The organism is Rhodococcus oxybenzonivorans (assembly GCF_003130705.1).
Classification (GTDB): Bacteria; Actinomycetota; Actinomycetes; order Mycobacteriales; family Mycobacteriaceae; genus Rhodococcus_F; species Rhodococcus_F oxybenzonivorans.
The window spans coordinates 4,414,390-5,337,135 of record NZ_CP021354.1 but is presented as its reverse complement, the minus strand read 5'-3'; the positions used below and the strand labels follow the sequence as shown (position 1 = coordinate 5,337,135).

Genomic DNA, 922,746 nt, shown 5'->3' with positions numbered 1-922,746 from the left:
TTGCCGCCGCGGTCCACATCGTTGAACGCACCGAGCGCGGTGGTCTCGGTCAGGCCGTATCCCTCGAGGATGCTGCAATCGAAACGGGATTCGAAGACCCGGGCGATCTCGCCGGGCAGTGACGCGCCCCCGGACACCGCGACCCGCAGGTGTGAGAAGTCCGTCTCGGCGTCGCCGGCGACGTGCAACATCGCGTTCCACATCGTCGGCACCCCGACCAGGATGGTGAGGTTGTCACGCCGAAGCATGTCGAGCATGCCGTCCGGGGTGAACGGGCTGAGCAGGGACAGGGAGCCGCCGCCGGTGAAGCTGGCCATCATCACCGATGCCTGACCGAACACGTGGAACAGCGGCAGTCCGGTACCGGTGCGATCGGCCCTGGTGCTCCGGCAGATAGTGGCGGCGATTTCACCCGCGGACAATAGGTTCCCCACGGTGAGCTGGGCGCCCTTCGGCCTTCCGGTGGTGCCGGAGGTGTAGAGGATCGCGGCCGTGTCGTCGCTCGTGCGGGCGACGGCGCCATGGATGGGGGCGGCATCGGTGGGCGCACCCGATTCCAGATGCCAGACCGGAACTCCGACTTCAGCGGCGGCCTCGGCGACCGCCGGGCCGAGACCGTGCCAACCGATGGCCAGGCGCGCACCCGAATCCGTGAGGTAATACGCGATCTCCTCGGTAGTGCACATAGTGTTGACGGTGACCGCGACTGCGCCGAGCGCTTGGATCCCCATGTAGGCCACGACGAACTCGGGAACGGACGGCGCAGCGAGGAGGATCCGATCACCGGCACCGACACCGGCGTCGCGCAGGGCCCCCGCGTACCGCAGGCTGGCGTCGCGCAGGCCCGCATATGTCCAGGGTGCGGTCGCGGTGCGCAGTGCGATGCCGGTGGGTGATACGGCCGCGTGACGGGCAATGGGGTCGAGCAGGTTGGGCATCGAAGAGACCTTTCAGAGGAGTGCGCAGGACGTCTGGCACCGACACGAGGCGACGAGCAGCCCTTGTTTTCGTGTCGGCGACAGTGGCGAACCGCTCACCAGGCCCGACGCTCGGGGTCGCCGAGGTGATCGACGAGCAAGGGGGGCGCCGGTCCGTGGAGGCGGATACTTCAGGCGCGTACATGAGCGGGTCTGCCTTCCTGCGAGGGGCGGTTCAGAGGAGCTGACGGAAGATGGGGGAGCGAAAGGGCTCACCCTCGTTCAGCTTCGCCATCTCGTCGGCGAAGAGGACTCCGTTGCGGGCGTAGTTCGGGTTCGCGTCCGGAAGCGTGCGGAAGGTGGCGTCGTCGCCGAAGAAGCGCAGCACCAGTGTGTGGCGGTCCGGGGTGGCTGCGTCGACGGGGGCGCCGCCGTGGAGTGAGCGAGGATGTAGGACAAGGACATCGCCGGGGTCGATGGCCCAGGAGAGCACGTCGTAGGCGTCGGGGTCGACCGCGCGTTCGGCTTCGATGTCCGGCAGACGAGGGTAGGTGCCGTCGCCGTAGAGCGGTTCGGTGGGGTCGTCGGGGTTCAAGAAGCTGGCCCCGTCGTACTGGATACCGCGGTGGGAGCCGCGGACGATCTCGAGCGAATTCTGTTTGGGGAGAGACTGAAAGGAGATCCAGGCGTTGCCCCAGTGTCGGCCTTCCCACGGCAGGTTGGCGGTGTCCTGATGCCACGGTCCGCGGCCGCTCGTCCCACCCTGTTTGAGGAAGATCTCCTCGGCGAAGTACCAGACGTGTTCCGAGCCCCATAGGTCGGCGAACAGTTTCCCGAACGGTAGCGACGACACCAGCTCGTCCAGTCGATCCTTGGCGAGGGGGTTGGCATTGTCGATGTGGGTGCGCAGTTCGGTCCCGTCGAGGGGACGGAAGACGTGGGGGCCGGGATTGTCGACGGCCCACATGAACGCTTCATGGCACTGCGCCAACTGCGTTTCGTCGAGGCAGTCCTCGATGAGGACGGCTCCGTCGTTCCGAAATGCCTGGCGCACTGACTCATCCATCTGTGGTCCCTTTCTTCTTCGGGAGAGGTCGCTTCTGCCGGAGGTGGCACAGGTCACTGTAACGAGCAACGGTATTTTGCACAACGGTCGTTCTGTAAAATCTGTGACACAATCAGAGAGTGCTGAAGAAGCAGACCCGACAAGCAAGCGGCGGCGGTGCCGAGATGGCGGTGCGTCGGGGTCGCCCGCCGGGTGACCCCGAGGTGAAGCGTGTGGAGTTGTTGAAGGCGGCGACATCGACGATCGCGGAGGAGGGCTACGCCAACGCGTCGTTGCGCAAGGTGGCCCAAAGGGCGGGATACACCACCGGGGCAGTGACGTACTACTTCGCCAACAAGGAGGAACTGGTCCTCGCGTTGGTCGAGAGCCGGTTCGACCGCTACGACGCGATGCTCGAGGGCATTCAAGCGGAAACCGCTATCGAGGCGCTGTTCGAACGCTGGCTGCGGCTGACCACCAGCGACCCCGAGTTCTGGCCCGTGATGTCCGAACTACTCGCCCACGCGCGACACGACCCGGCTCTCGCCGCGGTCTATAAGCAGCGCTACGGGCGGTTCCGTGAGGTGTACACCTCGATCATCGCGGCCGGGCAGGTGAGGGGCACCGTTCGGGACGACATTTCCGCGGACCTGCTCGCCGATCAGCTGAGCGCCATGGCCGACGGCTGGGCGTTGCTGTTCCCCCTCGAACCGGAGAGGTTCACCCCGGGCCGGGTTCGGGAACTTGTCGATGCCGCCGTCGCCTTGATTGCCCCGGTCCCGGGCGCGCGGCGCTAGTCGGCTGGCAGGGCGACGGGTGGTCCACGCACGCGGGGCCGGTGTCAAGCGGGATCGGTTCTGGAGGAGAGGGCTCAGCCGCGACGGTCGGTGAGCCGGTCCGCTAGCCATGCCAGCTGGAGTGTCTGCGAATTGACGAGTCCGGGCGCGAACTTCGGTTTTGCCCGCCACACGGCCTTCAGGTGGTCGTGCATGCCTTTGCCGCAGATGTAATCGGCGACGAGACTTCCGAGATATGGTGCTTGAGCCAGACCGTGGCCGTTGCACGCGCTGTTGTAGATGACGCGAGGAGACGCATATCCGGCCACCGGCAAGACCGACGGAGTGATGCCGATCCATCCGGCCCACGCCTTCGCCGGTTGAACATCGTGCAATGTGGGAAAACGCGTACGAAATGCTCGTATCAGATCGGCGACGATCGCCTGCTCGGGCTGGCGATCGGTGATCTTTCCGCGCGACATCTTTAGTTTGCGGGTGGTGACGACAATCGTGCCGCGCGGTGTCGTTCGGTAGCTTTCCATCACCATGTGCCTGGTCACCATCGGGGTGCGGCTCGTCCAGCCGGCCGCATCGAGAAGGCTTGGTGCCACCTGCTCGGTCTCGATGGCGGTCACCTGCACGGGGGTGGAGAGCCATCGGGGTGTGATCGATAGTTCTTTCGCATGAGCGTTGTTCGTCAGCACCACCTGGTTGGCGTGGACGCGACCACTGGACGTATCGAGTGTGACCGAGTCACCCGTGTCTTTGACGTCGAGGACCCGACTCTGCTCGAATGTTGTGATAGCCGAGGCCAGGACGGCATCGCGCAGACCGAGAGCGAATTTGCCCGGATTCATGATCCCACCGATGCGTGCGTAGATGCCGCCCAGGAAGGCATCCGGAACGCCCATGTCACGACCGTCGACGATCTCCGAGTCTATGCCGGCGTCGATGAGTATCCGGGCGCCGGCTTTCACCGCCTCGAGCTGGGACGGTGTCACGGCAGAAGCGAGAATGCCGGTTTGCTCGTAGTCGCAGTCGATCGAATGGTGGTCCATCAGGTCTTCGGTGAAGTGAACCGCCGAGTCGGCGAAGCGCACCAGGCCATGGAAACGACCCGCGTAGTATTTCGCGAGGATGCGCGGGTCGCTTCCCACGGTGCTCGATAGGTAGCCCGCATTGCGTGCGCTCGCACCCCAACCGCAGAGGTCGGATTCGAGCAGGGTGACGTCGCGGCCGTGCTCGGCCAGGCGCAGCACCGTGAGCATGCCGCCCACGCCGCCGCCGACCACGGCGATGTCACAGTGGTGCTCGCCCTCAACGGGCGCCTCGAGATGAGTGGGACGGTCGACCCAGCCCGTGCTCGGGTAGTACTTCATCGGCGATGTGAGAGTCTTCATGGGTTCCTTGCGTTTCTGCTGATTCGTGCTGAGGCCTGGAGCGGCGACAGCACGAATAGCGATGACATAGTTGCGCTGGTCGAGTGGAATGGGGTCGGCGGTTCAGTCTCCCGCGAGTGCGACGACGCGAATCTCGACGACGAACTCCGGCCGCGCGAGCTGAGTGACGCCGACTCCGGTCCACGACGGGTACGGCTCGCCGATGTACTGATCTTTCACTGCGGCAAAACCCGGACCGTCACCTTGCAAATCGGTGTGAAACGTCGTCAACTCGACGACGTTCTCCAAAGACGAACCCGCTTCTTCAAGAACCTCTTTGACGCCTTCGAACGCCAGTCGCGCCTGAGCCTGCGGATCTTCGGGAATCTCTCCTGTGGCACGGTCGATGCCCACTTGCCCGGACACCCAGATGAGGTTCTCGGCCTGGGTCGCTTGTGAAAAATGCAGTCGCTCGTAGGTGGCCCGGGTGGTGTCGAGGTTGATGGTTTTGCGCTTCATGGCCTTCTCGTTGTCGTGTGTGCTCGTGGGTGGGTCATCGGAGCTGGCGGAAGATCGGCGAGCGGAACGGGTCACCGTCATTGAGCTTGGCCATCTCCTCCGTGAACAAGAACCCGTTGCGGGCGTAGCGCGGGTTCGATTCGGGCAGAACACGGAAAGTCGCGTCGTCACCGAAGAATCGGAGCACCAGGGTGTGTCGCGTCGGGGTCTCCTGATCTACCCCCGCACCACCGTGCAGCGACGAGGGGTGCAATGCGACGATGTCGCCGGGCTCGACCGCCCACGACATGACATCCCAAGAATTGGGATCCTGGGCGAGGTCGCGGTCGATGTGCGGCAGGCGGGGCAGCGTGCCGTCGCCGAAGGCCGGGTCGGTCGGGTCGTCGGCGTTCGAGAAGCTGGCGCCGTCGTACCTGACTCCGTGGTGGCTGGCGCGAATGATCTCCAGGGAGTTTTTCTTGGGAAGGCTTTGGAAGCTGATCCAGGCGTTGCCCCAATGTTCTCCGGCCAGCGGCATCACCGAGGTGTCCTGGTGCCATGGACCGCGGCCGCTGGCCCCGCCGTCCTTGACGAACACCTCTTCTGCGTAGTACCAAACGTGTTCCGAACCCCAGAGTTCGGCGTAAAGATCCGCGAAGGGCATCCGGGCGACGAGGTCGTCGAACTTGTCCTTGGCGCGCGGGTTCGCGTTGTCAATGTGCGTCTGCAGCTCGGTACCGTCAAGCCGGTTGAACACGTGCGGACCAGGGTTGGCGACGCTCCAGAGAAATGCCTCGTGGATCTCGTCCATCTGCTGCGGATTCAGCCAGTTCTTGATCAGCGCCGCCCCGTCTTCGCGGAACTGCTGTTTGGTTGCCTCGTCGATCATGATCTCTCCGATCCTTGATGGATGTGGTGACGAGGGTCACGGTAAGCGATCGATACGATATGCACAACACCTGTTATGCGAATTGCTTAAAATTTCATGACGACCGTTGTCTAAAAGTTCGGGGAGACGCGTTTGCCCTCGCGGAGTCGAGCCGCCACGGTCTACCCGGACCTGCGGATGCCGTTCCAGCTCGGACCCTGGGCTGGGAGGCGTCCAATAACCGCAGGGTTCGTGTCGAGAGTCTGTTCGCGGCACCCCCATCCGCCACGCGCCACGCAGCATCGTTGGCTGCCACGGGACCGGGCGGATGACTGCTCCGCCCCGCCCACAGCGTCGAACGTCGTGCAGACTGACCGAAGATCCGCTCGAAACGGGCGTCAAAACTATCGGTGATAGGCGCAGCCGAAAAGTGCTGGGCTACAGCTGGGGCTGCAGTGGCCGACTCGGCGACGGGGGGATTCTGCGTAAATACAGGTGAGAGGCTGTAAATCGTGGAGCCGATGACGGGAATCGAACCCGCGTATTCAGCTTGGGAAGTAGAACCGAGTGGCATTCAGTGGTGTCGGGCTGTATCTTAAAACCATCTTGACCAGCGAAATTGATCCGCTGTTGTCGTTCTCCGTCCACCGCTATTCTCGCCCTGTTGTGACATTCTCTGTGACATCTAGGGCTGGACCGTGGCGGAGTAACGAAACCTTCAACTACTCGATATGAACCACGGAGCCGAACCCAGCTCCCCGCACAGAACTGAGACCTACGTTGACCATCACCATCGCGCAGCACGCCGAATTCCTCACCAGAATGCACACCGCCATCGAGGAAGCCGGCTACACCATCCCGCAGGTTGCAGAACACCTCGGATACTCAGAGCACCAGCTACGCACCCCGGTCCTGTCAGACGAGAACCCCGACGGGCTAAGCGTTGATGACGTGTACCGGATCTCCCGGCTGGTCGACGGCGAAATGGTGGAGTGGTTCCGCGCCTTGTTCGACTGATCCTCAACGCAAAAAGACGGCCCCGGAATCCCGTTCAAGGGAACCGGGGCCGCTCTGTATGGTCGAACACGATATGGACCATGACTGGCGTGAAGATTGGATGCTGTGGACCCTCGAGTTGCTGCACCACCGGCGAGATTACGCAGAAGGCGAGTACTGGTGGTCGTCGGCTTCCCTCCGACAACCAACCAGTGACTCGCCACCGGAGCCTACGTCAGACGACTGAATCTGTCGAACAAACTTTCGAATCAGCGTAGGCTCATGTCGTGGCAGCCAAGGTTGAGCAAGCACCCGACAACTGCCCGAACGGTCACCCACTCGTCAGCGGCGGATGCTTGGTCGGCTGGGCCGTCTGCTCATGCGACACCGCGTCATACGGCGGCCGCAGGACGACCTACTGGTCGGATTCCGATCGAGCTCGCAGAATCCCCAAGGTCACCAATCGATACGGGAAGGATGTGTCAATCGACAACGCACGCCGGGCATCTTTCGATGGCAAGTATGCCTCTAGCGCTCTGGTCAGCGACTCCTCCGGATCGGGATACTGATCGAACTCTCGCCACAAGGTAAGAAGCACCCTGATTAACTCTGGGTTCTTACTTCCCGCTTCCCGTAGCTGCGCCGGCAGCGACAGTATCTTATCGATGTCCCCCGGATCAGTTACGACCTCCAGCAGAGACCACGGCAACTCTTTAGCCATCTCGCCCCGTCGCGCTGGCACCTTACCCTGAAACGCAGACCGGACCGCTGACGTCGACCCAATGGCCGTCACGGCCCTCCCAGAATCGTGAGCACCACCAGTCCCCAGCGTTTCCCGTCGCGAGCCCTCGCCACGTGTCGCGCTCACCGGGACCCCAAACGCGATTCATGCCGCTCCACTCAAACCCCTGCGGTCCAAAGAACTGAAAATGGCCTACCCGCTGAGCACCTCCGTCGAGCCAACCTTGCATAAGCTGAACATTATGTGAGAACGGACTAAACCCATCGAACTCAGTCAAGTTGCATACACGGACGCCGCCGTCACACTTCTGCTTGACATAGCCCTGAGTCTCAGGATCGCCGGGTGCAGACATTTCCGTCGTCGTTGTTTCCGTCATCGTGGCGGCCGAGCCCGGTACCAGACCTGGCTCGTGAGACTCCGCAGCGATCGCTGGCCCAGCAGCACCCGCCAACATCAGTAGCCCACCGAACAGCCCAGTCGCGACACTCCGAAAGCGCATCCAACTTCCTCTCTTGTCTGTCTAGAAATATCCGACCGACGAATTTGAGTCGAACGCGGAACGAAGGTGCGAGGGAATGGGAATCTTTGGTTCGATCGCAGGAGAAAGTTCGTCCGATTGGACGACATAGGTTCCTGAAATCGTTCATAAGCGGGAGTATGGGGGTATGAGCACCTCGGACAAGAACGAGCGGGACGCCCAACGGAATCGCGCCGGGATGGTTGGTTTCATGGCCGCCGCCCAATCAGAGGGCGCTTCTCCGATGGAGTCCATCGCGTCGGGGATGGCCGCGCGTAGCTACTCAGGAGCGATGGAGGCCGAGCGGATCGCGTCGAATGAACGACGCGCAAAGCTAGCAAATACAACTGGGTTCTGGCGACGACTTTGGGTGCGGTTAGTGGGATAGGTTGCGGCAGGGCTTCATGCGTCTCGCCCGATTCACGCCGTTGCACGTGTGCAGTCCGGCGGGCACGCAGGGGCTACGGGTGGACCCCTCAACACATTCCTACGATCACGCGGCGCGGGCCAACATGGTTGACCGATAGTGTCGCGTAGTCACCTAGACCGGACTTCCTATGGGAGGTTGTGGCCCAGATCCCCGCCGGCTCTTTCGGGTTGGACCGGCGGGGAAACGGGCGCACCCAAAGAGAGACGCGATGAGAACCACATACATCCCAGGTATGACCCGCCCAGGACCCATATCGCAGCGAGACGAGGTAATCGCCGCAGCACGACGACTAATCAAGCTACACGAGCGCCGCGGCCAAACAGTTCCGGACCCGATCCGAGAAGTCGCCGCCAAATCTTTGTCCGACGAGCGCGACGACTAGACCAGATCCCCTTCCCTCATTCACAGTGGGGAGAGAAGCTGCCACATTTCGCGTAGCTCGTGTCACGGGGTCCAACGTGGTCCCGTCCCACCCCACCAAAATTGCCGACCCCTAGCCGGTTTTGGCTGCTATTACCACTCCCGACTGGTGGGCGGCTTCGGGTTGTGCTTGCGGTTGCGGATGCCATCGCCTCTTGAGCTATTGCAGCCCCGGTGCGCCGGTCGGAGTGGCCCGTGTACATCCCCGCCAGCATTCAAAGGCACGGAATGATCTGCCGTCCAACTGTCCCTGTCGGTGTAGGGGAGGCTGATGTCTATGTCTTTGCCGCAGAGCCAACAAACTTGACTGGAGCGCCGTAGTCGCTTGGCTGCGTTGCGGTAGCGTCTGCTATCTCGGGGGTTGCCTGCCATGACAGCATCAGCCCTCTAGGTGCAGGCGGTTGCCGACGTCGAGTATCAGCACGTCGTGGGGTTGGCCGGCGCAGCGTTCGTGGTGGTCAGCGGGCAACTGGTACCGGCGTAGCTCAACCGGTTGACCCGAGGCGAGCATTCGCACTGGCTTCGACAACTCGTTGAACACCTGTGCGTCGATGTGTCCATAGCGGTCACGGAAGTCCTCCGCTTCACGCAACAAGTGCTCTCGCAAGCCGTTCGGCGTTGTCCCTCTGGGCATTCGTGCCATGTCAGTTCCTCCATCTGGTGTTCGCCGCCTGCTGGTGTCGCAGGCTCTTCTGCTCCGGCACCGTCGTGTCCGGGTTCAACGTTGCTGACCAGCGCAACACGTTCGCCTCACATTGGCGGATCTCCGCTGCCAGTTCCGTAATCCTGCGCGTTGAGACGGGTTCCTTCGCGCCTTCTATCGTGAGTAAATCGGCCAGTAGTGCACCCCTATCAGCCGCTTTACGGATCGAATCGAGCACCAATAGTTCCCTCTCGTCCCATTCGGCCGGCGCATCGAGAAGCTTGTTCAACTGTTCTACGACGCGCATGCCCTCCGATTTCTTGGGTCTGCCCATGTCTAGTTTCCTTACGTCGATTGGTTACGAATTGGTGCTTCTGACCTGCACCGATACTGCACACCGATTGGTTGAGCCCTGAGTTGCCCTGTGCCGGAATCACCCACCCCGGTACACCTGACGCGCGTTCTGCTGCTTCACAGGAGCACCCACAGATCAGTGCGCTACCCCCTGGGATCTCATGCGCTTATGCGGCGACTGGTCAGCGCTATGGGTACCGACAGAACTCGCGGAAGCGGTCGGGGTCACCCCGGTGGGGGTCAAATTGAAGGCCCCCTGACGTGTTGTGTGCCGGGTGTCAGCGGAGTCCGGGGTGCTTCTGGACTGGTAGCTTGAGCTTGGCTCTGCGTTTGGCTCTGGCTTGGACGCCTTCAAGTGCAGATTTGTTGGCGTGACAGGGGTTGCATACTGCGCGGCAGTTTTCATCGCTCTCGGCTAGTTCGGGTTGGTTCCCGAATGCTTTGACGTTGATGATGTGGTCGCATTCTGTTGCTGTGCCAATGCATTTGGGTCCGCGTATTTGGCATTGGTGGTTGTCTCGTTCGAGTACGCGTCTGCGGCGTTGTCTGTGTGCGGCGGTGCTGGTGCGGCCACCGTTGCCGGTCCATGTCATGTGTTGTCCTTCGGGTATGCGTGAGGGCGGCGCCAACTCACGTGGAGTCGATGCCGCCCTCGGGGTGTGGCGCAGCTCTGGCTATGCGGAAAGGTGCAATCGTGACCAGGCTTGGCTCTGCCCAGACCGTCTGGTGCAGTGACCTTGACGCCGTGTCAGGTGGTCAGGTGGGGTTAACTGGAGTGGCTGGCTGCAAGCTGTGCCGCCATGCTTGCGTCCGCGTCCTCGAGGTAAGCGTCGAGGACCGTCCGTGCCTCACTGGGGCTGTTCAGGTGCAGAGGTGTGAGACTCATCAGTCGCCCCCAATGCCCAACACGAAGCCGGTTGGTTGTCACCGGTTCGATAGCGTTGGTGAGGTCCGTGAGGCTGCCACGTGGGGCGGGCATCACCATTACCAGGCGCAAGGCATCGGCAACCCGGTCGATTCGTGGCTGTCCGAGTACCTGGGGGCCGTCACCGGTTGCGACGACAAGCCAGCCGATGATGTCGTGCCACATTCGGTCGAGTACCAGTCGGTGGTTCGGGATGGCGTTGTATGCGTCTACGGCATCGTGTCCGAGTTCAAGGATCTGATCCGGGGCTGCGTTGAGGCTGAACATTCCGGCGGCGGTGCGCAGTCCTTCGAGTGCGGCATCGAATGAGGGGCGCAGGGATTCGACCAGTTCGTCACCGGCTGCACCCTTGATCTCCTGCTCGTACTGCGTGCAGAGTGCAAGGGTCGCGGTGCCGCGTACCTTCGCCACATGGTTGGGATCATGAACTTCGGCGAGAGCCCCGTCGAGGTGCTGTGCTGCGGTCTTGGCGTTGAACTTCCCGTTGGAAAGTGCGGCGGTGAGCGCTGCCCCTGCGGGTGCGGGCTGCCAGGCGTTGATGGCTTCCAAGTTGTCGGTGATGCCCAGAAGGGTCTCGGGGATGGTGCCGCCGTTGGTGGTGACCGCGTTGTGGAATCGCTTGATGCTGGCTGCGGAGAGGGTCATTTGGAGTTCCTTAATCAGACTGCGAATGGGTGAGAGTTTGAGAGGGGGGATAGTTCGGGGGTGCCGTTGCGGCGGTGCAGGTAGTCGAGTTGCCGGTTCCCGCGTTCCTCGTCGTCCCCGTGTGCGTCGGGCGTCGCAGACGGTTTCTCAGCCTGTATTGCTGCTGGGCTCACCCGATCCTGTGGTCTCGTCCACGACGGCGGATACTGCGGTTCGGTCATGTTCGGTCCTTCTCAATCTCGTCCGCGAGATCGTGGATACGGTCACCCAGGGCGCGGGCTGCGGCGACGGTGAAAGTGATGCCGGCGACCGAGATTGCGTCCTGTGTCCTGGAAACCGGAATGTCAGTGCGGTGCTGGAAGCATCGACCGGATATCGCTTGGGTTACCTGGTCGCATCCCGCTACGGCGCATGGCTTGCGGTTGTCCGTCTGCGGGTAGTAGCGGGCCGCCCCGCCGTACCGTTGTGGCGCTGTCATGTTGTGCCTTTCAGTTCTCGGCGCACCCGGTAAACCAGATACGCGCTGCAGTTCAGTTGTTGTGCGATGTCGACGGGTTTCTGCCCTTCGGCCAACAACGTGCGGATTTGTGGTCTAGCCGGATGTGGTGGTCGTCCGGGTCCTGGTTTCCAGTTCCCGAACTCCCTACGGGCTCGCGCAGCATCACGGGCGTCGAGTAACTCGTTGAACTCGAATCGACGTCCGGAACCTGTGCGCCGTACCCGTATATGGCCGGCGGCAGCCCAACTGTTGATCGTGCGTGGTGTGCGGCCTACCAGTCGGGCGGCTTCGTCGAGCGTCAGCCACCGCTCGGGCAGGCTCAGCATCGGACGTCCATCAACACATCCATCAGACTCGGCCACTGCTCGATGTGGCGTACCCGGCAATCATTCAGCGCCTCATGCATACCTTCTGGCTCAACCCAATCAGGCTGTGACATGGCGTGTAGCAATCGGTCAGCGACTACTTGTACTGGCGTGACGTCGTCGGAGACTAAACCGGCGACACGTCCGCCGACGCGCCAGAATCGGCCGGCACCGCGGACTTCGACGCCCGCATATGACGCCCACTCGACGAGCATCCAGGTCTCCAAATCGGACGCATCAATTGCCGCGACATTGCAGGGCGGTTTCGACTTCGGCTTACCTCCCGTGTCCACCTTGTCGCCGATGCCGTGCCCCCGTGCACTGATGAAAGTCCGCAGTTCACGTACGGTCGCCGGCGCTGACGCGACAAGCCCGTGCAGAGAGATTGAACCCAAAGCGTCCACCTTCCTCCCGGTACAACAGCGGGCCCCGACCTCCTAAGAAGTCAGGGCCCGCTGGGAATATGATTATGAGATCTAAAAGTCCGGTTGATCTTCGTCGACCGGCTCAGCGCCTAGCATCGCGCGCAGATTTTTATGTGCGGCATCCTCGGCGTCCATATCCGCGATCACATCCCGGAGAAGTGCAACCGCTTGGGTGAGCCTGGGATCGACTCCACCAGTAGGTACCTCTTGCGCGTCGAGTCCGGTAACGGTGTGACCGTGAGCGGTGAGCGCATCCACCAACCCTTGCACCACCTCGGGGTGAACCATCCACTGTTTGCCGTCGGGGTTGTACTTCCGGCGGTTCGACGGCAGCGCCTTCACGATCCCCACCACGTCGGGGTCATAGGAGAATGTCAGTGCGTGCCCGCTGCCGGTGTCGGTGAACCTGATCGCGGTCATGCGTTCTCCTGACGTTCGGTCGGTACCGAGCTAATGCGGAAGTTGCGATAGCCGTCGAGGTCTTCAACGAGACCACCGCAGTCCGTGTTCAGTGGTACGACGGACCCGTCCGAGCGGAGCCCCCAAGCAACGAGCGGCTCGGTGAACTCGTCCTCGGTGCCGTGATTGTGGGTGACCTGCCAGCCCGTGGCGGGGATCATCTGCACCACACGGTTGTCGACTGCCAGCGGGCCGTACACAGGAACGAGACGCCCTACCTTCGCGTCCAGGACGAGCGCCTCACCGTCATCGCTCCATGCAACGACATCGCGGCCCGTGAGGACGTGGTGGCAGGGTTGGTCATTCGGAATCATTCGGAATCCTTCGGCGCTTGGGTGGACGGGTGGACAAATGTCCACCCATGCTTGCGGTAGACGGCGAATTCGTTAACAACGTCAACGGCTCTACCTGCGTGAATGCAATCTTGAACCTCGGTTGGGTGGACAGAATCGGCAAATTCTCCGGACCTCGGGTGGACAAATGTCCACCCGTCCACCCATGGATAGCTCACCGTGCCGCCGTCAGAAGTCGGTACTCAGTGGCCGCTTTGTTCCCCGAACCGACCTCCCGAGTCTCGATCTCGCCGCTCGACTCCATGCGGGCAAGGAGGATGTCGAACGCGTCCCTATCACGGCTCGCGAATACTGCACGCAACGGCTTCCGCTGATGCCAGTCACCATCCGACAGCATCCCGCGAACCTTCACCCCGACCCGCTGAACATTCTTCTTCTCCTTGTGATCTTCTGCATGAAGGTCCGCGTCAACCTTCGCCACAGCCCGCGCCTTCTCCGACTGTGCACGCGCACCCTTCAAGGCTTCCTGAATTCCGTCGCGAGTCCGATTCGATACGGACATAACTTCACCGGCCAGATCCCAGTACTCGTCCGTGATCGCCATATCCGACTCGCCGCACAACACCGCCAGCCCGAACGCCACCTTCTCCCGCAACAGCAGTGCGTGCCCATCGAGCGGGTCGCCGATACCCCTGTTCTGATCTCGACGGTGCTGCCGAATGAGATCCTCGGCCCTTTTGCAGACCGTCACAGCGTTGGTCGGCGCGAACGTTGGCGTCGAACCGTCTGCACGGTTCAGCGCGTCGAACGTCGACTCGATATCGGGCGGCACCGTCCACTCGTACGGGCCCGGATCGCTAGGGGTGATGTCCGGCATCGCCTCATCCGCGCCAGGCATGTACAGGAACCGCTGAGGTAGACCAGAACCCGCCTGATCGAACAGAGGACCGCACATAAGCTCCTGCGCACCAACGACAAGCGTTGCCCGATACGTATGAGGCTGCAACCACACCGACCGCGTCTCGTCAGAGTTCGAGAAGCCGGCGACCTCGCCCATCGCGGCCTGTAGCAGAATCCCGCCCAGCGTCGCATTCTGCCGCCCAGTGAGCGCAGTCAGGATCGAGATCTCCGAGCAGTCGAAACAAACCCGAGTGCGGGTGTGCTCGATGCGGCCCTCTTCCCCCTTCTCGCCTGATCGGTAACGGGCAAAGGACTTCACGAACCCTTCACCGGACCCGGGCGGGCGCTGGTCGAAAAGCTGCGCACCCTTCTCGTCGACGAACGGAAACGCTGCCTGTGACGCCTTCATGGCGGCACCCTTGCCGCCACCGGACCTACTGACCGTCGCCATGTAGAAGTTGAGCGGTGCCTCACCGCCGACGATTGGCGGCAACACGACGGACGGTTCGATTGTCGCGATTACACGGGCGAGTGTGACGCCCAATGTCGCCCACGGGCTTGCCATACGTGAACGGGCAAAATCCCGGACATGGGCCAATGCGGGCTTTGCGTCCCAGAACTCGCCGTCAGGTTCGGTGTCGGCGTGCCGAAACTCTCCGATGTCGAATACACCGGCTGTCATCAGGCACCACCTCGTGCAGAGCGGATCGTGGAATCAATCTCGCGGACATCGAGACCGATGCTCAGTCCTGCACCTACGAGATCCTGTTCGATGTCGTCGAGGATCCCGTTCTCGTGTGCACGGCATGCAGCCCAATGGAGGGCACTGTTACGCCCCCCTTCCTGCGCGCTGAGGACCGTGTTCACCAACCCCTCACCCGAACCACCGACCTGCTTACGTTCGGGCACAGGACGCGGCACATGGGGCTTCTTGACGATCAGGTCACGGAGCCACCGGGGGCAACGTGCTATCGGTGCAGTAGAAAGCCATTCGTACCGGCGTCCGCTCGCATGCAGGGACGGCGGCAACACCACATACCCTGTCGCGCCGACCTTGATGTCTATACCGGGGAACGGCTTGGCGACGAACGGTCCCTCGCAGCCGAACCAGATGTGCAGGCCGTTTCCGCCAGTCCTTGCGCACCGCGTTGCTGGGAGACGGCCGTACTGGTTCTGCAGGTTGACCATTCGAATCAGACCGGACCGGTCCTTCTTCATCTCATCAGTGAGAACTTCACCGGGCTTCGCGCGCGCACGGTCCAGGTCGACGAGCACGGTGCCGACGGGTGGGCAGCCGAGAACATTCGCGTCGGGGAACCGTCCCCAGTAGTCGCGAACCATGTCGGCGTCAGTGGTGGCGGCTTTGAAGCCATTTGGGGTGAGCGGGGTCTTATCCTCGCCGGGGAAGACCGGGATGCCCGACCGCGCGTACGAAAGCGCGTGGGCCACCATCGGTTCTGCTAGAGTGGTCATCGATTACTTCGGTTCCTTCCTGGGACCACGAACCCCCGACAGCTGCAACTGTTTGGGGGTTCATCTTTGTGAGGATCACGCAGCCTCATTGGCGGCGCGCACATCGTTGTGCCGGGCGAACTGGACAGCCGACAGAATCCGGTGCCCCAGGTCCTCGGCATCGTCAAGGCTCATACGTACATTCCACGACGTCGTGTCCGTCCACGACTTGATCGAGACAACGTCACAACCCAACGGGTGATCGAACAGGGCGCGTACCGCGAATGTTCCGTGCTTCATGCGGAACCACGGGCGGCATCAGCGATCTCGGATACGAGATCCTCTGGGAACGGAATGCAGGACGTCTTACGAATTAACGCGATCGCGCGCTGTGCATGCATCACCGCACGTAGACGGTTGATCGTCTCGTCGTCTGCCGCGTTCTTATACGCAACTCTCAGTTTGCCGGCGGCACTGAGCACTGCATCAGGCATGGCGCGCCCCTTTCATTGTTTGATGCTGAGGGATAGGAATATGGCTCTTGCGAACCAAGAGGAATGCGGGTACGATGCCCGACACTTCTAACTCTACCAAGCGGGCACGCTACACCAACTGACCTGCGGGTTTACGCTGGGATGCCTTCTGGCAGGCCAACTTCTGATCCCTGCAATGCAACACAGAATCACGGTCGTAGCGGCGTTCAGCACCCATGCGACCGTTGTCGACGACATCACCGGCCTGACGCCACTTCGTGATCTGCTCAACCGACCTGTCCACCAACCGCGACGCTTCCGCGGCCGTGATCCACCGCGCCGACAAACCCAGCACCTTCTCCGACAGATCACGCGCCATCCGCAGCTCGGCGCCGAACAGAACCGCCCGCGGGTGCACCTCAATCCATGCCCGGTTCTCGTTGAACCAGTCGACGACCTGTCCGAGCGCCGACATGCCATCCGTCCGCAAGCCGCACGGTTCGCCCGACTGCGAGTACCAGAACCCCACCGGCAGCAATGGTGCATCGTGCTGCATGGCACCGAAGTGCAGTGCCCACCTGGCAATGATCGCGGCTTCGGTGTCGGACTGGTGCAGAACGTCGATGTCGAGCGGCGGCGTGGACCTCGGGCCGCTTGTGGCGGGGAGTCCATCGGGGTCGTAGGCGCGCGCCTTCGGGGTGAGGGCCTTCTCCCGTAGCCACGTCACGGTGTCGAAGGTTTCGGCAATCAGGACGTCGAAGAGATCAGACATTGGGGGTTTCCTTCGTGGGGAGGTTCTCGGCTACGTGGATGGCGTGGAGCAGTTCGTCGGGGTGGTCGACTGCGAGGGCACCGAAGAGTCGGTGAACACGTCTCTGGTCGCCGCCCAGGTATTCGGTGAGGGCGTCAAGTACCGCAGACGTGGTCACGCTGCGTTACCGCTCTTGGCCTCAAGGCCAGCAATCCAGTCATTGATCGCGGCATCCGAGATCAGTCGCCGCTTCCCGACCTTGACCGACCGAATGTCGCCAGCATCCATCAGTTCGTACAGCTTCGAGCGGCTCACAGCCACACGATCGAGGGTTTCTGTGATGGTATTCAGCTTGTTCTGCATCTCGTATCCTCTGTCCGGTACAGCACTCGTATTGTCTGCTGCTATCCAGCACAGTACACCTAGTGGCCGACGGAAACACTTATCCCGAGATGTTGCGAGCAACTTTGATGAAAGCTCGCAGGTGAATCACAAACGGTCCTAGGCTCCGGACCGTCTCCGGCGTGTCGCACGTTCGACGCACTGCAGAACGCATTCACCTAGAATTGCTGCTATGCCGAACACTTCTGAGCCAGATACACGCGGTTCCGTCACAGCACGCGAGTGGGCTCAGCGGCGAGCCGAACGCATCGGGCAAGAGGTACAAGCACTGCGGAAGGCAAAAGGGTGGTCAGCGCTCCGCCTATCCGAAGAGACCGAGGACCTCGGCTACCCACTCACAAGGGCCGCCATCGCCAAACTCGAATCGGGGGGCAGGTCGGGGAAGATGGACGTTGCTGAACTCTCGGTCCTCGCGGCAGCTCTTGAGGTACCGCCCGTCCAGCTGATGTACCCAGACCTCGCTGATGGTCAAGTAGAGGTGCTACCTGCGCGTTATGTTCGGTCAGTCGAAGCCGCGCGGTGGTTCGCAGGCGAAGCCGGGCTGCCATTGCTAGACGATGAAGCCGACTACCAGTCGTGGCTCACTCAAGTAGAAGCGTGGAAGGCGAATGCACTCCCGCTGATCCAATCGAAGCGGTTGCAGTCCATCCGTGACGACACCGATGGTGCTGAGCGGCGCATCAAAGACACCAACAACCCGCGGCTCAAAGAGAACTGGGAGCGCGAGCTTACGCTGCGCCTTGAAAATCTGTATGAGCTGGTTCTGGACATGCGCGCGGGTGGGTTGAAGGTCGACGATGAGTAGACGGCTACCGCCAGGGGTTCGCAAAATCACCCTGCCCAGCGGTGCAACCCGGTACGAACTGATCGTGGACGCCGGACCGGACCCCGACACGGGTAAGCGCCGTCAAACCCGGAAGCGGTTCAGGACAGAGAAGGAAGTGCGCACCGCGTACAGCGAGATCACGTCAAAGGTCGGCAATGGTGAGTACACCACCCGCAACATTCACACCGTCGACAAAGTGTGCGCCGACTACCTCAACGGGCGGCACCGACTGCGCCCAACATCATTGAGCAAGCTCGAATACGATCTACAGCCGCTTCGCCAGCTGTTCGGCGACCTGAAAGTTCAGCAGATCAAGAAGAGTCACATCGACGAGATGATCCGCAGACTTCGCGACGGTGGCACCGTGACCGCCGCAGGCAGGGTTCGGAAGCCGTGGTCCGCACGGTCCGTCAACAAAACGATCCTTGCCGTGCATCAGGTGCTCGACGACGCACGCAAGCAAGGACTGGTGATGCGCAATGTCGCGGATGGTGTCGACGCACTCGAGGTCGACCACGTAGAGATGAAAACCTTCACGCCAGACGAGGTAGAGAAACTGCTCACCGCCGCGGATCGGGACCGCAATGGGCAAGCCTGGCACCTCGCCCTGTGCGGCTTACGGCGCGGTGAAATCTGCGGACTCCGCTGGGCGGACGTCGACCTGGACAAGAACCTGTTGGCGATCACGAACACCAGGACCTCGGCGGGCGGGCGAACGACTGAAGGTGCGCCGAAGTCCAAAGCGTCACGCCGGGTACTGCCCATTCCCACCCGATTGCGGCAAGTTCTCGTCGATGCACGGGAACGGCAGGTGGGGGAGAAGGCGAATCTCGGCGTCGACTATGTGGGCGACGGCAGCTATGTCGTCTCGAATGAGGTTGGGCAGCCATACTCGCCGGCGGTCCTCTCGAGGTACTGGCGCGACATCACCATCACGGCAGGGGTCAGGCCGATCAGGCTTCACGACGCACGGCACACGGCGGCGACCACGATGCACCTTCAGGGTGTCCCCGTGGCTGTGATCGCGCAGTGGATCGGGCACTCTAGCGCCGCGTTTACGATGCAGGTCTACGCGCATAGTCAGGACGAGGCCCTGTTGCAAGCGGCAAGCGTCTTCGGGGCTGCTGTGACACACCCTGTGACAGAAAAATCTTGAGTGGTTTCCGCTGAGTCAATTCACCGAAGTAATGCCTGGTCAACGATATTTTCTGGTGGAGCCGATGACGGGAATCGAACCCGCGTATTCAGCTTGGGAAGCTGATGTTCTGCCATTGAACTACATCGGCGCGCATGATATTGGGCGCCCGTAGGCAGGCCCAACACCCTGCGGGGCAAACATTAGCAGATGGTGACAGTCTTGCTGGAGGCGCACACGCCGATGCTCAGACGAGTGGCCGGCCGGACTTGATTCGCCACCGCAGGTCGCGCATGAGCAGGTTGTAGGGGAGTTCGCGCAGGGCGTTGGGCAGGCGACGGCTGACGGCGCCGATGGTCCGGAGGATGCGGTCGAATCGTCGCTGGTCCTTCTCGCTCCACGTCAGCTGCATTTCGTCGCGGAAGTGCTGGGGGAGGAAGCCTCTGGTGAAGAACAGGTTCATCGGGCCGAAGAGGCGCGAGATGATTGTGGGTAGAAATTCGAGCCGTGCGATGGAGAGGACGTGTTCGCGGATGGTGTCGTCGATCGACACGTTGGCCAGCGAACGGTTCCAGTACTCCTCGAAGGCGGCGCGGTCGGCCGGCCACATCTCCGGTGGGACTTGCAGGGTGGTGCCGAAAGTGGCGCCTTGCTTGTAGAAGAAAGCGGATGCCTCGGGGGAGAGGTCGCCGTGCAGGGCTCGGGTGACGTCCTCGAATCCGCGGTAGATGCAGGCGGCTACCCACAGCTGCAGTTCGGGATCGAAAGCGTTGTACTGGACCGGGCTGTCTGCGGTGGACCGCACTTTGGCGTGGGCACGGTCGACCCCTCGACGGAAGACGGCTTTCTCCTCGTCGGTGCCCTTTGCGGCGACCACGAGGTAGGTCAGCGTGGTGCGTGATCGTTTGAACGGATGCCGGAAGAGCTGCCCGCTCTCGACCCGACTCTCGTACACGCCGTACCCGACCCCGGGATGCGCCAACTGCATGATGATGTTGGCAGCGCCCGCCAGTAAGCCGGCACCGTCCATGACCTGGTCGAGACGGTCGGGTGCCTCGAGTGACGTCGACATAGTTGCTCCTGTTGTCCATCCACGGGAAGTGATCTGAATACGACCGTACTCACATATATGTTCGTCGTCCAGAGTTCGGTGGAAAGATAGTCGCCATGGTTACGGCACCGTCAGGTTCGACAGGTGGTCGCATGTATGGCGGTCAGGAGGGCGATGCGCGCCGCGCCGAGCGTCGCGCGCAGCTGATCGAGGCCGGACTCGACCTACTGGGCAGCGACGACGGCGACCACACGCTGTCGGTGCGCGGAGTCTGTAAGCGGGCCGGACTGGCCACTCGCTACTTCTACGAAAGCTTCACCGACCGGGACGCGCTGATCGTCGCCGTCTACGACCATGTCGTGCAACGCATCGCCACCAGCACGTTGGAAGCTGTGTCGACGGCGGGGCCGGGCGAACGCGAGATCGTCGAAGCAGGCGTAAGCAACATCGTCCGTGCGGTCGCCGAAGATCCCCGGCACGGCCGCCTCATGTTCTCCGTGGCGCAGTCGAGCGAGGTCCTGGCGCAGCGACGGCTCGACAGTTCACGACTGTTCGCCGGCCTCGTGACCAAGCAGACCGTCGGGTTCTACGAGGTGGCGGAGAGTCCCCGCCTCGACCTTGCCGCGCATTTCATGGTCGGCGGCCTGGCGCAGACGCTGACGGCCTGGTTGAACGGCACCGTGACACTGCCCGAGGAAGACCTCGTGAACACCTGCACCGATCTGCTGCTCTCGATGGCAATCCACACCCGCTGACCCGTTAACCTCTACCTGTGCTTCTCTCCGACCGCGATCTCCGTGCCGAAGTTTCCGCTGGACGTCTGGGCATCGACCCGTTCGATCCCTCCATGGTTCAGCCTTCGAGCGTGGATGTGCGCCTCGACAGCTTGTTCCGGGTGTTCAACAACACCCGCTACACCCATATCGACCCAGCTCAGCGCCAGGACGAGCTGACAACGCTTGTCGAACCGGCCGAGGGAGAGCCCTTCGTTCTGCATCCCGGCGAGTTCGTTCTCGGCTCCACGCTCGAGGTGTGTTCGCTGCCCGACGACCTTGCCGGGCGACTCGAGGGCAAGTCGTCGCTCGGTCGCCTGGGTCTGCTCACGCATTCGACCGCCGGGTTCATCGATCCCGGGTTCAACGGCCACATCACCTTGGAGCTGTCCAATGTGGCGAACCTGCCCATCACGCTCTGGCCGGGAATGAAGATCGGGCAGCTGTGCCTTCTGCGGTTGTCGAGCGCGGCGGAGCACCCGTACGGCAGCTCGGCCGCGGGCTCCAAGTATCAGGGGCAGCGGGGGCCGACCCCGTCCAAGGCGTACCTGAACTTCGCGCAGGACTGAGCGAGCGCGGCCCTCACGCCCGCGCGTTCCATTCGGCGATCACCGAGTGCACTCCGATCGAGTCGATCGTCGATCGGAGTGACCCCTCGACGGCCGTCCGGCATTCGAGATACCGACGGCCGATGTCGGAGGCGCTCGGTGACTCGGCAACGCCGATCAAAATTTCCGGAAACATGGTGCGGCTGCCCTCGATGAGTAGGGCCTCCTCGTCGACTGCTCGCACGGTGACGGGCGCACTACCGGTCACGTTGCCGACGAGCAGCGCGAGGTAACTCGTATCGGTGTACTCGTCCCGGACGACGATCAGTCGTGCGTCGTTGTCGCCCAGTCGTATCGACTGGTCGAGTATCCATGGAGCCGAGCAGGTTTCACGGTAAGCGGCGCGGCCGGCCGGCCGCTCCGTGTTACTGGAGATTCGCTCAGGCAGAGTGTTCATGACCATCTCCTGCACCTCAGAAGTCCCTCTGCGGGGTCCTGAGTCCAGTCTGCCGAATGTACCCACTCGGATCATGGGTAGTGGACTACCTGTTCTCTGTGTATAGGTGCCAGACGAGGTCGTAATGAGACCGTACATTCGTTATGAATTGCAGCGGAGGGGCTGAGAACGAGGGCGTCGACAAACTAGACTTCGAGAATGAGTCAGAGGTGGCCCCTGATTCGAAGACAAGCCGAGTTCGACGCCATCACCGCGTCGCTGAAGGCCCGGTCCGAGTGTTGCGGGGTGGTCCTTACCGGCGATCCCGGCGTGGGGAAAACCACCCTCGCCAGGTTCGCGACCGAATCACTGCCCGGCGAGGTGCGCTGGGTTGCCGGGACGGAATCAGCCCGAAGCATCCCGCTCGGCGTTTTTGCTCATCTGGTCGGCGCGTCGACCTCCCGGGATCCGGTCACGCTACTGTCCACGGCACGGCAGGCCCTCATTCACGACGGCGACACCCACCAGGACATGGTGATCGGTGTCGACGACGCCCACCTGCTCGATCAGCTCTCGGCGACATTCCTGCACCAACTGGCCCTCGATCGGGTGGTCAATATCGTCGCGACCGTCCGGAGCGGTGAGACCGTGCCCGACGCGATCACGTCCCTGTGGAAGGACGGGCACCTTCTTCGGCTGGAATTGATGCCGTTCACGCGGGAGCAGAGCATCGAACTGGTCGAGTCCGTGTTGGACGGCCCGCTCGAGGGGCTGAGTGCCGACATGATCTGGGAGGCGTCGGGGGGCAACGCCCTGTTTGTCCGGCATCTCGTCGAGGGCGCGCTGGAAGCGGGGACACTCCGCCGGTCCGGCGGTGTCTGGCAGCTGCGGGGTCGCGCCGCGATCACCTCCGAGCTCGCGTCGCTGCTGGAAACCAGGATCGAAAAGATCCCGTCCGACGTGCTGCACGCGCTTCAACTGCTGACCTTCTGCGAACCGCTCGATCTCGATGTTCTGTGTGCTCTCGCCGGTGAAAACGCAGTGGAAGAGGCGGAACGACGCGGCTTGGTCAGGATCGTCGAAGAACGACACCATCTCGATGTGCGCTACACCCATCCGCTCTTCGCCGAGGTGATTCGCCGACGGGTCGGTCGTGCGGCAGGACGCCGGTTACGCGGGAAGTTGGTGCAAGAGCTCAGTAATGGCGCAGTGACGGGTGCGGCGCATCGGATACGTCTCGCCGAGCTTGCACTCGACAGCGACCACTCCGTCGACCCGGCGCTGCTCGCGTCGGCGGCTGCGGATGCCATCGGACTGGCCAACGTCCCGCTCGGCGAACGACTGGCACGTGCAGCGTTCGAAGAAACCGGTGATTTCGGAGCGGCCGACCTCCTTGCCCGGGCATTGCTGTGGCAGGGGCACGCGGCCGAAGCCGAGGCACTGTTGCTCGCATTCTCCCCCGACTCGTTGACTCAGGCGCAGTTGGTGCGCTGGGGGACATCACGCATCGCGAACCTCTTCTGGGCACTCGGCGATTCGGAGAAGGCGGACGACGTCCTCGCAGTGCTACGCGAGCGTGTTACCAAACCGAGTCTCCTTCCGGTGGTCGAGGGCATCGGATCTGTGTGCGCGGTCTTCGAGAATCGACCGCAGGAGGCGGTGGACGCCGCGTGCGCTGTTCTCGCCTCGGAGCGGCCGTGGGCGGTCGAATGGGCGTTCTTCGGCGGGGGACTGGCGCTGGCGTTGATGGGACGCGGCGACGAGGTTCCCGCGTTGGCGGCGCGGAGCGCGGCCGTTGCCGAACAGATCGACGGATTGCTGCGCTTTCCCGCCGGGCACGGCGAGATTCTGGCCTTGACCATGACCGGGCACTTCGACCGGGCGCAGCGCCGAGCCGAACAGTATCTCGCCTTCGCGTCGAGTGGCCGCTACCTGGCGTGGGGACTGGCAAATATCCTGGTCGGGACGGTCGAACTCGTCCGCGGACGGTTCACCGCCGCGGCCCAGCGCCTCGAACAGGCGATCGCAGCACTCGACGTGGGCGACACCGCCGACGCAGTGTCCTGGAGCGTCCCTGCCTATATTGCCCTGGGGCAGACATACGCCGTGCTCGGCCGCATCCACGAGGGACAGCGCGTCGTCTCGGAGGCGCGAGCCCGCAGTGGCCGGCACGTGGCAGTGTTCGGGCCCCAACTCGAACTGTCTGCCGCGTGGCTCGCCGCGGCTCAGGGTGAGACTTCGCAGGCCATCGCGCTCGCACGGTCCGCCGCCGAATCAGCAGCAGCTGCGGGACAGTTCGGTGTCGAGGCGGCCGCACTGCACCTTGCCACTCGATTCGGTGACCATTCCACTGCTCCGCGACTGGCGGCCCTTGCCGAACAGTGCGACGGCGAACTCGTCCGAATCGCGGCCGCACAAGCATCCGCGTCAGCCTCCTCCGACGGACCCGGGTTGGCGGCGGCAGCGGACAGATTTCGAACGGTCGGTGCACTTCCCGATGCCGCCGATGCCTATGCGCAGGCCGCGATCGCCTTCCTCCGCGCGGACATCAAACGACTCTCGGTCGAGTGCGCCGCCACGGCGGCAGCACTGGCGGACGAATGCGACCGGATGTTGTCTCCTGCTCTCGTGGAGGCCGCACATCCACTGCCGCTCACGATTCGCGAACGTGAGATCGCATCAATGGTCGCGGCAGGATTGTCGAACCGGCACATCGCCGACCGTCTCTTCCTGTCGGTCCGAACCGTCGAGGGACACATTTACCGCGCGTGCATCAAGCTTGGGGTCGCGGACCGTAACGAGCTCGCCCAGTTGATGAACCTCACGACACGACCAACTAAAAACGAGTAGTCGGCTACTCGTGTGCTGCCTCGCAGACCTGAGAACACTGGGGTCGGAACAGACCGTTGCCGGTGTTCGGTGTGGAGGCCGCCATGAAAGACGTCGTTGTGTTGATACCAGGGATCACGGGATCAGTTCTGGCACGGGACGGCAAGGACGTGTGGGCGTCGACTCCAGGGGCTGCGCTGCGGGGAGTGCTCTCGCTCGGCAACAACATCAAGCGGTTGCAGCTCGACGGCGACGATCCAGAAGTCGACGATCTCGGCGACGGCGTGGTAGCCACCCGGGTGATGCCGGACTTCCATGTACTTCCGGGCTTGGATTGGAAAATCGACGGCTACACCAAGTTCCGCGTTGACCTGGTGCGCCGGTTCGGGGTGGTACCGGGCGAGAATTACTTCGAGCTTCCGTATGACTGGCGGCGTGACAATCGGGTGGCGGCCCGCAAGCTGGCGCGGCACGCTCACGGATGGTTGACGCGCTGGCGGGAGAAGTCGGGCAATTCCGATGCACAGTTGATCCTCGTGGGTCACTCCATGGGTGGCATCGTTGCCCGCCTCTACCTCGAATTGCTCGAGGGGTGGAAGGACACCCGGACACTCATCACGTTCGGCACGCCGTACTCCGGGTCGATCAACGCGCTCGAGTTCCTGGTCAACGGATTCCGCAAAGGATGGGGCCCGTTCACCGTCGATCTCGGCAACCTCATTGGTTCCTTCACCTCCGCCTATCAGCTGCTGCCGTCTTATCGGTGTCTCGAAAGTCCGAATGCGTCGTGGTCGAACCTGGACGACAAGATGGACGACTGGACGGGGACCGGGCTGGACGCCGCCCGCATGAAGGACGCGGTGACGCTGCACCGGCAGCTGCGCACACAGGTTCAGGAACGACTCGAAGCAGACAGGGACGAGGGCTACGACATCCGTCCCATCATCGGCGATTTCCAGCGCACGCACTGGGCTGCCCGGTTGGTAGACGGAAAGATCGTATCGCTGCCCGTGCGCGGACCGGGCGAAAGCGGCGGCGACGGCACAGTGCCGAAGTTGTCGGCGACCCCACCCGAACTCATGAAGGGGTGGAAGAACGCGGCCTTCTTCAGCCAGAAACATGCGTCGCTGCAGAACGACGACCCGGTGCTCGACCACGTCGGCGGGGTATTGAACATTGCGGTGATCACCCCGCCGAACGTATTTCCTGCGGTGAGCGAATCGGTGTCGCTCGAAGTCGACGACGTGACGACCGCCGAACCACTGGTGATCCGTGCGCGGACCGACGACCCTGGCGCCGAACTCGTCGCACATGTCGAGCCGGCCGTCGGCGGTCCGGTCCGGCAGCATCGGCTCTCGACTTCGGTCGACGGTTGGCAGCAGGCGACTGTCGAGGACCTCGCAGCTCAGGACTACCGCATCACGGTCGGTGCCCCGGGAGTGCACCCCGTCACGGACCTGGTGAGCGTCGTCGACTTGGACGAGGTAGCACGGACAGTGGATATGTAGGAGCTGGAAAGCATGATTCCGCCATCGAGGCGCAGTTTCGAAGAGCTGGAAATCAGTGTCCTCGAGGCCGGGGACTACATGTGGCTCTCGGCGAGATCCCCGCAGGGTTCGGTTTTCGCGGTGAAACGACCTCTGCCCGAGTGGAAGCTACCCCGCGAAGTCACCGGCAGGCCGGTCGACGAACCGGGTGAATGGCTCACCGATGCCGTCCGGCACGCTCGCCCGGACGCCGGACCCGAAGCACTCGAGGTGGGGAAGGTGCTGACAGACCTGGTGTTCGGTGTGCCGGAGATCGTCACGCTTCTGCAGCAGACACGTGGCACGGCAGGGACCGCGGGGAACCAGTTGCTCATTCGGATACTCGCGGCGCCGAACCGCATCGCCGCATGGCCGTGGGAGTTGTTACTGGATCCCCAGCGCCCGGACAGGTTCCTGTCCATGGCGCGGGACGTCCACGTGGTGCGGTCGGGACGAAGCCGCACCTACCCGATCCGGCAAGCGCCGATCGATCCACCACTCAATCTGTTGCTGGTCATGTCGAGTCCCCTTCGCTCGGGCCCGGACGAGTCCGAGGCACCGTTCGACCTCTATGCTGAAAAACGCAGTCTGCTGACGGAGTTGCAGCCGATGGTCGATCGAGGCCTGTTGCGTGTGGTGGTGGAGGATCGCCCCTCGGTCGAGCGTCTGCGGACTCGTATGGGGATGCAACGCCGCGGCTTTCATCTGTTCCACTACCTCGGGCATGCCAATCCCCACGGACTGAAGCTGGAACGCCGCAACGGTCGTGGGACACTTCTGCGGAGCCAAGAATTCGCTCTCTTGCTACAACAGCTTCCGGATCTTCGACTCGCTGTTTTCGCGGGATGTGAGACGGCGCGCGCGCCGGGTGTCTCGGCGGCGGACGAAACGTGGCCGGGCCAGCTGTCGTCGGCAGACTACTGCGTGCGGGATGCGTGTCCGATGGTAATCGGGATGCAAGCCGTGCTGCCCTTCGGGACGGAGCGACTGTTCACCCGCTTCTTCTACCAGGGACTCACCGCCGGGCAATCCGTCGCCGAGGCGCTGCGGTTGGCGCGTCTCGCGATCAACGGCGACGAGAACAGCGGTGATCCTCTGCTGAACTGGGCCGTGCCCTGTCTGTTCGTCGGCGGAAGCGATCCCGGTGCGGTCATCGACCCGGACGCGAAGGCGCGGCCGAGGCCTGCGCCGCGCAAGGTCAGTCGCCACCTGGGCGTACGTCAGGGTGAACTGCGCTTCATCTCCCGGCTCACCGAGTTGCGTGAGGCCGTGGACGTATTGTCCGGGAACACTTCGGCGCGGCTTCTCCAGGTGGTCGGCATGCCGGCCACCGGGAAGACCTCACTTCTCGACCGGGTGCTCGAGGAACTCGACCCGGACATCGCGCAACTTTTCATCAGCGCCAAACGTCTGCTCGCGGAACCCGAACCGGTCCGCGAACTGGCCTGCCTCGTCAAGGAACTTATCGACGGCAAGGGTCTTCGGGCGGTGCCGGCGGGTAGGTTCAGCGCCGACGACTGGTGGGAACGGTTGATCGGGGATCTCGGGGCCGTGCCCGCCGCGATTGTGATCGACGATGCGGACTTGCTCGCAGCTGATTCCGCCGGAGCATCTGACCTCGTGAACGCGCTTGTCACCCTCACCGGACGACGCGGCCGCGCACGGTTGGCGGTGGCCACCACGACCGATCTCGATCAACTGACGCAGTCGCTGCGACCGTCCGAAGTGCGCACGATCCGCCTCGAGGCACTCTCCTGGCCCGAGGTGTGGCAATGGATCCGCCGCAATCTGCCGACACTCACTCGCTTCTCCGAGACGGAACTGTCCAAACTGTACGGCGAACTGCGCCACCTCGAACTGTGGGAACAACTAGCCGATCTGGTTGGCCAGAGTAATTCCTTCGATTCGGACGATCTGCCCGCCCTGGTCAAGCAGGTCGCGGTTCCACCCGGAAAGGTTCCTGCGGCAGCGGCGATCGGCAGCGACTTCTTCGGGACGTCGGCCGAACTCGAATCCGACATGGAGCGACTGTGTCCCGCGACTCCGGTAAAACGCCCATTGCAGTTGGCGGTCGCCGGGCCGTTCACTGCCCGGCGCCGTCAGGAGGTCGCCGTCGCACTCACCCAGTGCGCCATCAACCATGGAGTACCAGGACGGGTCGTCGCCGGCGAAACAGGAGTCGATGAATCTGCTCTTGCCGAACTGCTGTCACACGAGTTGGCGTTTACCGACGGCGCGCCGTCGGAGCGCGAAGTCTGTCTGTGGTTGGAAGAAGCGGGGCGAGCGGGAGCCGACATCATCGTTCTCGACTACGGGAACGCGGAGCCGACCGACACCCAGAACACGATCATCGCCGATCTGGTCAGAGAGGGTCGACTGGTGATCGCGTCAGGTGATCACTCGGACGAACCCAGCTTCCCTGCGTGGAGCACCGACGCACTTGCGATCGGTGCGGTCGAGGACGACGGCTCCCTCACCCACGAGACGCCGTACTTCTCCCGAGAGGGCAAGCCGGACATCTACGCGCCGAGAACCATCTCCGGGACCACCTGCGAACAGATTGTCGAAGAACCGGAGATGGAGGGGACGACCTTCGCCGCGCTGTACGTGGCTGCCGCTGCGATGCTGGTGTGGGCCACCGACCGGAATCTGACGGCCTCCGAGGTCCGTGCACTGCTGCTGGACACGGCAGTCCCGATACCGGCGGGGCGTGGTGAGTCCGCGAAGCGGCTGGACATGGAAGCTGCACTGGATCGAGCCCGCCGCAGGCTCATCGTCGGCGCGCTCGGGTCGGAGGCGCTCGAACTCGGGCAACTACTCGCCGAAACACCGATCCGCCCAGAATTGGCGGTACCGATCCTCGACGCCCTCGTGGCCGAGGGCGGTGCCGTCCGCAAGGTGGTCCGCAACGGTGTCGAGCAGTTCGAGCGTAGCGATTCCGCGGTGACGCCGAAATACGAGTAGCGGACTACGCATGACTGCCGTGCCGGACGGGACAAGGCTGGTAGCAACCGGCCAGTACTACGCGAGGAAAAGTAATGACCACCGTCAACAGCATGGGACGCCGTAGAGTTCGACTCGATTCGCCCGCAATGACATTCGCGAGTGAGAAACAGCGGCAGGCCGAAGCGGCCGAGCGCCGCGCACGGGAGAGGGTCGCGCAGAGACGCGAGCATGTGGACGCGCTCGCCGGTCCCGGTGGAATCGCGGCCGTCGAGACTCCCGAACGAATCGCCAAACGCCTGGATCGGCTCACCCGCTATTACACAGGCGAGGACGTACCGCAGGCGACCCCCACCGCAGCGTCGGGTGTCCTCGTGGAGGAGGCGCTCGACCGGGTGAGTGAGTGGGTGGATAGTGACGCCTCGGCCGATCAGGTGCTGGAAAAAATCATCAACACCTCCGATTTCGTGGGAGTACGCTATCTCGATGCCGGGGTGGCGGCTGCACGGTCGATCGGAAGGGTGAACATCCGCGATTCCCGGGGAAACCTGCAGGGCTACGGCACAGGCTTTCTCGTTTCGCCGACCTTGCTTCTGACGAATCACCATGTGCTGCCGAGCCCCGAAACAGCACGCAGCAGCGTAATCGAGTTCGATTACCAGGACGGTATCGACGGCAACCCGCTTCCGGTGCAAGTCTTCCCGCTGGATCCGGGCCGGTTCTTCCTCGCCGATCGGGAGCGCGACTTCGCCTTGGTGGCGGTTCGGGCACCTGCGCCGGTTCTCGCCCAGTTCGGATTCAACCGGCTGTTCGCCGCGGAGGGCAAGGCCGTCATCGGAGAGTTCGTGACCATCGTGCAGCATCCGCGCGGAGACAAGAAGCAAATTGCCCTGCGGGAGAACCGCATCGTCGATATTCCCGAACGATTTCTGCACTATTCGGCGGACACCGAGCCAGGCTCCTCGGGCTCCCCGGTGTTCAACGACCAGTGGGAAGTGGTTGCACTCCACCACGCGAGCGTACGAGCACCGCAGCACACCGAGTTCGGTGGGATCCTCAACGAGGGGGTGCGGATCAGCCGCATCCTGAAGTTTGTCGCCGACCAGGACATGCCGCGGAAGTGGCGCGCTCTCGTCGACGAGATCGTCAGCGCGGAGCAGGAATTAGCGACACCCTCTTCATCGCTCCGGCAGGACGTGGTGCCCAGGGAGGAAATCACCGTGCGCGTTCCGTTGGAAATTACTGTCCGCCTCGGTTCCGCCGAACCTCGCAGGGCCGCCGGCGGTGAGCCTAGTGACTCCGAAGCAATTTCGATCGACCCCGACTACAGCAACCGCCGTGGTTACGACCCGGGCTTCCTGCGAGTTCATCTACCCTTGCCGGTGGCCGGCCCGCAGGTGGCTTCGGTTGCGTCCGAAGAGCTCCGCTATCACCACTTCAGCGTAGTCATGCACACCGAGCGGGCTCTTGCGCTGTTCACAGCTGTCAACATCGACGGCAAGCAGTCACAGAATCCGAAGCGGGACCGTGACCGCTGGATCCTCGACCCTCGACTCCCGGCACGCCAACAAACCGGCGAGCGTGTGTACGAGAACAACCCGCTCGACCGAGGGCACCTCGTGCGCCGACTGGACCCCGCCTGGGGGCCGAATGCGAAGGCGGCAAATGACGACACGTTCCACTTCACGAACTGCACTCCGCAGCACCACGACTTCAACGCGGGGAAGACGCTGTGGCTCGGACTCGAAGATTACGTGCTGAAGAACGCCGACAACGCCGATCTTGCCGTGAGTGTCCTGACGGGCCCGGTGCTCGCCGCCGACGATCCCCGCTACCGTGGTGTGGCGCTGCCGCGTCAGTTCTGGAAGACCGTGGCGATGGCCAAGCGAGACGGCGGCCTCTCGGTTACCGGCTACCTGCTCACGCAGGCGGCACTGCTCGACGAGTTCACGGAAGGGGAGGAGTCGTTCTCCTACGGCGCGTATCGCACGTTTCAGGTTCCGGTACGGAGGATCGCCCAGTTGACCGGGCTCGACCTGGACGCCTACGTCGCGGCTGATCCACTCGAACAGGTCGAGGGCACCACTCTGCCCCGTGAATTGATCCGCCCCCAGGACCTCATCCTCTGACGTCGACGACAACTGGCTCGAGAATCGAGTACCGGACTACTCACGACGAACCCACGCGGCAGGGGAGAGGATCGAACTATTCAGCGCAGTCGGGTGATTGGTCCGACATGGAGCACCCCGGCGTTGTCGCGGACCGCAGTTCCATCTCACCGGTGAGGAAATCATGAATCGCTATCATCCGTTGGCCCCCGGAACCTACACCGGCGTGAGCAGCGGCTACCGAACCCCGGACCGGCCGGATCATCGCGGCGTGGATATCGCCGCGAACAACGGCACGCCCATCTATGCACCGACAGACGGCACCATCGCCTATGTGGGAATCGACGACGACCCTCAGGGCTACGGCTCCTGGCTGGTGATCGACTCCCAGAATCAATGGGGTTTGGATTTCACGTTCGGCCACACGCCGCCATCGTCGTTCATCAACCCACACACTGGGGAACAGTGGAAGTTCGGCGATCCAGTGCACGCGGGTGAGCAGATAGCCGTGGTCGGCTCGGAGGGTGGTTCGAGCGGCCCTCATCTACATTTCGAGACATTCGGTGCGCCGGGCCGCTTCGGCGGACCCGATCTGGATCCCGACTCGACATGGCTGAAGGAAGCCAAAGATCCGCGTCAGGCGCCGAAGGACAACGGACACACCTCATTGGTGGGCAAGCTTCTGGTCGACTTCTCCGCTGGTGTTCCCACAGCTGCTCAGATCCAGTCGGGCGGATTCGCCGGTGCCATTCGTTACATCTCCGACCCGAGGGCGGGATGGATGCTCGGCAAACCGCTGCGGAGGGAGGAGGCCGACGCCCTGCGCGCAAGAGGTATGGTCGTCGTCTCCAACTTCCAATTCGGTAAGTCCGACTGGCTCGGTGGAGCGGAGCAGGGTCGACGGGATGCAGAGCGGGGAATACAGATTCACCGTGAGGCCGGTGGCCCCGAGACGGCGGCAATCTATGTGTCGGTGGACGCGTCGCCCAGCGAGGAACAGTGGAATACGCTGGTTCGCCCGTACCTGCTCGCGTGGCAGGAACGGCTCGGCAAGACGAGGATGGGTGTCTACTGCAACTATCCGACCATCGAGTGGGCGCTCCGCGACGGCATCGGCACCTATTTCTGGATGCACAATTGGGGCAGCAACGGCCGTGTACACCCCGCGGCGCACCTGCACCAATTCGAGATCGACAAGCAGAAGGTGGGAGGCGTCGGCATCGACCGGAACCGTATCCTCAAAGAGCAGTTCGGCCAGTGGGACGGTGTCGCCGCGGACGTTCCGACGCCGGTCGTCGAACCAGCGCAACCGCAGCCGGTGACGTCGCCCAGCGGATACCCGATCACGTGGTACGGAGGCCCGGGGTATGACACCGGTCACGGCGCATACTTGCGTATCTACCTGCACACCACCGAGAACCAGGACTGGGTGGCCCGCGCCGAGAATGTTGCCAATTATCAGGCCGGAGCGCAGAACGGCAGCTACCACTACCTGATCGACGACCACCACATCATCAACACCGTCAGCACCAAGAACACCGCGTGGGGCGTGCTCAGCGACAACCGCGTCAGCGTCCAGATCGCAATGGTGGGCACTTCGGGAAGCACTGAAACCTGGAGTGGCGCCAATCCGAACCGCGAGGAACGGCCGAAGTCGCGTGAGCAGTGGCTCGCTCACACGAAGATGCTCGACATGGTGGCATTCGTCATCGCCAAGGTCGCCACGGAGTACGACATTCCAATCGAGCGCGTCGACATCGGCGGGGTGGGCCACAACCGCAAGGGAGTGAGCAGCCACAACAACTACACCTACGGTTCGCGCGTTCTCAGAGGTTTCAAGGATGGGACGCACTGGGACGTCCCCGACACCTTTCCCTATGACGTCGTGCTGGCCGCGGCGAAGCGGTACGCGGGACTCCCCGAAGATCCCGATCGCTTTCCGCTACCTCCCGGTCACTACTGGGGGCCGCTGGACGGGCCCACCGAATCGTGGTCGAACACCTTCGGCAACGAACCGCAGTCCTCGAAAGACGGCCTGAAGCGCTGGCAGCAGACCATCGGTATGCCCGGGACGAGTATTTTCGACAAGGCCACCAAGGATGTAGCGACGCGAATGCAGCAGCTGTGGGGATGGCCGGTCACCGGAAACGTCTATGAGGGTGAATGGAACGAAGTCATCCATAACGGGTGGCGGCTGCCGGCGCCGGAGCCACCCCGGCCGGCGGTCCCGATCGAGGCCGGGCCCAAGGTGCACCACTCCAAGAAGATCAAAGAGGTGACGGGTCCCGGGCTGACCGACCGGTTCGGCATGGCCGCAACCGATCTCGGCGTGATGGCACGTACGCCGTCGGGACGAATACTGGCAATATTCGGCGACACTTTCCGTGGACCCCGAGTGGGAGACGGTGACTGGCGTTCGCCGGTAGCGCTGTTCTCCGACACCAAGAAGCTCGACGAGGGAATAGTGTGGAGTGAGGCCGCCGGCGGCGATCCCCGCTATGCGCGACAGCTCTGGGACTACCAACACGACAATCCGTTCTTCTCGACAGTTCTCCCGTCCGACGTCGTCACCATCGGCGACACGATGTACCTGCATGCCATGGTCAACAAGGGCCTCGGCAACGTCGTCTGGACCGAAATCTGGAAGTCGACCGACGACGGACAGACGTGGCAGCACACCGGGGCGAAATTCGATGCGGGGCTTCACCGTGGACTTGCCCAGCTCTGGACGTGGGATGCTCCCGGGGACGGATGGGTCTACGTATTCTCCACCGGCTTCCAGCGCGACAAACCCCTGATCCTCAGGCGTGTGCGCGAGGACAGGATCACCGACCGGAATGCGTACGAGGGGTGGGGTTGGAAGGACGGCGCTTGGCGCTGGGGCAACGAGCCGACCCCGGTGCTGGAAAGAGCGCACTCAGCCGCCAAGTTCGGTGAAATGTGTCTGCGGGCAATCCAGGGTAAGTGGGTACTGGTCACGTTCGACAGCTCCGACGTGGGCGGTTACGACATCGACGTGCGCGTGTTCTCCAAGATCACCGACAACCTTTACGAGGCACACAAGAGCACACCCTTGCGCGGGGTCGGCTGGGGACAGGAGGGAGACGACGCGGTGGCCCAACTCTACGGTCCGTCGATCGTCCCCGGATCGAAGTTGGACGGCGGGTTCCATATCTTCGTGAGTCAGTGGAAGACGGAGGGCCCCGACAAGGGATGGCCGTACAGGGTGCTGCAGTTCAAGATCCCCGTGTCGAGCCCCGGGTTCCGTGACGACGGGGGCGTCAACCCCCACGACGGCCGGTAGCGGGTCGCCTCCCGACCTGCGGATCGGGAGGCAACCCACCTCCTTCCCCCACGCTTCTGCCACACCTAGACTGGTTCCATGGTCCTGACGTGGCCATCCATCCCGCGGGGGCCCGAGATCAGCGCCCTCGCGCGGGATTCGACGCGTGTCATCGTCATCGTCGGCGCGGTTGGGGTGGGAAAGACCACCTTGGCACAGAAGATCGTGTGCGAACGTGACTGCGAGGCAGTCTGGGTCGTCGGGACGGACTCGTTGCGCGGCGTTCCGCTGGGTGCATTCGCTTCGGCCGTGAATATTGGTGCGGCAGCGGATCCCGACACCGCACTCACGAGCGCTGTGATCGCACTCCGGGAATGCACGACAACCCTTGTCGTCGACGATGCGGACCGGCTCGATCCGCTGTCCACCACTCTGCTCCGATGTCTGATCGACGATGGGAGTGTTCGACTCGTCGTGACGCTCGGCGGCCGCGGATCACGACCGAGTACCGCGATTCTCCCCGACGGCGTCCTGCATCGAGTCGAACTCGACGCGTTCACTCGTGACGAAGCGATGAGGGTGATCGAAACTGCTCTCCGCGGGCCGATGGACGACGTCGGCGCGCAATGGTTGTGGAATATGTCGGAGGGAAACCCGCTCTACCTCCGGCATCTCGTCGAAGGATCATGGAAGTCCGGCCTGTTCGAGCGGTCCGACGGCGTGTGGAGATTGCGATCGCGGCCCGTTGTCAGCACGGAGTTGGCATCGCTGCTCGGGTCGCGGTTGCGGAACGTGCCTCCCGACGTGCTCGACGCGCTCCGGCTGGTGGCTCTGGAAGAGGGCATCGACGTCGACGTCCTCCAGCGCGCCACGTCACCTGACGCCGTTGCTGCCGCACACTGCAACGGACTTCTGCGGTTTCGCTCCGAGGGCCTGGGCTGCGTCGCGACACTCAGCCATCCGATCCTGGGCGAGGTGCTACGTGAGCAGCTGGGCGCTCTGGCCGCCCGCGTACTGCGAGGACGGATTGTTCGCGCCCACCTTGCAGGTGATTCGCCGAGCGACACGTTGCGGCTGGCGACGCTCGCGCTTGACAGTGACGCCGAGATCGATGTCGCTCGAACGGTAGAGGCGGCGGAATCCGCGCTCGAACTGTGTGACTATGCGCTCGCCGAACGCCTCGCCCAGGCGGCCCTGTCCCGAGGAGGCGGAATCAGAGCGGCCATGGTCGCGGCACGGGCGATGACGTGGCAAGGACGGGTGAACGATGCCGACACGCTGCTCGCGGCCGTTGATCCTGCGGAGATGTCCGAAGCCGAATCACTCACGTGGGGGATGTGGCGTGCCACGGCCTTGTTTTTCGCCGACCGTGAGGCCGCCGCGCGGGAGAAGCTAGCCGACATGCGTGCTCGCGTGACGGGCCGCCACGGACGGGATGTTGTCACATCCGTGGAGTTGACCTTCGACTTCTTCGCCAATGACGTGCCGCGATCGCTCGAGTTGACTCGAGGCCTCTTCGGGCCTGGAGAAGGGACGCCGCCGGCTTTGGCGCTTGCAGCGTCCATCGGTGGCGCAGCGCTTGCGCGAGCGGGTCGCACAGATCAGGTCCGAGGTGTCACCACGCGTGGTGCGGAGGCGGCAAAGGAGGTGGGATTCATGCTCGGGCACATGCAGATCGGTGTTGCCGAGGTCTTCGCCGCCACCGTATCGGGACAGCTCGACAGCCTCGATTCGGTACTCGAACGCTACGTGCCCACCCACCGAGGCAGAGCAAACTGGGTGGTCGACATGTACATTCGCGGGCTTGCTCATCTCGCAGTGGGTCGTGCGGCCGACGCAGAGGATCAGTTCCGGCGCGGTCGGGCCGCGGCGATGGACGGGGACCCCCGATCTGGCTGACGTTGAGTGTAATCGGACTGTGTCAAGCTCTGGGCATGCAGGAGCGGACCGATGATGCCACCGAAGCACTTGCTGCTGCGGAGTCGTCGTTCGGTGCCCACATGGCGTCGTTCGAACCCGATCTGTTGCTCGCACGCGCCTGGATGCTGGCGGCGCGTGGCGAGCATCGTGAGGCAATCGCGGCCGCACGCAAGGCTGCGAGGCTGGCTCACGCCGGGTCGATGTTCGGTGTCGAGACGGTGGCGTTGCACACCTCGGTCCGATTTGGAGACCGATCCGCCACGGGCCGACTGCGGGCATTGACCCATTCGGTGGACGGTCCCTTGGTGTGTGTGGCTGCCGCTCAGTCGCACAGCTTCGGTGTGCGAGACGGTCACGGATTAGACCGTGTCGCAGCGGAATTGGAAAGGATGCACGCCTACCTACTCGCAGCTGATGCGGCCGCGCAGGCTGCAATCGTGCATCGGCGGCATGGTGACGATGCCAGTCGGCAGTTGTCGACGGCAGCAGCCCGTAGGCTCGCCGGCCTGTGCCCCGGTGCGAAGACACCCGCGATACGTGCTCTCGATAGTCCTTCGTGGCTGACACCTCGTGAAGTCGGCATCGCCTCGCTCGTCGTGATCGGTATGACCAACCGGGAGATCGCTCAACGATTGACGTTGTCGGTACGCACCGTCGAAGGTCACGTGTATCGGATGTCCACAAAACTCGGCGTCGACAATCGGAAATCGCTGGTGAGCAGACTCATGATCGGACCCGACGCCTAGCGGCAGGTCCCCATCGCGACAGTCTCGGCCATCTCTTCGCGATCGCGCACATCGAGTTTCATCAGGACGTGGTAGACGTGTCCTTCGACTGTGCGTGCCGATACACCCAGTCGTTGAGCGATTTCCTTGTTCGTGAGCTCGCCGGCTGCAAGTGCAGCGACGGCCCTTTCGCGGGGTGTCAGCGGTAGCGGGGCCGCCGATGCGAATATCGCGGGGGTCCAGGCGTCGTCACACTTCTGCGCCAGTGCGTACGCCCGCGTGGAGGAGCGGAGTTCCTCGCGGCGATTACCGGCATGACGGTATGCCCCCGCAGCGTGGGCGTACGTGTCCGCAGCCAGAAGAGAGGCACCCAGGAATTCGAATTTGTGGGCAGCAGCGACCAATCCATTACCGTCGGAGTCGGCGAGTGCGGACGCGTGGTCCACCATCGGGCCGATCAGCAGCCCGTCGACGGCAGTCGAGAGGGCGTGCAGCTGAACGGCCGAAGCGCTGTCTCCGAACCGGACGGCCGTATGCGCTGCCTCCGCGGCAACGGCTAGGAGACCCGCCTCCTCGGCGTCGGCGGCAGCGCGACGTGCCAACCCGATCGCGCGGCCGAGGTTACCGGAAGCGGCGGAGATCCAGGCGCGCGAAATCGCAACGTCAGATCGGTAGAGATGTCGGTGTTCGCCCAAGGATGCCTCTGCCTGCGCGAGCGCATTAACCGCCTCCTGGTTCTGTCCAGAGACAGTGAGGACCCTGGCCAGGAGAAGGTTGGCGACAACGCGCCGTTCGGGACTGGATGTGTCGAGGACCGCTGCGGCTTCCGTCAATCTCTTGTGTGCGTCACCGATTCGTCCCCTGGCCAAGTCGAGTTTCCCGACCAGCGAGCTGATGCCGAACCATGCGGCATCGTGGTGTCGCGCCAGCTCGAGGTAGCGGTCGGCAGCCAGTTCCGCCTCAGCGAATCGACCTGTGTAGATGAGCGCCGTGATATGACCGTGGCCGATGGAGAACCGCAGCACAGCTGTGTCGGGTTGAGTGAGGTGGAGCGATTCATCGGCCAGGAAGGCTGCCTCATCTCCGTGTCCCATCATCGCGAGACCCATGCAGCTCGCGCTCGCCGCCCACATTCTCGCGGCTGAGGGAGCGTTCGGCGAGTGGCGAACCTGAGCTGCGGCCTCCGTTGCTGCGACTACCCGTCCGGCCGAGACGTCGATGGCCGCGCGCGCCGCCTCCACACAGTGGCGTCCTGCTGGACTGGCGACCTGTGCGTAGGCAGTTTTCAGGATCCTGTATGCGCTGGGGAGCGCGTCGAGGTTCCAGAACAGGTTTCCCGCCCTCAGCACTGCCCACCGGGTGTAGTCGGATTCCGGCCTGTTCACCGGATCGAGTGAGGCCAGGACTCGTTCCGCCTCGCCACCTCGGTCCGTCCACGCCAGTGCGCCTGCGCGAAGGAGTTGAGCCCGGAACCCGGCGCCCTCGGCAGAGGCCGCACGCGCGAGTTCTTCAGCGTTGGCGAAGGAGCAGAGCGCAGTCGCATCCGCGGCAGCCGCGGTGAGCGACTGCGGACTTCGACGATGGTCGGTACCGATGGAGAGTGCAGCAGCCCGAATGCGTGCGAGCGGTTCCCTGGCGTCCGCGCCGAGTAGCGTCGCGAGGTCCCCACGAATGCGGCGTGCCTCCGCACCATCCACCTGCTGTCGCACAACCTCCCCGAGGAAGGGGTGAGCCAGCCGAGCCACAACAGTCCCGCCTTCTGCGCCGAAACGGACCAATCCGGTGCATTCGACCGCCAGCATCGACTCTGTGCTGGTCAGCGCCTCGAGAACTGCCACGTTGATAGGTTCGCCGAAGGCTACTACTTCGAGAGCCCGCTTGGCGGCCGCCGGTACTGCTGCACACCGGTGACGCAGCTGCAGTGCGCATTCCTCGGTGATGGTCGGCTCGCCGCGCAGCTGCCAGATGCCGTTGCAGCAGATCAGCCGGCCGTCGGCCAACGAACCCTCCACCAGGTGACGGAGAAAGCGGGGATTTCCCTGCGATGCCGCCGCGATCCGCGCCGAACTCTTGCTGTCCACCGGGCCCCCGAGTGCGGCGATCAGGACGGTATCGATTTCGTCACGGCCGAAGCAGCCGAGGGTGACTCGGGAGAATCCGCGGTCCTTCCAGAGTGCCGAAATTGCCTCGGGGACCGGCACTCCCGTCTGAAGCGCGACTACCAGTGAGAGGGTAGGAGTGGTGGCGATCTGGTTCAGAATGTCGGCCGAGAGCGGGTCGAGCAAGTGTGCATCATCCACCACGACGGTCCCGTCCCTATTTTCCTCTGTGACCGTCCGGCAAATCCTCGACAAGGTCACTGCCGCATTCCAGGGGTCCGGGCTGTCGATCACACGCGAGAAGGCCCCGAACGGAGTGCTACTCGTAGTCGCGTTGCCGGCCAGCCGGGTGGTCGGGCCATCACGAAACTTCAGGAATCCCGCCATCAGTGTCGTCTTTCCCGCGCCCGAGGCACCGTCGACGATCACTCCGCGGGGGCCGGTGGCGCAGCCTACGGCCTCGGCGATCGCTTGTGCCTCCGCGCGCCTCTCGATCACCGGCCAGGGCTGGTGCATACGAACGAGCCTAGTCGGTTTGTTTCCAGTCCGAAACCGTGCCGACCTCGGTGGACGCCAGATACGACGCAGCACACTCACGCGAACGTAGCGGCGAGAAATGCGGAGACGTAGGCAAGCCCGAAGAGGATCGGGATCCACTGCTCGATATGGGACAGGGGCCAGTACCGGGACCGGTCGTTCCCCTCACCCAAGGCCCACCATTCGGCACGCCAGAACGGCGAGGCCGGTAGGCGTTCCTCGAGGGCGCCGACGACCTGATATTTCGCGCTGTTCAGGAGGCGGTAACTTCGAACCAGATAGAACCAGGCGAAACACTGACCGAGCACCGCGATCAGCGGGATCACCAGCCACCACGTCCGGTCCGGAAGTGGGATCTTTCCGAAGGCAGCCACGAGGGCGAAGATGCCGGTGTTGAGGCTGAGGAAGAACGAGTTGGTCAAGCCTCGTCGGGCGCTGACCCGGTCGGCCATCTCTACGTAGATCCGGTATTGATCGAGCACCGCGCTCTCATAGGGGATGGCGCGGCCATGAGATCCCGGTTTGTCTTGCGGGTCGTTCCAGAGTCGGTGACACAGCTCGGATCGGCGATCGTCGGCCTGCATCGTCTACCTCCTACTGGCATCGGCCGGTTTTGTGCGCCTTCACTTCCCGGTGGGGGCGTCGTCGGTGGGAATCGGAAGCCCGGGGCAGACTTCGACATAGTCGATGTCGGGTGAAACCCATTCGCGCCACTGCCGGTGGCTCATATTCATGGTGAGCTTGCCGCATAAATTGGCTGCCCACGCTGCCGGTGTGATGGCCCATTGCCAGATCTGGCCGTCGAGACCGCCGGAGACGATCGACCCTCCGTTCGGGCTGAATGCCACACTGCGCACCATGTCCGCATGTCTGCTCATGGGCGGGCCGATCGGCATGCCGATGTCCGTATCCCACAGCCGTACCGAGCGGTCGTAGCCGGCGTAGGCGATGCGGCGGCTGTCCGGTGCGAATGCCACGCTCGCAAGCGGACCCGCCTGCCCGTTCAGAGGTTCGCCGGCCGGTTGACGGGTTTCGGGATCCCACAGTCGGATGGTGCCGTCGATACCGCTGGAGGCGATGCGCTGCCCGTCCGGGGCGAACGCCACGGTCGTGACCTCGCCCTGGTGTCCGGTCATCGGTTCGCCGATGGGTTGGCGGGTGTCGGCGTCCCACAGTCGGATGGTGCCGTCGCTGCCGCCGGAGGCGATTTGCCGACCGTCCGGGGCGAACGCCACGCTCACCACTGCATCCCGGTGTCCGGTCATCGGTTCGCCGATGGGTTGGCGGGTGTCGGTGTCCCACAGTCGGATGGTGCCGTCGCTACCGCCGGAGGCGATTTGCCGCCCGTCCGGGGCAAACACCACGCTGAATACATGATCCTGGTGCCCGGTCATCGGCTCGCCGATGGGCTGGTGAGTGTCCGCGTCCCACAGTTGCACGGTGCCCGACTGGAAAGTCGTGCTTTCGGACGCTGGGGCGAAAGTGCCAGAGACGATACGCCGTCCGTCCGGGGAAAACGCCACGCTCATCACCACGCCTTGTCCGGATATCAGTTCGCCGATCGGCGCACCGATATCCGGGTCCCACAACTGCAGGGTGCCGTCAGCACCGGCCGAGACGAAACGCCGCCCGTCCGGGGCGAACGCCACGCTCATCACACTGCCTTGGCCGGCTGAATAGATATCGACGTCCCACACCCGTACCGTGCCTTCGTCGCCGCCGCCAGAGACGACCCGTTGGCCGTCCGGGCTGAAGGTTGTAGAGACGACCCAACTTTCGTGTCCGATCATGGGTTCCCCGAGCAGTTCTCCGGTGTCGGCGTCCCACAGCCGTACGGTGCCGTCGGCGCCGCCGGAGACGATCCGTGTCCCGTCGGGGGCGAAGGCCACACTCGCTACTGCACCAGCGTGTCCGGTCATGGGCTCGCCTATGGGTGCTCCGGTGTCGGCGTCCCACAGCCGTACGGTGCCGTCACCGCCGCCGGAGGCGATGCGCTGACCGTCCGGGGCGAATGCCACGCTCACGACCATGCCGTCGTGCTCGGTCATGGGTGCGCCGGTGGGTACTCCGGTGTCTGCATCCCACACTCGTACGGCGCCATGGACGGGTCCGCCGGAACCGACAACGAGGCGGCGCCCGTCCGGGGCGAATGCCACGCTCAAAATCATGCCGTCATGCTCGGTCATCGGTGCTCCGAGCGGTGCTCCGGTGTCCGCGTTCCATACCTGAACTGCGCCGTGATTGACCAAGCCGCTTGCAGCTACCTCACTCGAACCAGTGACGATCCGCCTTCCGTCCGGACTGAACTCCACGCTCGACACTTCGCCGAGGGCCACGGTCATCGGTGTGCCGAGTGGTGCTCCGGTGTCCGCATCCCACACCCGCACCGTGGTGGCGCCGCCGGACGCAATGCGCCGCCCGTCCGGACTGAATCTCACAATGACCACCTCGCCCTGGTTTCCGGTCATGGGCGTGTCGATCGGCTTGCCGGTATCGGCGTCCCACAGCCGTACGGTGCCGTCGGCACCGCCGGTGACGATGCGCTGCTCGTCCGGCGAGAGCGCAATGTCCTTCACGTCCGTTGCTGTGGTCTCTGCGATGTCGAGCAGTTCCTTCCGTGCGAGCACCGCGTCGAGCAGGGCAGCCTGCTCTGGTTCGGAGCCGATCGACTGCGCGGCCAATATCTGTTTCAGCGCGCGTGCGTCACCGCCGGGTCGGGCGCCCGCGAGCATCGACTGGGCTTCCGATACCAGCCGCAGGGCAATCGCCTGGTTCCGCTGGCGTATCGACTCCTGCCGTTGCACGAATGCGAGCGTCGCCGCGGCGACCGCGAGGACAGTCAACAAAACCAGGCCGGTGATGGCGGCTCGCCGTAGGCGCCGGAAGCGTCGTTGTTCGCGCAAATCCTCACCGGCCAGGGCATATTTGGGCTTGCCGTGGATGGGAGCGGCAAGATCGGTAATCTTCTCCCGGAACATCGGTGACGCGGGATCCCACGGCGCGTCCTCGGTGACGTCGACATAGAAGGGCTCGGCGGCGAGAATCCCCGGCTGCGTCAGGACCGGCAGGGCCACATCGGACCGGTCCGGGTCGAACCGTCCAGACGCCTCGTCCCAGGTCAGATGACCGCCGGTAACGACGAACAACAGCCGGTCCGGTCCATGCCGTTCGAGCCAGTGGGTGACCTCCTTGTTCACCCAGCCCGACGCGACGGAATGAGGCGACAGCACCACGATCAGGTACCGGGCGCGGCCCATCGCCTCGGTCACCCTGCCCCACAGGTCGGGACTGGCGATCAAATCGGTGGCATCGCGGAATACCCGCAACGCTTGCAGCTGGCCCATTCGACGGCCGATGCGGTGCAGACCCTTCTGGATGCCGGCGGCGACCGGCCGATCATCGTGGGCGTAGGAGATGAAGGCGTCGTACTCGAACCGCTCTTCTTCTCCGCGAGTTTGCTGCTGCCGCGGAACCTGCGCAGCCTGAGCACACATCGGTGATTCCTCCGCTCTCGAGCCTGTGCCGAGTCACGTGGACGGGACTATTCGAGCCTGACGTAAACGAGCCCGGATATCGCGAGTAGTCGACTACTCGGCTTTTCGCGGCGAGCTTGTCGATGGTGAGTTTCGCCAGGTCGTGACCAGCGGGATCTGGATCGGCGCAGTTGCGGTGCCCTGAATCCACAGTGGTGAGTGAGAACCCACCCCATTCATCCTCGGCGGCGTTTGGCGCGGGCGGCGAATTCGTCGAGGACGCTGACGACGTCCTTGGCTTGCCAGATTCGGTTGCGTCGTCCGTCGGTGATTTGGGTGAGTATTCCGGCGTCGACCAGGCGGTCGATCGCGATTTGCGCGTTGGCGCCGGTGACCCCCAGCGTGGAAGTGACGAGCTTGCTGTGGACGACCGGTTGGCGAAGGAGGAGTTCGGCGAGGCGGTGTACCGCCGCGTCTCGTCGCGCCGTCACCCGGGTGCGCCAGTCGGCTCGAACCGTTTCCAGGTCCCGGACGAGGGTGCGGCCGTTGGCGACGGCGGCGAATGATGCCTCCGCGATCGACTGCACGATCAGCTCGAGGTTGCCCGAACGGTACTCGCCGAGGGCTTCGAAATAGGTGGCGGTGTCGTGCAGCAGGCCCGCGGACACCGGTACGGCGACGCTGCGGGTGAGCTGCCCGCCGCGCAGCAGCGCCTGGATCAGGGCGCGACCGACGCGCCCGTTGCCGTCAGGGAACGGGTGGATGGTTTCGAACTGTGCGTGTGCGACCGCTATTTGGGCGACCACGGCTACGTCAACCCGGTTGGCGAAGGCGACCAGGTCGTCGATCAGTTCGGGAACGCGGTCGTGATGTGGGGGGACGAATTGTGCGGTGTGTGATCCGAGGCTTCCGCCGCCGATCCAGACCTGCTGTTGCCGCCATCGGCCGCCGGTGTTCGAATCGCAGTGTTCGAGCAGTGCCCGGTGCATCTGCAGGATCGCGTCGGCGTCGATGCGGTCGGACAACTCCAATGCGGCCTGCATGGCCCGGACGTTTCCGACGATCAGGCGGGCGTTGCGGGAGGCGTGCTCGCCGAGTTCGGCCAGCGCGATCTGGCGTGCCCCGCTGGTGAGGTTCTCGATCTCCGAACTCGATGCACTCTCGGTGCGCAGCAGAATGGATGCGAACGGGGCGGTGATGTGGCCGACCTCGGCGTCGAAGCGGGTGAGTTCGGTCGCCGCTTCCTCCGTCAGCGCCTGCAGTTCTCCGTTCAGTGAGATGGTCCGGTTCGCGATGAATGGCGGTACCGCCGCGCGGTAGGGGCCGGCGGTGAGGCGACGTTCGCGTCGAGATCCGTAGTCGGTGGTGCTGACCCAGGGATGGTCCTCGTAGGCGACGGGCGGCCATCGCTGTCCATCGCCAACCGATGTCATACCCGGACCATACTATTGGTTAGTAATCTATCCAATGGTATGAGTGGTGTACTCGGTGAGAAACGGATCATGATGAACAGGCGTAAACCGCTGGGTGTTCGCAGGTTGTGACCCAGCGGGATCAGAGCCTCCTTGTTAGCGTGACAGCGTGAAAGCTCGTGAGGAATCCGCTGTGCCGCTCGAGCGGCACACGGCCGGCCTCACGCGGTACGACGAGTACGCGATAACGATTCCGGCATCCGGTGACCGCGCGCTCGTCCTGGTGCCGCAGGGAGTGGCACCAGCCGCAGCCGTCTACTACCTTCACGGACGCACGGCCGATGAAACGTCGATCGATGAACGGGCCGGCGTACGCGACGGTCTGCTCGACGCCGGGTTTGTCGTTGTCAGCCCGTACCTGCACGGCGATCTGTGGGGAAACCGAGATGCCCAGGACGCGTTGGGTGCCCTCCACGACTGGGTGTCGTGCCGGTGGCCGGTGTCGCGCCGGTTCCTGATCGGCGAGTCGATGGGTGCGACCACCGCCGCCAACGCGATCCGCCTGCGGGAAATGCAGTGGAAGGGAGCTGTATTGGTCGCTCCGTCATTGTCGATGCGAGCGGTCTGGGAGCGGGGAGAGCATGGCCGCGACACCCTCGCGGCGGCGTACGGGCTGTCGGCCGACGAGCACGACCTGGAGTCGAAGACTGAAGCATGGGATGCCGTTCGCCACGAGCCGGACGCCTATGCGGGCGTGCCGATCCGCGTGTACGCGTCGCCGGAGGATGCGGTGGCGAACATCGACGAAGTGACCGGGCCGTGGGTGCAACGGCTGCGCGCCGCGTCGATGACCGCAGAGTTGGTCGTCGTGAGCGGCGAACACGTGTCGTCCGACCACTTCCGCGTCGACGACATCGTGGCCTTCTTCACGAACCAGTCGTGAGCATGCGATAGCGCTATGACCGTTGGCCGGTCCCAGGCGGCTAGGTCGCCAGTCCGAACATCTCAGCTTCGACCAACGCGGTCAACGCCGCTTCGCCGACCGGCTCTGTGGGCTGCATCGGCACGACCGCGACCCGCGGGTGCGCGACGACATCGATTTCCGATTGCTCCGCCGCAGCCCGCCGCCGGAGCAGGTCGGACATCGGCTGTGCGGCGGCAAGCGAGTTGTTGATTATCCACGCCGACGGCGTGATTCCTGCGCGTTGCAGGTCGGCTTGTAAGCCTTCGGCCTCGAGCCGCGGAACGGTTTCGGCGAGGGTAACCAACAGGATCTTCGTCTCCTCCGGGTTCTGCAACCGCATCAAGGGAGTCGTGAAATTCGTGCTGTCACCCATCTGGCGGGCGATCTCCCGGTGGTATGACCCGGTGGCGTCGAGGAGTAGCAGGGTGTGTCCGGTGGGGGCGGTGTCGACGACGACGAACTTGCGCCGAGATTCGTGGATGACCCGCGAGAAGGCTTGGAAGACGGCGACTTCCTCGGTGCACGGGGAGGCTAGGTCCTCGGCGAGGGTGGCGCGGCCCTGTTCGTCGAGGGCGGCGCCTTTGGTGGCCAGCACTCGATCCCGATACTGCGCGGTGGCCTCGGCCGGATCGATCCGAGACACCTCGAGGCACGCGAGGTGTCCGTCGAGCGTGTCGGTCAGATGGGCAGCCGGATCGGTGGTGGTCAGGTGCACGTCATGTCCTCGCTGCGCCAGGGCGACAGCGATCGCGGCGGCGAGGGTGGTCTTGCCGACCCCGCCCTTGCCCATGCACATGATCAGCCCGTGATCGGCTTCGGCGAGTTCGTCGATGAGGGCGGACAGCGGCGCCTGCGGCACCGGTGTTGCTTCTGCTGCGATGGCCTGCGGCGTGGCGGCAGGATTCGCCGTGAACAGGCTCTCGAGTGCGCTGATGCCGACCATGTTGGTGGCCTTGAGCTCGACCCGGTCGGAGGGCAGAGCGCACAGCTCACGGGGAAGATCATCGAGGGCGGCCTGTTCGCGCCGGTAGATCGCGGCAGAGAGCTCGTCCCCGTCCTCGGGAGCGGGGAGGACACCGTTGATCACGACGTACTGGTGGATTAGCCCGATGTCGGCGAGTTCGATATGGGTGCGGGCGATTTCGGCGAGCGGGGATCGCTGCGCCCGGGCGACCAGAACCAGCCGGGTGCGCTGCGGGTCGGCGAGGGCGGCGACCGCGTCCGCGTAGATGCCGCGTTGCTTTTCGAGCCCGGACATCGGGCCCAGGCAGGAGGCATCGCCTTTTCCGTCGTTCAGGAAGTCGGTCCACGATCCGGGCAGTTGCAGCAGCCGGATGGTGTGCCCGGTGGGGGCAGTGTCGAAGAGCACGTGGTCGAAGTCGGCGACGGTGTCGTGGTCGGTGAGCAGGGCGGTGAACTCGTTGAACGAAGCGATCTCGGTGGTGCATGAACCCGACAGCTGCTCGGTGATCGACGCCAATTCCTTCTCCGGCAACAACCCCCGCACGGGTCCGATGATGCGTTCGCGGTAGGCGTCGGCGGCCTGCCCAGGGTCGATCTCGAGCGCCGACAATCCGGGCACGGCGAGAACGTCGGTAATGGTGTTGCCGATCGTCAGCCCGAACACTTGCCCGACATTCGACGCCGGGTCGGTACTGACCAGCAGGACCTTGCGGCCGGCGCGGGCGAGGTGAATAGCTGCGGCGCAAGCGATGGAAGTCTTCCCGACCCCGCCCTTACCGGTGAAGAACAGGAAGCGGGGCGGGGAGTCGAGAAACTTCATAACAGGCAGAGCCTTTCAGCAGCAGCTGGAACCGTTGTCGTCTGGGGCGCAGCAAGATCCGGCGTCGGTGAGCCCGAGCATGGCGACCCCGGCCGGAGCCGCGGACGGAGCCTCGGTAAGTCCGGCCCACTTGGCGAGCTGGGCGCGGTCGGGATAGCGGCCGGTCTGCGCGGTGACCCCGTCGACGAGCACCAGCGGTAGACCCTCGGATCCGGAAACCTGCAGGAACGCTTTGACCGGTTCCCGCTCGGCGAATGCGAGGGGTTCGCTGGCGAGGTTGAACCGGGCGATGTCTCCGCCCTGGGAGCGGACCCAGTCCATGTCGGCGGAGAAGGTGACCAACGCCTGGTCGACGTCGTCGCCGCAGACGCCGGTATTGCAGCACAGGGCGGGTTCGAATATTTCGATGGTGCTCACGAGCAGGTTCTCCTCGGATATCAGGGCTGGGTGGTGCGGAGTTGGGCGGCGAGCTGATCGACGCGGGCGGCGATGTCGTCGCGGACCAGGCGCATCCGCTCGATCCCGTCGATGCCGCGGTCGGACGGCTCATCGGTGTCCCAGTTCTCGAACCGGGTCCCGTCCACGGGGGCGACGTGGGCTTCGCGGCCGAGGGTGACCACCACGTCGACATCTCGAACCAGCTGCGGGTCAATGGGTGTCGGAGTTTCACCGGCGATGTCGACACCGACCTCGAGCAGGGACTGCGCTGACAGGGCGTTGACGGCGGTGCCGGGCTTGGTTCCGGCGGAGTACACGTCGACGTCGTTGCCGGCTGCTTTTCGCATCAGCCCGGCAGCCATCTGGGATTTGCCGCCGTTCTTCACGCACACGAACAACACGGACGGTTTCGTCATCGGTCGGTCTCCGTCTCAGGCGGTGGCGGGAACGAGTTCGGCGATCAGCGCCTCGACCCGGGAGCGAATGTCGTCGCGGATCGGACGGACCGCCTCGACGCCCTTACCGGCCGGGTCCTCGAGTGCCCAGTCGCGGTAGCTGACCCCAGGAAAGACGGGGCAGGCGTCGCCGCAACCCATGGTGATGACCACGTCGGAGGTGTGGACGGCGTCGGGGGTGAGGATCTTCGGCGACTGGCCGGAGATGTCGATGCCGATTTCGGCCATGGCCTCCACAGCGGCGGAGTTGATGGTCTCGGCCGGGGCGGATCCGGCGGAGCGGACCTCGATCTGATCACCCGCGAGGTGGGTGAGGAATCCGGCGGCCATCTGGGAGCGGCCGGCGTTGTGGATGCAGACGAACAGCACGCTGGGTCGGGAAGCCATGCGAAATGCCTTTCGGAGGTAGGTGTCGATCAGGAGTCGTGATTGTCGAGCGTCACGGCTGGCGTGGGCGTGCGCTGCTCGGCGAATCTCCTACGCAGAGCGAGCGAGACGTACACGAGTCCGACGAGGACGGGCACCTCGATCAGTGGGCCGACGACACCGGCGAGTGCTTGGCCGGAGGTGGCGCCGTAGGTGGCGATGGCGACGGCGATGGCGAGTTCGAAGTTGTTGCCCGCGGCGGTGAACGCCAGGGTGGTGGTGCGCTCGTACCCGAGACCCATTGCGGCGCCGAGGGCGTAGCCGCCACCCCACATGATGGCGAAGTAGGCGAGTAGCGGGATCGCGATGCGGACGACGTCGAGCGGCTGGGAGGTGATCTGCTCGCCCTGCAGGGCGAAGAGGATGACGATGGTGAACAGCAGCCCGTAGAGCGCCCACGGCCCGATGCGGGGGATGAACTTGCTCTCGTACCAGATACGGCCCTTTGCCTTTTCGCCGTAGCGGCGGGTGAGGTAGCCGGCGAGCAGCGGGATGCCGAGGAAGATGAGCACCGACTTCGCGATCTGCCACGGAGAGGTGTCGATGGTGGTTTGCTCGAGGCCGAGCCAACCAGGCAGGACCGAGAGGTAGAACCAGCCGAGGACGGCGAACATGATCACCTGGAACACCGAGTTGATCGCCACCAGCACGGCGGCGGCCTCGCGGTCACCGCAGGCGAGGTCGTTCCAGATGATCACCATGGCGATGCAGCGGGCCAGCCCGACGATGATCAAGCCGGTGCGGTACTCGGGCAGATCCGGCAGCAATAGCCAGGCCAGGGCGAACATCAGCGCCGGGCCGAGGACCCAGTTCAGCACGAGGGACCCGATGAGGAGTTTGCGGTCGCCGGTGACCGTGTCGAGACGGTCGTAGCGGACCTTCGCCAGCACCGGGTACATCATGATCAGCAGACCGAGGGCGATCGGCAGGGAAATTCCGTCGACCTCCACCGCGGACAGGGCATCACCCAGACCGGGGATCATCCTGCCCAGCAGCAGCCCGGCCACCATGGCGACGCCGATCCACACCGGCAGATATCGGTCGAGGGTAGACAGTTTGCCGACGACGGCCGGGTGGTGTTCGGTGGTGGTTGCCTCGCTCATGCCGGCACCTCCGCCGCGCATGTCTCGGACGGTACGACGGGTCCACCTTCGGTGAGTAGCACCGCGGACAGCTGCTGCAACGCGGAGGGGACCACCCAGTAGTAGACCCAGGTGCCGCGGCGTTCGCAGTCCAGCAGTCCCGCCGACCGGAGCACCTTCAGGTGATGGGAAATCGTCGGCTGGGACAGGTCGAACGTTTCGGAGATGTCGCACACGCACGCCTCCCCACCTGCGTGAGAGGCCACGAGGCTGAGCAGGCGCAGGCGGACCGGGTCACCGAGGGCCTTGAACATCCGGGCCAGATCGCCGGCCCAGTCCTCGGTCAACGGTTCGCGTACCAGCGGTGAGCAACACGCACCACTCTCCGACAGTTCCTGATTCGACATAAGTCGATATTGACAGACATCGAATCAGTGCACAAATGAACAGTCGATGAATGGGCTTGAGTACATGCTTTTCTGGATACAGAAGCAGATGTATCGTTTGGGTGTGGATACTCTCGTGCACGGTGATGCGCTTGCCCGTTTCGGGTATGCGCTCTCGGATTCGACGCGCACACAGATCCTGCTGCGTCTGCGGACAGCGCCGGGCTATCCGTCCGAGTTGGCCGAGCAGATCGGGGTGTCGCGGCAGATCCTGTCGAATCATTTGGCGTGCCTGCGGGGCTGTGGACTTGTGGTCGCCGTTCCCGAGGGGCGACGGGCTCGCTACGAACTGGCGGATCCTCGTATCGGGCGTGCGCTCGACGACTTGATCGGTCTGGTCCTGGCCGTCGATCCGTCCCATTGCCCGACGGCGGATTCCGACGGGTGCTGCTGATGGCGTCAGATCTCGGCACCCCGGGGATGCGGCCACCCGGTCTCTCGGCGGATCGTCGCCAGTTGCTCTCGCGCCGGATTCGGTGGTTGGTGGCCGCGACGATCAGTTACAACGTGCTCGAGGCGGTCATCGCGTTGACCGAGGGCGCTAGGGTGTCGTCTGCCGCGCTGATCGGATTCGGGCTGGACTCCGTGATCGAGGTGTCCTCGGCGTTCGCCGTGGCCTGGCAGTTCGCGGGCAAGGATCCCGAAGCGCGCGAGAAGATCGCGCTGCGGATCATCGCTTTCTCTTTCTTCGGACTCGCGCTGTATGTGAGCGTCGACGCTCTCCGGTCACTGGTGGGGTTGGACGAAGCGCAACATTCGAGTATCGGAATCGGTTTGGCTGCTGTGAGTTTGGCGGTCATGCCGGTGCTGTCCTGGGCGCAACGGCGAGCCGGGCGTGAACTCGGCTCCCTCTCGGCGGTCGCCGACTCCAAGCAAACCCTGCTGTGCACCTACCTGTCCGCCGTCCTCCTGGTCGGCCTGCTGGTCAACAGCCTGTTCGGCTGGTCCTGGGCGGATCCGATCGCCGCGCTGGTGATCGCGGTGATCGCCGTCAAGGAAGGGCTCAACGCCTGGAAGGGCGAGAGCTGCTGTGTCGCGCCGGTCAATCCCCGCCCCGATACTGCAGCGCATGGCTCCGAGTGTTGCGGCGACTGAAGTAAGGCGCTCGAAATCCGCCGCCGCGGATCCCGGCTCAGGCCGGTGCGGGTGAGGTATCGGTGGCCGCGGGCAGCAGACGCGGCACCAACCGGACGTAGATCACCATGCCGACGACCTCGACGAGGGTCTGGGTGACCACGACCACCGCGGCGACCGCGAGATGGTCGGGCAGGGCCAGCGCGAGGGGCAGCACGACCAGGGAGTTGCGGGTCGCTCCGCTGAACAGCACGGCCCGCCCGGACGGCGGGTCCAACCGACACAACCGGGCGACCAGCAGTCCCGCGAACGCCATTACCACCAGGAACGCCACGTAGAAGGGCACCACCGCGGCCACATCGGCAACCTGGCCCTCGAGCTTCGGCACCTGGGAGGCGACCACCACCAGCAGGGTGGCCGCCATCAGCGGCACCATCGTTGCGGTCGCCGCCGCCGATGCGCTCCGCCCCGATTCCGCACGCGCCGACCAGAACTGGGTGGCCCACGCCAACGCGAGGGGGATGACGATCAAGACGATGAACGCGGTGACGAACGGTCCGACGTCGACGATATCGGACAGATCCGAACCGAGAAACAGCACGAGAAACACCGGGAGCAGCAGCATCTGGGTGAGCAACAGCAACGGGGTCGCAGCGAGGAGACGGCTGCTGCTGCCGCCGGCTAGCCCGGAGAAGACGATCACATAGTCCACGCACGGGCACAGCAATACCAGCAGCAGACCGATCCGCACCGCCTGGTCGGCGGGCAGAAAGGTGAACATCGCGGCGACGACGAGCGGGGCGAGCAGGAAGTTGACCGCCAGGACGGCCGCCAGGAACCGGCCCTCACGCAGGGACCGCAGCAGTTCGGCGGCCGGCACCTGCAGGAACGTCACGAACAGCAGCGCGCCAAGGACCGGGTTGATCGCGTGCTCGAGGCCAGGGCCCGCTGCCGGTGCGGTCCAGCCGATTCCGGCGCCGGCGACCATCGCCGCGAGGTAGATCGCCACCTGGTGCTGTTCCATTCGCGCGACCACGCCCTGCGGCTGTGCAACTGCTCGTCTCCCTCGCGGTTCGTTTCTGCCTACTCCAAGGCGCGGTCATTGTCGCGCACGTGGGTCGGCGACCGGTCATCGTCGGCCGGTCGCCGTCATGCCCTCACTCCGAACAGCTCGGTCACCAGCGGTTCGGCCGCCTCGGGGGCGCACACACTCAACACCAGGGTGCCGGGGGTCAACAGCAGAGTCGTGGCCGGCACCGCGGCGAGCGCCGCGAGCTAAGAAATCCTGTACGTGCTCATGTCATCGACGGTAAACCTTCAACTCGACTCGAAGGTCAAGTCGAAGGTTGGGAACACCGTTCAGGTCGTCGCTGCGCTGCGGCGTTCGAGGAAGACGGTGTCGCGCCACACACCGTCGAGTTGGGCGATGCGTTCGCGGACGCCGACGGTGCGGAATCCGGCGGAGTGGTGCAGGGCGATGCTGGCCCTGTTTTCCGGGAAGATCGACGTCTGCAGCGTCCAGATACCCGCGTCGTCGGCGGCGATGACCTGGGTGCGCAGCAGGGTCTTGCCGACGCCGCGCCCGCGCATGCCGTCGGCGACGTAGATCGAGTTTTCGGCGACGCCTCGGTAGCAGTCCCGTCCGGACGTCGGGCTCAGCGTGGCCCAGCCGGCCACCGTACCGTCGATCTCGGCGACCCACCGATGATCGGGGAGCCACTGTGCGTCCAGGGATTTCCGGGTGGGCACTTCGGTGGTGAAGGTGGCGGTGCGGGTGGCGATGCCCTCGCCGTAGATCCGGCGCACGTCCTCCCAGTCCTCGTCTGTCATGGGACGGATGGTCACGTCGCCGGGTAGGTCGTCCGGGCAGCACGGGCGCGAGGTCAGCACACCCATGACCGCGTCCGCGGCGTGTGGCAGTCCGGTGCAGCAGGAGGGGTTGACCGTGACGACGGTGCTGGTGCGGCTTTTGTTCAGGGTGACGAAGCCGACGTCCGCGAGCTTGCGGACGTGATGCGAGACGGTGGGCTGTCCTATTTCGAGGGCGTCAGCGAGCTCACCGACCGTGATCCCGGCAGGCCGGGATGCGACCTGGTGCAGCAGCCGAACCCGGGTGGGGTCGGCCAGGCAGGCGAACCAACCGGCGTAGGTGACCGCATCTTCGGTGGCCAGCGCATCGTTCGGGCGGGTAGTCCGGACGGCCGACATCTCCACGGAGCTCATGACTTCACTATATCGATATACATCGATGGTTGCATTCATCGACGAGCATCGATACTCTCCGAAATCAGTAGATCGATGAACGTCGATGGAAGGATCTCGAGATGAGTGCTTTGCCTGTAGTCGTAGTGGGTGCAGGGCCGATCGGCCTCGCCGCCGCCGCCGAATTGCGTGAGCGCGGCCTGACTCCGCTCGTCTTCGAGCGCGGTCCGGTCGCCGGTGCTGCCGTCGCCGAGTGGAACCATGTGCGGTTGTTCTCTCGTTGGGAGGAGCTGATCGACCCCGCAGCTCGCCGCCTGCTCGAGGCGGCCGGCTGGGCAGCCCCCGACGATGACGCATATCCGACCGGCCAGGACTGGGCCGAGAACTATCTGCAGCCGTTGGCATCAGCGCTCGGCGACGTGGTGCAGCTGGGCACCGAGGTGATCGGGGTGGCCCGCCGCGGTCGGGACCGGGTGGTCGACGCCGGCCGCGACACCGAACCACTGTCGGTGCACCTGCGCCGCTCAGGCGGCACCGAGGACCGCATCATCGCTCAGGCGGTCATCGACGCCTCCGGCACCTGGGGCACGCCGAACCCGCTCGGCGGCGAAGGCCTGCCGGCACTCGGCGAGAAGGCTGCCGCGGACCGGATCGAGTACCGGGTCCCGAACCTCGCGGACGAGGACGCGTGGGCCCGTTACGGAGGAAAGCACACCGTCATCGCCGGCAGTGGCCACTCGGCGCTGACCGCGATCGTCGCGTTGGCCAATCTGGAGAAGCAGGCCCCGGGCACCCGCATCACGTGGGTGTTGCGCCGCGGTGACGTCGGCTCCACGTTCGGCGGCGGCGAGGACGACCAGCTACCTGCCCGCGGCGCCCTCGGCCTGCGCGCCAAGGCGGCCGTCGATGCCGGACTGTTGCAGGTGGTTCCCGGGTTCCGCACCGCGACAATCGAATCCGACGGTGGGCAGATGGCGTTGGTCTCCGACACCGGGGCCCGCATCGAGAACGTCGACCGGGTGGTGGTGCTCACCGGGTTCCGCCCAGACCTGTCCTGGCTGTCGGAGATCCGCCTCGGCCTCGACCCCGTGCTGCAGGCCCCGACCCAGTTGGCGCCGTTGATCGACCCGAACGTACACTCCTGCGGCACCGTCTACCCGCACGGGGTGGCCGAATTGTCGCATCCGGAGCCGAATGTGTTCCTGGCTGGAATGAAGAGCTATGGCCGCGCCCCGACCTTCCTGGCAATGACGGGGTACGAGCAGGTTCGCAGCATCGCCGCCGCCCTGAGCGGGGATCACGACGCCGCGGCCCGAGTCGAGCTGACCCTGCCCGAGACGGGGGTGTGCGGCGGCGCCGGGGTGTTCGACGAATCCGAATCCGCCACCGTGGGTGGCCGCGGCGCCGCACCGACTCCGCAGATGGTCACTCTGTCTGCCCGTCCGAACGGATAGCTCCTGACAGAGGTCGCGCTGCCGCCGACGGCCGCTCGGCGGCGGTTGCGTCCGAATCGCGGTCGCTTCGTCTGAGTAAGCGGACTTCCACCCACCACCGGGTGGGAGCGCATTCTCCGCGAGAGGAACCGTTCCGATGACCACCCACTTGTCCGCCCATCCCGACGCCGACCACGCCGGGGGTGTGCGATGACCGCCCCCGCCGTCCTCGTCGAGGACCTGCACGTCGCCTACGGCAAAACATGGGCCCTCGACGGAGTCGACGTCGCCGCCGCGGCCGGGTCCACCCTCGGGGTACTCGGCCACAACGGCGCCGGTAAGACCACCTTGATCCGTACCCTGACCACCCTGGTGCGCCCCACCATCGGCCGGGTGGAGGTCGAGGGTCTGGACGTGGTGGCCGACGCCACCGAGGTGCGCCGCCGGATCGGGGTGACCGGCCAATACGCCGGCCTCGACGAGTTTCTCACCGCCAGAGAGAATTTGGAGCTGATCGGCCGCCTGACCGGGTTGCGTCGCACCGCCGCCCGCGCACGGGCCGACGCGCTGATCGACCGACTCGGGTTGCACGAGTATGCGACCCGGCGGATCGGGGAACTTTCCGGTGGCTCCCGCCGCCGGGTCGATCTGGCCGCGAGCCTCGTCGGGTCCCCGTCGGTGCTGTTCCTCGACGAACCGACCACCGGTCTCGACCCGATTGCCCGCGCCGGCCTGTGGGACGTCGTCGACGAGCTGACCACCAGCGGCACCACCGTCGTGCTCACCACCCAGTATCTCGAGGAAGCCGACCGGCTCGCCGACCACATCGTGGTCCTGAGCCGGGGTCGCGTCGCCGCCTGCGGCACCCCGGCCGAGCTGAAACGGATCGTCGGCGGCAAGGTCCTGACCGCGACCGTCCCCGCCCACCAGCTCGGCGGCCTGCCGTTCATCCCGGACACCGATCACCATCTCGACGACGGCCGGGTTCGGGTGTCGGTCACCGTCGACGATGCGCCCGCCGCGACCGAACTGGTCGCACACCTGCACCGAGGCGGTATCGAGGTCACCGACCTGGACGTGACCTCACCGAGCCTCGACGACGTCTTCACCCACCTCGCCCACACTGGAGCCCACCGATGACCACCATTCGCACCACCACGACGGGGCGGTTCCCGATCGGGGACCAGCTCGCCGCACTCACCGTTCGCAACCTGCGCACCAGCGCCCGCGTTCCGCAGCTCCTGATGTTCTCGTTGACCATGCCGATGGCGATGCTCGTCCTGTTCAGCCAGGTCTTCCGCAGCGTCGCCGCCGGACCGGGCTTTCCGCCCGGGGTCAGTTACATCGTTTTCCTCACCCCGGCCATGCTCGCCGTGTCCACCGTCATGGCCGGCACGAATGCCGGAGTGTCTGCGGCGATCGATCACACAAACGGCCTGCACGATCGCTTCGCGGCCCTGCCGATGCGCGCGGCGTTGCCGGGGGTGGCCCGCACCATTAACGAGGCGGTCTTCACTCTCGCCCGGGCCGCGCTGCTCGGGATTGCCGCGGTCGCATTGGGTTTCGAGTTCTACGGCACCGCGCTCGATGCCGCCGCCGCGGTCGTCGTGCTGGTGGTGCTGGCCGGGGCGATGAGCGCCTTGTTCGGGCTCATCGGGGACCGGCTCCGCCGCCCGGATGTGGTGCAGTTCGCCGGAATGATGGTGATGATGCCGCTGATGTTCATCTCGAGTGCCTTCGCGCCGATCGAGACCATGCCCGGCTGGATGCAGGCCATGGCGACGGTCAATCCGGTCGCGCACGCCACCGACGCGCTGCGAGGGCACGTGCTCGGCACCGCGACCATCGGTGACACCGCCGCAGCCCTGGTCGCGGCGATCGGGTTGTGGGCGGTGGTGACGGCCGTCCCCATTCTCACCCGCCTGGTTCGGTCGGCGAACGCCCGCTGAACGAAGACTTACCCGCCCCGCCCTTTCCCTTCCGCAGGGAAAGGGCGGGGCGGGTTTTGTCGTGTGCACTGCTGATCCGGAGCCGGGCACTCTTCTGGCCCCCACCCTGCGAGAGGGTAGGGGCATGTTCGGGGGTGCTGGAATCAGTGGATACGCCGGAGCGGGGCGACGACAGCGCTCATGCGGCGGCACCGAGCAGATGCAGTTCCTCCGCCACGATCAGATCGACCTCTTCGCTGGTCAGACCCGAAAATAAATGTGTGGTCAGCATCGCTCTCACCTCCTCACAGGCTTCAACTGGTACGTCGAAGCGGAGAACCCGTCATCGACATCGACACCCATACAGACGAGGAACTTGGCTTTCGGACGCACGATGCGTCCGAAGGTGATGACCGTCGTCCGTACCTGAAAGATGACTCAGGGGGTCGTCACCGCGCCGTCAGGCGAGGATGCTGGAGACGGAGAGGAACCGGAACATCATGAGCGAGGACACTTCCACCACGACGACATCCCAGGCGCCGGCTGATCTGGACCAGCTCTGGCGCCGCTTCTCGAGCGACTTGCGGGCCTTCATCGCCCGCCGGGTCTCGCGTCCCGAGGACGCCGACGACATTCTGTCGATCGTGTTCCTGCGGATGGCCAAGAGTCTTGACAATCTACGCGAGCAGGACCGCCTCCTCGGATGGATGTATGCCATCACCCGTAACGCGATTACCGACTACTACCGGTCGGCGCCTCATCGGCGGGAACTCGCCGTCGACGCCGTCCCGGACAACCCACTCGGCGGCGAAGCCGATCCCGACGAGGCGGCGGCGAAAGAACTCGCGTCGTGCTTGGTGCCGATGCTGTCCGGGCTGCCCGCAGAGCAGGCCGCGGCGGTGAAGATGGTCGACCTCGACGCCCGAACCCACGCCGCCGCGGCCAGCGAGGCGGGAATTTCGGTGTCCGGGATGAAGTCCCGGGTGCAGCGCGGCCGTGCCACTCTTCAGGCTCGGCTGCACGCTTGCTGTCAGATCAGCCAGGATCGCACCGGTCACGTGCACGACTATCAGCCGCGCGGCGGCGGAGCTTGTGCCTGCGGAACCACGCCACCGGACGATCAGTAGGCCGGCAACCCAGTGGGGTGACGCCGGTCATCCGCGCATCACCACGCACAGACGGCGGTGCGGTGCGAGCCCACTTTCGCTCGCACCGCACCGCCGTGTGGACTGGTCGAGAGCTATTGGCAGCCGCATCCGCCGCCGGCCGTCGCCGCCGGACCACAGCACGTCGACTTCTCGCTCTGATCGCAGCAGGTGGTCTGCCGTTCGGTGCTGCAGCACGTCGGTGCGGCAGCCTGGGATGGTGCGTCCGTCCGATCCGTCGTCGGGGTCTCGAACTCGTTGGTGCCCGTCATGGTGACTCCTTGATCCGTAGGGATGGGTACCAGTTCAGACGGAGAAGGACGAGAAAGGACGCAACGCGGCCACGACGGTGGTGGCAGACGGGCGCGCTACTTCGCGGTGTCCAGGCGGAAGATGTGGGTGAAGAAATCCTTGATGGCCTGAATCTTCTCGTTGGTCAATTCGATGGCGTGGCGACGTGATTCTTCGAGTGCGGTAGACATGGGAACTTCCTTTCACAAGGCGGGCACGATCTGACGATCGACATTGTGCAGTTCGTCGGTGACATCGAGATGACGAGACGATGGCATCGGTGTAGATTCGTCGGCTCACCAATCGGCAAGCGTCCGAGTGAGTTCGGGGCGCCTGGTCGGCTACATTGTCTCGATGACGACGAGCAGCCCAGGTAGCCGGGTCGAGATCACTTACTGCACGCAGTGCCAGTGGTTGTTACGCGCAGCATGGATGGCGCAGGAACTTCTCGGCACCTTCGGGCAAGACCTCGGCGAAGTCGCGCTCGTACCAGGCACGGGCGGAATCTTCCGTATCACCGTCGACGGCGAACTCATCTGGGACCGCAAGGAGAAAAGTGGATTCCCCGAGATCACCGTCCTGAAGCAACTGGTCCGTGACCGGGTGGCTCCCGACCGCCACCTCGGGCACAGCGACCGCGCCGAAACCTGACCCGTCAGATCCCCAGCGACTCCTCGAGGTCGCGCAACTCGTGGCCGAGCCGGGCGATCGGACCGTCGGGTCTCTCGGAGTCATCTCCTGCCCGCCCACTTGGCGCGGGGATCGAATCCGGATGCTCGCTCGGCGTGCGCGTATGCCCGCAGAGCTTCGGCGGCGGTGGCGTCCAACTTCGGTGGCACCGTGACCTCGGTCCGGATCAACAGATCGCCCGCCGTGCCGTCACGTCTGGGCGCTCCGCGACCGCGAATCCGAAAGGTTCGTCCGGCTGCCGTGCCCGCCGGAATCTTCATTCCGACGGTTCCCTCGAGGGTGGGAACGGACATCGTTGCACCCAAGGCCAGCTCGCTGAAGGTGACCGGAATCGTGACGGTGAGATCATCGCCGTCGCGGCCGAACACCGGGTCCGCGGTGACGTGTACGCGAACGTACAGATCGCCCGAAGGGGCGCCCCGCAGGCCCGGTTCGCCTTGACCCGGGAGCCGGAGGCGTTGGCCATCACACACGCCGGCTGGCACCCGGACGTTGACGGTGCGGGTGCGATTCCCGCTGCCGGTGCCTTGACAATCTGGGCAGGGTGCGTCGATGACGAACCCGGTGCCGCGGCAGTCGTCGCAGGGTTCGCTGAACCCGAATGCTCCCAGATTGCGGGTGACCAATCCCATTCCATAACAGCGCGGGCAGGCTCTCGCGGTGGTTCCGGGAGTCGTGCCGCTGCCGTGACATGCGGTGCATGTGGAGACGCCGCTCACTTGTAGTGGCACCACGGTGCCGCGGATGGCCGCTCGGAACGTCAGCTGTGTGTCGGTCTCGACGTCACTGCCGCGCCGTGGGCGCGTGCCGGTGGTCCGATCGAACAGGTCCCCAGTGCTGGTGAAGGGTGAGCTCCGCCCGAACAGGTCGCCGATGCCGAAATCTCTGCCGCTGCCGCCGGCGCCCGACCTGGCGCCGGCGTGGAATCCGCTGCGACCGAAGGCTCCGGGGGTGAACAGCCTGCGTGTCTCGTCGTAGTCCTTGCGTTTGACCGGGTCCGAGAGCACGGCGTGCGCCTCGCTGACCGTTTTGAAGCGATCCTCGGCTCGGGAGTCGTGCGGGTTGGCGTCCGGGTGCAGCTCCCGGGCGAGCTTGCGGTAAGCCTTCTTGATGTGCTCGGTCGATGCGTCCGATGGCACGCCCAGGTCGGCATAGAAGTCGCGTTCCACCCACTCTCGCTGCGTCACTGGTTATCACCTTCTCCCGTTTGGGATCCTGGTCGATTCCCGGCGTGAGAAGCGCCAGGGAAGGCGGGGTGGCCTTCGTCGAGTGCGGTGCTCCGTTCAGGCCGCGGATTGGGCGAGCGCACGCTCGGGGCGCCGACGATCCGTGGTGACGACGTACCCGGCGGCGATCACGAGGGCGACGGGCCAATCGATGATCTGCAGTGCGACGAGAAGCGTCAGGGCGGCCAGATACGCGGTCTGTTCGGGGGTGGGGATTGGAAGCTGCCCACCGCGGGGCAGCGCGAGGGCGAAGCGCTCGGCTCGGTGGACCTGGTCGCGAAGTGTTCGGTGGGCGTCGTCCGGGTGCGGGCGGTTGCGGTCGTGTTCGGCCAGGGGGTCGTCGAGGGTCCGGCGTGCCAGGCGGTGACCGATCCACAGTCCGGCTGCGGCCCCGCCGGTCACGGGTTCGGTGCCCTGGAACGGAATGCTTGTCAACAGCAGCACTGCACCGAGTAGTGAACTGCCGGTGGCGAGTTCGACGCCCCGGCGGCTGGCGGCTCGCGCCGCCGGTACGGCGCACAGAATCCTCCAGGCGGTCGACGGGTCGTCGACCAACAGATCGGCATACCAGGGCGGTTCCTGGTCGTCGACCACGCCGATACCCACGTCCGCCGCTGCCAGGGCATGCGGGGCGTGCGCGGCGATCACCGCGACGATGGCACCTCGGCTCTGTAGCAGCTCGACCGCGTCGTGCAGGGCGGTGTCGGGGGCGTCGGCGGGCTCGTGGAGTTCGTCGACGTTGTTCTGTCCGTCGCCGAGGGCTGGGCTCCGGAGCGAGATCGTGCGGATGCCGGCGCGCCGGATGTAGTCCAGCACGTGTGCATCGGGTACGACCGGGGTGAGGACTTGCGGATCGATCACGACGGCGTCGACCCGATCGAGGCGGCGCAACGCCGGTGGCCGCAGCGGCAGCACGGCGTGTCGGTCGGCCAGTCCCCGGCCGAGGGTGGCGGCGAACGACTCGCGTGCGGTGCGGGCTGCGGCCGGGGCGGCGACGATCAACGCGGTACCGGCGAGGCCGGCCTCACCGGTGGCCGCCCCGGCGACCGCGGCGGCTGCCGGGGCAGCGAGCGCGGAACGGTCGGCGTGACGTTCGACCGGTCCGACCGGAAGCGAGCGCGGACGGTGGGGGTGCTCGGGTGGATGGTCGTCGCCGGCGTGCTGCGCCAGGGCGGGTTCGTGTCGATGCCAGGCCTGCCGGGCCGACCAGGTCTCGGCCGTCAGTGTGGCCCGGATCAGCACGCTCACTGCGAGTGAGACCGGGTTCTGGGTCAGTGTCAATATCGCCGCCCCAGCGGTCGCCAGCACCACATCGGTGGCCTCGGGCCCGAGCTGGCGCTCGACGAGACGCCGGATCCGGGGCTGGTAATCGGCGGAGATGACGGCCGCGGCCACCGCCGGTGGCAGTTGTGGCAACCGCAACGCCGCCGCGGCCAGCGACACACCGAAACCGACTCCGGTGGTTGCCAGTGCGGCTATCCGCCCGGCGAGGACGACGTCGTCGCCGGGTAGATCGAGCGGCCGTTCGTGTTCCGGTGCGCGAACCGAGTTTTCGGCGCTGCATACCGTGTCGCAGAGCTGTGTCAGAGACGGTGCCTCATCGTCGACGGCGACGACGATCCGGGAGAGTGCGTAGTTGAGGTCTGCCGCAGTCACGCCGGGCAGGGCACGCACGGCGGCGAGGACGGCGGTGCCGACCTGGGGCCCCTCGGGGGCGTCGAGCCCGCGGACCTCCATCCAGATTCGGTCGAATCCGCACCAGTATCGGCGGGACGGTGCGCCCCCGAGGAATTCCCGTGCCATATCCCGCGCCGACACCGCGCCTCCCCGCAGGGGGGCGGTGGCCAGGCTCATCCCGACGCCGGCCACCGCGGCGGCGCCGGTAACGGTGGTGTCGACGAGACTGATGCCGATCGAGGTGCCGGCCTGCAGGCCCCGCCGGGCTACTCGGACCGGCAGCAGAACCGATCCTGTGAGGTACGCGCTCAGGCTCATGTCGACGGAGGTCGAGGCGACGAAGGACTTACTGGGTGCGGGGCTTCGGCCCCGTCGCGGACTTCGACTTCGACTTCGGCTTGGCCTTTGACGTCGACGTGGAGGTGTCGCCTTCGGTGGACTTCGTGCGTGTGTGTGCGGGGCGTGTGTCGGAGTCTGGGGTGCGGCCGCGGATCTTGTCCACCGACCTGATCCCCAGGCCGGCTCCGCCGCGCAGCCCGGCTCCGGCGCCCTGAAACACGCCCTTGACGGCTCCCAGCGTTCCTCCGACCACGCTGCCGCCCACCGCTCCCGTCGCCGCAATCGCGATGTCCGCAGTTCGACCGACGGTACGGGCGGCGCGATCGACGATGTTCATGACAACCTCCCGACGGGGTTACGGGTGTCGGTCGCGCGGCGGCGACCGCCCTTCACGTTACGCGCCAAAGGAGAACGCGGAGTTCAATTATTCAGGCAGTCCGGCATTGTGTTGTTGCAGGGAGAAACCGACTCCGCGGATCGTCTGAACTGTGTGTTGGGCACCGATTGACGCCAACTTGCGCCGTAACGCGCAGATGTAGGTGTTGAGGACCTTCCTCGCCCTCGATTCACTCGCGGCTCCCCACACGATCAGGAGGAGGTGCCGGCGCAGAACAATCCGGCCGGCATTCATGGTCATCACCACCATGAGATTGAATTCGGTCTGGGTGAGGGCCCTACGCAAGCCGTTGCATTCGACAGTTCTGCACCCCCAATGCAAGGACAGACCCGGCACCATCGGTGTCATCGGCGGATGCTGCACGGATTTGGCACGGCGAAGTACCGCGCGAATCCGCGCAACAAATTCCTCCTCGCCCATCTGCACGTCCAGAACATCATCCGCGCCTGCCTCGAGAGCAGTGATTCGCTCGTGACTGGCATCACGCTGGCCGATCACGACGAGTGCCCCGTTGAATCGGGTTGCCCTCAGCGTCCGTACCGCGTCATGTGCGCGACGTCGTTCTGGCCGTAGGTCGAGGACCGCCAGGTCGGGCGCGTCGAGGTCGGCCAGTCGAATGCGGTCGATGACGGGTCGTGGGACACCGGCGTGGACGAGCACCACGCACGCAGGGATTGCGGTCGGGACGCTGAATGAGTTCACGCGCTTTCCTTGGATCGCTTCGAGGTCGCCTGCTTCGGCACACCATGTGCAGCAGTCGTCGCGGATGTGTCGGAGCAGGCCACTTCGCTTCGCCGATACGATTGCATGGATGCGGACTTTTCGCTCTCCGACCGGTGCCGGTGGTGTCGGGGTGAAGGTTGATGGCTGAGACCGACCCGGCCCGTTTCCTCGAGGAGATTCGCCTATTTCAGTGAAGTCGTCGCCCTGGGACGCTGCCGATCAGGCTTCGCGCGGCGAGGGTGAGTGTTCGAGAACTGCGTGTGTACGGATGTGGCTGCGTTGGTGGATATTTGGTTAACGGTGCAAGCGCTGACGCGGTTCGGCCGTTCCCACTCTCGTCCGTGTCTGGATACGCCCTGCTGCCTGCGAGCCCGCGGTCTCAGTGGGGCTCGATCGAGCATCGCACCCCACTATCGTTCTGTGTCGGCCCAATCCGCCCGGGAGTCATGATGTCCGCTTGAGGGCGTCACCGATCTCTTGCCCGGTGCGGTGATGTTCCTCGGCGGCCAGAACATGGCCTGCGGCGATGATCACGGCGACGGGCCATTCGATGATCTCGAGTGCCGCGAGGGTGCCGAGGGCGGCGTAGAAGGCGAGATGCTCGGGCGGCGGGATGCCCACCCGTCCGATGATCGGGAGGTTCACGGCGAAGCGCTCGGCGTGGCGGACGCGTTCGACGGTGTCCCGGTGGGACGGGCCGGTTTTTGGGGTGTCGGACATTGGTTGCCTCCGCACTGTGTGGCGTTTACCGGGAGTTGGTTTCGGGTCGGCATCGTGGCGGCGTGGCGAAAACAGGAATTGACGTCGGTGCGGATCCGATCGTGTCCGTGGTGGCGCAGGCGTTTACTCCGCCGTTGCGCGAGTTGTACGCGCTGCTGGTACGGGCGGGTGTGGTCGAGATCATCGACTGAACCTCAATCCTTCCGCCTGTCCACGAGATCGCCGGGAACCGTCGTGAAAGACAGGGTGCGGTCGGTGCGGAGTACTTTGCCGATCGTGCGGCTGATTCCGGGTGTGCGAGCGAGTAGGTCGGGGGCGATCGCGGCCGCGGCCGTTGCCGCTGCGGCCGAACCGAGACCCTGCGTCCACCCCAGCGGCCCGAGGGGCACGCAACCGAGGAATTGGCTCACTCCCGGGGTGCTGATCAACGCGGCCATGACGGCGAGTGACCCGACGGAGGTAGTCACGACGAGCGGGCTGCGGGAGTCGAGCAGAATCTGTCCGAGCTGGGTTCCGATCAGTGCGACCAGGGCGACGGTGGAGGCACGCTGCGGACCGCCGGTCAGGCTGGCCATGGCCCAGGCTGCTGTGGCTCCGGCGGCGGTGGTCGTGCCACGGAATGCGACGGTGCGCAGCAGCGCTGCCTCGTCCGGACCGTGGGCGATGCCGTTTCCATTGTGGTTGGTCGCGCTGACCGCCAGGGCCGCCGCGGGGAGCGCGTCGGTGAGCATGTTCACCAACAACAACTGGCGCGCGTTCAACGGGGAGCGGCCGGTGGCGATGCTGCCGATGAGGGCGAACGCCACTTCCCCGGCGTTGCCGCCCACCAACACCGCTACGGCGGCCTGCACCCGCCGCCACAACTGGCGGCCCTCGTCCAGTGCCTCCAGCAATGCCCCGACCTGGCCATCGAGGAGGACGACGTCGGCCGCGCCGCGGGCGGGAGCGCTGCCGTGTGACGCGACTCCGATACCGACACTGGCAGCCCGGATGGCGGCGGCGTCGTTGGCGCCGTCGCCGACCATGGCACACACTCGCCCGATCCGCTCGAGGGTCTGCACGATCTGCACCTTGTGTTCGGGGGACATCCGGGCGAAGACCAGGCAGCTCTCGACGGCGCGTTCCTGCTCGCGATGCGAGAGGTCGTCCCAGTCGATGCCGCTGATCACCTGGTCCGGAGTGACGGGCATGCCCAATTCGTCGGCGATGGCGATGGCGGTGACGGGGTGGTCTCCGGTGATCAGCCGGATGCCGACACCCTGGTCGCGTAGCGCGGGCAGCAGGCCGGCGGCATCGGCGCGGGGAGTGTCGGCAAGGCCGAGTAACCCGACGGGCACGAGATCGTGCTCGCATAGTCGTGCCAAGGCGTCGGGGTCCTCGGCAGCCGCCGCCGCTTCGGCCGCGGTGAGGTTGCGCTGCCCGACGGCGATAACCCGGAGACCGTCGGTGGCCATCGACTGCACCCGCTCCGCAAGCGGACCATCGGATGCGCCGAAGGACTCGAGCATCACCTCGGGTGCACCCTTGACCGCGAGATGGGTGCCGGACACCGCGGCGGCGTAGGAGCGGCCGGAATGGAACGGCAGGTAGGCCTGCCGGGTCCGGTCGCCGTCGGGCGCGGATTCGGTGTCGGCGGCATCCACGATGGCGACATCGGTGGCGTGATCCGGCGGTCCGCCGTTCGACGACCACCCGGTGCGGGCGGCGTAGGCCAGCACCTGTTTCCGCGAGCATCCGGGTACCGGTTCGACGGCGGTCACCCGTAGGCGGTTCTCGCTGAGGGTCCCGGTCTTGTCGAAACAGACCACGTCGACCCGACCCAGTGCTTCGACCGAGCGGGGTACGCGGACCAGCGCCGAGGACGTGGTGAGTCGACGGGCGGCGGACATCTGCGCGAGCGTGGCCACCAGCGGAAGCCCTTCGGGGATCGCCGCCACGATGACCGCGACTCCGCTGGTGACGGCGGATCGCACACCGGCGCCGCGGAGCAGACCGATTCCGGTGACGATGGCGCCACCGCCGAAACTGATCGGCATCGCTCGCCGGGTCAGCCGGCTCAGCTGGGCATTGAGGCCGACTTCCCGCACCTTCGCCGGTGCGAGGGCGGTGGCGCGTCGGGTTTCGGTGCCGCGGCCGGTCGCGGTCACCAGGGACACCGCGGTTCCGGTGAGCACCGTGGTGCCGGCGTAGAGCATGCAGGTGCGTTCGGCCAGCGGCGCACCCGGTGTGGGAAGTGTCTGCTTGACGACGGGAAGCGATTCCCCGGTCAGCGCCGACTCGTCGACCTCTACCCCCTCGGCGGCGAGTAGCCGCCCGTCCGCGGGAACCACCTCGCCGGGGCGGACCTCGATCACCTCGCCCGGCCGGAGCCGGTCCGTGGCGATGTCGACGTAGCGGCGGTCGGCCTCGACGTCGGCGACGTCCCCTGTGTCATAGGGTGTTCCGAGCTCGGTGAGCTTCCGTGCCGGCGCATCCTGGACAGCGAGAAGGCGATTCAAGACCTCTTCGGCGCGCAGTCGCTGGGTTGCCGAGATGCCGGCGTTGAGCACGAGTACGGACCCGACGAGTACCGCGTCGATGGGTGAGCCCAGGACCGCGCTCGCCGCGGAACACGTCGCGAGGATCGGTGTCAGCGGATCGTCCAATTCGTCACGTACGGCGCGGAGCAACCCCCAAGCGGACAGGACGGGCCGGACGCCGATGCGACCGAGTGCCCGTGCGGGTCCGGTGGCGAGCCCCGAGTATCGGCTTTTCGGAAGCTGGGCAGTGTGGTCGTCCCTACGCGGCGGGGGTAACAACTCGCGCACCTCGGCGGCGGGAATCGCATGCCATTCATGCGCCGGCCGGGGTGCGGGCAACGGCGCGGCGAGCACACTGCGCGCCTTCGATCGTCCCATCCATAGCCCCAGGGCCGCCCCGGCGGTGACCGACTCCGGTCCGCTGCCGGGCACACCGGGCAGCATCAGCAGGGTGCCGAGGGCGGACGCCTGCGCAGAGATTTCGATACCCCGACGGCTGGTCGTCCGCGCCGCCGGGATCGCGTGCAGGATGCGCCAGACCCCGGTCAGGTCGGCTGCCCACAGGTGTGCACCGCACGGCGGCGGAGCACCGTCGCGGGTGACACCTATTCCGACGTCCGCACGCCCGAGGGCCTGCGGCGCCTCCGCCGCGACGACCGCGACTGCTCGACCTTCTCGTTGGAGCTCAGTCACGGTGTGGCACAGGGTGTCATCGATCGATCCGACCAGCGGGACCAGCCGGTCGAAACCGTTACGCAGCGAACGAAGGGCGTCGTCGTCGACCGAGACGACCTCGACCTGCGCTCGCCGGGCCTCGGCGACGACCGCGGACGCGTACGGGTCGTGGACCGAGCTGACCAGCACCCGGGCATCGTCGTCGGGTTCGTTGACCGCGGCGCCGGGCACGGCGTTGACCGGATGCCAGCCGGGACCGATAACGCCGCGCTGGACCGCGGTCCGGGCCGATTCCCACGCCCGGGTCCGATCCCGGTCGCGAACCCCGAGAATACGGCTGACGGTCAGCGCCGGAGTGTAAAGGGCGCGGGGGTCGATCACCACCGCCTCGACCCGGTCGAGGCGGCGCAGAGCCTCGGGGTGGAGGGGCAGCACGTCGTGCCGGTCGGCCACTCCTCGGCCCAGGGTGCTGGCGAACAGCTCTCGCGCGGAGCGTGTCGCCTTGGGGGCGACCACCATCGTCGCCGTCCCTATGTTGACGGGGTTGCGGGTCAGGGCGCCGAGTGCCACGTCACCCGCCAGCCCCGCCACGCCGGCGCGTTCGGCGTACCGCTCGACCGGGCCGGTGGGACGGACCTGCCGGGGCAGGGGAGGGGGCGGACCGCCGACGGCGGCGGGAAGAGCCGGCTCCACCCGTTGCCACGCCCGCCGGCCGGACCAGGCCTCCGCGACGAGCGCGCCCCGCAGCGCGGCCTCGACGGCAAGTGAATCCGGCGACAGGGTCAGTGTGTATACGGTCGCGGTCGCGGTCGCGAACAGAAGATCGGTGGCGCCCGGGCCCACCGCCTTCTCCACCAATCCGCGCAGCCGCGGTTGGTAGTCGACGGAAATCACCCCCGAAGCCAGGACGGCAGGAAGCCGGGGCAACCGCAGTACTCGCCCGGCCAGCGCAACACCCAAGCCCACGGAGACAGCGGCGGCACCGATCGCCCGGGCGAGAAGCACCACGTCGTCGCCGGGCAGGTCGATCGGGCGCTGACCCGAAGCCTTTGTGATTGCTGCGGTTTCGGCCGCGGCGACAACTCGGCACAGCGCTTCCGGGCTCGGAGCAGCAGTGCCGGCAGTCACCACGATCCGCGACCACGGGCGATGCACTTGTGCATCCTCGACACCCGGCGCTGCCCGTACCGCGGACAGTGCCCGTTCGGCCAGCACAGATCCGTACGGACCGTCGAGACCGCGCACCTCGACCCAGATGCGCCCGGACCCCGAGCCGCACCGCCGCACCGGTGTGCCCCCGGCGGCCTCACGGGCCACGTCCATAACGGATCTGGCGACCGCACGGGGCGACGGCGACCCTGCCGACACCGCGGCCGGTCCTTTGAGCAACACCGATCCGACTCCGAGGGCGGTGGCGGTACCCACCAGGGTGGCGTCGAGGGCGGCCGCTGCGCCGAACGTGGCCGCCCGCGTCCCGGTATGCACACACCGACTGGGAAGGGACGCGAGTCCCTTCACCAGTGTTCCGGCACTCACGGCTCCGGCTGCGCCGAGACGGTTGACAGCGTTGATCCGGATGCCTTTCCGGATGTGGTCTGCTTGGCACGACTTCTCGTAGTGGGTACAGCGGTGGGCTTGGTCGGGGTCGACACGGCCGCCGGCGTGCCGGCATCCTTCGGCCGCGCGGGCGTGAGTTGACGCAGCACCAGCGCCGTGCCACCGGCCGCGAGGACGAGCGGCCACTCGACGAGGCCGACGGTGCCGACCGCGCCTAGGGTCAGCAGCGCCGCCGGCGTCGAATGGCTCCCGTAGCGTGCTCCGCCGATGGCACCTTCGGCCGTACCTCGAAGACTTCCGACGACGCTACCCACGGTGGCGCCACCCACCGCGCCAACCGTGGCGACCGCGGCCTCTCCGGCCCCGGTGACGACCCGTGCGGTTCCCGCGAGAATGTTCATCTGCACTCCACCCAATCCGCCTACGCACGCCCACCGCGAAAGTTCCGATGCGAAGTGGGCTCGAATTACCCCACCCGCAACCCTATTCTTCGGTGAACGGAAAATGAACAGATAAAGTCCAACAGATGTACGACCTTGTGCCGGCGTCGGTGTTTCTTTGCGAAAGTCGAGCCTTCCTTTTACGTTTCGTTGACCATTGACCACCGCGGGCCCGGCCGAGGACGATAGAGGAGTGATAAGCGCGGATGAGGAAGGTCAGCTCATCGAACAGGTCATCGAGAGACTGACCCGGCAATACCCGCACATTCCGCGCCGCGACGTGAGCGTCGTCGTGATGTCGGCGCACAACCACTTCCGCGGCCGCAAGATCCGCGACTTCGTGCCCCTGCTCGTCGAACGCTACGCCCACGAACAGCTCACCTCGATGACCGAACCTGCGTTCTGAGCAATCGACACATTCATGGTGCCCACTCCACCCGTACGCGCGAATGAGATTCGGCCACCAGCGATCCCCCTGTCTCACCGCCTGCTGGAGAGAATCATCCTTCACGAATTCGACACCGCTGTGCGTGCGCTCACTAGAGTGTCGCGAAGGTCAGCAATCGGCGGGTCGCGTCCTTGCTGCCCCTACGGGTTGTCGGTTCGTGTCCACCAATGGTTCCGCGGAGGGGCGATGTTCGTACTCGTACGCCACGCGCACGCGGGCAACAAGGCGCTGTGGCACGGCCCCGACGCCGACCGCCCGCTCAGCATCGTCGGACGCAGGCAGGCCGCGGCCCGGGGACTCACTGTCGAGGATCACTGCCTGCTCGCCCCAGGCGCCCCGGTCGATCGACTGTTCGCCGCGCTGTGCGCCCCGGACATCGATGGAACGCTGTGGTGCGCCCATGGTGAGGTTCTCGACGACCTTGCGGCGACCGCACCCACACACCGATCGGCCCGGGTGCCCCCGACCACGAAGACCGCCAAGGGCGGTGCGTGGATCATCGACCCCGCCGCACCCCCACCGTTCACCTTCCGCTACATCGCTCCCGACCCCACGTCCTGAGCTGGCGGGCCGGTCTGCAGACAACGCCGCTGCATACGCGATCGGTCAGGGGGCACCGCGGGCGGCGCGGTCGCCGCCGGAGGTGGGTACGTCGGGGACCGAATCCTCATTTGCAGTCAGCCGTGCTGCATGTTGGGTGCCTGACGTCGAGAGTGTCGGGCGCGGCTCGACGCATCGCTTCCGGCCGCCTGTGGCCATGGCAGCGTGCCGGACTGGGACTGGCAGGAGACAAAGGGCGCCGACCAGATGCCGATCAGCCCGGCGCAGCTATTCAGTTCCGGGAAGCGCTGCTCGCGAACGCCTTTCGTAGAACTTTCGGTTTCCGGACGCGCGACGGTTACCGCAGCGCAGGGCGGGGTAGTCAGGTGGCGGTGCATCCTGCGCCGACCGACACCGTCCACATCGAAGGGGCAATCACGTATGAGCACATCTGACACCGCCACGCTGCTGACGCAGCTGCGCACGATCCTGGACCTGACCAACACCGAAATCCAGATCGCCGAGACCCGAGTAGCCCAGGCCAGAACCGAAGCCGTACGCCGCGAACTCCTCGAGAACGCCGAGAACGCCCGCGGCCGGGCCGAGGCCATCGACGCCGCGATCCGCGACCTCGGCGGAATCCCCGAGCTGATCGGACCGTTCCTGGGACGTGCCGCCGCCGCGGTGAAAACGGTGGTCGAGCAGGCCCAACCGTTCGACGAAGCCCTACTCGGTGACCTCGCCCTCGAACACCAACTCCTCGACCGCGCCCGCTACATCAAAGCCCTCGCCACCACCGCGGGCCGCAAAGACATCGAGAATCTCGCGTTCCGGCTGATCACCGCCCACCAGGCCACGGTGGACTGGCTGACCACCGTCCTGGCCGAAGATGCCCTCGGTGGCCCGGCCGCGTTGCGCCGCACCCCGTTGCAGGCGGCCACCGGCACCGCGGTACGGCTGATCAACGTGCCGGTGTCCTGGTCCGCGCGCGGCCTGGACCGGGCCCTCGACACCGTCCGCACCACCCCACCCTCGTTGGAGGAGCTGTTGAGCCGGGGCGCGCACGCCGGGGACGTCGCGGTCAAAACACTGACCGCGAGCCGCGACGCGGCCCTCGAGACCGCCGAAAGGGTCAGTCGCCAGCAAGGTGCGGAAGGTGTCGCCGACGCTCTGCGTTCGGTTCGCACCGGCACCGGTACCGGCACCGCCACCGGTGTCCCGGAATCGGGCGAGTTGCCGATCGAGGACTTCGACGAGCTCAACGTCTCCCAAGCTGTGGCGGCGGTGAAGGAACTCACCGATCCCGCCGATGTGCGGGCGATCGTCGCCTACGAGGAAGCGAACAAGAACCGGCACGGGGTCGTCTCGGCCGCGCAGACCCGGCTGGCTGCGATCGCCAAGGAAGTCGCCGGGATCAGCTGACCCCGGACGCAACCGGGTTCCGGCCGCCAGGATGCGCGGACCGGGGACCGGTTTCACGGAAATACCCCCCGCAGCCTCGAGGGGTCTGCGGGGGTATTTCTCTGCAACTGGGGTCTGGGCCGTTGCCGGCCCGGGCGCGGGGTCTATTCGGCGAGTTTCGCGTCTGCCTGCGCCCAGAGGAAGAACTTGTTGGTGCCCAGGTCTGAGTGGTTTCGGACCTATTGTGCCCCCAACCATTTTCTAAAGATTCAGCGAACGTAGAATTCCGCGAAAAAACGGAGTCCGGCGAAGAAATCCGTTACCGTCTCCCGACCGCCACCTCGGGCACAGCGACGACGCCGAAACCTGAACCCGTCAGATCCCCAGCGACTCCTCGAGGACGCGCAGCTCGTGGCCGAGCCGGGCCGGGATCGACTTCAGGTCGGGTACCGCGCTGCGGCAACCGGTGACTCCGAAGGAGATGATGTCGTCGTTGCTCGTGCAGGTGATGTTCAGCGCCTGGCCATCCACCGGTATGGACAGCGGGTAAATGGCGTCGAGCCGTGCGCCGTTCCAGTACAGCGGGGAGCTGGGCCCGGGAACGTTCGAGATGATGAGGTTGAACGGCGGACGCAGCCGCGAGTTGTGCCCGAAGAGCATGCTCGCACCGACCGGCGCCGCACCGACAGCGCTCATCGCCAGGATCTGGGTGGCGCTCATCGACTCCAGCGCCTCTTTGCCTTCGCACATGCTGGTGCGAATCGTGTCCAACCGATCCGCGGCATCCGGCTGGTGCGTGCCGAGGTTGCACATGAGGACACCGATGTTGTTCCCCGTCGCCGCCTGGCGTTGGTTCTGCAGCGACACCGGCACCATCGCGACCAGGGGTTCCGCCGGGAGAGCGTCGTGATCCTCCAGGTAGCTGCGCAGCGCCCCCGATGACATCGCGAGGACGACGTCGTTGATGGTGGAGTCGGACAGTTTCGCCACCAGGCGCAGGCGTTCGAGCGGCCACGACTGGGCGGCGAACTGGCGTGCACCGGTGATCGGAACGTTGAAGGGAGTCTTCGGAGCGGACAGGGCGAGGGGACCGCCCTTGTCACGGAACGCCCGAGTGATCGTTCCGGCGAGCGCGGGAACGAGTCCGGCAACGTCTCCGGCGGTATCGCGCGCGGTGCGCAGCGTGGCGCCGGCAAGGTTGGAGAGGCTGAATCCGCCCGAAGACTGCGCGCGAGGCGGTCGTGCATGTGCCTGCTCCCACGGAGCGGGCATATCGCGCTCCTCGGAGTTTTCACTGAGCGCGTTGCGCAGCATCTTCATCGCGGTGACGCCGTCGGCAACTGCGTGATGGATCTTGGTGTAGACAGCGAAGCGTCCGTCGCTCAAGCCCTCGATGAGGTGCATCTCCCACAACGGCCGGCTCCGGTCGAGGAGCGATTCGTGCAACCGCGAGCACAGCGCCATCAACTCGGCCTCGGTGCCCGGAGCGGGCAGGGCGTCGTGGCGGATGTGGTGCTCGAGGTCGAGTTCGTCGACCGTCTCCCAGCTCCACTGACCGAACGAGGACAGGGACCGGCGGGCACGCTTGGCCAGTTTCGGGGCAATTGTCCCGGTGCTTTCGGCGAGCGCGCGGTCGAGCATGGCGCGGATGTCGTGCGTGTCGGCACCCTCCGGCGGCTGGAAGATTTCGACACCGCCGACATGCATCGGATGCTCGCGCGACTCGCCGAGGAGGAACATCGAGTCGAGAGGTGACATGGGGAGCGGCATCTATTGCCCTTTCCATCCCGGGGACGTTTCCCGGATCGCGGGAGGTTTCGTCTCTGGTTTGAGGTGACGGCGGGGGACGGTGGCCCCCTTGTCGGGCGCCACCACTAAATAACTAATCGGTATGGGACGGGTCACGAATCAGTGACGCTGGTATTTGTACCAGGTTTTCCGTGAGCCATGCCACTAGACAAGCGTCCAACTCCTGGTGGCAGCGCGGGGTATGTGACACACACGTGAACACGCGAAAATTGTGCACTCGGTGCGGAATTCGAGTGAGTGTGCCCTGGCTAGAGTCGAAAGTCCCATATCAGCGACAATCACGGCATGGACAAGCCGTGGGCGGTAGTGAAACACTTGTCGTTCGAGGGGCCGGGATTGGTTGGGGCCCTTTTGAAGAACCGCGGGATTTCTTTCGTCGAGTACCCGATGTATCACGCCTTCGAACTTCCCGCCGCCGCCGACATCGGCGGTCTCGTGGTGATGGGCGGTCCGATGGGTGCGTTGGACGATGTTACCCACCCGCAACTTCCGCGAGAGCGAAAATTCATCAGGGATTCAGTCGACGCCGGGCTGCCGGTTCTCGGAATTTGCCTCGGCGCTCAACTTCTCGCCGCTGCTTTCGGCGGTGATGTTCGGACCGGTCCGGTTCCGGAGCACGGTGCCGGACTGGTGACAGTGACCGACGAGGGCGCCCACGATCCCGTGTTCGGTTCGGCCGGAAGTCAGTTTGCCGTCGTTCACTGGCACAACGACACCTTCGATCTTCCGGAGGGGGCGACACGGCTCGCGAGTAGTGAGGCCTACGAGAACCAGGCCTTCAGGCTCGGTCGCCGCGCATACGGGTTGCAGTTCCATGTGGAGCTGACGCGCGAGCACCTGTCGGTGATGCAGAACCACATGCCCGCGGGCACGGCACCGTCCGGAGAGCAGATGGACGAGGTGGCTGCCGTCGGGCGAGTGGTGATCGGCGCGTTCCTCGACCTCGCCGAAAGCTAGAAGAAGAACTTTCCGGCGCACCGATGAGTTTCGAGGACGACGGCAGTCTGTATCGATGACCTTCCGCTGGGGAAGGACTTCGAGAAGGAGATTGCGATGTCCCGGATGCTCTTCGTCAACCTGCCGATCAAGAATCTCGACGCCACCAAGAAGTTCTTCGGTGATCTCGGGTTCGAGTTCAATGCCACTTTCAGCGACGATTCGTGCGCCGCGATGGTGATCAACGAATCCACGTCGGTGATGTTGCTCGTCGAGCCGAAGTTCCGGGACTTCATCGAGGTCGACATCTGCGACACCTCGAAGGCGGTCGAGGCCCTCTTGTGCATCTCGGCCGAAAGCCGCGAGGAGGTCGACGCCCTGGTGGACAAGGCCCTCGCCGCAGGCGGAAGTGCATGGGGCAAGTTGCAGGACGAGGGCTTCATGTACGGCCGGGCGTTCCGCGACCTCGACGGTCACGTCTGGGAGGTCATGTGGATGGATCCGACGGCCGTACCCGCGTAAGGATCAGGTCGGTGGAGTCTGCGGCAGCCCGAACTTCTCGAACAGGTCGAGATCGAAGAAGCAGACGACGTGCGCGACTCCACCGGCCGTGACGTCGAGGACGTGGAGCTGGAACGGCCGGTGCACGCCGTCCTCGCCTCGCATGTAGAGGCCGAAGGCGGGCTGGCCGTTCGCCCATGAGGGGAGCAGGCGCATGTCGCCGGCACGTTGTGCCGGACAGTTGTTGCTGATGAGCCGGCCGATGTTCTCACCACCGAGGTACCAGCCGTCGAAGGGCGGCATCTCCCACACGGCTTCCTTGGTGAAGGTCTCCACGATCGCCTCGACGTCGTAGTTCTCGAAGGCCGTGACGTACCGCTCGAGGAGGGCCCTTTCCTCTGGGGGATTCCGGTTCGACGAGGGTGTCGGTGGTGGGCATGGCCAGTTCGAGCTGCGCGCGGGCCCGCTGCAGCAGGCTGTTGACCGCGGGAGTCGTGCTGTCGAGAGCCGCGGCGACCTCGGACGCCTTCCACTGCAGCACGTCGCGCAGAACCAGGACGGCGCGCTGGCGGGGAGGCAGGTGCTGCAGGGCGGCGATGAACGCCAGCCGCACCGATTCGCGGGAGGTGACGATGTTCGCGGGGTCGCTGGCGTCGTCGTACACGCTGTCGGGAATCGGCTCGAGCCAGGGCACCTCGTGCCGTTGGACCAGCTCGGCGGTGGGATCCGAATCGGGCGCACCCAGCCCGCTGGGCAGGGGTCGCATGGACCGGCTCTGCAAGGCCGTCAAGCAGGTGTTGGTGGCGATCCGGTAGAGCCAGGTGCGCAGCGACGACTGCTGCTTGTAGCCCCCCGTACCCGCGCCACGCGCGGATGAACGTCTCCTGCATCTGGTCTTCGGCATCGTGGAGCGAACCCATCATGCGGTAGCAATGGGCCAGTAACTCACGTCGGTAAGGGTCGGCGAGGGCGAGGAAATCCTCGTCGAGCGACTGCGCGGCCGTCATAGTGGGCAGCTTACTGCTGCCCACCGACGAGTGTCGGCACTCGCGCGCACCGGCCCGAAGTTCAGCCCCAGTTCACCATCGGCTCTCCCGTCTCGAGGAGTGTCTTCAGTCCGCTCAGGACCTCGTTCCAGCCACCACCGGCGCCTTCCGCTTCGTGCTCGCCCGCGACCATCCGTGCCATCTGCGGGGCGTTGGTGAGGTCATGTGTCACAGTCAATTTCGTGACTCCGGGTCGACTCGACGGCGCAATGTCGTAGGTGAGCGTGGTGAATCCTTCGATGTTGTCGGGGTCCATCAGCATGCGCCACGTCTGGACGAGCTTCTTCGGCGGATCGCACTCGAGCACCTCGCCGTCGACGACGACGTCGGGCACCCCGGGGTGGGCCTTCATCTCATCGCTGGCGCGCGACTCGTACTTGCCTCCGGGTCGGAGGTCGTAATGCACGTGTCCGCCGTACCCGTACCTCTCCGACCACTCCGGCTTGGTGACGGCCTCCCAGATCGCCTCGGGCGTTGCCTTGATGTACACGGCATAAACCTGCACGATTTCAGTCATTTCTCTTCCTCCAGTTCGGCTTTCAGCTGAGCGAGCGCCGCGGCGTGACGCTCGGTGTACTTGTCGATCCACCTCTGGTGGATCAGCTGGATCGGCACGGGGTTGAGATAATGCAGCTTTTCCCGGCCGGCACGACGCGTGACCACCAGGCCCGCGTCTTCGAGTACGCGCAGATGCTTCATGACCCCGAATCGGGTCATCTCGACCTGCGACTCGAGTTCGGTCAGCGTCTGACCGTCATGGGCGAACAATCGATCGAGGATCAGGCGGCGCGTGGGGTCGGCCAGCGCCTTGAAGACGTGATCGTCGTCCATTACTCCACGATAGGTGACCATTTGGTCACATGTCAACGAATTCGCGTCCAGTTCACCTCGGTGACACGGTGCGACGCCGAAGTCGGACACGTTCGCTCCCTAGCGTCCGGATGTCCCGTTGGCATGCATGGAGGTAACAGACAGTGACCACAGCACCACTCAATCGCCGCGGCTTCCTCGGCAGGACCGCGCTGACCGGCTTGGGCGTGGCGCTCGCCGGTAGTGTCGAGGCCTTCGTCCGACCTGCTGTGGCGTCCGCGGTGCCCGGTCGGGCGATCGGCTACGGGCCGCTGATTCCCGACCCGAACAGAATTCTCGCGCTCCCGGCCGGATTCTCGTACACGGTGGTGTCCCGGTCCGGCGACACCAAGATGGACGGCGGTGAGTCCGTGCCCAGCGACTTCGACGCCAACGGCGTGTTCGCCCGGCAAGGTGGGGGATCCACTGTGGTCAGCAACCACGAGATCGGCAAGGACGAGCCGTTCGGTGTCCCCGCAGTCGAGGGGCTCACCTACGACACGGGTGCGCGCGGTGGCACCACCACCACAACGGTGGACGCGGAAGGGAAGTGGCTGGGCCAGTACGTGAGTGTGGCGGGGACGGTGAACAACTGCGCCGGCGGTATCACGCCGTGGGGAACGTGGCTGACCTGCGAGGAAACCGAGGCCCGCGCGGGAACGGGCGGATTTTTCCTCGACCACGGATACGTCTTCGAGGTCGATCCGGCCGGACAGGATGCCAACCGGGGCAAGAGCCCGGTGCCCTACAAATTCCTGGGCCGGTACGCACACGAGGCAGTCGCCGTCGATCCGGCGACCAATGCCATCTACCTGACGGAGGATGCGTCCGATCCGAACGGCCTGTACTACCGCTGGACGCCGCCGCAGGGTTTCCGCGGGGGACCCGGCGCGCTCCGCGGACTGGCGCAGTCGTCGGGCGGGGATACCGCAGGCGCCCTACAGGCCATGGCGTGCTTCCAGGACGGTGTCCACGTACGCGACCTGTCGCAGGCGACGGAACCCGGTGTCCGGTACACGGTGCAGTGGGTGGACGTGCCCGACCGCGACGCCAAGAGCACCCCGGTGCGCAAGCAGTTCACCGACGACCAGGTGACGCGCAGCCGAAAGTTGGAGGGGCAGTGGTGGGGTGACGGTGGCGCCTACTTCGTCGCCAGCTTCGCGCGTACCGGCGACGGCAGTGCCGCCGAGCACGACGGCCAGGTCTGGTTCTACGACCCGGCGACGGAGACCATCACGTTAAAGACGTTGTTCGGCGTCAACCCGGACCCGGCCGTGGACACCGGAAACTACGACGGCCCCGACAACATCACCGTGTCACCACACGGCGGTGTCATCCTCGCCGAGGACGGCGACGGCATCAGCCATCTGGTGGGGGTCACGGCGGAGGGAGAGCCGTTTGCGCTGGCCCGTAACGAGTTGAACGACAGCGAGTTCTGCGGTCCGGCGTTCAGCGCGGACGGGAAGACGCTGTTCGCGAGCATTCAGTCGCCCGGGTTGCTTCTGGCGATCCGTGGTCCGTGGCGTCGCCCCATGCTGTGAGTACTTGTTAACAGCGGGGTGTTAACAAGTACTCACAGGGGGTCATTCAGCGGAGGAGGACGCCGTTGCCGGTGTCCGTGACCGGGGTGCCTCCGAGCACGCCGGCCACCTGGTCTTCGCTCAGCCCGAGGTCGCGTAGGCGATCCCAGACCGCATCGAATTCGATGAGCTTGGCGTTGAGATCGTTTCGGAGGCGGTTCACCTCGTCACGAATCTTCTCGGCCTCGTCGATCGCTTCCAGGGTCTGCTCGGGCTGAGGCAGGAGCAGGGACAGGAGCCGGTCACGAGCGTCCGCGCTCAGGCCTGCGAACGGCTGCTGGTCGGCGGGCGCCTCGTGCCTGCCTCCGCGGGAATCGGCGGACGGGATCGGCGTGGTATCCGACTCCGATGCCCGTTCGGCCGCCATGGCGTAGTCCGGTTCCTGCACCGGATCCTGGTCGCTCGACAGGTCGATGGTGCGACGCAGCGGGCGGTTGGGCAGCAGGATGACGGCGAGCAGGGTGACTAGGGCGACGAGCGCGGCGATGAGGAAGATCCGGCCGGTCGCGTCTCCGTATGCGGCACGAATGACGCTCTGCACGGGTGCGGGCATGGACGTGAGGTCCAGGCTGCCGCCACCGCTGCTCGACCCTGCCGGGATGCCGAGCGTGGCGAATCCGTCGGCAGAGAGGTCGGAGACCCGTGTCGCCAGGACCGACCCGAGAACCGAGACGCCGATGGCACCACCGAAGGTTCGGAAGAAGGCGACCGAACTCGAGGCCGCACCGATGTTCTGGACGCTGACAGTGTTCTGCACGGCGAGCACCAGGTTCTGCATCAGCATGCCCATGCCCAGACCGATGATGGCAATGTAGAGGCTGACGAGGGTCAGGCTCGTCTCGTGATCGAGGGTGCTCAGCAGCCCGAAACCGATGATCATCAATACTGCGCCGCCGACAACGAACGACTTCCACTTGCCGAACCGGGTGATGAGCTGTCCCGAGCCGACCGTGCCGATGAGCATCCCGGCGACCATCGGAATGGTGAGGACGCCGGCCATCGTGGGGGTGTAGCCCCGCGAGGTCTGGAAGTACTGGCCGAGGAAGGTGGTGGAACCGAACATTCCGACACCGACGGCGACGGATGCGATGATCGCGAGGCCGGTGGTCCGCTCGGTGACGATCTTCAGCGGGATGATGGGAGCCTTCGCCTTGGCTTCGACCAGGACGGTTGCCACGAGGAGGAGCACGCCGGTGCCGACGTACAGCGCCGTCTCGCGGGAGAACCACTCGTAGTAGCCGGCCTTACCTGCGAACGACACCCAGATGAGCAGGATGGACACGCCCGCGGTGAGCAGCAGCGCTCCGAGCCAGTCGATGGAGACGTTGTCCTTCTTCTCGGTCGGGAGGTGCAATGTGCGCTGCAGCAGGAACAGCGCGACGACGGCGAGCGGGACGCAGACGAAGAACGTCCAGCGCCAGCCGAGGGGGCTGTCGACTATGACTCCGCCGAGGATCGGGCCGCCCGACATCGAGACCGCCATGACGGCGCCCATGTAGCCGGAGTACCGGCCACGCTCGCGGGGCGAGACGATGGTGCCGATGATGGCGACGACGAGCGCGGTCAGACCGCCCATGCCGACGCCTTGGATGACCCGCGCGGTCAGCAGAAGCGGCACGTTGTGTGCGAATCCGGCGATCACCGAACCGATGACGAAGATGACGATCGCGCTCTGGACCAGGACCTTCTTGTTGAACAGGTCGGAGAGCTTGCCCCAAATGGGCGTCGAGGCGGCGTTGGCCAGCAACGCGCTGGTGATGACCCAGGCGTACGCGGTCTGTGTCCCTTTGAGGTCGCCGATGATCGTCGGCAGGGCGGTGGAGACGATGGTGGTGCTCAGCAAGGCCGTGAAGAGGGCTGCGAGCAGGCCGGTGAGGGCTTCGAGAATCTGACGGTGACTCATGGCCTGCGGTTCGCCGACCGGCGTGCGGATATCTGTTTCGGTCATACGCTTTGTGTTCCAATCGGGTTCGAGCTCGATACGATCCGGTGCTCGGCATCGAAGAGTGTTTCCTTCAGATGCCGGATCGAGTCGAGGGCCGTGGCTGCCTCGGTTTCGTTCCATCCGGTCAGCATTTTTTGCATGCGTGCGGCACGTCGTGCCCGTACGTGTTTCACGTACGCCAAGCCGTCGTCCGACACGCGTATTCGGAATGCACGCCCGTCCGCAGGGTCCGGGTGCCGGGTGACGTACCCGGCGTCGACCAGATCGGTGATCTGGCGACTGAGGGAGGACTGACTGACGCACATTTCCGTGGCCAGTTCGTTCTGCCGGCATTCACCCCTCCCGGCCAGGACGAGGAGAACTCCTGTCAGGGCGCGGGGGAGGTGGTCGTCGGCTTCCGACGCCAGGGCATCGCGAAGCACCCGACCGAAGAGGAATACCTCGTCGATCAGAGCTTCGGTCGTGCCGAGCGAAACGGACGACACGGAAGACGCGGCTGGCGTGGACATGGCAACAACCCCTGAGGACGACTTACTTTCTGCATGCAACTATATACATCGTTACCCCAAGCAAGTAACTCTTTTGGCTGTCTTCCTCGTCACAGAGCGTTGGACGAGGTTGTGACCGCGTCGGCCCTAGGTGGGGGTGAGACGGTAGTGGAGGCGCTGCGGTTCGCCGCCGACGAGCTGGCGAGATGCTGCCTGCACGCCCTGACCGCCGCCACCGGCCTGTCGACCCGGGAAGCGGTCCAGCGGCTGGTGCAGGTCACCATGGATGGGTGGCGCCCGGCGCGCTGACCGAGCCCGACCCGCCGGGTGGCCTGGTCTGCAGGTGGCCGGAACGGGTTGTAAGCGACGGCCGCCCGCGCGGGCATCGGCGCCCTGCTTCTGCGGGTGAACACCGCAGCAGGGCGCTTCGGTCGGACGCTCAGCGCCATACGAGCCGGGCCGGGTCGAGGTCGAGTCGGCGCAGAAGTTGCACGTTGAGCGGTACGACGATGGTGGAGACCGACATCAACACCGCCGCGTGTCGCGCCTTAGAGGGTCGACAGGATCTGTTCCATGGTGGTGATTTCCTGCTGCTGGGTGGTGATGATGTTTTGCGCCATCGCTTTCGCCTGCGCGTTCTGGCCGTCCTCCACCTCGGTCTGGGCCAGGGTGATCGCACCCTTGTGGTGCTCGATCATCTGGGTGAGAAAGAGTTTGGCGGCATCGACGCCCTGGGCGTCGCGCAGGGCAGCCATGTCTTCGGCCGACATCATCCCCTCCATGTCCTCGCCGCCCTCCATGCCGGGCATGTCCATTTCACTGGTGCCCGCCGGTGGGATCACCACCGGTGCCTCGGGCATCTGCATCCCGGTGCCCATGGGCATGGACTCGGTCATGTTCATGCCGGTCGTGGTGGTCGCTGCGGCGCCTTGGCCCCACGCGGTCAGCCAGGCGTTGAGTTGCTCGATTTCCGGGCCCTGCGCGGCCTTGATCTGCTGCGCGAGGTCGACCACCCGGGGGTCGATCCCCTGTTTGGCGAGCAGCACGTCACTCATCTCGATCGCCTGGCTGTGGTGGGGAACCATCCCCTGCGCGAAGGCGATATCGGCGTCGTTGTGCTCGGCGGCACCGTTTTCGGCACTCACCGAGGTGGTGGCGGCCGAGTTGGTGGTCGCGGCGCTCTCCTCGGTGCCGGAGTCACCGCACGCTGTCAGGGCCAGCAGCAGCGCCGCCGATGCGGCGCCGAGGGCGAGGGACTTGTTCATCGACAACTACCTTCTCTCTTCGGCGGATGCGCTGACAAAGACGGGGGTCACGCATCCGCGCAGGCCGTGCATGTCTGCGCGCACTCGGCGCGCGCCCCGATGCAGGCCAGAAGTGTCGCCTGGTCGATGTGCCCGCAGATCCTTCGGATAGCTCTCGAGCATCTGCTCGGCTGTGCTCACGATGACTCCCTTTCCACAAGGGGCATTCGGCGGCGGACGCCGCTGAAACAACGTCGGCCCGTCACCCCTATACCCGTAAAGCCGTACGGGTAAACAGTCGGTCGGTCCGCGGGGCGGCGCATGCCCGTGAGCGGTTGCTCAGCCGCGACGACGCCGCCCGGTTGAGCAGCATCTCGAGCCTGCTCGCCGACCCCACCCGGGCCCGGGTGATCAACGCCCTCGACCTGGCCGAAGAACTGTGCATGGGCGATATCGCCCTGACCCTCGACCTCGGCGGACACGCCGTAGGGTACGCCCTGCGGATCCTGCGCACCGCCGGTATGGTCACCCGCCGCAAGGCGGGCCGCACCGTCTATTACCTTCTCGCGGAAGGGTTTCCGGAACCGTTGCGGATGCATTGCCTGCGCCGCCTCGTCGAGATTTCCGACGAGAACGCCGGGGTGGACGACGACTACTGATCCTCGAGCCGGGCTTGTGTACCGGGTTTTCAGGAGCGGACGAGCCGGGCGATCGCGTCGGTGGCCTCTTTGATCTTCGCGTCGGCTTCGGGACCGCCGGCAACGGCGGCGTCGACGACGCAATGACTGATGTGGTCTTCGAGCAGTCCCATGGCCACGGCCTGCAAGGCCTTGGTCATCGCGGAGACCTGAGTGAGGATGTCGATGCAGTACTTGTCTTCCTCGACCATCCGCTGCAGTCCGCGGGCCTGGCCTTCGATGCGCTTGAGGCGCTTGAGGTAGGCGTCTTTTTCGGTGATGTAGCCGTGCGCGGCATGGTCATGGCCGTCGGTCTCGGCAGGTGCCTGGGTGGCCGCGGGAGTGGTGGCCATGGTGTCCTCCTGGAATCCGAGTGTCATGCCGAGCACCCCCGATTATGCCCGCCCGGGGTATGCGGGGCGGGGTGTGGGCCCTCGACCCGGCGGCCGATCGCCGATGCGGCGCACATCACCGCGCACCGGGCCGCCGCCCGGGTCCCGGGATGCCGGGCTATGCGCACCAAGGTCGTTGTCACCGTTGCCATGATCTTCTCCTTTCGGGACCGGATTCGGGTTGACCGGCGCGAGGTGGGCTGCACGCCCCACCCCGCGCGTCCTGATGCGTTGCCTGCGGTTATCCGGTGAGGGACCGGAATCGGCGCAGCCGCAGGCTGTTGCTGACCACGAACACCGACGAGAACGCCATCGCCGCACCGGCGAGCATCGGGTTGAGTAGCCCGGCCGCGGCCAGGGGGAGGGCGGCGACGTTGTAGGCGAAGGCCCAGAACAGGTTGCCCTTGATGGTGCCTAACGTCTTGCGGGCCAACCGGATCGCGTCCGCGGCGGCGCGGAGGTCCCCGCGCACCAGCGTCAGGTCGCTGGCTTCGATCGCGACGTCGGTGCCGGTGCCCATCGCCAGACCGAGGTCGGCCTGCGCCAGGGCGGCTGCGTCGTTGACACCGTCGCCGACCATCGCGACGACCTTGCCCTGATCCTGCAGCCGTTTGACGACGTCCACCTTGTCGGCGGGCAGCACTTCGGCGATCACCTCGTCGATACCGACCTGGTCGGCGATCGCGCGGGCGGCGGCGGTGTTGTCGCCGGTGAGCATGATCGGCGTCAGGCCCAGCCTGCGCAGCTGTCCGATCGCCTCGGCAGAGGTGGCCTTGACGGCGTCGGCGACGACGAGCACGGCTCGGGCTTTACCGTCCCAGCCGACTGCGACGGCGGTCTTGCCCTCGGATTCGGCTGCGGTCATGGCCGCTTCGAGATCGGCGGGTAGGTGCTGTGCCCAGTCCGCGAGGAGCCGGGCCCGGCCGACGACCACCGCGTGCTCGTCGATCATGCCCTGCACTCCGAGGCCTTCGATGTTGATGAACTGCTCCACCTTCGGCAGGGCGCCGACCTTGTCGCGGGCGCCCTTGGCGATGGCCGCGGCGATGGGGTGCTCGGAGGAATCCTCGAGGGCACCGGCCAGGCGGAGCACCTGCATGGTGTCTTCGCCGTCGGCGGTGATCACATCGAGCAGGGTCATCTTGCCGGTGGTGACGGTGCCGGTCTTGTCGAGCACCACGGTGTCGACACGGCGGGTCGATTCGAGGACCTCGGGCCCCTTGATCAGGATGCCGAGCTGGGCGCCGCGGCCGGTGCCGACCATCAGTGCGGTCGGGGTGGCCAGGCCGAGGGCGCAGGGGCAGGCGATGATCAGCACGGCGACGGCGGCGGTGAACGCGGCCGCGAGGCCGCCGCCGGTGCCGATCCAGAAACCCAGCGTGGCGACGGACAGGGCGATGACGATCGGGACGAAGATCCCGGAGATCTTGTCGGCCAACCGTTGCGCCTGCGCCTTACCGGTCTGGGCGTCTTCGACGAGTTTCGCCATCTGCGCGAGCTGGGTGTCGGACCCGATGCGGGTGGCACGCACGGTGATCCGGCCGCCGACGTTGACGGTGGCGCCCACGACCTGGTCGTCGGGTCCGACCTCGACGGGCACGGATTCGCCGGTCAGCATCGACGCATCCACCGCGGAAGAGCCGTCGGTGACGACACCGTCAGTGGCGATCTTCTCCCCGGGGCGGGCGACGAACTCGTCACCGACGGCCAGTTGATCGACCGGGATGCGCTGCTCGACACCGCCGCGCAGCACCGAGACCTCTTTGGCGCCGAGTTCGAGCAGGGCCCCGCAGGGCGGCACCGGCGCGCCGCTTGGAGCGGGCCTCGAAGTAACGGCCGGCGAGGATGAATGTGGTGACCCCGGCGGCGGCCTCGAGGTAGATGTTGCCGGCCCCGTCGGAGCGGGAGATGGTCAGCTCGAACGGGTGGGTCATGCCCGGCATACCGGCGGTGCCCCAGAACAGCGCGTACAGCGACCAGCCCAGGGCGGCGAGGGTGCCCATCGAGATGAGGGTGTCCATTGTGGAGGTGCCGTGCCGCAGGTTGGTGAAGGCGGCCTTGTGGAACGGCCACGCCCCCCCACACCACCACCGGGGCGGCGAGGGTGAGTGAAAGCCACTGCCAGTGGGTGAACTGCAGCGCCGGAACCATGGCCATCGCGATCACCGGCACACTGAGCACCAAGGACACGAGCAGCCGTTGACGCAGTGCGGCCGTGGGGTCCGGCTCCGCGGCGGGGCCGGCCGCGGTATCGGCGGCGAGCGGCGCCGGGATCTTGGCGGTGTAGCCGGCCTGCTCGACGGTGGCCACGAGATCCTCGGTCGACACAGCACCGACGTAGTTGACGCGGGCCTTCTCGGTGGCGTAGTTCACCGTGGCGGTGACGCCGTCGAGTTTGTTGAGCTTCTTCTCGATCCGGTTCGCGCACGAGGCGCAGGTCATACCACCAATTTCGAGCTCGACCTGGCCGTCGGCGGTCGGGTGCTGCGTGACGGAATTCATCGTTCCTCCTTCCGGGTGTGGTGGTGTTCGTCAGTGTCCGTGTCCGGCGGGCATCGGTTCCGGGGCGGGGGGCGCCGCGGCGCCGGAACTCTGCCCGGCGGTCAGGGTGAATTCGGCGGTCCGCACCACTCCATCGTGCTGGAAGTCGAGGAACAGGCGGTAGTCGCCCGCGCTCGGGGTGGTGACATAGAAGTCGATGCCCGGACCGGGTGCGGTGACCCCGTCACCGGGATGGCCGTCCGGGTGCACGTGCAGGTAGCCGAGGTCGGCGGCCCGCAGGGCAACCAGGTGACCGTACGCGCCGAGGTAGGGCTGCAGATCCGTCACCGGCTGCCCGCCGCGGGCGACCGACAGGGTGACCTTCGAGGCCTGACCCGGGGTGAGGGTGCCGTCGAGGGTGACGGTGTACCCGTCGACCACGGTGGCTGCGGCCACCGGGGGCAGGGGCTGAGGATCGTAGGCACCGGCGACCTGCAGGTCGGCGCCCAGGGTCACGCCGTCACCGCCGTCGGGGGTGAAGTCGGCGAACACCCGGTACGCCCCGGCGCGAGTCAGATCGAGCGGAACGGACCACGTTCCGGCGGCGTCGAGCACCGGGTGCACGTGCTGGAACCCGGCCATGTCGCGGCGCACCGCGATCAGATGTAGTTGCTTGTCGTGGCTCTCCACGTAGCGGGTGACCGGCTGCCCGTCGGCGCCCAGGATGCGGAACCGTAGTGGCACGTTAGCGCCGGCGGGAACCTGCGCCGTGTCCAATGCCAGGGTGTATCCGCTGTCGGTGACCATCAGTCCTCCAGGTGACTGTTCGGCGACCGGTGCGCCCGTGATCGAACCGGGTCCGGCGTCGTGAGTTGAGGTGTCGTGGGTGTCGGCCGGTGCGGGCACCTCGGGGCCGAGGGCGGCCCCGGCCCCGAGGGCGAGTGCGAAGACCGCGGCCAGGCCGACGGTGAATCCGGCGAACTTCGACGATGCGTTCATCGTGGGAATCTCCTGTCCGGGTCTGGGCGTCGTCCGGTCAGCCGGCGAGCTGGTAGCCGGCCTCGTCGACTGCCCGGGCGAGCGATGCCTTCTCGATCGGGGAGTCGGAGTCGATAGCGACCCGGCCGCTGGCGAGGTCGACGTCTACGGCGGTCACGCCGGGGAGGTTGCCGATCTCTTCGCGGACCGAGGAGACGCAGTGCCCGCAGGTCATACCGGTGACGGTGACGGTGGTGGTGCTCATCGATGTCCTTCTTTCTTCGGTTCGTGCGGAGTCCGATCGAGGTCGTCGCGACCCATCTACAGATTTACTATACCCCCCTACCGTATGCAATGCCCGGGGTTGCCGTACCGCTCCCTTTGCTGCATACCCCCCGCTGGTGCGCCTTGGACCCCGAACGGCACGTCCACCGGGCGCCTTGTGCGGCGCGGCCGGGCTTGCGACCGAAACGGTTTCGGCGATATCGGGGCTACCTCTTGCGCCCTCTACGGTACCCCCCTATGGTATCGATATCCGCAGAGGGTTCGAACAGCATCTAGGAGGCCAGTGATGTGCACAGAGGGCGGGTTTCGACCCGAAAGATCCAGCGGCACCGTGATACCTACAGTGATCCAAGAGTTGGGGCCTCGATGTTGTGTGGTAGGCGCGCCGCTGCACTCCTCTTCGTTTACATCACGATAGATACCCCATACCCGTAAGGACGGATCGTCATGTCTACTCAGGCATCATCCACCCGCAAGTGGTGGGCGCTGGCGCTGATCGCCGCCGCCCAATTCATGGTCATCATGGACACCTCCATCATCGGCATCGCGCTACCGAAAATGCAGACCGACCTCGGCTTCTCCCAGGAAAACCTGACCTGGGTGTTCAACGCCTACGTCATCGCCCTCGGCGGACTACTCCTGCTCGGCGGACGCCTGTCCGACCTGTGGGGAGCCCGACGCATCTTCGCCACCGGCTGGCTGGTTCTGCTCGCCGGGTCGATCACCGCCGGCGCCGCCGGCAACGTCGGCACCGAACTGGCCGGACGCGCCGTTCAAGGCGCCGGCGCCGCACTGATCGCACCCTCCGCGCTGACTCTGCTGATGATGCTGTTCGGTTCCACCCAGCAGGAATTGACCAAAGCCCTCGCCGTCTACGGCGCCGCCGCGCCCGCCGGCGGCACCGCCGGAGTGTTCCTCGGTGGGGTGATCACCGAATACCTCAGCTGGCCGTGGGTGTTCTACATCAACATCCCCATCGCGGTCATCGCCCTCGCCGCGACACCGCTGCTGATGCCCAACGCCCCTGCCCGATCCGGTTCGATCGACATCCTCGGCGCCCTGACCGTCACCACCGGGCTGGCGCTTGCCGTCTACGCCATTGTCCGGGCCCCCGAGGTCGGCTGGGATGCGGGTCAAACCTGGGGGTACCTCGCCGTTTCGGCGGTGCTGCTGGGCGCGTTCGTGCTGATCCAGTCCCGGCGCCGCGAACCCCTGATGCGTGTGGGGATCTTCACCGCCCCCAACCTTGCCGCAGCGAACCTCGCCCAGTTGCTGCTCGGTGCGGCGTGGATCCCGATGTGGTTCTTCCTGAACCTGTACCTGCAGCAGGTCCTCGGCTACAGCGCATTCCCCGCCGGCGCAGCACTACTGCCGATGACCACATTGATCATGCTCGGCATGATCGTCATCGCGCCGCGGGCGATGCAGCGGTTCGGGGCGAAACCGATGATCGTGACCGGTCTGATCGTGCTCGCGGCAGGGCTCGGGTGGATGGCCCTGGTCCGGCCTACCGGCACTTTCTGGGTCGACGTGCTCCCCGCCTCCCTCGTGGCCGCGGCCGGCATGTCGCTCGCCTTCATTCCCTCCCTGGGCACGGCGATCTCCGCCGCCCGCCCGGAAGAGGGCGGGTTGGCGTCGGGCATCGTCAACGTCAGCTACCAGGTCGGCTCCGCGGTCGGTCTGGCGGCCATGACCGCCGTCGCCGCCTCGTTCGGGGCCAACCAGATCGGCGACCTCCCCGAGTTGACGAACGGATTCTCCGCCGCCTTCCTCGGCGCCGCCGTCATCGCCCTGGCCGGTGCGGGGGTCACCGCGGTGTCGATGCGCACCCCGACGACGCAACCGGACCTCACCCCGGAGGCGGCGCTGAACTAACCGCCGCAACCGCTCTGGTGGGATTCGGACACCGTCCGAATCCCACCAGCGACGCCTGTACACCCTTGGGTGATGACGTGCGCACGCTGCGTTCGCCACCGAGGACGCCGGCCCGGCGGATCGAGGATGATCCTCCCGCGATCCTGACGGCGGCACCCGCGGTCGTGGGTCGGTTTGCGGTCGATCCGCCGTAGTCATCCGGTGCACCGATCGCGCTGGTGTCGGTCCCTCGGTCACATGCCCGACATCGGCGAGGACATATCCGGCATGGGGGACAGCGACTGCAGCAGCGCCGGGTGGACGAGGACGGCGACCCCGAGCAGGACGACCGCGGTCCCGACCACCCGGGTGAGCGCGACCGAATGGCGGGAGTTCTTCTCGGCCAGGAAGATTACGGCGATCGCCGCCATCCAGGTCAGGTTCATCAACCCGACGACGAGCAGGACCGCCATCAACGCCCAGCAGCAGCCCAGGCAGTAGAGCCCGTGTGCGCCGCCGGCGCGGAAGGTGCCCCGCAGACCGGTTCCGAAGTCGTGGGTGGCGAGGAACGTCAAGGGGGTGCGGCAGGCCCGCAGGCACGCCTGCTTCCACCGGGTGAACTGGTATCCGCCGGCGATGACCAGCACACCACCGGCCGCGATCTCGACCCACGTCGATCCGTGCGAGATCCGGCGGAAGCCGAGCAGCACCGTCAGCGGAACGATCCCGACGGCCGACCACACCGCCAGGTAGCCCGCAGCAAAGGTGACCGTCGGGGCGAGTCCGCGGGCCTGCCGGCGCATGACCAGGCGGTGCAGCAAGACGATCGGGGCGATCGTCGGAAACATCATCGCCACCATCATCGTCGTCCACATGGCGAGAAAGACGGCGGCGCCCATGTCGAAGGGCATGGCCGTGCCGACCCATGCGAAACCCTGCACCATCGAGTTCATTCCGCCCGCAGTACCGATGGTGCGCCACCACGCCACCCCGGCCAGGGCGAGCAGAATCCCCACCGTGGCGAGCGTCGCCCGGCGTTCGAGGACGCTGTAGGCCATCCGGGGAGTGTCGATCCTCGGCGGCTGACTCATCGGCACTCCTCCGTCACACCCCACCGCCTCGCCACTGCCGAGCTGGGCCGCACCACCGCCGCGTTATCGCGGTGCACTGCTGCGAGTCAGAACTTGCCGGCCGCTCCGGCGGGCGCCATCCGGTTCTCACTGGACCACTCGACGCGCGAGTAGTACGCGTTGTTGCCCGGATGCTCGAATGTCACTCCGTCGGCGTCGAGCCGCAGCACCGAGGTAGTGCCGATCTGACCGTCCTGGAAGATGAACCCATCCTTGAGCACCATGTGCGGTTCGTGCTTCTCCCCGGTCACCGGGTTTGTGAAGCTCTGCATCTGAACGACCAATTTGTCGCCGACCTGGACTCGGGAATCGGTGTCCCGGTCGTCGATCTCGATCGTCTCGAAGAACGGACCATGAATCTCGCTGACGGTCGCGGCGAGGATCTCCCAGGGCAAACCGGGATCCTCGGCGGTGAGAATCGGCAGCAGGGCCTGTCGCTGCTCGGGGGTCGCGTCGATGAACAGGGCCATTGTTCCGTTGCCTTCGTGGATGGCGCCGGGCCATTTCACCGCGCTCGCGACCTTCGCCCCGGCCAGATCGACGCCGTCGCGTTCACCTCCGGTGACCTCGAATCCGACCACACCGTCACAGTTTCCGTGGGTGGGAAAGCCGCTCATGTTGCACGGGCACCCCAGGTCGCAGTTGCAGGCCTCGTAGTAGTTCGCCGAGATTCGCCAGGCCATGTCTCTCACTCCTCGTCGCTGAATCGTTTCGGTAGGTAATCATGCGCAGCCCCCGTGGGTGCAATTCATCCGTTCAGCGCACAGCCGACAGCGTCTACGTAACTCTCATACTATCTGCCACTGACGTGGCCGACGTGGGAGATATAAGTACGTCACGGCTACCCGTAACACCGTGCGATGTGACGGGTTTGACCGTGTCCCACACCGACGCTCGAGGTGCAGAAACAATTCTTATCTGTTTCACCCCCACCTGAGGTATCGCGGTGAGAACACTGCGGCGGACCCGGCGATGCCGTGGCCGGCTCGGGGTGGGACTGGTCTTGTCGCGGCACTGCCGGACCGGCGCATGCTCGATGTTCCGAATCTCCGGGTTCCGACCGCGCTTGCGAACAACTCTGCTGCGCCCCAGTAGTGCACGTTTGGCGAGGTTCACACCTGCCACGTGATCACGATTGCCGCCGACCTTGCACCGTGCGCACCACGCCCGGTGATAGCCGCCCGGCCGGGAGAGCGTGTCGTTACAACTTGGGCACAACGCCGACGTGCCGCGGGCCGGTACCGACACCACCGTCACACCGACCCCCGCGGCGGTGTGTGCGAGAGCGTCGACGGCTTTGCGGCGCGCGGACTGCGCGGCCCGATTGTTGTTCACCCGGCCGTGCCCCCGGGTTTCGAGGGTGCTGAGGTCTTCGACCCCGATCACGGCCGCCCCGGCCGCGGCGGCGTACTCGACGATGTGACGGGCGAAATGGAAGGCGAGTTCCCGGTTGATCTTGCCCCGTTTGACACCGACCGCGGTGCGGTGGGCGTCGAGGACCGCGATCTTCTCTTCCAGTTCGGCGCGCACCTCGGGTGGTGCGGTCGCAGCGAGCCGCGTCAAACGCGCAGCTTTGCGGTGCAGGTGTTGACCTTCCGCTTGCAGCCGGGCCAGCCTGATTCCCAGGCCCCGGTCGTCATAGGTGAAGCCCCGGTAGTCCGAGACCAACCCGGCTGGGCCTTCGGTGACGATCGCGGCCGCTCCGAGGGTGGCCGGTGACCAATCCACTCCCACCGCGGTTGCTCCTCCGCTCAGATCGGCAGTGGGTATCTGTTCGGTGGCCGCGCAGCGCAGCAGCAGCCCTCGGTGGTCGAGGACAAGGGTCGGCAGATGCCACTCCGTGATTGCCCTGGTCTGCAGGTGTGGTGGGATCGCCGCGGTCAACCGGACCCGCCGCCAGTGCGCCCGACCGGTCGGGGCCGCGGTGGTGGGCAGTTTCACCGTCAGCACCATGACACCGTCGGTGACGGTGATCTGCGAGAGTTGGTGATCGGCAGCGGAAAGCCTCGCCATCACCGACGTCTGCGGCGGTCTCTGTACGTCGGTGATCCGCAAGCAAGTGGTGGGATCACCCCCGCTTCCAGGGCCGCGCGAGCGCGCTGCGAGTTGTCGTACCACGCCGCGCGCGAAACCGGACGGCACATACTCGCCGGCCGTGGTGGGCGGCGTCAGTCGGCCGGTGACGGGGTCGAACCTGGCCGACAGCGACCCGATGGCGGTGTCCCGGTACGCCAAGGTCCGCAGCGTGCCGACCGCCTGGGAGGTGACCACCCGGGTCACCCGCGACGGCACGTACACACCGGTCGGGTAGGACGGGTTCCACCCCAGACGCGCCGCAGCGACATGCCCCTGCACCGGGAGCTTCCGGCCTTGGCTGTCACGGCCGGCGGTAAGGGCATCGAAGGTGGCTGGTTGCCACAGCCTCGTCACCAACTCCGATTGCGCGGCGCCGATCAGGTCGAGCATCCACCGCACACGAATATCGATCTCGTCGAGCCCGAGCGGGGCGTCGGTAGCGTCGTCGATCGCCGCGTGCGGGCGGGTGGTGTACGAGAACTGGCGCGGCACGGTACATCCGGCCTCGGCAACGGTCATGCCGCCTCGCCGAGTACCAGAGTCAGCGATGCGCGCGGGACGTCATTCCTCGGACAGCAGCAATCTTCTGTTCCGTCGCAAGGTCCAGCGTGCACCGACCGGTGGTCGTGGGGGTTCACTCCGACCACCCGCAGTGCCGACAGCTCCCCCGCACGCAGATCTTCCGCTGCAGCTCCCTTGACGAGGTCTTTCGACGCGCGGACCACGACGTCGTCGATGGTTAGCATCTCGTCGTCGGGCGACCGTAGCTTCCCGGCGTCGAGTAGCCGATACACCCGATCGGCGTGGACTAGTTCTTTTCGCTGCCGCTTCTGCGTGTCCACCGTCTTCATCGGATTACCCCCCCGCAAACCGTGCTGCCGCATCGGCCGAGGAGACGGCGTTGATTCAGCCTCGACCGCAACTGATAGAACCGGCCCGAAAACGACGCCAGCAACGCCATGAAGTCATCCATCAACTCTTCCCCCACCGATGTGTCGCCATGCTCCCGCAGGACCTCGACCGTAACCCCGACCACCGACATTTAGCCTCGGAGGGAGTCCGCAGGCGGGCCGAACGTCCGACCGGGACACCTGGTGATCCCTGGCTTTCTGAGTGGTCGTCTGCGGGCTCGGTGTCTGGTCGAGCGGTGTCCTTGTTCGGGAACTTGGAGCCAGCCCGGTAGGCGTGGACTCCTGCTTAGAGAATGTCTGGGCCGTGGCCGCGATGGTCAGTCACCTGGTGAACAGGGATGTGGACCGACAGGAGCAATGACGATGGCATTGACGTTGGGGATCGACGTGGCTGTCCGGGCGGAGCATCAGGCAACGCTCGCCCGTGATGGCGCCACGGTATGGCGTGGTCGGAAGTTCTGGACACGGCCGGCCGATCTGGAACGGTTGTGGGCGGACTTGGACCTGCCCGATCCGGCTGAGCTGACCGTGGTGGTCGAGCCGACCCGGAACGCGTGGATCGTGTTGGCGGAGTGGTTCCGTCGCCACGGTGCACGCGTGGTGATGGTCCCGACCACCCAGTCGGCCGACCTGCGTAAGTACTACTCCAAGCACACCAAGAACGACCGGATCGACTCCGAATTGCTCGCCCGGCTGCCCTTGCTGCACCCCGAAGGCCTGCGGGAGTACTCCGGGCAGGGGCCCGCCGACTCGCTGCGACGGCTGGTCAAGCAGCGCTCCACGATGGTCAAGCGCCGGGTCGCGGTCTTTGCCCGGCTCGATGCGTTGGTCGAGTTGCTCGGGCCGGCGTGGTACGCGGTACTCGGATCCAACTACGGCATCGCGGCGCTCGAGTTCCTGGCCCGCTATGCCGATCCGCATGCGGTGATCCGGTTGGGCCGAGCGCGGCTGACCAGGTTCCTGATCGCCCGGTCCCGCGGTGCGTGGCGCGACGATCACGCCGCCGGGCTCATCACCGCGGCCCGAGAGACCCTCGCCCTCTGGGGCACCGGCGACGGGTCTGACGGGATGGACTTCGCCGAGCTCGCCGAGGACATCGCCCACGAAGCCGAGCAGGCACTGTTCCTGACCCGTCAGATCAGGCAGATCGACGAGCGCGTCGCGAACCTCTACGCCGACGCCGACCCGGCCGGCATCGTTGCCTCCGCTCCCGGTGTGGGGGCGGTGATCAGCGCGGTTATCGCTGGACGGATCGGCGATCCGCACCGGTTCACGTCCCTGGCCGCGATCCGCGCGTACACCGGTCTGGTTCCCAAGGTCAACCAGTCCGGGGTGAGCAAGGTCGAGTCCTCGATCACCAAGGCCGGGGATCCGCTGTTGCGTGAGACGTTGTGCACCGCCGCCGACCAGGCCCGCAGGGTCGATCCCCAGTTCGCGGCGAAGTACCAGCGGTTGATGGTCGGCGACCGGCACCACGAGTCTGCGATCTGTCATCTGGCCACCCATCTGGTCACCCGGATCGCCGCCTGCATGCGTGCCGGCCAGCCGTACGCCTTGCGGGACGTCGACGGCACGCCGATCACCGAGGCCGAGGGCCGGGCGATCGTCAAGGCGCGCTACAAGATCGACCCGCGGCGGCGGGAAAACGTCCGATACCAGCGGATGCGTGAGCGCCGCAAGCAGGCGGCGGGCCAGGAGTCCCAGGAGTCGCGATGCGCTCCAACAGCCCAGCCCGCCAATACCAAGCCTACGAGCCGCCAGGTGGCTTGACCTCGGTTAGGAACTCAAGTAACGCTCGATCCACGCCACGCCACGCCACGCCACGCCACGCCACGCCACGCCACGCCACGCCGCTTCGATACGATCGGCAAAGCGGTCCATCAACCCAGTCTCGGCCAACTTGGCGTCGTCGTCCTCGATATCCTCGGCACTGATCACCACGACAGTTCGCACTCGTGCGGGGAAGGCCAGAGCGACGCGCAAGGCGATGGTGCCGCCCAGTCCGGTCCCGCCGACCACCGCCTCCGGTACGCCGAGATGGTCGAGTAGGGCGATCACGTCGGCGGTGTAGCGACTCCATGTGTGCAAAGCCGGATCCCGGCACACCGAGCGGCCGTACCCCCGCACATCCGGAACAACAGCGGTGAACCGGTCCGCGAGACGATTCGCCATCGGGAGCAAGCTGTGATGATCCGGACCGCCGCCGTGCAGCAGCACGCTTTCCCGGCGACCGCATCGAACGAAAACGGTTGTCCTGCAATTCCTATTGAGCGCAGCGTGGTAACGGCGCGGCGGCATCGTTGGGAACTGACTACCGCCGGGGCGGGTTCTAGTCGGTTCCCCAGGTCGCCGAGACGCCGCGGTCGCGCAGCCATTGGCTCGGGTTGAGCCGGTTGCCGCCTGCGTCCAACACCTCGAAGTGCAGGTGCGGACCGGTCGACTGACCACGGTTGCCGACGGTGGCGATCTGCTGACCCGCCGCGACCCGCTGGCCGACGTTGACGATGAACTCATTGATGTGGCCGTAGACGGTGACGGCGCCGTCGTCGTGGCGCACCCGCACCCACAACCCGAACCCGGAGGCCGGGCCCGCGGAGATGACCTCACCGTCGGCCGCGGACTGGATCGGGGTGCCGATCGGGGCCGCGATGTCGATGCCGCCGTGGTGCGCGCCCCAGCGGGGGCCGTAGCCGGAGGACAGCGTGCCGGATACCGGCTGCACGGTGCGGGCTTTGAGCGGAGCGGGGGTGCCCGGGTTGACCGGCCCGAGCACGCCGCGCGAGGGCGGGGCGGCCGGGATGTCGGGCAGCTCGATCGCGGGTAGGTGAACACCGGCGGGCAGCAGGCCCGGCGGGATCTCGAGCGGGCGGGCGGCCGCGGACGCGGCGCCGAACTGCGCTCCGCCGATCAGAATGGCGCCGGTCGCAGCGGCGACAGTCGCGATCTTCAGGCGGCCGGTGATGGAATGAGAACGATGTGCCGTCCTGCGGTGCTTCGCCACGGTGTCTTACCTCGTCTGTGTTGGCTAGGCGCGCGCTCCTGAGATTCGCGGCCTCGGACCCCCGTCGAGAAGGAAAGTAACAAAACGGTATCGACTGCGCCATCGTGACCCAATCGATACTCAAATATGATCTTGCTCGAATACGTCCACGTCAGCGGCCTGGAGTGACCAGCACCGCCAGATAACGACCCACGGGATTGCCGTCCCGCATGCCTCGTTGAGCAGTGCCGCGCAAGGCGAAGGAAACCAGTACTGACCTCGATATTTGCGAGTCGGCGAGAGGTGTGGGGGATCGGCGCGACGACATCCCGTGACGCGGTGCCTGGCCGCGTAATGGCTCAGCGCAAGCGGACACGCCGCCAGGACTCACAAATGTGACGAACACCATAGTAATGTTCGGTCGAAGGGTGGGGCGCGTAGATCAACTGTCGCGGTTTCGTGGTGTTCACCGAGGTGGCCCACCTGCGACGCAGCGATTCCAGGCGGGCTGTGACCTGTGTGGCGATCTTGGTGGTCGTGAGGTGGTGGTCGAGAGTGGCGTCGGCGACGATGGGGGTGGGCGACGTGCTACGAATTGCGCCGACGCGGGCCGAACCGGTGGGGGCGCCGCCGAGGTCCTTCTCCTGGGCGCCGAGCGTTCTGGGTGCATCAGCTGGCCTGCTCGTCTCCCGGAGAACAGCTGGCGGGAGTTGCGGTTGGTGGCGGTGTTACGGGCGCGTGAAACTGTCTGGGGGAGCGGTCCTTTCGCCCAGCGTCCCGGAGATTTGAGCGTGTGAGCTCGGCACTGCGCCACAAAAAGAACCGCGGATCGCCTGGGTTGAACAGGTGCGCGCGTGCGGTGATCGGGAGGCGGAGAGAAATACAAGTCCCAGGACCTGGCGGCCGTCACGTTCAGGCAGTTGCGGTCGTCTGACGCCGGGCGGCAGCATGAGCCGCTGCCGATACTCCGCCCGGCCAACCTTCCCCGCGAGGTCTGGGACCGACTACTGATCGAACACCACGCCGCGGTCGGGCAACCACACGAACCTGCCCAGCGACACTGAAAAACAGGTCGCCACACCCCAACCGATCTGAGGAGACTCCACAGATCAGGACCATGAACGATCCATGGTCTTTGTCAGTGTGCAGCGACCTGTTGCTCGTCGCGGAAGCCACCATAAACCGCCACACCGACAACACCGCGACGGCCACAGTCATCGCGACATGTGGGTCGCGGTGGCGGCCAGCCTCGAGATCTTGATGCGCTTCTACGGTCCGACGAAGGCCTTTATCGACAAGACGTGGCAACTACCGGACATCGAACTCACCGAGCAATGATCACCGAACGACTCAACTCGGAGCCGGGCACGTCGCCGGCGGCGCACGACGCGGAGTCGGTCGGCTAGCGGCCGGGCCCGGTGGCTGCGGGCCGGTCGGGGTCGTTCGACCACTGCGACCACGACCCCGGGTACAGCGCCGCATCTACACCGGCGAGGGCCAGCGCCGCGATCTGATGGGCGGCGTTCACCCCGGAACCGCAATACACGCCCACACGTGCGCCTTGTTCCGCTCCCACTGCGGCGAATCGATCTCGCAGCACGTCGACCGGTGCGAACCGGCCGTCGGCGGTCAGATTCTGGCTGGTGGGAGCGCTGATCGCGCCGGGGATATGACCGGCTCGCGGGTCGACGGGTTCGGTCTCGCCGGTGTAGCGTGCGGCGGCCCGGGCATCGAGGAGCACTCCGTCGTCGGCTAGTGCGGCGGCGTCGTCGGCGGTCAATGTCGGGAGATGTCCGGCCTCGAGCACCACATCACCGGGTGCGTCGGGATGTTCGTCGCCGGAGCGGGTGGGATTGCCGGACTCCGTCCATGCGCGGAGACCGCCGTCGAGTAACGCGACCTCGGTGAGACCGGCCCATCGAAGCAGCCACCACACGCGGGCGGCCGCGAGGTTGCCCGTGTCGTCGTACGCCACGACGGCACTCCCGGCGCAGACACCCCAACGGCGCGCCGCGTCCTGGAGCGCCCCGACCGAGGGGAGTGGGTGGCGACCGTCTGCCGGTGTCGCGGGGCCGGCGAGTTCACTGTCGAGGTCGACGAACACGGCACCGGGAACGTGCGCTTCGAGGTAGTGCCGACGGCCTTCGGTGTCACCGAGTGCCCATCGAACGTCGAGGAGCACGGGCGGCGCGTCACCGGTCAGCGCCTTCTTCAGTTCGTCCACGGTCACCACAGGTCGCATCACTTGTGCCCTTCCGGTCGGTCCACCGATGTCCGGACCACTGTGACACGTCACCGATCGGTGTACGAGAGCAGACGCGGCTGGCATCCTCAGACGAATGACGAGACGGCGGTGGGCGGCCCTCATCCTGGTCGTTCTCTTCGGGGTGGTCGCCTGCGACACGGGGACGTCCGAACGAACCGTCACGCCGACGGCCCGGGTGCAGGCCACGGCGGACGGGCTGACGCTCGACGGTTCCCCGTGGTGGCCGGCCGGCCTCAACGCGTATCAACTGGCTACAGATTGGTCGGTCAATCATGGGTGCGGCGCCGAGGTCGACCTCGACTCGTTCTTCGCGAGCTTGCCCGACGCCTCGCTCACCCGGTTCAACGCCTTCCACTGGCTCGCGATCGACAAGAAGACGGGGGCACTCGACTTCACCGGAATCGACGCCGTGTTCCGGGCCGCCGAGGCCCACCGACAAGTGCTGATTCCGGTCCTCGCCGCCCAGGACGGCGCATGCGGTGACGAAATTTTCAAGACCAGCAACTGGTATGCCGGCGACTGGAAGACCGTCGCGCCGGGCTCGGTGCTGAGCTACCAGGACTGGGTGACGACGGCTGTCCGCCGATGGCGGGATTCACCGTCGCTGGCGATGTGGGAACTGATCGGAGAGCCGGAACCACTACTGCCGGACCGCACGTGCACCCCGCAGGCGGCGAGCTTGTTGCGCGCGTTCGTCGACGAGGTCGGCGGCAGTGTCCGCGCGCTCGACGGCGAGCACCCGATCACCCTCGGGACGATCGGTGGTGGCCAATGTGGCACGGCTGGTGAAGATTACGCGTATGTCGGCGCCTCGCCTGCACTCGATGTCCTGCAGTACCACGACTACGGCGCCGACGGAGTGCCGCTGCCGGGTGACCGCTACAACGGCCTGGCGGTGCATCTTCAGCAGGCACGCGGTCTCGGTAAGCCACTTCTCGTTGCGGAGATCGGTCAGAGCGCGGGGGCCGGTTGCGGGTCCGTGGGGGATCGAGCGCGCGATGTCGCGAACAAGCTGGACGGGCAGCGCGAGGCCGGAACTGCCGGAGCGCTGTTGTGGGCGTTCGTCCCCGACCCCCGCCCCGCCGAATGCACCTACGACATCGGTCCCGACGACCCCCTCCGGCAGGTGCTCCGCGAGCGCAACGGCACCCGCTGACCGGACTACAGCACCCGGTACAGCCGCCACGTCGGCTGGTCTTGCCCGTCGTTGGGCACCTCGAGTTCGAGGGTTGCGATGTCTGCGCCGGTCTCGTACAGCGTCGGGTAGCGACGGTTGACCGCATCCGATTCGCCGCGACCACTGTTGGGTACCGCCAGGAGGAACTGCACACCATGCTCGGCGGGGCGGTTCAGCACCGAGGTGAAGTCCTGATCGGACGGGATCACGAAGGTGCGGGGACGTTCGGTGGCGGTGTACACCGCGAAGCCGTAGACCGTATCCATCAGGACCGAACCCTCGGGCAGCGCCAGAGCATCGAGGTACCGGGCCAGTTCACGCTCCGTGGTGAAGGAGGCCAGGATCCGCCGTTCCGTCGCCCGGTGGTCCGAGGTGTCGGTGCTCGACGGGAACACGACGGACCGCAGCGCGTATTGCTGACTCGACAGCGTGGGTGAGAGCATCGACGCCCCGGTGACTGCGGGTGTGAGGACGACGAGAGCTGCGGCGAGGGCGGCCGGAACGGTTGGGGCGCCGGCGAACCGGGCGCGGACGAAACCGGATGGGCCGCGGCGCCGTTCGACCAGCGGGTCCCCGGCAGGGACCAGCTGCAGCGCGAGCACGGCCATCAACGGCAACGCGCACAGGTAGAAGCGGAGAAAGGGGAAGGTCATACCGCGCGCGTAACTGTAGGTGGCGAAGCCGAGGACGGACGCCAGCACCACCACCGCCGCCAGCACTTCGAGATCACGACGACGCCACGCCAGGGCGGCCGCGATCGGGACAAGCAGGGGAAGGGCGGGCCCGAGTACGAGACTCTCGGCGGCCGAGAACAGCACCGCGTAGACGGTATCGGTCGAACCGCCGCCGCTCTGAGCAAGAATGCTCGCGTTGCCGTATGTGGACGAGAACTGTTGCAAAGCCTGGCCGGTGATCAACCAGCTGATGGTGGCCCAGACGAAGAAGGCCATGGCGGTGGGCAACCCGACGAGAACGGCGTCGAGAAGGGCGGGCCGCATCTGTGCAAAGCGGTTGCGCCACCCGCGGCGCAGCACTGTGACGGCGAAGACGAAGACGGTGACGGCCAGCCCGGCGGCCAAGGCGTCGTATCGTGCGAGGTAAGCGAGGCCCAGCGCAAATCCCGCGGCAAGAAGATCATGGATGTCGTCGGTGGTGCACCAGCGAATGAGCCGCCGGGTGGCCCAGCACATCATGGCCAGGAACGGTGCCTCGCTCATCCCGTTGCCGCCGTAGAAGATGATCATCGGGTTGAGCGCGAATACGGCGGTGACGGTCCAGATCAGCCAGACCGGGCAGCCGCGGTCCGCACCGATCTTGTAGATCTGCACCACCGCGCCGGACATGAACGGCGCCGACATCAGCACCCCCGTCACCGCCCACGAGGTGAGGTCCGGCCACCAGTGGCTCAGCAGGACGGTGGGTAACTGCACGAGTGCGGTGAGCGGAGTGAAGACGAACCCGATGGCCGCCAGATGCGGGTCGCGGCTGAACCACACACTGCGCGCGGCCGACACCCGGCTGAGAGCATCACCGAGTACGAAACCCTGCCCCACGGTGAGATACAGGCCGACACCGAGATAGAGAGCGGTACACCCCCAGAACAACCAGCGCGTCGGCCTCAAGAAGCGTCCCCCGCCCCGGAACTCGTCGAACCGGATGGGTTCGGCGCACTGAGACCGTGGAACGTCTTTTCCCAGTACGACGGGTTGCGCACCAACTGGTAGGTGCCCTTGAGGGCGGCGACGCTCATCATTACCCAGTACAGCGGTGTGGTGAGTGCGGCCACGAGTAACGCCGAGTTGTGCGTTTCTCGGCAGGCGATCAGATTCATGTACAGCACCGCCGCATTGCCGAAGACGAGCGAGATCAGTGCCGGAAAATACACGTAGGCGGGGAAGATCTGCTGAATCACGGACGGCTGCCCCAGGATCCACGCGAGGCTGGTCAACCAGAACACCATGTTGAGGCAGGCGATGAGCGGAGTGCCCGCCATCAGGGTGGTGAACCGGAAGAACCCGACCGGGCCGAGTCCGCGCCACAACCCGATCGGACGGCGCATGTGAACCAGCCAGGTCTGCAGATACCCCTTGTACCAGCGGGACCGCTGCCGCACCCAGTTGATGGCGTCGCTGTTGGCCTCTTCGAGAGTCGTGGAATCCAATACGGCGGTCCGATAGCCCGATTCGGCGATGCGCACACCGAGGTCGGCGTCCTCGGTGACGTTGAACGGGTCCCAGGAGCCGATCTCGTCGAGCACGCTGCGACGCAGATGATTCGACGTCCCCCCGAGCGGAATGGGTGCGTTGCTGCGCATCAGTCCGGGGAGGATGAACCCGAACCACAGGGCGTAGTCCGCGGTGAACCAGGCGGTGAGCAGGTTCTGCGTGCCGTTGTGGAACGCGAGTTTGGCCTGCACGCAGGCGGTGTCGTCGGGCAGTCGGTCGAAGGCGACGACCACTCGCCGCAGTTGCAGAGGATCGGGGTGGTCCTCGGCGTCGAAGATTGTGATGATCTCGCCGGTGGAGAAGTGCAGCCCGTAGTTGCACGCTTTCGGTTTGGTTCGCGGGTCGGCCGGCGGCACGAGGAGGATCGTGACCACATCACCGACGCCCGCTGCTCGGGCCGCTTCGATGGTGACGTCGTCGTCCTCTTCGAGCAGCAGCAGAACCTGGAGTTTGTCCGCGGGATACTTCAGCGCGGCCATCGCTCCGATGAGGTCGGCCACCACTTCCGGTTCGTCGTACGCCGGCACCAGAATTGTGTAGGGCGGCAGTTGCTCGTCCGGGACGGCGAGCGCTTCGTCGTCGCTGACGGTGACGATGGTGCTGCCGTCGAGCCCACGGCTGAACAGCAGCAGGCGATCGAGCATCGTCCCCACATAGCCGAGGGTGCACAGCAGGGTGAGAACGATCAGCGTGGGCGTCAGAAAGAACACGGCAGACAGGACCGTCAGGGCCGCAAGCGCCAGCAGCGTGTTGCGCTGCCACGGGTAGAACGCCACCGATGCCGAGGAGAGTGGATGCTTCTCCCGCAGCCCGTTCACGGCATCGTGCAAGGCCGCCGCCCGAAACTCGGCGTCGGAGTGAACGTCGTCGTCCAGGGCGTACGCATTTTCCCGGGTCACCATTGCTGCTCCTTCACGATTTCCCCCGCCAAGGTCACCAGCATGTCGCGGTCCTTGTATTCCGGCTCGGTGTCGGACACCGCGTTCTGTCCGCGGAGCAGCACGGCCAGCGTATTGGCGCCGTTGGTGGCCATGGACGGCGCCGGTTCGGGGAACTGGGCGTCGGGCTCGTGATTGTCGACGCTGACGAGCGTGATGCGCTGGGTCAGCTCCGGGCTCCGCACCCACACGAAATTGAGGTTGCTCCAGGTGAGCAGGAGATCGTCGTCGACGATGGTGTACATCTCCGCCACGACACCCCGCCCGATGTCGATCGCGACCTTGGGGCTGACCCGCGCGTTTTCGAGTTCGTACATGGTCTGGCTGGGATACACCTCCAGCGTGCTGGGCCTGCGGACCGAGAGCACGTCGACCTGAACGGTGCGGTTGCGGTTCTGGGTATCCCACGCGGGATTCGGCTCGGTCGTGCGGATGGTCTGGCGGGTGAGTTCCGAAGTGACACCGAAGTATCGACGCGGCCACGAATATTCGGTCACCGCATGTTGCTCCCATCCGCTGGGGACGAGAATTCCCGCGGCGGCGGACGGCGGTGGGCCGGGGGAGACTGGGGTGAGGTTCTGGTCCGGGAGCGGGGGGATGAACATCACGAGCGCCACCGCGAAGACGGCGACCGTCGTCAACCCGCTCGTCGGTGTCGTGGGACGCCGCACCGGCCGGTCCAGCGGTGTCATCGGGCCACCGCGCCGCGTGTACACATAGAACGCGATCCCGACGAGAATGGCGCTGCCCAAGGCCGGACCCAGTTGGACGACGAACAGCGGGGCGGTCGGGAAGTGCTGCACCGTGAAGTGCAGGGCGATCGTGCCGAGCAGGACGGAGGCGGCGAAGCCGGCGACCGCCCGCCGGTTGCTGCGGTTGACTGCGATGGCCGCGGCCCCGGACGCGAGAACCACCATGATGAGCCCGAACGCGAATCGGTTGCCGCCGAGCAGGACCCCGAGAGTGCGGTAGGGAAGGGGGAACAGCCCGATCCCGAGTAACCACACAGGCCAGAAGCGGCTGACCGACCGCAGTCCGAACACCAGGACCGCGGCGCTGAACAGGAACACCCATGCCGCGACCACGTCGAGATGCATCAATTGGTAGTTCTCCGCGTACCGGGGCATCAGCAGCATGCGAATGCCCAGCGACACGAGCAGACCGATGCCGCCCACGATCTTGTCGGTCTGACGGTCGTGGATCGGTAGCTCGTTGTTCCGTCGTAGCGAAATTCCGATGGCCGCGGTGATGCAGAGAAATGGCACGACGAAGACATAACCGATGGCCGTGCCCTCGACTGCGCTGAACCAGACGTCTTGCCAGGTCTTCCAGAAGCCGAAGACGGTGGCCGCCCCGATCAGGATCCAGCGGAGGCCCAGGCGCCAGGATGCGTCGAACGCGGGATGTCGAGTAACCATGGGGGAGTCGTCACCGCGGAGCCGTGCGCGAGCGACGTGACCGCAGGAGCACCACCACGGCCACCACGATGCCGGCCAGGAAGAGGGCCCCGCCTACCGCAAGTACCCACACCAGGGCCGCGGATATCCCCGAAGAGGTGGAACTGCTGCCGCTGTCCGGCACGGACAGTTCGACGGGGTCCCGGTCGGCGGTCGTGAACAGGACGTCGCCGTCGAGGCCCGCCCACCGGTCGGGCGAGCTATGCAGCCATTCGAGCGTGCGGTCGAGTTCCCCCGGCACACCCGTGGAGCCGGCGACCACCAGCTGCCGTTTTCCGTCGAACGTCGTTTGCAGCGACGCGAAGTCGATCGGTGCGCCCAAGGTGACCGCCGCCGATTCGTCGGTCGACGGGTCCGTGAGCTCGAGCGTGGTGTTCTCGGTGCGTTCGAGTGGCAGCGGCACACTGTCGGGCAGAGCGCCGTCGGCCGCGATGAGAATGGCGGGCTTCGCGGACTCGATCGCCTCGTCCAGGGACACCCAGCGGGGGTCGAGTGGGATGGTGGTCAACGACTGCAGTCCGGTGACGACGGCTACCGCCCGGGCTGTGTCGTCGAACCCACCGACCGTGCCTGCGACGTCGACCCCCGGCAGCATTGACTGCGGCAGAGCCTGGAAGCCCGTAGGGTTCGGCTCTTTCGACGGTTCGCTGGTGACCTCGCTGTCGGGGTCGATGGTGAGGGTGACGGGTTGCTCTGTGCCACAGTGGTTGGTGGCACCCGTGGTGTTCAGGGCGACGGTGAGGGTGGTGACCCGGCGCAGGGCGTCGTCGGGGACGTCGATCCAGCGATCGATGACTCCGCTGGGTTCGGCCGCCCAGCTGTCGAGTGTGTACTCGCCCGCGGTCACCGACAGGAGACCGCTTCGGTCATCGGGCAGCGGGGTGTACGAGCCCTGCAAGTTGACCCGCAACGACCCCGACGCCCGGCCGAGTCGGCTCTGATCCAAGCCCACGGCCACCTCGGCCCGCCCACTGGACGTGGCGACGAGATTCGTTTGGCCGAGATTCCGCAAGGTGGTGGAGGTGGGAGCAAGTATCGGCGGGCGATCCATCGACCCGGCGATGGCCCGGGCGTCGACGGCCACCGCAGCGACCTTGCTGGTGACCAGTCGAACCTGATCCTGCAGGGTGGCGTCGTCTCCGTTGAGGCGTAGGGCCGAACCTCCACCGGGCAGGGGAACTAGTTCTGTTGCGGGCTCGCCGCTCTCCCGGATGATCACCGACCGTTCGAACGGGCCGCCGGAGGGAGGCAGCAATGGCAGGCCCTCCGGTAGTTTTCGGACGTCGACGCGTACGGGCTGGGCGCCGTAGTACGCGACGACCGCCCCGGCGAGATCGAGGGCGGCGGCACTCTCGGTCTCGGTGGGGTCGCCGGGGATGTAGAGGACGAGCTGCTGCAGAACCGGCGGCAGGAAGTCGGCCACTACAGCCGGATCCGTGGGTGCGCCGCTGTAGCGGACCGTGACGTCCCGCAGGGTGAGGCCGCGGCTCGCCCACGCCTCGGGGCAGAAGTTGTCGATCGGGATGAGCGTGCTGCGCAGGGTGACTGCCACCGCCTGATCCGTGATCTCGGCGCCGGTGAGCGGAATCGATATCGGCGCATTGGCAGCGGGAGCACCGGGAAGATCCACTCGGGCCAGAGACCGGTCTGCCGATTCGACGTCGATCCAGGCACGTCCCACGTTGCCCGGAAGATCGGCCACCGCCTCGAGCGACGTGGGGGTGAGGCCCTGTGGGACGGGCACCGTGACGGTGACCTCGTCCTGATTTCCCTGGAACGGAACAGCGGCACCGAAACCGAGTGCGCGGGAACCGAGAGTGACCGACTCGGCGGGTGCGGGCTGGTCCACCGGGTCTTGCGCGTACGCAACCGGCATCGGCAGGAGGACGAGTCCGCACGCGGCCAGTACGGCAACGAGTCGGGCAACACGCGGTCGTGCGGGCACTGCGACGGGCATCGGCGACTCTTTCGGTGCAGGACTAATCAGTGGGTGGGGCATTCGGTACAAATGGGACGTCCGTCCAGGACGCTACCCTGTGACCTCGTACCCCGACCTACCGAACCTGAACCACCACCTCGCCGAACGTCGTTCCACCGGGGCGGAGTGCGAGCTTCCGATGAGCGTTACCCGCGACGAACGGGAGCACGACCGTACGGCTGCCGGACCGCTGGGCTGTCCGGTGCGGTGGGAATCGGTTTGGTGACCGGGGAGGCGTCCAACGTGAATGTGCTTCCGTGGTGCGCCAACTGGAGGGGCTCGCCGGAGATCAGCCGATACGTCGCCACCAGCGGACGGACATCGACGTGTATTGCGCTGCCGCGCACGGTCATGCGGAACGATAGTCGCGTCAACTGCGGCGGGATCCGGGGTGCGAACGTCACGTCACCGTCGTGGTCCCGCATGCCGCCGAATCCGGCGACGCAGGCCGTCCAGGTACCCGCCAGTGAGGCGATGTGAAGTCCGTTCTCCACGTTGGCGTGGAGGTCGTGGAGATCGGTGAGTGCGGCCTCGGCCAGGTAGTCGTAAGCGAGTTGCAGGTGCCCGACCTCCGCGGCCATGACCGCCTGGACGCACGCCGACAGGGACGAGTCGCGGACCGTGAGCGCCTCGTAGTAGGCGAAATTGGCGATCTTCTGCTCGGGGGTGAAGGCATCACCACGCAAATACATCGCCAGCACCAGGTCTGCCTGTTTGACCACCTGTTTGCGGTAGAGGTCGAAGTACGGGTAGTGCAGGAGCAGGGGGTAGTGCTCGGGCGGGGTGCCCTCGAAGTCCCATTCGTCGTGATGGGTGAAGCCTTCGGACTGCTGATGCACGCCCAGTGCGGCGTCGTACGGAATGCGCATGTGCTCGGCCGAGTCCCGCCACCGTGCCGCTTCCTCATCGTCGACGCCCAGCTCGCGCGCCTTTGCGGGTCGCCGCTCGCATGCGGTGGCCGCGTCGCGCAGATTCTTCTGCGCCATGAGGTTGGTGAACACGTTGTTGTCGGCGATGGCCGTGTATTCGTCGGGTCCTGTAACACCGTCGATGCGGAATTCGCCGCGTGAATTGTGGTGGCCCAGGGTGGCCCACAACCGTGCGGTCTCGACCAGCAGCTCGAGCCCGCATTCGTCCTCGAACTCGGCGTCGTGGGTGGCGGCCAGGTACCGCGACGTCGCCACCGCCACATCGGCACCCACATGGAACGCGGCGGTTCCGGCGGGCCAGTATCCGGAACACTCGTCACCGGTGATCGACCGCCACGGAAAGACGGCACCGCCCTGGCCGAGTTGCAGGGCCCGCCGCTTCGCCTTGTCCAGGGTGGAATGTCGCCAGCGCAGGGCGTCGCGGGCAGAGTCGGGCACGGTGTAGGTGAGCAGCGGCAGCACGAACGTCTCGGTGTCCCAGAAGGCGTGCCCGTCATAGCCGGGGCCGGTCAGGCCCTTCGCGGGAATAGCGCGCGACTCACCGCGCGCACCGGCCTGCAGCACGTGGAAGAGGGCGAAACGCACCGCCTGCTGGAGTTCCGCGTCACCGTCGATCTCCACGTCCGCGGTTTCCCAGAAGTCGTCGAGGTATTCGCGTTGGCGGCGCAGCAGCTCGTCCCAGCCGGTTTCGAGCGCTCCGGCCAAGGCGCCCTCGACCTGCCCGCGCAATGCTGGTGTGGACCGTCGGGCCGACCATCCGTAGGCCAGATACTTGGTGACCCGTAGTCGCTGTCCGCTCGGTACATCGGCGGCGACGGTGAGGCGGGCAAGGTCTTCTTCGGTCTCGATGCCGCAGCGGGCATTTGCCGGGAGGTCGATCTCGTGGTCCATGCCTGCGGCCATGCGCAGACCCGAGCTCCGCGTGTGGTGGGCGAGGACTGCTCGGAAGTCGTGGGCGGCGGCGAAATCGGAGACCAGCGGGTTGTCCAGGGCTGCCGCGACTCTCGGGTCGTCCGTCCGCGCCGGGATCGGCTCGTTCGCCAGGAGGTCCGATTGCAGGACGAGTTCGATGTCCCCGTCGAGTGGTTCCACCTCATAGTGGATGGCGGCGACCGCACGGGAGGTGAACGACACCAGCCGCTCCGAATGGATGCGCACCCGTCGGCCGGTCGGGGAGGTCCATTCGGTGGTGCGGCGCAGTGTGCCGGACCGGAAGTCGAGCACTCGCTCGTGGTGTGTGGCACTGCCGTACCGCATGTCCAGTGGCTCGTCCTGCACCAGCAACCGGATGATGCTGCCGTCGGTGACGTTGACTACCGTCTGGCCGTCCTCGGGATAGCCGTAACCGGCCTCGGCATAGGGCAGCGGGCGTTGCTCGTAGAAGCCGTTCAGGTAGGTGCCGGGCAGGCCCCGTGGTTCACCCTCCTCGAAGGTGCCCCGAATGCCGATGTGCCCGTTGGAGAGCGCGAAGGTCGACTCGGTGGCGTGGAGTGCCTGCAGGTCCAGTCCGCGCCAGCGCAGCTGCCACGGCGATATCTCGTAGCCCTTGTCGTCTGCCATGCTCACCTTTCCAGCAGTTCGGCCAGGTCGTTGACCACCACGTCGGCGCCGTGCGCGCGGAGGGCTTCGGCTTGATCGTTGCGGTTCACGCCGACAACGAATCCGAATTCACCGGCGCGTCCCGCTTCCACCCCGGACAGGGCGTCCTCGAACACGGCCGCCTGATCGGGATGCACGTTGAGTGCGCGCGCTGCGGCGAGGAAGGAATCCGGTGCAGGCTTGCCACGGAGTTCCTGATCGCGGATCACCACGCCGTCGATGCGCACGTGCACATATCGGCTGAGATCGGCGGCGTCGAGGACTTGCTTCCCGTTCGCCGACGACGTGACCACCGCGATCTTCAACCCGGCGTCGTACGCGGACTTGATGTATCGCACCGAACCGGGGTACGGGCTGACCCCCTCCTCGTCTATTACCCGCAGAAGGCGGACGTTCTTGGTGTTTCCGACACCATTCACCGTCTCGGCGCCCGGCGGATCGTCGGGGAGTCCCTCCGGCAACGTGATCGCGCGGGAGGTGAGGAAGGTGCGCACCCCGTCGGCGCGGGGCCGGCCGTCGACGTAGTCGTAGTAGTCCTGGTCGGTGAACGGCCGGAAATTCGGGCCCTCGCGATGCTTCAGAAACTCGTCGAACGTGCGTTTCCAGGCTTTGCGGTGCAGCACCGCCGTGCCGGTGAGCACACCGTCGAGATCGAACAAACAGGCCGAGATCGCATCAGGCAGTCCCATCACCTTCTCGACGGTACCGCCGTCGCCGGTGGTTTCGCCGAGGCGCGCGCGGGTGTCGGCAGATCGGAATCGGGTCGGTCTCGATTTCGGTCGAAACCGGACAAACCATACCGATCAGACTGTAGGTTCCGCCGTGACTGGTAAATAGATGTGCAAACGAAGGAGCTGTCTTTGAAACGCTTGGTGATAACCGCGGCAAGTTGCGCACTCCTCACCCTGTCGGCGTGCGGATCCGACACCGAACCGACACCGACCTCCGAAACCTCCAGCTCCACTACCAAGGCCACGAAGACCTCGGCCACCTCGACGACGAAGACCTCGGAGTCGGTACCGCCCGCCGTGCCGCCCGGGTCGAACGACGGTGGCGGCAGTGCGCCAGGCGCAGGGTCGGGAGGTGGTGGCGGCCAAGCCCCCGCCGCAGGTCAGCCGGCGCCCGTGAATCCACCACCCGCAGGCGTCGCGCCGCCGCCGGCGCCGGTGATCCCGCCACCGCCCGTCGTGCCACCGCCAGTGGTGCCGCCGCCCGCGGAAGGTGAGGATCCGCCTCCGGCCGAGGGTGAGGACCCGCCCGCGGAGGGCGAGGACCCGCCGGTCGAGGGTGAAGACCCGCCGGTGGAGGGCGAGGATCCGCCGGTCGAGGGTGAAGACCCGCCCGCCGAGGGCGGTAACTGAGGCGCCTCTTTACGACGCACCCCTCCCCGCGGATACGCATGAATCATGCCGTGTCCTGGGAAGGGTGCGTCAGAGTCGTCACAGATCGCCGACGCGATCGGCGAGTAGTTCGCAGTACGCGCGCGCAAGTCCCGGCGCGGTGCGCACCCCGTACCCGGTGTGATGAGAGATAGCCTGACGTCGTCTTCCGCACCAGTTTGCCTCCGGGTCTTTCCTCAGGCGGCACCGGCGGCTGCTGACCGAGGCGCAGCCTGAGTCGTGATCTTCTGGTTGACCAGCATGTTGAGCGAGACCCCCTGTTCCTCGGCTTCGATCGCCAGGGTCCGGTGCACCTGCGGGGACGTGCGGACCATGAACTTGCCGCTGTAGGGCCGATCCGCGATGGGGACTGGTGGTTGCTCACCGGTCAGCGCCATGTCCTCGAGCACTTCACGGACGAGGCCGATGACACCGTCGAGTGCTTCGGCCTGTGTTTCCGCCAGCCAGGACAACGACGGGAATTCGGCGACGGCCCCGACGAATTCGCCGTCGCCCTCCGACCAGGTCACCCGATAGGTGTAGTGCGATGCGTCAGCCATTGTTGTCAGCCTCCTTAGTGAGCTTGTCGTATGCGGTGACGATCTGGCCGACCTGATAAGCCGGTGTCGCAGCAGAAGTTAAACAGCTCGGTATACGTCACGCTCTGCGGACCTCATCCTCGCGATCAACTTCGCTTGTATCGACCCCAATAGTATCGCCAGCGATACCACTTAAGTAGGTGCGCGTACTGCTCATCGCTCATGGTGGAACCGTGATCATGCGACGTTTCCCGTGAGCGCCGATGTGCACTCGAGCGTACTTTCGCGCCCACCTCGGGTCGGCCGATCGGGGGACGACGAATTCAACCCGAATGGCGCCCGATCGGTCGACAGACGCCGGCCGGGAACGGCGGGAGAGTTGTGCCATGCGTTATCGCGCATCGGATCACTCATCCTCGTGGACAGGAGCACCCGTCATGTCACCCATTTCCGATATCCGGACGGCGCGGTGCCGTCGATCGCGGCGCGTGCTGTTCGTCGGTAATCCCACTCGACGTTCGGACGTGTCGCAGTGGGCGATGGTCCGGCAGTGGGTCGTTCTTCAGGGGCTCGAACCGATCCGGTCTTTCGGCGACGACGTGCTCTGCGTGATCGTGACCGAGGATGTGCTCGACGGCCGGTGCTCGTCGGCGGAGTCGCTCGTCGTGCGGCAGGCCCGGGACAACGCTGTGCCCTGCATCAGCGTCCACGACACCACCACGATCTGGCACACGACGGCCCGGGTGCGAGCCCGTATGTCGCTGTCGAATGGGACGCCGCGGGAAGGTGCGTGAAACCGGGTGTATTTCCTGTTCACAGCGGTTTTGGAAGGTTTCGGCGCGGGCACTCCCACGGTGGGGAACCGTTTCGTTCTTGGAGGTGAATGAGTCATGTCGACGACATCCGGAATGTCGATCGAAAGACACCCCGACATTGCTGCATTGCGCGATCGCTACGACAGAGTCGCGGAGAGGCCCGTCACGCAGGTGGCCGAGGGTCTGATGTTCATCGCGGCGCTGTATGTGGCGGCGTCGCCGTGGATCGTGGGCTTCGGCGATCAGATGGGGCTGGCGATGTGCAACCTGATCGCGGGCATCGCTGTTGCCCTGCTCGCGGTCGGATTCACATCGGCGTACGGCCGCACCCATGGGATGACCTTCGTCGCGCCGTTGCTGGGTCTGTGGATGATCGTCAGCCCGTGGCTGGTGGCCGACGTCAGCACAACCACAGGCATGATCTGGTCGAACGTGCTCGGCGGCGCCATCGTGTGCCTGCTCGGCCTCGGTGTCACAGCGATGGGGATGCGCGAAGACCGCGGAGACCGCATGAAGTAACTGGTCGACTACGTACGAAAGGAAATCCGGAGACAGCGCCCGCCCATCAACGGCGGGCGCTGCCGCATGTGGGCAGCATTTCTCAGAGCCGCCGACGGAGGATGTTTCGCGGCGGCAGGGGGGGTGATTCTCAGCGGTTGAGGAACGCGTCGTGGTCCGCGTGGGCGCGCTTGATCAGATCGAGTAGCGCGGTCTCCTCGCGCACCATCTTCTTGAACTTGGGGTCGAGGCTCTTGAGCTGCTGCTCCTCTTTGACCAGCTTGCTGTAGATCCGTTCGCGCTCGTCGGCATCTGCCGTGTAGTCGAGGTCAACGTAGTTCGCAGCATGGTGTCGGGCGCCGGCGATCGCCGCTTGGGCCCGGCCCTTCTGGCTTGTCAGGGAGGCGATGACGGTGACGATCAGAACTCCGATGATCACGCTGAGTGACAACGCGGTGCTCACTTCCACCACGTCGACGGGTTCGCCGTCGTTGACGAACGGCAGGTTGTTCTCGTGCAGCGCGTGCAGGATCAGCTTGACGCCGATGAAGCCGAGGATGGCAGCCAGGCCGAACGAGAGATAGATGAGGCGGTCCAGCAACCCGTCGAGGAGGAAGTACAGCTGCCGAAGTCCCATGAGGGAGAACACGGTGGCCGTGAAGACGATGAAGACATTTTGGGTGAGGCCGAAGATCGCCGGGATGGAGTCGAGGGCGAACAGGATGTCGGTGCCACCGATCGCGACCATCACCAGCAGCATCGGCGTCATGGCCCGCTTGCCGTTCTCGATGGTGAATAGCTTGTCGCCGTCGTAGTGCTCGGTGGTGTGCATGAACTTCTTCGCGATCCGGATGATGAAATTGTCGGCCGAGTGCGACTCCTCGGTCTCGGGGCGGAGCATGTTGCCGGCCGTGATGAGCAAGATGAGGCCGAAGATGTAGAACACCCACGCGAACGAGTTGATCAGCGCGGCGCCGAGGAAGATGAATGCGGTGCGGGCGAAGATCGAGAACACGATGCCGAACAGCAGAACCTTTTGCTGGTCTTCACGTGGCACCCGGAAGCTGGACATGATGATGAGGAAGACGAAGAGGTTGTCCACGGATAGGGCCTTCTCCGTCACGTAGCCGGCGAAGTACTCCGCCCCCATGGTGACGCCACCGCAGATCAGGACAACCACACCGAAAAGAAGCGCGAGGCCCACGTAGATCGACGACCAGATCGCTGCTTCCCGGAGGGTCGGTACGTGGGCATGGCGGACGTGGAAGAAGTAGTCGAACGCGAGCAGAGCGACGATCACGACGATCGTCAGGCCCCAGGCGAGCGGAGTTACATGCATCGTCTCTGCCTTCCAGCCGGGAACGCGGTTGCTGTCGTCAGCCTAACCGCGGACCACCCGGTCGGCAGGGGCGTTCGTCAGGCGACCTTGCCGTCGGGTGGTTCGGTCTCGCGGCCGTCACCGGACGCCGGCGCGGGGCGTTCGCGCACGTCCTTCTGCGCTGCCGCCTTGCCGATCAGTATCGCAATCGGAATCGACAAGACGATCCACGCCGCTACTGCGCCGATAATCCACCACACCGCTCAAGTATGCGACGCCTACCTTGGGGAAAGCTGAGAGCGCAGCGCCGCATTACCGCGCGTGCGAATCGCGTGGTTGAAGGGCGCGCTGGGCGGCGGGCCAGAACTCGAATCCGGCGGTCATCAGCCCACCGAGCCCGATCAGGGTCACCGCGGCGTCGACGCTCGTCCGCCCCTCCTTCGCCCAGTAGACGTCTTCCAGGTCGAGTAGGAGCGCCAGCTCGTCGACAATGAGCGCCACGGCCGCGCCGTACGAGAGCGCCACGGTGGGGTGGTGTCGCTGCTTGTCGGAACCCCGGACGGCAATCGCTCCGATCATCCCCAAGGTGCCGATGCCGATGTTGTAGTGATGGAAATGGTGCCCGCCGAGTTTCATGCCGCCGCTACTGGGGCCGTGGCCGTCTTTGATCCAGTGCGTCAGCGCCCGCACCGCGCAGAAGGTGGCGGTGAACGAACTCCATGCCCAGACGGCCGACCGTTCACCGGGGGCAAGTTTTCGTTTCCAGGCCGCCCGCAGGCGGTGCCATCGACTGCGAGGATGCGCGTACTGGAGTTCGGACATCACAACGGCAATGGTGCCACCCCAACAGTGGCGGTGGTCGGTCTTTCATGGCCGTCGGCTTTCGCGACAGCGCGAAGATCGTGTTTTGAACGCGCCCGCGGACTCTAAGGGAGGATTCCCGGCAGATTCCATCGCAGTCGATCGCTAATGCTGCTTTCCGAACGGCGTTAGGGACTAGGCCGCTGGTCGTGCCGTCTAGGCGTGGCTGCCGGATTACCGATTAAGTTCGACTCACACAGATGTCGTACCCCCACAAAATTGGGGATGTGAAGTTGCAGATCCCGCGGACAACACCAACAACCCTCTACGGTGGAGAGGTCTTCTACTTTATTCTTTTGCGATCGCCCTGTCGGAACCTGGGGCGGTTTGGGGGTTCCCGCCGTCTACCGGATGCAACCAACACCGCCGGGCTGTTACCTGGAATCGACTTCGCCAGGATTCCGCTGATCGAGACCACCGGCCGCCCTGCTCATCCGTAGGCTACGACCTCTCGCCCGCACCCTGCTGGCTGTTCGCCCCGCTCAGGGTCGGCACTATGTCGTACATCGCGTGACGGTATGCGCCAAAGTCCTAAGTCTCTGTCTCATTGTTGAAGGCGCTCGACGTTATGGCGCTCGACGCACGGCAACAGGCAGGCGACAGGGAGAAGCTGAGAGACTGAGATACTGAGATGCTGAGGAAGGCTGTCGGCTCATCAGCGTCCGTGGATCGTCGGACGCTCCGGCGTCTCCTGCCCGTCCCCATCCCATGCTTCCACGAGGGGTGGCAGTGCCGAAGCGCACAGCCACTCGCTACCGGGTCCGCGAAAACCCGCTGCATCGAGCACTTTCGACGGCTGCATCAATTCCGGTCTGCGCACTGCGAGCGGCGAATATTCCTGCAATTAGAGCGTTCGACCCAGGTGATGTTGCGTGACGAATGTGAACCCTGGACGATCCGAAGTGAAGCCGCGGACTAACAGATCCGGTATGGCTCCAGTCAGAGCCGTTGTCATCGATCCGTCAAGATCGTCGGCTGTTTCGATCGCCGACCACTTTCGCGCTGAACTAATCGCCACTGCGCTGGGCGACGTGGCCGCATCGACGCACATCGAACCGGAGGCGGTCTTTCGCGCCGACCGCTGCAGTCAGTACAACTTCGGGTCCGTTTCGGCGCCCTGTGGCGGAGTTTGGGGATGAGGTCCGTCCTTGTTGCCCGTACCGGAGTGTGTAGAACAGCGGTACTGCCGAGATTCCTTCGCGAATTTGAAGAACCAAGTGCATCTACCGCACGGTCTAATCGACGAAACATCAAACAGGCCAACATTTAGTCGGTACTAGCGAACGCTTCTACAACCCAAGGCGTCGGCATTCTGTGCTCGACGATACTTCCGAACGAGGTCCAGCGGGGTTGCTGGATTTCGTCATCTCGAGGGGTCCGAGATCATCGCGGTGGAACAGTCGCGTTCGCGAAGCGCTCCCTTGCTGACAGCGACAATGGGATCAGCCCGGCGGGCCCGCCGTCGGTCCGTCGGCTAACCTTCCGGTATGTGGATAGCGATCGCTGTGATAAGTGCCTTGGTTACAGTTGCCGCGGCGATGTTCTTCGCGACGTACACGGTGCTTTTTCTGATCGCTGTGTGCGGGATTCTTCTGCTCCGAAGGCGGTATGAGCTCCTAGTTCCACTAACGCTCTTCCTGGCGGCAACGACGTTGCCCAACGGAATACCCGCGGGATTCGCCGCAGGTGGGTACGCGTTCAAACTTTACGAACCGGTGCTCGTTGCCGCATTTATTTGGGCGGTCACCAGGCCCGTCGCGAAGCCCACCACGCGTGTGGTCGCCGCGCTCGTGGCCTGGCTGGGAGTTGGCCTGATCGGCGCATTACTAGTGTCCGCACAACTGGGCAAGGTCATTGCCGATATCCGATACCCGGTCGAGATGGTGATGGCCGTCGCCGTGGCGGCAGCAGCGGTCACAACCCCAGATCTCAGCCGCATGTGCGCCCGCACTATGAAGTGGTCACTTTGGATCTCAGCTGCTTTCATCATGCTCGCTTCTGCCGGAGTGCTCACGCTAGTCGGGCGTTCTGAGATTGCCACTCTGTTTGAGACAACTAGTGACGGCGGCGCGACAAGGTACCTCACGGCAGCGACGTTCTTTGCACTGACCACCCTGTGTGTCTGCCTCGCGCTCGCGGTGAGCGGAACTTTCTCGCTTGCGCAAACGTGGATGTGGACCGTCCCGGCACTCCTAATATTGTTCCTAGCGTTTTCGCGAAACCACATCCTTGGAATCGCTGTCACGCTATTACTGGCAATACTGGCCGCCCGATCCGCTGGCGCAGTCGGTCGTACAACGATCCGCGTTGCTGTCGGTGCTCTGGTGATCTTCGGCGTCCTTAATGTCAGCCCGATGCTTAGTGGCCTCCCTGGTGGAGAGTGGTTTGCAACGCAGATCGACGGGTATTCCTCACGGGTTGTCGATGGACTCAGGTCTGACGCGCTCGCTCGCGATGACTCCGCCCGATATAGGGAGCGCGAAATCGGCAATCTCGAGCGGGCGTTCTATGAGGATCCGGTCGTGGGCCACGGTTTCGGATTCGCGTATCAACGGCCGCAAGGCTCTCAAGGGACATTCTGGTACGACCGCGCACCTTATTACTCGCACAACTTCTACTGGTGGATGATGGTAAAGACAGGCGTGGTTGGCCTGCTCCTGTTCTTGCTTGCCACGTTGGTTCCGGTCGTGAAGGGAACCGTCTGGTCAAAGAATCCGGTTGCGGTGGCGCTCGCAGCGTCTCTAGGCGGACTACTGGCGATCTGTTGGGTGGCACCCTTGCCGTTGGACTCGCCGACATCGGCGCTCGTCGGGAGCGCGCTCGGGGCGCTTGTCGGACTACTCATCTCGCGGCAGCGGGATCGTGTGACCACCGTCGAATTCGTCGACCAGTACCAAGGCCACGTTACATCGGCAGGTCGAGAGCGTAGATGGAGTGACCGCAGGCACGTCTGCGATGAGGAACTGAAGCACGCATCCCTACATGGTAATGCGACTGGCGGCAAGTGAGCCCTGGGCGACTTCGTCTCCGTTTCCGCCGTAACCGAAGTTTGGTGTGCCGTTTTTGCCATCGACCTTTCTGTCATTCGCCGTCCATTTCCGCTGCTCGATGACTCAGTTCCTAGTCGGAGGAGACCCTTGATGCCATAAGCAGTTCTGCCCGGCCAATCCTGCGACCTCGCCTGTTGTCGATCGTGCCCAAGTCTGTTGTCAGCGAGACGGTCAAGATTCCCGCAGCGAAACGGCACCGACCACTAAGGTGTTTCTCCAATCCCCGCTGCTCCAATCAGGTGCGCTGAAGCTTGTCGACCGGTTCCGCTACTGCAAAATCGAGCGCGACGAGGCCCGCCCGCACAAGTGCCTTTGCCGTAGCGATCACGGGGAGTGCGCCTAGTGGTGCGGGGAAGGTCGACTCCGGGCCGATTGCGAAAGCCGAAATGACGATGCCCGCGAGTCCGCCGAAGCCAAGTGCTTGCCTGATGGCCAGCCGCATATGGGCGAGCCGTGTGGATAGGGCGGCTAGAATGGCGCCAACTCCGAGTTCCCATGCGCGGGTAAATGTTGAGAAGTAGGCGATGGTGGGGGCCGCCTGCGATTGATACATCGCAAACACAAACGTTCCCGCTGTGACAGCTACGGCGACGGACAACACGATCATCGGCAGCGAGAAGCTGACGCCCCACCTCTTGCGTGCCCAGATGATGCTAACGATTAGCACTGGCCACACGACATAGAACTGTTCTTCGACCGCTAAGGACCAGTAGTGCTGCAGCGGGGATGGTGGAAGCGCCGACTGGAAATAGTCGGTGCCCGCAGCAGCCAAATGTCAGTTCACCAAGAACACCAGCGACCACCATGCGTCAGATGCGACCGATTGGAATCGGCTTGTGAGCATAAGGAGGTACGAGGTAGTGACGACAACTCCGAGGACCAAGAACGCGACAGGGAAGATCCTGCGTATTCGGCGCCTGTAGAAGTTGCTGATTGACAATGACCCCGACTTTTCGCCTTCGCGTACCAGAATCCCAGTAATAAGGAAGCCGGAGATCACGAAGAATGCGTCGACTCCGATGAATCCTCCGCGCGGCCATCCGAAAAGGTGGTCCAAGACGACGAGGATTACTGCGACCGCGCGCAATCCTTGGATGTCGAGCCGCTTGTTGCCGGCAAGTCTCCTGACCCGCTTCTTGCGCGCCGAAGTGGAGCGGGTAATGGTTGCCACGGACTTCCCCTCGAAATCTCAGCCCCCGCAGGAAGAAGGGGATGGGTGCAATATCGACCGCCCGGTTACTACTCGCCGGTTGTGTCGGTCGACTGACTCGACCGCCCGCCATCAAGTTGTGTTGAGCCCCTACGACACGAGCAACCCGGTGGAGGTACGAGGCGGCGAGTGATGGAACCCGACTCACCTGCGAGAAATGTATCGTGCAGCGCAATAACATACCGAAAGATCGATTAAAGGCCCCAATTCCCGCCATCCCAACAGTCGTACGAGCAGCGTAAGCGGATGCAGTTCTCTTTTCGGGTAGGTTCTCCGCTCATCGACTCGTCAGTCAACCCGATTCTGGTGCGCGAGGGCTTCGATCTCTGAGTAGATTGTCACGTGTTCTACTGCGGCACTTGGCCGTTGCGGTTGCAAAGTCCGGCCGGTCGTGTAGAAAGAACGAGTGCCCGACAGGGTGCAGATCGAGAGTTCTCCCCCTAAACGCCTCGACAGGAGCAAACATGTCTTCAGCTTTCGGCAGCCTCACGGAACTGGTCACCTTCCTCGCGCAGTTCCTCACCTTCGGTTCAGAAGCTGGATCCAGCGGCGCATAAGTCCGCACCTTTCTGAACTGGGGCTCACGCGGTGTGGGCCCCAGTTCAGGTTTCGGGTGACACATGGATTACGGCGTTGTCATCGCGCGCTGGGCGGCGGGCCAGAACTCCAGTCCTGCCGTCATCAGTCCACCGAGCCCGATGATGATCACTGCCGCGTCGACACTGGTACGTCCCTCCTTGGCCCAGTACACGTCTTCCAGGTCGAGTAGCAACGCCAGCTCGTCGAACAGTGAACGCGAGTCCGGCGCCGTACGGCAGCGGGGCGGTCGGATACCGCCGCTGCTTCTCGGAGCCGCGTACCGCAACGGCCCCCACACCCGCCAGTGCGCAGATCCCGAGATTGTAATGGTGAAAATGGCGCCCACCGACTGCGATCCACCGCTGCTGGCCCATGCCCGTCCTTGATCCATGGGTCAACGCACGTACCTCACCGAAAGTCAGGGTTGACGCGGTCCACGCCACGACGGCGGGCTGCTCGCTGGAGTCGAGGTTCTTCCGCCAGGCGATCCGTACCCGCTGTAGTCGAGTCCGCTTCGGAGCAGTTCTGTCAGGACGATTTTCGGTCACGACATCGATCGTGCCACCGGCCCGCGGAGATCATCCTCTGTTCGGTTCCATCAATTCTTATGACGGCCACAATCCGCCGTTTGTAACAAAACGAGACCTAACTAGGTAGTAAGTCTCGTTTTGGCAAAAAAACAGACCGGACGTATGTTTATCGGCATACTGGACGGCATGTGGTGGGTCATAGGAATAGTCGTGATATGGGGACTCGGGGCGATACCGCTTGCCGTTCTGTTCGGTTCGGCGGCGCGGCTGAAGGATGAGCGTGAGCTACCCCAAGACGATCGAGTGGCCTGGTGGTCTTCGGTTGATTCGACGACAAGCCGAGCACTCCAGCATGGGGCTTGATTCCGGTTAACGCACGCCGTCAACGACGACGTATGTGTTGGCGGCATACCCATCCCTCTGCTGCGCCGTGGAGCTTGCTCGTCGAAAGGAACCTCACCATGACTACTGTTTCCCGGATAGAGGTGGCACGGGCCCGACGATCTCGATTGGTTCTGTTCGTCGGAAACCCGACGAGTTATCTCGAAGTTACCCAGTGGGCGAAGCTACGGCAGTGGGTTACGGCCAACGGTTTGAAACCGATACGGGAACTTAGGCGGGACGTCCTCTGTGTAATCGCGACGGTCGACGTCATGGATGGGGTCGGGTCTGCGAAGGATTCCGCGATGCTGCAACGTGCGCAGGAGGCCGGCGTTCCTTGTGTCGGCGTCCATGAGACCAGTCGCATCTGGAAGCTCACCGCTCGCGCGCGAGCGTTCAGCGACCAGGCCGTCGAGGGCCCGCTTGCCCGTACCCGTCACGAAGGGGCATAGGAGCCCAACGACGGGTTGTTTCCAGCTTGACTGGCCTGGCTCGTGAGAAGCAGGTGGTGTGTCATGCCACCGTCTGGTCTGGTGGATCGTGTCGGTGGTCATCGCTCAGCGGGGGCCGGTTGCTCCCGCACATCCTTCAGCCGGGCCGCTCGGCCGAGCATTATCGCGAGCGGTACCGACAAAACCACCCACAGCAGCACCGCAGCCCCTAGAATCCACCACCACACCCTTCGAGTATGCCCGCGGTTGGACGCTCGTTAAAGACCTCGCGCCTGTGCATATCCTGTGGAAACTCTGACTCGACGGACGGCGAAGCCGTCGGACGCCCGGCCCTCCGCCGTCGTCCTCACGACTCCACTGGCCCCAAGCGAAGCCGACCGTAGCCCACCCGCCAGTCCGCATGGTCCAGCGCGCCAATGCGCTCGGTCCAGTCTGCGGCTGCGGCTCCTCGTCGATCGCAAACAAAATAAGAACCTGTTCACGGTCGCAGAACGTGAAGGGGGATACGGTTTCGAACGTTTAACGCGGCGGTGAACTATCTGAGACGCGAAAACACAAACATTGACGCCGGATTGGCAGCGGCATCCCGTTCGTCGCCCGCAATCGCTGCTGCGTTCCATTGTCCGCGTGTACAAAGGAAGGGCGGACTAAGCTCAATCCCGGCTACATGTGCCGCGCTCCGTCGGCGGGTATCTCTTCCGCGTTCTTGGACGACGGTCCAGGAATCCCCCCAATATGTCTGGAGTCAAGGGCCTTTAGACCCTTACTCGCGAGTAGGCGGGACGTAGCGAGCGCGAAAGTTCCCTTGCCGCTTGTGATTCGCCTCACAATTCACAGCGATGCAGTGCGATTCTGGCGCGGCTCGCGATAACCGAATTGAGTTGACCAGCACTTTTCTGCAGGATTGCATTGCCGGGCCGATCTGGGCGCAGTCCGCGCTCGATAGGTAACGGACGGCCCATGGGTGCGATCATTTAGACGGCAGCAATCCGGGGGGACGGTTTCTCTTTTTCCGTCACACATCACAAGTCATACGGGCTGCCGACGCGCGTAACGGCTTCAGGTGGAAGGTGTGCGATGGTTACGGCATTCAATGTGCCCCTCAGCCCCGCAGTGGGTGTGGAGGGTTCGGCGACTGCGCCAGGGGCCGGAAGGGTCGGCAGTCGCAGGGACTGGCAGGCAGCCTACATTCGACGACTGAGGATTTCGGACACCCTGATCGTGATCGCGGCCGTTGCGCTCGCGCAGTGGGTTCGGTTCGGAGACCGTGAGGTTCTGGCGTCGTCGAGTTCGATCCCGGATCTCAGCTACTCGTTCATCTCCGCGGCACTGATCATGATGTGGCTCGCCACCTTGGTGATCTTTCGAACCCGCACAATACGTGTGATCGGGAGTGGCCCGGAGGAGTACCGACGAATTTTCTCCTCGACGATTCGTCTCTTCGGTTTGATCGCGATCGTATCTCTGCTGTTCAGAGTCGACTTGGCGCGTCTGTACCTCGGCATCGCCTTTCCAGTCGGATTGGCGGGCCTTGTCATCAGCCGGTGGTGCTGGCGTCGTGTAATCGCGCGCAAGCGTGCGCAGGGCGAGTTCCAAACCTCCGTGCTGGTGGTCGGCGGCGAGCGAGCGGTCCGAAGCCTCGCGGAGTCCTTTTCGCGTGGTACCGCCGATGGATACCGTGTTGTCGGGGTCTGCACACCCGGCCGGGGCGTCGAGTGTGGGCAGAGCATTGTGGTCGGTGGACGCGAAATCCCGGTGCTCGGGGACGAACGGCACGTGTTGAGCGCACTGAAGTTCTGCGGTGCCGACACCGTGGCAGTCACGGCCACCGAGCATCTTGGTCACGACGGGATGCGCGCGCTGGCCTGGGCGCTGGAGCCTCACCATGTCGATTTGGTGGTAGCCCCCGGGATGATGGATGTTGCCGGTCCGCGTCTGTCAATGCGGCCGGTGGCCGGCCTTCCCTTGATACATGTGGAGAAGCCTCAGTACCACGGGGCCCAGAAGTTCATGAAGACCGGATTCGACTTCGTCTTCGCGAGCTTGGCGCTGATCGCGATCAGCCCGCTGATGCTCGCCGTTGCGGTCGCGATCAAAGTGACGAGCAAGGGTCCCGTGTTCTACAAGTCTGAGCGAATGGGGTTGGACGGCAGACCGTTCCCGATGTTCAAGTTTCGAAGCATGGTGGTGGACGCCGACAAGCAGGTTGCTTCACTGATGAAGTCGAACGAGGGCGCCGGCGTTCTGTTCAAGATGCGCGAGGATCCGAGAGTCACTAAGGTCGGTCGGATCATGCGGAAGTTCAGCATTGATGAACTGCCGCAATTCATCAACGTTCTCCGCCGGGAGATGAGTGTGGTCGGCCCCCGTCCACCTCTCCGCCGGGAGGTGGAGGCATACGATGGAACTGTCCGGCGTCGGCTACTGGTCAAACCCGGCATCACAGGGCTGTGGCAGGTGAGTGGTCGGTCGGACCTGTCTTGGGAAGAGACCGTGAGACTGGACCTTTCGTATGTCGAGAACTGGTCGATGACCGGGGACGTGTTGATCATCGCGAAGACGCTGAAGGCGGTGGTGGCGGGTGATGGTGCCTACTGAAGGTGGTAGTCAGAGCACGGCTCGTCGCCATGCAGTTACAGAAGGCTCGGGCACAGGTTGGAGCGAATCGAATGTCTGATACTAGTGCGGAAGAAGTGCCGAGTCGTATTGCTGCCGAACGGGGTAGCGATTCCAGTCACAATTACTCAGCGGTTGTCCTGTACTACAAACTAGGTTCTTCGGTAGCCGACACAATCGATGCGCTAATGAATCAGACTCACCCTCCATCGAACGTCATTGTAGTTGACAATGCGTCCAAAGATGGTGTCCTTGCGACAGTCGCCTCAAGAAGGCGCGACTTAACGGTTCTAGAACTCGACGAAAATCGGGGTTACGCCGGGGGTATGAACGCCGGTGCTAAGGCAATCGGTGATTCAACGCCGTTAACGCTCTTTCTCACCCACGAGGTAGTCCTTGATCCCAATTGCCTGAGGAACCTTACCCGGGGGATGTCCGCCGGAAAACACTCGCTCGTCGGCCCCGTACTGAAGCGCGGGACGACCGGTAAGGTCTGGTCGAGGGGGGGCGTATTTACACGGTGGGGCGGCGTCAAACATATTCTAGACGATCGATCGCAACCGGAAGTGCAATGGATTGATGGCGCGTGCCTCCTGGTCGATACTGCGAAGTTCCGCGATATTCGCGGATTCGATGAGGACTATTTCCTCTATTGGGAGGACGTCGATGTGTCTGCTCGATTGCGGACTCAAGGAACGATTGGATGCGTAGATACAGCGCGCGCCTCGCAAGAGACCGCTACGACGCCGATATACTTTCAAATAAGGAATCAGATTTTGTTTTGGCGAAAGCGCGGCAAATGGGTTCCTGCATCTCTGGCAGCCGCCGCGGCACTAGCGAAAATCTTCATCCGGGATATCCCACATTGGAGAATCAAGGTTATCGAGGCGAGGGTGCGAGGGTTGATCGATGGCTTGACCGGAGAACTCAACTTGGATCTAGCCTCGCTAAGGGAGGTGTAGGCCAAGTGCGTGATGAGGCTCAAGCCATTGTTGTGGTCAACCCGCTTCCCTCAACACTCTCCCGATATCAGACTGAGCTCGTCGAAACAATCGGCAGAGCCCAAACGGAACGCCGGATTGAGCTTTATCTTGAGCCCGGTGACGGCAACCAAAGCGTGGCGCACAAAATTCTGTCGGCCATGCGCATCTTGGCTGGCCGCTCCGTCATGGGGCGGAGATACAGAGCGGCTACGATACTTGTAACCTGGCCACTCTTCGGCTACTTCGATGTTCTTTCATGGATTTTAGCAGCGCGACGTAACACAGTCATATGTCTCGTGCATGATCCACTTCCGCTGCGACGGCAGATCGGGCATTCATGGCTCGCAAAGAAACTGTTCCACAGTATTGTTGCTCGTTTCAATATCGTACCTGTCTGCCACACTGAGCTAGCGGGGCATGCGCTTCGAGAACAGACCGGGGTGGATAGTATTGTCGCAAGCCATCCAATTGCTAGCGCCAGATCGGTCACATCGAGTGCCAACCGATCGGAACTAGCCGCAATCCGTGTCATGGGGCAGTTTAAGGCCGCGCGCACTTTGAACCCCCTGAACCAGATAGCCGATTCATCTTCGATGCGACTATTCAAGCTGGAGATTCATGGGAGTAAGTGGCCAGCCGTGCCCGGTTGGGAAGTGTCTGGGGTATTCGTTTTGGAGGACGAATTCGATAGACTTGTACGTACAGCAAACTGCGTTGTCATTCCATATTCCCACTTCTTTCAGAGTGGGGTAGCCGTAAGGTGTTTAGAAGCTGGTGTACCGATTGTCGCTCCCCGCCACGAGCATATTGAAGGTTTATATGGAATTGATTGGCCAGGTATTGTAGACACCGAGGGAGATTGGCCCGCAGCTGTCCTACGAGTTCAGCACACTACTTCCGGCGAGCTTGAGCGCCTTGCGGAGAGAGCTCGGAACACTTCGGACGCCGGTTGGTCGAAATTAATGGATGTGGCCGTGGGTGGGGATAGAATTAGATGAGAATTTTACACGCAAAAGCCACCTTTATCCGTATAAGGCGCCGGCTTCGGGACCGAAAACACTCCATCGCACGTGACCACTACTTATCGCGACCCTACTTGCGTGGACCACGGTGGTTGCACTTTTCCGCCTCGCAAACTTCCTTCGATGCCGGGGGGGTAATGAAGACTTGAGTGGGAAAGAGAAGAACAGTTGGGTATGCCGCAGGCACTCTCCGGGCCCCGATTCGCATAGGCTCGTCTGATCAGATTTTATGCTTGATGGGAGGTGAGGAAAATGTCGAAAGATAGCGTGCAAAAAGTCTTGATTCTTTGGGCTGACCAATATAGCTCGAACTTAGGAGTCCAAGCACTCGCGGAGGGGACCCGCTGCCTAGCTAACGTAATTGCGCCCGGTGCTGAGATTGTGTTCCGGAGTTACGGACACGAGGAGGACCGTCGCCTCAGGCTGGGCGCGCGAACGATCGGATCGGCGCTCGTCGGCGCTAATCCCGAACTTCGCCGTTGGTTAGCACAGTTCGATTTGGTGATCGATACCGGAGCGGGCGATAGCTTCGCAGATCTTTACGGCATCCGGCGCTTGGCTGAGATGAGCGCGTTGCGCAAGCTGATTTCCAACGTAGGTGTCCCATTCATAATGGGACCGCAAACGGTAGGTCCATTTCAGCACTGGATTTCGCGCGTACTGGCGCGTGAATCCGTACGGGGCGCATCGGCGGTCATTGCGCGGGATTCGACTAGCGCAGAACGCGCATCGAGCATCTACGAAGGTAAGATTGCCCTAGGGTCTGATGTCGTATTTCTGCTTGACCAGCCCGAAATGGGACCGAGTCTCGATGTGGTGCTGAACGTGTCCGGCCTCCTTTGGAATAAGAATCCTCACGTGGATTGGAAGTTCTATAGGGAATCGACTTATCGCTTCGCGGATGCCGTGCAGTCGCAAGGCCGCGGTTTGGCGCTTCTTGCTCACGTCATTGATTCTCCATCTGCTGATAACGATCTTCACGCTGTCGAGGGCCTGCGGGGGGAGTTGAAGGGCGACGTCGAGGTAATTTGGCCCGACTGCCTCAATACTGCGAGAAGTGTCTTGGCTGGGGCGAAGGTTGTGGTTGCCTCTCGAATGCACGCGGCGTTGAACGCCCTGTCGACCGGCGTTCCAGCAGTTGCATGGGCATACTCAAGGAAGTTCGAACCACTGTTGAGCGATCTCGGTTGGCCACACCTCCACGATCTTCGGTCCCTTGACCCGACAATCGTAGACAACACGCTGGTAGTTCTCGACGAGCTCATTGCAGGAAGAAGCGAGGTCGATCTAATTAGGGAGAAAGCCCGCAATCGGTTCAATCGGATAGAGAGTCATCTGAGCGTTGAGGGTGTGAAATGACGATACTTAGGCGGATGGTCGATATTGTGAGGGGATTCCGCCTGTATGTCGCTTTCATCACCGGACGAATTCCAAATCATAGGTTTCGGCTCTTGATGTATCGCTATATATTTGGGGTGAAGATTGCCGAGGGCGCATCCGTACATTGGCGGACGGTGTTCTTTGCGCCTGAAGGAGTTGAAATTGGGTCGAATTCTATCGTAGGCAACGACTGTTTTCTAGACGGACGAAGAGGCATCAAAATCGGGTCGAACGTCAATATCGGTGGGCATGTGCAAATTTACACTCTCGAGCATGACCCGAATGCGCCTGATTTCGGGACGAAGGGCGGTGAGGTCGTCGTAGGCGATCGCGCATACATCGCAACGAGGTCGACAATCTTGCCTGGTGTTCGCGTCGGCGAAGGAGCAGTTGTTGCCGCAGGTGCGGTTGTAACGCGCGATGTGGAACCATTCGTGATGGTCGGTGGCGTTCCTGCCCGACCTATCGGCGGTCGGCAGAGCGATCTAGCGTACGAACTTGGTTATCATATGCCATTTCAGTAATATTCCGGCACGTGGCCCCGCTGTGGTGGCGTCGAATATGAGCATGATTGCAGTTCTTTCGAGCCCGCGGCCTCGATCGCTTCGGTACGCACACAAATCGCTGTATGGGAGGACTAACGTGCGGGATGGCTTGCAACGGTCGGTCGATCGCGTTGTGCGGAATGACAACTGTACGGGATGCGGTGGTTGCGCGCTTGTGTCAAGCCGTATCACGATGACGCTCGGCGATGACGGCTACCGAAGGCCCGTTGTGGCGAACGATGTGAAGGCCACCGTCCAATCGAGTCGCCGTGAGGCTGAGTTCTTCAAGGCTGTATGCCCGGGAGTTCGAATCGTTGCGCCGCGTCGGGATGGGCGTGAGTATCACCCAATTTTTGGAAGTTACGTCTCTGCTTGGCAGGGTTGGGCGTCTGACGAGGAAACTCGCTACTCGGGCAGCAGTGGTGGTGTGCTGACCGCCTTAAGCTCCTGGTTGGTTACAAGTGGACGGCGCGCGAGTGTGACTGCGAGTGCGGCAGATTCGAAAGATCCGAAGCTTACTCGCCCAGTTGTGCTAACTGCGAGCGATGACTTCACTATCGCCTCAGGTTCTCGCTACGCTCCAGTATCGAATATGGTGGCTTACGACCCGTATTCAGAGTCTTCCGTCCTAGTTGGAAAACCATGCGAGGTTTCCGCGGCCGCCCGTCTCAGCTCGGAGTTGGGTTTGGAGAGATCTGAATCCCCACTCTTGCTCTCATTTTTCTGTGCAGGAACTCCGAGTCAGAACGGTACGGAGAAGTTGGTGGCACTGATGGCGGAGGACCCGGAAGGTGTCAGTGACGTTAGGTATCGCGGGAACGGATGGCCGGGAGACTTCACGGTCACGACCGCATCGGGGGATGCCTTCAAAATGTCGTACGACGAATCCTGGGGCCATCACATTGGCAGGGATATTCAATGGAGGTGCAAGCTTTGCGTAGATGGAACTGGCGGCGACAGTGATATAGCAGTCGGTGACTATTGGTACGCGGATGCGAACGGGTACCCCAAGTTTGATAACGCGGACGGAAATTCCGTGATTCTCGCGCGAACATTACGAGGACACGAACTGCTAACAGCGGCGGCATCGCAGGGTGTGGTGGTAATTGCTGGAATAGATCTGGATTCGGTTGCTAAGATTCAACCTCTGCAGGTGGAACGAAAGGTAACCCTAGTGGGCCGTTTACTGGGGCGTTTGGTGAGCGGAAAACGGGTGCCGGTCTACCGGGGTTTCGGTCTGACTCGCCTTGCAATGGGGCGACCGCAGCAGAACCTGCGAGCAATGGCGGGTACTGCAAAAAGGTCGATTAGCCTCCGCCGTTGGAAGCGACGATCGTGAGTCCCGCTTCTGCCGGAGTTAATAAGCTTAGGACTATCTATGGTTCTAATTCAGTGTCACTCATAGCGATAAGTAGGGTTGGAGCCACTGTCCTGACCTTGCTGAGCGCTCCGATTATCGCACGCGCAATTGGGCCTGCGGGGCGGGGTGAAACAGCTACAGCTTTGGCGGCCTTCGCGCTAGTGCCTATCATTATTTCTCTCGGCGTACCGCTCGAAATAAGAAGGGCGTCGGTCAAGGGCAATGATGGTCCGATCATTCGTGCCGCTCGCGACATATGTTTAGTGCTTTTTATTCCGGCAGGTTTCATCTCGGCATTGCTATGCTACTTCATATTCGCTTCAATGCCTCAGTCTGTACTTCTTGTTGCTGCCGTAGGAGTGCTGGCGGCGCCGCTGACGGTGAGTTGGCTATGCGACCAAAGTGTGTTGATCGCGCGAGAAAGCTATCGTGGTGTGGCCGTAATGCAACTGTGTCAGCCTTTAGTGTATGTAATTCTCATATTCGCAGCCATGGTCGTGAATAGAATCTCAGTTGCTTTCGTGCTCTCTGCCAACCTTGCAGGAACGGTGGCCACGTTTTTTCTCGGTTTATGGCTTTGCCGGGCCTCATTACGAGGCAGCCGGCGGAATCGACGGTCGGTGCTGCGGGGTGGTGTGCGTTATTCGGGAAGTGCAATTGCTGAAGCCGCATCCAACCGATTTGACCAGCTCCTGATTCTTCCGCTGATCGGTGCATATGGTGCTGGTTTATACTCTGTCGCGGTGACGATCAGCGCTATCCCACTGAGCATTGGGCACGCTCTAGGGGCCCACTTCTTCAACACTACTGCGCGCGCGAGTAGCGATCTGTTGAACTCGGTATCCAGTTTCGCACTACGTGCTGGCTTCGTTGCATCCGCAGCATTCTCATTGGCCCTATGCGCCGTCGCACCATTTTTGGTTCCGCTTGTGTTCGGCCAGGACTTCAGTGCCTCTATTCCCGCCGTTTTGGTGAGTCAGTTTGGTTCCGTCGCGATGACAACTGCTTATGTGGGCTCCATGGTGCTAGCTGCTCAGGGAAAGGGGTCACTTATGACTGCTGCTCAGTTGATGTCACTCGTCACCGGGCTAATCGCGCTTTATGCGTTAGCCCCTCGTTTTGGTGCCGTCGGAGCATCTATGGCATCAGCTTTAGGCTACGTCGTGCTGCTGACTGTCGTTATATGTGCCCTAAGAGTGCGGTTAAGCGCGCTCATTCCTAAAGTCGGCGACGTTCGGAGCGTAATCTCCACTCTGCGTTAAGCGCTAGAAAAAAGTAACGTTGATTCGAATTCGCAAAAGACGATATTAAGCGCAGACTGAGTTGTTCCGCGGCAGGCGCTTGGTAGCTCGAAAACCTTCACTCATTTGGTGGTCTTTTGTGCGATCGATGGTGATTTTGTCCACCGGAGTTAGACTTCACGTGAAGAAAGCGAGGTTTACGCCGAATGGGATTGCAATTGCGTAAACGCATAATGTCGATTCTGAGGATTTTATGGCCAGGGCTCTGGCGGGATCTTGTTCTAAATTCTCTAGTCTCATCAAGTTTCTTCCCAAAGCCTCTTCGCCCGTACGTCATGCGTGCGTATGGCATGAACGTCGGGAGGTGTTCAATCTCGCCGAGTGTTTGGTTTGGGAGTGCTCGGATTTCAATTGGCGACGGTACCTTCGTGAACTATAATTGTATGTTTAATACCACTGCGAGGGTTGTGATTGGTTCGAACTGTGATATCGGTATGGGGGTCTTATTTGTGACGAGCAGTCATGAATTGAATGGGAGTCAGCGTCGGGCGGGGCAACCTTACGCGGAGGAGATAATTGTCGGTGATGGGGTTTGGATCGGAGCACGCGCCACCATCCTTCCTGGAGCGAGAATTGGAAACGGTGTAGTGATCGCTGCTGGTGCCGTCGTGCGTGGCAATATTGAGTCCGACGCGATTTACGCCGGCGTACCCGCTAGATTGATCAAAAAGTTGTCCGTTACTCGCGGCGGCGCGTAATCCGAGTTCGTGCGGGTTGTTATTCTAGTGACAGCATTGAGAGTCTCAAAATAACTTCGAACATGGCAAGCCGAGTACCGGATCGTTTGGGAAGTAGTCCTAGTGTCAGGAGCTACACGAGAAAAGCATCGGATGTTTTGTCGACTTGCGACCAACGTTTATTTTTAGGTCGGTAGTTGGCTACGTGTTTCGATGTTGTGCCCTCATTGTTGATTAGATGCTCCCAAGGCACGGCGTCTGCTCACATCACGCCGTCCGGCCACGCGGAAAGGCGGCGATGCACCGGGGCAGACCCCACGGAATTCTCTTCACTCGCGATTATTATTGCTGCGTGGCACCGAAGATTTGGTTCCGGTCACGTCGAGAAGCGTAGTTTCGTAAGTGCTGCAGACGTTACGCCATGAATAGTGAGTCTCACCGCGGTGCCTAGCGGCGGTACTTAGTTCCTGCTGTAGCGAGCGATTAGCCAGCAGCTGGTCGATCTTTTCGGCGATATCTGCTGAGTGCGGTTGTGCGAAAATCGCCGAGCCTGCAAGAACCTCGCGATTGAAGACAGTATCGCGTGCGACAATAGGCGCACCGCAGGCCATAGCTTGGACTAGTGCCGGATTCGTGCCACCAACACTATGTCCATGAAAGTATGCGCCTGAATGTTGCCAAAGCGAAAACAGACGCTGGTCATCGCTAACATGTCCGAACCAGTGGATCCGTTCATTCCTCGCGGCGAGATTGGCGACCCGATCGTCAAGGTCACCGCCGTATCCGGATGAGCCCACGATGGCTATGTCCCATCGCTCGCTGAGGTGTTCGGCGGCGTCGAAGAACTCGACAACCGTATTTTCAGGCACAAACCGTGCAACCATGAGCGCATATGGGCGCCCTGCTAACTCGGGGACAGGTTCAAGAGGACCCGGGTCGGTGCCGCCGTACGGGATGAATATGCCATCGCGCTTGAACCCTGCCGCCCATCTCCGAGCGATTTCTTGGGAGTCGTACACCAGATTGTCACCGAACTTGGCGGTCAGCCTCGCTCCGCCGCGAAACACCGCCTTCGCTTGCTTACCCCACTTAGCGCGTTCCCACTCGATCCCGTCTACGTTCACGACCGTGGGAATGCCTCTTGCCCTGAGGAGGGGAAGCCAGTACCCATTCGCAACATTCATGACCAGTGCCACGTCGGGGCGATGTCGAGCCGCATGCACTGATGACGTCAGACCATATGAAAGAGTGCTGAGCGATTTACTTTCCACGCCCCTGGTGACGATTGCGTGTACCCGGGGATCATGATCTGGCGTGTCTTTTTTCGTAGAACCATCTCGGCCGTAGACGGTCACGTCCCACCCCTGGTCTGCCAAATAGGGAGCCAGTTGTCGCACCAGCGTCTCAAATCCGCCATAAAAGCTGGGGTAGCCACGAGTTCCGATTATCGCAACTGATTTGCCCACGAAGGTTGTCCTTTGGTCGGTTCGTAATCCGTGCGCGGTCATCCGCGGACTTCCGGTGTCGCAAAGCGGTTGGCGGGACGCACAGCATCTTATTACGGCGATTCCACCTACGCCCGACTGAACCCACCCCGTGGGCGCGCGTCCATCAAGTTCATGGCGTAAACTCGCTTCCAGCCCGTGGATTCGTCTCGGCAGCATCGCAGCGCTGAGCTTAGCTGGCGTGTATCGCATTCGAACTTCGAGGGGACTCTATGCGGATTGTCGTCACCGGCGGCGCCGGCTTCATCGGATCGAATTTTGTTAACGCGACTGTGCGAGATCGCCCGGACGTCAAGGTCACCGTGCTGGATGCGCTCACATACGCAGGTTCTCTCTCGTCGCTGTCGGCGGTACGAGAATCGATCGACTTCGTCGAAGGCGATATCACCGATGTCGGCTTGGTCGACGCGCTGGTTACGGAGTCGGACGCAGTTGTCCACTTCGCGGCCGAGTCGCACAACGACAACTCGCTCGCGGATCCATGGCCATTCCTTCAGACGAACGTGAGCGGCACCTACTCCCTGCTTCAAGCGGTGCGGAAGCACGACGTTCGCTACCACCACATTTCGACAGACGAGGTGTACGGCGACCTCGCGTTGGACGATCCAGCCAAGTTCACGGAGCAGACCCCCTACAACCCATCCAGTCCCTATTCGTCCACAAAGGCCGCGTCGGACCTGCTCGTCCGGGCGTGGGTGCGATCTTTCGGTGTGCGGGCGACATTGTCGAACTGTTCGAACAACTACGGGCCGTACCAACACGTGGAGAAGTTCATTCCGCGGCAAATCACCAACATCCTGAACGGTGTGCGGCCCAAGCTCTACGGTGCCGGTAAGAACGTGCGCGACTGGATCCACGTTGACGACCACAATTCGGGAGTGTGGCGCATCCTCGAGGCAGGGGAGATCGGCCGCACCTACCTCATCGGTGCGGACGGCGAACTCGACAATCTGTCAGTTGTTCGGATGATTCTGGAGTTGATGGGCAAAGACCCCGATGACTTCGATCACGTCACCGACAGAGCCGGGCATGACCTGAGGTATGCCATCGACTCGTCCACGTTGCGCACCGAGTTGGGTTGGGAACCGCGGTACACCGATTTTCGGCAGGGCCTGCAGGCCACTATCGAGTGGTACCGAAACAACCCCACATGGTGGGAAACAGAGAAGCACGATGTCGAGGTTCGCTACGCGGCACAGGGGGCGTGAAGGTGAAGATACGACAGTTGCAGGTACCGGGCTCGTGGGAGATCACTCCGGAGCAGTTCGGGGACGCCAGAGGTGCTTTCCTCGAGTGGTTCAAAGGGTCGATTTTCGAGGATAGTGTCGGGCATTCCCTCAACCTGGCCCAGGCAAACTGTTCGGTGTCGGCCGCCGGGGTCCTGAGAGGAATTCACTTCGCGGATGTGCCGCCCGGACAGGCGAAGTACGTGACCTGTGTGCGAGGCGCCGTACTCGACGTCGTCGTCGACATACGAATCGGATCACCGACCTTCGGCACGTGGGACTCGGTGCTGCTCGATGATGTCGACCGGCGCGCGATCTACTTGTCCGAGGGACTAGGCCATGCATTTCTTTCGCTCGAGGACAACTCGACCGTGGTCTACCTGTGCTCCACGGGGTACACGCCGGGCGCAGAGCACGGTATCCACCCGCTGGATCCAGAGGTCGGGATCGAGTGGCCTATGAAGACACGGGCAGGTGAGCCAATGAAATTCACGCTATCAGACAAGGACGCTGCCGCCCCGTCGCTGCACGAGGCTGTACAAGCAGGCATGCTGCCCAGCTACGACGAGGTGAAGGAGTGGGTCGGTGGTCTCGCTTAACGAACTGGGCAACTCGGGAAGCGCCTCCGGTGCTCCAAATGAGTCCCGAATGAGAGGCATCATCCTTGCAGGCGGATCAGGTACTCGCCTTCACCCGATCACCATCGGCGTCAGCAAGCAATTGGTGCCCGTATACGACAAGCCGATGATCTACTACCCGCTCAGCACACTGATGCTGGCCGGCATCCGCGACATCCTCATCATCACCACCCCTCACGACGCAGAACAGTTCCAGCGGCTCTTGGGCGACGGCTCCCAGTTCGGTGTCAATCTCAGCTACACCATTCAGAAAGACCCCAACGGACTTGCGCAGGCCTTTGTGCTGGGTGAGCAGCATATCGGCCATGGTCCGGCGGCGCTGGTCCTCGGAGACAACATCTTCTATGGGTATGGGCTCGGACAACAGCTCGACCGGTTCGACCAGTTGGACGGTGGCTCGATCTTTGCCTACTGGGTGGCCGATCCCTCCGCGTATGGAGTGGTCCAGTTTGATGATCGTGGCTATGCGCTGTCGCTCGAAGAGAAGCCGGCAACACCCAAATCGAATTACGCGGTGCCGGGGCTCTACTTCTATGACAACGACGTTGTCGACATCGCGAAGAACCTTCGGCCGTCGGACCGAGGGGAGTACGAGATCACGGATGTGAACCGCGCCTACCTCGAGCAGGGGCGTCTCAACGTCGAAGTTCTCCCCCGTGGGACAGCCTGGTTGGACACCGGGACCTTCGACTCGCTGCTCGAGGCGTCGAACTACGTGCGCACCATAGAGCAACGGCAAGGACTGAAAATCGGCGTGCCCGAAGAAGTCGCGTGGCGGCAAGGGTTCATCTCCGATGACGAATTGGGTAAACGGGCAGAGGCGCTGCTCAAGTCCGGCTATGGTTCGTATCTTCTGCAGCTTTTGGACCGTGGACGCGCCACACCTTAAAGCGTCCGGGAGAAGCGACTCCCGTTGCATCCCGGCACTTTCTTCCACACGGCGAGCTGAAAGGTCAGGGCCTAGGCTGAAGCCGTGCGACGGTGGAGAGGGTTTGCGGTAAGCCTGGTGTGTGCCCTCGTCCTTGCGGTCGCGGGGGTCGGAGTAATCGGCTACTTCGTGTACACCGAAGCGCGCGTCGACGACGTCGAATCCGTTGACGCCATCGTCGTACTGGGCGGTGAGCACGACGGGCGTGAGCAGTACGCCATGAGTCTCGCTCGGCAAGGCGTATCCGAGAATGTCGTTCTGTCCAACGCTTACTGGACCGGCGATAAGCAAATGGCCGCCTTATGTGCTACCACGGATCCACAGTTCACCGTGATATGCCTGCCACCGGAGCCCAGTACTACCCGCGGCGAGGCGATTTTGACTCGCGACCTGGCGGTCCAGAATGGGTGGAGGAGCGTGCTGGTGATCAGCTGGCGCTACCACCTACCCCGGGCCCGCTATATCTTCTCCCAGTGCTTCGACGGGCGAATTCTGGTGCGGGACGTGCCGCGCCGGTACGACTTTAGCCTGGCCGAATGGGAATATACCTATCTCTACCAGACGGTGGGCTTTGCGAAGGCAGTTCTTCAGGGTGAATGCTGACCGAGTGGTTCTAGCGAAGGCGTCCTGGGACCTTCTCGAATGCAATGCTGCTGACGTCCGCCAAAATGTAACCCAGAATCGCCATCGATACACCCGCCAGAACTGTCCACGCCGCCAGTATCGCCTTGCGACGCCACGGCTGTTGCGGAGCCCGGTCCACCACTGACGCGACCACAGCGGTGAAGGGTACGACGGAACCAAGAAGACCAACGCCCACCAAGGCGTAACCGTCACCCTGACGCCCGGAAGCAACGACGATGCCCAAGACAGCGCAAACGGACATGGCGAGTGCCACGGTGAGACGACGTACTTCTACGGCCGGGCCGACCACGGTAATGGCGAGGTAATACAGCACCGCTCCCAAGGCACCACCCACGGCTACCCACCATCCGAAGTGAGCCGAAGTTGAAACGTTCACCGGGACAACCGCCCTACGCGCGCACCCGCCATTGCCGCAGCCAGCGCGGCCAAGGGCGTGACCAGGAGATACACCACGCCCACACGGGGAGACGTGAGCGTGACGCCTTGCACCGCGAAGAAGCTGAACGTGGTGAAGCCGCTCATGACACCGAAAAGCAGGAAGGGTCGAACCAACGCAATGGGGCCGTGCGCGCTGGCCGGAACGACACCGAACAACAGTCCGAAGGCGAAGCAACCCATCACGTTGATCGCGAAGGTGGTGAACGGAAACTCGTCGATATCATCAGGCCACCAGCGCCACACCTGATAACGCGTTGCGGCGCCCACCGCGCCACCCGCCATGACGGCGAGCAGCGTGGCGGGCCGCAGCTTCGTATCGATCGCTCAACCTCCGCAGACGGGAACGTTGACGGTCACCGGCGGATCATCCACCAACGGCTGGACAGGCACGCGAGCCTCACCGGGCACGGTCGGTTCCGTCAGCTCGTACTTCACCTCGGTCGTGGCGCCCAAACGGATCGGGACGAGCGTGTCGAACACCGGATGCCCCAACTCCTTACCGGTGAGGAACATCGTCGGCTTCCCGTCGATGGTCACATTCCGGAGCTGCGCGCCCTGGGTGGCGAGAAGCGACAACGCAGACACATTCGTGCCCTTAGGCACGTTGAGGGTGTTGATGAAGGTGCCCGCCACATAGTCGGGAAATTCCGCAGAGGGCACGGTGTTGGTCAATCGCACCGTCACCGTGGACCGTCGTGTATCACCCTCACAGCTCTCCGCCGTGTAGTCGATCTCGCGCGTCAGGTAGTAGTCGAGCTTGCCGCCCGCCTGGTTGTTGATCACCACGCCGGCGAAAGGGGCAGGGTCTTCGGGAACAGTGTGCCCGAGCGGGGTGCCGGCCAGTACAGCCTGCTCGTCCGCGTGCGCGCTCCACACTGCGATGCGTCGCTCACTCACAGCGCGGCCCAAAGCGTCGAGCAACTTCTGCGGTGATGTGATCTGGCCGGTCATCTTGTCGATTACACGCGCGGCGACGGTCTGCAGATACTGCTTACGCGCGTTGTTGTCGTTCGCGAAGCGGACATAGGAGGTGGATTCGGTGAGTTCGACGACGTTGTCGGCGTTGATCACCTCGCCGTCCGGCATGGTGACAGGTCCGATGGCGCCGAGAACATAGCTCAGGGCTACCGGGTCGGTGGCGATGGCACCATCTACCTGCTCACCCGAATCCTGCGCCCACAGCGATTTCCAGATCTGCGCGGCGTACGGGAAGTGCGAGCTGAGATTGCTGTTGCGCGAATCCGTGGTGGGGCGGCTACGTCCGTACTGGGCGGCGAACTCCGGACCTAGATCGAGCGGTTGACTATTCATCGGCAGGTCGGAGTTGCGGCCCAGGCTGTCTACCCGCGCCACCCCGTCGTTCGCGCGAACGACGCCGTATCCGCCCAGCAGGCCACCGGTACCGCGAGCCTCAGCGTTGGTCTGGAAAGCCATGAAATAGCTGCGGGGGCCGTCGGCACCGAGCATGCCCGGTGCGATTTCAGCGGCAATGGCGGTATTACCAAGAAGTTTCGCCAATTCTTCGGTTTGTACCTGAAGTTGGGTTCTGGCATCGATAACAGCGTCGAGGTACGCAGGCTCAGAGATATTCTGTGCCTCGATATCCAATTGCTCAGCGGCAGCAGCTGTCTCGCCGAGTACGGGGGCGGCATCCCGGAGCGGCTGCAGGTTTACCTTCCCGCCGGCGGCGATCAACTCATTAGGGGCCAAGGAGGTTCCTGCGGCTACCGCCGGTGTGAGCACCTCCGACGTGAGACCCCTTACGACGGCCGAGATTTGCTGCGACGTTTCGAACGGGCTTCCCAGCCACGGTACGGCCGCCGCGACGCTCCACGGGATCGAGTGGGTGTTGTCGAAGGCACGGGACGCGTACTTGTCCGCATCCGCCGACGAACGCTCCGCGTCAACTGGATTACCGTCCAGTAGGGCGTCTTTCGCGCGCTGCGCGTGCTGCCGAGCCTCGGTCAGATTTGCCTGTGCCTCGCGGGCGGTGTAGCCGAGCCAGGCCCCGAAAGCCACCACGACCAGGGCCGCAACTGAGCCGCCAGCGATAATTCGGCGCCGTCGTTTGTAGGCTTTGCTGCGCACCGTGGTGCGCTTACGTACACGCCTGGGGGCGTCTGCTGGGCGAGTCGCGTCCTGGGGGTCAGGAATCTCGTCTCCCGATGTGCCCGTGACGTTGTCATCCATGCAGATCGGCTCCTGTCTAGTCGGTGGGGTGAGCGTAGCGTGAAGTGCGATGCTCGTCCGACCTCAGGTAGAGGACAGCTCTTCGGCAAAGTATTGTGCCCCTAATAGAACCCGCACTTCTTCCGATAACGGGAAGGCGTGCCACGGGAGCCGGTGGCGAAAGAAATAGATGGGGTTCGGTGACGGGGTGACGGCTCGATGCGGTGCATCGCTGATAAGGGGGTGGCGCTTGTGAGTGCCTTCCCTCTTTCGCGTGCCCAGCAGGGGCTCTGGTTCGCCCAGCAACTCGATCCGGACGTCCCCTTGAACGTGGCGCTGTATGTCGAGGTCCGTGGGCCGGTGGACGTCGGTGCATTGACCGAGGCGACCACCCGTGCGGCGCGCGAACTGCAGTCTCCGTTCGTCCACGTCGTCGAGCGTGACGGTGTGCCCTCGCAATCGTTCGATCCATTCGACCCGAACGCCCTCAGCTACCTCGACCTGCGGGGATCCGCGGACCCCGAGGTCGAGGCCAGGCGGTGGATGACCGAGCGATACAGCCGCCGGCTCGACCCGACCGCCGATTTGATGATCGCGTCGACACTCCTGCACCTCGGTGAAAATCACTTTTACTGGAACACGTTCGCGCATCACCTGATCGTCGACGGCTACGGCGCGATGACTGTGGTCGAGCGCATTGCGGAGCTGTACACCCACGCAGTGCGAGGGACGGAACCACCGGAACCGCGGGCGCTGGGTGTGCGCGACATATTCGACGCCGAAATTGCGTACGAAGGTTCTAGTAGGGCGGCCGTCGACCGGGAACACTGGGCAAAGCGGCTGACCGAGCTGCCCGCGCCGTCGCGGCTGACTCGTCGTGAGGCTCCGCCCGCCGCCGTCTCCCGGATCGCCAGCCGTACTCTCACGCGCGAATCCACCGAACTGATGGACGAACTCGCGCGCCGATCCAACTCGTCCGAAGTGCCGATCGTGGTGGCCGCATTCGCGGCATTTCTGGCTCGGATGACCGGCAACACCGACATCGTGCTGAGCCTTCCGGTGTCCGGGCGCACCACCGCAGCAATGCGCCGATCGGCAGGCATGGTGTCGAACCTCGTCCCGGTTCGCGTGGCAATCGGCGCAGAAGATGACACCGAGAATGTAGTGCGCCGGGTGCAGCTCGAACTCACCGGAGCATTGCGTCACCAGCGGTATCGATACGAAGACATGCTGCGCGACCTGGGGCTCGAGTTCCAGTCGCGTGCTGCGTTCGGGCCGGTGGTCAACATCATGGCCTTCCTGCACGACGTCACCCTCGGTGACGAGGCAGGCGAAATGCACCTCCTTTCCGCTGGACCGGTCGACGATCTCGCCGTCGACATCTACCCCGGAGTCGGCGGCGGCCCGCCGCGCGTCTGCTTCGAGGCCAACCCCGCCCTGTACGAACAGGCCGAGGTAGAACGGCTTCTCGAGCGATTCGTGGCCTACCTCACCGACTTCGTCGGAGCCGGGGCCGATCGCCCAGTCACCGATCTCGAGGTTCTCGACGAAGCCGAGCGCGGAGTCCTCGTGCCGGCCTCGGGGCCCAGCGCCGCCGAACCGACGACCCTCGCCGCCCTGCTGACCGTGCCCGAGCACGCGACCCACTCCGCAATCCGCTGCGGGAAAACGGATGTGACATATCTCACACTGGATGAGCGGTCGAACCGACTGGGGCGCAGGCTGATCGAACGAGGAGTCGGGCCCGAAGATCGAGTCGCGGTGATCGCGTCCCGTTCCGTCGAATCGATCGTCGGGTTGTGGGCCGTCGCGAAAGCGGGTGCGGCTTTCGTCCCCATCGACCCCGGCTATCCGGCCGAGCGGGTCACGCACATGCTGGCCGACAGCGCGGTCACCCTCGCGCTCGCCGTAGATTCCGGCGTCGTACCGGACGGCGTCGAGTGGATGTCGCTGCTTGACGGTGACGGCTCCGCCGCGCCGATCACGGACACAGACCGCGTACGTCCGCTCCACGTCGATCACCCGGCGTACGTGATCTATACGTCCGGGTCGACCGGAACACCCAAGGGTGTGGTGGTCACTCATCGCGGACTGTCGAGCCATGCGGCCGCACTGCGCAGGCACTATCGGGTAACTCCGGAGTCGCGGGTACTCGCATTCGCGTCGCCGAGTTTCGACGCGTCCATTCACGAAATGCTGTCGGCCTTCACCGCCGGCGCCACCTTGGTGATCGCCCCGGCAGACGTGTACGGCGGCGACGAGCTGACCGCATTGCTGCGCCGGGAGCGAATCACGCACTGGACGGTGACCCCCGCCGTACCGGCCATGACAGACCCCGACGGGCTCGACGACTTACAGGTCGTAGCCGTGGCCGGCGATGTATGTCCGCCCGAAGTGCTCACGCGATGGGCGCCGGGCCGAACACTGCTCAATCTCTACGGGCCTACCGAGGCCACCGTATGGTCCACGTCGACGGCACCGCTCGCACCCACCGACGCCGTCACGATCGGCGCCCCCATCCACGGTGTTTCCGCGTTGGTGCTCGATACGCGGTTGCGGCCGTTACCGGTCGGCGCAGTAGGGGAGTTGTACCTGTCCGGGCCCGGGATCGCGCGCGGATACCTGGGACAACCGGGGCGCAGCGCCACCCGATTCGTCGCCAATCCCTACGGAGACGGGCGCCTGTATTGCACTGGCGACCTGGTGCGCTGGACTCCCGACCTGACGCTCGAGTTCATCGGTCGCGCCGACGACCAGGTGAAAATCCGAGGTCACCGAGTAGAGCCCGGCGAGATCGACGCCGTGCTGCGGACGTATCCCGGTGTGGACCTGTCTGTGACTGTTGCCGCCGTGGGTGTGAGCGGCCCGCAGTTGGCGACCTATGTGCACGGGCGGAACCTCGAGCCCGCGCGGATGCGCGACCATCTCGCGCAACGGTTGCCGGACCACCTCGTACCGTCGTCGATCACTGTGCTCGATTCGGTGCCTCTGACACCGGCAGGCAAGGTGGACAAGGCAGCACTGCCCACCCCGTCACCGCGCGGCACCGGTGATCGCGCACCGCGGTCACCGATCGAGGAACTTCTCGTCGGAGCATTCGCCTCGGAAACGGGACTGGCCACCGTCGGAATCGATGCCCATTTCTTCGCACTGGGTGGAAACTCGCTGGGCGCAGCACGTCTCGCTTCGCGGTCCAGCGCGGTGCTGGGCCGCCGCGTCACGGTGCGCGACATCTTCGACCACCCGACTGCAGAAGCCCTGGCCGCTCACCTCGGCGCGCCCGACACCGAGTCGCGACCACCGCTGGTGCCGCGGACCGTGGACACAGCGGCGCCGCTGTCCGCGGAACAGCGACGGCTGTGGCTGGTGAATCAGCGGAACCCCGAGCGCGACCCGTACGTGGTGACGTTCTCGGTCGACCTCTCCGGCGATCTGGATGTCGCTGCCTTTCGTACCGCGATCGACGATGTGGTGCAGCGGCATCCGGCGCTGCGAACCGTGTTTCCCGATGACGGAGCCGGTCCACGACAGGTGGTGCGCAGCAAGGACGTCGAGCTGGCGGATGCCGAAACCGCCGCCGTGTTCGACCTCACGCGCGAGATTCCGATCCGGATGCGGCTGCGCCGAGTAGCCCCCGGCCAGTACACGATGTCGGTAGTGGTGCACCACATCGCAATCGACGGTCTGTCCCTTCCCCTCTTCGTCCGGGATGTCTCGGCCGCGTACGCCGACCGTCGTCGAGGGCAAGCGCCGGTGTGGGAGCCGTTGCCGCTGCAGTACACCGACTACGCGTGGTGGCAGCAAGACATTCTCGGTGATCCGAACGACCCCGTCAGCCTCGTCCGCCGCCAACTCGACTACTGGGCAGACACTTTGCGTGGCTTGCCCGAGGTGCTTCCGCTTCCCCTGGATCGTCCCCGGCCACCGTCCGCACAAATTCTCACCGCCGGAAGCGCCGAGTTCCGGGTCGACCCCGAGCTGCACCGGCGCCTGCTCGCCCTCGCGCGCGAGCACGACGTCACGGCGTTCATGGTGCTGCACGCCGCGCTCGCCGTACTGCTGCGCGGACTGACCGGCACCGAGGACATCGCGGTCGGCACCGCCACCGGCGGACGCCCCGACCCCGCGCTGGACGGCATCGTCGGCATGTTCGTGGGCACGGTGGTACTGCGCACCCCGGTGGCGGCAGACGCGACTTTCACCGACCTGTTGCGCACCGTCCGCCGCGCCGACCTCGAAGCCTTCACCAACGCCGACGTGTCGTTCGACTCGGTGGTACAGGAGGTGCTCTCCACCCGGACCACAGACGCACACCCGCTGTTCCAGGTGATGCTGGCCTACCAGAATTCGATCGGCCCGGAGATCCAGCTCGACGGGGTCACGGCCCGTGTGCGGGAACAGGAACCGCACGTCCGCGCCTTCGATCTCGACATCACCGTGGACGAACTCCCGGCCGGCGACGGCGATCCGGGCGGTCTGCGCGGCGTCATCACGTACCCACGTGAACTGTTCGACGACGGGACCGTGAACCGGTGGGCGGGACAATTGGAGACGATCCTGGCCGCCGTCGCGAGTGACCCGACCCGTCCGGTCGGTGACATCGACCTCCTCGGTCCGGCCGACCGGGCGGCACTCGTGCCGGCGTCCGGCGGTGCCGCGGTTCCCGCGCGAACCTTGCCGCGACTCCTGCACGACGGGCTGAACCCCGACGGTGTCGCACTGCGGTTCGACGGCAACGACATGACCTACCCGGAACTCGACCAGCGTTCGAACCGATTGGCCCACAGGCTGATTGCGCGTGGCATCGGGCCTGAAGATCTGGTGGCGGTGATGGTGCCCCGGTCCGCGGAGTCCGTCGTGGCAATGTGGGCCGTCGCGAAATCCGGTGCCGCGTTCGTGCCGATAGACCCCGGCTACCCTGCCCCGCGCATCACGCACATGCTCCGCGACTCCGGAGTCGACGTGGTGCTCGCGCGGGATGCATCGGTGGTTCCGGACGGTATCGACTGGATCGGCACGGCAGATCTCACGGGCGAGAGCACCGCGATAGACGACCCGCACCGCACCCGCGTGTTGCACCTCGACCATCCCGCCTACGTCGTCTACACCTCCGGCTCCACCGGAATGCCGAAGGGCGTTACGGTAACCCACCGCGGACTCGCCGCCCTGGTGGCGGCAAACGCCGAGTACCGCAACCTCGGACGCGACTCCCGGGTGGCGCACGTCGCCTCCCCGTCTTTCGACGTCTCCGTCGGAGAACTACTCCTGGCCTTCACGGCCGGCGCCACCGTGGTGATCGCGCCTCCCGACACCTACGGTGACGACCTCACCGAACTGTTTCGCCGCGAGCGCGTCACCCACTTCCTCACCACCCCGACGGTGCCGCGCCTGATGAACCCGGAGAGCCTCGCCGACCTCCGCGTCCTCGAGGTCTGCGGCGAGCCGTGCCCACCCGAACTGGTGACCAGATGGGCACCGGACCGGGTACTCCTCAACAGCTACGGCCCCACCGAAACCACCGTCGTCTGCACCAGCGCAGAACCGCTCCACATCGGCGATCGCATCACCATCGGCACGCCCTACGCGGGAACCTCCGCCGTGGTGCTCGACGAGCGACTGAGGCCGGTACCCGTCGGCGCCGTCGGTGAGCTGTACCTCTCGGGTGACTGCCTCGCCCGCGGCTATCACCGCCAATACGCCTTGACCGCAAGCCGATTCGTCGCCAGCGCATACGGAAGTCCGGGTTCCCGGATGTACCGAACCGGTGACATGGTCCGGTGGACCAGCGACCATCGGCTCGAATTCGCGGGCCGAACCGACGACCAGGTGAAGATCCGCGGATTCCGGGTGGAACTCGGCGAAGTCGACGCCGCGCTGGCGTCCGCGCCCGGAGTCGACACCGCGGCAACGGTGGTGCGGACCTCGGCCGCGGGTGAACCGGTGCTCGCGTCCTACGTTCACGGCGCGGAACTCGATGCGCAGGCACTGGTGGAGTTTCTGCGCGAACGCTTGCCGGGCTACATGGTGCCCGCGTCGGTGACCGTGCTCGACGAGGTGCCACTGACCAGCAGCGGGAAGCTCGACCGGAAGGCCCTGCCCGCACCCACACCCGCGCCGGTTCCGGCCCGGGCACCGCGCGGGCAACTGGAAGAGCTCGTCGCCGGGGTGGTCGCCGACGTGCTGGGTCTGCCCTCGATCGATGCGGACGCCGACTTCTTCGCCCTCGGCGGAAGCTCGCTCACCGCAACCCGATTGGTGTCGCGACTGAGGGCGGCGTTGAACCGCCGGGTCAGCGTCCGCGATGTGTTCGACGCACCGACCGTCGCCCAACTTGCGGGCCGACTGGAGGACGCGCGCTCCGCCGCTGCTCTGCCGCCCCTCGTCGACGAACCTCCCACCGGAGACCGAGGTGCCTCACCCCTCGCACCCGCGCAGGAGAGGCTGTGGTTACACGAGCAGATGAACCCCGGCTCACCCGACTATGTGGTTCCCTTCGCGATCGACCTCGACGGACCGGTCGATGTGGGTGCTCTCGCCGCAGCCGTACGCGACGTGGTCGGGCGGCACGAGCCGCTGCATTCGGTGTTCGAGGACACCGCATCCGATGTGGTACAGGTGGCGCGGCCGGTCGATCTGGACCTGTCGCCGATCGTCGTCGCCTCCGGCACGCTCGACGACGCACTCGCGGCCCTGGGCAGCCGCGGATTCGACCTCACCCGCGAAGTGCCCGTACGGATTCGGATCTTCGAACGCGCACCGGAGTGCTACACCGTCGCCGTCGCGGCGCACCACATCGCGGTGGACGGACTGTCGTTCGGCCCGCTGACCCGCGACTTGATGACGGCGTATGCGGCGCGGCGTGCCGGACGCGAACCGGGGTGGCCTGAACTGCCGGTGGGCTACGGGCGGTTCGCACAGTGGCAGCGATCGGTGTCTGCCACCACGGCGCCGGCGGACGTCGCGTACTGGTCCGAGCGACTGCAGGGAACTCCCGAGCTGCTCGAGCTGCCGACCGACCGCCCACGGATGCCGGCGGCCACCCGGACTGCCGGACGGGTCGCGTTCACGGTGGACGCCGAATTGCACGGCGCCGTGGACGCCGTGGCCCGTAGCTGCGGGGTCACCCCCTTCATGGTGGTGCACAGCGCGTTGGCGCTAACCCTCGCCGTACTCAGCGGAAGCGAAGACATCGCCGTGGGCACCCCAACGTCCGGACGACCGGACCCGGCGCTCGACGACCTGGTGGGGATGTTCGCCGGAACGGTAGTGCTGCGCACACGCGTCGATCACCGACAGACGTTCACCGAGTTTTTGGCGGCCGTCCGGGACACCGACCTCGAGGCGTTCGCCCACGCCGACCTGCCGTTCGATCAGGTGGTGGACGCCGTCGCTCCCGTGCGGTCGGCAACCCATCACCCGCTGTTCCAGGTGATGCTCGCGTACCAGAACTTCGGCGAAACAGAGTTGCTGCTCGACGACGTCGCCGTCCGTCGCCGCAACATCGAGAGCGCCGTCAGCCGGTACGACCTCGAACTGTCCCTGCGCGAAATGCGGGCCGACGACGGGGCAGCTGCCGGACTCGACGGTGACCTCGTGTACCCGGCGGAACTGTTCGACTCGGCCACCATCGCCCGGTGGTCGGAGCTGCTGCACCACATTCTGTCCACGGTGGTGGCGGATCCTTCCCGGACACTGGGCGACCTCGAGTGGGTGACACCCGCCGAGGCGGCCGCCCTGGTTCCGTCCCGTGGCCCGAAAGCCCCGGCACCACAGACGCTTCCGGAGCTGTTGGCGGCTGACCGGACCGGGGTCGCTGCCCGGTGCGGAAGCGAAGAACTGACCTACCGCGAGCTGGATGCCCGGTCCAACGGGTGGGCCCGCCGCCTGATCGCCGCCGGTGTCGGGCCCGGTGACCGGGTCGCAATCATGATGCCGCGCTCGCTCGACTCGGTGATCGCGGTGTGGGCGATCGCGCGCAGCGGTGCCGCATTCGTGCCCCTCGACGTCGACCAGCCGGCCGAACGCACCGCACGGATTCTTGCCGACGCGGGCGTCACCACGGCGCTGACACTCGACGCCTCGCTGGTGCCCGGCGGTATCACTCCGCTGGTCCTGTCAGGCACCGGCGCGGATCCGATTCCGGTGTCCGACGACGAGCGGGTTCGGCCGCTGTCCGTGGATCATCCCGCCTACGTGATCTACACCTCCGGCTCGACCGGCACACCCAAGGGCGTCGTCGTCACCCACCGCGGCCTGTCCGGTCATGCCGCCGCCCTGCGCCGCTTCTACGGGGCCACCCCGCAGTCGCGGGTGCTGCACGCAGCGTCCCCGATGTTCGATGCGTCGATCCACGAGATGCTCCTGGCGTTCACCACCGGCGCCGTGCTCGTGATCGCTCCACCCGGCGTCTTCGGCGGAGACGAACTGCGCGAGCTTCTGCGGCGCGAGCGGATCAGTCACTGGACATCGACCCCGGCAGTGCCGGCGACGATCGACCCGAGCGGACTCGACGCCCTCGAGGTTCTCGCGGTGGCCGGGGACGTGTGCCCACCCGAACTGGTGTCGCGGTGGTCAACCGGACGCAGGGTGCTGAATCTCTACGGCCCCACGGAAACGACGATCTGGGCGACGGCGGCGGAACTGTCGGGCTCGCGCATCACGATCGGCGGCCCCGTCGACGGGATGTCGGCCGTGGTCTTGGATACGCGACTTCGGCCGGTTCCCGTCGGGGTAGTGGGGGAGCTGTACCTCTCGGGCCCCGGTCTGGCTCAAGGATATGTCGGCAGGCCGGGTACAACCGCGCGCACCTTCATGGCCGACCCGTACGGCGGCGGACGCATGTACCGGACCGGGGACCTGGTGCGGTGGAACCGATTCGGCGAGCTCGAGTTTGTCGGGCGCGCCGACAGTCAGGTGAAGATTCGTGGGTTCCGCGTAGAACCGGGTGAAGTTGATGCGGTGCTGGCTTCAGCGCCAGGAGTTCATTCGGCGGTGACGGTGACGGTGACGCGCCGCGGCGAACTGGCGTCGTACGTCAGCGGCGGCACCCTGGAGTCGGCGGCACTGCGCGCCTACGTCGCCGAGCGACTGCCGCGCTACCTCGTGCCCGCATCGGTCACCGTGCTCGACCGGTTGCCGTTGACGGTGAGCGGAAAGGTCGACCGGTCCGCGCTTCCCGACCCGGAACTGCCGACGTCGTCGACGCGTCCACCGCAGACCCCGCTCGAACAGGTGGTGGCCGATGCGGTCGCCGAGGTACTCGGTGTGCCCGAGGTGGGAGCCGACACCGACTTCTTCGCGCTGGGCGGCAACTCGTTGTCCGCTACCCGGGTGGTGTCGCGGCTGTCGTCGGTGACGGGAGTGCGCGTCGGGGTGCGTCACCTGTTCGACCAGCCGACCGTCGCCGGCCTCGCCGCGCTGATCGCCGAGGGCGGGGACGCGCGGCCGCCGCTCGTGGCCCGCGACACCGACGGTCCGGCGCCGGTGGCCTTCGCGCAACAACGGTTGTGGCTGCTGGGCCAGCTCGCACCGGGGTCTGCCGCGTACAACGTGCCATTCGCTGTCGACCTCGACGGTGCACTCGATGTCGAGGCATTGCGGTGGGCGCTCATCGATGTCGTCGAGCGGCACGCCACGCTGCGCACCGTGTTCACGGTCACCGACACCGGCGTCGTCCAGACGGTCGGCCCGCCCGGGGTGGAGCTGACACCGGTTCGCATCTCGGAAGAAGCCGTGGACGAGGCCATCGCCTCCCTCGCCGCCGAGGGCTTCGACCTCGCGGTCGAGCGGCCCGTGCACCTGGCCCTGTTCGAAAGGGCTCCGGAGCGCTACACCCTTGCCGTCGTGCTGCACCACGTAGCCGTCGACGGGTTGTCGTTCGGCCCACTGGTCCGGGACCTCACCACCGCGTACGAGGCCCGGCTCGTCCGGCAGGCGCCTTCGTGGCCGGCGTTGCCCGTGCAGTACACCGACTACGCGCGTTGGCAACGTGAGGTGCTCGGCGACCCCGCCGATCCCGACAGCCTCGCGCACCGCGAGCTCGAGTACTGGGCCGGGGCGTTGCAGGACATGCCCACACTTCTGCCGCTGCCCACCGACCGGACACGTCCCGGCACCCTGCAGGGGACCGCCGGGATCGCTCCGTTCGCGGTGCCTGCCGAACTACACCGCGCACTCGAAGAGCTGGCGCAGCAACAGAACTCCACCCTCTTCATGGTGATGCACGCGGCGCTGGCCGTGTTGCTGTCCAAGCTGACCGGGGCGGACGACTTCGCTGTGGGAACCCCCACGTCGGGTCGCACCGACCCCGCGCTGGACGACGTGGTCGGAATGTTCGTCGGCACCGTTGCCTTGCGCAGCCGGGTGGATGCGCGCTCGACGTTCGCGCAACTGCTGGCGTCCGTGCGGGAGACCGACATCGCGGCGTTCGCGCACTCCGAGGTGCCGTTCGACCTCGTGGTCGACGCGCTCGCCCCGGCCCGGTCAGCGGGTCACCATCCGTTGTTCCAGGTGATGCTGGCGTTCGAGAACTTCGGGGACGGCGGCGCAGACCGGCTGCCGGAACTGCCCGGTCTCGTCGTCCGGGGCCGCGAGGCAGGCACCGGGATCAGCCGCTTCGACCTCGAGGTGTCGTTGCGCGACCGGCGCACACCCGACGGAAGCCCCGCCGGTCTCGACGGCGTGTTCACCTTCCCCACCGAGCTGTTCGATCAGCACACCGTCGAGCAGTGGGTGCAGCGACTGCTGCGGATCCTGCGTGCGGTCACCGACCGACCCCATGCCGACGTCGGCGCCATCGACGTGCTGACCGCGGACGAGCAGAGGGCCCTCGTCGGAGGCGCCGAAGGCGTCGCACCGACGGTGGAGTCGCTGGCGGAACTCTTCGCGCAGCGCGTCGCCGAGAACCCGAACGCCGTCGCCGTTACCGACGGCGACACCACCCTGACCTACGGGGACCTGGACCGGCGGTCCGCCGAACTGGCCGCAGCGCTGTCGGAGGCCGGGGTGGGGCCCGAAGACGTCGTCGCCGTGGCGCTGTCGCGGTCGGTGGATCTCATCGCGGCGCTGCTCGCCGTTGTCCGTGCCGGCGGGGTGTACCTCCCCGTCGACGTCGACTACCCGGCCGAACGCGTGCGTTACCTCCTCTCGGACGCATCACCCACCGTGCTGCTGACCTCCGCCGCAGACGCCGCGAACCTGCCCGAGGTGTCCTGCCCGGTTGTCCTCCTCGAGGCTGCGCCTGTGAGTGGTTCACGAGTGCAGGGACTCCTTAACCACTCACAGGCGCAGGGCGCCTACCTGATCTACACCTCCGGCTCCACCGGAGAGCCCAAGGGTGTGCTGGTCTCGCATGCCAATGTGCTGTGGCTGCTGGCGAATACGTGCCGAGAATTCGACTTCGGCGCCGGCGACGTGTGGACCATGTTCCATTCCCACGCTTTCGACTTCTCGGTGTGGGAGATGTGGGGAGCGCTCACCACCGGTGGGCGGCTGGTGCTGGTGGATCACGACGTGGCCCGTTCGCCGCGCGACTTCGCGGAACTGCTGAGCCGCGAGGGGGTGACGGTGCTCAATCAGACGCCGTCCGCGTTCGGCCAGCTGGCCGACTACGACGTGACCGACACAGTGCGACTGCTGATCTTCGGTGGGGAGGCGCTCGACCTCGCGCTGGTGTCACCGTGGCTCGCGCGGCACCCGTCGGTTCGCGCTGTCAACATGTTCGGAATCACCGAAACCACTGTGCACGTCACCCACACCGATCTCGGTGTCGGCGACGGTAGGGCTTCGCTCGGCCGGGCCATCCCGGGAATGCGAACGTACGTATTGGACACCTCGTTGCGGCCCGTGCCACCGGGAACCGTCGGCGAACTGTACGTCGCGGGCCCGCAGGTGTCCCGCGGCTATTTCGGCCGGCCGGGCTTGACCGCCCAGCGGTTCGTGGCCGACCCCTTCACGCCCGGTGCCGGCATGTACCGCACGGGAGACCTCGCCCGCCGGCGTGCCGACGGAGAACTCGACTACCTCGGCCGGGCAGACTCGCAGGTTGAGTTCCACGGCTACCGCATCGAACCCGGCGAGATCGAGGCGGCGCTACTGCGTCACGACGACGTCGACGGTGCGGTAGTTGTGTTGCGCTCCAGGAGCATCGGCGAACAATTGGTGGCGTACGTGGTGGCCGCTGCGGAGCCGGCCGCACTCACGCGGCACCTACGCGCACTCCTGCCCGAGTACATGGTGCCCGGAGCGATCATTGCGGTGCCGTCGATCCCCCTGACGCACAACGGCAAAGTCGACCGGCGCGCACTGCCAGAACCGGACGTGACCGCCGACGAGTGGCAGGTGCCGCACGGCCCGATCGAGGAAGTGGTCGCCGGCATCTTCGCCGAACTGCTCGGCTCGCCCGAGGTCGACATCCGCCGAAGCCTGTTCGAACTGGGCGGCAATTCGCTGATCGCCACCCGGGTCGCGACTCGGGTGAGTGCCGTCTTCGACACGGACATCACGGTGCGCGACCTCTTCGAAGCACCCTCCGTGGCCGAGCTGGCAGCCCGCGTGGAGGACCGCGCGCACACCGGGCGTCGGCGACCCGCCCTGCTACCGGATCCGTTACACGGCCGGGTGCCGCTCTCGCCCGCACAGCAGCGGATGTGGGTGCTCAACCAATTCGACACCGGCGCAGCAGGATACAACATACCGATCCTCCTCCGCCTCGACGGCGAACTGGACACCACAGCCTTTGCGGCCGCGGCCCGGGACCTGCTCGAGCGGCACCGGACCCTGCGCACGGTGTACCCGTCCGACGCCGAGGGGGTGCATCAGGTGCTGCTCGCGGCCGACTCGGTACCCCTCGACCTGGCTCCGGTCGCCATTCCCGCCGACGCACTCGACGCCCACGTGCGGGCACTCGTCGACACCGGATTCGACGTCGCCGCCGCACCTCCCGTTCGGGGGCGTGTGTATCGCGTCGGTGCCGACGCACACGTGCTGGCGCTGGTTGTCCACCACATCGCCGCCGACGGTTGGTCGCTCGGCACCCTGATCCGCGACACCGCCGTCGCCTACCGTGCGCGGCTCGAGGGTCGCAGCCCCGAGTGGTCGCCCCTGCCGGTGCAGTACAGCGACTACAGCGTGTGGCAGCGCACCATGCTGAACGATCCCGGCCGGGAGTACTGGCTCGAGACGCTGGCCGATCTGCCGGAACAGGTGACGCTGCCCGTCGACCACCCGCGTCCCACGGCACCCTCCGGCCGCGGAGCCGTCCACTCCGTGGAGCTGGACGAGGCCTTGCACGACGGCATCGTCGCCCTGGCGCGTACCGGACGGGCCACCACGTTCATGGTGTTGCATGCCGCGCTGGCCGTGCTGCTCTCGAGGTACAGCGGCAGCCGGGACGTCCCGATCGGCACCGCCGTCGCAGGGCGCACCGACCCCCAACTCGACGACGTCGTCGGCATGTTCGCCGGAACGCTGGTGCTGCGCACGCAGATCGATCCCTCCGCCAGCTTCGCCGAGATCTTGGCCCACGTTCACACCCAGGACGTCGCCGCGTACACGCACGCCGACATGCCGTTCGAGACCCTGGTGGAACTGCTCAATCCCGCCCGCTCGACGTCGCATCATCCGCTGTTCCAAGTGGCGCTGTCGATGCAGCGGCATCGTCCGGGACACTTCACGTTGCCCGGCGTCGACGTCACACCGATGACGCCGACAGCGCATCCCGCGAACTTCGACCTCCAGCTCACCGCCACCGAGGCAGCGCCGGGTGCGCGCATGCACCTCGAATTCGGGTATGACGCAGCGCTGTTCGACCGCTCGACGATCCTCGGTTTCGCCGACCAACTCGTCCGACTACTCGGGTCGGTCACCGCAGACCCCGATCAGCGGGTCGGCGACGTGGACCTGTCCAGTCCCGCCGAACGCGCAGCCCTCGCCCCAGCCCGTGGCCCCGCCGCACCCGCACCCGTCCCGCTGCACCACATCCTCACCCGCGGGGCGGTGCTGGCTCCCGGCGCAGTCGCGGTGCAGGACGGCGAGAGGTCCGTCACCTACCGGCAGCTCGACCTGCAGTCGGAGGGGTTGGCGCGGGAGCTGCAGAAACTGGGCGCCCGTCCCGGCACGACGGTGGCATGGTCGGTACCGCGATCGACGGAGTCCGTGGTGGGGTTGTGGGCGATCGCGAAAACCGGTGCGGCACCCGTACTTGTCGATCCTGATCTGCCGAGCGCGCGAATACACGCAATGCTCGCCGCGGCGGGTACCACTCTCGGCGTGGGCTCGGCGACCCTCGGCGACGAGATCACCTGGGTGGAACCCCACACGCACGCGGACACGTCGGCGGGTGCGATGGTCCGACCCCGCGTCCACCCGGACCAGCCCGCCTACGTGGTGTTCACCTCCGGCACCACGGGCGCTCCCAAGGCAGTAGTGGTGACGCACGGCGGCCTTGCCGCACTCGACATGGACGTCGCCCAGCGCTATGCCGCCGGCCCTGGGTCCCGGATGCTGCACCGCGCGGCCGCCGGCTTCGACATGGCGTTGCTCGAGATCCTCGTCGCGGGTGCGTCGGCGGCCACCCTGGTCGTCGCCTCCGACGCGGAGTTCGCAGGCCCCGCACTGGGCGATCTGCTGGAACGGGAGCGAATCACACACGCCTGCATCACCCCGACGGCGCTGGCCACGATCGGTTCGCGCGAATTGCCGCACCTGCGGATGATCATGCTGGGCGGCGAACGTCTGGGTACCGCCCTGGTGGATCGGTGGGCGCCCGGCCGCCGAATGATCAACGGTTACGGACCGGCCGAGGCGACCATGTACGCGATCGCCACCGGCCCCCTCCGTCGGGGCGAGTCCGTGCCGATCGGTGAACCCGTGCCGGGCTTCGAGGTCGTCGTGCTCGACGAGCGGATGCGTCCGGTTCCGGTGGGGATGCCCGGCGAGCTCTACCTCGAGGGCCCGGGCCTCGCCCGTGGTTATGCCGGGCAACCGGGACTCACGGCCGAGAGGTTCGTGGCCTCCGCCGACGGCAGGCGCCGGTACCGCACCGGTGACCTCGTGCGGTGGAAGGCGGCCGGGGACCGTCATGTACTCGAATTCCTCGGCCGGAACGACGCTCAGGTCAAGGTGCGCGGCGTACGCATCGAGCCCGGCGAGATCGACACTGCCATCGCCGGGCTCGTCGACGTGGACTTCGCCGCCACCGTCGTGCGCACCACGCCCACCGGCCACGACGTGCTGACGTCGTACGTCCTGCCGCGCGCCGAGCTGGATACCGTGGTGCTGCGCCGCCGCCTCGCCGAAGTGTTGCCGTCGTATCTGGTTCCGGCCTCTGTCGTGGTGCTCGACTCGCCGCCTCCGCTGAGCAACGGGAAGCTGAACGTCCGTGCGCTCCCCGTCCCAGACCTCGGTACCGGTGAGCTCGAGCCGCCGAACACCGACACCGAGCGGACGGTCGCCGACGTGTTCGCGGACGTTCTCGGGATCGAGGAGGCGGGCAGGTCAACGCACTTCTTTGATACCGGCGGAAACTCCCTGCTTGCAACACAACTGACGGCGCGGCTCACCGACGCCGTCGGCGTCCCGGTTCCGCTGCGCACCCTCTTCGCCCATCCCACCGTCGCGGAGCTCGCCGGAGCCCTCGACACGGCGGTGCCCGCGCCGGGCCTGCGCCCCGCACTGGGAGCCCGGCCGCGACCGGACCGGATCCCGCTGTCCCGGAGCCAATACCGCATGTGGGGGTGGAATCGACGCAACCCGGAATCTGCCACCTACAACCTCCCTGCCACGGTGCGGCTCGCAGGTGACCTGCACGTGACGGCGTTGGCCACCGCACTCGGCGACGTGATTGCCCGCCATGAGGTGCTGCGTACCCGGTATCCGTCGGAGCCGGGGGAGTCGCCCTGGCAGGACATCACGCCTCGCGTCGCACTGGACCTCGCACCTCGCGACGTGGACGCCTCGGGTGTGGCCGCCGCGGTCACGCGACTCGCACGCGCACCATTCGACCTCACCGCCCAGCCACCACTGCGGGTGCAACTGCTGCGAGTAGCACCCGACGTCCACGTGCTGGTGATCGTCCTTCACCACATTGCCGCCGACGGCTGGTCCCTCGCTCCGCTGGTGGCCGACGTGCTCGCCGCCTATGCGGCTCGTCGCGCGGATACCGCTCCGGAGTGGGAGCCGGCAACCGTGCAGTACGCCGACTATGCGCTCTGGGAGGAAGAGCTGCTGAGCAGTGCGTATGGGGCCCGCGGCGTCGATCACTGGCGGGTCGCATTGGCGGGTGCGGAATCGGTCGCCCCGTTCCCGGTGGACCGGCCCCGCACGAGCGCGTCCACGGACACGGCCGGGATGGTGCGGTTCTCCGTCCCGGCTCCGGTGCAGCAGGCGGTCCACCGGCTGGCACACGAACACCGGGCCACTCCGTTCATGGTGCTGCACGCCGCGCTGGCCGTGCTGCTCGCGCGATTCGGCGACCAGCGTGACATCACCATCGCCACCGCCGTCGCCGGCCGCGGGGACCCGGCGCTGGATGCGGCGGTGGGGATGTTCGTGAATACCCTCGCCCTGCGCGCGCAGGTGGAGCCGGACATGCCGTTCACCGGTCTCCTGGCCCAGGTGCGGGACTTCGACGTAGAGGCCTTCGACACCGCCGAGGTCCCGTTCGAGGTGATCGCCGACCTTCTCGGTGGCCGTGTCCCGCAGGTCGCGCTGGCGCTGGAAAACCTGCGGCCCCCCACCGTGCGGATGTCCGGCCTCGACGTGCAAGCGGAGGAAGTCGACACCGGGACAGTCAAATTCGATCTCCACGTCACCCTCACCGAGCAGTGGGACGGCGCCGACCCCGCCGGTATGACGGGCGCCGTGGCGTACGCGCAGGATCTGTTCGACCACGCCACCGTTCAGTCGCTGGCCGAAGAACTCGTCCGGATGCTCGAAGCTGTCGCCGACGACCCCGAGGTGGCCACCGGCGACATCGCGCTCACCGGCGCGGAACGGCTCGGTGGTGGGCCCGCCGCGGAGGAACGCACGCTTTCCGAAATTTTGACCTCGACCGCTGCCGCGTACCCCGGCAGCCCCGCGGTCACCGACGGCACCCGGACGTTGACGTATCGCGAACTCGACCGGCAGTCGGACGCGCGCGCTCGCGAACTGGTTGCCGATGGCTTCGGTCCCGGGTGGATGCTGCCGATCGACCTGCCGCGATCCGTCGACTTCATCATCGAGTTATGGGCCGTCACCAAGACGGGCGCCGCCTACGTGCCCAGCCCGAACCGGGCAATCGCCGCCACCGCGACCTATCGGGACTCCGCACGGGGACTGGCGTACGTCATCTACACCTCCGGGTCCACGGGAGCCCCGAAAGGCGTGGCCGTCACTCACAGCGGGGTCGCATCACTGGCCGCCGAAGTCGTGCAGCGCTACCGGGTGACGCCCGACTCTCGCGTACTGCATGGATACAATCCCGCGTTCGATGCGGCGCTCCTCGAGATGCTGCTGGCGTTCGGGTCGGGCGCCTGCCTAGTGTGCGCCCCGCCCGACGTGTACGCGGGCCCCGAGTTGCAGCGCTTCCTGTCGGACCAGTACGTGACCCACTACCTCTCCACACCCGCAGTGCTCGCAACCCTCGATCCCGACGGGCTCGACTCGCTTCGCGTGGTAGCGGTGGGTGGTGAGGCGTTGCGCACCGAATCGGCCGAAATGTGGAGTGCCGGGCGACTGATGCTCAACGCCTACGGGCCGACCGAATCCACCGTGGTGGCCACGCTCGCCGAGGTGGACGGGAACGTGACGATCGGCGCACCCATTGCCGGCACCACGGCGACCGTGCTGGATTCCCGCCTGCAGCCGGTACCGGTGGGCGGCATCGGCGAGCTGTATCTGTCGGGTCCCGGTCTGGCCCGGGGATACCTGGACGAGCCCGGCCTCACCGCGGCGAGCTTCGTTGCTGCCGAGGGTGGCTCGCGCAGATACCGCACCGGCGACCTGGTGCATCGCCGCGCAGACAGCACGTTGTCGTTCGTCGGCCGCGTGGACCGGCAGGTGAAGGTGCGGGGCATGCGGATCGAACCCGCCGAGGTGGAGGCCGGGCTGCTCCGGCTCACCGGAGTCGAGCAGGCCGCGGTGCTTCTGCGTGACGGCGAACTGACCGCCTTCGTCACCGGCACCGACCTGAACCCGGCGTCGTTGACGGAGCGCCTGGCCGAACAACTGCCCGCGTACCTCGTGCCGCCGAGAATGGTGGTGCTCGAGTCCCTACCGCTGACCGCCAACGGCAAACTGGACGTGCGCGCGCTGCAGCTGCCTGCCACGCAGCCGGTGGATGTGCTGCCCCCGCGAACGATCACCGAAGAGTTGGTGGCAGGTGTCTTCGCCGATGTCCTCGGTGTCGACCTGCCCGGCGCGAACCACAGTTTCTTCGACCTCGGTGGTGATTCGCTCTCCGCCACCGCGGTGGCCGGCCGGCTCTCTGCGGCGTTCGGGGTGAGCGTGGCGTGGCGGGCGTTGTTCGAGAACCCGACCGCGGCCGGCCTCGCGCGCTGGCTGGACCACGCGCGATCGACCGGAGCGGCCCGGCGCCCGGCACTCGTGCGCCGGGACCCGAACGCCCGGGTTCCCCTCTCGCCGCAACAGCAACGCATGTGGCTCCTCAACAAGGTGGATCCCGACGCTTCCGTTCATCACATGGTGTTCGGTACACGCCTGGACGCCGGCGTGGACCCGGCCGCTCTCCGGGCGGCGATCGCCGATGTGGTGGAGCGGCATACGGTGCTGCGGACCGTCTTCCCGGCCGACGCGGACGGCCCGCACCAGGTGATCGTTCCCACCGCCCAGGTTCTCGACAGCCTGCTACAAGAGGGTGACGCAGACCTCCAGAACTTCGGCAGACAACGATTCGACCTCGAAACCGAACCACCCCTGCGCGTGCGGATGTGGGCCGAACCTGCCGGTGGCCACATCGTCGCCGCGACAGTGCACCACATCGCACTCGACGGCGGCTCGATGGACCCGTTGCTCGCCGACCTCGCGGAGGCTTACCGTGCGCGCATTAAAGGTTCAGCGCCGCAGTGGGAATCGCTTGCCGTCGACTACGGTGACTACACCCTGTGGCTGCGTGAGTTCCTCGGAAACGCCGCCGATCCCGGCAGTGTCGCGTACACCCAACTCGACTACTGGGGACGTGTTCTCGGCGGCGTCGACGCACCGCTGTCGCTGCCGACGGACCGTCCGCGGCCGAGCCACCCCAGCCGCAACGGTTCCCGCGTGGACTGGGTCGTCGACGAGGAACTCCGCGCTCGGCTGCATGCCCTGGCTCGTGTCCACGGCGTCACCGTCTTCATGGTGTTGCATGCCGCACTCGCCGTAGTGCTAGCACGGGAGAGCGGCAACTCCGATGTCGTGGTGGGCACCGCCGTCGGTGGTCGACCCGACCCCCTGCTGGACCGGCTGGTGGGCATGTTCGTCGGCACCGTCGCGCTGCGCACCGAGGTGCCGCCCGCCCTGTCGTTCGCGGAACTGCTCGACCGGGTACGCACGGTGGATCTGGGGGCCTTCGCGCACGCGGACGTCCCGTTCGACGACGTCGTCGCGCGGGTGGCGCCGCAGCGTTCACCTGCCCACAACCCGCTGTTCCAGGTGGTCCTCAATTATCGGCGGGTGCCGTCGCAGCCCGTAAGCCTGCCCGGCGCCGCACCGGTCGATGTCGACGAACCGCGAATCGAATTCGATCTCGTGTGGGACGTCGTCGACACCGAGGAGGCCCTCACCCTCCGTCTGGTGTACGCCACGGACCTGTTCGACGAGGTGAGCGCCCGCGGACTCGCCGGACGTTACAGCCGCCTCCTCGACGCCGTCGCCGACAACCCGTCGATTCCGGTCGGCGACCTCCCGGTCCTCACCGAACACGAGTACGACGAGCTCGTCCGTGGGCCATTGCGCACACCGTCGCCCCGCACGCTCGCCGACGTATTCGAGGCCCAGGTGCGGGCGACCCCGGACGCGGTCGCGGTGGTGGACGGCGACCTGCAGTGGACCTACGCGGAACTCGACGCGGCAGCAGAACGCTGGGCAGGACGACTGATCGATCGGGGCGTCGGACCCGAAGACGTCGTGGCGATCGCGACACCCCGCGGCCGGTACTGGGTGCTGGCCGTGTGGGCCGTGACGAAGTCCGGTGCGGCGTGGCTGTCGGTCGACCCGGCGCATCCCGAGGAGCGCGTCGCCTGGATGATCACCGATTCGGCCGCGGTGCTCGGGGTGACGGTCGGCGACCTCGCTTCTACGCTGACCGGCGCCGTGGACTGGCTCGACCTGTCCGATGCGCAGTGGAACGAGCAGACACCGGCCCGAGGGGATCGCAGGATCCGTCGACGCGGATACGCGCAGGTGACGGAACCCGATCACGCGGCCTACCTCATCTACACCTCCGGATCCACCGGACAACCGAAAGGTGTCGTGGTGCCGCATCGGGGTTTGGTGAACGTGGTGGCCGCACAGCCTCCGGTTCTCGGCACCGAATCGGACATCCGCGTGCTGCAACTCGCCTCACCCACTTTCGACGCCTCGCTGTTCGAGATGCTCTACGCACTGACCTCCGGCGGAACCCTGGTGATGTCCTCGGAATTCGGTTACGCCGGAGACGAACTGGCAAAGACGGTCGTCGACGCACAGATCACCCACCTCATTGCGACACCCAGTGTGCTGGCCACCCTCGATGCCGAGATGCTGTCGCCGCGTACCGTCGTGGCCGTCGGCGAAGCACTGCCCACCGAACTGGCTGCACGGTGGTCCCGTCGGCACCGACTGTTCAACGCCTACGGGCCCACCGAATTCACCATCCTCGGGTCGCTCGCCGGACCACTGGGCCCGGGCCGCGTGAACATCGGCACCGTGATCGACGGCGGTGCCGCCCTCGTGCTGGACGCGCGCCTGCATCCGGTCCCGAACGGTGTGGTGGGGGAGCTGTACCTGGCCGGCACCAGCGTTGCACGGGGTTACGTTGGCCGTACCGACCTCACCGCAACCCGATTCGTGGCCCATCCCTATGGCAAACCCGGCGAACGGATGTACCGCACCGGTGACCTGGTGCGGCGCACCGCAGACGGCGAACTCGAATACCTGGGCCGCGAAGACGCGCAGGTGCAGATCGCCGGGATCCGGGTGGAACCCGCCGAAGTGGATTCGGCGTTGCTCCGTCACCCCGATGTCCAGTCCGCCGTCACCGTGCCCCAAGCCACGGGTGACGGGGCCACGGTCCTGGTCTCCTACGTCAGCGGCGACTCCGACCTCACCTCGGCTGCGGTGCGCGCCCACGCGCGTCGCCTGCTGCCCCGGCACCTCGTCCCCTCCGCCGTCACCGTGCTGGACCGGTTGCCGGTGATGCCGTCGGGCAAGGTGGACCGGAACGGGCTCCCGACATCGGCATTCGACACCGAAGCGGCCGTCCTCCCGGCCGGACGAGTCGAGCAGGCTGTGGCCGACGCGATGGCCGCTGCGCTCGGCGTCGACACCGTACCCGCCGACGAGGACTTCTTCACCCTGGGCGGAACGTCGATGGGTGCGGCAACGGTGGCCGGCGAACTACGCCGCCGCCTCGGCCGGGAGGTGCCGATCCAGTGGGTCTTCACCGACCCCACCGTGCAGCAACTCGCAGCCCGGATCGAGGCCGGCCCCGAACTGTCCGAAAGTGTGCTCGACACCGTGGTGCGGCTGGGCGGAACGGGGGAGGGCCCACCCCTCTTCTGCGTCCATCCGGCGAGCGGAATGTCCTGGTGCTACGCGGGACTCACGGACTACCTCGGCGGCCGCCCCCTCTACGGTCTCCAGGCCACGGGGGCCGCCGCCGTCCCCGACAGCGTCGCGGAGCTTGCCGCCTCCTATGTCGAGGCAGTCCGGGCCGTGCAACCCCGCGGTCCCTACCACCTGCTGGGCTGGTCGCTGGGCGGCATCATCGCTCACGAGATGGCCGTCCAGTTCAGTGAAAACAATGAGAGTGTCGCGACACTCGCGATGCTCGACACCTTGCCGTCGGAATTCCACGAACGGCCCGACATCCGCGGCGAGCAGCCGTCGATCCGTGACGCGCTGGTCGAACTCGGTGTCCCGGCAGACCGGTTGCCGGACGGCGGGATCGACTACGAGGATGCGGCGCGAGTACTGGGCGACGAGCATCCGGGTCTGAGTTTCCTCACCGCCGACGCCCTCCGCCGACTCGGGAACGTGATCGACCGACTCGGCCTCCTCAATGCCCGGTATCAACCGCGCCGCTACGACGGAGAGATCCAGTTCTTCACCGCGGCAGCAGACCTCGAACTTCATGCGCGTCCCCCACAGATGTGGCGGGGCCGGCTCGGCGAGAACGTCATCGAGTTCGACGTCGACGCCACCCACGCCGCCCTGGCGGACAAGGAACCGCTCGCCGAGATCGGCCGAGTGTTACGGGATCGGGGGAACACAGTGGCCCCTGGAACCTGAGCAAGCCGAGGCCCGCATCCTTCGAGACGAGGAGGTCGATCGGGTCAGGACACACGAATGACAACGCGATCACGGCGCTCTGCGCGTGAACTCGATGGGAGACTCGAACATGGAAATCCAGGACTACCTGCGTATTTTGCAGGCACGATGGAAAATCATCGCCATCACCACGGTGGTGGCGATCCTCGGGGCGCTCGGTGCCTCACTGCTCACCACACCCCTGTATGAAGCCTCCACCCGGTTGTTCGTCTCCACCTCGGCGGGCTCGTCGGTCAATGAGCTCTACCAGGGAAACCTGTACTCGCAGCAACGCGTGGCGTCTTACACCAAATTGCTGACCGGTCAGACTCTCGCGCAGCGCACCATCGACAAGCTGGGCCTCACCGAGACACCGGCCGAGCTCGCCAATCAGGTCAAGGCCACCTCCGCGCCCGACACCGTCCTCGTCGACCTGAAGGTGCAGGACCCCTCACCCGAGCGTGCCCGCGACATCGCAAACGCGATGTCCGACGAATTCGTGGTCATGGTCCGTGAACTCGAAACACCCGAACGGGGCGGCGCACCGGCCGCACGCGTTGTGGTCGAACAGCAGGCGCAGACGCCGTCGACGCCCGTCTCCCCGAAGACGCTGCGCAATCTCGCGCTCGGTGCCGCAGTCGGCCTCCTGCTCGGCATCGCCCTTGCCGTACTGCGTGATCGCCTCGACAACACCGTGAAAGACCGTCGTACGGTGGAAGAGCTGGCCGGCTCCGCGATGATCGGCACCATCCCGTTCGACAAGGATCGGCAGACTCAGCAGGCGATCAATTTCGCGGAGGGCCACTCGTCGAGCGCGGAGGCATACCGAGAACTTCGTACCAACCTGCAGTTCCTCGAGGTCGACAACCCGCCTCGAGTCATCGTGGTCACCAGTTCGCTACCCACAGAGGGTAAGACGACCACAGCAATCAATATTGCCTTGGTCCTCGCCGAAGGCGGCAAGTCTGTATGCCTTGTCGAAGGCGATCTCCGGAAGCCCCGCGTGTCCAAGTACATGGGCGTTGTCGGATCGGTTGGTCTCAGTAGCGTGCTGGCGGGGCAGGCCACTCTGGACGGGGTGCTCCAGCCGACGTCGTACCAGGGATTGACCGTTCTCGCGTCCGGGCCGATCCCCCCGAACCCGAGCGAGTTGCTCGGAACGGCCACGGCGCGACAGGTTCTCGCCGACCTACGCGAACGTTTCGATTACGTCATCGTCGACGCGTCTCCGCTGCTCCCGGTGACCGACGCCACCGTTCTCACCGCCATGTCGGACGGTGCGCTCGTAATCGCCCGGCACGGCGAAACCAAGCGCGAGCAGTTGACCCGCGCCGTTGGAAACCTGCACAGCGTGGGCGCCACCATCCTCGGCACGATCATCACGATGACGCCGAGCCGGGGCAAGGGAGTCTACGAATACAAGTACTACTACGAGACGGACAAGTCGCTCCCGCAGATGCAGCGGGCCGAGGCCGCGGTGCAGACTCCATCGCAGCCGGTCCACGCCGCTCCGGCTCCGGCGGCGCCGCCTGCCCGCAACTCCACGCCGGCGGGGAACGGACACCACTCGGGCTCCGAGTATGTGGAAACGCAGGCCCACCAGGTGCTCGAACAAGAGCACGACACTGATTGGGTGGAGCGAGTGAATTCGCACGCCTACACCGCGCAGCCCCCCGCTCCGCGGCGCGCTCGGCGATACCGCGAAGACGGGGAGGATGCGTCCGGGCCGGACGCTCCGCGTCAATAGCCCCGAACGCTCTGCGTCAGTAGTTCCGGACGCTGCGCGTCAAGACACCGAGTAGGTCGGCTATCTCGGACCCGACGGCCAGGAATGTTTCCTCGTCCTGACCGATCGGGTCCGAGATGTCTTCAGGTCCGTCTGCGGATCTGTGCTTCGGCCGCGCTGCTGCCAGATCGGCAACGGTCTTTGCATCTGCGGCCACGGCGAGCCGTGCGGCCTCCCTCAACGTGAAGGTCTTCTTCAACTGCTCGGGAGCCATCGCCAGCACCTTCTCACGCTGACGCTCGGTCATGGTGAGTACCAGGTCGGCGTCGACCGCCAGATCCTCGGTGAGTCGCCGAGCCGTGAACCCGCTGGGGTCGCCTCCGAGGCCTTCGAGTACCTGGGCCGCGGTCGGCTCCATCGGATGACCCACCATGGCGCGGGTACCTGCACTTTCGGCAGTGAGATCGGTCAGTCCGAGCTCCTCGGCGAACGCCAGTGTGAGGCGCTCGGCCGTAGGAGAACGACAGACGTTTCCGGTGCAGACGAAGAGAACATGCATGGGCGAAGCATAGGGTCTCGGTCTGCACCGCGCGTACACGCACTGTTGGCTTGGAACATCAGTCGGGTAAATGCCCTGCTCACCCGCGCCGGATATCAACGGTGCATGCGCTGCACCGTCTTTGGAACCGGATACCTGGGAGCGACCCATGCCGCCTGCATGGCGGAACTGGGGCACGACGTGCTGGGAGTCGACATCGATCCCGGAAAAGTGGCGAAACTCTCCGCCGGTGAGGTGCCGTTCTACGAGCCGGGCCTGGCCGAGGTTCTCCGCCGCAACATCGAGGCGGGGCGACTGCAGTTCACCACCTCCTACACCGAGGCCGCCGCGTTCGCCGACCTCCACTTCCTGGGAGTCGGCACCCCGCAGAAGAAGGGGGAGTACGCCGCCGATCTGCGGCACGTGCACTCGGTGATCGACACCCTGGCGCCCCTCCTCGACCGGCCCGCGGTGATCGTCGGCAAGTCGACGGTGCCCGTCGGAACCGCGGCCGAACTGGGCGCGCGGGCGCGGGCGCTGGCGCCTGCAGGGGACACCGTCGAGGTGGCGTGGAACCCCGAGTTCCTGCGGGAAGGGTTCGCCGTCCAAGACACCCTGCATCCCGACCGAATGGTGCTGGGAGTCGACCGGGACCGACCTGGCAGTGTGGAGACGCAATTGCGTCAGCTGTACGCCCCACTGCTCGCCGAGGACATTCCCTTCTTGGTCACCGACCTGGCAACCGCCGAGCTGGTCAAGGTCTCGGCGAACGCGTTTCTCGCCACCAAGATCTCCTTCATCAACGCCATCTCCGAAGTGTGCGAGGCCACCGGCGCAGACGTCACCCAGCTCGCCGATGCGCTCGGCTACGACGCGCGCATCGGCCGGCGCTTCCTCAACGCCGGACTGGGATTCGGCGGCGGTTGCCTGCCGAAGGACATTCGCGCGTTCATGGCCAGGGCCGGTGAACTCGGCGCCAACCAGGCACTGCATTTTCTTCGCGAGGTCGACAGCATCAACATGCGCAGGCGTACGCGGATGGTGGAACTGGCAGCGCAGGTGTGCGGCGGCTCGTTGCTGGGCGCCAACGTCGCGGTGCTGGGCGCTGCGTTCAAGCCCGAGTCCGACGACGTCCGTGACTCTCCCGCCCTCAACGTCGCGGGGATGATGCAACTGCACGGCGCAGTCGTGAGCGTGTACGACCCCAAGGCACTCGACAACTCGAGGCGCCTCTTCCCGACTCTCAACTACGCCACCTCGGTGGCCGAAGCCTGTGAAAACGCCGATGCGGTACTGGTTCTCACGGAATGGGCCGAATTCGCGGCCCTGAAGCCGGACGATCTCGCCGGAGTGGTCCGAGCCCGCGTGATGGTCGACGGCCGCAACTGTCTCGACGCCCAGCAGTGGCGGAACGCGGGATGGGTGTACCGGGGGCTGGGGAGGGGATAACGTTGATCTTGCCGCTACGGAGGGCGAGGCGATGGCGAAGTTCCGGGTCGGATTCGCAACAGCACTGCTCGGTGCGCTCGTCTGCCTGCTCGGTGCGGTCCCCGTCCACGCGGCCGAAATCCCGACTCGGCCGGGTCCGGCACAGTCCGACGCCGGCGCGGCCATCCGGTACTCGAAAGATAACCCCGGTTCCGCACCCCCCGGCGTCAACGACTTCTCCTGCCGTCCCGGTCCCGAACATCCCGCCCCGGTGGTCCTCGTGCACGGGAGTGACGGCAGCGCATACTCCAACTGGGCGGGTCTGAGCCCGAAACTGAAGGCCGCCGGGTTCTGCCTCTTCGCGCTGAACTACGGCCGCAAGGCCGGAACCGACCACTTCGGGATGCAGCCCATGACGGTCGGGGCACACGAGCTCGCGGAGTTCGTCGACGACGTGCTGTCCACGACCGGCGCCGACGAGGTCGACATCGTCGGACACTCCCAGGGCGCGACCGTAGCGAGGTACTACATCAAAGAGCTCGGCGGCGCGGCCGAGGTGGATCGGTGGATCGGTCTGGCCTCGCCCTCCTACGGCGGAACCTTCTTCGGCATCGCAACCGCTGTGGTGTCACTGCCGGGCGGCACCCAATTGATCGAAGGGTTCGGCTCGGAAGCGCTGGCCGAACAGGTGGAGGGCTCCGAGTTCCTCACCCGGCTCAACAGCGGTGGTGACACCGTGCCCGGCGTCGAGTACACGACCATCGGGACGCGGTACGACGAGGTGATCCAGCCGTACACCAATGTGGAGTTACGCGACCCCGGCGCAACGAACATCATCGTCCAGGACTTGTGCCCGCTCGACCAGACCGGGCACTTCAACCTGCCGTACGACTCCTTCACCCAGCAGCTCGTACTCAACACCCTCGATCCGGCTCACGCGGCCGTGCCCCCGTGCACCGTTGTTCCCCTCGGCACGGGTATCGCCGGGGTGATCATCGCGAGCAACTCCTGAGCAGCCGGCTACCCGCCCCGCTCCAGCTGCTCGGTTGCCCCGCCGATGCCTTTCGCTAGACTGCGGGGCAATGGAGTGGGGGATTCCATCACACGGACCCGTGCACAGTCGAGTAAGGCGGCCCATGAGTTCGGTTCTCGGAGTTTCGGTTGGTGCAAGCGCTGTGCGGTTGGCACGACCCGACTCCGTGACCAGCGAGGACTCGGGACACCGCGTGTTGCCCGACTTCCGTGCCCAGGTGGTTGCCGCGGGGCGGGAACTGCCCGAGGACCTCGCCGCCGAATCGATCGGCGTCGTACTGGCCGGGGGATTCGATAACCGCGAGGTGCATGCCACCGGGGTCGCGTATCGCGACGAGGCGCAGGCAGGTGCCGTGCAGGCAGCGATGGCACGCCAACAGCTCGGGAACTACCAGCTCGTTCCCGAGGCTTCCGCGGCGTTGACAGTGCTCGACGCTGCGGGGGCGTTGGGTGACCACTCGACGCTGGTGTTCTACGACCTCGGCAGTTCCGGACTCACCGTCAGCGTCGTCGACCGCGAAACCGGCGCCGTGGTGGAAAGCACCCGCACCGACACTGTGAGCGGTGACCTCTTCGACCGGCTGATCCGCGACAACCAGTTGGTGAACAAACGCATCTCCACGCCGCACGACGCGGCCGCGAGTTCCGCCCTGGACCTCCGTTGCCGGGAGGCCAAGGAACGGCTGTCCGTCGGCGGCGCTGTCGCGGTGCCCGGGGACGGCGGCTTGCTGCTGCTGTCGCGCGATGTGTTCGACTCTCTCATCGGCGTCACCGTCGAGTCCTCCGCCCGCCTGGCTCGGGAGGTGATCGCCCGTTCGGGGCGGATCCCCGACGCCGTGGTTCTCACCGGTGGTGGGGCGCGTATCCCGCTGGTGCGGTCCGTCCTCGAATCCTGGCTGGCATTGCCCGTCATCGTGCCGGACCACCCCGAGCTCGTCGCAGCACAGGGTGCGGCGCTCCTCGCGCAACAAGGGCAGCGACAGCGGGCGCCCGGGGGCGTCACCGTTCTCCCGCCGCCGGCGGAGACGTTCGGTCCGTTCGTCGGTTCCACGGCAAGTCCCTATGCTGCTGTTCACGCCGGCCCTGCGGTGCCACCCTTCGAGCACGACGACGCGTCCTTCGCGCGCCAGGCCCCGAGTCCGTCGGGCGGGCGCAGCAGCGGGCTCTCCGGTACGCCGTCGTGGTTGAGTGCGGCGGCACCGCCACCGAGTCAGCGCGTAGCGAAGGTCCAGATCCGGGGCGCAGCACTGGCCGGTGGGGCATTGGCCGTCATCGCACTGATCGGCCTCGGACTCAATTACGGCAGCACCCTGCTCAACAGCACGGAGGGCACGTCCCAGCCCGTCACCACTCAGCCGAAAGCGCAGCCCCCCGCGGTGAGCGAGATGGCGACCCCGTCACCGACAGCGCCGCCGCCACCTCCGACCGAAGTCGTCGAGGAGCCCGCGGCAACCGCGTCCCGGATCCAGATCCCGGAGCCGGAGCCCGAACCCCCGCCGCCCCCGCCCGCACCGGTGTTCCCGGGGCTTCCGCAGTTCCAGTTGCCACCCCTGCAGCTGCCCCCGCTGCCGAGAATCCCTGGCACATAACCTCCGCACTCCGCGACTTTCCCCGTGGTGGCGAGGCGCTCTGCGCGCCTACCATGGGATGTGGTTCTCGCACTGTCCGAGTCCGGGCGGCGTCGAACCCAGGTCGCGCAGGAAGGAAGTGTGCAGTGACTGTCACCCCAGCGGGGTCGTACCACACCCCGAATACACGAAACTTCTCGTCCGGTAGCACGCGCAACGGCAGTCTTCCCGTCGCGTACTACAAGCCGATCCTCAGGATGTTTCCGCCCACCAGCGAGACGGTAGAGAAGGTGGCGATGCTCACCGTCTACGGGCTGATGGCCGCGGCCCTCCTGATCATCGCGCTGCAGGTGGCCGGCATCCTCAACTGAAGCCGGCCTCACTTCGAGTGGCGGCCGCCTCGCGAAGGTGCGGCGGTGCGAAACTGCGGGCTGCCCCTGCCGCTGTCACTGTTTCCGCCGCTCCGAGATCCGAGCGGGCGTGCCAGTACCACCGCGATGGCGGTCGTCAACGGCACGGACAGTGCGAGCGCGATACCGCCGACCGCCGAGCGCACGATCTCGATGGACACCGCGTCGCTGAGCAACACGTCCTGGATCGACCGCCCCGCGACACTGAACACCAGTAGAAGGGGAAGCGCACCACCGGCGTAGGCGAGTACCAGCGTGTACACCGTGCTGGCAATGTGGTCGCGGCCCACGCGCATCGCCGAACCGAAGATCTGGCGCCGTGACGCGCCGGGGTCGAGCGAGGCGAGTTCGAAGGCCGACGCGGCCTGGGTGATGGTGACGTCGTTGAGCACACCGAGCGAGCCGATGATGAAGCCCGCCAGGAGAAGACCCGTGATGCTGACGTGCTGGATATAGGCCTGGACGTTGGTGTTCTGCTCCTCGGAAAGTCCTGTCAGCTGGGTCATCACGATCGTGACGTAGGAGAGGATCGCCGCGAGGATCATCGACGCGAGTGTGCCCAGCAGCGCGGAGCTCGTCCGCAGCGATACGCCGTGCGCCAGATACAACACGGTATACAGGATGATCGCTCCGGACACGAGAGCCACCGGTATCGCCGGCTTGCCGTCCAGCAGGGCGGGAAGCATGAAGAGGACGAGCACCCCGAACGACACGACGATGCCGACCAGCGCCCGAAGTCCCCGCCAGCGAGCCACGACGATGACGACGACGGCGAAGGTCAGCGCGATGAGTGTGACGGGCCAGCCGCGGGCGTAATCCTCGAACGAATATTCTGTCGTCCCGTTCACATCGGTTTGCCGGGAGAGGCGAATACTCTCCCCGACCCTGAGGTCGGGTTGCCCGGGGCCGGGGATGATTTCGAGCAACGTCTGGGTGCCGGCGTTGGGACCGGACTCGATGTCGACGATGCTTCGCCGGCACTCGTACGCGTCCGTCGGAGGGGGCACGGGAGAACCGGTGAACGCGCGTCCCGCGGAGGAACTGCCGCAGGGGCCCATGTTCTGCATGGTCACCGTGCCTGCCTCGGTGACCGCGACGCCGCCCTGTGCGCTTTGGAAAGGCAGATCCACGGCGACGTCCTGCTTGCTCGGCCACAGCGCGATCGCACCGATCAGCACGGCGATGCCGATGACGACCAGGAGCCCGATCACCACCTTCGCGGCGACGGGCCCCACCGGCACCGGGCCGCCGCTGTGGCCGTGACCGTGGCCGTGAAAGTCGCTCATCGGCGGTACCGCGTCGGCTGCCGGCTGAATAGTCTCCGCACGCACACAGGGTAGCCGGAGATCATCGCTCTCTTTTGTGGCTGGAGTGACCAGAGATGCATGTGTTGCCGCAATATCTGGTTGGTATTGCTCCCGTGTCGCCTAGATGTCGCCAGTGTGGTTAGATATCGATGCGTGGCGCGCGGCAGTTATTACGCAGCGAACGCTGAGATCTGCGAAGGAAGGGTTGGAATCCCGAAACGAGGGGTGGGTTCCGGCTGGCCCTGACGAGAGCCTCGTGTCCTGCCGGGAGAAGTGCCGAGCTGGGTGGCGGGGTACAGGGGGGGTTGACCCCGCCACCGACCTGACGCCCACAGGGGGGAGGGGCGACAGGTGCTCGCGGCACTCGAGGTGCCGTCTGCCAATCTACCGACACGGTGGGGGTATTCGTCAACCGGGTACGTCAATTAGCGCACCGTGTCGTGATCTGCCGACCCGACGGCCTAGGATTACAGCCGTTCGGAGGTGTCCCCATGCGTCTTTCGCGGCTGCCGCGGTCCAGGAACCATCTTCGCCGGATCGTGGCGCAGATGGACCTTCCCGTGCCCTGGAGCAGGGACGAACTGGTGAACAGCGTCGCGCGGCGCCGCGGACGCCCCATCCTCGTCGTTCCGGTTGCGCACGCGCTCGTCCGCGGCGGTCATTTCGGCCTCTGGCTGGCACGGGCCACCGACGACGTCATCCTCTACGCTGCCGGGACGTCAGACATACACGCCACGCACATCATCTGCCACGAGCTGGCGCACATGGAACTCGGGCACGATCGCACTGCGATCGGTGATACCTCCGTCGACTCGAGAGTCCTCGCCGAGGCGGCGCCGTCCGTGGACACGACGGACGTGGTCAAGGTGTTCGGTCGCTCCAACTATTCGAACGACCAGGAGTACGACGCGGAGCTTCTCGCCACGCTCATCATGAGCGGACGGCGATCGACGATGTGCGACACCGGCGGTGACCCGCGGGCCTCGCGGATACTCGGAACGTTCTGACCTCGTGTACGTGCCTCCCGCCTACGTGACGTTGCCTCTGTTGTCGATTGCCTGGGCGACAACCCTTCTCCGGCTGCTCCTCGTCCGGTCGACGGTCGCCGAGCGCAGGTTGAATGCGGCGCTCGTCTTCGCGTCGCTGTCGCTCGTCCTCGGGCGTCCGGCGATCCGCGACCTCGTCGACGGCCATTTCGGTCACGGACTCACTCGAGTCCTCGGCAATGTCTGCATCATGCTGACCGCCGCATCGCTGATCAGCCTGTTCTCCGTGTGGGCACTGGGTTCCGAGAGACTTCCCCGAATTCATGTGTTCGCGTTGTCGGCGGCGCTCGTCGCGGGGGCCATCATGATCGTTCTGAGCGCGCCTGCGCGTTCGCGCGGAGTTTCTCTCGCGGACGAAGGCGGCTGGCGTTTCGCGGCATATTGCCTCACCTATGCGTCGCCGATCTTCGGGGCCGCAAGCCTCAATCTCTGGATCTCGCTGAAAGCGGTGCGCAGCGCGGTGGCCGGGCGCGAGCGCCGCATCTTCCTGGCTGTCATCGGATTGTCCCTGTTCGAGATGGCCGACATGGCAACCGTCATGGTGACGGGCATGAGCAAGGCTGTCAGCGACGGCACCACCTTCACCGAAACACACTACGACTCGGGAGCCTTCATCCGGCTGTTCGCAGTGTCGGCCGGAGCCCTGATCGCGTTGGGACCCGCGCTGCGGGCGGCCGGTCGCCGTTACCGTTCGTGGCGAGTGTCCAGGCGGCTACTGCCGATGTGGCGAACGTTGACGGAAGCCGTCCCGGAAGTGGTGCTCGAACTACGCCCCAAAGACCGCCGCACCTTGTCGGCCGACGATCGTCTGGACCGAATGGGCGTCGAGATCCGAGACGCAATCCTCATCCTGGACCGGCACGTGGTGTTCGAACTGGGCCACCAGGCGGGCAGTGCAGCGCCCGTGGTCGTGGCCACCCGATTACACCTGGCGTGCAGAGCCCGCATCGCCGGCCACTCGGCGCACGGCACCGGCGTGCTTGCACACTCGTGGTCATCCGACATCGGCGGCGAACCATGGGAGCTGGCGAAGCTGGCCGATCACTGGCACGACGCCGAACAGGTGGCCGCAACACTGTGGGAGCGGCGGCTACCGCAGTTCGGTGGGCGCAAGCAGCTACCGTCCCGGATGACCGTGTGACGACCGCCGGATAGGGCTACGCCGGGCGGCCGGGGGTTCGCCGCAAGTTCTCCAGAACCGGGATCAAGGATTCCATCTCGTCTGCAGTCGGGAGCGCGGCGGCATCGAGCGAGCGCATGGACAGATGCTGCACGCCGGCGTCCCGGACGGCGATCTTGAAGCGCACGAGGGTGTCGTAATCGCCGTACCCGTCGGCGGCAAGGTACTGCTCGGGTGCGGAGAAGTGCTGGGCGACCGCCCGGAGCACCTCGGCCTGGGCTGCGTGCTCCTCGCCGCGCCGCAACGAATCGATCACCGAGGGCTCCACGGTCCTCCCGAGTATGCGGGAGACGCTCGCGGCGACGACCTCTGTCCCGGGCTCCGGGTCGTCGAGTTCGTGGGCCAGCGCAAAGAGGCGGTTGACCCGCACCGACAGTGGCACGCCGTTCATGCTGTCACCTCCGTGTCGCCGCTACGTTCCGGGTGGTCGGTGTCTTTCAGTCTCACCGCGTCTTCCCATCGGCGCCAGAAGCGCTCGCGCGTGGCGGCATCCAGGCCCTCTTCCCGCCCGTAGAGGAAGCGGCGGTAGAGGGCTTCCTCCCGCTCGTGCGGGTCGTCCGCGGTGGAGGGTTCCTCGAGTAGATGGCCGAAGGCGAACTCGATCAGTGGCTGGCGGGGGCCGGCCGGACCTCCGTTGACCTCGAGCAAACGGGTGACGTAAGCGCCGGTGATCTTCGACACCACCCGGCTGAGGTCGGCAGCGGCGTCGGCCAATCCCGGCACCTCCGGATGAGCCGCACTCAGCGTGGTGATCCGGGTGTGTGGGCCGAGGATCTCGATGATCGTGTCCAGGCTCAGCGGAATTTCGGACGGCCCCAGCGTGAGCGGGCGAGACGGCGCCGACCGCTCATCCGCGTCCAGGGCCTCGAGGGGAGTGGGGCTGCCGCCCTCGAGCGTCCGGGCCGCGCTCCCGGGGGCCCAGCGCAGCGCGACGTCCAGTTTGCGGAGAGTCTCGATACTCGGGTCCGGCCCGGTCCCGTTCTCGGCGCGGGTCTGCGCCGCGTCGGACGGGCCACCGGCAGCCGTGACCTGGTCCTGCGTGAGGTTCAGCAAACGCCGTCGCTTGTAGACGAACTGTCCGAAACGCGCGCGGGTGCTGGTGACCATGTGTTCCCCCGGAAGACACGCAAGCGACGCGCGTGTCGCTTGCTGTGCCTCGATCCTACTGCTTGTAGCTCGTGAGGAAATTACCGAACCGCTCGATGGCCACAGCGAGATCGCGGGCCCACGGCAATGTCACGATCCGCAGATGGTCGTGGTCCGGCCAATTGAACCCCGTGCCCTGCACCATCAGGATCTTCTCCTGCAGCAAAAGGTCCTGGACCAGCTTCTCGTCGTCGTAAATCTCGTACACGTTGGGGTCCAGACGGGGGAACGCGTACAGCGCACCTCGAGGCTTGACGCAGGAGACCCCGGGGATCATGTTGAGCCGCTCCCACGCCACGTCCCGCTGCTCGAGCAGTCGCCCGCCGGGCAGGATCAGATCTTCGATGCTCTGGTGACCGCCGAGCGCCACCTGGATGGCGTGCTGACCCGGAACGTTGGGGCACAGCCGGGTCGATGCCAGCAGGTCCAGCCCCTCGAGGAAGCCCGCAGCATGCGCCTTGGGACCGGTGACGGCGACCCAACCGGAGCGGTAACCCGCCACCCGGTACGCCTTCGACAGGCCGTTGAACGTCAGGCACAGTAGGTCGGGCGCGAGCGTGGCCAGCGAAATGTGCTTGGCGTCGTCGTAGAGGATCTTGTCGTAGATCTCGTCCGCCAGCAGCAGCAGGTGATGCTTGCGCGCCAGGTCGACGAGTTGCTGCAGCACCTCCATCGAGTACACCGCACCCGTGGGATTGTTCGGGTTGATGACCAGCAGCGCTTTGGTCTTCTCGGTGATCTTCGACTCGATGTCCGCGATGTCGGGGTTCCAGTCGTTGCCCTCGTCGCAGAGGTAGTGGACGGGAGTGCCGCCGGCCAGGCTGGTCATGGCCGTCCACAGCGGGTAGTCCGGTGCGGGAATCAGCACCTCGTCACCGTTGTCGAGCAGGGCCTGCATCGTCATGGTGATGAGCTCGGAGACACCGTTACCCAGGTAGATGTCGTCGACATCGAGCTCGGGAAAGCCGGGCACCAGTTCGTAGCGGGTGACGATCGCCCGACGGGCCGACAGGATGCCCTTCGACTCGGAGTAACCCTGCGCATAGGGGAGCGCCGCGATCATGTCGCGCATGATCACGTCGGGCGCGTCGAAACCGAACGGCGCGGGGTTGCCGATGTTGAGCTTGAGGATCCGATGCCCCTCCGCCTCGAGCCGGGCGGCGTGGGCGTGTACCGGTCCACGAATCTCGTACAGCACGTTCTGGAGCTTGGTGGACTGCTCCAGTGTGCGTGGCGGTGTGCGGTGATGGCCGTGGTCTGGGTTGCTCACGACCGCCATTCTCCCACCCCCGGGCAACTCGATTTCTACTGGTCGGTACGAGCGCCCTGGTCGGAGGTGGTCGACCCGCGAAAAAGCAGGCACATGTGAGGAAGGTCACCGTACCCTCGACAAGAGGTCCGATTCGGCCGACGCCCACAGTCACCGGGAGGCACGAGAAAGATGTCCGCACCGGAATTCACCCGTCCCGCACCCGTCGACGTCGTGCATCACAGCCATCTCACGGGCGTATTCGAGCCCCAGCGCGAGGAGGTGGACGTGGGTGGCCTCGACGTGATCGGCGAACTGCCCGGCGATCTTCAGGGTGCCTACCTCCGCAACGGACCGAATCCGCGCTTCGATCCGATCGGCAGCTATATCTATCCCCTCGACGGCGACGGCATGGTGCACCGCGTCGAAGTGACCGGCGGCACTGCCCGATACACCAATCGATTCGTCCGCACGCCGATGGTGGAGGCGGAGGAGAAGGCGGGGCACGTCATCTGGCCGGGCGTCACCGACCTGTACACGCCCGGCGTGGAGGAGGTGGGGCCCGAACTCGCCGGCAGACCGCGCGAACTACCGGACATCAACGTGGTGCGGCACAGCGGGCGACTGCTGGCAATGGCCGAGACCAGTCTGCCGTACCGGTTGAATCCCGAGGACCTGAGCACGCTCGGACCGGACAACTGCGACGGCGCGATGTCCGTGGGGAGCACCGCCCACCCCAAGATCGACCCGGTGACCGGCGAGATGGTGCTGTTCAACTACATGCTCGAAGCCCCGTATCTCACCTGGTCGGTGGTGGCCGCTGACGGGTCGGCGGCCCGCCCGCCGACGGCGGTCGACGGCGTGGACACGCCGTTGATGATCCACGACATGGCCCTGACGCGTCGGTACATCGTGTTGATGCTGTGCCCGCTCGTCTTCGACATGGCCGCGGTTTTGACCGGTGGTTCGGTGCTCGACTGGCGGCCCGAGAAGGGAACACGTATCGCGCTGATACCACGCGATGGCGGCCGCGTGCGCTGGCTGACGTGTGATGCGTACTGGGTGTGGCACTTTGCCAATGCCTTCGATCTGCCCGACGGAAGGGTATCCGTCGACTATGTGGAGTGGACGTACCCCGGTGGGTTCGCCAAGGCGCCGGCGCCCTCCACCGGGTCACTGGTGCGCGTCGTCATCGACCCCGAGAGCGGACACCTGACGAAGGACGTCATGTCCGACCGCGACGTCGAGTTCCCCCGAGTCGACGACCGCGAACTCGCCGCACCGCATCGCGCGATCGCCACCGTCGGCAAGCTCGACGTCAGCCGGGGCAGGCAGGATTCGTTGTGGTTCTTCGACACCGTCCGCGGCACGCAGTGTCACTGGGACCCGGGCAGTGTGTCGGTGGGCGAACCGATCTTCATGCCGGGCGCCCAGCACGAATACTGGGGGATGATCGGCACCGACCGGAACGACATGTCGTCGTGGTTCTTCGTGCTTCCCGCCGAAGACCCCGGATCCGGGCCGATGGCCAAGGTGCGGTTGCCTATCCGAGTGCCTGCAGGACTTCACGGGGCGTGGCTGCCTGCGCAGTGAGGTGAGGCGGAATATCCTCGGCCAATGACTTCTGCGCCCTACGGCTCCTGGCCCTCTCCGATCGCGGCGGCGGACCTCGCGTCCAGCGGCCACCCCGTTGAGGGCGGCCGGTACGTCGGTGACGACGTGTGGTGGTCGGAGCTGCGCCCCAGCGAAGGTGGGCGTGTCGCCGTGCGCCGTCTCGGGCTGGACGACGAGCCGGAAGACGTGCTGCCTGCTCCGTGGAACGCGCGGACACGGGTACACGAATACGGCGGTGGCGCCTGGACGGTGACCGACTCCGGCCATCTCGTGTTCGCCGAGTTCGGTGATCAACGGCTCTACCTCCTCGAAGGTGCGACGCCCGTACCCCTGACCCCTGATCCGCCGCAGCCGTGCTCCTTGCGTTACGGCGACCTGTCGGTCGTCGACGGAGCGGTATGGGCGGTGCGGGAAATGCACGACACCGAGGGCGGCGTCACCCGCGACATCTGCGTGGTTCCTCTGGACGGGTCGGGCGCGGACGCCCCCGATCGTGTGCGGTCCGTCGTGGCCGGGTCCGACTTCCTCGCGTATCCGCGACTGTCTCCCGACCGACGTCACCTCGCGTGGATCGCGTGGAACCACCCTCAAATGCCCTGGGACGGTACTGAGCTCAGGGTTGTGGACCTTGCCGGTGGCCGCGCGGTCGGCGAGGTGAGGACACTTCTCGGTGGACCCGAGGAATCGGTGCTGCAGCCCGAATGGGTGGGAGTGGACGAGCTCCACGTCGTGAGCGACCGCAGTGGTTGGTGGAACATGTACCGCCTCGGCACCGACGGTGCGGACCCCGTGGCGCTGTGCCCTCTGGACGCAGATTTCGGTGGCCCGCTGTGGATGCTGGGCGCGCGCTGGCACACCCGACGTGAAGACGGCACCCTGCTCACCGTCCGTACCTTCGGGACCGACACCCTGGCGGTGCTCGATCCGGACACGGGCTCCCTGACGGACATCCCCCTAGAGGGCCTCACCACGGTCGGCTTGTCCGACCGCAAGGGGAATCGCCTATTGCTGCTCACCGGGGGCGCGAAAGCTCCGTCGGGCCTACGCGAGCTCGACCTCGACACCGGCGCACTCCGCACCGTCCGCCTGTCCGTCACCGAGCTCCCCGAGGCCGCGTACCTCCCCGAGGCGCAGCAGTTGACCTTCCAGGGTCCCGAGAGGGAGGTGCACGTGATCGCCTACCCGCCACGTCACCCGCTGTACAGCGGCATGGACGGCGAGCTGCCGCCGTACGTGGCGTTCGTTCACGGTGGGCCCACCTCCCGCGTGACACCGACCCTCAATCCGGTGTTCGCGTTCTTCACCAGTCGCGGAATCGGTGTCGTCGATGTGAACTACGGCGGGTCCACCGGATACGGGCGTGAGTACCGGAACCGGCTCCGAGGCCAGTGGGGTGTGGTCGACGTCGAAGACGTGGTCACGGCGGTGACCGGTCTGGCCGACGCCGGACTGGCGGATCCGCGCAGGCTCGCCATCGAGGGCGGTTCCGCCGGCGGCTGGACCGTGCTGGCGGCGCTGACCACCTCCGACGTGTTCGCCTGCGGGGCATCCTATTACGGTGTGGCCGAGCTGGACGGTTTCGTCAAGGAGACACACGACTTCGAGTCCCGGTATATCGACGGGTTGATCGGACCGCTCCCCGAATCGGCCGACCTCTACGCCGAGCGTGCGCCCTTGAACAACGTCGACGGACTGAACTGCCCGGTCCTGTTGCTCCAGGGACTCGACGACCCGATCGTCCCGCCGTCGCAGGCGGAGCGATTCCGGGATGCGCTCGTCGCCAAGGGCATACCCCACGCCTACCTCGCGTACGAGGGCGAGTCGCACGGGTTCCGCAGACTCGCCACGTTGATCAGTTCGCGCAACGCCGAGCTCTCGTTCTACGGTCAGGTGCTCGGATTCGAACCGCCCGACATTCCGCGGCTCGAACTCTGGCGTCCGGACGCGGAGCAGTAAGACTGCGGCCGGTCAGACGTCGAGCAGGGCGCGCGACGACGCGGCGGCATAGATCAGCATGAGCACGAACAACATCCAGCCGGCGCCCTGCCAGACGAACCATCTGCCCCCGGCACGCCACACCTGATATGTGCGGACGAAGGCCGTGACACCGCCGAGGAGTAGCACGAGAGGAGGGCCGAAGACGAGAAGGTACTTTTCGTCTCCGGCGCACTCCATCATCGAGTCCGTGCAGTCCCCGGATTGCGTCGACATCCACACGAGTGCCACCACCATTGTCAGCAGTGCGGCACCGAGTACCGACAACGTGAACGTGGCGGCACTTCGAAAGGTGCGATCGGTGTCGCGACTTTCGTCCGTCGTCATCGAGCGACCCGATCGACCGGCTCGCTGTGTCCTGCGGCGCCCGCGCAATGGGCGCAACAGAACATCACTTCCTCTACCTCGACGCCGTGACCGATGATCCGGCACCCGCAATGCGAGCATTCGGGTGCCATCGCCGAGATCGCGCACTCGAAGCTGTCGAAGGTGGCAGATCGATCACCCCGGGTCACCGTGAATGTTTTGTCATATTCGTTTCCGCAGGTCTCACACGTGGCCATGTCGACTCCTTCCTCGCGGACACGAGAGTCGGTTACCCCCGGTCGCTGACGCGAATCAGGCGGTCACACCGCGAAAACAGCGCCCCCACCGTGTCCGGTGGGGGCGCTGGTTGTCGTGCTGAGTGGAGCTAGCTCTTGCGACCCGGTGCCTTGGCTCCGGACTTGAAGCCGAGCCCACCCGGCTTCGCCTTCGGCGGCGCCGGCGTCTGGCCGTTCGATCCGTCACCGTTCGACGCCGAATCTTGGGCTGTGTCGACGGCGTCGACCTTCGTCGCTGCCGTCTTCACGGCTTCAGCCTCGGACGCTGCGGCGGTGTCCGTCTCGTCTGCCGGTGCCTGGGGAGCAGCGGCATCGGGAGCGGCGGCCTTGGGAGCGGCTGCGCGACGGGCGCCCGGGGCCTTGGCGCCGCCCTTGAAACCGAGCCCGCCGGCCTTCGGGGCCGGGGGAGCCTTCGGCGCCTCGCTGACAGGTGCCTCGGCGGTGGCAGGTGCTTCGGCGGTCGAAGGTGCCTCGGGTTCGGCAGCCGGTGCCGGTGCAGAATCGGCCGTCGGAGCGGCGTCGGCCTTGGCGCCAGGCGCCTTCGCCTTGCCCTTCATCTGCAGGCCCTTGCCGCCCGGTGCCTTGGCTCCGGAGGCGAGTCCGAGTCCCTTCGGCTTGGGTGCCGCGGAGGTCGGGGCTGCCTCGGCGGGAGCGTCGGACGGCGCCGAAGTGCCGGCAGCAGGAGCAGCGGCCTTGGCACCGGGCGCCTTTCCGGCCCCCTTCATCTGCAGACCCTTGCCACCGGGAGCCTTGGCCCCGCCGGCGAGTCCCAGGCCCTTGGGCTTGGGAGCCTCTGCGGCAGGTGCCTCGGCGCTCTCGGTCGCCGGCGCTGCGGTCTTCTTCGCGCCGGGCGCCTTGGCTCCGCCTGCCATGCCGAGCCCCTTGCCGGGAGCCTTCGCCCCAGGTGCTGTGGCGCCGGGCGCCTTGGCCAGGCCCTTCATTGCCAAGCCCTTACCGGCGGGAGCCTGCTTGGCGGCCGGAGAGTCGGCCGCCTCCTCGATCTCCCGGACCCGCTCCTTCTCGACGACCTCGGCCTTCGCCTCGTCTTTCACCGGCTCCACCGGCTTCTGCGGCTCGGCCGGCTTCTCACGAGGGATCACCTTGATGTTCTCGGCCAGCTTGTCCGCGTCGAGACGCGTGATGGACGACAACATCAGCTGGGCGACGTCCACGACCTCGACGCCTTCACCCTGACCGGACTCCTGGCGCGCGGTGACACCGTCGTTGAGCATGACCCGGCAGAACGGGCAACCGGTTGCGATCTTGGTGGTTGCGGTGCTCAGTGCCTCGTCCACCCGGTCGACGTTGATGCGCTTGCCGATGTTCTCTTCCATCCACATGCGGGCACCACCGGCACCACAGCACATCGAACGCTCGCCGTGCCGCGGCATCTCCTTGAGCTTCGCGCCGGACGCCTCCATGAGTTCACGTGGGGCGTCGTACACCTTGTTGTGACGGCCGAGGAAGCAGGGGTCGTGGTAGGTGACGTCCTCGCCGACCGAGGCGACGGGGATCAGCTTCTTCTGGCGGACCAGGCGGTTGAGCAGCTGAGTGTGGTGAACCACCTCGTACTGTCCACCGACCTGTGGGTACTCGTTGCCCAGGGCGTTGAAGCAGTGGGCGCAGGTGACGACGATCTTGCGCTTGTTCTGCTCGACGCCGTCGAACACCGAATTCAGCGTTTCGATGTTCTGCATGGCCAGCTGCTGGAACAGGAACTCGTTGCCGGCACGCCGAGCGGAGTCGCCGGTGCAGGTTTCCTCGGCGCCGAGAACCATGAACTTGACGCCCGCCGTGGCAAGCAATTCGGCAACGGCCTTCGTGGTCTTCTTCGCGCGGTCCTCGTAGGCGCCGGCGCAGCCGACCCAGAACAGGTACTCGTAGTCCTCGAAACTGTCCGCATCCTGGCCGTAGACCGGGATGTCGAAGTCCATCTCGCTGATCCAGTTGAGACGGTCCTTGGCGTTCTGACCCCAGGGATTGCCCTTGTTTTCGAGGTTCTTGAAGAGTCCGGCGAGCTCGGAGGGGAACTCCGACTCGATCAGCACCTGGTAACGGCGCATGTCGATGATGTGATCGACGTGCTCGATGTCCACCGGGCACTGCTCGACACACGCACCGCAGTTGGTGCACGACCACAAAACCTCGGAGTCGATGACCGGCGCCAACTCGCCCTCGACGGTTTCGCCGACAAGCTTGCGCTCCGCCTCACGGCGGGCACTCTCCGGGATGGCGGAGAGCTTCGCCTCGTCCACGCCGCCGTCGCCGTCGACCAGCCCGATCTCGTCGCCGCCCATGTCCTTGCGGCCACCGGCCAGCAGGTACGGGGCCTTCGCCGACCCGTGGTCGCGCAGCGACGTGATGAGGAGCTTCGGCGACAGCGGCTTGCCGGTGTTCCAGGCGGGGCACTGCGACTGGCAGCGGCCGCACTCGGTGCAGGTGCTGAAGTCGAGCCAGCCCTTCCACGAGAAGTCCTCGATGCTGCCGGCGCCGAACGTGTCGTTGTCGGGATCGGCATCCTCCATGTTGATCGGCTTGCCGCCGGACATCATGGGCTTGGCCGCACCGAGGGCGACGCCGCCTTCGTCCTCACGCTTGAAGTAAATGTTGAAGAAGGCCGCGAACCGGTGCCAGGCGACACCCCAGGTGATGTTGCGGCCGACGATGTACAGCCAGATCATGCCCGACATCAGCTTGACGAACGCGAAGACCGCCACCAGATTGGGGCTAGCGGGCAGCAGCTTTGCCAGGTTCATCGTGAAGAAGTCGGTCCACGCGTTGGCATGCCCGTAGGTGGCGATCTTTCCGGCCTTGACGAAGATCATGCCGAGACCCTCGATGAGGACGACCGCCTCGACGAAGTACGCCGCGCGGAAGTTCGAGCCCGCGAATCGGGACAGCCGCTCCGGCCTGCGCGGGTGGTTAAGCTGCCGGATCACGATCAGGGTGGTGATACCGATGACCGTGCCGAGGCCAAGGACCTCGTCGATGAAGTGGTAGACGGCGGTGTTACCGACGAGCGGCCAGTGGAAAGCCGGGTCGAAGGTCTGGCCGTAAGCCTCGAACCAGACGACCGCACCCAGCATGAAACCGACCATGACCAGCCAGTGGGCCCAGCCGACCGTGCGGAACTTGGCCATGCGGGTGTGGGCGATGAACTCGACGCACATCTGCTTGAAGCGGGGAAGGAAGGGTCGCCAGCGGTCGGGTGCCGGTTGGCCCAGGCGGACGATGCTCACCGTCTTCAGCACGCCACCGATGAAGGCGAACCAACACACGAGGCTCAACAGCACGCCGATGGTGCCCAACGTGATCGTCAGGGCATTCATGTCGCGGCCTTTCGTTTCAGGGCGGCGCGGGGGCCACCACGGGAATGCTCAAGATCGTAACCCGTCGTAAGTTACCCGTCAGTAACTCTAGCATCCTACTGACCGGTAACTAGTGTTTTTCGGCGGTTTACCAGCACCTTCGGGGTGTCCAATCGGTGTGAGAGGAAGCACCGACCGGACGTAACTGAAAGTCACGTTAGGTGGTCGAAAAGTGACCCCGCTCCCAAGGTCGTCCTAACTTCACTTTCAGGGTGTGCAGAAATGCGGACTCGGTGGCCCTTCTGCGGGGCCTCGCCGGCGGCCGCTGTCACGGAGGCGATGCGATGGCGTTGCAATCGAATAACAATCGCTGCAGTTTTGTTTGGTCTTTCGGGCGGAGTTTCAACGACTGGCGGCATTTGTCATTCGACTGAATTACGAAACACCGGTCATTACCCGTCGGTAATATGGGACCGGTAACGAGTTTCCTTTTTTGAACGTATCGGTCGTGACTGCGCTGTTACTCTGAGCGTGTTTTCCGGCTCTACCCCGGGTCGTGCGGGGAGGGCTCAGCGCGCAATCCGATCCAGAACACGGTTTTCCAGAACACGGGTTTCCAGTACTTCCGTCGGGACGTTCCTGAAAGAGGCATCCATGATCGTGAGAAAAGCTGCAGCCACAGCGGGAATGGCGGCACTGGCCATCGTCTCAGCTGCTGGAGTTTCCCAAGCGGAACCCGTTGCGGGGCCCGCTTCCGCGCCGGTGTCGAGCGCACCGGCAGTGTCGTCGCTACCGTTCCACGACGTCGCCTCCCGCGAGGAGAACGACCGGGCCTTCGCTCAGTTCGGTACACAGGTCGGTATCGCGGTCACCGTCGGGAGCTTGGTCGGAACCATGGCCGGCGCTGGAATCGGCTGTGTAGCAACGTTGCCCGCGTGCCTTCCTGGTCTAGTGACCGGTGCTGGGATTGGCGGGGTGGTCGGGACGATCGTCGCCGGCGGCCCCACGCTGGGCGTGAGTGCGTACCAACTGTGGGAGACGTATAACGCCGCTCCCGGCACCTCCATCTACGCGGACCGCGACAAGTAGTCCCGGTCTCCCTGCTTCAGCCCCGTCGTGGCTCGTCCACGGCGGGGCTGTTCGCTGCCCGGGCTCGGAGAGCTGCCCCACAACGAAACCGTCCCCTGGTCTGTTTGCTGGAGATTATCTGAATGCGTGCTCGGTAAAAGGCGACTGGCCGGGCTTCCATTCTTGTGAATGGTCGTCGATTCCTTACTCGGTATCGGCATTGCCGGATTGCACGATTTTATCGAACAGTGCCTGAATTGGGATCTGTCACAGGCGCACGTTACTGTCCTTTATGGATGGGGTTGAAACTCTAAGGGGATGGAATGAAGTTGCGTCGTTTCGTTACGACATCGGCTCTATTGGTTGGTGTCCTGGCGACGGGCTCAGGGGTAGCGGTCGCGGACCCGGCAGAATCTCGCGACGATATCGGGTACGAGGCGCACGTCGAGGACCGCGCCGTCGTGACCACACTCGATGCCGGCGTGTTCGAGCTCTCCTCGGACGGGAAGTCGGTGGCGATCAAGGATGCAGGCGGGGCAACCGTAGTGTCGCTTCCTCTTGCGTACCGCTTCGATGGGCTCGAGTTTCCGTTCGAGGAGGAGATTACCGAAGACGGTAAGACGCTCCGACTGACACCGAGCGTCGACAAGGCCGAAGCCACGCCCGTCGCTCCCGACGACCGGATCGAGGCTATCGCGCTGCACGACGTCGCTTCGATCGACGAGAACACCCGAGCTCAATCGGCCTTTCAGCAGCAATTGGGAATTGCCACCACGGTCGGGAGTCTCGGCGGCACGATCGTCGGCGGAATCCTCGGATTCGCCGTCGGATGCGCTATCGGCACTCCCGTCGCGGTGTTCGGATGCCTGCCGTTCGGTGTGACCGGAGCCGGAATCGGCGCCATTATCGGCACGATTGTCGTCGGTGGTCCCACGCTGGTAGTCGCGGGCATCGATCTGATCAACACGCTGAACGCGCCTCCCGGCACCACGAAGTGGGTGAAGTAGGAGGCGTCCGTCCCCTCTTCTCGCCGCCCGCCCTCTGTCACCTGGAGGGCGGGCGGTTCCCTTTCGTTGAGTGAACTCGATCACACCTACTGAGCCGACTAGGCGATCCGGGGAATGCTTAGGCTACCCTTCGTGCGTCCCATCGCTGCGCTCATTGAAACGGATCTCGATGATTCTTCGAAGGTTTACCGCCACTTCCATGCTCGTCGTCGCGGCGATGGCCCTGGCAGCTGCGCCGTCGGCCGCCGAGCCCGCGCCGGGACCGGCGCCGGCCGCGCAGCAGGGCGTCCCGAACATCAACTACCAGACCGCGCGTGACGGAGACGCGGCTGTGGCGACCGTCGACGCGGGATCCTTCTCGATCAACGCCGCGAATGACACGGTCGACGTGGTCGATGACGGGGGCGCCGTGGTGGCCTCCATTCCGACCTTCTTCCGGGTCGACGACCTGCAGCACCCGTTCGAGGTTGCCGTCGACCACTCCGCGAAGGTCCTTCGGCTGGTCCCCAACATGGATCCCGCGGCCGCGACCGCCGTTCCTGTCGCGGAACGACTGACTCTGAACGATGTCGCCGCGCCGCAGGACAAAGCTGAGCGCGACAAGCGGGCGCTCGACGACTTCCAGCAGCAATTGGGAATCACGACGGCCATCACGGCCATCGTCGCGGCGATCATCGGTGGTGGCATCGGCTGCGCGATCGGCGTCATCCCAGGCACAGCCGCCCTGGTGATTCCCTTCCTCGGACTGGCCGGCCCGGTTGCCGGATGCATCGGCGGTGCCCTGATCGTCGCGCCCGTGGTCGCACTCGCCGGCACCATCGTGGTGGGCGGCGGCGCCCTCGTCGTGCTCGGGATTCAGTACTTCAACACCATCAACAGCCCCTTCGTTCCCCCCGCCGCTCCGGCTCCGGCCGCATGAGCGGCCGTTTCGCCGGTTCTCTGCGCACCGTCACCAGCGGCGCGATCCTGGTCGTGGCAGCGCTCGCGATCTCGGCAGGGACCACACACGCGGCGCCGGTTCCGACCGTCGACTCACCGGACATCGGGTACGCGGCCCACGCCGAGGGCACATCCGTCGTCACCTCCATCGACGCGGGAACGTTCCGCATCACCGACTCCGAGGACGCGGTGGAGGTGGTGGACGAGGGTGGCACCGTCGTCGCCGCGCTTCCGCTCACCATTCGTGTGGGAGAGGCGGTCTATCCGATCGACGTCGACCTCGCGGAGCGGACCCTGCGTCTCACGCCCCGCGTGCCTGCCGATGTCGCGCAGTCGCTGAAGTCCGTGGCCGACGAGGGTTTCGACACGCAGGACGAACGCGATGACAAGGCACTGGCCGACTTCAACAGTTACCTCGGATACGCCACCCTGATCGGTGGCCTGATCTTCGGCGTCGTCTTCGGGGTCGTGGGTCTGGTCGTGGGGTGCGGGCTCTTCGCGGTGACACTCGTCGGCGCACCGGTCGGCTGCCTCGGCGGCTTGATGGCAGGTTTCGCCGCTGGGGGCCTCGTCGGAACCATCGTCGTCGGTGGTGCCGCTTTGGCGATCCTCGGCATCCAGTACCTCGTGACCGTCAATACGCCCTTCGTGCCGCCTGCGCCGACCGCCTGACTTACCACGACCGACATACGACTACGGCCCGTCTCCTCGAGGAGACGGGCCGTAGTCGTATGTCTTGTGCCGAGTGTTACGACGTGCGCACGCGCAGACCCGGGTTCTCCGCGAGAATCGCATTGATCGGGGTGGCGAACAACTCGGGACTTTCGCCAAGGACGAAGGTGACGACGTCCGCGACCTGGCACACGGGGTACTGGCCCACGTTAGACGCGCTGGAGATGCCCAGGGCCTGAGTGCCGGTGACGATGGTGCCACCGCTGTCGCCCTGCAACGCACACATGCTCGTCGAGAAGCTGTCTGCCAGGGTGCGTTCACCCACCGTGACGGTCTGGCCGACGGCCTTCACCACACCGCAGGTGTAGCCGGTGGTGAGACCGGACTTGCAGACGGGAGCACCGACGACGGGGTCAGCTGTTCCTGTGATCGCCAGAGGAGCGGCGCCGGGTACCCGGACACCGTTGTTCTCGAACCGGTGCGCAGCGCCCGCGTCGGCACGGATGATCGCGTAATCGTGGATGTCGAGACTCGTCTTGGCGAAGGTGCCCACGCGCGGACCCGTCCCGCCCGTGGCGAGCGCGAACGCCTCGGACGCGTCGGCGGTACCGGCGGCGGCGAGGTTGGGGTCGCAGTGTCCGGCTGTGATGTTCACCGGTCCACCCGAGTTGTCGGTGCCGTTGAAACCGAGCGAGCAGCGCAGACCGATGCCACCACCCAGCGACCCGTAGGCGTCGCCGCCCAGCAGGGCGTCGGCGGGCATGACCTCTGCGATCGGTGCGAGGTCGGTAGACGGCTGCGGGGCTGCGGTGGCCGGTGACTGCACCACCCGTGCCCCCTGCAGGAAGTCGGGAAGTTGCAAGCCACCTGCGTTGTCGGCGCGGAGAACCAAGCCGTTGTTGACAATGTCGATGGTGACACCGCGAACGAGGTCGGCGACCGCGGGCGGCTGCGTGTCGAGCCAGCCGTCGAGGGTCTTCAGCTGCGCCTGCAGGCTGCTCTCACTCTGGGCCACGTCCTTGACCTGGAAGCCTGCCCCTTGGGCGGCGGCCACCGCAGCATCCTCGTCGGCGCCGTCGGCCACACCGACGATGGCGTTGCCTGCGTCATCGAGCCAGGTACCGGCGAAGGCGTCCGGGAACTGGATGCGGGCGATCTTGGCGAACTCGGCGAGTTTCTGACCCAGCTCCGCATGCTCCAGGTACTGGTCCGGGCTCAACGCGAGGTCACGCTGGATCGCGTCGATCAGTTCGACCGGAAGCGCCGCAGCTTGATCGGAGACTTCGGGTTCGACCGGATCAGCCTGGGCGGAGGCGGTCACGGGACCGAGGAGCAGCAGCGCTGCCGAGCCGAACACGGCGGCACGACGTGCGATGGAGCTACGCATAGGGGCCTTTCTCAGTTCGTTTGTTCGCAGGCGCTCGCGGCGCATACGAATACGGCCCCCGCGGGTGGGGCCGTACACAGTCGGAGTCGACTATATGGGTTCCGGCCGTCTAATCCCACCTGTAACACTGTCGGCTGCGGCCGATCGGCCGACGGGCACACACACAATCCGACTCGAGCCCCGGACCGCGAAAACGACCTCGCCCGGCATCCGAGTGACGGATACCGGGCGAGGTGGAAGAACAGAGGAACTAGTCGGCGTTGGTGCGGACCTGCAGGCCGGAACCCGCTGCCGTGACGATGTCCGCCACCGGTATCCCGAGGTTGGCCGTGCCGCCCTCGGGGGCCAGGACCAGGTTGGCCTCGGTGCAGTTCGGCGCCCCACTGGCGTTGGATCCACTGGTGATTCCCAGCGCAAGCGTTCCGGTGACGATGGCGCCGCCGCTGTCGCCGGCGAGCGTGCAGGCGGTGCCGGCGAACCCGTTGATCACGCGATTGCTGCCATCGGCCATGAACAGCTGCGTCTCGACGTGGTCGGCGGCCACCACACCACACGTGAAGGACGAAGTCTGTCCCGACTTGCAGATCGGGGCACCCACGACGGGCCGGGCAGTGCCCGTGATCTGCAGTGCGGTGCCGTTCGCGCCGCGGATCGTGGGACGGTCGAGGCCGGCCTGAACGCCGGCGTCGTTGAGCTTGATGAGCGAGTAGTCCAGCTTGTCTGCGGGGTTACCCACAGAGGAGTGGGAGAACGCCCCGATTTGCTGGCTGTCGTCGACGTTCTGGTGATTCGGGAGGAATACGGGCGACGGCTGGCCTTCCGCAGGATTGCAGTGGCCTGCGCTGATGTTGTACGACTGACCGCTGTCGTCGACTCCGTTGAAACCGAGGGAGCAGACGGAAATCTCGCCGATCGGCGTCTTCGGAAGTTCACCCACCGTCGTTATGTAGGTGTCGCCGCCGAGGGGGCCCCTCTCGACCGGACCGCCACCGCCGGGGCTCAGCATGACCTTGACGTTGGCGAGCAGGGTCGGCAGGTTGAGCGCCTGACCGATGGGTGAATTGACGACGTCGATGACGACGCGGTTCTCGAGTACGTCGATCGACGCGGAGTTGATCTGCGAGGCGACATCCTTGGGGAGGCCCGCGATCCAGCCGTTCACGTCGGAAAGAGTCTTCTCGAGGCCGTTCGCGGAGACTGGCGCGATGCGCGTCGTATACCCGGCCTCAGCCGCCTTCGCGGCAGCCTCCGTGGTGGTGACCGCAACGACGGGCTGTCCGTCGAGACCGATCCAGGCACCGGCGAAACCGTCCGGGTGCTCGGCTCGGAAATCCTGGGCGTAGCTACCCAGCTCCTGAGCCTTCGCGGCGCGGTCGAGGTACTCCTGCGGGCTGATCTTCAGATCGCGGGTGATCGCTTCGACGAGTTCGGCGGGCAACGCGTCCGCACTCAGCTGAGTTGTGCTGTCGGGCTGCGTAACGGGGTCTGCCTGGGCGGCGGTCGAGAACGGAAAGAGGAGAAGCATCGCCGAGGCGCCTACTACAGCGGCGCGGTGCGCCAGCACGTTACGCATGAAATCCCTTCTGCACGGAACCCGATGTCGAGGGATTCCTTCTGGGTGGGTATCAGCGCCCCACCTTAGGCTACGAACGCATAAACATGTCGCTGAGGTGTGACCGAAGCCTCTACTCGGCCGCTCCCGCCACCGTCGTGGTCGTGGTCGTCGTCGTGACCGACTCCGTAGACGTCTCCGTCGTAGTCGGTGTGGTCGTAGTCGGCTCCGTGGTCACCGTCGTCGTCGGTGCCGTCGTCGTCACGATGGTGATGGGCGGAAGCGTGATGACCGGCGGCGGCGGGGGCGGTGGCACGAACTGTGACGTCGTCGCCACCGGTGTCGGCTCGACCGCCGTAAACGGGGGCGGGGCGACGTCGGTGGTCGCCGGCGCCTCCTCGGAAACGGCAGTGGGAAACATGACCGGCGCCTTCACAACCGTCGTTGTCGACGACGGCAGCAGCGACGCGGTCTGGGCGTCCTGGATGACGGGAACGGCCGTGCTGCCGGTGTCGGTGAGGGCGAAGGCCACCGCACCACCGATGGCGATCAGTGCGGCTGCGGCGGCGCCGGCGAAGATCAACGGTCTGCGGGTGGTGCGCTTCGCGGCGGGTACCGGCGGGGTGAAGCCGGTCGGCACAGCGGCCGGCCCGGTGGCGACCGACGGGTCCGCGGCCGAACCTGCGACGACCGGCGCTGCGACGACAGCGGGCACATCTGCGACGGCGGAGTACGCGGTGTGCACGGGAGGTGCGATCACCGGGATCGACTCGGTGTCGGCCTGGGTGTCGTCGGGAGTCAATGCCAAGCCGGCGGCAAGCAGGGCCGCGCCGTGGGCCGGGGACTCGTCCGAGGCGGCCAACGCCACCGACTCTGCGACGAGGGTCGCCTCCTGCAGCCCCATGTAGTCGAGAGATTCGCGGAGCTTCGTCACCGTGTCCGCAGCCCAGTCCGACGGGTGGGTGGCGGTCACCTTCACCGTCCCCGTCAGCCCCTCGGCGGCCTCGCGGAAGAGACAGAACATGGCGGTGGCGACGAGATCTTCCGCCCGGGTGAGCGTGCCCGCGTACTCGATCCCGGCAGGCTCGCCGACTCGGGCGAGGAAATCCTGCACCGACCCCGTCGACTCCGTACCGGGGTCACCGAGCTGCACCGTGCCGTCCGGAGCGGTGAACAGGACGGACGGATGCTCGATCGTTCTCACATCGGTGCCCGAGGCGGTCACCACCGCAGTGGAGACCGAATGGCCGACGGTGAGTCCGACTCCGGTGGTCATCGCAGATCCTTACTGGGCGCACGGACGTGGGTGCGTCACCGCACCATTACATGGGTGCGTCACCGCACTATTACATGAGGTGCGTCACCGCACCATTGCACAGTGTGTCGCCCGACGAGGTCGAATGGTTACACCGGTCCCGGCGTCAGGAGCGTGCGGTGTCCGACGTGGTCCCATGTCCCATGGCCCGCAGCATCGACAGCAGCTCCGACCGCGACTCGGCGCCGAGGCGCCGCCGAATCCGTGCCACGTGATGTTCGATCGTCTTGGCGGAGATGTACAACCGGCTTCCGATCTCCCTGTACGTCAATCCCTGGACGAGCAGCTCGGCCACCTCGGCTTCGCGGTCGGTGAGGGTGCCCGGCGCACTCGGACCGGCAACTGTCGCGGGCTCCGCACCTGTCGCTGTCGCTGCCGGCTGGCGGAGGGCCCGCGCCACCTGGAGCAACGCGGTGGCCACCCTGGTGTCGGAGGCGCGCAGCGCGGCCTCTCCGGCCAGGCGCGCACCATCCCAGGGAAGTCCGATCCGGTCGAGGGTCCGGGCAGCGTCCTCGACGGCTGCGACATCGATATCGCCCTGCAGCACCCGCAACCAGGCCCGCCCGGCACCGGCGAGGCCGGCGGCGTAGGCGCTGACCTTCGAAGCTTCACCGAGGGCCCGCGCGTGCGGGATGAGATCGGCGGGGCATTCGGCCAGGATCGAGGCCTGGACGCCGTACCAGTGCAGGGCCGACGCCCACATGGCGGGTTCGCCGAGAGTGCGTACCAGCGACTGCGCATCCTCGACCAGATGGGTGATGCGGGCCGCCTCGCCCACCCGGATCGACGTCAGCCACAGCTCACCGAGGGGTAGCAAGCTCAAAAGGTCCACCGAATACTCGGCGAGAACCCCCTGCGCTCCGGCCCACGCCTGCAACAGTGCGGCGTTGTCGCCGGTCCGCCGTGCCAAACCGACCCGCAAGCCGTGGACGAACAGAAGATCACGCTGGTGCATGGTGTCGACGTCGAGCGAATCGAGCCGGGCCTGCGCCGACGGGAGGTCACCGCGCACCATGGACGTCCACGCCGTCAGGAGGTGGTGTCGATTCGCGGTGACACTTCCGGGCCGGTCGCTCTCCCGGGCACGAGCGAGCACGGCTTCCGCGTGGGCGAGTTCACCGCAATGGAGGGCGGCCAGAGCCGTGATCGCGGCTGGGGAGTCGGGCAGCACGCGGGGCCGCGCGGCGCGGCCCGGCAACGACAGCGCTCGGGTGAGGGAGTTCAGTGCCGCATTCGCGGAACCGGTCACCGAGTGCACGAGCCCGGTTGCGACGAGGGCGGCACCGGCAGTAGTGGCGGTCGGTGGCGCACCGGCGCTCGCGGCGAGGACGGATTGCGCCTCGTCGAGCCGGCCGGCCACGACCAGAACGGAGGCGGCGACGGAGGCGTCCGAACCCACCCGGTTCGGGCCCAGCCAGGCGTACAACTCGGCACTGCGGTCGATCATCCCGCAGTAGGCGGCTCCGGCGGCCGACACGCGCACGGCAGCAGCCAGATCCGCATCACTGACGGAGGCCGACCGCTCGAGTACCGAATCGGCGAGACCCACGGCCGTGTCGAGGTCGCCACTGAGTGCACAGGCCTCCGCGTAACCGAGAACGGCGGCGTCGTCGAGCCGGCCGACGCGTTCGGCGTCGCCGTACAGCGACACCGCCTCGGACGGGTCGGCCAGTTGTGCTCGGCTGCAGAGGAATTCGGACAACTCGCTACTGCGGACACCCGTCTTGGCCACTGCCCGGGCGACGGGGAGGGTGAGCGTACCCGCGGCGACATGATGGGTGAGCAGGCGGCGAGCCAACGCGTGTACGCGCTTCTCGCCGAGGACACCAGCGAGGCGGCGGCGATGCGGCTCGACGAGGGTGTCACGTTCGTCGACGAAACCGTCCGCGCGCAACACCTCGATCGCACTGCGTGCGGAGTCGGGTTCGATGTCGAGGACGGCGGCGACCACGATCTCGTCGGGGTCGTTCCCGAGCAGCAGCAATCCGAGTACCGACAGCTGGGAAGCATCGAGCGACGCGAGGTCGCGGTGGGTGGCGGGTGCAGGCGACGGAGGCCGTGTGGACACCGGCGGTCCCTATCCGCCGTTGCCGGATGGAAAGTTGGGCACAGGTAATTGCTGAGGCGCCGTCGGTATGTACCCTCCGACGATCTGCGCTCCCTCTATGAAGGAATTCGCGATTTCGCCGCCGTCCGGCTGGACAGGGACAGGTGCCGGCGCGGGCGCCGGGGCGGGAGCCGGTGCTGGTGCTGGTGCCGGCGCGGGGGCAGGTGCGGGAGCCGGTGCCGGCGCGGCGGGTTGAGCGCCGGGGGCGGCCGGGACGGGGGCCGGTCCGACCGGTGCCGGCGGCGCAGCCGGGGCTCCGGGTGCTGCTACCGGAGTGGCGACACCAGCGGCGGTTCCGGGCACGCCCGTCGCCGCGACACCGGCTGCTGCACCGGGATCTGCCGCTGCCGACGTGCCGGGGGCGGCCGCCTCGGCGGGGGTGCCGGAGGTCGTCGCCGAGCCGCCCGAGGTGCTCGACAACTGGGAGGTGGCCGAGTCCGACTCGGCCGTCGGGGCGGTCAACGCGGTGCCGAGCGAGAGTCCGCCGGCGCCGAGTAGCACGATCGCCGCCGCGGACGCCGCGATGATGCCGGCCTTCTTCTTCCTGGACATTCCAGTGGGTGGGGGATCGGCGAGGACCGGTGCCGGTGTTCGTGTGAAGGCGACGGTCTCGGCGTCGGAGTCGACGTGAGCGACCGGAACGGCCGCAGCGGCGGGCGCGGCGACGGGCACGACTGCAGGCATCCGCGCGACGGTCGGGGCGGCGGCGCGTCCGGCATTGCGCTCGCCCGCGAGTAGGGCCGCACCGAGCGCGGCGGTGTGCGCCGGACGTTCCGCGGCGATCACCGGGACGCGCAGTTCCGCGGACAACAGCTCGGCGACCAGCGGAATGGCGGCACTTCCCCCGGTGAGTACCACCTGGGTGATGTCGCTGGACTCGAGGCCGGCAGCGTGGATGCTCTCGCGGACGAGCGTCACCGATTCCTGAAGGGGTTCGCGAATGAGGTCCTCGAGTTCGGAACGCACCAGCCGCACGTCCGTGGAGACTCCGGGAAGCTCGATACTGATAATGGCCTCCGTGTCGGAGGAAAGAGCCTCCTTCGCGGCGGTGCAGCGGGCGCGCAGCAGGGTCAGTGCGGCCACGGTGTCCGGAGCGAACGGATCGATGTCCCCGAACTGCTCGGCCACGTTACCCAGCACGTACTGCATGGTGGCGTGGTCGAAATGTGCGCCACCGAAGTCTTCGGAGCGGACCGGCTTACCGAGCACACCGGCACCCTCACCGTTCTCGGTGGAACGGAACAAGGTGATGTCGAGGGAGGTGCCACCGAGGTCGTAGATCACTGTCAACGCGTCGCGGAGCGCGCCACGGGTTCGCTCGAGCCACGCCGTCACGGCTTGCGCTTCGGATACCAGGGTGGCGTCCGCGACACCGGCTTGTTCCAGCGCCGACGCCAGCACACCGACCGTGTACGGCGACCAGGCAGTGGGGTGGGTGACCACCGTGGTCGGCATCCCGTGTCTGCCCGATGCGGCTTCGTGCACGATACAGCTGACCGCGGTAGCGACGAGGTCCTCGCCCGAGTAGGTCGAGCCGTCGTCGGCGAGTATCCCCACCGGATCCCCGACACGGTTCGCGAAATCGGAGACCGCGATGGCGCCCGGCTCCTCAGGGTCGGTGCCGAGGATCGGTGCCCGATCGGGGGAGAGGTGGAGAATGCTGGCCCGTGACAGGACGGTGAGGTCCGAGGCCTCCGCAACACCCGTCCCGTCCGCGTCGACTGCGGCCACCGTATTGACCGATCCGACACCGATGCCGAGCGCTGCAGCCATGTTCCACTCCTGTGGTCCGGGCGGGCGGGCGCCGCCGTGTCTCTTGGACGGCACCGCCGTCGTGTCTCTTAGACGGCACCGCCGTCGTGTTCTCAGACGGCACCGTCGTCGTGTCGTTACCCGGCTTGTCGCGTGCAATGGCTGTTTCGTTACGTCGACAGTGCAGGTTGCCGCACATGACGGGGACGATCCCCTAACGGCCCCCTACCCCCTAACGAGGTGCCGGTTCCCCCTGAGGGGGCATCCCCGATCGAGGGGTGCAGGAGTGGGGGGCCGCTCCCCGTTGGGAAGGGGGCCGCCGATCCATAGCGTGAGTTTCACTCGCCGTCACAGCTGTTGTGGTGGCCACCCGAACTCCCCGATCCTCGACCACAGGAGAGATTGCCATGGCTACCAACGCCGTCCTCGAGTTCATCCTCGGCCTTCTTCGCGACGAGCAGGCTGCTGCCGCTTACTGCGCCAACCCGACGGACGCACTGTGCGCCGCAGGCCTGGAGGGTGTGACCCACGCCGACATCGTGTCCGTCGCCCCGATGGTGGCCGAGTCCGGACTGTTCGCGGGCGGCGGAGCCGACCTGGCTGCCATCGTCAATGCCGGTACCGGCGTCGTCGGTGACGTCGCCGGTGGGATCGGTGCCGGAATCGGCGGTGGCCTGGGCGGTGGCCTCGGACTCGGTGGCGGCCTCGGCGGTGCAGTAGGCGTCGGAGCGGGTGCCGGCCTCGGCCTCGGCGCCGGTCTCGGCGGCGACTTCGACTTCGCGGCAGAACTGACCGCAGCCTTGAGTGCTGCACTCGGTGCGGCGCTCGAGATCGGCGGCGAGATCGGTGCGCAGCTCGGTGCAGCACTCGGTGCGGCGCTCGACGCTGCGCTGTCTCTCACCGGTGGCCTCGACCTCGATAGCGCCTTCGACATCGGCGGCGTCATCAGCGGTGCACTCGACGGCTTCCTCGGCCTCGGCGGCGAGATCACCGCCCAGCTGGCCGCTGCTCTGACAGCAGCTGTCTCCGCGGTCCCGGCGATCGATCTGACCGGTGGACTGACCGCGATCCTCGCTCCGGCGCTGGCCATCGGCGGCGACCTGGGTGCCGAGGTGGGTGCTGCCCTCGGCGCGGTCCTCGGTGTGGTCGGTGACGTGAGCGGCGACCTCGGCGGTGACATCCTGGCCGGCATCGGCGGCGGACTGGACATCGGTGGCGCACTCGGTTCGACGCTCGGTGGTGTGCTCGGAGTGGACGCCGGTCTCGGCGGCGCTCTCGGCGGTGCCCTCGATGCGGCGATCGGTGCGGGCGGTGGCCTCGGCGCGACGCTCGAGGGGCTGCTGGGTGGCGATCTGCTCGGTGATGTGGCGGGTTCGCTGGACGGTGTGCTCGGTGCGGATCTCGGTGGTGTGCTCAGCACCGCGCTGGGTGGGGTTCTCGGTGCCGGTGGTGTGCTCGGTGCGGATCTCGGTGGTGCGCTCGGTGCGACTCTCGGTTCGATCGCCGACCTCGGTGGTGGCCTGGACCTGGACGCGGTTCTGGGTGCGGAGGGTGGTCTCGGTGCCGTTCTCGGTGGTCTGCTGGGCGGCGAGCTCGGTGTCGGTGGCGATCTGACCGCTGGCCTGGGTACCGCCTTGGAGGCGGTTCTCGGTGCCGGTGGCGGGTTGGACCTCGGTGCGGTTCTCGGTGCGGATGGTGACCTCGGTGGTGCGTTGAGCGGTCTGCTCGGTGGTGTGCTGGGTGCCGGTGGCGACGTCAGTGCCGACCTCGGTGGTGCGCTGGGTGGTCTGCTCGGTGGCGCCTTGGATCTCGAGGGTGGTCTCGGTGGCGCCCTGTCGGCTGCGCTGGAGAGCGGTCTGGGACTCGATGCCGCGCTCGGCACGGTCCTCGGTGGTGCGCTCGGGCTCGACGGTGGCCTGGCCACCGAGTTGGGCAGCACCCTCGAAGCGGTACTCGGCGCCGGTGGTGTGACGGACATCGACCTCGAGGGACTGTTGGGTGGCGATCTGCTCGGTGATGTGGCGGGTTCGCTGGACGGTGTGCTCGGTGCGGATCTCGGTGGTGTGCTCAGCACCGCGCTGGGTGGGGTTCTCGGTGCCGGTGGTGACCTCGGTGCGGATCTCGGTGGTGCGCTCGGTGCGACTCTCGGTTCGATCGCCGACCTCGGTGGTGGCCTGGACCTGGACGCGGTTCTGGGTGCGGAGGGTGGTCTCGGTGCCGTTCTCGGTGGTCTGCTGGGCGGCGAGCTCGGTGTCGGTGGCGATCTGACCGCTGGCCTGGGTACCGCCTTGGAGGCGGTTCTCGGTGCCGGTGGCGGGTTGGACCTCGGTGCGGTTCTCGGTGCGGATGGTGACCTCGGTGGTGCGTTGAGCGGTCTGCTCGGTGGTGTGCTGGGTGCCGGTGGCGACGTCAGTGCCGACCTCGGTGGTGCGCTGGGTGGTCTGCTCGGTGGGGCCCTGGATCTCGAGGGTGGTCTCGGTGGCGCCCTGTCGGCTGCGCTGGAGAGCGGTCTGGGACTCGATGCCGCGCTCGGCACGGTCCTCGGTGGTGCGCTCGGGCTCGACGGTGGCCTGGCCACCGAGTTGGGCAGCACCCTCGAAGCGGTACTCGGCGCCGGTGGTGTGACGGACATCGACCTCGGCGGCCTGCTGGGTGGCGATCTGGGTCTCGGACTCGGTGGTGACCTCGGACTCGGTGGCGAACTGACTTCCGAGCTGACGACGGCGCTCAGCGGCGCCCTCGGATTGGGCGGCGAGGCCGGTGCGGATCTCGGAGCCGTTCTGGGCGGTGCCCTGGAGAGCGGTCTCGGACTCGGCGGCATCCTCGAAGGCGGTGCGGATCTCGGAACCACGATCAGCAGTGCACTCGGTGGGGCCCTCGGAGTCGACGGTGACGCCACCGCCGGCCTCGGCGCAGCACTCGATGCGGCGCTCGGAGCCGGTGGCGGGGTCGACCTCGATGCGGTGACCGATCTCGGTGGTCTGCTCGGCGGCGCCTTCGGTGTCGGTGGCGGCGCAGGAGCCGATCTGGGTGCAGCTCTCGGCGGCGTCCTCGGTGGCGCACTCGAAACCGGCGGCGCTCTGGACCTCGACACCGTCCTCGGTGGCGAGGGAAGCATCGGTAGCACTCTCGGTACCGCTCTCGGTGGTGTCCTCGGGGCCGACGGTGACCTCAGCGCCACGCTCGGCTCCGCATTGGAGACCGCACTCGAGGCCGGCGGTGGACTCGACCTCGACTCGGCGCTGGATGCCGACCTCGGACTCGGCGCTGCTGCCGGTGTGGGCGGGGCCCTGGACGGTGCCCTCGACGCGGGTACCGACCTCGCGGGCGGCCTGACCGGCGGCATCGACGGTGCCCTCGGTGGACTGGTCGACGCAGGTAGTGAGCTGACGGGCAACGTCGGTGGAGCTGTCGGCGGCGGTGTCGCCGGTGGCGCGGAGACCGCCGCGGGCATCGGTGCCGGAGTCGCGGCGGGTGTCGGTGCGGTCGCCGACGCGGGCGCCGACCTCGGCGGCAACCTCGGAACCAACCTGGTCGGCGGCCTGGAGACGGCCGGTGGCCTCGGCGCCGGTCTGACGAGCGGCCTCACCGGCGGTCTCGGCGGAATCTTCGATGCCGGCGCAGGCCTGGGCACCGCGGTGACCGGAAGTGTCGACGGTGCCGTCGACGCGGTCGGCGAAGCAGGAGCCACGGTCGGTGCCGTGGCCGACGCAGGCGCGAACGTCGACGCCAACCTCGGCGGTGCGCTCGACACCGCGGCGAACCTCGGCGGAACCGTCGAAGGCGCGCTGGACACGGCGGCGAACGTCGGTGGAAACCTCGGTGGCACGGTGGACGCCGCGACCGGTATCGGTGGCGACGTCGCCGGTGGAATCGAAGGCAGCGTGGACAGCGCGGTCGACGCCACCGCAGGTCTCACCGGTGGCCTCGACGCCACCACCGATGCGGTGACCGACCTCGGTGCCGGACTGTCGGGTGGCGTGGGTGGCCTCGGTTCGCTCGGCACCTCGGTCGGTGGAGCCCTCGACGGAGCTGTCGATGGTGCCGCCGGAGTGGGCGGTGCGATCGACGGTGGCGCTTCGGCCGGTGGATCGGCCGAAGCGGACGCGACCACGGGCGGTTCGGCTGACATCGGAGCGGTCGGCGGGGCTGTGGCCGACACCACCGGTGATATCGGCGGCGGCCTCGAGTCGACGCTGGGCGGCACTGTCGATGCGGGTTCCAATGCCTGGTCCTCGATCGACGCCCAGGACGCCTTCGGTGCGGAGTCGAGCCTGACCGGTGATTCGGAAGGCTCCCTGTTCGCCGACACCGATTCCTCGGTGGCACCCACGCAGCACGTCACGGACGTTGTCGATCACTTCGAACCGTGATGAGACGGCGGTTCCGGCATCCCCCAGACGGGGCGGCCGGAACCGCCGTACGATGTAACGAAATCAGCCCCGGACGCGCTATGCGGACGGGGCTGATTCCACAGTCGGGTGTGGGTGCATCGGAACGCGGTGTGCGCACGAGGTCGGAAGAATTGCGGGTCAACGGAACTCATGGACAGTGCAGCCGCTAGAAGCAGTGCCGCCAAGCACAGTGCCACCGGCAAGCACAGTGCCGTCGAACACAGTGCCACCGAGCACAGTGCAACCGCCGAGCACGGCGCCACCACTGCGCAATCCATGACCGCCCTGCTGGAGCAGACTCTGGATGTCGCGCGGCGGTTCGGACGCGGAGATCTGGCGCAGCGGCTGGACCAGGCCCGGACCCGCGTCCTCGATCCGCGGATGCGCATCGTGGTGGTCGGCCCGCTCAAGCAGGGCAAGAGCCAGTTCGTGAATTCACTGCTCAACCTGACCGTGTGCTCGGTCGGTGACGACGAGACCACCGCCATTCCCACCCTTGTACAGAATGCGGAGACTGCGTCGGCGGAACTCGTCCTCGCCGATCCCGGCGCAGATCCGATCCGGGTCCCGCTGCCTCTCGAGGAGCTGACCGGCATTACGCCCGCCTCGCCCCGGGCCGGGGGTCGGGAGGTACTGCGGGTCGAGGTCAACGTGCCGAGTCCACTGCTGGCGGACGGCTTGGTCCTGGTCGATACTCCCGGCGTGGGCGGCGCAGGCAATCCACACGCCGCGAGCACGCTCGGGCTGATTCCCGCCTCCGACGCCGTCTTCGTTCTCTCCGACGCGAGCCAGGAGTTCACCGAACCGGAGCTCGGGTTCATCAGGCAGGTCACGAGCCTGTGCCCGTCGGTGGCCTGCCTGATCAGCAAGACAGACCTGTATCCCCATTGGCGGGACATCGTCGAGGCCGATCGAGGGCACCTCGCGCGCGCCGGCCTCGACGTACCGCTGATTCCCATTTCCTCCCTCCTCCGTTCCCATGCACTGCGGCTGCAGGACGAGGAGCTCAACACCGAATCGGGCTTCGTCGAGCTCTACGCCTTCCTCCGCGATCGGGTGGTGGCCCGCGCGGAGTCGAACACGCGTCGCGCGGTGTCGCTCGACGTGTCCTCGGTGGCCGAGCATCTGACCCTGGGAATCGGTAGTGAGCTTGCTGCCCTTCGTGATCCGGCCAAGGGCGTCGCTGCGGTCGCCGAGCTGCAGAAGGCGAAGGCCGCGGCGGAAGATCTGCACAAGCGGACGTCGCTGTGGCAGCAGACCCTCGGAGACGGTATCGCCGACCTGGCCGCGGATATCGATCACGATCTCCGCGACCGGCTGCGCCGCGTGACGCGCGAAGCCGAAGAAACCGTCGACCAGGGCGACCCGGGCAAGGACTGGGACGCGTTGGGGCAGTGGCTCGAGCAGGAGTTCGCCACCGCTATCGGTGACAACTTCGTGTGGGCGCACGACCGCGCGCTGTGGCTCGCCGAGGTGGTGGCTCAACACTTCGCCGAAACCGGTGCCGTGGAGCTTCCGCACCTCGACATCGCGAACGTCGACGGGGTCCTCGAGCCCGTCGCTTCGCTCGCAGATCTCGAGTCGGGGCGGATCGGCATCACCCAGAAAGTGCTCGTCGGTATGCGCGGCTCGTACGGTGGTGTGCTGATGTTCGGGCTCATCACCACCATGATGGGCATGGCGCTGGTCAACCCCATCTCGATCGGGGCCGGTGTCCTTCTCGGTACCAAAGCGTATCGAGAGGACAAGGAGAGCCGGGTCCTCAAGCGGCGGGGCGAGGCGAAGGCGGCCATCCGCCGGTTCGCGGACGACGCCAGCTTCCAGGTGGGCAAGGAGTCGAAAGACCGGCTCCGCTCGATCCAGCGGTTGCTGCGCGATCACTTCACAGGCATCGCCGAGCAGGCATTGCGCTCGATCAACGATTCGCTGCGTGCCGCGCAGGAGGCGGCCAACCTCGAGTCCACCGAGCGCACGCGCCGGATCGCGCAACTCGAGAAGGATCTGCACATCGCCTCCGAACTGAAGGGGCGGGCAGCCCAGCTCGTCGCCGGCGACGCCGGAGCGATCACGGCATGACCGCAGCGCCACTTCCGGAGGCCCGCAGGCTGATCGCGGCGGCCAGGCAGCTCTACGCCGGCCGGCCCGAGATTCGCGATCAGCTCACCGAATGCGCTCGCCGCCTCGAACAACCACTGCGGGTAGCGCTGGCGGGTTCTCTGAAAGCCGGTAAGTCCACGTTGCTCAATTCGCTGGTGGGCCAAGACATCGCCCCGACGGATGCGACGGAGTGCACCCGTGTCGTCACGTGGTACCGCAGCGGGTCGACGCCCGCCGTCACCGCCTGGTACCAGGCGGACGGCCCCGACGGCGCGTTGGCCTCGGCGAACGTTCCGGTGTTGCGCCGGGACGGACATCTGACTTTCGACCTCGGGCACCTGACCGCCGCGCAGGTCGACCGGCTCGATGTGGAGTGGCCCTCGTCGGCGCTGGCCCACACCACCATCATCGACACCCCCGGCACCTCCTCGCTGTCGCGGGACGTGTCGGCGCGCACCCTCGAGATGCTCACCCCCGATAACGAGGCTTCCGGTGCCGACGCCGTCGTCTACCTTCTGCGCACCCTGAATGCGACGGATGTGCAGTTCCTCGGCCAGATCGGGGATCACGTGGGAGACGAGTCGGGTCCGCTCGGTGTGGTCGGTGTCGTGTCCCGGGCCGACGAGGTGGGGGCGGGACGCCTCGACGCCATGATGTCGGCGAAGGAAGTGGCGTCCCGGTTCGCGGGCGAGCTCGAACGCACCGGGCTGTGTCAGGCGGTGGTTCCCGTCGCGGGGTTGCTGGCCTTGGGTGCCCGTACGATGCGGCAGGCCGAGTTCGCCGCATTCCAGCACCTGGCCGAGGTGTCGGTGGACGACCTGAACATGGCCATGCTGTCGGCCGACCGTTTCGCGCGGGAAGACAGCCCGCTGCCCGTCGATGCTCGGATGCGGGCGCAGCTGGCCGACCGGTTCGGGCTGTTCGGCATTCGAATGGCCGTCACGTTGATTCGGCTGGGCACCAGGGACTCGCCGACGCTGGCCGCCGAACTGGTGGAGCGTAGTGGGCTCGACGAGCTGCGTCAGGTCATCGACATCCAGTTCGGGCAGCGTGCCGACCAGTTGAAGACACACTCCGCGCTGGTTGCGTTGAAGCGGGTGCTCACCGCCCATCCGGTGCAGGGCGCAGGCGGAATCCTGCTGGCTGCCGAGCGTCTGCTGTCCGATGTGCACGGTTTCCAGGAACTGCGGCTCCTCGGGCGGCTGCGGTCCACCGAGGTGGGGCTACCCCCCGACGACCTGGCCGAGCTGCAGCGACTGATCGGCGGATTCGGGATCTCGATCTCCGAGCGGCTCGGGACCGACAATGACGACGCGGTGGAATTGCAGCGGATGAGGGCACTCGCCGCCGTCCGGAAATGGCGGGAACGCGCGCGTCACCCGCTGCTGGACCAGTTCACCGCCCGGGCGTGCACCGTTGCCGCACGAAGCGCGGAAGGCGTCCTGGAAGAGCTGAACTCGGTACTCCTGTAGCGCGTCAGGTTGCCGAGACGCCCGCGATTTCGCCTTCCCGGAATGCCTCCACGAACAGCTGGTGATCCTTGCGGCTCACCTCCGCATACGCGAGCCCGAAGTCGATGATCTCCTCGACGAACTGGTCGAGCCGACCCTCGATCACACCGTGGATGGCGTCCTCGGTCTGGAATGTGACCAGGGTCTGATCACTGTCCTCGTCGGAGACGCAGTGAACCTTCGCGGTCGCCCGGCCGAGGTCTTCGAGCACGGGGGCGATCTCCTCCGGTTCGGTGAGGTCGGACCAGTCGAGGTCCAATTCATACGGTGACAGTTCGGCGACCACGAATCCGGTGTCCCCGACCTCGGTGTAGCCGAGCAGGGGATCGGTGTGGACCTGCAGGGCGCGCTGGCTCACCACGGTGCGGTGACCCTCGTGCTCGAAGTAATTGCGGACGGCCGGCTCGTCGACGATGCGGCTCGGGGCCGCGACATTGCCCTGCTTGATGGACAGGACGATGTCGTTCTCCAGTGCCTGGGTTGCGCCCTCGATGAGCACGTTGTACGCCGGCAGTCCGGCGCTGCCGATCCCGAAGCCCTTGCGCCCCACCACATCTTTGATGCGATAGAAAACCGGGCGCTCCGACCTCTTGTTGGGGGGCACTCGTTCGATGTAGGCGTCCAGCGACTCGCACACGGTGTCGCGTTCGTTCTCGTCCAGTTCCCGGACCCCGCGGCCGCGACGGAAGTGCCGGTCGTAATCGTCGAGCACCGTGACGGAGTCGAGGAGGCTGACACGGGTGGCGAGGCGGGCCTGCAGGAGAAGGTCGTGGATACTGCCGCGGGAGTTGTCCAGTCGCAGCGCGTACGCGTCGTCCGCCTCCTGCTGTACGTAGTGCATGACCTGTTCGACGTACGTACGCAGATAGGTCTCTGCCAGTGCCCGGACATCACTCTCGGGCAGAGCCTTCTGCCAGCCCATCAGCGCGAGGCTGGCCACGAAGCGCCGAAGGTCCCAGCTGAAGTGCCCGACGTAGGCCTCGTCGAAGTCGTTGACGTCGAAGACCAGGGTGCCCTCCGAGTTCATGTAGGTTCCGAAGTTCTCCAGGTGCAGGTCGCCGTGGATCCACACCCTGCTGGTGCGGTCATCTGCCCAGGGGTCGTCGAAGTCCCGGATGTCGTTGTAGAACAGGCAGGCACTGCCCCGGTAGAAGGCGAACGGGTTGGCCGCCATCTTCCGGAACTTGGTACGGAAAGCGCTCGGGTCTGCCTCCATGAGATCGGCAAACGCCTCGACGAGGGCGCCGACAATCTGCTTCTGCCTGGTCGAATCGGCATCGTTCACAATGCCCTCCTTGTCGCGAGTCCGATACCCGCACGTGGGCGTCACCGGACTACCCACGTTAGCGACACTGCTCGTACCACCGCTGGCGAAAGGACTCGCACGATCCCGTCTCAGAGTCGGCGCGCCGCGGACGACGGCGTGGCGGACAGGAACTGCGGGGTGGGCAACGAAGCGGATGCGGCCCTGTGGAGTACGTGTGCGACCACGTCTTCGACCCGGTCGACCGGAACGAGGGCGATGGCCGAGCCGCCGAAACCGCCCCCCGTCATTCGCGCTCCCCACGCTCCGGCGTCGAGGGCGGCCTCGACGGCGCAGTCCAGTTCGACGGAGCTGACCTCGTAGTCGTCCCGCAACGAGCGATGGGACCGGGTCAGGACGTCCCCGATGTCGGCGATGCGGTTCTGCGCCAGCAGCTCGGTCACCTCGACGACGCGCCGAATTTCGGCGAGAACGTGCCGCACCCGCGGCACCGACTGTGGCACCGTCAGCGCGGCGAGTGCGCCGTCCACGTCGCGAATGTCCCGCAGCGTGTCCACACCCAGGTTCGCGCATGCCCGCTCGATCGTCGCCCGCCGCGCGCCGTACTGCCCGTCGGCCAGTTTGTGCGGAGCGTTGGTATCCATCACCAGGAGTTGGGCGCCCGCCGACGCGAAGTCGAGGGGAACGAGGCGGCTGTCGCCGCTGCGGCAATCCAGCAGCAGGGCGTGCCCGGGCCGGGCGAGCATCGCGACCGACTGATCCATTCCCCCGGTCGCGGCCCCGACGATCTCGTTCTCCGCGCGGATACACGCGTCGATCAGCGTCCGGCGTCCGTCCGTGTTCGTGGGCAGCCCGAGTGAGTCGGCGACGGCGAGCGCGAACGCGCATTCCAGCGCCGCCGAACTCGACAGCCCCGAACCGACGGGAACCGTGGAGTGCACCGCGACGTCGAAGCCTGTTCCTGCCGGCGCGATGCCCGATTCGCGTAACGCCCACAGCACACCCGCCAGGTAGGCGGCCCACCCGGACGGACGTCCCGGCGCCACCTCGGACACTGCACCCTGCCACCTGTCGGTGGTGTGGGTGGAGACGCAGCGCATCAGGTCGTCGTTCCGGATGCGGGAGGCCACCACGGTGACGTAGGGGAGTGCGAACGGGAGAACGAGCCCGCCCGCATAATCGACGTGCTCGCCGATGAGGTTGACTCGCCCGGGTGCCGCCCACACGCAGTCAGCGGCTCCACCGAAGGTGCTGCGGAACAAGGCTTCCGCGCCCGCAGCGACGGTGAGGTCGTGGGCGGGTTCCACCCGAGATGGTGCCGTCACGGGGCCACCTCGCGCAGGCGGTCGGCGATGCGTTCCGGGGTGGTGTCATTGATCCAGGCGCCCATGCTCGACTCGGAACCCGCCAGGTACTTCATCCGGCCGGGCGACCGCATCATCGAGTACAGCTGGAGGTACAGGCGCCCGAAGGGGCGATCGTCGCCCACCGGCGCCTGATGCCATGCGGCGATGTAGGGGACGGCGTCGAGGCCGTCGAAGAAGCGGTCGACCCGCCGCAGCAGTTCGAGGTAGACGAGCGCGAGTTCGTCACGTTGGGCGTCGTCGAGTTCGGCGAGGTCTCGGACGTCGCGGTGCGGCGCGAGGTGCACTTCGAGCGGCCACCGGGAGGCGGCGGGCACATAGGCAGTCCAATGCTCGGCGGCAAGGACGATCCGCCGGCCCGCGCGTTTTTCCGCGTCGAGCACGTCCGACAGCAACAGCCTGCCCGTCCGCGCGACGTGTGCGCGCGACCGCTGGATCAGCGTGGCGGTGCGCGCCGGCAGGAACGGGTAGGCGTAGATCTGCCCATGAGGGTGGGTCAGCGTCACCCCGATCTCCCTACCGCGGTTCTCGAAGCAGAACACCTGGCGGATCCCGGTCAGCGCAGACAGTTCGGCGGTGCGGTCGGCCCAGACGTCGATCACGGTGCGGACCCGGCCGGGGTCCAAGGACGAGAACCGCGCGTCGGGGTCGCTGCTGAAGCAGACCACCTCGCATCGGCCCGACGCCGGGGCCAGCGGCCACAGTGGTTCGTCATCGACGCGCCCGGGAAGGTGCTGTTCCTCTGCAACGGTCGCCAACGCGGGAAAGCGGTTCTCGAAGACGACGACGTCGTAGTCGTCGGCGGGTATTTCGGTGGGCGGCTTACCGGGCCGGCTCGGGGCGAGTGGTGACGCGTCGGCAGGGGGGAGGAACGTGCGATCCATTCGCTGCGCCGCGATGACAACCCACTCACCCGTGAGGACGTCGAAACGCATCTGCGACTGCGAGACGGCGGGTGGCAGAGGCCTGGAATCGACCAGTTCACGGGTGGCCGCACCGGAGACGTACGGCTCCGAGTCGTCGAAGTAGATGAGCTCGCGCCCGTCTGCCAGCCTCGTCCGGGTTTTACGCACCCTGCTCCCGGCAGGCGCTCGCAGCGCGCTTTCCTCGTCACGCACCGCCATCGAGCAATCCTTCCCTCTTGCCGAACGACCGAGTGCCCCGAACGCGCTGCTTCGAGGGCATCTCCTCACGGTATCCCGGCGTCGAGGGACGATGGGTGATGCGTCGACCTCTCAGAACTCCATACCGGCGTCGGTGCCCATCGTCTTCGTCGTGTTGGCACCGTCGAGGGATTCGCGAATGATGTCGGCGTGACCGGAGTGGTGGCCGGTCTCCCGAATGATGTGGAGCAGGGTCCGGCGGATTGTCCACCACTGCCGCTCAGGTGCCCACGGCGCGGTGGGGAGCGGGATGAGTACGTCCAGGTCGCTCAGGCCCGCCAGCGCGCCCTCCGTCGCGCGGGCCACCTCGGCATAATCGGCCAGAAGCCCCTCGAGGGTTTCGTCCTCTCGCATGTAGTACTGCTCCATCGCCGATTCCATGTCGAACTCCGCGTTCTCGTCCGGTTCGAGAATGGTTTCGACCCAGTGCTTTTCGGTGTGGGACACGTGCTTAATCAGGCCGCCGAGTGTCAGGTCGCTGACGGTGGAGCGCTGACGTGCCTGCGCGTCGTCGATGCCGCGGACGGTGATGAGCAAGGTGGCTCGCTGCTCCTGCAGGATCTGCAGAATGTCCGCGCATTCGCCGGTGATCGAGGGCTTCTCAGAAGTGGTCATGAACAGAACCATAGGCGGTATTGCGGTCAGAAACGGTCCTTGTTAGGCAGGGCAGTCTCGGGGTGTTTCTCGGGGTCGAAGTTGGGTGCATTCCTGGATGTGCCGACACCGGCTGCAGCGCAGGATTTCAACCATGAAACTTCTGCCGACATCGGAGCCGCGGCCACTGTGTAGTCGTGGGGCCGGTGCGTTGGGGGTGAGGCGATCGACCGTGTCGCGGCAACACCTCGGTACCGACGACATCTGCTGGGGGACAGGATCTCCGGTGATATTCGCCCCACGGAAGGCGGCCGATTCCTCGGTGAGTTCGACCCGATCGGCAGTGAGGCGAAGCCTTGCGTCGAGGTCCACGGCGGCGCATAGTGCCCGTCGCGGAAAAGAAGTTCGCCGACAACTGTTTTTCCGTCCGAAATTGGGTATCCCCTCGGTGACGCGCCACTTCGACATCACCAACTCGAGTCGGGCCAACGAACGGTCGATGGACTTGGGACGAGTCGACAAAGTTGTGGAGCCGGTCTCCACCGAGGTGTGGGAAGTGCGCCATATGAACGGTCACGTACACGGCTTTCACGCTTCCGGTGTGCAGTATCCGGGGTGGGGCACCGAGGAGCCCGCGCACAGGCCGCCCCCACAGATCCGGTGTACGTCGCCCCCTGCCTGTCTCGTCCTGCTGTGATGCCGCGTCTTCTTCGATCTGCCCGCGCTGCCCGGTTCACCCCGCTCGGTTACCTCACTCGGTCATCTCTGAAAGGTCCCAATCATGTTCCGTACCACGCTTACTGCCCTGGCGGCCGCGGCACTCTTCTTCGGCGCCGCATCGGTCACACAGGTGGCGGCAGCCACTCCGGCGTGCAATTCTTCCTATGAGGGAACGAGCAACGACGAGTACGACCCGGATCCGGACTTCACCGGGACGACCAACGACGAGTACGACCCCGATCCCGAGTACTCCGGCACGTCGAACAAGGAATACGACCCCGATCCCGAGTTCGCGGGCAGCACGGATTCGTGCCAGGCCTGAGCCGGATCAGCGGCGTCGGTGCAACCAGGCGGACACTCCGGGCGCGAACAGGGCGAGGACGCCGACGGCGACCAGTGCGCTGTAGGCCAGCGGCGCCCACTGCAACACCCCTGCCGTGGCGTCGCCGGCGTCCGACAGAAGGGTCCAGAATCCGACGCCACCGGCCGCGCTGAGGAGGCCGATCACCACCAGCGTGACAAGGCCCGCCATTTTTCTGGCCCGGAAGAGCTGTATGCCGAGGAGTGCCAGGAGAATAAGCACGACCGCGATGGCGCCGCTGGCAATCAGCGTGAAGTTCACCGTGTCGGTGATGTCCTGGGCGGAGTCAGCGGGATTCTCCGCGGCCACCGAGGCCTCGAGTGCATCACGCACGGCGCGAAGGTCCAGAGCCACGGCGCCCGCAATGCCGGCGAGAACGACGAACGAACCTATCCACGCGGTCAGTGAGACCGTCACTGCCTTCGGGGTGGAGTCGGTCGGCGCGGTGCGCAGGGGCGTAACCGCGAACTCCGGACGGGGCGGGACGGGCCGCGGCGGGGCCGGGCGCCGTGGCGGCTGTTCGGGTGTCGTCACGGTGGGAATCCTATCGAGATGTCGCGAGCGACCGTGCCGACTCGCTCAGTGGTGCGCTGCGACCGATTCCCGGAGAGCTGCGTTCCGCAGCGCAGTCACAGGGTGATCTCCTCCACTTGGCTGCCATCGGTTCAGCCGGACACACCCTCCACCGGGTGAATGTACCTTTCGACGCCTCAGATGCGCCGAAAGGTACATTCACCGTCTCGACGACCTGGCCGCGGGGTGGGACAGGGTGCTGTCGACGGCCGGGAAGATGTCCGCAGCGACTGGGAACAAATCCGGAGTACGGCCCGTTGAGCCTTCTGACAATCTTGAGTGCCCCAGGCTCAAGTTCGAATTGACTCCCGACGCGGTTCGGGTGCAAACTTGAGCCGAGGGCGCTCACCAAGCGCCAACATCGCAGTTCGGTACGAAAAAACTCTGCCTCCGGAACTGCAAAACGAAAGTGAGGAACACTATGGCTCGTGCGGTCGGTATCGACCTCGGTACAACGAACTCGGTCGTGTCTGTGCTGGAAGGCGGCGAGCCCGTAGTGGTCGCCAACGCCGAAGGCTCTCGCACCACCCCGTCGATCGTCGCCTTCGCCAAGAACGGCGAGGTGCTGGTCGGCCAGCCCGCCAAGAACCAGGCGGTCACCAACGTCGACCGCACCATCCGCTCCGTCAAGCGCCACATCGGCACCGACTGGAACGTGGAAATCGACGGCAAGAAGTACACCCCTCAGGAAATCAGCGCGCGCACGCTCATGAAGCTCAAGCGTGACGCCGAGGCATACCTGGGTGAAGACATCACGGACGCCGTGATCACCGTCCCCGCCTACTTCGAGGACGCCCAGCGTCAGGCGACGAAGGAAGCCGGCCAGATCGCCGGCCTGAATGTGCTGCGCATCGTCAACGAGCCCACCGCCGCGGCACTCGCCTACGGCCTGGACAAGGGCGACAAGGAACAGACCATCCTGGTGTTCGACCTCGGTGGCGGCACCTTCGACGTCTCACTGCTCGAGATCGGTGACGGCGTCGTCGAGGTCCGCGCCACCTCCGGTGACAACCACCTCGGTGGTGACGACTGGGACCAGCGCATCGTCGACTGGCTCGTGGAGAAGTTCAAGAGTCAGAACGGCATCGACCTGACCAAGGACAAGATGGCGCTGCAGCGCCTGCGTGAGGCGGCGGAGAAGGCGAAGATCGAGCTGAGCTCCTCGCAGAGCACCTCGATCAACCTGCCCTACATCACCGTCGACGCGGACAAGAACCCGCTGTTCCTCGACGAGCAGCTCTCGCGCAGCGAATTCCAGAAGATCACCTCCGATCTGCTCGACCGCACCCGTGCCCCGTTCCAGGCAGTCATCAAGGACAGCGGTATCGCGGTCAAGGACATCGACCACGTCGTGCTCGTCGGTGGTTCCACCCGCATGCCCGCCGTCTCCGACCTGGTCCGTGAGCTCACCGGCGGCCGTGAGCCCAACAAGGGCGTGAACCCGGACGAGGTCGTCGCCGTGGGCGCTGCCCTGCAGGCCGGTGTCCTCAAGGGCGAGGTCAAGGACGTGCTGCTCCTCGACGTCACGCCGCTCTCGCTCGGTATCGAGACCAAGGGTGGGGTGATGACCAAGCTCATCGAGCGCAACACCACCATCCCGACCAAGCGGTCCGAGACCTTCACCACGGCCGACGACAACCAGCCGTCGGTGCAGATCCAGGTGTTCCAGGGTGAGCGCGAGATCGCCTCGCACAACAAGCTCCTCGGTTCCTTCGAGCTCACCGAACTGCCGCCCGCTCCGCGGGGCGTGCCGCAGATCGAGGTCACCTTCGACATCGATGCCAACGGCATCGTGCACGTGACCGCGAAGGACAAGGGCACCGGCAAGGAAAACACGATCAAGATCCAGGACGGCTCCGGTCTGTCCAAGGAAGAGATCGACCGCATGATCAAGGACGCGGAAGCGCACGCCGAGGAGGACAAGGCGCGTCGCGAGGAGGCCGAGGTTCGCAACCAAGCCGAGTCGCTGGTGCACCAGACCGAGAAGTTCATCAAGGACAACGAGGACAAGGTGTCCGGAGACGTCAAGGAGAAGGTCGAGGCTGCCATCAAGGAAGCCAACGACGCCCTGGCCGGCACGGACATCGCAGCGGTCAAGTCCGCGGTGGAGAAGCTGGCCACGGAGTCGCAGGCCCTGGGCCAGGCGATCTACGAGGCGAGCGCTGCTGAAGAGGCGGCGAACACCGACGGCGCCGGCAGCAACGGCTCCGATGACGTGGTCGACGCCGAGGTCGTGGACGAGCCTTCCGACGCGGAGAAGAAGTGACGTCCGACAACACCGAGCAGGAACCGGTCACTTTCGTGGACAAGCGGAAGATCGACCCCGAGACCGGTCAGGTGCGGGAAGCGGAACCGGTGACGGAGTCCCTCGCGGGCGCCGCCGCCGCTCCGCAGCCCGGCTCGGTGGACGAAGGGGAAGTGCAGGAGCAGGCTGCTGCGCCCGAGAGGGACGAGCTGGCCGAGCGCACCGCCGACCTGCAGCGACTGCAGGCCGAGTACGCGAACTACCGTCGCCGCGTCCAGCGTGACAAGCAGGTCGACATCGAGTCGGCCAAGGCGTCGGTGGTCGGTGAACTCATCGGTGTGCTCGACGATCTCGATCGGGCACGCAGCCACGGCGACCTCGACTCGGGGCCGCTCAAGGCTGTGGCAGACAAGCTCACCGGCGCGCTCACCTCTCTGGGTCTGAGCGAGTTCGGCGCGGAGGGCGATCCGTTCGACCCGTCGCTGCACGAGGCAGTGCAGCACGAGGGAGACGGTCACGATCCCGTGCTGGGCACCGTGATGCGAAAGGGCTACAAATTCGGTGACCGCGTCCTGCGGCATGCGATGGTAGCTGTGATCGATCGCGTCGAAGGCGGAGAGAATACCTCCGACGAGGCTGCACAGCCCGCCGAGTCGGAACAAGAATAAGAGCGAGAGGAGGAGACGCCCAGTGAGCCAACGGGAGTGGATCGAGAAGGACTTCTACAAGGAGCTGGGCGTCTCGTCCGACGCGTCCGCGGACGAGATCAAGAAGGCGTATCGCAAGCTCGCCCGCGACCTCCACCCGGATGCGAACCCCGGCGACACCAAGGCGGAGGAGCGGTTCAAGTCCGTCAGTGAGGCGCACGCCGTGCTGTCGGATCCCGCAAAACGCAAGGAGTACGACGAAGCCCGGCGCCTGTTCGCCAGCGGCGGTTTCGGCCGGGGTGGATTCAGCCCCGGAGCCGGTGGTGGCTTCAGCCAGGGCGGTTTCGACATCAACGACCTGTTCGGCGGTGGCGGCGCCGCGGCCGACGGACTCGGTGACCTCTTCGGAGGACTGTTCAACCGCGGTGCCGGCGGCGGCGCCACCCGCACGTCCAGTCGTCCGCGTCGTGGAAGCGACGTGGAGACCGAGACGACGCTCGAATTCCGTGAGGCCACTCTCGGTGTCACGGTTCCGCTGCGCCTCACCAGCCCATCGCCGTGCACCACGTGCCACGGCAGCGGAGCCAAGCCGGGAACCAGCCCGCGGGTATGCCCCCGCTGCAACGGAACCGGGATCGTCAGCCGCAACCAGGGCGCCTTCGGTTTCAGCGAACCGTGTGACGACTGCCGCGGTACCGGCTCCATCATCGATTCTCCGTGCGAGGTGTGCCACGGCAACGGGGTGACCAACCGCACCCGCACCATCACGGTCCGCGTTCCGGCCGGTGTCAGTGACGGCCAGAAGATCCGGCTGGCCGGGCAAGGGGAGGCGGGCCTGCGCGGTGCGCCGTCGGGTGATCTGTTCGTCACCGTGCGGGTGCGACCCGACAAGGTGTTCGGCCGCAACGGCGACGACCTCACCGTCGTGGTGCCGGTCAGCTACGGTGAACTCGTGCTCGGTACGACCGTCTCCGTCCCCACCTTGGAGGGGCGTGTCGGCGTGAAGATTCCGGCGGGAACAGCGGACGGACGCATCCTCCGCGTCCGCGGCAGAGGCGTTCCCAAGCGTGGCGGCGGGGCAGGTGACTTGCTGGTCACCGTCAAGATTGCGGTACCGCAGAAACTGGACGACCCCGCAGTCGACGCATTGAAAACCTATCTGGAAGCCGAAAAGGCCAGTGGGTTCGACCCCAGGGCCGGGTGGGCAGGTGCGTGATGACCGATACAACTCAGGAACCACACGACGCGTCCGTTGACCCCGATGCCCAGATCTTCGTGATCTCTGTGGCGGCGGAGCTTGCGGGGATGCACGCCCAGACGTTGCGTAACTACGACCGTCTGGGCCTCGTCACCCCGCACCGCACCCAGGGTGGCGGCCGACGCTACTCCCCGCGCGACGTCGCACTGCTCCGCGAGGTCCAGCGCCTCTCCCAGGACGAGGGTGTCAACCTCGCCGGTATCAAGCGCATCATCGAACTCACCAATCAGGTGGAAGCGCTACAACACCGGGTGCGGGAGCTGGCCGAGGAACTCGCTCAGGTACACGCCGGCTACCGGCGTGACCTCGTTCCCATCCCCCGCAGCAACGCACTCGTCGTCTGGAAGCCCAGACACAAACGCTGATCGAGTAACACAAGCGCTGGCTTAGCGGTGACACAAACGCTGACCCAGCGGTGGTTATCGGTCGCGGTTGCCCCAGCGGGACCCGCGGCGAGTGCGTGTGCGCGGAATGTCCATCTCCTCGAGACGTGCCTTGATCTCCTCGGTGGTCCACATCGTTCGGGAGACTGTCGGGGTGGGGGTGTCCTTGACGTGCATGATCATGGTCTCTGGCTTTCGTCGAAAGTTCGGTGGTCGATAAGGATCGGTAGTCGGTCGGGTCGTCAGGGATGTCCGTACAGGTGGTAGCCGACGTTCATGTTCGGGTAGCCGGAGTCGATCCAGCTGCTGATGCCGTAGGTGTGGCCGAAGTCGGCGTCCACGCGAGTGCCGTCCACGTCGGTGGTGTTGCTGTAGTTGTCGGCGCGGAACACGGCCTGAGCACCACCGGGTAGCGAGTAGGTGGCGTCCACCTCGACGCCGTTCGGGTCGTTGGAGAATGCCTTCACGATCTGGCTGCTGTGCGGGGCGAGGTAGTCCGACGGCGCTTGAATCCACTGCCCGTAGGGGTTCGACGAACCCGCGAGGACCATCGGCAGGTCGGTGTCGTTGCTGATCGTCATCGCGATCGTGGGGCCCGACGTCGGCATCGTTCCTGCGGTGGCGACACCGCTTGCGGCCACCGCGAGACCGGCGACGGTCAGAACCGTGGCGGGCAGGGCGAAAAACAGGGCTACGCGGCGGCGGGTGGGGGTACGCATGGTGGATTCTCCTGTGCTCGGTAGGAAAGAGTCTGTGGGGGAGTGGAACTCAGTGTCCGTGTCCCGTTTCCGGTGTGCATCAACTATGTCGCGGATCAGGGCCGACGTCTGTCCACCGACAGGACGGAGAGCGGGATGAACTCGAGGTCCACCGATCGGGGGACACCTTCGCCGCGAAGTGCTCCGCGCGGGCCTCGTCTCGTGAGAAAGTGAGCAATGGGCTTCGCTGGAGTCACATCGCATCGAGCCGCGCCGTGAGCATCGTGCGTGTCGTGGTGGGCGACGACCATCCGATCTTCCGGGACGGAGTGGTCCGGGCGCTCGTCGCCAGCGAGGACATCGAGGTGGTCGGGGAGGCCGACGACGGTGCCGCGGCCCTCGCACTCATCCGTTCCCTGGTGCCGGATGTCGCGCTGCTCGATTACCGCATGCCCGAACTCGACGGTGCGCAGGTGGCGGCGGCGGTGCGCAATGCCGAACTGACCACGCGAGTGCTTCTGCTGTCGGCCCATGACGAGTCGGCGATCGTGTATCACGCGCTGCAGGAGGGGGCCGCGGGATTCCTGCCCAAGGAGTCGACCCGCGCCGAGATCGTCCTGGCCGTCCGCGAGTGCGCGCAGGGCCGCGACGTGCTGCCGGCGTCCCTGGCCGTGGGACTGGCAGGCGAAGTTCGTCGCCGCAGTGAACCGGCCGGGCCCACACTCAGTGGCCGCGAGCGGGAGGTGCTGGTGTTGATCGCCCGGGGGCAGAGCATCCCCACGATCGCCCGCGAGCTGTATCTCGCTCCGTCGACGGTGAAGACGCACGTGCAACGCCTGTACGACAAGCTGGGTGTGAGCGATCGGGCCGCCGCCGTCGCCGAGGCGATGCGACGCGGGCTGCTGGAGTGACGTGCCGGCTCCCTTCCAGCGGCGCGTAGTCCGGCGCTACACCACCGAAGCGGTTCGGGTCACGGCCGTGCTCCGGTTGCCGCTCATCGGGCTCATGGCATTACTGGGCCCGGTGATCCACGTATCGCATTGGCAGCCGGACGTTTTCACCGGTCTGCTCATCGTCTACGCACTCGTCGCCGTGATCTGGCTCGCCGTCGTGCTCATGCGGGAGGTGGGCCCGTGGGCGGGGTGGGCGTCCACCGCCGTCGACGTCACCGCAGTGCTGGCCTTGTGTATCGCCTCGGGTGGTGCGACGTCGGTGTTGCTGCCGGTGTTCTTCCTGCTGCCGATCTCGGTGGCCTTCCAGTACCGGCCCCGTCTGACGGCGATAGTCGGACTCTGTACGGCCGTGGGATATCAGGCCGTCTGGATCGTGTACTCCAAGCGCGACGATGCCGTCGGCTTCCCGGACGAGGTGTACCTGTATGTCGGCTTCCTGTTGTGGCTCGCGGCCGCGACCACTGCGCTGTCCTATGTCCTCGTCCGGCGATCGGCCACAGTCATCTCACTGCTCGACGTCCGTAAACAGTTGGTCGCCGAATCGATGGATGCCGAACAACGTGAACGCAGGCAGCTGGCCGAGAATGTGCACGACGGCCCGTTGCAGAACGTTCTCGCCGCCCGCCTCGACGTCGAGGAGGCCCTGGAGAGGCATCCGGACGACAGGCTCACCGCTGCCGAGTCCGCATTACGAGAGGCCGCAGGCCAACTGCGCTCCACGGTGACGACGCTGCATCCCCAGGTGCTCGCCCAGCTCGGACTCACCGCGGCGTTGCGCGAACTGGCCGACACACATGCACACCGCGGTGGCCTCGAGGTGCGGACGGCCCTCGACGAGGTAGGGCATCCGGCCGCGAAGGAACTGCTCTACCGGGTGGCCAGTGAACTCCTGGCGAACGTGGGCAGGCATGCTCAGGCCACGACCGTCGAGTTGCGGCTCACCCGCGAGCGCGGGCGGTTGGTCATGACTGTCGAGGACGACGGGGCCGGATTCGACCCCGCCGTCGTTCCGAAGCGGGTGGCGCAGGGCCACATCGGGCTGGCGTCACACATCGTCCGGGTAGAAAGTTTCGGCGGCTCGTTCGATCTGACCTCGGCGCCCGGGAGGGGAACGCGGGTGGTGGTCACCGTGCCCGACGCAGACTGAACGCCCAATCGGTTGATGGCATTCCACGCTGGGTAAACGGTGAGCATCCGATGTCGCCTCAAAGATGTCGCCTAGAAAAGGAGTGCTATGAGTACACGTGATGCGTCTGTCACCCGTTCGCCCGTGCAGATCGCTGCCCTCGCCGTGGGTGCGGTGTTCTTGCTCGTCGGGATACTCGGGTTCATTCCGGGAATCACCACCGACTACGACGCCCTCAGCGGTGCGGGCCACCACTCGGAAGCGAAGCTGCTGGGGATCTTCCAGGTGTCGATCCTGCACAACGTCGTGCACCTGCTGTTCGGTGTGGCCGGCATCGTCCTGGCCCGGGCGGCACACACCGCACGCCTGTTCCTCATCGGCGGTGGCGTGATCTATCTCGTGCTGTGGATCTACGGGCTCCTCATCGATCAGGAAAGTTCCGCCAACTTTGTGCCGGTCAACACGGCCGACAACTGGCTGCACTTCGTGCTCGGTGTCGGGATGATCGGACTGGGTGTGCTGACGGCACGGATGGGGGCCACGCCGGCAACCGACGCGACCCGTCCGCACTCGCCCATGGACTGATCACCGGTCGTGGCGACCCTCGGCGAACTCCTCGACGATCTTCGAACAGAAGGCGGGGAGGTCGTCGGGGTTGCGGCTCGACACCAATCCGTTGTCGACCACGACCTCTTCGTCGACGACGTTGCCGCCCGCATTGCGAATATCCGTGCGCACGCTCGGATAGGACGTGAGTGTGCGGCCGCGGACCACGTCGGCTTCGACCAGGGTCCAGGGTCCGTGGCAGATGACGCCGACAGGTCTGCCGGAGTTCACGAAGTCGCGGACGAAGCCGACTGCCGACTCGTCCTGGCGCAGGTGGTCGGGGTTGGTGGTGCCGCCGGGAAGGATCAACGCGTCGAAGTCTTCCACCGACACATCACCGACAACGGCGTCGACCTCATAGGTTCCGGCCTCGTTGACGTCCGACTTCATGGCCTGAATACGGCCGGGGGACAACGAAATCAGACGCACCTCCGCGCCGGCGTCCTCGACTGCCCTGCGTGGTTCGACGAGCTCTACTTCTTCGACGCCGTCGGTGGCGAGGATGGCAACTTTCCGGCCGCGCAGTGTTTCAGCCGATGTCATGGCTACTCCCTTCGTTCGATTTTCAGGTAACGCGACGTAGGTCGTGGGTCGACGGCCCCTCCAGAACCTTGCCGTCGGAGGCGAACCGGGAACCGTGGAGGGGGCAGTCCCAGGTTTCTTCGGCGTCGTTCCACTTCAGCACCCCGCCCAGGTGGGGGCACACCACGCAGACGCGCTCGGTGTGGCCGTCCTTCGTGTGCTCACCTACGGGGACCAGTCCTTCCCGGATTACGCGGGCGGACGGTGCGGGGTCGTCTGCAGTGCGGCGACCGAGGAGCGCACCGCCCCACCCCGAGGCGAGGTGGACGGCGACGGAGCCGTTCAGTTTGGCGGCGGCCGTCACGTCGAACACCTGGTGGGGCGACCAACTGTGGAACGCGTCGGCCCAGCGGATGTGCCCGCCGAGGATGCGTGCGGACAGTACGAGAGCGGCGGAGACGGCGTTGGTCATGCCCCACTTGGCGAATCCGGTCGCGACGAGAATGCCCTCCTGTCCTGGTACGAGCGGCCCGACATAGGGCAGCTTGTCGAGTGACGAGTAGTCCTGGGCCGACCAGCGGTGGGTGAGGGTGGTGCCGGGGAAGTACTGGGTCGTCCAACTGATCAGATCGTCGACGGCACCCTGAGCCGAGTCGGTGCGCCCGACTTCGTGACCGTTACCGCCGACGAGCAGCTTCGTTCCGTCCGCAGCAGGGCGCAGCGAGCGGGTGGGCTGATCGGCGCTCAGATACATGGCGTCGGGTGCACCGCCGGGGATGTCGAATGCCGCGGCATACGACCGCTCCGGCGACAGCCGTGCGAAGAACCCGCCACGGTCGAGTATCGGTATACCCGTTGCCAGAACCACCCGGTCGGCTCGAATATCGCCGTGGTCGGTGGTGAGAACCTGCGACTTCGGTACCGAGCGTGCGCCGGTCACCCGCCGACGTTCGAAGACGGTCCCGCCGTGCGAGAGGATGTCTCGCGCGAGTGCCTGCAACACGGGCATCGGATCGATGTACGCCTGATCGTCCAGAGTGACCGCCCCGGCATTCGGCACCGGGATGTCGAGGTCGCTGACGAGTCGCGCGGACAGTCCGGCGGCGCGGCACGCGGCGTACTGTGCCTGAACGGATTCGGCGCCCGAGGACGTCTGCGCGTAGGTGAAATCCGGTGCGATGCCGACCGGGATGTCGCGTTCGTGGCAGTACCGGATCAACCACTGCTGGCCCTCGAGATTGCCTTCGACGTACGAGCGGAGTGTGTGCGTGGCATGCCGGCGCGCGATCTCGGCAAGCCGTGTGCCTTGCAGGATACTGACCTTGCCCGTGGTGTTTCCGGTGGTGACAGCCCCGAGAGTCCGGGCTTCCACGACGGCCACCCGCTGGCCGGAACGCGCGAGCAGCAACCCTGTGACGAGGCCGGTCAGGCCGCCGCCCACCACCACTGTGTCGTATCTTCCGCGCTCGTTCCAGGACTGCTCGGCGTCGACGGGAAGGCTGAACGGTTCGGTTCGGTCGAGCCACAGAGAGGTCATGGTGTGCGCTTTCCCTTCTGATCTGTCGTTGAAACGACGCGCCTTCGGGTGCCGGGCGGCACAGCGCCCGAAGGGTTTTCGTTAAGAAAGCGTGGACGACTACGGCCGCAGCAGGATCTTCACTGCGCCGTCCTGCTTCTTCTGGAAGATGTCGTAGGCGTGCGGCGCCTGATCCAGCGGAAGCTCGTGAGTGGCGAAGGTGTCGACGCCCAGCGGGTCGTCGTCGGTGAGCAACGGAAGGATGTCCGGGACCCACCGCAGGACGTTCGCCTGCCCCATGCGGAGCTGAATCTGCTTGTCGAACAAGCGGAGCATCGGCATGGGGTCCGCCATCCCGCCGTACACACCGCTCAGGGAGATCGTGCCACCCCGGCGGACGATGTCGATGGCCGAATACAGCGCATGCAACCGGTCCACTCCGGCCGTCGTCATCAGAGGTCCCGCGATGGCGTCCGGCAAGAAGGAGGTCATCTGATGGAGGAGTTTCGCACCCGGCGACCCGTGTGCTTCCATGCCCACCGCGTCGATGACGGAGTCGGGGCCACGCCCATCGGTCATCTCGCGGATCACGTCACCCAGATCGTCCTTGGCGTCGTTCAGGTCCACTGTCTCGATCTGCCGTGCCTGCGCACGGGCGAGGCGCTCGGGGACGAGATCGACCCCGATGACCCGAAAACCCTTGTGCGCGGCGATGCGTGCCGCCATGTCCCCGATCGGGCCGAGCCCCAGAACGACGACGGAACCGCCGTCGGGTACGGCAGCGTATTCCACCGCCTGCCAGGCGGTCGGCAACACGTCGGACAGGTAGACGAACCGCGAATCCGGAGGTCCTTCGGGCACGGTGATGTGCGTGTTCGCCACGTGCGGGACCCGAAGATACTGCGCCTGGCCGCCGGGCACGCTGCCGTACAGCTTCGAATACCCGAACAGGGCCGCACCGGACCCGTGCTCACGAATCTGTGTGACCTCGCACTGGGTGTACAACTTCTGATTGCACATGTAACAAGCGCCGCAAGAAATTTGGAACGGGATGACGACGCGGTCCCCGACCCGAACATCGGTGACTGCAGACCCCACCTCGCGGACGATGCCCATGGGCTCGTGACCGAGGATGTCACCCTGCTTCATGAAGGCGCCCAGCACCTCGTAGAGATGGAGGTCGGACCCGCAGATGTTCGTGGTCGTGACTTCGATGATGGCGTCGGTGGGCTGTTCGATCACCGGATCAGGGACGGTGTCCACGCTGACCTTCCGCTTACCCTGCCAGGTCACCGCCTTCATCGCGCTCTCCGATTCGCCTTCTTGATGGCCTCCACCAGTTCGTCCTTCTTCATCGTCGATCGACCGGAAACATCGAGCCTGCGGGCAATGTCCATGAGGTGGTCCTTGCTGGCGTCGGCGTCGACTCCCTCGGCGGTCTCTCCCGACGCGTTCGGGCCGCCGCTCTCGGCCCGCTTGTCCGAGGGGCCTTTCTCGTCCTTCGCTTCCCAGTGGTCTCCCACCTTCTCGAAGCCGTGCTCGAGTGCCGCGTAGGCGACGCGGTGGGCGCGCTCTTCGTCGTGGTACTCGTCCATCGCCGAGTCGTAGGCCTTCGTGAACGTGCGCTGGGCCTTGTCCGGTGACTTCTGCAGCGTCGAGGGAAGTTCGCTCTTCTTCGGCTTTCCACTCTGGGTGGTCTTCGGCACGGGATCCTCCTCACGTGGGTGGTGGCCTTTCGAGCACGGGTACCCGGGGAGGACGGGCTCAATCGGGGCGTGCGCCCGCGGGCATCAGTCGGACAGACCGTCGAGGGTCTTCGCGAGGAGCGAGAGCGCATGCTCGGTGGTGGCGTCGACCACGTCCTTCGGGTCGCCGTCGAAGTGCTGCAACTCGGCGCTGACCTCGCCGCCTGCGATGACGCCGAACCACACGGTGCCGGGCGGCTGACCGTCCTGCGGGTCCGGTCCACCGGCACCCGTCACCGCAACAGCGACGTCGGCGTCGAGTATCTCCGCGACCGCTGCCACCATGGCGCGGGCACTGGCCTCGCTCACGACGGGGCCATCCGGCACCTTCAGTACCCGATGCTTCACTTCGCTGGAGTAGGCGACGATGCTCCCCCGATACCAATCCGACGACGACGGCGCGGCTCCGAGGACGCAGGAAATCTGGCCGCCGGTCAGTGATTCGGCAGTCGCGACGGACACCTGTGCGCGCCCGGCCGCGTCGGCGATACGTTCGGCGGTCGTCTCGTTCGAACCCATGTCTTCACGTTAACGGAACCGCGCCCCAGGCTCTCGGGTAAAGAGGAAGCGCTGGCTGACGACGACCTCATCGCATTAGTGGAACAGGTTCCAGTTTTGTCGAAATCCGGTTATGGTGTCGGGGACCGGAGGACAACGGACACCAGGTCGCCGGACCAAGCGCCTCGGCGTCGCGGGAACGAAAAGGACGACTGATGACCGACGAGCTCGCACAACTGCATCGCCCCGCCTTCGCGGCCGATCTCCTCATCACCGCGCTGGAACGCAACACCGACAAGCCGGCCCTGTACCTCGGCGATGTCGTGCTCACCGGCGGTGAGATGCGCGATCAGATCAGCTGCTTCGCGCAGGCACTGGCCTCGCTCGGAATCGGCAAGGGCACCAGCACGGCGATGCTGTCCAAGAACCGGCCCGAGGTTCTCATCAGCATGGGCGCCACCATGATCTCCGGTTGCCGCGCGAGTGCCCTCAACCCGATGGGTTCGCTCGACGACCATCTCTACATCGTCGGCGACGCCGAGATCGAAACTCTGATCTTCGACCCGAACGCTTTCGAGGACCGTGCGGCACAGCTGAAGGAGCAGTGTTCCTCCATCGAGAACGTGTTGTCGCTGGGGCCGTCCGAGGTCGGTATCGACATCCTCGCGCTCGCCGCCACTTTTACTCCGCAACGCCTGCGCGCGGCAGAGGTGGACGCCGACGACAACAGCAGCATGGTCTACACCGGCGGCACGACGGGCAAGCCCAAGGGCGTCGTCGGGTCCTACCAGTCCGGCGCCACACTCAATCAGATCCAGATGGCGGAGTGGCAGTGGCCGGAAGAGCCGCGCTTCCTCATCTGCACGCCGCTGTCGCATGCCGGCGCCGCGTTCTTCATTCCCACCCTGCTGCGCGGTGGCGCGCTGATCGTGCTGCCCGCGTTCGAGCCCGGTGCCGTGCTGGAGGCAATCGAGAAACACAAGATCTCGGCCACCATGCTCGTGCCCACGATGATCTACCTCCTGATGGATCATCCCGACCTCGCCCGGCGCGATGTGTCGAGCCTGGAGACACTGTTCTACGGCGCCTCGGCGATGTCGCCGGCGAGGCTGAAGGAAGGCATCGAGAAGTTCGGGCCGATCTTCTTTCAGTTCTACGGCCAGACCGAATGCGGGATGACCATTGCGGTTCTGCGTAAAGAGGAGCATCTGCCCAACGACCCCAGCAGGCTCGCCACCTGTGGCCGGCCGGTGCCGTGGCTGAAGGTGGCGCTGCTCGACGACGACCTCAACGAAGTTCCGCAAGGCGAACTCGGGGAGATCTGTGTCCGCGGTCCACTCGTCATGAAGGGGTACTGGAAGAAGCCCGACGAGACTGCCGAAGCGTTCCGCGGTGGATGGCTGCACACGGGCGACATCGCGCGCAAGGACAAAGACGGTTTCATGACCATCGTCGACCGCAAGAAGGACATGATCGTCACCGGCGGCTTCAACGTGTTTCCCCGGGAGGTCGAAGACGTGATCTCGGCACATCCCGCCGTCGGCTCGGTCGCCGTCGTGGGCGTTCCGGACGAGAAGTGGGGCGAAGCAGTCAAGGCCTGTGTCGTGCTGCGCGCAGGACAGAGTGTCGAGGCGGCGGAACTCGTCGAAAGGGTGCGGGCGGCGAAGGGGTCGGTTCATGCGCCCAAGTCGGTCGATTTCGTCGAGACGCTTCCGGTGACGGCTCTGGGCAAACTGGACAAGAAGGCGCTGCGGGCGCGCTACTGGGAGACGTCGGACCGGTCGGTCGGTTAGCGGGACCTGGGCATCTATCGAGGGACCTGGTCGGCGGCACAGCCGTCGCACCTATAGTCTGCCCAAGTACTTCGCGGCGTGGCCGCGTTCAGTCGGTGACGAGGATGCGCGGTGGATTCACAGGCAATATCCCTGGTCCGGTCGAGTTTCAAGGCAATTGCAGCAGTACCGGACGGGCCGCAGACGCTGTCGGGGTCGTTCTATGCCCTGTTGTTCGCACGGTATCCGGAAACACGTGACTTCTTCCCTGCGGCGATGGATGTGCAGCGCGACCGATTGATCTCCGCTGTCCAGTACGTCATCGACCGCCTCGAGCAGTCCGGGCAGATCCTCACCTACCTGGCGCAGCTCGGCCGCGACCACCGCAAGTACGGCGTGCAGGACGCGCACTACGTCGCGGTGGGCAATTCCCTGATCGCCGCGGTGGAACAATTTCCGTCCACCGAGCCGTGGACCGACGAACTCGAGCAGGCGTGGCGTGACGTGCTCTCCGTCATCGCCGCCACCATGATGGACGCCGCGAACGCCGAGTCGGGGCCACCGGCGTGGGGTGCCACCGTCATCGAGCATCTACCGGTTCGCAAGGACATCTCGGTGGTCCGGCTCCGACTCGACGAGCCGATGAGCTACAACCCCGGCCAGTACGTGAGCGTGCAGGTGCCCTCACGGCCCAGGATGTGGCGCTATCTCTCGCCGGCGAACCCGCCCAACGACGAGGGCATCATCGAGTTCCACATACGCCGGGTGTCCGGCGGCTGGGTCAGTCCGGCCATCGTCACCCAGACACAGGTGGGTGAGCGGTGGGTGGTCGGATCACCGCTCGGCGACCTCGGGGTCCGGTTCGAGAACGGCCGCGACGCCCTGATGATCGGTTCGGGTACCGGCATCGCCCCGCTGCGCGCCCAGATACTCGACATGGCCCGGCGCCCGCAGAATCTTCGGGTACATCTGTTCTTCGCAGGCCGCTATCCCTGCGACCTGTACGACCTGGGCACGCTGTGGGCTCTCGCCGAACAGAATCCGTGGCTCACCGTCGTGCCCGTCACCGAAGAAGACGAGGACCCCTGGTGGTACACCGGCCCCAGCAGCGCGGCGCTGCCCGGCATGCACCGCAGGCTCACCGGCAAGGTCGGCCAGGTCGTCGCCGACTTCGGGACGTGGTCCGAGCGCGACATCCAGCTGGTCGGATCCGAGGCGATGATCAATACCACCAAGTTCCGGCTGCAGGCGGCGGGAACTCCGCCGGAGAACATCCGGCACGATCCGTCGTACTGATCCCGCCCGGTCAGTACGGGTCGTACTGGATGTTCTCGGCCGGTGTTCCGGTATCTCGCAGGCGGTCCAGGGTGGCGCGCACCATGGCTGCCGACCCGCACACCAGTACTTGGTGGTCGGTGAAGGCCCCGTAGGACGTCACGACGTCGGGCAGGGTGCCCTCGATGAGGTCGTCGTCGGAGAACCCGACGTCCACCCTGGTCCGCTCGTGCCATTCGTCGGCCCAGTCGGGATTCGTGATGCTCTCCACCACCGGGACCACGGTGAGCCAGGGCAGATTCTGCAACAGCAGGTAGAGCATGTCGGACGCGTAGAGGTCCCGTGGCGTCCGGTCGCCGACGAACAGGAAGACCCGCGGCGGATTCGGCTTCCGCGCGAGGTCCAGCAAGATGGATCGGAACGGGGCCAACCCCGTGCCTCCGGCGATCATGATCACGTCCGGCCCGTCCTCGTCGACCGACATCGTTCCGCGAGGTTCGAGGATCTGCCACTGGTCACCGGGTTCGGTATCCGACACGATGTCGCCGCTCACCCAGCCGCCGGGCACGGTCCGCACATGGAACTCCAGCTTGCCGTCCAGTGACGGGGGCAGCGCTGGCGACAGCCTGCGCAGCAACCGCGGGTTCTGGGGCACGCTGACGTCGACGTACTGACCCGGCCGGAACGGGACGTACTCGCCGACGAGGCGGATCACCGCAAGATCTTGTCGCAGGCGGTGATGTTCGACGACGGTGCTGATCCAGGTGGTCTGCGTGGCGTGCATGTGTGTGCTGTTCTCCCGACGTGGAACCGGACTTCGGATGGCTGGCGAATCGGCGGGCCGACGACGCTAGACGAGGGGATCGTGCCGGATCAGTTCCGGTGGTGTACCGCCGCTCTGCAACGCATACACGGTGGTCTTGATCATTGCGGGCGAACCGGAGATCTGGATCTGCCGGTCGGCCCACGACCCGAACCGGGCGACCACCTGACCGAGCCGCCCCTGAAGTCGTCGATGCAGGCCCGGTGGCTCGTCTGGGACGGGTACGGCATGCCACCACGGGTTCTCGTTTTCCTCGGAGACGGGCACCACGGTGAGCCACGGGTTGCTGAGCGACAGCTGCCAGAGCGTCTCGATGTCGTAGAGGTCGCAGGGGTACTTGCCGCCGACGAACAGGTGCACGCGCGGATTCTCGGCCTTCATGGCCATGTCCATCACCTGCGCGCGCAGGGGAGCGATACCGGTTCCCGAACCGATCATGAGTACGTCGCGGCCGCCGGCGCGATCGACCTCGAGCCCGCCGAGCGGCGAGCTCAGCAGCCAACGGTCACCCACCTGCGTCTCGTTCACGATGGCCGGGCTGACCCAGCCGCCCGACACCCGCCGCACATGGAACTCGATCTGCCCGTACGGGTTGGTGGGAATGGCCGCGGACAGGTACCGCCACAGGCGAGGGCGTTGCGGGATCTGGACACTGAGGTACTGACCGGCCGCGTAGGGGATCGGGGAGTCGGCCTCGAGCCGGACCACCGCAAGGTCGTCGAGGAGGCGTTGGTGGCCGACGACGGTGGCTCCCCACGCTGCGGGGAGGTCGTCGTTGTCGGCGGCGTCGGCCATCGTGTGGAGCAGTAACTCGATCAGTTCCGACCAGGCGGTAGTGAGCGACGGGGTCCAGATCGCCCGGATGAACGAATCCTGGACAGCGACGAGTAAGGCTCTCGCCGACGCCGAGTAGTGCCGGCCTTCGACGCCGTACTTGCGGTGATCGCGGCCCAGCTGGGCGAGGAATCCGAGGACGCGGTCCTGGTCCTCGAGATTGTCGATGACGAATTCGAGCGCCTGGAACAGTCGGTGCTTCTGCTGATCGAGCGCGGCCGGGAAGAGTGACCGGAACTCGGGATGCTCGGCGAAGAGCGTGGAGTAGAAGGTGGTGGCGAGGCGAGTGCGCCCCTGCTCGGTGGAGAGGATCGACGAAAAGCTTGCGCGCAGACGCGAAATCACGAGCGGATCGAGGCAATCTCGTGTCAAGCCGTCCCCTGTGTCGTGCGTGTCGATACGAACTCCTGCATTCTAGCCGTCGGTCGCCGGGACTCCGGGTTACGGCAAACGTCACTTCCGGCGAATCGCAGGCCGATTCGGCGGGTCGCGCGTCGGCGTTCGTGACGGACAAGGCACGATATGCATCCGGTACCGGTCGGGGAGGAAATCAGGGGGGGCCATGCGGGCTGACGGTGCAAGACTGGGCGGTCCACGGCGGCGCGGCGGTGGCGCCAGGCGGCTGTCGACGGTGGCCGCGGGAGTGCTGGCCGTGGTGCTCGCGGCCCTGATGGGACTGCCGACAGCAGCGGCGGAGCCTCGCGGAGCTACCGAGACGATTACGGCCGAGCAGGCCGCGGACGGATCGCGGCTGGTCGAGGTCAGGTCGGTGGGGGATGCACAGGCCGACTTCATCGTCCACTCGGCCGCGATGGACAAGAACATCACCGTTCGCGTGTTTCCGGCCGCGTCGGCGCGGCGTCCCACCGTCTACCTGCTCGGGGGCGTGGAGGGCAACTCTGAGAAGAACGGGTGGGAACCCAGGGCGGATGTCGGACGGTTCTTCGCTGACGAGGATGTCAATGTGGTCATTCCGTTCGGCGGCGAGTCCAGTTACTACGCCGACTGGAAGCGGGACGACCCGAAGCTGGGCAGGAACAAGTGGCAGACCTTCCTCACCGAGGAACTGCCGCCCATCGTCGATTCCGCCCTCGATGCCAGCGGAAGCAATGCGATCGCGGGGCTGTCGATGTCTGCCACCAGCGTGCTCAATCTCGCGATTGCGCGGCCGGGACTGTATCGAAGCGTCGGCGCCTACAGCGGCTGCGCGATGACCAGCAATCCCGTGGCCCGCCGATACGTCGAGATCACTGTCGCGGATTTCGGCGGCAACCCCGAGAACATGTGGGGCGCGGCCGACGACCCGCTGTGGATCGCCAATGATCCCTTCGTCAACGCAGAACGACTCCGGGGCACCACCCTCTATCTCTCCAACGGGACCGGATTCCCCGGAAAACACGACACGTTGGAGTCCCGCACGGTCGGCGGCGACCGCGGCACCCTCGCCACCCAGGTGGTGGTCGGGGGAGTGATCGAAGCCGTCACGAACGACTGCACTGTTCGGCTGGCCGAGAAGCTGAACACGCTCGGCATACCCGTCACGGTCGACCTCCGGCCGGCCGGCACGCATTCCTGGGAGTATTGGAAAGAGGACCTCTACACCTCGTGGCCGATGATGGCAGCTGCGATCGGCGCCTGAAAGTGGGCACGATGGTGGAGGAACTCCAAAAAATCCAAAGTTGAGCGGAACAGACTCAACCTTTCGTGCGTTAAGAAGAGTGACAGCGTCGCCAGGTCCCTCCCGGCTCCGGCGACGGACCGCTCTACTTCGCCAGAAGAGGTGACCAGTGGACTCGTTCAATCCGACCACCAAGACCCAGGCCGCGATGACCGCTGCGCTCCAGTCGGCGTCGTCGGCCGGTAACCCCCGATATCAGGCCCGCGCATCTACTCGTGGCCCTGCTCGATCAGACCGACGGCATCGCCGCACCGCTGCTCAAAGCGGTCGGGGTCGATCCCACTGCGGTCCATCGCGAATCGCAGACCTTGGTCGACCGGCTGCCCAAGACATCCGGGGCCACCACCACACCGCAGTTGGGGCGCGAAGCCCTCGGCGCCATCACCGCTGCGCAGCATCTCGCCACCGAACTCGACGACGAGTACGTGTCCACGGAACACCTCATGGTGGGGCTCGCATCCGGCGACTCGGACGTGTCGCACCTCCTCGGACGGCACGGTGCTACCCCGGAAGCCCTGCGCGACGCGTTCACCACCGTCCGTGGCAGTGCTCGCGTCACCAGCCCCGACCCCGAGGGGACCTACCAGGCGCTCGAGAAGTACTCGACCGACCTCACCGCCGCGGCACGGGCAGGCAAGCTCGACCCCGTGATCGGGCGCGACAATGAAATCCGCCGAGTCGTCCAGGTATTGAGCCGCCGAACCAAGAACAACCCGGTGCTGATCGGCGAGCCGGGTGTCGGTAAGACCGCCATCGTCGAAGGGCTCGCTCAGCGCATCGTCGCGGGCGACGTTCCCGAATCGCTGCGCGGCAAGTCCGTCATCTCCCTCGACCTCGGTTCGATGGTGGCGGGTGCCAAGTACCGCGGCGAGTTCGAAGAACGGCTCAAGGCGGTTCTCGACGACATCAAGAACTCGGCCGGCCAGGTCATCACGTTCATCGACGAGTTGCACACCATCGTCGGCGCCGGTGCCACCGGTGAATCGGCGATGGACGCCGGAAACATGATCAAGCCGATGCTGGCCCGCGGTGAACTTCGGCTCGTCGGCGCTACCACGCTCGACGAGTACCGCAAGCACATCGAGAAGGACGCGGCGCTCGAACGGCGTTTCCAGCAGGTCCTCGTCGGCGAACCCTCCGTCGAGGACACCGTCGGCATCCTGCGCGGACTCAAGGAGCGGTACGAAGTGCACCACGGTGTGCGCATCACCGACTCCGCGCTGGTCGCCGCCGCCGCCCTCAGCGACCGCTACATCACCTCCCGGTTCCTCCCCGACAAGGCCATCGACCTCGTCGACGAGGCGGCTTCGCGGCTGCGGATGGAAATCGACTCCCGTCCCGAGGAGATCGACACCGTCGAACGGATCGTCCGCCGCCTCGAGATCGAAGAGATGGCGCTGCAGAAGGAGTCCGACGAGGCGTCGAAGGAACGGCTCGACAAGCTGCGCCAGGAACTTGCGGACGAGCAGGAGAAGCTCAACCAGCTCACCACCCGGTGGCAGAACGAGAAGCAGGCCATCGACTCCGTCCGCGAGGTCAAGGAGCAGCTCGAGAACCTGCGCGGCGAAGAAGAGCGCGCCGAACGCGACGGCGACCTGGGCCGCGCAGCCGAACTGCGGTACGGCAAGATTCCGCAGCTCGAGAAGGAACTCGAGCAGGCGTCCCGTGAGTCCGGCGCCGCCGGCGACGGCGACGTCATGCTCAAGGAAGAGGTGGGTCCCGACGACGTGGCCGACGTGGTGGCAGCGTGGACCGGCATTCCCGCCGGCCGCATGATGGAAGGCGAAACCGCCAAGCTGCTGCGCATGGAGACCGAACTGGGCAAGCGTGTGGTCGGGCAGACGGAGGCTGTGCAAGCGGTGTCCGACGCCGTCCGGCGGGCCCGCGCCGGGGTGGCCGACCCCAACCGGCCCACCGGTTCGTTCCTGTTCCTCGGCCCCACCGGTGTCGGTAAGACCGAGCTCGCGAAGTCGCTTGCCGACTTCCTGTTCGACGACGAGCGCGCCATGGTGCGCATCGACATGTCGGAGTACAGCGAGAAGCACTCGGTGGCCCGCCTCGTCGGTGCCCCGCCCGGATATGTGGGGTACGAGTCGGGCGGCCAGCTCACCGAGGCCGTGCGCCGACGCCCGTACACGGTCGTGCTGTTCGACGAGGTGGAGAAGGCCCATCCCGACGTCTTCGACATCCTGCTTCAGGTCCTCGACGACGGCCGGCTCACCGATGGGCAGGGGCGCACCGTCGACTTCCGCAACACCATCCTGATCCTCACCTCCAACCTGGGGTCGGGCGGAACCAAGGAACAGGTGATGGATGCGGTGCGGCACGCGTTCAAGCCGGAGTTCATCAACCGTCTCGACGACGTCGTGATCTTCGAGGCCCTGTCGGAGGAACAGCTCGAAGCGATCGTCGACATCCAGCTCGACCAGCTGTCCCACCGCCTCGAGGCGCGGCGGCTGTCTCTGGACGTCTCCGACTCCGCGAGGTTCTGGTTGGCGGTGCGCGGGTACGACCCCATGTACGGGGCCCGGCCGCTGCGGCGCCTCATCCAGCAGGCCATCGGCGACCAGTTGGCGAAGAAGCTCCTCGCCGGTGAGGTCAAAGACGGCGACACCGTGCCGGTGAAAGTGTCCGAGAACGGTGATTCGCTGGTCCTCGGCTGACCCGCCCGTGAGTGGCAAGGTGCGTCCGGAGTGCCTTGCCACTCACGCCTGTTTTCACAGGGCCGTCTTAAGTTGCGCTACTACCCTGAACCCCCGAACGCGCCGCGCTGCGCGCGAAGGCCGCACGAGCATGTTCGACCGGCAACCACACCCCGAGGGAGGGGCCCCGACCATGACGAACCCCGACGATCCGCGTACTCCTCAGGAACGCGCATACGACGACTCGGCGACATCGGGACCCGACGGCACGGAGTCGTGGTCGCGAGACGAGCAGCGGACGGAGTACCTGGGCAGCACCCCCGAACAGCCCACGCAACAGTTCTACACGTCCGACCCCACCGCGGCGTACGGGCAGAACCAGCCGAACCCCACGCAGGCGCTCCCGCCGTACGACCCCAGATTCGACTCGGGGGCGCCGCCTCCCAACGCCACGCAGGCCTATCCGCCGTACGACGCGCAGCAGTACTACGGCGGGTATCCCACCGGGCAATATCCCCAAGCCCAGTACTCGAACCCCCAGTACCCGCCTCAGCCGCCGGGCGAGGAACCTGACGGCAAGAAGCCGCGCCGTGTCGCCACGTGGATTGCCGGCGCTGCAGCCGCCTTGCTGCTGATCGCCGTCATCGGTTTCGGCATCGCGCTCTTCACGTCGGCGCCGAACAACTCCTCGTCGTCGACGGTGGCGGCGCCGACCACGTCACGCCCGCCCGCCACCACCGCACCGCCGAGGACCAGCGCGCCCCCGTCCACGACATCCGAGTCGCCGCTCGACCAACTCCCCGGCGGAATCGGCGAGGCCATCGGCGAGGCGGGTGCTGCGTTCGGAACGATCAGCGCCAACGACGGTACGACGCTGACCCTCGACGCCATCGGCGGATCACAGGTGACGGTGCGGACCAACCCCCAGACCAACGTGATCGCCCTGGACGGGGCCACCGTCGCCGATCTGAAGCCCGGATTCACCGTCATGGTTCAGGGCACCAAGATCGAGAACGGGTCGATGATGGCGGAGACGATCATCAGCACGGAGCTGCCCCGGCTCGGCGGCAACTGACCATCGTGTCCTCGGCGCCGTCCGACACGGGGTGTCCCGGTACCGCATGGTCCGATTGCGCCGTCGACTCGCTAGGCTGATCACCGATGACGGGAATGTGGTTCGTACTGGCGTTGATCGCACTCGCAGGCGCGTGTGCGTTGCTTTATTTCGATCGCTCGCGGCGCGATCAGACCGGCCGTGTGCGGCAAATCTGGGCGAAGGCTCAGGGCTACACCTACGAGAGCGTCGAAGAACGGTTGCCGGCCCAATTCCACCGCGCCGCTATGGCCAAGCAGGAATACCTCAGCGCCCTCGATGTCGTGCGGGGCGAACGTCGGGGTGAGTCGTTCATCCTGTTCGACTTGGAGGAAACCGCGACCATCGTCGCGGTGCACCGCAAAGTGGGCTCCGATGTCGACATCGACCTCCGGCTCAAGTCGACGCCGCCGCCCAAGGATGCGGACCTCGAGTTGCTGGGGGCCATCGGGCCGCGAGTGGTTTTCGCCACCGACCTCGAGATCGCGCGCCGCGTCTGCGATCAGCGGATGGTCGCCTTCACCGAGTCGGTTCCTCCGCACGTGAACATGCTGTGGAGCGAGGGGGAGTGGACCCTTGGTTCGCTGCCCATCAACAGCACCGGGCGCGAATGGGATTCGGCGATCGAGGCGGTGGCCCGGCTGTCCGGTCTGCTGCACGTCCTCCCGCCGGTCATCGAGCCACGCGAACTCGACCGTCAACCTCACGACCCGAGCCGGCCACGACTGCGCGAAGGGCGCCCAGCCGAGGGTCGCCCAGCCGAGGGGCGCCCAACCGAGGGGCGCCCAGCCGAGGGGCGCCCAGCCGAGGGGCGTGCCGCGGCGCCGCACCCGCCGGCCGGTGGTCGTCCTCCCCAGGGGCGCCCCCGCTCGTGAGTGGTTGACGAGTCCAGGGACTCGTTAACCGCGCACAGGCGTGCCGCGCCTTGCTACCGTCACCGGTATGTCGACGCCTTCGAGCTCCGCCGACCTCCCGTCCGCTTCCGACGAAGCCCCTACGCGACCGGTCGCCCTCGTCACCGGCCCCACCTCCGGGCTGGGCGCGGGGTTCGCTCGCAAGTTCGCCTCGCTGGGTTACGACCTGGTGCTCGTCGCCCGTGACGAAGGGCGGATGCGCGAGCTCGCCGCCGAGACCAAGGCGAGGTTCGACACGGAGTGCGAGCTCCTCCCCGCCGATCTGGCGACGACCGCGGGTCGATTGGAAGTGGCCGGTCGTCTGAACCAGGGCGTCGATGTACTGGTCAACAACGCGGGCTTCGGCACCTCCGGTGAGTTCTGGACCGCAGACCCCGGGCTGCTGCAGGCTCAGCTCGACGTCAATGTCACTGCCGTCATGCAGCTCACCCGGGCGGCGCTGCCGGCGATGATCGCGTCGGCCAACGGCACGGTCATCAACGTGGCCAGTGTGGCCGGGCTTCTCTCCGGCCGCGGCTCCACCTACTCGGCAAGCAAGGCGTATGTCATCTCGTTCTCCGAGGGGTTGTCGGGAGGTCTGGCGGGGACAGGTGTTCGCGTGCAGGCGTTGTGCCCGGGCTTCATTCGCACCGAGTTCCACGAACGCGCCGGAATCGAAATGACTTCCATCCCGAAGGTCATGTGGCTCAGCGTCGAGCAAGTGGTGGCGGCCTCCCTGGCGGATCTCGAGAAGGGAAAGGTCGTCAGCGTCCCGGGCGCCCAGTACAAGGTGCTTACTTCGGTCGGACGGCTGGTCCCGAAGAGCGTTGTGCGTCGCCTCACCAACGTGGTCGGCCGGGGTCGTGGCCGCACGTAGCGGTGGGTAGGGTTTCTGTCATGAGTGATCGCGAGGATTTGGCCGCGCTGGTGCGGAAGCTGGCTGTAGTGCACGGCAAGGTGACGTTGTCCTCGGGCAAGGAAGCCGACTACTACGTGGACCTGCGCCGCGCGACGCTGCATCACGAGGCCGGCCCGCTGATCGGGAAATTGCTTCGTGAGCTGGTGTCGGATTGGGACTTCGACGCGGTGGGTGGACTCACGATGGGAGCCGACCCGGTGGCGATGGCCGTCATGCACGCGGCGGGCAGGCCGATCGACGCGTTCGTCGTCCGTAAGGCAGCCAAGGCGCACGGGATGCAGCGCCAGATCGAGGGACCGGACGTGGTCGGCAAGCGGGTTCTCGTTGTCGAGGACACGACCACCACCGGCAATTCCCCCCTGACCGCGGTGAAGGCGCTCCGTGACGTGGGCGCCACCGTGGTCGGTGTTGCCACCGTCGTCGACCGTGCCACCGGAGCCGACGACGTGATCGCGGCCGAGGGGCTGGAGTACCGGTCGCTGCTCGGCCTCGCAGATCTCGGACTGAACTGACTCAGGGCAGCGACGGGAAGATGGGTGATCACCCCGTCGCTGCCACTTCGGGGAGCGGGTCGGTGCGTATTACGAATACGCGGGGACCGGTGTCGTGATGTCGTTGCGGACGACCTCGGTGAACACCGATTCCAGTTGATCGAGGAACCGGGAGATCGTGGAATGCGCCGTCGCCGTATCGGGATATCGCGAACGTAGCGACAGCCCCTCTCCGGTACGCGACACCCAGAATTGGGCGTCATCGCACACCGTCACATTGCTGATGTGGTGTGCGTTCATCGCCCGAAGCTGTTCGGGGCAGGCGACTTTGCGGTAGTCGATGTACGAGACCATGAACAGGTCGGTTCGGGTTCGCCGGTATCCGTCACCCACTCCACGACGCACCTGTTCCATGGACAGCCCCTTCAGCGAGAGTGCGGTGCGGAACGACGCGTGAGTGCCGGTCAGCGTCGACTCGAACGACCCGTACGCTGACACCGGAACCACGATGGGGGCAGTGGCAGTGAGCCACCCGATGGAGTCCTTCCACCGGTGATTGTGGCGGGTGTGGAGGGGAAACTGCAGTGGCAGGTGGAGCGGGCCGCCTTCCCGCTGCAACGCGGTACCGATTGCGCTCAGCACACCAGTGAACATGCTGCCTCCTGCTCGTAGGCAGTTCTCTTCCAACCGTGCGGTGTCGGGACCGTCGAGGAGCAACCGGACATCGGACGCCTGCCGCGCCGGTCTTCCCTCCTCGACGCCGAGGTCCAGGGGGAATGTGGGAGCTGTCCCACCGCAGCGCTCGTAGAACCGCGACCACACCCGGATTCTCGGATCGCTGTCGTCGACGGCCGTATCCACGGCTTCCGTTTCGCAGTACGAAATGAAACTTCCCGGGTCGCTGAGCACCCTTCCGATCTGCGTGTCGTCCATCACCGGTGCCGACGTGATCAGGTCGTAGATCTGCCGTAGTTCGCGCAACGCGATCACGAGGGACAGCCCGTCCACGATGGTGTGGTCGAACGCCGCGATGACGGTGCTCGATGTGGGCCTTTGCACGATGGCGAAAAGATAGGCGGGAAACGTCAGGGGGTCGCACTCCGCGGTGAAGCGGGTGCGCAGGTGTGCGCGGAGCGACACGGGGTCGTCGAACCGGACGGGATCCGATTCTTTCAGCGCAACGGCATCCGGTGGCACCATGAGGCGCTCGATGCGTGTGGGATGGACGTCGAAGCCCGTCCACAGGGCGTCGTGCCTACGGATGAATATCTCGAATGTGCGCCGTACAGCGCTGCGGTCGAGTGTGCCCGGCAGATCCAGGCTGCCTGCCATCCACACGCTGCGACCGAATCCGTGTGCCCGGGCGGTGTCGAGGTGGAAACGCTGGTTGTAGCTGGGCGGAATATCCGACTTCAGTGAAGCCGCAGTCGGTCGCAGGGTCCATTCTGTGAGCGTGCCGGGTTCGATGTCGTAGCGATCGATCGAGGTCACGTGCATCAGCGTTCTCCGCTGTCCGGGCGCAGGCTCGTGAGGGCGCGGTCGATGCATCCGTAGGCGGCGACGGTGATGATGGCCAGCGGGCCCGCGGCGACCGCGGCCAGCCTCTGCCCGACGGCGTTGACGAACACGACGACGTTCTGCAACGTCAGTTCGTCGGTGGTCTTGCCCACCAGCGCTCCGATGCCGCATTCGCGGATCGTTCTCACGATGATCGACCCGGCCGCCGACGGTGCGGCCGTTGCGGCGTCGGCAGCACTCGCGGGTCCGATCAGGCCGGCAGAATCGGCGGTATCCGGTGTGACGGTCGCGGTGGTCGAGGACGTCGCGGGAGCCGCGGGAGCCGCACCGGCCGAGCCAATACTTGCGGCCATTGCGATCAGTGCGGCGGCGAGGATGACGAAGAATTGCCTCATATCTGGATATGCCCTTTCGTGCGGAGAATGGAGTTTTGGGCATTATTCGGAGAATGCCGAGTGTGGATCGAGGAGTCCGATGCGGCCATTGATTGCGGGCCATTGATCGGTGGACGGGACAAGCATTGTCCGAAAAGCCCGTCTTGGCTCACCCGAAACGGACACCGATGTCATCGGTCCTGGTAGCGGGGCATAAAATTCCATCCGGACCGGATCCGGCCCGGTGAAGCGGACATTCGTGGCGGAGCGGTAGTTCTATGATCTCGGTCTCAAACACTTGGATCGCCGGTCCCGAATCTGCGATAACAACTGCGCACCCTTGTGTCCACGGGTGTGCGGGAATTCGAACTCGGAGTGCTGATGGAATATCCCGGTGACCACGATCACCCCCGAGTATATTTCGCTGAACGATTTGCGCTGCTCTACGAATTGGCCGGTCGCCCCGTTCTGAAACGGCTCGCCGATCGCGCGAACTCCACGATTCCCGTCACCGAGTCGAGACGGGCCGTGTTCGTGTCCGCGCAACGCCTCTCCGACTGGCGCACCGGTCGCACTGTGCCGGCCCGGTTCGATGGCCTGGTCCCGACCCTGCGGGTCTTGATCGGTGCGGCCCGGACCCGACATCCCGGCCCGCGTGCGGACGGGCTCTACTCGATCCGGCAGTGGCAGGTGCTCTGGGAACGGGCGCAGCGCAGCGAACCGGCGCGCGGTGACGCGGCTCGCGGCTGCGCCGCGGGGGCCACCGACGAGGGGCCCGAAACCGCCGAATGCCCGTACCGCGGGCTGGCAGCCTTCGGTGTCGAGGACAGCCGATACTTCTTCGGAAGGCAACGGGCGACCTTGGCTCTCCTCACCGCGGTGCTCGACGACGATGTCGACGTCGCGCTGACAGTTCTGGTGGGGGCGTCCGGTTCGGGGAAGACGTCGTTGCTCCACGCCGGGCTCGTCCCGGCGCTGGATCGGGGCCGTTCCGTCGTGACCCTCACTCCGGGCCGCGACCCCGTCGGCACACTCGAGCGCTCCTTCGGCGAGGAGCGGGAGACGCCGTGCGTTCTGATCGTCGACCAGTTCGAGGAACTCTTCACACAGTGCCGGGACGAGGATGTTCGGCGACGCTTCGTCGGTGTGCTCGTGCAGACCGCGCGAAGCCGCGCGTATTCCGAAACGCCGGTCGACGCGGTGGTGGTGGCCGTGCGCGCCGATTTCTACGAGCGGTGTGTGGACTACCCCGATCTGGCGGCCCGTCTCCAAGAGGGCCAGATGGTTCTCGGACCCATGACGCGTGACGAGGTTCGGACGGCCGTCAGCGGTCCTGCCGCCCTGGTGGGTGTTCCGCTCGAGCCCGGCCTCGTCGACATCATCGTGCGCGACCTCGGCGACGGAAACGGCGCGGTATACAGCTCGGGTGCGCTGCCGCTGCTGGGGCACGCCCTCTTGGCAACGTGGGAGGCACGGGCGGGTGATTCCCTCACCGTGAGGGCCTACGAGTCCGTGGGCGGGGTACGCGGTGCTGTCGCGCGTACCGCCGAGGCGGTCTGGGAAGCGCTGACCCCGGCGGAACAGGTGGCGGCGAGGCAGATACTGATGCGGCTCGTCGCTGTCGGCGATGACGGTCCGGATACTCGGCGCACCCTGAGCCCCCCGCAGGTCCTCGAGGGATGTTCGAATACCAGTGCCGGAACCAGCGCGATGAATGCCTTGACCGCTGCGCGGCTGGTGACCCGTGACGCGTCGGGGGTCGAACTCGCGCACGACGCGGTGTTCGAGGCGTGGCCACGGCTTGCCATGTGGCTGAGCGAGGATCGGGCGGTCGCCGTCCTGCATCAGCGAATCGACAAGGACGCCCTGGAGTGGGAGAGGCATGACCGTGACGGTTCGCTGCTCTACCGGGGCGTGCGGTTGGATGCGGCGCTGCGGTGGGAAGCGGACAGTCGCGCAGGCCGTATAGGTGCGTCGACGCGTTCTTTCCTGGCGGCGGGAAGGCGACACGACCGTCTCGCCCGGCTACGACGCAGAGGAGCTGTCACCGCGCTGGCGCTGCTGACCGTCCTCACCACGATCGCGGCACTTACGGCGCACGCGCAGCGGGTGGCTGCCGACGAGGAGCGCACGACGGCACAGTTCGCGGAAATTCTCGCGCAGGCCGCGCGCACGCAGAACCCCGATCCGTCCATGTCGGCCCGGCTTTCGTTGCTCGCGACCCAGCTGCGGCCTCAGGACGAGACCGCAAGGTCGATGCTGCTCGCGTCACAGAATGCCCCGCTCGCCGACCGGCTCGGAAGCCACGACGGTGCAGTCTATTCCGTGGCTGTCGGGCCCGGCGGAGTAGTCGCGTCCGCCAGTTACGACCGAACGATCCGATTGTGGAACCCGGCGGCCACCGGGACCCGCGGCTCGTTCGCGGCATCCCTCACCGGACACACGAGCTGGGTCACCAGCGTGGCCTTCAGTCCCGACGGGCGAATGCTCGCCAGCGGCAGTGGTGACAGCACAGTCCGGCTGTGGGACATCCGCGATCCTGCCCGTCCCACCGAACTGGGGCCGCCGCTCGTCGGGCACTCCGGAGCCGTGTACATGGTGGCGTTCAGCCCCGACGGGCGCACCCTTGCCAGCGCCGGTGACGATGGAACGACCCGGCTGTGGAACATCGAAAATCCGAGGGCAGTAGGGGATCGTGCAGCACCGCTCAGCGGTCACACGGCCGCTGTCCGCACAGTGGCTTTCAGCGCCGACGGGCGAACGCTCGCCACGGGAAGCGACGATCACACGGCGATGCTCTGGGATCTGAGCGATCCGGCGCACCCCGTGGCGTCCGGCCGGGTGGTCGGGCATGCCGACACAGTGCATTCGGTCGCTTTCAGCCCGGACGGGCGACTTCTCGTGACGGGCAGCGACGATCACAGCGTTCGGCTGTGGCGCCTCGACCGTCCGGGTTCACCGGTCGCCACCCGAGAACCCCTGATCGGGCACAACGCCGCAGTCTGGTCGGTGTCCTTCGGTCCCGACGGTTCGTCGCTTGTCTCCGCGAGCTGGGACGGAACCGCCCGGGTTTGGTCGCTGATCGACCCGGACCGGCCGACGTTGCTCGGAAAACCCCTTGCTGGAAGCAGCGGCGGACTCACGACTGCGGTGTTCACCCGAGACGGCAAGGCGGTCGTTACCGGAGGTCAGGACGGGACTGTGCGAAAGTGGGCGCTACCGACCGCAGTCGTCGCCGGACACACCTTGCGGGTCACGACACCCGTGTTCGACGAGTCCGGAACCGTCGCCGTCACGGCGTCCCGGGACGGGACTATTGCCTTGTGGCGGATGGGAAACGGTCATCCGCCTGTGCTCACTGCACGGTTTCTGTCGGGGGGCGGTGTGGGAGTCGAGAACGTCGCTTTGTCGGCGGATGGTTCGGTGCTCGCGACCGCGGGCGTGGGCACCGGGGAGGTGCAGTTGTGGAACGTCGCCGGCGGCATGGCCGTTCCGGCCGGGCCACCCCTCGAGATCGCCGCGCGCTACACCCACGAGTTGGCTTTCAGTCCGGACGGGGCGTTGCTTGCCACCGCTGCCGACGACCAGTCACTCACCCTCTGGAGCCTCGCGGACAGGGCGCGTCCCGTCCAGGTGGGAAGTGCGCTTTCCGGCGCCGCCGGATGGATCAACGCCGTTGCCTTCAGCCCCGACGGACGTGTCCTCGCGGCGGGCAGTAGTGACAAGACGGTGCGATTGTGGGACGTGTCCCGCCCCGAACGGCCCGGTGCTGTCCGAACTTTGAGCGGTCACCACGGTGCGGTCAACGCCATCGCCTTCAGTCCTGACGGGCGCACCCTGGCCAGCGGGAGCGACGATCAGACGATTCGTGTGTGGCCCCTCACCGCGGAGACCGGCGACAAACCAGGCGAAGCCGCGGTGCTGTCCGGTCACACGAGCACCGTCCGCTCGGTCGCGTTCAGTCCCGACGGCCGGATCCTGGCCTCGGGGAGCGACGACCAGTCCGTGCGCATCTGGGACGTGTTACACCTGCGCGCGCTGGGCGGTTCACTGGTACCGGATGGAACGGTCCGGTGGCGAGTTGCGTTCGGTGCCCGGTCTGACGTGCTGATGGCGACGGGGGAAGCCGGAGCCGTTCGAGTACTCGACCTCGACCCGCACACTGCCGAGGCCAGGGTGTGCGCGAACACGCCCGATCCCTCGACAGTCGAATCGTGGCAGCAGCTTGCTCACGGGCCAGTGGCAGCACCCTGTGGCTGACACCAGGGCACAGATCAGTCGGCGTCCGCGGCCGGACGGCCTTCGTTCTCGGGTCAGGATGCCCGCCACCCGGGTCAGGACGAGCGCTGCGCCGCCTGTTCCACCTGACGCCGCAGGGTGGCGTCGGTGTGACGAATTGCCTGCGCCACAAACGGTTCGACGATTCGCGCCAGCGCCTTCCCGGCAAGTCCGCCGGGAAGCTCGTAGTGGAAGTCGACGGTCAGTCGGGTCGCTTCTTTGCTGACGGCCTCGAATCGCCACTGCGAGTGGGTGGTGAGGCCGTCGATCGAATCGAGCTGGATCAGTGCGTTCTCTTCCCACGCCGTGATCTCGACGACCGAGCCCAGCGTCTTGGGGCCGACCCGCATCGCCGCGTTGTAGACGGCACCGAGTCCGCGGACGGGTTCGCCGACCGGATCGAATTGGGTGATCCCGAAAAGCCAGGACGGCACGTGCGTGTAGTCGTCGAGATACGCGAAACAGGCGGCGAGCGGCGCTTGGGCTACGGCGGTGTGATGAATTTCGATCATGAGGACTTTCCTGTGGAATGGGCGGACGACGAGTGCCGGTAAGGCCGGACGGCGTAGTTCTCGAGGTCGAATCGGGCGAGGCGGCGTCGCAGTGATCCGGTGGACCACGGCCAGGCCGCGAAGTTCTTGCCGTCGGCGTCGAGGTAGTAGCTACTGCATCCGCCGTTGTTGAAGACCGTGGGGGCCAGGCCCTTCTGGACGGCGTCGTTGAAAGCGCGGAACGGCTCCTCGCGGACCTCGAGTACTTCGATGCCCTGCTGTTCGGCCTTGGTCAAGCCGTCGATGACATAGTCGAGCTGGGTCTCGGCCAGTCCGAGAAACGAGTTGTACACCAGGATGTTCGGGCCGAGCATGATGTAGGCGTTCGGCGCACCCGGAGTGGTGGTGGCCAGATAGGCCTCGGGACTCTTCGCCCACTTCTCCGACAGAAGGCGCCCGTCGCGTCCGCGAATGCGGCTCGCGATGGGTGGGTGGCTCACATCGAATCCGGTACCGAAGATGATGACGTCCACCTCGCGTCGGGTGCCGTCGGCGGCCACCACCGACTGCCCGTCGACCGCGACGAGCGCGTGGGGAATCAGCTCGACGCCCGGCTTCGTCAGTGCAGGCAGATAGGTGTTGGACAGCAGGAGTCGCTTGCAGCCCAAGGTGAAGTCCGGGGTGAGCGACGCTCGGAGCTCGGGGTCGGGCACCTGGGTCGCGAGCCAGCGGGTGCCGATGGGGTTGAGTAGGCGTGCGGTCCGTTCGCGCCGCATCGCCAGGGTGAGCGTCCGCAGCACAATGTCCAGAACGTGCCGAAATGCGTTCTGAACGGCGGGAACTCGACCGAACACCCATTGCGCCATGCGCGGGAACGGAAAGTCGAGACGTGGGACGACCCACGCGGGAGTGCGCTGGAAGACGTACAGCTGCGCCACGTCCGGTTGGATCTCCGGAATGAACTGCACGGCGGACGCGCCCGTGCCGACCACTGCCACCCTCTTGCCGGTGAGATCGACACTGTGATTCCAGCGCGCCGAGTGAAAGATCTCGCCGGCGAAGCCGTCGATCCCGGGGAGCTCGGGTGTCTTCGGTTCGGTGATCGGTCCTGCCGCGAAAATGACGTGCTGGGCGACCATCGTGCCCTGGGTGGTGTCGAGGACCCAGCGTCGGCGGTCTTCGGACCACGTTGCCTCGATCAGCTCGGTGTGCATCGCGATCTTGGATCGGACGCCGAATTTGTCGACCGTTTCCTCGATATACGACAGCAGTTCAGGCTGTAGTGCAAAGTTGCTCCGCCATTGCGGGTTGGGATTGAAGGAGAACGAGTACACCGGTGCGGGGATGTCGACACCGCAACCGGGGTAGGTGTTCTCCCGCCACACACCGCCGACGCGTGCTGACTTTTCGAGCACGAGGTAGTCCGTGATTCCGGCCTTTTCCAGCTTGACCGCTGCGGCGACGCCGGACAGCCCGGCGCCGACTACGACAACCGACAGCTGCCGTTCGTCCTCGGGGACTTGGGAGGCGATGTCGGCCTGCTGCGGGGCACTCACTGTCATGTCTTCTTCCTGGGGCGGAGGTGAGGCGGTCACCGGTAATTAACTGAGACGCGATGTCACAGTAAAAGGAAGAAGGCGCAATGGCAAGTGGCGCTCCGCGCCCGTGCGCCTTTCTGGTAGCGGTGGCAACCAGAAAGGCGCACGGAGCGGCTGGAAAGCTCGAGAGGTGACCCGGAGAGTTACGGCTGGGGGACCTCGACGCTATCGGGCAACTGGTCCCGCATCTTGTCGAGTTCCTGCTCGATTCGTTCGACGGCACTGTCGTTGTTGAGCACAGTGACCATTCCGGCCGCGAAAGCTATCGAGATAACGATTGTCAGTGCGCTCAGTACAGTGCCGGCAATCGCCACGCCTTTACCGGTGATACCCACCTTGCGGGACGCCCTCAGTCCGAGGATGCCGAGAATCAGCCCGATGATGCCCAGCACCAGTCCGACCGGAGACAGGATCACGATCAACACGCAAACGAAAGCGGCAACGCCGAAAGCGAGGGCGAATGCGGCAGCAGTGCTGGTACGTGCGGGTTTGGTGACTACTCGTTGCTCGACATCGACGGAACGACCGTCGACGGAACGACCGTCGATATCGGTCATTCGATGCGGGTCGTTTTCGTCGCCGCGGCCTGTCAGTGGTCTGCTCATCATTACCTCCGGGCGTAGTCGATCTGGGGTGTACAACGCATGCCCGGTTCGGTGGCCTTCAAACCGTATCGGTGAGGGGCCGAGTGCCTACTCGGTCGCGGCGTGGTCGGCGAGCAGGGCGACGCCGGATTCGCGAATACGGGACGGTAGCGCCGCGTATCCGCAAACCCTTTGGCCGGATGCTGAGGGATTGGCCGGCGAGTCCCGCGAATCGGTGCGCGGATGCAGAGCGTCCGCCGCGGGTCGGTGACGTGGTCCGCGCCGAGTTCGGGGAGATCCCGCACCACACGACTTGCTGCCGCAGTGCCGCACATCCTGGGAGAATCGGTGTATGACCGAGCGCAAACCTCCCGAGGTGAGCTTCGAGAGCTGGATCGACAAGCAGATCCGGCTGGCGCAGGAGCGCGGCGACTTCGACAACCTTCCCGGAGCAGGTAAACCGATACCACTGTCCGGCGACGTCGATGACGAGTTGTGGTGGGTCAAAGGCTATCTGCGGCGCGAGAACTTGCCCTTCGACGCATTGCTGCCCACGCCACTGCAGCTGCGCAAGCAGATAGAGCGGCTCCCCGAGACGGTCCGCGGAATACCGTCGGAGGACGCGGTGCGCGAGATCGTGCATCAGCTCAACCTCGAGATCGTGGCCTGGTTGCGCGCGCCGTCCGGGCCGCGAGTGCCGGTCAGCCCCGTCGACGCGGACGAGGTGGTGTCGCAGTGGCGAATGGACCGCCGAGTGGTGCCCACGCCCCCGCCATCGCTTCTGCCGTCCGCAGAGGACCAGCCGTCCGCAGAGAACCAGCCGCCGACGCCGCGACCGCGGCGGTGGTGGCGTCGGGGATGGTGACCGGTCAGGCCCCGTGCGGCGACGGTTGCGCGGGTGCGACCCTGGCGGCCGGAGCAGCACGCGACGGACCAGGCTAGGGGTGGGTGGTGCGATGAAATCGCTTCTCCGAAAAGTTGACGTGCCCAGTGCTGTTGGTGCAGCCGGTGTGGTGATCACGGCGCTGTACGCATACTGGGCAACCGGACTGGAGCCGTTCACGGGCCTTGCCTACATCGCAGTCGGAGTACCCGTTGTTCTCCTGGCGGGTGTGGCCGTCATCGGCGGCGCCCCCGATTCTCGGGAGAACGGCACGCCACGGGCAGGGGAGATCACGCTACGCTCGGTGCTGCCGTGGCTGGTGTTGCTCTTTGTTGCCGCCGGCCTCGAAGGACTCGGTCTCGCCCTGGGTGGCCGGTCCACCACCGTTCCGACACTCAGCACGGTGATCGATCATGCGCTGGCGTGGCATCCGGTTCGATTCGTCCTGTTCTGCGGATGGCTTGCCGTCGGCGCGGGCCCAGTCGTCCGGATGTACCACAGGTGCGTGCGACCCCGTTCTCCCGCGGGAGGGTGAGATGACAGTCACGATCATCTGGCTGATGTTGATCGGCACCGGCATCGGCATCGAGTTGTACAGCCGCCGGACCGGCGGACGGTGGTCGAGCCTTGCGGGCGTCGTCTCCGCGCTGTGGACCCGGCTGCCCGGGCGACTACTTCTCGTCGGCCTCTGGGCCTTCGCTGGGTGGCACGTGTTCGCCCGGTACACCCTGCCCTGATCGCCCGGTCAACCGCCGTCCGTTCCGCCCGTAGTGCCGGAAGTGCTGGTGGGCCGGGTCCTCAATGCTCGCCGCCCTCGACCCCCGTGGTGCAGCCCGCGCTCGCCGGTCTCGAGGTAGAGGGGGGGTCTCGTCCGTGCCTCGCTCGCAGCACCTTGCCCTTGCCGACCACACTTTGAAAGTACATCGAAAGCATGTCTCTGAGTGAGGTGCCGTTCTCGGATATCCAGAACAAGGGGAAGGCGACACTGTCGGAGTGGCAGCGATCGGGGGCGCGGCCGCTGCGAGTGACTCGGCGAGACGACGAGGATCTGGTCCTGATGACGGCGGTACGGGCGGAGCAGGAGCGGGAGGTCCTCGCGGCGGCGACGGCGATGGTCGACGCCCTACTGGACTCGGATGACGGTGTTCTGGTCCGCAAGGTCGTCGCGGCGGCGTTTCCGTGGGTGAGCTACTTGTCGGGGGAGGAGGTCGCCGACTGCGTCGACGAGCTGATTGCGTCGCTGCGGGTGGGCTCGTCGCTGGATAATCCGGCTCCGCCGGCCCGCACGATCGAGACGTGGCGCCATACGGCGGAGGTGCATGCCGATCCGGAGCTGGCCCGGATTCTGTCGACGCCGTCCAAGGGCGATTTCGGGGCCGTGCCGGTGCCGGAGCTGTGAGCCCGAAGCGGGGTGAGCGGGTCGCGCGATGGGACAGTCGCGGTACGAGGGCATCCCAAGCAGACCGAATGATGTTGCCTAAGAACTGAATGGGCCGAATCGACGTCATCGGAATTCGGGGTGGCGAGCCGTCGTGCGCTCGCTTTGTGCCTCGGCAATCAGGAGGCGAGGTCGTCACGTGCGGCGGCAAGCTCGAGTAAGCGGGGCAACATGTCGGGGGCGGCGATCGAGGGGAGCAGCAGCGCCCACATGTCGGCGAGGCGTTCGTACAGGTCGGCTCGACCACTCAGCGCCTCGGACACGAGTTGCATCCCGGTGAAGGAACTCACCAGGAAGCGGGCAAGAGCCGCGGAATCGACGGTCGCCCGAAGTTCACCTGCTGCCGTCGCCTTGGCGGCCAGTGCCACGAGCGTGTCGGTCCAGTCGATGTAGGGATCGGTGGCCGGTCCGCGAGAATTGCCGAGCTCGAGGGTGAGACGGACCCCCGCCCGGACGATCGGTTCGGTCAGTAGCTGCCGCGCCATTTCCTTGGCGCACAGGACGATAGCCTCCATCGGGGACTGTGCCGTGGCGAGCACTCGCTGCGCCGCCAGCATCGACATGGCGTGCTGCTCCTTGATCACCGCCCAGGCGAGGGCTTCCTTGGACTCGAAATGGAAGTACAAGGCACCCTTCGTGACATTGGAGTACGCAAGTATCCGGCTCAGGCTGGCGCCGCCGTAGCCGAGCTTTTCGAAGCTGAGCGCGGCGCCTTCCAGGACCTGATGGCGGGTGGCTGCCGCGCGTGCTTGTACTGCCATCACCTGTGCCTCACGATCGCCCTCGTCGCCGTCGCATTCCAACCTCCAGTCAACCACTCGAGCGCGCGGTACCCTCGGCGCGACCGCAAGTGTGGGAGGAAGATGTGACGTCGAAGGATGACTGGGGTCTGGAGCACATCGTGTTCGCGGGGGCGACTGTGGCCACCGTGGTCGGCGCCGTGACCGGACGCGAGCGACTGCAGAAGATCGCGAAGCCTCTGATCGCTCCGGCACTGGCGGCCCGGGTCGTACGCCGGCGAGGCGCGACCGACTCCGTGGACGCGGGACTATTGCTGGCCGGGCTCACGGGCGCGACGGTCGGTGACGTCTTCATGATCGACCCGGATGACGATGCCCGCCTGGTGCGAGGTGCCTCGGCCTTCGCGGTCATGCAGGCGTGCTACTCGGCTTTGTTGCTGCGCAACGGTGCGCGTCCCACTCCGGCGGCGTGGGGTCCGCGACTGGCCGGCTGGCTCGGGGCGGCCCTGTTGCTGCGGGCTCGATCCGCCGGTGTCGCTGCGCCCCTCACTGCTTATGGATCAGCCTTGGCTACGACGTCCACACTCGCTGCCGATCCGTCCCTCGCCCCCGGCGCAGGCGTCGTTGCGAGCGTGGCGGTACCGAGCGGCGACCGGCGAAGCTGGCTCGGTCTGGGCGGAGTGCTGTTCACGGCGTCGGACGGGCTGATCGTGGTGCGGAGATTGTTCGTGCGAAGTGAGCGTGGCAGGGCTGTGACCGAAGGACTGATCCTCGCCAGTTACGCCGCCGCGCAACTGGGGCTGGTCGAGGGGATGCTCGCGCTGCGCCGTCGGAACACAGGTCGCCGGGTCACGGACACAGCATGATGCGGTCCCGATTGTTCGGGTCCACCAGGATGGTGATGGTTTCGCCGGGCACGAAGCGGGTGGCCTCCTCGCGCCGCACCTCGTACACGACGCGTCCGGAGTAGCTCTCGGACCCCGGCACGGTCAACCGCAGATCCAGTTCGGTCAATTCACCGTTGTCGGGGGTGCGACGAAGTGGTGTCACGCGCTCGATGCTGGCCCATCCTTCGAGCCCGCGCCGCGCGAGTTGGCGGTCTGCCCGGCAGGGTCGTTCGGCAGCCATCATGCCGAACCCCAGGGCTGAGCCGAAGGCGGCGACCAGTCCCATGATCTGGTACGGAATCGTGGCCTCGGGAGTGTGCTCGATCAACCATCCCAGCCAGACTGCGAGGACGATGACGTAACCGGCTGTGATGAAGCAGACCGTCCGCACGATTCGCTGATGATTCATCGTTGTGCCTCCGTGTCCAGGGTAGACCGCCGCGGGGACGCCGGGCAGTGGTGCCGTTAGAGTGCAGTGTCGGCAGCAGGCAAGTATGTGGAGGTGGCCGTATGGCGTGGCGTCGGGTGTCGTTGGTAGGTTTGAGCATTGGTGCTGCTCTGACGCTCGCAGCATGTGGGGGTTCGTCCGAGGCGGTGGCTCCGCCGACGACCACCACCACCACCGCAGCGCCTGTGACTACTACCACCACCACGGTTCCGCCTGTCACGACCACCACGACCACGATCGCGCCGACCACGACGACGGAAGCTCCGACCACCACCCTCGTCGACGTTCCGTACGAGCACAACGAGTCGTACTTCTTCACCTCCCCGGACGGCGCATTCCAGTGCGGCATCATCAAGCTGCCGAGTCGCACGGAGGCGGGATGCCAGGGATCGACCAGTCCGGTCCCGCCGCGGCCGGCAGACTGCATGGTCGACTGGGGCCACGGCATTCGCGTCGAGAACGAGGGTGAGGGAGCGTTCATGTGTGCCGGCGGCCTCGTGTACACCTCGGGCGATGCCGAACCTGACCCGGTGTTGCCTGCCGGATCCAAGCTCACCGAACTCGGTTACTCCTGCAACACCACAGCGACCGCTGTCACGTGTGTCAACGACGAGACGTCCCACGGATTCACGGTCTCACCCGACTCCAACGAGACGTTCTGATTTCATGATTGGCGCAGAGGTGGGTTCACTTCCGGTCCTGGCCGAGTCGGGCGAGCCGGGCCCTACCGAGTGGGGCGAGAATACTCACGGTGTCGGTCCGTGGACGGAAGAACACGACGTACCGGTCCCGACGGATCCCCGCTACGATCCCGAACTGCTGGCCGGCGGTGACCGACGGAACGTGGTCGACGCCTACCGCTATTGGACACGTGAAGCCATCGTCGCCGACATCGACAGCCGGCGCCACCCGCTGCATGTGGCGATCGAGAACTTCGGGCACGACGCCAACATCGGCACCGTGGTGCGGACGGCCAACGCCTTCGCCGCCTCGGAGGTTCATATCGTGGGACGGCGGCGCTGGAACCGGCGCGGGGCGATGGTCACCGATCGGTACCAGCACGTCAGACATCACTCGAGCATCGACGAATTGGTCGAGTTCGCGCGTGAGGAGGGTCTCACGATCGTGGCCGTGGACAACACGCCGGGCTCCGTTCCGCTCGAAACCGCGAGCCTGCCGCGGGACTGCATGCTGCTGTTCGGTCAGGAGGGTCCCGGAGTCACCGACGAGGCGAAAGAGGTTGCAGCCATGACCGTATCGATTGCGCAGTTCGGTTCCACGAGGAGCATCAATGCGGGTGTCGCGGCAGGCATTGCCATGCATGCGTGGGTGCGCGAGCACGCCGACCTCGGTCGGGCGTGGTAGCGGATCGCCCGGAGACTAGGCAAGATCAACCCTCATGCAGGACGAGTGGTCGGCACGCGCCGACGCCGCTGAAGAAGCGGTGGCGAGCAGGCATCTTCGCCGGCTGTGGGGCCTTCCGGGCACCACGCTGGGCGTGGTGGCCTGGCCGGCGGTCAAACGTGAACGGTTGTTCGTCAGTTGGCATTACTGGTGGCAGGCGCACCTCATCGACTGCGCCGTCGACGCACTCGAACGCGACCCCACTCCGCGTCGCCGCCGTCGGATCGTGAAACTCGCTCGCAGTCACCGCCTTCGGAACATTACGGGCTGGACCAACGATTATTACGACGACATGGCGTGGCTGGGCATCGCGCTCGAACGCGCGCAGCGCACGCACTTGATCGACAACCGGAATGCGGTGCAGACACTCGAATCCCAGCTGTTCGATGCCTGGGATCCCGACGGTGGCGGGCTGCCCTGGCGCAAGGGCTCGGATTTCTACAACGCTCCGGCCAACGGCCCGGCCGGAATCATACTGGCCCGCACAGGCAAACTGTGGCGGGCGCAGGCCACCGCGGATTGGATCGACGACACGCTGCTGGACGAGAACACCGGCCTCGTCATCGATGGGATCCATCGCGGCGGTGAGGCCGAAAGGGTCATCTATTCGTACTGCCAGGGGGTCGTCCTCGGGCTCGAAACCGAGCTGGCGGTGCGTCTCGGTGCGCCGCGGCACCGAGGCCGCATTCACCGGCTGATCGACGCCGTCGACGAGCACCTGGCTCCAGGTGGGGTCATTCGCGGCGGTGGCGGGGGAGACGGGGGTCTGTTCAACGGTATCCTCGCCCGCTATCTCGCGCTGACTGCGGTGATGTTGCCCTGGGAGGACCATGACGACATCCGCGCGCGGGAGATCGCAGCGCAGATCGTGCTCACCTCTGCAGAAGCTGCGTGGGAGAACCGCTTGCAGATCGAGGGTCAGCCCTTGTTCGGCGCCGACTGGGGCAAGCAGGCCCGGCTTCCCGGTCTCGGCAGGAATATCGCGGCGTTCACCGGGGGGACGGTGCGTTCGTCCGACATCCCCGAGCGCGACCTCTCCGTCCAGTTGGGTGGCTGGATGCTGATGGAGGCGGCGCACGCGGTGTCGGCCGCCGGGTATCCCCGGCGGTAGTGCGTTTCGATCACACGAAACTTAACCGTGGGCAGGCGGTTTCCGCGCTGCTAGACATCTCGGTATGTCAGATCAACAGCGGCAGCTGAGTCTCAATGCGTTCATCTATCCGGCCGGGCACCACGAATCGGCCTGGCGTCACCCGCTGACGTCACCGGAGCGGTTGTTCGACGTCGACTACTTCCAGGAGATCGCCCGCACCGCGGAGGCGGCGAAACTGGATGCACTCTTCTTCGCGGACGGTCCCGCGCTGCGTAGCGATGCCGGGCACGGCGCGGCCGGAGCGCTGGAGCCGATCACCTTGCTGACGGCGATCGCCGCAGTCACGGAGCGGATCGGGCTGATCGCCACCGCGTCCACGACGTACTTCGAGCCCTACAACCTCGCGCGTCTGTTCGCCTCCTTGGACCACATCTCGAAGGGCCGGGCCGGCTGGAACATCGTCACCACCGGAACGGATCTGGCGGCGGCGAACTTCGGCCTTTCCAGTCATCCCGACCACGCCGATAGATACGCGCGGGCACGCGAGTTCGTCGATGCGACGGTCAAGCTGTGGGACAGCTGGGAAGACGACGCCATCGTTCTCGACACGGACAGGGGCGTCTACGCCGACACGTCGAAAATTCATGAGATCAACTACGTCGGACGCCATCTGCGGGTCCGCGGACCGTTCAACGCGCCGCGCTCGCCGCAGGGTTACCCCGTGCTGGTACAGGCGGGTGCGTCGAACGAGGGCCGCAGCTTCGCAGGGCAGTACGCCGAGGCCATCTTCACTGCGCATCAGCGACTGTCGGACGGGCAGGCGTTCTACGCAGACATCAAGCGACGTGCGTCGCAGTTCGGGCGCAACCCCGACCACGTGAAGATCCTTCCCGGAATCAGCCCGTTCATCGGCGACACCGAGGCGCAGGCAAGGGATCTCGAACGCGAATTCAACGAGCTGACCTCCCCTGAGTACGGCCTCGCCCAGCTCGAGAGCATCACCGGAACTCAGGTGCGCCACCTCGACCTCGATGCCCCCGTGCCCGCCGAGTTGTTCGGCGACGCCGGCGACGTGACGGACAACCAGCAGAGCCGGTTGCAGGTGGTCGCAGGCATCGTGCAGCGGGAGCGTCCGACGCTGCGAGGACTGCTGCATCGCCTCGCGGGCGCGCGAGGACACCGAGTGTTCGTGGGGACGCCGGTGCAGGTGGCCGACACCATCGAAGAATGGTTCACCCAGGGCGCAGCCGACGGCTTCAACGTAATGCCCCCGTACTACCCGGGAGGTCTCGATGTGTTCGCCGAGAAGGTGGTGCCGATCCTGCAGGAGCGGGGTCTGTTCCGCACCGAATACTCGGGTACGACGCTGCGGGACCACTTCGGGCTGGAACGTCCGGCCAGCCAGTACGCGCAGACGTCGGGGCAGGGTGGCCCTCTAGTCCCGTCCTTCGTCCGATGCCACCGCGTTCTGTCCTGTAGACGACAGTGGCATCGGGTGGAGTGGCTGCCCGAATCGCTCGTTGATGAAAACAGTTATCATTTCCGAATGACTCGTCCACTTCCTGTCACCGTCCTGTCCGGCTTCCTCGGCGCGGGCAAGACCACCCTTCTCAACCACATCCTCGCCAACAGGGACGGCCGGCGTGTCGCCGTGATCGTCAACGACATGAGCGAGGTCAACATCGACGCCGCCCTCGTCGCAGGGCAGGGACATCTCGATCGGACGCAGGAGAAGCTGGTCGAGCTCACCAACGGCTGCATCTGCTGCACGCTCCGCGAGGACCTGATCGAGGCGGTCGCCCGCCTGGCCGAGGAGGGACGGTTCGACTACCTCGTCATCGAGTCGACGGGCATTTCGGAACCCATGCCCGTCGCCGCCACGTTCGACTGGGAATTCGAGGACGGCTTCAGCCTCGGCACGGTCGCGGCGCTCGACACCATGGTGACAGTGGTGGACGCGTCGACGTTCGTCGGTGAGCTCGCGAGGGGGTGAGCGCCTCGACGAGCGGGCCCTCGAGGCGGGAGAGGGCGACGAGCGCAGCATCTCCGACCTACTCGTCGACCAGGTCGAGTTCGCCGACGTGATTCTGCTGAACAAGACCGATCTGGTCAGCGAGCGCACAACCGGCACGGTCGAGGCCCTCCTGCGCAGACTCAATCCGACGGCGAGACTCCAGCGCACCACGCGTGGTGTGGTCGACCTGGCCGACGTTCTCGACACCGGTTTGTACGACCCGGAGTCGGCTGCCCTGGCGCCTGGGTGGGCGGAGGAGCTTGCGGGCGGCCACACACCCGAAACGGAGGAGTACGGGATCCGAAGTGTCACCTACCGGGCGACGCGGCCGTTCCATCCCGCACGGCTCGAACAGGCGCTGGGCCAGTTCACCGGACTGCTACGAAGCAAGGGGTTCTGCTGGATAGCGAGCCGCCCGGACCTTGCGGCGATCTGGTCGCAGGCGGGACCCAATCTGGTGATCGAACCGGCGCAGTTGTGGTCGGCCGCAGACGAGACGCCCGGTCAGGAGATCGTCTTCATCGGTGTCCGGCTCGACCCGGAGGCGCCTGCCCGCATCCTCGATCCGGCACTCCTCACCGACGACGAATGGGCGTCCGGTCCGGCCGAGTGGGTGCATTTCGACGACCCGCTGCCCGAGTGGGAAGCGGTGCATCAGCACTAGTCGAGAACTTCCTCGACTTCCACCTCTTCGGGTGGACGGGCCATCTCCTGGCGGTAGTGCCAGATGCCGACCGCAGTTCCGATCACCAGCAGCGCGACCATGCCGCCCAACACCACCGGCATCAGCCACGACACCCGGTCGAGGAAGGAACCGCAGTAGAACCCGATGAGCAGCAGCACCGGCGCCCAGAACACAGCGCCGATGCTGCTGGCGACGGTGTACTTGGTGTGGTTCATCTTCGCTGCCCCCGCAACGAGTGGGCAGAGGGTACGCACCCACGGGATCCACCGGGCGATGAGCACAGCCCAGAACCCGTGCCGTTCCAACAGGATGTTCACTCGGTGGAGGTTGGCGTAGTTGAGGTACTTGCCGCCCTTGCGCGCCAAGATGCGGTTGCCGGTGCGGTGCCCGATGACGTACCCCACCTGATTTCCGCAGATCGCGGCGACCATCGCGCCGACCGACAGGGCCCACACGTGACCGGCCCCCGACTCGTGGCCGGCGAGCACGATGCCCGCGGTGATCAGCATCGAGTCACCCGGCAGGAAGAGCCCGAGGATGACGGCACATTCGATGAAGACGAACGCCAGCACGATGACCCACACCAGCGCGGGGCCGGCGGAGACGAGGGGCCCGAAGGTGCCAGATGCCGATACGACCATGGTCAGCGCATTGCCTCGATCTCGATCAGGAGGGATCGGTGGGGGTGGAGACGGGCCGCGCGGCCTCGGGAGCAGGCGTCTCTCCCCGGCGGGCCTTGAGAACACGCTTGCCGACCTCGATGATGATCGGGAGCACCGACACGAACACGATCAACAAGAAGATGATGTCGACGTTGTCACGGATGAACTCGATCTGACCGAGCAGGTATCCGAGCAGCGTGACGCCGGCGCCCCAGAGGATGCCGCCCACCACGTTGTACGTCAGGAACAGCGAATACTTCATGCGCGATGCGCCCGCGACCACCGGTGCGAACGTGCGGACGATCGGCACGAAGCGGGCCAGGATGATTGTGATCGGGCCGTGCTTCTCGAAGAACGCGTGCGACTCGTCGATGTACTTCTTCTTGAAGAACCGGGCGTCGTTGCTCTTGAAGAGCGCCGTTCCGCCCTTGCTACCGATGAAGAAGCCCACCTGGTCGCCGAGAATCGCGGCAATCGGGATCAGGATCAGCAGGACGCCGATGGGAGCGAACGGCTCGATCTCGGCCGACTTCGACGCCGCGATGAGGCCCGCGGTGAAGAGGAGGGAGTCGCCGGGAAGGAGCGGGAACAGCAATCCCGACTCGATGAAGACGACCAGGAGAAGTCCGACGAGCACCCAGGTGCCGAAGGAGTTGAGGAGGTTCACCGGGTCGAGGAACCCCGGCATCAACGCGAGGTTGGTCACGGAATCCGATGCTGCCTGCACAATCACGGCCCTCAGCGTACCGGCGTATGCGCGGAGTATCGGAATACTGCAGGTCAACGATTCCTGACCGGGTCTCGGACAGCCCGGAATCGAGGTGCCACGACAGCCACCGGGCGACGTAGGCTACCGGTATTGCCATACTGCTAGGACCACATCGCGCGCTGCGCTGATTGCGTGCGCCGAAATCGACACGTTTATGGAGGACTGCCGCCGTGCCAATCGCGACTCCCGAGGTCTACGCCGAGATGCTTGGTCGAGCCAAGGAGCACTCCTTTGCCTTCCCAGCCATCAACTGCACTTCGTCCGAAACCATCAACGCCGCAATCAAGGGATTCGCGGATGCGGGCAGTGACGGCATCATCCAGTTCTCGACCGGTGGCGCGGAGTTCGGTTCAGGTCTGGGCGTCAAGGACATGGTGACCGGTGCTGTCGCGCTCGCCGAGTTCGCACACGTGATCGCCGCGAAGTACGACGTCACGATCGCCCTCCACACGGACCACTGCCCCAAGGACAAGCTGGACGGTTTCGTCCGGCCGCTGCTCGAAATCTCTCAGCAGCGCGTCAGCGCCGGCCGCAACCCGCTCTTCCAGTCCCACATGTGGGACGGCTCGGCCGTTCCGATCGACGAGAACCTCGAGATCGCCAAGGAACTCCTCGCTATCTCCAAGGCCGCGAATATCATCCTCGAGGTCGAAATCGGCGTCGTCGGTGGTGAAGAGGACGGTGTGGAAGCCGAGATCAACGACAAGCTGTACACCAGCCCCGAGGACTTCGAGAAGACCATCGACGCTCTGGGCACCGGCGAGAACGGCAAGTACCTGCTGGCAGCGACCTTCGGCAACGTGCACGGCGTCTACAAGCCGGGCAACGTGAAGCTGCGTCCCGAGGTGCTCGAGACCGGCCAGAAGGTCGCCGTCGCGAAGCTCGGCCTGCGGGACGGCGCCAAGCCGTTCGACTTCGTCTTCCACGGCGGGTCGGGTTCCCTGAAGTCGGAAATCGAGGAGGCGCTGAGCTACGGCGTCGTCAAGATGAATGTCGACACCGACACCCAGTACGCCTTCACCCGTCCGATCGTCGGCCACATGTTCAGCAACTACGACGGTGTGCTGAAGGTCGACGGCGAGGTGGGCAACAAGAAGGTCTACGACCCGCGCAGCTACCTGAAGAAGGCCGAGGCCGGGATGACCGCCCGTGTCATCGAGGCCTGCAACGACCTCAAGTCCGCGGGACGCTCGGTCTCGGGATAGGCCCTTCGGGCTCGTGCGCCTTTCTGGTAGTTACCACTACCAGAAAGGCGCACAGTCGTTATCGGGGGTCGCAGACCTTCCAGGTGCCGTCGACCTTTTCCAGGTCGAACGTGCGCCACGACTGCTCGTTCGGGTTGGCGGCGGTATGCGCCTTCACCTGGGCGATGGCGGTGTCGCCGGTGATCTGGACGGCGTCGACCTCGCCGACCACCGGAATGTTCTGTTGAGTGATCGCGACCTGATGGACCTCGGCGAAGTCCTGATCCGAGATGCCCTGGTAGTACTCGGCGAGACCGCCACAGGTGCTGGTGCGCAGGGTCGCGAGATCGCCCTGGGTGAGCGCCGCCACGAATGTATCGATGGTGCCCTGTACCTGCGCCTCGGGTGAGTTCTCGGCCCGATTGTTGTTGTAGACCACCACACCGGCAACGGCAATGGCGGCGATCACGAGGACGCCTGCGGCGATCGCCGCCATGAGCCAGGCCTTGCCATGCTTCCTGGCCGCGGGCGCTGCGGGCCGGACCCGCTGCGGGGCGCTCGGCTGGGTCGGGAGCACTCGCTGGGGCGCCGCTTTGGGCGTGGGTGGCGGAGAAGCGGGCGGCGGAGTCGGACGCGTCGCCGGTGGCTGCTGGGCGGATGCCGCTGGTCGGGGCGGGGCCGCCGGCTGGGGACGACCGGGCTGCTGGGCCTGTGCGGGGCGGGGCGGCGGCGGCGTCTGCGGTACGGGGGACTTCGTGACCGGGATGGCGACGGTCTCGGTGTCGGCGGGATCCGCCTTGCCGGGTTCCTTCTTCCCCTGCCCGTTCGCACCCTTCACAGCCTGCGGCGGGGATTTCGGGTGCATCTTCACCGTGGCCGCATCAGGTTTTTCCGGCGGACGCTGCTCCTGTGGACGCTTCTGCGTCGGGATCGCCTTCGTCACCGCCTCGGACGCGGCGCTGTCGGGGGAGGACTGTGCCGACTCGGGAGTCTTCGCAGAGGGTGTGGCGGACGGCGTGTTGTCGGCCGGCTTCTTCGCGTCGGGTGCCGGGGTCCCGGCGGCGGCCTTGTCGGTACCGGCGGTGACCGGCCGTGCCTTGTCGGTGTCGGCGGTGACCGGCCGGGCGGTCTCGGTCGCCGGTGTATCCGTAGTCGGCTTCTCGGTCGGTTCGTCTTTCTTCGGGTCCTGCACGCGTTGCCCCTCGGTCTGCAGAGAAATGAACGTTGGACCGAAGCCTAACGACAACGTGCGGCAATGCAGACCACCACAGGGCGCTTCGCCTACGGGGCGGGGCAGAGGAGCAGTCCCGCCGGGGGCACAATAGGCGCATGACCTCTTTCGGTGACCTTCTCGGACCCCAGCCCACGCTGCTTCCCGGTGACGACGAGGCCGAGTCGGCCCTGTTGAACCACGAGGAACCGGCTTCCGTGGCGGCCGCACACCCCACCGCCTCCATCGCGTGGGCGTATCTCGCCGAGGCAGCTCTCGACGCCGGCGAGACGATCGCTGCGTACGCCTACGCACGCACCGGATACCACCGTGGCCTCGACCAGCTGCGCCGCAACGGCTGGAAGGGTTTCGGCCCCGTTCCCTACAGCCACGAACCGAATCGTGGTTTCCTGCGCTGCGTCGCCGTCCTCGCGAAGGCCGCGAAGACGATCGGCGAAACCGACGAATACGCCCGTTGCCTCGACTTGCTCGAGGACAGCGACCCCCGAGCCGCCGAAGCGCTTGGCCTCGGGTAGCGCGGTCACCGCAGCGCCGGTCCGAGTTCGGAACGGACTGAAGACTTCGGCTCAGCGGCTGCGAGTGTCGGCGCTGCCGATCCTGCAGTGCGCCGTCGCGGCGGGTGCCTCGTGGTGGGTTGCCACGGTGGTGATAGGTCACACGTCCCCGTTCTTCGCGCCGATCGCCGCGGTGGTGTCGCTGGGACTGTCGCTCGGCGCGCGGCTGCGTCGATCGGTCGAGCTCGTGGCCGGTGTGACCATCGGGATCGGGGTCGGAGACCTCCTGATCGCGTTCATCGGCAGCGGTACCTGGCAGATCGCCCTCGTGGTGGCCTTGGCCATGACCGCGGCGGTGCTCCTGAACAGCGGCCCGGTCCTGTCGATGCAGGCGGGTAGTTCCGCTGTTCTCGTCGCAACTCTGCTACCACCCGGTGGCAATGCGGGTGTCAATCGCATGGTGGACGCACTGACCGGTGGCCTGGTGGGCATCGCGGTGGTGGCGTTGATTCCCACGCATCCCGTGGGCCGGGCGCGGCGCCACGCCGCGGGGGTCCTCGGAACGGCCGCCGAAGTGATGCAATTGGTGGCGGACGGCTTGGTCGCCAACGACGACAAGCCCATCGAGGAGGCACTGCGGAAGGCGCGAGCCACCCAGTCGTCCATCGACAACCTGCGCACGCACCTCGCGGGCGGCCGGGAGGTCAGCCGTATCTCGCCGCTGTACTGGAACACCCGCGGCAGACTCGAACGCTTGAGCGCCGTTGCCGACCCGCTCGACAACGCTCTGCGCAATATTCGTGTCCTGGCCCGGCGTTCGCTCACTTTGGTACGTGACGACGAGATCCTCAACCCGCGACTGGTCGACCAGGTCGAGAAATTGGCCCAGGCCATCGAAACGCTGCGCCTGATGGTGCTCGCAGACCCCGGTCAGCAACCCGACCAAGCCGAGGCTGCTCGCGTGCTCCGGTCGGTGGCGTCCGGACTCAAACCGGAACTGGTGGAGAATGCAGGTCTGTCGGCCACCGTTGTCTTCGCCCAGATCCGTTCGCTCACCGTCGATCTGATGCAGGTGGCAGGGCTGAAACGTATCTCTGCCATCGCGCATCTGCCCCCGACAGTGCAGAAGCCGGCGTACCGTCCGGAACTCTGAGATCTCAGCGGTCACGGATGAGAGCGTGGAAGCCAGCGAATACGACGTACGCCGCTGGCCGCGACCGGAACTGTGCCGGGATGGCCGGAAGAGCGGTCGATCAGGCCTGGTGGGAGACCTATCGGAGCTGGCTCGATCGCGCCGCCCGGGACGCAGGCAACGGCTGAGTCGACGTGGTCGCCGACATGACGCTGTTGATACACATGCACAAGTACGCATATGATCGGCAGAACTTCGGGAGGAGCTCTACACATGGGAGTCGGCCACGGTCATTCGCACGGCCACACGCAAGGCGGGGGTGAGGTAGGGCCATCCAAGGGGCGGGTCCGTCGTATGGCGATAGCGCTCGTCATCCTCCTCGCGTTCCTCGTCCTCGAGGCGGGAGTCGGCCTTACGGTCAATTCGCTGTCGCTGCTTGCCGACGCCGGGCACATGCTCACCGACGTCGTCGGCATGGCAATGGGTCTCGTCGCGCTCGTGCTCGCGCGCAAGGGCAGCGCCGCCGCCGCACGCACCTTCGGCTGGCACCGCGCCGAGGTGCTGACCGCAATGGCCAACGCCGCAATGCTTCTCGCCGTCGCGGTATGGGTGTTCTACGAGGCGATCTCCCGCATCGGCGACGCACCCGACCTCCCCGGTCTCGCACTCGTCCTCACGGCTACCGCCGGTCTGGCCGCGAACCTCGTCGTCATGCTCATGCTGCGGGCCGATTCCAAGGACAGCCTGGCCGTGCGCGGGGCGTACCTCGAAGTTCTCGCGGATGCGGTCGGCAGTGTGGGTGTCCTCATTGCCGGTGCCGTCGTGATCGCGTTCAACTGGACGTACGCCGACATCGTCGTCGGTGTCCTCATCTCCCTGTGGGTGGTGCCCCGCGCACTGAAACTCGCCGCCGCATCGCTGCGGATCCTCACCCAGGCGAGCCCCGCGGACGTCGACGTCGAAGCAGTGGAAGCCGACCTGGCGGCAGTCCCCGGCGTCATCGGCGTGCACGACCTCCACGTGTGGACTCTCACCACCGGCATGGATGTGGCGACGGTGCACCTCACCACGGAATCCGACTCGGCTCTCGTCCTGGAATCGGCCCGCACGGTCCTCGAAACGCACCAGCTCTCACACGCCACAGTGCAGGTGGAATCCACGGCGAACGGACGCCACTGTGAAAAGAACGTGACCTGGTAAGCGAGAGGATGGTTGGTTTCTTTCCGCTAACAATCGTGGCGTCCGCGCAGTCGGCGGGTCAGACTTACCGGAACAGGTGCCGCCTCACAAGGGAGCCAGATTCATGTCCACTCTCGGAGCGCTCACGAAATCCGCAGCAGCCGTAGCCATCGGTGCGGTCGCCCTCCTCGCCGCGCCCGCCGTGGCGTCGGCCGCGCCGTTCATGCCCGATCCGTTGGCGAATTGCAACGCCGAAGCATCATTCGATGTGGAGCGAGACACCGATACACAGAAGATCGAGTGGGAATTCGAAGGGCCAGAGAATGCCACCACCGACGCTCAGGTGACTTACCTGAATATCGGTCAGGCCGGCCCCACCATCGGATCGTCGGGCCCGCTGGTGAATGACAAGGACGTGGAGCGGGATCTGCCGGGCTTTACCGCACACCTGATTCCCGGCGGAACCTATGACCCGGACGGCACCAAGGGGCAGGCCGCAACCTGCGCCCTCGGTTTCGGTTTCGCCGTCACGCAGTGAACCGCTATTTGGTGAAGCGGGTGACGCCCCGACCCGGCTTCCACAGGTCGACGTAGAGGTGTTCGCCGTCGACGGTGGTGAGTACCACCTCGTCGACGGCGAGTTCGAAGACGTCTGCCTCGCCGATCTCGTCGGGATAGTGGTCGACAATCTGCTGTTTCCGCTCGCCGACTATCTCCTCGGCGCGGCCGCTGATCTTCGCGTCGCCGCCCTCCATGGTGTGGTGCCCGGGGTTGCTGTGGAGGGCGAATCGCGGGTCGCGCCGCAGGTCGAGCACCTTTCGTGCTCCCACCATCGAACCGAGCAGCAGCGTGCCCTCGTAGAACTCGACTTCGGTGCCGCTGACTCTGGGTGAGCCGTCTTTGCGGACGGTCGCGAGAACGTGGTGTTTGTGTGCCTCGAAGCGGGCGATCACGGCTTTGGCGAGGTCGGGCGCTTCGGTCTCGAACTGTGTCCAGTGCGTCATGTACGTCAGTGTGCGCGCCTATCCCTGACACCTTCTGTCAGTCATTTTCTCTAGACTCGGGCGATGCGTTCGAGTCGGCTCGTCGAACTGATGCTGCGGCTGGAGGGCAGCCGCGGTGTCACGGCTGGGCAGCTGGCCGAGGAGCTGGGTGTCTCGGTGCGCACGGTGTACCGGGATGTCACGGCGCTGTCGGCGGCGGGCGTGCCGCTCTGGACCGAAAGTGGTCCCGGTGGCGGTATTCGGTTGCTCGACGGATGGCAGTCGAAACTCGGTGGGATGACGGGGGCGGAGACGTCGGCGTTGATGCTGCTGGGTGTGCCTTCGCTCGCCGACGACCTCGGTCTGCGTGAGGTGACCGCGGCGGCGCAGTCGAAGTTGCTGCACGCGTTGCCTGTTCCGCTGCGGGCAGGTGCACAGTTGTGGCGTGATCGTCTGTACGTCGACGTGCCGGGATGGTTCACGCCACCGCGCGACAACGAGCATCTGCCCGACGTCGCCACCGCGGTGCTCGAGGGACGGCGCCTGCGTATCGACTACAGAAAAGGTGCCGACGTGGTGACGCGGACGCTCGATCCACTCGGTCTGGTGGCCAAGGCGGGTGTCTGGTACCTGGTTGCGCAGCATCGCAGCAGAATTCTGTCGTACCGGGTGTCCCGGATCAGTGACGCCACGGTCCTCACGGAACAGGCACTGCGGCCGGAACAGTTCGATCTCGGTGCGTGGTGGTCGGCCTCCGTCGCGGAATTCGATCGCTCGATGCTCCGGTTCCGGTGCCGGGTGCGCCTGTCACCGCGGTCGTGGCGTCAGTTGCCCCGGATCGTGGGTGTGGAGGCTGCGCGCGTCGAGGCGGGACCTCCCGACGAGGACGGTTGGGTGGCCATCGACCTGGTGCTCGAGGCCGAGGACGTGGCTCTCGAACAGTTGACTGCGCTGGGGGCAGGGGTCGAGGTACTCGAACCTGCGTCGCTGCGGGCGGCGTTGCGCTACACCGGTGAGGCGATGATGAACCGCCACCGGTGACGCGCAGCCACACCTCTACCCGAGGCGCTCGATCAGCGTCGCGTTGGCGAGACCGCCGGCCTCGCACATGGTCTGCAGACCGTATCGCGCGCCGCGCTGCTCCATGGCGTTCACCAGCGTGGTCATGATGCGCGCCCCGCTGGCACCGAGCGGATGACCGAGCGCGATCGCGCCGCCGTGAACGTTCACTCGCTCGAGGTCGGCGCCGGTCTCGGCCGCCCATGCGAGGACCACCGATGAGAACGCCTCGTTGACCTCGAACAGGTCGACGTCGGCGATGTCGAGCCCGCTGCGCGCCAGCACCTTACGGGTGGCCGGGATGACCGCGGTGAGCATCATCAGCGGATCGTCACCGGCGACGGCGAAACTGTGCAGTCGAGCCAGGGGTGTCAATCCGAGCCGGCCCGCGATCTCCGACGTCGTGATCATCAGGGCGGCGCTCCCGTCCGAAAGGGGACTGCTGTTGCCCGCGGTGATCGACCAGTCGATGTCGGGAAACCGATTCGCATAGTGCTCGCTGTGGAAGGCGGGACGCAGACCGGCCAGGACATCGAGTGTCGTATCCGGACGGATCCCTTCGTCGACACCGAGTTCCGGCAGGACGACGAGTTCCTTCGCGAAGTTCCCCGCGCTCGCTGCCGTCGCGGCCTTCTGATGACTGCGTAACGCGAACTCGTCCAATTGCTGTCGGGACAGTTCCCAACGGGCGGCGATGAGTTCGGCGCTGATGCCCTGGGGAACGAGGCCGTCGGGGTAGCGGCGCTCGAATCCCACGCCCAGCGACTCCCGGCCGACCACGTTCGAGCCCATCGGGACCCGGCCCATCGACTCGACACCGGCCGCGACCACGATGTCGTAGGCCCCGGACAGCACACCCTGCGCGGCGAAGTGAACTGCCTGCTGACTACTGCCACACTGCCGGTCGACCGTGGTGCCCGGCACGGACTCGGGATAACCGGCGGCGAGAAGTGCGGTGCGGGTAAGGTTCTGGCCCTGATCGCCCACTTGCGTCACGGTGCCGCCGATGACGTCGTCGATGAGTGCGGGATCGATACCCGTGCGCTCGACGAGGGTCGACAGACTGTGTGCGAGGAGATCGACGGGGTGCACATTGTGGAGGGCCCCTGAGGGTTTGCCCTTGCCGATCGGTGTGCGGACGGCCTCGACGATGACGGCGTCTCTCATGGGAGTTCCCTTTCTCTGTGCTGCTGAGCCGTGGGTGGCGATCAGGGGGTGAGGATTCTGCGGAGCTGACGCGCCTGACCTGCGAGGTGTCCTGTGGCGGTGCGCAGTTCGGTCTCGTCGACGCACGAGTCTTCGGTGGCCCAGACCGTGCGGTGGCGCAGGTGGTACCACCCCTCCCGTGAGTACTTGTTAACAGTGGGCTGTTGATAAGTACTCACGGGGAAGTGGGCACTGAACTCGACGGTGGGGATGGCTACCGGCGCGTCGAGTACGGCGAACAACCCCGGCGGTAACGCGTCGAGTAGTACCGCCGCGCGTTCGGAAGGGCTGAAATCGATCGATGAGAGCAGACGAATCCACACCTCGAACTCAGGGTCGGCGCCGCCGGCGAAGGGACGTGCCGAGTTGATCGGGCGGATGTCGAGGTACTGGGCGAAGGGCATGTAGTCGGCCGGAATCGCCAGGGGTGTGAGGACTTCCGGATCTTCGTCGCCGAGGTCGGGCGCATCGTGAGGCCACGTGATGGCGCTGGGCGTTCGGGTGAGGCGGATCAGGGCACCTGCGGAACCGGGCATCGATACGCGGACACTCGGTGTCCGCCCGCCGTGCACGACCTCGACCTGATGGTCCACCGGGCCCGGTACCACGGGCCGGGTGAAGTGGGCCGAGACGGTAACCGGTGTCGCGGCCGTCTCGGCCTCGGCCGCGTGCAGCATCGATGCGACGACGAGCCCGCCGTGCATACCGCCGAAACCACGCCAGGTGGAGTCGAATTCGGTGGGGAAAGCAAGTGCGGTCAACGGGGTCATGCCGGTACCTTTACGGTGAGTGGGTTCTGGGAATTCATGCCGATGGATGTGGCCGCCGCACCGACGCCGACTGCGGCGATCACCCACCAGGCGACGATGAAGGCAGAGTGGGTGTCGTCGTAGCCCACGGTGGTGCCGAGGACCGCCACGAGCACGCTGACCCCGATCACGGTGCCGATTTGCCGATTCATGTTGACGATCGCACTGCCGGTCGCCGACCGGGACTGCGGAAGCCCGGCAGTGGCGGACGAGAGAATGGTGGGGAGTGCGAGGCCGACGCCTACTCCGCCGACCAGCAATCCCGGAAGGAATTCGGTGACGTAGTGGGGCTCCGCCCCTACCGACGCCAGGATCAGTAGCGTGCCCGCCGCCCACACCAGACTTCCCGCAGCGGCAATGGTGCCGGGGGAGAACCGGCGGGCGAGGAGCTGACCGGCGATCGCAAAGACCGGCACGAGGATCGGTCCGGGAGCGATGGCGAGTCCCGTCCTGATCGCCGAGTATTCCCACACGTTCTGCAGCCAAAGGATGTTCGACAGCAGTCCCGCCGCGAACGCTGCGCTGAACACCAGGGCGGTCGCGTTGGACCACGCGAACGTGCGCACCTTCAGCAGGGCCGGTTCGATGAGGGGTGCCCGGTGACGGCTGTTGCTCCACCAGAACAGGGCAAGGCAGGCGGCGGCGAGGGTGAAAGCGAGCGTGATCCGGGGGTCCCCCCATCCCCATTCCGGCCCCTGGACCATCCCGAGCGACAGTGCGCCGATCCCGAGAATCAGCAGGGCCGCCCCCATCAAGTCGAGTTCGGTGTCGGTGGCGGTGGGGCGGACGTCGGGCACGACACGGGTCGCGGCGATCAGGAGTGCGATTCCGATCGGAATGTTGATGAGGAACGCCCAGCGCCAGGAGGCCTCGACGAGGATTCCGCCGACGACGGGGCCGAATGCGGCGGCTGCCGCACCAGAGGCCGCCCACATGCGGACTGCGCCGGCGCGTCGTTCCGCGGGGACGGTTCCGACCAGCAATCCGAGGCTTGCGGGGGTCAGGGCCGCGGCGCCGACAGCCTGCAGCAGGCGGAAGAGGACGAGAAACCACAGGGAGGGGCTGAGCGCGCAGGCGGCGCTCGCAGCCGTGAACAGCGCCAGTCCCAGCATGAATCCGCGCCGGTGACCGATGCGATCCGCCCACCGGCCGAGTGGAACCAGTAGTGCCGCATAGACGATCGCATAGCCGTTGAGTACCCAGCTCAGGTCGCCGAGGGAGTAACCGGGGTAGCTGGCGGCGATGTCGCCGAGGGCGATGTTCACGACGAAGAGATCGAGGCTCGCGACGAACGGGGCGCCACACAGGACGAGAAGGAGAGGACGCAGACGGATATCCCCGTGCACCTGACTGCTGAATACCATAGCCAGCAATGTACACCTGGCTTTGCTTTTTGCAAGTCAGCTATCATGGTGGCATGAATGCGGCACGACTGGACGGCTTCCTCGGCGATCGCGACACCTGGCGGGCCACGCACTGCTCGATCGGAAAGGCGATGGATGTAGTGGGCACGCGTTCGGCCATTCTCATCCTCCGCGAGGCCTATTACGGGACCACGCGGTTCGACGACTTCGTCCAGCGTGTGGGGGTCACCGAGGCGGTGGCGGCGGCGCGCCTGCGGGAACTCACCGCGGAAGGTTTGTTCGAGCGGCGGCCCTACAAGGAACCCGGACAACGAACCCGCTTCGAATACGTGCTGACCGAGAAGGGTCGCGACCTCCTGCCCGCCGTGCTGGCACTCATGCAGTGGGGTGACAAGTACCTGCAGGGATCACGCGGCGCGCCGATCGGACTGCGGGACGACGCGACGGGTCAACCCGTCCGCGTGGAGGTGCGCAGTCCCGACCGCGAGGTGCCGTTGACCGAATTGCGGTTGACGCCCAACTTCACCGAGGAGCAGGCTCGCCGCTCCCTGCCGTGAGTGCTTGTTAACAGCCCACTGTTAAGAAGTACTCACGGGGGGTACTCACGAAAGCCAGAAACGCATCAGGTAGTTGCCGTACTGCGCGTAGATCGCCGGCACACCGGACAGCTCGAACAGCCAGTAGATTCCGTCGAAGAACACGGTATTGATCGAAGGCACGAAGAGCAGGGCCACGAGGACGAGCAGTCCGTAGGGCTTGTACTGATCGACGGACCGGCGGGTCCGCGGCGGAAGGGAGGGCTCGAGTGCGCCGTAGCCGTCGAGGCCCGGAACGGGGAGCAGGTTGAGTACCGTCGCCATCACCTGCAGGAAAGCCAGGAAGCTCAGGCCCGTCCAGAACACCCGATGATCGCCGTCCAGGCCCCACCCGCGAATCACGGTCAGCAGGACCACTGCCGACACGAGGTTCACGGCCGGCCCCGCGAGCGACACCTTCGCCTGGACCTTCGGCGGGAACAACCCCGTCCGCAGGTAGACGGCACCGCCCGGTAGCCCGATTCCGCCGAGGGCGATGAACAGCACGGGAAGGCCTATCGACAGCAAGGGGTGGCTGTACTTCAGCGGGTTCAGGGTGAGGTATCCGCGCACCGCCACATCGGTGTCGCCGTTCCGCCACGCCGTGTACGCGTGCGCGAACTCGTGGAGGCACAGCGTCACCACCCAGCCGGCCACCACGAGGAGGAAGACCCCGACGTGGCCGACGACGGACTCGGCCCGGGCGCCCCACGCGAGTACTCCACCGGCGACGGCGGTGGCGACGACGACGAGGAAGACCGGGCTCGGCCGGACGGCGGTGGACCGCGTTCTGGGCAGGTTCATCGAACGAGCAACCACTCGCGGTCGTGACGGTAGAACGTCGACCGTTTCACCGCGCGCGGATTGGGCACGTCGTCACGGGTCAGCGCGGCGGCCGGCGACCCGAGTTGGACCGCGCGCCCCTCGATCCATCGACGCGGCAACCAGCGCCGCCGGGGTTCGATCGAGGCCCGCAGCCCGGGCATCCGTGGAGTGGGGGTGACGTGCATGTTGGTGGCGGTACCGGAGAACAGGCGGGTGTCGTCGACGTACGCCTCGCCGACCAACGGTTCACCGCCGGGCGCCGTCACGGTGGCGAGCCCGACCAGCGCGATGCCCGCGTCGTCGCGGATGAGAGGTACCGGCTTGGCCGTTCCTTTCAGTGCCGTGCGGGCGGCCCGTGCGCCCGCGGACAGGTGGTAGGCGTCGGTTGCCGGTGAGCTGTGTTCGGCGACGTAGGCGAGCTCGATATGCAACCGGTCGGTCCGCATCAGCCGGGTCAGGGTCGCGGCCAGTGCGGCATCGCTACCGACCACGATGAGCCGCGGATGCGTGACGACCTGGAGTTTGGAGAAGACCTCGTCGAAGTCGTCCTTGTCCGGCACGGTGGGGGCGCTCGACGCCGAGATCGACCCCAAGGGCAGGGGGAGCGGCACGTCACCGCATATGAGCACAACGGGGGTCAACGCCACTCCTCGCCCGGATATGTCCCGCTACGGCTGCCGCAGCTTTCCATCCGGCCATCCTAGTTGTATGCCCGCCACCGGCCCCGAAGCCACTCCGGTCGTACTGTGGGGTCTGTTCTCTGTGCGCTCGGCTAGACTGTTCCCCCGGCCACTGCCTACGAACGGCAGAACCACGCAGTCGGATACGACTGTACGTCGACCGTAGGAGACAACGTCATGCCGGCAATCGTCCTGATCGGCGCCCAGTGGGGCGATGAGGGCAAGGGCAAAGCGACCGATCTATTGGGCGGACGCCTGCAGTGGGTGGTGCGCTACCAGGGCGGAAACAACGCCGGACACACTGTCGTTCTTCCGAACGGCGACAAGTTCGCGCTGCATCTGATCCCGTCGGGCATCCTCACGCCGGGCGTCACCAACGTCATCGGCAACGGTGTGGTGGTGGATCCGGGAGTGCTGCTCACCGAACTCGCCGGACTCGACGAGCGGGGCGTCGACACCAGCAAATTGCTGCTCTCGGCTGACGCGCACCTGATCATGCCGTACCACGTGGCCATCGACAAGGTCACCGAACGCTTCCTGGGCGCCAAGAAGATCGGCACCACGGGCCGCGGCATCGGGCCCTGCTACCAGGACAAGATCGCCCGTGTCGGCGTCCGGGTGCAAGACGTGCTCGACGAGAAGATCCTCACCCAGAAGGTGGAGGCGGCACTGGAATTCAAGAACCAGGTGCTCGCCAAGATCTACAACCGCAAGGCGCTCGACCCGCAGCAGGTGGTCGACGAGGTGCTCGAACAGGCCAACGGATTCAAGCACCGCATCGCCGACACCCGGTTGCAGCTCAACGAGGCCCTCGAGCGTGGCGAAACGGTTCTGCTGGAGGGGTCGCAGGGAACTCTCCTCGACGTGGACCACGGGACGTACCCGTACGTGACTTCGTCCAACCCGACATCCGGTGGCGCGGCGGTCGGTTCGGGCATCGGACCCACCAAGATCACGACGGTGCTGGGCATCCTCAAGGCGTACACCACGCGAGTCGGCTCCGGTCCGTTCCCGACGGAGCTGTTCGACGAGCACGGTGAATACCTGGCCAAGACGGGTGGCGAGGTGGGTGTCACCACCGGTCGCGCCCGCCGCACCGGCTGGTTCGACGCCGTGATCGCCCGCTACGCAACTCGCGTCAACGGCATCACCGACTACTTCCTCACCAAGCTCGACGTGCTCAGCAGCCTCGACACCATCCCCATCTGCGTCGCCTACGACATCGACGGTGTACGGCACGAGGAAATGCCGATGTCGCAGACCGATGTTCACCACGCCACCCCCATCTACGAAGAGATGCCCGGATGGTGGGAAGACATCTCGCACGCACGCACCTTCGAGGAACTGCCGAAGAATGCGCAGAACTATGTGCTGCGCCTCGAAGAGCTGTCCGGCGCCTACATTTCGTGCATCGGTGTCGGCCCCGGCCGTGACGAGACCATCGTGCGCCGCGACGTGGTGCGCTGACCAGTCGGACTGAACGGTGACGCTGAACGGCTGTGACGTCGAACGGCTGTGACGTCGGTCCGGCCCGTGCGGTTGCTTCAGAACAGTACGGGGTCGTCGAATCCGGGTGCGTGTTCGAGGGCGAGTAGTTCGCGTTTGGTGAGGGTGCCGCTGCCCGCGGAGAATCCGCCGACCTTGTTTCCGGCGGCGAGGACGCGGTGGCAGGGGACGACGATCGGCAAGGGGTTGCGTCCGAGTGCCTGGCCGACGGCCTGCGCGGCGCCGGGTTTGCCGAGTGCTGCAGCCACCTCTCCGTAGGTGAGGGTGTCGCCCGGGTCGATGGCCCGGGCGATCTCGTATACGTTGCAATCGAACTCGGGGACTCCCTCGAAGTCGAGGTCGATCCAGCGCAGGTCGTCGAGTGCGCCGCCGAGGTGTTCCCGAATGGCGTCCAACGCCTGCTGGACCGGTGTGGGCGGTGAGTGCTCCACCGCACCCGGGAAGCAGCGTTCGACGCGGGCACGTGTCGCCTCGGGTGAACCCTCCGACAGTTGCACACCGACGATCCCGGCGGCCCTCCAGGCAATGGCGCACGTGCCGAGTGCTGTGTCGAACAGGCAGAATCCTGTGGTCACCAACCCAGTATGCGCCCCACATCCGACGTTTACCGTCTGTTGGCCACGGTTGGACATCCTCGAGGATCCACCACCGAGGAGATGTCCCGTGCACCTGTCGCGCCGTACCCTGCTCCGCGCCACCGCTCTCGGCGTACTCGCTGTTCCCGCCGCCGCGTGTTCCGGCTCGGCCGGTTCGAGTCCCACCCTCCTACGCCCCCGGCCCGCGCTGACCCATGGAGTTGCCGCCGGCGATGTGCGTGCCGACGGCGCAGTGATCTGGGCGAGGTCCGACCGGCCGGCGACGATGATCGTCGAGACGGCGGCCACCGAGTCCTTCAACGACCCGGTGCGATTCGAGGGTGGACTGCTCACCCCGGACACGGACGGCACCGGACGGTTGCGGGTGACCGGACTACCCGCCGGGCAGCAGGTGCACTACCGGGTGACCCTCGAAGGTGACGACGGCGCCACCTCGGAGGCGGTGACGGGTGTCTTCCGCACCGCACCGAGCGCCGCGGGCGACATCCGGCTGCAGTGGTCCGGAGACACGGTGGGTCAGGGTTACGGAATCAACCCCGACCTCGGCGGTATGCGGATATTCGAAACGATGGCCGCACGCGACCCGCATCTGTTCCTCCACTCCGGTGACGTCGTCTACGCCGACGGACCCCTGAAGGAGTCGGTTGCGCTGCCGGACGGCCGAATCTGGCGGAACACGGTGAGCGAGGCCAAGAGTGCGCTTGCGCAGACATTGGACCAGTACCGCGGTCAGTACGCCTACAACCTCAGCGACCAGCACTACAGAACCTTCAATTCCTCTGTTGCGCAGATCGTTCAGTGGGACGACCACGAAACGGTCAACAATTGGTATCCCGGCGAACTCCTCAGCGCCGAGGCCTACTCGGAGAAGAGCGTCGACGTTCTGGCGCAGCGAGCTTTCCAGGCGTTCCACGAGTGGCTTCCGATCGAGCCCACCGAGGCGGTGGACGGGCGTGTGTACCGCAAGATCGGCTACGGACCTCTTCTCGACGTCTTCGTGCTCGACATGCGCACCTACAAGGGTGCGAACGGTGTCAATACCGGCCCGGCCGGACAGATCCTCGGCGCAGCACAGAAGGACTGGCTCATTCGCGAACTCGGTGCGTCGACGGCGACCTGGAAGATCATCGCCAACGACCTTCCCCTCGGGGTGGTGGTGCCGGACGGCGACACCGCGTTCGAGGGCATCGCCAACCGGGATCCGGGACCACCGTCGGGCCGTGAATCCGAGATCGCGCAGGTACTGTCCGCGATCAAGGCGGGCGGCGTCACGGGAACGGTCTGGCTCACCGCGGACGTGCACTACACCGCCGCGCACCGGTACTCGCCGGACCGTGCCGCATACAAGGACTTCGACGAGTTCTGGGAGTTCGTGTCGGGCCCGCTCAACGCCGGTGGTTTCGGCCCCAACGACCTCGATCCGACGTTCGGTCCCGAGGCCGTGTTCGTCCACGCACCGCCTGCCCCGAATTCCTCACCCCTCGACGGATACCAGCATTTCGGGGAGGTCTTCATCGACGGGGAGACGTCCGAGTTGCGAGTCGACCTGCTCGACGCGGCCGGGACGGTGCTGTTCAGTCAGTCGCTGGCGCCTCCTGCCCGGTGACATCGGGAGAATCCGCAAGGCGCCCTGAACTACCTTCGGCGCTCATCGGGCGAGCAGTCCAGTCGGCAGATTCTGGACTGCTCGGTGGATCGGCGAAAATGCCACCGAGAGGTGCGCCCAGGCGAAACTGCTCCACGCGAAACAGGCCTTCACCTACTTCTTTGGGGCCGTATCGGGCGACGGCCGCGGCCAGGATGATGATGCAGGCGAGGGTGAGGAGTGTCGTCATGGAGTCAACTCTGCGCCCGACTGGCTTGGGATCGAATAGCCACAAGGCCGATACTGGACTGCATGATGACCCGTGTACTCGGTGCGCGTTCGCTGGCGAGGGACCTCGGCAACTGGCAGGACGACAGCACCCGTCGTTCGGCGGTCCGGCCCGCATACCGGGCGCTCGCCGACAGCATCCGGCTGCTCGTGCACGACGGCCGCGTCCCGTTGGGTGTGGCACTTCCCAGCGAACGCGAACTGGCGTCGGTGCTGGAACTGAGCCGCACGACGATCACGTCGTCGTATTCGGTGCTGCGCGACGAGGGGTACCTGATCAGCCGACAGGGATCGCGGAGCACGGTGGCGTTGCCGCCCGGATCGCGCCAGAACGGCCTCATGTTCCGCGCGCATCAGCCGGGGCCGGAGGGTGCGATGATCGATCTCAGTTATGCGGCGATGGCAGCGCCGGGAGAGGCGGTCGAGAATGCGTACTCGTCTGCCTTGCAGTCTCTTCCACAGTTCCTTCCGACGCACGGCATGGAACCGGTGGGCATCGGCGCCTTGCGCGACGTGATCGCCGCCCGCTATCGGGCCCGCGGACTGGACACGACACCCGAACAGATCATGGTCACCTCGGGCGCGCAGCACGCCCTGCGACTGCTGCTGAACGTGCTGACCGCGCCGGGGGAGCGGGTGCTGGTGGACCATCCCACCTATCCCAATGCGCTGGAGGCGATCCGGAGAGTGGGGGCGCGGCCGGTGCCCGTTCCCGTCCGTCCCGAGGGAGGCGGTTCCGCGGCCTGGGACCTCGACGGAATCCGGAGCGCCGCACGGCAGACCGCGGCGCGAATGGCGTATCTGATTCCCGACTTCCACAACCCCACCGGTCTGTGCCTCGACGCACCCGGTAGAGCGGAACTTGCGAAGATCGCCCGTGAGACCCGGATGACGCTGATCGTCGACGAGACAATGGTCGACCTGTGGCTCGACGAGCCGTCGCCGGGGCCGGTCGCCGCGTACGGCCGGGGAACGGCGAAAACGGAAGTGGTGACCATCGGGTCGACGGCCAAGTCGTTCTGGGGCGGGCTGCGGGTCGGGTGGATACGCGCCGATCCGTCGTTGATCTCACGGCTCGTCGGCGCCCGTGCGGCGGTCGATCTCGGCACACCGGTGATGGACCAGCTCGCGGCCGCACACCTGCTCACCGACGACGACGCGGTGCTCACCCGCAGGCGTACCGAGCTGCGCGAGCAGCGCAGTGCCATGCTCGACGCCCTGGCCGATCGCCTTCCCGACTGGGTCCCGACCATAGGCTCCGGCGGCATGTCGCTGTGGCTGCGGCTTCCGGCTCCGGTGTCGACCGCGCTGGCCGCGACGGCACCCCACTTCGGCGTGCTGCTCGCTGCTGGACCACGGTTCGGCGTCGAGGGCGCCTTCGAGCGATTCATCCGATTGCCGTACGCCCGGACACCCGATCAATTGCGACGCGGTGTCGACGGCATCGCCGCCGCGTACGCCACCCTGGCCGTGGGACCGGAGCTGGCCGAACCGTCCCTGGTCGTCTGAGAGGGAGTGGCAGAGGACGTGGAAACGTACTCTGCCACTGCGCTCAGGTCCAGACGGTGTCGATGTCGACGCCTTCGCGTGCCGGCGGGGTGGGTGCGCCGGCGGGGGTGCGGGAGAAGCGGGGGGCCGGGGCGTGCTGGGTGACGCCGTCGAGTTCGATCAGTGAGCCGCGGGCGGCGATGTGTTCATTGGACGGCGCCTCCGAGAAGGTGAGGACCGGGGACACGCACGCGTCGGTGCCGAGGAAGATCGAGGCCCACTCGTCGCGGGTCTTCGACAGGAACTTCTCGGCGAAGACCTTCTTCATCTGCGGCCACGCGGACACGTCCATCTGGTGCGGCAGGTCGGCGGCGTCGAGTTCGAGTCCCTGCAGCAACAGGGCGTAGAACTGCGGCTCGATCGATCCCACGGCCATGTACTTGCCGTCGGCCGTCTCGTAGGTGTCGTAGAACGGCGCGCCGGTGTCGAGGAGGTTGACGCCCCGCTCGTCCGACCAGACACCGCGGCCACGGAAAGCCCACATCATGTGCGACAGCGCCAGGGCGCCGTCCACCATCGCGGTATCGACCACCTGACCCTTGCCGGAGGTCTGGCGTTCCACCAGCGCGGACAGGATGCCGAAGATGAGGAACATGGAACCGCCGCCGAAGTCGCCGACCATGTTCAGCGGGGGAACCGGGCGCTCACCCTTACGCCCGATGGCGTGCAGCACACCCGTGAGGGAAATGTAGTTGATGTCGTGGCCGGCGGCATTGGCCAGCGGGCCTTCCTGTCCCCAGCCGGTCATCCGGCCGTAGACCAACCGCGGGTTGCGCTCGAGGCAGACGTCCGGGCCCAGGCCCATGCGTTCGGTGACGCCGGGGCGGAAGCCCTCGATGACGACGTCGGCGCGCTCGATCAGCTCCAGCACCTTCTCGACCTGCGCGGGATCTTTGAGGTTGGCTTCGACGACGCGACGTCCGCGCTGAATCTGGTCGTAGGGTCCGTCCTGCGGGATCACGCCGGGGCGCTGCACGCAGACGACGTCCGCACCGAGATCGGCGAGCAGGGTGGCCGCGTGGGGGCCGGGTCCCAGACCTGCGAATTCGACGATGCGAATGCCCGCGAGCGGGCCCTTCTTCTCTGTAACGGGAGCAGACACTCGAGTTCCTCATTCCGATGCGGGACAACCTGTCGAATCGACGTTAACTTGTCGGGTGAGGGAGCTGTGCCGCGGGTCACGACACAGCCGTCGTGTCACGCCGCTCCCTTGCCCCGCGGTGGGTGGCTGGCGCAAAGTTGATGCATGAGTTTTCCGGGTGAGCTCGTCAGTTTCGTTCCCAGCACCGACCTCGACGTCTCCCAGATGTTCTACGTGGACACCCTCGGGCTCGAGCTCGACTCCCGCGACGAATTCGCGCTCGCCCTGAACTGCAACGGATCACTGCTGCGGGTCACGCTGGTCCAGTCGCGTGCCGACACCGGATACACGGTGCTGGGATGGAAGGTCCCCGATCTCGACGGTGTGGTCGACTCACTCCGGACCAAAGGAATCTCGTTCACCGAGTATCCCGGCATGGACCAGGACGAGCACGCCGCCTGGACCGCGCCGGACGGCATCCGCGTGGCATGGTTCCGGGACCCGCATGGGAACGTGCTGTCGTTGTTCGAGTACCCGAACCGATAGGTGCCCGGACCTCAGGCGTCGAGGTCGGCGCCGCCACGTCTGGCCACCAGCGCCTCGGTGGCATCCCACAACCTGGCCGCGAGTTCGGGGTTCCGTGCATCCTTGCTCGGCTGAACCACCTTGCAGGCCTTGACGTATGCGCCTGTGAACTTGCCCGGCTCGGCAGCCGTGGCGGTCCACACGATCGTCTTCGCGCCCTTCTCGACATCGGCCATGAACGGAGTGAGCAGGGTTCCGATCACCTGGTAGCCGAACGGAAGGTCGCGGCCGAGGCTGGTGCCCTTGACGAAGCCTGGATCCGCGCAGTTCACCACCAGCCGTGCCGGGTCGAAGCGCCGCGCCAATTCCCTACTGAACAGGGTGAGTGCGAGCTTGGAATTGTTATATACGCGTTGGCCGCGGAACTTGTCGTTCGAGGCCTGCAGGTCGTCGAAGTCGAGGTGCCCACCGCGATGCCCCGACGAGCTGACGTTGACGATGCGCGCGGGGTGGCGGAAGCCGGCGGCATCCGTGGTGGCGGCCCGCGCCATGGCGTCGGCCAGGGCGGTGCCGAGTACGAACGGTGCGAGGTAGTTCACCGCGAAGGTCGACTCGATGCCGTCCGAGGTGAGGCGACGCTCTCCCACGTCGATCCCCGCATTGTTGATCAACACGTCGATGCGGAGGAATCGATGCCGGAGTTCCTCGGCCAGATTCCGCACCTGTACCAGGGAGGACAGGTCGGCCGTTGCCGAACTCAACCGGCCAGGGTCGTATGCCGACGACAACTCGGCGATCGTCTCGTCGACCTTCGCCCGGTCGCGGCCGACCAGCACGACCGTCGCACCGCGGGCCGCCAACTGACGGCACGTCTCCGCGCCCAGTCCGGACGTGGCGCCGGTGACCACCGTGGTGAGTCCTGCGAGATCGTCGTGTTCGATCATGTTCACCTCCGGTACCGCGGAGAACAGGCGTTGCGAATGTGCGGGTGTCTCAGAGTAGGACACACCGCAGGGCCTGCGCGGGTGAAACCGCAGGCCCTGCGCGACTCGCGACAACCTTCCGGAAGTGGACTAGCGCCGGTGTTCGTAGCCGAGCCAGGCGCGACGACGCTCGCCGAGCGGATCGTTCTCGACCCGACTGCTCTCGTCGATGATGAGGGTTTCCCTGTTCTCCCGCGAGTAGGTGGGCCAGCCGGGCGCCGGCGTGCCGTGCCGTGCGAAATGCAGCCAGTGCGACTGCACCGTGTCGGTGACGGTGCGCAGCGCTTTCCACCCACCGAGTGCGGTGAGCGCCCGCGCCCAGGGCCCGGTCAGCCCGAACACCGCGTACATCTCCGTGGCGTGGGTGGCACCGAGTCCGGCGAGGCGGAGGAGGCGGGGAGCGAAGTCGTATCGGTAACTGTAGGTGGGGGCTACGGCGGCATGACCCTCGGCGCAGAGTAGGGATGGTTCCCAGAACGTGACGTCACCGCCGAGGTCCGCGGCAGCACGCCGACCGGGATAGCCGGGGTACGCGGAGATCGCCCGCTTCTTCACGGACTCGTCCACATGCGAGAACATTTTCTCGATGCGGGTGGCGTCGGTGGGCAGGATATCGAGGAACCGCGGGAACACCCTGCCCTCGTACTGGTTGGTGCCGATGATCAAGGGAACCGGGTGACCGGAACCGGAGGCGAAGGTATCGAGCGGGTGAGCGGGAAGCAGGAAGCCGTCTACTACCGGCGCGAACACTCGTGTTCCGGGCTCCTCGTCGGCGCCCCGATCCGCCAAAGTGGTTCCCACCTCGACGAAGTCGGAGGCCTTCGCGGCCTGCAGCCAGGTCGCGGCCTCGGAAAGGGGCACTCCCGCGATCTCGACGAATTCGCGTGCCCACCGTGCCGCCCGCTCTGGATGGTATGCCGACGCCGCCGGCGGACTCTGTGCGATGGCCTTGCTGAACAGTCCTTTCGCGGCGGGTGTGCCCATCAGGGTGGTGACGGCGTTGGCGCCGGCCGACTCACCGAAGATCGTGACATTGTCGGGGTCGCCGCCGAACTCGGCGATGTTGCGTTGCACCCACTCGAGCGCCGCCATTTGATCGCGCAGGCCGAGATTCGAGTCGAAAGGCCGCTCCCGCGTGGAGAATTGGCTGAAATCGACGTATCCCAGGGCGCCGAGCCGGTAGTTGATGGACACATAGACGATGTCGCCGCGCCGTACCAGCGAGTGGCCACCGTACAGCGAGGACGAAGAGCTTCCCCCCGAGTACGCGCCTCCGTGGATGAACACCATCACCGGGCGCGGCGTCGCGGACGGCTCCGCGGGAGCCACCACGTTGAGAGTCAGGCAGTCTTCGTCGCACGGCCCGCTACCTTGGGGCGCGCTTGCCCCATAGTGGAAGGCTCGCCGGACATCCGACCACGGCTCGGCCGGTTGCGGGGCACGTAACCGTAACGGGCCCACCGGGGGAGCCGCATACGGGATTCCGCGCCAGGTGATCAGGTCGTCGAGTCGACGCCCTCCGACGGCGCCGCTCTCGGTGTGGACTTCGAGTGGACTCACAGGCCCTGCCCGTAGTAGCCCTCGTACCCTTCCCACGCCAGTCGACGTTCCCTGCGCGGATCGTCCTGGACTGTGGTGACGGTGTCGAACACGAGCGTTGCTCTCCGATCGGTGTCGTATCTCGGCCACGCAGCCGAAGGTGTTCCGTGCGTGGCGAACTGCAACCAGTTCCTCTGCACCGTATCGGTCACGTCTTTCAGGCCGCGTCGGCCCCCCGCCAACGTGAGCGCGCGACCGAAACGAGTGTCGGCGACACCGAAGACGGCGAGTAATTCGAATCCGTGGGTGGCGTCGAGTCCGAGCCATGTCATGATCCGCGGAGCGAAGTCGAACCGATAACTGTACGTCGGTGCGTAGGCGCAATGCGCCTGGGCCAGTTCCACCGACGGTTTCCAGAACGTCAGGTCACCACCGAGGTCCACCGCGGCGTCGGGGGCTGGATAGCCCGGATAGGCTGCGGTGACGCGGGCTTGTGCCGCTGGGTCGGTGAGCTCGAACATCCGGCCGATCCGCGCAGGATCGGTGGGCAGGGCGTCCAAGACCTTCGGGAACAGTGTGCCCTCACGGCTGTTGGTGCCGATGATCAGCGGGACACGGTGCGCGGAGCCGTCGGAGAACGCGTCGAGCGGTGGCTTCGGAAGAAAGTCCCCGTCGATCACGGGACCGAACGGGTGAAGCCCGGGAGTTTCCACCAGAACCTTGGCACCCAGCCGGTTTCCCGCTCGACCGAGCGCTCCGACGGGTGAGGTACTCAAGGCCTCGGCCGCGTTCTCCGGTTCGGCGCCCAGGAGTTTCACGTAGTCGGCGGCCCACCCGGCGGCCCGCTCGGCCGTCGTGACGAGACCGGGCGCCGAGCTCTCGGCGATCGCACGAGCGAACAGGCCGCGAGCGGAAGGTGTGGTCATCAAGGTGGTGACCGCGTTTCCGCCCGCGGACTCACCGAACAGGGTGACATTGTCGGGGTCGCCGCCGAATCCGGCGATGTTGCGTTGCACCCACTCGAGTGCCGCCACCTGGTCGCGCAGCCCGAGGTTGGAATCGAATGGCCGCTCGGGGGTGGAGAACTGGGTGAAATCGAGGTAGCCGAGCGAACCGAGCCGGTAGTTGATCGACACGTAGACGATATCGCCCCGGCGTACCAGTGACTGACCGCCGTACAGTGCGGTCGCAGACATGCCCAGTGTGTATGCGCCGCCGTGGACGAACACCATCACCGGGCGGGGCTTACCGGAGGTGCCGGGCCTGGCCAGAACGTTGAGGGTCAGACAGTTCTCACTGCTCGGCTGGTACTTGCCCGGCCGCAGCACCGTGAACTTCTTGTGCTGCACGGCCGCGTCCCCGAATTCGGTGGCATCGAGTTCCCCGCTCCACGGGGTGACCGGCTGGGGCGCCCGCAGTCGCAGCGGACCTACCGGCGGGGCAGCATAGGGAATCCCGCGCCAGGCCACGAGGTCGTCGAGCCGTCGGCCGCGCACCATCCCGTCGGTGGTCTTCACCACTGTGTCGGTCGCTGCTCTGTCGGTCGCGACTGTGCCTGTCGTGCGAATGTCGGACGCCATGTCGGCGACTATACGTAGACCTCCTGAGAAACCGATTTGAACGGCGTTCTCGCGCCGGGACCGCTCATCGCCGTGCCTCGAGCAACCGCAGCCACACCTCGCTCACCGTCGGGTAGGACGGCACTGCATGCCACAGGGCGTCCAGCGGCACCCTTCCCACGACGGCGACCGTCGCGGCATGCACCAGTTCGGCGACGTCCGTGCCGGCGAAAGTCGCACCTAGCAGGGTGTCGGAACCTCGATCGACGACAAGTTTCGCGTGGCCGCCGAAATCGTCGCGAGAGAGGGACGAGCCCGCGACGGCGATGTCGACTTCGACCGTCTCGACGTCCACGCCTGAGTCGCGGGCCTCCTTCTCGGTGATTCCCACAGCAGCGACCTCGGGGTCCGAGAACACCACCTGGGGAACCTGCCCGTGATCGGCGGACGCACTGTAGCGGGAACCGTCGAGCGGTCTTCCCTCCGCCCGCGCCGCGATCACGTCACCACAGACCCGCGCCTGATATTTGCCCATGTGAGTGAGCAATGCCCGCCCGTTGACGTCGCCGACGGCGTACAACCATCCGTCCGGTGTGGTCATGTGGTCGTCGGTGGGAAGATAGCCGCGCGCGTCGAGCAGTCGCGGGTCGACTCCCAGCCCCGAAGTCGCAGGGGTGCGGCCGGTCGCGACCACGATCTCGTCGACCTCGAACGGGTCCTGCCCGGCCACGTCGAGCGTGGCGGGGCCGCCGTGGATCCGGCCGACACCGGTGTCCTGCGGATCGGGACGCTCCACACCGCGGAGGTCGGCGCCGAAGAGGAGTCGGGCGCCCTTCTTTTCGAGTCCCTCGGCCACCAGCTTCCCGGCGAACGGCTCGTTCTTTGCGAGTAGCCCTCGGCCTCGCACCACCATGGTGAGTTCCTCGACACCGAGGTCGAGCAGCCACGACGCGCTCTCGCAGGCTACGACGCCGCCGCCGATCACTGCGACCCGGCGCGGGACCTCCCGCAGATTGGTGGCATCCCGCGAGGCCCACGGCAAGGCTGCGCGGAGCCCGGGTGTGTCCGGAATCGCTGCCGTGGTTCCCGTCGCCACGACGACGGCTTGCCGGGCGCGGATACGGCGGGAGCCGCCCACCGTCACCGTCCGCTCGCCGGTCAGGCACGCCGCGCCGCGGATCACCTCGATTCCCTGCGCATCGGCCCACATCACCTGCGACGAGTCGTCGTGGTTGTTGGTGAACGAGTCCCGCCGGGCGAGTACGGCCTGCGGATCGAGGGCTCCGGCGGATACACCGGCCATGTTGCGTGCGGCACCCAGGACCTCCCCGGGACGCAGCAACGCCTTGCTGGGCATACAGGCCCAATACGAACACTCGCCGCCGACGAGCTCGTGCTCGATCAGTGCGGCGGTGCGCTCGCTGCCCGCGATGGCATAGCTCGCCGCGTTCTCACCCGCGGGGCCGCCTCCGATCACGATGACGTCGTACTCTTCCGCGTCGTCCACCGAGTCAGTCATGCCTGTCACGGTAGGCCGGTCGAGGGTCGGCTGTCAGAACTTCGAGCACGCCTGCGGTGTGTGTGGCCGCAAGTATCGTGACCGGATGATGCGCAACAAGATCTTGATCACCGGAGCCAGCTCGGGCCTGGGCGAGGAAATGGCCCGCCGATTCGCCGCCCAAGGGCGAGACCTCGCGCTCTGCGCGCGGCGCGGTGCCCGCCTCGAAGCCCTACGCGACGAACTGAGGTCCGCCCATCCCGGAGTGACCGTTGCGATCCGCGAACTCGACGTCACCGATCACGAAGCGGTGGTACGCGTCTTCGGGGAGTTACGTGACGAGCTGGGTGGTCTCGACCGGGTGATCGTCAACGCCGGACTCGGCAAGGGGGCCAGGATCGGGACGGGCCGTGCCGACGCCAATCTCGCCACCGCCCGCACCAACTTCGTCGGCGCGCTGTCGCAGTGCGAGGCCGCCCTCCAGATATTTCGGGAACAGAATTTCGGTCATCTCGTGCTCGTGTCGTCGATCAGTGCCGATCGCGGTCTGCCCGGTCCGAAGGCGGCCTATTCGGCCAGCAAGGCCGGCGTCTCCGCACTCGGGGAGGCGTTGACGGCAGAACTGGTGAAGAGTCCCATCGCGGTGACCACACTGTTGCCCGGATACATCGCTACCGAGATGTCGGGCAAGGCCGGTGACAGCGACTCGATGACCGCAAGTCTGGACGAGGGCGTCACCGCGATGGTCGACGCGATCGACAAGGAATCCCGCCGGGTGGCGTTGCCCGGCACCAAGTGGAAAGCAATCGACTTGGCGCTGAGGTTCCTTCCGCATGCATGGACATCACGGTTCGTGTAGGACTGAGCTGTGCCGGCCAGTGACGACGAGCGTGAGGTGTCCACAGTGACGACAACCCAGGAATCTTCGTCTCTCGGCTTGCAGCGCTCGCGGCCGCGCGTGGTGATTGTGGGCGGCGGATTCGGTGGCGTGTACGCCGCCAAGCGGTTCCGGGGTGTGGACGTCGACGTCACGCTGCTCGATCGGGGAACCAGCCACGTCTTCCAGCCGCTGCTGTATCAGTGCGCCACGGGACTCCTGTCCGAAGGGGAGATCACCACACCGTTGCGGCACCTGCTCCGTGGCTACAGCAACATTCACGTCGCCCTCGGGGAAGCGCAGTCGATCGACGCCGACCAAAAGGTCTTGACCGCAAGCCGATTCGACGGCTCCACCTTCGACGTTCCCTACGACTACTTGATCGTTGCTGCCGGGATGCGTCAGGCGTATCACGGTCACGACGAGTACATCCAGTGGGCGCCCGGTATGAAAACTCTCGACGACGCCCTCGCGATTCGGCGAAAGCTCATCTCGGCCTTCGAAATGGCCGAGTCGCTTCCCACCCCCGAAGAGCGGAAGCCGTGGCTGACCTTCGCCGTCGCCGGCGGTGGGCCCACCGGGGTCGAACTGGCCGGGCAGATCAGGGAACTCGCACTGCGGGCCCTCGCTCACGAATTCCAGTCCATCGATCCCGGTGAGGCGCGGGTACTGCTGCTGCACGGCGGTGACCGGGTGTTGCCGTCGTTCAACCGCAAGCTGTCGGCGGCGGCGCAGGCCACACTCGACAAGATCGGTGTCGAAACACATCTGGGCGTGCATGTCACGGATGTGTCGGAGACGAGCGTCGAGACGACGTCCAAGGACGGGGCGAAGGCCAAGAACCGGTTCGACGCGCGGACCATCCTGTGGACCGCCGGCGTCGAGGCGGTCCCGTTCGCCTCCGTACTCGCACAGGCGCTCGGCGTGAAGCAGGCCGCGGGTGGTCGCATCGAGGTGAATCCCGACCTCAGCGTGCCGGGTCATCCCAACGTCTGGGTCGTGGGCGACATGATGGCGCTGAAAGATCTTCCCGGTGTGGCCGAGGTGGCGATGCAGGGTGGCAGGCACGCCGCGGGGTGCATTGCCCGCACCGTCGAGCGGGGCGCACCCGACCGGAAACCGTTCAAGTACCGCGATCTCGGCAGCGCGGCGTACATTGCCCGCAGGCACGCGCTCGTTCAGGCGGGGCCTATCCAGATGTCCGGTGCCGTCGGGTGGGTGTCGTGGGGCGTCATCCACATCGCCTTCCTCGCGGGCTACCGCAACAGGTTCGGCACGTTGCTGAACTGGGCGGTCACGCTCGCGTCGGGAGCGCGGCGGGAGCGGGCCATCACCTACGGCGATCCGCAGTCGGCGCGTCAGCCCTACGACGCCTGACGTCGACTTTCCGGGACGTCACCAGCCGTGGGCCCGGAGTTCGTGCCGGCTCAGCACGTCCTCGGCACGTTCACGGAGAGCGGTGTGGCTCGGGACATCGAGTGATTCCAGGGCCAGGGTGTAGCGCCCGTCGAACCTGCTCAGGTAGGCCGACATCCTCGTGCGGCTGGAGACGATGCCGGGGTGCACGGCCCGCGTGGCGATGCCCGTTGTGTGATGTCCACCCAGGACACCGAGTGCGTCGGGAAGCGGCCCGATGTTCGAGCACAGAACGTCCCGCTCACCGGGGTTGCCTGTCAGCGCGTGAGCCAGCCGGTCGGGGATCAGTTGCAGCATTTCTTCAGGGAATCCCGCCGGGCTCGTCATCGGTGTCGAGGTGAACGCCGCACGACTCGACGCACGGACGTCGGCGACGGTGTCGCCCGGTGCCACCGCGACCTCGACCATTGCGACCGAGTTCGCGGCCTCGGAGGAGTCGCCGCGGCCGCGCACATCCATCGGCACGCTGATCGTCAGAGACGCCGACTCGTCGTCGCGGCGGGCGATCTCGGCGACCACCGACAGGAACAGGCTGTTCGGCGTCCCGCCGGACTCCTCGGCGGCGACATCCCAGGCGCCCGCGTCCACGTCTACCACCGCTGAAGCGGCCCTACTGTGGAACACCTCGGGGGGCGCCGTGCCGTCGGCGCGTACGAAGTCGCGCAGCTCGCTGCGGCGGTCGGAATCGATCAGCAGGCCGGCAACCGCGCGCACGGTTCCTTCGGTGACCCGTCGGGTCAGAAGGGCGGCGTCCCAGACGTCATCGATCGGTCCACGGTGACGCGGCGCAGCGGAGGGCGGCGTGCCCTGCAACGCGTCCGCGATGGCGGCGGTCAGGCCCCTCGCATCCGCGAGCACGTGTGAACACACCAGCGACAGCACTGTGCCGCCGCCGTCGAGACGCCCGCAGGCCAGCCGCCACCCGGGGCCCCGTTCGGGGTCGACAGGCAAGGCGGCCTGCTCGTCGGCCCATTCGAGCAACGCCGCGGCAGGGACGGTGGCGTACTCGACGTGGAATGCTTCCGAGCTGGGCGCGAACCGTGGCCGGGCACCAGGGACCCGCGAGCGGATTACCCGCCTGCCCAGCGGACCGCGTGACAGCAGGACGCGGAGAGACTCCAGGATTTGTTCGTCGATCCGGCCGTCGGTGCGCCACAGACCCTGCATCACGATCGGCGTTCCCCACCCCCGATGGGTGCGGAGAAACATCTCGTCGACAACGCTCAATCGGGCGCTCACCTGCCGGAGTCTACGACCGGTGGCAACACAGGCGCACGACCTCCTGGACAACCGGCGCATACTGGATTTGCAGCACAGTGAAGGAACTGCACACGGAGCACGCCATGGTGAGTGTCGAGAAGTGGAAGGTCTGGGGTTCCGTCGTGGAAGTCGACGTCACCGAGGGTGCTGCACTGCCCCAGGCGACCGCGCTGATCGCAGGTGTCATCGAGGAAACCGAGGCGGTGTGCGACCTTCAGCGCGGGGATGCCGAGATTCACGCCGTGAACCTGTCGCAAGGCGCACCGGTGAAGGTGAGCCGGCGAATGTCGGCGCTGCTTCGTTCCGCGTTGTGGGCGGCGCGGATGACCGACGGTGTGGTCGACCCGCTCGCCTCCGAGATGGCGGACGACACCCTCATTCCCACCGTGCATCCGGCACCGAGTTTCCGTGATATCCAGATCGACGACGACGTGGTGTTCGCGCCGTGGGGCGCATCCTTGGACATCACCGACACCGCGAAGGCCGATACGGTCGATCGTGCGGCGGCACTCGTCGCGCGCGAACTCGAGTGCGGCGCAGCGGTGCGGATCGGCGACGTGATCGCCACGGCGGGTCACTGCCCGGCCGGCGGCTGGCAGATTTCGGTCCCCGGAAACGGAGACATCGAACTGGTGAACGGAACGGCGATGGCGACAGCATTCGCGCCGCCCGTCAGCGAACCGCCGTCGAAAACCGAATGGGAATCGGTGACGGTGATCGCCGACGACGCGCTGTGGGCCTACGCCGCCAGTGTCGCCGCTCTCGCACGGGGCATCGGCGCCATCCGCTGGATCGAACAGCAGGAACTACGCGCCCGGCTGGCGGATCGCTCGGGCCGCGTATACACCACCGAGAACTGGTAAGTCAGGCGAGAACTGGTCAGTCAGGCCCGGCCGCGCTGACGGCGGTACCAGCGCACCAGGCTGTCCGTCGACGTATCACTCTGCGCGGCAGGTGACTCCGCGGCGGTGAGCACCGGCTGCAATTCGACGGCCTGCGTCTTCCCGAGTTCGACGCCCCACTGATCGAACGAGTCGATGCCCCAGATGACGCCCTCGACGAACACCTGGTGCTCGTACAGTGCGATGAGCTGCCCGATGACGGACGGGGTGAGCTTGGGCGCGAGGATGGTGGTGGACGGCCGGTTTCCGGGCATCACCTTGTGCGGCACCAGGTGCTCCGGGGTCCCCTCCGCCGCGATCTCCTCCGCGGTCTTGCCGAACGCCAGGACCTTGGTCTGGGCGAAGAAGTTGCTCATCAGCAGGTCGTGCATGCTGCCCGTGCCGTCCGCGGTGGGCAGATCATCGGTGGGCTCCCCGAAGCCGATGAAGTCGGCGGGAACGAGCCGCGTCCCCTGGTGCAGAAGCTGGTAAAAGGCGTGCTGGCCGTTGGTGCCCGGCTCGCCCCAGAAGATCTCCCCGGTGGAGGCGGGAACGGGGGACCCGTCCGCCCGCACCGACTTGCCGTTCGATTCCATCGTCAGCTGCTGCAGGTAAGCCGCAAAGCGCACGAGATCGTTGGAATACGGCAGCACCGCACGCGACTCGGCGCCGAAGAAGTTGGAGTACCAGAGCCCGAGGAGCCCCAGGAGAACCGGCGCGTTCTCCTCCAACGGAGCCGTCCGGAAATGCTCGTCCACCGCGTGGAACCCGGCGAGGAACTCCGCGAAACGCTCCTTGCCGACCGCGGCCATCACCGACAGTCCGATCGCCGAATCGACCGAGTACCGTCCCCCGACCCAGTCCCAGAATCCGAACATGTTGGCAGTGTCGATACCGAAGTCGGCCACGCGGTCGGCATTGGTCGAGACCGCAACGAAATGCTTTGCCACAGCATCGGTCCCGAGACCCAGACCGTCGAGAAGCCACCGCTTGGCGGCAGTGGCATTGGTGAGGGTTTCGAGTGTGGAGAATGTCTTGGACGCCACGATGAAGAGCGTCGTGGCCGGATCGAGACCGTGCAACGTGCGCACCAGATCCGACGGGTCGATGTTGGAGATGAACCGCACGCTGATCCCGGCGTCGACATAGTGCCGCAGAGCCCGGTACACCATCACCGGCCCGAGATCGGACCCGCCGATGCCGATGTTGACGACGGTCGTAATACGCTCGCCCGTGGCGCCTCGCCATTCACCGGACCGCAACCGATCGGTGAAGTCGCCCATGCGATCGAGAACCTCGTGCACGTCCGCCACTACGTCCTGGCCGTCCACGGTGAGCGACGCGTCGGCAGGCAACCTGAGAGCGGTGTGGAGGACGGCGCGATCCTCCGACGTGTTGATGTGCTCGCCCGCGAACATCGCGTCCCGGCGCGCTTCCAGGTCTGCGATGCGCGCCAGATCGACCAGCGACTCGAGGGTCGCGCGATCGACGCGGTGCTTGCTGTAATCGATGAACAAATCGCCCGCAGACACGGTGAGTTCGTGGCCCCGAGCCGGATCCTGGTCGAAGAGCTCCCGCAGATGAACGGACTGGATTCGGGCGTGATGATCGCGCAATTTCTGCCAGGCAGCGGTTCCGGTGATGTCTGAGCTCACGAGGTTCGAGCTTAGTGCCCGCGCGTCGAAACTTCCGTGTGAAGTCTGGTGCGGCGCATGATGGACCCCATGGATTCCCGCGAACTCATTCGACAAGTTCCGACGACCCTCTTCCTCGGTGGTGAGCAGCGCGACGCCGAAAACGGTGCCACCTTCACCGTCTTCGACCCGTCCACCGGTGAGGCCCTCACCGAGGTGGCGGACGCCAGTCCCGCCGACGCGATGAAAGCTCTGGACGCCGCAGTGGCGGTTCAGAGCGAGTGGGCGGCCACGCCGGCCCGCGCCCGCGGTGAACTGCTGCGAGCCGTGTTCGACAGGATCATCGAGCGTGCCGACGACTTCGCCCTGTTGATGACCCTGGAAATGGGCAAGGCCCTACCGGAGAGCAAGGCGGAGGTGAAGTACGGCGCCGAGTTCTTTCGCTGGTTCAGTGAAGAGGCGGTGCGGATCTCCGGCCGCTACACACCCGCGCCCGCCGGCAACGGACGGGTGCTCGTGACCAAACAGCCGGTCGGTCCGTGTCTTGCGATCACCCCGTGGAACTTCCCTCTCGCGATGGGCACTCGAAAGATCGGTCCGGCGCTGGCCGCGGGCTGCACCATGATCGTCAAGCCTGCCTCCGAGACGCCGCTGACCATGCTGTTGCTGGCCGAGGTCATGGCTGACGCGGGACTGCCGAAGGGTGTCCTGTCCGTACTGCCGACGTCGAAGTCCGGGGAAGTGACCGGTCCGTTGCTGGACGATCGGCGCCTGCGCAAGCTCACGTTCACCGGTTCCACCGGGGTCGGGCGCATGCTGATCGAGAAGTCGGCCAGGGGTCTGCTGCGCACGTCGATGGAACTGGGTGGCAACGCGCCCTTCGTGGTCTTCGACGACGCCGACGTCGACGCAGCGGTGGAGGGCGCCGTTCTCGCGAAGATGCGCAACGGGGGCGAAGCGTGCACGGCCGCCAACCGTTTCCACGTCGCGAACAGTGTCCGCGAGGAATTCACCGCCAAGCTCGTCGACAAGATGTCATCGTACACACTCGGACCGGGGCAGGACCCCGACACCACACTCGGCCCGCTGATCAACGCGGATCAGCTCGAGACCGTCAGTGAACTCGTGCAGGACGCCGTCGGTGCGGGGGCCCGCGTCCGGCTGGGCGGTGCGGCGCCGGAAGGGGCGGGCTACTTCTATCCGGCCACCGTCCTCGACGACGTCCCACCACAGGCCCGAATCCTGAAAGAGGAAGTGTTCGGCCCGGTTGCCGCGATCAGCGGATTCGACACCGAAGACGAGGGCATCGCCGCGGCGAACGATACTGAATACGGTCTCGCTGCCTACATCTTCACCCGGGACCTCGACCGTGCGCTTCGCGTCGCCGATCTCCTCGAAACGGGCATGGTGGGCGTCAACCGGGGCGTCATCTCAGACACTGCTGCCCCCTTCGGCGGCGTCAAAGCATCAGGCTTCGGGCGCGAAGGGGGCAGGGAAGGTATCGAGGAGTACCTGGAGACCAAGTACGTGGCACTCGAGTCGTAGAGACCGAGGGGCACCGGGTGAGGCGGCCGCTGTCGTGAACCGACGGCGGCCGCGCCTAGCGACTCGGTCGGGGTGACTCGGTGACCGAAGAGGCTCGGTGAGCGAGTCGGGCTCAGAGACCGAAAGGGCTCAGTGACCGAGGCGGCCGCGCCCGAGGCGCAGCAGGAGCATCGCGAGAGTGTGGCCTTCCTGGCCGAGTTCGTTGAACCGCTCGAGCACCTTCATCTCGCGGCTGTGGACCAGGCGCGGGCCGCCGGATGCCATGCGGGTGGCTCCGATGATCTGCGAGACCTCGGACCTGCGCTTGATCGCGGCGAGAATCTCGGCGTCGAGCTTGTCGATCTCCTGACGGAGAACCTCGATCTCGGCCTCGCTGGTGGGAACAGCGGTGTCCTTGGCGGCTGATGCGACGGTCTGAGTGCTCATTGGTTCGTCTCCCTCTTGTCAGAACGTGGATCGTTGTTTCGGCTCGAGTCGTTACCGATCCAGGCTCGTTTGACGAAAAAAGCCCCGGATCCGGTGCGGACCTCGGGGCTCGTGAGCTGTTCAGTTCACGGGCACCGGAGGCCGGTACCCATAAAAAAATCGCCACAGGGGGCGCGATGGCTGACTGAACACGTGTACCAGTTTGCCACGGGGGTACCACGCAGGCCAAGCGGCTGTGACGCTGTCGGTAGACGCCGGTAGGTTTAGTGGACGATGAACACTATTTCGCGTACTGCTTCGCACACCGGTGCCGTGGCCACGCCGCGCGCATCCACGCCCGCACGCGCCGGCTCGGACACCCTTCTCGAGGGCCTCAATCCGCAGCAACGCGAGGCTGTCGTGCACGCCGGTTCTCCGCTTCTCATCGTCGCAGGGGCCGGGTCGGGGAAGACGGCAGTGCTCACCCGCCGCATCGCGTACCTGCTCGCGGAACGTGGTGTGATGCCGGGCCAGGTTCTGGCCATCACCTTCACCAACAAGGCAGCGGCGGAGATGCGCGAGCGGGTCGCGCACCTGGTCGGTCCGCGTGCCAACAACATGTGGGTGTCCACGTTCCACTCGAGTTGCGTTCGTATCCTGCGCGCCCAGGCCGCGCTGCTTCCGGGACTCAACTCCAACTTCTCCATCTACGACGCGGACGACTCGCGGCGCCTGTTGACGATGATCTCCAAAGATCTGAACCTCGACACCAAGCGATACACCGCGCGGCTTCTCGCCACTCACATCTCGAATCTGAAGAACGAGCTGGTCGACCCGGAGCAGGCCGCTGCCGATGCCGACAAGGATCCGGCGGAGCTGCCGCGTCTCGTCGCGAAGGTGTACGGCCATTACCAGCAGCGGTTGCGCTCGGCCAACGCCCTCGACTTCGACGACCTGATCGGTGAGACCGTCGCGATGCTCCAGGCGTTCCCGCAGGTCGCTGAGTACTATCGGCGCCGGTTCCGGCATGTGCTGGTCGACGAGTACCAGGACACCAACCACGCGCAGTACATGCTGGTCCGCGAACTGGTGGGCAGCACAACGGCGGACCCGAATGCCGAGCACAGCATCGCTCCTGCCGAACTATGTGTGGTGGGCGATGCGGATCAGTCGATCTACGCGTTCCGTGGTGCCACCATCCGCAATATCGAAGAGTTCGAGCGCGACTATCCCGATGCCCGCACCATCCTGCTCGAGCAGAACTACCGGTCCACGCAGAACATTCTCTCCGCGGCGAACTCCGTGATCTCCAAGAACACGGGCCGTCGTGAGAAGAGGCTGTGGACCGACTCGGGCGAGGGCGAGCTCATCACCGGTTATGTCGCCGACAACGAGCACGACGAGGCGTCCTTCGTCGCGTCGGAGATCGACAAGCTGGTTGATTCCGGAGAAGCGAAGTTCGCTGATGTCGCGGTGTTCTACCGCACCAACAACTCCTCGCGTGCGCTCGAGGAGATCTTCATCCGCCTCGGTGTTCCGTACAAGGTGGTCGGCGGCGTGCGGTTCTACGAGCGCAAGGAGGTTCGCGACATCGTCGCGTATCTGCGGGTGCTCGCCAACGAGGACGACACTGTCAGTCTGCGTCGCATCCTCAATACCCCGCGCCGTGGCATCGGGGACCGGGCCGAGGCGTGCGTGGCGGTGCATTCCGAGCAACGGGGAATCAGTTTCGCGGAGGCGCTGCGCGATGGCGGCGAGGGCCGGGTGCCGTTGCTGAACACCCGCTCACAGAAGGCCATCGCGTCCTTCCTCGAGTTGATGGACGGGTTGCGGATGATGCTGCCGCCCGAGTTCAGTTCGGACGAAGTGGTCCCCGATCAGCTGGGCGACATCGGCGACGTCGTCGAGGCGGTGCTCGAGCGGACGGGGTATCGCGCCGAGCTTGCCGCCAGCAGCGACCCACAGGACGGTGCCCGGCTCGACAACCTCAACGAATTGGTGAGTGTTGCACGGGAGTTCAGCTCCGACGCCCGCAATGCTGCCGGGCTGATCGACAGCCCCGAGGACGGTGACGTCGACGCGCGCGACGGTGAACCCGACCCCGGCTCCTTGGCCGCCTTCCTCGAGCGAGTGTCGCTGGTGGCCGATTCGGACCAGCTGCCCGACTCCGACGAGGGCGTCGTCACCATGATGACTCTGCACACGGCGAAGGGGCTCGAATTCCCCATCGTGTTCGTCACCGGATGGGAAGACGGCCAGTTCCCGCACATGCGGGCGCTCGGCGACCCCACTGAACTGTCGGAGGAACGCAGGCTGGCCTACGTCGGCATCACCCGTGCCCGGAAGCGGCTGTATCTCACCCGCGCAGTCATCCGGTCGGCGTGGGGGCAACCCATCCAGAACCCGGAGTCACGGTTCCTACAGGAGATTCCGACCGATCTGGTGCATTGGCGTCGTGAGGACCCGGGAACCGGCATCGGTTCCGGCGGCGCGATCGGTGGCGGCCGCGCCCGAAGTTCCGGCTATGGCGGCCAGGGTTACGGTGGCCACAGTTACGGCGGCAGTTCATCCGGGACGCCGAGTTTCGGTGCGGCCCGCTCGCGCAACAACAACCTGGTCCTCGCCGTCGGCGACCGTGTCACCCACGACAAGTACGGTCTCGGCACGGTGCTGGAGACCAAGGGTGCCGGACCGACTGCCACCGTCACGATCGACTTCGGAAGCGCCGGCAAGGTCCGGCTCATGCTGATCGGTGGAGTCCCCATGACCAAGCTGTAGGGCTGCACACAGACGACTGCGGCGCATGCACAGTGCATGCGCCGCAGTCGTCTGTGGTTACGTTCCGGAGTGTTTTCCGCTCAGTCCATCTCGGGGCCGAGGCTGATGCCGCGCGAGGCCAGCCACGGCAGGGGATCGACCTTGTTCTCGCCGCCGAGGTGAACCTCGAAGTGCAGGTGCGGGCCGGTGGAGAATCCGCGGTTGCCGACGGTGGCGATCTGGTCACCCGCCATAACCTTCTGACCCACGGTGACGTTCGAGGTGTTGATGTGCCCGTAGACGGTGACGGTGCCATCGGCGTGCTTGAGGCGGACCCACATGCCGAACCCGGAAGCCGGCCCGGAGTCGATGACCTCACCGTCGGCCACGGCCACGATGGGGGTGCCGATGGGGGCCGCGATGTCGACGCCCGCGTGGAGCGTGCCCCAGCGCGATCCGAAGTTCGAGGTGAAGGTGCCGATCGTGGGGAGAACGAACAACGGCCGACGGGCCGCAGCCTCGCGGGCGGCGCGCTCTTCGCTGAAGCGCTGTCCCTTGGCGAGGAGGTTGCTGAACTGGGACAGGTCGGTGGGATTCGCGACGTTCAGGACCTGGGGGGCGTTCGACTCGGATGCGACGGTGTCCGCGACGGTGGAGAACTGGGCCGCCTGCGGCTCGGCGGTGGTGCCGATGACGCTCGACTCGTCACTGGCGAGGGCGACCTCGGAGTGATCGGTGGAGTTGGACGAAGAGCCGCTGACTCCGGCCTGACCCGCTGCTACGACGGCGCCCGCTGCGACTGCGAGAACGGCTGCGCGGCCCTTGAGGGCTGAGGGGGGAGTGGGAAGTCGGTGCGCTCCGCGGCGGGAGTGGGAGGGCGTGTCCTCGGGGGACTCGATACCGCTGCGGGGAATGAAGCCGGGGATGTCGAACTCGGAGTCGTAACTGCTCACAGCGTCTACGCGGTGATGGCCGGAACGCGAAGCGTTGTGCCTGCTGGAGCGGGGAGTATGCGAATCACGGGAGAACATTGTGGAAATCTCAGAACTATCGGTCTCGGTGTAACGCTCGACCGATCGTGGGGGATACGTGGGCGTGACCTCGTCGTTGTGACCAACCGAGAACGAAGGCTCACGTTCCTCGTCAGCGTGGTGATTCACAAAACGGCTGGCCGTGAACTGGCTGCGGTGGTGCATACGCCCGTCCAACCTCCTGCTCGTGACCTGCCTGTGACTTAGACCTTGGCGACGGTAACGAAACGGTTGCGATGAGCGCAACCTGTAACGCGAATGAACAGCTACTTGTGACGGGCATCACAACGTGAGCTGGGGGAATGTGGGCGCGGGTAATCGGTCTCGATTCGATCTCCAGCGGAGAAGCGCGTGTCACACCGGCCGCGGGCCGGGTGCGAGGCGTTAGCGTCGGTCCGTGGCGTCATCAACTCGTTCCGGAGAAGGCCCCCGGGCGCAGCCCGAACGTATTCCCAGAGCCGAGCCCGAACGTATTCCTTCCCCAGGAGGCGGCGCTCGATCCGCCGCGGTCGAGGAGCCGGATCCCGACAAGGCGCGTCGAGGGTGCACGACCGCTGCCATCCTGGCTTTCGTCGGAGGACTGGGTGTCGCTGCCGCACCCGTCCTACAAGCGGCACGGCAGGCGGCAGGCGCCACGGTGTTGCCGGGCGTCGGCGCCGCGGCCGTGTGCGCGGCAGTATTTGCCCTCGCAGCGCCGATCGTGGCGATCGCCGCCCTCGCCGCGCGCAGGACGGCATTCGCCGGCGGCCTCCTCGCGGGCGCGGGTGCGGTCTCGATCGGCGCTGCCATCCTGGACGTTCAGCTGTGGACGGACGCAATCGATGCCAACCGACTGGAGCTGTTCCGTCCGCAGACGGCAGCGGAACTCACCGCGGGCACCGGCGCCTACACCCTCGTGGCCGGTCACATCCTGATCGTGCTCGCCGGCCTTCTCGGGATGGTGGCGGTCCACCGCTGCTCCCTCCTCGACGGCTACGGCGATGCACGCAGTTCCGAACAGGTGGGACGCTCGACCGGAGCGCGAGTCGGTTTCCTCTTGTCCGCGGTGACGGTGGCAGCGGCCGTGGTGCTGGTCGGAGCACTGTTCGCGCCCGCCCTCGTGTCCTCGGATCCCGTCATTTTGGTGCCGGCCGTGGTCGAATCCGATCTCGCGACCTCGATCGGGGCCGCGGCGATGGCCGTCGCCGTCCTGATCGCCGTCGCCTCCGCGTTGGCGTCGATCTCCCCGCCCGTGTCGGCGGGAGTCCTGATCGGGTTCGGGCTCGCTGCTCTGGGTGTAGTCGGGACGCGCCTCGTGGCAGGACTGGCCGCAGGCGAACGCATCGGGGTCGGGCCGGGCTCGGTGTGGGGAACCTTCGGGGCCGGCGCGTTGGTACTCGCGGGGCTGTGTGTCCCCGCGATCGACCGCGCCCGCGACGGTCGCATCCTGCAGGCGCTGGCCGGCGCCGCGACAGATCGGACGGTGACACCAGCCACGGGGAAGGCGGGGGCCGTCACGCCGTCCGGGAAAGGCGTTGCCAAGGCCGCCGCCCGAGCGGAAGCCGAGGCAGCTCGCGCACGGCTCGCCCGATGGCACCTCACCGCCGGAACCGCCGGAGCCCTCACCACCGTCCTCGCCGCCACCGGGGCATTGCTTCCGGTACTGGACACGCCCGCCTCGTTGGTGCGTCCCGACGTTCTCGCCACCCGGGTCGTCCTCGTCGCCGCCATCGTTCTCGCCGTCGGAACGATCTGGTTGTTCTTCTCCGAGTTCGCTTCGGCGGTGCGACCCGCGGTCGGAATTCTGTGGGTGACGATTCCCTTCTCCGTCGCGGCGGTGACCCAATCCGTGGTGCTCGCCACCGATGTGCCGGGTATCAGCGCCGGCGCCGGCTCGGTTCTGCTGTGGTGCGCCGCGGTCGCCGCCGCCGTGACCGGGGTGCTCACCTGGTTCGCCGGTTCCGCGGAACGGGAGGAGATCGATACCTCCGAGGAGCGCTCGACCGATCTCGCGGTCCTCGTCGTCGGGGGGCTCGGCGCCCTGTTCGCGTTCGTCGGCCTGGCACTTCCGCTCTTCTCCGGCATCGATGCTGTGGGCGACCACTCCGCTGCCGCCACCTTCGGGGAACTTCCCTGGGGACTCGACGTGTGGGGACGGGCGTTGCTGGGTGCGTCGGTCGTCCTCGCGGTAATCGTGGCCGCGCGTGCGAGGCCTGCCCGGGCATGCGCACTCCTCCTGGGAGCAGGCGTCGCCCTGGGGGTGTATTTGCTGTCCTGGCCACTCACCCGAGCGCGGCTGGAGGCCCCGGAAATGGGGGCCGGTGTCATCCCGTCCGCGGTGGGCATAGTGTTGGTTGCGGCTGCCGCGGCCCTCACAGCACGCACCGGAAAACGGTGAGCACCCCGCCGGAAAATCGGTGAGGCGCACCTCAGGGGGGCGTATCGCGTGATGTGGACCACATACCATGCACGCGGGCGCAGACCTGGCCCGGCAACTGGTTAAAGTCCAAAACAGACCCGCTCCTACCCCTCGAGCGGGTGTCAACGCAGACGAGACGGTGAGCAGATGGATCTCTTCGAATACCAGGCGAAGGAACTCTTCGCCAAGCACGAGGTGCCGACTTCGGCTGGGCGTGTTACCGACACGGTCGCCGGCGCGCGCGAGATTGCCGAAGAAATCGGCAAGCCCGTGATGATCAAGGCACAGGTCAAGGTCGGCGGCCGCGGCAAGGCGGGTGGCGTCAAGTACTCCGCAGACGTCGACGCCGCCCAGGCGAACGCCGAGGCGATTCTCGGCCTCGACATCAAGGGCCATGTCGTCAAGAAGCTCCTGGTCGCAGAGGCGAGTGACATCGCCGAGGAGTACTACATCTCATTCCTGCTCGACCGCACCAACCGCACCTACCTGGCCATGTGTTCGGTGGAAGGTGGAGTCGAGATCGAGGTCACCGCCGAGGAGAACCCCGACGCCCTCGCCAAGATCCCCGTCGACGCCGTGAAGGGTGTCGACCTCGCGTTCGCGCGCAGCATCGCCGAGGCAGGAAAGCTGCCCGCGGAGGTGCTCGACGCAGCGGCCGTCACAATCCAGAAGCTGTGGGACGTCTTCATCAAGGAAGACGCTCTCCTCGTCGAGGTCAACCCGCTCGTCCGTACCCCGGACGACCAGATCCTCGCGCTCGACGGCAAGGTCACGCTGGACGAGAACGCTGCCTTCCGTCAGCCCGGCCACGAGGCGTTCGAGGACAAGGACGCCACCGACCCGCTCGAGCTCAAGGCCAAGGAAAACGACCTCAACTACGTCAAGCTCGACGGACAGGTCGGCATCATCGGCAACGGCGCCGGCCTGGTCATGTCGACCCTGGACGTCGTCGCCTACGCCGGTGAGAAGCACGGCGGCGTGAAGCCCGCCAACTTCCTCGACATCGGCGGCGGTGCGTCCGCCGAGGTCATGGCCAACGGGCTCGACGTCATCCTGAACGACGAGCAGGTCAAGAGTGTGTTCGTGAACGTGTTCGGTGGCATCACCGCGTGTGACGCCGTCGCCAACGGCATCGTCGGCGCCCTGAAGACGCTCGGTGACGAGGCCAACAAGCCTCTGGTCGTCCGCTTGGACGGCAACAATGTCGAAGAGGGTCGCCGTATCCTCGCCGAGGCCGCTCACCCGCTGGTCACGGTCGTCGGAACCATGGACGAGGCCGCCGACAAGGCTGCCGAGCTGGCCTTCGCCGCAAAGTAAAGGGACTTAAAACAACATGGCTATCTTCCTGACCAAGGACTCCAAGGTCATCGTCCAGGGCATCACCGGCGGCGAGGGCACCAAGCACACCGCGCTGATGCTCAAGGCCGGTACTCAGGTCGTCGGCGGCGTCAACGCCCGCAAGGCCGGCACCACCGTCACCCATGACGGCGGCGTCGAGCTCCCCGTCTTCGGCACCGTCGCCGAGGCCATCGAGAAGACCGGTGCGGACGTCTCGATCGCGTTCGTTCCGCCGGCCTTCGCCAAGGACGCCATCGTCGAGGCCATCGACGCGGAGATCCCGCTGCTCGTGGTCATCACCGAGGGCATCCCCGTGCAGGATTCGGCGTACGCCTGGGCGTACAACGTCTCCAAGGGCAACAAGACCCGCATCATCGGCCCGAACTGCCCCGGCATCATCACCCCGGGCGAGTCGCTGGTCGGCATCACCCCCGCCAACATCGCGGGCAGCGGTCCCATCGGTCTCGTTTCAAAGTCGGGCACGCTGACCTACCAGATGATGTTCGAGCTGCGTGACTTCGGTTTCTCCACCGCCATCGGCATCGGCGGCGACCCGGTCATCGGAACCACCCACATCGACGCCATCGAGGCGTTCGAGAAGGACCCCGAGACCAAGGTCATCGTCATGATCGGTGAGATCGGTGGCGACGCCGAAGAGCGTGCCGCCGACTACATCAAGGCGAACGTGACCAAGCCGGTCGTCGGCTACGTCGCCGGCTTCACCGCTCCCGAGGGCAAGACCATGGGCCACGCCGGCGCCATCGTCTCCGGCTCCTCGGGAACCGCGCAGGCCAAGAAGGACGCCCTCGAGGCGGCCGGCGTCAAGGTCGGCAAGACGCCGTCCGAGACCGCTGCGCTCGCTCGCGAGATCCTGCAGAGCCTGACCGTCCAGGCCTAGGCGCTCCGCGCCCGTGCGCCTTTTGGGTAGCTCCAACTACCAAAAAGGCGCACGGGCGGCTTTAGGCGTCTATCCAGATCTCCCCGGCCGGATGAAGTGTTCCCGCGCCTGCCGTGACTTCCGCGACCAGATTCGCCAAGTCCTCCGAATCGCGGGCCGCGAGCGTGAGTACCGCCTCTTCGCCGTACGTCGTCTCCACGACCACCACTCCGCGCATCCGCAGTTCCGACTCCACCCGACCCGCATCGGCGTGACGAGTTGCCAGCGTGTGAAGTTGTCGACGCTCCCGTGCCACGAGGCGTGAGGCGTCGATCGCCGCGGCCACCGCGCCCGAATACGCGCGGACCAGTCCGCCCGCCCCCAGTTTGATTCCGCCGAAATATCGTGTGACCACCACTGCGACGTCGACGAGGTCCCGTGTCCGCAGGACCTGCAGCATGGGTATCCCCGCCGTTCCGCCGGGCTCTCCGTCGTCACTCGAACGCTCGAGCCGTTCACTGGGTCCGTTCCCGACAATGTAGGCGGAACAATGATGCCGCGCATCGGGATACGCGCGGCGCTGCGACTGCACGAAATCCTGTGCCGATTCTGCATCCTCCACTCGCCGCAGGGCCGCGATGAAGCGCGAATGCTTGATCTCCGTTTCGACGGTGAGATCGGTAGCGCGGGGAGCGAGCGTGTACGGCATCGACCCATTGTCTCCCGCGCCGTTCCCGGCGGTGTGGGCCGCTACCGAGGGCAGTGACCGACGGGTATACGTAGGCTAGCGTCGGAAGAGCGCACGCAGACGACCACTTGTCGACGAGGAGAAGTCATGACGTTCCCGCCCGGCGGACCGAGCTACGGTCCGCCCGCGCAACAGAATGCAGCGCAGGAGAATGCAGGGGGAGATTCCAAAGGCCTGGGCTTCTTCCTCCTGATCGGTGTCGCGGTTCTCGGGTTGCTGAACCTGCTGTTCGGGTTCGCCCCGTACGTCACCGTCGTCAGTGAACCGCTCAATTCCTTCGAGGCGGGGTCGCACGGCCTCGGGCTGCTGTTCCTCGGCGGTCTGCTGGCTGCGGTATCTCTTCTCCCCAAACAGAACTATGCGGGTGCCGCGGCGGCGGCGTCCATCTCCGGCTGGGTTCTCGCCCTGCTCATCTTCCTCAACTTCGACGCCGATTCGGGTTGGGGCGCCATCTTGATCCTCGTGCTGGGATTCATCCAGTCGGCAGTGGCGGTCGCTGCGCTGCTGTTCGACATCGGCATCGTGAAGCAGCCGGTCCGCAGTCCTTCGGCCGCTGGTGCTTTCGGCCAGTCCGGGCAGGGCGGCTACGGCCAGAGCGGGCAACAGTCCTACGGGCAGCCGTCGCAGGGCTACGGTCAGCAGCCTTCACAGGGGTACAGCGGTCCGCAGGGCTTCGGTCCGCAGGGCGGTCAGCCGCAGCCGGGATACGGGCAGTCGGGTCAGTCTCCGTACGGCCAGCAGGGCTTCGGCCACCAGGGCCAGCCCGGTCAGCAGCAGCCCGGCCAGACGCAGTCTTCGCCAGGTCAGTCCGGTTACGGTCAGGGCTACGGGCAGCAGCAGGGCTATGGGGCAGGGTCGGCGCCGTACGACGCTCCGACGACCGCATATCAGCAGCCGCAGTACCAGGGGTATTCGCAGCCGGGCGCAACCCCCTCCTCGCAGTACCCGACGGGACCGGCGGGCACCAGTTACGGTTCGGCCCAGCACGCCGCTCCTGCCTACGGCGCGCAGTCCGGATCGTCGCCGGTGGAGCGCACCCTGGAGTACGGCGAGCAGTCGCGTTCCGAGTCGCAGCATGCCGACACAGGCGAGTCGTCCGAGTCCGAGGGTCACGGTGCACCGACCCAGGCCTTCGACACCCGTTCCGACCGGGACGACAAGTAACGGGACAGAACCAAGCAGATGGCCTTCGACCGCCCATGGTCGGAGGCCACTTCTGTGCGGCGCGCCTGACCGCGGTCGCGGCGCCGAGGTGCCACTCTCGAGGGGATGAGTTCTTTGGTTGATCGTGTTCAGCGCAGGGCTGCACGAGGTGATGAGCGGCGATCCGCTGAAACTGGGCGGGGTCCGCAGGCCCGGGTGCCGGACCCCGACGAGGCGTGGGCGTTGCTGGCGGTGGCGTTCCGGCCGGCCGCGGTGACGATCGTTCTGCTGTCGGCGTTGATCGTGGTTACGCTGGTCGCCGCGAACAGCGACCTGACCGGGACGTTCGGCGCGATCGCTGCGTCGTGGCTGGCGATTCACCAGGTTCCGGTCACCGTCGACGGCACCGTGCTCGGTGTCCTTCCGTTGATCCCGACCGCGGGCATGGTGTGGGCTGTCGCCCGCGGGTGCGCCGGGGCCGTCGACGTGGCGTCGTCGCGCCGCCGGGTTCTCCGAGTCGTGGGAGCCGCGGTGGGCGGCCCCTTGGTCATCACCGCGATCAGCCTGGCGGTGATCGCGGACGCATCGGCGGTCATCGCCTTGTGGCCACCGAATACTCTCGCCGCGTTCGGCTGGGTGTTATTCGTGCACCTGCTGGCCGCCGGGCTCGGGGTTGTGGTCACGATGTGGCCGACGTGGTCTGCGGATCTTCCGGCATGGGGGCGGAACGCGGTGCGGCCGGGACTGCGCGCGCTCACGGCGATTATCGGTGCAGGTGCCGCTCTGGTCACCGTGTCGTTGCTGGTGGAGTGGTCGACGGTCGGTGGGCTGCTCGAGCGGGGCGACGGTGTGGTGGGCCTCCTCGGGCTGACCGTGCTCTCGGTGCTGTACCTGCCCAACGTCGTGATCGGTGCGGCCGCCGCCGCGATGGGCGGCACGGCGGACATCGGGAACGTGTCGGTGAGTGTGTTCGGGAATGTGGGCGGCTCGCTGCCTCCGTTGCCGGTACTCGGCGCCGTTCCGGACGGCGCCGCGGGCGGTGCCTGGCCCGCTCTGCTGACAATTCCCCTGCTGATCGGTGTCATGCTCGGCCGCGACTCCGGGCGGCGCGTGGCCGGACAGGAAGCCCTGTTCACGGTGTTGGCCGCGGCCGCGGGCGTGGGTGTGGTGGCCGCGATTCTCGGTCTGGTCGCCGGCGGTGAGCTGGGTGCCTTCGGCACTGTCCGGATCACGTGGTGGGTGTTCGGCGGACTGACATTCGCCTGGCTGGGATTCGTCGGAGTGATCACCGCGGTCGTCATCGCGTGGTTCCGCGGGCGGGGCGCTGACGACGACGCGGACGAGGCCTCGACCGACGAGGAGGAACCCCATCTCCCGGGCGAGGAAGAGGTGCCCGCCATCGCCGCTCCCGTTCCCGATGCATCTCCCATTCCGGCGGGTAAAGCTCCGGGCAGGGTCATCGACGCGGAGCTCGTCGAGGACCCGGAGACACCGGCAGGCGCCGCGGCACCCGAGGACGACGAGGCCCAGGCTGAGGTCGTGGTGGACGCCGAGGTGGAGGAAGACCCGGCGACTGCGGGATCGGATGCGTCCGGCGAAGCGGATCACGGAGCTGAAGGCGACCTGCCCCGAGGGTCCGCAACCCCCAGCGACTAGGCTCTTGGTCGGTCGACGATGTGACCGCCCGTTCGATTTCACCAGCCTTTCGATTGTTCAGGAGTAGAGCGCTGACTTCCTCGCGTGACCACCTGAGGCCGACGGCGGCGACCGGGACGTCATCGACGGCACCGGCGCGGGTCGTCGTACTCGCATCCGGTGCCGGCACCCTGCTGAGGTCGCTGATCGACTCCTCCCGGACCGGCGGATATCCCGCCGACGTCGTGGCGGTCGGTGTCGACCGGAACTGTGACGCGATCCGCCACGCGGAGGCTGCCGGAATTCCCCACTTCCGCGTGAGCCTGCGCGACCACCCGGACCGTGCGTCGTGGGACAAGGCGCTCACTGAGGCTGTCGCGGCACACGAGCCGTCGCTGGTGGTGTCGGCGGGCTTCATGAAGATTCTCGGCCCGGCGTTCCTCGACCGGTTCGGTGGCCGCATCATCAATACCCACCCCGCGCTGCTGCCCGCCTTCCCCGGTGCGCACGCCGTGCCCGATGCGCTGGCGTACGGCGTCAAGGTGTCGGGGTCGACGGTGCACCTCGTGGACGCCGGTGTCGACACCGGCCCGATTCTCGCGCAGGAACCCGTGCCCGTGCTCGACGGCGACGACGAGTCGACCCTGCACGAGCGAATCAAGACTGTGGAGCGACGGTTGTTGGCGGATGTCATCGCCGCTGTCGCCACCCGTGGAGTTGTATCCGATGGACGAAAGGCCGTGATCCCCAGTGAGTGAACGCAAGGCTGTGCGCCGAGCGCTCGTCAGCGTCTACGACAAGACCGGTCTGGTCGAGCTGGCTACCGGCCTGCACAAGGCGGGTGTCGAATTGGTGTCGACCGGGTCGACGGCCGCGAAGATTGCCGACGCCGGTATTCCGGTGACGCCGGTCGAGGCGCTCACGGGGTTCCCCGAGTGCCTCGAAGGACGGGTCAAGACCCTGCACCCGCGGGTGCACGCCGGTGTACTCGCCGACACCCGCAAGCCGGAGCATCTCGCCCAGCTCGACGAACTCGGCATCGAGGCGTTCCAGTTGGTGGTGGTGAACCTCTACCCCTTCACCCAGACAGTCGCCTCGGGTGCAACTCCTGACGAGTGCGTCGAGCAAATCGACATCGGCGGTCCGTCGATGGTCCGCGCTGCCGCGAAGAACCACCCGTCGGTTGCGGTCGTCGTCGATCCCGCCCGTTACGAGGACGTGCTCGCGGCGGTTGACGGCGGCGGTTTCACGCTCGGTGAGCGGACCGCTCTCGCCGCTCAGGCATTCCAGCACACCGCGTCGTACGACGTCGCAGTGGCGAGCTGGATGACGTCCACGCTGGTCGAGAGTGGTGACTCGCAGTTCCCCGAGTGGGCCGGTGCCACGTGGGACCGCTCGGCGGTGCTCCGTTACGGCGAGAACCCGCACCAGGCCGCCGCGCTGTACGTGAACCCCGCCGCTTCCGCAGGCCTCGCTCAGGCGGAGCAACTGCACGGCAAGGAAATGTCGTACAACAACTACACCGACGGAGACGCCGCCTGGCGTGCCGCCTACGACTTCAGTGATCCCGCGGTCGCGATCATCAAGCACGCGAATCCGTGCGGCATCGCGGTCGGCAGCGACATCGCCGAGGCGCACCGCAAGGCGCACGCGTGTGATCCGGTGAGCGCATACGGCGGCGTGATTGCTGCCAACCGTGAGGTCACCGTCGAGATGGCGGAGCAGGTTGCCGAAATCTTCACCGAGGTGATCATCGCGCCGTCGTACGCAGACGGCGCACTCGGTGTGCTGCAGCGGAAGAAGAACGTTCGCGTGCTTCTTGCGAAGGCGCCGAATCCCACCGGGATCGAGCTGCGTCCGGTGTCCGGGGGAGCGCTGCTCCAGGAACGGGACGTTCTTGACGCCGAAGGTGACAACCCCGCCAACTGGACTCTCGCGGTCGGGGACGCTGCCGACGAGCAGACCTTGAAAGATCTCGAGTTCGCTTGGCGGGCTTGCCGTTCCGTGAAGTCCAATGCCATTCTGCTGGCCAGCGACGGTGCGTCGGTCGGCGTCGGAATGGGTCAGGTCAACCGTGTCGACTCCGCGCATCTGGCCGTGCAGCGTGCGGGCGACCGGGTCGTCGGGTCGGTGGGTGCGTCCGACGCGTTCTTCCCGTTCCCGGACGGCTTGCAGGTTCTCGCCAACGCGGGCGTCAAGGCTGTGGTGCAGCCGGGCGGTTCGGTCCGCGACAACGAGGTGATCGACGCCGCCAAGGAAGCCGGTATCACCATGTATCTCACGGGCGCGCGGCACTTCGCGCACTAGGGTTCGGCAACTTCGCGAACGGGCCTCGGCTTCCTGCCGTGGCCCGTTCGTGGTTGTCAGGCCGCTGCGGCTGCGTGTCCCCGGCCGGTGCCTTCGAGTGTGCGCGGCGAACCGGTGATGACCACGCGTGCGGCGCCTCGGCTGCGGACCTCGCTGATCAGCTCGCCGAGGGTCGCTTCGTGTGCGGCGTCGCAGTGCGACAGGTCGAGCGTGACCGCGTATCCGGTGAGGTCGTCGGGCAGGCCTGGATACGGGGGCTCGGTGGACAGTTGGTTGATCCGAAGTTTCATGGAGTGCTCCTGCAGGTGAAGGGTAAAAGAAAAGGCACCCGAGGGGTTTGCCCTGGGTGCCCGAGAAGAACTGGATGGATTCTCGTCATTCTCGGGGTGCGCCGTACTTGGAGATGTGCTTGTCGGCGGTGCAGTGACGCCATGCGGGTACGGATGCGAAGAGCGCGTGAAGCTGCATCATGTCCGTACCTTTCTGCGTGACGTTGCTGGTTGGTAGATGACCGTACAGCACCGATCGAGGGTTGTGCACTTCCATTATCGGGTCCGCCGCGCACTCGACCGAGCTGAGCAGCGATCTTTCGTGCAGAGTTGCCGTGCTGTTCACCTTCGCGCGATTCGCCGCTTCGGTCACAGGTTGCTCTCGATTCGGTTTCGAGCGTCACATTCGTTCGTTGCAGCTGCTTCACTCGGGGCTGATGTGACTCGTGTGGCACCTGTGGAAGGAGAGTGGCGCCCGCACTGCGACGTGCGCCCATCCCCGGTATGAACAGAACTGCGATCAAGGCCGGCCTCGGTGCCTGCGTCCTCGGCGCCTCCGTACTCATTCCCGCCCATGTCTCGGCGCAGCCGGATCCGGCGCCGACAGCGACCGGCACCGAGCTCGCCGACCTCACGGTTTTCCTCGACCCCGGTCATCAGGGTTCGGCCGAGGGGAACGACCTCACTCGGCAGGTCGACGACGGCCGAGGTGGGACCAAGGATTGCCAGACGAGTGGGATGACTTCACTGGGCGGGGTACCGGAGCACACGATCAACTGGAATGTGGCACAGCTGGTGAAGAGCAGTCTCGAAACCTTGGGCGCCTCGGTGGTGCAGAGCAGGCAGAACGACACCGGCTGGGGCGGATGCGTCGACGAACGAGCGCGCGCGGCGAGCGAGTCGAACGCCGACGTGGCCGTGAGTATTCATGCCGACTCGACGGCGTCGGGTGAGGACGCCGGGAAACACGGCTTCCACATGATCGTCCCTACCCTGCCGATACCGGACGAGGCGGCGAATGCGGCCCAATCCGGGGGCGGCCTCGAAGCGTCGAAATTGATGCGCGACGCCTATGTTGCCGACGGGTTCGTCCCTGCCAATTACGCGGGGGTGGTCGATGGCATCCAGACCCGCGCCGACGTGGCGGGACCGGCGCTCACGAAGGTTCCACTGGTGTTCGTCGAGATGGGTAACGGTTCCCATCCCGAGGACGCAGCTCAACTCGAAAGTGCCGACGGTCAGCTGAAGCACGCGATCGCCATCACCACGGGCATCGTCACCTATCTGCTCACCGGATCGTCCGTAGGATCCGAACTCGACGCCGTACAGTCGGCCGCCGCGACCACCGAAGCGGACGCGACCACCACCACTGCGCCCTCGTCGTCAGGGTCGCCGACCACCACCACGACACCGAAGGCGCCGTCGGCCGCGGCAGCGCAAGACACGACCACGACGGCCGTCACAACCTCGGCATCTGCCACGACCACGACCACGACGACGGCACCGACCACGACCACCCGCGCACTCGAGGCTGCGACACCGACGACCACGACGCCGTCCGCACCGGCGCCGGCCGGGGAATCGACGGAACTGTCGCGGCTCCTCGAGACGCTGCGACCGCTTCTCGAGGTCGACGGAGTGGACGGTCTCGAGGATCTGGTGAACAACGAGAACCTGGGGCTCGTCTCCGACTTGGCCCGGACACTGATGGCGATGCTGAACGACGCCCGGCCGAACTGACTACAGGGTGGCCACCCAGGCGCTGAACGGCTCGGCGAACTCCGACGAATAGGGGAGGGGCTCGACGTAATCGGGGCCTGTGGACGGGCGGTTCCCGACGTCCTTGAGGACATGGCTGGCGTTCACCATGCGCACCGACGTGAGAGCAGTGTGCGCCAGTGCGGCATCGAGTCCATCGACATCGGCCACCCGCACCTGGATGTCCTTCGCCGAGCAGCTCGTCAGAACAGGGAAGCCGGCAGGGAGGCGGCCGGCGAGCGTGCGAGGGTCGAGCGCATCCTCCTCGGCGAGGGCTTTCGCGTTGGCGTGGACCAGACCCGCGTTCTGCAGTGGCTCGGGCAGGTTGTCGGGGATCGTTCCGTCGGTGCGGAGCGACTCGACGGTGTCGGCCAGAGCAAGCCGGAGTTCGTCCGCCAGTTCCACCGGCAACTGCCCGGCGCCCACAACGGTGTCCAATTGGGCGGAAATCTGGGTCGTCAGCAGGTCGAGGAGGCGGACACTGAGCGGTTCCAGAAGTCCCACGGCACGGACCCGGTTCTCGCCGACTGCGGTGGCGAGCGCCAAGGCGACGAGTCCGCCGTCGCTGTGACCGATAACGATGAGCCTCGACGGGTCCACACCGGGTTGCGCCGCGAGGAAGTCCAGCCCCGCCGATGCGGCGTCGACGAACGTGGTGAATCCGAGGTCGCCGATCTCGTCCACCTCATAGGGGCCGAGAGCGGTTCTCCCGCTGCCGATCTTGTCGTAGCGCAGGCTCACGATGCCGTGCTGCTCGAGTAGATCGGCGAGAAATCGGAGGGTTCCGATGTCGCCGGGGAGGAGGCCGCTGTCACCGTTTCGATCGGTGGGTCCGCTACCGGCGAGCAGGAGCGCCCCGGGTGCGGCCGCCCCGGTCGTGTGCTCGGGGGTGCGCAGGCTGCCGTAGTAGGTGACGGCACCGCTCTCGAAGGTGATCTCGGCGTCAGGCATGGGGACTGTCTACCAGTTCCGGACGAACGGTCGCGAGGCGGAAGCGCACCGAGTTCCGTGAGGCGGAGCCGACCCCAGTTCCGTGAGGCGGAGCTGATCCTAGTTCCGTGAGGCGGAGCCGATCCTAGTTCTCAGAGAAGCAACACAGTCCTCACAAGAACGGCGAATAGCGTTCAGGTCAGCACATCCCCGCCGGCGCTGCGCCGGACCGAGATCCGACTCCAGGAAGGTGCCACGCCATGAACGTCGTACAGCTGAACACGGGTGGGTACGTCGCCGCCCTGTTGTCGCTCGATTTCGTCGATGGTGCCTTCCGCGGCGATGCCGTCGAGTGCATTCATCGCGGGGAGGTCGACGAATGGGCCTTCGCCCTGGCCCGTACCGGGTTGTTCGGGAACCGTGCCGTGGCCGAAGCGGTCCAGTCGTGGCGAGACGATCCGCGATCGCTGCTCGATGCCCTTCTCACCGACGCGGACGAGGTGCTACGCAAGCGTTACGACGTCGCCTGGCAGGCGCTGGACAGGGTGGCGACGGTCGGTTCGGCCGCGTACGCGTGACGCGGGGTGTGACGGAATCTCGCTGCTTCTCCACGTCAAGGCGTGCCGATTGTCTCGAACACTCGTAGCTTGGAGTGGTGACGTCATCGCAACAGAGACCTTCCACACTCGGCGAGCTCCGCGAGTCGGGCCATGTTCAACGCACCGTCAAGGAAGAAATTCGCGAGAATCTGCTCGCAGCCCTGCGTGACGGACGTGATCCGTGGCCCGGCATCGTCGGGTTCGAGGAGACGGTGTCACCGCAACTCGAGCGTGCCCTGATCGCCGGGCACGACGTGGTGCTCCTCGGCGAACGTGGACAGGGCAAGACACGACTGCTCCGCACACTCAACCTGCTCCTCGACGAATGGACTCCGGTTATTGCCGGTTCCGAACTCGGGGAGCATCCCTATGAGCCCATCACGCCGGCCTCTATCCGTCGGGCACGCGAACTGGGTGATGCCCTGCCCGTTCTGTGGCGGCACCGCAGCGAACGGTATTCGGAGAAACTCGCCACGCCCGACACCTCGGTGGCGGACCTCGTCGGTGACGTCGACCCCGTCAAGGTGGCGGAAGGCCGCAGCCTCGGCGACCCCGAGACCATTCATTTCGGATTGGTGCCCCGTGCTCACCGCGGCATCGTCGCCATCAACGAACTCCCCGACCTCGCCGAGCGCATCCAGGTGTCGCTGCTCAACGTGATGGAGGAGCGCGACATCCAGGTTCGCGGGTACACCCTGCGGCTTCCCTTGGATGTTCTGTTGGTGGCGAGTGCGAACCCGGAGGACTACACCAACCGTGGTCGCATCATCACTCCGCTCAAGGACCGGTTCGGCGCCGAAATCCGCACCCACTATCCGAACCATCTCGACGACGAGGTCGAGGTGATCCTTCAGGAAGCGCATCTCCTCGCCGAGGTGCCCGAGTATCTGCTCGAAATTCTGGCGCGCTTCACCCGCCTGCTGCGTGAGTCGACGTCGGTCGACCAGCGATCGGGTGTGTCCGCGCGATTCGCGGTGGCCGGGGCGGAGACGGTGAGTGCCGCGGCGGTCCATCGGGGAGCTGTTCTCGGCGAGGCGGACCCGGTTGCGCGGCCGGTGGACCTCGAGACCGTCGTCGACGTGCTCAGGGGCAAGGTCGAATTCGAGTCCGGTGAGGAAGGGCGGGAGATCGAGGTTCTCGAACACCTGTTGCGCCGGGCAACGGCCGACACCGTGCGGGCGAGGCTCGGCGGCATCGATCTGGCTCCGTTGGTTGCCGCCGTCGAACAGGGTGAGCCCGTCGTTACCGGTGAGCGAATTACCGCCAAGGTGCTTCTGAACGAGCTGCCTGAACTCGACGTCCTGGATGAATTGGCCGAGCGGCTGGGCGCCGAATCGGATGGGGAACGCGCCGCGGCGGCGGAGTTCGCGCTCGAGGGGCTGTACCTGGCGCGCCGGATCTCCAAGAACCCCGACATCAACGGCCAGACGGTGTATTCGTAATGACCCGCAAGGCGGAGCGCGGGTCGCACAATGCGCGGTACGGGCCGTACGAAGGCGGTGATCCGCTTGCGCCGCCCATCGACCTGAGGGAAGCCCTGGCCGCGATCGGTGACGACGTGCTGTCGGGCAGTTCGCCGCGTCAGGCCTTGCGGGAAATGCTCCGGCGTGGCAATCGCGATATGCGGGGACTCGACGACCTTGCAGCCGAGGCCAATCGGCGCAGACGGGAACTGCTGAAACGAAACAATCTGAGCGGCACCCTCGAAGAAGTGCGGGAGCTCCTCGACCACGCCGTTCTCGAGGAACGCAAGGCGCTGGCCCGCGCACTCGACGACGACGCTCGTTTCGCGGAAATGCGGTTGGCGGAACTACCGCCGTCGACGGCGCAGGCCGTGCAGGAGTTGGCCGACTACGACTGGCGTAGCTCCGAGGCGCGCGCAGACTACGAGAAGATCCGGGATCTCCTCGGTCGGGAGGTGCTCGATCAGCGATTTGCGGGCATGAAGCAGGCCCTCGAAGGGGCGACGGAGGAAGACCGCGAACGCATTCGCGACATGCTCACCGATCTCAACGACCTACTCGACAAGCATGCCCGCGGTGAGGACACGCAGGAACAGTTCGACGACTTCATGAACAAGCACGGCGAGTACTTCCCCGAGAACCCGCGCAACGTAGAGGAGTTGCTCGATTCGCTGGCACAGCGCGCAGCGGCCGCGCAGCGTCTCCGGAACTCGCTGTCGCAGGAACAACGCGACGAACTGGACGCGCTGGCCCAGCAGGCATTCGGCGACCCGTCCCTGATCGGACAATTGGATCGGCTCGATCAGCACTTGCAGGCCGCCCGGCCGGGTGAGGACTGGCAGGGCTCGCAACGGTTCCGCGGCGACCAGGGCATGGGACTGGGTGAGGGGACCGGTGCCCTGCAGGACATCGCGGAACTCGAATCGCTCGCCGAACAGCTGTCGCAGCAGTACGCCGGAGCGGCACTGGACGACATCGATGCGGAGGCACTGGCCCGGCAACTCGGTGACGAGGCGGCCGCGGACGCGCGGACCCTGGCAGATCTCGAGAAGGCGTTGCGTGATCAGGGTTTCTTCGACCGCGGTGCCGATGGTCAATGGAGGCTGTCCCCGAAGGCGATGAGGCAACTCGGGCAGACGGCGCTACGGGATGTGGCACAGCAGCTGTCCTCACGTGGGGGACAGCGGGAAACCCGGCGGGCGGGCGCGATGGGTGAGCCGACGGGAGCGTCCCGGGAATGGGCGTTCGGGGACACCGAGCCGTGGAACGTGACCCGCACGATGACCAATGCCGTGCTGAGGGCGGCGGCCGAGGTGTCGGACCGCCCCCGTGTCCCGGTCCGGTTGTCCGTCTCCGACGTGGAGGTGATGGAAACCGAGCAGCGGTCGCAGGCGGCGGTCGCGCTGCTCGTGGACACCTCTTTCTCGATGGTGATGGAAGGCCGCTGGGTGCCCATGAAGCGCACCGCGCTGGCACTGAACCATCTGATCAGCACGCGTTTCCGCAGCGACGAGCTGCAGCTGATCTCGTTCGGCCGTCATGCGCAGGTGCTGACGCCGTCGGAACTGGCGGGCTTGGACGGCGCCTGGGATCAGGGCACGAACCTGCACCATGCGCTGTTGCTCGCGGCGCGGCATCTGCGTCGGCACCCGAATGCGCAGCCGGTTGTCCTGATCGTCACCGACGGCGAGCCGACGGCGCACCTCGAGCCGGACGGGTTCGCGTACTTCGACTACCCGCCGAGCGCGCGCACGCTGGGCCTCACGGTGCGCGAACTCGACACCCTCGCTCGGCTCGGCGCCCGTGTGACGTTCTTCCGGCTCGGCGACGACCCCGGCCTGGCGCGAGTGGTGGATCGGATGGCCGAACGCGTCGGGGGACGGGTGGTCGCACCCGGCTTGGACGGTCTCGGCGCGGCGGTCGTGAGCGACTTCATGCGGCGCAGGCGCTGAGTGCGGCTCCGCCGCCCGTGAGTACTTGTTAACCGCGGGCGGTTAACAAGTACTCACGGGCGCGTTAGCGCACTGTGGAGCACGGTGTCTATGAAGGGCAGCACCACGTCCGGATGCATGGCAGCCCCGCCCTCGTTCAACTGCTCACGCAATTCTCTGAGAACCGAAACGACATGGGGTCCGCTGTCGAGGAGGAAGCGTATCAACCCGTGCCGCTCACATTGGGCCACAACAGGAATCAGCGTCTGCTTGGCCTCCTCCTTCCGGCCGGCTGCCCAGAAGCAGGCTGCCAGCAGTCGAGTGGCTCCGAGTCGCGCAAGCTCACGTCCGGTTCCGGCGAGTGCATGTACCCAATTCTCAGCCAAGTCGCATGCGAAGCTGAGCTGCTCAGGATCACCGCTGCGAAGCAACAGCAAGATAGTGGCCTCGTTCTCCATCTCGGCGGTGACCCGTTCGATTCCGTCTGCAGGCTCCTGACGCGATCGGCGGGTGAGGGGCACGACACCGGAGCGAGGCGGATACCCCAGTCGGGCACGTTCACAATCCACCGCAGCCCGCAGCCGGGGGAGTGAGTATTTGTTGGCGGTCCGGATGCCTTGATCGAGCTGGGCGGCCGCGCCGTCATGGTCGCCGCGTATGGACCTGATTCGGGCACTCGAGCAGTAGTGCCGGATCATGAAGTCCGATGCGCCACCCAGTGCCGCTGCGTCGCTGGTTTCGTCCAATAGTTCTGCAGCCTCGTCGATTCGGTCTTGCTGGTAGAGATCCTCGGCGAGCAGCACCCGGGTGAGTCGCGCGTGCTGGGATTGGGTGTTGCCGGCGTCCCGTACGAGATTGAATGCTCGGTGATACAACTCGCTCGCCCCGGCGATGTCGAGTTGTTCGGCCCGGGCCATACCGGCGAAACAGTATCCGTAGGCAACGGCGTAGGGTCCGGTGGCCTTCTGGTGGTATGGAGTCGCCCACACTTGCCTGTCGTAGGCATCACTGAATCGAAACTCGTAGGTATCGACGATGGTGTCGATGAGTGCCGCCATCGACACGACGAAGGGGTGGTGCTCGTGGGCATGGGCCAGGCAGTGAGCGACGAGATCTTTGACACCGGCTGCGCGGTCAGCGGTGATGGTGGTATCAGCCTGCAGCACATCGGCTTCCACCTTCAGCCGGGCGCGTTGGTCGTCGGGGAGGTCGAGTGTGTTCAGGAGCTCGAGCGTCCGGTGTCGGGCCTTCGTTGCAACGTCGAGTTGCTGTAGTTCAGTGTTCGCCCAGCCGATCGTCAGCTGCAGGCGCGGACTGGACAACACCAGATCGGGCGGCAGCTTGGCAATCAGGCCGAGGAGCGTGGACATCTGGGACCGATCGAGTAGGTACAAGCTGTCGTTCTCGAGCAGTCGGACTGCTGCAGTTCGGTCACCGGCAGAAAGGGTGTGATCGAGCGCCTCGCCGAGTAGGTGCCGCTCACGGAACCACGCGGCCGCCCTGCGATGCAGTGCCGCGATCCGATCTGGATGGTCACGCTCGAGGCGCTGTCGCAGAATCTGCGCAAACAGGTGGTGGTAGCGGTACCATCTGCGGTCCTCCACTGTTCGGGTGAGAAAGAGGTCACGAGCGACGACCTGATCGAGCTTCGCCGTCCCATCGGGGACGCCTGTGAGAGCTGAAGCGAGTTCTCCGCAGACCCGGTCCGGTACTGCGGTCGCGAGGACGAAGTCGAGGAAGTCGGGTTCGAGGGCGTCGAGTACGTTCTCGGCGAGATACTCGCCGAGTGCGTCGGTCCCGGCGCGCAACTGGCCCAACAAGGTCTCCGGGCCCTCGGATTCCCGCAGCGACAGCGATGCCAGCTGTAGCGCCGCGATCCATCCATCCGTCGTGGCTCGCAACTCCTCGACTTCGGAATCGGTCGGAGGTATCTGCATTCGGTCGGTGAAAAACTGCCTTGACTCGGAAGAATCGAAACCCAGTGCTGCGGAGTCGATTTCCAGTAGTTCGTCGCGAACCCGCATTCGGCTGAGCGGTAACCCCGACCGGGTACGGCTGGCCACGATGATCTGAAGGTGGTGGCAGGCGTTGTCGAGAAGAAACTCCATCACCGCGATAGATTCGGGCGCGGAGACCCGATGCCAGTCGTCGATCACGGCGACGAGCGGTTCCCCGCTCTCGTGTAGTCGGTTGATCAGGGAAGTGAGCACGAAACGTTCAGTTGCTTGCCCCTGTTCTTCGAGTGATTGACCGAGATCGCCGACCAACTCGGCGCGAACCCTCTGGATCGCTTCGACTAGATGCGACAGAAACCAGACCACATTGTCATCGTCACGGTCGACGGTCAGCCATGCCACTGACACTCCCTGGGAAACGAGTTCCTCCCGCCACTGTGCAACCAGGCTGCTCTTGCCGAATCCTGCCGGTCCGTGGACGAGGGTGAGTCTGCGGCCCTGGCCGGCGCGCAGTGTGTCGAGCAAGCGGTGGCGCCACACCAGTTTTCGGGACGTCGTGGGTGGACGAAACTTGGTCAGCGGGGAAGGGGGCGTTCGTGGCGCTTGCACCCTGTAGGGGCGCGGACGAGACCGTGGTGCGGCTTCTGGAGGTCGCCATTGTGCCGTTCCGGTGGACTCCGCGCCTCTGTCCGGGAGAGGGGAACGTTTCGGTGGTACCTGCATTCGATCGACAGCCATGTCATGCCTGCGCTCCACGGCGCGAAGTTCGTTGCCGAAAGCGGCGGCGCTGTCGAACCGATTCTCCACGGCGCGGGCCATCGCCCGTTCCAACGTCGCGCACACGTCCTCTGGTATTCCGGACTCTCGCAGATCCGGGATCGGCTGCGAGGAGATACGGAGAAATTGTGCAACGACTTGTTCACCACTGAGTCGCTCGAACGCGGCGTGCCCGGTGAGCGCGCAAAACAGAGTCGATCCGAGACTGTATACGTCTGACGCGGCGGTCGGCGGTCGGCCTTCGAGGACCTCGGGCGCGGTGAAGGCGGGGGAACCGGTGATCGACCCAGAGGCGGTTTCGAAGCCTCCGGAAACTCGTGCGATACCGAAGTCTGTAAGCTGCGGCTCGTCGTACTCGGTCAGCAGGATATTCGCTGGTTTGACATCCCGGTGCAAGGTACCGGCGCGGTGGGCGGTCTCGAGAGCGCCGGCGATCTTTATCCCGAGCCGAACGGTCGGTTCCCATCCGATAGGGCCGGTACTGCGGATCTGCGCGTCCAAGGAGCCGTGCTCATGGTAGGGCATGACCAGAAAGGGACGGTTGCTCCGTGTAACCCCTACCTGATACAGGTCGACGATGTTGGGATGTCCGGACATCCGACCCATTGCTCGTTGTTCGCGCACGAAGCGGGCGAGGTTCTCGTGGTCGAGGTCTGTTGTCAGAACTTTGACGGCGACCGTGCGGTCTACCGCGTCGTGTAGGCAGCGGTAAACGACCCCGAACCCACCCCGTCCGATCTCCACAGCGTCGTCGAAACCAGCGGCAGACAGTTCGGCCGCGATATCCGGCTCGCGCTGAGTGGCCCACCGGTCGTCCGCCATTGGCATACACCACCTCTACGCTGTCCCCAGAATAGTCCGCGCATCTTCACCGCGACCCGAAGTTGTGGGAAGGAGCGGATGGAAAATGAACGCTGCGGGGCGTGCGCACCGTGGTCGGTGACCAACGAATTCAGAGGATGGTCGGCGCGGCGACACCGGCGGTGATGGCGCAGAGGCGATCGGGGTGGCTCGTCGCTGTTGTTTTCGTAGTCGCACGCTCCGAGAGGTCTACCGGGGTGGTTTCCATGTCATTACGGGCCCGACACCAGGGGGCGATAAGAGTCTCGTAATGGACCGCAGTGAAGTCGGCCGTGCCGACCAGGTCGGCCAGTGCGACTGCCGCTGCCGCGTCGCGCACCGCGGCAGCGGCATCAGCGCAGAGGCGGTCATCGAGACGGACGGTGGCGTCGTCCATGTACTCGCGTTCCCATGCCGCATCCTGTGCGCGGTACCAACTCTTGATTCGTCCGGCTTCCCAGGCCACATCACGGGCAGCGATCCATGCACTGAGTCGCCGGTGACTGCCGACCAGACTCTCGGTGCGGGTCAGTGAGTGAAAGTCGCTGTGCAAAATTTCGGCGACGTCAATGGCGTGCCGGATGACCTGTCGCCAGTTCGGTCCGAACGCGTGGTTGCACGCATCTTCGGTGACCTCGAACTGATCGAGAATCATCAGCGCCTCGTCGACAACGTCGACATGCAGGTAGTGATCACCGGGCAGCCCGCACCGGCGCAGCAGCTGGAACGCGACGAATGCTTCGCCACGAACGGCGGCGCAATGGATGAAGACATCGAGGATCGAGATTCGCAGCTCGGGTGCGCAAGTTCCCCGAGGGGGGACCGGATACCGGCGGATGAACTGCGCGGCTCGCGCTGGGAGGAGCCGGAGCTCGTCGGTGACCACATTCTCCCGCATAACAAGCATCCTTCTTTCCAGGGAAGTCGAGCCGCGGGGACACATTCGGCTCCCAGTGGTGGACTAGTGCGGCACCGTGCAGCGTCGAAATCGGTGTCAGCACTCGACGTAGTTGACTGGAACGTTGACCGCGAGCCCACCGGTAGAGGTTTCTTTGTACTTCGAGAGCATGTCAGCGCCGGTCGAGCGCATCGTCTCGATCACCTGGTCGAGGCTGACTCGGTGAGTACCGTCGCCGCGCAGCGCCATCCGCGCAGCGTTGATGGCCTTACCCGCAGAAATGGCGTTACGTTCAATGCACGGGATCTGGACCAAGCCCTCGATGGGATCACAGGTCAACCCAAGGCTATGTTCCATTGCGATCTCGGCCGCATTCTCGACTTGCTCCGGGGTGCCGCCGAGGATTTCGGCCAGACCGGCCGCCGCCATGGATGCGGCGGAGCCCACCTCTCCCTGACAACCGACCTCGGCGCCGGAAATAGAGGCCCGTTCCTTGTACAGGGAGCCGATGGCCCCGGCAGTGAGCAGGAATTGAATCGCGGTCTTGTCGGGGTCGGCCCTGCCGGCTGGGGTGTAGTGCACGGCGTAGTGCAATACAGCGGGGATGATTCCGGCCGCCCCATTCGTGGGAGCTGTGACGATGCGGCCACCGGAGGCGTTCTCCTCGTTGATCGCAAGGGCGACAAGGTTGACCCAGTCTTCGGCGAATTCTGGTGCCCGATATGGATCCTCCCGGTCCAGTCGCAGAAACCAGTCGCGGGCGCGCCGGCGAACCCTCAGTGCACCCGGCAAATACCCGTCGCGCGAGATACCACGCTGCTCGCACTCGACCATCACATCTCGGATGTGTAGCAACTGTTCGTGTATTTCGAGGGTGGACCGTGATTCGTGCTCGATCGAGAGCATGAGGTCGCTGATGCTGCACTCGTAGCGGTCGCAGAGTTCGAGAAGTTCTTTCGCAGATCCGTAATTCAAGCCGCCAGCCGACGCGGGGGTGGTTTCGATGCTTTCGGCCTCGGTGACGACGAAGCCACCGCCCACCGAGAAGTAGGTCTCCTTGTGTAGTTCGACGTTCTCGTCGGCGTAGGCGGTGAGGGTCATTCCGTTGGGGTGGAAGGGCAGGACGGTCAATGGACGCAGGATGATCTCATCCTCGGCGAGCGCGATGTCACGGGATCCGCCGAGTGAAATGTGGCGGGTGCTGCGCATGATCTCGAGCCGGCGTTCCATCTCGTCGGTCTCGATATCTTCGGGACGGTATCCCTCGAGTCCGAGTAGGACCGCGGACATCGTGCCGTGTCCGGCACCGGTTGCCGCGAGTGAACCGTACAGGTCTACCTTCACGTCGACGACGTCCTCGAATGCTCCGAGGGTGTGCAGGTCGGAGATGAATCGTGCGGCGGCTCGCATGGGACCGACGGTGTGCGAACTCGACGGACCGACACCGACGGAGAACAGGTCGAACACGCTAATGGTCATGGAATCACAATCCTGTGTCTGTGCACTTCGAGGGCACGCGGTGGAGGCAGGGACGGCAGCAGGAATGCGCGCTCATATCGCTTCGCTGAGCTCATCGGTGTATTGAGCGGGAGCGAGCAAGTCCTTCGTGGACGATGTGTGGAAGGGCAGGATGGCGAACAACCATCCCGAGTAGTGGGGGTCGCGAGCTACGAGTTGAGGATCGTCGATCGCAGCGATATTGGTCAGCGTGACCAGGCCACTGAGGGGAGCGTACATCGTGACCACCGTCCGCGAGGACGACCAGATCAGTGCACACGGAGCGCCGGCGTTCACTGTGCTCCGCACTGCGGGAAGGTCGAGTCCCACGATGTCGAGACCATCGAGAGCGGTTGCAGTGATGCCCGCTCTCAATGGGTAGTCCGACAAGGCTTCTCCCGGTGTGAGCGCCAACCAGCTGTGCGATGAGGTGTACATCCGACCTGTGGGCAACTGCATATCTCCCATGGCTTTTCCTTCGCATGTCGGCGTGGAGGGCGATGCTTGGCCGGCGCAATTCGCCGCAGGTGGAAGCTTTGCCGGTGGGGCCATCGAGATCGACGTGCCGACGCGCTGGCTTCCCCAGTTCGTACAATCTGCAGCGTTGACCCGAACGTGGACGTCGCTCACCGCACCTCCCGTAGGTACCTGTTGATCACGCTGACCGGACAAAAACAGACGATTGATATATCAGTGATGGTCATTACGGTAGATCAGAACTCGGTGGTGGTCAAGTATCGTCTGACGACTTCCCTGGGCGGCTGGAAGTCGGATGTCTGGGCTGACTTCGGCGATCCGGGCGACTAGCTCAAAGAGGTAATCGGTTGCTGCGGTAAGGGATGACGCGGTCCGGTAAAGGGGGGCCGGGCCGATCTTATGCAAGTCGTAATTGATATATCAGTCGCAGGCGCAATAGTATACTAGGCATTATGGCCGGGTAGCTGAGACAGCAGGCGCACCGAGGAGATCTGTAGATGGTCAGAACCCTGTTGATAGATAACCACGATTCGTTCACCTACAACCTCTTCGAATTGCTCACCGCGGTCAACGGTATGTGTCCGACGGTAGTGACGAATGATGCAACGTGGGAGTCGATCGATTTCACGGCCTTCGACAACGCGGTGATCTCTCCCGGTCCGGGCACGCCGACCAGCATTGCCGACTTCGGTATCAGTGCTCGTGTCATCGCTGAATCAGGACTACCGGTGCTCGGGGTTTGCCTGGGGCATCAAGGATTGTGCGCGTTGTTCGAGGCTCGCATTACTCGGGCGCCCGAGCCCATGCACGGCAGGCTCTCCTCCATCGTGCATACCGGCGAAGACCTTTTCCGCGGGCTTCCTTCGCCGATGAATGTGGTTCGCTATCACTCGCTCGTCGCAGTGGAACTGTCGGAAGAGCTCGAGGTGCTGGCAACGACTTCTGACGGACTGGTCATGGCCGTGCGGCACCGAAGCAGGCCACTATGGGGTGTCCAATTCCATCCGGAATCGATCTCGAGTGAATACGGACGGGAGCTATTGGCCAACTTCCGGGACCTCACTGTCCCTGCCGCGGTGCACGTTCTAAGGCCCGGCCCAGCTCTCGACGACGGCCATCGCCTGGTAGTCGGCATCCTTGCCTCGTCGTCGACCATCGTCGGTTGGACCGATATCCGGACGCTGCGCAGCTTTTCGACAGTCTCTTCGGCGGTCGATCGGGCACCTTCTGGCTCGATGGCAGTGTCAAATCGGATCTCGCTTCCCGATTTACCATCATGGGCGACTGCTCAGGACCGTACGGCGAGTACATCACCTACGACCTGAACACATCGACTGTCAACGTCAGCCGCAGTAATCTTCGCGACGAGCAGATTTCCGCATCCATCTTCGACTACCTCGAAGCGCAGCTTCGCCTTCGGGCCGTGGAACCGGACCCCGCGCTTCCCTTCGATTTCCATCTTGGCTATGTCGGCTACCTCGGGTACGAGCTGAAAGGAGAAACGGGCGGCGTGCGGGCCCATACCTCTCCGCACCCCGATGCGGCGTTGGTCTTTGCCGACCGAGCTGTGGTGATCGATCACGAACAACGATGTGCCTACGCGCTCGCATTGAGCCCGACACCGAATGATCGGCGCAGCGAAGCTTGGTTCGCCACGGTCGGTGACGCACTGGAGGATCAGGAGGAGGTCGACGACCGGGATGACCCGCCGATTGTCTTCGCACGTCCGACGGGCGCGGAATTCGAACTACGTCACGGCGAGAGGGCATACCGTGCTCTGATCGACGAGTGCCTTGAACTGATCCGGGCCGGTGAGACGTACGAAGTGTGCCTGACCAACACGGCAACCGTCGATGCTGACGTCGGGCCGCGCCGAATCTTCTCTAACATCCTGCGCTTCAATCCGGTGCCGCACGCCGCGCTTCTCTGTTTGCGCGATCTCTCGGTCGTCAGTGCATCCCCGGAGCGGTTCCTGCGCGTCAGGGCAGACCGGTCGGCGGAGTCGAATCCGATCAAGGGAACCCGTCCGCGCGGTGCCACCGTCGACGAGGACACGGCCCTGATGCATTCCCTCGCCCTGAGCGAGAAAGACCAGGCTGAGAACCTGATGATCGTCGACTTGGTACGGAACGATCTGTCGAGGGTGTGTGCGCCGGGAACAGTGCACGTACCAATCCTGTTCGGAATCGAGACCTATGCGTCGGTTCATCAGATGGTTTCCACCGTTCGGGGTGTGCTTCGCACTGATGTCCATGTCATCGACGCGATACGTGCCTTGTTTCCTGCCGGATCGATGACCGGAGCTCCCAAGATAAGGACGATGGGGATCATCGACGAACTCGAAGGCGGTGCGCGCGGGGTGTACTCCGGTGCAATCGGCTACATATCGTTGTCAGGAACCACAGATCTGTCGGTAGCGATCCGAACGATGGTGGTTACCGATGCGCACGTTCGATTCGGCGTCGGCGGCGCAATTACCGCACTGTCCGATCAGATGGAGGAGTACGAGGAGACCCTGGTCAAGGCGGCCTCATCGTGCAAAGTACTCGAAGTCGACGATCGTACGACTATCAGCACGGGAAGGTGATCTGTGTGGCCATGGCCGCGGCTTGCGGACCAGGCCAGAGAAGCCTCGGATCAACCCACTTCTCCCGCGAACTCGGGCGGGGCCCAGTTGAATGTCAACGTCGCACCATGGCGCCGCGCACACAGGTGAGTACAGCAACGGCATCGACGGTCGCTGCGACGTCGTGGACACGCAGGACGGCGGCTCCGTTCTGCGCGGCAATCATGGCTGCGGCAACCGAGGCGGCCTGACGGTCGTCGACGCCGCGGCCGGTGATGGTGCCCAGCATGCCTTTGCGAGACAGTCCGGCCATCACGGGAACACCGAGATCGGTGATCTGTCGGAGCTCGGACAATAGTGCGAGATTGTGGGTGAGGGTTTTGCCGAATCCGAAGCCCGGGTCGACCATGATGTGCTCGAGGGGAATTCCCGCGTCGAGGCAGGCGGCGACACGGTCGAGGAGGAACCCGCGCACCTCGGTCACGACTTCGCCGTACTCCGGCGAATTCTGCATCGTGTCGGGATCGCCGCGCATGTGCATCAGGCACACGGGCACGTCCAGCTCGGCGGCGGCGCGCAGGGCGCCCGGAAGTCGCAGGGCGCGAACATCGTTGATCATCGACGCGCCCGCCGTGACTGCCTCGCGCATCACGTCGGGTCTCGACGTGTCGACGGAGATCGGAACCGTTGTGCGTCTGGCGAGTTCCGCGACGACGGGGATGACGCGCGTGATCTCGTCGGCAACGGACGGCGGGCGGGATCCGGGGCGTGTCGATTCGCCCCCGACGTCGAGGAGTTCGGCGCCTTCGGCGACCAGAGTCAAGGCGTGTTCGACCGCGGCAGCGGTGTCGAGGTACAGGCCGCCGTCGGAGAACGAATCCGGGGTCACGTTGACGATGCCGCAGACCAGAGGAACATCGCGTGCGAGAGCATCGAGCAGTCGGTCGGTGCGGGTGGCGGTGAGCGTCGGGGACGTAGCCATCCGGGCACTCCTTCACGAAGGGAACACCGGTCCGGTGGACGGGGTCATGCGTCCACCGGACCGATGCTGTCAGTTACACGGGAACGATGCCAAATTCTTCGGCGGCGTCGATCAGCCATTCCGCGAGGTATCGGGCGAACGACGACCGCACGAGGATCCGGTAGTCGGTGCCGGTGCTGTCGAGCGGGATGAGGACGACGCCGGCAAGAGCGAGCATCGTCTGGACCGCGGCGCCAGGCCCGAGGACCTTGGGGTGCAGGTCGATCGAGCATCCTTTCGCGAGGACATCTCGGGCGTGGGTTCCGCGTAGGCGCAGGGTGGTGCGCTGTGCGGAGACGTCGATCGCGGCGCCACCGTGTGGGGTCACCGCGCTGCGGAGTTGAACCTCGACCTCTTCGGGTGCCTGGGATCGGGTGGTGATCAGGAACTCGTCGGGGCCGAGCCAGATCGCGGTCGCTGCATCGCCCTCGATGCAGGTGGAGGGCGCGGTGGGCAGGTCCACGCCCAGTATGTTCGATGCCGCAGAGCCGCCCGGCCCGGCCAGGTCCACCCACAGGTCGACCATTGTGACGAACGGTTCCTCGGTGAGGCTCACCGATTCGGGGAGCTCGGAGAATTTCTGGTCCCAGCCGTGCAGGGGGCTGAGGGGGACGAGGGTGTCAGCCATCGCGACGTGCTCCTTCTGGATCAACGAGGACGGAGCTGGTGACCTCGACGGCGACCAGGTTTCCGTTCACCGGGACGTGCAGGGTGTCGCCGAGCCGGGCCCGCCCACCCTTGACGAGGGCGAGTCCGAACGGGCGGCCGAGTTCGGCGCTGAGGTAGCTCGACGTGACGTGGCCGAGCATCGGCACCGGTGGAGGCGGCAGGACGCCGTCGGGGATCTCTTCGATGATCTGCGCGCCCTCGGGCAGCACGGTCTGCTTGTCGAGGGGTAGCAGCCCGACGAACTGCTTGCGCAGCGGGTTCTGGTTCTCCTCACGGGAGAAGGAGCGCTTCCCGATGAAGTCGCGCTTCTTCTTCGACACGGCCCAGCTCATCCCGAGGTCCTGCGGAGTGACCGTGCCGTCGGTGTCCTGACCGATGATCGGGTACCCCTTCTCGGCGCGCAGCACGTGCATGGTTTCGGTGCCGTACGGGGTGATGTCGAATTTTTCGCCCGCGGCGATCAGCCGTGCCCAGACGGCGGGTGCGTGCCAGCCGTTGACGTTGACTTCGAAGGCGAGTTCGCCGGAGAAGCTGATCCGCGCGACCCGCACGTGGACGTCGCCGAGGGAGGTGTCGCGCCACGCCATGAACGGGAACGCGTCGTTGGTGACGTCGAGGTCGGGAAAGACCTCACCGATCACGTCGCGGGAGCGCGGTCCGACGACGGGGAACGTGGCCCACTGTTCGGTGACCGAGGTGAGCCGCACCTTCAGGTGGGGCCATTCCGTCTGCAGCCATTCCTCCATCCAGTCGAGGATCTTCGCGGCGCCGCCGGTGGTGGTGAAGACCTGGAACCGGTCGTCGTCCAGGCGCATCACGGTGCCGTCGTCGATGACCATGCCGTCGACGCCGCACATGACGCCGTAACGGACCATGCCGACCTTCAGTGTGCTCATCATGTTCGTGTAGACCATGTCGAGCAGCACCCCGGCGTCGGGACCCTGAACGTCGATCTTACCGAGGGTCGAGCCGTCGAGGATGCCGATGCTGCGGCGCACGGCGGCGCATTCGCGCAGCACGGCGGCATCCATGTCCTCCCCGGGCAGCGGATAGTAGCGGGGACGCTTCCACTGGCCGACGTCCTCGAACACCGCGCCCCGTCCGACGTGCCAATCGTGCAGTGCCGTCACCCGTTCGGGGTCGAAGAGGGCGCCGCGGCTGCGGCCGGCGAGGGCGGCGAACGCGACCGGGGTGTACGGCGGTCGGAATGTGGTGGTGCCCAATGTCTCGATCGGCCTGCCGAGCAGTTCGGCCGTGATGCCGGAGGAGATCACCCCGGAGGTCTTGCCCTGATCGTGTGCGGTGCCGATGGTCGTGTAGCGCTTGATGTGCTCCATCGACGTCATCCCGGCACCGACCGCGCGGGCGAGGTCGGCAACCGTCGCGTCACGCTGCACGTCGACGAACTGGGTGTCCTCGCCGGCGGTGTCGGGCACCCGCCACAACACCAGCGGCGCCAAGCCACTGTCGTTCGCCGCATGACGGTCGACAGTATCGACATCGGTGACGGAGGCCGTGAACCCGAGATTGCGCACGGCAGCGGCGCCCACGTGCTGGCCGTCGCGCAGGCACCCCTCCAGATCGAACACACCGTTCGCGGATCCGGTGACGGAGACTCCGTCAAGGGTCTCGCCGGGGACGAAGGCGCCCAGGTTGTCGTCGTAGCGGAGTTTGCCGCGGGCCTGGGAGAACAGGTGCACGGCCGGGTTCCAACCGCCGCTGACGAGTAGGACGTCGCAGGCGAGGGGAACTGGGGTGCCGTTGTCCGCGCGTTGTGACACGACGGCGTGACTGATCCGGCCGTTGCCGCGGGTGCCGGACACCACCGACGCAGTGCGAATGGTGATGCCCCGCTTGTCGCATTCGGCCTGCCAGCGGGCGGGTGCGTGTTCGCGGGCCTCGACGATCGCGTTGATGCGAACACCGGCGTCGTGCAGGTCGATCGCCGCTTCGTAGGCGCTGTCGTTGGTGGTGAACACAACGGCCTGCTCGCCGACCTTGACGCCGTAGCGGTGCAGGAAGGTGCGGGCACCGTGCGCGAGCATGATGCCGGGGCGATCGTTGTCGGTGAAGACGACGGGACGCTCGTGGGCGCCGGCCGCGACGACGATGTGCCGGGCCCGGATCCGCCACACGCGTTGCCGGCTCAGCGCGGTGGGGGCTTCGGCACCGAGATGGTCGGTGCGACGCTCGAGCGCGAGGACGAAACCGTCGTCGTAGTTGCCGAATGCGGTGGTGCGCTGCAGGTGCAGCACATCCGGGAAGGTGGCGAGCTCGGCGACCGCGGCGGCCACCCAGTCGAGGGCGGGAGCGCCGTCGATGAGGTCGGTGGACCCGAGCAGGTCTCCGCCGGCTTCGTTCTGCTCGTCGACGAGCACCACCCGCGCGCCCGCCCGGGCGGCGGTGAGCGCCGCGGCGAGACCCGCCGGGCCGGCGCCGGCGACCAGGAGGTCGGTGTGGACGTGCGTGGCGTCGTATTTCGCCGAATCGGCGATCGTGGCAAGACGTCCCTGACCGGGGATGCCGCGGGCGACGAGGCCGTCGAACAACTCGATGGTGGTCGCGAGCAGCATCGGCTCGGGGAACGGCTCCTCGATCTGCACGAGGCCGCCGGTGTCCTCCGCCCACGCCGCGGTGATGCCGCGGGGCCGGCCGAGTTTGATGCTCGTGGTGATCTGGTGGACGCCGTTCGCGAGCAGGGCCGAACCGAGCGTGTCACCGGGGTGACCGGTCAGTTCCCGGCCGTCGAACGTGAAGGTGTAGGAGGTGTCGCGGTCGAGGCGACCGCCCTGGCGGGTGCGGAAGGGTGCGTTCACGATATCGTCGGCTTCTGCTCGTCCAAGCGGTAGACGCTGTGGAATCGGTAGGTGGCGGTGTCACGTACGGCGTTGAACCAGCGCCGGCAGCCAGCGCTGTGGTTCCACCGTTCCGCGAAAAGACCTTTCGGGTTCGCACGGAAGAACACGAAGTGTGCCCATTGTTCGTCGGTCAACGATTCGGGGTCTTCCGGGTACACGACGTGGGCTTCGCCGCCGTAGTGGAACTCGGTTTCCTCACGGGGTCCGCACCACGGGCATTCGATGAGTTGCATGGTGACTCCTGATTTCAGTGCGCGACGGGGGATCAGTGCGCGACGGCCGCAGCGCCGTGCTCGTCGACGAGGGCACCGGTGACGAACCGGTCGAGGCTGAACGGCGCGATGAACTCGTGCGGTTCGTCGTTGGCGATCGTGTCCGCCAGGCACCAGCCCAATCCCGGGGTGGCCTTGAATCCACCAGTGCCCCAACCACAGTTGAGGTATACGTTGTCGTACGGGGTGCGTCCGACAATCGGGGAGGCGTCGGGGCACACGTCGACGATGCCGCCCCAGGTGCGCAGCAGGTGCGCGCGGGCGAAGACGGGGAACAACTCGACCGCGGCCGCCATCTGCCGTTCGATGATGTGGAACGCGCCGCGCTGGCCGTAGCCGTTGTAGGAGTCGACACCGGCGCCCATCACCAATTCACCCTTGTGCGCCTGCGAGACGTAGACGTGGATCGCGTTGGACATCACGATGGTCGGGTGTACGGGCTCGAGCAGTTCGGAAACCAGTGCCTGCAACGGGTGACTCTGCACCGGGGTGCGGATGCCGAGCATGTCGGTGAGCGTCGAGGTGTGCCCGGCAGCGCACAGCGCTACCTGCCCGGCCACGATGTCGCCGCGGGTGGTGCGCACCCCGGTCACCTTGTTGCCGTCCGTGACGAATCCGGTGACCTCACAGTTTTGGATGATGTCGATGCCCGCCTCGTCGGCGCGGCGCGCGAATCCCCAGGCCACGTAGTCATGTTTGGCGATGCCGGCCCGCGGCTGATACGTCGCGCCGAGGACGGGGTAGCGGATGTCGCTCGAGATGTTCACCAGCGGGCACAGCTTCTTGACCTCGTCGGGTCCGACCCACTCGGCGTCGATGCCGTTGAGCTTGTTCGCCTCCACCCGGCGGACGCTGTCGCGGACGTCCTGCAGGCTGTGCGCGAGATTGAGGACGCCGCGCTGGCTGAACAGGATCGGGTAGTCGAGGTCGTCCTCGAGGCCCTCCCACAGCTTGAGCGCGTGCTCGTAAATCTTCGCACTCTCGTCCCACAGATAGTTCGAGCGGATCAGCGTGGTGTTGCGGGCCATGTTTCCGCCCGCGAGCCAGCCCTTCTCCAGGACCGCGACGTTGGTGATGCCGTGATTCTTGGCGAGGTAGTGGGCGGTGGCCAGGCCGTGTCCGCCGCCGCCGACGATCACGACATCGTACGACTTCTTCGGTTCCGGGTTACGCCACAGGAAGTCGGGGTGATCGGGCAGGTGGGCGCCGGGCGGCTGGGTGGCACTCATCAGTTCGCCTCCGTCAGGTCGGGGTAGAGCGGGAAACGCAGGGCGAGGGCGTCGACGCGGCCGCGGAGTTCGTCGAGATCGTCCTCGTCGGTGGCCGGCCGCAGTGCATAGCTGATGATGTCGGCAACCTCGGTGAACGCGTCCAGGTCGAAACCGCGGGTCGCGAGGGCGGGGGTCCCGATGCGCACACCGGAGCTGACCATCGGCGGCCGCGGGTCGAACGGAACGGCGTTGCGGTTCACCGTGATTCCGACGCGGTGAAGCCGGTCCTCGGCCTGCTTTCCGTCAAGCTCGGACTCGCGCAGATCCACCAGCACCAGGTGCACGTCGGTGCCGCCGGAGACGACGTTGATACCGGCCTCGCGGGAGTCGGGCTGCAGCAATCGGTCGGCAAGGATCTTCGCCCCGGCGAGGGTGCGTTCCTGGCGCTCGTGGAACTCCGGCTCGGCGGCGAGCTTGAACGAGACGGCCTTGCCGGCGATCACGTGTTCGAGCGGGCCACCCTGCTGTCCCGGGAACACCGAGGAGTTGAACTTCTTCGCCAGGGCCTCGTCGTTGGTGAGGATGACGCCGCCGCGGGGACCGCCGAGGGTCTTGTGCGTCGTCGACGTGACCACGTGGGCGTGCGGGACGGGAGAAGGGTGCAGCCCGGCGGCGACGAGTCCGGCGAAGTGGGCCATGTCGACCATGAGGTACGCGCCGACCTCGTCGGCGATGCGCCGGAATGCGGCGAAGTCGAGCTGGCGTGTGTAGGCGGACCAGCCGGCCAGGATCAGCTTCGGGCGGTGCTCACGGGCCAGACGCTCCACCTCGTCCATATCGACCAGGTGATCGTCCTCGCGGACGTGGTAGGCGGCGACGTCGTAGAGCTTGCCGGAGAAGTTCAGCCTCATCCCGTGTGTGAGGTGACCACCGTGCGCGAGGTCCAGTCCGAGGATTCCGTCACCGGGCTTCAGCAGTGCCGCCATCGCGGCGGCGTTTGCCTGCGCCCCCGAATGCGGCTGCACGTTGGCGTATTTCGCGCCGAAAAGGTCGGTGAGGCGGTCGATGGCGAGCTGCTCGATGACGTCGACGTGCTCGCAACCGCCGTAGTAGCGGCGTCCGGGGTATCCCTCGGCGTACTTGTTGGTGAGCACCGAGCCCTGCGCCTGCATCACTGCGAGCGGGGCGAAGTTCTCACTGGCGATCATCTCCAGGGTGCCCTGCTGGCGCTCGAGTTCGGCTGCGATCGCCTGGTGGACGGCGGGGTCGAGGTCGGCGAGCTGATCGGTCAGCGTCGGATTGCCTGCCGGTGCGGCTGTCGTGCGGCCGTCGATGTCGAGAGTCAAGAGTTCGCCCTTCTGAGAGATCAGTGACTTGTAGACTGATATATCAACTTGAAGGTAGAGTAGGGTCAGCGATGGATCGCAGTCAAGGCTCTACCGGAATTGTTTGGGAGATGAACATGAGCGTGGCGCAGCCGCCGGTTATGGAAGTTCAATCCGTAAGCGGCACCAATGCCGACCGTGCGTACGAGATCGTGCGGGAACGCCTGGTCATGCTGGACATCCGCCCTGGCGAGCCGATCAATGACGACCGGCTCGCCGAGGAACTCGGATTCGGACGAACACCGGTGCGGGAAGCGCTCAAGCGGCTCGAGCGGGAGCGTCTCGTCGTCGCGTACCCGCGTCGCGGCACGTTCGCCACCGCCGTCGACATGACCGACCTCGCCGACATTTCCGAAATCCGTAAGCAACTCGAACCCACCGCGGCCGCCCGCGCGGCACGGAGCGCGTCCCAGGATGCGCGGGCGCGGCTGTCCGTGCTCGCCGACGAGATCGCCGAGATCGATGACAGTGAGGACCCACGCGAAGTCCTGCGCAAGGACGTGCGCGTCCATCGCGAGATCTATCGAGCGTCCAACAACCCCCACCTCGAGGACATCCTCGTCAGCCTCGACGCACACGCCACCCGCATCTGGTGCCTCTTCCTCGACCGGTTGCCGGACGTCGCCGGCCACGTGCGCGAGCACGTAGCGCTGCTCCACGCCATCGTCGACGGGGACGAGGACACCGCCTCGTCCCTCACCCGCGCCCACGTCACCGGCTTCGAGAAAGCCATCCGCGACCTGCTGTAGCGCCATCTCAGGGCGCGCATGAAGCGACGGAACTAGCATCTTTTTCGATGAATTCGTGGACAGCGACCCGGGTTCGATGTTGAATCGGCTGAACAATCGGGACTTAGGTGCTGCCTCGATTTACCGCTGCGGACAGACCACTGTCGTGGGTGATTCGCAACGATGAGCTGATGGTCCAAGCCTGGACGCTCTCACTCCTCGTGCGGTTGGGTGGCGAGGATGGTCCAGCTGGCGGCTGGATAGGACGCGGCGATCTGCTTGTCGGGAGCGAGGATGCGAAGCGTCCCACCATCGAGCACATGACCGGTGAAACCCGCTGAGTATTCGTCAGTTCTCGTGCCACACTGCACGGACAGTCGTCTCATCGCAGCACCTTTCAGCTCGACGCTTCGCCCAGGCGATCGGACTCGGAAATGTGCTGCCGCAGAGAACGTCATGGCTGAGGGACTCTGCGGCAGCCGAAGGCCGTCAGCTGAAAATGACGGTCCTGTGCCCGTGCAGAAGAATGCGATTCTCGCAGTGCCAACGAACAGCCCGAGACAATGCCAGCGCTTCTGCGTCCTGGCCGACGGTGGCGAGTCGGGCAGGATCGTAGCTGTGATCGATGCGGATCACTTGCTGCTCGATGATGGGCCCCTCGTCCAGATCCGGTGTGACGTAGTGGGCGGTAGCCCCGACCTGCTTGACGCCGCGATCGAATGCCTGGTGGTAGGGCTTGGCGCCCTTGAATCCGGGCAGGAACGAGTGGTGGATGTTGATCGCACGGCCGTGTAACTTCCGGCATGCGTCATCGGACAGCACCTGCATGTACCGCGCGAGCACGACCAGGTCGGCGTTGTACTGATCCACGAGTTCGAGGAGCTGTGCCTCGGCTTGCGGTTTGGTCGCCGCCGTCACGGGGATGTGGATGAAGGGCAGACCGGCGGCTTCGGCCATTGGGCGAAGGGTTTCGTGGTTGGAAACCACGGCGACGAGCTCTCCACCGAGATTGCCGGCACGCCAACGAAAAATGAGGTCGTTGAGGCAGTGACCCATCTTCGAGACCATCACGACGACGCGCGGCTCGCTGCACCCGTTGAAGTTGAATGACATACCGAATTTGTCAGCGACACTGCGAAACTCGGCGGTGAGCCTTTCCACGTCGAGGGCGCCCGCCGCGACAAACGATGTGCGAAGAAAGAATGCACCGTTTTGTGTGTCATCGAACTGCTGGTGTTCGGCGATGTCGCAGTTCTGTTCGAACAAGAAAGAACTGACTGCGTGGACGATTCCGGGCCGCTGAGCGCAGCTGAGCGTCAAGGTGAAGGTTTCGGTCATGTGCGTCTCCTCGGTGCTGGACGCTCTCCCTGGCAACGGCGGCGTCTCGAGTGGATATCGGGCTTGTTGTGGCGGCGAACGAGACCATCCGTGTCTCGATGGCTTCGAGGGCTAGAGTGTCAGTAGTAGAGAAGTGATATATCAGATGAGTATTAGTATTTCAGGCTGCGGCGAAAGGGTCAAGAGGCGGAGTGGAACGCTAAGATGACGCCCATGGGGCTGCAGGCGATAGAGGTCGATGCCGGCGTGATCTCTCGCGCTGATCGTGTCTATTGCGCGATTCAAGACAAGTTGATCATGCTCGATATCCGCCCCAACGAGGCAATTGTCGAGAGTGCTCTCGCCGAGGAGCTCGGTGTGGGGCGAACACCGGTCCGAGAAGCGCTCAAGAGGCTCGAGGGGGAGCGTCTGGTCATTTCGTTCCCTAGGCAGGGAACGTTCGCCACAGGTGTCGACGTCTCCGACCTCGGTCATATCTCCGAGATCCGGGCTCATCTCGAGCCCGTAGCCGCGCGACGAGCGGCGGAGGCGGCTTCCCCTACTCTCCGCCAGCTGCTTCTCGACATGGCGGACAAGACAGATGGACTCGATGTTTCCGGTATGGAACGGCACGAATTGATGCGATGGGACCTTACGGTGCATCGGACGATCTATCGGGTCGCGCGCAATCCGCATCTCGAGGACGTCCTCGTCCGATACGACAATCTCGCGACCCGAATCTTCTGTCTCTACCTCGAGCGGCTACCGTCGGTGCCCCAGCACGTCGGTGAACACGGGGAGCTATTGCGGGCTATTGCCAACGGTGACGGTGACCTCGCCGGAGAAATCGCGCGTCAACATGTCACGGGGTTCGAAAAAGCCGTCCGGGCAGTCGTTTAGCGTTCGGAGGACGGGCGATCGGCTTCACCCTCGGGAGACAGCAGTTCACCCACGAAGACCTCACTCGCTGCTGGGCGTTCCGACGAGGTTCAATTGCTTTCTCACTCGGGCGGTGACGGCGTCGGCGCGGTCGGTGAGGGCATCGACAGTGGCGGCAGTGTCGACGAGGGACTGTCGGATGTTCGCATCGGTGATGCCGGGCAGATTGATCTCGACATTGACCCGAGCTGTTGTGGCTGCCGCTCGGGCCGCCTCTGCGGCAGCCGCGACGTCACTGGCGACATTGCGGTTCGCGACCGATACGAGCTCCTCGGCAAGCGCGACCACCACCCATGCTGCATTGATGACCTCGGCCGGAACTCGCGCCGCGCTCACGAGAGCGTTCTCGATCGCTGCCGATCGTGCGGCGATCTCCGCATCAGTGCTCTTGGGAAGCGTGTAGGTGTCGATTACGGAACCGAATGCCGCCATATCGTCCTCGGCAAGCTCCAGTGCCCGCTCGCGGACCGTATCCGCTCCGGTGCACACACGCTCGATCAGAGCGCTGTGTTCGGCGTACCGGTCACCGGTCGTGTATCGAGCCACCATCGCTACGAGCGCAGCGGATTGACCGAGGTGTAGCGCAGCGGTGGCACCGCCGCCGGGTGCGGGTACGCGGTCGGCGAGCGACGCGAGAAATGCGCTGATCGTGTCATGTCGCATGAGTGGGGTCGTCCTGTCGGTGGGGAAGGGCTCAGATGAAGCAAAGGGCCATCACGTGACCGAGCGAGGGTGCCGGCCCCTGAGCAGCGAGCCGGCACCCCGACAGAGAACTACGACCGGATCTTCTTCATCTCGGGGTCGACGAGTGGTTCGGCCACGACGGTGGCGGGGATACGTCGACCGAAGTACTCGATCTCGACCGCGGTGTCGACCGTCGCGCCGGCGGGCAGCCACGCGTAGGCGATCGGCGCCCCGACGGTGTGGGCGAACGAAGCGCTGGTGACATAGCCTGCTGGCTTGCCGTCGACGAAAACGGGTTCGTGGCCCAGCACGACCGACGTGCGGTCATCGATCATCAAGCACGCCAGCCGCCGGGTCACGGTGTCATCGGAGACACCCTCGAGTGCGTCGCGGCCCACGAAGTCACCCTTCTGCGGGCGGACCGCGAAACCGAGACCGGCCTCATAGGGATTGTGCTCGGTGGTCATGTCGGAGCCCCACGAGCGGTAACCCTTCTCCATCCGCAGACTGTTGAACGCTGCACGGCCGGCGGCGATGACCTCGTACTTCTGCCCCTCCGCCCAGAGCACGTCCCACAAGCGTTGCCCGTAGTCGGCGGAGGTGTACAGCTCCCAGCCGAGTTCGCCGACATAGGACAGCCGCATCGCGGTGACCGGGATTCCGCCGATCCGGACCTGCTTGGAACGAAAGTATTTGAAGTTCTCGTTCGCGAAGTCGTCCCGGCTGATCGCCTGCACCAGATCCCGGGCACGAGGTCCCCACAGGCCGATGCAGCAGGTGCCGCCGGTGATGTCGCGGACCTGGACGGTACCGTCGTCGGGTGCCTGGCGGCGGAAGTAGTCGAGGTCGAGGTTGCCGTTTGCGCCGACTTGAAAAATGTTGTCGGACAACCGTGCAACGGTGAGATCGCTGCGCACCCCACCAACGGCGTCGAGGGCGAGGGTGTAGGTGACGGACCCGATCGACTTGTCCATCTTGCCTGTGGTCAGGCGTTCGAGCAGGGCAAGGGCGCCGGGGCCGGAAATCTCGAGACGCTTGAGCGGTGTCATGTCGTACATCGCCACCGAGGTGCGGGTCTTCCACGCCTCAGCCGCGGCGATGGGGGAGTGGAACTTCGCTGCCCAGGGCTCGCGGGCCGGCGGCTGCCACTCGGTGGGAAGCTGCTGGACCAGGTGGGCGTTTGCTTCGTACCAGTGCGGGCGCTCCCAGCCGGCGCCCTCCAGAAAGACTGCGCCGAGCTCCTTCTGCCGAGCGTGGAACGGGCTGACCCGTACGTCACGGGGTGAAATTTTGGGCTGCAGGGGATGCAGGACATCGTAGATTTCGACAAAGTTCTGCTGGGACGTCTCGCTGACGTAGTCGGGGTCGAGCTGAAACTCCTCGAAGCGGTGCACGTCGCAGCCGTGCAGCTCGACCTCGGAGCGGCCGTCGACGAGCAGCTGCGCGACGGCTCGGCCGACACCGGCGGAATGCGTCACCCAGACTGCTTCGGCGATCCAGAATCCGGCGATGTCGGGGGACTCGCCGATGAGCGGTCCGCCGTCAGGGGTAAAGGAGAAGACCCCGTTGAATCCGTGCTCGATCTTCGCGGTCTCGAGGCAGGGAAGCAGCAGTTTGGACTGCTCCCACGACGGTGCGAAGTCCTCTTCCGTGAACGCCAGCATCGACGGCATGTCGGAGTCGGAAATCTCGTCGCTATCGGTCAGCCCGCGGGTGTCTACCGGCATCGGACGGTGCGCGTAGGTGCCGATGCCGAGGCGGTCGACGTGCTCGCGAAAGTAGAGGTCCTGATCCTGGTGCCGCAGGATCGGGAAGCCCGCCTCGGCGAGTTCGGTGTTGCGACCGACCAATTCGGGAATCTGACCGGTTTTCGCGTACTGGTGCGCCAGGGGGAGCAATGGCACGTCCATGCCGATCAGCTCACCGACGTCAGGGCCCCAGAAGCCGGCGCAGGACACGACGATGTCGGCCGGTACTACGCCGTGATCGGTGGTGACTCCGGTGACCTTGCCGCCGGAGTGCTCGATACCGATTACTTTTGTCGACCCCTGGAACACCGCGCCGCGGGCTCCTGCCCGCCGGGCGAGCGCAACGACGACCCGGGAGGCCTTGGCGAGTCCGTCGGTCTCGACGTACAAGCCGCCGAGGACCCGCTTCTCGTCGAGAAGCGGGTGGAGCTTCGCACACTCGGCAGGGTCGAGGATGCTGCCGTCGATACCCCAGGAGGTGGCCCAGCCCTGTTTACGGTGCAGGTCCGCGAGTCGCTCTTCGGTGGTGGCGACCTCGAGTCCACCGAGCTGGCTGAAGCACCATTCGCCGTCGACGTCCAGGCTCATGAACTTCTCGACGGTGTATCGAGCCAATTCAGTCATCGTCTTGGACGCGTTGGTCTGGAACACGAGGCCCGGTGCGTGCGACGTCGAGCCGCCGGTCAGTGGCAGCGGCCCCTGGTCGAGGACGGTGATCTTGTCCCAGCCCCGAGCTGTGAGCTCGTCGGCCAGGTTCGTGCCGACGATGCCGGCTCCGATGATCACTACGCGCGGTGAACCCATGATGGTCCTTCCTGGAGTGGTTGTGCGATCGCCTGCTCCCCGCGGATCGCCTCGGCATGCGCTGTCGCTGTGGGCCGACAGTCGACGTGCTCAGTGAGAACGGATGACCAGCAGCCGCGGGGCAAGTCGACAACTGATATATCAATCACAGTAGTGTGTGTCACAGGGGCGGTCAACCCCTGCCTTTGGGTGGTATCACCCGACTCGAAGCTTGCGCGCATGAACCGCGGCCGGCGCGGAGGCACGCCGGGGTTCATGCGCGTTCCGCGGTCGGGGAGGCTGCGCTACCGACCGATGCACCGGTAGAAGTGGAGCTCATCATGGAAGTCGAGTGAAGCGATCGAATGAGCGGAGCTGTTGATTTCGTCGGTTGCTCCTGCCGATCGCATTGCAGAAAATGCAGGCTTCGAACCCTCAGTTCCGTACCGATCTCGGCGCTCTTACGGCGATCGGATTCCGACATCCCACCCCACACCCCATACGGTTCCCTCGTGGTGAGTGCATAATCGCGACACCGATCAATGACCGGGCATGCGGCGCAGATTGCCTTTGCCGCTCGTTCTCGTTCGGCGCGCCGGGGCTTACTTTCCCCGCAGGGCGAGAAGAACACCTCCATGCCTTCGGACCGGCACCGTGCCTGTAGGTGCCAATCCGTTTCTTGCGGGGGTGCGGCGACTGTGGTGACGTTGTGCAAGGACATTCGGCTCCGTTGTAGTGCGCGGCAGAAGCGCGGGTAAGCATCCCTTCGACGTCGACGTCGACGTCGATGTCGTGGCGCTCAGGCGGCCTGGATGCGAGGTATGAAACTGAGCGCCGAGCCAATCATCAAGGCCCGGCCTTTATCCGGTGGATTCAGGGCGGGCCTTGACGTTGTGCTGGTCTACCTGTGCGGGGTGCTCACCCGCCGCGGCTTCCGAAGGTCTGTGATCAGTGGATCTCGGGTGATGTCGCGATACAGCGACACACACATGCCGATCATCACAACGGCGAACGGAGCGGCGACGATGATCGTCATCGTCTGCAGGCCGTTCAGTGCGTCCGTTCCGCCGGTCCACAACATCAGCATGGCAACGCCTCCAGTGGCGACACCCCAGAACGCTACGGTGGAGCGGGTCGGTTCCAGCGTTCCACGTTGGGACAGTGTTCCCATGACTACCGAAGCAGCGTCCGCGCCCGAGACGAAGAAGATTGCGACCAGCGCCATCACGAGAAGTGACGATGCGCCTGCAAGTGGCAGGTTATCCAGCATGCCGAACAGCTGCGATTCCGGAGTGCCGCGAGAGAACAGGTCGGTTCCGTCACGCTGTTCGCCGATTGCAGCCCCACCGAACACTGCGAACCATACAAGGCTCACGGAACTCGGGATCAGGATTACTCCGACTACGAACTGGCGAATGGTCCGGCCTCGGCTTATGCGAGCCAGGAACATACCGACGAAGGGGGTCCACGAGATCCACCATGCCCAGTAGAAGATGGTCCAGGAGGAGAGCCACGTTTCGGTCGCCGCATCGCCGGATGCAGCCGAGCGCGCCGACATGCTGGCAATTTGGGAGGCGTAGTCACCCAACGTGGTGGGCAACAAATTCAAGATGAACACGGTGGGGCCGGCGACGAATACGAAGACGGCCAGAAGAAGTGCAAGCACCATGTTGATGTTCGAAAGCCACTGAATACCGCGAGAAATTCCGGAAACGGCCGAGGCCACGAAGGCAAGGGTGAGTATAGCCACGATCGCGATGACCAGGAGAGTCCCGGCCTCGCCAATCCACCCGAGAACCTTTACGCCAGAGCCGATTTGGAGTGCTCCGAGGCCAAGTGAAGCGGCAGTGCCGAACATTGTGGCGAAGATAGCCAAGATGTCGATGACCTTGCCGATCGGCCCCTCGGCGCGGCGGCCGATCAGCGGAATGAAGGACGAGCTGATGAGCTGTTTGCGCCCCATCCGGTAGGTGCCGTAGGCGATCGACAGACCAACCACCGCATACATCGACCACGGGTGTAGTCCCCAATGGAAAAGCGCGGTCGCCATCGCGGTTCCCACCGTGGAATCGGTGATTCCAGGTGGCGGCTGGACGAAATGAGTCAGCGGTTCTGTCACGCCCCAGAAGATCAGACCGATCCCCATGCCGGCGCTGAACATCATCGCAATCCAGCTGACGGTCCTGAACTCTGGCTTCTCCCCATCCTTGCCGAGGGTGATTCGCCCGTACCGGCTCAGCGCCAGCCACAGCGCGAACAAGACGAACCCTGTGGCGGAGACGACGAATAGCCAGCCCAGGTTGGTCACCACCCAGTCCAGAATCGACGACATCGTGTTCGTCAAGGTGGCCGGCCATAGCAGTCCCCACCCCAGGATCGCCACCACGATGGCGGTTGTAATCCCGAACACCACGCGATCGGTCTTCTTCTCGGGTGCGACGCCTTCCGCCTCGTCGACGGCGCGAGGATCGGTGGCCCCGTCGACGGCGCGAGGATCGGTGGCCCCGTCGACGGCGCGAGGATCGGTGGCCAAGTCGTCCGCGCGGGGGGTGGTGGCCCCGTCGACGAGGCGGGGGTCGACTACCTCGCAGCGGCGTGATTGGTGGGGGGTCGCTTCCGTATCCGCCTCGAGTGAGTTGCCATTTGTTGTCACATCGGTCTCCCTGCAGCACATCGCTGAGTAGGTTTGTGAACGGAGTCCGGACTGCCCGGTGCGAGGCGTCCCGGTCCCGAATTGTGTTGCTTATGGCGCAACGACGTTTTCTATGGGGAACAACACTGCGGCCAACTGTGATCTATGTCAAGTCCTACGGTCAAAATGACACAGATCACTAAATTGCGAATTTACGCTCCCCGCGTGGAATCGACACCAGCTGGCCAGAGCGTGGACGAGGCCGGTTCCTCACACGCTGCGCTCTCTGAAGGACGTTTGCGCGGCCTCGTTCGCTGGTTCGTAGGACCGCGAACGAGCCCATGGGTAAGCCATGTGCATGCCGAGCCTCGCATGTATCGACGACGATTAATATATTAGTGTTTGTCAGGTTGGTACGACAGGTGTCCGGGTCGGCCAGGAGGCGGCGGGCATCCGTCGGAAGCGTCGACTTGGGCGACACGCTGATCGGGTGGGTCACCGTGCTGATTGGTGAACCTATGCGTGGGGTCTATGCCCGGCACCAGGGCGCCCGTCAGCACCAAGAGAACTTTCGTATAGTTGCTCCATGACCAACAGCAACGGAGCGCGGGCTACTGACGGCGGTGTCCAGTCGGTAGACCGGGCATTTCAAGTGCTGGAGGTTCTCGCCCGCAATGGTGAGGTCGGGGTCAGTGCGATTGCCGCGGAAATCGGGGTGCACAAGTCCACGGTGTCCCGTCTGCTGGCTTCGCTGGAAGAGCACGAGATGGTTGTGCAAACCTACGACCGGGGAAAATACCGCCTGAGCTTAGGCATCCTGCGCCTCGCCGCGTCTGTTCCCGAACGGCTCGAGATAACGGAGCAGGGTCACGCCGTATGCGAGCGACTGGCCGCGAAACTAGGCGAAACCGTGAACGTCGCCGTTCTGCGCTCCCGATATGCCATCCACCTCGACCAGGTACGAGGGCCCGCCTCCGTGGGCACACAGAATTGGATCGGCGAGCCGACACCGGTGCACGCGACGGCAAGCGGAAAAATACTCCTTGCCCACTTGGACGTGCACCAACGGCATGAAGTCCTAGGCGCAACGGTGCTCGAGAGGTTTACCGAGGACACCATCACGTCGGTCGAGGCGCTCGACGAGGAACTGGACGCGGCCAGGAGCCTCGGCTACGCCGTAGTCGTCGAAGAGTACGAGAAAGGGCTGAATGCCATCGCGGCGCCGGTCCGGGACTACGACGGCAGAATCGCGGCCGCGCTGAGCGTCTCCGGGCCTGTGTACCGCTTCACCGAGGCCCGGATGCGCCTCGTGGGGCCCGATGTCATCGCGGCGGCCGCCGAGATCAGCGAACGGATGGGCTTCCGGCAATCCGTCACGCCCAGCGCCTGAGCTCACTCGATCTGACACTGCCTCGGAGCGGAGAGCCACCACACGTCAGCCCGGTCCGATGCCTTCTGCCATCTCGACGACGTTCGTGAGCAGCATCGCCCGCGTCATCGGACCGACACCGCCTGTAGCCCCGCTGAGCTTTCCTGCGACGCGGTCGACCGAGGGATGCACATCGCCCAGAATTCCCTCCACCGTGCGGGTGATACCCACCGACAACACAGTGGCACCTGCGCGGATCCAGTCCGGTTGCACCAGGTTGGCAACTCCCGCCGCAGCAATCACGACGTCGGCATCGCGCGTGTGAGTAGCCGTGTCGACCGTCGCTTCATGGCACAGGGTCACCGTGGCATGTTCGCTGCGGCGGGTCAGCATCAGCCCGAGTGGCCTACCAACGGTTACACCACACCCAATGACGCAAAACCGAGCGCCGGTGATCGGGACATCGTGATGACGAAGTAATTCGATGATGCCGCGGGGGGTGCACGGCAACGGTCCCGGCATCCCGAGCACCAGACGCCCGAGATTCGTCGGGTGCAACCCGTCCGCATCCTTCGCGGGATCGATCAACGCAAGGATCCGGTGGGTGTCGATGTGCTTCGGCAACGGCAGTTGAACGATGAAGCCGGTGCACGAATTGTCCGCGTTCAGCCGCAGGACGGCCGCCTCGATATCTTCCTGTGCAGCGGTCGCCGGCAGGCGGACCTCGAGGGAATTCAATCCGATGCTTCGGCAGTCGCGGTGCTTCGCGGCGACGTAGGCATGGCTGCCGGGGTCGTCGCCGACGAGGATAGTTCCCAAGCCAGGCCGGATTCCCTGCAATTGCAGCACTGCGATCCGGTCGGCCAGGTTGTCCTTGATCTGCGCGCTGACGGCCTTGCCGTCGAGCAGTGTCGCAGTTGCCACGGAATATGCCTTTCTGGGTGACGAATAGGTGAAATGGACCAGTGCGGCGAGTTGTCGGTCGTGCACGAAACGCCTGACCCGATTGGCGACTGAAGTCGCGTGGGGTGCGGTGAGTCGGTCTCGAGGGGCGCGAAGACCAAGAGATACGTCGTCGGACCGGGAGGGGTCGTCGCCATAACGGATGGATTACCGTGACGACAATTGATATATCAGACGCAGAATAGCTTAGACCGGCTGAACCGGCGGGTCAACGCCCCTGTGGGGGTGTTCGTGGGGCTCATGAGTCGCTCAGCTTGTATCGGTCGCAGATCGCCTCCCCGCGGACCCGAAGGCGTGCCGATGTTGCGGGCTGCTGACAACGTGGGGCCTCCGCTATTTATGGTGTGACTAGGAGTTTCAGTGAAAATTCCCGTGTCCGTGTCCCCTTGCGGTTGCTGAGGAGTTGCGAGCGTCCATTGGTTCGGCGGGGCGCGCAGCTCCTCTTGACACTGCGCTATGACCATTGTCACACTGTTGCGTAACGCAGGACTTGTTTCGCATCGCGCTACAGAGAGGCATCTTATGCTCGAGGTCTGTCCGCTAGCCTCCTTACCTCGCGGTGACGCACGCCGCGTCGACACCTCCCCGCCGATCGCCGTGTTTCACACCGACGACGGCGAGGTGTTCGCAATAGACGACACTTGCTCGCACCAGGACGCCTCGTTGGCAGACGGCTGGCTCGAGGGATGTGAGGTCGAGTGCCCACTGCATGCGTCGAAGTTCAACCTTCGAAGCGGGGCGGTCGATGCGCCACCCGCGAAGCTGCCCGTGCGAACTCATGAGGTCCTGATCAAGGACGAGGTGATCTACGTGGAGGTCAGCACCGAAGCGCCGAACCTGCCGCCCGATATTCGTAGCCGCCTCAACGCGGAGGGGAACGCATGAAAAGTATCGCCGTCATCGGGGCATCCCTCTCCGGTCTCAGTGCCGCGCGTGCCCTGCGCGCACAGGGATTCGAAGGTGAGCTGAACATTGTCGGAGCGGAGCGCAACCGGCCTTACGACCGGCCGCCGCTGTCGAAGGAGTATCTGGCCGGAGACGTCGACGAAACCTCCCTCACCTTGGAGCCGGAAGGGGAAGACCTCCAGGCGAATTGGATGCTCGGACTATCTGCAACAAACCTCGATGCCGGCACCCGCAGCGTCACGCTCAGTGACGGTTCGCAGCTGACCGCCGACGGCTTCGTCCTCGCGACCGGTTCACGTGCGAGGGCGTGGCCGGACACCGAGCATCTAGCCGGCGTCCATGTCCTACGCACGATCGACGACGCAGACCGGCTGCGCGCGGACCTCAAACCCGGCGCCCGACTGGTAGTCATCGGTGCCGGTTTCATCGGCGCCGAGGTTGCGTCCACAGCGCGCAAGCTGGGCCTGGACGTCACGGTGGTCGAGGCAGCACCGTCGCCGCTGATCGGCCCGCTCGGCCCGCAACTGGGAACCGCGGTCGCCAGACTCCACGGGGGCAACGGCACCACTCTGCACTGTGGTGTGGGTGTCGCCGGGTTGACCGGGGGCGACCGTGTGACCGGCGTTGACCTCGCTGACGGGCGCCACCTGCCCGCTGACGTCGTCGTCGTGGGCATCGGCGGCATCCCGAACACCGAATGGCTCGCAGGGAGCGGTATCGAACTCGGCAACGGTGTGCTGTGCGACCGCGGCGGCACCACCTCGATCCCAGGCGTTGTTGCAGTCGGCGACTGTGCGGCCTGGATGGACACCGCGGGCGTCCACCGCCGCGTCGAGCACTGGACCGGCGCCTCGGAACGCCCGGCGATCGCAGTGTCGTCCCTGCTCTCGGGTGAGTATCAGGGTCAGCAGGTCAAGCCACCGTACTTCTGGTCCGATCAGTACGGTTCGCGTATCCAATTCGCTGGAATCGCCGGGCCCGATACCGAATTCACCATCGAAGAGGGAAGTCTGGAAGCGGGAAGCTTCCTCGCCGTCTACCGCCGAGACGGGCAACCCGTTGCAGTCCTCGGCGTCGACCAGGTCCGCCTGTTCACCCGCTGGCGCCGCCAACTCTGCGCGCTGCCGGCACCGCTCTGATCCTTTGTAGACCTTCTTCCAGCCCGCAGATCCACGAGATCAACCACTAAGGGAGACCCCACAGTGACAACCACGCACCTGCCCGAGAGTCTCATCTCCACGCTCCCGGGCGCCTATTACACCGACAGCGACATCTTCACGCTCGAACAAGAGAAGGTCTTCGAGCAGATGTGGTTCTGCGCTGTACGGTCGGGTGATCTCGACAAGCCTGGGGCTTTCAAGACCGTTCAGGTCGGTCGGGAAAGCGTCATCGTGACACGATCCAGGACCGGCGAGATCCGTGCCTTCCTCAACATCTGCGCCCACCGCGGCGCCCGGCTGTGCATGGAAGAGAGCGGAGAGGTCAAGAGGTCTTTCCAGTGCCCGTACCACGCATGGACGTACGACCTCGAAGGCAAGCTTGTCGCGGCGCCCAACCTGACCAAGATGCCCGACATCGACCGTGTCGAATACGGACTGAAGAAGGTGGCAGTGCAGGAATGGCTCGGCTACGTCTGGCTCAATCTCGCCGACGAGCCCGAGTCCTTCGACGAGACAGTCATTCAGGACATTCGCGACCGACTTGGCGACGTGGAATCGATCGATCGATACAACATCGCTGACTTGGATCTCGGCCGTCGCATCGTTTACGACGTGAAGGCCAATTGGAAGCTCATCATCGAGAACTTCATGGAGTGCTACCACTGCGCGACGATCCACCCGGAATTGACCGAGGTTCTGCCGGAATTTGCCGACGGCTATGCGGCGCAGTACTACGTCGGGCACGGTGCCGAGTTCGGTGAGGATGTCGAAGGGTTCACCGTCGACGGCTCGGCCGGTCACGACGTCATCCCCGGTATCGCCCCGGAGCAGGACCGGCGCTACTACGCGATCACCGTGCGACCGACGGTGTTCGTCAATCTCGTCCCCGATCACGTCATCGTCCACCGGATGTTCCCACTGGCGGCCGACCACACCATCGTCGAATGCGACTGGCTGTACCTGCCCGACGTGATCGCGAGCGGAAAGGATCTCGACCGCTCCGTCGAACTGTTCCATCGGGTCAATCAGCAGGACTTCGACGCGTGCGAGCGGTGCCAGCCCGCGATGGCCTCGCGCCGCTACCGCGACGGTGGCGTGCTCGTGCCCAGCGAGCACCACATCGGCGAGTTCCATGACTGGCTGAAGGAAAAGATCGCTCGCTGATTGCGCCGCAACGCTGACCGCTCCACGGATCGAGAGATCCGTGGAGCGGGCACGCGGCTGCGATACTGCACCTTCGGGTACCGCAGCCCGCCGTTGCTCATCCGCGACACGGCACTATGCCATTCGATGCAGCTGAACGTTCTTCGTGATTCGAACGGATGCGGCACCACGTCGTTGTCCTGCCTGGCATCCGAGTTGCATGAATTGCCAGATATTTTCGCAAAGTCTTGACTCGTTCCAGATTGGTAGGTCATAGTGTACGCAGAGCAATTGCGTGCGGCCGAGCTGCGTGTGACGCGTCCTCGAGTGGCAGTGCTGGAGGCAGTGCAAAAGAATCCGCACGCCGACACGGAGACGATCCTCGGAGAAGTGCGTGCAGTGCTTCCCGGTGTGTCTCAGCAGGCGGTGTACGGCATTTTGCGCACGGCGACTGCTGCCGGTTTGGTGCGCAAGATCCAGCCGGCGGGTTTGGTGGCTCGCTACGAGACGCGGGTCGGTGACAACCATCATCACGTGGTCTGCCGGTCCTGCGCAGCCATCGCGGACGTCGATTGCGCTGTCGGTGAGTCGCCGTGCCTACCCGCTGTCCACGACAACGGATTCCGTGTCGACGAGGCGGAGCTCATCTTCTGGGGCCTGTGCGCCAACTGCTCGACATCGCTCACCTCGTAGCGCTCATCCATCAACAGCCCGAATTATCCCCTTTTGGAAGGAATGTCGTGTCTGACACCACCCGGACTCTCGCAGAAGAGCACCCGCCCATCGCCGAGGCCCAAACGGAACCTGCGGAGAGCGGCGGCTGCCCCGTCGCGCACGGTCGGCTCGAGCATCCGACTCGGGGCGGCGGTAACCGTGACTGGTGGCCGAACCAGCTCAACCTGAAGATCCTGCAGAAGAACCCCGCCGTGCGTAACCCCATGGACGAGGACTTCGACTACACCCGGGAACTCGCGAACCTGGACTTCGAGGCTCTGAAGCGTGACATCGAGGAGGTCATGACCACCTCGCAGGACTGGTGGCCCGCCGACTACGGCCACTACGGCCCCCTCTTCGTCCGCATGGCGTGGCACGCCGCGGGCACCTACCGCGTGACCGACGGTCGCGGCGGCGCCGGCGCCGGGATGCAGCGCTTCGCGCCGTTGAACAGCTGGCCCGACAACGCGAACCTCGACAAGGCACGGCACCTGCTGTGGCCGGTGAAGAAGAAGTACGGCAAGACCATCTCGTGGGCCGACTTGATCGTCTTCGCCGGCAACTGCGCCCTCGAGTCGATGGGCTTCGAGACTTTCGGATTCGGCGCGGGCCGGGTGGATCAGTGGGAGCCCGAGGAAGACGTCTACTGGGGCCCGGAACTCACCTGGCTCGGCGACGAGCGTTATACCGGTGAGCGAGACCTCGAGAAGCCGCTCGGTGCGGTGCAGATGGGTCTGATTTACGTCAATCCCGAAGGCCCGAACGGCAACCCGGACCCGCTCGCCGCCGCCACGGACATCCGTGAGACGTTCGCCAGGATGGCGATGAACGATGTCGAAACGGCCGCACTGATCGTCGGTGGCCACACCTTCGGCAAGACCCACGGCGCCGGCCCCGCCGACCACGTCGGCCCGGAGCCCGAGGCTGCACCGCTCGAGGAGCAGGGTCTGGGCTGGAAGAGCTCCTTCGGCACAGGTAAGGGCAAGGACGCCATCACCAGTGGCCTCGAGGTGACGTGGACACCTACCCCGACCACGTGGGACAACAGCTTCCTGGAAACCCTGTACGGCTACGAATGGGAGCTGAGTAAGAGCCCCGCCGGCGCCAACCAGTGGATCGCGAAGGGCGGCGCTGGTACCGGCACCGTTCCCGACGCCTTCGACCCCTCGGTGCGGCACGCCCCCACCATGCTGACCACCGACCTCTCCCTGCGGATCGACCCTGCCTACGAGAAGATCACCCGTCGCTGGCTCGACCACCCCGAGGAGCTCGCGGACGAATTCGCCAAGGCCTGGTACAAGCTGACCCACCGCGACATGGGCCCGGTCGCCCGTTACCTCGGACCGCTGGTCCCGGACGAGACCCTGCTGTGGCAGGACCCCATCCCCGTGGTCACTCACGAGCTCATCGATGCCGACGACATCGCGTCGCTGAAGAGTCAGATCCTCGGGTCCGGACTGACTGTTGCCGAGCTGGTCTCGACCGCGTGGGCGTCGGCCTCCTCGTTCCGGGGCAGCGACAAGCGGGGCGGCGCCAACGGCGGTCGTATCCGTCTCGAGCCGCAGGCGAGCTGGGAGGTCAACAACCCGGCCGAGCTCGCCCAGGTGGTGAAGACCCTCGAGGGAATTCAGGAGTCCTTCAATACCGCCCAGACCGGAAACAAGCGGGTCTCGTTTGCCGACCTCGTCGTGCTCGGTGGCGTTGCTGCCGTCGAGCGGGCCGCGAAGGATGCCGGACACGATGTCGAGGTGCCATTCACTCCCGGTCGCACCGATGCCACACAGGAACAGACCGATGTGGAGTCTTTCGCTGCGCTCGAGCCGACTGCGGATGGTTTCCGCAACTACCTCGGCGAGGGCAACCGTCTACCGGCGGAATTCCTGTTGGTCGACAAGGCGAACTTGCTGACGTTGACCGCTCCCGAGATGACCGTTCTCGTCGGGGGCCTGCGCGTGCTCGGCGCGAACTACAACACCAGGTCGGAAGCGGGCGTCTTCACGTCGAAGCCGGGGACGCTGACCAACGATTTCTTCGCGAACCTGATCGACCTCGGCACGACATGGGCGCCGAGGTCCACGGACTCGGAGATCTACGAGGGCCGCGACCGCGTCACCGGGGAGGTGAAGTGGACCGGAACCCGCGTCGACCTCGTGTTCGGGTCGAACTCCGAACTGCGTGCTCTCGCGGAGGTGTACGCCTCCGATGACGCAAAGCAGAAGTTCGTGCGGGACTTCGTGTCCGCGTGGGACAAGGTGATGAACCTCGACCGGTTCGACCTCGCCTAACCCGGCGGCTCCGCCACCCGTGAGTACTTGTTAACCGCCCGCGGTTAACAAGTACTCACGGGCGCGTCAGCGCACGACGGGCTGGTGCTGCGTGATGCAGTGGATTCCGCCGCCGCGGGCGAAGAGGGGTCGTGCATCGACGGTTACCACGTCACGTCCGGGGTAGGCGGCCGACAGGAGCGCGACGGCCTCCTCGTCGGCGGGATCGTCGAAACTGCAGGCGATCACTCCGCCGTTGACGACGAGATGGTTGATGTAGCTGTAGTCGACGAATCCCTCGTCGTCGCGGAGCACCGTCGGCGCCGGCACCGGAATGATCTGCCAGGATTGGCCGCGGGCGTCCGTGGTCTGCTTCAGCAGGTCGATGACGGTCCTGCTGACCTCGAAGTCGGGGTGTTCCGGGTCGCGCTGCTCGTGCACCAGGATGACGCCCGGAGACGGGATGGCGGCGACGATGTCGACGTGTCCGCGCGTGCCGAACGTGTCGGAGTCGCGGGTGAGTCCGCGGGGCAACCAGATGACGTTCGTGGCGCCGAGAGTGCGCGCGAGTTCGGCCTCGACATCAGCCTTGGACAGTCCCGGGTTGCGGCCGGGGTCGAGTTGCACGGTCTCGGTGACCAACACGGTGCCGAGGCCGTCCACTTGTATTCCGCCGCCCTCGTTGACGAGCGTCGACTCGACGAGTTCGGCGCCGGACCGCTCGACCACCATCCTGCCGATCTTGGAATCGCGGTCCCACCGCGCCCAGTCCTGGCCGCCCCACCCGTTGAACACCCAGTCGACGCCCCCGAGCCTGCCGTCCTCGGACACCACGAAGGTGGGACCGATGTCGCGCATCCAGGCGTCGTTCAGCGGGGCCTCGACGACGTCGATGTGAGGGGAGAGGTATTCCCTCGCGACGGCCATCTCGTCCGGGTCGACCACGACGGTGACGGGTTCGAACCGGGCGATCGCGTGTGCCACCGCGGCCCAGGTGCTGCGGGCCTCGTGGTGGGCTGCGGGAGTGTCCCCGAGCGAGTATCCCTCGCTGGGAAAGGCCATCCAAGTCCGCTCGTGAGGTTCGCCCTCCGCGGGCATGCGCCAGCTCATCAGGCTTTCCCGAAGGGGGAGGCGTGATCGACTGGCTCGGTGAGGGCGCCGTAGGTGTCGGGTCGCCTCGTCGTGAGAAACGGGAACAGTGCAAGCCAGTCTTCTCGCTGCTGAAGGTCGAGATCGGCGACCAGGACGGCTGATTCGTCACGCGGTGCCTGAACGAGAATGCGGCCGTAGGGATCGGAGATGAACGACGACCCGTAGAAGGTGATGAGGCCTTCGTTGCCGTGGCGGTTGGGCACCACCATGAACGTGCCGTTCGCGATCCCGTTCCCGACGATCACCTGTTGCCACAGCGGCTGGGTGTCGAACTGGGGGAAGTCGGGTTCGGAGCCGATGGCGGTGGGGTACACCAGGACTTCGGCGCCACCGAGCGAATACGCGCGAGCAACCTCGGGGAACCACTCGTCCCAGCAGGTCGGCATGCCGAGTTTCACGCCGTCGAGGGCAGTGTGCACCGGGTATGGATCGGTGGCCGGTCCGCCGCGGAAGTAGGTGTCCTCGTAGTAGCCGGCGGTCACCGGAATGTGCAGTTTGCGGGTGCGTGCCAGCAGTCGGCCGGACGGGGACGCGAGGATGGCCGTGTTGAACCCGAGGCCGTCGTCGTACTGGTCGCCGCTCTCGCGGTCGTCGCGCTCGTAGAGCGAGGCGTGGACGGGGATACCGTGTTCGGCCGCCGCCTTGGCCGCGAAGGTGAATGTGGGGCCGGTCAGGAGGTCTTCCGCCTGGCGGCCGGGGTTGTCACCGCCTTCCACGAATGCGGGATAGCGGCTCAGCGTCAGCTCGGGCAGGAAGACGACCTGAGCTCCGAGTCGAGCCGCCGCGGCGATTCCTTCGTCGAGTTCGGCGCGGAGGTCCTGCTCGTCCTCGTGCCACCGGTGCTGCACCAGCCCGACGCGGAGTAGGGGGCGTTCGGTCGTCCGCGCCCCCGTGTTCGGCGTCCTCGTGAGGGGCGCGGGAGTGGTCGGTGCGGTGATCGTCAACATTGTGGTCCTCGGATGTCCGGTTCGGCGACTGCCTAAAACGAATTGGATTCGTTAAGTATGGTGGGTGAGTGCTCGACGATCAAGGGGTGGAACGTGTCGAATTCGACTTTTTCTCGCTCGACCCCGCCATCGGCAGCGAAACATCGACCAGAGGGGGCGCACTCATGCCACGGCCATCACAGCGGCTGCTGTCACCGGAGATCATCACGGAAGCGGCCATTCGCCTGGTGGACCTCACCGGTGACTTCACGATGCCGGGTCTCGCCGAGCGGCTGAAGGTGCGGCCCTCCTCGCTGTACAACCACGTGTCGGGGCGGGCGGAGATCATCGAATTGATGCGCGCCCGCGTGATGGCGGGCATCGTGGTGGCGGACCCCGACGGCAAGTGGAGCGAGACGGTGGCTTCCCTGGCGCGCGAGTATCGGCGCAACTACGCCGAGCATCCTCGGCTGATTCCACTGTTCACCGCGCACACGGTGCAATCCGGTGTGGCGTTCGGAATGTACAACGCGCTGGCGCAAGCCTTTTCGGACGGCGGATTCTCACCGGCGGAGGTTCTCCACGCCATCACGACGGTCGACAGCTTCGTTCTGGGCTCCGCGCTCGACCTCGCTGCCCCCGAGGTGGTCTGGGCGACCGCCCCGGAGGCGAACGAGCCGATGCGGGCAGCGTTGGCAACGTCCGGACCGAACCCCGGACGGGCCGACGCAGCATTCGAGTTCGGACTGCGCACCCTTATCGCAGGCTTGGTGGCGCAGGCTCCGAGGCAAGATCGCTCTCGTCCCGCAGCGCCGATGTCTCGCGGGTGAGGGTTCGGCCCTGGAAGAACGCAGGGTTGCGGAAACGCATGATCACCATCAGGACGGCACCGAGAAGAAGAATGCCGAACCCGAGGTAGAAGACGAGTCCGATACCGCCTATCTGTGCGCCACTCCCGTTCTCGGGGTTCATGCTCTCGTCGACCGAGATGACGAAGACCGCGAGCAGCATGAGTCCGCCGAGCAGCGGGAACACGAAGCGGAAGACAGCGTTGCGGACGCTGGTGAACAGCCGTCCCCGGAAGTACCACACGCAGGCGAACGCGGTGATGCCGTAGTACCAGCAGATCATGATTCCCAGCGCGGCAATGGTGTCGAGCAGGGCGCTCTCGGACAGGAAGGTGACCACTGTGTAGAACACGGCCGTCACCACACCGGCGACGACGGTGGCGTAGGACGGCACGAGGAACCGGGGAGACACCTCGGCAAGCTTCTTCGGAAACGCACCGTACGCGCCCATGGCGAGCATCGTGCGCGCTGCCGGGAGGAAGGTGGTCTGCAGGCTCGCGATCGAGGAGACGAACACGGCGAGGAACAGCAGCATGCCACCCCAGTTGCCGAGTACGGGATCTGCGAGAGCGCCGAACACGTTCTCCGAGTTGTCCGGGTTACCGAGGCCGAGGCCCTCTTCGCCGACTCCCGCATACATCATCGCCGCGACCGACACCAGCAGGTACGTCAGCAGGATCGTCGCGACGCACAGCAGTCCCGCGCGACCGGGAGTCTTCTTGGGGTTCTTCGATTCCTCGCCGAGGGTCAAACAGGTGTCCCATCCCCAGAAGGCGAAGATCGAGCCGGTGACACCGATGACGAAGGCGCCGATGGCAAGTCCGGAGAATGGATCGAACCAGCTGAGATCGAACGACAGGTTCGCGGGCGAGTCGCCTGCCCCGACGTGGACGAGGGCGACCACGGCGAAGGCGATGAGGAGCACCATCTGGAAGCCGACGAGTGCGACCTGCAGGCGCTCACTGGTGGTGATACCGCGACTCGCGATCCACGTTGCGATGCCGATGAAGACGAGTGTGGTGCCGACGTTGACCACTTTGTTGCCGGCTAGATCGGCGATGCCCGGACTGTCGAACAGTCGGGCGATGAAAAGGTAGAAGAACTGGACGGCGATCGCCGCCAGATTCGACAGCACGATGATGGTGGCAATTACCATTCCCCAGCCGCACATCCATCCGACGTACGGACCGAACGCCTTGGTCGACCAGGTGAAAGACGCACCGCAGTCCGGTGATTCGGAGTTCAGCTCACGGTACGCGTAGGCGGTGAGGAACATGGGAATGAATCCGGCGATGAAGATGGCGGGCATCTTCAGTCCGACCGCGGCGACGATCAGTCCGATGCTGGCCGTGAGGGTGTAACCAGGTGCGACGGAGGAAATTCCGAGAATCGCGCCGGACAATGTCCCGACCGTGCCGGTGGCCAGGCCCTTGGCGCTCACCCCGCCTGCGGTGGGCCCCTGTGCGACTTCGTCGTTCGTCATGGTCGAACCTCCGGTGGGGAACAAGCGTGGATCCGGGGCGGGTGTGGTGGAAGGTCTACTCACTGTGCGGGAACTCCTGCTTCGGTACGACGACCATGGGTACCGGCAGGACACGGAGCATCTTGGCGGCGGTGGACCCCAGGAACAGTCGATGAGGTTGGGCGAGGCGGCTGGAGCCGACCATGACGAGGTCGCCGTCCTGCCAGTCGAGTGTGCGAACCGCCGATTCCACGGTGGAGCCGTCGGCTATCAGCACGGAGATCGGAAACTCTTCGGGCAGAGCGGAACGTGCCGTGTCGAGAGTGCTCTGTGCGTGGGCGACGGCGCGTTCGCGGATGTCCTCGGGTGTGTCGCGGTGGTCGCGGAGGTCGTTCCGCGGGTCCAGCGCCACCAGCGACACCAGGCGTAGGGGTGCCTGCATGAGTTCACTGGTTCTCACCGCGGTTCGCAGCAGCACGTCGGCGCCGGCGCGGGTACCGAGTGCGCAGGTGATCTCCCGGATCTGCTTGGCCGTGGAATGCCGGGCGCCGCGCGGAGCCAGGGCCAGCGGAACGTGTGCCGAGTGCAGCAGCTCCGTCGACACCGAACCGATTGAGTGCCGCCCCAGGAGTCCGTCGCCGGCGGCACCGACGACAATGGCCTGTGCGCCGAGCCGGGTCACCTCGTCGAGGAGACCCTGCGCGAATGACTCGTGGAAGCTGAGGTGGACGTCCACGTCGATGTCGCTCGGCACCGACGACTTCGCCTCCTCCAGCCAGCGCTGGGCACGTGAGGCGAGGATGTCGTCGTAGCCGGTCTCGGCCGGGACTCGCGCCGGGACCGTCCGGTCCGGCGGGAGCACCATGCAGATGTCGAGCTGGGCACCGAGACTGCGGGCGAGCTGCGCCCCGAGGGCCAGACCGTCCTCCCCGCTGGGGGTGGCGAGATATCCAACGACCAATCGCATCATTGACGGTTCCGATCTGGCTCGGGGCGGGGAGTTTACGCGAAGCCGATGTATTTGGTCTCGAGGTATTCCTCGATGCCCTCGGTGCCGCCTTCGCTGCCGAGCCCGGATTGTTTGACGCCGCCGAAGGGTGCTGCGACGTCGGAGATCACCCCGCGGTTGACGCCGACCATGCCGCTCTCGAGCTTGTCGGCGACGCGGAACGCGCGATCGACGTCCTGCGTGTAGATGTACGCGGCGAGTCCGTATTCGGTGTCGTTCGCGGCGGCGACAGCTTCGGCCTCGGTGTCGAAACCGGTGATGGCGGCGACGGGTCCGAAGATTTCCTCCCGGATGATGCGGGCGCCGGCGGGTACCTCGTCGATGACGGTCGGCTCGAAGAAGTAGCCGGGCCCGTCGACGGACTTGCCGCCGGTGCGGACCCGGGCCCCCGCGGCGACGGCGTCGTCGACGAGGGACGCCACGTTGCGACGTTGCTTGTCGTTGACGAGGGGACCGACGTCGGTGCCGTCTTGGCTGCCCGGCCCGACGGTGAGTGCGGCGATCCGCTCGGTGAGCTTGGTGGTGAATTCCTCGCGCACCGAGTTGGCGACGATCAGGCGGTTCGCGGAGGTGCAGGCCTCGCCGCCGTTGCGCATCTTCGCGGCCATCGCACCGTCGACTGCGGCATCGATGTCGGCGTCGTCGAACACGACGAACGGGGCGTTGCCACCGAGCTCCATCGAGGTGCGCAGCACCTGCTGGGCGGACTGCTCGATGAGAATCTTGCCGACGCGGGTGGAGCCGGTGAACGTCACCTTCCGCAGTCGCGGGTCGGCGAGGAGAGGTGCGGTGACGGCGGCGGCGTCGAGGGTGGGGAGCACCGAGAGCACACCGGCGGGCAGGCCGGCGTCGGCGAAGATCTCGGCGAGCAGCAGCATGGTCAGCGGGGTGTCCTCGGCGGGTTTGACGATGATAGTGCAGCCGGCGGCGAGGGCGGGACCGATCTTGCGGGTGCCCATGGCGAGCGGGAAGTTCCAAGGGGTGACGGCCAGGGTGGGGCCGACGGGGACCTTGGTGACCATGATCCGTCCGTTGCCGGAGGGGGAGGTGGTGTAGCGGCCCTGGATACGGACGGCTTCCTCGCTGAACCAGCGCAGGAACTCGGCGCCGTAGTTCACCTCGCCGCGGCTCTCCGGCAGTGCCTTGCCCATTTCCATCGTCATCAGGAGGGCGAGGTCGTCGGTGCGTTCGATGACCTTCTCCCATGCCGAACGCAGGATGATCGACCGCTGCCGGGGTGCGGTGGCGGCCCACTCGTCCGCGGCGGCGGCGGCGGAGTCCAGGGCGCGGAGTGCGTCCTTGCCGCCCGCGTCGGCGACGTCTGCGAGGTGTTCGCCGGTGGCGGGGTCGTAAACCGGGAAGGTGCCGCCGTCGATCGGGTCGGTCTGGGCGCCGTCGATCCACAGGCCGGTGGGCAGGGTGGTGCGGAGCCGTTCGAAATCAGTCATGGGAGTCCTCTGGTCGGGGTGCGGGCGCTTCGCACCCGTGCGCCTTTCTGGTAGCGATGGCAACCAGAAAGGCGCACGGGTCAGACGAAGGAACGAACTATCTGCTCGATGACCGTCAACGCGTCCTCGAGCAGGTCGTCGCCGATCACCAACGGGGGAAGGAGGCGGATCACGTTGCCGTAGGTACCGCACGTCAGCAGGATGACGCCCTGCTCGAGAGCCTGGGCGGCGATGGCCTTGGTCAACTCCGCGTCCGGTTCGGTGGTTCCGGGCTTGACGAATTCCATCGCGAGCATGGCGCCGCGACCGCGCACGTCACCGATCACACCGACCTCGGCGGCGAGGGCGTGCAACCGCGGCAGGACGAGGTCGGCGATGTGCCGAGCCCGGCCCGGCAGGTCGAATGTCCGCATGGTGTCGAGGGCGGCGAGCGCGGCGGCACAGGCGACGGGATTGCCGCCGTAGGTGCCGCCGAGTCCGCCGGGGTGGACCTTGTCGAGAAGTTCGGCCCGTCCCGTGATCGCGGAGAGGGGCATACCGCCGGCCATGCCTTTGGCCATGGTGATGATGTCCGGGACCACGTCCTCGTGCTCGCACGCGAACCAGGCGCCGGTGCGGGAGAACCCCGTCTGCACCTCGTCGGCGATGAAGACGACGCCGTTGGCGCGCGCCCAGGCGACCAGAGTGGGGAGGAATCCCTCTGCCGGAACGATGAATCCGCCCTCGCCCTGGATCGGCTCGATGATGATCGCCGCGAGTGAATCGGCGCCGATCTGCTTCTCCATCTGGCTGATGGCCCGCTGGGCGGCCTGCTCGCCGGTCAACCCGTCCTGATCGCGGTACGGGTACGACATCGGGAGGCGGTAGACCTCGGGAGCAAAGGGACCGAAGTGGGCCTTGTAGGGCATCGACTTGGCGGTCAGGGCCATCGTCAGGTTGGTGCGGCCGTGGTAGGCGTGGTCGAATGCGACGACGGCGTCGCGTCCGGTGGCGAGGCGGGCGACCTTGATCGCGTTCTCCACCGCTTCGGCGCCCGAGTTGAACAGGACGGTCCGCTTCTCGTGATCGCCGGGGGTGAGGGCGGCGAGTTCCTCCGCGACCCGCACGTAACCCTCGTACGGGGTGACCATGAAGCAGGTGTGGGTGAAATGTCCGACCTGCTCCCGAACTGCCTCGGCCACAGCGGGATCCGAGGCTCCCACGCTGGTGACGGCGATGCCGGAGCCGAGGTCGATGAGCGAGTTGCCGTCGACGTCCACAATGACGCCACCGTCCGCGTCCGCGGCGTACACGGGCACGCTCGAGCCGACGCCCGCGGCCACGGTGGCGCGGCGGCGAGCGGTGAGGGCCGCCGACCTCGGGCCGGGAAGCTCGGTGACCAGTGCTCGCTTCTGCGGCAGCCGGTACTGGATGTCGTTCATCAGGGTGCAGTCCTCAGGGTCGTGACGGTAGATGGGAAAACGGGAGTCGAGGTCAGTCGTGTGAGCTCATGACGTGCTTGATGCGGGTGTAGTCCTCGACGCCGTAGCCGGAAAGGTCTTTGCCGTAGCCGGAGTACTTGAATCCGCCGTGCGGCATTTCGGCGACGAGCGGGATGTGGCAGTTGATCCACACGGCGCCGAAATCAAGTGCAGCGGAGAGCCGTTGCGTGACACCGTGATCCTGCGTCCACACGCTCGACGCCAGACCGTACCGGACGTCGTTGGCGAGGGTCACGGCCTCCTTCTCGTCCGAGAAGCTTTGCACGGTGAGGATGGGCCCGAACGTCTCTTCCTGCACGATGTCGTCGCGCTGGTCGACTCCGGTGATCACGGTGGGCTCGAAGAAGAAGCCCTGCTCGCCGGAACGTCTGCCGCCGGTGGCGATCTTGGCGGAGGCGGGCAGATCCGCAATCTTCGCGCTGACGGTGTTGAAGTGGTTGATGTTGTTGAGTGGACCGTAGAACGTGTCCGGGTCGTCCGGGAGTCCCGGCTTCAACGTCTCGGCCTTACGGACCAGTGCATCGACGAGCTGGTCGTGGATCGACTCGTGGACGAGGACGCGGGTGGCCGCGGTGCAGTCCTGGCCGGCGTTGAAGAACGCCGCTTCGGCGATTCCGTCGGCGGTCTTCTCGATGTCGACGTCACCGAACACGATGGCAGGCGCCTTGCCGCCCAATTCGAGGTGCGCGCGCTTGAGCTGCCGAGCGGCGGAAACGGCCACCGCGATGCCGGCGCGCACCGACCCGGTGATCGACACGAGCCCGAGCGCGGGGTGTTCCACTAGCGTCGCACCGGTCTCCCCGTTGCCCAGCACCACGTTGAACACGCCATCCGGCAGGATGCCCTTGGTCAACCGGGCGAGAACGAGGGTGCTGTTCGGGGTGGTGTCGCTGGGCTTGAGGACGATGGTGTTGCCGGCGGCCAGGGCGGGGCCGATTTTCCACAGCGCCATCATGAACGGGTAATTCCACGGGGTCACCTGTCCGACGACGCCGATCGGTTCGCGGCGCACATAAGACGTAAATCCCTCCATGTACTCCCCAGCGGCCTTGCCCTCGAGCATGCGGGCCGCCCCGGCGAAGAACCGGAGCTGATCTGCCCCGACCTTGATCTCCTCGTCGGCAATGACCTGTTTGGGCTGCCCTGTGTTGCGGCACTCCGCCTCGACGAGTTCGTCGCTGTGCGCCTCGATCGCGTCGGCCAGCTTCAGCAGTGCCGTCTGGCGCACGCTCGGCGTGGTCTTGCCCCAAGACATGAAGGCTCGCTCCGCCGCCTCGACGGCAGCGTCCACATCGGACTTGGTGGACACCGGCGCACGGCCGACGACACTCTCGTCCACCGGATTGATCAAGTCGAGGGTCTCCGTCGTCGACGAGGCGACGAACTCGCCATTGATGTAGTTCTGGAGTACGTCGATCGACATCCGTACCGTTCCTCTCGTGGGGGCGAACGGCCCGCCGACAAGCATTCGCCGGGGTCCGTAGTGCATCTGGTAGTCAGTGTGCGCTGCCTCACAAGGTGGTGGCAGCTGACGAAATGGTGAAAACAAGAGCGCTTGGCGCGCCGAGTTGTCCAGCCTTCAGCGCGGCCGGGGAGTGGTTCGATGGCAGATCCGGCCCGCCACGACGGTCAGCCCGACGCGGGAGGTGAGCAACGAGCCGGTGCCCTCGGTGAACGGGTTTCCGTCGAGGACGACGAAATCGGCCGCCTTGCCGGCGACGAGTTGCCCGGTGAGGTCGTCCCAGCAGCACGAGTAGGCAGCGTCACGGGTCGCGTGCGCCAGTGCGTCCGCCATCGGGAGCGCGTACTCGGGAAGGTTGGGTGGCAGAGTCGGATCGATCGCGGACTTGCGCGTCGTCGCGACGTACATGTTGGGCAGCGGAGGATGCGGTGCGGTGGGGGCGTCGGAACCCAGCGCCAGGACCGCGCCCGCCGAGGTCATCTCGGGCCAGGGGTACGCCCGCTCGACCCGGTGGTCACCCAGAACGGCGCGCCAGTTCTCCTGGATCGCCGGGTCGGCGTGCACCGGCTGCATCGAGGCGACGACACCGAGTTGTGCCAGACGCTGCACGTTGTCTTTCGTGATGGTCTCGAGGTGTTCCATGCGGTGTCGACGCGGCCGGATTCCGTTAACGGCGATTGCCTTTTCCAGCGCGGTGAGCCCGATCTCCGAGGCCTCGTCACCGATGGCGTGCATGGCCACCTGGAGTCCCGCGGCATCTGCCGCGGTGACCACGGGTGCCAGCGACTCGAGATCCCAGATCGGTTCGGCATTTGTGCCGTCGGAGTACGGTTCCTTCATGGTGGCGGTGCAGCTGTCGATGACACCGTCGATGATGATCTTGATCCCGGCCATTCGCAGCCACGGCCCCTGCAGACGCTGGGCGTACGTCGCGGCCTCGCGGACCTGACGGACGTTCTCCTCCGTTGAATCGGTTCGCGTGACGAGCCAGTGCCCGGCTACCCGAAGCGGCAACGTGCCGTCCCCGGCTGCCAGGGCTCGCTCGAGCGCCGCCACCTCCTCCGCACCGAGTGCCATGTCGACGGCTCCGGTGACGCCGTCGGCCAGGTACCGCTCGAACGCCGCCTCGATCGCGACGTCACGTTCGTGGTCGGTGACCACCTTCGCGAGGGCGGGCCACACGATCTGGGTCACCGCCGTTTCGTACAACATCCCGGTGGCGTGGCCCGTCGCGGGATCGCGTTCGATCCGGCCGCCGAGGGGGTCGGGGGTGTGGTCGTCGATCCCCAGTTCGCGGAGTGCTGCGGTGTTCACCCACACGGAATGGACGTCGTTGGAATCGAGGTACACGGGGCGGTCCGCTTCGACCGCGTCGATCATCCGCCGGGTGGGCGGACGGCCGCCGAGGGCCGGAAACAGCCAGCTGCGCCCCAGAATTCGGGGTGCCGCTGGATTGTCGGCGGCGAAACGCCCGATGCGATCCTGGATGTCGGCCAGATCGACGGCGCTCTGGAGATCCACCTTCTGCAGCGACTGCCCCATCATGAGCAGGTGGGTGTGAGCGTCGATGAACCCGGGCAGCACGAAAGCGCCGTCGAGTTCGACGATGTCGGCGTCGCGGGTCAGCGCGTCTGCGGTGACCGTATCCCCGACGTACGTCAGTTGGCCGTCCTCGACGATCATCGACTCCGCCCACGCGGGCTCGGCGGCGGTGAAGATTCGACCGCCTCGGTAGTGGGTGGCCTTCGCTGTCATGGTGTTCTTCCTGTCCATCGGATTCATCAGACGATCACCGACGTGGTGTAACGCACGGTGGGATCCTGGCCTACGGCGAGGGATGTGGCTTCGGTACGTGCAGAGAGAGACGCGATCGCCGTAATGGGCAGCAGCAGAACGAGACTGATCCCGGCCACGATGACACCGAACGACGGATAACCGACGGCCTCGGTGACGAGAGTGCCGAAGAGCGGGGCGAACGCGGAGCCGACCAGGTAGGTCCCGAGTAGTGGGGCGGACCAGCGGCCGGACGAATCCAGTGCGGCCGCGATGGCCACCACGTAGATGAAGGCCGCCGCGTAGACCGTGTTCCACGTAATGATGAGCACCAGGTAGGTGGTGGGCTCGGTGGTCAGGCACGCGCCCAGTTTGAGGGCGGCGCCTAGTGCCAGCAGAACGGCCACGGGAACCGTGCGCCCGAGACGGGAGCCCAGAGCGGTGAGGATCAGTGCGATACCGATACCACCTGCAGTCGATGCGGACAGGGCCAAGCCCATCTGCTGTTCGGTCAGCCCCGCGTGCTCGAATCCCATGATGCCGGACACCGCCCACAACGAGTCCTCACCGATCGCCCAGACGGCGAACAGCACGAGCAGCGACGCTCCGGCGACCGTGACGCGTCTCCGGGTGACCCCTTCGGGCAGTTCGGCGCGGGTTCTCGTCGTGTCTGCCCCGAGGTCGGGGGCCGTCGGCAACCAAGTCATGGTGAGTGCAGTGGCCAGTGCGAGTACGGCCACGATGCCGAAGGCGTTGGTCATCCGGGTGCCGAGAATCGGGATCAGCGCGAGGACACCGGTAACGGCGACGCGATTGACGAGACCGCTCAGCCCGGAGACACGGTTCGGGTTGGTGAACGCCGCCATCGCCGCGCCGCCGACAGCGACGGCACCGCCGGCCCCGAGGCCTCCGACGACGGTCGCGATGCAAGCGATCGGTGCGGACGGAACGACGGCTGCCGCCGCGAACCCGGCTGCCATGACGACGAGGCCAGCCCGGCCGAGCCGCCGCCGGAACTGTCCGGCCGCCCATCGGGTGGTGGCGAGGCATACCAGCGCACATGCCAGCAACGATCCCGTCAGAACGGCACCGGCGACCGTCTGGGAGACGCCGAGATCGTCGACCATCGCGATGATCATGAGCGGGACAAGGTTGGCGGTCATGTATCCGACCACGAAGACACTGAACGTGGCGATCCCGCTCCTGGCAGTCAGGGGGACGCGGAGGGCGCGAATTTTTGGGGTTTCCGGTGGTTGCACGAGGAGAACTCCGTGTCTCGAGTAGTGTGCCGGACCGCTCGCGGGACGTTCTCCCGGTGAGATGCGGATCACTTAGCGAATCGTATTCGTTAAGTATGCGGAGCCTCGGGTCCAGGCGCAAGACCTCAAACGAACGAAATTCGTTAATATGGTATTTCGGTGTCCGTAGAGGTCACCGGTACCGAATCCTCTGACAGAATGGAGTCGATGCTCGGGTTCCGATGGCCTATCTGTCCAGCCATGTTCCCGGGATGACGGGTCAAGGTGGCACACACCAGACCGCAACGCGCAGGAGCCCGACATGACCGTTCCCGTCCGCTGGATGTTGTCCCAGCCGGATCTGGCTCTCGAACTCCGGGGCGGAGCCGCAGGCCTCGGTAACGAAATCACCTTCGCCATCACCACCGAATTGTCCGATCCGTTCCGGTGGCTCTCCGGTGGGGAACTGCTGCTCACCACCGGGCTGCGACTGCCCCTGACAGCGGCCGACCGGGCCCGGTATCTACGCGGACTCGACGGCGTGGGAGTGGCCGCCGTCGGATTCGGCACGGGGCTGTCGCACCCGGAAGTGCCGGAGGACCTCGTCGCCGTGGCCGACGACCTCGGTCTTCCGCTGCTGGAAGTGCCGTTGCCGACCCCGTTCGCCGCCGTCGTCAAACGCGTGATGAACCGTCTGGCCGAACAAGAATACGAGTCGGTCCTGCGGGCGTCCCGGGCACAGCCACGAATGACGCGGGCCGTCATATCGGGCGGAACCGGCTCCACCGTCCGTGAACTCGCGATGGCCACCTCGGCCACGGTGCTACTTCTCGATCTGTCCGGCAGGGTACTCGAACACCATCCCGCGCGACCGGACGACGAGGTCCTCGACGAAGTGCGCGATGTGCTGGCGGCAGGAACGGGTGGAGCGTCGAGCAGCGTGTCGCTGGCGCGGTCGGGGGCCTCCATCACCGTCCAGCAGATCAGTGTCGGAAGCACCCCGCACGGGCATTTGGCGGTGATCAGTCCGACGGCGCTCAGCCACGTCGATCAGATTCTGCTGGGTCACGCCAATTCGCTGCTGGCGCTGGACTTCGAGAAGCCCGCTCGCTTGCGCGTCGCGCAGAATCAGCTCAATTCGCACGCGCTCGGTCTGCTGCTCACCGACGATCGCGACCTGGCGCCTGCGTGGGAGCAGATTCGGGGCGCGGCAGATGCCGACGGGATGGTACGAGGTCTGACGGTGGTCGCCGAGACTCTGGAACTCGCGCAGCGGGTGGAGTCGGCGGTCGCCGCGGCGATGGACGCGGTTGGGCGCCAGCTCTTCTCGCGTCGCCACGACACCCGGATCACGGTTCTTCTCCGTGGAACCGACGACGTGGACTTCGCACGGTCGATGCTGAGCGCGCTGCCCCCGGGCACGCGAAAGGCGGTCCGAGCCGGGTTGAGCGGGCGACGGGAGCTGTCGGGTGTCGTGGCGGCGATCGAGCAGTCGCAACTCGCGGCGTCGGCGGCCGAAGCCGGGGCCGAACCACTGGAATTCGCGGCGCTCACCGGCAGTGCCCTACTCGCGTTCAGCGCGACCCGTGAAGTACTCAATTCGCTGGCGGACATAATGATTGCGCCCATCGACGACTACGACCGCGTCAACGGCACAGAGCTTCTGGGGTCGTTACGGGCGTTTCTCGAGGCGAACGGGCATTGGGAGTCGGCGGCCGCCGCGATGGGCGTGCACCGGCACACACTGCGCAGCCGGATGGCGCGGATCGAAGCCCTGATCGACTGCAGGCTGGACGTGGCGCGGGTGCGCGCCGAACTACTGCTCGCGATCATCGCCCGGCAGTCGTGATTGCCGGGCGATGATCGCCGGGGCCTACTGTCCGAGGCGCGCGATGATATCCGCGGCGGTGCGCTGACCCATCCGGACGGCGCCGTCCACGTGCTGGTAGCCCTCGGCGGCGATGTCCGAGCAGGAGAAATGGAACGGCCCGACCGGGGTTCGTGTGTCCTTTCCGTACCGGTGCAGGCCACCGAGGTCGAAGCTGGCGGCGTACGCGCCCCGCGTCCATTCCTCGGAGCCCCAGTCGGACTCGTAGTACACCACCGGCTCGGCCGCCTTCGGTCCGAGGTAGCGGGCGAGCGAGCCGAGAATGGTGGCGCGACGCTCCTCTTCGCTCAATTCGAACATCGCGTCGGCTTTCTCGTCCGACACGAACGCGACGAGGGTGCCCCGGGTGTCCTCGTAATTGGTGTTGTCGTACACCTCCTGCACGATCTCCGAGGCCCCGAAGCCGGTGCCGGACAGACCGTCTTCGCGCCAGAACGGCGTCTCGTACACGGCGTGCACCTTGATGACGAGTCCGAGTGACTGATGCTGATGCATCTGGTGCTGGCGGCGCGGCAGCGGCGGATCGTAGGAGATCCGGGAGTACAGGTTGGGCGGCACCGCGAGCACGACCCGCGACGCCTCTACACGGACGTCGCCGTCGGCCGAAACGACGGCACCCTGCTCGCTCCACTGCACGGTGCGCACGGGTGCGTTCAGGAACACGTCGTCCCCGAGCGCGGCGGCCAGCCGGATCGACACCTGCTGCATGCCGCCGATGACGCGCTTGTCGAGGATGAAGTCCTCGTCCACGAGGTGCGAGAACGATCCGGCGGACGCGGCCATCAGGACGGCTTGCAGCGCGGAGAATGCGTGCGCGGGCTTGGTGAGCATGCCGCCGGCGATGAACAGGCCGATGTTGTCGCGGGCCTCGGCGTCGTCGGACTGCTCGATCAACCAGTGCTTGAACGAGATGGTGTCGAGCTCGCGGGCACGGGGATGCGCCCAGGGCTCCTCTGCGCCGACCTGCGCGGCGAGGTCGTCGAGAATGGAGATCAGGCGGTCCATCTCCTTCCGCGTCGTCTCGTCGACGGGAAACGATTCACCGGTGTAGCGGGTGCGCTTCCCGGCGGCCGAGATGTAGACGGATTCGCCCTCGCGGTAGCGGTCGAACGTCTCGAGGCCGAGTTCGTCCAGCAAGGAGATCAGCGCCGTCTGATCGGGTGAGACCCATTGGCCGCCGATTTCGAGTGTGGCCCCGCCGATCGTGTCGGTCCAGGTGCGTCCTCCGACGCGGTCGCGCGCCTCGAGGACTGCGACGGACAGGCCTGCCTTGCGCAGTGCGGTCGCGGCGGCCAGCCCGGACGGGCCGGCACCGACAATGGCGACATCTCGCTGGAGAGTGGGCACTTTCGAACTCCTTCGATCGGTGGTGAGGTATGGGGTTACGGCGATAGGGGTCATCGGCAGCGGGTCAGTGCGAGAGTGAGCTCGGCATCGATCACGCAGATATTCGAATTGTCCACCCGATCGCGACTGCGGAGCTCGCCGAGCATGTGTGACAGCCGTTCCGCGGCCGTCGGGTGCCGGTCGAGCCAGGCGGCGACGGCGACCGCCGCGGAGGTGTCGGGGGAGGCGTCCCGCAGAACCGAGCCGATCAGCGCGTGCCAGTGCTCCTGCAGGTTGTCGACGAGGACGGCCGCCGCCATCGTCTCCCAGTAGGCGGTCCCGGTCTCGCCGACGGAGAACCGTTCCGACAGCCAGTCGAGGCCGATGACCCTGCCGAATTCTCGATAGGTTTCCGCAACCTGGGTGATCGGCAAGCCGAGCGTGCGTGCGGTGTCCTCGAGTGCGAACGCCTGCGCGAGGATGCGCAGCGTGCTCAAGTCCTGCGCGAGTGAACCGGTCAGCCGGGGCAGGGCGGTAGCCAGTTCGCGGACGGGGTCGGTGAATCGCTCGATCGACGCGCGAGCGTCGGTGTCCGCGGTGCGGTGCCGCAGGAGCCACGACGTGGTGCGCTCGATCAGGTCCTGGATGCCGAAATGCAGATTCAACCTCGTGCGGTGGGAGGCACCCGGCAAGGCGAGTACCTGGTCCCACAGGCGATCGATGTCGAACACCTGCCGCACCACCGCGTAGGCGCTCGTGATGTCGGGGGTGCCGACACCGAGGCGCTCCTCCAGGCGATGGATCAGTCCGGGTCCCACCCGGTCGATCATGTCGCCTGCGACGAGCACGGCGACGATCTCGCGGGCCAGTCGGTGTCCGCTGATCTGCTGCGGTACCCGCTCCCGGATGGGTGCGGGAAAGTAGTCCGCCAGGACGCCGTCGAACACCGCGTCATCGAGGACCGGGGAGGCGAGTAGTTCCGTGACGACGAGATTCTTGGACTGTGCCAACAGGACGGCGATCTCGGGACGGACCAGTCCCTGCCCGGCGCGGTGTCGTGCAGTCAGTTCCGTTGCGGTCGGGAGGACCTCGGCGGATCGACTGAGTCCTGCGTCCCGTTCGAGGTTTTCGATCAGCCGTTCATGACGTCCGAGGAGGAAGGGGGCGTGCACCTCGGCGAGGCTGATCGCGAGGGTCTGGGCCGACGCGTCGGCCAGCACCGACTCGGCAATCTCGTCCTGGACGCGAGCGAGGAGTGAGTTCCGCTCCGCGGCAGGCAGTTCTCCGGCCGCTACCGCCGCGTCCACCGCGATCTTCAGGTTCACTTCGCGATCGGAGGTGGCGACACCGGTGGCGTTGTCGATGAAGTCCGCGTTGATCCGGCCGCCCCTCAGCGCATACTCGATGCGGGCCCGCTGGGTGAACCCGAGGTTCCCGCCCTCGCCGACCACTGCGGCGCGCAGCATGTCGGCGTCGACGCGGACGGAGTCGTTGGCCGGGTCGGCAGCATCGGCATGGCTTTCCGCGGACGCCTTGACGTAGGTTCCGATTCCGCCGTTCCACAACAGATCGACCTCGGCCGTGAGCAGGGCCTTCACCACCTCGTGCGGGGGCAGTTCGGCTTCCTCGACGCCGAGCCGTTCGCGCACCCGAGGAGACAGCGGAATCGTCTTGGTGGTCCGGGGCCACACCCCGCCACCGGCGGACACCACGTCGCGGTCGTAGTCGTCCCAGCTGCTTCCCGGCAGTGCGGCCAGTCGTTCGCGCTCGCGGTAGGACGCTTCGGAATCCGGGTCGGGGTCGAGGAAGATGTGCCGGTGGTCGAAGGCGCCGACGAGGCGGATCGCGCGACTGAGCAGCATGCCGTTGCCGAAGACGTCCCCGGACATGTCGCCGATTCCCACCACGGTGAACGCGTCGGTGTCGACGTTCTTGCCCATCTCGGCGAAATGTCTCCGTACCGAAACCCATCCACCGCGTGCGGTGATACCCATCGCCTTGTGGTCGTAACCCGCCGAACCTCCGGAGGCGAAGGCGTCGCCGAGCCAGAAACCGCGGCGCACCGCAATACTGTTGGCGAGGTCGGAGAACCGCGCCGTGCCCTTGTCGGCGGCCACCACCAGATACGGATCGTCGCCGTCGTAGATCACGGTGTCGCGGGGGTGCACCACCTCGCCGTCGACGATGTTGTCGGTGACGTCGAGCAGTCCCTCGATGAAGGTCGTGTACGCCTGCCGCACAGCATCGGGAGCCGGATCGGTGCGCACGACGAACGCGCCCTTCGCACCCATCGGAACGATCGGCGAGTTCTTCACGTGCTGCGTCTTCATCAGTCCCAGTACCTCGGTGCGGAAGTCGTCCTTGCGGTCCGACCAGCGCAGACCGCCGCGGGACACCGTGCCGCTGCGCACGTGACTGCCCTCCACTATCCGAGAGTGCACGAAGATCTCCCGGTACGGGGTGACGGGAGCGGACAGCGACAGCAGCGCAGGATCGATCTTGAACGCCGCCGCGGTGCCGGCTCCCGCCGTGCGGTCGTGCTGAAACCAGTTGGTGCGCAGTACGGCCGAGATGAACGACAACATGCCGCGCAGCAAGCGGTCCTCGTCCAACGTCGTTGTCTTCTCGATGGCGGTGAGGAGGATCTTCTCCGCATCCGCGACGGCCGTGCCCCGATCGGTCCGCGCAGGATCGAAGCGAGCCGCGAACAGTGCGCCGAACCCGCGCACAAAACTACTGTTGTGCAACAGGATTGCCACGATGTTCGGCTCCGACAGTCCGAGTCCCACCTGGCGGAGATAACGGCAGGCCGCACGAATCAGGACGGCGTCGGACCACGACACGTTGGCGGCCGGAATGAGACGGGTAAATCCGTCCACCTCCAAATGTCCCGCGGCCGCGGCCCCGAACGCGGCGGAGACGAGGCCGGGAGTCGTGCTGTCCCAGGTGGAGCCGTCGGTGCTGAAATCGAAGCGGTGCACTACCGTCTCGCTGGATTCGGCGGCGGGAAGCTGCTCATGGGAGGCAACCCGCAAACCGAGGTCGGCGAAGAGCGCGACGAGTTCCGCGAGCAGGGGAGCCTGCGGCCAGACCATCACGGCCGCCCGCCCGGACCCGGTGTCGGCGGGGTCGAGGAAACGTAGCTGCGGAGTGATGTCGCCCGATGCCTGTACCGCGCTCGATTCGGCGCGCTCGTCCTGATGTGGACGAGGAGTGTCGGTCGTGCTCGGAATGACACCGGTAAAGCTCATCGTGTGGCTCCTGACCCCTGATCTGGCAAACGCGTGACTGGGGACAAGTCTGCCGAGGAGAGACGCACGCCACAGCCGACGAAGTGGAGCGTCGAACACCGGCCGGTGCGACATTTAGGCACCCGTGAGTACTTGTTAACCGCGGGTGGTTATGAAGTACGCACGGCTCGCCAGGTGGACACCGCCGCCGTGCCCAGAAGACCTCCGGTGATCACGAAGATCGACGCCGTGCCCGCGACACCGGCCATAGCGCCTGCGGCCAAGGGGATCAGCACCTGGCCCAGGCGGTTACCGGTCAGGCGCAGAGACAACGCGGCCGCCCGGTTGGGGCCGGTGACGAGGCCGGTCACCCAGGTCATCGTCAGCGGTTGCCCGATGCCCCAGAAGAAGCCGGCCACCACCAGGAGCAAGGCCATCCACCACGGATCGCGGACGAACGGCAGGAGCGCGGTGGGCAGCGCCGAACACAATGTCGCGGAGACGAGCAGTCGCTGTCGCGGTGCCCGGGTGAGCAGCCACGGCAGAAACGCCCGGGACACGATCGATGCCGCGGTGCGCGCGGTGAGCAGCAACGACACCAGGAGAACGCTGAAACCGAATTCGTGGCCCAGCACGGGCAGATAGGCCACGACGACGTCGACGGAGGCGAGGACGATGAGGCTGCTGAACACCGCGGGTCGCATACCGGACGTCGAGATCATGCTCGCGACGGATTGCTGCTGGTCTTTCGCGGCCGGCTTCCTGGACTGCGGACGCTCGCGGATCGGCCACGCGAACGGAATCGACGCCAGCGACACCGCGGCCATGACCGCCAGCGCGAGAGTGGTCTGCACCGGACCGCCGTCCGAGCTGCGGGCCGCGATCAGCCCCACGACCGGCACGCCGACGGCCTGACCGACCGACACGCCGAGGGTCAGGCCCGCGAACCCCTTGTCCAGCTCGCCCGGTTTCGACAGCAAGGTGATGAATCCCTGCCCGGCCACGGTGACGAGGATCTGGCCGAACCCGAGGACCACGTTGCCCACGCCGAGCACGATCAGGTCGTTGCTGAGCGCGATCACCACGACACCGAGTGTCGTGAGCGCCACGCCGGTACGCAGGACTGCGGCCGCGTGCCGCTGGTCGACCGCCCGCCCGATGCGGACCGCGACGAGCAGGGGTGCCAGCGAGAACAGGGCCGTCACGATTCCGATAGTGACCGCGTCACCGCCGAGTGCGAGGACACGGTACGAGACGAGAACGCGGACGGCGTGATAGACGGCCTGGAGTAGTGCGGTGGCGATGCAGACGTTGAGGAACCAGTGCTTCAACGGCTCACCCGTTGATCACCCGACGATCGCCGAGCGGCGCCTGCAAAGGCACCTCGAGCGTGCCGAACACTGCGACCAGGATGCACATCTTGTCGGCCGACTCCGGCAGGCTTCCGGTGCGTAGGGAGATGGTGACGGTGGTGTCCGTCTCGGTGACGGTCGCATCGGCGCCGTAACACTCTGGCGTTCCGGTGACGAAATGGATCGCGACCTTGTTGCCGTCGGCGCGGGACCACGACTCGAACGGGGTCGGATGGGCGCGGACGATGTCGGGCCGGGCGGTGAACACCGTACCGAATTCCTCGCCGGGTACCTCGCTGGGCACGGGCATCCCGGACGACGGATGGGTCGGGCTCGGGTCGACGGCGGATGCGATCTCGGGGGGAATCGTCGGTTCGTCGGTGCTCGAGGTGGACCCGCATCCGGCGACGGCGAGGCAGGCCAGCACTGCGAGGGCGATTACGCGCATAAGCCACGGTAACCCCGTCACGCGAGCAGTCCCGAGACCAGCGCAATTGCCGGAATCGCCGCCAAAGTGGTGACGAAGGCCGTGTCGCGCGCCAGCACCGTTCCGCACCGGTACCGGCTGGCGTAGACGAAGACGTTCTGCGCCGTCGGCAGGGTCGACACAACCACGATCGCGAACAATTCGTGTCCCTCGAGGCCGAGTAGGTATCGCGCCATCAGGTACGCGAGGACGGGTTGCACGCCGATCTTGAGCACCGACGCCAGTGCGACGTCCCGGCGTGGACTCGTTCCCTTTTCGAGGACGCGCACCCCGTACAGCGAGATACCGAAGGCGAGCAGGGCACCCGGTACGGAGGCGCCGCCGATGAGCCGGAACGGTTGCATCACCGCTTCGGGCGGGGTCCAGTCGACGAGGGCGAGCACCAGTCCCGCGGCGCCGGCCACGACGATCGGATTCTTGAACGGTGCGGTTACGGTCTCGAGTCGCGATGCGCTCCTGCGCAACGTGGTGATGTCCAAGATGGTCAACGCGATCGGCGAGTACACGATTATCTGGAACAGGAGCAGTGGGGCCACGAACGACGCATCACCGAGCACGAACACCGCAATGGGAATGCCCAGGTTCGCGGAATTGACGTACGACGCCGACAACGCCCCGATCGTCAGCTCCGGTAGCGACCTGCGCAGCCATACCCGTGCCACCACCATGTACAGTGCGCCGACTGTCAAAGCGGTCGCAGCAGCGACGGCCAGCGTCGGCGAAAAGATCACGGAAAGGTCGGACGATGCAAGCGAATCGAACAGCAGCGCCGGTGTCGCGACGAAGAACACCAGCCTGCCCAGGACGGATTCGCCCTCCGCTCCGAGCGTTCCACGCCGGCCGAGAATGTAGCCGATCGCGATGATCACGAAGATGACGGTGAATCCCGCAACTATTCCCGACACGCTGCGGGGCACCTCCTCGACCGGTGAGCCTCTTGTCGGCAAACCGTCCGAAGTCTAGTGGGGGCCTTTCCGGTGGGTGACAATAGGCTCGAGCGGGAACCGGCAGAGGCACGTGCGTTCGGACGTGCGCGAGGAGTTGCGATGCTGCGTCGGACGACCATTTTGTGCGCGCTGTTCTGCGCCTGCGTTCTCACGGCGGTCACGGCTCCCGCTACGTCTGCGCTGGCGCCCCCGTCGAGCGGTGACCCGCAATTGGTGTCGCTCGCCGGACACGTTCTGAGCCGCACCTATCGCGAAAACGCCAGTGTCGCATACGTGGACGCGTCCGGAACCCGGTTCGCCCACTTCGGTGCGGCCGACGACACCGAGTACGAGATAGGTTCTCTCACCAAGACGTTCACCGCGCAGCTGTTCGTCGACGCGGTGGCGCGCGGTGAGGTGCGGGAGGACACCACCGTCGGAGAATTGCTGCCGCTGCGGGGTGCGCCGGTCGCCGACGTGACCCTGCTCGAATTGGCCACGCACACGTCGGGACTGGCACAGTTTCCGATGACCACCGATGCCGTTGTGGCGGTGGGCCACTGGGTGTCCGCGACCAATCCCTTCACATACGACCGGGAGGCGCTGCTGCAGCAGGTGCAGTCGGCGCAGCTCGGCAGTCGCGGAACCTACGCGTATTCGACGGTCGGTTTCGCGTTGCTCGGTCAGGCGTTGGCCGCGGCAGCCGGCACCGACTATCCGTCGCTCCTACGCGAACGGATGCTGGTACCGCTCGGGTTGTCGGATACCTGGTTACCGCTGACTGCGGCAGACCTGCCCGCCGACGCCACCCGCGGATTCGACGTACTGCATCGATCGCAGGAACCGTGGCCGCTCGACGCCTACGCTCCCGCCGGCGGGCTGCGGTCCACGGCGGCGGATATGGCGGGCTACGTACGGCAGCTTATCGACGGCACGGTGCCGGGCAGCGCCGCGATGGACCAGCGGTGGATCGGCAACACCTACCGGGCATTGACGTGGTCGGTGGTGCCGTTCGAGGGGCGCGAGTACACGCTCCACGGCGGGGCGACGGGCGGCTTCCAGTGCACCGTGGTTCTCGATCGGCGCGGCGAGCGCGGATTGGTCATCCTCACCAACACCATCGGTGGCCTCGAGCAGCAGGGGCTCGATATCCTGTCGTCGCTCTGAGCGCATGCGAGTGCGACCAAAGGCTCGGTGTCACCGTCATACCCCTGGCGGGTATGTGCCGCTACAGTGGAAGTCATGACCCCGGCGGCGAGACGAAGGCGTGCGCCCACCGCACGCATTGCGTTGCTGGTCACGGTGGCGGCTGCGGTCCTTGTGATGCACAGTTTCACCGCCGCTTCCGCTCCGGCTCATGACGGTTCGTTGCATGCCGTGGCCGCCTCGTACGACCCCGGCACGAACCATGGCCACGACTGCACGGGAAACGAGTGCGAACAGTCGCACCCCAACGGACACCACTGCGCCGGCGTGGTCGTCGTGGCACCGGCGCTCACGCGTGCGACGGTGCCCTGCGTGGCCGGTGCCGAGGCGCCGTCGCCGACGTCGCGGGTAAGCGTCGACCGAGTGCAGTCCGGACGTGGACCACCGGCGTGGACCGTGTTGTCATTGGCGCAGCTGTCGATACTGCGGGTGTGACGGGGAGTCCGGAGCTCAGGGCTCCGGCGGATCTTGCTGCCACTTTCCCGAAGCATGTCCATGAGGAGATTTTCCATGCGTACCACCCATGCAGCTTTCATTGCCGCGGCGGCCGGCGCCGCGCTCGTCCTCGCCGGCTGCGGCACCGACTCGTCCGACCCGAGCAGTTCGGGCGCCTCGTCGACGTCCCACTCCCTGTCGATCTCGGCCGAGGCCGGCAGCGGGGCCGAAGCACAGTTCAACGACGCCGACGTCACGTTCCTGCGCGGCATGTATCCGCATCATGCGCAGGCGGTGCAGATGGCCGAGATGGTCGACGACCGCACCGACAACGCCGAACTGCTGGCGCTCGCCCAGCGGATCGCGGCCGCTCAGGCACCGGAGATGGATCAGATCACCGGGTTGCTCGCTCAGTCGGGTAACCCCGCTCCGACGTCCACCGGTCACGAAGGGATGGACCACGGGTCGGGCGACGGAATGATGTCCGAAGACGACATGTCCACCTTGATGGGCATGTCGGGGCCCGAGTTCGACCGGATGTGGCTGACGATGATGATCGAGCACCATGAGGGCGCCGTCGAGATGGCCGACACCGAACTGGCGGAGGGCGAGAATCCCGATGCCAAGCAACTCGCCACCGGCATCGTGAGCGCTCAGCAGCGGGAGATTGCCGAGATGCAGGCGATGCTCGGCTAGCTCCGCTCGGAATACGCCGAAGGCCGCGTAGTCCGTGGACTACGCGGCCTTCGGTTGTCTGCGAAGAAGCTGCTACCGGCTGGTGAAAGGCAGCAGGGCCATCTCGCGAGCGTTCTTGACGGCGACGGCAACCTGGCGCTGCTGCTGCGGGGTCAGGCCCGTCACGCGGCGGCTACGGATCTTGCCGCGATCGGAGATGAACGTGCGGAGAAGGTTGATGTCCTTGTAATCGACGTACTCGATCTTCGCCGCGAACAACGGGTTCTTCTTCGGCTTGCGTCCCTCGACGGGACGCGGCTTCTTCGACGGTGCTCTCTTGACTGCCATCTTCTTCCTTTACCAGCTCGACTTGTGGACGCCTGGCAGCTCCCCGCGGTGTGCCATCTCGCGAACACGCACGCGAGAGAGCCCGAACTTCCTCAGGTGGCCGCGCGGACGTCCATCCGCAGCGTCTCGATTGCGCAATCGTACCGGACTCGAGTCCCGGGGTAGACGCTGCAGTGCCGTCTGCGCCTGCGCGCGCTCGTCATCGCTGCTCGACGGGCGGCGGATGACCTCTTTCAGTTCGGCCCGCCGCTCCGCGTAGCGCGCAACAATGATTTTGCGCTGTTCGTTCTTTGCGATCTTCGACTTCTTCGCCATCGGGGGTGTCTTCTACTTTTCTTCTCGGAAATCGACGTGGCGCCGGACGACGGGGTCATACTTCTTCATCACCAGTCGGTCGGGGTCGTTGCGGCGGTTCTTCCTGGTGACGTAGGTGTATCCCGTACCCGCCGTCGACTTCAGCTTCACGATCGGACGGATTTCGTTCCGGGCCATCAGACCTTCTCTCCGCGGGCCCGGATCTTGGCAACCACGGCCTCGATTCCGTCCCGGTCGATGGTTTTGATCCCCTTGGCGGAGACGGTGAGAGTGATCCGCCGCCCCTCGCTGGGCAGAAGATATGTCTTCTTCTGAATGTTCGGATCCCAGCGCCGATTGGTGCGCTTGTGGGAGTGCGATACGGATTTGCCGAATCCTGGCCGGCGTCCGGTCACTTGGCAATGTGCCGACATGGGCATTCCTTTCTGTCTCCTCCCGCATCCAGGCGACTACCGGTCAGCAAGGTGATGACAATCATTTTCGACAACGACGAAAATCCAATGTAGCGTTTCTCGGTAAGCAATGACAATCGTTATCGAAAGGGTGCTCGTGAGTGAGATTCACCGGACGCCGCTCGTCCTGGTATCCGGATGGAGCGGCCCCACCGACACCGTCGCGCGGTCGCTGCTCCGTGACGACACCGTGGTCGTGCATCACGACCTCGACCTCGTGCACGAAGGCGTCGTGCGGCGCACCGTCACCACGATGGAGTCGGGGCGAGAGCGCACCCGCGTCGGAATCCTCGAGCTCGCGCACGGCTGTATCTCCTGCACACTCCGGGAAGACCTGCTCCCGTTGCTCCGCCGCCTTCATGCGCGCAGCTCCGTGCAGCGCATCGTGTTGCACCTCGACCGCCGGCTCGAACCCGAGGCCGTGTGCTGGGCAATCGAGCACGTGGTGGTGTCCGGGGTGGTCGGCCAGCTTGACGGAACCGCCTCACGCGATGTCCGTGTCGAGGCCGTGATCACGTGCATCGACGCCCAGTCGTGGCTCGACGACGCGACCGGCGACGAGGCTCTTGACGACGACCGGACCGTCGCGCAGGTCGCCGTCGGTCAGGTCGACTTCGCCGACGCCCTGGTGGTGTCGGGCAGCGCCGGCGACGGGTGGCAGCAGGCCAGGCTCCACGCCGTCCTCGCGCGGCTCGCTCCCGGCGCACCGATCGCCTGGGACGTCGACGGACTCGACGTCGAGCGGTTGCTCATGGAAATCCCCTCGGGTGCCCGGCGCGGCGAGCTGACGAACGCCCACTCACCTCTGCTGCGGGGGCAGCCTCCGCTGTCGCACGACTGCGGGGTCATGATCGTCGAGTTCTCGGCGAACCGGCCCTTCCACCCCGAGCGACTGCACGAGGCCATCGACGTTCTTCTGGACGGTGTGGTCACGGCGCGCGGCCGGGTGTGGGTCGCCACGCAGCCCGATGAGGCGCTGTGGCTCGAATCCGCCGGTGGGGGACTGCGGGTGGCGAGTGCGGATCGATGGCTGGCCGCGATGACCCCGGCCGAACAGGACCAACTCCCCACGGCGCGGCGAGCGATGGCGGCCCTGTGCTGGGACGAACGGTTCGGCGACCGGCACAGCTCGATGGTGGTTCTGGTGCATGCTGCCGACCCCAGCGACATCGACCGGGCGCTCCAGTGGGCGCTGGTCACCGACGAAGAACTCGCCGACGAGGCCGCGTGGGAGTCGTGGCCCGACCCGTTCGGCCAGTTCCACGAAGACCCCTGCGACAGCAGCGAATCACCGTACGCAGAACCCGACAGCTCGAGAGAGGGACACGAATGAAACCGAACATCCACCCCGACTACCACCCCGTGGTCTTCCAGGACGCCAGCACCGGAACCACGTTCCTCACGCGGTCGACGGTGACCAGCGACCGCACCGTGGAGTGGGCGGACGGCAACACCTATCCGCTGGTGGTGGTGGACGTGACCAGTGAGTCGCACCCGTTCTGGACCGGCGCGCAACGCGTCATGGACACCGCGGGCCGCGTCGAGAAGTTCGAACGCCGGTATGGAGTGCGCAAGCGCCTGTGAGTACTTCTTAACACTCCGTGGTTAAGAAGTACTCACAGGCGACGAAGGAGGAGAAAGAAAGATGGCAGTACCCAAGCGCAAGATGTCGCGGTCCAACACGCGTAGTCGCAGGTCGCAGTGGAAGGCTCAGGTTCCCGAGCTGGTGGAGGTGACTGTCGGGGGAACCACCCACCGGGTACCCCGCCGGCTGGTGAAGGCCGTGAAGCTGGGCTTGCTGGACCCGGCTGACAGGTAGGCCCGGCCGGGACGAAACGACGGCAGGCTCGCGTGCGAACCTTGGCGGGTGCTGCTCTACATCCTCGAACTGGTGGGCATCGCGGCGTTTGCGGCGTCGGGTGCCCTGGTGGGCGTGACGAAGCGGCTCGACATCTTCGGGGTGTGCGTGGTCGGTGTCTTCACCGGTATCGGTGGCGGCATCGTCCGCGACCTCCTGCTGGACATCCATCCGCCCACGTCGCTGGGGAGCTGGCCCAACTTCGGCACTGCCCTCGGCACGTCGTTGCTGGTGTTCTTCCTGCACTCGGCGCTTAGCCGACTGCGCCGCGAGATTCTCGTGCTCGACGCGGTGGGTATGGGCTTGTTCGCGAGTACGGGTGCGGTGATTGCACTCGAGCACGGCGCGAGCCCGCTGGCCTCGTGCCTGATCGGGGGCACGGCGGCCATCGGTGGGGGAATATTGCGCGACGTGTTGGTGAACGAAGTTCCGCTGCTGCTCCACAGGGATCTCTACGCAATCCCCGCGCTCCTGGGGTCGGCGCTGGTGGTCGTGTCGAGTGAACTCGGGTCCGGTCCGAACGCCGCTCTGATCGCGGGCACGGCGCTGGCCTCGGTTCTCCGTCTGCTCGCGCTCTGGCGAAAGTGGAGCCTGCCGGGACCGCGCATCGTGGAGTGATCACATCCGGCTCCGTACCGACCCTTCTCAGCCATTACTCAGTCGGCCGGGTCAAACTGTCGGGTATGCGCATTCTGGTGGTCGACGACGATCGGGCCGTGAGGGAGTCCTTGCGGCGGTCCCTGAGCTTCAACGGGTACTCGGTGGAACTGGCCGTCGACGGTATCGATGCGCTCGAGAAGGTGGCGGCCGCACGACCCGACGCGCTGGTGCTCGACGTGATGATGCCGCGCCTGGACGGCCTCGAAGTGTGCCGGCGGCTGCGGAGCACCGGTGACGACCTGCCGATCCTGGTTCTCACCGCGCGCGACTCCGTGTCGGAGCGGGTTTCGGGACTCGATGCGGGAGCCGACGACTATCTTCCCAAACCGTTTGCTCTCGAGGAACTGCTCGCCCGGCTGCGCGCTCTGCTACGCCGGGCGGCGCCCGAACCGGGAATCGACTCGGAGAAGATGACCTTCGAGGACCTGACCCTCGACCCGGTCACCAGGGAGGTGACGCGCGGCGAACGGTCCATCAGCCTCACCCGTACCGAGTTCTCGCTGTTGGAAATGTTGATGGCCAACCCGCGCCGGGTGCTCACCCGTGGCCGCATCCTCGAAGAAGTGTGGGGTTACGACTTCCCGACGTCGGGCAACGCCCTCGAAGTCTATGTGGGGTATCTGCGTCGCAAGACGGAGGCTGATGGGGAGCCGCGCCTGCTGCATACCGTTCGGGGCGTCGGCTACGTGCTGCGGGAGACTCCGCCGTGATGGCTGTGCCGTTCCACCGAACCGCCGACAAGCCGGGGTTGCCGGGGCACGAACCGCATGCCACCGGCCGCTACCACACCGGACCGATTCAGCTGCCGCCGGAGATGCGTCCACCGATGCCGTTGACGCGGTCGGTGTCGCTGCGCTGGCGTGTCACGCTCCTCGCGGCGTCGGTAGTGGCAATAGCGGTGGCCGTGATGGCGATCGCCGCCTACGCGGTGGTGTCCCGGGCGCTCTACGCGGACGTCGACAACCAGCTGCGTACGCGCGCATCGGCGTTGATCGACAGCAATCTGGTGACGTTCGACCCGCGCTACATCGCGGGTGCGACGCTGTACACGACGGACATCAGTGTGGCGCTGATCTTCCCGGACCTCGACACGTACACGCCGCCCGGTTCGAGTGTTCCCATCGGCGAGCCCGAGTTGGCGGTCGCCCGTGGTGAGGAGGGCACGTCGCTGCGTACTGCCGAGAACCAGCGGGTGCTGGCCGAGCGCACCCAGGACGGCAGCACCCTGGTGATTGCCCAGCGCCTCGCACCGACCGGTGCGGTGCTGGACCGACTGGCGTGGGTGCTGTTCGTGGTCGGTGGGTGCGGTGTCGTTCTCGCGGCGGTCGCCGGAACGACGGTGGGACGCACCGGGCTCCGGCCGATCGCGCGGCTCACCGCGGCCACCGAGAGGGTGGCGCGCACCGATGACCTGACCCCCATGCCGGTGACGGGTAACGACGAACTCGCGCGGCTGACCGAGAGTTTCAACACGATGCTCCGGGCGCTGGCCGAATCACGTGAGCGCCAGAGCCGGTTGGTGGCGGACGCCGGTCACGAACTGCGGACACCGCTCACCTCGTTGCGGACCAACATGGAATTGCTGATCGCGTCGAGCCGCCCTGGCGCCCCGCACATTCCGGACGAGGACATGGCCGAACTGCGCACCGACGTGGTAGCGCAGATCGAGGAGCTGTCCACCCTGGTGGGCGATCTCGTCGATCTCGCCCGCGAGGATGCGCCCGAGACGGTGTTCGAGCGCGTCGACCTCAGTGAGGTGGTGGAACGCTGCCTCGAGCGGGCGCGCCGCCGCCGCAACGAAATCGACTTCACCGCCGTCACCGTTCCGTGGTTCGTCTACGGCGATCACGCCGGGTTGTCCCGGGCGGTATTGAACGTGCTCGACAACGCGGCCAAGTGGAGTCCCACCGGTGAGCAGGTGCGTGTGATGATGAAGCCTGCCGGCGAGGGACTGCTCGAGCTGACGGTGGACGACGCCGGCCCCGGCATCCCCGAGGAAGACCGCGAGCTGGTGTTCGACCGCTTCTACAGGTCCATGGCGTCGCGCTCGATGCCCGGCTCGGGATTAGGGCTCGCCATCGTGCGGCAGGTAGTCGTCAAGCACGGAGGCACCATTGCCGTGGACGTCTCCGAGCGGGGCGGTGCACTCATCCGCATCGTTCTTCCCGGGGAACCGGAGTCGGAATAACCTGGGGAAGGGTTGGGCAAACTCAAAGGCCGGTCTCAGGAGCTTCTCAGTCCCACCGGGCACTCTCGTACACAGAGACGGTGCGGCTGCCCCTGCGGGTGGCCGCGGGAGATGGAAGTGATGCGATGACCGAAGATCGAAACAGTTCCGACAGCAACAGTCGCGACACCGGTGACCAGGCTGCCCGGCCCATTCCGGGCTACCAGCCGACTGAGCAGTTCCCGACCACGCCGCACCGCCCTACCGGACCGGGCCCGCAGGCCTACGGATCGGCGGGCTACCAGCAGAGCGCCCCGTACGGCGTTCCACATCAGTCCACACATCAGTTCGGGCAGCCGCAGCACGGCTCGGGACCCCAGCAGGGAGCGCCCACGGGGTCGTTCCCCGGTCACTACGGGCCGGCGTCGGCAGCGACGGCCAAGCGTCCCGCGCGGACGGCCATCGTCGTCGGGGCTGTCGCACTGGCGTTGGTGAGCGGCGGCATCGGCGGTGCCGTCGGTTCACTCGCTACCCAACGGGACGGCAACGGCGCGGCGGTCACCAATTCACTCGACGCTCCGAAGAACAACACCGCAACTCCCGCGGCCAACGCCCCGGCGGGCTCCGTGCAGGCCGTCGCGAACAAGGTGGTCCCGAGTGTCGTCCAGATCGAGGTCGCAACCGCCGGCGGATCCGGTGGGGAAGGGTCGGGGGTCGTGTTGTCCTCCGACGGTCTCATCCTCACCAACAATCACGTCGCCGGCGCGGCGGCGAGAGGGGGCAAGCTGACGGTGGCCTTCTCGGACGGCAGTACCGCGGACGCAACCCTGGTCGGCGCCGACCCGGTCTCCGACCTGGCTGTCATCAAGGCGTCGGGCAAAACGGATCTGACACCCATCGAACTGGGAACGTCCGCCAACGTCCAGGTGGGCCAGCAGGTGGTGGCGATCGGTTCGCCGCTCGGGCTGGCAGGCACGGTCACCGAGGGAATCATCTCCGCCCTCAACCGTCCGGTGTCGACCTCCGGTGAGTCGGGCAACCAGAACACCGTGATCGATGCCCTGCAAACCGACGCGGCGATCAACCCGGGCAACTCGGGTGGCGCTCTCGTGAACATGGACGGGCAGTTGATCGGGATCAACACGGCGATCGCGAGTATCGGCGGAACCGGAGCGGGGGAGCAGGGCGGCTCCATCGGCCTCGGATTTGCGATCCCGGTCGATCAGGCCCGCCGCATCGCCGACGAGTTGGTCGACACCGGCAAGGCCACGCAGGCCATCATCGGCATCCAGGTTCCGTCGCAGGATGCCGCCAACGGTGCCACCGTCGTCGAGGTGACGCCGGGCGGCCCGGCCGAGAAGGCCGGAATTCCGAAGGGGTCGGTGATCACCAAGGTCGACGACCGTGTCATCACCAGCGGTGACGCCCTCATCGCTGCCATCCGTTCCCACGCACCAGGAGACACAGTGTCCATTACGTACTCGGACGGAAACGGGTCGAACACCAAGACCGTCGATGTCACGCTGGGAACCGCAGAACAGGGCGGCCGATGATGAACGCAGGGATCCTCGGGCAGGTCGAGTCCGTGTTGAACGGGGCCACTACGGTAGGGACCATGGATATCGAAGCCTCGCTGGCCGGCCGCGCGCTGGTAGTTATCGTCGACGACCGCACCGCCCACGGTGACGGCAAGGACTCCATCGGTCCGCTGGTCACTGAGTTGCTCAACGAGGCCGGGTTCATCGTCGACGCCATCGTCGCGGTGGCAGCCGACGAGGTCGAGATTCGCAACGCCCTCAACACCGCCGTCATCGGCGGGGTCGACCTCGTCGTCTCCGTCGGCGGTACGGGTGTCTCGCCACGTGACGTCACGCCCGACGTCACCGCGGAGGTACTCGACCGGGAGATTCCGGGAATCTCCGAAGCGCTGCGCACGTCCGGCCTCGCAGCAGGTTCCCTCGACGCCGGTTTGTCGCGCGGTCTCGCGGGTGTGTCGGGAAGCACGCTGGTGGTCAACCTGGCGTCTTCGCGCGCTGCCGTGCGAGACGGCATGGCGACGCTGACGCCTCTCGCGTCGCACGTCATCACCGAGCTGTCCGGTCTGGAAGGCTGAGCCATTTCCACCTCCCCTCCGTCGGACGGCGAGCCGACCGAGAACGCAGCACCGAGCCGGGCCCCGATCGACAGGGCCCGGCTCGCGCGCATCTTCGGGGACGTCTTCCCCGACACCACCGCCGACGAACGCGGGCCCGACGACACCTCGAGTCGGGATGAACGGGGCAGTGAATCCGACGAGTGGCTGCGCCGCCAGAAACCTCCCCATCACGGATAGTTATCGTCGGAAAGAACTACCGTAAGGCAATCGTGATCTGCGGTCTGCCTCTGGAATCAGCCGAAGTTTTTGTATCCGGCGGCGGACCGGGGCACTCGTGGCCCAGGCCACACTTTACTGCGACATCGACGGTTTTTTTCGCCCAGAACAGACATCGTTCCAGCTCGTGAACCAGGTGTTAACGTTACCGAACTTCACGTGAACGCCGCATGAATGTGCTGGTCAGCGAAGCGGCGCGAGGTCCGGATTCTTGCCGGAATCCCACACGGTGGACACGTTTTGCGGTGTGGCATACATCACGATTCCGTTTCCTCGGGAATTAATTGCTTAAGCAACCAACTCCCGGTTACTGTCCTCGGCGAGTCAGTACTGGAGATGGAGGGCAGGGTCGTGTGCCGTTGCCCAGTCGAAACTCTGATGCTTTGTCAGTGATTTCGACTTCAGTGCGGTAATCAGGTTGTGATAACCCGGAATTCACTCCGCGGTCATGACGGCCGTGAATGCTGCTCTGGGCCCGACATGGACCACTCCTCAGTCTCGAAGGTCGTGACTGGGAACCAGCAAGAATCCTGATGAGGGGAACGAATGAGCGAGAACCGAAAGACCGGTCTGCGCCGTGGAGTCCGCGTTGCCGGCCTGGGTGCCGCTGCGGCTGTTGTGCTCGGCCTGATGTCGACGGGTGCTGCGAATGCAGATACTTTTGTGCCGCTGCCGGGTGGTGAGAAGGTCGTGAACGCCGGTGGTGTGAGCGCGAAGATCGCCCGTAATGCTGAGAGTGCTCTGGTTTCTCCGTCGCTGGCCGCTAATGGTGCGGGCCGCACGGCGTGGGTGTCGGGCGATGTGTTCGCCGAGCTCGGTGGGGAGATCCCCGAGGAGGGTGCGACGCTGACCACCGGGTACATCGTGGGTTGCCAGGTCGACATCACCGGTCTGAAGGGCAAGCTCAGCGCGGATCTCGGTTTCGATGCGCTGGGTATGGGTGGCTCGTTGTCGGTGCCGATCGAGGCCGGCGAGGTCAAGTTCGCGAAGATCAAGTCGAAGACCGACCTGAAGCCGGGTGTGTCGGCGATTCAGTACCGCGATCAGCAGATCGAGGTGCAGGGTTGCGGTGGTTACGCGCAGGCTCGGGCGTACACGGTGGTGGAGGTTCCGGGTAACCACTACGTCAAGGCCACCCTCTACGGGCAGCCGTTCAGCATCGGCTGATTGCCGCTCCCAATCGATTCCATTCACGACTCTCGCGTAAGCGATCAGTAACCCTAGAGGGGAACCATGAACAGCAAGACCCTGCGCCACGGCGCCAAGGCTGCCGGCGTGGTCGCCGCGGCCACCGTCGCGATCGGCCTCCTTTCCACCGGTGCGGCCAATGCCGATACCTTCGTTCCGTTGCAGGACGGCGAGATCACGCAGACGCTGCTCGACGGCACCGTGGTGACCGTGCGTCAGACCGGTAACACGGCGAACATCAGCCCGTCGATGGGTTCGACTCCGTTGCACCGCAACGTGTGGACGTCGGGCACGATCGATGTGTCGATCAACGGTGGCACCGCCAAGGGCGGCAGCATCGATGCCGGTTACATCGTGGCGTGCCAGTTGAACTTCGGTGGCGAGGTCGGCGGTGAGGCCGGTGCGTCGCTCGTTCCGTCCGAGGTCGTCGGTGCGGCTGCCGGTGGCGATCCCGCCAGCATCCCGGTCGAGGGTGGTGCCGGTAGCGGCGTCTCGATCGGTCCCGGTAAGGCCACCAACGTGCCGATCCTCGACATCGAGTACACCGATGACTATGGCGCCGAGGCTCACAAGAGCAGCTTCAGCTTCAAGGGCAACAGCGGCGGCTTCTCCTACGCGGACGAGACGTTCGGTGTGTCCGGTTGCGCCGGTTACGCCCAGGCTCGTTCCTACGCCAAGGTCAGTGTCTCGACCGAGTCGGTCGACGGCACCGTCACCCTGTGGGGACAGCCCTTCAGCCTCGGCTGACGTGTGAAGTCCAAAAAATTTCACACGGTGTAGAACCTCGGAGTTGGGGGCGTGCGGTGACTTCCGCACGCCCCCAACCTCGCTCTATGCGCCCTGCTGCATGTCACAGTTCGGTCACGGCGGCCAGCGTGGACATGGAACAGGACACGTAGACATCACATTTTTATGTTGTTTCCGCTAACTTTATTCCGTCACGAGGTAATGACTGCCTAACCGAAAGCCGGTTGGGCGGTACCTGATGAGGGGAACGAATGAGCGAGAACCGAAAGACCGGTCTGCGCCGTGGAGTCCGCGTTGCCGGCCTGGGTGCCGCTGCGGCTGTTGTGCTCGGCCTGATGTCGACGGGTGCTGCGAATGCAGATACTTTTGTGCCGCTGCCGGGTGGTGAGAAGGTCGTGAACGCCGGTGGTGTGAGCGCGAAGATCGCCCGTAATGCTGAGAGTGCTCTGGTTTCTCCGTCGCTGGCCGCTAATGGTGCGGGCCGCACGGCGTGGGTGTCGGGCGATGTGTTCGCCGAGCTCGGTGGGGAGATCCCCGAGGAGGGTGCGACGCTGACCACCGGGTACATCGTGGGTTGCCAGGTCGACATCACCGGTCTGAAGGGCAAGCTCAGCGCGGATCTCGGTTTCGATGCGCTGGGTATGGGTGGCTCGTTGTCGGTGCCGATCGAGGCCGGCGAGGTCAAGTTCGCGAAGATCAAGTCGAAGACCGACCTGAAGCCGGGTGTGTCGGCGATTCAGTACCGCGATCAGCAGATCGAGGTGCAGGGTTGCGGTGGTTACGCGCAGGCTCGGCGTACACGGTGGTGGAGGTTCCGGGTAACCACTACGTCAAGGCCACCCTCTACGGGCAGCCGTTCAGCATCGGCTGATTGCCGCTCCCAATCGATTCCATTCACGACTCTCGCGTAAGCGATCAGTAACCCTAGAGGGGAACCATGAACAGCAAGACCCTGCGCCACGGCGCCAAGGCTGCCGGCGTGGTCGCCGCGGCCACCGTCGCGATCGGCCTCCTTTCCACCGGTGCGGCCAATGCCGATACCTTCGTTCCGTTGCAGGACGGCGAGATCACGCAGACGCTGCTCGACGGCACCGTGGTGACCGTGCGTCAGACCGGTAACACGGCGAACATCAGCCCGTCGATGGGTTCGACTCCGTTGCACCGCAACGTGTGGACGTCGGGCACGATCGATGTGTCGATCAACGGTGGCACCGCCAAGGGCGGCAGCATCGATGCCGGTTACATCGTGGCGTGCCAGTTGAACTTCGGTGGCGAGGTCGGCGGTGAGGCCGGTGCGTCGCTCGTTCCGTCCGAGGTCGTCGGTGCGGCTGCCGGTGGCGATCCCGCCAGCATCCCGGTCGAGGGTGGTGCCGGTAGCGGCGTCTCGATCGGTCCCGGTAAGGCCACCAACGTGCCGATCCTCGACATCGAGTACACCGATGAGTATGGCGCCGAGGCTCACAAGAGCAGCTTCAGCTTCAAGGGCAACAGCGGCGGCTTCTCCTACGCGGACGAGACGTTCGGTGTGTCCGGTTGCGCCGGTTACGCCCAGGCTCGTTCCTACGCCAAGGTGAGTGTCTCGACCGAGTCGGTCGACGGCACCGTCACCCTGTGGGGACAGCCCTTCAGCCTCGGCTGACTTCTTCTGTAGCGCTGAGACGTCGGGCCCGTGCACTGGACTGTGCACGGGCCCGAGTCCGTGTGAGGGCGGAGCTTATCGGCGTGTCTCCTCCAGGTTCGCCGCCTTGTCCGCGGGCATGGAATGCGCGCCGCCGGCAGTGGTTCCCGAGGAGTCGGTTTCGAGGCTCGCCTCGAGGATGTCGCGAATCTGAATCAACAGGTCGGCCTCGCTTGCCTTCTTGTCGGCGGGTTCGGTGATGAACCGTTTCTTCGCGGCGTTGGCAGGAACGATGAGGATGAAGTAGACCACCGCCGCGATGATCACGAAGTTGATGACGGCAGTGATCACGGCCCCGACATTGATGAAGGTTGCGGGGTTGTCCGAGAGGACCTGGTAGCCCCACCCGAGATCGTTGGCTCCACCCGCGACTGCGATGAGCGGGTTGATCACGTTGTTGGTGAACGAGGTCACGATGGCGGTGAACGCGGCCCCGACGACTACTGCGACGGCGAGGTCGAGGACGTTCCCCCGAAGCAGGAAGTCCTTGAATCCCTTGAGCATGTCGATGTCTCCTCCAGTGGGTGGCACGTCAGTCGGCACTCTTTCGGGCAAAGCCTAGATCAGAGGCGGCGCAGGTGGCGGATCACTGGAATGTCACGGTGATCGCATTGGTGAGCGATGCAGCGGCCACCGTGGTGGCTTCGGTTGCCGGCAGGGCCAGCATCACCACGCGATCACGCTGGTCACGGCCGTTCCCCGACGGAGTGACCAGTACGACGACGGCGTCGGAGGCCAACACGGTGGCATTCTGCGGCCGACCCGAGTGTGCTGGTGTGTCCGAGTCGACGGTCAGGACATCGACGCGATCACCTTCCCTGAGAAGTTCCGCCACCGCCGGATCAGCGAGGCGAACCGGGACTATGCGCGCATCCTCGATACCCGCGGCCGTCGCTGCCAGGCGTGGTCCCAGCACTCGCACGTCCGTGAGCGTTTCGCCTGCGCGAGCTGGGCTGGCGAGTGTGCGACCACTGACATCCGACAGCGCGGTGACGGCTCCGTCGGGAAGGCTCCGCACTTCGAGTTGCCGTACCTCGAGATCGGTGTCGACGAGGATTCGTCCCGGTTGAAGATCGCGCACAGCGACCACGACGGGAGAGTGAGCAGAGTCGGGGTCGCCGCGAAGTCCGAGCGCGACGGCGAGGCACGCCAGACCGGCTGCTGCTACGCGTCGTGCGACGAGGGTGCGTGCCCAGCTCGGGTGGGTGAGGTCGGACAGGCGATCGAACCAGGAAGGACCGAGGCTTCGGTGCGCCCGGGTGACCCGATTCCGGGCGGGGTTGCGTGACATGATTCGACGCTAGGACCCCACCCGGCCCTCGAGGTGCAGCGAACGGCCTGCCTGTGGATAGGCGAGAAGTTGTGGATAAAGAGGTTCCGCGAGTGAAGTTAGCTGGCTGCAGCCTTGGCCGGCGCAGCGGTCGCGGTGCTCGTCGAGCTAGAAGACGCCGTTGACGAACTTTCCGCCTTCGCGGCGGGCGCGGACTCGGTCTTGGCGGGCTCGCTGGCGGCTCCCGAGGATCCGCGGCTGTCGGTGCGGTAGAAACCGCTGCCCTTGAAGACGATTCCGACGGAGTTGAACAGCTTGCGAAGCTTGCCCGAGCATGCAGGGCAGACGGTCAGCGAATTGTCGCTGAACGACTGAACGATGTCGAAGCGGTTATCGCATTCCGTGCACGCGTATGAATAAGTGGGCACTGGGGCTCCTCCGCACTGTGTAGTCAAACCGCAGATGTTAGCACTCTACAGTCGACAGTGCCAACAACGCTAATCAGCACCTTATTCCGCGGCATTTCTTCCCGGGCCGGACTCGATGTCCTCGCCCAGGCGGACGAGTCCGGAACCCGGTGTCAGTGCCCAGCCCATCCGCACGTCATGAGGATCTTCAGGGAGTTCGGCCACCAGTTCTTCGTCGCGGACCACCGTGATCAGACGAGTCTGCGGTGTCGCGAGTCCGAGCGTGCGGTCGTAGAAGCCGGCTCCGCGCCCGAGGCGGACGCCGCGCCGATCGACTGCCAGAGCGGGCACGAACACGATCTCGGCCGTCCGGATTTCTTCGGGAGCGAGGACGGCTCCCGTCGGCTCGAGCAGGCCGTACGGTGCATCGACCAGCTGCCGGGCACCGGTGTATTCGGACCAGAACAGCGGCCCGGGACCGCGGGTGACAGGAACGAGGACGCGTCGAACGCTGCTGGCGAGGGCGTCGAGCAGATCCACCGACCCCGGCTCGAGTGCCGTGGGAACGTAAGCACAGACCACCGAATCGCCCGCGACACCGACTGTGACCAGTTCGGCGAGTGCCCGATCTTCGGCCGCTCGCACGCCCGAGTCCAGTGCACGTCGGCCGGAAAGTACCTGTTCCCGCCACTCGGTCTTGCTTCGCGCCTGCATGCGACCACTGTAGGAGTACCCGAGCAGGCATTCTCGGTGGGTTCTCCGTGGCCGTTCACGGCCGCTTGGTGACTGCTGAGTAGCTCTACACAGTTATGGTGTGGGGCATGACAGATGCCGTTCCGCACACCAACAGCGCCTTTCGCACGGCGGTCGTGCCCGCAGCAGGAATGGGTACCCGATTCCTGCCGGCGACCAAGACCGTGCCGAAAGAGCTGCTCCCGGTGGTCGATACCCCGGGTATCGAGCTCGTCGCCGGTGAAGCTGCTGATTCCGGGGCCGGACGCCTCGTGATCGTGACGTCGCCGGGCAAGGACGGTGTGGTTGCCCACTTCGTCGAGGATCTCGTCCTCGAGAGCAAGCTGAAGGAGAGCGGCAAGTATCACCTTCTCGAGAAGGTTCGGAAGGCTCCAGGCCTCCTCGAAGTCGAATCCGTCGTCCAGGATCAGCCTCTCGGGCTCGGTCACGCCGTCAGCTGCGCAGAATCGGTGCTCGACGACGACGAGGACGCCATCGCAGTACTCCTGCCCGACGACCTGGTGATGCCCCGGGGCGTACTGGAGACCATGGCCCGGGTGCGCCACAAACGCGGCGGCACCGTCCTGTGCGCGATCGATGTACCCAAGGATCAGGTCAGCTCCTACGGCGTCTTCGAGGTCGAAACGGTGCCTGATGCCGTCAACCCGGACGTCCTCAAGGTCACCGGAATGGTGGAGAAGCCTGCCATCGAGGACGCGCCCTCGACCTTCGCGGCAGCCGGCCGCTACATCCTCGACCGGGACATCTTCGACGCCTTGCGCCGTATCGAACCGGGAGCGGGTGGTGAACTGCAACTCACCGACGCCATCGCCCTCCTCATCAAGGACGGCCATCCCGTGCACGTGGTCGTGCACCGCGGAACGAGACACGACCTCGGAAATCCCGGCGGGTACATCCGCGCTGCTGTTGACTTTGCCTTGAACAGCGACGAGTACGGCCCGTCGCTGCGTGAATGGCTGACCGACCGATTGAAGCGGGCGGATTCCTAGAAGCTCGGGAGGCACGAACTACATGCGGTCGGTCGAGGAGCAACAGACCATTGTGACCGCGGCTGCGGTGGCGCCGCGGCCGGTCCGGGTCGCGATCTCCGAAGCGCAGGGACTGCTGTGTGCCGAGGAAGTGGTCACCGAGCGGCCGCTTCCCGGTTTCGACCAGGCAGCCATCGACGGGTACGCCGTTCGCAGTGTCGATGTCCAGGCCGCCGGGACCGACCTTCGTGACGACGACGGCGCTCCCGTCGAGCTGACTCTTCCCGTCGTGGGGGAAGTGTCGGCCGGCTCCCGGCAGCCCATCCGTCTCCAGCCGCGACAGGCGGTCAAGGTAGACACGGGGGCCCCGCTCCCGACGCTCGCCGACGCAGTGCTGCCGCTCGACCGCACCGACAGCGGCCGCGCACGCGTCAAGATCTACAAACCGGTCCGCTCCGGCGACTACGTGCGCCGTGCGGGCGACGACGTCCAGCCCGGAGATGTCGCCGTGCGGGCCGGCACGATCATCGGAGCGGCTCAGGTCGGACTGCTTGCGGCCGTGGGTCGCGACAAGGTCTTGGTGCACCCACGGCCGCGGTTGTCCGTCATTTCCGTGGGCGGCGAACTCGTCGACGTCGACCGGACCCCTGGGCCCGGTCAGGTATACGACGTCAACTCTTACGCGCTTGCCGCCGCCGCACGTGATGCGGGCGCCGACGTCAATCGCGTCGGCATCGCGAGCGCCGACGCGCGGCGCCTACGCGAGGTGGTCGAGGGGCAACTGATTCGCTCCGAGATCGTGGTGATCGCGGGTGCGGTCGGGGGTGGGGCCTCCGAGGATGTCCGCGACGCACTCGCCGACCTCGGCAATCTCGAGGTCGACCGGGTCGCGATGCATCCCGGGTCGGTGCAGGGATTCGGCCAGCTCGGCCGTGACGAGGTCCCGACCTTTCTTCTCCCGTCGAACCCGGTGAGTGCGCTGGTGGTCTTCGAGGTGATGGTCCGTCCCCTCATCCGGATCGCGCTGGGACGCCGGCAGCCGATGCGCCGCGTCGTCACCGCACGCACTGTCGCACCCATCACGTCGATCGAGGACCGCAAGGGATTCTTGCGGGGCCAGCTCATGCGCGACGAGGCCACCGGTGAGTACCTGGTTCAGGCGCTCGGCGGTGCGCCCGGAGCGTCCTCGCATCTTCTCGCCACGCTCGCCGAAGCCAACTGTCTCGTGCTGATCGACCCGGAAGTCACCGAGGTGCGTACCGGTGACCAGGTGGACGTGGCGTTCCTGGCGCAACGGGGATGACCCAGCATCCGGGCTGGCCGCCGCACCTCGGCCCACTCCGCGTCAACGGCGGGGTGGTAACCGTGCGTGCCATCAGACTGCGCGACGCCGCAGCGTGGAGTCGGCTGCGCATCCGTGACCGTGCCCATCTCGAGCCGTGGGAACCGACCGGCGAAGCGCCATGGGATGCGCGGCACCATATTTCGGGGTGGCCGGGACTGTGCAGCAGCCTGCGCTCCGAGGCGCGTAAGGGTCGCATGTTGCCGATGGCGATCGAGCTCGACGGAAACTTCTGCGGGCAGATCACGATCGGCAATGTGGTTCGCGGTGCGTTGCGCTCGGCGTGGATCGGGTACTGGGTGGCCAGCGACGTCAACGGACTCGGCGTGGCCACGGGAGCCCTCGCGCTGGGGCTGGATCACGCGTTCGGTCCGGTGGGACTGCATCGCATCGAGGCCACCGTGCGCCCGGAAAATCTGGCGAGTCAGGCGGTGCTCCGCAACGTCGGATTTCGTGAAGAGGGTCTCTTGAAGAGGTACCTCGACGTCGACGGCCAGTGGCGTGACCACATCCTGGTCGGCATGACGGTCGAGGACGTGATGGGAACTGTCGCCGATTCCCTCGTCCGCAGCGGCAAAGCGACATGGGCGTAACAGCCGCAAAAGCTTCTGGACAATCGTCCAGCTACACAGCAGTTATCTGACGGTATCAAACGTTGCCAGTCGAGGTCGCCGTTTCGGGCACTCCCGGCGGAAGAAGAATTCACGTCCTTTTCGAGCATGTCGAGCGCCACATTTTCGCGTTACGCATGTGACACCTGAGTATGGTGAGATCGGCGCGTCTGCGAAGATGTGCGTGTCCATGCGGTTAGCCTGGGAGTGTCAACAGCGGTATCCGTGCTGGTAGACGATTGGGAGGAGGCTGCCGTATGCCGAACTCGTTTCTCTGGATCGGGCTCGTCGTCGTGTGGCTCTTCGTCCTGGTCCCGATGCTGGTCAACAACCGCCCCCGGATCCGGCAAACCAGTGACGCTGCCCTCGCAACGCGCGTGCTGCACCGCGGTGACGAGCGCCCCGTGCAGCGCGGTCCCGCGGCAGGACACCGCAGCGACCCGTACTGGCAACCGGAACCGGACCACTACGGCTACGACGCGGAGGACCTTGTGGATACTCACGCAGACGAAGACGATCTCGACACCGGCCGGGCCCCGGTCGGTGACTACGTGCCGGTGCGACGTGGGCGTGGTGGCTTCGACCCGGAGGCCGATGCGATCGCGCGGGAGGCCCGATACGCCTTCCGTCAGCGCTCGGTGCTCGGCCTCGTGTTCGGCACGATTATGTCCGCGGCGCTCGCGCTGATCATTGCCCCGGTGATGTGGTGGATTTTCGTGGCCGGCGTCGTCGGCCTCGTCGGTTATCTCGCCTACCTCCGCCGTCAGGTCCAGATCGAGCAGGAGATCCGGAGGCGCAGAACCGCGCGGCTCAATCGCTCCCGGCTGGGGGTCGAGTCCCGTAGCGACGAGGAACTGCGTCTCATCCCCGCCCGGCTGCGGCGTCCGGGCGCCGTTGTGCTCGAAGTAGACGACGAGGACCCCGAGTTCGATCATCTCGAGCGCTTCGACGACGAGCGTATGCAGCACGCCACGATGCGTCGTGCCGCCGGTGAATAGTCCGTCGCCGGGAGCCGAAAGCCGCAATCGGATAGGCGATTCGCCCCCTGTGTGGGTGGCCTGCTAGAGTTTGCCGAGCAGATCGCAGGGTCCGCATCAGGGGCTGTGGCGCAGTTGGTAGCGCGCTTCGTTCGCATCGAAGAGGTCAGGGGTTCGATTCCCCTCAGCTCCACCATCACAAGAGCACTTCCTCCCTTCGGAGGAGGTGCTCTTCGTGTTTCAGTGCTCTTTTGTGTGTTCGCGCTCTTCCGTGTGTTCAGTGCTCTCTGTGTATCGCAGTGCTTCTTCGTGTCGCCGTGCTCTTCCGTTCGGGGGAGCCGGTGTGCGCCAGAGCGCCGTGTGGCAGTGTGCCGCGTCACGTTTGGGATGGAGAAGTTGCTAAACGGTAACTGGGCAAGGTCTACTGATCACAGGTCATCGAGGGGTCAATTGATCGGGGTCAAGAACATGCAGGCAAGGCAGAGAATCTCGGATGCGCTCGCGTCAGCGACCGTGTTGGCGACGATTGCTGCGACGATGTTGCTGGTGAACGTGCTGTGAACGAGAGGCGCTCATCCGGTGCCGCCCGCGCTGCGCTCACTGCAGCGGCGAAAGCCGTCGTAATAGGCACGGCGGCGGCGGCCGTCGCAATGGGTGTGGGGGCGGCGATGATGGGCCACGCCACTTCGTTCGCGACCGATGTCCAGCCGGCGCCGAACACTGCCGTGCAGCCGTCCGAGGTGACGGTCGCCGGGACGTTCTGATGTCGACGTTCCGGGGCGGCCGACCGACGCTGTCCCTGCGACGAACCATCCGACGCACGCATGCCTTCGGTGGTTCACCGACAAAGCCGCCCGAGTCCCACGTGGCTCGGGCATAGCTGGTGGTGCCGGCCCCCGACTCCGGCACCACCAGCACCTCCGAACCGTCCGCTCGTTACCATGGCAGCGTCGACGCCGCCTGAGGTGTTGGATCGATACCAGAGGGGGGTGCGCAGTGGCAGCACGTCGTGTGATCCGGAACCTGATCATGCTGGGGCTCGCGCTGGCCTTTCTCTCCGTTCTCGGATGGGGCACTTTCTCAGTGTTCCCGTCGACCGCATCTGCAGATCCCGACGTCGGCGGCGGCTCGACGCATCCAGGTGTGGGGTCACACCCGTGCGAGGGATATCACGACTGCGGCCATAACCCCCACACCACCGAGCCTTCCGAAACGTCCGAGCCATCCGAAACTACCGAGCCATCCGAAACCACCGATCCTCCGGAGACGACGGAGCCGTCCGAGACCAGCGAGCCGTCGACTCCTCCCGCTCCACAGGTGGTCGTTCCCCCGTACGGGCACCTGCCGTCGGACCCGGTACCGAACATCACCCGTCCCGACACGTCGAGCGATCCCGAATCCGGCGACGGAGGTGTGGCAGTAGGTGTACCCCCTGCGTCGGGAAGTGGACCGGAAGGTCCCGGGCCTGGCACCTCGCCGGGAGGTCCCCAGGGCCCGCCGGCGGCGGACGCGCCACCACACTCCAATGGAACGAGCCTTCCCGGCGATGCGGCCGAGGAGAACGCACCAGCGCAGGACCCAGTGCGGCCCGGCGTGCGACCGGCACCCGCCGCAGTTCCGGACTCCGCACCGCCGGCAGTCGCGCCGGTCGTTCATAGTGAGCCACTACCTGCGTTTGCAGTGCTCGGCGGTGTGGGACTTCTTCTCGGCTGCGCGGGTGGGGCCGGTGCGCTGACCTTCAAGGGTGCGCGCGCACAGCAGGCGCGCATCGCGGCCGCCCGGGCGGAGTTCTTCCCGCCGGCACCTACGGGAGGGATGTAGTCGTGGCAGGAAGCCGTTCTCATCGACGGGTGGCAGCAGCCGTGGATGCGGTCTGTGACGCTGCCGCCCGGGCAGAAGCGGTCTCACTCGGGGATGTCGTAGATGCAGTTGCCCGCGAACGGCAGCGTCCCATCGAACTCGACTTCACGACGCCGATGGCGCCGGGCGTCTGTGGTCAGCGACGTGCATACCCCGACAGGGACGTCATCGTGCTCGCCCCGGGACTTCCCGACGTCGACCGCACTCTTGCACATGAACTGGGGCACATCGTGTTTCGGCATGAGGGTGCCGAGATCGTCGCGGCAACGCTCGAGGCCGGCGACGACTTGATCGCGTACATGCTCAGTCAGCGCTCGCGAATGCGTGGCGGCGAGCAGACTTCCGGTGACGTGGCGGAGTGGGAGGCCGAGACGTTCGCATCGATGTTGCTCCTGCAGCTCAGGACGATGAAGGGCAGGGGAACGCCGGTGTCGGTGCTCCGCTACGACGAGGCGATCGGCTGATGGGCTGGATTGTCGCGCTCGTCGTCTGGATCGCAGCCGGCGCCCGCACAGGCAGGGTCGCGGCACGCCAGCCGACACCACTGCGGATCGCGATGGTGATCGCGGTGTCCAGCGCCGCGTGCGCGTCTACGTTGGCCGTCCCGGATGTCGCCTTGCGTCTCGACGCGCTGGCGCCGACGGCCGGGCTGTCGGAGATCCTCCTCGAGTTGGCGTGGACCCTCTTCGCTGCCGCGAGCGCCGTAGGTGCGGTGTCGGTCTGGCCGATTTTGCCGCGCCGCGCCCTACGCGCTGTCGCCACCGTGATCTATGCGGCCGCGGTCCTGGTCGGAACGGCGCTTGCCGGTGGTTACCCCGTCCCGGCCCTGGTGTTCATCGTGCTCGCGCTGGCATCGGTGGTGATCACCGGTATCTTGCACGTCGCATGGACCCCTCTCGGCCGCGGCATCGCCCTCGTCGTGGTGGGATCGGCGATGGTTCTCGTCGCCGCGGTCGTGGGACTCGTCCGGGAGGCGGCGGGGGAGACGTGGATCATCGGATCCTCCGGTGCGTACACGATCGCCGCTGTGGTGGTTTCGGCCGGCACAGTGTGGGTGCTGGTGGAGACCTGGCTGCGCGCACGCCGCGATCTTCGCCGGATGAGCGTGTTGCATTCTGTGCTCGTCTCCCGATTCCCCGAAGTCGTGGAGGGCGACGGCAAGGGCAGCACCACCGTTCTGCGGGCGTCTGATTCGATCGCTCACGTTATGGACGCGCTGTATCTGCAGGCCGGCGCGGGCATGTTCGAGACGCGGGCGCAGAATCTGCCCGAGTCGACCACCGAGCGCAGCAGGATTTTGGCCCGCTGGATCGACGACCCAGCCGGTTCCGAGGTGCTCGACACCGAGTGGATAGCTCCACCGCAGGGGATGTCACCGCGCCGATGGGTGCTGCAACTCGCGGAGGCGTACGCCGAAATCCGTCACTCGCCCGTGCCGGTCGCGGCTACGGAGCCGGCATCGGAAGAGTCGGTGCCCTGACCGCCTTCTACTGGAGGTAGTCCTCGACCTCCGACGCCGGACGGACCGAGGCCTCGTCCGGGTTCTGTCCTGCGTCGAGACGAGCCCGGCGTCGGCGCAGAAGATCCCAGCACTGATCGAGTGAGGTTTCCAACGCGGCCAGCTGTGCGCGTTCCTCCTCGGGGGCCAGCTCGCTGTCCTGCAACTGCGCCCGCAGTTCGTGCTCCTGCTCGACGAGAGCCTGAATACGCTTTTCGATCTCTTCGTTGTCCACGTCGTCTCCTCTTCGGTCCGAGTCCACTTGTCGCGGAGGGCGGCTCATCCGGTCGACTGCGTGACCAGCCATCCACACGGCGAGGCGAGCTTGTCGGCCTCCGGCGGTCCCATGGATCCCCCCGGATACAGCTTGACGGCGGGCGGCCTGTTCAGCAACGGGTCTGCGACGTCCCAGACGTGGGCAAGCCCGTCCGGACGGGTGAAGAGTGACCGGTCGCCGTGCAGTACGTCCAGGATCAGGCGCGAATACGGTGCGAGAGCATGGCCGAGTGGCATCGTGTCGAGAGGAAGACTCAGGTGGCCCACCGACAGTTCGTCGTCGGGACCGGGCTCCTTGACCACCATCGACATGTCGATCTCGCCGTCCCCGGACAGATCGAAGGTCAGCACGGCGCCGTCCGGTGGGATGTCGGAAAGAGGGCCTTCCGGGGTCCGGAACACCAGGCTCACGCGTTGCTTCGCGACGCCCAGCATCTTGCCCGTCCGAAGCAGGAACGGCACACCCCGCCAGCGGTCGGTGTCGACCCACAACCGTGCGGCGACGAAAGTTTCCGTCTCCGAATCGTCGGCGACACCGTCGACGTCTCGGTATCCCTCGTACTGGCCGAGGACCACTTCGGTGGGGTCGAGCGGGCGGAACGCTCCGATCACCGATTCGCGTGCAGACTGGAGGTCGTCGGCGCCCAGGCTCAGGGGCGGCTCCATCGCGATCTCCGCAGCGACCTGGAACAGGTGAGTCACGAGCATGTCGAGGACCGCACCGGTGGCGTCGTAGAAGCGGGCGCGGTCGTCGATGTCCAAGGTTTCGGGGATGTCGATCTGGACCTGTTCGACGTGTTCGCGGTTCCAGACTCCCTCGATCAACCCGTTGGCAAATCGCAGGATGTGCAGATTCTGGGTGCTTTCCTTGCCGAGGAAATGGTCGATGCGATAGATCTGCTTCTCGTCGAGAACCTCGTGTACTGCGGCGTCGAGTTCACGGAAAGCGGATTGTGAGGTACCGAACGGCTTTTCGTAGACGACCCGGGAACCGCGCGCCAGGTCGTGCGCGCCGAGAGCTCGTGTGGTGTCGGCGAAGGTGCTCGGGGGAAGTGCCAGATAGTGGACGAGTTGAGCGTCGGGAACGCCGAGCGAATCCCGCGCGTCCTGCACGGTGCTCGGTAGCGTCCCGGGGTCTTCGGGCGTGAAACCGCCACCGGCGAATCGCAGGCGCTGCGCGAAGTCGTCCCAGCCGTCGTCGGTGTGCCCGCCGCCGAACTGGGTGAGGGAGTCCCGCACGTGGGCCCGGAAGTGATCATCGGTGACCGTGCCCCGCCCGGTGCCGATCAACATCCATCGAGAACCGAGAAGACCTGATCGTGCGAGCTGGAAGAAGGCCGGGAGCACCATCCGTTTGGACAGGTCCCCGGTGGCGCCGAAGAGCACGAAAATCGTGGGACCGAGCTGCGGTCTGTCAGGCATTGCTCCATCATGCGCCAACGGGAGTCGCCGCGCGTGCGATTCCCGGGTGGGCTCAGCGCTCAGACAGGAAGGTCGGTACCCGGGCTCGGCTCGTCCGGTACGCTCGGCATACGAGCGGCGTGGTCATGTATAGCGCAGTGCCGGAAGAGGTTCCGTATCCGGCGCGAAAAATCGGTGCTACCGGGACGCGTCCGGCGGTACCTCGGGCAGACCCTCGCTGGCGCGAAGCTTCTCGGCCATCGTGGTAAGCAGATTCTGTGACTCCTCGGACAAGTCGAACGCGCGGCTCGACAGTTTGCGTAGTCCGTAGCCCTGGAGCTGCGACAAGAGTTCGAGGTCGTGGTCGATCTTGGCTGCGTAGATGTCGTTGAAGAAATATTCGGGCTTAACCTTGAAGAAGCGGGCGAATGCCGCGACGGTCTCGTCCGAAGGATTTGTGCGCTGCCCGGAGCGAAGCTGCGAAATGTAGGGCTTCGAGATTTGATGCCCGTCGGCAATGAGCGCCGAAGCCACCTCTGCGTTGGTGTGCGGTTTACGTCCCGGAGGGTGGACCGTGTCGAAGAGCTTGTTCAACCGCGCAGCAAAATCTGCCATTGTGAGCCGCCGGGTCCTCTCTCGTGCGCGCGTCAGTCGTGTGAACGACACAGTACCATGATGATAACCGATTGATAACTCACAGCCAGAGGTGCGAAACGGTGCGCTTTCGCTCGCTGACGGCGTCATGCATGTTTCGACGACGGTCGGCGCATCGCGCACCTCTCGCTGCTCAGCCGTTCGGACTCTATGCAAGTCATACCGGCGCGTCTCTTGACGGTTCAATGGCCGAGCGTCCAGTGGACGTTCCTGCAGATGTGGCGGATCGGCCGCCCGGCCGCAAATGCTGATTGCTCATTCAATCACTGGGAGTTTGCTGACGGCCTCGAGTTGCCGGCACGCGGCAGTGCGGGGGGCCTGTACTTGCAGTTCAGGGCCATTGTGTTGCGTTGTGCATTGCAACTACGGCAGGTCGCTCGGCCGCGACGGCGCCGTGAACACTACTGCGAACGGGGAGTATCTGCACCGCCCGACCGCCGCGCAGCCGCGCCAGAAGCCTTCCGGCGTGACCTCCGCAGGACGGCCGATCATGCGGTCTGACTGGTGCGCTCGTCGGCAACGGCTCTACCTCGGTGTCTTCGGTGACCGCCCGCGATGCCTGGCCAAACCGGGAGTCGTCGGGAATGATTGTGATATGGAACACAGAATGAGTGACGCCGAGCTTCGGAAGGCGATTCGAGTTCTGCGCGAGCGCGCCGACGATGCCCGGCACAGAGGACGGGAAGAAGACGCCAACGGAATCGAACGGACGATCCGGACATATCAGGAAGAAATGGCGCAGCGGTTGTGAAGTGGGCCGGCTCGGGGAGAGCCGGCTCAGCTCTGTCGCCACGCTGCCGAGGACCCGGGTGCTCCCGCCTCGGGGGCGTGCGCGCAAACGTTGTGCGTGCGTAGACTTCCAGCCGACACGGATCGGTGAGGACGGGGGCTCGCACGACAATGGCGATCACGACGCTGGACGGCAAGAAGTGCCTGATCACAGGTGCAGGTAGCGGGATCGGGCACGCTACGGCGTTGGCGGCCGCCGCGGAAGGCGCCGAACTCTTTCTCACCGACATCAATGAAGTCGGCTTGGCTCACACGGTGGAGCAGGTTGGCAATCAGGGCGGAACCGTGAGCTTCTCACGAGCGCTCGACGTGTCCGATTACGACGCGGTGACGGCGTTCGCAGCAGATATTCACGATCAATTCGGCAGCCTCGACGTCGTGATGAACGTCGCCGGTATCTCCGCGTGGGGCACGGTCGAAAACCTCGAGCACCGCCACTGGAAGTCGATGATCGACGTCAACCTGATGGGGCCGATCCACATCATCGAAAGCTTCGTCCCTCCGATGGTGCGGGCGGGGCGCGGTGGACACCTTGTCAACGTGTCGTCTGCTGCGGGACTGCTGGCGCTGCCCTGGCATGCCGCTTACAGCGCAAGCAAATTCGGGCTCCGCGGGGTGTCCGAGGTTCTGCGATTCGACCTGAAGCGGCACGGTATCGGCGTCAGTCTCGTGGTTCCGGGTGCCGTGAAGACTCCGCTGGTGGGCACTGTCGAGATCGCTGGAGTGGATCGGAACGACCCGCGGATCGAGAAGGCGATCCACCGATTCGAGAAGCGAGCGGTCAGCCCGGAGAAGGTAGCGTCCTGCATCCTCACAGGAATCAAGAAGAACCGCTATCTGGTGTACACCTCGCCCGACATCCGGTTCGGATACTGGTGGGCCCGTAAGTTCTCGCCGCCGTACGACTTCGTGATGCAGAAGGCCAACGACCAGTTCAGCAAGTTCCTGTAGCGACTAGTTCTCGCGACTGCGGCTCGGTGCCAGCACTGTGCCGTCCGTGAATCGAATGCCGTCGGTGCAGCGACACTCCACCTGGCCGCCGCCGAACTGTTCGGCATGCAGTCTCGCGTAGAGGCCTTGACGGGCAAGGAGTTCGGCGTGGGTGCCGCGTTCCACCAGGCGACCCTCGTCGATCACGAAAATGACGTCGGCATGCTGAATCGTGGAGAGCCGGTGCGCGATCGCCAGTGTGGTCCGCCCGCGCATCACCTCGGCGAGTGCTCGCTGGACGAGCCGCTCGGACACGGTGTCGAGTGCCGAGGTGGCTTCGTCGAGAATGAGAACGCGCGGGTTCTTCAGCAGCACTCGTGCGATGGCAAGACGCTGCTTCTCGCCGCCGGAGAGCCGGAAGCCACGTTCGCCGACGAGCGTGTCGTAACCGTTGTCGAAAGCGAGAATGCGGTGGTGGATGTTGGCGGCGGTGGCCGCATCGTGCAGTTCGGCGTCGGTGGCGTCGGGCTTGGCATATCGCAGGTTGTCTGCGATGGAGGCGTGGAACAGATACGGGTCCTGGGTGACCATCCCGACCGCGTCGGCAAGTGAACTCATGGTCAGGTCGCGTACGTCGTATCCGTCGACGAGGACGGCGCCGCGGTCCACTTCGTACAGCCGCGGTACCAGGTAGCAGAGGGTCGTTTTACCCGCGCCCGATGGTCCGACGAAGGCGGCGAGTTGACCCGGCTCGATCTCGAAAGAGGTGCCCGCCACCGCCCAGCGTCGAGGGCGGCGTGGCTCGATCACCTCCTCGTCGGCCACTACGGGGGTGCGGGTGGTCGGGGCCGAGAAGCCGCGCATCCCGCCGCCGACTCCGCCGCGTCCGAGGCTTCGCAGAGCCACGGGGTCCGGGTCGGCGGTGGCCAGGCGCACCGGAGTGGGGTAGGCGAAGGAGACGTCGTCGAGTTCCACCTTGCCCGGGGAGTCGGCGGGTAGCGCGACGGCGTCGGGACGATCGACGATCGCCGGCTGCAGATCGAGATACTCGAAGATGCGGCGGAACAACGCCATCGACGTCTGGACGTCGAGCGTGACCCGCATCAGTGACACAAGCGGCTGCAGCAGTCTGGCCTGCAGGGTCGAGAACGCGACGAGGGTCCCTGCCGAAATGGCCGGGCCGTACCCACCGCTGATCAGATAGCCGGCGAGCAGATACACGAGGGCCGGGGTGATGGCCATGAAGGCACCCACCACAGCGAAGAATCCCTGGCCTGCCATGGCCTGACGTACTTGGAGCTCGGTCTGCCGGGCGTTCTCCGCGCGGTAGCGCGCGAGTTCGGCCTGCGACTGGTTGAAGACCTTGGTCAGGAGAACACCGGAGACGCTCAGTGCTTCTTCGGTGATGGCGGTCATGTCCGACAGCGACTCCTGGGTTTTTCGGGCCAGCGCCCGCCGCCGGGCGCCGACGCGGCGCTGGAGGTAGACGAATCCGGGTAGCAGTGCCACGGCGAGAAGCGTCAACTGCCAGGACAACAACACCATCGCGATGAGGGACGCTGCGACGGTGACCGCGTTGGACAGGATGCTCGATGCCGTGGAGGTGAGCACGGAGCGGACCCCGCCGACGTCGTTGGCCAGTCGCGATTGGATCGACCCGGTCTTGGTGGAGGTGAAGAAGGCCAGTTCCATCTTTTCGAGGTGCGCGAAGAGCCGCTCGCGCAGATCGGCCATCGACAGGTTGCCGACCTTGGTGGTGAGGTAGCTCTGGCCGACGCTGATGAGCGAGCTCACCAATGTCACCCCGATCATCGCGAGAACAAGCCACATCAGCAGCGTGAGATGGACGCCGCTGCCGTCGGTGGGAAACAGTGCGCGGTCGAAGACTGCCCTGGTGAGGAACGGTGGAACGACGCCGAGGAGTGACGACACGACGATCGCCGCGCCGACCAGGACCAGCCAACCCCGATAGGGCCGCAGCAGCGCCCAGATCCGGGGCAGCAGCGAAGACTCGGAGTCGGAGATCTCAGGGGAGGACATCGGCGGGGCGGAGCGCATTCGTCCATCGTGCCCACCTGTCGCGATTCTGGCGAGGCGATTCGGGTGGGCTGTGCGCGAGGGCTGTATGCAGTGCTCTCTCAGCCCGATTCAGCGACACCGAGCCGGGCCACCTGCGCGGCAAGGTACTGGTGCTCGGGGACGTTGGTGGTGCGGCGCGCCGCCGCACGGTAGTGCGCCGCCGCCGATCGAGTGTCCCCGACCATGTCGAGGAGATGCGCGCCGACGGCATCGAGCCGGTAGTGCCCACGGAGTGGGCCGTCGAGCTCTTCGAGCATCGCCAGTTCCGGTGGCCGGACCGTGCACCATGGCCGCAGCGACGGCGCGGTTCAATCGCACGTACTGGCCCACCGCCCCTCCGGCCACGGCGTCCATCACCACCCGCTGGCCTTCGGCGATCAAGTCGCTGTTCCAGAGGGTGCGATCCTGTTCGGTGAGCGGGATCAGCTCACCCTCCGGACCGGTGCGTGCCGGGCGGCGGGCATCGGTGAGAAGCATCAGCGCCAGCAGACCACCCACCTCTCCGTCGTCGGGCAGTATCGCGTAAAGGCGCGGGTGAGCCGGATCGCCTAGAAGTCGGTGTCCGGCGCGCCCATCACCTGACGAACCTCGATCGGCTGCTGGATGGGGACACCGTTCGGTCCGGGTGAGGCCGAGGCCTTCGCGGCGATCTCGAGTGCGCGGGTTTCGGACTCCACATCGATCAAGCGATATCCCGCAAGCAGTTCCTTGGTTTCGGGGAACGGGCCGTCCGTCACCACAGGAACGCTTCTGCCGTCGAATGTGACACGCTTCGCGGCGTCGGGCCCGGCGAGGCCCTGCGCGTCGACCAATTCACCGTTGGCGGCGAGTTCGGCATTGAGGTCGTGCTGGAATTGGATATGGGCCTTGATGTCGGCCGGATCCCAATCACTCATCGGCACCGTGCACCCGGGCCCGCCCTCGTAGTTCTGCAGCAGCATGAACTTCGGCATTGTTTTCTCCTCATCTCGTGGCGCCCATTGTGACGCCTTTCGCGAAGAGGACGGAGCACATTCCGGTTTCTCTACATCCAGCCGAATATTTCTGAAAATCTTGTCAGCGGTGCCCGCCGTGCAGGCACTCGTCGAACAGGGAGCGGACTTCCTCGACGTGTTTGTCCAGGTCGGAGGTATCCCACCCGTCTGTGGGGACGGGTTCGAGCACATCGACGTAGACGGTTCCGGCGTGCGCGACCAGCGAGTTACGCCACATCAGCTCTCCGGCGTTGTGGATGACGATCGGCACGATCGGCACCCCAGCCGAGATCGCGAGATGGAACCCACCCTTCTTGAACTTGCCGAGACGAGGAGTGGGGGTGCGCGTGCCTTCGGGGGCGATGGCGATGGAGATGCCCGAGTGCAGCTTCTCCACCGCCGGTTGCAGCGCGGCCCTGGCCTTCGCGCTGTCCGACCGATCGATGTACGCGACGTCGAGCAGTGCACCGACGGGAAGGAAACGGGGGTCGCGTGCGGCTTCCTTCTTGGCGACACCGGTCACGTCGTGACGGATGACGCTGCCGACCACCAGCATGTCGAGTGAACTCTGGTGATTGAACATGAACACCGCCGGTCGTGCGGCTTCGGCGTTCTCCTTGCCACTCACCCGCAGCCCGATACCACAGATTGCCAGGGCGATATCGGGGCCGAAGCTACCGACCAGGTTGGCGGCGGTCTGGCGGTTCCTCGTTACCAGACCGGCCGAGACACCGAACGCGGCGGCGCCCATCAGCGCGCCGATTGCCGTGGTGGTGCGCGCAATCGACACCGGGTCGTTGCCGCTCTGCGGTGGCCGCAGATTCACCGAAGGCCACCCGTTCTGCCGGGCGGTGGCCGCCAGCTTCCGATCCGGATTCAGGGCCACCGGATGACCCACCGACGTCAGCATCGGAAGGTCCTCGGCACCGTTGGAATACGCGAAGCTGCTCTTCAGGTCTGCGCCGTGCTGTTCCGCGTACGTGCGCACGGCCTCAGCTTTCGCCGGACCCCACAGCGGAGGGGACGCCAGCTGACCGGTGAGCATGCCGTCGAGGACTTCGGGGCGAGTACACAGGACGTCCTCGATGGCGAGGTCCTCGGCCACCGACTGCGCCTGGTAGGGAGTAGCCGATGTGGCCATCACCACCTGGTGTCCCGCGTGCCGGTGCGCGGCGAGTAGCCCGCGGACCTCCGAGTAGATCATCCGGGCAATCTCCTGCCGGAAGAGGCGCTGCCCCCATTCCTGCATTTCGTCCTCCATGCGCCCGGCCAGACTCTGCACGCCGATACGCATCAGGCCGCTCACATCGGCGCCCCGAAATCGGGTCTCCATGGCGGCCCCGGTGGTGCGCAACAGTTCTGCGACACTGATGTCGAAGCGCCGCAGACGATCCCGGTAGACCACACTGGCCGAATACCCGCTGATGAGAGTCCCGTCCAGGTCGAAGGCGGCAAGCGTTCCGGGTCCTGGCGGGGCGGCGGCGATCGCATCGTGGAGGCTGCGCAGATCAGTCATCTACTCACCCACCACCTGGTCGAGGGTGTCGTGAGCAAGGGTCCGGATGCGCAGGACCCGGTCGACCTGGGTGCGGATCTCGGCGTCGAACTCGATTCGCCGAGCCTCGAGATTCTCCGCACCTGGTTCGACGAGGCCCCGGTTGCGCGCCAATTTCAGTGCAGTCGTGAAGAGTTCGGCAGAGATCGACTCCCGGCTTCCGATCTGCTGGCGTAACCGGCGCTGCTCGGCCAGCGAAAGGCACTCGGTGATGAATGCTTTCTCGTCGAACTTTTCGTCGGTAGGCGTGCGTAACAGCTGATCGGACACCACCGCGTAGGCCTCGAGGAAGGGTTGCAGGACGCGGTGGGCCAAGTGGATCTGCGCTGTCGACAGCAGCTTCTCGGCATGCGCGGGGTCACGCATGTTCTCCCGCCACAGGGGGTCGATGATCTCGAGTTCGGTCCGGAGTTGGTCGCGGAAGGCGTCCTTGTCGCTGAAGAAGAACTCGAACTTCAGCAGGTCACGGATGCGCAGCGCCTCCTCCCACCCGTCCTCGAGCGGGTTTCCGAACGGCTGGTCCGCCGCGGCGCGCAGAACCATTTCCGCGATGGCTCTCATCACCAGGAAGTGAATGGTGTTGTTGCGGTAGAACGCTGCGACGAGGTGCTGGTCCCGCCCGAGGTAGAACACACGCTCGCTGCCCCGGTCGAAACTGCGCAGCACACCGGAGTCGAGGTGGGTGCGCAGCGCCGTGCGAATGACCTCGGGGTTGGTGAGGTCGACATCGCCTGCCGTCGGTAGTCGCCGGACGGTGATGTAGTCGACGAGCGGTCCGAGGATGGCGCGTAGTTCAGGAACGGTGAGCGCACGGTCCTCGATACCCAGGAATGCGAGCATCACCAGCGACGTGGCCGTCACCGGTGTCACTTCGTTGATGCGGTGCGACACCTCGAACGCCGTCTTCTGCACGGCCAGGCGCAGGTCGTCCTCGTGGCCGAGATACTCCGCCAGCGACATCGGTCGGCCGAAATTGACATGGGCCACCCCGTGCCGCTGCCCCTGGGCGCGCACATATCCGACGAGCCAGCGGAGTCCTTCCTTCGTCTTGGCCTCACCGTGGGCCTCGGCCGCCATCGCACCGACCTCGTACAGCTGGTCATAGGTGAGGGAGACCGGAATGAGGTAGACATCGGACATCCCACTGGACTGGAATGCCTTCGCCAAGTAGGTGAGGAGCCCGAAGCGGGGCGGCCGCAACTTTCCGGTACGGCTGCGCCCGCCCTCGATGTACCACTCGAGGTTGAACCGCTTGGTGAGCAGGTAGCGCATGTATTCGCGCAGCGACCACTTGTAAATTTCGTCGTCGTCGAACTTGCGTCGAATGAAGACGGTGCCACTGCGCTTGCTGATCGGCCCGATCGGCCAGAAGCTGACGTTCAATCCCCCCATCACGTGATTGAGCGGGAGGTCGTTCGCGAGGAGAGCGGGACGCAGCACCAGAGGATCGAGATAGGAGCGATGGCTGGGCAGGAATACCAGAGAGTATTCCTTGTTCAGCTCGCGGAGTTCGTCGAGACGCGAGGTGTCGACGTCGAGGCGGTATGCACGCGAGAAGTAGCGGCCCAGTTGATCCCACAACGCGATCGCGCGTCGGCTCTGGGCGGCAACCATCTCGTCGAGGGCGCCCCGAGCGCGACGTTCGACTTCCGAGGCGGGGAGGTCCAGGCGCGCAGCCAGCTCGTGGATGACGGTGTGGAACCGGCTGGTGTCGGTCATCTCGTCGACCACGAACCGCGACACCTTGTATTGCGTTCCCAGCAAGGAGCGTTCGGCACGCTCGAGGGTCAGTGCGGCCTGGCGGCGTACGAAGTCGGGGAGCGATCCGCCACCCTTCTCGGCGAGCCGGCGGCGGAGATCGCTCAAGGGGGCCGGGGCGCCTTCGATCACCTCGCAGCGGCCGGGTTCCCGGCGCAGGATCTTGCGCTGCATGCTCGGGCCGGGATGAAGGGGATCACGCAGAAGCGACTCCCGCACCCGCTGCAGGCCCTCGGGCTGGTCGGTCCTGGGCCGCCACACCACCCGGAGCGGGACCAGAAGGGGATCGTCCTCGCGTCGGCACACGTCGGCGAGTTCGTCACCCGAGACGCGGACGGCCTGCGGCGGACGCCCGTCGCTTCCGTCCTGTCGGTCCAGCCACGCGCGCAGGGTCGTCTCCTCGATGTCGCTCATCGACTCGATGAGGTAGACGCGTGGCCGTGTCGTCTGCTCGTCCATTCGTGTGGTCCTTTCGTTCATCCACGGCCGAGTTCGACGATGTCGTCGAGGCTCTCCTGTAGGCACATCATGAAACGGGCCGGTTCGGTCACCGCGGCGGTGTCGAGATTGACGCCGATGCAGCACGTGCCGACGTGCGAGACCAGTGTGGCCATGACGGCACAACCCGGTGCGGGACCGAAGGGGAACATCCTCTCTATCCGGGCCCCTGCGAGGTAGACCGGCACCGGTACACCGGCGACGTTGCTGGCCTGCAGGTCGAGACCGCTCGACTGGGAGAGATACCAATTCGCGAGCACCACCGTCGGCATCCGAACCAGAATCGGCGCCGCAGAGTCGAGGAGGCCGAGCGCCGGCTCCTGCCGTAAACCGAGGACGATCGCGCGTACCTTCTTGATCCGCTCGATCGGGTCGACCTCACCGACGGGTCCCGCAAAGCGTGCTGCGGCGAATCGATTCCCTCCGGTCGGATCCGACGCCGCCCGCAGGCTGACCGGCATGCCGACCGGGATCGTGTCGATGTCGTGGCCGAAGGACTCGTGGTAGCGCCGGAATCCACCCAGCAGGGCAGCGATATAGGCGTCGTTGAGTGATCCTTCCGCTCGGTGCGCAGCCGACCTCAGCTCGTCGACGCCTACCTCGAGCACGCCGAACCAGCGGCCGAGGCCCCGGTCTCGCAACAACGGTGAGCCGGTGGCCGGGGGAGGAGTGACCACCCGGCGGATCGAATTGGCGTAACCGACGACGTCGGTGACCGCCCCGATCGGGTTCGTGACGGCGGTGATCGCCGTGCGAGTGGCGCCGCGTACCAGGCCACCGAGTCGACCCGGCGCCCGGCGAACGTTCCCGAGCGTCTGCTCGAAGAACGCACCGCCGCCCGACATCCGCTCCGGCAGAGGTGGCGGGCGGTCCGGCTTGTCCGGTGACGGCTCGGGACGTCTGCTGTGCAGCAGCGTCATCAACTGGATACCGCCGAGACCGTCCGTGATGCTGTGATGCGTCTTCACCACGTAGATGGCGCGACCGTCGTCGAGGCCCTCGATCAGCATGGCGCTCCACGGCGGCCGGGCTCGATCGAAGGGTTCGGTGGCCATCCGCCGGCAGATCCGCAGGGCGTGGTCGAACGTCGCGGGTTCGGGTAGTCGCACCCGGGTGAGGTGATAGTCGAGGTCGAATTCCGGGTCGACCGACCACATCGGGTTACCCAGCCGCAGCGTGGGCTCGACCACGCGCATCCGGATCCGGGGCACCATGTGTGAGGCCCACTCGTGCGCGCGCACCAACCGGTCCCAGTCCGGCGGTCCGTCGAGTACATCGACCGCGACGATCGGCGAACGCAGCTTCGGTTGTACCTCCTCCATCCGCCACATCCCGGTCTCGAAGTCGGACATTGTACGGTCCGCTCCCCAGGCGATGTCGGAGAAATCGACGTCGACGGCACTCGGTGGTATCAGCGGTTCGCCATCGGCCATGCCCACCCTCATTCGGTTGATCGAGTTGCCTCAACTGGTGCTTTTCCAGTGTGGACCCGACGCGTAGTTCACACCCCTGATTCGACGGATTGGCCCGGACTCGGCTCGGTGATGGGGCGCGGGCGACGCCTTCACACCCCTGCTCGACGAGTGCGCTTGTCGTAGGCTGCCGTCATGGCGAAACGCTTCGAATATTCGGAAGACATCGGGTACCCCGTGGACCGCGTCCACGCGACGCTGACCGACCCGGTGTTCTGGCGGCACCGGTTCGAAGAGGCACCAGAGAAGCTGACCCTGGACGAGAGCGGCGGGCCCGGAACCCTGACGGCGACGATGCGCGACAGCATCAGTGCCTCTTCGCTTCCCGGGCTGGTCCGCAAAGTGGTCTCGGGCGAGCTGAGGGTCGAACGCGCCGACGAATGGGGACCTCTCGACGGGAACCGGGCCGACGGACGGATTCGCGGCAGTTCCACCGGCATTCCGGTCCGCATCGAGTGTGCCTCGGTGCTCCGTGCGTCGGGAGAAGGCTCGGTGTTGGAGCTCATCGGGTCGGTCGAGGTGAAGATCCCCCTGGTCGGTGGTCAGATCGAATCACTCATCAAAAAGCTCGTCCGCGACATGGTGGGTCAAGACCGCGATGCCATCGAGAAGTGGCTCGGCGACAGCTGACCACGTCCCTAGGGGCAGGTGTTCAGCTCGACGTCGAGCGTCCGCGCCCCGGGCCCTGCAGTACCGAGTCGATCGTGACTGTTGACGATCGCGCAACTGCCCAGCGAGAGGCATCCGCACCCGATGCACCCCGTCAGGTTGTCGCGTAGGCGGACCAGTTGCTCGATTCGCTGATCCAGGTCCGCATGCCACCGCGTCGACAACCTCTCCCAATCCTTGCGGGTCGGCGTCCGGCCCTCCGGCAGAGTGGCAAGGGCGTCCCGGATCTCGGCGAGGGGTATTCCCACCCGCTGGGCGATGCGAATGAACGCGACCCGCCGGAGCGTGTCCCGACGGTACCGCCGCTGGTTGCCGCTGGTGCGGCGACTACTGATGAGGCCTTCACGCTCGTAGAAGTGCAGAGCGGACACCGCCACACCGCTGCGCTCCGACAGCTGGCCGGGTGTGAGCTCCTTGGCTTTCCATTCGGGCATCTCCACATCGGGCACCTTTCACCAGGAATACCCGAACAATACTCGAGGTCAGTCGAGGCGGAGGTGACCGTGCAGGTGGTGGGTGAGCGGAGTGGGACCGTGCGCCATCCACAGGTCGTACGTGAGGTCGCCACCGCGCACCGACAGTTTCCTCCGCACACTGTGCACCGGCTTCGCATCCGGAGAGGCGCACAGCGACAACATCGACAACTCGATGGTGCCCTCCCGAATCTGGCCCCGATGAATCTCGACGAAACCGGTGGGCTGGGCAAGGAGAAGTTCTGCCTCGTCCTCGGCGACGAGCCGCAGGAAACCGGACTCGGAGTGCAACGGACGCCCGTCGTCGGCTGCCCACGTCCGGGACCGATACGCGAGGAACGGCTTACCGCTCGCCGTGAACTCGATCTCCTCGGTGTAGCCGAAGTCGTCGATCGTGGGATAGGCACCTTCGCCGGCTCCCACCCACCGTCCCGCGAACGGGGCCAAGGCAGGTGGCACAGCCGGTCCGGCAGCGGTCGCCGAAACCGGTGGACCGGCCGTCGCAGTCGATCGCCTCGACTCTTCCTCCATGAGTTACCTCCGCCGTCTCACGCTACTCGCTCCGGCACGCTGTGACGTGTTCGGCGGCGGAGTGTTTGACGTGCCTACGGGGCCCTGCCGCATTACCGTCTAGGCATGAACGCGTCCGGTTCTGCGCCGTTGGGAGCCAACTCCGAAGTGGGGCAGCTTCGTGCCGTCCTTCTACACCGGCCCGGCGACGAACTGAAGCGGCTCACGCCCCGCAACAACGACCAACTGCTCTTCGACGGGCTGCCCTGGGTCGACCGCGCGCAGGAGGAACACGATGCGTTCGCCGACGTGCTGCGCAGCCGGGGTGTCGAGGTACTGCTGTTGTCCGCACTGCTCACGGAGACCCTCGCCGCCAGTGGTGCGGCGCGCATGCAAGGGATCGGTGCTGCGGTGGATCCCCGCAAACTCGGGCATACGCTCGCCCAGGAACTGGCCACCCACCTGCGCGGTGTGCCGGCCCAGGACCTGTCCACCATTCTCACCGCGGGCATGACCTTCGACGAACTACCGGTCGCGGCGAGCAGTGCGTCGCTGGTCCGGCGCATGCATCACGGCGGCGACTTCGTCATCGACCCGCTGCCCAATCTGCTGTTCACCCGGGATTCGTCGGTCTGGATCGGCCCGCGGGTGGCCATCACCTCGCTGGCCTTACCGGCGCGTGTGCGGGAAACGTCGCTCACCGACATCATCTACGCGCACCACCCGCGGTTCCGTGGCGCCCGGCGCGCCTACGAATCACACACCGCCCCCGTCGAAGGCGGCGACGTCCTGCTGCTCGCGCCCGGTGTCGTCGCCGTGGGGGTCGGGGAGCGCACCACCCCGGCCGGTGCGGAGGCACTGGCGCGCAGCGTATTCGAGGACGAGCTCGCCCATACGGTACTGGTGGTGCCGATTGCGCAGTCGAGGGCGTCGATGCATCTCGACACCGTCTGCACCATGGTGGACCACGACGCGGTCGTGATGTACCCCGTCATCCAGGACACGTTGTCGGCGTTCACCATTCACCGCGAGGACAAGGGTGTGTCCATCCGGGGGGCCGACCCCTTCCTGTTCGCTGCCGCCGACGCCATGGGCATCGGGAAGTTGCGGGTCATCGATACCGGACTCGACAACGTCACCGCAGAACGCGAACAGTGGGACGACGGAAACAACACCCTCGCGCTCGCCCCCGGCGTCGTCGTCGCCTACGAGCGCAACGCCGAGACCAACGCCCGCCTCGAAGCATCGGGCATCGAGGTGCTGCGGATCGCCGGCTCCGAACTGGGGTCGGGCCGCGGCGGGCCGCGCTGTATGTCCTGTCCCGTGTCCCGCGACCCGCTGTAGGCCCTCCGGGCCCGTGAGTGGTTAACGAGTCTCCGCACTCGCTAACCACTCACGGGCGCGCAGCGCCTACAGGATCTCGGTGACCTTCGTGGCCGGGCGAGCCAGGACAGTGCCCTTGTCCGTCACGACGATCGGACGCTCGATGAGGATGGGGTGCTCGATCATGGCATCGAGCAGTTCGTCCTCCGACGCCTGAGCCAGCGACAACTCCTTGTAGATCGCTTCCTTCTTCCGGATCGCCTCGCTCGGCTTCAGCCCGGCGTCGTCGAGCAGCTTGCGCAAACCGTCCCGTGTGGGCGGCGTCTCGAGGTACTTCACCACGGTGGGTTCGATGCCGGCGTCCCGGATCAGTCCCAGGACGGTGCGGGAGGTGTTGCAGCGTTGGTTGTGGTAGATCGTCGCGGTGTTCGCCATGCAGAACATTCTGCACCCGGGAACAAATGAGCCGGTACCGTGCGCTGCACTGTGCGTCAATAAACACTGTGCGTCAGTGGAACAGTCGCATACGTGGATCAGTCGACGACAGAGGGAGATCGACCATGGCCGAGCACTCGAACAGCACACCCCGCCGCATCGTCATCGCGGGTGGGCACGGGAAGATCGCCCGCCACCTGACCAAGCTGCTGACCGCGCGAGGAGACCGTGCGGTGGCCCTGATCCGCAATCCGGATCACGAACACGCCGTGGCAGCACTGGGCGCCGAGCCGGTGGTCATCGACCTCGAGAACTCGACCGTCGACGACGTCGCGAAGGTGCTGCTCGGCGCAGACGCCGCAGTGTTCGCGGCCGGCGCCGGCCCGGGCAGCGGAGCGGAACGCAAGGACACCGTCGACCGCGGCGCCGCGGTGCTGCTCGCCGAAGCCGCCGAGAAGGCCGGGGTGCGTCGGTTCGTTCAGGTCAGCTCGTTCGGTGCCGGTGAGCCGATTCCGGAGGGCACCGACGACGTGTTCGCCGCCTACCTCGCCGCCAAGACCTCGGCCGAAGAAGATCTACGGGCGCGCACCTACCTGGACTGGACGATTCTGCGGCCCGGTGGGTTGACCGACGACGAACCGACGGGGCACGTCACCCTCGCCGCCCCACCGCTCGAACGTGGCACCGTGCCGCGTGCCGATGTCGCGGCCGTGGTCGTGGCGCTTCTCGACGATCCGAGTACGGCGAGGAAGACCCTCATGCTGACGTCCGGGCCGACCCCGGTCGAGGACGCTGTCGCGGCGCTGTGACCGGTGGCGTTCGCCGCCAGCCATTGCGGCGCCGTGCCCTCCCCACTACGGTCTGATACAACGCCTGGAACAACGGAGGTGGCGGCGACCGTGCACATCGACATCGATCCGGATTCGTCGACCGCCCCGTTCGACCAGTTGCGGCTACAGATCATCGAGCAGGTGCGCACCGGTCGGCTGATCGCCGGCACGAAGATCCCGACGGTCCGCGCCCTGGCCGTCGAGGTAGGGCTGGCCCCCAATACCGTCGCGAAGGCGTACCGCGAACTCGGTGAGCAGGGTGTGATCGAAAGCCGGGGCAAGCAGGGCACCTTCATCGCAGGCGGTGGCGACCCCATCCGTGTCGGTGCCGAGAAGGCGGCCACCCGATATGTGCAGGAACTGCGCAAGCTGGGCGTCTCCGACGACGAAATCCTCGACTTCGTGCAGTCGGCCCTCCGCGGCGCCGGTTGAGCTGCGCTTCATCCAGAAGAAGCGATTCCAGAAAGGGGAACATTCGGTATGGCCTCCGCACTGTTCCGTGACCTCGCGATCCTGATCGCACGCATCGGTCTGGGCGTCGTTTTCGTCGCGCACGGCTGGCAGAAGTTCTTCGAATTCGGGGTGAACGCGACGCAGGAGTCGTTCGCCGACATGGGAGTACCACTTCCCGACATCTCGGCGATAGCGGCAGCGACGATCGAACTTGCGGGCGGATTCGCGCTCATCGTGGGATTGGCCACACCGGTGGCCGGATTTCTTCTGTTCCTCGACATGCTCGGTGCGCTGATCCTCGTGCACGCCGACAAGGGTGTCTTCGTTTCGGAGGGCGGTTACGAACTCGTGGTGGCATTAGGTGCGGGCTCGCTGCTTCTCGCCGTCATCGGCGCCGGGCGCCTCGGTATCGACGGCCTGATCGGACGGGGTTCGGGATGGGGCAAAGCCGCGGTGTGACTGCACGCGCACGCCGGCTCTCGTTCAGGGGTCGGCGCGCATCCCAGCTTGCATTTACTTCCGCCAGTGACCAACGTAGTTGTTCATGGCGATGAATACTGATCTGCCGGATCACCCATCCGAGTCTCCGAATGTGCTTGCGTCCGGTGGGCTGAAGCGGATCGGTGTTCGCACCGACTACGTCGTGTTTTCCGTCGCTGCCGCGGCGGTGGCGCTGATCGTCGTGTGGGGCCTCGCGGCCCCCGACAATCTCGATTCGAGCACCGGCAAGGCCCTTTCGTGGTTGGTCACCGATCTCGGATGGCTGTTCGTTCTGTCGGCGTCCGGCTTCGTGCTCTTCTCGTTATGGCTCGCATTCAGCCGGTTCGGCCACATTCCGCTCGGCAAGGACGGCGAGAAGTCGGAGTTTCGGACGGTCAGCTGGATCGCGATGATGTTCAGCGCGGGCATGGGTATCGGGCTGATGTTCTTCGGTGTCGCCGAGCCGCTCGCGCACTATGTCACGCCGCCCCCCGGCAGCGACGGTGGAATCGGAACCGCGATGGCTACCACCATGTTTCATTGGAGCCTGCACCCCTGGGCGATGTACGCCGTGGTCGGCCTGTCGATCGCGTACGGTTCGTACCGGAAGGGTCGCAAGCAGCTGTTCAGCTCGGCGTTCATACCTCTGCTCGGTCGGCGCGCGGAAGGTCCGATCGGCAAGTTCATCGATGTGCTCGCCATCTTCGCGACACTGTTCGGTACCGCTGCCTCGCTGGGTCTGGGGGCCCTCCAGATCGGCTCTGGTTTTCAGGTCGTCGGGTGGATGTCGGAGGTCAGCACCTTCCTGCTCGTCGCGATCGTCGCACTGCTGACATTGGCGTTCGTCGCCTCCGCGGTGTCGGGTGTCGCGAAGGGCATCCAGTGGCTGTCCAACACCAACATGGTGCTCGCCGTCGTGCTGGCGCTGTTCGTGTTCGTGGTGGGTCCGACGGTCCTGATCCTGAACCTGCTGCCGACGACGATCGGTGCCTACGCTGCCGAACTGGCGCAGATGTCGGCGCGAACCGGGGCGTCCTCCGATCCCGCGACCGGTGAGTGGTTGTCGTCGTGGACCATCTTCTACTGGGCGTGGTGGATTTCGTGGACCCCGTTCGTCGGGATGTTCCTGGCACGCATCAGCCGCGGCCGGACCATTCGCCAGTTCGTTTTCGGAGTCATTCTGGTTCCGAGTGCGGTCAGCCTCGTCTGGTTCGCCATCTTCGGCGGCGCGGGTATCGGTGAGCAGCGCGACGGTATCGACCTCGCCGGGCAGGACACCCAGGAAGGGCAGCTGTTCGGGTTGCTCGACCACCTGCCGCTCACCGGCATCACCACCGTTCTGGTGATGGTGCTCGTCGCCATCTTCTTCGTGTCCGGCGCGGATGCCGCATCGATGGTGATGGGTACCCTCTCGCAGCGCGGCTCGCTCGATCCGCAGCGCTGGGTGGTCGTTTTCTGGGGTTCGCTGACCGGTGGGGTGGCTGCCCTGATCCTGTGGACCGGTGGTGATACCGCCCTCGACGGACTGCAGACGATGACGATCATCGCGGCCGCACCGTTCGTGATCGTGATGATCGGTCTGTGCGTGTCGCTGTACAAGGATCTGTCGCGCGACCCGATCGTGGTCGACGCCAGGGAGATGCGGCGGGAACTCCGGAAAGCGGTGGCGAAGCGACGCCGCTCGCCCAGTTCCGTGAAGAACCGGCGCGGGGGTTCCGGTTCAGCGCCAGCTGGGTAGCCAGAGCTGGTTTTGCCACATCTCGGGTGTGATCGGCAAACCGGTGAGGATGGGCCACAGCCAGATGAAGTTGGCCACCACCAGTCCCACGTAGAGGCAGACGGCGAGCAGACCGGTGCCGCGACGTTCGTAGGACGACGTGGCCCTGCCGAGGATGTCGCCGAGGACGAGGGCGATACCCATCACCATGAACGGCGCAAGGGCGACTGCGTAGAAGTAGTACATCTGGCGGTCGAGGGTGGTGAGCCACGGGAGGAAGGCGGCGCCGTAGCCGGTGAGCACGGTGGCATATCGCCAGTCCTTGCGGACCACTGCTTGCCACATCGCCCAGGCGAGCATCGGCACCGCCAGCCACCACATCGCGGGCGTGCCGACGAGCATGACCGCCTTGATGCAACTGGACGCGCTGCATCCGGACACGTGGTCGCCCTCGGCGAAGTAGTAGAGCATCGGGCGAAGACCCATCGGCCACGTCCATGGTTTCGACTCCCACGGGTGATGGTTGCCCGCGGAGTTGGTGAGACCTTCGTGGAATTGGAGGACGTTGCCGCTGTAGTACCACAGCGACCGCAGCGCGGACGGGAGGAACGACCAGGTTCCACCGGTGCCGATCTCGTTGCCCACGGCGTGCCGATCGACCCCGGTCTCGCTCGCGAACCATGCCCAGTAGCTGCCGAGATAAACGAACAGCGGGACGACGACGAGCGCATACAGTGCGGGGCCGACGTCGCGGAGGGCGGCGCCGAACCATGGCCGCTGCACTCCGTAGGTCCGTCGGGCCGCCACATCGAACGACACGCTGAGCAACCCGAAGAAGACGATGAAGTAGATGCCCGACCACTTCGTTCCGCACGCCAGGCCCAACATGATTCCGGCACCGAAACGCCACCACCGGACACCCAGACGCGGCCCCCACTCGCTGTCGCCGATCCGCCCTTCGTCGTACACGCGGGCCATTCGCTCGCGAACCTGGTCGCGGTCCACGACCAGACAACCGAGGGCGGCGACGGCGAACAGGGCCAGGAAGATGTCGAGCATGCCGAGGCGAGAGGACACGAAGGTGACACCGTCCGCGACGAGCAGGATGCCCGCGAGACCGCCGAGGAGTGTGGACCGGCTCAACCGCCTGACGATGCGAATGACGAGCAGAACCAGGATCGTGCCCGCCACCGCCGACGCGAACCGCCACCCCCAGCCGTTGTAGCCGAAGATCGCCTCGCCCATCGCGATCAGTTGTTTCCCGATCGGGGGATGCACCACCAGGCCGTACCCGGGGTTGTCTTCTATCCAGCCGCCGGTGAGAACCTGCCAGCCCTGTGGCGCGTAATGCTTCTCGTCGAACACGGGTGTGCCCGCGTCCGTCGGGTATCCCAGCATGGTGAACCGGGTGATCGCCGCGATCGCTGTGACGAACAGGGTCACCACCCAGCCGCGGGCACGGTCCACGGGACCGAAGCTGGGGGAGGGGTGAGGGGTGCCGGGCTGACCACCGACGAGCGTCGTGCGGAGGGCGTCGGTCGCTCGTCCGTCAACATCGTCACGCGGCAATCGTAGGCTGTGGGTCATGACTGGTCGCCTCGTGCTCGCCGCAACGCCGATGGGGGACGTGGGTGACGCCTCGCCCCGGCTGCGTACGGCGCTGGAAACCGCCGACGTCGTCGCCGCCGAGGACACCCGTCGCACCAAGGCTCTGGCTTCGGCGCTCGACGTGACCATCACGGGAAAAGTGGTCAGTTTCTACGACCAGGTGGAGATGGCACGACTGCCTGCGCTCGTCGCCGATGTTGCAGAAGGTAAGACGGTGCTCCTCGTGACCGACGCGGGGATGCCCTCGGTGAGTGACCCCGGGTACCGGCTGGTGTCGGCGTGTGTCGCCGAGGACCTGGCCGTGACCTGCCTGCCGGGACCGTCGGCGGTGACGACGGCACTGGCCCTCTCCGGGCTCCCGGTCGAGCGCTTCTGTTTCGACGGCTTCCCGCCCCGCAAACAGGGCCAGCGCAAGACGTGGTTGCGGGAGTTGGTGAACGAGCCACGGGCGTGCGTGTTCTTCGAGGCACCCCACCGGCTTGCCGACTGTCTCGCCGATGCCGTCGAGGTTCTCGGCGGTACCCGGCGAGCTGCCGTCTGCCGCGAACTGACCAAGACTTACGAGGAGGTACGCCGCGGCACCCTCTCGGAACTCGCCGAATGGGCGGCCGAGGGGGTGCGCGGCGAGATCACGGTGGTGGTGGAAGGGGCCACCATCGTGGCCTCCGATCCCGCCGACCTCGTCGACGAGGTGGAACGACTGGTTGCCGACGGCACCCGACTGAAGGACGCCTGCGCGTTGGTTGCGACCCCGGGCGTGTCGAAACGCGAGTTGTACGAAACCGTCCTGGCTTCGCGTAAGGAGTAGGGCCACCGGCACGGTGGCACTACCGCCGAAGTGCCCGCTCGCCGGGTGCGAGGGTGGCATCGTCGGCGGCCGCCTGCCCGGCGTACCAACCGTGCGCGTCCACCGCCCTTCCGCGGGCTTTGCGAGTACGCGGAAACAGGCGGTCGAACTCCGCGTCGACAGCTTCGGATTTCGTGGCGAGAATCGGCAGGAGATCGTCGACCGGGATCGAGGCTTCGTCCGCGGCGTCGACTGTCGCTCTGCTGTCGGCGTCGCGTAACCGCTGACCGATCCGACTCGCGAACCCCGCGAGGAAACCTTTACGAAACGACGTGGTGCGGGACCCGCTTCGACTCTGCGCATCAGCGAATTGCATTGCCCGCGTAGCCTGCACCAGCAGGGAAGTGAAGAGCATGTCGACCTGCTGCAGGTCGAGTGGTGTTCCCACCACCGTGGCGATGGCCAGCGAACTGAACCACACCGTCCGCACCCGGTTGGAGTCACCGATCTCGGTGAGCAGGTGCACCTTCTCCTTGACGTACGGATTTTCGAGATGGATCCGGCGACTGTGGACAGCGGTGTTTCCCGAGCCGTTCTGGGTGTGGAGGAGGGCGGCATTGATGGCGTAGCGGGTCATCAACTCCTGGGCCTTCGCAGTGAAAATTTCGGCTTCCTCGGCGAAGTCGGTGGCCTCTGCCTTGGCGAGAAGTCCCCGAATCCTGTTGAGTACCTTGGCGTCGGCCTCGGTGTTCCCGCTCGCTACCGGCCTGGTGACCTCGACCCGGACGCGGGGCCAGGTGGACGGCGGGGGAGTGAGGACGGTCCACCCGGGCAGATCGGTCCAGGCCAAGGAGAGGTCGGTCAACTGGTAGACCGAGTGGTAAGGGTCCTCGAAGAGCAACCCCGCAGCCAGCGCGCGCACGCCCGCGTCGTCGGACATGTCGTCCATCGCATCACCGACTCGATCCGAAATGCGCTGCGCCAGATCCGAAGCCGCGGGGTACTGCTCGGCGATGGAACGGAGTTGGTCGAGCCAGTCGTGGGGCGCCCGATCGTGGGCGCGGGTCCGCTCCGCCTCGTGCAGGACGAGTGCTGCCGCGAGCGGCGCGTCGGCCGGCTCCTTCGATCTCCGCGCCAGATGGAGGACGTCGGCAGGTTGCCAGCCGCGCTCGTACGCGGCCGACAACTCTCCCAGAAGGGTGTGGACGGCGGCCGCCGCCGGCGGGCTCACTTCGTCGTCGAACACGCGCGCTCCCCTTCCGGATCCACTACTGCCGAATCCGCCGTGTAGAGATCGAATGTATGTTCTATTCGCCGTCATGGGGGAGAGTGTGCATGCAGGGTCCGACAACTCGGCCCTGCACGGCTCACTCGTCCACGTAACGAGGGAAAACGCCCGACGGTGCGGGCAGTGGCGTGCCCGCAACGATGCGGGTGGCGAGGTCGGTGAACTGGCGGGCCTCCGCTTTCTGGCCCAGGAGGTCCAAAATCTTCTCCGCCGCATTCGGCATCACCGGTTGCACCAGAATTCCGACGATGCGGACCACCTCGAGCGTCACGTACAGCACGGTGGCCATCCGCTCGGGGTCCGTCTTGCGCAGGACCCACGGTTCCTGCTTCGAGAAGTACCGGTTGGTCTCACCGAGAACCGACCAGATCGCCTCCAGCGCGAGATGCAACGCCTGGACGTCGAATTCGGCACGGCACTTGGCCAGCAGGGCGTCCGCCGAGGCGAGCATCGCGGAATCCTCGTCGGTCAGCTCACCCGGCACCGGAACCTGGGCGTCACAGTTCTTCGCCACCATCGACAGCGAGCGCTGCGCCAGGTTGCCCAGCTCGTTGGCCAGGTCGGCGTTGATGCGCGTGACGATGGCCTCGTGGCTGTAGCTGCCGTCCTGTCCGTACGAGATCTCCCGCAGCAGGAAGAAGCGGACGGCGTCGAGTCCGTACTGCTCGACCATGGCGACCGGGTCGACGACGTTGCCGACCGACTTCGACATCTTCTCGCCCTTGTTGTAGAGGAACCCGTGCACGAAGACCCGCTTCGGCAACTCGATTCCCGCCGACATGAGGAATGCCGGCCAGTACACGGTGTGGAACCGGGTGATGTCCTTGCCGATGATGTGGAGATTCGCGGGCCAGAACTTGCCGAACTGCTCCGACTCCGTGTCGGGATAGCCCGCACCGGTGAGGTAGTTGGTGAGGGCGTCCACCCACACGTACATGACGTGCTCGGGGTGGCCGGGAACCGGGACACCCCAGTCGAAGGTGGTGCGTGAGATCGACAGGTCCTTCAGGCCGCCCTTGACGAAGCTGACGATCTCGTTGCGACGTGTCGCCGGCGCGATGAAGTCCGGGTTCTCCTCGTACAACCGCAGCAGCTTGTCCTGGTACTCGGACAGCTTGAAGAAGTAGGTCGACTCCTCCGTCCATTCGACCGGCGTCCCGGTCTCGGTGGACAACCGCGAGCCGTCCTCCTGAAGTGTCGTCTCGGCCTCGGTGTAGAAGGCCTCGTCGCGCACCGAGTACCAGCCCGAGTAGGTGTCGAGGTAGATGTCACCTCGCTCGAGCATCTTCTGCCAGATCGCCTTGCTGGCTTCTTCGTGATCGGTGTCCGTGGTCCGGATGAACCGGTCGTACGAGATGTTCAAGGTCTTGTCGAGAGCCTCGAACACGTCGGAGTTCCTGGCGGCGAGCTCGCGGACGTCGATACCTTCTTTGATCGCCGTCTGCTGCATCTTCAGGCCGTGCTCGTCGGTTCCGGTCAGGAAGAAGACGTCGAACCCGTCGAGGCGCTTGAACCGTGCCAGCGCGTCCGAGGAGATGTACTCGTACGCGTGACCGATGTGCGGGACGCCGTTGGGGTACGCGATCGCCGTCGTCAGATAGAAAGGTGGCCGCGAAGCGGTGGAGTCAGCAGCATTCATGGTGCGACCACTCTATCTGCGCCCCGCGGTTCCGCGACGCGCAGATTGGTGTAAACGCCGCTTCGACCGGCCGCGAGACCGGGGTGTTGGCGTTCACGCGGTGTCGCCGTCGACAATGTGCGCATGAGCAAAGACCGTCCCGCACCCGAAGCGCCCCAGCCACTGTTTCCGCTCGTCGACGCTCACACTCATCTCGACGCGTGCGGAGCCTCGGACGCGGCGAGTGTCCGGAAGATCGTGGACCGGGCCGCCGCTGTCGGTGTGGAGCGAGTGGTCACCGTGGCCGACGACCTCGATGCCGCACGGTTCGCCGTCGATGCGGCCAACTGGGATGCGCGGGTGTATGCGGCCGTCGCCATTCATCCGACGAGGGCAAACGTCCTCGACGATGGCACGAAGGCCGAGATCGAGCGATTGGCCGGCGATCCGCGGGTGGTGGCGGTCGGGGAGACGGGCTTCGACTTCTACTGGCCCGGGAAGCTCGACGGCTGCGCCACCGTGCCGGAGCAGGAAGAAGGTTTCCGATGGCACATCGACCTGGCGAAACGGCTCGGAAAAACTCTGATGATCCACAACAGGGACGCAGATCAGGCGCTGCTGGACGTGCTGCGCGAGGAGGGGGCGCCCGACACTGTGGTCTTCCATTGCTTCTCGTCGGATGCGGCCATGGCGCGTAAGTGCATCGACGCGGGGTACGTACTCAGTTTCTCGGGCACCGTCAGCTTCAAGAACGCGAAGGCGTTGCGAGAGGCGGCTCCCCTCGTACCCGCCGACCAGCTCATCGTGGAGACGGACGCCCCGTTCCTCACACCGCACCCGTTCCGGGGCGCGCCCAACGAGCCGTATTGCCTGCCCTACACGGTGCGTGCTTTGGCAGAGGTTCGCGGTGAGGAGCCGGAAGCGCTGGCACGGGCGTCGACGGTCACCGCGGAGCGGGTCTACGGCCTCCGGCCCGTGAGTGGTTGACGAGTCTCTGGACTCGTTAACCACTCACAGGGCCGAAGGCCCTATGTTGAAGTTTCAACTAGGACATTCTAGGCTGATGGCCGTCACGTAACGGTCGTCCCGATCCGCGGGGACGCCTCGATGAAAGGCACGGTCATGAACAACCCCGCAGTTCGCAATCTCGGAATTCTCATCGCCCGGGTGGGCATCGGAATCATCTTCCTCGCTCATGGCTGGCAGAAGGCGTTCACCAACGGGCTGGACAAGCAGACGGCCGGATTCGAGAGCATGGGTGTCCCACTCCCCGGTATCTCGGCGTTCGTGGTCACCTGGCTCGAGATCATCGGCGGTCTCGCACTGATCGTCGGCGCGGCGGTGCCGATCTTCGGCATCCTGCTGTTCCTCGACATGGTGGGCGCGTTCTTCATCGCGCACATCGACAAGGGCATTTTCGCCAGTGAGGGCGGATACGAACTGGTCCTCGCCCTCGGCGTCAGCTCTCTGCTTCTTGCAGTAATCGGGTCCGGCGCGTACGGCGTCGACGGACTCCTCGGTGCCAAGCTGCCCTGGGCGGCGAAGGACACCGCGCGCGTCTGACCTCGCTGAAAGTGGCAGAGGACGCCTCGGGCGTCCTCTGCCACTTTCGTGTCAGAGGACCTTGTTCAAGAAGTCCTGGGTACGGGCCTCACGGGGACTCCCGAAGATCTGCTCGGGTGTGCCCTCCTCCACCACGTAACCGTCCGCCATGAAGATCACCCGATCCGCGACCTCCCGGGCGAAGCCCATCTCGTGTGTCACCACCACCATGGTCATGCCACCCTTCGCGAGGTCGCGCAGCACCTGCAGCACCTCCCCGACCATCTCCGGGTCGAGGGCGCTGGTGGCCTCGTCGAACAGCATGATGTCCGGGTTCATGGCGAGAGCGCGCGCAATCGCGACCCGCTGTTTCTGCCCGCCGGACAGGCTCGCGGGCTTGGCGTCCGCCTTCTCGGCGAGCCCCACCTGATCGAGCAGGCGGACCGCCGTTGCCCGTGCTTCCTCCTTGGTGGCCCGCTTTGTCTGGACGGGTCCCAGCATCACGTTCTCGATTGCCGTCATGTGCGGAAATAAATTGAAGTGCTGGAACACCATGCCGATGTGCTGACGCACCCGGTCGATGTCGATCTTCTTGTCGCTCACGTCGAAGTTGTCGACGACGACGCTGCCGCCGGTGATGTCCTCGAGCCGATTGAGGCAGCGCAGGAAGGTGCTCTTGCCGGAGCCGGACGGGCCGATCACGCAGACCACTTCGCCGCTCTGGATCTCGACGTCGATGCCTTTGAGTACCTCGTTGTCACCGAACGACTTCTTCAGACCGCGCACGCGAATCTTCGGCTCAGTGGTGGCCGTCGGGGTCGGGTTCGATTCGGTCATCGATTGATCCTCTTCTCGAGGCGGTTCGACAGCTTGGTCAACGCCATGATGATGATGAAGTACATGACGCCGATGATCAGCCACATGTTGAAGGACTGGTAGTTGCGGGCGATGATGATGCGCCCGGTCTGCGTGAGCTCGGCCAGCCCGATCACGGACAGGATCGACGTATCTTTCAGGGTGATCACGAACTGATTGATGTACGACGGGATCATGGTGCGCACGGCCTGCGGCATCACCACCTTCTGCATCGACTTCAGATAACTGATTCCGAGGCTTCGCGACGCTTCCATCTGGCCCTTGTCGACCGACAGGATGCCGCCGCGCACGATCTCCGCCATGTAGGCGCCCGCGTTGAGACTCAGGGTGATGATGCCGGCGGTGAACGCCGACATCTGGAAGTCGAGTGCGGCCGGAATGCCGAAGTAGATGAAGAAGGCCTGCACCAGCAACGGCGTTCCGCGGAAGACGTCGACGTAGGTGGTGCCGATTCCGCGCAGCACGATGTTGGTCGACACCCGGAACAGGCCGAAGATCGCGCCCAGCACGAGAGCGATCGCGATCGAGACCACGGTGAGGACGATCGTGAGCCACAGTCCCTCGAGCAACAGCGGGTAGGTGCTCTTGATCAATCCGAGAATGGAATTGTCGTCTGTGCTCGCATCGGTGTCGAGGTACCGGGCGAGGATCTCGTCGTACTGGCCGCTGGCCTTCAGGTTGGCGAGCCCGGCGTTGAACTGCTGCAGCAGCTGCGCGTTCTGGTCCTTGGCCACGGCGAAGCCGTAACTTGCGCCCGGAACCTTGTCGGTGACGGTCTTGAATCCATTGCCCTGCTTGATGCCGTAGGCCAGTACGGGGTAGTCCTCGAACACGGCGGCCGAGTTACCGGTGCGCACCTCGTCGAACATGCTCGACGAGTCGGCGAAGTACTTGGTGGTGAAGCCGTACTGATTCTTGATGGACTCCGCGTAGGTGGCACCCTCGGTGCCGTTCTTGACTGCGACCGACTTGCCGCGCAGATCCTCGTACGAGGCGATCGAGTCGTCGTCCTCGAGCACGCCCATCTGGACGCCCGACTCGAAGTACGGGTCGGAGAAGTCGAACGTGGCCTTGCGGGCGTCGGTGATCGACATCCCGGCGATCATTCCGTTGGCCTGCCCGCCCGTGACCGCCTGTAGTGCGGCGTCGAATCCGACCGCGTTGACGGTGTAGTCGAATCCCTGGTCTTCGGCGATGGCCGCGAGCAGATCCATGTCGATGCCGACGAGCTTGCCGGACTCGTCCTGGAACTCGAACGGCGCGAACGTGATATCGGTGGCGATGATGTAGTTGTTGCCCGGGGCGGGCTGTTGCGCGCCGTTCGGATCGGGCTGTTGCGCGCCCGCGAGGCCTGGCGCGACGAGTGTGACGAGCAGCGTCAGCGCGGCGATCACCGCGGGCACTCTCGGACGTCTGGCGTGTCTCAGAAGTCGATCGGATCTGCTGTGCACGGAACCCCAGCTTTCTATGACAGGTGCCCGGTCGCTTCCGGGCTCTTGGTGCAGACGCAAGATACTGCGTCACCGCGGGTGGCCCGAATTCGACGCGTTTTCGCGTCCCAGTCGAAAACCATGTCCGATCTCAATCTTTTTGTGATCTAGGTAGCAGGTGCTGGCTGCAAAGTTGCCATAGCAAAGCCGATTCGTTACCGTACCGTGATCAAACTTTCGCCAGCCTTTGGGACTTGATGTGTCAGTACTCGCCAGACTTAACAACGCCAAATCGCCCTTTCTCTACGTGGTGGTCGCCGCACTGCTTGCGACCCTCGTTGTCGGTGGCGCCCTGGCCGTAGCCCGGCACAAGACCGTCACGATCGACGTCGACGGCGAGAGCATGTCGCTCGGCACCATGGCTACCGATGTGAGCGGGGCCCTCGACGACGCCGGGTACACCCTCAACGAGCGTGACGCTGTCGCGCCTGCTGCCGGCGCCTCGATCTCCGAAGGTGACACCGTCGTGTTGCGGCGCGCCCGTGAGGTCACGCTCACCGTCGACGGAGAGCCGAAGAAGGTGTGGACCACGGCGCTCACCGTCGACGACGCTCTGAAGCAGTTCGAACTGGCCGACGACGTGCACGTCTCGGCGTCGCGTTCGCAGCGCCTTCCGCTCGAAGGTGCCGAGCTGGACGTCGTCGAGCCCAAGCTCGTCAAGGTTGCCGACGGCGGGGCGCCGATCGCCGAGGTCCGCCTCGCCGCCCCCACCGTGGGCGATTTGCTGGCGGCCAAGGGTGCCCCGCTCGAGCAGGCCGACACCGTCGTACCTCCCGCTGACAGCCCCGTCGTCGACGGCGCCGAGATCCGCGTCACCCGCGACCGCACCGAGACCCGCACCGAGACCCTGCCGATCGCGCCCCCCGAGAACCGCGTGGACGATCCCGCGCTCGACAAGGGCAAGACCGTCGTCGAGAACCCGGGCGTTCCCGGTGAGCGCACCGTGACGGCCGCAGTGAAGACCGTCAACGGGGTCGAGGCAGGCCGCCAGGAACTGAAGTCGGAGATCCTGCGCGAACCGGCGCCCGCCGTCGTCCGTGTCGGCGTGAAGGAGATCGCCATCTCCAACGCGTCGACCTGGGACTCCATTGCGCACTGCGAGGCCACCGGCAACTGGGCCATCAACACCGGGAACGGCTTCTACGGCGGACTCCAGTTCACGCAGAGCACCTGGGAAGCGTTCGGTGGCACCGCCTACGCCCCTCGCGCAGACCTCGCGTCGCGCGAGCAGCAGATCTCCGTCGCCGAGAAGGTTCAGGCGACGCAGGGCTGGGGTGCATGGCCCGCCTGCACCAGCAAGCTCGGACTCCGCTGACCCGCTCGGCTCGAGTAAAGGAACACGATGTCGCCCTTCGCCAAGATCAACTCGGCCCGCTCGCCGCTGCTGTACACCGTGGTCGCGCTGCTTCTCGCCACACTGATCGCGGGCGGAGTGATGGCCGTGGTCCGGCACAAGACCGTCACACTCGACGTGGACGGTGAGAAGGTCTCGCTGAGCACCATGAGTACCAGTGTCGACGCCGCGCTGTCCGACGCCGGGTACCCGCTCGACGAGCGCGACGTGGTGGCACCGGAACGGGACGCATCCCTGTCCGACGGTGACACGGTGGTTCTGCGCCGCGCACGCGAGGTGTCCCTGACCGTGGACGGTCAGCCCAAGACCGTGTGGACCACGGCGCTCACCGTCGAGGACGCGTTGAAGCAGTTGGAACTCGCCGAGGACGTGCACGTATCCGCGTCGCGTTCGCAGCGCCTGCCCCTCGACGGCGCCGCGCTGGAGGTGCTCAACCCGATGGTGGTCAGGCTGACCGACGGCGCTTCGCCGGTGACGGATGTGCGGTTGGCGGCACCGACGGTCGGGGACTTCCTCACCGCGCACGGTGCGCCTCTCGAACAGGCCGACACGGTCGTGCCCCCCGCGGACACGCCGCTGGCGGAGGGTATGGGCGTCACGGTCACCCGCGACCGAGTCGAGACGAAGGTCGAAACCTTGCCGTTGGCGCCGCCGGAGCAGCGGATCGAAGACCCCACGATGAACATGAGCCGCACCGTCGTGGAGAACCCTGGCATGCCGGGTGTGCAGGACGTCACCTTTGCGGTCAACACGGTCAACGGCAGGGAAGTGGGCCGCAACCAGGTGGCGGCCACGGTCACCACGCCCGCGCAGCCCAAGGTGATCAGAGTCGGCGCGAAACCGGGCACGGAGGTGCCTCCCGTCGAGAACGGCGCCGTCTGGGATGCGCTCGCACAGTGTGAAGCCACCGGGAACTGGGCCGTCAACACGGGCAACGGCTTTTTCGGCGGCGTTCAGTTCGATCAGAACACCTGGGAGCGTCAGGGCGGTCTCAGGTACGCACCGCGGGCCGATCTCGCCACCCGCGAGGAGCAGATCGCCATCGCGTCCCGAACGCAGCAGACCCAGGGCTGGGGAGCATGGCCGACGTGTTCGGGCAGGCTCGGAGTCCGTTAAAGTTCCCCTGGTGTCCGACGCCGAATCATCCCATGTCGAACGAGGCCAGCCTCCCCGAGGGCAGGCTGCTCTGCTCGGCCCTGCCGAAGTGCGTTCGCTAGCCGAGGAATTCGGTGTGCGCCCCACGAAGCAGCTGGGGCAGAACTTCGTTCACGACGCCAACACCGTTCGTCGTATCGTGGCCACCGCCGGCGTGGGGAGCAGCGACATCGTTCTCGAGGTCGGGCCCGGTCTAGGGTCGCTCACCCTGGCGCTACTCGACGTGGTGGACAAGGTGATTGCGGTCGAGATCGATCCCAACCTCGCCGCCCGGCTGCCGGTCACGGTCGCCGCCCGCGCTCCGGGGCTCGCGGACCGGTTGACCGTGGTCGGGGCCGATGCGATGCGCGTCCAGCCGTCCGAGATCCCCGGTGAACCCACCGCGCTCGTCGCCAACCTGCCGTACAACGTGGCCGTGCCGGTGCTGCTGCACCTGTTTGCGGAATTGCCCAGTCTGCGAACGGCTCTGGTGATGGTGCAGGCCGAGGTGGCGGACCGCCTGGCGGCACCGCCCGGCAGCAAGACCTACGGAGTGCCGAGCGTGAAGGCCAACTTCTTCGGTTCGGTCCGCCGTGCGGGGTCCGTGGGCAAAGCGGTCTTCTGGCCTGTTCCCAAGGTGGAGTCGGGATTGGTGCGGATCGATCGTTACGCAGAACCTCCGTGGCCGATCGACGACGAGCACCGGCGACGAGTGTTTGCCGTGATCGACGCGGCATTTGCGCAGCGCCGCAAGACTTTACGAGCGGCGCTCAGTGGCTGGGCCGGATCGCCGGCCGAAGCGGAGCGCAGGCTCGTCGAGGCAGGAATCGAGCCGTCCACGCGCGGGGAGAGGCTCGACGCTGCGGCATTCGTGCGTCTTGCTGCCACCCGTCCGTAGCCGCGGTTCCCCCATCCTGCGGAGGATGCCGGCAGCGAAGTGAGTGGTTCGGGCGGAGGCGAGCGCCGGTACGAGGTGCCGAATCCCATCAGGTGGGCGCCGATCGACGCAGATTCCGGGGTTGGGGGAGACAAGTGGGCGCGGATGTGGTTCACTATTGGAGGTCGTAAGTTTTGTGTTTGTGTTTCCCACGCTCGCAAATCGATGGTTGCGAGCGTTTGGACGTCCTCCACAGGAATTGTCATAAGCGGTCGTGTCAGATGACCCTGGTAACCGAGCCGGTTACCTGAAGAAGAAACTGTGTTAGAGGAGATTTACATGGCAGAGGGCATCGTGAAGTGGTTCAACTCCGAGAAGGGGTTCGGCTTCATCGCCCCCGAGGATGGCAGCGCTGACGTGTTCGTCCATTACTCGGAGATCCAGAGCGGCGGCTTCCGCACGCTCGAGGAGAACCAGCGTGTTTCGTTCGAGATCGGCCAGGGCAACAAGGGCCCGCAGGCCACCGGCGTCACCCTGGTCTGAGAACGGCTATGACTTCCCGGTTCGCCGGGACATGACGTTCGAGCAAGGCCCCACTCCGCAGGAGTGGGGCCTTGCCTCGTTTTCATCTCACACCGAACGTAGATGCGCAGCCTGATACGCGAGATTGATCGCGCACACCAGCCAGAGCTGAAGCGCAGAATTTGGGCCGAAGAGACCGACGACGGCGCAGATACCGAGGGTAACGGCGACGAGGAAGGTTGCGGTGCCCAGTCCGCGTCGGCGTGCCGGCCGGAAGATCAGCACGCCGGTGACGAGAAGTGCCCACACCGTCGAGGCGAGAATCGCCGCGCAGACATACCATGCCGACGAGTACCGTGCCGGCCAGGTCCACGGATCGTTTCCGTTGTCGAGTGTGCAGAGGAACGCCAGCGAGAACACCATGGTGACGACGGTTGCGGCGCCGAGCACCGCGTGGGCCCCCACAAGCACTTTCGCGCTGTTTTCGGGCCCTGACGGCGCGCGAGCACGCCCCTCCTCGACAATCGTGTGCTGCATCCCCGACAACCCCGACCTTTCGTCTCGTCGCTGCTCGGACGCCGAACAACGACCGTGTCGCTCCGTCGTTATCCCGGACACGGTGACCACCGCACGGCGTCTTGGTCAGGCGTTACCGTAGCGGTCGGCGAAGAGGCGATGGCGCTCGCCCACCCGTCGGCACTCTTCCCGCAGCTCAGGGGGATCGAGGACGGTGAAATCGGTACCGAAAGCACTGAGCCACTGAGCGATCGACGCCAGGGAGTCGCCGCCGAGCGCCACCGCGCAGCGGCCGTCCGGCAGTTCCTCGAGAGTGCCCCAGTCTTCGTGCACCATGGGTGCGATCTCACCGATCGGAGCGTGCAACAGCACTCGCGCGCGTACCCGGGTGACGGCGCGGGTGATTCCGCGGGCGACGAAATCGGCGGCGCCGCCCGGTGGGAGCTCACGCGGCGTGAAGCGGGGTCCTGTCGGAATCTTCGGCGTCATCCGATCCACCCGGAACGAACGCCAGTCGGCGCGCGTGAGATCCCATGCCACCAGATACCAGCGGACCCCGGACCGAACGAGTCGATAGGGCTCCACCTCGCGGCGACTCGCGGTGCCGTCGTGGGTGCTGTAGTCGAAGCGGAGCCGCTCGTGGTTGTGGCACACAGATGCGACGCTGGAAAGCACCTGGGCGTCGACGGCGCTCCGTGCGGGTTCTCGGTGCACCACGTCGACCTGCAACGTCTCGAGGCGGTGCCGAAGCCGCGACGGCATCACCTGCCGGAGCTTGGCGAGAGCGCGCATCGACGCCTCGCCGATGCCCACCACCGAACCGGTGGAGCCGGATTGGAGTCCCAGTGCCACCGCCAGAACCTCCTCGTCGTCGAGTAGCAGAGGCGGCATCTCGGCACCGGCACCGAGCTGATATCCGCCGCCGACGCCGACGGTCGCGTCGACCGGATAACCGAGATCGCGAAGCTTGTCGACGTCCCGGCGAACGGTGCGCGGTGTGATCCCGAGTCGATCGGCCAGTTCGGCTCCCGACCACTCCCTGCGGGTCTGCAGGAGTGAGAGCATCCGGAGGAGTCGCGCCGAAGTTTCTCGCATGACGACAAGAATGCCACCGATTGCGGACGGGTTCTGTCCTGATTGGGGAAGGAAACCGCCGGGTACGAAACCGCGCAGGGCGACCGGTCGGGCCACTACACTGGCCGCCGACGCTCCACGGACCATCGCACGAGTCTTGTAGTGAAAATCCGACGGAAAGGTCCTCGTTGAGAATGCACACGCGTGTCCGGCCGTATCCGGCCAGAGCGGTGTTGGCCGCTCTCCTGTCCACCCTCTTCACGTTCGTCCTCCTCGTCTCACCCACTGCGATTGCCTCGGCCTCGGCGGCGGATCTCTTCAACAGTGCCCAGGGAAAATTCGCTGACGGGGACGCCCGAGGTGCGCTCGCCGACATCGGCGGAGCCGTCGCCCAGGACCCGGGCGACCCGAATGCGGTGGCTTTGCAAGCGATCTATGCCGATGCCGCCTCCGACCTGATCACCCGCGAGGCCGCGCTCGCACGACTGGGGGCGATGGACGCAGGCATGCGGGCCGGCGTGCACGGCCTGCTCGACGCCATCAGGACTGCGTCGTTCACGCCACCGAACCCGCTTCCGGCAATCCAAGGCCCGTCCACCGCCATCATCGTTCTCGGTTACGGACTGCTGCCCGACGGCAGCATGCGCCCGGAGTTGATCAACCGGCTACAGGCCACAGTGATCCAGTCGTTCGTGTCGCCGTTCTCGCCCATCATCGTCACCGGCGGTAACCCACAGAACGGCATCACCGAGGCGGCCGCCATGCAGGGGTGGCTGCAAGCCAACGGTGTTGCACACCAGCGGATCCACGCCGAGCACCGTGCCGGATCAACGGTAGCCAACGCGCTGAACTCGGTTCCGCTGGCGCGCTCGCTCGGTGCGGGTGGCGCGATCATCGTGACGTCGGCCAACCACATCCGTAGGGCAACGGTCGATTTCAACGTTGCTGGGCTTCCGGTGGTCGGCGCGATGAGCGCCGTTACCAGTGCGGGACAGCTGATCGCCGAAGTCGCGCCCTTGACCAAGGACCAGCAACTCGGCATGTACCGAGATGCGATCCGGGTGTTCGGCATCCCCGCCGGTTACTAAACGGCGCCTCTCTGTGTCAAGACGAACCGGTGGCCCCGGTTGTAGGGTGGAATTTGGTGGGTCCGGGAAGTGACTGGTCCGAAGTGCCGTGTGCGGGGTGTCAGCCGGCCGCGCAGGACGATAGAGCCGCCCCCGAGTGTCCTCTCGGGCCTGCCGCCAGCTCTGTCCACCCTGCCGCGATCTTCGAGAGGCTTCCATTCCTCTGCGCTGCATGGTGGCATGGGCGGGCAGCCTCCTCCTACTTTCACGCTGGCAGGTTCACCACCCCCGCGTTGGCTCTCTCACGAGCAACTGTGAAGTTGGCGATCCAGAAAATCGAGCTGCTCCTGGCATGCCCGGAAGCACGGGGTGCATCGGCGCACGGTGCTGCTCCCCAGAGTAAAGGAGAACCGAACGGACGGAATGTGTCGGTCAATGTGCTTGGGAGCCGGTCAAGCCGGCACGGCAAGAATTGAGATACTCACGGAGGTTCCCACGCTGGCGGGGGGTGAGCTGACTGACCATCTGTTCCTCGAGTGCGGAGACTTACCGGCGATAGCAATCGAGTAGCTCCACTCCGGTCGCCGTGACTGTCGTCAGCATTTGCCGGCGGTTGCTGGGGTCGACCCGCCGACTGACCAGACCTCGACTCTCGAGCGCGATGATCATCTCGTCCATAGTTTGCACTGTGACGAAGGAATTGCGGGCCGGCTCGGCGGAAGAGAGTCCATCGCAGCGACGTAAGACCGCCAGGGCGGTGTGTTGGAGAGTCGTGATGCCGACCGGGCGCAGGATTGTGTCCATCCGTGACCGTATGGCCAGCTCCAACTGTTCGATCGCGTAAAGGAGACTCGGACCGAGGTCCTGTCCGTCACCGCTGCCGGATTTCCGAATCTGACTGGTGCTTCACCGGTGGTGTCTCTTCCGCGTTCGTGAACGCCTTTCGTGCGCGCCGCGTGCGAACCCGGGATTGTTGCGGCGGTCCAACCGCGACGGATGGTGACGTGTCTCCAATTCCCTACTCGTACACGGGGGCAGGTTGAATGGAGTAGCGTGCCGCGTTCTCCAGGATCAGATGGCGCTCGGCGAGTGGCCTGTTCCGTATCGCGATGGTGCGCAGGATTCGGGTTACTCTCGCATAGAACGTTGCTGGGCTCATGCCGAACTCGACGAGGATGTCACCGGGCCGCGCACCTCCGTAGGGTGCCCAGATTCGGGCCAGTTCGAGCATGGCTTGCTCTTCCGCATCATAACGTCTCCTGCTTGGGAGGTGGATGATGAGTGCGCCGCGATGCGGCGCACCATGTGGGAGCTCTGGCTTGCTTACTGCCCTTGCGCGATCCATTCGGAAAGATGGGGTGCCTCGGTGCCGATCGTGGTTTCTTCACCGTGTCCGGTGTGGACGAGCGTTTCTTCGGGAAGTGCGAACAGCCGGTCGCGGATCGACCCAATGATGGTCGGGAAGTCCGAGTAGGACCGGCCGGTGGCGCCGGGACCGCCCGACAACAGGGTGTCCCCGGAGAACAGTATCCCGGCCTCGCGCGGGTACAGGCACACCGATCCCGGCGAGTGACCGGGTGAGTGGATAACCTGGATCTCGGTGCCCGCGATGGCGATTCGCTGTTCGTCCTCGAGATGCCAGTACTTGGCGTCGGGGTGGCTCATCTTCCACAGCACGTCGTCGCGATCAGAATCGGAAGGCCAGCAGGTCAAAAGAACGATGTTCTCGGGGTGCAGCAGCACAGGGGCGTACAGACGCTCGGCGAGTTCGGGGGCGACGGTGACGTGGTCGTTGTGACCGTGCGTGCAGATCACGGCATTCACGTGCCGGCCTCCGACCTCGTCGATGATCGCCTGCGCGGTGTGAGCGGCGTCGACGATCACGACGTCGGTATCGTCACCGATCAGCCAGATGTTGTTGTCGACGTTCCACTCTCCGCCGTCGAGGGCAAATTTTCCCTCGGTAGCGACCCGCTCGATCCGGAACCTTCCGCTCATGACGCCACCACCTCACGCTCGCCGACTTCGGCTGAAGCAACCTCGGCCTTGTGCGTGTCCTTGTGCCGGGTGATCGCCAGTTTGAGATCGAAGTCCGTGTCCGCTGCCTGCTCCGGAGTAAGCGGCATACCGCAGGCAAGGATCTTTCGTGCCGCCATATGGTCGCGGGGCTTGTTGACCGACTCGACTCCCAGCAACCGGGTGCCGAGGAAGCAGAAGATGGAGAACGCCCCGCTGTCGACGGAACCGCGAACCACGTGGGTGTCCGCGCCCACGGTCAGCCCAGCCATCTGCAATTTCGATTCGTACTGCTCGGACCAGAACCACGGCACACTCAGGTAATTGGTGCTGGTGCCGGTGAGCTGAGCGGCGAGGCAGCGGGCCTGATCGACCGCATTCTGTACGGATTCGAGTCGCACCAAACTGGCTGTTCCCGGGATCGGGTAAGCGGCGCAGTCACCGATCGCCGAGATGTTCTCGTCGGGTGTGCGAAGGTACTCGTCGACGACGACGCCGTTGTCGACCGGCAGGCCCGCCAGGGCGGCGAGTTCGATGTTGGGTACGACACCGATACCCACGACGACGGCGTCGGCGCGTATGACGTCGCCGGACGCGGTGGTGACCCCCGCTGCTCGGCCGTCGACTGCGACGACCGTCTTCACGCCGGTCGACAGCCGCATGTGCACACCGTGTTCGGTGTGTGCGGTGGAGAAGTAGTCCGACATCACCGGCGACAGGGCGCGGGCCATCGGCCGATCCATCGCTTCGACGACGGTCACGTCGAGGCCCTTCTTGCGGGCCGCTGCGGCGACCTCGAGACCGATGAAGCCGGCCCCGATCACGACCAGGGACGAGCACGAGGCCATGCTCGAAGTGAGGGACTCTGCTTCACCGGCGGTTCGCAGGTAGTGCACACCGGGAAGGTCGGCGCCGGGGACGGGCAAGAGCCGGTTGCGGGCGCCGGTCGCCAGGATCAGGTGGTCGTACTCGATGACGGTGGCATCGATCAGCTCCACCAGTTGTGCATCGCGATCGATGCGGACGACGGGCTTGCCGCACGCGAGCGTGATCCGGTGGTCGTCGAAGTACTGGGCCGGACGCAGCGCAAGGGATTCCCGGTCCGGATCACAGTGCAGGTACGCCTTCGACAACGGTGGCCGCTGGTAGGGCACACCCGGCTCGTCACCGACCAGGGTGATCGATCCGGCAAATCCGTGACTGCGCAGACTGACGGCGGCCTCGAATCCGGCCTGTCCGGAACCGATGATGACGATGCGGTCGATACTCATACCTGCTCCTCCGGAAGCCGGACGATCAGACCGTCGACGTCGTCGCTGACCACGAGCTGGCAGGACAGGCGACTGGCTTCGGTGCGGGGGCTGACGGTGTCGTCGAGCATCTCGTCTTCTTCCTCGGAGATCGAGGGAAACTTGTCCGCCCAGGGGCTTTCTATGTAGACGTGACATGTCGCGCACATGGCCTGGCCACCGCATTCGGCGACGATGCCGTCGATTCCGGCGCCGATGGCGGCCTGCATGACCCTTTTGCCGGTAGGAACCTCGACCTCATGCTTGGTTCCATCGGGGTGAACGTAGGTGACGGTAGGCACGTCTATCTCTCTTTCACGGTAGTGCAGTAATGGCGAACTCAGGTGGGGTGCCGGCAGTCGAGCCGGCACCCCACCGCCGACTCACGGCAGAACGGTCTCTTCGTCGCTGAACAGCATCGTCACTCCGCCGGAGGCGAAGTTCGCGACGTCGGCGGCGGCGTTCCGACCCGCTGTGGAGGCGAATGCCTGCCCGGCTTCTTCCTTGCTCTCGAAGTACAGCTGCGCGAGCGCGTACGCCGAGGGGGGATTGCCGTCGAGAGATTCACACTTTCCTGCGGCGAACCGCTTGACGCTCGGGATCTGCTGCACCAGAGGCAAATGTTTGGAGCTGTAGTGCTCGTCGAAGGCGGCCGGGTCGGCGGGCTGGTTGTAGACGATGGTGACGCGGTACATGGTGTCCTCGTTTCGTTGGGTCGGTCAGGGTCGGTCAGGGTCGGTCGGCGGGCACAGGATTCTGCTGGGGATCCCACTCGACCAACACGTGCTCGGGTCCCCGGAACGAGGTGTTGGGAAGGTAGGAGAATTCCTGTCCAGCAACGAGTGACATGTGCGGCAGGCGCCGCGAGACCTCTTCGAGGAAGACCTTCATCTCCAACCGCGCCAGCGTCGCGCCCAGGCACGTGTGGCTGCCGATGCCGAATGTCAAGTGGCGTCGGGCGTTTCCTCGATGGATGTCGAAGTCGTCGGGCTCGGGGAACATCGAGTCGTCGCGGTTCGCCGACGCCATGACGATCAGCAGTCGACCGCCGGCCGGGATATCGACTCCGCCGACAGTGGTGTCAACCACGGCCTTGCGGCGCCAGGCGACGACGGATCCGCTGTAGCGGAGGCATTCTTCGATGGCCTTGGGGATCAGCGTGGGGTCGGCGCAGATCTCTTCCCAGGAGCTGCGGTTCTCGAGCAGGGTGCGGAACGCGTTACCGGTGGCGTTGGTGGTGGTTTCGTGCGCGGCCACCACACCACTCATCATGATGTTCTGCAGGTAGTTGTCGTCGAAGAGGTCGGGGTGCTGCCTTTGCATCTCGATTGCGTGGGGGATCCACCCCTTCGCGTTCGGGTCGGCCTCGAGTTTGTCGACCAGTCCGCCTGCGAATTCCCAGAACTTCCCCATCCCGGTTGCGACCCGGGTCTGTTCGTCTCCGGTGGGGTGTCCCCAGGTGAACAGGGTCTGCTGCATCCCGAAGTGGCGGCAGGTCTCGATGTCCTCGTCCGGCACGCCGAGGAAGATGAGCGCGACGATGCAGGGAACTTCGTAGAGGAGATCGCCGATCAGGTCGGCCCGGCCATCCTTGATGACCCGGTCCAGGTAGGTGTTGACGACCTCGCGGATCTTCGGTTCGAGGGTGGCGACGTTTTCGGCTTCGAACGGCTGCAGCAGCAGTCGGCGACGTTCGGTGTGGATCGGCTCGTCCTCGTTCACGATGGTCGGGCCGGGAGCGAACTGATAGCTGCCGAGGATCTGCAGCGCCTCGTCACTGATCGGGGTGATCTGGTCGAGAGTGATCGACGGGGAGAACACCGATGGTGTCTTGAAGATCTGCTTGATGTCCTCATAGCGCGTGACCACCCAGTAGTCGAGCAGTGGACTGTAGAACACCGGCTCTTCTTTGCGGGCTTCCCGCAGCGACGAGGATGGATCGACCTGGTAGGCGCCCTGGAACGGATCGAAGCCTGCCGCCATACCTGAAACGGGGCATCCGGTCGGGCTTTTCACGCCTTCCGGCGCGTGATCGACGGTCATTCGTCTCCTCCAAATTTGGATATAGGAGCTGTTGAGTGATTCCTGATGAGCGTATGATTCAGGTCACATGACGCGCTATCCTGTGAGCGCAGCAATATAGCCAATTGGCGCAATAACTGAATCGTTCTCGATTTAGTGGGACCAGAGAGACCGACAAAGTAGATGAGCGAAGACCCGGATCGCGGAAACGGCACAAAGACGTTTCTTTCCGACGATATCGACGAGGCGCGGGCCATCGGCAGCGATCTCTACTATCCCCATGAGGTTCGCGTCCTCGGGGACGAGCATATTTTTCAGATGCGAATGACTGCCGCCTCGTTCGGTCCCGTCACGCTCGGCCGGCTGGACTATTCGACCGAGGTGGAAATCTTCACGAACGAGTTGCGCGACTCCTATCAGGTGAACATCCCGATGCGGGGGGAGCTGGTCACCGGGTCGGGTCGCGCCCGGACCGTGGCGACCCCCCACTGCGCCGCGGTCTACCGGTGCGACCAGCGGACCCTGCTGCGTGGGTGGGCCTCGCCCTATCCGACCCCGGTGCTGGCCCTGAAGATCGATCGCCGGGCGCTCGAGGATCAACTCGCGGCACGGTTGGGAACCGAGATCGTCGACCCGATCGTCTTCGGCATGGACCTCGATCTGGACACCGTCGTCGGCCGTCAATGGCTCTCACTGGTCGAGGGTCTGTCTCATCAACTCGATAGTCCCGAGGCGTTGGCGCTGCATCCCATCGTCTCGACGCCGATGGCGGAGTGCTTGATGAGCGGGCTTCTCGTCGCGGCTGAGCACGACTACAGGGCAAGGTTGTATGAGCCCAAGCCCGCCCTGCCGGGAATTGTCCGGCTCGCCGTCGACTACCTCGAGGCGCACGCGCAGCAGCCCCTGACGGTGGCTCGGGTCGCCAAGAACGTCGGGGTGAGTGTGCGGTCCCTGCAGGTGGGGTTCCAGAATTCGTTGGGTACGACGCCGATGCGGCAGCTGAAGATCATCCGCCTGCAGAAGGCGCGCAAAGACCTGCTCGAGGCGGACCCGGCGAATGAAGGTGTCACCGAGATCGCACAGCGGTGGGGGTTCCTGCATGTCGGCCGGTTCGCCGGGGAGTACAAGGAGACCTTCGGAGTGAGTCCGTCGGAGGACCTGCGCACGGTGCCGTTCCGGTAGCAGATATGACGATCCCGCGGAAGTGATCGTGTCCATTCACTTCCGCGGGATCGGTGCCGTCCGGATCCGTCAGCGCCAACGTCTTGATCCGGAGGAAAGGGGGCGTCGTGGCTACTGCACCACGGCGGCCAGGTTCGGTGCGGCGATCGTGAACTCTTCACGGAAGATCAGTCGGGGCGCCATCCGACGTCGCTTGAGGGCCTTGACCGCCGCCTCGACCATTGCCGGCGGTCCGCACAGGTAGGCGCTCATGCCCTTGCACGACGAGAAGTCGTCGAGCACAACATCGGTCACCATCCCCATGGCCCCGTCCCACTGTTCCTCGCTCAGCGCGGGGCGGTAGTGAAAGTGCTCATGCTCCTGTGCGAGGTCGCGGAAGAAGTCGACGTCGTACAGATCCTCCTGGCGACGTCCACCGTGGTAGAGATACAACTCCGGAACCAGGCGCTCGGCCAACGCATGCTGGACGATCGACTTCAACGGCGCCAATCCGGTGCCACCGCCGATCAAGATCGCGGCCTCGTCCTGCTGCTTGACCAAGTTGAACTGGCCCAACGGCCCACGCAGAGAGATGCGGTCACCGACCTGCATCGGTCCGAAAATCCACCCGTCCGTGGCCAGACCCCCGGTCGTGAGTTTGACGTGGAATTCCAGGTTCCGCGTCTCCGTCGGCGGATTGGCCAGCGAGTACTGCCGGCCGACGTTGTGCCCGGGGACGATCAACTCGACGTACTGACCGGCATTGAACAGCATCGGCGTATCCACTTCGACCACGAGCCGACGGGTATTCGCAGCGATGTCCTCGAGTACCGTCACCGTGCCCTCGTAATCACGCAGTGGGAAGTGCGGAACTCCGTCGTCCCCGGCTCCGCCGATCGGTTCGACCGTCAGATCGGAGCAGGGGGTCGCCATACAGCCGAGAGCTAAACCTTCGGCGCGCTCGTCCGTGGTCAGGGTGTACTCGGGGGATTCGTTGTGGCGCACCTCCCCACACTGCACCTTGAGTTTGCAGGTGCCGCAGGTGCCCTGGGTGCACGAGTGCGGAAGCCATTCGTTCGCCCGCAGCGCCGCATCGAGGATGGATTGGTCTTCGGCAACGGTGATGTCCGAATTCTTACCCTGGATACGGACCGTGTATTTATTTGCCATTTCCGACAGTGCTCCAATCCAATAAAAATGCTCCCGAAGTGCCCGATCCATTAATCTCCGGACCGGACACTTCGGACCTCCAGAAATGTGATTCCGTTACACTTCCCATTTGACGAACAACTGCTTCGGGCCACGGAAACCCCAACCCCAGAAATCGACCTCGTGAGCCTCGTCGCGTTCCAGGTTCGGAATGGCCTCGAGCAGTTCCTCCAGGCCGATCCGGATAACCGAGTTAGCGAAATAGGTACCCGCGCAGGCGTGCTTTCCGCCACCGAATGTCATGTTCGGAAGCAGGGCCCGATCGATATCGAATTCAGTCGGGGCGTTATAAGCGTTCTCGTCCTGGTTGGCCGAGCCATAGGAGAGCATCACGATCGACCCCTCCGGCAGCGTCACGCCACCGACCTCGACCTCGTGCGCGGCACGCTTGACCACGGCAGACCAGATCGGCGCCACCCAGCGCATGCCCTCCGAGACCGCCCGGGGGATCAACGCCGGGTCGTCGACGACCCGTTCGAGCTGTTCGGGCTTGGTGAACAGTCCTGCCAGCGTGGTGGCCATCGCGTGCCCCGGCTCCTGCATCGCTCCGAGGAGGAAGACGTACAGGTTGGGGTAGATGACATCGCGGCTGCGGGTCTGCCCTTCGGGCATACCGTCGTGTAGCCAGTGGGAGATCGCGGTGTGATCGGGGTTCTTGATCCACTTGTCGATCTTGGGATCGACGTGGGCGATGATCTCGGCCTTGGCCTCGTCGCCGGGGATGAACCCGTCCGGGTTGGCGAATTCGCCGTTCTCGTCGACCGCGGCGTTGGTGAAGGACACGCTCAGCTTGTGGAACCATTCGCGAAGCTTGTCGGTGCTGACGTCATCGAGTCCGAGCAGATCGCCGAGAGCACGAACGCTGACCGGCTCACAGTACGCAGCCACGATGTCGGCGTTTCCATCGTTCTCGATCTCGGCGAGTCGCTGACGTGCGAAGGGGCGCACCAGATTGTCGATGTACTTGTCGACCGCTGAGGGCTGCAGGTGCGGTTCGACCATGTCCCGCAGCTTGCGGTGTTCGTCGCCGTTCGTGTTGAGCAGTGCGCCGGGCCCGAAGGTGCGGCCTCCGGCCGCAGAGATGACGGCCGGCCAGTTCTCGGCGTCCTTGGCGATGTCGGCGCACAGTTCCTTCGTCGACACGATGTACATGCCCAGCGCCGGGACGAAGGCTACTGGAGCCTCTTTCCTCAGACGCTCGTAGAACGGATAGGGGTCGGTCTCGAGCTCTTCGATCGTGATCTCGTCGATAAAACTCTGGGTGGAAGTCATGGTGCTCCTTCTGCTTCGGGCCCGCGTGCAGTGGGGACTCGCGCTGATTCACTCGTGTGAACCGACGACCGAGCGAAAGTGGATGGGTTCAGGTGTGAGGTGCGGTGGCGTCGATCGACGATCCCGACCTGCACAGCCCCGCCGAACAGTGTGTGATCCAGCCCTCGCGACTCCAAAGGAGTTGTGCCGCTTATCGGCACACCGAGGTGGATCACGTGGGTGTGACCCGAACTCCGGTCACACCCACGTGCGTATCAGGACGCCGGGGCGCCGGCGACGGCGCGGGACTGGTCGATCTCGTCCGGGACCGCCTGCTCAGCTGCCGCCGCATCGGGGTCGGGGTCGCCGGGACCGAAGTGCGCGTACTTCTCGATGTGCTGGTCGAGTGAGAGCGGGCTCGGAGTGCCGTAGGTGAAGTAGGTTTCCCACGGCAGCTTCGCCCCGCCGATCGCCAGGCCGGTGTCGATGTCCGACATCTGCCAAGTCTTGGTGTCACCATCGGGATCGAGGTGCAGATACCCGACCTCGCCGAAGAGCTCGATGCGGTTGCCCCCGGGTTCGAACACGTAGAGGAACTGGGCCTGGGTGATGCCGTGCTTGTCGGGGCCGGCTTCGATCCGAATGTCGTAGTCGCGGAACATTTCCACGGCATCGATGTTGTGCTGGCCGGTGCCGTAGTAGAACGCGAGGTGATGCATCTTGCCCCGCTCACCCTGCGCGTCGCGCAGGCACGCGACCTCGTGGCCGAGGATGTTGGAACTCATCCACGCACCGATCTCGGTATTGCCGTCGACGACGCGTTCGGTGGTGCGGAAACCGAGGTGCCGCTCGAACGAGTTCTTCACCGCGGTGACATCGCTGGCGAGCAGGTTCAGGTGATCGATGCGCTTGACCGGGATGCCCTGCAGTGGCTTCTTCGAGGGGCGGGTGAGGATCTTGGACTGCAACTCCGGCGGAGCCTGGTACTTCTCTACCTCCCACAGCAGTTCGAGGTTGTGCCCGTCCGGGGACTGGTAGGTAAAGGTTTTTCCGTATCCGAAGTCGCTCTCGCGCCATGCTCCGTCGACGTTGGCATCTTTGAGCGATGCCGCCCGGCGTTCGAGCGCCTCCGGGGAACTGGTGCGCATCGCCGCGTGGCCGAGTCCGGACTGGGTTGATTCGGTGACCTTTAGGCTCCACTGGTACGGGTCTTCATACCCGCGCAGGTAGACCGACTGCCCCTCGGTGTGGGTGATGTACATGCCGAGGAACTTGGTGAAGAAGTCCACCGTCTCCTGCGGCTTGGGGCTCAGCAGTTCGGCGCGGGCGAGATGGGAAATCTCGAACCGAGGGTCGCTCATAGGTCGTCTCCTTTGTTGCCTGCCTGAGATCGGCAGTGTCCGCTGTCCGATCGCGTCGTGAGGGTGTGTGCCCCCCGGCGACCGGGACCAGTGCGGAGTGGCGTTGTCTGGCGCTTCGGTCCTTGCCGACTGGGTATCAGCTCGTGTCCGATGTCACGATCTTGATCCGAATCACTTGCTCTCCGCTACACAATCCAGAATTGCCGAACAAGCGACGGAAATCACCCCGACATAGTTCGGAAACTGGGCAACTCTGCGCAACGCGGATCTCTTCGGCGCTAGATTGCGTTTTCCGGCCTGTCGGGACCGTTAGAACAGGTCTCCCCACTCGTCCCGTCTCCGACGCGGCCCCTCGCGCGGTCGGTTCGATCATGGGGGAGCGGCAGGGGCGGTGCGCCTTGATCGGCGACCCCGCCGCTACTGGTAGTGCCGGTTTGTCGACCAGCTGCAGCCAGAGCCTTCGTCTGTCTTCAACCGGCAACTGGGATGGATAGTCATCGAGGATTCGCGCGAGCTGCTGTTCGTACCTACTACTCGACATCGCGAACCGTGTGAGGAGCTTCTCGGGTGGCGGGGTGCCGTAGGGCAACCATTGGCACGCGAACTCGACGATCGCTGCATCGAATCTGTCTACGACACGGACTCCCTTCACTATCGCCGTTAGGCATTACGTCGGCTACCGGTCACCCAGTGTGCTTTGCGAACCGGGCCGGAAGGCGCCTGCGTCGGGACATCGGGACAAGGGGATCAGCAGGGTTCCCGGTTGTTCGCCCTGGCAGTGCGCATGTCCCTCATCTACCCAACGAGTACACGAAGGAACGATCGATGCTTGTCAGACGATCTTCGAAAATTCCTGTCGCACTGGGAGTAGCGTTCATTGCTTTCGCTGCCCTGCTACGGTTGGTGCTGGTGCCCTCACTGTCGAAACTGCCCGGTGACCTCGACGTCGATCCGGTGTAGGAGGGCACCGGAACATTGCTCAATGCTCAGGCTCTACAAGCCGGTGACATCCCCAACGTCATCGCCTCGGGGTTTTCCCGTGACCGTTAACCGTCACACCTACGTATCCAGCACCGACGGTGACACCGCAGTGGCCCACGATGACATCACCCTCGAGGCGGCCGGGCAAGCCCGGCGAAAGGGTGGTGCGCGCGCAGTCATCCATCCGTGCGCTGGTGGTCATGGTTCCACCGACGCTCATCTCCTAGTGTTCCAAGTCACAGGCGGTCGGTGGTTGTGCACCCGCGCAACCACGCCGATCCGTGGATGGAAGGACGGACACTTTGGCGGCACTGCAGACAGTCCAAAAGATCGGGCCGGTGTTGGATCTCTTCACCGCGGCGCAGCCGGAATGGGGAGTCTCCGAGGTCGCCGCTGCCATCGACGTCCCCCGATCGAGTGCGCACGCCTTGCTGTCGAGTCTGGTCGACACCGGACTGCTCCAGTGCCGCACCCGAGGTCGCTACCGGATCGGGTGGCGGGTGATCGAACTCGGCGAAACTCTGCGGGGCACTGTCGACGTGCGATCCTGCGCGTCGCCGGTCATCGAGGACCTCGTCGATCGGTACGGCGAAACCAGCCACCTCGCGGTGATGGAGCGGTGGCACGTGTTGTACGTCGACAAGGTGGTCGGTACGCACAACATCACCGTGCAGGGTGCACGGGTCGGTACCCGTCTCGAAGCACATTGCACAGCGGTGGGGAAGGTACTCCTGGCCAGTCTGGGGGAGAACGAACTGCGCCGTTACCTGGCCGGTCGCCAGTTGCGCAGGCACACGCCGTCGACGATCACCAATGCCAGGGCACTGCTCGACGCGTTGTCGGTGGCGCGGTCTGCCGGCCACGCCTACGACCTCGGTGAAGCCGTCTCGGAGGTTCACTGCGTGGCCGCGCCGGTGCGCGACGACATGGGTTCGGTGGTGGCCGCGGTGAGCATGAGCGTCCCGGTCAGCCGTTTCGTAACCCGTCGCGTCGAGTTCACCCGCGCTGTCATGGCAGCGGCTCGCGAGGTGTCCCACGCGGTCGGCAACACGACCCACGCCACACCCGCCACGACCAGGGAGGTTCCCGAACCGCACCGGCCGGCCCTGGCCTCCTGACCTCCCGTCATCCGAAGACCGAAACGACAGACACAGCGCAGAGGTGCCTTGGATACCGTCGCACGTAAGGCCGCCGACCGGTTGATGGAGGTGTCCGGACGGGCGAACCTATCGACCCGCTTACCCCGGAGCATCCCGACGCGTCGATCGAATTCGCCTACCGCATTCAGCAGTTGTAGGTCGAGGAGTGGGCGCTCGGCGGCGACCTCGTCAAGGGGCACAAGGTGGGTCGCGTGGGGTGAGTGCGGCAACGGCGCTGGCTGCCGTCGACCGTGTCGTGGGCGCGATCGAGAACACCGACAGCCGGTTCTCTGGCTAGATGTTTTCGATGATGGACGCCGCGGCCGACAACAATCCGTCCGGACGCTACGTCACCGGGCCGATCAGCCGGCGGCCGGAAGACCTCGACCTTGCGCTCGAGGCATGCCTGCTCGAGGTCGACAGGGAGATCGTCGATTCCGCGACCGGTGCTGCGGTGCACGGGCATCCGGCCGAAGCGTTGACGTTCGCGGCCAACACGCTCGCCGAACGGTGCGACGCCATCGAGGCCGGCTGGGAGGTGCTCACGGGCGGGATGACCTACGCGGTGCGGGTGAGTCGGGTGCGCGTTTTGCCGCGCACTTCACGAATCTGGGCGCCGACGAGTTGTATCACGACCTGTTGTCCCGAACGAGGTTCGCGGCCTTCGTGTGCGGGTGCGCGACTTCGCGACCAAGCGATTGAGCCCGTTGCGCATCACATCGCCGGCGGCGACGAGCGGCTCGACGGCTTCCCGCGTGATGCGTTCGTAGCCATGGCCGCGGAGGGACTGTTCCGGATCCCGTTCCCTCCGATGTCGGCGGCGCCGGCCTGACGCACCGCGCCACCGCGACCGCGGTCGCGGTGGAGAACTGGGTTATTACTCCAATAGCGTGCCGCCATCTTGGACGAGCACTGCATCCTCGCGGGTACCGTGCTCGACCAGGGCGCGGACGAGCAGCGACGCCGCTGGCTGCGGCCCCTCGTCGAGGGGAGATCGTGGGTGCCTTCGTGACCAGCGAACCGGCGTGTCCAGCGACTTGTCCCCCGACGCCGTGTCCACCGAAGCGGTCCCGGACGGTGACGGCTGGATTCTGCGCGGCCGGAAACGGTGGATCACCAACTCCGTCGTCGCCGGTGTGGTGGTGGTGCTCGCACGCACTGGGCTCGGCCTGACGACCTTCATCGTGCCACCAATGCACCGGGTGTCGCGATCGGATCCCCGACCGCAAGCTGGGGAATCGTGGGCAGATCACCGCCGATGTTCATCTCGACGACGTCCGCCGCGCCCGGATTCGGTGCTCGGACGGGTCGGGGTGGACTCCGAATCGCGTTGCAGATCCTGATTTACGGACGCATCGGGATCGGTGCTGCGCGCGTCGGCATGGCGCAGGCCGCATTCGATCGGACCGTCTACCATCTGAAGTCCCGGCACGCGTTCGGTGCGTCGCTGGCCTCGAAGCAGCACTGGCAGTTCGTGATGGCGGACTACGCTGCGGATTTGGAGTGCGCACCGTGTATCTCAAAGCGGCACTGCGGCTCGACGTCGGCGAGCGGTTCCCCGAACCCGAGGCGGCGATGGCGAAACTGCGGGGCACGGATCTGGCCGCGCGGATCGCCCGGGATGCCGTGCAGGCCTTCGGTGGACTCGGCTTTGTGCGGTCGCTCGGCGCCGACGGCACAGGGGGCCCGGTGGAGGCCATCCACCGTGACAGCAAGATCGGCGAGATTTAGGAAGGCGCCAACGAAATCCAGCGGTGGGTGTTGGCGCGTCAGATCTTCGGGCGCACACACCGGGTAGGGACGGAAGGCAACTTATGGTTCTACGTCAATCGGCGGCCGCGAGTCACGCTCCGGCCGCGCCGCCGTTCCTGCCGTGCTGCTCACGAAAATGCGCTGGGCTGGCGCCGAACCGCTTACGGAAAGCGCGGCTGAAGTGTGAGACGTCGCGGAAACCGACCCGGTCGCTGATCTCGGCGACCGTCGACTCGGTGCCGAGAAGCTGCCCCCGGGCGCGGTCCAGGCGCAACTGGTACAGCCACGTGCGCGGGGTGGTGCCTGCGATGCTGAACAGTTTGTGGATGTAACGCAACGACATTCCCAGTTCGGCACCGATCTCCGCCGTCGAATGGTCGGGGTCGTGCAGGTACCGCGCCATGGTCTGCTGCACCGTCCGGAGATCATCGTGGTGGACCCGCATCGTCGCGGTCAGCGGACGTGCCTGCTCGGTGAGGACGGATGAGAGCATCTCGACGGCGGACACGGCGACCGATGCTGACGACCCCACCGACAACCGGTCATCGGTGGTCGCGATGTCGACGAGAAAGCGCGAGACGAGACCGCTCAGCCCGTTCTGTCCGGACATCCCCAGGCCGGTGACCTGGTCCATGGCCTCCGCGGGCAGCCGGGAGATCAGAAGTTGGCGGGGCGCGCGCAGCACGACCTGCTTGAATTCGGTCTTCCCGTCCACGACGAACGGTGCCGCCGAGTCGAGGATGCCGAACGCCCCCTGCTCGAGAACCGCGGTCCGTGAGTGCTGCTGAAGAGTGGCCGTTCCCCGGGTGATCAGACATAAAAGATAGTCATCGTTGGGGTCGGACCGAATCATCTCCGGCGTGCGCACCACCGTGTGCGGATCGGCGTGCACCACACTCACGGTCAGGTCCCCGAACGGGCGCACCGACAGTTCTGCAGCAAACCGGGCGTGTTTGTCGGGCCAGTCGACGTCCATCTCGCAGTAGGTGGAGTCGAGGGTGTCCGCCCAGCGCATGCGTCCTTCGGTCGACTCCAGCTCGCGCGTACTCAGCACCATCTCGGCGTTGTTGTCGGTGCAGGCGGAGTCATCCTTCTGAGCACTGTCGGTCATGTTCGATCACACCTCCGCCTTCTAGTGTTCCAGATCACAGGGATTTCCCGCGCGTACGACCCCCGAAGAGTTCGGGCCGCGCCCACTTCGAATGTTGCGAACGACTTCAGAGGAGACAACGCGATGACCACCAACACCACGTGGATCGAATCGATCACCATGGAGGAACTCGATCGTGATCCGAATCCGATCTACGACCGGCTCCGGCGGGAGGCCCCCGTGGCGTTCGTTTCGGCGGTGGGAATGTATGTCGTGGCATCGCGCGACCTCTGCCTGCAGATCGCGCAGGATTCGGACACCTGGTCCACGGTGATCGCCCCGTCGGGAGGACGAACCTTCGGAGAGGGTACCGTACTCGCCTCCAATGGTGAGCAGCACAAGAAGCTTCGCGAATGGATCGATCCCCAACTACGGCCCAGCGCCGTGGACTCCTATGTCGAAGCGCTGGTCCGGCCGCAGGCGCGTAGCCTCCTCGAGGGTATCGAGGATCTGGGTGCCGCAGACATCCAGGAGGCCTACTTCGCGCCGATCAGTGTGCGTTCGGTCGGCGACCTGATGGGTCTCACCGAAATCCCTTCGGAGACCTTGGTGCACTGGTTCCAGACGCTGGCGCAGTCGTACGGGAACGCGGAAGTCGACGAGAACGGAGACTTCGCCAGCCCAGGGCCGTTCGAGGCCGGTGACCGGGTCAAGGCCGAGATCGTCGCCGCTGTCGACCCGATGCTCGATCACTGGACCGAACATCCCGACCACACCCTGATCTCGCACTGGCTGCACGACGGGATGCCCGACGGTCAGGTCCGCGACCGGTCCGAGATCTATCCGAACATCTACGTGTTCCTGCTCGGCGCCCTTCAGGAGCCCGGACACGTCATGACGACCACCCTCGCAGGGCTATTTCAGCATCCCGACCAGCTCGAACGCGTCGTCGACGACCCCACACTCATTCCGCGCGCCGTCAACGAGGGCGCACGCTGGGTGGCGCCGATCTGGAGTGCGGCGGTGAAGGTCGCGGGCCGCGATGTCACCGTCGGCGGCATCGACCTGCCGGCGGGAACACCGGTCATGCTGGCGTACGGTTCGGCCAATCGCGACGAGTCCGTCTGGGGAAACGCGGAGGCTTACGAGATCGACCGACCGATCATGCCGCATCTGGCGTTCGGTGCGGGAAATCATGCCTGCGCCGGAACGTATCTCGGTACCGCGATCGTGCGGATCGCACTCGAGGAACTGTTCGAGACGATCCCGAACATCGAGCCCGATCCCGACCGCTCCCCGCAGTTCTGGGGATGGACATTCCGCGGGCCGCAGGGCCTGCACGTCACCTGGGAGGTCTGACCGATGGACCGCATGGTGACGGTGTCGGGGCAGGACGGGGCGTTCCCGGTCGCACCCGGCACGTCGGTCCTGGAAGCCGCATTGCGGGCGAATCGCTGGCTTCCGCACGCCTGTTCACAGGGGACCTGTGGCACGTGCAAGATCCGGGTTCTCTGCGGGGAGGTCGACCACGGCGCCGCCGACGAGACCATCCTCTCCACCGACGAACGCTCGTCGGGACTCGCGCTGGCCTGCCAGTCGAAACCGCACGGAGACCTGACCGTCGCTCCCGTGAACGACGCCGACCCCGGCCGGCCGATGCACCCCCTCCGCGACTACACAGGCACGGTACGGGAACTGTCCGACATCGCTCGGCAGACCCGCAGGCTCGTCGTCGAACTCGACGAGCCGATGGAGTTCGACGCCGGTCAGTACGCCGAACTGATCGTGCCGGGCTCCGGTGTCGCGCGCCAGTATTCGATGGCGAACCCGCCGTCCGAGCAACGGCTGCTCGAATTCCACGTCCGGAATACGGCGGGCGGCCTCGCCACCGAGGGCTGGATCTTCGACTCACTCGCGGTGGGTGACCGCATCGATCTGCGTGGACCGCTCGGCCAGTTCGGTGTCGTCGGATCCCGGGAGGAGTCGGCCATCCTGATCGGCGGAGGCACCGGGCTCGCACCGCTCAAATCGATTGTTCGGCATGCACTGGACCACGATCTGCTACCGGCGATTCACCTCTACCACGGTGGTCGCCGGGAAGCCGACCTCTACGACGTCGAGTGCTTCCGCGCGATGGAGGCGACCGATTCCCGATTCCACTATCACCCGGTGCTCAGTGAGGAGAACTGGGACGGGGCAACGGGAATGGTTCACCGACGCCGTGCTGGGTGACTTCGCCAGTTGCCGTGGCCACAGCGCATACCTTTGCGGACCGCCCGCGATGGTCGTCGCCGCCGTCAAGGCCTTGAAACGCCGCCGCATGTCGCCGCGGTTGATCTTCAAGGAGGAGTTCACGGTGAACGCCCCGCGGCCGGCAGCCGAGGCCGTGTGATCCCGCAGTCCCCAATTCGACCTAGGACGCCGAGAACAAGAATTGTTCTACGCCGCAAAACACCTGCCGCTGGTCCGGCAGGTGCCCGGGGGTCGCCCGATTCGCCGCCGGGGATCTCAGGAACTTCGCCACCGGTGGTATCACGATGCTCTTCAGCAACGAGGACACCGTTCTTCCTTGAACATGCCTCCGGCACAGAACATCACGAGCCTCTGCGCGCGTGCTTTGTCCGGTACAGGCCCGGGCTCGGCCGAAGGTATTGCGGAACAACCGCCGAAATGGGACACGTTGCGGAAGCCGACGCGGTCGCTGATGTCCGCTACGTAAAGATCTCTGGTGAGCAGATACTTTCGTGCGCGCTCGAGGCGGGGTTGGTACAGCCATGCACGCGTCGCGGTGCCCGCCGCACTGAATAGCTTGTGTACCGTCCGCAGTGACATTCCGCACCCGTTGCGATGTCCGACAGCGTGATGTCGGCGTGGTGGAGATCTGTTCGATCACGCGCTGAACCCGCGCGAGACCTTCGGTGCGATGGAGTTGCGCGGGATTGGTCGCAAGCATCCCCTCGGTGGGGGCCGGGGCCAACATGTCGACGGTGGACGACGCGAACGAGACCGCGGCAACCCTCGACGCGACCGCGTAGACGCGAGATGAGTAGTTCCCGGGGGCGCGCGCACGACGACCTGCCGGAACCGGGCGGGGCGAACGATGGGCGGCCGCAACGAATGTCGTCGCCGCCCATACGCAAGTGGGGATCAGGGTAGCGACTGCGCCCGGTCGGCAATTTCATCGGCCCGGGTCGTGGCTGCCGCGGTCCCGGCAATCGTCCAGTTTTCCGGGGCGATTTCGACGATCTGTCCTCGGACGAGTGATCGCTGCGCACCGAGGACCTCGACGATTAGGTCGGTGAACCGCGCGGCAAGTTCCTGTCGCTGACGGGCGGGTCGGTCGGCGAGCACGATCGCCGTGAAGTACGGAGCTGCAGGAGCACCGTCTGTAACGGTGTTTGCTGCGACGGCGACATCGTCGGGATGATATCGGATGATGAAGACGCGGACCCGTTCGATCGGCGAGCCGAGGACCTCGGAGTAGCAGCGACTTGCCGCGGTGAGTAGCTCTCGGTGCTGCTCGGCGGTGTAGGCGCCGTCGACGAGGTGGAAGTGCGCGACAGGCATGGGTTGCGGGTCCTTTCGGTGGGTGGTGGTCAGGCGATTCCGTGGCGGGTTCCGGCGTCGACGTTGATCACCGAGCCGTGCAGGACCGCGGCCTCGGGAGCGAGCAGCGTTTCGACGACCCAGCCGATCTCGTCGAGTGTGGGCAACCGTCCGAGGGTGGTCTTGGCGTGGTAACGCTTCCAGATGTCCTCCGGATCCTGTCCGGTTTCGGCGGATTCGTTCTCGACGAAGGCGCGCAGCCTCGGAGTGTCCACCGGCCCGGGCGCGATCGTGTGGGTGGTGACACCCTTCGGACCGTACAGGGCACTGAGTTGGCGCATCAGGTTGAACACAGCCGCGTTCGCCGTGCCGGGCGCGGCATCGAGCGGACCGGGTTCGAGACCCAGGGAGCCGGCGATGGTGACGAAGCGGGAACCGCCCACGAGATGGCCGCGGACCGCGTGCAACAGACGAACGAGACCGCCCACCTTGATGTTCGTCGCCATGGCCAGGTCGCCGGGTGGGATGGTGTCGGCGGATCCTCGCACCGGCAGGCCGGCGGCGAACAGCGCCATGCGCACAGGCGAATCTACCAGCGCGGAGATCGATTCGATCGCGCTGTCGTCGGCGATGTCAGCAATGCAGGGGATGATGCGCTGGTCGGCTGCGGCAAGTTTCTCGAGGTCGTCGCCGCTGCGGGCGACCGCGAGGACGCGCAGCCCGCGGCGGGCCAGGCGCAGGGTGATTTCGGTGCCCATCGCACCAGTTGCACCGACGACGACGCAAAGGTCGGGTGTGGTCACGAGAGTGTTTTCCCCGGGTAGGACGTGCGGCGCCGGGGCGGTGGGATTCCGCTCCGGAGCCGCACGTGGTCGACAGGTGTTCAGCTTCGCAGGCGGATGGTGACGGCCCGTGGCTCGGTGAAGAATTCGCGGGAGTACTGGCCGCCCTCACGGCCGAGACCGCTGCTGCCTTCACCACCGAACGGCAAGCGAAGGTCACGTTCGAAGAACGTGTTGATCCACACCGTGCCGGCCTTCCACCGTGCCGCCATGCGGTGGGCACGGTTGAGGTTGTCGGTGAACAGAATTCCCGCCAGACCGTACGGCGAGTCGTTGGCGATGCGCAGTGCCTCGTCCTCGGTGTCGAAGCCGAGCACAGTCTCGACCGGACCGAAGATCTCCTCGCGCGCGGTGCGCGAGTCGTTGGTCAGGCCTGCGATCACCGTCGGGGGGTAGTAGAATCCCTTGGCGCGAGCGTCGTCGGTGAGACGCGAACCGCCGGTGAGGATCTTTCCGCCTTCGGACTCGGCCAGCTCGACGTAGCTGTGGACCTTTTCGAGGTGCTTCTGCTCGATGAGGGGGCCGACGAAGTTCGCCGGGTCCTTCGGGTCGCCCACGGTGAGTTTCTTCGCCTCGTCGGTGAACCGGTCGAGGAACTCGCCCATAATCGAATTCTGTACCAGCAGACGCGACCCGGACAGGCACACCTGCCCGTTTCCGCCGAAGATCGCCCGAATCGACATCGGCACAGCCACGTCGAGGTCGGCGTCCGCGAAGACGATGTTCGCGGACTTACCGCCCATTTCCGCGGACACGGGGGTGTGGTTGGGTGCGGCTGCCTGCAGAATCCTCACCCCGGTGGCGCTCGAACCGGTGAAGGTGATCCGATCGACCCGCGGATCCGAGGTGAGCGGGCCCGCGACGGCCTCGCCGCCGAAGCCGTGCACGACATTGAGCACGCCCTCGGGCAGACCGGCTTCGAGGGCGAGTTGCGCGAACCGGTTGGCGGTCAGCGGTGTCTGGGGTGCGGGTTTGAGGACCGTGGTGTTACCGAAGGCCAACGCGGGTGCGATCTTCCACGTCGCCAGCATCAACGGTGCATTCCAGGGGCTGATCGCGGAGACCACACCGGCCGGTGGATACAGGGTGTAGGACAGCAGGTCGCCGTCCGGGTACGCCTCGTTGGCTGCCATCGCCACGTAGTCTGCGAAGAACCGCAGATTGTGCGCGACCCGTGGGATCTCGGCGTGCTGTGCCTGGTTGATTCCCTTGCCGCCGTCCCGGGTTTCGAGCAGGGACAGTTCCTCACGATGTTCGTCGACCTTGTCGGCGACAGCGTGCAGGATCTTCGCTCTTTCTTTCGGCGACATCCGCGGCCAGGGGCCTTCGTCGAACGCCTCACGTGCCGCGGTGATGGCGTCAGCGCCATCGGCGGCGGTACCTCGGGCAACATTGCCCAGAAGCGAGTCGTCGTGCGGGTCGCGGGTCTCGAACGTCGCACCGTCCGACGCGGGACGCCAGTCACCACCGATGAGGTGCTTGACGTCGCTTGTTTCAGGTACTGCAGTCATGTCTTCTCCTGTGGGATCAGGTCGCGACGGCGTTGATGTCGCAACCTGCCGTGGGCGCAGCAATGCGCGGTGTCATATTCCGGCGTCCGTGACCTACGAGCCTACGATCCGTGGTTGCCATAGGCCATGTCACGAACCAGCCATTGCCGGTGTCTCGTAAGTGCGACCGGCGAGTTCGGAGGCGACATCGATGATCATGTCTTCCTGACCGCCGATGACCCCGCGGCGTCCGAGTTCCATCAGGATGTCGCGGGCGGGGACGCCGAACTTCTTGGCGGCCCGCTTGGTGGGGTGGAAAAACGTGGAGTACACACCGGCGTAGCCGAGGACCAGAGCGGTCTCGTCGACGATCTGCGGTTCTTTCATCAACGGTGCGACGACGTGCTCGGCGGTGTCGATCAGCGGGAACAGATCGACACCGGTGTCCCAGCCCGCCCGTTCGAAGGCGGCGGCGAGGACCTCGGTCTGCGCGTTGCCGGCACTCGCGCCGAGCCCGCGCAGGGACCCGTCGATGAAGGTGGCCCCGTTCTCCGCGGCGGTGAGAGCATTCGCGATGCCGACGCCGAGGTTGTTATGGGCGTGGAACCCAATGTCCGCGGTGATCGCCTGCCGCAGCGCCGCGACCCGGTCTCCGGCGTGCCGGGGCACCATAGCGCCGGCGGAGTCGACGACGTAGACGACGTCGGCGCCGTAGGAATCGAGTTTGGCAGCCTGCTCGGCCAGCGGCTCGGCTGCGAGTTTGTGGCTCATCATCAGGAACGTCATCACGTTCAGGCCCTGTTCCTTGGCCCACTCGACGGGTTGCTGCCCGCAGTCGGCCTCGGTGCAGTGCACCGCGATGCGGACGGTCTTGATGCCGGCGTCGATGGCCTTCTGCAGTTCGGCGAGGGTCGCGATGCCGGGCACGTACAGGGCCGCGATGTCGGCGTTCTCGACGGCGTCGACGGCGGCGCGCACGTAGTCGGGATCGGTGGCGGCGGCGAACCCGTACTGGATGGACGAGGCGCCGAGACCGATGCCGTGCGCGACCTCGATGGTCGGCACGCCGGCCTTGTCCAGGCCGCGGGCGATGTCGGCGACGTTCTGCGGGGTGAACTGGTGTGACACCGACGACATGCCGTCCCGCAGGGTGGTGTCGACGATCGTGATCTTCTTGTTCGCGGTATTCACTGGGCTGCTCCCTGGACGAGGTTCTGCTGGGCCATGACGTCGGCGACCTGGACGGCAGCGGCGGTGATGATGTCGAGGTTGCCCGCGTAGGTGGGCAGGAAATCACCCGCCCCGACGACCTCGAGCATGACGGTGACCAGGTCGCCGTCGACGTCGACCAGGCGTAGCGAGTAGCCGGGGACGTACTGCTGCACCTTTGCGACCATGTCGATCACAGCGCGTTCGATCGCGGCCGGGTCGGGGTTGCGGACTTTGGCGTAGACGGTGTCGCGCATGTTCATCGGCGGTTCGGCCGGGTTGATCACGGAGATCGCTTTGGCGCGGTCGGCGCCGGCCACCTGGGCCAGGGCCCTGCCGGTCTTCTCGCTGAACTCGCTGAGGTTCTGCCGGGTGCCCGGCCCGGCGCTGTGCGAGGCGATGGCAGCGACGATCTCACCGTAGGAGGCGTCGGCGACCTCGTTGATGGCGTAGAGGATCGGGATGGTGGCCTGGCCCGCGCAGCTGACCATGTTCACGTTCGGAGCGGTGAGGTGCTCTTGAAGATTCACCGCGGGAACGACATACGGTCCCACGGACGCCGGCGTCAGGTCGATCGCGGTGATGCCGGCCTCGGCGTAGCGGGGCGCGGCGGCCGTGTGGATCTTCGCGGATGTCGCCTCGAACACGATGTCGGGGAGTTCGGGCTGGGCGAGGAGCCAGTCGAGGCCGCCGGCGGAGGCCTCGAGCCCCTCCTGCCGGGCGCGGGCAAGGCCCTCGCTGTCGGGGTCGATACCCACCATGTACCGCGGTTCGATCATCTGTGACCGCAGCAGCTTGTACATCAAGTCTGTACCGATGTTGCCGGAGCCGATAATCGCGGCGCTCTTGCGACTCATTGTTTGCCTCTCGCTCATCTCTGCCTGTACGGACAGAACGTGGTGCACTGTCGATGCGGTGGCGTACTTGCTGCGTTCTTCGCGGGTACTCCACCGAAGTCCTCCTCGAGGAAACCACTGAAAACCCGGGGTGTGCGTGCATGATCGGGATAGCCGAACAGCACCCCTTCTCGGGCGTCGGTCGAATCGGCTAAACGAGAGCCCCGGCGAGAGCGACCGGCGTCGGGAGTGAAATGGACCCAGCATTGCAGACATCACCGAGTGTTCGATTCGCTCGCGGTGCGAGGGAGGGTTGCGATGCTCATGATTCACAAACCTGACCTGGGGAAGGCCGTTCTCGAACGACGTTCGAGTGCGATCCGGTTTGCACGTCGCCGAAGTGGACGGTTCCACGATCACCGTCGATGTGTACCGGCCCGATATCGGCGATCCGCCGGCGGTGATCTACCTGCACGGCGGAGGGTGGCAGGTCGGTGGCAAAAGGACGATGCCGACGAGCGATTGTCCCGGCTGGCTTCTCACGGTATCGCCGTCGTCTCCGCGAACTATCGGCTTGGGCCATGATGTGACTTCGGTTACGGCTCGGCCGGTGCCGACACGAGAGTCGGCACCGGCACCGCCGGTCGTCTTCAGCCGGTGATTTCGCGTCCGAAGATTTGCCGCGCGAGTACCCACTTCTGGACTTCGTTCGCGCCCTCGTAGATTTCGCCGATCTTGCTGTCACGGTAGAACGCCTCTACCGGTCCATCGGTGTCGTCGGCGCCGAGGGATTGGGTGAATCCGAGTCCACCGAAGGCCTGTACGGCATCGCGGGCCATGTCCACAGAGATTTCGGTGCCGCGCAATTTGGCCATCGCGGCCTCCGGCTCGGGGAAGGCGATCCCGGAGTCGAGCCGCAGCGCCGCCTTGAGGTACAAATCGCGAGCCGATTCGATCGTCGTTGCCCGGTCCGCCATCAGAAACTGCCAATGCTGCTTGCCGGCAAGCGGTCCGCCAAAGGCATGTCGTCGAGCAAGGTGAGCGGCGGTGTGGTCGAATGCCGCCTGGGCCATTCCGACCCCGGCCGCGGCGATACCGATTCGTCCGTAGGTCAGTGTCTGCAACGCGATTTTCAGGCCACCGCCCTCCTCGCCGAGCAGCGCGTCGGAGTCGAGGTGAACCTGCCGGAGGATGACATCGGCGGTGATCTGTCCCTTGTTGCCGAGCTTGCGATCCGGGGTGCCGATGGTGACGCCTGGGGTGCCGGTGGGCACGATGAAGGTGCTCAGCCGGTCGCCGGTGCGGGCGAGCACCACCACGAACGAGGCGACAGCGGAGTTGGTGATCCAGCGCTTGCGGCCGTTGAGCACCCACCCGGTGGGTGTCGGGGTGGCTTCGGTGGTGACGGCGGTCGGGGACAGGTCGCTCGACGCGCCGGGCTCGCTGGTGGCGAACGATCCGACGATCTCACCGGCCACCACGGGGGCGAGCCATCGTCGTCGCTGCGCGTCGGTGCCCTGATTGACGGCGTTGCCAGCGAGGATGCAGTGCACGTCGAAGATCGCGGCGACGCTGTTGGAGTAGTACGCGAGTTCCTCGACCGCGACGGCGGTCGCGGTCGCGCGATGGGTCAGGTCGTCACCGCCGACGTCCCCGGCGAACGGGATGCGGAACACTCCGGCCGAGGCGAGCGAGTCGAAGGCGTCGCGGGGGAAGCCGTCGATGCGTTCGTCGCTGCGAGCGATGCGGCTCGCTATCGGCGCGATGGTGTCCGCAGCGACCCGCCGTACCCGGCGGCGCACCTGCTGAATCTCGGGCGGGGAGAGCAGGTCGTGGTACAGCCGGTCGGCGATGCGCGGCGGATCGAAGATGTCGAGTTCGGTGTCGGCGTCGACAGCATGAATTGTGGTCACGGAGGCTCCCAGAAGAAAGACGATGGTGTCCTTAAGGTCTACGGGCCGCAGCAACCGGGGACAACGCAGAGTCGGCAATGCCGACCGGCACCCCACCAGCCGGTCAGCATCGTTCGGCCACGCCGATCAGCGTGCTGCGCGCCGTTCGGCGATGGTGACGTCGCCGGCGGCCCAATGCGTCTCCGGGACTTCGCGGATCACGACCCGGATGTTCTCCTTCGGAGCATCGATCGACCGGTGCGCGGCTTCGGTCAATTCGTGGATCAGTGATCGGATCTGCTCCGGGGAACGGCCCAGACCTATGGTCACGTCGATGAACGGCATGCGGTTATCCTCCCGAAATAGTGATGGAACCGAGCGAGGTGAAGTGGGCGGCGACTCGGGCGCCCGATTCGACCGCGACGGCGTCCGTCATCCCCCCGGTCAGTACCACCCATCCGGCTTCGATGGCGTGACCCCTCTCCGCCAGGGTGTTTGCGGCAAACGCGAGCGCTTCGGCCGGATGGCCCTGCACGGCGGCGCCGGTCGCGGTGTCGACGATCTGGCCGTCGATCTCGAGTAAGCACGCCTCGAGCGCGAGGTCGAGATCCTCGGGACGCCGCAGTACCGGACCGGTGACGTACACACCGGACGAATTATTATCTGCGACAGCATCTTCGAGGGTAAACTTGAATCCGGCGTAGCGACTGTCGATGATCTCGACGGCACCGAAAACATGGTCGACCGCCGCCAATGCCTGGGCCGCAGTGACTCCAGGGCCGGCCAACCGACGGCTCATCACGAACGCAATTTCCGGCTCTGCACGTGGGTGGATCAGCCGGTTCCGGGGGACCGGGTCACCGGCGGGCAACGCCATGACATCGGTCAGCCAGGCCACCGAGGGGGCGTCGACACCCATCTGCCGCTGCTTCGCCCGGGAGGTCAGTCCCAACTTGATGCCGGTGACGACCTCACCGCGGGCCTTGCGGGTGGCCAGGGCGATGTCCTGCGCCTCGTACGCGACGGGCAGGGTCAGTCCGGACCACTCCGCCGACAGGGAAGTACGTGAGGTGGTAGTGCCTTCGGCGTCGAGGAGGATGTCGGCGATGCGGCCGGCACTCCAGCGCTGCTCGCTCGTCTGCTGTTCGCGGTTCACTGTTCTGCTCGCTCTCCGAGGACGGCGGACACAGTGCCGAGTCCGCTCATGTTGGCCACGACGGAATCGCCCGGCGAGATGGGAAACGCCTTGGTCATCGACCCCGGCAGCACCACGTGGCCGGGCTCGAGGGTCACACCGAGCCGGCCGACCGTGTTGGCCAGCCACACCAACGAATTCAGCGGGGAGCCGAGCACGGCACCGCCGGCGCCGGTGGCCACCAGCTCACCGTTGATGTGCAGCGTGCAACCAGTCAGGCGCAGATCTACGTCCCGCAGCAGCACCGGACGGCTACCGAGGACGACACCCCCGGAGGAGGCGTTGTCAGCGATGGTGTCGAAGATGCCGATCTTCCAGTCCCGAATCCGCGAATCGACGATCTCGAGCGCCGGAAGCACGAACTCCACGGCACGGACGGCGTCGGCGATCGTGACCCCCGGCCCGGTGAGCGGGCGGCCCAGGACGAACGCGGTCTCCGGCTCGATCCGCGGCTGGATGTACGTCGCGGCCGGAATCGGCTGATGCTCGAGGTGGAACATGCTTGCCGTCAGGTGACCGAAGTCGGGCTGTTCCACCCCCATTTGACGTTGGATCGCAGCGGACGCGAGCCCGACCTTGTGCCCCTTGACGGTGTCACCGTCCTTTTCCCACTGCTCAACCTGAGCTTGGGCGATGCGGTAGGCAGTCGACAATTCGGCTTGCGTGAACTCGGGAGTCAACGGATCGATCGGCGTACCGGTCCGGTACGCCTCCAGCAGCCGCTGCGCGGCGCCTTGTACCTGGTCGGAAGACATGAAGACCTCGGGCTTTCCTCGGACGCCCCGCGTCGCTGTCGCAGCTCCGCCGGGGATGTGACGTGTTGCACTGAACTCCCACCATCGGGCACTATGGGCCGTTATGCAAGACGATTGTGCCGGTGATCGGCACAGCACCTCCGGGGCGACGGCCGCCGGCGACGCAGGCTCCATCGCCCGTGCGGTGGCCGTGCTCGATACTCTCGGCGCCGCCGATACCGCCCTCGGAGTCTCGGAGATCGCGCGCCGTTGCGGTCTACCCAAGTCCAGCGTGCAGCGCATGCTCAAGGCGCTGCTTTCGGCGAGACTGCTCGAGCGCGAGGGCACTGGCTACCGGCTCGGGCTCAAACTGTTCGAACTCGGTCAGCACGTGCCCCGCCAACGTGACCTGCGGGAGGCCGCACGCCCGTACATGGCTGACCTGCAGGAGGCGACGGGCCATTCGGCCCACTTCGCGGTCCTCGACGGTGACTGTGTGGTGTATCTGGAGGTGTTGCACAGCCCGAACTCCCCGCCGCTGCCGACTCGGATGGGCGGTCGTTGGCCCGCACACGGCACCGGCATCGGCAAGGCCATCCTCGCCTTCTCCGACCAGACCGTTGTCGAGCACATCCTCGCCACCGGCCTCCCACGCCTGAGCGAACGGACCATCGTGGAGCCGGGCCGGTTCACCGCCGAGCTGGCCCGGATCCGTGAGCGCGGCGTGGCCTACGACCTGGAGGAGTCGCGGGCCGGCGTCGCCTGTGTGGCGAGTCCCGTCTTCGGGCTCGGTGGTCAGGTTGTCGCCGGAATTTCGGTGTCCGGGTGGCACACTCGTATCAACCTCGACCATTCGGCGGCCGCCGTGCGGACCGCCGCGTTGAGTCTGTCGCGGTTCCTGTCGATGCGTTCGGGCTGAAGTAGGTCAGCTTGCGGCCGCGACCGTCGGATCGTCGCGTTCGGTCTGCACCACGGGGTCCGCGGAGTTCGCGATCGCCCGGGAGATCTCGGCGCCGGCCGCGATCACAGCACTTTTGAACTCGGCTTGGGCAGGCACGAACCGGCTGGCCGGCACACTCATGCTCACTGCCGCGACGACGACGCCCATCTCGTCCCGAATGGGTGCTGCGACACAGTGCACCTCCGGGACCGCCTCACCGGCGTCGAAGGCACACCCGGACCGCAGCACCGACCGCAGTTCCTGCGCCAGGGAGGCCGGGTTGATGATCGTCGACGGAGTCAGTCGCCGCAGCGGCTTGTCGGTGATGTTGCGTTCGATCTCGCCGGGGTCGCACTGAGCCAGAAGGACTTTGCCGACTGCGCTGCAATGCGGTTCTAGGTGGGCGCCGATCCGTGCTCCGGCGACGTTGATGATGTGGTTGCCGAGCACCTTGTCGACGTAGAGCACCCGATACCGCTCCATGACGGCCAGGTGGGTGGTCTCGCCGTACTTGTGCGCAAGGTCTTGAATTATCGGGGCGGCGCACGACCGGACGTCGACGGTGCCCTTGAGTGTCTGATTCAATTCCACCACCCGCCAGCCGATGCGGTAGCGGCCGCGGTTCCGGCACTGCAGCAATCCGGTCTCGACGAGCGAGGTGAGCAGGGCATAGGCACTCGAACGCGGTACGCCAATGGCAGCCGCGACTTCGGACGCACCCCATTCCGGACGGGGCACGGTGAACAGATCCAATACGGGACCGATCCTTTGAACCGTTTGAAGAGGCGCCACAACATTCCCTTTCACTCACGCGACGACCGTGCAGCCGCCTCCCGAGTGTGTGGGGTGGATCACACAGGGGTCCACCCCAGTGTGCCGGTGACCGGCACATCTCGTTGAATCTGCGCAAATTGGACTGTGGGCGCCGTAATGGGGCCCGCTTCAGCTCGCGAGTGCGGATTCTCGGACGGGTGCACTGAGCCCTCCGGCGCAGTGCCGGAACTCGAGCCACTGGACTGGGTCTACTGCGGACCAGGGGCTGCGGCAGTCGCCGAGTCGCTCGGCGACCCTACAAGCCAGCATCTCAGGTGACACCGCGTTCGGGCCGGCTGTCGCCCCCAGGTGCTGCAACGGGCCGAGAACGAACTCGTGCGACGTCGCCGACACACGCCCCCGTTCATTGGCGATGAGTCCGGACGAGTTCACGCGCAGCCCCGCCAGCACCGCTGGAAGCGCGCCGGTCGCGTTCACCACCAGTTGCGCCGACCGACGTCGAGTGGATCCGTCGAGTGCGCCGGCAACGACCGCCTCCACGCGGGAGCGTCCCCGGATTCCCACCAACTGGTCGTATCCACACACGGTGACGGAGACTCCATCGACACCGGTAGGCAGGTCGTGGACCAGGGTTTGCTGTTTACGCGGTGCGCCGCCCAGCACAAGAATCTCGCGGGTGCCGCCACGCTCCGCTCTCCGGCCGAGGTTTCGGACCGCGGCACACGCCCGCTCACCGGAGCCCACAACCACCGCCTGATTCCACACCCCCAGTGCAGTAGTCTCATCGGCGATATCGTCGGCCCACACGCTCCCGGGCAACTCGGCGCCGGACACCGGCAACACGCGCTCGCGGAACGACTCGAACGCATACACCACGGCGTCGTACCGGGCGATCAGGTCACCCCGGCTGATCGACCTCACATCCGGAACGACCAGGGTGCGAATATCCGCGCGGGGCACGGTGTGGCGTCGCAGGTCGGAATCGGTCGGATTCGAGACCAACACGTCCACGATCAACCCGCCCCCGCAACGATCGGCGAGGCTTTCGACGAAATTTCGGCCACCATGGCCACCGATCAGCGCCACGCGGCGGTACTCCGAGGGCGCCCGCCGCTGCGAACCGCTGCCGCTCATCAGAACTACCGAAGAGTGTTCCATGCCACACACCCTGCGCCCTCGCACCTCCATCCCGGGCACAGATTCGGCTATTCGAGACAACTGCGCCTAATTGCGCCGAAAGAGCCGGCAAAACCACACCGGCGTGCCGATCACCGGACCGCCTTCGTAGCATGACCAGACCTACGACCTACGCCGTTACCGCCGGCTGCGCCTGTGCCGGCAAGGATGATCCGGCGAACCAGCGCAGGCTGCTGATTCACGATCACCTGCGAGAGGAATCCCCGAGGGAGAATCCCATCAGGTCGGCTTGCTCGAGGCTGAGTGCTCGGATGATGGCGCGTCGTCAGCCATGGTCGCGACGGTGGTGGGCGTGTGACCTTCACATGCGCCGATACCGCGGTTGTCGAAGGTAATCACGCGACGTTCCGATGCGATTCCGTCGATGACACGCGGGTCCCAGTCGTCGAGGACCGCGTGAAGTGGTGCAGGAAGACAACGGGCACGCCGGTGCTCGGCCCGAACTCGCGATAGGCGAACCGCTTTCCGTCGACGTCGACGCTCAGGGTCGGAGACGTGTTGCAATTCTGGGCGGGGCTTGCTGGTTCATATTTTTCTGAACTAACGGCATGTTCTGCCGGGGTTGACCTGAGGGTTCTCGACCGACTCCTGCCCTGCTGCTGGGACCGCCGTGGGCACAGCGGTGGCCGCGTACCGGTGGCGTAGCCGCCAGGGTGAGCGGGGGAGGGGCAGTTGCCTTAGCCGTCGCGTTTGGGGCGCAGGGTTGTACGGCCGTTGCGGCGCAACAGCGCCACCGTCTGGACGGATGTCTCGCCCGGTGGCGGCGGACGATTCCCCCGCGATGTCCGAGAAACTTAGGAGGCGCGGGCCCGTTAACGAATACGCCTTGCGCTGGTGCCCGTCCGCGGTCAGGGCAGTCGCGGCGACCTCGGCTATGTCCTGCACGTCGACGCATTCACTCCCCGCACATCACTGCGTCGAGAAGAAAGTCTTCGCTGAAGTCCTCCTGTAGGTGGTTCTACCTGCCGATACCCGCGAAGAAACGACGGCTCCAGTGAATACCAAATCCGACGTTACATAAGCAAAGCCAATCTTCCAGGTCGGAAAGACTAGTTTTACATAAATTGTGTCGACTGACATATTCGTAGCTGTACATGACGCACAACACATAGGGGCGACCAGATGTCGGTATCTTACGCGGCAGAAGTCCAGGTAGCAGCCTTGGAAGCCGACCCGTACGGGGTGTATGCCCGCCTGCGAGCGGAGGATCCCGTGGCGTGGGTCCCGTCGGTCAATCGCTATTTTGTGACGCGGTTCGATGATGTGATGCAGGTCGAGCGCAACCCTGAGCTGTTCAGCTCCGTCGAGGAGCCTTCGCTGATGACTCGCGCCATCGGGGCCACCCTGTTACGCAAGGACGGCGATGATCACCGCCGGATCCGCAAGGCCGCCGAGGGACCGCTTCGGCCGAAAGTAATCAAGGAGCTTTGGGCACCAGCATTTCGGAACAATGCGGACGAGTTGATCGACGCATTCATCGAGCGTGGCGACGCCGACCTCGTAAGTGAGTTCGCTGCGCCGCTGGCAGCACGCAACCTGGGTACCATCCTCGGCCTACACAACGCCACTGCCGGCGACATCCAGCGGTGGTCGCAGGCTTTCATCGACGGTTGCGGCAATTACACCGACGATCCCGAGGTTTGGCGACGGTGCGCGACCGCCTGCGAGGAACTCGACGACGCCGTGACCGAAGTAATCCCGGCCGCCAAAAGCGACCACGCTCCCACGGTGATCTCGTCGATGGCCACTTCTGGTCTGTCCGACGACGAGATCCGGACCAACATCAAGATCTTCATCGGGGGTGGGGTGAACGAGCCCCGCGATGCGACGGCGGTGGCCATCTTCGGCCTACTGCGTCATCCTGCACAGCGAGATGCGGTGCTCGGCGGGGAGATCAGCTGGCGCAAGGTCTTCGACGAGGCAGTTCGATGGATCTCACCGATCGGTATGTACCCGCGCGAGGTGACCGGCACCGTCGAACTCGGTGGGAAGAAATTGCACCGTGGTGACAAGCTCGGTGTCATCATCGCCTCTGCCAATCGCGACGAGACCGTCTTCGCCAACCCAGACGCCTTCGATGTCCATCGAGACGTGGCCTCTCATGTGGCATTCGGTGGGGGTCCTCATTTCTGCCTCGGAACCTGGGTCGCGCGTATCTCGATCGCCGACATTGCATTGCCGACGATCTTCCGCCGGCTGCCGAACTTGGCACTGCCGCGGCCCGACGACGTGCAAATGGCGGGCTGGGTTTTCCGCGGACCCACTACGCTGCCTACAACTTGGGAGTGATGACAATGCCGACCATCCAATTCGTCCAGCACGACGGGCGCACCGACAATGTCGACGCATCCATCGGTGCGAGTCTGATGAAAGCTGCGGTCGCAGCCGGCGTACCCGGCATACTCGCCGAATGTGGCGGGCAAGCCATGTGCGCGACCTGCCACGTTCACGTGCGCTCGGATGCCGACGCTTTGCCACCGGTCACCGAGGACGAGGACGAAATGCTCGACTGCGCAACCTCACCCCGCGTTTCCAGCAGTCGGCTGAGCTGCCAACTACCGGTGACCGAGGAGTTCGACGGAATGATCGTTTACGTGCCGGAGGAGGAACTGTGAGTTCCGGTGTGGTGATCGTAGGGGCCGGCCAAGCAGGAATCACGGCCGCGTTCACGCTACGCGATCGTGGATACGGAGGGCTCATCACCGTCCTCGGCGCCGAAGACGAGCTCCCCTACGAACGCCCGCCGCTGTCGAAGAACTACCTGTATGCCGACCCCAGTGCCTCGCTCGACCTCGCCTTTCGGCCGGAGCAGTATTACATCGACCGGGGCATCACGTTGCGACTCGGCTGTACGGTCACCGCGATCGACCGGGCCGGTCGCCAGCTCTCGCTCGACGACGGGTCGGCAATGCCCTATACGGACTTGATCCTGGCCACCGGGACCAGCCCGATCGTGCCGCCCATTCCGGGGGCGGATCTCGGCGGTGTGCACGTGTTGCGTTCCCTCGCCGACGCGCGAGCCTTACGCCAGGAATTACGCGGCGCGCGGCATCTCACCAGCATCGGCGGCGGATTCATCGGCCTGGAATTAGCCTCGGCAGCGAGCAGGCTCGGACTCGAGTCATGTGTCCTCGACATCGCCGACCGGGTACTGCAACGTGCGGTGTCGACTACGACGAGCGACTACCTCACCGCCACGCACCGCCAGCGCGGGACCCGCGTGCAACTGAGCACCGGCCTCGCAGAAATGGTCGGTGATGACCGCGTCCGAGCGGTCGTCACTACCAACGGTGAAAGTATTCGTACCGACCTGGTGGTGATCGCCGTAGGTGTTCGACCGAATACCCGCCTCGCACAGGAAGCGGGACTCGAGGTCGCCAACGGCATCGTCGTCGACGAACACCTCCGCACCCCCGATCCCGCAATCTTCGCGATCGGCGACTGCGCCAACTTCCCCGACGGCTTCTCCGGCCTGCGAATCCGCCTGGAATCGGTGCAGGCCGCCACCGATCACGCCCGACTCGTCGCCGCACAGATCACCGGCGATGACCCCGGACGGTACCGCAGCGTGCCATGGTTCTGGAGCCACCAGTCCACCACCAAGTTACAAATCGCCGGGTACACCTCCTGCTCGGACAAAGACATCATCCGCGGTGATCTCGAATCGGGACGATTCTCCATCTTCCGGTATGACCAAGGTCAGCTTCGCGCTGTCGAATCGATCAACCGTCCCGCTGATCACGTCAATGCACGCCGCCTGCTGGCAGCAGAAGTGTCGCTCACACCCGACGACATCGCCAGCGCCGCCGATCTACGTTCGCTTCTTCCGGTCGCGACGAGGGTCTGAACTCGACGAGGAGTATCCCACCATGGAGATCAACTGCGTTTTCCCGCCGGCCATCAACACACCCGACCACATCGTGCTAGCCGAAGAACTCGGCTACGAACGCGCGTGGGTGTACGACGTTCCCGTGTCATACGCCGACACCGGGGCCACCCTGGCCTTCGCGGCCAAACGCACCTCGTCAATTCGCCTGGGCGTGTCCGTATTCACCCCCCACCTACGCCATCTCACCGCAAACGCTGCACTGATCGCCTATCTGGCAACACTCGCCCCCGGCCGCTTCGATGCCGGTATCGGCGCCGGATTCACCAGCTCAACGTATCTGGGCCGCAAACCGTCGAGATGGGCCTACATCGAGGAATACGTCCTGGCATTGAAGGAACTACTCGCCGGCCGTGACGTCGAATGGGAGGACACCACACTGAGCCTCATGCACAGCCCCGCATCAGGTATCAGCTATCCGGTCGACGTCACATACTGGATCGCCGCGCACGGACCGAAGGGCTTCGGCGTTGCGCAACGCCTCGGCGCGGGTGTGGTCACCAACCCCACCCACGGTGACAACCCAGTTCCGTACCAAGGTGCCTGCAACCTGACCTACTACGGCACCGTGCTCGACGACGACGAACCCATCGACTCACCCCGCGCCATCGACGCCGCAGGACCGGGTGCCTCACTCGCTCTTCACATGGGTGAACACGGTCCGCTGGCCGGAATGCCCGAGGCAGCCGGCTACGCGGCCGCCGTCGCCCGAGTACCCGAACACCGCCGGCACCTGGAGATCTACCGCGGTCACCTCATCGAGCCGAACGCCATCGACCGGCAGTACATCACCGCCGATGTGGTCCGCCGCGGAACCATGACCGGCACCCGCGCGGAAATCGCCGCCACGCTCCGCAAACTGGAGGACGCCGGCGCCAGTGCCGTGCTCTATCAACCAGCCGGCCACGATATTCCCCGCGAGTTGCGGGCCTTCCGCGAGGCCGCGGATCTTCGACACTCCCTCACCGCCGCCTCGACCAGCACCCACACCACGGAGACTCCACATGTGTAGAGTCGTCACCGGACACGACAGCCTCGTTAATTCCATTGCCGTATCCACCGGTTGAGCTGCACGCGCACAACACTTCTCGTCGCTCACCGGATTTTCCTCGACGGTGGCGTGGTCAACCCGACCCGACGGACACCTTGGATCTTCCACGCTGCCGGAGCAGTGATACTGTTCCCGCTGATCAACACCGGCAACCTTGCCTTGGCCGCCCTCGGAAGCATCTTCGGTGTCCTTCCGACCGCGCTCACCTACGCCGTCCTCCTGCCATACTCAGCGAGCAATTCCCGATCAAGATCCGGTACACCGGCATCTTCCTTGCTTGCCAGCTCGGCGACATCGCCGGCGGCGGAATAGCGCCGATCATCGCAACGGCACTTTTGGCAGCGACCGGCACCTCGACGGCGATTGGTCTCTATATGGTTGCAGCCAACGTACTCATACTCATCTGCGTGTTCGGGCTGCGCGATAGCCCCCGTACGTAGTTCGCATCGGTGTCCAGTACGCCGGACTGAAATTACGTGGCAGGCCGATTAATCGCAGGAGACTTCGAGGCGGGTACGACCATTAGAAGAGGTCCTTCGCCGCCTCGATCAGCGTTGCCGCGCGTCGCGTCAGTTTGACCGCTTCCGGCCAGGCGAGGACGACGCGACGCACATCGGTGGAATCGCGAATCGGCAGGGCGACGAGAGGTTTTCCTTCGTAACTCACATCGACCGGCCACTTCTGAACGAGGATGGAGTATCCCAGTCCCCGCGCGACCAGGCACCGCACCAATTCGATGTTGGGTGTTACGTGCCGAATGTTGGGACTCAGTCCCTCGCTGCGCAGCATCTGCGCAGCATTGCGGGCGCTCGGGGCATCGAACATGATCAACGGAAGATCCGCGACATCGGACAACGAAATCGCTTCCTGATGGGCGAGTGGATGTTCGGCCGACAGGATCACGTAGGGGGTTGTCGTTTTGACGGTGGTTGTGGTGAGCGGGGCATTGCTGTCGTCGGCGTAGAGGAACGCGACTTCACATCGCCCTTCGACGAGCGCATCTCGCATCTCCTCACCTGCACCCTCGATGACGGTGACGGTCAGGGATGGATGACGGGCGGCGAACTCGTCGAGGACGGGCGGAATGACGAACGGTGCCAGTGTCACGTAGCAACCGACGGTGAGCGTGCCGTGCAGCGTGCTGCTCAATGAGTGTGCGTCACGCCGCAACTCGCCTGCGGCTTCGAGTACCCGACGCGCATCAGACAGCACCCGTGCACCAGCGTCGGTCAGCACCACTCCTTTGGCCTTGCGCCGAACCAGGAGCTGCACGGCGAGGTTCTTCTCGAGATCCGCGACCGCCAGAGACACGGCCGCTTGCGACGCATGGCAGGCCTGAGCCGCGGCGGTGATCGATCCCAGACGCGCGGCCGCCTCGAAGTACTCGATCTGACGAAGCGTGAAATCAGACGACATAAGCAAAACCAATCTTTCAAGTCGGAAAGACTAGTTTTACACAGATTGTGTCCGCTGTCATATTAGTAGCAGTAAATGACGCACAACACGAAGGGCATCAGATGTCGGTATCTTTCGCGACAGAAGTCCAGGTCACAGCCTCGACTGGTGCAGATATAGTCCGCCGCGGAACCATGGCCGGCACCAACACCACGGAGACCCAAAATGCGTAGAGTCGTCACCGGACACGACAGCGCCGGCAATTCCATCATCGTATCCGACGGTCAACCTGCACGCGCACACCACTTTTCATCGTTTCCTGGATTCTCCTCGACGGTGGCGTGGTCAACCGACCCGGCGCAGCCGGTCAGTGTCACCGGCGACGATCCCGCACCCGGTGTGCCGTCCCTACTTCCTGCGGTCGGCGAAACCCGGCTGATCATCCTGACCCTGCCACCCGATTCCACTATGGCCGAGCCCACCTTCGACGGCCCCGGATACGTCGCCGAGCAGCTCGCGCATTCACCAGGGCTTGCCGAAACGTTCGAGCCCAATGGAATGCACCGCACTCCCACCATCGACTACACCCTCGTCCTCGACGGTGACGTCACCCTCGAACTAGACAACGAGGTCACCACCGACCTGCACCCCGGCGACCTCGTCGTGCAGAACGCCACCCGACACGCGTGGCGCAATCGCAGCGGCCGCACCGTGACACTGGCCGCGATCCTCATCGGCACCAAGCAGGAGAACTGAGACCATGCCTTACTTCACCCAAGTCGGTCACGTTCCGCGTAAGCGCCATGTCGCATTCCGCCAACCGGACGGCTCACTGTATTGGGAGGAGCTGATCGGGGAGGACGGCTTCGTCGGCGACACCTCGCTGCTCTACCACCGCAATCCGCCGAGTGCGCTGACGGCGATCGAGACCGTCGAAACCGCAGACGAGGGCCTGCACGCGAACCAGCCGCTCTCGCCGATCCACCTGACCCCGCACAGCCTGCCCATCAAGGGCGACGCGGTCTTGGACCGAGTGTTGTTGCTGTCCAACGACGATGTCCGCATCTCCTATGCCGTCGCCACCGAAGACAGCAGCCTGTACAAGAACAGCACCGGTGACGAACTTGCCTACGTCGAAAGCGGCAGCGGCGCCCTCGAGAGCACTTTCGGGCGGATCGACATCGTCGAAGGCGATTACGTCATCGTCCCGACCTCCACCATCCATCGGTGGACCGTCCGCGGCGACGAGGAACTTCGGCTGCTGTTCGTCGAAGCGCGCGGGCACATCGATCCGCCGAAGCGCTACCTGTCCGAGCGTGGGCAGTTCATCGAGGGCACCCCCTATTGCGAACTCGACATCCGTCGCCCCACCGAGCTGCTCGACGTGTCCGGCTCGGATGTGCCCGTCATCGTCCGGACCCGTACCGGGTTGACCCGCAACGTTCACAAGCACCATCCCTTCGACGTGGTCGGATGGCACGGCGGCATGTACCCGTGGAGCTTCAGCATCCACGACTTCGAGCCGATCACCGGCAGCCTGCACCAGCCGCCGCCGATGCATCAGATCCTCGAAGCCCCCGGGTTCGTCATGTGCAACTTCGTCCCGCGGTTGCTCGACTACAACCCGAACGCGGTACCGATCCCACCGTTCCACTCCAATGTCGACAGCGACGAGGTCCTCTTCTACGCGAAGGGACAGGCCAAGACCCGGCAGGGCACCGGCGTCGGGCTCGGATCGATCACGGTCCACCCGGCCGGGTTCATCCACGGCCCGCACCCGGGCAACGTCGAACGTGCGCTCGGCGCCGCCCGCGCCGACGAATACCAGGTGATGATCGACACCCACCGGCCCCTGCAGCTGTCCGCAGCTCTCAAGGACTGTGTCGATCCGGAATACCCGTTCACCTGGGCGAATCTGGAAGAAGGCGCACGGAAGGTGCCCAGTGATGCGTGAGTTGCTTCCCGTTCCGATGCAGGCCGCGATGGGCGGTGACGTCTACTCCGGCATCGCCCGCGCCTCCGGCACACTTTGGTGTGGCCGCGAACGCGCGAACGAGGGCCGGCGTTCGGACACCGTGCTGGTCTTCTGCCATCCGAGCTCCAACTTCGTCGGCCACTACGCCCTGACACCGTGTGCGGAGCTGGGGTTGGATGCGGTCGGGGTGGTCACCCGCTATGCCGGCAACGATACCCAGGTCATCCTCGAAAACTGTGTGGCCGATCTGGGTTCGATCATCAAGCACCTCCGCGAGGGGGAGGGGTACGAGCGCATCGTGCTCGTCGGTAACTCCGGTGGTGGCGGTTTGGCCGCCCTGTACCAGGCAGAAGCCGAGAACCCGAGCATCCGCGACGCTCCCGGTGGCGGAGGCACGGACCTCACCCGCGCCGAACTCCCGCCGGTCGATGCCCTGGTGATGCTCAATGCACACGCGGGCCGCGCCGACCTGATCCAGGGCTGGCTCGACCCGGCGATCATCAGCGAAGACGACCCCTTCCGGCGAGATCCCGAGCTGGATCTGTTCTCCGGTCGCCGTGTCCCCCTCGATCCGGAGTGGGTGGCCACCTACCGGGACGCCCAGGCCTGCCGGATGACCCGCATCACCGACTGGGTCAAAGCGCAACTGACCGAGCTGACCGAACGCTACGGCGCCGACGTGCCGGACCTGCCGTTCCGCGTTCACGGAACCTGCGCGGACCCACGATTCGTCGATGTCACCCTCGATGCCTCCGATCGTGAACCCGGGACGCTGTGGGGGGACCCGATGTCGGCGAATCTTCGACCGGTCACCCTGGGAAGTTTCAGCACCCTGCGATCCTGGCTGTCCCAATGGAGTGTCGCTGACACGAACGGATACGGCCCCACCTGCCTCGAGCGGGTGAGTGTGCCCGTTTTCGTCGCCTATGGAACCGCCGACCGCGGATGTTTCCCGTCTATGGCGTCCGCTCTCTATGAGGGTGCACCGCATCCCCGCAAGGAACTACTCGCTGTCACCGGGGCCGGACACTACTTCGACGGCCGACCCGACCTGGTATCCGACACGCTCACTTCGATCATCAAGTGGCTCGACTGATCTCGTCGAACGCCGGCCAGTACACAGGTATGACCTACCTACGCGTCCGACGCTCGGCGTGGTCGACAGACCGCGCCCAAGTATCGGATGCCAACCCGAACAGAAGAGGTCTTTTGTCATGGACAAGGTCGTCCGCACCGCACGGGAAGCGATCGAGGGAATCGCCAGTGGCGATTCTCTGTCGGTCGGAGGATTCGGCCTGTGCGGCATTCCCAGCGTCTTGATCGACGCGCTCCTGACGACGGGCGTCGACAACCTCGAAGTGGTCTCGAACAACTGCGGTGTCGACGACTGGGGATTGGGGCTACTGCTCAACGAAGGACGCATCCGGAAGATGGTGGCCTCCTACGTCGGCGAGAACAAGGAGTTCGAACGGCAATACTTGCAAGGCGAACTCGAAGTCGAACTTGTTCCCCAGGGCACCCTCGCCGAGAAACTCCGGGCCGGCGGATCCGGCATTCCCGCCTTCTTCACCGCAACCGGGGTCGGCAGCCAAGTCGCTGAAGGCGGGCTGCCCCGGCGGTTCAATGCACAGGGCCAAGTCGTGCAGAAGAGCCCGCCGAAAACGGTCCAGGAGATCACCTTCGCCGGCCGGACCCGCCCGTACGTACTCGAGGAAGCCATCACCTGCGACTTCGGGCTCGTACGAGCATGGAAGGGCGACCGGCACGGCAACCTCGTCTTCCGCAGGTCCGCCCGCAACTTCAACCCCCTCGCTGCGATGGCCGGACGGACCACCATCGCGGAGGTCGAGATCCTCGTCGACGCCGGAGAACTCGACCCCGACGAAATCCATCTCCCCGGCATCTACGTGCACCGAGTGCTGCCCCTCACTGCCGACCAAGCCGCCGACAAACGAATCGAGAAGCGCACCACGCTCCCCCGGCCGAAGTCGACACCCTTGACCACGGCAGGTGATACCACCGTGACCACGGACGTAGCGGCGGTGAGCGGCGCGACCCTGCGTGGTCTTTCACGGGAACAGATGGCCGCCCGTGCAGCCGCCGAGTTGTCGGACGGGGACTACGTCAATCTCGGTATCGGTCTGCCCACTCTGGTTCCGAACTACGTTCCCGACGATGTCGAGTTGGTGCTGCAATCGGAAAACGGTGTGCTGGGAACCGGGCAATACCCCTACGAGGGCGACGAGGATGCCGACCTGGTCAACGCCGGTAAGGCCACGGTCACCCTGCGCGAGGGGGCGTCGATCTTCGACTCCGCAACCAGCTTCGGAATGATCCGCGGCGGCAAGATCGACGTCGCGATCCTCGGCGCGATGCAGGTATCCGCGACCGGTGACATCGCCAACTGGATGATCCCCGGGAAGATGGTCAAGGGCATGGGCGGTGGCATGGACCTCGTCGGCGGCGCCAAGAAAGTCATCGTTCTCATGGAGCACGTGGCCAAGGACGCATCATTCAAAATCGTGCAATCGTGCACCCTGCCCATCACCGGGCTCGCGGTAGTCGAACGCATCATCACAAATCTGTGCGTCTTCGACATCACAGCCCACGGTCTCGTCTTGAGAGAGCTCGCGCCGGGAGTGACCGTAGAAGCCGTTCGGGCTGCCACCGAACCTGACTTCGTCGTCGAACTTTCCTCTTCCCCAGCCTGATACCAAACTCGATACCTGCCGGGGCCGCAGTAGCCTGCGTCATCGACGCGCACCAGCACACATCGCCGGGCTTCCGGGGGCGGTTCCGCTCACATCCGCCCCCACCAACCGCGGTCTGGCACCGACTTCAACCCCGGTACGTGCGCACCCACGCTGCTGCGGGCGCACCGCCCTACCTCGCACACATCCGGCCCACAATCAGCTACTCAGGAGATACACAATGAACTCGACCATGCGCGTCGCTCGCCTACACGCGATCAATCAGCCCATGAAAATCGAGGAACTCCCCGTTCCGGAACCGCGTCCGACCGACGTCCTCGTCGAGGTCAAGGCGTGCAACATCGTCCCGAACCTGCCAAATGTGCTCGCTTCTTACAGTGAGTGGTTCCCGCAACTTCCCCTCCCGAAGTTGCCCGCCACCTTCGGGCTCGACTCAACAGGGGTCGTTGCAGCGGTCGGCAGCCACGTAACGGACGTGGCAGTCGGAGATCGGGTATACGTCAATCCCGGTCTGTCCTGCGGGTCCTGCCGGGCATGTCGCCGCAACCAGGACCAGAACTGCGACTCCTACACGTTCATGGGCTACTTTTCGTTCGGCGTAAACGGACAGCGCCTTTATGACGCCTACCCATACGGCGGGCTCGGCGAGTATCTCACGGCGCCGCAGCGCAACCTGGTCAAGCTTCCTGACACGGTCAGTTTCGAAGGGGGTGCCCGGTTCGGGTATCTCGGAACCGGCTATTCGGCCCTGAGGCGAGCCGGGGTCGGACCGGGATCGACCGTCTTCATCAACGGAATCTCCGGAACCCTCGGTCTCGGTACATGTCTCAGCGCACTCGCGATGGGCGCGACCCGCGTGTTCGGCACCGGCCGCAACACAGAACTCCTTGGAGAGGTCAGGAGAATCGCCCCCAGCCGCATCCATGTCGTACCCGCTACATCAGCTGACCTTCGCGGCTGGACCCGCGAGCACAACAACGGAGAGGGCGTCGACGTCGTGATCGACGCCCTCGGCCCCGAGGCTCCGGCCGATGCGTACCTCAACGCCCTCGAGACCTTACGACGGGGCGGTATCGCGGTCAACATCGGCGGTATGATGGAACCCCTTCAGCTGGACATGATTTCGGTGATGACGAATCAGCTCACGATCCTCGGGAGTGCGTGGTTTTCCACCGCCGAAGCTCAAGACATGGCCGACCTCGTCGGCACCGGCCAACTCGACCTCTCCATCCTCGAGCATCACACATTCCCACTGGAAAAGATCAACGAAGCACTCAACGACCTGCCCGCCCGACATGGGGGTTTCACCAACTTCATTTGCGTTCCCTGACGATTAGGGCGTGTGGGATCAAGTCCGATCTGATCCAGATTATCGATGAGCGGAGCGTTGCAAGTCTCAACGTCAGTGGCGGAGCGTAACCTCGGTCCGGTGGCAGTGAACAAGACACGACGACCCCGGGTCGTGATGATGTGCGGGCCAGGTGGTGCCGGTAAGACCACCTACGCCAAGGGCCTGGAGCGCGAGGGTTGGACGCGTCTGTCGTTCGAGGTGGAGTTCTGGGATCGCGGAATCACGACGATGCCCTCCGCCGAAGTGGTCGCCGAGGTGGCAGCAGACCTGAAGGCGCGCTTGCTGCGCCATGTCGCGGCGGGGAACGATGTCGTGCTCGACTTCGGATTCTGGTTCCGGCGACAACGCGATGAGTTTCGCGCATTGCTCGCACCGCAGGGCATCCTGCCGGAGACTGTTTACATCGCGACGAGTCTCGAGACCATCCTAAGTCGGGTCGGTGACCGACACGGCAGGCGGGCGGACGATTGGCCGCTCACTGAGCAGACGGCGACGGAGTACTTCGAGCGGTTCGAGCCGCCGACGCCCGAGGAGGGGCCGCTCGAAGTGGTCCGCTGGGCCGCGTGAATCAAGTCGGTGTTGATCCATATCAGCGTGGCGGCGAGGGTGATCGCGGCACGCTAGGCGCGGGCGGTTTTGTCTGAGCGCATCGCAATGCCTCGCCATTGCTCGAGCTTGTTGAAGCACCGCTCGACGACGTTGCGGCCCCTGTAGCGCTCCTTCTGCTCGTCGCCGAACTCGATCGGTCTGCCCGGCTTCTTCCGGCGGTGCCCGATCTGGTCATCGCCTTCGGGGATCGTCGTGGCGACCATCATCGTCGTGTCGTTGATGTCCCGCCGGTGATCACCCAGCCCAACGGACGCCCGCGGCCGTCGCAGACGAGATGGACCTTGCTCGTCAACCCGCCCCGCGAGCGGCCGATCCCGTGATCAAGCGGCTCTTCTCGCAGATTCTTGTGATTCGACCGAGCCCCCTGTGTCGCGGCCGAGGGTCGCCCGTGCTGATGTACGCGAGCGACGCACCCGTGCGGTACTTCCAGGCCATGCCCTCGACCGCGAGACGATGATCCGTCCACGGTCGCGAACGCCCCGCCGGCACCGGCATCAACGGCACCAGAACAGCCCACACCTCATCTGAGATCTCCTGACGCGTCACGCCATTCTGGTGTGGCCACGCATACGATACCGGTGGCCGATTCCTCGTACTCGTAACCGACGCCCTCGATGGCGATCCGGGCGAAGTGAGTGCGCAACGGGCCAGCTAGGACGACGGTGCGAGGGGTGTGGCGGTGCAGTGCACCGGCTACACATTCCAGAAGGCAGCTGCACTGGCGGGGAAACCCCAGGATGTCGCGAACGCGACTTTTGAAACTGACATGCGGCGCGATAGGGCAGTGCTGTGACGATTTCGTGTCATCGGTGTTTCGGCCACGAGAACGATAGTCGGCGCAGGCGTGGGAGGTGCCACACTGCAGATCGTGGCAGTATTGCGACGCACCGACCGCAGGAGGACACATGCGCTTGTCGCCCCATGAGCAGGAGCGTCTGCTTCTGAGCTACGCCGCCGAACTCGCGCGCCGGCGGCAGCAGCGGGGCCTGACGCTCAATCATCCGGAGGCCGTCGCGATCATCACCGACCACATCCTCGAAGGGGCGCGGGACGGACGTTCGGTGGCAGAGCTGATGGTATCCGGGCGTGAAGTGCTCACCCGGTCGGACGTGATGGAAGGCGTCCCCGAGATGCTGCCCGACGTGCAGGTCGAGGCGACCTTTCCGGACGGCACCAAGCTCGTCACCGTCCACGATCCGATTGCATAGGAGACACCGTGATTCCAGGTGAGGTGTTCTGCGCCGACGGCGTGATAGCGCTCAACGAGGGCGCGCCCCGCACGCGGCTCGAGGTCGTGAACGCCGGCGACCGACCCGTACAGGTCGGGAGCCATGTCCATTTCCCGCAAGCAAACTCCGCTCTGCACTTCGACCGCGTGGCCGCGCACGGCTTGCGCCTCGACATCCCCGCAGGCACGGCAGTGCGGTTCGAACCGGGCATCGCGCAGACTGTTTCGTTGGTGCCCCTCGGTGGCAGGCGCGAAGTGCACGGGCTCAACCTGACGCCTCCCGGAAAGCTGGACCCGTCTTGACCGACCTCACCCGTGCGCGGTACGCCGAGCTGTTCGGCCCCACCACCGGCGATCGTATCCGGCTCGCCGATACCGACCTGCTGATCGAGATCACCGAGGACCGCAGCGGGGGACCAGGCCTCGCCGGTGAGGAAGCTGTGTTCGGTGGCGGAAAAGTGTTGCGGGAGTCGATGGGGCAGGGCCGTGCGACGCGGGCCGACGGCGCCCCCGACACCGTGATCACCGGAGTGGTGATCGTCGATCACTGGGGAATCATCAAAGCAGACATCGGTATTCGTGACGGCCGCATCGTGGCACTCGGGAAAGCCGGCAACCCCGACACGATGTCCGGGGTGCATCCCGACCTGGTGGTGGGTCCCTCCACGGAGATCATTGCCGGGAACGGCAAGATCCTCACTGCCGGCGGGATCGACTGCCACGTGCACTTCATCGCGCCGCAGATCCTGGAAGAGGCGCTCGGCGGCGGCATCACCACGCTCGTCGGCGGCGGCACCGGACCGGCTGAGGGCAGCAAGGCCACCACCGTGACACCGGGGTCGTGGCATACCGCACGGATGCTCGAGGCGCTCGACGGCTGGCCGATGAACATTGCCCTGCTGGGTAAGGGAAACACCGTCAGCTCCGAGTCGATTTGGGAACAGTTGCGCGGCGGAGTGTCCGGTTTCAAGCTGCACGAGGACTGGGGTTCGACCCCCGCCGCGATCGATGCGTGTCTCACGGTGGCCGACGCCGCCGGCGTGCAGGTGGCCCTTCATTCGGACACGCTCAACGAAGCGGGTTTCGTGGAGGACACCCTCGCCGCTATCGCGGGCCGAGCGATCCACGCCTATCACACCGAGGGTGCGGGTGGCGGGCACGCGCCGGACATCATCACGGTGGCCGCACACCCGAACGTCCTGCCGAGTTCCACCAATCCGACTCGGCCACATACCGTCAACACACTCGACGAGCACCTCGACATGCTGATGGTGTGCCACCACCTCAATCCCAAGATCCCCGAAGACCTGGCATTCGCGGAGAGCCGCATCCGGCCGTCGACCATTGCAGCGGAGGATCTGCTCCACGATCTGGGCGCGATCTCGATGATCGGCAGCGACTCGCAGGCGATGGGGCGCATCGGTGAGGTAGTGATGCGTACCTGGCAGACCGCCCACGTGATGAAACGGCGCCTGGGCTTTCTTCCCGGCGACAACGGGGCAGACAACCAGCGCGTCCAGCGTTACGTCGCGAAGTACACCATCTGTCCGGCGGTCGCGCACGGGCTGGAAGGGGAGATCGGCTCCGTCGAGGTGGGCAAACTGGCCGACCTGGTGCTGTGGGAGCCGGCGTTCTTCGGAGTGCGGCCGCATGCGGTGATCAAGGGCGGCATGATCGCGTGGGCGGCGATGGGTGATGCCAACGCCTCTATTCCGACGCCGCAACCGGTGCTGCCGAGGCCCATGTTCGGGGCGGCGCCCAGGGCCGCCGCGGCGACCTCGGTGCACTTCGTCGCCCCCCATGCACTCGAGGACGGTCTGGCCGATCGGCTCGCACTCGGCCGGCGGCTGGTTCCGGTCGCGAACGTGCGGTCCAGAGGTAAGGCCGACATGCCGCGTAACGACGCGCAACCCCGCATCGAGGTAGATCCGGATACGTTCACCGTCCGCATCGACGGTGAGGTGTGGGAGGAACAGCCGGCATCGGAATTGCCGATGGCACAACGTTATTTTCTGTTCTGATGCGCCTCGCTCATCTGTTCACACTTGCCGACTCCAGGTTGCCGACCGGCGGGCATGTGCACTCGGGCGGGATGGAAGAGGCCGTCACCAGTGGTCTGGTCCGCGACATCCCCACGATGGACGCGTTCCTCCGCAGGCGAATCCGGGCGTCCGGGCTGGTCGCCGGGTCGATCGCCGCGGCTGTGTGCGACGGCCGGCTCTCCACCGACCAGGGCGACCTCGAGATGGATGCACGCACCCCGTCGCCGGCGGCGCGTGCCTCGTCCCGCGCACAGGGAAGGGGCCTGCTGCGGTTGTCCCGCACCACCTGGCCCGAACAGAACTGGTCGCTGCTAAGACCGCGTCCGCACCTCCCGGTGGTGACCGGAGTGGTCGGGCGTCTCACCGGTGTCTCGGCCCGTGAGGCGGCGCTGGTCGTCGTCTACACCACCATGACCGGTTCCGCGATCGCCGCGCAACGGCTGCTCGCGCTCGATCCCGCGCAGGTCGCCGCCTGCACCTTCACCTTGGCGGATCTGTGCGATGACGTCGCCGATGACTGCGCGACCGGGCTCGCGAGCGTGTCCGATCCGCTTCTCGACGTCGTCGCCCAGCGCCACGTGGAACGAGACCGACCACTGTTCGTGTCCTGACGACTGAACCCTGACGAGTAAGACTGAATCAGCCCTGAGTAAGGAGAGTAACCATGCCACCGCATGTCATCGACGGTGAGCCGCACGATCATCTGCACGATCGGCCGAAGCGGACACGAGTAGCGGGTGAGCCGGTCCGGATCGGCATCGGCGGGCCGGTGGGGTCGGGCAAAACGGCTCTGGTGGCAGCACTGTGCAGGCAACTGCGCGACGAGCTGTCCCTCGCCGTTCTGACCAACGACATCTACACCACCGAGGACGCGGATTTCCTGCGTCGCCACGCCGTGCTTCCGGACGAGCGGATTGCCGCAGTGCAGACCGGTGGCTGCCCGCACACAGCCATCCGCGACGACATCACCGCCAATCTCGACGCCATCGACGACTTGATCGACACCAACCCACCGCTCGACTTGATTCTCGTCGAGTCGGGCGGCGACAACCTGACGGCCACGTTCTCGTCCGGCCTCATCGACGTGCAGATTTTCGTCGTCGATGTCGCCGGTGGCGACAAGGTTCCGCGCAAGGGCGGTCCCGGGGTGACGTTCTCGGACCTGCTGGTGATCAACAAGACCGATCTGGCGCCGATGGTCGGTGCCGATCTGTCGGTGATGCAGCGGGACGCCGAGCAGGTTCGTGAGGGCAGGCCCACCGTGCTGATCTCGCTGACCGAGGACCCGTCGTCCGGGCCGGCTCTGCGGTGGGTGCGCGAGCAGGTACGCACGCTCGCCGACGTGCACGGGTAGTGCGCACCGCGCTGACCATCGTGGCGACTCCCGGCCTGAGCCCCCGGATCTCCGCCGTCGGCGGGCTCGCCGCCCGGATCACCGGGCGCGACACGGTCCACGTGATCGGCACGGCCGCCACCCCGCTCGGCGGTGACCACTGGGACATCACCGTCCGGGTGCTGTCGGGGGCGCGGCTGTCGCTCCGCAGCGTCGCTGCGTCCCTGGCGCTGCCCGGCCGGGAATGCACGGTGTCGACGGCACACTGGTCGGTCGATGTGGAAGACGACGCCACCCTCGACTGCGCCCTGGAGCCGACCGTCGTGGCCGGCGCCGCCGAGCACCGGGTCGAATCGACGGTGCTCCTCGCACCGACGTCGACGCTGGTCTTGCGAGAGCGGGTACAGATCGGCCGCACCGGGGAACGCGCCGGAATCTGGATCGGGACGACCGACGCCGATCTGGGGAATGTTCCGCTGCTCCGGCACCGGCTGGAGTTGGGCGCCGGCACCGTCTCCCACGACCTTCTCGACGCGCCCGCCGCCCTCACCAGCGAGCTCCGCTATCCCGACGATCGTCCCGCGGAGGTGTCGGGCGACGCCCGCACAGCCCGAACACGTCTTCCGCTCGCACGAGGAGGCAGCCTCACGACGCAGCTCGGCCCACGACTGTGAGCTGAGGGCGGGGGGTGCCACGCATTTCCACCCCCGTACTGCGAGCGCCTAAGCTCTATCCTTGTGCTTTCCGTCGTTCCTCGCCCCGTCGTCGTCCGGGCCCCGTCCAAGGTCAATCTCCACCTGGCCGTCGGGGACCAACGTGCCGACGGCTACCACGAGCTGAACACGGTCTTCCAGGCGCTCTCGCTCGGCGACACCGTGTCGGTCGCGCCTGCGGATGCGCTGACCGTGAAGGTCCGCGGTGAGGATGCCCGCGTGGTTCCCACCGACAGCCGCAACCTCGTCTGGAAAGCCGCCGAGATGCTTGCGGTCGAGGCCGACCGGCGTCCCGACGTCGAGATCTCGATCGACAAGGGCATCCCGGTTGCCGGTGGCATGGCGGGCGGCAGCGCCGACGCCGCCGCGACGCTGGTAGCTCTGAACGCGCTGTGGCATCTCGACCTCTCTCGTGAGGACCTCCATTCTTTCGCAGCGAAACTGGGTAGTGACGTGCCGTTTGCGTTGCACGGTGGTACCGCCTTCGGAACCGGACGTGGCGAGAGACTCCTGCCGGTTCTCTCGCGCAGCACCTTCCATTGGGTACTCGCGCTCGCGAAAGGCGGGTTGAGCACCCCCACGGTGTTCCGGGAACTCGACCGCCTGCGTGCCGGCGGCACACCACCGAAGCTCGGCGGTGCGGACGACCTCATGCATGCGCTCACGACGGGCGACGCTGCAACGCTCGCGCCGCTGCTGGGCAACGATCTGCAGGCCGCTGCCCTGTCCCTCGAGCCACGACTGCGGCGGACGTTGCGCGCCGGAGTCGCCGCGGGCGCTCTCGCCGGCATCGTCTCCGGGTCGGGGCCGACCTGTGCCTTTCTGTGCGCTGACGCGGATGCCGCGGTCCGTGTCAGCGCAGAACTCGCAGGTGCGGGAGTGTGTCGCACCGTGCGGGTCGCGAGCGGACCGGTGCCGGGCGCCCGAATAATCAATGACGCGGCGGAGGGATCGCACTGATGGCGAATCTGATCAATCTCGAACAGGTATCGAAGTCGTTCGGCATCAAGCCGTTGCTCGATTCGGTGTCGCTCGGCGTACAGGAAGGCGAACGCATCGGCGTCGTCGGGCTCAACGGTGGCGGCAAGACCACGATGCTCGAGGTGCTCGCCGGTGTGGAAGCGCCCGACTCCGGACGCGTCAGCCGGGTCGGCGGCCTGCGGATGGCGGTGGTGACGCAACGCGGCGTCCTGCCGCCCGGCTCCAGTGTCGGCGACGTGGTTCTCGGACCGCTCGGCGTCGCCGCGCACGAATGGGCCGGTGACGCCCGCATCCGCTCCGTCCTCGCGGGCATCGGAATCGACAACCTCGGCTTGGAAGTCACCGTCGACGGACTGTCCGGTGGCGAGCGACGGCGTGTCGCGCTGGCGGCGGCGCTGGTGCAGGACCTCGACCTCCTGGTACTCGACGAACCCACCAACCACCTCGACGTCGAGGGGGTGCAGTGGCTGGCCGAGCACCTGGTGTCCCGCCGCAGCGCACTCGTTGTCGTCACCCACGACCGTTGGTTCCTCGACACCGTCGCCAACCGCACGTGGGAAGTGGTGGGCGGCAGGGTCGAAAGCTACGAGGGTGGTTACAACGACTGGGTTTTCGCACGGGCGGAGCGGTCCCGGCAGGCGGACGCGTCCGAGGAGCGCCGGCGTAACCTGGCTCGCAAGGAGTTGGCGTGGCTGCGGCGCGGTGCCCCGGCCCGCACGTCGAAGCCCAAGTACCGGATCGAGGCCGCGGAGGCGTTGATTGCCGACGTGCCGCCGCCCCGCGACAACGTGGCCTTGGCGTCGTTCGCACAGCGCCGGCTCGGCAAGGTGGTCATCGAACTCGAGGATGCCCGTCTCGAGACGCCCGACGGCCGGGTGCTCGTCGACGACCTCACGTGGCGGCTCGCGCCCGGTGAACGTGTCGGCCTGGTCGGGGTCAACGGTTCCGGCAAGACGACGTTGCTCCGCACGCTCGCCGGGGAAATCGAACCTGCGTCGGGCAAACGGATCCAGGGACAGACGGTCCACATCGGATGGTTGCGCCAGGAACTCGACGACCTCCCCATCGGCATGCGGGTCCTCGAGGCCGTCAAGGACGTCGCGGAGCGGATCACTTTGGGCGACAAGGAAGTCTCGGCCGGACAGCTGGCCGAGCGGCTGGGCTTCACGCCGGCTCGTCAGCGAACACCGGTCGGTGACCTGTCGGGCGGTGAGCGGCGCCGCCTCCAGCTCACGCGAGTGCTGATGGCCGAGCCCAACGTCCTTCTTCTCGACGAGCCGACCAACGACCTCGACATCGACACCCTGCAGCAGCTCGAGGACATCCTCGACGGCTGGGCGGGCACGATGGTCGTCATCAGCCACGACCGCTACCTGATCGAGCGCATCTGTGACACGACCTGGGCTCTGTTCGGTGACGGAAAGCTGACCAACCTCCCCGGCGGCATCGAGGACTACCTGCGCCGGCGTGCGGCGATGGGTGACGTCGGCGCACCGTCCGTCGCGTCGACCGCGACGGGTGCGTCGGCGCCCAAACAGGCGCGCGACGGGGCGGCGGAACGTGCTGCGCGGAAAGAACTTTCTCGCCTCGAGCGTGCGGTCGCCAAGCTGGACGAGCGTGAGCGGAAGCTGCACGAAAAGTTGGCCGAGGCAGCGACGGATCCAGACAAGCTGCAGAAGCTCGACGTCGAGCTCAAGCAAGTGGTGGCCGAGAAGGAAGCGGCTGAGGAGCAGTGGATGGAACTGGCCGCCGATCTGGACTAGCCGGTCGGAAACCGAACGGTCAGCACACCGTCCCGGTCGGTGACATGGACCGTCCGGCCGATCACCGACCGCGGGGGAGTGCGGGTATACGCCGACAGGGCGGCTGCGTCCTCGGGTCCGGTGCGTCCGGCGAGACGCCGTCCGTCGGACGTGTGTGCGACGACGAATCCGGTGGCGGGGACACCGTCGCGGCCGTACTCCACGGTGGTCGTGAGAATCTCGGCTTCTCCGTCGTATCCGGTGACGAGTTCGGCAGTGTCCGAACCGAGCTGTTCCGGCTCGGGGGTGCCGATGTAGCCGTTCCGGTGCGGCGTGCCCGAGAGCAGGACGACGTGCTGGTACGTCAGATATCCGCCGTTGCCGTGGACGAGGGCCGGGCCGGCGCCCTCACGAACGCGGCGGGTCACTTCGGCGATGGCGTGCAGGGTGTAGCTGTTGAGTGGGCCGCCGAAGAACGAGTGCCCACCGGTCACGCTGGGGACGGTGTCCTCGGGTAGGCCGAGTGCGCGAATCAACAACTTCGGGACCACCGGGAAGCAACTGTAGGCGTCGACGACGTCGAGGGCAGACGCCTCGAGGGAGGCCTGGGCCAGTGCCCGGCCGACGGCCCGGTTCATCGCCGCGGAGGCCCCGAAGCTGTTGCGGGCAAGCACATCCACCGGGTCGGTCGCTCCGGCGCCACCCCACAGATAGACCATTCGGTCGTCGGCGATGCCGTGTTCGCGGGCGAGCGCCAGGGAGCACACCACGACCGCGGCCGCCTGATCCACGAACGGCATGGCGTTGAGCGTCAAGGGATACGGTTCACAGACCATACGATTGCTCGGTCCGGCGGTCGCGATGTCTTCGGGGGAATACACCGTCGACGTCCACGACGCCGGATTCTTCGCCGCCAGCTCCGAGAAGGCCGAGTACATGCGGGCCGACCACGCCGAGGATTGCTCGGGTGTGCCGCCCGAGTCGTAGGTGAAGCGATTCTCGAACAAGGGATAGACGCGGGTCGGCACGATCAGCCCGGCCCGCTGCATGCCGGGGCTTCCGAGATCGGAGGCATCGAAGGCCGGTGGCCCACCCGGCGCCGTTGCCCAGCCGAGCGACACCGGATCGGTGCCCGACTTCTGCAGCGCCGTCATGGTCGCCTGCGCCTCACCGCCCACCAGCAGTGCCACCGACGATCGACCGCCGGCGATGTCGTCACCGATGCGGTCGAGAAGAGCAGCAGGCCAATGGCCGCCGATCGGCGAGGTGCTCGCGGTGATGGGCGCCTGCAGGTTCAGCCGGGCCGCGAGTAATCCCGGAAGATCGTCGTAGGACCAGCTGACGGTCTTGACCGCGTGTATCGCGTCGATCCGGGACCGCAGCGCTGCGACACCGCAGTCGGCGATCGCTGACTGCGCAGCCTCCGAGATGAGATCGAGTGGCTCCCGCGGGCCCGCCGGAACCCCACTTCGTCCGGACCGTACGTCGCCGACACCGACGATGACAGGTACGCGCGCTGGATCGAGCATGGAAACCCCTTCGGCGTCCGGACGGTCGAGAACCTCGTCAGCGACACCCTAGTGTGGAACGCGTTATATGTAGATGTCGGGTCACATTCACACTGGGCGGGATCGGAGAACGAGTGTGGCCGGGAGTTCGATCGGCGCTGTTTCGACGGGTGCGGGCGGGAAGTCGATTCGTGACCTTTTCGTGTCCCGAATCACGGCGTAAATATGCATGATCCGGGCAAAAGGGGGGAATCCAAGGCGAGCCCGCAGATGTTCGGACTAATCTGCAGTCCAGGGCATGCATGTCGCTGCACAGGAGGCGGGGGTCATGGATCTCGAAGCAATCAAACAGATCGAGCAGCTCAAGCACCGTTACTCTCGTGCACTCGATACCAAGTCGTGGGAAGAATTCGCCGACACCATGGTTCCCGAAGTCAAGGCCACGTACAGCGAATACCTGACGTTCGATTCCCGTGACTCCTTCGTGTCCTTTCTGGAGAACACGTTGGGCACTCATGTGATCACCGAGCACCAGTGCGGGCAGCCCGAGATCACCGTCACCGGTGACACGGCTGTCGGCGTGTGGTTTCTTGCAGACACCACGCTCATCCCGGAGGACGGCATGTTGCTGCGGGGGTCGGCCTACTATCACGACAGTTACATCCGGTGCCCGGACGGGGCGTGGCGGATCACGTCCACCGGCTACGAGCGCACGTGGGAATCGGTGGCTGCCCTGTCGGACTTCCCGAGTTTCCGGCTGACTTCCAACAAATGGGCGATGTTGCAACCCCCCGCCTCGGCCTGACCGAGCACCGGAGGTTGCCACGACGAGGCGGGAGGTGACGATGTCGTCTGCAGTGCCCGTTCCCGGTGCGGTGCCGTACCTCACGGTGAGAAGAGGCACCGAAGCTGTCGAATGGTATTCGGCGGTGTTCGGCGCGGAGGTAGTCGGGGAGCCGATCGTCTTGGACGACGGCAGGATCGGCCACGTGGAGTTACAGCTCCCCACCGGGATGATCTACCTCGCCGAGGAGTTCCCGGAAATGGGTTTGACTGCGCCGGAGGCAGGTTCGACATCGGTCAGCTTGATGCTCGCAGTCGACGATCCCGACGCCGTCCTGTTGAGTGCCCGCGATGCCGGGGGGACCGTGGAGCGGTGGATCTCCGAGGGGCATGGGCATCGCAACGCCACCCTCATCGATCCGTTCGGGCACCGCTGGATGCTTGTCGGGCCGTAGTCCACACCGGCCCGCTACTGTCGGCACATGCCGATCGCACCGGACCCTTCGTCGTTCCCGGACACCCGGGCCTGGATACGGGCTTTGCCCGCGCTCACCGTCGTCGACCCAGCGCTTCCCGAACCACCGCCCGTCGAATCGCTGCCGGACGCGCCGCACATCCTCTTTCTCGACTGGCTCGCCGAGGCGGCGGCGGCCGGAGTTCCAGAACCGCACGCCGCCGCGTTGTCGACGGTGGACCCGGGGGGTCGACCCGACGCTCGGTTCCTGCTACTCAAGGACGTCACGGAGCGAGGTTTCTGGTTTTCCGGCGACACGCGTTCGCCGAAGGGGCGTGATCTGACGTCGAACGCTGTTGCTGCGCTGACGTTCTACTGGCGGGAACGGGGGCGTCAGATCCGGGTGCGCGGAAGTGTAGTCGACGGCGGTCCGGACATGTCGGCCCGCGACTTCCGGGAGCGGTCGGTGACCGCCCGCGCCGTCGCGACTGCGAGTCGCCAGAGCGAGGTGCTCACCGATCCCGCGGAATACGAACGGGTGGTCACGGCGGCGGCCGCGAGCATCGAGGCCGACCCCGACTTCGTGTCGAGCACGTGGCGAGCCTGGTGCCTAGTGCCCGACAGCGTCGAATTCTGGCAGGCCGATCCCGGCCGCCGGCATCAGCGCTGGAACTACCGAAGAGAGCCCGCGGGCGAGGGGTGGACGCGCGCGATTCTGTGGCCGTAGGCGCCTGCCGGATGCGGGACGATCAGCGAAGGGTCGTGGAGGGGGAGCGCAGGTCCACGACGATCGACTGGCCGTTCAGCTGGGCGTGAATCTCCGGCCGTTCGAATCCGGCCGCCACGAGGTACTCACCGAGCAGCTCGAGCAGTTCGTCGGCGTCCACGGTGGGGTCGGCGGAGTGGCTGCTCGCGGACGCGAGGTGGTCCTCGAGGAGTTCGGTGTGTGCAAGACGGCCCGCGACCCGCACGGCTGCCACTCCCATCGCGTTGCGTCGCTTCACGGTCCGTCCATGGGACTCGAGGGACGAGGTGGTGTCAACCGGCTCGGCTGCCTCCTCGGTGCTGTGGGAGCCGGAGCTGCGCGTCGGCAGCGGGAAGGTGAACGTCTCGGCGGAGCTGGGCGTCGACGCGCCGTTGCCGGTCAATGTTCCGCTGCTCGGTTCCGCGAAGGGTGATTCGGCGGTCGAGCCGTTGCCCCTGGAGCCGTTGCTGCCCGATCCATTGCTAGAAATGCCGTTCTCCATCGTGTCGCTTCCTGCTCGTAGACAAACGGGTTCTCGCACCAGCCCGCCAGTTTGCTCGATACGAACGTGAAAGCTACCAGCACCCGAGGTTCCGCCGCGGATTCGGCGGGCGGCCGACTTCAGTCGGCGGCGGCCACCAGCGGCTCGAGCGTGAGGTCGGGCAACTCCTTCTGGATGTACTGCAGTCGCCACTTGTCACTCACGAGCGCCAGTAGAACGCCGTCGGATCGGGTGAACACCTCGACGCCGCGCTGACGGTTCAGCTCGTCGACGGACTGCGGATCGGTCCGTCGGGCCAACGCGTAGGCAAGCGGTTCCATCCGGGCCTCGACGTTGAACTCGGCCTTCATCCGGGCCGCAACCACCTCGAACTGCATGGGACCGACCGCCGCCATGACGGGTGACGCGTCGCCGCGAAGGTCGTTGCGCAGAATCTGCACGACACCTTCGGAGTCGAGCTGATCCACCGCGCGGCGGAACTGCTTGTACTTGCCGGCGCTCTCGGCCCGCAGGATGGAGAAGTGCTCGGGAGCGAACGACGGGATCGGCGGGAACTCCACCTTCTTCTCGAAATAGAGAGTGTGCCCGGGGGCGAGGGCCGTGGCGTTGACCAGTCCCACCACGTCACCCGGGTAGGCGGATTCGACGGTGGACCGTTCACGACCGAACACCGTCTGCGCGTACTTGGTGGTGAAGGGCTTACCCGTCTGGGCGTGGGTGACCACCATGCCGCGCTCGAAGACGCCGGAGACGATCCGCATGAACGCGAGGCGGTCGCGGTGGGCTGTATCCATCCCGGCCTGCACTTTGAACACGACGGCACTGAACGGGTCCGTGACCTCACGGGGAGTCCCGGTGACGTCCTCACGGGCGCGGGGCGGCGGCGCCAGCTCCACCAGAGTGTCGAGGATCTGCCGCACGCCGAAGTTGAGCATCGCCGACGCGAAGATCACCGGCGAGGTCTGACCGCCGAGGAACAATTCCTGATCGTGGTCCTGGCCGGTGGCCGAGAGCAGCTCGCTCTCCTCCGCGGCGGTGACCCACTCGCTGCCCTCCTTCGCGAGGGCGGCGTCCGCGTCCATCACCTCTTCCGGGGCGATCTTGGCGCCGCCCGCGGTGCGGGTGAACCGGATGTACTCGCGGGGGGCGCCGTCCTCGCCGCGGCGCAACAGTCCTCGGAAGTCACCCGCGATGCCCACGGGCCAGTACAGGGGAGTCGGGGTGAGGCCGATCCGCTCATGGATCTCGTCGAGCAGTTCCAGCGGCGTCTGACCCGGGCGGTCCCACTTGTTGATGACCGTGATCACGGGGATCCCACGGTGACGACATACCTGGAACAGCTTGAGCGTCTGCGGTTCGAGACCCTTCGCGGCGTCGATGAGCATGACGGCGGCGTCGACAGCGGTCAGGACTCGGTAAGTGTCCTCCGAGAAGTCCGAGTGACCGGGAGTGTCGACCAGGTTGATGACGTTGTCGGTGAGGTCGTCCGGCGACGCCTCGGTGGAACGGTAGTTGAACTGGAGGGCCGTGGAGCTGACCGAGATACCGCGGGCCTTCTCCATCTCCATCCAGTCGGACACCGTCGACTTGCGCCCCGCCTTCCCGTGCACGGCGCCCGCCTCGGAGATCACCTTCGCGTGCAAGGCGAGAGCTTCGGTCAACGTCGACTTACCGGCATCGGGGTGGGAGATCACAGCGAAGGTCCGGCGGCGCTGAGCCTCCGCGCGGACGCCCTTGTCGAGCTTGTCCTGCGACGAGGCAGTGGTGGCGACAGACTCCGCCTCGGCTGGGATGATGTCGGCCGAGTCGGACGGGGTAGTCAACGAAGAACCTCTCGGGGGACTGGATGCGGAAAGGCCAGGTGGCCGCATACCAGGTTACCCGGGGGCCGTGGAGGGATTTACAGCACATCCGGCGGGAGGTAACACTGACCTGACGTAACACTCAGCTCGGGTTCGGATATTTAATCAGCGTGAGCCGTCGGGGCGCTCCGGAGTTACGTCTACTGCGTTCGGACACCCGTATCTGCACGAGGAGAAATCTTGAGCAAGTTCACCGACGAGATGTATGCCACCGCTGTCACCAGCAACCGCGGGTTGGTCACCGGTGAGCCGGATGCGCCGTTGCGACAGCCATGGGGCGAAATTCATCGGGTAGCGCGGCGGATGGCGGGTGCGCTCGCGGCGGCGGGTATCGGCCACGGCGACGCCATCGGCATCCTGGCCGGTCAGCCCGTCGACATCGCGCCGTCCTGTCAGGGAATCTGGATGCGTGGTGCCTCCGTCACGATGCTGCATCAGCCCACCCCGCGGACCGATCTGGCGGTATGGGCCAAAGACACCGAAACCGTGATCAGGATGATCGATGCGAAGGCAGTGATCCTCGGTGCGCCATTCGACGCGGCCAAGCCGCTACTCGAGGAACGCGGCATCACAGTGGTGACGGTGGCCGAACTGAACGAAGGTCCGGAGGTCGAACCGGTCGAGACCTTCGAGGACGACATTGCATTGCAGCAGCTCACCTCCGGCTCCACCGGGTCGCCGAAAGCCGTGCAGATCACCCACGAGAACTTCTACACCAACGCCTACGCGATGATCGATCGCATCAAGTTCTCGCTCGACGACGACGTGATGGTCAGCTGGTTGCCGCTGTTCCACGACATGGGGATGGTGGGCTTCCTCAGTGTGCCCATGCAGGTCGGTGCCGAGGTCGTCAGCATTACCCCGATGGACTTCCTCCGCACCCCGCTGTTGTGGGCGCAGCTGATGGGCAAGTACAAGGGCACGGTCACGGCGGCGCCCAACTTCGCGTACTCGCTGCTGGCCCGTCGGCTGCGGCAAGCCGAGGACGGTGCGGTCGATCTGTCCAGTGTGCGGTACATGTGGAACGGGGCCGAACCGGTCGACCCCGACACCATGACGGCGCTCGCCGAGGCCGGCGCCCGGTTCGGACTGAATCCGTCCGCACTCGCCCCCGTCTACGGGATGGCGGAGACCACCCTCGCGGTGTCGATTCCCGACCCAGATCAAGGTCAAGTGCTCGACTTCGTCGACCCGGACATTCTCGAGGCGATGTCCCGGGCTGTCCCGTCGAGCAAGCCGAATGCGCGTCCCCTCGCCACCCTCGGGAAGATGGTTCCGAACCTCGAAGGCCGGGTCATCGACGGCGACGGGGAACTGCTCCCCACCCGTGGAGTCGGGATCATCGAGGTCCGCGGCAAGGCCGTGACCCCCGGATACGTCACTCTCGAGGGCCACAAGCCGGCTCAGGATCCGGACGGCTGGCTCAACACCGGTGACGTCGGCTACTTCACCGAGGACGGTCTCGTCGTGGTGTGCGGTCGCATCAAGGACGTGATCATCATGGGTGGCCGCAACATTTATCCCACCGACATCGAGCGGGCAGCCGGCACCGTGTCCGGGGTCCGCCCGGGCAACGCGGTCGCGGTGCGACTCGACGCCGGCCAGAAGCGGGAAAGCTTCGCGGTCGCGGTCGAAACCAACAACTATCAGGACCCGGACGAGGTCAAGCGGATCGAACACGAGGTCGTGCACGCGGTGGTCTCGGAGGTGGGAGTGCGTCCGCGTACCGTCGCGGTTCTCGGACCCGGCAGCATTCCCAAGACGTCGTCCGGCAAGTTGCGCCGGACCACCTCGGCGTCGCTGGTCCGCGACTGAGGCGCCTTCGGCGCACGTGCGCCTTTCTGGTAGCTGGAACAACCAGAAAGGCGCACGGGCGCGGAGCGCCTAGTGCAGGCGATTCTGCGCGGCCTCGAGGCCGACCTTCAGCAGGAGTTCGACGGCGTCCGCCGCTTCCTCGCAGAGAATGTCGAGTTCCTTGCGTTCCACCGAGGAGAAGGGCTTGAGCACATACGACGCGGGGTCCATCCGTCCGGGCGGTCGTCCGATCCCGATGCGGGTGCGGAGGTAATCCTTGGTGCCCAGTGAACTGGAGATGGACCGCAAACCGTTGTGACCGCCCTCGCCGCCGCCCTGCTTGAAACGGACGGTCCCGAAGTCGAGGTCGAGCTCGTCGTGGATCACCACGATGTTGTCGGGGTCGACGGAGAAGAATCGCGCCAACCCGGCTACGGCGCCTCCCGACAGGTTCATGTACGAGCGCGGTTTCGCCAGGATCGTCGGGCGCCCCTCGAGCCGCCCTTGAATGATGTCGGCGCCACTCTTCTTGTGTGCGCTGAACTTTGCTCCCATGCGACCGGCCAGCACACCGGCCACCATGAAGCCGATGTTGTGCCGGGTCTTCTCGTACTGCGGTCCCGGATTTCCCAGGCCGACCACCAGAGCGGTGTCTTCACTCACCGGCAGGTCCTTCCCTATGGCAGGTTCTCGTCACACGAGAGCGGCGCGTCACCCCGGAAGTGTCCGGGACGACGCGCCGCAAAGTTCAGTGCGGTTGCGAGAGGATCAGCTCTCGGCGCCCTCTTCGGCAGGGGTGCCGGCTGCTTCGCCGGTCTCTTCCTCGAGGTCGGCTGCGGTGGGGGCAGGCACGACGTTGACGATGAGCAGCTCGGGGTCGGCCTGCAAGGTCGAACCCTTGGGCAGCTCGAGCTGGTTGGCCAGGATCTGCGTGCCGGCCTCGAGGCCCTCGACCGAAACCTCGATCTGCTCGGGGATGTGCAGCGCGTCGGCCTCCAGAGCGATGGTGGCGGCGTCCTGGGCGACCAGGGTGCCGGACGCTGCCTCACCGGTGACGACGACGGGGACCTCGACCGTGACCTTCTCGCCCTTCTTGATGACGAGGAGGTCGGCGTGCTCGATGTAGTTGCGGATCGGGTGGATCACGACCGACTTGGTGAGGGCGACCTGGGGGGTGCCGTCGATGTCGAGGTTCAGGATGGCGTTGGTGCCGTGCGCACGCAGAATCGCGGCGAAGTCGCGCGACGGCAGGTTCAGGTGGCGGGGATCCTCACCGTGGCCGTACAGAACAGCGGGAACCTGACCATCGCGGCGGGCGCGGCGGGCGGCGCCCTTGCCGAACTCGGTGCGTACGGCAGCTACGAGGGTGTTTTCGTCAGACATGGTGAAACGGCTCCTACAACTCACGGTGGTTACTGGCTGGCGTCTTGTCGTCGGTGAGGGACGAACGGGCGCACGGGCCAGGAGCGAAACGCTCGAGCTGAGCCGTAGCCGCGTCGATCACGGTAATCCAGCGTATCGAACATGCCGGTTCACCCTCGCCGAGACAACTTACGGAACTCTACCGGATGGCTGCCGGGCCTGCTAATCGGGTCGTCGTTTCGATGACGCCCTCACGATGTCGGGCACAGTCCTGCCGCCGGCCCGATGATGGACTAGTGGTGTGGCTCACATGGCCGGGGGTAGCCTCGGCATTGTGAGCACAGAACCCCGGAGCGCCGACCGGTTGACCGCGGTGGCCAGCGGCGTGGATCTGTCACGGCATGCCCGATTGCTGAGCAGGGTGCACGACGCGGTGCTGTCCGGGCAACAGCCGCCGGTGATGCCGCGGGACGTGGTGGCACGTTCGTGGTCGCGACTGCAGGCAGGTGGGGTGACCCCCGATCATTGTGCCGACGTGGAACCGGCCGACTTCGCGGAGATCGAGGAGCGCCGGACGCGCACCGCGCTGAGGTCGGTTCTCCCCGAGCTGCGTAACACGCTGACGCAAGTGGCCGACGACGCCAACTTCATCGTGGTCATCGCCGATGCCGACGGCGTGCTGCTGTGGCGCGAGGGATCACGCGGAGTGCGCAAAGCCGCTGATGCGCTCGGGTTCACGGAGGGCGCGCGCTGGGCGGAGCAGGCGGTGGGCACCAACGCCATCGGTACGGCTCTCGTCGAAGATGCGGCGGTACAACTCTTTTCGGCGGAGCACTATGCGCCGTCGCATCACGGGTGGTCGTGCACCGGGTCGCCGGTCCACGATCCGCGCACGGGGGACATTCTCGGCGTGGTGGACATCAGCGGATCGGCGATGTCGGTTCATCCGACCACGGTCGCACTCGTGCGCACCGCGGTTCGCCTCGCCGAGGCTACCCTGTGGCGTGAGCACACCGCGCAACTCGAGAAGTTGCGCGGACGGGCTGCCCCGTTGCTGGCTTCGGCAGGTGGTCCGGCTCTGGTAGTCGATCAGCACGGCTGGGTGGCGGGCGCGACCGGGATCGCTGCACCCGAGCGGCTGGCTACGCCGAGTCAGGGCAAACCGCTCCTCGTCCCCGGGCTCGGGATCTGCGTGCCCGAACCGCTGGGCGACGGGTGGCTGGTGCGTCGCCGGGTCGACGGCGCGGGACTGCAGGTGGAACTCGACCTCGGCGCGTCACCGCGGGTGACGGTGTGCGGAGATGCGAACTGGACGCAAGCCCTCTCGCCGCGGCATGCGCAGATACTCCGGGTGTTGGCGGTGGCGGGAACGGGCGGTGTCGATGCTGCTTCCCTCAGCGAGGCGCTGTTCGGCGACCGAGAGCACGTGGTGGCCGTCCGCGCCGAGGTCTCGCGTCTGCGCAAGACTCTCGGCGCGGTGCTGAGCACGCAGCCCTACCGTTTCGCGGACGGCGTGAGCGTGCGGGTGCTCGACTAGCTCTGCTTCGCGGCGGCCACGCCCGCCCGGCGACCGTAGAAGCTGCCGTCGCCGAGCGAGGTCCCGCTGGCGTATCCGCCCGCGCACACACCCGACGTGCAGCGGCCCGCTGCGAAGAGTCCGGGAATAGGCTCCCCGGAGACGTGTAGTACCTCGGAGTCGAGGGTGGTCCGCAGCCCGCCCAGAGTGAAGCCCAGCGTAAACCCGCGCAGGTCGAGTGCGGCGACGGGGGAGCCGATCGGCTTCACCCACTCGGACTTCTTGTGCAGCAAGGGATCGACGCCGTCGGCGGCGTGCTTGTTGTAGACCTCGACGGTCGATCGGAGCGCACCCTCCGCCAGCCCCATGTCCGACTCGAGTTCCTCGACGGTCTCGGCGACCCACTTGGGTTGTACGCGCAGAAAGGGGGTGGCGGTGGTGGCGGCAACACCTTCGTCGTAGGCCGCTTCGTCGATGACGAGGAACGCCTGATTGTCCTGGTGGAACAACGTCATCTGACCGATGCGCCCCGAATAGGTGTCTTCCGGGACGTACCGCTGTCCGCGACCGTTCACCAGAATGCCTCGCACTATCAACTGGGGATCGCACACGAACGCCACTTCGGTGGCGTCCATGTGGGCCAGGTCGGCGCCGAGAGCCTGGGCCATCAGGATCGACCGGCCGTCGTGTTCCTCGATGGCGGCCCCGGGCCGGCCGATGAGGCGGGGAGCGTAGGCCTGAATCATCTTGTCGTTGTAGGCGAAGCTCCCGGTGGCGAGGACCACGCCGCGTCGGGCCCGGACGGCGACCTCTTTGCCGTACTGCTTGGCGATGATCCCGACGACCCGACCGGTGTCGTCCGTGATCAGAGTCTGCACGCGCATGTCATATTCGGCTCGCACACCCAGCTTTTCGGCGGCCTCCACGAGTGGCTTCATCAGCATGTAGCCACCACCCTTCTCGCCGGTGCGCTTGCCGTCCATCTGCGGAACGTGTCCGCGGGGTGCAGGTGTGGCGATTTCGTTGAACGGTGCCGCGTTCTCACCACCCGAGTACATGAGGCCGTCGTCGAACGGCGGTTCCCAGCCCGGCTCTCCCCAGAAGCTCGCCTTGAACGGCACGCCGCACTCGACGAGCCAGTTGTAGTGCTCGACGCTGCCGTCGCAGTAGTCGGCGATCTTCTCCTCGTCGGCGCCGGGGCCGAGGGCTGCCATCATGAATTTCTTCATGTTCTCGGGCGAGTCCTCGAAGCCACAGGCTTTCTGAAGGGGTGTACCGCCACCGAGGTAGATGAAGCCCCCCGCCAGTGAGGCTGCGCCACCCCAGCCGCTGGTGCGCTCGAGGACCAGTACCTCGGCGCCGGCCCGTGCCGCCTCGATCGACGCGGACACACCGGCGATCCCGTACCCCGCGACGACGACGTCGGCCTCGTAGTCCCACGCGGCGATCTCGGAAACGGGTCGCGGGCGGATCGGAGTCGGTTCGGCCATGGGTGGTCCTCTCGGGCGCTCGGATGTGACGATGCACGGCTATCCGAACTGTAACCTGTTATAGCCGGGAGTCGACCTGTCGTCTCGCTGAGTGGGAGGCGATTTTCACGCTGTGCCTATAACTCCAGATCACGCACATCGGTCAGCTCGTAATGAAGCGTCTCCGTCCGCATCAGCCGGTGGGCGAGGTGGACGAAAACTCGTTGCAGAACCGGGTACCGCTTGTCGATGAGCACGCCGGCGGCGCGGGACTCCTCGCCGCTGAGCAGACGAGCCGTTGCCCGGGCCGGTGGCCCGGTCGGTTTGCCTGCCCAGGTACAGGGGCGGATCCGGACTTCGGGGAAGTTGCGGAGCCGTTTGTTCTTCGACGCCTTGCCCGGAGTGCGGAAGACGGCACGTTCGCCGTCCACCACCAGATTGACCGGAGTGTCTACCCAGGTCCCATCCCGCTTGCGGGTCTGCAGCTGCACGACCTTCTCTGCGGCGAAGCGGGGCAACGCCGTCGATGCCGGATTCGTCATTTTTCTCGCGTCCTGGCTTGTCGGTGCTCCCAGATTACGTCGCAGCCCCAGCCGGAACCACTACTTCTACTTCGCCAGCGCTGCCACTTCCGCGAGTGTCCGATCGAGATCGTCCGGGGAACAGAAATAGTGTGGGGAGGCGCGCACGACGGCGTCCAGATCGCGAGCGCTCATGTCGAGCAAGGTCGATCCGCGCAGGCTGGCGGTGACGGTCACCCGGCGAGTCGCCAATTGCGCACGCACATCCCGCGGATCGAGACCGTCGACGGTGAACGACACGATTCCGCAGCGGCGGGTCCCGAGGTCGCGCACCGTGACGCCGTCGATGTCGGACAGCCCCGAACGCAGGTACTCGGCGCCGTCGACCACAGCCGCCTCGACCTGGTCGATACCGAGGTCGAGGAGATAGTCCACTGCCGCGCCCAGGCCCAGCCGGGCCGCGACGTCGCATTCCCAGAACTCGAACCGACTCGCGTCTGAGGCCATCCGGTAGTCCTCGGCCCCGGTCCATTCGGCACTGTGCAGGTCGAGTGCCGCCGGCTCGAGGGTCGTGGTCAGTTCATCGGCGATGTACAGGAACCCGGTGCCTCGAGGTCCGCGCAACCACTTGCGGCCGGTCGCGGACAACGCGTCGACGCCGAGCTCGGCCACGTCCAGTGCGATCTGTCCTACGGACTGGCACGCATCGAGAAGCACGAGAGCTCCCTGGGCGTGTGCCAGGTCGACCACCTCGCGGACCGGGTTGACCAACCCGCCGTTGGTGGGCACGTGCACCAAGGACACGAGACGGACCCGGTCGTCGAGAAGCTTTTCGAGGGCGACGAGGTCGATCTGACCGGACGGGTCACTCGGAATCACGTCGACGGTGGCGCCCGTGGACCGTGCCCGTTGGAGGACGGCGATCGCGTTGCTGGCGTACTCGACTTCGGAGAGAAGGACCCGGTCACCCGGCTTCAACGGGACGGCCTGGAAGAAGTCGTTCCATGCGGTGGTGGCGCTGTCGACGAGTGCGATGGTGTCGGCGCCCGCGCCGATCAACCGGCCGATGGAGGTCTTCACCGAGGCGAGGTCACCAGCGCGTTCCGCGGCCGCGACGTATCCGCCGACGTCGGCCTCGCGGCGCAGATGAGCAAAGACCGCGTCGAGTACCGGGGTGGGCGGAAGCGAAGACCCGGCGCTGTCCAGAAACACCTTGTCGAGGCAGCCGGGGGTGTCCCTTCGCGCGCGCTCGAGGTCGAGCATGTCGGATACCTCCTGTTCAATGCGAATGGTGTCGAACGTACCGCGGCGGACTGACGAAAAGTATTGCCGTTCGCACGTGCATAGGTGGGCCCGGCGCTCTATCGTCGATAACGACGTTCAGGCGGCGCCCGAAAGGGAGGGTGGAATGGGTACTGCGATCCAGTCCGTCGAGGGAGTCGGTGTCACGTCGCGACCTGCCGCGGAGGCCTACATAGGCGGCGTCTGCTTCAAATTGGGTCCCCCGCAGCTGATCGGCGCGGAGTTGGAGTGGCTCACCGCGCAGGTGCCCGAATTCGTGCGTCCCGATCTGGCAGCTCTTGCGGACGCCCTCGGGCCGCACACTCCACGAACCATCGACCCTTCGTCACCAGCCGAGCCCCTGCCCGGCGGCAGCGCCGTCACTGTCGAACCGGGCGGACAGATCGAACTGTCCAGCGCTCCCTGCCGCTCCGCTCGCGAACTGTGTGACTACCTCTCCGCGGACTACGCCGTTCTCGCCGATCTGCTCTCTACCCGGGCAATTTTCATGTCGTCCGAGGCGGCGGACACGCGCCGTCCTGCCCACCGGCTCCTTCAATCGCCGCGCTACTGCGCGATGGAGTCGCGCTTTCGGGAGATCGGCCCTTACGGGAAGCTCATGATGTGCAATACCGCTGCCACGCAGGTCAGCGTCGACGCAGGCGCGGACCCAGCGGCCGTGGAGCAGCGTTGGCGGCTGCTGCACGCAATCGGGCCTGCACTGATCGCGGCCTTCGCGTGCTCCCCTCGGTTGTACGGGGTGCCGGACGGGCAGTGGGCGTCGCAGCGGATGCGAACGTGGCTCGAACTCGATTCGCCTCGAACCGCCGGAACACGGAATAGCGGTGACTACGCCCGCTGGGTGCTGGATGTACCGCTGCTGTGTGTCCGGGGCGACGGCACCGACTGGACGGCGCCGCCGGAGGCGACATTCGGCGACTGGGTGGACGGGGCCCTGGACGACGTGATCGGACGCTCCCCGACTTCCGCGGATCTCGACTACCACCTCACCACCTTGTTCCCTCCTGTCCGGGCCGCCGGTTACCTCGAGGTGCGCTACCTCGACGCGCAGCCAGGAAATCTGTGGCGGGTGCCGGTGGCGGCAATCGACGCGTTGCTCTCGGGTCCGGGTGTCATGGCCGAGGCGCTTGCCGCCGCTCTTCCGACGTCGGAGCGCTGGCGTGATGCCGCCGAGTTCGGCTTGGCCGACCTCGAATTGCGCGCAGCGGCAACGGCTCTGTTGTCGCTGGCGGCGTCGTATTCGCCGGACCCGGAGTTCGTCCGACTTCTCGATGCCGCCGCCGAACGATGTTGCCGGGGCCACGCTCCGGGCGAGGAGAGCTGATGGGAACCCGCGAGAAGGTCGAGGCCGTGCTCACCCGTGCACGCCGGCGAACCGCCGGACTGACGGACTGCCTGGACGACTCCGACCTCGTCGCGCAGCATTCGCCGCTGATGAGCCCACTGGTCTGGGACCTCGCCCACATCGGTAATCAAGAGGAATTATGGCTCGTGCGCGATGTCGGAGGCCGTGAACCGGTCCGTAGTGACATCGACGAGTTGTACGACGCGTTCAAGCATTCTCGGCGTTCCCGTCCGTCGTTGCCACTGCTGAATCCGGCCGAAGCGCGGCACTACGTCCGTGCAGTCCGCGACAAGGCGTGGGACGTCCTCGACAGCAGCACCTTTCGCGGCAGGCCGCTCGAGGAACACGGATTCGCCTTCGGCATGATCGCCCAACACGAGCAGCAACACGCCGAGACGATGCTCGCCACCCATCAACTGCGTTCCGGAGCGCCGGTTCTCACTGCGGAGCCCGCGCCGCGTGTCGGGGTGCCGGTGACCGAGAAGGAAATCATCATCCCAGCTGGAACATTCACGATGGGCGCGTCGGACGACCCCTGGGCGTTGGACAACGAGCGCCCGGCACACTCGGTGTACGTGCCGTCCTTCGAAATCGACGCCGTTCCCGTCACCAACGGTCGTTACCTCGAGTTCATGGACGACGGCGGGTACTGTCGACCCGAACTATGGAGTGAGCGAGGGTGGGCGCACCGCTGTGAGGCGGCACTCGAAGCGCCGCAGTTCTGGGAGAGCGACGGCCGGGGCGCTTGGTGGCGCCGGGTGTTCGGGGTGCCCGAACCACTTCACCCGCAGGAACCGGTGGTGCACGTCTGCTTCTTCGAAGCCGAGGCATTCGCGCGGTGGGACGGCAAACGACTGCCCACCGAGGCCGAGTGGGAAAAAGCTGCTCGATGGGATCCCACCACAGGACGCTCCCGCCGGTTTCCGTGGGGTGACAGCGATCCGGACGACTCGTCGGCCAATCTCGGACAGCGATTCCTCGGACCGGCTGTGGTGGGAGCGTACCCGTCGGGGGCGTCGCCCCTCGGTGTCCACCAACTCGTCGGTGACGTCTGGGAATGGACGTCCTCACCCTTCGAGCCGTATCCCGGATTCACGGCGTTCCCGTACCGCGAATACTCGGAGGTGTTCTACGGCGGGGATTACCGGGTACTGCGAGGTGGATCGTTTGGTACCGATCCTGTGGCATGCCGCGGCACGTTCCGGAACTGGGACCACCCGATCCGACGGCAGATCTTCTCGGGTTTCCGGTGTGCACGCGACATTTCGGGAGACGAACGCTGATATGTGCCGCCACCTGGGATATCTGGGACCGGATGTATCCGTCGGCGAGCTGATCGGCTGGGGTGAGAACTCGCTGCTGCGCCAGTCATGGGCGCCGCGGGACATGCGCCACGGCGGAACGATCAACGCGGACGGATTCGGTGTCGGGTGGTGGGGACAGGACGCCTTCTCCCGCTACCGCAGCCAGCAGCCGCTGTGGTCCGATCCGGTACTGCGGGAGACGTTGCCCCAGATACGGTCCGGCGCAGTGGTGGCCGCGACCAGGTCGGCAACGGTGGGTATGCCCGTGCAGGCCACGGCCTGCGCGCCGTTCACCGATCGGACGTGGGCGTTCAGCCACAACGGTCTCGTGAAGGGGTGGCCCGAGACACTCGGACCGCTCGCCGAGCAGCTTCCGGTGACTGACCTTCTGCAACTCGAGGCGCCGACCGATTCGGCTGCGCTGTGGTTACTGCTGCAACGAGCGCTCGCGGAGCAGGGGCCGGAGAAGGCGCTCACCACGCTGGTTCGTGCCGTCGACGCGGCCGCACCGAAGTCGCGCCTGAATTTTCTGCTCGGTGACGGCCGCGAGCTGTGGGCCACCACCTGGGATCACTCACTGTCCGTGCTCGTCGACGACGACAGGGCAATCGTCATGTCCGAACCCTTCGACGACGATCCCGGGTGGCAGTCGGTACCGGACCGGCACATCGTGTACGCCCGCCCAGGACATCTGATAATCACGCCGCTCGAGATGGGAGCCTGATGACCACCGCACCGACCCTCGAGGTGTATCTGGAACCGGACCAGCTGAAGGACGCACTCCGCAAGGATGCGACCGTGGGGCTGACGTCGAATCCGAAGTGGCTGCCGCCCAAGTGGTTCTACGACGCGCGTGGGAGCGAGCTGTTCGAACAGATCACCGCGTTGCCGGAGTACTTCCCGACGCGCACCGAGCGAGAACTGCTCCGGCAACGGTCGGGGGAGATCGCCGAGGTGGCGGCACCGGAAATCCTGGTGGAGCTCGGTTCCGGCTCCTCCGAGAAGACGCGGTTGCTACTCGAAGCGGGAACCCGACACGGAACCCTCCATACGTATGTGCCGCAGGATGTCTCGGTGTCGGCGCTGCAGGGCGCCGCCGAGCAGATCGGGGCCGAGTTCCCCCGCCTTACCGTCCACGGCGTGGTCAGCGACTTCACCGAGTCGCTGCATCACCTTCCGCGGGGCGGTCGCCGCATGATCGCCTTTCTCGGGGGCACACTCGGCAACATGGTCCCGGGCGAGCGGGCCGAGTTTCTCGCCGGAATCGCCGACGTGCTCGAGCCAGGGGAACATCTGCTCCTCGGAGTCGGACTTGTCACCGACCCCGCCGTCCTGGTCCCGGCGTACGACGACGCCGCCGGTGTGACGGCGCAGTTCAACCTGAATGTGCTGCGGGTACTGAACGGTCAGCTCGACGCAGACTTCCCCTTGGACGCGTTTCGGCACATCGCGCTGTGGGACGCCGATAACGAGTGGATCGAGATGAGGCTCGAAGCTCAGCGCACCCTGTCCGTCCGGGTTGCGGCACTCGACCTGGACGTCGAGTTCGCTCGCGGCGAGCAGATGCGCACGGAGATTTCCGCGAAGTTCACGCTCCCCGGAATCGCGGGGGAGCTGGCCGCGGCCGGTTTCGAGGTCGAACGCACGTGGAGCGACCCGGACGACCGCTTCGCCCTTGTGTGCGCAACACGGTCCTGACCGACAAGATCACTTCGGGTCTCTGCCCGCCTATAGTGACCGGCATACCGCAGTCGACCCGAGGAGTATCCGTGCGTCAGTCCAAGCTCGCCGCCCTCGCTCTCGCTACCACAGCCGTTCTCGGTCTTCCGACAGCGCAGGCTACGGCGCAACCGTCGCCGTTCCCATTCGACACTGGCAGCCTCGGGTCCGGCAGCGGTGACCCTGAAATTCCGACGGAAGACACCCTCCCGGACCTGACCGTTACCCCGCTCCTCGAGGGACTCGATCATCCCTGGGATGCGGTGCAGGCCCCGGACGGTGCCGTGCTCACAGGCCAGCGGTCGGGTGGTTTCTTCGTCCGTCGCGCCGACGGATCGACCGGTCCGGTCGCCGCGGACCTCGCCGACCTGTACGTGCAGAGTGAAACGGGATTGATGGGGATCGCGCTGGCTGCGGATTTCGCGCAGTCCCGCAGGCTGTACACCTGCCAGGGATTCCAGGGTGGCGGCGTCACCGACATCCGGATCCAATCGTGGACCGTCGACTCGGCCTGGACGGAGTTGACCCGCGGCGCCGCGGTGCTCACCGGTATACCCGTCCAGGACGGGCGCCATGGGGGATGCCGAATTCTGACTGCCGCCGACGGCACCCTTTTCGTGGGCACGGGAGATACCGCAGCACCGGGCGTGCCTCAGGACCCGAACTCGTTAGGCGGTAAAACTCTTCACATCAACCCGGACGGGACACCGGCCGCGGGAAATCCGAATGCCGCCAGCCCCGTCTACACACTCGGTCATCGCAATGCCCAAGGTCTCGCGCAGCAACCCGGCACGGGCCGCGTCTACGCCGTCGACCAGGGCACCACTCGGGACGACGAGGTCAACTTGCTCGTCGCCGGTGGCAATTACGGATACAAGCCGGATCGTATCCCCGGCATCTACGACGAATCCGTACCGATGACCGACCCGGTCCGGGTACCGGGTGCGATTGCCGCGGTGTGGAGTTCGGGCAGCACGACGCTGGCTACGGGGAGTGGCGCATTCGTCTCCGGTTCGGGTTGGGGGCCGTGGAACGGCGCATTCGTCATGGGCGGGCTCAAGACGAAACAGCTGATTTTCCTTCGCCTGGCCGCCGACGGCCAGTCGGTGACGGCTCAGACGTTCGGACTGCAGGATCAGTACGGTCGGCTCCGCTCGGTCACCCCCACTCCCGACGGCTCGCTGCTCGTCACCACCGACAACGGTGACACCGACCAGGTACTCCGGGTGACACCGCAAGGGTGACGGCGGGGTTCAGACCCAGGCGAGGACTCGGCACGGTCCACCCGACCCACCGGCATGGGTAGGTGCGCCGACCATGACGGTGGCGCCCGCCGGCGGTATCTGTGACAGATTGGCGAGCACTTCCACCGCGTACTTGCCGGCGCCCAACGCGCCGAGGTGAGCGCCGAACGTGGTGCTGCGCCCGGCGTCGATGCTCAGGGTGTCGGAGCCGAGCCCGACGATGTCGCGTTCGCGGAGGAGGAAGTCGACGGCGTCCGGGTCGAATCCGGGTGTCCGCTGGACGCCTGCGGCGTCCACATTGACGAATGCTCCTGGTTGTCCCACGCGATCCGCCCACGCCGAGTGCATCGCCACGAGGCAGCGGTCGGGCAGCGTGCCGTGGTCGGACTCCCAGTCCACAATGTCCTGCCGGGTCAACAGGGCGTTGTTGTCCGTGTGCGCACGCACAGCGATGTCGATGACAGCGATCGGTGCCACCAGGTCGCGGGGCGAAATCTGTTCGACCGTGATGCCGCCCGCGCTCGCATGGGCCGGAGCGTCGATGTGGGTGCCGGTGTGCTCGTCGAGGCGTAATTCGTTCTTGTAGAACACACTTGCGGCGCCGGGGGCGAGCGACCCCAGTGATCCCGTGCCACCGCCGATCTGCGCCAGATTTCGCATCTCGAAGCCCTGCGCGCCAGGCCAGACCGGGAAGCCGGCCCGGAGTACGTGCGTGAGATCGACGATCGGCCCCGCAGGCGGCGCCACCTGCGGCACGGGCGCAGCGGACACCGAACCTGACGTGGACGCTGCGAGCGCCGCCGCACCCAACGCCCCGAACATGGCACGACGAGTCATCTGCGGGCCGCGGCCCTCGATCGCTCCGTACACGTGGTTCATGATCCGTGGCGAGCACATCACGACTCCTTCGGTGGGGGACGCGCTTCCGACGCATCATAAGCGTTGGTGCGCACATCCCCTCGGATTCCGTACCAGTCCACCCAAGGCCTGCCCTGCCCTGCCCCCATCCCGACCGCGCGAACGGGACGTTCGTTGCGTCAGATCGAACGAACGTCCCGTTCGCGCGGGCCGGTGATGACCGGCGCGACGAACTGCTCGATCATGGCGCGCTCATCGTCGTCGTCGACTCCGGGAACGGTGAGCAGCGAGACGATGGCGCGGACGAGCCATCGTGCCCGGCGTGACGTCTCCTCGCCACCGACTCCCGCTTGCCCGAGGAAGGCGGCGCCCAGCGACTCGATGACCTCCGACGAGTGCGCAATCTGTGCGGCAAGTCCCGAGTCGCCCAACTGGAACCAGGCGGCCAAGGTGGGGTCGCGGCGGACGAGCCGGATCGCCGTGAGCATCGCCTCGACAATCACGTTCTGCGGGTCGGCGGTTCCCGAGACGTCTTGTGCGATCAGCGCACCGATGCGGCGGGCCTCGCGATGGACGAAGGCGAGTTGCAAAGCCTGACGGCTGTCGAAATAACGGTAGAGGGTGGCGCGCGAACACCCTGCGGCCCGGGCAACCTCGGCCATCCCGACGGCGTTGATACCGTTCTCGACGTATAACTGGGCCGCAACATCGAGGATGCGTTCGGCGGCGACGCGGGGACGTTCGTCGCGCATCCAGTCCCCGGTCACGATCCGCGCACCGTGAACGGGATACCCGTCGGGCGGCGCACGTAGTTGCCTTCCGCGTAGACGACGGCATCGATGTCGACGGTGAAGTCGGGGCAGCGGGCGAGCAGCTCCTCCAGGGCGATGCGTGCCTGCATTCGGGCAGCGGCCGCCCCGAGGCAGTGGTGGGCCCCGTGACTGAACGTCAGAATCTGTTTCGGTCGTCGTTGCACGTCGACCTCTTCGGCGTCGGACCCGAACTGGCGCGGGTCGCGGTTCGCTGCACCGTACAGCAGCAACGTCTTTCGCCCCTCCGGGATAACGGTGCCCTCGATCTCGACGTCCCTCGTGGTGGTGCGGGCGAGGCCTTGCACCGGCGACGTCACACGCAGGAGTTCTTCGACGGCATCGCCGATGAGTTCGGGGCGGTCGATGAGGAGTTGCCGTTGGTCGCGGCGCTCCGTCAGCAATTGCACTGCCCCGCCGAGCATTCCGGTGGTGGTGTCGTTGCCGCCCGTCACCATCGTGAAGGCGAATCCGAGGATCGACAGCAAACCTTGCACGTCGCCGTCGGCGCCCATCCCGCCGGCGACGAGGTGGGAGATCGCATCGTCTACGGGTTCGGTGCGACGACCCTCGATCAGCGTGGAGAAGTACGTCATCAACTCGGTGATCGCCACGGTCGCGTTCAGGGTGTCGCCCTGGGCGTTGGCCGCCACGATCGCCTCGGTCCAGCCGTCGAACCGGTCCCGGTCTTCTTCGGGAACCCCGAGATAGTGGGCGACGACCATGCTGGGCAAGGGTTTGAACAGCTCCTTCACCACGTCGCCCTCGCCGATCTCGCGGAGCCGCTCGATCCGCTGCACCACGAATTCCCGGACGGCGGGCTCCACGGCGGTGACCTGGCGTGGTGTGAAACCTTTCGACACCAGCCGCCGGAACGCGGTGTGATCGGGCGGGTCGAGCATCACCAGGGGAGGGTTGTCCTGCAGCCCGATTTTCTCCAGCTCGCCGTAGGTGGTGGTGAGTCCGGAAGCGGAGGAGAACGTGCCCGCGTCCCTCGCGGCAGCGTAGACATCCGCGTACCGGGACAGCACCCAGTAGTCGTGCTCCGGGTGGTCCTCAGGAACGACGTGGTGCACAGGGTCGTGGTCGCGCAACTGCGCGTACATCTGCCACGGGTCGCGCCACGAGTCACCCGACCTCGGCACGAAGGACACGCTGCTCGACACATTCGCGGTCATGTATCGATAGTGAGACACATCCTACAATGTGTCAACCAGGCCCCTGGGATCAGAACTCCCGGTCCGCCACCGGTGGACGGTGAGCATCGGCCAGTAGGGCGCGGAGAGAATCGGCGGAGAGTGCAATGCCGGGGTCGGTCTGGAAGTTCTCTGCGAGCGATGCCGGGTCTGCTGCGTAGGCCGGGGTATAGGCAGGAGTCTCGGGCTCGAATCGCCAACCCTGCGCCAGCTTGCCGGCATCGACGGCGTCGAAGCCCAACCGGTCGATCAGGGACGCCGCAATCTCCTTGGCGCGAGCGTCGTCACCGGCAATCGGCAATGCGCTGCGGTCGTCGGCACCAGCCGGTCGGGCGAGAACGGGAATGTGGTGCGCCAGAATGTTATTGAAAGCTTTCACCACGTGGGCGTCGACGAGATGGGCTTGAACCAATTCGCTGGTCGTAGTCTGCTCAGAGTCCAGCTCGGCGATCCGGCCGTCGCGATACGGGTAGTAGTTGATCGTGTCCAGTACCACCTTCCCAGCCAGTGGCTCTGCGGGGAGCTGCAGGTAGTTCTGGAGGGGGATGGACACCACTACGTGATCGCTCAGGGCTGCTACTTCGCTTGCCGTGCCCGCCGTGGCCCGCGGCCCTAGTTCCGCAACCAAATCGGCGAGGGTTTCCGGCCCCCGTGAGTTCGCGATAGTCACATCGATGCCTGCGGCGACGGCAAGCCTCGCTATCGCAGACCCGATATTGCCACTGCCGATGATGCCTAGCGTTGACATACTGTCCTCTCATCAATCGGACCATCGGTCCGTTCAGTTCTTGCAGACCGCCTGGCGATCCTTGCGGCCGCTGATCCGTTGCTACGCCACAACGGTGGGGCGAGGGTCTCGATGGACGATGTGGCGCTCAGTGCCGGCGTGGGAAAGGGAACGATCTTCCGACGGTTCGGTAGTCGAGTGAACTTCCTGAGGCAGAGATCCTGGCCGGTGTCAGGCAGCTCGCAAGCTGCGTACTCACGGGAGCGATCCAGTGAACACCCTCGGCCGGAGGTGCCGTTCGGCGCCAAACTCGGATCAAAGGCTGGGGATCTTGAAGGGCGCCGTCCCTCCGGCGTCGATGACGTGTGTAGTTCCCGTGACGTAACGCGATTCGTCACAGGCGAAGTGGACCACAGCGTTGCTGACATCGATGGGCTCGAGCCACGGAATACGCAACGCTTGCATTGGAGTGAAACCTGCCTCCACCTCTGCCTGTGTCGGATTGTCGAGGTGTGGAAAGAAGAGCTCGAGGACGGACGAGTTGTTGATCATCGGTGTGTTGACATTCGTCGGATGTACGGAATTTACCCGAATGTTGTGGGGTGCGAGTTCGATCGCCAGTGCTCGCATGAGACCTGTGACGCCGTGCTTTGCCGCCGTGTAGTGCGAGAGGTTCGGAAAGGCGATCACTCCTGCGATCGAGCTGGTCAAGATGATGGACCCGCCCTTTCCTCGCTCGATCATCGATGGAATCGCAGCCTTCGTCGTCTTCCATGCGCCGGTGAGGTTGATGTCGACCATTTCCTGCCATTGCTCTTCGGACAATTCCCAGGATGGTGCGAAACTCGTTATTCCGGCGTTCGCCACGACGATGTCGATGCCACCTAGTTGTTCGACTGCGTCGGCGACCACTAGCTGGAGTCCCGCCAGATCTCGGATATCGCACTCGCGGTGAATGATGTGCCGCCCCGTCTCCTTCACCAATTCGACAGTGATCGCTAAATCGTCGGGCGTGGAAGAGTCGTACGGCACGGTTGCGACTGGCGCGCAGATGTCGATCGCCACGATATCCGCCCCCTCTTCGGCAAGTCGCACGGCGTGCGACCGGCCTTGTCCGCGAGCGGCACCCGTTACTAACGCGACCTTGTTCTCCAGTCGTCCCATGCAGCTGCTCCTCATTCGATCAACCGGTGCACACCGGTGATAGGGGTGTCGAGTGCGTGTCCAGAGTCACGGCTAAACACGTTGTGTGTGCACGATCATATGCAAAAGAATCGCCACGTGTCTAGGGTCGCATGGACATGGTGAGCTGAAGCGTCACTGGCTCGGCGCGTGAAGCGGTGCGGTTGAATCCGCCCATTTTCATTGACGGCGCAGGTGTTCAGAGGGGATCGCGTCATGGCTCCAACGCTCGGCTGTGCATGCAGCGGCATGCTGCCCGGGGCTGACCGCAGCTGTCGGTTGGAGAGGCGGTTTTACTCGCGGCGAGTGCGCTGATGTGTCCGCCATCCAGCCGCTGATTGTGCGGGTTCTTGCGGGTCCGCGACTGGGTCGGATGTCGGCGGCCGCGTCCACACGCCGATCGAGATGGCTTAGGTGAGGATGACCGGGATGGTCGCGCAGACGGACCGTAGTGATTCGGCATTGCGGGTCGACAGCGCCACCACGAATGCGCCCTGAATCAGGGCGAGGAGTGCGTCGGCCAGTTCCTGGGGACTCCGATCGGCCCGGACATCTCCGTCGGCTTGGCCTCGAGTGAGGATGTCGCAGAGGCTGGAGTGCCAGATTCGAAGGTCTTCGTCGAGGTGGTGCCGAAAGGACTCGGAAGTGGCGGCTACTTCGGTGGAGAATTTGCCGACCAAGCACGCCCGTTGAAACCCGGAGTCGATGAAACCGTCGGCCATTGCGTCGAAATAGCCGGTCAGTTTCTCCACCGTGCCGAGTCCGGGGCGAACTGCCCAGGAGGCGAGCAAGTCCATCTGGAAGGAACAATATCGCTCCAGTACAGCTCGGCCGAACGCCTCTTTGGACCCGAAGTGGTGGTAAAACGATCCCTTCGGAACGCCGGTCGAATGGAGTAGGGCATCGACGGTCGTGCCGCTGAAACCGTGGGCATAGAACTCGCTCATGCCCTGTCGGAGCAGTCGCTCCTTGTGTGGGAGGTTCCCGGAAGCCCGCGCGGTCGCAGTACCGGCCGTGGCGAAATCCATCGCCACCAACCTCGAGAGTGATCGCGCCTACGTCCGCGATTTCTTCGGCGGGCAGGCCCTCGACAACGCCGCGGTACCCGAACCGCTCGACAACTTGGTCCTCACCGTCGATGGCACGGAAATGCGGGCCATCGAGATCGAGCAAGCCGACACCTCGCCCACCGCGATCATCCATATCCCTACCCTGCAGACGGTGATCGCCGGAGACGTCGTCTACAACGGTGTCAATCCCATGCTGGCAATGACCAACCGGAACGACTGGCCCAACTGGATCGCCGGCGTCGATTACCTCGCCTCGCTGAACCCCACCACGGTGGTCGCCGGACACAAGCGCCCCGAACTCGATGACCCGGCCGCGTGCATCGACGAAACGCGTGAATACCTGCAGGAATTCGTGGCCAACGTCGATGGTCTGGAGAACGCACGCGAACTGGTCGCGCACATGCAGTCGCGCTTCCCGGACCATGCCAATCCCTCGACGCTGGTGGTGTCGGCGGTGACGGCATTCAAACAGAAGAAGAAAAACGCCTGACGCCGTCATCGCCGGCAGGTGGAAGACTGTACCGCGATGGCTGGGACCGACCGGGCCGCATAAGGTAATCCATGAGCGCGTCGAGTGACGGCGACCCTTAGACGATCAGGTTGAGTCCTCGTCTGTGGTGCACTCGTCGCTGTCGGCCGCTCGGGAGTGGATCGCATTCAGCTTCAGGTCTCGGGCGGCTGACTGGAGCAGCCGCTCAGCCGATGCGTCCCCTCCACGCGCGGTTCATTCGCGCGAGGTGCGGTCGAGAGCTTGCACACGACCCTGCGTTCTGGCCGGTCCGGCGGGGGGACACCGGTCCAGGTTCGTGGAGGGAGACATTACCGGTCTTTCTGATCGCCTCGCGCTGGTCATCGAGCGGGCGAGCTCGGTGCGGTTGCCCGCGTTGATATTAAGAGTCAAGGCACTGGGCATTCCCACACCGGCGTAAACCGGCGATCATCGCACAGCAATAACTAAAAGGTATCCCACATGACCGAAGATAGTCCCGCCCGCAACCCAGAACGACGCGTCATCGACGAGATCGACGCCCTCGTCGATTTGGCAGTTAGAGGAAGGGCGCAGGCGAGGCGACGGCCCACGGCCGAGCGAAACTGCGCCCACCAGTGACAACGTTGCCGAGACTGCTTTTGCGCTGCGCAACGCGATTTCCCGAGTCTGCACGGTGGTTAATGGTGTGCATAGATTGGCGCGGACGATTCCGCCGATTGCTCAGTCCGAAGCCGCGGTGGGAGCTCGAATTCGTGGTGCCGATCCGAACGCGCTGGCTTGGTGGACACGGAAATCTTGCCCAACGAATACCGGGTGGAGTCGCTGACCTTTGGTCGACTCCGAAATCGTCGCGGTGCTCGAGGCGGGTGCGCGGGGTGGAGACAGTCGCGAGCACCGCGGAGATGCGTCCGCGCTGCTTGGCCTTGTGAAGTAGGTGGATGGGCCGGGGCTGATGCTAAACCTTATCTGACACTCCAGGTGTGGTAGACGGTGTCTGGGATTGACCGACCCCTCCCATCAGATCGACTGCATACAGGCTTCGGACACTGTTACTCAGTGCATTCGGCGGACTGCCGACGCCATGACTGGGCAGTGCCCGGTCTCGGTCGGGATACAACCTGTCCCTCACCGCGGTTCGAGACGGGTACCGCCATGATTCCGATGAGGTCTGACGGTCGCCACAACCCCGCCCGGAACTCGTGTCTGTGACGATTGATCAGGTGGGGGAATCGACGATGCCCGCGGCGTCGAGCAGTGTGCCGGCGGTCTCGACAGCCAGGCAGTCGAGGCGCTCTGCCTGAACGACGGAGCGGGCGCTGGCTCCGTCCAATACGAGAGTGAGCTGTCGGGCCAGCCGGGCGGGGTCGTTCGCACCGCCGCGCTCGGCCTCCTGCTCGAAAAATGCGGTCAGCTTGTCCTTCTGCCGACGGGCGACCACACTCGCCGGATGCTCGGGCGCCTTGACTTGGACGGCCGCCGCAACGAACGGGCATCCACGAAACTCGTGTGTCCGTTCCAGGTCCTCGAATCGTTCGAAAACGTGCAGTATCCGTGCCCGCGGCGGACGGTCGTCGTCGGCCGGCAACAGTGAGCCCTGATAGTCCGGTGCCGTGCGCTCGAGCAGGCTGGCGGCGACCAGGTCATCTTTGCTGTCGAACAGCTGGTACATCGACCGCTTGGATACACCGGCCGCTCGGCACACAGCGTCGACGCCGATGTGGACGCCCTGCTCGTAGAACAGCTTCGCTGCGGCGTCGAGCAACCGGTCGCGCGAGGAGACGGCACCGGCACCCGCCGCAGACGAGGGCGTTGTTGCGTTGGTCATAGGCAACAGGCTACCCCTCGAGTTGCACTTTGAAAACCGATCTGTTTTCCTCGATGGAAACAGATCGGTTTCTCAAGTCGACCAGCAAAAAGGGGACACATGACTACCACGATTGGGGCACCTGCCTCAGACAAAGCAGGCCGTCGCGGCTCGCACGCCTTGCGCTGGTGGGTGCTTGTCGTGCTGGGTGTGGCTCAGCTCATGGTGACGCTCGACGCGACTGTCGTAAACATCGCGCTGCCCGCTGCCCAGCAGGACCTCGGTTTCAGCGACGGCGACCGGCAGTGGGTCATCACCGGTTACGCGCTGGCGTTCGGCAGCCTGCTGTTACTCGGGGGCCGACTGGGTGACCTGTTCGGCCGGCGTAATACCTTCGTAGTCGGTCTGATCGGATTTGCGGCCGCGTCTGTCGTGGGTGGCGCGGCCGGCAACTTCGAGATCCTCGTCGCGGCACGTGTCGGCCAGGGTGTCTTCGGTGCTCTGCTGGCCCCTGCCGCGCTCTCCCTGCTCACTGTGACTTTCACCGAAAAGTCCGAAAGAGCGAAAGCCTTCGGCATTTTCAGTGCGTTGTCCGGTGCAGGCGCCGCGATCGGTCTGCTGCTCGGTGGGATGCTGACCGAATGGGCGTCCTGGCGCTGGGTGATGTTCGTGAACGTCGGATTCGCCGCCGTCGCACTGGTCGGTGCGGTGCTGCTGCTGGCCAAGCATGTCACCACCGAGCGGCCCAAGCTCGACATTCCGGGCACCCTCGTGGTGAGCGCCGCATTGTTCGCCATCGTCTACGGATTCGCGCACGCCGAATCATCCGGCTGGACCGACCCGGTCACGCTCGGGTGCCTGATCGGCGGAGTCGTACTGCTCGCGGTGTTCGTCTGGCTGGAGGCGAGGGTCACACATCCGCTGCTGCCCCTGCGACTGGTGCTGGACCGCACGCGCGGTGGTTCGTTCTTGGCGGTGTTCGTCATGGGCATGGGAATGTTTTCGATTTTCCTGTTCCTGACCTTTTATCTGATTGTCAGCTTGGGCTACTCGCCGATCGAGGGAGGTCTGGCGTTCCTGCCGATGGTCGCGGGCATCGTTCTCTCGTCGACCACGGTGCCGTCGCTGCTGTTGCCCAGGGTCGGTCCGAAAATTGTCATCAGCAGTAGCTTCCTGGTTTCCGCAGTCGGCATGGTGTGGCTGACGCAGCTCGAATTGGGCAGCAGCTTCGTCACCGACGTCCTGCCTGGCCTCGTCTTGCTGGGTATCGGCCTCGGTGGTGCGATGACCACCGCGTTCCAGGGCGCGACCGCAGGTGTGCACCACGAGGATGCTGGTGTCGCCTCGGCGCTGATCAACACCAGCCAGCAGGTGGGTGGCTCGATCAGCACGGCGCTACTGACTACCGTCGCCGCATCGGCGATGACCGACTACCTGACCTCGCACCAGCCCGGCCCGCTGACCGTGGCGCAGGCCCACGTTGCCAGCTATACGGCCACGTTCACGTGGGGTGCCGGAATATTCGTGGCCGGTGCGGTGATCGCGGCGTTCCTGGTGCCGAATGCAGCTCTGGAACCTTCGGAGGGCGAATTGGTGATGGCGCACTGAGCTGTTCCGCTCGAACAGCACCACGTCCGCGTCGCGATGACGCGGGCGTGGTGTGCTGTTGTATGCGGGCTAGATCTCGTCAAAGCGGGTGGATGGGACTATGCATCTTGGCATGCAATATGGAATACTCTCCTGCGACTGTTAAGGAGATTGCACCGTGCCTCAACCCAGCGATGCTGTTCACTCACTTTCGACCGGCACCCTGCTCGACGGGATCCGTGTGGTCGAGGTTTCGTCCCGTGCGTCCGGCGCTTACGCGGGACGGCTCTTCTCCGTCCTCGGTGCCGCGGTTACCCGCTATGGACCCCGCCTCGACATTGCCGCTGTCGGCGAGACAGCGGACGTCACCGAGAGATGGTTCCACCAGGGCAAGCAGGTGCACGACACCGCCGGGCTGCCCGACCCTGCGCACGTCGTCGCCGCGGCGGACCTCCTCGTCGTGGAGACCGACTCGGCCGACTCGGCGTGGTGTGAGTGGGCGTCGGCATGTATTGCCGCGGCCGGTGACATGGCCTCGCCGCCCATCGTGGTCCGTGTCGATGGTGCGATCGTCGACGGGCATCCGATCCCGAGTGACAGTCTCACCACCGGCGCCTGGTCTGCGGTGAGCTGGTCGATCGGCGATGCCGACAAGCCGCCGCTGACACTGCCATTCGACCTTGCGGACTTCCAGGCCGCACTGTACGCAGCTGCTGCCGGGCTCGCGGCGCTCCTCGCCGATCCGGCCAATCGCGACCTGCGTAGCGTCGAGGTTGCCGGCCGTGACGTGCTTGCGTACTACGTCGGAATGATCACCGCGAATTTCCTGCCCTACGAGCGCCCCTGGACCCGCGACGGTGCACGGCCTCCCGGCTCGGCGGGGGTGTACCCGGCGAGCATCTTCCCATGCAAAGACGGTCATGTGGTGCTCATGTGCCGAAACCAGCGCGAGTGGGGTGCTCTGCTCGAGGCGATGGGGAGCCCCGCCTGGAGCCGCGACGAGAAGTTCACCGATCCGCGGGTGGTGGCCAGAGCGCATGCCGACGAGGCAGACTCGTACCTCGAGCCGTGGATCCGGGCACAGACGATCGACGAGTTGATGGTCATGGGCCGTGAGCGCGGCCTTGCCGTAGCACCGATTCGATCGATGCGCGAAGCCTTGGACGAGGAACAGTTCGCCTTCCGCGGTTTCCTCTCCGGTGACACCGCGAACAAGGATGTCCGCTCCGCCACAGTCCCGTGGCACCTCCACGAACTGTCGAGTGGAGCGACGGGGACGCGCGAGTGGAAGGTCACCGGCAGTGCGGAGGAACCCAGCCGCCTACTCCAGGGCCTGCGGGTGCTGGACCTGAGCTGGGTATGGTCCGGACCGCTGACCACCTCGGTGCTCGGCGACCTGGGTGCCGAGGTCATCAAGGTTGAGCACGGCGGCCACATGGATACCGGACGACTCCGCGGTAAGGCCCGTCGAGGTGGTGTCGAAGTAGAGGGACCCGAGCACGAGGCCACGCCCTACTTCAACCAGATGAACCACGGCAAGCGCAGCATCACCGTCGACATGAAGGACGAGCGGGGCAGAGTCGTATTGCTCGACCTGGTCGAGCAGTGCGACGTTGTCGTGGAGAACATGCGACCGGGAGCGCTGGCCCGCCTCGGCCTCTCCTACGAAGATTTCGCGGAGCGAAATCCCTCGGTGGTCATGCTGTCGATGTCGATGGCCGGGCAGGAAGGCCCGTTGCGGACCATGAAAGGTTACGCCGGGATCATGGCCGCGATGTCGGGCATGGAGTCGTTGATCGGCTACGACGAGCACAACATCGTCGGCAGCCTGTCACCGGCGTTGGGTGATCCGAATGCTGCCGGGCACGCTCTGACTGTTCTGCTGGCTGCGTTGGTTCGTCGTCGCAGGACCGGGCGTGGCGCCTGGATCGACCTGTCGCAGATCGAGGCACTGCTCTGTGTACTGCCTGCACCGATCATTCAGGCACAGCTCGAACCGCACATTGAAGTTCCGGCCAACACACATTCGCGTTTCGCCCCGCACGGGCACTTTCCTTGTAAGGGCGACGACCGTTGGGTTGCGTTGAGCGTGCGGAACGAGCATTGGTCTGCCTTTGTCGCTGTGGCGTCTGAGGCGCAGTTCGCGTCGAACCCGCGTTGGTCCGACGCTGCGGAACGAGTGCGTAGCCGAGCCGAACTCGAGGCGGCCATCGCCGAGTGGAGCGCAGAGCGTGACCGCGAGGACCTCGTCGAATCGCTTCTCGCAGAGGGTATTCCCGCCGCTCCCGTCGCGTCCTACGAGGATATGTCCAGCTCGTCGTGGGCGAAGGAACGCGAACTGACCGTCTCGGTGCCGCACCTCTACCTCGGCGATACCGACGTCTACGTCGTGCCGTGGAAGTTCGGCGGTCAGTCGGCAGGCAGGGCGCTGTCGGCGCCGTTACTCGGCGCCGACACCGACGATGTGCTGCACGATCTTCTCGCGTTCGATTCCGAGCGCATCGCCCAATTGCGCGCCGACGGCGTCCTGCGCTAAGAGGAGGAGTATCCCGATGAGTACGTCACCTCTGACCGTCACGGCCCACGACAATGGGCGAACGGACATCATGCTCGCCCGTCCAGACCTGCTCAACCGCGTCGACGACGAGCTTCGCGACGCTCTGATCGACGCCCTGCGATCCGTCGCGAATGACGGCTCGACGCGTTGTGTCGTCCTCGGCGCGGAAGGGAAAGTGTTCTCCGCCGGTGGTGACATGGCGATGATGAAGGCGAAACACGGTGACGTCGTCGCCATTCACCGCGGAACCGACGCCGGCCGCCGACTCATCGACACCCTCTTCGACACCCCGGTGCCGGTAGTGGCGGCCGTGCACGGTCACGCCATCGGTCTGGGCTCGACGCTCGTGCTGGCGTGTGACGCCGTCGTCGCCGCTCGGGGTGTCCGGATCGTCGACTCCCACGTCGCGATCGGCCTGGTGGCCGGTGATGGCGGCGTCGTCATGTGGCCGTCAGCGATGGGCATGGTGAAGGCGAAGCGACACTTATTGACTGGAGACCCGTTGCTGGCCGAAGATGCCGCGGCGCTCGGTGTGGTGTCGGATCTCGTCGAGACCGCAGACGAAGTGCTCCCCGCGGCCCGGGCACTTGCCGATCGAATCGCGGCCTTGCCGCCGTTGGCTGTGCAGGGGACAAAGCGGTCGCTCAACCATGTGATGCGGTTGCGCGCCCATGAGGTGCTGGAACTGTCCTTCGCCTACGAGGCAGAGACGATGAGTTCCCAGGACTTACTCGAGGGGATCGACGCCTTCATGGAAAAGCGCACACCGAAGTTCACGGGGCGCTGACCGATGCCGCTGAACCTCGACGCGATCGGCTTCCGGGCCGAACCCTTCACCGTCACGTGGACCGCTGAAGACGCCATCCTCTATGCGCTGGGAGTTGGCGCCGGACAGGCGGATCCGCTCGACGAGCTGGCACTGACCACCGAAAACACGACCGGAGTCGACCAGCAGGTGTTGCCGACGTTCGGTGTCGTACTCGCGCAGAGCGGGATTCTGCGGCGGATTCCGATCGGCGAGTTCGACCGGTCCAAGCTGCTCCACGCCGACCAGCAGATCGAGATGAACGGCACGATCCCAATCGAGGGAGCCGCCACGGTCGAGGCCCGACTGGACGGGATCCACGACAAACGCACGGGTGCGCTCGTCGTGATCTCGGCGCACGCATGCGACGCCGAAACCGGAAAGGCGCTGTGGACGAGTCGGCTGGGTTACTTCATTCGTGACGAAGTCGGCCTCGCAGGGGAGCCCGCTGCCGCGGACTGGAGAGATCCGGACCGCGAACCGGACCATCTCCTGGCCACGCCGACCAGGCCCGACCAGGCACTTCTGTACCGGCTCAGTGGTGATCGCAACCCGCTGCACTCCGATCCGACGTTCGCGGCCCGGGCAGGTTTCGACCGCCCGATCCTGCACGGATTGTGCACCTACGGTGTCGTCCACCGCGCCCTCCTCGGCACACTGTGCGACGGCGACACGTCCCGCATAGATGGCATGTACGCCCGCTTCAGCCGGCCCGTCTTGCCGGGCGAGAAACTTCGGACTGCCATCTGGCGCGATGACAACGGCGCCCGGTTCCGAACGATCGACGGTGCGGGGCGAACTGTCCTCGACCGTGGCCGTTTCGATTTTCGATGAGCACGAGCGATGCGGCTCGTGCTTTCCAGCACAAGAGGAGTAACTCATGGTGAACCTGAACGGTCGCGTTGCGATCATCACCGGCGCCGCACAGGGGATCGGCGCCGCCACCGCTCAGCGATTGTCTACAGCAGGTGCGTCGGTGGCCGTCGTCGACCTGGCCGAAGACAAAGCGAAATCGGTGGCTGCCGACATCGTCGCCGAAGGTGGCAAGGCGATCGCCATCGGCTGTGATGTCTCCGATCCCGGACAGGTGACCGCCGCAGTCGAGCGCACCCTCGGCGAACTCGGCCCCATCGGTGTTCTCGTCAACAACGCGGGGGTGCTGCGGGACAATCTGCTGTTCAAGATGAGTGACGACGACTGGACGACAGTCATCGATACCCATCTGAAGGGCACCTTTCTGTTCACCCGCGCGGCACAGGCCTCGATGGTGGAAAACCGGTGGGGCCGCATCGTCAATCTCTCGAGCGTCGCAGCACTCGGCCATCGCGGGCAGACGAATTACTCGGCGGCGAAGGCCGGACTGCAAGGAATGACCAAGACTCACGCCATCGAACTCGGTCAGTTCGGCATCACGGTCAACTCCGTTGCCCCCGGCTTCGTCGAAACGCCGATGATCCGTCAAACCGCCGAGCGGCAGGGGCGCGACTTCGAGACCTACAAAAAGACTGTGGCGGAAGCGAATCCGATGCGCAGGGTTGCTCAGCCGATCGATATTGCCAACGCGATCGCACTACTCGCGAGTGAGGACGCCGGGTACATCAACGGCCAGATCATCTACGTTGCCGGAGGGCCGCGAGCATGAGCGGCCACGAATCCGGGTATGCAGAGGCGGGACGGTGACCATCCGAGGCGCGGCGTTCATCGCCGGCGCCTACGAGCATCCCGGCCGTATCCTGCCGAATACTTCGACGGCGCAGATTCATGTCGAGGCCGCGATCGGCGCTCTGACCGACGCGGGGCTGCAACTCACCGACGTCGACGGCTACTTCTGCTCCGGTGACGCTCCCGGCGGACCGATCGCAATGGCCGATCACCTCGGACTCGCCGCCCGGCACATCGACTCGACCGACCTCGGCGGCTCCACATACGTCGCGGAGGTGAGCCATGCGGCGCAGGCGATCGCGGCAGGTAAATGCACGGTCGCGCTGATCACCATGGGCGGCCGCCCACGGTCGGCCGGGCGCAGGACACCCCCGTCAGCGGGGCCGGCGCACCCGTTCGAGGCACCGTACGGGCACAGCAATCCCTCGTCCTACGCGCTCGCCGCCCGCAGACACATGCACGAGTTCGGCACTACGGCAGCGCAGCTGGCCGAAGTCAAGGTGGCCGCCGCCTCGCACGCCCAACACAATCCGTCGGCTTTCCTGCAGAAGCCGGTCACCATCGAGGAGGTGCTCGGTTCCCCCCTCGTTGCGGATCCACTGCGCCGCATGGATTGCTGCGTCGTCACCGACGGAGGCGGCGCGCTGGTCGTGGTATCGCCAGAAGTCGCGGCCGGCCTGTCGCGCAGGACGGTCAAGGTGCTCGGCGCCGGTGAGGCCACGAAGCACACCGAACTCGGAGGCATCGATCTCACCCACACGGGCGCAGTGTGGTCCGGCCCACGCGCCTTTGCCGAGGCCGGCGTCTCACACGCCGACATCGACTACGTGTCGATCTACGACTCGTTCACCATCACCGTCATCATGACCCTCGAAGACCTCGGCTTCTGCGCAAAGGGCTACGGTGGGCGGTTCGTCACGGACGGGACACTCCGTTCGACCGGCGCGCTGCCGTTCAACACCGACGGCGGTTCACTCTGCAACAACCATCCCGCGAACCGCGGCGGAATGACGCGCACTATCGAGGCCGTCCGCCAGTTGCGTGGTGACGCGACCCCCGTAGTTCAGGTGCCGGACTGCGATATCGCGCTGGTCCACGGCACCGGCGGTTGGCTCGGTACCCGCATGGGTAGCGCGACCCTCATTCTCGGGCAGGAGGACTCGTGATCCATCCACGACCGCAGCCATTTCCTGAAGTAGCCTTCGCCGTCGAGCCTGGCATCGAACCGTATTGGGAGGGTGGTGCGGAAAATCGACTGATGCTCAGTAAATGCCCCGAGGACGGAGCGGTGATATGGCCGCCACGGCCGTTCTGCCCCCGTCACATGACCGGCGAGGTCCGCTGGCAAGAGGCCAGCGGCAGGGGTGTGGTGCACAGCTACACCACGGTTCACCGAGGTGAGGGTGCCTTTGCGAAGACCTCCCCGTACGTCCTCGCCTACGTGGAACTCGATGAGGGGCCGAGGGTCCTGACGAACCTGCTGAATGCCGACGGCGGCAGCGCCACCGACGTGGAGATCGGGCAAAGAGTGACGGCCGAGTTCGACACCGTCGGTGAGGGGGCACCGGTGCTGAGATTCAAGAGCGACCCGTGAACAAGCCTCGCTTCTGAATATCGGAAGGACACCTCGAATGAGACTCACGCCTCGTTCGAGGTGTCTTTTGCGCGGCAATGGCCAGGGCCAGGGTCACCGATCTGTGCGATCGGTGACCCTGGCCCTCAGTCTTGTTCCTCCGGTATCGAACGGGTGTCAGCGTGTCTCCGCCGGGGCGGGCGATACCTCTGACATGCTCCCCATGCCCGGACGTCTGGATGCCATGCCTAACGTGACAATGCACAGAGCCGCGACGAAGAGCGGGACCGAATACGCAACGAAGAGGCTTGCCGGTGTCCAATGCGCGGCGATCAAGTATCCGGTGACAACGGGCGCCGCGATGGACACCAATCGCCCGATACCGATCATCCATCCGTTTCCGGTGGCGCGCGCTCGGGGCGAATAGACAGCGTGGGGCTGGGTGTAGAAGCCGACAATGCCGCCCATGAGCAGAAGCCCGATGAGGGCAGCGACAACCATGGCGAGTCCCGTTTGCCCGAGGACCGCAGCGAACGCGAGGCAAGCCACTCCGCCTGCGGTCAGCATGGTGATCAATACCTTGCGAATCGCAAAGTAGGAAGTGAGGACGCCGAAGACGAGGCAACCCAGGATGCCGCCGAAGTTGGCGATGGTCCCCAAGGTGATGCCAATGGTCTTGTCCCCAGTGGTCGTCGCCATGATCTTGGGCAGCCAGGTGCTGAAGAAGTAGTATCCGGCGACGAGGCACCCATAGCCGATCCACAAGAGGATCGTGCGGATGATCATGGTCCTGGAGAGGACCTCCCGCACACTTCCTTCGATCGACTCGGTCTTGTCCGGAGCCGGCAGCTCGGACAACTGCGACATACCGATCTTGTCGAGGATGGAATTGGCGCGTTCAAGGGCGCTCGGCGGTTGTTTGGTCAACAGAAATTCCAGCGACTCGGGGAGAAGCCGGACGCAGACCAGCAGTAGCGCGATGGTGACGGCGGCTCCGACGAAGAACATCGATTGCCATCCGAAGGCCGGGATCATCCAGCGAGCGACAATTCCGCACACTGTTGCCCCGATCGAGAATCCCGCTGCGAAGACACCCATGGCCAAGCCACGTCGCCTATTCGAGCTCATCTCGGAAACAAGGACGTTGAGCGTGGCTGCCAAGCCGCCGATGCCCAGTCCTGTGACGACCCGGGACGCGAACATCAACTCGAAGTTCGTGCTGAAGCCAGATCCCACCAGTCCGGCAATGATGATCACGAGACACGCCAATGTCAGTGGCCGACGGCCGATCCGATCGGCGATGGGTGCAAGAACGATCGAGCCGACGGCTGTTCCGAACAAGCCGGCACTGATGAGGTATCCCAAGCTGTCTGCGGGGAGGGTCCACTGTTCGGAAAGGCTCGGTGCCACAAAGGCCATGACTGCGAGGTCGTAACCATCCATGAGTAGTAGCAGTAGTGCGACAGAGATGGCAACGACCTGGAAGCGGCTCATCGGCGCGCTATGCAAGTCTTCGATAATTTTCATGGCGATCCTGAAGTAGGGCCCGTACTGGTCGGGACGTTGTCATGTTGTTTCGGCCTGCGGTGGTGATCGATCGTGGAATGGGCTCAGAGGTCAGGCCTGCATCTGGACGGCGGCGCACCACGGCCCTCGGGTAGGTCCTTACAGCCGACTGCGGGACACAGACGCATATGCGGTGACGCATGCCATAGGTTATGCAAATTGAGTGGACGCGTCTATAGCATTCACAGTATTTTGCCGAGAGGTAGTGGCGGCTACGCATCACGACGCAGGATTACTGGGGCAAAGCGGTACGCGGAGCGGGTTCGCCCCGGCCAGCCCATTGAGTTTTGTCATGCAATATGGCATATTAATCGCAGGTTGGCCGTGCGCCCACCAGCCGCACCTGTCCGGGTGTGCTGGGCCATGTGCCGTACGGAATGCGCCGCCGGGGCCGAGTCTGAAAGGTGGACACAGTGGGTAATTACGAGGCGGTCTTCCGGTCGAGTGTGACGGACCGCGAGGGGTTTTGGTTGCGAGCCGCACAGGCACTGGATTGGCACAGCGCTCCGTCAGTCGCCCTCGACGACGAGAACCCGCCGTTCTACCGCTGGTTCCCCGACGGGGAGCTGAACGTGGCGTATAACGCACTGGACCGGCATGTCGACGCCGGGCACGGCGACCGCGCAGCGCTCATATACGACTCGCCTGTCACCGGAACGAAGCGGTCCTACAGCTACGCGCAGTTGCGCGACGAGGTTGCACTGTTCGCCGGGGTATTGCGCGGGGTCGGCGTGAGCCGAGGCGACCGGGTCGTCATCTACATGCCGATGGTTCCCGAGGCTGTGGTTGCAATGCTGGCGTGCGCCAGGCTGGGGGCGGTGCACTCGGTGGTCTTCGGCGGATTCGCCGCGAAGGAGCTCGCCGCACGCATCGACGATGCCGAGCCGGCCGCGATAGTGTCGGCTTCCTGCGGAATCGAGGGCAGTCGAGTTATCGAGTACAAGCCGTTGCTGGACAGAGCAATCGAGCTTGCTTCTTACAGTCCGGGCGCGCGCGTGATCTTGCAGCGCCCTCAGGCCGGGGCCGTGATGGGTTCTGGCGACGTGGACTGGGCCGAGGCCATGAAGTCGGCGATTCCGGCCGATCCTGTCCCGGTGAAGAGCACCGACCCGCTGTACGTGCTGTACACCTCCGGAACCACGGGAAAGCCCAAAGGGGTAGTACGCGACTGTGGTGGTTACGCCACGGCCCTGACGTGGTCGATGCCGAATGTGTACGATATTCGGCCGGGGCAAACGATTTTCACCGCATCCGACGTCGGCTGGGTGGTCGGCCATTCCTATATCGTCTATGGGCCGTTGCTGGCCGGCGCGACGACCGTGCTGTATGAGGGCAAGCCGGTGGGCACCCCCGATGCCGGCCAATTCTGGCGAGTGATCTCCGAGTACGGGGTCCGCACCATGTTCACTGCGCCGACGGCCTTGCGAGTTCTCCGGAAGGAAGACCCGAACGGCGCATTCGCGCAGCAATTCGACCTGTCGGAGTTGAAGTATCTGTTCCTTGCCGGCGAGCGGCTGGACCCGGGAACTTTCGGTTGGGCATCGGATCTGCTAGGCATCCCGGTCATAGACCATTGGTGGCAGACCGAAACCGGCTGGCCGATCGTCGCCAACCCGGCGGGAATCGAGTTGCTCGAGATCAAACCGGGATCGCCGACCCGCCCTCTACCCGGTTGGGACGTCCAAGTTCTCGGTACCGACAGTGTACCGGTTGCGGCGGGTGAAGACGGTGCCATCGTGATGAAATTGCCGATGCCGCCGGGTGCGCTACCTACGCTGTGGAAGGACGACGACCGGTTCGTGCGGTCCTACCTCTCTGCATTCGATGGTTACTACCTCACCGGCGACGGAGGGCGGATCGACTCCGACGGTTACGTGTTCGTCATGGGCCGCACCGACGACATCATCAACGTTGCCGGACATCGATTGTCGACCGGCGCAATGGAAGAGGCCGTGTCCTCCCACCCCGATGTAGCAGAGTGCGCCGTCATTGGCACCGCAGACGCGGTGAAGGGGCAGGTGCCCCGGGGGTTCGTCGTACTCAAGGCGGGCGTGGACACCAGCGCGGACAACTACGAGGACCAACTACGCACCGAACTGGTCGAGATGGTGCGCGACCAGGTGGGTCCTGTCGCCTCACTCAGGCAGGTCACCGTGGTCCCGGCTCTGCCCAAGACGCGATCGGGAAAGATTCTCCGTAAGACGATGCGCGGGATCGCCGACGGCATCGACGATCACGTTCCATCGACTATCGATGACCCGAGTGTTCTTGACGCGCTCCGAACCGTCCTGAGCAAGGCGCCATGACTTCGCCGGACACTAGCTCGAACGGAGGGGAGAACACGAATGACGATCACTCCGGAAGGCCGTAAGCTGCTTCGACTCGAGGTCCGCAACGCCCGGACTCCGATCGAGCGCAAACCCGAGTGGATCCGCACCACGGCGCGAATCGGGCCGCAGTACACGGAACTCATGGACATCGTGCGGTCCGGTGGCCTGCACACGGTATGTGAGGAAGCCGGCTGCCCGAACATCTACGAGTGCTGGGAAGACCGTGAGGCCACGTTCCTCATCGGTGGTGAGCAATGTACCCGGCGCTGCGACTTCTGTTTGATCGATACAGGCCGGCCCGCCGAACTCGACCGTGACGAGCCCCGTCGTGTCGCAGAGTCCGTGCGGCACATGAAGCTGCGGTACTCCACTGTTACCGGTGTCGCCCGTGACGACCTCTCAGACGGTGGCGCATGGCTCTACGCCGAGACGGTCCGGGAGATCCATGAACTGAACCCGGATACGGGAGTCGAGTTGCTGATCCCTGACTTCAACTCTCAGGACGACCAGCTCGGTGAAGTGTTCGGTGCCCGGCCGGAGGTGCTCGCGCACAACCTCGAGACGGTACCTCGGATTTTCAAGCGAATCCGGCCGGCGTTCCGTTACGAGCGCTCGCTGGAGGTGCTGACGAAGGCCCGCGAGGCGGGCCTGGTCACCAAGTCCAACCTGATTCTCGGAATGGGGGAGACACCCGACGAGGTCACCGAGGCGTTGACCGACCTGCACGCGGCCGGGTGCGACATCATTACGATCACGCAGTATCTGCGTCCTTCGAAGCGGCACCATCCGGTGGAGCGCTGGGTCGAACCCGAAGAGTTCGTTCGTCACGCCGAGTTCGCTCAGGAGGTCGGATTCGCGGGTGTGATGTCCGGGCCGCTGGTGCGCTCGTCGTACCGCGCCGGGCGGCTCTACGCTCGAACGGTGGCGCATCGCGGTGGGACGCTACCGGAAGCCCTGTCCCACTTGGGCGCCGAGGTCACCGCCGCCGCGACTACGGGCTCGCTACGCGAGTGACCCTGAATCCACGGCAGGTCTTGTTCCTACCTCACGGCCGGAGATACTGAGCGAGCTGCACTCACCTCGAGGTGAGACGGTGCGTTCGCGGATGATGCTCCGACGCGATGGGTGACCGCGATGGCCGAGGCAGCGAGCACAGCAAGCGCGGTGACGCCGGCAAGCACGGCGAAGCCGTGGGTGTAACCCTCCTCCCGCGGCAAGCCGTCGGCCCCCGGCGTTGACGATGCTGGTCATGGGGGCGGCGCCGATCGAGCCACCGATAGTGCGGATGTCAGCGTTCATGCCCGAGGCGACACCGGTGTGCTCCGCGGGGACCGCGTCGACGATGAGGCTCGCCATAGCCGCGAAGGCGGGGCCGAAACCGGCACCCATAATTGCGGTAGCCGTGTAGAGCGACCACTTGTGATCGTGGGCGACGACGAGCAGGACGAACGGGACAACGGCGGTGGCGGTGGCGGTGCCCCCGATAACGACTGCCTTGGATCCGACGCGGGCGGCGAGTCGGCCGGAGACGAGTCCCACCGCGAACATCGTCACGCTGAAGGGCAGCAAGATCAGCCCGGACTCGGCAATACTCGCTCCGAATCCGTACCCGGCGGTCGAGGGCGTCTGCACGTACTGGGGTACGAACCCGAAGAACGCGTACATTCCCGCCCCGACCAGAAGTGCGACGAGGTTGGTCGTCCACACCGCAGGCAGGCGCATCATCTGCATATCGACGAGGGGCGTTGCCACCTTCGCTTCGACGAGTACCACCCCACGGCCAGGGCCAGGGCACCCAGGAGTAATCCGATTACTATGCCGGAGGTCCACCCCCAGTCCGATGCCTTCGACAAGGCCAGCAACAGGCACACCAACCACGCCGACAGCAGAACTACGGGCAGCACACTTGTTCGGGATCCATTGCGTTAAACCGACTCCGGGACGAGAACAACGGTGGCACGGCGGCCAGCAGCACCATGATCATGGGCAGCCAGAACAGCCAATAGTAGTCCAGGAAGTTCACGATCGGCCCGGCCACTACCATCCCCAAGCCGGCGCCCACCGCTGTCAAAGCGGCGAACAGACCGATGGCGTCGGAGACCTTTTCGCGGGGAAACTCGTCGCGCACGATGCCGAACGCCAGCGGCAAGATGCCGCCGCCGACGCCCTGGATGGCGCGGGCGACGATCATGGTGCTGATTCCGTCGGCGAGTGCGGAGAGCAAGGAGCCGAGTGCCAGAGCGCCGAGCGCCACGAGCAGCACTTCCTTCTTGCCGACGGCGTCCCCGATCCGTCCGAGGATCGGAGTGAAAATCGAGGCAGAAAGGAGGTAGGCGGTCAGCACCCACGTCACCGTGTTCTGTGTGGTGTGGAGGTTCACCGTGATGGTCGGCAGCACAGGTGCGACCAGGGATTGCAGCATGGAATACACCGCAACTCCCAATGCGAGCACGGCGAATGTAATCCTGTGGTGGGTCCTGTGGACGGACTCGGGAATGTGCCTCCAATTGCGAAATCAACGGTCCGCTCCAGGCGTGAGGGTCGCGTACAGTTCATCTCGAGAAGTGTTCTCCGCCACCGGCTGCGGGCAAATTTGCCCGTGCGTGAGTGGCGCGACGACGCGTCGGCACCAGACGAGTGTACCGGGCGACACTGTCGAACTTCGGTCGCCGTGAGATAGCTACCTCCCGTAAAGAATGCCATAATGCATGCCATTCGGCTACACTGAGTGTCGATGGCCCGGCGATGGGAAGAGACGACGATGGATCTGCATTACTCGGACGCTGAGCAGCGCTACCGGATGGAGGTGCGTGAGCTTCTAGCACGACTTTTGGGTCCTGATTGGCATGGATTCGGTGCTCTGTCCGAGGGGGAGCGCGCGACATTCCGGTCGGAATGGCGGGCGACTCTTCTCGAGCATGGACTCCTTGCGCCCGGTTGGCCGGCGGAGTACGGCGGCGGTGGCTTGACATTGATCGAGCAGTCGATCGTCACCGAAGAGCTTGCGGAAGCGGGCGCCCCCCAATTCCCGACTGCGAACGACGCGAACGGGATGGTGCTTCTCGGCCCGACGCTGATGCACTACGGTTCGGCGGCACAGAAGGCCTTCTTTCTCCCTCGGACCCTTTCTGGAGAAATCACCTGGGCACAAGGCTATTCCGAACCAGAGGCAGGTTCGGACCTGTTCAATGTTCGGACGAGGGCTGTGCGGCAGGGAGATTCGTGGATCATCAACGGCCAGAAGATCTGGCAAACGGCCGGGCTCAGCGCCAACTGGCTGTTCGCGCTGGTTCGGACCGATCCCGCCCTCCCCGGCGGTAAGGGGCTCAGCTTCATGTTGCTGCCGATCGATCAGCCGGGTGTGACAGTGCGCGGCATCAAGAACATGGCGGGTGAAACGGAGTTTGCCGAGGTGTTTCTCACCGACGCGGTCGCCTCGGATGAACATGTGGTGGGCGGCATCGGTAACGGGGCGCAGGTTGCACTCGGCCTGCTGGGTTTCGAGCGAGGTGCAGGTGGGTTGGCGGCCGCCGCCGCAGCCCGAATCGAAGTCGAGAGGCTCATCGAACTCGCCCGCGCGACGGGTGGCGCGAGAGACCGGGGACTCCGGCGGCGCATCGCTCGGTGCCGTGCCGACGTACACGTGCTGCGCTGCCTCGCGCTACGTAGCCTTTCGGCAGGAGTGTCGGGAGACCCGCCCGGCCCCGAATCCTCGGTCACGAAGATGTTCATGTCTTTGTACCGCCAACGTGTTACCGAACTCGCCCTCGACCTTCTCGGGCGATCCGCCCTGAGCCTCGATGGGCCCGGTGCGGTCGCAGCTCTCGGTCCGCAACCACGCGGTCTCGATGCTGCATCAGCCACGGCCTGGGTCGACGATGCATTGCACGCCCGCCCTGGAACGGTCTACGGCGGCTCTCTGCAGATACAGCGCAACACGCTTGCCGAACGTGTGCTCGGTCTGCCCCGCGAGCCGCGGCAGTTACCAGTTCACAAGGAGCCGAGGCAGGAGGAAAGAAATGCGGTTTAATCTTACCGACGACCAACAGGACCTGGCGCAGCACGCCGGCCGCTTCTTCGAGCGCGCACGCGCTGCCGACCACGAGGCCGTGCTCGCCGGCAAGACCACGGCCGACCCCGCGGTATGGGGGCAGCTGACGGGCGAACTCGGTCTGGCCGGCATTGCGGTAGGCGAGTCGGACGGGGGTGGAGGCGGCACTCTCGTCGACCTCGCCGTCGTGCTGGAGGCGGCCGGGCAGAGTGTATCGACTCAACCGCTTCTGGCCAGCGCAGGTGCTGCGGTCGCTGCGCTGCAAGCAGGCGTGGGCGACCAGGCGCGTAAGTGGCTCGGTGGGCTGGCGGCCGGAGAACTCGTCGGAACGTGGGCCGACCCTGCGAGTGCGGACGATGTCGTTCGAGCAGAGCAGGGGCCGGGTGGCTGGCTGCTCCATGGCCGGATCGCACATGTACCGCATGCCGAACAGGCCGGTCTGGTGTTGATTGCCGCGCACACCCCACAAGGTGAGCGAATCTTCGGCGTCACCCGGGGAACCACCGGCCTCGACGTGCACCCGGAGTCGGCCCTCGATCCCACGCGGCCTCTCGGCACCATTCATGTCACGGGCGCCCCGGCCATGTTGGCGCACGAACACCTCGACGCCGCCGCGCTCCGTCGGGCCCGCGCAGTGCCTGCCGTCCTCCTGGCCGCTGAGCAGGCTGGTGTTGCTCGCGGGGCTCTCCATCTCGCACTGTCGCACGCGCGTGAGCGGCAACAGTTCGGGCGCGCGATCGGCAGCTTCCAGGCGCTCAAGCATCTGCTTGCCGACATGTTGGTGGACGTGGAGACCGCCCGGGACGTTGCGCGGTACGGGGTGTGGAGCCTCACGGAGAACGCTGATGACCCAGAGGAATTAGCTGCGATGACGCACGCACACGTCTCGGATTGTGCCGTCCGGGTGGCCTCGTCTGCACTGCAGGTGCTCGGTGGTATCGGCTACACCTGGGAACACCCAGGACACCTCTACTACAAGCGCACGCTGACCTCGGCTCGGCTCTTCACCACGGTCGACCGTGAACTGGACCGGCTCGCCGTCCGAATAGGGATCGACGGGCCGTCGTGAGCGTCCGGACCTTCTTCCGCGCGGCGCTGCGTGTCCACTGGGGCGCCGAACACCTCGCTGCTGAACTCGATCGGTGCGGTTCGGCTCGGCCCGTGCTGGTCTGTGCACCCAGTGTTGCGCGGGACGGTACCCTCATCGAGTTCGTCGCCCGGGCCGCCGGCCGCGACCTGGCGGGTGTCATCAGTGACGTCCGTCCACACAGCCCGATCGACACGGTCCTTGCTGCGGCGGATGAGCTGGCTACCGCCGATGCGGTGGTGGTCGTCGGGGGCGGTTCGGCCATGGTTACGGCCAGGGCTGCGAACATTGTTCGCGCCGAGGGTAAAGACCTCGCGGCACTCGCAACGCATCGCAACGACCGAGGCCAGCTCGTCAGTCCGCGTCTGAACCGGCCCAAGCTGCCGATGGTGGTTCTCCCGACCACGCCGACGACGGCGGCAACGAAGGCCGGATCCGCTGTCACCCATACGGAATTGTCCGAGCGTATTGCGCTGTTCGATCCCGGTACGCGGGCCCGCTGTGTGATCGTCGACCCCGCGCTGATGGTAGGCGCTCCCGACACCGTAGTCCGCGACGCCGCCGTGAATGCGCTTGTCATGGCCGTCGAGGGGCTCACTACCAAGCGGCGAAATCTTTTCGCCGACGCGGCTCTCGGCTACGCCGCCCGTCACCTTCCCGGCCGTATCCGTGCGCTCGCCGACAACCCGCACGATCCGGACGTCAGGATCGAATTGTCCGTCCTTGCCTTGCTTGTCGGCGACGGAACGGACTCGGCCGGCGGGGGCCTCACCGCTGCGCTTTCGCACACCATCGGTCACCAAGTCCATGTCCATAACGGCGTAGTGGACGCCATTGTGCTTCCGCACGTACTCGATTTGGTGATCCGTCGCGACCCGTCTGCTGTTTCCGCATTAAAGGATGTTTTCGGCTCGGTGCCTGCATCGGTAGCTGCGGAGAAGCTGCTGGCGGACCTCTCGAAGCCCCGCCGGCTGAGCGAGATCGGCGTCGCACCCACGGATCTGACAGATCTCGCCAGGGCCGCGATGAGTGACTTCGCTTCCGCAGGGACTACGTTCCGCGTAAATGAACACGACCTCGAGCGAGTGCTCGAGAGTGCGCTGTGATGTGGGGTCGGTAGCCGAATTCAGGTTGGCCGGGAGAGACGAGGAAAGCTGTAGCGGGACAAATGCATCCTCAGGCTAGGAAGGCTGTCATTGTCCCGCTACAGCTCCATTGTATCCCTGAAGTGTCTGTAGCGCAATACAGTTCGCGATTGGAGCATTTCGGCGGTGTGGACACATTCGAGGTCACTCGTGGACGAAGCATTCGACTGTCTGCCGGACGCGGGCGTCACCCCACTCTCCGGTACCCGCGTCCGAGTAGCAGTCGTCGTTACCCTTGCACCTCGAATGTCATCCACATCCGGTCCGGCCCGTACGCGGTGTAGTTGTCCATCCAGTGCAGGCTGTCGCTGCCCCGTGTCGTGCGGAAGCCGGTCAGCCGCCGAGTCAAGGTTTGGAACGCAAGCCGAAGCTCCGCTCGCGCAAGCTGATTACCGACGCACATGTGGATGCCAGCCCCGAAGCTGAGGTGGCTCGCGCTGTTCGGGCGGTCCAAATCGACGTCCGCCGGGCAGGCGAACTGCCGTGGGTCGCGGTTCGCGGCGCCGAACCGCACTTCGACCATCGAACCGAGGGGAATCGTCACGCCCCCGATCTCGACGTCGGCGAGCGCCCGTCGAAACAGTGTCTGCAGCGGCGCCGTGACACGCAGCGTTTCCTCCACGAACAGTTGGGCGTATCCGGGATCGCGGCGGACGGTGTCGGCAAGATCGGGACGCTCGATCAATGTCTTCATGCCAAGTGCCAGCGTCGTCGTCGTCGTCTCGTTGCCGGCCACCAGGATCTGCAGGATCAAGCTCTGCAGTTCGCGCATATCGAGCCGCCGCCCCTCGGTCTCTGAATTCGCCAAGCGGCTCAACAGCTTGTCGTCGGGCGTCGCACGCACGCGATCGATTTGGCGCGCCATGTAACGCTGCATCGCGATCAGTTCTCGCGCCAGAACGATTTGGCGCTCCGGCGTCACCAATGGGTTCATGCTCTCCATGGCCACGTCGGACCAATGCTTGAACTGCGCTCGGTCCTCGTGCGCCACGCCCAGCTGCTCGGAGATCACGTACATCGGCAGTGGCACCGCGAACGCGGCGAGGAAGTCGATCTCGGAAAGTCCCACGAAGTCGTCGATCAGCTCGTCGACGAGTTGCTGAATGCGCGGTTCCAGGCTCCGTACCTTTTGTGTCGTGAATACTTTGTCGACCAGAGCGCGGTAGGCCCGGTGGCCCGGTGGGTCGTTGGATACCAGCGTGTTCATCGGCAACCAGCCTTCCGTCTCGAACAGATGGTTGGCCTCCGATGCCCAGCGATCGCCCATCACCCCCGTGTTGTTGCTCAGCGCGGCGACGTTCAGCATGGCCTTGCGCACATCGTCGTATCGCGTGAGGACGTAATGGCCGGACTTCGGATCGCAGTACACCGGCTGCTCTTCACGCAGGCGATCGTAGGCAGGGAACGGGCAAGCATAGACGTCTGGGTCGGCGAAACTGATTGGCTGGTCTGAGTGTTGGGTGTCCATCATGTTTCCTTACATCGTGGCTGTCGGCGAACTGGTGAACCGGACGTTGGGAGGCCGGCCCTATTTGGTCGTCCATGGGACGGTTCGTGCGAGAATGTCGAAGGTGCAGCGCGCTATTCAGGCGGGCGCGCCCATCACCTTGGCCTGTTTGAGCGGAATGGAAGCGTCCGCCAACAGGGCTGGCTCGATCTGCGCGCCCTCTGTCACCAAGGCCCGTCCCTGCGCGAAATCTCGAGTGGCATTGATGCAGTCCAGGGCGATCACCCGTCCGCGCCGCAGGTAGACGAGGGAAAAGCTGCGTGTCGCCATCTCGCCACGTACCACCGTTTGGTCGTAACCGGTCGACAAACCCATGGTCTGCAGCTTCAAGTCGAACTGGTTCGACCAGAACCACGGCACCGCGTGGTACGGAAGTGGATTGCCAACCAGGGTGCGTCCCGCCGTGGCGGCCGTGTCCACGGCGTTCTGAACCGACTCGAGTCGAACGCGCTCTCCGTCGGCGAACGGGTTCGCGTGGAACGCGCAGTCACCAACGGCCAAGACGTCCGGCAGGCTGGTGCGCATGAATGCATCGACTGCGACGCCGTTGCCTCCCTCGGCGCCGGCGTCGACCAGAGGCTCGACCGCCGGGATGATGCCGATGCCCACGACCACCATCTCTGCTGGTAAAACTGTGCCGTCGGCGAGGCAAACGCCCGTGACGCGCCCGTCTTTCGTCTCGATGGCGTCGACCTTCGCGCCGAGTCGGACGTCGACGCCTCGCGCACGATGCTCGGCTTCGTAGAACCGCGAAAGCTCCTCGCCGGCTACGCGTGCGAGTACCCTCTCACAAGCCTCCAGCACGGTCACGCTCTTGCCCTTTGTCGCCAGCGCCGCGGCCACTTCCAAGCCGATGTAACCACCGCCGATGATCACGACATGTTGAATGTCGGGCAGTGCGAGTTGGATCCGCTCGGCGTCGGCTCGAGTCCGCAGGCTGTGGACACCTGCAGCCCCCGCGCCGGGGCAGGTCAGCGCGCGCGCCCGCCCGCCAGTGGCCCACACCAGCCGACCGTAGGTGAATTCCTCGCCCGCGGTGGTTCCCACCGTGCGAGCGACGGGATCAACGGCGACTACGCGGCGACCAGGCAGCATCTGCACGGCGCGTTCTGCCCAAAATGGCACCGGGCGGATCAATAGTCGGTCGAACTGCTTGTCACCGTTGAGGAACTCCTTGGAGAGCGGTGGCCGCTCGTAAGGCGGTTCGGGCTCGTCACCCAACAGCGCGACACTGCCGCCGAAACCGTTCTGTCGCAAAGCTAGCGCGGTGTGGGCGCCGGCATGACCCGCACCGACGATCAGGGCGTCGTACGAATTCTTCATGTCACTCTTCCTGAGCGATCGTCACACGCAGGCCATCCAGGGCGTCGGTGAACGCAAGCTGGCACGACAGGCGTGAGTTCGCGTCGCGGGAGGCAGCACTGTCGAGCAGGTCGTCTTCCTCGCCGGTCATCGGCGGCAGCCTGTCGGCGAATGCCGGATCGACGTAGACATGACAGGTCGCACACGAGCAACACCCGCCGCACATCGCGAGTAGTTCGTCGATACCGTGGTCGCGGATCAGTTCCATGACCGAACGACCGCCCGCAGCCTCGATGACCGTTGGCAACCCGTCACGCCGGGTTACGACAAGGCGCGCCAATGTAGATTCGGCTCCTTCCTGAGGGCTCTCGGCACCGGCTGGCATAGATTCCACTCCTTGCGTGCGAGTTGGCATATAATGTGGCTGATTCACAGCAGCTCCTTGTTCCCGTTCTGCGGCATAGCTTTCAATAGAGATAGGGCCGCGATCGATATCACGGGAGAAGTCGGAAGACGACGACTTGGCATGAACGAGTGTATGCAAAATAATCGCTATGTGTCCAGGGCCACATTCTCGCGCTCCCCTTTCGGCTTCGCCGGGCGGGAGGTTGGAGGGGGCGATCCGCACCGGAGAGGCATGATCGGCGAGCCTGGGGAGGCCGCCGACCTGAGCCATCTATCACCGCAATGAGTTCCGCCGTGGATGTGTGGTGCCGCCGGCTCCGCGATATCAGTCTGCGGGCGTGAAAGGGTGAAGGACGGCCGGGCCGAGCCAAGCGCACAGCGCAAGAGCGTTTTCGAGATCCAGCCGTCTTTCGCGGACGCTTCGCCCGAGCAGGTCCTCGATCTTGCGCAGCCTGTACATGACCGAGTTTTTGTGGAGGTTCAACGAAATGGCAGCAGTCGTGTAGCTACCGCCACTCGTCAGGAATACGCGCAGGGTCTCCCGATACAGTGCAATGGTGGGATCGTCGGCGGCCAAAGGGCCGAGGACGTCGTTGACCCATGAGCGGGTCAGTTCGAGGTCTGAGCACATCAGCGCCACAGCCCCAACCTCTTCCATGGGTACGGCGTGGAGTCCAGGAGCTTGTGACGCCCGTGCCACCACAGCCGCCTGAACGGCTTGTTGGTGGGTGCGGACGAACCCCTTCCTTCCTTCGTGCGCCGCCCCCAAAGCGATCGTTACCGAATCGTCCCGACCATCGATTGTGGATGCGACTTCGGACAGGTCGACCCGGCGGCTGGTTCCGAGCGGCAGCCACGCCCATGCGGTGCGTTCGTCACGAGGCTCGAATAACGGGCGACTATGACAGCCAAGGGTTTTGGCGAGGGTAGTGACCACCTCGTCCAGACGTGCCAAATAGTCACCGTGTGCTGAACTGTCGATCCACGCTGTCAACCCTAGATGCCATTGATCGAGCCGGTAGGCAAGTGTAATTTCGGCTTCGGCTACCTCTACATGGCGGCCTGCGAGAATGTCGTCGATCCGCGCTGATCGGGCTGCACTACGGTTTCGCAGCCAGGTCTCGAATGCGGCCTCGTAAATCTCCAATAGCTGTTGATACAGATTGTCGGCCCAGTCGGTCAGCCTCGACATCAAATCCACAGCTGCCTGGGCGACGACCACGGGATCCTTTCCGAGCACCCCGAGTTGCTCCAAGCACCAGCGCAACATGACGTTTCGGGTCAGTCGAGAGCCCTGCTCCAGGACAGCGACAGGAAATCCTCGCTGAGCGACTACCCGGGCGAACTCCCTGACAGCCCCTGGCGCTGTCATCCACTTGACGTCGATGTCGTGCTCGAGCATCTGTACGTTGGCGGTAACCGAAGCGTCCGCCCCTACTGCGAGCAATTCTACGAGTCGTTGGTCGGCCGCTACTTCGGCCATTTCGAGGATGACATGGTCGATCATCAAACGCACGATCTCGTCGCGATGAGTGTTTGCCGCCGCAGCGACGGCTACCACGAGTGCCCGTGCAGAAGGGCCTGGATCTACCGCCGACCCGCCGGGGTTGGTACTTGTGCGCTTCATCTGCTCGAAGTGGCATCGGCCGGCATCACCTTGCAAGCATACTCGCTCGAGGGTGCCTCAGATTTAGCAATGGAAAGGGATTGACAGGTCGACGGATCTCACCGAACAAAATCAGCTGGAGCGGTCCGCAGCCCGCGGAAAGGTGTAGGACCTAGGCCGTCATGACACTCCTACCTTGCTCGAGGGCAGCAGTGCGCACGGCGAGAAGTTCGCCTGCTGCCGTGTGCACGCAGATCGGGGTTCTTCGGTCAGTGGCGATATCGTGACGATAGATGCCGGTAGGGGCAGCCCCAGTTCCTGAATCGCCATGGGGACCATCAACGCCAGGTCTCCATCGGCCGAATCTACTGCCAGGACGATCTGATCAGGCTGGTAGCCCGCTCCCAACAGGCTTCGGAACGCGCTGATGCCGTCGCCGATGCCTTCGCTGACGGTGTATTCGGGCACTGTCCGGTAGTCCACCATGAACACCGCGGCCTCGAGAGTAGCGGACATTCGAGCCACCAAGCGCTGATGGCTGTGCAGTCCCCAACACTGTAGTGCCCCAACATGTAAGTAGAGGAGTACTCGCTCCGGACTGGTACCCGAAGCCTCGATCCATATTCCGACGCTGTTCTCCAGCGGTATGGGGGAATAGCTGGCCTCAGCGCCGGACCACACGTCATCGCCGGCGTGGTGCGAGAGATCGCTCGGCCTTTGAAGCACGGATGTCTGGGACTCGTGCTCGAACGCCACCGGGAGTTGTGGACTGCCGTAGATCGCTGGCACCGAGTAGGACGGCTGAGCGCCTCCATCGAATCGGCGGTCGGCGGTGGATCGTTCGGGCCGAGTGCTCTCCTGGTTGTTCGCAGATGGGCGACTAGCGCCACGCAGCTCTAGTTGGCCAATGGTGGTCACGACAAACTCCTCACCGATGTCAGCAATCGCGGTCGAATCACACACGGAACTGATCGTTCGACGACATTTCCGGTGCATCCCTGGGGACTGGAATTGACGCTACGTTTCGGTGTGGTGTAGATCACCGGGCCGGGGGTACTGAGATTTGCCACAGTCCTGGGCTGCGCGCCTAGTCGCGTTCTCCCGCGATGGGCTGTCAGGCCACCGGGGTGACCGACGCCATTTCGGTGAGGTGGTCGCGCAGGTCGCCCAGGAAGACTGTGTAAATGCCGCGCAGCTTGTCCTCGATGGTCGGAGCTTCGTCGGCGCTCGCGCAGGTGTACTGGCCGTACCACTCGACGAAGGTCTTGTGTGAGTCGGTGACCGGAACTGCGTGGATGGTACCCAGATACTCGGTCATGCCGAAGGGGGGTGCATCCGGGAGGTCGTACGTCATTCGCCGGGCTCGGGAATCGTAAGAGACCAGCCGTTCCCGTGTTGTGTGCCGGTCCTCTCCCACCGTGAGCCGACGGATGGATCCGATCGTCGGCAATTGCTCGGTCCCGGCGCCCTCCACGCTGGATGCGTGGACGATGCGGATCCACTTATCGACGCGGTGGAAGTCACCCAGTGACGCCCAAACGACATCTATCGGTTGATCGAAGATGGTGCTGACGTAGACGCGGCGCATGAGCGTGCCCTTCTGTCGGAGCGATTTGCAGACAATTATGCATGCAATCGTAGTATGCATCCAACGACAGGGTGGCGCAATGCTTTCAGGCTTCGCCGTGCCAGAGTGAGCTGGCCGCGCTCAGCTTGCAGACAGGTGGCTACCCTGACTGAGGGGAGCTTCCTGGGGGAGTCTCAAAAGGGCTGGGCTCGCGGACGGGCCGAGCATGCTTTGAAGCATGGTGCGGGAACCCGAGCGATGCCGGTCCATCAGAGCGACTAGTTCGTCCGCATCGGCAGCCTCGACCGCCGCAATCATGGCGTCGTGGTCCACGACCGCACGCTTCCGGCGGTCGCTGTTCGATTGGTAGTGGAGAGCACGGTACGGGTCCGACAGTCGCCAGATTCGACCGATCTCATTGACGAACATCGTCAGGGGTGACCAGCTGAACATGAGAAAGTGGAACGCTCGGTTGGCTTCGATCAGACCTTCGATGTCGTCGGCTCTGGCAGCTGCGCGGCAGTCCTCGTTCAGGGCCTCGAGCTTCGCGATCCCGTCGCTGTCCGGCCAGCTGATCGAGCGGAGAACTTCCGCCTCGAGGAGGGTTCGCATCGAATAGCATTGCAAGAGATCGGTAGCGCTGAGTTTCGCGACGGCGTAGCCCGCATTCGGGACGCGAGTCAGAATCCCGTCCGACTCGAGGGCGCGCAGGGCTTCCCGCAGCGGTGTGCGGCTGACTTTGAGCCGCTCGGAGATGATGCGTTGGTCGACGCGCTCACCGGGGGAAAGTTCCCCAGTGCGAATCAAAGTGCACAACGCGTCGGTCAACGGGTCGTGATTGAACGAGTCGTGAGCCACTCGCCGCTCCCCTCCGAGAAATAGGATCCTGCACTTCATCCTACATGCACTGCCCTACGTTGACGAGGTGGACGATTGCATGCAAAATAATCGTCAAACGACGAGGGGATTTCTATGACGGACGTTCTGCAGTCTGAGTCTCGTGACGGCGTTCTGCTGCTCACGTTGAATCGACCCGAAGCGCGCAATGCTGTGAACACGGAGCTCCGCGAGGCGTTGTCGCGGGCGATGCATGAATTCGCAACCGACGACACCTACCGGGTGGCCATCCTCACTGGAGTGGGAGAAGTATTCTGCGCTGGGGCGGATCTGAAAGAGATGGCCGGCCGGGCCACCGGAAGCCGGCCGCCGGACTACTTCGCCGAGTTCGGTCCGGACGACTTCATCGAGAAGCCGGTGATCACCGCTGTCAACGGCGCCGCGTATGCCGGAGGATTCCGGATGGCCCAATTCGGTGACCTTTGCCTTGCAGCGGAAACAGCATCGTTTGCGATCTCCGAAGCCAAGTGGAGCCGCGGTGCACCGTGGGCGGCGCCTCTGACGCGGATGCTGCCACGTCGTGTGCTTGCCGAGTTGCTGTTGACGGCGCAACCGATCTCTGCGCGTCGCGCCTACGAGGTGGGTCTCGTCAACGAAGTCCTTCCGCCCACCGAACTTCTGCCGCGGGCTTGGGCGGTCGCACGGACGATCGCCGACAACGCCCCCCTCTCGATCAAGGCCTACAAGTGGATGATGAGGGTCGGCGCGGAAGCTGGGGTAGGAGCCACCAGTGTGATCGCCGATGAGATCTTCCGTCCTGTCTACGACAGCGAGGATGCGCTCGAAGGCCCACGTGCTTTCCGTGAGAAGCGCCGACCCGTCTGGAAGAACCGATGACGGCGTCGACGATCCGCGTCGGCGGCGGACTCGGGTACTGGGGTGATGACACCTCCGCGCCGGGCAGGCTGATCCGCGAGGGCAATATCGACTACCTGGTCATGGATTTCCTCGCGGAGGTGACCATGTCGGTTCTGCGTAAGCAGATGGAACGCGACCCGAACGCCGGTTATGCCGCCGACATCCTCCCCATCCTCCGCGACGGACTCCGAGACGCCGTCGAGCGTGGGGTCACCATCATCTGCAATGCCGGAGGCATGAACCCGTCCGGGTGCGCGCGGCGTGTGCGTGAGCTGGCCCAGGAACTCGGTGTCGGTGACCGGGTCCGCGTCGCGGCGATCGGTGGGGACGATCTCATGCCGGGGATCGATGAACTCGTCGCGCAAGGCATCGACTTCCGTAACACGGAGACCGGCGAGGCGTTCTCGGCGGTGCGGGAGAGACTGGCGAGCGCCAACGCCTACATCGGTGCCGAACCGGTGGTGGAGGCTCTGCGCCTCGGGGCTAACGTCGTGATTGCCGGCCGGGTTGCAGATCCGTCCTTGACCCTGGGTGCGCTACGGCACGCCTTTGGATGGAAGAACGACGAATGGGACCTTCTCGCGGCAGGCACCGTCGCAGGCCACCTAGTCGAGTGCGGCGCGCATGTCACGGGAGGGAACCATCAGGCCGGCTGGGCGGATGTTCCGGACATGGCGGACATCGGCTTCCCGATCGTCGAAGTCGACGAGCGTGGACGCATCGAGCTCAGTAAGACACCAGGTAGCGGCGGAATCGTGGACGTGTCCACAGCCGTCGAGCAGCTCCTCTACGAGATCGGTGATCCGCGGGCATACCTGACCCCTGATGTGGCCGCGGACTGGACCACCCTCACTGTGCGCCAGCTCGGTCCCGACCTGGTAGAAATCGACGGCGCGACCGGACGCGCTGCCCCGCCCACACTGAAGGTCTCCGCCAGTTATCCCGAGGGATACTCGACCAGCTCGCTGTGGCTGTATTCCGCGCCGGACGCGGTCGCCCGGGCACGCAAGGCCCAGGACGTGCTCGAACGGCGCATCGCCCGTCTGGGTGTCACTCTCGAGGAAGTGCGATGGGACCTCATCGGCATGGGTGCCGTGCATGAGCGCCGGACACCGCGCACGTTCACCGGTGAGCCGAGCGAGGTGGTGTTGCGGTTCGCCGCACGGGCACGCGACAAGGCTGATCTACAGCGTGCCGTCGTCGAACTGAGCACCGTGTTCCACGGACCGCCGGGCAAAACCACGCTGTCACCTGGCCGCAGCCGGGTGTCCTCGGTGATGAGCTATTGGCCGACCCTCGTCCCACGTGAGCTCGTTCACCCGACCGTCGAACTCCTCGAGGAAGGACCGAGCACATGAAGGTACCGGTGGGTCGGATCGCCTACGCTCGGTCGGGCGACAAGGGCGGCATGGCCAATGTCGGTGTCGCGGCGCGAGAGAAGCTTTGGTTCAACGCTTTACGCCGCGAGCTGACTGCTGATGTCGTGCAGAAGTATTTCTCCGACCGTGCCATACGAACCGAGCGTTTCGAACTCGAAAATCTGCATGCCTTGAATTTCCTGTTACACGGAATCCTCGGCCGCGGCGGAACCAGCACGCTGCGCCTGGACCCCCAGGGTAAGGCGCTCGCCGATGCCATCTGCTTCCTCGAGATCGAACTGACAGATACCGAGTCCGCAGCGCTCGACGCGGACACCGACGATGAGGAAGGCCACACGAAATGACCATCAAGCAGGAGCACCTGCCGATCACCACCCTCGGGCACGACGACATCCGGGAAGCGGTCAGGGCGATCAATGCCAAGTTTCCCCTCGAATACTGGAGTGCCAAGGAGGAACACCGAGAATTTCCCCAGGACTACTTCGAGGAATTCGTCAAGAGCGGCTTCACCACCATGACGGTGCCCGAGGAGTACGGGGGCGGAGGGGCAAGCATCAGCCAGGCAGCGGCGATGCTGGAGGAGGTCGGTGCAGGAGGCGGCGCCACGGCGGCGTGCAGCACCGTGCACTCGAGTCACATCGCCCTGAGCTCGATCATCAAATACGGCAGCGCCGAGCTCAAGCAGAAGTACCTCGAGCGCATGGTCGCAGGCGAGCTCGCGGTCAGCTTCGGGGTCACCGAGCCCGACGCGGGGACGGACACCTCCCGCATCAGCACCTCAGCAGTACGTCAGGGTGACCACTACGTGGTCAACGGTCAAAAGGTCTGGAACTCCCACGCCCAGCGGGCCGAGAAATGCCTGCTGCTGTGCCGAACCTCCAGCCGTGGTGCCGATGGCACGGAACACACTTCGGGTATGTCGATGCTGATGGCCGATCTCAAGGTCCCGGAGGTCACCATCAAGAAGATTCCCAAGCTCGGGCGCAACGCCGTCGACTCCAACGAGGTGTGGTTCCACGACCTTCCGGTTCCCGTATCCGATCTTGTCGGTGAGGAGGGACAGGGCTTCCGGCAGATTCTGGCGAGTGTGAACTCCGAGCGGATCCTGCTGGCCGCAGAATGTGTCGGCATGGGTCGCTGGTGCCTGGAGCGGGGTGTTGCCTACGCCGGCGAACGCGTGGTCTTCGGACGCACGATCGGGAAGAACCAGTCGGTACAGCATCCTCTGGCGGACTCCTACATTCAGCTCTGCGCAGCCGGACTCGCGGTGCGGCAGGCGGCCGACGCGTACGACAGGGGAGCGCCGGCGAAGGAGATCGGGCGTCTCGCCAACATGGCGAAGTATCTGGCGTCCGAGGCGGCGTTCCGCACTGCCGACGCTGTCATGCAGGTGCACGGCGGGTACTCGTTCGCCACCGAATACCACATCGGTCGGCACTGGATCGAGCTGCGCCCGCACCGGATCGCCCCGGTGAACAACCAGATGGTGCTCAACTTCATGTCCGAGAAGGTTCTGGGGCTCGAGAAGAGCTACTGACATTTCGCAGTCTCGTCCTCTCATCACACTCGGTCCGGGTGCGGCCTATGGCTCGCACCCGGACCGAATGCTATTCGGGAGCAGTTACTTTCGCTTCGAGGGCCTCATGTCGGGCAGCGATGCGTAATTCCTGCTTTCGCAGCTTGCCCATGGGGCTTGTCGGCCAGTCGCCGGCAGCAACCTGAATGAACCGCTTCGGAATCTTGTAACCGGCGATTCTCCCTCGGCATGCTTCACGGAGCCAATGGGGATCGAAGGCGACACCTGGTGCAAGTTCGACGAAGGCGACCACTGCCTCGCCCCAGCGCTCGTCCGGCGCGCCGACAACGGCGGCGCCGACGACCCCCGCGACCTCCCGCACCAGAAAGTTCTCCACCTCCGTCTCCGAAACGTTCTCACCACCGGTTTTCACCATCATCGAATACCGGCCGCGGTAGTACAGTCGTCCTTTCTCGTCGAGCCAGCCGTAGTCGCCGGTGTGGAAGAAGCCGTCGCCATCCATCGCCCGACTCGTTTCCTCGGGCGCCTTGTAATAGCCAGAGAACAGATTCCAGCCGGCGAAACAGATTTCTCCCGGCGTACCCGCGGGCATCAGAGCCCCGGAGTCGGGGTCGCAGATGCGAACGGTCACCCCCGGCAAGGGGTAGCCGTTGCTCATCCGATCACGTTCGGATTCGACAGGTTCGGTCAGCGACACCATATTCGCGGCCTCGCTCATCGCGTACATCATCACAACTGTGGCGCCTGCGTCTTCCAGTCGGTCGTGCATGGCCATGCCAGGGGCACATCCGACCTTGTGGAGAGGACACGGCCGTTCGATGCGGTCGAACTCGTCCCAGATACGCGACAGCACCAGGTCGAACCCCGTTGTTGCGGTAATCCCGTACTCGTCGACCGCACGCACGATCTTTTTGAGCTGAAACCCGTCGAAAAGGTGGTGGGCGGTGCCGTACAGGTTGGTCCCGAGTAGTTGGACCAGGCCGCCGGCATGAAAGTACTGGCCCAACCCGAGGAATCGGTCCGAGTCGGTTAACCCGAGCCTGCCCATGAAGAAGTGCGCCGAGCCCAGCAGGGATTCCTGACGGACGATGACGCCCTTGGGCCGGGCGGTGGAGCCGGAAGTGAACAGGATGACTGCGTCCTGGGTTCGGACCGGTTCGGGAAGGGGACCCGGTTCGGCGCGCATCCAGCTCTGGAGGTGCCATTCGTGGGAAGTCGCGTCGGAATCTTCGCCGACAACGGCCCGGAGCGACGGGAACCGAGGGTTGGTGACCGGACCGTGCTCTGGCAATCCGAGGCCGGTGATGCGATGTGAGACAGCAACTCCGGCGACGCTGGTGCTGGCGATGAGGAATTCCGCGTCTGTGAAGTTCAGTGCGTACTCGAGCTCATCGGTTTCCCAGCCGGTGTTGAGCGTAACGACCACTGCGCCGAGTCGCCACAGCGCATGGAGTAGGACGACGTGTTCCCAGGAGCGGCGTAGATATAACGCCACGTGGGTTCCTCGACTGACTCCACGCTGCGCCAGGACAGCGGCCAGTGCGTCGCGTCGCGTCGTGAGTTCGCTGAACGTCAGGGTTGTGTCGCCGTCGACGATCGCGTCGTGATCAGGCCACGCGGCAGCGGCAGCGTCGATCGCCTCATGGACGACTCTGCCCTGCCACGGGTTGCCGCTCACGGGCCCGAACAGAGCTTGCGTGCCGAGATCCGTCATGTGCCCACCTCTTCTTTCTCGAGGGCTGCGCGACGACCCGAGTCGACGCGCCCTTGTGTGCGAGAGCTATGTCATGCAAAATAGTAGGCCAACGGGCATTCGCTGCCCACCCCCCCACTTTCGGAAGGAGCTACCCGTGGTCTCTTCACCGACATCGGTGGCCGCGGCGGAGTCGGTCGGTACGCCGGCTGACGTCGCTCTGAACCTGTACCGGAGCATGAGACGTATGCGGGCGCTGGAAAACGCCCTGCAGAAGGTGCTCTCAACCGGTGAGGCGCGGTTCCCGTCCTACCCGATTCGCGGCCTGGAGGCGACGTGCGCGTCGATCGGCCTGGCGATGCAGCCGAGTGATTACCTCTCTACAACGTACCGCTGCCTAGGCGACGTCGTCGCGAAAGGTGTGCCACTGCGTGGAATTGCCGCGGAGTTCCTCGGGCGCGTTACCGGAACGTCCAAAGGTAAAGGCGGTTCGATGCACCTGTCCGCCCCGGAGCTCGGCCTCATGGCGACGACGGGAATCGTCGGTGCCGGTGCCCCCATTGCGTGTGGACTCGGTTTAGCTGCTCAGCTCGAGGGCAACGGACAGGTCGCCGTCACCACGTTCGGTGATGGAGCCACATCCATTGGTGCGATCGCCGAAAGCCTGAACCTCGCGGCGATCTGGAACCTTCCGCTGGTATTCGTATGCCAGAACAATCAGTGGGCCGAGCACACCAGCATCTCCGACTACACCCGCAACACCGAGCTCACCAGCCGGGCGGAAGCAGTCGGGATGCGCGCGGTGCGAGTCGACGGATTCGCGCCTCTCGAGATTCATGCCGCGGTCCAGGCGGCCGTCGAAGAGGCTCGCGCGGGCCAGGGGCCGGTGTTCGTGGAGTCCGTTACCTACCGCACCAAGGGCCACTCATTCGGTTCCGAAAACCGGTATGTCCCGGCCGAGGAGCGAAAGGCTGCTGAGGCGCGAGACCCCGTCGTCGCGTTCCGCCTCTCGATTCTGCAGGAGGGCTGGCACTCCGAAGACACGTTGAGCTCGATCGACGCCGATGTCGACGAGGAAGTCCGGGATGCGATGGAGTTTGCGCGAAGCTCGGACCCCACCCCTCCCGAAGAAATGCTTCGCGATGTGTACGGCAACCAGGAGGACTCACGGCGATGACGGTGACACAGATTACTAAGGACGCATCGACCACGGTGCAGTTCCAGGAAATGAACTTCCAGCAGGCCTGCCTCGATGCCTTCGACTACGCCCTCAGCACTGACCCGTCAGTGTTCATGCTGGGAGAGGACATCGCAGACCCCGCCGGTGGCGTATTCAAAATGACCAAGGGGCTGTCGACCAAGTTCGGCACGGAACGTGTTCGGGCCACTCCTATCGCGGAGCAGGCGCTCATCGGCACGGCCATCGGCGCCGGTCTCGCAGGTATGCGGCCCATCGTCGAAATCATGCTCATGGACTTCTTCGGTGTCGCGATGGATCAGATCGCCAACCATGCTGCGAAGCTGCGCTACATGTCCGGCGGTCGCACCGCCGTGCCCATCACCATCCGCACGGTCGTCGGTGCCGGCCGGGGCAACATGGGTGCGCAGCACTCGCAGTCCCTCGAGGCCTGGTTGGCCAATGTCCCAGGGCTGAAGGTGGTGTGCGCCAGCAATCCGCTCGATGCCAAGGGACTGCTGCTCAGCAGCATCTACGACGAGGATCCGTGCGTCGTGATGGAAATGTCCCGGGTGGTGTTCGATCCGCAGAAGCGAGACGTACCGGTGGGGGACTACCGCGTACCCCTCGGGCGTGCGTCTATTGCGCGCCCGGGTGCCGACCTCTCCATCATCACCTACGGTCGCGCGGTGCTCGATGCCCTCGAGGCCGCCGAGGCGCTGGCGGCGGAAGGCGTCGACGTCGAGGTCGTTGACCTGAGGTCGCTGGTCCCACTGGATATCAGCACCGTCCTCCAGAGCGTCGCGAAGACCAAGCGGGCAATCGTCGCTCACGCCGCTGTGCAGTTCGGCGGTTTCGGTGCCGAGGTGTCCAGCCAGATCCACGAGGAACTGCTCGGTGAACTGCACAAGCCGGTTCGTCGACTCGGTGCGCCATACGCACCCACACCGGGCGGCCCCCTCGAGGCGCAGTACGTCCCCGACGCTGCGCGGATGATCCAGGCCGCACGCGACCTGCTCGCCTAACTCACGACCGAAGGAACAACATGTTGGAGATCCGCATCCCACAGGCATCGATGGAGATGACCGAGGGGTATGTCGCCGAATGGCTCGCCGACGACGGCGATCAGGTAGCCGAGGGCCAGGTAATTTACGTCCTCGAGGCAGACAAGGCCCAGCTCGAGGTCGAATCCCCGGCCAACGGGGTATTGCGAGTCATCGCGGAGGTGGACACGGCCTACCCCGTCGGCCACGTCGTGGCGACCATCGAAGAATCCTGACGCCTTCGATGTCCCTCGTCCTGAGTGAAATGCGTGACGCGGTGCTCGTCCTGACGTTGAACCGCCCGGAGCGGCTCAATGCTGTTGTGCCCGAGTTGTTCGATGCGCTTTCCGACGTCCTCGCCGCTGCGGATGGCACTGTGAAAGCCGTGGTGTTGACGGGAGCGGGGAAGGGTTTCTGCGCCGGCGGCGACATTCGGGCACCCAAGTCGGACTATGCGCCGTCGTCCCGGCGAATGCGGCGCTTCTACCACCCGGTCATACAGCAACTGGACGCGCTCGATATCCCGCTGATCGCGGCCGTCAACGGTCCGGCGCTGGGTGCGGGGCTATCCCTCGCGGCGGCCGCCGACATCCGATTGGCGTCCGATCGCGCCTCGTTCTCGGCCGGGTTCGCGCCGGTCGGACTGTCACCTGACAACGGTGCGACCCACCACCTCGTGCGCGTCCTGGGTTACACCCGGGCATTCGAGCTTCTGCTCGGGGGCGCGCGACTAGATGCTGCCGCGGCACACTCCTGGGGTCTGGTCAACGAGGTCGTACCTCATGGCGAGCTACTCGCATGCGCCGTGGACCTCGCAACCCGTCTGGCGTATATGCCCGGCCTGGCAGTACCTGTGACCAAGAGACTGCTGAAGGACTCCCACCGGCGTCACCTAGCCGAGCAGTTGGAATTGGAGACCCAGGCGTTCGACGAAACATCCCAGCACCCTGATCGCGCGCGGGCGCGAGACGCGGTGCGGGACCGAATCTCGTAGCGACGCGCAAAGTCTGCGCACTTTTTTTGCAGGAGGCACAACGTGAAGCTCGGGTTTTTCGGAGCCAATGTCGGCGGTATGGCCTCTGACGAAGCGGGCGAACTCGCAGCACGAGGCGAGGAGCTCGGGTACCACTCGCTGTGGACCGCCGACCATGCGATCTTGCCGAAGCCGCGGCAACCCAAACCGCCGCTCGACCCGGACTGGCCCATCATGGACCCGCTGGTCACCCTGGGGTACCTCGCGGCGTTCACCGACCGCATCGAGTTATGCACCGGAATCCTCGTGTTGACCCAGCGAGGCCCCGTTCAACTTGCGAAGGCTGCCGCCACGGTCGACGTTCTCTCCCGCGGGCGGTTGGTCCTCGGAGTCGGCGTGGGGTACGTCGTTCCCGAGTTCCGAGCAACCGGCGTCCCGATGGAACGTCGGCGAGCTCGCTTTCGAGAGCATCTTGCAGCGTTGCGTGCGATGTGGACAATGGACGACCCCCAATTTCACGGAGACTTCGTGGAATTCGACGGTATCGACGCGTATCCGCGTCCGATCCAGGAAGGCGGTCCGCGCCTGGTCCTCGGTGGCGCCACACCGCTGGCGTTGCGTGATGCAGCCGCACTGGGAACGGGGTGGTACGGCTTCGGTCAAACCCCGGACGAGGTTGCGGAGGCACGCGAGCTGATGGTCCGGCACGCAGACGCGATCGGACGCGATCTGAAGGACTTCCAGATCACGGTGACTCCCCGTGCGCGCCTCACCACGGAACTGGTGAGTGCGTACGAGTCCGCCGGGGTCGACCAGTTGGTGGTGTCGGTCGAAGCGGACACCACTGACGGTGTGCGCAAGCGTCTCGAGCTCAACGCCCCGGCGACGCTCGGCCTTGTGTAGGCATTTCCCCGTAAGAATTGTGAACCTGGACACACGACGAATATTTTGCATACAATAAAGCACACCAGTCTGAAGCCGCATACGCATTCGAAGGAGACAGATGCAGCAGCCAGGAGGCGACAATGTCACGGTCACGGTCCAGCCCAAAGGCATAGTCCTCGACGTTGCCCGCGGTCAGAGCGTCTACGAGGCGGCTGTCGAGCAGAGCGTGCGGTGGCCGACGACCTGCGAGGGCATGGGCACCTGCCACATGTGCTTCATGTCGGTGATCGAGGGGGCAGAACATCTGAACTCCGTCGAACCGTTCGAGGCGGAGGGATTAGAAGCCGTCCTGGACCCCGTCAACGAGGGCACCTTGCGTCTGGCATGCCAGGCCCGGCCGGTAGGCGATCTAGTGGTCGTCAAACGCGGTGTGCGGAAGACGGCCTGATGGTGGCCAGGGCCGAGCACTACGCCTGATCGAAGACAAACCGCGGTATACGCCTAAGGAGCGACAGATGAGTAAGAAATTGGTGCAGCGCGGCACGAACATGGTTTTCGCGCTGCTGCCCGACGGGACCGTGGCAGTCGAAGATCCCGCGACCGGCCAGAGCGGCGTGTTCGAGCGGGACGGGACGCGGGTCTCCGGCGACCTGAGCTATGCGGACCAGGTGATGCTCGACTACGTCGCTGGTGCCTACATCGGCCCGGACAAGTGATTCGTTAGCGAGAGGAGCATTCCGATATGACGCAGCTTTCCGAACCGTCGTCCGAACAGACCGACGCAGAAGCCCTGATCGAGCAGAAGGTTGCCGGGCGAGTGGGCAAGACCTACCAGCAAGTCATCCGCGAGGACGGCGACGAGATTCCGGAGTTCATGCGGCCGTCGTGGACGGACCTCGGTGACGAGGACATTCCGATCGACCGATACACGTCGCGCGAATTCCTCGAGCTCGAAGTCGAACACGTCTGGCGTAAGGCGTGGCAGATGGTGTGTCGGGAGGAAGAGATTCCAGAGCCCGGCGACCACATCGTCTACGAGATCGTCAATGACTCCTTCATCATCACCCGCACTGCGAGCGGGGAGATCAAGGCCCTCCAGAATGCCTGTCTTCATCGTGGTCGCCGACTGCGGGCCACGGACGGGAAGGTCCCCGAATTTCGCTGCCCGTTCCACGGCTGGACATGGGAGCTGGACGGAGAGATCAAACGGCTGCCATGTAGCGAGTGGGACTTCAAACACGTGGACCGTGAGAGGTTTGCCTTGCCCGAGGCGCGCGTAGGTACCTGGGGCGGATTCGTTTTCATCAATATGGACCCGGACTGCGAACCGCTCGAGGACTTTCTGGCACCCATTCCCGACCACTTCAAGCACACCAGCTACGAAGCGCGCTTCAAGTCGGCGCACGTTGCCCAGGTGGTGTCGGCGAACTGGAAGGTTGCCCTCGAGGCCTTCATCGAGGCCTACCACCTGCCGGCAACTCACCCGCAGACGGCGCCGAGCATCCAGGACTACATGAGTCAGGTTGATCTGTTCGGGAAGAACGTCAACCGTGTCCTGTCAGCTCGCGGTGTCAGCAGCAGCACGCTCGGTGAGCTGGAGGAAGAGGACATCTACGAGAGCTACCTTGCAGCCCGTACGTTCTACGAGGAGCGGCTCGGTGAGAACTCGCGTGATGTGCCGAGGGAGATGCTCGAAGGCCTGCCCGAGGGAATGACGGCGCGCAAGCGCATCGTCAACACGATCCGGGAGGATCTCGCGCCCCGCCTGGGTCTGGATCTCACCTCCGTGCCGGCATATCAGCTCATGGACGCCGTGCAGTATTTCGTCTTCCCCAATTTTTTTCCGTGGGACTCGGGGATGACGAACATCTACTACCGCTTCCGGCCCAATGGTGAGGATCCCGACTCCTGCATCCTCGAGATCTTCTACCTCACACCGGTGCCGGAGGGAGGACCGCGACCCAAGCCGGCACCGGTGCACTGGCTCGAGCGCGACGGCGACTGGCTCGATGCCCCGGAACTGGGGAACTTGAGCGCCGTGGTCAACCAGGATCGCATCAACATGCCCCAGGTTCAGCGGGGCCTCAAAGCGTTACAGCGCACCAAGCCGGGCATCACCCTGGCCTCCTATCAGGAGAGTCGGATCCGGCACTTCCATGCCAGGCTGATGGATTACATCGCCGGGCGCGTCTGATCGCATGTGTCTGGGGGCATTCATCGCACCGTGTGATGAATGCCCCCGAACTGTATCGGCAGCAGCGTTGTCCACCCACGCTCCGATGCGACTCCTATTCAATGACGCCAAACTGCGGTACGGGACGAACTCTGTCGAGACGCACTCCAGAGTCGTAACCGCTCGGCACTACTGCGGCGGACGTCGATGCCGTCGACGTCTTGGAAATCCCAGATTGGTGTGTAGAGGGCTTCTCGATCCGGCGGTCAACTCTGGCATTGCTTCTCCGCCATGACAACTGGCGCCCTGATCGCGGCCGTCTTCATGAAGAAGATTCCCTCGACTTCGAGTCGAGAATGTGGCCCTGGACACATGGCGATTATTTTGCATAAGATTAGGGACACCGCCGCTTGTTTCGTTTCGGGCGGACCTTCGAAAACCTCGGAGAAGGGTCACCCATACGTTTCCGCGGGCAAGCGGACGAAATCGGAATGCAGGCCGGTCCGTCAAGGCGGCCATGGGTGCGTGCAACCGAACAAGTTCGACCTCTTACTAACACCATGCAGAGTAGAGCCTCACGCTGTTTGGCGTGCATTCAGTCACGTTGAACCGCAACACCGATCGATAGGAGAGACCATTGAGCACACTCGACAACGACGTTGCCGCGAGCGACGTAGACGTGATTGTCGTCGGCTCGGGAATGGCGGGGATGTCGGCGGCGCTGGAGGCCGCGTCGGACGGCGCGAAAGTCCTCCTAGTGGAGGGTGAGACGATTCTGGGAGGTGCCAGCCGACTCTCGACCGGAATTATGATGGCCGCAGGAACGAGCCTGCAGCGCGCCAACGGCCTCGATGATCATCCTGACGAGCTGTTCCAGGACTACATGCTGGCCAACCACTGGGACGTGACTCCTTCGGTGGTTCGGCGCCTGGTGGACGAGCTTCCGGACACTTTCGAGTGGATCCGTGATCTCGGCGTCACTTTCCAGAACCAGCTCATCAGCGCAGGTGAAGAGCGCGCACCGCGGGGCCATTCCGTTCCTGGACAGGGGCAGGAGATCATCGACGTGCTGACCCGCCACATCCGCAAGCAGCCGAATATCGACATCGCCCTGAGCCAACGCGTGGACCGCCTCGTGGTTGAAGGCGGACGTGTCCGTGGTATTGCGGTCGGCGACGAGGTCGTACGCGCGGACGCTGTCGTGCTCGCCATGGGAGGTTTCGCGGGCAACCCTGAGCTACATGAGCAGTACCTGCCGCTCGCGGCCGCGGACGAGAAGAGTTGGTACATAGGCGGCGCATTCCCGAGGTCTGGAGATATCTTCAACCTCGTAGAACCCGTTGATGCTTACATCGAAGGAGTGGACCGAGGAGGGTGGGTTTTGATCGCGGACTTCAACCGCGACCCGCAGGCGTACCTTCCCGGTTGGCTGGTGATCGTGAATTCCAGCGGTCGCCGTTTCATGGATGAAATGACGCCTTACAGCGTCGTGGACCCAATCGTTCGCGCGCAGGGTAACCGCGTCTATGCCATCTTCGATCATGCTGCCAAGCGGGCTGCAAACCCGGAAAGCACAGAGGCGGCAACCAAGGTGAACCTTCCGGGTGTGCCAAGGTCTCACTGGCTCGAGCCGGTGATCGACGAGGCGATCGCCGAAGGCAAGGTGAAGGTTGCCGAGACGCTCTCCGATCTGGCCGAGCAGCTCGGAGTGCCGGCGTCGAACTTGGTGGGCACTATCGAACGATACAACGAGGACGCTCACCAGAAGCACGACTCGCTCTTCCTCAAGGACGGCGAGCAGATGCGTCCCGTCGAGACCGGGCCCTTCTACGCCTGCGAATTGCGGCTGTCGCTGATTGCGCTCACCGCCTGTGGACCAGCGGTCGATTCGGAGGCACGGGTGCTCAGCAGCAATCAGCATCCGGTGCCGGGTTTGTTCGCCGCGGGTGAGTGCGCCGGTGGCGTCATCGGCAAAATGTACGTCGGAAGCGGGAACTCGATCGCGAACTGCCTCACCTACGGGCGGATCGCAGGCCGCAATGCGGCGGCACTCGCGCGTGATACGGCGGGGACGGCGCCGTCCGCTGCCGTCGATGTAGGGGCTCCCACCGCGGTCACCGCCTGACGACGGAACGGCCGTACCGAAGCGCCTGTCCCGCGGCTCGCTCGGCGACAAGCTCACCAATCCAGGACTCTCGGAGGAAATGTCATGACTGAGAAGAACAAAGAAGTTGCTATGAACTACCTGAAGGCACTCGGTGAAGGTGACCCCGTGCTGATGGACAGCGTCCTCACGGAAGACTTCGACACTCTTGCCCGGGGAACCGCCAAGATTTGCGGGAGGCGGACTCGGGAGGAGACAGTCGCCTTCGTGGCAGCCGTTTCGTCGTTGTTCAAGAACGGAATTCGATTCGAGTTCGAGAGCGTCACCGCTGAAGCCGACCGCGTTGCGTGCCAACTCAAGGGGTACTCGACGCTTGCCGACGGGCGGGAGTACAACAACGACTACATCTTCATGTTCCACGTCCGCGACGGGAAGATCTATCACATGGACGAATACACCGACACCAAGCTTGCCGATGAGACGCTCCTCGAAATGATGGCCGAACAGAGCGTCGAGTGATTGCTCGACGCTGAACACTCGATTGTGAGATCGATGCGCCGAACCCGCACAGCGCACGTCTGTGCGGGTCTCGGTGGCGGTGCGGGAGGCCTGGGCCGGGCTTATGTCGCTGCCGATGTTTCTGCCCGAAAACGCACACTCACTCGACCACTCCGGTGGAGATCGGACACATCATGGCAAAAGGAATTCTCTATGTGGAGACGTGGCCGAGCGCGCCGGAGCGCGAGGTAGAGTTCCACACCTGGTATGACGAGATTCACCTACCCGAAGTTGTAGCGCTGGAGGGTTTTACCGCGGGCCGGCGACTGACTCCAGTCAACGGCGATGGCCCATTTGTTGCGATCTATGAGATCGAAGCGGACGACTTCCAGGCCGTTGTGGACCACATGCTGGAAGTGCATGCACAGGGCGGGCTGCGCATGTCGGACAGCATCCAACTGGATCCAGAACCCAGTGTCCGACTGCTACGTCAGACCACCGTCTACGCACCCCCATGAGAAGCCGGTGGGATAAGCGGGGTGTCAGCCGCGAGGTCGAGGCGAGTGGTCACGGAAGTAATGTATGCAAAATGTTCGTCACGTGCTACCGTCGCCTGCAACACATGTACCGCCCGAATCTCGCCCAGCCTCGAACGCGCACAGGAAGATGATCTAGTCAGGTGTCTATGAGCAATTCTTCAGATTCACACGACGTCAGCGCTGACCCTCTTCGATCGCTGGGCAAGGTGGGCCTCTGGACGCAGGCGCTGGACCTGCAACCCGCCTCACGAGCCCGGGAAGTAGCGGCGGAACTCGAGGATCTCGGCTATCCCACGGTCTGGATTTCCGAGGGTTTGCGCCGCGAGGTTCTCGCCAACTCGGCCATGCTGTTGGGCGCAACACGGCAATTGGTGGTCGCCACGGGCATTGCCAACATATGGGCGCGCGACCCCGTGGCGATGGCGGCCGGCCAGCTCACTTTGGCAGAGGCCTTCGATGACCGGTTCCTACTCGGCCTCGGCGTCAGTCGGGCTGCCATCGTGGAGGGCATGCGGGGGCAGAAGTATTCGAGTCCGCTGAAGCGTATGGCCGACTACCTCGACGCTATGGACGGTGTGGCCTACCAGTCGCCGCGGCCGGCAGCCCCGCCACCACGGGTGTTGGCAGCGGTGGGTCCCAAAATGCTCGAGCTTGCCTCCCGACGCGCAGCCGGTGCCCACCCGTACTTCGTGGTTCCCGAACACACCGCTGAAGCACGCGGCATCCTCGGATCCGGGCCGCTGCTCTGCCCGGAGCAGGCGGTGGTTCTCGAGACCGACCCCGGGCGGGCACGCGAGATAGCGCGCAGGTATGCACAGCTTTATTTCGGCTTCGACAGTTACCGCAAGGACCTGTTGAAGCACGGGTTCACCGAAGCAGACTTCGACGACGGCGGTAGTGACCGTGTCATCGACGCTGTCATCGCTTGGGGTGATGTCGAAGCGGTGCAGGCGCGTGTTCAGGCGCATATCGACGCCGGCGCCGACCATGTGTGCGTCCAAGTCCTACCGTCGGATCCGACCTCGCTTCCGCTCGAGCAGTGGCGCGAACTCGCGCCCGCTCTCGTGAACTCCTGAGGCTCGAGCCCCGGCCGTACTCAGGGAAGCTCCGGTGTCGTCGGCTGCTACAGCGTCGCAACGCGTTTCGCTATCCATGCCAAGCCGTTATCGAAGAGCGGCAGTGTTGGGGTTGATGAGCGCACACGTACTGGAACGACGGTAAGTCTCACGTGCGGGTGCGCACCGTCACTGCTTGCTCGCACGCGCAGATGCCTATGCGTGGCTCTTTGCTAATTCTGTTCAGTCAGGAGTGTCTCATGACCCCACGTTCAGCAGATGTCGTCATCCTCGGTGGTGGTTCCGGCGGGTACGCCGCCGCAATACGCTCGGCCGAGTTGGGCCGCTCGGTAATACTCATCGAGGAGGGTGACCTCGGGGGCACGTGCCTGCACCGAGGGTGTATTCCGACGAAAGCGTTGTTGCATGCAGCCGAAGTAGCGGACACAGCCAAGATTGCAACACAATTCGGCGTCGCCGCCACCTTCAGCGGGATCGATGTCGGCAAGGTACACAGTTACAAGAACTCGATCGTCACCCGGCTGCACAAGGGACTGCAGGGCCTCATCGGCTCGCACGGCATCACCGTGGTGGACGGTCGCGGTCACTTGGTCGGGCCGAACGGCATTGAGGTAGAAGGCGAACTGATCACGGGCGCACACATCGTCCTCGCAACCGGATCGATCCCGAAGGGATTGCCCGGCATTCCTCTCGGCGGTCGAGTGATTACCAGCGACGAGGCGCTTGTGCTGCCGTCGGTGCCGAAAAAGGCAATCATTCTCGGAGGCGGCGTCATCGGCGTCGAATTCGCCAGCATCTGGTCGTCCTTCGGAGCCGCCGTCACAATCGTCGAGGCGTTGCCGCGCCTCGTGCCGCATGAGGACGAGGCGATGTCGACGTACCTGGAGCGGGCGTTCAGGCGGCGCAAGATCACGGCGAAGACGGGCACACGGGTCACCGCGGTGGTGCAGGATGGTGATGCGGTGACCGTCACCCTCGACTCGGGTGACGTTCTCGACGCCGACGTCGTTCTGGTCGCGGTCGGGCGTGTTCCCAATACGAATGGGATGGGATTCGAGGCAGCGGGGATAACGATCGAAGACGGCTTCGTGGCGACCGATGACCGCTTGCGCACGGCAGTGCCGAGCATCTACGCGGTCGGCGACATTGTGCGGGGACTCCAGCTGGCGCATCGAGGGTTTCAACAGGGGATCTTCGTCGCCGAGGACGTTGCCGGATGCAGTCCTGACCGCATCGACGAGACTGGTATTCCCCGCGTCATCTACTCGCATCCCGAGGTAGCGTCGGTTGGCGTGACCGAGGCTGCAGCACGTGGGCGGTTCGGTGACGATATCGATACTGTGACGTATGATCTCGCCGGAAATGGGAAGAGTCAGATCTTGAAGACGACCGGTGTAGTCAAATTGGTGGTTGCGCCCACGGGCGCTGTCGTGGGCGTCCATATGGTCGGTGACCGGGTAGGTGAACTGATCGGCGAGGCTCAGTTGATGTACAACCTCGAGGTCAAGGCATCGGAGGCCGCGAAGTTCGTACACGCTCATCCAACCCAGGGGGAGGCGCTCGGCGAGGCATTGCTGGCAGTGTCCGGCAAACCGCTCCACGTGCACGCTTGAAAAGATTGCCCGTCGCGACTGGCCAAAGAATCGACTTACACTGCGGACGGGCATCTTTCGGCACCCGACTGCCGGCAGGTAGTCGGGTGGGGTAAGTCGGAGGAGCCGCCATCGTCACTGCCCGGCCAGCTCCACCGCGGCCGAGTAGGGATCTGTAGAGCCTGAGACCACGTCGGAGGCGAGCGCATCGAGCTTGGCCAGGTGTGGGCCAGCGTGGAGGCGCGCTCGTATCAGCTGCATGGTGAGCTCTTCGATCTCACGGCGTGCGCGGCGGGTGCGACGTCGTTCGAGTTCGCCAGAGGCAGTGAGGTGGATGCGATGGCTGTCGATCGCGTCGACGATGTCACCGAATCCTTTGCTGGAGAGGGCTACCGCCAGTGTGACGGGGGGTAGCCAGGTCGAGGCATCGTGGTCGTTACCGCCAATCATGAACCGGAGTTGGCGTCGGGTCGACTCGGCGCCTCCCTGGTCGGCTTTGTTGACGATAAAGATGTCACCGACCTCGAGAACGCCGGCCTTGGAGGCCTGAACTTCGTCACCCATTCCCGGAGCCAGTAGAACGATCGTCGTGTCGGCGACAGCCGAGATGTCGACCTCCGACTGACCGACACCCACCGTTTCGACGAGGATGACGTCGAAGCCGATCCCATCGAGCACCCGGAGCGATGCTGTGGCGGTTGCGGAGAGGCCGCCCAGGCTTCCCCTGCTCGCCATGGACCGGATGTAAACCCCGGGGTCTGTTGAGTGGCTTTGCATCCGGACGCGATCTCCCAACAGGGCGCCGCCCGTGTAGGGCGAGCTGGGGTCGATCGCGAGTACTGCCACTGTTCTGCCTCGGCGCCGCAATTCGGAGACGAGTGCTGTCACCGACGTGGACTTGCCGACTCCCGGCGGTCCGGTGAGGCCGACAATGTGCGCGCTGCCGGTGTGGGGCGCGAGTTCCGCGTCTATTTCACGGGACTGCGGGGATTCGTTCTCCACCAGTGATATCAGCCGGCCGAGTGCGCGCGCCTCTGACCGGCGAGCGCGGGTTATGAGGTCAGTCAATTCCATTGTGAAACTCTCCTTTCAGTCGACTCTACTGCATGCTAAAGTGCATGCACGACAGTAAGGGAGAGTACTCGGTGAACACACGAAAGATCCGATGTGTCCTGGGCATGCTGGCCTCCGACAAGCACAGCAAGGGTATTCGTACCTTGGCTCGAATTTTCCGGGACCATGGTCTCGAGGTTGTCTATCTGGGTGAGCACAACACTGCACGGCAACTCGCCTCCGTGGCCGTCAGTGAGGATGCAGACTTTGTCGGTGTCAGTTTCAGCACCGGGGACTACGTGCGGCGGGTGCAGGAACTGATCGATGCCCTTCGCGATGTCGGCGGTGGTGAGATCGCGGTGGTGGCAGGGGGTTTGATACATCCCGAGGATGTGCCGACGCTCGAGGCGATGGGTGTTGCCGGTGTTTTCGGGCCGGGCTCGGACAAGCCGCAGATCCTCGAGTTCATCGATCGAACCTTCGCCCCGGCGCCGGCCTCGGAGCCGAACGCGTGACGCGGGGGCCGACACAAGGGTTGGCGCCGAACAGTGAATCAGTACGGTCAGGGCGGATGGAGCAATGGTGACTTCGCAGCAAAACGGACACGCCGACGAGGATTTGTCCGAGGTTTCGGTCAAGTTGTCCCGCACAACGACGTGGTCGGGCACGCCTACTGAAAATTTCTATAGGCCCGACGAGCCCGACCCCGCGTACGACGAGGCGCTCGGTGATCCGGGCACGTTCCCCTACACACGCGGATCGTTTCCGCAGATGTACCGGAGCCGAATGTGGACTCTCCGCAACATCGTCGGCTACGGAAGTCCCGAGGACACGGCCGATGGTATCGCCCAGTCGCTGAAGGCCGGGTCCGCGGCGGTCGACGTCGTACTCGACACAGTCTCCACCCAGGGCCTGGATCCTGACCACCCTGTGCTGCGTCCCGATGTCGGGCTCGAGGGTGCGTCGGTGTCGAGTATCAATGACCTCGAGCGACTTCTCGCGCACATCGACATCACGAAAACCGACGTCGCCTGGCACGTCACGTTCAACATCTATCCGATGGTCGTTGCGTATGCGCGCAAGCACGGATTGTCGCTGAGCGATGTGCACGGCTCACACATGCCGGACTATCTCCGGCTCAACCTGGACGGCGGCGGACAGAAATTCGTCTCACCCGAGTTCGGTCACCGTCTCGCGATCGACACTCTGGAGTTTGTCGCTCGCAACACCCCGAAATGGTCTTGCGGGTTCCCGCAGGCGTACAACCTGCGCGAACGCGGAACCACACCGGTTGGCGAGATCGCACTCGGTATGGCCATCGTCCGGAAGACCTTTACCGACCTCACCGAACGTGGCGTACGAATCGACGAGGTCGCACCGAGGATGGCCTGGGTCTCGACCGCTGATATCGACCTGTTCGAGGAGGTCGCAAAATTCCGTGCGCTCCGGAGGATCTGGGCACGCACGATGAAAGAGGAGTTCGGCGCCACCGACCCGCGCAGCATGCGGCTTCGCATCGCCTGCCACACCTCCGGTCGTTCACTGGTTTACCAGCAGCCCCTCAACAATCTCACTCGGGCCGCGATCGAAACCCTCGCCGCGATCCTCGGTGGAGTGCAATCCGTAGAAACCTGCACCTTCGACGAGCCGATCGGCATACCGACACACGAGGCCCGCGAGCTTGCGACCCGGACCCAGCTGATACTCGCCCATGAGGTCGGTGCGGCACGCACCGCCGACCCACTCGGTGGAAGCTACTACGTCGAGGCACTTACCGACCGAGTCGAGGCCGATGCCCTGGCGCTGTTGGCGAAGATCGAGGACCACGGACTGCTGCGTGGCATCGAGGATGGGTCGATCGAGTCGATGATGGACGACGAGAACCTCCTACGTGAGGAGGAAATACAGTCCGGAGAGCGGATCGTGATCGGAGTCAACGCCTTCCAGCCTTCCCGCGAGAACCCTCCACACCGCTTCAAGGTCGACGAAGCCAGCGTCGACGCCCACGTCGAGCGCTTCATCCGCGAGAAGTCGGCGAGGGACCCACACCGTCTCGAACAGGCACTGCGGGCAGTGTTCGACTCCGCACGCGGTGACCGCAACACCCAGGATGCAATGGCCGACGCCTTCCTCGTCGGCGCGACGGTCGGAGAGGTGTCCGGTGTCCAGCGTCTGGCCTGTGGGATGAGATACGACCCCTTCGGAGTGGTCGAGTCGCCCTTCGACTTCCACTGACCGGATGGCCGACGGTGCTTCTGCTGGACGCCTGGGCGGCTCGACCGAAGTATCGCTACCTGCCGACCAACGATGTCGGCGATCGACGAGGAGACAGTGATGAACGAGACGTCCGGAACGCAACAAACGGGAACAATCGACACGGTGCCCGACGCTGATCCCGTGCAGGTCCTTCGGTCCAGCACTGAACATCCTCAGCGAGGATCGACGGTGAAGCTCTCCCGGCTGCGAAAAGTGATCTCCACTCGGATGCTCGAGTCGTTGCGTGTTTCCGCTCAACTCACAACGGTGCAGGAGGTGGACGTCACCGCAGTATCCGAACTGCGAAACGCGACGAAAGAGGCCTTCAAGCAGGTAGAAGGTATCTCGTTGACCTATTTGCCGTTCTTCGCCAAGGCGGCAGTCGAAGTTCTCGGGCACTTCCCCCAGCTCAATGCCTCGGTCGACGACGCCGCCACCCATGTGACGTTCCACGACACCGTGAACCTGGGTATTGCCGTGGACACGCCGCGGGGCCTGTTCGTACCCGTGATTCGGGATGCGCAGACCCTGACGCTACCCGAGTTGTCCCGGAGCATTGCCGACATCGCGGAGAGGGTGCGGTCCAACGCCATCAAGCCCGCTGAGCTGAGTGGAAGTACTTTCACGATCACCAACATCGGCAGTGCCGGTTCCCTGCTCGACACCCCGATCATCAATCAGCCCGAAGTGGCAATCCTCGGAACGGGTGCCATCCGGCGGGAACCGAAAGTAGTGGTTCGCCCGGATGGAGAGGAGACCGTCGCGATCCGATCCGTGTGCTATCTGCCGCTGACATACGACCACAGGTTGATTGATGGCGCAGACGCCGGACGATTCCTTGCGGCGGTCAAGGCAAGGATCGAAACAGACGATTTTGCCGCCGCGCTCGCTTCTTACGAGCTTTAACGACAAGCGTCGGAACAACTTTTGCTTGCGAAGGGCGACAAAGCCGTGCTGGAACGCGCACCTGGGCCGACGAGTCGCGATCACCTCGAGGCCGACGCAGGGCTGTACTGCGAAGTCGACCCGGAGTCCGGAACTGAACTGACCGAATTTCTCGCGACAGCACTCGCTCGTCTCTGGTTCCGTGTGGGCTTCAACTGGCCGGTGCGGAGTATCGGAGGCGTCATGTGGCGGTACAGACGGGGAAAACCGCGGATTCTGAGTTCGGTATCCGACGGATGGCCAATGGTGGAGCACGGAAGATCGGCGAGTGAAAGGTCCAGTCGGACCTAGCGAAGGGAGCAGAGGCGTGGATCGAGAAACTGACATTATTGACTTCGCTCGCAGGTGGCGACATTGGGGCGGAGGCAGTGAGTCCGACATCTTCGTGGAGTTCGGACTGACGTCGCGCGAGTACTTCGAACGTCTCGAAGCGTTGGTCAATCGCGGTGCGTTAGCGAACCAGCCGGTCGAAATCCGCCAGGAGATACGGGATATCTGCCGCGCCCGACTGGCATCGGCACATCGCAGGACGACCATGATCGACGGAGCATGCGCTCGGGATCACGCGGGTTGATGACGAGAAGGGCGGCCACCGGTCCCGGCGTGGGCGACGAGTCTCGTGGATATGGGTGTACGCAGGTCTGAAGAGCGCGCCGTGCCTGCAGTGAGTTTCTTGCCGGCGTGGCGTGAGTTCTACCGTCCGGCGGCGATCCGGGCCTTCTCGAGCGCGGCGAGAGTGCGGAGCACGGTGGCGCGCTGCTTCTCGAGGTCGCTGAGGCGGGCGCGTGCCGCCAACCCGACGGGTTCGCCGATCTGGCTCATCTGGGCGTCGATCGACGTGAGCTGCTCGAGAAGTCCGGTCACCCGGGTTTCGAGCGCGGCGACGTCCACGGAGTCGGTGCGCACGGGTGCTACGGGCGGGGTGGTCGAGCTGCGGGGCGAGCTCGGGCGACTCGACGTGGACGGCGAGGACGTTCCGGAGTGGGCCGAAGTGCGAGTCTCCGAGACGACGCTGGCGGCCCGGGGGCGCAGCGCCTTGCGCACGGCCGCGGGGTCGGGAAGCTCGGACAGCTTCACCTCGTTCAGTTCACGACGTGCATCGCGGGCCTTGACACGGTGTTCGCGCTCTTCGTCGTCGTCCGACTGCAGCGTGCCACCGAGGGGGCGCAGACCGTACATGCCGAGGAAGCGCCGGGCTTCGTCGATCACGGTCTCCTTCTCGCGGCAAGCGCCACAGCGAGGTTCGTTGCGGAACATCTCGACTGCATGGTCGTCTCCGCACCAGACGCAAGCCCCCGGCGACCAACGCCGGACGTTTCGAATTGCACCGATATCGATAGGGCCCGAGAGAGTTTGCGCGTCGATCACGACGAGCCACAGTAGGGCACTGCGAGCCCGGGCGTCACATTGCCCCCCGGGCGACCTGCGCTTCTGCGAGCGGGCGTGACGAAGATCATGTTCGCCCTCGGGTGAGGGGGTGCAATCGCTGTGTGCTGCACTACTTTTCCCGACCAGTAAGTTTCATTCGCCCGCGCCGATCACCGTGGTCAGCCACTCGACAAGTGGCCGCATCTCGCGCCACGCTGCGCGCACTTCCTGCGCGGTGCGCGGACTGTCGATCCAGTCGGGGGAGAGGTATTTCTTGCTCGCGGTCAGCGATTTGTGGCGCATCAGTTCGAGACGCGGGTGATCCTCGGCAACGCCACGAGGCCGCGTTTTCAGTGTGTCGCCGCCGATCTCGTACCCCGACGACTGCAGCTTCTTCACGAGCCGCACCAACTGGCGTCCCCGGCGGTCGTCGTCGACGGCGTCACGGAACCGGGTGACTTGAACCGGCGTGTGCGAGTAGAAGCCTCCCGCGACGAACAAGCCCGATGCATCGATCTGCACGTAGAAGCCGACTCCCGGGCGCGTTTCGACGAAGCCGCCCTGATGGGTCTTGTACGGGGTCTTGTCCTTCGAGAAGCGGACGTCGCGGTAGGGGCGGAACACCTTGCCCGCGCCGAACTCGTCCTCGAGTTCGGCCAGCAACGCCGTCATGGGTGCCCGCACTACGTCGTCGTACACCGCTTTGTGCGCGGTCCAGAAGCTCTTGCTGTTGTCTGCCTCGAGATCCTCGTAGAAGTCGAGTGCAGCGATAGGTATCCCGGTGAACACGACAGAAGGCTACGCCTGTGAGTGGTTGACGAGTCCAGGGACTCGTCAACCACTCACGGGCGCGGAGCGCCTAGGCGTTGCCGTTGAACAGGGAGGTCACCGAGCCGTTCTCGAATACTTCCTTGATGGTGCGCGCGAGGAGCGGAGCGATCGACAGCACCGTCAGCTGCGCGAACTTCTTCGACTCGTCGATCGGGAGGGTGTTGGTGACGATGACTTCCTTGGCGCCACACGCTGCGAGACGCTCGGCGGCGGGATCGGAGAGCACACCGTGGGTGGCGGCGATGATCACATCCCCGGCACCGGCCTCCTTCAGGATCTTCACGGCGCCGGCGATGGTTCCACCGGTGTCGATCATGTCGTCGATGAGGATGCAGGTGTGGCCTTCGACCTCACCGACCACACGGTTCGACTTCACCTGGTTGGGCACCAGCGGGTCGCGGGTCTTGTGGATGAACGCCAGCGGGGCGCCGCCGAGGGTGTCGGCCCACTTCTCGGCCACACGGACGCGACCGGAGTCGGGGGAGACGACGGCGATGTTCTCGGTGCCGTAGTTGCCGCGGATGTACTCGGCCAGCTGTCCCTGGGCGTGCATGTGATCGACGGGTCCGTCGAAGAAGCCCTGGATCTGATCGGTGTGCAGGTCGACTGTGATGATGCGGTCGGCGCCGGCCGTCTTGAGCAGGTCTGCGACGAGGCGAGCGGAGATGGGCTCACGTCCGCGGTGCTTCTTGTCCTGGCGCGCGTACGGGTAGAAGGGCAGCACCGCGGTGATGCGCTTGGCCGATCCACGCTTGAGCGCATCGATCATGATCAGCTGTTCCATCACCCAGGTGTTCAGCGGGGCCGGGTGACTCTGCAGCACGAAGGCGTCGGAGCCGCGCACCGACTCTTCGAAGCGGACGAAGATCTCACCGTTCGCGAAGTCACGAGCAGTCTGCGGAGTGACCCGCACATCGAGCTCCTTCGCCACCTGCTCGGCCAGCTCCGGATGCGCGCGACCAGAAAAAAGCATGAGGTTCTTCTGGTTGTCGATCCAATTCGCGGTCACTGCTCTATGCCATCCTTTAAATCTTGCTTGTCGGTTTCGTGCAGGTCGGAACTGTGAGGATGTTCCGCGGCAGACGCCGCCTCGGCGGCGGCGGTACCTGGCCGGTTGCGTTGCACCCAGCCGTCAATATTGCGCTGCTTCCCACCGGAGACGGCGAGCGCCCCCGGGGGTACGTCGTACCGCAGCACGGTGCCGGCTCCGGTGTAGGCACCGTCGCCGACCTGTACCGGAGCGACGAACATGGTGTCCGATCCCGTCCGGACATGCGACCCCACCACGGTACGGCTCTTGGCGACGCCGTCGTAATTGACGAACACACTGGACGCTCCGATGTTGCTGTGCTCGCCGATCGTGGCATCCCCGACGTACGTCAGGTGAGGAACTTTGGAATGCGCTCCGATCTCGGCGTTCTTCGTCTCGACGAAGGCGCCGAGTTTGCCGGACTCGCCGAGTACGGTGCCCGGGCGCAGGTAGGAGAAGGGGCCGACGGTGGCGCGGGCACCGATGTGTGCCTCGGTGCCATGGGTGCGTATGACGCTCGCTCCCTCGCCGACGGACACGTCGGTGAGCGTGGTGTCGGGGCCGATCACCGCATCTTCGCCCACCGTGGTGGTGCCGTGCAGCTGGACTCCGGGGTGAAGGGTGACATCGCGCCCGAGTGTGACGCCTACGTCGATCCAGGTGCTGGCCGGATCGATGACGGTGACTCCGTCGCGCATCCACCTCTCCACGGTGCGCCGATTCAGTTCGGCGGCGAGCTGCGACAGTTGCACGCGGTCGTTGGCGCCGCCTACTTTCGCGGCATCCGTCAGGTGGGCGGCGACCACGGGCTTACCGGCCTCGCGGGCAATCTTCACGACATCGGTCAGGTACAGCTCGCCCTGCGCGTTGTCCGCGTTCAGTCGGCCGAGGGCTGTGCGCAGGAAGCCGGCGTCGAAGGCGTACACGCCGGAGTTGACCTCCGTGATCGCTGCCTGCTCCGCGGTAGCGTCCGCCTGCTCGACGATGTGGGTGATCTCGCCGTCGGGCCGCCGGACGATTCGCCCGTATCCGGTGGGTTCGGGAGCGGTGAAGGTCAGCACGGTGACGGCCGTGGGGGCCGTCCCGCCGCGATGGCGCTCGAGAAGCGCCCGCAAGGTGTCGCCGTCCAGCAGGGGTACGTCGGCGGCGGTGACCAGCACGGTCCCCTGGAAGTCAGCGGGTAGCGCAGACAGGCCGCAGTCGACGGCGTGCCCGGTCCCGTTCTGCTCTTCCTGGACGGCGACGGCGATCGCGCGGCCGAGCGATGGTTCCAGGGTGGTGACCGCGGCGGCGACACGCTCCCGATCGTGACCGACCACGGTGACGAGATGCGTGGGGTCGACTTCGGCGGCCGCGTGGAGAGAGTGAGCCAGCATCGTGCGTCCCCCCAGGGTGTGCAGCACCTTGGGGATCTTCGACCGCATCCGGGTTCCTGCACCGGCGGCGAGGACGACCACGGCGGTCTGCACTGGCATGAAGCTCCCTCTGGTCGTTCCACTCTTGCTGCTCTCTGGGCAGCCCTGCCCGGACAGCGCGCTGCGCTTCAGGCTTCGCTCCGCCGCCAGGACTCGAACCTGAACTATCTGAACCAAAATCAGAGGTGCTGCCATTACACTACGGCGGATTGCCGCACTCGCGGGGTGTCACGCCCGTTTGCGCGAGAGAATCCTCGCATGCCGACCCGCCGTAGGTCGAACCGCTCCGGAAATTTGTTTCGGGCGTCCCGATAGAGTGGGTGCTACCTGCAGCGTTCTGCGCTGCCCGCGGCACTTGTTCCGTCGCGCGTGTGAGGAAAGGATGGTGCCTCGGTGCCCCGACCCACCGAAGTGGATGCGACCCCGGCGCGGGTGGCGCGCACCCGGATGACCGGCACTCAACGCCGCGAGCAACTGATCGAAATTGCGCGCGCCCTCTTTGCCGAGCGGGGTTACGAGGCCACCTCGATCGAGGAGATCGCGCAGCGCGCGCACGTCTCCAAGCCGGTCGTGTACGAACATTTCGGTGGCAAGGAAGGCCTCTACGCGGTGGTCGTGGACCGAGAGATGTCGCGGTTGCTCGACATGATCACGTCCTCGCTGAAGCAGAACCGCTCCCGCGTGCGGGTCGAGCGGGTGGCGCTCGCCCTGCTCACCTACGTCGAGGAGCACACCGACGGCTTCCGGATTCTGGTGCGTGACTCGCCGATGGCTGCGCCGGACGGCACATATTCGAGTCTTCTGAACGAGGCCATCGGTCAGGTGGGGCACATTCTCGCCGGTGACTTCTCGCGGCGGGGATTCGATCCGGACCTCGCCCTGCTCTACGCGCAGGCGTTGGTCGGCATGGTGTCGACCACGGCGACCTGGTGGCTAGACGAGCGCACGCCGTCCAAAGAGGTGGTGGCCGCACATCTGGTCAACCTCTGCTGGAACGGGTTGACCAACCTGGAAGCAGACCCGCAGCTCGGATCGGACAGGCCACAGCCTCCTGTCGGGTGAACGGGTTCTCATTTCCCGACGCGCGGTCCAACACCGTCAGCCTCGAGCGTGGCGGGTGTTAGGGTTCGCAGCAGTTGTGTGCCCCCTCGGAGGGGTTGGTCGGGGAGGCAATCGATGGCGAGACAGGTTCGTGCAGAGGTCACTCGGGCATCAGTCCTGATGGCCGCGGCCGACGTGTTCGTGCGCCTCGGGTATGCGAATGCGGGCCTCAACGAGATCATCGAACAGTCCGGTGTCACCAAAGGTGCCCTGTACTTTCACTTCAGTTCCAAGGAAGACCTCGCCCGCGGCGTGATCGACGAAGGTCAGGTCCGGCTCACTGCAGGAGTTACTTCCGTGAGCGACGGGCCCACGCCCGCGCTGGAGGCGCTCGTCGCACTCTCCTACGTCGCAATAGAGGCGGCCAGTGCTGATCCGATCGTGGCGGCGATGCTGCGACTTCAGCACGAAATAGGCGACTACCAGGGCACCGACGGCAATGTGGTGACCGCGTGGCAGCAGGCTTTCGAGCGACTCGTCGGCAGGGCCGTCGACGAGGGCGACATTCGCACGGAAGAGGACGTCGCCCCCGAGACGCTCGCGACGTTTTTGCTCGGCTCGCTGTTGGGCACCCATGTCGTTGCCACTGCGACCAACGCGTTCGACGAACTTCCGCGTCGCATGGAGCGCGTCTGGTACTTCATTCTTCCCGGTCTCGTGGAGCCGTCCAAGCTCGTGTACTTCCGCCAGTTCGCGTCGCGTCGACTACTTCGTTGACAGGGGCGGGGGGAGTTGACCGGGACAGGGGAGTGGTTCCGCCAATGCCGAAGTATCCCAAGAGTGTTATGTGTGTCACATCCTCCTCTGGTAGGAAAAGACGCCACTACAGTGCAGTGGACCCGCGGTCGGGGGCTCGGGTGATTTCGGAACCAATGAATCACCGCTCCCGGCCCGGCAATGTATGGTTGAAGTCCGTTCGCCTGAATGCAGGTGGAGCGAAAAGCGATAGTGTCGTTGTAAGCCCAGTGCGCCGATGATGCCGGAGGGTGCCCGATGCCGTTCGTCATCGTCGAACGTGAAGAAACGCTAGTTGCCGGATTGGCCGTGCGTAGTCCGAAACGTGCACTCGGTGAGGCGCGTGATCCAGCTCTCGAGAAGACGTGGTCCACGCTGCTCGCGCAGAACGTGGACCGCCCGCTTGCCTCCGCCTACGTCGACCACGCAGCCGACATCAATTCGTATTACACCCAGATCGTCGGGTACCAATGCTCCTCGCTCGACGAGGTGAAGCGGGGACACATCGTGTCCCGGCTGCCCGCGGGCACGTATGCCAAGTTCTCGTCGGTGGGAACCTTTCCCGACTTGTTCGACGCGCTGTGGGGGCAGATTCGTGAAGCGGAAGAGTTGAAACAGATCGAACGGTCCTTCACGGGCGATTTCGAGTTCTACCCGCACGCCTTCGGAATCGATCTGTATGTGGCCATAGTGCCACCCGCTACGAGGTAGGGCCGCAATGACTTTCGAGATCGTCAAGCGTGAGGCAGCCGACTTCGGTGGGTTGGTGCTTCCGCGTAGGGAATTGGGCTCGACGGTGCATGCCACCGACCTGATGAAGTTCACCCGGGAGCGCATCCATCAGCGCGGAATCGACGATCTGACCACCGTCTATGTGGCCGTTCCCGACCTCGGGTGGAGCGCGGTCGTCGGATACCGGTGTGCCGGACTGGATGACCTCGCGATCGGCGACGTGCTGGTCCGTGTGCCTGCCGGATACTTTGCCAAGTTCCTGCCGGACGGCCGGTCGTCCGATCCGATCGAGGATGTGTGGCTTCAGGCTGAAATAGCCGAGAAGGAAGGGCGCATCGAACGCGCCTTCACGGAAGAGGTTGAGTCTCTCCGTTCCCCGAGCAGCGTGGAGTTGTTCATTTCGCTGGCGTAATCCCAGAGTCGGCTATTGCCGGAAAAGACGGACCTGCAGTTTGTTTCAGGTCCGCTTTGTGGCATCGCAGGTGACAAATGGCTGGTGAGCGCGGAAAATAGCTCACTGCGGGACTGTGACCGGTGATCGTGTGTCCAGTTCTTGGGGTCTCTCGTAACCCGTGAGTCCCTCGGAACTGCTGCACCGACTCACGATGGGACACACCAATGCCTGTGAAGCAATTGTCGAAATCGCCCTACGAACTTCGCTCGACCGACACACCGCTGGACCGAACTCTGAGCGTCTGGGATGCACGATCTCAATGCCGTTTCGTTGCAGCCAGGCCGTCGGCCGAGCCGCAACTCTGGGAAGCATATCTCGAGGGAGCGAAGGATGGCTATCGGAGGTACGGTGCCGAAAAAGCACTCGAGTACAGCCGGATTCGACACGGTGACACCACGGCGGTGTTCTTCGTCGCGCTGGATGCGGACGGTTCGGTGGCCGCGGGGGTGCGGGCACAAGGACCCTACGTCGTCGCAGGTGAGGCACACGCAATAACGGAATGGGCGGGCCATCCCGGTGCCCCGGAGGTTCGCCGGATGATCGAGGATCGGTTACCGTTCGGGGTCGTGGAGGCGAAGGGCGCCTGGGTGTCGGTGAATGCGTCTCACCGGGGAGAACTGGGTGTGGCGCTCGGCCGTTTCGCGGCGTATTCGATGGACCTTCTCGACGCGCAGTTCATGCTCGCCACGGCTGGCACCCACGTGCTGGCGACGTGGGCTTCCTCCGGCGGCGTGGTGGCCGACCATATTGCGCCGGTGCCGTATCCGGATGACCGCTACGAGACGCGGCTGATGTGGTGGGATCGGAGGAGGCGCCGGGGCCACGCCGAATCCTTGCAGTTGGCCCAACTACTGCTCACGACGTCCCGACCGGCGCCTTCGATGGCGCCGGAGACCATCGGAAGCGTCGTCCGGCCGATGCGGAGCGTGTCGTGAACGATTTTCGCGGTGACTATGCCGCACTCGTCCTCGACGAGGCGGTTCCCGACGATGCGGAACTGCTGGAGCTTCTCCGGCAGGATCCGGCCGTGCTGTTCGTCGATCGGCTGGAACTGCAGCGGACGAATCTCCGCAGCCTCGTACCGGCCCCAGGGCCGGAGGTGATCGAGGAGCGTCCCGTCTGGGCCTACTATTCGTGGCGCAGAACGGTGGTACGTCTCCTCGGTCCGGCGTCGTTTCGGTTGCTGCGACTGGACAGGAACCGGAACAAGATCACGGCCGAGCAGCAGGACCGGTTACGGGGCGTGACCGTGGGGATCGTCGGCCTCAGTGTCGGGCACGCGGTGGCGCTCGCTCTCACCCTGGAAGGCGCATGTGGTGCTCTGCGGCTCGCGGACTTCGACACCATGGAACTGTCGAACCTGAACAGGGTGCCCGGAACGGTGCTCGACCTCGGCGTGAACAAGGCGGTGGTGGCCGCCCGTCGGCTCGCCGAGATCGACCCGTACGTGGATGTGTCTCTGTGGGAAGACGGCGTGAGCACCGACACGGTGGCGGCGTTCCTGGACGGCACCGACGTCGTGATCGACGAGTGCGATTCCCTCGACGTCAAGTTGTCGCTGCGGCAGGAGGCGCGTCGCAGGCGGCTCCCCGTTCTGATGGCCACCAGCGACAGAGGGCTGGTCGATGTCGAACGTTTCGACCTCGAACCGGAGCGTCCGCTCTTCCACGGGGTGCTCGGGGACGTCGACGCCGAGTCGCTGTCCGGTCTGGGGGCCCGGGAGAAGATCCCCCTGGTATTGCGCATCCTCGATGCCGGTCAGCTGTCGACGGCGATGGCGGCCTCGCTGGTAGAGGTGGACGAAACCATCTCCACCTGGCCTCAGCTGGGCGGTGACGTGCTGCTCGGTGGCGCCCAGGTGGCCGCGGCGGTACGGCGGATCGGGCTCGGACAGCCCCTCGCGTCGGGGCGGTGCCGCATGGACCTCGACGAGCACCTCGACACCCTGTCCGAGCCGGCGACCTCCGAGCCGGTGTTCGCGGCGGCGGAATCTGCGGACGCAGGAGGCACTGCGCCCCTCGACGCAGTGGCCCCGGTGGACGCAGTGGACGCAGTGCTCGAGTCCGCGGCCCTCGCGCCGTCCGGTGGCAACGTTCAACCGTGGAAGATCGTCGCGGACGACGAAGCGCTCAGCTTCTTCCTGGCTCGAGAGCACACTACCGAGATGGACGTCGGCTACCGCGGGAGTCTGGTGGCTATCGGAGCGGCACTGCACAACGCCCGAATCGCCGCGGCAGCGTCCGGGATCCTCGGCGACGTGCGGCTCCACGGCGGTACCGACCCGGGGCGACCGGTTGCCACGATGACGTTCGCCGACGGCCACGACCCCGACCTTGCCCGCCGGTACGTGCACATGCGCGAGCGCACGACCAACCGGAATATGGGCGTGCCCGCCGGCCTCGACAGTGCACTCGCGGCTTGCCTGGTGGAGGACGCCGAGAAGGAAGCGGGACGGCTGCGCCTGGTCACCGAGCGAGCAACCGTGACGTCGATCGGTGAGATTTTGGCGGAGTCCGACCGCATTCGGTTCCTGACTCCGACCTTGCACCGGGAAATGATCGACGAATTGCGCTGGCCACCCGCTGATCCGGTCGACGTGGGAATTGATGTCCGCGCTCTCGAGCTCGACTCCGCGGAATTGTCGACGCTGGAGTTGCTCCGTCGACCCGACGTGATGGAACACGTGGGCGGGCAGGACGGGGGCCGGGCGCTCGGCAATTCCACTCGCGACCGGGTGTCGTCCAGTTCGGCGATCGCGGTGCTCTCGGTGTGCGGCCGAGACGCGGCGGACTACGTGCGGGGGGGACAGGCCACCGAGAGTGTGTGGATCACGGCGCAGCAGCACGGGCTCGCGGTGCAACCCATCTCACCGGCGTTTCTCTATGGTGTGGAGCGGGCGGAGTTCGAGCAATTGTCGCCGCGCTATGCCAGGTCGCTGGAGGGTCTTCGACGCGAACTCGTCGACCTGGTCGGAGTGGGAGAGAAGGAGTCGCTGATCATGGTGCTGAGATTGAGTCATGCCCCAGCGCCTTCGGTGCGCAGTGGGCGTCGACGGGACCGGACAGGACGGCGGACGACGTCGTGACAGGAGGCGCAGTGCCTACCGAGAAGCACGCCGAGAAGCTCGACACCCTCGTGACGACCGTCGCGTCACGGCTCACGCCCGTGGATGCGGTGTCCTTCGTGCCCGTCGCCAAGCTGGTCCTCCAAGACCTGGTCGAGCACTTCGAGGTGGATACCTGTTTCCTTCGCTTCAACGACCACGAACTCGGGGCAACCGTACTGGTGGCCGAATACCCCCCGCGCCCGCACATCCCCGAACCGGACCCGATCGGGGTGGTGTACTTCAAGGATGCGGATCCGATGTTCGCGCTGACCGAGCATCAGAAGGAAGTGGTCATCACCCGTCCGGAGGTGTCCGGGCCCGACTACAACGACCGTGTTCGGGAGGCGTCCGGAGTACCCGAGGTGTCGCTCGCGGCCGTTCCGTTGCTGTCGGGGGAGACGACGACGGGCACCCTCGGGTTCATCAAGTTCGGCGATCGCGACTGGACGCCTGCCGAGGTCGATGTCCTCAAGGCGATCGCCGCTCTGCTCGCACAGGTGCAGGCGCGTGTCGCCGTCGAGGAACAGTTGCGGTACTCGGCCGATCACGACTCCCTCACCGGGCTCAGTAACAGGCGCGCCCTCTACAGCCATCTCGACGCGCGGTTGAGTTCTGCGGATCCGGGCCCGGTGGCCATCCTGTTCCTCGACCTCGACCGGTTGAAGCCGCTCAACGACTTCTTCGGCCACGGGGCCGGTGACGGATTCATCTCCACGATCGCGGATCGGCTTCGGGCGAGCTGCGCACCCGACGACCTCGTCGCACGCCTCGGGGGTGATGAATTCGTCCTCGTCCTCGGCGGGTCCGTCGACCTCGCGGAAGCGGAACTGCGGGCACAGCACATCCGCGACGTGGTGACCGAGCGGGTGCGGCTCGGGCGCGAGGTGGTCAGTCGCAGCGTCAGTATCGGGGTCGCGGTAGGGCATCCGGGCAAGGTGACCACGGGCGCACTGCTCAGCCGGGGCGACCAGGCGGTCATGGCCGCGAAAACCAAGGGCGGCAACGCTATCAGCGTGTTCACCGAGGAGATGCAGGCGGAAAGCGAAAAGCGCAACCTGATCGAGTTGAGCTTGCGCGGCGCCATCGCCGACGGGTCGCTGTTCCTCGAGTATCAGCCGGAGGTCGACCTGAGCACCGGTCGCATCATCGGGGTCGAGGCGTTGGTGCGCTGGCATCATCCGTTCCTGGGCTTGCTGCAGCCGGTGTCGTTCATCGATGTCGCCGAGGCGACCAACCTGGCCGGGGAACTCGGTCGCTGGGTCATCAGAACCGCATGTGCGCAGTGGTCACGGTGGAGTAGCCAGGCACCAGGCCTGGATCTCACCCTTCGCGTCAATGTCTCACCCGGACAGCTGGCCGGGCTGGACTTTCTCGACGTGGTCGCGAGTGCGCTGAAGGAGTTCGATCTGCGACAGGGTGCCTTGTGTCTGGAGATTACCGAGAATGCGGTGCTGAGTGACCTCACCCGAACTCGGGAGGCCCTCGACGGTCTGCACGAGCTGCACGTCGAGGTGGCGATCGACGACTTCGGTACGGGCTTCAGTTCGCTGAGTCACCTCAAGGCGCTCCCCGTCGGGACGCTCAAGATCGACCGGGGTTTCGTCATGAATCTGGACAAGAACCCGGAGGACAGGGCAATCGTGAAGTCGATCGTCGGGCTGGCCGAGTCGTTCGGTCTCGAGCTGGTGGCGGAGGGGGTCGAGAACGCCGAGGCGGCCCGAGCGCTCATCGACCTGGGCTGCCACCGAGGTCAGGGGTTCTTGTTCAGCCGCCCGGTGTCCGGGGCGGCGATCGGTGCACTGCTGGTCAAGGGCAGTATCGACGTCGCGATCTGACGGCCGTTTCTGTTTGCCCGGCCAGCGGGCAGACAAGAATCCGCATGTCGCCGGGATCGACTAGGCTGGCTCAGTCCGCAACTGGCCGAGCGCCTCGGCCCGAGCTGTTCGCCGGCAGTTCGTCATCACTGCTCAGGAGTTGTCGTTGTCTTCCCCGCTCATCGCCGCCGAGCCCTCGTCCGCTAGAACTCCGCTCGCCGGCCTGGCACGGATCGCTCTGGCCGACGGCGTCATCGCGCAAGTGGCCGAGGTACTCGGACGCAGTCATCTCGACATCGTCGCTCCCGGGCCCGTCCGCCCGTTCGTGGCCGCGGCGCTCGCCGAGCGCACCCACTTGTTGCTGGTCACCGCCACCGGCCGCGAGGCCGACGACCTCACCGCCGAGCTTCAGGAGATGATCGGCGACGCCGTCGCCCAGTTCCCGTCGTGGGAGACCCTGCCGCACGAGCGGCTGTCACCGAGTGCCGACACCGTCGGCAAGCGCATCGAGGTTCTCCGCCGGCTGGCCCGGCCGGACGACGTCTCGTACGGTGCGCCGTTGCGGGTGATCGTCACCACGGTGCGCTCCCTCGTGCAGCCCATGGCACCCGGCCTCGGCGAGATCGAACCGATCACCCTGCGGGTGGGCGTCGAGCACGATTTCGACGGACTCGTCCAGCGGCTGGTCGAAATGGCGTACACCCGCGTCGACATGGTCGGCAAGCGCGGGGAGTTCGCCGTCCGCGGTGGCATCCTCGACCTGTTCTCGCCCACCGCGGACCACCCCGTCCGCATCGAGTTCTGGGGCGACGAGGTCACCGAGCTCCGCGCCTTCTCGGTGGCGGACCAGCGGTCACTTCCCGAAGTCGAACTCGACGCGGTGATAGCGCCGCCGTGTCGGGAGCTCATCCTCACCCAGGACGTGCGTGATCGTGCGGCGCAACTCGCGGCCGACAATCAAGCCGACGCCGCTCTCGTGGAGATGCTAGACAAGATGTCGGCGGGCATTCCGGTGGAAGGCATGGAAGCTCTGCTGCCGGTGCTGCGGCCGGGCCAACTGCAGCTCCTCACCGATGTGCTGCCGGACGACGCCCACATCCTGCTGTGCGATCCCGAGAAGGTCAGGACCCGTGCCACCGATCTCGTGCGCACCGGTCAGGAGTTCCTGGAGGCCTCGTGGACGGCCGCCTCGATCGGCGCTGACGCACCGCTCGACGCGTCGGCGTTGAAAGGGGGCGGTATCGACCTCGGTGCCTCCGCCTATCGTTCGCTGCGCCAGGTCCGGGACTCGGCGGAGGCCAGTGGCCGCCCCTGGTGGACTCTGAGTCCCCTCGCGTCGGGAAACGGTGAAGAACTCGAACTGGCGGTCACCGCGGCGCCCCAGGTGCGCGGATCCGACGATCTGCTGGCCGAGTTGTTCGTGTCCCTGCGTGCCCACGTGAGCACTGGTGGTCGCGCTGTCGTCGTCGTACCCGGTGCAGGCACCGCACACAGGGTTCTCGAGCGGCTGCACGAGGCGGAAGTCCCCGCTGCCGAACTCACGGCGGGCGGGGAGCCGCCGCGCGGGCAGGTGGCGGTGCTCCGTGGGGCGCTGCACGAGGGGCTCGTGCTGCCGGGTGACGACTCGACACCCGGACTGGTCATCGTCACGGAGTCCGATCTCACCGGTAACCGGGTTGCCGCCGTCGGCGACGGCAAGAGACTGCCCGCCAAGCGCCGCAATCAAGTGGATCCGCTCGCACTGACAGCGGGCGACATGGTCGTGCACGACCAGCACGGCATCGGACGATTCGTCGAGATGGTCGAGCGCACCATCGGCGGCGCGCGACGTGAGTACCTCGTGATCGAGTACGCCGCGAGCAAGCGTGGTCATCCCGGTGACCGCCTGTTCGTCCCCATGGAATCCCTCGATCAGCTGTCCCGTTACGTCGGCGGTGAGCTTCCCGCCCTGAGCAAGCTCGGCGGCTCCGACTGGGCAAACACCAAACGCAAGGCGCGCAAGGCAGTTCGCGAGATCGCCGGCGAACTCGTCCAGCTCTATGCGGCGCGTCAGGCCGCGCCCGGCCACGCATTCGGGCCGGACACACCGTGGCAGACGGAGATGGAGGACGCGTTCGCGTTCACCGAGACGGTCGATCAGCTGACGGTGATCAGCGAGGTCAAGGCCGACATGGAGAAGGCGGTCCCGATGGACCGCGTCGTCATCGGTGACGTCGGATACGGCAAGACCGAGATCGCGGTCCGTGCGGCCTTCAAGGCGGTGCAGGACGGCAAGCAGGTGGCAGTGCTGGTGCCCACCACGCTTCTCGCGCAACAACATTTGCAGACGTTCACCGAGCGGATGGCAGCATTCCCGGTGAAGGTGCGCGGACTGTCCCGATTCACCGACCCCGGCGACTCCAAGGAGATCATCGCTGGGATGGCGGACGGCGAAATCGACGTGGTGGTCGGAACACACCGGCTGCTGCAGACCGGGGTCCGGTGGAAGGACCTCGGCCTCGTGATCGTCGACGAGGAGCAGCGCTTCGGTGTCGAGCACAAGGAGCACATCAAGGCGCTGCGTACGCACGTCGACGTGCTCACCATGTCTGCCACACCGATTCCGCGAACCCTCGAAATGAGTATGGCCGGCATCCGCGAGATGTCGACGATTCTGACGCCTCCGGAGGAACGGCACCCGATCCTCACCTACGTCGGTGCGTACGCCGACAAGCAGGTCGCCGCGGCAATCCGACGGGAACTGCTCCGCGACGGTCAGGTCTTCTACGTCCACAACCGGGTGAGCTCCATCGACAAGGCAGCGCAACGCATCCGCGAGCTGGTGCCGGAAGCACGGGTTGCGGTGGCCCACGGTCAGATGAACGAGGACACGCTCGAGCGGACGGTGCAGGGCTTCTGGGAACGTGACTTCGACGTCCTGGTGTGTACCACGATCATCGAGACGGGCCTCGACATCTCCAATGCAAACACGCTCATTGTGGAACGCGCCGACTCCCTGGGGCTCTCCCAGCTGCACCAGCTACGCGGGCGGGTGGGGCGTAGCCGCGAACGTGGGTACGCGTACTTCCTGTATCCGCCCGAGAAGCCGCTCACCGAAACGGCGTACGACCGGCTCGCTACCATCTCGCAGAACTCGGATCTCGGCGCCGGCATGGCAGTGGCGATGAAGGACCTCGAGATCCGCGGCGCCGGAAATGTGCTGGGGGCCGAACAATCGGGTCACGTCGCGGGTGTCGGTTTCGACCTGTACGTGCGCCTGGTCGGTGAAGCCGTCGAGGCCTTCCGTGCAGCAGCGGACGGAAGACCCGTCACCACGGAGGACGCGCCCAAGGAGGTCCGGATCGATCTTCCCGTCGACGCGCACATCCCTCCCGACTACGTCACCAGCGACCGGCTGCGGCTCGAGGGGTATCGCAAACTCGCCGCGGCGACGGATCATGCCGGCATCGCCGCTGTCGTGGACGAGCTCGTCGACCGGTACGGTCCGATGCCCGAAGAGGTACGTCGGCTGGTCTCCGTGGCCAAGCTGCGCCTGCTGTGCCGCGAATACGGTCTCGAGGAGGTCGCGGTGGCCGGCACTCAGCTGAAGATCGCACCGATGCCGCTGCCCGACTCGAAGCAGTTGCGCCTCAAGCGGATTTATCCGAGCGCCCAGTACCGGGCCACCACCGGAATGGTCCAGCTGCCTCTGCCGCGGGCCGGCTCGGGAGGTATCGGCGCCGACCGCGTACGCGACGTGGAGCTGTTGCAGTACATCGCCGACTTCATCGTCGCGCTCGACGGTAAGGCTGCCGGTTCCGTGGTGATGGAGGCCTGACCCTATGACGGTGATCCTGCTCGACCCCCTTCGGCCGATAACGATCCCGATGGAAGCCCTCGGGGTGATCGGCGACGGCGTGCAGGTCACCGACGAGGTCCCCGACGGCGTCCGGCAGTTCCTCACTGTCGTGCCGAAGTCGGATGTCTTGGTCACCACCGATCGCGAGCACCCCGCCGTTCGCGCCCGCGTGGCAGGGGGAGACCGCGTCATCTCAGCACCGAAACTATTGGGAGACAACCTGGTCGAGGCCGCCGAGGTGATGGACCGGCTCTGGAGTTACGGAGGCTGGGAAGTGACGCAAACCCATCGCAGCCTCGCGCACTATCTCGTGGAGGAGACCTACGAGGTGCTCGACGCAATCGAGTCTTCCGAAACCGGTGAGCTGCGAGAAGAACTGGGCGACCTACTGCTGCAGGTGCTGTTCCATGCGCGGATCGCGTCGGCGTCGGGGAACTTCGACGTCGATGACGTGGCCGCCACTCTCGTAGCCAAACTCGTCCACCGCAGTCCCCATCTCAGCGAAGACGTCGTCGGCCCCGTCGACATCGCGGAGCAGGAACGTGCATGGGAGCTCCGGAAGGCGGCAGAAAAAGCCCGCGAATCGTGCCTCGACGGTATCGCGCTCAGCCAGCCCGCCGCGTCCCTTGCGGCAAAAGTGATGGCCAAAGCAGCGAAGGCGGGGTTGCCGACGGAGTTGATACCCGCCGAACTCGAGGCCGCATTCCACGCCCAGGCGGACGCGGAGACAACGCTGCGCGCGGTGACGGACGAGTTCATCGCGCGCATCCGTGCCGCCGAAAAAGCTGCCCGCGCCGAAGGCACCCAGGTACTCCAGCCGGGGGACTGGTCCGCCCACTTGCCGGCCTGATTCCCGTGTCCGCGGACCTAGTGCCTGCGCCGCACCGGCGAGCCGGTCTGCGACGCGAACGACAGCGGCGCGGATCGGCAGCCGAGTTCGCACGCCCGGCGGACCCGGGCCACCACGGTCGCAGGGTCGTCCAGGTGTTTCCACGTCCAGCGGGCGACGGCGACCCCGGTCGCCCGGAGGTCGTCCTCGCGAAGCTTCTCCAGCCGCACCGACTCCGACTCCGAGCGTGTCGGGTGCAGCGAGTACTTCGGTGGAGCTCACCGTCGGTATAGCCGTGATCGAGTGCCGTGCAGCGTCGGACGAGTCCCGCCGGTTCCGAATCCATGCAATCAGAGTGCCGGTACTCAGGGGAGGGCGGAAGGTGCGGGTCGCGGGTTGTGGATAACTCCCGACATCCGCGGACCCAGTGTGCGCGTCGCGCCCGCGCGGAGTGGTGCGACGCGTACACAAGCGGTGCGAATTGTGCTCCCAGCACGCGCGGAATTCTCGGACTACCGCTCCGCCATATGGATGATGGAATGGTGACCCGTTATCCCGCTGCGCCGAAGCGTCGTTCTCGATGGCCCCGAACCCTGATCGCCTTTCTCGCGGCGCTGGTGGTCGTGACGGTTGCCTACGGTGCCTGCTCGCGTGAGCAGGAGCCGCGTGTCGCGATACCGGAGGGCATCCCGCCTGGTCCGGGTGCGCCCACTCCGCCGATCGACATCGAGGCGCCGGGACGTAGTGCCGACCAGCTGCGCGGTTGGTCGGCAGAGTTGACGGACGCCGTGGGTATCGGCACAACCGCACTCGAGGCGTACGGCTACGCCGCGGCCGTTCTCGCCGCCACCGCTCCCGAATGCGGGATCGGGTGGACCACTCTCGCCGGAATCGCGAGCGTGGAGAGCAGGCACGGCACCCATCGGGGTTCCTCCGTCGCTCCGACCGGGCAGGTGACCCCGGAAATCCGCGGCATTCCCCTCGACGGAGGCCCAGGTGTGGCGGAGATTCCCGACACCGACCGTGGCGAATGGGATGGCGACCCCGTGCACGACCGGGCTATGGGTCCGCTCCAGTTCATTCCGGAAACGTGGAAGAGATGGGGCGTCGACGCCAACGGTGACGGTGTGGCCGATGCCGACAACATCGACGACGCGGCCCTGACGGCAGCCCGCTACCTGTGCGCCCGCGGCGGTGACCTCACCGAACCGGAAGGGTGGCAGTCGGCGCTGATGGCGTACAACCTGTCCGGCGAGTACCTCACCCTCGTGCGTGACCGGGCGTCGGCGTACTCGGTGGGAGTCCGTCCGTAGGCTCGTTACCGGCCGGTCCATCAGGTGGGGATTCGAGCAGCACACCGGCGGATCTCGGTGACCGAGGCGCGCCATCCCGCGCCCCCTACGCTGTGCCGTTACGCTGTGTGCTGGCACGATCTGGTGTCCTGGCACCATCGGACCGTCGGTGCACAGTGCGAAGCCCATAGAAGGAGAGTCTGTAAGTGTCCATCATTGAGCAGGTCGGAGCCCGTGAAATCCTCGATTCCCGTGGCAATCCCACGGTGGAGGTCGAGGTGCTGCTCGACGACGGAAGTTTCGCTCGCGCCGCGGTCCCGTCGGGTGCATCCACCGGTGAGCACGAGGCCGTCGAGCTGCGCGACGGCGGCGACCGCTACAACGGCAAGGGCGTCGAGAAGGCAGTCGAGGCGGTCCTCAGCGAGATCGCCCCAGCCATCATCGGGATCGATGCCACCGAGCAGCGCACCGTCGATCAGGCCCTGCTCGACGCCGACGGCACCCCGGACAAGTCCCGCCTCGGCGCCAACGCGCTCCTCGGCGCCTCGCTGGCCGTGGCCCGCGCGGCTGCCGACTCGTCGGGTCTCGACCTCTTCCGCTATGTCGGCGGCCCCAACGCCCACGTGCTGCCGGTCCCGATGATGAACATTCTCAACGGCGGCGCACACGCCGACACGGGCGTCGATGTCCAGGAATTCATGGTCGCGCCGATCGGTGCCGCCACCTTCAAGGAGTCGCTGCGCTGGGGTGCCGAGGTCTACCACGCGCTCAAGGCGGTGCTGAAGGAGAAGGGTCTCGCCACCGGTCTCGGTGACGAAGGTGGCTTCGCCCCCGACGTCGCAGGCACCAAGGAAGCGCTCGATCTGATCAGCGTCGCCATCGGCAAGACCGGCCTGGTCCTGGGAACGGATGTGGCGCTGGCGCTCGACGTCGCCGCCACCGAGTTCTACACCGAGGGCACCGGCTACAAGTTCGAGGGCAGTAACCGCACCGCGGCGGAGATGGCGGACTTCTACGCGGAGCTGATCGACGCGTACCCGCTCGTCTCGATCGAGGATCCGCTGAGCGAGGACGACTGGGACGGCTGGGTCGCCCTGACCGATCAGATCGGCAACAAGGTTCAGCTCGTCGGCGACGACCTGTTCGTCACCAACCCCGAGCGGCTCGAAGAGGGCATCGTCAAGGGTGCCGCCAACGCGCTGCTGGTGAAGGTGAACCAGATCGGCACGCTCACCGAAACGCTCGACGCCGTCGACCTCGCGCACCGCAACGGCTACAAGACGATGATGAGCCACCGGTCCGGCGAGACCGAGGACACCACCATCGCCGACCTCGCCGTCGCCGTCGGCAGCGGTCAGATCAAGACCGGCGCCCCCGCCCGCAGCGAGCGCGTCGCCAAGTACAACCAGCTCCTGCGCATCGAGGAGAACCTCGGCGACGCCGCGCGTTACGCCGGCGAGGTCGCTTTCCCGCGGTTCGCCTACGAGGGCTGATTCTCGGCTGTCGAGTAAAGGGGTATCTGGGTAGTGGCACAACGCGGTAGGCCGCGGTCGTCCGGAGCAAGTCCGGGCGGCCGGGCCGCCGGGCGTGGTGAGCGGTCGCGGCCAACTCGGACCGACGGAGTCCCCGGTGGTGCACGGCGACCCCGCACCACCAAGTCCACTCCGCCGGGTTCCGCAGAAGGCAAGCCTGCAGCTCCCGACGGTGCCGACACCGGAAAAGTGCTGCCCGGTCGTGCACGTCCCCGCCGGGTCGGCGCGACCGGCGTGGCGGCCCGAATTCCCCGCTCCGAGCACACAATTTTCGGATTGTCGACCGGCCGCGCCCTGATCCTCGTCGTCGTCGTGCTCCTCCTCGCGCTTACTCTCGCGGTTCCGCTGCGGACATACCTCACCCAGCGAGGTGAGGCCGACCGGCTTGCCGCAGAACAGGTTCAGCTCGAGGAGGAGCTCGCCGAACTGCGTATTCTCGAGGAACGCTATTCAGACCCCGCCTACATCGAGGCGCAGGCACGCGGCCGGCTCCGCTGGGTCCGGCCCGGCGACACGCCGTACCAGGTGCAGCTGCCCGGCGACTACAAGGAACCGGAGAAACGGGAAGAGAAGGACGCCGAGATGGCGGGCCCCTGGTACTCCGACCTGTGGAAAACAGTGTCAGAACCTCCGGTAGCACCCGAGGTGCAGCCCACGCCGGCCCCCGCTCCCGTGCCCCCGCCGCCCGCACCGCTAGAACCAGGAGAACCCACCGGGTGACCACTTCGTCCGACCCGTCCCACCCCGTGTCGCAGGAAGACCTCGACGCCGTTGCCGCCCAGCTCGGGCGCGAACCGCGTGGAGTGCTCGACATCGCATACCGCAGCCCCGACGGTCGCCCCGGTGTCGTGAAGACGGCGCCGAAGCTTCCCGACGGCACCCCGTTCCCGACGCTGTACTACCTCACCGACCCGCGGCTGACCGCAGAGGCGAGCCGACAGGAATCGGCTGGCGTCATGCGTGAGATGACCGAGCGCCTCGCCTCCGATCCCGAGCTGGCGGCCGCCTACCGGCGGGCGCACGAGTCATATCTGGCGGAGCGTGACGCGATCGAATCGCTGGGAACCGACTTCACCGGCGGCGGTATGCCCGACCGCGTCAAGTGCCTGCACGTGCTGATGGCCCATTCGCTCGCAAAGGGTCCGGGGGTCAATCCGCTCGGCGACGAATCGGTCGCCCTCGCCGCGTCGGCTGCCGGTGGAAAGCTGAGGGGCACGGCCATTCCCGCGGACTGGCCGGGTATCGACGACCTCGAAAGTGCCGAACAGTGACGCGGGTAGCGGCCGTCGACTGCGGAACCAATTCGATTCGTCTACTCATCGCCGACATCGACATCGACACCGACGGCGCACTGCACGACGTGTGCCGAGAGATGCGCGTCGTCCGGCTCGGGCAGGGTGTCGACGCCACCGGTCGACTCGCACCCGAGGCCATCGAGCGCACGCGAATCGCACTCAGCGAATATGCAAGCCTGATCAGCGACGCAGGCGCGACAGCCGTCCGGATGGTCGCCACCTCCGCCACCCGGGACGCAACCAATCGAGAAGACTTCTTCTCGATGACCAGGGACGTGCTGGGGTCGGTGATCGCGGGCGCCGGAGCCGAGGTGATCACCGGGGACGAGGAAGCGCGGTTGTCGTTCAACGGTGCTGTGGGCGAACTCGACGCGGCGCAGGGTCCGTTCGTGGTGGTCGACCTAGGTGGCGGTTCCACCGAGGTGGTGCTCGGTGACGAGTCCGGCGTCCACGCGGCGTTCTCCACCGACATCGGCTGTGTGCGGATCACCGAGAGGTGTCTGCACGACGACCCGCCCACCGCCGAGCAGGTCGACGCGGCACGTAGCTTCGCGAAGGAGCGCCTCGACGAAGCATTCGCCCGTGTGCCCGTCGAGCAGGCCCGGACCTGGGTGGGCGTCGCAGGCACGATGACCACCATCGCCGCGCTGGCGAAGAAGCTGCCCGAGTACGACGCCGAGCAGGTCCACCTCTCCCGCGTCCCGCTACCCCGGCTGCGTGAAGTGTGCGAGTCACTGATCGCCATGACGCACGACGAGCGGGCCGCACTCGGGCCGATGCACCCAGGCCGGGTCGACGTCATCGGCGGCGGCGCGATCGTCACCCTCGCACTCGCCGAGGCGCTGGAACGCAAAGCCGGCATCGACGAACTCGTGGTCAGCGAGCACGACATCCTCGACGGAATCGCGATCTCCATCGGCTGAGCTAATCTGATCTGCGCAACGTCGCCGAGGCACCACCTCGGCGGCCAGCAGCCCCTATAGCCCAATTGGCAGAGGCAGCGGACTTAAAATCCGCACAGTGTCGGTTCGAGTCCGACTGGGGGCACCATGTAAGTGCTGGTCAGAGGTGTACGTTATGCATCGAGCCGCGGTGGTACGAGAAGGCGGAATTGTGTGTGGAAGGACCGCGCACGTCGGTTACCCGCCTGGGCATCGTGAGCCTGCGGTGAAGATGGTTCTCGATCACCTCGCGTGAGCGATTTCGATTATTCGGCCGGCCCCAATGCGTCGGCGAGCATGTGCATGGCCGCGGTGGTGGAAAGCGCACGTACGCTTGCGCGGTCGCCGGGAAGCCGGAGTGTACGGGTGACGGTCGGTCGCTCCGTGGAGGCGATCGCGAAGCAGACAGTGCCGACCGGTTTGAGGTCGGTGCCACCCCCTGGTCCTGCGATGCCACTGGTAGATACCGCGATGTCGACGCCCAGTCTGCTCAGCACGCCTTCTGCCATCATGGCCGCCACCCGCTCGCTCACGGCGCCGTGTTCTTCGATGGTCTCGGCGGAAACGTCCAGAAGATTCGACTTGACCTCGTTCGCGTAGGACACCACCGCGCCGATGACGTAGGCCGACGAGCCTGCGCGATCGGTGAGACGCGCGGCGATCATGCCACCCGTGCACGATTCTGCCGTGGCGATTTGATGGCCGGCCAACCGGTTCGCCACGATGTCGTCGATGGTGGACCCGTCAATCGAGAAGACCTGTGAACCGTGATGTTCGTCGATAAGACCTGCGAGTTCCGTGTATGCGGTTGCCGCCGACTCCGCGTAGCGCGTCACCATTTCGAGCTCTCCGAGCCGCAGGCAGGTGGTGATCTCGAGTTCGTCGAATCCCGTGATCTGGCGCTCTGCGGTCCGCAGTGTCGCGGCGAGGTCGGGTTCGGACAGACCGTACGCGCGGATGGTGTTTTGACGGATCTGCGCGCGCCGGGTCAAGACCTCGACGATCGGCGCGCTGTCGAGTGCCTTCGGCCACATCGTCTGCAGTTCACGAGGCGGGCCGGGCAGTATCAGGACAGCGGGCAGTGTCTCGGAGTCGTTGGCAGGTATCGCGACACCGGGGGCGGTTCCGGTCGGAGGAATGGAATGCGCGCCCTGCGGAACCATTGCCTGCTTGCGGATACCTGCCCGTAGTGGCTCGGAGTCGGTTGCAGCACTCAGTCGGCTTCGCCATCGCTGCACGATTGCGTGGATGCGTTGCTCGAGTTCCTCGTCGAGGTGTAATTCGCGGCCGTACAGAGCGGCAACGGTCGCCACGGTGAGATCGTCGGCGGTCGGACCCAAGCCCCCGGTCGTGACGATCAAGTCGACGTGCTGATCCGCGAGAAATTGTAGTTGTGCGGTCAGGTCATCGGGCCGGTCACCGCAGACCGTGATGTGTGCGACGTCCACTCCCATTTCGAGTAGCCGCTGGGCCACCCACGGGCCGTTCTTGTCGGTGACTCGACCGGCCAGGACTTCTGTACCCGTGACCACCACACCCGCTCGCACAGTCATTTCTCGACCATACTTGCGACCGACAATCGCCGCGGACAGCCGCACAGTTTGTTGCGCGAGGTGTCAGAAGTCGGTACGAACGGAGATGGATCGGCAGGGACGACCATGTACAAAATTAGTTGCGAATAAATAGATATCGAGTCCAGTGGAGTTCACGGGATCCACTTCCGGGGACTTGATCCGCACAGAGTCGGTTCGAGTCCGACTGGGAGCACAGTAAACGGCCAGGTCTCTGCGTAGACCGTCAGGCCCCTTGGTGGTGCGGGCTGACCCGTGCGGCGGGGGCGTTCTGGGCGATGCGGGCGCGGACGCGGGCGGTGGCCTGCCAGATTCGGGTGGTGTCGGTCACGCTGATGCACTGCACACCCTGCTCGCGGGCGTGCTCGATGGTCCGTGCGTCGTGCGGTGAGCCGGCGGCGTCGAGTACGTCGTCGGTAACGATCGCGCAGAGGATGGGGCCGTCGATGGTCCGGACCGGCTCGAATCCGTCCGCCACCAGCGACTGCTTGACCATCGCCCACTGCGACACCTCGTTGTATCCGGTGGGGTTCCCGATGAAGAGAACCTTGCGGGAGCGGCGGGCGCGGGCGGTATCGATATGAGTGACGGTCGACATGGCGGTGGGTTCCTGTCCGTTGCGGGATTCCATAGAGAGAATCCGCGTTCACACCTATTTCGTTACGCCCCACCCGGGAAATATCTGGCTCAGCCCGCTCACCAGCGGTTTGTTGATCGCATGTCAACTTCCGAACGGGTTCCCGGAGCCGCCGGACCCCGGCGTTCCGGTCACGGTGACGGCGACGGGCGTCGCGGTGCCGGCGGTCATCGGGGGAGTGGTACCCCACTGCTCGAACGCCGGCACGCTCGAGCAACTCCACTGCACCGTGTAGTCGCCGGGCTCGACGGCGGCCTCAAGGTCGACGTCGTCTCCGTCCATCACGATGGTGGGGCCGACGGTCGCCACAGCAACGGTGCCGTCTTCGGGTACGACGGCCATGATGCAGACGACGGCCCCGGGGGCGTCGTACCGCACTCCCATCACCACCGCATTGTCTTCTCCGACGATGTCGACGGTGACGTCGTCGGGTTCCGCGGACGCGGTCGGTGCTGCCAACAGGCCGAGGGCGGTGACGGCGGCGGCGATTCCTACGGATCGGGCGGCAAGAGGAACGTTCATCGGTGTGTCCTTCCGGAGAACTCGGTGACCGGGACGAGACGAGACGAGAACCACCGGGAGTATGTCATCTCGAATTCGGCTTCGCTGGATGTACGAACGACGGCACGTAACGTTCCGCGGAGGTTGACCGACCAATCGAGTAGCTGCGCCGTTCGTGCGTGGGTCCCGATACTGCTGAGGGTGACCTGGTGAAGACGCTGTCGATCGTGGTGCCTGTCGTGTTGCTCTGTCTCGTCGGCTGCAGTGGTCAGAACGATCCTCGCGCGATTCCCGCGGCCACAACCGCGGTGCCACCTCCGAGCTCCTCCGTCGCCGCCCCGATACAGCCCGCCCCGATACAGCCCGCCCCGGTGCAGCCCCCGGCTGCGGCCCTCCCGCCGACGCCGACATCGCTACCCGACAATGGGACCTTCAAGGTCGGCGCCGAAATTCAGCCCGGCGAGTACGTCGTCAGTCCGACTGCTTCGCACGGGTACTGGGAACGGTTGTCCTGCCTGACGGGCGACTTCGAGTGCATCATCGCGAATGGCATCGTGCAGGGCGACGGCTACCTGACGATTCTTCCCAGGTGACGTGGCGGTGACCGTTCAGAATGTGCGCCTCACTCCGAGCGCGAATCCGGCCAGAACCGGTGCGCCGCCGCCACAGTCGTCGGGGACAGACGGTCAGGGATTCGTGGGGGTGCCAGGTGCGCGCTGCAACTCGTCGAACCCGGCGGTGGCGCTCGGCCGCACCACCCAGTCGCTTGTCGTCATTTGTGAGACCGGCGTGGGCCGGCTGTACTACAAGGGTGTGCGACTGAGTGACGGGGCATCCGTCGAGATCGACGATCCCGTGCGCACCGCCACCGGTTTCGCGGTCCTCAATGCGGGTGTGCAGTATTCGCTGTCTCCGGCGGCTCTCGTCATCACCGAGGGGTCGAACCAACTCGCAAGCGAACCGATGCTGGAGTACTGGGCCGAGTAGGTGCGCTGAAGGCGTGTGTGGCAAGTGCGGTAGGTGAGCGGATCCCACCCCTGGGGTTGCTTAAAACAGTGCGCGGCAATCGGCACAGTTGTACCTGTCAGCAAGACACCTACCCGACATCTTCTGGAGACCGAATGATCAACACCCGCCGAACCATTGCCGCTCTCGCCTTCGCAGCCCTGCCGATCCTCGGCGCTCTGGGTGCGGCAACCACGGCCAATGCCGTCCCCGTCGACCCCAACAACGGCCCCGGAAAGGGGTGCCCCATCGTGCAGGACGACGCCAACGGCAACACCACCGTTATCGGTTACGCGAACCCGGGTGACCGCAACGGGGTGTTGGTCTGTGGCAAGGACGGCGAATGGTCCTTCGGGAAGGCGGGCACCTTCAACGGCGGACCCAGCCGGATCGACACCCAGCCGGGTCTCTCCGCGCAGTAGGTGCTTGCTCGCTACTTTTCGAGCTGTGCGGCGGCTGCCCGGCTGTCGAGGTCGTCGAGATGAATGAGGTCGCGGGGTGGTCGGTCGAGAACCACCTCGCGACTGACTGTGAGGTTCCGATCGACGTGCAGCAGCTCGCCCGGCCGTAGCGGGGTCCACCCCGGGTCCTCGTCCATCTGTTCGCTCGCGACGATCACCGCGGAATGCTGAGCGAGGTGCTCGGACCGGGCCCGGACTCGGCCTGAGCTACTGGTGTGTTGCAGATGCCTGCTTCCGCTCGGGCCGCCGGGTCGTCGTTCGAGAACGAGGAGGTCGTGTGTGTCCGGATAGCGCAGCGCCCAGAGTTCCTCCGGGGTGGTGAGCACCAGGTTGAGGGCGTAGACGGGCAGATTGCCCGCCACCCATTGCGCCGCTGTGCTGATCCCAGCCGTGACGTCGCCACCGTTCCGGTCGATGTGCCGGGTCACGAGGGCGAAGAAGCGCTCCGAATCGGTGTCACCTTCGACGAGGTCCAGGTCGGAGCCCAATTCGGTGTCGAGAGCCGCCAAGTTCCCGATCACGCCGTTGTGCGCAAAGATCCGGCCGCGCAGTGTGAACGGGTGTGTGTTCGCCGGTAACAGTTCGCCCGTGGTGGCGAATCGTATGTGCGCGACGAACGTACTCGAATACCGGTGCTTCACTTCCTGCGCGAACTCGGTGTCCTCGTAGGCGGCCAGCGGCTGTTTCTCCACCACGGGAGTGCCGTCTTCGGCGAACGTTCCCAGCCCGGTGCCGTCCGGTTCCCGGTGACTCTGCTGCGTCAGGCTGTCCGGCGCATCGAGCAACCAGAACGAAGCACGGACACGATGTGGAGCAGCGGACAGTCCGAACAACCGGCACATTGCGAGCAACCTTTCGGCAGGCAGCATCAACCGTTCCACGATAGGTCGTCCGGCGGTGTCGTCGTGGCGAAAGCCGGTACCGCGCTGGATCGGCGCTGCTTGTTTCCTCGGGTTCGTCACCCGCTGGTGGCCGACGCGTGCGCGTGGCAGTCGGGGCAGGTGCCCCAATAGAGAACCTCGGCTTCGTCGATGACGAAACCGTGGGTGGAATCGGGTGTAAGGCAGGGTGCTTCGCCTACGGAACAGTCGATGTCGCGTATCGAACCGCACTTTCGGCACACGACGTGGTGGTGGTTGTCACCGACTCTGGTCTCGTAGCGAGCCGGGGATCCGGGCGGTTCGATACGACGGATCAGCACGGCTTCGGTGAGGGCTCGCAAAACGTCGTATACAGCCTGGGTCGACACCGAACCCAGCTGGTTACGCACGCCGGTCGCGATGGTGTCGGCGTCCGAGTGCGGTTGCCGATGGACCTCGGTGAGGACCGCTACCCGGGGCGCCGTCACTCGCAGCGAAGCACCACGGAGCAGGCCGGCCAGCCGAGTGTGTGTGTCCACGATCACACTGCATCATCGTTTCTTGACGTAGTCAATAAAGCGAACGCTAATTTTCCAGAGGTGTGTCGCCTGCCAGCGCGGCGGCGAGGAAGTCGGAGGAAACTTCCGGCCAGTCGGTTGGCCAGCGTCCGCCCTGCTTGTCCGCCAGCAGGGCGGCAAGCGCAGGGGATCATTCGGGGACCCCCGTCGACGACATAGCGCACGAACCCGATTCGAGCGCAGGTCGAGACCACCTCGGCCAGAACCGGCTTGGCTTCGTCGACGTGGTCTGCCGCAACCAGGCACGCCACCAGAAGGCGCTTGGCCTGCAGTGTCGCCCTCGGCCTGTTCTGCGCTTCGACTCGGAGCACCCATGCTTCGGCGCGTTCGCATGCGATACCGGGCTGATCTGTCATTTGCCCGCGGATCGCGGTCGCATCGTCGAGCTGCGCGACTATCTCGGCATAACCGAAATCGGGTGGGGCGCATCGGCGTCGCAGGCGGTTGCGACTCTGGCGGAGACGGTGGAAGTCCGAGACGAGCCCGCTCGTTCTGAACCCTGGCCAGGAGTCGAGGAAGCCCCAGCGTAGTGGCCACCGTGGATCCTTCGTCCAGGTGCCGGGACGCAGAAGCGAAATCCCCGCGCCCGGCCTTCAACCGGGCTGATGTCACGAAGCGGGCGATCATGAAGTCGACCAGCCCACCCTCCCGGCCGAGCTCGTAGCTTTCGTCCAGCAGTCGCTCGGCCTCGTCGAGATGACCTTGCTCGTACAGCAATTCGCCGAGCAATGTTCCGGCAAGCCGTGCGGCGTGCGAGTGCTCACCGCTCGCTTTCGTCGCCACCTGCACGGCCAGCCGGAAATCCTCTTCGGCGGCAGCGATGTCGAGTTCCTCCATGGCGGCGAGGCCCGCGAAGCTGTAGCCGTACATCTGGTTGAACGCGCCGACGGTTTGCCGGTGGTAGGGGATTGCCCACTGCTGCAGGCGACGGGCCTCCCCGTACTCGAATCTGGCGATCGCGACGGCGGAGGCCAGATTGGCGGCTGCGGATACGATCCACGAGCGCAGGGCGTCCGGCCGTGCGAACACCTCGGCGATGAGATCGGGGACCTTGGCGACGCGATCCGCCGACACCTCGATGACGGCTCTGATGACGTCGCCCTCCAACCGGATGTCCGCGCGCTCGGACTCGCTCAGCGGGGAATGCTCGAGGGCGGCAGCAACGCGGGAGAGCGCGCGCAGTGTTTCCGGCGCCCGCTGGAGCAGGATGCTCGCCCACGCCACGGCGATCTGGATGCGAGGGCTGGACTCCACGACAGGGGGCGGCAGCTTCTCCACCAACCCCAGCAGGGCCACCATCCGGGAATGTTCGACCAGGCGCATTCCCTGCGTTTCGACGACGGTCACCGCCATGTCGAGATCGTCCGTCGCCAGGGCGTGATTGACGGCGTCGCTCACGTAGTGGTGGTCGGCGAACCATTGCGCGGCGGCGCGGTGCAATGCCGGAACTCGTTCAGGCTGATCACGTTCGAGGCGCCGGCGAAGGTACTCGGCGAACAGGTGATGGTATTCGAACCACTCCCGGTCGTCGTCGAGGCTCCTCAGGAACAGGTCCCGTGACTCGACCTGTTCGAGCAGGGCCTGCCCCCGCGGCACGTTCGCCAGCACCGACGCCAGGTCGCCGCAGACACGCTCGGTGATCGAGGTCGCGAGCATGAAGTCGAGTAGCGTGGGTTCGAGGGTGCTCAGGACGTTTTCGGCCAGGTACTCACCGATGGCGTGATGCCGCCCCGACATATGCCGGATGAGGTCGCCGGGATCGGATCGGTCGCGCAGCGACAGGGAGGCCAGTTGCAGTGCTGCGACCCATCCGTCCGTCGTCTCCTCCAACGCCTCGACGTCGGCGTCGGCGAGTTCGAGTCCGCCGATGTCGACGAGGAATCGCTGTGATTCACCGAGGTCGAAACGTAACGCCCTGCTGTCGATTTCCACGAGTTCGTCCCGGACGCGGAGCTTCGCCAGCGGAAGTCCTACCTGGGTGCGGCTCGTCACCACGATCTGAAGGTGGTGGCAACCATTCTCGAGGACGAAATCCATGGCCGCGATCGTTTTCGGGTCGGACACCCGGTGCCAGTCGTCGATGATCACCACCACGTGTCGCCGGCGTTCGTGGATCTGGTCGACGAGCGAAGTGAGCACGTACCGCTCGGCATCCTCGCCGTTCTCCTCGAGTGCCTGCCCCAGTTCGTCGGCGAGCGACGGATCGGCCCGGCGGATCGCCTCGACGAGGTGGGACAGGAACCACACGACGTTGTTGTCGTCGTTGTCCACAGTCAACCAGGCGACGACGGCGCCCTCACGGACGAGTTCGTCACGCCACTGCGCGGCAACCGTGCTCTTCCCGAACCCGGCGGGTGCATGGATCAACGCCAGACGTCGGCGGTGCCCTCGTCGAAGCATCTCGAGCGGCCGAGTCCGCGGAACCAGCAACCGCATCGGCGTTGGCGGACGGAAGCGAGCCGCGGCGCTGGGGGGTGTGGCGCCCGAGCGCCGGCGATAACTGCGCCCGCGTCCGGACACGGCCGACTGAGTGGTCGGGGTTGCCGACTGTTCCACACGCGGGAATTCGCCGACCGTGGAGGGCAGTGCCATCTCGTCGACGCCGAGATTGTGCCTGCGTTGCGCCTCCTGCAATTCTCGGCCGAAATCCGCTGCGCCCGCGGGACGATCGGCCGGATCGTCGGCCATGGCATGTTCGATCGCGGAGCACACGTCGTCCGGAACGTCTTCCCCCCGAAGATCCGGAACAGGTTGTGTGGCGATCCGCAGGAACTGCGCGACGAGCCTCTCGCCGCTGCGGCGCTCGAACGCAGCATGCCCCGTGAGAAGACAGAACAGTGCGGCGCCGAGGCTGTACACGTCCGACGCCACGGAAGGGGGCTCACCCCGGAGCACCTCGGGCGCGGTGTACGCGGGCGAACCGGTGATCATGCTCGACGTGGTTTCGAATCCGCCCGACACGCGGGCGATGCCGAAGTCGGTGAGCTGGGGTTCTCCGTAGCCGGTGAGCAGGATGTTGGCCGGCTTGACGTCCCGGTGCAGCGTCCCCGCGCGATGCGCCGTCTCGAGCGCCCCCGCCAATTTGATCCCGACGCGAAGCACCTCCGCCCAGGGCAGGGGTCCTTCGTGGCGTACCCAGGCCTCGAGTGAATCGCGCGGGTGGTACGGCATCACGATGTACGGCCTGCCGCTCGGGGTCACTCCCGATTGAAGGATGTCGACGACGTTGGGATGCCCGGACAGCTTGCCCATCGCGCGCTGCTCGCGCAGGAACCGCGCGCGATCTTCGTCTCTCAGGTCGGACGAGAGAACCTTGATGGCCACTGTGCGATCGAGGGCGCTCTGGAGGCAGCGGTAGACGACCCCGAACCCACCCCGGCCGATCTCCCGTGCATCGTCGAACCCTTCTGCCGACAGTTCTGCGACGATGTCGGTGACGGCGACCCGCGCCGTTGTTCGCGGATCCGAGTCGGTCGGCCCAGCTTCTCCTCCCGGGCCTCGTGGCACACTCATGACATCACCTTCTCGGTGCACTGACGCCAGCATATCGCGGTCGCACATTCCCGAGAGCGTGTTCGAGAGCGAGCGAACCTGAGGAGATTTCTACGTGACCGACACCGGAATTGCGGCACCCGACACGAACCCGGCCGCACGTATTTTCGCGACGCTTCTCGACGAGCGGATCAGTTGCCGGGCCTTTCTGCCCCGTCAGGTGCCGCGTCAGGTGATCGCGCGGATCCTCGAGTTGGCGCAGCAGACGCCGTCGTGGTGCAACACGCAGCCGTGGCAGGTAGCGATCACGGAAGGAGAAGGGACCGAACGGTTTCGTACGGGACTCGCAGAGTACGTGCGCAGCCATCCGCAAGAATCGGACTTCGACTTTCCCCGCGAGTACCGGGGCGAGCACAAGCTGCGTCGCCGGGAATGTGCCATGCAGCTGTATTCGAGTGTGGGCATAGCGCCCGGGGACCGGGCGGCCTCGGCCGAACAGACCATGAAGAATTTCGACCTCTTCGGGGCACCGCACGTCGCGATCGTCACCACCCATGAAGCTCTCGGAACGTACGGCGCCGTCGACTGCGGCCTGTACGTCGACAGCTTTCTCCTCGCGGCGCAGAGCCTCGGGGTCGCCACCATTCCCCAGGCGGCGCTCGCAGGAAGTTCGCCCTATATCCGCGACTTCTTCTCGCTGTCGGAGGAGCGCAAAGTCGTCTGCGGTGTCTCGTTCGGCTACGCCGACACCGAGAACCCGGTCAACCAATTCCGTACCCACCGCGAAAGCGTCGATAACGTGGTCGAGTGGGTGTCGCAGTAAGGTGCTCGACCGTGATTCACTGTTCGCTCTGTTGCGGCGCCGCCCCGACGTCGAGGCACCGAATCTGGTGGCCGTCGACGCCGCAGACCGCCTGATCCTCGACGAGGCCGCGACCGCTCTTTCGGACGCACCTGCGGGAAGCGTCGCCGTGATCGGGGACCACTACGGTGCGCTCACACTGAGCGCCGCGGTGACGCACGACTCCACCGGCATCCGGGTGTTCCAGGATCCGCTGACCGGGGAGCAGGCACTGGCCCGCAATGCCGAGGCGGCAGGTCTGACGTCGTGCTATCGGCAGTGCTCCCTCGGACAGGACCTACTCGAGGGTGTGCGCGTCGTCCTGCTGCAATTGCCGCGGAGCCTGAGCGAGCTCGCCGAGATCGCCGAGGCGATTGCGCGTCACGCCGACCCCGGCGTGGTGGTTTTCGCCGGCGGCCGGAACAAGCACATTTCCACCGGGATGAACGAGGTGCTCCACCGCTCGTTCGCGTCCGTGCGGGCAACGCTCGGGCGGCAGAAGTCGCGGGTGCTGATCGCGAGCGGTCCGGTGGCGTCTGCTCGGTCGAGTTTCCCGGTCACCGAACATATCGACGAGCTCGGCCTCGACGTCGTCTCCTACGGAGCCGCGTTCGCCGGTTCCACACTGGACATCGGGACCCGGTACCTCCTCGACTTCCTCCCGCGCGTGGACCCCGCCGCCGAGACCGCCGTCGACCTCGGCTGCGGCACCGGCATCCTGGCTGTCAGCCTCGCTCGGCTGCGGCCCGGCATCTCGGTCATCGCCACCGACCAGTCGGCGGCCGCGGTCGCATCCGCCTCGGCCACGGCCCGTGCCAACGGAGTCGCCGACCGGGTGAGCACACTGCGCGACGACGTGATGTCGACACTGCCCACCGGAAGTTGCGACGTCGTCCTCTGTAATCCGCCGTTCCACGTCGGCGCGGCCGTACACACCGGTGTTGCGCTGAAGATGTTCGCCGAAGCGGGACGGGTACTCCGTTCCGGTGGCGAAATGTGGACCGTGTACAACTCTCATCTCGGATATCGAGGCCGGCTGCAACGGCTGGTCGGGCGCACCGACGTGGTCGGCCGCAACGCCAAATTCACCGTGACCCGGTCGATCGCCTGATCGCCGCGTCGTCGGGCACTCGTCTGGCGGCCGCCACTGCGGCACCGGTAGAGTCCGAATTGTCCGACCCGAAGCGAAGAACGGGAACTCGCGGCGGGGTGCCGGACGTTCATCGTTATGAGAGAACCCGGATCTACCCGGCGAGCCACGAGAAGGGATGTGCACGGTGCGCACCACCAGTAACCCGGTGTTCCGTAACCTGCCCAAACAAGAGGGCAACGGCGGATACGCCTCGTTCGGATCTACGACGGCCGGCGCCGCGCAGGTCACGCAGCAGTTCGGTCAGCCTCAGTACACGCAGGCCGAGCCCTACCGCACGGGCCCCGACTACCGTTCGATGACCATCGACGATGTCGTCACGAAGACCGGGATCACACTCGGTGTGCTCTCGGTGACGGCGATCGTCTCCTACTTCCTGGTCAGCAACGATGCGGACCTGGCTGTTCCGTTCGTCATCGGTGGCGGCCTGGTCGGTCTCGTCCTCGTGCTGATCGCCACCTTCGGCCGCAAGATGGACAACCCGGCGATCGTGCTCGCCTACGCCGTCGCGGAGGGTCTGTTCCTCGGTGCGCTGTCGTTCATGTTCACCGACATCACGTTCGGTGGAGTCGGCGGTTCGGCGTTGATCGGCCAGGCAGTCCTCGGCACGTTCGGTGTGTTCTTCGGCATGCTCGTCGTCTACAAGACGGGCGCGATCCGAGTCACGCCCCGCCTGACGCGGATGATCATCGGCGCTCTCATCGGTGTCGTCGTCCTCGCCTTGGGCAACGTGATCGCCAGCTTCTTCATCGAAGGGGGGCTCGGACTGCGTGACGGCGGCACGATGGCCATCATCTTCAGCCTCGTGTGCATCGGTATCGCCGCCTTTAGCTTCCTGCTGGACTTCGACGCCGCTGACCAGCTGATCCGCGCTCAGGCGCCGGAGAAGGCCGCCTGGGGAGTCGCGTTCGGACTCACGGTCACCCTGGTGTGGCTGTACGTCGAGATCCTCCGCCTGCTGAGTTACTTCAACAACGACTAGGCGCTTCGCGCCCGTGAGTGGTTAACGAGTCTCTGCACTCGTCGACCACTCACGGGTGGCGGAGCCGCCTCAGCTCAGGCGTTCGAGGACCATGGCCATGCCCTGCCCTCCGCCGACGCACATGGTCTCGACGCCGAACGTCTTGTCCTGCTCACGCAGGTTGTTGAGCAGGGTGTTGGTGATGCGGGCACCGGTCATGCCGAACGGGTGACCGAGGGCGATGGCGCCACCGGAGATGTTCAGCTTGTCCTCGTCGATCTTCAGCTCACGGGCCGAACCGAGTACCTGGACCGCGAAGGCCTCGTTGATCTCGAACAGGTCGATGTCCGAAACACTCTTCCCGGCCAGTGCGAGCGCCTTCTTGACGGCCTCGATCGGCCCGAGACCCATGATCTCGGGCGACAGACCAGACACACCGGTCGACACGATGCGGGCCAGCGGAGTCAATCCAAGGGCCTTCGCCTTCGTGTCCGACATGATCACGAGCGCGGCGGCGCCGTCGTTGAGCGGGCACGCGTTGCCGGCGGTGACGGTGCCGTCCGGCCGGAACACCGGCTTCAGCTGACTGACGGCCTCGTAGGTGGTGCCGGCGCGCGGGCCGTCGTCGGTGCTGACGACGGTGCCGTCGGGAAGGGTGACCGGGGTGATCTCCCGCTCGAAGAATCCGTTCTTGATGGCCTCCTCCGCACGATTCTGCGACCGGACACCCCAGCGGTCCTGCTCCTCACGGCTGATGCCGGTGGCGGATGCCACGTTCTCGGCGGTCTGACCCATCGCGATGTAGACGTCGGGCAGCAGGTCGTCCTCACGCGGATCGGTCCAGGCGACGCCACCCTCGGCGAGCTTGCCGGTCCGGGCCTCGGCGTCGGCGAACTTGGGGTTCTTCGTGTTGGGCAGACCGTCGGCGTTGCCGGTGACGAAGCTCGACACCGACTCGACACCGCCCGAGATGAAGACATCGCCCTCGCCGGCCTTGATCGCGTGCAGCGCCATGCGGGTGGTCTGCAGCGAGGACGAACAGTACCGGTTGACGGTCACACCGGGCAGGAAGTCGTAGCCCAGCTGCACGGCGACGACGCGCGCGATGTTGAACCCGGACTGCCCGGCCGGCTGGCCGCAGCCCAGGAGCAGGTCGTCGATCTCGGTGGGATCGAGTTCGGGGACCTTCGCCAGCGCCGCTGCAACCATCTGCGTCGTCAGATCATCCGGGCGGATCGACTTCAGTGAGCCCTTCATGGCCCGACCGATCGGTGAACGTACTGCAGAGACGATTACTGCCTCGGGCATCGATAACTCCTTTGTCGGCTGCGGAGGTCTGCACTGTGTTGCAGGCCACCGATTTCATGGCTGTTCAGACAACCTACGTCGTCGCGTCCGTGCGCGGATATCTCCGTCTCACTGGGCGGCCTTCCGGGCGCGCGACGCCGACGCCTCCTCGATTCCGAGAAGGTCGTCGAGGCGGCCCGTCGCACGGCGTCGCGCGGCACGTCGCCACAGAAAGCGATTGAGCGAGGCGAGTGTTCGCGTCGAGAACTTGCGTGCCTCGGCTGCTTCCGAGACCTCGGGCAGGTCCGGGAGAGGGCCGCCGTGCCACATGCCCAGTGCTGTGGCGAGGACGGGCACGATCTGCATTGCCGCCAGTTCGTATCCCGCAGCAGAAGGATGGAAGTGGTCGGCCGAGAACATTCGGTCGGGGGCAGCCAGGAATTCGCGCGCCAGCAAATCGGCCAGCGCAACCGGATGTCCCCCCGCCGCGGTGACCGCGACCGCCTGCGCCCTCGCCAGACGCAGGCCCCACGTGCGGACGACGGTGCGCAGGGGCTGCGGTATGGCTGTGACGACTCCCAGGTCGGGGCACGTCCCGACGACAACGGCGCAGTCGTGCTCCCTCAATCGGGCGACGGCCTCGCCCAGCCTGCGGGCCGAGGCGCGGATCGAGTTCTTCGCTGTGACATCGTTGGCTCCGACGAGAATGACGGCGGCGTCAGGAGGCGGCCCCGCCACGAACATCGCGTCAACCTGGCCACTGAGTCCCCGCGAGGTGGCACCGCCGATTGCTTTGGTGCTCAGCCGAACCCGCTTACCCGTCTCGTCGGCGAGGCGGCGGGCGATCTGCACGCCGGGCACTTCCTCCGCCGTCAGGCAGCCCACGCCTGCAGCGGTCGAGTCGCCGAAAATCATCAGGTGCAGGTCGAACGGTGTGCCGCGACGCCAGCGTTCCACGGCCGCGCTGCCAGGGGCGTACACGCCGTCGGCCTCCGGCGGTTTCGCGACGTTGCGTCCGATGACGCCTCTCGCCGCCGTCGCCTGCGACATGAGGTACGAGTACGCCACCCATGACAGTGTTCCTGCGCTCGATCCCGCTACTACCGCCGTGGCGCCGGCCTTCACTCCGGCCTGCCAGGTGCTCTTCGGCACTGCACTCACCTTTCCGCTACCTGGTGTGTTTCTCACGGGTTCCGGCGGACTGCGTCCGTACCAATCTAGCCGCGTCCGATGCCCCGTGCCGGACGTCTGTGAGCATCCGATTTGCGCATCTGGGACCATGGAGTCATGCGCATCGCGGAACACGTCGTCGACCTGATCGGCAACACCCCTCTCGTCAAGCTCACTTCGGTTATCGGCGGCGAACACGGGACCGTTGCAGCCAAGCTCGAGTACCTGAACCCCGGCGGAAGCTCGAAGGACCGCATCGCGGTCAAGATGATCGACGCCGCCGAGGCGTCCGGCGAGCTGAAGCCGGGCGGAACCATCGTCGAACCCACGTCCGGCAACACCGGCGTCGGGCTGGCCCTGGTTGCACAGAAACGTGGGTACAAGTGCGTGTTCGTGTGCCCCGACAAGGTCGGCGAAGACAAGCGCAACGTCCTCAAAGCCTACGGTGCCGAGGTAGTGGTGTGCCCGACCGCGGTCGCGCCGGAACACCCCGACAGCTACTACAGCGTGTCCGACCGCCTCGCCCGCGACATCCCCGGCGCGTGGAAGCCGAACCAGTACGCCAACCCGGGCGGTCCGCAGAGCCATTACGAGACCACCGGACCGGAAATCTGGGCCGACACCGACGGAAAGATCACCCACTTCGTCGCGGGCGTCGGCACCGGCGGCACCATCACCGGCACCGGCCGCTACCTCAAGGAGGTGTCGGGCGGGAAGGTCAAGATCATCGGCGCCGACCCCGAGGGCTCCGTGTACTCCGGCGGCACCGGCCGTCCCTACCTCGTCGAAGGAGTCGGCGAGGACTTCTGGCCGAGCGCCTACGACCCGTCCATCCCCGACGAAATCATCGCCGTCTCCGATGCCGACTCCTTCGAGATGACACGCCGACTCGCGCGTGAAGAAGGCCTGCTGGTCGGCGGATCGTGCGGAATGGCCGTCGTCGCCGCACTCGAGGTCGCCAAACGTGAGGGTCCCGACGCGGTGATCGTCGTTCTCCTTCCCGACGGCGGACGCGGCTACCTGTCCAAGATCTTCAACGACAAGTGGATGGCCTCCTACGGCTTCCTCCGCACCCCGCTCGACGGCAAGCCGGACGAGAAGACGGTCGGCGACGTGCTGCGCGGCAAGTCCGGCGAGCTCCCAGACCTCGTCCACACGCACCCGTCCGAGACGCTGCGCGACGCCATCGAGATCCTCCGCGAGTACGGGGTGTCTCAGATGCCCGTCGTCGGGGCCGAGCCGCCCGTCATGGCCGGTGAGGTCGCGGGAAGTGTGACGGAGCGCGACCTTCTCAGCGCCGTCTTCGAGGGCCGTGCCCACCTCGCCGACCCGGTCGAGAAGCACATGAGCAAGCCTTTTCCGCTCATCGGTTCGGGGGAGCCGGTGTCGGCCGCGACGAAGGCGCTGGGGGATACCGACGCGCTGATGGTGGTGGACGACGGTAAGCCGGCCGGCGTCATCACTCGCCACGACCTGCTCGGGTTCCTCAGCGCCGGGTCCTAGGGCGAGACATCTGGACGGGCCGCTCGCCGGACGCGGGTGGCCCGTTCCACATCCGAGGGGGGAAATCAGTGGGTGCTCGTCTGCGTCGTGTCGTGGGGATTCCGATCATCGCCCTCGGACTGACGGTTGCCGGGTGCGGGCAAGCGGTCGACGGCGTCGCACAGCCGGCATCGGTGGCGACAGCGAAACCCAGCTCGGCGGTGGTGGCCGAGTCGACCGACTGCGACCACCTGACGGAGGTGCTGGGGTCGTTGGTATCAGACCGGCCGTATCTCACCGAGGGAGTCCTGCCGGGCTCCGCCGATCCCACCTGCTCGTGGTCGAAGGGGCAGGCCAACGTGCTGAGCACCCTCACGGCGTCCGTCAAGCCGCAGGTGACGGACCCGGTGGTCATCGTGGAGATGAGGAACGGGACGAATGTGATCCCCGATCCGCGGGCCACGGCGGTGAACGGGGTGGTCCTCGACGTCGTCGCCATGGCACTCCTCACGCCGACACACAGCATCATCGTCAACGCGATCGACCCCTCCGTGAGCGACGAGACCAAGCTCGACGTCGCATTCGCGATTGCGAAGTATCTGCAAGATTAGGTCCCCACTACGCTGGCCTACATGAGTGAGCAGCGCAGCAAAGCGGACAACATCAGCTGGCAGGGTTTCTCCACGAAGGCCGTGCACGCCGGATTCGACCCCGACCCGCAGACCGGCGCCGTCAACGTCCCGATCTACGCGAGCTCGACGTTCGCACAGGACGGCGTCGGCGGCATGCGTAACGGATTCGAGTACGCCCGCACGGGCAACCCCACCCGCCGGCCGCTCGAGGCCAACCTCGCAGCCCTGGAGTCGGGCACGTACGGCCGGGCCTTCGGCTCGGGCATGGCCGCCACCGACTGCGTCCTGCGTGCCGTTCTCCGCCCGGGCGACCACCTCGTCATCCCCAACGACGCCTACGGTGGCACGTTCCGCCTGATCGACAAGGTCTTCTCCCAGTGGGGTATCGAATACACCCCCGTGCCGGTGTCCGATGTGGATGCCGTGCGCGAGGCGATCCGGCCGAACACCAAACTGGTGTGGGTCGAGACCCCCACCAACCCGTTGCTCACCATCGGTGACATCGAAGCGCTCACCGAGGTGGCGCACGCGGCCGACGCGAAGATCGTCGTCGACAACACGTTCGCGTCGCCTTACCTGCAGCAGCCGCTGCAGCTCGGCGCCGACATCGCCCTGCACTCGACCACTAAATACATCGGCGGCCACTCCGACGTCGTCGGCGGCGCACTGGTCACCAACGACGAAGAACTCGACGCAGCATTCGCGTTCCTCCAGAACGGCGCCGGCGCCGTACCCGGTCCCTTCGATGCCTTCCTCACGCTGCGCGGCATCAAGACCCTCGCCCTGCGCATGGAGCGGCACAGTGACAACGCCGAAAAGGTCGTGGAGTTGCTCACCGGGCACCCGGCCGTCTCCAAGGTCATCTACCCCGGCCTCGAATCGCACAGCGGCCACAAGATCGCCGAGAAGCAGATGCGTCGTTTCGGCGGCATGATCTCCGTCCGGCTCGCCGGCGGCAAGCAGGCGGCGCTGGACTTCTGCTCGCGAACCGAGATCTTCACCCTCGCCGAATCGCTCGGTGGTGTCGAATCGCTCATCGAACATCCCGGTGCGATGACGCACGCCTCCACCGCCGGTTCGCTGCTCGAGGTCCCGGACGACCTCGTGCGACTGTCCGTCGGCGTCGAAGACGCGGCCGACCTCGTCGGCGACATCGAGCAGGCGCTGAAGTAGGCGGCTTCGCCGCCCGTGAGTGGTTGACGAGTCTCTGGACTCCTTAACCACTCACAGGGCGCGGAGCGCCCTATGCTGGCCCGCGTGGAATCCGTCACGCTCGAGCAGATCAGGGCAGCCCGTAGGCTGCTGGCCCCCGTGATGCGCCGGACGCCGGTGATCGCATCGAGGGCGTTGTCCGAGCGATGCGGGCACGAGGTGTCGCTCAAGTGCGAAAACCTCCAGCGCACGGGGTCTTTCAAGCCGCGTGGTGCGTATTACCGGATCGCGAACCTCGCCGAGGAGGAACGCGCGTCTGGTGTCGTCGCCGCGAGTGCCGGTAATCACGCCCAGGGTGTGGCCTGGGCGGCCACCGACCTGGGCATCGCGTCGACCGTCTTCATGCCGACGGGCGCACCCCTACCGAAACTCGTCGCAACCAAGGCGTACGGCGCGACCGTGCATCTGACCGGTGACACCGTGGACGATGCCCTGGTGGCGGCGAAGGAATTCGCTGCGGAGACCGGGGCGGTGCTGATTCACCCCTTCGACCACGTCGATATCGTGGCAGGTCAAGGGACTGTGGGCCTCGAAATTCTGGAGCAGGAGCCGGACGTCGGCACCATTGTCGTTCCGACGGGCGGTGGTGGCCTCATCGCGGGGATCGCCGCCGCGGTGTCGGAGTTGCGTCCCGACGTGCGCATCATCGGCGTCCAGGCCGAGCAAGCAGCCGCGTGGCCCGCTTCGCTCGCCGAAGGCCGTCCCGTGCCGTTGGCGAACATGTCCACGATGGCCGACGGCATTGCGGTCGGCCGACCGGGCGACGTCCCGTTCGCGCACGTCGGCACTCAGGTAGACGCCATCGTCACGGTGAGCGAGGACGCGTTGTCCCGCGCCCTGCTGTTGTGCCTAGAGCGAGCGAAACTCATCGTCGAACCCGCCGGTGCGGCGGCGGTTGCGGCACTGATCAGTTGCGCCGAGGCCGAGCTCGGCCTCACCGGAAAGGTCTGCGCCGTGCTGTCGGGTGGCAACGTCGACCCGCTACTGCTGACCCATGTCGTCAACCACGGGTTGCGCGCGTCGGGACGCTATCTCGGTGTGCACGTGACCATTCCGGACCGACCGGGTGGTTTGGTCGGCCTCCTCGAGGTGGTCAGCGGGAACGGGGCCAGCGTGGTCGACGTTGTTCACTCCCGGACCGGTGGCTCACTCGCACTGGACGAGGTGGAGGTCTTCCTTACCGTGGAGACCCGTGGCCCGGGGCATCGGCAGGATCTGCTCGACGCGCTCGACGCCGCCGGATACGCCGTTCGGCTGCAGCACTGAGCGCGCCGCTAGTGCGGCCATCCATTGACAGTGCTCACCCGGAACTCCTGATCCACCAGTCGCGCGGGTAGCTTCAGTTCGGCCAGCCAGCTGACGGCGCCGCCGCCCATCGCGACCGCCGCCGTACTGGTTGCGTGGGTGGTGGTGCAGCAGTCGGCCACCACGGACACCGTGCGCCACAACGCCATCGGGTCGGGACGCAGGGGTTTCACGGTGCTGGCGGTCGCCACGCCCGCGCCCGACGGAATCGACACCTGGCAGGTGGGGTCGCCCGGCAGGTCTTGAACCTGTATCTGCCACCCACCCGGCGGCGTGGGTCCGGCGGTGGCGATGTCGCCGCCCAGGGCCACCAACACGCCGCAGCTGAGGAGTTCGGCGGTGGTCGAGGCGCAATGGTCTGCCGAGCTCGCGCGAGCGGTGGCCGTGAGATCGAGCTGCACTCCCTCGGGCAGCGTCACCTCAGTTCCGTCGACCCCGACGGTGCGCCAGGAGTGGGTGGTGGATGCCGACGTGGGGCCGAGCTTTCCGTCCGTGATCCGTGCCGCCGACAGTGCATCGGTGAGGAATCGGGCGAACAGTGGGGTCACGGTGTTCTTCCCGTGCCGGAGAGAGTGGATCTCGGCGTCGGATCGCTCGCGATTGACCGCGGCGTCTGCTGCCGCGAGATAGCCGCGCACCAGGTTGGCGGCCGAATCGAGAGCGGCCGGGTCAGTGACGACGACACGCACGTGCCCACCCCATGTCGACCATTCGGTCGCGCTACGCGCACCGGTCATGCTGTGGTTACTCCCCGCGTCTTCAGAATCCGCTCGACACCGCATCCGGTGTTCCGGAGCCTGCCGAGACGAGGGGAGCGGCGACGGCCGCGTCGGGCGAAGAGGCGTCCGCGGCAGCCGCGATGCCGCCACCGGCGACCAACCCGGCGATCCCGGCTGCGGCGAGCGCACGTCGAACGGGAAGCAGGCGGGCATTCCGTCGATCTTCACTCATGTCCACCACCTTCCACGACGAACCTGTGAGCAACCTGGGAATCAGTTCGGAGAGCGATGCGAGGCCGGCTCAGAGGGGTGGAGTGCAGTCGGGCCGGGTGGAAACACGCACGCACGGTCGTGTGCGACGGCCCGAAGCCTGCTCACCGCACGAAATGGCTGCTGCCCAAGCTGCCGAATTCGGCCCGCGCCCGCTGTACCCCGTCGTAACGTGAACCTACTCGGTTCGGCACACCGAGGAGGAGGAGCGCACGTATGTCAGTTGATGCAGCGGCGATCATCGTGGCGATCACCACAGCAGCGGGGGCAATGGTTCAAGGAGCAGACATACCGCAGCCAGTGAAAGACCAAGCGGCGGACGCTATCCAAGTTGTAGAGCAAGCTTCTCCCGACGTTCAGAAACAGGTGAACGACGCCATTTCGGCTCTCCCGGAACCAGCACGACTGCAAGCCGAGCAAATGGTCACCGACGCATCCGAGGTGGTGAAGCAGGCTACCGATCCCTATATTCCGGCGCCGCCTGCTGCAGACGCACCGCCGGCGCCGCCCCCGCCGGTCCCAGGACCCGAGCAGGCACTCGTCCTCCCCGACAGTCCGCTCGACCAGCCCCCGGCGCCGATGGCCTCGGGTGCACAAACCGTGATCGGTGGGCTGGCCGCCGTCCCCGGCGTCCCTGCCATCATCAGCGGCCTCGGATCCTTGATTCCCTCGGTGCCTGCCGGATTTCCGGGGGTCTCCCTGGCCCCGATCGGAGCCATCGCCGTGTTCGCCCCCTGGATCCGCAAGGCCGGCTCGTTGTGTGAAGGAATCAAGCCGCCGACCCTGGCCGCTCTGTACTCGGTCGAGAACGGCTTCAGACATGGGGCGGCCTCGCCGGTGTCGAGGGCGGGTGCCCGCGGGCCCGGTCAATTTCTGCCCGGCACCTGGGCCAAATACGGCAAGGACGCCGACGGCGACGGCAAGGTGGACATCAACGGCGTCGCCGACCCGATGATGGCGTCCGGCCAGATGCTGTGCGACCTCCACGCGCAGATCGACGCCTGGAAGAAACAAGGCGTGGTCAAAGGGGACACCCTCGACCTCACCCTTGCGGCCTACAACGCCGGTGCCGGTGCGGTGCGCACGTCGGGCGGGATGCCCGCCGGAAAACCGGACTACGTCCACGAAACCCAGCCGTATGTGGCACGGATCCGGTCGCTCGAAGAATCGTTCGCCCGGATGTTGTCACCGTTCTTCTACGGCGTCGGCGCCGGGGAGCCGAGCCGGGTGGTCGAGATGGCGATGCGGTTCATCGGCTTGCCGTATGTGTGGGGCGGCGGCAACATCAACGGACCGTCCGGCGGGGGGTTCGACTGCTCCGGCCTGACCTCGTTCGCCGTCTACGCCGCCACCGGCATCAAACTGCCCCGGACCTCGGAGACTCAGTGGCGCGTCGGCGTCGAGATCCCGCTCTCGGAGGCGAAACCGGGCGACCTGCTCTTCGGAAACTGGCAGTCGGGGGGTCCCGGGCACGTGGCGATCTATGTCGGAAACGGCCAGATGCTCCACGCACCCACCACGGGTGACGTAGTGCGCATCGGTGCGGTGTTCTCCGGCATGAAGGCTCGCAGAATCATCTGAGTGCGAACTGCACCACAAAAAACTCCGGTCCGGGCGCATCGCCCGGACCGGAGTTTTGTGAAGCAGAGCCGGTATCAGCTGTGGTAAGGCTCAGCGCTGACGAGCGTCACCTTCATGCTGCTGCCGTTGGGCAGTGTGTACTCGCGCGTCTCGCCGACCTTCGCCTCGAGCAGTGCCCCACCCAACGGTGAGTTGGGGGAGTAGACCTCGAGCTTGTTGTCGCGTGCGCCCTCTTCGCGGGTGGCGATGAGGAACGTCTCGGTGTCCTTCTCGTCGCCGTCGTAGTAGACCTTCACCACCGAGCCGGGCAACGCCACGCCGGACTGGGTGGGTGCCTCGCCGACCTTCGCGCTGTTCAACAACTCCTGGAGCTGGCGGATACGAGCTTCCTGCTGGCCCTGCTCTTCGCGGGCCGCGTGGTAGCCACCGTTCTCCTTGAGATCGCCCTCTTCGCGTCGCTCGTTGATCTCGGCGGCGATGACGGGTCGATTGGCAATGAGTTGGTCGAGTTCGCTCTTGAGCCTGTCATGTGACTCCTGGGTCAGCCAGGTCACCTGGGTCTCGGTCATCTCGATCACTCCCTCGTAGTTGGAGCCCCCGGGCTCCCTCGACAGACCACTGCAACAGCAGTGATCAACGGCTCGGCGGATCAGCCGGCCGGGGCCGAACACAGATCTACCTTGCCGCCAATGCAGCAATACACGGTTCCAAACCGGAACCGTGTATCAGCCGATTCTAGCACGATCGAAGGTCGGAACCGGCGGAGAACCCGAACGGTCGCTCGGGGAGCGGCTGGTCAGCCACCCGTGAGATATGCCGGAACGTCCAGGCTGCACCCGTAGACATCTCCCATGGCCGGCGGCTCGGACGTGTAGACAGGGGCCGTGATCTTCACCGTCTGATGCGGCCCTCCCGCGATGTAGACCTCGCGCCGTCCCGTCTCGGATCCGTCCTTGGAGCGTGCACGCACGATGCACACCCCCGGGCGCGAAGGGTCGTCACGGGTGACGGTGAAGGTGATGTCGAGCCGCGAGTCGTCGACAAGATCGAATGATGTGGCTTCGCTGTCGATGTCGGAAATAGTGAACCTGTCGTAGGCCGAGAACGCCACGATCACTCCGAGCACCACGACGACCGCGCCGAGCGCCCACGCGATCCAGCGCCTCGGCCGTGCAGGCTTCGCTGCACCTGTGTATCGGCCGGGGGGAAGCGTTCTCGTCATCACTCTGCTCTCACACCGCTCCAGTTCCTCACTGCTTCCAGCACTCGAGCGGGGTCACGGCTGCAAGCGGAACTATCGGGTGGAACTATAGAGGATGTGCGTCGGTGCGCCGTCAAGCGATGGCGGAGGACGAAGAGCGTACGACACGAACAAGCCGGCAACGGCTACTGGCGAAGTTGAGGTGAACGAATACGTGAGCGGATTCCGTCTCATGGCCGTCCATGCCCATCCCGACGACGAGTCGAGCAAGGGTGCGGCGACGACAGCCCGTTACGCCGCCGAGGGCAACGAAGTGCGGGTCGTGACGTTGACCGGGGGTGAACGCGGCGACATCCTCAATCCGGCGATGGACGTGCCCGGCGTGCGCGACCGCATCCACGAGGTCCGCATCGAGGAGATGGCCGAGGCCGCCCGCATCCTCGGTGTCCAGCACCAGTGGCTGGGATTCGTCGACTCGGGACTGCCCGAGGGTGACCCGCTGCCGCCGCTGCCGGAGGGATGCTTTGCGCTGGTGCCGCTCGAGGTGGCCACCGAAGCTCTGGTCCGGGCCATCCGCGAATTCCGTCCCCACGTCATGACGACGTACGACGAGAACGGCGGTTATCCGCATCCCGATCACATCCGCTGCCACGAGGTGTCGATGGCCGCCTACGAGGCGGCCGCGGATCCGCAGCAGTTCCCCGACGCGGGCGAGCCGTGGAAAGTGCAGAAGGTCTACTACTCGCACGGGTTCATCCGTAAACGTCTCCTGCAGTTCCAGGAGGAGTACGAACGCCGCGGTGAAGAATTCCCGATGGCGGAGTGGCTCAAGAAGTGGAAGACCGAGCAGGGTGATCTGATGGCGAGGGTCACCACGCAGATCACCTGCGGCGACTACTTCCCGCAGCGCGACGACGCCCTGCGCGCCCACGCCACCCAGATCGACCCCAACGGTTCGTTCTTCGCTGTTCCGCTCGAGATCCAGCAGAAGATCTGGCCCACCGAGGAATTCGAACTCGCCAAGACCCGGGTCACCACCTCCATTCCGGAGAACGACCTGTTCGCCGGCGTTCACCCGGACGAGTCGCAGTGATGTCGTTGACGCTCGGTGTCGTCGCCGGGACGGTGGAACTGCTGGCGCAGACGCCCAGTACGCCCTCCGGCCCCGAGTTCGGTAAGGCCTCGCCGATCGGGCTGGTGGTCATTCTCGCTCTGCTCGCGGGCGTGGTGCTACTGGTGCGCTCGATGAACAAGCAGCTGAAGAATCTGCCCGAGACCTTCGAACCGGATCATCCCGAACCCGACCAGGAAGCCGACGAGGGCACCGACCGCGGCGCACTGCACGGGGACAACGGGACCACGAGCGGACCCTCCGGTCCCACCGACAATCCGCCGAAGCTGCAGCAGTAGTCGAAGAGGAGCTGGACATGGACCCACGCGCACGCAACACACTCGGCGGGTCCACCAGCCCCTATCTGCGGCAGCACGCCGACAACCCGGTCCATTGGCAGCAATGGGGGCCGGAGGCCATCGAGTGGGCGCGTGAACGTGATGTGCCGATTCTGCTGTCGATCGGGTACTCCGCGTGCCACTGGTGTCATGTGATGGCGCACGAGTCGTTCGAGGACGACGCCGTCGCGTCGCTGATGAACGAGCACTTCGTGTGCATCAAGGTCGACCGGGAAGAGCGTCCCGACCTCGACGCGGTGTACATGAACGCCACTGTGGCGATGACGGGCCAGGGCGGTTGGCCGATGACGTGCTTCCTCACTCCCGACGGTGCACCGTTCTACTGCGGGACCTATTACCCGCCCGCGCCACGCGGCGGAATGCCGTCCTTCACCCAGCTGCTCGGCGCCATCGCCGACACGTGGCGGGACCGGCGCAGCGACGTCGACAATGCCGCGGAGTCGGTGGCCACGGAACTGCGCCGCGGAGCCGGCGGCATACCTACTTCGGATGTCGCGGTGGATGCCGCGCTTCTCGACGCGGCTGCTGCTGCCGTTGTGAAGGACGAGGACATTCCGCGGGGCGGGTTCGGAGGTGCACCCAAGTTTCCGCCGTCTGCGTTGCTGGAGGGTTTGCTGCGCACCTACGAGCGGTCCGGGAACGCAAAGGTGCTCGAGACGGTGAAGCGCACGGCGTCCGCGATGGCGCGGGGCGGGATCTACGACCAGTTGGGCGGCGGTTTTGCCCGCTACTCGGTCGACGCCGAGTGGGTCGTGCCGCACTTCGAGAAGATGCTCTACGACAACGCCCAGCTTCTGCGCGTGTATGCCCATCTCGGTCGGCGAACGGGTTCGGAGCTGGCGGTCCGCGTCACCGAGGAGACTGCGCAGTTCCTGCTTCGCGACTTGCGTACGGAGAACGGCTCGTTCGCGTCTGCGCTCGACGCCGACACGGAAGGCGTCGAGGGCCTGACCTATGTGTGGACACCCGCACAGCTCGTCGACGTGCTGGGCGCCGAGGACGGCGAGTGGGCGTCGCAACTGCTGACCGTGATGCCGGAGGGAACCTTCGAAGAAGGCGCGTCGGTGCTGCAACTCCTCGAGGATCCGGACGACTGGGAGCGGTGGGGTCGCGTGCGGAACGCGCTCTTCGCTCACCGTACGACCCGGCCGCAGCCCGGCCGGGACGACAAAGTGGTCACCGCCTGGAATGGGATGACCATCACGGCGCTGGCCGAGGCCGGTGCCGGACTCGGCAGGCCGGAGTGGATCTCGGCTGCCGCCGAGTGTGCCCGGACGGTGCTGGACCTGCACCGTGTCGACGGTCGCCTGCGCCGCGCCTCGCTGGGGTCGGTGGTGGGCGAACCCGTGGGAATTCTGGAGGACTATGCGTGCCTCGCCACCGGACTCCTCACGTTGTTCCAGGCGACCGGCGACGCCGAATGGCTCGAACCCGCCGAGGCCCTGCTGGAGCGCGCCTTGCGACACTTCGCGGACGCCGAGCAGCCCGGCAGCTGGTTCGACACGGCGGATGACGCGGAAACGCTGGTGACCCGTCCGCGCGACCCGGTCGACGGCGCCACCCCGTCCGGTGCCTCCTGCCTGGCCGAAGCCCTGCTCACCGCAGCGGCAGTGGCGGAGGCGGGCACCTCGGCCCGGTATGCCGCCGCGGCCGCCGCGTCACTCGACCGGGTGGCGCTGCTCCTCGAACGGGCACCGAGGTCGGCGGGACACTGGCTCGCCGTGGCCGAGGCGTCGGTGCGTGGGCCGATCCAGGTGGCGGTGGCAACGAACGGCGAGTCCGGGCTGCTCGACGCTGCACGCCGACTCGCTCCGGGTGGTGCGGTGGTGGTCGGAGGCGAACCGGATTCGTCGCCGCTGCTCGCGGACCGGCCGCTGGTGGGGGGCGATGCGGCGGCCTATGTGTGCCGCGGGTTCGTCTGTGATCGTCCGGTGTCGACCATCGACGACCTGGCCGAGGCGTTGAGCCGGTAATTACTGTCCGAACACGACCAGCCAGACGGCGATGTAGTGGCACAACGCCGCGATCACCGTGGCGGCGTGGAAGAACTCGTGATGCCCGAAGGTGGCCGGCCAGGGATTGGGCCACTTCGTGGCATACAACACCGCGCCCACCGAATAGAAGATGCCGCCGATGAGCAGCAACACCATGGGCAGGACTCCGACCTCGGAAGTCAGCTCCGGCGCCACCGGAACGATCGCCCAGCCGAGGAGCAGGTAGAGCGGAACACCGACCCACCGCGGCGCCGTCGGCCACAGCATCTTCAGGGCGACGCCGGCGAAGGCACCGGCCCAGACGACGATCAGCAGTGTGCGCCCGGTGCTCGAGGGCAGGCCCAGCAGCCCGAACGGTGTATAACTGCCGGCGATGAACAGGAAGATCATCGAGTGATCCGCCCGTTTCATCCACGTGCGGGCAGACGTGGTCTTCCAGTGCACGCGGTGATACGTGGCGCTGACCCCGAATACGCCGCACACGGTGACGCTGTAGACCGCTGTGGCGACGGCTGCTTCCGCTGACACTCGGAGTCCGGACACGAGGACGAGGACCAGCCCGGCGATGACCGAGATACCGAACGCCCACAGGTGAATCCACCCCCGCAGACGCGGCTTGACCGGGAGCTCGTCGAGTCCGAAAGCTGTCACAGGACACCCCTTCTCGCTGTTCGCGACTCGAACCTACGGAACCGTAGGTTCGCTTGTGGGGAGAGCGTACCCGTCGGTAGGGCCACGGTGCACTACGTGTGACCGCCATCGCGAATCGCGATCGGCAGCGGCGTACTCTTGGCTGTCATGGTGATCTCCCGGTGAGTGTGCGAGGACTGCTGTACAGCATCTACGAGCGACGGTTGCTCGCGCGGCTCGAAGGTCTGCAGCACCCTCGGCACATAGCGGTGATGTGCGACGGCAACCGGAGGTGGGCCCGGGAAAACGGCTTCACCGACGTCAGCCACGGACACCGGATGGGTGCCCTCAAGATCTCGGAGATGCTGGGCTGGTGTGATGCCGCCGGGATCGAGATGGCCACCATCTATCTCCTCTCGACCGAGAATCTGCGCCGGGACGCGGAGGAACTGGACACCCTCCTCGAGATCATCACCGATGTAGTCGAAGAGATCTCCGGACCGGACAAGAACTGGAGTGTGAAGATCGTCGGTGCGCTGGATCTGCTGCCCGCCGAGCAGTCGCGCCGCTTGCGGGAGGCGGCGGAGCGGACCCAAGGCCGTACCGGCACCCATGTGAACGTCGCCGTCGGCTACGGCGGCCGGCAGGAAATCGCCGACGCCGTGCGGTCGCTGCTCTGCGAGAAACTCCTCGCCGGGTTGTCGGGCGACGAGTTGGTGAAGTCGATCACAGTCGACGGCATCGGCGGGCATCTCTATACGTCGGGTCAACCGGACCCCGACCTCGTGATTCGTACGTCAGGAGAACAGCGGCTGTCGGGGTTCCTGTTGTGGCAGAGCGCCTACTCCGAGATCTGGTTCACCGAGGCGTACTGGCCCGAGTTCCGTCGGGTCGACTTCCTGCGCGCGCTACGCGACTACGCAGCCCGGCATCGCAGATTCGGCGTCTGAGCGGCCACCCGGTTACAGCTTGCGCAGGCGCAGCCGGTTGATCGAGTGATTGGCGTCCTTGCGCAGCACGAGGGTGGCGCGGGGGCGCGTCGGCAGAATGTTCTCCACCAGGTTCGGTCGGTTGATGTTGTGCCAGATCTCCTGAGCGGCAGCAGTGGCGTCGCGGTCCGACAGGTTCGCATAGTGGTGGAAGTGGGCGTTCGGATTGGCGAACGACGTCTGGCGCAGGGCCAGGAAGCGCTGGATGTACCACGCCTCGATGTCCTCGATGCGGGCATCGACGTAGATGGAAAAGTCGAACAGATCCGAGACCATGAGACGCGGACCGGTCTGCAGGACGTTCAAACCTTCGATGATGAGAATGTCCGGCTGGCGCACCAGGTGGTACTGGCCGGGGATGATGTCGTAAGAGATGTGCGAATAGACCGGTGCGGCTACCTCCTCGGCGCCCGACTTCACCTCGGTGACGAACCGCAGCAGCTTGCGCCGGTCGTAACTCTCCGGAAAACCCTTGCGGTGCATGATCCCGCGCCGGTTCAGCTCGTCGGTGGAGTACAGGAAGCCGTCCGTCGTCACCAGGTCGACGCGGGGGTGATGTTCCCAGCGGGCGAGCAGGGCTTGCAGGACCCGCGCCGTGGTCGACTTGCCGACCGCGACACTTCCCGCGACGCCGATGACGAACGGCACCTGCTGATCCGGATGCTTCTCACCGAGGAACGTCGCGGTCGCGGCGAACAACCGCTGTCGTGCAGCCACCTGCAGGTGGATCAGACGCGAAAGCGGAAGATACACCTCCGCGACCTCCTCGAGGTCGATCTGCTCGCCGAGGCCTCGGAGCCCGTACAGCTCCTCCTCGGTCAACACCAGCGGAGTCGACTTACGCAGCGTGCGCCACTGCTTCCGGTCGAATTCGACGTACGGGCTGGATTCGCTTGCCCGGGCCATCAGTTCCGCTCACACTCGAGCGGCTGGGGGAGTGAGCCGTCCACGCCCGGAATCTCGGCCGTCGTCGTCGCGCTGGCGAGTAGCGGTTGCATAGTCGGATTGTGCTTGGTGCCACAGGCTGAGCTGTCGGCGGGTCACGCACTCGGTTGTCCGACTAAGGTCGATCGACATGGAATCGGATTCGTTGGTTCGCGAATACCTGCTGCTCGGGCTGGGATTCGATCGGCTCGAAGAGGGATTCGTCGATGCGTACACCGGCGACCCGGCGCTACGCCGGAAGGTCGAGAACGCGCCGCGGCCGGACCCGCGGGAACTGGCACGCACAGCGGCAACGCTGCGTGCGGAATTGCCGTCCGCGGGGCTGTCGGACGAGCGGACGCGGTTCCTCGACGTCCATTTGCGGGCACTCGAATCCTCGGGACGGAAGTTCGCCGGGGACGACGTCGGGTTCGTCGACGAGGTGGACGCCTATTTCGACGTTCGCATTGCACGCGGCGACGAGGAGCAGTACCGCGAGGCGCACCGCAAGATGGACGCCGTGCTGCCCGGATCCGGCACACTCACCGAGCGGGTCCATGCCCACCGCGCCGCCGACGAGATACCGGCTGACCGTTTGAAGGACTGCGTCGACGCCTTCTCGAGCGCCCTGCGCGACCTGGTGCGCGAGCACTACGCCCTGCCCGAAGCCGAGGTCGTCGAGTACGAGGTGGTCGGGGACAAGCCGTGGTCGGGCTTCAACTACTACCTCGGAAACTACCGCTCCACGGTCGCCATCAACTCCGACCTGAAACAGCACATGGCAAATCTGCCTCGGCTCATCGCGCACGAGTCATACCCGGGCCATCACACCGAGCACTGCCGTAAGGAAGCGGGGCTCGTCGGCGCGGGGCAGCTGGAACAGACGCTGTTTCTCGTCAACACCCCGCAATGCCTCATGGCCGAGGGTCTTGCCGACCTCGCGCTCGAATCCATCGTCGGTGAGAACTGGGGCCTGTGGGCGCAGGAAATCTACGCCGACCTCGGACTGCGATTCGACGGTGAACAGGCACAGCGACTGTCGGCGGCGTCCGGTCAGCTGCTCGGTGTCCGCCAGGACGCTGCGCTGATGCTGCACGACGAGCGCCGCAGCGCGGACGACGTCGCCCTGTTCCTGCAACGGTGGAGCCTGTCGACCCCCGAGCGGGCGCGGCAGTCGCTGCGCTTCCTGTCCTCGCCCCTGTGGCGGGCCTACACCAGCACCTACGTCGAGGGATACCGCCTGCTCGGCGGCTGGCTGGCGGAGGTCCCGGTGGGCGCGGAGCGGTCGGAACGGTTTCGTCGGCTCCTCGACGAACCCCTCGTTCCCAGTGCCCTCCGCCCCGTGAGTACTTCTTAACACTGGGCGGTTATCAAGTACGCACGGGTTCTTCGTAGACTGGGGGCATTCGTTTCCGCATCCAGCTTGGAGATTCCTCGATGACCGCTGTGCCCGGTACCGACGTCAACACGGCCCCCCTCGCCGAACTCGACCCCGAAGTCGCCCAGGCCATGGCTGGTGAGCTCGCCCGTCAGCGCGACACCCTGGAAATGATCGCCTCGGAGAACTTCGTTCCCCGCGCGGTGCTGCAGGCTCAGGGCAGCGTGCTGACCAACAAGTATGCCGAGGGATACCCGGGTCGCCGTTACTACGGCGGCTGCGAGCACGTCGACGTCATCGAGGACCTCGCGCGCACTCGTGCCAAAGAACTGTTCGGCGCCGACTTCGCGAACGTCCAGCCGCACTCGGGCGCGCAGGCCAACGCCGCCGTCTTGATGGCGCTGATGAGCCCGGGTGAGAAGCTCCTCGGCCTCGACCTGGCACACGGCGGCCACCTCACGCACGGCATGAAGCTGAACTTTTCCGGCAAGCTCTACGAGGTCGAGTCGTACGGGGTCAGCAAGGAAGACCACCGTATCGACATGGACGAGGTCCGCAAGGTCGCTGTCGCCGCGCAGCCGAAGGTGATCGTCGCCGGCTGGTCCGCCTACCCGCGACACCAGGACTTCGCGGCATTCCGGTCCATCGCCGACGAGGTCGGTGCATACCTGTGGGTCGACATGGCGCACTTCGCCGGCCTGGTGGCGGCCGGATTGCACCCGTCGCCCGTCCCCTACGCCGACGTCGTGTCGAGCACCGTCCACAAGACCCTCGGTGGTCCCCGCTCCGGCCTGATTCTCGCCAAGCAGGAATGGGCGAAGAAGATCAACTCGGCCGTCTTCCCCGGACAACAGGGTGGACCGCTCATGCACGCCATCGCCGCCAAGGCCGTGTCGCTGAAGATCGCCGGCACCGACGAGTTCAAGGACCGTCAGCAGCGCACACTGACCGGCGCGAAGATCCTCGCCGAGCGCCTGACGGCCTCCGACGTGTCCGGCAAGGGTGTCAGCGTCCTCACCGGCGGCACCGACGTGCATCTCGTGCTGGTCGACCTCCGCAATTCGCAGCTCGACGGCCAGCAGGGTGAGGACCTTCTCCACGAGGTGGGCATCACCGTCAACCGCAACGCAGTGCCGTTCGATCCCCGCCCGCCGATGGTCACCTCCGGGCTGCGCATCGGCACCGCCGCGCTCGCGTCCCGTGGGTTCGGTGACGAGCAGTTCACCGAGGTCGCCGACATCATCGGTACGGCTCTGGCCGGTTCGTCCGACGTCGAGTCACTGCGCGACCGCGTGACCAAGCTGGCCGCCGACTTCCCGCTGTACGAGGGCCTCGAGGACTGGCGCCTCATCTAGACGGCTCCGCCGCCCGTGAGTGGTCTGCGAGTGCAGGGACTCGTCAACCACTCACGGGCGCCGCAGGCGCCTTCTCCGCGTAACCCGATGTTCACCGACACGCCCGCCGCTCGCACGGCCGTCCGGCGTGTTTGGCAGTACCGTCGGAAGTAACAGGCAGCGGGGAAGTTGCTTGTACGGGAGGTCCTGATCGTGACTGGAACATTCAGTACGAGGGGGCCGGCGCCCGGCCCTCGTGTGGTTTGACACACCAGGGACGGACCGGTCCAGCGAACCGAGTTTGCGTGGGTGCCGCGCAGACCTAGGAGCCTCACGTGACTGCATCACGCTCCGTCTCAGCCCGATCAGGACGTACGTCCGCAGCCTCCGGCAAGAACTCGGCTTCGGGAGTTCGTACGTTCGTATTGGACACCTCCGTATTGCTGTCCGACCCCTGGGCCGTCGCCAGGTTCGGTGAGCACCGTGTCGTGCTTCCTCTCGTCGTCATCAGTGAACTCGAGGGGAAACGGCACCATCATGAGCTGGGATGGTTCGCACGCGAATCGCTGCGCATGCTCGACGACCTTCGCCTGGAATACGGCCGTCTCGACCAGCCCGTGCCGATCGGAACGGAAGGTGGCACCCTGCAGGTCGAGCTCAACCACACCGACCCGTCAGTTCTGCCGGTCGGATTCCGCACGGACAGTAACGATTCCCGCATCCTCGCCTGTGCCCTGAATTTTGAAGCGGAGGGTAGCGACGTCGTCCTGGTCAGCAAGGACATCCCGCTCCGCGTCAAGGCAGGCGCGGTGGGTTTACCCGCCGACGAGTACCACGCTCACGACGTCGTTCCCTCCGGCTGGACGGGTATGGCGGAGCTCGACGTGGCGTCGTCGTCGATCGACGAACTCTTCTCCGAGGGTGTCGTCGACCTGGAGGAGGCACGGGAGCTGCCGTGTCACACGGGTATTCGGCTTCTGGGTGGTTCGTCGAGCGCCCTCGGCAGGGTGAACGCCGACAAGCGGGTGCAGTTGGTGCGAGGCGAACGGGAAGCGTTCGGCCTGCACGGACGCTCGGCCGAGCAGCGCATTGCCCTCGACCTTCTCATGGACGACAGCGTGGGCATTGTGTCGCTGGGCGGCAAGGCCGGCACCGGCAAGTCGGCGCTGGCGTTGACTGCGGGACTCGAAGCGGTGCTCGAGCGTCGGACTCAGCGGAAGGTCGTGGTCTTCCGGCCGTTGTACGCGGTGGGCGGTCAGGAACTCGGGTACCTGCCGGGCAGTGAGAGTGAGAAGATGGGCCCCTGGGCCCAGGCCGTGTTCGACACCCTGGACGGCCTGGCGAGCCCCGAGGTGATGGAAGAAGTTATCAGTCGCGGGATGCTGGAAGTTCTTCCCCTCACCCATATTCGGGGGCGGTCACTGCACGATTCGTTCGTGATCGTCGACGAGGCGCAGTCCCTCGAGCGCAACGTTCTGCTCACGGTGCTGTCCCGGCTGGGAACAGGATCGCGCGTGGTGCTGACGCACGATGTGGCTCAACGCGACAACCTGCGGGTCGGGCGCCATGACGGTGTCGCGGCGGTGATCGAGAAGCTGAAGGGCCACCCGTTGTTCGCCCACATCACGCTGACTCGCAGTGAGCGTTCGCCGATCGCCGCACTCGTGACGGAGATGCTGGAGGAATTCGGGCCCACGCCGTAGTTCCTGGCTGGGAGCGTGGTCCGCCCAATGTCGCATCGGAACAGGAGAACTCGACCGATGGGACATTGGGCGGCCGCGTTCGGGCCGGATCAGAACATTCGAACCAGTCCCTTCAGCGTGCCCCACAGGAATGCCCGGTTGCTGAAGTAGTCGCGCCAGACGAGGATCTTGCCGTCCTCGATCTCGAAGGTGCCGCACACCCAGAATTCGCTGCGCAGCCGATTCCAGATGAGAATGTCGGTGCGTTCGGTGAGCACTGCTGTTCCTTCGTCGGCGATGTGATGCAACCGGACATCGAACCCGACACCGGGCCTGCTCATCCCCCGGAGTATCCGCATCACCGACTCGATTCCGCGAATCTTGGGCAGAGACACGTTGTGCCACACGATGTCCGGGTGCAGATACTGGCGGGCGGTATCCGGGTCGCCGGCAACGAGGGCGTCGAGGAATCCGCGAACCACGCGAATATTGGCGGTGTCGGACGGTGAAACCGTATCGATAGACTGTGAAGTGGGTTCCATGGTACTTCCTGCTCGAAGTGAGTTCAGCGAACGAACGTTCCCTGACCATCTGTGTTGTAGTACTCCAGAATCAGACTGTTACCCGCGAACGTCGCCTCCGACACCGTGCCGGGCGGGGCGTTCTCGCCGCTGGGCCTGAACGTGAATGTGCTTCCGTCCCAATGCTCGAGTGGGAAGGTCTGCCCCGCGGGTCCGAGTTGCAAGATGAGTTGACCGTCTTTCTCGCTGACGACGGCCGGACCCCAGTAGGCATTGTTGTACCTTCCCGTATACGTGGGAAGTGGCTGCGCGGGAGCAGGGTTGGTGGGCGCGTCCTTGCCGACAAGGCTGCCCTCGGGGTCGAGCATCGGGGAGATGGCCTGGTAATACAGATCCCTCCACTCTTCGCGGATCTCGCCGTACTGGACGAGATCGGCGAATTCTGCGGTCAGGGTTTCGGGGATTCCGGTGGGCGAGCCGTTGGTCAGGGCGACGATCGCGACGTCGGCCGAGGGGATCGCCACGAAGTTGGTGGCAGCCCCGAGTTGGAAGGCACCCGAGTGGCTGAGGGAGACCCGGCCGGCAGAAGTGGTCGACACGTTGAACCCGTATCCGTAGAACCCTGGACGCGCGTCGAGGGAGCTCGGGGGACTCGACACGATCTGCGGACTGACCGCGGGGAGCAGGGCTTTCGAATCGACGATTTCCTTGCCCTCGAACATGCCGTCGCCCAGGAGCATGGTGAGCCACTTGCTCATGTCGTTGACGGACGAGCTGACGCCGCCGGCAGGTGACTGCGCGTCGGGGTCGCGGACGGCGTCGGCGACGTACTTGCCGTCGACGAGCTGATGGCCGATGGCACGGTTACTGCGCGCCTGGTAGTCGGCGAACCGGGAACTGGTCGAGTCCATCCCGAGTGGTTGGTAGATCGCCCGTTCGGACAGCGTCGCCCAATCCGTTCCGGATGCCGCGGCCACCGCTTCGGCGGCCGCGGTGACCCCGAAGTTGGTGTACTCGTAGGTGATACGGAACGGATTGAGCGGCTCGAGCCGAAGCTTGTCGAGTACCTGCTGCTGGTTGTTGCCGAGATCCTCGAGTCCGTCACCGGCGTGATCCGGCAACCCAGAGCGGTGCGAGTACAGATCGCCGACCGTGACGTGCTCGGTGACCCAAGGGTCTGCGAGCGCAAAACCCGGAAGCTTCGAGACCACGGTCGTGTCCCAGCCGACCACGCCGGTTCCCACCTCGTGCGCGACCACCGTGGAGCCCACCGACTTCGACAGCGATGCCAGTTGGAAGACGGTGTCTGCGTCCACCATCTCGTCGGTGCCCTCTTCGCGTACGCCGAATCCCTTCGCATAGACGGTTCGCCCGCCGTGCACCACCGCGACCGCCATTCCGGGCACGTGTGTGCTGTCCATGAGGTTCTTCACCAGGTCGTCCAGGCGTCCGACCGCGTCGTCGACTCGGCCGTCGGGTATGTCGACGCCGGAGACGGTCGCGGGATTGGCCGGCTTGTCTGGGGCGGTTGTCGACGCGGGAGAACTGGCGGTATCGGTGGACGGCTCATTGTCGGTGCACCCCGTGACGAGCGACCCGGCCAACAGGACAGCGAAGAACAGTGTCATCGAGTTCCCACGTCTGCGCATTGGAGGTCCTCTGCTCGGGCCGGCGAAAATCGGGAACTTTCAGCGTAACCACGAAGCTCGGTGACCTGGGGCTTTTCCGCCGATCCGGGCTCGGGTCCGGGCTGGGCGAGCCGGTGACCGCGTGCTCGAGATTCCTGCGCGAGCACGCGGAGGCTACGGTATGCGAATGCCGACTGAATTCACGGACAAGCACCTTCTCACCGAACTGGCTCCTGTGGTCGAGGAGAATCTCGCTCGTCACATCGCCGAGGCCGACGGCTGGCTGCCGCACGACCTGGTCCCGTGGGACCAGGGTAAGAACTTCGCATTCATGGGTGGCACGGACTGGTCGGCCGATCAGTCCACCCTGAGCGAGGTGGAGGCACTTGCACTCACCGTGGGCGTTCTCGTCGCCGACAACGTGCCCGCGTACCACCGGGAGATCGCCAAGCACCTGGCCATGGTGGGCCCGTGGTGGCGTTGGGTCGGCCGCTGGACCGCCGAGGAGAACCGGCACTCCATCGTGCTCCGGAACTATCTGATGGTGACCCGCGCGGTCGACCCTGTCGCACTCGAGCGCGCTCGGATGGACGAGATGGTGCGTGGATACGCCATGCCGCCGATGCACCTGCTCGAGATGCTCGCCAACTCGGCATTCGAAGAGAAGGCCGCGGCCGTCCGGCACCAGAACACCGCCGCCCTCGCCGAGGACCCGCTGGTGGCGTCGATCGAAACGCGACTGGCCGCCGACGACGAACTGCAGTCGGTGTTCTACCGCAACGTCGTCGAAGCCGCGTTCGCAGTGGCGCCCGAACAGATGGTGCGCGCTATTGCCTCGCGGATCGACGCATTCGACGTGCCGAGCGTGGAGTTGCCCGGTGGGAAGAACAGCACAGCGGTGCTCGCCGAAGCCGGCATCTACGATCCCGCACACCAGCGCGAGAAGGTGTTCGTACCGCTTCTCGCGGCGTGGAACATCGCCGGCCGCTCCGACCTGGGGGCCGACGGCGAGAAGGCCCGCGAGGAACTGTCCGCACTGCTGTAGAACGGTAACGAAGGTGGCCCACACTCCGAGGAGTGCGGGCCACCGTCATGTCTGGCTGGAGGTCAGTCCTCAACCTTCGCCATGGCGAGAACGTCGAGGCGCTTGTCCAGCTCCTCCTCGCTGAGTTTGTCACCGATCAAACCGCGGTCGACGACGGTCTCCCGGATCGTCTTCTTCTCCTTCAAGGCCTGCTTGGCAACGGCGGCCGCCTCCTCGTATCCGATCGCCGAGTTCAGGGGCGTGACGATGGACGGCGAAGACTCGGCGAGGGTCCTGAGGTGATCGGTATTAGCTACCAGGCCCGCGACACACCGGTCGGCGAACAGCCGCGTGACGTTGGCGAGAAGGGCGAACGATTCGAGAACGTTCCGGGCCATCATCGGAATGTAGACGTTCAACTCGAATGCGCCCGCAGCCCCACCCCAGGCGACGGCGGCATCGTTGCCCACTACCTGCGCAGCCACCTGGGTGGCGGCCTCGGGGAGTACCGGATTGACCTTGCCCGGCATGATCGAACTGCCGGGCTGCAGGTCGGGAAGCCGAATCTCGCCCAATCCGGTGAGCGGACCCGAACCCATCCACCGGATGTCGTTGGCGATCTTGGTGAGGGATACCGCGATGGTGCGCATCGCCCCGGACGCCTCGACGAGACCGTCTCGCGCCGCCTGCGCCTCGAAACTGTTCTTCGCCGGCGTGAGCGCGTCGATGCCCGTCGCCTTGACCAGTTCGGCCACCACTTTGGGGCCGAAACCGTCCGGGGCGTTCAGGCCGGTGCCGACCGCGGTTCCGCCGATGGGCAGTTCGCCGAGCCGTGGGAGACATGCCACGATGCGTTCCATGCCGGCTTCCATCTGCCGGGCGTAGCCCCCGAACTCCTGACCCAGCGTCACCGGGACCGCATCCATGAGATGGGTGCGTCCCGACTTCACGACCGTCTTCCACTCGGTGGATTTGTCGAGAAGGGCCAGCCGGAGGTGGTCGAGGGCCGGGATCAGGTTCTTCACCGCCGCCTCGGTCGCGGCCACATGAGTGGCGGTGGGGAAGGTGTCGTTCGACGACTGCGACATGTTGACGTCGTCATTGGGGTGGACGACGACACCCGCTGCGGCGGCGATCGAGGCGATCACCTCGTTGGCGTTCATGTTGGAGCTGGTTCCGGAGCCCGTCTGAAAGACGTCGATGGGGAACTGGTCGTCGTGCTTGCCTTCGGCGATCTCACCTGCCGCTGCGATGATCGCGTCGGCCTTCTCGGGATCGAGGAGCCCGAGGTCTTTGTTAACCTGCGCGCACGCCGCCTTCAGGAGGCCCATGGCGCGAATCTGGGTGCGTTCGAGACCTCGACCACTGATCGGGAAATTTTCGACGGCGCGCTGCGTCTGTGCGCGCCACAGCGCGTCCACGGGGACCCGCACCTCACCCATGGTGTCGTGTTCGATCCGGTACTGCTGCTCGTTGCTCTCCGTCATGGGTCAAACATTGCCACTTCCGGACGCTGCGCGCCCGTGCGCCGTTGTGGTTGCAGGAGCTACCAGAAAGGCGCACGGGCGGCGAAGGCGCTCAGAAGGACGGCGGAACCGCCCCGTCCTCACCGTCGAAGTCGACGGACGAGTACTCACGAAGCTTCTCGAGGCGGTGGTACGCATCGATCATGCGGACCGTTCCCGACTTGGATCGCATCACGATGGACTGGGTGGACGCGCCGCCACCGTAGTAGCGGACACCACGCAGCAGGTCGCCGTCGGTGACACCGGTGGCGCAGAAGAAGACGTTCTCGCCGGACACCAGGTCTTCGGTGGTCAGCACACGGTCGAGGTCGTGACCGGCGTCGATGGCCTTCTGACGCTCGGCGTCGTCGGTCGGGGCCAGCCGGCCCTGCAGCGAACCACCCATACAGCGCATGGCGGCGGCGGCGATGATGCCCTCGGGCGTGCCACCGGTGCCGATCAAGATGTCGGTGCCCGACTCCGGACGCGCGGCGGCGATCGCACCCGCGACGTCGCCGTCGGAGATGAGACGGATCCGGGCGCCGGTGTCCCGGACTTCCTGGATGAGCCCGGCGTGCCGCGGACGGTCGAGGATACAGACCGTCACGTCGGAGGTAGACGCCTTGCGGACCTTCGCGACACGCTTGATGTTCTCGGCAACGGGCGCCGTGATGTCGATGACATCGGCGGCGTCGGGACCGACGGCGATCTTCTCCATGTAGAACACGGCGGACGGGTCGAACATCGCGCCGCGCTCGGCGACTGCGAGGACAGCGATCGCATTGGGCATTCCCTTGGCCATCAGGGTGGTTCCGTCGACCGGGTCGACCGCGAAGTCGCAGTCGGGGCCGTCGCCGTTGCCGACCTCTTCGCCGTTGAACAGCATCGGGGCTTCGTCCTTCTCGCCCTCGCCGATGACCACGACACCGCGCATCGAGACCGAGCTCACGAGCTGGCGCATGGCGTCGACGGCGGCGCCGTCGCCACCTTCCTTGTCGCCACGGCCGACCCAGCGACCGGCAGCCATTGCACCAGCCTCGGTGACTCGGACCAATTCGAGAGCAAGGTTTCGGTCCGGGGCCTCGCGGCGTCTCGATGTGGTGCTGGCCGTCATGGGCAGTGCCTCCTGATGCAGTTCCGGTCGACGTTGTACGTCGACGCTGTGCCGGTCGGCCTGTCGGCCGCCGACTGTCGAGTGAATCTCAGGGCTGATTCTCCCAGAAAGTTGTGTGACGTGCGTTGCTGGGGCGACATATCGGGGACCGAGAATCGTCGTTCGGGGGCCGACCCTGGATACTGGTGTGCGTGGCATCCGATAAACCGCGCATCCTGCACAACAACCGCGACATGGTGTGGTCGCTCGTACCCCTTGTCCTGTTCTGCGTGCTGATCGCCGGTATCGCCAGCCAGTGCACGTTCAGCCCCGGCGGTCCCACGACCGGGCCGATTCCCAGCTTCGACATCGACGCTGCGCTGAAGTACGACGCGAACGATCTTCCGTTCCCGGTTCGGCAGCCGGAGACGCCCGAGGGCTGGACACCCAACTCGGGGAGCCGCAGCATCGTCAGTGGTGACGGCGGCGGCGACTCCAGCACCGTCGGCTTCATCACGCCGGCCGGTCGGTACATCCAGCTGACGCAGAGCAACGCGCTCGAAACCGTGCTGGTGCCCTTTGTGGCCGGTGGTCCGCGGACGGCCACCGGTACAGAAGAGATCGCAGGTCATACGTGGATCGTGTACGGCGGTGAGGGAGTCGAACCGATCTGGGTCTCCGACTTCGGCGACGTCCGGCTCGTCGTGACGGGCAGCGCCTCACCGGAGGCATTCGAGCAGCTCACCACGGCCGCGGCCGAAGCCCCGATCCTCCCGGCTTGATCGCAGCCGATTCGTCAGCTCTCGTCGTCGGCGTGCGCGAGCGCAGTCTCGACGCGCTTGCGGGCTCCCGCGAGGTGCTCCTCGCACCGCTTCGCGAGAGCCTCCCCGCGCTCCCACAGGGCGAGTGACGCGTCGAGGTCGAGGCCACCTTGTTCGAGCACCTTGACCACGTCGACGAGTTCGTCACGCGCCGCCTCGTAACCGAGCTCCGCGATGTCGGTGTCGTTCCCGTTGTTGCTCATGTCCTACTTGTCCTTTCCCATCACCGCGGCACGGATTGCGCCGTCGGCGACTCGAACGCGAATCTGGGTGCCCGGCGGGGCGTCGTCGACCGAACGCAGTACCTCGGGATCGCCGTCGGGCACGATCCGCTGAACGACGGAATAGCCGCGGGCGAGCGTGGCCGCGGGTCCGAGGGTGGTCAACCGTGCCCGCAGGTGCTCGATCGTGGTGCTCTCCGCGGCGATTGCCCTGGTGATGTCGCGGCGGCCCGCCTCGCGCAGTCGCTCGACCTCGTCGCCCCGCTCGTCGAGAGCGCGCACCGGATCGGCGAGCACCGGCCGGCTCCGCAGCTGGGAGATCAGGTGGGATTCGCGCTGTACCCAATTCCGCAGCGCCGCCGCACTGCGTGAGCGCAGCTCGCTGACCAGCGCCTGCTCGGCGACAGCGTCCGGGACCACCCGTTTGGCGGCGTCCGTGGGGGTAGCGGCGCGCAGATCGGCGACGTGATCGCTGAGCGGGCTATCGGGCTCGTGTCCGATGGCACTGACTATCGGGGTGGTGCACGCGACGATCGCCCGGCAGAGGGTCTCGTCGGAGAACGGCAGCAGGTCCTCCACGCTTCCGCCGCCGCGGGCCAGAATGATCACATCCACGTGCGGATCGGCGTCGAGTTCCTTCAACGCGTCGAGAATCTGCGGCACTGCGGTGACGCCCTGCACCGGGGTGTTACGAATCTCGAACCGGACGGCCGGCCAGCGGCGCTGCGCCACGCTGAGGACATCGTGCTCGGCGGCACTTGCTCGGCCGGTGATCAGGCCGACGGTCCCGGGAAGGAAGGGCAGCGGGCGCTTGAGCCGGGGGTCGAACAGGCCCTCCGCGGCCAGAAGCGCGCGCAGCCTCTCTATCCGCGCGAGGAGTTCGCCGATTCCGACCGCGCGGATCTCGGTCACTCGCAGCGACACCGATCCGCGGCCGGTGTAGAACGACAACTTCCCGAACATCACCACCCGACTGCCCTCGGTGAGGGGGACAGGGGAGTTCTGCAGCAGCTGAGGTGAGCACGTCACGGAGAGGGACATGTCGACGGACGGATCGCGCAGCACGAGAAACGCCGTCCGGGTACCGGGACGGGCATTGATCTGGGTGATCTGACCCTCGACCCACACACTCCCGAGCCGGTCGATCCACTGTGCGACCTTGGCCGAGACGGTGCGAACCGGCCACGGTTTGTCGGCGGTACTCGGTGCTGTACTGGCTGCGCGGGACTGGGCGGAAGTCACTTGGCCTTGGCGGTGGTGATGCGATTGGTCAGCATGGTCAGGAAGGGTGCCCTGGCAAGGGTCGCCGTCTCGTAGTCCAGCAGCGCTGTCAGGTCCTCGACGGACAGCGAGCGCAGGCGGGCCCGCAACTGGGCAAGGGTCAGCGACGAATAGTCGAGGTAGGCGGCGATCTCGGGTTCGGCGACTGCGGAGGCGGGCTTCGGGGTCGTGGTCTTCGCCACACCGTTGGTACTCGGAGCCTTCGGGCCGGTGGGGGCGGTGGACTTCTCTGCGAGGTCGTCACCCTGAGGGCTGAGGGAGTACAGCGCGAAGCGGCCGGGCCCGGCGGGACGATCGTCCGGCGCGTCCTCGATGTCGGGTTCTCCGTCGGTGTCCTCGTCGAACACCGCCCAGGACGGCTGCTCTTCGTCGTGCGACCAGTGGATGAGGGCAAAAGCCTGGTCACCCTTGATGGCCAGCGCCGTCATGGTCTGCTGGACACGCATCGTGGTCTGCAGCACCTGGCTGACCGCAGTCATCGGCAGAGTGACCGCCGTCGTGGGCAGCCTCCTTGCTTCTTCGACGGCCGTCACGGCGATTCCAGCGGCGACGCGCGCCACGAACGGGGGACGAATCATGCTCACAGCCTGCCTGACATCGGCACGTTTGGGTAGCCGACGTGCCCACAGCGTGGACGACTCGACTCGATGACGCGCACAGTACCCCTCCGGAGGCCCGGCGAAAGTGTCTTAGCCGGGGGGCGACCCGTACGCTGGAACCATGTCTTCGGCTGTTCCACTCAATGTGGGTATCACACGTTCGGCAGATTCGGGAGTGCATGCGAGCGGTGAGAAGCGAGTGCTGCTCGCCGAACCCCGCGGGTACTGCGCCGGCGTCGACCGCGCTGTCGAAACGGTCGAGAAGGCGCTGGAGAAGCACGGCGCCCCGATCTACGTCCGCAAAGAAATCGTGCACAACCGCCACGTGGTGGAAACGCTCACCGAGCGCGGCGTGATCTTCGTCGACGAAACCGACGAGGTGCCCGAGGGTGCGTTGCTCGTATTCTCTGCGCACGGTGTGTCACCGGCCGTGCACGAGTCGGCCGCAGCCCGCAATCTCCGCACCATCGATGCGACGTGTCCACTGGTCACCAAGGTGCACCAGGAAGCGAAACGGTTCGCCCGCGACGACTACGACATTCTCCTCATCGGCCACGAGGGCCACGAGGAAGTGGAAGGCACTGCCGGCGAAGCCCCCGACCATGTGCAACTGGTCGACGGACCCGAGTCGGTGGATGCCGTCTCGGTCCGCGACGAGTCGAAGGTCATCTGGCTGTCGCAGACCACGCTGAGCGTCGACGAGACCATGCAGACCGTGGCGCGGCTCCGGGAGAAGTTCCCCCACCTGCAGGATCCGCCCAGCGACGACATCTGCTACGCCACCCAGAACCGTCAGGTGGCGGTCAAGGCGATGGCCCCCGAGTGCGATCTGGTGATCGTGGTGGGCTCCCGCAACTCGTCCAACTCGGTGCGCCTCGTCGAGGTGGCTCTCGGAGCCGGCGCGAAAGCGTCGTACCTCGTCGACTTCGCCCGTGAGGTGGATCCGGCGTGGCTCGACGGTGTTCGCACGGTCGGCATCACTTCCGGCGCCTCGGTACCGGAAATTCTCGTGCGCGGTGTGATCGACCTACTGGCCGAGCACGGGTTCCACGACGTCCAGCCGGTCACGACTGCCAACGAGACACTTGTCTTCGCGCTCCCCCGGGAGCTTCGCGCCGCCCGGCACTGACACCGTGCCGGGCGCCCGGGGTCAGCGGGGCTGCTCCGTCTCGAACGGTGGTTCGTAGCGGTCCCGATAGCGCACCTGAGGAATCGGGTGAGCAGGCACGTCGGTGGAACGGTAGCGGGCCGTCGGCCGCTGCGGGGTCGATCGCGGTGTCTGTGCCGATCGCGGTGCTTCAGTGGACCGGGGCGGCTGTGCGCTGCGCGGTACCTGGGTAGAGCGGGGTGCCTGCGAGATTCTGTCGGATACCGGTGGCGGGGGAGTGGGGCGGCCCGAAGACGCCGACCGACGCGGAGGCGGGCTGTCGGCCCGCCGCGCCGAGGAGCGAGGGTGCTCCCGGGCGGAACGCCTCTGCCGCAACCTCGTGGCCGACTCGTCGGCGTCCGGTGCGGTTCGACGGGTGCGCGTGCCCTCGCGTACCGAACGAGGCGTGCGGCGCCGTTCCGACGTACGGGCGGGCCCAGTTCGACGCTGCTGGAGGAGGAAGAGCCGCAGCCCGCCGATCACCAGGACGACGACTGTGGCGGCCAGCATGATCGGAAACCGGTTGACCAGCGGGTACGCGACATTGATGGCGAGGTCCCGCAGGGCTGTGCTGTTCTCCTCCGCGATCAGGCTCTGGCCCAGCGGTACGCCGACGAACAGGATCAGCGGCGGTTGCACGATGGCGGTGAAGAGGGCGCTGTTGCCGGCAGCCACCACGGCGAGGACGCAGCCGAGGAAATAGAACGTCGAGAACGCCGCTGTGAGTTCGCTCCCGCCGGCCGCATCGGCCACGAACCCGAGACAGGTGACTCCGACGGCCAGAAGAATGACACCCCACCAGGGGAGACCGGGAACCGACCCGACAATCGACTGCCGATCGAGCGGCACCCCGGAGCGAGCACGTTGGGTTGCAGACACACAACGACAGTAGCGGCAACATGTCGACTATCGCCGTTGGCGTGACCGGTCGGAGACCGGACTCGCACGGTAATTGTGCCGTTCCTCACGAATCGGCGGTACGAGGTCGCCCTCTGTCCGGGCGCCGCCGATCGGTTTCCCGCCACGCGGCGGGGGTGTTCGGGATTTGTCGGCACCGTGCTCTACCGTCCGAGACATGAGGATCCTGCACACGTCGGACTGGCACATCGGACGCACGTTCCACGGAGTGGATCTGCTCGCCGATCAGTCCCGGGTTCTCGACTCGATCGCCGCGCTGGTCCGCGAGTACTCGGTGGACGTCGTGGTCGTTCCCGGGGACGTGTACGACCGCTCGATTCCCAGTGCGGACGCCGTCACTGTGTGCAACCGCGGTTTCGAAGAGATCCGCGACGCCGGTGCCGTCATCATCGCCACATCCGGCAACCACGACTCCGCCGCGAGGCTGGGCGCGGGCGCCGCCTTCTCCCGGGCGGGCGGTCTGCACTTGATGACCACGGTGGCCGGCATCACCTCCCCCGTCGTGCTGGACGACGAGCACGGTCCCGTCGCGTTCTACGGGATTCCCTACCTGGAACCGGAGATCACCCGCACTCAGCTCGGCGTCCCCGCTGCCCGATCGCACGCGGACATTCTCGATGCGGCCATGGATCGAGTGCGCGCCGACCTCGACGTCAGGGCCGCCGATGCACCGGGTCCGAGGTCGGTCGTGCTGGCGCATGCCTTCGTGGTGGGGGCAGAGGCCACAGGGTCGGAGCGGTCCATCTCGGTCGGTGGGGTCGAGACCGTGTCGGCGTCGGCGTTCGGTGGGGTCGACTACGTCGCGCTGGGCCACCTGCACTCACCGCAGACGCTGGCCGAGCACATTCGGTACTCGGGGTCGCCGCTGCCGTACTCCTTCGGTGAACGCACCCACCGCAAGGCCGTCTTCCTGGTCGACCTTGCGGTGGATGGGCTCCGGCGTGTCGAGCGGGTGGATCTGCCCGTGGTCCGCGGGCTACGACAGCTCACCGGCACCCTGGAAGAATTACTCGAAGGCGAGCATTTCGAGGATGCGGAGGAGTGCTACGTATCGGCGGTCCTCACCGATCCACAGCGCCCCGTCGACGCCATGCGCTCTCTGCAGACCCGATTTCCGTTCGCCGTCCACCTGGAATGGCAGCGACCGGCAGGCACCGAGGATTTGCGGTATCGCGAGAAGGTACACGGGCGCAGCGACGTGCAGATCACCCGCAGCTTCCTGACCGATGTGCGCAGCGAGCCGTCCCCGCGCGAGGTCCGCCTCGTGGAGGCCGCGCTCGGCCATGCCGACCGTGCCGGGGAAGACACGGCCGGGGTCGTGGTGCTGGAACAGTCGGCATGAGACTGCATCGACTCGAAGTCGAAGCGTTCGGACCGTTCGCGAATTCGGTCGAGGTCGATTTCGACCGACTCGGCGCCGACGGCCTCTTTCTGTTGCACGGGCAAACCGGTGCGGGCAAGACCACGGTGCTCGATGCGGTGGCCTTCGCGCTGTACGGCACCGTTCCCGGCGCACGCAAGGACGGGAAAAGGCTCCTCTCCGACCATGCGCAGGCGGGCTCCGTGCCGACAGTGACACTCGAAGTGACCATTTCCGGTCGCCGCCTCCGGCTGGTCCGCAGTCCCGAATTCGAACGCCCGAAACGTCGAGGTTCGGGAACGATCAAGGAGAACGCCAAAGCGACCCTCACGTGGCTGGACGGGCGAGGAGAACACCTGTCCCGAATCCCCGACATCGCCGAAGAGATCGGCCGGTTGATGGGGATGAGCGCCGACCAGTTCTTTCAGGTGGTTCTCCTCCCACAGGGCGAGTTCGCCCGCTTCCTGCGTGCCGACAACGAAGAACGCGGACAGCTCCTCGAGCGGTTGTTCGACACCACGCGGTTCGGGACGGTGGAGGAGTGGTTCCTGAATCGGCGGCGAGCGAGCGCTCATGACCTGGACGAGCATCAGCGTTCCATCGACGTGCTGATCGCCAAGGTCGCCACGGCAGCCGGTATCGAGGGCGGTGCGGACGCCGATCCTGTCACGTGGGCGCACAAACTGGAGGAAGAGGCGCGCGCCACCCGCGATGTTGCCGTCGATGAGCTCGAGAAGGTCAAGTCGGACGCGGCCCTGACGCGAGATGCTCTGGCGCAGGCGCGCCGAATCCTCGAACTCCAGAAACGGCGTGCCCGGGCAGAAGCCGAACTCGCCGCCTACGAGGCCGGAGCTTCGGAACGGGCGGTTCTCGCCGCCGAGGTCGCCGCAGCGCGGCGGGCGGAGCCGGTTGCCGTCGTCGTCCGCGAAGCGAACGCTGCCCGCGACAAGGCGGCGACCGCGGCGCGACGGGTTGCCGCCATCGCAGACCGGCTGTGTTCGACGGCAGGTGGCGCCGAGGTGGTCGAGCAATTGTCGTGGCCGCCGAACAGTGAAGAGCGTGAACATCTTCGAACCTGCATCCGGTCGTGGCGCGACGATGTCGTCCGCCTCGACGGTGTGCTCGCAGAGGCGAAAGTGGGGGACCGGCTCGAAGTCGAACTCGGCCGGCTGCGCGCCCGGGAAGTCGGGCTGGCCGACACCCGCGCGGAGCTTACCCGCGAACGTGAGGAGCTGCCCGGCGCTATTCGGGTCGCGGAGCGAGCGCTCGACGAGGCCGAGAATGCTCGTGTGTCGTTGCCGGGGCTCGAGGATGTTCGTGCTCGCGCGGCCGACGCCGCCGCGGCCGCCGTCGAGCTTCGGCAGTGCCGTGACCGGCGCGACGCACTCGAGCGCGCCGTGCTCGACGCCCGGCGAACGCACCAGGATGCGCGCGAACACTGGCTGACTCTCCTGCAGCGCCGGATTCTGGGGATGGCCGCCGAACTCGCGGGCACGCTCGAGGACGGTCAACCGTGTCAGGTGTGCGGTTCGGTGGAGCACCCCGACCCCGCGGCGGAGTCCGAACTGTCGGTCACCAAGGCCGATGAGGATGCGGCCCTCGCAGCGGAACAGAAGGCCGCCGCGAAGATGAACACCGCGGCGGAGGCTCTGGCAACGGCAGACCGCACAATCGACGTTCTGGTCCAGCGTTGCGGGGACGGCGACGCCGACCACCTCGGGGCCGAACTCGCCTCCGCGGAGGCGGCACTGCGCCATGCGAGCGACCTCAGCGAGCAGGCCGCGTCGCGGGCCCGCCATCTCGGTGAGCTCCGCGACCGTGAGACGCAACTGCACACTCATTCGCACGACCTTGCGGTCGAGGCTGCAACCGTCGCCGAGAAACTCACCTCGGGTGCTGCGCAGCTCGAGGAGATCCGGGCGCGGGTGCGTGAGGCCGCAGGCGAGGACGAGAGTCCCGCGGCCCGCCGCGCCCGCATCGCGGTGCTGGCGGACGCCGCGTCCGAACTGCTCGACGCCCGGGACGAGGGAGCAGCCGCCGAGTCTTCAGCCCAGGAACTGGCCGCGAAGGCCGAACTACTCGCTCGCGAAGCAGGATTCGACCGAACGAGCGACGCGGTGGCGGCGGTGCGTCCCGTTGCCCGGCAGGACGAAATCGACGCCCGACTCACCGCTGCCCGTGATGCCGAGGTGGGTGCCCGCCGAATACTCGACGAACCGGAGATCGCCGCCGTCGCGGATGCTGCGCCGGTCGACCTGGTGTCCGTCCAGCAGGCACACGACGCCGCAACGGAGGCGGTCGACGTCGCGGTGGCGGTGGCGTCGGAAGCCGAACGACGACTACTCGACCTCGAGCGTTTCGTCGGCCAGCTCGAGAGAGCGGCCGCGGCCATCGCCCCGATGCAGGCGGAACACGAGGAACTGGCCGCCCTCGCCGAGGTGATCGCCGGTCGTGGTCAGAACTCACGCAAGATGTCGCTGCGCTCCTATGTGCTCGCTGCGCGGCTCGAGGAAGTCGCGGTCTCGGCGTCCGCCCGGTTGAGCCGGATGTCCGCTGGCCGCTACTCGTTCGTCCACACCGACGAGGCCGGCCCGCGTGGGCGTCGTGGTGGCCTCGGACTCGATATCCGCGACGACTACACCGGCGTGGTGCGGTCGGCGAAGACGCTGTCCGGCGGAGAGTCGTTTCTTGCCTCGCTGTCGCTGGCCCTGGGACTCGCCGACGTGGTCGCGGCGGAGTCCGGCGGTGTCGTCCTCGACACCATGTTCATCGACGAAGGGTTCGGCACCCTCGACGCCGACACGCTCGACTCGGTGATGGGCGTGCTCGACGAACTACGGGACGGTGGTCGCGTGGTCGGTATCGTCAGCCACGTCGACGAGATGCGTCAGCGAATCCCCAGTCGCCTCCACGTGATTCGTGGACGCACCGGCTCGACGCTCGAGGTGATCGCGGGCTGAGCGGCGATCACTCGGCCTGCGGTGTGATCGCTTTGGGAGCGATACCTTTCGGAGCCACGGCAGCCTGGTCGATCGTCACGCCCTCCCGCTCGGCATCGTCGATGTCCTCGTCGGCGGCGACGTCGTCGGGGATGTTGGCCTCGGCACTCTTCTCGTCGATCTGTTCGCCGATGTAGCGCACCACGACGGCGGCCACGGCGGCGGTAGGCACCGCGAGGAAGGCGCCGACGATGCCGAATACCGACGCGCCCGCGGTCACGGCGAGCAGCACCACGACCGCGTGCAGCTTCATGCTCTTGCTCTGCAGGACCGGTTGGAGCACGTTGCCCTCGATCTGCTGGACCACCAGGATGATGATCAGCACGATCACCGCGGTGGTGAGCCCGTTGGCCACCAAGGCGACGAGGACGGCGAGGGCCCCGGCGACGAAGGCGCCGACGATCGGGATGAAGCCACCGATGAAGGTCAGGATCGCGAGGACCGGCGCGAGGGGCACCCCGAGGATGAGCAGTCCGGCGCCGATGAACACTGCGTCGATGAGGCTCACCAGCGCCTGCGTTCGGATGAATCCGCCGAGCGTGTCCCACATCCGGCCGAGCACGACTTCGAGGTGTCGGCCGGCGCGGCCGCCGCTCACCGAGTGGAGCCAGGGGATGAAGCGTGGTCCGTCCTTGATGAAGAAGAACGACAGAACCAGTACGAGGCCGAGGGTGAGGAGCAGTGAGCTAGCGGTGCTGACGCCGGTGAAGACGCCGGACGCGATGACCGTTCCACTTTCCTGGACCTTCGCGATGATGGTGTGGATTCCCTCCTCGATTTGGTCGTCCTTGAGGTTGATCGGCGGACCCTGCAACCAGTCCTGCACCTGGTTGATGCCCTCGGTGGCCTTGTTGGCCAGCTCAGGAGCCTGACTGACCACCGAGGGCACGATGCCCGCGATGATGCCCGCGAGCACCGCGATGAACAGGACGAGTGTGGTCGCGGCGGCGGCCGCCGGGGGAATGCCTCGTTTGGTCATTGCCCGCGTCGGCGGCCACAGCACGGTGCACACGACGATCGCGAGGAGCACGGGGAGGACGATCACCCAGAGCTTCTCGATGATCCACCCGAACAGCAACGCTCCCAGCGCGATCGCAACGAGAACGAGCGACCACTTGGCCAACCACATTCCGCCGAGCCCGATGAGATGCCCGCGATCGGGTTTGGTGATCTCCTGCCCGGGCGCTGCCGGGGCTTCTTGCTCCGCCACAGTTGGTCCTCCCTCGTCTCACAGACATCCGCCGTATCGCCCCGGGCCGCGAGGGCGGACCGGTGACGGCACTGACCGCGTGTGCCGACTGTCCGTCCAGCCGATCGTACTGACAGCGTCGCCGTGTGCGGTCAGCAGCAGCGGGCACCCGGATTCGCGTCGGCGTCGGCGTACCGGGCGCGCCAGTACTCGCGTTCGCTCGGAACGGCTGCACCGGGATGACATCGGCGGAGGTGGTCGACATACCGGGAATAGTCGTGATCACCCATCAGCGAGCCCGTCCACCACCAGGCCGTCCGGAGAGCTCCGACAACCCTATTCGCCATGGTGATGCACCTTTCCGGTGACCGCGTGGGCCGCACCGGGCGCGCGCACGACGCCCTCGGCGATCAGGTCGTTCCATTCCTTCTCTAGCCCCTTCTCCGCGGTGGTGGGCACGAAACCGGCGGGTGCGAAGATCTTGGACTGCTGCTCGGGCGACTCGGTGGTGGGCAGACCGCCCGCCCGGAACGCCTTGATGCACACGAGTAGTCCGGCAGCCACCACGACCAGGACCAGTCCGGCGAAGACGATGGACAGTGTTCCCTGGATGAAGGTGTTGCGGATGACCGCGTCGATGGCGTCCGGTGTCTTCGCCGAACCGAAGCTCGTCTTCCCGGCTTCCTTGGCGTCCTTGAAAGCGGCGTGCTGGGACCAGTAGCCGATGGAGGTGTTGCCCGAGAAGATCTTCTGCCACGACGCCGTCATCGTGACGATCAGGTCCCAGACGAGCGGCACCCCGGGAATCCACGCCCACTTGAAGAGGCCCTTCTTCATGACGACGGCGAGGACGACGGTCAGGGCGATGGCAGCGAGGAGCTGGTTGGCGATTCCGAACAGCGGGAAGAGTGTGTTGATGCCGCCGAGTGGGTCGGTGACTCCCATGAGCAGGATGGCACCCCAGAGTCCGACGACGGCCAGCGAGCACACCCAGGCGCCGACGCGCCACGATGGATCTTTGAACTTGCGGGCCGGTCCACCGAAGTTGCCGAGGGAATCGGAGAGCATGAAGCGGGCGACACGAGTACCGGCGTCCACCGTGGTGAGAATGAACAACGCTTCGAACATGATCGCGAAGTGGTACCAGAACGATTTGAGCGCAGTACCCCCGAGGAATTGGCTGAGCACCTCCGACATGCCGAAGGCGAGTGTGGGTGCACCGCCGGTGCGCGAGATGATCGATTCCTCACCGACGTTCTCGGCGGCTTCCGACAGGGTGCCGGGGGAGATGTCGGGACTGGTCAGTCCGAGCCCGTTCACGTAATCGGCTGCGGTCTCCGGAGTTCCACCGGTCAGGGTGGACGGGGCGTTGAGGGCGAAGTACAGGTGCTGATCGATGATGCAGGCGGTGACGAGCGCCATGATCGCGACGAACGACTCGGTGAGCATGCCGCCGTAGCCGATGAGGCGGGTCTGCTTCTCCTTCTCCAGCAACTTGGGGGTGGTGCCGGACGCGATGAGCGCATGGAAGCCGGACAGCGCGCCGCACGCGATGGTGATGAACAGGAACGGGAAGAGCGATCCGGCGAACGCGGGGCCGTTTCCCTGGATCGCGAACGTGGTGACGTCCGGCATCTTGATGGTGGGCCGGGCGACGAGGATTCCGACTGCCAGAAGAACGATCGTGCCGATCTTCATGAACGTCGACAGGTAGTCGCGCGGTGCGAGTAGAAGCCACACGGGCAGGACCGACGCCGCGAATCCGTAGGCGATCATCAGCCACGCGATGGTGACCTTGGACAGTGTGAACCAGTCGGCGCCCCAGGAGGTGTCGGCGACCCAGCCGCCGGCGACGATGGCGGCGAGTAGGAGGACCACGCCGATGAGAGATACCTCCGCCACCTTGCCGGGTCGAAGGTATCGCAGGTAGACGCCCATGAAGAGGGCGATCGGGATCGTCATCGCGATGGAGAAGACACCCCAGGGGCTTTCGGCGAGCGCGTTGACGACCACCAGGGCCAGGACGGCGATGAGAATGATCATGATGACGAACACGCCGATCATGGCGGCGACACCACCGACCAGTCCGAGTTCGTCCCGTGCCATCTGCCCGAGGCTGCGCCCGCGCCGTTTCGTCGAAATCCACAGGACCAGGAAGTCCTGCACGGCACCGGCGAAGACGACACCGATGATGATCCAGAGGGTGCCGGGTAGGTAGCCCATCTGCGCGGCGAGTACTGGGCCGACGAGTGGTCCCGCACCGGCGATGGCGGCGAAGTGGTGCCCGAAGAGCACCCGCCGATCCGTCGGCATGTAATCCTTGCCGTTCTCCAGAATCTCGGCCGGTGTCGCCAGATCGTCACGGGGTTTGACGATCCTGCTCTCGATCAGCCGCGCATAGAAACGGTAGGCGATGAGGTAGGTGCAGACGGCAGCGACCACGAACCACACGGCACTGATGTTCTCGCCGCGGACGAACGCAATCATCGCCCACGCGATGCCGCCGAGAATGCCCAGGACGATGAAGACGATCCGTGCCGTCGGGGAAATCGGGGTGCGGTCCACGACCCCCACCGGTGGCAGATCAGGGTCCGTCCTCAGATATTCGACCTCGGGTTCGGGGGCGGCTTTCAGAGCCATCTCGATCTCCTTTCCAGCGTTCCCGCCGTCATTGTGTGGCAGGGGAACGGTGTGGGCACGGCTTCCGGTGTTATGGCCTCCGTCACCCTATTGCCCCCACATTGCCAGTGTGAGCCGACCCGGGAAATGTCGCCCGTTTATCTGGGCGCGAACCCGGGCAGGCTGAAGGAAGAGCCCGGCACTTCGACGGCTCGCCCGCATCCGCGCGGCGGAGCGACGGAACTGCCGGACCCGAGGAGCTTCGTGGAACGGAGACGCGCGATGAGTGAGACCGTGCTCGTATGCCTGCCGTATGCCGGTTCCGGTGCATCGTTCTTCCGAGGGTGGCGGAGTTTCGCTCCGCGAGGACTGGAAGTCGCGCCGCTGCAATTGCCCGGGCGCGAGGAGCGGTTCGTGGACCCTCCTCTCACCGAGGTCGCGGAGGCCGTCGACGACCTGCTGCCTCGGGTGCTGCCGATCGGGCAAGGTGCGGACCGGGTCGCGATCTTCGGCCACAGCCTGGGCGCGGTCCTTGCCTATGAGCTCGCCCATCGACTCGCCGGTCAAGGCGGTGTGCCGCTCACCCATCTGTTCGTGAGCGGGGCGCCCGGTCCGGCGACGGTCCGGGAAATACGTGCGTCACTGCTGGATGACGAGGGTTTCCTCGCGCAGGTGCACGAACTCGCCGGTTACTCGCACCCGGCGTTGGAGAATCCCGAACTGCGGGAACTTCTCCTTCCGGTCCTCCGCGCCGACGTCGAGATGCACGAGAACTACCGGCCGCCGCCGCATCCGCTGCTGGACATCCCGGTCACCGCGCTTCGTGGACGCGAGGATCATCTCGTCAGCGCCGAACAGGCAGCGCAGTGGAAAGAGGTCACCACCGGCGAGAGCACGGTCGTGGAACTCGACGGTGGTCACATGTACCTCACCGACCATCCGCATGCCCTCCTACGACTCGTCGCGTCCCGCCTCTCGGTCACCGAACCGCGATGAGCCCCTCTCTGGAAGGCAAGACCGCCGTCGTCACCGGTGCCGCGCGGGGCATCGGACGTGCCTGTGCGATCGACTTCGCTGCGGGCGGGGCAGACGTAATGCTGCTCGACGTGTGCGGGGACATTCCGGGTGTTCCCTACCCACTGGGCTCGACGAGCCAGCTCGAGTACACCGCCGACCTGTGCCGCGGACACGGAGTTGCGGTGCTGACGCGCGCGGTGGACGTGCGGGTGCGCAGCGAGATCGACGCTGCCGTCGACGCGGCACACGAACGTTTCGGCCACGTCGACATATTGGTCAACAATGCGGGAATCGCGGCACCGTCGGGAACGCTCGTCCACGAGATCGACGAGGACGAATGGCAATTGATGATCGACGTCGACCTCTCGGGGGCGTGGCGGGCGATAGCCGCCACGGGCCGGATCATGGTGGCGCAACGCAGCGGCAGCATCATCAACATCAGTTCCACCGCGGGCATCGTCGGGTACAGACGCTTCGCCGGTTACGTTGCCGCCAAACACGGATTGGTCGGCCTGACCAAGGCCGCCGCCTTGGACTATGCGCCCAGTGGTGTCCGCGTGAATGCGCTGTGCCCTGGATCGGTCCGCGACAGTCCCGCCTTCGAAGGCCGGATGCTGGCCGAGATCGCTCGATCACTCGGCATTCGAGTGGAGGAGCACGAGTCCGTGTTCGTGCAGTCCCAGCCGAATAATGCACTCATCGATCCGGAGGATGTTGCTGCGGCTGCCCGGTGGCTCGCGTCCGACGAATCACGGCGGGTCACCGGATCGGTCGTCACGGTCGACGGCGGCTTCTCGGCGCGGTGACACGACCATCCACTGGCAGGTCCGCGGTGCGCCCGGGCGCTTCTCGGCAGGCGCCTCGGAACGTTTCTTCGGTAGAATCGACCCATGCACCAATCCCATTGGGGTCGGGCTGGGCTGGCGCGCACGGCGTACGGCCTTGCACTGTCGGTGCGTATTCCCCTGGGCTCCTCGGCCGACGAAGGCCCGGATCGAGAGCCGTGGAACGGCGATACTCTCGCACGCACTCTCGCGGCCGCGAGTAACCGGTGGTGGGGCAACGAAGTGCCGCATCCGCGGCTGTGGATCGAACGCGTCGACGCTGCTTCCACCGACTCGTTGGCACGACGACAACTCGATGCCGAACTACGCAGGCCGATGAGTATCGACGGGCCGGTGATGCGGGCTGTGCTGCTGCGATACTCGGACGGAGCGGCCGATCTCGTCGTCACTGCGGATCGCCGGGATCTGGATCCACCGTCTCTGAGCACGGCGGTCGATGTCCTTCTGGGCAACCGCGATCCCGACTCCCTCACCGCGGAACCTGTGCGGCGGCGCCCCGACGGGCGTGCCCTGCTGCCACCGCCGACAACGATCCCGGGGGGACGCACCCGGTTCGCCTGGATGGCAGGTCGGGAACCGAGTCCACACCCCGCGCTGGTCGAGGTATCGCTGGGTCGGCAACAGTGTGAGGTCGCAGCCCGTGTCGCACTCGCGGCAGGGAGGGTCCTGGGGCGCTACGAAGACCTCGACACGGTGCGAGTCGGTCAGTGGTCGCCGGTTCCCGAAAGACCCGTGGATGTGTTGGGAGGACAGCACGAATTCGGTGTGTTGTCGGTCGACTGTGCCGAAGGTTCTGCACCTGAACATGTTTCGCAACCACCGATGGCGGCGGATGACGACACCGAACCCAGTGCCGACTCTTCGGACCCTGCCCGGGAGAGCGCCGGCAGTGTTCCGGTCGGCGTCCTGGGCGGCGTCTGCGGATACCCTGGCTCGGAGCGACGATGGCTGCCCTGCCAGACCCCACCGTTTCCGCTCACTCTCGCCGTGGTCGTCGGAAAGTCGGGGGACGCATCGCTGCAGGTGCATGCGCAACCGTATGTGGTGGACGAACAGGCGGCACGGCAATTCGCACATCACGTGGTCGAGATGTTCCGCCGGCTCGGCGTCGAAGGTTCGGGCCCCGAGCATGACGACGTGTTCGTGTCGGAAGAGGATCGCCTCGCGGCGGCCGAAACGGGACCGAACGGCGTGCCGGACCGGTCGCAGCGGATCGATACCGTGTTCCGGCAGCGGGCCCGTGAGAGCCCGTACTCGGTCGCGCTGGTGCAGGGCCGTCGTACACTCACCTACGGCGAATTGGACGAGCAATCGCGCTGGGCCGCAGCCGGACTCCGGGAATGTGGTGCCTCGCCCGGTGATCGTGTCGGAGTGTGCCTGGACCGATCCATCGAGCTCATCGTCACGATGCTGGCGATTCTCCAGGTGGGTGCGGCGTTCGTGCCCATGGACTTCCGGCACCCACCGGACCGCCTCGAGTACACCGCCGGTGACGCCGGGATTCGCCTGGTCGTCACCGACCGGCCGGACATCAGCTGGGGTGACGGAATACGCGCGGTTTCCCCGCAGGATCTCGAGGCCGCGGCAAGTGCTGCTTACCCAGACGGGGCCCGCTCACCCGGGCCGGAGGCCGATGTGGGCGACGCCGCCGCTGTGGCGTACGTGATCTATACATCCGGGTCGACGGGCCGTCCCAAGGGTGTGCTCATTCCCCACCGCAATGTGCTCGCTCTCCTCGCCGCCACCGACACAGAATTCGCTCTCGCGCCCGATGACACCTGGTCGATGTTCCATTCTTCGGCGTTCGACTTCTCGGTATGGGAGATCTGGGGTGCGTTGCTCACAGGCGCCCGGTTGGTCATCGTGCCGTACTGGATATCCCGCTCGCCCGTCGAATTCCACACCCTCCTCCAGGAGGAAGGCGTGAGTGTGCTGAGCCAAACCCCCTCCGCCTTCGGGCAACTCATGGTGGCCGACCATGAACTGCCGAGCTTGGACCACCTCCGGTTGGTCGTCTTCGGTGGGGAGTCGCTCGACACGCGCATGCTCGTGTCGTGGATGGACCGCTACCCGGAGTCGACATGCCGATTGGTCAACATGTACGGGACCACCGAGACCACCGTGCACGTCACCGCCCACACCGTGACGCGGCGGGACGCGTTGTCGAATTCGAAGGTGGTGGGCAGGCCGTTGCAGGGGTGGTCCGTGCGCCTGCTCGACAATCGTGGCCGTCCCGTGCCCACAGGTGTGACCGGTGAAATATATGTCGGTGGAGCGGGCGTCGCGCTCGGGTACCTCAACCGGCCCGAGCTGACCGAGCAACGGTTCGTGTGCTGGCGAAACGGCGAAAAGCACTACCGCACGGGCGACCGGGGACGCCTTCACGGCGACGGCACTCTCGAGCACCTGGGCCGGCTGGATACTCAGGTGCAGATTCGTGGATTTCGGGTGGAACTCGGTGAGGTGCGGGGTGTGCTGCTCGACGACCCTCAGGTCACGGCTGCGGCAGTGGTGGCCACGGACGCCGACGATGATCCGGCAGGACCGGGCATCGATGCGTACGTGGTCTCGCGCGGCGGGACACCGGCGTCGATACGTCAACGCGCTGCCACGTTCCTGCCCGAGTACATGCTGCCGCGCACGATCACCATCGTCGACGCGCTTCCTCTCACGATCAACGGCAAATTGGACACTGCCCGACTTCCGGTGCCCGATAGGCTTTTCCTGCCGCCGCCCACGCGGGCACCGGAGGTGACATCGACGAACGATCTGGCTTCCACTCTCACCGACATCTGGGAGTCCGTCCTGGGTGTTCCCGTCGGCGCCGACGACAACCTGTTCGAGCTCGGTGGAAACTCGTTGTGCGCCATCAAGGCCGACAGCATGATGCGCCGACTCGGCCTACCGGTACTGCCGATGCGTGAACTGTATCTTCGGCCGAGTATTCGGGGAATCTGCCAGACGCTGGACAGACTCTATCCTTCGGCGGACCCGGCGGACCCGGCGGACCCGGCGGACCCGGCGGACCCGGTGGACAAGTAGCGTTCGACGACGGCCCCGATCGCTCGGGCAGGTTCCGGCTGCATCATGTCGTTGTGACTACACGCGACCGCATGCTCGTGAATGGTGCCGTCAACCGCGGTTCGCCAGGCATCGACGGCGCGTACGGCACCGCCGTTCGGTGTGGTGCCGCTCGCGGTGAAGAACAGCAGATCCCCGGAGAATGATGCGGGCGTGAACCGGCCCAGCATGCGGGTGGAGTTGGCGTATCCCTCATTGATTCGCCGAAGATGCTCGGCGGTGAGCCCCGCCACCGCCGATCCGTATGCGCGCTGTATCAGGAGTGCGGCCTCGTTGTACGTCAGTTCCTCTTCCTGTGATCGTGTGCCGGCGTCGACGCCGAGTCCCGCGAGCAACTCCGGGATCGGCAGTGTCGCGGCGTGTTCCTCGTCCGGATTGCCCGGATAGCTGTCCAGCAGAACCAGCGCCCCAACTCGGTCACCGCCGGTGTGCAGTGCGGTGGCCATGGAGTGAGCGATTGTCCCACCGAGCGACCAGCCGAGGAGATGGTAGGGGCCGTCCGGTTGAACTGCCTTGATCTCGTCGATGTAGCGCCGGGCCAATTCGTCGATCGACTCGTATTCGGAGCCGCCGCTGATGGCGGGCAATTGCAACCCGTATACGGGACGGTCCGGCGAGAGATGGCGCACGAGAGAGGTGTATGCCCAGGCCAGTCCGATCCCGGCATGCACACAGAACAGAGGTGGGAGAGCTCCGCTCGGTCGAAGCGGAACGAGCACACGCAGTGCCGCATCGACGGTGACGGCCTCGCCGATAGCCTCCGATTCTGCATCGAGCCGCGCGGCCAGCCCTGCCGTCGTCGGATCGAGGAACAACGCCTGCAGAGTCACCGTGCGTCCTAGCCGCTTCTCCAGGGCCGTGACCACGCCGATCGCGGTCAACGAGGTGCCGCCCAGAGCAAAGAAGTTGTCATCCACACCGATTCGTCCGGCGTCGGTGTCACCGCTGTCCGGTGCGAGTGCCTCCACGAAAGCGTCGAGAACGACGCGTTCGGTGGCGGTTCGAGGACTGCGGGACGGTGTGGATTCCGGACGGAACGCCGGCTCCGGCAGCGCGCTTCGATCCAGTTTCCCGGCGGGTGTGAGCGGGATGTGGTCGAGCGAAACGATGGCGGCGGGAATCATATGCGCGGGCAGCAGTGTGGACAGGTATGCGGTCAGTGCCTCCGGATCGGCCGATCCGGTATCGGACTGTATGTAGGTGACGACGACGGGGGTGCCGCCCGGACCCGGTCTGCTGACGGTTGCAGCGAAGGAGACGTCGGGGTGAGTGGTGAGCGCGGTGTCGATCTCGCCCGGTTCGATCCGGAAGCCTCGGACCTTGATCTGGAAGTCGGTGCGTCCCAGATGCTCCAGCGTGCCGTCGGAGTGTGCACGCACCAGGTCGCCGGTGCGGTACATTCGGCCACCGGTCTCCGTGAAGGGACAGGCCACGAAGTGGTGCGCCGTCGTCGCGGGCCGGGCGTTGTATCCACGGGCGAGTCCTGGACCGGCGAGGTACAGTTCGCCGGGTGTGCCCGCCGGGACGGGGTGGAGTCGGTCGTCCAGCACGGCGGCAACAAATCCGCGCGTCGGCCGGCCGATGGTGACGGGGTCGCCCGGAGTCAACGGCTCACTCATGTGCGACATGATGGTCGTTTCGGTGGGACCGTACGCGTTGACCATCCGACGACCGGACGCCCAGCGGGAGACGAGGGCCGAAGGGCACGACTCGCCCGCGACGGTAAGGACCCGCACCGTGCCGAGTCCGCCGGGTTCGAGGGTGGCCAGCGCGGTGGGTGTGATGAAGGCGTGGGTGACTCCTTCCCGAACGAAGAACTCCGCCAGCGCAGGCCCGCCGTAGGTCATCGGGGGCGCGATGATGACGCGGGCACCGGCGCAGAACGCCATCATCATCTCGAAGATCGACGCATCGAAGCTGGGGGACGCCAGGTGCGACACCCGCGCTTCGGCGGTCACCCTCAGCCGCGCCCGTTCCTGTTCGGCGAGATCGGCCAGACCGCGGTGGGTGAGCACGACGCCCTTCGGGGTCCCCGTCGATCCGGAGGTGTAGATGAGATACGCGGGGTGGTCGAGGCGGAGCGTCGCCGCGCGGTCGGCGTCGGTCACGGCGGCAGCCGGGAAACCTCGCAGACGGTCGTCGAATTCGGGTTCGTCGAGAACCAGCCACGACAGTTCATCGGGGAGCTTTGCCCGGAACTCCGAGACGGTGATGCCGAGCCGCGCCCCGCAGTCGTCGAGCATGTGGGAGATGCGCGCAGGAGGATAGATGGGGTCGACGGGCACCAGGGCGGCCCCGGACTTCGCCACCGACCACAGAGCGACCACGGATTCGATCGAGCGCGGAAGGGCTGATATCACAGCGCTTTCCGGCCCGGCTCCGCGATGCATCAGCCACCGCGCGAGTCGGTTGGACTGTTCGTCGAGTTCCCGATAGGTGAGGTGGCGGCCTGCGCAGGACACGGCCACGTCGTCTCCACGGGCCCGCGCGGCGGAGGAGAGGATCGCGGGCCACAGTTGAGGAGTGCACCCGCGCGGTCCTGCGGTGGGTGCTTGCTCGTCACCGAGTCGGATGTCGCCGACCACGACCGTAGGTTCGGCGACGATCTGTTCGAGGACACGGAGGAACCGGTTCGCGAGATTCCGGATCGTCACCGGCTCGAACAGGTCCGTGGCGTAGGTGAATCCGGCGGTGATCCCCGACGGCTCTCCCTCGCTGTCGAGTTCCTCGGTGACCACCAACTCGAGATCCACCTTGGCCGTCGCCGGTGTGCTCTCTGCGGGATGGACAGTGACACCGGGAATCTCGAGGTCGTGCGGTGCGCTGCTGTCGAATTCGAGGGACACCTGGAACAGCGGGGAATGCGCGGTGGAGCGGACGGGAGCCAGTGCCTCGACCAGTTGCTCGAACGGCAGGTCGGCGTGGATGAAGGCGCCGAGGTCGACTTCCCGGGTGTCGGCGAGGAGTTCGGCGAACGATGCGGCTGCCGTCACCCGAGTACGCAGCACCAGCGTATTGACGAACATTCCGACAAGGTCGTCGAGGGCTGGTTCGGTGCGGCCCGCGATAGGTGTACCGATGACGATGTCCTCGGTGCCGGTCGATCGGGCAAGCAGGGCGGCGAACGCGGCGTGCAACGTCATGAAGAGCGTCGTATTGCTCGCGCGCGCCGTCGAACGCAGTTGACGATGCAGTTCGGGATCGATGCGGAACCCGAGGCGATCCCCGCGGAGGGTGCGTTGTGGTGGTCGTGGGTGGTCGGTGGGGAGGGGGAGGAGGTCGGGGAGGGCGTGGAGGGTGTTTTTCCAGTAGTGGAGTTGGGTGGTGATGAGGCTGTGGGGGTCGTCGGTGGTGCCGAGGAGTTGGTGTTGCCAGAGGGTGTAGTCGGCGTAGTGGATGTGAGGGGGTGTGGTGGGGGTGTGGTGGTGGTGTGGGCGGTGTAGGCGGTGACGAGGTCGCGGAGGAGTGGGGTGAGGGAGTGGCCGTCGGCGCTGATGTGGTGCAGGACGAGGGTGAGGATGTGGTGGTGGGGGGTGAGTTGGTAGAGGTGGGTGCGCAGTGGGGTGTCGGTGGTGACGTCGAATCCGGTGGTGGTGTCGGTGGTGATGTGTTGGGGAGTTGGGTTTCGGTGGTGGTTGTGGTGGGAGGTGGTGGGGTGTGGGTGGTGGATGTGTTGGGTGGGTTGGCCGTGGTGGAGGGGGTAGGTGGTGCGGAGGGTTTCGTGGCGGGTGGTGAGGTCGGTGAGGGCGTGTTCGAGTGCGGTGGTGTCGAGGTGTCCGGTGAGGTGGAGGGTGAGGGGGATGTTGTAGGCGGGTGAGGTGGTGTCGTATTGGTTGAGGAACCACATGCGTTTCTGGGCGGGGGAGAGGGGGATCCACTGCGGCCGGGGACCCGCGACCAACGGATGCGGAACGTTGTTCGTTCGATGAACGAGGTGGCTCGACACGGTGCGCGGGGTCAGGTCCTCGAACAGCGTGCGCACGCCGATGTCGGTGTGCAGCGCACTGTTGATGCGCGCTACCGCCCGGGTGGCAGTCAGCGAATTGCCGCCCGCTTCGAAGAAATTGTCGTCGATGCCCACGTGGTCGAGTCCGAGTGCGGCAGCGAAGGCGTCGGCGACAGTCTCCTCGATCGGAGTCGCGGTGTGGCGCGCGGTATCCGCGCCGCGGTCGAATTGGGGCTCCGGTAGCGCGGCGCGATCGAGCTTGCCCACCCGCGTCAACGGGATTTCCTCGATCGTCACGATGGCCGCCGGAACCATGTAGGCCGGAAGCGACTCGGCGAGGTATGCAGTGAGCTGCGCCGGAACGGCCTCCATGCCTTCGGTAGGCAAGACGTAGGAGACGAGCAGGGTATCCCCGGAGGGTCCCGTCGTTCCGATCGTGGCCGCGTACGCGACAGCGGGGTGGCGGGTCAGCGCGGCATCGATTTCGCCCAGCTCGATCCGGAAACCGCGGACTTTCACCTGGAAATCGCTGCGGCCCAAGTACTCGAGTGAGTGGTCCTCACGTCGCCATCGGACGATGTCGCCCGTGCGGTACAGGCGCTCACCGCCGCCGAACGGATCAGCCACGAATCGCTGTGCTGTCAGCCCCGGCCGCCGGTGGTATCCCCGGGCGCATCCGGGACCCGCGACATACAGCTCGCCGGGTACTCCCGCCGGCACCGGCTGCAGACGCGCATCGAGTACGAGCTCGGCGACACCGCGGATCGGTTGTCCGATCGTGATGTCGGCTCCGACGCTCATCGGATCACTGATATTGCACATCACAGTCGTTTCGGTGGGCCCGTACCCGTTCCGAAGCCTCCTGCCCGGTGCCCATCTGTCGACCAGACCGGGTGGGCACTCCTCGCCACCCACCACCACGTCGCGGAAGGTGTCGAGGTCCGCGGGGTCGGTTGTGGCGAGTGCGGCGGTGGGCACGAACGCGTGTGTGATCCGCTCGGCTTCGATCAGCCGGGTCAGTTCGATGCCACCGAACACTCCGGGTGGCGTGATCACCATCGTTGCGGCAGAACCGAACGCGAGGAGGTAGTCGAACAGCGAACCGTCGAAGGTGGGCGACGAGAAATGCAGCACGCGGGAATCGGTGTGCGGTGTGAGTAGCTCGGCTTGCGCTGCGGCGAACGAACCGAGACCGCGGTGCGTGACCACCACACCCTTGGGCACGCCCGTCGACCCGGAGGTGTAGATCAGATAGGCCGGGTGGTCGATCCGCGACGGCAGTCGGCGATCCCGGTCGTCGACCGGAGCGGCCGAGTAGCTTTCCGTCCGGGTGCGGAAGTCGGGTCGGTCGACGAACAGCCAGGACGTGGTGTCCGGCAGCTGGTCGCGGTGCTCGGAACAGCTGAGACCCAGCAGGGTGCCGGAGTCGGTCAGCATCTGTTCGATGCGAGTGCGCGGGTACCCCGGGTCCACAGGCAGGAACGCCGCACCCGTCTTGCTGATTGCCCAGACGGCAAGGACCGAGTCGATCGACCGAGAGAGGGCGAACGCCACGAACGATTCCGGTGTGGCACCGAAGTCGATCAGCAAGCGCGCCACCCGGTTCGACGTCTCGTCCAGCTCGCGATATGTCACCGTGCGCCCCTCGAACGACAGCGCAGGCGCCTCGGGATTCACTGCGGCGGCGGCGCTGAAGATCTGCGCGAGGGTGCGGTACTCGACGGCCGGTGCTCCCCGGGCGGGCACGAGGTCCCGCAGTTCCGCGTCGTCGAGCACGTTCAGTGCGGCCAGCGTCGTATCGGGTTCGGTCGCCATGACGGTGAGAACCTTGCGGACTCGGGCAGCAATGGATTCCACATCCTCCCGCTCGAGCAGGTCGGGCAGGTACTCGAACTTCAGGTGGAGCCGGTCGTTCGCGGAGGCCGCGATGGCCAGGGGGTAGTGCGTGGCATCGGACCCGCGGGTGGCCGTGATCTCGAGGTCGGACTTCTGGGCGTCGAGCGTCGTGTCGAGGGGGTAGGACTCGAAGACGGTGAGGGTGTCGAAGGTGGTGGCGGGTCCGGTGGCGCGGTGGATGTCGGGGAGGCCGAGGTGGTGGTGGTCGAGGAGTTGGGTGTGGGTGTGGTGGGTGTGGTCGAGGAGTTGGGTGAGGGTGTGGTGGGGGTCGAGGGTGATGCGGACGGGGATGGTGTTGATGAAGAGTCCGATCATGGTTTCGATGCCGGGGATGTGGGGTGGGCGTCCGGAGACGGTGGTGCCGAAGACGACGTCGTCGCGGTGGGTGAGGGTGGCCAGGACGATGCCCCAGGCGGTTTGGACCATTGTGTTGAGGGTGAGGTTCCGCTCGCGCGCCAGCGCCCGCAGTGCTTGCGTCCCTTCCTGATCGATCGACAGGCCGAGCTCCTCCGGGAAGTTCGCCACCGTTGCCCGGTCCGAGTCCGCGATGAGAAGAGTCGGCTCCTCCACACCGTCGAGTGCTTCCTCCCACGCGGCGACGCTGTCCTCGATCGGTTGCCGCCCGAGCCACGCCAGGTAGTCGCGATACGACCGAGGGTGCGGCAGCCCGGTGGTGTCGTTGTGGTGGGTGTAGAGGTGGAGGAGTTCGTGGAGGAGGAGGGGGGTGGACCAGCCGTCGAGGAGGATGTGGTGGTTGGTGATGACGAGGTGGTGGTGGTGTGGGGTGCGGGTGATGAGGGTGTAGCGGAGTAGGGGTGGGGTGTTCATGTCGAAGCGGGTGTGGCGGTCGGTGGTGAGGATGTCTTCGACGGTGGTGGGGTGTTGGTGGGGTGGTTGGTGGGTGAGGTCGTGTTGGGTCCAGGGGAGGGGGGTGTGGTGGGTGATGATTTGGATGGGGTGGCCGTCGGGTGTGTGGGTGAAGGCGGCGCGGAGGTTGGGGTGGCGGTGGAGGAGGGTTTCGGCGGCGTGGTGGAGTCGGGTGGTGTCGAGGGGGCCGTGGAGGTCGAGGATGAGTTGGACGGTGTAGGTGTCGAGGGTGTGGTCGGTGTATTCGGAGTGGAAGAGGAGGCCGGCTTGTAAGGGGGAGAGGGGCCAGATGTCGGTGAGGGTGGGGTAGTGGTGTTCGAGGGTGTCGATGGTGTGTTGGTCGAGGTGGACGAGGTCGAAGTCGGTGGGGGTGTGTCCGCCGGTGTGGGGTTGGTGGGTGTGGGTGGTGAGGGCGGTGAGTGCGGTGGTGAAGAGGTCGGCGAGTTCGCTCACCTCCCCGGGGGTGAGAACTCCTGTCGGATAGAGCCATCCCACTTCCAGGACCGGTCCGTCGTCCGTTTCGATGACCATGGCGTTGACGTCGAGCGTTGCTGCAGCACCGATGTCCGCACGGAACCGGCGATGTAGTCCGGTGCCCGACACCGGCAACCATCCACCGCCACCGGAGCGATCCGGAAGGCTACCGCTGAATCGACCGAGGTAGTTGAAGGTGATCTGGGGGCCGGGGTAGGTGCGGAGTACTTCGGCGGTGTCGGGGTCGAGGTAGCGCAGTTGTCCGTATCCGGCGCCGTGGTCGGGGATGGTGCGTAGTTGTTCCTTGATGGTTTTGATGGCGGTTCCGGCGGCGTCTCCGCCGTGGAGGGCGTCGTCGAGGTCGATGCCGGTGAGGTCGAGTCGGACGGGGTGGATGGTGGTGAACCAGCCGACGGTGCGGGAGAGGTCTGCGCCGGGGATGAGGCTATTTTCCCGGCCGTGCCCCTCGACCCCGACCAGAACCTCGTCGAACGGGTGAGCGTGACGACGCCGCCACCGCGCGACGGCCAGCGCCAGGGCGGTGAACAAGCCGTTGTCGACACCGGCGTGGAAGGCGCGGGGAAGTTCGCGCAGAAGCGTTTCGGTGACGTCCGGCGGGATCTCGGTCGTGACCTTGTCGGTGGTCAGCTCGGTGTCGTGGACGGGGTCGAGTGGCCGGGATCCGAGAAGGGGGTCGGGTCCGTCGAGGATGCGGCGCCAAAGGTCGAGTTCACCGGCCCGTTCGGGGGCGGTGTCGACGAGGGCGTGCGCCCAGCGGCGCATCGAGGTCCCGTTCTCGGGCAGGTCGGGGTCCCGGCCGGCGGTGATGTCTTCCCAGGCGGCGGCGAGGTCGGGTACCAGGATTCGCCAGGACACGCCGTCGACGGCCAGGTGGTGGATCACCAGCAGTAGTCGGCCCTCCTGCGCTGACAGGTCGCCGTTGCGGTGGTGCGGGGAGGCGTCGAACCACACGGCCTGCAGCATGACGCCCCGGGCCGGATCGAGCCGGTCCTCGGCGAAGGTCAGCTGGTCACTGATCATCGCCGCGAACTCGGGGCCGCGGTCCGACGGAGTGTCGATGCGCGACAGCAGGTCCGACGCCTGGATCGCTCCAACGGGGAGCACCTCCATGGCCGGTCCGGCGTCCGTCCGCCACAGCCGGGCGCGCAGCATGTCGTGGTGGTCCAGTACCGCCTGCACTGTTCGAGCGAGCGTATCGAGGGACAGGCCCGGCGGTGCTGTCAGGACTGCGGCTTGAGAGAACCGGCTGATGTCGCCGCCACGGCCCAGCAGCCAGTGCGCGATGGGCGTCAACGGGAGCGCGCCGACGCCCCCGCCGGGAAGCTCCGCGAGACCCGTCGGCTGAGCGATGGTGGTGACCTCGGCGAGCGCAGCCACCGATTTACGTTCGAACACGTCGCGCGGGCTGAAGAACATCCCTGCCGCCTTGGCGCGGGCCACCAGCTGGATGGCCATGATGCTGTCGCCGCCGAGTGCGAAGAACGAGTCGTCGATGCCGACGGTGTCCAGCCCGAGGACCTGTGCGAACAGTCCGGCGAGTACTCGCTCGGTGGGAAGCGACGGAGCCCGGCTCGACGTGACGCGCTCGGTGAAGTCCGGCGCCGGTAGCGCTTTCCTGTCGAGTTTGCCGTTCGCGGTGAGCGGCAACCGGTCGAGGACGACGAGAGTCGCGGGCACCATGTGCGGAGCCAACTCGGCACGGGCCGATTCCAGCACCGATTCGACGTCGAGTTCCTCATCGGGGACCCCGGGTACGACGTAACCGATGAGCCGGTCCAACGCGTTGTCGTCCGTGTGGACCTGGACCACCGCGTGCACTACTGCGGGGTGCCGTCGCAGCGTGATCTCGATCTCTCCGGGTTCGATGCGGTAACCGTGCAGCTGAACCTGGAAGTCGCTGCGGCCCTGGTACTCCAGCTGCCCATCTCGATTCCACCGGGCGAGGTCACCGGTGCGGTACATGCGGGTGCCGTGACCGGCAGGATCCGCCACGAAGCGGGTGGCGGTCAGCTCCGGCCGATTCAGATATCCTCGCGCGAGCTGACTGCCCGAGACATACATTTCACCGAGCACTCCGACCGGAACAGGGTGCAGTCGGCGATCGAGGACGGCGACGCGCAGCCCGGATATGGCTCGGCCGATGACCGACGCCCGTGCCGTTGCCGCCATTGTGCGGTCGAGTGCCAGCGCGCTCACGTGGACGGTGGTCTCCGTGATGCCGTACATGTTCACCAAGGTGGGGGCATCGTGGTGACGGGCGTACCAGCGGTCGAGTTGACGGAGATCGAGGGCCTCGCCGCCGAAAATCACGTAGCGCAGCGCCGTATCACCCTGTTGCGCAGCGGTGTCGGGCGCACTGGCATCCGCCTCGATGAGCTGGTAGAACGCGGTGGGGGTCTGGCTGAGGACCGTGACGTGTTCGCGGCGCAGCAGTGCGAGGAACGCCTCCGGGGACCGTGCTGTGTAGTAGTCGACCAGCACGGCTCTGCCGCCCCTCAGGAGAGCGCCCCAGAGTTCCCACACGGAGAAGTCGAACGAGAACGAATGGAACAGCGTCCACACATCGGATTCGTCGATTCCGAACCGGTCGAGGGTGTTGGCGAACAACGTCAGAACGTTGCGGTGCGACACCACAACGCCTTTGGGGTGCCCGGTCGACCCGGAGGTATAGATCACGTACGCAGCACAATCCGGGGTCAGTGCATTCCGTCGGTCCGTCTCTGTTACAGGAGCCGGTGAGAAGCCGCTCGCCGCCGTGATCACCGCTTCGGAGTCGACCACGACGTGCGGAATGCCGGTGTCCGGCAGTGACTCGTCGATCTCAGTGGACGTCACGACGCACAGGGGGCGCGCATCGCCGAGTACGAACGCGATGCGTTCGGCCGGATATGCGACGTCGAGGGGTAGGTGCGCGGCTCCGGATACCGTGACCGCGAGCCATGCGACGACGGAGTCGAACGAGCGTGGGAGCGCGACGGCTACCGAGGATTCCGGACCCGCGCCGATCGAGATCAGATACCGTGCCAGGCTGTTGACGCGGGCCGACAGCGCCGAATAGGTCGTCGTCGAGCCGTCCACCGTGAGAGCGCCGGAAGCGGGGAACTGCGCAGCGACTCGGGCGAAGCGGTCGGCGAGGGTGTCGGCGCCCGAGTCGGTGCCGGGCTCGTTCCACTGATGTGCGATCGTGTCGCGTTCAGTGTCGTCAATGATCTCGATGTCCCCGACGGGGAGGGCGGGGTCAGTCGAAACCGCCTCGAGTATCCGGAGGAAACGCTTCGCGAAGCCCTCGACCGTGTCGCGCTCGAAAAGATCACCGGCGTAGGTGAAGGCGGCGGATACGCCGGCGGGTGAGGAATCTTCGGCGAGATGTTCACGCAGGGTGAGTTGCAGGTCGAACTTCGCGGCACCGAAATCGGTGTCTACGGCTTCGACCGTCAGGTCCGGCAACTCGAGCGAGATCGACTCGGCCCGGCCGAACTCGATGAGAACCTGGAACAACGGCGAATGCGCGGTGGAGCGGCCGGGGTCGAGCTCCTCGACGAGCACCTCGAACGGCAGATCGGCGTGAGTGAAGGCGCCGAGGTCGGCGTCCCGGGTGGTGTCGAGGACGTCGGCGAACGATGCGGCAGTCGTCACCGGAGTACGCAGCACGAGCGTTCCGACGAACATTCCGACGAGGTCGTCGAGGGCGGGCTCACCGCGCCCGGCGACGGGCACACCGACAACGATGTCGGAACTGTCGGCGAGCCGGGCGAGCAGCACGGTGAATGCCGCGTGGAAGGCCATGAACATCGTCGCCTCGTGATCCCCGGACAGGGCGGACAGTCGGCGATGGACCTGCGGATCGATGTCGAAGTACACGGATTCGCCGCGGAGGGTGCGTTGTGGTGGTCGTGGGTGGTCGGTGGGGAGGGGGAGGAGGTCGGGAGGGCGTGGAGGGTGTTTTTCCAGTAGTGGAGTTGGGTGGTGATGAGGCTGTGGGGGTCGTCGGTGGTGCCGAGGAGTTGGTGTTGCCAGAGGGTGTAGTCGGCGTAGTGGATGGTGAGGGGGTGTGGTGGGGGTGTGGTGGTGGGTGTGGGCGGTGTAGGCGGTGACGAGGTCGCGGAGGAGTGGGTGAGGAGTGGCCGTCGGCGCTGATGTGGTGCAGGACGAGGGTGAGGATGTGGTGGTGGGGGTGAGTTGGTAGAGGTGGGTGCGCAGTGGGGTGTCGGTGGTGACGTCGAATCCGGTGGTGGTGTCGGTGGTGATGTGGTGGGGAGTTGGGTTTCGGTGGTGGTTGTGGTGGGGAGGTGGTGGGGTGTGGGTGGGTGGATGTGTTGGGTGGGTTGGCCGTGGTGGAGGGGGTAGGTGGTGCGGAGGGTTTCGTGGCGGGTGGTGAGGTCGGTGAGGGCGTGTTCGAGTGCGGTGGTGTCGAGGTGTCCGGTGAGGTGGAGGGTGAGGGGGATGTTGTAGGCGGGTGAGGTGGTGTCGTATTGGTTGAGGAACCACATGCGTTTCTGGGCGGGGGAGAGGGGGATCCACCGCGGCCGCGGACCCGCAGTGAGCGCAGGCCGGGCGGTGGTGCCGCTCTCCGCCGAGGCCACCACCCGGGCGAGCGCGCGAGGGGTGGGGGCATCGAACAGTGCGCGGACGCCGATGTCGGTGTGCAGCACCGTGTTGATGCGGGCCACCGCCCGGGTGGCACTGAGGGAGTTCCCGCCGTACTCGAAGAAGCTGTCGTCGACCCCGAGACTGGGCATCTCGAGTACCGCAGCGAGCAGCCGGGTGAGCGTGTCTTCGAGCGGAGTGGTGGGGGCTGTCCGTCCGGTACCGTCACGCCCGTCCCGCCCGGAAGTACCGCGCAAGGCCCGCAGTGCGTCGCGGTCGAGCTTGCCGGCCGGGGTGCGCGGTATCTCGGCAATCGGCACCATCGCTGCGGGAATCATGTGCGAGGGCACTCGCTGGGCGAGGTACGCGACGAGGCTGCGGGCCTCGAAGTCCTGATCGGCGGCGGGCAGTACGTAGGCGGTGAGGGCTGTGTCACCCGAAGCCGTCTGGTCAGCGAGCGTGGCTGCGAAGGCGACGGCGGGATGGCGGGTCAGCACCGCATCGATCTCGCCCAGTTCGATGCGGAAGCCGCGGACCTTCACCTGGAAATCGCTGCGGCCCAGATACTCCAGCGTATGACCGTGGTCGCGCCACCGGACGATGTCACCGGTACGGTACAGCCGCTCACCCGCGCCGCCGTAGGGGTGTGCCACGAACCGGGTCGCGGTGAGGCCGCGGCGCCCGTAGTAGCCACGCGCCAGCCCGCCGCCGGCGACATAGAGCTCGCCGGGCGCGCCTACCGGGACCGGTTGCAGCCGGGTGTCGAGCACGAGCTCGGTGACGCCGCGAACAGGGCCGCCGATCGGGACCGTCTCCCCCGGGACCAAGTCGTGGGTGAGGTTGGTGGCCACCGTCGCCTCGGTCGGGCCGTACGCATTGAGCATGCGGTGTTTCGGCGCCCAGCGAGCGACCAGCTCCGTCGGGCATTCCTCGCCACCGGTAAGGATGCATTCGAGCCCGTCGAATCCGGCCGGATCGAGCGAGGCCAGGGCGGTGGGAGTGAGGAAGGCATGGGTCACGCCGCCGTCGAGCATCCGCCGCTTCAGCTCCTCGCCGCCGTACACGGTGGGTGGGACCAGGACCATGGTGGCTCCCGCCGACCAGGTCAGCAGGTACTCGAGGATCGATGCGTCGAAGCTCGGGGACGAGAAGTGCATGACGCGCGATCGCGACGTCACGGCGGCGCGCTCGCGCAATTCGTCTGCCAGTGCGTAGATCCCACGGTGGCTGAGCACGACACCTTTCGGGATGCCGGTCGACCCGGAGGTGTAGATGACGTAGGCCGGGGTGTCGACGCTCGGACCTGACAGGTCGACGCCGGAACCGGTGGCCGGAGCGCCGCCGTCCGTGCGTACGTCATCGACACTTGTCCATGCGACAGTGCCGGGCAGTGCTTCGAGATGCTCGGAGACGGTCAGGCCGAGGGTGACACCGGAGTCGGACACCATGTGGCCGATGCGGGCGCGGGGGTAGGTGGGGTCCACGGGAAGGAACGCGGCGCCGGTCTTCACTACCGACCACACGGCGACCACGGACTCTATCGACCGCGGCACCGCCACCGCGACAACGGTTTCCGGACCGGCCCCCTGGTAGACGAGCAAGTGGGCGAGGTGGGTGGAGCGTTCGTCGAGTTCGTTATAGGTCACCTGGACGTCGCCGTCGACCACCGCGGTGGAATTACCGTGGCGCACGGTGGCTTCCGTGATGAGGTGGGCGAGGGTGCGGGGCCGCTCGGCCGCCTCACCCCGGGCGGGCACCAGCGTTGCCGACTCTTCGGGGGTGAGGACGCTCAGGCGGGAGAGCGGAAGAGCCGGTGTGTCGGCCATGGCGACGAGAACGGTGATCACCCGCTCGAGCAGGGTGTCGACCGCTGCGGTGTCGAAAGCGGCGCTGTCGTAGGTGGCACGCAGGTGCAGGCGAATGTCGGCGGTGGCGGCGATCGCCAGAGGGTAGTGGGTGGTGTCCATCGTATGGACGCCCGTGATGTCGAGTTCGCTGTCGTGGGGGTCGAGAGCGGCGGTGTCGAGGGGGTAGGACTCGAAGACGGTGAGGGTGTCGAAGGTGGTGGCGGGTCCGGTGGCGCGGTGGATGTCGGGGAGGCCGAGGTGGTGGTGGTCGAGGAGTTGGGTGTGGGTGTGGTGGGTGTGGTCGAGGAGTTGGGTGAGGGTGTGGTGGGGGTCGAGGGTGATGCGGACGGGGATGGTGTTGATGAAGAGTCCGATCATGGTTTCGATGCCGGGGATGTGGGGTGGGCGTCCGGAGACGGTGGTGCCGAAGACGACGTCGTCGCGGTGGGTGAGGGTGGCCAGGACGATGCCCCAGGCGGTTTGGACCATGGTGTTGAGGGTGAGGTTCCGCTCCCGCGCCAGCGCCCGCAAGGCGTCGGTGTGTTCGGCGGCGAGCGTCACGACGTGGTCGGCAGGCGCCCCCCGCTCCAAGGCGAGATGACCCTGGGGCACCAGAAGTGTCGGTTCCTCGACACCCTCGAGCGCCCGGCGCCACGCCTCGACCGACTCGGCGTAATCGCGCTGAGCCAACCAGGCGAGGTAATCCCGGTAGGGGGTCACCGGTGGAAGTCCGGTGGTGTCGTTGTGGTGGGTGTAGAGGTGGAGGAGTTCGTGGAGGAGGAGGGGGGTGGACCAGCCGTCGAGGAGGATGTGGTGGTTGGTGATGACGAGGTGGTGGTGGTGGGGGGTGCGGGTGATGAGGGTGTAGCGGAGTAGGGGTGGGGTGTTCATGTCGAAGCGGGTGTGGCGGTCGGTGGTGAGGATGTCTTCGACGGTGGTGGGGTGTTGGTGGGGTGGTTGGTGGGTGAGGTCGTGTTGGGTCCAGGGAGGGGGTGTGGTGGGTGATGATTTGGATGGGGTGGCCGTCGGGTGTGTGGGTGAAGGCGGCGCGGAGGTTGGGGTGGCGGTGGAGGAGGGTTTCGGCGGCGTGGTGGAGTCGGGTGGTGTCGAGGGGGCCGTGGAGGTCGAGGGTGAGTTGGACGGTGTAGGTGTCGAGGGTGTGGTCGGTGTATTCGGAGTGGAAGAGGAGGCCGGCTTGTAAGGGGGAGAGGGGCCAGATGTCGGTGAGGGTGGGGTAGTGGTGTTCGAGGGTGTCGATGGTGTGTTGGTCGAGGTGGACGAGGTCGAAGTCGGTGGGGGTGTGTCCGCCGGTGTGGGGTTGGTGGGTGTGGGTGGTGAGGGCGGTGAGTGCGGTGGTGAAGAGGTCGGCGAGTTCGCTCACCTCCGCAGCGGTCAGGACTCCGGCCGCATACGTCCACGTGGACTTCAACTCTCGTGCACTCGCGGCCCCTACCGCGGCTGCGTCGATGCTCAGCACCGCAGGTGCGGGCATCTCCGCGTTCTGACGTCCCCCGAGGTCGGCATCCTCGACCGGTGACCAGGCCGAGTTCTGTCCGTCGACATTTTCGGCGGTGGTGAACCTGCCCAGGTAGTTGAAGGTGATCTGGGGGTCGGGGTAGGTGCGGAGTTCTTCGGCGGTGTCGGGGTCGAGGTAGCGCAGTTGACCGTATCCGGCGCCGTGGTCGGGGATGGTGCGTAGTTGTTCCTTGATGGTTTTAATGGCGGTTCCGGCGGCGTCTCCGCCGTGGAGGGCGTCGTCGAGGTCGATGCCGGTGAGGTCGAGCCGGACGGGGTGGATGGTGGTGAACCAGCCGACGGTGCGGGAGAGGTCTGCGCCGGGGATGAGGCTGTTGCCGCGGCCGTGCCCCTCGACGGTCACCAGAACCTCGTTCACCCGAAGGCCCCTGCGGTGTCGCCAGACGGCGATCGCGAGCGCGAGCGCAGTGAGCAGCGCGTCGTCGGTGCCGGCGTGAAAAGCCTTGGGCACGTCGGCCAATAGTGCCTCGGTGACGCCGGTCGGCACGTCGACCGTGAGGTCGCGGGACGTCGCCCGGGTGTCGTGGACGGGGTCGAGTGGCCGGGATCCGAGGAGGGGGTCGGGTCCGTCGAGGATGCGGCGCCAGAGGTCGAGTTCACCGGCCCGTTCGGGGGCGGTGTCGACGAGGGCGTGCGCCCAGCGGCGCATCGAGGTCCCGTTCTCGGGCAGGTCGGGGTCCCGGCCGGCGGTGATGTCTTCCCAGGCGGCGGCGAGGTCGGGTACCAGGATTCGCCAGGACACGCCGTCGACGGCCAGGTGGTGGATCACCAGCAGTAGTCGGCCCTCCTGCGCTGACAGGTCGCCGTTGCGGTGGTCCGGGGAGGCGTCGAACCAGACGGCCTGCAGCATGACGCCCCGGGCCGGATCGAGCCGGCCGGCTGCGGCCTCCAGTTCGGAGACCGCCAGGCGATGGAACTCCGGGCCTGTGACCCGCGCGACCGCGACCCGTCGGAGAACATCACCGCCGCCGGGGGCGGGTCCCGCGGGTACCTCCATGATCGGGTCGCGGCCCGGGGTGAGACGAAGCCGAGCGCGCAGGGCGGCGTGATGCTCGACGACGGCCTCGAGGGTACGCGTGAGCGTCTCGTGGTCGACCCCTGCCGGGGTGGTCAGCAGTGCGGCCTGCGAGAACTGGCTGAAGTCACCGCCGAGCTCGAGCAACCAGGAAGCGATGGGCGTCAGCGGAAACTCTCCGGTGTCGCCACCGGGCAGTTCCTCCAAAGTGGGTGTGGCGACAGGCTGGATCGAGACGGCCCGCGCGAGCCGGCTGACGGTCTTGTGTTCGAACACGTCCCGCGGTTGCACCGTAAGGCCGGTGGTTCGTGCCCGCGCGACCAGTTGAATGGCCATGATGCTGTCGCCGCCGAGAGCGAAGAACGAATCGTCGACACCCACGGCGTCGAGACCGAGTACCTCTGCGAACAGGGCCGCGAGTACGCGCTCGGCCTCCGAGCTCGGCAGCCGCTGGCTCGTTGCACGGACGGTGAAGTCGGGGGCGGGAAGTGCCCCACGATCGACCTTGCCGTTCGGGGTCAGCGGGAACGACGGCAGGATGAGGATCGTCGACGGCACCATGTGCGACGGCAGGGCAGAGGCGGCATGGTCGATCAGGATGTTCCCGTCGATCTCCGCATCCGGCTCGGGCACGGCGTAACCGATCAGATGGTCGGCGCCGTGGGAGTCCCGGTGGAGTGCCACCACGGCCTGGGCAACCCCTGGGTGGCGGAGCAGTGTGGATTCGATCTCTCCCGGTTCGACACGGTAGCCGTGCAGCTGAATCTGGAAATCGCTGCGTCCCAGATACTCGATCTGTCCGAGACTGTTGTGGCGGGCGAGGTCACCGGTGCGATACATCCGGCTCCCCGGGGCACCGTTCGGATCCGGGATGAACCGAAGTGCGGTCAGGTCCGGTCGTCCCAGGTATCCGCGGGCCAGTTGCGCACCGCTGATGTACATTTCGGCAGCCACTCCGCGCGGCACCGGGTGCAACCGGTGATCGAGGAGATACACCCGGGTATTCCACACCGGGGTGCCGATCGGAATCACCGGTGTGAGCGGCAGCGACGTGACATCGCAATAGGTGGCCGTCACCGACGCTTCTGCCGGACCGTACATGTTCCCGAGCGCGACACCTCGGGACAGCACCCGGTCGGCGGTGCGGGCAGGCAGAGCTTCACCTCCCGAGAACACCCGGCGGAGCGACGAGGGGAATGCGCGCCGGTGGTCGCCGACGAACACCTCGAGCATCGAGGGCACGAATTCGACGACGGTGATGTTCTCGGTCGACAGCACCGTAGTCAGGTACTCGAGATCGAGATGGCCGTCGGGCCGGAGAATGACCAATGCGCTGCCGGCGCACAATGCCGAGAATGATTCCCAGATGGCGACATCGAACGCGATCGGTGCTTTCTGGAGGGTGCGGTCGTCGGGAAGGAGCGGCAGCTGGGATCGGGACCACGCCAGCTGATTGGTGATCGCTGCATGGGACACTGCGACGCCCTTGGGTCTTCCGGTGGAGCCCGAGGTGTAGACCACGTAGGCGGGGTTCTCCGGGTGCAGGGCAGCGATGCGGTCGGCGTCCGTGACCGGACGCGCATCCACAGCCTCGAGATCGACGACGTCCAGGGCGAGGACCTCGGTGCCGGGAGGGACGGGAACATCGACGCCGGAAATCGTGAGCACCAATGCGGGCGCGGAGGAGTCGAGCAGATAGGCGATGCGTTCGGGGGGATGTCCGAGGTCGAGGGCAAGCAGGGCGGCGCCCGCTTTGACGACGGCGAACATTCCGGCAAGCAGTTCGAACGATCGCGGCAGGGCCAGTGCCACCACGCACTCCGGTCCTATGCCCCTCCCGATCAGGATGCGCGCGAGCTGATTGGTCCAGGTGTCGAACTCGCGGTAGTTCAGGGCATTCCCCTCGAACACGACAGCGGTGTCCTCGGGTGCCCTGGCGACCTGGGCATCGAAGAGGTCGAGGATCGTGTCACCGGGTAAGTCGTGTCTGGTGACGAACTTCCGGTCGAGCGCTCGCTCGAGCTCGGTGCTGTCGAGCAAGGGGATATCACCGACCACCGTGGTGGGCAGGTAAGAGACCGTGTCGATCACGCGGAGGAACATGTCGACGAACCCGCGCACTGTCGCTTCGTCGAAGAGATCGGTGGAATACACGAATTCGCCGGTGATTCCGCCAGGCGCGCCGTCGTCGGTGAGGTGTTCGCGGAGAACGACATTCAGGTCGAACTGGGACAGGTGCGAGTCGAGGTCGAGGGTGGACACGCGCAGTCCGGGCAATTCCGGTTTCGCCTCCGCCAGGTTCAGGAAGGAGAGCATCACCTGGAACAGGGGGTGTGCAGCCGTGGAACGCGCCGGGTTCAGTTCCTCGACCAGACGCTCGAAGGGGATGTCCGCGTGCGCGAAGGCGTCGACATCAGTTTCTCGTACTCGGGCCAGGACCTTGTCGAACGGCAGTGCCGGGTCGATTCGCGTGCGCAGCACGAGGGTGCCGACGAACATGCCGACGAGATCGTCGAGTGCCTGTTCACCACGTCCCGCGATCGGCGATCCCACCGTGACGTCGCCGGTGTTCCCGAGCCGCGACAGCAGAACCGCGAGAGCGGCGTGGACGGTGACGAAGGGAGTGGCATCGTGTTCCCGCGCCATCTCGGTCAGCCGACGGTGCGTCTCGGGTGACATGGTGAAGCGGGCGGTGGCCGCCTGGTAGGTGGCGGTCGTGGGTCGTGGACGGTCGGCCGGCAGTTCGAGCCTCTCAGGGAGATCGGCCAACGTGGTCCGCCAGTAGGTGAGCTGCTCGGACAGTGGCGACGTCGGGTCTTCGGCGGACCCCAGGACCTCTCGTTGCCAGAGTGCGAAGTCCCCGTACTGCACGGGAAGTGGCTTCCAGTCGGGGGCGTGACCCTGCGTGCGCGCGGCATACGCCGTGGTCATGTCTCGCGCCAGCGGAACCAGGGACCACCCATCCGCCGCGATGTGATGCACCACGAGCGCGAAGACGTGGGTGAGTGGGTCCACGCGGAATACCTCGGCACGCAGCGGTGCCCGAACCGTGACGTCGAAGGTGGTGGCGATGACGTCGTCGATCCGTTCCCGCAGGTGCTTGTCGTCGAGGATCGGTATCGGCGTGAGTTCGAGTTGTGCCTCGTCGACGGGTTGCACCACCTGGACCGGTCCATCGTCGGTGAGGGGGTACACCGTCCGCAACGATTCGTGTCGAGTGACGACGTCCACCAGGGCAGCGCTGAGAGCGGCAATATCGAGTGGTCCGCTGATACGCACGACCATCGGTATGTTGTAGGCCGCGGAGCTGGTATCGAACTGATTGACGAACCACATCCGTTGTTGCGCAAACGATACCGGGACCGTCCGGGTGGGATCCCTCGGTCGGAGCGGTGGGAGGGACGCCTCTTTGTCTTCGGCGTCGAGCACGGCGGCCAGGGCCTGCACGGTCGGCGCCTCGAATAGGGCGCGCACACCGATTCCGGTGCTCAGCGCCGAGTTGAGGCGGGCCACCACCTTCGTGGCGATCAGGGAGGTGCCGCCGAGTTCGAAGAAGTTGTCGTCGACGCCCACACCTTCGACACCGAGTACCTGCGCGAACACCGATGCGACCGCTTCCTCGCGTGGTGTCCTGGGCGCGCGGAACTCGGCGGCGTACCCGAGGGACTCAGGCACGGGCAGGGCGGTGCGGTCGACCGCACCGGTGGAGTCGACGGGAAGAGTGTCGAGCTCCACTATCTCGGTGGGAATGCAGTGCGCCGGAAGCAGGGTCGCGGCAAATTCGGTCAGACGGCCTTGCTCCACTTCGGCACTCGCGGCCGGCGTCACATAGGACACCAGGGTGTGGTCACCCGAACGGGTGGTGTAGTCGACCGTCACCGCCCGGTCGATCGACGGGTGCGCCGACATCGCCGCGTCGATCTCGTCGAGGGGGATACGGTATCCGCGGAGCGACGACCGGAAGTCGGAACGGCCGACGATGTAAAGGCCCCCGTCTCGGTCGGTTCGCGCCAGATCGCCGGTGCGGTACATCCGTTCGCCGGGACCATCGAACGGACTCGCCACGAAGCGGGTGCTGGTGGCACGTGCCCGGCCGTGATAGCCGCGTGCGAGGGCGGTACCGCCCACATACAGCTCGCCCACGACACCCGCGGGGACGATGTGCAGCCGACGATCCAGAACGACGAGTGGCCGCCCGGGCGCGGATATCAGCGGGAGGGCCTGTGCCTGGTGTGCGGTCGCGAGTACCTCCGACGCTGCCACCCAGGTGACGGTCTCGGTGGAGGCATACATCTGCATGGCGGTGGTCGACGCCGGCAGCGTGGACAATCGTGCGGCCAGGTTGGTGGAGACGGCCTCGCCGCCGAGGACGACGAGTCGCGGAGCTGACAGTGGAGTGCTTCCCGCCGTTGGCAGGGCGCGAAGAATCGGATCGAATGCTGTGGGGGTCCGGCTCAGGACAGTGACGTGTTCGTGGGCAATCAGTGCTGCGGTCTCGCGCGGTGACCGGGCGGTGTCTTCATCGACGATCAGCAACCGACCACCATGCAGCAACGCACCCCACAGCTCCCACACGGAGAGATCGACGGTGTGGGTGGCAAACGTCGTCCACACGTCGGAATTGTCGAAGCCGAACTGGGATGCGGAGGCGAAGGCGGCGAGCACGGCGCGGTGCGAGAGAGAGACCGGCTTCGGCGGCGCCGTCGAACCGGCGGTGAACAGCACATAGGCGGCCGAGTCCGGCGTCGCAGCATGCGTGAGCGGCGCATCCGACGTGGCAGCGAGTTCGTGCACCGTGTCGGGAGCGTCGAGCACGACGACAGCAGAACCGGTGTCGGGGAGTTCAGCCGCGAGGTCGAGGTGAGTGATGATCATCGCGGGATCCGCCGACGTCAGGGCATGCTCGACGCGGGAGCGGGGCCAGGTCACCTCGACCGGGAGACAGGCACCGCCCGCTGCGATCACCGCGAGCACGGCAACCACCCAGTCGACGGACCTGGGAACCGCCACGGCGACCACGGTTTCGGGGGTAAGCGTGCGGTTCATCAGCAGACGGGCCAGGCGAGTGACGCGGGTAGCCAGCTCGGAATACGAGACCGTGTCACCCGCGTAGGTGACGGCTGCCTGATTCGGGGACGTCGTCGCCGCGCGGAGTAATACGTCTGCGAGAGTGTGGCTTTCACTCATTGTGACGGGCTGCCGCCAAGGCGTGAGCGCGGCGTCCCGCTCGGCTGCATCGAGGATCTCGATGTCACCGATCGGAGTCTGCGGATTCTCGGTGACCGCCTCCAGTATGCGCACGAAACGCTCGGCGAATTTCCGCACCGTCTGCTCGTCGAACAGATCGGTGGCATACACGACCCCCGCCTGCATACCGAGGGGGGAGCCGTTGGTGTCGAGGCGTTCGGAGAGCCAGAGCTGCAGATCGAACTTGGCCATTCCCGCGTCGTAGTCGACCGGCTCCAGGCGGAGTCCGGGCAGCTCGAGACCGTGCAGTTCCCTGCCCGAAGGCAGAATGTGTTCGAACTCGAGCAATACCTGGAAGAGCGGTGAATATGCCGATGAACGTGGGGGGTCCAGCACCTCCACCAGCTGTTCGAACGGGATGTCGGTGTGACCGAAGGCGGCGAGATCGGTGTCCCGCACGTGCCGAAGGGTGTCGCCGAAACCCGTCGACAGGTCTGTCTGGGTACGCAGGACCACGGTGTTGACGAACATGCCGACGACGTCGTCCAGCGCTGCCTCGCCGCGGCCTGCCACCGGAGTGCCGACGGCGACGTCGTCGGATCCACTGAGCCGGGCCAGCAGAACTGCCAGTGCGGCGTGCAACACCATGAACACCGTCGACGTGGAGTTTCGCGCAAGCTCGAGCACGGCGCCGTGCAACTCGGGGTCGATCGAGAATTCTACGCGGCCGCCACGCAGCGACCGGGTGTCCGGGCGCGGGCGGTCGGTGGGCAACTCGAGCAGAGCGGGACTTCCGCTCAGTGTTTCGGTCCAGTAGTCGAGTTGCCGCGAAAGCAGGCTGTCCGGGTCCGTGTCACTTCCCAGCAATGCATGCTGCCAGAGGGTGTAGTCGACGTACTGCACGGCGAGCGGTGGCCACTGCGGGGCGTGACCGGCGGTGCGCGCGGCGTACGCCGTGGTCACATCCCGAGCCAGTGGCGCGGTCGACGCCCCGTCCGCCGCGATGTGGTGCAGAACCAGCGCCAGGACGTACTCGCTGTCGCCGAGCTGAAGGAGGGTGCAGCGCAAGGGGACGGCGGTGGCGACGTCGAACCTCGTCGAGCACACCTCGGAAAGGCGTTGCGCCAGTTCGTTTGCGTTCTCCACGGGGATCGGTTCGATGACGGGTACCGCGTCGGCGGCCGGCAGCACGACCTGGTGCGGGCCGTCGGGTGATGCGGGGAACACAGTGCGCAGCGATTCGTGCCGTTCCACGATGTCACCGATCGCGGCCACCAGGGCGGGCACGTCGAGTCGTCCCGTCAAGCGGACGACGAGCGGAATGTTGTAGGCGGGTGACGTGGTGTCGTACTGATTGATGAACCACATGCGCTGTTGAGCGGAGGACAGCGGAATGACGGCGGGGCGTGCCACCGGGGCAAGAGCGGGACGGTCAGGCCCGCGATGCTCGTCCCGGTCGAGTCTCGCAGCCAGTGTCGCCACCGTCGGCGCCTCGAACAGTTCAGCGACCCCGATCGTGGTGCCGAGGGCCGCGTTCACCCGGGCCACCACCCGGGTCGCCGTCAGCGAATTCCCGCCCAGATCGAAGTAGTCGTCGTCGGCGCCGATGCCGCTGATCCCCAGCACGGTCTCCCAGACGGCGGCGACGGTGGCCTCCGTCGGGGTGGCCGGCTTCCGATGAGTGCTGCCGGGAAGGAAGGTGGGTGCGGGCAACGCCGCACGGTCGAGTTTCCCACCAGGGGTGAGTGGGACCTCGTCGAGCGGCACGATGGCCGACGGAAGCATATACCGGGGGAGGGTGTTTCGCAGGAGCGTTTCCAATCCGGGGACGTCCACCTGCGCGCCCTGCGCCGGTCGCACGTACGCGACGAGTGTGGGGTCGCCTGCGCTGGTGGCGCGGTCGACCGTCGCAGCGAAGCTCACCGTGGGATGCCGCATCAAGACGGCATCGATCTCGCCGAGTTCGATACGGAAACCGCGGATCTTGACCTGGAAGTCGCTGCGGCCCAGGTACTCCAGCGACAGGCTGGTGGGTGTTCCGTCCGGAAGGCCGGCACACTTCCGCCACGCGGCGACGTCGCCCGTGCGGTAGAGGCGCTCGCCCGGTGGACCGTGCGGGTCGGCAACGAAACGTGCTGCAGTCAAGCCGGGTCGCCGGTGATACCCGCGGGCAAGGCCGGGACCACCCAGATACACCTCGCCTGCGACTCCCGGCGGAACCGGATGGAGTCGGGAGTCGAGAACCAGTATCGAGAACCCCCGGATCGGCCCGCCCAGGGTCACCCGTTGCCCGGGCGCGAGCGGTGGGCTCAGCGTCGACATGATCGTGGCCTCGGTGGGGCCGTATGCGTTGCGGACCTTCCGGGCGTCAGACGCCCACCGCGTGACCAATTCGGGCGGGCTTGCTTCGCCGGCGAGGGCCAGATCGGTCAGCTCGGGGAGGGCTGCGGGATCGAGTGTCGCCGCAGTAGTCGGCGTGAATATTGCGTGGCTGACGTGCTCGTCGGCGAGTACCCGGGTCAGTTCGGCGCCGCCGACGACGGCAGGTGGCACGATCACCACCCGCGCTGCCGCTCCGAATGCGCCGAGCAGTTCGAAGATGGAAGCGTCGAAACTGGGCGAGGCAAAATGGGAGACCCCCGATTTCGGCGAAATTTCCAGACCTTCGCGTTCCGCGCTGACGAGGTCAGCGATGCCCCGGTGCCCGACCGACACACCCTTCGGGATGCCGGTGGAACCGGACGTGTAGATCACGTAGGCCGCGTGGTCACGCCGTAGTGGCCGCAATCGATCCGCCTGGGTCACACGGGTAGGAGAGCACCCGGCGACCGTTGTCTCGATTCGTGTGTCGTCCAAGTCGAGCCAGGACACGGCAGGCGAACGCAGGCGGTGTCGGTGATCGGTCACGCCCAGCACTGCGCCCGAATCGGTCAGCATGTGCTCGATGCGGGCCTGCGGGTAGTTCGGGTCCACCGGGAGGAACGCTGCACCGGACTTGGCGACGGCCCAGAGCGCGAGCACGAACTCGGAAGATCGCGGCAGTGCGAGCGCGACGATGGTGTCCGGTCCGGAACCGCGCGCGATCAGCAGGCGTGCCAACTGATTCGATTCCTCGTCCAGTTCGCGGTACGACATGTCGGTGCCCCGCTCGGAGACGGCAATGGCGTCGGGATCGATCTCCGCGGCCGAAGTCAGTATGTCGGGCAGCAGTCGGGGCGGCAGCGCAGGCGGTCCCAGAGCGGGTACCAGGTTCGCGCGTTCGGCGGGAGTGAGGACGTCGAAATCACCGACGGCCGCACCGGAGTCGAGCGTGGCGACATCGAGCAGGCGCACCAAGCGGTCCCCGAACTCCCGCACGGTGTCGGGTTCGAACAAGGCCGTCGCGAAAAGAAGCTGGATATCGACGCCTGCACAGTCGGGGTGCGCCGTGCAGACGACCGACAGGTCCGCGCCGTCGGTCGGTGACGCGTCCGTTGCCGTACCTACGAATTCGAGACCGATCTGGAATGGGTACCGGCCGGACGACTCGTCCCGTAGGTCCAGTGCCGCCGCGACCTCGTCGAAGGGGACGTCGGAGTGGGTGTACGCGCCCAGCTCGGTGTCGCGGACCCGTCCGAGCACGTCGGTGAACGTCTGAGCGCTGTCGACGGGGGTGCGTAGGATCAGCGGCCCACCGCCCGGACCACCGGAGGTGCCGACCGCGATGTCGTCGGTGCTCCCCAGCCGGGAGAGCAGTGCGACCAGCCCGGTATGAATCGCGGAGAAGGCTGCGAATCGGCAGTCGGCGCCGACACTGTGCATGCGTTGGTGCAGTTCGGCCGGGATGCGAACATCGACCCGTCCGTCCGCCACGAGTGTGCGATCGACGGGCCGCGGGTGGTCGGTGGGCAGAATGTCGTTCGCGGACAGGCCGTGGAGGGTCTGCTTCCAATAGTCGAGCGCAGCCACCTTCCGCCGTCGGCGTGCTCCTTCGGCGGCGGATTCGAGATGAACGTCCGCCGTCGCGTCTTCGGGGCGGGCCCCGACGAGCTCCTCCAACAGGGCGACGAAAGCGGAATGGTGCCGACGCAAGTCCTCGGCGGTGTACCGGTGCGGGTTGCCCCGGAACTCGACCAGCGTCCTCTCGGGTGTGCCGCTGCGGTAGACGTTCACCAGGAGGTCCTCGACGGGACCGGACGTGACGACGTGGAATTCCCCGGTCACCGGGCCCAGTGTGATTTCCCGATGGAAGAGCATGACGTTGACCATCGGACCGGTGAGCCGGCGGCCGGACGATCGGTCGCCGGCATCACGGCGAATGTCCTCGAGGGTGTAGCGCTGATGGCGGAGTGCGCCCATGAGCTCCAACTGGGACCGGCGCAGCATCTCGTCCACCCGGTCCTCTGGCGGCGCGCTGATGTGCAGTGGGGCGAGGCTGACGAGCATTCCACCGGAACGTCGCAGGATGGTGGTGGTTCGACCGGAGACGGGCAGGCTGAGCAACACTTTCTCGCGGCCGCTCATTCTCGCCAGGTAGCAACCGAAGGCAGCCACGACCACGCCGGCTGCGGGAACTCCGAACACCTCGTCCGAGTGCATCAGGCGCTCTGACGCGGCATCCGACAGCGAGGTAGTCAGGAGGATGCTCTTCGCGACTGCCGGCGAGACCACTTCGGACAGGCTCGACCCCTCCGCGAACCCGGCGATCCGCTGCGCCCAGTAGTCGCGGTCGGCTTCGAATCGAGACGACGACCGATACTGCTGGTCGAGGGCGTAGAGGGTGCGCAGATCCGCCGCGGGATTGGGTTCCGGGGGGCGCCCCTGCACGGCAGCCGTGTAGAGGGCGGCGATGCGATTGACCATGGTCATCGCCCCGTATCCGTCCAGCGCGACGTGGTGAATCCTGCTGTACCACAAGTAATGCTGATCCCCGACGTGCAGAACCGCTGATGCGGCCAGCATGTCCGCCTCGGGGTCGAGGGGTCTCGTGTAGTCGTCCTCCATCCACGTGTGCGCCGCCGCCAGCGGGTCGGCGGCGGCCCGGAGGTCGACGTACTCGGTCGACAAATCGAGGGTCGGGTCGACCACCTGGAAAGGTTCGCCGTCCACCTCGAAAATCCGGAGGAACGGGGAGTGGAACTCGCGCGCGGCGGTCACGGACGCCTCGTCGAGCAAGGCCACATCCAAGGGTCCGTGCACTTCGACGTACTGCGCGATGCAGAGGGGAACCTCGGGCGTCAGCCGCTGCGCCAGCCACATCCCGCGCTGCGCAGACGACAGCGGAAAGCCGGCACCGAACCTGTCGGTGTGGGGGTCGGATGAAGTTGAAGAATCCAAGGGGAGGATCCCTCCATGCAACGACCGGGGGTCGCGGGTGCCGCCACACCCGTGGGGCGTGGAGGTCAGAGGGGCCCGGGGTACGGGTTTCAGTTACGGTGCGGTGATCGTTCGGGACCGCGTGCTGACTGTGTCCTTCCGGTGTGGTGCTTAGCCTTGTTACATCGTCAACCCGCCTCCCCCCGTTACGGGTCCCGGCCAGGAGTTTCGGCAGCCGTGCGGCAGCTCCGGGCTATCACCGGGTTACACCCCGAACGGGGACGCGCGCAACTGGTGACCGGTCACCGCGACCGAGGCCGTAGAATCCAACGACCGTGAGCCTTACCCTCGGAATCGTCGGACTGCCCAACGTCGGCAAGTCCACCTTGTTCAACGCGCTGACCAACAACGACGTGCTGGCCGCGAACTACCCGTTCGCCACCATCGAACCCAACGTCGGCCTGGTCGAACTGCCCGATCCCCGGCTGAACAAGCTCGCCGAGATCTTCGGTTCCCAGCGGATCCTGCCTGCGACGGTGTCGTTCGTCGATATCGCCGGCATTGTGAAGGGCGCCTCCGAAGGCGCCGGTCTCGGCAACAAGTTCCTGGCCAACATTCGGGAAGCCGACGCCATCTGCCAGGTGGTACGCGTGTTCAACGACGACGACGTGGTGCACGTCGACGGCCGCGTCGACCCGGCGTCCGACATCGAGGTGATCGAGACCGAGCTCGTCATCGCCGACATGCAGACGTTGGAGAAGGCTCTGCCGCGGCTCGAGAAGGAAGCGAAGAAGAACAAGGACCTCAAGCCCCTGCACGAGGCCGCACTGGCCGCGCAGGAGGTGCTCGACACCGGCAAGACGCTGTTCAGCGCGAAAGACAAGCTCGACTTCACACTGCTGCGCGAGCTGAGTCTGCTCACCACCAAGCCGTTCCTCTACGTGTTCAACGCCGACGAGGCAGTGCTCACGGACGAGGCGAAGGTCGCCGAACTGCGCGCATCCGTCGCCCCCGCGGACGCCGTGTTCCTCGACGCCAAGGTCGAACAGGAATTGCTCGAGCTCGACGAAGAGGACCGGCAGGAGATGCTCGACTCCATCGGACAGTCCGAGCCCGGCCTCCACGCTCTCGCCCGCACCGGCTTCCACACCCTCGGCCTGCAGACCTACCTCACCGCAGGCCCCAAGGAAGCGCGGGCCTGGACCATCCACAAGGGCGACACCGCCCCCCAAGCCGCCGGCGTCATCCACACCGACTTCGAACGCGGCTTCATCAAGGCCGAGATCGTCTCCTTCGACGACCTCGTCGCCGCCGGATCCATGGCCGCCGCCAAAGCCGCCGGCAAGGTGCGCATGGAAGGCAAGGACTACATCATGGCCGACGGAGACGTCGTGGAGTTCCGCTTCAACGTCTAGAACGCCTGGTCGGCGGCTAGATACGGTCTTCGATGCACATTGAGTACACAGCAGTTCCTAGCGCCTCTTTGAATACGACGGTCGACTCGTCGTGCGATCTTCAGCGACGCTTCGTCGCGGAGAAGGCAGCCGAAGGAATCGCACGTGAGCGCCTGCGTTCCTACCCCGAGTCAGTCATGGGATGCGTCGATTAACTCGGATCGATTGGGCGAATCAGCGAGACCGAGCGATTCGTCCGTGATGCGCTTTCGATCCGTGCAAGGTCACCGATGGGGATGGCCCAGGCCGAGTTATGCTAAGTCTGGACCATACAACATAGAAGTTATATGATCTCCTTGTGTTCAACGTAGAACTCTTGAAGGAGGTTGAAGAATGGTTCATCGAACTTGCTTCGACCGACCCAGAGGCTGCCGAGCATGTTGCTGGTGCGATTGACCTTCTCGAGGCTACCGGTCCAACCTTAGGGCGCCCAGTGGTCGACAAGGTGAAAGCCTCTCGCTTTCACAGCATGAAGGAGTTGCGACCGCCGGGTACTCACATACGAATCTTGTTCATTTTTGATCCACACCGCGATGCGGTACTGCTAGTCGGCGGCGATAAGACTGGTCAATGGCGGGCGTGGTATGCCGAAAACATCCCGGTGGCGGACGACCGGTATCAGAAGTGGCTAGACGGAGATTACGACGACTGAAGGAGGTGTCGAAGGTGGCACGGAATTGGCGTGAGGTTCGCGCGGAGGCGGTCGACAACGGATTGATCGATCCGCAGCGCGCGGACAACGCACGTAAGGAGATGCATGAGATGGTGCGCGCCTACCGCCTGGCAGACATCCGTAAGGCCCAAGGGCCGCGGCAGGCGGATGTTGCTAAGGCGCTAGGTGTCTCACAAGCCCGAGTGTCGAAGCTCGAACGCGGCGACTTGCAACACACGGAGTTGGGCACCTTGGAATCGTATGTGGCTGCGCTCGGCGGACGCCTACGCGTGGTGGCGGACTTCGGAGACGACTCGATCACACTTCAGTAGTTTGTCGTCCGTTGGATCATCGATTCGGTTGAGAGCCTGACCCGGTACAGCGAGACGGCCCCGGTTCCCTACACTGTGCCTCGTGCGGATCGCGACCTTCAACGTCAATGGGATTCGTGCGGCGCAGCGGCGCGGATTCGAGGAGTGGCTGGCCGATCGTCGACCCGATGTGGTCGCGATCCAGGAGATGCGGGCTCGTGCCAGCGCTGTCCCGCCGGGTGTGTTCGGCGAGTACCACCTGGCGTACGACGAGGGGGAGCTCGCGGGCCGCAATGGTGTGGCGGTCCTGACTCGGTGTGCGCCCCTCGCGATTCGAACGTGGAGTGGTGTGGCTCTCGTGCAACGGCCGGGGGAAACGCACACCGAGACAGTGGAACTCGACCCGGTGCCGTTGGCCCGTGGGCTGGGGGAGTTCGCCAACGAGGGCCGGTACCTCGAGGTGGACCTTGCCGAGGCGCCGATCACCGTGGTGTCGATGTACCTCCCGAAGGGTGGCCTTCCGGCGCACCTCCAGAAGCCGGGGCGCATGCGGGAGGCGCCCGACGGTGGAGCCCGCTACGACCGCAAGATGCGGTTTCTCTCCGCATTCGCGCGACAGCTGACCCGCGCGCGCCGCACGGCACGCGCACGGGGCAGGGAACTGCTGGTGATGGGTGACCTCAATATTGCGCACACCCGTCACGACGTTCGGAACTGGCGCCGCAGCAACCAGGTGGAGGGTTATCTGCCGGAGGAACGTGAGTGGTTCGACTCCATCCTGTCGCCGCGCACGCTCGTCGACGTCGTCCGGCGACAGCATCCGGGCGTTGACGGTCCGTACTCGTGGTGGTCGTGGCTGGGGCAGTCATTCGTGAATGATGTCGGGTGGCGTATCGACTACCACCTTGCGACGCCACGGCTGGCGGGGGCGGTGGTCGCGGCCGGTACCGACCGGGATCCGGCGGCGGACCGCCGGATGAGTGACCACGCCCCGGTGGTCGTGGACTACGCCTTCTAGCAGACCACACCCAGGGTTCTGCGGCGAGAACTACAATCCGCGGCGGGCGACCTCAGCCTCGAGTTCTTCGATGCGCTCACGGGCGTGGATGCAGTACGCCTCGCCGTAGTCGTTGGCAACTGATTCTCCGAGGAGGGCCCGCTGCTCCGCCAGGATGGCGGTCAGTTTTTCGCTGCCCAGTGTGGAGACGTCGTCGTACACCGTCCCATTGTCGCAGGCGTGGGCCGCCGAAGCACGCGTACTCTCGTCCGGAAGTGGCTGCTCGTTCCTACGTGTGCATCTGCTCAGCGCGCGGAGTTGAGAAAGCAGCTCCGACGGCGCGCACGGTCCTGTTCGGTAGTCATATGCCGGGCAGGACTTTGTGCTGCCGTGCGCGGATCAGGAAGGTTCTTTCGCCGTCTCGTCGGCGGCTGCGGCGTCGACTCCGGAGACGGCGGCCAGCAGTTCTTTCGCGACAACCCGCAGCTTGCGGTTGCTGCGCTGCGAATTCTCGGCGAGCATCTGGAAGGCGGCGTCGGCGTCGATCCGGTGGATGGCCATCAGCATGCCCTTGGCCTGCTCGATCGGGGCGCGGCTTTCGAGGGCCTCGCGTAGCCCGTCGGCGAGATCCCGCGCATGCCGGAAGCGCGCATAGTCGGCGATGGCACGGGCCAGAGCGGCGGTCAGGGCATCGACGGCGGCTTCGTCCTGCTTGGTGAAGGCGTTGGGCCTGCGACCATAGATGTTGAGCGAACCGAAACGCTCGCTAGGTGTGTAGAGCGGGGCAGCAAGGAACGAGCGGACGCCTTCTTCTTTCGCGGCGGCGATGAACTGGGGCCACCGCGCGTCGGCACTGTCGACGTCTACGCGCACTGTCTCGCCCGTGGTTGCCGCATGCAGGCACGGACCCTCACCGATTTCGTACTGGTGGGCGTCGACCTGCAGCGTTCGCGCATCGGTGTGCACTGCGGTGAAGGTACGGCCGCCGGACACGATGGTGATGCCGCAGCTGTCGGCGCCATCGATCGCCTCGTGCGCGATCTCCACTGCTCGCTGCAGTACAACCACCAGGTGATCTTCGTCTGAGATCGATCCACCCATAGCGGTCACCAACGCGGCCAACCGCTCGACGCTCAGCGTCGCGGCGGACCGGGCAACCTTCTTCACCACCGCAGGGGCGTCCTCGGGTGAGGCGAGGACGGAGTCTGCGGTGGCCGCATCAGCGTGATATGCGTCCATAACGACCCATTATGACCCCGCGCCGCTTCGATGTGGAACCAGGGCGTTCCCGAACTGTGGAGGCGGTCGGCGCCAGGGGGGTTCCAAGGCGCATGTCTGAAGCTGTGGTTGAGCCATCGGGTATCCGGGCACGTATCTATAGGAAGGTGTCAGAGCGGTCGGCAACCGGAGGGAGATCCTGATGAGTGTGCGACAAACGGTGACCGGTGCACTCGCGGTCGGGAGGTTGGCGCTCGACGCGGGCACGGCTCTTATTTCTCTCGGCGGACTGATGGCAGTGCACAGTGCGGTCGGTGAGGGAGCGTCGATGGCCGTCGTAGCGCGTTCGGTTCATGCGGCCGGGCTCAGCGACTCGGAGACGGTGTGGTCATCCGCCGTGTCGCACAGCCAGCGTGCCAACACCTGACATCCCGTCATCCCGCGTGCGTCGAGGGGTTCGGTTGCGTACGCGATGTGCCGTCCACCACGCCGGTTGGTGATACGAATACCACGCCAGGCCAGCCGTGGCGGGAGGTAGCCAAGAATTTCGACGAGTGCGATACGCAGACGCCGGAGGTCGGTACGCCACTGACGGGGGCTGAAGCGGGTCTTCGCCGCATTCTGGAAACTGTTGTGGCGGAGCAGCTGCCACATGTGCGCACACCAGGTGTGCGCGGTGCGCAGCGACATCGATCGGGTGAGATCCGCAATGTCGCGGACGTAGCTGTCGTCGCTGGCATTACAGATCATGTCCTGCGGGTTCGCCACCCACATCACCGAAACCGCGGCGGGGAGTGGCGGGCCCTCGCCGGCGACGCCGCGTCCCTCGCAGCCCGGCACCACCCCGGCCGGTTGCTGCGGATCCGAAATGAATCCGGCGGCAACGATGCGGCCCACTGGGACAATGCCCGCAGCAATCATTCCCAGAAGTTCCCGGATGACCGTGCACCCCTGCGAGTAGCCGATCAGGGCGATCGGGCCGGCGTCTTCCCGGAGTCGGTCGAGTAACGCGCAGACTCCCGCTTCGGTGCTCTGCACGTAGCTGAGGCCGCCCGTCGCGACTGGCCCGTACGACGCCGGGTAACCGACCCATTGGGGCGCAAAACGGTCGTCGAGTCGGACGGTCACTTCGCGGAGGAGGCCCGAGACTTCGGTGCGGCGGTCATCGGGACGGGATTCGCCGGTGCCACCGACGGCGAGCACGGTCATCTGTGACATCACTCCATGGTGCCGCCCGGCGACCCTCTGGGGTGGGTTCGGAGCCTGAGAACTTACTGGCAATCGCGAGACGATCGTGCTCATCCGATCGCCAGGGCCACCAACGCCACCAGGGGAGGTGTGCTCTGGGACAGGGCTCCGGCGACGCCCGACCCGCGAGGGCGGCTCAAGGCCATACGGTCCGAGACGGCCAGGGCGATTCCTGCCAGGAACATGAAGATGCAGGTGTAGATCACGAGGGTGCGGCCCGCGGTGTCCGACCCGGCCCACCAGAGAACCACGCCGGCCACCGCGCCGGAACCGAGGAACAAGTTGTAGAAACCGACGTTGAACGCCCACAGGCGGACGGCCGGTACGTCGGAGGTGGGAATCCGGAACAGCCGCTCGTGCACCGACGGCCGGAGGAACACCACCGACTCCCACACGAACGCCAGTAGATGAACGGCCGCCGCGATCAGCGTCGCAATCTGAGCAATGACGATCATGACGCACCTGCTTGGCTCGCCAGCGTGATCCCGTACTCGTTCGCGACCTTGTGGAGAAGGGGAGCGACGTCCTCCTCCGAGTGCTGAGCGCGACCGAGGGCGTCGAGTTCGGTGAAGAACCCGCTCATGTCCGCACCGGCCGTGACGAGGAGGAACTCGGCCGACTCGCTGAGAACGGTGAAGGTGTTCATCGTTCCCGGGGGGAAGGTGATGGATTCACCCGCGGCGAGTTCGTAACCGGTGTCGGCCGCCTGGACGAGAATCCGGCCGAGCAGTAGGTAGTAGGACTTCGGCCACGGCTCGGTATGCAGTGGCCCCGGTCTGCCTTGCCGACTCTCGACCAGGAAGACCTCGTATGCCCCGCGGGTGACCTCGCCGGGTACCAGCACCGTGATATCGGCGTCGGGAATGGTGAGGCGTAGGCCGTCACAGGAGCGGAGGATGTGAACGTGGGTAGACATACTGCGACCGTAAGACCGGGGTGATCGGTGGCCCATCCCAGAAATCTGGGATAGCCGCGACGGTGTGAGCAGCGCATACTTGGCTGCATGCTCGAGATCCGAGCGGACAGGATCCGCCGGGAAGTGGTGGCGTTGGCGGCATCGGGTGCCGGCGTCACGCAAGTGCACGAGCGCGCCATCGAACTGGTCGAGCAGACGGTGTCCAGTGACCTGACGTGTTGGGCGATGATCGACCCGGAGTCGCTCGCGATCAGTTCGATGACCAGCGGGCGCAATCGCATTCCCCAGGAATACGAGCCGCTGCTTGCCGAGTCGGAATACGGCGGACGTGATCCCGCGACATTTGCCGATCTCGCCTGCACCGGTCGCGGAGTCGCCCGTGCTTCCGACCTGCCCGTCGATGAGGTGGCGCGCAGTCTCCGGCACAGTGGCGTGTGGCGGCCCCTCGGTCTCCCACGCGAGGTTCGGGTCATCTTTCGAGTGGACGGAACCTGCTGGGGTGGAGCCGGCTTCGTTCGATCGGGGCCGGATTTCTCCGACCGCGACATCGAGTTTCTCGCGCTGGTGGCGCCGGGGCTGGCGGCTGCGACCCGGGCAGCGGCAGTGCACTCTCCGGCTACCCACCCACCGGACGATCAGGGGCCGGCAGTGGTGTTGACGAGTGCCACGGGCGATCCCCTTTCCTTCACCTCCGCGGCCCGAACCTGGCGAAATCGCGTCGAGGAAGTCGCCCACGGGCGGATGACCGTGGTGCTACGGGCCGCGACATTCGGTGCACGGTCCAGCAGTTCCGGGATCTTCCGGGCCCGGATCCGTGACGCACACGGCGGCTGGATTCTGGTGCGAGCAACCGCCATGCTCGGTGGCGACGAATCGCAGACCGTAGTCACTTTCGAATCGGCCGGTGGCAGCGACCTCACCGGTCTACTGCTCGCCGCCTATGGGTTGACCGCACGAGAACGCGAAATCTGTAGCGACGTCGTGGCGGGATACGCCACATCCGACATCGCGCAGCGCCGTGCCATCACTGCCAATACCGTGCAGGATCACCTGAAATCCGTCTATGCGAAGACGGGAGTTCGCAGTCGCGCCGAACTCGCTGCGCGGCTCCGATTCGGCCCTGCGGGGAACCGGCAGGCGCCGGTTCCCCGCAGGTGAGTCGGGCGAAGTGATCACCTGCGCCAGAACAGGTGGTGTGCCACACCGCTGGGGCTCGGCACAACCTCGAGATGAAACCGGTCGAGCAGCTCATCGGGGGACTCCCACAGTCGCACGCCGGACCCGAGTTGCACCGGAGAGACCACCACATGCATCGTGTCCACGAGGTCGGCGTCGAGGAACTGCCGGATGGTGGTAGCCCCGCCGCCGAGTCGGACGTCCTTGCTGCCCGCGGCGTCACGCGCTTGCTCGAGAACTGTGGCAGGGTCACCTCCGACGAAGTGGAATGTGGTGTCGGAGAGGGTGAACGACGGACGCTCGTGATGAGTCATCACGAATACCGGGGTATGGAACGGGGGTTCGTCGCCCCACCAGCCGCGCCAGCTGTGGTCCTCCCACGGCCCCCGTTGGGGTCCGAATTTGTTGCGGCCCATGATCTCGGCGCCGATGTTTCGGGCGAAATCCCGCGTGAAGTAGTCGTCGAGTCCGCGGCTCCCACCGGGGTCGGTCCGCATGGGCCAGCTAGCCGTGGCGCCGGCCCAGGCGAACATCTCGCCGGGGTCGGCGTGGCCGAACGGTCTCTCGAAGCTCTGGTTTTCACCCGCGCCGAACCCGTCACCAGACACAGTGAAGTTCTGGACTCTCAGCAGCTGATCCATTCAGTTTCTCCTGCACTGTCGAAGAGGGTGATGATGGTTGGACTCCGCGAGCCGGACAAACTCATCGGTGGAACTCGCACCCCTCACAGTAGAGATGCCGGCGACTTCTCTCGTGCAAGATCTGCGAGTTGATCGACGCCCACCCTGACAGCAACGCTTGACCCTGACACAGTGACAAGGAATCCAATGGTCGGCGAAGGAGGTGGTTGTCGTGAACACAACCAACCACGGTGGGCCGATCGCTCACCTCGTCGACACTCTGGCTGCGGGCGGCCCGTCGAGTCGGCTTCGGGCGGCACTCGCGGCCGGAACACGCCCGGACCCCCAGCTCACGGACGCTCTCGTCGCGCGGTGCGCCGTCGAACCGGACTTCTTCGTCCGCGACATGCTGACCTGGGCATTGTGCCGCCTGCCCAGCGGGCTCACGGTGCCGAGACTGGTCCGAGAGCTCGGGTCCGACACTGCGCAGGCCCGCAGTCAGGCGCTGCACACCCTGTCCAAGATGGGGGATCGGCTTGCCTGGCCCGGGGTGTGGGGATTGGTGCACGACGAGCACGACGAGGTCGCGCGCAGCGCGTGGCGGGCGGCCGTCGTGCTCGTGCCGCCGGGCGAGGAGGCCGCGCTCGCGGCCGATCTGGCGACAGAACTAGGCCGGGGCGATCAGCACCTGCAGCTCAGTCTGAGCCGTGCGCTGGTCGGACTCGGGGACGCTGTCCTACCGGTCCTCGACGACGTGGGGGCGAGTCCCGATCCGCGGATTCGTGCGCATGCCGATGCTACGAAGCAGCTCTGTCACGACCCCGACAGCGGATTCACCCTTGCACTCGAGATGGCGACGCGCGTCGCGGTCGCCGGCCCGGACGCGTAGCAGAAGGAGAGGCAATGTTGATCGGCGAGGTTTCTCGGCGGTGCGGCGTCAGTACGCGAATGCTGCGTCACTACGACACGTTGGGATTGGTCAGTCCCACCGGCCGCACCACTGGTGGCTACCGCGAATACTCCGCCGACGACATCCGACGGCTGTTCCACGTCGAGAGCCTGAGGACGTTGGGGCTGTCGTTGAACGAGGTCAAACGAGCATTGGACGGGCCCGATTTCGCTCCGGCCGATCTGGTGGGTGACCTCATCCGGCACACCCGCCAGCGAATCGCTGCCGATGAGGAACTGCTCGCGAAGCTCGAACGTGTAGACGCCGCCTCCCCGGCGGAGTGGGAAGATGTGCTGCGCATCGTTGCCCTGCTGCGCGCACTCGAATCGGAGTCTGCGGCCCGTCGTCAACAAGCGATCCTGTCGCAGAGCGGGAAGGCATCGCTACCCGTCGAAGCGCTGGTCGAGGCCGCCCTCGCGGAGGAAGACCCCAATGTGGCCGGTGCGCTGCAGTGGTCGTTGGCGAGGGTCGCCGGTCGCGGACTTGCGCATCTCGCCAAGGGTCTCGACGCGGAGGAGGTCGACGTCCGGCGTCGCGCGACTGCCGCGATAGCGGCTGTCCACACAGCGGAGGCAACGGTACAACTGAGACGAGCCCTCGATGATTCGGATGCCGGCATCCGCGGATACGCCGCCCTGGCTCTCGGCTCTCGTGGAAACATCGACTCGATACCGGCCCTCCTCGAGATGGTCGTCAACGGGCGGCGCGATGTCGAGGCGGCCGAAGTCCTGGGCCTGCTGACGACCATTGCATCTCCGGCGGAAGATATCGTCGAGGCCCTGCAGCGCGAGCTCGACAACGCCGACGATGCGCCCACCAGGCTGCGAATCACACAGGCCCTCGCGGAGATTCCCGGCACGGCGGCACGGGCGGCACTCGGCAGGCTCACCGACGACGGCGACCGGACGATCGCGTCCACCGCGGCAGCGATCGTGAGCGCGCAGGACCGGGGTCGAAGCCCGCAACGAACCCGGCGATAGCGGTTCACAGCGCGTTGCCGAGCGAGGACAATGGGCAGAGGCCTCCGGCATCTCGGCGCCGACCGTCGGCGACGGCCGTGAAAGGTGAGACGATGAAGCTTGCAGTCATCGGTGGTACCGGGTTGATCGGATCGCAGGTGGTCCGCAAGCTGAACGAAGCTGGTCACGAGGCGATTCCCGCGTCGCAGTCCACCGGCGTCGACCTGATCTCGGGTCAGGGTCTGGACAGCGCACTCGAGGGGACAGATGTGGTGATCGATGCCTCGAACTCTCCGACCTTCGATGAGGCCTCCCTGGACTTCTTCCGCGCCTCCATGAGTAACCTGCTGGCGGCCGGGGAACGTGCCGGTGTCCGGCATCAGGTCGTCCTCTCGATCGTCGGTGTCGATCAAGTGCCCCAGTTGGATTACTACCGGGCAAAGACCCTCCAGGAGAACCTGCTCCGGCAGGGGCCGACGCCGTACTCCATCCTTCGTGCCACCCAGTTCTTCGAGTTCGTCGACGCCGTCTTGTCTTGGACCTCCGACGGCGATACAGTGCGGCTGCCCTCCACCCCACTCCAGCCGATTGCCGCTGCGGAGGTGGTCGATGCGCTCGTCGAAGTCTCCACTGGTACACCGCTGGGAGGTATCCGAGACATTGCCGGTCCGGAGGTTTTTCCTCTCGACGAACTCGGCAGAATCACGTTGGCGGCGCAGGGCGATGCCCGGACCGTGACTCTCGACGAGAACGCCGGCTTGTTCGGCGCAGTTACCGGAGACGTGCTCACGGCGGGTTCAGACGCTCGCCTGGCGCCCACGCACTACCGAGACTGGCTTCAGCAGCGTCGCTGACGTGCGAGGGAACTGCAGTTTCGACGCCGCCGACCCGGGTTCATGTTCCGGCCAACACTGTGAGGAGTCCACGTGACGCGAGAGGGAAGTATCCGGGTCGGCGACCGGACCATCACGTATCTCGAAACCGGTGACCCGGGTGGACCACTCGTGCTGCACAACCACGGGGGACCCTCGAGCCGACTGGAGGCCGAACTGTTCGATCCGTATGCGAAGGCCAACGGACTGAGATTCGTGTGCGCGGATCGGCCGGGCATGGGCGGGTCAGATCATCAGCCGGGCCGCACCTTCGAAAGCTGGACCGATGACCTCCTGCTGCTGGCCGACTCGTTCGGCGCACACCGATTCGCAGTAACCGGCTGGTCCGAGGGTGGACCGTGGGCCCTCGCGGCCGCCGCCTATCTGGATCCCGCACGGCTGGTCAATGTCGTGTGCATCGCCGGGGGCAATTACGGAACGTTCGGATCGAACTGGGCCGCGAAGTATCTCAGTAGCGTCGACGCGCTGGGCGGCCGCCTGGCGCTTCACTTCCATCCCGGTTTCACACTCATGTACGACGTGCTCGGTATCAGTGCCACACATTTCGCGGAGCGTTACGCGAAGGCGATCACGCAGTCGGCGTGCACCGCGGATCGGGAGGTGTTGGCTGACGAAAAGGTCCTCGACGCGTTTCTGAGGGCAGGGCGCGAATGCTTCCGGCATGGCGCAGACGGACTTGTCGCCGATGCCACGATGCTCTACAAGGCCTGGCCGTTCGACATGACGACAGTGTCTCGCCCCGTGCACTTCTGGCAGGGAAGCGCCGACACCCTGGTGCCGGAGATCATCAACAAGACGGTAGCGGACAAGACCCCCGGCGCCGTCTGGCACCCGATCAGTGGTGGTGGTCATTTCATCGCCGTCAGCCACGCGAACGACATTCTCGCGCTGGTAGCGAACGATCTTGCGCCAGCAGGGAACTAATGCTCATTGTCAGGTCAGGACGTCTCGGGCCGACACCGATGCCGACCTCATCCTGGCGACGAGTTCCAACGGCGCGTTGGAGAGTCTGGAACAGCAGCCGGCATTCCAGTCCTCGTCTCCGCCGTGCGGCGTTGACGACCCCGTACTGCACCTTCTGAACGACCTCACACGCAACACCTAACACGGAGCGAGATTCGAGACGCAGTCTGATTCGCCCTCGACGTTGGCACGCATCCGGAGGAGGTCCGGACGAGCGTGAACCGTTTCCTTCAGGCCCCCGCACCCACGAGTGCGGAAGCCGAGATTGCCACGAAGAGATCTGCGGTCGCGATTCGTCGTACGGCTCGGTGCAGGGTCACCGTCTGCAGGATGCCCTGAGGGTCGAGGGCGTAGTCGACGTCGAGAACGCCTGCAGCGGTGCCGATACGGAGCGAACCTGGCCAGCCGATTCGGGCGTTGGTGGCGACGGTCCCGCCCGACACGGTGACGGCTGCCGCCACTGCGACAGCGGAGGTGAGCCCGATCGCGGGATGGGGCGCCATCATCGACATCATGCGTACCGACACGTCGTAGTCCTCGGCGCGCACCAGAGTTCCCGTTGCGGTGCGGTAGTCCGTGGGTGGTCCGACGATTCCCACTTTCGGGATAGCGTGGGTTATCGGATCGGTGGGCCGTGCGAGTCCCATCAGGAGTGCAGCCTCGCGGCGAAGGGCGATGAGCGTGGGAAGCCGGTCGGCGAGGGTGTCGTTGTCCTCTGCGCCGGTGAGCCCAAGGTCCGTCGCGTCGAACAGCGCGGCGGGAGCGCCGGCCCGGACGAGTGTTCCTCGGTACATGTTGCTGCCGAGCTCGATTTGGTTGACGGCCTGGCCGGTCGGCAGCACGGTGGTGCGATCGGTGTCCAACCCGGTGAACGTCAGACCCACCGGCACGCCGAGTGCGGGCGTGCCCGGGACCGAGGCGCTTCCCTCGGTGGGGACGTGGCGACCCGGCGTGGCGATCTCTGCCCGCAGTACGGCTCCGGTGTTCTGGTTCCGCATGCGCACGATCGTGAGGGTGTCGTCGATGGCGACCAATCCGGCTTGGACTGCGTAGAGGCCGATCGCGGTGGCGCAGTTGCCGCAGTCGCTGCCCCATTCGACCGTCCGGTCGTCGATCGCCACCTGAGCGAACAGGTAGTCGACGTCGATGTCCGGCACGGTGGATCGCCGCACGATGGCGGCCTTGGATGTGGTGGAGCTACCGCCTCCGACGCCGTCGAGCTGCCTCGGATCGCCGGACCCGAAAGCGGCCGTGAGGATGTTGTCGAGTCCGCCGGCGCCGGCGATGTAGGGGTCGATGTCGACGGCGTTGAAGAGCCAGCACTTGCTGGTCCCGCCTCGCATCCAGGTGCCTCGGAGAGTGAACATCGGGTGGCCTTTCGATCGTATCTGTGCTTCCAGGCTGTGGTCCGCGAGGTTCAAGCACAATAGAGAAATCTGTCGTGGTCGTTCAGTGCGGCTTAAGAGTCAGAGCAGTTCCGGCACGACGACCAGGATCAGCCAGCACAGCGCCGGGGCTACGGCGACGACGATGCCTGCGTTGAGCAGCAGCTGACGGTAGAAGCGCGGCCGCTCGATGTTCTGGGCATTGGCGAGAACGAGGGCGCCGTTCGTCGAGAACGGGGACACGTCGACGACGGTGGCGGAGATGGCGAGAGCGGCGACGACACCGACCACTGGTAGCGCTCCCGTTCCCAGCAGCGGCATGGCGAGCGGAATCACCGCGGCTAGCAGTGCGGTGGAGGATGCGAAGGCGGAGGTGACGCCGATGACGTAGCAGAGCACGAACGCGACGATGAGCGGTGCGCCGATGGTGATGGCCATCTCTGCCAGGTGGTCGATGGTGCCCACCTCTTGCAGGATGGAGATATAGGTGACCATGCCCGCCACGAGGAGGACCGTCGACCAGCTGATGTCCGCGATCGCGTCGTTCTGCTTCTTCAGATCGGTGAACGCCAGGACAGCTCCCGCCGCGATGGCTATGAAGCTGATCGGCAGATGCAGGACCAGGACCAGCACCAGCAGGGCGCCAATGAGGAACAGCGTCAGCTTTTGGGCGCGGGTAACGGGTGCGGGTGCATCGATGAGGGTGGTCGAGACCGGCCGCGTGAGTACCCGCGTGCCCGGCGCTCCGGAGCTGCTGCTGCTGCCGCCCGTGGGCAGTGTGGTCCGGTGCGGCGCGCCGTCACGTGAACCGCCGAGGGGCGCGGCATCAGTCGATCCGGTCGCGGAGAACTCCAGTCCTCGGGTGCGGGCGAGCGCGGCGTAGCCGACCACTGTCAGTACCGAGAGCAGCAGGTTGATGCCGTAACTGGAGAAGAACAACGTCCACGGGGCGATCGAGAGGCCGTTCGACTCGACGATGTCTCGGACCAGGACACCGGAGACGGAGATCGGCGAGAAGGCGCCGGCGTGGGCCCCATTGATGACCATGATGCCCATGACCAGTGAGCTCATGTGAGTGCGGGCGGCGAACGCCATCGCGGCAGGGATGATCAGGGCGACGGCGGCGGGACTGAATGTTCCCAGTGCGGTGAGCACGGATGCGGTGAAGAAGAACACCCAGGGAACGACCGTGACCCGTCCGTTCACCGCACGAATGCAGCTGTTGACCAGCAGGTCGATGGTGCCGTTGCGCTTGGCCATGCCGAAGAAGTAGGTCACTCCGACGATGGTGAGCACGATCGAACTCGGAAACGCGGTGAGAATTTCCTTGTCGTCGTACCCAAGAGCGAAATAGCCGACGACGAAAGCGCCGATGAAGCCGAGAATGCCGATGTTGATCGGAAAGAAGGTGGCGATCGCGAACATCGCAACGAGCGCGATGAGCGGGAGGATCTCGATGGAGGTCATAAGAGAGCTTTCCAGGCGTGGGCAGAAGGTCACATTCAGCGCTTGAACGTCGTCCACATCACACTATTGACGGCACCGACTTAAGGGCAATACGGTTTCGCTACTGATACCTTTAGCTCAACTGAAGTCGGGAGGTCGAATGCAGCACTCATTCGACGTCGTCACGCTGTTCCTGTTGCTCGACATTGCGGAAGCGGGTTCGTTGACTGCCGGTGCCGAGCGCGCTCGGATGACCCCTTCGGCTGCGTCGCAGCGCATCGCCAAGCTCGAACACAGCATCAAGCAGCCGGTGCTCACCCGGCTGCCCCGTGGGGTCCAGCTCACCGAGGCCGGTGAAGTCCTGACCAGCCGCGCACGCCTGTTCCGACGCGAGATGCGCGCCGCGAGCGGCGATCTCGAAGCGATCCGGGGCCTGCAGCGCGGGTCCGTGCGGCTCGGTTCTTTCCCTACTGTCAGCGCGTCGCTGCTCTCTGACGCGCTGAAGGAGTATCACTCACGGTGGCCTGAAGTCGACGTGCGGGTGCGTTCGGCGGTACGCCCGCAACTTCTCGACATGCTGCACTCGAGCGAGGTGGATCTGGCGTTGCTGTGGTCCTACTCGTGGACTGAGGAAGCCGAGCGGTCGCTGTCGCTTGAATCGTTGATGGAGGACGAGACGGTCCTGTTGCTTCCCATCGACCATCGGAGCGACGACGAGATCGCGCTACCGGATCTTCGCGATGCTCGCTGGATCATCCGAAGCAACGACCATCCGGCAGGGGAGGTTCTTCTCCGTAGTTGCCGCGCAGCCGGATTCGAACCCGACGTCGTCTACGAAGCCCACGACTACCAGGAGATCGAAGCGATGGTCGCCGCCGGCGTCGGAATCGCCATGGTTCCGAGGCTCGCCGTGGCCTACCACCGGCCGGACGTCCGGACGGTGACGTTTCGTAAGCAGGACCGCGTGCCGACGCGCGTCATCTACATCGCCTCTCTCGCCCGCCGCCAGTACACCCCCGCCATGTACGCGATCTCACGCGCACTACGCGGCGCCGCCGATCGCATGGCCACCGCTCCATCCGTCTGACGGCGGGGGTGCGCGTGCAGAAGGGGCGAGTGCGAAAGCAGCACCGAAATCACCGGAACGCTCTTGTATCGAAAACTTGCCCGTTCTAGGCTGAGGTATGGCCACGGTCGGTCGTGATTCGGCGGCGCCAAGCGGGTCCGAATCCCGCCGGTATCGTTCTCCGCTGCGTCGGATGCAGGCAGCTCAAACGCGGGTTGCCGTACTCGAGGCCGCCGCGCGGTTGTTCGCCGAGCGCGGCTGGGCAGGCACCGGCATGAGGGATGTCGCGCAGGCCGCGACGGTGTCCGTCGAAACCGTCTACACGACGTTCGGTTCCAAGGCCTACCTGTTGAAGGCGGCACTCGAGGTCGCCATTGTCGGCGATGACGCGCAGGTGCCGTTGGCCGACCGGCCCGTCTACACGGCAATCGGTGCCGGGCACACGAGTGGCGACCGCATCGAGATCGCTGCGCGCATGATCGCCTCGATCAACGAGCGCATCCACCGCCTGGCCGGGGCAATCCGCCAGGGTGCGACGGTTGATACCACGCTGGCAGCGGCGTCCGTCGACCTGGAAGGGCAGCGCAGGCGCTCGGCTGCCGACGTCGCAAATATGATCATGGGCCGTCAGCCCGACCCCGGTCAGGTCGACGAACTATGCGTCCAGACCAGCGACCAGGTGTATGCCCTGTTCGTACAAGAATGCGGCTGGACTCGCGTCCGATACGAGTCGTGGCTGATCGACCGCATCGCAGAAATCCTCAACCGCCCGAGCTGAATTCTCGTGCGCCTTATCTGGAGTCCGTCAATGACAACCGACACTCTGCCCCACGCCGACACCCGGATCATGCGCATCGTGCACAACGCGCTACGCCGCGATCTTGCTCGCGCGATACAGGTGCTGGGCGCTGCCCCTGCGCCCACATCGGCCCAGCGGGTCGCCCTCGCCGACCACCTCGCGTGGATGATGCATTTCCTTCACCTGCACCACAGCGGCGAGGACGATGCCCTATGGCCTCTCGTCCGTCAGTTGAACCCGGCCGCCGGAGCACTCCTCGACGTGATGGACGCCGACCATGCTCGGATCGGCCCAGAGATCGAGCGGGTCACCGCCGCGGCAATCGAATATCGTGCCGATTCCGCTGCCCGACAGGACCTTCTACATTCCCTTACCATTCTGGAGCACGTTCTCCTGTCGCATCTGCAGCGTGAAGAGGACGAGATGATGCCGGTCGTCGCCCGGACCCTGACCGGTCGGCAATGGGACGAGGTGGAGCAGCGCGTCTTCATAGCCTCGAAAACCAAGCGGGAGTTGGGAACCGAAGCTCACTGGATCGTCGACGGTGTCGATCGCGAGGATTACGACGTCGCCGTCCGTAAAGTCGGTCCCGTCACTCGGTTCATCTTGCTCCATACGTTCGCGCGACCCTATCGGCGGGCGTGCGCCGCCCGGTGGGGCGCTCATCTCGACGTCAGCCCCCGTCTCCACCGGCCACCTCGCACCGAGGGCTCGGTGGAACTGTGGATCGACGCCCCGGCCCGACAGCTGTACGACGCGGTCGCCGACGTCACGCGCATCGACGAACGCAGCCCCGAGTGCCGACGCTGCGCATGGTTGCCGGGACGGTCACCGGGATCCGTGGGCGCCCGATTCCGGGGGCACAACCGCGCCCATCACCTGCGCTGGTCGCGGCTGTGCGAGGTGACCGTCGCCGACCCGGGTAGGACGTTCGAGTTCCATACGGTCTCGGAGCGTCGCAACCCGCTGTACCACGACTCGACAACCTGGACCTACACCTTCAGAGCGGACGGCGACAGAACGCGGGTGACGCATTCGTACCGGATCGACCGACTGCCGTACCGCCCACTGCTCGCGCTCTATTCACGTCTGCTCCCGCAGCATCGAGACATGCGACCCCAGATGCGACAGAATCTCGAGGCGCTGCGGACGCAGGCGCATGCCGGCACGACCCTGCCAAGAACGGCGTAGGCACTCCGGACGGTCGAGATCAGGCGGCTTGCAAGAGTCGGCCGAGTCCACCACGCTGAGCAGCGAGCACGAGGACTACCGGCGAGCCCAGATCGCGCACCGACGAGTTTCTCGCGCCGCGCTGGTCTATACGCCGGACACCCACGGACGGAAAGGCTGTGCCATGCGGAAACTGATCTACGGCATGAATTTGACCCTGGACGGCTACATCGCTGCGGCCGGCGACGACATAAGTTGGGGCGGACCGCCGAGCGACGAGCTGTTCCAATGGTGGCTCGACCACGAGCAGGCGAGTGGCCTGTCGCTGTATGGGCGCAAGCTGTGGGAGACGATGAGCTCCTACTGGCCGACCGGCGACCAACAGCCCAACGCCACCCCGGCGGAGATCGAGTTCGCGCGGAACTGGCGGGACACGCCGAAGGTGGTGTTCTCCTCGACGATCGACAGACAGGTCGACTGGAACACCCGCCTGGTCACCGGCGACGCGATCGCCGAGATCACCCGGCTCAAGGCCGAGGACGGCGGCCCCATGAACATCGGCGGCGCAACGCTCGCCGGGTCGGCCATGCGCGCAGGGCTGATCGACGAGTACGCGATCGCCGCCTACCCAGTCCTGGTGGGCGGCGGCACGCCGTTCTTCACCGCGCTGGACAGCTGGGTGAACCTGAACCTGGTGGAGACGCGGACATTTCCCGGCGGCGTGGTCCTGACCAGGTACGAGACGAGGCGCTGAGCACCACCCATGCGCTAGTCTCACGGTGATGTCGTACTGGTACGACGCAGCCCGTGAGATTACGACATCAACCGCGAGACCCTACATGGCTGGAGCGTCTCACTGCCGGTGGCATTTTGAGACGCTGCACAGGAAGCGGCCGTGCCCATGCCCTGGGCTGTCCCGCACTGGGCTAGTCGCCGTCGTCAATGATGTTCGACCGTTGATTCCCAAGCACAACCCCTTCAGCGTTGTGCTTCCGAGAGATGGGATTCAGCGATGTACATCGGGTATGTCCACCGATCAACAAGACCTGACCGCACAGCAGCACGCACTGCTCGCGCTCGGGGTGTCACCGGAACGGATCTACGTCGACCATGGCTTGACCGGAACCAATCGTCAACGGCCCGGACTGCAGAACGCCCTTGCAGCGGGCCGGAACACCGACACCCTCGTGGTGACCAAGTTGGATCGTCTGGCGCGTTCGTTGCCCGATGCCCGGGACATCGTTGATGAGCTCACGGCCCGGAACGCGTGCCTGCAGATCGGAGCCTCGTTGCACGATCCCACCGATCCGGTCGGTCGCCTGCTGTTCAACGTCCTGGCAATGTCTGCCGAATTCCACGGCGACGTGATTCGGGCAACGAACGAGGGAGGGGATGCGGATCGTGAAGGCAAAGGGACACCTGAAGGGCAAGAAACCGAAACTCAGCCGCTAGGAGTGGACATTCGGGCAGCGGGTGCCGTACTTGTCGCAGTTCGTTCAGGTGGCGAACCGCGCCGAGTCCATTTGATCCAACGACATCTGGCCCGCCCCCCTGCTCTGTGTCGCGCACGTGCCCTCAGGGGTTTGTAGCGTGCAATGATCATGTGATGCGGTCCTCGCGGTTGTTGCCCGTTCTCGTCGCCGCATCCGTCGTCGTCACGGCATGCGCGGATGACTCGCCACCCGCGCCGACCCCGGTGATCGTGTCCTTCGACGACGGGTGGGGTCAGGTCTTCGTGGCGAACGTCGACGGCAGCGGCCTACGGCAGGTCACCCCGACCGTGGCTGACGACATGTCCGACGGCCGGTACGGAAACTACGCCGCGCTGTCACCGGACGGTGCGCAGTTGGCCTACACCCGCGGAGGCAGATTCATCGACGTCGTGGAGCTCGAATCGGATGAAGTGAGGACTGTTCAAGAAGACGGCTATCAGCCTGTCTTCTCGCCGGACGGGTCCTCGATCGCATTCTCCAAGACCGACGGCAGTATCAACATCATGAATACTGACGGTTCCGACGTGCGCGTCATCGCTCCGGCTGAGTCCGGATCCGTGGCGACGTTCTCGCCGGACGGGTCGCGGGTGGTCTTCACCGCCGACGGATACATTGTCGAAGTGCCAACGACGGGTGGAGAATCGAAGGTGCTTCTGCGGGACCAGTTCTGGAACGCGGACCCCGCGTACTCGCCCGACGGTTCCACGCTGGTCTTCTCGAGTAACCGCGGCGGCAACAACGGCTCCGAGATCTACTCGATGCCGGCCGGTGGTGGAGAGATCACGCCACTGACCGACACGTACGCGGTGCATCCGCAGTTCACCCCCGACGGCTCGCGCATCTTCTACACCAGAGCAACCACGCAATCAGGGGAGCTGGTCGTCGATATATCCACCTCAAACCGTGCAGAGCTCGCCTCGATGAATCCCGACGGCTCCGACCAGAAACGGTTGACGCCTCGGTCGATCACTGCCCAGTATCCGAGTATCGGCGGGGGACAGTAATATCGTTGATCGGGCCGCACCGCCCCGGGGCGAGGAAGTGCGGACCGCCGACCACGAGCGGCTGCCGGTAGCCCGCCCGCGCCCTAGCTACTCCGAAGGTGATGACGCGGTCAACCGATGACCGCGAAACCGGCCCAGCGGACCACATCGATGGCCGGTCAGCGATCCGCTTGTGGCAATAGGTCCGATGCTCGAGGTTCCGTCTGCTCTGCGGCGGCGCCGCGCCGTGCCATCCGGCCCGCCATCCACGCGCACACCAGCAACTGCAGTTGGTGGAACAGCATGAGCGGCAGCACGATCAGGCCGATCGGCTGGCTCGCGAACAGGACGGTGGCCATCGGAAGTCCGGTGGCGAGGCTCTTCTTCGACCCGCAGAACGTGATCGTGATCTGGTCGGCCCGGTCGAAGCCGAGTCGCTTCGACCCGAACCACGTGACGGACAGGACCACGGTGAGCAGCACCGTGCACACCGCGAGCAGGCCGAGGAGCCGGCCGACGGACAGTGTGCCCCAGATGCCCTCGTTCATTCCCTCACTGAATGCGACGTAGACGACCAGCAGGATCGATCCCCGATCAACCAGCTTGAGGGGCGCGCTGTGCTTCTTCACCCAGGGGCTGATCCACCGTCGCACGGCCTGGCCGGCGATGAATGGGAGCAGGAGCATGACGAGGATGCCGATTGTGGAGGACGTGTCGAAGCCTGCGCCCTCGCTCGTCGTCAGCAATGCCACGAGGAGCGGAGTGACGAAGATGCCGAGGATGTTGGAGAACGAGGCGCTGACGATGGCGCCGGGCACGTTGCCCCGGGCGATCGACACGAAGGCGATCGACGACTGGACGGTCGACGGCAGCAGGCAGACGTAGAGGAGGCCCAGATACAGCGGTTGGGTCAGGATAGTCGGGACCAGCACTCGCGCAGCGATTCCGAGTAGCGGGAAGATCACGAACGTCGCGGCGAGGATGGTGACGTGGAGGCGCCAGTGACGCAGGCCGTGCAGCGCCTCCTGCGTGGACAGTCGGGCGCCGTAGAGGAAGAACAGAATTCCGACGGCCACCTTCGTAGCCCAGGTGAATGCGGTCAGGGCCGTGCCGTCTGCGGGCACCAGGCTGGCGATCCCGACCGTGATCAGGATGCCGAGAATGAAGGGATCGAGTCTTCTGAGCAGCGGGATCTTCGTCAGCATGGTTCGACCGTAAGGAACGCGCGGATATTTCGAAAGACGATAGTCGCGTTTACTGTAATGCCGAACCGTGATAACAATAGGCAATGTTCGATCCGGTTCATCTGCGGAGTTTCCTGGCGGTCGCGCGCACCCGAAGCTTCACCGCCGCGGCCCGGCACCTGAATCTGCGGCAATCGACGGTCAGCCAGCACGTGGGGAAGTTGGAACTGGCGGCCGGGCGCCGCCTGTTCCTGCGGGACACGCATTCGGTCGAGCTGACCGCGGACGGCTCTGTGATGGTGGGTTTCGCGACGTCGATACTCGAGCGGCACTCGGACGCCGAGCGTTACTTCACGCAATCCGGGGTGCGCGGGCGCGTCCGTTTCGGAGCATCCGACGATCTGGTTCTGCACGAGCTCCCGCAAATTCTGGGCGAATTCCGCCGCAGCCATCCGCTCGTGGATCTCGAACTTACGGTGGCGTTGAGCGAAGTGTTGTTCCGGCAACTGCGCGAAGGCCGGCTGGACCTGGTCTTCGGGAAGCGTCGCCGAGGAGATCAGCACGGCGAATTGGTATGGACCGACCGGTTGGCGTTCTTCGCGGCACCCGACTTCGTCCCGGATGCAGAGGGGCCGGTGCCGCTGGTGACGTATCCGCCGCCGTCGATCACGAGGGAAGCGGCGCTCGACGTTCTTGAGAAATCCGGGCGCGGCGCGCGGGTGGCCTGTGTGACGGACAGTTTGAACGGGTTGCGGGCCGCGTGTCTTGCGGGTCTCGGCGTCGTGTTCCATGCGGAGACGCTGCCGCCCGCGGGACTGGCGCCGGTGCGGATGCGCTCGCGCGACGAGTGGGGGCCCGCCGTCGACGTCGAATTCGTGCTGGAGGCCCGCCGGAGTGTTCTCAGCGAACCAGAGCAGGCGCTGCGCGCCGCCATCCTCGAGAACGCGGATCGACTGCGCGCGTGACCTCGGCCGGGGAAATTGCCCCGCCGAGGCCGTCGAACTGTCAGAAGATGAGCACGGACAACGCGGTGGACAGCACCAGGCCGGACACCACGGGCACGAAACACTTCCTGGCGAGTTCGAGGACCGGAACACGGGCGAAGCCGGCAACCGCGATCAACGACGACCAGGCGACGAACGTGCCACCGCCGGACCAGATGTTCCCCATTTGACCGATCGCCGCCAGAGTTGCGGGATCCATCCCGACGGCAGGACCGAGCGCGCCCGCGAGCGACCCGGTGAGCGGCAGCCCGGTGAACCCGGAACCCTCGAGGCCCGCGATCATTCCGATGGCGAGGATGCCGAATGACGTGACGAACGCGTTCTGCGGCAGGTGGGACTGCGCGGCGTTCACCAGGTCGAAGAGCAGCGTCGGGCCGGTCGCGTCCGCAGGAAGCCCCAGAATGGCGGCGGAGAAGTCACCGTTGCCGATGAAGAAGAATCCGGCGATCGGGATCACGATGCCCATGGCCTTGAACGCGAAGACCAGACCGTCGATCAGGTGCTCGGACGTCGTCTCGAGGAAGCCCTTCTTGTCGTTGGTCGCGGCCGCGGCGAACAGGATGAGCGCGGCGATGCCGCCGACCATCGCCGCCGCGTCGCCGCCCTTGAGGTCGGGCACCAGGTCGGTGAACTTGCCGACCATGAGGTAGACGATGAACGCCAGATACGCGGTGGGCACGAGGATTGCAAAAGTTTTTGCGGCGCGGATGCTCTGGAACGTGTCGTCGATGACCTGCCGGGCGGAGGCCGTGACGGGTTCGGCGAGGACCGCCGTCGACGTCGGGGGAGCGGCACTCGTCGCCGCTTCGGCCGGTGTGCGACCGATCGCGGCGCCGCCGGTGGGGGTCGCGCCGCCGCCGGGGGCGTCGCCGCCGGGCTTGCCGAAGTCGCTCTCCGCGCGTGCCTCCCAGTCGGTGAGCAGTTCCGGTGCGGGGCGGCGCATGTGCCTGCGCTGCGTGAAGTAGGCGATGAGGAGTGCGGTGAGACCGACTATCAGGGACATCACCAGGGCGCGGTCCGCGACGACGTCCGGATCGACTCCCGCCGACTTCGCCGACAGTCCCGGCGCCACCTTGATGATGTAGTCGGACGACAGCGCCATGCCCTGCCCGCAGATGGCGATCGCCATGCCGACCGCCATCGGGGGAAGGCCGGCGCGGATGGCGACGGGGATGAGGACGGCTCCGATCAACGGAACCGCAGGAGTGGGCCAGAAGAACAGCGAGATCGTGTAGGTGACGACAGCGAGGACGATGAAGCTGCTGGTGCCGCCGCGCATGACGCGCCGGAACGGGGCGACCATCAACCGGTCGGCCCCCATCTGCCGGAGTGCGCCGAGCATCGCCGTCACCAACGAGATGATGAGGAAGATGTTGAACAGCTCGCGGGCGGCGACGAGGCTCGCATTGAAAATCGACGCGAGACCGGTGACGAGGCTGTCGGAGAACACGAAGGCGGTCAGGAACGTGCCGATGACGGCGGGGACGACGATGTTCTTCCGCATGAGCATCGTCCCGAGGATGACGATGATTCCTCCGAGATACACCCAATGTGCGGCGGTGAGACTTACATCCACGGTGCGCCCCTTCGAAATAGGTACAGACTAGTGGCACTAGTCACAGTGCAGTGATACTGCGCGGGGCGTTTTCCAGGGTCAACGTCCAGAGTGCACATCGATAACCAGCGTATTTGTGCATTGTGCCCGGCATTTTTCGCCGGGATTGCTTGTTGTCACGCGCAAGTAAAGGAATGCTCGGCAGAAGCCGTTTCACGGAATCCTGTGTTCATAATTAGGCTTGCCTAACCAAATTTGGCGAGCGGGGCGCGGCAAGGGATTCCGGCGAGAACTGGCATCGCCGGAACGCGAATTCTCGGATGAAAGTGGACTCTATGAACACGGCGGTCGGTCAGGCTCAGAGTGCAACCGCGGGTGACGAACGCGGACCCGGCACGTCGCCCGCGCTGGCGGCGCTGCTCGCCGGAACGTTCGTCGGCACGGTCAGCAACAACATTGTCAACGTCCCGTTGAACGCGATCCTCACCGACTTCGACGTCGGTCTCGGCAGCGGCATCTTCGTCGTCGTCGGATTCCTCCTCACCTTCGCGGCGACGATGCCGCTGGCCGGGTGGGTCGGCGACCGGTTCGGGCGCAGGCGCGTGTATTGCGCCGCCCTATTGGGAACCGCGGCCTGTTCGCTCGGTGCGGCGCTCGCACCGTCCCTGCCCGTGCTCGTGCTGTGGCGGTCGCTCGGCGGGATCGCCGCGGCCGCGTTCGCGCCCGCGGTCATGGGCCTGATCGCGTGGCTGTTCGGGCCCGCACGGCGGGCGCGTGCCGTCGGTGCCTGGGCTGCGGTGAACGGGATCGGGCAGGCCGTGGGCCCGTCCATGGGCGGAATCGTCAGCGACTGGTGGGGCTGGCGGTGGGCGTTCGTGCCACTGGTGCCGGTCGCCCTGATCGGGTACGCCGCGACCCTCCGCTACATCCCGCGCTACCCCGGCAAGAAGATGCGACTCGACGTGATCGGAGCGTCCACCGTCACGCTCGGCGCGGTCCTGCTGATCCTCGGCCTCACGACCGTCTCGATGGAGCAGGTGCCCGCCTGGGTCAGCATCACGACCATCGGCGGCGGCGTCGTCGTCACGGCCGGGTTCGTGCTCCATTGCCGGCGGGCGGCGAACCCGTTCGTGCCCATCGACCTGGTGATCGAATCGCGGTTCCTGCGCAGTGCGCTCGCTGCGTTCACCCAGATGTTCGCGCTGGGGGCCCTGCTGCTCGCGCTTCCGCTCTACCTGACGGGCTCGGGAAGTTCGACCACACAGGCGGGGCTGATGCTCTTCGTGCTGCCGGTCGTCATGACGTGCGTGGCGCCGGTCGTCGGGCGTCTCGTCGACAGGATCGGGGCCCGGGTGGTGATGCGAACCGGTCTGGCGGTGTTGGTCAGTAGTCAAGTGGCCCTGGCGATCACGTTGTCCGCGGACGTCCGGAACCCGATCGCCGTCGGCGCCGTGCTCGTCGGCGCCGGAGTGGGGATCGGCATGGTCCAGACTCCCGCCGCGGCCGGTTCGACCCGATCGCCAGCCGGGGCCGTCGGAACCGGCCTGGGACTGTTCAACCTCATCCGCTTCGGTGGCTCGGCCGTGGGCGCCGCCTGGGTGGGCGTGGCCGCGCACCTGGCGGCCGATCCGTACGGACTGCTGTTCGCCGTGGCGGCCCTCGTCGTGCTCGCCGGATTGGCCGGGACGTTCGCCGGCAAGAACCCGGTGGCCGGCTGAGGGCTAGCGGGTCACGATCTCGTGGTTGACGGTGTCCTGCACCTGGGAGAGCAGATCGAGACGGAGAGCCAGCCACAGCGTGAACTGGTTCTCGGGTTCCCGGATGTCCATTCCGATGAGCCGTGACGTGCGGTCGAGCTTGGCGATCATCGTGTTCCGGTGGATCCGGAGGCGCCGTGCGGCGGCGTTGATGTTGCCGCCCTCCTCGAGGTAGGCGAACAGCAACTCCTCGGTGTCGGCATGCGAACTCGACGCCCGAAGGGGACCCAGGACGTCACGGATGAGCCGTCGGCTCTCGTCGGTGTCGGTGGCGCGGGCGAGCACACTGAACCCGCGCAGGTCGTTGTAGGCCACCGAACCGGACAGTCCGAGCCGCTGGGCGATGCCCAGGGTGATGCGGGCCTCGCGGTAGCTCTCGCCGATATCGCGGGCGCCCGCCGCGGGACGTCCGTGGGCCACCGGAATCCGCTGACCCAAACGGGTTTCGAGATCGAGCGACATGGCGTGCGCGTACTCGCTGATCTCGGATTCGACACCCGGCGTGTCGACGGAGCTCAACGATCGGATCACCACGAGCACGTCGCCGATGACGGTGACGTGTGAACGTACGCCCAGACGCGGCAGGACGCCGGCGGCGTACCGTGCCAGCCGGACCATGCTCGCGCCGGGCCGTCCCGACGCCCGGTCGACGAGACCGGGAGCGACGAACACGATGTAGTGCAGGTCCAGATCGATCTCGTGCAGCGCGGCCCGGGTACGCAGGTCGTGGTCGTTGGCGAAGTTGCCGTGCACGAGGGCCTGGACGAAGTCTCCGCGCGCCCGCTCCTCGGCCTCGTCCACGCTCCGCTGCCGGAGCATCTCGGTGCCGATGATCGTTCCGGCCTGTTCGACGACCACCCGGTGCTGTGCGATGTCGTGTCTGCGAGGGTTCGCCCCGGGGTCGACGACCACGATCCAGCCCTCGTAGCGGCCGGCGAGTTGCATGGCCCCGGCGACTGCCGTCGTGGGCGCGAACAGTCCCTCCGGATGCTCCAGGCGGAATACGTGAACGTTGTGCATCCGTGCCGGTGGTGATTCCTCGAGGCGCGGCAGGGCGTCCGCGAGAGCCTCCAGCAGGGCGCCGGTGCCCGCGTCCTCGACGTCCGGGAGGCCGGCGTGCGCGAGGAGGCGTCCGCGGACGTCCAAGGCGACTGCGACGTCCGAGGTCAGCGTCGCGACCTCGCGGATCAGCATCGGCAGGCCCGCGCCGCGGTGCAGCAATCCCGCAAGCGACTGGTGCACGGTGACGGCATAGCGCATCACGTGTGCTTCCTGGGTGAGAGCGCGCTCGGCGAGGAGCCGGTTGAGTGCGGTGAACCCGACGGGAAAACCCAGCTCCACGACCGTGAGTCCGGTCGGCCAGGCCGTGCCCGCGGGCGCCGACCCGTCGACGAGAAGGACCCCGGCTCCCCGCGCCACCAGTGATTCGAGTTCACGTCCGTGCGAGGACAGGGTTTCCGGTCGGGTGTACACAGCGACCTCGGCGAGGGAATCGGGCCTGCTCATCACCTCACCCCACGGCAGGCACCACGTCACCGGACCGCTCAGGGCGTCCGTGCCGGACAGCAGCCGGGCCGACGCGAGCAGGGGCTCTTCCAGCAGGCCGCGTAACGACAGTCGCTCGTCCTCTGCGGCCGGTGTCGTGGTGTCGTCCACTGCGGACCCTCCTCGGGTAGTCGAAAAGTGCAGTATGGCGGAGCGCACACCCGCACTGCCTATGCACTATGCCCTGATTTCGCCGAGATTGCCGGATAGTTTGACCATGGTTCCACCGGCGATGACGGTGATAGAAATCGGTGCATCACTTCCTCCCGAATACGCAACGGAGAAGACAATGCATCAGGTTCACCGAATCACCCTCGACGACGCACTTCCACTGCTCGCCGCGGGACGCGCGAAGGCCGAGGAAATCGGCGTCAAGCAGACCCTGTGCGTCTGCGACGACGGCGGCAACGTGCTGGCCCTGCACCGACTGCCCGGAGCGCGCCTCACCGGCGTCGACATCGCGATCGCGAAAGCGTTCACCGCCGCCGGCCACGAGCGGGCAACGCACCTGTTCAACGAGGCTCCCGACGGTCCCGCGTTGCCCGGGAACGAGGCATTCGGCATCAGCCAGATGCTGCCGGGCAAGTTCGCGGTGTTCGTCGGCGGATTCCCCCTCGTCTTCGACGGACAGATCGTCGGCGGCGTCGGCATCAGCGGCGGAAACGGCAAGCAGGACAAGGCGGTTGGAGCTGCGATGCTGGCCGAGTTCGAAGCCCTCGCCGCAGTACCCAGCTGAACGTCCACGATGTGCCGACAACGTGCACATCGAAACCGTTCCAACGCAGTCACTTCGACCGTGGTCGGGTAGACCGCGAGTCGATAACGTCGAATTCACTCCAGTCGGAGCATCCCCAACCAATCTCATACTCGAGGAAGACGAGGCACATCATGACCGAACTTCTAGGCAGGGACGATTTCCGCGCAGCTCTGGAGAACGCCATCAAGGGCCGCGAGGCGAAGAACGCGTCTTTCAGCAAGGCGTGGGCCGAGGGCAAGCTCGAGAAGCACCATTTCGCGCGGTGGGCGGAGAACCACTACCACTACGTCGGCCCCTTCGCCGACTACCTTGCGAACATCTACTCGAATACCCCCGACACCTTCACCAATGCAAAGGATTTCACCCTCCAGAACATGTACGAGGAGGAATTGGCCGACATCCGGCACACCGACCTCCTCATCAAGTTCGCCGAGGCGTGCGGCACCACGAAGGAACGCGTCGAGGACCCGTCGAACATGAACGCGATCACCCGCGGTCTGCAGTCCTGGTGCTACGCGGTGTCGCAGCGTGAACACTTCGTCGTGGCCACCGCCGCACTCGTCGTCGGACTCGAGTCGCAGGTACCGAGCATCTACAAGAAGCAGATCGTTCCTCTGCGTGAGGTGTACGGGTTCACCGAGGACGAGATCGAATTCTTCGACCTGCACATCACGTCGGACGTCGTGCACGGTGAGCGTGGATACCAGATCGTGCTCGACCACGCCGATACCCCGCAGCTGCAGCAGCGTTGCCTGCAACTCGTGCAGTGGGGAGCCGAGATGCGCTTCTCGTACACGAAGGGGCTCTACGACACGTACGTGGCAACCGACCTCGAGCTCGCGACCGCCTGACCGTGCGCAGGGAGGGGCCCGCATCGGGCCCCTCCCGACGCAGGCATCTCGCCCGACAGGAGAGAACGATGGAGACGAACTGGACCCGGCTGGTCACCGTGCGTGAGCTCGGCCGCCGCCGGAAACTTCGCGTCGAGGTCGGGGACACCGCGGTCGCCCTGTTCCAGGCCGACGACCGGATCTACGCCTTTCGTGATCTGTGCATCCATCAGGATCGGTCACTGGCGAAAGGCACCCTGCTGCACGGGCGGGTCATCTGCCCAGGCCACCAGTGGGCGTTCGACCTCGACACCGGCTACGAGGAAGACCAGGACCTGTGCCAGCCGACCTACGCGGTGAAGGTCGAGGACGACGTCGTCTACGTGGATCTCACCCGCAGCCCCGATTACGCCGAGACCGCGACTTCGCCGGCCGAAGTCGACTGAGAGAGCGAGTGACCCCATGACGTTGAACACCATCGTCACCATCGGCGCCGGCCAGACCGCTGCCGTCGCGGCGCGCACACTGCGACGCCGAGGGTTCGACGGCAGGATCCTCCTCGTCGGCGACGAGTCGCACGCGCCGTATCAGCGGCCACCGCTGTCCAAGGAATTCCTTGCCGGGCAGGAGGATCGCGAGTCGTTGATGCTGCTTCCCGACGCGTGGCGAGACAAGCAGAACGTCGAGCTCCTCACCGGCACGACGGTGACCCGGATCGACGCGAGCGGTGGTTCGGTCGAATTGTCCGACGGGCGAAGCATCGCGGCTGACGCAGTACTGATCGCGACCGGCGGCAGACCGCGCACGATGCCGGTGAACGGGCCTGCGCCCAAACGGGTGCACTACCTGAGGACGATCGACGACGCCGAACGGCTCGCCGCCCACCTTCGTCCCGGCGTCGGTCTGGTGCTGATCGGCGGAGGGTTCGTCGGACTCGAAATTGCCGCCACTGCAACAGCCCTGGGCGCCGAGGTGACCGTTCTCGAAGCGGACCAGGTGCCACTCGCTCGAATCCTCGGACCCGAGATGGGCGAGGTCTGCACTCGATTGCAACGGGAGAACGGAGTCACCGTCCGCGGCGGCGTCCGGGTCGACACCGTGACGACCAGGCCGGACGGCGTGCTCATCGCCCTCGAGGGCGGAGAGGTGATTTCGGCCGACGTCGTGGTGGTGGGCATCGGGATCGTCCCCAACGTCGAGGTCGCGCAGGCCTCCGGACTGGCCGTCGACGGCGGAATCCTCGTGGATGCGCAGGGGCGGACGTCGACTCCACACGTCTACGCCGCCGGCGACGTGGCAGCGCGATTCTCCGACGCGGCAGGCAGGCACGTTCGCGTCGAACACTTCGACAATGCGAGCAAGCAGGGGGCGGCGACCGCGAACCTCATGCTCGGACGCGTCGGGGTGGTGGACCCCGCGCACTGGTTCTGGTCCGATCAGTTCGGCAAGAACATCCAGTTCACCGGCGCGGCCCGCTACACCGACCTGGTGTTTCGCGGCAGCGCCGACGACGGCGAGTTCACCGCCTTCTATCTGGACAGCGGTGTCGTGCGCGGCGCCTTCACGCTCGACCGCGGCGACGAGATCAGCGCGGCCCGAGAACTGATCGGCCGGTCGATCGCGCCTGCCCGGTTGGCGGACGAGGACGTCGACCTGTTCGACCTGATGGACGACGACGAGGAATTGGTGACGGTGTCATGATCGAGGGACTCAATCTCATTGACGGGCAGTGGGTTCCGTCGTCTTCCGGAGCGACGTTCGAGCGGCGCAACCCCGCCGACCACGACGATGTGATCGGCGTGTTCCCGGATTCGACCGAGGCCGACGTGGATGCCGCCGTCAGCGCGCTGGCCAAGGTGGCACCGCAGTGGGCCGCGACGCCCCCGGAACGCCGCGCGGCAATCCTGGAAGCCGCGGCCGCACACCTCGAGGCGCGGGCAGGCGAACTCGTCGACGAACTCGTCCGCGAGGAGGGCAAGACCCGGGCCGAGGCGACCATGGAAGTCGGTCGCACACCGATGAACCTGCGCTTCTACGCCGGTGAAGCGCTCCGCACCACCGGCAGCACGTACCCCACCCCGGGGGAGGGACTCGTCATCACCCTGCGCGAACCCGTCGGAATCGTCGGGGCGATCACCCCCTGGAACTTCCCGCTCAACATTCCGTCGCGCAAACTCGGACCGGCGCTGGCTGCCGGCAATGTCGTGGTGCTCAAACCGTCCGAACTCACCCCGCTGATGGGACAGCGGCTGGTCGAGGCGCTGCTGGCCGGGGGGCTTCCGGCCGGTGCCCTCGCCCTGGTCCAAGGTTCCGGTCGCGCCGGCGGCGCGGTCGCGGCGGACGAGCGCGTCGATGCCGTGACGTTCACCGGCTCCACCCACGTGGGCCGTGCGATCCACGCGGCGGTGGGTCCGTCTCGCCGCAGCCAGCTCGAGATGGGCGGCAAGAACCCCGTCGTGGTCCTCGGCGACGCCGACGTGGACAAGGCGGCCGCACTGATCGTCAAGGGCGCCTTCGGATTGTCCGGGCAGGCGTGCACGGGCACCAGCCGGGTGATCGCGGTGGACGAGATCCACGACCGGTTGCTGGACCGCGTGGTGGAACTCGCCGAAGGGATCACCGTCGGCCCGGGCGCCGAACCGGGTGTGGGCATGGGAGCTCTCGCGAGCAAGGCGCAGCTCGCCAAGTTCCTCGAGTACGTGCAGATCGGCCGCGACGAAGGAGCCGAACTGGTCTGCGGCGGAGCAAGTCTCGACAGGGGGAACGGCTATTTCGCTGCTCCGACCGTGTTCGCCGGTGGCAGCCCTGACATGCGGGTGGTCACGGACGAAGTGTTCGGACCACTGCTGGTCTTCCTGCGGGCGTCCGGCTTCGACGATGCCGTCGCGCTCGCGAACGACACCGAATTCGGGCTCAGCGCGGGAATCGTCACCAACGACGTGACCAAGGCACTCGCGTTCGCGGGCCGTTCCGAATCGGGCCTGGTGAAGATCAACCAGCCCACCACCGGCATGAGCATGAACGCCCCGTTCGGCGGATACAAGGCCTCGAGCACGCAGACCCACAAGGAGCAGGCGGGTGACTCGATGATGCAGTTCTACCAAGCCGAAAAGACCGTCTACCTCAGCCCTTCGGCCTGAGACCTACCTGTCGACAGAGGGAGAAGACCATGGAATTCACTCGCGTTGCGCGCTCCGGACAGGTTTCCGAAGGCATCGTGCGCCGCTTCTTCGCCGGTGAACACGAGTTCGCCGTGGCCCGCCTGAACGGGAAGGCCTACGCCACGTCCAACTACTGCACACATCTGGACTGCCTGCTCTCGTCCGGGAAACTCGTCGACGATGGCATCGGATGCTCCTGCCACGGAAGCGTATTCGATCTCGAGACCGGGGAACCCGTGTGCCCACCGGCGACTGTGGCCATCAAGACCTACCCGGTCGAGGAACGTGACGGCGAGATCTTCGTCGGCATCGACCCCGACGACACCAGTTCCATCCCGCGCCGGCGGGCCGCGCGGGGGTGCATGAAGTGAACCCCCGACCGTCCACTCTCTCCGCCGACGGCATGGTCTCGTCCAGTCATCCCGCGGCGAGCACGGTAGGTGCCCGCGTTCTGGCCGACGGAGGCAACGCCATCGACGCGACGGTGGCCATGGCCGCGATGACCTGGCTGACGTTGCCGGGGCAATGCGGAATCGGCGGTGACGCGTTCGTCGTCGTCCGCGAACCGGACGGATCGGTGTGGACGGTCGGGGGCAGCGGCTTCGGGCCCGACGGCGGTGACGTGGACTTCTACACCGAACGTGGGCTGCGGTCGATTCCCCTCGACGGGGCGCTGGCGGTGGCGGTTCCCGGGGCGCCGGCCGCCCTCGGCGCGTTGCACGCGGGTGGCGCCACCCGGTCGCTGACGGACCTCTGGGCACCGGCGGTGCGCGCGGCGGAGAAGGGGCTTCCCTGCTCGGCCAAGACCCGCGACGACGTGCGAGAGGCGCAGACCGCGATCGCCGCCGACCCCGGACTGCGTGCGGTGTACCTCCCGGACGGCCGGTTGCCGCAGGTCGGGGAGCGGCTGCCGCAGCGCGACCTGGCCCGGACCATCGAGGCACTGGCGCGCGACGTGCACAGTTTCTACACCGGCCCGTTCGCTCAGCAGGCGGTCGACGCGCTCTGCGCCGGTGGGGCGCCGTTCGGCGGGGACGAGTGGGCGGCAGGCGCCGACGTGCGACCGGAGGCCGCGATCAGCGGAAACTACGCCGGCGCGGTCGTTCACCAGACACCCCTGCCCACCCCTGGATGGATGGTGCTGCAGCAGGCGGCGCTGAACGACGGCGTCGTCGGCTTCTCCCCGTGGCTCACCGCTCCGGCCGTCGATCGCATGGCGAGAGCAGCCCGTCTGGCCTTCGAGGATCGGTTCGCGACCTGCGGCGCCGGCAACGACGGGTGGCGGGCCGTGCTCGAGCCGGCCGCGATCGGGGCGGCGAGAGACCGGCTGGACGGCCGCCGGGCGTCGTCGGGCGCCTTCAGCGTGAGCGCCGGTGACACCACCTCGACCGTCGCGGTGGACTCCGACGGTCGCGCGGTCAGTTTCATCCACTCGCTCGCCTTCACGTTCGGCGCCAAGATGACCGTCCCCGGCACCGGAGTGGTGCTGAACAACCGATTCGGCCGCGGGGCCTATCTGATCCCGGGGCATCCCAACGCCGCGGCGCCGCGGCGTAAACCGCTGCACACCCTGAACGCGTGGGTGATCACCGATACGTCCGGGAATCTCCTGCACGTCGGAAACACCCCGGGCGGGGACGGGCAGGTGCAATGGAACATGCAACTGATCTCGCACCTCCTCGATCACGGACTCGACCCGGCGGAGGCCGTCGCGGCACCCCGCTTCACGGTCTTCCCCGGCAGCGACGCCGACGTGGTCGGCCGCCCGGCGGAACTGCGGTGCGAGTCCCGCATTCCGGAGGACGTGCGCACGGAGTTGGAGCGCCTGGGTCACGACGTCGCACTGCAGGGTCCGTGGGCCGCCGGTGGAAGCGCCCAGATCATCTCCCTCGACGCAGCGCGCGGCCTGCTGTCCGGCGCCGCCGACCCCCGCCAGGAAGGAATAGCACTCGGTGTCTGAGCAGGAATCCGTCGCCACCGCCCCACGGCCGCAGGGCCGCTACATTCCCGCTGTCGTGCACGACGGGATCGCGTACAGCGCCGGGATGACGCCACGCCACGACGGAGTGCTCACGGTTACCGGCGTCGTCGGACGGGACCTGGACATCCCGCGGGCCCGGGAGGCGGCCGGGGTGGCGGCGAGGAATGCGATCGCCGCGATAGCCGCGGCCGTCGGCGGCACGGCGGCGATCTCCCGGTGCCTGCGCATGAGCGTCTTCGTCGCGTGTGCCCCGGACTTCCGTGAGCTGTCCGCGGTGGCCGACGGCGCGTCGGACGTGCTGGTCGAATGCCTCGGGGTCGACGCGCTGCCGGTGCGCAGCGCGATCGGCGTCTACGCCCTGCCGTCCGGCGCACCCGTGGAGATAGAGCTCACAGTGGCTGTTTCTGCATAGACCCGCCGGAGTCAACTTGTGCGGGCACCACTCTGAAGGACGCCGACTTGACGAAGACGATCTTCCGCACCCGAAAATCGACGAGGTGATGTATGCAGAAGCGACGCTGAACCAAACGAACCTGTTCGCGGCGAGCCGCGAGCGTGTCATCTTGGCAAAGTGCCTTCTGATCAAACCCGAGCTTTTTGCCGCGGCAATCAGCACCCGCGGCAGTCTCAATTCCGCAGTTCTGATCGGAGTGCGCATCTCGGATACGTTGAAGTTCGTGGCCGAAGGTTCCAATGTCGTGATGGATCGCGAAACGTTACAGAATGCCTCCCTTCTCGTCGGGCCCCAATCAAAGGTTCTGAGACTCGGTCATTGAACGAGAAGGAACTCATGAGGTTCACCCGTCTAATCCGTTCCAAACGCATAGCAGTCAGCAGCATCTCTGACGACCTAGCGATCACCCCAAGCTTGCGAATAAACCAGGACCGACCGACGACGCTCCCACGGCGTGAAGTGCCATGCCGGCAGTCAGGTACTCCAGTGCGACGTCGAGACTTCCGTTTCCGAACATCTCCGCCGCGCCCCGGAGCTGAACTGCAAACGCCTGGGCGGTCCGATCACCGATCGCTTCCGCGACGGCGCTGCATTCCAGCAAACTGCTGGGAGGTCGGGCTGTCGCCCTGAACATAGCTTTCCAAGCGCACCCAGAGCGCTTTCGCCCTCTCGCTGCTCGGCCGCCGGTCGGCCTCCAAGGCTCGGCTCAGCCAGTGCGACCCGTCGCGCAGCAGGCCATTCGCGTTCCATGAAGAACCACAACGCACCCGCTATCCGAAGACCGGTTCGGGCCTCCCCAGTGGTAGACAGGCAGGACTCCAGCGCCGACCGAAGATTCGCCCGCTCGTGCCGCAAACAACGGTTCCATGGCAGCCCCACGGCAGCCGGGCCCCCTGACGGGTCACCCCTCGGCCGGGAGGCCATCCGCCGCTGCTCGGACAGGACGCCCCGGTGTCCGGGGACGCCCCTCTTCCTCGGACACGGGCGGCACCTCGTGTGCCTTCCGGACCACGAGGGGGCACCGCCTGGCTCACGAACTCGCCGTCGACGCCGACCCACGAAGCCGCAGAACACTCTAAGCGTTCACACGACCGACCGAAGCCGAAATACGGTTGCCATTTTCTGCGCACCTTGCACATCGAACGGGACGCTCGGATAGTCACTTTGACGTTGACGGCACGGCAAGGGCAGGCCAAGATCATGCGACAACCGGGCTGCGCCGCCCCGCGTCGCGACCCGACAATCGTCGCTACTCGGCCGTCCTCACCCGCACACTTCCGAGGTACTCGCCGCAGGTAGTTCGATACAAGGAGTCGCACGTGGGTGCAGCGCAGATCGTCTTCTTAATCGGCCTTACTTCTCTGATCGTGGCCATGGCACTACGCAAGAACGTCATGATCCCGGCGGTACTCGCGACATTTGCCACGGCACTGGCGTACAGCGGCAGCGTCCCGAATGCCGTCATGTCAGTGTTCCGGGCCACCATCACCTCCGGCACCGCACTGTTCGAGATATTCATCGTCATCGCCGCGGTGACCTCGATGCTCGCGGCGATGCGGGCCATCGGTTCCGATGAGGTGATGGTGCGCCCCGTCAGTCGGTGGATGGTCAATGGTCGCGTCGCGTACATCGTATTGTTCGTCTTCACCTATTTTCTCTCGCTGTTCTTCTGGCCGACCCCGGCACTGGCCCTGATCGGTGCGGTCCTACTTCCTGCCGCGATCAAGGTAGGTCTGCCGCCGCTCGGTGCCGCGGTGGTTCTCGCGATCTCCGGCCAGGGGATGTCGATCGCCTCCGACTACGTGATCGGTCTTGCGCCGTCGATTTCCGCGAGCGGCGCAGGAGTTCCCGCCGACGACATCGCCGACCGTGCCCTGGTGATCTCATTGATCGTCGGTGTCACCGCGGCGGTGCTCGCCTACTTCCTGACCGTCCGCCGCAGGATGCGCACGGACGCAGTTCCGGACGCCGACCCGATCGGCGGAACCGTGCATCCCCCCGGTGGTGTCGGTGGCACGCCCGGTGGCACGTCCGCCGGTTGCTCACCGAGCCCGGACGTCGCGGTCTCACCTACCGTCACGGACGTGCTCGACGAGGAACTGCCCGGCTTCGAGGACGACGGAACGAGAATCACGGATCGCCCGACACTGACCCGTGCGTGGGCGATCGGCGTGCCCGCCGCGTTCCTCGCCGTCCTGATTTACATGTTGGTCGGTCGATTCACCGATGTCGTCCCCTGGGAGGACGGTGGCGGCGCGTCCCTGGTGGGAGGCACGGCAATCATCCTGATGGCACTCGTGACCGTCACGTCACGACGATCCGAGGCTCTCGAATTCTGCGCCACCCACTTCATCGACGGTCTGTCGTACTCCTTCAAGGCGATGGGCATCATCCTTCCCGTCGCAGGTTTCGTGTACATCGGCATTCCCGATTATTCGGGCGCCATTCTCGGCCTCGACGACGACGCCACCGGTCCGGCCTTCCTCTTCGACACCGTGGAACGCGTGCAGCCGTACATCCCCGACAACGGCGTATTCGTCGCGTTCAGCATGCTCTTTATCGGTATGGCGGTCGGTCTCGACGGTTCGGGGTGGGCCGGTCTACCCCTCACCGGTGGGCTGGCTGCCGCGCTGGCCCCGCAGTCCGGGATGGACACCGCTACATTGGCGGCCATCGCCCAGAACGGCGCCACATGGACGGGCGGGGGAACTCTCGTGATCTGGTCGTCACTGGTGGTGGTCGCCGGATTCTGCCGGATACCGGTTGCCGAACTGGTCCGCCACCTCGTCGTCCCGGTGATGGCCGGACTGCTGCTGGCTACCGGAGCCGCCGTCGTCATCTGGTAGCGGCTTATCGCCGAACACGGTTTCCGCACAACCCCGACATGGAAGGACAAACGAATGAGCTCGGTCCCGTTCCGCTACGACCCCGCCCGGTGCGCACTGATCGTCATCGACATGCAAAACGATTTCTGCTCTCCCGACGGGTCGCTGGCACAGAGGGGCTTCGACGTGACCGCCCCCGTGGCGATGGCTCCGCGACTGGCCCGTCTCGTCGCGTCCGCGCGTACGGCCGGGGTCCGGGTGATCTTTGTACGTACCCTGCACGACGAAACCACCGATACACCCCAGTGGCTCGACCGCGTGGGCGAGGGGCCGGACGCGGCACGCACCGGAATTACCTGCCGCACAGGAACACCCGGGGCAGACTACTACGCCGCCGTTCCACAGGAAGGCGACGTGGTGATCACGAAGAACCGGTTCAGCGCATTCGTCGGCACCAACCTCGACCTCACCCTGCGTTCCCTCGGCATCGATTCCCTGCTCTTCACGGGCGTCGCCACCGAGGTGTGTGTCGAGTCGAGTCTGCGTAGCGCGCTGTTTCACGAATACTGGGTCTCGCTCGTCGAAGACTGCGCTGCCACCTACAGCCAAACAGCCCACGACGCTTCGGTGTCCGTCGTCGCACAGAACTTCGGTACCGTGATCACCGCCGAGAAGCTCGAGTCGTTCTGGACCGCACTCCCGGGATCGTGAACGGCTGAAGCATCGCCGACCGGTACACCGGGCCCTGACCGATCCGCGGGGCGAGCCTGGAACTACGTCGCTCTCGATCTCGGCCAAGCGCTGTCCGCGCCATCAACAGCGCTCTGGAAGAAGGCAATCTCGATGCATGATCAAATGATGGTGTGCCCACCGTGATCAACGGTTCGAGGCTGAATCTACGTTCCGCTGGTCGACATATTGCGTCAGGAACTCCACCTGACCGGGACGCACATCGGCTGCCGAAACGGAGACTGCGGCGCGTGCACCGTGCTCATCGATGGACAGCCCTTCAAGTCGTGCCTCGTGCCGACTGGTAGGGCTGCCGGCCGGTCGATCGCAACCATCGAGAGCCTTGCGGATGGATCCGAATTGCATCCTGTCCAAAAGAAATTTGGGATGCCAAGGCGTTTCAGTGCGGATTCTGCCTTGCCGGGACTGTGTTGTGCACAGTCGCTTCTTCGAACATGGACGACGCGGATTTGGCAACGGCGCAAGCAGGTAACCTGTGTCGATGCACGGGGTATCAGAATATTGTCGCTGCCGGAACCGCCCTCCGTAATGCAGACCGAGACGATGACAGCTGATCAGCCGGCGCGGGGTTTCGGGTGGTACCTGCCGCACACCTGATGTATCGGCACGTCGAACCTCCTATCGAACCGGAACTAATGGGTGTGTGCACGGGAGTCTGTCGCGAATTGATGGCGGACGACGCGCTTCTCGCGTTGCCCGAGATCCGCGGACCGGTCAGGATCCGATGTGACCGCATGGACTGACTCAACGCCGCGGTCGTCGCCCGAGTTAGGCGACAAGCTCAGCCTGCCTTCAATCTGGGTGGTGCCGACTGGGTGTGAGATATTCTGCGCGCGTAGCTACTTGGGGATTCGCCCGTGTACCTACTGAAGGCGGTGCTGAAAGCGCTGGCCGAGCCGTAGCCGACTCGACGGCCTACCTCGTCTATTCCTAGGTCGTCATGCCGGAGGAGATCGCGGGCCACCGCCATCCGCCAGGCCATCAAGTACTCCATGGGAGGCATCCCGACATGTCGGGTGAACCTGTCGAAGAACGCTGATCGCGACAACGTCGCGATCACGCTCAATTGCGCGACCGTCCATGGCTTGTCGACGTGCTGGTGCATCTGGTGGACGGCTGGGGCGAGCTTGCGGTCCGCCAGGCCGCGGAGCAGCCCGGGCGGTGTCTGTCGGGTGACCGACGTCCGCAGTGCTTCGACGAGGAGTACTTCGACGAGACGGGCCAGCACCAGCTCGCGCCCCGGTCTGTCGTGCAGGGCTTCGTCGGCCACCAGGGAGACCAGCGGCTCGAAGCGTTCGACACCACGCACGTGCACGACCGACGGGAGCAAAGAACTCAAGAGGGCCGCGTCCGGCGAGTCGAACACGAAACTGCCCCCCAAAATACGGACCTCGGGCGCCTGGCCGTCCGAGTAGTCCACATCGATGTCGTCGCCGGTCATCTCGCGTGGGTCTATCAGGAGGGGCTCCACGTCGTGAAAACCCGTGAGGTCGAACGCCGGAGTTGTGGGCAGCAACACAAAATCGCCTTGCTCGAGGACGATCTCCGGCTCATTGGCCACCGCCAGTCGGCAGCTGCCCTCCAGTACGACGGAGAACCCGGGCTGGCCGAATGCGGTGTACCGGACGCCCCACGCGCCGGCTCCCGAGATGCGCTTGGAGAACACCCCGTGCGGCCGGAGCATCTGCACTACCTCGGAGAGAGGATCAGCCATGAGGATCTCCTGTGAAAGTGCGGCTTCATCGCGTCAACGCAAAACCGGACTGTCAGTAAAATAATATGGACTCATGACTATAGATGGTCCTGTTCGATGGGTCTAGTTTCGAAGACATGAAAACAATTCTGATCACCGGGGCCTCTTCCGGATACGGCCTCGAGACCGCTCGCTACTTTTACTCGCACGGGTGGAATGTCATCGCCACGATGCGCACACCTCGCGAGGGCATCCTTCCCGCATCCGGCCGCGTCAACGTCCTGCAGCTCGACGTGACGGACGCCGACAGCATCGCGGCCGCGTTCGCCGAGGCGGGCCCCATCGACGTCCTGGTCAACAACGCAGGAATTGGGTCGATCGGTGTCGTCGAGGCCACTCCGGTGGAGAAGGCCCGCGAGTTGTTCGAGACGAACACCTTCGCCGTCATGGCCACAACTAAGGCGGTTATCCCCCAGTTCCGCCAACGGCGCTCAGGTGTTGTGGTCAACGTCAGCTCCAGCGTCGTCCTGGGCGCCATGCCGCTCACGGCGATGTACAAGGCGAGCAAAATGGCCGTCGAGGGCTTTACAGCGTCGCTGGCACTCGAGCTCGCGGCGTTCGATGTCCAAGCCAAGCTCGTCCAGCCCGGCTACTGCCCCACGACGCAGTTCACGGCAAACGGCGGCGACATCGGCGAATTTCTCCCCACAACGTACGCCGGATTCGCCACTCCAATCCTGGAGGCCTTCAGCGTGCAGGGTAACGTCACCACGCCTCTCGACGTGGCCGAGGCGGTCTGGCGTGCGGTACACGACACCACAGGCACCCTGCGCTTCCCGGCCGGCCCGGACGCCGTCGCGCTGGCCCAGGCACGCTGACCGACCGCGAGTAGTGGGCCGGGGCCGGGGATGGACCACCGGACCGGCCCCACGCACCTTATTCAGCGCAGGCACGACGCAATCTGGCCGGAGTGTGAAAATGGTTGGTGTAGCGGTACTTTCGCTCACCTGGCCTCGATCTGAGCCGTTCGTCGAGCAGATTGCGCAGCTTGCGCGCCGGGGCCGGAATTCATGACGATCAGTGGCCGAACTGGGGCCCTACTCAGGTGACCACACCCACCAATGCTCTCGAACGCATCACCAGCCAGGTCCCTGAGTAGGTCGTCCACGGCGGGAATGCCGAAGGTAAATGGTACCGAGGCGCTGGGGCGCAGTTCCTCGTCGAGTAGCTGCCCGCGCGTTTCCGACCGGCCGACGGCCAGTGGCGCCCCACATCCACCAGCGCGGTGTCACCGGAGTTTCAGAACGGGCGTGGCCAGGCCGTTCCGAGTTCGAGTGCACCGTCGAGGCGAACTCGCGCGCACCACGACCCACACTGATTCTGCGCGACTATCGTGCCCTGGGCTCCGGTGCGCATGAACAGGAGAAAGCCGCCCGCACCCGGGCTGACCGTCACGATGTCCGCCGGCACATCAACGGTGGCGTCCACGCCCGCTCATCGTCCGCAGCACCAGGGAACTGCTTGCGTCCCGAGGTGTCGGTGCCGCGGTGGCCAGCACGCCATCCGTCAGTGCCGATGCCGATGCCGACGCCGAGACGGGGCGGAGTCGACGATCGTGACGGTACCGGCGTGGTCGCAGTGTGCGATTCCGTCGGCCCCCACGATCCAGCAACCGGAGCCGTCGGCGTGAAGCCGGCGTGGTGTGTAACCCACGATCCCCGAGCGGCGAATCGCGCCCCGGCACGGTGTGCGTGCTGGTCGAACCGTCTCCTGCTCGGCGCACGAGAACAGGGCGCCCGACATCGAGTAGCCACAACACCGAACCATGGCCGGCCAATGGGCCCGCCCAAAACGCTCTCGTCGACCCCGTGTGTCGGGTCGAGGCCTCGTTGTTGCCGCTCATGCGCCTTTCGGCGAGTCGCTGAGGATCATTCTCAATACTCACCAGACTGTAAGACCTCGCGGTGAATGAAGCTGACAGTGATGCCTCGAGGTTCCGAGCGCGGTTCCCGGGAGCGGAATCAGCGAACGGTCTCAACCCGGCACCCCGTGTGCCGCGCGGGAGAGTCTTAGTCGCCGAGGTAGCCAGTCTCAGGATTGATCTGACTGAGGAAGTCGCGGATCGACTCGCGATGCTCGTCAATCGTGTTCGGCTGGAACGTGGATGGAGCGTTCGCTCGGTCCTGAACGCTGGAATAGGCTACGCGTTGAAAGCTGGAGAACCCGTACCCCTTGTTCGGTCCGGATTCCCAGTCATAGTCGCAGGCGCCTGGTTCCTCTGGACGTAGCGTCACCGTGAAAACCTCGCCATCGACAGTCAACGTGAACGGCCCATCATCAGCCGTCGGTCGACTGTCGCCTGCGGGCTCGTCGTGATCCCCAGTACTCATGAACGCATCTTCACATGCGCCCGCTAACGGATCTGACGTTTCCGTTGCCCAACAGTTCGCAGTGACTCGTGCCGACACTGAGCTCTCGACGGGGAACCGTAACCGGATCCGTCAGCGGTGCGGCGTCGGCCGTCGCGCTGGGCCGCGAACTGAATGGCTGGGAGAGCCTCACACGCGTCCTCGACGCCATGCCAGACGCACCAGACAATCCCCGCAGCGGTTACCACCGGGAGCAACTGCCTCGCCCTCCCCACGGTGACCGCCCGGTGGTACTGCTTACTCGACAGAAACTGCATAGTCGGAACGGTGTCCGGGGCAGACAGATCCCACCAGAAACTCTTCAAGCCGGTCATGGCCTGGGGTAAGGCGGTGAAAGCACCCACCGCGGCGGCTACCGCGAGGCACGTGGCGGGGACGCCACCCAGAACCAGGGGAACCCAGCGGTCAGATCGAGTCGTGCATGCTGCGGCACGACTACACCCGCGACCACATCGTTGTCTGCATTGCTGACCTCGTTCAAGACCAGGTGGCCCGGGCTCATGTCGCGTGGCCGTGGGGCGATACCGGTGGATTCATGACCCTCGACTCGTCGATGTCGTCGCGGTCTGGTCCGACAAAGGTAGCCAAAGAGTGATCGGCAGCCTTTGACAGCAATCCCGAACCGGGACGACGAATGGCTCAGTATTTGAGGGCTGAAGGCCCGTCGGGGCACCAGCGGCCGCCTGAAGACCCATCGCTGACCGGTCAGGGATCCGCATTCGAGACAGGCACTGATTGCCGCTGATCTCGCCCTAGGCCCCGATCTCCGTCTCGCTGGTGGTTCGGCTAGCGGACGCGCAGATGATCTGCGTCAGCGTCAGTGCGGTTTTTCAGGGGACGAAGGGCAAGCGGTTGATTTATGGCGCGAGCGGAACTGTTCGCCTGAGGAATGACAGTTGCTCGTCGACGATGATGGGGAATTTCGGTTCGGTGTAGGGGTCGAAGTGGCCGCCCTGGTGGATGTGCACGGTTGCGTCGGGGATCTTCCGTGCTGTCTTGATGGCGACCGCAGCGGGGGTAACTGCGTCGTCTTCCATGATTTGAATCAGTGTCGGACACTGGATCGCCGCAGCGGTGCGGCCGGGGGAGTAGAGGCCGATACGGAGCAGAATCCGGGCAGCGACGGTTTCGAGGTAGTCGCCGTCCTTCAGGCCGGATGCAGCGAGCATTCGGGTGCGCCCATCCATGGCGTCGGGGGAGGTCATGACCGCCGGATCACCTGGTCGGCCTACGGAGTTGATGTAGCGAGGTGATCGCTTCAGTAGTGCTCGCGCCTGATCGGCAATGGCCGATGGCATGATACGCAGCGCATTCCGAAGCCCGGTTGCTCGGACGGCAGCGAACCCGTCCACATGTGGGACCTGGGCGATGACGGCAGCGAAGTCCTCGCCCGTTCCTGCCAGCGCGAGCACGTGACCGCCTGCGAACGAGGTACCCCAACCGACGATGCGGCGGGAATCGACACCGTCGAGTGATCGGGCGTAGGCCACAGCGTTGCGCCAGTCCTGGTGCTGCTTCGAGATGTCGAGGAGTTGGCGCGGCTCGCCCTCGCTTTCACCGAAGTGGCGGTAGTCGAAGACGATCACCGTGTAGCCGGCTCGGGCGAACACATCGGCATACGCGTAGAGGCGGACCGCGCGTGGCGTGCCGAATCCGTGGGCCATGACCACTGCAGGCGTGTCGGCTGTGGTAGCAGCCGGACGGAATACCGCTACCGCGCAACGGAGGCCCTCCGAGTCGAACCATTCGTCGTCGCGTGAGTACTGGGCATCGTCACTGGTGGTCACGTTGTTGTTGTCTCTCGTGTCGGTGGGGCACGCCCTGATGCCCTGGCAGGCGATGGGCACGGCGTTTTCTTGATTGGCATTCAAGGGAAGGCTAGCATCGCCTTGAATGCCATTCAAGATATGGTTTCCCTATGCCACGCAATCGCCGTCCTGTCGATCGAGCCGAGAAGCGGTCCGAGATCGTCGCAGCAGCGACAGCGCTGTTCGTCGACGATGGCTACGACAACACGTCGATGGGGCGGATCGCTGCCGCCGCTGGGGTGACCACCAACACCATCTACTGGTATTTTCGCGACAAGGACGAGTTGCTCATCGGCGTACTCGACGAAGTCCACAGCGAAACCCTTACTCGATTCGCCACTCTGAATCAGGTGCCGCTCGGTGAGCAGCTGCTGTGGGCGGTGGGCGAACTCGAGAGGTATCACCGTCTGGTCGACACCGTCCATGCCAGAACCTCGATATCACGTCAGATCGACGAGTGGCACAACCGTTTTCACTCCACGTGGGAAGGGTGGGTTTCACGTGAACTGACGCGTTTGGGTACGCCTGCGGCCGATATCGAGCCGATGACACGCGTGAGCATCTTCGTCGTCGAGAGCATGTTGACTCACCCGCAAACGCATCGTGAGAAGCGCGCGATACTTGACCTACTTTTCCGTACGGTTGGTACACCGACGCCGCAGTGAGATGCGTTCCGCAAGCCGATCCGCTTTCGGGACGGTAGCCGACCACTGCCGACATGCGCTGGGACGTCGATCTCGCCCCAGTGACGGTTCCCGTGCGGGGCACGCTACTAACCCGACGCACTCACCCGAGAGTGTCTGCCCGTCCATCAGTGACGAGCTGTGTGCCCGTCAACTCGGCCAAGCGTTGGCGGGTAGCGGCCACGGCAGCCTGTTGCCGGGCCAGGCGTGCCGCGATGCGGTCAAGTTCGGACCTCAAGTCGGGGCACAATTCCAGAGACGTCCCGTGGACACCAGTACGGGCACAGTCCAGATAGCGTCGAATCATAGTGGTGCCCAGACCAGCAGAGATCATGGCCTGGATCTGCTCGACGACGGTCACATCTGAAACGTCGTAATGCCGGTACCCATTGGTGTCCCGGACCGGTTCGAGTAGTCCCTGATCCTCGTAGTGTCGCAGGGCCCGAGCGCTTACCCCCGTCCGGTGCGCGAACTCCCCGATGAGCACCGTTTCCCTCCTCGTCGCCTTGACCTTCACACTGGCGTGAACCGTTAGCGTCGCAGAACGTGACTACAAGACCAACAATGGCCCGCGCAATCATCATCCACGGTTACGCCGCGACTCCGTCCGACCACTGGTTCGGCTGGCTCGCTGAGCACCTCGAAGCCGCTGGCATTCCTACACTGGTTCCAGCACTTCCGGACCCGGAGGCGCCGGATCCGAAAAGTTGGCTGAATGCCGCGCAGCAAATCGGCGTTCCGGACGAGGACACCATCCTCATCGCTCACAGCCTCGGATGCCTGACCGTCCTTCGCTACCTGGCGGCTCAGCAGGAACCGTGGCGTCTGGGCACGCTGATCCTGGTCGCGGGATTCCTCGACCCGCTCCCCGCGCTGCCGAACCTGGACGACTACATCGGGGAAGGCTGTGATGTGAGTTCCATTCCGGGTCGTATCGGCCGACTGACCGTGATCCGCTCCGACGACGACCCCTACGTTCCGACGGACCACACCGATCGACTGGCCCACCAGTTGATGGCAACTCCGCAGGTGGTTACAGGCGCGGGGCACTTCCTTGCCGCGGACGGGGTTACCGCAGTGCCCGAGGTCCTCGAGAAGGCGCTGACCGCTAGTACCCCAGCCGATTCCTCAACGCCTCACCACCGGAGGGCATGCGGCCAGCTCACCGCGCAACCCGCTCTACCGCGGCCGACGGTCAACGGTCGCGCTCAGATCGCCGACGCAATGACCGCGTGACATGTCCGAACTGACCACCACTGCACGGGCGACATCGAAGTACAGAGAGTCATCCCCTCACCAGTCGGTGGACATTCCGTGTGGGATCGCTGCCTCACGTCGTGAATCGCCCACTACGGCGGTAATCCTGTCCCGCTCGACGATCCTCAAACGGACGCAACTGAGCGCGAGCCGCCATATAGCCCTGCGAGAACTCCGCCAATCGTCTCTGCGATTCACACCCTCGAGCTCGCGAATATCTGTTCGGGGTGGGTGTCGAGAACGGATAACCAGTGATCAGCCGTTCACCACCCATTGCTGTGAGGTTTGCGGTGTGAGGGACCGTCCGGCCGAAGGGGTCAGGCGGCTGGAGGGTCTGGCTGTCGCGGAGGATTGCCGTCCGAGATCACGCGGCAGCACGCGCATCGGATATTTTCGACTGGCTAATGCCTGAGTGGAAACAATCAGCAAGACGCGCGACCTGGTGGTTGCTGATTCCTTTGGTGGCCGGCGCACCTTGGATTGGTGTCCGGCCGCGGGGGGACTCGTCGTGTCCGAAGTCGTGCGCTCGGGGGCGGGAGCGGATTAACTGGACTACGGGTCGGCGCAACGGCGGCGGCTCGACCATGGAACCAAAACGAGTAGTGGAGGTCAGCACATGGCAGGTATCGCGTCGAAGTTCGACAAGGCCTACGAAACCCGTCCGATCGAGGAACTCGCCCAGGCCCCGGTCGCCGCGCTCAAGGGGGTGAGCGAGTCCGACGCCGAACACCTGAAGGCGGCGTTCAACATCAAGACCGTCGCGGATCTGGGTACCAACAAGTTCTTCCTCTGGGCGCAGGCAGTCGCGAAACTCGCCGAATAGACCCGCGCCCGGGTCGGAGGCTGGTAAGGGCCCCAACCCTGGTTGCAGAGGAATACCCCCGCAGACCCCTCGAGGCTGCGGGGGTATTTCCGTGCAGGTCCCCGGTCCGCGGATGCTGACGGCCCCGGCGCCCGGTTGCGTCCGGGGTCAGGGTTCTGACCGCGACGTCCCCGGCGTGCGCGCCCCGGCTGGGCAGTTCCCCCTAGGGAGGGTGGTGGGCGGGCGCCCGAGCAGCGACTCGAACATCGCGCCGCCCGCGAGGAACCCCGTACCGGTCGTAGAACTCGAACATCGCCGACAGTCGCGCGCGACCATCGTCTGTCAGGTCCCGCCCGTGCCGCGACATCCAGTCGTCGACGGACACCTGCTTCACCGACACCGGGCCACCCGCCCGGGCGCACAGGTCCCGCACGCTGAGGGCCTCCGGGCCGCCGAGTTCGTAGGTGGCGCCGTGGTGGATGTCGGGGCCCTCCATCAGCACTCGGGCGGCCACCTCGGCGACGTCCGCGAGTGCGACGAACGAGAACGCCGCGTCGGGACTGTAGGGCAGTTCGACGGTGGTCGCCGTGCCCGCCAGCACCGCCCCGAAATTCTCGGCGTAGGCGCACGGCTGCAGGACGGTCCACCGGAGCTCGCCGAACGTCCGGAGTTCGTCCTCGCACCGCGCCTTGTCGACGTGGTGGGGCATGAGCGGGGTGTACGGCCAGGCCACGGAGTGGTAGACGAGATGCTCGACGCCCACCGACGCTGCGGCGCGCATCGCGTTCCGCAGCAGCGCGGGCTCGTCGGGGTGCACGTTGGGGGCGATGAAGTACACGCCCCGGCAACCCGACAGCGCCTCTTCGAGTCCCGCACCCGTTTCGAGGTCGACGGCGAAGTCGCCGGGACGCCGGGCGGTGTGCACCACCCGGCGTACGTCGGCGAGCCCCTCGAGCGCCGACACGACGGCGGCGCCGGTCTTCCCCGCGGCGCCGATGACGGCGATCTCGGAGCCGCGGGAGAGTGACTCGGTCATCGGATCACCGATCGATGAAGTCGAACTCGGCGAACTTCGCACCGCCGGAGAGACGTTCGTAACCGGGACCGCGGTCGAAGAAGGGCTCGTCGAGGCCTCGGTCGGCGCGCATCTGCTCACGCAGCGCGTCCGTGGCATCGACGTCCGCGACCGGTTCCCCGGTCGACGAGGCCAGCACCACACCGTAGTCGACGCGTGCACCCTCCGCGGACACCTTGCCCCACAGCACGTCCCGGACGACCTCCTCGATCGGACGGTCGAGCGGGTCGCCCCAGCCGCCGCCACCGGTGGTGCGGATGCGCACCACTTCGCCGGCCTTGATCGGTTCGGCGTCGGTCAGCGCGTCGAACTCGCGCTCGTTCGGGCCACCGGGGTCGAGGACCACCGAGAAAGGTCGTCCGGCCTTGCCGCCCTTGACTCCCCAGCAGGAGAGGATCGACCGGTCGGCGATCGACATGAAGTTCGCGTCCTTGAGCATCCGGATGTGCTTCTCGTAGCCGAGGCCACCGCGGTAGCGTCCGGCGCCGCCGGAGTCCTTCGCCAGGCCGAGCTTCTCGACGATGAACGGGAACCGGCTCTCGGTGAACTCGGTCGGCAGGTTCCGCGAGTCGGGAACGACGTGGATGGTGTCCTCCCCGTCCGCGTAGTGCCTGCCGCCGGACCCGCCGCCGAGCACCTCCCGCATCAGGTACGAGTGCCCGTCGAAGTCCTCGCCGTACACCCCCGTGTAGCGGATGGTCTCCTGGTCGGCGGGCATGTTCCCGTCGACGGCCTTCGCGACGACGCCGGCGAGCACGCCGAGCAGCCGCAGGATCACGAACGTCCGGGCGTTGGTGGGCGCCGGGAAGATCGGGGTGATCAGCGTGCCCTTCTCCGGGAACTTCATCTCGATCAACGGCACGACACCTTCGTTGACGTCGAGTTCCGCCATCCGCTCGGGACTGTCGGCGAGGTTGCGCAGGATCGGCGCGAGCCACTTGATGAGGAAGTTGCCGTCGGCGTAGTCACCGCAGTGGTTGATGGGACCCTTGGCCTGCGGGCCGGTGCCGTTGAAGTCGAGGATGAGGCGTTCGCCGCCCTCGTCCTCCGGGCCGGTCTTGGTGAGCGTGATCCGCTGCCGGTGCAGCATGGGCTCGTCGACGCCGTCGTGTTCGGCGTAGTCCTCCCACGTGTACTCGCCCTCGGGGATCTTTCTGAGGATTTCCCGGCGGTACGTCTCGGTGGTCGCGTCCATCATCGCGTCGAAGCAGGCCTCGACGGTGTCGCAGCCGTACCGCTCGAACAGTTCGGTGAGGCGACGGGCGCCCATGAGGCAGGCCGAGCACTCGGCGTCGAGGTCGGCGGCCAGCGCGTCGGGCATCCGCGAGTTGCGGGTCATAATGCGCAGCGCGGCCTCGTTGGGCACACCCTGATCCCACAGCTTGATCGGCGGGACCATCAGGCCCTCCTCGTATACCGTGGTCGCGCCGGACGGCATCGATCCCGGGCAGCAGCCGCCGATGTCGTCGTGGTGGCCGAACGCCTGCACGAACGCGACGACGGACGGTTCCTCCTCACCCGGTCGGGTGGCGAACACCGGGACGGTGACGCAGAGGTCGGGGAGGTGACCGATGCCGCCTTCGGACAGGTAGACGTCGTTGTGGAAGTAGACGTCGCCGGGCTTCATCGTGTCGAGCGGGAAGTCCCGGGCCACCGGGTGCACCAGCGCCGAATACGAACGGCCCGTGAGTTTCCGGAGGTTGCGGTCGTGGATGCCGGCCCGGAAGTCGTGGGCGTCGCGGATCATGGGGGAGCGGGAGGTCCGTGAGATCGACGTCTCGACCTCCATCTCGACGCTGGCGAGGTAGCCGGCGACGATCTCCACCAGCACCGGGTCGGGCGTCGTGCCGTCGACCGGGGTCAGCCGGTAGGGCTTGACCGCCTGCACTGCAACGGGTTCGGTGGTGACGGTCATCGGTTGGCTCCGTTCGAGTCGGCGATCTTGGTGATGCGGATGTTTCCGAAGGTGTCGATCCTCGCCCGGAAACCGGGGTGCACCGGGATGGTCGAGCTGAATTCCTCGATCACCGCCGGACCCTCGAGGACGTCGCCCGCGCCGAGCCGGGCCCGGTCGTAGACCTGGGTGGTGACCCACTCGTCGAAGTACGCCGGACGGGTACCGGTCACGGCGGACTCGGCTCCGGTCCCCGCCGCGATCTCGTTGAGCGTCGGGCGCTTGATCGGGCCGATGCCGCTGACGCGGAGGTTGACCCACTCGACGTGCTGGTGTGGGTCGCCGCGGAAGTCGTAGCCGTACAGCTCCTTGTGCGCCTGGTGGAACCTGTCTGCGGCGTCGTCCATCAACTCCTGCGTGACGGGACCCTCACCGACGGGCACCCGCACCTCGAAGGCCTGGCCGAGGTAGCGCAGGTCGGCCGAGCGCGCGTACCTGCGCTCCGCCTCGCCGAAACCCTCGTCGGCGAGTGCGCGTTCCGCCTCGGCGGCGAGCGCGTCCAGCCCCGACTGCAGTTCCTCGATCTTCAGGCGGTCGTGCCTGCAGACGTGGGTCTGCACGTAGTCGTTGCGGACGTCGACCGTGAGCAGCCCGAATGCGGACACGTTGCCCGGGTTCAGCGGGACGAGGACGTCCTTGAGACCGAGGATGTCGACCAGCCGGCAGGCGAGCAGCGAACCGGATCCGCCGAACGTCACCAGGGTGAAGTCGCGGACGTCGAGGCCGCGCTTGACCGTGATCTGCCGCAGCGCGTTGGCCTGGTTCCACGCGGACACCTCGAGGATGCCGGTGGCGCACGCCTCGAAGTCGAGCTTCAGCTGGTGGGCGAGCTGCTCGACGCCCTTGCGGGCCAGTTCGGTGTCGAGGGGGATCTCGCCGCCGAGCAGGTGGGGTGGGATGCGGCCGAGCAGCACGTGGGCGTCGGTGATCGTCGGCTCGCTGCCGCCCTTGCCGTAGCAGAGCGGGCCGGGGTCGGCGCCCGCCGACTGCGGTCCGACGCGGAGCGTTCCCTCGGGGGTCTGCCAGGCGATGGAGCCGCCGCCGGCGCCGACGGTGACGACGTCGATCATCGGGATCTTCGACGGGTACGCCCCTACCCGACCCTCGGTGGTGAGCGCAGGCTCACCGCGGACCACGACGGTGACGTCGGTCGACGTTCCGCCGCCGTCGCACGTGAGGACCTGTTCGACACCCGCGACACTCGCGATGAGCGCCGCACCGAGTGCGCCGGCCGCCGGGCCGGACAGCACCGTCGTGATCGGCTGGTGCACGACCTCCTTGGCGGAGAGCACACCGCCGTTCGACTTCATCACGTAGAACGGGATGTCACGGGCTTCGCCCTCGTCGGAGGAGAACTCGCGCAGCCGGTTCGCGATGTTGTTCACGTAGTTGCGGATGTTCGGCTTCACGGCCGCGTCGACGAGCGTGGTGATGGACCGCTCGTATTCGCGGTACTCGCGTAGCACCTGGCTGGAGATGCTCACCGTGGCCTCGGGGTATTCCTCGAGCAGAAGATCCCGGACGCGGTTCTCGTGGCTCGGGTTTGCGTAAGAGTGCATGAGGCACACGCCGATGGTGCGGATGCCCCGCTCGGCGAAGAACCGGGCGGCGTTGCGGACGTCGTCCTCGACGAGGGGGCGGATCTCGCTGCCGTCGAACGCCAGCCGGCCGCCGATGGTGCGGACGCGGTCGGCGGGGACGATCCGGTCGGGCTTGACCCAGAAGTAGGAGTTGCCGTAGCCGTCGGGGACGGACTGGCGGGCGATCTCGAGGACGTGCTCGTAACCCTCGGTGGTGATGAACCCGAGGTTCTCGACCTTCCCCTCGAGGAGCTTGTTGGTGGCGACGGTGGTGCCGTGGCTGACGGCGCCGATCGCGTCGCCGGTCTCACCGAGCTTGGCGAGCACCTTCTCGATTCCGGTGAGGAATCCCTGCGCCGGGTCGGCGGGCGTCGAGGGTGTCTTGGTGGTGACGACGGCTCCGGACTCCTCGTCCACAGCCACGACGTCGGTGAATGTTCCGCCGGTGTCGATACCGACCCGAATTTTTCTGGATTCCACGATTCCTCCTGGGCTCGTCTCGCGTACCGCAATTGCACCGCTTCGGACGTCCGGTTTCTTTGTCACATATCGCCGAACTCACCGGTCCTCGTTCGGCGTTGCCGCGACCGGAGGACCCCGGACAGACGACAGCACCCCGAACCGGACGGTTCGGGGTGCTGTGTGACGAGTTGTGGCGGCGTTACTTCGAGCAGGCGCCCCGCACGAGGATGCCGCCGACGAGTACACCGGCGAGGGCGATGCCCGCACCGAGTGCAGCCGACGCGAGAACGGTTGTCGTCGAGGTGCCCTCGGATACCCGCACCCCTGCGGCGGCTGCCGCGGGAACCGGGACCGCCTCCGCGACGCCGGCGACCGCCGGAACCTCGGCGGCCACCGCGGCGACCTCGGCAGCCGGGATGCCGTTGGCGATCACACCGTCGATGCCTTTGAAGAACACTCCGGCCATCTTCTTCGCGACACCGGTGATCATCCGCTGCCCGACACCGCCGACCATGCCGCCGACGACGGCGTCCGCGTCGTAACTGAGCAGGGTGCCGCCGTCGCGTTCCTCGAGCCGCACCGTCACGTCGGCCTTGACGGTGCCGGGAGCACCGGCACCCGATGCCGTCATCACGAACGACTCGGGCCGATTCTGCTGCGACAGAATCACTTCGCCGTCATAGGTGCCCTTGATGGACGCGACGCCCGCGGTGATGGACAGCTTGTAATGGTTGTCGCTGAGCTGCTCGAGGGATTGCACCCCCGGGATAGTCGCCGCGAGGACCCGTCCGTCCTGCAGGTTGTCATACACGGCCTCCGGTGGGGCCGTCAGTAGGGCGGTGCCGGCGATTCTCATTCGTTCTCCTTGCTCTGTGACGACGCGTGTGCGAGGCGAAGCTCGAACAACTCGGAAGGGGATATCGGCATGGAGGTGATCGGGATGCCTTCCGCGTCCTCGATCGCTGCCGCGATGACGGCGGACGTCGGGATCACGCCCGCCTCGCCTGCGCCCTTCATCCCGAGGGGATTGAGACCGGAGGGGGTGACGGTGTGGTCCATCTCGAGCGAGTCGGGCATCTCGGTGACGAACGGCATCAGGAAATCCATGTACGACGCGTTGAGCATCTGGCCGTGCTCGTCGTAGACGATCCTCTCGTAGAGCGCGCCACCGACACCCTGCGCGACGGCGCCCATGACCTGGCCCTCGACGATCCGCGGGTTGATGACGTTGCCGCAGTCGTGGATCACGGCGTACCGCCGCACGTGGATCTCCGCCGTCACCGGATCGGTTTCGACGATCGCCGCGTGCACACCGGACGCGAAGGTCGACGTCGGGGGCGAGTAGTAGCCGGTGGCCTCCAGCCCGGGTTGCTCGCCCTCCCGAACCGGCGGAATCGTCATGTCCGTGTCGGCTTTCGCGAATCCGGTGGCCTGCCTCGACGCGTCGTCGAACGCGTAGCGCAGCGGATTCGACAGCACCGCGACCACCCCCAGCGAGATGGACGTGCCCTCGGCGCCGGGCAGCGTGCCGATCTTGCACACGTGCCCACCGCGCAGTTCCAGTTCGGCGGGATCGAGGTTCAGCGCCTCACCGGCGATCGTGCGGGCCTTCTCGGCCACCATCTGCGCCGCCACGTGGAACGCCGATCCGGACATCACGGCGCCGCGGGACGCGAACGTGCCGACGGCGTAGCCGAATCGACGGGTGTCGCCGGTGACGATCTCCACGTCGGTGACCGGCACGCCGAGGTCGTCCGCGACGATCTGCGCGAACGCCGTCTGGTGGCCCTGCCCCTGGGTGGTCAGACCCGTTGCGGCCTTGACCTTCCCGGACGTCTCGACGAGGACGTGCGCACCCTCGTAGGGGCCGGGTCCGGTGCCTTCCACGTAGGCGCCGATCCCGATGCCCACGGTCCGGCCTTCGGCCTTCGCCTGCTTCTTGTACTCGGCGAACCCGTCCCAGTCGATGAGTGTCTTGAGCTTGTCGATCCCGGCCTGGTAGTTGCCGGTGTCGTAGATCAGCGGGCGGCCGTCCTGGAACGTGAGGTGGAAGTCGTACGGCATTTCCTCGGGACGGATGAAGTTGTGCTCGCGGACCTCGATGACGTCCTTGCCGAGATACTTCGCGATCGCGTCCATCGCCCGTTCCATCGCGAACACGGCCTGCGGTCGGCCGGCGCCGCGGTAGGGCGTGACGATGACCGTGTTCGTGTAGAGCGAGTACGCGTCCACCCGGAACGATTTCGGCTTGTACGGCCCCAGCACCTGCGTCGACGTGTTCAGCATGACGATGATCCCGTACGGCAGGTAGGCGCCGTTGTCGTGCCAGAACGTGAAGTCGAACGCGAGGAGTGTGCCGTCGTCGTCGAATCCGACCGTCACTTCCTGGATCTGGCCGCGCTCGTGCGCGCTCGACACGAAGTGCTCGCGGCGGTCCTCGACCCATTTGACCTCGCTCGAGATCCCCGCCGTCCCGAGCCGTCGCGCGGCCCAGGTGACCATGACCTCCTCCGGCCACGGGTGGACGATCTTGACGCCGAAACCGCCGCCGACGTCGGGGGCGATGCAGTGGACCTTGTTGTGTGCCATCTTCAGTCGTGCCGCGATCGCGGCACGGGCCGACGTCGACGTCTGCGTGGACGTCCAGAACGTGAGCGCCTGCTCGTCGGTGTCCCAGCGCGCGTAGACGCCCTTGCCCTCCATCGGCATCGACGCCGACCGCTCGATCTCGAGGTTCAGGGTCAGCCGGTGCGGTGCGTTCGCGAGTTCCGCATCCACGTCGCCGAATCCGTGCTGCAGGTGCGCCGCGACGTTGTCGGGGACGTCCGCGTGCACCGCGTTGCCCGCCTGCCGCGCCACGTCGATGCCCACGACCGGTGGGAGCATCTCGTACGTGACGTCGATCTTGGCGCACGCGTCCTCGGCGATGTACCGGTTGTCGGCGACCACCATCGCGATCGCCTCGCCGACGTGGTTCACCTCGTCCTTCGCGAGCGGATACCCGTTGCGTGGGGCGGTGATCGCCGGATGCGGGATGAGGAGGGGGAGGTTCTCCGCCATCTCCGGGGAATCGTCCACGAGGTCGTCGTACGTGTAGATCGCGTGCACACCGGGCAGATCGAGCGCGGCATCGATGTCGATCCCCGTGATGCGGGCATGCGCGTGCGGTGACCGGACGAACGCGGCGATGAGCGCGTTGTGACCCAGATCGTCGAGGTAGCGGCCGTTGCCGGACAGGAGCCGGGCGTCCTCCGTGCGGGGAATCGGCTTGCCGAACAACTTCTCCGACGCGGCGGGCGCGTCGGCACCCGTGGTGGACGCGGGCTCGGTGCGGGGTTTCGTGACGCTCATGCTCGCCCTGCCCTTCCACCGACCGGGTTTGTCGTGCCGCGGACCTTCGGATCGAGTGAGGCCCGCGACGACTCGTCGTCCTCGCCGAGCGGGAACTCGCCCGAACGCTCGCGCTTGATCTCCGCGGCACGCAGCACGGCCGCCCTGATGTTCTGGTATCCGGTGCACCGGCAGAGGTTGCCCGCGATCGCGTCGGTGGCCTCCTCGCGGGTGGGCGAATCGTTCTCCTCGAGGAACGCGGCGATGGTGGTCACGAAGCCGGGAGTGCAGAATCCGCACTGCAGACCGTGGCAGTCGATGAACGCCTGCTGCACCGGATGCAGGGTGCCGTCGGGTTCGACGAGACCCTCGACGGTGGTGACCTCCCGGCCCTCGAGGCTCGCCGCGAGCACCAGGCACGACCGCACTGGCTTGCCGTCGAGCAGCACGGTGCATGCGCCGCAGACCCCGTGCTCGCAGCCGACGTGTGTCCCCGTCTGGCGCAGATGGTGCCGGATCGCGTCGGACGCGAGGGTGCGCGACGGCAGCACTACCGTCTGCGTCACCGCATTGAGCGTGAACGTCACCGCGAGGTGCTGTTCGCCCGTTTCCTCCTGCAGTTCGGCGAGTTGTTCGTCGATGCTGTGAGTTGCCTTTGCCATGGTCACCTTCCTCCCGCCGACGCGTGCACGGCGGCACCGTCGAGTACTGCATCCTGCGCGGCCGCGAATCCGACCCGGGCGGTCAGCGCCGCCACCAGCTGCGACCGGTACCGCGCCGTGGCGTGGATGTCGGGCTCGGTGTCGATCCGCTCCCGCGCGAACTCGGACAGATTCCGCCACAACGGGTCCCGGTCGTCCGTCGCGGACGCACCCCGCAGCACGTCCGTATAGTCGACGACCTCACCGAGCTCGCCGGCCGACACGTACGTCATCCGGGCCTCCGCGACCGCACCGCCTTCGACCCGCACCTGTGCCGCGACCCCGACGAGCGCGTAGTCGCCGTGTCTGCGGGCGATCTCGTCGATCGCCGTCCCGACACCGGGATCGGCGGCCGGGACGGTGACGCTCGTGGCGATCTCGTCCGCCTCGAGCGTCGTCTCGAGCGGCCCGGCGAACAGGTCGGTCGAGCGGATCTCCCGGACCCCGCGCACCGAACGCACGGTGACCGAGCCGCCGAGCAGCGCCAGCACGGCAGGCATCTCGGCGGACGGGTCGGCGTGGACGATCGAGCCGACCGTCGTGCCGCGGTTGCGGATGGTCGGGTGTGCGACGAGACGCAGCCCGCGGCCGATCAGCGGCTGCACCTGGGCGGCGCCGCGGTCCGCTTCGAGCACCGAATGGGTGGTCAGTGCGTCGAACGTGACACCGAGCTCGCGTGACGACGACACCGCGTCCAGCCGGGGGATCGATCCGATGTCGACGAGGTGCGCCGGCGCGGCCAGCCGCATCGAGAGCAGCGGGATCAGCGACTGCCCGCCCGCGAGCACTTTTCCCTCGTGAGCCACGTCCGCGAGGATCTGACAGGCCTCGTCGATCGACCGAGGTCGGTGATAAGTCAGTGGCGACGGTTTCATTCCTCAGATCCTGCCCGCATCGTACGCTCGACGTTTCGTGAACAAGTGACAAAACTCACGTCCCCCCGATGGCAGATCACGTGAGCTGACCGACCCGATCCGGGGCCGTTCCGTCGTCCGCGGTGGGCTGCGGGGTATGACCGCCGGCCCCCGCGTCGTCGGCGTCCTTCGGGGCGATGACGCGGCACAGGTGGTACATCCCGATCACCACGATGGTGCCGAGCGCGATGCCGCTGAGGGAGAAACTGTCCGTGAACGTCAGCTCGGTGTCACCGATCGCGATGATCAGGCCGGCGGCGATGGGCATCAGGTTGAGCGGGTTGCCGAAGTCGACGCCGTTCTCCTTCCAGATCTTCGCGCCGAGCAGGCCGATGATCCCGTAGAGCACCACCGTGATTCCGCCGAGCACCCCACCCGGGGTCGCGGAGATGACGGCACCGAACTTGGGGGAGAAACCCAGCAGCATCGCGATGACGCCTGCCGCGGCGTACGCGGCCGTCGAGTACACCTTCGTCGCGGCCATGACGCCGATGTTCTCGGCGTACGTCGTCGTGGGGGATCCGCCGACGCTGGTCGCGATGGTGGTGGCCAGGCCGTCGCCGATCAGGGCGCGTCCCATCATCGGATCGAGGTCGGTCTTGGTGATCTCGGCGACGGCCTTGACGTGTCCGGCGTTCTCCGCGATCAGGGCGATCACACCGGGCATCACGAGGACGATGAACGTGAGACTGAACGACGGCGCGTGAATGCCCACGATGCCGTTCGCCTCGTCGGAGAACGGCGGAAGTCCGATCCACGACGCCGAGGAGACGCCGTCCCAGTTGACGCGGAAGTGCTCAGTGACCCCGCCGGCCACCGGGTCGTACGACGTGATCATGCCGGTCGTCAGGTCCAGCACCCACGACAGCACGTATCCGAAGAGCAGCGTCAGGAAGATGGCGACCCGCCCGAGGAATCCGCGGAGCGCGACGCTCGCCACCACCAGCACGACCATCACCGTCAGCGCGACCCACTGGTCCTGCGGCCAGTACGTTCCGGCCACGACCGGGGCCAGGTTGAACCCGATCAGCATGACGACGGCACCGGTGACCACGGGCGGCAGGATCTTGAACACCACCCCGCCGCCGAGGAAGTGGATCAGCACGCCGATCCCGGCGAGCACGAGACCCGACACCAGGATCGCCCCGGTCACCTGCGCGGAGGTGCCGCCCTGGGCGCGGATGGCGGCGATGCCGCCGACGAACGCGGCCGACGTCCCCAGGTAGCTGGGAATCCGGCCCTTGACGACCAGCAGGAAGAAGAGGGTGCAGAAACCCGACAACATCACGGCCAGTTGCGGATTGAGACCCATGATGATCGGGAAGACGAACGTGGCCCCGAACATCGAGACCACGTGCTGCCCGCCGAGCCCGATCGTGCGACCCCAGCTGAGCCGTTCGCTCGGGGCGACGACCTCCCCGGGCGCGATGGTCTTGCCATCTCCGTGCAGTGTCCAGATAGGCATAGGGGGACCTTTCAGACAGGTGGCGGTGCAGGGGTGCCGGGCGGCCAGCTTCGATGATGTGCCGCATGTCACAGTTGCACCTCGATAGGAGAGAAACGTTATTACAGCGTCAGCCACCCGGCGTGAGAAGAATCTGCCAGTGCGTGTCCGGCGAAATTGGCAACTTTAGGAATTGATGCCGCGCATCGCCATGATCTTGAGGGCGAGCGACAGGTCGAGGCGCAATTCGGGGTGATCGGTGAACGACCCCAGCATCTTCTCCAGCTTCACCACCCGGTACCGCAGGGTGTTGTAGTGAAAGTGGAGTTGACGTGCGGTTTCGGCGATGTTGATGTTGGTGGCGAGCAACACCTCGAGGGTGCGGCGCATGTCCTGCGCCTCGGGTGTGTCGGCGGTCAGTTCGCGGAGGGTCTCGGAGGCGAACGACTCGAGCTCCCGGTCGTCCTCGACGAGGCTCAGCAGCCGGTAGACGCCGAGGTCGTCGAAATGCGTCACGGCCCAGGCGCCGGTGATCTGCCGTCCCACCTTCAGCGCGGTCCGGGCCTGACCGTAGAGGGCCGGGATGCCGTCCACCGAGTCCGTCGGCCGGGACACCCCCACCCCGAAGGGCATGCGCCCGCCGCCGCCGTCGCCGCGCACGTACGCGACCAGTTCGTTGACCAGATTCAGCGTGTCGGTGCCGACACCCATCAGGATCACCGTCTCCGTCGCCAGTGCGGTGACGGCGGCGCCCGTGTCCCGGCCCGCGACGGCACTCGTGAATGCCCGCGCCTGCCGCTCGACGAGCGGCATCCGGGTGGGCATCGACGGCTCGTCCTCGCCGACCGGATCGGGTTCGATCACCACGACGACCACGGGACGGTCCAGGTCCCAGCCGAACGTCTTGGCATGCGCGGCGACGTGCTCGTGTTCGCCGCCGCGGCCGAGCAGCAGGTCCCGCACGAAGTTCGCGCGGTGCTTCTCCTCCACCGAGGACACGACGAGTTCGCGGGCGACGACCAGAGCGCACACCGCCGCCGCCTGCTCGACGAGATACATGTCTTCGCTGCGCAGCGTGTGCCCGGTGCTGAAGTGCACCAGCCGCCCGTGGTCGATGCCGTTGGCCGAAATCGCTGAGACGGCGAGGAACTCGTCGCCCAGCCGGTGCAGGCCGAGCCCGCCCTCGGTCGAATCGGTGCGGACCCGGCCGGTGGAGTCGAGCGCGGCACTCGACGCCAGCCGGTTCAGCTCGGACTCGTCGCCGGCCCGGCACAACTGACGTCCGTCGGGTGTCGTGATCAGCACGGCCCCGCCCAGTTCACCGTGGACGGCGACGGCGAGTTCGGTGAATCCACCGCCTGCCATCACGACGTCCACGAGCACTTTCCGCAACCGGTCGGCCTCGAACACGGCGTCGACCTGCCGGGCCGACAACTCCGCGAGCGCACCCGCCAGCGGGTGTGCCTGCGAGTACAGGTCCGCGACCACGACGACGGGAAGCCCGAGTTCGTCGGCAGCATGGGACATCTCGGCCGGCAGCGCCGCGGCGGGGTCGTCGAGACGGACGGCGAGCCCGGAGACGCCCCGCCTGTCGAGCCGCGCAAGAAACGCGTCGATCGGCTCGACCAGCCGGCCGAGAACCGCCGACGTGGTGAGCAGCAGCTGTCCGGTCCGGAGCCACGGTCCGATGTCCGGCACCGCCATCACGGCGACGTTCGACACCTCACGCGAGGTGCCGGTCGCGCCGGCGACCAGGGTCGGGGAGACGAGGAGATCCGACATCAGCACCTGGGCGAACGGTTGCGGCGCAACGCCAGGACCAGGCCCGTCGCCGGTGTCGGCGGCTGCGCGGAACCCGGGAGCAGAACCACCGACATCCCTCGTCGTCACTGCAACACCCTGCCCACCTGATACGACACTCGCCCCGGATGGCGCGAAAGTGTGACCTTAAGTCGAAACCGAATACCCGTCAAACGACGGTCACGCGGCGCACTCGGATGCGCACGAAACCTATGTACACGGAGGGCAACTCGTGGATCGGCATTTGGCGCGCGCCTACCGCACACAGCCAGGCAGGTCGCGTGCTTTCAACCTGGACCGGATCACAACCATCGTCGCACCGACCAGGGCAGACGTCACGGTGAGCGGCCGGAGCCTGCGAGTAGGCTGGCGCGGTCGAGAAGGAGAGGTCTTGTGCCCATGAATGAGCCGTACGCAGTCGTCGGAGCAACGGGTGGTCAAGGAGGCGCCGTCGTCGACGCGCTCCTCGAACGAGGACGCGAGGTGCGAGCGCTTGTCCGTCGAAGCTCTTCGCGCTCAGACGCGTTGCGCCTGCGAGGCGTCGACATTGCCGTGGCTGATATCACCGATCAGGCGGCGATCGCGTCTGCCGTCGAGGGGTGCGCGGGCGTGTTCGCCATGACAACGCCTTTCGAGGACGGCCCGGAGGCGGAGATCGCTCAGGGTGCAGCGCTTGTCGGCGCGTTCACTGACTCCGGTGTTCCCCACGTGGTGTTTTCTTCGGTGGCCGACGCGGACAAGAGCACCGAGGTCCCACATTTCGATACGAAGGCTGCGACCGAGTCGTTGCTGCGAGACTCCTCGGTCTCGTACACGATCGTCGGGCCGACCTATTTCTATGACAACCTGCTCGGTGGCCTCGACGGCATCCGCCGAGGCCGGCTCGATCTGCCTCTGCCGGTCGACACCCCGCTGCAGCAGTTGTCGCGCCGGGACCTCGGTCGGTTCGTCGCCCTCGTGTTCGACGATCCGGACCGCTTTGCCCGGACACGAATCGACCTGGCGTCGGACGATCCGACGCCACGTCGGATGGCCGAGGTGCTCAGCGAGGTACTGGGCACGCCGGTTCATGCCCATGCGTCCGACGCGGACGCCATCGCATCGCCGGACATGCGCGCGATGTTCCGCTTCCTTACCGACACCGGGTACGACGCGAACATCGGCGAACTGCGCCGGCTCTACCCCGAGGTGGGGTGGCAGAGCTTCGCCGGTTGGGCAGCCGAGTTGGCGTGACCGCGTGATCTCCGCAGATTAGTGGCGTTTGCCGGTCGGGGTTGTCCGGGTGCCCGGTGGTGGGGTGTCGGCGCGGGCGAGTTCGGCTACGCGGTCGGCCAGCTCACCGGTCAGTGTCGTGTCGGGTTCGGTGCTCGCGGCGTCCGCAAGCTGGGTTATGACGGTGGTGGTCGCCGCGTCGGCGGTGTCGGTAGTCGGGGAGTGCTCGTGCCGGCGCGGGACCTCGATGTCGTCGAAGTGCTCGGCGAGCGAATCGGTGTCGAGTTGGTGGGCCGCCTTCTCGTTCAGCTCGGCGTTCTCGACGGCCGCGGATCGAGAGGCGGTCTCGACCTCGGCGGCAGCGATATCCGAGGCGCTGGGATCGTCATCCGTGTCGGACGCGGTGCCGGTGACCAGGGTGATGCTGGGTGGGGCGTCGGCACCACGATGGGCACGGTCCTGGTGACCCAGAACGGTGCCGACGGCGCAATCGAGCAGGCCGAGGCCGCCCCGGTACAGCCGTCGGGCCGGTGCTCCGGGTGCCAGGTGTGCGATGACCTGGTCGTCGATCAGGTGAAGGGGGTAGCGCACGATCGTGTACTGCGCGCGCAGTATGGCCAGGGGAAGTGCGGTGATGATGTTCATGAGGCCTCTATGTCGGGTGAAAGGAATGGGGTGCCGCCGCTGAGGGGTTCCACACCGGCGCCGGAGACGCCCCTTCCACCGCCTTGACGTCCCGCGTCGTCGCTCCACATCCGGTTACCCGAAACTGCGTCCGATTACCCACGCCCTGATGCGACTGGTGGCCCGCCGGCTACGCACTCCTGGACTTCGACATCACGGTGAATCGGACCGCTCAGCTGTTGGAGCTCGAGCCCGGTGGTGCCCCGGGTCGTCTTCATCATCTCGGCGAGGATTGACACCGCGGTCTCCTCGGGAGTGCGGGCGCCCAGGTCGAGGCCGATCGGGGAATGCAGCCGCGCCAGCTCCGCCGCGGTCGTCCCCCGTTCCCGCAGCAGCGCGACCCGGCGCTCGTGCGTGGCCCGGCTGCCCATCGCGCCGATGTACGCGGCGTCCGATCGCAGGGCCAGCTCCAGCAGCGGGATGTCGAATTTCTCGTCGTGGGTGAGCACCGCGAGGACCGTCCGGTGGTCGACCGGCGCGGTCTCGAGGAACCGGTGCGGCCACATCACGACGACGTCGTCGGCGTCCGGGAATCGGGCGCGGGTCGCGAACACTGCGCGGGCGTCGATCACCGTGACGTGGTAGCCGGCGAACGCGCCCAGCGTGCACATGGCCGCCGCGAAGTCGATGGCCCCGAAGATGTACATCCGCGGTGGGGGCGCGAAGATCTCGACCATGCACGCCGTCTCGGACTGCAGCTGATACACCAGCGACTCGCCGGCGTCGAGACGGCGGCGGACATTCTCGACATCGGTCTCCGGCAGGTCGAGGTCGCCCGCGACCCCGTCCCCGGTGATCACACAGCGCCGGGTCCGTGATCCGTCGCCGGTCTCCGTCACGACGGCGATCGACTCACCGCCGCGGATCCTGCGCGCCACGTTCGCGAAGTCCGGGAAGTCGTTGTGCCCGATACGCTGAACGAACACCTCGATGGTGCCGCCGCACGTCAGACCGACACCGATCGCGTCGTCGTCCGCCACACAGAACACTTCGGTCCGGCTCCGTCCGTCGGCCAGCACGTCCCGCGCCGTCTCGTACAGGGCGCTCTCGACGCACCCACCGGACACACTTCCGAGCACCTCACCGGATTCCGACACGGCCATCGCTGCGCCCGGTGCCCGTGGAGACGACTTCCAGGTGCGTACCACCGTGGCGAGGACGAAGCTCTCGCCACGATCGAACCACGCTTGCAGGCCCGTCAGGATGTCGCGCATCGTCTCGTACTCCTCGGGTGCTTCGTCGGGACCCTCACGCTAACCGGCGGCGACCGGCCGTCGCGGCACACAATGCGCCGAAATCCCCAGCGGCCGCTTGTGCATTCTCGCCATCGCTATCGATCGGCGGGTCCGCAATTCTCGGACGGTCACCCTTCCTTACACAGAGAACCGAGGATCCACCATGAATCAGTTGCTCAGCGGGATCCGGGTCCTCGACCTCACGCGGGCCCTCGCCGGTCCGCTGTGCACGGCACTGCTGTCGGATTTCGGCGCCGACATCATCAAGGTCGAGACCCGTTCCGGTGGCGACAGTTCCCGGCAGTGGCCGCCGTTCGACGGCAGCGACAGCCTGTACTTCGCCTCCGTCAACCGCGGCAAACGGTCCGTCACGCTCGACATGCGCAGCGAGCAGGGCCGGAAACTGCTGCGCCGCATGGCCGTCGACGTGGACGTCATCGTGGAGAATTTCCGTCCCGGCGTCCTCGCCGACATGGGACTCGACCAGGAGTCGCTCGCTGAGGACAACCCCGGGGTGATTGTCATGAGTGTCAGCGGTTTCGGCCCGACCGGACCCGAGCAGTTCTCACCCGGACTCGATCAGGTGGCGCAGGGCATGTCGGGTCTGATGTCGGTGACCGGGGCCGGCGACCACACGCCGATGCGCGTCGGCGTCCCGATCATCGACACTGTGTCCGGCATCTATGCGGCGCTGGGCATCACGGCGGCGCTCGTGTCCCGGGGCAATGACGGCGCCGGTCATCACGTGCAGACGTCGCTGCTCGAATCGGCCCTGTCCATCATGTCGTTCCAGGCGCAGAACTACCTGAGCACCGGACGCGTCGCGGAGCCGAACGGAAACACGCACCCGACCATCACGCCGTACGGCACGTTCGCCACGGCCGATTTCCCCATCATCATCGCGACCGGCTCGGACCGGCACTGGGTGTCGCTGTGCCAGGTTCTCGGGGACCCCGGCCTCGCCGACCGGCCCGAATACCGCACCGGCCAGTCACGACTCGCGCACCGCGATCGGCTCACCAAGGAACTTCTCGAACTGCTGTCGGTGCGGCCGGCCGCCGAATGGGTCACATCGATTCGCGCGGAGGGCATCCCGTGCGGTCCCGTCCACACGATCGATCAGGCCTTCGCCGACCCGCAGGTGCAGGCGCTGAAAATGGTGCAGCCGGTGGGCACACCGGACGGCGGGGAAGTGCCGCTGGTCCGGGGTCCGTTCTGGGTGGACGACGAGACCCTGCCCATCCGGAATGCGCCGCCGATGGTGCTGGGCCAGGACACGGCCGAGGTGCTCGGTGAATTCGGGCTGAGCGACGAAGACATCGAGGGCCTGCGGCGAGACCGGGTGATCTGACGCGCGCGTCGGCCGTGGTCGCCTCACAACCGGGCGGCCACGGCCAACGCCACGTGCTCGCACCACGGGCGACCGACGACCTGCACGCCGATCGGTAACCCGGACCGGGTACTTCCCACCGGAACGACGACGGACGGCAGACCCGTCACACTGATCGCGCGGCAACTCGCCAGGGCCTGAGCCCACGTGAGCGACTGCCCACCGACGGCGAACAGTTCTTCGCCGAGCGGCGGCGCCGGGATCGAGGCGACGGGAAGGACGAGCACGTCGCCCATCTCGCCGAGCAATCGGTGGATGAGTTCCGCTCGCTGCGCCCACAGTCGCTCGACCAGGCGCCGGTCCACGTCCCGCGCGTCGGCGAACATCGTGGCGATGTTCGTTCCGAAGTCGGTACCGAGTTCGGTGATGTCGGTGTGGGTTTCGACCGCACGCAACCTGCCGAACAGATCGTTGCCCTCCGACAGCGCCCCGCCCTCGTACGGGCGGGCGCCGAGCCGTCCGGCGGCGCCGGCCACGGCCGCGACAATCTCCGTGTCCACCGGGACGGTCCCGTCGCCGGGCGCCCACGTGATGTCGAGACGCGGAAGGTCCACCGAAGCCGGGTCCGTCCAGCGGTACTGCGCCGACGAGAGCACCCGCAGCACGAGCGCCGCGTCGTCCAGTGTCCGCGCCATCGGGCCGATCGTCTGCAGCGTGCCGTGCATGGTCGCCGGATTGGTCAGCAGGTGATCGCCCGACGGGACGCCTGGATACTGTCCGTCGCAGTCCACCCGGCCGATCGTCGGGCGCACGGACCGCAGACCCGTGCAGTGGGCGGGCCAGCGGACCGAGCCGCCGAAGTCGGTGCCGAGACCGACGACACTCATCCCGGACGCGATCGCCGCCGCCTCGCCGCCGCTCGACCCACCGGGTGAGCGGGGAACACCGTCGGGTCGGAGGGGATTCACCGTGTACCCGAAGAGATCGTTGTGCGTCAGGCCGCTCGCCCCGAACTCCGGGGTGTTCGTCTTCCCGACGAGAATCGCGCCGGCCGCCCTCATCGCGGCCACCGCGGGCGCGTCGACAGAAGGCACGTTGTGCTCGAGCGCGCGCGATCCCGCCGTCGTCCGGACACCCGCGGTCGCGATCAGGTCCTTCACGGTGAACGGGACCCCGGCCAGCGGACCGACGTCCTCCCCTCGGCCGATCCGGATGTCCAGGTCGTCGGCGGCCCGGATCGACTGATCCTCGGCGACGGTGACGACGGCGTTCAGTTCCGGGTTCCGGGCCTTGATGTGCGCCAGGTGCTCGTCGAGCACCTGACTCGCGGACACCTCCCGGTTCGTCACCGCGCGTGCGATCGTCTGCGCGTCCGAGCCGACCCAGCTGCCGTCGTTACCCCACACATGTCCTCCTCGGCTCGTGCTCAGGGGTCGACGCTAGACATCGCCGAACCCGCCGCACACGGCCAGTGTGCACAGGAATCCGCGGCCCGAGCTGTGAAGTGTTGATACTTCGCCGCGCTACGGGCTCTGGGAGGATCAGGTGATGTTTCCGCCCTGGGTCCGCCTCGCCGCCGCGCTGTTCGCGGTCAGCTGGGGTGCCAACCAGTTCGCCCCGATGCAGCTCGTCTACCGCGAACATCTCGGTCTCGGCAACGGCTCGTTCACCGCGATGCTCGCGTCGTACGTCGTCGGGCTGGTACCCGCCCTGCTGTACTTCGGGCGCGTATCCGACCGGTTCGGCCGGCGCGCGGTGATCCGCCCGATGATTCCCGTCGGCATCGTCTCCTCCCTCGTCCTCATCGCGGGCGCCGCCGTCCCCGACCTGCTCTATCTGGGCCGGGTGCTGGCCGGACTCGCTTCCGGCATGGCGTTCGGCGCCGGCACCGCCTGGATGAAGGAACTCAGCTCCACCGCCCCGGCCGGGGCGGGTGCACGCCGCGCCGCCGTGTCGTTGTCGGCGGGATTCGGCTGCGGGGCCCTGTTCGCCGGAGTGATCGCGCAGTGGCTCCCCGCCCCCGAGCTGCTCCCGTACCTGGTGCACATCGCGTTGATGCTCGGTGCCCTGGCGTTGGTGTGGGCGGTGCCCGACGTGCGGGTCCGGGCGACCGACCTCACCGCCAAACCTCTGTCGGTGCTGGCGACACCCCAGTTCCGGTGGGGCATCGCCCCCTGGGCGCCGTGGGTGTTCGGTGTAGCGACCGTGTCGTTCGCGACCCTTCCACCGCTCGTGTCCGAGTCGCTGCGCTCCACGTCGGTGGCGTTCACCGGGCTCGTCGCGGCGCTGACCCTGATCACCGGGGCGGTGATCCAGCCGTGGGCCAAACGGTGGTCGCAGTTGGACGAGGCCGCCGCCGGGATCCGGGTCGGCATCGCCCTCGGTGTGCTGGGCTTCGGCGCCGCGACCGTGGTCGCATACACCGGCGGTGCGCTGTCCGTCGCCGCGATCGTCGTCGCGGCGTTCCTCCTCGGATCTTGCTACGGCATCCTGCTCGGTTCCGGTCTCGCGTCCGTCGAAAAACTGGCACCGCCAAACGAACTCGCGCAGACCGTCGCGGTGTTCTACTGCCTGATCTACATCGGCTTCGCCGTCCCGTTCGTCATCTCACTCCTCGCCCCGCACCTCGGCTACGCCACCTGCTTCGTGGGGGCGGCACTGCTGATGCTGCTGTGCGTGGCAGTGGGCCGGAAGGTGAAGGACCGGCACCTCACCCACACGTGAGTGGCCAAGCGTGCCGGGGCACGCTTGGCCACTCACATAGGAGGGCGTTACCGTTCGGTCGCGCCGCACGCGGGCACCAGCGGCTCATTGTGCGGCCGTGGCGCACCGACCCGCGACCGCACCGGGAGCAGCGGCGGCCACGGCCAGTGCTGGCCGAGACGGCCCCGCGCACGCAGGAAGCCGAGGCCACCAATGTAGTGATCAGGCATTCGGGATACATCGCTTTCGGAGTCGAACGTGACACGATCCGCCGGCAGAAGCGGGACTCACAAATGGTGCGGCTGGCGGGACTGGCCGGTCGCCGACGGATCGTGAAAGGTAGATCGATGTGCGGGTATCGGTGGGGAGGGCATCCTCGGAAGGAACGGAGTCGGGCCGCACACCCCGCCGTGTCTCCTGGGAAGGATTGTGCGACATAACCCCTCGACACATCGCGGATTCGTTCGGATGCACCGGTAGAGACTGTCGGGAAGCAACGGCACAAGACCGGGAACAGTATGGACGACTGCCACCACACGATCCCCGGCCCGCCCGACTTCACCGGCGTCACGAACCCCCGCGCCTGCATCGCGCGAAGGACTCGTGACTTGGCTCATTCGAAGAAGCGGTACACGGCCTCGACGACTACCGCGGGGCGCTCGCTGCCTTCGAGTTCGATCTTCCCGTCGATGGTGACCTGGACACCGCCCTTGGGTAGTTCCTCGACGGACTGCAGCGTCGCGTTCAGGCGGACGCGTCCCTCGGCGGGGACGGGGTTGGTGAATCGGACCTTGTTGAGGCCGTAGTTGACGGCCATGGTGACGCTGTCGACGGTGAGGATCCCGTCCCACATGGGGATGATCAGCGACGACGAGGGAAACGCTACGGCGCCACGCGAAAAGGAGTAATGGACGACCTCACTACGATCCCAACCGATATGTGGAGGATCCGTCCACATTCCCGTGCCGCCCCGCCGAGGCGCTCTCGGCCCAGGCAAGGTGTGATCACCGGGTGGTTGCGAAATCGGAATTGACCCGGCAGCGGTGCTGCGAAGCGCCCGTGCGTGCCGCTGCTCAGGTGCCGGACCACACGGCCCGGGGATGATGCATCTGATGCGATACGGAGCAGTTCAGTTGACACAATCTCTGTTTTCGGCGGGTGAAAATAACTGGGGGAAGGGTATTTTCGGTTCTTCCACTCGGCTGTCCTCGATCTGAGCGTTCGTCGAGCAGGTTGCGCAGCTTGCGGTGATCGGAGAAATGCGATTCCCAGGACCAGGCGGCCGGCACGTCAAGCAGTTGCGGCGGTCTGACGCCGGTCGGCGGCATGAGCTCGCCGCCGATACTCGGCCCGGTCGATCGACCTCGGTCAGGCTCTCGACGTCCTCACGGTTCGGTCCAGCCCACGTGCCACCCACTCGCCAACGACTGCACGACCGCGCGCCGCTGAGTCTTGTCGAGCGACCATGAACGATCCACGGTCTTTGGTCAGTGTGCAGCGACCTAGACCAGCGCCCATCGAGCGTGCTGTGCCACATGTACACCGGCGCCGTGGGCTCCCCCTCGAAGTATCGGAGACTGTTCTCCCGCAACACCTGCCGCGCCGCCGAACTTTGATGTCGGTGGCCACCTCCCCACGCCATTACCGACCACGGTGCCGCGCCCCGGAGCCCGGAGCCGATCTCCCGCAGCATCCGGATCAACGGATCGTTCGAGGCATCGAAGTTCTGCTTGTGCGTGCGTGCTGCGGTGTAGAACTCGTCGCCGATCACCACGCCAGCTCGACGGCTCGCCGGCGGCCTTCGAAGGCGACGTTGACAGCTCGCCAGCAGCTTTGTCCGTCGAGGGAACACGACGGGATCGAGCTCACTGCAATCTGGCCAGCACGGTCCGCAGACACAATCCGCTGGCAATGGGAAACGCAGCCGCTGCCAGCCACGGAATTCCTGCACCCCAGCCGGTCTCGGGGACAGCGTCGATCAACGACCCGAGCGCGGCCGAGCCGATGAGTACACCGATGCCACCGAGTGACGCCATGAATCCGAAATAGGCACCCAGTCTCCGCTCGGCAGCCAAGCGGGGCACCAAATCGCGTGCCTGCGGCATCGCGATCATCTGCCCGAGCGCCAGCAGCAGCACGAAGACCGCCACGGGGATCAGACCGATGACACCGCTCAGTCGAAGCGGAGCCGTTGCCGCGAGGACGAGGAACGACACCGCCATCACTGCGAACCCGATCGGCAAGACGACGCGAGGGGAACGCTTCTGAACCCTGCGGGTGATCGGCAACTGCGCCGTCACGACGAAGACCGCCGAAAGTGCGAAGAACCAGCCCAGCACCGATTGCGATCCCCATACCCGTTCGACTTCGAGAGGGAGCAGGAGGTACAGCTGGTTGTAGGCGACCAGTTGGGTGCTCATGGCGATCGCGAACAGCACAAACAGTTTGTTGTGCACCACGTCTGTCCATCCCCCGTGCCATGGCTCGTCTTGGTGCTCACCCCGTTCGTTCGGAAGCCATTTCAGGTGCGCGGCGATGATGACGACGAAGATGACCGCAGCGACGAGACAGGCGATACGGAAATCGGCCAGCAGCAACACCGATCCGACGAGTGGACCGGTGAAAGAGCCAATTTGATTACATACCGAGAGAAGGGCGAATGTCTCTACCCGGCGCGGACCACCGCGACGCTCGCTCTTGCCGGCCTCGATGGCGACCGCGGTCTCGACTGCGGGAGAAAACAATGCGGCCGCAAAGCCGACCAGGACCGTCGCCACCAGCACTCCGGTCAGAGAATCAACAACCGCCAAGCCGAGAAATCCCAGGACGCGCAGTACACAGCCGACGAGGACGACGGGCTTGATACCGAACCTGTCGGCGAGGGTGCCGCCGACGAAGAACAGTCCCTGCTGTGAGAATGTGCGAACACCGAGTACGACGCCGACCAGTGCCGCACCGAGACCCAGGTTGCTGGTCAGGTGCACCGACAGGTAGGGCAAGACCATGAAGAAGCCGACGTTGAACGTCAACTGGGTGAGGACGAGCAGCCTGACGGTAGGCGTCGCTCGACGGAGGTCGTTGAAGAACGACCACCGCCAGCGCGTCCGCCGTCCATCAGCACCCGCGGTCACGTCACCCCGATCGTCGACCCGCATGACAACACCCCAGGTCCTCAGTGCGTGGGAACGGGAATCGCCCCCGGCTCGAACAGAATGGACAGTCGTCCCTTCGCCTCGTCGACGAGAACCTCGGCCCGGACGTTGTACACCTGGGCGATCAACTCGGACGTCAAGACCGCGGTGGGCGTTCCGCCGGCGACGACCCGCCCCTCCTTCAACACGATCACCGTGTCACAGAACATGGCGGCGAGGTTGAGGTCGTGCAGGGCGATCACACTGGTAACGGGCAGCCGTGTGACGAGTGCCAGCAACTCCAGCTGGTGATGGATGTCGAGGTGATTGGTCGGCTCGTCCAGCAGTAGCTCGCGCGGCTCCTGGGCCAGGGCGCGGGCGATCTGCACCCGCTGCTTCTCCCCGCCGGACAGTCTGTGCCAGAGCCGGTCCGCCTTCGACGTGAGGCCGGTGTGCTCCAGCGCGGCCGCGACTGCGGCGTCGTCGGCGGCCGGGTCGCCGCCGAAGGTTCCGCGGTGCGGGATGCGTCCGAGGCGCACGACGTCGCGGACCGTGATGTCGACGTCGGTGTCGGCGTGCTGGCTCACGACCGCCACGGCGCGCGCAATGTCCTTGCGCCGCACGGTCGTGAGGTCGTTGCCGTCGAGGGTCACGACACCTGCTGTCGGTCGGACGACACCGTTCAGCAGCCGCAGGAGTGAAGACTTTCCGGACCCGTTGGGACCGAGCAGTCCCACGGTCTCGCCCTGTTCGGGTGTCACCGTGACCCCGTCGACGACCAGGGCGCCGCCGCGGTTCCAGGTGACGGTGTCGGCGTGCAGGGTCACTGTGCTCTCCTCCGACGGGACAGGATGACGATGAACGCGGGAACACCGACCAGGGCGGTGCCGACACCCACCGGCAACGGGGTGGGCGCGAACGCGACGCGGGAGACGGCGTCCACCCACACCATGAAGACGGCGCCCATCAACGCCGTCGCGGGGATCAGCCTGCTGTGCCGCGGTCCCACCAGGAACCGCGCCGCATGCGGGAGTACCAGCCCCACGAACCCAATCGCGCCGGCGACGCTGACCAGGGTAGCGGTGATGATCGCCGTGACCACCAACAGTAGGAGACGGACCTTCGCGACGGAGATGCCGAGGGAGGCCGCCACATCGTCGCCGAACGAGAAGGCGTCGAGGACGTACGCGAAGTGCAGGCACACGGCAGTGCCGAGGAAGACGACCACCGCGCACAGCGTGACGTCGTCCCAGCGGACGCCCTCGAGGGATCCGAGCAGCCAGAACATCACGCCTCGGGTTTCGTCGGAATCCGCGAACGCGAAGATGACGAAGGACGTGAGCGCGGAGAACAGTTGGGTACTCGCGACTCCTGCCAGGATGATGCGGTCATTGTTGCCACCGGACAGGCGGGCAAGGAGCAGCACCAACCCGAACGCGACCAGCGAACCGATGAATGCGCCGCCGGACAAACCGAGCGCGGCCCCACCAACCCCGAGCACACCCACGATCACGGCACCGGTCGACGCACCCGACGAGATTCCCAGCACGAACGGGTCCGCGAGCGGGTTCCGGAGCAGCGACTGCATGATCACACCGCACAGACCGAGACCGGCGCCACAGGCGGCGGCCACTAACGCGCGGGGTAGACGTTCCTCCCACACGATCGCGTTCTTCGACAACCGCACCGGGATGTCCGCGAGACCGAGGTGGTTGAACAGGACGTCGCGGACGTTGACCAGTGAAACATCCGCCGGGCCCAAGGTGACGGCGACCAGGATCGACAGTGCGAGCGCGAGGATCCCGCCGCCCACGATCAGCGACCCGACGAGCCACTGTCGCCGCCGAACCGGTTCGGCGGCAGCGCTATCGGCGCGGCCGAGAGTGGTGGTCAGGACGGGACCTTCAGGTCGCGGAGGCCGGCGGCGACTTTCTCGAGGCCATCGACGGCACGAATGGACGGGTTCATCTCCGCGCCGTGCAGGGCGATGTACCGATGGTTGCGCACCGCGTCGAGGTTCCGGGTTACCGGATCGGATTCGAGGAAAGCGATCTTGTCCGCCAGCAGGTCTCCAGGGAAACGGTTGCGCAACAGGTCACCGAGAACGAGGACCTCCGGGTTTCGTTCCACAACGGTTTCCCAACCGACCGCCGCCCAATCGTCGGTGAGGTCAGAGAACACGTTCGTGGCGCCGACGGTGGTGGCGAGCAGGTTCGCCGAGCCCAGACCCCCCGCGGCGTAGGGGCTCTTGGTGTCGGCGAACCAGAACGCCATCGACACGTTCGACTTCTCGATACCGGCGATGGCCGCGGCCTCCCGGCCCTGCAGTTCGTCGACCAGACGCGCGCCCCGCTCGTTCACGTCGAACACAGCCGCGATCTCACGGATCTCCTGGTAGAGCGCGTCCATCGTCAATGGTGTGGTGCGCTTGCCGCCGCCGTTGATACTCACCCCGTTCTCACAGTCAGTGGGCGAGAGGTACGACTCGACTCCGGTCTCGTCGAACCGGGCGCGCTCCGCGACACCGCCCTGCTTGAAGTGACGGCCGAACGAGGCGGTGACGAAGTCGGGGTCGGCGTCGAGAACGACCTCGTACGTCGGTGCGTTGTCCGCCAGCCTGGGGACCGATGCGTTGGCTTCGGCGAGGTTGTCACGTACCGGATCCGTCCACGACGCGGTACCCACCATCCGGTCGGCGAGTCCGAGCGACAACAGAATCTCGGTCGATCCCTGATCCAGCGACACCACCCGCTCCGGCGGAGCGTCGACGGTGACTGTCTTGCCGCAGTTATCGAGGACGAGCGGATAATTCGTACTACCTTCCCCGGTCGCAGCGGCGCCGGTGTCGTCGACCGCCTCGGATTGTCCACACGCGACCAGCGCACTGGCCAGTACTGCGGTGACGGCCACGAGACCGATTCGGCCTACGGAAATCTTCACGATCGTCATAACTCTCTGCTCGTCCAGGATCAATACTCCGCCCGAGCGTCGATCGAAGCGACAGCGATCAGCAGGTGCGCACGAGGAAGAACGTGAAAGATATCATGTAACCCTAACCTAAGTACCATCAAGGTTCACCTGGAGGGAAAGTCACAGCATCCGCGGTCGAACGTGTCCTATCAGATTCTCGTGGTCTCGTACCTTCAGCATGCCCGCGATCTGGGCGACGGTGTGCTCGCCTGCGTCGTAGAGGCGCTGAGCGAGTTCTATCTGGTCCGGGCTGAGCTTCGACGGCCGGCCGCCCTTGCGGCCGCGGGCGCGGGCGGCGGCCAACCCGTCTCGGGTTTCGGCCACGATCAGCTCGCGCTGGAGCTCGGCGAGGACCGACAGCATGCCGAGCATGGCGCGGCCCTCGGCGGTAGCGGTGTCGATGCCCTGCTCGAGCACCTTCAGGCCGATGCCGCGCTCACGGAGTTCTGCGCCGAGGGTGATCAGGTGCAGTACCGATCGTCCGAGCCGGTCGAGCCGGGTGATCACCAGGACGTCGCCCTCGCGTAGCCGTGCCAGCGCCAGATCGAGCTGGGGGCATGACGCTTTCGCTCCGCCCGCATGGTCGACGTGGATGTTCTCGGCGGCCACCCCGGCGCGAACTAGCGCATCGACCTGGTGCCGAAGGGGAACATCTGGCGGCGCCGTTGCCTCTCGCACCTGGTCGTGAAGCGGACTCAACGCATCTTGACGCGAAAGACCCAGCCGGTCCCCGGAAGGAGGGCAACTTCACCGATATCGGTGCGAATGTGCTCATGGCTCCTTCTCTGGCGCGAGCGCACAGACACCGATCCGGCCACGGGTCTGACATGGGTCAATAGGCTCATCATCGAGTCATTTCTTTTCAGGACCCGCAGAGATCCGGCCCGGGCGACGCGACCTCGGCGATCATGAATGGTCTCGGTGGCGGTTATGTCGGACAGATGACCCGAGTTGCGGTCGTGATGGGCGAAACTTTCGATGGGAGAATGGCGAGCCGGACGGTCTCTGATATGGCTGTGGGTTGCTGTCGCGTAGGTTTTCAGACCGTGAAGCGACCACCGTTGCTCAACAGCACCGCGCCGACCACGTTGCTTGCAGCGTCCGATGCCAGATACAGGATGTTGTCGGCGAGTTCTTCTGGTGTTGCGTAACCGCGGGCGCCGCTCTTGGCCATCGCCTCCCGTAGATGTGCCGGGGTGCGGCTGGCCATCCCGGTGTCAACCGGACCGGGAGCGACGGTGTTCACGCGGATCCCGAATGGTGCAACTTCTTTGGCCACAGACTGACTCAGCGCGTGGACCCCGGCTTTGGATGCTGAATAGTGCGGGTAGCCGATGAGTGTGTCGAAGGCCGACGACGAGCCGATCGTCACAATCGATCCGCTTCCAACAGGTTTCATTGCGCGTACGGCCTCACGCAGAACGAAGAATGTTCCGTCGAGGTTGATGGACATGATTCGCCGCCAGTTGTCATCCTCGAGGTGCGCGAGGATATCGATCGGTTCGCCCTTCTCTGCGGCGTCGTACATGCGTTGCTTGCTCGTCGGATCATCGACGCCCGCGGCATGAACCACCACGTCGATCCGGCCCTGGGCCGCTACGACGAGTTCGAAGGCGGTGGCGACCGCGGCCGAATCGCTGACGTCGAGGCCGATGGCCTGTCCCACGTCGATGGTGGCGGCTACAGCCTCGGCTGCGTCCTTGTCCACGTCGCATAAATAGACGGCAAGGGCACCGCGATCGGCGAGCGCTCGTGCGGTTGCTGCACCGATGCCGGATCCGGCGCCGGTCACGACGGCGATCTTTCCTGCGAACTGATTGTCGGTCATCTGTTGCCTTTCAGTTGGATCCAGATCCCGGTAGCTCGGGTCCAGGACGCACGAACCCGCGTGCTGCTGCCGGTGGTGACAGCACGCGGGTGAGCGGGCGCGGCTTCAGTTGAAGGTCTTTTCGAGTTCGTCGCGGTAACGTTCTGCACCATCGCCAGTGGTCACCTCGACGTTCTGGTCGGGGACCTCCTGTGCGCGAGCCAACGATCCTTCGACGTCGGGTAGCGCGGAGCTGTACCCAACAGAGGTGGCATCCTGGCCCGGCTGGCTCACCATGAAGTTGGCGAGGACTTGTGCGGCATTCGGGTGGGGTGACGTGCCCAGTACGAGCCCGTACCACTTGGCGCCCCAGATATGCTCGCCGGCAGCCCATTCGACCGGCGCGCCGGCTTCTTTGTTGGGCAGCATCGGGTCTGCCATCAGCCCTGCGGAAATCTCGCCGGAGGCGATCGCCTGGGCAAGCGGCTGATTGCTGGGGTAGATGCGCGGATTCTGGTCTGCAATCTGTTCCAGCACTTCACGTCCGCCGTAGTACTTTTCGATGTGCGAGTAGTAGTCGAGGTAGGTGGGCGACGTGGCCGGGTTCACGATGCCAATCTTGCCTTTCAGCGCCGGCTCCAGGAAATCCTGAGGCGTCGAGATGCCGCTCGGTAACAAGGACGTGTTCCAGCCGAATCCGAGGAGGACTGCTCCCTCGAGGAAGAAGCGGTCGGCGATGATGCTGGTGTCGCGCTCGTATTCTGGGTTGTCGAAGTTTGGGCCGATCAGCTTGCCCGCAGCGTCGGTGTCGTTGTTGGCGTCCATCCAGGAGACGTCAGTGATGACGGCGACGTCTCCAATGCCTTTGCCGGACCTGCTTTCGGCGTCGATCTTGGACAGGAGGTCGGCGTCCACACCACGAACCACTTCGAGATCGATCGCCGGATAGGCGGCTTCGAATGCCCCCTCGAGTGCCGCCAGGCGCGGTGCGGCCTGCGTCGAGTAGATCGTCACCTTGCCTTCCTCGTTCGCCGCGGCGATCACGTCGTCCCAGGAACCCGAAACCGGCTCGGATGTACCCGACGAGCTGCTACCGCACGCGGTCAGCGTGAGGGCGGCAAGGGCCGCTGTCACCGCCGCGCGGATGCACTTGTGTTTCATGTCTGAACCTTCCTGGACTGAAGTCAATTCAGTTCAACATAGAGTGATGCAGCACACAACGCAAGTGGTGTGTGTACTGGCGCTCTCCTTTTGACGGGGTGTTCGTTGACACGTCTCCAGGTTCGTGAAAATCTAATTGAACCGAAATCAGTTCTAGTGCCGTAAGCTGCATGTCACGGCCCTATCGTGGTGGCTGGTCGGGTCGCCAGACCCGGCCGACCCGGCCGCCGGAAGTGAGGAAGATCATGTCCAGCGGAGCTTTTGACCTCCTGGTTATCGGTGCGGGTATGGCCGGGCTGACCGCCGCAGCCAACTCTGCGCGCAGCGGCAAGAAAGTATGCCTGGTCGAGGTCAGCGGCGACGTCGGCGGATCCGCTCGGTTTGCCGGCTATGCCTGGACCGCGCCGACGTACGAGATCATGAACGCCGAGAACCCACGTGGAGACGAGTCACTCAAACGAGCTCTGGTCGATCGCTTCGCCCACGGGATCGAGTGGATCCGATCTGTGGGTATCGACGTCGACGATGCCCAGCGCATCCTGGATTTCGGCGGTCAGGGTCACAAGTTCGACACCAACCATTATCTCGACACCTGCCGGCGGATTGTCGTCGACGCCGGGGGAGAACTTATGCTCCGCGCGGACACCGAGGCTCTGCTTCTGGAGAACGGTGGTGTCGTCGGTGCGACGGTGCGCGTCGATGGTGCGGTCCGCGAGATCCGCTCGCTCAACACGTTGCTCGCGACCGGTGGATTCCAGGGCGACAAAGAACTTCTTGCCGAGCACGTGCACCCCGACGCCGGGAAGATGCAGCTTCGGTCGAATCCGAACAGCTGTGGTGTCGGGTACCGGCTGGCCTCGGCGGTGGGTGCTTCGACCGGGTCTGAGGACGCGGGCTTCTACGGGCACCTGATCCCCAGTGGCGTCGAGCTGGCCGACCCCTCCGACTTCGTGGACATGTCGCTCTACTACAGCGAACATGCTCTGCTGTTCAACCTGAACAACGAACGCTTCGTCGACGAGACGCTCGGTGACCATCTGACCACTATGGCTCTCCTCGGCCAGCCCGAGAGTCGTGGGCTCTTGATCGCGGACGCACGCGTCCATCGCGACTGGATGTTGGCGTCCTATGTCGAAGGCGCCATCGCTCTCGACAAGTTCGATCTCGCCAACAGGCGAGGTGGAAGGGCCGGTATGGCCGAAGATCTCGACGAGTTCGAATACCTACCTGAGGAATGGGGATACGACGGCAAGGCTATCGCTGCGGCAGTTGCGGAATTCAATCGCGCCGCCGATGCCGGTGATCATCTTTCGCCTGGCCGTACTCGTGATCGTGCGTCGCTGGCGGAGGGGCCGTATTACTTCATCGAGGCTGCTCCGGCCATCACCTTTCCGTTCCATGGCATCCGGATCGATGATCACGCGCGGGTGCTGGGCGCGGACGGCGCTCCGATCGCCGGATTGCTGGCGGCCGGCTCCGACGCCGGCGGCCTCTGGCATCGGGCTTATGCCGGCGGGATCGCGTCCGCCTTGGTTTTCGGGCTGACCGCAGCTGTCACGGCGCGCTGACCGGGCGTCTCCGCCCCCTTGTCAGACCCGGAATGAGCGGCGGGTTCAGTCACGCCCTCCGCGTGAACCACTCAGGAAAATCGAAACAAATTCACTTCAATTTTCTGGTCGTGATTGACATCACAGGTTGCGGCCGATAGCTTCAAACTGACATCAGTTCAGTTTGGTTTTACGCCGATTGCTTCCTGCCTTGGCCGAGAGCTCACGTTCAGTTCGAAGGGAAACAGACATGAAGGCCTTTTCCAAGGTTGCCCGAGCTGCGGCCAGGACCATGGCGACGCCCGGCGTCGTCGTCTGTGGTGGTTCGTCGGGCCTGTCGAACAGCGCGGTCGAGGGGATTGTCCGCTTGTGACCGAGGTCAACGCCGGGGCTCCGGTTGACTGGGCATTGCCCCCCAACAATTGGGGTCCCTCGGTTCACAGAGGCTATCGAGGGCGTGCCGCACCTGAATACGGCACAGGTGCTCGCGGACTTCCTGGGGACCCGCGGAGGCCGGAGCGCACTGAACGGCGGCTACGCCGCAGCCCTCCCCGAGATCCCGGGTTCAGGTGTCGGGGCGAAGGACATCGCGTCGCCCGAGGCCGACGATCTGGCTTTGACCAGGTTGATCAGTACGCCCCAAAGGTGGACGAATCTCTTCCAGAGCTGAGCACCGGTCAACACTCGAAAGGTAATACGACGATGGATGACATGGCGACGTCGCTGCGTGGACTCACCGTATTGGTGACCGGTGCATCCGGTGGTATCGGTGGCGCAAGCGCCGAACTCTTTGCCGCACAGGGTGCAACAGTGTATCTCGGCGATGTCGATGATGCTGCGGGACAGGCGCGGGCACATGCCTTGGGTCCGGCCGCCCACTATCTCCATCTCGACGTGACGAGTGAAGAAAACTGGGCTGCCGCGACATCGGCGATAGCCGCCAACGGGCACGCGCTCGGGGTTCTGGTCAACAGTGCGGGTGCGGCCATCAAGGCTCCACTCCAACAGACATCTCCGGACGGTTTTCGGAAGATGCTCGACCTCAACCTGATCGGTACATTCCTCGGGATCAAAGCCGCAGCCGAGGCCATGGTCGACGGCGGATCCATCGTCAACCTGGCCTCCCTGCGGGGTGTTTTGGCCACCGCCGAACTCGGGGCGTACGGTGCCGCGAAGTCCGGCGTTCGGGTGCTGACCAGGGTTGCCGCCCTTGAATTGGCCGACCGCGGGATCCGTGTCAACGCGGTGTGTCCAGGGAGCATCGAAACCGAGATCACTTCCGTGCCGGACTTCGCGGCGGACGACACCACCGCCTACGTGCGCAGTATCCCGATGCAGCGACGAGGTTCTTCGGAGGAGGTGGCCAAGACGATCCGCTTCCTCGCCACCGATGACAGTGCCTACATCACCGGAACCGACCTCATCATCGACGGTGGTCAGGCCGCCGGTGTACGTACACCAAAGATCTTCACAGAAAGCGTCTCGAAATGACCTCCCAATTCAAAGTTTCCGGTCTGAACAAGAGTTACGGATCGAATGTGGTCGTCGATGAACTCGACCTGGACATCGAGGAAGGCGAGTTCCTGGTCCTGCTCGGACCCAGCGGTTGCGGCAAGACCACGACCCTACGTTGCCTGGCCGGCCTCGAGACCCCGCAAGGTGGGTCGATCGAATTCGGGAACAAGACGGTCTTCGATGCGAGCACCAAGATCGATATCCCCGCGCACAAGCGCAATATCGGGATGGTGTTCCAGTCCTATGCGTTGTGGCCGCACATGACTGTCCGCGACAACATCACGTACCCGCTCAAGGTCCGCAAACTCAAGAAGGCGATCTCCGACGGATCGGTGGAAGCGGCCGCGGACATGGTCGATTGCGGCGCGCTACTCGACCGGTACCCGTCCCAGCTCAGTGGTGGTCAGCAGCAGCGCGTCGCGGTGGCTCGCGGACTGGTCGCCCAACCGGACCTGATGTTGTTCGACGAACCGTTGAGCAACCTCGATGCCCGTCTTCGCGATCAAGTACGGTCGCAGATCCACCAGCTGCACCAGAGGATCGGATTCACAGCCGTTTTTGTCACGCATGATCAGGCTGAGGCCTTCGCGCTGGGCGATCGTCTGGCAATCATGAAGTCCGGCAGGATCGAACAGTACGACGCTCCCGAGCATGTCTTCGAGATGCCGGCGTCCGAATACGTCGCCGCCTTCATCGGGATGGGCAATCGACTCGAACTCAAGCGTGGCCACGAAGGCTGGAAGACCAACGCAGGTGACGGCATCGATCTCAGTGGAGCCGTAGTGCGCGACCGGGCCGACGAGGGCACCAGCGCAGTCGCCCGCTTCCGTCCGGACGATGTGTTCCTCCATGAGTCATTACAGGATGTCCCGGTGGGCAACGTTCCCCTTCACGCCGAACTTGTCGACTACGAATACGCCGGCCGATACTTCGACGTCTCGGTCAAGACCGGTACCGAGCCGTTGGCGTTGCGGGCCAAGGCATCCGAACACGGAGCGCGGCTGCGTCAGATGACGCCCGGTGCGCCGTTGGTGATCAGCTTCTCGCCCGACAGCCTGCGGGTCTACGGCGAACCCAATGGTTCGGCAGTCGCCGAGCCCGATCTGGTCGCGGCAGGCAGTGGAGGAACCGCGTCATGACGACTATGACTGCAGTGGCACCCGCACGATCGTTCTCGATCCCGACACATTGGCGCGCTCGGAGCGGCTACATCGTCCTGCTCGCGGTGCTCGCGTACCTCGTTGTCCTGCCCATGGTCCGTCTGCAGATACTGGCATTCGAGGACGGTGCTGCCGGCTACAAATCGCAGTACGGCCGATACGACATTGCCAAGACCCTCGGGACCACCGCCGCCCTGGCGGTCGGGTCACTGGTGATCGCCATGGTTTTAGGCACGCTTCTTGCCTACGCTGCAAGTCGTCTTCCCTCGAGACTCGGCTGGCTCAAGATGATCCCGATCCTGCCGATCGTCATGCCCGCGGTCGCAAGCATCGTCGGGTGGGCGTTCCTGCTGTCACCCGGACCCGGTTATCTCAACGTCTTGCTGCGCAAACTCCCGTGGTGGAGCAGTCTCGAATCCGGGCCCGTGGACGTCTACTCAGTGCCGTGGATCATTATTCTCACCGGTTTCGGGCTCACGTCCTTCGTGTACTTGTTCGTCAGCTCCGGGATGCAGAACATCAGTTCCGAACACCTCGAGGCCGCGCAGATAAGCGGGTCGTCAACCATCGGTATCTTTTTCAAAGTGGTTCTCCCGCTCCTCCGCCCGTCTCTGATCTACGGCGGCGGTATCGCGCTGTTGCTCGGGCTTGGGCAGTTCACCGGTCCACTGATCCTTGGGCAGAACAGTGGAGTCAAAGTTCTCACCACTGAGATGTACGAACGGGTCTCACAATCGCCGTCGGATTTCGCCGCCGCGGCCGCGGCAGGTTCACCACTGGTCATCTTCGGCCTCGCGGTCGTCCTCATCCAGAAGGGCTTGCTCGGCGATCAGTCCCGGTTTGTCACCCATGGGGGAAAATCGTTCGTGAACCCCACCGGCCGAGGAACCTGGGCAGCTGTCACCATCGCGGTTTTCTCCCTGTTCGCGCTGGTACTGCCATTGATCGGTTTGATCATTGTCTCACTGACGCCGTACTGGTCGGGATCGCTGGGCTGGGACCTGTTCACGCTCGCAAACTACAAAGAGCTGTTCCGCACCAACTCCATAGTGGAATCGGTCATCACGAGCATTGTGACCTCCATCGGCGCCGTGGTGATCTGTATCCCCATCGGCTACGTGATCGCGAACCTGCTGATCCGTGGACGTCGATACAAGATCCTCGGGTTGATCGGAGATGTGATAACGGCACTGCCGATGGGTATTCCGGCCGTGATCTTCGGTGTCGGATTCCTGATGGTGTACACCGAGCCGCCGTTCATCCTCTATGGCACCCGAGCGGTGATCATCCTGGTGTACGTGGTCCTGATGCTGCCTTTTGCAGTTAGGATGCAGATGACCTCGATGTTGTCACTGGGCAACACCTACACCGAAGCGTCCGCGACCAGTGGAGCCTCCCCGTTCGTGACGACTCTTCGAATTATGTTGCCGCTCATGCGGCCCACGATCTTCAGTGCTGTGGCACTGATCTTCATCCTGCTCACCCACGAGTTCGCGGCGTCACTCCTCGTCCGCGCATCCACGACGCAGGTCATGGGTACCCTGCTCTACGACATGTGGCAGAACGGCTCGTATCCGATGGTGGCCGCGATGGCCTTGTTGATGACGGCGGTGACCACGGTAGGTGTAGTGATCGCAATGATCTTTGGTGGCCGCAACGTTCTGAGTAAGTTGTGATGGAAAAGGATTCAGGACAGTGACTTCGATGAAAACCAGACTCCGCGACAAAGTGGTGCTCGTGACGGGCGCCACCGGAGGGATCGGGATCGAGATCGTCGCACGCCTGGCCGATGAGGGCGCCCATGTGGTGGCCACCGACGTCGACGCGCAGTCGTGTGAGAATCTGGTGTCGGCGCAGGAACAGCCCGACCGGCACCAGGGTCTGGCTCTGGACATCACGCAGGAGTCGCAGTGGCAGAGCGTGGTCGACGCTGTATCGGGGCGTTACGGGCGGCTCGACGCAGTGGTGAACAACGGAGCGATCGGTAGCCTGGAGACCGTCGTCGACGAGGACCTCGACCGCTACAACCGGGTCATTGCGGTGAGTCAGACCGGAACCTGGCTCGGCATGAAGCACGCCGGCAGTCTTATCGAACGAACAGGCGGTGGCTCCGTTGTCAACATCTGTTCGATCCTGGGTACGGTGGGCGGTCTGGGCAACAGCTTCGCCTACGCGGCCGCCAAGGGTGCGGTGCGGACGATGACCAAGAACGCTGCGTTGCACTGGGCCACCAACGGTGTGCGAGTAAATTCGGTACATCCAGGCTTCATCGAGACCAAACAGCTGCTCGAACGTTTCGAGGGGACCGAACGTCATCGAGCGATGGTTGCGCACACCCCGATGGGACGGCTGGGCCGAGCGTCGGAGGTAGCCGCGATGGTGGCGTTCCTCGCGGGCGACGATTCGACGTTCGTGACCGGATGCGAACTCTACGTCGATGGTGGTTGGACTGCCGATTGAACGAGCTTCATCCCCGAGAGAGCAAAATTTGTCCCCATAGAGGTATCCGGAGAGGGATACCTCTATGGGGGCGTTTGTGGTGTGTTCGACTTCCTCAGCTCATGCTGAAGACGTCCACGCCGTCTTTGGTGGCTACCGATAGGAGGTCGCGGTCGACGAGGACGTCGAGGTGTGCCAGTGTCTCGCAGGTAGCGACCATTTGATTGAAAGAATCGAGTGCGTCGAATACGCGCTCTCGGCGCGTCCACGTAAGGGCCTGAGCGACTCGCAGACCGGTGCTCGGCCCCAATCGTGCAACAGCATTACGAGTTTGGTTCAAGCGGTGGTCGTGGTGTTCGAGCAGTTCCAGGCAGCGCGCGTGTACGTGGGTGCCGGCCGGACCGTGGGCGGGCAGCATGACTCGTTCGGGCTCATCGAGCATCAGTGTCAGAGACCGTAGGTACTGCCCAAGGGGTAGTTCCCAGTTGCCGAGTTCGAACCCGATGGACGGTGTGATCGTCGGCAGCACGTGATCGCCGGTGTAACAGACACCTCGATCGAGATCGTGAAAGATCATGTGGCCCTTGGTGTGCCCGGGCGTGTGGGTGGCAATCAACGAGTGACCGGCGATGTCGACAGGGCCAGGGGACAGCCAGATGTCGGGCTGTTCCCAGTCGTCGGGAGCGAAAGGCTCGGCGATTGCCCTGCGGCGCGCCTGCTCGGCGATGACGGTGTCGCCCGCACGATGGAGTTCGCGGATCGAACTCTCGGGGACGTTGCTCTCCAGCCTCGCAATGGCGGCAATACCCGGGGCCTCGGCGCGTCCGAGGTGGATCCGGGATCCGTGGCGGCGTCGCAATTCCACCGCAAACGTGTAGTGGTCGCGATGTACGTGGGTGACGTAGATGTCGTGGATGTCCGCAGGTGAATAGCCGATCTGGGTGAGCGCCGCGGAAAGTTCGTGATGGGTCGACGGGCGATGCCACCCACCATCGATCAGCGCCAGTCCGTTGTCGGTCTCCAATGCATACACGTTGATCGCGCGCAAGCCGTCTTGCGGCATCTCTAGCGGGATTCGGTGGACGCCTTCGGCGACTCGGTGGGCACCGGCCTCGGCCCACTCGGAGGTCATTCGGCGGTGGTGACGAGGGGAACCATGGTTTTCTCGTCGCCATACCACATCATTCGCCGACCACCCATGGTTCCGACATGGTCGACCGCGGCTTGCCATTCCGGGCTCGCCAACGCGACGTCGAGGCATTCACGTGATGCAAAGCTCAGGACCGAGAGGCCGTCCCAGCCTTCTGATCGACTGCCGAAGGATTCGAGAAGTTCGGTGTGCTGCCAACGCAGCAATCCTGGCAGCGGGTAGGTGACTTCGGCATGCTCTCCGCGCCACCACGTCATAAACTGCTCGTGGGTCCAGTCGGTGGGACGGGCGGCGATGAGAATGAGATTGTACATCGAGTCTCCTAAGTGAATTCGGTTCATTTCAGTGGGTCGCCAGGAGAGCGCGCAGACGGCAAGGTACCTACGCGCGAACGACGCGCAAGGCCGCGTCGGTAATCAGCGTGGTAATTTCGTCGAGCGTGATCTTGCCGCCCGGGCGGTACCAGCGCCAGACACTGATGATCAGCGCGAGCACCAGGCGGCCCAGCAGATGCGCGTCGGAATCGACGAAGTCGCCGGATTTGATCCCGCGGGTGATGAGGTCGGTCCAATCTTGTTCGATCTTGGCGACGAGTTCGCGAGACCGGAGGCGCTCGGCCTCCTCTTTGACCGACTGACGTTTGGTGGCCAGCAAATCCATATGGTTCTGCAGGATGCGACGCTGAGAGGCGTCGGTCGGCGATGCCTCGAGAGACGCGGCAACGGCTGCACGTAATGCTTCGACCGGGTCGGACGTCTCGGCTGTGGCGGCGGTGAACCGTTCGGCCGATTCGGCCAACTCGAGCCGCATGATGGTCAGCAGACAGTGTGCCTTGGACTCGAAGTAGTGATAGAGCGCGGTCTGGCCGATGCCCACTTCGTCGGCGATCGACGCCCACTTGGTGTGTTCGTAACCCACCTTGCCGAATTGATCGATCGCGACCGACAGAATGAGACTGCGCTTGGACCGCGGGCTTTCCCGGCGAACCTCGGTCTCAGTGCTCATGGCTCCCCCTGTGATAAGACAAGTACACGCGTACCCGACTCTACCTGCCCTGAGGTGAATTAGGGTCAATCTTGGTTGCCAGGGCAGACGCGATGCTCACCGCATCGGGTCGTGACAGCTTACCCACCCGGTTCTGAGGTAGGTCGTCAACGGTGAATACGTACTCGGGCCATTTGAACTTGGGGAAGTCGGCCGCAGCAAGCTGTTCCGTCACCCGCGTGAGGGTCAGATCTTCACAATCGGTGACCACCAGCGCTGCAGCTCGCTCGCCGAGGAGTTCATCGGGAACGGGGACCACACATACTTGGACGACACCGGGAAGGCCGGCGATCGCCGACTCCATCTCGTTGACGTCGATGTTGCGGCCACCGCGGATGATCATCTGTTTCTTACGACCTATCACCTGGATGGTGCCGTCGTCGCCGACCTCCACCAGATCGCCGGTGGGCAGGAACCCGTCCTGGGTCAGCATCGGCGGGACCGGGACGCCGCCACGTGCGTAGCCGACAAACATCGACGGACCCTTCACCTGGGCGTCGCCGACCTCACCGGTGGGTACCGGGATACCGTCGGAATCCACGGCCCGCACGATGGTGCCGGGAAACGGGCGCCCGTCGCGGCCGAGGCGGATGGCCGGGGGGTCTTCGAGTGCTGGTGTGGTGTGGCCCAGGCACTCGGACATCCCGAACACCCGCAGGAATGTGGTTCCCAGCGTTGTCTCGGCCTTCTCGAGCGCACTCTCGTTCATCGGGCCACCGCCCACCGTCAATGCCCGGACGGTCGAGAGCCTGCCTTCGGAGCCCTCGGTCACCGAGAGCTGTAGTGCCATGGTGGGCACCAGCATCGTCCACGCAACACCGTTCTTCGCCATCGCGTCGACTGCCCCGGCGGGCGACCACTTACCGATCGCCACGAGGGATCCACCGAGGTAGGCCGGCAGGTACATGCCGAAGCAGAATGCAGCCACCGAAGACAATGGGACAAACGCGCCGATCGCTTCACCCGGTTGCAGTCCGACAGTCTCGATCGTGCTCTGGCATGCGTACCGGATTGCCTCTTCGGACTGTACAACGCACTTGGGGCGTCCAGTCGAACCGGATGTCATCGCAATCGCAGTGCCACCCTGCCAGCGTGCAATGTCGCCAAACCCTCCGGGGGCCGAACGCAGCAAGAGCGTATCGAACGCCTGTTCCGAGTCGGGAAAACGCGCGGAGTCGATGCTCCAGTGCGAAAGTGAGGTCGGGTCGGCCACAACGATGTCAGGTGTGATGTCCTCGAGCGCCAACTCGAACTCGGCTTGGGTGGCGTGGGGGCTGAAGACGGCGACCAAGCCGCCCCGTAACCCGACGGCCACGGCGGTGGCCAAGGTATGCCAGGTGTTGTCGGCCTGGATGAGCGCGGTGGGCGGTGCCTCATCGATGCCTGCGATCCGGTCGGCGAGTGTCCGGGCGGCATCGACAATCGACCCGATTGTGTGGCTCCCCAGCTCGTCGATGACGGCAACCGCATCGGGGTCGGACTCGGCCCGGGCGACCATCTCCTGTGCAAGTTGCTTCACTGCGCTGTCTCTTTCATCGTCGCGGTCGTAAAAGGATGAACTCAGAGGCCGGGAACAAGGACTCCGCGCCCGGCGAACGAGCCCGAACGTAATTTTCGGTAGGCATCCCGAACTTCGGAGAAACCGAATCTCGTGACCTCTGCATGCAAGGTGCCGGCTTGTGCCAACGCAACCACGTCCCGGAGGTCGTCGGTCGTGCCCCAGAACGGGGCACCGACCTGCCAGCCGCTGACGAAACCGAGGTCTTTGCCGACGGTGAGTCGTCCGCCGGCGCTGCCGACGACGACGATTCGCCCGCCGGGCGCAAGCAGCCCCGGTGCGGGTCCGATGGTCGGTGGTGCACCGACGAAGTCGAAGATCAGATCGGCTCCGCCGAGGGTCGCGATGTCGCGTGCAGCCCCCTCAAGTGTGAGATGGCATGCCTTCGCGCCCGAACCGATGGCAAGCTCGTGAGCCTGCTCGCGGGTGTCCACGGCGACGATCCGGCGGACACCGAGCGCCCGCAGGATCTGGACGGCCAGGTGGCCGAGTCCGCCTATTCCGACGACCACGGCAACAGTGTCACTGTCGATCAGGTCTTTGTGCAGACGAATCGCGTGATAGGCGGTGAGTCCGGCGTCAGCCAGCGGTGCAGCCTGTTCGGCAGGCAGGGCGCCGGTGGGAACGAGTACATCGGCAGACGGGACCACCATGAGTTCGGCGAGACCGCCGTGATGACCGAGACCGTTGCCGATCGGTGAGAGGCGACCGTCCTGCCGGGGGACGAGCTCGAGGCAGTAGTTCTGTCGACCGCGTCGACAGTTCCGGCAAGCCTGGCAGGACCAGATGCCGTGCACCACCACCGATTCACCGATCAGGCTGCGGTTCCCCTCTGGTCCGGCGTCGACGACGATGCCGGCGACCTCATGGCCGAGGGTCAGGGGTAGCGGATAATCGAACCGCCCGACCGGGGAGTCCATGACACCGAGATCGGAACGGCACAATCCGGCCGCGCCGACCTTGATCAGGAGCTGTTTGCCGGTGAATGCAGGTTCGGGGACCTCGCGAACAACAGGTGATTCGCCCCATGCTGTGAGCTGGACGGCCAACATCAGCGCGCGGTCCAACCACCGTCGACGACCAGTGTCTGACCAGTCATGTAGATCGACGCGTCGGATGCGAGGAAGAGCACGGCCCCGTTGATCTCACCGTCAGTGCCGCCACGGCCGAGCATGGTGTTCCGGCGTACCCAGCCCGCGGACTTGTCGTTGCTGAAGAGGCCGTCGGTCATCTCGGTATCGAACCACCCGGGGACAACCGCGTTCACACGGATACCCCGGCGGCCCCATTGACCGGCCAGTTCGCGGGTGAGTCCTAGCGTGCCTGCCTTTGATGCGGCATAACTCGCACCGCCGATCGGGGCGGTGGACACCAAACCGATCACCGAGGAGATGTTGATGTATGACGCCTGCTCGCCCTCGGCGAGGCGGCCGGCCGCGTATGTGGCCAGGTGGAACCCCGCCACCAGGTTGACCTCGAGAATCGAGTTGAAGCCCTCGGCGGTCTCCTGTTCGGCTTGTGGGGGACCGGGCTTGCCGGCGTTGTTGACCAGGATGTCGAGGCGGCCGGAGCGGTTGTAGCACTCGTCGACCAGGGCCTTGCGATCACTGTCGTCGGTGATGTCGCACTGCACGGGAACGATGCCGGGGACCTCATCGCCAAGCGCGTGGAGCCGGTCGAGTCTCCGCGCGGCGGCGTAGACCGTGGCGCCGGCGCCGGCGAGTGTGCGGGCAAAGCCGAGCCCGAGTCCCGACGACGCCCCGGTGACGATCGCGGCACGGCCGGATAGCCCGAACATCGCGGTGAGCATTGATTCGCGTGCGGAGCTGTTGTTGGTCATCAATTCTCCAGTCGGCATCAGTAGACCGCGGTTCGTCCACCATCAACAGGGATGATGGCACCGGTGGTGTAACCGGCAGCGTCAGAGGCCAGGTAGGTTACCATTCCGGCAATTTCGGTGGGCAGCCCGAGGCGGCCTGCCGGCAGGCGGTCGACGATCTTGCCGATGAACTCATCGTCCCAGTTCTCTGCCATGTCGGTGGCGAAACCGCCGGGCATCACGCAGTTCACACGGACGGTGGGGCCGTACTCCTGTGCGAATGCGCGGGTGAGGGCGTTGAGTCCGTTCTTGGCCGCGGCGTACATCGCCTCGGGTGGGCTGGGGCGCTCGGCACCGATGCTCGAGATGTTGATGATCGATCCACCGCCGGCGGCGGCCATGCGGTCACCGGCAACGGCCATCAAGCGGAACGGACCCTTGAGGTTGACTTCGATGGTCTTGTCCCACAGTTCTTCGGAGACCGAAGCCAGATTCTCCGCCAACGGTGCGATACCTGCGTTGTTGACGACGATGTCGATGCTTCCGAACTGCTCGATGATCGAATCGACGGCAGGTTCGATGCTGTCCCACTTGCCGACGTGCAGTGCAAACGAGTGTGCGGTGCCGGGGCCGGATTCATTCAATTCCGCAACGGCACTTTCACAGGCTTCAATCTTGCGACTCGACACGATCACAGTGGCGCCGACTTCGAGGAGACCGCGGGAGATGGCCAGACCGAGGCCCCGGCTGGCGCCGGTGACAAGAGCGACCTTGCCGGTCAAATCTGTTGTGTTCATTTGTGCTTCTTCACTTCCAGGCGTGCGATGGTCCGCAGGTGCACTTCGTTCGGGCCGTCGGCGATCTGTAGGGCACGGGTGATGGCGTGCAGGCGGGCGAGGATGGTGTCGTCGCTGACCCCTGCTGCGCCGTACGTCTGGACGGCGCGGTTGACCACGTTGTGCGCGACTTCCATCGCGGAGACTTTGATCGCGGCCACTTCTGATCGGGCGGCGGCATTGCCCTTGGTGTCCATCAGCCAGGCCGACTTGAGGACGAGGAGACGAATTTGGTCGATCTCGATGCGGCTGCGAGCAATCCATTCACGGACGACACCCTGGTCGGACAGCGGTCCACCGAAGGCAATGCGCTCCAACGAGCGTTTGCACATCATGTCGAGTGCGCGCTCGGCCATCCCGATCGCACGCATCGCGTAGTGCATCCGGCCGGGACCGAGACGGCCCTGGGCGATGGCGAAGCCGTCACCCTCGGCACCCAGCATGTTGCTAGCCGGCACCCGTACGTCGGTGAACTGAACCTCGCCGTGTCCGAGGCGGTCTTTGAATCCGAACATCGGCAGATCGCGTAGGACCTCGATGCCGGGTGCGTCAGCTGGAACCAGGATCATGCTCTGCTGACGGTAGGTCGGGCCGTCCGGATCGGACTTGCCCATGAAGATGATGAGTTTGCAATCCGGGTCCAGGACCCCGGAGGTGTACCACTTCCGGCCGTTGAGCACGTACTCGTCGCCGTCACGGGTGATGGTCGAGGTTATGTTGGTGGCGTCCGAGCTGGCGACGAAGGGCTCGGTCATTGCAAAGGCAGAACGAATGCTGCAGTCCAGCAATGGTTTGAGCCACTGCTGCTTCTGCTCTTCGGTGCCGAACATGGCCAAGATCTCCATGTTGCCGGTGTCGGGGGCCGAGCAGTTGATGGCCTCGTTGCCAATGATCGACCGGCCGACGACCTCGGCCAGTGGTGCGTACTCGAGGTTGGTGAGTCCAGCACCCAGGTTGTCGTGACACATGAACAGATTCCACAGACCCCGCTCACGAGCGATGTTCTGTAGATCGCGCATGATCTGCGGCTGCTCGTGCGGATTCTCGTTGGCCGCGATCTGTGCGTCATACACCGCCTCGGCGGGGTATACATGCTCGGCCATGAAAGTTTCGAGCTTGTCCTTCAATTCCTCGGTACGAGGGGAATAGGCGAAATCCACGATGACTCCTGCGGTTTGAAGGTGCTCGTCTACGGACGTAGCAGGGCGGTGCCCGTCTCGATCAACCGATTGATCGTGGCCGGGAGTTTCTCTTGATCTGGGTCGTGATGGCGACCCTCGCGATGGCGACGCAGGTTGTGGCCCATGATGGCGGCCATCTTCAGCCGACCCAGTGCGTTGAACCACTTCTGGTCGGGCAGATTCGAGGATCCCCCGGTGTAGAGCGCGACGAGTTCGTCTTCGGTGGGCAGCCCAGGCACCTCTCGTCCCACGCCGGGAAAGTTGCTGCCGTCCGCGAAGACGAGAAACCAGCCGAGTTCGACGCGTGGATCACCGGTACTCCAGATCTCCCAGTCGATCAGGGCGACCGATTCGAGGCCCTGGGACAGGATGTTGCCGAGACGATAGTCACCGTGCACCAGGGTGGGGGTGATGGGCTCGGGTATATCGGCTTCGAGGAGGGCGAGCAGTGTGTCACCGCCGACCACGAGCTCGGGAGGCACCGCGCCCAGCGTCTTCGCCCATCGCGACAGTTCTTTTTCGGGGGAGAGAGGTTCGGAGATCCCCGGTATCGATGCGAGGTCGACCGCATGCAAGAGCGGGAGCACTTCGGCAGCACGACGCATACGCGCGGCAGCAAGCGTCGGCTCGACGGGGGGATCGTCGAGTACCGGTTCCAGTGATTCACCGGCGACGAACTCCATCGCGAACCACGCGGGTTCCTGCTCGTCGACGGTGAGGATGTGGGGTACGGGAACGTCGGTGTGCTCGAGTGCCTGCAAAATTGTGGCCTGCCGCAGCATGTCATGCCGGCCGATCGAGCGTTGGCCTTCGGGAACTGCCTTGATAACCACGTCGGGCCCGCTGGTACTGACGCGATAGGTGAGACCGGAGTGTCCGCCGGGCAGCACCTGGAAATCGGTCATGGTGAGCCCGCACTCGGACTGTAGGCGCTGTGCAACCCTGGATTTCAGATCTGAGCTAATTGTGACATTCGGGCCGGTCATGGTCGCGGCTCCCTCGGTAGTCCGAGCACCCGCTCGGCGATGATATTGTGCTGGATCTCGTCGGTGCCGCCGGCGATTTTGTAACCGGGGGCGCCTAGAACATGCTCACTCCAGGCGAAGGATCCCCACCGCCCGGGATCGGCGGTGAGGTCGCGGCCGAGCAGCAGCCGGGCGACCTCGGATGTGCGGGCCATAGTGTCGGTGGCCAGGAGCTTTCCGAGTGAGGCCTCGGGGCCTGGATTGTTACCGGCCACCACGGCGCCCGCAACCCGCATGTTGCTGACACGCTGCAGGTAGCTGCGGGTGACGAGGTCGGCGACCTTGTCGCGCTCGATCTCGCTCAGTTCACGACCGAGGTTCTGGGCCAGCGCCACAGCCTGATCGGCGTTGGCCAGGCCCAGATTGCCGCCGTCGAGGCGTTCGGCCGCAAGTACGGTGAGCGCGACTTGCCAGCCTTTGCCGACCGGACCGAGGCGGTAGGTGTCATCGAGCGTGACGGTGTCGAGGTAGACCTCGTTGAACGAGCTGCCTCCGGTCATCTGCCGGATGGGTCGGATGGCGACACCGCTGGCGTCCATCGGGACCAGGAAGACGGTTAGTCCGGCGTGTTTGGCGGCGGCCGGGTCGGTGCGGCAGACCGCGACACCGAAATCGGACACCGAGGCGCCCGATGTCCAGACCTTGTGGCCGTCGATTTGCCATCTGTCGTTGGGTTTCTGAACTGCCTTGGTGCGAACGGCCGCGAGATCGGAGCCGGCCTCGGTTTCGGAGAACAGCTGGCAGGCGATGAGATCGGTGCGCAGTAGAGCACGCACGTAACGGGCCTTCTGGTCCTCGGTGCCCCACTGCGCGATAGTCGGTGCTACCAATTGCTGTGTCACCGAGAACATCTCGGTGCGACGGGGAATGTCGAAGGCTTCTTCGGCCCGCCGGAAGGCGAGCACGTACGACAACGGTAAATCGCGGCCCCCGTATTCAGTCGGCCAATTCAGTGCACCCAATCCGGAGTCGAACTTGAGCTTCTCGTAGCGCGAGATCTCATCGGTGTGCTCCCGCTCCTGCTCAGCGGTCCAGTTCTCGAAGACCGCCACCGAGTCGGAACCACTGCCCCAGACCGATTCGGTGCGGGGCGGAGCCACACTCTGGAGCCATGCGACTGCCTCATCGGTGAAGGTGGCGAGATCGGGGAGGGTGTGTGCTGTCACTGAATTACTCTCTGTGCCCTAGTCGTAGCTGGCGCGGTCATGTCGGATCCGGCCGAATCAAACTGTCAGAACGGTGCAGGCACTGATGCCCGGTGCGCCGTACACGTGTGTGAAACCGACTTGGGGAGTGCCTCGCACCTGACGGTCGCCAGCCTCACCACGCAGTTGGGTGACGATCTCGTGGACCTGCCGCAAACCCGACGCACCGATCGGTTCACCGTTGGCGATGCATCCGCCGTCGGTGTTGATCGGGATCCAGCCACCGATCTCGGTGTCACCACGGGCGATCATCTCTTCTTGCTCGCCGGGCTCGCAGAAGCCGCATTCGGCCATGTGCATGATCTCGGCGCCGCTCTCGGTGTCCTGTAGCTGGGCCACGTCGACGTCAGACGGTGCCAGACCGGCCTGTTCGAACGCGGCGCGGGCTGCGTCGGCGCTGACGCTGGTCGGTTCTCCACTGCCCTGGATGGCGGGACTGAAGACCTCGAATGAACCGAAGCGCCTGGTGCGATGGCTGATCGCTCGCAGATGGATGGGTGTGCGATCGATGCGCTCGAGCGCCTCGGGGCTGGCAACCACGATCGCGGCGGCACCTTCACCCGGCGAGCAGAACATGTAACGCGTCAGCGGATCGTTGACCATGTCGGCGGTGGCGATGGCCTCGGCCGACATCGGTTCCTGCCGCCATGCATTGGGATTGAGAGAGCCGTTGCGGTACGCCTTTTCGGCGACCCGGGCCAAGGTATCGGCAGAGATGTCGTACAGGCGCATATAACGCGAGATCTTGGCGCCGAAGAACTGGGTGGTGACCATCAGGCCGGCATCGCCGTAACCTTCGGGCAGGCCCCACTCTTCCGGACGGGCGTTGAAGGCGCCGCGGGGGTGTTTGTCGAATCCGACGGCGAGTGCGATGTCGGCGGCACCTGCCCGGACGGCATTGACCGCGGAGAACAGTGCACTACCGCCGGTGGCGCAACCGTTCTTGACATTGGTGAAAGGTATTCCGGTGAATCCTAATTCGGCGACCAGCGTGTCGGCCAGACCGGATCCGTCGCTGCCGCCGAATGCGACTTGCACATCGGGCCACGACAGTCCGGCATCGGCGAGCGCATTGTTTATTGCGGTGACCGCCATCTCGCGTCCGGTGACGCCGGGTTGCCTTCCGAACTTCGAGAGTCCGGCGCCGACGATGGAAACGGGCTGTGTCATTGGGAGGCCCCTTGCGTGGTGAAACGTCCGACCGCGAACCGGGGCACCGGTGAGATGGCAACCAAGCTCACCGGTGCCCGGTCCAGTTCATCGAAATGATCGCAGTCGAGGATTGCCTCGACCTTGATGCCTTCAGGGAGTTCGACGTAGCCCACTGCATAGGGAGAGAAGCTCTCTGCGGGAGGGACATACGGCGGCGACTTGGGAGCAAAGCGTTGGATCGTGTAGGCCCACACAACACCCTCCGTGCTGAGAGTCAGCGGATCCGCGGTCGGGGTGACGCACTTGCTGCACATCGTGGATTCCGGGAATGCAACGGTGCCACATTGCGAGCACCTGCTGCCGCGGAGGACCACGGCCGACGACTCTTCCATGTCTGTCCCTTCAAGTTGAAGATCTAGTGCCGACAGATCAGCGACCGACCCACTTCGGCTCGCGCTTTTCGAGGAATGCAGTGACGCCCTCGCGGCCGTCTTCGGACTGCAGGGCGTTGCCCACTGCGAGGTGCTCCATCACCATGAGCGACTGGATGTCGGCGTCGAGGCCGCGGTCGATGGTCATCTTGGTGAGCTTCATCATGAACGGGCTCTTGTCCACCAGCGGTGCGATGAAATCCTCGACCAGCTGATCGAGCTCTTCGGCGGGAGCCGAGGCGTTGATCAGGTCGAAGGCGTCGGCCTCTTTGCCCGAGAGCAGCTTGCCGGTCAGCATCAGCTCCTTGGTCTTGCGGATGCCGATCATGCGGGGCAGGCGATAGATGGGGCCGGCTCCACCGAACAGTGCGCGACGGATGTGGAAGTCGCCGATCTTGGCATCGTCCGCGGCGACTGCAAAGTCGCACGAGATCATCAGCTCGAAGCCACCGGCGGTCACGTAACCTTCGAGGACTGCCACCGACGGGGTGTTCATCGAGTACAAACGGTCACAGACCTTGGCCGAGAGCACGGCGACGTCCATCGCGTTGGTGCTGCCGACGTAATCCGAGAGCAGGATGTCGAGGTCGAAGCCGGAGCAGAAGGTGTTGTTGACGCCGCGCAGAACCAGGACCTTGAGGTTCGGGTCGTTGTCGACCTCGACGATGATCTCGTCGAGACGGTGCAGCAGTTCGGGGGTGACGGCGTTCTTCTTGTGCGGCCGGTTCAGCCAGACGCGGGCGACGTCGCCGTCTTTCTCCAACAGGATGTGGTCGGTGTCGATCATCATTGAGCCTTTCTGTCGATCTTTGAAATTGAACTGGATTCACTTCAGTATTGACCATCAGCGTGATCCGCGTCAATACTTGACCTGAACTGAGTTCAGATTCCGAGAAGGGATGCGATCCGGGCGCGGTGCACCCGTGAATCACCCTGTAGAGCTTCGTTTCCCATTGCGCGACGGAAATAGGAGTGGGCGGGGTGCTCCCACGTGAAGCCGACACCACCGTGGAGTTGGACGGTTTCGGCGGCCGCGTGGATGGCGGCGTCTGTACAGACTGATCCGGCCACAGCAATGGCCAGGCGGGCGGCGGCTGGGTCCTCGTCGTAGACGGCTGCGGCGTAACGACAGGCCGAGCGCGCTCGCTCGAGCTCGATCAGGACATCGGCGAGGCGATGCTTGACTGCCTGAAATGATCCGATCGGTCGGCCGAACTGGTGCCGGGTCTGGACGTACTGCACGGTCATCTCGAGCAGCGCGTCGACGATGCCGGTGTTCTCGCAAGCCAGCGCGAGCGTCGCGACATCCCGCAGCTGTGTGCAGATCTCGTCGTGGTCGGCCGCGGTGGTCAGTGCGAGCGCGGGTGCCTGCCGCAACGTCAAATCCGCTTGTCGTCTGGTCCGGTCGATGACCTCGCGTTCGGACGGCACAAGGTGATCGCCTGCAGTCGTGGCGAACAAGCGACGCCCGGAGGTGGTGTTCGCGGAGACGATGACCACATCGGCGCCGGCGCCACCGAGTACGTGGGTCGCCATACCGGTGAGAGTCCACGCGTTGCCGGCCTCGCTGGCGTGGACGTCGTCGGTCTCCGGTGTCAGTGAGGTCGCAGTGGCAATTGTTGTGCCCTCGAGGACGTTGCCGAGCAGGTCGGAGATGTCATCGGCGGTTGCCGAGAGCAGAGCGGACATGCCCACGACTGCCGAGGTGTAGACGGGCTCGCAGACCAGGTTGCGACCGCATTCCTCGAGGATGATCCCGAACTCCACCATGCCGTACCCCAGGCCGCCGCGGTCTTCGGGTACGGCGAGCGCGGTGATCGACATGTCCTCGACCAGTCGTCGCCAGAGGTCGGGTGAGTAACCGACCACGGTCTCGGCTGCGGCGCGGACCTGCTCGATGCCGCTCCATCTGTTGAGCAGGCCGCGAATCGCATCGCGAAGCTGTGTCTGCTCGACGCCTGGGGTCAGTGTGGACGGTTCCGAGCGAGGCCAGGGCGCCTCAATGGCGGTGGTGATGGGCATGACGCTCCAATTGACGTGACTTCAGTTTGGTTTGAAGCCACACTAACCTGGCGAACTCTCGACAAGAAGGGGTTTCCCGAACTAAGTTCATTTCATGAGCTGTGACATCGAGAAATACTATGCCGCCGTCGACAGCGGGCACATCGAAAACGCCGTCGCGATGCTGGCACCGGACGTCGAGTTCGCCATGGTGCTACCCACCGGCATCAAGCACGGCAAGGGGCGCGAGGTCATGCTCGGTTACCTCCAGGGGCGTCCCCCGGTGGAGCGCAAGCACCACATCCAGCGGGTTGCGATTGCGGATGATCTGCAGTTCGCCCACGGTTCGGTCACCGATGACGGCGTCACAACGGGATTCTTCGTCGGCGTGATGCACATCGGCCCTGATGGTCTGATCGACCGCTATCAGGTGTCTTTCGATTCCGAATTCTCGCTACTGCCAACCGCCCTGACCTCCGAAAGAGACTGACCCATGACCGATACCGCGCTGTCGACCCCGATTCTCGCCCAATGGTTCGAGTACATGGATTCCGACGATCCGGACCGGGTACTCACCATGATTTCCGACGACTTCGAGATGTCGGTCCAGTTCTCGAAGGGCCGTGGCCAGGCAGCAGAATTCGTGGGCGACCGTGCCGGTCTGATCGTGTACCTCGCCCAGCGGGAGAAGAGCACCTTGGTTCACCACATCGACAAAGGCGCGCTGGTCGGAGATGTTGAACTGGTACTCGGGCGCACCACCCGCGATGGTGAATTCGAGGCATCATTCAACGCGACTGCTCAAATCGACGACAACGGCAATGTGCGCCGGCTCCTCATCGCCCGCACCCCTGAGCTCGCGTTCGCTTGAATGCCCATCGTCGGCGCCGTGAAGGAGTCCATTGTGTAGCGGTCGTCGAGACCGTTGTTGCGGCAAGATATTCGTTTTCACCCGACCCCGCACGAATCGATGCCGGTCCGATTGCGGTGCAGGTCATCTCGTCTCAATACGACGAGATGACCTGCCCCAGATATCAAAAGCGAGGCGGATTGCATTGAGCGAGGAGGCGGGTATGGTGGGCGAGTCGCAGATGGGGTTCTTTGCTCCCTTGCGGATCCGGCGCCTACGCCTGCTCTTGCTCCTGGAACTCGGTGCCAGCGTAGGCATATGGATACTGGTTCTCGCGGCCCAATGGATCCTGACCGAGGCGGGCGAATCCGCCACCACCGTATCGGCGGTCCAGTTCGCAATCAGTGTGCCGTTCTTCCTTTTTGCCGTGCCGATCGGCGCAATCGTCGAGTACACCAGTCATCGTCGGCTCCTGGTTGTCACGTCGGTGGTGCTACTCGCCGCATCGATCGGCCTGGCCGTTCTGGACTTTCTGGGTCATGTAGGTGTCGCTGTACTGATGGGCAGCGTCTTCGTCGCCGGAGTGGGACTTGCGGTCGTCGCCATCGTCTGGCAAGCGCTGTTGCCCCACATCGTCAGCAGGGACATGATGGCCGTCGTCCCGGCCATCGATGGCGCCGTGTTCAACGGTGCGCGCGCTATCGGACCGTTGATCGGCGGTGCGATCCTTGCCGGCTTGGGCTCCACCTGGGCGTTTTCATCCGCCGGTGCGATGTTTGCTGGGTGCGCGCTGATCGCGGCCCGGCAGGTCCCCGCTACCGCGGGCAGCGCTTCGATACGTCGCCCTCTCGGCCGGGCGGTGTCGAGCGGTTTGCGCTTCATCCGGTACTCCAGATGGACGCGACGGTTGCTCGTCCGGTTGACCATCTTCGGGATACCCGCGAGCTGTCTTTGGGCCCTCCTGCCGCTGGTCGCCCACGACCGTCTGCACACCAGTACCTTCGAGTTCGGTGTGATGTCGGGCGCCATCGGGGTGGGAGCGGTCGTCGGCACGATTGCGCTGATGCCACTGCGTGCCCGGATGACGTGGAATCGATATGTCGCATTGGGTTCGGCCGCCTATGCATTGGCACTTGGCGGAATGACAGTCATCACCCGATTCGATTTGATGCTGGTACTGATGGTCGTCGCCGGCGCAGCCTGGGTGGGGGTCCAGAGCACCTGGATGATCGCGGCGCACAAAGTCGTGCCGACGTGGATCAAGGCGCGTGTCATTGCGTTCATCATGTTGATGTTCCAGGGGAGTCAGGCGGTCGGGGCGATCTTGTGGGGTGTGCTGGCCGATGTCGTCGGCCTGGTTCCTGCCGTCGCCACCGCGGCCGTGCTCATGTTCGTGTCTGCCGGCGGGGTATTGCGGCGTGGCATCTTTTCCAGCGAGGGCATTGTGCCGGATCCTGCAGAGGTCGAGAATCCGGCTGCGCCTTTCGGTGACTATGGTGAGCGACGCGTGGTCATCGAGACGACCTACGTGGTCGCTCCCGCGAACCGGTCCAATTTCCTGGCCGGCATCCGGACGGTACAGCACTCACGGCTTCGGCTCGGGGCACTCCGATGCGTGGTGACGCAGTCTGCCGAACTCCCGGACATCTTCGTCGAGTACTGCATGTTCAGCGATTGGGCCGACTACTTCTCACAGGAGACCGAGCGACTCACGCAGCCGGAGAAACAACTACGTGAGCGGGTGGCGACCACGCTCGAGTCCAGACCGTCATCGCGGGTCTTGTTGGTGACCGACTGACCTCCCCATCATCTACTTCGTGCATCAGGGGTCGTCAGCGCGGCAGTGCACAAAGAAAGAAGGAATCATGGTAAGTGAGTTCCCGCATCTATTCTCGCCTTTTGAGGTCGGCGGAATCAGCCTCAAGAATCGCCTGGTGGCACTGCCTGCCGGGACGAGTATGGCTGAGCGCGGTGTTCCCACTCACGGGGATACGGAGCATTTCGAGCGTCTTGCCGCAGGCGGCGTAGGGCTGATCATCGGTGGTGCCACCGTTGTACACCGAACGACGACTCTGCGTTCGCGAAAACTCGTCGAGGCCTACGGTGACGAGTTCGTGCCTGCGACGTCGGCGAAGGTGGCGGTGATCCACCGCCACGGCGCCCGTTTTGTGGGGCAATTGTGTCACCTCGGACGAGAATTCATCGGTGGAGAGTCGGACGCGCCGCCTTCCGCGCCGTCTCCGATCAGAACTGTGCGGGATGCCTACCCGCCACACGAACTGTCCGTCGCGGAAATCGAGGACATCATCGAAGGGTGGCGGGTCTCGACGCAGAATCTGGTCAAGGCGGGCGCCGACGGGGTCGAAGTCCATGCGGCACACGGCTATCTTCCCGCTCAGTTCATGTCGCCGTTGACCAACCAGCGAACCGATGACTTCGGTGGCTCATTCGAGAACCGGATGCGGTTCACACGGCTGGTCATCGAGGCAATGCGGTCGGTCATGCCGGTTGGGTTCGTCCTGGGAGTGCGGCTCAGCGGCGAAGAAGAGATTGTCGGTGGGATGGGGATCGACGAGTGCGTCCGAGTAGCGGAGAATCTGACCGAACTGGGCATCGACTACTTCAGTATCACCCACGGCACTCGCGGCAAATATGTGAAGGACTCGACGAATGAGGATGCGGTTGCCATCCCATCGGCCTCGAAGATTCGGGCTGCGACAGGTGTGCCGACTCTTGTCGGCCAACGTATTCGGGATGCGGCCACCGCCGACCATGCCATCAAATCAGGTCATGTCGACATGGTCGGAATGGCGCGGGCACTGATCGCCGATCCTGATCTACCGGTCAAGTCGGAGACCGGCAGGCTGGACGAGATCAGGGGCTGCCTGGGTATCAATCAGGACTGCCGGGCGTTCGACCCCCATCTGCACTGCGCCGTGAACGCGGAAGTCGGGCGTGGCCGGCATCCGAACGTCGGTACCGTGCCGCTGCGGTCCAAGGAGGTATTTGTCGTCGGGGGCGGTCCCGCCGGCCTCGAAGCAGCACGGGTCGCCGCCGGCCGTGGACATCGCGTCACCCTGTTCGAGGAGAACACCGTCCTCGGAGGCAGTGTTCGAGTGGCTGCGGCCTCACCCCACCGTGCCACGTTGATAGACATCGTCGATTATCTGGAACGCGAACTCAGACGGCTGAAGGTCGATGTCAACCTTTCGGCGGGGATCGGCGCGGACGACCTCGACGAAATTCGTGCGGTAGCGGACCATATTGTCGTAGCTACCGGTTCTCGGCCGGCGCAGCTTCCAAGCGGGTTGCACGGACGGCCCGCAGCGACCGTCGACGACGTCCTGCTCGGCCGCTTGCCCGAGGTACGAAGTAGACGGGCAGTTATCTTCGATGAGGGGGACGGGTTCTGGCCGGCTTACAGCGCTGCCGAGGCCTTGGCGCAGCAGGGCTGGCACGTCACCTTTGTCACCCCGCTGACCGCGCTGGCCTCCCGCGTGCCGGCTGAGAGCGTGGGACCGCTGCTCGGTCGACTCGGGGACGCCGGGGTGGAGTTCAAGGTGGCGCACTCGCTGGTGATCCCAAACGATTCCGCAACGCCGTTCCTCTTGCGTCCTGTTTTCGGTACCGGCGACGTCGCGTGTGATGAGGTACTAGTGGTCTGGCACCAACCGCGTGTTCCGGTGCCCCTTGGGCTCGAGCCTGATGAAACGGTTAGCGTCATCGGCGACTGCATCACGCCGCGGCGGATCGGTCACGCCATTGCGGAGGGTTACCGGATCGGCGCCGAACTATGAGCGCTGCGCGGTTATCGGGTGCTTGGTGCCCAACCCATCCCATTTCTCGTCAGCCAGTTGCAGTTCGACACTATGCGCCAGTGCTGCGAAAACATGCTGGGTGGGACAAAGTTTCTGGGCAGAAGGGCGTCGTGACGGCGCTCATCGGAAGTACCCACCTTCGCTCTACAACACTGCTCACCCAGTAAGGGGACCACGTCGCTACTGCTCGGATCAGCAGGTGCTCGAGGGATGCCATGGCCTCAGCCAGCCAGGATGCGTTGGAACACGACCACGAGTGATGCCTCGTCGGAAGATCCAGTAGTCGAGGTGTCCCGCCGAACAACGGCGCTGGCGGAACACAGCGGTACTGCCACCACGGAAAGGCGTCCGATGCCACAGTCGCTATGCACTGAATCGACACCTCCATGCTCGACGTCGATGCCACTTGTCCCCACCGCGTCGTTGGGGCCCGGACCTGGCTATCAGGACCGATGATCGATGCAGGGCTGTGCGACGAACGCAGCCGCCACGTAGGGGCCAGGGCGAACAGTGCGGCCTTCCCAGCATGCGATCTCACCATGGCCCGGGGGCCGGTATGTCTAAATGAGGCCGAGGACGGCATCGGCTCCAGCACTGTCAGTTCGCGTGTTCGGGACATTATTCGCGCTTCACGGACGTCGGCTGTCTCCTGCGCGATGGTCGCGCAGGCACTGTTCGTTAGCGAAGCCCACCTTCGCCGACTTCTGGCGGCGGAGGGAAACTCGTTTCGCCGCATTCGCGACGAGCACAGGACTGGATTAGCTCTCGAGGCACTACGGAATGGTCGACCCCTCGAGGTGTTGTCCAACGAACTAGGATTTTCGGATACGCGAGCGTTCCGACGGGCCTTTCGTCGATGGACGGGGGACAGCCCGACATCGATGCGTGCGTTGATGTCCAACGAAAGGTGCAGTCAGGCAAAGGTGCAGAGCAGTTGACTGGATAAGGGACTTATCCAGTTCTGTCGATCTCGTGGGCGGGGAGACGCTTTACCATTTGGGATGCTTGATCGCGGGGTAGCTGCCCATCGGGATTGCCGCGCGGGTGGCGTGGATGTTCATGGTGTTGGGGGTGTAGCCGAGTAGCGCGCCACCTCATCCGCGTGGTGATTATCGCGCCGGGAATCTTCCCGGCGCAGGTAGGTCTTCGTGGTCGCCCCGGGTCAGTCCGCGGCGTATGTGTGGCCCGGGCATAAGAGGTCCGGGGTGACTGTCCATTCCGCTGCTGTGAGCCATCGTCGAACGGGCTCGGTCAGGATGCCGTTCTTCGCTTGTTCGGCGAGTGCGCCGGCGAGGATGGGTCCGTCGCCGCAGACGCTGCAGGCGATGTCGAATGCCGGTTGCCCGGGTTCACACTGCCGGCAGTGGTGTCGGCTGATGACCGTCCCCCTGGCGATTGGGGTCGGCGTGGAGCCACGTCTTCGCGAGGTCGGCACGTTGGTGCGTCGCCTCGGCGCGAGTGGTCGGCTCATATCCGCAGGTCGGGCACGTCCGAGACGAGCGGACCGGGGGAGCCGCGAGCACGGCGCTCTTCTGCGTGACCGGTGCGCTATCGACCCGTCGTGTGTTCAGATGCCCATAGACCGTGGTGCGCGGCACTTTCAGCATGTCTGCGATCTGGGCGACGGTGTGCTCGCCTGCGTCGTAGAGGCGTTGAGCGAGTTCTATCTGGTCCGGGCTGAGCTTCGAGGGCCGGCCGCCCGTGCGGCCGCGGGCGCGGGCCGCGGCCATCCCGTCGCGGGTTTTAGCCACGATCAGCTCGCGCTGGAGCTCGGCGAGGACCGACCGATCGTCCGAGCCGGTCGAGCCGGGTGATCACCAGGACGTCGCCCTCGAGAAATCACGGGATTAGAAGGGGAGCGTCATCGTTGATTGATCCACCCAATTCGATCGGCGGAGAAGACGAACGAAGATCGTTGAGTACGACGTACTGGCCGGGAGGCGAGCCCTGAGGATTGTCGAAGCAGACATCCCCGGTGACAGATCCCCCCCGGCGCCACTTCGCCCGAGTGCAGCTGATTCTCTGTTCCGGTGAACGATGAGTTCCGAATCGCACTGTTCGGGTCCTGCATCTTCCAGTCCCAGACATTGAAATTTGCCTGAGCATCCCCGCCGTTGCGGATGTCACGGTGGTGCACAGATAGGCGGAACGCCTACGAGCACTGCCAGGTGAGCGTCGTCGGTGTTCCGGTGCACTTCATGCGCTAGCCCGGCCTCGGACGTTACCCGAGCCCGTTAATTCTCACCCACGGCTGGCGGTGGAGTTCTGGCACTGGTCGAAGGTGATCGACCCGCTCACCGACCCGGCCGTGTTCGGTGGTGATCTCGCCCGCGTCGATGAACGTGGACAACAAACTCCGCATCAGATCAGGGTTGGCGTCGGTGAGGCGATCGGTCAGGATTTGGTGCAGGTCGATAACGTGGGCAGAGGCCATCGCGTGGTCTTCCTCGAGCGAATTTGGTAGGTCTCACGAGGAGTCACGCGATGCCGCCTTTATTGGGTTACGACACGATGGTCAGATCCGACTCCGTTTCCTACACCATCTTCATGGAGCAACCAGTGTTGCGAAGTAGGACACAAGTCATCTCATCCGTACTTCTAAACTTCTCAGGTGCGCACTCCATGTGCATATTCGGAGCCGTTTCATGTCCCATCTCCCCCGCTAGAGGAGGTCGCGAGCTCGCGCAGCCGGAGCGATACTTCTACCTCGGCCCGAGCCCCACGTCGGTGCGCCCACGGCGGCGGCCCTCCCGAGGTGATCAGAACCGATTTCGGGATGGACGCCGCAGCGTTCTGTCGGGCACTGGTCGCGTATCTCGACGTCACCGCGCCGGGACCGCTGCGGCCGCTTGGTCGAGCAAATGATCACCGTCGCTCGTCGAAGGTTGTGGCTGGGCACCTGAACTTGAAGAGACCGTCCGGACTGATTGTGAAGGAGGTTGTTTGCGAAAGGATTACCGCGGTGACAGGTCCGCCGCACAAATACCCGTGAGTGAGATGAGTGACACCGATCCGATGACTTGTATATCCGCTCGTGCGCCGAGCACTGTGCCGGCTTCCCGCCGTGAAGATACGCCACGGACCGGACTGCCCGTCGACCGTGATCGTCGAGATTGGCGCATCCTGGGGTCGTGCCGGAACGTCGAGTCGTCGTTGTTCTTCTCTCCAGAGGGGGGAGCGTGGTCGGGACCGGGCGCGGCGCGAAGCGCACGCCAAACGCGTCTGCCAGGACTGCCCGGTGCTCACCGAATGCCGCGAGTACGCCCTGACCGTTGCCGAACCGTACGGAACGTGGGGCGGGATGTCCGAGAACGACCGCAGACGTCACATCCGGCGCCGGCAACGAGAGGGGGCATGGCATTGGATCGCCGCGCCAGCTTGATGCCTTGAGCTTTTCTGCCGCCGGGCCCGAGGATCACCAACCACCACCGACGCGCGTTGACGGCTGCCCATCAAACTAGTTGATTACCGATATGACGTAGGCCAAAACGGACGCTGGTGACCGCAGGAAGGCACTCAACCCGTTGCACGGGACTATCAGTTATTCGGTGGATCTGGATCTGGCACATCGGTTTAGTTCTCACTCGGGGTGAGCCGGCCCTCGAACGTGATCGCGAATGCGTTCAGTGCCGGCTTCCACCTCATTGCCCATCGTGCTCTGACCTTCCCGGTCGGGTCCAGCGCCCGGGTCGCGAGATACAGACACTTGAGAGCCGATTGGTCCGTCGGGGAAGTGCCCGCGTGCCCGGATCGCCCGCCGATACCGGGCATTGAGGCTCTCGATTACATCCGTCGAGCAGATGACACGCCTGATCTCGACGTCGGTAGTCGAGGAAGGGAATGAACTCCGTCCAGGCGTTCTGCCAGAGCCGGATGATCGCCGGATACCGCGAGCCCCACTTGCCGGTGAACTCGTCGAACCGCTCCCGCGCTGCAGCCTCGTTTGCAGCGGTATAGATCGGTCGTAGATCTCGTGACATCTCCTCCCAGTATCTGCGGGACGCGTACCGAAACGTGTTGCGGAGCAGATGAATGACACAGGTCTGGACAATCGTTCGATCCCACACCGCGGTGATCGCGTCCGGCAGGCCGTTGCAGTCCGTCACACACCACAATGCACACATCGGCGACACCTCGATGCTTGAGCTCGGTGAGGACGGCGAGCCAGAACTTCGCATCCTCACCACCGTCACCGGCCCTTAGAGGTTGTCTCATGTGGGGAGTTTCTTGAAGCAAGTGAGCGCGGCCGCGAGATGGAGGAATCCGGCAAAGTGCTCGGCGCGGCGTTCATAGCGGATGGTCAGGCGTCGGTAGCCGGTGAGCCAGGCGATGGTGCGTTCGATCTTCCACCGGTACCGGCCCAGCCGGTCGTTCCTCTCGATTCCGCGACGAGCGATGCGCGGGACAATGCCCTCTTCGCGCAGCCACCGGCGGTGCTTGTCGTAGTCGTAGCCCTTATCGGCGCGAAGCTTTCCGGGTTTGCGACGGCGCGGCCCACGTCGGGACTTCACCGCCGGGATCGCGCTGACCATCGGTTGCAGCAAGGTGCTGTCGTGGGTGTTCGCCGCGGACACATCGACGACCAGCGGGATTCCATTCGACTCGGACAGGACGTGGATCTTCGACCCCTTCTTGCCGCGATCGACCGGACTCGGCCCGGTCAGCGATCCCCTTTTTTCGCCCGCACGCTCGCGGCGTCCAGGATCGCTGCCGTCCAGTCGAGTTCACCGGCGCTACCGAGCCGGTCGAGCACCTCACGGTGCAGTCTCTCGAACACCCCTGCCGCCGCCCAGACGGTAAATCTTCGGTGCGCGGTAGGAACTGTGACCCCGAACGAGGGCGGCAGATGCCGCCACGCACATCCACTGGTCAGCACGTACACGATCGCGGTGAACACCGCCCGATCATCCACCGGCGCACTGCCACCTCCCTGCGGCCGTGCGGCGAATCGCGGAATCAACGGTTCGACGATCTCCCACAACGCATCCGGCACCAACCGCAGTGACAACCCATCTAACACGCGTCACATTATGCCCCACACGCCACTTCATCCACATGAGACACGCTCTTAGTCCCAGGATGTCGCGTTCCCCGTTCACGGTGACGCCGATCGCGGCTGGGGGTACCTCCCGCGTGCGGCGGGGGAAGATCGGCCGGTTGGTGACCTGACCGTCCCGGACCTTGACAGGGATGGCGTCGATGAAGATCATCGGGTACACCGGATCCAGGGGCCGGATGGACCATTCGGCCATCTCCGCGAGGACTTTGTCGGTGGGGGTACCTCCCTGCACGAAGTGCTTGGGGGAATCTTGCTGATCGTCTCCTTCGACACCGAGGCGCCTGGGGGCACCTCCCGCTTGCGGGGGAAGACGTCATCGAAATGGGCGGCGATCTCGCCTGTGGTGAGGCCTTTCGATGAGAGGGACAAGATGATTTTGTCGACACCGGTGAGCCGTCTCTGTCGTTTCTTGACGATCTGGGGATCGAACGAGGCATCGGTATCACGGGGTACTTGGATTTCGACCGGTCCGATCTCCGTCAGCACCGTTTTCGCTCGTCTGCCGTTGCGGGAATTCCCTCCATTCCTAACCTTCGGCCTGGTGTTTTCGTAGCCGAGGTGCTCTTCCATCTCTGCCTCGAGAGCGGTCTCGAGCACGTTCGCGGTGAGTTGGTTGAGTAGTCCGTTCGGTCCGACCAGTTCCACGCCGTCAGCCTTGGCCTGCGCCAGCAGTTGCTGCGCCAACTTCTGGTGATCGGTCTTCGTCTGATCCATAGGATCGAGTGTCTCGGTCATGATTCCGCCTTTCCGCCAAGCAAAGCTCGGCGTGTCGGCCAGACTCAGATCAACCGATTACCGGACAGTCCCCGTTGCACCGGCGTCGCGGCGGCGGGGGTTGTCGGCGGCGGAGATCCGTCCCTGCGGGCGGTAGGGATTGATTTTAAGGGGTGCGGTGTTGTGGTGGGTGCACGGTCGTGGGGAAGTGGTCGATGGTGCGGACTTGGTGGGCGGCCCAGCACAGGTACCAGATAAGCAGCAAGGGGAGGGCGGCATCGCCGAGTCCGGGGGTGTGCCCCTGTGTGAGGGCGATGGCGTAGCCGATGACGACGGCGGCCAGGAGTGCGGCGCCGAGCCCGATCGACTGGAGGAGGTGTCGGCGGCGTCGCGCCAGGCGGGTGTGCCCGGGTGTGGGGGTTCGGGCTTCGGGATGGGTGTGGGTGCCGGTGCCGTCGTCGGCACGGATGCTCCGGTGTAGCCGCAGGTAGACACCGATCCCGACCGCCACGGCCCACACCATGGTGCCGATGCTCGCCGCCGGGTGGGTGAACGCGGGGTCCGGCAGGACGAGGAGCAGGGCGACTGTGGTGATAATCCAGGTCGCCATGGCGGCGATCCAGGCGAGGATGATGTGCCAGAGCTGGTCCACGAATTACTCCTGCGACGAAATATGCGGGTCACCGATGAGTGTTCCGCGGGTCACCGGAGACAGCTAGGCCCCACAGGGGTGAATCTTTCCCCCTGGCGGTGTCCGACGGCGGCGTGTATACGGTGGTACCGAGCCCTGCGAATAACCAACTTACTCGTTGACGTAACCTATTTATCGGCATTGTGGGATCGACTGTCTTCCAGACTATTTGGCATTTTCCCGTGTCTGGAGCCTAATGACTGGTTCGGCGCCTCCGCGTCGTGCGCGCCGTCTGGCGCTTCGCCCGCGTCTGTGATGGATCCACCGACTCACGATATCGGTCCAGGTCGGCTGGCCTGACACTCAGAGAAGCGCGGACCCCGCCGCTTTTGACCAAGGCCAAAAAGGCCCTGCGACCGCAGAACGGCGCTCAGCCCGTTTCGCCTTGTCGCTTGGACCCGGTAACAGCTAACGAAGCGGATGTTCGCGACCGTCAGTTACTGCTCGCCCTAGAAATTGGTAGACGCCCGTCAACGCTCACTTCCGTCCGTTGTCTGAGACGGTCGAGCTGGCGCTGCGTGCCGCGGCGAGTCGGCTCGTTCCCGGGCCGCCGTTGCCTGCGCTTGGGCGGTAGCGAGATCCGGCTTTTGGTGGCGAGTTCGTCGCTGGCTGCGTCCGCGCCGGTGCGGGCCCCGGCAAAGCGCTCGAACCTCGTGACCAACCATGGTCGGGGGCAGCTTTCTCGTGCGGATGCGACCGCGTGAGGCGATTGAGCATGCCCGCGCCCGGGTGCGCGACTATGCCTGCCGCCCCATGAGGTTGATTTCCGCAGCTACGCCGATCCCGTTTCCGCTACCGATCACCTTTCGGTGTGGTTGCGGTCGACGGCGACTGCTCACGAATCGTCGAGCGGATGTGCGTCATCCGCCGCAGATGTGCCCAGCCACTGGACGGCTGTGGTCGGGTTTCGTCCTCGCCCGTGGTCGCGTTGTGCGGTTTCTCCTCGTCTCGTACGTCCGTCGGAGGCTTGTGCGCCTTGCCCCTTCCCTTCCTGTGTGCGGTTGTGTCCGGTCGTGCTTTCGGTGCGGATTCGTCCCGGGACTCCTCCGCCGAGTCGCTGGGTGTCGCGATCCGTGGTTTGCGCCGTTTGCGTGGCTTCGGCTGTTGTTCTTCTTGGACCGCGTGAGACGAAGTTGTTCCCGTGCTCGAGCGTCCCCGGGTCGCCCGCCGCGCAGGCGTGACGGGTTCGGCGTTCGTCGGGGCGTCGAATTGTCCGTCCTCGTCTTTTCCGTGGTCCGGTTCCTCGTCGACGGTGGAGTCCTCGGCGTCCCGCGGGTTGGCGTGCCCGCGACGGCCGATTCTCTTCACCCCGGTGACCAGGTGCCCGCTGCCGGCCACGACGTGCGAGCCGCGCGACCGGAGGCGGTCACGGAACGAGTCTGCGTGCTCGCTGGTGGCCTCGGCCGTGGCGGCCGTCGTGTCGAGTAGGTCGCCGCGAACCGAGTCGCCGAGTTCTGCGATCACCGGAGACGAGGCGAGGAACTCGGATCCCTGTGCGAGCAGATTCTCAGGTCCCTTGGGGGACTGTCCGCCCGCTCCAGCGATCTTCATTGCCATCTTCAACTGGTGTGTGCGCCCCAGTAGGTATCCGGCGCCGACCGCTGCGGCAACCTCAACTTTTGTTTTGGTTTTCATGAGTTTCATGATCGTACCCACTTGCTGTGTGTTGTCGCCACGCACTGCGTCGGGCGTCGAGAGCATGTGGAACTATGGCGCGTCGGTGCGCGCGAGGCGTATACCGTGACTACCCCGTGTCCCCGGTCCCAATCGCAAAACTCCATCGGAAGCCCGTTGCGGAGGTATCACCGCCGCCAGAGACTCGGTGGCACGCTATCAGTGAGTCCGCAGGCCGAGTCGACTCGAACGGGTCAGGACGTGCTCCGCGCACGATGCCGCTGAGGTTGCTCGACATCAGCACTGTCAGCCGAGGTCATCGGGCTGACGTTTCGTCTCCACCTCGATCTTGTCGGAGGATTGGACGGCCGGGCGAACCGACCTGTCGGGATCGAGTTCGGCGATCCGCTCCCGCAGTTTCCGGTTCTCGAGTTCGACGGTACTGTTCGTGCCGGTCAGCCAGGGGTCGTTCTCCCACCAATTGATGCCTACCTCTTTCGCGGTCTCGAGTGAGGCGATGACCAATCGCACCTTGATGGTCAGTAGTTCGATGTCGCGCAGGTTGACCTGGATGTCTCCGGCGATCACGAGCCCCTTGTCGAGGACCCGTTCGAGGATCTCGCCTAGATTCGTCGACTGGTGCCCGCTGCCCGAGGTCTGCGGAAGGTTGCTTGCACCGGCGCCGGCGATGGTCATGACCGCGCACGCTCGCTGTTGCCGATACCGCGGATGTAGCGGCGGGTTCTGCGGTAGGACAATAGTTCCCCGTCCAGATCCAACACGACCTCATACATGGCGAGTATGTCCGTCGCGACGGGATGCGCCGATCCTCGACTACCTCCACTTCCACTCGTCGGCATGTGTTGCGAGCAACTCCTCCTCGACGGCGTCGACGTCGGTCATGACCGCCCCGAAACGAAGCGGGAGGACCGGTGCCACCCGAGACGTGCCGTCCAGCAGGTGCGCATGGGCTTGCAGGTCTTCGGGCTTATCGAGCGGCCTGTCCACCGAGATCTCGCTCACGAGCGCGGCGATTTCGCCGTGCCTGATGATGCTGACCGGTCCGTCACCGACGCCGACCGCGTCCTTTTCGGCTTCCACATCGGCTGGCACGATGCCGTATACGTAGACACCGCTGGTGCGCGGCTCCTCGGCCGCATCGGTGTTCGGATTCGTGGACATCACGTGCCCCCGCGGGTGGACTTTCGGGTAACAGGTTCGCGCTCAGATTCTTCCTGTCCGCCGCCGAGGATGTCGCCGAGTCTTTCGCCCGCGGATTCGAGCGCACCCTTGGTCTTGGCTTTGGCGCCGCCCTCGGTGACGTCCCCCACCAGATCCGTCAGGCCTTCCGGCTCACCACTGCCGATCTCGAGCCGGTTCACTGCCTCCGCGAACCGCAGGTAGGTGTCGACACTGGCGACGACGACACGCGCGTCGATCGTGACCAGTTCGATCCCGACCAGCGAGACCCGCACATAGGCGTCGATGACCAGGCCTGTCCAAAATGGTGTCGACGACGTCGGCGAGGCTACTCGAGCTTGGACCGCCGCTCACTCCGCCGCCGCTCCCCGCCGGCTGCACCGAGGTCATCGCCCGCTGCCTTCCCTCGAGCCGGTGGCCGCCGTTTTTGCGGGGGCGTCCCCGTCGTCTCGGCGGTGCCGGCTCCTCATCGGCGGCCGCGGTTTTGCGGGGGCGTCCCCGTCGTCTCGGCGGTGCCGGCTCCTCGTCGACGGCCGCGGTTTTGCGGGGGCGTCCCCGTCGTCTCGGCGGGGGCGGTACCTGTTCCTCGGTCTCCGAGGTTCCCTCGTCGTCCTCGGCTACGTCCTCCGGCTCGTCCTCGACTGCGTCCTCCAGCTCGTCGTCCTCCTCCTCACCGGCCTCGTCGAGTTCGCCGGCCTCGTCGTCCTCAGACTCGTCGCTCTCGTCCCCACCCTCAGCGGTGTCGTCGAATTCGTCATCCTCCTGCGGAGGTGCTTGTTCGTCCTCGGGCTCAACCACCTCCCCGTCCCGGATCTCTCCCCGCCAGCCCTGCACCTCGTCGGGATGGAGAACGGACTGCGTCATGACATGACGCCCGAAGTGCTTCAACTCCAGCCGAGCCCGGCGTCCCGGTGCCCGCCACAGGTTTCCCGTCTTTTCGAAGAATCCCTTCGGGTGATACTCGAGAACCAAAATTATGCGGGTCAGGTCCGGAGTCACCTCATGGAACGTCACCGCGCCGTCGACAAAACCCTTCGCGCCTTTCGAGCGCCACACGATCCGCTCATCGGGAACCTGCTCGATGATCGACGATTCCCAGGTTCGGTGCGACAAGAAAACCTGCGCCTTCCACTCGAGCTTCTCGTCCGATTCCTGCTCGACCCGCTCGACCTTCTTCATGAAGGACGGGAAGTCGGCGAACTGCGTCCATTGGTTATAGGCCAGCTGGACCGGCACACCGACATCGAGTGTCTCGACGATATTGGTCAACTTCAGCTTCTTGCCCTTGCCGCCGCCCTTACCGCCACCACCGGTGACGGCCTCCTTGACGTCGGAGGCCTTGTCCTTGACCATCTGCTTGGCGCCCTCCCAGCCCGCGCTCACCGCGGATTTACCAGGTGTCTTTCCCTCCGCCAGTTTCTGGGAACCGGTCACAGCGCCGAGCAGACTTCCACCGCCGCCCTCGGCGTAGTCGGTGAGCCTGCCGGAGGCGTTCGCCACCTTGCCGGAGACCGACGAGAGTGCCTTGTCCGCCACTGTGCCGACCAGCTTCTGCACCGCATCCTGCAGCGGTCCCGACGCTCCGGTGCCGCCCGGTGCGGTTTCTCTGTCGACGAACTCGTCGTGTACGCCGTCGACGACCACCAGTCGGGATGAGGCCGTACAGCGCTGCCCGGTCGAGCCGTAGCTGCCCTGCAACGCGAGATCGACGGCCAGATCTAGGTCGGCGTCGTCCGCGACTACCAGGGGGTTCTTGCCGCCCATTTCCAGTTGCACGCGTGCCCGGCGGCTGGCACCGGCCAGGAGAACCCGTTCGCCGGTGGGCGCCGAGCCGGTGAATGATACCGCGGCCACGTCCGGTGATCCGGTCAGGACGTCGCCGATATCGCGGCCCCGGCCCATCACCAGGTTCAGCACGCCGGGCGGCAATCCGGCCCGGTGCAGAATCTCGACCAGGGCCCAGGCGCTGGCCGGTACGGCCTCGGCCGGTTTGAAGACGATGGTTTTGCCGTATGCGAGGGCCGGGCGCGATCTTCCACGCGGGGATCGCGATCGGGAAGTACCAGGGAGTGATGATCGAGACGACCCCCACCGGTTCGCGGGCGGCGGCATCGAGGTCGACTTCGAGCTCCGGCTCGATGACGGGGCTGGCGCTGGATTGGCTCACCGACGCGTTCCGCACCGCATTGGACGCCGCAGATCTCTCCGACTCCGGTGGTGTGGTGATGCGGGCGCTGTTCGACGCCAGCGACACCGACGTGGTCATCCAACTGCGGCGGCTGCCCCGTGCCACCCGCGCCGCCCTCACCGAGGGTGGCGGTGGTGACCGGGCATCGCGGTCCGAACGGGGTCTCACCGATCCGGTGCCGACCGTCACAGCGGGCACCGATCCGTATGGACGTGGCACGGTCGAACTGGAGACCGCGACCGGCAACCTCGCCTACGCGTCCCCACTCTCATTTGTAGGCCGACACGATCTCCTCGACGGAAGTGTCCGAGATCCTTTCCCCGTCCGGGAATGTGAATCGGGCCCTGGCCAACGCCAAACGGAAGACTCATCAACTTCTCGGGCTCAAGGTCGGCAACCAGTACCGGTATCCGCTGTTCCAATTCGACCGCGTGCGCAAACAGATCCGCTCGGTCGCCGAGCACGCGAAACGGCTGATGGAATGCGACCTGGACCCGTGGGGGACCCTGGACTGGTGGCTCACCGAGAATGGGCATGGACTGACACCGGTGACTGAGCGCTACAACGGCCGGCCCCGCAGACCCGGAAGGGCCCCGCGGGCATCACACTGCACCGGATTTCCGGTACCGGGTCCCCGTACCCGCCGAACTCGTTCATGTCAAAGGCATCCGTACGCTCGGTAACCCGCTGCAGGGGCGGTTCGAGCCGATCGACGACTCCCACGGCGGCTACCTGTACGTCGCTTTCTCGCTCGCCGGGGTCGTTGCGGAAGGCATCCTGCGCGATATCCCCATTCCGCGGTCGGGGATCGTGCGCCGCAAACGGCTCGCGGGCAAGACGCACACCCGGATGGTCCTGGCCGCGATGTCACCGTCGCGTCCCTCCTCGACGGCGACCTGCGATCGCTGAACCTGTCCGGGACCCTTGTGGGCTGTGACCGTGGCGCCTACACCTGGTCCCGGACCACCTGCCATCAGATCCTCGACGGCGACCCGCACACCGACGGGGTGATCTACCGCTGCCGCAACAACCCCGCCGAACTCGCCCTGATGCTGATCGACCGCGGGGCCCTCGACTCGGCCGCACTCACCATCGCCGAATCCCACGATGTGCTGACCGACCCGAGTACCTTCGACGAGGTCGTCAAGGTCCTCGATGAGGTCCATCACCTGAAATACGTGGGTGCAGCGCCCGGCTTCCGTAGCCCGGGTCTCGAAAACGGATAGCACGGTTGTGCTCGCATCCAGCGCCATGACGCAGTGTTCATGCTGGTGATGGGATCGGATATCCATTGCGAGAGTCAGGTATTAGGTGTTGCTGTCTCCCGGCCGTGGTCGAGGGCTCGAACACTCTTCAACCGTTATTCTGTGCTGGTCCGCGTTTCGCGTCATGGCAGTCCCGAGGCATTCGGTGCATGCCCGAAGGTTCCGTCGCCTCGACTGTTGCTCGGCGTATATAGTTGCGGCGCATAGATATTCGAATTCATCCTTCCCGTGACGGAAAGAAAACGCGGCCGGGTTGGCCACAATGGTTCGGCAGGTGTCGTCACCGTCGACAGATGGTCTTCTGTGTAGTCCTGGTGGGCGAAAAGCGTGAGGGGCGCGGGTCCTCGAAAATCAGTGCGGCCCGAGTGTGATTGGTTGCCGTTTGGATCCGCTGGCGGTGAGAGTGCCGAAATGCCGATACTGTGTGCGTTCGACGATTTGCCTGGCGAGAAGGAGAAAACTATGGCGGTATCACCGAGGGGTTCCGAAGGTTCGGCGAAGAGGACGACCAAGGAGATTCGTGAGTGGGCGATCGGGGAGGGCCGTGACGTGTCGCCCCGGGGTCGGATTTCGGCCGAGATCGAGCGAGCTTTCCATGACGCTCAGGCAAAACCGGCGCCAGCGAAGAAGACGGCCGCGAAGAAGACGGCCGCGAAGAAGACGGCCGCGAAGAAGACGGCCGCGAAGAAGACGGCCGCGAAGAAGACGGCCGCGAAGAAGACGGCCGCGAAGAGGACGACCGCAGACAAGGCAGTCGCCAAGAAGGCACCGGCGGCGAAGAAGGTGGCTGCGAAGAAGGCTCCGGCGAAGAGGACGACCAAGGAGATTCGTGAGTGGGCGATCGGGGAGGGCCGTGACGTGTCGCCCCGGGGTCGGATTTCGACCGAGATCGAGCGAGCTTTCCATGACGCTCAGGCAAAACCGGCGCCAGCAAGGAAGATAACCGCGAAATCGTCGGTCGCGAAGAAGGCGGACGGGAAGAAGGCAGTCGCGAAGAAGGCGCCGGCGGCGAAGAAGGTGGCTGCGAAGAAGGCTCCGGCGAAGACAACAGCGCCGAAGACAACAGCGCCGAAGACAACAGCGCCGAAGACAACAGCGCCGAAGACGACGGCCTCGGAGAAGATAGCCGCGACGAAGGCTCCGGCGAAGAGCGCGGCGGCGGTCAGCAAGGCTCCGGCGAAGGCGACGACCAAGGAGATTCGTGAGTGGGCGATCGGGGAGGGCCGTGACGTGTCGCCCCGGGGTCGGATTTCGGCCGAGATCGAGCAAGCTTTCCATGACGCTCAGGCAAAGGAGGTCCAGGCAGAGGCGGTGCCGGCGAAGAAGACGCCTGTGAAGAAGGTAGTCGCGGGGAAGGCTCCGGCGGAGACGCCGGTCGCGAAGAAGGAGGTCGCGAGGAAAGCTCAGCCGAAGACGTCGGGCGCGAAGGCGGCAGGGGCGAAGACGGCGGCTGCGGAAGCGGCGGCCGCGGAGACGACGGCCGTGAAGAAGAAGGTCGCGAGGAAGACGTCGGTCGCGAAGTCGGCGGCTGTGGAGTCGGCTGCGGAAGCGACGGCCGTGAAGAAGGCTCCGGTGACGGGAGCGGACACCGCTCCGGCGAAGGCGTCGACCAAGGAGATTCGCGAGTGGGCAATCGGGGAGGGCCGTAAAGTGTCCTTCCGCGGTCGGATTTCGGCCGCGATTGTGCGAGCATTCCATGACGCTGCGGCAAAGTTGCCGCTCCCGCTCGGTTGAAACGGGTGGGGGTCCGCTGAGAGCGTGACCGACCGACTCCTGTTGCCGAGGTATGCCGTCTCGGGTGATCCCATGTTCGGCACCGTGGAGGTCACCATCGAGGAGCTTGCTGAGTTGCTCGAACGCCAAGTCCTTCCCCGTGACCAGGATGCTGCGCCGCACTTACGGTGCCTCTCGTGTGTGTCGAGCGGCGCGCGCTGATGACCGCCCGCTCAGGGCAGGATGAGGCCGTGGGCGATTCGAACCGCAGCAGACCTCGAGTGTGGACTCGCCATGTTCGCCGATATACGCGGACGACTTTGTGTGTCGGAGGGTAAGGACTTCGGCATCCCGATGACCGTGCTCGATGATGTCTCGATGAGCTGAGCAGTGTCGAACGATCTCGTGCGATCCGACGTGATTGACGGACGTCCGGCACCCCCGGAGGTGTGGTAATCGTGATGGAGCCACCTGTGGGCGGGGGACGGTGGTGGGCGGTGCGGGTCAGGTCGGATGATGACCGCAAATGCGTTGCTCGCGTCTCGTTCAAAGATGCGTCGGCATGGGAACAGGTGATCGCGGAGAGGGTAATTCCCCGCGGTGCCTAGTAGAGCCCGCAACGATGCCGCCTCGTCGGGTTCCATGCAAAGCACGCAGATCACGACCCTGATGCGGACGGCGTCGGCGTTGCCGGCGTTCTGGCAGTGCGGGATCGGCAAGTCGAGCTTCGGTGTACTCGAGAAGCTCGACACCTGACCGGTCGACTCGTCGACAATGCCGGGTTCATTGCGGTCGAGAACGTCGACACGCTCAGCGACGGGCCGCTGTACGAGTTGCTTCTCAGCGAGTGTCCGGATTGGCCGCGCGCGGCACGGACGGCCTGCGTTCTCCGCTGACCCAAGACTCGCCTGGAGAGTCCCTTCGTCACCCTGCCTCGGCCACCACGGGCTCTGCTCATGATTCACGATGGCTACGGGTCTCGGCGCTTTCCGACGACTGGGTTCGACTGCCAGGAATGAGTGAGGGCGGAACTCGATCGAGTCCCGCCCTCACTCATTGTTGTTCGGGTTAGCATCAGGGTATCGGCAGGCAGAGCGATCCGGTGCACGCTCGAGTGCCACCGCTTCGGGTGATCGTGGTGACGGTGTTGTTGGAGCTGGTGACGTAGGCCTTGTTGCCGTCGGGGGAGACGGTGACGCCGCCGGTGATCGCGCCGACGGGAACGTAGGCGACCTCGGTGTTGGTGGTGGTGTCGAGGACCGCGACCGCCCCGCCCTCGGAGTCGATGACGTACAGCGTGTTTCCGTCGCCGGTGACGGCCGCGCCGCCGAGGGTGCCCTTCACGGGGGAAGGTTGTGCTGACCGTGTTGCTGGCGGCATCGATCACGAACATCTCGGCGCCGCTGCGGACGTACACGGCCTGGTCGGTGGCGGTGACCGCGGCGGGACGGCCTGCTGCTGTGACCGGGATGGTCGCGACGACGGTGTTCGTGGCGGTGTCGATGACGGAGACGGTGTAGTCGCCGGCGTTGGTGACGTAGAGGTGTGTCGAGTTGGTGGCCGCGAGGAGGGGGGAACGATCCCACCGGGATCGTCGCCGAGATCGTGTGGGTGGCGGTGTCGATCACCGAGATCGCATCACCGGTCGGCACATAGACGTGTGCACCGTCGGCGGAGGCGGCGGTTCCGAAGGACGCGCTGCCGGTAAGGGGGACACTGCCGGTCACCGTCTTGGTGGTGGTGTCGATGACGGAGACGGTCTTGCTGGTCGCGTTGACGACGTAGACGGATGACCCCTCGGGGTGACGGTGATCCCGCCAGGTCCTTCGCCGACCGGAACGGTGCCGGTGACGGTGTTGGTGGCAGTGTCGATGACGGAGACGTCGTTGCTCTGGGCGTTGGCGACGTATGCGGCGGCCCCGTCGGGGGAGACGGCTACCTGCGATGGCGCTGCGCCGACCGGCGTGGTCGCAGCGACCGCGAAGGAGTGGACCGGGGCAGCGCCGGCGGTGGTGGCCACGAGGGCGAGTGTCGCGGCGGTCATGGTCAGGATGGTGGAGGTGCGGCGGAGAATTCTCGGCAGAGCGGTCGGCATGGGTACCTCTTTGGATCGGCGGTTACTGGCGCGAACAAACGGACCATAACCGACCTGAAGGTACGGTTCGGGCGCTATTCACGGAAGCTCCAGGAAGGGCCGGTGAGTACGACGACGTCGACCACCTCCGTTCTCAGTAGGCGTCCCTGCAGACTGTCTGCGGGGCAGCGTCCGTCTGTGATCGGGACGTGTGTAGTAACCCCCGGGGCGGTTGGTAGGCTCCGTCGGTCGGTTCCGAGGCATTCATTCGCGTGAATGAACGTTGGTCGACAACGATTTTCGAACTTGGTGTCGTGATCTAAGATCAGCCGCCAGACATGTGCCTTCACTCGACCAGAGGCGCGTCTAGATCGGTGTCCTGTCCCGGGTGCCGCTTCCGAGGTGACGGCGGTTGCGCTCCGTTCGGCCCTCGCCGACGCGGTCGACGCCGCACGCTACTGGCAGGACCCGGACGGTGAAGACCTCCTCGTCGACGCCGAGCCTGTGCGGGGTGAGCTTCGACGGGTCGCCGAGCGCATCGCACGATCCCCGCATGCGCAGTGGTGGACGACGCCCGCTGCGACCGACCAGTGGTCGGTGAGTTGGAGCGAGGACGGTACTGATTCCGTTGACTCAACCACCGCGGAACTGCTGCGTGACTACCGTGATCGGACTGCCGCGGAGGACGTGCGAGCAGAACGCGATCGTCCGGCGGATCCGTCGGCGAACTGGTCCGGCTGGTGGTGGTCGACTCCACCTACACGGTGTTCGACCCGGTTGCAGTTCGACGGGACCCCGGCCGGCTTGTGGTTCGTCGAGTCCACTGAGGTCAAATCGATCTGCAGTATGCACGAATCTGAAATGTGCACGGCGCCGTCCGTTCCTCGAAGGAACGGCATCTGAACGAAGCGGGCTGACCAGCCCACCGATCCGTCGCCAGCGAGCTTGAAAGTGATAATCTCGCCGTCCGGAGTTCCTTCAAGCTCGACCGAATCCAGCGATGGTAGAACCGGCACGGGTAGATTTTCATCAGGTTTCATTTGGCACCAGCCCAGTACGCCTCGGCCGCGGGTTACCGACAATCAGTTGCCCGGAGAACGACTCGAACTGTTGACACCGCATGTCCTGTGTCGTCTCACTAGCCTCGGTGCTCGGCTGGTTCTCGTCCGGCACTCCCCGGTGGCACGACGACCAGCGGTGGGGGATCGGTTGCGTCCACGCTTCTCACCTACTCACCGGCGTTGAAGATGGCATTGTCAACGCCCTTGAGTCATGGCCGACCGATGTTCTTAGCTGGCCATCGATACGCAGGCGATGAAGAATCCGGATGCCGTGGCGGCGGACAGGACTCGACACTGTTCGCAAGGTTGGGCGATGGTGTCGATTTGTGGAACCTGCACCGGGACGAAGTGGTGTCCCAGCGCATGTGGGCGGCAGTCGTGCCCTCGTTCCGTAAGTGGATCGGTGACCGGTCATCGATCGGCAAGTGAGGCCGGTGCCCTCGCTCTGCGAGACTGTGACCGTGACCAACGACATGCACGTCGAGCTGATTCGATCGTCGACGTTGACGGCCAACGTGCCCTACGCGTACGCGGCGAGGACCCAGCAGCCATCCAGGCTTGTATTCACCGCTGGTGCCTGCCCACTCGATGAGGCCGGCGCCACGGTAGCGGTTGGGGACATCGCAGGTCAGGCCGAACAAGTGATGCGCAATCTGCGCGCCGCGCTACACGCCGCAGGTGCCAATCTGCCCGACGTGGTCAAGACGACCGTCTACGTCGCCAGCAACGCACGAGCGGACCTGGTGACGGCGTGGGATGTCGTCAGCCGCCACTTTGGCGATCACGACGTGCCCAGCACACTGCTCGGCGTTGCTGTACTCGGCTACCCGGACCAGCTTGTCGAAGTCGAGGCGATCGCCGCGCTTCAATAGCGGAACGCTGATTGGGGCATTTTTCCGAATCCGCGCCGCTCCAGCTCAATCCCGTAACCGGGTTGTCGACGAACCGCGGGTCGTCGATCCCTGAATCGGAAGCCGAACCCCGTGCCATGATGTGCCGGTACTACTCAACCAGCGGCGTCGAGCCGGGGACCTTGATGGTGACGTTCCCGACTTTGCGGCCCCGGTCGACATATCGGTGCGCTTCGATGATCCGATCCATCGGGTAGTTGCGGTCGACGACAATGCGGAGCCCGTCGGATTCCGGCAGTTCCTTCACGAACGCGAGTGTTGCCTGCTTCTTGGCTGACATCCCGGGGCGTGTTTTCCTTCCGCCGCGCAGGGCCGTCCACGCCCCGAGCGGCCAGTTGATCAGGCCAGTGGTGGCATCCTGTAGGCCGTCGTTGTTCCAGTAGTGTTCGAGGGCGGCACGCGCCGTGACGAAGGCGAGGTTGTTGCCGCGGAACGTTCCGTTGTGTTCGCCCGGTTCCCAGATGTCGAGGTGCGGTTTGAGGAGTGTCAGTGCCATGGGCAGGCCGTATCCGCTGATCGACTTGGACAGCGTGACTATGTCGGGTTTGATTCCGGCGTCCTCGAACGAAAAGAACGGGCCGGTTCGTCCGCATCCCATCTGCACATCGTCGACGATCAACAGGATGTCGCGGTCGCGGCAAAGTTGGGCGAGCGCCCGCAGCCGTTGCGGCCGTGCGACATTGACGCCGCCTTCGCCCTGCACCGTTTCGACGATCACCGCTGCGGGCTTCTCCAGCCCACTTCCGGAATTCTCGAGGGCGTGCTCGAGCCAGTGGAAGTCGTCGACGGTCCCACCCAGGTAGTGGTCGAACGGCATCGGGGTCGTATGGACGAGGGGTACGCCGGCGCCGGCACGTTTCATCGAGTTGCCGGTCACCGCGAGTTCGCCCAGTGTCATTCCGTGGAAGGCGTTGGTGAAGCTGATGATGGTTTCGCGGCCGGTGCATTTTCGTGCCAGTTTGAGTGCGGCCTCGACGGCGTTCGTTCCGGTCGGCCCGGGGAACTGCACTTTGTAGTCGAGATTGCGGGGCGCGAGGACCACCCGATGGAGCGTTTCGAGGAATTCCCGCTTGGCGACGGTGTACGTGTCGAGTGAGTGGGTGATTCCGTCGCGTGCGACATAGTCGACGAGGGCGGATTTGAGTATCGGGTTGTTTCGTGGTCGGCGTGCTGACGGTGCCCTTCCTGTTCATCCTCGTGTGGATCTCGATCTTCGGGAACAGCGCCATCGACATCGTCCGGGACGGCAACGCCGAGTTCGGGGAGACCGCGGTGTCGGCTCCCGAACAGGGCTTTCTACACGTTGCTCGAGCAATATCCGGGTGCACCGATCCTCGCGGTGATCGCCACCTTCACCGGCATGCTGTTCTATGTCACCAGCGCCGATTCCGGGGCGCTGGTGATGTCGCACTTCAGTTCGCGGATCACGGACAACGAATCCGACGGGCCGGCCTGGGTCCGGATCTTCTGGGCAGGCGCCACCGGACTGTTGACCTTGGCGATGCTCATGATCGGGGGCATCGCGACGCTGCAGAACGCGACGATCATCATGGGCCTCCCGCTCGCTGTCGTCATCGTGTTTCTCATGCTCGGGTTGTTCAAAGCATTCCAGGTGGAACAGAATTGGGCGGAGTCGGCGCGACTGTCGCTGCCGAAGGCGCTGTCGAGCCGCAGTTCGGGCGGCACCCAGTTGCACGGGCTCCAGCGCATCGAGCGGTCCATGCGCTTCCCAGGAGCCCACGCCACCGATCGATACGCGACGGCAGTGGTCGGGCCCGCGCTTCGGGAGGTCGCCGACGAACTGCGTGCCCAGGGCGTGGGCGCGACGGTCGGGGAACGGCTCGTCGAGAGTTGCGGCATCCACAGCTACCACCCCGACGTCCCGTTCGAGGTTGGAGCGGACCTTCCACTATCAGGTGTATCCCATCGAACACCACACCCCCAGCTACGGCCGCGGCGCACAGAAACTGGGGAAGTACTTCCGGCTGGAGGTCTTCTCGGCGGATGGCAGCAGCGGCTTCGATGTCTCCGGGTTCTCGCGGGAACAGCTCATCGGCAACGTTCTCGACCACTACGAGAGTCAACTCGAGTTCCTGCACGGCAGCAAGGGCGCCGATTCGACGGCCGTCGGCGTCGAACCGGTCACCGACTGGTCCCACGACTTCGAGGTCATCGACGCCGGCGACGGTCAAGACCCGATCCCGACTGTCACCGACCACACCACCGACAAGGAACCCACGTGAGCGCACGGACCCTGTTCCGGTGAATGTACGGCCGCCGGCGTAGCCGTACCCCTGCGCGAGGGAAACGAAGTCGATGCCGGGGATGTCGAGACCGACGTCCCAAAACCCGGAACGGCACTGCTCGAGTCCGCCAGCCGATACGGTCGAACAATCGACAACGATCGACCGCGGAGGGCAACGGCAGCATGGTACTGGAACAGAACCGCGAGGCTTGGTCGGGACGCACCGTCTTCATTCTGGCCGCGATAGGCTCGGCCGTCGGCCTCGGCAACATCTGGCGGTTCCCGTACGTGGCCTACACGAACGGCGGCGGCGCCTTCATCATTCCCTACCTGGTGGCCCTGCTGACCGCAGGAATCCCGTTGCTCTTCCTCGACTACGCCATCGGGCACAAGTTTCGGGGCTCGCCGCCCCTGGCGTTCCGGCGGATTCACAAGCGTGCGGAGTTCATCGGCTGGTGGCAGGTGGGCATTTGCTTCGTCATCGGCGTGTACTACGCGGTGATCATCGCGTGGGCGATCCGGTACTTCTTCTTCTCGTTCAACGAAGCATGGGGTGAGGACCCGGCGACCTTCTTCACCACCGACTTCTTGAAGCAGGACAGCGAATCGACGTTCGGCCTGGACTTCGTTCCCGGCGTCGCCCTTCCGCTTCTCCTGATTTGGATCATCACGCTCGTGATCCTTGCGCTCGGCGTGCAGAAGGGGATCGGCGCGTCTGCCCGGTTCTTCGTCCCGCTGCTAATCGTTCTCTTCGCCATTCTCGTGGTGCGCGCACTGTTCCTCGAGGGCGCGGGTGCGGGCTTGGATGCCTTCTTCCGGCCGAACTGGTCAGCCCTGATGGACACGGGCGTTTGGATCGCGGCGTACGGTCAGATCTTCTTCTCCCTGTCGGTGGCGTTCGGCATCATGATCACCTACTCGTCGTACCTCAAGCACAAGACGAATCTCACCGGCTCCGGACTTGTGGTCGGCTTCACGAACAGCAGCTTCGAGATCCTCGCCGGCATCGGCGTATTCGCCACGCTCGGCTACATGGCGAACATTTCGGGTGTCGCGGTGGACGAGGTGGTCGAGAGCGGCATAGGTCTCGCCTTCATCGCCTTCCCGGCGATCATCTCCTCGATGCCCGGTGGACCGTTGTTCGGCGTCCTGTTCTTCGCGTCGCTCGTCTTCGCGGGTTTCACTTCGCTGATCAGCATCATCCAGGTATGTGTTGCCGCGGTGCAGGACAAGCTCGGGATCGGCCGAGTTCCCGCCGTTCTCGGTGTCGGAGGCGCCGCGACCGTGGTATCGCTGCTGCTCTTCCCCACTGCAACCGGATTGAACCTCCTCGACATCGTGGACAACTTCGCGAACAACATCGGCATCGTCGGCGTGGCACTGGTCGCCATCGTCGCGGTGACGTGGGCCCTGCGCCGGCTGCCCGATATGCAGGACCACCTCAACTCGGTGTCCTCGTTCAAGGTCGGAGTGATCTGGCGCCTGTTCATCGGGGTCATTACCCCGGTCGTGCTGGCCTACATGCTGATCAGCGAGATCATCGACAGAGTACGCGAAGGTTACGGCGGCCTTCCCGACGGCTTGGTCACGATCTTCGGCTGGCTGGCGCAAACACTCGTCATCGTCGTCGCCGTGTTGCTGTCGTTCACTCCGTGGCGCCGTTCCGATGAAGAACTCGAACACACCGAATCGACCGAGGCTGGAGAAAGCCTATGACCGGGTCCGCAATCGCGATGATGGTGCTTGCCCTCGTGCTGGTGTGGGGTGGGCTGGTGCTCAGCCTGATACACCTCAATCGCAATCCCGAGGAGGAGTAGATCCTTAGATCGAGCCCAACTCGCGCGCCCGGCCGACGTCGCGAGTGCGGGACTTGACGCCGAGCTTCTCCGAAGACGCGCACGAGGTGGGACTTGACAGTCGACGTGTTCGGCAACGGCGATTCGACTTCGTTGATGCCAATTGCAGGTCTCTGTCGTACATCAGGCAGCCAGAGATCGCAGTGGTGGGGGCGTGTCAAGGAGCTCGAAGGCGTCCCTGTGGGCGGATGCCAGCCGGGAACACGGCGCGAGAGCGTCGCTCACGCTTAGGCTCGATCGCTGGCCTTGGTGTAGGTGTCCCGTGGCTGATACCAACCGAAAAGAATCAGACGCCACCGCAGCAGATACCACGCCACCACCAGCGGGGCGCGCCGGGAGGGCAGCGTGCCCGTGGGAGAAACACCACGAGCGAAAAGCTCCCAGTCCGAGGTGTGGGAGCGGCGGGTGTTCTTCGCGCGCGAACGCTGCATGGTGCCGGCGATCCGCGCCGCCACCTCCTCCCGCAGCGCGGGCCCCGCGGATGCTGTTACCGGCCGCGCAGGGGCTCGATCGTCACCGACGCAGGCTACCGGGGTGCACCGACACGTTGCACAGCAAAAACGCGGTGACGTGCGGTTTCGGGCCCGACGGTTCGATAACTGAAATTATCGCAGCCTAGTGCTCACAAACCATGAGTGACACGGAGCGATGCCATGGAGAGTGGCTCTGTCAACTCGATCTGGCCCCACCTTGTCGGCTCGAGTTGGCCCCAGCCGACCCTTACTCGTGGAGGCGTGACGGCCTGAAGTGGCCCCACCCCGATGCGGTGAACTGGGCGTTCTGGGTTGGTCGAATGTCGGGGCTGGACGCCGCGATGTCGACGGTGTTGTCCGTCCGCCCGGTATGGCCTCCGGTCAGCTCGCGGCTTGGGCTGCTGCCCTGGTTTGAGCGAGCCGGTAGCTGTCGGTGCCGATCGCCACGGAGTTCTTTTCCTCGCGTTCGGTCAAAACCTGGAACAGCAACTCGGCGCCGCGTTTGTCGAGTTCCATGTAGCCGAGCTCGTCAATGCAGAGCAGATCCACCCGCCCGTAGCGGGCGATGGTCTTGGCGAGCAGTTTCTCGTCGGCGGCTTCGACGAGTTCGTTGACCAGCTTCGTCGCCAGGGTGTAGCGGACCCGGAAGCCTGCTTCGGCGGCGGCGGTGCCCAGGCCGATCAGTAGGTGTGATTTGCCGGTGCCGGAATCCCCGATCAGACACAACGGTTCGCCCTTGCGGACCCAGACACAGCTGGCGAGGCTGTTGATGGTGGCCGGGTTGGCGTCGAAGTCGAAGTCCGCCAACCATTTCTGGCGCGGGAATCCGGCGGCCTTGACCCGGCGGATGCTGCGGCGGCGGGCGCGGTCGTCGCATTCGGCCAGCAGCAGGTCGGCGAGAAAGCCCTCGTAGGTCAGTTGCTCCTTGTGGGCGACGGTGAGCATGTCCTCGAACCGGGTGCGCACCGTCGGCAGCCGCAGATCACGGCAGGCCTGCTCGATCGCGGTGGCGGCGGCCTCGGGGGTGAGTCCCCGCCGGCGCCGTGCGGCGGCCGGTGAGGTGGGGGTCGACCCGGTCATGATGATGCTCCTTCACGTGCAGAGACGGCGTCCGATGGTGGCGGCCGCCGCCGCAGCAACTCGTCGTAGAGGGCGACGGTGGGAAGCTGACGCGAATCCGGTGGCAGGCCGGCGATCACCGCCTCCGGGTCGGTCAGCCTGCGTGCGGTCATCGACACCACCTTCGACGGTGCCGCCGCAGCCGGGGTGACCGCGTCGTCGGGACGGTCGGCGGCGGCCTTGCGGGCCTCGACGGCCACCACGTCCGAGCAGGCGGCCCCGACAGCGACCGCGGCGCGGAGCCCGGCGGTCACATCCACGTGTGCCATGTTCCGGTGCAGCAGCAGCACTTCGACCAGGGCGCGGGTCCCGTCGGCGTCCCCGTGCACCGATCGTGCCAGCGCCCAGAACGCCTCGTGGTCGGCGGTGAACGTCCCCGCCGCCCGCGCCTGGGACAGCGCGGTCGACCCCGGTAGCGCGCCGGGTTTGCGGGCGAGGACCTCGAGGTAGTGATCGAGCACCAAGGCCTGCGCACCCTTGCGGGCGAGGCGGAGATGGCGGGCGACTTCCCGCCGGCCGTCGAAGATCACCACCTCACTGGCCCGCAGCGAGACCCGCACCTGCCGTCCGATCAGGTAGATCGGCACCGAATAGTGGCACTGGCGCACCGTGACCCGCGAATACCGGTCCACCCGCGGCGTCAACCACAGGCCGGGCTCGAACTCCGCGGCCGGCAACGGCCGCAACAAGGGCAGTTCGATGGCGAAGTCCTCACCGACGGTCCGGATCCGGGTATCGATCCGTCGGCCGTGTCCGCTCTGTCCGCCGCGGCGAGGCGGACGCCCACGCTCGTCCAGGGTGTCGACCTTCGGCACTGGGATCAGGTGGTTACGGCGGAAGCGCCCCACCTCACCCTCCACACCGCCCTTCTCGTGGGCGCCCTCGAGACTGGTATTGGATCTACTCGCCGGTGATCCCACCGCAGCGGTCGCTTAGACCATTCTCGATGAGGGGGAGTGCGCACCGGGGCGTGGGCGTGGCCCGTCCTGAGGCTGCGCGGCCAGCGGCGGCACACTGCGCGCAAGTCATCGGTGAATGCGTGATGGGGACGCTGCATTTGCACGGGGGTCTGTCGCCAGTCCACCTATTCTGCTCGAGACTCTCCGTCTCGAACAGTTCCTTGTCCGGGTGGGTTGGTTGGTTGGTTGGTCAGATCGGGTTCGTTGTGGTTTTCTTCGGTCGATTCAGCGCCGGAGTTTTGGATGCCTCGACCGCTCGCTCGGGCGGGAGGGGTGCTGCGGCGTCGCCGCTGGGCGCGGTCGTCGGCTGGCCGGTCCCGGGGCCGAGCACCTGGTCGAGGGCCTCGGCGAGGGTTGGGACGTAGCCGACTCGGACACCGCAGGGGCCGGGCTCACGGTAGCTGAGGAGCATCCGTGAGAGCTGAGGGAGGGTGGAGCCGTTCTGCTCGGAGGAGATCCGTTCGGTGTAGAGGGGTTCGAGGTACAGCACTCCGCCGTCGGCGATCGGCAAGCTCAGCAGGTTGCCGTACTGGATTCTGTTCGACCGCTCGAGGAGGGTGCGCTCGGAGGTGACTCGGGTGTCGGAGATCATCGAGTTCTGGATCTGTTTGTGGACCTTGGGTGAGGGTCTCGGTCGGCAACCGCAGGACGGTGATCGTGCCGTAGCTGTCGGGGTCGGAATGCGCCGAGATGTATGCGGAGGGGAATTCCCGGTTGAATCCCACCATGGTGCTGGCGAGCTGGAATGATGGTTCGGCGCTGTGCTGGTCTCCGACGAGCACGTGGAACGGCCGCTGATCGAGGTTCTCCTCCACAGTGGGGTCGCTGGGCACCGACCAGAAGGCGTTGGTGGTGAAGAATTCACGGGGCTCGTCGACGTGATATTTCGCGAGGAGCTCACGCTGAAGGGTGTGAACAGGTCCTTGGGGTAGCGGAAGTGCGCGGAGTTCCTCGGAGACGGTGTCCTCGGGCTGCACGGTGCCCGGGAAGATGCGCATCCAGGAGGTCAGGTCGGTGACCGGGGCGTGCGTCTCCTCGCTGGTGGCGACGGCGTGGGTCGCACCGAATTTGAGGGCCTTGGCGCGCTTGAATTCGACAGGATCGACGGCGACCACGTACCGCGATCCGCCCAGCGCCGCACCTTGGACGGCGCGCAATGCCAGGTGCGGAGGATGGTACGGCTCCCACCCTCCCAGCGTTGCCCAACCGAAAAACGAAGAAGGAGTCAGAACGATGACGGCCGACAGTTCGATCAGCCCCCGGACGAGTCGTTAGCCCATTTGCCATGGGGGATTCTGGTTCTGCAAGGATCTGCAACTGAACTGAGGAGGGAGCGGTTCGCATCACTCCCGCCCGCCGCACGCTAGCTCGGTTTGCTGAACCACAGCGGTACCGGGCCTCCGGTCAGCCGCTCGAGTTCCTGCTCCACCGTCTGCCGGTCACGCGCCAATGCTTGCCGCATTGCGTGTGCGGCAGGATCATACAGATCGTGACGCCCGTACTCATGGGCGATGCGCATGGTCTGAAGTAACGGTTGAACGCCGCCAATTAGGTTGCCGATCGCTGTTGTGAAGACTCCATAGTTCAACAAGCTCTCTGCCAGCTCCTGGTCGACCTTCTTGTGATCGAATTCGGCGAGCCGAACGTATGACTCGATCGCCCGGTCTGTCAGCGCTACCGCTTCATTCCAATGGCCTTCGGCCGCCAGTTGAACTCCCCTGTTGTGCAGCGCGGCGGCCTGTTGCGGCACCTTGTCGACGTACAGTTGGCAGCTGGTGTCGTGCGGGTAGCGCTCGGTGATGGCCCTCCACCCATCCATGACCTGGGTCGGCCTTTCGGCGGCCGAGCAGTATTTCACGTAGTCGTGCAGGTAGGCACGGTAGTTCGGCTCGATGTCGATAGCCCGCGCCATCAGGTGTGCCGCCTGTTCCGGGTGACCCGTGGAGTTGAGGGCTGATGCGCAGTTAAACAGGGCGACGGTGTGGTCCGGCTGCGTCTCGAGAACACGCGAGTACACGTCGATGGCCCCGATCCATTCACCGGCCGCCATGAGTCGCTCCGCAGCCATGATGTCCTGACTCGGCGCGGGTTCATAGGGGCCTATGTAGTCCTGCACGTACGCGACTCCTCCCGGCAGATCGACCTCCATGAGACTGGGTACCACCCCTTGCCCCTCGATCAGGTCGTCGAGAGCCTTGAAGGCCAATTCGCGGCCCAGCTCCTGTCTGCCCGAGTCGGAGTCGCGATAGATCGCGAGTGCATTCAGGTGCAGGCCCGATCTGGCGTTGCGCAGCACATGGACGATCTTTGAATGACCCGCGCCGATCTGGGGGCCGATCCGATAGAGACAGCCGTGGATGTTTATACCCTTCCCCTCGTATTCCTCGGGATCGTGCTCGCGCACATCGAGTATCTCCATGACGGCACCGCGCCTACAGTGCCGCTCCGGGCGACAAATTGGCGCTCGACAGCTGGAGGTAGAGAGGAGTTCCGACGACGTCCGTTCCTTGTACCCCAAGCAGCGCGAAAACGGTGGACATCCTCATTTGCAGTTGTCCGGCGAAGAAACGGTAGTTGCCTGAATGCAGCAGGAAGGTTCCGTCCGGCTCGGGTCCTTCGCTGAAGAAGCGCAGCGAGCAGTCCAAGAGCAGGGTGCGGCCGCAGAACGACGACCGAAGCGTCACAATGTCCGCCGAAGTGGGGTTCTCGACCGGTATCTCAATCCGGAATGGGCCATCGTAAAAGTAGTATGTCCCGCTCTGTCCCGATGAGATTGCTTCTCTGATATCCGGCACGTCGCCGTGGTCCGCAGCGATGGTCAACAGTACGTCCCTGAGCTTGTCGATGTAGGCCAGCTTCACCGTGCGTTCCCGTTGGATCACGTTCTTCCGCCCGTACGTTAGGCCACCGTTGAACAGGCTCAGAATATTGCCGAGGGACAAACCCATGCGGAGATCTCGAACACCGGACTGTTCGGAGATCACCTGCTCGGTGAACTCGCTACTGCGCTCCGGATCGAGCTGCGCATGCAGGCTGTCTACCTTGGTTCGTGAGATGTAGCAGATGTAGTCCACGACATCCTCCCGGTCACCGATGACGGCCTGCTGATTCTTACGTGACGTTGGGCTCAATCCAGTTCTGGGCGGCTGGTCAAACCACTTCAAGTACGGCTGGGCGTAGGACCGATTCACATTTGGCGTCATTCCTCGAACGCGGTGATCGAGGCCGCGGGTGCCGCCGACCCTCGTCCAGGAGGTGCCGGTGCCGGAGTACCGGGCCACCGCCTGCCGATCCGGGGTTCAGGCCGTGAACGGTGTCGCGGGTGACCCCGAACGTGTCGCCGGGCCCACCGATGGGTTCCCGATTTACAACCCCGTCATGGGGGGCGACTCCGGGCGGGCTCCGAAGCGGTCCCGGTGGTGTCGGGTCGACCGGTCGAGACGTGTCCCGGTTATCGGAGGCGTTGACGCCGCGGCCGGGAGATGACAGCTATGGGGCGGGATTTTGCCGCCTGTGCGCGAATGGTTCGAGATCGACGTTGGCGTACAGGATCGCAACGTATTCTGAGCCGTCGCCGTGCATCACGTTCGGCGCGTATCGGTGACCATGCAGTGCGTTAAGCAGTTGTGAGGTCTTCGAGGCCACCACGTCGCGGTCCCTGCCGATCGCGGACCGACCCGACTCGATGGGTCCCGCCGTGTCGACTTCGTCGAGGGTGATTTCGAGGTGGACGTCGTCAGTCCCGTTGAAGGATAACGTTTTCTGGGGCTTGTAGGAGTACTCGTGGCATTCGCCCATGGACATCGTCCGTTCGGCGTACTCGACGCGTGCGCTTGGTCGGCCATCGAGACCCGGTTTGCCCTTGTATATTCGCCCGGAAACCTCTACCTCGTCGGGATCTTTCTTCGAAAAGTGCGCCACCCCGGCGCCGACGGTCAAGGTGAGCGCGTGGATGTATTTCAGCCATGCGGTTGTCTTCTTGACCTTCCGATTCAGCTTGTGGGTGACTGTCGACATGCCGACGGAGAGGGTGATCGCGTAGTGGTCCGATAGGTCGATTCCGGGGCTGAGTTCATGGCTGTACACGCCCATATGAGTGACGTGGGCGGTGACTCGTTCGCCCTGATCGACGAGGGCCAAATCTATCCGGCCACCCTTCTTGTAGCGGTGCGGGCTCATCTGGGGAAGTGCTGGAGTGCCGGGTCTGTAGGTGCTGGCTCGGTCACAGGTGATGGGGTCGTAACGCATCCGGTCCGTAGGTAGCCACATCTGGTATTCGGGCCACAGGTCTTTGGTCTCGGGGAGGTTGTGTGCGAGGGTCGCTCGCCCCTCCTGCGTGTTGGCGTCGATGTTGAAGTCGCCCACGATGATGATCGGCAGGTCCCGATCGCGTGCTCCGAGAATCCAGGAGTCTAGGTGGCGTAACTGCGCCTCGCGCTTGCCCTTTGCGCCGGTTCCCACGCCGGCGTCGGTGGGCCAGGAACCGGAGGTGGCGTTGCCGGCTTGCAGGTGGGTGCCGAGCACGTAGAAGTCCGGTCCGTCGTGCGGGGACACCCGCACCATCACCGCACCCTTGTTGGCGAAGCAGTCGTCGCCGATACATGACCGATAGATGGTGCTGCGAACCTCGGTGATCGGGTGGCGGCTGAGGATGAGTAGCCCGCCATCCTCCTCGGGATCCTTCTCGTCGGGCCCTTCGGCGCTGTGAGGGAACAGGTTCTTGACCGCGGTCTTGAGCTTGTCGCGTTCGTGGTTGCCCATCATCTCGGCGAGCACCACGACGTCGTTCTTCGATTTCGACACCGTGGCGATCAGCGCCTTCAGCTGTGCGGCGCGGCCCCGGCCACTGTATATCGCCTTGTCGATGACCTTACCGAAGAGCGGGATTTCCAGGGTGGCGCGGTTCTCGGTGACACCGAGTACGTCCATGCCGATCAGTGCGGTGTTGTAGAACATGATGGAGTGGCGGCTCTCCGCGACCGAGGTGATCGTGCCACCTTCGAACCGGCACACCGTCTTGTTCCCTGCCAATTCGGGCATGCCGACGGGATAGCCGAACGGTCCGTATTCCCAGCCGGTCTTGGTCCACAGCTCGTACACCCCACCGCGTGGGACACCACCGAATGCTTTCGTGCCGTCGTCATGGGTGTACCGGTAGAGGATTCCGTTCGTGAAGTGACGGTATTTGCCACCGATGTTGTTGGTCGACTCGGCGGCGCTGGCCGGTTCGCCGAGCCAAGCGAGTGAGGCCAGTGCCGGCCCTAGTCCATCCAGGGCTTTTCGAAGTTCCGCGGCATTGTCCACGGCGGTGAGAATCGCCATGATGTTCGGGTTGAGGGCGATGGCGGTCGGATTGTTCTCGGGCATGTTTGCTCCCAAATAGAGTGGTGCTGATGGTGTCGGATGAATCGAGGGATCGGAATGGTCGGGGATCGAGTTGTCGATTTCCGGTGACCGGGTGCCGCCCCTCCGTGCTGCGATGGGCGACCCGACGGGGATGAGTACGGCATCTGCGGGTTGTGCATCCCGTGGGGCGGTCACCGGGACGGTTTCGAGCTGGTGTGGAAGCGGCAGTTCACCACACAGACGCCGGCGCGTCGCCGATGTCGGTGTGCGGCTGGGTGTAGGTGTCGGTGCCGGGGGGAGCGAGCGGGGGATATTCACCGGTGATGCTCACGCCTGGTTCTGGAACGGTGACGTCCGCAATCGGGATGTCGCCGAGGTCCGGAACAGTGATCTCCGGAATCCATGTGGTGACCGGGTCGGGTGCGGTGCCGACTGTTCCCTGGTCAGTATCGACCGAACCGGGCGCGGGACCTGCTTCAGGTGTAGGCCCCGGATCTGCCGCCGGCGAGGGTTCGGGCGCCGGACCGGCGTCAGAGGTGGTGCCGACCATGCCCTGGCCGGAATCTTCTGAACCGGGCACGGGTCCTGGGTCGAACGCGGGTCCTGGGTCGGACGCGGGTTCGGGTTCGGGCGCGGGGCCCGAGTCGGCCGGTGATGCCGGTGCCGGATTGGGGACCGCCGGGGCGGGTGGCGTGTTCGTGCCGGGCTTCGGGACTGACTTCGACTCGGATTTCTCAACGACAGCCGGCTCAGGCGGGGAGTCGCTTCTCGTGACGGTGTACCCCATGGCCACGAGCGCGGCAATCATGGCGAACACCGCAAGAGCTTTGAGGAGATGCCTGAGCATCTTGTTGACGTCGTAGTTCTCGTATCTCTCCTGCACCACCTCCCGCCTGTCCTTCGCTTTCAGATAGTCCTCGGTGGCCTGGTCTTCCGACTCCTGCGCATGCCGCAGATTTCTTTTCGCGGTGTAGACCTCGTTGCCCTCACCGCCGGTAACGGCAGCGACGGTTGACGGGTGGTCGCCGGTCTGGTCGGGATACTTGCGTTGAGCCTCTTCCAACTGGTCTTCGCGAAGCTTGCGGACACGTCGCGCTTCTCGCCAGGCCGCCTCGGCCTCCTCCTCCAACTCGAGCGCATTGTCGTACCACTGCTTGTGGTCCTCTTTGGTGAATTCGGTGGGGCCACCGAATCCAATGAGATAGTCCTCCCAGCCCGTCGGCCTGAACTCCTCGGCGCCTTCGTCGAGAACGATGGGTCCCTCGTTTGTGTCGGTCATCGGATTTAACCTTCTTGCGGAATATGGGAAGCGGCATTCCGCGGAAAGTTCGGAGCACCGGAGTGGACACCGAGAAGTCTTCGCTCCGCGTGGGCCAGGAACATCAGCGAAAGGGTGGCTCGGCGCCCCTCGTAGGTGTTGGGGTTTTGCACCCGATGGCTACCCCGCGTCCGGTGACACCGCCGTTCACGCGGCCCCGGCACCCGGTGCGGACGACCGCCCCCGGTGCGGCAGCCCGGTGCTGACCACCCGACCGAGTGCAGCGAGGTCCGCCGTGAGCGTCCGATACAGCCCGAATGAAAGGACGAAAGTGCAGGCGCCGCAGATGCTCAACCAGATGATTGACCCAATGATCAAGTGCAGGTCGTCCGGATCGAGAAACGCGGTCCCCACCGCCGCTCCCACCGGTGGAATCAGTGCTGTCAGCACAAGGATCTGTGTGGCTCGACGAGCCAGCCGACGAAGTTGTTCCGCGTCGGTCGGTGTCGTCGTCCCGTACATCAGCAGGGCCGGGTAGTACCAGCGCACCACATGGAAGGTGACGAGAAAGAAGGGCCACGTGGCGCCGATCATTCCGGTGACGACGTGCGTTGCGAAAATGTTGGCGAGCAGTTCCGTGGGGAGGTCGGCGACTACGACGATGGTGCCGCCGAGAACGACCAGAGCTGCGAGCCACCCGGTCAACGTGATCAGCGCGATGCGGTCGCCGCATGCAAGGGTGTCCGACCGGGACTTCTCGAGGACCGCGGCGTCGAACCGCTTTCCCTTCCGCACTCCCCACGGCACGGTGATGACACTGCGGCACGCGTAGAGAATCAACCCGCCGAATACGGCCGGGACAACGATCGCGGCGATCACCGTCATGATCGCGAATGCCGGCTTCGCGTCGGCGGGGAGGTGCGCATTGAGCAGGGTGACGTTGTGTCCGAAGATGTAGGCGGCGGCCAGCAGCTGCCCGACGACCACGGCCGTCGTCGCGATCGGAACCGGCCGCAACGCGAGCCGCTCGCGCAAGCTGCCGAGCGGCGGGTCGACGAGAGTGCGGGCACGCGGGTCCAGGCACAGTTGAAGTTGCTGGGTCAGCTCGGCACTCGACGACCACCGATCCTGTGGTCGCGGCGCGAGGCAGGTCAGCAGCACCCGGCGCAGGGTCGCTGGACAGTCCGGTGGCAACCCGGCAAGTGAGGCCCGCCCGATACCTCGCCGGCGCTGGGCGAGCATCCGCTCGAGGGAAGTGGCCGAGTCACCGGCTGCCGTTTCGTCGTCGAACGGACGACGGCCGGTAAGCAGCTCCCACAGCATCACCCCGAGCGCATAGATATCGCTGCGCCCGTCCAGATCTTCGGCGCGGCCGGGCAACTGCGGATGGCATGCCTCCAACTGCTCAGGGGACATGTAGGCCAACGAGCCACCGAAGTAGGCGGCGGGACTCGCGCCGGCGATGTGGTTGCTGAAGCTGATGTTGAAATCGGCGAGCTTGGGGACCCCGTCGGCGGTCATGAGCACGTTCGCCGGCTTGATATCGCGATGCAGAACGCCGTGATGCGTGGAGTAGTCGAGGGCCTCGGCGAGCCTGCGCCCGAGCCACGCCACGGTTTCCGGCCATGACAAGCCGGTGAGGTCGGCGCGGACACCGGACTCGTGCGGGCGGACGCCCTTCTCCCCGAGCACCGAATCCAGTTCGTCGAGCAGCATCCTGCCGCTGCGCCGGCCCGCCGGGGTTTCAACGACGCGCCGCAGAACTCCCAGCAACGTCCCGCCCGGGACGTATTCCATGTACATCAGCTTCAGGTCGCGATCGGCGAGCAGTCGCTTGTCGAAGACCCGAACGATGTACTGGTGGTCCAGTTGGGCGAGTGTCTGCGGCTCGGTGCCATGATCCTGCGAAATCTTCAACGCCACCAGCCGTTCCATTGACCGCTGTCTGGCCAGAAATACCCGGGCGAAGGCGCCGCTGCCGAGGTCGAGCAACAGATCGAAATCGTCGATTTGGTCGCCGACGTCGAAACTGCCGAGGGCGTCGACGGCGCGCGGACGGACGATCAGGGTGCTGCGGTAGTCACCCGTCCGCCACCCAGACCGGATGGCCCTGCAATCGTGTGCCGGCTCGGCCGTTACACCGGTGCGGCGCAGGCAATGGAACTCTTCATAGAGCAGATCTGGCGGCAATGGCATCGCCCGCAGCTCGGGGAACTCGTCGACATACTCCGTGAGCCGCTTGCGGTGACCGCCCGGACGCCACCGGTACGTCAGGTCGACCTTGATCAGCTCGATCAGGCACACGCTGCGAAGACCGGGCACCTCCGGGAGGTAGGCAGCCAGGTCCGGCGGGGAACTAGCCTGCTCCCACGCCTCGGCGAAGCATGCCACTGCCACGGCCAACCCGGATCGGGTTGCGGTGGCGGAATCTTCTCCGACGCCGCCTCGGGTCTGGGGCAGCGGCCGACGGTCGTGATCCATCGCGGTCGGTTCCTTGCCCTCGTGCGATGAGGTAATGGTAGTCCTACCGGGTCGGCCGATGCGGATGTCGGCACACGCCGGAAGGACCACAATGGAGTACACCGGTTCGGCCGCGGGTGAGAGGACTCCGATGTCCACTTCGAGGGATTCGGAAGGAACCGGGGAGGCGTTCCTGTGCTACGACGACAACGCGGGGCGTCCCCTCCAGCTGTCCCTGTCGGTCGACACGCCGCTGGTTGTCATCGGCCGGGCGGAGGAAGCCGACATCGCGCTCACCTGGGACGAATCGGTCTCAACACTGCACGCCGTGGTCAGATGGATGGGCGCGCACTGGACGGTCGAGGACAACGGACTCTCCCGTAATGGAACATTTGTCAACGGCACCCGCCTGTGCGGATCTCGTCGACTGCACAGCGGCGACTTCATCGCGATCGGCGAGACCACGTTCACCGTGTGCGGTCTCGGCGGTGTCGGCCAGCGGACGACGAAGCGGGCCGAAAGCCACACGGCCACCAGCCGGCCGCCGATGTGGAACGCGACAAACGCCCAGATGAACGTGTTACGGGCACTGTGCCGGCCCTACCTCGACAACGCGCCCTATGCCGTTCCGGCGTCCACCAAACGGATTGCCGAGGAACTGAACCTATCCGAGGCGACCGTCAAGTCGCACCTCCGCGAACTCTTCCGCAGATTCGATGTCGGCGACGCACCACCCAGCCAGAAGCGGACCCGCCTGGCCCAGCGCGCGCTGCACTACGGTCTCGTCGCGGACTTCGACGGCATGAACGACGGCCTCACCGACTGATCGGTCATCGTTCCTGAAGGAAGCAGGATGTCGGGTCAACGGGTCTCCAGGTTGAGATCGATCATGAGGCATTCGCCACAGCGCCGTTGGCCTTTATCTCCTCCCCAGCGTCCAGATCGTCCGCAGCGCTGCGCCCGTGACGGAGATGACTTCGGTACCGCCAGATGCAGGGAGGCTGTCCAGGTCGTCTGGGCAGTAGTGTCTGCCTGGCTGGATCCGGAGGAAAAGGGAGTTCACGCGTGGCGCGGAAAATGGTCGTGGAGCTGGTCGACGACCTCGACGGCAGTGTGATCGAGGCCGGCGAGGGCGAGCACAACTCGTTCTTGGTGAATGGTGTCGACTACGAGATCGACCTCAAGACGAAGAACGCCCGAGAATTCCTCAAAACGATGGACTTCTACATTGAACATGCCACCAAGATCGGCGGCGACGAGCGCCGCCCGACCGCCAAGGCCGGCTCGGCGCGGTCCCGGTCGCGGGCCCGGCAGGTGCGGGGGTGGGCGGCCGCGAGCGGCTACGAAGTGTCCGCACGCGGCCGGATCCCCACCGACGTCCAGGAAGCGTTCGACGCAGCGCACTGACCCCTTTCGACACGAGTCGGCCGCGCCGGCTCCGTGCTGAACCGGGCGCGGCCTGAACACGACCGATACTCCGGAAATATCGGGCACGCCTGCTCCACGCCTACCCAGACGGTCCCGCTCGACGCGTCGCGTCGACGTGAGAGTTCGGGCAAGCCAGAAAGGAGAAAAATTCGGGCCAGCGCGGTTACCGGGAGCGGCCTTCCGGCTGCCTTGCCGCTCGACGGGCGGGCGGTGCCCGACTTTTGTGTTCGATGCTGCGGGCGCCGACCTTCCGTGATCGTTGCCAGCCGTCACGGGTATTCGACCACCACCTTGTCGATGGTGCCGGTGAACGGGAACGGGGCACGGTCGTAGTAGTCGAGAGAGACCGGGGAGCCGAGGCAGGTGCCGATGTCGAGGCAGTCGTTCGCGGTGAACAGCAGGGGTGCGCTGACGGGCACGGTGCTCCGGCCCACTTCCTGCCCATTAATGCACATCCGCACATTCAGCGGCCCCCCGGGCCGGGGTTCGGCGTAGTCGGTGATCACCTCGATGGTGCGTCTACCCGGCGGAATCGGGGTTGCCGAGCGGATCTTGGTGCGCTGAATGATGAACAAGTTGTATTCGTAACAGAGGTGGCCGTCGTCGATGTAACAGGTAAGGCCCCCGCCCGCACCGCCCAGCGCGTACAGCACTCCGGCGGCGTTGTCGGGGACGGTCAAATCGATCGTGACGCGGTTGTTCTTGTTGCCGAGTGCGGGTGCACAGAATTCGGGCATCCGGGTGATGTCGCCGGAGAATTCCCAGCTCGTATACGGGGTGGTGATCCGCTGCTCGGGATGCAGTGCGACCACCCACAGCCCGCCGCCGACCGGGAGCGCATTGTTCTTCGCGGCCTCGATCACGAAGAGTTCCCGTAGCTGCGCGAGCTTGTCCGGATGCTGCTCGGCGAGGTCGCGGCTCTGGGTCCAGTCCTCGTCGAGGTGGTAGAGCTCCCAGGTGTCGTCGTCCGGGCTCCAATCACGGATGCCGCCAGGTGTGCCCGGCAACCAGGGTGCCCGCGGCCCGAACGCCGAGGCCATCCAGCCGTCGTGGTAGATCGCCCGGCTACCCATGATCTCGAAGTACTGGGTGAGCTTTCCCGCCGCCGCGTCGCGGTCAAGGAGGGTCGGCGCGAAGCTGGCACCGTCTATCGGGTCCTGCGGTATCCCGTTCACCGTCCGCGGAGGGGTGATCCCGACGATGTCGTACAGCGTCGGTACCACGTCGTTGCAGTGCAGGAAGTGGGTGCGTGGTGTGGGGTCGGGGGCGATCTTGGCCGGCCACCGGATCAGCATCGGGTTGCGGGTGCCACCGAGATGGGAGGCCAGCAGCTTCATCCCCTTGTACGGTGTGCTGCCCGCCCACGCCCAGCCGGCGTGGTACATGTTGTCGGTCTTCGGGGAACCCAGGACGTCGAGTCCGCCGAGCTCCTCGAGCGCCGCGATGTGCTGCGCGGGGGTGGTCGGGATTCCGTTCTGGGCGAGTAGTTCGCTGATGGTGCCGTTCTGCCCCTCCCCGGAGGAACCGTTGTCGCCCCAGATGTACAGGACCAGCGTGTCGTCCCGGTAGCCCAGACGTTCGAGTTCGTCGAACAGCCTGCCCACCTGAACGTCACAGTGCTCGGCGTATCCGGCGGCGACCTCCATCAGCCGGCGCTGGAACGGTTTCTCGTCTTCGGGAATGTCGTCCCAGGCGGCCATCGTCGGATCCCGGTCGGTCAGCTCCGCTTCGGGGGGAATCCAGCCCTTCTCCTTCGCCTTCGTGAAGACACGCTCCCGGTAGGCATCCCAGCCGTCGTCGAACTTCCCGGCGTACTTGTCGGCCCACGGCTTCATGATGTGGTGCGGTCCGTGCAGACAGCCGCTGGCCCAGTACATGAAGAACGGTTTGTCGGCGTCGAAGGCCTTGTGCCTGCGCAGCCAGCCGATGGCGTCGTCCGCGAGGTCCTCACTGAGGTGGTAGCCCTGCTCCGGGGTCTTCGGGGGCAGCACCACCGTCGTGTTCCGCACCAGGTTCGGCTCGTACTGCGACGCCTCGCCGGCGAGGAATCCGTAGAAGTACTCGAACCCGACACCTGTGGGCCAGTTGTCGAACGGGCCGGCCGCGGTGGTCTCCTCGGCGGGGGTGTTGTGCCATTTGCCGAAGGCGGCGGTGCTGTAGCCGTAGTGGCGCAGCACCTCGGCTCCCGTAGCGCTCGACTTCGGAATGTGGCCGGAGTAGCCGTCCCAGTCGTTGGCCAGCTCGGCGATCTGCCCGTTCCCGACACGGTGGTGGTTGCGGCCGGTCAGCAACGATGCGCGGGTCGGCGAACACATTGCGGTGGTATGGAATCGGTTGTACCCGATGCCCTCGTGCAACATCGCGTCGAGGGTCGGAGTGTTCACCTCACCGCCGAGACCACTCGGCAGCCCGGGTCCGGCGTCATCAATGAGAACGACGAGGATGTTCGGGGCGTCGGACGGCAGGCGCCGCTCCTCCGGGCGGGGGTTGTACACCGACTCGGCCATGGTGCGGCCCGCGATACTTCCCGACGGAGTCGGTGGGAACGGCAGTGTATCGCCCCCCGGAATCGGATCCGCGCTAATGCCCATCAGCTCTATCCTTCCTGCGGTCGAGGACCGGACGTGCGGCGCGCTCCACACTCGTGGTGAGCGGGCCCGCGCCCGCGAATTCAGCGAATCACGCACAACACCGAGTCGGGATCACCCACAAAGGAGGAAATCGGGCGAAGCTCTTCCTATTACGGACTGGAGTTCGGTACCTGCTCGACGCGCAGCGGCCTGGCGCTGTGGTCGCCCTCGCACACTCAAGGCACCCCGATAGCGACCGTGCTGAGAATCCTCACAATTTCGTAGGAATTAAGCACTGACATGACATCGAGAACTCACAGTCATCGCGGCGTGTGACTGACAGGACCGGCGGAAATCTACAATGATGATGCTTGGTTCTCGCGATCGGTGTCCGTCAGTTTCTCGATTTCGTACCAGTTGCCTGTCAGTGGCGTGCGTCTCCGATAGGCGATCCGCTTGCAACATCGCGCCGGCCGTTACCGGTTCGGCCATCGGGCGAGGCCTGCGCCGAGCACCTGGGGCAGCGACAACGGCATCTACGCAATCGCGTCATGCTCCCACATACGTCGTCATGAGGTCGATGTCCTTCGCCACACACCATGCCCGATCATCGGGCCACCACAAATGCGGGCTCATCCCGTCCGGGAACCACTTATTGGCCCCGAACCGGGTATCAGCCAGATCGATTCCTCCCGAGAACAGGGCCATCCTGCGGTTGGGCATGGGCAGCTGCGCGTAGTTCGACGGAACGGTGAGGAATCCGGATCCTTCCCAGTGGGCGAACCAGCACAGCTCCGGTGTGGACCTGAAACGTCGAAGAATGTCGGCCAGCGCGCGTGTTGTTCGCGCAGGCAACGAGTCGGTGACCGGGGCGTCGTGCCACAGACCATCCTGTTCGCTGGTGTGCCAGCTACCCACGATGGACCCCCATTCCATGACGGGGTGCGCGAGGGTGCCGTTGGCTTCGGCGACAGCTGCCCAACGCACCGGCTCGTCGTCAAGGGTGGTTGCGGGGTGGAAGATTCGGGCGTACGCGGGGAACACGGGTGGCACCAGGGCGGCGACAGCACGGACACGTAGCTGTTCGAGCGGCCGCTGTTGAACCAGATCGAGGTGGCGCCGCTGTCCGGGTTATTCGAGATCGACGCAACGGTGTGCTCGGTGATCGGGGTATCGATGCGGGCGGTGTCGGTCAGTGTGGTCACTGCCCGGGAGGAGGCGGTGACGACGTTGTGGTGTGAGGCCACGACCTGGTTGCCGTCGACGCGTCCGTTTACCATACGGCCGACGACGTTTCCGCTTTCGTCGAAGATGAACACCAGGGTTCGACCACCGGATGATTCGACGGTGAGGCAGCCGAGGGACACGGCTCAGCGCTCGCCGGTGTCGCCACACTGATCTTGTTGTGGCGGAGCCGCTTCGGTGCCGCCCGGATCACTGCGCTGGTCGCCGCGGTAGCGATCGTGATCGGCTGGGGCGTCGCCCAACACCCTGGATTCTCGTCGACCAGGTTCTCATCGCCGATGCCGCGGGAGCGAAAGCAACGCTCATCGGACTGCTTGTGGTCGTCGGCCTCGCCGCGGTGACGGTGGTGCCGGCGCTGGCTTACCTCTTCTGGCTTACCCAGACGGACACCTGGAGCCGCGACGAAGCTGCGCCGCACTGAGCCGCTATTACGGGGAGGGCGTGGCGGCTACCGGGGGTCGGGGCGCTCCTGATAGCGCTCGAACGACAGCGCCAGGCGCCCCCGTCCATGCGTCATCGAGCGCAAGGCGACGGGGTAGTCGACGACCTCGCTGGTGGGCACCGAGGCGATCACGGTGACTTCTCCGTCTCCCGCGGGCTCGGTGCCCTCGATCTGGCCACGCCGCCGCCCGAGGTCTGCCATCACATCACCCTGGAGGGAGGAGGGCACCGTGACCTCGACATGGTCGACGGGTTCGAGGATCAGCGTGCCCACCTTGTCGATGGCGGCGCGCAGAGCGAGTGCCCCGGCCATCCGGAAGCTGAAATCGTCCGAATCGACGGAATGGTGTTTGCCGTCCAGAACCGTCGCCCGTAGGTCGACGAGCGGAAACCCGTGTCGCCCGCCGCGTTCCATCGATTCGGCAACACCTTTGCCCACCGCGGGGATGAGCGACTTGGGGATCACGCCGCCCCGCGTGGCGTCGACGAATTCGTAGCCACCGTTGCGGGGGAGAGGTTCGAACCGGACGGTCGCGACACCGAACTGTCCGTGACCGCCGCTCTGCTTCTTGTGCCTGCCTTCCGTCTCGACCGGGGCGAGCAGTGTTTCCCGGTAGGCGATTTTCACGGGTTCGGTGCGGACGGTGATGCCGTATCGCCGCTGCAGGCGGGTGAGGGCCACCTGGACGTGGACGTCACCCGCCCCCCGCAGCACGGTCTGATGGGTTTCGCTGTCGCGGACCACTTCTAGAGTCGGATCGTCACCCACCAGCTCGGCCAGGGCGGTCGACAACTTGTCTTCGTCCCCCGCGCTGTCGGCGGCGACGGCGATTCCGTAGACCGGGCGTTTGTGTTCGACCGGTGTGACCGTGAGCGAGGACCCGATCGGCGCGAGGGTGTCACCGGTTGTGACGTCGGTGAGTTTGATCGCCCCCACGATGTCGCCGGCAACTGCGGTGTCGATCGGGGTGTGTTTGCTGCCCAGAACCCGGAGCAAGTTGTGGAGGCGTTCCTTGGTGCCGGTTCGCTGGTCGACGAGAACATCATCGGCGTGGAGCGTGCCGGAGAGGACTTTCATCAGCGCAACCTGGCCAACGTATTCGTCGGTCTGCGTCTTGAAGACGAACGCCAGTTGATCACCGGAAGGATCACACGCCACCGAGTCGGATCCGTTCCCGTTGCGTACCTCGACACCGGGCACCTCCGAAGGCGCCGGCGCGATGTGACACAGGAAGTCCAGCAGCCGGTCGATCGCGATCGCCTCGGTCGCCGAACCGCACAGCACCGGCCACAGGGAGCCGCCGGCGAATCCCCGGCGCAGTGCGTGCTCGAGTTCGGGAACACTGATGGCATCACCGTCGAGGTATCGGGCCAGCAGATCGTCCTCGATCTCGACGACGTCCTCCACGAGGTGTTCGTGCTGCTCGTGCTCGCGGTCGGCGATGTCCGCGGGGAGTTCGTCGCTGGTGGTTGCGGATCCGGTGTCGTAGAGAATGACGTGCTCGCTGAGGAGATCGGCGACGCCCGTGAACTCCGACGCCTCACCGACCGGCAGATCGAGCGGTTCCACGCCGGCGCCGAAATGGTCTCGGAGACCTGCCAGCGTCTGATCGAACGATGCCCTCTCCTTGTCCATCTTGTTGATGAAGACGATCCGGGGAATCGAACGTTCCGCCGCCGCCTGCCAGAGCAATTCGTCGTTGACCTGCAGACCGCTGACCCCGTCGACGACGAATACGGCCACGTCGGCGACATGCAGCGCCGTCATCGCATCACCGATGAAATCGGCGTAACCGGGCGCATCGAGGAGGTTGATCCGGCAATCGGACCACTCGAACGACGCCAGTCCGAGAGTCAGCGACTGGGTACGGTCGTGCTCTTCCGGTTGGGTGTCGAGCACGGTGTTGCCGTTCTCGACGCGCCCCGGACGTGTGACGACACCAGCACGAAACAGCATTGCCTCCGCGAGGCTCGTCTTACCGTTACCCTGATGTCCCACCAGAGCGATATTTCGGATCGAGTCGCTGACGATGTCGCACCCCCTACCACAGCATGTCGTACGGGTCGTCCTCGACGATACCGCGCGACGCCCCGACTTCGGGCGGTACCGGCAGGGTCGGTTCGAGCGACCTGGCTTCTCGAGTGACGAAACGGAGGCAGTGTTGGCACCGAAGACTTCCGACGAGTTCCGCGTCGAGCGATCCATCGTGATCGATGCAAGCCCGGGAACCGTGTTTCCCCTCATCGACAACTTCCACCGATGGACGGCGTGGTCGCCATGGGAAGGAGTCGACCCGAATCTGCGGCGGACCTACACAGGGCCGGATTCCGGGGTGGGCGCCACCTACAGCTGGGAAGGCAATCGCAAGGCGGGCAAAGGCTCGATGTCGATCACGAAATCGGTACCCGATACCCAGGTCGTCCTCGACCTGGAATTTCAGAAGCCGTTTTCGGCGCAGAACGTCACGACGTTCCTCCTCGAGCCGAACAGTGCCAGGACGACGGTCCGCTGGCAGATGACCGGCCGGAAGAATCGGATGCTGAAACTCTTCGGCTTCATCGTGAACATGGACAAGCTCGTAGGCAAGGACTTCGACAAGGGCCTGGCACAGCTCAAAGCGGAGGCCGAGAAGCGCTAGGCACCGAATCGTCCGCCGTCGACAGCACGAGATCGGCCATGGTGGTGAACTGAGGGGTACCCGCATTGTCAGTGCTCGCTTGTTCCATGACGAGGTGAGCAGCCCTGCCGTCCAGTCGGAGGGTGGCCACCTGATCGCCGAAGAACGGTCCCGTGACCTTGCTCCACTCGATCGGCACCGGCGGAACCTTCGAGACCCGGCCCAGAATGAAGCGGATCGTCCGTTCGGTGGCGCGCCGCCACGAGATGCGGAAGGCCACCTTCATCGCGGCAGGCACGTAGTTGTGCAGCGGCGAACATGTCAGTTGGTAGACGTGCGACTGAGTCGGCTCCGGATAGTGTGCCTCCGCGACGTACGCGTGGTGCACGTCCCCGGACAGCACGGAAATGGTGGACGGCGCCCGCCCGCCCGGGCCGGTGCACTGGCCGCGGCCGACGTCGCCGAACAATCTGGTGAGTCGATCGAACGAATTGCGGAATGCCGCCCAGTGTTCGAGATCGGCCCCACGCCGGATCTTCTCGGCCAGGGCGGCCAGGCGTGGTCCCCGGCTGCCCTCGGCCAGACGCTCGTCCCACGATTCGAGGTCGTGCAGCGCGCGCGGCAGCAGCCACGGTAACGACGTCCCGACGAGGAGGTGGTCGTAGTCTCCCCGAGTTTGGCGCTCGATCCAGGTGAACTCCGGATCGGACACCATCTCACGCCGGCCGTCGGTGAGGACGCGTCCACAGCGTGAATCGATGACGAGGAGCCGCGCCGGCCCGAGGTCGCGGCGATAGGACCATTGCGCACCCTTGGCGCCGTCGGCTTCCTCGTCGGCGGCGGATGCAAACTCGCGGAGGATCGGTTCCACGTCACCGCCATGGTTCCGAACACGTTGATACAGTTCGTTTTCGGCAAGTTCCGCGGGTCCCAAATTGCCCAGGTGCTGGTAGACCCAGTACGACGACAACGCGCCGACGATCCGCTCCTCCCACCACGAAGTGGCCTCGAGTTCGTCCCGCCACGACTGCGAGGTGTTCCAATCGTCACGAACGTCGTGGTCGTCGAAGATCATCGACGTCGGCACGGTCGACATCAGCCAGCGCACCTGCGGGTCGGACCACGACTCCGCATACAGCCAGGTGTATTCCTCGTAGTTACGGACCTGCGGTCCCGGCGGCTCGCTCAAATCGTGGATCTCGGCGAGCCGGCGCTCGGTTTCGGCGGACAGTTCGTCGGCGTACACCTGGTCGCCGAGTAACAGGAGAGCATTAGGCCACTCGTTCTCGGGTTTTTCCGCCATCCTCAACGCGAAGGCATCGAGAGCGTCGGCGCCGAGGTGGTTGTTGTCCTCCGTGGTGGACATGGTGGCGAAACGGCACGAACCGAAGACGAGCACCAGCGAACCGTCGTCGGCGAGGGTGCGGATGGTCGACGGTTTCGCGTCGGGCAGCGGCCAGACCCGGCGGTCGTCGAGGGTGACCTCGTAGGGCGTGCTCGACCCGGCGTCCAGCCCGTCCACCATCACCAGCGCGTAGTGGTGGCCGGCGACCTCCCACGTGTGCTCGGTGTGACCGAGTACGCCGACCGTGCACGGTCCGGAAGTCTCCACCCACACTGTCGCGTCACACCTGCCCACGTGCCGCAGAAGTGGTCCTAGGATCAGTTCGGTCACGCCGGTCACCTCGCCGAAGTTCGTTCCATCTTGCAAGCCTACGGCGCTTGCACAGAAGTAGATTACGTTTCCGCGACCGGCTCGGCGGTTCGTCGAGTCGTATTCGATTAGCCTCCGCGGACGGCCTCGACGGCGTTAGGTTCGAGACATGGAGAAGCCGTTGACGGGCAAGGTTGCCCTGGTGGCCGGAGGGACCAGGGGAGCGGGCCGTGGAATTGCTGTGCAATTGGGTGCCGCGGGAGCCACCGTCTACGTCACCGGGCGTACTACCCGCACCCAGCCGTCCGAGATGAACCGGCCGGAGACGATCGAGGAGACCGCCGAACTCGTCGACGACGCAGGTGGACGCGGCATCGCTGTCCGGGTCGATCACTTGGTACCCGACGAGGTGCGTGCCCTCGTCGACCGCATCCGCGACGAACAAGGAGCCCTGCACGTGCTCGTCAACGACATCTGGGGCGCCACCACCATGGAGTGGGACAAGACGGTCTGGGAGTCTTCCCTCGACATCGGCCTCCACTATCTGCGACACGGCGTGGAAACTCACGCGGTTACCAGTCACTTCGCTCTTCCGCTGCTGATCGAGAGTCCGGGCGGGCTGGTGGTCGAGGTCACCGACGGAACCGACCAGTACAACTCCGCCCACTACCGGGTGTCCTTCTTCTACGACCTGGCGAAAGCCTCGGTGAACAGAATGGCGTTCGCGCTGGCGCACGAGCTCCCGCCCCACAGGTCGACGGCGGTGTCGCTCACGCCGGGATGGTTGCGTTCGGAGATGATGCTCGAGGCGTTCGGTGTCACCGAGGCGAACTGGCGTGACGCCACCGAGCGTGTCCCGCATTTCGCGATCTCCGAGAGTCCCGCCTTCGTCGGACGGGCGGTGGCAGCGCTCGCCCAGGATCCGGACGTATCGAGGTGGAATGGGCAGTCGTTGTCCAGCGGCCAACTGGCGAAGGTGTACGACTTCGACGACCTCGACGGTAGTCGGCCCGACTGCTGGCGATACATGGACGAAGTACAGGACGCCGGCATGCCCGCCGACGTCACCGGATACCGGTGAACCCGCCGTGCCGACACCATGAAATCGCCGTATCCCGACGGGATATCATTCCGAAAAACGACTCTGTGTCCAGGGTTCTGCTGTCGAAGGGAATCGAAGTGAACGCACAAACGGTGGAGAGCGGCGCACCGCGCCGCGAGCAGCTCGAGTTCCAGGCGGAGGCTCGTCAGCTGCTCGACCTCATGGTCCACTCGATCTACTCCAACAAGGACTCGTTCCTGCGCGAGCTGATCTCCAATGCGTCCGACGCGTTGGACAAACTCCGGCTCGAGGCCTACCGCAACAAGGACCTCGACGTCGACACCTCCGATCTGCACATCGAGATCGAAACGGACAAAGACGCGCGCACACTCACCATCCGCGACAACGGCATCGGTATGTCGCACGATGAGGTGATCGACCTCATCGGCACGCTCGCCAAGTCCGGCACCGCGGAACTGCGCAGCAAGTTGCGTGAGGCGCGGGACGCCGCCGCCTCCGAAGAGTTGATCGGCCAGTTCGGCATCGGGTTCTATTCCTCGTTCATGGTCGCCGACAAGGTCACGCTGGTGACCCGGAAGGCGGGGGAGAGTTCGGCGACGCGTTGGGAGTCCGCCGGCGAGGCCACCTACACGATCGAAACGCTCGACGAGGCACCGCAGGGCACCTCCGTCACGCTGCACCTCAAGCCTGAGGACACCGAGGATCACCTCCACGACTACACGTCGGAATGGAAGATCAAGGAACTCGTCAAGCGCTATTCCGACTTCATCGCGTGGCCGATCCGGATGCAGGTGGAGCGCAAGACCCCGCCCGCCGAGGAAGGCGGTGAGGAACAGGTCACCATCTCGGACGAGACGATCAACTCCATGAAGGCCCTGTGGGCCCGCTCGAAGGACGAGGTCTCCGAGGACGAGTACAAGGAGTTCTACAAGCACGTCGCCCACGCCTGGGACGATCCCCTCGAAGTCATTCCCATGAAGGCGGAGGGCACGTTCGAGTACCAGGCGCTGCTGTTCATCCCCACCCACGCACCGTTCGACCTGTTCATGCGGGACGCCAAGGTCGGTGTGCAGCTTTATGTCAAGCGCGTCTTCATCATGGACGACTGCGACCAGCTCATGCCGGAGTACCTGCGCTTCGTCAAGGGTGTCGTGGACGCCCAGGACTTGTCGCTCAACGTCTCTCGCGAGATCCTCCAGCAGGACAGGCAGATTCGGGCCATCCGCCGTCGGCTCACGAAGAAGGTGCTGTCGACGATCAAAGACATCAAGAACGAGCGCCCCGAGGAGTACCGCACCTTCTGGAACGAATTCGGCCGGGCGATCAAGGAAGGCCTGCTGTCCGACACCGACAACCGTGAGACGTTGCTGTCCATCTCGTCTTTCGCGTCGACCCACAGCGACGAAGAGTTGACGTCGCTCGAGGATTACGTAGCTCGGATGAAGGAAGGTCAGGAGCAGATCTACTACGCGACCGGCGAGTCGCGCCAGCTGCTCGAAAGTTCGCCCCACATGGAAGCCTTCCGTGCAAAAGGCATCGAGGTGCTGCTGCTCACCGACCCCGTCGACGAAATGTGGGTAGGCGCGGTTCCGGAGTTCGATGGCAAGTCGTTCCAGTCGATCGCCAAGGGAGAAGTCGATCTCGACACCGAGGACGACAAGAAGGCTCACGAGTCCGAGCGGGAGGAGAAGGAAAAGGACTTCGCCGATCTGCTCACCTGGATGACCGAAGCTCTCGATGAGCATGTCAAGCAGGTGCGGTTGTCGACGCGACTGACCACCTCTCCGGCCTGCATGGTCGGCGATGCTTTCAGCATGTCACCGGCGCTCGAACGCATGTATCGCGCCTCCGGGCAGCCGGTGCCGACCAGCAAGCGCATTCTCGAGCTGAATCCGGAGCACCCGCTGGTGACGGCTCTGCGGACGGCGCACGCCGAACGTAGCGAAGATCAAGGCCTGAAGGAGATGGCCGAAATCCTCTACGGGATGGCGTTGTTGGCGGAGGGCGGCGAACTCGACGATCCCGCGCACTTCACGAGTCTCCTCGCCAATCGCCTCGCCGGGACGGTGTAACACACCTTGCGAGTTCTGGTCACGGGGGGAACAGGATTCATCGGGGCATGGAGCGCGAAGGCGGTGGTGGACGCGGGTCACCACGTGCGTTTCCTCGTCCGGAATCCTGCTCGACTCGAGAGCAGCGCGGCGAAGCTCGGTCTCGACACCTCGGATCACGTGGTCGGAGACATCACCGACCCGGATTCGGTGCGGCGTGGGTTGGACGGCTGCAACGCGGTGGTCCACGCCGCCGCCGTCGTCGCGGTCGACCCTCGCCGGGCCGACGAGATGAAGCAGACCAACCTCGCCGGTGCCCGGAACGTGCTCGGAACGGCGATCGACGTGGGCTGCGATCCGGTTGTCTATGTCTCGAGTATCGCCGCACTGTTCCAGCCCGGCGTCGACCTGCTCTCTCCGGACCTGCCCGTGTGCGGTCCCTCGGACGCCTATGGGCAGAGCAAGGCCCGAGTGGAGGAGTATGCCCGTGACCTGCAGGCGGGCGGTGCGCCGATCGCCATCACCTACCCGGGGATGGTGATCGGCCCGCCCGCGGGCGACCAGTTCGGTGAGGCGGCGCAAGGAGTCGAGGCCGCCGTCCGACTGCGGTTTCTGCCCGGGCGGAGTGCGGCGTGGACGATGGTCGACGTGCGGGACGTGGCGGCAGCACACGCCGCCCTGCTCGAGCCGGGGCACGGCCCCCGACGGTTCATGCTCGGCGGTCCCCGGGTCCCGATCAGCGCAGTGGCAGACATGCTCGCCTCCGTCACCGGACGGCGGATGGGTGTCCTGCCGGTTCCCGACAGCGCGCTGCGGCTCGTCGGACGCGTCGTCGATGTGGTCGACCGATTCGTTCCCTTCGACACGCCGGTGTCCGAAGCGGCGATGGAGTACTACACGCGGATGCCGGACACTGACGACCGGCCCAGTGAGGTGGAACTCGGTGTCGAGTACCGCGATTCGTCGGAGACGCTCGCCGACACCGTTGCGGGTCTCATGGGTGCCGGGCGACTGTGAGATTCACGCGTGCCGAGCTCGAGTCGTACCGCGGCGCAGAAGTTCCGGACCTGATCGGACCCGGATGCCGGTTGCTTTTCGTCGGTATCAACCCGGGACTGTGGACCGCCGCCACCGGGGCGCACTTCGCGAGACCGGGTAACCGGTTCTACCCGGCTCTGCTGGCCGCCGGAATCATCGACCGGCCTATCGACCCCACCGCCGGGATGTCGGACGCCGACCGGGACCACCTGATCGAGCGGGGAGTCGGCATCACCAATATGGCGGTGCGCGCCACCGCCAAGGCCGACGAGCTGACTGCCGACGAGTTGGCGGTCGGCGCCGAGCGACTTCGCGCGGTGGTGCGCGGCACCCGCCCGCACGTCGTAGCGGTTGCCGGAATCACGGCGTACCGGACGGCGTTCCGCGAGCGTGCGGCGAAGAAGGGAAGGCAGCCGGGTGATCTGGACGGGGCTGCCCTGTGGCTGGTGCCCAATCCGAGTGGGCTCAACGCGCACGAAACCGTCACTACTCTCGCCGCGTCGTATCGGGAGGCCGCGATCGAGGCAGGCATCGTGAAGGTCTGATTCGGCCGCTAGGCTTCCGCATATGTCTGTCGTGTACAACATTGTTTTCGTAGGCCACCTCCTCGGGATGGCGGCACTCGTGGGTGGCTACTTCGCTGTGTTGTCGGCTCCGCGGATCTCCGAGGTGATCGTGTGGGGTGCCCGGCTCCAGTTCGTCACCGGACTGATCCTCGTCGGACTCGGTGAAGGGGCGCTCGACAAGGAGTACAACCACGTCAAGATCGGTGTGAAACTTCTGCTGTCCCTCGTGGTGGTGGCGCTCGCCGAGATTCTGCGCGGCAGGCAGAAGCGCGGGCAGGAGAAGCCGGGGCTGGTGCACGTGGTCGGGGGCTTGGCCGTCGTCACCGTTCTGGTGGCCGCACTCTGGACCTGATCACTTTTTCGGCGGCGCCAGTACGCGCATCGCCAGTCGCTGCGCCGACTCGGGCATCCGATCCTTCATGGACATCGCGAATTCGCCTGCCTTGGTGCGCACCGACGTTCCCCGGCCGAAGCGCCGATTGAACGCGGTTCCCTCGGTCGCCTGATCGAAATGTAGGGGAGGGGCGCCGTCTGCTGCTCCCAGTGCCCGCCCGATCACCATCCGCTGAATCTCGCTGGTGCCCTCGAAAATGGTGTACAGCTTGGCATCCCGGTACCACTTCTCCACCGGGTGGTCGCTGATGTAACCCCAGCCGCCCATCGTCTGCAGCGCGCGTTCCGTCGTCTTCACCGCGACCTCCGAGGCCGCGAGCTTGGCCATCGAGCCCTCGCCGTGCCGAAACTCGACGCCGGCCGCAGCCATCCACGATGCCCGCCACGTCAGCAGCCGCGCCGCATCGATCTCGGTGGCGAGTTGGGCCAGCGGGAACGAAATGCCTTGGTTGTCGATGATCGGACCACCGAAGGCTTCGCGACGGTTCGCGTACTCGGTTGCGTATTCGAGTGCTGCCCTGGCGATTCCCAGCGCCTGCGCGGCAACCATGGGACGTGTCTGCTCGAACGTGCCGAGTGTCGCCGACTTCCGGCGCGGTGCACCTGTCGCAACCTGCTCCTGCACTTCTCGAGCCTTCTTCATGCGGCTCTGCAGCTTGTCGTCACCGCCGAGGAGATGATCCGCCGGCACCCGCACCTGATGGAATTTCAGCTCGGCGGTGTGGGACGCGCGGCACCCGAGCTTGTCGAGTTTGCGCACCAGCTCGATACCCGGCGTGCCGCCGGGCACGACGAACAGCGCCTGTCCGCGATGACCGAGGTCGGGGTCGACCGTCGCATTGACGACGTGCACGTCCGCGATGCCGCCGTTCCCGATCCACATCTTGTGACCTTCGATGACCCATTCGTCACCGTCCCGCTTCGCGGTGGTCCGCAAGTTCCGCACGTCGCTTCCGCCCTCCGGTTCCGAGATGCACAGGGCTGCGAGTTTCAGGTTGCCCGGCTGCCCGAAGCATTCGGGCGCCCACCGGAGCATCTGCTCCGGAGTCGCGGCCTGGCCGATCGACGACAAGGCGAGGGCCGGCATCACGACCGCGAGTCCTATTCCCGCACAACCCCAGAACAGTTCCTCCATGAACAACGGCAACGACAATCCCGTCGGATCACCGATCAGGTCGCGGTAGAACAGTGGACTGTAGAACCCCTCTGCTGCCGCCTTCTCGAGGACGTCCCACGGGAACTCCTGCTTGCGGTCGTACTCGGCGGCGACCGGCCGGATCACGTCTTCGGCGAAACTGTGCGTCCGCTCGACGAGATCCTTCTGAGCTGGCGTGAGAGCAAGACTGAACGTCATGGCTGTCCCCTCGGTTGCCGTGCAGAGTCTGCCGACCACGCTAACAGCGTGCTCGGCCGCACCGAGGCGGAAGTTTCGATACGGCCTCCACGGGGAAATGTGGAACCCATGGGCATCACCGTTGCTGTCACCGGCCCCACCGGCGAGATCGGCCTCGCCGCAGTTGCCGCGCTCGAGAACGACCCCACCGTCGACCGGATCCTCGGCATGGCGCGACGGCCGTTCGACCCAGGCGAGCGCGGATGGAACAAGACGGAATATCGGCAAGGTGACATCCTCGACCGCGCCGCGGTCGAACGATTCGTCGGTGAAGCCGATGTGGTTGTTCACCTCGCATTCCTCATCATGGGATCGCGAGCCGACAGCAACCGGATCAACCTCACCGGAACGCGAAACGTCTTCGAAGCCGCTGTCGCGGCCGCCCGCCCCACTCGGTTGGTGTATACCTCCTCGGTGGCGGCCTACGGGTATCATCCCGACAATCCGACCCCGCTCACCGAGGACGTGCCCACCCGAGGATCCCGGCAGCACTACTACTCGGAACAGAAGGCCGAACTCGAGACGGTGCTGGCAGAGATCACCGACGGCAACGGGCTCGAGGTGTTCGTGCTCCGGCCGTGCATCGTCGCCGGACCGAACGCCACCGCGCTGGCCGACGCCATGCCGTGGCGTCAGCTCGCCGATCGCCTGCCCGGATTCGTGACGAAGGTCGTCGGTGCGCTGCCCCTTCCGCGCCCGCTCTTTCCCGACCCCGGCATCCCGCTGCAACTGGTCCACCACGACGACGTGGCCGCGGCGATCGACGCGGCGGTCACCACGGACGCACCGCCCGGCGCCTACAACATCGCCGGAGACGGAACCGTGTCGCTGTCCGAGGTGGCGACAGCGTTGGGTGCGAGGCCTGTCCGAATCCCCTTGGCCGTCGCACAGGCCACCTCGGCAGCCCTCGAATGGCTCCCGGGGGTACCGGCAATAGTGGAATGGCTGCACACCGGGCGTACGTCCGTGGTGATGGACACCTCGAAGGCGAAGAAGAACCTCGGCTGGCAGCCCCGCTACAGCAGCGCCGAAACGCTGAGTGCCCTGGCTTCCGCCCGTGCGCCTTTTCGGTAGTCCCAGCTACCGAAAAGGCGCACGAGCGCGGAGCGCCTAGAGCCCCGGGCGCTTGCCGATGGTGAGGGTGGGAGTCGAGACACCGGCGAAGAAATCCTCGCCCTTGTCGTCGACGACGATGAACGCGGGGAAGTCCTCCACCTCGATCTTCCACACCGCTTCCATGCCGAGCTCTTCGTACTCGACTATCTCGACCTTCTTGATGCAGTCGAGGGCCAGACGCGCTGCGGGACCGCCGATCGACCCGAGGTAGAAGCCGCCGTAGCTCTTGCATGCATCGGTGACCTGCTTGGAGCGGTTGCCCTTCGCGAGCATGACCATCGAGCCGCCCGCCGCCTGGAACTGCTCGACGTAGGAGTCCATGCGACCGGCGGTGGTGGGTCCGAAGGAACCGGACGCCATGCCGTCGGGGGTCTTGGCAGGGCCGGCGTAGTACACCGGGTGGTCCTTGAGGTACTGCGGCATGTCCTCGCCGGCGTCGAGTCGCTCCTTGATCTTGGCGTGCGCGATGTCGCGGGCGACGACGAGCGGGCCGGTGAGCGACAAGCGGGTCTTCACCGGGTGCTTCGACAGCTCGGCAAGGATCTCCGGCATCGGCCTGGTGAGGTCGATCTTCACTGCGGCACCCTTGCCGGTGCCGGACACACCGTCGGTCTCGGCGTCGAGCTGGGCGTCGGTGACCTCGGGGAGGAACCGGCCGGGATTGAATTCGAGCTGCTCGAGGAAGACGCCCTCGGGGGTGATCTTCGCCTTCGCCTGGCGGTCGGCGGAGCAGGACACGGCGAGTGCGACAGGCAGCGACGCACCGTGCCGCGGAAGGCGGATGACGCGGACGTCGTGGCAGAAGTACTTCCCGCCGAACTGTGCACCGATACCGATCTGGCGGGTCAGCTCGAGGACCTTCTCCTCGAGGTCGAGGTCCCGGAAGCCGCGACCGGTGATCGCACCCTCGTTCGGAAGCTCGTCGAGGTAGTGCGCGGACGCGTACTTCGCGGTCTTCAGCGCGAACTCGGCCGAGGTACCGCCGACGACGATCGCGAGGTGATACGGCGGGCAGGCGGCGGTGCCGAGCGCTCGGATCTTCTCCTCGAGGAACCGCATCATGCCGTCCGGGTTCAGGATGGCCTTGGTCTCCTGAAACAGATACGACTTGTTGGCGCTGCCGCCGCCCTTGGCCATGTACAGGAACTTGTAGGAGTTCTCGTGACCTGCCGCGGTGTCGGCGTACAGCTCGATCTGCGCGGGAAGGTTGCTTCCCGTGTTCTTCTCCTCCCACATGGTGATCGGAGCGTTCTGTGAGTAGCGCAGATTCAGCCTGGTGTACGCGTCGTACACACCCCGCGCGATGGCCTTCTCGTCGTCACCCGGGGTGAGGACGTGCTGACCGCGCTTGCCCATGACGATCGCCGTGCCGGTGTCCTGGCACATCGGGAGGACGCCCGCCGCGGAGATGTTCGCGTTCTTGAGCAGGTCCAGGGCAACGAACTTGTCGTTGCCGGAGGCTTCCGGGTCGTCCAGGATGCTCGCCAGCTGCGTCAGGTGGTCGCTGCGCAGGTAATGCGAGATGTCATGGAGAGCGGTCTCGGTGAGGAGGCGAAGGGCCTCGGGCTCGACGGACAGGAAGGTGCGGCCGTCCGGTCCTTCGACGGTCGACACCCCCTCGGTGGTCAGCAACCGATATTCGGTGGGGTCGTCACCGATCGGCAGCAAGTCCTCGTAGAGGAAGTCGGCCATTCTATCTCCTGGACAGCGAGGGGTGTGAAGTTCGTACTCAGGCTAGACGCGGCTACGTGAGGCGGCAGAGGCCGGGGGCGAGGTTGTGGCCCCTGTCACAGGGTTTTCAAAAAGCTGTCACAGGGGTCTCACAGACAAATCCGTACACTTGAATTGATGCGACGACACGAACGACTGCGGCTGACCTCATGACCTCACCAGCTGGCTGTGTGACTGCCGTCGAACCCGGATCCGGCGACGAGCGCGCGGGCAAACCTGTGCTGCACGCCTACCTCGACATCGCGATCGTGGTGATCGTCCTCGCGGCCACCAACCTGATCGCGCACTTCACCACCGTGTGGGCGAGTATCGCGACCGTTCCCGTCTCCGCCGTTGTCCTCCTCGTTCTCACGCGTCGCCGGGGGCTCGGCTGGGCCGAACTCGGACTCTCACCCCGCCACTTGCGGCGTGGTTCGGTGTACGCCCTGGCCGCGATGGCCATCGTCATCGGTGTCGTGGCGATCGGCGCAGCGCTACCCATCACTCGCCCGTTCTTCATGGCCGACCGGTACGCCACCCTCTCCGGGGCACTCATCGCCTCGATGATCGTGATCCCGTTGCAGACCGTCATCCCGGAAGAACTTGCGTTCCGCGGTGTCCTCCACGGAACGTTGGAGCGCGTCTACGGTGCGCGCGGAGTCTTCGCGGCAGGGTCGCTTCTGTTCGGCCTCTGGCACATCGCGTCTTCGCTCGGGTTGACGTCGGGGAACAAGGGACTGTCAGGGGTCCTCGGCGGTGGGCTGCTCGGTCAGATACTCGGCGTTCTCGCCGCGGTCGTGGCCACCGCCGCGGCGGGCGTCGTCTTCACGTGGTTGCGCCGCCGAAGCGGTAGCCTCATCGCGCCCATTGCGCTGCACTGGTCGTTGAACGGCGCAGGCGCGCTTGCGGCCGCCATCGTGTGGCAGACGACGATGGCCTGATCGGCTTCCGAAGCCTGTGAGGCAACACAACCGGTGCTCCGCGGAGTCTGGGAAAACAGACAGCCGACGGCCGGCCCGAGTCGCGTTAACCTGATGCGATCACGACTCCAGTTCGTGACGACCAGAGTCGGCCGGGGGGTTCGGGGGCTTCCCGGCCGACTCCGGTGTCGCGGACGTCAGCCAGCCGAGAAGTTTCTCGTACACCGACTCGTGGTTGAGCATCGTGAAATGGTTAGCGGGGGCCAGGTGCATCCCGTCCTCCTCGCGGAACCCGATCATCCGAGTTCTATTGCGGCCCGATGCGCTCGGCACGAGAACCATGCCGTCACCGAGCAGACGTCCCAGGGGATGCCTGGGACTTCGCGTGATGGTGGCGGAGACGAAGAAGTACATCACGCCCTCGAGCAGGGGCACCTCGTTGCAGGCAGCCGCACGTAGCGCGTCCGGGTCGCGGTCGCGCCAGTCCTCGTCGACCAGCGACCCCTGATTGAGGTCGCGGATACCCGCGCTCCGCCGACGGAGCAGTCCGGATACCGCCCGCGTCTCGGGCAGTGCCGCCAACGCTGCGCTCACGTAGTGCACCGCCTGCTCGAGCGGCGCCCCGAGGTGTGGGGATCCGAGGCTCACGACCTGCCGTACCTGCTGTACCCACGGTCGATCGTCCTGGGCGGCCGCGTAGCAGGCGCTACGAGCGATCAGTCCGCCCATCGAATGCCCGACCAGGGCAATCGACTCGATCTCGACCGGCCACCGCGCAGTCAGCGTGTCGAGAAGTCCGGACAGGGACTTTCCGTTGTCCGAGATGTGGCGTCCTGAGTTGTACCGGATCTGCAGCGCCGTGAACCCGGCATCGGTTTCGAGGCGTTCGCCGTAGGTCGGTCTTCCGCCGAGCGTCCACGCACTCTCGGTTTCCACGAGGCCATGGAGGAAGACGACGATACGTGGGCTCGCCTCGGGAAACGCTGTTGCCAGCGCGCCGCTGTCCAGGGGGATCGCGGCCCCGTCGACACGAACCGCCATCGGTTCCGCGAGGGGGGAGCCCTCCATTTCCAGTGCGTCGCCGATCAGGCCTGAGATGATGGCGATCACCTGAGCGCCGGCTTTGGTCTGCGACGGCGGGACGTTGTCGGAAGTCGGAAGGTCGAGCAGTTGTCCGGCCAGAGCGCCGCCGAGGCGGGCGCTGCTCGCGACGGCGGTGTAGATCGCGTCGGAGAGAGCGTCGTGGAGCAATCGCACTGGTTGCACCGAAGGCCCGAGGCCTGCGCGGATGCCGGCAAAGATGCGGTTCGCGATGGCGCGGTGCATGGACCCGATGCCGTCTGCTGCACCCCCGATCTCGTCGAGGGCCAGCCGGGCGAGCGCCTGTATTTCGGATCGACGCCGCAGCTCGGATTGAATCATGAGGAGTGAGTGTACAGATGTGCACTCAATCTGCCGGGTGAACTGCCGGTCGGCATGCGCAATGCGTAAAGGCGGGGCGTTGAGTGAATTAATCCTCGGCGTAGAAAGTTGATCTTGGGATTTATGCAACTGGTCGTTCGACCAAAATAACCATTAATACTCGATGTTGACGAGTGTTGATGCGTGCGTGCTGTTCCGTTACACGCTTGTGATTTGCGTTCACGTGCACCGATAAGTGCCGAGGAAATGACAAAGCGACGGTGCTCCCCCGAGGAACGGGCGAGCACCGTCGCGTGCTGTCGAGCTAGTTACCAGCGCAAATGGCCAGCCAAGTGGAGCGGATGCCTATGCGGCTTCTTCCGTACCGCTCAGTGCCTCAGCGGAGCCCGAGAAGAAATCGAGGGCACCGACGAGGTCGGAGACTGCGGTGAAGAACTCGGAAAGGAAGGACAGATCCATGCTGATAACTCCTTGCTCGGTCGTGGGAATTTGTGGCGCTGAGCGGGCGCCGTCCACCTTCTTACCGTGATCGAATGGGGATCGCAATTCGAGAGATTGAATTGCGAGGAACGCAAAGTAAATAATCGGTGGCGCCGATGGCATCTCTGGATGGCGTCTCTACGCGTCTCCGGCGGATGTACTCGGACTCGTGCGAATACCACCGCCGAGGGCTCGTACCGCGGCTATCCTCACGAGAAGGCTTCCGGCAATACACACGTATAGGGGATCCATGATGCGCAAGACCCTCGTCAGCGGCATCGCAGTGGCGGCCCTCGCCGTCGTAGGCGCTGCCGGCTGTACCGACGACAGCTCCGATCAGGCCCCGATAGCAACGACGACGACGTCGGCGTCCATGTCGGACCGTATGGAAGGGGCGATGAGCAGCGTGCAGGCCACCGCGTCCTCGGCGGTGAACACGGCCCGCGAGGCCACTCAGAACGCCATCAACTCGGCGATCTCGGCGGTCCCCATCGGCTTCGAATCGGGGTCCGCCGAACTCAATGCCGTCTCCGGCGTGACCATCAACGCGGTGGCCGCCGCGCTGAAAGCCAGCGACAACAAGGTCGAAATCACGGCGTACGCCGCCAACTCGGATGAGGCTGCGGCGGAGGCACTCGCCGAGCAACGCGCCAATGCGGTCGCCGACGCGCTCGCCGCGCAGGGTGTCGATAAAGGCCGGATCTCCGTGAAGGGTACGGCGAACCCCGGCGAGGGAGTGAACGTCGACCAGGCCGACATCACCGTCGAGGGTAACTGACCGGCGATACCAGTGCTCAGTGCATGACGGTGCGGCCGAGCCCCACTCCGACCGGGGCCCGACTCCGGTAGTGCTCCGCTGCGCCGTCTAGTACCGCGCTGCGCCGTCGCCGTGAAACCCATCGGGCAGCGCTCGGGTCATCGCTGTCCGAGACAGGAACTTCTTGCTGCCTATTTCTCCCTATGGCCTGCATCCCGGGTTGTAATCTGAAGTTCCAGTCGACGCTCGCTGCCGGCGTGCGGGCACTCGCCCGCGCCCGGTCTGACGGGAGGGTGCACTGATGGGCACGAACGACGAGAAGGCAGCGGATCTGGTGCTGTTCGGTGACGTGGTCACCATGGACGACACGCGGCCGCGAGCGCAGGCCGTTGCTGTGCGCGACGGGCGGATAGCCGCTGTCGGAAATGACGCCGCGGTGTTCCCGTTGATCGGACCCACCACCGCAACGGTGGACGTGCACCGCGCGTGCATCATGCCGGGGTTCGTCGAGGCCCACGGGCATCCGCTGAACTCGGCCGTCCTGCTCGGCGAGCCCGTGGTGGACATCCGCCCCGTCACCATCGCCGATGCCGACACGGTGGTCGACACCGTCCGCCGGGCCGTCGGCGAGCACCCGGAGGGTGTCGTCCTCAACGGATGGGATCCGCTGCTGCAGAAGGGTTTGCCCGTTCCTACGCGGGAATGGCTCAATTCGGTTGCGCGCGAGACGTCGATGGTGATCCTGCACAACACCGGGCACGTCGCTTACTTCAACGATGTCGCAGCGCGCGACGCCGGGCTCACCCGCGAGACGCCCGACCCCGAAGGGGGAAGTTACGGCAGGGATCCGTCGGGCGAACTCGACGGGTCGGCGTTCGAAGCGCCCGCCGTCATGGCGGTGGCCGCCAACGTGCTCGCCGGCGCTACCGCCCGTCTGCCAGAGCTTCTCGCGGCTGAATGCGCACGAATGAACGCGGTAGGAATCACCACCGTGAGTGAGATGGCGTTCGACCCTCGATTCAGTGCGACGTTGACGGCGATCGCACGGTCCGGTGCGCTCACCACTCGGCTGCGTCTCTATGAGATGTCGAATCCTCAACGAGCCACTGCGGTGTCGCCGGGCGTCGGGAACGATCTTCTCCGGCAGGTGGGTATCAAGATCTGGGCGGACGGGTCTCCGTGGGTCGGCAACGCCGCCACCAGTTTTCCGTACATCGACTCGGAGGTCACCCGGGCACTGGGACTCGCCGGAACACGTGGCAAGGCGAACTACACGGCCGAGGAGGTCCACGACATCAGCAGCCCGTATTTCGAGAAGGGCTGGCAGATTTCGTGTCACGCCAACGGCGACGACGCGGTCACCTTGGTCCTCGACGCGTGGGAGAGAATGCTCACCGAGGCACCGCGCGAAGACCACCGTCTGCGCCTAGAGCACGTAGGCGCGATGCGACCGGAGCAATTCCGCAGAGCAACGGAACTGGGCGTCACCTGCAGCATGTTCGTCGACCATCTCTACTACTGGGGCGACGTCCTCGTCGACGACCTGTTCGGAGCCGAGCGCGGGTCTCGTTGGGCGGCAGCCGCTTCGGCTATCGCGGCCGGTCAGCGTATTTCGTTCCACAACGATGGTCCGGTCACTCCCACGAACCCGTTACGCAACATCACCGACGCGGTCACACGCCGGACGCGGTCGGGCCGCGTCCTCGCACCCGAGGAACGAATTCCCGTCCTCGAGGCGCTGCGAGCGGAGACGATCAACTCGGCATGGCACCTGCGAAGTGAGGATGCCATCGGATCGATCACACTCGGCAAGCACGCCGACCTCGTGGTGCTGTCGGCCAATCCGCTGCGCGTGGACCCGGACGACATCGCGGGTCTCGAGGTGCTCGCCACGATTCTGGAGGGCCGGACGGTCTTCGGAAAGCTGGAGTGACCCGCGTGGCGCACCTGGCGAAGGCCGTGCGGTCGATCCCGACGTCGGTGGCGACGTGGGTCCGGAATGCGAGCTACCTACCGAAGTGGCTCGTGCTGGGATCTATCATCGGCGCAATCGCAGGGTTGGGGGCGGTGGTGTTCTCCGTCGCTCTCGCGGGGGCTACGCATCTGCTCCTCGGTGAACTCGCCGGATATCAGCCCCCGACTGCGGCAGGAGACGGCGGTGCAGCCGGGAGCGGAGAATTCACCCGTCCCTGGGCCGTCCCACTCGTGGTGGCACTGGGCGGGCTTGTCTCCGGAGTGATCGTATTTACCCTGGCGCCGGAGGCTGAAGGGCACGGAACCGATGCGGCGATCGAGGCGTTTCACCGCAATCCGCGGATGATCCGGATCCGCGTCGTCCTGGTCAAGTTGGTCGCTTCCGCGATCACCATCGGGTCGGGCGGGTCGGGCGGCCGTGAGGGGCCGACGGCGCAAATCTCGGCAGGTTTCGGCTCGCTGCTCGCCCGCAAGCTCGACCTGTCCGATCGCGACGGCAGAATCGCTGTCGCGGTGGGCATCGGGTCCGGCATCGGCGCCATCTTCGGTGCGCCGCTCGGAGGGGCGGTGCTGTGTTGCGCGATTCCCTACAAGGACGACTTCGAATACGACGTACTCGTGCCGGGAATGGTCGCCTCGATCGTCAGTTACTCGGTGTTCGGCAGCATCCTCGGTTTCGGGCCGTTGTTCGGTGCGGCCGCGTCGGAGTACACGTTCGAATCCCCCATACAGCTGGTGTGGTTCGCGATCATCGGAATCCTGGCAGGACTGATCGGACTGCTGTACAGCGGGACGTTCTATGCGTTCGTCGACCTGAGCCACCGGCTGCCGGGCAGTCGCATCGTCAAACCGGCGGTCGGGGGGCTACTCGTCGGGCTGATGGCGCTGGCACTTCCCGAGGTGCTCGGCAGCGGATACGGCTGGATCCAGCAATCGATGGCCCGCGTCGACCTCGCGGCCATTCCTCTGTGGGTGGTGCTGTTGCTGCCGTTCGCGAAGATTCTCGCCACCTCGTTGTCCATCGGGTCCGGTGGTTCCGGCGGTATCTTCGGCCCCGGCATGGTGATCGGGGCATTCACCGGTGCCGCGGTGTGGCGCCTGCTCGAACCGATCGTTCCCGGCGTCCCCGACAGTCCGGCGCCGTTCGTCATCGTCGGCATGATGGCCTGCTTCGGCAGCATCGCCCGGGCACCGCTCGCGGTGATGTTGATGGTGGCCGAGATGACAGGCAGCATCGGTGTGCTGGCCCCGGGAATGGTCGCCGTCGCCCTCGCATATCTCATCGTGCGGCGATCCGGAAAGACGATCTACCGGGCACAGCTCGAGAACCGCGAGGAGGCTCGGCAGTTGCAGAATTCGCCGGGGTGAACGGATCGGGGTCCGGTGTGTGGGGGGCCCGGTCGATTCCGGCATGCTTGTCGCCATGACTGTTCAGGTTCCTCGGTACGTCGACCTCCTGTGGCCAGCGCTTCAGGCAGTGATTGCGCTCGGTGGTTCGGCGTCCAACGAAGAACTCGACAACGCGGTCATCGAGCGTGAAGGATTATCGTCCGACGTCCAGGGTGTACTGCACGGAGACGGGCCGAGCACCGAGATCGAATACCGGTTGGCGTGGGCCCGCACCCACCTCAAGGGGATGGGTCTGCTCACGAACAGCCGCCGCGGGGTGTGGAGTGTCACGGAGAAGGGTCGCGAGGTCACCGAAAGTCAGATTCGGCCTCTGCATGCCGAGTCCTCGGCGGAGAACCGCAAGAGGAACGCTGCCCGAAAATCGGCCAAGGCCGCGTCTCGCAGGACCGACGAACCGGAAACGAACATCACCGAAGTCGACACCGATGCCGGCTGGAAAGACGTGCTCCTCGAGACCGTTCTGAAGATGTCGCCGGCCGCGTTCGAACGCCTTACGCAGCGATTGCTGCGCGAAGCGGGGTTCTCGAGCGCATCCGTCACGTGGCGCGGGGGAGAGGGCGACATCGAGGGGCTCGGCGTCTACCAGTTGTCGCTGCTCAGCTTTCCGGTCTTCTTCCAGTGCAAGCGTCACAACGGCAGTGTCGGCGCCGGCGCCGTGCGCGACTTCCGAGGCGCAATGGCTGGTCGGGGCGAGAAGGGGCTACTCATCACCACCGGCACCTTCACCGGTGACGCCCGCACGGAGTCGAAGCGTGACGGAGCACCGCCTATCGATCTCATCGACGGGGATCGGCTGTGTGACCTGCTCAAGGAGCACGCGCTGGGAGTGCAGACCACCACCCGTCTCGTCGAGGACGTAGAGGTCCGCTCGGACTACTTCCGCTCACTCGAACCGAAATAGCAAAAGCGGTGCTCGTGCGCTGTTCAGGCGCATTTTCCGTTGCGGTATGGCCACGAACCGGTCACGTAGGCCGCCAACCGCCACCCGCAGCCTCCGTGGTGTGTACAGAGGAAGTAGGTGTGCACAGTGCTCACGGGAAATGACTGTTAGGACAACAGGCATGACGACCACAACGCCGTGGCCGTTGATCGGCCGAACGGCGCGGCCGCCGGCAGGGATGCTGGTGGACCGGCGCTTCGGAAGGCTCGTGGACCAGTTCTTTCAGCTGTTCCGCGACACGAGGCAGGGCGGCGGCGCCCTGTCGGTCTATCTGCACGGTGAGCCCGTCGTCGACGTCTGGGCGGGCTGGGCCAGCCGGAAGACGCAGTGGAACGGCGACACTGTCACGCTGACCTTCTCCACCGGTAAGGGCGTCGCATCCACGGTGCTACACCGACTGGCGGGGCGCGGCGTCATCGATTACGACGTCCCTATCGCGCAGTACTGGCCCGAGTTCGCAGCGGCGGGTAAGGAGGCGATCACGGTACGCGAGCTGCTGTCGCACCGTGCCGGACTCCATCGGGTTCGCGGCCTGGTACCCGAACCGCTGAGCCTGATGGACCATTCCCTCGTCAGCGCCGCGCTGGCTGCCGCGACCCCCGATCGGCGCAGACTGCGCGCTCCCGGGTATCACGCGGTCACCTTCGGTTCGTTGATCGCCGAAGTGACGTCGCGGGCGTCGGGACAGCCCTTCACCGAGCTGGTGAAAACCGAGATCGCCGAACCGCTCGGGGTGAAGGACTTCTGGTACGCGGTTCCGCTCGACGAACGCGGCCGGATCGCCCGGACCTTTCCGCACATCAACCCGTTCGGTGTCCCCTGGGCCGCGACGTCCTTTGCGATGTCTCGACTTCCGGGACTGCGTAACGTCGCTGATGCCGGAATGCCGGCAGGGTTCGATCTACTCGTCCGCAACCCGGCTGTCCACGACAGTGTGATGCCTGGGTGGAATGGAGTGTTCAGCGCCCGCGCGCTCGCAAAGATGTACGGGGCGTTGGCAAACGGCGGATCGGTGGGCGGCGTCGAGTTCCTCGCGCCCGATGTCGTGACGCAACTCGGTGAGGTGCAGACCACGGGGCGCGATTACGTGCTGGGTCTGCCGATGAATTGGCGTCTCGGCTACCACGCCGGCATGGTGGCGAGACGCACCCAGCCGTCGAAGACGTTCGGGCACTACGGCTTGGGCGGGTCGGGTGCGTTCGCGGACGCGGAGACGGGCCTGTCGATTGCCTTCGTCACGAATCGGCTGGGCAACATGCTCACACCTATTGCCGACCTTCGTCTGCCTAAACTTGGATCGACCGCACTCGCCCTCGCGGCGAAGGCGTAACTCTCTGCCTCAGTGGCGGGCCCGCATCCGGTACCCGAGTTGGCGGGCCCGGAAGTCGAGACCTCCGCCGCCGCTCACGAAGAGTGGAGTGAGCCCGATGGCGATCAGAATCGAGACAACCGCAATGCTCATGACGCACCGCCCTTTCGCGATGGAACGAACTGTCGTGCGAGGCGGCTATGCCCCACAGCCCCCAAGGTAAGTGTTATTGGAAGTAACGTGCAACGTGGGGTCTCTCACGGCGACCCGGCAGGCGGCCGCGCGCCACAACGACGTAGCGCAGTGACGAGGGCGATGTTGCGTCCCGCCAATAGGAGTGTCCAGTGTGACTGATGTCGTCCAAGTGGCTGGCGGGACACCAGTGAGTGTGGTGGAATGCAAACCGAACAACATAGCGACTGAGCAGAAACACTTGTCGACGACACGCCGGGGCGCGACCGATTGGATATGAGGGGCACAGTGCATATTTCTCGACGGGACTTGTTCCGGTATGCGGCCGCGGGGTCGGCCGTAGCCGGAGTGGCCGCACTCACCTCCACCCTGGTGTCGGGCGCGGTGGCGCATGCCGACAGCCTCGGCACACTCATCGACTACTCGGGCGGAGTGCCGTCGGCAGAGGCGATCAGCGCGGCCGGATACGCCGGGGCCATCCGCTACGTGTCGGACCGGCGACCGGGAGCCGAGTGGATGGTGGGGAAGCCGCTCCGCGCCGACGAGGCGAGCGCTCTGCAAGAGGCGGGGTTGTCCGTCGTGTCGTGCTACCAGTTCGGCAAGGGGTCTACGGCGGATTGGCGCGGCGGATTCGAAGCCGGAAAACGTCACGCGGAGCGTGGACTCGAGCTCCACCTTGCCGCCGGAGGTCCCGAGAATCGGCCGATCTATGCATCGATCGACGACAATCCCACGCCGGCAGACTTCCTCACCATGATCGCGCCGTATCTCGCGGGGTGGGAATCGGTGGTAGGCAAGGCGAATACGGGTATCTACGCAAATTCGCCGACGTTGGATCTGGCTATCCTCGCCGGACTCGGGTCGTGGTACTGGCAGCACGACTGGGGCACTCCGGAGGGGTACGTTCACCCGAAAGCTCATCTGCACCAGTACGAAATCGATGCCAGAACTGTCGACGGCGTCGGCATCGACCTCAATGACATTCTCGCGCCCGATTACGGCCAGTGGTGAGCGTTCGGGCTCGCTCCGCCGCTAGCCTGCGCCGAGGCGGCTAGCCAGAGGTTTTCTCGCCCATCCGAACGAGCCACTCGCGAGCGTCGTCGGGGAGTTTTCCCGCGGTTTCCGCTGCGCGGCACCAGTTCTTGGCCGTGGCGAGAAAATTCAGCGGGTTGTACGCGTCTTCTTCCCGCGACCACAGGTTGTGGCCCGCGTAGTGGAGGATCGTGATGTTGGCGGCCGCGTGCACTGAACCGTCTCCGGGATCTTCCATAGGATTGTCGATCTCACAGATCACCCACCCGCGTTCTTCGTCGAGCACGTGCCAGTTCGCGGGAAACTGTGTCATCCGGCTGCCGGGAAACGTCGACATGGTCCGCGTGACCCATGCCCGGATGGCCTCGCGGCCCTCGAAATTCCCGAACGCGTGCTCCGCGTAAGTCGCGTCCTCTGTGAACAGATCGGCGAAGCCGTTCCAATCCCCGAGCTCGACGCACCGGCTGACCGTTCGCTGGTAGTGCGCAAATGCGTCGTTCAGTTCGGCCCGACTCCACGACATCCCCGTGTCCTTCCCTCATGGCGCCCGTAGGGGTGCGCCTACGGAAATGAGAACACGTTTCAGTCGCTTTGTGGGAAAGTTTCCGCTGGGCGAGATGCTGGGTGAAACGCTCGGCGAGCCGGCGCCGATGCATCAGGTGTCACTTCATTCACTTCGACACCGGGAGTTGCACTATGGATCTGCTCATCGATTTCGGCTACACGATCGCCTCCGTCCTCTACACCGCGTTCTTCGTCAACGGGTCGTAGGTCCTTCCTGGGCGACGGGATCAGCCACGCGAGAACCAGTGTGACCATCGAGGCGATGATCGAGGCGATGAACCCGGCGCGGAAAGCGTCGAGCGACGGGATGACCGCCGTGCCGACGGTGACCGTCATTCCCGCGAGGATCACGCTGACGACGGCTGCCGACGTGGATGTGCCGATCGACCGCATCAGCGAATTCAATCCGTTGGCCGCCGCCGATTCCGTGATGGGAACCGCACTCATGATCAGGGCGGGCATGGCGGAGTACGACAGGCCGATGCCCGCGCCGATCACCATTCCGGCGAGCAGGACCTGCCAGACCGCGGACGCCGCCACGTACGCCACCGCGTAACCGAGGCCGATCACCACGGCGCCGGTCATCAGGGTCACCCTCGGTCCCCGCCAGGCGGAGAGGCGCGCCGATACCGGGGACAGCGCCATCATGACCAGGCCGCCGGGGGCGAGAACCAGGCCCGCGGTGATCATCGACAGGCCGAACCCGTAACCGGTCGATTGCGGAGCCATCAACAACTGGGGGAACGAGAGGGAGGTGCCGTACATCGCGAAGCCGACGGCAACCGAGGCAAGGTTGGTGAACAGGACCGGAGGTCGTGCGCTCACGCGGAGATCGATCAGGGGTGCGGCGGTCCGTAGCTCGAGGAACCCCCACAGGAGTAGGCTCACGAACGACGCCGCGAACAGTCCTAGCGTCTGCCCGCTCGCCCATCCCCAGTCGTCGCCCTTCGTGATGGGCAGCAGGAACGTGACGAGAACGACGCTAAGGCCGACAGCTCCGAGGAAGTCGAAGCGGCCGGGCCGCCGCACGGGCGATTCGGGAATGACGAGCAAGGTCAGGGCGATACAGGCGCAGCCGAGAACGGCGGATACGACGAACAGCATGTGCCAATCGGTGTAGTGCGCGATGGTCGCGGCGATGGGCAATCCCACGGCGCCCCCGACTCCGAGGGTCGCGCTCATCACCGCCATCGCGCCGCCGACCCTTTTCGGCGGGAGCACGTCGCGAAGGATGGCGATTCCTAGTGGGATCGCGCCGATGGCCGCACCCTGGAGGGCACGACCCGTCACCATCGGAATCAATGAGGAGGCCATCGCGCACACCGCCGATCCGAGCACCAGCAGTGTGAGGCTTCCGATCAGGGCGCGGCGTTTGCCGAACATGTCACCCAGTCGACCGCTGATCGGCGTGACGACGGCGGCGACGAGCAAAGTCGCCGTGACTGCCCAGGACGTATTCGCCGCACTCGCCCCCAGGAGGTGGGGCAATTCGGGAATGATCGGTATGACGAGCGTCTGCATGAGCGCCACCACGATCCCGCACGAGCCGAGGACGGCGAGGATGAGCGGCGGTGCGTGCCGCCGGCTTCGGATACCGGCGTTCGGCGGTGGAACGGACATCGACAGACACCTCCCGGGGTGTACAGGTTCGGCGCGACGCGTTCACGACACCAGAGATGTGTACCCTACACATCGTGTGTATCGTGCACAACGCTGTCGATCGGGCAGGATGAAGGAAACTTCGGGAGGTGACGGTGTCCGATCGCGAGGCGGTGACGGCCGACATCGAGAACGAGCTGACCTTGTTGTCGAGGCACTACGTGCATTCCCAACGGGCGGGATTGCAGATCGATCGCTCGGCCTACCTGTTACTCAGCCGCCTCGAACTGGAGCATCCGGTCACTCTCAAAGAGCTTTCGGAGGCGTTCCGCCTCGACATCTCGACGATCAACCGGCAGATCGGGGCACTGCTGCGGCGAGGACTGGTGGAGCGCGTTCCCGATCCCGATGGGGGAATGGCGCGGAAGGTGCAGGCCACCGATCTCGGGCTCGAGCACCTGCGCAGTGATCGACAGCTGAGTCGTAGCGGCGTGGAACGGGTGATCGGCGGATGGAGCGACGGCGATCGTGAAGAGTTGCGTCGACTGCTGTCGAAGTTCAACGCGGAGGTAGAGAACTTGGAAGGCCGGAGCTGGCCCCGCCGGTCGAAGGAAGGGCGGCCGGGGTCGTAGCGCTCAGGACTGCACGTGCGCGGTCGCGTCCCGGGCAAGGTCCGGTTCTTCGGCGATGACCGTGAGTTGGGGATGCTCCTGAGGTGACTCGTGCCATCCCCGCCAGGACATCAGGGACCAGCCCGAGAGTCCGGACAGGGCAGAGCCCAGGCTGGCGAACGAGCCCGTGCTCAGCACCGACCCGATCGAGCCGGCCGACCCTATCGACAGGACCGAGCCGACGCTGCCGATCGACAGAACCGAGTAGGCCGACCCGATCGAGAGGATGGACCCTTCCGAGCGAATCGACAGTATCGATCGGTGGGCGTGCCGAGAACGGCGGAAGGAGTGCTTGGAGGGCATTCCTCGGTCTACCACGCTGGTGTCGTCGGCACACGGTGATCGGGCTGAACCGACGAAAAGGCCCCCGGAAGTCCGGGGGCCTTTCGCGAAGAACTGCTATGCGACGCGGAACATGCCCACGGTCGGCAGGAAGCTGCACGTGATGGGTGCCGCCCCTTCCTTCTGCGTGGTGAGTCCGCCGGAGATGACGGCGATGACGCGACCGGGGCCGGTGTCGGCAATCGCGGACAGAGTGGCAGGGCCGTCGGGGTTGATGCGTGCCTCGTTGGTGAGGTTCTGCGTCTCGCGGCGCTGGTTGTCCAGGTTGATCCACGTGACGGTCAGCGGATTGGGCTGCTCGGCAGCGACCGCACTGGTTCCGAGCGCCGTGAACACGAAGCCGGCTTGTCCGGCCGCAGGTCCGGGCGGCGGGAGCTGCGCGGGTCCGGGCACGGCGAGTGCGGTGCCGACGGAATCGGCGCCCTCTCCGATGCAGCCCTTACCGAGCGTCGGGTACAGGAACTGGGCGATGACGGGTGCGTTGTCCTGCGGGATTTCGGGTCCGCCGCCACCGCTGCCGTCGAGGAACGTGATGACGCGCTCGAGGGTGGACTTGATCTCGGGAGGAATGCCGGGAGACTCGAGAAGGTTGCGTGCCTGCGCGAGAAGTTCGGCCTGCGGGCCTGCAGCGATGTCTTCGGTACCAGCGGCTGCGCCGATGATCGCGGGAGCAAACGATGCGAGCATCTCCACAGGCATGCCCTCGGGCACGGGCGGCGGCGTCGGCTGCGCGGATACCTGTACCGGCACTGCCATCGCTGCTGCTGCGGCAATTGCGAAAGCAGTAAATGCCCTGCGCATACCTCGGGTTCGAAGCACAGTCTCCCCATCCTTGTCATAACAGCGTGAACGACAATCCAATCCACGTCTTACGGCTCGGGGGGCCACTCTATGTACAGCGCCCCCGGGTTGTACAGCTGACGAGTGCATCCCCGTGGTAGCTGCGGCGCCCCGGTGGGAGTGTATGGCATGGTGACCCCGGCGGTGATCCTTCCCGGAACCATAGCCTGTGGCTGGTGTGATCAGTGATGATGGTGATGCAACTGTTACGCGCTGCTACGGACAGAGCGGAGCGTATGTGGCCGGGCGTCTACGCTGTGCGGGACCGTTTCGGGATCGGCTGAGACGTCTACACACCTCACGGGAGAGCGCCACACTGTGTCCGACCAAGCAGCGTCCCACGAAGGAGCGTCCGACGAAGGAGCGTCCCACGAAGGAGCGTCCGACGGCGGAGCGGACTCCGAGGACCCGTCTTCTCCCTCGTCACAACGTGTTTCCGCAAGCCGCGCGCTGTTGCGCTGGGCGCCTGTGCTTCTCGCGTTGTCGGTGCTCGGACGGATGGCGTGGACACTGCTGAGCCCCAACGGGATGAACCTCGTCGACTTACACGTCTACGTCGACGGTTCGGAGGCTCTCGGCGGTGGCAACCTGTACGACTTCACCTATTCGGAAGTGACACCGGACTTTCCACTGCCGTTCACATACCCACCCTTCGCGGCGCTCGTCTTCTTTCCCCTGCACTTCCTGCCATTCACCCTGGTCGGCGTCTGTTGGCAGTTGCTCACCATCCTCGCGCTGTATGCGTTGGCCCGCATGAGTTTGAGTCTCGTGCTCGGCGCGGCGGCCCGTCGACCCCACTGGCGGACGGTGGCACTTCTGTGGACGACGGTGGGCGTCTGGCTGGAGCCGGTGCGCACCACGCTCGACTACGGGCAGATCAATGTCTTCCTCGCCTTGCTCGTGATGACTGCGGTACGTAGTTCACGGTGGTGGCTGTCGGGTGCGCTCGTCGGCTTCGCGGCGGGCATCAAACTGACCCCGGCCATCACGGGGTTGTACTTTCTGCTCCAGCGCAGGTGGAAAGCGGCAGTCTTCTCGGGCGTCGCCTTCGCGGCGACCGTCGGCCTCAGCTATCTCTTGATCGGTTCCGAGGCCCGCGAGTACTTCACCCACCTGCTCGGGGACGCAGATCGCATCGGTCCGGTGGGTTCGGTATGGAACCAGTCTCTGCGCGGGGCGTTGTCGAGGCTGCTCGGGTACGACGTCGGAACGGGTGCAGTCTGGGTGGTGGGAGTCGCGCTCACCGTGGTCCTCGCGGTGCTCGCCTGGCGCGCGCTCGCCCGCGACGACAGGTTGGGCACACTCGTCGTCGTGGAGCTGCTGGGACTGCTCGTGTCCCCGATCTCGTGGTCACACCACTGGGTATGGGTGATCCCGATGCTGATCTGGCTTCTTCACGGCCCCTACGGATCGATGTTCGGTACCCGGGTCGTCGCGGGGTACTGGCTCGTCACGACGCTGATCGGGGTGCCGTGGGTCCTGAGCTTCTTCCAGGACTCGATCTGGCTCATCTCACGGCCTGCGGTGCTCGCGTGGCTCGGCACCGTCGACGTGGTGGGCGCATTCGCCGTGTATGCCTGGATTGCCTGGGCGGGCAGACGGGCGAAGCTGACGCCTACCCTGCCAGCACGTCGATCTGTGCAGCGAGATCCAGATCGAGCTGTGTGATCCCCCCGGCCGAGTGGGTCGACAAGGTGTAGGTGACCTTGCGCCACCGGATGTCGATGTCGGGATGGTGGTTGGCGGCCTCGGCGGCCGCGGCAACCTTGCGGACCAGTTCGATCGCGTCGATGAAGCTCGGCGACTCGATGGTGCGGACCAGGGAGTCGCCGGTGCGCCGCCACTCGGGCAGTCCGGCGAGCCCGGCATCGATACTTCCGTCTGACAGCAACTCGGTCATACCCCATGATGGTGCGGTGCCGACGGAACCTGCAAGACCCGCCACGAACAACGGCGAAGTGGTGGCTGCGGCGATCATCGTCGACGGACGCCTCCTACTCGCCCAGCGGACGCGACCGCCCGAGCTGGCGGGCCTGTGGGAACTGCCGGGCGGCAAGGCCGAAGCAGGGGAGACGGCCGAGGACGCGCTCCGGCGGGAACTGCGAGAAGAACTCGGCGTCGAGGTAGCAGGGGGCACGAGGGTAGGGGGCGACGTGCCCCTTCCCGACGGGCGCGTGCTCCGCGCCTACCGGGTGGACCTGGTGTCGGGAACACCGTCCGCGCTCGACCATGCCGAGCTGCGATGGGTGAACGGCCGAGAGCTCGTGGAGATCGACCTGGTCGGCAACGATCAGGGATGGGTGCCGGACCTGCGTCCGTACCTCGACAGTGGAAACTGAGGACAACGGTCGATCGGGCCGCCGGCTCAGGTCTTACGGGCCTTCACGAGGCCCTTCTTCAGTTCCTTCTTGGAGGCGCCTTCGTTCTCGAGCTTCTTCATCCGCATGATGACCACCGGGCACTTGAGGCAACGCTTCTTGCTGCGGCAGCACTTCTTCTTCGGCTTGAGGCCCGAGACCTCGGTGGCCTTGATCTTGCCCATGCTCGGCTCGGCCTCCCTAGCTCTGACGGAACACCGGATGCGACGCTCGACCCAGGCTAGCGTGGCCGCGACTTCGTCCGCTGTCGACCTGGAACCGGCTCGCACACCGCGTGGCGCAGATCACTTTACGCTGGTGCCCGATGCCCCTCGACGTCCGCGATGCGCGGAACCGGGCCGCGGGCGGGTAGTATTTACGTGGCCGCGATGCCTGTATGAGCGATTTTGCCATCGCCTCGACGAGGGATTTCTGAATCAGGATGACAATGCGGCCGCCAGAAGGTCGTGCGAGTGAACTTTCGCGTGGCCGAATCAACTCAGCCAGGAGAGCCATCGCGTGACCATCACCAGCTTCCGTAACGTTGCCATCGTCGCACACGTCGACCACGGCAAGACCACTCTCGTCGACGCCATGCTGCGCCAATCGGGGGCTTTCGAGGAGCGCGCCGAGCTGGTCGATCGCGTCATGGACTCCGGCGACCTCGAGCGCGAGAAGGGCATCACCATCCTCGCGAAGAACACTGCTGTCCACAAGCACCATGCCGACGGCAGCGTCACCGTGATCAACGTGATCGACACCCCGGGCCACGCCGACTTCGGTGGTGAGGTCGAGCGCGGCCTGTCCATGGTCGACGGTGTCGTCCTGCTCGTCGACGCCTCCGAGGGCCCGCTGCCGCAGACTCGGTTCGTGCTCCGCAAGGCCCTCGCAGCCTCGCTGCCCGTGATCCTCGTGGTCAACAAGACCGACCGCCCCGATGCCCGCATCGAAGAGGTCGTCTCCGAGAGTCACGACCTGCTTCTCGACCTCGCCTCGGACCTCGACGACGAGGCCGCGGAAGCCGCCGAACTCGCGCTCGACCTCCCGGTCCTCTACGCCTCCGGCCGTGAGGGCAAGGCGTCCAAGAGTCAGCCCGAGAACGGTCACGCACCGGACGCCGAGAACCTCGACGCCCTGTTCGACGTGCTTCTGAACTACGTTCCCGCACCCAAGGGCAACGTCGACGCGCCGCTGCAGGCTCACGTCACCAACCTCGACGCCTCCGCATTCCTGGGCCGCCTCGCGCTGGTGCGCATCCACAACGGCGAGCTGACCAAGGGTCAGACCGTCTCCTGGTGCCGTGAGGTGGACGGCGAGCCCGTCGTCACCAAGGCCAAGATCACCGAATTGCTCGCGACCAAGGGCGTCGAGCGTCAGCCTGCCGAGAGGGCAGTTGCCGGGGACATCGTCGCCGTCGCCGGTTTCCCCGACATCATGATCGGTGACACGCTCGCCGATCTGGAAAACCCTGTCCCGCTGCCTCGGATCACCGTCGACCAGCCCGCCATCTCGGTCACCATCGGCACCAACACGTCGCCGCTCGTCGGCCGGGTCAGTGGGCACAAGCTCACCGCCCGCATGGTGAAGTCCCGCCTCGACCAGGAGCTCGTCGGCAACGTCTCGCTCAAGGTCCTCGACATCGGTCGCCCCGACGCCTGGGAGGTGCAGGGCCGTGGTGAACTCGCCCTCGCCATTCTCGTCGAGCAGATGCGCCGCGAAGGCTTCGAGCTGACCGTCGGCAAGCCGCAGGTGGTCACCCGTCAGGTCGACGGCAAGGTGCACGAGCCCTTCGAGGAGCTCACCATCGACAGCCCGGAGGAGTACCTCGGTGCCATCACCCAGCTGCTGGCCAACCGCAAGGGCAAGATGGTCCAGATGGCGAACCACGGTGCAGGCTGGGTTCGGATGGAGTTCATCGTCCCGTCGCGTGGCCTCATCGGTTTCCGCACCGACTTCCTCACCGAGACCCGCGGTACCGGCATCGCCAATGCGGTGTTCCACGGTTATGCACCGTGGGCCGGCGAGATCCGGGCACGCCACACCGGTTCGCTCGTCTCGGACCGCACCGGCACCGTCACCCCGTTCGCGATGATCCAGCTGGCCGATCGCGGCACCTTCTTCGTCGAGCCGGGTGCCGATACCTACGAGGGCATGGTCGTGGGCATCAACCCGCGCCAGGAGGACCTCGACATCAACGTCACCCGCGAGAAGAAGCTGACCAACATGCGTCAGTCCTCCGCCGACGTGATGGAGACCCTCGCCAAGCCCATCAAGCTCGAACTCGAGGGCGCCATGGAGTTCTGCGCCGGCGACGAGTGCGTCGAGGTCACCCCGGAGGTCGTGCGGGTGCGCAAGGTGCACCTGTCGGCCACCGACCGCGCCCGTGAGCGTTCGCGTTCCAAGGCCCGCGACAAGGCGGCCCTCTAGGTCCCGCGTCCGACCACGTAAGACACAACGGGCGAATGTACCTTCGGTCGATCGCCGACCGAAGGTACATTCGCTCGAGGGTTTCCGGAGCCTTCCGGTATCTCTGAGGAAAGGCGGCGCGGTGGTTGCTGGGGGTTCGATCGACAGAGCGTGGGGAGTTCGGCGTCGAAGGCGTGGCAACGGGCTCGTGACCACCGCGGTGTTTCTCGCAGTGTCCACGACGGTCCTCACCTCGTGTACGGCCGACCCGCCGCCTCCCGTCGAGAGCACCGACAGCCCCAAACCCACCGTCTCACCCACGGAGAAGCAGCCTGTCGTGGTGGCCATCGACGACGTCGGCAGTGGATTCAACCCGCATCTCCTGTCGGATCAGTCGCCGGCGAACTCCGCCGTCAGTGCACTCGTCCTCCCGAGCCCGTTCCGCCCCGTTCCCGACCCGCAGCGTGTGGGTGGCAGTAACTGGATCCCCGATACCTCGCTCGTGATCTCCGCCGAGGTCTCGTCGCAAGAACCGTTCACCATCACCTATCAGTTACGCAACGAAGCGCAATGGTCCGACGGTGCGCCCATCGCCGCGGAGGATTTCCGCTACCTGTGGCAGCAGATGATCAGCGCCCCGGGAGCGGTGGACCCGGCCGGCTATCAACTCATCGAGGACGTGCGGTCGTCGGGCGGTGGCAAGACCGTGAACGTGGTGATGAAGTCCGCGTACCCGGCGTGGCGAGAGCTGTTCACCGACCTCCTGCCGTCGCACCTGATCAAGGATTCGCCGGGGGGATTCGCCACCGGGCTGTCCGAGAACATTCCGGTGTCGGGCGCACACTTCCACATCAAAAACATCGACCGCGGTCGCGACGAAATTCTGCTCGAACGTAACGATCGATTCTGGGACATGCCGGCGACCCCGGACCAGATACTCATGCGGCGTGACGGAACCCCCGCGCAGCTCGCCGACTCGATGCGCAACAACGACACGCAGATCGTGCAGATTCACGGCGGCACAGCCACTTCCGCTCAGCTCGCGGCGATCCCGACCGTGCGCACGGGTGCGTCGTTCCAGCCGCGAGGGCTGTCGCTGACCCTCAACGGACGGGTGCCCGAACTCGCGGACGTCCGGGTGCGGCGGAGTCTGCTGGACTTGCTCGATACCGACCTTCTGGCGGTCGTCGGGGCGGGAAGCGAAGCGGCCGCCGTTCCCACCCGCTCGCAGGTGTACGCCCCGTCCGACCCGGGATACACCGCTACCGCCCCCGCGCGTCCGTCCCGCGAACAGGTGCTGGCGCAGCTCGCGGAATACGGCTATGTCTCCGACATTGCCGCGCCCACTCCCGATCCCGCCGCAACCGTGCCGCAGGCGAGGCTCGTCCGCGGTGGCGTGCCGCTCTCGCTCGTCATCGGAACTCCAGAGGGGGATGACACTGCCAGTGCTGTCGCGAACACGGCTGCCGACCAACTGCGTGGTGCTGGAGTGGACGCCAGTGTGCAATCCATACCCGCGGAAGAGTTGTACGGAGAAGCGTTGACGAGCGGCGAGATCGGTGCCGTCGTCGGATGGTCCCGCGACGGTTCCGATCCGGCAACCGCGCTGGCCTCCCGGCACAGTTGCCCGCCCGCCGCAGCGACGAACACGCCAGCTCGAGCCGAAGGGTCGGCACCGGAAGGGAATTCCGCCGCAGAGGCGGAAGCGCCGTCCAATCTGTCCGGCGTGTGCGACCCGTCGCTGCAGCCCGCGATCGACGCCGCGTTGCGCGGTGCGGGTGACGTATCTCAGGCTCTGGCCGACGCAGATCGCCGACTGTGGGATCTCGCTGCCGTACTGCCGATCATGCAGGACCGCACGTTGGTGGCGGTAGGGCCGGGTGTCGAGGGAGTGTCGCTGTCGGGCGCTGTGCCGGTAGGGATTTTCAGTGACGCGGCCGGTTGGAGCAGGATCGAGGAATGACCGATCGGCGCCTTCTCTTGATCCATGCCCATCCCGACGACGAAACGATCACCACTGGTGGCACTATCGCGCATTACGCCGCCGAGGGTGTCGAGGTACACGTCCTGACCTGCACGCTGGGTGAGGAAGGCGAGGTGATCGGGGACGAGTGGGCCGGGCTCGTTGCCGGTGCCGCCGATCAGCTCGGCGGATACCGGATCGGCGAACTGAGGTCTGCCCTGTCGATTCTCGGGGCCGGCCGGCCGCGGTTCCTGTTAGGCGCGGGGCACTTTCGCGATTCGGGGATGGCGGGTACGCCCTCGGCAGCTCATCCGCGGGCCTTCGTCAACGCCGAGAAAGAAACGGCGATCGCAGCCTTGGTGGCGGTCATTCGGGAGCTGCGACCGCACGTCGTCGTCACCTACGACGAGCACGGCGGCTACGGGCACCCCGACCACATCCAGGCGCATCGGCTCACGGAGGCAGCGGTGGAGGCGTCGGGGACGACGACATTTCCCGACGCTGGTGAACCGTGGCCGGTGGCCAAGCTGTACTGGACGGTCACCGAGGCGAGCGCGCTCGAGTCGGGGATCTGCCGGATCGGCGACCTCCCCGAAGGATGGCGACTGCCCGAGCCCGGCGAACTACCGAGCGTGCCCGACTCCCAGGTCACCACGGTGATCGACGTGCGGGCGGTCCTGGACGCCAAGCAGGCCGCACTCGCGGCTCATGCCACGCAGGTGACGGTGGCACCCGGAGGTGCCGAGTTCGCGCTCTCCAACGCCGTCGCCCAGCCGATCCTTCCGGAGGAGCACTTCGTGCTGGCCCGTGGTCGGTCGGGGGAGGTCGACGATCGTGGCCGTGAGCGTGACCTCTTCGCCGGTGTAGAGCTCTGACCTCTGCGGTGTCGGGCATGACCGCACTTAACTGTGACTGGCATTACGTATTACACTGTGGCGCACATCACGCAGTGGCTCAGTCCGAGTCCGTGTGACGCCCGTCAGGAGAGGTCTTCGATGTACAACTGGGATGTTCAGAACGCCATAGTGGCGTTCGTCGACACGCTGAAGCCGTCATGGCCTGCCCAGCGCGAGCTGTACTACAGCGTGCTGTATGGATTTGCCGACATGCAGAGTCACTTGCTGACCCTGCTGGGTTACCCGCCGGTCCCCTGATCCACTATTGACACATGGCCGTCGGCACCGCAGAAATACGTGAACATACGGACGTTCTGGCAAGGGCCACCCTTGCCCTGCTGGTGTTCGACGGCTTTTTGTGTGCCGTCCTCGCCGTACTCTTTCTCCCGCTGTACCTCGGAGCGACGCCGTTCCCGGTGAGCATCCTCGTCGCCGGAGCGGTCAATGTGGCACTGGTGATCGCCGCGCGGTCCGCGACCGGCCGGGTGGGCGCCGCGGTCCTCCCACTCGTCGGGTGGATCGTGGGTTTCCTGCTCTGCATGCTCGGCGGTCCGGGCGGCGACGTACTCCTGCTCGCGTCCGTGTGGACACTGCTGCTGTTTCTCGGCGCGTTGATTCCGCCTGCCGCATATCTCTGGAAGGTCGGTTCGGCGGTGCCGCCCACGTCCCCAGTTCCTGCCTGAGCGCCTGGACCTCTCGGTACCCGTTCAGTACGCGACCGGGTGCTGCGGCTGATACACCATCATCTCGCCGGCGCCGGGTATTCTCAGCGCGGTGGTGAGGCCGTATCCCTCGTCGCGAACGTCGCGGGTGAACTCGGCGCCCTTCGCCTTCAACTCGGCAACCGTCGCTTCGATGTCGTCGCAGACGAGCGAAATCTCATGGTGAGGCTGCGTCGACCACGGCTCCCCGCCGCGGTCGTCCGACGTGGGATGCACGCCCATCTCGGAGGGGCCGGTGCGGAAGATGAGCCAGCCGCCTCCCGCGTCCACATGGTCCCAGCCCAGCACGTCGCGGAAGAAGTCGCGGGCAGCTTCGGCGTCGTCGGCATAGACGAGCGTGTGCACGGCAGTGATCATCTCGTCAGCATAAGCCGGAACGTCCGTCACACTGGGACAATGTCGAACGATGAACTTGCGGGACTGACCATCGCCGTCACCGCCGAACGCCGAGCCGCGGAGTTCATCACGCTGCTCGAACGTCACGGTGCCACCGTGACGCACACACCTGCCATCCATGTGCTGCCGTTGGTCGACGACTCCGATCTGAAAGCACGAACGGCCGACATCATCGCCTCTCCGCCGGACCTCGTCGTGATCAGTACGGCCGTCGGCTTCCGGGGGTGGATGGACGCCGCACGGGCCTGGGGTAACGACGAGGCCCTCGTCGGAGCGTTGAGCTCGGCACGCATCATCACCCGCGGTCCCAAAGCCAAGGGCGCCGTACGCGGTGCGGGCCTGCGGGAGGAGTGGTCGCCGGAGACGGAGTCGTCCGAGGAAGTGTCGCAACACCTCATCGCAGAGGGAGTGCAGGGGCTACACGTTGCGGTCCAACTACACGGCACGATCACGGAGTGGGAACCGATCACCGATTTGAGCGTCTCCCTGGCGGAGGCGGGCGCGCGGACCACCGCGGTGTCGGTGTACCGGTGGATACGGCCCGTCGACCAACGACCCCTGCGGGCGCTGGTCGACGGCATCGCCGGTGGGGACGTCGACGCAGTCACCTTCACCAGCGCGCCGGCGGTGTCCTCGCTGCTGAGCACTGCGAAGGACGTCGGACGCGTCGACGCTCTCATCCGCGCGTTCAACGGGCCGGTGGCCGCGATCTGCGTCGGCTCGGTGACGGCGTCGCCTCTCACCGTGCTCGGTGTCGACACCATGCAACCCACCCGCTCACGGCTGGGCAGCATGGCCAAATACATCATCGAGGAACTGCCGAACCGGCGGTAGCACCCTCCGGGTGTCGCACGAACGGGACGCCCGTGCGTCAGATCGAACGGACGTCCCGTTCGTACGGTGCGCGGGCGGGCGGGATCACCCCATCAACCCGGCCGCGCGTGCCGCGTCGGAGAGCACCGACTCGAGCATCGCGGGGGTGAGCCGGCCGGTGAAGGTGTTCTGCTGGCTGACGTGGTAACACCCGAACAGGTGCAGAGGGCCGGTTCGGCCGGTGAGTTCGACGTGGGCACCGTGGCCGAACTTCGGGCGGGGTCGCGGGACGACCCATCCGGCGTCCTCCAGGACGGGCAGCAGTGCCTGCCAGCCGAATCCGCCGAGCACGATCACCGAGCGCAGCCGAGGCTGCAGGATCTTCAATTCGGCGTCGAGCCAACGACGGCAGGTCTGCCGTTCCACAGGCGTGGGTTTGTTGTCGGGCGGCGCGCAGTGCACGGGTGCCGTGACCCTGGTGCCGAACAGTTCGAGGCCGTCACCGATGTGCGTGGCGGTCGGCTGACTTGCCAGACCGACGGCATGCAGCGCCGCGTACAGGAAGTCGCCGCTGCGATCACCGGTGAACATCCGCCCCGTCCGGTTTCCGCCGTGTGCGGCAGGAGCGAGTCCGACGATCAGCATGGCCGCATCGGGTGGTCCGAATCCCGGAACCGGTCGGCCCCAGTATGTTTCGTTCCGGTAGGCGGCGCGCTTCTCGAGGGCCACCCTCTCTCGCCACTCCACCAGACGAGGGCAGGCGCGGCAGTCGACGAGTTCGGCGTCGAGGCGCGCAAGATCGTTCAGCGGCGCGCCCACACGTCACCTCCGCCGGGAGTCACGGACTCGACGAGAGTCCACGCCTGATCGACAGGGAGGTCGATCACGAGGTACTTTCCGGTGCCCGCGGGGGTGGCGGCGATGACGGTGGCCACCCCCGACCGGCGTTGGAAGAACGTCTGGCGGACGGTCCAACCGATGATGCCGTTCGCCTCGAGGCTGTCGCGGGCCCGGTCGAGGGAGCCGCTGCGGGTGATCAGCCAACCGGGAAGAACCGCGTGGCCGAGCCCGCGGTACCGGTCCCAGGCGAGGGCAGCTCCGGCGACCGTGGCCACCCCGATTCCTGCCCACACGGGCCAGATCACCGGCCGGCCGACCCCTGTAAGGACGACTGCGGCGAGCAGTGCGACGCCCGCAGGGATCAGCGCCCTCGTGTAGCGCCGCCGTCGTGCCGCAGCTCCGTGCGGCCTCAGCGCCACCGCGGCTTGACGACTGTCTCCGATCACCGTGGCCATCACCCGTTCGGCTTCACGGCGCGGCGCCTGGGGTAGTAGGAGCGAGGACTCGTGTTTCTCGGCGCTGACCCCGGTCATGACGGCGTCGAGTCGGGCACCGCCGGCCAACCGCAGAAGCAACGGCTCTTTCAAGGTCGTGCCCCGCAACCGCGCACGGTCGAGCGTCGTCTGCCGGGTCTTCAGGAGACCGTGGCTGACGTGCAGTGTTCGTCCGTTGTCGGTGAGGGTCAGGTTGCCGTACGCCAGGAGATACCGAATGCATGCGAGTGCACTGGCAGCGATCAGGAGTACGACGATTCCGAAGACCACCACGAGCGCGATACCGAGCCGCTCGGCCGATTCGATACCTTCGGTCACCGTCGAGGACCGTGCGATCTCGCGGGCGATTCCGTACTGGAATGCGATGCCGACGATCGCGCCGATGGTGACCACCCCCGTCACCGAGAACGGGGCGTATCGCACCCAGGCGGGCCTCCAGTGCCCGATCTCGTGTACGGGACGCTCGGCGGCGATCGAGCCGGGTCCGGGCACTGTTTCAGGTGTGTGGGAGAGCAGTGCGGTGCGCAGATCCGGTACGAGGGCGGCCGAGAGGGCATTGAGTTCGAACTTCGCCGCGTCCGGCTTGGAACCGACCTGTTGTCCCGTGCCGATCCGGACGATCGACAATCCGAGCAGGCGATGCAGCACTCCCGCCTCGACGTCCACCGAGCGGATGCGGTTTCGGGGAATGGAGAGGAGTCGTTTGCGGAAGAGTCCCTGCCTCAATTGCACGTGGACGGGACCGATGCGATAGCTCGTGGTGAACCAGCGCGAGAGGCCGAGTGCCACGAACGCCGCCACCGCGATCAGACCCCACACGTGGTTCCCACTCTGACTGCCGACGACCAGCGACAGCAGCAGCACGGGCAGCAGCTTCACGATCTCGCTCACCGGATGAACCAGCAGCATCCGCCGATCCAGGCGGAGCCACGGTTGTTCTGCCTCGGCAGCGGCCGCGGCCTCCCCCTGAGCGAGGGGAGGCGCGACTCCGGGCGGCGGCGCAGTCACGTGGCGTCGCCGACGTTGGTCCCGGCGATCTCGGTGAGCTGGGCCACGGTGCGATCTGCGGTGTCCTGGTCGAGGGCGGTGATCTTGACCGCACCGGCCGACGACGCTGTGGTCACGGTGACCGTGGCGAGACCGAGCATGCGGTCGATCGGCCCGCGTTCGGTGTCGACCGTCTGCACCCGGGAGATCGGGGCGATGCGCCGTTCCTGCGTGAACCACCCGGTGCGCGTGTAGACGGCGGTGTCGCTGATCTCCCAGCGATGCACGCGATAGCGCCAGAACGGAACGACGGTGACATGCAACAGGGCGAGGACGGCAGTGGCCGCTGCAACGCTGATCTGAGCCCAGGTCGGCCACCAGCTGCCGACGAAGGCACCCACCGCCTGGAGGGCGAAGACCGGGAGCCACAAGAGTGCGGCGTTGATGGCCCACAGCTGCCTGGCTCGGGGGCTGGGCCGCCACAGCGGATCGGCCATGGTGACGGTAGCGGGCGCACTCATGCCCCTACTTTGGCCGTGCACCGGCATTCTGTCGAGAACAGACCTATCGTGGGAGGACCCCCGAAGCGAAAGGAGCGCAGACATGACGTCATTCGATGCGGCCAACTCTCCGGAGGTTCCCGAGGCCGACCGTTTGGAGCAGGAACTGGCCGTCGACGACGAGCCCACTGACCAGGTAGAAGGGGTGTCGTCCTTGGAAGTGAACGAGGCGGATGCCGCGGAGCAGAGCCGAGTCGTCCCGGACGACGAAGACTATCCGCGCGAATAGCGTTACGGGCCGCTCGGGGGAGTCTGGGTGGCACGTGCGCGAGTGGGTGGCGCATGATCGCTGGGTGACCCATTCAGGTGAAGAGACCGGCCGGCCCACCATGCTTCCCATACCGGGTATTCCAGCGGCGACCTCGACTGGCGCATCGGTGCAGGAAGCGGCACCTTCTGCCTCGGCTATGCGGCGTGTGTTGCGGCGTGCCCGGGACGGCGCGACGTTGAATGTCGACGAGGCCACTGTTCTGTTGCAGGCGCGTGGTGATGATCTGGTCGATCTGTGTGTGTCGGCGGCGAAGGTGCGCGATGCCGGGTTGCTGGCGGCGGGCAGACCCGGTGCGGTCACGTATTCACGCAAGGTGTTCATTCCGTTGACGCGGTTGTGCCGCGACAAGTGCCATTACTGCACGTTCGTGACCGTGCCGGGGAAGCTGCGGGCCGAGGGCCGGGGTGCGTATCTCGAGCCGGACGAGGTGCTCGAGATCGCCCGCCGGGGCGCCGAACTCGGGTGCAAGGAGGCCCTGTTCACCTTGGGTGATCGTCCCGAGGATCGGTGGCCCGAGGCCAAGCAGTGGCTCGACGAGCGCGGCTACGATTCGACGCTCGACTACCTGCGGGCGATGTCGATCCGGGTGCTCGAGGAGACCGGGCTGCTGCCGCACCTGAATCCCGGGGTGATGAACTGGGAAGAGATCTCCCGCCTCAAGCCGGTGGCGCCGTCGATGGGGATGATGCTCGAGACCACTGCCACCCGGTTGTTCACCGACAAGGGCGAATGCCACTACGGCAGCCCGGACAAGGATCCGGCGGTGCGGCTGCGCACGCTCACCGACGCGGGGCGGTTGAACGTTCCGTTCACGACGGGAATTCTGGTGGGCATCGGCGAGAGCGTGCGCGAGCGGGCCGAGTCGATCATGGCGATCCGCAAATCGCACAAGGCGTTCGGGCACATCCAGGAAGTGATCATCCAGAACTTCCTGGCCAAACCGGATACGGCGATGCGCGATGTCCCCGATGCCGGTCTCGACGAATTTCTGGCGTCCATTGCGGTATCGCGGTTGCTGCTCGGGCCGGGGATGCGGATCCAGTCACCACCCAACCTGGTTTCGAACACCGAATGCGCCGCGTTGCTCGGTGCCGGTGTCGACGACTGGGGTGGGGTGTCGCCGTTGACTCCGGACCATGTGAACCCCGAACGCCCGTGGCCGAATCTGGACACCCTGGCCGAGATCACCGCGCAGGCCGGGTTCGTGCTCACCGAACGCACGGCGGCGCAGCCACAGTTCGTGCTCGCCGGCTCGCCGTGGATCGATCCGCGGATCCTCGGGCACGTGCAGGCCCTCTCCGACCCTGATACGGGGCTGGCGCGGCCGGACACGATCCCGGGCGGGTTGCCGTGGCAGGAGCCGGACGAGTCGTGGGAGTCGACCGGGCGGGTGGATCTGCACACCGGAATCGACACCGAGGGCCGCAACACCGACACCCGCAGCGATTTGGGGAGCGCGTTCGGGGACTGGGAGACCGTCCGCGAGCAGGTCCTCGAACTCAGTGGCCCGGTGCGGGTGGACACCGATGTGCTGGCGGCGTTGCGCAGCGCCGAACGCGATCCGGCAGGATGCACCGACGACGAGTACCTGGCCCTTGCCACGGCCGAGGGTCCGGGACTCGAGGCGATGGTGGCGCTGGCGGACGCCCTCCGCAAGGAGGCGGTCGGGGACGAGGTGACGTATGTGGTGAACCGGAACATCAACTTCACCAACATCTGCTACACCGGCTGCCGGTTCTGCGCGTTCGCGCAGCGCAAGGGTGATGCGGATGCGTTCACCCTGTCGACGTCCGAGGTCGCGGACCGGGCCTGGGAAGCGCACGTCGCCGGGGCGACGGAGGTCTGCATGCAGGGGGGTATCGATCCGGAGCTGCCGGTCACCGGGTACGCCGATCTGGTGCGGGCGGTGAAGGCGCGGGTGCCGTCGATGCATGTGCATGCGTTCTCGCCGATGGAGATCGTCAACGGTGCCGCCAAGGGTGGGCAGAGCATCCGGGACTGGCTCACCGAATTGCGGGAGGCGGGTCTGGACACCATTCCGGGCACGGCCGCGGAGATCCTCGACGACGAGGTCCGCTGGGTGCTGACCAAGGGGAAGTTGCCCACGGCCACCTGGGTGGAGGTGGTCACGACGGCGCACGAGGTGGGGCTGCGGTCGAGTTCGACGATGATGTACGGCCACGTCGACAACCCGAAGCACTGGGTGGGGCATCTGCGGGTGCTGCGCGGAATTCAGGACCGGACAGGCGGATTCACCGAGTTCGTGCCGCTGCCCTTCGTACATCAGAGCGCGCCGCTGTATCTCGCGGGTGCCTCGCGTCCGGGCCCGACCAACCGGGACAACCGCGCCGTCCACGCGCTGGCCCGGATCATGTTGCACGGGCGGATCCCGAACATTCAGACCAGTTGGGTCAAGCTCGGTGTCACGGGTACTCAGGTGATGTTGCAGGGCGGTGCCAACGATCTCGGCGGCACCCTGATGGAGGAAACCATCTCCCGGATGGCCGGGTCCGAGCACGGATCCGAGAAGACCGTCGCCGAACTACGGGCCATCGCCGAGGGAATCGGCCGCCCGGCACGCGAACGCACCACCACCCACGCCCGACGCGAAGGAAGGTCACCGGCAGCATGAGCGATACGGATCGGCTCGGAGACGACAAGGTCGTCGCGATACTGGATCGGGCCGCGCGCGGCATCAACCCTGTGCTCGATCTGGCACTGACGGACCCGTTCGGAATCAAGGGCCGGACGTTCGTCCCGACACCGGAGGAGCGCAGCGCCGCTGAAGCCCTGCTCGACGGCATCGGCTGGGTGCTGGACACGATCCAGTTCCCAGGAACGGCGTCGTGGGAGAAGGCGAGCGACGACGAACGCGCTCGGTGGTGGGTGACGCGCATCGGGGCACTCAACACGATCGCGGTCGCGTTTCCGGGCATGTTCGGCGTTCTCCTGAACCGATTGCCCATCCGAGACCTGCTCGGGTTCGCGAACCAGGCGCTCGTACTCGTCGCCGTCGCGCGGGAGCACGGTGTCACCGAGCGGGCCGAGCAGGTGGAGCTGCTGGCGTCGGTGCTGTGCCGGCGTGAGGCCGATGCTAGAGCCCTGTCTGCCGACGGTGACGAGCCCCGCCCCGACACAGGGGAGACGTCGTGGCGTCCGTTCGCACTCATAGGCGCCTTGTGGCGCACGGCCCGCACGCTGCGTGCACTCACCACCGAGCTCGATCAACGGCCGGGGCCGGGTCGCACCTACTCTCTGCTCGGCAACGTGCCGGTGATCGGTGTGGTGGCCGCGTATCTCGGTGAACGGGGAGCGCTGGCGCGGGCGGCGAAGCAGGGTGAGCAATGGATCAGCTCCCGCGCGGCGCTCGCCCCGGGACTGCGCCGGGTCAGGTAACCCTCAGCGAAAAGTGGGAGTCCGGGCAGGGGATAATAGGGTCTTCTGCGGGTCTTCCGCAGCTCGTTGGTGGCGTCAGAAAGGCAGGGAGAGCGGCAGTGCCCTACACGATTGCTGAACCGTGCGTAGATGTGTTGGACAAGGCATGTATCGAGGAGTGCCCTGTCGACTGCATCTACGAGGGCGGGCGGATGCTCTACATCCATCCCGACGAGTGTGTGGACTGCGGTGCCTGTGAACCTGTCTGCCCGGTAGAAGCCATCTTCTACGAAGACGACGTCCCGGAACAGTGGAACGGCTACATCGCCGCCAACGTCGATTTCTTCGACGATCTCGGATCCCCCGGTGGCGCAGCGAAGTTGGGCAAGGTCGATTACGACCCGCCGTTCATCAAGGCGTTGCCGCCCATGGGCGAGGACTAGATGTGCCGCGTATCTCGGTAGCCAAGGCACTGCCCGACTTTCCCTGGGACTCGCTCGAGTCGGCCAAGGCGAAAGCACTCGCGCACCCGGGCGGCATCGTCAACCTGTCGGTGGGCACGCCCGTCGATCCCGTTGCGCCGATCATTCAGGAGGCGCTGGCCGCGGTCGCGGCTGTCCCCGGATATCCGACGACGCACGGTACCGAGGAGTTGCGTGTCGCTGCCGTCGAGTCGCTGAAACGCCGGTACGGGATCGCCGGGATCGATCCGGTCTCGGTGCTCCCCGCCATCGGTACCAAGGAACTGATCGCCTGGCTGCCCAGCCTCCTCGGGCTCGGGTCCGACGATCTGGTCGTCATTCCGGAACTCGCGTATCCCACATACGAGGTGGGGGCGCTTCTCGCGGGTGCCCGCGTGATCCGCGCCGACGGGCTCAACCGATTGGGGCCGGAGGCGGCGTCACTCATCTTCGTCAATTCGCCGTCCAACCCCACCGGCAAGGTGCTGGGCCTCGAACATCTGCGCAAGGTGGTCGACTGGGCGCGGCGACGCGGCGCCCTCGTCGTCTCCGACGAGTGCTACCTGGGACTTACCTGGGAGGGTGAGGCGCTGTCGATCCTCGACGAGCGGGTGAACGACGGCGATCTCACCGGTTTGCTCGCCGTGCACTCCCTGTCGAAGACGTCGAATCTCGCGAGCTACCGCGCCGGATTCGTCACCGGTGATCCCGTGCTGGTTGCCGAACTCCTCGAGGTGCGCAAACACGCTGGGATGATGGTGCCACTGCCCATCCAGTCGGCGATGACGGCCGCGCTGTCCGACGACGAGCACGAGAACGAGCAGCGCGAGCGCTATCGTCGTCGCCGTGACATCCTCCTCGCCGCAGTACGGGGTGCCGGGTTCACCGTCGACGATTCCGAGGCCGGGCTCTACATCTGGGCCACCCGCGGTGAGTCGTGCCGCGACACCGTCGAGTGGTTCGCCGACCGCGGCATTCTCGTCGCCCCGGGGGAGTTTTACGGTCCCCGCGGCGGCACGCATGTGCGGATTGCCTTGACGGCCAGTGATGAGCGGATCGAGGCGGCGGCCGAGCGGTTGCGCTGAGGCGGCGGCCGAGCGGTTGCGCTGAGGCGGCGGCCGAGCGGTTGCGCTGAGGCGGCGGCCGAGCGGTTGCGCTGAGGTGCGGTGGTTCGCGGTGACAGGATTGTGTCCGTGAACCTGGACGATGTCGCCGACGAGTTGTACGGCCTCGACCCCGCCGAGTTCGTCTCGGCCCGCACTGCCCGGGTGGAAGCGGCCCGCGAGGCCGGGGATCGTGCGATGGCTAGCGCCATCGGGAAGCTGCGGAAACCGACAACGGTGGGGTGGCTGGTCAACCTACTCTCGCGCGAGTTGCCGGAGGAGGTGGGCGCGCTTTTGCAGTTGGGGGAGGCGCTTCGGGACGCTCAACGCCATCTGTCGGGGCCGGACCTTCGGAAACTGTCCGCCCAACGGCAGCAGGCAGTGAGCGCCCTGGCTCGCCGGGCGGGGGACATTGCGGCCGAGCGCGGGCGGCAGGTCGGTGAAGACGCTTTACGCGAGGTGGGGCAGACGCTCACAGCGGCGCTCGCCGATTCCGACACGGCGGATCAGGTTCGGCTCGGCCGGATGGTGACTGCTGCGAGTTACAGCGGTTTCGGTCCGGCCGGACTGAGTGTCGTCTCGGGGAAGCCGGCGAAGAAGAGCGAGAAATCGGGGAGCCCGACCGCGTCGGACGGGGGTTCGTCCGCGAAGTCGGCTACCGAGTCCAAGCCGAAATCGGCTACCGAGTCCAAGCCGAAGTCGGCATCCCGGAAGGACACGAAGTCGGAGGCGCGCAAGCGCGACGCCGAGCGGGCGGCCGCCGAGACGGAGCTCGCCGAGGCCACGTCGCAGGCGGAGGAGATCCGGGGCGCGCTGGGCAGTGCGCGGTCCGAACTCGAACAGGCGCGCTCGACGTTGGCGGAGATCGACCGGCGCATCGAGGAGTTGCGCGCGGAACTCGAACACGCTGAGCAGGAACGGCAGTTCACCCGGAACGCCGAGAAGGCGTCGGCGGAGAGCGTGCGTCGGACGGAACGGGAACTCGACCGGGCCGAACAGCGGGTGGACGAAGCGAGGCAGGCGGTCCGGGATCTTCGGTGAGCACTTGACCTCCAGCGTGGTTCAGGTTTTAGCGTGAGTTCATGCCTTTCACAGACGACGAACTCGCGTACCTGTCCACCCAGCGCCTCGGACGCCTCGCGACGGTCCAGCCCGACGGGACCTTGCAGGTCAGCCCTGTCGGCTTCCACTACAACCCCACGACGTCGACGATCGACATCCAGGGCTACCGCATGGCGGCGAGCCGGAAGTTCCGCAACGTCGCCGACAACGGGCGGGTGGCCTTCGTGGTAGATGATGTTCCTTCCGTCGATCCGTGGCGGGTGCGGTGCGTCGAGATCCGCGGCCGGGGGGAGGCGATCGACGCGGACGCTGCGCAGACGCAGGGCCTCGGTGGCCCGACGATTCGTATCCATCCGCGTCGCATCATCAGCTTCGGTCTCGGCGCCGAAGACCAGGACGTGCATCAGATGGTCTCGAACGCCCGCGACGTGTAGTCGCGGCCAAAACCGGATGGCTCCCCCTCTCCGGCGCTAACCTGGGCACAGGGTCCAACTCGGTCGGGTGTCCCGTCCGAGAAGTTCCCGTCACAGTTCGTTCGCGGTCACAGTTCCTCACGATCTGAGGGCAGGAGGCAGGCAGCATGGACGCCATCACCCAGGTTCCGGTGCCCACCAATGAGCCGGTCCATTCGTACGCGCCGGGCAGTCCCGAACGCACACGAATCAAGACCGCACTCGGCGACATCGCGACAAATCCCATCGACATCCCGCACGTGATCGGCGGAACGCACCGGCACGGCGCCGGCGACCGTGTCGACGTCGTGCAACCACACAGGCACTCCGCGGTGCTCGGCACGCTGCGCAACGCGACCCACGACGACGCATCAGCGGCCATCGAAGCGGCCACAGCAGCAGCGCCGGAATGGCGGGCACTATCTTTCGACGACCGAGCAGCAGTCCTCCTGCGCGCCGCCGACCTGCTGTCGGGACCGTGGCGGGAGACGCTGGCGGCGGCCACGATGCTGGGTCAGTCCAAGTCGGTGCAACAAGCGGAAATCGACGCACCGTGTGAATTGATCGACTTCTGGCGTTTCAACGTTCATTTCGCCCGGCAGATCCTCGCCGATCAGCCGATCTCGTCACCGGGTGTGTGGAACCGGCTCGAATACCGGCCGCTCGAGGGTTTCGTCTACGCGATCACCCCGTTCAACTTCAGTGCCATCGCCGGGAATCTGCCTACCGCGCCGGCGCTGATGGGTAACACGGTGGTGTGGAAGCCGTCGTCGTCGCAGACCGTTGCGGCGTACTGGACCATCAAGCTACTCGAGGCCGCCGGAATGCCACCGGGCGTCATCAATCTGGTGACCGGCAGTGGGCAGGCCGTGTCCGAGGTGGCGTTGAGCGATCCCCGTCTCGCCGGGATCCACTTCACCGGGTCGACCCGGACATTTCAGCACCTGTGGCGGCAGATCGGGGAGAACATCGGCAACTATGCCGGTTATCCGCGGCTGGTCGGCGAGACCGGCGGCAAGGATTTCGTGGTCGCGCACACGTCGGCGGACGAGGACGTATTGCGCACCGCGTTGATCCGGGGAGCGTTCGAATATCAGGGGCAGAAGTGCTCGGCGGCGTCCCGCGCCTACGTACCGAAGTCCTTGTGGCACAGGATGCGCGACACCTTCACCGCGGAAGTCGACGCGCTCACCTACGGTGACGTCACCGATCTCGAGAACTTCGGGGGCGCTCTCATCGACCGCCGCGCGTACGAGAAGAACGTCGCGGCCATCGAGCGCGCACGCGCCACCACCGGCGTCGAGATCGCCGTGGGCGGCAAGTACGACGACAGCGTCGGGTACTTCGTCCGTCCGACCGTGCTGCTCGCCGACGACCCGGTGGACGAGGCGATGACCACCGAGTACTTCGGCCCGATCCTCACCGTGCACGTCTACGACGATTCGGCGCCCGGTGCCTTCGCCGACATCCTCGGCGCAGTCGATTCGGCGGCCCCGTACGCGCTGACAGGGGCCGTGATCGCCGATGACCGCCGTGCGGTGGAAGCTGCTACCTCCGCGTTGCGGTTCACCGCGGGGAACTTCTACGTCAACGACAAACCGACCGGAGCCGTGGTCGGACAGCAACCCTTCGGCGGCGCCCGCGCCTCGGGTACCAACGACAAGGCCGGCTCCAAGCTGAACCTTCTGCGGTGGGTGTCGGCGCGCACGATCAAGGAGACGTTCTCGCCCGCCACCGACTATCGCTACCCACACATGGGGTCGGAATGAAAGCGCCCGCGTCTCTGGCGAATCCGCTTCGGCCGGCGATCCTCGCGGCCTCGCGTTCGTCCCGGGTGAAACGGGCGGTAACGGGCACACCGGTCACCCGCAAGCTCGTCGATCGATTCATCGCCGGCGACGACCGGAACTCGGTTCTGCGCACGGTCCGCGCCCTCCTCGACTCGGGCCGCTCCGTCTCCATCGATTTCCTCGGCGAGGACACCCGCGACGAGGAGGGAGCGCGGGCAACGGTCGACGAGTATCTGCAACTCGTCGCCGCCCTCGGAGCCTTACCCGAGGCGGCGCCCGGCGGGTCGGGCGTGCGCCGGCTCGAGGTGTCGATGAAGTTGTCGGCGCTCGGGCTGGCGCTTCCGGACCGTGGAACCGAAGTGGCCACCGAGAACGCCCGCACCATCTGCGCGGCCGCGGAGGCCGCCGGCGTCTGGGTCACCGTGGACGCCGAGGATCACACCACCACCGATTCGACTCTCTCGATCGTGCGCGAACTCCGGCGGGACTACCCCTGGCTGGGCGCCGTGCTGCAGTCGTATCTGCGGCGCACCGAACAGGACTGCCGCGAACTGGCGGGTGCCGGCTCCCGGGTTCGTCTCTGCAAGGGTGCCTATCAGGAGCCGGAGTCGGTGGCGTTCAGAGACCGTGCTGCGGTCGACGCGTCGTATCTGCGGTGCCTCGGGGTTTTGATCGACGGATCGGGATACCCGATGGTGGCGTCGCACGATCCGGCAGTGATCGCAGCAGTCGGGCCACTTGTGACGAAATCAGGACGTACATCCACGGACTACGAGCACCAGATGTTGTTCGGCATCCGAGACCTCGAACAAGGCAGGCTCGCGGGTGAGGGCAAGCAGGTTCGGGTGTATGTACCGTACGGAACTCAGTGGTATGCCTACTTCATGCGCCGCCTCGCGGAGCGTCCGTCGAACTTGCGATTCTTCCTCCGGTCGGTGGTCAGCAGGGACTGAGATGGTGTGCCACGGACGCGGGACCGGGCCTGCGCCGTTGTAGAGTTTCGCGGTGACCACTTCAGTCGAAGGATGGACCGGTGCGGTCCTCTTCGTGGTGGTCCTCGTGCTGTCTGTGCTGCTTGGGCAGGTTCTCGTCGGCTACCGACTGCCGGGTAACCCGCCCCGGACCGCCGTCGTGCTGTGGTCGGTGGTCGCCGTTCCGTCGCTGCTCCAGTTCGTGTTTCCGGCGATTCTCGATGCGTTCGATCGGGAGCCTGACCGGATCAGGGACGACCAGTGGTGGCGCATCGTCACCTCCGTCGCGGTTCAGGACGGCGGGATCGCCGGCACGCTGCTCAATTTGGCGGTTCTCGCGTGGGTGGCGCCGCTGGCGGTGAAGGTGTGGGGGAGCGCCCGGACGGTCCTGCTGTTCGTGGCCGGTCAGGTCATCTTCGGATTGTTCACCGCTTTTCTCTTTCCTTCCTCCGGCGCCGGCAACTCGGGAGCCACCCTCACACTCGCGGCCTCCATCGCCGGGCTGATGGTCATGCAGTCGAAGGAGTGGCGAGCCCTCGCCCTCAGTGCCGGGGTGGTGTTGGCGGGCGTTCTGCTCGTCGCGGTAGGCGACGCTCACGGACTCGCGGTGCTCACCGGAGCATTGCTGGGCGCCGCCCTGGCGACCGTCAGTCCGCCCGTGGGAGACCCGGCCGGCGCCGCCCGGCCCCTGTGAGAAGCTGTCCCTGTGCTTCTGCGATCCCTGAATCCTGTAGCCGTCGCCCGCGGCGACGACATTCCTGACGCCGTCCGGATCGGCGATTCCACACTGTCCCGCAGTGATGTGCTCGGCGCAGCGACCTCCGTGGCGGAACGAATCTCGCGCGCAGACCGGGTCGCGGTCCTCGCCACCCCCAGTGTGACGACTGTGCTCGCGGTGGTGGGTTGTCTCATCGCCGGCGTCACCGCCGTGCCGGTTCCACCTGATTCGGGTCGCGCGGAGCTCGAGCACATCCTGCGTGACTCCGGGGCCCAGGCGTGGCTCGGCGAGGCTCCGCAGAACGCTGCGGGGTTGCCCGTCATCCCGGTCCGGCTTCACGCCCGCTCCTGGCACAGCTATCCCGAGCCGCCCGACACGGCCACTGCATTCATCCTCTACACCTCCGGGACGACGGGACCGCCGAAGGGCGTACTCCTCAGCCGGAAGGCGATTGCCGCCGGACTCGACGCGCTCGCCGAGGCATGGGAGTGGACCGGCGCCGACACCGTGGTGCACGGACTCCCGCTCTTCCACATCCACGGGCTGATTCTCGGGGTGCTCGGACCGCTACGGTTCGGCGGCCCGCTCGTGCACACCGTCAAACCGGTCCCCAAGGCGTACGCCGCCGCCCGCGGAACGATGTATTTCGGCGTTCCGACGGTGTGGAGCCGCATCGCCGACGACCCCGAGTCGGCTCGTGCGCTGTCGAGTGCGCGGTTGCTGGTGTCGGGCAGTGCGCCTCTTCCGGTGCCCGTGTTCGACAAGATCCGCGAGCTGACCGGCCTCGCACTGATCGAGCGCTACGGGATGAGCGAGACGATGCTGACCCTCAGTACGCGGGCGGACGGGGAGCGTCGCCCCGGCTGGGTCGGCGTCCCCCTTCGCGGCGTCGAAACCCGACTGCGGGACGAACGGGGCGGTGACGTTTCCCGCGACGGTGAATCGATAGGCGGACTGCAGGTGCGGGGTCCGATGCTGTTCGACGGATATCTGGGCCGTCCGGAGGCGACTGCCCAATCGTGGACCGAGGACGGTTGGTTCAAGACCGGCGACGTCGCCGTCATCGACCCAGGGGGGTTTCATCGCATCGTCGGACGCGAATCCACGGACCTCATCAAGTCGGGCGGTTTCCGGGTCGGGGCGGGCGAGGTGGAGACATCGCTGCTCGGTCACCCGAGTGTGCGGGAAGCGGCGGTGGTCGGCGTTCCCGACCCCGACCTCGGCCAGCGACTGGTCGCCTTCGTGGTGGGGGAGAACGTCTCGGAGACCGAGTTGATCGACCACGTCGCCGCTGAACTGTCGGTGCACAAGCGACCCCGCGAAATCAGGGTGGTCGACTCCCTGCCCCGCAACGCCATGGGAAAGGTGCAGAAGAACCAACTCTTCTGACGTCGGTAGTGTGGCGTTCGGAACCGGACCACTACGGATGGGTAGGCGCACAGTGAGTGTCGACAGCATTGTTCAGAGCACCCGGATCGTCCTGGCGTCCCGGCCGGACGGCGCGCCCACGACGGACAACTTCCGTCTCGAGGTGGTCAGTTTGCCCGAACTTTCCGAGGGGCAGGTGCTGATCCGCGTCATCTACCTCTCGCTCGACCCGTACATGCGGGGGCGAATGAGCACCGCCGAATCGTATGCCGATCCGGTCGAGATCGACGAGGTGATGGTGGGTGGCACTGTCGGCCAGGTGGTCGAATCGCGCCACCCTGAATTTCCGGCCGGTGACTATGTCCTCGCCTACGCGGGGTGGCAGTCGCACGCGGTGGTCGACGGTCGCCACCTGCGCAAGCTCGACCCCGCCGCGGCCCCGCTGTCGACCGCGGTCGGCGTTCTCGGAATGCCCGGATTCACTGCCTACTCCGGATTACTGAAGATCGGGCAACCGAAGGCAGGCGAGACCGTCGTCGTCGCGGCGGCGAGCGGACCGGTCGGTTCCGCGGTCGGCCAGATCGCGAAAGTGAAGGGCGCCAGGGCAGTCGGCATCGCAGGCGGGCCCGAGAAATGTGCCTATGTGTTGGAGAAGCTGGGTTTCGATGCCGTGGTCGACCATCGGGCTCCTGATTTCGCCGAACAACTCCGCGCCGCGGTGCCGGACGGTATCGACGTCTACTTCGAGAACGTCGGCGGCGCTGTCGCCGCCGCGGTGCTCCCGCTCCTCAACCTCTATGCTCGCGTTCCCGTGTGCGGTTTGATCGCCCAGTACAACGACACAGCGGCTCCCGAGGGGCCGGATCGGTTGCCCGGCTTCTTCAGTCGTGTCCTGGTGAAGAGTCTCACCATCCGCGGTTTCATTCAGAGCGAGTTCGTGCCGGAGATGTTCGCCGACTTCCAGCGGGACGTTGCGGCGTGGATCGCCGAGGGTCGCTTCGCCTACCGGGAAGACTTCGTCGAGGGCATCGAGAACGCTCCGTCAGCATTCATCGGCCTTCTCGAGGGAAGAAACTTCGGCAAGCTGGTGGTCCGGGTCGGCGAGGAGAACTGAGGTCTGCCCGGCCGGTGCCGGGTCTGCTCTCGACCGACTTGTCGTCCGCACATCGCCGTATTCCCCCTGCACAGAGCGTTGTCGTGATAAAACAGTTATAGAAGCGAACCCTCGTTATGTGCACGTGATGTCGATGGTGCGCAAGTTCGGTGTCATCCACATATTGGAGTGATGAGATCTATGACAGATCACAGTGCGGGGGCGGGTTTGCAGATTCTCGTCGACGGTAGGCCGGCGTCTGCCCCTTTACGCGACACGCACGCAGTCGCACGAAAACTCGTACGGCATTTCGCGGACAACGTGACTCCTTGCGGTTCTCTGCCCGGTGAGCAACTCCAGAGCGACGTCACCGATTTCACGGTCGTGTGCCTGCGCCTCGGCATCCAGATGCTCGATGAGGGAACTTCGCCCACCGAAGAAGATCTCGCCGAAGTGCGGGACGCCTCGGCTCGGTGGGCCCGCGAGGGCTTCCCCTTGACGCTGGTTCTGCGCATCCTCCATGAGGGAATCACCAAGGCCGGCGACCTTGCGGCGGCCAACGCCCGCGAAGAGGACCTGCCGGGCCTTCTGGTCATCCAGAAGGTGATGTTCGCGCTTCTCGAGTGCGTGACGGTCGCGGCCACAACCAGCTACGTCAATGAACTCGAGGCGGTCAACAGTGAGCGCGACGGCGCCGCCGTCAACCTCGTCACCGCCCTCCTCAGCGGCCGGAAGGCAGCGTCGGCCGCCCGGCATGCGGGGGTGGAGCCGGCCGAGAACTACGTCGTCATGGGCCTTGCGGTACCGCCGCATCCGGCCGAGGCAGTCGCTCACCGGCGCAAGGCCGTGGTGGCGCGGCAAAAGCTACGGCGTCTGCAGATCGAACTTTCCGAGGCCTCCGGCGGGGCGGCCCTGTGTTCCCTGAGTCCCGATGGCGGCACCATCCTGCTTCCCGGCTCGCCCGAGCGGGCGTGGATCGTGTCGCTGCTCGACCGCATCGGCGCGGCCGCCGAAGTGCCGCTGACCGCGACGGTGAGCCGGGTGCGTACGGCGGACATCCCGACGGCCGCCGAGCAGGTACACGAACTTCTCGACCTCGCGCATCAGCTGGCCTTGGCTCCAGGACTGTACGAGATGAATGATCTGGCACTCGAGTATCAGCTCACCCGTCCCGGCCCAGGTCGCACACACCTCGCACGCCTTCTCGATCCGTTGCAGAACTCACCCGAGCTGGTCGAAACCCTCGAAGTACACATCGGCCACGACCTGAACCGTCAGCGCACCGCGAAGAAGATGCACCTACACACCAACACGGTCGACTATCGGCTGAAGCGAATAGCGCAGCTGACCGGGTGTGACCCGACACGACCTTCCGGATTGCGTCAGATACAGGCCGCACTGGTGGCCCGGAAACTCGAGGTGGCCCAACGCGAACGCTGACCGCCGGGTTCCTCGGCCCGCGAGTTCGGTGTCGGGGAACAGGTGCGGTCCCGCGATTGTTCGAACCGCCGGGCCTGCATCTCCAGGTCCTCGAGATGTCGGCCGATGCATTCGCGAACCTGCTCGCCTTCCTTGCCGAAGTCGTTGCGTTCGAATAGCTTCCACTCCTCCAGGGTGGGGCGCAGCACCTGGTCGAGGTGCTGCCGAATGTCGTAGATCCCGTACTGCGCCATCCGAGTCGCAGTGTGCCGGAAGCCCGGCCGAGTCACCCCGGGCATCTGGAAGTTCAACACCACGTCGCCCACCGCCCGGACGGCCTGATCCGGGGTCAATTCCAGTGCCGCCGCACACAGGTTCCGGTAGAAAATTGTGTGCAGGTCCTTTTCGTCCCCGATCCGCGTGAGGATTCTTCCGGCGAGTGGGTCGCCGCACACCGGGCCGATATTCTGGTGCGCCACCCGGGTGGCGAGTTCCTGCAACGTGACGGACGCAAGGGAATGAAGCAGGCTGGCACCTTCGAGCGCGCAGGAAATTCCGACGGTCATGTTCTCCATCCGGGCGCGTTCGAGCGCCACAGGGTCGACCCCACGGAGCTTCACCAGGTAGTCGCGCAGGACGACGTAATGCCGGTCGTTCTCGGCAGTCCACATCCGCACCCACGTCGCCCAGGCGCTGTCCTTCGCGACGCTGTCGGTCATCTGCTGCAAGCCTGAAGGCAGGTTGTCTGCCGTGAGCAAGGTGATGATCATTGCCGCCTCCGCGACATCATCGAGTTCGCGGCGTTCCGGGTACATCATCCTCGGTGGCGGGGTTCCGCCATTCAGCGGGAGGTAGTCGTGCGGATGCCAGTCGTCGAGGGCCTTGCGGTGGCGTCGCAGATTCTCCTCCGCGGTCGTCTGCAGTTCACGGAGTAACTGGCGTTGCGGGAGCTGCGTGTTCCGGGGCCCCTGCGGGATCGGCATCGTCACGCTGGAGCGAGCAGTCATGGGGATCCTTCGAGGCGGCAACAGGGCGGGTGACTGACGGACCCTAGGCTGCGCGCGCGAATTCATGCCAGTCTTCTTCGGCTTTCTTGGTGGAGTTCGCAGCGGCGCCGGTCTCCGCTTGTCGAGCCTCACAAGGGGCCGCCGACCATCTGCGAGAAGTGGGTGCGTGAGTTCCTCGCGTGCAGTAACCTTCGGCGACTCATGTCGGCGCGAGATCTGTCCGGCGCCATAGAGCTAGAGGGAGAAATGCTGTGGCTGATAATAATTCGGAGACCGGCCAGGGCATCATGATGGATGGCAAACCGGCGTCGGAGCCACTACGCAACTTCCAGTCGCTGGCCCGTCATCTGGTCTCCCGATTCGCCACCGAGAGCACGTCGCCCGGAACGGTTCCGGGTAAGCAGTCCGAGAGCGACGTCACCGAGGTGACGGTTCATTGCCTGCAGCTGGGGATTTCGATGTTCGACACCAGAAGCGAACCCGCAGAGGAGGACCTGGATCCGCTGCGAACGATCGCTTCCCAATGGGCGCGTGAGGGTGTTCCACTGAAATCCGTCCTGCACGTCTACCACGAAGGAATCCGCCGTGGGTGGGACGTGATCGTCTCCAGAGCTCGCGCGGAGGATCTGGCCGACGTCGTCGCGGGATCCCGACTTTTGCTTGCACTGGTGGAAAGCGTGACGATCGCCGCCACGTCCAGCTACATGGCGGAGGTCGAGGCGTTGACCAGCGAACGGAACTCGGCGGCGCAAGCGATGGTCACCGCCCTCCTGAGTGGGCGTAATCCGGTGCCTCTGGCCCGACAGTCCGGGATCGGATTGGTGGAGAACTATGTCGTGATCGGGTTGTCGGTGCCGCCGTATAGTGCGGACGCGAACCCGCAACTGCCCGAAGCGGTGGGGATCCGGCGGCGGACCCGACGTATCCAGGCGGCCGTCTCGGACGCCTGCGGTGGTGCGCCACTCGCACTCCTCAGCGAAGAGGGCGGCACGATCCTCCTCCCGGGCACACCGACACCGGCGGAACTGGAGAACCTCGTGCGCAGGCTCGGCCAAGCTTCGGAGATGGACGTGACGGCGGCCGTCGCCGCCGCACGCATCGACCGGATCCCCAGTGCCGCCGACGAGGTCCACGAACTTCTCGACCTCGTCCGTCAGCTGTCCCGGCCGCCGGGGATGTATCGCATGGACGACCTCGCCCTCGAGTTTCAGCTCACCCGGCATGGGCCGGGGCGAACGCATCTCGCGAGTCTGCTCGAGCCGCTCGACGATTCACCGGAACTCGTCGAGACGCTCGAGGTCCATATCAGTTACGATCTGAACCGCCAGCGGACCGCGAAGAAGATGCACGTCCACGCGAACACCGTCGACTACCGGCTCAAGCGGGTAGCTCAGCTCACTGGGTTCGACCCCACCCGTCCGTCCGGGCTTCGGCACATCCAAGCGGCCCTCATCGCCCGGCGCCTCGAGCAAGCCCATCCGCGTCAGTAGTGCGAGTTCGGCGAACAGCCTCTTCGCTACGATGTGTGGCGGATCATAATGGGTCGGGGGTGGGTCGTCGGTCGCGTCGTGACCGAAAAGTCAGGAAGGCAGGCGATGGCCGGAGGTCGTCATTCGAGTACGCACGACGAGCGCGGTGGCCGTTCCCTCGGTTTCTACATCGTCTGCGCCGCCGTGGTCATCGGTCTGGTCGTGTCCGTCGTCGTCATCGTGCAAGCGGTGCGTTCCTGGACCGGTGGCTGCGACCACCTGGTCGATTACACCCTTGCGGCGGACCCGAGTATCGCGCCGGCGGTCACCGACATTCTGAGCGCGGCGACGGACACCGACACGGGTTGCGCCACCATCGCCGTCAGCGCTGCCACCTCGGGTGACGTAGCCGGACGGTTGGGCAAGGGCGCCGACGCTCCCGACTTGTGGATCCCCGACACCGGGGCGTGGGTAGGGAAAGCGGCACTCACCGCTGCGGGTCCGGTGGAAGTGATGACGGGGTCGGTCGCGTCTTCGCCCATCGTCCTGGTGTCCCGCGAAGATGAGGCGCCGGCGGCCGAGACCTGGCTTGCTGCGCTGCAGTTGAAAGAACTGCAGCTCGGTAATCCGCTCGTCACAGGCGTCGCACAGGGGCCGATCGATGCAGCCCTCGCGGAAGGCCGATCGGACCCGGTGTCCGCAGGCACCGTGCGGGCCGCCCTGGTGCCCCTCGCGCAGGAGGAGAGTGCGCGCACCGCAGACGAACCCATCGGCGAAGAGATGCTGCGCGGGGTAGCCGACAACGGCGGCGTCGCCGTCGCCACCGAACAGGCCGTAGCGGACTACAACGCCGATACCGGTCAGGCGCTCGCTGCGACGGTGCCTCCGACGGGCAGCACGTTCATGAATTATCCTCTGGTCGTCACGTCGCCGGCACCGGACCGCCACTACAAGGCCACTCAGGTCGCGCGCGCCGTCGCGGGAGTTCTCGGGAGTGAATCCGCTCGAACCGTGCTGCAGGACAGTGGGTTTCGTGGCCCGGATGGCAGCCAATTGCCTGACGGGCGCGGGGTCGGTGAGGTCCCCGAGCTGGGCCCGGTGGACGAAACGGTGTTGCAGGAGGCGCTCGGTGCATGGGCGTTGATGGCGCTGCCCATCCGCACCCTCGTCGCCATCGATGTGTCGGGGTCGATGGAGACGCCGGCAGGAAACCGATCTCGGATGGACCTCACGGTGGACGCCGCGCTCGCCGGGAACGCCATGTTCCCGGACAGCGTGTCGGCGGGATTGTGGGCCTTCTCGCAGGGGCTCGGCGGGGGACCGCAGGACTACCGGGAGATGGTGCCGATCCGGCGCTATGACACGGTGGTCGACGGCCTCACGCAACGGCAGATCATGGCCCAGCAAGCGGAGAAGGTGGACGGCCTCGTCGGCGGCGCCACGGGGCTGTACGACACGGCGCTGGCCGCATTTCGGACCGTGCAGGAATCGTACGACCCACGCGCCGTCAACAGCGTGATCATCCTGACGGATGGTGCCAACGAAGACCCGGACTCCATCACCAAGGAGCAGCTGCTGAGCATCCTCGAGCGGGAGCAGGACCCGGCGCGTCCCGTCATCATCGTGACGATCGGTATCACCGACGACGCAGACGCGGCTACCCTCGCCGAGATCTCGCGGGTGACGGGTGGGTCGAGTTACGTCGCGAAGGATCCGGCGGACATTTCCAACGTGTTCGTCAACGCGCTCGCTGCCCGGGGTCGGTAGCGGGAACGGCCTTCCTGCGGTATCGCGCGTTCAGGAAGGCGAGCGCGGTGATTCCGAGGAACAGCACGCACGTCGAGAACAGCTGGGTTCGGGCGTCGGTGTCGAAGAGCATGAGCACGACGAACCCGCCGAGAAGCGCGAGCGTGGCGTAGCTCAGCCAGGGGAACAGCCACATCCGCACCGTCAGCTTGCCCTCACGTTCGAGGCGCGGACGCAGTCTCAGGTGGGAGACGACGATGAAGATCCAGATCACCAGGAGCGCCGAACCGACGGCATTGAGAAGCAACCCGAGCAGGTCGTCGGGTAGCCACCAATTGAGGAGCACGCTGACGAAACCGAAGAACACGGACAGCAACACCGCGTTGAGCGGCACCCCCGAGTGGGAGATCCGGGCCATGAACGCCGGACCGTCGCCGCGGCGGGACAACGAGTACGCCATCCGGGAGGTGCCGTAGATATTGGCGTTGAACGCCGAGAGCAACGCGATCACCACGACCAGTTCCATGAATCCGGACACGTAGGGAAGGTGCGCCTGATTCAACACGGCCACGAAGGGTCCGCTCTTCAGGTCCGACGAGTCCCACGGGAGGACGAGCACCATGATCGAGATCGAGCCGATGTAGAAGACGCTGATACGCCAGACGACGCTGCGTACCGCGACGGCGATCGACCGTTCGGGGTTCTCGGACTCGGCGGCGGCGATGGTGACGATTTCGATACCGCCGAAGGCGAAGGCCACTACCAGGAGACCGGCGGCGACACCGGCGAACCCTTCGGGCATGAAGCCGCCGTGTCCGAGGAGGTTGGTGGTACCGACCGGCTCGGTATCGGGGAGCAGCCCGAACACGAGCAACACACCGATTGCGAGGAAGGCGATGATGACGGTGACTTTGATAGCGGCGAACCAGAATTCGAACTCACCGAAGTTGCTGACCTTGGCAAGGTTGACGGCCGCGAAGAAGATCACGAACACCAGGGCGACCACCCACTGCGGGACCCCGGGCAGCCACCCGCTGACGATGCCTGAGGCGCCGGTGATCTCGGCTCCGAGAACCATGATCAGCATGAACCAGTAGAGCCAGCCCATCACGAACCCGGCCCACTCGCCGATGCCGATCCGGGCGTAGTGCGAGAAGGACCCGCTGGCCGGGATCGCTGCCCCCATCTCGCCGAGCATGCGCATCACGAAGACCACGATCAGGCCGGCGAGAAGGTAGGAGACGAGCACGGCGGGACCGGCCGTGGCGATTCCGACACCGGTACCGAGGAACAGTCCGGCACCGATGGCCGAGCCGAGACCCATCATCGTGAGATGGCGGACCTTCAGGCCGCGGCCCAGGGTGTCCGAGTCGGCCATGGTGTCGGGTGGTCGCGTACCGCTCACAGAGTCAGTCGTTTGCGTGCAGTGCGGCGTTCAGTTCGACACCGGTGCCCTTCCACGGCACCACCTCGACGGCACCCGACACCGAGTTGCGGCGGAACAGCAGGTTCGACTTGCCGTTCAGTTCCTTTGCCTTGACGACGGTGCCGTCGGGGCCGGTGACCTTGGTGCCTGCGGTGACGTAGAGACCGGCTTCGAGCACGCAGTCGTCGCCCAGCGAGATACCGAGGCCGGCGTTGGCACCGAGCAGACACCGCTTGCCGACCGAGATGGTTTCCTTGCCGCCACCGGACAGGGTGCCCATGATGGAAGCGCCGCCGCCCACATCGGATCCGTCGTCGACGACGACACCGGCGGAGATGCGGCCTTCGACCATCGAGTTACCGAGTGTGCCCGCGTTGAAGTTGACGAATCCCTCGTGCATGACGGTGGTGCCGCTGGCCAGGTGCGCGCCGAGGCGTACCCGATCGGCGTCGGCGATGCGGACACCTGAGGGCACCACGTAGTCGACCATGCGCGGGAACTTGTCGACACCGAAGACGGTGACGACGCCGCGGATTCGCAGACGGGAACGCACCTTCTCGAATCCTTCGACGGCACACGGACCGAAGTTGGTCCACACCACGTTGGACAGCAACCCGAACAGGCCGTCGAGGTTCACACCGTGGGGTGCGACCAGACGATGAGAGAGAAGATGCAGGCGGAGGTAGGCGTCGTGGGCGTCCGCGGGCGGGGCCGAGAGGTCGGCGATCGTGGTGCGAACCACGATCTGGTCCACCTCGCGCGCCTCGTCGGGTCCGGCGAGGAGTGCCAGATCGGACGGGATGTCGCCACCCTCGACCCGGACGGTGCCCGCTTCCTCGAAGGTGCCCAGCTCGGGCGCCGGGAACCAGGTGTCGAGAACCGTGCCGCCGACCGTCACGTTGGCGATGCCTACTGCTGATGCTCCCTGTGTGCTCACGGCACTAGAGGTTACTGGGTGGTCACGGGGGTGCCCCTCCGCGGTGGTGGCAACGGGTCGTCCCGGGAAACCCTGCAGGTCTGCGCCGCCTACGGCAGCGTGCACGACAACGCGTGCCGGCTGGCGGCAAGGCACACCGTAGGCGTCCGCGGCTTAGGGTGGACGGGTGAGCACACTGGACCTGCATGCCGATCCCATCGACCTCACCGCCGCGCTGGTGGATATCCCGAGTGTCTCGCACGACGAGTCGGTGATCGCCGAGGCCGTCGAATCCGCCCTGCGCACCCAGACGAACGGATTCGAGATCGTCCGAAACGGAAACGCTGTGCTGGCCCGGACCAACCGGGGGCTACCGAGTCGGGTGATGCTCGCCGGACACCTGGACACGGTGCCGATCGCGGACAACGTGCCGTCGCGGCGGGAGGGCGACCTGCTGCACGGGTGCGGCACCGTCGACATGAAGTCGGGTGACGCAGTGTTCCTGCATCTGGCGGCCACCATCGAGAACCCGGTGCACGACCTCACGCTGGTGTTCTACGACTGCGAGGAGATTGCCGCCGTCCACAACGGGCTCGGACGGATCGAACGTGAGATGCCCGAATGGCTGCAGGCGGACGTGGCGATCCTGGGAGAGCCGACGGCCGGACAGATCGAGGCCGGGTGCCAGGGAACGTTGCGTGTCACCCTCACGACCCGCGGGACGAGGGCACACTCGGCGCGGTCATGGCTCGGTGACAATGCCATCCACCGATTCGCACCCGTCCTGCAGCGCCTCGCCGACTACACCGCGCGATCGGTCGACATCGACGGCTGTGTGTACCGCGAAGGCCTGTCCGCGGTGCGGGTCGCGGGCGGAGTAGCCGGGAACGTGGTCCCCGATGCCGCAGAGGTGGATGTGAACTTTCGCTTCGCGCCCGACCGCAGTGCCGAGCAGGCCGTCGAGCACGTTCGGGAGGTTTTCGACGGGCTCGAACTCGGTTTCGAGGTCACCGACCTCTCGCCGGGCGCCCTACCCGGGCTGAGCGATCCTGCGGCGGCCGCCCTCATCGAGGCCGCAGGCGGCCGGTTCCGGGCGAAGTACGGGTGGACGGACGTATCCCGGTTCTCGGCCCTCGGTATCCCGGCCGTCAACTACGGTCCGGGCGACCCGAATCTTGCGCACAAGCGGGACGAGCACGTGCCCGTGCAGCAGATTACCGACGTCACGACCGTCCTGCGGGCGTACTTGACGGCGTCCTGACTGCCCGATCGGAGGCTCGGGCCACCCGTTAGCCTGGGGCGCATGGCACCCGAGAAGAACAATCACGGTCGCAAGTCGTCGTCCGTGAAGCACCGCGGCCCGATCCAGTTGAGGCGCGCCCGCAAGGACGAGGCCACGACCACCGACGAGCGGTTGCTGGACGAGCGGGGATCGACGGATTGGGTGCACACCGACCCGTGGCGGGTGCTGCGGATCCAGAGTGAGTTCGTCGAAGGTTTCGGTGCCCTTGCCGAGGTGCCCCGGGCGGTCACGGTGTTCGGCTCCGCCCGGACGTCGGTCGACCATGCGGAGTACGAGGCGGGCCGGGCGCTGGGTGCGGGCTTGGCGGAGGCAGGGTTCGCCGTCATCACCGGCGGGGGCCCCGGCGTGATGGAAGCGGCCAATCGGGGCGCCAGCGAATCCGGGGGCTACTCCATCGGCCTGGGCATCGAACTGCCCTTCGAGCAGGGACTCAACGAGTGGGTCGACCTGGGGATCAATTTTCGGTACTTCTTCGCGCGTAAGACGATGTTCGTGAAGTACTCGCAGGCCTTCATCTGCCTGCCCGGAGGGTTCGGGACTCTCGACGAACTCTTCGAGGCGCTGACGTTGGTCCAGACGCGGAAGGTCACCCGCTTCCCGATCGTGTTGTTCGGCACCGAGTACTGGTCGGGGCTCGTCGACTGGCTTCGGAACACGCTCGAGCGGACCGGCAAAATCTCCGAAGGGGACGTGAACCTGCTGCACGTGACCGACAGTGTCGAGGAGGCCGTGCAGATCGTCGTCACGGCGCAACAGGGCGTCGACGACGGCGCACTGGCCGGCACGGAGGACCAGTGGTGATGCCGAAAGGTGTTGTAGCCGAGCCGTTGTCGGTGTGCGTCTACTGTGCCTCCGGGCCGGTCGGCGAACACTTCCTCGAACTCGCCCGCCAGATCGGCACCCACATCGGCGCCCGCGGCTGGCAACTCGTCTCGGGTGGCGGAAATGTGTCGATGATGGGCGCGGTGGCCGAAGCGGCGAGGGCTGCGGGCGCCAACACGGTGGGTGTCATCCCCAAAGCCTTGGTGCACCGGGAGGTCGCCGATGTCGACGCCGACGAACTTGTCGTGACCGACACCATGCGGCAGCGCAAACAGGTGATGGAGGACAGAGCGGACGCCTTCATCACGCTGCCGGGCGGAATCGGCACGCTCGAGGAACTCTTCGAAACGTGGACAGCGGGCTACCTCGGCATGCACGACAAACCCGTGGTCCTGCTCGACCCGGTCGGGCACTACACCGGGCTGCTGGAATGGCTCGACAGCCTGCGCGGCGGCGGATTCGTGGCCCAACGTGCACTCGACCGACTGCTCGTTCGGACCGACGTCGAGGCTGCGCTCGACGCCTGCGTGGTCTGAGATCCGCATCCCCCGGAGTCGTGGCGCTGGTTGTTACCGTGCAGTAAGGTGACCTGACTCATATTGCAGGCCTGAGGGGATGTCATGCGTTCTGAAGCACGTTCGACGATCAGTGTGGTCGACCTTGCCTGGCGGCTGCCGGCGATGATCCCGGAACTGCCGATCATGGCCAAGGGTGTCCGGGGCCTGATGCGCACCCCGGACGCGAAGGAATCGATCGGTCTCGTCTTCCAACGGGTGGCAGCGGCACACCCGGGTCGCACCTTCGTGAAATTCGAGGGTGAATCGATCAGTTACGCGTCCGCCAATGCGCGCGTCAACCGTTACGCACACGCCCTCGCGGACCTCGGCGTCGCGCGCGGAGACGTCGTCGGGATCCTCGGCAAGAACCTGCCGGAGACGCTGCTGATTGCACTGGCGGTGGTGAAACTCGGTGCCACCGCAGGCATGCTCAACCACAACCAGCGCGGTGAGGTACTCGCCCACAGCATCGCGCTGTTGAACAGCCGGTTGCTGGTGGTGTCCGAGGCCTGCGGTGAGGCCATGGACTCCCTCGACGAACCACCCGCGGTGTCCTCGGTCCTGTATTACGACGACCTCGATCAGCTCGCGGAATCGGCCGAACAGGACGACCCGGATGTGTGCGAGGAGATCCAGGCGAAGGAAAAGGCCTTCTATATCTTCACCTCGGGCACGACGGGCCTTCCCAAGGCCAGCTTGATGAGCCACTTCCGCTGGCTCAAAAGCATGTCCGGCCTCGGCAACATGGGTGTGCGTCTGCGCAGCAGCGACACGCTCTACTGCTGCCTGCCGCTCTATCACAACAACGCGCTCACGGTCTCCCTCTCCTCGGTGCTGGGGTCGGGCGCCACCCTTGCCCTGGGCAAACAGTTCTCCGTGTCGAACTTCTGGGCAGACGTCGAACTGAACGGTGCCACGGCGTTCACCTACATCGGTGAACTGTGCCGGTATCTGCTCAACCAGCCGGCCGATCCGCAGGATCGGCACAACTCCATCCGGCTGATGGTGGGCAACGGCCTTCGCCCCGAAATCTGGTCGGAATTCACCAAGAGGTTCGGCATCACGCGGGTGGCCGAGTTCTATGGGGCCAGCGAATGCAACATCGCCTTCGTCAACGCCCTCAACCTCGACAAGACCGCGGGAATCTGTCCCCTTCCCCACGCGGTGGTCGAGTACGACGAGGACAGCGGATCGCCGAAACGCCACTCCGACGGCCGGCTGCGGAAGGTGCGCACCGGTGAGGTCGGGCTGCTGCTGTCGAAGGTCACCGACAGGGCGCCGTTCGACGGGTACACCGACGAAAAGGCCACCGACAAGAAATTGATTCGCGACGGCTTCGACGACGGCGACTGCTGGTTCGACACCGGCGACCTGGTGCGCCGGCAGGGGCGGTCGCACGTCGCCTTCGTCGACCGGCTCGGTGACACCTTCCGCTGGAAGGGCGAGAACGTGGCGACCACCGAGGTCGAAGGGGTGATCCTCGCACACCCCGCGGTCGAGCATGCCGTCGTCTACGGGGTCGAGATCCCGGGTACGGACGGGCGCGCGGGTATGGCGGCCGTGACGTTGTGTGACGGCGAGAAGTTCGACGGCCGGGAGGTGGCGTCCCTCCTCTTCGAGCGGCTGCCGTCGTACGCCGTGCCCTTGTTCGTCCGCGTTGTCGACTCCCTCGAACAGACGTCGACGTTCAAGAGCCGCAAGGTGGAACTGCGCAAGGAAGGGTACGACGTCGAGGACACCGCCCGGCTCTTCGTTCTCGCCGGACGCAGCAAGGGATACTGCCCGTCCTACGAGGGTTACGTCGACGAAGTAGCGAAGGGCGCGCTCCCCAAGGGGTGACGATGCGCCTCCGGTGTCCGTGAGTACTTGTTAACACCCCACTGTTGAGAAGTGCTCACGGGTGGTGCGATTCCGCTGCGTGCCAATATGGGTGACATGGCCGACGAAGACACACCGCCCGCCCCGGACTGCCCGTCGTCCACGCTCTGCGGGCGACCGGTCGCCACCGACCGCGCGCTGGTGATGGCCATCGTCAACCGGACCCCCGATTCGTTCTACGACCGCGGGTCCACGTTCACCGACTCGGCGGCGATGGCGGCGGTCGAGCGTGCCGTGGACGAGGGCGCGGACCTCGTCGATATCGGGGGTGTGAAGGCAGGGCCGGGTGACGTCGTCGATGCCGCCGAGGAGACGCGGCGGGTGGTGCCGTTCGTCGCCGCCATCCGCGAACGCTTCCCGGAGCTGCTCGTCAGTGTCGACACCTGGCGCAGCGAGGTGGCGCGACTGGCCCGCGCCGAGGGGGCCGACCTCATCAACGACACCTGGGCGGGCGCGGATCCGGCGCTCGTGGAGGTGGCCGCGGAGACCGGAGCCGGCATCGTCTGCTCGCACACGGGGGGAGCGGTACCGAGGACCCGGCCGTTCCGGGTTCGCTATGCGGACATCGTGGCCGACGTCCTGCGGGAGGTGGTCACTGCCGCCGAGAGAGCCGCTCGGCTGGGCGTGCCCACCGACTCCATCCTCATCGATCCGACCCACGATTTCGGGAAGAACACTTATCACGGGCTCGAGTTGTTGCGGCGAGTGGAAGATCTTGTAAATACGGGGTGGCCAGTGCTCATGGCCCTCAGTAACAAGGACTTTGTCGGGGAGACTCTAGGGGTAGATCTCGCCGAGCGGTTGGAGGGAACATTGGCAGCGACAGCGATGGCCGCAGCGGGAGGCGCACGCGTCTTCCGCGTTCACGAAGTTGCACCCACTCGACGAGTGGTGGATATGGTGGCCGCGATTCAGGGCAGACGCGCACCCGCCCGCACGGTGCGGGGGCTGGCATGAGCGCGGTCGGGGCGGGCGTGCCCCGCTCGATGCTGGCGGTCGACACCCCTCGCACCTGGGCGGAGGCGAACAGCTGGGATCAGCCGTCGTGGAGTATCGCGGAACTCGAACGTGCCAAGGCGGGCAGGACCGTGTCGGTGGTCCTGCCTGCGCTCAACGAGGAAGAGACCGTCGCGGCCGTGGTCGACACGATCCACCCCTTGCTGGGCGGGCTGGTCGACGAGCTGATCGTGCTCGACTCCGGGTCGACGGATTTGACGGTCGAACGCGCCCGGTCGGCCGGTGCCACCGTGATCAGCCGCGAAGAGGCTGTGCCCGCGTACCCGCCGGTGGCGGGCAAGGGTGAGGTGTTGTGGCGGTCCGTCGCCGCGAGCACCGGCGACCTCATCGCCTTCGTCGATTCCGATCTGATCAACCCGGACCCCGCCTTCGTACCGAAACTACTGGGACCGCTGCTGACCGTCGACGGCATCCATCTCGTGAAGGGCTACTACCGTCGTCCGTTGCGGCTAAGCGGGACGGAGGATGCCAACGGAGGGGGGCGTGTCACCGAACTGGTGGCGCGTCCGTTGCTGGCGGCTCTGCGGCCGGAATTGACGAGTGTGCTGCAACCGCTCGGTGGTGAATACGCGGGCACCCGCGAACTGCTGTCGGCGGTGCCTTTCGCGCCGGGGTACGGCGTCGAGATCGGGCTGCTGCTCGACACGTACGACCGCCTCGGCCTCGGTGCCATCGGCCAGGTCAATCTGGGGGTGCGTAAGCACCGCAACCGCCCGCTGTCCGAACTCGGTGTGATGAGCAGGCAGATCATCGGCACGATGATGCGAAGGTGTGGAGTGGAGGATTCGGGGGCCGGTCTCACCCAGTTCCTCGTCGACGGCGATTCGTTCGTCCCGACCACGACGGAAGTGGCTCTGACGGATCGTCCTCCGATGAACACCGTGTGCCCCTGACGGAAGCCCGGCCTGTGGCTGCTGTCGGAGGTCCGTGACAGGATCGAAGCATGGTGACAGCCCTGCTCTATCTGCTCGTCATGGCCTTCGTCGGTGCGATGTTGTTCCTCGCCGCCAGTGCGGTGTTCGGCCGTTCCGAGGAACTGGAGCCGCTGCCTCCGGGCACCACTCTGACCGTCTTGCCGGCCCGGGGCGTAACCGGGGCGGACGTGGAGGCCTTGCGTTTTCAGCAGACGTTGCGGGGATACAAAGCGAGCGAGGTGGACTGGGCGCTGGCGCGGCTGGCTCGCGAAATCGATTCGCTGCGTGAACAATTGGCGGAGGCTGAGTCGGCGCGCGACCGTCCGGCGGAGTCGTCGTGACCGAGCCCGACGATCGAGTGCGGTGTGCGTGGGCGGTCGACACGAATGGCTCCCGGCTGTACCGGGACTACCACGACGAGGAATGGGGCCGGCCGTTGCACGGGCGGAACGAGTTGTACGAGCGGCTGTGCCTCGAAGCGTTCCAGTCGGGACTGTCATGGATCACGATCCTGCGTAAACGTGATGCATTCCGTGCTGCGTTCTCCGGGTTCGACCCGGAGGTGGTCGCGAGGTTCACGGAACGGGATGTCGAACGCCTTCTGGCGGACGCGTCGATCGTGCGCAACCGTGCCAAGATCGAAGCTTCGGTGAGCAATGCGCGGGCGATTCTGGCGCTGCAGGACACCGACCTCGACACCCTGCTCTGGTCGTTCGCCCCGCCGCCGCGCCCGAGCCGGCCGGCCACCGTGAACGACGTTCCGGCCGTCACCGCCGAGTCCACCGCAATGGCCAAGGAACTCAAGCGCCGCGGATTCAAGTTTGTGGGCCCTACCACGGCGTATGCGCTGATGCAGGCTACCGGGATGGTCGACGACCATGTCGCCGGGTGCTGGGTCCCATCGGCCGCCTGAGCCGCCGGTGAACGCGCCTATTTGGAACTCAGGTTCCCGGTACTCGTGTCCATAGGGAAGAATGGTTGTCACGAGCCTCGCCGAGTGATTCGGCGAGGCACCACAAGTTGTCGAGGCGCACGCAGGCAGCGCAGATCTGGAGGGAGCAGAGGATGGCGGCCATGAAGCCCCGGACCGGGGACGGTCCCCTCGAAGCAACCAAAGAGGGACGAGGAATCGTCATGCGGGTTCCGCTCGAGGGTGGTGGACGTCTGGTCGTCGAGCTCACCCCGGAGGAAGCTGCTGCACTCGGTGAAGAGCTCAAGGGCGTCACCAGTTAGTCGGGTGCAGAGAGAACCTCATGGGTCAGGCCCCGTCGCCGTTGCCGGTGCGGGGCCTGTTCCCTGTCCGGAAGGAAACGGGGCGCGCGCTCGTGTTGTCTGATGTGGTGGACCTGCTTGCCTGTCCGCAATGCGGGGCCGGCCTCGAACTCGACGAAAATACGCTTCTGTGCGATGCGGGCCACAGCTTCGACGTGGCCCGCCAGGGTTACGTCAGCCTGATGACCGGCGCCGGCGGCAAGTTCGACGGTGACAGTCCCGATATGATTGCCGCGCGGGCCGATTTTCTGGCGGGCGGGAGCTTCGACCCGTTGATGGACGCCGTCGCGGACGCCGTCCGAGCTACTGACGATCCCGAGCCGGCGATTCTCGAGATCGGCGCAGGCACAGGTCACTACCTTGCCCGTGTCCTCGATGCGGTTCCGACGGCCCGAGGCGTCGGGCTCGACGTCTCCAAGTATGCGGCCCGCCGTATCGCCAAGGCGCATCCGCGTGCGGGGGCGGTCGTCGCCGACGTCTGGCACCACCTGCCGGTGCGCGACGGAGTCCTGAGCCACGTGTTGTGCGTGTTCGCGCCGCGAAATGCAGAGGAGGCGCATCGAGTGCTCGGCGAGGGCGGCGCACTGGTGGTCCTCACCCCGACCGAACGACACCTGGCCGAACTCGTCGACCTCCTCGGCATGGTGCGTGTCGACGACCGTAAGGTCGAGCGGCTCGGTGCGGCCATGTCCGGGCGCTTCGACCGCACCGACCTCAGGGACGTCGAGTACCCGATGTCGCTGACGCACGACGACCTCACGCGTCTGGTCGGCATGGGACCCTCGGCTCGCCACCTCACACCCGAGCGGCTCGCGACCTCGATCGCCGACCTGCCCCGCGCGTATCCGGTGACGGCGTCCGTGACGGTCTCCACATACCGGCGCCGCTGAAAAGGCCGTCCCAGGCAGTCGGTTCAACGCCGGGAGAGGGCGTCCTGGTACACGTCGAGGGTCTGCTGTGCGATGGCGGCCCAGGAGAATTCGGCGATGGCACGGGCTCGCCCCGCCTTACCCATCGCGGCGGCCGCGGCGGTATCGGAAGCGACCTCGTTGACCGTCTCTGCCAGCGCATGTTCGAAACTGTCCGGCTCGTACGAGTTGTAGTGCACGAGACGACCGGTGACGCCGTCTTCCACAACCTCGGGGATGCCACCGACATCGGATGCCACTACCGCCGTCTCGCAGGCCATCGCCTCTAGATTGACGATGCCGAGCGGCTCGTACACGGACGGGCACACGAATACTGTTGCCGCTGCGAGGATTTCTCGCACCTGCTCGGTCGGTAGCATTTCGCGTACCCAGAACACATTGCCCCGGTGAGCGGCGAGGGCCGCAACGGCCTGCTCGGTTTCCGCGGCGATCTCCGGTGTGTCCGGAGCGCCTGCGCAGAGCACCAACTGTATGTCCGGCGCGAAATGGTGTGCGGCCGCGATGAGGTGCCCGACACCTTTCTGCCTCGTGATGCGACCGACGAAGGCGACCATCGGCGTGTCGGGGTCGACGCCGATCGTGGTGAGCGCGGACCGTCCCGGACCGGAAGGACCGGCATGCCACACCGAAGTGTCGATCCCGTTGCGTACCACGTGGACCCGGGCGGGATCGACCGACGCATACGCGTCGAGCACGTCGAGTCGCATCCCGGCGCTGACGGCGATCACGGCGTCTGCGTGCTCGACGGCGTTGCGCTCGGACCAGGAGGAGACACGGTAGCCACCACCCAGTTGCTCCGCCTTCCACGGCCTGCGGGGTTCGAGTGAGTGGGCGGTGAGGATGTGCGGGACGTCGTACAGTGCGGCCGCCAGATGTCCTGCCAGCCCGGTGTACCAGGTGTGCGAGTGCACGACGTCGGCGCCGGTTGCGGCGTCCGCCATGCGCAATTCGGCAGACAACGTCGCCAGTGCGGCGTTGGCCCCCGTCAGTGCCGGGTCGGGATTGTGCACGAAGGCGCCGACGCGCGGAGCACCCATACAATGCACGTCCACCTCGCACAGCTGCTTCAACTGAGCAACCAGCTCGGTGACGTGTACACCGGCACCGCCATAGATCTCCGGTGGATACTCCTTGGTCATCATCGCCACCCGCACGCGCCTAACGTAACCGGCCGGGCCTGTTCGGGCCAACCGATGTCGGACACATTCGGGTATCGGACGAATGGTGACTCGGCGCTTCGCTGGCGGGGGGAGAGGCCGCCCGATAGGTTGACAGGGTGAGGAGCCAGCCACATGTGCTTGGAATCGTGCTCGCCGGCGGCGAGGGCAAACGTCTCTATCCGCTCACAGCGGACAGGGCGAAGCCGGCCGTACCGTTCGGCGGTGCCTACCGGCTGATCGATTTCGTGCTCAGCAATTTGGTCAATGCGGGATATCTCCGCCTGTGTGTACTGACGCAGTACAAGTCGCACTCGTTGGACCGCCACATCTCTCAAACGTGGCGGTTGTCGGGGTTTGCCGGGGAGTACATCACTCCGGTGCCCGCGCAGCAACGTCTGGGTCCACGCTGGTACACGGGCAGCGCGGATGCGATTCTGCAGTCACTGAACCTCGTCTACGACGAGGATCCCGAGTACATCGTCGTGTTCGGCGCCGACCACGTGTACCGCATGGACCCCGAACAGATGGTGCAGCACCACATCGATTCCGGTGCCGGCGTGACGGTCGCCGGAATTCGGGTGCCGCGCAGCGAGGCCTTCGCGTTCGGGTGCATCGACAGCGACGAATCCGGCCGCATCGTGCAGTTCCTCGAAAAGCCCGCGCATCCGCCCGGCACACCGGACGACCCCAACATGACGTTCGCCTCGATGGGGAACTACGTCTTCACCACCAAGGTGCTCGTCGACGCCATTCGCGCCGACTCCGAGAACTCCGACTCCGACCACGACATGGGCGGCGACATCATCCCCGCGCTCGTGGAGGCCGGTGAGGCGTCGGTCTACGACTTCAAGGACAACGTCGTTCCCGGCGCCACCGACCGCGACCGTGGTTACTGGCGGGACGTCGGAACACTCGACGCCTTCTACGACGCACACATGGACCTGGTGTCGGTCCACCCCATCTTCAACCTCTACAACCGTCGATGGCCGATTCGCGGTGCGACGGAGAACCTGGCGCCCGCAAAATTCGTGAAGGGTGGGCTGGCTCAGGAGTCGGTGGTGGGCGCCGGGTGCATCCTCTCCGCAGCGACGGTCCGCAACTCCGTTCTCAGTTCGAACGTGATGATCGACGACGGCGCCACCGTCGAGGGCAGTGTGCTCATGCCCGGCGTGCGCATCGGCAAGGGCGCTGTGGTGCGCCGCGCCATCCTCGACAAGAACGTGGTGGTCGGAGACGGCGAGATCATCGGCGTCGACCTCGAACGGGACAAGCAGCGCTTCGCGGTGAGCAACGGCGGGGTCGTCGCCATCGGCAAGGGCGTGTGGATCTAATTCACAGCTTGGACGCGCACAGCAGGCCGTCGCCGATCGGCAGGAACACCCGGATCAGCTGATCGTCCTCGGCGAGAACCTTGGCGGCCTCACGCACAGCGACGGTGGCGGCATCACGCTGGCTCGGATCGACCACACGTCCCCCGTGGAGCGCGTTGTGCAGGACGATGGCGCCGCCGGGACGCAGGAGTCGGACGCCCTCACGCACGTAATGCGGGTGGTCGACGGGTGCACTGTCGACGAAGACGAGGTCGTACGCGCCGTCGGCGAGGCGGGGGAGCACATCGAGGGCGCGTCCGTTGATGAGCCGCGTGCGTGCGGGCGCGATGTCGTTGGTCCGGAAGGACAGCTTGGCGGCGCGCTGGTGCTCCGGTTCACTGTCGATGGTGGTGAGAACGCCGTCTTCACGCATGCCGCGGAGCAGCCACAGGCTGCTCACACCTGCGCCCGTGCCGACCTCGACTACTGTCTTGGCGTCGAGCATGCGGGCGAACAGAGCGAGAGCAGCACCGACCGCGGGCGGTACCGGTGCGGCACCGAGGTCGTCCGCCCGCTCCCTGGCCGCACCGAGGGCGTCGTCCTCACGGACGGCCCCTTCCGCGTGGGTGAGTATCCGTTCGGCGTTAGTCTGCACGCACATGAGGCTATCGGGGTCTCGTCATCGCCGCTGCGAGGCGCGCTCGATGCCGCCCGATCGGCGTGTGCGGGTTCCCCGGCGAACAGCGAAATTCTCAGGAATACCTCAGCTTGCTCACACCACACACATATCGCGGTGGGAGAGAGTATGACCATCGCCAGATCCGAAGACCGCACGGCGGGCAGATTGCAACGAGGTGAAGTACAGGCGGGGGCCGGGAACAATTCCGGACCGTCGGGAGTTGTCCCCTAATACCACGTGACGTGATCCGCGGTCCTGACCAGGAGGATCCACTTAACTCGATGAGTAACCACGCAATGGCGCGAGACGGTAACAGAACCGAGCAGCCGGGTGTCGAGCCCGCGCTGGTCGGTGGTGACGCCGTCTCTGAACCCGAGCTGACGGGCACCGCTGTGTTCGACGCCACCGGCGAGAAGTCGGCCATGCCGTCCTGGGACGAACTCGTCCGGGAACACGGCGACCGTGTCTACCGTCTGGCCTACCGGTTGTCGGGCGACGCGCAAGACGCCGAAGACCTCACCCAGGACACGTTCATTCGCGTGTTCCGCTCCTTGTCCGACTATCAGCCCGGCACCTTCGAAGGCTGGTTGCACCGCATCACCACCAATCTCTTCCTCGACATGGTCCGCCGCCGCAACCGCATCCGCATGGAAGCGTTGCCTGAGGACTACGACCGGGTCCCGGCCGACGGGCCCAACCCCGAGGAGATCTACCACGACGCCCGGCTCGACGCCGATCTGCAGGCAGCGCTCGACTCGCTGGCACCGGAGTTTCGCGCCGCCGTCGTGCTCTGTGACATCGAAGGTCTGTCATACGAGGAGATCGGTGCCACACTGGGTGTGAAACTCGGAACCGTGCGCAGTCGCATCCACCGCGGCCGCCAGGCTCTGCGTGATCATCTGGCTGTGAACGGAAAGGTTGACTCCGATCAGATCGGTGTCGGGTAGTTATCAGGAGGGACGAATGACGCAGGGGCGTGTACCTCGCCAATTTGGCTCGACGGAGCATTTGGCGAGTGAGGCGATCGCCGCCTTCGTCGACGGTGAACTCCGTATGTCCGCCTATCTGCGGGCGGCCCACCACCTGTCGATCTGCGCCGAGTGCGCGTTCGAGGTGGACGCACAGCAGCAGGCGCGGCGGGCTCTTCGTCGCAGTGCCGACGTGGCGATGCCGTCGGGGCTTCTCGGTCTGCTGAGCCAGATCCCCAGCTGCAATTCGGGCGAACCCGCCGACAAGGCCCCGTTTGCCGGACCCACTGCGGACTCGACGGTGAGTAGTCGGCTGTGGTCGCGGCGCTGGCGCCGTTGACCCTCTCGGTACCGGGGACGGCGGTGTCCGTGCGCCCGCAGTCATCGGTGATACTGGAGTCATCGGTGATACTGGGGCCCGGAACTGACTCTTACGAGGGGGACACGACAGCGTGACGGCGGATTACAAGACCCCGGGTACCGACGCCGCGGAATCCGATGCTCGCGCATCGGAGGACGGGGCCCTGCGGCCCGCCGACGCTCCGAGACTCGACCCCCGACCGGTCTACCGGCCGCAGATCGACGCAGCGTCCAGTCGTGCGTTCGGCCGCCCCGGTGGGGTCACCGGCTCCTTCGCTCCGTCCGGCGCTCAGCGTGAGAGCGAACCGGCCGTCAAGGTGCGCGCCCCCGACCCCGTCCTCGCGGAGGCTTTCGGCCGACCGCCCGGTGAGACGGAGACCATCCAGCGCGATCCCCACAACACACCGGAAGTAGTGCCCGACGAGGCGCCCCCTGCCGACCCCTGGCGGAACCCCGAAGCGGGAGTCGAACTGGGATCGCCGGCCCTGCACGCCCGGGAACGTACGGAGCCCCCTGCCCCCGCCCTCACGGCCCGCGAAGTCCTCTTCGGCGGCAAGGTCGCACCCCGCGCACTCGCGACATTGGGCGCACTCGCACTGGCGATCGGCCTGATCGGCGGGCTCCTCGCTGCGGTCATCACCGCCGACCGCAGCTCTCTCACCAGCCAGCGGGTCACGCTCGCGCAGAACGGCGGAGACGAAGACCTCGGACAGTCGCAGGTGGCGCAGGTCGCCGATGCCGTGCTCCCCGCCGTCGTGTCGATCCAGGTGGCGGTCGGTGACCAGGGAAGCACCGGTTCGGGAGTCGTCATCGACGGTGCCGGCTACATCGTCACCAACAACCACGTCATCTCCGCCGCGGCCACCGCGCCGGACGGCGGCAAGATCCAGGTGATCTTCGCGGACGGCACCAAAACCGAGGCACAGATCGTCGGGCGCGACATCAAGATGGATCTCGCCGTGCTCAAGGTGGCGGCCGACAACCTCACCGTTGCGGAGCTGGGCAGGTCCGAGGACGTGCAGGTAGGCGAGGACGTCGTGGCCGTCGGTTCGCCGCTCGGCCTCAGCAAGACCGTCACACGCGGAATCGTCAGCGCCCTGCACAGGCCGATGCGGCTGTCGGGCGAGGGCTCCGACACCAATGCCGTCATCGACGCGGTTCAAACGGACGCCGCGATCAACCACGGCAACTCGGGCGGCGCGCTCGTCGACGACACCGGACGCGTCATCGGCATCAACACCGCCATGCTCAGTGAGTCCGGCGGGTCGGTGGGCCTCGGCTTCGCAATCCCGATCGACGACGTCACGACGGTGGCGCAAACCCTCATTCGCGACGGGGAGATGCACCACCCCGAGATCGGGGTCAATGCGCGCACCGTGGTCAACGACAACACCAGCGGTGCAGAGGTGGCCAACGTCCAGTCGGACAGCCCTGCGGCGCAGGCCGGCATCGTGGAAAAGGACGTGATCGTGAAGGTGGGGGATCGGACGGTGACCAGCGCAGACGAACTCGTCGTCGCGGTCAACCTCCAGAAGATCGGCCAGCCGGTGAGGGTCCAGCTGATCCGTGAGGGGCGGCTCGTCGACGTCGACGTGACCCCGGCCTCGGACTGACTCCCGATTCGCTGTGAGTTCCCCCTTCCGCCTGGGCGTCGGCCCGCACCGCACAGTAGGCTGACCACGTGTTCGGCAACATTGGGTGGGGCGAGTTCATGGTCCTCCTCGTCGCAGCTCTGGTCATTCTGGGACCCGAGCGGCTTCCGGGAGCGGTCAGTTGGGTCACGCGATCCTTGCGGCAGGTCCGCGAGTACGCGAGCGGCGCGAGCCAGCAACTGAAGGATGAACTCGGACCGGAGTTCGATGATCTCCGCAAGCCGCTGGCCGACCTCAATCAGCTGCGCGGTATGACCCCCCGCGCCGTGATCACCAAACACCTGCTCGACGGCGACGATTCGATTCTCACCGGCAACTTCGACAAGCCGAATGCGGTGTCGTTCGACAAGCCGGGAATGAAGGCGGTCAGCGCCGATCCGTCGACGCCCACCCCGCCGCAGAACAAGCCGCTCGCGGCAGGCGAGCGTCCCCCCATCGACACCGACGCAACCTAGGCCCTCCGGGCTCGTGCGCCTTTCTGGTTGTTCCTGCTACCAGAAGGGCGCACAGGCGCGAAGCGCCTCAGAGGTGGCGGGTGGTGTCGATCCCCAACGACATTCCAGCGAGCCCACGCTTGCGCACCGCCAGCTTGTCGGCCACCTCGCGGAGGGCGATTGCCGCCGGCGAATCGGGATGACCGAGCACGATGGGCACACCGCCGTCGCCGCCCTCACGCACCGCCTGCTCGAGGGGGATTTGCCCCAGCAAGGGCACCGAGGCGCCCACGGCTCTCGTGAGCCGGTCAGCAACGGCCTGACCGCCACCCGAACCGAACACGTCCATCCGAGTGCCGTCGGGCAGGTCCATCCACGACATGTTCTCCACCACACCGACGATGCGCTGACGGGTCTGCAAGGCGATGGCCCCCGCCCGCTCGGCCACCTCGGCCGCCGCCTGTTGCGGTGTCGTGACCACGAGGATCTCTGCCCCCGGAATGAGCTGGGCCACGGAAATGGCGACGTCACCGGTTCCGGGCGGAAGGTCGAGGAGCAGGACGTCGAGGTCGCCCCAGAAGACGTCGGCGAGGAACTGCTGCAGCGCGCGGTGCAGCATCGGGCCACGCCACACCACCGGAGTGTTGCCCTGAGTGAACTGGGCGATCGAAATCATCTTCACGTCGTGCGCGACGGGCGGCATGATCATGCGCTCCACCTGGGTGGGCTTGGCGTCGGTGCCGAGCATGCGGGGAACGGAGTGACCGTAGATATCGGCGTCGAGGACACCGACGGACAGACCTCGGGCGGCCATCGATGCGGCCAGGTTGACGGTCACACTCGATTTGCCGACGCCACCCTTACCGGAGGCGACCGCATACACGCGGGTGAGTGAGCCCGGCTGCGCGAAGGGAATGACCGGCTCGGCAGAGTCGCCGCGCAACGACTTACGCAGTTCGGTGCGCTGCTCGTCGCTCATCACGTCGAGTTCGACGCGGATCGCGCCCACACCCGGCACATCGGCCACGGCTTTCGTGACGCGGTCGCTGATCTCGGTCCGCATCGGGCAGCCGGCAGTGGTGAGGTAGATGGCGATGTCGACACTGTCGTCGTCGGCGATGTCGACGCTCTTGACCATCCCGAGTTCGGTGATCGGTTTCCGGATCTCGGGATCTTGGACGCGCGCCAAGGCGCTACGAACAGCGGACTCGCTCAGGACTGACATAAGTCAATGGTAGGGATGTGTCCTCAGTGGATGCGCGGCAGGTCGGACGCAGCCGGGACGATGCCGCTGGCGTAGCCCGCGGACCAGGCCAAGACATTGGCGACGTAGGCAGCCGAGTTGTTGTAACGGTGGACCGCCTTGGCCGCCTGGATCGGGTCGCGGACATCCAAACCGCCGTCACACAGATACTTTCCGGTGGTGAGCGCGGAGTCGAAGAGGTTCTGCGGGTCGGCGGCGCCGTCTCCGTTGCCGTCGCCTGCGTAGCGGTTCCACGTCTCCGGAAGGAACTGTGTGGGCCCGACCGCGCGGTCGTAGTTGCTGTCGCCGTCCAGCCGTCCACCGTCGGTGTCGCGAATCACGGCATTGCCGGCGAGGTGACCGTCGAGGACCGGACCGAGAACGGCGTCGAGCATGTTGCCCTTGTCGTCGGCCTTGCCGTCGTAGGCGTGAGTCGACTCCACGCGGCCGATGCCGGCGATGAGCGTCCAGTACATGCCGCACCCGGGCTGCTCGACAGCGAGGATGCGCTCGGCGTTCTGGTAGGCCGACACGTTGATGGCAGGTATGCCGAGGGCGCCCTGGGCGATGCTGGCCGGAAGCGGCGGCGTGGCCTGAACCGGGGCCAGGGCAGGTGCGGGGGCCTGCTCCACTGCGGGCGTGGCCTCCACGGCGGCGGTGTCGGCGACAGGGGTGACAGCCTCGGCGTTCGGTGCGGCGGTCGCTTCCTGGGCAACGTCCGCGACGTCCGCGGCGGCTTCAGAGCTGAAGAACGGGACCTTGGGGGTGGCTCCGGCCGTGTTGGCTGCGGTGACCAGACCGATGGGAATCAGTCCGGTGAGCGCGATGACCGAATTGCGGCGGATATGGGAATCCGTCTTCTTGTTGTGCCGACCCACTCGATTGCCTCCTGCGACCCCGTTCGGGATGTGCCTGTGAACTGGACGGCACGAGGCTACCCGATTCGAGACATTTCCGTTACGCAACCGTGATCAATACGGGTGAGAGACGCGGGTCTGTTACCTGAGGAACCCGTCCAGGAAGGGTAACGAACACGGAAAGGTCACGCCCGCAGGCGGCTCAGCGCGGAAGGCAGCGCGACTCGACGCCAGAACCCGGAAGACATACGAAAACGCCGCCGCCGCCCGGCTTCGGCCGGGCGACGGCGGCGATCGAGGAAACTTCTAGCGAACTCCCACGGCCGGGGCGATTGGCGGCGGGGGAGCGGCCGGTTCCGCAGGCGCCGGCGCGGGTGCCGGAGCGGCCGGGTCGGCAGGTGGGCAGAAGAACACACACGGGAGTGCGGGTAGCGCAGGCAAGCCGGGGATCAGCGGTGCAGGCGCCGGAGTGGTCGGAGTCGGTGTCGCGTCGGGCGGGAGCTCCGGTGGAGCCGCGAGCTCACGGGCGAGGTCGGATCCGTTCGCCGCAGCGTCGGTGAGGCTACCGGGCGGCGGAGTGCTCGAGTCGGACAGCTGACTCGGGGTGGGCGTACCACCGTTCCGGTAGGCGTTCGACCACGTAATGACGTTGGCGGCGTAGGTTCCCGAATTGTTGTAGCGGAGAACCGCGCGGGTCTCCTGGAGTGGATCACGGAGGTCGAGTCCCCCCGAGCAGAGGTATCGGGCGGCGGCGAGGGTTGCGTCGAATACGTTGTTGGGATCTGCAGCGCCGTCCGCATTGCCGTCCGACGCGTATTTCGCCCACGTGGACGGAATGAACTGCATCGGCCCCACCGCCCGATCGTGTCCGGCGTCGCCGTCGGTGGCGCCGCGGTCGGTATCGCGGATCACCTCGTTGCCGGCCAGCCGGCCGTCCAGCACCGGTCCCAGAATCGGGGTGACGGTGGTGCCGGACGAGTCTGTCCGGCCTCCACCGGCATGCCCCGATTCGATGCGCCCGATACCCGCCAGCAAATGCCAGGGCACCCCGCACTTGGGTGCCTCCACCATCAAGGTGAGTTCCGCCGAGCGGTACGCGTTGAGCACGATCTCGGGGATGCCGAGCGAACTGAGAATCACCGGTGCGGCGATCAACCCTGTTCCGGTGGGAGACGCGGGCGATGTGGGATTTATCACCACGGGCGAGGGAGGTGGAGGCGCCGCGCGCTGCGACCTCGCGACCCGCGGTGCAGGCGCCACGAAGCCCGCGGGCGGTAGGTAGGCGTCCTGCGGCTCACTCACCGGAGACAGACGCGTGGCCGACGCCAGCGCGGCCGTCTCGACCGCCGGGTTCTGACGGGTGTCGACGGCCGAGACAGGGCCGGAACTACCCGTCGAGGATCCGAGCGTTGCGGCGGCGCCCACCGTCAGGGCAGCAACCGTCACCAGTCCACGTATCCGCACTCCACCACCCCCTGCGGTGCTCTTGCTTGTCGCACACCGCGTACATCCGAGAAGTTGTGATCGACGTTACATATCCGTGACTGCGTGTGCCGAGGAATGCGCGAATGACCGGCGATCATTTGCGCCGGGGCCGGGCCTCTTCCTCGTCGCCGAGCAGGGTCTTGATCTCCTCGAGTTCCCGGCGGAGGTAGTCACGGGTGGCCACCTCGCCGATCGCGATGCGCAGGGCGGCGAGTTCGCGCGCCAGGAACTCGGTATCCGCCTTGGTCTGTTCCGCCCGCGACCGGTCCTCCTCGAGCGAGACGCGGTCCCGGTTCTCCTGTCGGTTCTGGGCCAGCAGGATCAGCGGGGCCGCATAGGCGGCCTGGGTGGAGAACGCGAGGTTGAGGAGGATGAAGGGGTACGGATCCCACTTCAGCTCGACGGCGAAGATGTTGAGGACGATCCAGATGATCACGACCACGGTCTGGATCACCAGGTACCGGCCGGTCCCTAGGAAACGAGCGAAGTTCTCACTGGCACGGCCGACCGCTTCCACGTCGTAGGTGAAGCGGAACCGCCGGGCGCCGCGAGGGGTGTCGAGCCTTTGCCGATCCGACAGTCCACGGGCCGACACGCTGGGGACCTTCTCGCTCATCCGTCGATCTCCTCTTCACGCCAGTCCTCCGGAAGGAGATGGTCCAGGACGTCGTCGACGGTGACCGCGCCGATCAGGTGATTCTCGTCGTCCACCACGGGACCGCACACGAGGTTGTAGCTGGCGAAGTACCGCGTGACGGCCGCCAGGGAGTCGTCGGCCGCGAGACGTGGGAGACCGGTGTCGAGCAGACCCCCCACGAGGCTCGCGGGTGGTTCCCGCAGCAGCTTCTGCAGGTGCACGCATCCCAGATAGCGGCCGGTCGGCGTGGCCGTCGGCGGCCTGACGACGAAGATCATGCTCGCGAGCGCGGGCGTCACATCCTCGTTGCGAGCGCGGGCCAATGCTTCCGCCACCGTTGTGGACGCCGTCAGCACCACCGGTTCGGGAGTCATCAGACCACCGGCCGTGTCCGGCGAGTGCTCGAGCAGCCTTCGGACGGGTTCCGAGTCCTGCGGGTCCATCAGTTGGAGCAGTGATTCTGCTTCCGTCTCGGGCAGCTCGCCGAGAAGGTCGGCGGCGTCGTCGGGATCCATGGCCTCGAGGATGTCGGCGGCCCGCTCCACCTCGAGGTGCATCAGAAGGTCGGTCTGATCATCGGACGGCAACTCCTGCACGACGTCGGCCAGGCGCTCGTCGTCGAGAGCGAGTGCGAGCTCGTGCCGTCGTTTGTCCGGGAGCTCACGCATGGCGTTGGCCACGTCGGCGGGACGCATGCCCTCGTATTGCATCAGGAGTGCGGACACTCCCTGGCCCGGCATCGACAGATCGGAATGCGTGAGCCCCTGCACGTGCTGCCACTCGACGATGTGAATGGCGGTACGCCGGCCGAGGCGGCCGCGATGGCCGCGCACCGCGACCTTCGACACCACCCAGTCACGGCTACGGGTCAGTTCGATGCCGAGATCGACCACCACCGTGTCGACCCCGTGCAGTTCCGCGAGTTCCGGGTCGTCAACCCGCACGCGAGAATCGAGGACCTGCGCGAGCGCGAGAACCTCGCCCGGACGCTGCGTGAACCGGCGCAGACTGACGTTCCCCGTGGTCAGTGTCACCGAACTCGGCTCGATCGCCGTGACCCGCAGCATGGGCACGAAGATGCGCTTGCGCGTGAATAATTCGATGACCAGCCCCAGCACCCGCGGTTGCTGGCGCCCGATGCGAACGGTGATGACCACGTCCCGCACCCGGCCGATCGACTCACCGTCGGGCCCGAGTACCACCAGGCCGGCCAGCCTGGCTGCAAAAACCTTGTTCGCAGCTGCCATGATTGCCAGGCTAGATCCTCGTACGGGGATCCAGGCAATCGAACACCTGTGGAAAGTGGAGGATCGTCCGTCATGAGTTCCGTCTTCAGGCCACGCCGATCGGTTCTGGCTGTTCCGGGCAGCAGTCGCAAGATGATCGACAAGGCCAAGGGGCTTCCCGCGGACGAGGTCTTCCTCGACCTCGAGGACGCCGTGGCGCCGTTGGCGAAGCAGGAAGCCCGCGTCACCGTCGCGGACGCCCTTGCCGAGAACGGGTGGGGAGAACAGATCAAGGTGGTGCGGGTCAACGACTGGACCACCGAGTGGACCCATACCGACGTCGCCGAGGTCGTCGGGCGTGCGGGCGCGCACCTCGATGCCATCTTGCTGCCGAAAGTGCCGGACGCCAGCCACGTTCAGGCCCTCGACCTACTGCTGACCCAGATCGAGAAGGCCAACGGGTTGGAGGTCGGGCGGATCGGGATCGAACCGCAGATCGAGAACGCCATCGGACTCACCAACATCAACGCCATCGCAACGGCCAGTCCCCGGGTGCAGACGCTGGTGTTCGGGCCGGCGGATTTCATGGCGAGTATCAACATGCGCACGCTGGTGGTCGGGGAACAGCCGGACGGCTACGACCGCGGTGACGCCTACCATCACATACTGATGACGATCCTCATGGCCGCACGCGCACACGGCATCCAGGCCATCGACGGGCCGTATCTTCAGATCCGCGACGTGGAGGCATTCCGGCGTTCTGCGCAGCGCACCGCCGCTCTGGGTTTCGACGGGAAATGGGTGCTGCATCCCACGCAGATCGATGCGGCCAACGAAGTGTTCAGCCCCCGACAGGGCGATTTCGACCGCGCCGAACTGATCCTCGACGCCTACGAGTTCCACACGTCGGCGGCCGGCGGAGGACGTGGCGCAGTGATGCTCGGTGACGAGATGATCGACGAGGCCAGTCGGAAGATGGCCCTCGTGATCTCGGCCAAGGGCCGTGCCGCGGGAATGACGCGGACCTCCGAGTTCACGCCGCCCGACGAGCGTTAGCGGAAACAGGCAGAATGGTTCTCACAGGATCGATCCTGAGAGAATTACACGAGGAGACCAGCTGACGATGACGAATCCACTCGGACAGTCCAACGGGGCGCGGCGAGGGGCTCTGCCGGAACCTCCCACGGGCTGGCCCATCGGTTCGTACCCGACGTACGCGGAGGCGCAGCGTGCCGTCGACTACCTGTCGGATCAGGAGTTCTCGGTCGAGGACGTCACCATCGTCGGAGTGAACCTCATGCAGGTCGAGCGAGTACTCGGCCGGTTGACGTGGGCCAAAGTCATTGGCGGCGGCATCGTTTCAGGTGCCTGGCTCGGTGTCTTCTTCGGCCTTCTGCTGGGTATCGTCACGGGCGGATTCCTCGCACCGCTCGTGGTGGGCATCGTCGGCGGCATCATCTTCGGGCTGATCTCCACCACCATCCCGTATGCGGCCACTCGCGGTACCCGTGACTTCGCGTCCACAATGCAATTGGTCGCCGGGCGGTACGACGTGCTGTGTGAGCCGAAGACCGCGGAGGCGGCGCGCGACATGCTGGCCAAGCTGGCGCTCTGAACCGAGACGTGGGCGGGCTCGTATTACGGATTGCGCGCTTTTCGTCTCGTTCGCGGTGATTTCCGCCAGTTTCAGGTCGATCTCGGATAGGTTTACGGCGCAATGCGAGGGGTCTTCCCCTCGGTGAAACCGTGACCTGGCGGGACTGCACGATCCGGCAGGAACCACTGTGCGGGCCTGCGTGCCAGCCGTACCGCGACTGGGTTCGTGAGGACCGCTCGAGGAGGCGGCTGTGCGGCGTACATCGACAGAATCCGGTCGTCCGGGCAGGCCCGGACTCGCAGTCAGATGGGGCCTCATCGGCGCGGCCACCGTCCTGACGGTTCCGCTGCTGGCGGCGTGCGGTTCACCGGACAGCGGCACCGTGCTCAGCTTCTACACGGCGGCCGACGGTGCGGAACAGTATGCCGAGGCCGCAGCCAACTGCACGGCCGCGGCCGGTGGCCGATACACGATCGAGCAACGCACCCTTCCGAAGGGGGCAGACGATCAGCGACTGCAGTTGGCCCGGCGCCTCACCGGAAACGACACCTCGCTCGACATCATGACGCTCGACGTCGTGTGGACGGCCGAGTTCGCCGAGGCGGGGTGGGCATTGCCGTTGCCCGACGATGTGGCGGCCGAGGTCACCGAGGGCACTCTCGAAGGCCCCCTCGAGTCGGCCCGGTGGCAGGATCAGCTGTACGCCGCGCCGCTGAACACCAACACGCAGTTGCTCTGGTACCGCAAGGACCTCATGCCTGGTGGGCAACCGCCGCAGACGTGGGATCAGATGATCGATATCTCCGAGAGGCTGGCGAGTGAGGGCCGGCCCAGCTGGATCGGGGTGCAGGGCAAGCAGTACGAGGGTTTGATGGTGTGGTTCAACACCCTGCTGGCCAGCGCGGGCGGATCCGTCGTCGGCGAGGACGGAACCACCGTGACCGTCGCGGACGGTGACGGTGCGCTGAAAGCCCTCGAGGTGATGAAGCGAGTAGCCACCGCACAGGGCGCCGACCCGTCCATTTCTCAGGGCGACGAGGCGTCGTCCCGTCTCGGCATGGAAAGCGGACGCGCGGCCTTCGAGGTCAACTGGCCTTTCGTTCTTCCCGGCATGATCGAGAATGCGGAGAAGGGTGACCTGCCGTTCATCGACGACAAGGGCAACACCACCTCCGTCGATACCGGTAACACGGTGCTCACGGTCGACGGGCAGCAGAACTTCCTCGCCGCTCCGTACCCCGCGGTGATTCCCGGCCGGCCGGCCGAGGTCACGATCGGTGGATTCAACATCGCGGTCGCGAAGACCAGCCGGCACCCCGACCTCGCGTTCGAAGCGGTGTCCTGCCTACGTAACGAGGAGAACCAGCGCAACAATGCCGTCAACGGTGGTGTGCCGCCCACGTTGGCGAGGCTGTACGACGATCCGGCATTCCAGGAGGCGTATCCCGCCTGGCAGCAGGTGCGTGACGGCCTGAACACGGCGGCGGTGCGTCCGGTTTCGCCCGCGTACCAGAGCATCTCGACCCTGATCACCGCCACGTTGAACCCGGTCGGTGACATCGATCCGCCGCGTACCGTCGACGAACTCGCCGAGCAGGTGCGTAAGGCGGTCAACTCGGAAGGACTGATTCCGTGACGACCGAAGCCGTGCCGGTGGACCGGACCGACGAGCCGGCAGCGCCGACGAAGAGACAGGTGTCCGAGGGGAAGAAGGCCGAGCGCCGGCTGGGACTGTGGCTGGTGGCACCGGCTGCGATTCTCATGATCGCCGTGACGGCCTATCCGGTGGTCTACGCGGTGTGGTTGAGCCTGCAGCGCTACGACCTCCGATTCCCCGACGACCGCAAGTTCGTCGGCCTCGCCAATTACGTGTCGGTGTTGTCGGACGGGTACTGGTGGCAGGCGTTCGTGGTCACGGTGGGCATCACGGCCGTGTCTGTGGTGATCGAATTCGTGCTGGGTCTGATTCTCGCACTGGTCATGCACCGCACGATCGTGGGCAAGGGGCTCGTGCGGACCGTGGTGCTCATTCCCTACGGCATCGTCACCGTGGCCGCCGCCTACAGCTGGTACTACGCGTGGACGCCGGGAACCGGCTACCTCGCAAATCTGCTACCCGACGGCAGTGCTCCCCTCACGCAGCAGATTCCGTCGCTCGCGATCATCGTCCTCGCCGAGGTCTGGAAGACCACGCCGTTCATGGCCCTGCTGCTGCTGGCCGGTCTCGCCCTAGTACCTGACGATCTGCTCAAGGCGGCACAGGTCGACGGCGCCGGGGCTTGGACCCGGCTGGTGCGCATCATTCTCCCGCTCATGAAACCGGCCATCCTCGTGGCGTTGTTGTTCCGCACCCTCGACGCGTTCCGGATCTTCGACAATATCTACGTGCTCACCAAGGGCGCCAACGACACCGGCTCCCTGTCGATCCTCGGCTACGACAACCTGTTCAAGGCCTTCAATCTCGGAATCGGTTCGGCCATCAGCGTTCTGATCTTTCTCTGCGTGGCCGTCCTCGCATTCGTCTTCATCAAGCTCTTCGGTGCCTCGGCTCCCGGGTCCGACACGGAAGGAAAGCGATAACCATGGTCGAAACAAAGCAACGCAGGCTGAGCTGGTCGGCGGTCAACTTGCTGGTCCTGCTGTATGCGCTCGTTCCTGTGCTCTGGATAGCCAGCTTGTCGTTCAAGCCCGCGGGCACCATCAAGGACGGCAAGCTCATCCCGGAGAAGTGGACGCTCGACAACTACCGCGGAATCTTCTCGACCGACGCGTTCACCAGCGCGCTGATCAACTCCATCGGCATCGGTCTGATCGCCACGGTGATCGCGGTGGTAATCGGGACGATGGCTGCCTACGCGATTGCCCGACTCGACTTTCCGGGCAAGAAGCTCCTGGTGGGGGTGGCGCTGTTGATCGCGATGTTCCCGCAGATCTCCCTCGTGAGCCCGCTGTTCGACATCGAGCGCCGACTCGGATTGTTCGACACCTGGGCCGGTTTGATCCTGCCGTACATCACGTTCGCGCTTCCCTTGGCGATCTACACGTTGTCGGCCTTCTTCAAGGAGATCCCCTGGGAGCTGGAGAAAGCGGCCAAGATGGACGGCGCCACACCGGCGCAGGCGTTCCGGAAAGTGGTCGCACCGCTTGCGGCGCCCGGTATCGTCACCGCGGCAATCCTCGTGTTCATCTTCTGCTGGAACGACCTGTTGTTCGCGATTTCGCTGACCTCCACGGAGCGCTCGATCACCGCACCGGCGGCGATCGCCAACTTCACCGGCGCTTCGCAGTTCGAAGAGCCGACGGGGTCGATCGCCGCCGCTGCGATGGTGATCACCATTCCGATCATCGTCTTCGTGCTCTTCTTCCAACGACGCATCGTGGCCGGTCTGACGTCCGGCGCAGTGAAGGGATAAACCTGTGGCCGAGATTGTGCTGGACAAGGTAACCAAGCTCTACCCGGACGGTGCGCGGGCGGTGAGCGACGTCGACATCACGATCGCCGACGGCGAATTCATCATTCTGGTCGGTCCGTCGGGTTGCGGTAAATCGACGACCCTCAACATGATCGCGGGCCTCGAGGACATTTCGTCCGGTGAGCTGCGCATCGCCGGCGAGAGGGTGAACGAGAAGGCGCCGAAGGACCGGGACATCGCCATGGTGTTCCAGTCGTACGCGTTGTATCCGCACATGACGGTGCGCCAGAACATTGCGTTCCCGTTGACGCTGGCGAAGATGTCGAAGTCGGAGATCGCGGCCAAGGTGGACGATGCCGCGAAGATCCTCGATCTCACCCAGCACCTCGACCGCAAGCCGTCCAATCTGTCGGGCGGACAGCGACAGCGGGTCGCGATGGGGCGGGCAATCGTCCGCAGTCCCAAAGCGTTCTTGATGGACGAGCCGCTGTCCAACCTCGACGCCAAGCTCCGCGTGCAGATGCGCACCGAAATTTCCCGCCTCCAGCAACGTCTGGGAACGACCACGGTGTATGTGACCCACGATCAGACCGAGGCGATGACTCTCGGCGACCGGGTGGTGGTGCTGCGCGGGGGACTCGTCCAGCAGATCGGGGCACCGCAGGAGTTGTACGACCATCCCAACAATCTGTTCGTTGCCGGGTTCATCGGATCGCCGTCGATGAACTTCTTCCCCGGACAGCTGACAGCGGACGGGATTTCGACTCCCCTCGGGAACTTCGCGCTGCCTCCGCGCTCGCGTGAGAAGGTCACCTCCTCCGGGGCGTCGAAGGACGTCGTGGTCGGTATCCGCCCGGAGCACTTCGAGGACGCCGGGTTGATCGACGCGGATCAGAAAGCCGCTGGTGCCACGTTCACCGCTCAGGTCGAGGTGCTCGAGTCGATGGGCTCGGACAAGTATGTCTACTTCTCCGCAGAAGGACCACAGGTGAGTTCGCGGGAACTCGAGGAGCTCGCTGCCGACTCGGGCACCGAGGTCGCGGGTGGGGGACATCTGGTGGCTCGGTTGTCGACCGAGTCGTCTGCGGCGCAGGGCAGCCCGGTGGAGTTGTGGTTCGATCCCGCGAAAGTCGCGGTGTTCGATCAGGATTCCGGGGCCAATATCACTCGCTGACCGAGGGGACAAGGCGAACTCATGACGTCCTCTGCCGTTCGCCGGGGCTCGTGTTCGCGCCACCGAGGCCGCCCACCGTGCCCCATTCGGCAGCGAGCGCGGTGGCATGGATCTCGTCCTCTTCCGCGTCGGAGGGTGTGCGGATCACGCGGGTGATACCGAAGAAGGGCAGCAGCCCGGCGAGAGCGGCGGCAACGGCGCCGGTGACGAACGCGATGAGGTAGGCGGATTCGGCCGCGAGGTCGGTGCCGGAGAGAGTGATTTCGGCCAGCAGGGTCGCAATGAGGGCGCTGGCGAACGCGCTGCCCACCGACCGCGCGATCGAGTTGATGCTGTTGGCCACGCCGGTCTCGTCCTGCCGGACCTCGGCGACCAACAGCGAGGGCAGCGCCGCGTAGGCAAGGCTGATGTAGGTGTTGATCAGCAGGATGGCGGTGATCACCTGCCAGGTGTGGTCGTGGGCGACGATGAACAGGATGAAGCCTGCGACGCCGACCACGCTGGCGCCGATGAGCACGACACGCGCGCCGACGTGGCGGATCATCGTGCCACTGAGGATCGAGGCGAGGACTCCGCTGACCGCGCCGGGTAACAGGTACACGGTGCTGGCCTCGAGCACGGTGGCGCCGAAGCCGTATCCGGCGACCGAACGGGACGTCTGCACGAAGTACGAACTGCCCAGGAACATCACGAACATCGACATTCCCACCACGAGGGCGGACAGGTGTGTGACGAGGACCGGCGGATCGGTGAGCAACCGGGGTGCCACCAACGGATGAGCGATTCTGCGCTCGTACAGGAACCACCCGGTCAGGACGAGCAGTCCGGCAGCACCGCTGATGATGGTGGCGGGCGAACCCCATCCCCAGGTGCTTCCCTCGGACAACGGGAGCAGGACGAGGACGAGGCCGGCGGCGAGACCCACCGCACCGATCCAGTCCATTGACCCCGATCCCGTCCGCGCGCGCCGGGGAATCGCGAACCACGCCAGGACGAGACCTGCAAGCGTGATCGCAGAGGAGAGCCAGAAGATCCGGTGGAAGTCGGCGCCGTCGGCGACGAGCACCCCGGTGAGGACGATCCCGAAACATCCGCCGAAACCCAGAGTTCCCGAGAGAATGCCCATCGCCCCGGTCAGCTTCTCGGGGGGCAGCTCGTCGCGCAGGACTGCAATTCCGATGGGGAACAGTGCGAACGAGACGCCTTGCAGCACTCGGGCAACGATGAGCACACCGATCGACGTGGCGACCGCGCCGAGCAACGAGCCCAGAAGCACGATCACGAGCACACCGAGCAGCACCGGGCGTGTGCCGCGAAGATCGGCGAGCCGGCCGAGTAGGGGCGTCGCAGTGGCAGCTGCGAGCAGGTTGGCGGTGAGGAGCCACCCGACGGCGGTGGGCCCGACCTCGAGTTGGGCGCCGATCGTGCCGACGATCGGTACCACCAAGGTCTGGAGAACCGCCAGAATCATGACGATGAAGCACATGACCGGCAGCAGCATCCTCGGCGTGGGTCCGGGTTCTGCGCTCATGTGGTCCTCCGTGCGTCGTCCTGTCGACACTGACAGATAAACACGGTACTGGGGCTAACTAACAAAGGGGGTCGACGCGGTGGGTTCCGAACGCATGTCGGATCGGGCGCTGGGACGGGCCACGCTGGCCCGCCAGGGATTGCTACGCCGAACAGGGACGCCGGCTCTCGAGATGATCGAGCACCTGTGCGGGCTGCAGGCCCAGGCCCCGATGCCGCCGTATTTCGCCCTGTGGGCACGCATCGAGAATTTCCGGCCCGACGCCCTCTCCGAGCTCATCGAGCGCCGCGAAGTGGTTCGCATCGTCGCCATGCGTGGAACCGTGTTCGCGTTGTCGGCGGCCGACGCCCTGACATTCCGCCCGCTGGTTCAGCCGCTCCTCGATCGGGATCTGCGCACCAACACGCAGTACCGGGCACACCTCTACGGGATCGATGCCGCCGCTCTCGCCGCCGCCGGCCGCGACCTCGTCCGGGATCGGCCGCTCACGCAACTGCAGATGCGGCCGCTGCTCGAGGAGCGATTTCCCGGACGCGGCGGCGCGGCCCTCGCGCACGGGGTGCGCGGGCTCGTGCCGATGGTCCAGGTGCCACCGCGGGGGTTGTGGGGCAGGTCGGGACAGCCCGCGCTGGCGACACTCGAGTCGTGGGTGGGGCAAGCACTCGACCCGGCGCCGTCACTACGGACGATGGTCCTGCGTTACCTCGCCGCGTTCGGCCCGGCGAGTGCCCTGGATACACAGGCGTGGTCAGGCTTGACCCGGCTCGGCGAGATCCTGGACGAGCTGCGCCCGCAGTTGCGGGTGTTCACCGCGGAATCGGGAACGGAACTTTTCGACCTTCCGGACGCGCCGCGGCCGGAGGCTGGGGTGCCGGCGCCGGTGCGCATCCTCGCGCCCTTCGACAATGTGCTTCTTTCCCATGCGGATCGCAGGCGGATTCTCGACGACGAGGTGCGGAAGAGGGTCTTCACTCAGAACGGGATCATCAAGCCTGCCGTGCTGGTGGGCGGCAGGGTCGCGGGGTTCACGACCACGACCGTGGGGAAGGACGGGGTGATCCTCGAGGTGGAGCCGTTGACCACGATCGCCAAGTCTCATCGGCCGGCCATCGAAGCGGAGGGTCGTCGATTGCTGAAGTTCGCACACCCCGAGGCCGTCACCCGGGAGGTGCGGTTCACGGACTCGTAGACCGGTGCTTGCGGGGCGCCCGCTGGCTCAGTTCGGCGATGATCTCGTCGTTCCAGACATGTTGACGCACCAGGCGATACCGTTCTCGAGCCACCCACAGGTAGGCTTCGGCATCGGTGTGGTCGGGCAACATGCCGGCGGCCCGGACCATGCGCACGACCGGGAGGAACTCCTCGCCGAACCACCGACGCGCCACGGTGTCGCGGCCCACGAACTCGCCCATCTCCTGCATGAGACGAAATCCCCAGGCTTCGACGCACTCGCTGATCTCCGCGTACTCCCACGGATCGGTGACCGTCACCGCCTTGCGCTGGGCGCCGGTGAGGGGTACCCGGCTCAGGAACAGTCGGCGATGGTCCTTGATCAGCAGATCGCCGCGCTGCGTGATGCCGTCCGGCGAGATCCGGGTCAGGATCTCCCTCACGTACGCGTCGATGGTGCTCCAGTGCATCGCGTAGGCGATGGACACGCGGTGGTGGCCGTCGCTGACGAAGTGCATCGACCCGATTCTGTACACCTGGATCGGCGGAACCGACTCGCCGCGGCGCTGCGCTGCGGCCAGCCGCTGCCAGCGTTCGCGTATCCGGGCGGACGTAGGACGGAAGTACCGGTCGAAGTCACTGGTGCGGTCGACACTCCCGACGATCGAGTTGACGGGGATCACCTGCAACCCCAGTGACCGTTCGCCGATCCTCCCGAGCGCGGCCACCACTTCGTCGAACGGCAGGATTTCGTTGACGTCGTCCGGTTCCCTGCGTAACCAGTTGACCAGCCGGGAGAGCTCGGCGCGGCGGCGCTGACGGGTGAAGTCGTTCTCCGCGTCGGCGGAGGGGAAACCGGTGTCACGTGCCATGCCGTCGCCTCACGATCGTCGGTTCGGTACCCGAAGACATCTCCATGAGAGTGAACCCGACCGTGTTGATCACCGTCGTGGAGCCGAGCACTCTGTCCACGGGCGTCGTCCCGTACGGGTGCACGTGGCCGTGAACGAGTGTCCGAGCCTGCAACCGTGCGGCCAGCTGCTCGAAACACTCGAAACCGCGGTGCGGCGGGTCCTCGAGATCACCGACTCCGCGCGGTGGGCTGTGCGTGAGGAGCACGTCGACACCGGCTACTCCGGATCGGCGCGCATGCCACGCACTCGTCATGGCCAGGTTGCGGGCACGCCGGCGCTGCTGCCGTTCGGTCCACTGATTGGGGCCGTCGTTGTACCGAATCGATCCGCCCAGGCCGGCGATCCGCAGTCCGGCGATGCGGACGATCCGTCCGTCGGCGTTGACGGCGCCGCACGGACCCGGCCACGTCGACGGCATACCGGAACGCATCCATCCGACACGGCCCGCGGAATAGCCGGAAAGGTCGGGGTCGTGGTTGCCGGGCACGAACACGCACGGTGCATCGAGTGCATCCATCAGATACTCGAGATAGTCGAAGGGCAGATCACCGGCACCGAGGACGAGGTCGACCTTCATGGTGCGCCCCTGCGGGGTCCACAACGACTCGATCGTCTCGTCGGAGACCGCGAGTACCGAGACCATGGCCCGACGCTACCGGCTCGAGAGGCCGGGGGACGAGTGAGCGCGCGCGGTGGTTTGATGGCGGGGTGACTGACAGCGTTGTGGCAGCCGTTCGTGCGCACCTGCTCGAACAGATCGGGGGGCCCGAGCCGACCGCCGCCTCGGTGACGTTTCTGGGGGTCGAGCCTCTCGACGTGCTGCGGTTCCCGCCCGCCGAAGACGATCTCGTCCGGTACGTGACTCTGGGTTGCTCCCGGCACCCGATGGGTGATCCCGGGGAATTGGTGGCCGACCCGATGCGGGGTCCGCGCGCGGAACTCGTGCTGACGCTGCGCGGGGGAGCCGGGGTGAGCTCGGGTGTCGCGCGCACGCTCGCGGTGCTGGCGGCGGCGCCGTCGGTGGAGGGGGTGGTCCTCGTCGAGGACGCGCTCCTCGACCTCGGCGAGCCGTTGTGGAAGGACACGCCGTTCACGGCGGTGCTCCTGGGCAAGTCCTCGATTCCGGACCTGGCCCTTCCCGAACCCGCCGACGCGGTGCAGTTTCTTGCTGCCGTGCCCCTCACCGGAACGGAGGCAGCGTGGGTGCGACTGCGCGGCGCCGAGGCATTACGGGAAGCGTGGACCGAGGCGGGCATCGACGTGCGCGACCCGAACCGCGGCGCGGCGTCCCTCTAGAGCCAGTTGTTTCGGCGGAAGGTGACGAACAGCCCCACCGTGACCGACACAATGAAGGCCACCACGAGGTGATACCCGTATTGCCAATGTAATTCGGGCATGTTGTCGAAATTCATGCCATAGATTCCTGCGATCATCGTGGGCACGGCGGCGATGGCCACCCATGCCGAAATCTTGCGCATGTCGGTGTTCTGCTGGACGGCGATCTTGGCGAGAGCCGCGTCGACGAGTGAGCTGAGCACCTCGTCGTACTCGGCGATCCGCTCTGCGACGGTGGTGTGGTGGTCGAGCACGTCGCGAAAGTACCGCCGCACTTCCTTCGGCACCGGATTGCCGGGCGACTGCGTCAACCGCAGCAGCGGGTTCGACAGCGGGTTCACCGACTTGCGCAGTTCGACGATCTCCCTCTTGAGCAGGTAGATGTGCTCGACCGCGACGGTGTTCCGCGGGCTGAACACCGCCTCCTCCATGCCGTCGACGTCGTGTTCGATGGCCTGGGTGACCTCGAGGTACGTATCGACGACGTGGTCGGCCACCGCGTGCAGGACGGCATAGGGACCGAGCGCGAGCCGTTCCTGATTCTCCTCGAGCGAGCGCCGGACGTTCGCGAGCCCGGAATGATCGCCGTGCCGCACGGTCACGACGTAGTCCGCGCCCACGAAGGCCATGATCTCGCCGGTCTCCACGATCTCACTGGCGGTCGCCACTGAATCGTGTGGCACATAATTGACGGTCCGCAGCACCAGGAACAGGATGTCGTCGTAGCGTTCGAGTTTGGGCCGCTGGTGCGCGTGGACAGCGTCCTCGACCATCAGTTCGTGCAGGCCGAACGTCTCGGCCACGCTCTCCATCTGACCTTCGTCGGGTGCGAGGAGTCCGACCCACACGAATCCCCGGCCACGCCGCCGGACCTCGGCGAGGGCAGCCTGATGGGTGTACTTACCGGGCAGACGGATGCCGTCCACGTACACGCCGCAATCCACGACGGCGCGTGCGGTGGGGATGCGGATCCGGGGACCCGCGGACTTGTCGCGGCCTTGTGCCGGAAGTGAGGGCATGGGTGCGAGCACTCCCTTCAGCGTCGAGACCGAGGACTTGGTGTCGCGCAATCCTACGTGAGCACGGGAGTCCCGAATCCCCGACGACCGGACGGCACGACACCGCTCGACGCACGCACGCCCGGACCCTTCGCGAGCGCACCTGACACACTGGGCAGGTGCGCATCGATCTCCACACTCACTCGACGGCCTCGGACGGTACCGACAGTCCGGCAGACCTCGTGCGCGCGGCCGGTGCCGCGGGTCTGGACGCCGTGGCCATCACCGATCACGACACCACGGCGGGGTGGGCAGAGGCGGTTGCGGCGATGCCTGCCGGGTTGACCCTGGTCCGGGGCATGGAGATGTCCTGCGCGGGCCGGGGTGAGGACGGTCGTCCCGTCGCGGTTCACCTGCTGGCCTACCTCTTCGATCCCGCGCACGCCGCGTTCGCGCGGGAACGGGAGCGGCTGCGAACCGAACGGGTCGTCAGGATCCGGGCCATGGCCGAGCTGATGATGGAGGACGGCCTGCCCATCGACGCCGACGAGGTCCTGGCGGCAGCGGGTCCGGCCGCGGGTCGCCCACATCTGGCGAGGGCGCTGATGCGGGCCGGAGTCGTGAGCAGTGTCAATGAGGCGTTCGTCGACCTGCTGGCGCCGCGGGGCCGGTACTTCGTCGACAAATCCGACACCCCTTTGGACGAGGCGGTTCAACTGGTGGCCGAGGCCGGAGGGGTGAGCGTTCTCGCCCACGGGCGGGCGCGGGCGCGGGGACGGCTGCTGTCGCTCGATCACGTCCGGGAGCTGGCCGGTGAGGGTTTACACGGGCTCGAGGTGCATCATCCCGACCACTCGTCGGCCGATGTCGCGGTCCTTCAGGGACTGGCCGACGAATTGGGGCTCGTCGTCACCGGATCTTCCGATTACCACGGGACGAACAAGACGATCCGGCTGGGCGAGTTCGGTACGGATCCCGACGAGTTCGACAAGCTCGCCTCCAAAGCCTCCGGTACACAGGTGATTTCGGCATGACTGCACGCGATTCGGACCGCTACGGCAACCGCGACCACTACGACCCTCACGGCTACGACGCTGACCGTGACGACCCCTACGGCCCGACGACGCCGAGGTCCGTGCTCCCGCGCGAGCCACGTCGCAGATCATTTGTCGTCAGGGCGTCGCGCGCGTTCAGTGGCGCCGTCGCGGCCGGTGTGGTGATCCTGTGTCTCGTCGTGATCGGGTCCGCCTATGTGGGCGGCGGCAGGGGATTCCCGGGGCCGGGAGCCGTCTCGATCACCGCGCACATCGTCGCGTCCGTGGTCGTGGTTGTGGCCCAGCGGATCGCCGACCGTCGCGACGGTCTCGCCGCGGTGCTCGCATCAGTCGCCGTCCTCGCTGCGGCAGCGCTTCTGCTGGTCACCCAATGGTGGGGTTGACCGACGCTCGGAGAGTTATGTGAAACCGGCTCTCACGGTGACCCGTCGGTAACTTGTTCTCACAGGTAGAAGCCGGAAAACGTGAGACGTCTGACTCCCGTGGCGATTTGATTGTGCAGCGATCTTCGTGCTTGACTTAGCATCACTCCGACGTCGGCGCCACCGCCCTTCGGCGGGGATTTATGGCAGCGTTGCCAAGGGCTCACCCGCCCAGCGCCATCCACGCTTCGGAAGTTCTGCGGCCAAAGTGATCGCGCGCACCGGAAGCTTCACCAGTTGTCGTTCGCGGAGTAACTACGTAGATCAGCGCCGATCCGCATGGTTACTTCACAGTAACCCGGCCCCGAGTGAGCCTGGACTTAGCAGGAGTGTCATCGTGTCCATCGTGTCCGAACCCACCACACCGCAGAAGGTCGAGCTGACCGACGAGGAGATCTTCGCCGGCCACATCGGGGGGAAGCTCTCGGTAGAGACCACGACCGCCCTCGATACCCAGCGCGCCCTGTCCATTGCCTACACGCCCGGCGTCGCGCAGGTTTCCCGCGCGATCCACGCCGACGAGACCCTCGCCGACCGTTACACCTGGACCAGCCGCCTCGTGGTCGTCGTCAGCGACGGCTCCGCGGTACTCGGCCTCGGCGACATCGGTCCCCGCGCCTCCCTCCCGGTGATGGAAGGCAAGTCCGCACTGTTCAAGAACTTCGCGGGCCTCAATTCCATTCCGCTGGTGCTCGACACCAAGGACCCCGACGAAATCGTCGAAACCCTCATCCGGTTGCGCCCGAGCTTCGGCGCGGTCAACCTCGAGGACATTTCCGCACCGCGCTGCTTCGAGATCGAGAAGCGCGTGATCGAGGCCCTGGACTGCCCGGTCATGCACGACGATCAGCACGGCACCGCGATCGTGGTCCTCGCCGCCCTCAAGGGTGCGGTGAAGGTGCAGAAGCGGGACATCTCCTCGCTGCGCGTCGTCATCTCCGGCGCCGGCGCCGCCGGTGTCGCCTGCGCGAACATCCTGCTCGCCGCCGGCATCGCCGACGTGACCGTTCTCGATTCCAAGGGCATCGTCTCGGCCGACCGCAAGGACCTGAACGAGGTCAAGGTCGACCTCGCGGCCCGCACCAACCCCACCGGCCGGCACGGCGGGATCGTCGAAGCCCTCGACGGTGCGGACGTGTTCCTCGGAGTGTCCGCGGGCACCGTTCCCGAAGAACTCATCGCGACCATGGCGGACGACGCCATCGTATTCGCGCTGTCGAACCCGGACCCGGAAATCCACCCCGAGGTCGCGAAGAAGCACGCGGCGATCGTGGCCACCGGGCGTAGCGACTTCCCGAACCAGATCAACAATGTGCTCGCCTTCCCCGGTGTGTTCCGCGGTGCGCTCGACGCCGGCGCCCGTCGTATCACCGAAGGCATGAAGCTTGCCGCCGCCGAGGCAATCCTCTCGGTCGTCGGTGACGAGTTGGCTGTAGACAAGATCGTTCCCAGCCCGCTCGATCCTCGCGTCGCCCCCGCTGTCGCGGAGGCGGTCGCCGCCGCTGCTCGCGCAGAAGGCGTCACCGACTAGCGAGAATCCGTTGAACACCCCGGACCGGAGCCCGCACCAAGGTTCCCGCCCGGGGTGTTTGCCGTTCTACCGGGACTTCGCGCGGCGGCCAGGTCGGCCCACTCCTGGGCGCTGGTACCACGACGTAGCCGGCCCGTGCCCGGGACGGATGCCCACACCGCGAGCGCGAGAAGCCCGTCGACGACGAGGGCCAGGATCGTCACCAGCAGCGCACCGACCAGTACCCGGTCGTACTGACGCAAGGCGAGTCCGTCGAAGATGTACCGTCCGAGCCCGCCGAGGTTGACGTACGCGGCCACCGCTGCGGTTGCAATGATCTGCAGTGTGGCGTTGCGCAGTCCGCCGAGCATGAGCGGCAGCGCATTCGGTGCCTCCACGCGGCTGAGGACCTGCCACTCGGTCATGCCCATCGCGCGGGCGGCGTCAACCACCGTCCGGTCGACGTTCGCGACACCGGAGTAGGTGCCGGCCAGTAGCGGCGGAATGCCGAGTACCACCAGGGCGAGGATCGGCGGGATGAGACCGAGCCCGAGGAGCAGCACGAGGAAGGTCAGCAGGCCCAACGTGGGAAGTGAACGCAGCGCGTTGACGAGGCCCACCACCAGCACCTCGCCTCGACGCAGATGGCCGATGACCGCACCGAGCGGAACCGCGACGGCGGCCGAGAGGGCGACGGCGAGAAGGCTGTACCAGAGGTGCTCGAGGATGCGCGCCCCGATTCCGGTCCTGCCCTCCCAGTTGGCCGGATCCACAATGTAGTCCCACGCCCCGCCGAAGATGCTCATGCCGCCGCCTCCTTCTTCTGCCGCGTCCATGGTGTGAGCGCACGGGCGAGGAGGAACAGCGCCAAATCGAAGACCAGTGCGAGGACGACGATGGCGATGATCCCCGCGAGAATCTGATCCGAATAGTCACGCTGGTAGCCGCGGGTGAAGAGGGTCCCGAGACCGCCGATCCCGATCAGCGAACCGACCGAGACCAGCGAAATGTTGGTGACCGCCACCACGCGCACACTTGCCGCGAGAACCGGTAAGGCCAAAGGCAACTCGACTGTCAGTGCCCGACGCAAGGGTGTGAAACCCATCGCATTCGCGGAGTCGACGACGTCGGCGGGAACCGAGTCGAGGGCCTCCGGGACGGCGCGGACGAGCAGGGCGGTGGAATAGATGGTCAGGGCGATCACCACATTGAGCGGATCGAGGATCTGCAGTCCGACGGCGGACGGGATGGTGACGAAGAGGGCCAGCGAGGGAATCGTGAACGCGATGCCGGCGATGGTCGTGGTGACCTTGCGCAGCACCGATGCACCCCGGATCGCGGTCCCCACCGGGACGGCGATGACCAGGCCGAGTAGGAGTGGCATCAGCGCCAGGTACAGGTGGGTCTTCGTCAGGTCGACGACTACGGAAAAATTGTCGATGAGCCACCGCACAGGATCACGGCCTGTCGGGAGAAGTGGACGCGGGCGCGAAGAACTGCTCGTTCCGCGCGCGATCCTCGGCGGCCCGCTGTTGCGTCAGCTTCTCGATGACCTCGGACCCGAGGATGCCGCCGCGGGCGGCACCGTCCCTGTCGACGGCCACACCTATTCCTGACGGCGACGAGATGGCCGCATCCAACGCTTGCCGCAGGTCTCCGCCCGGCGGGAACAGTGAGCCGCCTGCCGCAGTACATTCCGACAGCGGGCGGCCCGAGCGCAACCCTTCGACGCCCGTGACGTCGATCCAGCCCCGCGGAACACCGGAATCGGTCACCACCAGCGCCCAATCGCCGCGGTCGAGCCGCAGTGTGCTCAGCTCCCGTTCGGTGGCCGTCCGGAGGGGATGAAGGGAAACCTCGTCTGCCGCGCGGAACGACAGGCCGCGATAGCCGCGGTCGCGGCCGACGAATCCGGCGACGAAATCGGTGGCCGGCGCGGACAGCACCGTGTCGGGCGCATCGTATTGCTGCAATCGGCCGCCCGGTCCGAAGACTGCCAGCCGGTCACCGAGCTTGACCGCCTCGTCGATATCGTGCGTCACGAACACAATGGTCTTGCGCAGGTCGGCCTGCAGTCGTTGCATCTCCGCCTGCAAATCCTCGCGGACCACGGGGTCCACCGCGCTGAACGGTTCGTCCATCAGCAGAATGGGCGGGTCGGCAGCCAGCGCCCTGGCCACACCCACACGCTGCTGCTGCCCACCCGACAGCTGGCCGGGATAACGGCCCGCCAGCGCGGGGTCGAGACCGACCCGCTCGAGCACCGACAGCGCAGCCGTCCGGGCCGCACGGCGGGAGTCACCGCGCAGGACCGGTACGGTCGCGACGTTGTCGATCACGGTGCGATGCGGTAGCAGTCCAGCGCTTTGGATCACGTAACCGATCCCGAGGCGAAGCTTCACTGCATCGGTGGAGGCGATGTCCCGGCCGTCGACCGAGATGGTTCCGGCCGTCGGGGTGATCATCCGGTTGATCATGCGCATCGATGTGGTCTTGCCGCAGCCGGAAGGCCCGACGAAGACTGTGAATGACTCCGCGTCGATATGCAGATCGAGGTTGTCGACCGCCGTGGTGCCGTCCGGGTACCGCTTGGTGACGCCCGAAAATGTGATCACCGTCGACTCCTCAGGAGACCGGCTTGTCGAGCCCCTGGTTTACGACCCACTGCTTCGCGGCTGCCGCCGGCTCCGTCTTGGCGTCACCGGACACGGCATCGTTCAACTTCACCAGCTCCTCCGTCGTCAGCTTCGCGGACAGTGCGTCGAGCGCTCGAGTCAGCTCGGCCGTCGACTTGGCTGCGCGCACCACCGGAACGACGTTCTGAGCCGGAAAATTGTTCTTCGGGTCTGTGAGCACCACAAAGTTGTTCTTCCCGATTGCCGGCGAGGTGGTGAAGATGTTCGCCGCGGTGATCTGCCCCGATGCCAGAGCCTCGACCGTGGCGGGGCCGCCGCCGTCCGCGATGGGGACGAAGTTGGCCGGTGCGATGTCGAGTCCGTAGTTCTCCTTCAGTCCGGGCAATCCGGCGCGGCGCTCTTGGAACTCGGCGGGGGCACCGAACTTCACCTCCGCCGAATGCGCTGCCAAGTCCGCAATCGAGGTCAAATTCCACTTCTGTGCGGTCTCCGCCGTGACGACGACGGCGTCCTTGTCCTCGGCTGGGGCGGCGGTGGTGATCGTCAACTCCGATCCGAGTGCACCCGGAAGTGCCGAGTTGACGTCGGCAGCGCTGGTGGCAGTCGACTGCGGGTCGAGGTACTGCAGCAGGTTGCCCGTGTAGTCCGGAATGACGTCGATCGACGCGTCCTTCAGCGCCGGAATGTAGGCCTCGCGGCTTCCGATGTCGAACTTCGTGGTTACGTCGAAACCGTTGGCGCGGAGAACCTCGGTGTAGATATTGGCCACCGTCTCGGACTCCGGGAAGTTCGCCGAACCCACGATGACGGCGTTTGCGTCGTCACCGGACCCTTCGCCCTCGGCCGACAACGGATCGGAACCGCCCCCGCACGCGGCGAGGGAGACCACGGCAACCGTGGCGACTGCGAGGCCGCCCAGAGTGCGGCGGGCGAACCCGTGACCCGAGGATGTGTTCGAGGTGCGCATGCGCGTCCTTCCGTTCGTTCACACTGCCGTTTGTTCACTACTGCCGCATGATCGGGAGATCCGGTGGGCACACCGCCGGGCCGATGTGGCGTCAGTGTAACGATAGGCAGGTGGGCAACACTGGTTTCGGCTCAGCGTGATGCGAGGGAAGGCGTGCGAGGTGGCACAGACAGGTAAGGGCGGATCGGGGAACGGGAGTTCCCGGAAGTCCGCTCGTCTCGGGGCATGGGCGGCAGCGTCGGTGCTGATTCTGGTTCCCGGCGCGCTGTCGGCCTGCGATGTCGACAACACTGCTCTCGACGGTTCCGCGGGACAGACCTCGGGTGAGGTGGTGGTGGGGTCGGGAGACACGGCGGAAAGCCGGGTCCTGGCCGAAATCTACGCGGGCGCTCTCCGTTCGACGGGTGCGCCGGCATCCACCGAGACCGGCCTGGGCGACCGCACCTCCTATCTTCGGCGGCTCGATGCGGGCGAAGTGACGTTGGTGCCCGAGTTCACCGGCCGGCTGCTGCGCTATTACGATCCCGAGTCGACCGAAAAGGAACAGGACGAGGTATTCGAGGCGCTGAGTCAGGCTCTGCCGCAAGGTCTTTCGATCTCAGACTATGCGGCGGCGGAGGATCGGTCCGCGCTGGCGGTGTCTGCGGACACGTCTACCCGGATGGCGGTGACGACGCTCGACGAGCTCATTCCCGCGTGCAGTCGTAGCTCCGCGGTGCTCACCCCCGATTTCGAGGCCGGCTCACTCGCCGATCTGACCGGTTGCACGTTCGCACAGACGCGCGCGGTTCCGGACGGAGCCGCGGCGGTCGCGGAACTCTCCGTCCCCGCACAGGTGGATGGCGCCGTGGTGGCAGGAGTGACCACCGCGACCCCGGAAGTCGCGAGCTCGGACCTCGTTCTGCTGGACGACGACGAGCCGATCTTCACAGCCCAGAACGTGGTGCCGCTCTACCGGGTCGGGGCGCTCGGTGAGCCCCAGATCAAGTCGCTGAACGTGGTGGCGGGGGAGCTGACGACAGCGGACCTGGCCGACATGATCGGCCAGGTCCGCGGTGGTGCCGATTCAGCCGACGTCGCTCGTGTCTGGCTGGACGCACATGTGTGATTTCAAGTAAGCCCCGAGTTCGGCGACGGCGTCCGCAGCCTCGCGTACCAACGAGGCCTGGAGGTGCGCAACGTGCCAGAGTCGGGCGTATTCGGTGAGCGTCACGTCGACGCCCGACTTCTCGAGCTTGTCGACGAACTCCAAGATCTGTGGATACAGAACCTCGTCGAGTCCGACGTGAACGACAGTGGGCGGAAACCCCTTCAAATCTCCGTGCAGCGGGGCATAACCGGGATCGAACTTGTCTCCGCTCCCCAGGTACTTCTCGGCGGCGTCGAACGACCACGCGGTATTCACCACGAGGTCGCGGTTCCGGATGGTGTCGCGCCTGCCCGGATCGACCCACGGTGAGATGAGTCCCAACGCGGCCGGGGTGACCCCGTGCCGGTCGATCAGGCGCCGCGCCGTGGCCGCCGCCAGACCACCGCCCGCGGAGTCGCCGGCGATTGCCAGTCGACCTGTCTCGTACCCGTGTTCTGTGGTCAGCTCGAGGAACGCTGCCACGGCGTCCTCCAGCCCGGCAGGAAACGGATGTTCGGGAGCCAGGCGGTAGTCGAGTGTGTAGACCACGCTTCCGGATTCACGTGCCAGATGCGCGGCCAGCGACCGATGGGTCGCGGGCGAGCCGATGGTGTACGCGCCACCGTGGAGATAGAGCACGGCGGTCCGGCGCTCGGTGGCGCCCACCGTGATCCGCTCGGCGGGCCGGCCGGCCAAGGTGGCCGGGCGGCAGGCCGCCCCCTCCGGCATCTGCTGCAGCGGTGCGGCCATTTCGAGCAGCGCCCTCTGCGCCGGATACGGCAGCCGCGAGTTGAGGCTCAGCCGGTAGAACGGCCGCAGCGCGGCGGCGACTACCGGGAGCGGCAAGGAGAAGCTCACGGCGACCTCAGTTCGGCTTGGGAAGGACACGCCCGGCGACGGCGGCGACCACTCGCTGGTAGCTCGGGCCGACCACGCGCACCCAGGCGTCCAGGAACTTCGCGTCGGCGCCGATCAGCACCCGCGCCTTACCCTTGCGCACACCCTTGACGATGGTGGCAGCCGCATCTTCCGGTGAGGTCCGGGCGAGCTTCTTGTCGAAGAACTGGGCGAACGTGTCCAAGTCTTCGCCGGGGCCTGCGGTGGCATTGCGGGCAATGGCTGTCTTGATGCCTCCCGGATGCACACAGGTCACCTTGACGGGATGCTTAGCAATCAGCATCTCCTGTCGCAGCGACTCGGTGAAGCCGCGGACCGCGAACTTCGCGGAGTTGTAGGCGGTCTGGCCCGGCATGGACAACAGACCGAAGAGGCTCGAGATGTTCACCAAGTGGCCGTCGCCCGAGGCAATGAGGTGCGGCAGGAATGCCTTGGTGCCGTTGACGACTCCCCAGAAGTCCACATCCATGATCCGCTCGATGTCCTTGAACTCGGACTTCTCGAACTCGCCGTGATATGCGATACCGGCGTTGTTGTAGACCTGGTTGATCGTGCCGAAGTGGGCACGCACGGCGTCGGCGTACGCGAGTACCGCTTCGCGCTCGGTGACATCCAGATGGTCCGACTTCACGTCGGCGCCGAGGGCGGCGACCTGTCGCGCCGTCTCGGCGAGACCGACGGTGTCCATGTCGGAGATTGCCAGTTTGGCGCCCTGCCCTGCCAGATTGACGGCGAGAGCCCTGCCGATGCCCGAACCGGCGCCGGTGATCACGACCACCTTGCCTGCGAATGTGCTCACTGTGCTGCCACCTTGTCGTCGTCGAGGTCGATCTGTGCCGAGATGGCGAACGAGTCCGAGGACTGACCGTTCACCTGCACCGGTGCGGGGAGGTCGGCGGCGGCCACACTGTCGTACGCCGCGAGGTCGAAACGCCGCGTCTGATTCCGGAACTGGAAGGTGAACCCCGGCCACAGTGTCGTGTTGTTGCCGTGCTTGTCGAGGTACCAGCTGGCGCACCCGCCGTTGTTCCACACGCTGTGCGACAGCTTCTCCTGGAGGTCGGCGTTGTATCGGTCCTGCGCGTCCTGCCGGACCTCGATTTTGCCGATGCCGTACTTGTCGAGGGTGTCGAGTGCGTCGACCAGGTAATTGAGCTGCGACTCGATCATGAAGACCATCGAGGTGTGGCCCAGTCCTGTGTTGGGACCGACGAGGAAGAACATGTTGGGGAAGTTCGCGATCGCCGCGCCCTTGTAACCCTGCTGCCCGCCTTCGTCGAAGATCTCGGCGAGCGAGCGGCCGTCCTTGCCGAAAATTCCCTGGAAGGTGGGGGAGTCGGTGACGTGGAAACCGGTGGCGACCACGATGGCGTCGACCTCGCGGACCGTGCCGGTCTTCGAGACGACTGCGTTGCCCTTGACCTCGGCGATGCCCTCGGTCACCAGGTCGACGTTGTCCTGCGCGAGCGTCGGGTAGTAGTTGTTCGAGATCAGCATGCGCTTGCAGCCGATCTGGAAATTCGGGGTGACCTTCTTGCGCAGGTCCTTGTCCTTGATCTGGCGGCGCAGGTGGCGCTCGGCCGCGAACTGCAGCGGCTTCATGAACACCGGTGCCTTCGCGAGCCCGACGACCTGGCTCTCACGCATCCAGTAGATCCCGCTACGGCACAGCTTCTGGAAACCGGGCAGGTACTTGAACGCGGCGTGCTCGGCCTTCGTGTACTCGCGGTCGGCGCGAGGCAGGATCCACGGGGCCGTGCGCTGGTAGACGTCGAGGTGCGACACCTTCTTGCCGATCGCCGGGACGATCTGGATGGCCGAGGCGCCCGTACCGATGACGGCAACCCGCTTTCCCGTCAGGTCGGCGTCGTGGTTCCAGCGGGCGGAGTGGAAGATCTCGCCCTCGAACTCTTCGATGCCCTTGATGTCGGGGAGCGCCGGCTCGCACAGTGCACCGACCGCCGAGACGACGATCTTCGCGACGAAGTTCCCCTTGGTGGTGGTGACTTCCCACCGCGTGGTCTGCTCGTTCCAGTGTGCGGATGTCACGTCACAACCGAAAACGTGGCGGTCGCGCACCTTGTACTTGTCCGCCACCGACTGGATGTACTTCTGGATCTCGGGCTGGGTCGAGAACGAGCGTGTCCACTCGGGGTTCAGCGCGAACGAGTAGGAGTACAGGTGCGAGGGCACGTCGCATGCCGCGCCCGGGTACGTGTTGTCGCGCCAGGTGCCGCCGACCTCCGTGCCGCGTTCGAGCACGAGAAAATCGGTCTTGCCTGCCTGGGTGAGCTTGATGGCCGCGCCCAGCCCGGCGAACCCGCTGCCGATGATCAAGGTGTCGACGTATCGGGCACCCGCGGTCGTGTCGTAAGTGTCTGTGACGGGAAGACTCATGTAGGAGACAATAGGGCGCTATTGAGGGGTAGTCAATAGCTATTGACCTCCGTTCAGTAAGATGCTGTCATGGACGTCGTGAAGCGGACCCGTCTCAGCCCGGAGCAACGACGGGCACAATTGATCGACCTCGGTGTGAAGATGCTGGCGCAACGGCCGCTCGAGCAGATCTCGGTCGAGGAGATCGCCGACCAGGCCGGAGTCTCGCGGGGACTGCTCTTCCACTACTTCGCTTCGAAGCACGACTTCCATCTCGCCATCGTGCGTCACTCCAGCAGCGAGATGCTGGCCCGGACTGCGCCCGACCCCTACGTGGACGACGCCCGGGATCCGTTGAAGATTCTGCGGTCCGTATTGGCCGCATACGTCGACTACGTGTCGGAGAACCGTGGCACCTACGTTTCGCTGCTCCGAGGCACAGCCAGTGGAGACCCCGACATGCGGGCTGTCTTCGAGGAGACGCGGGCAAAGATGTCCGAGCGCACCCTCGAGCAGCTCCCGATCCTCGGCGTCGAGCGGACACCCGCGGTGGAACTGACCGTCCGTGGCTGGATCGCATACGTCGAGGAGGTCACGATCAGCTGGTTGCGCGATCCGCAGCTCACCCGCGAGCAATTGATAGAACTCAACGTACAAGCGCTGCCCGCCCTCGCGGTCGCGGCGGCGCCCGAGATCGCCGCAGCACTGGTCGCGGCCACCAGCGCAAGCCCCTAGCCGGGCAGGTCCGGACACCACAAAGCCGGGCCGAGTTCGCTTCGTACAGCGAACTCGGCCCGGCTCAGTGGTGGTTCAGTCGATGTCAGCCGAAGGCTTCAGCCGTTACACGCTCTTCAGCCGAAGGCCTCATCGATAATCTCCTGCTGTTCGACGGCGTGGACCTTGCTCGAACCCGAGGACGGTGCCGACATCGAACGGCGCGAAATCCGCTTGATCCCGGCGAGTTTCTCCGGGAGCAACTCGGGCAGCGCGAGACCGAAGAACGGCCATGCACCCTGGTTGGCCGGCTCCTCCTGAACCCACCGGAATTCGGCGGCGTTCGGGTAGCGATCGAGCGTTTCACGCAGGCGACGGCTCGGCACCGGGTACAGCTGCTCGATTCGGACGATCGCGATGTCGTCGCGGTTGTCCTTGTGCTTCTTTGCGAGCAGTTCCCAGTACAGCTTGCCGCTGACGAGGAGCACCCGGGTGACCTTGCTGCGGTCGCCGTCACCGGTCTCGTAAACCGGCTCTTCGAAGACGGACCGGAACTTGCCGGTGGTGAAGTCCTCGATATCGGACACGGCGGCCTTGTTGCGCAGCATCGACTTCGGCGTGAACACCACCAGCGGGCGGCGGATTCCGTCGAGCGAGTGGCGACGCAGCAGGTGGAAGTAGCTGGCCGGCGTAGACGGCACGGCCACCGTCATCGATCCCTCGGCGCACAGCTGGAGGAAGCGCTCGATACGGCCGGACGTGTGGTCCGGACCCTGACCCTCGTGACCGTGCGGAAGGAGCAGCACGACGTCGGAAAGCTGACCCCACTTAGCCTCACCGGAGGAGATGAACTCGTCGATGATGGACTGCGCACCGTTGACGAAGTCACCGAACTGGGCTTCCCAGAGCACGAGGGCGTCCGGGTTGCCCACGGAGTAGCCGTACTCGAAACCGACGGCGGCGAACTCACTGAGTGCTGAGTCGTAGACCAGGAACTTGCCCGGGTTCTCGCTGCCGAGGTTCTGCAGCGGCGTGTACTCGTCGCCCGTCTTGCGGTCGATGAGCACCGAGTGACGCTGCGTGAACGTACCGCGGCGGGAGTCCTGACCCGAGAGGCGAACCATCTTGCCCTGGTCGACCAGCGAACCGAAGGCGAGCAGTTCGGCAAACGCCCAGTCGATCTTGCCTTCGCGGGACATTTCGCGGCGCTTCTCGACGACCGGCTTGACGCGCGGGTGCACCGAGAAACCCTCGGGCACGTTGACGAACGCGTCACCGATCCGCTCGAGGACCGAACGATCGACCGCGGTGGTCAACTTGGTGGGCAGCGGCTGGTCGAGCTCGACCGACTCACTCGGCTCGGGCTTGTACTTCTCCAGCTCGCGAACCTCGTTGAACACCCGCTCCAGCTGTCCCTGGTAGTCGCGGAGAGCGTCTTCGGCTTCCTTCAGCGAGATGTCACCACGGCCGATCAGCGATTCGGTGTAGCTCTTACGAACGCTGCGCTTGGTGTCGATCACGTCGTACATCGCCGGCTGGGTCATCGACGGGTCGTCGCCCTCGTTGTGACCGCGACGGCGGTAGCAGATCATGTCGATGACGACGTCCTTCTGGAACTTCTCCCGGAAGTCGACAGCGAGCTGGGCAACCCATACGCAGGCCTCGGGGTCGTCACCGTTGACGTGGAAGATCGGCGCGCCGATCATCTTCGCGACATCGGTGCAGTACTCGGAGGAACGCGAGTGCTCCGGGGCGGTGGTGAAGCCGACCTGGTTGTTGACCACGATGTGGACGGTGCCGCCGGTGCGGTATCCGCGCAGCAGCGCAAGGTTGAGCGTCTCCGCCACCACGCCCTGACCCGCGAATGCGGCATCACCGTGCAGCATCAACGGCAGGACGGTGAAGCCGTCCTCACCCTTGTCGAGGATGTCCTGCTTGGCGCGGACCAGTCCCTCCAGGACCGGGTCGACGGCCTCGAGGTGGGACGGGTTGGCGGTGAGCGACACCGTGATGTCGTTGTCGCCGAACATCTGGATGTACGTGCCCTCGGCACCGAGGTGGTACTTCACGTCACCGGAGCCGTGCGCGGCAGCCGGGTTCATGTTGCCCTCGAACTCCGTGAAGATCTTGGAGTACGGCTTACCCACGATGTTCGCCAGCACGTTCAGGCGACCACGGTGAGGCATGCCGATGACGACCTCGTCGAGCTGGTGCTCGGCGGCCTGGTCGATGACGGCGTCCATCATGGGGATGACGGACTCGGCGCCCTCGAGGGAGAAGCGCTTCTGGCCGACGTACTTGGTCTGCAGGAAGGTCTCGAATGCCTCGGCGGCATTCAGCTTGCTCAGGATGTACTTCTGCTGAGCGACCGTCGGCTTGACGTGATGCGCCTCGACGCGGTCCTGCAGCCACTGCTGCTGTTCCGGCTCGAGGATGTGCGTGTATTCGACGCCGACGTGGCGGCAGTACGCGTCGCGCAGCACGCTGAGCACGTCGCGGAGCTTCATCTTCTCCTGGCCGTGGAAGCCGCCGACCTTGAACTCACGGTCGAGATCCCACAGGGTCAGGTCGTGCGTGATGACGTCGAGGTCCGGGTGGCTGCGGAACTTGTCCTTGACGAACTGCAGTGGATCGGTGTCGGCCATCAGGTGACCGCGGTTGCGGTACGCGGCGATCAACTCGAGGACGCGGGTGTTCTTGTCGACCGCGCCTTCGGGCACATCCTGACGCCAGCGGACCGGCTCGTACGGGATGTGCAGCGCGTGGAAGATCTCGTCGTAGAACTCGTCGCTGATCAGCAGGTTGTGAATGGTCCGGAGGAAGTCGCCGGACTCGGCACCCTGGATGATGCGGTGGTCGTACGTCGAGGTGAGCGTCATCAGCTTGCCGACGCCCATGTCGGCAATGCGCTCGTCGCTCGCGCCCTGGAATTCGGCGGGGTACTCCATGGCACCGGCACCGATGATGGCGCCCTGTCCCTGCATCAGACGCGGCACGGAATGCACGGTGCCGATGCCACCGGGATTGGTGAGGGAGATGGTGACGCCCGAGAAGTCCTCACCGGTGAGCTTGCCGTCACGCGCGCGCCGGACGATGTCCTCGTAGGCGCTGTAGAACTGCGTGAAGTTGTGCGTTTCGGTGTTCTTGATGGCGGCGACGACGAGGGACCGGCTGCCGTCCTTGCCCGGCAGATCGATTGCCAGGCCGAGATTGGTGTGCGCGGGCGTGACGGAGTGCGGCTTGCCGTCGATCTCCGCGAAGTGCCGGTTCATGTTGGGGAACGCCTTGACCGCCTGCACGATCGCGTAACCCAGCAGGTGGGTGAAGGAAATCTTGCCGCCGCGGGTACGGGCGAGGTGGTTGTTGATGACGATCCGGTTGTCGAACATCAGCTTCGCAGGGATGGCGCGAACACTGGTGGCGGTCGGAATGGCCAGCGAGGCCGACATGTTCTTCGCGACGGCAGCAGCGGCGCCGCGCAGAACCTTCGTTTCTTCGGCAGCGGTCTCGGGAGCGGACGCCTTCGCGGTCGACTCCTTGGCCGGTGCGGTCTTGGCCGGGGCGGCCTTCGGTGCGGCCGTCTTGGGCGCCGCGGCCTTGGGAGCTGCGCCGTTGGCAGCGGACTTCGCCGGGGCGCCGTCGCCCGTCTTGGTCGCCGAAGTGGGTGCGGTCTCGGCCTTGGCGGCCGGCGGCGGCGACGTCTTGCCGGGGGGAGCGGCAGCAGATGCGGCGGTGGTGGTGCCGTTCGTGCCGCGTCCGTTGGCTACGCCGGCCTTGGCGGCGGCATCGGGGGAGTAATCCGTCAGAAATTCATGCCAACTCGCGTCCACGGACGACGGATCGTCCTGGAAACGCTGGTACATTTCGTCGACCAACCACTGGTTCTGTCCGAACTGGGATGTAGAGCTGCTGCTCACGGCAGGTGTTCGCCTCGTTTCTATTTCGGTACCCGATCAGAGCGCCTATATACATGAGAGTAGCCCTCGCGTGTGACGTGCGAATCGCCAGGCCTGCACGTGTGAGCTGTCTCACGGCCATCGGATGGGGTCACCATCGATGACGGTTCTCGCCCCGCGATTATTCCCTGCACCGCTCTCCGCCGCATCCCACAGTCCCGCATAGTGGCCACCAGCCGAGCGCAGGGTGGCGTGCGATCCGGTCTCCACGATCCGGCCTTCGTCGATGACGAGGATCACGTCGGCGCGCGCTGCAGTGGCCAGTCGGTGGGCTACCACGACCGACGTCCGGCGCCGGGTCACACGGCTGCCGGCCTCGAGAACCAGCTGCTCTGTGGCCGGATCGAGGGTCGCGGTCGCCTCGTCCAGGAGCAGGAGGTCGGGGTCGACCAGTTCGGCGCGAGCAAGCGCGATCAACTGTCGCTGACCCGCCGACAGTCCCTGCCCGCGCTCGCCGATGGGGTGACGCATCCCACCCCGCAGCCGGCCGATCGTGCCGAGCGCTCCGACCGCGCGGGCGGCATTCTCGATCTCCTCGCGGCTCGCGTCGGGCCTGCCGTACGCGATGTTGGTCGCGACCGTGCCGGTGAACAGATGCGCCTCCTGCGGGACCACGCCCAGTCGCCCGCGGTACTCACCGAGCGAATAGCGACGCAGGTCGACGTCGTCGACGAGTACGGAGCCGGACGTCGGGTCGTAGAAGCGGGCGAGCAGTTTCACGATGGTGGATTTGCCCGCGCCGGTCTTGCCGACCAGCGCTACCGTGGCGCCCGCCGGAATGTGGAGGTCGATGTCGGTCAGCGCGTCACTCTCCGCGCCGGAATAGCGGAAGCCGACGTCGCGCAGACGCACCTCGCCTCTCAGGTGCCCGTCGATCCGAGTGCGATGGTCGCCGGCGGCGCGCTCGATGGAACTCGGAGTGCGGAGCAGATCGCCGATCCGGAGCAGGCCGACACTGGCCTGCTGATAGCCGTCGAACACTTGGGACAGCTGCTGGATGGGCCCGAACAGCAGGCCGAGGTACAGCACGAAGGCGACGAGCGTTCCCGACGACGTCTCGCCGCCCGCGACCTGCCGGGCACCGACGAACACGACGGCGGCAAGCGCCAGATCCGAGAGGAACGCGATGAACGGGAAGTACAGCGAGATCGCGCGCTGGGACCGCATGCGGCTGCGGCGGTAACTGTCGGCGCGTTCGGCGAATCTGCGGGCGGCGAACTCTTCGCGGCGGTAGGCCTGCGCGGCGCGCAATCCCGCGATGTTTTCCTGGAACTCGGCGTTGACGAGGGAAATCCGTTCCCGGGACACCGTGTAGGCCACCGAAGAGATCCGGCGAAAGATCAGCGTCGCGAGCACGAGGGGCGGGATGACGGCGAGGGCGACGAGGGCGAGAGTGAGGTCGGTGACGACGAGTGCGACCGAGATCCCCACGACGGTGAGCACACTGACCACCGCGGTGGACATCCCGGTCTGGATGAACGACGACAACGCGTCGACGTCGGTGGTCATGCGGGTCATGATCCGGCCCGAAAGCTCCCGCTCGTAGTAGTCGAGGCCGAGCCGCTGCAGGTGCGCGTAGCTGCGCACCCGGAGTCCGAAGAGGACGCGTTCACCTGCGCGGGCGGTGAGCACCGTCATGGCCGCGACCACCAGCCAGTCGGCGGCGACGAGGGCGATACCGACCGCGGTGGCGGTCCACAGCGTCGCCGAGTCCTGCGGGAGCACCCCGTTGTCGATGGCGAATCGCACGATGGAGGGGAAGGCGATCCCGGCGAGGGAATCGAGCGCGAGGCAGGCGACCACGGCGAACAGTAGGCCGCGGACCGGTCGCAGGGTGCGCGACAGGTGGAAGTTGGGTTCGGGTAGCCGCAGGGTGCGGGTGTCGAGGCCCGGGCTTTCGAGCGCGGGAGGCAGAGCGTCGACTGCGGCCTGCAGTTCGGGGGTGGCCGCGATGTTTCCCAGGGCGCCGGCCATCGGTCCGCCGCCGCCGCGACCTCCGCCGCCGGGTCCGGTGGCGGGCGCCGGGGTCCTCCCGGCCGTGGTGGCGGCGAGAGCGGCGTCCGGCACCTCTCGGGGGCCCTCGGGCCACAGTTCCGCTGCGGAGGGGATGCGCTGGGTCGACATCGGATCGACCGCGCGCGGGCCTGCTTCCGAACCGTTTCCCTCCTCGGGGGAGGCGAACAGTGCCCGGAACAGGGCGCACCGTTCGTCGAGTTCGGCCACCGTGCCGCTGTCGATGATCGTTCCGCCGTCGAGGACGGCCACCCGATCGGCGAGCGACAGGGTGGAACGTCGGTGCGCGAGGACGAGCGCGGTGCGGCCGCGGCCCGCCCGGAGCGACTCGAAGATGGACGCCTCGGTGGTCGCGTCCACGGCGGACGTCGCATCGTCGAGAATCAGGACCCGCGGGTCGGTGAGGAGCGCGCGGGCCAGGGCGATCCGCTGGCGCTGTCCCCCCGACAGTGTGAGACCGCGTTCCCCGACCACGGTGTCGTAGCCGTCGGGGAGGGCGGAGACGAACTCGTCGGCCGCCGCCATCGTCGCCGCTTCCCGGATCTCCTCGGCGCTGGCATCGGGCCTGCCGAGTGCGATGTTGGCGGCGATGGTGTCGGAGAAGAGGAACGGTTCGTCGAAGACGAGGCTGACGGCTTCACGAAGGTGCTCGGCGCTGAGCTGGGCGACGTCGAACACGTCCTCGCCGGATGTCAGCGCAACGGTGCCCGAGGAGGGCGCGTAGAACCGGGGAAGCAGCAGCGACAGCGCCGTCTTCCCGGATCCCGCCATTCCGACCACCGCGACCGTCTCGCCGGGGGCGATCTGCAGGTCGAGCCCTCGCAGGGTGTCGCGGCCCGGCTCGAACCCGAAGGTGACCGACCGCAGATCGACGCCGAGCGGTCCGCCCGGCAGCGGGGTGGGGTGCGGTGGATCCGCGACCTCCGGTTCGGTGTCGATCACCTCGTACACCCGTTCCACGGCTGCCCGGGACAGTTGCGCCATGATCACCACGGACGACAGAGTGCGGGTCACCGCCGTCATCGTCGTGACGTAGGTGGCGAAGGCGAGGAAGGTGCCGATCGTGATGGAGCCGTGCAGGGCCAGGTAGCCGCCGACCGCGATCACACCGACGAGCCCCAGTTGGGGGAGTGCGGCCATGGTGGGCGTGAAGCGGGAGTTGATGCGGGCGGCCCGCAGGCGTTCCGCATACAGCGCCCGACTGTGGTGTTCGAGCTGATCGACGGCCCGCCGTTCCTGCCCGAAGCCCTTCACGACGCGCACCCCGGTGACCGTCTCCTCGACGTGTTGCGCGAGGTCGGCCGCCCGCTGCTGGGCGGACCACGTGGCGGCGAACAGCGTCGGGCGCATCGCGTAGACGACGAGACAGACGAGGGGGACGATCACCAGCGCGACCACCGTCAGCAGCGGGGAAAGCCACACCATGATGCCGAGGGCGAGGACGAATTGAAGCAACGCGCCCGCCGACAACGGGACCATCGCGAGGAGTCCCTGCACCAGTTGCAGATCGGTGATGGACCGCGACACCACCTGGCCGGTGCGAATCTGGTCCTGACCACGTCCGTCGAGGCGTTGCAGGGCACCGAGCAGACCCAGCCTGAGGTCGTGCTGGACGTCGAGCGACAGCTTGCCCGCCAGCATCCGCCGGCCGTACTGACACGCGAAGCGCACACACGCGAGGAGCGCGATCAGGAGCGCTGCGATGCCGATGACCTCGGTGGCGCGATCCGTACCGGCGGCGTCGAGCGCGTACTTGGTGAGCAGCGGGAACGAAATATCGATGCCCGCCGCGACGACCGTCACGGTCAGAGCCCCCACGGTCGCGCGGCGATGTGTCCAGCACTCGGCGCTGAGCCGGCGTATCCAGCCGGGCCGTACCGTGTCGCGTACGCGCGTCTGCTCCCGCTCGATCACTGAGCCGGATGTGCTCTCACCTGCCGCTGTGTCCACGTTAGCCACTGTGTCCACGTTAGCGCTGCGGTCCGACACCGCAGTCGCGGCGTTCCTCAGGTGATGTCGCGACTGCGAGTCAGGGCCCATCCGCCGAGGGTGAAGAGTGCCGTCCACACCACCACCGCGATCGGTGCGGCGGGCCACAACGGCAACCAGTCGATGTCGTTGCCCGCGGCCGCGTTGGCGACGGACCCCAGGGTGGCCGACACAGGGAGGACGTCGCCCACCGCGCCGATGCCGAGGCCGCTGAGGATCGAGCGCAGAATCATCTCGCCGAGGGTGTACCACACGACGAGTGAGATGCAACTACCGACGGAGGAGCCGGTCAGCATCGACATCCCGCCACCGATCAGCGCCCAGCATGCGGCAGCAACCAACGCAGCGGGCAACATCGCGAAGAGGGAACCCCGCAGTGCGAAGTTCTCTCCGCCGAACGTCAGCAGCAGGGCGACGCTGATCATCTCGACGACGAGGCAGTAGAAAAATCCGAACGCGGCAGTGACGGCCAGTTTCGCGCCGATCACCCCGTCTCGGCCACGTGCGGTGAGGAAAGTGGTGGTCAGTGTCTTGTAGCGGAACTCGGTACCGGCATTCACTGCTCCGAAGAGGGCGGCGAAGAGCACGACGAGCGACAGGGCGACGGCCAGCCCGAACACGGTGGCAGCGAGGTTGGCGTCTGCCGGATCGGCTTCGAACGCGTCGGTGAAGGCACGTAGCACCGGCAGGGAGATGGCGCTCGAGAACATCCCGACGACCAGCGGGGTCAGCCCGAGCATCCACCAGAACCGCAGCGTGGTGACCTTGCGGAATTCCGCGGTGAGCAGGGCGGTCATCGCGGACCTCCGGACATCGGACCCTGCGGGTGCGGGGCATACGCGGGCGGATACCCGGCCGGCGCGCCGTAGCCCGGAGGAGGGCCGGCACCCGGGTGGCCGGGGTAGTGGGGCTGCTGGGGGTAGGCCGGGGGCGGGCCGTACCCGGAGGGCGAAGCCGCGCTCGCACCGGCAACGTACTGGCCGGTCGTCATCGACAGGAAGAGTTGCTCGAGGTCGATGTGCTCGGCCACGGCGCCGAAGATCGTCACTCCGGCTCCGGTGGCCACGGACTGCACGACGTCCAGTGCCGCACCCGTCACGGCGAGACGGCCGTCGGCCAGGGACCGGGCATCGACGATGCCTCGCGCGGCCAGAGCGGTCGCCAGCGCAGCCGGACTCGAGGAGGCGACCAGTAGGCGGCTCTGCTGCGACTTCCGCAGGTCCTCCATCCTTCCCTGATAAACGAGTGCACCCCGACTGACGATGACCAGGGTGTCGACCGTCTGCTCGACCTCCCGGAGGATGTGGCTCGAGACGAGGACGGTCCGCCCCGAGGCGGCGAAGCCTTTCAGGAACTCCCGCAGCCACGCGATCCCCTCGGGATCGAGTCCGTTGGCCGGTTCGTCGAGGACCAGGATGCGTGGATCGCCCAGCAGGGCGGTCGCGAGCGAAAGGCGCTGTCGCATGCCCAGCGAGAATCCGCCGGCCTTACGCCCCGCCACGTCTTCGAGCCCGACCAACGCGAGTACCTGTCGGGCCCGCGCGTCCGGCACCCCGATGGCCGAGGCGTACACCTTCAAGTGATCGAGCGCGGTGCGCGCAGGGTGCAGGCTCTGGGAGTCGAGCACGGCGCCGACCGTGCGGGCAGGATCTCGCAGTGCCCGAATCGGGACGCCCTCGACTGCGGAGGTTCCGTCGCTGGGCCGGACGAGTCCGAGGATCATCCGCAGCGTCGTCGTCTTACCCGAGCCGTTGGGGCCGAGGAAACCGGTGATCGAACCGTGCGGAACGGAGAAACTGAGGTCGGAGACGGCGGTGACGTTCTTGAAGCTCTTCGACAGCCCGCGCACCTCGATCGGCGCCGCGACACGTGCCGGCATTGCAGTGGTCAAGCCGTCCTCCCCTGAACATGATCGTGTGGAATCGACTCGACCCTACTGGGCAGCCGTCCCGATATTCACCAACTGGCGTACAGGGCTCTTCGGCGCAGCGCATCCTGTATGAAGTCGATTGGGGGCATACATGAGCAAGCACCACCACCATCACCGAGATGTTCTGGCGCCGGCGTACACGGGGCGGATGTCGGTGGAACCGTTCCCGGCGCTGCGGTTGCCGGACGAGGAAACCGATCCGCAGGCGGCCTACCGCTTCATTCACGACGAGTTGATGCTCGACGGTAGCTCGCGGCTGAACCTCGCTACGTTCGTGACCACGTGGATGGATCCCGAGGCCGACAAGCTGATGGCGGAGACGTTCGACAAGAACATGATCGACAAGGACGAGTATCCGGCGACGGCCGCGATCGAGTCCCGGTGCGTGTCGATGGTCGCTGATCTCTTTCACGCGCCGGATCTCTCCACCACCGACCAGGCCAGCGCTACGGGTGTCTCCACGATCGGGTCGAGCGAGGCGGTGATGCTCGCCGGTCTCGCACTGAAGTGGCGATGGCGCGCGCAGCGTCAAGAGGCAGGCAAGGACGCCAGCCGGCCGAATCTCGTGCTGGGCAGCAATGTTCAGGTGGTGTGGGAGAAGTTCTGCCGGTACTTCGACGTCGAGCCGGTCTACCTGCCGATGGAGAAGGGCCGGTACATCATCACGTCGGAGCAGGTACGGGGGGCGGTCGACGAGAACACCATCGGGGTGGTGGCGATCATCGGCACTACCTATACCGGTGAGCTCGAACCGGTGGCCGAGATCGCCGACACACTCGAGCAACTGGCGGCGTCGGGGGGTCCCGACGTCCCGATTCATGTCGACGCGGCCAGCGGGGGTTTCGTGATCCCGTTCCTGCAACCGGAACTGTTGTGGGACTTCCGGGTCCCGCGGGTCGTCTCGATCAACGTCAGCGGCCACAAGTACGGGCTGACGTATCCGGGTATCGGGTTCGTCGTGTGGCGCGGCGGTGAGTATCTGCCCGAGGGGCTGGTGTTCCGGGTCAACTACCTGGGCGGCGATATGCCGACGTTCACGCTGAACTTCTCGCGTCCCGGCAATCAGGTGGTGGGGCAGTACTACAATTTTTTGCGCCTCGGCCGAGCCGGGTACCGGGCGATCATGGAGACGTTGCGCGACACCGCGGTCCGTGTGGGTAAGCGCATCGCCGAAATCGAGCACTTCACGTTGATCAGCGACGGCAGTGACATTCCGGTGATCGCCTTCGAGCTCGTCGGGGACCCCGGATTCACGGTCTTCGACGTGTCGCACGAACTCCGGGCGCGGGGTTGGCAAGTGCCTGCCTACACGATGCCTGCCGACGCAGAAGAGGTGGCGGTGCTGCGCATCGTCGTCCGCGAGGGGTTCAGCGCAGACTTGGGATCGCAGGTCTGCGAGGCGATCGAGGAAGTCTGCGCCGAACTACGCGAGAAGGGCGGCGGACGTTCGGCGGCGCAGCACTTCGCGCACTGATCCGCGCGAAACCGGTCAGGCCTCGACGACTCGCAGCTGATCCGGCCAGCGGGCAGGTGCGGGACCGAAAGCCTCGCGCGCATTCTTCACGACGCCCTTGCCGATGGCCCGGTTTCCGGCGCCGCCGATCGCTGCGCCGATCCCGGCAGGCACGAGTTTGCCGAGAATCAGCGCGCTGCGCCGGGCAGCGTACTTGGTGACGAACTTGCGCAGCAGGCGGCTGTTCATGCCTCTCATCGTGGGGCCCGGGATGCGGCTGGTGATTGCCGTCCCCCAGTTCTTCGCGGTCACGCCCGTCGCCTTCTGGACGATCTCCATGCCCGATTCACCGAGTGCGACGGCCAGGACGAGCGCCCGGCGCTGTTGATGGTCGGTGGCGGAGATGCCGTGCACCGATGCCACGGCGAGAGTCAGCAACGCCGCTGATTCGAGGAAGAACGCGGACTCGGCGCCGACGGCCGCAATCGATGCCACCGTCCCGACACCGGGAACCGCGGCCGCGGCGCCCACTGCGCTGCCGCTACCCGTCACTGCCAGCAGGAACATCTTTTCCATGCGCTCGATGATCTGGGCGGGCGATTCGTCGGGATGCGAACGCCGGACCCACTCGACGTACTTGGCCACAGCGGGTGCCTGCAGTCTGCTCCCGTTGTCCAGAACCGAGACCAGGGCCTTTTCGATCCGTCCACCATTGTCAGCCATCGGGGCTCCCGTCTCGCCGTGTACTTCGAGTGTGCCGGATACGACTGTAGGTGGGAAAAAGGCGGTGGCCGACGGCGGTGGCGGTGCTTACGCTGTTGGCGTGACTGTCGCGGGCAGCGTGCCTCCGGTTCGGGGCGTGTCCGACGGTGCACGCCGTCGACCGGCCGCGCCGCTGCGCGCCCTGGTGTCTGGGTACGAAGGCTATCGCCTGACGGGATTCGAGCCCGGACTTCACCTCGGTCTGCCGTCGCCGTCGCTCACCGTCGTCGTCTCGCTCGATGCGCCGCTCGAGATCGCCGAGCAGGCCGCGGCGGAGCAGGCTCCCGGCTTCTACGACACGCTTGCCAGTGGCATCGCGACGGCGCCGGTGACGATTCGGCACGACGGCAATCAGCACGGGATCCAGCTGGCGTTGAGTCCCCTCGGTGCGCGGGCTCTGCTAGGCGTGCCCGCGTCGGCCCTCGGTGCCTGGGTGGTCGGACTCGACGACCTCCTCGGTGCCGATGCGACGGAACTGGTCGAACGGCTGTCCCTCGAACCGGTGTGGGAGGAGAGGTTCCGCATTCTCGACGAGGTACTCGGGCGGCGCATCGCCGACGCGGAGATCGACCCCCATCTCGTGCAGGCCTGGATGTTGCTCGCCGGTGACGAGGCAGTGCGAGTGAATGCGGTCGCCCGCGACATAGGTTGGAGCAGAAGGCATTTGGTGAACCGATTCGTTGCGGAATACGGCGTCACGCCCAAAGATGTGGCGCGGTTGTCGCGCTTTCACCGCTCGCACCGGATGCTGAAGCGGGCCCACTGCGCCACGCTCGCCGAGGTCTCCGCACGATGCGGCTATTACGACCAGGCGCACATGGCCCGCGACTGGCGTGACCTCGCGGGTGTCGCACCATCGCGGTGGCGCGAGAACGAACCGTTCTCATTTGTCCAAGACTCCGACCGCGACGACGGTGCAGAGTGACGACATGACTACTTCGACGCAAATCACGTGTGTATGGCCCACCCTCGTCTACCGCGACGCGCGCGCCGCGATCCGCTTCCTCGTCGACACCTTCGGATTCGTCGAGAAGGCGGTGTACGGCGAGGGCGACCGGGTGGATCACGCCGAACTCGGCTGGCCGAAGGGCGGCGGCATCATGCTCGGCTCGCCCAGTGAGGACTCGGTCATCAGCGACCTGCCGCCAGGGACGGGCTCGGTGTACCTCGTCGTCGACGACCCCGACGCGCTCCACCAGCGCGCGGTCACTGCCGGGGCCACGATCGTTCGCGAATTGCGGGACGAAGACTACGGATCGCGCGGATTCACCTGCCGTGACCCCGAGGGCGTGTTCTGGAGCTTCGGCACCTACACCGGTGCGTAGACGGACTCACCCGCTCAGGCGCCGTGGCCCGCGGGCACTTCCTCCCCGGACTGCGGCGGGGGCGGCGGGGTGCCGGTCCCGAACGGCCTGCCACCGAGCTGCTCGCGTCCGTGCGGCTGCAACCAGCCCGACAGGTCCGGGCCTTTCGGGACGATTCCGGTGGGATTGATGTCGGTGTGCACCATGTAGTAGTGCTGCTTGATCTGAACGAAGTCGATGGTGTCGCCGAATCCCGGGGTCTGGAACAGGTCACGCGCGTAGCCCCACAAGGCAGGCATCTCACTGAGCTTGTTGCGATTGCACTTGAAATGCCCGTGGTAGACGGAATCGAATCGGGCCAGTGTGGTGAACAACCGCACATCCGCCTCGGTGATGGTGTCGCCGACGAGGTACCGGCGTGTGGTCAGCCGCTCCTCGAGCCAGTCGAGGCGCGCGAACAGGCGGTCGTATGCGGAATCGTAGGCGCTTTGTGAGCCGGCGAAACCGCAGCGGTACACGCCGTTGTTGACATCACGGAAGACGAGCTCGGCTACCTCGTCGATCTCGTCGCGAAGCTCCTCCGGGTAGAGCTCGGGCGCTCCCTCGCGGTGGTACTTCGTCCACTCGGTGGACAGATCGAGGGTGATGTGCGGATAGTCGTTGGTGACCACCTGCCCGGTGGGCACGTCGACGATTGCGGGAACGGTGATTCCGCGCTCGTAGTCCGGGAAACGCGCGAAGTAGGCGTCCTGCAGGCGCGGGATCTTCAGCACGGGGTCGACCTCGCCCGGGTCGAGGTCGAAGGTCCAGCTCCGCTCGTCGTGGGTCGGGCCGCACAGGCCCATCGACAACACGTCCTCGAGTCCGAGCAGCCGCCGCACGATGATCGCCCGATTCGCCCAAGGACACGCTCGCGCGGCCACGAGTCGATAGCGGCCCGACTCGACCGGGTACCCGTCTCGTCCGTCAGCGGTGATCCGCGTGGCGATGTAGTGAGTGTCCCGAGTGAACTCGGAACCGGGTTCGACATAGCCGGCCGAACCCGTTTCGTCCTGTTTCTGCTCAGTCATGATCGACCCGTCCTCGTCCGTCGATGGTGTCTCACAGCGTACTTCGCGCGACGGTGACCTCGATGTATGTTCCGAGTTCGCGGTAACCCGAGCGGGCAGCGAGCCGACGGGAGGCCGGGGCGTCTCGCGGTGCACGGAACTGGGCGATCAGTCCGCTGTCGAGCGCATCGTCGGTGGCGATTCCGGCGGCCTGGGTGCCGAGCCCCCGGCACCGGAAGAGGGGAGCGGTCAGGACCGCGACATCGGCGACGAATCCCTGGAATTCGCTGTACCCGGCGGAACTGACCGGCTGCTGCGCGTCGTCCAGGATCGTGAACCACCGGTCTCGAGTGCTGAGGTGGGCTTCGGTCACGTCGTCCGGTGGGCAGGCGGTCTCCAGTTCCCGCACGTGCCCGCGGTCGTCCGACACCACAGGCGGTCGCCCGGTCGCCGGTTCCTGATAGTCGCTGGTGAACCACAGCGTGAGCGGTCCGGAGCAGCGGCCCGAACGATCCTGAACAAGGGCGAGCAGAGTTGCGGGTTCGGTCAGGTCCCGGTCCGAAAGTCGTTCCGCGCGCCGGAGTATCCAGTCGGGACCCACCATGGCCGTGGTGCCCCGCAGGTCGAGGAAACGGAGGGTGTCCGCCTCGGGATCGGCACGGGTGGCCCGGCCGGGCCTGTCCGTGAGCGCGTCGTCGGCGAGTCCGAGTTCACGCGACCAGGCGAGTCGAACGATGTCGAGATGATGCGGATCCACGCAGCCACGGTAACCGCTGTTCCCGCGTGGCCGGTCCGGTATATTCCGTGTGGAGTATTTGACGGCGGAAGGCGATGCAGATGGTGCTGACGCCGCTCGCCGTCACCATTCTCGGTTTACTCAACGAGCGAACGATGCACCCGTACGAGATGTACCAACTCGCCGACACCCGTCGCGGACGCCTGGTGAAGATCAGGCCGGGATCGCTCTACCACACGGTCAACAGGCTCGAGGCCGAACGCCTGGTGCGCACCACGGGCACCGATAGGGCGGGCAACCGGCCCGAGCGCACGATGTACGAGATCACGGACTCCGGGCGGGACGCCCTCGGCCGCCGGGTGAGCGACATGCTCGCCGCCCCCGCCCGGGAGTACCCGCAGTTTCCGCTCGCGCTCGCGGAGGCGCACAACCTCGAGTCGGGTGCGGTCGTAGACCTGCTGCGCGAGCGTCTCGGCCGCCTCGACCAGGAGATCGACGAACTCGTGGCCTCCGCCGACGGCAACGAGGCACCGCCGCGCATCTTCAGCCTGGGGAACGAGTATCTGCTCACTGTCGCCCGCGCGGAACGCGACTGGCTCCGCGCGCTCGTGAGCGATATCGACTCCGGAACGCTGTCGTGGCTGGAATTCCTCGAAGGCCTGACATTCGCACGCCCGGACCATTCCGGTTCAGCAAAGGATTGACGATGGATACCGAGCGCACCGCACGACTTCCCGCCGCCCCGCCCGAACAGGGCAACCCCTGGCCCGCCCTGTGGGCGCTGGTCATCGGGTTCTTCATGATCCTCGTCGACAGCACCATCGTGGCGGTGGCCAACCCGGCGATCCTGACAGACCTGCGTACCGACATCACCAGCGTGGTGTGGGTCACCAGCGCCTACCTGCTGGCGTACGCAGTGCCCCTCCTCGTCACCGGCCGGCTCGGTGACCGATTCGGACCCAAGAACGTCTACCTGATCGGCCTCGTGCTGTTCACCGGTGCATCGCTGTGGTGCGGCCTGTCCGGAACCGTCACGATGCTCATCGTCGCCCGGGTGTTCCAGGGACTCGGTGCCGCGCTGATGACACCGCAGACAATGGCCGTCATTACCCGTACCTTCCCGCCCGACCGGCGCGGCACGGCGATGGGCCTGTGGGGCGCCGTGGCGGGCGTCGCGACGTTGGTCGGTCCCCTCGCCGGCGGTGTGCTCGTAGACAACCTGGGCTGGGAATGGATCTTCATCGTCAACGTGCCGGTCGGCGTGATCGCGTTCGTGCTCGCATGGCGGCTCGTTCCCGCGCTCGAAACCCACGCGCACAAGTTCGACATCCCGGGTGTCGTGCTCAGTGCGTCGGGCATGTTCTTGCTCGTGTTCGGCATCCAGGAGGGCAGTTCGTACGACTGGTCGAGAATCGTGTGGCTGTCGATCGGCGCCGGGGTGGTCCTGATCGGGATCTTCGTCTGGTATCAGTCGTGGAATCGCAACGAACCGTTGTTGCCGTTGAGCCTGTTCCGGGATCGCAACTTCGCCCTCGCCAACGTCGGGATCACCGCGATGGGTTTCGCGGTCACGGCCATGGTTCTGCCACTGATGTTCTACACGCAAGGCGTGCGCGGCCTGTCGCCTACGGAGTCGGCCTTGTTGCTGGTGCCGATGGCCGTCTTCACCGGTGTGTTCGCCCCGTTCGTCGGCCGGCTGGTGGACCGTACGCACCCGCGGTACATCGCCGGTACGGGCTTCCTGTTGTTCGCGATCGCGCTGGGCTGGCTGGCGATGGTCATGTCGCCCGGTGTCGCCATCTGGCAGCTGCTGCTCCCCATCGGTCTGATCGGCGTGGCCAATTCGTGTATCTGGTCCCCGCTCGCTGCCACCGCCACCCACAACCTGCCGCCGCATCAGGCGGGCGCAGGGGCCGGCGTGTACAACACCACCCGCCAGGTCGGGGCAGTGCTCGGCAGCGCCGCCATCGGCGCGCTCATTACTGCGCGGCTGTCCGCGCAGGGGATGGCAGGCGGTAGCCAGGACGCCGGTGTCGGCGAGCTGCCCGAGGTCCTGAAAGACCCGTTCGCCACGGCCATGTCCCAATCGGTGTGGCTACCCGCCGCGATTCTGCTGGTCGGCTTCGTTGCGTCCGTCTGCTTCGCCCGCCCGCTGCGGGAGAAGGATTCCGACGACACCGTCGACGTCGAGACGAGCAGCGAATCGTCGCTACAGGACTGACGTTGCCGGTGTGGCAGTGTGGCGGCATGACCGATCCCGCTGTCGCATCGCACCCCACCCGACTCGAACGCGTCCGCACCAATGCGGGTGCCGAGTTCGCGACCCTCACGTTCGCCCACGGCCCGCTGAACCTTTTCGACCAGGCCATGTTCGACGCCGTCCAGGCCGATGTCGCGACTCTCACCGAAGACCCGCCGCGTGCCGTGCTGCTGCGTGCGGAGGGCAAAGTGGTGTCGGCGGGCGTCGACGTCCATCTCTTCGACGGGCTCAGCGCCGAGCAGGCTGCGGATCTGTGGCAGCAGCTGTTCGCGGACATCTGCCATCCGATCGAGGCACTGCCGTGCCCGGTGGTCTACGCCGCCCATGGACTGACCCTGACTGCGGCATTCGAGATCGCTCTCGCCTGCGACATCATTCTGGCCGCACCGAAGGCGAAGTTCGGTCTGGTCGAGACAGTGGTGGGTCTGACTCCGTCGATGGGGGGACCTCAGCGACTGGCCGAGCGTGCCGGTTCCGGCCGTGCCCGCGAACTGGTGATGACCGGAGATCTGTACGACGCCGCGACACTGCAGGGTTGGGGTGTGGTGAACGCGGTCCACGACGACGTCGACACCGAGGCCCGGGCACTGACCACGCGCCTCGCGGACGGACCGACCCGCGCCCACGATGCGACGAAACAGATCATTTCCGCATGGCGATCCGGTGGAGTGGCGCACGCCGACTCGATCACACCGGAAGTGTCAGGCGCGCTCTTCGAGACCGAAGACCTGTCGGGTGCGGTCCGCAGTTTTCTTACCGACGGGCCGGGCAAGGCCTCGTACCGAGGCCGCTAGAGTCGCCCGACTGTGCACACGATTGTGACCGGCGTCATATAGTCGGGGCAGCGTTCCGGTCAGTCAGCGGAGGTCCACATGCCGTCGTCCCTCGTCGAGTACCCGTGCAGTTCCGCCTTCTTCCACGACGACCGGATGGCCCGCGGACGCGACGGCCTCCTCCGGTACGGCGGTCTCACGCCGTCACTCACCGAACTGCTCGACATCGCCGTGCACCGTTACGCGGGCAGGGTGGCGGTCGAGGAGGACGGCGGCCGGACGCTCACCTTCTCGCAGTTGTGGACGTCGGCGGCCCGGGTGGCCGGCGGCCTGAAGACGAGGGGAGTCGAGATCGGCGACCGGGTGGCCGTTCGGCAACCGGTGGGAGTGCGCTGGGTCGAGGCCTTCCTCGGCGTCCTCCTCGCAGGCGGGGTACCGGTCGGGGTGGGTCCGGAACTGGGCCAGTCCGCCACCGACACGGTCCTCGCCGACAGCGAGTCGGTGATGGTCCTCGACGGGGAACTTCCCGACGGAATCTCGTTCATCGACGACGGCGCCGGCCCCGAGGAACTGGTGCTGTTGTCGTACACCGGTGACGGCTCGCCCAAGGGTGTCGAACTGAGCAACGAGAACGTCCTGTCCACCCTCGAATCGGTGATCCACGCGCGGCGGTTCAGCTCGGAGGGACTGCGTAACTTGCTGGTCGACCCCGAACTGCACACCGTCGGATCGCTCGTCGAATTATTGTCGACACTCGTGGTGGGCGGCACCGCCCTGTTGACGACAAGCACGGATTCCGCGTCGTGGCGTGGAACGGGCGCCGACGTTCTGACCGCGGCGCCTGCCACCCTCCTACGTGCGGTCGAGGAGTCCCCGGTGACCAACTTCGGTCGTCGGGCAGTGCGGTGGATCGACTACAGCGGCGCCGGCCTGTCCGTCGAGCAGGCCCAGTTCCTGCGCAGAACATTCCCGGCCGCCAAGCACTTCCTGGGGTGGGGGATGACCGAAACGTGCGGCGCCGGACTGGCCCTTCCCGACGAGTGCGCATTGACCCACGCCGGAAGTGTGGGAATCGCGTTCGGTGGAATGGAGGTGGCGCTGTTCGGCCCGGAAGCGCAGCACGGATTCGGTGAATTGTGCTGTCGGGGACCGGGTGTGACACGTGGCTATTGGAACCGCCCGGAGGCCACCGCACGGAGCTTCACGGGTGGCTGGTTTCACACCGGCGACACCGCGAGTATCGACGGCGACGGCTTCGTCCGTATCGTCGAACGCGACGTCGCCGCCTAGGCGCCGAGAAAGCAGGGACCATTCCCGTGAACCTCCCCGTCGCCGAGTTGCACATGCACATCGAGGGGTCGCTCGAACCCGAGCTGATCTTCGGGCTCGCCGAACGCAACGCTGTGCCACTGCCGTACGCAGACCTGGACGATCTGCGTTCGCGGTACGAATTCACCGACCTGCAGTCCTTCCTCGATCTCTACTTCGCCAACATGCAGGTTCTGCGGACCGCCCAGGATTTCGCCGACCTGACCCGCGCCTACTTCGCCCGGGCATCGGCGGCCGGTGTGGCGCACGTCGAGTTCTTCTTCAATCCGCAGGCGCACATCAATCGTGGTGTGCCGCTGACCGAAGTTCTCGACGGAATCATGGACGCTGTCGCAGGCAGCGAGCGCGAGTTCGGGCTCAGTAGTGCGGCTATCGCTGCAATTCTGCGTGACCGTCCGGTTAGCGAAGCAGAAGAGATGTTCTCGGAGATTCTTCGGTTGCAGTCTCCGATCATCGGGCTGGGACTCGATTCGGCGGAGAGGGGCAATCCGCCGTCACTGTTCGAGGACGTCTTCGCCCGCGCCCGCGCGGAAGGACTGCACGTGGTGGCGCACGCCGGCGAAGAGGGTCCGCCGGAGTACATCTGGCAGGCGCTCGACCTCCTCGGTGCCGAGCGCATCGACCACGGCGTGCGAGCCCTCGAGGACCCGGCGCTCGTCGAACGACTGGTGGACGAGGAGATTCCTCTCACCGTGTGCCCGCTGTCCAATGTGCGCTTGTGCGTTGTCGACTCCCTCGCCGAGCACCCCCTGCGGACCATGCTCGACGCCGGACTGGTGGTCACCGTGAACTCCGACGATCCCGCCTATTTCGGTGGATACGTCGACGACAATTTCGCCCAGCTGCGCGATCAGCTCGGACTCACGGACGCCGAACAAGACACGTTGGCGCGCAACTCCATCAAGGCCTCGTTCGCGACCGAAGCCCGCAAAGCGGAACTCCTCCGGCGCTGAGGTTCAGTCGGTCAGCCCGGCGTCGCCGACACTGGTGACGGCCGCCAGCACGTCGCGATCGCGCCCGAAAGGGCCTACCACGCAGAGCCCGACCGGGATTCCGTCGTCCGTGCGTAGGGGCACCGTTGCACTGGGAAGGCCGGAGATGGTCGCCAGCGAGGTGAGCATTCCGGTGGTGCGCATGATGTTCCGGAAGCGTTCGCCGCTCGGGTCGTTCTGCCTCGGCGGCGCAGCCGAGGAGGTCGCCGGCAGCACCAGCAGGCTGTTCCCGATGAAACGGGTGATCGTGTCGGAGGCCTCGGCCAGCACTCTCATCTGACGGGCGTACGTCGAGTCCCAGATCCGCCCGGCGGCCGCGAAATTGCGGCGTGGCTCGTCACTGAGCGAGGTGATCGCCTGCCCGATCCACTCGCCGTGCAGCCGCCACGCCTCGTACCCCCGAACGTCGCTGACGGCGTCGTACCAGTCGGGTAGCCGGCCGATGTCCGTGTCGGTGCGCACGAGTCGCGGCAGGCTGCTCTTCTCCCAGGCGGTGAGTGCGCGCCGCACCGCAGCGAGGACCCCGGCGTCGGCGACGGCATTGATTCCGTCCGAACTCAGCGCTGTGGCGAAGGGACGCTCCGCTGTGAGCGGAAGCAGCACGCCCGACACGGCTGCGAGAGTGTCGATGTCGCTGCACACCCACGCCGGAGTGTCGAAGGTCGGGCAGAGGGGAAGGAGGCCTTCAGTGGACACGGCACTGCGCGACGGCGAGAACCCGTACAGGCCCTGATACGACGCGGGGATGCGGACGGACCCGGTGGTGTCGATTCCGAGTCCGATGTCGGCCTCGCCCTGAGCGACCGCGCTCGCCGCCCCCGACGTTGCTCCGCCCGGTAAGCGGTCCTCCGCCCGTGGGTTCGGCGGCGTCCCGAACTGCTGATTGACACCCGAATGGCCGTAACCGAGGTCGTCGGTTTGAGCAATACCCACGACCTCGGCGCCGTGGTCGAGAAGACGTGCCACCGCTATTGCGGTGGTGGTTTCGACGGGCGCCCCGGCCAGCCACCGCCCACTGCCTGCCCCGATCTGCCTGCCGGCCACGGCATACAGGTCGGTGACGGCAACCCGCAGTCCGGCAAGCGCGCCGTCACCGGTCGGCGCGACGAGTGGAGCGCCCTGCAGACGCCACGTCGCCTTGTCGGTGGGCACGAACTCGGAGGTGCCTGCGTTCGGGTCGAACAGGCTGCCGTCGGGCAACGGGGGGACTTCCGGGTCGTGAAGCCGTTCGCCGCAGGCGCCGAGCACGGTGGCGCCGACCGCTGCCGCTCCGGAGATTCCGGCAACGCGGAGAAATGCGCGACGATCGAAAGATCGACTGGGGGGCACCTAGACCACGTTAGCGACCGAGGACCTGCTGCAGGTACGCGTTGCCGAACATTCGCGCGGAATCGTACTTGTCGCGTGCGGAGACGAACCTGTCGAAGTTGGGGTAGGTGGTGCGCAGGTCGTCGGCGGTGCGGCCGTGCATCTTTCCCCAATGCGGACGGCCGTCCACCGCGCAGGCAATGGCTTCGACGGCCGCGAAGTAGGGTTCGTGGTCGCGGCGGTAGTACTGATGGACCGCGATGTATGCGGTGTTCCGGCCGTTCGCCGTCGACAACCACACGTCGTCCGCGGCGGCAAACCGCACCTCCACGGGGAACGCGACCGTGAAACCGGAGTTCTCGACCCACGAATCGATGGCGGCGAGGGCATCCGGGAGTGCCTCGACGGGTACCGCGTACTCCATCTCGCGGAACTTCACCCGCCGCTGCGAGGCGAAGACGCGGTAACTCCGATCCGTGTACTCGCGTGTGCCCAGAACGCGACTGGAGAGCTGGTTGATCTTCGGGATCGCCGACGGCGCAAGGGTAGCCACCCGATTGATGCCCTCGAAGACGACATTGGTGAGCACCTCGTCGTCGACGTAGGCGCGGAGCGGGTGAAGGGGTGAGATCGGGGTGTCGCCGGGCAGCCGGGTATTGCGCTTGGTGAGCACCCGCCGAGTGTGGGGAAACCAGTAGAACTCGAAATGGTCCACCCCGGTGCGGTCGTGGTCGAGCCGATCGAGCGTCGAGTCCAATGACCCGGGCGCCTCCACGGCGTGCATCACGAAGTGCGCGACGCACTGCAGCGTGACCTTGGAGATGATTCCCACAGCGCCGAGGCCCAGACGCGCAGCCTCGAACAAGTCGGGATTCTCGGCCGGCGAACATTCGACGATCGAACCGTCGGCCAGCACCACCTGCAATGCCCGGACCTGAGTGGCGAGGCCGCCGAAACGCGCTCCGGTGCCGTGGGTGCCGGTCGAGAGGGCGCCCGCCACCGATTGCACATCGATGTCGCCGAGATTGATCATGGCCAATCCGCGGTGCCACAGTTGTTCGTTCAGCTCGTGCAACCGGGTGCCCGCGAATACGGTGACGAGAGCGCCTGCACGGTCGTCGAGCGTCACGGAATCGATTCCGCTCAGATTGTCGAGGTTGACGAGAATTCCGTCCGTGACTGCGACCCCGGTGAACGAATGCGCAGCTCCCACCGCCTTCACGCGCAGCCCTTGCTCCGCGGCCTCGGATACCAGGGCGCTCAGCTCGTCGACGGAACGGGGCGTCGCATAACGGTACGGGCTTGCCGTTTCGGTGCCCGCCCAGTTGTGCCACGTGTCCTGTCCCATGGGCTCATCATGAACCTGGACGCTCGTCCAGGCAAATGACGGCTTCTGCGCAACCCCGTGTTGTCCCGTGCCGGTACGGCCTCAGGTCCTACGATCGGAGAATGCTGAACAGGCTCCCCGCGGACGAACGTCGCGCTCAACTCGTCGAATCGGCCCTCTCCATCGCGGAGCAACGCGGGGTCGCTTCGGTCACGGTTCGAGCCGTAGCCGAGGAGGCCGGCGTGTCGCTCGGGGTGGTGCATTACTGCTTCGAGAGCAAGGAAGAGTTGCTCGCCGCAATGGGGGAGAGCCTGATATTGCAGCTCAGCGAATCGATGAGGCTGGCTTTCGGGCAGGTGCGGCACGCGCCGGACCTGCGGGGGGCCGCGGGATTGCGTGAACTTCTCCACATCGGGATCAGCGGGATGTGGCCGATTATCGAGGCCACCCCGGACCGGCAGCTACTCACCTACGAAATCACCGCCCAGGCGCTCCGGCATCGCGCCTCCGGAAGTGAACGGGCGGGCGACATCGCCGGGCGGCAATACCGCACCATGGACCATGAGGCCATCGAGTTCCTCGCGGAGTGTGCGCGGATTTCGGACGTCGGCTGGAGCACTCCCGTCGAGTCCATCGCGCGTTTCGGCCTGGCCATGCTGGACGGGTTGGTGCTGCGGTGGCTCGTCGACCGCGACAGCGAGGCCATGATCGCG

General features: G+C 65.6%; 784 protein-coding genes, 4 tRNA genes and 44 pseudogenes (2 of these 832 cut by a window edge). 422 read left to right on the top strand and 410 right to left on the bottom strand.

The features are described from left to right. Both CBI38_RS24855 and CBI38_RS24850 read right to left on the bottom strand, forming a co-directional pair. A protein-coding gene (locus CBI38_RS24855; protein WP_109333072.1) for an AMP-binding protein crosses the window boundary here: on the bottom strand, positions 1-938 show its 5' portion. It extends 559 nt beyond the left edge of the window; 938 of the gene's 1,497 nt are visible here — the first part of the coding sequence; its start codon is at positions 936-938; its stop codon lies off the left edge, out of view. 214 nt (positions 939-1,152) lie between these two features. Beyond that, positions 1,153-1,983 carry a phytanoyl-CoA dioxygenase family protein gene (locus tag CBI38_RS24850; protein WP_109333070.1) on the bottom strand — a complete coding sequence of 277 codons (831 nt, stop codon included), beginning with the start codon at positions 1,981-1,983 and terminating at the stop codon, positions 1,153-1,155. Between the two features lie 119 nt (positions 1,984-2,102). Between CBI38_RS24850 and CBI38_RS24845 the strand changes: the two genes are divergently transcribed. After that, complete coding sequence (locus CBI38_RS24845; RefSeq protein ID WP_109333068.1) at positions 2,103-2,759, top strand: TetR/AcrR family transcriptional regulator; 657 nt, start codon at positions 2,103-2,105, stop codon at positions 2,757-2,759. Positions 2,760-2,833: 74 nt separating this feature from the next. On the opposite strand, the gene CBI38_RS24840 is transcribed toward CBI38_RS24845, so the two are convergent. The 3 genes from CBI38_RS24840 to CBI38_RS24830 form a co-directional block, all read right to left on the bottom strand. Beyond that, positions 2,834-4,138 (bottom strand): NAD(P)/FAD-dependent oxidoreductase, encoded by a 1,305-nt coding sequence (locus CBI38_RS24840; RefSeq protein ID WP_230989948.1) that lies wholly within the window; start codon positions 4,136-4,138, stop codon positions 2,834-2,836. Between the two features lie 102 nt (positions 4,139-4,240). Next, entirely contained in the window at positions 4,241-4,636 is a 396-nt protein-coding gene (locus CBI38_RS24835) for a RidA family protein (RefSeq protein WP_109333066.1), read from the bottom strand. Positions 4,637-4,670: 34 nt separating this feature from the next. Continuing rightward, on the bottom strand, positions 4,671-5,504 hold the full coding sequence (locus tag CBI38_RS24830) for a phytanoyl-CoA dioxygenase family protein (protein WP_109333064.1): 834 nt from the start codon (positions 5,502-5,504) through the stop codon (positions 4,671-4,673). Between the two features lie 759 nt (positions 5,505-6,263). Here CBI38_RS24830 and CBI38_RS24825 point away from each other — a divergent pair. Then, positions 6,264-6,500 (top strand): hypothetical protein, encoded by a 237-nt coding sequence (locus CBI38_RS24825; RefSeq protein WP_109333062.1) that lies wholly within the window; start codon positions 6,264-6,266, stop codon positions 6,498-6,500. Between the two features lie 2,467 nt (positions 6,501-8,967). Here the strand turns inward: CBI38_RS24825 and CBI38_RS24810 are convergent. From CBI38_RS24810 to CBI38_RS24740, 16 genes are all read right to left on the bottom strand, one after another. Continuing rightward, positions 8,968-9,231, bottom strand: coding sequence for a hypothetical protein (locus tag CBI38_RS24810; RefSeq protein ID WP_109333056.1), 264 nt, complete (start codon positions 9,229-9,231; stop codon positions 8,968-8,970). Position 9,232: 1 nt separating this feature from the next. Continuing rightward, entirely contained in the window at positions 9,233-9,565 is a 333-nt protein-coding gene (locus CBI38_RS24805; protein ID WP_109333054.1) for a hypothetical protein, read from the bottom strand. 298 nt (positions 9,566-9,863) lie between these two features. Next, entirely contained in the window at positions 9,864-10,178 is a 315-nt protein-coding gene (locus tag CBI38_RS24800) for an HNH endonuclease (protein ID WP_109333052.1), read from the bottom strand. Between the two features lie 173 nt (positions 10,179-10,351). Further along, positions 10,352-11,155 (bottom strand): hypothetical protein, encoded by an 804-nt coding sequence (locus CBI38_RS24795; protein WP_109333050.1) that lies wholly within the window; start codon positions 11,153-11,155, stop codon positions 10,352-10,354. Positions 11,156-11,372: 217 nt separating this feature from the next. Continuing rightward, entirely contained in the window at positions 11,373-11,633 is a 261-nt protein-coding gene (locus CBI38_RS24790) for a hypothetical protein (protein WP_109333048.1), read from the bottom strand. After that, positions 11,630-11,980, bottom strand: coding sequence for a helix-turn-helix domain-containing protein (locus tag CBI38_RS24785; RefSeq protein WP_109333046.1), 351 nt, complete (start codon positions 11,978-11,980; stop codon positions 11,630-11,632). Before CBI38_RS24785 ends, CBI38_RS24790 begins: the two co-directional genes overlap by 4 nt. After that, positions 11,974-12,423, bottom strand: coding sequence for a hypothetical protein (locus tag CBI38_RS24780; RefSeq protein WP_109333044.1), 450 nt, complete (start codon positions 12,421-12,423; stop codon positions 11,974-11,976). The genes CBI38_RS24785 and CBI38_RS24780 overlap by 7 nt, the downstream gene beginning before the upstream one ends. A 72-nt stretch (positions 12,424-12,495) precedes the next feature. Further along, the gene (locus tag CBI38_RS24775) at positions 12,496-12,864 is read right to left on the bottom strand and encodes a hypothetical protein (RefSeq protein WP_109333042.1); all 369 of its coding nucleotides are present in this window, start codon (positions 12,862-12,864) and stop codon (positions 12,496-12,498) included. Next, positions 12,861-13,217, bottom strand: a complete 357-nt coding sequence (locus CBI38_RS24770) for a hypothetical protein (protein ID WP_109333040.1) — start codon at positions 13,215-13,217, stop codon at positions 12,861-12,863. Before CBI38_RS24770 ends, CBI38_RS24775 begins: the two co-directional genes overlap by 4 nt. A 193-nt stretch (positions 13,218-13,410) precedes the next feature. Continuing rightward, a complete protein-coding gene (locus tag CBI38_RS24765; RefSeq protein WP_109333038.1) occupies positions 13,411-14,778 on the bottom strand; it encodes a hypothetical protein in 1,368 nt (455 codons plus the stop codon). Beyond that, positions 14,778-15,569: a bifunctional DNA primase/polymerase gene (locus CBI38_RS24760; RefSeq protein ID WP_109333036.1), complete on the bottom strand. Its 792-nt coding sequence runs from the start codon at positions 15,567-15,569 to the stop codon at positions 14,778-14,780. Before CBI38_RS24760 ends, CBI38_RS24765 begins: the two co-directional genes overlap by 1 nt. A gap of 75 nt (positions 15,570-15,644) precedes the next feature. Next, the gene (locus CBI38_RS24755; RefSeq protein WP_109333034.1) at positions 15,645-15,848 is read right to left on the bottom strand and encodes a hypothetical protein; all 204 of its coding nucleotides are present in this window, start codon (positions 15,846-15,848) and stop codon (positions 15,645-15,647) included. Then, positions 15,845-16,042, bottom strand: a complete 198-nt coding sequence (locus CBI38_RS24750) for a hypothetical protein (protein WP_109333032.1) — start codon at positions 16,040-16,042, stop codon at positions 15,845-15,847. Before CBI38_RS24750 ends, CBI38_RS24755 begins: the two co-directional genes overlap by 4 nt. 109 nt (positions 16,043-16,151) lie before the next feature. Next, entirely contained in the window at positions 16,152-16,793 is a 642-nt protein-coding gene (locus tag CBI38_RS24745; RefSeq protein ID WP_109333030.1) for a hypothetical protein, read from the bottom strand. Then, positions 16,786-16,950 (bottom strand): hypothetical protein, encoded by a 165-nt coding sequence (locus CBI38_RS37995; RefSeq protein ID WP_162603285.1) that lies wholly within the window; start codon positions 16,948-16,950, stop codon positions 16,786-16,788. The genes CBI38_RS24745 and CBI38_RS37995 overlap by 8 nt, the downstream gene beginning before the upstream one ends. Beyond that, positions 16,947-17,135 carry an excisionase family DNA-binding protein gene (locus CBI38_RS24740; protein WP_109333028.1) on the bottom strand — a complete coding sequence of 63 codons (189 nt, stop codon included), beginning with the start codon at positions 17,133-17,135 and terminating at the stop codon, positions 16,947-16,949. Before CBI38_RS24740 ends, CBI38_RS37995 begins: the two co-directional genes overlap by 4 nt. A 424-nt stretch (positions 17,136-17,559) precedes the next feature. Between CBI38_RS24740 and CBI38_RS24735 the strand changes: the two genes are divergently transcribed. Further along, a complete protein-coding gene (locus tag CBI38_RS24735; RefSeq protein ID WP_109333026.1) occupies positions 17,560-17,979 on the top strand; it encodes a hypothetical protein in 420 nt (139 codons plus the stop codon). Next, entirely contained in the window at positions 17,972-19,156 is a 1,185-nt protein-coding gene (locus CBI38_RS24730; protein ID WP_109333025.1) for a site-specific integrase, read from the top strand. Before CBI38_RS24735 ends, CBI38_RS24730 begins: the two co-directional genes overlap by 8 nt. Before the next feature lie 56 nt (positions 19,157-19,212). Here CBI38_RS24730 and CBI38_RS24725 read toward each other — a convergent pair. Beyond that, positions 19,213-19,286, bottom strand: a tRNA-Gly gene (locus CBI38_RS24725). A gap of 96 nt (positions 19,287-19,382) precedes the next feature. After that, positions 19,383-20,207 carry an oxygenase MpaB family protein gene (locus CBI38_RS24720; RefSeq protein WP_109333023.1) on the bottom strand — a complete coding sequence of 275 codons (825 nt, stop codon included), beginning with the start codon at positions 20,205-20,207 and terminating at the stop codon, positions 19,383-19,385. A 131-nt stretch (positions 20,208-20,338) separates the two neighbouring features. Between CBI38_RS24720 and CBI38_RS24715 the strand changes: the two genes are divergently transcribed. Continuing rightward, positions 20,339-20,941, top strand: a complete 603-nt coding sequence (locus CBI38_RS24715) for a TetR/AcrR family transcriptional regulator (RefSeq protein WP_418328284.1) — start codon at positions 20,339-20,341, stop codon at positions 20,939-20,941. Between the two features lie 17 nt (positions 20,942-20,958). Then, on the top strand, positions 20,959-21,528 hold the full coding sequence (dcd, locus tag CBI38_RS24710; protein WP_109333019.1) for a dCTP deaminase: 570 nt from the start codon (positions 20,959-20,961) through the stop codon (positions 21,526-21,528). Between the two features lie 13 nt (positions 21,529-21,541). On the opposite strand, the gene CBI38_RS24705 is transcribed toward dcd, so the two are convergent. After that, a complete protein-coding gene (locus tag CBI38_RS24705; RefSeq protein ID WP_162603284.1) occupies positions 21,542-21,964 on the bottom strand; it encodes a hypothetical protein in 423 nt (140 codons plus the stop codon). Positions 21,965-22,162: 198 nt separating this feature from the next. On the opposite strand from CBI38_RS24705, the gene CBI38_RS24700 reads away from it, so the two are divergent. The 7 genes from CBI38_RS24700 to CBI38_RS24670 all read left to right on the top strand — a co-directional run bounded on the left by CBI38_RS24700 (position 22,163) and on the right by CBI38_RS24670 (position 37,298). Continuing rightward, entirely contained in the window at positions 22,163-24,793 is a 2,631-nt protein-coding gene (locus CBI38_RS24700; RefSeq protein ID WP_109333015.1) for a helix-turn-helix transcriptional regulator, read from the top strand. A gap of 83 nt (positions 24,794-24,876) precedes the next feature. Next, positions 24,877-26,280 (top strand): lipase/acyltransferase domain-containing protein, encoded by a 1,404-nt coding sequence (locus CBI38_RS24695; RefSeq protein WP_109335335.1) that lies wholly within the window; start codon positions 24,877-24,879, stop codon positions 26,278-26,280. Between the two features lie 12 nt (positions 26,281-26,292). After that, positions 26,293-29,262, top strand: a complete 2,970-nt coding sequence (locus CBI38_RS24690) for a CHAT domain-containing protein (protein WP_109333013.1) — start codon at positions 26,293-26,295, stop codon at positions 29,260-29,262. A gap of 74 nt (positions 29,263-29,336) precedes the next feature. Beyond that, positions 29,337-31,370: a DNA/RNA non-specific endonuclease gene (locus CBI38_RS24685; protein ID WP_109333011.1), complete on the top strand. Its 2,034-nt coding sequence runs from the start codon at positions 29,337-29,339 to the stop codon at positions 31,368-31,370. 163 nt (positions 31,371-31,533) lie between these two features. Beyond that, positions 31,534-34,653, top strand: coding sequence for a DUF4185 domain-containing protein (locus tag CBI38_RS24680; RefSeq protein WP_109333009.1), 3,120 nt, complete (start codon positions 31,534-31,536; stop codon positions 34,651-34,653). A gap of 78 nt (positions 34,654-34,731) precedes the next feature. Continuing rightward, a complete protein-coding gene (locus CBI38_RS24675) occupies positions 34,732-36,531 on the top strand; it encodes an ATP-binding protein (RefSeq protein WP_109333007.1) in 1,800 nt (599 codons plus the stop codon). 35 nt (positions 36,532-36,566) lie between these two features. Further along, positions 36,567-37,298 (top strand): helix-turn-helix transcriptional regulator, encoded by a 732-nt coding sequence (locus CBI38_RS24670; RefSeq protein WP_109333005.1) that lies wholly within the window; start codon positions 36,567-36,569, stop codon positions 37,296-37,298. Here CBI38_RS24670 and CBI38_RS24665 read toward each other — a convergent pair. The 4 genes from CBI38_RS24665 to CBI38_RS24650 form a co-directional block, all read right to left on the bottom strand. Beyond that, positions 37,295-39,892 (bottom strand): LuxR C-terminal-related transcriptional regulator, encoded by a 2,598-nt coding sequence (locus tag CBI38_RS24665; RefSeq protein WP_109333003.1) that lies wholly within the window; start codon positions 39,890-39,892, stop codon positions 37,295-37,297. The genes CBI38_RS24670 and CBI38_RS24665 overlap by 4 nt on opposite strands. Positions 39,893-39,969: 77 nt before the next feature. Next, positions 39,970-40,497: a RipA family octameric membrane protein gene (locus CBI38_RS24660; protein ID WP_109333001.1), complete on the bottom strand. Its 528-nt coding sequence runs from the start codon at positions 40,495-40,497 to the stop codon at positions 39,970-39,972. 39 nt (positions 40,498-40,536) lie between these two features. Continuing rightward, complete coding sequence (locus CBI38_RS24655) at positions 40,537-43,407, bottom strand: TIR domain-containing protein (RefSeq protein ID WP_109332999.1); 2,871 nt, start codon at positions 43,405-43,407, stop codon at positions 40,537-40,539. A gap of 215 nt (positions 43,408-43,622) precedes the next feature. Next, the gene (locus CBI38_RS24650) at positions 43,623-44,819 is read right to left on the bottom strand and encodes a Fic family protein (protein WP_109332997.1); all 1,197 of its coding nucleotides are present in this window, start codon (positions 44,817-44,819) and stop codon (positions 43,623-43,625) included. 148 nt (positions 44,820-44,967) lie between these two features. Between CBI38_RS24650 and CBI38_RS24645 the strand changes: the two genes are divergently transcribed. Beyond that, positions 44,968-45,741 (top strand): alpha/beta hydrolase family protein, encoded by a 774-nt coding sequence (locus tag CBI38_RS24645; RefSeq protein ID WP_109332995.1) that lies wholly within the window; start codon positions 44,968-44,970, stop codon positions 45,739-45,741. A gap of 40 nt (positions 45,742-45,781) precedes the next feature. On the opposite strand, the gene arsA is transcribed toward CBI38_RS24645, so the two are convergent. Genes arsA through CBI38_RS24615 form a run of 6 tightly spaced genes read right to left on the bottom strand, consistent with a single transcriptional unit; the run spans position 45,782 to position 50,353 of the window. Then, positions 45,782-47,545: an arsenical pump-driving ATPase gene (gene arsA, locus CBI38_RS24640; RefSeq protein ID WP_109332993.1), complete on the bottom strand. Its 1,764-nt coding sequence runs from the start codon at positions 47,543-47,545 to the stop codon at positions 45,782-45,784. 15 nt (positions 47,546-47,560) lie between these two features. Continuing rightward, positions 47,561-47,962, bottom strand: a complete 402-nt coding sequence (gene arsD, locus CBI38_RS24635) for an arsenite efflux transporter metallochaperone ArsD (protein ID WP_109332991.1) — start codon at positions 47,960-47,962, stop codon at positions 47,561-47,563. A 20-nt stretch (positions 47,963-47,982) separates the two neighbouring features. Continuing rightward, positions 47,983-48,399 carry an arsenate-mycothiol transferase ArsC gene (locus CBI38_RS24630; protein ID WP_109332989.1) on the bottom strand — a complete coding sequence of 139 codons (417 nt, stop codon included), beginning with the start codon at positions 48,397-48,399 and terminating at the stop codon, positions 47,983-47,985. Positions 48,400-48,414: 15 nt separating this feature from the next. Further along, the gene (locus CBI38_RS24625; RefSeq protein ID WP_109332987.1) at positions 48,415-48,825 is read right to left on the bottom strand and encodes an arsenate reductase ArsC; all 411 of its coding nucleotides are present in this window, start codon (positions 48,823-48,825) and stop codon (positions 48,415-48,417) included. Between the two features lie 29 nt (positions 48,826-48,854). Beyond that, the gene (gene arsB / locus CBI38_RS24620; protein WP_109335334.1) at positions 48,855-49,967 is read right to left on the bottom strand and encodes an ACR3 family arsenite efflux transporter; all 1,113 of its coding nucleotides are present in this window, start codon (positions 49,965-49,967) and stop codon (positions 48,855-48,857) included. Beyond that, positions 49,964-50,353, bottom strand: a complete 390-nt coding sequence (locus CBI38_RS24615) for an ArsR/SmtB family transcription factor (RefSeq protein WP_109332985.1) — start codon at positions 50,351-50,353, stop codon at positions 49,964-49,966. Before CBI38_RS24615 ends, arsB begins: the two co-directional genes overlap by 4 nt. Positions 50,354-50,456: 103 nt before the next feature. On the opposite strand from CBI38_RS24615, the gene CBI38_RS24610 reads away from it, so the two are divergent. Together CBI38_RS24610 and CBI38_RS24605 are read left to right on the top strand one after the other, a co-directional pair. Then, positions 50,457-50,786, top strand: a complete 330-nt coding sequence (locus tag CBI38_RS24610) for an ArsR/SmtB family transcription factor (RefSeq protein WP_204164996.1) — start codon at positions 50,457-50,459, stop codon at positions 50,784-50,786. Then, positions 50,786-51,487, top strand: a complete 702-nt coding sequence (locus tag CBI38_RS24605; protein WP_109335333.1) for a cation diffusion facilitator family transporter — start codon at positions 50,786-50,788, stop codon at positions 51,485-51,487. Before CBI38_RS24610 ends, CBI38_RS24605 begins: the two co-directional genes overlap by 1 nt. Positions 51,488-51,524: 37 nt before the next feature. Here the strand turns inward: CBI38_RS24605 and CBI38_RS24600 are convergent, their stop codons facing one another. After that, positions 51,525-52,490 carry an arsenic resistance protein gene (locus tag CBI38_RS24600; RefSeq protein ID WP_109332983.1) on the bottom strand — a complete coding sequence of 322 codons (966 nt, stop codon included), beginning with the start codon at positions 52,488-52,490 and terminating at the stop codon, positions 51,525-51,527. Between the two features lie 335 nt (positions 52,491-52,825). Beyond that, entirely contained in the window at positions 52,826-53,689 is an 864-nt protein-coding gene (locus CBI38_RS24590) for a helix-turn-helix domain-containing GNAT family N-acetyltransferase (protein ID WP_109332981.1), read from the bottom strand. 101 nt (positions 53,690-53,790) lie between these two features. Between CBI38_RS24590 and CBI38_RS24585 the strand changes: the two genes are divergently transcribed. The 4 genes from CBI38_RS24585 (at position 53,791) to CBI38_RS24570 (ending at position 58,156) form a co-directional block, all read left to right on the top strand. Further along, on the top strand, positions 53,791-55,122 hold the full coding sequence (locus CBI38_RS24585; RefSeq protein ID WP_109332979.1) for an NAD(P)-binding domain-containing protein: 1,332 nt from the start codon (positions 53,791-53,793) through the stop codon (positions 55,120-55,122). Positions 55,123-55,311: 189 nt separating this feature from the next. Continuing rightward, positions 55,312-56,241, top strand: coding sequence for an ATP-binding cassette domain-containing protein (locus CBI38_RS24580; RefSeq protein WP_109332977.1), 930 nt, complete (start codon positions 55,312-55,314; stop codon positions 56,239-56,241). Beyond that, the gene (locus CBI38_RS24575; RefSeq protein WP_109332975.1) at positions 56,238-57,050 is read left to right on the top strand and encodes an ABC transporter permease; all 813 of its coding nucleotides are present in this window, start codon (positions 56,238-56,240) and stop codon (positions 57,048-57,050) included. The genes CBI38_RS24580 and CBI38_RS24575 overlap by 4 nt, the downstream gene beginning before the upstream one ends. Before the next feature lie 479 nt (positions 57,051-57,529). Next, complete coding sequence (locus CBI38_RS24570) at positions 57,530-58,156, top strand: sigma-70 family RNA polymerase sigma factor (RefSeq protein ID WP_109332973.1); 627 nt, start codon at positions 57,530-57,532, stop codon at positions 58,154-58,156. 113 nt (positions 58,157-58,269) lie between these two features. Here CBI38_RS24570 and CBI38_RS37990 read toward each other — a convergent pair whose 3' ends face one another. Continuing rightward, complete coding sequence (locus CBI38_RS37990; RefSeq protein WP_162603283.1) at positions 58,270-58,446, bottom strand: hypothetical protein; 177 nt, start codon at positions 58,444-58,446, stop codon at positions 58,270-58,272. A 373-nt stretch (positions 58,447-58,819) separates the two neighbouring features. Between CBI38_RS37990 and CBI38_RS24565 the strand changes: the two genes are divergently transcribed. Beyond that, a complete protein-coding gene (locus CBI38_RS24565) occupies positions 58,820-59,116 on the top strand; it encodes an Rdx family protein (protein ID WP_109335331.1) in 297 nt (98 codons plus the stop codon). Positions 59,117-59,196: 80 nt separating this feature from the next. Here the strand turns inward: CBI38_RS24565 and dnaJ (CBI38_RS24560) are convergent, their stop codons facing one another. From dnaJ (CBI38_RS24560) to CBI38_RS24540, 5 genes are all read right to left on the bottom strand, one after another. Continuing rightward, positions 59,197-60,342: a molecular chaperone DnaJ gene (dnaJ, locus tag CBI38_RS24560; protein WP_109332971.1), complete on the bottom strand. Its 1,146-nt coding sequence runs from the start codon at positions 60,340-60,342 to the stop codon at positions 59,197-59,199. A gap of 96 nt (positions 60,343-60,438) precedes the next feature. Then, positions 60,439-62,376: an aldo-keto reductase family protein gene (locus tag CBI38_RS24555; RefSeq protein ID WP_109332969.1), complete on the bottom strand. Its 1,938-nt coding sequence runs from the start codon at positions 62,374-62,376 to the stop codon at positions 60,439-60,441. A 28-nt stretch (positions 62,377-62,404) separates the two neighbouring features. Then, positions 62,405-62,734 (bottom strand): hypothetical protein, encoded by a 330-nt coding sequence (locus CBI38_RS39320; RefSeq protein ID WP_230989946.1) that lies wholly within the window; start codon positions 62,732-62,734, stop codon positions 62,405-62,407. An 87-nt stretch (positions 62,735-62,821) separates the two neighbouring features. Next, positions 62,822-63,496 carry a response regulator transcription factor gene (locus tag CBI38_RS24545; RefSeq protein ID WP_109332967.1) on the bottom strand — a complete coding sequence of 225 codons (675 nt, stop codon included), beginning with the start codon at positions 63,494-63,496 and terminating at the stop codon, positions 62,822-62,824. Between the two features lie 465 nt (positions 63,497-63,961). Then, positions 63,962-64,237 carry a hypothetical protein gene (locus CBI38_RS24540; protein WP_109332965.1) on the bottom strand — a complete coding sequence of 92 codons (276 nt, stop codon included), beginning with the start codon at positions 64,235-64,237 and terminating at the stop codon, positions 63,962-63,964. Between the two features lie 62 nt (positions 64,238-64,299). Between CBI38_RS24540 and CBI38_RS39990 the strand changes: the two genes are divergently transcribed. Beyond that, entirely contained in the window at positions 64,300-64,428 is a 129-nt protein-coding gene (locus CBI38_RS39990; protein WP_237184404.1) for an Rv1535 domain-containing protein, read from the top strand. A 3-nt stretch (positions 64,429-64,431) separates the two neighbouring features. On the opposite strand, the gene CBI38_RS24535 is transcribed toward CBI38_RS39990, so the two are convergent. Both CBI38_RS24535 and CBI38_RS39315 read right to left on the bottom strand, forming a co-directional pair. Further along, positions 64,432-68,967 carry a cation-translocating P-type ATPase gene (locus CBI38_RS24535; RefSeq protein WP_418328283.1) on the bottom strand — a complete coding sequence of 1,512 codons (4,536 nt, stop codon included), beginning with the start codon at positions 68,965-68,967 and terminating at the stop codon, positions 64,432-64,434. After that, entirely contained in the window at positions 68,964-69,389 is a 426-nt protein-coding gene (locus tag CBI38_RS39315; RefSeq protein WP_230989945.1) for a hypothetical protein, read from the bottom strand. Before CBI38_RS39315 ends, CBI38_RS24535 begins: the two co-directional genes overlap by 4 nt. A gap of 232 nt (positions 69,390-69,621) precedes the next feature. On the opposite strand from CBI38_RS39315, the gene CBI38_RS24525 reads away from it, so the two are divergent. The 3 genes from CBI38_RS24525 to CBI38_RS24515 all read left to right on the top strand — a co-directional run bounded on the left by CBI38_RS24525 (position 69,622) and on the right by CBI38_RS24515 (position 71,838). Beyond that, positions 69,622-69,834: a three-helix bundle dimerization domain-containing protein gene (locus tag CBI38_RS24525; protein ID WP_230989944.1), complete on the top strand. Its 213-nt coding sequence runs from the start codon at positions 69,622-69,624 to the stop codon at positions 69,832-69,834. Between the two features lie 228 nt (positions 69,835-70,062). Then, a complete protein-coding gene (locus tag CBI38_RS24520) occupies positions 70,063-70,437 on the top strand; it encodes a histidine phosphatase (protein WP_109332963.1) in 375 nt (124 codons plus the stop codon). 420 nt (positions 70,438-70,857) lie between these two features. Beyond that, a complete protein-coding gene (locus tag CBI38_RS24515) occupies positions 70,858-71,838 on the top strand; it encodes a ferritin-like domain-containing protein (protein ID WP_109332961.1) in 981 nt (326 codons plus the stop codon). Between the two features lie 354 nt (positions 71,839-72,192). On the opposite strand, the gene CBI38_RS24510 is transcribed toward CBI38_RS24515, so the two are convergent. Next, on the bottom strand, positions 72,193-73,587 hold the full coding sequence (locus CBI38_RS24510) for a WS/DGAT/MGAT family O-acyltransferase (protein WP_109332959.1): 1,395 nt from the start codon (positions 73,585-73,587) through the stop codon (positions 72,193-72,195). A 324-nt stretch (positions 73,588-73,911) separates the two neighbouring features. On the opposite strand from CBI38_RS24510, the gene CBI38_RS24505 reads away from it, so the two are divergent. Together CBI38_RS24505 and CBI38_RS24500 are read left to right on the top strand one after the other, a co-directional pair. Next, positions 73,912-74,583: a type 1 glutamine amidotransferase gene (locus CBI38_RS24505; protein WP_109332957.1), complete on the top strand. Its 672-nt coding sequence runs from the start codon at positions 73,912-73,914 to the stop codon at positions 74,581-74,583. 96 nt (positions 74,584-74,679) lie between these two features. Next, positions 74,680-75,084 (top strand): VOC family protein, encoded by a 405-nt coding sequence (locus tag CBI38_RS24500; RefSeq protein WP_109332955.1) that lies wholly within the window; start codon positions 74,680-74,682, stop codon positions 75,082-75,084. 3 nt (positions 75,085-75,087) lie between these two features. Here the strand turns inward: CBI38_RS24500 and CBI38_RS24495 are convergent. The 3 genes and pseudogenes from CBI38_RS24495 to CBI38_RS24485 all read right to left on the bottom strand — a co-directional run bounded on the left by CBI38_RS24495 (position 75,088) and on the right by CBI38_RS24485 (position 76,940). Next, positions 75,088-76,070: pseudogene (locus tag CBI38_RS24495) on the bottom strand (sigma-70 family RNA polymerase sigma factor). Between the two features lie 61 nt (positions 76,071-76,131). Then, positions 76,132-76,626, bottom strand: coding sequence for an SRPBCC family protein (locus CBI38_RS24490; protein WP_109332952.1), 495 nt, complete (start codon positions 76,624-76,626; stop codon positions 76,132-76,134). After that, on the bottom strand, positions 76,623-76,940 hold the full coding sequence (locus CBI38_RS24485; protein WP_159924660.1) for an ArsR/SmtB family transcription factor: 318 nt from the start codon (positions 76,938-76,940) through the stop codon (positions 76,623-76,625). Before CBI38_RS24485 ends, CBI38_RS24490 begins: the two co-directional genes overlap by 4 nt. Before the next feature lie 143 nt (positions 76,941-77,083). Between CBI38_RS24485 and CBI38_RS24480 the strand changes: the two genes are divergently transcribed. Next, positions 77,084-78,499, top strand: coding sequence for an alkaline phosphatase PhoX (locus CBI38_RS24480; RefSeq protein ID WP_109332950.1), 1,416 nt, complete (start codon positions 77,084-77,086; stop codon positions 78,497-78,499). Between the two features lie 46 nt (positions 78,500-78,545). Here the strand turns inward: CBI38_RS24480 and CBI38_RS24475 are convergent, their stop codons facing one another. Then, a complete protein-coding gene (locus CBI38_RS24475) occupies positions 78,546-80,486 on the bottom strand; it encodes an MDR family MFS transporter (protein WP_418328282.1) in 1,941 nt (646 codons plus the stop codon). Next, positions 80,483-80,992 carry a MarR family winged helix-turn-helix transcriptional regulator gene (locus CBI38_RS24470; RefSeq protein WP_109332948.1) on the bottom strand — a complete coding sequence of 170 codons (510 nt, stop codon included), beginning with the start codon at positions 80,990-80,992 and terminating at the stop codon, positions 80,483-80,485. Before CBI38_RS24470 ends, CBI38_RS24475 begins: the two co-directional genes overlap by 4 nt. Positions 80,993-81,103: 111 nt before the next feature. On the opposite strand from CBI38_RS24470, the gene CBI38_RS37985 reads away from it, so the two are divergent. Beyond that, a complete protein-coding gene (locus CBI38_RS37985; RefSeq protein ID WP_162603154.1) occupies positions 81,104-81,280 on the top strand; it encodes a hypothetical protein in 177 nt (58 codons plus the stop codon). A 239-nt stretch (positions 81,281-81,519) separates the two neighbouring features. Here CBI38_RS37985 and CBI38_RS24465 read toward each other — a convergent pair whose 3' ends face one another. Then, a complete protein-coding gene (locus tag CBI38_RS24465; protein ID WP_109332946.1) occupies positions 81,520-82,236 on the bottom strand; it encodes a DUF305 domain-containing protein in 717 nt (238 codons plus the stop codon). Between the two features lie 341 nt (positions 82,237-82,577). Here CBI38_RS24465 and CBI38_RS24455 point away from each other — a divergent pair, with 341 nt between their 5' ends. Continuing rightward, on the top strand, positions 82,578-82,874 hold the full coding sequence (locus CBI38_RS24455) for an ArsR/SmtB family transcription factor (RefSeq protein WP_230989943.1): 297 nt from the start codon (positions 82,578-82,580) through the stop codon (positions 82,872-82,874). A 29-nt stretch (positions 82,875-82,903) separates the two neighbouring features. On the opposite strand, the gene CBI38_RS24450 is transcribed toward CBI38_RS24455, so the two are convergent. From CBI38_RS24450 to CBI38_RS24435, 5 genes and pseudogenes are all read right to left on the bottom strand, one after another. Then, positions 82,904-83,245, bottom strand: coding sequence for a metal-sensitive transcriptional regulator (locus CBI38_RS24450; protein WP_109335326.1), 342 nt, complete (start codon positions 83,243-83,245; stop codon positions 82,904-82,906). 23 nt (positions 83,246-83,268) lie between these two features. After that, the gene (locus CBI38_RS37980; RefSeq protein ID WP_162603282.1) at positions 83,269-83,436 is read right to left on the bottom strand and encodes a hypothetical protein; all 168 of its coding nucleotides are present in this window, start codon (positions 83,434-83,436) and stop codon (positions 83,269-83,271) included. Positions 83,437-83,525: 89 nt separating this feature from the next. Further along, positions 83,526-85,786 (bottom strand): annotated as a pseudogene (locus tag CBI38_RS24445) (heavy metal translocating P-type ATPase). 30 nt (positions 85,787-85,816) lie between these two features. Further along, entirely contained in the window at positions 85,817-86,764 is a 948-nt protein-coding gene (locus tag CBI38_RS24440; RefSeq protein ID WP_109332942.1) for a hypothetical protein, read from the bottom strand. Between the two features lie 37 nt (positions 86,765-86,801). Further along, positions 86,802-87,008, bottom strand: a complete 207-nt coding sequence (locus CBI38_RS24435; RefSeq protein WP_109332940.1) for a heavy-metal-associated domain-containing protein — start codon at positions 87,006-87,008, stop codon at positions 86,802-86,804. A gap of 467 nt (positions 87,009-87,475) precedes the next feature. Between CBI38_RS24435 and CBI38_RS24430 the strand changes: the two genes are divergently transcribed. Further along, positions 87,476-88,903, top strand: a complete 1,428-nt coding sequence (locus CBI38_RS24430) for an MFS transporter (protein WP_109332938.1) — start codon at positions 87,476-87,478, stop codon at positions 88,901-88,903. A 233-nt stretch (positions 88,904-89,136) separates the two neighbouring features. Here the strand turns inward: CBI38_RS24430 and CBI38_RS24425 are convergent, their stop codons facing one another. The 4 genes from CBI38_RS24425 to CBI38_RS24410 all read right to left on the bottom strand — a co-directional run bounded on the left by CBI38_RS24425 (position 89,137) and on the right by CBI38_RS24410 (position 92,939). Further along, complete coding sequence (locus CBI38_RS24425; protein WP_109332936.1) at positions 89,137-89,973, bottom strand: DUF2182 domain-containing protein; 837 nt, start codon at positions 89,971-89,973, stop codon at positions 89,137-89,139. Between the two features lie 86 nt (positions 89,974-90,059). Beyond that, positions 90,060-90,695, bottom strand: coding sequence for a DUF1326 domain-containing protein (locus CBI38_RS24420; RefSeq protein WP_109332934.1), 636 nt, complete (start codon positions 90,693-90,695; stop codon positions 90,060-90,062). A gap of 94 nt (positions 90,696-90,789) precedes the next feature. Beyond that, positions 90,790-92,607 (bottom strand): zinc ribbon domain-containing protein, encoded by a 1,818-nt coding sequence (locus CBI38_RS24415; RefSeq protein WP_109332932.1) that lies wholly within the window; start codon positions 92,605-92,607, stop codon positions 90,790-90,792. Then, on the bottom strand, positions 92,604-92,939 hold the full coding sequence (locus CBI38_RS24410; RefSeq protein WP_109332930.1) for a hypothetical protein: 336 nt from the start codon (positions 92,937-92,939) through the stop codon (positions 92,604-92,606). The genes CBI38_RS24415 and CBI38_RS24410 overlap by 4 nt, the downstream gene beginning before the upstream one ends. Positions 92,940-93,356: 417 nt before the next feature. On the opposite strand from CBI38_RS24410, the gene CBI38_RS24400 reads away from it, so the two are divergent. Further along, complete coding sequence (locus CBI38_RS24400) at positions 93,357-94,769, top strand: IS110 family RNA-guided transposase (protein ID WP_109332928.1); 1,413 nt, start codon at positions 93,357-93,359, stop codon at positions 94,767-94,769. A 6-nt stretch (positions 94,770-94,775) separates the two neighbouring features. Here CBI38_RS24400 and CBI38_RS38520 read toward each other — a convergent pair whose 3' ends face one another. The 3 genes from CBI38_RS38520 to CBI38_RS24385 all read right to left on the bottom strand — a co-directional run bounded on the left by CBI38_RS38520 (position 94,776) and on the right by CBI38_RS24385 (position 98,212). After that, positions 94,776-95,297, bottom strand: a complete 522-nt coding sequence (locus tag CBI38_RS38520) for an alpha/beta fold hydrolase (RefSeq protein ID WP_109332926.1) — start codon at positions 95,295-95,297, stop codon at positions 94,776-94,778. A 31-nt stretch (positions 95,298-95,328) separates the two neighbouring features. Beyond that, complete coding sequence (locus CBI38_RS24390) at positions 95,329-96,000, bottom strand: M23 family metallopeptidase (protein WP_109332924.1); 672 nt, start codon at positions 95,998-96,000, stop codon at positions 95,329-95,331. A gap of 1,381 nt (positions 96,001-97,381) precedes the next feature. Next, positions 97,382-98,212 carry a sulfurtransferase gene (locus CBI38_RS24385; RefSeq protein WP_109335325.1) on the bottom strand — a complete coding sequence of 277 codons (831 nt, stop codon included), beginning with the start codon at positions 98,210-98,212 and terminating at the stop codon, positions 97,382-97,384. Between the two features lie 106 nt (positions 98,213-98,318). Between CBI38_RS24385 and CBI38_RS24380 the strand changes: the two genes are divergently transcribed. Further along, positions 98,319-99,401 (top strand): beta-mannosidase, encoded by a 1,083-nt coding sequence (locus CBI38_RS24380; RefSeq protein ID WP_109332922.1) that lies wholly within the window; start codon positions 98,319-98,321, stop codon positions 99,399-99,401. A gap of 5 nt (positions 99,402-99,406) precedes the next feature. Here CBI38_RS24380 and CBI38_RS24375 read toward each other — a convergent pair whose 3' ends face one another. From CBI38_RS24375 to CBI38_RS24350, 6 genes are all read right to left on the bottom strand, one after another. Further along, the gene (locus CBI38_RS24375; protein WP_109332920.1) at positions 99,407-101,044 is read right to left on the bottom strand and encodes an ArnT family glycosyltransferase; all 1,638 of its coding nucleotides are present in this window, start codon (positions 101,042-101,044) and stop codon (positions 99,407-99,409) included. After that, positions 101,041-102,549, bottom strand: a complete 1,509-nt coding sequence (locus CBI38_RS24370; protein ID WP_109332918.1) for a glycosyltransferase — start codon at positions 102,547-102,549, stop codon at positions 101,041-101,043. The genes CBI38_RS24375 and CBI38_RS24370 overlap by 4 nt, the downstream gene beginning before the upstream one ends. Beyond that, positions 102,543-104,003 carry a hypothetical protein gene (locus CBI38_RS24365; RefSeq protein WP_109332916.1) on the bottom strand — a complete coding sequence of 487 codons (1,461 nt, stop codon included), beginning with the start codon at positions 104,001-104,003 and terminating at the stop codon, positions 102,543-102,545. Before CBI38_RS24365 ends, CBI38_RS24370 begins: the two co-directional genes overlap by 7 nt. Positions 104,004-104,013: 10 nt before the next feature. Next, entirely contained in the window at positions 104,014-105,999 is a 1,986-nt protein-coding gene (locus tag CBI38_RS24360; protein ID WP_109332914.1) for a hypothetical protein, read from the bottom strand. Positions 106,000-106,166: 167 nt separating this feature from the next. Further along, positions 106,167-108,509, bottom strand: a complete 2,343-nt coding sequence (locus tag CBI38_RS24355; RefSeq protein WP_204164816.1) for a glycoside hydrolase family 65 protein — start codon at positions 108,507-108,509, stop codon at positions 106,167-106,169. Positions 108,510-108,511: 2 nt separating this feature from the next. After that, a complete protein-coding gene (locus tag CBI38_RS24350) occupies positions 108,512-109,237 on the bottom strand; it encodes an HAD family hydrolase (protein ID WP_109332910.1) in 726 nt (241 codons plus the stop codon). Between the two features lie 171 nt (positions 109,238-109,408). Here CBI38_RS24350 and CBI38_RS24345 point away from each other — a divergent pair, with 171 nt between their 5' ends. Then, entirely contained in the window at positions 109,409-109,909 is a 501-nt protein-coding gene (locus CBI38_RS24345) for a chromosome condensation regulator RCC1 (RefSeq protein WP_230989940.1), read from the top strand. A 215-nt stretch (positions 109,910-110,124) separates the two neighbouring features. Here the strand turns inward: CBI38_RS24345 and CBI38_RS24340 are convergent, their stop codons facing one another. After that, positions 110,125-110,487 (bottom strand): type II toxin-antitoxin system HicB family antitoxin, encoded by a 363-nt coding sequence (locus tag CBI38_RS24340; RefSeq protein WP_109332906.1) that lies wholly within the window; start codon positions 110,485-110,487, stop codon positions 110,125-110,127. A 416-nt stretch (positions 110,488-110,903) separates the two neighbouring features. Between CBI38_RS24340 and CBI38_RS24335 the strand changes: the two genes are divergently transcribed. Together CBI38_RS24335 and CBI38_RS24330 are read left to right on the top strand one after the other, a co-directional pair. Then, a complete protein-coding gene (locus CBI38_RS24335) occupies positions 110,904-111,260 on the top strand; it encodes a hypothetical protein (RefSeq protein WP_109332905.1) in 357 nt (118 codons plus the stop codon). Positions 111,261-111,356: 96 nt separating this feature from the next. Continuing rightward, positions 111,357-111,800 (top strand): SPW repeat protein, encoded by a 444-nt coding sequence (locus CBI38_RS24330; protein ID WP_204164815.1) that lies wholly within the window; start codon positions 111,357-111,359, stop codon positions 111,798-111,800. Between the two features lie 130 nt (positions 111,801-111,930). Here CBI38_RS24330 and CBI38_RS24325 read toward each other — a convergent pair whose 3' ends face one another. From CBI38_RS24325 to CBI38_RS24320, 3 genes are all read right to left on the bottom strand, one after another. Further along, positions 111,931-113,118: a TerC family protein gene (locus tag CBI38_RS24325; RefSeq protein WP_109332904.1), complete on the bottom strand. Its 1,188-nt coding sequence runs from the start codon at positions 113,116-113,118 to the stop codon at positions 111,931-111,933. A gap of 77 nt (positions 113,119-113,195) precedes the next feature. Then, on the bottom strand, positions 113,196-113,318 hold the full coding sequence (locus tag CBI38_RS40155) for a hypothetical protein (RefSeq protein WP_257792455.1): 123 nt from the start codon (positions 113,316-113,318) through the stop codon (positions 113,196-113,198). Between the two features lie 91 nt (positions 113,319-113,409). After that, positions 113,410-113,919, bottom strand: a complete 510-nt coding sequence (locus tag CBI38_RS24320) for a hypothetical protein (RefSeq protein WP_109335323.1) — start codon at positions 113,917-113,919, stop codon at positions 113,410-113,412. A 1,526-nt stretch (positions 113,920-115,445) separates the two neighbouring features. On the opposite strand from CBI38_RS24320, the gene CBI38_RS24315 reads away from it, so the two are divergent. Beyond that, the gene (locus CBI38_RS24315; RefSeq protein WP_109332903.1) at positions 115,446-116,966 is read left to right on the top strand and encodes an O-antigen ligase family protein; all 1,521 of its coding nucleotides are present in this window, start codon (positions 115,446-115,448) and stop codon (positions 116,964-116,966) included. Positions 116,967-117,243: 277 nt separating this feature from the next. On the opposite strand, the gene CBI38_RS24310 is transcribed toward CBI38_RS24315, so the two are convergent. The 3 genes from CBI38_RS24310 to CBI38_RS39305 all read right to left on the bottom strand — a co-directional run bounded on the left by CBI38_RS24310 (position 117,244) and on the right by CBI38_RS39305 (position 119,143). Then, complete coding sequence (locus tag CBI38_RS24310) at positions 117,244-117,780, bottom strand: acyltransferase family protein (protein ID WP_162603280.1); 537 nt, start codon at positions 117,778-117,780, stop codon at positions 117,244-117,246. A 3-nt stretch (positions 117,781-117,783) separates the two neighbouring features. Then, complete coding sequence (locus tag CBI38_RS24305; RefSeq protein ID WP_109332901.1) at positions 117,784-118,179, bottom strand: acyltransferase family protein; 396 nt, start codon at positions 118,177-118,179, stop codon at positions 117,784-117,786. Between the two features lie 664 nt (positions 118,180-118,843). After that, positions 118,844-119,143 (bottom strand): hypothetical protein, encoded by a 300-nt coding sequence (locus tag CBI38_RS39305; RefSeq protein ID WP_230989939.1) that lies wholly within the window; start codon positions 119,141-119,143, stop codon positions 118,844-118,846. 645 nt (positions 119,144-119,788) lie between these two features. Between CBI38_RS39305 and CBI38_RS24295 the strand changes: the two genes are divergently transcribed. From CBI38_RS24295 to CBI38_RS40635, 8 genes are all read left to right on the top strand, one after another. Beyond that, positions 119,789-120,160 (top strand): hypothetical protein, encoded by a 372-nt coding sequence (locus CBI38_RS24295; RefSeq protein WP_109332897.1) that lies wholly within the window; start codon positions 119,789-119,791, stop codon positions 120,158-120,160. Positions 120,161-121,237: 1,077 nt separating this feature from the next. Beyond that, positions 121,238-122,758, top strand: coding sequence for a sugar transferase (locus CBI38_RS24290; RefSeq protein WP_109332896.1), 1,521 nt, complete (start codon positions 121,238-121,240; stop codon positions 122,756-122,758). 71 nt (positions 122,759-122,829) lie between these two features. Continuing rightward, entirely contained in the window at positions 122,830-123,738 is a 909-nt protein-coding gene (locus CBI38_RS24285; RefSeq protein WP_162603279.1) for a glycosyltransferase, read from the top strand. A 1,295-nt stretch (positions 123,739-125,033) separates the two neighbouring features. After that, positions 125,034-126,140: a polysaccharide pyruvyl transferase family protein gene (locus CBI38_RS24280; protein ID WP_109332892.1), complete on the top strand. Its 1,107-nt coding sequence runs from the start codon at positions 125,034-125,036 to the stop codon at positions 126,138-126,140. Positions 126,141-126,154: 14 nt separating this feature from the next. Next, positions 126,155-126,685 (top strand): acyltransferase, encoded by a 531-nt coding sequence (locus CBI38_RS24275; protein WP_204164814.1) that lies wholly within the window; start codon positions 126,155-126,157, stop codon positions 126,683-126,685. Positions 126,686-126,722: 37 nt separating this feature from the next. Continuing rightward, positions 126,723-128,045, top strand: a complete 1,323-nt coding sequence (locus tag CBI38_RS24270; protein ID WP_335743603.1) for a Coenzyme F420 hydrogenase/dehydrogenase, beta subunit C-terminal domain — start codon at positions 126,723-126,725, stop codon at positions 128,043-128,045. Between the two features lie 53 nt (positions 128,046-128,098). After that, the gene (locus tag CBI38_RS24265; protein ID WP_162603278.1) at positions 128,099-129,328 is read left to right on the top strand and encodes an oligosaccharide flippase family protein; all 1,230 of its coding nucleotides are present in this window, start codon (positions 128,099-128,101) and stop codon (positions 129,326-129,328) included. Between the two features lie 185 nt (positions 129,329-129,513). After that, on the top strand, positions 129,514-130,065 hold the full coding sequence (locus CBI38_RS40635; protein ID WP_109332889.1) for an acyltransferase: 552 nt from the start codon (positions 129,514-129,516) through the stop codon (positions 130,063-130,065). A 308-nt stretch (positions 130,066-130,373) separates the two neighbouring features. On the opposite strand, the gene CBI38_RS24255 is transcribed toward CBI38_RS40635, so the two are convergent. After that, positions 130,374-131,510: a glycosyltransferase gene (locus tag CBI38_RS24255; RefSeq protein ID WP_109335321.1), complete on the bottom strand. Its 1,137-nt coding sequence runs from the start codon at positions 131,508-131,510 to the stop codon at positions 130,374-130,376. Between the two features lie 251 nt (positions 131,511-131,761). On the opposite strand from CBI38_RS24255, the gene rfbB reads away from it, so the two are divergent. From rfbB to CBI38_RS24235, 4 genes are all read left to right on the top strand, one after another. Then, on the top strand, positions 131,762-132,757 hold the full coding sequence (gene rfbB / locus CBI38_RS24250) for a dTDP-glucose 4,6-dehydratase (protein WP_109332888.1): 996 nt from the start codon (positions 131,762-131,764) through the stop codon (positions 132,755-132,757). Between the two features lie 2 nt (positions 132,758-132,759). Continuing rightward, positions 132,760-133,374, top strand: coding sequence for a dTDP-4-dehydrorhamnose 3,5-epimerase family protein (locus CBI38_RS24245; RefSeq protein ID WP_109335320.1), 615 nt, complete (start codon positions 132,760-132,762; stop codon positions 133,372-133,374). A 49-nt stretch (positions 133,375-133,423) separates the two neighbouring features. After that, positions 133,424-134,302: a glucose-1-phosphate thymidylyltransferase RfbA gene (gene rfbA, locus CBI38_RS24240; protein ID WP_109332887.1), complete on the top strand. Its 879-nt coding sequence runs from the start codon at positions 133,424-133,426 to the stop codon at positions 134,300-134,302. An 84-nt stretch (positions 134,303-134,386) separates the two neighbouring features. After that, positions 134,387-134,944, top strand: a complete 558-nt coding sequence (locus CBI38_RS24235) for a YdcF family protein (RefSeq protein WP_109332886.1) — start codon at positions 134,387-134,389, stop codon at positions 134,942-134,944. A gap of 10 nt (positions 134,945-134,954) precedes the next feature. Here CBI38_RS24235 and CBI38_RS24230 read toward each other — a convergent pair whose 3' ends face one another. From CBI38_RS24230 to CBI38_RS24220, 3 genes are read right to left on the bottom strand one after another with little or no spacing between them, the layout of a single operon-like run. After that, positions 134,955-135,320 (bottom strand): hypothetical protein, encoded by a 366-nt coding sequence (locus CBI38_RS24230; protein ID WP_109332884.1) that lies wholly within the window; start codon positions 135,318-135,320, stop codon positions 134,955-134,957. Positions 135,321-135,358: 38 nt separating this feature from the next. Next, a complete protein-coding gene (locus CBI38_RS24225) occupies positions 135,359-135,706 on the bottom strand; it encodes a FluC/FEX family fluoride channel (protein ID WP_109332883.1) in 348 nt (115 codons plus the stop codon). A 42-nt stretch (positions 135,707-135,748) separates the two neighbouring features. Then, positions 135,749-137,614 carry a DUF4012 domain-containing protein gene (locus CBI38_RS24220; RefSeq protein WP_109332882.1) on the bottom strand — a complete coding sequence of 622 codons (1,866 nt, stop codon included), beginning with the start codon at positions 137,612-137,614 and terminating at the stop codon, positions 135,749-135,751. 231 nt (positions 137,615-137,845) lie between these two features. Between CBI38_RS24220 and CBI38_RS24215 the strand changes: the two genes are divergently transcribed. Both CBI38_RS24215 and CBI38_RS24210 read left to right on the top strand, forming a co-directional pair. After that, positions 137,846-160,063 carry a non-ribosomal peptide synthase/polyketide synthase gene (locus tag CBI38_RS24215; RefSeq protein ID WP_230989936.1) on the top strand — a complete coding sequence of 7,406 codons (22,218 nt, stop codon included), beginning with the start codon at positions 137,846-137,848 and terminating at the stop codon, positions 160,061-160,063. 109 nt (positions 160,064-160,172) lie between these two features. Next, positions 160,173-161,828 carry a tyrosine-protein kinase domain-containing protein gene (locus CBI38_RS24210; protein WP_109335319.1) on the top strand — a complete coding sequence of 552 codons (1,656 nt, stop codon included), beginning with the start codon at positions 160,173-160,175 and terminating at the stop codon, positions 161,826-161,828. A 16-nt stretch (positions 161,829-161,844) separates the two neighbouring features. On the opposite strand, the gene CBI38_RS24205 is transcribed toward CBI38_RS24210, so the two are convergent. Beyond that, complete coding sequence (locus CBI38_RS24205; protein WP_109332878.1) at positions 161,845-162,366, bottom strand: arsenate reductase/protein-tyrosine-phosphatase family protein; 522 nt, start codon at positions 162,364-162,366, stop codon at positions 161,845-161,847. 105 nt (positions 162,367-162,471) lie between these two features. Here CBI38_RS24205 and CBI38_RS24200 point away from each other — a divergent pair, with 105 nt between their 5' ends. The 4 genes from CBI38_RS24200 to CBI38_RS24185 all read left to right on the top strand — a co-directional run bounded on the left by CBI38_RS24200 (position 162,472) and on the right by CBI38_RS24185 (position 166,744). Continuing rightward, positions 162,472-163,794: a UDP-glucose dehydrogenase family protein gene (locus CBI38_RS24200; RefSeq protein WP_109332877.1), complete on the top strand. Its 1,323-nt coding sequence runs from the start codon at positions 162,472-162,474 to the stop codon at positions 163,792-163,794. A gap of 31 nt (positions 163,795-163,825) precedes the next feature. Continuing rightward, positions 163,826-164,785: an esterase/lipase family protein gene (locus CBI38_RS24195; RefSeq protein WP_109332876.1), complete on the top strand. Its 960-nt coding sequence runs from the start codon at positions 163,826-163,828 to the stop codon at positions 164,783-164,785. 124 nt (positions 164,786-164,909) lie between these two features. Beyond that, on the top strand, positions 164,910-166,394 hold the full coding sequence (locus CBI38_RS24190) for a DUF7159 family protein (protein WP_109332875.1): 1,485 nt from the start codon (positions 164,910-164,912) through the stop codon (positions 166,392-166,394). Between the two features lie 125 nt (positions 166,395-166,519). Beyond that, on the top strand, positions 166,520-166,744 hold the full coding sequence (locus tag CBI38_RS24185) for a hypothetical protein (protein ID WP_109332874.1): 225 nt from the start codon (positions 166,520-166,522) through the stop codon (positions 166,742-166,744). 8 nt (positions 166,745-166,752) lie between these two features. Here CBI38_RS24185 and CBI38_RS24180 read toward each other — a convergent pair whose 3' ends face one another. Beyond that, positions 166,753-168,069: a YibE/F family protein gene (locus CBI38_RS24180; protein WP_109332873.1), complete on the bottom strand. Its 1,317-nt coding sequence runs from the start codon at positions 168,067-168,069 to the stop codon at positions 166,753-166,755. Between the two features lie 512 nt (positions 168,070-168,581). Here CBI38_RS24180 and CBI38_RS24175 point away from each other — a divergent pair. Together CBI38_RS24175 and CBI38_RS24170 are read left to right on the top strand one after the other, a co-directional pair. Then, positions 168,582-169,097: a hypothetical protein gene (locus tag CBI38_RS24175; RefSeq protein ID WP_109332872.1), complete on the top strand. Its 516-nt coding sequence runs from the start codon at positions 168,582-168,584 to the stop codon at positions 169,095-169,097. 4 nt (positions 169,098-169,101) lie between these two features. Then, positions 169,102-170,277, top strand: a complete 1,176-nt coding sequence (locus CBI38_RS24170) for an MAB_1171c family putative transporter (RefSeq protein WP_109335318.1) — start codon at positions 169,102-169,104, stop codon at positions 170,275-170,277. Positions 170,278-170,293: 16 nt separating this feature from the next. Here CBI38_RS24170 and CBI38_RS24165 read toward each other — a convergent pair whose 3' ends face one another. Genes CBI38_RS24165 through CBI38_RS24155 form a run of 3 tightly spaced genes read right to left on the bottom strand, consistent with a single transcriptional unit; the run spans position 170,294 to position 172,741 of the window. Next, on the bottom strand, positions 170,294-170,707 hold the full coding sequence (locus CBI38_RS24165; RefSeq protein WP_109332869.1) for a hypothetical protein: 414 nt from the start codon (positions 170,705-170,707) through the stop codon (positions 170,294-170,296). Beyond that, positions 170,704-171,423 (bottom strand): helix-turn-helix domain-containing protein, encoded by a 720-nt coding sequence (locus CBI38_RS24160; protein WP_109332867.1) that lies wholly within the window; start codon positions 171,421-171,423, stop codon positions 170,704-170,706. Before CBI38_RS24160 ends, CBI38_RS24165 begins: the two co-directional genes overlap by 4 nt. 55 nt (positions 171,424-171,478) lie before the next feature. Next, positions 171,479-172,741, bottom strand: a complete 1,263-nt coding sequence (locus tag CBI38_RS24155; protein WP_109332866.1) for a pyridoxal phosphate-dependent aminotransferase — start codon at positions 172,739-172,741, stop codon at positions 171,479-171,481. Between the two features lie 162 nt (positions 172,742-172,903). On the opposite strand from CBI38_RS24155, the gene CBI38_RS24150 reads away from it, so the two are divergent. Together CBI38_RS24150 and CBI38_RS24145 are read left to right on the top strand one after the other, a co-directional pair. Continuing rightward, positions 172,904-174,304 (top strand): carotenoid oxygenase family protein, encoded by a 1,401-nt coding sequence (locus CBI38_RS24150; RefSeq protein ID WP_109332865.1) that lies wholly within the window; start codon positions 172,904-172,906, stop codon positions 174,302-174,304. A 24-nt stretch (positions 174,305-174,328) separates the two neighbouring features. Then, the gene (locus CBI38_RS24145; RefSeq protein ID WP_109332864.1) at positions 174,329-176,281 is read left to right on the top strand and encodes a prolyl oligopeptidase family serine peptidase; all 1,953 of its coding nucleotides are present in this window, start codon (positions 174,329-174,331) and stop codon (positions 176,279-176,281) included. A gap of 12 nt (positions 176,282-176,293) precedes the next feature. On the opposite strand, the gene CBI38_RS24140 is transcribed toward CBI38_RS24145, so the two are convergent. The 3 genes from CBI38_RS24140 to CBI38_RS24130 form a co-directional block, all read right to left on the bottom strand. Beyond that, on the bottom strand, positions 176,294-176,647 hold the full coding sequence (locus CBI38_RS24140; protein WP_109332863.1) for a hypothetical protein: 354 nt from the start codon (positions 176,645-176,647) through the stop codon (positions 176,294-176,296). Next, complete coding sequence (locus CBI38_RS39300) at positions 176,644-176,883, bottom strand: hypothetical protein (protein ID WP_109332862.1); 240 nt, start codon at positions 176,881-176,883, stop codon at positions 176,644-176,646. The genes CBI38_RS24140 and CBI38_RS39300 overlap by 4 nt, the downstream gene beginning before the upstream one ends. Before the next feature lie 128 nt (positions 176,884-177,011). After that, the gene (locus CBI38_RS24130; protein ID WP_109332859.1) at positions 177,012-180,251 is read right to left on the bottom strand and encodes a heterodisulfide reductase-related iron-sulfur binding cluster; all 3,240 of its coding nucleotides are present in this window, start codon (positions 180,249-180,251) and stop codon (positions 177,012-177,014) included. Between the two features lie 633 nt (positions 180,252-180,884). On the opposite strand from CBI38_RS24130, the gene CBI38_RS24125 reads away from it, so the two are divergent. From CBI38_RS24125 to CBI38_RS24110, 4 genes are all read left to right on the top strand, one after another. Further along, on the top strand, positions 180,885-181,319 hold the full coding sequence (locus CBI38_RS24125; protein ID WP_109332856.1) for a hypothetical protein: 435 nt from the start codon (positions 180,885-180,887) through the stop codon (positions 181,317-181,319). A gap of 302 nt (positions 181,320-181,621) precedes the next feature. Next, positions 181,622-182,305, top strand: a complete 684-nt coding sequence (locus CBI38_RS24120; protein WP_109332855.1) for a DUF8020 domain-containing protein — start codon at positions 181,622-181,624, stop codon at positions 182,303-182,305. A 169-nt stretch (positions 182,306-182,474) separates the two neighbouring features. Beyond that, complete coding sequence (locus CBI38_RS24115) at positions 182,475-183,224, top strand: DUF8020 domain-containing protein (RefSeq protein ID WP_109332854.1); 750 nt, start codon at positions 182,475-182,477, stop codon at positions 183,222-183,224. Next, a complete protein-coding gene (locus CBI38_RS24110; RefSeq protein ID WP_109332853.1) occupies positions 183,221-183,916 on the top strand; it encodes a DUF8020 domain-containing protein in 696 nt (231 codons plus the stop codon). Before CBI38_RS24115 ends, CBI38_RS24110 begins: the two co-directional genes overlap by 4 nt. A 76-nt stretch (positions 183,917-183,992) precedes the next feature. Here the strand turns inward: CBI38_RS24110 and CBI38_RS24105 are convergent, their stop codons facing one another. From CBI38_RS24105 to CBI38_RS24085, 5 genes are all read right to left on the bottom strand, one after another. Next, complete coding sequence (locus CBI38_RS24105) at positions 183,993-185,303, bottom strand: S1 family peptidase (protein ID WP_109332848.1); 1,311 nt, start codon at positions 185,301-185,303, stop codon at positions 183,993-183,995. A 250-nt stretch (positions 185,304-185,553) separates the two neighbouring features. After that, a complete protein-coding gene (locus CBI38_RS24100) occupies positions 185,554-186,876 on the bottom strand; it encodes a S1 family peptidase (RefSeq protein WP_109332843.1) in 1,323 nt (440 codons plus the stop codon). 112 nt (positions 186,877-186,988) lie between these two features. Next, positions 186,989-188,131, bottom strand: a complete 1,143-nt coding sequence (locus tag CBI38_RS24095) for a hypothetical protein (RefSeq protein ID WP_109332842.1) — start codon at positions 188,129-188,131, stop codon at positions 186,989-186,991. Between the two features lie 145 nt (positions 188,132-188,276). After that, positions 188,277-190,238 carry a LuxR C-terminal-related transcriptional regulator gene (locus tag CBI38_RS24090; protein ID WP_109332841.1) on the bottom strand — a complete coding sequence of 654 codons (1,962 nt, stop codon included), beginning with the start codon at positions 190,236-190,238 and terminating at the stop codon, positions 188,277-188,279. A gap of 9 nt (positions 190,239-190,247) precedes the next feature. After that, complete coding sequence (locus tag CBI38_RS24085; protein WP_109332840.1) at positions 190,248-192,050, bottom strand: Hsp70 family protein; 1,803 nt, start codon at positions 192,048-192,050, stop codon at positions 190,248-190,250. A gap of 386 nt (positions 192,051-192,436) precedes the next feature. On the opposite strand from CBI38_RS24085, the gene CBI38_RS24080 reads away from it, so the two are divergent. The 3 genes from CBI38_RS24080 to CBI38_RS24070 all read left to right on the top strand — a co-directional run bounded on the left by CBI38_RS24080 (position 192,437) and on the right by CBI38_RS24070 (position 199,992). Beyond that, on the top strand, positions 192,437-196,402 hold the full coding sequence (locus CBI38_RS24080) for an IniB N-terminal domain-containing protein (protein WP_109332832.1): 3,966 nt from the start codon (positions 192,437-192,439) through the stop codon (positions 196,400-196,402). Positions 196,403-196,699: 297 nt separating this feature from the next. Further along, positions 196,700-198,499 (top strand): dynamin family protein, encoded by a 1,800-nt coding sequence (locus CBI38_RS24075; RefSeq protein ID WP_109335317.1) that lies wholly within the window; start codon positions 196,700-196,702, stop codon positions 198,497-198,499. After that, positions 198,496-199,992 (top strand): dynamin family protein, encoded by a 1,497-nt coding sequence (locus CBI38_RS24070; protein ID WP_109332829.1) that lies wholly within the window; start codon positions 198,496-198,498, stop codon positions 199,990-199,992. Before CBI38_RS24075 ends, CBI38_RS24070 begins: the two co-directional genes overlap by 4 nt. Positions 199,993-199,996: 4 nt before the next feature. Here the strand turns inward: CBI38_RS24070 and CBI38_RS24065 are convergent, their stop codons facing one another. The 4 genes from CBI38_RS24065 to CBI38_RS24050 form a co-directional block, all read right to left on the bottom strand. Continuing rightward, entirely contained in the window at positions 199,997-201,316 is a 1,320-nt protein-coding gene (locus CBI38_RS24065) for a DUF2252 domain-containing protein (RefSeq protein ID WP_109332819.1), read from the bottom strand. 110 nt (positions 201,317-201,426) lie between these two features. Continuing rightward, entirely contained in the window at positions 201,427-202,620 is a 1,194-nt protein-coding gene (galK, locus tag CBI38_RS24060; RefSeq protein ID WP_109332818.1) for a galactokinase, read from the bottom strand. Next, entirely contained in the window at positions 202,617-203,783 is a 1,167-nt protein-coding gene (gene galT / locus CBI38_RS24055; RefSeq protein WP_109332817.1) for a galactose-1-phosphate uridylyltransferase, read from the bottom strand. The genes galK and galT overlap by 4 nt, the downstream gene beginning before the upstream one ends. Positions 203,784-203,894: 111 nt before the next feature. Next, positions 203,895-204,437: a DinB family protein gene (locus tag CBI38_RS24050; RefSeq protein WP_109335316.1), complete on the bottom strand. Its 543-nt coding sequence runs from the start codon at positions 204,435-204,437 to the stop codon at positions 203,895-203,897. Positions 204,438-205,197: 760 nt separating this feature from the next. Between CBI38_RS24050 and CBI38_RS24040 the strand changes: the two genes are divergently transcribed. Beyond that, complete coding sequence (locus CBI38_RS24040; protein WP_109332813.1) at positions 205,198-205,458, top strand: hypothetical protein; 261 nt, start codon at positions 205,198-205,200, stop codon at positions 205,456-205,458. A 6-nt stretch (positions 205,459-205,464) separates the two neighbouring features. On the opposite strand, the gene CBI38_RS24035 is transcribed toward CBI38_RS24040, so the two are convergent. Beyond that, positions 205,465-206,031: a hypothetical protein gene (locus tag CBI38_RS24035; RefSeq protein WP_109332804.1), complete on the bottom strand. Its 567-nt coding sequence runs from the start codon at positions 206,029-206,031 to the stop codon at positions 205,465-205,467. A gap of 460 nt (positions 206,032-206,491) precedes the next feature. Here CBI38_RS24035 and dnaK point away from each other — a divergent pair, with 460 nt between their 5' ends. From dnaK to CBI38_RS24015, 4 genes are read left to right on the top strand one after another with little or no spacing between them, the layout of a single operon-like run. Beyond that, complete coding sequence (dnaK, locus tag CBI38_RS24030) at positions 206,492-208,336, top strand: molecular chaperone DnaK (protein WP_109332799.1); 1,845 nt, start codon at positions 206,492-206,494, stop codon at positions 208,334-208,336. Next, complete coding sequence (gene grpE, locus CBI38_RS24025; RefSeq protein WP_109332798.1) at positions 208,333-208,983, top strand: nucleotide exchange factor GrpE; 651 nt, start codon at positions 208,333-208,335, stop codon at positions 208,981-208,983. The genes dnaK and grpE overlap by 4 nt, the downstream gene beginning before the upstream one ends. A 22-nt stretch (positions 208,984-209,005) precedes the next feature. Continuing rightward, a complete protein-coding gene (gene dnaJ / locus CBI38_RS24020; protein ID WP_109332797.1) occupies positions 209,006-210,178 on the top strand; it encodes a molecular chaperone DnaJ in 1,173 nt (390 codons plus the stop codon). Continuing rightward, positions 210,178-210,585 (top strand): heat shock protein transcriptional repressor HspR, encoded by a 408-nt coding sequence (locus CBI38_RS24015; RefSeq protein ID WP_109332794.1) that lies wholly within the window; start codon positions 210,178-210,180, stop codon positions 210,583-210,585. The genes dnaJ (CBI38_RS24020) and CBI38_RS24015 overlap by 1 nt, the downstream gene beginning before the upstream one ends. Before the next feature lie 54 nt (positions 210,586-210,639). Here the strand turns inward: CBI38_RS24015 and CBI38_RS38515 are convergent, their stop codons facing one another. Both CBI38_RS38515 and CBI38_RS24010 read right to left on the bottom strand, forming a co-directional pair. Beyond that, positions 210,640-210,786: a hypothetical protein gene (locus tag CBI38_RS38515; RefSeq protein ID WP_204164813.1), complete on the bottom strand. Its 147-nt coding sequence runs from the start codon at positions 210,784-210,786 to the stop codon at positions 210,640-210,642. Between the two features lie 59 nt (positions 210,787-210,845). Continuing rightward, a complete protein-coding gene (locus CBI38_RS24010; protein WP_109332793.1) occupies positions 210,846-211,322 on the bottom strand; it encodes a hypothetical protein in 477 nt (158 codons plus the stop codon). 263 nt (positions 211,323-211,585) lie between these two features. On the opposite strand from CBI38_RS24010, the gene CBI38_RS24005 reads away from it, so the two are divergent. From CBI38_RS24005 to CBI38_RS23995, 3 genes are all read left to right on the top strand, one after another. Continuing rightward, positions 211,586-212,212: a response regulator gene (locus CBI38_RS24005; RefSeq protein WP_204164995.1), complete on the top strand. Its 627-nt coding sequence runs from the start codon at positions 211,586-211,588 to the stop codon at positions 212,210-212,212. Between the two features lies 1 nt (position 212,213). Next, positions 212,214-213,401: a sensor histidine kinase gene (locus CBI38_RS24000; protein WP_109332791.1), complete on the top strand. Its 1,188-nt coding sequence runs from the start codon at positions 212,214-212,216 to the stop codon at positions 213,399-213,401. A gap of 87 nt (positions 213,402-213,488) precedes the next feature. Further along, on the top strand, positions 213,489-213,965 hold the full coding sequence (locus CBI38_RS23995; RefSeq protein WP_109332789.1) for a DUF4383 domain-containing protein: 477 nt from the start codon (positions 213,489-213,491) through the stop codon (positions 213,963-213,965). Here CBI38_RS23995 and CBI38_RS23990 read toward each other — a convergent pair whose 3' ends face one another. From CBI38_RS23990 to CBI38_RS23970, 5 genes are all read right to left on the bottom strand, one after another. After that, positions 213,966-214,529 carry a type 1 glutamine amidotransferase domain-containing protein gene (locus CBI38_RS23990; protein WP_109332788.1) on the bottom strand — a complete coding sequence of 188 codons (564 nt, stop codon included), beginning with the start codon at positions 214,527-214,529 and terminating at the stop codon, positions 213,966-213,968. A gap of 22 nt (positions 214,530-214,551) precedes the next feature. Continuing rightward, positions 214,552-216,045, bottom strand: coding sequence for an FAD-dependent oxidoreductase (locus CBI38_RS23985; RefSeq protein ID WP_109332787.1), 1,494 nt, complete (start codon positions 216,043-216,045; stop codon positions 214,552-214,554). A gap of 99 nt (positions 216,046-216,144) precedes the next feature. Next, a complete protein-coding gene (locus CBI38_RS23980; RefSeq protein ID WP_109332785.1) occupies positions 216,145-217,326 on the bottom strand; it encodes a zinc-dependent alcohol dehydrogenase in 1,182 nt (393 codons plus the stop codon). After that, positions 217,323-217,730 carry a ChaB family protein gene (locus tag CBI38_RS23975; RefSeq protein WP_109332784.1) on the bottom strand — a complete coding sequence of 136 codons (408 nt, stop codon included), beginning with the start codon at positions 217,728-217,730 and terminating at the stop codon, positions 217,323-217,325. The genes CBI38_RS23980 and CBI38_RS23975 overlap by 4 nt, the downstream gene beginning before the upstream one ends. An 84-nt stretch (positions 217,731-217,814) precedes the next feature. Then, positions 217,815-218,288, bottom strand: coding sequence for a CinA family protein (locus tag CBI38_RS23970; RefSeq protein WP_109332783.1), 474 nt, complete (start codon positions 218,286-218,288; stop codon positions 217,815-217,817). A 194-nt stretch (positions 218,289-218,482) separates the two neighbouring features. On the opposite strand from CBI38_RS23970, the gene CBI38_RS23965 reads away from it, so the two are divergent. Further along, on the top strand, positions 218,483-220,060 hold the full coding sequence (locus CBI38_RS23965; protein ID WP_109332782.1) for an AMP-binding protein: 1,578 nt from the start codon (positions 218,483-218,485) through the stop codon (positions 220,058-220,060). A gap of 111 nt (positions 220,061-220,171) precedes the next feature. Then, positions 220,172-221,335 (top strand): globin domain-containing protein, encoded by a 1,164-nt coding sequence (locus tag CBI38_RS23960; protein ID WP_109332781.1) that lies wholly within the window; start codon positions 220,172-220,174, stop codon positions 221,333-221,335. A 10-nt stretch (positions 221,336-221,345) separates the two neighbouring features. On the opposite strand, the gene CBI38_RS23955 is transcribed toward CBI38_RS23960, so the two are convergent. Then, entirely contained in the window at positions 221,346-222,098 is a 753-nt protein-coding gene (locus tag CBI38_RS23955; protein ID WP_109332778.1) for an FAD-binding oxidoreductase, read from the bottom strand. Positions 222,099-222,164: 66 nt separating this feature from the next. After that, positions 222,165-223,316 (bottom strand): globin domain-containing protein, encoded by a 1,152-nt coding sequence (locus CBI38_RS23950; protein ID WP_109332777.1) that lies wholly within the window; start codon positions 223,314-223,316, stop codon positions 222,165-222,167. 217 nt (positions 223,317-223,533) lie between these two features. On the opposite strand from CBI38_RS23950, the gene CBI38_RS23945 reads away from it, so the two are divergent. The 6 genes and pseudogenes from CBI38_RS23945 to pyrE all read left to right on the top strand — a co-directional run bounded on the left by CBI38_RS23945 (position 223,534) and on the right by pyrE (position 230,708). After that, entirely contained in the window at positions 223,534-224,610 is a 1,077-nt protein-coding gene (locus CBI38_RS23945) for an alpha/beta hydrolase (RefSeq protein WP_109332776.1), read from the top strand. Positions 224,611-224,758: 148 nt separating this feature from the next. Beyond that, a pseudogene (clpB, locus tag CBI38_RS23940) lies at positions 224,759-227,312 on the top strand (ATP-dependent chaperone ClpB). A 172-nt stretch (positions 227,313-227,484) separates the two neighbouring features. Then, positions 227,485-228,366: a DUF5666 domain-containing protein gene (locus CBI38_RS23935; RefSeq protein WP_109335315.1), complete on the top strand. Its 882-nt coding sequence runs from the start codon at positions 227,485-227,487 to the stop codon at positions 228,364-228,366. 95 nt (positions 228,367-228,461) lie between these two features. After that, on the top strand, positions 228,462-229,259 hold the full coding sequence (locus tag CBI38_RS23930) for a type III secretion system chaperone family protein (protein ID WP_230990266.1): 798 nt from the start codon (positions 228,462-228,464) through the stop codon (positions 229,257-229,259). 67 nt (positions 229,260-229,326) lie between these two features. Next, positions 229,327-230,154, top strand: coding sequence for an SDR family NAD(P)-dependent oxidoreductase (locus tag CBI38_RS23925; RefSeq protein WP_109335314.1), 828 nt, complete (start codon positions 229,327-229,329; stop codon positions 230,152-230,154). A 20-nt stretch (positions 230,155-230,174) separates the two neighbouring features. After that, complete coding sequence (pyrE, locus tag CBI38_RS23920) at positions 230,175-230,708, top strand: orotate phosphoribosyltransferase (RefSeq protein ID WP_109332769.1); 534 nt, start codon at positions 230,175-230,177, stop codon at positions 230,706-230,708. A 69-nt stretch (positions 230,709-230,777) separates the two neighbouring features. Here the strand turns inward: pyrE and CBI38_RS23915 are convergent, their stop codons facing one another. Both CBI38_RS23915 and CBI38_RS37965 read right to left on the bottom strand, forming a co-directional pair. Next, positions 230,778-232,184 (bottom strand): condensation domain-containing protein, encoded by a 1,407-nt coding sequence (locus tag CBI38_RS23915; protein WP_204164812.1) that lies wholly within the window; start codon positions 232,182-232,184, stop codon positions 230,778-230,780. Continuing rightward, on the bottom strand, positions 232,184-232,600 hold the full coding sequence (locus CBI38_RS37965; RefSeq protein ID WP_162603275.1) for a hypothetical protein: 417 nt from the start codon (positions 232,598-232,600) through the stop codon (positions 232,184-232,186). Before CBI38_RS37965 ends, CBI38_RS23915 begins: the two co-directional genes overlap by 1 nt. A gap of 360 nt (positions 232,601-232,960) precedes the next feature. Here CBI38_RS37965 and CBI38_RS23910 point away from each other — a divergent pair, with 360 nt between their 5' ends. Continuing rightward, positions 232,961-236,839: an nSTAND1 domain-containing NTPase gene (locus CBI38_RS23910; RefSeq protein WP_109335313.1), complete on the top strand. Its 3,879-nt coding sequence runs from the start codon at positions 232,961-232,963 to the stop codon at positions 236,837-236,839. Between the two features lie 74 nt (positions 236,840-236,913). On the opposite strand, the gene CBI38_RS23905 is transcribed toward CBI38_RS23910, so the two are convergent. From CBI38_RS23905 to CBI38_RS23895, 3 genes are all read right to left on the bottom strand, one after another. Continuing rightward, positions 236,914-237,369, bottom strand: a complete 456-nt coding sequence (locus CBI38_RS23905; protein ID WP_109332767.1) for an SRPBCC family protein — start codon at positions 237,367-237,369, stop codon at positions 236,914-236,916. Then, entirely contained in the window at positions 237,366-238,910 is a 1,545-nt protein-coding gene (locus tag CBI38_RS23900) for a flavin-containing monooxygenase (protein WP_109332766.1), read from the bottom strand. Before CBI38_RS23900 ends, CBI38_RS23905 begins: the two co-directional genes overlap by 4 nt. Before the next feature lie 179 nt (positions 238,911-239,089). After that, a complete protein-coding gene (locus tag CBI38_RS23895) occupies positions 239,090-239,551 on the bottom strand; it encodes a DUF4190 domain-containing protein (RefSeq protein ID WP_109335312.1) in 462 nt (153 codons plus the stop codon). 331 nt (positions 239,552-239,882) lie between these two features. Between CBI38_RS23895 and CBI38_RS23890 the strand changes: the two genes are divergently transcribed. The 4 genes from CBI38_RS23890 to CBI38_RS23875 all read left to right on the top strand — a co-directional run bounded on the left by CBI38_RS23890 (position 239,883) and on the right by CBI38_RS23875 (position 241,812). Continuing rightward, positions 239,883-240,395, top strand: coding sequence for a DnaJ family domain-containing protein (locus tag CBI38_RS23890; RefSeq protein ID WP_109332765.1), 513 nt, complete (start codon positions 239,883-239,885; stop codon positions 240,393-240,395). A gap of 118 nt (positions 240,396-240,513) precedes the next feature. Continuing rightward, the gene (locus CBI38_RS23885) at positions 240,514-240,948 is read left to right on the top strand and encodes a hypothetical protein (protein ID WP_162603274.1); all 435 of its coding nucleotides are present in this window, start codon (positions 240,514-240,516) and stop codon (positions 240,946-240,948) included. Between the two features lies 1 nt (position 240,949). Next, complete coding sequence (locus CBI38_RS23880; protein WP_109332763.1) at positions 240,950-241,150, top strand: DUF6186 family protein; 201 nt, start codon at positions 240,950-240,952, stop codon at positions 241,148-241,150. Between the two features lie 194 nt (positions 241,151-241,344). After that, the gene (locus CBI38_RS23875) at positions 241,345-241,812 is read left to right on the top strand and encodes a hypothetical protein (protein ID WP_230989935.1); all 468 of its coding nucleotides are present in this window, start codon (positions 241,345-241,347) and stop codon (positions 241,810-241,812) included. Between the two features lie 158 nt (positions 241,813-241,970). Here the strand turns inward: CBI38_RS23875 and CBI38_RS23870 are convergent, their stop codons facing one another. Continuing rightward, complete coding sequence (locus CBI38_RS23870; protein WP_109335310.1) at positions 241,971-242,612, bottom strand: ScbR family autoregulator-binding transcription factor; 642 nt, start codon at positions 242,610-242,612, stop codon at positions 241,971-241,973. A gap of 104 nt (positions 242,613-242,716) precedes the next feature. Here CBI38_RS23870 and CBI38_RS23865 point away from each other — a divergent pair, with 104 nt between their 5' ends. Then, on the top strand, positions 242,717-243,457 hold the full coding sequence (locus CBI38_RS23865; RefSeq protein ID WP_109335309.1) for a lysoplasmalogenase family protein: 741 nt from the start codon (positions 242,717-242,719) through the stop codon (positions 243,455-243,457). Here CBI38_RS23865 and CBI38_RS23860 read toward each other — a convergent pair. After that, positions 243,441-243,887 (bottom strand): hypothetical protein, encoded by a 447-nt coding sequence (locus CBI38_RS23860; RefSeq protein WP_109332762.1) that lies wholly within the window; start codon positions 243,885-243,887, stop codon positions 243,441-243,443. The two genes, CBI38_RS23865 and CBI38_RS23860, sit on opposite strands and share 17 nt — an antisense overlap. Positions 243,888-243,988: 101 nt before the next feature. On the opposite strand from CBI38_RS23860, the gene CBI38_RS23855 reads away from it, so the two are divergent. From CBI38_RS23855 to CBI38_RS23835, 5 genes and pseudogenes are all read left to right on the top strand, one after another. Next, a complete protein-coding gene (locus CBI38_RS23855; RefSeq protein ID WP_109332761.1) occupies positions 243,989-244,588 on the top strand; it encodes a DUF6636 domain-containing protein in 600 nt (199 codons plus the stop codon). Between the two features lie 4 nt (positions 244,589-244,592). Then, positions 244,593-245,291: a TrmH family RNA methyltransferase gene (locus CBI38_RS23850; RefSeq protein ID WP_109332757.1), complete on the top strand. Its 699-nt coding sequence runs from the start codon at positions 244,593-244,595 to the stop codon at positions 245,289-245,291. Between the two features lie 34 nt (positions 245,292-245,325). After that, complete coding sequence (locus CBI38_RS23845) at positions 245,326-246,441, top strand: glycoside hydrolase family 76 protein (RefSeq protein WP_109332756.1); 1,116 nt, start codon at positions 245,326-245,328, stop codon at positions 246,439-246,441. 64 nt (positions 246,442-246,505) lie between these two features. After that, positions 246,506-247,846 (top strand): annotated as a pseudogene (locus tag CBI38_RS23840) (LLM class flavin-dependent oxidoreductase); the annotation flags it as partial. A gap of 123 nt (positions 247,847-247,969) precedes the next feature. Next, a pseudogene (locus tag CBI38_RS23835) lies at positions 247,970-249,101 on the top strand (GTP-binding protein). Here CBI38_RS23835 and CBI38_RS23830 read toward each other — a convergent pair. Next, complete coding sequence (locus CBI38_RS23830) at positions 249,098-249,763, bottom strand: DedA family protein (RefSeq protein WP_109332745.1); 666 nt, start codon at positions 249,761-249,763, stop codon at positions 249,098-249,100. The pseudogene CBI38_RS23835 and the gene CBI38_RS23830 overlap by 4 nt on opposite strands. A gap of 25 nt (positions 249,764-249,788) precedes the next feature. Further along, a complete protein-coding gene (locus CBI38_RS23825; protein ID WP_230990265.1) occupies positions 249,789-250,472 on the bottom strand; it encodes a VTT domain-containing protein in 684 nt (227 codons plus the stop codon). Between the two features lie 251 nt (positions 250,473-250,723). Here CBI38_RS23825 and fbaA point away from each other — a divergent pair, with 251 nt between their 5' ends. Next, positions 250,724-251,758 carry a class II fructose-bisphosphate aldolase gene (gene fbaA, locus CBI38_RS23820; protein WP_109332743.1) on the top strand — a complete coding sequence of 345 codons (1,035 nt, stop codon included), beginning with the start codon at positions 250,724-250,726 and terminating at the stop codon, positions 251,756-251,758. Between the two features lie 58 nt (positions 251,759-251,816). Here fbaA and CBI38_RS23815 read toward each other — a convergent pair whose 3' ends face one another. Next, on the bottom strand, positions 251,817-252,929 hold the full coding sequence (locus CBI38_RS23815; protein ID WP_109332742.1) for an Rv0361 family membrane protein: 1,113 nt from the start codon (positions 252,927-252,929) through the stop codon (positions 251,817-251,819). A 137-nt stretch (positions 252,930-253,066) separates the two neighbouring features. On the opposite strand from CBI38_RS23815, the gene CBI38_RS23810 reads away from it, so the two are divergent. From CBI38_RS23810 to CBI38_RS23795, 4 genes are all read left to right on the top strand, one after another. Next, complete coding sequence (locus CBI38_RS23810; RefSeq protein WP_109332741.1) at positions 253,067-253,483, top strand: DUF3151 domain-containing protein; 417 nt, start codon at positions 253,067-253,069, stop codon at positions 253,481-253,483. A gap of 64 nt (positions 253,484-253,547) precedes the next feature. Beyond that, positions 253,548-254,615: an FUSC family protein gene (locus CBI38_RS23805; RefSeq protein WP_109335308.1), complete on the top strand. Its 1,068-nt coding sequence runs from the start codon at positions 253,548-253,550 to the stop codon at positions 254,613-254,615. A 252-nt stretch (positions 254,616-254,867) separates the two neighbouring features. After that, positions 254,868-255,794 (top strand): cation diffusion facilitator family transporter, encoded by a 927-nt coding sequence (locus CBI38_RS23800; protein ID WP_109332740.1) that lies wholly within the window; start codon positions 254,868-254,870, stop codon positions 255,792-255,794. Between the two features lie 103 nt (positions 255,795-255,897). Then, on the top strand, positions 255,898-256,311 hold the full coding sequence (locus tag CBI38_RS23795) for a hypothetical protein (protein WP_109332739.1): 414 nt from the start codon (positions 255,898-255,900) through the stop codon (positions 256,309-256,311). Between the two features lie 4 nt (positions 256,312-256,315). On the opposite strand, the gene CBI38_RS23790 is transcribed toward CBI38_RS23795, so the two are convergent. Then, positions 256,316-256,777, bottom strand: coding sequence for a pyridoxamine 5'-phosphate oxidase family protein (locus CBI38_RS23790; RefSeq protein ID WP_109332738.1), 462 nt, complete (start codon positions 256,775-256,777; stop codon positions 256,316-256,318). 63 nt (positions 256,778-256,840) lie between these two features. On the opposite strand from CBI38_RS23790, the gene CBI38_RS23785 reads away from it, so the two are divergent. Then, entirely contained in the window at positions 256,841-257,797 is a 957-nt protein-coding gene (locus tag CBI38_RS23785) for a helix-turn-helix transcriptional regulator (protein WP_109332737.1), read from the top strand. A gap of 15 nt (positions 257,798-257,812) precedes the next feature. Here CBI38_RS23785 and CBI38_RS23780 read toward each other — a convergent pair whose 3' ends face one another. Genes CBI38_RS23780 through CBI38_RS23770 form a run of 3 tightly spaced genes read right to left on the bottom strand, consistent with a single transcriptional unit; the run spans position 257,813 to position 261,194 of the window. After that, positions 257,813-258,982 carry a thiolase family protein gene (locus CBI38_RS23780; RefSeq protein WP_109332736.1) on the bottom strand — a complete coding sequence of 390 codons (1,170 nt, stop codon included), beginning with the start codon at positions 258,980-258,982 and terminating at the stop codon, positions 257,813-257,815. A gap of 41 nt (positions 258,983-259,023) precedes the next feature. Next, entirely contained in the window at positions 259,024-259,791 is a 768-nt protein-coding gene (locus CBI38_RS23775; RefSeq protein WP_109332735.1) for a thioesterase family protein, read from the bottom strand. Continuing rightward, entirely contained in the window at positions 259,788-261,194 is a 1,407-nt protein-coding gene (locus CBI38_RS23770; protein WP_109332734.1) for an MFS transporter, read from the bottom strand. Before CBI38_RS23770 ends, CBI38_RS23775 begins: the two co-directional genes overlap by 4 nt. A gap of 53 nt (positions 261,195-261,247) precedes the next feature. Between CBI38_RS23770 and CBI38_RS23765 the strand changes: the two genes are divergently transcribed. Further along, positions 261,248-261,751: a winged helix-turn-helix transcriptional regulator gene (locus CBI38_RS23765; protein ID WP_109332733.1), complete on the top strand. Its 504-nt coding sequence runs from the start codon at positions 261,248-261,250 to the stop codon at positions 261,749-261,751. Positions 261,752-261,796: 45 nt separating this feature from the next. On the opposite strand, the gene CBI38_RS23760 is transcribed toward CBI38_RS23765, so the two are convergent. Together CBI38_RS23760 and CBI38_RS23755 are read right to left on the bottom strand one after the other, a co-directional pair. Further along, positions 261,797-262,573 carry a site-2 protease family protein gene (locus tag CBI38_RS23760; RefSeq protein WP_109332730.1) on the bottom strand — a complete coding sequence of 259 codons (777 nt, stop codon included), beginning with the start codon at positions 262,571-262,573 and terminating at the stop codon, positions 261,797-261,799. Continuing rightward, a complete protein-coding gene (locus tag CBI38_RS23755) occupies positions 262,570-263,223 on the bottom strand; it encodes a hypothetical protein (RefSeq protein ID WP_109332729.1) in 654 nt (217 codons plus the stop codon). Before CBI38_RS23755 ends, CBI38_RS23760 begins: the two co-directional genes overlap by 4 nt. A 228-nt stretch (positions 263,224-263,451) precedes the next feature. On the opposite strand from CBI38_RS23755, the gene CBI38_RS23750 reads away from it, so the two are divergent. Next, positions 263,452-264,741 (top strand): adenylosuccinate synthase, encoded by a 1,290-nt coding sequence (locus CBI38_RS23750; RefSeq protein ID WP_109332728.1) that lies wholly within the window; start codon positions 263,452-263,454, stop codon positions 264,739-264,741. Between the two features lie 77 nt (positions 264,742-264,818). Here CBI38_RS23750 and CBI38_RS23745 read toward each other — a convergent pair whose 3' ends face one another. After that, positions 264,819-265,412: a methylated-DNA--[protein]-cysteine S-methyltransferase gene (locus CBI38_RS23745; RefSeq protein ID WP_204164811.1), complete on the bottom strand. Its 594-nt coding sequence runs from the start codon at positions 265,410-265,412 to the stop codon at positions 264,819-264,821. A gap of 31 nt (positions 265,413-265,443) precedes the next feature. Here CBI38_RS23745 and CBI38_RS23740 point away from each other — a divergent pair, with 31 nt between their 5' ends. Beyond that, positions 265,444-266,982: an alkaline phosphatase D family protein gene (locus CBI38_RS23740; RefSeq protein ID WP_109332726.1), complete on the top strand. Its 1,539-nt coding sequence runs from the start codon at positions 265,444-265,446 to the stop codon at positions 266,980-266,982. Between the two features lie 291 nt (positions 266,983-267,273). Continuing rightward, positions 267,274-268,758: a MocR-like transcription factor YczR gene (gene yczR, locus CBI38_RS23730; protein WP_109332722.1), complete on the top strand. Its 1,485-nt coding sequence runs from the start codon at positions 267,274-267,276 to the stop codon at positions 268,756-268,758. 43 nt (positions 268,759-268,801) lie between these two features. Here the strand turns inward: yczR and CBI38_RS23725 are convergent, their stop codons facing one another. Continuing rightward, positions 268,802-269,899 (bottom strand): CaiB/BaiF CoA transferase family protein, encoded by a 1,098-nt coding sequence (locus CBI38_RS23725; protein ID WP_109332720.1) that lies wholly within the window; start codon positions 269,897-269,899, stop codon positions 268,802-268,804. A 144-nt stretch (positions 269,900-270,043) separates the two neighbouring features. Between CBI38_RS23725 and CBI38_RS23720 the strand changes: the two genes are divergently transcribed. Further along, on the top strand, positions 270,044-270,424 hold the full coding sequence (locus CBI38_RS23720; protein ID WP_109332719.1) for a VOC family protein: 381 nt from the start codon (positions 270,044-270,046) through the stop codon (positions 270,422-270,424). Between the two features lie 11 nt (positions 270,425-270,435). Here CBI38_RS23720 and CBI38_RS23715 read toward each other — a convergent pair whose 3' ends face one another. From CBI38_RS23715 to CBI38_RS23700, 4 genes are all read right to left on the bottom strand, one after another. Next, positions 270,436-271,347: an SDR family oxidoreductase gene (locus tag CBI38_RS23715; RefSeq protein ID WP_109332718.1), complete on the bottom strand. Its 912-nt coding sequence runs from the start codon at positions 271,345-271,347 to the stop codon at positions 270,436-270,438. Between the two features lie 129 nt (positions 271,348-271,476). Continuing rightward, complete coding sequence (locus tag CBI38_RS23710) at positions 271,477-272,946, bottom strand: carboxylesterase/lipase family protein (protein ID WP_109332717.1); 1,470 nt, start codon at positions 272,944-272,946, stop codon at positions 271,477-271,479. After that, positions 272,943-274,505, bottom strand: coding sequence for a carboxylesterase/lipase family protein (locus CBI38_RS23705; RefSeq protein ID WP_109332716.1), 1,563 nt, complete (start codon positions 274,503-274,505; stop codon positions 272,943-272,945). Before CBI38_RS23705 ends, CBI38_RS23710 begins: the two co-directional genes overlap by 4 nt. A gap of 64 nt (positions 274,506-274,569) precedes the next feature. After that, positions 274,570-276,003, bottom strand: a complete 1,434-nt coding sequence (locus CBI38_RS23700; protein ID WP_109332715.1) for a dihydrolipoyl dehydrogenase family protein — start codon at positions 276,001-276,003, stop codon at positions 274,570-274,572. 85 nt (positions 276,004-276,088) lie between these two features. Between CBI38_RS23700 and CBI38_RS23695 the strand changes: the two genes are divergently transcribed. After that, positions 276,089-276,841: an SDR family oxidoreductase gene (locus CBI38_RS23695; RefSeq protein WP_109335307.1), complete on the top strand. Its 753-nt coding sequence runs from the start codon at positions 276,089-276,091 to the stop codon at positions 276,839-276,841. Between the two features lie 45 nt (positions 276,842-276,886). Next, positions 276,887-278,236 carry an NAD(P)/FAD-dependent oxidoreductase gene (locus tag CBI38_RS23690; RefSeq protein ID WP_109335306.1) on the top strand — a complete coding sequence of 450 codons (1,350 nt, stop codon included), beginning with the start codon at positions 276,887-276,889 and terminating at the stop codon, positions 278,234-278,236. Positions 278,237-278,254: 18 nt separating this feature from the next. Here the strand turns inward: CBI38_RS23690 and CBI38_RS23685 are convergent, their stop codons facing one another. Then, a complete protein-coding gene (locus CBI38_RS23685; protein WP_109332714.1) occupies positions 278,255-279,514 on the bottom strand; it encodes a hypothetical protein in 1,260 nt (419 codons plus the stop codon). A 104-nt stretch (positions 279,515-279,618) separates the two neighbouring features. Here CBI38_RS23685 and CBI38_RS23680 point away from each other — a divergent pair, with 104 nt between their 5' ends. Beyond that, positions 279,619-280,398, top strand: coding sequence for an FAD:protein FMN transferase (locus CBI38_RS23680; protein ID WP_109335305.1), 780 nt, complete (start codon positions 279,619-279,621; stop codon positions 280,396-280,398). Positions 280,399-280,418: 20 nt separating this feature from the next. Here the strand turns inward: CBI38_RS23680 and pgi are convergent, their stop codons facing one another. Continuing rightward, entirely contained in the window at positions 280,419-282,071 is a 1,653-nt protein-coding gene (gene pgi, locus CBI38_RS23675) for a glucose-6-phosphate isomerase (protein WP_109332713.1), read from the bottom strand. A 69-nt stretch (positions 282,072-282,140) separates the two neighbouring features. Between pgi and CBI38_RS23670 the strand changes: the two genes are divergently transcribed. Further along, positions 282,141-283,595: an NAD-dependent succinate-semialdehyde dehydrogenase gene (locus CBI38_RS23670; protein ID WP_204164994.1), complete on the top strand. Its 1,455-nt coding sequence runs from the start codon at positions 282,141-282,143 to the stop codon at positions 283,593-283,595. Positions 283,596-283,724: 129 nt separating this feature from the next. Here the strand turns inward: CBI38_RS23670 and CBI38_RS23665 are convergent, their stop codons facing one another. Beyond that, on the bottom strand, positions 283,725-284,021 hold the full coding sequence (locus tag CBI38_RS23665) for a chorismate mutase (protein WP_109332711.1): 297 nt from the start codon (positions 284,019-284,021) through the stop codon (positions 283,725-283,727). Between the two features lie 273 nt (positions 284,022-284,294). Here CBI38_RS23665 and pcrA point away from each other — a divergent pair, with 273 nt between their 5' ends. Continuing rightward, positions 284,295-286,778 (top strand): DNA helicase PcrA, encoded by a 2,484-nt coding sequence (gene pcrA / locus CBI38_RS23660; protein WP_109332710.1) that lies wholly within the window; start codon positions 284,295-284,297, stop codon positions 286,776-286,778. A gap of 80 nt (positions 286,779-286,858) precedes the next feature. Here pcrA and CBI38_RS23655 read toward each other — a convergent pair whose 3' ends face one another. Beyond that, positions 286,859-287,953: a M23 family metallopeptidase gene (locus CBI38_RS23655; RefSeq protein ID WP_109332709.1), complete on the bottom strand. Its 1,095-nt coding sequence runs from the start codon at positions 287,951-287,953 to the stop codon at positions 286,859-286,861. A gap of 232 nt (positions 287,954-288,185) precedes the next feature. Here CBI38_RS23655 and CBI38_RS23650 point away from each other — a divergent pair, with 232 nt between their 5' ends. The 3 genes from CBI38_RS23650 (at position 288,186) to sucD (ending at position 292,422) form a co-directional block, all read left to right on the top strand. Next, entirely contained in the window at positions 288,186-290,165 is a 1,980-nt protein-coding gene (locus CBI38_RS23650; protein ID WP_109332707.1) for a hypothetical protein, read from the top strand. A 168-nt stretch (positions 290,166-290,333) separates the two neighbouring features. After that, positions 290,334-291,503, top strand: coding sequence for an ADP-forming succinate--CoA ligase subunit beta (gene sucC, locus CBI38_RS23645; RefSeq protein WP_109332700.1), 1,170 nt, complete (start codon positions 290,334-290,336; stop codon positions 291,501-291,503). A 16-nt stretch (positions 291,504-291,519) separates the two neighbouring features. Continuing rightward, positions 291,520-292,422, top strand: a complete 903-nt coding sequence (sucD, locus tag CBI38_RS23640) for a succinate--CoA ligase subunit alpha (RefSeq protein ID WP_015889388.1) — start codon at positions 291,520-291,522, stop codon at positions 292,420-292,422. Positions 292,423-292,483: 61 nt separating this feature from the next. Here sucD and CBI38_RS23635 read toward each other — a convergent pair whose 3' ends face one another. Then, positions 292,484-293,110, bottom strand: a complete 627-nt coding sequence (locus CBI38_RS23635; RefSeq protein ID WP_109332699.1) for an IMPACT family protein — start codon at positions 293,108-293,110, stop codon at positions 292,484-292,486. A 126-nt stretch (positions 293,111-293,236) separates the two neighbouring features. Here CBI38_RS23635 and CBI38_RS23630 point away from each other — a divergent pair, with 126 nt between their 5' ends. From CBI38_RS23630 to purH, 4 genes are all read left to right on the top strand, one after another. After that, a complete protein-coding gene (locus CBI38_RS23630) occupies positions 293,237-294,313 on the top strand; it encodes a DUF5336 domain-containing protein (RefSeq protein WP_109332698.1) in 1,077 nt (358 codons plus the stop codon). A gap of 114 nt (positions 294,314-294,427) precedes the next feature. Beyond that, positions 294,428-295,948 (top strand): cell division protein PerM, encoded by a 1,521-nt coding sequence (locus CBI38_RS23625; RefSeq protein WP_109335304.1) that lies wholly within the window; start codon positions 294,428-294,430, stop codon positions 295,946-295,948. Positions 295,949-296,001: 53 nt separating this feature from the next. Then, positions 296,002-296,685: a phosphoribosylglycinamide formyltransferase gene (gene purN / locus CBI38_RS23620; protein ID WP_109335303.1), complete on the top strand. Its 684-nt coding sequence runs from the start codon at positions 296,002-296,004 to the stop codon at positions 296,683-296,685. Further along, positions 296,678-298,234, top strand: coding sequence for a bifunctional phosphoribosylaminoimidazolecarboxamide formyltransferase/IMP cyclohydrolase (gene purH, locus CBI38_RS23615; RefSeq protein WP_109332697.1), 1,557 nt, complete (start codon positions 296,678-296,680; stop codon positions 298,232-298,234). Before purN ends, purH begins: the two co-directional genes overlap by 8 nt. Positions 298,235-298,290: 56 nt before the next feature. Here purH and CBI38_RS23610 read toward each other — a convergent pair whose 3' ends face one another. Then, entirely contained in the window at positions 298,291-298,524 is a 234-nt protein-coding gene (locus tag CBI38_RS23610) for a hypothetical protein (protein ID WP_109332695.1), read from the bottom strand. 483 nt (positions 298,525-299,007) lie between these two features. On the opposite strand from CBI38_RS23610, the gene CBI38_RS23600 reads away from it, so the two are divergent. Beyond that, positions 299,008-300,243 (top strand): N-acetylmuramoyl-L-alanine amidase, encoded by a 1,236-nt coding sequence (locus CBI38_RS23600; RefSeq protein ID WP_109335302.1) that lies wholly within the window; start codon positions 299,008-299,010, stop codon positions 300,241-300,243. Here the strand turns inward: CBI38_RS23600 and CBI38_RS23595 are convergent, their stop codons facing one another. After that, on the bottom strand, positions 300,244-301,212 hold the full coding sequence (locus tag CBI38_RS23595) for an alpha/beta hydrolase family protein (RefSeq protein ID WP_109332693.1): 969 nt from the start codon (positions 301,210-301,212) through the stop codon (positions 300,244-300,246). It abuts the gene before it with no gap. 239 nt (positions 301,213-301,451) lie between these two features. Here CBI38_RS23595 and CBI38_RS23590 point away from each other — a divergent pair, with 239 nt between their 5' ends. The 3 genes from CBI38_RS23590 to CBI38_RS23580 all read left to right on the top strand — a co-directional run bounded on the left by CBI38_RS23590 (position 301,452) and on the right by CBI38_RS23580 (position 305,205). Next, positions 301,452-301,769, top strand: a complete 318-nt coding sequence (locus tag CBI38_RS23590) for a hypothetical protein (RefSeq protein ID WP_109332691.1) — start codon at positions 301,452-301,454, stop codon at positions 301,767-301,769. A gap of 77 nt (positions 301,770-301,846) precedes the next feature. After that, on the top strand, positions 301,847-303,232 hold the full coding sequence (locus CBI38_RS23585; protein WP_109335301.1) for an ATP-binding protein: 1,386 nt from the start codon (positions 301,847-301,849) through the stop codon (positions 303,230-303,232). Continuing rightward, a complete protein-coding gene (locus CBI38_RS23580) occupies positions 303,232-305,205 on the top strand; it encodes a vWA domain-containing protein (RefSeq protein ID WP_109332690.1) in 1,974 nt (657 codons plus the stop codon). The genes CBI38_RS23585 and CBI38_RS23580 overlap by 1 nt, the downstream gene beginning before the upstream one ends. A gap of 53 nt (positions 305,206-305,258) precedes the next feature. On the opposite strand, the gene CBI38_RS23575 is transcribed toward CBI38_RS23580, so the two are convergent. The 4 genes from CBI38_RS23575 to CBI38_RS23560 all read right to left on the bottom strand — a co-directional run bounded on the left by CBI38_RS23575 (position 305,259) and on the right by CBI38_RS23560 (position 311,619). After that, entirely contained in the window at positions 305,259-308,738 is a 3,480-nt protein-coding gene (locus tag CBI38_RS23575; RefSeq protein ID WP_109332689.1) for a serine/threonine-protein kinase, read from the bottom strand. A 130-nt stretch (positions 308,739-308,868) separates the two neighbouring features. Further along, a complete protein-coding gene (locus CBI38_RS23570; RefSeq protein WP_204164809.1) occupies positions 308,869-309,654 on the bottom strand; it encodes a hypothetical protein in 786 nt (261 codons plus the stop codon). Positions 309,655-309,750: 96 nt separating this feature from the next. Next, positions 309,751-311,133: an L-serine ammonia-lyase gene (locus CBI38_RS23565; protein ID WP_109332688.1), complete on the bottom strand. Its 1,383-nt coding sequence runs from the start codon at positions 311,131-311,133 to the stop codon at positions 309,751-309,753. 72 nt (positions 311,134-311,205) lie between these two features. After that, positions 311,206-311,619, bottom strand: a complete 414-nt coding sequence (locus tag CBI38_RS23560) for a glycine cleavage system protein H (RefSeq protein ID WP_109332687.1) — start codon at positions 311,617-311,619, stop codon at positions 311,206-311,208. 183 nt (positions 311,620-311,802) lie between these two features. On the opposite strand from CBI38_RS23560, the gene CBI38_RS23555 reads away from it, so the two are divergent. After that, positions 311,803-311,958 (top strand): hypothetical protein, encoded by a 156-nt coding sequence (locus CBI38_RS23555; RefSeq protein ID WP_204164808.1) that lies wholly within the window; start codon positions 311,803-311,805, stop codon positions 311,956-311,958. 167 nt (positions 311,959-312,125) lie between these two features. Next, a pseudogene (gene pabB / locus CBI38_RS23550) lies at positions 312,126-314,215 on the top strand (aminodeoxychorismate synthase component I). Positions 314,216-314,309: 94 nt separating this feature from the next. Here the strand turns inward: pabB and folP (CBI38_RS23545) are convergent. The 6 genes from folP (CBI38_RS23545) to glyA (CBI38_RS23520) form a co-directional block, all read right to left on the bottom strand. Then, positions 314,310-315,176: a dihydropteroate synthase gene (gene folP / locus CBI38_RS23545; protein WP_109332685.1), complete on the bottom strand. Its 867-nt coding sequence runs from the start codon at positions 315,174-315,176 to the stop codon at positions 314,310-314,312. A gap of 73 nt (positions 315,177-315,249) precedes the next feature. Next, positions 315,250-315,843, bottom strand: a complete 594-nt coding sequence (locus CBI38_RS23540) for a sarcosine oxidase subunit gamma (RefSeq protein WP_109332684.1) — start codon at positions 315,841-315,843, stop codon at positions 315,250-315,252. Further along, positions 315,836-318,700: a 2Fe-2S iron-sulfur cluster-binding protein gene (locus CBI38_RS23535; protein ID WP_109332683.1), complete on the bottom strand. Its 2,865-nt coding sequence runs from the start codon at positions 318,698-318,700 to the stop codon at positions 315,836-315,838. Before CBI38_RS23535 ends, CBI38_RS23540 begins: the two co-directional genes overlap by 8 nt. After that, positions 318,697-318,975 (bottom strand): sarcosine oxidase subunit delta, encoded by a 279-nt coding sequence (locus tag CBI38_RS23530; protein WP_109332682.1) that lies wholly within the window; start codon positions 318,973-318,975, stop codon positions 318,697-318,699. The genes CBI38_RS23535 and CBI38_RS23530 overlap by 4 nt, the downstream gene beginning before the upstream one ends. A gap of 32 nt (positions 318,976-319,007) precedes the next feature. After that, entirely contained in the window at positions 319,008-320,243 is a 1,236-nt protein-coding gene (locus CBI38_RS23525; protein ID WP_109332681.1) for a sarcosine oxidase subunit beta family protein, read from the bottom strand. Then, the gene (glyA, locus tag CBI38_RS23520) at positions 320,243-321,517 is read right to left on the bottom strand and encodes a serine hydroxymethyltransferase (RefSeq protein WP_162603315.1); all 1,275 of its coding nucleotides are present in this window, start codon (positions 321,515-321,517) and stop codon (positions 320,243-320,245) included. The genes CBI38_RS23525 and glyA (CBI38_RS23520) overlap by 1 nt, the downstream gene beginning before the upstream one ends. A 170-nt stretch (positions 321,518-321,687) precedes the next feature. On the opposite strand from glyA (CBI38_RS23520), the gene CBI38_RS23515 reads away from it, so the two are divergent. After that, positions 321,688-322,359, top strand: a complete 672-nt coding sequence (locus tag CBI38_RS23515) for a GntR family transcriptional regulator (protein WP_109335299.1) — start codon at positions 321,688-321,690, stop codon at positions 322,357-322,359. Between the two features lie 191 nt (positions 322,360-322,550). On the opposite strand, the gene CBI38_RS37960 is transcribed toward CBI38_RS23515, so the two are convergent. Next, entirely contained in the window at positions 322,551-322,724 is a 174-nt protein-coding gene (locus CBI38_RS37960) for a hypothetical protein (RefSeq protein ID WP_159924940.1), read from the bottom strand. A gap of 103 nt (positions 322,725-322,827) precedes the next feature. Continuing rightward, positions 322,828-323,676, bottom strand: a complete 849-nt coding sequence (purU, locus tag CBI38_RS23510) for a formyltetrahydrofolate deformylase (protein WP_109332680.1) — start codon at positions 323,674-323,676, stop codon at positions 322,828-322,830. A 204-nt stretch (positions 323,677-323,880) separates the two neighbouring features. Between purU and CBI38_RS23505 the strand changes: the two genes are divergently transcribed. After that, complete coding sequence (locus CBI38_RS23505) at positions 323,881-324,555, top strand: GntR family transcriptional regulator (protein WP_109332679.1); 675 nt, start codon at positions 323,881-323,883, stop codon at positions 324,553-324,555. Between the two features lie 60 nt (positions 324,556-324,615). On the opposite strand, the gene CBI38_RS23500 is transcribed toward CBI38_RS23505, so the two are convergent. Further along, positions 324,616-325,257: a cyclodeaminase/cyclohydrolase family protein gene (locus CBI38_RS23500; protein WP_109332676.1), complete on the bottom strand. Its 642-nt coding sequence runs from the start codon at positions 325,255-325,257 to the stop codon at positions 324,616-324,618. Between the two features lie 110 nt (positions 325,258-325,367). Beyond that, the gene (locus CBI38_RS23495; protein ID WP_109332658.1) at positions 325,368-327,830 is read right to left on the bottom strand and encodes a GcvT family protein; all 2,463 of its coding nucleotides are present in this window, start codon (positions 327,828-327,830) and stop codon (positions 325,368-325,370) included. Between the two features lie 245 nt (positions 327,831-328,075). Between CBI38_RS23495 and CBI38_RS39290 the strand changes: the two are divergent. Next, positions 328,076-328,165, top strand: a pseudogene (locus tag CBI38_RS39290) (RidA family protein); the annotation flags it as partial. 119 nt (positions 328,166-328,284) lie between these two features. On the opposite strand, the pseudogene CBI38_RS40150 reads toward CBI38_RS39290, so the two are convergent. Then, a pseudogene (locus CBI38_RS40150) lies at positions 328,285-328,530 on the bottom strand (WhiB family transcriptional regulator); the annotation flags it as partial. A gap of 180 nt (positions 328,531-328,710) precedes the next feature. Further along, positions 328,711-330,219 carry a BCCT family transporter gene (locus tag CBI38_RS23485; RefSeq protein ID WP_109335298.1) on the bottom strand — a complete coding sequence of 503 codons (1,509 nt, stop codon included), beginning with the start codon at positions 330,217-330,219 and terminating at the stop codon, positions 328,711-328,713. Between the two features lie 808 nt (positions 330,220-331,027). On the opposite strand from CBI38_RS23485, the gene CBI38_RS23480 reads away from it, so the two are divergent. Further along, positions 331,028-331,831 (top strand): IclR family transcriptional regulator, encoded by an 804-nt coding sequence (locus tag CBI38_RS23480; protein ID WP_109332656.1) that lies wholly within the window; start codon positions 331,028-331,030, stop codon positions 331,829-331,831. A gap of 45 nt (positions 331,832-331,876) precedes the next feature. Here CBI38_RS23480 and CBI38_RS23475 read toward each other — a convergent pair whose 3' ends face one another. Further along, on the bottom strand, positions 331,877-332,734 hold the full coding sequence (locus tag CBI38_RS23475) for a bifunctional methylenetetrahydrofolate dehydrogenase/methenyltetrahydrofolate cyclohydrolase (RefSeq protein WP_109335297.1): 858 nt from the start codon (positions 332,732-332,734) through the stop codon (positions 331,877-331,879). A 495-nt stretch (positions 332,735-333,229) separates the two neighbouring features. Between CBI38_RS23475 and CBI38_RS23470 the strand changes: the two genes are divergently transcribed. From CBI38_RS23470 to katG, 5 genes are all read left to right on the top strand, one after another. Continuing rightward, a complete protein-coding gene (locus tag CBI38_RS23470; protein WP_472515499.1) occupies positions 333,230-333,658 on the top strand; it encodes a bifunctional 3-phenylpropionate/cinnamic acid dioxygenase ferredoxin subunit in 429 nt (142 codons plus the stop codon). Beyond that, positions 333,655-334,818 carry an NAD(P)/FAD-dependent oxidoreductase gene (locus CBI38_RS23465; RefSeq protein WP_109332654.1) on the top strand — a complete coding sequence of 388 codons (1,164 nt, stop codon included), beginning with the start codon at positions 333,655-333,657 and terminating at the stop codon, positions 334,816-334,818. Before CBI38_RS23470 ends, CBI38_RS23465 begins: the two co-directional genes overlap by 4 nt. Positions 334,819-334,881: 63 nt before the next feature. Beyond that, entirely contained in the window at positions 334,882-336,003 is a 1,122-nt protein-coding gene (locus CBI38_RS23460) for an aromatic ring-hydroxylating oxygenase subunit alpha (protein WP_109332653.1), read from the top strand. A gap of 252 nt (positions 336,004-336,255) precedes the next feature. Then, entirely contained in the window at positions 336,256-336,675 is a 420-nt protein-coding gene (locus CBI38_RS23455; protein ID WP_109332652.1) for a Fur family transcriptional regulator, read from the top strand. 47 nt (positions 336,676-336,722) lie between these two features. Continuing rightward, the gene (gene katG, locus CBI38_RS23450; RefSeq protein WP_109332651.1) at positions 336,723-338,981 is read left to right on the top strand and encodes a catalase/peroxidase HPI; all 2,259 of its coding nucleotides are present in this window, start codon (positions 336,723-336,725) and stop codon (positions 338,979-338,981) included. 66 nt (positions 338,982-339,047) lie between these two features. Here the strand turns inward: katG and CBI38_RS23445 are convergent, their stop codons facing one another. Next, positions 339,048-340,070, bottom strand: a complete 1,023-nt coding sequence (locus CBI38_RS23445) for an agmatine deiminase family protein (RefSeq protein ID WP_109332650.1) — start codon at positions 340,068-340,070, stop codon at positions 339,048-339,050. Continuing rightward, a complete protein-coding gene (locus CBI38_RS23440) occupies positions 340,070-341,059 on the bottom strand; it encodes a nitrilase-related carbon-nitrogen hydrolase (protein ID WP_109332649.1) in 990 nt (329 codons plus the stop codon). Before CBI38_RS23440 ends, CBI38_RS23445 begins: the two co-directional genes overlap by 1 nt. 164 nt (positions 341,060-341,223) lie before the next feature. Between CBI38_RS23440 and CBI38_RS23435 the strand changes: the two genes are divergently transcribed. Continuing rightward, entirely contained in the window at positions 341,224-341,868 is a 645-nt protein-coding gene (locus CBI38_RS23435) for a TetR/AcrR family transcriptional regulator (RefSeq protein WP_109335296.1), read from the top strand. Here CBI38_RS23435 and CBI38_RS23430 read toward each other — a convergent pair. From CBI38_RS23430 to CBI38_RS23400, 7 genes are all read right to left on the bottom strand, one after another. Next, a complete protein-coding gene (locus CBI38_RS23430) occupies positions 341,795-343,369 on the bottom strand; it encodes an APC family permease (protein ID WP_109332642.1) in 1,575 nt (524 codons plus the stop codon). The genes CBI38_RS23435 and CBI38_RS23430 overlap by 74 nt on opposite strands. A gap of 55 nt (positions 343,370-343,424) precedes the next feature. Continuing rightward, the gene (locus CBI38_RS23425) at positions 343,425-344,315 is read right to left on the bottom strand and encodes a universal stress protein (RefSeq protein WP_109335295.1); all 891 of its coding nucleotides are present in this window, start codon (positions 344,313-344,315) and stop codon (positions 343,425-343,427) included. A gap of 35 nt (positions 344,316-344,350) precedes the next feature. Continuing rightward, entirely contained in the window at positions 344,351-345,805 is a 1,455-nt protein-coding gene (locus CBI38_RS23420; RefSeq protein WP_109332641.1) for an NAD-dependent succinate-semialdehyde dehydrogenase, read from the bottom strand. Between the two features lie 80 nt (positions 345,806-345,885). After that, the gene (gabT, locus tag CBI38_RS23415) at positions 345,886-347,226 is read right to left on the bottom strand and encodes a 4-aminobutyrate--2-oxoglutarate transaminase (RefSeq protein WP_109332639.1); all 1,341 of its coding nucleotides are present in this window, start codon (positions 347,224-347,226) and stop codon (positions 345,886-345,888) included. A 52-nt stretch (positions 347,227-347,278) separates the two neighbouring features. Further along, positions 347,279-348,709: a gamma-aminobutyraldehyde dehydrogenase gene (locus CBI38_RS23410; RefSeq protein ID WP_109332638.1), complete on the bottom strand. Its 1,431-nt coding sequence runs from the start codon at positions 348,707-348,709 to the stop codon at positions 347,279-347,281. 156 nt (positions 348,710-348,865) lie between these two features. Further along, positions 348,866-350,503: an amidohydrolase gene (locus tag CBI38_RS23405; protein WP_109335294.1), complete on the bottom strand. Its 1,638-nt coding sequence runs from the start codon at positions 350,501-350,503 to the stop codon at positions 348,866-348,868. 26 nt (positions 350,504-350,529) lie between these two features. After that, positions 350,530-351,756 carry an MFS transporter gene (locus CBI38_RS23400; protein ID WP_335743629.1) on the bottom strand — a complete coding sequence of 409 codons (1,227 nt, stop codon included), beginning with the start codon at positions 351,754-351,756 and terminating at the stop codon, positions 350,530-350,532. Positions 351,757-352,081: 325 nt separating this feature from the next. Here CBI38_RS23400 and CBI38_RS23395 point away from each other — a divergent pair, with 325 nt between their 5' ends. Continuing rightward, a complete protein-coding gene (locus tag CBI38_RS23395; protein ID WP_109332637.1) occupies positions 352,082-353,608 on the top strand; it encodes a PucR family transcriptional regulator in 1,527 nt (508 codons plus the stop codon). Positions 353,609-353,632: 24 nt separating this feature from the next. On the opposite strand, the gene CBI38_RS23390 is transcribed toward CBI38_RS23395, so the two are convergent. The 5 genes from CBI38_RS23390 to CBI38_RS23370 all read right to left on the bottom strand — a co-directional run bounded on the left by CBI38_RS23390 (position 353,633) and on the right by CBI38_RS23370 (position 360,947). Next, positions 353,633-354,994 carry a flavin monoamine oxidase family protein gene (locus CBI38_RS23390; RefSeq protein WP_109332636.1) on the bottom strand — a complete coding sequence of 454 codons (1,362 nt, stop codon included), beginning with the start codon at positions 354,992-354,994 and terminating at the stop codon, positions 353,633-353,635. Positions 354,995-355,044: 50 nt separating this feature from the next. Beyond that, positions 355,045-358,224, bottom strand: coding sequence for an NAD-glutamate dehydrogenase domain-containing protein (locus CBI38_RS23385; protein ID WP_109332633.1), 3,180 nt, complete (start codon positions 358,222-358,224; stop codon positions 355,045-355,047). Between the two features lie 149 nt (positions 358,225-358,373). Beyond that, the gene (locus tag CBI38_RS23380) at positions 358,374-359,534 is read right to left on the bottom strand and encodes an MFS transporter (protein ID WP_109332632.1); all 1,161 of its coding nucleotides are present in this window, start codon (positions 359,532-359,534) and stop codon (positions 358,374-358,376) included. 4 nt (positions 359,535-359,538) lie between these two features. Further along, the gene (locus CBI38_RS23375) at positions 359,539-360,003 is read right to left on the bottom strand and encodes a hypothetical protein (RefSeq protein WP_109332631.1); all 465 of its coding nucleotides are present in this window, start codon (positions 360,001-360,003) and stop codon (positions 359,539-359,541) included. A gap of 17 nt (positions 360,004-360,020) precedes the next feature. Further along, positions 360,021-360,947 (bottom strand): AEC family transporter, encoded by a 927-nt coding sequence (locus CBI38_RS23370; RefSeq protein WP_109332630.1) that lies wholly within the window; start codon positions 360,945-360,947, stop codon positions 360,021-360,023. Positions 360,948-361,088: 141 nt separating this feature from the next. Here CBI38_RS23370 and CBI38_RS23365 point away from each other — a divergent pair, with 141 nt between their 5' ends. The 3 genes from CBI38_RS23365 (at position 361,089) to CBI38_RS23355 (ending at position 363,305) form a co-directional block, all read left to right on the top strand. Further along, entirely contained in the window at positions 361,089-362,135 is a 1,047-nt protein-coding gene (locus tag CBI38_RS23365) for a serine hydrolase domain-containing protein (protein WP_109332623.1), read from the top strand. A 75-nt stretch (positions 362,136-362,210) separates the two neighbouring features. Beyond that, the gene (locus CBI38_RS23360) at positions 362,211-362,609 is read left to right on the top strand and encodes a DUF6153 family protein (protein WP_109332622.1); all 399 of its coding nucleotides are present in this window, start codon (positions 362,211-362,213) and stop codon (positions 362,607-362,609) included. Between the two features lie 75 nt (positions 362,610-362,684). Then, the gene (locus CBI38_RS23355) at positions 362,685-363,305 is read left to right on the top strand and encodes a DUF305 domain-containing protein (protein ID WP_109332621.1); all 621 of its coding nucleotides are present in this window, start codon (positions 362,685-362,687) and stop codon (positions 363,303-363,305) included. 72 nt (positions 363,306-363,377) lie between these two features. On the opposite strand, the gene rpsR is transcribed toward CBI38_RS23355, so the two are convergent. The 4 genes from rpsR to rpmB are packed head-to-tail and all read right to left on the bottom strand — an operon-like array spanning position 363,378 to position 364,360. After that, positions 363,378-363,632 (bottom strand): 30S ribosomal protein S18, encoded by a 255-nt coding sequence (rpsR, locus tag CBI38_RS23350; RefSeq protein ID WP_005238639.1) that lies wholly within the window; start codon positions 363,630-363,632, stop codon positions 363,378-363,380. A gap of 9 nt (positions 363,633-363,641) precedes the next feature. Continuing rightward, positions 363,642-363,947 carry a 30S ribosomal protein S14 gene (rpsN, locus tag CBI38_RS23345; protein WP_109332620.1) on the bottom strand — a complete coding sequence of 102 codons (306 nt, stop codon included), beginning with the start codon at positions 363,945-363,947 and terminating at the stop codon, positions 363,642-363,644. Positions 363,948-363,959: 12 nt separating this feature from the next. Next, a complete protein-coding gene (gene rpmG / locus CBI38_RS23340; RefSeq protein ID WP_109332619.1) occupies positions 363,960-364,124 on the bottom strand; it encodes a 50S ribosomal protein L33 in 165 nt (54 codons plus the stop codon). Then, a complete protein-coding gene (gene rpmB / locus CBI38_RS23335) occupies positions 364,124-364,360 on the bottom strand; it encodes a 50S ribosomal protein L28 (protein ID WP_109332618.1) in 237 nt (78 codons plus the stop codon). Before rpmB ends, rpmG begins: the two co-directional genes overlap by 1 nt. 109 nt (positions 364,361-364,469) lie before the next feature. Here rpmB and mrf point away from each other — a divergent pair, with 109 nt between their 5' ends. The 12 genes and pseudogenes from mrf to CBI38_RS23270 all read left to right on the top strand — a co-directional run bounded on the left by mrf (position 364,470) and on the right by CBI38_RS23270 (position 375,029). Then, the gene (gene mrf, locus CBI38_RS23330; protein WP_109332606.1) at positions 364,470-365,732 is read left to right on the top strand and encodes a ribosome hibernation factor-recruiting GTPase MRF; all 1,263 of its coding nucleotides are present in this window, start codon (positions 364,470-364,472) and stop codon (positions 365,730-365,732) included. Next, positions 365,729-365,983 carry a type B 50S ribosomal protein L31 gene (locus tag CBI38_RS23325; RefSeq protein ID WP_109332605.1) on the top strand — a complete coding sequence of 85 codons (255 nt, stop codon included), beginning with the start codon at positions 365,729-365,731 and terminating at the stop codon, positions 365,981-365,983. Before mrf ends, CBI38_RS23325 begins: the two co-directional genes overlap by 4 nt. A gap of 61 nt (positions 365,984-366,044) precedes the next feature. Next, positions 366,045-366,218, top strand: coding sequence for a 50S ribosomal protein L32 (gene rpmF / locus CBI38_RS23320; protein ID WP_109332604.1), 174 nt, complete (start codon positions 366,045-366,047; stop codon positions 366,216-366,218). Between the two features lie 48 nt (positions 366,219-366,266). Then, positions 366,267-366,875 carry a trimeric intracellular cation channel family protein gene (locus CBI38_RS23315; protein ID WP_109332603.1) on the top strand — a complete coding sequence of 203 codons (609 nt, stop codon included), beginning with the start codon at positions 366,267-366,269 and terminating at the stop codon, positions 366,873-366,875. Between the two features lie 65 nt (positions 366,876-366,940). Further along, positions 366,941-367,627 carry a response regulator transcription factor gene (locus CBI38_RS23310; RefSeq protein WP_109335292.1) on the top strand — a complete coding sequence of 229 codons (687 nt, stop codon included), beginning with the start codon at positions 366,941-366,943 and terminating at the stop codon, positions 367,625-367,627. After that, entirely contained in the window at positions 367,627-369,105 is a 1,479-nt protein-coding gene (locus tag CBI38_RS23305) for a sensor histidine kinase (protein WP_109332602.1), read from the top strand. The genes CBI38_RS23310 and CBI38_RS23305 overlap by 1 nt, the downstream gene beginning before the upstream one ends. Before the next feature lie 125 nt (positions 369,106-369,230). Then, on the top strand, positions 369,231-370,637 hold the full coding sequence (locus tag CBI38_RS23300) for a S1C family serine protease (RefSeq protein ID WP_109332601.1): 1,407 nt from the start codon (positions 369,231-369,233) through the stop codon (positions 370,635-370,637). After that, the gene (locus CBI38_RS23295) at positions 370,637-371,197 is read left to right on the top strand and encodes a MogA/MoaB family molybdenum cofactor biosynthesis protein (RefSeq protein WP_109335291.1); all 561 of its coding nucleotides are present in this window, start codon (positions 370,637-370,639) and stop codon (positions 371,195-371,197) included. Before CBI38_RS23300 ends, CBI38_RS23295 begins: the two co-directional genes overlap by 1 nt. Before the next feature lie 804 nt (positions 371,198-372,001). Continuing rightward, positions 372,002-372,622: an MspA family porin gene (locus CBI38_RS23285; protein WP_109332600.1), complete on the top strand. Its 621-nt coding sequence runs from the start codon at positions 372,002-372,004 to the stop codon at positions 372,620-372,622. 66 nt (positions 372,623-372,688) lie between these two features. Further along, positions 372,689-373,390, top strand: a complete 702-nt coding sequence (locus CBI38_RS23280) for an MspA family porin (RefSeq protein ID WP_109332599.1) — start codon at positions 372,689-372,691, stop codon at positions 373,388-373,390. A 251-nt stretch (positions 373,391-373,641) separates the two neighbouring features. After that, positions 373,642-374,261 (top strand): annotated as a pseudogene (locus CBI38_RS23275) (MspA family porin). Positions 374,262-374,327: 66 nt separating this feature from the next. Then, entirely contained in the window at positions 374,328-375,029 is a 702-nt protein-coding gene (locus CBI38_RS23270; protein WP_109332598.1) for an MspA family porin, read from the top strand. Positions 375,030-375,104: 75 nt separating this feature from the next. Here the strand turns inward: CBI38_RS23270 and mscL are convergent, their stop codons facing one another. The 4 genes from mscL to CBI38_RS23250 form a co-directional block, all read right to left on the bottom strand. Beyond that, positions 375,105-375,572, bottom strand: a complete 468-nt coding sequence (gene mscL / locus CBI38_RS23265; RefSeq protein WP_109332595.1) for a large conductance mechanosensitive channel protein MscL — start codon at positions 375,570-375,572, stop codon at positions 375,105-375,107. 82 nt (positions 375,573-375,654) lie between these two features. Further along, a complete protein-coding gene (locus tag CBI38_RS23260; protein ID WP_109332592.1) occupies positions 375,655-376,359 on the bottom strand; it encodes an SAF domain-containing protein in 705 nt (234 codons plus the stop codon). A gap of 98 nt (positions 376,360-376,457) precedes the next feature. Continuing rightward, complete coding sequence (locus CBI38_RS23255; RefSeq protein ID WP_109332591.1) at positions 376,458-376,766, bottom strand: FmdB family zinc ribbon protein; 309 nt, start codon at positions 376,764-376,766, stop codon at positions 376,458-376,460. Between the two features lie 81 nt (positions 376,767-376,847). After that, the gene (locus tag CBI38_RS23250) at positions 376,848-377,459 is read right to left on the bottom strand and encodes a 5-formyltetrahydrofolate cyclo-ligase (RefSeq protein ID WP_109332589.1); all 612 of its coding nucleotides are present in this window, start codon (positions 377,457-377,459) and stop codon (positions 376,848-376,850) included. Positions 377,460-377,566: 107 nt separating this feature from the next. On the opposite strand from CBI38_RS23250, the gene CBI38_RS23245 reads away from it, so the two are divergent. The 9 genes from CBI38_RS23245 to CBI38_RS23205 all read left to right on the top strand — a co-directional run bounded on the left by CBI38_RS23245 (position 377,567) and on the right by CBI38_RS23205 (position 384,736). Next, entirely contained in the window at positions 377,567-378,487 is a 921-nt protein-coding gene (locus CBI38_RS23245; protein WP_109332588.1) for a UTP--glucose-1-phosphate uridylyltransferase, read from the top strand. Positions 378,488-378,509: 22 nt separating this feature from the next. Next, positions 378,510-379,769 carry a molybdotransferase-like divisome protein Glp gene (gene glp / locus CBI38_RS23240; RefSeq protein WP_109332586.1) on the top strand — a complete coding sequence of 420 codons (1,260 nt, stop codon included), beginning with the start codon at positions 378,510-378,512 and terminating at the stop codon, positions 379,767-379,769. Beyond that, on the top strand, positions 379,766-380,401 hold the full coding sequence (locus tag CBI38_RS23235) for a GNAT family N-acetyltransferase (RefSeq protein ID WP_109332585.1): 636 nt from the start codon (positions 379,766-379,768) through the stop codon (positions 380,399-380,401). Before glp ends, CBI38_RS23235 begins: the two co-directional genes overlap by 4 nt. 275 nt (positions 380,402-380,676) lie before the next feature. Further along, complete coding sequence (gene sepX / locus CBI38_RS23230; RefSeq protein ID WP_109332583.1) at positions 380,677-381,417, top strand: divisome protein SepX/GlpR; 741 nt, start codon at positions 380,677-380,679, stop codon at positions 381,415-381,417. Between the two features lie 99 nt (positions 381,418-381,516). Then, positions 381,517-381,592: transfer RNA gene (locus CBI38_RS23225), tRNA-Ala, on the top strand. Positions 381,593-381,953: 361 nt separating this feature from the next. Beyond that, the gene (locus CBI38_RS23220) at positions 381,954-382,160 is read left to right on the top strand and encodes a hypothetical protein (RefSeq protein WP_109332582.1); all 207 of its coding nucleotides are present in this window, start codon (positions 381,954-381,956) and stop codon (positions 382,158-382,160) included. Between the two features lie 232 nt (positions 382,161-382,392). Then, the gene (locus CBI38_RS23215; RefSeq protein WP_230989932.1) at positions 382,393-383,217 is read left to right on the top strand and encodes a cell surface protein; all 825 of its coding nucleotides are present in this window, start codon (positions 382,393-382,395) and stop codon (positions 383,215-383,217) included. Positions 383,218-383,219: 2 nt separating this feature from the next. Next, on the top strand, positions 383,220-383,720 hold the full coding sequence (locus tag CBI38_RS23210) for an ImmA/IrrE family metallo-endopeptidase (protein ID WP_109332581.1): 501 nt from the start codon (positions 383,220-383,222) through the stop codon (positions 383,718-383,720). Further along, positions 383,720-384,736 (top strand): hypothetical protein, encoded by a 1,017-nt coding sequence (locus CBI38_RS23205; protein WP_109332580.1) that lies wholly within the window; start codon positions 383,720-383,722, stop codon positions 384,734-384,736. Before CBI38_RS23210 ends, CBI38_RS23205 begins: the two co-directional genes overlap by 1 nt. A gap of 7 nt (positions 384,737-384,743) precedes the next feature. Here the strand turns inward: CBI38_RS23205 and CBI38_RS23200 are convergent, their stop codons facing one another. The 3 genes from CBI38_RS23200 to CBI38_RS23190 form a co-directional block, all read right to left on the bottom strand. After that, the gene (locus tag CBI38_RS23200; RefSeq protein ID WP_109332579.1) at positions 384,744-384,989 is read right to left on the bottom strand and encodes a DUF2630 family protein; all 246 of its coding nucleotides are present in this window, start codon (positions 384,987-384,989) and stop codon (positions 384,744-384,746) included. Positions 384,990-385,033: 44 nt separating this feature from the next. Beyond that, positions 385,034-386,452, bottom strand: a complete 1,419-nt coding sequence (locus CBI38_RS23195) for a glucose-6-phosphate dehydrogenase (RefSeq protein ID WP_109332578.1) — start codon at positions 386,450-386,452, stop codon at positions 385,034-385,036. Positions 386,453-386,629: 177 nt separating this feature from the next. Next, on the bottom strand, positions 386,630-387,046 hold the full coding sequence (locus CBI38_RS23190) for a helix-turn-helix domain-containing protein (RefSeq protein WP_109332570.1): 417 nt from the start codon (positions 387,044-387,046) through the stop codon (positions 386,630-386,632). Positions 387,047-387,692: 646 nt separating this feature from the next. On the opposite strand from CBI38_RS23190, the gene CBI38_RS38510 reads away from it, so the two are divergent. Beyond that, positions 387,693-387,836, top strand: coding sequence for a hypothetical protein (locus CBI38_RS38510; RefSeq protein ID WP_201453670.1), 144 nt, complete (start codon positions 387,693-387,695; stop codon positions 387,834-387,836). A gap of 149 nt (positions 387,837-387,985) precedes the next feature. Continuing rightward, positions 387,986-388,825: an SDR family oxidoreductase gene (locus CBI38_RS23185; protein ID WP_109332569.1), complete on the top strand. Its 840-nt coding sequence runs from the start codon at positions 387,986-387,988 to the stop codon at positions 388,823-388,825. 3 nt (positions 388,826-388,828) lie between these two features. On the opposite strand, the gene CBI38_RS23180 is transcribed toward CBI38_RS23185, so the two are convergent. From CBI38_RS23180 to CBI38_RS23155, 7 genes and pseudogenes are all read right to left on the bottom strand, one after another. Next, complete coding sequence (locus CBI38_RS23180; RefSeq protein ID WP_109332568.1) at positions 388,829-390,862, bottom strand: ABC transporter ATP-binding protein; 2,034 nt, start codon at positions 390,860-390,862, stop codon at positions 388,829-388,831. An 80-nt stretch (positions 390,863-390,942) separates the two neighbouring features. Beyond that, positions 390,943-391,140, bottom strand: a complete 198-nt coding sequence (locus CBI38_RS38505) for a hypothetical protein (RefSeq protein ID WP_204164806.1) — start codon at positions 391,138-391,140, stop codon at positions 390,943-390,945. A 148-nt stretch (positions 391,141-391,288) separates the two neighbouring features. Further along, positions 391,289-391,360: pseudogene (locus tag CBI38_RS40330) on the bottom strand (hypothetical protein); the annotation flags it as partial. Between the two features lie 71 nt (positions 391,361-391,431). After that, complete coding sequence (locus tag CBI38_RS23170; RefSeq protein ID WP_109332559.1) at positions 391,432-391,836, bottom strand: YciI family protein; 405 nt, start codon at positions 391,834-391,836, stop codon at positions 391,432-391,434. A gap of 103 nt (positions 391,837-391,939) precedes the next feature. Beyond that, positions 391,940-393,373, bottom strand: a complete 1,434-nt coding sequence (locus tag CBI38_RS23165) for an HAD-IB family hydrolase (RefSeq protein WP_109332558.1) — start codon at positions 393,371-393,373, stop codon at positions 391,940-391,942. Next, the gene (locus CBI38_RS23160; RefSeq protein WP_109332557.1) at positions 393,374-395,629 is read right to left on the bottom strand and encodes a glycerol-3-phosphate 1-O-acyltransferase; all 2,256 of its coding nucleotides are present in this window, start codon (positions 395,627-395,629) and stop codon (positions 393,374-393,376) included. 17 nt (positions 395,630-395,646) lie between these two features. Next, entirely contained in the window at positions 395,647-397,101 is a 1,455-nt protein-coding gene (locus CBI38_RS23155) for a wax ester/triacylglycerol synthase domain-containing protein (RefSeq protein WP_109332534.1), read from the bottom strand. A 174-nt stretch (positions 397,102-397,275) separates the two neighbouring features. On the opposite strand from CBI38_RS23155, the gene CBI38_RS23150 reads away from it, so the two are divergent. Beyond that, a complete protein-coding gene (locus CBI38_RS23150; RefSeq protein WP_109332533.1) occupies positions 397,276-397,770 on the top strand; it encodes a DUF2505 domain-containing protein in 495 nt (164 codons plus the stop codon). 8 nt (positions 397,771-397,778) lie between these two features. Here CBI38_RS23150 and soxR read toward each other — a convergent pair whose 3' ends face one another. Further along, a complete protein-coding gene (soxR, locus tag CBI38_RS23145; RefSeq protein ID WP_109332532.1) occupies positions 397,779-398,249 on the bottom strand; it encodes a redox-sensitive transcriptional activator SoxR in 471 nt (156 codons plus the stop codon). 42 nt (positions 398,250-398,291) lie between these two features. Next, a complete protein-coding gene (locus CBI38_RS23140) occupies positions 398,292-398,813 on the bottom strand; it encodes a heme-binding beta-barrel domain-containing protein (protein ID WP_109332531.1) in 522 nt (173 codons plus the stop codon). A 105-nt stretch (positions 398,814-398,918) separates the two neighbouring features. Here CBI38_RS23140 and arcA point away from each other — a divergent pair, with 105 nt between their 5' ends. Next, a complete protein-coding gene (gene arcA, locus CBI38_RS23135; RefSeq protein WP_109332530.1) occupies positions 398,919-400,136 on the top strand; it encodes an arginine deiminase in 1,218 nt (405 codons plus the stop codon). A 66-nt stretch (positions 400,137-400,202) separates the two neighbouring features. On the opposite strand, the gene arsC is transcribed toward arcA, so the two are convergent. Then, complete coding sequence (arsC, locus tag CBI38_RS23130; RefSeq protein ID WP_397504813.1) at positions 400,203-400,550, bottom strand: arsenate reductase (glutaredoxin); 348 nt, start codon at positions 400,548-400,550, stop codon at positions 400,203-400,205. 125 nt (positions 400,551-400,675) lie between these two features. Here arsC and CBI38_RS23125 point away from each other — a divergent pair, with 125 nt between their 5' ends. The 4 genes from CBI38_RS23125 (at position 400,676) to CBI38_RS23110 (ending at position 404,051) form a co-directional block, all read left to right on the top strand. Beyond that, complete coding sequence (locus CBI38_RS23125; protein WP_109332528.1) at positions 400,676-401,359, top strand: NAD(P)H-binding protein; 684 nt, start codon at positions 400,676-400,678, stop codon at positions 401,357-401,359. A 78-nt stretch (positions 401,360-401,437) separates the two neighbouring features. Further along, positions 401,438-401,812 (top strand): GntR family transcriptional regulator, encoded by a 375-nt coding sequence (locus CBI38_RS23120; protein WP_109332527.1) that lies wholly within the window; start codon positions 401,438-401,440, stop codon positions 401,810-401,812. 48 nt (positions 401,813-401,860) lie between these two features. Further along, positions 401,861-402,292, top strand: a complete 432-nt coding sequence (locus tag CBI38_RS23115) for a DoxX family protein (RefSeq protein WP_109332526.1) — start codon at positions 401,861-401,863, stop codon at positions 402,290-402,292. Positions 402,293-402,377: 85 nt separating this feature from the next. Beyond that, complete coding sequence (locus CBI38_RS23110; RefSeq protein WP_109332525.1) at positions 402,378-404,051, top strand: BCCT family transporter; 1,674 nt, start codon at positions 402,378-402,380, stop codon at positions 404,049-404,051. Here the strand turns inward: CBI38_RS23110 and CBI38_RS23105 are convergent. Beyond that, the gene (locus CBI38_RS23105) at positions 404,034-405,617 is read right to left on the bottom strand and encodes a dolichyl-phosphate-mannose--protein mannosyltransferase (RefSeq protein ID WP_204164804.1); all 1,584 of its coding nucleotides are present in this window, start codon (positions 405,615-405,617) and stop codon (positions 404,034-404,036) included. The two genes, CBI38_RS23110 and CBI38_RS23105, sit on opposite strands and share 18 nt — an antisense overlap. Between CBI38_RS23105 and rsmI the strand changes: the two genes are divergently transcribed. Next, the gene (rsmI, locus tag CBI38_RS23100; protein ID WP_109332517.1) at positions 405,616-406,446 is read left to right on the top strand and encodes a 16S rRNA (cytidine(1402)-2'-O)-methyltransferase; all 831 of its coding nucleotides are present in this window, start codon (positions 405,616-405,618) and stop codon (positions 406,444-406,446) included. The two genes, CBI38_RS23105 and rsmI, sit on opposite strands and share 2 nt — an antisense overlap. A 19-nt stretch (positions 406,447-406,465) precedes the next feature. On the opposite strand, the gene CBI38_RS23095 is transcribed toward rsmI, so the two are convergent. Both CBI38_RS23095 and metG read right to left on the bottom strand, forming a co-directional pair. Beyond that, entirely contained in the window at positions 406,466-407,671 is a 1,206-nt protein-coding gene (locus CBI38_RS23095) for a DUF2786 domain-containing protein (RefSeq protein WP_230989930.1), read from the bottom strand. A 121-nt stretch (positions 407,672-407,792) separates the two neighbouring features. Continuing rightward, positions 407,793-409,352, bottom strand: coding sequence for a methionine--tRNA ligase (metG, locus tag CBI38_RS23090; RefSeq protein ID WP_109332515.1), 1,560 nt, complete (start codon positions 409,350-409,352; stop codon positions 407,793-407,795). A gap of 123 nt (positions 409,353-409,475) precedes the next feature. Between metG and CBI38_RS23085 the strand changes: the two genes are divergently transcribed. Continuing rightward, complete coding sequence (locus CBI38_RS23085) at positions 409,476-410,318, top strand: TatD family hydrolase (RefSeq protein ID WP_109332514.1); 843 nt, start codon at positions 409,476-409,478, stop codon at positions 410,316-410,318. Between the two features lie 135 nt (positions 410,319-410,453). Continuing rightward, positions 410,454-410,894 (top strand): DoxX family protein, encoded by a 441-nt coding sequence (locus tag CBI38_RS23080; RefSeq protein ID WP_109335287.1) that lies wholly within the window; start codon positions 410,454-410,456, stop codon positions 410,892-410,894. Positions 410,895-410,945: 51 nt separating this feature from the next. Here CBI38_RS23080 and CBI38_RS23075 read toward each other — a convergent pair whose 3' ends face one another. After that, complete coding sequence (locus tag CBI38_RS23075; RefSeq protein ID WP_109332513.1) at positions 410,946-411,710, bottom strand: amino acid ABC transporter ATP-binding protein; 765 nt, start codon at positions 411,708-411,710, stop codon at positions 410,946-410,948. Beyond that, positions 411,707-413,200 carry an amino acid ABC transporter substrate-binding protein/permease gene (locus tag CBI38_RS23070; RefSeq protein ID WP_418328281.1) on the bottom strand — a complete coding sequence of 498 codons (1,494 nt, stop codon included), beginning with the start codon at positions 413,198-413,200 and terminating at the stop codon, positions 411,707-411,709. Before CBI38_RS23070 ends, CBI38_RS23075 begins: the two co-directional genes overlap by 4 nt. 238 nt (positions 413,201-413,438) lie before the next feature. On the opposite strand from CBI38_RS23070, the gene CBI38_RS23065 reads away from it, so the two are divergent. The 4 genes from CBI38_RS23065 to CBI38_RS23050 all read left to right on the top strand — a co-directional run bounded on the left by CBI38_RS23065 (position 413,439) and on the right by CBI38_RS23050 (position 417,147). Then, positions 413,439-414,554 (top strand): resuscitation-promoting factor, encoded by a 1,116-nt coding sequence (locus CBI38_RS23065; protein WP_109332506.1) that lies wholly within the window; start codon positions 413,439-413,441, stop codon positions 414,552-414,554. A gap of 27 nt (positions 414,555-414,581) precedes the next feature. Further along, positions 414,582-415,709: a resuscitation-promoting factor gene (locus tag CBI38_RS23060; protein WP_109332505.1), complete on the top strand. Its 1,128-nt coding sequence runs from the start codon at positions 414,582-414,584 to the stop codon at positions 415,707-415,709. 10 nt (positions 415,710-415,719) lie between these two features. After that, positions 415,720-416,625 carry a 16S rRNA (adenine(1518)-N(6)/adenine(1519)-N(6))-dimethyltransferase RsmA gene (rsmA, locus tag CBI38_RS23055; RefSeq protein WP_109332504.1) on the top strand — a complete coding sequence of 302 codons (906 nt, stop codon included), beginning with the start codon at positions 415,720-415,722 and terminating at the stop codon, positions 416,623-416,625. A gap of 318 nt (positions 416,626-416,943) precedes the next feature. Further along, on the top strand, positions 416,944-417,147 hold the full coding sequence (locus CBI38_RS23050; protein ID WP_109332503.1) for a cold-shock protein: 204 nt from the start codon (positions 416,944-416,946) through the stop codon (positions 417,145-417,147). An 87-nt stretch (positions 417,148-417,234) separates the two neighbouring features. Here the strand turns inward: CBI38_RS23050 and CBI38_RS23045 are convergent, their stop codons facing one another. Beyond that, positions 417,235-417,663 carry a hypothetical protein gene (locus CBI38_RS23045; protein WP_109332492.1) on the bottom strand — a complete coding sequence of 143 codons (429 nt, stop codon included), beginning with the start codon at positions 417,661-417,663 and terminating at the stop codon, positions 417,235-417,237. 105 nt (positions 417,664-417,768) lie between these two features. Beyond that, positions 417,769-418,737, bottom strand: coding sequence for a helix-turn-helix transcriptional regulator (locus CBI38_RS23040; protein WP_109335286.1), 969 nt, complete (start codon positions 418,735-418,737; stop codon positions 417,769-417,771). A gap of 173 nt (positions 418,738-418,910) precedes the next feature. On the opposite strand from CBI38_RS23040, the gene CBI38_RS23035 reads away from it, so the two are divergent. Then, positions 418,911-419,804: a YdcF family protein gene (locus tag CBI38_RS23035; RefSeq protein ID WP_109332491.1), complete on the top strand. Its 894-nt coding sequence runs from the start codon at positions 418,911-418,913 to the stop codon at positions 419,802-419,804. Between the two features lie 997 nt (positions 419,805-420,801). Here CBI38_RS23035 and CBI38_RS23025 read toward each other — a convergent pair. The 6 genes from CBI38_RS23025 to CBI38_RS23000 form a co-directional block, all read right to left on the bottom strand. Continuing rightward, complete coding sequence (locus CBI38_RS23025; protein ID WP_418328280.1) at positions 420,802-421,128, bottom strand: DUF3263 domain-containing protein; 327 nt, start codon at positions 421,126-421,128, stop codon at positions 420,802-420,804. Continuing rightward, positions 421,107-421,781: an MBL fold metallo-hydrolase gene (locus CBI38_RS23020; protein WP_109332488.1), complete on the bottom strand. Its 675-nt coding sequence runs from the start codon at positions 421,779-421,781 to the stop codon at positions 421,107-421,109. The genes CBI38_RS23025 and CBI38_RS23020 overlap by 22 nt, the downstream gene beginning before the upstream one ends. Next, positions 421,778-423,070, bottom strand: a complete 1,293-nt coding sequence (locus CBI38_RS23015; RefSeq protein WP_109332484.1) for an NAD(P)/FAD-dependent oxidoreductase — start codon at positions 423,068-423,070, stop codon at positions 421,778-421,780. Before CBI38_RS23015 ends, CBI38_RS23020 begins: the two co-directional genes overlap by 4 nt. Continuing rightward, complete coding sequence (locus tag CBI38_RS23010) at positions 423,067-423,390, bottom strand: 2Fe-2S iron-sulfur cluster-binding protein (protein WP_109332483.1); 324 nt, start codon at positions 423,388-423,390, stop codon at positions 423,067-423,069. The genes CBI38_RS23015 and CBI38_RS23010 overlap by 4 nt, the downstream gene beginning before the upstream one ends. A gap of 81 nt (positions 423,391-423,471) precedes the next feature. After that, complete coding sequence (locus CBI38_RS23005) at positions 423,472-423,783, bottom strand: EthD family reductase (RefSeq protein WP_109332482.1); 312 nt, start codon at positions 423,781-423,783, stop codon at positions 423,472-423,474. Positions 423,784-423,817: 34 nt separating this feature from the next. Then, positions 423,818-425,131, bottom strand: coding sequence for a cytochrome P450 (locus CBI38_RS23000; RefSeq protein WP_109332481.1), 1,314 nt, complete (start codon positions 425,129-425,131; stop codon positions 423,818-423,820). 162 nt (positions 425,132-425,293) lie between these two features. On the opposite strand from CBI38_RS23000, the gene CBI38_RS22995 reads away from it, so the two are divergent. Then, positions 425,294-426,292, top strand: a complete 999-nt coding sequence (locus CBI38_RS22995; protein ID WP_204164803.1) for an AraC family transcriptional regulator — start codon at positions 425,294-425,296, stop codon at positions 426,290-426,292. A gap of 111 nt (positions 426,293-426,403) precedes the next feature. Here the strand turns inward: CBI38_RS22995 and CBI38_RS22990 are convergent, their stop codons facing one another. The 3 genes from CBI38_RS22990 to CBI38_RS22980 all read right to left on the bottom strand — a co-directional run bounded on the left by CBI38_RS22990 (position 426,404) and on the right by CBI38_RS22980 (position 430,092). Then, complete coding sequence (locus CBI38_RS22990) at positions 426,404-427,441, bottom strand: NADH:ubiquinone reductase (Na(+)-transporting) subunit F (protein ID WP_109332480.1); 1,038 nt, start codon at positions 427,439-427,441, stop codon at positions 426,404-426,406. 96 nt (positions 427,442-427,537) lie between these two features. Beyond that, positions 427,538-428,752, bottom strand: a complete 1,215-nt coding sequence (locus tag CBI38_RS22985; RefSeq protein ID WP_109332479.1) for a cytochrome P450 — start codon at positions 428,750-428,752, stop codon at positions 427,538-427,540. Positions 428,753-429,006: 254 nt separating this feature from the next. Beyond that, the gene (locus CBI38_RS22980) at positions 429,007-430,092 is read right to left on the bottom strand and encodes a VOC family protein (protein ID WP_109332477.1); all 1,086 of its coding nucleotides are present in this window, start codon (positions 430,090-430,092) and stop codon (positions 429,007-429,009) included. An 825-nt stretch (positions 430,093-430,917) separates the two neighbouring features. Here CBI38_RS22980 and CBI38_RS39280 point away from each other — a divergent pair. The 4 genes and pseudogenes from CBI38_RS39280 to CBI38_RS40630 form a co-directional block, all read left to right on the top strand. After that, on the top strand, positions 430,918-431,052 hold the full coding sequence (locus CBI38_RS39280; protein ID WP_230989929.1) for a DUF3068 domain-containing protein: 135 nt from the start codon (positions 430,918-430,920) through the stop codon (positions 431,050-431,052). A 323-nt stretch (positions 431,053-431,375) separates the two neighbouring features. After that, positions 431,376-432,191, top strand: coding sequence for an IclR family transcriptional regulator (locus tag CBI38_RS22970; protein WP_109332476.1), 816 nt, complete (start codon positions 431,376-431,378; stop codon positions 432,189-432,191). 124 nt (positions 432,192-432,315) lie between these two features. Continuing rightward, a pseudogene (locus CBI38_RS37955) lies at positions 432,316-432,827 on the top strand (4-oxalocrotonate decarboxylase); the annotation flags it as partial. Further along, a pseudogene (locus CBI38_RS40630) lies at positions 432,822-434,003 on the top strand (acyl-CoA dehydrogenase family protein); the annotation flags it as partial. The pseudogenes CBI38_RS37955 and CBI38_RS40630, both read left to right, overlap by 6 nt. Before the next feature lie 52 nt (positions 434,004-434,055). On the opposite strand, the gene CBI38_RS22955 reads toward CBI38_RS40630, so the two are convergent. Next, the gene (locus CBI38_RS22955) at positions 434,056-435,075 is read right to left on the bottom strand and encodes an AraC family transcriptional regulator (RefSeq protein ID WP_109332475.1); all 1,020 of its coding nucleotides are present in this window, start codon (positions 435,073-435,075) and stop codon (positions 434,056-434,058) included. Between the two features lie 123 nt (positions 435,076-435,198). Between CBI38_RS22955 and CBI38_RS22950 the strand changes: the two genes are divergently transcribed. Beyond that, a complete protein-coding gene (locus tag CBI38_RS22950; protein WP_109332474.1) occupies positions 435,199-436,413 on the top strand; it encodes a cytochrome P450 in 1,215 nt (404 codons plus the stop codon). 3 nt (positions 436,414-436,416) lie between these two features. Further along, positions 436,417-437,446, top strand: a pseudogene (locus CBI38_RS22945) (2Fe-2S iron-sulfur cluster-binding protein). 152 nt (positions 437,447-437,598) lie between these two features. Here the strand turns inward: CBI38_RS22945 and CBI38_RS40625 are convergent. The 10 genes from CBI38_RS40625 to CBI38_RS22890 form a co-directional block, all read right to left on the bottom strand. Continuing rightward, positions 437,599-437,886, bottom strand: a complete 288-nt coding sequence (locus CBI38_RS40625; RefSeq protein ID WP_418328279.1) for a helix-turn-helix domain-containing protein — start codon at positions 437,884-437,886, stop codon at positions 437,599-437,601. A gap of 315 nt (positions 437,887-438,201) precedes the next feature. Beyond that, positions 438,202-438,621 (bottom strand): tautomerase family protein, encoded by a 420-nt coding sequence (locus tag CBI38_RS22935; RefSeq protein ID WP_109332472.1) that lies wholly within the window; start codon positions 438,619-438,621, stop codon positions 438,202-438,204. Between the two features lie 29 nt (positions 438,622-438,650). Beyond that, positions 438,651-439,403, bottom strand: coding sequence for an SDR family NAD(P)-dependent oxidoreductase (locus CBI38_RS22930; protein ID WP_109332471.1), 753 nt, complete (start codon positions 439,401-439,403; stop codon positions 438,651-438,653). A gap of 80 nt (positions 439,404-439,483) precedes the next feature. Further along, positions 439,484-440,953, bottom strand: coding sequence for an aldehyde dehydrogenase (locus CBI38_RS22925; protein WP_109332470.1), 1,470 nt, complete (start codon positions 440,951-440,953; stop codon positions 439,484-439,486). 129 nt (positions 440,954-441,082) lie between these two features. After that, on the bottom strand, positions 441,083-442,123 hold the full coding sequence (gene dmpG / locus CBI38_RS22920) for a 4-hydroxy-2-oxovalerate aldolase (protein ID WP_109332469.1): 1,041 nt from the start codon (positions 442,121-442,123) through the stop codon (positions 441,083-441,085). Next, the gene (locus tag CBI38_RS22915; protein ID WP_109332468.1) at positions 442,120-442,998 is read right to left on the bottom strand and encodes an acetaldehyde dehydrogenase (acetylating); all 879 of its coding nucleotides are present in this window, start codon (positions 442,996-442,998) and stop codon (positions 442,120-442,122) included. The genes dmpG and CBI38_RS22915 overlap by 4 nt, the downstream gene beginning before the upstream one ends. Positions 442,999-443,627: 629 nt before the next feature. Beyond that, positions 443,628-444,890 (bottom strand): acyl-CoA dehydrogenase family protein, encoded by a 1,263-nt coding sequence (locus tag CBI38_RS22905; protein WP_109332464.1) that lies wholly within the window; start codon positions 444,888-444,890, stop codon positions 443,628-443,630. Positions 444,891-445,016: 126 nt separating this feature from the next. Then, positions 445,017-445,214 (bottom strand): tautomerase family protein, encoded by a 198-nt coding sequence (locus CBI38_RS22900; protein ID WP_109332463.1) that lies wholly within the window; start codon positions 445,212-445,214, stop codon positions 445,017-445,019. 4 nt (positions 445,215-445,218) lie between these two features. Further along, a complete protein-coding gene (locus tag CBI38_RS22895) occupies positions 445,219-446,025 on the bottom strand; it encodes a 2-keto-4-pentenoate hydratase (protein ID WP_109332461.1) in 807 nt (268 codons plus the stop codon). Further along, positions 446,022-446,819, bottom strand: coding sequence for a 2-keto-4-pentenoate hydratase (locus CBI38_RS22890; RefSeq protein ID WP_109332460.1), 798 nt, complete (start codon positions 446,817-446,819; stop codon positions 446,022-446,024). Before CBI38_RS22890 ends, CBI38_RS22895 begins: the two co-directional genes overlap by 4 nt. A 103-nt stretch (positions 446,820-446,922) precedes the next feature. On the opposite strand from CBI38_RS22890, the gene CBI38_RS22885 reads away from it, so the two are divergent. Next, positions 446,923-447,717 carry an IclR family transcriptional regulator gene (locus CBI38_RS22885; protein WP_109332459.1) on the top strand — a complete coding sequence of 265 codons (795 nt, stop codon included), beginning with the start codon at positions 446,923-446,925 and terminating at the stop codon, positions 447,715-447,717. Between the two features lie 6 nt (positions 447,718-447,723). Here CBI38_RS22885 and CBI38_RS22880 read toward each other — a convergent pair whose 3' ends face one another. The 3 genes and pseudogenes from CBI38_RS22880 to CBI38_RS40325 form a co-directional block, all read right to left on the bottom strand. Further along, the gene (locus CBI38_RS22880; RefSeq protein WP_109332458.1) at positions 447,724-448,530 is read right to left on the bottom strand and encodes an IclR family transcriptional regulator; all 807 of its coding nucleotides are present in this window, start codon (positions 448,528-448,530) and stop codon (positions 447,724-447,726) included. Between the two features lie 150 nt (positions 448,531-448,680). Continuing rightward, positions 448,681-449,670, bottom strand: a complete 990-nt coding sequence (locus CBI38_RS22875; protein WP_162603273.1) for a hypothetical protein — start codon at positions 449,668-449,670, stop codon at positions 448,681-448,683. 143 nt (positions 449,671-449,813) lie between these two features. Then, positions 449,814-450,194 (bottom strand): annotated as a pseudogene (locus CBI38_RS40325) (alpha/beta fold hydrolase); the annotation flags it as partial. Between the two features lie 637 nt (positions 450,195-450,831). On the opposite strand from CBI38_RS40325, the gene CBI38_RS22865 reads away from it, so the two are divergent. Genes CBI38_RS22865 through CBI38_RS22850 form a run of 4 tightly spaced genes read left to right on the top strand, consistent with a single transcriptional unit; the run spans position 450,832 to position 454,607 of the window. Continuing rightward, positions 450,832-451,998, top strand: coding sequence for a cytochrome P450 (locus CBI38_RS22865; RefSeq protein WP_109332456.1), 1,167 nt, complete (start codon positions 450,832-450,834; stop codon positions 451,996-451,998). A 5-nt stretch (positions 451,999-452,003) separates the two neighbouring features. Further along, the gene (locus tag CBI38_RS22860) at positions 452,004-452,324 is read left to right on the top strand and encodes a 2Fe-2S iron-sulfur cluster-binding protein (RefSeq protein ID WP_109335284.1); all 321 of its coding nucleotides are present in this window, start codon (positions 452,004-452,006) and stop codon (positions 452,322-452,324) included. Beyond that, the gene (locus tag CBI38_RS22855) at positions 452,321-453,556 is read left to right on the top strand and encodes an NAD(P)/FAD-dependent oxidoreductase (protein WP_162603272.1); all 1,236 of its coding nucleotides are present in this window, start codon (positions 452,321-452,323) and stop codon (positions 453,554-453,556) included. Before CBI38_RS22860 ends, CBI38_RS22855 begins: the two co-directional genes overlap by 4 nt. 22 nt (positions 453,557-453,578) lie before the next feature. Further along, a complete protein-coding gene (locus CBI38_RS22850) occupies positions 453,579-454,607 on the top strand; it encodes an LLM class flavin-dependent oxidoreductase (protein ID WP_109332454.1) in 1,029 nt (342 codons plus the stop codon). 561 nt (positions 454,608-455,168) lie between these two features. Here CBI38_RS22850 and CBI38_RS22840 read toward each other — a convergent pair. Further along, positions 455,169-456,062, bottom strand: coding sequence for a LysR family transcriptional regulator (locus tag CBI38_RS22840; RefSeq protein WP_109332452.1), 894 nt, complete (start codon positions 456,060-456,062; stop codon positions 455,169-455,171). A 315-nt stretch (positions 456,063-456,377) separates the two neighbouring features. Here CBI38_RS22840 and CBI38_RS22835 point away from each other — a divergent pair, with 315 nt between their 5' ends. The 6 genes from CBI38_RS22835 (at position 456,378) to CBI38_RS22810 (ending at position 462,645) form a co-directional block, all read left to right on the top strand. Then, complete coding sequence (locus CBI38_RS22835; protein ID WP_204164802.1) at positions 456,378-456,797, top strand: cupin domain-containing protein; 420 nt, start codon at positions 456,378-456,380, stop codon at positions 456,795-456,797. A 4-nt stretch (positions 456,798-456,801) separates the two neighbouring features. Continuing rightward, entirely contained in the window at positions 456,802-457,995 is a 1,194-nt protein-coding gene (locus tag CBI38_RS22830; protein WP_109332450.1) for a homogentisate 1,2-dioxygenase, read from the top strand. Then, positions 457,988-459,112, top strand: coding sequence for an alpha/beta hydrolase (locus tag CBI38_RS22825; protein ID WP_230989928.1), 1,125 nt, complete (start codon positions 457,988-457,990; stop codon positions 459,110-459,112). Before CBI38_RS22830 ends, CBI38_RS22825 begins: the two co-directional genes overlap by 8 nt. A gap of 118 nt (positions 459,113-459,230) precedes the next feature. Further along, complete coding sequence (locus CBI38_RS22820) at positions 459,231-460,727, top strand: 3-oxoacid CoA-transferase (protein WP_109332446.1); 1,497 nt, start codon at positions 459,231-459,233, stop codon at positions 460,725-460,727. A gap of 220 nt (positions 460,728-460,947) precedes the next feature. Beyond that, a complete protein-coding gene (locus CBI38_RS22815) occupies positions 460,948-462,057 on the top strand; it encodes an alcohol dehydrogenase catalytic domain-containing protein (RefSeq protein WP_109332445.1) in 1,110 nt (369 codons plus the stop codon). A gap of 75 nt (positions 462,058-462,132) precedes the next feature. Continuing rightward, on the top strand, positions 462,133-462,645 hold the full coding sequence (locus CBI38_RS22810; RefSeq protein WP_230989927.1) for a P-loop nucleotide/nucleoside kinase family protein: 513 nt from the start codon (positions 462,133-462,135) through the stop codon (positions 462,643-462,645). A 53-nt stretch (positions 462,646-462,698) separates the two neighbouring features. Here CBI38_RS22810 and CBI38_RS40620 read toward each other — a convergent pair whose 3' ends face one another. Beyond that, positions 462,699-462,893 carry a transposase gene (locus CBI38_RS40620; protein ID WP_204164801.1) on the bottom strand — a complete coding sequence of 65 codons (195 nt, stop codon included), beginning with the start codon at positions 462,891-462,893 and terminating at the stop codon, positions 462,699-462,701. Between the two features lie 347 nt (positions 462,894-463,240). Beyond that, positions 463,241-463,384, bottom strand: a pseudogene (locus CBI38_RS39245) (IclR family transcriptional regulator domain-containing protein); the annotation flags it as partial. 208 nt (positions 463,385-463,592) lie between these two features. Between CBI38_RS39245 and CBI38_RS22795 the strand changes: the two are divergent. The 8 genes from CBI38_RS22795 (at position 463,593) to CBI38_RS22760 (ending at position 470,747) form a co-directional block, all read left to right on the top strand. Then, on the top strand, positions 463,593-463,895 hold the full coding sequence (locus CBI38_RS22795) for an urease subunit gamma (RefSeq protein ID WP_109332443.1): 303 nt from the start codon (positions 463,593-463,595) through the stop codon (positions 463,893-463,895). 8 nt (positions 463,896-463,903) lie between these two features. Next, positions 463,904-464,218: an urease subunit beta gene (locus CBI38_RS22790; RefSeq protein ID WP_109332442.1), complete on the top strand. Its 315-nt coding sequence runs from the start codon at positions 463,904-463,906 to the stop codon at positions 464,216-464,218. Then, positions 464,215-465,936, top strand: a complete 1,722-nt coding sequence (locus CBI38_RS22785) for an urease subunit alpha (RefSeq protein ID WP_109332441.1) — start codon at positions 464,215-464,217, stop codon at positions 465,934-465,936. The genes CBI38_RS22790 and CBI38_RS22785 overlap by 4 nt, the downstream gene beginning before the upstream one ends. Beyond that, a complete protein-coding gene (locus tag CBI38_RS22780) occupies positions 465,936-466,568 on the top strand; it encodes an urease accessory protein UreF (protein ID WP_109332440.1) in 633 nt (210 codons plus the stop codon). Before CBI38_RS22785 ends, CBI38_RS22780 begins: the two co-directional genes overlap by 1 nt. A 53-nt stretch (positions 466,569-466,621) precedes the next feature. After that, positions 466,622-467,311: an urease accessory protein UreG gene (gene ureG, locus CBI38_RS22775; protein ID WP_109332439.1), complete on the top strand. Its 690-nt coding sequence runs from the start codon at positions 466,622-466,624 to the stop codon at positions 467,309-467,311. Then, entirely contained in the window at positions 467,311-467,964 is a 654-nt protein-coding gene (locus CBI38_RS22770) for an urease accessory protein UreD (protein ID WP_109332438.1), read from the top strand. The genes ureG and CBI38_RS22770 overlap by 1 nt, the downstream gene beginning before the upstream one ends. A 63-nt stretch (positions 467,965-468,027) precedes the next feature. Beyond that, positions 468,028-468,963, top strand: a complete 936-nt coding sequence (locus CBI38_RS22765; RefSeq protein WP_109332437.1) for a 4-(cytidine 5'-diphospho)-2-C-methyl-D-erythritol kinase — start codon at positions 468,028-468,030, stop codon at positions 468,961-468,963. Next, positions 468,963-470,747 carry an ABC-F family ATP-binding cassette domain-containing protein gene (locus CBI38_RS22760; RefSeq protein WP_109332436.1) on the top strand — a complete coding sequence of 595 codons (1,785 nt, stop codon included), beginning with the start codon at positions 468,963-468,965 and terminating at the stop codon, positions 470,745-470,747. The genes CBI38_RS22765 and CBI38_RS22760 overlap by 1 nt, the downstream gene beginning before the upstream one ends. Here CBI38_RS22760 and CBI38_RS22755 read toward each other — a convergent pair. After that, positions 470,744-472,255 carry an acetyl-CoA acetyltransferase gene (locus CBI38_RS22755; protein WP_109332435.1) on the bottom strand — a complete coding sequence of 504 codons (1,512 nt, stop codon included), beginning with the start codon at positions 472,253-472,255 and terminating at the stop codon, positions 470,744-470,746. The two genes, CBI38_RS22760 and CBI38_RS22755, sit on opposite strands and share 4 nt — an antisense overlap. Positions 472,256-472,562: 307 nt before the next feature. Between CBI38_RS22755 and CBI38_RS22750 the strand changes: the two genes are divergently transcribed. From CBI38_RS22750 to CBI38_RS22740, 3 genes are read left to right on the top strand one after another with little or no spacing between them, the layout of a single operon-like run. Then, positions 472,563-473,039: a nuclear transport factor 2 family protein gene (locus tag CBI38_RS22750; RefSeq protein ID WP_109332434.1), complete on the top strand. Its 477-nt coding sequence runs from the start codon at positions 472,563-472,565 to the stop codon at positions 473,037-473,039. A 40-nt stretch (positions 473,040-473,079) separates the two neighbouring features. Next, positions 473,080-473,472 carry a VOC family protein gene (locus tag CBI38_RS22745; RefSeq protein WP_109335282.1) on the top strand — a complete coding sequence of 131 codons (393 nt, stop codon included), beginning with the start codon at positions 473,080-473,082 and terminating at the stop codon, positions 473,470-473,472. Positions 473,473-473,499: 27 nt separating this feature from the next. After that, the gene (locus tag CBI38_RS22740; RefSeq protein WP_109332433.1) at positions 473,500-474,198 is read left to right on the top strand and encodes a pyridoxine/pyridoxamine 5'-phosphate oxidase; all 699 of its coding nucleotides are present in this window, start codon (positions 473,500-473,502) and stop codon (positions 474,196-474,198) included. A gap of 22 nt (positions 474,199-474,220) precedes the next feature. Here CBI38_RS22740 and CBI38_RS22735 read toward each other — a convergent pair whose 3' ends face one another. After that, on the bottom strand, positions 474,221-474,718 hold the full coding sequence (locus CBI38_RS22735) for a hypothetical protein (protein ID WP_109332432.1): 498 nt from the start codon (positions 474,716-474,718) through the stop codon (positions 474,221-474,223). A 119-nt stretch (positions 474,719-474,837) separates the two neighbouring features. Further along, positions 474,838-476,541, bottom strand: a complete 1,704-nt coding sequence (locus CBI38_RS22730; RefSeq protein ID WP_109332431.1) for a peptide chain release factor 3 — start codon at positions 476,539-476,541, stop codon at positions 474,838-474,840. Between the two features lie 219 nt (positions 476,542-476,760). On the opposite strand from CBI38_RS22730, the gene CBI38_RS22725 reads away from it, so the two are divergent. Further along, positions 476,761-478,395 carry a fatty acyl-AMP ligase gene (locus CBI38_RS22725; RefSeq protein WP_109332430.1) on the top strand — a complete coding sequence of 545 codons (1,635 nt, stop codon included), beginning with the start codon at positions 476,761-476,763 and terminating at the stop codon, positions 478,393-478,395. Between the two features lie 69 nt (positions 478,396-478,464). Here the strand turns inward: CBI38_RS22725 and pth are convergent, their stop codons facing one another. Together pth and CBI38_RS22715 are read right to left on the bottom strand one after the other, a co-directional pair. Further along, positions 478,465-479,037 carry an aminoacyl-tRNA hydrolase gene (gene pth / locus CBI38_RS22720; RefSeq protein WP_109332429.1) on the bottom strand — a complete coding sequence of 191 codons (573 nt, stop codon included), beginning with the start codon at positions 479,035-479,037 and terminating at the stop codon, positions 478,465-478,467. Between the two features lie 105 nt (positions 479,038-479,142). Next, entirely contained in the window at positions 479,143-479,757 is a 615-nt protein-coding gene (locus CBI38_RS22715) for a 50S ribosomal protein L25/general stress protein Ctc (protein WP_109332428.1), read from the bottom strand. 289 nt (positions 479,758-480,046) lie between these two features. Between CBI38_RS22715 and CBI38_RS22705 the strand changes: the two genes are divergently transcribed. After that, on the top strand, positions 480,047-481,273 hold the full coding sequence (locus tag CBI38_RS22705) for a GAF domain-containing protein (RefSeq protein WP_109332426.1): 1,227 nt from the start codon (positions 480,047-480,049) through the stop codon (positions 481,271-481,273). Here the strand turns inward: CBI38_RS22705 and CBI38_RS22700 are convergent. The 3 genes from CBI38_RS22700 to CBI38_RS22690 all read right to left on the bottom strand — a co-directional run bounded on the left by CBI38_RS22700 (position 481,270) and on the right by CBI38_RS22690 (position 484,505). Beyond that, entirely contained in the window at positions 481,270-482,742 is a 1,473-nt protein-coding gene (locus tag CBI38_RS22700) for an FAD-dependent oxidoreductase (RefSeq protein ID WP_109332425.1), read from the bottom strand. The genes CBI38_RS22705 and CBI38_RS22700 overlap by 4 nt on opposite strands. A gap of 116 nt (positions 482,743-482,858) precedes the next feature. Beyond that, on the bottom strand, positions 482,859-483,263 hold the full coding sequence (locus CBI38_RS22695; protein WP_109332424.1) for a PPOX class F420-dependent oxidoreductase: 405 nt from the start codon (positions 483,261-483,263) through the stop codon (positions 482,859-482,861). Positions 483,264-483,329: 66 nt separating this feature from the next. Next, on the bottom strand, positions 483,330-484,505 hold the full coding sequence (locus CBI38_RS22690; RefSeq protein ID WP_109332423.1) for an aminotransferase class V-fold PLP-dependent enzyme: 1,176 nt from the start codon (positions 484,503-484,505) through the stop codon (positions 483,330-483,332). 145 nt (positions 484,506-484,650) lie between these two features. On the opposite strand from CBI38_RS22690, the gene egtA reads away from it, so the two are divergent. The 5 genes from egtA (at position 484,651) to CBI38_RS22665 (ending at position 490,156) form a co-directional block, all read left to right on the top strand. Next, complete coding sequence (gene egtA, locus CBI38_RS22685; protein ID WP_109332422.1) at positions 484,651-485,868, top strand: ergothioneine biosynthesis glutamate--cysteine ligase EgtA; 1,218 nt, start codon at positions 484,651-484,653, stop codon at positions 485,866-485,868. Further along, positions 485,868-487,172: an ergothioneine biosynthesis protein EgtB gene (egtB, locus tag CBI38_RS22680; protein WP_109332421.1), complete on the top strand. Its 1,305-nt coding sequence runs from the start codon at positions 485,868-485,870 to the stop codon at positions 487,170-487,172. Before egtA ends, egtB begins: the two co-directional genes overlap by 1 nt. Before the next feature lies 1 nt (position 487,173). Next, positions 487,174-487,917, top strand: coding sequence for an ergothioneine biosynthesis protein EgtC (egtC, locus tag CBI38_RS22675; protein ID WP_109332420.1), 744 nt, complete (start codon positions 487,174-487,176; stop codon positions 487,915-487,917). Next, positions 487,917-488,891 (top strand): L-histidine N(alpha)-methyltransferase, encoded by a 975-nt coding sequence (gene egtD / locus CBI38_RS22670; RefSeq protein ID WP_109332418.1) that lies wholly within the window; start codon positions 487,917-487,919, stop codon positions 488,889-488,891. Before egtC ends, egtD begins: the two co-directional genes overlap by 1 nt. 71 nt (positions 488,892-488,962) lie before the next feature. Beyond that, positions 488,963-490,156, top strand: coding sequence for a PQQ-dependent sugar dehydrogenase (locus CBI38_RS22665; protein ID WP_109335281.1), 1,194 nt, complete (start codon positions 488,963-488,965; stop codon positions 490,154-490,156). 9 nt (positions 490,157-490,165) lie between these two features. Here CBI38_RS22665 and CBI38_RS22660 read toward each other — a convergent pair whose 3' ends face one another. The 4 genes from CBI38_RS22660 to CBI38_RS22645 form a co-directional block, all read right to left on the bottom strand. Beyond that, positions 490,166-491,053, bottom strand: a complete 888-nt coding sequence (locus CBI38_RS22660) for a cyclase family protein (RefSeq protein WP_109332416.1) — start codon at positions 491,051-491,053, stop codon at positions 490,166-490,168. Between the two features lie 140 nt (positions 491,054-491,193). After that, complete coding sequence (locus CBI38_RS22655) at positions 491,194-491,781, bottom strand: TetR/AcrR family transcriptional regulator (protein ID WP_109332415.1); 588 nt, start codon at positions 491,779-491,781, stop codon at positions 491,194-491,196. Then, positions 491,778-493,001 carry a cytochrome P450 gene (locus CBI38_RS22650; protein WP_109332414.1) on the bottom strand — a complete coding sequence of 408 codons (1,224 nt, stop codon included), beginning with the start codon at positions 492,999-493,001 and terminating at the stop codon, positions 491,778-491,780. The genes CBI38_RS22655 and CBI38_RS22650 overlap by 4 nt, the downstream gene beginning before the upstream one ends. 49 nt (positions 493,002-493,050) lie before the next feature. After that, entirely contained in the window at positions 493,051-493,767 is a 717-nt protein-coding gene (locus tag CBI38_RS22645; protein ID WP_109332413.1) for an NADPH-dependent F420 reductase, read from the bottom strand. A 15-nt stretch (positions 493,768-493,782) separates the two neighbouring features. Between CBI38_RS22645 and CBI38_RS40145 the strand changes: the two are divergent. Beyond that, positions 493,783-493,935: pseudogene (locus CBI38_RS40145) on the top strand (helix-turn-helix domain-containing protein); the annotation flags it as partial. A gap of 126 nt (positions 493,936-494,061) precedes the next feature. On the opposite strand, the gene CBI38_RS22635 reads toward CBI38_RS40145, so the two are convergent. After that, positions 494,062-494,910, bottom strand: coding sequence for a mycofactocin-coupled SDR family oxidoreductase (locus CBI38_RS22635; RefSeq protein WP_109332412.1), 849 nt, complete (start codon positions 494,908-494,910; stop codon positions 494,062-494,064). 428 nt (positions 494,911-495,338) lie between these two features. Then, on the bottom strand, positions 495,339-495,956 hold the full coding sequence (locus CBI38_RS22630; RefSeq protein WP_230989926.1) for a TetR/AcrR family transcriptional regulator: 618 nt from the start codon (positions 495,954-495,956) through the stop codon (positions 495,339-495,341). Between CBI38_RS22630 and CBI38_RS22625 the strand changes: the two genes are divergently transcribed. Next, on the top strand, positions 495,943-496,488 hold the full coding sequence (locus tag CBI38_RS22625; protein ID WP_204164800.1) for an MBL fold metallo-hydrolase: 546 nt from the start codon (positions 495,943-495,945) through the stop codon (positions 496,486-496,488). The two genes, CBI38_RS22630 and CBI38_RS22625, sit on opposite strands and share 14 nt — an antisense overlap. A 1,216-nt stretch (positions 496,489-497,704) precedes the next feature. On the opposite strand, the gene CBI38_RS22620 is transcribed toward CBI38_RS22625, so the two are convergent. After that, complete coding sequence (locus CBI38_RS22620; RefSeq protein WP_109332392.1) at positions 497,705-498,313, bottom strand: TetR/AcrR family transcriptional regulator; 609 nt, start codon at positions 498,311-498,313, stop codon at positions 497,705-497,707. Between the two features lie 99 nt (positions 498,314-498,412). Between CBI38_RS22620 and CBI38_RS22615 the strand changes: the two genes are divergently transcribed. The 7 genes from CBI38_RS22615 to CBI38_RS22585 all read left to right on the top strand — a co-directional run bounded on the left by CBI38_RS22615 (position 498,413) and on the right by CBI38_RS22585 (position 506,497). Further along, positions 498,413-499,900, top strand: coding sequence for an MFS transporter (locus CBI38_RS22615; RefSeq protein ID WP_109332391.1), 1,488 nt, complete (start codon positions 498,413-498,415; stop codon positions 499,898-499,900). Between the two features lie 157 nt (positions 499,901-500,057). Then, positions 500,058-502,415, top strand: a complete 2,358-nt coding sequence (locus tag CBI38_RS22610) for a CaiB/BaiF CoA-transferase family protein (RefSeq protein WP_109332390.1) — start codon at positions 500,058-500,060, stop codon at positions 502,413-502,415. A gap of 16 nt (positions 502,416-502,431) precedes the next feature. Then, positions 502,432-503,223: an enoyl-CoA hydratase/isomerase family protein gene (locus CBI38_RS22605; RefSeq protein ID WP_230989925.1), complete on the top strand. Its 792-nt coding sequence runs from the start codon at positions 502,432-502,434 to the stop codon at positions 503,221-503,223. Between the two features lie 3 nt (positions 503,224-503,226). Further along, positions 503,227-504,075: a MaoC/PaaZ C-terminal domain-containing protein gene (locus CBI38_RS22600; RefSeq protein ID WP_109332389.1), complete on the top strand. Its 849-nt coding sequence runs from the start codon at positions 503,227-503,229 to the stop codon at positions 504,073-504,075. 46 nt (positions 504,076-504,121) lie between these two features. Continuing rightward, positions 504,122-504,883: a 3-oxoacyl-ACP reductase FabG gene (gene fabG, locus CBI38_RS22595; protein ID WP_109332388.1), complete on the top strand. Its 762-nt coding sequence runs from the start codon at positions 504,122-504,124 to the stop codon at positions 504,881-504,883. A 34-nt stretch (positions 504,884-504,917) separates the two neighbouring features. Continuing rightward, positions 504,918-506,069: a thiolase domain-containing protein gene (locus tag CBI38_RS22590; protein WP_109332387.1), complete on the top strand. Its 1,152-nt coding sequence runs from the start codon at positions 504,918-504,920 to the stop codon at positions 506,067-506,069. Beyond that, positions 506,066-506,497, top strand: coding sequence for a Zn-ribbon domain-containing OB-fold protein (locus tag CBI38_RS22585; RefSeq protein WP_257792434.1), 432 nt, complete (start codon positions 506,066-506,068; stop codon positions 506,495-506,497). The genes CBI38_RS22590 and CBI38_RS22585 overlap by 4 nt, the downstream gene beginning before the upstream one ends. 156 nt (positions 506,498-506,653) lie before the next feature. Here CBI38_RS22585 and CBI38_RS22580 read toward each other — a convergent pair whose 3' ends face one another. Continuing rightward, positions 506,654-508,003, bottom strand: coding sequence for an MFS transporter (locus CBI38_RS22580; RefSeq protein ID WP_109332386.1), 1,350 nt, complete (start codon positions 508,001-508,003; stop codon positions 506,654-506,656). Between the two features lie 452 nt (positions 508,004-508,455). Here CBI38_RS22580 and CBI38_RS22575 point away from each other — a divergent pair, with 452 nt between their 5' ends. Then, positions 508,456-510,348, top strand: a complete 1,893-nt coding sequence (locus CBI38_RS22575; RefSeq protein ID WP_109335278.1) for a propionyl-CoA synthetase — start codon at positions 508,456-508,458, stop codon at positions 510,346-510,348. 39 nt (positions 510,349-510,387) lie between these two features. Next, complete coding sequence (lipA, locus tag CBI38_RS22570; protein ID WP_109332382.1) at positions 510,388-511,386, top strand: lipoyl synthase; 999 nt, start codon at positions 510,388-510,390, stop codon at positions 511,384-511,386. Here the strand turns inward: lipA and CBI38_RS39240 are convergent. Next, positions 511,375-512,124, bottom strand: coding sequence for an MFS transporter (locus tag CBI38_RS39240; protein ID WP_230989924.1), 750 nt, complete (start codon positions 512,122-512,124; stop codon positions 511,375-511,377). The two genes, lipA and CBI38_RS39240, sit on opposite strands and share 12 nt — an antisense overlap. Before the next feature lie 139 nt (positions 512,125-512,263). Further along, a complete protein-coding gene (locus CBI38_RS39235; protein ID WP_230989923.1) occupies positions 512,264-512,824 on the bottom strand; it encodes an MFS transporter in 561 nt (186 codons plus the stop codon). Positions 512,825-513,133: 309 nt separating this feature from the next. Between CBI38_RS39235 and CBI38_RS22560 the strand changes: the two genes are divergently transcribed. Genes CBI38_RS22560 through CBI38_RS22550 form a run of 3 tightly spaced genes read left to right on the top strand, consistent with a single transcriptional unit; the run spans position 513,134 to position 516,616 of the window. Further along, complete coding sequence (locus CBI38_RS22560; protein WP_109332381.1) at positions 513,134-514,402, top strand: acyl-CoA dehydrogenase family protein; 1,269 nt, start codon at positions 513,134-513,136, stop codon at positions 514,400-514,402. Next, a complete protein-coding gene (locus CBI38_RS22555) occupies positions 514,392-515,492 on the top strand; it encodes an acyl-CoA dehydrogenase family protein (RefSeq protein ID WP_162603270.1) in 1,101 nt (366 codons plus the stop codon). The genes CBI38_RS22560 and CBI38_RS22555 overlap by 11 nt, the downstream gene beginning before the upstream one ends. Further along, positions 515,489-516,616 carry an iron-containing alcohol dehydrogenase family protein gene (locus tag CBI38_RS22550; RefSeq protein ID WP_109332379.1) on the top strand — a complete coding sequence of 376 codons (1,128 nt, stop codon included), beginning with the start codon at positions 515,489-515,491 and terminating at the stop codon, positions 516,614-516,616. Before CBI38_RS22555 ends, CBI38_RS22550 begins: the two co-directional genes overlap by 4 nt. Before the next feature lie 268 nt (positions 516,617-516,884). Here CBI38_RS22550 and CBI38_RS22545 read toward each other — a convergent pair whose 3' ends face one another. The 7 genes from CBI38_RS22545 to CBI38_RS22515 form a co-directional block, all read right to left on the bottom strand. After that, entirely contained in the window at positions 516,885-518,126 is a 1,242-nt protein-coding gene (locus tag CBI38_RS22545) for a cytochrome P450 (protein WP_204164799.1), read from the bottom strand. Positions 518,127-518,240: 114 nt separating this feature from the next. Next, complete coding sequence (locus CBI38_RS22540; protein ID WP_109332376.1) at positions 518,241-519,485, bottom strand: NAD(P)/FAD-dependent oxidoreductase; 1,245 nt, start codon at positions 519,483-519,485, stop codon at positions 518,241-518,243. Position 519,486: 1 nt separating this feature from the next. Continuing rightward, the gene (locus tag CBI38_RS22535) at positions 519,487-519,849 is read right to left on the bottom strand and encodes a 2Fe-2S iron-sulfur cluster-binding protein (RefSeq protein WP_109332375.1); all 363 of its coding nucleotides are present in this window, start codon (positions 519,847-519,849) and stop codon (positions 519,487-519,489) included. 345 nt (positions 519,850-520,194) lie between these two features. Beyond that, the gene (locus CBI38_RS22530; protein ID WP_109332374.1) at positions 520,195-521,496 is read right to left on the bottom strand and encodes a PucR family transcriptional regulator; all 1,302 of its coding nucleotides are present in this window, start codon (positions 521,494-521,496) and stop codon (positions 520,195-520,197) included. 159 nt (positions 521,497-521,655) lie between these two features. Beyond that, positions 521,656-522,471: an alpha/beta hydrolase gene (locus CBI38_RS22525; protein WP_109332367.1), complete on the bottom strand. Its 816-nt coding sequence runs from the start codon at positions 522,469-522,471 to the stop codon at positions 521,656-521,658. A 118-nt stretch (positions 522,472-522,589) separates the two neighbouring features. Then, the gene (locus CBI38_RS22520; protein ID WP_162603267.1) at positions 522,590-523,063 is read right to left on the bottom strand and encodes an SRPBCC family protein; all 474 of its coding nucleotides are present in this window, start codon (positions 523,061-523,063) and stop codon (positions 522,590-522,592) included. A gap of 120 nt (positions 523,064-523,183) precedes the next feature. Next, the gene (locus CBI38_RS22515; protein WP_230989922.1) at positions 523,184-523,900 is read right to left on the bottom strand and encodes a GntR family transcriptional regulator; all 717 of its coding nucleotides are present in this window, start codon (positions 523,898-523,900) and stop codon (positions 523,184-523,186) included. Between the two features lie 114 nt (positions 523,901-524,014). On the opposite strand from CBI38_RS22515, the gene CBI38_RS22510 reads away from it, so the two are divergent. From CBI38_RS22510 to CBI38_RS22495, 4 genes are read left to right on the top strand one after another with little or no spacing between them, the layout of a single operon-like run. Further along, positions 524,015-524,776: an enoyl-CoA hydratase/isomerase family protein gene (locus CBI38_RS22510; RefSeq protein ID WP_109332364.1), complete on the top strand. Its 762-nt coding sequence runs from the start codon at positions 524,015-524,017 to the stop codon at positions 524,774-524,776. Continuing rightward, a complete protein-coding gene (locus tag CBI38_RS22505) occupies positions 524,773-526,155 on the top strand; it encodes an acyclic terpene utilization AtuA family protein (RefSeq protein ID WP_109332358.1) in 1,383 nt (460 codons plus the stop codon). The genes CBI38_RS22510 and CBI38_RS22505 overlap by 4 nt, the downstream gene beginning before the upstream one ends. Continuing rightward, the gene (locus CBI38_RS22500) at positions 526,152-526,520 is read left to right on the top strand and encodes an AtuA-related protein (RefSeq protein WP_109332356.1); all 369 of its coding nucleotides are present in this window, start codon (positions 526,152-526,154) and stop codon (positions 526,518-526,520) included. The genes CBI38_RS22505 and CBI38_RS22500 overlap by 4 nt, the downstream gene beginning before the upstream one ends. Further along, positions 526,517-527,713: an acyl-CoA dehydrogenase family protein gene (locus CBI38_RS22495; RefSeq protein ID WP_109332355.1), complete on the top strand. Its 1,197-nt coding sequence runs from the start codon at positions 526,517-526,519 to the stop codon at positions 527,711-527,713. The genes CBI38_RS22500 and CBI38_RS22495 overlap by 4 nt, the downstream gene beginning before the upstream one ends. Before the next feature lie 70 nt (positions 527,714-527,783). Here CBI38_RS22495 and CBI38_RS22490 read toward each other — a convergent pair whose 3' ends face one another. After that, a complete protein-coding gene (locus CBI38_RS22490; RefSeq protein WP_109332354.1) occupies positions 527,784-529,427 on the bottom strand; it encodes a class I adenylate-forming enzyme family protein in 1,644 nt (547 codons plus the stop codon). Positions 529,428-529,563: 136 nt separating this feature from the next. On the opposite strand from CBI38_RS22490, the gene CBI38_RS22485 reads away from it, so the two are divergent. From CBI38_RS22485 to lpdA, 13 genes are all read left to right on the top strand, one after another. Next, complete coding sequence (locus CBI38_RS22485) at positions 529,564-530,583, top strand: thiamine pyrophosphate-dependent dehydrogenase E1 component subunit alpha (protein ID WP_162603266.1); 1,020 nt, start codon at positions 529,564-529,566, stop codon at positions 530,581-530,583. Further along, on the top strand, positions 530,580-531,608 hold the full coding sequence (locus CBI38_RS22480) for an alpha-ketoacid dehydrogenase subunit beta (RefSeq protein WP_230989921.1): 1,029 nt from the start codon (positions 530,580-530,582) through the stop codon (positions 531,606-531,608). Before CBI38_RS22485 ends, CBI38_RS22480 begins: the two co-directional genes overlap by 4 nt. 20 nt (positions 531,609-531,628) lie before the next feature. Continuing rightward, on the top strand, positions 531,629-531,862 hold the full coding sequence (locus CBI38_RS22475; protein ID WP_109332349.1) for a lipoyl domain-containing protein: 234 nt from the start codon (positions 531,629-531,631) through the stop codon (positions 531,860-531,862). Between the two features lie 8 nt (positions 531,863-531,870). After that, complete coding sequence (locus CBI38_RS22470) at positions 531,871-532,620, top strand: enoyl-CoA hydratase/isomerase family protein (RefSeq protein ID WP_109332348.1); 750 nt, start codon at positions 531,871-531,873, stop codon at positions 532,618-532,620. 42 nt (positions 532,621-532,662) lie between these two features. Continuing rightward, entirely contained in the window at positions 532,663-533,502 is an 840-nt protein-coding gene (locus CBI38_RS22465; RefSeq protein WP_109332347.1) for a TIGR03619 family F420-dependent LLM class oxidoreductase, read from the top strand. A 100-nt stretch (positions 533,503-533,602) separates the two neighbouring features. After that, positions 533,603-533,932 carry a 2Fe-2S iron-sulfur cluster-binding protein gene (locus CBI38_RS22460; protein ID WP_109332346.1) on the top strand — a complete coding sequence of 110 codons (330 nt, stop codon included), beginning with the start codon at positions 533,603-533,605 and terminating at the stop codon, positions 533,930-533,932. A 67-nt stretch (positions 533,933-533,999) separates the two neighbouring features. Beyond that, positions 534,000-534,200 carry a hypothetical protein gene (locus CBI38_RS22455; RefSeq protein WP_109332335.1) on the top strand — a complete coding sequence of 67 codons (201 nt, stop codon included), beginning with the start codon at positions 534,000-534,002 and terminating at the stop codon, positions 534,198-534,200. 26 nt (positions 534,201-534,226) lie between these two features. Further along, positions 534,227-535,678 (top strand): aromatic ring-hydroxylating oxygenase subunit alpha, encoded by a 1,452-nt coding sequence (locus tag CBI38_RS22450; protein ID WP_109332322.1) that lies wholly within the window; start codon positions 534,227-534,229, stop codon positions 535,676-535,678. Positions 535,679-536,294: 616 nt separating this feature from the next. Beyond that, positions 536,295-537,782 (top strand): FAD-dependent oxidoreductase, encoded by a 1,488-nt coding sequence (locus CBI38_RS22445; RefSeq protein WP_109332321.1) that lies wholly within the window; start codon positions 536,295-536,297, stop codon positions 537,780-537,782. An 84-nt stretch (positions 537,783-537,866) separates the two neighbouring features. Then, on the top strand, positions 537,867-538,280 hold the full coding sequence (locus CBI38_RS22440) for a nuclear transport factor 2 family protein (protein ID WP_109332320.1): 414 nt from the start codon (positions 537,867-537,869) through the stop codon (positions 538,278-538,280). 173 nt (positions 538,281-538,453) lie between these two features. Next, entirely contained in the window at positions 538,454-538,777 is a 324-nt protein-coding gene (locus CBI38_RS22435; RefSeq protein WP_109335276.1) for a DUF4286 family protein, read from the top strand. A gap of 167 nt (positions 538,778-538,944) precedes the next feature. Then, entirely contained in the window at positions 538,945-539,874 is a 930-nt protein-coding gene (locus CBI38_RS22430) for an LLM class F420-dependent oxidoreductase (protein ID WP_109332317.1), read from the top strand. 239 nt (positions 539,875-540,113) lie between these two features. Continuing rightward, entirely contained in the window at positions 540,114-541,487 is a 1,374-nt protein-coding gene (gene lpdA / locus CBI38_RS22425) for a dihydrolipoyl dehydrogenase (RefSeq protein ID WP_109332316.1), read from the top strand. Between the two features lie 114 nt (positions 541,488-541,601). Here the strand turns inward: lpdA and meaB are convergent, their stop codons facing one another. Continuing rightward, complete coding sequence (gene meaB / locus CBI38_RS22420) at positions 541,602-542,540, bottom strand: methylmalonyl Co-A mutase-associated GTPase MeaB (RefSeq protein ID WP_109332315.1); 939 nt, start codon at positions 542,538-542,540, stop codon at positions 541,602-541,604. A 71-nt stretch (positions 542,541-542,611) separates the two neighbouring features. Here meaB and CBI38_RS22415 point away from each other — a divergent pair, with 71 nt between their 5' ends. From CBI38_RS22415 to CBI38_RS22395, 4 genes are all read left to right on the top strand, one after another. After that, entirely contained in the window at positions 542,612-543,034 is a 423-nt protein-coding gene (locus tag CBI38_RS22415) for a cobalamin B12-binding domain-containing protein (RefSeq protein WP_109335275.1), read from the top strand. Positions 543,035-543,098: 64 nt separating this feature from the next. Next, the gene (locus CBI38_RS22410) at positions 543,099-544,754 is read left to right on the top strand and encodes an acyl-CoA mutase large subunit family protein (RefSeq protein WP_109332314.1); all 1,656 of its coding nucleotides are present in this window, start codon (positions 543,099-543,101) and stop codon (positions 544,752-544,754) included. A gap of 99 nt (positions 544,755-544,853) precedes the next feature. Then, positions 544,854-545,681, top strand: coding sequence for a 2-oxo acid dehydrogenase subunit E2 (locus CBI38_RS22405; RefSeq protein ID WP_204164798.1), 828 nt, complete (start codon positions 544,854-544,856; stop codon positions 545,679-545,681). 307 nt (positions 545,682-545,988) lie between these two features. Further along, positions 545,989-546,294, top strand: coding sequence for a DUF3263 domain-containing protein (locus CBI38_RS22395; protein ID WP_335743602.1), 306 nt, complete (start codon positions 545,989-545,991; stop codon positions 546,292-546,294). Between the two features lie 119 nt (positions 546,295-546,413). Here CBI38_RS22395 and CBI38_RS22390 read toward each other — a convergent pair whose 3' ends face one another. The 5 genes from CBI38_RS22390 to CBI38_RS22370 form a co-directional block, all read right to left on the bottom strand. After that, complete coding sequence (locus tag CBI38_RS22390; protein WP_204164797.1) at positions 546,414-547,088, bottom strand: hypothetical protein; 675 nt, start codon at positions 547,086-547,088, stop codon at positions 546,414-546,416. A gap of 153 nt (positions 547,089-547,241) precedes the next feature. Beyond that, the gene (locus CBI38_RS22385; protein ID WP_109332300.1) at positions 547,242-547,877 is read right to left on the bottom strand and encodes a DUF2461 domain-containing protein; all 636 of its coding nucleotides are present in this window, start codon (positions 547,875-547,877) and stop codon (positions 547,242-547,244) included. Positions 547,878-547,947: 70 nt separating this feature from the next. Next, entirely contained in the window at positions 547,948-548,928 is a 981-nt protein-coding gene (locus CBI38_RS22380) for a ribose-phosphate diphosphokinase (RefSeq protein WP_109332289.1), read from the bottom strand. Beyond that, positions 548,925-550,424: a bifunctional UDP-N-acetylglucosamine diphosphorylase/glucosamine-1-phosphate N-acetyltransferase GlmU gene (gene glmU, locus CBI38_RS22375; protein WP_109332288.1), complete on the bottom strand. Its 1,500-nt coding sequence runs from the start codon at positions 550,422-550,424 to the stop codon at positions 548,925-548,927. Before glmU ends, CBI38_RS22380 begins: the two co-directional genes overlap by 4 nt. A gap of 78 nt (positions 550,425-550,502) precedes the next feature. Next, a tRNA-Gln gene (locus CBI38_RS22370) sits at positions 550,503-550,573 on the bottom strand. 238 nt (positions 550,574-550,811) lie between these two features. Between CBI38_RS22370 and CBI38_RS22365 the strand changes: the two genes are divergently transcribed. The 9 genes from CBI38_RS22365 to CBI38_RS22325 all read left to right on the top strand — a co-directional run bounded on the left by CBI38_RS22365 (position 550,812) and on the right by CBI38_RS22325 (position 562,994). Beyond that, positions 550,812-551,426, top strand: coding sequence for a TetR/AcrR family transcriptional regulator (locus tag CBI38_RS22365; RefSeq protein ID WP_230990262.1), 615 nt, complete (start codon positions 550,812-550,814; stop codon positions 551,424-551,426). 114 nt (positions 551,427-551,540) lie between these two features. Further along, complete coding sequence (locus tag CBI38_RS22360) at positions 551,541-552,182, top strand: ScbR family autoregulator-binding transcription factor (protein WP_109332286.1); 642 nt, start codon at positions 551,541-551,543, stop codon at positions 552,180-552,182. Between the two features lie 276 nt (positions 552,183-552,458). Next, the gene (locus CBI38_RS22355; RefSeq protein WP_109332285.1) at positions 552,459-552,911 is read left to right on the top strand and encodes a GyrI-like domain-containing protein; all 453 of its coding nucleotides are present in this window, start codon (positions 552,459-552,461) and stop codon (positions 552,909-552,911) included. A 7-nt stretch (positions 552,912-552,918) separates the two neighbouring features. Next, a complete protein-coding gene (locus CBI38_RS22350; protein ID WP_109332284.1) occupies positions 552,919-553,344 on the top strand; it encodes a hypothetical protein in 426 nt (141 codons plus the stop codon). Positions 553,345-553,550: 206 nt separating this feature from the next. After that, positions 553,551-554,321: a hypothetical protein gene (locus CBI38_RS22345; RefSeq protein ID WP_109332283.1), complete on the top strand. Its 771-nt coding sequence runs from the start codon at positions 553,551-553,553 to the stop codon at positions 554,319-554,321. After that, positions 554,318-556,471: an Rv1355c family protein gene (locus tag CBI38_RS22340; protein ID WP_109332280.1), complete on the top strand. Its 2,154-nt coding sequence runs from the start codon at positions 554,318-554,320 to the stop codon at positions 556,469-556,471. The genes CBI38_RS22345 and CBI38_RS22340 overlap by 4 nt, the downstream gene beginning before the upstream one ends. A gap of 11 nt (positions 556,472-556,482) precedes the next feature. Next, positions 556,483-558,327 carry a sensor domain-containing phosphodiesterase gene (locus CBI38_RS22335; protein ID WP_109332279.1) on the top strand — a complete coding sequence of 615 codons (1,845 nt, stop codon included), beginning with the start codon at positions 556,483-556,485 and terminating at the stop codon, positions 558,325-558,327. Between the two features lie 145 nt (positions 558,328-558,472). Further along, positions 558,473-562,123 (top strand): transcription-repair coupling factor, encoded by a 3,651-nt coding sequence (gene mfd / locus CBI38_RS22330; RefSeq protein WP_109332277.1) that lies wholly within the window; start codon positions 558,473-558,475, stop codon positions 562,121-562,123. 4 nt (positions 562,124-562,127) lie between these two features. Next, positions 562,128-562,994 carry a nucleoside triphosphate pyrophosphohydrolase gene (locus CBI38_RS22325; protein ID WP_109332265.1) on the top strand — a complete coding sequence of 289 codons (867 nt, stop codon included), beginning with the start codon at positions 562,128-562,130 and terminating at the stop codon, positions 562,992-562,994. 17 nt (positions 562,995-563,011) lie between these two features. Here CBI38_RS22325 and CBI38_RS22320 read toward each other — a convergent pair whose 3' ends face one another. After that, positions 563,012-563,203 carry a hypothetical protein gene (locus CBI38_RS22320; RefSeq protein ID WP_109332264.1) on the bottom strand — a complete coding sequence of 64 codons (192 nt, stop codon included), beginning with the start codon at positions 563,201-563,203 and terminating at the stop codon, positions 563,012-563,014. Positions 563,204-563,515: 312 nt separating this feature from the next. Here CBI38_RS22320 and CBI38_RS22315 point away from each other — a divergent pair, with 312 nt between their 5' ends. The 6 genes from CBI38_RS22315 to CBI38_RS22290 all read left to right on the top strand — a co-directional run bounded on the left by CBI38_RS22315 (position 563,516) and on the right by CBI38_RS22290 (position 568,142). Further along, positions 563,516-564,286 (top strand): lytic transglycosylase domain-containing protein, encoded by a 771-nt coding sequence (locus tag CBI38_RS22315; RefSeq protein WP_109335274.1) that lies wholly within the window; start codon positions 563,516-563,518, stop codon positions 564,284-564,286. A gap of 185 nt (positions 564,287-564,471) precedes the next feature. Continuing rightward, positions 564,472-565,758, top strand: a complete 1,287-nt coding sequence (eno, locus tag CBI38_RS22310) for a phosphopyruvate hydratase (protein WP_109332263.1) — start codon at positions 564,472-564,474, stop codon at positions 565,756-565,758. A 33-nt stretch (positions 565,759-565,791) separates the two neighbouring features. After that, positions 565,792-566,517, top strand: a complete 726-nt coding sequence (locus CBI38_RS22305) for an FtsB family cell division protein (RefSeq protein WP_109332262.1) — start codon at positions 565,792-565,794, stop codon at positions 566,515-566,517. Beyond that, positions 566,514-567,068 (top strand): DUF501 domain-containing protein, encoded by a 555-nt coding sequence (locus CBI38_RS22300; RefSeq protein WP_109332261.1) that lies wholly within the window; start codon positions 566,514-566,516, stop codon positions 567,066-567,068. The genes CBI38_RS22305 and CBI38_RS22300 overlap by 4 nt, the downstream gene beginning before the upstream one ends. After that, complete coding sequence (locus CBI38_RS22295; RefSeq protein WP_109332260.1) at positions 567,065-568,015, top strand: Ppx/GppA phosphatase family protein; 951 nt, start codon at positions 567,065-567,067, stop codon at positions 568,013-568,015. Before CBI38_RS22300 ends, CBI38_RS22295 begins: the two co-directional genes overlap by 4 nt. A gap of 50 nt (positions 568,016-568,065) precedes the next feature. Further along, positions 568,066-568,142, top strand: a tRNA-Leu gene (locus CBI38_RS22290). Positions 568,143-568,299: 157 nt separating this feature from the next. Here CBI38_RS22290 and CBI38_RS22285 read toward each other — a convergent pair. The 3 genes from CBI38_RS22285 to CBI38_RS22275 all read right to left on the bottom strand — a co-directional run bounded on the left by CBI38_RS22285 (position 568,300) and on the right by CBI38_RS22275 (position 570,763). Then, positions 568,300-569,586 carry a competence/damage-inducible protein A gene (locus CBI38_RS22285; RefSeq protein WP_109332258.1) on the bottom strand — a complete coding sequence of 429 codons (1,287 nt, stop codon included), beginning with the start codon at positions 569,584-569,586 and terminating at the stop codon, positions 568,300-568,302. Positions 569,587-569,830: 244 nt separating this feature from the next. Continuing rightward, on the bottom strand, positions 569,831-570,202 hold the full coding sequence (locus CBI38_RS22280; RefSeq protein WP_109335273.1) for a hypothetical protein: 372 nt from the start codon (positions 570,200-570,202) through the stop codon (positions 569,831-569,833). Between the two features lie 123 nt (positions 570,203-570,325). Then, complete coding sequence (locus CBI38_RS22275) at positions 570,326-570,763, bottom strand: hypothetical protein (RefSeq protein WP_109332257.1); 438 nt, start codon at positions 570,761-570,763, stop codon at positions 570,326-570,328. Between the two features lie 188 nt (positions 570,764-570,951). Between CBI38_RS22275 and CBI38_RS22270 the strand changes: the two genes are divergently transcribed. From CBI38_RS22270 to CBI38_RS22260, 3 genes are all read left to right on the top strand, one after another. After that, positions 570,952-571,335 (top strand): hypothetical protein, encoded by a 384-nt coding sequence (locus CBI38_RS22270; protein ID WP_162603264.1) that lies wholly within the window; start codon positions 570,952-570,954, stop codon positions 571,333-571,335. A gap of 7 nt (positions 571,336-571,342) precedes the next feature. Next, positions 571,343-571,729, top strand: coding sequence for a hypothetical protein (locus CBI38_RS22265; protein ID WP_162603263.1), 387 nt, complete (start codon positions 571,343-571,345; stop codon positions 571,727-571,729). 134 nt (positions 571,730-571,863) lie between these two features. Beyond that, complete coding sequence (locus CBI38_RS22260) at positions 571,864-572,169, top strand: hypothetical protein (protein ID WP_109332254.1); 306 nt, start codon at positions 571,864-571,866, stop codon at positions 572,167-572,169. Positions 572,170-572,180: 11 nt separating this feature from the next. Here the strand turns inward: CBI38_RS22260 and CBI38_RS22255 are convergent, their stop codons facing one another. The 3 genes and pseudogenes from CBI38_RS22255 to CBI38_RS22245 all read right to left on the bottom strand — a co-directional run bounded on the left by CBI38_RS22255 (position 572,181) and on the right by CBI38_RS22245 (position 577,159). Further along, positions 572,181-573,050: a class II glutamine amidotransferase gene (locus CBI38_RS22255; RefSeq protein WP_109335272.1), complete on the bottom strand. Its 870-nt coding sequence runs from the start codon at positions 573,048-573,050 to the stop codon at positions 572,181-572,183. A gap of 116 nt (positions 573,051-573,166) precedes the next feature. Further along, positions 573,167-573,607, bottom strand: coding sequence for a Fur family transcriptional regulator (locus CBI38_RS22250; protein ID WP_204164795.1), 441 nt, complete (start codon positions 573,605-573,607; stop codon positions 573,167-573,169). Between the two features lie 46 nt (positions 573,608-573,653). Beyond that, positions 573,654-577,159: pseudogene (locus CBI38_RS22245) on the bottom strand (protein kinase domain-containing protein). Between the two features lie 94 nt (positions 577,160-577,253). Here CBI38_RS22245 and CBI38_RS22240 point away from each other — a divergent pair. From CBI38_RS22240 to CBI38_RS22230, 3 genes are all read left to right on the top strand, one after another. Beyond that, complete coding sequence (locus CBI38_RS22240) at positions 577,254-577,961, top strand: nitroreductase (protein ID WP_109332253.1); 708 nt, start codon at positions 577,254-577,256, stop codon at positions 577,959-577,961. Between the two features lies 1 nt (position 577,962). Then, positions 577,963-579,090 (top strand): class I SAM-dependent methyltransferase, encoded by a 1,128-nt coding sequence (locus CBI38_RS22235; RefSeq protein WP_109332252.1) that lies wholly within the window; start codon positions 577,963-577,965, stop codon positions 579,088-579,090. 166 nt (positions 579,091-579,256) lie between these two features. Beyond that, positions 579,257-580,111: a Bax inhibitor-1/YccA family protein gene (locus CBI38_RS22230; RefSeq protein ID WP_204164794.1), complete on the top strand. Its 855-nt coding sequence runs from the start codon at positions 579,257-579,259 to the stop codon at positions 580,109-580,111. A gap of 69 nt (positions 580,112-580,180) precedes the next feature. On the opposite strand, the gene CBI38_RS22225 is transcribed toward CBI38_RS22230, so the two are convergent. Continuing rightward, positions 580,181-581,398 (bottom strand): acetyl-CoA C-acetyltransferase, encoded by a 1,218-nt coding sequence (locus CBI38_RS22225; protein WP_109332250.1) that lies wholly within the window; start codon positions 581,396-581,398, stop codon positions 580,181-580,183. A gap of 108 nt (positions 581,399-581,506) precedes the next feature. After that, a complete protein-coding gene (locus tag CBI38_RS22220) occupies positions 581,507-582,529 on the bottom strand; it encodes an SGNH/GDSL hydrolase family protein (protein ID WP_204164793.1) in 1,023 nt (340 codons plus the stop codon). Positions 582,530-582,664: 135 nt separating this feature from the next. Here CBI38_RS22220 and CBI38_RS22215 point away from each other — a divergent pair, with 135 nt between their 5' ends. The 4 genes from CBI38_RS22215 to ilvA all read left to right on the top strand — a co-directional run bounded on the left by CBI38_RS22215 (position 582,665) and on the right by ilvA (position 587,139). Further along, the gene (locus tag CBI38_RS22215) at positions 582,665-584,050 is read left to right on the top strand and encodes a cystathionine beta-synthase (protein ID WP_109332248.1); all 1,386 of its coding nucleotides are present in this window, start codon (positions 582,665-582,667) and stop codon (positions 584,048-584,050) included. 68 nt (positions 584,051-584,118) lie between these two features. Further along, a complete protein-coding gene (locus tag CBI38_RS22210) occupies positions 584,119-584,640 on the top strand; it encodes a hypothetical protein (protein WP_204164792.1) in 522 nt (173 codons plus the stop codon). A 21-nt stretch (positions 584,641-584,661) separates the two neighbouring features. After that, positions 584,662-585,834, top strand: a complete 1,173-nt coding sequence (locus tag CBI38_RS22205; protein WP_109332247.1) for a cystathionine gamma-synthase — start codon at positions 584,662-584,664, stop codon at positions 585,832-585,834. 72 nt (positions 585,835-585,906) lie between these two features. Beyond that, on the top strand, positions 585,907-587,139 hold the full coding sequence (ilvA, locus tag CBI38_RS22200; RefSeq protein WP_109332246.1) for a threonine ammonia-lyase: 1,233 nt from the start codon (positions 585,907-585,909) through the stop codon (positions 587,137-587,139). 8 nt (positions 587,140-587,147) lie between these two features. Here ilvA and CBI38_RS22195 read toward each other — a convergent pair whose 3' ends face one another. Both CBI38_RS22195 and CBI38_RS22190 read right to left on the bottom strand, forming a co-directional pair. Beyond that, on the bottom strand, positions 587,148-587,915 hold the full coding sequence (locus tag CBI38_RS22195) for an FAD:protein FMN transferase (RefSeq protein ID WP_109332245.1): 768 nt from the start codon (positions 587,913-587,915) through the stop codon (positions 587,148-587,150). A gap of 22 nt (positions 587,916-587,937) precedes the next feature. After that, positions 587,938-588,129, bottom strand: a complete 192-nt coding sequence (locus CBI38_RS22190; RefSeq protein WP_109332244.1) for a hypothetical protein — start codon at positions 588,127-588,129, stop codon at positions 587,938-587,940. A gap of 254 nt (positions 588,130-588,383) precedes the next feature. On the opposite strand from CBI38_RS22190, the gene CBI38_RS22185 reads away from it, so the two are divergent. Further along, positions 588,384-589,748 carry a C40 family peptidase gene (locus tag CBI38_RS22185; RefSeq protein WP_109332243.1) on the top strand — a complete coding sequence of 455 codons (1,365 nt, stop codon included), beginning with the start codon at positions 588,384-588,386 and terminating at the stop codon, positions 589,746-589,748. 74 nt (positions 589,749-589,822) lie between these two features. Here the strand turns inward: CBI38_RS22185 and greA are convergent, their stop codons facing one another. Then, complete coding sequence (gene greA / locus CBI38_RS22180) at positions 589,823-590,317, bottom strand: transcription elongation factor GreA (protein ID WP_005238978.1); 495 nt, start codon at positions 590,315-590,317, stop codon at positions 589,823-589,825. A gap of 227 nt (positions 590,318-590,544) precedes the next feature. After that, the gene (locus CBI38_RS22175) at positions 590,545-590,970 is read right to left on the bottom strand and encodes a DUF4307 domain-containing protein (RefSeq protein WP_109332242.1); all 426 of its coding nucleotides are present in this window, start codon (positions 590,968-590,970) and stop codon (positions 590,545-590,547) included. Between the two features lie 193 nt (positions 590,971-591,163). Between CBI38_RS22175 and mca the strand changes: the two genes are divergently transcribed. The 3 genes from mca to CBI38_RS22160 are packed head-to-tail and all read left to right on the top strand — an operon-like array spanning position 591,164 to position 594,392. Continuing rightward, positions 591,164-592,042 (top strand): mycothiol conjugate amidase Mca, encoded by an 879-nt coding sequence (gene mca, locus CBI38_RS22170; protein WP_109335268.1) that lies wholly within the window; start codon positions 591,164-591,166, stop codon positions 592,040-592,042. Next, complete coding sequence (locus CBI38_RS22165; protein WP_284708783.1) at positions 592,042-592,359, top strand: hypothetical protein; 318 nt, start codon at positions 592,042-592,044, stop codon at positions 592,357-592,359. Before mca ends, CBI38_RS22165 begins: the two co-directional genes overlap by 1 nt. 17 nt (positions 592,360-592,376) lie before the next feature. Then, on the top strand, positions 592,377-594,392 hold the full coding sequence (locus CBI38_RS22160) for a thioredoxin domain-containing protein (RefSeq protein WP_109332235.1): 2,016 nt from the start codon (positions 592,377-592,379) through the stop codon (positions 594,390-594,392). On the opposite strand, the gene trhA is transcribed toward CBI38_RS22160, so the two are convergent. Next, the gene (gene trhA / locus CBI38_RS22155) at positions 594,393-595,064 is read right to left on the bottom strand and encodes a PAQR family membrane homeostasis protein TrhA (RefSeq protein ID WP_109332234.1); all 672 of its coding nucleotides are present in this window, start codon (positions 595,062-595,064) and stop codon (positions 594,393-594,395) included. It lies immediately after the preceding gene. Positions 595,065-595,225: 161 nt separating this feature from the next. Between trhA and CBI38_RS22150 the strand changes: the two genes are divergently transcribed. Continuing rightward, entirely contained in the window at positions 595,226-595,993 is a 768-nt protein-coding gene (locus tag CBI38_RS22150; protein WP_109332233.1) for an isoprenyl transferase, read from the top strand. Positions 595,994-596,005: 12 nt separating this feature from the next. Here the strand turns inward: CBI38_RS22150 and coaA are convergent, their stop codons facing one another. Further along, positions 596,006-596,938, bottom strand: coding sequence for a type I pantothenate kinase (gene coaA, locus CBI38_RS22145; RefSeq protein ID WP_109332232.1), 933 nt, complete (start codon positions 596,936-596,938; stop codon positions 596,006-596,008). Between the two features lie 169 nt (positions 596,939-597,107). On the opposite strand from coaA, the gene CBI38_RS22140 reads away from it, so the two are divergent. The 3 genes from CBI38_RS22140 to CBI38_RS22130 all read left to right on the top strand — a co-directional run bounded on the left by CBI38_RS22140 (position 597,108) and on the right by CBI38_RS22130 (position 601,371). Further along, positions 597,108-598,313 (top strand): DUF885 domain-containing protein, encoded by a 1,206-nt coding sequence (locus CBI38_RS22140; RefSeq protein ID WP_109332227.1) that lies wholly within the window; start codon positions 597,108-597,110, stop codon positions 598,311-598,313. An 80-nt stretch (positions 598,314-598,393) separates the two neighbouring features. After that, complete coding sequence (gene glyA / locus CBI38_RS22135; protein ID WP_109332226.1) at positions 598,394-599,689, top strand: serine hydroxymethyltransferase; 1,296 nt, start codon at positions 598,394-598,396, stop codon at positions 599,687-599,689. A 314-nt stretch (positions 599,690-600,003) separates the two neighbouring features. Continuing rightward, positions 600,004-601,371: a PhoH family protein gene (locus tag CBI38_RS22130; protein WP_109332225.1), complete on the top strand. Its 1,368-nt coding sequence runs from the start codon at positions 600,004-600,006 to the stop codon at positions 601,369-601,371. Positions 601,372-601,460: 89 nt separating this feature from the next. Here the strand turns inward: CBI38_RS22130 and CBI38_RS22125 are convergent, their stop codons facing one another. Both CBI38_RS22125 and CBI38_RS22120 read right to left on the bottom strand, forming a co-directional pair. After that, positions 601,461-601,892 carry a limonene-1,2-epoxide hydrolase family protein gene (locus tag CBI38_RS22125; protein WP_109332224.1) on the bottom strand — a complete coding sequence of 144 codons (432 nt, stop codon included), beginning with the start codon at positions 601,890-601,892 and terminating at the stop codon, positions 601,461-601,463. Positions 601,893-601,915: 23 nt separating this feature from the next. Next, entirely contained in the window at positions 601,916-603,520 is a 1,605-nt protein-coding gene (locus tag CBI38_RS22120) for a serine hydrolase (RefSeq protein WP_109332222.1), read from the bottom strand. 166 nt (positions 603,521-603,686) lie between these two features. Here CBI38_RS22120 and CBI38_RS22115 point away from each other — a divergent pair, with 166 nt between their 5' ends. Further along, positions 603,687-604,544, top strand: a complete 858-nt coding sequence (locus CBI38_RS22115; RefSeq protein WP_109335267.1) for an acyl-ACP desaturase — start codon at positions 603,687-603,689, stop codon at positions 604,542-604,544. Between the two features lie 62 nt (positions 604,545-604,606). Here the strand turns inward: CBI38_RS22115 and CBI38_RS22110 are convergent, their stop codons facing one another. Both CBI38_RS22110 and glpX read right to left on the bottom strand, forming a co-directional pair. Beyond that, the gene (locus tag CBI38_RS22110; protein WP_109332221.1) at positions 604,607-606,010 is read right to left on the bottom strand and encodes a class II fumarate hydratase; all 1,404 of its coding nucleotides are present in this window, start codon (positions 606,008-606,010) and stop codon (positions 604,607-604,609) included. Between the two features lie 91 nt (positions 606,011-606,101). Then, on the bottom strand, positions 606,102-607,142 hold the full coding sequence (gene glpX / locus CBI38_RS22105; protein WP_109332220.1) for a class II fructose-bisphosphatase: 1,041 nt from the start codon (positions 607,140-607,142) through the stop codon (positions 606,102-606,104). Between the two features lie 191 nt (positions 607,143-607,333). Here glpX and CBI38_RS22100 point away from each other — a divergent pair, with 191 nt between their 5' ends. After that, on the top strand, positions 607,334-607,903 hold the full coding sequence (locus CBI38_RS22100) for a DUF4245 domain-containing protein (RefSeq protein ID WP_109332219.1): 570 nt from the start codon (positions 607,334-607,336) through the stop codon (positions 607,901-607,903). Between the two features lie 14 nt (positions 607,904-607,917). Here the strand turns inward: CBI38_RS22100 and CBI38_RS22095 are convergent, their stop codons facing one another. The 3 genes from CBI38_RS22095 to CBI38_RS22085 are packed head-to-tail and all read right to left on the bottom strand — an operon-like array spanning position 607,918 to position 610,022. Further along, positions 607,918-608,145 carry an exodeoxyribonuclease VII small subunit gene (locus CBI38_RS22095; RefSeq protein ID WP_109332218.1) on the bottom strand — a complete coding sequence of 76 codons (228 nt, stop codon included), beginning with the start codon at positions 608,143-608,145 and terminating at the stop codon, positions 607,918-607,920. A gap of 3 nt (positions 608,146-608,148) precedes the next feature. Continuing rightward, entirely contained in the window at positions 608,149-609,405 is a 1,257-nt protein-coding gene (gene xseA / locus CBI38_RS22090; RefSeq protein ID WP_109332217.1) for an exodeoxyribonuclease VII large subunit, read from the bottom strand. Further along, positions 609,402-610,022 (bottom strand): lipid droplet-associated protein, encoded by a 621-nt coding sequence (locus CBI38_RS22085; protein WP_109335266.1) that lies wholly within the window; start codon positions 610,020-610,022, stop codon positions 609,402-609,404. Before CBI38_RS22085 ends, xseA begins: the two co-directional genes overlap by 4 nt. Before the next feature lie 142 nt (positions 610,023-610,164). On the opposite strand from CBI38_RS22085, the gene CBI38_RS22080 reads away from it, so the two are divergent. After that, a complete protein-coding gene (locus tag CBI38_RS22080) occupies positions 610,165-611,172 on the top strand; it encodes a 4-hydroxy-3-methylbut-2-enyl diphosphate reductase (RefSeq protein WP_109332216.1) in 1,008 nt (335 codons plus the stop codon). A 21-nt stretch (positions 611,173-611,193) separates the two neighbouring features. Here the strand turns inward: CBI38_RS22080 and CBI38_RS22075 are convergent, their stop codons facing one another. Further along, positions 611,194-612,069 carry a DUF6542 domain-containing protein gene (locus CBI38_RS22075; RefSeq protein WP_204164791.1) on the bottom strand — a complete coding sequence of 292 codons (876 nt, stop codon included), beginning with the start codon at positions 612,067-612,069 and terminating at the stop codon, positions 611,194-611,196. A gap of 196 nt (positions 612,070-612,265) precedes the next feature. Here CBI38_RS22075 and CBI38_RS22070 point away from each other — a divergent pair, with 196 nt between their 5' ends. Both CBI38_RS22070 and CBI38_RS22065 read left to right on the top strand, forming a co-directional pair. Further along, on the top strand, positions 612,266-613,450 hold the full coding sequence (locus CBI38_RS22070; RefSeq protein ID WP_109332214.1) for an exonuclease SbcCD subunit D: 1,185 nt from the start codon (positions 612,266-612,268) through the stop codon (positions 613,448-613,450). Then, positions 613,447-616,428, top strand: a complete 2,982-nt coding sequence (locus CBI38_RS22065; protein WP_109332212.1) for an AAA family ATPase — start codon at positions 613,447-613,449, stop codon at positions 616,426-616,428. The genes CBI38_RS22070 and CBI38_RS22065 overlap by 4 nt, the downstream gene beginning before the upstream one ends. A gap of 7 nt (positions 616,429-616,435) precedes the next feature. Here the strand turns inward: CBI38_RS22065 and CBI38_RS22060 are convergent, their stop codons facing one another. From CBI38_RS22060 to CBI38_RS22050, 3 genes are all read right to left on the bottom strand, one after another. Beyond that, positions 616,436-617,677 (bottom strand): AI-2E family transporter, encoded by a 1,242-nt coding sequence (locus CBI38_RS22060; protein WP_109332211.1) that lies wholly within the window; start codon positions 617,675-617,677, stop codon positions 616,436-616,438. A gap of 131 nt (positions 617,678-617,808) precedes the next feature. Further along, positions 617,809-618,003 carry a YbdD/YjiX family protein gene (locus CBI38_RS22055; protein WP_109332210.1) on the bottom strand — a complete coding sequence of 65 codons (195 nt, stop codon included), beginning with the start codon at positions 618,001-618,003 and terminating at the stop codon, positions 617,809-617,811. Continuing rightward, the gene (locus CBI38_RS22050; protein ID WP_109332209.1) at positions 617,993-620,296 is read right to left on the bottom strand and encodes a carbon starvation CstA family protein; all 2,304 of its coding nucleotides are present in this window, start codon (positions 620,294-620,296) and stop codon (positions 617,993-617,995) included. The genes CBI38_RS22055 and CBI38_RS22050 overlap by 11 nt, the downstream gene beginning before the upstream one ends. Before the next feature lie 261 nt (positions 620,297-620,557). Between CBI38_RS22050 and CBI38_RS22045 the strand changes: the two genes are divergently transcribed. The 3 genes from CBI38_RS22045 (at position 620,558) to CBI38_RS22035 (ending at position 625,179) form a co-directional block, all read left to right on the top strand. Next, positions 620,558-621,271 carry a thioesterase II family protein gene (locus tag CBI38_RS22045; RefSeq protein ID WP_109332208.1) on the top strand — a complete coding sequence of 238 codons (714 nt, stop codon included), beginning with the start codon at positions 620,558-620,560 and terminating at the stop codon, positions 621,269-621,271. Then, entirely contained in the window at positions 621,268-622,098 is an 831-nt protein-coding gene (locus CBI38_RS22040) for an SDR family oxidoreductase (RefSeq protein ID WP_109332207.1), read from the top strand. Before CBI38_RS22045 ends, CBI38_RS22040 begins: the two co-directional genes overlap by 4 nt. A gap of 84 nt (positions 622,099-622,182) precedes the next feature. Continuing rightward, the gene (locus tag CBI38_RS22035) at positions 622,183-625,179 is read left to right on the top strand and encodes a non-ribosomal peptide synthetase (RefSeq protein WP_109332206.1); all 2,997 of its coding nucleotides are present in this window, start codon (positions 622,183-622,185) and stop codon (positions 625,177-625,179) included. Here CBI38_RS22035 and CBI38_RS40615 read toward each other — a convergent pair. The 4 pseudogenes from CBI38_RS40615 to CBI38_RS39215 all read right to left on the bottom strand — a co-directional run. Further along, positions 625,113-629,032, bottom strand: a pseudogene (locus CBI38_RS40615) (non-ribosomal peptide synthetase); the annotation flags it as partial. The gene CBI38_RS22035 and the pseudogene CBI38_RS40615 sit on opposite strands and share 67 nt — an antisense overlap. Positions 629,033-629,149: 117 nt before the next feature. Continuing rightward, positions 629,150-636,280, bottom strand: a pseudogene (locus tag CBI38_RS39225) (amino acid adenylation domain-containing protein); the annotation flags it as partial. 428 nt (positions 636,281-636,708) lie between these two features. After that, a pseudogene (locus CBI38_RS39220) lies at positions 636,709-639,780 on the bottom strand (non-ribosomal peptide synthetase); the annotation flags it as partial. A gap of 82 nt (positions 639,781-639,862) precedes the next feature. Continuing rightward, positions 639,863-651,910 (bottom strand): annotated as a pseudogene (locus CBI38_RS39215) (amino acid adenylation domain-containing protein); the annotation flags it as partial. 314 nt (positions 651,911-652,224) lie between these two features. Between CBI38_RS39215 and ychF the strand changes: the two are divergent. The 4 genes from ychF to CBI38_RS22010 all read left to right on the top strand — a co-directional run bounded on the left by ychF (position 652,225) and on the right by CBI38_RS22010 (position 655,324). Next, the gene (gene ychF, locus CBI38_RS22025) at positions 652,225-653,304 is read left to right on the top strand and encodes a redox-regulated ATPase YchF (RefSeq protein ID WP_109332205.1); all 1,080 of its coding nucleotides are present in this window, start codon (positions 652,225-652,227) and stop codon (positions 653,302-653,304) included. A 337-nt stretch (positions 653,305-653,641) separates the two neighbouring features. Then, on the top strand, positions 653,642-653,995 hold the full coding sequence (locus tag CBI38_RS22020; RefSeq protein ID WP_109332204.1) for a type II toxin-antitoxin system RelE/ParE family toxin: 354 nt from the start codon (positions 653,642-653,644) through the stop codon (positions 653,993-653,995). A gap of 14 nt (positions 653,996-654,009) precedes the next feature. Continuing rightward, a complete protein-coding gene (locus CBI38_RS22015) occupies positions 654,010-654,327 on the top strand; it encodes a helix-turn-helix domain-containing protein (RefSeq protein WP_230989920.1) in 318 nt (105 codons plus the stop codon). An 82-nt stretch (positions 654,328-654,409) separates the two neighbouring features. After that, on the top strand, positions 654,410-655,324 hold the full coding sequence (locus CBI38_RS22010; protein WP_109332202.1) for an exodeoxyribonuclease III: 915 nt from the start codon (positions 654,410-654,412) through the stop codon (positions 655,322-655,324). 30 nt (positions 655,325-655,354) lie between these two features. On the opposite strand, the gene CBI38_RS38485 is transcribed toward CBI38_RS22010, so the two are convergent. The 5 genes from CBI38_RS38485 to CBI38_RS21990 all read right to left on the bottom strand — a co-directional run bounded on the left by CBI38_RS38485 (position 655,355) and on the right by CBI38_RS21990 (position 658,685). Beyond that, entirely contained in the window at positions 655,355-655,525 is a 171-nt protein-coding gene (locus CBI38_RS38485; protein WP_204164790.1) for a hypothetical protein, read from the bottom strand. A gap of 177 nt (positions 655,526-655,702) precedes the next feature. Then, entirely contained in the window at positions 655,703-656,542 is an 840-nt protein-coding gene (locus CBI38_RS22005) for a GAF and ANTAR domain-containing protein (protein ID WP_109332201.1), read from the bottom strand. A gap of 330 nt (positions 656,543-656,872) precedes the next feature. After that, positions 656,873-657,739 (bottom strand): alpha/beta hydrolase family protein, encoded by an 867-nt coding sequence (locus tag CBI38_RS22000; protein WP_109332200.1) that lies wholly within the window; start codon positions 657,737-657,739, stop codon positions 656,873-656,875. An 80-nt stretch (positions 657,740-657,819) separates the two neighbouring features. Further along, positions 657,820-658,224 (bottom strand): DUF1304 domain-containing protein, encoded by a 405-nt coding sequence (locus CBI38_RS21995; protein WP_109332199.1) that lies wholly within the window; start codon positions 658,222-658,224, stop codon positions 657,820-657,822. Beyond that, positions 658,221-658,685, bottom strand: coding sequence for a cupin domain-containing protein (locus CBI38_RS21990; protein WP_109332193.1), 465 nt, complete (start codon positions 658,683-658,685; stop codon positions 658,221-658,223). The genes CBI38_RS21995 and CBI38_RS21990 overlap by 4 nt, the downstream gene beginning before the upstream one ends. Before the next feature lie 87 nt (positions 658,686-658,772). On the opposite strand from CBI38_RS21990, the gene CBI38_RS21985 reads away from it, so the two are divergent. After that, positions 658,773-659,843, top strand: coding sequence for a helix-turn-helix transcriptional regulator (locus CBI38_RS21985; protein ID WP_109332188.1), 1,071 nt, complete (start codon positions 658,773-658,775; stop codon positions 659,841-659,843). A 14-nt stretch (positions 659,844-659,857) separates the two neighbouring features. Here CBI38_RS21985 and CBI38_RS21980 read toward each other — a convergent pair whose 3' ends face one another. Further along, on the bottom strand, positions 659,858-660,502 hold the full coding sequence (locus CBI38_RS21980) for a dihydrofolate reductase family protein (RefSeq protein ID WP_109332174.1): 645 nt from the start codon (positions 660,500-660,502) through the stop codon (positions 659,858-659,860). Positions 660,503-660,704: 202 nt separating this feature from the next. Here CBI38_RS21980 and CBI38_RS21975 point away from each other — a divergent pair, with 202 nt between their 5' ends. The 4 genes from CBI38_RS21975 (at position 660,705) to CBI38_RS21960 (ending at position 664,206) form a co-directional block, all read left to right on the top strand. Then, on the top strand, positions 660,705-661,370 hold the full coding sequence (locus CBI38_RS21975) for a HEAT repeat domain-containing protein (RefSeq protein ID WP_109332170.1): 666 nt from the start codon (positions 660,705-660,707) through the stop codon (positions 661,368-661,370). 14 nt (positions 661,371-661,384) lie between these two features. After that, on the top strand, positions 661,385-662,410 hold the full coding sequence (locus CBI38_RS21970) for a MerR family transcriptional regulator (RefSeq protein ID WP_109332169.1): 1,026 nt from the start codon (positions 661,385-661,387) through the stop codon (positions 662,408-662,410). Between the two features lie 92 nt (positions 662,411-662,502). Continuing rightward, positions 662,503-663,243, top strand: coding sequence for an SDR family oxidoreductase (locus CBI38_RS21965; RefSeq protein WP_109332168.1), 741 nt, complete (start codon positions 662,503-662,505; stop codon positions 663,241-663,243). A 72-nt stretch (positions 663,244-663,315) separates the two neighbouring features. Next, positions 663,316-664,206, top strand: coding sequence for an alpha/beta fold hydrolase (locus CBI38_RS21960; RefSeq protein ID WP_109332161.1), 891 nt, complete (start codon positions 663,316-663,318; stop codon positions 664,204-664,206). A 269-nt stretch (positions 664,207-664,475) separates the two neighbouring features. Here CBI38_RS21960 and CBI38_RS21950 read toward each other — a convergent pair whose 3' ends face one another. Further along, positions 664,476-665,612, bottom strand: coding sequence for a PrpF domain-containing protein (locus CBI38_RS21950; protein ID WP_109332150.1), 1,137 nt, complete (start codon positions 665,610-665,612; stop codon positions 664,476-664,478). A gap of 99 nt (positions 665,613-665,711) precedes the next feature. Next, positions 665,712-667,097: an SLC13 family permease gene (locus CBI38_RS21945; RefSeq protein WP_109332148.1), complete on the bottom strand. Its 1,386-nt coding sequence runs from the start codon at positions 667,095-667,097 to the stop codon at positions 665,712-665,714. 139 nt (positions 667,098-667,236) lie between these two features. Between CBI38_RS21945 and CBI38_RS21940 the strand changes: the two genes are divergently transcribed. The 6 genes and pseudogenes from CBI38_RS21940 to CBI38_RS21915 all read left to right on the top strand — a co-directional run bounded on the left by CBI38_RS21940 (position 667,237) and on the right by CBI38_RS21915 (position 672,608). Further along, on the top strand, positions 667,237-668,163 hold the full coding sequence (locus CBI38_RS21940; protein ID WP_109332147.1) for a LysR family transcriptional regulator: 927 nt from the start codon (positions 667,237-667,239) through the stop codon (positions 668,161-668,163). A 97-nt stretch (positions 668,164-668,260) separates the two neighbouring features. After that, positions 668,261-668,920: a TetR/AcrR family transcriptional regulator gene (locus CBI38_RS21935; RefSeq protein WP_109332146.1), complete on the top strand. Its 660-nt coding sequence runs from the start codon at positions 668,261-668,263 to the stop codon at positions 668,918-668,920. 30 nt (positions 668,921-668,950) lie between these two features. Then, a complete protein-coding gene (locus CBI38_RS21930) occupies positions 668,951-670,132 on the top strand; it encodes a hemerythrin domain-containing protein (RefSeq protein ID WP_109332142.1) in 1,182 nt (393 codons plus the stop codon). 163 nt (positions 670,133-670,295) lie between these two features. Then, positions 670,296-670,865, top strand: a complete 570-nt coding sequence (locus tag CBI38_RS21925) for a dihydrofolate reductase family protein (protein ID WP_109335265.1) — start codon at positions 670,296-670,298, stop codon at positions 670,863-670,865. Between the two features lie 271 nt (positions 670,866-671,136). Next, positions 671,137-671,557, top strand: a pseudogene (locus CBI38_RS21920) (recombinase family protein); the annotation flags it as partial. A 160-nt stretch (positions 671,558-671,717) separates the two neighbouring features. Next, positions 671,718-672,608: a TolB family protein gene (locus CBI38_RS21915; protein ID WP_109332141.1), complete on the top strand. Its 891-nt coding sequence runs from the start codon at positions 671,718-671,720 to the stop codon at positions 672,606-672,608. 158 nt (positions 672,609-672,766) lie between these two features. On the opposite strand, the gene CBI38_RS21910 is transcribed toward CBI38_RS21915, so the two are convergent. Next, the gene (locus tag CBI38_RS21910; protein WP_109332140.1) at positions 672,767-673,792 is read right to left on the bottom strand and encodes a bile acid:sodium symporter family protein; all 1,026 of its coding nucleotides are present in this window, start codon (positions 673,790-673,792) and stop codon (positions 672,767-672,769) included. A gap of 83 nt (positions 673,793-673,875) precedes the next feature. Here CBI38_RS21910 and CBI38_RS21905 point away from each other — a divergent pair, with 83 nt between their 5' ends. Beyond that, the gene (locus CBI38_RS21905; RefSeq protein WP_109332138.1) at positions 673,876-674,736 is read left to right on the top strand and encodes a LysR family transcriptional regulator; all 861 of its coding nucleotides are present in this window, start codon (positions 673,876-673,878) and stop codon (positions 674,734-674,736) included. Between the two features lie 40 nt (positions 674,737-674,776). Here CBI38_RS21905 and CBI38_RS21900 read toward each other — a convergent pair whose 3' ends face one another. Beyond that, a complete protein-coding gene (locus CBI38_RS21900; protein WP_109332137.1) occupies positions 674,777-676,351 on the bottom strand; it encodes a hypothetical protein in 1,575 nt (524 codons plus the stop codon). Positions 676,352-676,665: 314 nt separating this feature from the next. Between CBI38_RS21900 and CBI38_RS21895 the strand changes: the two genes are divergently transcribed. Then, positions 676,666-678,048: an MFS transporter gene (locus CBI38_RS21895; protein ID WP_109332136.1), complete on the top strand. Its 1,383-nt coding sequence runs from the start codon at positions 676,666-676,668 to the stop codon at positions 678,046-678,048. Between the two features lie 3 nt (positions 678,049-678,051). On the opposite strand, the gene CBI38_RS21890 is transcribed toward CBI38_RS21895, so the two are convergent. After that, positions 678,052-679,743, bottom strand: a complete 1,692-nt coding sequence (locus tag CBI38_RS21890) for a PucR family transcriptional regulator (protein ID WP_109332135.1) — start codon at positions 679,741-679,743, stop codon at positions 678,052-678,054. 178 nt (positions 679,744-679,921) lie between these two features. Between CBI38_RS21890 and CBI38_RS21885 the strand changes: the two genes are divergently transcribed. The 13 genes and pseudogenes from CBI38_RS21885 to CBI38_RS39210 all read left to right on the top strand — a co-directional run bounded on the left by CBI38_RS21885 (position 679,922) and on the right by CBI38_RS39210 (position 690,944). Next, positions 679,922-680,368 carry a GlcG/HbpS family heme-binding protein gene (locus CBI38_RS21885; protein WP_105419547.1) on the top strand — a complete coding sequence of 149 codons (447 nt, stop codon included), beginning with the start codon at positions 679,922-679,924 and terminating at the stop codon, positions 680,366-680,368. Positions 680,369-680,520: 152 nt separating this feature from the next. Further along, on the top strand, positions 680,521-681,240 hold the full coding sequence (locus CBI38_RS21880; protein WP_009477440.1) for a TenA family transcriptional regulator: 720 nt from the start codon (positions 680,521-680,523) through the stop codon (positions 681,238-681,240). A 68-nt stretch (positions 681,241-681,308) separates the two neighbouring features. After that, a complete protein-coding gene (locus CBI38_RS21875; protein WP_005245022.1) occupies positions 681,309-681,665 on the top strand; it encodes a Rieske (2Fe-2S) protein in 357 nt (118 codons plus the stop codon). A 16-nt stretch (positions 681,666-681,681) separates the two neighbouring features. After that, positions 681,682-682,920 carry an NAD(P)/FAD-dependent oxidoreductase gene (locus tag CBI38_RS21870; protein WP_109332132.1) on the top strand — a complete coding sequence of 413 codons (1,239 nt, stop codon included), beginning with the start codon at positions 681,682-681,684 and terminating at the stop codon, positions 682,918-682,920. Continuing rightward, positions 682,917-684,359: an aldehyde dehydrogenase family protein gene (locus CBI38_RS21865; protein ID WP_109332131.1), complete on the top strand. Its 1,443-nt coding sequence runs from the start codon at positions 682,917-682,919 to the stop codon at positions 684,357-684,359. Before CBI38_RS21870 ends, CBI38_RS21865 begins: the two co-directional genes overlap by 4 nt. A gap of 29 nt (positions 684,360-684,388) precedes the next feature. Next, positions 684,389-684,751: a Rieske (2Fe-2S) protein gene (locus CBI38_RS21860; protein ID WP_005245019.1), complete on the top strand. Its 363-nt coding sequence runs from the start codon at positions 684,389-684,391 to the stop codon at positions 684,749-684,751. Further along, positions 684,748-686,340 carry a gamma-glutamyltransferase family protein gene (locus tag CBI38_RS21855; RefSeq protein ID WP_109332130.1) on the top strand — a complete coding sequence of 531 codons (1,593 nt, stop codon included), beginning with the start codon at positions 684,748-684,750 and terminating at the stop codon, positions 686,338-686,340. Before CBI38_RS21860 ends, CBI38_RS21855 begins: the two co-directional genes overlap by 4 nt. Beyond that, positions 686,333-686,773, top strand: a complete 441-nt coding sequence (locus tag CBI38_RS21850) for a RidA family protein (RefSeq protein ID WP_109332129.1) — start codon at positions 686,333-686,335, stop codon at positions 686,771-686,773. Before CBI38_RS21855 ends, CBI38_RS21850 begins: the two co-directional genes overlap by 8 nt. An 88-nt stretch (positions 686,774-686,861) precedes the next feature. Next, positions 686,862-687,137 (top strand): hypothetical protein, encoded by a 276-nt coding sequence (locus tag CBI38_RS21845; RefSeq protein WP_109332126.1) that lies wholly within the window; start codon positions 686,862-686,864, stop codon positions 687,135-687,137. A gap of 997 nt (positions 687,138-688,134) precedes the next feature. Next, positions 688,135-689,661, top strand: coding sequence for a permease (locus CBI38_RS21835; protein ID WP_109332125.1), 1,527 nt, complete (start codon positions 688,135-688,137; stop codon positions 689,659-689,661). A gap of 54 nt (positions 689,662-689,715) precedes the next feature. Then, positions 689,716-690,351 (top strand): cysteine hydrolase family protein, encoded by a 636-nt coding sequence (locus CBI38_RS21830; protein WP_109332124.1) that lies wholly within the window; start codon positions 689,716-689,718, stop codon positions 690,349-690,351. Positions 690,352-690,558: 207 nt separating this feature from the next. Further along, positions 690,559-690,642 (top strand): annotated as a pseudogene (locus CBI38_RS40610) (2Fe-2S iron-sulfur cluster-binding protein); the annotation flags it as partial. Positions 690,643-690,722: 80 nt separating this feature from the next. Further along, positions 690,723-690,944, top strand: a complete 222-nt coding sequence (locus CBI38_RS39210; protein ID WP_418328350.1) for a 2Fe-2S iron-sulfur cluster-binding protein — start codon at positions 690,723-690,725, stop codon at positions 690,942-690,944. 227 nt (positions 690,945-691,171) lie between these two features. On the opposite strand, the gene CBI38_RS21820 is transcribed toward CBI38_RS39210, so the two are convergent. Beyond that, positions 691,172-692,104 carry an AraC family transcriptional regulator gene (locus CBI38_RS21820; RefSeq protein ID WP_109332123.1) on the bottom strand — a complete coding sequence of 311 codons (933 nt, stop codon included), beginning with the start codon at positions 692,102-692,104 and terminating at the stop codon, positions 691,172-691,174. A gap of 116 nt (positions 692,105-692,220) precedes the next feature. Between CBI38_RS21820 and CBI38_RS21815 the strand changes: the two genes are divergently transcribed. Further along, on the top strand, positions 692,221-692,961 hold the full coding sequence (locus tag CBI38_RS21815) for an SDR family oxidoreductase (protein WP_109335264.1): 741 nt from the start codon (positions 692,221-692,223) through the stop codon (positions 692,959-692,961). A 421-nt stretch (positions 692,962-693,382) separates the two neighbouring features. Here the strand turns inward: CBI38_RS21815 and CBI38_RS21810 are convergent, their stop codons facing one another. From CBI38_RS21810 to CBI38_RS21790, 3 genes are all read right to left on the bottom strand, one after another. Next, positions 693,383-693,571, bottom strand: a complete 189-nt coding sequence (locus CBI38_RS21810) for a hypothetical protein (protein ID WP_109332122.1) — start codon at positions 693,569-693,571, stop codon at positions 693,383-693,385. A 581-nt stretch (positions 693,572-694,152) separates the two neighbouring features. Further along, the gene (locus CBI38_RS21800) at positions 694,153-694,473 is read right to left on the bottom strand and encodes a hypothetical protein (protein WP_109332116.1); all 321 of its coding nucleotides are present in this window, start codon (positions 694,471-694,473) and stop codon (positions 694,153-694,155) included. An 896-nt stretch (positions 694,474-695,369) separates the two neighbouring features. Then, complete coding sequence (locus tag CBI38_RS21790) at positions 695,370-696,299, bottom strand: alpha/beta hydrolase (protein ID WP_109332115.1); 930 nt, start codon at positions 696,297-696,299, stop codon at positions 695,370-695,372. Positions 696,300-696,430: 131 nt separating this feature from the next. Between CBI38_RS21790 and CBI38_RS21785 the strand changes: the two genes are divergently transcribed. Beyond that, the gene (locus CBI38_RS21785; protein WP_109332114.1) at positions 696,431-696,985 is read left to right on the top strand and encodes a TetR/AcrR family transcriptional regulator; all 555 of its coding nucleotides are present in this window, start codon (positions 696,431-696,433) and stop codon (positions 696,983-696,985) included. A 121-nt stretch (positions 696,986-697,106) separates the two neighbouring features. Here the strand turns inward: CBI38_RS21785 and CBI38_RS21780 are convergent, their stop codons facing one another. Next, positions 697,107-697,490, bottom strand: a complete 384-nt coding sequence (locus CBI38_RS21780; protein ID WP_230989917.1) for a MerR family transcriptional regulator — start codon at positions 697,488-697,490, stop codon at positions 697,107-697,109. A 77-nt stretch (positions 697,491-697,567) separates the two neighbouring features. Here CBI38_RS21780 and CBI38_RS21775 point away from each other — a divergent pair, with 77 nt between their 5' ends. After that, positions 697,568-698,239, top strand: coding sequence for an RBBP9/YdeN family alpha/beta hydrolase (locus CBI38_RS21775; protein ID WP_230989916.1), 672 nt, complete (start codon positions 697,568-697,570; stop codon positions 698,237-698,239). A gap of 637 nt (positions 698,240-698,876) precedes the next feature. Next, a complete protein-coding gene (locus CBI38_RS21770; RefSeq protein ID WP_109332112.1) occupies positions 698,877-699,083 on the top strand; it encodes a hypothetical protein in 207 nt (68 codons plus the stop codon). Positions 699,084-699,230: 147 nt separating this feature from the next. Here the strand turns inward: CBI38_RS21770 and CBI38_RS21765 are convergent. The 9 genes and pseudogenes from CBI38_RS21765 to CBI38_RS21725 all read right to left on the bottom strand — a co-directional run bounded on the left by CBI38_RS21765 (position 699,231) and on the right by CBI38_RS21725 (position 712,412). Next, positions 699,231-700,098: pseudogene (locus tag CBI38_RS21765) on the bottom strand (NmrA family NAD(P)-binding protein). A gap of 4 nt (positions 700,099-700,102) precedes the next feature. Next, on the bottom strand, positions 700,103-702,052 hold the full coding sequence (locus tag CBI38_RS21760) for a hydantoinase B/oxoprolinase family protein (protein WP_109332111.1): 1,950 nt from the start codon (positions 702,050-702,052) through the stop codon (positions 700,103-700,105). After that, on the bottom strand, positions 702,049-704,151 hold the full coding sequence (locus tag CBI38_RS21755) for a hydantoinase/oxoprolinase family protein (protein ID WP_109332110.1): 2,103 nt from the start codon (positions 704,149-704,151) through the stop codon (positions 702,049-702,051). Before CBI38_RS21755 ends, CBI38_RS21760 begins: the two co-directional genes overlap by 4 nt. A 181-nt stretch (positions 704,152-704,332) precedes the next feature. Beyond that, positions 704,333-704,989, bottom strand: coding sequence for an SRPBCC family protein (locus tag CBI38_RS21750; RefSeq protein ID WP_109332104.1), 657 nt, complete (start codon positions 704,987-704,989; stop codon positions 704,333-704,335). Continuing rightward, positions 704,986-707,484 (bottom strand): aerobic carbon-monoxide dehydrogenase large subunit, encoded by a 2,499-nt coding sequence (gene cutA, locus CBI38_RS21745; RefSeq protein ID WP_109332101.1) that lies wholly within the window; start codon positions 707,482-707,484, stop codon positions 704,986-704,988. The genes CBI38_RS21750 and cutA overlap by 4 nt, the downstream gene beginning before the upstream one ends. Then, complete coding sequence (locus CBI38_RS21740) at positions 707,481-708,125, bottom strand: (2Fe-2S)-binding protein (RefSeq protein WP_109332100.1); 645 nt, start codon at positions 708,123-708,125, stop codon at positions 707,481-707,483. Before CBI38_RS21740 ends, cutA begins: the two co-directional genes overlap by 4 nt. Before the next feature lie 2 nt (positions 708,126-708,127). Further along, on the bottom strand, positions 708,128-709,039 hold the full coding sequence (locus CBI38_RS21735) for an FAD binding domain-containing protein (RefSeq protein WP_109332099.1): 912 nt from the start codon (positions 709,037-709,039) through the stop codon (positions 708,128-708,130). A 76-nt stretch (positions 709,040-709,115) separates the two neighbouring features. Continuing rightward, complete coding sequence (locus CBI38_RS21730; RefSeq protein WP_109332098.1) at positions 709,116-710,543, bottom strand: uracil-xanthine permease family protein; 1,428 nt, start codon at positions 710,541-710,543, stop codon at positions 709,116-709,118. A 165-nt stretch (positions 710,544-710,708) separates the two neighbouring features. Then, complete coding sequence (locus CBI38_RS21725) at positions 710,709-712,412, bottom strand: PucR family transcriptional regulator (RefSeq protein WP_109332097.1); 1,704 nt, start codon at positions 712,410-712,412, stop codon at positions 710,709-710,711. A 303-nt stretch (positions 712,413-712,715) separates the two neighbouring features. Here CBI38_RS21725 and CBI38_RS21720 point away from each other — a divergent pair, with 303 nt between their 5' ends. Continuing rightward, positions 712,716-713,555, top strand: a complete 840-nt coding sequence (locus CBI38_RS21720) for an NmrA/HSCARG family protein (protein WP_109332096.1) — start codon at positions 712,716-712,718, stop codon at positions 713,553-713,555. An 18-nt stretch (positions 713,556-713,573) separates the two neighbouring features. Here CBI38_RS21720 and CBI38_RS21715 read toward each other — a convergent pair whose 3' ends face one another. Next, entirely contained in the window at positions 713,574-714,179 is a 606-nt protein-coding gene (locus CBI38_RS21715) for a hypothetical protein (RefSeq protein WP_109332095.1), read from the bottom strand. A gap of 134 nt (positions 714,180-714,313) precedes the next feature. Continuing rightward, positions 714,314-715,432, bottom strand: coding sequence for an XdhC family protein (locus CBI38_RS21710; protein ID WP_109332094.1), 1,119 nt, complete (start codon positions 715,430-715,432; stop codon positions 714,314-714,316). A 184-nt stretch (positions 715,433-715,616) separates the two neighbouring features. On the opposite strand from CBI38_RS21710, the gene CBI38_RS21705 reads away from it, so the two are divergent. Then, a complete protein-coding gene (locus CBI38_RS21705; RefSeq protein WP_109332087.1) occupies positions 715,617-716,804 on the top strand; it encodes a CaiB/BaiF CoA transferase family protein in 1,188 nt (395 codons plus the stop codon). Between the two features lie 23 nt (positions 716,805-716,827). Here CBI38_RS21705 and CBI38_RS21700 read toward each other — a convergent pair whose 3' ends face one another. After that, positions 716,828-718,189, bottom strand: coding sequence for an amidase (locus CBI38_RS21700; RefSeq protein WP_109332086.1), 1,362 nt, complete (start codon positions 718,187-718,189; stop codon positions 716,828-716,830). 142 nt (positions 718,190-718,331) lie between these two features. Between CBI38_RS21700 and CBI38_RS21695 the strand changes: the two genes are divergently transcribed. Further along, entirely contained in the window at positions 718,332-719,507 is a 1,176-nt protein-coding gene (locus CBI38_RS21695; protein ID WP_109332082.1) for an MFS transporter, read from the top strand. Positions 719,508-720,099: 592 nt separating this feature from the next. Here CBI38_RS21695 and couM read toward each other — a convergent pair. The 9 genes and pseudogenes from couM to CBI38_RS21645 all read right to left on the bottom strand — a co-directional run. Continuing rightward, positions 720,100-720,357, bottom strand: a pseudogene (gene couM, locus CBI38_RS21690) (p-hydroxycinnamoyl-CoA hydratase); the annotation flags it as partial. 734 nt (positions 720,358-721,091) lie between these two features. After that, a pseudogene (locus tag CBI38_RS39205) lies at positions 721,092-721,254 on the bottom strand (Zn-dependent protease); the annotation flags it as partial. Positions 721,255-721,351: 97 nt separating this feature from the next. Beyond that, positions 721,352-722,641: an MDR family MFS transporter gene (locus CBI38_RS21675; RefSeq protein WP_109332075.1), complete on the bottom strand. Its 1,290-nt coding sequence runs from the start codon at positions 722,639-722,641 to the stop codon at positions 721,352-721,354. Between the two features lie 17 nt (positions 722,642-722,658). After that, entirely contained in the window at positions 722,659-723,444 is a 786-nt protein-coding gene (locus CBI38_RS21670) for an ABC transporter ATP-binding protein (RefSeq protein ID WP_109332074.1), read from the bottom strand. After that, on the bottom strand, positions 723,441-724,430 hold the full coding sequence (locus CBI38_RS21665; protein ID WP_109332073.1) for a FecCD family ABC transporter permease: 990 nt from the start codon (positions 724,428-724,430) through the stop codon (positions 723,441-723,443). Before CBI38_RS21665 ends, CBI38_RS21670 begins: the two co-directional genes overlap by 4 nt. Positions 724,431-724,507: 77 nt before the next feature. Then, positions 724,508-725,566 carry an ABC transporter substrate-binding protein gene (locus CBI38_RS21660; protein ID WP_204164788.1) on the bottom strand — a complete coding sequence of 353 codons (1,059 nt, stop codon included), beginning with the start codon at positions 725,564-725,566 and terminating at the stop codon, positions 724,508-724,510. A gap of 141 nt (positions 725,567-725,707) precedes the next feature. Next, positions 725,708-726,286 carry a recombinase family protein gene (locus CBI38_RS21655; protein WP_230989915.1) on the bottom strand — a complete coding sequence of 193 codons (579 nt, stop codon included), beginning with the start codon at positions 726,284-726,286 and terminating at the stop codon, positions 725,708-725,710. A 340-nt stretch (positions 726,287-726,626) separates the two neighbouring features. Beyond that, a complete protein-coding gene (locus tag CBI38_RS21650) occupies positions 726,627-727,415 on the bottom strand; it encodes an SDR family NAD(P)-dependent oxidoreductase (protein WP_109332066.1) in 789 nt (262 codons plus the stop codon). Positions 727,416-727,520: 105 nt separating this feature from the next. Further along, on the bottom strand, positions 727,521-728,408 hold the full coding sequence (locus CBI38_RS21645) for an ABC transporter substrate-binding protein (protein WP_230989914.1): 888 nt from the start codon (positions 728,406-728,408) through the stop codon (positions 727,521-727,523). Between the two features lie 392 nt (positions 728,409-728,800). Between CBI38_RS21645 and CBI38_RS21640 the strand changes: the two genes are divergently transcribed. From CBI38_RS21640 to CBI38_RS21615, 6 genes are all read left to right on the top strand, one after another. Beyond that, complete coding sequence (locus CBI38_RS21640; protein WP_109332064.1) at positions 728,801-730,123, top strand: FAD-dependent oxidoreductase; 1,323 nt, start codon at positions 728,801-728,803, stop codon at positions 730,121-730,123. A 436-nt stretch (positions 730,124-730,559) separates the two neighbouring features. Further along, a complete protein-coding gene (locus CBI38_RS21635; protein ID WP_109332063.1) occupies positions 730,560-730,772 on the top strand; it encodes a hypothetical protein in 213 nt (70 codons plus the stop codon). 32 nt (positions 730,773-730,804) lie between these two features. Continuing rightward, the gene (locus CBI38_RS21630) at positions 730,805-731,593 is read left to right on the top strand and encodes an SDR family NAD(P)-dependent oxidoreductase (RefSeq protein ID WP_109332062.1); all 789 of its coding nucleotides are present in this window, start codon (positions 730,805-730,807) and stop codon (positions 731,591-731,593) included. Continuing rightward, complete coding sequence (locus CBI38_RS21625) at positions 731,590-732,756, top strand: ABC transporter ATP-binding protein (RefSeq protein WP_109332059.1); 1,167 nt, start codon at positions 731,590-731,592, stop codon at positions 732,754-732,756. The genes CBI38_RS21630 and CBI38_RS21625 overlap by 4 nt, the downstream gene beginning before the upstream one ends. 5 nt (positions 732,757-732,761) lie before the next feature. Beyond that, positions 732,762-734,453 carry an ABC transporter permease gene (locus CBI38_RS21620; protein ID WP_418328349.1) on the top strand — a complete coding sequence of 564 codons (1,692 nt, stop codon included), beginning with the start codon at positions 732,762-732,764 and terminating at the stop codon, positions 734,451-734,453. Positions 734,454-734,481: 28 nt separating this feature from the next. Further along, complete coding sequence (locus CBI38_RS21615; protein ID WP_109332057.1) at positions 734,482-735,237, top strand: SDR family NAD(P)-dependent oxidoreductase; 756 nt, start codon at positions 734,482-734,484, stop codon at positions 735,235-735,237. A gap of 94 nt (positions 735,238-735,331) precedes the next feature. Here the strand turns inward: CBI38_RS21615 and CBI38_RS21610 are convergent, their stop codons facing one another. The 14 genes from CBI38_RS21610 to CBI38_RS21545 all read right to left on the bottom strand — a co-directional run bounded on the left by CBI38_RS21610 (position 735,332) and on the right by CBI38_RS21545 (position 748,639). Beyond that, entirely contained in the window at positions 735,332-736,348 is a 1,017-nt protein-coding gene (locus tag CBI38_RS21610) for an MBL fold metallo-hydrolase (protein WP_109332056.1), read from the bottom strand. Continuing rightward, the gene (locus tag CBI38_RS21605) at positions 736,345-736,680 is read right to left on the bottom strand and encodes an EthD domain-containing protein (protein ID WP_109332054.1); all 336 of its coding nucleotides are present in this window, start codon (positions 736,678-736,680) and stop codon (positions 736,345-736,347) included. Before CBI38_RS21605 ends, CBI38_RS21610 begins: the two co-directional genes overlap by 4 nt. A 67-nt stretch (positions 736,681-736,747) precedes the next feature. Beyond that, on the bottom strand, positions 736,748-737,371 hold the full coding sequence (locus CBI38_RS21600; RefSeq protein ID WP_109332053.1) for a TetR/AcrR family transcriptional regulator: 624 nt from the start codon (positions 737,369-737,371) through the stop codon (positions 736,748-736,750). A 40-nt stretch (positions 737,372-737,411) separates the two neighbouring features. Then, complete coding sequence (locus CBI38_RS21595; RefSeq protein ID WP_418328348.1) at positions 737,412-738,908, bottom strand: class I adenylate-forming enzyme family protein; 1,497 nt, start codon at positions 738,906-738,908, stop codon at positions 737,412-737,414. A 62-nt stretch (positions 738,909-738,970) separates the two neighbouring features. Beyond that, positions 738,971-740,020 carry an alcohol dehydrogenase catalytic domain-containing protein gene (locus CBI38_RS21590; RefSeq protein WP_109335262.1) on the bottom strand — a complete coding sequence of 350 codons (1,050 nt, stop codon included), beginning with the start codon at positions 740,018-740,020 and terminating at the stop codon, positions 738,971-738,973. After that, complete coding sequence (locus tag CBI38_RS21585; RefSeq protein ID WP_204164787.1) at positions 740,020-740,808, bottom strand: SDR family NAD(P)-dependent oxidoreductase; 789 nt, start codon at positions 740,806-740,808, stop codon at positions 740,020-740,022. The genes CBI38_RS21590 and CBI38_RS21585 overlap by 1 nt, the downstream gene beginning before the upstream one ends. Positions 740,809-740,825: 17 nt before the next feature. Next, positions 740,826-741,584, bottom strand: a complete 759-nt coding sequence (locus CBI38_RS21580) for an SDR family NAD(P)-dependent oxidoreductase (protein ID WP_109332049.1) — start codon at positions 741,582-741,584, stop codon at positions 740,826-740,828. Further along, positions 741,581-742,783, bottom strand: coding sequence for an acyl-CoA dehydrogenase family protein (locus CBI38_RS21575; RefSeq protein WP_109332048.1), 1,203 nt, complete (start codon positions 742,781-742,783; stop codon positions 741,581-741,583). Before CBI38_RS21575 ends, CBI38_RS21580 begins: the two co-directional genes overlap by 4 nt. Before the next feature lie 29 nt (positions 742,784-742,812). Next, a complete protein-coding gene (locus CBI38_RS21570) occupies positions 742,813-743,790 on the bottom strand; it encodes a phosphotransferase family protein (protein WP_109332047.1) in 978 nt (325 codons plus the stop codon). Beyond that, complete coding sequence (locus tag CBI38_RS21565) at positions 743,787-744,995, bottom strand: acyl-CoA dehydrogenase family protein (protein WP_109332045.1); 1,209 nt, start codon at positions 744,993-744,995, stop codon at positions 743,787-743,789. The genes CBI38_RS21570 and CBI38_RS21565 overlap by 4 nt, the downstream gene beginning before the upstream one ends. Before the next feature lie 57 nt (positions 744,996-745,052). After that, positions 745,053-746,204 carry a thiolase family protein gene (locus CBI38_RS21560; protein ID WP_109332044.1) on the bottom strand — a complete coding sequence of 384 codons (1,152 nt, stop codon included), beginning with the start codon at positions 746,202-746,204 and terminating at the stop codon, positions 745,053-745,055. After that, positions 746,201-746,578 (bottom strand): Zn-ribbon domain-containing OB-fold protein, encoded by a 378-nt coding sequence (locus CBI38_RS21555; RefSeq protein ID WP_109332043.1) that lies wholly within the window; start codon positions 746,576-746,578, stop codon positions 746,201-746,203. The genes CBI38_RS21560 and CBI38_RS21555 overlap by 4 nt, the downstream gene beginning before the upstream one ends. A 37-nt stretch (positions 746,579-746,615) precedes the next feature. Next, positions 746,616-747,404 (bottom strand): enoyl-CoA hydratase/isomerase family protein, encoded by a 789-nt coding sequence (locus tag CBI38_RS21550; protein WP_109335260.1) that lies wholly within the window; start codon positions 747,402-747,404, stop codon positions 746,616-746,618. Between the two features lie 95 nt (positions 747,405-747,499). Continuing rightward, positions 747,500-748,639 carry an acyl-CoA dehydrogenase family protein gene (locus CBI38_RS21545; RefSeq protein WP_109332042.1) on the bottom strand — a complete coding sequence of 380 codons (1,140 nt, stop codon included), beginning with the start codon at positions 748,637-748,639 and terminating at the stop codon, positions 747,500-747,502. A gap of 94 nt (positions 748,640-748,733) precedes the next feature. On the opposite strand from CBI38_RS21545, the gene CBI38_RS21540 reads away from it, so the two are divergent. The 5 genes from CBI38_RS21540 to CBI38_RS40605 all read left to right on the top strand — a co-directional run bounded on the left by CBI38_RS21540 (position 748,734) and on the right by CBI38_RS40605 (position 754,224). Continuing rightward, positions 748,734-749,108, top strand: coding sequence for a nuclear transport factor 2 family protein (locus CBI38_RS21540; protein ID WP_109332041.1), 375 nt, complete (start codon positions 748,734-748,736; stop codon positions 749,106-749,108). Positions 749,109-749,111: 3 nt separating this feature from the next. Beyond that, positions 749,112-749,489 (top strand): hypothetical protein, encoded by a 378-nt coding sequence (locus tag CBI38_RS21535; protein WP_109332040.1) that lies wholly within the window; start codon positions 749,112-749,114, stop codon positions 749,487-749,489. 202 nt (positions 749,490-749,691) lie between these two features. Beyond that, positions 749,692-751,266 (top strand): MFS transporter, encoded by a 1,575-nt coding sequence (locus tag CBI38_RS21530; RefSeq protein ID WP_109332039.1) that lies wholly within the window; start codon positions 749,692-749,694, stop codon positions 751,264-751,266. A gap of 67 nt (positions 751,267-751,333) precedes the next feature. Beyond that, on the top strand, positions 751,334-753,265 hold the full coding sequence (locus tag CBI38_RS21525; protein WP_109332037.1) for an oxidoreductase: 1,932 nt from the start codon (positions 751,334-751,336) through the stop codon (positions 753,263-753,265). Positions 753,266-753,672: 407 nt separating this feature from the next. Beyond that, a complete protein-coding gene (locus CBI38_RS40605; protein WP_109332036.1) occupies positions 753,673-754,224 on the top strand; it encodes a helix-turn-helix domain-containing protein in 552 nt (183 codons plus the stop codon). A 411-nt stretch (positions 754,225-754,635) separates the two neighbouring features. On the opposite strand, the gene CBI38_RS39200 is transcribed toward CBI38_RS40605, so the two are convergent. After that, positions 754,636-755,037, bottom strand: a complete 402-nt coding sequence (locus tag CBI38_RS39200) for a helix-turn-helix domain-containing protein (protein WP_269467595.1) — start codon at positions 755,035-755,037, stop codon at positions 754,636-754,638. 470 nt (positions 755,038-755,507) lie between these two features. Further along, positions 755,508-755,720, bottom strand: a complete 213-nt coding sequence (locus CBI38_RS40600) for a hypothetical protein (protein ID WP_204165008.1) — start codon at positions 755,718-755,720, stop codon at positions 755,508-755,510. 563 nt (positions 755,721-756,283) lie between these two features. On the opposite strand from CBI38_RS40600, the pseudogene CBI38_RS21505 reads away from it, so the two are divergent. Continuing rightward, positions 756,284-756,668, top strand: a pseudogene (locus tag CBI38_RS21505) (WhiB family transcriptional regulator). Positions 756,669-756,859: 191 nt separating this feature from the next. On the opposite strand, the pseudogene CBI38_RS21500 reads toward CBI38_RS21505, so the two are convergent. From CBI38_RS21500 to CBI38_RS40025, 12 genes and pseudogenes are all read right to left on the bottom strand, one after another. Then, positions 756,860-757,483: pseudogene (locus tag CBI38_RS21500) on the bottom strand (IS256 family transposase); the annotation flags it as partial. A 14-nt stretch (positions 757,484-757,497) separates the two neighbouring features. After that, positions 757,498-758,306, bottom strand: a protein-coding gene (locus tag CBI38_RS21495; protein ID WP_230989911.1) for an IS5 family transposase whose coding sequence is annotated in 2 segments (ribosomal slippage) — positions 757,498-757,949 and positions 757,949-758,306 — 810 coding nt in all. Because the reading frame shifts where the segments join, the coding sequence is not laid out codon by codon here. 43 nt (positions 758,307-758,349) lie between these two features. Further along, positions 758,350-759,080 (bottom strand): annotated as a pseudogene (locus CBI38_RS21490) (transposase); the annotation flags it as partial. Between the two features lie 145 nt (positions 759,081-759,225). Continuing rightward, a complete protein-coding gene (locus CBI38_RS21485) occupies positions 759,226-759,711 on the bottom strand; it encodes a hypothetical protein (protein WP_109332034.1) in 486 nt (161 codons plus the stop codon). Positions 759,712-760,542: 831 nt separating this feature from the next. Further along, positions 760,543-761,394, bottom strand: coding sequence for a hypothetical protein (locus CBI38_RS21480; protein WP_230989910.1), 852 nt, complete (start codon positions 761,392-761,394; stop codon positions 760,543-760,545). Between the two features lie 276 nt (positions 761,395-761,670). Further along, positions 761,671-762,060 (bottom strand): gas vesicle protein, encoded by a 390-nt coding sequence (locus CBI38_RS21475; RefSeq protein WP_109332026.1) that lies wholly within the window; start codon positions 762,058-762,060, stop codon positions 761,671-761,673. Then, positions 762,057-762,214 (bottom strand): annotated as a pseudogene (gvpO, locus tag CBI38_RS21470) (gas vesicle protein GvpO); the annotation flags it as partial. The gene CBI38_RS21475 and the pseudogene gvpO, both read right to left, overlap by 4 nt. Further along, positions 762,211-762,546: pseudogene (locus tag CBI38_RS21465) on the bottom strand (GvpL/GvpF family gas vesicle protein); the annotation flags it as partial. The pseudogenes CBI38_RS21465 and gvpO, both read right to left, overlap by 4 nt. Further along, positions 762,546-762,954: pseudogene (gvpJ, locus tag CBI38_RS21460) on the bottom strand (gas vesicle protein GvpJ). The pseudogenes gvpJ and CBI38_RS21465, both read right to left, overlap by 1 nt. 18 nt (positions 762,955-762,972) lie before the next feature. After that, positions 762,973-764,121 (bottom strand): annotated as a pseudogene (locus CBI38_RS21455) (SRPBCC family protein); the annotation flags it as partial. A 72-nt stretch (positions 764,122-764,193) separates the two neighbouring features. Continuing rightward, positions 764,194-764,676: pseudogene (locus CBI38_RS39185) on the bottom strand (aldehyde dehydrogenase family protein); the annotation flags it as partial. After that, positions 764,636-764,830: pseudogene (locus tag CBI38_RS40025) on the bottom strand (hypothetical protein); the annotation flags it as partial. The pseudogenes CBI38_RS40025 and CBI38_RS39185, both read right to left, overlap by 41 nt. An 848-nt stretch (positions 764,831-765,678) precedes the next feature. Here CBI38_RS40025 and CBI38_RS39180 point away from each other — a divergent pair. The 4 genes and pseudogenes from CBI38_RS39180 to CBI38_RS21430 all read left to right on the top strand — a co-directional run bounded on the left by CBI38_RS39180 (position 765,679) and on the right by CBI38_RS21430 (position 768,626). Further along, positions 765,679-765,978: a hypothetical protein gene (locus tag CBI38_RS39180; RefSeq protein WP_230989909.1), complete on the top strand. Its 300-nt coding sequence runs from the start codon at positions 765,679-765,681 to the stop codon at positions 765,976-765,978. Positions 765,979-766,428: 450 nt separating this feature from the next. After that, a pseudogene (locus CBI38_RS39175) lies at positions 766,429-767,250 on the top strand (Lsr2 family DNA-binding protein); the annotation flags it as partial. 99 nt (positions 767,251-767,349) lie between these two features. Continuing rightward, positions 767,350-767,751, top strand: a complete 402-nt coding sequence (locus CBI38_RS39170; protein ID WP_230990303.1) for an Lsr2 family protein — start codon at positions 767,350-767,352, stop codon at positions 767,749-767,751. Positions 767,752-768,372: 621 nt separating this feature from the next. Then, positions 768,373-768,626, top strand: a pseudogene (locus tag CBI38_RS21430) (VWA domain-containing protein). Positions 768,627-768,804: 178 nt separating this feature from the next. Here the strand turns inward: CBI38_RS21430 and CBI38_RS40315 are convergent. From CBI38_RS40315 to CBI38_RS40305, 3 genes and pseudogenes are all read right to left on the bottom strand, one after another. Continuing rightward, positions 768,805-769,074: a YncE family protein gene (locus CBI38_RS40315; RefSeq protein WP_335743600.1), complete on the bottom strand. Its 270-nt coding sequence runs from the start codon at positions 769,072-769,074 to the stop codon at positions 768,805-768,807. A gap of 401 nt (positions 769,075-769,475) precedes the next feature. Then, positions 769,476-769,640: pseudogene (locus CBI38_RS40310) on the bottom strand (hypothetical protein); the annotation flags it as partial. Then, positions 769,592-769,774, bottom strand: a pseudogene (locus tag CBI38_RS40305) (YncE family protein); the annotation flags it as partial. The pseudogenes CBI38_RS40310 and CBI38_RS40305, both read right to left, overlap by 49 nt. Before the next feature lie 429 nt (positions 769,775-770,203). Between CBI38_RS40305 and CBI38_RS21420 the strand changes: the two are divergent. Both CBI38_RS21420 and CBI38_RS21405 read left to right on the top strand, forming a co-directional pair. Beyond that, positions 770,204-770,629, top strand: a pseudogene (locus CBI38_RS21420) (hypothetical protein); the annotation flags it as partial. 709 nt (positions 770,630-771,338) lie between these two features. Next, a complete protein-coding gene (locus CBI38_RS21405) occupies positions 771,339-771,737 on the top strand; it encodes a RidA family protein (protein ID WP_109335259.1) in 399 nt (132 codons plus the stop codon). Between the two features lie 130 nt (positions 771,738-771,867). Here the strand turns inward: CBI38_RS21405 and CBI38_RS21400 are convergent. Beyond that, positions 771,868-772,932, bottom strand: a pseudogene (locus CBI38_RS21400) (diaminobutyrate--2-oxoglutarate transaminase); the annotation flags it as partial. A gap of 183 nt (positions 772,933-773,115) precedes the next feature. Here CBI38_RS21400 and CBI38_RS39150 point away from each other — a divergent pair. From CBI38_RS39150 to CBI38_RS21385, 4 genes and pseudogenes are all read left to right on the top strand, one after another. Next, positions 773,116-773,328: pseudogene (locus CBI38_RS39150) on the top strand (BCCT family transporter); the annotation flags it as partial. A gap of 340 nt (positions 773,329-773,668) precedes the next feature. Next, positions 773,669-774,019 carry a hypothetical protein gene (locus CBI38_RS39145; RefSeq protein WP_230990302.1) on the top strand — a complete coding sequence of 117 codons (351 nt, stop codon included), beginning with the start codon at positions 773,669-773,671 and terminating at the stop codon, positions 774,017-774,019. Between the two features lie 185 nt (positions 774,020-774,204). Continuing rightward, on the top strand, positions 774,205-775,737 hold the full coding sequence (locus tag CBI38_RS21390; RefSeq protein WP_109332019.1) for a sodium-dependent transporter: 1,533 nt from the start codon (positions 774,205-774,207) through the stop codon (positions 775,735-775,737). Further along, on the top strand, positions 775,734-775,838 hold the full coding sequence (locus tag CBI38_RS21385; protein ID WP_109332018.1) for a methionine/alanine import family NSS transporter small subunit: 105 nt from the start codon (positions 775,734-775,736) through the stop codon (positions 775,836-775,838). The genes CBI38_RS21390 and CBI38_RS21385 overlap by 4 nt, the downstream gene beginning before the upstream one ends. A 266-nt stretch (positions 775,839-776,104) precedes the next feature. On the opposite strand, the gene CBI38_RS21380 is transcribed toward CBI38_RS21385, so the two are convergent. The 10 genes and pseudogenes from CBI38_RS21380 to CBI38_RS21335 form a co-directional block, all read right to left on the bottom strand. Next, entirely contained in the window at positions 776,105-776,308 is a 204-nt protein-coding gene (locus CBI38_RS21380; RefSeq protein ID WP_204164784.1) for a hypothetical protein, read from the bottom strand. 423 nt (positions 776,309-776,731) lie between these two features. Continuing rightward, positions 776,732-777,430, bottom strand: coding sequence for an ATP-binding protein (locus CBI38_RS21375; protein ID WP_109332007.1), 699 nt, complete (start codon positions 777,428-777,430; stop codon positions 776,732-776,734). Then, positions 777,427-778,386, bottom strand: a pseudogene (locus CBI38_RS21370) (Mu transposase domain-containing protein); the annotation flags it as partial. The gene CBI38_RS21375 and the pseudogene CBI38_RS21370, both read right to left, overlap by 4 nt. A 232-nt stretch (positions 778,387-778,618) precedes the next feature. Continuing rightward, positions 778,619-779,020, bottom strand: coding sequence for a hypothetical protein (locus tag CBI38_RS39140; protein ID WP_230990301.1), 402 nt, complete (start codon positions 779,018-779,020; stop codon positions 778,619-778,621). Positions 779,021-779,096: 76 nt separating this feature from the next. Then, positions 779,097-779,426, bottom strand: a pseudogene (locus tag CBI38_RS39135) (UPF0182 family protein); the annotation flags it as partial. Positions 779,427-779,791: 365 nt separating this feature from the next. Then, positions 779,792-780,847 (bottom strand): tetratricopeptide repeat protein, encoded by a 1,056-nt coding sequence (locus CBI38_RS21360; RefSeq protein WP_109332006.1) that lies wholly within the window; start codon positions 780,845-780,847, stop codon positions 779,792-779,794. Positions 780,848-780,860: 13 nt separating this feature from the next. Further along, on the bottom strand, positions 780,861-781,709 hold the full coding sequence (locus tag CBI38_RS21355; RefSeq protein ID WP_162603261.1) for a hypothetical protein: 849 nt from the start codon (positions 781,707-781,709) through the stop codon (positions 780,861-780,863). Positions 781,710-781,917: 208 nt separating this feature from the next. After that, the gene (locus CBI38_RS21345; protein ID WP_162603260.1) at positions 781,918-783,795 is read right to left on the bottom strand and encodes an endonuclease/exonuclease/phosphatase family protein; all 1,878 of its coding nucleotides are present in this window, start codon (positions 783,793-783,795) and stop codon (positions 781,918-781,920) included. A gap of 208 nt (positions 783,796-784,003) precedes the next feature. After that, entirely contained in the window at positions 784,004-785,053 is a 1,050-nt protein-coding gene (locus CBI38_RS21340; RefSeq protein WP_109332000.1) for a hypothetical protein, read from the bottom strand. Between the two features lie 186 nt (positions 785,054-785,239). After that, entirely contained in the window at positions 785,240-787,513 is a 2,274-nt protein-coding gene (locus CBI38_RS21335) for a serine/threonine-protein kinase (protein WP_109331996.1), read from the bottom strand. Between the two features lie 130 nt (positions 787,514-787,643). Here CBI38_RS21335 and CBI38_RS21330 point away from each other — a divergent pair, with 130 nt between their 5' ends. Both CBI38_RS21330 and CBI38_RS21325 read left to right on the top strand, forming a co-directional pair. After that, positions 787,644-788,318, top strand: a complete 675-nt coding sequence (locus tag CBI38_RS21330; RefSeq protein ID WP_162603259.1) for an FHA domain-containing protein — start codon at positions 787,644-787,646, stop codon at positions 788,316-788,318. Positions 788,319-788,557: 239 nt separating this feature from the next. Beyond that, positions 788,558-788,899, top strand: a complete 342-nt coding sequence (locus CBI38_RS21325; RefSeq protein WP_109331994.1) for a histone-like nucleoid-structuring protein Lsr2 — start codon at positions 788,558-788,560, stop codon at positions 788,897-788,899. A gap of 290 nt (positions 788,900-789,189) precedes the next feature. Here the strand turns inward: CBI38_RS21325 and CBI38_RS21320 are convergent, their stop codons facing one another. Both CBI38_RS21320 and CBI38_RS21315 read right to left on the bottom strand, forming a co-directional pair. Then, a complete protein-coding gene (locus tag CBI38_RS21320) occupies positions 789,190-791,511 on the bottom strand; it encodes an arylsulfatase (RefSeq protein WP_109331992.1) in 2,322 nt (773 codons plus the stop codon). A gap of 528 nt (positions 791,512-792,039) precedes the next feature. Next, positions 792,040-792,534, bottom strand: coding sequence for a hypothetical protein (locus tag CBI38_RS21315; RefSeq protein WP_204165007.1), 495 nt, complete (start codon positions 792,532-792,534; stop codon positions 792,040-792,042). Between the two features lie 361 nt (positions 792,535-792,895). Here CBI38_RS21315 and CBI38_RS21305 point away from each other — a divergent pair, with 361 nt between their 5' ends. Then, the gene (locus CBI38_RS21305) at positions 792,896-793,156 is read left to right on the top strand and encodes a hypothetical protein (RefSeq protein WP_204164783.1); all 261 of its coding nucleotides are present in this window, start codon (positions 792,896-792,898) and stop codon (positions 793,154-793,156) included. Positions 793,157-793,183: 27 nt separating this feature from the next. Here CBI38_RS21305 and fusA read toward each other — a convergent pair whose 3' ends face one another. Continuing rightward, on the bottom strand, positions 793,184-795,208 hold the full coding sequence (fusA, locus tag CBI38_RS21300) for an elongation factor G (protein ID WP_257792490.1): 2,025 nt from the start codon (positions 795,206-795,208) through the stop codon (positions 793,184-793,186). Positions 795,209-795,338: 130 nt separating this feature from the next. Between fusA and CBI38_RS21295 the strand changes: the two genes are divergently transcribed. Next, positions 795,339-795,815, top strand: a complete 477-nt coding sequence (locus tag CBI38_RS21295) for an SRPBCC family protein (RefSeq protein ID WP_204165006.1) — start codon at positions 795,339-795,341, stop codon at positions 795,813-795,815. On the opposite strand, the gene CBI38_RS21290 is transcribed toward CBI38_RS21295, so the two are convergent. Beyond that, complete coding sequence (locus CBI38_RS21290) at positions 795,790-797,469, bottom strand: alkaline phosphatase D family protein (RefSeq protein WP_109335256.1); 1,680 nt, start codon at positions 797,467-797,469, stop codon at positions 795,790-795,792. The genes CBI38_RS21295 and CBI38_RS21290 overlap by 26 nt on opposite strands. 148 nt (positions 797,470-797,617) lie before the next feature. Between CBI38_RS21290 and CBI38_RS21285 the strand changes: the two genes are divergently transcribed. The 5 genes from CBI38_RS21285 (at position 797,618) to CBI38_RS21265 (ending at position 802,518) form a co-directional block, all read left to right on the top strand. Further along, positions 797,618-798,529 carry an SDR family oxidoreductase gene (locus CBI38_RS21285; protein WP_109331985.1) on the top strand — a complete coding sequence of 304 codons (912 nt, stop codon included), beginning with the start codon at positions 797,618-797,620 and terminating at the stop codon, positions 798,527-798,529. Positions 798,530-798,642: 113 nt separating this feature from the next. After that, positions 798,643-800,583 carry a molecular chaperone HtpG gene (gene htpG, locus CBI38_RS21280; protein WP_257792489.1) on the top strand — a complete coding sequence of 647 codons (1,941 nt, stop codon included), beginning with the start codon at positions 798,643-798,645 and terminating at the stop codon, positions 800,581-800,583. A gap of 6 nt (positions 800,584-800,589) precedes the next feature. Further along, complete coding sequence (locus tag CBI38_RS21275; protein WP_109331974.1) at positions 800,590-801,579, top strand: NAD-dependent epimerase/dehydratase family protein; 990 nt, start codon at positions 800,590-800,592, stop codon at positions 801,577-801,579. Then, on the top strand, positions 801,576-802,145 hold the full coding sequence (locus CBI38_RS21270; RefSeq protein ID WP_109331973.1) for a mismatch-specific DNA-glycosylase: 570 nt from the start codon (positions 801,576-801,578) through the stop codon (positions 802,143-802,145). Before CBI38_RS21275 ends, CBI38_RS21270 begins: the two co-directional genes overlap by 4 nt. A gap of 22 nt (positions 802,146-802,167) precedes the next feature. Then, positions 802,168-802,518, top strand: coding sequence for a hypothetical protein (locus CBI38_RS21265; protein ID WP_109331972.1), 351 nt, complete (start codon positions 802,168-802,170; stop codon positions 802,516-802,518). Here the strand turns inward: CBI38_RS21265 and CBI38_RS21260 are convergent, their stop codons facing one another. After that, positions 802,519-803,913 (bottom strand): acyl-CoA dehydrogenase family protein, encoded by a 1,395-nt coding sequence (locus CBI38_RS21260; protein ID WP_109331969.1) that lies wholly within the window; start codon positions 803,911-803,913, stop codon positions 802,519-802,521. Between the two features lie 108 nt (positions 803,914-804,021). On the opposite strand from CBI38_RS21260, the gene CBI38_RS21255 reads away from it, so the two are divergent. After that, a complete protein-coding gene (locus tag CBI38_RS21255) occupies positions 804,022-805,026 on the top strand; it encodes an NAD-dependent epimerase/dehydratase family protein (protein WP_109331968.1) in 1,005 nt (334 codons plus the stop codon). 36 nt (positions 805,027-805,062) lie between these two features. Here the strand turns inward: CBI38_RS21255 and CBI38_RS21250 are convergent, their stop codons facing one another. After that, positions 805,063-806,760 (bottom strand): fumarate hydratase, encoded by a 1,698-nt coding sequence (locus tag CBI38_RS21250; RefSeq protein ID WP_109331958.1) that lies wholly within the window; start codon positions 806,758-806,760, stop codon positions 805,063-805,065. 188 nt (positions 806,761-806,948) lie between these two features. Here CBI38_RS21250 and CBI38_RS21245 point away from each other — a divergent pair, with 188 nt between their 5' ends. Further along, positions 806,949-807,719 (top strand): CPBP family intramembrane glutamic endopeptidase, encoded by a 771-nt coding sequence (locus CBI38_RS21245; protein WP_109331957.1) that lies wholly within the window; start codon positions 806,949-806,951, stop codon positions 807,717-807,719. Positions 807,720-807,818: 99 nt separating this feature from the next. Here CBI38_RS21245 and CBI38_RS21240 read toward each other — a convergent pair whose 3' ends face one another. Continuing rightward, positions 807,819-809,120 (bottom strand): lipase family alpha/beta hydrolase, encoded by a 1,302-nt coding sequence (locus CBI38_RS21240; protein ID WP_109331956.1) that lies wholly within the window; start codon positions 809,118-809,120, stop codon positions 807,819-807,821. A gap of 730 nt (positions 809,121-809,850) precedes the next feature. Between CBI38_RS21240 and CBI38_RS21235 the strand changes: the two genes are divergently transcribed. From CBI38_RS21235 to CBI38_RS21215, 5 genes are all read left to right on the top strand, one after another. Next, the gene (locus tag CBI38_RS21235; RefSeq protein ID WP_230989905.1) at positions 809,851-810,378 is read left to right on the top strand and encodes an OmpA family protein; all 528 of its coding nucleotides are present in this window, start codon (positions 809,851-809,853) and stop codon (positions 810,376-810,378) included. A 280-nt stretch (positions 810,379-810,658) separates the two neighbouring features. Then, on the top strand, positions 810,659-812,290 hold the full coding sequence (locus CBI38_RS21230; RefSeq protein ID WP_109331955.1) for an amidohydrolase: 1,632 nt from the start codon (positions 810,659-810,661) through the stop codon (positions 812,288-812,290). Further along, a complete protein-coding gene (locus CBI38_RS21225; protein WP_109331953.1) occupies positions 812,287-813,699 on the top strand; it encodes a chloride channel protein in 1,413 nt (470 codons plus the stop codon). The genes CBI38_RS21230 and CBI38_RS21225 overlap by 4 nt, the downstream gene beginning before the upstream one ends. A 43-nt stretch (positions 813,700-813,742) precedes the next feature. Next, entirely contained in the window at positions 813,743-814,642 is a 900-nt protein-coding gene (locus CBI38_RS21220; protein WP_109331952.1) for a restriction endonuclease, read from the top strand. Between the two features lie 160 nt (positions 814,643-814,802). Beyond that, positions 814,803-816,011 (top strand): serine hydrolase domain-containing protein, encoded by a 1,209-nt coding sequence (locus CBI38_RS21215; RefSeq protein ID WP_109331951.1) that lies wholly within the window; start codon positions 814,803-814,805, stop codon positions 816,009-816,011. A gap of 9 nt (positions 816,012-816,020) precedes the next feature. Here CBI38_RS21215 and CBI38_RS40140 read toward each other — a convergent pair whose 3' ends face one another. Next, entirely contained in the window at positions 816,021-816,143 is a 123-nt protein-coding gene (locus CBI38_RS40140) for a hypothetical protein (protein ID WP_257792430.1), read from the bottom strand. 315 nt (positions 816,144-816,458) lie between these two features. On the opposite strand from CBI38_RS40140, the gene CBI38_RS21210 reads away from it, so the two are divergent. Beyond that, positions 816,459-817,193, top strand: coding sequence for a DUF1906 domain-containing protein (locus CBI38_RS21210; protein WP_109331950.1), 735 nt, complete (start codon positions 816,459-816,461; stop codon positions 817,191-817,193). Positions 817,194-817,233: 40 nt separating this feature from the next. Here the strand turns inward: CBI38_RS21210 and CBI38_RS21205 are convergent, their stop codons facing one another. Then, the gene (locus CBI38_RS21205; RefSeq protein WP_109331944.1) at positions 817,234-817,737 is read right to left on the bottom strand and encodes a nuclear transport factor 2 family protein; all 504 of its coding nucleotides are present in this window, start codon (positions 817,735-817,737) and stop codon (positions 817,234-817,236) included. A gap of 59 nt (positions 817,738-817,796) precedes the next feature. Further along, positions 817,797-819,398: an MFS transporter gene (locus tag CBI38_RS21200; protein ID WP_109331943.1), complete on the bottom strand. Its 1,602-nt coding sequence runs from the start codon at positions 819,396-819,398 to the stop codon at positions 817,797-817,799. A 128-nt stretch (positions 819,399-819,526) separates the two neighbouring features. Here CBI38_RS21200 and CBI38_RS21195 point away from each other — a divergent pair, with 128 nt between their 5' ends. Beyond that, a complete protein-coding gene (locus CBI38_RS21195; RefSeq protein ID WP_109331940.1) occupies positions 819,527-820,009 on the top strand; it encodes a MarR family winged helix-turn-helix transcriptional regulator in 483 nt (160 codons plus the stop codon). Positions 820,010-820,012: 3 nt separating this feature from the next. Here the strand turns inward: CBI38_RS21195 and CBI38_RS21190 are convergent, their stop codons facing one another. Further along, the gene (locus CBI38_RS21190; RefSeq protein WP_109331939.1) at positions 820,013-820,351 is read right to left on the bottom strand and encodes a hypothetical protein; all 339 of its coding nucleotides are present in this window, start codon (positions 820,349-820,351) and stop codon (positions 820,013-820,015) included. Positions 820,352-820,447: 96 nt separating this feature from the next. Further along, on the bottom strand, positions 820,448-821,191 hold the full coding sequence (locus CBI38_RS21185) for an Rv1157c family protein (protein ID WP_109331925.1): 744 nt from the start codon (positions 821,189-821,191) through the stop codon (positions 820,448-820,450). Between the two features lie 357 nt (positions 821,192-821,548). Between CBI38_RS21185 and CBI38_RS21180 the strand changes: the two genes are divergently transcribed. Further along, positions 821,549-822,898: a mannosyltransferase gene (locus CBI38_RS21180; RefSeq protein ID WP_109331924.1), complete on the top strand. Its 1,350-nt coding sequence runs from the start codon at positions 821,549-821,551 to the stop codon at positions 822,896-822,898. Here the strand turns inward: CBI38_RS21180 and CBI38_RS21175 are convergent. Continuing rightward, the gene (locus CBI38_RS21175; protein WP_109335254.1) at positions 822,846-823,130 is read right to left on the bottom strand and encodes a 4a-hydroxytetrahydrobiopterin dehydratase; all 285 of its coding nucleotides are present in this window, start codon (positions 823,128-823,130) and stop codon (positions 822,846-822,848) included. The genes CBI38_RS21180 and CBI38_RS21175 overlap by 53 nt on opposite strands. 58 nt (positions 823,131-823,188) lie before the next feature. Here CBI38_RS21175 and CBI38_RS21170 point away from each other — a divergent pair, with 58 nt between their 5' ends. After that, positions 823,189-823,569 carry a (deoxy)nucleoside triphosphate pyrophosphohydrolase gene (locus CBI38_RS21170; protein WP_109331923.1) on the top strand — a complete coding sequence of 127 codons (381 nt, stop codon included), beginning with the start codon at positions 823,189-823,191 and terminating at the stop codon, positions 823,567-823,569. A 26-nt stretch (positions 823,570-823,595) separates the two neighbouring features. Here CBI38_RS21170 and CBI38_RS38470 read toward each other — a convergent pair whose 3' ends face one another. Continuing rightward, positions 823,596-823,772: a hypothetical protein gene (locus CBI38_RS38470; protein WP_201453443.1), complete on the bottom strand. Its 177-nt coding sequence runs from the start codon at positions 823,770-823,772 to the stop codon at positions 823,596-823,598. Positions 823,773-824,106: 334 nt separating this feature from the next. Between CBI38_RS38470 and typA the strand changes: the two genes are divergently transcribed. The 5 genes from typA to CBI38_RS21150 all read left to right on the top strand — a co-directional run bounded on the left by typA (position 824,107) and on the right by CBI38_RS21150 (position 829,535). Beyond that, entirely contained in the window at positions 824,107-826,014 is a 1,908-nt protein-coding gene (typA, locus tag CBI38_RS21165; protein WP_109331922.1) for a translational GTPase TypA, read from the top strand. Positions 826,015-826,135: 121 nt separating this feature from the next. Further along, positions 826,136-827,956 (top strand): ABC transporter family substrate-binding protein, encoded by a 1,821-nt coding sequence (locus CBI38_RS21160; RefSeq protein WP_109331921.1) that lies wholly within the window; start codon positions 826,136-826,138, stop codon positions 827,954-827,956. Then, on the top strand, positions 827,953-828,831 hold the full coding sequence (gene mshB, locus CBI38_RS21155) for an N-acetyl-1-D-myo-inositol-2-amino-2-deoxy-alpha-D-glucopyranoside deacetylase (RefSeq protein WP_109331920.1): 879 nt from the start codon (positions 827,953-827,955) through the stop codon (positions 828,829-828,831). The genes CBI38_RS21160 and mshB overlap by 4 nt, the downstream gene beginning before the upstream one ends. A 120-nt stretch (positions 828,832-828,951) precedes the next feature. Further along, positions 828,952-829,110: a hypothetical protein gene (locus tag CBI38_RS38465; protein ID WP_204164781.1), complete on the top strand. Its 159-nt coding sequence runs from the start codon at positions 828,952-828,954 to the stop codon at positions 829,108-829,110. Between the two features lie 14 nt (positions 829,111-829,124). After that, positions 829,125-829,535: a hypothetical protein gene (locus CBI38_RS21150; RefSeq protein WP_109331919.1), complete on the top strand. Its 411-nt coding sequence runs from the start codon at positions 829,125-829,127 to the stop codon at positions 829,533-829,535. Between the two features lie 24 nt (positions 829,536-829,559). Here CBI38_RS21150 and CBI38_RS21145 read toward each other — a convergent pair whose 3' ends face one another. Then, positions 829,560-829,931 carry a VOC family protein gene (locus tag CBI38_RS21145; RefSeq protein WP_109331918.1) on the bottom strand — a complete coding sequence of 124 codons (372 nt, stop codon included), beginning with the start codon at positions 829,929-829,931 and terminating at the stop codon, positions 829,560-829,562. Between the two features lie 39 nt (positions 829,932-829,970). On the opposite strand from CBI38_RS21145, the gene CBI38_RS21140 reads away from it, so the two are divergent. Continuing rightward, positions 829,971-830,804 carry a uroporphyrinogen-III synthase gene (locus tag CBI38_RS21140; RefSeq protein ID WP_109331916.1) on the top strand — a complete coding sequence of 278 codons (834 nt, stop codon included), beginning with the start codon at positions 829,971-829,973 and terminating at the stop codon, positions 830,802-830,804. Positions 830,805-830,888: 84 nt separating this feature from the next. On the opposite strand, the gene CBI38_RS21135 is transcribed toward CBI38_RS21140, so the two are convergent. The 3 genes from CBI38_RS21135 to CBI38_RS21125 form a co-directional block, all read right to left on the bottom strand. Then, positions 830,889-831,602, bottom strand: coding sequence for a uracil-DNA glycosylase (locus CBI38_RS21135; protein WP_109331915.1), 714 nt, complete (start codon positions 831,600-831,602; stop codon positions 830,889-830,891). Continuing rightward, positions 831,587-833,026 (bottom strand): PH domain-containing protein, encoded by a 1,440-nt coding sequence (locus CBI38_RS21130; RefSeq protein WP_230990255.1) that lies wholly within the window; start codon positions 833,024-833,026, stop codon positions 831,587-831,589. The genes CBI38_RS21135 and CBI38_RS21130 overlap by 16 nt, the downstream gene beginning before the upstream one ends. Before the next feature lie 95 nt (positions 833,027-833,121). Beyond that, positions 833,122-833,625: a PH domain-containing protein gene (locus tag CBI38_RS21125; protein ID WP_109331909.1), complete on the bottom strand. Its 504-nt coding sequence runs from the start codon at positions 833,623-833,625 to the stop codon at positions 833,122-833,124. Positions 833,626-833,707: 82 nt separating this feature from the next. Between CBI38_RS21125 and CBI38_RS21120 the strand changes: the two genes are divergently transcribed. From CBI38_RS21120 to CBI38_RS21060, 13 genes are all read left to right on the top strand, one after another. Beyond that, entirely contained in the window at positions 833,708-833,893 is a 186-nt protein-coding gene (locus CBI38_RS21120; protein WP_109331905.1) for a hypothetical protein, read from the top strand. A 100-nt stretch (positions 833,894-833,993) separates the two neighbouring features. Next, the gene (locus tag CBI38_RS21115; RefSeq protein ID WP_230990254.1) at positions 833,994-836,567 is read left to right on the top strand and encodes a bifunctional FO biosynthesis protein CofGH; all 2,574 of its coding nucleotides are present in this window, start codon (positions 833,994-833,996) and stop codon (positions 836,565-836,567) included. Then, complete coding sequence (locus tag CBI38_RS21110; RefSeq protein WP_109331904.1) at positions 836,564-837,331, top strand: hypothetical protein; 768 nt, start codon at positions 836,564-836,566, stop codon at positions 837,329-837,331. Before CBI38_RS21115 ends, CBI38_RS21110 begins: the two co-directional genes overlap by 4 nt. Positions 837,332-837,429: 98 nt before the next feature. Beyond that, complete coding sequence (fdxA, locus tag CBI38_RS21105; protein WP_109331903.1) at positions 837,430-837,753, top strand: ferredoxin; 324 nt, start codon at positions 837,430-837,432, stop codon at positions 837,751-837,753. Positions 837,754-837,755: 2 nt separating this feature from the next. Continuing rightward, positions 837,756-838,856 carry a succinyldiaminopimelate transaminase gene (dapC, locus tag CBI38_RS21100; protein ID WP_109331902.1) on the top strand — a complete coding sequence of 367 codons (1,101 nt, stop codon included), beginning with the start codon at positions 837,756-837,758 and terminating at the stop codon, positions 838,854-838,856. Between the two features lie 108 nt (positions 838,857-838,964). Next, positions 838,965-839,915, top strand: a complete 951-nt coding sequence (locus tag CBI38_RS21095; RefSeq protein ID WP_109331901.1) for a hypothetical protein — start codon at positions 838,965-838,967, stop codon at positions 839,913-839,915. Positions 839,916-839,956: 41 nt separating this feature from the next. After that, positions 839,957-840,370: a PPOX class F420-dependent oxidoreductase gene (locus CBI38_RS21090; RefSeq protein WP_109331900.1), complete on the top strand. Its 414-nt coding sequence runs from the start codon at positions 839,957-839,959 to the stop codon at positions 840,368-840,370. A 146-nt stretch (positions 840,371-840,516) separates the two neighbouring features. Next, on the top strand, positions 840,517-842,157 hold the full coding sequence (gene pruA, locus CBI38_RS21085; protein WP_109331898.1) for an L-glutamate gamma-semialdehyde dehydrogenase: 1,641 nt from the start codon (positions 840,517-840,519) through the stop codon (positions 842,155-842,157). Beyond that, a complete protein-coding gene (locus tag CBI38_RS21080; RefSeq protein WP_109331897.1) occupies positions 842,154-843,131 on the top strand; it encodes a proline dehydrogenase family protein in 978 nt (325 codons plus the stop codon). Before pruA ends, CBI38_RS21080 begins: the two co-directional genes overlap by 4 nt. Positions 843,132-843,183: 52 nt before the next feature. Then, entirely contained in the window at positions 843,184-843,843 is a 660-nt protein-coding gene (locus CBI38_RS21075; protein ID WP_109331895.1) for a rhomboid family intramembrane serine protease, read from the top strand. A gap of 12 nt (positions 843,844-843,855) precedes the next feature. Continuing rightward, positions 843,856-845,256 carry an acyl-CoA synthetase gene (locus CBI38_RS21070; protein ID WP_109331892.1) on the top strand — a complete coding sequence of 467 codons (1,401 nt, stop codon included), beginning with the start codon at positions 843,856-843,858 and terminating at the stop codon, positions 845,254-845,256. Positions 845,257-845,308: 52 nt separating this feature from the next. Then, positions 845,309-846,349 (top strand): NADP-dependent oxidoreductase, encoded by a 1,041-nt coding sequence (locus tag CBI38_RS21065; RefSeq protein ID WP_230989903.1) that lies wholly within the window; start codon positions 845,309-845,311, stop codon positions 846,347-846,349. Between the two features lie 180 nt (positions 846,350-846,529). After that, positions 846,530-847,768 (top strand): PucR family transcriptional regulator, encoded by a 1,239-nt coding sequence (locus tag CBI38_RS21060; RefSeq protein WP_109331890.1) that lies wholly within the window; start codon positions 846,530-846,532, stop codon positions 847,766-847,768. Here CBI38_RS21060 and CBI38_RS21055 read toward each other — a convergent pair. Continuing rightward, positions 847,711-848,754, bottom strand: coding sequence for an acyl-ACP desaturase (locus CBI38_RS21055; RefSeq protein WP_230989902.1), 1,044 nt, complete (start codon positions 848,752-848,754; stop codon positions 847,711-847,713). The genes CBI38_RS21060 and CBI38_RS21055 overlap by 58 nt on opposite strands. A gap of 251 nt (positions 848,755-849,005) precedes the next feature. On the opposite strand from CBI38_RS21055, the gene CBI38_RS21050 reads away from it, so the two are divergent. Both CBI38_RS21050 and CBI38_RS21045 read left to right on the top strand, forming a co-directional pair. Then, positions 849,006-850,244 carry a PucR family transcriptional regulator gene (locus CBI38_RS21050; protein WP_230989901.1) on the top strand — a complete coding sequence of 413 codons (1,239 nt, stop codon included), beginning with the start codon at positions 849,006-849,008 and terminating at the stop codon, positions 850,242-850,244. A gap of 105 nt (positions 850,245-850,349) precedes the next feature. After that, positions 850,350-851,990, top strand: coding sequence for a substrate-binding and VWA domain-containing protein (locus CBI38_RS21045; protein WP_109331887.1), 1,641 nt, complete (start codon positions 850,350-850,352; stop codon positions 851,988-851,990). On the opposite strand, the gene CBI38_RS21040 is transcribed toward CBI38_RS21045, so the two are convergent. Continuing rightward, the gene (locus CBI38_RS21040) at positions 851,962-853,347 is read right to left on the bottom strand and encodes an amino acid permease (RefSeq protein WP_109331883.1); all 1,386 of its coding nucleotides are present in this window, start codon (positions 853,345-853,347) and stop codon (positions 851,962-851,964) included. The two genes, CBI38_RS21045 and CBI38_RS21040, sit on opposite strands and share 29 nt — an antisense overlap. Positions 853,348-853,378: 31 nt before the next feature. Next, the gene (gene dapD, locus CBI38_RS21035) at positions 853,379-854,332 is read right to left on the bottom strand and encodes a 2,3,4,5-tetrahydropyridine-2,6-dicarboxylate N-succinyltransferase (RefSeq protein ID WP_109331882.1); all 954 of its coding nucleotides are present in this window, start codon (positions 854,330-854,332) and stop codon (positions 853,379-853,381) included. A 166-nt stretch (positions 854,333-854,498) separates the two neighbouring features. Between dapD and dapE the strand changes: the two genes are divergently transcribed. From dapE to CBI38_RS20985, 10 genes are all read left to right on the top strand, one after another. Continuing rightward, positions 854,499-855,572 (top strand): succinyl-diaminopimelate desuccinylase, encoded by a 1,074-nt coding sequence (gene dapE / locus CBI38_RS21030; RefSeq protein WP_109331881.1) that lies wholly within the window; start codon positions 854,499-854,501, stop codon positions 855,570-855,572. 42 nt (positions 855,573-855,614) lie between these two features. Continuing rightward, positions 855,615-856,415 (top strand): LOG family protein, encoded by an 801-nt coding sequence (locus CBI38_RS21025; RefSeq protein WP_109331880.1) that lies wholly within the window; start codon positions 855,615-855,617, stop codon positions 856,413-856,415. Then, positions 856,415-856,972, top strand: coding sequence for an LOG family protein (locus CBI38_RS21020; protein ID WP_109335251.1), 558 nt, complete (start codon positions 856,415-856,417; stop codon positions 856,970-856,972). The genes CBI38_RS21025 and CBI38_RS21020 overlap by 1 nt, the downstream gene beginning before the upstream one ends. Before the next feature lie 84 nt (positions 856,973-857,056). Further along, positions 857,057-858,832, top strand: a complete 1,776-nt coding sequence (locus tag CBI38_RS21015) for a long-chain-acyl-CoA synthetase (RefSeq protein ID WP_109331879.1) — start codon at positions 857,057-857,059, stop codon at positions 858,830-858,832. Positions 858,833-858,928: 96 nt separating this feature from the next. Beyond that, the gene (gene folP / locus CBI38_RS21010; RefSeq protein WP_109335250.1) at positions 858,929-859,828 is read left to right on the top strand and encodes a dihydropteroate synthase; all 900 of its coding nucleotides are present in this window, start codon (positions 858,929-858,931) and stop codon (positions 859,826-859,828) included. Continuing rightward, positions 859,825-860,781, top strand: a complete 957-nt coding sequence (locus CBI38_RS21005; protein ID WP_109331878.1) for a glucosyl-3-phosphoglycerate synthase — start codon at positions 859,825-859,827, stop codon at positions 860,779-860,781. Before folP (CBI38_RS21010) ends, CBI38_RS21005 begins: the two co-directional genes overlap by 4 nt. Positions 860,782-860,831: 50 nt before the next feature. Further along, positions 860,832-861,143, top strand: coding sequence for a DivIVA domain-containing protein (locus CBI38_RS21000; protein ID WP_109331868.1), 312 nt, complete (start codon positions 860,832-860,834; stop codon positions 861,141-861,143). Beyond that, complete coding sequence (locus CBI38_RS20995) at positions 861,140-861,715, top strand: DNA-3-methyladenine glycosylase I (protein WP_109331867.1); 576 nt, start codon at positions 861,140-861,142, stop codon at positions 861,713-861,715. Before CBI38_RS21000 ends, CBI38_RS20995 begins: the two co-directional genes overlap by 4 nt. Before the next feature lie 152 nt (positions 861,716-861,867). Further along, complete coding sequence (locus tag CBI38_RS20990; RefSeq protein ID WP_003936084.1) at positions 861,868-862,035, top strand: DUF3117 domain-containing protein; 168 nt, start codon at positions 861,868-861,870, stop codon at positions 862,033-862,035. A 92-nt stretch (positions 862,036-862,127) separates the two neighbouring features. Continuing rightward, positions 862,128-862,964, top strand: a complete 837-nt coding sequence (locus tag CBI38_RS20985; protein ID WP_109331866.1) for a putative RNA methyltransferase — start codon at positions 862,128-862,130, stop codon at positions 862,962-862,964. Between the two features lie 23 nt (positions 862,965-862,987). Here CBI38_RS20985 and glgA read toward each other — a convergent pair whose 3' ends face one another. Further along, positions 862,988-864,157: a glycogen synthase gene (glgA, locus tag CBI38_RS20980; RefSeq protein ID WP_109331865.1), complete on the bottom strand. Its 1,170-nt coding sequence runs from the start codon at positions 864,155-864,157 to the stop codon at positions 862,988-862,990. 122 nt (positions 864,158-864,279) lie between these two features. On the opposite strand from glgA, the gene glgC reads away from it, so the two are divergent. Continuing rightward, positions 864,280-865,494: a glucose-1-phosphate adenylyltransferase gene (gene glgC, locus CBI38_RS20975; RefSeq protein ID WP_109331864.1), complete on the top strand. Its 1,215-nt coding sequence runs from the start codon at positions 864,280-864,282 to the stop codon at positions 865,492-865,494. 1 nt (position 865,495) lies between these two features. Here the strand turns inward: glgC and CBI38_RS20970 are convergent, their stop codons facing one another. Beyond that, on the bottom strand, positions 865,496-866,134 hold the full coding sequence (locus tag CBI38_RS20970; RefSeq protein ID WP_109331859.1) for an O-methyltransferase: 639 nt from the start codon (positions 866,132-866,134) through the stop codon (positions 865,496-865,498). A gap of 299 nt (positions 866,135-866,433) precedes the next feature. Here CBI38_RS20970 and sigE point away from each other — a divergent pair, with 299 nt between their 5' ends. The 4 genes from sigE to tatB all read left to right on the top strand — a co-directional run bounded on the left by sigE (position 866,434) and on the right by tatB (position 869,587). Beyond that, the gene (gene sigE, locus CBI38_RS20965) at positions 866,434-867,099 is read left to right on the top strand and encodes an RNA polymerase sigma factor SigE (RefSeq protein WP_418328276.1); all 666 of its coding nucleotides are present in this window, start codon (positions 866,434-866,436) and stop codon (positions 867,097-867,099) included. Between the two features lie 16 nt (positions 867,100-867,115). Beyond that, positions 867,116-867,460, top strand: a complete 345-nt coding sequence (locus CBI38_RS20960) for an RNA polymerase subunit sigma-70 (protein WP_109331858.1) — start codon at positions 867,116-867,118, stop codon at positions 867,458-867,460. A 112-nt stretch (positions 867,461-867,572) separates the two neighbouring features. After that, complete coding sequence (locus CBI38_RS20955; protein ID WP_109331855.1) at positions 867,573-869,093, top strand: S1C family serine protease; 1,521 nt, start codon at positions 867,573-867,575, stop codon at positions 869,091-869,093. Positions 869,094-869,161: 68 nt separating this feature from the next. Further along, positions 869,162-869,587 (top strand): Sec-independent protein translocase protein TatB, encoded by a 426-nt coding sequence (gene tatB / locus CBI38_RS20950; protein WP_109331854.1) that lies wholly within the window; start codon positions 869,162-869,164, stop codon positions 869,585-869,587. Positions 869,588-869,654: 67 nt separating this feature from the next. Here the strand turns inward: tatB and CBI38_RS20945 are convergent, their stop codons facing one another. The 5 genes from CBI38_RS20945 to CBI38_RS20925 form a co-directional block, all read right to left on the bottom strand. Further along, positions 869,655-870,791, bottom strand: coding sequence for an Mrp/NBP35 family ATP-binding protein (locus CBI38_RS20945; RefSeq protein ID WP_109331851.1), 1,137 nt, complete (start codon positions 870,789-870,791; stop codon positions 869,655-869,657). A 23-nt stretch (positions 870,792-870,814) separates the two neighbouring features. Then, positions 870,815-871,687, bottom strand: a complete 873-nt coding sequence (locus CBI38_RS20940) for a lytic murein transglycosylase (RefSeq protein ID WP_109331847.1) — start codon at positions 871,685-871,687, stop codon at positions 870,815-870,817. 285 nt (positions 871,688-871,972) lie between these two features. Continuing rightward, positions 871,973-873,112, bottom strand: coding sequence for a lytic transglycosylase domain-containing protein (locus CBI38_RS20935; protein WP_418328275.1), 1,140 nt, complete (start codon positions 873,110-873,112; stop codon positions 871,973-871,975). 133 nt (positions 873,113-873,245) lie between these two features. Further along, entirely contained in the window at positions 873,246-873,767 is a 522-nt protein-coding gene (locus CBI38_RS20930) for a DUF1003 domain-containing protein (protein ID WP_109331843.1), read from the bottom strand. Further along, entirely contained in the window at positions 873,764-875,035 is a 1,272-nt protein-coding gene (locus CBI38_RS20925) for a magnesium transporter MgtE N-terminal domain-containing protein (RefSeq protein ID WP_109331842.1), read from the bottom strand. Before CBI38_RS20925 ends, CBI38_RS20930 begins: the two co-directional genes overlap by 4 nt. Positions 875,036-875,107: 72 nt before the next feature. On the opposite strand from CBI38_RS20925, the gene CBI38_RS20920 reads away from it, so the two are divergent. The 6 genes from CBI38_RS20920 to CBI38_RS20895 all read left to right on the top strand — a co-directional run bounded on the left by CBI38_RS20920 (position 875,108) and on the right by CBI38_RS20895 (position 881,198). Further along, entirely contained in the window at positions 875,108-876,070 is a 963-nt protein-coding gene (locus tag CBI38_RS20920; RefSeq protein WP_109331841.1) for an HpcH/HpaI aldolase/citrate lyase family protein, read from the top strand. 67 nt (positions 876,071-876,137) lie between these two features. Then, positions 876,138-876,629 (top strand): general stress protein, encoded by a 492-nt coding sequence (locus CBI38_RS20915; RefSeq protein WP_109331840.1) that lies wholly within the window; start codon positions 876,138-876,140, stop codon positions 876,627-876,629. A 298-nt stretch (positions 876,630-876,927) separates the two neighbouring features. Continuing rightward, positions 876,928-878,247, top strand: a complete 1,320-nt coding sequence (locus tag CBI38_RS20910) for an ABC transporter substrate-binding protein (protein ID WP_204164985.1) — start codon at positions 876,928-876,930, stop codon at positions 878,245-878,247. After that, positions 878,244-879,191: a carbohydrate ABC transporter permease gene (locus CBI38_RS20905; RefSeq protein WP_109331838.1), complete on the top strand. Its 948-nt coding sequence runs from the start codon at positions 878,244-878,246 to the stop codon at positions 879,189-879,191. The genes CBI38_RS20910 and CBI38_RS20905 overlap by 4 nt, the downstream gene beginning before the upstream one ends. A gap of 2 nt (positions 879,192-879,193) precedes the next feature. Further along, complete coding sequence (locus CBI38_RS20900; RefSeq protein ID WP_109331837.1) at positions 879,194-880,024, top strand: carbohydrate ABC transporter permease; 831 nt, start codon at positions 879,194-879,196, stop codon at positions 880,022-880,024. Positions 880,025-880,028: 4 nt separating this feature from the next. Continuing rightward, a complete protein-coding gene (locus CBI38_RS20895) occupies positions 880,029-881,198 on the top strand; it encodes an ABC transporter ATP-binding protein (protein ID WP_109331836.1) in 1,170 nt (389 codons plus the stop codon). 19 nt (positions 881,199-881,217) lie between these two features. On the opposite strand, the gene CBI38_RS20890 is transcribed toward CBI38_RS20895, so the two are convergent. Beyond that, positions 881,218-882,729, bottom strand: a complete 1,512-nt coding sequence (locus CBI38_RS20890; protein WP_109331835.1) for an MFS transporter — start codon at positions 882,727-882,729, stop codon at positions 881,218-881,220. Between the two features lie 79 nt (positions 882,730-882,808). On the opposite strand from CBI38_RS20890, the gene CBI38_RS20885 reads away from it, so the two are divergent. Beyond that, a complete protein-coding gene (locus CBI38_RS20885; RefSeq protein ID WP_109331831.1) occupies positions 882,809-883,918 on the top strand; it encodes a winged helix DNA-binding domain-containing protein in 1,110 nt (369 codons plus the stop codon). Here CBI38_RS20885 and CBI38_RS20880 read toward each other — a convergent pair. Both CBI38_RS20880 and CBI38_RS20875 read right to left on the bottom strand, forming a co-directional pair. Beyond that, complete coding sequence (locus CBI38_RS20880) at positions 883,905-884,771, bottom strand: chromosome partitioning protein ParB (protein ID WP_109331830.1); 867 nt, start codon at positions 884,769-884,771, stop codon at positions 883,905-883,907. The two genes, CBI38_RS20885 and CBI38_RS20880, sit on opposite strands and share 14 nt — an antisense overlap. Continuing rightward, entirely contained in the window at positions 884,761-885,456 is a 696-nt protein-coding gene (locus CBI38_RS20875) for a metallophosphoesterase family protein (RefSeq protein ID WP_109331819.1), read from the bottom strand. Before CBI38_RS20875 ends, CBI38_RS20880 begins: the two co-directional genes overlap by 11 nt. A gap of 65 nt (positions 885,457-885,521) precedes the next feature. Here CBI38_RS20875 and CBI38_RS20870 point away from each other — a divergent pair, with 65 nt between their 5' ends. Next, entirely contained in the window at positions 885,522-886,109 is a 588-nt protein-coding gene (locus tag CBI38_RS20870; protein WP_201453445.1) for a suppressor of fused domain protein, read from the top strand. Here the strand turns inward: CBI38_RS20870 and corA are convergent. Next, on the bottom strand, positions 886,106-887,167 hold the full coding sequence (gene corA / locus CBI38_RS20865) for a magnesium/cobalt transporter CorA (RefSeq protein ID WP_109335247.1): 1,062 nt from the start codon (positions 887,165-887,167) through the stop codon (positions 886,106-886,108). The two genes, CBI38_RS20870 and corA, sit on opposite strands and share 4 nt — an antisense overlap. Before the next feature lie 158 nt (positions 887,168-887,325). On the opposite strand from corA, the gene CBI38_RS20860 reads away from it, so the two are divergent. From CBI38_RS20860 to CBI38_RS20850, 3 genes are all read left to right on the top strand, one after another. Beyond that, complete coding sequence (locus tag CBI38_RS20860; protein ID WP_109331818.1) at positions 887,326-888,180, top strand: PHP domain-containing protein; 855 nt, start codon at positions 887,326-887,328, stop codon at positions 888,178-888,180. Next, positions 888,177-888,584 (top strand): hypothetical protein, encoded by a 408-nt coding sequence (locus CBI38_RS20855; protein WP_109331817.1) that lies wholly within the window; start codon positions 888,177-888,179, stop codon positions 888,582-888,584. Before CBI38_RS20860 ends, CBI38_RS20855 begins: the two co-directional genes overlap by 4 nt. A gap of 376 nt (positions 888,585-888,960) precedes the next feature. Further along, positions 888,961-890,154 carry an NAD(P)-dependent malic enzyme gene (locus CBI38_RS20850; RefSeq protein ID WP_109331810.1) on the top strand — a complete coding sequence of 398 codons (1,194 nt, stop codon included), beginning with the start codon at positions 888,961-888,963 and terminating at the stop codon, positions 890,152-890,154. Here CBI38_RS20850 and CBI38_RS20845 read toward each other — a convergent pair. The 4 genes from CBI38_RS20845 to CBI38_RS20830 are packed head-to-tail and all read right to left on the bottom strand — an operon-like array spanning position 890,151 to position 893,736. After that, on the bottom strand, positions 890,151-890,939 hold the full coding sequence (locus CBI38_RS20845; RefSeq protein WP_230989900.1) for an ABC transporter permease: 789 nt from the start codon (positions 890,937-890,939) through the stop codon (positions 890,151-890,153). The genes CBI38_RS20850 and CBI38_RS20845 overlap by 4 nt on opposite strands. Further along, a complete protein-coding gene (locus CBI38_RS20840) occupies positions 890,936-891,586 on the bottom strand; it encodes an ABC transporter permease (protein WP_109331809.1) in 651 nt (216 codons plus the stop codon). Before CBI38_RS20840 ends, CBI38_RS20845 begins: the two co-directional genes overlap by 4 nt. Positions 891,587-891,590: 4 nt before the next feature. After that, the gene (locus CBI38_RS20835; RefSeq protein WP_109331808.1) at positions 891,591-892,748 is read right to left on the bottom strand and encodes an ABC transporter ATP-binding protein; all 1,158 of its coding nucleotides are present in this window, start codon (positions 892,746-892,748) and stop codon (positions 891,591-891,593) included. Between the two features lie 10 nt (positions 892,749-892,758). Continuing rightward, positions 892,759-893,736, bottom strand: coding sequence for an ABC transporter substrate-binding protein (locus tag CBI38_RS20830; protein WP_109331807.1), 978 nt, complete (start codon positions 893,734-893,736; stop codon positions 892,759-892,761). 160 nt (positions 893,737-893,896) lie between these two features. Here CBI38_RS20830 and CBI38_RS20825 point away from each other — a divergent pair, with 160 nt between their 5' ends. Beyond that, on the top strand, positions 893,897-894,844 hold the full coding sequence (locus CBI38_RS20825) for an ABC transporter substrate-binding protein (RefSeq protein ID WP_230989899.1): 948 nt from the start codon (positions 893,897-893,899) through the stop codon (positions 894,842-894,844). Here CBI38_RS20825 and CBI38_RS20820 read toward each other — a convergent pair. From CBI38_RS20820 to CBI38_RS20810, 3 genes are read right to left on the bottom strand one after another with little or no spacing between them, the layout of a single operon-like run. Further along, entirely contained in the window at positions 894,803-895,723 is a 921-nt protein-coding gene (locus CBI38_RS20820; RefSeq protein WP_109331806.1) for an alpha/beta hydrolase fold domain-containing protein, read from the bottom strand. The two genes, CBI38_RS20825 and CBI38_RS20820, sit on opposite strands and share 42 nt — an antisense overlap. A gap of 7 nt (positions 895,724-895,730) precedes the next feature. Next, the gene (locus tag CBI38_RS20815) at positions 895,731-896,561 is read right to left on the bottom strand and encodes an SDR family NAD(P)-dependent oxidoreductase (RefSeq protein ID WP_109331805.1); all 831 of its coding nucleotides are present in this window, start codon (positions 896,559-896,561) and stop codon (positions 895,731-895,733) included. After that, positions 896,558-898,159 carry a flavin-containing monooxygenase gene (locus tag CBI38_RS20810; protein ID WP_109331804.1) on the bottom strand — a complete coding sequence of 534 codons (1,602 nt, stop codon included), beginning with the start codon at positions 898,157-898,159 and terminating at the stop codon, positions 896,558-896,560. Before CBI38_RS20810 ends, CBI38_RS20815 begins: the two co-directional genes overlap by 4 nt. Positions 898,160-898,228: 69 nt before the next feature. Between CBI38_RS20810 and CBI38_RS20805 the strand changes: the two genes are divergently transcribed. Beyond that, complete coding sequence (locus tag CBI38_RS20805; RefSeq protein ID WP_109331803.1) at positions 898,229-898,873, top strand: TetR/AcrR family transcriptional regulator; 645 nt, start codon at positions 898,229-898,231, stop codon at positions 898,871-898,873. Between the two features lie 116 nt (positions 898,874-898,989). Here the strand turns inward: CBI38_RS20805 and CBI38_RS20800 are convergent, their stop codons facing one another. The 4 genes from CBI38_RS20800 to CBI38_RS20785 form a co-directional block, all read right to left on the bottom strand. Further along, positions 898,990-902,769, bottom strand: coding sequence for a multifunctional oxoglutarate decarboxylase/oxoglutarate dehydrogenase thiamine pyrophosphate-binding subunit/dihydrolipoyllysine-residue succinyltransferase subunit (locus CBI38_RS20800; RefSeq protein WP_109331802.1), 3,780 nt, complete (start codon positions 902,767-902,769; stop codon positions 898,990-898,992). A 111-nt stretch (positions 902,770-902,880) separates the two neighbouring features. Then, entirely contained in the window at positions 902,881-906,861 is a 3,981-nt protein-coding gene (locus tag CBI38_RS20795) for an ABC transporter ATP-binding protein (RefSeq protein WP_109331795.1), read from the bottom strand. Further along, positions 906,828-907,607 carry an ABC transporter permease gene (locus tag CBI38_RS20790; protein ID WP_109331785.1) on the bottom strand — a complete coding sequence of 260 codons (780 nt, stop codon included), beginning with the start codon at positions 907,605-907,607 and terminating at the stop codon, positions 906,828-906,830. The genes CBI38_RS20795 and CBI38_RS20790 overlap by 34 nt, the downstream gene beginning before the upstream one ends. Further along, positions 907,604-908,701, bottom strand: a complete 1,098-nt coding sequence (locus CBI38_RS20785) for an ABC transporter ATP-binding protein (RefSeq protein ID WP_109331784.1) — start codon at positions 908,699-908,701, stop codon at positions 907,604-907,606. Before CBI38_RS20785 ends, CBI38_RS20790 begins: the two co-directional genes overlap by 4 nt. A gap of 130 nt (positions 908,702-908,831) precedes the next feature. On the opposite strand from CBI38_RS20785, the gene CBI38_RS20780 reads away from it, so the two are divergent. Next, positions 908,832-910,214, top strand: a complete 1,383-nt coding sequence (locus CBI38_RS20780; protein WP_109331783.1) for a glutamate decarboxylase — start codon at positions 908,832-908,834, stop codon at positions 910,212-910,214. 15 nt (positions 910,215-910,229) lie between these two features. On the opposite strand, the gene CBI38_RS20775 is transcribed toward CBI38_RS20780, so the two are convergent. Further along, a complete protein-coding gene (locus tag CBI38_RS20775) occupies positions 910,230-910,916 on the bottom strand; it encodes a hypothetical protein (RefSeq protein ID WP_109331782.1) in 687 nt (228 codons plus the stop codon). A 136-nt stretch (positions 910,917-911,052) separates the two neighbouring features. On the opposite strand from CBI38_RS20775, the gene CBI38_RS20770 reads away from it, so the two are divergent. Next, complete coding sequence (locus tag CBI38_RS20770; protein ID WP_230989898.1) at positions 911,053-911,880, top strand: AraC family transcriptional regulator; 828 nt, start codon at positions 911,053-911,055, stop codon at positions 911,878-911,880. A gap of 4 nt (positions 911,881-911,884) precedes the next feature. Beyond that, positions 911,885-912,280 carry a VOC family protein gene (locus CBI38_RS20765; RefSeq protein WP_109335244.1) on the top strand — a complete coding sequence of 132 codons (396 nt, stop codon included), beginning with the start codon at positions 911,885-911,887 and terminating at the stop codon, positions 912,278-912,280. Positions 912,281-912,294: 14 nt separating this feature from the next. On the opposite strand, the gene CBI38_RS20760 is transcribed toward CBI38_RS20765, so the two are convergent. Both CBI38_RS20760 and CBI38_RS20755 read right to left on the bottom strand, forming a co-directional pair. Next, positions 912,295-913,329 carry a glutathione S-transferase family protein gene (locus CBI38_RS20760; protein ID WP_109331780.1) on the bottom strand — a complete coding sequence of 345 codons (1,035 nt, stop codon included), beginning with the start codon at positions 913,327-913,329 and terminating at the stop codon, positions 912,295-912,297. A gap of 31 nt (positions 913,330-913,360) precedes the next feature. Beyond that, on the bottom strand, positions 913,361-914,065 hold the full coding sequence (locus tag CBI38_RS20755) for a GNAT family N-acetyltransferase (RefSeq protein ID WP_109331779.1): 705 nt from the start codon (positions 914,063-914,065) through the stop codon (positions 913,361-913,363). An 80-nt stretch (positions 914,066-914,145) separates the two neighbouring features. Here CBI38_RS20755 and CBI38_RS20750 point away from each other — a divergent pair, with 80 nt between their 5' ends. The 5 genes from CBI38_RS20750 (at position 914,146) to CBI38_RS20730 (ending at position 919,359) form a co-directional block, all read left to right on the top strand. Beyond that, a complete protein-coding gene (locus CBI38_RS20750) occupies positions 914,146-914,748 on the top strand; it encodes a PadR family transcriptional regulator (protein ID WP_109335243.1) in 603 nt (200 codons plus the stop codon). Between the two features lie 2 nt (positions 914,749-914,750). Then, the gene (locus CBI38_RS20745) at positions 914,751-916,265 is read left to right on the top strand and encodes an MFS transporter (RefSeq protein WP_109331778.1); all 1,515 of its coding nucleotides are present in this window, start codon (positions 914,751-914,753) and stop codon (positions 916,263-916,265) included. Positions 916,266-916,291: 26 nt separating this feature from the next. Continuing rightward, positions 916,292-917,098 carry an enoyl-CoA hydratase/isomerase family protein gene (locus CBI38_RS20740; protein ID WP_109331774.1) on the top strand — a complete coding sequence of 269 codons (807 nt, stop codon included), beginning with the start codon at positions 916,292-916,294 and terminating at the stop codon, positions 917,096-917,098. A gap of 78 nt (positions 917,099-917,176) precedes the next feature. Continuing rightward, the gene (locus CBI38_RS20735) at positions 917,177-918,367 is read left to right on the top strand and encodes a class I adenylate-forming enzyme family protein (protein WP_109331769.1); all 1,191 of its coding nucleotides are present in this window, start codon (positions 917,177-917,179) and stop codon (positions 918,365-918,367) included. A gap of 26 nt (positions 918,368-918,393) precedes the next feature. Then, the gene (locus CBI38_RS20730) at positions 918,394-919,359 is read left to right on the top strand and encodes an adenosine deaminase (RefSeq protein ID WP_109331763.1); all 966 of its coding nucleotides are present in this window, start codon (positions 918,394-918,396) and stop codon (positions 919,357-919,359) included. Between the two features lie 3 nt (positions 919,360-919,362). Here CBI38_RS20730 and CBI38_RS20725 read toward each other — a convergent pair whose 3' ends face one another. Both CBI38_RS20725 and CBI38_RS20720 read right to left on the bottom strand, forming a co-directional pair. Beyond that, on the bottom strand, positions 919,363-920,727 hold the full coding sequence (locus CBI38_RS20725; RefSeq protein WP_109331762.1) for an amidase family protein: 1,365 nt from the start codon (positions 920,725-920,727) through the stop codon (positions 919,363-919,365). Between the two features lie 10 nt (positions 920,728-920,737). Next, positions 920,738-922,054: a D-arabinono-1,4-lactone oxidase gene (locus CBI38_RS20720; protein WP_109331756.1), complete on the bottom strand. Its 1,317-nt coding sequence runs from the start codon at positions 922,052-922,054 to the stop codon at positions 920,738-920,740. A gap of 101 nt (positions 922,055-922,155) precedes the next feature. On the opposite strand from CBI38_RS20720, the gene CBI38_RS20715 reads away from it, so the two are divergent. Further along, positions 922,156-922,746 carry the 5' portion of a TetR/AcrR family transcriptional regulator gene (locus CBI38_RS20715; protein ID WP_109331755.1) on the top strand. The gene runs 54 nt beyond the window's last position, so 591 of the gene's 645 nt are visible here — the first part of the coding sequence; it begins with the start codon at positions 922,156-922,158; its stop codon lies off the right edge, out of view.

Bases quoted from the DNA above. Each gene is read 5' to 3' on its own strand.
- CBI38_RS24850 (WP_109333070.1), bottom strand. From the start codon at position 1,983: ATGGATGAGTCAGTGCGCCAGGCATTTCGGAACGACGGAGCCGTCCTC.
- CBI38_RS24840 (WP_230989948.1), bottom strand. From the start codon at position 4,138: ATGAAGACTCTCACATCGCCGATGAAGTACTACCCGAGCACGGGCTGG.
- CBI38_RS24835 (WP_109333066.1), bottom strand. From the start codon at position 4,636: ATGAAGCGCAAAACCATCAACCTCGACACCACCCGGGCCACCTACGAG.
- CBI38_RS24830 (WP_109333064.1), bottom strand. From the start codon at position 5,504: ATGATCGACGAGGCAACCAAACAGCAGTTCCGCGAAGACGGGGCGGCG.
- CBI38_RS24810 (WP_109333056.1), bottom strand. From the start codon at position 9,231: ATGGCACGAATGCCCAGAGGGACAACGCCGAACGGCTTGCGAGAGCAC.
- CBI38_RS24805 (WP_109333054.1), bottom strand. From the start codon at position 9,565: ATGGGCAGACCCAAGAAATCGGAGGGCATGCGCGTCGTAGAACAGTTG.
- CBI38_RS24800 (WP_109333052.1), bottom strand. From the start codon at position 10,178: ATGACATGGACCGGCAACGGTGGCCGCACCAGCACCGCCGCACACAGA.
- CBI38_RS24795 (WP_109333050.1), bottom strand. From the start codon at position 11,155: ATGACCCTCTCCGCAGCCAGCATCAAGCGATTCCACAACGCGGTCACC.
- CBI38_RS24790 (WP_109333048.1), bottom strand. From the start codon at position 11,633: ATGACAGCGCCACAACGGTACGGCGGGGCGGCCCGCTACTACCCGCAG.
- CBI38_RS24785 (WP_109333046.1), bottom strand. From the start codon at position 11,980: ATGCTGAGCCTGCCCGAGCGGTGGCTGACGCTCGACGAAGCCGCCCGA.
- CBI38_RS24775 (WP_109333042.1), bottom strand. From the start codon at position 12,864: ATGACCGCGATCAGGTTCACCGACACCGGCAGCGGGCACGCACTGACA.
- CBI38_RS24770 (WP_109333040.1), bottom strand. From the start codon at position 13,217: ATGATTCCGAATGACCAACCCTGCCACCACGTCCTCACGGGCCGCGAT.
- CBI38_RS24765 (WP_109333038.1), bottom strand. From the start codon at position 14,778: ATGACAGCCGGTGTATTCGACATCGGAGAGTTTCGGCACGCCGACACC.
- CBI38_RS24760 (WP_109333036.1), bottom strand. From the start codon at position 15,569: ATGACCACTCTAGCAGAACCGATGGTGGCCCACGCGCTTTCGTACGCG.
- CBI38_RS24755 (WP_109333034.1), bottom strand. From the start codon at position 15,848: ATGAAGCACGGAACATTCGCGGTACGCGCCCTGTTCGATCACCCGTTG.
- CBI38_RS24750 (WP_109333032.1), bottom strand. From the start codon at position 16,042: ATGCCTGATGCAGTGCTCAGTGCCGCCGGCAAACTGAGAGTTGCGTAT.
- CBI38_RS24745 (WP_109333030.1), bottom strand. From the start codon at position 16,793: ATGTCTGATCTCTTCGACGTCCTGATTGCCGAAACCTTCGACACCGTG.
- CBI38_RS24740 (WP_109333028.1), bottom strand. From the start codon at position 17,135: ATGCAGAACAAGCTGAATACCATCACAGAAACCCTCGATCGTGTGGCT.
- CBI38_RS24735 (WP_109333026.1), top strand. From the start codon at position 17,560: ATGGACGTTGCTGAACTCTCGGTCCTCGCGGCAGCTCTTGAGGTACCG.
- CBI38_RS24730 (WP_109333025.1), top strand. From the start codon at position 17,972: ATGAGTAGACGGCTACCGCCAGGGGTTCGCAAAATCACCCTGCCCAGC.
- CBI38_RS24720 (WP_109333023.1), bottom strand. From the start codon at position 20,207: ATGTCGACGTCACTCGAGGCACCCGACCGTCTCGACCAGGTCATGGAC.
- CBI38_RS24715 (WP_418328284.1), top strand. From the start codon at position 20,339: ATGTATGGCGGTCAGGAGGGCGATGCGCGCCGCGCCGAGCGTCGCGCG.
- CBI38_RS24705 (WP_162603284.1), bottom strand. From the start codon at position 21,964: ATGAACACTCTGCCTGAGCGAATCTCCAGTAACACGGAGCGGCCGGCC.
- CBI38_RS24700 (WP_109333015.1), top strand. From the start codon at position 22,163: ATGAGTCAGAGGTGGCCCCTGATTCGAAGACAAGCCGAGTTCGACGCC.
- CBI38_RS24695 (WP_109335335.1), top strand. From the start codon at position 24,877: ATGAAAGACGTCGTTGTGTTGATACCAGGGATCACGGGATCAGTTCTG.
- CBI38_RS24690 (WP_109333013.1), top strand. From the start codon at position 26,293: ATGATTCCGCCATCGAGGCGCAGTTTCGAAGAGCTGGAAATCAGTGTC.
- CBI38_RS24685 (WP_109333011.1), top strand. From the start codon at position 29,337: ATGACCACCGTCAACAGCATGGGACGCCGTAGAGTTCGACTCGATTCG.
- CBI38_RS24680 (WP_109333009.1), top strand. From the start codon at position 31,534: ATGAATCGCTATCATCCGTTGGCCCCCGGAACCTACACCGGCGTGAGC.
- CBI38_RS24675 (WP_109333007.1), top strand. From the start codon at position 34,732: ATGGTCCTGACGTGGCCATCCATCCCGCGGGGGCCCGAGATCAGCGCC.
- CBI38_RS24670 (WP_109333005.1), top strand. From the start codon at position 36,567: ATGCAGGAGCGGACCGATGATGCCACCGAAGCACTTGCTGCTGCGGAG.
- CBI38_RS24665 (WP_109333003.1), bottom strand. From the start codon at position 39,892: ATGCACCAGCCCTGGCCGGTGATCGAGAGGCGCGCGGAGGCACAAGCG.
- CBI38_RS24660 (WP_109333001.1), bottom strand. From the start codon at position 40,497: ATGCAGGCCGACGATCGCCGATCCGAGCTGTGTCACCGACTCTGGAAC.
- CBI38_RS24655 (WP_109332999.1), bottom strand. From the start codon at position 43,407: ATGTGTGCTCAGGCTGCGCAGGTTCCGCGGCAGCAGCAAACTCGCGGA.
- CBI38_RS24650 (WP_109332997.1), bottom strand. From the start codon at position 44,819: ATGACATCGGTTGGCGATGGACAGCGATGGCCGCCCGTCGCCTACGAG.
- arsA (WP_109332993.1), bottom strand. From the start codon at position 47,545: ATGAAGTTTCTCGACTCCCCGCCCCGCTTCCTGTTCTTCACCGGTAAG.
- CBI38_RS24630 (WP_109332989.1), bottom strand. From the start codon at position 48,399: ATGACGAAACCGTCCGTGTTGTTCGTGTGCGTGAAGAACGGCGGCAAA.
- CBI38_RS24625 (WP_109332987.1), bottom strand. From the start codon at position 48,825: ATGGCTTCCCGACCCAGCGTGCTGTTCGTCTGCATCCACAACGCCGGC.
- arsB (WP_109335334.1), bottom strand. From the start codon at position 49,967: ATGAGCGAGGCAACCACCACCGAACACCACCCGGCCGTCGTCGGCAAA.
- CBI38_RS24615 (WP_109332985.1), bottom strand. From the start codon at position 50,353: ATGTCGAATCAGGAACTGTCGGAGAGTGGTGCGTGTTGCTCACCGCTG.
- CBI38_RS24605 (WP_109335333.1), top strand. From the start codon at position 50,786: ATGGCGTCAGATCTCGGCACCCCGGGGATGCGGCCACCCGGTCTCTCG.
- CBI38_RS24600 (WP_109332983.1), bottom strand. From the start codon at position 52,490: ATGGAACAGCACCAGGTGGCGATCTACCTCGCGGCGATGGTCGCCGGC.
- CBI38_RS24590 (WP_109332981.1), bottom strand. From the start codon at position 53,689: ATGAGCTCCGTGGAGATGTCGGCCGTCCGGACTACCCGCCCGAACGAT.
- CBI38_RS24585 (WP_109332979.1), top strand. From the start codon at position 53,791: ATGAGTGCTTTGCCTGTAGTCGTAGTGGGTGCAGGGCCGATCGGCCTC.
- CBI38_RS24580 (WP_109332977.1), top strand. From the start codon at position 55,312: ATGACCGCCCCCGCCGTCCTCGTCGAGGACCTGCACGTCGCCTACGGC.
- CBI38_RS24575 (WP_109332975.1), top strand. From the start codon at position 56,238: ATGACCACCATTCGCACCACCACGACGGGGCGGTTCCCGATCGGGGAC.
- CBI38_RS24570 (WP_109332973.1), top strand. From the start codon at position 57,530: ATGAGCGAGGACACTTCCACCACGACGACATCCCAGGCGCCGGCTGAT.
- CBI38_RS37990 (WP_162603283.1), bottom strand. From the start codon at position 58,446: ATGACGGGCACCAACGAGTTCGAGACCCCGACGACGGATCGGACGGAC.
- CBI38_RS24565 (WP_109335331.1), top strand. From the start codon at position 58,820: ATGACGACGAGCAGCCCAGGTAGCCGGGTCGAGATCACTTACTGCACG.
- CBI38_RS24555 (WP_109332969.1), bottom strand. From the start codon at position 62,376: ATGAGCCTGAGCGCGTACCTCACAGGATCGGTTCTGCTGCCGGTCCGA.
- CBI38_RS39320 (WP_230989946.1), bottom strand. From the start codon at position 62,734: ATGAACATCGTCGATCGCGCCGCCCGTACCGTCGGTCGAACTGCGGAC.
- CBI38_RS24540 (WP_109332965.1), bottom strand. From the start codon at position 64,237: ATGTCCGACACCCCAAAAACCGGCCCGTCCCACCGGGACACCGTCGAA.
- CBI38_RS39315 (WP_230989945.1), bottom strand. From the start codon at position 69,389: ATGAACATTCTCGCGGGAACCGCACGGGTCGTCACCGGGGCCGGAGAG.
- CBI38_RS24520 (WP_109332963.1), top strand. From the start codon at position 70,063: ATGTTCGTACTCGTACGCCACGCGCACGCGGGCAACAAGGCGCTGTGG.
- CBI38_RS24515 (WP_109332961.1), top strand. From the start codon at position 70,858: ATGAGCACATCTGACACCGCCACGCTGCTGACGCAGCTGCGCACGATC.
- CBI38_RS24510 (WP_109332959.1), bottom strand. From the start codon at position 73,587: ATGCCGCTCCCCATGTCACCTCTCGACTCGATGTTCCTCCTCGGCGAG.
- CBI38_RS24505 (WP_109332957.1), top strand. From the start codon at position 73,912: ATGGACAAGCCGTGGGCGGTAGTGAAACACTTGTCGTTCGAGGGGCCG.
- CBI38_RS24500 (WP_109332955.1), top strand. From the start codon at position 74,680: ATGTCCCGGATGCTCTTCGTCAACCTGCCGATCAAGAATCTCGACGCC.
- CBI38_RS24490 (WP_109332952.1), bottom strand. From the start codon at position 76,626: ATGACTGAAATCGTGCAGGTTTATGCCGTGTACATCAAGGCAACGCCC.
- CBI38_RS24485 (WP_159924660.1), bottom strand. From the start codon at position 76,940: ATGGACGACGATCACGTCTTCAAGGCGCTGGCCGACCCCACGCGCCGC.
- CBI38_RS24475 (WP_418328282.1), bottom strand. From the start codon at position 80,486: ATGACCGAAACAGATATCCGCACGCCGGTCGGCGAACCGCAGGCCATG.
- CBI38_RS24470 (WP_109332948.1), bottom strand. From the start codon at position 80,992: ATGTCCACGCCAGCCGCGTCTTCCGTGTCGTCCGTTTCGCTCGGCACG.
- CBI38_RS24465 (WP_109332946.1), bottom strand. From the start codon at position 82,236: ATGAACAAGTCCCTCGCCCTCGGCGCCGCATCGGCGGCGCTGCTGCTG.
- CBI38_RS24450 (WP_109335326.1), bottom strand. From the start codon at position 83,245: ATGGCCACCACTCCCGCGGCCACCCAGGCACCTGCCGAGACCGACGGC.
- CBI38_RS37980 (WP_162603282.1), bottom strand. From the start codon at position 83,436: ATGGCAACGGTGACAACGACCTTGGTGCGCATAGCCCGGCATCCCGGG.
- CBI38_RS24440 (WP_109332942.1), bottom strand. From the start codon at position 86,764: ATGAACGCATCGTCGAAGTTCGCCGGATTCACCGTCGGCCTGGCCGCG.
- CBI38_RS24435 (WP_109332940.1), bottom strand. From the start codon at position 87,008: ATGAGCACCACCACCGTCACCGTCACCGGTATGACCTGCGGGCACTGC.
- CBI38_RS24430 (WP_109332938.1), top strand. From the start codon at position 87,476: ATGTCTACTCAGGCATCATCCACCCGCAAGTGGTGGGCGCTGGCGCTG.
- CBI38_RS24425 (WP_109332936.1), bottom strand. From the start codon at position 89,973: ATGAGTCAGCCGCCGAGGATCGACACTCCCCGGATGGCCTACAGCGTC.
- CBI38_RS24420 (WP_109332934.1), bottom strand. From the start codon at position 90,695: ATGGCCTGGCGAATCTCGGCGAACTACTACGAGGCCTGCAACTGCGAC.
- CBI38_RS24415 (WP_109332932.1), bottom strand. From the start codon at position 92,607: ATGACCGTTGCCGAGGCCGGATGTACCGTGCCGCGCCAGTTCTCGTAC.
- CBI38_RS24410 (WP_109332930.1), bottom strand. From the start codon at position 92,939: ATGAAGACGGTGGACACGCAGAAGCGGCAGCGAAAAGAACTAGTCCAC.
- CBI38_RS24400 (WP_109332928.1), top strand. From the start codon at position 93,357: ATGACGATGGCATTGACGTTGGGGATCGACGTGGCTGTCCGGGCGGAG.
- CBI38_RS38520 (WP_109332926.1), bottom strand. From the start codon at position 95,297: ATGCCGCCGCGCCGTTACCACGCTGCGCTCAATAGGAATTGCAGGACA.
- CBI38_RS24380 (WP_109332922.1), top strand. From the start codon at position 98,319: ATGACGAGACGGCGGTGGGCGGCCCTCATCCTGGTCGTTCTCTTCGGG.
- CBI38_RS24370 (WP_109332918.1), bottom strand. From the start codon at position 102,549: ATGGTGACCCGGGAAAATGCGTACGCCCTGGACGACGACGTTCACTCC.
- CBI38_RS24365 (WP_109332916.1), bottom strand. From the start codon at position 104,003: ATGGTTACTCGACATCCCGCGTTCGACGCATCCTGGCGCCTGGGCCTC.
- CBI38_RS24360 (WP_109332914.1), bottom strand. From the start codon at position 105,999: ATGCCCGTCGCAGTGCCCGCACGACCGCGTGTTGCCCGACTCGTTGCC.
- CBI38_RS24355 (WP_204164816.1), bottom strand. From the start codon at position 108,509: ATGGCAGACGACAAGGGCTACGAGATATCGCCGTGGCAGCTGCGCTGG.
- CBI38_RS24350 (WP_109332910.1), bottom strand. From the start codon at position 109,237: ATGGGACTGCCTGATGCGATCTCGGCCTGTTTGTTCGATCTCGACGGT.
- CBI38_RS24340 (WP_109332906.1), bottom strand. From the start codon at position 110,487: ATGGCTGACGCATCGCACTACACCTATCGGGTGACCTGGTCGGAGGGC.
- CBI38_RS24335 (WP_109332905.1), top strand. From the start codon at position 110,904: ATGTCACCCATTTCCGATATCCGGACGGCGCGGTGCCGTCGATCGCGG.
- CBI38_RS24330 (WP_204164815.1), top strand. From the start codon at position 111,357: ATGTCGACGACATCCGGAATGTCGATCGAAAGACACCCCGACATTGCT.
- CBI38_RS24325 (WP_109332904.1), bottom strand. From the start codon at position 113,118: ATGCATGTAACTCCGCTCGCCTGGGGCCTGACGATCGTCGTGATCGTC.
- CBI38_RS24320 (WP_109335323.1), bottom strand. From the start codon at position 113,919: ATGTCCGAACTCCAGTACGCGCATCCTCGCAGTCGATGGCACCGCCTG.
- CBI38_RS24315 (WP_109332903.1), top strand. From the start codon at position 115,446: ATGTGGATAGCGATCGCTGTGATAAGTGCCTTGGTTACAGTTGCCGCG.
- CBI38_RS24295 (WP_109332897.1), top strand. From the start codon at position 119,789: ATGACTACTGTTTCCCGGATAGAGGTGGCACGGGCCCGACGATCTCGA.
- CBI38_RS24290 (WP_109332896.1), top strand. From the start codon at position 121,238: ATGGTTACGGCATTCAATGTGCCCCTCAGCCCCGCAGTGGGTGTGGAG.
- CBI38_RS24285 (WP_162603279.1), top strand. From the start codon at position 122,830: ATGTCTGATACTAGTGCGGAAGAAGTGCCGAGTCGTATTGCTGCCGAA.
- CBI38_RS24280 (WP_109332892.1), top strand. From the start codon at position 125,034: ATGTCGAAAGATAGCGTGCAAAAAGTCTTGATTCTTTGGGCTGACCAA.
- CBI38_RS24275 (WP_204164814.1), top strand. From the start codon at position 126,155: ATGGTCGATATTGTGAGGGGATTCCGCCTGTATGTCGCTTTCATCACC.
- CBI38_RS24270 (WP_335743603.1), top strand. From the start codon at position 126,723: ATGAGCATGATTGCAGTTCTTTCGAGCCCGCGGCCTCGATCGCTTCGG.
- CBI38_RS40635 (WP_109332889.1), top strand. From the start codon at position 129,514: ATGGGATTGCAATTGCGTAAACGCATAATGTCGATTCTGAGGATTTTA.
- rfbB (WP_109332888.1), top strand. From the start codon at position 131,762: ATGCGGATTGTCGTCACCGGCGGCGCCGGCTTCATCGGATCGAATTTT.
- rfbA (WP_109332887.1), top strand. From the start codon at position 133,424: ATGAGAGGCATCATCCTTGCAGGCGGATCAGGTACTCGCCTTCACCCG.
- CBI38_RS24225 (WP_109332883.1), bottom strand. From the start codon at position 135,706: ATGGCGGGTGGCGCGGTGGGCGCCGCAACGCGTTATCAGGTGTGGCGC.
- CBI38_RS24220 (WP_109332882.1), bottom strand. From the start codon at position 137,614: ATGGATGACAACGTCACGGGCACATCGGGAGACGAGATTCCTGACCCC.
- CBI38_RS24210 (WP_109335319.1), top strand. From the start codon at position 160,173: ATGGAAATCCAGGACTACCTGCGTATTTTGCAGGCACGATGGAAAATC.
- CBI38_RS24205 (WP_109332878.1), bottom strand. From the start codon at position 162,366: ATGCATGTTCTCTTCGTCTGCACCGGAAACGTCTGTCGTTCTCCTACG.
- CBI38_RS24200 (WP_109332877.1), top strand. From the start codon at position 162,472: ATGCGCTGCACCGTCTTTGGAACCGGATACCTGGGAGCGACCCATGCC.
- CBI38_RS24195 (WP_109332876.1), top strand. From the start codon at position 163,826: ATGGCGAAGTTCCGGGTCGGATTCGCAACAGCACTGCTCGGTGCGCTC.
- CBI38_RS24190 (WP_109332875.1), top strand. From the start codon at position 164,910: ATGAGTTCGGTTCTCGGAGTTTCGGTTGGTGCAAGCGCTGTGCGGTTG.
- CBI38_RS24180 (WP_109332873.1), bottom strand. From the start codon at position 168,069: ATGAGCGACTTTCACGGCCACGGTCACGGCCACAGCGGCGGCCCGGTG.
- CBI38_RS24175 (WP_109332872.1), top strand. From the start codon at position 168,582: ATGCGTCTTTCGCGGCTGCCGCGGTCCAGGAACCATCTTCGCCGGATC.
- CBI38_RS24165 (WP_109332869.1), bottom strand. From the start codon at position 170,707: ATGAACGGCGTGCCACTGTCGGTGCGGGTCAACCGCCTCTTTGCGCTG.
- CBI38_RS24160 (WP_109332867.1), bottom strand. From the start codon at position 171,423: ATGGTCACCAGCACCCGCGCGCGTTTCGGACAGTTCGTCTACAAGCGA.
- CBI38_RS24155 (WP_109332866.1), bottom strand. From the start codon at position 172,741: ATGGCGGTCGTGAGCAACCCAGACCACGGCCATCACCGCACACCGCCA.
- CBI38_RS24150 (WP_109332865.1), top strand. From the start codon at position 172,904: ATGTCCGCACCGGAATTCACCCGTCCCGCACCCGTCGACGTCGTGCAT.
- CBI38_RS24145 (WP_109332864.1), top strand. From the start codon at position 174,329: ATGACTTCTGCGCCCTACGGCTCCTGGCCCTCTCCGATCGCGGCGGCG.
- CBI38_RS24140 (WP_109332863.1), bottom strand. From the start codon at position 176,647: ATGACGACGGACGAAAGTCGCGACACCGATCGCACCTTTCGAAGTGCC.
- CBI38_RS39300 (WP_109332862.1), bottom strand. From the start codon at position 176,883: ATGGCCACGTGTGAGACCTGCGGAAACGAATATGACAAAACATTCACG.
- CBI38_RS24130 (WP_109332859.1), bottom strand. From the start codon at position 180,251: ATGAATGCCCTGACGATCACGTTGGGCACCATCGGCGTGCTGTTGAGC.
- CBI38_RS24125 (WP_109332856.1), top strand. From the start codon at position 180,885: ATGATCGTGAGAAAAGCTGCAGCCACAGCGGGAATGGCGGCACTGGCC.
- CBI38_RS24120 (WP_109332855.1), top strand. From the start codon at position 181,622: ATGAAGTTGCGTCGTTTCGTTACGACATCGGCTCTATTGGTTGGTGTC.
- CBI38_RS24115 (WP_109332854.1), top strand. From the start codon at position 182,475: ATGATTCTTCGAAGGTTTACCGCCACTTCCATGCTCGTCGTCGCGGCG.
- CBI38_RS24110 (WP_109332853.1), top strand. From the start codon at position 183,221: ATGAGCGGCCGTTTCGCCGGTTCTCTGCGCACCGTCACCAGCGGCGCG.
- CBI38_RS24105 (WP_109332848.1), bottom strand. From the start codon at position 185,303: ATGCGTAGCTCCATCGCACGTCGTGCCGCCGTGTTCGGCTCGGCAGCG.
- CBI38_RS24100 (WP_109332843.1), bottom strand. From the start codon at position 186,876: ATGCGTAACGTGCTGGCGCACCGCGCCGCTGTAGTAGGCGCCTCGGCG.
- CBI38_RS24095 (WP_109332842.1), bottom strand. From the start codon at position 188,131: ATGACCACCGGAGTCGGACTCACCGTCGGCCATTCGGTCTCCACTGCG.
- CBI38_RS24085 (WP_109332840.1), bottom strand. From the start codon at position 192,050: ATGGCTGCAGCGCTCGGCATCGGTGTCGGATCGGTCAATACGGTGGCC.
- CBI38_RS24080 (WP_109332832.1), top strand. From the start codon at position 192,437: ATGGCTACCAACGCCGTCCTCGAGTTCATCCTCGGCCTTCTTCGCGAC.
- CBI38_RS24075 (WP_109335317.1), top strand. From the start codon at position 196,700: ATGACCGCCCTGCTGGAGCAGACTCTGGATGTCGCGCGGCGGTTCGGA.
- CBI38_RS24070 (WP_109332829.1), top strand. From the start codon at position 198,496: ATGACCGCAGCGCCACTTCCGGAGGCCCGCAGGCTGATCGCGGCGGCC.
- galT (WP_109332817.1), bottom strand. From the start codon at position 203,783: ATGGCGGTGCGTGACGAGGAAAGCGCGCTGCGAGCGCCTGCCGGGAGC.
- CBI38_RS24050 (WP_109335316.1), bottom strand. From the start codon at position 204,437: ATGACCACTTCTGAGAAGCCCTCGATCACCGGCGAATGCGCGGACATT.
- CBI38_RS24040 (WP_109332813.1), top strand. From the start codon at position 205,198: ATGTTCCGTACCACGCTTACTGCCCTGGCGGCCGCGGCACTCTTCTTC.
- dnaK (WP_109332799.1), top strand. From the start codon at position 206,492: ATGGCTCGTGCGGTCGGTATCGACCTCGGTACAACGAACTCGGTCGTG.
- CBI38_RS24015 (WP_109332794.1), top strand. From the start codon at position 210,178: ATGACCGATACAACTCAGGAACCACACGACGCGTCCGTTGACCCCGAT.
- CBI38_RS38515 (WP_204164813.1), bottom strand. From the start codon at position 210,786: ATGATCATGCACGTCAAGGACACCCCCACCCCGACAGTCTCCCGAACG.
- CBI38_RS24010 (WP_109332793.1), bottom strand. From the start codon at position 211,322: ATGCGTACCCCCACCCGCCGCCGCGTAGCCCTGTTTTTCGCCCTGCCC.
- CBI38_RS23995 (WP_109332789.1), top strand. From the start codon at position 213,489: ATGAGTACACGTGATGCGTCTGTCACCCGTTCGCCCGTGCAGATCGCT.
- CBI38_RS23990 (WP_109332788.1), bottom strand. From the start codon at position 214,529: ATGACATCGGCTGAAACACTGCGCGGCCGGAAAGTTGCCATCCTCGCC.
- CBI38_RS23985 (WP_109332787.1), bottom strand. From the start codon at position 216,045: ATGACCTCTCTGTGGCTCGACCGAACCGAACCGTTCAGCCTTCCCGTC.
- CBI38_RS23980 (WP_109332785.1), bottom strand. From the start codon at position 217,326: ATGAAGGCGGTGACCTGGCAGGGTAAGCGGAAGGTCAGCGTGGACACC.
- CBI38_RS23970 (WP_109332783.1), bottom strand. From the start codon at position 218,288: ATGGGTTCGAACGAGACGACCGCCGAACGTATCGCCGACGCGGCCGGG.
- CBI38_RS23965 (WP_109332782.1), top strand. From the start codon at position 218,483: ATGACCGACGAGCTCGCACAACTGCATCGCCCCGCCTTCGCGGCCGAT.
- CBI38_RS23955 (WP_109332778.1), bottom strand. From the start codon at position 222,098: ATGCACGCCACGCAGACCACCTGGATCAGCACCGTCGTCGAACATCAC.
- CBI38_RS23945 (WP_109332776.1), top strand. From the start codon at position 223,534: ATGCGGGCTGACGGTGCAAGACTGGGCGGTCCACGGCGGCGCGGCGGT.
- CBI38_RS23935 (WP_109335315.1), top strand. From the start codon at position 227,485: ATGACGAACCCCGACGATCCGCGTACTCCTCAGGAACGCGCATACGAC.
- CBI38_RS23930 (WP_230990266.1), top strand. From the start codon at position 228,462: ATGTGGTTCGTACTGGCGTTGATCGCACTCGCAGGCGCGTGTGCGTTG.
- CBI38_RS23925 (WP_109335314.1), top strand. From the start codon at position 229,327: ATGTCGACGCCTTCGAGCTCCGCCGACCTCCCGTCCGCTTCCGACGAA.
- pyrE (WP_109332769.1), top strand. From the start codon at position 230,175: ATGAGTGATCGCGAGGATTTGGCCGCGCTGGTGCGGAAGCTGGCTGTA.
- CBI38_RS23915 (WP_204164812.1), bottom strand. From the start codon at position 232,184: ATGCACGTGACCTCGATCGATCGCTACGACATCGAACCCGGCACGCTC.
- CBI38_RS37965 (WP_162603275.1), bottom strand. From the start codon at position 232,600: ATGAGGCAATTCTTCGTCATCCTCGCCGCCGCACTGATCGCAATGGCC.
- CBI38_RS23910 (WP_109335313.1), top strand. From the start codon at position 232,961: ATGGAATATCCCGGTGACCACGATCACCCCCGAGTATATTTCGCTGAA.
- CBI38_RS23905 (WP_109332767.1), bottom strand. From the start codon at position 237,369: ATGATCGAAATTCATCACACCGCCGTAGCCCAAGCGCCGCTCGCCGCC.
- CBI38_RS23900 (WP_109332766.1), bottom strand. From the start codon at position 238,910: ATGACAGTGAGTGCCCCGCAGCAGGCCGACATCGCCTCCCAAGTCCCC.
- CBI38_RS23895 (WP_109335312.1), bottom strand. From the start codon at position 239,551: ATGAGCAGACCACTGACAGGCCGCGGCGACGAAAACGACCCGCATCGA.
- CBI38_RS23890 (WP_109332765.1), top strand. From the start codon at position 239,883: ATGACCGAGCGCAAACCTCCCGAGGTGAGCTTCGAGAGCTGGATCGAC.
- CBI38_RS23880 (WP_109332763.1), top strand. From the start codon at position 240,950: ATGACAGTCACGATCATCTGGCTGATGTTGATCGGCACCGGCATCGGC.
- CBI38_RS23875 (WP_230989935.1), top strand. From the start codon at position 241,345: ATGTCTCTGAGTGAGGTGCCGTTCTCGGATATCCAGAACAAGGGGAAG.
- CBI38_RS23870 (WP_109335310.1), bottom strand. From the start codon at position 242,612: ATGGCAGTACAAGCACGCGCGGCAGCCACCCGCCATCAGGTCCTGGAA.
- CBI38_RS23860 (WP_109332762.1), bottom strand. From the start codon at position 243,887: ATGAATCATCAGCGAATCGTGCGGACGGTCTGCTTCATCACAGCCGGT.
- CBI38_RS23855 (WP_109332761.1), top strand. From the start codon at position 243,989: ATGGCGTGGCGTCGGGTGTCGTTGGTAGGTTTGAGCATTGGTGCTGCT.
- CBI38_RS23850 (WP_109332757.1), top strand. From the start codon at position 244,593: ATGATTGGCGCAGAGGTGGGTTCACTTCCGGTCCTGGCCGAGTCGGGC.
- CBI38_RS23845 (WP_109332756.1), top strand. From the start codon at position 245,326: ATGCAGGACGAGTGGTCGGCACGCGCCGACGCCGCTGAAGAAGCGGTG.
- CBI38_RS23830 (WP_109332745.1), bottom strand. From the start codon at position 249,763: ATGGTCGTATCGGCATCTGGCACCTTCGGGCCCCTCGTCTCCGCCGGC.
- CBI38_RS23825 (WP_230990265.1), bottom strand. From the start codon at position 250,472: ATGCCGGGGTTCCTCGACCCGGTGAACCTCCTCAACTCCTTCGGCACC.
- CBI38_RS23810 (WP_109332741.1), top strand. From the start codon at position 253,067: ATGACCTCTTTCGGTGACCTTCTCGGACCCCAGCCCACGCTGCTTCCC.
- CBI38_RS23800 (WP_109332740.1), top strand. From the start codon at position 254,868: ATGGGAGTCGGCCACGGTCATTCGCACGGCCACACGCAAGGCGGGGGT.
- CBI38_RS23795 (WP_109332739.1), top strand. From the start codon at position 255,898: ATGTCCACTCTCGGAGCGCTCACGAAATCCGCAGCAGCCGTAGCCATC.
- CBI38_RS23790 (WP_109332738.1), bottom strand. From the start codon at position 256,777: ATGACGCACTGGACACAGTTCGAGACCGAAGCGCCCGACCTCGCCAAA.
- CBI38_RS23785 (WP_109332737.1), top strand. From the start codon at position 256,841: ATGCGTTCGAGTCGGCTCGTCGAACTGATGCTGCGGCTGGAGGGCAGC.
- CBI38_RS23780 (WP_109332736.1), bottom strand. From the start codon at position 258,982: ATGAGAGACGCCGTCATCGTCGAGGCCGTCCGCACACCGATCGGCAAG.
- CBI38_RS23775 (WP_109332735.1), bottom strand. From the start codon at position 259,791: ATGACCCCGTTGACCGCACTTGCTTTCCCCACCGAATTCGACTCCACC.
- CBI38_RS23770 (WP_109332734.1), bottom strand. From the start codon at position 261,194: ATGGTATTCAGCAGTCAGGTGCACGGGGATATCCGTCTGCGTCCTCTC.
- CBI38_RS23765 (WP_109332733.1), top strand. From the start codon at position 261,248: ATGAATGCGGCACGACTGGACGGCTTCCTCGGCGATCGCGACACCTGG.
- CBI38_RS23760 (WP_109332730.1), bottom strand. From the start codon at position 262,573: ATGAACCTGCCCAGAACGCGGTCCACCGCCGTCCGGCCGAGCCCGGTC.
- CBI38_RS23750 (WP_109332728.1), top strand. From the start codon at position 263,452: ATGCCGGCAATCGTCCTGATCGGCGCCCAGTGGGGCGATGAGGGCAAG.
- CBI38_RS23745 (WP_204164811.1), bottom strand. From the start codon at position 265,412: ATGTCCAACCGTGGCCAACAGACGGTAAACGTCGGATGTGGGGCGCAT.
- yczR (WP_109332722.1), top strand. From the start codon at position 267,274: ATGATGACCCGTGTACTCGGTGCGCGTTCGCTGGCGAGGGACCTCGGC.
- CBI38_RS23720 (WP_109332719.1), top strand. From the start codon at position 270,044: ATGAGTTTTCCGGGTGAGCTCGTCAGTTTCGTTCCCAGCACCGACCTC.
- CBI38_RS23715 (WP_109332718.1), bottom strand. From the start codon at position 271,347: ATGATCGAACACGACGATCTCGCAGGACTCACCACGGTGGTCACCGGC.
- CBI38_RS23705 (WP_109332716.1), bottom strand. From the start codon at position 274,505: ATGGCGTCCGACATTCGCACGACAGGCACAGTCGCGACCGACAGAGCA.
- CBI38_RS23700 (WP_109332715.1), bottom strand. From the start codon at position 276,003: ATGACTGACTCGGTGGACGACGCGGAAGAGTACGACGTCATCGTGATC.
- CBI38_RS23695 (WP_109335307.1), top strand. From the start codon at position 276,089: ATGATGCGCAACAAGATCTTGATCACCGGAGCCAGCTCGGGCCTGGGC.
- CBI38_RS23680 (WP_109335305.1), top strand. From the start codon at position 279,619: ATGGTGAGTGTCGAGAAGTGGAAGGTCTGGGGTTCCGTCGTGGAAGTC.
- CBI38_RS23670 (WP_204164994.1), top strand. From the start codon at position 282,141: ATGGATTCCCGCGAACTCATTCGACAAGTTCCGACGACCCTCTTCCTC.
- CBI38_RS23665 (WP_109332711.1), bottom strand. From the start codon at position 284,021: ATGAGCACTCAGACCGTCGCATCAGCCGCCAAGGACACCGCTGTTCCC.
- pcrA (WP_109332710.1), top strand. From the start codon at position 284,295: ATGAACACTATTTCGCGTACTGCTTCGCACACCGGTGCCGTGGCCACG.
- CBI38_RS23655 (WP_109332709.1), bottom strand. From the start codon at position 287,953: ATGCACCACCGCAGCCAGTTCACGGCCAGCCGTTTTGTGAATCACCAC.
- sucC (WP_109332700.1), top strand. From the start codon at position 290,334: ATGGATCTCTTCGAATACCAGGCGAAGGAACTCTTCGCCAAGCACGAG.
- sucD (WP_015889388.1), top strand. From the start codon at position 291,520: ATGGCTATCTTCCTGACCAAGGACTCCAAGGTCATCGTCCAGGGCATC.
- CBI38_RS23635 (WP_109332699.1), bottom strand. From the start codon at position 293,110: ATGCCGTACACGCTCGCTCCCCGCGCTACCGATCTCACCGTCGAAACG.
- CBI38_RS23630 (WP_109332698.1), top strand. From the start codon at position 293,237: ATGACGTTCCCGCCCGGCGGACCGAGCTACGGTCCGCCCGCGCAACAG.
- CBI38_RS23610 (WP_109332695.1), bottom strand. From the start codon at position 298,524: ATGAAACTTCGGATCAACCAACTGTCCACCGAGCCCCCGTATCCAGGC.
- CBI38_RS23600 (WP_109335302.1), top strand. From the start codon at position 299,008: ATGAACAGAACTGCGATCAAGGCCGGCCTCGGTGCCTGCGTCCTCGGC.
- CBI38_RS23595 (WP_109332693.1), bottom strand. From the start codon at position 301,212: ATGCCTGACGCCGAGATCACCTTCGAGAGCGGTGCCGTCACCTACTAC.
- CBI38_RS23590 (WP_109332691.1), top strand. From the start codon at position 301,452: ATGAACGTCGTACAGCTGAACACGGGTGGGTACGTCGCCGCCCTGTTG.
- CBI38_RS23580 (WP_109332690.1), top strand. From the start codon at position 303,232: ATGACCCGCAAGGCGGAGCGCGGGTCGCACAATGCGCGGTACGGGCCG.
- CBI38_RS23575 (WP_109332689.1), bottom strand. From the start codon at position 308,738: ATGGCGGACGACCGGTGGGCCACTCAGCGCGAGCCGGATATCGCGGCC.
- CBI38_RS23570 (WP_204164809.1), bottom strand. From the start codon at position 309,654: ATGCGGGAGAATGTGGTCACCGACGAGCTCCGGCTCCTCCCAGCGCGA.
- CBI38_RS23565 (WP_109332688.1), bottom strand. From the start codon at position 311,133: ATGACCATTAGCGTGTTCGACCTGTTCTCCGTCGGTGTCGGTCCGTCG.
- CBI38_RS23560 (WP_109332687.1), bottom strand. From the start codon at position 311,619: ATGGGAGATATGCAGTTGCCCACAGGTCGGATGTACACCTCATCGCAC.
- folP (WP_109332685.1), bottom strand. From the start codon at position 315,176: ATGGCTACGTCCCCGACGCTCACCGCCACCCGCACCGACCGACTGCTC.
- CBI38_RS23540 (WP_109332684.1), bottom strand. From the start codon at position 315,843: ATGGCTGACACCCTCGTCCCCCTCAGCCCCCTGCACGGCTGGGACCAG.
- CBI38_RS23530 (WP_109332682.1), bottom strand. From the start codon at position 318,975: ATGCAACTCATCGAATGCCCGTGGTGCGGACCCCGTGAGGAAACCGAG.
- CBI38_RS23525 (WP_109332681.1), bottom strand. From the start codon at position 320,243: ATGAGTGCCACCCAGCCGCCCGGCGCCCACCTGCCCGATCACCCCGAC.
- CBI38_RS23515 (WP_109335299.1), top strand. From the start codon at position 321,688: ATGAGCGTGGCGCAGCCGCCGGTTATGGAAGTTCAATCCGTAAGCGGC.
- CBI38_RS37960 (WP_159924940.1), bottom strand. From the start codon at position 322,724: ATGAGACGACTGTCCGTGCAGTGTGGCACGAGAACTGACGAATACTCA.
- purU (WP_109332680.1), bottom strand. From the start codon at position 323,676: ATGACCGAAACCTTCACCTTGACGCTCAGCTGCGCTCAGCGGCCCGGA.
- CBI38_RS23505 (WP_109332679.1), top strand. From the start codon at position 323,881: ATGACGCCCATGGGGCTGCAGGCGATAGAGGTCGATGCCGGCGTGATC.
- CBI38_RS23500 (WP_109332676.1), bottom strand. From the start codon at position 325,257: ATGCGACATGACACGATCAGCGCATTTCTCGCGTCGCTCGCCGACCGC.
- CBI38_RS23495 (WP_109332658.1), bottom strand. From the start codon at position 327,830: ATGGGTTCACCGCGCGTAGTGATCATCGGAGCCGGCATCGTCGGCACG.
- CBI38_RS23480 (WP_109332656.1), top strand. From the start codon at position 331,028: ATGACCAACAGCAACGGAGCGCGGGCTACTGACGGCGGTGTCCAGTCG.
- CBI38_RS23470 (WP_472515499.1), top strand. From the start codon at position 333,230: ATGACCATTGTCACACTGTTGCGTAACGCAGGACTTGTTTCGCATCGC.
- CBI38_RS23465 (WP_109332654.1), top strand. From the start codon at position 333,655: ATGAAAAGTATCGCCGTCATCGGGGCATCCCTCTCCGGTCTCAGTGCC.
- CBI38_RS23445 (WP_109332650.1), bottom strand. From the start codon at position 340,070: ATGAGCTGGCGCATGCCCGCGGAGGGCGAACCTCACGAGCGGACTTGG.
- CBI38_RS23440 (WP_109332649.1), bottom strand. From the start codon at position 341,059: ATGTTGACGATCACCGCACCGACCACTCCCGCGCCCCTCACGAGGACG.
- CBI38_RS23435 (WP_109335296.1), top strand. From the start codon at position 341,224: ATGCCACGGCCATCACAGCGGCTGCTGTCACCGGAGATCATCACGGAA.
- CBI38_RS23430 (WP_109332642.1), bottom strand. From the start codon at position 343,369: ATGACGAACGACGAAGTCGCACAGGGGCCCACCGCAGGCGGGGTGAGC.
- CBI38_RS23425 (WP_109335295.1), bottom strand. From the start codon at position 344,315: ATGCGATTGGTCGTTGGATATCTCGCCACCCCCAGCGGGGAGGACGGT.
- CBI38_RS23420 (WP_109332641.1), bottom strand. From the start codon at position 345,805: ATGACTGATTTCGAACGGCTCCGCACCACCCTGCCCACCGGCCTGTGG.
- gabT (WP_109332639.1), bottom strand. From the start codon at position 347,226: ATGAACGACATCCAGTACCGGCTGCCGCAGAAGCGAGCACTGGTCACC.
- CBI38_RS23410 (WP_109332638.1), bottom strand. From the start codon at position 348,709: ATGTCGATCGACGTACTCCAGAACTACATCAATGGCGAGTTCGTCGCC.
- CBI38_RS23405 (WP_109335294.1), bottom strand. From the start codon at position 350,503: ATGACAGCGAAGGCCACCCACTACCGAGGCGGTCGAATCTTCACCGCC.
- CBI38_RS23395 (WP_109332637.1), top strand. From the start codon at position 352,082: ATGACCGTTCCCGTCCGCTGGATGTTGTCCCAGCCGGATCTGGCTCTC.
- CBI38_RS23385 (WP_109332633.1), bottom strand. From the start codon at position 358,224: ATGAGCTTTACCGGTGTCATTCCGAGCACGACCGACACTCCTCGTCCA.
- CBI38_RS23375 (WP_109332631.1), bottom strand. From the start codon at position 360,003: ATGCGCGTAATCGCCCTCGCAGTGCTGGCCTGCCTCGCCGTCGCCGGA.
- CBI38_RS23365 (WP_109332623.1), top strand. From the start codon at position 361,089: ATGCTGCGTCGGACGACCATTTTGTGCGCGCTGTTCTGCGCCTGCGTT.
- CBI38_RS23360 (WP_109332622.1), top strand. From the start codon at position 362,211: ATGACCCCGGCGGCGAGACGAAGGCGTGCGCCCACCGCACGCATTGCG.
- CBI38_RS23355 (WP_109332621.1), top strand. From the start codon at position 362,685: ATGCGTACCACCCATGCAGCTTTCATTGCCGCGGCGGCCGGCGCCGCG.
- rpsR (WP_005238639.1), bottom strand. From the start codon at position 363,632: ATGGCAGTCAAGAGAGCACCGTCGAAGAAGCCGCGTCCCGTCGAGGGA.
- rpsN (WP_109332620.1), bottom strand. From the start codon at position 363,947: ATGGCGAAGAAGTCGAAGATCGCAAAGAACGAACAGCGCAAAATCATT.
- rpmG (WP_109332619.1), bottom strand. From the start codon at position 364,124: ATGGCCCGGAACGAAATCCGTCCGATCGTGAAGCTGAAGTCGACGGCG.
- rpmB (WP_109332618.1), bottom strand. From the start codon at position 364,360: ATGTCGGCACATTGCCAAGTGACCGGACGCCGGCCAGGATTCGGCAAA.
- mrf (WP_109332606.1), top strand. From the start codon at position 364,470: ATGACAATCGTTATCGAAAGGGTGCTCGTGAGTGAGATTCACCGGACG.
- CBI38_RS23325 (WP_109332605.1), top strand. From the start codon at position 365,729: ATGAAACCGAACATCCACCCCGACTACCACCCCGTGGTCTTCCAGGAC.
- rpmF (WP_109332604.1), top strand. From the start codon at position 366,045: ATGGCAGTACCCAAGCGCAAGATGTCGCGGTCCAACACGCGTAGTCGC.
- CBI38_RS23310 (WP_109335292.1), top strand. From the start codon at position 366,941: ATGCGCATTCTGGTGGTCGACGACGATCGGGCCGTGAGGGAGTCCTTG.
- CBI38_RS23305 (WP_109332602.1), top strand. From the start codon at position 367,627: ATGGCTGTGCCGTTCCACCGAACCGCCGACAAGCCGGGGTTGCCGGGG.
- CBI38_RS23300 (WP_109332601.1), top strand. From the start codon at position 369,231: ATGACCGAAGATCGAAACAGTTCCGACAGCAACAGTCGCGACACCGGT.
- CBI38_RS23295 (WP_109335291.1), top strand. From the start codon at position 370,637: ATGAACGCAGGGATCCTCGGGCAGGTCGAGTCCGTGTTGAACGGGGCC.
- CBI38_RS23285 (WP_109332600.1), top strand. From the start codon at position 372,002: ATGAGCGAGAACCGAAAGACCGGTCTGCGCCGTGGAGTCCGCGTTGCC.
- CBI38_RS23280 (WP_109332599.1), top strand. From the start codon at position 372,689: ATGAACAGCAAGACCCTGCGCCACGGCGCCAAGGCTGCCGGCGTGGTC.
- CBI38_RS23270 (WP_109332598.1), top strand. From the start codon at position 374,328: ATGAACAGCAAGACCCTGCGCCACGGCGCCAAGGCTGCCGGCGTGGTC.
- mscL (WP_109332595.1), bottom strand. From the start codon at position 375,572: ATGCTCAAGGGATTCAAGGACTTCCTGCTTCGGGGGAACGTCCTCGAC.
- CBI38_RS23260 (WP_109332592.1), bottom strand. From the start codon at position 376,359: ATGTCACGCAACCCCGCCCGGAATCGGGTCACCCGGGCGCACCGAAGC.
- CBI38_RS23250 (WP_109332589.1), bottom strand. From the start codon at position 377,459: ATGCAGGCGCGAAGCAAGACCGAGTGGCGGGAACAGGTACTTTCCGGC.
- CBI38_RS23245 (WP_109332588.1), top strand. From the start codon at position 377,567: ATGACAGATGCCGTTCCGCACACCAACAGCGCCTTTCGCACGGCGGTC.
- glp (WP_109332586.1), top strand. From the start codon at position 378,510: ATGCGGTCGGTCGAGGAGCAACAGACCATTGTGACCGCGGCTGCGGTG.
- CBI38_RS23235 (WP_109332585.1), top strand. From the start codon at position 379,766: ATGACCCAGCATCCGGGCTGGCCGCCGCACCTCGGCCCACTCCGCGTC.
- sepX (WP_109332583.1), top strand. From the start codon at position 380,677: ATGCCGAACTCGTTTCTCTGGATCGGGCTCGTCGTCGTGTGGCTCTTC.
- CBI38_RS23205 (WP_109332580.1), top strand. From the start codon at position 383,720: ATGGGCTGGATTGTCGCGCTCGTCGTCTGGATCGCAGCCGGCGCCCGC.
- CBI38_RS23195 (WP_109332578.1), bottom strand. From the start codon at position 386,452: ATGCCTGACAGACCGCAGCTCGGTCCCACGATTTTCGTGCTCTTCGGC.
- CBI38_RS23190 (WP_109332570.1), bottom strand. From the start codon at position 387,046: ATGGCAGATTTTGCTGCGCGGTTGAACAAGCTCTTCGACACGGTCCAC.
- CBI38_RS38510 (WP_201453670.1), top strand. From the start codon at position 387,693: ATGAGTGACGCCGAGCTTCGGAAGGCGATTCGAGTTCTGCGCGAGCGC.
- CBI38_RS23185 (WP_109332569.1), top strand. From the start codon at position 387,986: ATGGCGATCACGACGCTGGACGGCAAGAAGTGCCTGATCACAGGTGCA.
- CBI38_RS23180 (WP_109332568.1), bottom strand. From the start codon at position 390,862: ATGCGCTCCGCCCCGCCGATGTCCTCCCCTGAGATCTCCGACTCCGAG.
- CBI38_RS38505 (WP_204164806.1), bottom strand. From the start codon at position 391,140: ATGCTCGAAGAGCTCGACGGCCCACTCCGTGGGCACTACCGGCTCGAT.
- CBI38_RS23170 (WP_109332559.1), bottom strand. From the start codon at position 391,836: ATGCCGAAGTTCATGCTGCTGCAGAACTACGAGGGCGGGCCCGGGTGC.
- CBI38_RS23165 (WP_109332558.1), bottom strand. From the start codon at position 393,373: ATGACTGATCTGCGCAGCCTCCACGATGCGATCGCCGCCGCCCCGCCA.
- CBI38_RS23160 (WP_109332557.1), bottom strand. From the start codon at position 395,629: ATGGACGAGCAGACGACACGGCCACGCGTCTACCTCATCGAGTCGATG.
- CBI38_RS23155 (WP_109332534.1), bottom strand. From the start codon at position 397,101: ATGGCCGATGGCGAACCGCTGATACCACCGAGTGCCGTCGACGTCGAT.
- CBI38_RS23150 (WP_109332533.1), top strand. From the start codon at position 397,276: ATGGCGAAACGCTTCGAATATTCGGAAGACATCGGGTACCCCGTGGAC.
- CBI38_RS23140 (WP_109332531.1), bottom strand. From the start codon at position 398,813: ATGGAGGAAGAGTCGAGGCGATCGACTGCGACGGCCGGTCCACCGGTT.
- arcA (WP_109332530.1), top strand. From the start codon at position 398,919: ATGAACGCGTCCGGTTCTGCGCCGTTGGGAGCCAACTCCGAAGTGGGG.
- arsC (WP_397504813.1), bottom strand. From the start codon at position 400,550: ATGGCGAACACCGCGACGATCTACCACAACCAACGCTGCAACACCTCC.
- CBI38_RS23125 (WP_109332528.1), top strand. From the start codon at position 400,676: ATGGCCGAGCACTCGAACAGCACACCCCGCCGCATCGTCATCGCGGGT.
- CBI38_RS23115 (WP_109332526.1), top strand. From the start codon at position 401,861: ATGGCCTCCGCACTGTTCCGTGACCTCGCGATCCTGATCGCACGCATC.
- CBI38_RS23110 (WP_109332525.1), top strand. From the start codon at position 402,378: ATGGCGATGAATACTGATCTGCCGGATCACCCATCCGAGTCTCCGAAT.
- rsmI (WP_109332517.1), top strand. From the start codon at position 405,616: ATGACTGGTCGCCTCGTGCTCGCCGCAACGCCGATGGGGGACGTGGGT.
- CBI38_RS23105 (WP_204164804.1), bottom strand. From the start codon at position 405,617: ATGACCCACAGCCTACGATTGCCGCGTGACGATGTTGACGGACGAGCG.
- metG (WP_109332515.1), bottom strand. From the start codon at position 409,352: ATGAATGCTGCTGACTCCACCGCTTCGCGGCCACCTTTCTATCTGACG.
- CBI38_RS23085 (WP_109332514.1), top strand. From the start codon at position 409,476: ATGAGCAAAGACCGTCCCGCACCCGAAGCGCCCCAGCCACTGTTTCCG.
- CBI38_RS23080 (WP_109335287.1), top strand. From the start codon at position 410,454: ATGAACAACCCCGCAGTTCGCAATCTCGGAATTCTCATCGCCCGGGTG.
- CBI38_RS23075 (WP_109332513.1), bottom strand. From the start codon at position 411,710: ATGACCGAATCGAACCCGACCCCGACGGCCACCACTGAGCCGAAGATT.
- CBI38_RS23060 (WP_109332505.1), top strand. From the start codon at position 414,582: ATGTCGCCCTTCGCCAAGATCAACTCGGCCCGCTCGCCGCTGCTGTAC.
- CBI38_RS23050 (WP_109332503.1), top strand. From the start codon at position 416,944: ATGGCAGAGGGCATCGTGAAGTGGTTCAACTCCGAGAAGGGGTTCGGC.
- CBI38_RS23045 (WP_109332492.1), bottom strand. From the start codon at position 417,663: ATGCAGCACACGATTGTCGAGGAGGGGCGTGCTCGCGCGCCGTCAGGG.
- CBI38_RS23040 (WP_109335286.1), bottom strand. From the start codon at position 418,737: ATGCGAGAAACTTCGGCGCGACTCCTCCGGATGCTCTCACTCCTGCAG.
- CBI38_RS23035 (WP_109332491.1), top strand. From the start codon at position 418,911: ATGCACACGCGTGTCCGGCCGTATCCGGCCAGAGCGGTGTTGGCCGCT.
- CBI38_RS23025 (WP_418328280.1), bottom strand. From the start codon at position 421,128: ATGGATCGCGCAAGGGCAGTAAGCAAGCCAGAGCTCCCACATGGTGCG.
- CBI38_RS23020 (WP_109332488.1), bottom strand. From the start codon at position 421,781: ATGAGCGGAAGGTTCCGGATCGAGCGGGTCGCTACCGAGGGAAAATTT.
- CBI38_RS23015 (WP_109332484.1), bottom strand. From the start codon at position 423,070: ATGAGTATCGACCGCATCGTCATCATCGGTTCCGGACAGGCCGGATTC.
- CBI38_RS23005 (WP_109332482.1), bottom strand. From the start codon at position 423,783: ATGTACCGCGTCACCATCGTCTACAACCAGCCCGCCGACCCGGCCGCC.
- CBI38_RS23000 (WP_109332481.1), bottom strand. From the start codon at position 425,131: ATGACCGTCGATCACGCGCCGGAAGGCGTGAAAAGCCCGACCGGATGC.
- CBI38_RS22995 (WP_204164803.1), top strand. From the start codon at position 425,294: ATGAGCGAAGACCCGGATCGCGGAAACGGCACAAAGACGTTTCTTTCC.
- CBI38_RS22990 (WP_109332480.1), bottom strand. From the start codon at position 427,441: ATGGCAAATAAATACACGGTCCGTATCCAGGGTAAGAATTCGGACATC.
- CBI38_RS22985 (WP_109332479.1), bottom strand. From the start codon at position 428,752: ATGACTTCCACCCAGAGTTTTATCGACGAGATCACGATCGAAGAGCTC.
- CBI38_RS22980 (WP_109332477.1), bottom strand. From the start codon at position 430,092: ATGAGCGACCCTCGGTTCGAGATTTCCCATCTCGCCCGCGCCGAACTG.
- CBI38_RS39280 (WP_230989929.1), top strand. From the start codon at position 430,918: ATGCTTGTCAGACGATCTTCGAAAATTCCTGTCGCACTGGGAGTAGCG.
- CBI38_RS22955 (WP_109332475.1), bottom strand. From the start codon at position 435,075: ATGACCGACAGTGCTCAGAAGGATGACTCCGCCTGCACCGACAACAAC.
- CBI38_RS22950 (WP_109332474.1), top strand. From the start codon at position 435,199: ATGACCACCAACACCACGTGGATCGAATCGATCACCATGGAGGAACTC.
- CBI38_RS40625 (WP_418328279.1), bottom strand. From the start codon at position 437,886: ATGTCACTGCGGACGGTACACAAGCTATTCAGTGCGGCGGGCACCGCG.
- CBI38_RS22935 (WP_109332472.1), bottom strand. From the start codon at position 438,621: ATGCCTGTCGCGCACTTCCACCTCGTCGACGGCGCCTACACCGCCGAG.
- CBI38_RS22925 (WP_109332470.1), bottom strand. From the start codon at position 440,953: ATGACTGCAGTACCTGAAACAAGCGACGTCAAGCACCTCATCGGTGGT.
- CBI38_RS22915 (WP_109332468.1), bottom strand. From the start codon at position 442,998: ATGAGTCGCAAGAGCGCCGCGATTATCGGCTCCGGCAACATCGGTACA.
- CBI38_RS22900 (WP_109332463.1), bottom strand. From the start codon at position 445,214: ATGCCGTTCATCGACGTGACCATAGGTCTGGGCCGTTCCCCGGAGCAG.
- CBI38_RS22890 (WP_109332460.1), bottom strand. From the start codon at position 446,819: ATGTCTTCCGACCAGGTACAAGGCGCCGCGCAGCGGCTGCTGGAGGCG.
- CBI38_RS22885 (WP_109332459.1), top strand. From the start codon at position 446,923: ATGCAAGACGATTGTGCCGGTGATCGGCACAGCACCTCCGGGGCGACG.
- CBI38_RS22875 (WP_162603273.1), bottom strand. From the start codon at position 449,670: ATGGAACACTCTTCGGTAGTTCTGATGAGCGGCAGCGGTTCGCAGCGG.
- CBI38_RS22865 (WP_109332456.1), top strand. From the start codon at position 450,832: ATGTCGGTATCTTACGCGGCAGAAGTCCAGGTAGCAGCCTTGGAAGCC.
- CBI38_RS22860 (WP_109335284.1), top strand. From the start codon at position 452,004: ATGCCGACCATCCAATTCGTCCAGCACGACGGGCGCACCGACAATGTC.
- CBI38_RS22850 (WP_109332454.1), top strand. From the start codon at position 453,579: ATGGAGATCAACTGCGTTTTCCCGCCGGCCATCAACACACCCGACCAC.
- CBI38_RS22840 (WP_109332452.1), bottom strand. From the start codon at position 456,062: ATGTCGTCTGATTTCACGCTTCGTCAGATCGAGTACTTCGAGGCGGCC.
- CBI38_RS22830 (WP_109332450.1), top strand. From the start codon at position 456,802: ATGCCTTACTTCACCCAAGTCGGTCACGTTCCGCGTAAGCGCCATGTC.
- CBI38_RS22825 (WP_230989928.1), top strand. From the start codon at position 457,988: ATGCGTGAGTTGCTTCCCGTTCCGATGCAGGCCGCGATGGGCGGTGAC.
- CBI38_RS22820 (WP_109332446.1), top strand. From the start codon at position 459,231: ATGGACAAGGTCGTCCGCACCGCACGGGAAGCGATCGAGGGAATCGCC.
- CBI38_RS22815 (WP_109332445.1), top strand. From the start codon at position 460,948: ATGAACTCGACCATGCGCGTCGCTCGCCTACACGCGATCAATCAGCCC.
- CBI38_RS40620 (WP_204164801.1), bottom strand. From the start codon at position 462,893: ATGATGGTCGCCACGACGATCCCCGAAGGCGATGACCAGATCGGGCAC.
- CBI38_RS22795 (WP_109332443.1), top strand. From the start codon at position 463,593: ATGCGCTTGTCGCCCCATGAGCAGGAGCGTCTGCTTCTGAGCTACGCC.
- CBI38_RS22780 (WP_109332440.1), top strand. From the start codon at position 465,936: ATGCGCCTCGCTCATCTGTTCACACTTGCCGACTCCAGGTTGCCGACC.
- ureG (WP_109332439.1), top strand. From the start codon at position 466,622: ATGCCACCGCATGTCATCGACGGTGAGCCGCACGATCATCTGCACGAT.
- CBI38_RS22760 (WP_109332436.1), top strand. From the start codon at position 468,963: ATGGCGAATCTGATCAATCTCGAACAGGTATCGAAGTCGTTCGGCATC.
- CBI38_RS22755 (WP_109332435.1), bottom strand. From the start codon at position 472,255: ATGCTCGATCCAGCGCGCGTACCTGTCATCGTCGGTGTCGGCGACGTA.
- CBI38_RS22750 (WP_109332434.1), top strand. From the start codon at position 472,563: ATGGATCTCGAAGCAATCAAACAGATCGAGCAGCTCAAGCACCGTTAC.
- CBI38_RS22745 (WP_109335282.1), top strand. From the start codon at position 473,080: ATGTCGTCTGCAGTGCCCGTTCCCGGTGCGGTGCCGTACCTCACGGTG.
- CBI38_RS22740 (WP_109332433.1), top strand. From the start codon at position 473,500: ATGCCGATCGCACCGGACCCTTCGTCGTTCCCGGACACCCGGGCCTGG.
- CBI38_RS22735 (WP_109332432.1), bottom strand. From the start codon at position 474,718: ATGGAGAACGGCATTTCTAGCAATGGATCGGGCAGCAACGGCTCCAGG.
- CBI38_RS22715 (WP_109332428.1), bottom strand. From the start codon at position 479,757: ATGTCTGACGAAAACACCCTCGTAGCTGCCGTACGCACCGAGTTCGGC.
- CBI38_RS22705 (WP_109332426.1), top strand. From the start codon at position 480,047: ATGGCCGGGGGTAGCCTCGGCATTGTGAGCACAGAACCCCGGAGCGCC.
- CBI38_RS22700 (WP_109332425.1), bottom strand. From the start codon at position 482,742: ATGGCCGAACCGACTCCGATCCGCCCGCGACCCGTTTCCGAGATCGCC.
- CBI38_RS22695 (WP_109332424.1), bottom strand. From the start codon at position 483,263: ATGACGAATCCGGCATCGACGGCGTTGCCCCGCTTCGCCGCAGAGAAG.
- CBI38_RS22690 (WP_109332423.1), bottom strand. From the start codon at position 484,505: ATGCTCGACCTCGAGCGCGCGCGAAGGGACACCCCCGGCTGCCTCGAC.
- egtA (WP_109332422.1), top strand. From the start codon at position 484,651: ATGGGTACTGCGATCCAGTCCGTCGAGGGAGTCGGTGTCACGTCGCGA.
- egtB (WP_109332421.1), top strand. From the start codon at position 485,868: ATGGGAACCCGCGAGAAGGTCGAGGCCGTGCTCACCCGTGCACGCCGG.
- egtC (WP_109332420.1), top strand. From the start codon at position 487,174: ATGTGCCGCCACCTGGGATATCTGGGACCGGATGTATCCGTCGGCGAG.
- egtD (WP_109332418.1), top strand. From the start codon at position 487,917: ATGACCACCGCACCGACCCTCGAGGTGTATCTGGAACCGGACCAGCTG.
- CBI38_RS22660 (WP_109332416.1), bottom strand. From the start codon at position 491,053: ATGTGCTCGCCACGGATCATGAACCACGTGTACGGAGCGATCGAGGGC.
- CBI38_RS22650 (WP_109332414.1), bottom strand. From the start codon at position 493,001: ATGACCGCGAATGTGTCGAGCAGCGTGTCCTTCGTGCCGAGGTCGGGT.
- CBI38_RS22645 (WP_109332413.1), bottom strand. From the start codon at position 493,767: ATGTCAACGCTAGGCATCATCGGCAGTGGCAATATCGGGTCTGCGATA.
- CBI38_RS22635 (WP_109332412.1), bottom strand. From the start codon at position 494,910: ATGGGACGACTGGAGAACAAGGTCGCGTTAGTAACGGGTGCCGCTCGC.
- CBI38_RS22630 (WP_230989926.1), bottom strand. From the start codon at position 495,956: ATGGATTTCGCCACGGCCGGTACTGCGACCGCGCGGGCTTCCGGGAAC.
- CBI38_RS22620 (WP_109332392.1), bottom strand. From the start codon at position 498,313: ATGACCAACGCAACAACGCCCTCGTCTGCGGCGGGTGCCGGTGCCGTC.
- CBI38_RS22615 (WP_109332391.1), top strand. From the start codon at position 498,413: ATGACTACCACGATTGGGGCACCTGCCTCAGACAAAGCAGGCCGTCGC.
- CBI38_RS22605 (WP_230989925.1), top strand. From the start codon at position 502,432: ATGAGTACGTCACCTCTGACCGTCACGGCCCACGACAATGGGCGAACG.
- CBI38_RS22600 (WP_109332389.1), top strand. From the start codon at position 503,227: ATGCCGCTGAACCTCGACGCGATCGGCTTCCGGGCCGAACCCTTCACC.
- fabG (WP_109332388.1), top strand. From the start codon at position 504,122: ATGGTGAACCTGAACGGTCGCGTTGCGATCATCACCGGCGCCGCACAG.
- CBI38_RS22580 (WP_109332386.1), bottom strand. From the start codon at position 508,003: ATGAAAATTATCGAAGACTTGCATAGCGCGCCGATGAGCCGCTTCCAG.
- lipA (WP_109332382.1), top strand. From the start codon at position 510,388: ATGACGATCACTCCGGAAGGCCGTAAGCTGCTTCGACTCGAGGTCCGC.
- CBI38_RS22560 (WP_109332381.1), top strand. From the start codon at position 513,134: ATGGATCTGCATTACTCGGACGCTGAGCAGCGCTACCGGATGGAGGTG.
- CBI38_RS22555 (WP_162603270.1), top strand. From the start codon at position 514,392: ATGCGGTTTAATCTTACCGACGACCAACAGGACCTGGCGCAGCACGCC.
- CBI38_RS22545 (WP_204164799.1), bottom strand. From the start codon at position 518,126: ATGATGGACACCCAACACTCAGACCAGCCAATCAGTTTCGCCGACCCA.
- CBI38_RS22540 (WP_109332376.1), bottom strand. From the start codon at position 519,485: ATGAAGAATTCGTACGACGCCCTGATCGTCGGTGCGGGTCATGCCGGC.
- CBI38_RS22535 (WP_109332375.1), bottom strand. From the start codon at position 519,849: ATGCCAGCCGGTGCCGAGAGCCCTCAGGAAGGAGCCGAATCTACATTG.
- CBI38_RS22530 (WP_109332374.1), bottom strand. From the start codon at position 521,496: ATGAAGCGCACAAGTACCAACCCCGGCGGGTCGGCGGTAGATCCAGGC.
- CBI38_RS22525 (WP_109332367.1), bottom strand. From the start codon at position 522,471: ATGCACCGGAAATGTCGTCGAACGATCAGTTCCGTGTGTGATTCGACC.
- CBI38_RS22520 (WP_162603267.1), bottom strand. From the start codon at position 523,063: ATGCGCCGCGTCTACGTCAGCACCATCTTCGATCAACCGATAGATGTC.
- CBI38_RS22510 (WP_109332364.1), top strand. From the start codon at position 524,015: ATGACGGACGTTCTGCAGTCTGAGTCTCGTGACGGCGTTCTGCTGCTC.
- CBI38_RS22505 (WP_109332358.1), top strand. From the start codon at position 524,773: ATGACGGCGTCGACGATCCGCGTCGGCGGCGGACTCGGGTACTGGGGT.
- CBI38_RS22500 (WP_109332356.1), top strand. From the start codon at position 526,152: ATGAAGGTACCGGTGGGTCGGATCGCCTACGCTCGGTCGGGCGACAAG.
- CBI38_RS22495 (WP_109332355.1), top strand. From the start codon at position 526,517: ATGACCATCAAGCAGGAGCACCTGCCGATCACCACCCTCGGGCACGAC.
- CBI38_RS22490 (WP_109332354.1), bottom strand. From the start codon at position 529,427: ATGACGGATCTCGGCACGCAAGCTCTGTTCGGGCCCGTGAGCGGCAAC.
- CBI38_RS22480 (WP_230989921.1), top strand. From the start codon at position 530,580: ATGACGGTGACACAGATTACTAAGGACGCATCGACCACGGTGCAGTTC.
- CBI38_RS22475 (WP_109332349.1), top strand. From the start codon at position 531,629: ATGTTGGAGATCCGCATCCCACAGGCATCGATGGAGATGACCGAGGGG.
- CBI38_RS22470 (WP_109332348.1), top strand. From the start codon at position 531,871: ATGTCCCTCGTCCTGAGTGAAATGCGTGACGCGGTGCTCGTCCTGACG.
- CBI38_RS22460 (WP_109332346.1), top strand. From the start codon at position 533,603: ATGCAGCAGCCAGGAGGCGACAATGTCACGGTCACGGTCCAGCCCAAA.
- CBI38_RS22455 (WP_109332335.1), top strand. From the start codon at position 534,000: ATGAGTAAGAAATTGGTGCAGCGCGGCACGAACATGGTTTTCGCGCTG.
- CBI38_RS22450 (WP_109332322.1), top strand. From the start codon at position 534,227: ATGACGCAGCTTTCCGAACCGTCGTCCGAACAGACCGACGCAGAAGCC.
- CBI38_RS22440 (WP_109332320.1), top strand. From the start codon at position 537,867: ATGACTGAGAAGAACAAAGAAGTTGCTATGAACTACCTGAAGGCACTC.
- CBI38_RS22435 (WP_109335276.1), top strand. From the start codon at position 538,454: ATGGCAAAAGGAATTCTCTATGTGGAGACGTGGCCGAGCGCGCCGGAG.
- CBI38_RS22430 (WP_109332317.1), top strand. From the start codon at position 538,945: ATGAGCAATTCTTCAGATTCACACGACGTCAGCGCTGACCCTCTTCGA.
- lpdA (WP_109332316.1), top strand. From the start codon at position 540,114: ATGACCCCACGTTCAGCAGATGTCGTCATCCTCGGTGGTGGTTCCGGC.
- meaB (WP_109332315.1), bottom strand. From the start codon at position 542,540: ATGGAATTGACTGACCTCATAACCCGCGCTCGCCGGTCAGAGGCGCGC.
- CBI38_RS22410 (WP_109332314.1), top strand. From the start codon at position 543,099: ATGGTGACTTCGCAGCAAAACGGACACGCCGACGAGGATTTGTCCGAG.
- CBI38_RS22405 (WP_204164798.1), top strand. From the start codon at position 544,854: ATGAACGAGACGTCCGGAACGCAACAAACGGGAACAATCGACACGGTG.
- glmU (WP_109332288.1), bottom strand. From the start codon at position 550,424: ATGCCAGTGCAGACCGCCGTGGTCGTCCTCGCCGCCGGTGCAGGAACC.
- CBI38_RS22365 (WP_230990262.1), top strand. From the start codon at position 550,812: ATGACCGGCACTCAACGCCGCGAGCAACTGATCGAAATTGCGCGCGCC.
- CBI38_RS22360 (WP_109332286.1), top strand. From the start codon at position 551,541: ATGGCGAGACAGGTTCGTGCAGAGGTCACTCGGGCATCAGTCCTGATG.
- CBI38_RS22355 (WP_109332285.1), top strand. From the start codon at position 552,459: ATGCCGTTCGTCATCGTCGAACGTGAAGAAACGCTAGTTGCCGGATTG.
- CBI38_RS22350 (WP_109332284.1), top strand. From the start codon at position 552,919: ATGACTTTCGAGATCGTCAAGCGTGAGGCAGCCGACTTCGGTGGGTTG.
- CBI38_RS22345 (WP_109332283.1), top strand. From the start codon at position 553,551: ATGCCTGTGAAGCAATTGTCGAAATCGCCCTACGAACTTCGCTCGACC.
- CBI38_RS22325 (WP_109332265.1), top strand. From the start codon at position 562,128: ATGACGGTGATCCTGCTCGACCCCCTTCGGCCGATAACGATCCCGATG.
- CBI38_RS22285 (WP_109332258.1), bottom strand. From the start codon at position 569,586: ATGACTGTGCGAGCGGGTGTGGTGGTCACGGGTACAGAAGTCCTGGCC.
- CBI38_RS22280 (WP_109335273.1), bottom strand. From the start codon at position 570,202: ATGTCGACCGTCACTCATATCGATACCGCCCGCGCCCGCCGCTCCCGC.
- CBI38_RS22275 (WP_109332257.1), bottom strand. From the start codon at position 570,763: ATGAACGTTCCTCTTGCCGCCCGATCCGTAGGAATCGCCGCCGCCGTC.
- CBI38_RS22260 (WP_109332254.1), top strand. From the start codon at position 571,864: ATGATCAACACCCGCCGAACCATTGCCGCTCTCGCCTTCGCAGCCCTG.
- CBI38_RS22255 (WP_109335272.1), bottom strand. From the start codon at position 573,050: ATGTGCCGGTTGTTCGGACTGTCCGCTGCTCCACATCGTGTCCGTGCT.
- CBI38_RS22225 (WP_109332250.1), bottom strand. From the start codon at position 581,398: ATGCCCGAGGCAGTAATCGTCTCTGCAGTACGTTCACCGATCGGTCGG.
- CBI38_RS22215 (WP_109332248.1), top strand. From the start codon at position 582,665: ATGCGCATCGCGGAACACGTCGTCGACCTGATCGGCAACACCCCTCTC.
- CBI38_RS22205 (WP_109332247.1), top strand. From the start codon at position 584,662: ATGAGTGAGCAGCGCAGCAAAGCGGACAACATCAGCTGGCAGGGTTTC.
- ilvA (WP_109332246.1), top strand. From the start codon at position 585,907: ATGCTGGCCCGCGTGGAATCCGTCACGCTCGAGCAGATCAGGGCAGCC.
- CBI38_RS22195 (WP_109332245.1), bottom strand. From the start codon at position 587,915: ATGACCGGTGCGCGTAGCGCGACCGAATGGTCGACATGGGGTGGGCAC.
- CBI38_RS22190 (WP_109332244.1), bottom strand. From the start codon at position 588,129: ATGAGTGAAGATCGACGGAATGCCCGCCTGCTTCCCGTTCGACGTGCG.
- CBI38_RS22185 (WP_109332243.1), top strand. From the start codon at position 588,384: ATGTCAGTTGATGCAGCGGCGATCATCGTGGCGATCACCACAGCAGCG.
- greA (WP_005238978.1), bottom strand. From the start codon at position 590,317: ATGACCGAGACCCAGGTGACCTGGCTGACCCAGGAGTCACATGACAGG.
- CBI38_RS22175 (WP_109332242.1), bottom strand. From the start codon at position 590,970: ATGACGAGAACGCTTCCCCCCGGCCGATACACAGGTGCAGCGAAGCCT.
- CBI38_RS22165 (WP_284708783.1), top strand. From the start codon at position 592,042: ATGTCGTTGACGCTCGGTGTCGTCGCCGGGACGGTGGAACTGCTGGCG.
- CBI38_RS22160 (WP_109332235.1), top strand. From the start codon at position 592,377: ATGGACCCACGCGCACGCAACACACTCGGCGGGTCCACCAGCCCCTAT.
- coaA (WP_109332232.1), bottom strand. From the start codon at position 596,938: ATGGCCCGGGCAAGCGAATCCAGCCCGTACGTCGAATTCGACCGGAAG.
- CBI38_RS22140 (WP_109332227.1), top strand. From the start codon at position 597,108: ATGGAATCGGATTCGTTGGTTCGCGAATACCTGCTGCTCGGGCTGGGA.
- glyA (WP_109332226.1), top strand. From the start codon at position 598,394: ATGACCGCTGTGCCCGGTACCGACGTCAACACGGCCCCCCTCGCCGAA.
- CBI38_RS22125 (WP_109332224.1), bottom strand. From the start codon at position 601,892: ATGGAACCCACTTCACAGTCTATCGATACGGTTTCACCGTCCGACACC.
- CBI38_RS22120 (WP_109332222.1), bottom strand. From the start codon at position 603,520: ATGCGCAGACGTGGGAACTCGATGACACTGTTCTTCGCTGTCCTGTTG.
- CBI38_RS22115 (WP_109335267.1), top strand. From the start codon at position 603,687: ATGCCGACTGAATTCACGGACAAGCACCTTCTCACCGAACTGGCTCCT.
- CBI38_RS22110 (WP_109332221.1), bottom strand. From the start codon at position 606,010: ATGACGGAGAGCAACGAGCAGCAGTACCGGATCGAACACGACACCATG.
- glpX (WP_109332220.1), bottom strand. From the start codon at position 607,142: ATGACGGCCAGCACCACATCGAGACGCCGCGAGGCCCCGGACCGAAAC.
- CBI38_RS22095 (WP_109332218.1), bottom strand. From the start codon at position 608,145: ATGAGCAACAACGGGAACGACACCGACATCGCGGAGCTCGGTTACGAG.
- CBI38_RS22085 (WP_109335266.1), bottom strand. From the start codon at position 610,022: ATGATTCGTCCCCCGTTCGTGGCGCGCGTCGCCGCTGGAATCGCCGTG.
- CBI38_RS22080 (WP_109332216.1), top strand. From the start codon at position 610,165: ATGTCTTCGGCTGTTCCACTCAATGTGGGTATCACACGTTCGGCAGAT.
- CBI38_RS22070 (WP_109332214.1), top strand. From the start codon at position 612,266: ATGAGGATCCTGCACACGTCGGACTGGCACATCGGACGCACGTTCCAC.
- CBI38_RS22065 (WP_109332212.1), top strand. From the start codon at position 613,447: ATGAGACTGCATCGACTCGAAGTCGAAGCGTTCGGACCGTTCGCGAAT.
- CBI38_RS22055 (WP_109332210.1), bottom strand. From the start codon at position 618,003: ATGGCGAATAGGGTTGTCGGAGCTCTCCGGACGGCCTGGTGGTGGACG.
- CBI38_RS22050 (WP_109332209.1), bottom strand. From the start codon at position 620,296: ATGGCTCTGAAAGCCGCCCCCGAACCCGAGGTCGAATATCTGAGGACG.
- CBI38_RS22045 (WP_109332208.1), top strand. From the start codon at position 620,558: ATGAGTGAGACCGTGCTCGTATGCCTGCCGTATGCCGGTTCCGGTGCA.
- CBI38_RS22040 (WP_109332207.1), top strand. From the start codon at position 621,268: ATGAGCCCCTCTCTGGAAGGCAAGACCGCCGTCGTCACCGGTGCCGCG.
- CBI38_RS22035 (WP_109332206.1), top strand. From the start codon at position 622,183: ATGCACCAATCCCATTGGGGTCGGGCTGGGCTGGCGCGCACGGCGTAC.
- CBI38_RS22005 (WP_109332201.1), bottom strand. From the start codon at position 656,542: ATGGACGCATATCACGCTGATGCGGCCACCGCAGACTCCGTCCTCGCC.
- CBI38_RS22000 (WP_109332200.1), bottom strand. From the start codon at position 657,739: ATGTCACAGATGACCGTGCTCGCCGTCGGTGGCACCGGCGAATCCCGT.
- CBI38_RS21995 (WP_109332199.1), bottom strand. From the start codon at position 658,224: ATGATCGTCATTGCTCAGATTGCGACGCTGATCGCGGCGGCCGTTCAT.
- CBI38_RS21990 (WP_109332193.1), bottom strand. From the start codon at position 658,685: ATGTCTACCCACGTTCACATCCTCCGCTCCTGTGACGGCCTACGCCTC.
- CBI38_RS21985 (WP_109332188.1), top strand. From the start codon at position 658,773: ATGCTCGAGATCCGAGCGGACAGGATCCGCCGGGAAGTGGTGGCGTTG.
- CBI38_RS21980 (WP_109332174.1), bottom strand. From the start codon at position 660,502: ATGGATCAGCTGCTGAGAGTCCAGAACTTCACTGTGTCTGGTGACGGG.
- CBI38_RS21970 (WP_109332169.1), top strand. From the start codon at position 661,385: ATGTTGATCGGCGAGGTTTCTCGGCGGTGCGGCGTCAGTACGCGAATG.
- CBI38_RS21965 (WP_109332168.1), top strand. From the start codon at position 662,503: ATGAAGCTTGCAGTCATCGGTGGTACCGGGTTGATCGGATCGCAGGTG.
- CBI38_RS21950 (WP_109332150.1), bottom strand. From the start codon at position 665,612: ATGTTCACTCTCCGAGGCACCTGGATGCGAGGCGGGACCAGCAAGTGC.
- CBI38_RS21945 (WP_109332148.1), bottom strand. From the start codon at position 667,097: ATGACCTCCATCGAGATCCTCCCGCTCATCGCGCTCGTTGCGATGTTC.
- CBI38_RS21940 (WP_109332147.1), top strand. From the start codon at position 667,237: ATGCAGCACTCATTCGACGTCGTCACGCTGTTCCTGTTGCTCGACATT.
- CBI38_RS21935 (WP_109332146.1), top strand. From the start codon at position 668,261: ATGGCCACGGTCGGTCGTGATTCGGCGGCGCCAAGCGGGTCCGAATCC.
- CBI38_RS21930 (WP_109332142.1), top strand. From the start codon at position 668,951: ATGACAACCGACACTCTGCCCCACGCCGACACCCGGATCATGCGCATC.
- CBI38_RS21925 (WP_109335265.1), top strand. From the start codon at position 670,296: ATGCGGAAACTGATCTACGGCATGAATTTGACCCTGGACGGCTACATC.
- CBI38_RS21915 (WP_109332141.1), top strand. From the start codon at position 671,718: ATGCGGTCCTCGCGGTTGTTGCCCGTTCTCGTCGCCGCATCCGTCGTC.
- CBI38_RS21910 (WP_109332140.1), bottom strand. From the start codon at position 673,792: ATGCTGACGAAGATCCCGCTGCTCAGAAGACTCGATCCCTTCATTCTC.
- CBI38_RS21905 (WP_109332138.1), top strand. From the start codon at position 673,876: ATGTTCGATCCGGTTCATCTGCGGAGTTTCCTGGCGGTCGCGCGCACC.
- CBI38_RS21895 (WP_109332136.1), top strand. From the start codon at position 676,666: ATGAACACGGCGGTCGGTCAGGCTCAGAGTGCAACCGCGGGTGACGAA.
- CBI38_RS21885 (WP_105419547.1), top strand. From the start codon at position 679,922: ATGCATCAGGTTCACCGAATCACCCTCGACGACGCACTTCCACTGCTC.
- CBI38_RS21880 (WP_009477440.1), top strand. From the start codon at position 680,521: ATGACCGAACTTCTAGGCAGGGACGATTTCCGCGCAGCTCTGGAGAAC.
- CBI38_RS21875 (WP_005245022.1), top strand. From the start codon at position 681,309: ATGGAGACGAACTGGACCCGGCTGGTCACCGTGCGTGAGCTCGGCCGC.
- CBI38_RS21870 (WP_109332132.1), top strand. From the start codon at position 681,682: ATGACGTTGAACACCATCGTCACCATCGGCGCCGGCCAGACCGCTGCC.
- CBI38_RS21865 (WP_109332131.1), top strand. From the start codon at position 682,917: ATGATCGAGGGACTCAATCTCATTGACGGGCAGTGGGTTCCGTCGTCT.
- CBI38_RS21860 (WP_005245019.1), top strand. From the start codon at position 684,389: ATGGAATTCACTCGCGTTGCGCGCTCCGGACAGGTTTCCGAAGGCATC.
- CBI38_RS21845 (WP_109332126.1), top strand. From the start codon at position 686,862: ATGTATGCAGAAGCGACGCTGAACCAAACGAACCTGTTCGCGGCGAGC.
- CBI38_RS21830 (WP_109332124.1), top strand. From the start codon at position 689,716: ATGAGCTCGGTCCCGTTCCGCTACGACCCCGCCCGGTGCGCACTGATC.
- CBI38_RS21820 (WP_109332123.1), bottom strand. From the start codon at position 692,104: ATGGCTGATCCTCTCTCCGAGGTAGTGCAGATGCTCCGGCCGCACGGG.
- CBI38_RS21815 (WP_109335264.1), top strand. From the start codon at position 692,221: ATGAAAACAATTCTGATCACCGGGGCCTCTTCCGGATACGGCCTCGAG.
- CBI38_RS21800 (WP_109332116.1), bottom strand. From the start codon at position 694,473: ATGAGTACTGGGGATCACGACGAGCCCGCAGGCGACAGTCGACCGACG.
- CBI38_RS21785 (WP_109332114.1), top strand. From the start codon at position 696,431: ATGCCACGCAATCGCCGTCCTGTCGATCGAGCCGAGAAGCGGTCCGAG.
- CBI38_RS21775 (WP_230989916.1), top strand. From the start codon at position 697,568: ATGGCCCGCGCAATCATCATCCACGGTTACGCCGCGACTCCGTCCGAC.
- CBI38_RS21770 (WP_109332112.1), top strand. From the start codon at position 698,877: ATGGCAGGTATCGCGTCGAAGTTCGACAAGGCCTACGAAACCCGTCCG.
- CBI38_RS21760 (WP_109332111.1), bottom strand. From the start codon at position 702,052: ATGACCGTCACCACCGAACCCGTTGCAGTGCAGGCGGTCAAGCCCTAC.
- CBI38_RS21750 (WP_109332104.1), bottom strand. From the start codon at position 704,989: ATGAGAATCGCCGGCACCGCCCTACTGACGGCCCCACCGGAGGCCGTG.
- cutA (WP_109332101.1), bottom strand. From the start codon at position 707,484: ATGAGCGTCACGAAACCCCGCACCGAGCCCGCGTCCACCACGGGTGCC.
- CBI38_RS21740 (WP_109332100.1), bottom strand. From the start codon at position 708,125: ATGGCAAAGGCAACTCACAGCATCGACGAACAACTCGCCGAACTGCAG.
- CBI38_RS21735 (WP_109332099.1), bottom strand. From the start codon at position 709,039: ATGAAACCGTCGCCACTGACTTATCACCGACCTCGGTCGATCGACGAG.
- CBI38_RS21730 (WP_109332098.1), bottom strand. From the start codon at position 710,543: ATGCCTATCTGGACACTGCACGGAGATGGCAAGACCATCGCGCCCGGG.
- CBI38_RS21715 (WP_109332095.1), bottom strand. From the start codon at position 714,179: ATGAACATCATCACCGCACTTCCCCTGGCCATACTGCGCGCGCAGTAC.
- CBI38_RS21710 (WP_109332094.1), bottom strand. From the start codon at position 715,432: ATGCGCGACATCCTGACGGGCCTGCAAGCGTGGTTCGATCGTGGCGAG.
- CBI38_RS21705 (WP_109332087.1), top strand. From the start codon at position 715,617: ATGAATCAGTTGCTCAGCGGGATCCGGGTCCTCGACCTCACGCGGGCC.
- CBI38_RS21695 (WP_109332082.1), top strand. From the start codon at position 718,332: ATGTTTCCGCCCTGGGTCCGCCTCGCCGCCGCGCTGTTCGCGGTCAGC.
- CBI38_RS21675 (WP_109332075.1), bottom strand. From the start codon at position 722,641: ATGCGGGTCGACGATCGGGGTGACGTGACCGCGGGTGCTGATGGACGG.
- CBI38_RS21660 (WP_204164788.1), bottom strand. From the start codon at position 725,566: ATGACGATCGTGAAGATTTCCGTAGGCCGAATCGGTCTCGTGGCCGTC.
- CBI38_RS21650 (WP_109332066.1), bottom strand. From the start codon at position 727,415: ATGACCGACAATCAGTTCGCAGGAAAGATCGCCGTCGTGACCGGCGCC.
- CBI38_RS21640 (WP_109332064.1), top strand. From the start codon at position 728,801: ATGTCCAGCGGAGCTTTTGACCTCCTGGTTATCGGTGCGGGTATGGCC.
- CBI38_RS21630 (WP_109332062.1), top strand. From the start codon at position 730,805: ATGGATGACATGGCGACGTCGCTGCGTGGACTCACCGTATTGGTGACC.
- CBI38_RS21625 (WP_109332059.1), top strand. From the start codon at position 731,590: ATGACCTCCCAATTCAAAGTTTCCGGTCTGAACAAGAGTTACGGATCG.
- CBI38_RS21620 (WP_418328349.1), top strand. From the start codon at position 732,762: ATGACTGCAGTGGCACCCGCACGATCGTTCTCGATCCCGACACATTGG.
- CBI38_RS21615 (WP_109332057.1), top strand. From the start codon at position 734,482: ATGAAAACCAGACTCCGCGACAAAGTGGTGCTCGTGACGGGCGCCACC.
- CBI38_RS21610 (WP_109332056.1), bottom strand. From the start codon at position 736,348: ATGACCTCCGAGTGGGCCGAGGCCGGTGCCCACCGAGTCGCCGAAGGC.
- CBI38_RS21605 (WP_109332054.1), bottom strand. From the start codon at position 736,680: ATGTACAATCTCATTCTCATCGCCGCCCGTCCCACCGACTGGACCCAC.
- CBI38_RS21600 (WP_109332053.1), bottom strand. From the start codon at position 737,371: ATGAGCACTGAGACCGAGGTTCGCCGGGAAAGCCCGCGGTCCAAGCGC.
- CBI38_RS21595 (WP_418328348.1), bottom strand. From the start codon at position 738,908: ATGGTCGCCCGGGCCGAGTCCGACCCCGATGCGGTTGCCGTCATCGAC.
- CBI38_RS21590 (WP_109335262.1), bottom strand. From the start codon at position 740,020: ATGTTGGCCGTCCAGCTCACAGCATGGGGCGAATCACCTGTTGTTCGC.
- CBI38_RS21585 (WP_204164787.1), bottom strand. From the start codon at position 740,808: ATGACCAACAACAGCTCCGCACGCGAATCAATGCTCACCGCGATGTTC.
- CBI38_RS21580 (WP_109332049.1), bottom strand. From the start codon at position 741,584: ATGAACACAACAGATTTGACCGGCAAGGTCGCTCTTGTCACCGGCGCC.
- CBI38_RS21570 (WP_109332047.1), bottom strand. From the start codon at position 743,790: ATGACCGGCCCGAATGTCACAATTAGCTCAGATCTGAAATCCAGGGTT.
- CBI38_RS21560 (WP_109332044.1), bottom strand. From the start codon at position 746,204: ATGACACAGCCCGTTTCCATCGTCGGCGCCGGACTCTCGAAGTTCGGA.
- CBI38_RS21555 (WP_109332043.1), bottom strand. From the start codon at position 746,578: ATGGAAGAGTCGTCGGCCGTGGTCCTCCGCGGCAGCAGGTGCTCGCAA.
- CBI38_RS21550 (WP_109335260.1), bottom strand. From the start codon at position 747,404: ATGATCGACACCGACCACATCCTGTTGGAGAAAGACGGCGACGTCGCC.
- CBI38_RS21545 (WP_109332042.1), bottom strand. From the start codon at position 748,639: ATGCCCATCACCACCGCCATTGAGGCGCCCTGGCCTCGCTCGGAACCG.
- CBI38_RS21540 (WP_109332041.1), top strand. From the start codon at position 748,734: ATGAGCTGTGACATCGAGAAATACTATGCCGCCGTCGACAGCGGGCAC.
- CBI38_RS21535 (WP_109332040.1), top strand. From the start codon at position 749,112: ATGACCGATACCGCGCTGTCGACCCCGATTCTCGCCCAATGGTTCGAG.
- CBI38_RS21530 (WP_109332039.1), top strand. From the start codon at position 749,692: ATGGTGGGCGAGTCGCAGATGGGGTTCTTTGCTCCCTTGCGGATCCGG.
- CBI38_RS21525 (WP_109332037.1), top strand. From the start codon at position 751,334: ATGGTAAGTGAGTTCCCGCATCTATTCTCGCCTTTTGAGGTCGGCGGA.
- CBI38_RS40605 (WP_109332036.1), top strand. From the start codon at position 753,673: ATGCTCGACGTCGATGCCACTTGTCCCCACCGCGTCGTTGGGGCCCGG.
- CBI38_RS40600 (WP_204165008.1), bottom strand. From the start codon at position 755,720: ATGGCCTCTGCCCACGTTATCGACCTGCACCAAATCCTGACCGATCGC.
- CBI38_RS21480 (WP_230989910.1), bottom strand. From the start codon at position 761,394: ATGAAACTCATGAAAACCAAAACAAAAGTTGAGGTTGCCGCAGCGGTC.
- CBI38_RS21475 (WP_109332026.1), bottom strand. From the start codon at position 762,060: ATGACCATCGCCGGCGCCGGTGCAAGCAACCTTCCGCAGACCTCGGGC.
- CBI38_RS21405 (WP_109335259.1), top strand. From the start codon at position 771,339: ATGCACGTCGAGCTGATTCGATCGTCGACGTTGACGGCCAACGTGCCC.
- CBI38_RS21390 (WP_109332019.1), top strand. From the start codon at position 774,205: ATGGTACTGGAACAGAACCGCGAGGCTTGGTCGGGACGCACCGTCTTC.
- CBI38_RS21385 (WP_109332018.1), top strand. From the start codon at position 775,734: ATGACCGGGTCCGCAATCGCGATGATGGTGCTTGCCCTCGTGCTGGTG.
- CBI38_RS21380 (WP_204164784.1), bottom strand. From the start codon at position 776,308: ATGCAGCGTTCGCGCGCGAAGAACACCCGCCGCTCCCACACCTCGGAC.
- CBI38_RS21375 (WP_109332007.1), bottom strand. From the start codon at position 777,430: ATGACCGGGTCGACCCCCACCTCACCGGCCGCCGCACGGCGCCGGCGG.
- CBI38_RS39140 (WP_230990301.1), bottom strand. From the start codon at position 779,020: ATGATCTCCGACACCCGAGTCACCTCCGAGCGCACCCTCCTCGAGCGG.
- CBI38_RS21360 (WP_109332006.1), bottom strand. From the start codon at position 780,847: ATGGAGATACTCGATGTGCGCGAGCACGATCCCGAGGAATACGAGGGG.
- CBI38_RS21345 (WP_162603260.1), bottom strand. From the start codon at position 783,795: ATGCCCGAGAACAATCCGACCGCCATCGCCCTCAACCCGAACATCATG.
- CBI38_RS21340 (WP_109332000.1), bottom strand. From the start codon at position 785,053: ATGACCGACACAAACGAGGGACCCATCGTTCTCGACGAAGGCGCCGAG.
- CBI38_RS21335 (WP_109331996.1), bottom strand. From the start codon at position 787,513: ATGGATCACGACCGTCGGCCGCTGCCCCAGACCCGAGGCGGCGTCGGA.
- CBI38_RS21330 (WP_162603259.1), top strand. From the start codon at position 787,644: ATGTCCACTTCGAGGGATTCGGAAGGAACCGGGGAGGCGTTCCTGTGC.
- CBI38_RS21320 (WP_109331992.1), bottom strand. From the start codon at position 791,511: ATGGGCATTAGCGCGGATCCGATTCCGGGGGGCGATACACTGCCGTTC.
- CBI38_RS21285 (WP_109331985.1), top strand. From the start codon at position 797,618: ATGGAGAAGCCGTTGACGGGCAAGGTTGCCCTGGTGGCCGGAGGGACC.
- CBI38_RS21265 (WP_109331972.1), top strand. From the start codon at position 802,168: ATGTCTGTCGTGTACAACATTGTTTTCGTAGGCCACCTCCTCGGGATG.
- CBI38_RS21260 (WP_109331969.1), bottom strand. From the start codon at position 803,913: ATGACGTTCAGTCTTGCTCTCACGCCAGCTCAGAAGGATCTCGTCGAG.
- CBI38_RS21255 (WP_109331968.1), top strand. From the start codon at position 804,022: ATGGGCATCACCGTTGCTGTCACCGGCCCCACCGGCGAGATCGGCCTC.
- CBI38_RS21250 (WP_109331958.1), bottom strand. From the start codon at position 806,760: ATGGCCGACTTCCTCTACGAGGACTTGCTGCCGATCGGTGACGACCCC.
- CBI38_RS21245 (WP_109331957.1), top strand. From the start codon at position 806,949: ATGACCTCACCAGCTGGCTGTGTGACTGCCGTCGAACCCGGATCCGGC.
- CBI38_RS21240 (WP_109331956.1), bottom strand. From the start codon at position 809,120: ATGATTCAATCCGAGCTGCGGCGTCGATCCGAAATACAGGCGCTCGCC.
- CBI38_RS21235 (WP_230989905.1), top strand. From the start codon at position 809,851: ATGATGCGCAAGACCCTCGTCAGCGGCATCGCAGTGGCGGCCCTCGCC.
- CBI38_RS21230 (WP_109331955.1), top strand. From the start codon at position 810,659: ATGGGCACGAACGACGAGAAGGCAGCGGATCTGGTGCTGTTCGGTGAC.
- CBI38_RS21220 (WP_109331952.1), top strand. From the start codon at position 813,743: ATGCTTGTCGCCATGACTGTTCAGGTTCCTCGGTACGTCGACCTCCTG.
- CBI38_RS21215 (WP_109331951.1), top strand. From the start codon at position 814,803: ATGACGACCACAACGCCGTGGCCGTTGATCGGCCGAACGGCGCGGCCG.
- CBI38_RS40140 (WP_257792430.1), bottom strand. From the start codon at position 816,143: ATGAGCATTGCGGTTGTCTCGATTCTGATCGCCATCGGGCTCACTCCA.
- CBI38_RS21210 (WP_109331950.1), top strand. From the start codon at position 816,459: ATGAGGGGCACAGTGCATATTTCTCGACGGGACTTGTTCCGGTATGCG.
- CBI38_RS21205 (WP_109331944.1), bottom strand. From the start codon at position 817,737: ATGTCGTGGAGTCGGGCCGAACTGAACGACGCATTTGCGCACTACCAG.
- CBI38_RS21200 (WP_109331943.1), bottom strand. From the start codon at position 819,398: ATGTCCGTTCCACCGCCGAACGCCGGTATCCGAAGCCGGCGGCACGCA.
- CBI38_RS21190 (WP_109331939.1), bottom strand. From the start codon at position 820,351: ATGCCCTCCAAGCACTCCTTCCGCCGTTCTCGGCACGCCCACCGATCG.
- CBI38_RS21185 (WP_109331925.1), bottom strand. From the start codon at position 821,191: ATGCGCAGGGCATTTACTGCTTTCGCAATTGCCGCAGCAGCAGCGATG.
- CBI38_RS21175 (WP_109335254.1), bottom strand. From the start codon at position 823,130: ATGACCGAGTTGCTGTCAGACGGAAGTATCGATGCCGGGCTCGCCGGA.
- CBI38_RS38470 (WP_201453443.1), bottom strand. From the start codon at position 823,772: ATGGGCAAGATCAAGGCCACCGAGGTCTCGGGCCTCAAGCCGAAGAAG.
- mshB (WP_109331920.1), top strand. From the start codon at position 827,953: ATGACCGATCGGCGCCTTCTCTTGATCCATGCCCATCCCGACGACGAA.
- CBI38_RS38465 (WP_204164781.1), top strand. From the start codon at position 828,952: ATGTACAACTGGGATGTTCAGAACGCCATAGTGGCGTTCGTCGACACG.
- CBI38_RS21150 (WP_109331919.1), top strand. From the start codon at position 829,125: ATGGCCGTCGGCACCGCAGAAATACGTGAACATACGGACGTTCTGGCA.
- CBI38_RS21145 (WP_109331918.1), bottom strand. From the start codon at position 829,931: ATGATCACTGCCGTGCACACGCTCGTCTATGCCGACGACGCCGAAGCT.
- CBI38_RS21140 (WP_109331916.1), top strand. From the start codon at position 829,971: ATGTCGAACGATGAACTTGCGGGACTGACCATCGCCGTCACCGCCGAA.
- CBI38_RS21130 (WP_230990255.1), bottom strand. From the start codon at position 833,026: ATGCTGCTGGTTCATCCGGTGAGCGAGATCGTGAAGCTGCTGCCCGTG.
- CBI38_RS21125 (WP_109331909.1), bottom strand. From the start codon at position 833,625: ATGAGTGCGCCCGCTACCGTCACCATGGCCGATCCGCTGTGGCGGCCC.
- CBI38_RS21120 (WP_109331905.1), top strand. From the start codon at position 833,708: ATGACGTCATTCGATGCGGCCAACTCTCCGGAGGTTCCCGAGGCCGAC.
- CBI38_RS21115 (WP_230990254.1), top strand. From the start codon at position 833,994: ATGCTTCCCATACCGGGTATTCCAGCGGCGACCTCGACTGGCGCATCG.
- CBI38_RS21110 (WP_109331904.1), top strand. From the start codon at position 836,564: ATGAGCGATACGGATCGGCTCGGAGACGACAAGGTCGTCGCGATACTG.
- CBI38_RS21090 (WP_109331900.1), top strand. From the start codon at position 839,957: ATGCCTTTCACAGACGACGAACTCGCGTACCTGTCCACCCAGCGCCTC.
- pruA (WP_109331898.1), top strand. From the start codon at position 840,517: ATGGACGCCATCACCCAGGTTCCGGTGCCCACCAATGAGCCGGTCCAT.
- CBI38_RS21080 (WP_109331897.1), top strand. From the start codon at position 842,154: ATGAAAGCGCCCGCGTCTCTGGCGAATCCGCTTCGGCCGGCGATCCTC.
- CBI38_RS21060 (WP_109331890.1), top strand. From the start codon at position 846,530: ATGACAGATCACAGTGCGGGGGCGGGTTTGCAGATTCTCGTCGACGGT.
- CBI38_RS21055 (WP_230989902.1), bottom strand. From the start codon at position 848,754: ATGACTGCTCGCTCCAGCGTGACGATGCCGATCCCGCAGGGGCCCCGG.
- CBI38_RS21045 (WP_109331887.1), top strand. From the start codon at position 850,350: ATGGCCGGAGGTCGTCATTCGAGTACGCACGACGAGCGCGGTGGCCGT.
- CBI38_RS21040 (WP_109331883.1), bottom strand. From the start codon at position 853,347: ATGGCCGACTCGGACACCCTGGGCCGCGGCCTGAAGGTCCGCCATCTC.
- CBI38_RS21025 (WP_109331880.1), top strand. From the start codon at position 855,615: ATGGCACCCGAGAAGAACAATCACGGTCGCAAGTCGTCGTCCGTGAAG.
- CBI38_RS21020 (WP_109335251.1), top strand. From the start codon at position 856,415: ATGCCGAAAGGTGTTGTAGCCGAGCCGTTGTCGGTGTGCGTCTACTGT.
- CBI38_RS21015 (WP_109331879.1), top strand. From the start codon at position 857,057: ATGCGTTCTGAAGCACGTTCGACGATCAGTGTGGTCGACCTTGCCTGG.
- folP (WP_109335250.1), top strand. From the start codon at position 858,929: ATGGCCGACGAAGACACACCGCCCGCCCCGGACTGCCCGTCGTCCACG.
- CBI38_RS21005 (WP_109331878.1), top strand. From the start codon at position 859,825: ATGAGCGCGGTCGGGGCGGGCGTGCCCCGCTCGATGCTGGCGGTCGAC.
- CBI38_RS21000 (WP_109331868.1), top strand. From the start codon at position 860,832: ATGGTGACAGCCCTGCTCTATCTGCTCGTCATGGCCTTCGTCGGTGCG.
- CBI38_RS20990 (WP_003936084.1), top strand. From the start codon at position 861,868: ATGGCGGCCATGAAGCCCCGGACCGGGGACGGTCCCCTCGAAGCAACC.
- CBI38_RS20970 (WP_109331859.1), bottom strand. From the start codon at position 866,134: ATGTGCGTGCAGACTAACGCCGAACGGATACTCACCCACGCGGAAGGG.
- sigE (WP_418328276.1), top strand. From the start codon at position 866,434: ATGAGTAACCACGCAATGGCGCGAGACGGTAACAGAACCGAGCAGCCG.
- CBI38_RS20960 (WP_109331858.1), top strand. From the start codon at position 867,116: ATGACGCAGGGGCGTGTACCTCGCCAATTTGGCTCGACGGAGCATTTG.
- CBI38_RS20945 (WP_109331851.1), bottom strand. From the start codon at position 870,791: ATGTCAGTCCTGAGCGAGTCCGCTGTTCGTAGCGCCTTGGCGCGCGTC.
- CBI38_RS20930 (WP_109331843.1), bottom strand. From the start codon at position 873,767: ATGAGCGAGAAGGTCCCCAGCGTGTCGGCCCGTGGACTGTCGGATCGG.
- CBI38_RS20925 (WP_109331842.1), bottom strand. From the start codon at position 875,035: ATGGCAGCTGCGAACAAGGTTTTTGCAGCCAGGCTGGCCGGCCTGGTG.
- CBI38_RS20920 (WP_109331841.1), top strand. From the start codon at position 875,108: ATGAGTTCCGTCTTCAGGCCACGCCGATCGGTTCTGGCTGTTCCGGGC.
- CBI38_RS20915 (WP_109331840.1), top strand. From the start codon at position 876,138: ATGACGAATCCACTCGGACAGTCCAACGGGGCGCGGCGAGGGGCTCTG.
- CBI38_RS20900 (WP_109331837.1), top strand. From the start codon at position 879,194: ATGGTCGAAACAAAGCAACGCAGGCTGAGCTGGTCGGCGGTCAACTTG.
- CBI38_RS20890 (WP_109331835.1), bottom strand. From the start codon at position 882,729: ATGAGCGCAGAACCCGGACCCACGCCGAGGATGCTGCTGCCGGTCATG.
- CBI38_RS20880 (WP_109331830.1), bottom strand. From the start codon at position 884,771: ATGGCACGTGACACCGGTTTCCCCTCCGCCGACGCGGAGAACGACTTC.
- CBI38_RS20875 (WP_109331819.1), bottom strand. From the start codon at position 885,456: ATGGTCTCGGTACTCGCGGTCTCCGACGAGACGATCGAGTCGTTGTGG.
- corA (WP_109335247.1), bottom strand. From the start codon at position 887,167: ATGCCCTCACTTCCGGCACAAGGCCGCGACAAGTCCGCGGGTCCCCGG.
- CBI38_RS20855 (WP_109331817.1), top strand. From the start codon at position 888,177: ATGACTGCACGCGATTCGGACCGCTACGGCAACCGCGACCACTACGAC.
- CBI38_RS20845 (WP_230989900.1), bottom strand. From the start codon at position 890,939: ATGAGCATCTTCGGCGGGGCGTGGGACTACATTGTGGATCCGGCCAAC.
- CBI38_RS20830 (WP_109331807.1), bottom strand. From the start codon at position 893,736: ATGCGCACCTCGAACACATCCTCGGGTCACGGGTTCGCCCGCCGCACT.
- CBI38_RS20810 (WP_109331804.1), bottom strand. From the start codon at position 898,159: ATGAGTCTTCCCGTCACAGACACTTACGACACGACCGCGGGTGCCCGA.
- CBI38_RS20805 (WP_109331803.1), top strand. From the start codon at position 898,229: ATGGACGTCGTGAAGCGGACCCGTCTCAGCCCGGAGCAACGACGGGCA.
- CBI38_RS20795 (WP_109331795.1), bottom strand. From the start codon at position 906,861: ATGGGCCCTGACTCGCAGTCGCGACATCACCTGAGGAACGCCGCGACT.
- CBI38_RS20790 (WP_109331785.1), bottom strand. From the start codon at position 907,607: ATGACCGCCCTGCTCACCGCGGAATTCCGCAAGGTCACCACGCTGCGG.
- CBI38_RS20780 (WP_109331783.1), top strand. From the start codon at position 908,832: ATGAGCAAGCACCACCACCATCACCGAGATGTTCTGGCGCCGGCGTAC.
- CBI38_RS20775 (WP_109331782.1), bottom strand. From the start codon at position 910,916: ATGGCTGACAATGGTGGACGGATCGAAAAGGCCCTGGTCTCGGTTCTG.
- CBI38_RS20765 (WP_109335244.1), top strand. From the start codon at position 911,885: ATGACTACTTCGACGCAAATCACGTGTGTATGGCCCACCCTCGTCTAC.
- CBI38_RS20760 (WP_109331780.1), bottom strand. From the start codon at position 913,329: ATGACTGAGCAGAAACAGGACGAAACGGGTTCGGCCGGCTATGTCGAA.
- CBI38_RS20750 (WP_109335243.1), top strand. From the start codon at position 914,146: ATGGTGCTGACGCCGCTCGCCGTCACCATTCTCGGTTTACTCAACGAG.
- CBI38_RS20745 (WP_109331778.1), top strand. From the start codon at position 914,751: ATGGATACCGAGCGCACCGCACGACTTCCCGCCGCCCCGCCCGAACAG.
- CBI38_RS20740 (WP_109331774.1), top strand. From the start codon at position 916,292: ATGACCGATCCCGCTGTCGCATCGCACCCCACCCGACTCGAACGCGTC.
- CBI38_RS20735 (WP_109331769.1), top strand. From the start codon at position 917,177: ATGCCGTCGTCCCTCGTCGAGTACCCGTGCAGTTCCGCCTTCTTCCAC.
- CBI38_RS20720 (WP_109331756.1), bottom strand. From the start codon at position 922,054: ATGGGACAGGACACGTGGCACAACTGGGCGGGCACCGAAACGGCAAGC.